Source organism: Streptomyces sp. NPDC020898, from assembly GCF_044333925.1.
Classification (GTDB): Bacteria; Actinomycetota; Actinomycetes; order Streptomycetales; family Streptomycetaceae; genus Streptomyces.
In genome coordinates this window covers 401,832-1,050,505 of record NZ_JBIRRV010000001.1, presented here as the reverse complement: position 1 = coordinate 1,050,505, position 648,674 = coordinate 401,832, and the positions used below count along the sequence as shown (strand labels likewise).

Below are 648,674 nucleotides of genomic sequence, written 5' to 3'. Positions count from 1 at the left end.
GGCCCCCCCGCCGCGGCAGGCCGGCGGCCCCCCCCGCCGCGCGCCCTGGCGCGGGCCCGGGCCGGGCCGGGGGGGGGGGCGCGCCGGGGGGCGGGGGGGGGGGCCCCCCCCCGGGGGGGGGCCCCCCCGACTGCTGCTACGTCATGGTTCGTCCGTCACCGGGAGGGACCGTCTTCGGCCACTTTCGCCTCGCCCCGGAAGAACCCGCAGAACTTCTCTTGCAATCGCAGGCAACCCACGCATCAATGGAACCCGCTCTTCCGACGGACCGTCAGATTCCACCGCGTGGCGCCCCGCACCCGCCCGTGGCCGACCGCACCCGCCCGCCGGACCCACCCCCCACATCGCAATTCCCCACATGGCAATTCCCGTACCAGGGAAGGGAATCCGATCGATGACCAGCACGTCAGTACACCCGCCTGCGCGCAGACGGCTCGGAATCGGTGCGGTACTGGCGGCGGGCTCACTCGCCGCCACCGGTCTGGCCTTCGCACCGGCCGCCGCGGCCGTAGCCCCCACCACCGCGACAGTCACCTACAACTGCGGCCTTTACGGCGGCGGTTCCGCCACTCTCACCGCCACTCAGGACGGCACCTCCGCCACGATCACGGTCACTTCGTCGATCAACGCCCCGCTCGCCCTCGCCGCTGACTCGATCAGCTCCACGCTGACGTTGACGAAGGCCTCGGGCGGCACGACCTCGTTCACCGGAAACAAGAACCCGGCCATGGCCACCGGTGACAAGGTCACGGTCGGCCCGCTGAACGGCACCGTCGCCTCCGGGGACACCCTGGACGCGTACCCCGGCACCCTCACGCTGGTGCTCTTCGGCATCACCGTGACCTGCACCGCGACCGGAGCGCAGGCACCAGGGCCGTTCGTCTTCGACTGACAGCCAGCAGCCTCCTCGCACGGACCGGCCGGCGTCGCCAGCTCCACGGCGACGTCGGCCGCTTCCAACTCCGTTGATGGCAACTGGAACTGATGAACCGTCAGTTCACTTACCGCGATTGCGCGTTATTCCGTGAGATTCCATTGACTTCTCACACAACCTGCTCATCAATGGCCCCCTGTCGGCGCAGACGAGCCGCTGCGCCCGCATCCCTCAGAGGGGGCAACCATGGCCAACACGGCAACCATGGGTTCGACCGGTCGAAGACGGCGCTGGGCCGCACTGCTCGGGGCGACCGCACTCGCGGTCACCACGGGCGGCGCGCTGGCCGTCCCGGCCGGCGCACTCGCCACGGCGTCCGCCGCCGTCGACTTCGCCACACGCTGCGTACCGCCGCCGATCGCGGGCCTTCCGCCGATCGAAGGCACCACCACCGCACAGATCACGGTGGACAACACCGCGCCCAAGGTCGGCGACACCGTCACCGTGACGTACAAGGTGGTCAAGCCGGCCGCCAGCAACCCCACCGATCTCGCGCTGCCCGCCGACATCATGACGCCCACCGGGAAGATCACCCTGGGCGGAGCGCAGCCCGGTGAGTTCACCGTCGCGGGGCCCAAGAAGAACGACCCCGTACCCGGCAAGGGAGCCTTCCCGTCCTTCGAGATGACCGGCACGTTCACGGTCACCAAACCCGGCGCGATCACCCTCTCGCCCGGCGACTACAACATCCACACCAGCTACATCCTTGAGCTGGACACCCCCTGCACGGTCATCACCCCGCCCGCACCCGTCTCCGAGACGATCACCGCCACGGACGGAACCCAGACCAACACCCGTGCCATCACGCTGGGTTCGGCCTCCGGGGCACCCGGCGCCGGGGTCACCGTGAACGGCGCCAACTTCACCGCCGGTGCCACGGTCACACTCGCCGGCCGGTCCGGGGCCACCCAGACCGCCGACACCGCGACCGTGACCGCCGACTCCCAGGGCGCCTTCAGCGGCACTCTCGCCGTCAACGACAAGACGACGACAGGGGTCGTGGCGTACGAGGGCGGCTCGTGGACCGACGACAAGGGCGCCGGTCCGGCCGCCTACGTCGTCATCGACGACACGCCCGTTCCCGACAACAGCCAGAAGCTCACCACCACCGTCAAGGCGGGTGACCTGTCCATGTCCCAGGCCGGGGACGCCGTCCAGCTCTCGGCGGTCGACTTCGGCAAGGGCGGAGCGTCGAACGGGGCGCTCCAGACGGTGACCGTCAAGGACTTCCGCGGCGGACCCGCGGGCTGGTCCCTGACCGGCAAGGTCACCGACTTCACCGGTCCCGGCGCCAAGATCGAGGCCGGCAAACTGAGTTGGACCCCGGCCTGCGCCACCAAGGCCGGCAGCCCCAGCACCTGTCAGGCCGGTTCCGCCGGTTCCGTCGGCAGTGCGGGAGCCACCCTGGCCTCCGCGCCCGACGGCACCCTCACCGGCGGCGAGTTCACCGTCGACGCCGGACTCTCCCTGAACGTACCGGCGTTCACCCCGCCGGGCACGTACTCCGGCGTACTCACGCTCACCCTCTCCTGAAGAACAACGTTCATCTGAACGGCAGTTCGGCAGTTCGTCATCCGGTGGCCGGGCGCGCACCCGCCCGACCGCTTCCGGCCGTCCCGTCCGTGGGGGTCCGCACCCATGCGTAAGCCGTACGCCCTTCTCGCACTCCTGCTGGCGTTGCTCGGTACGTCACTCCTGACGTCCGCGCCCGCCCGCGCCGCCGACAACGGCAGCTGGTCCGTCTTCCCGGCCGCCTCCGCCGTGGCGCAGCGGCCGTACTTCTACCTGTCCGCCGATCCCGGCACGACCGTCGAGGACAGGATCACCGTCGCCAACAAGACCGACCGGCCGCTCACCTTCCGGCTGTACGGGGCCGACGCCTACAACACCGTCCGCGACGGCGGGTTCGCGATACGCACCCTCGACGAGAAGCAGCGGGGCGTCGGAGCCTGGGCGCGGCCCGCGAAGTCCCGGGTCACCGTGCCCGCGCACAAGTCGGTCACCGTGCCGTTCACCCTCCGGGTGCCCGAAGGGGCCGAACCCGGTGACCACGTGGGCGCGTTGGTCGCCCTCGACGAACGGATCGATGCGGGCGACGGTTCGCTCGCGCTCGGGGTACGGCGGGCCGTCGGGGCACGCGTCTACCTGCGGGTGAGCGGTCCGGCGGTCTCCGCGATCGCCGTCGAGAAGGTCCGGATCAGCCACGACCAGCCCCTCGTCCCGGGCTTCGGCGACAGCGCCGCGACGATCTCGTACACCCTCCACAACACCGGGAACGTCACCCTCGACCCCCGGGTGGAGCTACGGGCGCAGGGCCTGTTCGGCCGTACGCTGCTCGCCCGCGACCTCACCGAGCTTCCCTCCGAGCTGCTGCCCGGCCAACGGGTCCGGCTCTCCGAACCATGGCGTGACGCACCCCAACTCGACTGGGGCGACATCACGTTGACCGCGTCCGCCAAGGACACCCGCGAGTCGGCGAGCGTGTCGTTCTTCGCGCTGCCGTGGCTCATGGCGCTGGTGCTCGCGGTGTTCGGCGCGGTGGCGACCGTACTGGCGATCAGGGCACACAGGGCACGGTCCGGACGGCGGGGCCGGCGCGCCGATCACACCCAGGCCGCCTAGGGGCCGGTCCGGCGGATCATGCCGCAGACGCGGGGGTTGGCACGCCCGTCTGCGGCGTTGTCGTCGGTTGCCAACTCCCCCCACGCTCGGCTGCGCTCGCGCGGGGGACCCCCATCGCGTTGACACCCTCCTCCGCCTTGCAGCCAGACGCACCAAACCCCGCTCACCGGCGCTGATGAGGTGCCGTTGATTCCCCGCGGCCTGATCCGCCGGACAGGCCCTAGTCGCGGCCCAGTGCCCGGCGGAGTTTGCCCTTCTTCGCGGCGGGGGGTTCGGCGGGCGGGATCTCCTTCGACGCCACGAGTTGCGCGACGGATATCCGTACGTGCTTGGTGAAGGTCATGGGCCGGTCCCAGTGCTCGGACCAGTACTCATGGCTGATTTCGAGGAGCCAGCTCGTCTCGGACGTGCGGAACACGAGGTAGCCCCACTCCGTCTCGCCGCCCATGTGGTCCTTCGGGTAGGAGCGGCTCAACTCCTCGGCGCGGGCCAGGGCTTGTTCCCTGCCGCCGTCCACGTGCAGCTTCTTGTCGAGACTCCAGCTGGAGTCGCTGGACGACGCCGACATCCGCTCGACGAGCACATACCACTCGCCGGACCCCCCACTCATGACGCCCCGAGCCTCAGAGCGCGTCCGGGCCGCGCTCGCCCGTCCGCACCCGTACGACCGTGTCGACGGGCAACGCCCACACCTTGCCGTCGCCGATCTTCCCCGTCCGCGCGGCCTTGACGATCGTGTCGATGGCGGCCTCGGCGTCGGCGTCGTCCACGACGACCTCGATCCGGACCTTGGGGACGAGGTCGACCTGGTACTCGGCGCCGCGGTACACCTCGGTGTGCCCGCGCTGGCGCCCGTAACCACTGGCCTCGGTCACGGTCAGACCGTGTACGCCGAGTTCCTGGAGCGCGTCCTTGACCTCGTCGAGGCGGTACGGCTTGACGATCGCGGTGATGAGCTTCACGCCGTGATCGTATGCCGTCCCGGCGTGCACCGTAAGGTCCCTACGCCCCGGCGAGGCGTACGCGCCGTACACGCCCCGCCGGTCGTCGAAGGGGCGCCGGAGGGGCAGTGGCGGGGCCGTGGCGGGGCTCGGCGTGCGGCGGGTCCCCGTGGATCAGGGACAATGGGCGCCATGAGCGTTCGTACCCCGTCATCCGAGCCGTCCGAGCCGACCGACCCGTCGGCGGCCGCGGCCGCCCACCGCGCCGGCTTCGCCTGCTTCGTGGGCCGCCCCAACGCGGGCAAGTCCACCCTCACGAACGCTCTGGTCGGCCAGAAGGTGGCGATCACCGCGAACCAGCCGCAGACCACACGGCACACGGTACGGGGCATCGTGCACCGTCCGGAGGCGCAGCTGATCCTGGTCGACACCCCGGGACTGCACAAGCCGCGCACGCTGCTCGGCGAGCGGCTGAACGACATCGTGCGGACGACGTGGGCCGAGGTCGACGTCATCGGTTTCTGCCTCCCCGCGAACGAGAAGCTCGGCCCCGGTGACCGTTTCATCGCGAAGGAACTGGCGTCCATCAAGAAGACGCCGAAGATCGCGATCGTGACGAAGACCGACCTGGTGGAGGGCAAGGTCCTGGCCGAGCAGCTCATCGCGATCGACCAGCTCGGCCGTGAACTGGGCTTCGAGTGGGCCGAGATCGTCCCCGTGTCGGCGGTCGCCGACCAGCAGGTGGGTCTGCTGGCCGACCTGATCGTCCCGCTCCTCCCGGAGGGCCCGCCCCTCTACCCGGAGGGTGACCTCACGGACGAGCCGGAGCAGGTCATGATCGCGGAGCTGATCCGGGAGGCCGCGCTGGAGGGTGTCCGCGACGAGCTTCCCCACTCGATCGCGGTCGTGGTCGAGGAGATGCTCCCGCGCGAGGACCGCCCCGCCGACAAGCCGCTGCTCGACATCCACGCGTTCGTCTACATCGAGCGGCCCAGCCAGAAGGGCATCATCATCGGCCCGAAGGGCAAGCGGCTGAAGGAGGTCGGCATCAAGTCCCGCAAGCAGATCGAGGCGCTTCTTGGCACGCCGGTCTTCCTCGACCTCCATGTGAAGGTCGCGAAGGACTGGCAGCGCGACCCGCGCCAGCTGCGCAAGCTGGGCTTCTGAGCGGTCAGGCGGCGTAGCAGAGCGCCGCGGGGTCGGCCGCGGCCGCGTGCACAGGGCAGGCGGTGCGGACGGTGGCCGCGGCCTGCGAACGGTTTCGCGCGAAGACGACGAGGCGCAGCACCACGAACCGTGCGACACCGGCGAGTGCGGAGGCGGACAGGTAGACGACCTGCTCCAGCACCGCACCCGGCGCCGCCACCAGCAGCTGCAGGACGAGCATCGCCACGCAGGTCACCGCGTACGCAGCCGCCGCGAACCCGGCCGACTGCGCATGCTGGCGCCAGCTCGCCCGACCGCCCGCACCGAAGGTGAAGCGGGCGTGCAGCTCGGTCGCGACGAGCGTGGAGACCACGGTGATCAGGGCGTTCGCCAGAGCCCAGGGAATCCACGAGGCGAGGGCCGCCACGGCGAAGCTGGAGGCAACCCCCACCCCGCCGCCGCAGAGCACGAAGCGGGCGAAAGCGGTTAAGGCGCCGGGCGCGGCCTGCTCCCGACCCTGAGCCGCCGCCTTCGCTGTCTCCATGATCCGACCCCTTTGCTGGCTCACTCCGCGAAACGCGCACCCCTCGGCCTGTGAAGGCGAGGGCGTGCGCCGTTAGTGATGCCATCATGGCGCATCGATGGCGCCATGGCGAGCCATTTATGGCACCACTTGTGTCGCCAGTGGTGTCATGGTGTAGATGGGTTGCGAATACGCAGGTCAGCGACCCGCGGACCGGCATGGCTGCCCGGGGTCAGTCCACGCCCTTGATCCGGCCCATCAGGACCGCCCCCGCCAGCCCGATCACCGCGGCCACCAGATACAGCACCCGGTACCCGCCGAGGTACGTCATGACCGGCGCCGTCAGGGCCGGGGCGACGACCACACCCAGGATCTGGGCCACCCCCAACCAGCCGCCCACGGAGCCGCGTTGGAGCCTCGGTACGCGGTCGGGGACGGCGGCCGTGACGGCGGCGAAAGCCGCGTTCAGGGTCAGCTGGACCAGGCACCAGCCGGCCACCATCGTCCACAGCCCGCCCGCGCCCCCCAGCAGGAGCAACGACAGCGCACCGCCCGCCGCCCCGGCCACGATCCACGGCGTACGGCGCCCCCACCGCGCCGTCGTGCGGTCCGACAGCGCCCCGAAGAACGGGTTCGCCACCAGCGACACCAGCGCGCCCGCCCCGGCCACCCAGGCCGGCAGGGTCTCCTTCGACATCCCGGTGGCGGGCGCGAAGTCCTCGGCCTGGGAGGCGAGCAGGATCTGCAAGGGGCCGTACCAGCCCACCCAGATCGCCCCGTTGGCGAGCGAGAGCGCCGAGATCCACCCCCCGCCCGACCCGCCCGACCCGCCCGACCCGCCCGACGGGCTCGGCGAGAGCCGCGGCGCCGCCCTCGCCTCCCTCGGCCGCCGTCACCCCCGTGACATCACCCGTCCTCTACGCCTGCTGAGTCTTCTGCGCCCGGAGAAGGTCCCTGAACCAGCTGTACGAAGCCTTCGGGGTCCGCTTCAGCGTGGCGGGGTCGTCGAAGTCGACGTGCACCAGCCCGAACCGGCGCGCATACCCCTCAGCCCACTCGAAGTTGTCCAGCAGCGACCACACGAAGTAGCCGCGCACGTCCACGCCCGCCTCCGACGCATCGTGCAGCGCCCGGACATGACCGTCCAGGTAGGCGATGCGGTCCTGGTCGTCGAGCCCCTCGTACGAGCAGCCGTTCTCCGTGATGACGACGGGCGGCAGCCGGTCGCCGTAACGGTCCCGGAAGGTCGTGAGCAGCTCCGTCAGGCCTTCGGGTACGACGGGCCAGCCGAAGTCCGTCACTGGGACGCCCTCGATCTGCTGGACGGAGAAGGGGAGTTCGGCCGGGATCGTCAGGCCGCCGAACTCGATGTCGGCGCCCTGGGGCGCGCCCACCCGGGTCGGCGCGTAGTAGTTGACGCCGTAGAAGTCGAGCGGCTCCCCGATCACCTTCAGGTCCGCCTCCACGTCACCCGGCATCAACTCACCTATCCCTTCCGGGTATTGGCCGAGCAGGACCGGGTCGGCGAACAGCCGGTTCAGCAGCAGGTCGTAGAAGTCCGCCGCCCCCAGGTCCTCCTGGGACTGCGACGCCGGCCAGGTCGGCCCGTGCGAGTTGGCGATCCCGATGTCCGTGGCACCGGCCGCCCGCAGCGCCCGTACGGCCAGACCGTGGCCGAGGAGCTGGTGGTGGGCGGCCGGCAGCGCGTCGAACATCAGCTGCTTGCCGGGGGCGTGCGCGCCCAACGCGTGCCCGAACAGGGTGTGTTCGGCCGGCTCGTTGATCGTGATCCACTTCTTCACGCGGTCACCGAGACGCTCCGCGACCACGGACACGTACTCGGCGAAACGCGACGCCGTGTCCCGCTCCAGCCAGTCGAGACCGGCCGGCAGGTCCCAGTGGAAGAGGGTCGGGACGGGACGTACGCCCGCCGCGCACAGCTCGTCCACCAGCCGGTCGTAGAAGGCCGGCCCGCCGGGGGAGTTCACCCGCGGCCAGGAGACGGAGAAGCGGTACGCGTCCACGCCGAGGCCGGCCAGCAGGGCCACGTCCTCGGGGTAGCGGTGGAAGTGGTCGCAGGCCACCGCGGCCGTCGAGCCGTCCTTCACGCGCCCGGGCTCGGCCGTGAAGGCATCCCACACGGACGGCTCGCGCAGGTCCACCGCCCCCTCGATCTGGTGCGCGGAGGTGGACACTCCCCACAGGAAGCCGGCCGGGAACTGAGGTATCGGGTTGGTCGCCATGAGCCGGATCATGGGTACCGGGGGTAATGGGTGTCAACGGCTCGGGGTGAACAACCAGTTACTTACCGTCCGTCGGCACCCGTGACACCCGTTACGCCCCCTCTTTCAACACCCGTGAGATCAGCTTCCGTTGCTCCTCCGTGAGCCGGGGGTCGGCGCAGTACACCGTCTTCCCGTCCACCGTGAGCTCGTAGGTGAAGCCGTCCGGGACCCCGATCGGGCGCGTGCCCCGGCCGGCGGCGACCGCCTGCTCGGCCAGGGCGTGCCACTCGTGGGCATCGGGCATCCCCGAGGTGTCCACCTGGGCGTGCCGCTCGATGCCCGCGAATCCGCCTGTGCGTCGCACCTGAATACGCATGGCTCTTTTCTAGTACGAGTACGGAATGCCCGCGAGACCTACCCCGCCGGACTCACTGTGCCGGACTCACCGGCCCGCACTCACCGGGTCGGCACCCCGACCTGTTCCCACGCCTTCAGCACGGCCTGGAACTCCTCGCCCTCGGTGAAGCGGGTCTTCGCCGCCGCGACCGTGAGCGTGGCGAAGTCCGTGAAACTGGCCTGCTCGTGCAGCTCGCCGCCGGTCAGCACGTCGTACCAGACCTGCCCGGCCTTCTCCCAGGCGTTGCCGCCGAGGGTGGTGGCCGCGAGGTAGAAGGCGTGGTTGGGGATGCCGCTGTTGATGTGGACGCCGCCGTTGTCGCGGCCGGTGCGGACGAAGTCGTCCATCGTCGCCGGCTGCGGGTCCTTGCCGAGCACGTCGTCGTCGTACGCCGTGCCCGGGGCCTTCATCGAGCGCAGGGCCACGCCGGTGACGCGCGGGGCGAGCAGGCCCGCGCCGATCAGCCAGTCGGCCTGGTCGGCGCTCTGGCCGAGCGCGTACTGCTTGATGAGCGAGCCGAAGACGTCCGACATGGACTCGTTGAGGGCGCCCGGCTGGCCGAAGTACGTCAGGTTGGCCGTGTACTGGGTGACGCCGTGGGTCAGCTCGTGGCCGATGACGTCGATGGGGAGGGTGAAGTCGAGGAAGATCTCGCCGTCACCGTCGCCGAACACCATCTGCTCGCCGTTCCAGAAGGCGTTGTTGTAGTCCTCGTCGAAGTGCACGGTGGCGTCGAGCGGCAGGCCCTCGCCGTTGATCGAGTTGCGCCCGTACACCTGCAGGAAGAGGTCGAAGGTGGCGCCCAGACCGGCGTACGCACGGTTGACCGTGGCGTCCTGGCCGGGGTCGGAACCTTCGGAGCGGACCAGCGTGCCGGGCAGGTTCTGGCGGTGCTCGGCGTCGTAGATGCTCCGGAGCGCCTTCTCCTCGGCCATTGCCGCGGACAGGGCGACGGCGGGTGCGCCGAGGACCGTGGTCATCCGGCGGTGGGTGCGCTGGAAGGCGTCGCGCTCCAGGGTGCGGCGGGCGGGACCGGCGAGCACCGGGTCGTCGGCCTGGGCCACCTTGTCGAGGACGTGCGGCGGGATGATCGTGCAGAAGACGGGCTCAAAGCCCCCGTTGGTCGTCATGCCCGGCACCTTTGCACCCCGTCATGGGGCTGTCACTACCCGCAACCATGATTGGTGAAATACCCGGACAAGGGGGCCATCTTTCGGTGACGGAGTGGTATGGCGCACTTTTTGTCCCATTCGTTCCTCCGTCCCCGCATACTGGTGGTCCCGCATAGTGATACAGACCCGCGCGTCCGGCGCGGCTCGGCTACAGTGCGGAGCATCATGCGTATCGGGCTGCTCCTCCTTAGCTGCCGCGGCGAGGGCCTGTAAGTCGAGGCCGACCCCCTCCCCGCGGAGTCTGGCGTTGCGCCGTCGGCCGTCCTTCAGGACACCACGAGGAGCCCCCGCATCATGGCCACCAGTCAGAGCCGCGCCAATCGCCAGCAGCCCACTTCGATGCCGATCCACAAGTACGGCCGGTACGAGCAGGTCGACATCTCCGACCGCACCTGGCCCGGAAACCGGATCACCGCCGCCCCCCGCTGGCTCTCCACCGACCTGCGTGACGGCAACCAGTCCCTGATCGACCCCATGTCCCCGTCCCGCAAGCGTGCGATGTTCGACCTGCTGGTGAAGATGGGCTACAAGGAGATCGAGGTCGGTTTCCCGGCCTCCGGTCAGACGGACTTCGACTTCGTCCGCTCGATCGTCGAGGAGCCGGGCGCGATCCCGGACGACGTCACCATCTCCGTACTGACCCAGGCCCGCGAGGACCTGATCGAGCGCACGGTGGAGTCCCTGAAGGGCGCCAAGCGCGCCACGGTCCACCTGTACAACGCGACCGCCCCCGTCTTCCGCCGGGTCGTCTTCCGCGGCTCCAAGGACCAGATCAAGCAGATCGCCGTCGACGGCACGCGGCTGGTCATGGAGTACGCCGAGAAACTGCTGGGCCCGGAGACGGAGTTCGGCTACCAGTACTCGCCCGAGATCTTCACGGACACCGAGCTGGACTTCGCCCTGGAGGTCTGCGAGGCGGTCATGGACGTCTGGCAGCCCGGTCCGGGTCGCGAGATCATCCTCAACCTGCCCGCCACGGTGGAGCGTTCGACCCCGTCGACGCACGCGGACCGCTTCGAGTGGATGGGCCGCAACCTGACCCGCCGCGAGCACGTAGTCCTCTCCATCCACCCCCACAACGACCGCGGTACGGCCGTCGCCGCCGCCGAACTGGCGCTGATGGCCGGCGCCGACCGCGTCGAGGGCTGTCTGTTCGGCCAGGGCGAGCGCACCGGCAACGTCGACCTGGTCACCCTGGGCATGAACCTGTTCTCGCAGGGCGTCGACCCGCAGATCGACTTCTCCGACATCGACGAGATCCGTCGTACGTGGGAGTACTGCAACCAGATGGAGGTCCACCCGCGCCACCCGTACGTGGGCGACCTGGTCTACACGTCCTTCTCCGGCTCCCACCAGGACGCCATCAAGAAGGGCTTCGACGCCATGGAGGCCGACGCCGCCGCCAAGGGCGTCACCGTGGACGACATCGAGTGGGCGGTCCCGTACCTGCCCATCGACCCGAAGGACGTCGGCCGCTCCTACGAAGCCGTCATCCGGGTCAACTCGCAGTCGGGCAAGGGCGGAATCGCGTACGTCCTGAAGAACGACCACAAGCTGGACCTGCCGCGTCGGATGCAGATCGAGTTCTCGAAGCTCATCCAGGCGAAGACGGACGCCGAGGGCGGCGAGGTCACGCCGAAGGACATCTGGGCGACCTTCCGGGACGAGTACCTGCCGAACGCGGACAACCCGTGGGGCCGTATCCAGGTCGCCACCGGGCAGTCGACGACGGACAAGGACGGCGTGGACACGCTCACGGTCCAGGCCGAGGTGGACGGAGTGGAGACCACCCTGGTGGGCACGGGCAACGGCCCGATCTCGGCCTTCTTCCACGCACTGCAGGGCATCGGCATCGACGCCCGGCTCCTGGACTACACCGAGCACACGATGAGCGAGGGCGCCTCCGCACAGGCCGCCTCCTACATCGAGGTCGCCATCGGTGACAAGGTCCTGTGGGGCATCGGCATCGACGCGAACACGACCCGCGCCTCGCTGAAGGCGGTCGTCTCGGCCGTCAACCGCGCGGGCCGCTGACTCACCCGACCGGTTGGTTTCGGGCCCCGTCCGCCCTCTGTGGCGGGCGGGGCTTCCGTCGTTTACCGGCCAAACCGGGGGCCGGTCATGGGCAGGTCTGGTCCTGGGTACTGACTCCGCATCAACAATGTGGCTAACATCACGCCAGCACGGCGATGTTGCCGTGGTGTTTCGGGAGGTGCGACGTGCTCCAAGGACGGGGACGAGACGACCGTGTCGTACGCGTCGTACGCAGAGGCCGGACAGCTCGCGTCCTGGGCTCCCGTACGGTCTGGACCGGCGTCGGCGACGGTGAGTTCTTCTGCCCCGGCTGCGGCGGGGACCGCAACTACCAGCGCCTGACCGGCCGTCGCCGTTTCACGCTCCTGGGCGTACCGATTCTCCCGCGCGGTGAGACCGGCCCGGTCGTCGAATGCGCGGCCTGCCAACGCCACTTCGGCATGGACGTCCTCGACCACCCGACCACCACCCGCTTCTCCGCGATGCTCCGCGACGCGGTCCACACGGTCGCCCTCGCGGTCCTCGCCGCCGGCGGCACCCACGCCCGCCACACCCTGGAGACAGCGGCGACCGGCGTCCGTGCGGCGGGCTTCGACGACTGTACGGAGGACCAGCTGGCGGCCCTGGTGGAAGCCCTGGCCGCCGACACGGGCCGCCTCTTCGGCCCCCCGTGCGGCACCGGCCTCGCCATAGAGCTCCACGAGGCCCTGGACCCCCTGGCCCCCCATCTCGCCGCCCCCGGCCGCGAGTCGATCCTGCTCCAGGGCGCCCGCATCGCCCTGGCCGACGGCCCGTACACCCCGGCGGAACGCGATGTGCTGGCCACGGTGGGAGCGGCGCTGACGATCTGCGGAGACGACGTGACCCGGCTGCTGGCGGCGGCGCGGACACCGTCCTGAGTCAGCGCCTGCGGCCGGACCAGCCACTCCCGATTCCCGCGACGTGCAGGGCCAGGAGCATCAGGCCGAGGAGCATGACGTTCGTGGAGGAGAAGGCGTCATTCGTCGTGATCTCGGCAGCGTTGATCAGGAACGCGATGAAGAGCAGTACTGCCGCGGCTATACCAAGCATGGGCCGGTCCTCTCGAAAGGGTGAGATCCGGGTGCCCCCGTCTCCCCCCGATAGGCCTCTCCCTCGTAAGCCCCTGACCGTGCTCGTACTCCCCAGGGAGTAATCCGACCCCCGGGTCACCCCCGGCAGTACTGCCGAACTCGCCCTCCCGCGCGACGATTCCACCCCCGCCCGACGGAATTCTGGTGAGCGTCATCCAGATGTCCGGACGAGGGGAGGGCCTCGACATGGGGGCCGCCAAGACAGTGACGAGTGCACGGCGCCGACGAGCCGTGCCCTGGCTCGCGCTCGCGCTGTGGGTCGGGGTGCTCGCGATCGTGAGCCCGTTCGCGGCGAAGCTCGGTGAGGTCCAGCACGACCGGATCACCGACTATCTGCCCGCGAACGCCGACTCGACCCAAGTCGCCAGGATCCAGGACCAGTTGCCCGGCGGCGAGACCACCCAACTGGTGCTCGTCTACCACCGCGACAGCGGACTCACCGCCGCCGACAAGGCTACGGCCGCCGCACAGGTCGACCGGATCGCCGGCGAGCACGTCCTGACGGCCACCCCGCAGGGCGTACCGTCCGCCGACGGCACCACCCTCATGTACCCGGTGAGCAGCAACGAGCCCGGCACCGACGAGAAGAAGCGCGACGCCCTCGTCGACGACGTACGCCAAGTCGCCCACAGCGAGGGCGGGTTGGGCGTCGAGGTCGGCGGGCCGGGGGCGCTGGCCACCGACGCCGCCCAGGTCTACAACTCGCTCGGCGGCCCGCTGCTCTACACGACGGTCGGTGTGGTCGCCGTGCTCCTGATCCTCATCTACCGCAGCCCGGTGCTGTGGCTCGTTCCGCTCGTCGTCGCGGGCATCGCCGACTACCTGGCGATGGGCGTCGCCTACGGCCTCAACCAGGCCTTCGGGACCACGGTTTCCGGCCAGAGCTCGGCCATCATGACGATCCTCGTCTTCGGCGCCGGAACGGACTACGCCCTTCTCCTCGTCTCCCGGTACCGCGAGGAGCTGCGCCGCGTCGAGCGCCCGTACGACGCGATGGTGGCGGCCCTGCGCGGCTGCGGACCCGCCGTGCTCGCCTCCTCCGGCACGGTCGCCGCCGGAGTGCTCTGCCTCCTCGCCGCCGACCTCAACTCCAGCCGCAGCATGGGCCCGTTGGGCACGGTGGGCGTGCTCTGCGCACTGATCGCCATGCTGACCCTGCTCCCCGCGATCCTCGTCCTGCTCGGGCGCCGGGTGTTCTGGCCGCTCGTGCCCGCGTACGGCAGCACGCCCAAGGTGCGGCGCCGCTCGCTCTTCGCCGCGATGGGCAGCTCCGCCGGGCGCCGGCCGCTGGTGGTCCTCGCGAGCGGAGCCGCCCTGCTCGGCGCACTCGCCCTGGGCACGCTGAACCTGGCGGGACCGGTCAAGCAGGAGGACGCCTTCGTCGACAAGCCGGAGGCCGTCGCCGCGATGCAGACCCTGGCACGCGCCTACCCCGACCGCGGCACCCAGCCCATCAGCGTCATCACCCCGGCCGGCAGGACCGACGAGACGCTCGCGACGATCCGGGCCGCCGACGGGATCAGCGAAGCGCAGCAGGGACGTACAGGGGAGGGCTGGTCCGAGATCACCGTCTTCGCGAAGGGCGCGCCCCAGTCGGCGGCCGAGACGGCGGCCATCAAGGAGCTGAGGGACGAACTGCCGGGCTCGTACGTCGGCGGGGTGAGCGCCCAGCAGATCGACCTCGTCGACACCAACGCGCGGGACCGCTGGGTCGTCGTACCGCTCGTGCTCGTCTCCGTGCTGCTGATCCTGGTCGCGCTGCTGCGGTCGTTCGTCGCGCCGCTGCTGCTGGTGGCCGCCGTGGTCGCGGTGTGGGGGGCCGCGCTCGGCATCGGCGGACTGGTGTTCGGACCACTGTTGGGCTTCGAGGGCACCGACCCCGGCCTCGGGCTGTTGTCCTTCGTGTTCCTGGTCGCGCTGGGCGTCGACTACGGGATCTTCCTCATGCACCGGATGCGCGAGGAGGCGCTGAAGGGCGCGGAACCGGCGACGGCGGCACTGACCGCGCTGCGGACCACGGGCGGGGTCATCGCCTCCGCCGGACTGGTCCTCGCCGCGACCTTCGCGGTGCTGACGAACATGGGGCTGGTGCAGCTCGTCGAACTGGGCTTCGTGATCGCGGTCGGCGTGCTGCTGGACACGTTCCTCGTCCGGACCTACCTGGTGACGAGCGCGAGCGTGGCGCTGGGACGGAAGATGTGGTGGCCCGGCGGGCTGTCGCGCGCCCCGGAACCGGCCCGCCCGGAACGCCAGCCGGAACCCGTGTGAGATCTGCCGTACGAGCACCTGGGCGCCCCTCCCTCCCGGAGGGGCGCCCGCTGACGGAGGATGAGCCCGTGCAGGCAACTACCGCAGAAGCGCACCGAGTCGGCCGAGTCGGCCGAGTCGGCAGGGTCGGTCTCGGCGAGCGGATGATGGCGGCGATCATCCGCGACCCCCGTACCGCGCCGCACGCCACCCGCAACGACGCGCTGCTGGCGCTGACGACCGCCGTGATCGGCACGGCCACAGCCCTGCTCATCGACGACGGCCGGCGCCCCGACGCGCTCGGCTGGACACTGCTGCTCGCCCTCCAGGTGCCGCTGGTGTGGCGCAGGCGCCGCCCGATGCTGGTCCTCGCACTGGTGGTGGCGCTGGTCGTGCCGTACCACGCCATGGACAACAACCACTCGGCGCCGACCCCGGCCGCGTTCGTGGCCCTCTACACGGTCGCGGTCACCGGCCGGCCCCTGCGCGCCCTGCTGACCGGCATGGCGGTCCTGGCCGTCTCCATGACGGTGATGCTGACCGTGGACACCAAACAGGCGATCGAACTCCTGCGCATCTTCGGCTGGATCATCGCCGTCCTGTTCTTCGGCGTCGACGTCCGCTTCTACCGCCAGTACGTGTCGGCCATCGTCGAGCGGGCCGAGCGCGCCGAACGCACCCGCGAGGAGGAGGCCCGCCGCCGCGTCGCCGAGGAGCGCCTGCGCATAGCCCGCGACCTCCATGACCTCCTGGCCCACACCATCACCCTCGTCGGCGTCCAGACCTCCGTGGCCGCACACGTCCTGGCCGCCGACCCCGACCGCCTGGACCGGACGGCGGTCGCCAAGTGCCTCGACGACATCGCCGAGACCTGCCGAACAGCGCGCGGTGAACTGCGTACGACGCTGGAGGTACTGCGGGACGGCCAGGGAGCGGGGACGACCGAGGCGCGCGGCCCGCTGCCGGGCCTGGCCGGCCTGCCCGACCTCGCGGAGACCGCGCGGGCATCGGGCGCGAAGGTCGAACTGGTCGTACGGGTGGAAGAGCTGCCCCCGGCCGTGGGCGCGGCCGCCTACCGGATCGTCCAGGAGGCGCTCACCAACGCCGTACGGCACGGGGGACGGAAGGATCTGACGGTACGAGTGCTGCTGCACGGGGGTGAGGGCGCGCTGCGGGTCGAGGTGACGGACGACGGGGCGGGGGCCGACGGGAGCACGGAGGGCGTCGGCTTCGGGCTGGTCGGGATGCGCGAACGGGCACGCAGCGTGGGCGGCACACTGGACGCCGGACCGGGCGAGGACGGGGGCTTCGAGGTGAACGCGGTACTTCCACTGCCGGTGAACGGGAACGGGGAGAGGCGCAGAGACGGGGTATGGGCCGGATGACCGCCATTCGTGTGCTGCTCGCCGACGACCAGACGCTCGTACGGGAGGCGTTCGCGATGCTCGTCGAGTCGGCGCCGGGCATGGAGGTCGTGGGGCAGGCGGGTACGGGCCGCCAAGCCGTCGAACTGGCCCGCAGCGCCCGCGCCGACCTGGTCGTCATGGACATCCGTATGCCCGACCTCGACGGCATCGAGGCGACCCGCCTGATCGCCGCCGACGAGGACCTGGCCGGCGTGAAGGTACTGGTCCTGACGACGTACGACACGGACGAGCACGTCGTCGACGCGCTGCGCGCGGGCGCGTCCGGCTTCCTGGTCAAGGACACGAAGCCCGCCGAACTCCTGGACGCGATCCGCACGGTGGCAGCGGGAGAGGCCCTCCTCTCCCCGGGCCCCACGGCCCGCCTGATCGCCCGTCTGCTGCGCAGCGCCGAGGCGCCGCCCCCGACGGGCGCCCCCGACTGCCTGTCGGAACGCGAACGCGGGGTGCTGAGACTGGTCGCGCGCGGCCTCAACAACACGGAGATCGCGGAGACACTGGGCCTGAGCCCCCTGACCGCGAAAACACACGTCAGCCGGATCATGGGGAAACTGGGCGCGCGGGACCGGGCCCAGCTGGTGATCGTGGCGTACGAGTCGGGGCTGGTGACACCGGGGACGGGGTGAGACGGCGCAAGGAGCGGTGGGCACACGGGTACGTATGTTCCGTACGCGCCAACGGTGGTGACGGTCCGTCAGCGGAGTTACTGTCGCTTCCTGTTGTGGTTGTACAGGCCACCCGCACGCCCCTACTCCACTGAGGGAGAGCGATGACGCCCCTGAGCCGTACCCTGCTCGCCGCCACCACCGGCGTGGCCCTGATGACTGTCACCGGCCTCACGACTGCGACCACGGCCCAGGCGGCCCCCCGCTCGACGACGTGCACCTCGTCCGTCCCCTACACCGCGGGCCAGGACGGCTACGACACCTACCGCATCCCCGCCACGGTCACCACCCGCAAGGGCACCGTCCTGGCCTTCGCCGAGGGCAGACTCAACGGCGCGGGAGACAGCGGCAACATCGATGTCGTCCTGCGCCGTTCCACCGACGGCGGCTGCACCTGGGGCCCCCTGTCGGTGGTCGCGGCCGGGGACGGTGACACACGGGGCAATCCGGCGCCGGTGGTGGACCCGAAGACGGGCCGGATCGTCCTGGTGACGTCGTACAACGACGGCGCGGTGACAGAGGCCCAGATCATGCGCGGCGAGGCGACACCGGAGCAGAGCCGCCGGGTCTTCGTCCAGACCAGCTCCGGTGCGGAGGACGGCCGCAGCTTCTCGCCCCCGCGCGACATCACCCCCCAGACGAAACTCCCGAACTGGCGCTGGTACGCGACCGGCCCGGGCCACGCGGTGTATCTGATGCAGGGGCCGCACGCAGGCAGGATCGTGATCCCGTCCAACCACTCGACAGCCCCGCCGGCCGGCTCCCCGGACACGGGCCAGGAGTCCAAGTACTACGGCGGCCACGCGATCTACAGCGACAACGCCGGCCGCACCTGGCACTTGGGCTTCGTAGACGACTCCTACGACGGCATCGAAAACGCCAACGAGACGACCGCCGCCCAACTCCCGGACGGACGCCTGTACTTCTCCTCCAGGGACCAGAACGGCCTGATGCCAGGCAACCGGTTGGACTCCTACTCGAGCGACGGCGCGGAGTCCCTGGACCGCCCGTACACCGTCCAGCCGACCCTGAACGACGTCCCGATCGTGCAGGCCAGCGTGCTCCAACTGCGGGGCGAGTCCGACGCGTTGCTGTTCTCGGGCCCTTCCGAGCCGACGGCGCGACGATCGATGGCCATCTGGAGGAGCGGCGACGGCGGGGAGACGTTCAGCAAGGTGCTGACGTTGTCGACGAAGCGGGCCGCCTACTCGGATCTGGTGCGGGTGGACCGGCGGGTGGTGGGGGTGCTTTATGAGACGGGCACGGAGGGGACGTACGAGTCGATCGAGTTTCGGCGGGTGCCGGTGGAGGCGGTGGGCTAGGGGGACGCTGGGTCCGGATACGGCTGTGCCCGGCAGCCATGCGGACTGGCTGCCGGGCACAGACCGACCGTCAGCCCAACCGCTTGACCGTGCTGTAGCCGCTGGCGCGGAGTGTGCTGGCGCTGCCGATGGTGGTGGCGCCGCCGTGGTACAGCAGCAGGGCCCCGGCCTTGTTGGTCGCCCAGATGTCGGGGTTGCCGTCGCCGGTGTTGTCCGGGCTGCCGTAGAGCTGGGGGAAGAGTTCGGGCGTCATGCCGGTGGCGTAGACGTCGTCGCCGTCCAGGCTGGCGCCCGACGTGCCCAGGCTGGTGAGGACCGTGCCCGTACGGTCGCTTTCGAGGATGCCCTTGCGGAGGTAGAGGGTGCCGCCCGCGATGCGGTAGATCATGTCGGCGGCGCCGTCGTCGTTGTAGTCGGTGATCGTGACGAAGTCCCGGGTGCCCCAGTCGGCGGTGGGCGGCCCGATCGCCAGCTTCCGAAATCTGACGGATTCGTCATTGCAAGGACGGCTGGACAGCGGAAGATGGTTTGACCATGGCTGAGATGAGTTCTGACCCGACGTGCTGCTTCTGCTACGGAATCATTCAGAGTACCGAAGATCCGTTCGCCATGAGAATCAGGGTCGGCCTGCTTGCCGGTGATCTCAACCAGACTCTCTATGCACACCCGACGTGCTTCAGAGAGCGTCTGCATGCCGACCTTGATTTCTGGTGGGAGCACTCGGAATAAACATGGGAAGTAAGCGTTCAGAAGATCGGCCGTGCTTCTGTCTCCTGACGATGTGACACGTGCGGGGTGGGTTACGGCAGCGCTGACCTGAATGCCAAAAACGTGCCATCCACGCTCACGATCGAGGTGAATCCATGACCAATCCGAGTGCCGCAACTGTGCGACGTGTGACGAAGGACTGGGCTGCGGCGTTCCCCGGGTTCACCGTCTGGCGTCCCCTACACCTCTTGCGCCGGATCGGTCCGGTCGTGCAGGGGATCTGCCTCGACCGGTCGACATCCGGGGACGGATACTGCCCGACAGCGCATGTGCATGCGCTGACCAGGGAGTTCCCCGTGATCTCCTTGACCCTGGGACACCGCCTGGAGCGTCTTTCCGGGCAGCCGGAAGCCGTGCTCTTCACTCGTCAGGAAGGAGAGTTCCAGCGTGCGGTCGACGCCTTGAAAGCACAGAGCCGGCTTTCCCTCGACGTGCCGCCGTCGCTGGAAGAGATCGTGAGGGAGTATCACTCGTCTTCCTCCGCCCGCCAGGAAAAGGGATTTCCCCCAGCCGTGATGGAGATGGAGGACAGCATTCTCATTGCCGCGGCGGCCCACAGACGCGATCTCGTCGAGGACAGCTTGAGCATTGCCACCGACCTCGCCAGCAAGTGGCCGAAGGCCAGACTGCCGCTCACTTGGGTCTCCGCGGACGCCTGGCTCGAAGGCATGCGGAATAAGGCGGACGCCGCGGAGGCACTGGCGGAGACCGTCACTGGCCAGGTCGCCGCGCACAAGCTCGACAAGCTCAAGGAATGATCAGAGCCTTGTTCGTCTAGCACGTGCGGAACCCGGGCTACCTCACACCCGTCGGCCTGCCGCCCGCGTCCGTGTTCTTCGCCGAGGACGAGTCCGACCAGCACAGGCAGCGTCTACTTTGTGACCTGCGATCACCACATGATGGGTTGTCTCCACACGCCTACGATCAACGGTGGTCGTACCTACTGCGAACATGAGGAGCACCGTGCAGGTCGCCGGAGTCGACATCTACGTGAATCACCCTGTGCTGCACCTGGGAGCGACCGACTGGGTTCCCGTCTCTCTCGCTCTGGACTCTGCACCTGCGGCGAGCTGTGACACTCACGTGGCTGTTCGGGTTCGAGCGCAGAGGGGACTGATCAAAGTGCGTCTCTTCACGCAGCCTCAAGCGCTGCAGGCCGAAGGGCCCGACCCAGATTTCACCACAGTCTTCGATGGCCTTCTTCTGCTGCCTGACGGCCGTATCGCAATTGGCGATGTTGAACAACTGACCCGCTTCGCGCATCGAGTGGGCGACCGCGGTGAGTTCCGCGTGCGTGTCGCGGTGGACTCGCCGGGGCCAGACGCGGGCGCCATCGACATCACTATCACTCGCCCCAGCGAATGACCTGAGGGGACGACCACCTCGGCTACCGATAAGTGGCTCGGAGACCGAGCGGCCCGAGTGGCCGTACGGAGCCGTAGTCCTGTGAACTTCGGCCCCATAGGCAGTTCTTCAGCATCGGGCGTGAGGTTGGAAGCATTGCGGTTACGGGTGGAGTCGCGCGGGTTGTCCGACATGGGCCGAGGTATCGGTGTCGACCTCGGCCCACACCGTCAGGCCGCTGTTCCTTTGCCGTCGTCCCCACCGGGCTGCCAGTACGTCAGTGATCAGCAGCCCTCTCCCATGCTCTTCGTCTGGCCCCGGTCTGGCCGACGTAGGCATCACCTGCCTGTGCCCTTCGCCTTCGTCGGTCACGCTGACGGTGGCCGTCTTCGCGGCCAGGGTCAGCGCGAGTGTGATGGTTCGGCTGTCGCTGTGTTCCAGGGCGTTGGCCACCAACTCCCCGGTGATCGTTTCCAAAGAGTCCACCGTCCCGGTAGGGAGATCCCGCAACTCGGCCATGTTCCGTACGCAGCGCCGGGCGGCGCGAGCAGAGGCGAGGTTCGAGCCCGGGAGTGAGAGCGCGACGAGCGCTTGGAGGCCGGACGAGGTGTGGGCGAGTGCGTCATGGATGTCCTCATCGAGCTGAGGAGCGCCGTGCCCCACGGCTCCGAGGCGTGCACCCCGGCACTCGGCGATGAGAAGTGCGTCGCGGAGTGCGTCCGCCAACTGGTTTGCCAGCGCGCCGAGTTCGCTGATCGATAGCTCAGGGGCTGCGATCACCTCCTTCGCACGGCCAAGCAGCCTGTCCGCGAGGCTGAGTTGTACGGCTTCGACCCGGTCGGCGATCCGGGTGACGGGGCCGTCGCCGTCGGAGATGAGGAGGCATGGCTGACCCTCGCTTCCGGTCCAGGGCAGAAGCCGTACCGGGTGATTCACTTCGCCGTCACTCACGTCCATCACGCAACCTCCAGCCGACGATGAGCGTCGCGCGAGTGGAGGTCGACACCGTAGGCGGCGAACCACGGGGTTTCGCGGCCCAGCCGCTGAAGTCGGGCCGTCTCCTCGTGCTCGTACGCGGTGAGGTAAGGGCGGACCAGCGCGATGGAGGCTCCGTCGATGGGCTCGTACCAGGCGCGGACTGTCGGGGCGACTGGGACGCGGGGTTTGGTGCGCCGAGATGCCTGCGGCGGCACCCGTGGAAGCAACAGGTACCTCTGGTGGTGCCGTCCAGGCGACGAGAGCGACCTTGCCCAGTCGGTGAGTTTCCTGGTCAGTTGGCGCATGAAGACTCCCTCGGTGTGGTCTGGCACGCGGACTGAATGTCCATGGGTTCTTGCGAGACAGCCGTTACCGACCGCGTCGGCGGGGCGCGGCTGTCTGAACGCGGCAGGCTCGCCAACGTGACGCGCTTAAAGGGTGAGTTGTCGGCTGCCCGCTCTTCCAAGATTGCGTACGAGCAACATTGCTCGCAAGGTGTCTCACTCGAAAGAGTTCTCAGAAGGAAACCGGCGCCTGTGATCCGTGTGCGGCGATACCCTGCGCGGCAGGGAGGTAGAACATGACCGATGCCCAGCCCAACCTGCACAGAAGGCGCCTCGGACTAGAGCTCCGGTCGCTGCGCAAAGCGGCGGGAATGAGCCTCGCCGAGGCGGCAGGTGCGCTGTCGCTGTCCGGCGCCCCGGCGCTCAGCAAGATCGAGAACGGCAAGCAGCGAGTCCCTCCCATCTCGCTCGCCGGCTTCTTCGAGGTGTACGGACTTCAGGACAAGGACCGCGTCGACAAGCTCCGCAGGCTCGCCTCGCTCGCGAACTCGGGGCGCCGGACGAACCTCCTGGATCAGTACCGCCAGTCCATCCGCGACCCGTTCGCCGAGTACCTGCACCTTGAGGAACTGGCTTCCAAGAGCGACACGTTCGCCTGGGTGGTGCCAGGGCTGCTTCAGACCGCGGACTATGCCCGAGCCGTCGTGGAACGCAGCCGGAAGTGGCAGACCGACCGTGAGATCGACAGCTTCGTCGAGCTTCGCATGGTCCGGCAGGAGGCGTTGTCGCGTGAGAACCCGCTGCATCTGTGGTGCGTGCTCGACGAGTCCGCGCTGCAACGCGAAGTGGGCGGAAAACGCGTGATGAAGGCCCAGCTTGAGCGGCTGCTCGACGTCACCGCCCAGAACAAGAACGTGGCGATCCAGGTTCTCCCGTTCGCGTACGGGGCCCATGCCGGCGTCGACGGGCCGTTCCACCTGCTGCACTTCCCCGCGGGACCGCCCGTGGCCGTGGTCGAGCCGATGACAACGTCGTTGTACCTGGAGGAAGATAGCGACATCGGACGTTACGAAACCGCCTTCAATCATCTCCGCACCGAAGCGCTCGACGCGGAAGCCTCCCAGCGCTACATCCACGATCTGATCAAGGACCGCTACACATGAACAAGAAGGTCGACCTCACCAACGCCACCTGGGCCAAGAGCGACCTGAGCAACGGCGGCGACAACTGCCTGGAGGTCGCCTTCGTCGACGGCGTGGTTGCCCTGCGTGACTCCAACGACATCGGTGATCCCGATGCCCGGATACTCGTCGTCTCCGAGGACGACTACCGCGCCTTCGTCGGAGGCATAGCCAAGGGTCAGAGCGGCCTCCTGCTGAAGTAGAGACGCCAGGCGGAGCACGTCACACCCCCGGTACCGTGGCACCGACACCGTGAAAGGGAGCCGCAACGCCGTGACCACACACCCGGCAAACTCCGGCCCGTCCCATCGCCCGCCCATGCGTACCATCGGCGAACTACGTGCCGCCCTCACCATGGGCTACGGCTTCCCCGGCGATGCCGACGACTTCGAGGCCGACCTGGCCCGCGAGATCAACCACTCCGACCCCGCGGACCTCACCGGAGTCGTGCGCTTGGTCGAGGAGTTCCGTGGCCGGATCATCGCCCGCCAGGATCCCGAATTCGACAATGCTGTCGACTCGGCTGTCGCGGAGATCAGTACGGCCCGAGGGACCGAGATTTTCGGCACCGCAACGAAGGTCGCCACGGCTGACGCGGTCAAGCGTCGGAAGCGCGCGTCGTTCCTGGGCTGGCTTGCTGAAGGCGGCTTGCCCAACCTGACCGGCGCGGCCGAGGGCTTGGACGACGACCCGCACCAGGCCACATGAGCGAGCGCTTCCGCAAGTGCCGGACCGCTCGCTGCCCCTGATCTGGACCTGCCTCCGCCTTACAACAACCCCGCCCCCGCCAAGAACTTCCCCACCCTCTCCACCTCGTCCTCCGACAACGGAATCTGCGGATCAGCGGTCACCGGACAGTCGATGACCCCCCGCAGATACAGCGCCGACTTGAACGCCCCCAGCCCCGCCGAGCTCCCGCCCATCCGCACCGGGTCCCCCGCCCCCACCATCCCGAACAGCACGCACAACCGTTCCTGCTCGGCCCGCGCCCGTTCCCAGTCGCCCGCTCGGCAGAACCGGTCCAGGCGTACGTAACCGTCCGGGTCGACGTTCGCGAGCCCCGGTACCGCCCCGTCCGCTCCCATTGCCAGGGCCGAGTCCACCAGCAGCTCGCTGCCCGTCAGGACGCTGAAGTCGCTGATGCCGGGGTGGGTTCGTACGCCCGTCACCACCGCTCGGAACGAGGCCAGGTCGCCGCTGGAGTCCTTCAGGCCGGCGAGGACGCCGTCGGCGGCCAGTTCCAGGACCAGGGCCGGGGCCAGTTTGCTGTGGACGGAGGCCGGGAGGTCGTACGCCACGATCGGGACCGGGCTGCCCGACGCCACCAGGCGGAAGTGGCGGGAGATCTCCGAGGGGTGTGTACGGGTGTAGAAGGGCGCCGTGACGACCACCGCGTCCGCGCCGGCCGCCGAGACCGACCGTACGTGGTCCAGTACCCGGGGTGTCGTCATGTCGATCGCGCCCGCGAGGACCGGCAGCGCGCCGGCGACATGGCCCACCACCGTCTCCACCACGAGCCTGCGCTGATCGTCCGTCAGATACGCCGTCTCCGACGACGAACCGAGGACGAACAGGCCGTCCACGCCCGCCTCCACCAGGTGGTCGACGAGCCTGACGAGTGAGCGGACGTCCACCTCGCGGTCCGGTGTCAGGGGAGTGCAGACGGGAGGGACGACACCGGTCAGCGGGGTGGGGAAGGTCATCAGGGCTCCCTGGGGTCTTTCGGGGTGTGCGGTGGTGCTACGGGAAGGTCCCGCAGGTCAGCGGCCACGTCGGGCACGGCGGCGACCGCCTGGGCGACCAGGTCCCGCGTCGCCCGGCCCTCCTCCACAGGGTGGTGGCAACGGAACCGGTGTCCCGGGATTGACGCGGCCGTGAACTCCGGCATCGACTCCGCGCACACCTCCGCCGCCTTCCAGCAGCGCGTACGGAACGGGCAGCCGGACGGTGGGCGCGTCGCTGAGGGGACCGGGCCTACCAGCGGAATCGGGTCGATGGGGTCCAGCAAGCCCGGCGTCGCCGAGAACAGTGCTCGTGTGTACGGGTGACGGGCCCGGTCCGTCACCTCGTCCGCCGGGGACTCCTCCACGATCCGGCCCAGGTACATGGTGATCACCCGGTCGCTCATCCGCCGTACCGTCTGGATGTCGTGCGAGACGAAGACCAGTGCCAGGCCCAGCCGCTCCTTCAGGTCCAGGAGGAGGTTCAGGATCTGGGCGCGTACCGACACGTCCAGGGCGCTGGTCGGTTCGTCCGCCACTACCAGGTCCGGGTCCAGCGCCAACGCCCGTGCGATCGCCACTCGTTGGCGTTGGCCGCCTGAGAGCTGGCCCGGGAGGCCGTCCGCCAGAGCTCGCGGGAGGCCCACCAGGCCCATCAACTCCCTTACCCGGTCCTCCCGTTCCTTCGGCGTGCCTCGCCTGTGGACGTCCAGCGGGTCCCGGAGGATCTGGCGGACCGTCAGGCGGCGGTTCAGGGCCGTCGACGGGTCCTGGAAGATCATGCCGGTGCCCGTTCCGATGGCCGACCTGCGCTCCGCCGGTTTCATCGTCCACAAGTCGGCGCCGCGGAACGACACTTGGCCCGATGTGGGTGTCTGTACGCCCACCAGCACCTTCGCCAGCGTTGACTTTCCGCAGCCCGACTCGCCGACCACGCCCACCGTTTCGCCGGGCGCGACCCTGAAGTCGGCGGCTGTCAGGGCGTACACGCGGTCCCGGGTGAACAGGCCGCCGCTGCGGGCCTTGTGGACCACGTGAGTGTCCGACAGCTCGACCAACGGGGTCGACACAGCCGTGCTGACAGCCGTATTGCTGCTCACTGCAACCTCTCGCTTCCCGACGGCTGAGGCGTCGTCAGGTCGATCGCCGGATGGTGGCAGGCCGCCAAGTGGGTTGAGGCGCCCAGGAGATCGGGGGCTGTGGTGCGGCAGACCTCCGTTGCGATCGGGCAACGGTCCGCGAAGCGGCAGCCCTTGGGGAAGTCGGCGGGGGAGGGGACCGTGCCCTTGATCTGGGTCATGCGGACCGCCGCCGACTCCAGCGACAGCACGCTGCCCAGCAGGCCTCGGGTGTAGTGGTGGGACGGGGCGCCGACCAGGTCCGCCGTCACGCCCGTCTCGACGATCTGGCCGCCGTACATCACGACCACCCGGTCCGTCACGTCCGCCACCAGGGCCAGGTCGTGCGAGACCAGGATCAGGGCGAAGTCCAGTTCCTCGCGCAGGCGCAGGAGCAGTTCGATGATCTGGGCCTGGACCGTGACGTCCAGTGCTGTTGTCGGTTCGTCCGCGACGATCAGTTTTGGCTGGCGGGACAGGGCCATCGCGATCAGGACCCGTTGGCGCTGGCCGCCCGACAGTTCGTGCGGGTAGCTGCGGAGGGTGCGGTCGGGGTCCAGGCCGACCAGGCCCAGCAGTTCCTCCGGCGGGCGGTGGCCTCCTCGGCGTACGACCTGCTTGAGTTGTGAGCGGATCGTCATCGCCGGGTTCAGGGACGACAGGGCGTCCTGGTAGATCATCGCCATCTCGTGGCCCAGCAGTTTGCGGCGGACGCGCATCGGTTCCGTCAACAAGTCCCGTTGGTTGAAGCGGACTTGGCCCGTCACCCGGGCGCCCTTCGGTTCCAGGCCCATCACCGTCAGGGCGGTCAGGGACTTGCCGCAGCCCGACTCGCCCACCAGGCCCAGGACTTCGCCCGGGTGGACCTCGAAGCTGATGCCGTCGACGATGTTCACGCCGGCGTGGCGGGCCGCGAAGCCGATTGTCAGGTTCTCAACCGCCAGTACTGGTAGACCCGTTGGGGCCGGGCGGGCCCTCGTGCGCAGGCGCTGTGCCGCCTCCGTCAGGCCCGGGAGGGCCAGGACCTTGCCGGTGCCCGGCTCCGGGGCCTCCAGCGGGTCCTCCTCGTCCCGTACCTCGACGTCCCGCGCCGCCGGTGCCGCCCAGGCGTCCGACACGCCCTCCGAGAGGACGTTCAGCGACAGCACCGTGATCAGCATCAGCAGGCCCGGGAAGACCGTCGCCCACCAACCGCCGGTCAGGACCATGTTCTTGCCGTCCGCGATGACGCTTCCCCAGGACGGGTCCGGCGGTCGTACGCCCGCGCCGATGAAGGAGAGCGATGCCTCGAAGACGATCGCCTCGGCCACCTGCACCGTGCAGAACACCAGTACCGGGGCTGCGCAGTTGATCGCCACGTGCTTCAGGACGATGTGTGGCGTTCGGGCGCCGATCACCCGTTCCGCCGTCACGTAGTCCTCGCCGTACTGGTCCAGGACGTTCGCCCGGACCACCCTTGCCACGGGCGGAGTGAAGAGGAACGCGATCGCGCAGATCAGGACCGTGATGCCGCCGCCGAAGACCGCCACGAGTACGGCGGCCAGCGCGATGCCCGGGAAGGCCATCACCACGTCCAGGCAGCGCATCAGCGTCTCGTCGACCGCCTTGCGGGACGTCGCCGCGATCGCGCCGATCAGCGCGCCCACGGTCAGGGCCAGTGCGGTGGCGCCGAGGCCGATCGCGAGGGACCAGCGGGCGCCGTACATCAGCCGGCTCAGGATGTCGCGGCCCAGGCTGTCCTGGCCCATCCAGTGCTCGGCGGAGGGCGCTCCCGTGCCGCCGACCAGGGGCTGTTGGTCCAGGGGGTCGTCGGGGGCGAGGTAGGGGGCGAAGACCGCCAGGAACACCACGAGGGCCAGGAAGCAGACGGCGATCCGGGAGAGGACCGGGAGGCGGCGCCAGCCTCGGAGGCGGATGCCGGGGCGGGAGAGGAGGGCGGCCAGGCGCCCCCTTTCGAACATCATGAACATCAGGCCGCATCCCTCAATCGTGGGTTGACCAGGAGATAGAGGATGTCGATGACCAGGTTCACGACCACGAAACCGGTCGCCGTCGTCAGGACGACTCCCTGGACAACAGCCGGGTCGCCGTTCTTCACGGCGTCGATCATCAGCTTGCCCATCCCGGGGAGCGAGAAGATCGTCTCGATGACGACCGCGCCGCCGAGCAGGTAGCCGACGCGCAGGCCCAGGACGGTGAGCGGGTTGATGAGGGCGTTGCGCAGGACGTTGCGGCCCACGACCACTCTCGGTGGCAGGCCGCTGCCGATCGCCGTACGGACGTAGTCCTTGTCCAACTCCTCGACCACTGCCGTACGGACGATGCGGGTGAGCTGTGCCGCCACCGGGAGGGAGAGCGCGAAGGCGGGCAGGGTCATGGTTTTCAGCCAGCCCGTGAAGGAGTCGGCCGGGTTGATGTAGCCGCCGGTCGGGAACCAGCCCAGGTCGACGGCCAGGTACTGGATCATCAGCAGCGCCAGCCAGAAGCCCGGCGCCGCGACGCCCGTCAGGGACACGACGCGGATGATCTGGTCGGGGAGGCGGTCGCGGTAGATGGCCGCCGTCACGCCGCCGAGGAGGGACAGGACCACCGCGATACCCAGGCCCAGGAAGGTGAGTTGGAGGGTGAGGGGGAGGGCGGTGGTGACCTGGTCGATCACCGGGGCGCGGGTGAGTGCGCTGATGCCCATGTCGCCATGGAGCAGGTCACCGATGAAGTTGACGTAGCGGACGGGGAACGGATCGAGCAGGCCGTTCTCCTCGCGGAAGTCGTGCAGTTGCTGCGGGGTCGGGTTGGCGCCCTGGAAGAACGCGGAGGCCGGGTCGACGTCCGAGAACCGCATGACGAGGAACACGAACAGCACGATGCCGAGCATCAGCGGGACGAGCAGAATGATCCTGCGGGCCAGGATCCTGGCGATGGCGACCACGTACGAACTCCCGTGCAGTCAGCGGTGTTTGGCAGTGGCTAGACCCACTTGGCCTGGAGGAGGTTGATGCCCGGGTACGGCTGTGCCCTTATGCCGGTGAGCTTCTTGGGGTCCCAGGCCGTCATCAGCTCGTTGTGGACGACCGGGTAGAGCACGGCCTCCTCGGCGACGACGTCGATGTAGTCCTGGATCATCAGCTTCTTCTTCTCCGGGTCCGACTGCTGGGTCGCCTGGTCCATGTCCCGGAAGAGCTGCTTGGCCACGGAGTTGTCGGCCCAACGGGCGTAGCCCATCCAGAGATTCTCCGGGCCGTAGTTGTAGTGCATGATCAGGTCCGCGTCGAGGCCGAACTGGTTGGGGTTCGAAGCCGCCGACACCACCTGGTAGTTCTGCTTCTGGTCCATCTTCGTGAACACCGCGGTGGTTTCCTGCGGGTTGAGGGTCGTCTCGACGCCGATCGCGTCCCAGGACGCCTTGATGGTGGGCAGGCAGTCGACGATCCAGCTGACGTTCACCGACAGGATCTCGATCTTCAGACCGCTGACCCCGGCCTCCTTCAGGAGCGCCTTCGCCTTCTCCGGGTCGTAGTCGTAGACCACCTTTGCCGCCCGGTAGCTGGGGTTGGCCTCGTTGAGGAAGGACGAGGACGGCTTGCCGTGGCCCTTGAGCGCCACCTCCACCATCTTCCCCGTGTCGATGGCGTAGTGCAGCGCCTGGCGGACCCGTACGTCGTCGAAGGGCTTGCGCTTGGTGTTGAACATCAGGAACAGGTTGTTCATCCCCGCCCCGCCCTGGACGTCCATCCCCCCGCTCTCGAGCTGCTGGATGTTGGCGTACGGGATGTTGTCGGCGATCTGCGCGCCGGCACTGGACCCCGAGATCTTGGCGACGCGGGGCGCGGCATCCACTATCGTCATCCAGTTCATCTTCTTGAACGCCGCTTTTCGTGGCCCGTTGTAGGCGGCGAACGCCTCGAAGGTCGTGTTCGACTTCGGGTGGTGCGCGGTCTGGCGGTACGGGCCCGAGCCGATCGCCTTTCCCTTGATCGCCTCGTCCCAGCCGCCCGGCTGGGAGTACACGTGCTTCGGCATGATCTTCGCGAGCGTGAGCCGGGAAATCCCCTCCGGGAAGGGGAACTTGAGCACCAGCTCGACATTCTGCGCGTCGACCTTTTTCACTTCTTTCAGCCAGCTGGCGAAAAACCCCTTGGCGAGTGTCTGCGTGTTCGGATCAAGGATTCGATCGAATACGAAGACCACGTCGTCGGCGGTGACCGGCTTGCCGTCGTGGAAGGTGGCCCCGGCCCGCAGCGTGAACTTCCAGGAGGTGCCGGTGAGGTCGCCGGGGACCGCTGTGGCGAGCGCCGCGTAGGGCTCGCGGGAGATCGGGTCGGTGTCGAGCAGGCCCTCGTAGATGTGGTTGTTGGCGGCCATGGAGAAGGCCGAGGCCGTCTGCGTCGGGTCCCAGCTGCCGTCGTTTCCGTAGCCGATCACGGCGGTGAGCGTGCTGTTCGCGCCCCCGGCGCCGCCCTCGGTGTCGTTGGTGGACTCCGGCCCGGACGAACAGGCCGACAGCGAGGAGGAAATGGCGGCGGCACCCAGGGCGCCGGTGTACTTCAGGAACGACCGGCGGTGTGGGGCGGCCGGTACGTGGCGGGTTACGTCGCGGGTCACGTCGCGCACGATTCCTCCAGCGGGGTGGGGTCCGAAAAGGTGAGGAGATACGACGTCCTACGTCATAGGGGGCAGCGTGACCATAAGAGGGGCGGTGGGGCCGGTCAAGAGATCGCACACGAATGGCGTATCTGCCAGAGGTGCGACCAATGACGATATGAAATTCGACCACGGCTGTTGTCGAGGTGCCGTCAAGAGCGCGGTGAATTCACGGTAGTTGGATTTTGATATGCCTGGAGGTGGGACGTGGGATGTCCGGCGAGCGTACGATGCCCCGCATGTCTCAGGAGTCCGGGAAGCGGCGCCGGCCCGAGCGGCGGGTGAGCGGCCAGGTGCAGCGCGAGGTCATGCAGCTGATTCTCGACCGCAGACTCCGGGCGGGCGCACCGCTGCCGACAGAGGTCGAGTTGATGGACGTCCTCGGGGTCAGCCGCAACTCCGTCCGCGAGGCCCTCAAGGCGCTCCAGGCCCTCGACATCGTGGAGATCAGGCACGGCTACGGCACGTACGTCGGACAGGCGTCGTTGACGCCGCTGGTGGACGGACTGACGTTCCGTACGCTCGCCCGGCACGACGGGAACGGCGCCGCGCTCGCCGAGATCCTCCAGATCAGGGAGGTGCTGGAGGACGGGCTGATCCAGCGGGTCGCCGCCGTGCTGTCCGACGCGGAACTGGACCGGCTGGAGTCGGTTGTCACCCGGATGGAGGAGGCGGGTCGCGAGGGCCGGCGCTTCCCCGAACTCGACCGCGAGTTCCACGAGGCGCTGTACGGCCCTCTCGGCAACGCCCTCGTGCCGCAACTGCTGGCCGCCTTCTGGACGGTGTTCCGGCGTGTCTCCGGCGCCCGCGGCTGGCACGACGACCCGGCGCCCGAGCTGACGGCCCGCCGGCACCGGGACATCGTCACGGCGTTGCGCGCCCACGACGTGGCGGGTGCGCAACGCGCGCTGGCGGACCACTTCCGCGGGATAGAGGCGCGGGCGGCGCAGGAGTCACGGGGCGTGGGCTGACCACGCAGGCGGGACGGACGCCGGTGCGGGCACGCGAAAGGGGGCGCCGACCCCTGTACGGCGCCCCCGTCACGTCCCCGTCATGTCCCGTCGCGGCCCGGGCTACGGCAGCGTCTTCTCGTACCCCGCGTCGTTGTCCGAGTCGTAGACGACCTTGCCCGTGGTGTCGTACCCCTTGATGTGCGGAGCCAGGGTGACCTGCTCGTTCAGCGTGCCGGAGGCCACGAACCAGCCGTGGTCCAGGGCGGCTTCGCTGGTCTCGCCGCCGCTGCCGTACGAGACGGTCACCTTGGTCACCGAGGGCTCGAACTGGCCGATGACACTCCAGCGGAACGGCAGCTTCCAGTTGCCCTTGTCGATGAACGACTGCTGGTAGAGCTTGCCGCCGTTGATGTCGGCCATCACCGGGCCGCCGTTGTCCAACTCCAGGCCGTAGCCACCGGAGTTGATGCCGCTCGCCTCGCCGTCCTTGATGTTGCAGATCACCCGGAGCGACTCCCTCGCCCCCTCCTTGACCGCGACGACGAAGATGCCGTCGCCGGGCGCGTTGGAGTCGCCGGTGCTGTTCTGCGCCAGGATGATCCGGTAGTCGGCGGCGTCGCCCAGATCGTTCCGCATCTCGGACGGCATGTCCTGCTGGTCCTCATGGTTGCGGGCGAGACACTTCTCCAGCCCGTCCGAGGCCTGCGTCAGCGTGATCCCGTCCAGCAACTGCCCCGGCGTCGCCGGTCCCGCCGGGCCGACCGGCGCCGACTGCACGGGAGTCGGCGTCGCCTCCTGCGAGGCGCTCACGGACACCTGGGGCGCCGCTGTGTTCGTGCCCTTGTCGCCGCCGTTGCCGTTCAGCGCGTACGCCCCCACGGGCGCCGCCGTCAGTGCGACCAGGATCGCGCCGGCCGCCACCACACGCCGTCGGCGCTCAAGGGCACCCTGGCGGCGGATCGTCGGATACGGGGCCGGCGAAGGCCGGATGGTGTAGGCGTCCTCAGCCATCAACTCACGCACCTGTTCCTCGAAGTCCTTCCCGTGTTCGTTTCCCACGTGCTGTCCTGCTTCTTGTGGCTGGTCGAACTCGTCGAACTGGTCCGGCTGGTCGGGCCGCTCCGGCCCCTCCGGCTGTTCCCCGTTCACCGGCGGCCTCCCCGAACGGGTGCCGCGTGACTCTGCTCGGGCCGGCCCACGACCTGTGCCAGCCCCGGGTACATCCGCAACTTCGCCAGTCCCTTGGACGCCTGACTCTTGACCGTGCCCTGGGAGCAGCCGAGCGTGTCGGCTACCTCTGTCTCGGACAGGTCCTCCCAGTAGCGCAGGACGACCACCGCCCTTTGTTTGGGCGGCAGTTGGGCGAGCGCGCCGAGCAGCGCACTGCGCTCGTCGGCCCAGGAGACGGACTCGTCACGGCCCTCCACATCGGGCGGCGCGTCGGTCAGCGCCTCCCGTACGCGCCGCTTGCGGAACCGGTCGCTGTTGCAACTGACCAGCATCCGCCGGACGTACGCCTCCGGATTGTCGGTGCGCGAGACCCGTCGCCAGGAGCGGTACGCCTTCGCCAGCGCCGTCTGTGTCAGGTCCTCGGCGTGATGGGCGTCGCCGGTCAGCAGGTACGCGGTCCGCACGAGATGGGACCACCGCGCTCTGACGAATTCGTGGAACTGGGCCTCTTGTTCGGCCTGCATCAAGCACCCCCTCGCCCACCAGACCACCGTTTCCCCGGAATCGGTTGCCCGGGGTTCGAGACCGGGTTCGAATGTGCGGGTGGACGAGCCAGTGAGCCAGCGAGCGGATGGGCCAGTGAGCCGGCAAGTGGATGGGCCAATGGGCCAGCGAGTGGATGAGCCAGTGAGCCGGCAAGTGGATGAGCCAGTGAGCCAGCGAGTGGATGAGCCAGTGAGCCGGCAAGTGGATGAGCCAGTGAGCCAGCGAGTGGATGGGCCAGTGAGTCACCAAGTGGACGAGCCAGTGAACCGGCAAGTGGACGAGCCATGGGACGAGGGTGCCCCAGGCGTACTGCGGTTGCCCTCCGGGCGCCTGGTCCGGGGGCGCGGCCTGCGCCGGGCCCTCGACCCGGCGGCGCCGCCCCCCTCGTACGCCGTCTATCTTCTCGGGAGCCAACCCCCGGCAGTTCCCTGGGAGTTCCGCTGGATCGACTGGCCCGACTTCCGTCTCCCGAAGGACCGTGCGGATGCCCGTGCCGTCCTGGGTGAGGTGTGGGAGCGGGCGGCCGATGAGCGGGTGGAGGTCGCCTGTGGGGGCGGGCGGGGGCGTACGGGGACGGCGTTGGCGTGTCTGGCGGTGCTCGACGGGGTGCCGGCCGACGAGGCGGTGGCGTATGTGCGCGCCCGTTACGACCGGCACGCCGTGGAGACGCCCTGGCAGCGGCGGTACGTCCGGCGGTTCCGGTGAGGGTGAGGGGGTGGAAGCGGGAGGGGAGTGGGTGTCTTTACAAGTGCAGCGTCATGACGAGGCGGTCCGCGCCCGGGCCGAAGTAGTCCTTGCGCGGAGCGGATTCGGCCAGGAAGCCGAGTGAGCGGTAGAGCTCTATCGCCGCGGTGTTGGCCGGTTCCACGGTCAGGAGCACCTCGTGCACGGCGTCGTCGCGCAGGCGGCGGAGCACCTCCCGCATCAGTTGCCGGCCGTGTCCGCGCCCGCGCCGGTCGCGGGTGACCCCGAGGCTCAGTATCCAGCCGCGGCCGGCGTCCCGGGGCATGCCGACCAGGACGTAGCCGTGCAGGCCGCTCTCGCCGCCGTCGAGGACGAGCAGATGGTCCGGGTACAGGTCGAAGAGCTGGCGAAGGGTGAAGAAGGGGTAGGGGCCCTCGGGGAACGCCTCCGCGTCCAGCCGGACCAGTTCGGGCAGGTCGGCCTCCTCGACCTGGCGGATGTGCAGCGGCCGGTCCATGGTGGGTGGCCGAGAATCATCTGTCGGAAGAGTGCTCATGCTTCCCCCTGTGACAAGAAGTAAAGACACGTTGATACCCATACGGGTGATACGGGTGGGACAGCGTGTTCTCTGCCGTTCACCTGCGTTCGGCAGGTTCCGACCGGCATTGGGTGATCAGGTCAGCATTGCGCGGTGTGATCTGTTCACTCAAGACTGATTCAGGTCCAAAAGAGCTCCACGGGGCTGCAGGGGGCTCCACGGGCATTGCGCAGTATCATCGTATTCAGCCTGAGGGGGTCCCCGGCGGTGATGATGTTGATACCGTGAACCATGGACTTGGGATCGCCGGGGGAAAAACAGAGGCCAGCCGTGCGCAACGCACAGGCGCCCTGGTCGGGCTTTGATTCACGCGCGTACGTCAACGCCAACTATCTCGAGTTGCACGACGAGGACGCCGAGATCATCTCGATCATGCGGGATCACTTCGGTGACTACTTCCGCGAGCATCACCAGGACCCGGTCGACCAGGACCCGGTCATCGGTATCGACATGGGCGCGGGTGCCAACCTCTACCCCGCGCTGGCCATGCTCCCGTGGTGCAAGGAGATCACGCTCGTCGAGCGTTCGTCGCGGAACCTGGGCTATCTGGAAAGCCAGTTGGAGTCCTACGACGAGAACTGGGACCAGTTCTGGGTGACCCTGCGCGAGAACCCCGAGTACCGGGCGTACGACGGGGACCCGAGGGAGAAGTTCCGCGAGGTCGTCCATGTCGTACCCGGCGACCTCCTCGACCTCGACCTCGTCGCGGAGCGCGGCCCCTGGTCGGTCGGGACCATGTTCTTCGTCGCCGAGTCGATGACCACCGAGCGCGAGGAGTTCGACCGCGGCGTGGCGTCCTTCATGCGCGCGCTGGCTCCCGGGGCACCCTTCTTCGCCGCGTTCATGGAACACTCGGAGGGGTATCGCGTGGGCGACGAATTCTTCCCCGCGTGCGATGTCGGCGAGTCGGAGGTGTACGAAAGTCTGGAACCGTTCGCGGGAAAGATCGACACGCTTCGGCTCAAGCGGCTGAAGGCGCCGGGAAATCTGCGCGAAGGATATTCCGGAATGATCGTCGCCTACGGCCGCCGGAATTTGGATTCCGATATTCCGGTCGACCGGTAGATCGGTAGATCGGTGTAATGGCGTAATGGCGTAGGTTCAGAAAGTCGATCTTTCCAAGAAAACATGGCAGCGCGGCCTGTGAGGGGCATGGCATGCAGATCAAGCCACGCCAGCATCTGCTGGACGTCTGGCAGGCGGTTGGCCGGCACTCGTTCGACAGTGGCGGCTGGGCCTGGGGCAAGTGGGGCGGGCTGAGCAGTGTGGCCGATGCCGAGCGGCTGCTGTGCCTGCTCTACCCGGCCACCGAGATCCCGGCGTTCCGGCTCGACGATCCGGACACGACACCCGACGACGTCCAGAAGGCGCTCCGGAGGGCCGGCGGCCGGCTGGAGCTCCCGGTGAACGTGCTCACGGCCGCGGCCGAGTTCATGCGCAACCACACCGGCGACGACAAAAGACCGACTTTCGCGGGCGGCAACTACTTCTACTCCCGGGACGACACCCAGGACCTCACCCCGGAGCAGCGCGAACTCGGCGTGGTCGACAGCTATTCGATGTCGATCACCCTCTGCCTCGCCACGCTCGGCTTCCTCAAGGTCTACGAGACCAAGACGCGCCGCACCGAGGTGCTGGAACTCATCCAGGAACTCAGGGCGGCCACCAGCACCAGGCTCACCGCGGCCATGGTGAGTCTGCTGCGCTCGTTCGCCGTCAACGTCTTCGACACGGACTCCTCGCAGGGCCGGACGCTCTGTGAACTCCTCGGCCAGGGGCGGCTGTCCCAGCGGCTCGTCCTGCAGAAGTTCCAGCGCCGCTTCGAGGCCCTGCGTGCTGTCATCAGCGAGAGCCTCGTCCTCGGTGTCGAGGTCGAGGAAGGTCTCGCGGACCAGAACCAGCTCTTCGAGTGCGGCTGGGCCTGGAGCCTTGTCGAGGACGCGCCCGAGGTGGAGACCGACGAACCGATCGGCCCCCAGCCGGCCGGCGTCGCCGGGGCCGTGCCCTACCTCTACTTCACCGTCGTCGCCCTCGACGGCATCGCGGACCTGTTCTCCGACCGCACCCTGACCCTGGGCCTGCTCAACGCCGAACAGCAGAAGCTCGCCGAGGCGTTACGCCTGCGCTGGGAGATCACCCAGCAGTACTGGTCGGCGATCGCCCGCTTCGACTCCGAGCGCTGGCCGCTGGAGGACATCCCCTGGCGTACGACAGGACAGAAACTGGAGTCCGAGTACTTCTCCCTCTCCGTCGCCGCCATCCTGGTGCACGACCTGGTCCGACGCCGGGCCACCGACGACGACCTGACCCGCACCGTCGGCATCATGGAGCGGCTCGCCGAACGCGGGCGGATCACCAGCCGGGTGACGGGCACCGACAACGCCGTCGAACTGCACAACCCCGGAATCGTCCTGCCGCTCCAGGGCAGTGAACGCGTCGGGCCGCCCATGCAGTGGCGGATGAACGACTTCTCCGCCCAACTCCTCAAGCGGACCATCCAGTTGTGCACCCTCTCCCGCAACCTCGTCTCGCACGACCGGCTGCTGCGGCTCGCCGAGGACATCTTCGGGCACATGTGGCGGCGCCGGATCGGCGGTGGCGAGGGCGTCGACCTGTGGGACAACGTGCACGCCCTCTTTCCCGGGTCGCCCGCCTCCGACCGCCCCGTGTCCTGGAGCGTCACCGAGCGGGTCACCGAATGCCTGGTCGCCGCCCACCAGCTGTACCGGCAGCCACCGATCCGCAGCTCCGAACTCGGCGTCCTGGCACGGGCGTTGCTCAGCGAGTCCACGCACCTCCTGGGCAACGAGCAGATGGAGCCGGCGCCCGCCTCCGACGGCAGGCGCGGCATGGACCTCAAGGGCATCGAGGTCAAACTGCGCCGGGCCCGCCAGCTCATCGACGAACAGCCGGGCACCGCCTGTGCGTTGACCCTCGACGTGCTCGGACAGCTCGACGCCCTCGCCCGGGCCCGCGACGCGGCGACCCAGGGGGCGTGAACCATGCTCGTCTTCGCCGCCTCCGACAAGGGAGGCACGGGCCGCTCGGTCACCAGCGCCAACCTCGCCTACCACCGGGCGCTCGGCGGTGACGACGTCTGCTACCTGGACTTCGACTTCGGCTCGCCCACCGCGGCCGCCGTGTTCGACGTCGACATAGCGCAACGCGACGCCGGGAACCGGGGCCTGCACTCCTATCTGGAGGGCGACGTCGGCGAACCGGCCCGCATCGACGTCTGGGCCGAGACCGAACACCGGGTGCTGACCAACCGGCCGCCCGGCTCAGGACGCCTCGTGCTCATGCCCGGCGACCTGGGCGGCGGCGAGTTCTCCACCACCGGCGAGAACCTGCGCCGCTGCGTCGACCTGCTGCTGCGCCTCAACAGCGAGTTCGACCTGATCATCGTCGACCTGAGCGCCGGTCGCAGCTACGCCGTCGAAATGGCCCTCAAGGCCACCGCGGAACCGCAGTTGCGCGGCATAGAGGCCCGCTGGCTGATCTTCCACCGCTGGACCCGCCAGCATGTGATGGCCGCCGCAGGACTGGTCTTCGGCCCGCGCGGCATCATGGCCGGCGGTGTGGCCCGGGGCCACACGGAGGAGGCGCTGCGCGGCGCCATCCGGTTCGTCCGGGCCGCCGTACCGGACCCCGAGTCGGCACTGTGGTCGCAGGTGGCGCCCACGCAGTCCGCGTGGATGCGTGAGTGCGACGCCGACCTCCAGTCGCTCGCCTCCAACCGGGGCATCGGATACACGCAAGTGCTGGGCTCCGTACCGCTGGAGCCCGTTCTCCAGTGGCGCGAGCAGCTCATCACCGACGAGGACGTCCTCGACAGCCAGATCGCCAACATGGAGACCTGGCAGGCGATGAGCGACCTCGCCGGACGGCTCACCGACGACAAGTACTGGGGGCAGCCGTGACCGGCCCGGTGTTCCGCGAGACCGCGGCCGACCCCCGGACCCAGTCCGTACCGCTGTCCCATCTCTCCCTGGAAATAGGGCACTTGTACATGGAGGACTTCGCGGCCGGCCCCGAGCGGCTGCGCGAGCACTTCGCGGAGGTACGGGTCTGGGTGGACGCGGCGCGGGCCTCCGCCGCCCGGCGGCTGGGCGGCAAGCGGCCCCGGATCAGCACCTGTTTCCTCATCGACGACTACTTCACCCGCTTCTCCACCCCCGCCGAACTGATCCCGCTGGTCCTCGCCGAGGCCGACCGGGCCGGCCTCACCATCGACTACCTGGCCCGCGAGTCGGGCTGCGCCGTCGCCGACAAGGTCGAGCTGGCCGAGTCCGTGATGCACCGCCTCGTCGAGTCCCCGCCGCCGGGCACCTACGGTTCACGCCCACCGGTCGGCAACGCCGGCTGGCTCGCCAACGGACAGCGCACCCCCGCCTCCCGTACCGCCATGGCCGAGGTCACCGAGTGGCAGCCGCCGCACGAGACCGCGGCCCGCGTCCACTCCGTCTTCATGGACGTCGAACTGTGGTCGGAGCGGGACGGCGGGCGCCTGTGGTCCTGCCCCTTCCTCGCCGCGGTCTGGCAGCTGGCCCGCCTCGGACTGCTGCGCCACTGCGGAGAACCCGTGCTGGTCCCGCGCGCCCGGCCCACCGGCGGCTTCCCGCTCGACTGGGACGAGCTGCCCCCGCTGCTCCAACTCACCGCCACCGCCACGCCGTTCAGCGCCTACCGCACCTGCAGCCTGGTGCCGAACCGGTTCCTGGCCGTCGAGGACGCCGTCCGGCTCGTCCTCGACCAGGTCGACGTGGACGCCGGGGCCCTGACGCAGGTCGCCGAACGCTCCGCCCGCGAGGGCGTACCGGTGCCCGAAGCGGTCGCCCAGCGCGTCGCGTACGTCTTCTACGAGGAGCCCTGACATGCGGCCCCGTGCGGAGACCGCGCCCACCGTCCTCGCCTGCGGCGAGGTGCGCACCTGTCTGCTGCCCGCCTTCCAGGCGCTGGACAGCCGCACCGCCGCCCAACTCCTCAGGCTCCGAGCCGACGAACGCGTCCGCGTCTCCGAGCGCCCCAACCTGTACGCGCTCTCGCCGGACGTCCTCACCGGCGTCGACTGCCCGCTGCCCACCGCCAACGGCGCCCGGATCCGCGCCGTCGGCACGGTGGCCGCCCGCGCGGCACTCACCGAGGGGCGCGTCCTGCAGACCACGGCCTACTTCAGTGTCCCGGCCACGGGACCCGACGTACGCCGGCCGTGGGGGCACTACCTCGTACGGCCCGGAGTGATCGAGCCCTTCGGGAAGCTGCCCGAACGGGCCGTGGTGGAAGGGATTCTGAAAGACAGTCAGCGAGGTGCGCTGGACCTCGGGATGATCGCCGAGAGCCTGCTCGCCCAACTGCTGCGGCACCCGCTGCTCGACCAGAAGGTTCCTTTCAAGTCCCGGCGCACACACCTGCGTTGGGCGGCGCTGCGGGCTCCGGACGGCGCGGGGGCGTCGATCGAGAGCTTCATAGTGGCCGAGGAGGGACTGCGGACCGTACGGTTGAGAGTGCCGGACGGTACGGAGACGGCCGCGGTGGCCGGACTCTGCGAGGACTTCGCGCTGCACGACTGGCTGCTCACGACCGTCGTCCACATGCTCGACCGCAGCCGCACCGGGCCGGTGGACGGACCGGAGGCGATACTCGCCCTCCGCCCCGCCGTCGACCATCTGCTGCACGTGTGGATGCCGCGCGCCCGGGTCGACAGGGACCTCGGCCACCTGTGGGACGTACTCGAACAGGAACCGGGCTTCACCCGCCAGTGGCAGACCCTGGTCCAGCGCATCCGCGACCAACTGGCCGTCCAGGCCATTCCGTTACTGCACAAGGCGCTGGCCATGAGCTGACGCCGGATCAACGAAACACCCGACGGGGGAGGTTGAGATGAACGGAGCATTACAGGCACGACGAGCACAACAGGCACAGCAGGCGGCTCTCCAGGCCCAGCAGGCGGCACAGGCACAGCTGCAGGCCGGGGCCGGTCGGCAGGAGCGCAACTCCAAGCTGCTGCGGAAGACACTGATCACGGCCCTGGTGTCCGCGGGCACCTACGTTCTCACCAACGTGCTCAACCGGCACGCGGACGAAGTGTGGAAACTGACCCTCACGGTCGTCATAGGCGGCGCGGCCCTGATCGTCCAGTACCTGGTGGACTTCGAGGAACGGCTGGGCTCGATGGAGCAGAGCCTCTCCGCCCACCACGAGGAACTGCGGGCCGCGGTGGAGAAGAGCTTCGCGGGGATCAATGAGGCGACCGAGCTCTTCAGCCAGGTCGACCGTTCGGTGCTGCGGTCCGACGGGGTGACCCGACTGGCCCGCGCCTACACGCAGTTGGGCCACCAGGAGTCCGAACTGGTGAAGACCTTCTCGCAGGAGGAGATCGGCCGGCTGGCCGCCCAGATGGAGAACCTCAGCTCCGGCAGCGTGACCTGCCTCGGTGAGAACAACGACTGGCTGATCGACCTCACCACCTGTGTCGAGACGTCGATCGACGCCACCAGCACGGACGTCGACCGGGGATTCTGGTACAGCGAGGCCGCGAACCGCTATCTGAAGGCGCAGGAGGACGCGATCCTGCACCGCGGGGTGAAGGTCCGGCGACTGTTCCTGGTGCGGACCCGCGAGGAGCACACCGACGAACTGGAGCGGCTCTGCCAGAGCCACCGGGACCTGGGTATCGAGACACGGGTCGCGGTCAGGGAGGTACTGGCGCCCAGCGCCCGGCTCCGTATGACGAACGACTTCATCGTCTTCGACGGCGAACTCTGCTACGAGACGGCGCCGGACGTCGACCAGAAGCCGGCCGAGACCACCCTCAAGACCGAGCGCGAGCACATCGAGGAACGGGTCAACCGGTTCAACGTCATCTGGGACGCCACCGAACCCGTCAGCCCACCCGGCACGACCGCCGGAACAGGCTCCGGCACCGGATCCTGACCCGGCACCGCGTCGCCCGGCCCCCAGGGCCGGGCAACCGCGAGGCGGAGAAAGGGAGTTGGGCGCGGAGGGCCCTGGGGCTGCTGGTACGTGACGATCGTCTCGGCGCGTCGTACGAACCCCGCCTGCGGCCTGTTCGCGCCCCGACCGGCATGGCCGCAACCGGCGCCGGCACAACCGCCGGTTGCCGGGCGCCTGGGCGGGGTCACAGCATGCGGCGTACGGCCTCGACGACTGCTTCGCGGCATTCGTCGGGGCTCTGCTCCATGGTGGCGGTGCCGGCCATGCTGGTGGCGTTCGTCGGGCTCCAGGCCGAGGTGATGGCCAGGACCAGGGTGAGCAGAGTGGCCGGTGCGAACCCCGGGGTGCCGCCCCGCTCACGCTGGACCGCTTCGAGCGCGGCCAGTTTGTCGCTGCGGGTGGGCGCGGCGACGGCAGGGTCGCGCTCTCCGTCGCCACCGCGTTCGAGGCGGTGCCAGGTGGCGAGGCGGAGTACCTCGGGGTGCTTCTGGTAGAAGTCGAACAGCCGTCCGGCGTAGTCCGGCAGGTCGTCCGGGGTGAAGGGCACCATGTCGAGCCCGCGTCCCACATGTGCGTCGAAGACGGCGTCGAAGAGCCCGTCCTTGTTGAAGAAGTAGACGTAGATGAGGTTCTTGTTGGCCGAGGCCGCCGCGGCGATGCGGTCCACCCTGGCCCCCGCGATCCCGTGCGCCGCGAACTCCTCGGTGGCAGCCTGGAGAATGCGTGCTTTTGTGGCCTCGGCTCGGGACATGGGGGTCATGCTAACAGCGCCTGACTAAACGGTTATCTCTTCGTTCCGCCGGGGTTCGGGCGGCGCCGTCACGTCAGTCCGAAGGCCTGGAGCAGCGCTTCGGACGCCACCAGCATGACGGTGCACCACAGGGTGACGCCTGCCATGAGCCAGCCGAGCAGCGGCCACCGGGGCAGGCCGAGCGCCGTGCCCAGCATGGCGGAGCCCCAGGTGCCGAAGAGCGCCGGCCCGATGATGCCGAAGCCGATCACGCCGTACCGGTTCACCACCCGCCGCGCCCGCAGACCGGTGCGTCCGGAGAGCCGGTTCTTGCGCGGCGCCTCGTCGGCGACGTCGCTGTCACCGTCGGCCGTGACGGCGACGGTTCGTCTGTTCGAGCGCCAGGCCAGCCATCGCGTACGCAACTGCTCGACCGCGAAGACCGCCGACAGCAGGCATCCGGCCGCGCCCAGGAGCACCGCGAAGAGGGCGACGGGCGGGGCCAGGGAGATCGACAGGCCGAAGGGGATGGCCGGGGTGCCCAGGGCGAATCCGGCGAGCACGGCCCAGGCGAACGTCAGCACGGATGACTCCTCGTCAGAAGGCGGGCGGGGAAGCGAGGTCGGAGCACAGGCGGTGGTGCGAGCTTGCGCGATCAGGGCAGTCTAGGTGACTAACCAGTTATGCTGCCGCGATGACAGCATCGGCATCCGCCCCGAGCGGGCCTCTTGAGCAGTTGGCGGCGAGCAGTTACGTCCTGCTCACCACGTTCCGCCGGGACGGGCGTGCGGTGCCCACCCCGGTGTGGGTGATGCGGGACGGGGACTGCCTGGCCGTATGGAGCGCGGCCGACGCGGGCAAGGTCAAGCGCATCCGCAACAGCGGCCGGGTGACCGTCGCCCCGTGCGACTGGCGGGGCACCCCGCTGGGGGAGGCGGTGGACGGCGTGGCCGACCTGCCCGGTTCCCAGGAGACCGGCCACTACCGCGATCTGATGAAGCGCAAGTACGGCCTTGTCGCGCGGCTCGGTCTGCTGGGGAGCCGTCTGCGGGGGCGCGCGGACCGCACGGTGGGCATCCGGGTCCGCCTGACCGTCTGACCGCCGACCGTCTTGCCGCCGACCGGCTCACCGTCCGGCCGGCTCACCGTCCGGCCGTTTCATTGACGGGCCGGGGGAATTCGGGCAGGCTGACCCCAGAAAATAACCATCTGGTTAGTCAAGTAATCCTCGAGTCCGGCTCTCACACCTCCTGGAGCAGCCCGCCATGTCGTCATCCACCGACGCGCGCACCGGCATCCCACCCGAATCCGGCCCTCCGTCCCAGCAGTCCTCGCGGCGGTGGTGGGCGCTGTCCGTGATCGGCCTCGCCCAGTTGATGATCATGCTGGACGCCACCATCGTGAACATCGCCCTGCCGTCCGCCCAGGCCGACCTCGGTTTCTCCGACAACAACCGGCAGTGGATCGTCACCGCCTACGCGCTCACCTTCGGCAGCCTGCTGCTGATCGGCGGACGCATCGCCGACCTGTTCGGCCGCAAGGAGACCTTCCTCGCCGGGGTGATCGGCTTCGCCGGGGCGTCGGTGCTCGGCGGCGCCGCCGGAAACTTCGAACTCCTGGTGCTGGCAAGGGCGTTACAGGGTGTATCCGGCGCCCTGCTGGCCCCGGCCGCGCTGTCCCTGCTGACGACGATCTTCACCGACGTCAAGGAACGCGGCCGGGCCTTCGCGATCTTCGGCGCCATCGCGGGCGCGGGCGGCGCGCTCGGCAATCTGCTCGGCGGCGTACTGACCGAGTACCTCACCTGGCGCTGGACCCTCTACATCAACCTGGCGTTCGCGGCGGCCGCGTTCCTGGGCGGGCTGCTCCTGATCGAGCGTCAGCCCAAGGCCGCCGAGCGCGGCAAGCTCGACGTCCCCGGCGCGGTGCTCGTCACTCTGGGTCTCTTCGGCCTGGTGTACGGGTTCTCCAACGCCGAGTCGCACGGCTGGGGTTCGCCCGCCACCTGGGGCCTGCTGGTCGCGGGGGTCGTCCTGCTGGCCGCCTTCGTCCGCTGGCAGTCGGCGGCGCCGCGGCCCCTGCTGCCGCTGCGGATCCTGCTCGACCGGGACCGGGGCGCCTCGCAGATCGCGATCCTGGTCGCCACCGGCGGCATGTACGCGGTGGCGCTGTTCCTCGCCTACTACATGCAGCAGACGCTCCAGTACAGCCCGGTCGAGGCCGGCCTGGCCTTCCTGCCCATCCCCGTCTCGCTGGTCCTGGCCTCCGGTCTGGCCGTCGGGGTGCTGATGCCCCGGGTCGGTCCGAAGATCGTGATCCCCCTCGGCATGGCGCTGCTGGCCTCGGGGATGGTCTGGTTCACCCGGCTGGAGCTGGACAGCACGTACACCGGAGGCATTCTGCCGCCGCTTCTCGTCCTGGGTCTCGGCCTCGGGCTGGTCTACGCGCCCGCGATCGACCTGGCCACCTACCGGGTCCACGAGGACGACGCGGGCGTGGCCTCCGCCGCGGTCAACACGACCCAGCAGATCGGTGGTTCGCTGGGTATCGCCGTCCTCAACACGCTCGCGGCGAGCGCGGCGGGCAGCTACCTCAGCAGCAGGCAGCCGACTCCCCAGGTGATCGCCGAGGCGGGGCTGCACAGCTATTCCACCGCGTACTGGTGGGCGGCCGGCCTCTGTGCCGTCGGTCTTGTCGTGACCTTCCTGCTGTATCGCCCCGGCGTTCCGCAGAAGTCTCCCGACGCGGTGAAGACCGTCGCCATGTGACAACTGTTCCCGGTTGAGCGGGGACAGGAAAAAGCCCCCGGGGCCGTGCCGCGCTCCCGCGCTGACGGTCAGGGCCCCGGGGGCTGCTCTCGGGCTCAGGATCAGGTGGTCCTGAGGGTCGCGGTGGTGGCGAAGGTGTCCAGGGTCTTTCTGACCTCGTCCGGGAACGGTGCGTCGTCCAGGACCTGCCGGGCGCGCAGCACCCGCTCCGAGATCATCTCCTCCACCTTGTCGACGGCGCCGGTGGCCCGCAGCAGGCCGCGCACCGTCTCGGCACCCGCCTCGTCCAGCTCCGGGTCGCCGACCAGCGAGGTCAGCACCCGCGCCTGCTCGGGGCCTGCGCCGCAGAGGGCGTGTGCCATCAGCGCGGTGGCCTTGCCCTCCCGCAGGTCGTCCAGGGCCGACTTGCCGGTCTTTGCCGGGTCCCCGAAGACGCCGAGCAGGTCGTCGCGCAGCTGGAAGGCCTCGCCGATCGGCAGCGCGTAGGACGTGCAGACGTCCAGCAGGGCTCGGTCCGCCCCGGCGAGCACGGCACCGATGTGCAAGGGCCGTTCCACGGTGTACTTCGCCGTCTTGAAACGGATCACGGTCAGCGCCAGTTCGACGTCCGCGGTGGGCCGCCCGGTGGCCAGCAGGTCCCGGTACTGACCGATCATCACCTCGGTGCGCATGGCATCCAGCAGGGGCCGTGCGGCGGCCAGTTGATGATGGTCGAGCCCGCTGGAGTACAGCAGTTCGTCCGACCACACCATGACCAGGTCCCCGAGCAGGATGGCGCTGTTGGCGCCGAACCGCTCGGCGAGCGTGTCCGGCCCGCCGCCCTCGGCCGTGCCGGCGGCCAGCGCGCGGTGCAGGGTCGGACGGCCGCGGCGGGTCTCGGAGGCGTCCATGACGTCGTCGTGGATGAGGGTGAACGCGTGGAAGAGCTCCAGCGACGCCGCCGCGCCGATGACGGGGTCCGGTTCGCCGTATCCACCGGCGGCGTGCCAGCCCACCATGCACAACAGCGGCCGTATGCGTTTGCCGCCCGCCGTCAGGAACCCGCGGACGTGTTCGATGAGCGAGGCCAGGTGGACGTCCGTGTTCCGGCCGCACTTGGTGTCGAGGAACGTGTGCAGCCGCTCGTCGATCCGGCTGCGGAGAAGCTCCGAGTCCAGGGCGTCGGCACCGAGGGGAAGGGGGCTGGTGGAGGTGGGGCTCACGTGTCTTTCTCCTGCCGGACGTCGTTGTCTGCGCTGGTGTCCGCGCCGTCGGATGCGGCGTCGGATGCGGCGTCGGCCTCGGCCAGCCGCAGGGCCTCTTCGACCACGGCCTCGACGATCTGGGACTCGGGGACGGTCCTGACGACCTCTCCGCGGACGAAGATCTGCCCCTTGCCGTTGCCCGAGGCCACGCCGAGGTCGGCCTCCCTCGCCTCACCGGGACCGTTGACCACGCACCCCATGACGGCCACCCGCAGCGGGTACGGGAACCCTTCGAGGGCCGCCTGCACCTTCTCGGTGAGCGTGTAGACGTCGACCTGTGCGCGCCCGCAGGACGGACAGGACACGATCTCCAGCTGCCGTGGACGCAGGCCGAGACTCTGGAGGATCTGCTGGCCCACCTTGACCTCCTCGACCGGGGGAGCGGTCAGGGAGACCCGGATGGTGTCGCCGATCCCCTCGCCCAGGAGGATGCCGAAGGCCACGGCCGACTTGATGCTGCCCTGCTGGAGCGGGCCGGCCTCGGTGACCCCCAGGTGCAGCGGGTACGGGCAGGAGGCGGCGAGTTGCCGGTACGCCGCGATCATGGTGCTCGGGTCGTGGTGCTTCACGGAGATCTTCAGGTCCGTGAACCCGTGCTCCTCGAACAGCGAGCACTCCCACAGCGCGGACTCCACCATCGCCTCGGGAGTCGCCGAGCCGTGCCGGGCCAGCAGCCGCTTGTCCAGGGAGCCCGCGTTGACCCCGATGCGGATCGGCGTACCCGACTCCCGCGCGGCCCTGGCGATCTCCTTCACCTTGTCGTCGAACTGCTTGATGTTCCCCGGGTTGACGCGTACGGCGGCGCAGCCCGCGTCGATCGCGGCGAACACGTACTTGGGCTGGAAGTGGATGTCGGCGATGACCGGGATACCGGACTTGGCGGCGATGGCGGGCAGTGCGTCGGCGTCGTCCTGGGAGGGGACGGCGACCCGGACGATCTGGCAGCCGGCCGCGGTCAGTTCGGCGATCTGCTGGAGGGTCGCGTTCACGTCGGCGGTCACCGTCGTGGTCATCGACTGTACGGAGACGGGGGCGCCGCCGCCGACCGCCACCGAGCCGACCTGGATGCGGCGCGAGTCCCGCCGGACCGGCGGCTGCGGCTCGTACGCGGGCGCGGAGTCGCTCCCGGGCCGACGCAGGACCGGCATACCGAGTTCGGTGGTCAACTGGTCCTCCCGTACTGCTGCTGGGGCTGGTTGGCGCGGGCGCGCAGTACGGCGTCGACGATGCCGCGAGAGCTCAGACCGGCGCTTTCCAGCAGGTCGGCGCGGCCGCCGTGGGGCAGGAAGGCGCGCGGCAGGCCGAGGCTGATGACGGGCGCGGGCACGGCCTCGTCGGCGCAGGCCTGGGCGATCAGGGTGCCGATGCCGCCGCACCGGCTGCTGTCCTCGACGCTGACCACCAGCCGGTGCCCGGCCGCGAACTCGGTCAGCCGGTCGGCGACCGGGGCGACCCAGCGGGGGTCGACGACGGTGCAGCCGATGCCGGTCGAGCCCAACTGCTCGGCCGCCGCGAGGCATTCGGCGGCGACCGGGCCGATCGCGACCAGCAGGACGTCGCGGGTCTCCGAGGCGAACAGCACGTCCACGCCGTCCGTCCTGCGCAGTGCGGGCAGGTCGGCGCCGACGTCCGCCTTGGGATAGCGCAGCAGCGTGGGCCCCTCGTGGGCGACGGCCTCGCGCAGCAGCTCACGCAGCGAGGACGGATCGCGCGGTACGGCGATCCGCATCCCCGGTACCTGACTGAACGTCGAGAGGTCCCACATGCCGTGGTGACTGGCACCGTCGGGGCCGGTGACGCCGGCCCGGTCCAGGACGAAGGTCACCGGCCGGTCGTGCAGGGCGACGTCGAGCAGCACCTGGTCGAAGGCACGGTTCATGAACGTCGAGTAGATGGCGACGACCGGGTGCAGTCCCGCCGTGGAGAGCGCCGCCGCGGAGGTCACCGCGTGCTGTTCGGCGATGCCCACGTCGAAGACCCGGTCGGGGAAGCGGGTGGCGAAGGCGTGCAGACCGGTCGGCCGGACCATCGCCGCCGACAGACACACCACGTCCGGCCGCTCGGCGCCCACCTCCACGATCTCCTGGGCGAACACCTTCGACCAGGACGGCTTGGACGCCTTCAGGGGGCGCGCGGTGGCGGGATCCACCACGCCGACCGCGTGCAGCCGGTCGGCCTCGTCGTTCTCGGCCGGCGCGTGTCCCTTGCCCTTGACCGTGGCGACATGGACGAGGACCGGGCGCCCCAGGTCGCGCGCCGCGCGCAGGGCCTTCTCCAGGTGCTCCACGTCATGGCCGTCCACCGGGCCGACGTAGGCGAAGCCGAGCGCCTCGAAGAGGCTGCCGGAGGGTGCGGAGGACGGCTGCGGGGCGGTCTCTTCCGTACGGTCGCGCAGCTCGGTGAGATGTCCCGCCAGGCCGCCGACGGTCGCGTCGTAGGAGCGGCCGTTGTCGTTGAGTACGGCGATCACCGGGCGCCGGGCGCCACCGATGTTGTTGAGCGCCTCCCAGGACATGCCGCCGGTGAGCGCGCCGTCACCGACGACCGCCACCGCCGTCCGGTCGGGCTCGCCGGTCAGCTCGAATCCCTTGGCCAGCCCGTCCGCCCAGGACAGGGCCGTGGAGGCATGCGAGTTCTCCACCAGATCGTGCGGCGACTCCGCCCGGCACGGGTAGCCGGAGAGCGCGTCCTGCTGCCGCAGCCGGTCGAACTCGGCGACCCGCCCGGTGAGCATCTTGTGCACGTAGGACTGGTGGCCGGTGTCGAACACGATCGCGTCGCGGGGCGAGTCGAACACCCGGTGCAGGGCGATCGTCAGTTCCACGACGCCGAGGTTGGGGCCGAGATGGCCGCCGCGCGCGGACACCTTCTCGATCAGCAGCTGCCGGATCTCCTCCGCCAGGGCGGGCAACTGCTGGGCGGGGAGGGCCTTGAGGTCGGCGGGGCTCCCGATCCGGGCGAGCAGGGGCCCGTCGTGCGTCGGCACGACGCACGCGGTGGGTGGATCGGCGACGGTCGTCAGCGTCGATGTGGCTGAGGTCGCGGTTGAGGTCGAGGTCGAGGTCGAGGTCGAGGTCGAGGCGTTCGAAGTCGTATGCGTCAAGGTCATGGTTTCCTCACCGAGCGAGGCGGCGCGAAGTAGACGTTCTCCACGGTGGTGGTGCACTCGACCACGTCGACCGGGCCGAGTCCGGACAGGGTTGCGATGACCTCGGTGACCAGGCTCGGCGGTGCCGAGGCGCCGGCCGACAGCCCGACCGAGCGGACGCCCGCCAGCCAGGAGGGCCGGATGTCCCGGGCGTCGTCGACAAGGTGCGCGGGCACCCCCTGGCGCTCCGACAGTTCCACCAGCCGGACCGAGTTGGAGGAGTTGGTCGACCCCACCACCAGCACCAGGTCGGAGCGGGCTGCGACTTCGGCCACCGCGTTCTGACGGTTCGTCGTGGCGTAGCAGATGTCGTCCGAGGGGGCGCTCTGCACCTTCGGGAAGCGGGACTTGAGGGCCCTGACGGTGCCCGCGGTTTCCTCCACGGACAGGGTCGTCTGGGTGAGGAAGGCGACCCGGTCGCTGTCGGGCACCGTGAGGTGTTCGACGTCGGAGATGTTCTCGACCAGCACGGTCCGGTCCGGGGCCTCGCCCACGGTGCCCTCGACCTCCTCGTGGCCGGCGTGCCCGATCAGGACCACCGTGTTCCCCTGCTCGGCGAACCGCCGGGCCTCCGTGTGCACCTTGGTCACCAGCGGGCAGGTCGCGTCGACCACCCGCAGCTCCTTGTGCCGTGCGTCGTTCCTGACCTGCGGGGACACGCCGTGCGCGGAGAACACCACGGTGGCGCCGTCCGGTACCTCGTCGAGCTCGTCGACGAACACCGCGCCGCGCTGCGCCAGATCGTTCACCACATGGGTGTTGTGCACGATCTGCTTGCGCACATAGACGGGATCACCGGTGTCGTTCTGCTCCAGGAGCTGGTCGACGACGTCGATGGCCCGCTCCACCCCCGCGCAGAAGGAGCGGGGCGAGGCCAGGAAAACGGTCCGGGCTCCCCGTACCGACGCGACCGAGGCGAGCGCCTCCCGGGCTGCCCGATCGGCGTCCTGGTCGTCGGCGTCGACGGCGAGGGCGAGCGGCGGGGTGTGCTCGTCGGGAGCCTCGGCGACCAGGGCCGTGGTGGCTCCGTCCGAGGCGGCGGGTGGCGGGTCCGTGTGGACCGTGCCGGTGAGGACCGTCAGGCCCGCGTCGGTCAGGGCTCGGTGCAGCAGCGGCACGGCGGGTGAGACCGACCGTTCGCCGTCCGGCCCGAGGAGCGCCTCGGCGACGGTCACCTGCCCTCGTCCGGGGCGTGGATCGCATGTGGCGGGCCGGGTGGTGACGGAGTGTCCGGCCTGCGGGGAACCTGGGCTCATGTGGCCTCCTGTGGACTGTCGACGGGGGCGACCGGGCGACGGGACGGCTGACCGGGCCGGCCGTCGGCGGGCACGCCGGGACGGGGCCGGGCACGCGGGTGACCGGCCCCTGTCGGCCGAACAGAACGGGTTCAGCTCGCCGCGGTCTGCGGCTTGAGCGCCTGCTCCCGCCGGGTGGGCACCACCGAGAGCTGGTCGGGACGCAGACTCATGCGCACGAGGGCACGCGTCGTGGGGGTGCCCGGGGTGCGGTCCAGCCGCCAGTGCTGGGCCACGGTGGCGACGATGACCTGGGCCTCGGTGAGAGCGAACACATCGCCGATGCACTTGCGGTTCCCCGCGCCGAACGGCAGGTAGGCGCCCCGCCGCGGAGTGGTGGACATGGTGAGCCACCGGTCGGGCTCGAAGCCGTCGGGGTTGTCGAAGTAGCGGGCGTCCCGGTTGAGCAGGAAGGGGCTGTACGACAGCTCCGTGCCCGCCGGTACGGGCAGACCGCCGAGGGTGGTGTCGACGGCGGCCCGTCGGCTGAGCAGCCAGGCCGGCGGATACAGCCGCAGGCCCTCGGCGACCAGGTTGCGGGTGTACGGCAGCTTCGCCAGGTCCCCGGACTCCACGGGACGGCCGGCCAGCACCTCGTCGAGTTCGGCGTGCAGCCTGGCCGTGATCTGCGGGTTCTCGTGCAGCAGGTGGAAGATCCACGACATCAGCACGGCGGTGGTCTCGGCGCCGCCGAGGAGCAGGGTGATCGACTGGTCGTGGAGCTCCTGGTCGGTGAAGCGGTGGCCCTCCTCGTCGACCTCCGTCATCATCGTCCGCAGCAGTCCGCCGCCGTCACCCGACTTGCGGTACCGCTCGATGGTCTCGTTGACCACCCGGTGCAGCTGCGCCTCGGCCCGCTTGTAGCGCCGGTTCCCGGGAGTGGGCAGGGAGGCCAGCGTCGGCAGGGGGTTGAGCATGCGGAAGAACATGCCGTCGATGACCGTGTTCAGCGCCGCCGGAAGGCCGTGGTGGCCGCCCCGGCGCACCTTGCTCTCGCCGGGCTCGGAGAACAGACAGCGCAGCGCCACATCGGCGGTGAGGTTGCCCATCTGCAGCAGGAGGTCGACCTTCTCGCCCGCCGGCCACTCCTGGCACGACACGGCGGCCTGCTCCTGCATGATGCCGACGTACTCGGCGATGCGCGCGGGGTGGAAGGACGGCTGGATGAGCCGCCGCTGCTTGCGGTGGACGAGACCGTCGACGGTGACGAGTCCGTCGCCGAGGACCGTGCGCACGCGGTCCATCACGGGACCGCCCTTGGAGAAGTCCTTGACCTTCTCCACCAGCATCTCGTGGACCAGGTCGGGGTGGCACACGATGTACATCGGGGTCGGCCCCACCTCGATCTTCACGAGGTCGCCCCGCTCGGGAAGCGACCTGAGGAAGGTGAGGGGGTCGCTGCGCAGCTGACGCGCGTGCCCGAGCAGGGGTAACGCGTTCGGTGCCGCCCCCTTCGTGTAGGAGCCGGTTGCCTGGCCTGTCATGGGACCTCCGTGCGGTTGGGTTCGAGTACGACGACCTGTGCGGAGCGTGCGGTGACGGGCGTGCGGTGACGCCGTCAGCGGTCCAGCTGGTCCCACCACCAGGCGATCTGCGGAATCGGCAGCGGCGTCGGGTCGGCGTCGGCCGGCTCGTCCGCCCAGACCAGGCCGTAGCCGCCGTAGTTCTGTTCCTCGCCGGTTTCCGGGTCGACGGGCGCGCAGTAGCGGGTGGTGAAATCGGCCCAGATGATGTGGCCGCGAATCCAGTAGCCGATTTCGTGCATATAGCGCTGGAGTTCCGGGCGGGAAGTCGCGGAAACCTCGTCGCGCAGCCGCAGATAAAGGGACATGACCCGGTCACGGAGACCGCGGACCTCTGTCACCGCTTCTTCGGGTGTGCAGTTCCGGTCGCGCACCAGAATGCTGATGACGTTCTGGTCGAACAGGCCCTGGAGATTCTCCCGGTGAACGGAGATCAGGTCGTTGTCGAGGCCGACGATGAGTGAAACCGCTTCGGAGGCGGCGCGGACTCGGGGATCCAGCCGTTCGGCGGCGGTCAGTTCATAGCCGCCGCCTATCGGCGTGAGAGCGGTCAGCCACGGGCCGGCCACGTCGTTCGCCCGCATGATGAGATAGTCGCCCAATTCGGGGAGTTCTCCGCCGGCCTGGTTCGCGCATTTCCACAGCACCCCGTCGAAATAGCTGCAGAATCCCTGGCGCAGATGCTCGAGTTGTTCGGGAGTCGACACCGTGGCGATGTGGTTCCAGAAGTCCTGGAAGGACGAGAGATACGGATCGCCGGCCGGCACCGCCGCCTTCGGCGAGGCGAGGATGTGCTTGAGCCGGCTGATGTGAATGGTCAGGGGCGCGGGCTGGTCCATCCCGGGGATCACATCGAGGTCGTCGTCCCACGCGCCGCCCCAGTACATGACGTACGTGATGATCTCGGCGCAGCGCTCGAGGACGTACGGCATGCAGTAGGCGGTGTACCAGCCGGCCTTCATTTTCGGCAGCCAGTCACCTTCCTTCCGGAAACCCTGCCGAAACATCCATGCGACGGCTCCGTCGTCCGCGTCTTTCGGCTTGTCGTACACCACGTCGGGCAAAGGGCAGTAAAAGGGCGGAACGCTGAGCGTACGGCGCACAGTTGTCATGCGGGCACTCTCTTTCGGTGGGGCGGCACGGACGGCGAAGTGACGATCGAGGCGCCGTCTCCGCGTGCTTCGGGCATGGCGGAACGACAGGCGTGGTATTCGGGATCGAGGGGGCGCGTCAGCTGGTACGCGTTATCAGGACAGGCTGCGGCCGTCATCGCTCGGAATGGCGGCGGCCCTGGGTTCGGGCACCAGGGCGGCGTGCGGCCGACTGTCCATCAAGATTCCCCCCGATAATTCAATGGCAGCGCTCCGTCAACCCCTCGATTGGTATCGAGGTGCCTAAGGAACGCTCAAAAACTAACAGGATAGTTAGTCGGAGGCTACGGGTGGCGCGTTCTCGTCGGGTCCGCCGGAAGTCCGAAGGAGGCTCGGCGGGATGCGGGCCGGGCGACGCATGTAGGGAATTGACGTCTATATGCTATTTGGTGGTATTGTCCCTGTTTTTCGCCTCGGGATCGAAATGACATGCGCATATTCGAACTTGGGCCGTCGAGTTCCGTGGCGGAATATGAGGGTCCGATTCCAGTTCGAGTGAGGGGAAGTGTATGTGATCTACATCACATCATTGGATTCCGGCCGAGCCGGAGGGCCGTCCTCCGGCCAGGTGCGCCCGCTCCTCATACCTTCGTCGCGCCGCCGTAGACCTTTGGGGGACGGCGGTGCATTCGCGGCCTCGGAAGAGTGGAGGCATGGAGAAGACCGAAGGAATCAACGGGATCGACAAGGACAAGGCCAAAGGGATCAGCCGGGCCCGGTTTCTCGCCGGCGCCGCGGGTGTGGGGCTCGCGGGGGCGTTACTGCCGACGGGGGCAGGGGCGACGACGGCGGCGGAGCGGCGAGGTGCTGAAGCCGGTGGCGGTGGCGGTGGCGGTGGTCGCGGTCTGACCCGCCGGGGAATCGTCTACACCCTCGTCGACGGCGAGACCCCCGCCACCGGTTTCAGCACCGCCCGTATGCGCGCCGACATCCGCGCGATCCGCGGCGACCTGCACGCCGACACCGTCGAGGTCACCGGCGACGGCGTCGAGCGGCTGAACGCCACCGCCTCCGAGGTCGCCGAACGCGGTATGCACGTCTGGCTGCAACCGACTCTCGGGGACGTGCCGGAACGGGACATCCTCGAACACCTCGCGGAGACCGGGCGGCACGCGGAGCGGCTGCGGCGCCAGGGGGCGAGTGTCGAGTTCAGCGTGGGCTGCGAGTTCTGGCTGTTCGTGCCGGGCATCGTCCCCGGCGAGACCGTCCTCGAACGGATCGAGAACCTCCTCAACGGCACGGTGGACTGGGAGAAGATGCAGCGCCGCCTCGACCGTTTCACGGCGAAGGCCGCGGCGGTCGGCCGTTCCGTCTTCCACGGACGGCTGAGCTACGCCGCCGCCCAGGACGACAAGGTCGACTGGAGCCTCTTCGACGTCGTCGGCATCGACTACTACTCGTACTTCCCCAAGAAGGCGGACTACGTAAAGGAGTTGAAGCGCCATCTGCAGTGGGGCAAACCGCTCGCCATCACCGAGTTCGGCACCTGTACGTACGAGGGGGCGCCGGAGGCGGGCGGCATGGGCTGGTACGTCGTCGACTACGACAAGACCCCGCCGGAGATCAAGGGTGACCTGGTGCGCAGCGAACGCACCCAAGCCGCCTACCTGACCGACCTGTTGGACGTCTTCGAGTCCATGGGCCTGTACGCGGCGATGGCCTTCGAGTTCGGCACCGCCGACGCCGAGCACCGCCCCGACGATCCCCGCTACGACCTCGACATGGCGAGCTACGGCATCGCCAAGGCCGTCAAGAACCGCCCCGGCGACCCGGATTCACCCTGGCACTGGGAACCGAAGGAGGCGTTCCACGCGCTTGCCCGACGGTACGCCTGCAGGTAGGTGAGAGCGGGGCCTACGACGGCCGGTGCGCTCGGGGCGCCGGAGCAAGGACGTTGGCCCGGTTGTTCGTCGCGGAGACGGGGCTGGCCCTGGCCTTCGGCCAGTGGCGGGAACGGCTGCGGATACGGCTCCGCGAGTTCGTTCGTGGCCGCGTTCCGGAGGATCACGGGGATCACGCCTCGTCAGTACTTTCCGTGCGGGGCGGCGGGTGAGAGGCGAGGCCGGCACGGCCGGGGTCGGGTCTCCCACCCCCTGGCCCACCCGGCCGACCCGCCCCGCCGCTTCTCCAGCCCTGCTAGGACGGTGCCACCAGGCCCGACTCGTAGGCCAGGATCACCAACTGCACCCGGTCGCGGGCGTCGAGCTTGGCGAGCAGCCGGGTGAGATAGGTCTTGGCGGTGGCGACGCTGATGCAGAGCTGCTCGGCGATCTCGGCATTGGACAGGCCGCTGCCGACCAGGGTCAGCACCTCGCGTTCCCGGGAGGTGATCCCGCTGAGTTCCGCCTGCCGACGCGGCGTTGCTGTGGGACGGTCGGCGAACTCCTTGATCAGCCGTCGGGTGACACTCGGCGCGATCAGCGCGTCGCCGGTGGCGACGATCCGGACCGCGGCAAGGATGTCGTCCAGGGCCATGTCCTTGACGAGGAAACCGGACGCGCCGGCCTGCAGGGCCCCGTAGACGTAGTCGTCGTCATCGAAGGTCGTGAGGACGACCACGCGTGTGGAGCCGGTGCCGGTGGTGATCAGGCGGGTGGCCTCGATGCCGTCCATGCCGGGCATCCGGAGGTCCATCACCACGATGTCGGGGGCGAGTTCCTCCGTCAGCCGTACCGCCTCCGCGCCGTCTCCGGCCTCGCCCACCACCTCGATGTCCGCGGTGTCCGTGATGACCATCTGGAGGGCGGCGCGGACCAGCGGCTGGTCGTCGGTGAGCACGACACGGATGGTCATCTGGTTCCCGCCTTCGGTTCTGCCTCGGTCCCTGTCGGTACCGGGAGCTTGGCCGCCACCAGGAAACCGCCTCCCGGGCGCGGTCCCGCGGTGAAGCTGCCGTCCAGCAGGGCGACCCGTTCCCGCATGCCGATCAGACCGTATCCGGTGTCCGTGCTGCCGCCGCAGCCCCTGCCGCGGTCCGAGATCTCGACGGCGAGTTCGTCATCGAGGTAGTCCAGGCGCACCCGGCAGGAGTCGGCACCCGAGTGCCGTACGGCGTTGGTCACCGACTCCTGGACGATCCGGAACGCCGCGAGGTCGATGTCGGCCGGCAACGGGCGGTGCCTGCCCTGCCGGCACACCTCCACGCGGACCCCGGCGGCCGTGGCCGCCGCGGCGAGCCGTTCCAGGTCCGACAGGCCGGCGGCCGGTAGCAGGGATGCTTGTGCAGGCCCATGGTCCTGGCCGGTGCCTTCCGAGCCGTGGTCGGCCTGGCGCAGGGCGCCGAGCATCCTTCGCAGCCCGGACAGGGTCTCGCGTCCCGCCATCTCCACGGCGAGCATCGCCTCGCGGGCTCTGGCCGGCTGGGTCTCGATGACCCTCGCTGCGGCGCCGGCCTGCAGGGCGATGATGCCGATGCTGTGGGCGACGGTGTCGTGCATCTCGCGGGCGATGCGCAGCCGTTCGGCGGTGACGGCCTGTGCGGCGGCCCGTGCGTACAGCTCTTCGGTGTGGGCGCGGGCCTGATGCGCCGAATTGCCGATCAGCCAGGCGATGACCACGGTCAGGGCCACGAAGGGCTCCTGTGCGGTACCGGAACCGTCGCCCGTGATCGACCGCAGGACGAGATAGCCGAAGAGCGTGCCGAGCGCCACGCCGGCCGCGGTGAGCGAGTTCCGCCGGGGGCGGGTGGCCGCGATGTAGCAGAGGGCGACATCCACGGCCAGGAACTGTGTGGGCGGGATCTCGTCCTGGCGCCAGGCCACCGTCGAGACGACCGTACCGGCGAGCACCAGCGCGTGCGCCGCGGAGGGCCTGCGGCGCAGCACCGCGCTGCCTGCCAGGACCAGGACGAAGGCGAGAGCGAGCAGCGCCTGGGCTCTGAGCGAGTCGAGCCCGTCCCGGGGGTAGTTGAGCGAGTACGACGACCGCGGCGGCATCAGCACGTACTCGACGACGGGTTCCACCGCTGCCGTGTACCACGCAAGTGCCGTCCACAGGCCCGGCGGTATGCGTTTGAGTAGCGGCAGCGGCAGCGGCAGCGGCGACGAGGCGGGCATGCCGTGATCGTATGCATCCGCACCTGACGAGGCATCTGACCGTGGTTGTACAACCGGGGTCGACACCCGCACCCTCCGATTGCCATCGGCGGTCCGACGACGGGCCGGGTCGCTCCCCGGCACCGTTGTCCCCGTGATCGAAGTCAACGAACTCACGAAGCGGTACGGCAGCACGACGGCCGTCAACGATCTGACCTTCACCGTGGAACCCGGCCAGGTGACCGGGTTTCTCGGACCGAACGGCTCGGGCAAGAGCACCACGCTGCGGATGATCCTCGGCCTCCACGAGCCCACCAGCGGCACGGCCACCGTCGACGGCCGTCCTTTCCGCGACCGGCCCCGCGGCCTTCGTCACGTCGGCGCCCTCCTCGACGCGCACGACGTGCACGGAGGGCGCAGTGCGGTGGCGCAGCTGTCCGCCCTGGCCCGCAGCAACCGCATACCGCAGCGCCGGGTGGAGGAGGTGCTGCGGGAGGTGGGCCTCGCCGGCGTCGCCCGCCGCCGTATCGGAGGATTCTCGCTCGGCATGAAACAGCGGCTCGGTATCGCTTCCGCCCTGCTCGGCGATCCACCGGTCCTGCTCTTCGACGAGCCGCTCAACGGCCTCGACCCGGAAGGGGTGAAATGGGTGCGCGACCTGTTCAGGCGGCTCGCCGCAGAGGGCCGCACCGTTTTCGTCTCCAGCCACTTGATGTCCGAGATGGAACACACCGCCGACCAGCTGATCGTCATCGGCCGCGGCGAACTGATCGCGGCGGAGAGCCTCACCGAGTTCTCCGCCCGCGGCACCCGGCAGAGCGCCGTGGTCGGCACCGCCGACGCGACCGTCCTGACGGACCTGCTGACGGCCGAGGGCGCAGTCGTACACGCAGCGGGCGAGTTGCTCACCGTGACCGGTCTGACCGTGGTCCGGATCGGTGAGATCGCCCTGGAGCACCGCATTCCGCTGCACCACCTCAGCACCCGGTCCGCCTCCCTGGAAGAGGCGTTCATGGAACTCACCGCCGACAGCGTCCAATACCTCGCAGGAGAGCCCCGGTGACCGCGACCACGGATTTCCGTCCCGCCACCACCGAACCCCGCGCCCGCTTCCACGATGTGGTCGCCGCCGAGTGGATCAAGCTCCGGTCGCTGCGCTCGACCTGGATCGCGTACGGGGCCACCGCCCTGGCCGTCATCGCGTTCAACGCGGGCACCGCGTACGACACGTACAGCTACTGGACGGAGCGGAACGCGGCGGACCGGGCCGACTTCGTCCGGGCCGGAATTCCGCTGAAGGAGGCGTTCACGGCGAACGCCGCCATGGTCATGATGCTCGCCCTCGGTGCCATCGGCGCCGTCGCGATCATCGGCGAGTACAGCACGGGCACCATCCGTACGACGTTCGCGGCCGTTCCGGCCCGACGTTCCGTGATGGCCGCCAAAGCGGTGGTCGTCACGGCGGTCACCGTTGTCTTCGGCGCGATCGTGGCGGGGGCCTCGTTCGGCCTGACGCAGGCGATCCTCGACGGCCGGAGCGCGGGCATATCGATGAGCCACCCGGGCGCTCTGCGTGTCGTGGTGGCGTCCGCCCTCCTCGCGCCCGTCTGCGCCCTCACCGGCATGGCGATCGGCTCCGTCATCAGGCACACCTCGGCCACCATGATCGCCTCGGTGGTGGTCATCCTCGTGCTGCCCCTCGTCTTCACCGAAGGCCGCCACTGGTCGGCGGTCGCCGGGCACGCCACGCTCTACCAGGCGTGGAACCGGCTCACAGAGGTCGGCCACTCCCCGGCCGCCTTCCCGTGGACGACCGGCGGAGCCTGGACCGTCTACGGGGTGTGGGCGCTCACCGCGGCCGCGCTGGCCGTCACCAGCGTGCACCGGCGCGACCAGTGAGAGGGTGCGGTCGGCCAACCGCGTGGACAGCAGGGGAGTCGGCGGCCTCTGGGCCGACGCCGGCACCGGGGGACGAAGGCGGTCCGGACGAGATCGCAGGCGCCGCCGTTTCGCCGAGCCCGTCGAAGCCGGCCTGGCCGTGACGCGCTCTACGACCACCCGCTCGGCCGGCAGGCCGTCTGTCGGTCCCGCGCGAAGCGGTCACCTTCGACGGCCTTCGGGTCTCGCAGGGACCGCAGTGAAGAGACGGGGGATCGAGTGGCCGGAGCCGACGGTCGTGTCCGCCGGCCCTCCGCTCCGCGCCCTCATCGACCAACTGGCCCGCAACGGCCTTGCCCCGGGCGCCCGTTCGCGGGCGGAGGCGGTGCTGCTCGACGTACTGCACCCGGTCCCAGTGACGGGCATCGCCAGACACACGCCAGGTGTCAGACATCCCGCCGCCCCACCACCAGCACCGCGACAACCACCGCCACCCCCGCCCAGGCGCCGTACACGCACCACGCCTCGGTGACCGTCACCGGGTACTTGCCCAGGTCGTAGTCCCGGGCCGGGTTGAGGATCAGCCGGTCCCAGGCGGTCAGCGGCATGGCGTTGCCGATCTCCGCGACCCAGCGGTACTGCTCCCCGCTGAAGAACTGCGGTACCAGGATCAGTAGGCCGATGACCGTCACGACCGCGCCCGCCGTGTGCCGGATCAGGGCGCCCACCGCCATGCCGATGAGCGCGCACAGCGGCAGCATCAGCGCGGACGCCGTCACGGCGCGCAGCGCCCCCGGGCCGTCGAGGGACATTCCGTGGTGATCGCGCAGGATCGCCTGCGTCACGCCGAAGCAGCCGCCCGAGACGGCCGCTCCGAGGACGAGCGTCACCCCGGTGACGACGGTGACCTTGGCGGCGACTACCGCGCGGCGGTCGGGCACGGCCGCGAAGGTCGTCCGGATCAGGCCGCTGGTGTACTCACCGAAGATCACGCTCGCGCCGAGCGCCGCCACGGTGATCATCAGCAGGGCCCAGGCCGGGGACACGTACGCGGCGCCCAGCGGGTCGTAGAGCATCTGCGGCAACGCCGGTTTTCCGCCGGGCGGCTCCGGTGGCAGCTCCGCCTGTTGGGCGAGGCGGTCGGCGTTGACCCTGGCGGCGTTCACGCAGATCCCGAGGGTGGTCAGCGCGCCCGCCGTCAGCACCAGGGCGGTGGAGCGCAGCGACCAGAGCTTGATCCACTCGGCGGCGAGCAGGTGCCGGAAGCGGGCGGCAGGAGCGGCCGACGGCCGGTACGGCGGGCGCGCGGGCCCGGCGGTGGCGGTGGCGGTGTCGGTCGTCATCGGGAGGCTCCTGCGCGGGTCGTCGGGGCGGGGGCATCCGGGATGTCCGAGGCGTCCGGGGTGTCCGTCGTGTCGGTTCCCGCGGCGAACTCGACGCTGTCGGCGGTGAGTTCCATGAACGCCTGCTCCAGGGAGGCCGATCGCGGGCTGAGCTCGTGCAGCCGCACACCGTGGGCGAAGGCCAGCTCGCCGATGCGCTCGGCGAGCAGACCGGTCACGGTGTACGAGCCGTCCGGCTCCGCCCGTACCGCCGCGCCCTGGTCCGCCAGCAGCGACGGGAGGGTGTCGGCGTCGGGGGTGCGAACGGACACGTGAAGTCCCGTCGCGCGGGCCGCGAAGTCCTTGAGGCTCTCCGCCGCGATCAGCCTGCCGCGGCCGATGACGATCAGGTCCTCGGCGGTCTGCTCCATCTCCCCCATCAGATGGCTGGACACCAGCACCGTGCGCCCCTCGTCGGCCAGCCGCCGGAACAGTCCGCGTACCCAGAGCACCCCCTCCGGGTCCAGTCCGTTGAGCGGCTCGTCGAAGAGCAGCACCGGCGGATCGCCCAGCAGCGCCGCCGCGATGCCGAGGCGCTGTTTCATTCCCAGCGAGAAGCCACCGATCCGGCGGCTCGCCGCCTCGGACAGGCCCACCTCCGCCAGCACTTCGGTCACCCGCCGCCGGGGCAGTCCGTTGCTGACGGCCAGTGTGGTCAGCTGGGCGCGGGCGCTGCGTCCGCCGTGCACGTCGTGGGCGTCCAGCAGGGCACCGATGTGCCGCAGGCCGCGCGGGCGGTCGGCGAACGGCCGGCCGTCGACGGTGACGGTGCCGCTGGTGGGCGTGTTCAGCCCGAGCACCAGCCGCAGGGTCGTGGACTTGCCGGCGCCGTTGGGGCCGAGGAACCCGGTGACGACACCCGGGCGCACGGTGAAGGAGAGTCGGTCCACGGCGCTGGTCACGCCGTAGCGTTTGGTGAGTTCCGTTGCTTGAATCACGTACGCCACGCTGCCGGGACGAACCCCGCTCCGGCATCGGGCCCAGGGCGGCAACCGGGGCGGTGGGGTAGCCCTGGGGAGGGGGCCCGCGGGCCAATGCCTGGACGAGGTCGGCTCCCTATCATCGAACCCATGACCGCCCCGCAAGGCCTCCAGCACCGCACGCAGCGCCTGACCGGCAACCGGCGGGCGGTTCTCGTCGAGGCCCTGGCCTGGTGCGGAGGCGTCGCCTACGTCGCCCTCCTGTACGTCGTCACGCTGATCTCCGGCCGGCAGATGACGGGCCTGCGCCTGGCGCCGGCCGGACTGGCCGTCGTCCTGCTGCTGCCGTTGGCGCTGCGTCGGCCGCTGCCCGCGCTGGGCCTGCTGATCGGCGCCTCGTTCGCCGCGACGGTCACGGTGGACTCGGCGATGTCGGCGGGGTGGGTCCCGTGGCAGAGCCGCCAGTCCCAGGTCTGGCAGGTGGCGGCTCTGCAGGCGGTGCTCACCGACCTTCTCGTCGGCTGGATCGCCGCCACCCGCGGCGGGCGCCGCGCCGCGGCCGCCGCACTGATGGCGCTCGTCGGCCAGATCGGGGCCGCTTCGTACTACCGCGACGGGTCCGACGCGTTCCTCGCCGCCTCCGTGTTCCTGACGCTGATGGCTGTCACCGCGTGGACGGTCGGCCACTCGCTGGGCGAACGCCGCCGCCACGCCGAGGTGTTGCGTGCCCGGACGGCAGCGCAGGCGGTCGTCGCGGAACGGCTCAGGATCGCCCGCGAACTGCACGACATGGTCGCGCACAGCATCGGCGTCATTGCCATCCAGGCGGGTGTGGGCCGACGCGTCATCGACACCCAGCCCGCCGAGGCCCGCAGCGCGCTGGCCGCCATCGAGGACACCAGCCGCGACACCCTGGCGGGCCTGCGCAGGATCCTCGGCACGCTGCGGCGGACGGACCCGGCGGACGGCGTACCGCTCGGCCCGGCGCCCGTGCTCGCCGACCTCGACCGGCTGGCGGAGCGGACCGGGGACACGGGAGTACGGGTGGACCTCGAACGGCGCGGGCAGCGGCGGGAGTTGCCGACGGAGATCGAGCTGTCCGCGTACCGCATCATCCAGGAGGCGATCACCAACGTGGTCCGCCACTCGGGCGCCGGCGCCTGCCGGGTGACCCTCGACTACCAGGAGGACGACCTGTCGATCGAGATCGTCGACGAGGGCCGCGGCCCGACCGGACTTCCCCGCCCGTCCGGACTCCCCGACGCGGCCGGCTACGGACTGACGGGCATGCGGGAGCGGGCGGCCCTGCTCCACGGCGAGTTCACCGCGGGCCCGCTCCCGCAGGGCGGTTTCCGGGTGGCGGCGCGGCTCCCGTTGCCGGCGGCCGTCGGATGATCCGGGTGCTGCTCACCGACGACCAGCCGCTCGTCCGGCACGGGCTGCGGGTGCTGATCGCCGACCAGCCCGGCCTCGAGGTGGCCGGAGAGGCCGCGAACGGCGAGGAGGCGGTGCGGCTGGCGGCCCGGCTGGCGCCGGACGTGGTGGTGATGGACATCCGGATGCCCGAGATGGACGGCATCGAGGCCACCCGGCAGATCTGCGCGGCCCCCGGCACGCCGCCGAAGGTCCTCGTCCTCACCACGTTCGACGACGACGAGTACGTCTACGGGGCGCTGCGGGCCGGCGCGAGCGGCTTCCTCGTCAAGGACATGGACATGGACGAGATCCTCGCCGCGATCCGGATCGTGGCCGCCGGGGACGCCCTGATCGCGCCGGGCGTCACCCGTCGCCTGATCGCCGAGTTCGCGGCCCGCCCCGTCGCCGAGCCCCCGCAGGTGCGGCCGGTGCCGGGCATCACCGACCGCGAACACGAGGTGCTCGTCCTGATCGGCCGCGGACTGTCCAACACGGAGATCGCCTCGGAGCTCTACATCAGCGTGGCCACGGCGAAGGCACACGTGGGCAGACTGCTGACGAAGCTGGATGCCCGGGACCGGGTGCAGTTGGTCATCACGGCATACGAATGGGGGCTGGTGACACCGCCGAGGGGATAGCGGGAGAGGGGGAGTGGGGGAGAGGGGACAAGGTGCCTACGAGGCGGAGCCGGCGTCCGTCACCGTTCGCAGATAGGCCCCCAGCCGAGCGATCGCCGAAGGATTGCGCGGGCTCTCGACCAGGTCCACGTAGTCCAGGACGAAGATGCGCTTGTTCTTGACGGCGGAGACGTTCTTCAACGGGCCGTACGACAGCAGGAACTTGCGCTTCTGTTCCGCGCTGACGTCCCCGTAGTCGCAGATGACGATGACGTCCGGGTCGCGGTCGACCACCGTCTCCCAGCCCACCGTCGTCCAGGAGTCGGCGAGGTCGTTCATGATGTTGACGCCGCCGGCCTTGCTGATGACCTCCTCGGGGGCGGCGTACCGCCCGGAGGTGAAGGGCGAGTCCGTGCCGCTGTCGTACAGGAACACCTTGGGGCTCTTCGCGGGCGCCTTCGCTTGTACGGCGGCGACCTGCTTCTTGAAGCCGGCGATCAGGGTGGCCGCGCGCTGCTCGACGCCGAAGAGCTTTCCGAGGTTGGTGAGGTCGGTGTAGAGGGCGTCCAGGGGCGGCATGATGCCCCGCGAGGTCTTGGTGCGGCCGTTGCGGCAGGACTCGGTGAGGATGTACGTGGGGATGCCGAGCTTCTTCAACGCGGCCGGGGTGAAGCCGTTGTCGTCGCGGAAGCCGTAGTTCCAGCCGGCGAAGACCCAGTCGCCGCGGGCGTCGAGGACGTTCTCCTTGGTGAGCTGCTGCTTGGACAGCCACTTCACCTTCTCGTAGCCGTCCTTCCAGGGCACGCCGGTCAGGTCACCCTTGTCGTCGGGCATGGCGAACCCGGCCATCCGGTCTTCCAGGCCGAGCGCGAACATCAGCTCGGTGATCCCGACGTCGTTCGTGACGACCCGCTCGGGAACCTTGTCGTACGTCACCTTCTGGCCGCAGTTGGTGAGGGTGACGGAGGGCGACGCGGCCTTCGCCGCCGGCTCGACGTCGACACCGCACCCGGTGACGAGGACGGACAGGAGCACGGCGGCGACAACTGGCTTGCGCATACGGGCAGTTCCTTAAGAGGACGACGTGGGAAGCAGATCGAAGAGCAGCTGTACGGCGCCCGTCTCCGGATGCCGTACGGGATGGGCGCGGACCCCGAACACCTCGGCCAGCAGCCCGGGTTGGAGCACATCGTGCGGTGGGCCCGACGCGACGACCCGGCCCCCGGCGATGACGTACAGCAGATCGCAGTGCGCGGCGGCGAGGTTGAGGTCGTGCAGGGCGGCCAGGACGGTCAGGCCGCTGGAGCGGACCAGGGACAGGACGTCCAACTGGTGGGCGATGTCGAGGTGGTTGGTGGGTTCGTCGAGGACGAGGACGCGGGGCTGCTGGGCCAACGCCCGTGCGATGAGGACGCGTTGCTTCTCGCCGCCGGAGAGGGCGAGGAACCCGCGGTCGGCGAGGTGGGCGACGCCCGTGCGTTCCATGGCGGCGCCGCAGATCTCCCGGTCCCCGGCCGCCGTACGCCCCGCGTGGGGCAGCCGGCCCATGCCGACCACCTCGCCGACGGTGAAGTCGAACTCGGCGGACGACTCCTGGGGCAGCGCGGCGAGCACCCGGGCGGCGGCCCGGGGTTCCATGCCGTGCACGTCACTCCCGTCGAGGAGGACAGCCCCCGCCGCAGGCCGCAGCGCCCGGTACACGCACCGCAACAGGGTGGACTTCCCACTCCCGTTGGGCCCGACGAGCCCCACGAAGGTGCCGCCGGCCACCGTCATCCGGATGTCGTCGACGAGCCGAACGGCCCCCGCGTCGACCGACACCCCCTCCACGTCGAGCCGCATCGCGTTCACCGCCCCCCGAACGCGTAGCCGCCGCGCCGCATCAGCAGCAGGAACGCCGGTACGCCGACCACGGCGGTGATCACCCCGACGGGCAGTTCGGCCGGTGCGAGAAGCAGCCGGGACAGGAGGTCGGCCCACACCAGCAGCACGGCCCCGACGATCGGCGCGACGGCCAGCACCCGCCGGTGATCGGCGCCCACGAGCATCCGTACGACATGCGGGACCATGAGCCCGACGAAGCCGATGGCCCCGCTCACGGCGACGACGGTGCCGGTCACGGCGGCGGTCACGAGGAACAACTCCCGCCGCAGCCGGGAGGGTTGGACCCCGAGGGCGGAAGCCGTCTCGTCGCCCATGGCGAGCGCGTTGAGCGACTCGGCCCGCCGGGCGAGCCACGCCCACCCGGCGACGACGGTCACGGCGGCGATCGGCACCTGCGCCCAGGTCGCCCCGCCCAGACTCCCGAGCAGCCACATCATCGCCGAGCGGGCCGCCTCACCCCGGGCGGCCCCGAACACCATCACGGTGGTCACGGCCTGGAAGCCGTACGCCAGTGCCGTACCCGTGAGGATCAGCCGCAGCGGCGTCAGCCCATGAGCGGCCGACCGGGCAACGGCGTACACGAGGACCATCGCGGCGAGCGCGGAGACGAAGGCGGACACGGACAGCGCCCACACCCCGAGCCCGGCGAACGCCCCCAGCAGGATCACGGCGTTGGCCCCGACCGCCGCACCGGAGGAGATCCCCAGCACGAACGGATCGGCGAGCGCGTTGCGCACCATGGCCTGCACGGCCACCCCGACGGCCGCGAGCCCGCCCCCGACGACGGCGGCCAGCACCACCCGGGGCAGCCGCAGCTCCCAGACGATGGTGTACGCGGCGAGCTCATCGGCACGGATGGTCCCGCCGCTGATCCCGCCCCACAGGAACCGGAACACCTGCCCCCAGCCGATCCCGGACGCCCCGAGCCCGACCCCGCACAGCAGGGAGACGGCGAGCAGCAGGAGAAGCCCCACGGCGAGTGGCACGACGGGTATTCGGCGCACGGCGGGTGGTTCCTTCGCCTCGGGCCGCCTCGTCATCACCAGGAGGGGCCCGGCGGGAAAGCCGGGCGGCACGGCGGGGGAGCCCGCCGTACGTTCCCTTCTCGCAGTCCGCGGCGAGCAGTCATCGGGGTTCGCAGTGCCACCGCGGGTGATCGGGCTCGCACACCCGGATCCGGAGGACCGGACCGGGACGTGCATACCGTTGCGGGTCAGCGCCGGACTCTCACCGGACTTCCCCCACGGGAGGCGCGGTGAGCGTAGCAAACGTGCCGGACGGGTCATTTCACTCGGGCGGCCTTCCCGGGCACGGACGGTGCGCACGCGGACCGCCGGAAAATATCTGGTGACCGGATGGTGAGTGCCACAACCGTTCGAGCGGGCCGACCGTCTGTGATGAGCGTGAAGACACGACCGCAGCGGCAGGAACCCGGGCATCCGGAACCCATGCATCCGGAACCGAACGCGAGCCCCGTGCTGCGGCTCGACATCCAGGGGCTGCGGGCCGTGGCCGTGTCGCTAGTCGTCCTCAGTCACGCCGGGGTCAGGGGGTTCACCGGCGGCTATGTCGGCGTCGACGTCTTCTTCGTCATCTCCGGTTTCCTCATCACCTCGTTACTCCTGCGCGAACTGTCCACCACGGACGGGATGTCGATCCGCAGGTTCTACGCCCGCCGAGCCCTCCGCCTCCTCCCCGCGTCGACGCTCGTCATCGTGGCCACCCTCGTTGCTTCCTGGGTGTTCCTGTCGAAAGTCCGCTTCGAGGAGTACGCCGGTGACGCGCTGAGCAGCGCGCTCTACGTGGTGAACTTCCGGCTGGCCGCGGGCGGCACGGACTATCTGGCCGAGGGGAGCCCGCCGTCCCCCTTCCAGCACTTCTGGTCGCTGGCGGTGGAGGAGCAGTTCTACCTGCTGTGGCCGCTGCTGCTCCTGCTCAGTTGGCGGCTCGTACGCCCGATCGGACGCGCACGCGGACGCGGGCACGGAGGCGGAGGCGGGCGCGGTCTGCTGGCGGTGCCGCTTGTGGTGCTCTGCCTGCTGTCGTTCGGGCTGAGCGTCGCCGTGACGCAGGACGTCCCGTCCTGGGCGTACTTCGGTTCGCACACACGGTTCTGGGAGCTGGGCGCCGGCGCCCTCCTGGCCCTGTACGCCGCCCAACTGCGCAGGCTGCCCGCCCGGTTGGCGGCACCGATGAGCTGGACGGGCCTGATCTGCATCTTGCTCTCAGCGGTGTTGTACGGCAACGACACCCCGTTCCCCGGCTATCACGCGCTCCTGCCGGTGCTCGGGTCGGTCCTCGTCCTGGCCGGCGGCTGCGCCCCTTCCCCGTACGGCGCTCAACTGGTCCTGTCCCGGCGCCCGTTGGTCCGGCTGGGCGGCCTGTCGTACGGCTGGTACCTGTGGCACTGGCCGCTGCTGCTCATAGGCCCCGTGGCACTCGGCAGACTCCCCGAGACCACCAGCGTCCGGCTGGCCCTCCTGCTCTGCGCGATCGCCCTACTCCTGGCCTGGGCGACCCTGCGCCTGGTGGAGAACCCCGTACGGTTCCACCCCACCTTCCGTGGCCGCCCCGCGCGCGCTCTGCGGCTCGGGGTGGCCCTGTCGGCGGTCGCGGCGATGATCGCCGTAACGGCGTACGCGTTCCCGCCGCCGCTCGACTCGGGCCGCCCCGCAGCCCAGTTGAGGCAGGAGATGACGACGGCCCCGAACCCGGCCCTGCGACTGCGCCAGCTCCTGGAGGAGTCCCCCAGGAGCCTGCCCAGCAACCTCGCCCCACCCCTCACCGAGATCAAGTCGGCGCGTTCCGCGGTCTACCGGGACGGCTGCCATGTGGCGTACGACAGCACGAGCACCCCGCCGTGCGAGTACGGCAACCGGGCCTCGGACAAGGTCGTGGTCCTCTTCGGCGACTCCCACGCGGCCCAGTGGTTCCCGGCGCTCAACCGCCTTGCCGCCGGGCGCGGTTGGAAGCTGGTGTCGCTGACGAAGGCGTCGTGCAAGGTGGCCAAGGTCACCCTGCGCCGCTTCGACGGCCCGTACGCGGCCTGCGACACCTGGCGGGCCAGGGCGATCGAGAGGATCAACGCCCTGCGCCCCGACCTGGTGATCGTCTCCTCCTCGGACGCGGGCGACCCGCTGTACCCGGAGCCCGACCTCGTCCAGCAGTGGACGGACGGCTTCCGTGCGACGTACGACGCGCTCGGGAAATCCGGCGCCCGGGTCGTCGGGCTCCTCGACACCCCCTGGCCGAAGACGGACGCGGTCGACTGCGTCGCCCTGTACTCCCTCCGACTGGACCGCTGCACACACCACCTCCCCGAGGCGATCCGGGACCACTCCCGCAGAACGGCGACGCGGATAGCGGCGCAGCAGTCCCACGCCACGCTGATCGACCCCACACCCTGGCTGTGCACGGGTCCGGGCGAGAGCGAGGGCAACTGCCCTGTCCTGGTGGGAAATACGGTCGTCTACCGAGACACCAGCCACATCTCGGACGCGTACGCGGAGGCGATCGCACCGGTCCTGGGCGCCCGGCTGGCTCCCTGAGCGAGGAGAGCGATCCGTCCCGTACGAGTGAAGCTCACGGGTTCCGGCCTTGCGGGTTCCCCTCCCGTTGGTTTAGTGAATGCTAAACTCGCGAAAGGGCTGAAGGTGGGAGAGCAGTGGGACGTCTACCTGACCGACGAGGTGGATCAATGGCTGAACGACCTGGAGAAGGCCGACCCGGCCTCGTACGTTCTCGTGAACCAGGCGATCTGGATCCTGGCCTGTCACGGACCCGCCGAGGGGCGTCCCCTCGTCGATCGGATCAAGGGCTCGGCCCTCCATAACCTCAAGGAACTACGCCCGGGTTCAGCCGGTCGGAGTGAGGTGCGTGTCCTGTTCGTGTTCGACCCGTGGCGCTCCGCGATCCTTCTGGTGGCCGGGGACAAGGCCGGCAACTGGCAGGTCTGGTACGACGAGGCGATCCCGTTGGCCGAGTTGAGGTACGCGGAGTATGTCGCCGACCGGAAGAGGGAGTTGGAGCAGTGAGCGGATACGTCAGGTGGTCGGACGCCGGGCATCGTGAGCGGGCGGAGGAACTGGCCGGTGATCGGGACGCGTTTCTCGAGGGCGCCCAGCGCATGCTCGCCGAGGCGCGGGCCTGGCGACTGGTCGAGATGCGCCAGGAACGCGGCTTCACCCAGACTCAGGTGGCCGACCGCATGGGCGTGACGAAGGGGCGCGTCTCGCAGATCGAGAGTGGTCAGGTCTCCGGTACGGATGTCGTGGCGCGGTACGTCGAGGCGCTGGGCGGCAGTCTGGTGATGGTCGCCGTGTTCGCCGACGGGGAACTGCGCAAGGTCGGTTGAGCGACCACCCAGGGCCGACCGCCCGGGCGACCGGCTGACTCCCAGGTAGTTTCGCCCCGTCCCATCCTCGGAGGGTGCCCCCGCTCCTCAGACGCCGGAGAGGCTGGATTTCAGCCCGTCCGGCGTTTGAGGACGAGGCCCGTTCAGGGTCGACAGCGGGGGTCTGGGGGCGCAGCCCCCAGGGATGGGACGGGTAGGGGCGGCGGGGGCGAGAAACCGATCGGAACGGACCCCTCAGCCCGTCGGCCACCCCGGCACCGTCGGCAGCACCTGCTCGGCGAGCCAGAGCAGTGCCGTGCCGTCGGGGGGCAGGTCGTCCTGGCGCCAGATGGAGATCTCGTACGTACCGCCGCCGTCCTTGGGGTCCTTGGCGACCAGGAGGTTGCGGGAGATGCCGCCGGGGCCGCTGGAGCCCTTTCCGTCCTTGAAGACGATGCCGAAGGTCCGGCCCGTGTAGAGGAACGCCGTGTGGCCCAGGACCGTTTTCCGCTCTCCCGACACGGACAGGAACTCGGAGTCGGCTATGTCGGCGACCGTGATGTCCTTGGCCTCCGTGAGCTTCACCGAGTAGCCCTCCAGTTGGACGGTGGCCTCGGGGTCGGTCGACATGACGTCCTGCTTGTCGCTGGACGTGGCTTCGTTGCTGGAGGCGCTCCACACGCGGTCGTCGGGCGTGCCGAGGAGCGTCGGCAGATCCGGGCGGTTCAGCGCCTCGCACAGTTGCACACCGGAGACGGGCTTCGACAGCGGCACGTCGTCGTCCGAGCGGGAGCACGAGGCGGGTGGGCTGTCCTTGGGATCGGGCTCGTACTTCGCCATCACCCAGAAGCCCACCGCGAGGCATGCGACCACTATCAGTGCCGCTGCGACCTGCGCGCCCTCGCTCATGCCCTTCTCGGGGCGGGCCGGTCCACCCGCTCCAGCCGTTCCACCCGCTCCAGTTGGCTCGGCGGATCTGGGTACGTCGATGTCGTTGGTCATGTCCCCCACCTCGGATGTCCCCCACTCCACGCGCTCGCGCCCCATGCGCGCGCCGGGGGAGCCTAACCGCGCGATCTCTGCTTCTGGAAGCTTCGGAAGTGAGCCGTGCGCGCTCCGGGGGCTCCCGGTGTCCCTGATGCTTCAGGCTGTCCGGAATGTTTCGGTGTGAGCAGCGGGGTGAAAAGGGCCAGTTCGAGGTCCAGGCCGTGGTCGAGGGGACCTTCGTGGGCGGCGTCCGTCGCGCGCTTGGCGGCTGCCAGGGCGTCGGACGGACCGGCCGTGTAGCGGCGGGCGCGGGCCCGGGCCGCGTCGATGAGGGTGCCTACGAGGTGATGCTCGACCAGGACGCCTTCACGTTGCTGCGTGTGCTGGGCATCCCGGACCACGTACCGCCGGTCCAACTCGGCGCGGGGTGTGCGGGACTGGCGCGTGCGGCGGCGGTCGTGGCGGCCACCGGCACCGAACGGGCCCTGGTCGTCGCCTACAACGTCACGAGCCGGATCAGTACCGGCGCGGACGGCGCCCTGCTGCCCCACTACTCCGACAACCCTCTCCACCCGTACGGCAAGAACCTCTGGGCGTCCCCGGCGCTCTTCTCGGACGGCGCGGCGGCACTCGTCCTGCGGCGCAGCGAGGAGTCGGACGGGCTGGTGCTGTACTCGCGGGACAGCTTGTCGTTCGGGAACGAGCCCGGGCTCGCCGACCCCCTGATCCACTACCCGGGCGGGGGAAGCAGGCACCCGGCGGGCTCCCCGGGCTCCTGCGAACTGTCGGGGTACGGCATGAACTCACCCGAGATCCGGCGCTACTACAGCCGGGGCATGACCCTGAACCACGAGGCGCTGGAGGACGCCCGCCCCGGCTACCTCAAGGAGGTGACCCGGCTGTACACGCACCAGGCCAGTCCTGTCCTGGTCGATGCCTTCCGGGAGGAGATGGGCATCCCGGCCGAGCAGGCGCCCACGCACGTCCGCACCCTCGGCAACACGGCGGCGGTCTCTACAATCGCCCTGCTGCACGCCGACCTCACCGCGGAAACGATCGCTCCGCAGGACGAGGTCTGCTTCTCGGTCGTCGGCTCCGGCCCGGAGCGCGGAGCGCTCATCGCCCCGGTACGGCTCCCAGTGCGCTGACCTCAGGCGACGGACCCGACGAACTCCGCCCAGGCCCCCGCCCCGACCAGCACCACGGGCCCGTCCGAGACCTTACTGTCCCGGACGGGCACGACACCGGGGACTCCGTCGGCTACGAGGACGCAGTCCCCGCCCTCGCCGTTGCTGTACGTGCTCTTACGCCACTGGGCGGCGCCGATGAAGTCGTACGCCACCTCGACGCAGTTGCCGCCCTCGCCGTTGCTGTACGTGCTCTTGCGCCAGCGGGCGTTGCTCAGGTCGTACTCGCGCATCGTCTGAAGTCCTCAGCCGCCGACTCGATCAGGGCGAGGGACGCCTCCGGCGACAGCGCGGCGCCCCTGAGCAGATCGTATGCGCGCTGTGCTCGCTTCACCACCGTTGGATCGTCGAGCAGGTCACCCGTAAACGCCGTCTCTGTATAGAGGGTTGGTGGAGCGTCCTCGAACTCCATGAGCCGCAGGTCCCCGGCGGTGACCGCGTACGCCCCAACCGAGTACGGCAGTACCTGTACCAGTACCGTTCGCTCCCGCATGAGCGTCGCGATGTGCTCCAGCTGCTTGGCCATCGCTGCCGGCCCGCCGACAGGCGTACGCAGGGTGTTCTCGTGCAGGATCGCCCAATACTCGGGCCTTGTAGCGTCCTTGAGGATGCGCGACCGTTCCAGCCGGGCGCCCACCTTTTCGTCCACGTACTCGTCCGTGACGAAGGGGTTGGCCGCGAGTGTGACTGCCTGGGCGTACGCGGCCGTCTGTAGCAGGCCGGGGATCACCGTCGGGGCGAACTCACAGATCTTCGTCGCCGTTCGCTCAAGCTCCACAACCTCCGCGAAGTAATCCGCGTACCGCTTGTCGTCGATGAGCTTGCGCCAGGTACGCTCGAAAAAACCGGCGGTTTGTAGGATGTCGTCAATCCGTACCGCCACGTCCAACTGAGGCTTACGAATGGCCTGTTCGAACTGTCCGATGTAGCCCCCGGAGACGAAGACAAGCGCCCCCAACTCCACCTGAGTTAACGCGGCCTCTTCCCTGCGCCGCTTCAACTCCGTACCGAAGAACTCCCAAGCCGCCTGCCTCTGTGAACCATGCGAGCCATGTGAACCATTGGCCATGGCCGAACCCCCTTCTGCTGCACCACCGTTGCTGCGCCCAGAGCCTTCCGAGTGTAGGCACACCGCGTCATCGTAGAAGTGCGAAGAGTGAAACTCGATAAGTCAGGGGAGCACGGTGACGGCACGTCAGACGGGACACTCGGCGGGATGCGTCGAAGAGGCGGAGGAAACTGTGAAGGAATTGCGGGCGGCGTTGAAAAGCGCCGGGATTACCTTGCCGTCGCTCCGATTGGACGCGGCGAGTGTCGCCCGGGAAGCGCCCTGTCCGCTCATCGAATTGGGGCGCTGCAACGTCGAGACGGCGGCCAGGATCGTGGCGGCGCTGCGATGAACGACATGAGGCCGGCGAAGTCGGGGAGCCAGGGAAAGCCGGCGCGGCCGACCATCGGCTCGTACGTCATGGACACCCGCACCGGAAAGGTGGGCATCGTCATGGGGCACGAGGGAACCTACGTCCAGCTCAGGTCGTACGGCGGCGGCCGGGAATGGGACGCGGCCCCGACCGGCCTCCGGCCCGCCACCACGACGGAACGCATCAGCGCGGCCACGGCGTACGCGAACGCACGCAGCCGCGGTGAGGTTCCCTAGGGGTTCCCTGCGAGGCCTGGCGGGTGGGGTCGGTCACCCCAGGACGTACTGCTCGTCCCCGAACTCGGCGACGATCTTCAGCCGCCCGCCGAGGGTCCGTACGTAGGCGGCGAGCGTGTCCACCTCGCTGCGCTCCAGTTCGCCGCGCTCGATGCGGGAGACGTGGTCCTCGGTGACGCCCAGGGCCCGGGCGACGTCTGCCTGCGTCACGCACAGCCGCTCACGTAGTTCGGAGAGGCGGCGCATACGTACGGCGGCGAGTGTCTCGGCCTCGTCGGGCGATTCGGCGGTCATGAGAACGGGCAGGGTGACGCGCTCCATGAGGTCGTCCACCCACGCCTGCTCCTCCGGCGTCGGCGGGGGGAGGTGGGCCATGGCTTCCTCCGCCGCTGCCAAGCCGGCCTTGATCTTCGCGGCGCGTCCAGGGGGCGTACGTTCAGGGCTCATGCCCCGAGCCTCGCCGGTAGGCCGGCCACCGACAGGCGAATCCGGCCCCGTTCACCGGTAAGAGGTGCCGTCCCCGTCCGCGTCCCAAGAAAACTCAAGAAATACCGCCCCCGTCCTGGCCCCCCGTTCCGTACGCGACAATGACCCCATGAGTCTGTTCCGTGATGACGGTGTCGTGCTGCGCACCCAGAAGCTGGGTGAGGCCGACCGGATCATCACGCTGCTCACGCGCGGTCACGGGCGGGTGCGGGCCGTGGCCCGGGGGGTGCGGCGGACCAAGTCCAAGTTCGGGGCCCGGCTCGAACCGTTCTCCCACGTCGACGTGCAGTTCTTCTCGCGGGGGAGTGAACTCGTCGGACGCGGGCTGCCGCTGTGCACGCAGAGCGAGACCATCGCTCCGTACGGTGGCGGGATCGTCACCGACTACGCCCGGTACACCGCCGGGACGGCCATGCTGGAGACGGCGGAGCGGTTCACCGACCACGAGGGTGAGCCCGCCGTACAGCAGTATCTGCTGCTCGTCGGCGCGCTGCGCACCCTCGCCCGGGCCGAGCACGAGCCCCACCTCATCCTCGACGCGTTCCTCCTGCGCTCCCTCGCCGTCAACGGGTACGCGCCCACCTTCAGCGACTGCGCGCGGTGCGGCATGGCCGGACCGAACCGGTTCTTCTCGGTGTCCGCCGGGGGCTCCGTCTGCGTCGACTGCCGGGTGGCCGGCAGCGTCGTACCCTCTCCCCAGGCCCTCGAACTGCTCGGCGCGCTGCTGACGGGCGACTGGGCGACCGCGGACGCGTGCGAGCCGCGCCATGTCAGGGAGGGCAGCGGGCTGGTGTCCGCCTACCTGCACTGGCATCTGGAGCGCGGGCTGCGCTCGCTGCGCTACGTAGAGAAGGCCTAAGAGAAGGCCTAGAAGCAAGCAAGCCAGGCAGTAGCAGTCGGTAGAAGTCGGCAGAAGTCACAAGGAGACGAGAAGCACATGGTCGTACGCGGAATCCTGGGGGGCCGGCGCCGCGAGTACAAGACGCCGGAACCGCACCCGTCCGGCGCCACCGCGCCGAAGCTCCCCGGCGAGCTGGTACCGAACCATGTGGCGATCGTCATGGACGGCAACGGTCGCTGGGCCAAGGAGCGTGGCCTGCCGCGTACCGAGGGGCACAAGGTCGGTGAGGGCACCGTCCTCGACGTCCTCAAGGGATGCCTGGAACTCGGCGTCAAGAATCTCTCCCTCTATGCCTTCTCCACCGAGAACTGGAAGCGGTCCCCGGAAGAGGTCCGCTTCCTCATGAACTTCAACCGCGACGTCATCCGGCGGCGGCGGGATGAAATGGACGAACTCGGTATCCGTATCAGGTGGGTTGGGCGTATGCCCAAGATGTGGAAGTCCGTCGTACAGGAACTCCAGGTCGCTCAGGAACAGACCAAGAAGAACGACGCGATGACGCTCTACTTCTGCGTCAATTACGGCGGCCGTGCCGAACTCGCCGACGCCGCAAAGGCGATGGCGCGCGATGTCGCCGCCGGCCGGCTCGACCCCGACAAGGTCTCCGAGAAGACCATCCAGAAGTACCTCTACTACCCGGACATGCCGGACGTCGACCTTTTCCTCCGCCCGAGCGGCGAGCAGCGTATCTCCAACTACCTGATCTGGCAGTCGAGTTACGCTGAAATGGTGTTCCAGGACGTTCTCTGGCCGGACTTCGACCGCCGCGACCTGTGGCGCGCCTGCGTCGAATTCGCCTCGCGTGACCGGCGGTTCGGCGGCGCGGTTCCGAATGAGCAACTGCTGGAAATGGAACGGGACATGAAGGGCAACACCGGGGACTGAGAAGCGGCTGGAGCGCAGTTGGCGGGCCACACGCAGGTGTGCTCCCTGAGGTGGCTCGCCGTCGCACCGCCGGACCGGACGCGCGAGGAGGCAAGCATGGCCGACACCGAATGGCTCCGTCGCACCGACAACCTGCAGTTGCTGCGTGAGACCGGGCGCTCTCTGGCGCATTCGCTCCTGGACGAAATCGATACCCCCTGGGACGACTCGTACGACGGACTGCGTGATGGTGAGTCCGACGGTCACAACCGCCTCCGTTCCCTGGTGCGGCGTCGACTGGACGACCTGGACCGTGTTGCGGGCGCAGTTGTTCAGGCGATGGGCGCGCGGCTGAACCACGCCGTACGGAGCCGCTTCGGGCCCGGCACCACGCGTTTCCTCGGCGACGTGCTCGTCTACCAACGCCACCAGGATGCCGTCCACGCCCGCGTACGCCAGGTGATCGACGAGGTGCACCCTGACCTCGGGCGCAGCCCTGACCGTCCGGTGCGCATCGTGGCCCACAGTCTCGGCGGTGTCATCGCCGTCGACATGGCCACCGCCACCGTGCCGTTGTGGACCGATCCCTGGTCACGTTCGGCTCCCAGGCGGCCTTCTTCCATGTCTGCGACCCCAGAGGTGGGCAACTGCCTCCGTACGGAGGCAGCGTGCCCGTGCACCTGCCGGTTTCTCTGAACCGCTGGACCAATCTCTGGGAGCCGCTGGACATGCTGGCCTTCGCCGCTTCCAAGGTGTTCCGGCTGGCGACGTAATGCGCCAGGATTAACACCTGTCCCGAAAACTGCCTGCTCAGGGCCTGATGGCATGATCGAAGCGTGACCAGTGAACCCGGCCAGTCCGGTGCGATGAGGTATGTCCTGTTTGACGTCGATGGCACGTTGATCGATGCCGTGGACAATCAGCGCCTGGTTTGGCGAACGTGGGCAGAGCGATACGGACTGGACCCCGATGAGGTCTATCGAGTGGCGTTGCGGACGAGGCCGATGGAGACCTTCGCGCAGGTTGCTCCGGACCAGGACCCCGGGGAGTGTCTTGCTGCATTGCACGAGCTGGAGGACGACGACGTCCGCTCCGGCGCCTACAAGGCCTTCGGTGGCGCCTCGGAGTTGCTGAGTGCTCTGCAGCCTGGGTCATGGGCACTGGTGACTTCGAACTATGAGCACCGGGTGCGTGGACGTTTCGCACGGACGGGCTTGCCGGTCCCGGAGGTCCTCGTGGATGCGGCCGCCGTGGAGGAAGGCAAGCCGTCGCCGGTGCCGTATCTGCAGGCAGCCGCGCGACTTGGTGCCAAACCGGAGGACTGTCTGGTCATCGAGGACGCCCCTTCCGGGGTGGAGTCCGGGCTGCGTGCCGGGATGACGGTGTGGGGTGTCAACGCCCCTGCGGCGGTGGACGGCGTGCATCGTCACTTCGGCAGCCTGCGTGAAGCGGTCCGCGACGTCCTTGCCTTCGTGTCCGGACCCCGCTCTCTGTGATCACGGCCTCGGAGCCGTCTTGGACATTCCCGTTCTCCGGGCTGAGCCCGCGCCCGTTCACGAAACTGGTGACGGCGCCGCTTCGCGAGAGACGCCGTGCTCACCGTGGACGGCACCCTGGTACCCACCCGCGACCACACGATCGCCGAGCAGTCCAAGAACTACAGATACTCCACCAACCACCAGGTGGTAGTAATCCGGCGTCCAAGCCGCTGTCGGGAGGACGATGACGATCGCCGACGGCGGCCGTCCGGGAACCGGGCTCGTCATGCCTCATCGCCGCCGCAATGGCGAGGAACTCCCCGACTGGCAGCAGGAGCACAACCGCTCGCACATACAGGTCCGCGCCCGCGTCGAGCACACCTTCGCGAATGAAGACCTGGAAGATCCTCCGCGGCTGCCGCCTCAAGGGCGACGGCGTCCACCACGCCATGCTCGGCATAGCCCGCCTGCACAACCTCACCCTCGCCGGATAAACGAACGGGTTCCACAGCGACCGACCCATCCAGCTCGATTCGAAGATCTTTTGCGGGACAAGTCAGTCGGTGTGTGCCCAGTGCCCCCAGGCAGGCCTCGGTGCGTCAGTCTCCGTCGCGGGGCAGCAGCAGCGGAGTTGCGAGGATCAGGACGCCCGCGGCACCGACGGCGGTCAGGGGCGTCGTGAGGGCCGCCAGCAGCCCCCACAGGGCCGTCAGTGCCGCGACGGTCAGCTTGCTGGACACCGCCCAGGCGGAGAGGGTGCGGGCGACCCGGTCCGCCGGGGTGTGCTGGAGCCGGTAGGTGGCGTACACCGGGTTGAAGACGCCCATGCTCGTGATCAGCCCGAACTGCACGACCATCACGAGGACGAGCCCGGTCGTGCCGCCGTGCACGAACACCATCCCGATCGGCCAGCACACCCGCAGCGTCCCCGCGGTGAGCATCACCCTGCGCCGGCCGTACCGCGCCACGAGCGGCCGGGACAGGCGTGAACCGATGAGACCGCCGAGGCAGGGCACCGCGAAGGCGAGCGCGTACTGCCAGGGCGCGAAGCCGAAGCTACCGAGCATGAGGACGGCGATCAGTGGCGCCGTCGCCATGATGAGCCCGCTGACCAGCACGGTGTTGAGGAACAGGGGCCGCAGCGCCGGATCGGCCAGGATGAACCGCCACCCGTCGACCAGGTCACCGGCGCGCGGACGCCACCCGTCGGCCCGCGCCTCCACCCGTACCGGACGAGGCTCCTGCCCACCCATCGCCCGGATACCGGCCGCCGACAGCAGAAAGCTCACCGCGTTCGCCACCACCGTGGTCACCGGCCCGAGCAGGCCGATGGCGGCCCCGCCCAGCGGTGGCCCGACCACGCTCGCGGTCCACATCGTGGATTCGAACCGCCCGTTGGCGACGAGGAGTTGGGAGGGCGGCAGGAGCCCCTTGAGGCAGGCCCCGCTGGCCGCGGTGAAGGTGATGTCGGCAGCGGCGACAATGACGGCCACCACCACGAGCTGCCAGAAGGAGAGCACGCCGAGCGCGTAGGCGGCGGGGATGCTGAGCATCGCCCCGCACCGGACGAGGTCCATCGCGACCATCACCGGCCGCTTCCGCCGGAACTCCATCCAGGGCCCGAGCGGCACCGCCACCACCGCCCCGACAGCCAGCCCGGCAGCGGCCAGCAACGACACCTGCGCGGGCCCCACCTGCAGCACGAGAACCGCGATCAACGGAAACGCGTCAAACGCCAACCACGTACCGGACAGACTCGTGGCGTAGGCCGCCCACAACCACCGAAACTCCCGCCCCAGGGAGGCGCCGCTCAGCTGATCTTCTGTCTCGCTGCCAACTGCCACCGCGCGAAGGTACCGGACAAGCCGCCTGCCCGATCGAGGGGGCCTGGCGGATTCCGGTGCGATGCCGCGCCCCTAAGGGGCGCGGGGAACTGCGCGACCAGCCACAACGCACCCGCAGAAAGCAACGAACCGAACCTACTTCTGCACAACCGCGGAGCACTCCGCACACGTGCCGAAGATCTCCACCGTATGAGCCACGTTCACAAACCCGTGCTCCACAGCGATCGCCTCCGCCCACTTCTCCACGGCCGGCCCTTCGACCTCCACCGCCTTGCCGCAGACCCGGCAGACGAGGTGATGGTGATGGTCCTCGGTGGAGCAGCGCCGGTACACCGACTCGCCGTCCGACGTACGCAGGACGTCGACCTCGCCGGCGTCCGCCAGGGACTGGAGGGTGCGGTAGACGGTCGTCAGCCCCACCGAGTCGCCCTTGTGCTTGAGCATGTCGTGGAGGTCCTGGGCACTGCGGAACTCGTCGACCTCGTCCAGCGCCGCCGCCACCGCGGCACGCTGGCGGGTGGATCGTCCCTTAACGGGCGGGCCGGCCGTCGTCACCGTTGTCTCCTCACGTCTGCGCATTGCCGGGCCATTGTGCCAGTCCGGACTGTGCGCGGTCAGACACCGGCCTTGTCGGCCCCCTCACGGCTGGCCGGAATCACACATTCCGCCGGGTCCGGGGCCGTCTCCGCGGCGGTCGCCGCACGGGCTCGGCGGCGGGCCAGCGGGGTCGCCAGCGCGGTCAGCGCGATGAACACCCCGATCGTCAGCAATACGATCGTCGCACCAGGCGGCACATCCTGGTAGTACGAGGTCACCGTGCCGCCGATCGTCACGGACACTCCGATCGCGACGGCGACCGCGAAGGTCGCCGCGAAACTCCGGGTGAGCTGCTGGGCGGCGGCGACGGGAACGACCATCAGCGCGCTGACCAGCAACAACCCGACGACCCGCATCGCGACGGTCACCGTGACCGCCGCCGTGATCGCCGTCAGCAGGTTCAGGGCCCGCACCGGCAGGCCCGTCACCCGGGCGAACTCCTCGTCCTGGCTGACGGCGAAGAGTTGCCGGCGCAGACCGAGGGTGACCAACACCACGAAAGCCGCGAGGACGCAGATCGCGGTCACGTCGGATTCGCTGACCGTCGAGAGCGAGCCGAACAGGTACGAGGTCAGGTTGGCGTTGGAACCCGTCGGCGCGAGGTTGATGAACATCACGCCGCCGGCCATACCGCCGTAGAAGAGCATCGCGAGGGCGATGTCGCCGCGTGTCTTGCCGTACCAGCGGATGAGTTCCATGAGGATCGCGCCGAGCACGGAGACGCCCATCGCCATCCACACCGGCGAGGTGTTCAGCAGGAAACCGAGGCCGACACCCGTCATCGCGACATGGCCGATTCCGTCCCCCATCAGGGCCTGGCGGCGCTGCACGAGGTAGATGCCGACGGCGGGGGCCGTGATACCGACGAGTACGGCGGCCAGCAGCGCCCGCTGCATGAAGGCGTAGTCGAGGAATTCCATCAGCTCTGCGGTCCCATCAGCTCAGCAGTCCCGTCCGGATCGGTTCGGCGTCGTGAGCCGCGTGCGGGTGTACGTGGTCGTGGCCGGGCAGGGCGTGCTGGCCCACCGCCTGCGGGGGCGGGCCGTCGTGCAGCACGCAGCCGTCGCGCAGGACGACCGCGCGGTCGATCAGCGGCTCCAGGGGGCCCAGTTCATGGAGCACGAGCAGCACCGTCGTACCGGCCGCGACCTGCTCCCGGAGCGTGCGGGCCAGCACCTCCTGGCTCGCCAGGTCGACGCCCGCCATCGGCTCGTCCATGATCAGCAGCTCGGGTTCGGCGGCGAGGGCACGGGCGATGAGTACGCGCTGGTGCTGGCCGCCGGAGAGGGCGTTCACCGAGTCCTTCGCGCGGTCCGCCAGGCCGACGAGGGCGATGGCCCGCCGTACGGCCTCGTGGTCGGCCTTGCGCAGCATGCCGAAGCGGGCACGGGAGAGCCGACCCGACGCGACGATCTCCGTGATCGTCGCCGGTACGCCGCCGGCGGCGGTCGTCCGCTGCGGTACGTAGCCCACGCGCCGCCAGTCCGTGAAGCGGTTGCGGGGGACGCCGAACAGCTCGATCTCGCCCTCGCTGATGGGCACTTGGCCGATCACCGTGCGGATCGCGGTCGACTTGCCGGAGCCGTTGGCGCCGAGCAGCGCGACGACCTCACCGCGGCGCACGGTGAGGTCGATGCCCCGAAGGACAGGGCGCGAGCCCAGCTCGGCGCGTACGCCGCGCAGGGAAATGACGGGCTCGCTCACGGTTCCTCCGTAACGGTCGTGCGGGTCACTTGGCTCCCAGGGCTGTCTGCAGCGCCTTGAGGTTGGCCTCCATGACCGCGATGTAGTCGTCGCCCCGGGACTTCTCGGTGATGCCCTCCAGCGGATCGAGGACGTCCGTCTTGAGGTTCGCGTCCTTGGCGAGGGTCTTCGCGGTCTTGTCGGAGACCAGTGTCTCGTAGAAGACGGTGGTCACGCCGTCCGCCTTCGCCTCCTCCTGGAGCTCCTTCATTCGCGCGGCGCTCGGCTCGCTGTCCGGGTCCACGCCGGCGATGGCCTCCTGGGTGAGGCCGTAGCGCTCGGCGAGGTAGCCGAAGGCGGCGTGGTTGGTGAAGAACACCTTCGACGCCGTGTTCTTCAGGCCGTCCTCGAACGCGGTGTTGAGCGAGGTCAGCTTCGCGGTCAACGCCTTGGTGTTCAGCTTGTATTCCGCCGCGTTGGTCGGATCGGCCTTCTGGAAGGCGGCGGACACCCCGTCGGCGATCTCGGCGTACTTCACCGGATCCAGCCAGACGTGCGGGTCGAGACCGGAGGACTCCTCCTCGGCGGGCGCCTCTTCGCCCTCGTGGCTGTGCTCGGTGCTGCCGTGGTCCTCAAGGGTGGTGAGGGTCGCCGCGTCGATCTTCGTCTTCGCCTCGGACTGCGACACCGCCTCGTCGACGGCGGGCTGGAGACCCTTGAGATACAGGACCGCGTCGGCCTTCTGCAGGTCCGCGGTCTGCTTGGCGCTGATCTCCAGGTCGTGCGGCTCCTGGCCGGGCTCGGTCAGCGTACTGACGGAGACATGCCTGCCGCCTATCTGCTCGACGAGGTACTGCATCGGATAGAACGACGCCACGACGTCGAGCTGCCCGGTGATGTTCTGGTCGGCAGCGCTCGAATCCGAGGAGCAGGCGGACAGGGCGCCGAGGCCGAGCGCGGTGGCCGCCGCGATCGCGGTGCCCGATATGAGTCGTCGTACGTTCATGACAGTCATTTTCAATGATTCTGGAAACGATTGTCAACAAGCGGGCCTTTCGGGCATGGGGCCGGAACCGATTTGATTGGGGGGCGGCCCCCGCCGGTAACCTGAAGCATTCGCGCCGTCCGTTCGTACTGAAGAGAGCATCGTGGCCGCCGACAAGATCGACACCATCGTCAGCCTGAGCAAGCGCCGTGGCTTCGTTTTCCCCTGTAGCGAGATCTACGGCGGCCAGAAGGCAGCCTGGGACTACGGTCCGCTCGGCGTCGAGCTCAAGGAGAACCTCAAGCGCCAGTGGTGGCGTTACATGGTGACGTCGCGCGAGGACGTCGTCGGCATCGACTCGTCGGTGATCCTGGCGCCCGAGGTCTGGGTGGCCTCCGGTCACGTCGCGACCTTCTCCGACCCGCTCACCGAGTGCACCTCCTGTCACAAGCGCTACCGCGCCGACCACCTGGAGGAGGCATACGAGGCGAAGCACAAGCGCCTCCCGGAGAACGGCCTCGCCGACATCAACTGCCCCAACTGCGGCAACAAGGGCCAGTTCACCGAGCCCAAGCAGTTCTCGGGCCTGCTCTCCACACACCTCGGCCCGACCCAGGACAGCGGCTCGGTCGCCTACCTGCGCCCCGAGACCGCCCAGGGCATCTTCACCAACTTCTCGCAGGTGCAGACCACTTCGCGCCGCAAGCCGCCGTTCGGCATCGCCCAGATGGGCAAGTCGTTCCGCAACGAGATCACGCCCGGCAACTTCATCTTCCGCACCCGTGAGTTCGAGCAGATGGAGATGGAGTTCTTCGTCAAGCCGGGCGAGGACGAGAAGTGGCAGGAGTACTGGATGGCGGAGCGCTGGAACTGGTACACCGGCCTCGGTATGCGCGAGGAGAACATGCGCTGGTTCGACCACCCGGCCGAGAAGCTCTCGCACTACTCCAAGCGCACCGCCGACATCGAGTACCGCTTCCAGTTCGGCGGCAACGAGTGGGGTGAGCTGGAGGGCGTCGCCAACCGCACGGACTACGACCTCAACGCCCACTCCAAGGCCTCCGGCCAGGACCTGTCGTTCTTCGACCAGGACGCCCAGGAGCGCTGGACCCCGTACGTCATCGAGCCGGCGGCCGGTGTCGGCCGCGCGATGCTGGCGTTCCTCCTCGACGCGTACTTCGAGGACGAGGCGCCCAACGCCAAGGGCAAGATGGAGAAGCGCACGGTCCTGCGGCTCGACCCGCGTCTGGCGCCGGTCAAGGTCGCGGTGCTGCCGCTGTCCCGCAACCCCGAGCTGTCCCCGAAGGCGAAGGGTCTGGCGACGGCCCTGCGGCAGAACTGGAACATCGAGTTCGACGACGCGGGCGCGATCGGCCGCCGCTACCGGCGCCAGGACGAGATCGGTACGCCGTTCTGTGTGACGGTCGACTTCGACACGCTGGACGACAACGCGGTGACGGTTCGTGAGCGCGACTCGATGAAGCAGGAGCGGGTTTCTCTGGACCAGATCGAGGGGTACCTGGCTCAGCGTCTTATCGGTTGCTAGTGGCTCCGCCGGGGGCGTGGGTTGTTTGCTGCGGGTCCGGTGGGGGCTTGTCGCGCAGTTCCCCGCGCCCCTAAAAGGGGCGCGACACTCGCCCCGGGATTTTTCGGTGCCCCGGTTTCGTCACGGACTCAACAGACGTGACGGGGCCGGGGTTTTGTCATCGTGTCGTCAGCCTGCCGTCGGGTCCACCGTCGCCTGGTGCTCCTCGGCGAGGTGTTCCTCTGCCTTCAGCCAGGGGAGGAACTGGACCTTCTTCCGCCAGCCGCAGGTGTCGCAGCTCATGACGCGGTGTGCCCCGGTGCGCTGGACGTGTACGACGTGCTCCCGTCCGTGCTGGTCCCAGCGGCTCACCTTGCTCGTGTTGGCCTGCAACATGACCTCTCCGCCGTCCAGGGGATGCGTGCAGCTAGGAGTGTGCAGCAAGAGCAACATCAACAGGGGGCGACTGTGTGAAGAGTTGAGACGGTCCCCGGGCGCTCAGAGGTCCGTTCCGGGGGCGATCAGGCCCGTCTCGTAGGCGAGTACGACCGCCTGGACCCGGTCGCGCAGGTCCAGTTTCGACAGGATGCGGCCGACGTGCGTCTTGACCGTGGTCGGGCTCAGGAACAGGCGTTCCGCCAGTTCGGCGTTGCTCAGGCCCGTCGCCAGCAGACGCAGGACCTCCAGTTCACGGGGGGTCAGACCCGACAGGTCGGCGTGACGGGCGGGCCGCGGGTGCTCCTGGCGGTGGGCGAAGCGTTCGATCAGGCGGCGGGTGATCGCGGGCGCGAGCAGGGCGTCGCCGGACCGGACCAGGCGTACGGCGGCCACCAGGTGCTCGGGGGTGACGTCCTTGAGGAGGAAGCCGCTGGCGCCGGCGGTGAGGGCGGCGTACACGTAGTGGTCGAGGTCGTAGGTGGTGAGGATGACGACCCGGGTTCCCCCGGCCTCCGGGGCGTCGTCGGCGAGGATCCGCCGCGTCGCCTCGATGCCGTCCATGCCCGGCATCCGGATGTCCATGAGGACGACATCGGGCCGGGTACTGCGTACGGCGGCCACCGCCTCCGCGCCGTCGGCCGCCTCGGCGGTCACCTCGATGCCGTCGGCGGCCAGGATCATCCCGAAGCCTGTACGGACGAGGGCCTGGTCGTCGGCGATGACGGCCCGCAGGGGTGGCAGCGGTGGCTGGTCGTGGGTCACGGCGTCCGCCACGGGACGTCGGCTCTGATGCGGTAGCCGCCGCTGAGGGTCGGGCCGGCGGTGAGCTCGCCGCCGTACACCGCCAGTCGTTCGCGCAGGCCTATCAGGCCGCGACCGGTGGTGCCGGTCCCGGTGCCGGTCCCGTTGTCGCTGTCGCCGGCGGCCGTGGTGCCCGTGTCGCTGACCTCGATGTGCAGACGGTCGCCGGTCCAGCCGATCTGGACGGAGGCCTCGGCGCCGGGGGCGTGCCTGATCGTGTTGGTCAGCGCCTCCTGGACCACGCGGTACGCCGTCAGGTCCACCCCCGGCGGCAACGGGTCCGGCGGCAGCGACACCGCGACGACCACCGGTGTCCCGGCGCCGCGCACCCGCTCCGTCAGCGCGTCGAGCCGGTCGAGGCCGGGCTGCGGCTCCAGACCGTCGGTGGGGGTCTCCTGGGCGCCACCGGTGTCCGGGGCGGCCAACAGGCCCATCACATGCCGGAGTTCGGCCATCGCGGCGCGGCCCCCGGCCTCGACGGCCAGCAACGCCTCCTTCGACCGCTCGGGCGCCGCGTCCATCACCTTGCGTGCCGCCCCGGCCTGGATCACCATCACGCTCACATTGTGGGTCACCACGTCGTGCAGCTCGGCGGCGATCCGCGCCCGCTCCTCCGCCACGGCCCGCCGCATCGCCTTCTCCTGGGCCTCCTGCAACCGGGTGAACCGGTCCCGGCCGGCCGCCAGCCGCCGTTGCCAGAACCCGACGAGGCCGGCCAGCACCCCCGCGACCAGCAGCACGACCCCGGGACTCGACCAGCCGGGGAGCGAGGGCGCCGCCTGCTGGAACGCGACGCCGGCCAGGACCGCCCCGACGACCAGCGCGGCCATGGCCCCCACCCGGTAACGGCTGTGCTTGACGGCACTGTAGGCGCCGATGACGCAGGTCAGCACGGTGATCCAGGAGGCGTGGTCGCCGATGGCCGCGGCCGCGCCCAGCACCACCCCGAACACCGCCAGCGGATACCGGCGCCTGGCCAGCAGAGGCAGCGCCGACAGGAAGACCAGCGGCCAGGGCGCGACGGAGGCCCCGTCCTCCCCTATGACCGACGGACGGGGTACGGGGGGCGGGGGCGGCGGCGGGATCCCGTACGTGGCCCCGCCGCTCCCGTACTCGGTCTTCGGGACGAACCGCACCGGACCGTCTCCGGCATAGCGCGCGGCGACGATCAGTGCGACGACCGTCAGCACGACCGCCAGCGCCAGGTCGGCGTACACCGCCCGCCGCGACAGCGGAGCGGGTTTCGGCTCCGGGCGCAGCGCGTCCCACAGTTGCTGACGCCAGTGTTCCGCGCGCCGGTACTCCGTCTCCATCGGCGTCTCCATCGGCTCATTGTGGGGGCGGGTGCCCCGCACCGCGTTCCCTCCGAACGAACGGCTCAACAAGCCGTCCCTCAGGCGTACTTCGCAGGGATGACCCCTGGTCCGAGTCCTCCGCGGGGAGGGCCGGACGTAGGTGTCGCGGCCGACGCGCGGCGTCGACGCCCGGCCCTACGTTCGCGGAGTCCGGCAACTTCTCCGCTCGAACCGACCGTAGGGACAGGCGAGTTCATGTTGCATGCCAACACGAGCCACGTGATCCAACTGGAAAGCGTGGCCAAGCGCTACGACAGCGCGGGCAGGCCCGCGCTCGGGCCGCTCACGCTCTCCGTCGAACAGGGCGAGGCCCTCGCCGTGACCGGCCCCTCCGGCAGCGGCAAGTCCACGCTGCTGAACCTCGTCGCGGGCCTGGACCGGGCGACCGAGGGAACCGTGTCCGTGGCCGGCCGACGGCTCGGCGAGCTGAACGAGCACGCGCTGGCCCGGTTCCGGCGTGAACACATCGGCATGGTCTTCCAGTTCTTCAACCTGCTCGACGATCTCACCGTCACCGACAACATCCAGCTTCCCGCCCAACTGACCGGCACCGCACGGCGCGAGACGGCCGCCCGCGCCGGGGAGCTCATGGAGGTGCTCGGCATCCAGAAGCACGCCCGCGCCTATCCGGGCCGTCTCTCCGGCGGCGAACGCCAGCGCGTCGCGGTCGCCCGGGCGCTGGTCAACCGCCCCGCCCTGCTGCTCGCCGACGAGCCGACCGGCGCCCTCGACAGCGCGTCGGGCCAGGACGTACGGGAGCTGCTGGTGGAGTTGCACCGGGGTGGCCAGACCATCGTGCTGGTCACCCACGACCTGGCGCTCGCCGAGGCGTGTGCGAGCCGCACGATCCACCTGGTCGACGGTCACCTCGCCCTCGACACCCGGGCGGGGGCGGCCCGTTGAACGGCTTCGGCTTCGGCTTCAGGACCGGCGGTGCGCTCGGCCGGGTCGTACGGTCCGGAGTGGGCCGGAGGCGGGTGCAGACCGTGGTGATCGCCGTGGCCACGATGATGGCCGTGGCCTCGGCGGTGGTCGCCGGGTCGCTGATCGTCGCCGCGAACGCGCCCTTCGACCGCGCGTTCACGCAGCAGCACGGCGCGCATCTGACCGTCCAGTTCGATCCGGCCGGAACGAGTGCGGCGCAGTTGGAGGCCACCAGGGAACTGACGGGCGTCACCGCGAGCGCGGGGCCCTACCCCACCACGACGATCAAGCCGGTGGACTCGGCGGGCGGGCACCTGCCGACGCTGACGCTCGTCGGACGGTCCGGTCCGCAGGCCGACGTGGACGATCTGGACCTCAAGTCCGGCCGGTGGGCGGCGAAACCGGGCGAGATCGTGCTGGACTCGTCGTTCTCCGGGCCCGGCCTCGGACTCGGCTCCACCCTCAGGACCTCCGACGCGGCGGACAGCCCGACCCTGACGATCGTCGGCTTCGCCCTGTCGGTCAGCAGGACCGCCGCTGCCTGGACGACCCCCGCCCAGGCCAGGGCGCTGACATCGGCGGACACCCCGCTCACCAGCCAGATGCTGTACCGCTTCGACTCGGCCGGCACGGAGGAACAGCTCACCGACGCCCGGAAGCAGCTCGCGGCGGCCGTGCCGTCCGGGGCGCTGCTGGGCAGCCAGTCCTACCTGGACACCAAGCGCGACGCGGACCAGGGCGCGGCGCCGACCATCCCGTTCCTCGTCGCCTTCGGGGTCCTCGGCATCGTGATGTCGGTGATCATCGTCGGCAGTGTGACCAGCGGCGCGGTCGGCACCGGTCTGCGCAGGATCGGCATCCTCAAGGCCATCGGCTTCACCCCGGGCGAGGTCGTACGGGCCTATGTGGCCCAGGCGTTGATCCCGGCCGCCGTCGGCATCGGGCTGGGCGTCGTCCTCGGCAACCTGCTCGCCGTACCGCTCCTCGACGACACCGAGCAGGCGTACGGCACCGCCACGCTGAGCGTGACCTGGTGGGTGAACGTCGTGGTGCCGGGCGCCGCGCTGCTGGTCGTCGGGACCGCCGCGCTGGTGCCCGCGCTGCGCGCCGGGCGACTGCGGACGGTCGAGGCCATCGCGGTGGGCCGGGCCCCGCGCACGGGCCGTGGCCAGTGGGCGCACCGGGCGGCGGGCCGGCTGCCGCTGCCCAGAGCGGTGACATACGGCCTCGCGAGCCCCTTCGCGCACCCGGTCCGCACGGCCGCGATGCTGCTCGCGGTGGCCTTCGGCACCGTCGCGGCGACCTTCGCCGTGGGGCTGACGGCGTCCTTGACGGCGGTCAGCGCAGCGGCTGACCCCGAGGAAAGCGCCGAGGTCATGGTCTTCGGCGGCGGCGGCGGCGGCGGCGGTGGCGGTGGCGGTGGCGGTGCTGGTGGCGGTGCTGGTATTGGTGGCGGCGGCGGACCCCGGCCCGACGAGGGCAAAACCGAGGCCCCGGCCGCTGATTCGGTACGCATACGCGCCGCCGTCGAGGCGAAGGAAGGCACCGCCTCGTACTACGGCATGACCCACGCCGACGCCTCCGTGGCCGGGGTCACCGGCTCGGTACCGGTCAGCCTCTACCAGGGGGATCTGGGTTCCGGCAGCTACGAGATGCTCTCCGGGAACTGGCTCGACGGCGCCGGACAGGTCGTGGTGGGCTCGGGTTTCCTGGAACGGACCGGGAGCGAGATCGGTGACACGGTGCGGGTGACCTACGAGGGGGACACCCGAACCCTGCGGATCGTCGGCGTGGCCTTCGACTCGTCGGACGGCGGCATGCAACTCCACGGGAACATCGCCGACTTCCCCGCGGCCCAGCCCCGGATGTTCCTCGTCGAGGTGGCTCCGGGTGTCCAGCCCGCCGAGTACGCCGCGAAGCTCGCCGCCGTGGTCCAGCCGCTGGGCGGCGACGCCATGGCCAACGCCCCTTCGCAGCAGGACAACTTCGTGATCATCCTGAACTCGATGGCGGCACTGCTCACCCTCATGCTGGTCTCCGTGGCCGGTCTCGGCGTCCTCAACTCCGTGGTCCTCGACACCCGGGAGCGCGTCCACGACCTCGGCGTCTGCAAGGCCCTCGGCATGTCACCCCGCCAGACGGTGAGCCTCGTACTCGCCTCGGTGGCCGGCATCGGCGTCCTCGGCGGCCTGATCGGCGTACCCGCCGGCTACGCCCTGCACGGCTTCGTCCTCCCGGTGATGGGCCACGCCGCAGGCACCGACCTCCCATCCTCCGTCCTCGACGTCTACACCCCCTGGCACCTGGCCCTCCTGATCCTGGCCGGCGTCACCATCGCCACCCTGGGCGCCCTCCTCCCCGCAGCCTGGGCAGCCAGAACCCGCACGGCAACGGCACTGCGCACGGAGTGAGAGGGAAACGGGGCTGGGGACGGGCACGAGGCGGGAAGGGGCGCAGGGCCGGGGGACGGGCACGGCCCCGGAGATCCGGGAGCAGCCCCGCAGGGGCGCTCCCGGCAGGGGCGCGGGGAACTGCGCGACAAGCCACAGCGCACCCGCACCCGAAGGCAGACCGTCCGCCCCGAGCTCTCAGTACTATTCGCTCCCGACGACACGGGGCCGGGGCTGGGGACCGGCGTGGCCCTGGAGATCCGTGAGCGGCCCGGCAGGGGCGCTCCCGGCAGGGGCGCGGGGAACTGCGCGACAAGCCACAGCGCTCCCGCACCCGAAAGCAGAACTCCGCCCCGACCCCCCAAAACGAGCGCTCACCCGATCTTCCGCGGCAACCGCAGGCTCAGCACCGTCGTCAGCGCGATGCCGGCCACCTGCACGACCAGCGTCGTCACCAGCGCGTCCCGCATACCCATCCCGGGGGCCAGGGAGAGGAACAGCGTGCCCAGGGTCGCCACGCCCAGCGCCAGGGCGGACTGCTGGATGGTGACCATGACCCCGCTGCCCACACCCGCCCTGGCCGGCTCGACCTCGGAGAGGATGATCCGGAAGAGAAGAGGAAGCTGCAGCGCCTGCCCCGCCCCCGCTACCGCCGCGCCCGGCAGCAGCTCCACCAGCCCCAGGTCCGGCCAGGAACGCCAGGCCGTGACGGCGATGAGAGCGACGCCCACCCCCTGGATCAGGCCGCCCGCCGTGACCACCCGGGTGCCGTACCGGGCGACCAGCCGCGGCCCGGCGAGGGAGACGGCGAAGAACGCCACCGCCATGGGCGCCAGGGCCAGCCCGGCCTGCACGGGGCCGAGGCCCGCGCCCCGTTGCAGGGCCACCGCGATCACGAACATGAAGCCGCTGAAGCCGATCGAGAACGGCACGATCATCACCAGGCCCCGCCGCAGCGACGTCAGCGCGAAGAGAGTCGGCGGTACGAGCGGAGTACGGCCCTCACGGTCCGCGCGGCGCTCGACCGCGTAGAACGCCGCCGCCGTGAACGGGAACGCGGCCAGGGCCAGCCAGGTCCACAGCGGCCAGCCCGCCGCCCGGCCCTCGGTGAGCGGGACGAGGAGCGTGATGAGGGAGGCGGCGAGGAGGGCGGTGCCGGGGACGTCCACCGGTTCGGGGTGCTGTGAGCGGGTCTCCGGGACCGTCCGGGCCGCCAGGACCAGGCCGAGCAGCACCACGGGCACGTTCACCAGGAACACCGAGCGCCAGCCGGTGCCCGCGATGTCCGCTGCCACGAGCACGCCGCCGAGGATCTGGCCCGCCACCATCGACAGGCCGGCTGTGGCGCCGTACAGGCTCATCGCCTTCGCGCGCCGCGGGCCCGCCGTCGCCGACTGGATCGTCGCGAGCACCTGCGGCAGCATCGCCGCCGACGCCGCGCCCTGTGCGATCCGGGCGGCCACCAGCGTCCACGCCGTCGGCGCCAGGCCGCATGCCAGCGAGGTGACCCCGAAGGCCGCCATACCGACCAGGAAGAGCCGGCGCCTGCCGAAGAGGTCGCCGAGCCGCCCGCCGAGGACGAGCAGGACGGCGTACGAGACCCCGTAGCCGGCGACCACCAGTTCGAGGACGGTCTCGCTCGCCGAGAGGTCCCGGCCGATGGTGGGCAGCGCGACGTTGACGATGAAGAAGTCGATCAGAGGGAGCGCCGCGCCGAGCAGCACCGTGAACAGGCCGGGCCCGCCGAGTACGGGTGGTCCCGTGGGGGAGCGGACGGCAGCGGTGGGTGAGGTGCTCGTTTCGGTCACGTCGACCAGGGTCCGCCTTCCCTGAAGGTGGTACCAGTGTGTCTTTATCCTGGTACCAGGAGTACCCGGAAACAGGGTCCGCGGGGAGTTCGCGGAGAGGGAGAGTGGGACCGTGACCACGACGACCCGCCAGGAAACTGTCGCACAGCACCGGTCCGGCCGGCGCGGCTCGGAGATCCGGCGGCACGAACTCGCCGTCTTCCTGCGCAGCCGCCGCGAGCGCATCGCCCCCGAGCAGGTCGGGCTGCCACGCGGTCCGCGCCGGCGCACGCCCGGTCTGCGCCGCGAGGAGGTCGCCCAGCTCTCCGCCGTGGGCGTCACCTGGTACACGTGGCTCGAACAGGCCCGTGCCATCCAGGTCTCCGAACAGGTACTCGACGCCCTCGCCCGCACGCTCCGCCTCGACCCGAGCGAACGCGCCCACCTCTTCCAGCTGGCCGGCACCGCCGACCCCACGCCCGCCGCGAGCTGCCCGGCGATCACCCCCGCCCTGCGCGAACTCCTGCGCGCCCTCGACCCCGTCCCGGCCTGCATCCAGAACAGCCGGTACGACATCCAGGCGTACAACCGCACCTACAGCCGTCTCATGGGCGACCTGGACGCCGTACCGCCCGAGGACCGCAACCTCCTGCTGCTCGTCTTCACGAACGAGGAGTGGCGGTCGTCGGTCGTCCTGCTCGAAGAGACGATGCGGGTGATGGCGGCCAAACTCCGGGTCCAGCAGACCGCCCATCTCGGCGAACCCGCCTGGAAGTTGATGCTGAAGCGGCTGCGTGCGGAGTCCGCGGAGTTCTGCGAGATCTGGGAGCGGTACGAAGTGATCAGCGCCGTCGGCAAGACCAAACAGTTCCGCAACCGGCACGTCGGCCTGCTCACCGTCGACCACACCGACCTGTGGCTCGCCCCGGAGCTGGGCACCCGCCTGGTGACGATGGTCCCGTCGGACGACGAGACGCGCGAGCGGCTGGAGAAGCTGCACGCGATGGTCGTGGGCGAGGAGTCGAGCAAGGCGGAGTCCCGTACCACGTAGTGGCTTACCACCCAGTCCCGTACCGCGTAGGTGCATACCGCGTACACCGAGCGGTCGGGAAAGGGGCTCAGCTGGTCCGTTCCGGTCGAGGAACCGATCACCGGTGGGCAATTTCGTTCTCGATCAGGGGTGTTGGCAGTGGCGTCCGGAGTGTGCGCAGGCGTTTCCCTACCGTCGTGAGTGGATCAACGACACCTGGGGAGGCGCTCTCGATGACGGAACACGCAGCTGAGCAGGCACATGAGCACGCACACACGACCGCCCGAAGCATCTCCGTGGACGCGCTGCGGCCAGGCGACCACGCGTGCCTGGATGTCCCCGACTCCCAGGCCCACTGGCAGGTACTGACCGCCTACACCCGCGCCGGACTGACCCGCGGCGAGAAGGTGATGGTCGTCCTCGACCCGGCCGACGTGGGTGACGACGACGCCCTGGCCCGGCTGGACGGCGGCACCGGACACGCCGAAACCGCCCTGCGGAGCGGGCAGTTGGAGATCGCCCGCAACACCGCGGTGTACGTCCCCGACGGCAGCTTCTCCCGGGAACGCCAGTTCCGGCTGTACTCCGGCGAGTTGGAGAAGGCGAAGGCCGAGGGGCGGACCGGGCTGCGGGTCGGGGCCGACATGGCCTGGGGGCCGCGCGCGGGCGTCAGCGACGACCAGCTGCTCGACTACGAGGCCTTCATGGAACCGCTGTTCGTCGATCCCCGGCTCACCGCGATGTGCTGGTACAGCCGTCACCAGTACACCGACCACCTGGTGGCTGCGATGCGGACGGTCCACCCGCTCCAGGTGATGACCCACCTCGACGCGCTCGAAGTGTCGTGTACCGACGGCGGTCTGCGGATCGCCGGCTCCGCCGACCCCGGCACCCGCGAGGAGTTCACCGCCACCCTGCGCGCACTGCTGAGCCACCGCGAGTACGCCGGTCCCACCCCGCTGCGCTACGAACTCGACCTGACCGACCTGTTCTACATGGAGGCGCACGCCGCCTGGCAGTTGATCGACTTCGCCCGCAGCATGCCCGACGGCGACACCCTCGACGTCCGCTGCGGACCGATCCTCGAAGCGGTTCTGCGGGGCCTCGGCTCCGACGACGTACGGCAGTTGAGGCTCCGGACGGACGCGGCGCAGGCCGGAGGACAGGTGTGGCGAGAGACAGGGGACGCGGTCAGCGGGGCAGGCCGCTGAACCAGGCAGCGACCTGACTCCGGGCGGCGAAGCCCAGCTTGGCGAGGATGCGCTGGGCATGCCCCTCGGCCGTACGCCGCGAGATCACCAGCCGTTCCGCGATCTGGCGGTTCGTCAGGCCCGACGCGATCAGCGCGGCCACCTCCAGCTCGCGGCGGGTGAGTCCGGTGTCGGGGACGGGGGGCGCGGGCCGTGCGCCACGGCCGGCTCGCGACGCGGTGCGCGGCCCGGACCCCGGCCGGGTCCTGTCGCCGAGTGCGTAGGCGAGCGCCTCCCGGGCCGACAGCTCGTAACCCCGCCGGTGGGCCTCGACGTACCCGCCGTCGCCCAGCGCCTCGCGGGCCTGCCGCTCAGCCGGGGGGAGGTGGTCCCCCTGCGGTTGCCCGGCCGGCGGGGCGTGGCCGAGGTCGTAGCGGATGCGGTGCGCCGCGCCCCGCAGCACGGTCGCCCGCTCGGCGTCGCCCCGGGCGGCGGTCACGACGGCCAGCAGCTCCAGGGTGCCGCCGACGGCGTGCGGCTCACCGGTGACGTACGGCAGCCGCAGACAGCGCCGGGCGCTCTCGGTGGCGGCCTCGTGCTCGCCCAGGGCCCAGCGGGCGGTGGTGAGCGCGCCCAGGACGTACGAGCGGACCCACTGCTCGCCGTACGCCTCGCACACGGCGAGGGCGTCCGCGCACAGCGGCACCGCCCGCTCGGGCCGGCCGTGGAAGGTGAGCGTGGCCGCCATCTCGACCCGGCTGAGGATGTGGAAGGCGAGGAGCCGTCCCTCGTCGTCGCCGGAACTCCCGGGGTGCCCGCCCAGGACGTCGGCCAGTGGCCGGACGTCCGGTATCTCGTGCGGGGCCAGGGTCGGGGGGTGCGGGGCGCCGGCCAGCAGCACGGCGCTGGTGCGGCTGCGGACCAGCGGGATCAGGGCGGCGGCCCAGTGCGCGCGGGCCAGTTCGGGTGACGGGCGGGCGCCCTCGCGCCGGGCCAGACGCTGCCACCAGTGCCGCAGCTCCGCCCAGGCGCCGCGCGCGATCCAGTAGAACCACAGGCTGCCGACCAGACGCAGCCCGCGCGGGGACTCGCCGGGGGTGGTGAGACAGAAGTCGAGCACCGCGCGCAGGTTGTCGTGCTCGGCGCGCAGCCCGGCCAGGGTGCCGGGCTGATCCGGCCCGAACCAGCTCCGCTCATGCTCCTGGGCGAGCCGCACGAAGTGCCCGCACAGCCGCCGCCGCGTCTCCCCGGCGGCACCGAGCGCCTCCAGTTTCTCCAGCCCGTACTCACGGAGGAGGGTGAGCATCCGGTACCGGGCGCCCCGGTCACCCTCACCCTCCTCCCTGACCAGCACGGACTTCTCCACCAGCCCGGCCACGGCGTCCAGGACACCGGACCCCGTACACACCGCCTCCGCCGCCGCCAGGTCGAAGGTGCCGGTGAACACCGACAGGCGGGCCCAGGTGAGCTGTTCCGCGGGGGTGCACAGGTCGTGGCTCCAGTCCATGGCTGAGCGCAGGGTCCGGTGGCGGGGTGGGGCGGCCGGGCTGCCGGAGGTGAGGAGGCGGTAGGGGTCGCCGAGGCGCTCTCCGAGGCGTTCGTCCAGTTGCTCCACGCCCAGCGCGTGCATCCGTACGGCCGCCAGTTCGATGGCCAGCGGGAGGCCGTCCAGGCGGTGGCAGAGGCGGGCCACGGCGGCCCGGTTGTGGTCGGTGATCTCGAAGCCGGGAGCCACGGCCGCCGCCCGGTCGGCGAACAGGCGCAGGGCGGGGAACTCCGTTCCCTGGAGGGCGTCCCCCGGGGCCGGGGTGGCCAGCGGGGCCACCGGGAGCAGCTGTTCCCCGGTGAGGCCGAGCCGGTGGCGGCTGGTGGCGAGGACCCGGACACCCTCGGTCCCTGCGAGCACGGCGGCCACCAGCGCGGCACAGGCGTCCGACACGTGCTCGCAGTTGTCCAGGACCAGCAGCAGCCGCCTGCTGCGCAGATGCTCGACGACCGACTCCAGCGGCGCCCGTCCCGTCTCGTCCCGGATGCCGAGCGCGTCCGCCACCGCGAGCGGCACCAGCGCGCCGTCCCGCACGGCGGCCAGCGGCGCCGACCGGACCCCGTCGGGGAAGCCCCGTACGGCACCCTCCGCCACCCGCCCCGCGAGCCGGGTCTTGCCGACCCCGCCGGGGCCGGTGAGCGTCAGCAGCCGGGTGGTCGTCAACATCCGCCTGGCCTGCGCCAGTTCATGGCGCCGGCCCACGAAACTCGTCGCCGGTACGGGGAATCCGACCGTTCGCCGCGACCCGGCTGCGCCCACGATCGGCCACGCCCTCTTCGAGTTGGTGGAGTTGATGGAGCCCTTGCATGATCCACAACGGTGATCATCGGCAAGGAGTTACACCAACCGCTCACATCCGCGTGCGCGCCCCCGCCGCGTCCCGTGCGCCCGTCTCCCCGCCCCCACCCGCGTCCGTGGCCCTGTCGGCCTCGTCCACCAGCCGTCCGGCCGTCCGCTCCGCCGTCCGCCGGGCCCAGCCGCCGGTCGTGACGGCACCCAGGACCAGTACGGCCAGCCCGCAGCCCGCGATGATCCACCAGCCGGGCCGCGCCGCCGATGCGAAGACCTCCTTGTACGGGCCCGAGCCGAGGCCCGACGCCAGCACCGCGCCGATCACCGCGACCCCGAGCGTGCCGCCGGTCTGGCGGCTGGTGGAGGCGACCGCGGCGGCCACCCCGGCCTGGGCGCGCGGCATGCCCGAGACGGCCGTGTTGGTGATGGGCGCGTTGACGAAGCCGAAACCGAGGCCGAACAGGAAGTACCCGATCACGAGTGTCACGTTCGACGTCTCCGCGTCGAAGGCCGCGAAGAAGACCCCGCTCGCGGTCATCGCGGTCCCGGCCATGAGGAGCGAGAACCGCGGCCCCCGGCTGCCGACCAGCCGCCCCGAGAGCGGCGCGCACACGAAGCACATGACCGCCATCGGCAGCATCCACAGACCCGCGTGCAGTGCGGACAGCCCCCGCACGTTCTGGAGATACAGCGTCGACAGGAACAGGAACCCGCTCAGCGCCGCGAACGCGCTGATCGCGATCACGGTCGCCCCGCTGAACGGCGCCGACCGGAAGAACCGCAGGTCGATGAGGGGTTCGGCGCGCCGGGGCTCGTAGTACAGCAGCCCGAGCAGCGCCGCCAGGGCAACCGCCGCGAGGCCGAGCGTGTGCGTGGCCGGGGAACCGGGCGCCTCGATGATCGTGTACGTCAGCGAGCCGAGCAGCGCGATGACCAGGAGCTGGCCGACCGGGTCCGGGCGGCGGGCCTTCGGCGCCCGGGACTCGGGGATGTACCGCCAGGTCAGCAGGAGCGCGGCGATACCCACCGGCAGGTTCATCCAGAAGATCGAGCGCCAGCCGACGGTGTCCACGAGCAGGCCGCCGACGATCGGGCCCGCGGCCATGGAGATGCCGACGACCCCGCCCCACACCCCGATCGCCCGCGCCCGCTCGCGAGGGTCGGTGAACGTGTTGGTGATGATCGACATGGCGACCGGGTTGAGCATCGAGCCGCCGACCGCCTGGATCATGCGGAACACGATGAGCCAGTCGAGGCTCGGGGCGAGCGAACAGAGCACCGAGCCGAGCGTGAACAGCACCAGCCCGGTCTTGAAGACCCGGCGGCGGCCGATCCGGTCGGCGGTCGAACCGGCGAGCATCATCAGCGAGGCCAGCACCAGCGTGTACGAGTCGAGCGCCCACTGCATACCGGCCACGCTCGCGTCGAGGTCTCTCTCCATGGAGGGCAGCGCGACGTTGAGCACGGTGACGTCGAGACTCACGATCAGCAGGCTCATACAGCAGATCGCGAGCACCAGCATGCGGCGGTGGGGGCTCAGCTCGGACATGCGGTCCATAGTACGGCTAACTAATGACTTTGGCTGTACTCCATCCGGTGCGAGAGAATGGGCCAATGTCCACGCCCGTGACCGCACCCGCGGCCCCTCTCCAGATCGGCCCGCACACCGTGCGGCCGCCCGTCGTCCTCGCCCCCATGGCCGGGATCACGAACGCGCCCTTCCGCACCCTGTGCAGGGAGTTCAGCGGCGGCAAGGGCCTGTTCGTCAGCGAGATGATCACGACCCGGGCGCTGGTCGAGCGCAACGAGAAGACCATGCAGCTGATCCGCTTCGACGCGACCGAGAAGCCGCGCTCGATCCAGCTGTACGGCGTCGACCCGGCGACCGTCGGCAAGGCCGTCCGCATGATCGCGGAGGAGGGCCTCGCCGACCACATCGACCTCAACTTCGGCTGCCCGGTCCCGAAGGTGACCCGGAAGGGCGGCGGCTCGGCCCTCCCGTACAAGCGGCACCTGCTGCGCGCGATCCTGCGCGAGGCGGTGTCCGGCGCCGGGGACCTCCCGGTCACCATGAAGATGCGCAAGGGCATCGACGACGACCACATCACCTACCTCGACGCCGGCCGTATCGCGGTGGAGGAGGGCGTGACGTCCATCGCCCTGCACGGCCGCACCGCCGCCCAGCACTACGGCGGCACGGCGGACTGGGACGCCATCGCCCGCCTCAAGGAGCACGTGCCGGAGATCCCGGTCCTCGGCAACGGCGACATCTGGTCGGCCGAGGACGCGCTGCGGATGGTCCGGGAGACCGGGTGCGACGGGGTCGTGGTCGGGCGCGGATGCCTCGGGCGTCCGTGGCTGTTCGCGGACCTGGTGGCGGCGTTCGAAGGGCGTACGGAGGACATCGCGCGCCCGTCGCTCCGTGAGGTCGCCGACATCATGGTCCGGCATGCCACCCTGCTCGGCGAGTGGATCGGGGACGAGGCGCGCGGGGTCATCGATTTCCGCAAGCACGTCGCCTGGTACCTGAAGGGCTTCGCGGTCGGCTCCGAGATGCGCAAGCGTCTCGCGATCACCTCGTCGCTGGCCGAACTCCGCTCCGGGCTGGACGAGTTGGACCTCGACCAGCCCTGGCCCCTCGGCGCCGACGGCCCCCGCGGCCGTACGTCCGGCAACAACCGGGTGGTGCTGCCGGACGGCTGGCTGAAGGACCCGTACGACTGCGCGGGCATCAGCGAGGACGCCGAACTGGACACGTCCGGGGGCTGATTCGCTCCCTCGTGCCTGTTCAGTGACTGTTCCGACTGTTCTGGTCTGTCTGTCCTAGGGGTTTGAACTGCACTCGTTCTAGTGAAGTGTGAGTGATTATTAGCGTTCACGGGTGAGTGCCTTCTACCGTCGGGAATGTGAATCTGACCGAGTGGGCGAAGGCCCAGGGTGTCCATCCGCAGACCGCGCGTCGCTGGTTCCGTGAGGGAACGCTGCCGGTGCCCGCGATGCGGGTGGGTCCGCGCACGATCCTGGTGAACATCGAGGCCAACCAGGCCGTCGATGTCGTCGGTGGTGTGGGCCTGTACGCCCGGGTCTCCTCCCACGACCAGAAGGCTGACCTGGAGCGGCAGGCGGCCCGGCTCGTGGAGTGGGCGGCGAAGGCCGGGCACCGTGTCGTCCGCGTGGAGTCGGAGGTCGCCTCGGGCATGAACGGTGCGCGGGCGAAGGTCCGCCGCCTGCTGGCCGATCCGGCCGTGATGACGGTGGTCGTCGAGCACAAGGACCGCCTGGGCCGGATGAACGTCGAGCTCGTCGAGGCCGCGCTGGCCGCGCACGGCCGCCGCCTCGTCATCCTCGACGAGGGCGAGGTCGAGGACGACATGGTCCGCGACATGACCGAAGTGCTGACCTCGTTCTGTGCCCGCCTGTACGGCCGCCGCTCGGCGAGGAACCGCGCGCAGAAGGCGCTGGAGGCGGCCGCGGAGTGAACGAGCGCAAGAAGCCGTTGCGTGCGGTCCGGGAGCCGTTCGTGGTCCAGGAGGCGACGGGCGTCGCGATCCGTGACCGGTTCAAGGACCTCACACCCCAGGACGAGAAGGTCCTGCGCCTGGTCGGCGCCCACATGGGCGGCCTCGCCGGCGCTGACCTCGCCCTGTACTCGCGGGCCGGTTTCGAGCGCACCAACGACTCCTGAGCCGCCCGCAAGCAGGACCTGACCGCACAGTCGTCGTCGCGGTGGGCAGGCTCCCTCACGAAGGGCACCCACGACCAGTACGCCCTGGCCCGGCGCGGCCAGTTCGCGCACCGGGACAAGCTCGCCGACGGCATCCGGATGCTCGTGCACCGCCTGTCTCTCCCGGTCGGGGAGAAGGGCACCAAGAGCAAGCCGGGCGGCTACCGGTCGCAAGGCGAGTGGTTCCGCAAGTCCCGCCGACTGCACATCCTCAAGGCCCGCCTCGCGGCCGTTCAGGAGGACATCGCGACCGGTCGGGTGCACGTGGTGCGCGGTGGGAAGCAGCTCGCGAACAACCGGCACAACCTGGCCGCCGCCCAGCTCACCGAGACCGGATGGCGGGAACGCTGGGAGGCGGCCCGCTGGTTCTTGAGCGCGGACGGCGAGTCGGGGAAGCGGTTCGGGAACGAGACGATCCGCGTCAGTCCGGACGGCGAGGTCTCGATCAAGCTGCCCAAGCCGCTTCAGCACCTGGCCAACAGCCCGCGCGGCCGGTACGTCGTGACCAGCCGCGTCATGTTCCAGTACCGGGGCGAGGAGTGGGCCGACCGTGTCGCCCACAACCGTGCGGTCGCGTACGAGATCCACCTCGACGTACTCAAGGGCCGCTGGTACCTGACTGCCTCCTGGAAGCGGCCTGCCGTCCAGACGATCCCCCTGCAGGCGGCGCGCGTTGGCGGGCTGATCGGGGTGGACACGAACGCCGACCACTTCGCCGCGTACCGCCTCGACAAGCACGGCAACCCGGTCGGTGACCCGCAGCGCTTCTGGTACGACCTGACCGGCAGCGCGGACCACCGCGACGCGCAGCTGCGGCACGCGCTCAGCCAGTTGCTCCGCTGGGCCACCCGGATCGGCGTGCGGGCGATCGCCGTCGAGGACCTGGACTTCTCCGACGGGAAGACCCGCGAAAAGTTCGGCCGCAAGAAGCGGTTCCGCCAGCTCATCCACGGCATTCCCACCGGCAAGGTCAAGGCCCGGCTGGTGAACATGGCCGCCGAGCACGGCCTGGCCCTGGTCGCCGTCGACCCGGCGTACACCTCCAAGTGGGGCGCCGAGCACTGGAAGACACCCCTGGCCAACAAGAAGCGTGCGATGACCCGCCATGACGTGGCGGGCATCGCGATCGGAAGGCGCGCCCTCGGGCACCCGGTCCGGCGACGGACGAAACCGCCCCGCACCCACCAGAGCGATGGTGGCGGGCATCGGAACGTCCAGGCCGAATCGGGCACCCGGGGGCGTGAGGGACTCCGCCGAACACGGAACGGAACCAGCCCCCCGAGGGCGGCGACCGGCCATGCGGTCACAGCGGAGAACCAGCGTGCCCAACACCGTTCGGGACACGCGGCTGAGCATGAGCCCTGGCAACAGGACTCACTCCCGCTCAGTTTCTAGGAACGGTGGAGCCGTACGCCGTCAGGAACTTGTCGCGGAACGCGCTCATCTTCCAGACCGGGGCTTCGTCGGTGGGGCGCAGGCCGTCCGACCAGTTCCAGTCGGTGATCTTGTCCAGGACCTTCGGGTCCTTGGCCACGATCGAGATCGGCACGTCACGGCTGGCGTTGGGGCCGCTGACCTGGGACATGGGCTGGTGGTCGCCGAGGAAGACGAGAACGGTGTCGTCGGTGCCGTACCGCTTCAGCCAGTCGACGACGCTGGTGACCGAGTACTGGATCGATTTGCCGTACTCCTGCTTGGCCTGGGTTTCGTCGTAGAGGACGTCCTTCGGGTCCTTGCCCGCCTTCTGGATGTCCTCGAACACCGAGCCGTCGCCGAGCTGGTCCTGCGGGACCGTCTCAGGAAGCGGCGCCCAGGGCTGGTGACTCGAGGTCAGGATGATCTCCGACATCAGCGGCTTGTCGCTCTTCCTGCCGTGCTCCAGGCGCTGGAAGGCCTCCAGCGTGTACTGGTCCGGCATCGTCGACCAGCTGAACTTCGGTCCCTTGTAGCCGAGATCCCTGGACTCGTAGTTCTTCTCCAGGCCGTAGAACTCCTCCTCCGGCCACCGCTTCTGCACGCCCGGCATCACCCCGACCGTCCGCCAGTCGCCGGTCCGCCGGAACGCCTCGGTGAGGGTGAGGCGGTCGCTGTTGACGAGGGTGTTGTAACGCTGCTGGTTGTTGATCCACAGGCCCGACAGGAACGTGGAGTGGCCGAGCCAGCTGCTGCCGCCGTACGTCGCCGAGGTCAGCCAGCCGCTCTTCGCGGCGAACCCGGCATCCGTCAGGGTCCGGGTGCCGTCGGCGAGCGTCTTGCCGACGCCGGGCGCCATGACCGGGTCCTCGATCGCGCTGCGGCCGTAGCTCTCGATGAACATGACGATGACGTCCTTGCCGCGCAGGTCCGGCACCAACTGGTCGCCGGGCGTGTTGGCGAAGGGGTCCTTCTTGGCGAACTTCTCGAACGCCGCCTCGTCGCGGAACGTGTCGCTGGCCCGCCGCGCGTGCACCTTGACGACCCCGGCGGTGTGGTCCGAGGCGATCGGCACACCGCCGATCGTGAGGCCGAGGGACATGGAGGTGATCCAGACAGTGCCGGCGATGAGCGTGGCCTTGGTGGCGACGGTGTTGTTGCGGGCGAGCAGGCCGCTGAGCCGCACGGTCGCGAGGGCTGTCACGACGGGCAGGAGCAGCGCGAGCGCGATCACGGCGAGGGTGGCGGCGATCGAACCCGCCGTGCCGATGGTGTCGGTGAGGTACGACTGCGCGTCGGCGAGAAGTTGCCAGTCGAGCACGAGGTTGAAGTGCCGGCCCAGGTACTCGACGAACCCCATGTCGAGCAGGTTCAGCACGGTCAGCGCACCGAGGAACGCGCCGATGCCCGCCGCCGCGATCACCCGCGGCCGGCGCGGCATCGCGAGCAGCACGACGGCCCCGACGATCGCCTCCGCCGGGAGCCGGAAGAACTCGGAGATCCTGAGATTGCCGAGGGTGTTCGGCATCTGCAGGGCGCCGATCACGAGGAGCACGGAGAGCGCGGTGACCGCCCAGCGGAGGTTACGGGCGGCGGTGGGACGCCGGGTGCGCCAGTCGGGCTTGGCCGCGTCCCCGGGTGCGGTGAGGTCGGTGGACTCCTGGGGCTCGGCCGACTTGCCGGGCTGGTCGGGCTCAGTGGACTTGCTGGCTTCGGCGGCCTCCGTCGGCTCGGCGGCTTCGGCGGGCCTGCTGGCCTCGTCGACCTGCGCGGGCTTGGCGGCCTTCGCGGGCCTGCTGGGCTCGTCGGGCTTGCTGGCTTCGGTGGCTTCGGTGGTGTCCGAGGCCTCGGCGGCCCCTGTGGGCTTGGCAGCTTCGGCGGCCCGCGTGGGCTTGCTGGGCTCGGCTGCGGAGGCTTCCTCGGCCGGCGTGCCCTCGGCTGCTGCTTCCTGGACCGGGGGCTCCTCGGCTGCCGGTTCCTCAACCGCCGTATCAGCAGCCTCGGTTACCGGCTCGGCTGCCGTCTCGGACGAAGGTTCCTCGGTGGTGGCGTCCGTCGTTGGGATGTTGCGCGTGAACAGAGGCACCCCGAAGATCCTTCCGTGTGGCCGTGCAGGAGCGGCGGACCCGGCGTGGGAGCCGAAGTCCGTCACCATCCCGTACGGCGGGCCCCCGGCCTGCGTTCAGCCGCCGCGCCCAAAGCAGTCCTGGTGAAGTCGGGTGCGCAACGCGCGCCCCAAAGGGGCGCGGGGCTGTGTCGATCTGCGGCTCCACCGCGGGGCGCGACCAGCCCTCACCGGCCCGCGGCAAACGAACCGCATATCCCGCGGAGCGCCAAGCACCCGGCAAACACCGGGCAAACGCCTCACCAAGTGACCGGCCACACGTCCTGCTGTACGTCCTGTCAGGCGCCCCCGACCGCCGTGAGCAGCGCCAACGGAGCCGCCGCCGACCGGGATTCCCGTACACACGCGTGCGGGTAGGGCACGGGCTCGCCGTGGGTGTCGCGGGCGTAGCCGGCGAGGACCTCGGGGAGGCGGTGGCCGGTGGCGGTCGCCGCGTCGACGAGCGCGTGGGCGACCGTACGGGCCTCGTCGTGCAGGCCGTACCGGGAGAGGCCCAGCGCGATCAGGGCGTTGTCGTGCGGCCAGACCGAGCCCCGGTGGTACGAGAGGGGGTGGTAGGCCAACTGGCCCGAGGCCAGTGTCCGTACGCCCCAGCCGGAGAAGAAGTCCGGCTCGACCAGGCGCCGGCCCACCTTCTCGCCGTACTCCTTGTCGAGCAGTCCCGACCAGAGCAGATGGCCCGCGTCGGAGGCGAGCGCGTCGACCTTGTTGCCGTCTCCGTCGAGCGCGAGGGCCGGGAAGGAGTGCTCCGGCATCCAGAAGTCCCGCTGGAAACGGTTGCGGAGGTCGTCGGCCGCCTGTTCCAGGAGGGCGGCGTACGTCTCGTCGTCCCATACCGTGCGGGCCAGTTGGGCGGTACGGCGCAGCGCGTCGTACGCGTAACCCTGGGCCCCCGCCGCCATCACCGGGCCGCTTGCGCGGGTGCCGTCGGCCGAGCAGATGGCGCCGGGGGAGTCTTTCCAGTTCTGGTTGGCGAGGCCGCCCTGGTCGGCCCGGTAGACCAGATAGCCACGGGAGGTGAGCCCGCCGTGGTCGAGCATCCAGCCGATCGCCGCGCGGGCGTTGGCCTCCAGACGGCGGGCCAGGGCGGTGTCGCCGGTCTGCTCGACGTACGCGCCGAGGAGCACCAGGAACAGCGGGGTCGCGTCGACCGAGCCGTAGTAACGCCCGTACGGCACCTGCCCGAAGTGCGCCAGCTCGCCGTGCCGTACCTCGTGCACGATCTTGCCCGGCTGGGCCACGGAGTCCGCGCCGACCTCGGTCGCCTGGGTCGCGGCGAGCGCGGGGAGGGTGGCGGCGGCCAGTTGGGGGCGGTACGGGAGTGCGAAGAGCGAGGTGAGGAGTGCGTCGCGGCCGAGGAGGGTGAGGAACCAGGGGGCGCCGGCGGCCGGTACGCGCAGTTCCTCGCCGTCGGGTCCGGTCGCGGGTACCTGAAGGGAGGCCAGGTCGGCGAGGCCGCGTGCGCAGGCCGCCGCCAGCTCCGGCCAGCCGGTGGGGAAGGCGACGCCCTCGACGAACTCCCCTTCCAGGGCGAGGAGTTGGTCGTTCGCGGCGGTGGGCGAGGCGGGCACGATCGGCTCACTCGTCGCCCCGTGCGGGCGGGCCGCGACGCGCATCGCCAGTTCCGCCGAGCCGTGCGGTTCGAGTTCCAGGGTCCAGACGAGGCGCCGGGCGCCCGTGCCCGTCTCCTCGACGGCGTCGGGGGCGGGCTCGGCGGTGACCGTCGTACAGGAGCGCCACTCACCGCGCCGGTAGCTGAACTCGACGCCGTCGTCGAGGACTTCACGTTTGCGGACGGCGCCGGACTTGACGTACGTCCGGTGGTCGGAGCGCAGCTCGAACTGGTCCGTGAAGTCGGCGTCGGCGGTGACCGCGATCCGGACCGTCACCGGCACCGGACGGTTGCTGGTCACGCGCAGCGCCTCGACGAACGCGCCGTCCCCGACGGCCTGTTCACGGAAGAGCGTGTAGGCGGGCGGCTCCTGACGGCCCCCGCGCGGTACGAGCACACAGTGCGCGGTGTCCCCGTCCGCGACCGGGCTGAGTGTCTCGGGCACAGCGCCGTCGACGGTGAGCTGCCAACGGCTCAGGTGCCGTGCGTCGCGCACGAACAACCCGTCGGGCTGGCTGCCGCCGCGCACTCCGCTGATGTCCCCGCCGTCGCTCACGGCCGCGAACGTCCCGCCGTGTACGAGCAGATGATGCCGGTCCGTCATCCCCGGTCCCCTCCCTTGTCACGCGCATCGCTCAAGTCGAAAACACTGATGTCGCCGATGTTGCTGATGTCGCCGACACCGTCGGCGGGCCGCTGGTGGAGCAGGTCGAGGGTGAGCGCCGCCGTCCAGCTGAAGCCGAGGGCTCCGCAGGCCTCGCCGGTGTACGGGTCCACGTACTCCGCGAACTCCGACGTGTCGGCGGTGTCCACCAACGCCGTACGCAGCTCGTCGGCGTACGCCCGCTCCCCGTGCTGCCGCAGCCCGCGCTCCACCAGCCACCCCGTGTTGAACCAGGCAGGGCCGCGCCAGTAGCGGTGCGGGTCGAAGGCCTCGCCGAGCAGGTCGTAGGACGGTACGAGGCGGGCGGCGCCGCCGACCCCGAAGTGCGGCCCGCGCGCGGTGCGCACGAGGGTGGCGGCGATGTCCCGGGGGAGCGTCGGCAGGAGCAGCGGGATCAGCCCGGAGACGCTGCGCTCGGGCACCAGGGCACCGCCGCGCACATCACGGCAGAAGAACATGCCCTCCGCCGGGTCCCACAGCCGCTCCACCAGGGCCGCCGTCAGACGTTCCGCGCGGGCGTCCCGGGCCGTCCCCGTAGCGCCCAGTTCGTGGGCGATCCGGGCCAGCGCGTGTTCCGAGGCGATCAGCAGGGCGTTGAAGGAGGGGTCCTCGACGGCGAACTCGCCGGCGCCGTCCGCATACTCCCCGTCCCGGTAGTCGGCGGCGAGTCGCACGTACCGCCCGTAGTCCAGGTCCGTCGGGCGGTCCTCGGCGGCTCCGTGATCGAGGTCGGCGCGGCGGAAGGAACGGGCCGGGGCCGGGGTGACACGGCTCAACGGGGCGTCCCAGCAAGGGCTGTTGTCCATCCCCTGCTCCCAGGGGTGCACGACCGACGCGAGGCCGCCCCCGCCCAGGTCGCGGCGGTGCAGCAGATAGCGGTGCCAGGCGGCGAGCGCCGGGTAGGCGCGGGCGAGGAAGCCACGGGAGCGGGACAGCCCGGGGTCGGCCTGGTGCACCAGCCAGACGGCCAGCGCGTGCACCGGTGGCTGCACGATGCCGGACGTCTGTACGGTGCGCGGGGCGCCCGCAGCGCGCCCCGCGGTCGAGGAGCGCCAGAAGTCGGGGCTCGGGAAATACGCGTCGAGCGGGACGGAGGGATTGAAGACAATGTGCGGGATCCGCCCGTCGGCCCACTGGGCGGACAGCAGCGTCTCCAGTTCCGTCTGCGCCCGCAGGGGCGAAAGATGCCGCAGGCCGATCGCGATGAACGCGGAGTCCCAGGACCACTGGTGCGGATACAGGCCCCGTGAGGGCACCGTCGACACGCCCGTCCAGTTGCCGTCGAGGATCTCGGCTGCCCTGATGTGCACAGAGCCGGCGCGCTCCGCCGGATCGTATACAACGCCCTCCGGGCCCGGTACCTCACCATGGCCGGGAAAGCGAGGTGAGGAAGTGGTGCGTACGGGGTCCACGTTCCCCGTGCGACGGGCGGTGAGCTGGGTTGTGCGGTCCACTCGGTACTCCCCGAAGACGCTCGTCCTGCCAGTTCGGTAGTGGCTACCGTAGGGTTACGTCTATTTAACACGCAAAACTCAATATGTAATGCAAGCTTGAGAAACACAAGGGGGTGCGCATGAGTAGTCGTGCTCAGGCGAGCGCGGGCGATCTGCTCGAACTGGTACGCAGCGGACGCGCCACGACTCGCGGTGCCCTGCAACAGGTGACAGGTCTCTCACGCGCGACCGTCGGCCACCGCCTGGACCGGCTGTTCCGCGCGGGCTGGCTGCGCGAGGGTGCCTCGGGCCCGGTCGACTCACCGCTGGGCGGTCGCCCCTCGATCACTCTGGAGTTCGACGACGACCACGCCGTCGTCCTCACCGCCGACCTCGACACCCGTCACGCCCGCGCCGCCGTCCTCACCCTCACGGGTGAGCTCCTCGCGGAACACTCCGGCACCCTGGCTGTCGACGACGGCCCCGACGCCGTACTCGGCGACCTCGGCCGCTGGTTCGCGGAACTCCTCACGAAGACCGGCCACCGCCCCTCCGCGGTCTGCGGCATCGGCCTCGCGGTACCGGGCCCGGTCGACACCGACACCGGCCGTGTCGTCCAGCCGCCGATCATGCCCGGCTGGGACGACTACGACATCAGAACCCGCCTGGCCCGCGCCTTCGCCGAACACACGGACGAGCCGGTCGCCGCGACGATCCCGGTACTGGTGGACAACGACGCCAACCTCATGGCGTACGGCGAACAGCGCACCGGCTACCCCGACTGCTCGGCCTTCGTCCTGGTGAAGGTCTCGACGGGTATCGGCGCGGGTGTGGTGGTCGGCGGTTCGGTCTTCCGGGGCATCGACGGCGGCGCCGGGGACATCGGGCACATCCGCGTTCCGCAGGGCGCCGACGCGCTGTGCCGGTGCGGGTCGTACGGCTGCCTGGCCGCCGTCGCCAGTGGTGGCGCCGTCGCCCGCCGACTCGTCGAGGCGGGGGTGCCGGCGGCGTCGGGCTCCGACGTACGGGACCTGCTCGCGGCCGGGCACCCGGAGGCGGTCGCGCTCGCCCGGGAGGCGGGGCGGAGCGTGGGGGACGTACTGGCGACGGTGGTGACGCTGCTCAACCCCGGCGTGCTGATGATCGCGGGCGACCTGGCCGGCACGCCGTTCCTGACCGGCGTACGGGAGCTGCTGTACCAGCGGGCACTGTCGAGGTCGACCGCTCATCTGGACGTGGTGACGTCGAGGCTGGGGGAGCGGGCGGGGCTGGTGGGGGCCGGGGCGATGGTCGTCGAGTACCTGTACGCGCCGGAGCGGGTGGAGGAGCGGTTGGCGGCGCTCGGGGTGTGAGCGAGGGAATACGTGAGCCTGTGACGGCGGTGTTTCTGCTGCGGGTCGGCGTCCGCATGGTGAAATCCGGGCTCTCCTCAGTGCGTGATTCTCACCACCCTTGATAGGGGTCACGCTCAGATGAGCGGATCATGGACGGCTGCACTTCTCAAAGGGTGGCACTGAGTGCCACCCTTTGATCGTTCATCGATAAAACTCAGAAGTGTTGCAGGCTGCTCATTTGAGCGACAAAATGGGCATGAGTCCGTCCGGGTCGCGTACTGCCTTCAAGAAGTGAAAACATGGCGCCTCCACTGCTTGCCAAGCCTTGACTTTCGATCTGGTGGCGGACGGTTGGTTACGGGCACATGACACGCGAGTGGACGTACCCAGACGCCTTCGATCTGGGTATGTTCCTCGCCGTCAGGGCAGCACCGCGTCCTCAAGGAGTTGGGACCCGTGTCGGAAAACAAAGATCCCCACGTAGCTTCGACGGGCAACAGCGTTGAGGGCGTGAAGTTCGTTTACGACTTCACCGAGGGCAACAGGGACCTCAAGGACCTTCTCGGCGGAAAGGGTGCGAACCTCGCCGAGATGACCAACCTCGGCCTTCCGGTGCCTCCGGGCTTCACCATCACCACCGAGGCCTGTAAGACGTACCTCGACAGTGGCGACGAGCCGGCGGCACTGCGTGACGAGGTGAGCGCACACCTCGTGGCCCTCGAAGAGGCCATGGGCAAGAAGCTCGGCCAGGCCGACGACCCCCTTCTCGTGTCCGTCCGTTCCGGGGCGAAGTTCTCGATGCCGGGCATGATGGACACGGTGCTGAACATCGGCCTCTCCGACAAGTCGGTCCAGGGCCTCGCCAAGCAGGCCGGCGACGAGCGCTTCGCCTGGGACTCGTACCGTCGCCTCATCCAGATGTTCGGCAAGACGGTCCTCGGCGTCGAGGGCGAGCTGTTCGAGGACGCGCTGGACGCGGCGAAGACGGCCAAGAAGGTCACGGTCGACACGGAGTTGGAGGCCGCGGACCTCAAGAAGCTGGTCACCAAGTTCAAGAAGATCGTCAAGACCGAGGCCGGCCGCGACTTCCCGCAGAACCCGCGCGAGCAGATGGACCTCGCGATCCACGCGGTCTTCGACTCCTGGAACACGGACCGGGCGAAGCTCTACCGCCGCCAGGAACGCATCCCGGGCGACCTCGGCACGGCGGTCAACATCTGCTCGATGGTCTTCGGCAACCTGGGCCCCGACTCGGGCACGGGAGTCGCCTTCACCCGCGACCCCGCCTCCGGCCACCAGGGCGTCTACGGCGACTACTTGCAGAACGCGCAGGGCGAGGACGTGGTGGCGGGCATCCGCAACACGGTCCCGCTCGCCGAGCTGGAGCAGATCGACAAGAAGTCGTACGACCAGCTGATGCAGATCATGGAGACCCTGGAGAACCACTACAAGGACCTCTGCGACATCGAGTTCACCATCGAGCGCGGCCAGTTGTGGATGCTCCAGACACGCGTCGGCAAGCGCACGGCGGGCGCGGCCTTCCGTATCGCCACGCAACTCGTCGACCAGGGCCTCATCGACGAGGCGGAGGCGCTCCAGCGCGTCACGGGCGCCCAGTTGGCGCAGCTGATGTTCCCGCGCTTTGACGAGGAGTCGAAGGTCGCGCAGGTCGGCCGGGGCATCGCGGCCTCGCCGGGTGCGGCGGTCGGCAAGGCGGTGTTCGACTCGTACACCGCGGTGAAGTGGTCGCGTTCGGGCGAGAAGGTCATCCTGGTCCGCCGGGAGACCAACCCCGACGACCTCGACGGCATGATCGCGGCCGAAGGCATCCTGACCAGCCGTGGTGGCAAGACCTCACACGCGGCGGTGGTGGCCCGGGGTATGGGCAAGACGTGCGTGTGCGGCGCGGAGGAACTGGAAGTCGACACGAAGCGCCGCCGGATGACGGTCCCGGGCGGTCACGTGGTCGAGGAGGGCGACCTCATCTCCATCGACGGTTCGTCCGGCAAGGTGTACCTCGGCGAGGTCCCGGTGGTCCCCTCCCCGGTGGTGGAGTACTTCGAGGGCCGGATGCACGCGGGCGCCAACGACGCCGACGAACTCGTCGAGGCCGTCCACCGGATCATGGCCTTCGCGGACCGGAAGCGCCGGCTGCGGGTCCGGGCCAACGCGGACAACGCCGAGGACGCGATGCGGGCACGGCGGTTCGGCGCGCAGGGCATCGGCCTGTGCCGTACGGAGCACATGTTCCTCGGCGACCGGCGCGGGCTCGTGGAGCGCCTGATCCTGGCCGACACGGACGCCGAGCGCGAGGAATCCCTGGAGGCGCTTCTCCCGCTCCAGAAGCAGGACTTCGTCGAACTGTTCTCGGCGATGGACGGCCTGCCGGTGACGGTCCGCCTCCTCGACCCGCCGCTGCACGAGTTCCTCCCGGACATCACCGAGCTGTCGGTACGAGTAGCCCTGGCCGAGTCCCGCAAGGACCCGCACGAGAACGAACTGCGCCTGCTCCAGGCGGTGCACCGGCTGCACGAGCAGAACCCGATGCTGGGGCTGCGGGGTGTACGCCTGGGGTTGGTGATTCCGGGGTTGTTCACGATGCAGGTACGTGCCATCGCCGAGGCCGCGGCCGAGCGCAAGAACGCGAAGGGCGACCCGCGCGCGGAGATCATGATCCCGCTCGTCGGCACCGTCCAGGAGCTGGAGATCGTCCGCGAGGAGGCCGACCAGGTCATCGCCGAGGTCGAGGCGGCGACGGGCACGCAACTGAAGCTGGCGATCGGCACGATGATCGAGCTGCCGCGAGCTGCTCTGACGGCCGGCCAGATCGCCGAGGCGGCCGAGTTCTTCTCCTTCGGCACGAACGACCTGACCCAGACGGTGTGGGGCTTCTCCCGGGACGACGTGGAGGCCTCGTTCTTCACGGCCTACCTGGAGAAGGGCATCTTCGGCGTCTCCCCGTTCGAGACGATCGACCGGGACGGCGTCGGCGCGCTGGTCAAGTCCGCGGTGGAGGCGGGGCGCGCGACGCGGCCTGACCTGAAGCTGGGCGTGTGCGGCGAGCACGGCGGTGACCCGGAGTCGGTGCACTTCTTCCACGAGGTGGGGCTGGACTACGTGAGCTGCTCGCCGTTCCGGATTCCGGTGGCGCGGTTGGAGGCGGGGCGGGCGGCTTCGTCTTCGGCGGGGAGTGATCACCGGTAGCCGGTACTTCAGACCCGGCACTACAGACGCCGGACCCGTTGCCTGTCACCCCGACCCTCACCGACACGGCAGCGGTTCCGGAGCACGAGAGAGGGCGGCACCCCTGTGCGGGGAGTGCCGCCCTTTCGCTGCGCTCGTGCCGGTGCGGTCCGTTCGCGCGTTGCGCTACCAACCGAACTCGACGGGCCCAACAACTCGTGAGCCGACCTGTGCCGCCAACCAGGCGGGCCGCTCGTCGTCCCCGGCGCGTGTGTGGACGAAAACGGTGTGTTCGGCCGCCCATTCCTCACAGTGGATGGTGTGACTGTTGCACGCGACCTGCAACTCGGCGTACCTGTACTCCTCGCCCAGCCCGAGCTCTGGCACAGGCGGCCACTTCATGTCGTCCCAGACCACGTGACACCTGCTGATGCCCGCCCAGATTCCGAGAGCTTCACGCGCCTGGGCGAATGAGGTGACCTCCAGGATCAGGTTCGCGGGCAGGGCGGCGCCGTCCCTCCCGAACGGCTCGACCCGCACACCCGGCAGGGCTTCTGTCAGACGCCGCACGTCGTCATCGCTGTGCGCCCAGGCATCCAAGGAGCAACCGCTCGGATCGTGCCAGGAGGCGACGGAGAGCAGTTTTTCCGCGAGGCTCAATGCCTCGGCGAGATCCGTGGTCCGCAACACGGGCCACGCACGTGTGTTCCCCATGGCGGCATCCTGCCAGCGCCACCCTGTCGCGGCCTCCGAATTACGTGCCGTCCGTCCAGCGCCGCTGAAGTCCGGGCCGCCGGCGATACGGCCGCTCGCCTGCAGTCGAGCGGCAAGGGCGTGGGCCATCCGGCTCTACCGTGAGTGCATGAAACTCCCCCCGCTCGTCGCCCGGGAACGCTTTGTCGGCTCACCTGTCGCACGGCTGGCGACGGCCGATGTCAACGGGGTGCCCCACGCCGTGCCGGTGACCTTCGCTGTCCTGGGTGACGTCGTGTACTTCGCGGTGGACCACAAGCCCAAGAGCACGGGGCAGCTGCGGAGGCTCAGGAACATTCGGGAGAATCCCTCGGTCACGGTCCTGGTCGACCACTACGCATCGGACTGGTCGACCCTGTGGTGGGCTCGCGCCGATGGCCGCGGGGAAGTGCTGGAGGACGGCCAAGAGCGGCACCGTGCGGTGGAGTTGCTGCGTGACAAGTACGACCAGTACCGGGACTCGCCTCCCCAGGGTCCTGTTGTGGCCATTCGGGTCGAGCGGTGGAGCGGGTGGGCGTTCGCCTAGCTTTGCCTGGTCCAGCCGAACCCGAGGTGACGTAGATGCCGGACCGAGATCTTCCTCCGTACCGCCGGATCGCCGACGACCTGCGGGCGGCGATCGCCACGGGGAAACTGGCTCAGGGCGAGAAGCTGAAGTCGGAGAACGAACTCAAGGACCAGTACGGCACGACCCGCGTTACGGTGCGCAAGGCATTGTCCCTGCTCAAGCCTGACGGTCTGCTGATCAGCGAACAGGGCAGGGGCGTTTTCGTACGTTCGCAGCCCAGCGTGCGGTTGCGGACGACCGGGGCTAACTTCCGTGAACGGCGCTCCACTGGCGTGAGCAATTTCACCGCCGAGGCGGAGGCGCAGGGGCTACGAGGGCGACAGCAGATCCTGTCGGTGGAACGGGTTCCGGCGCCGGCCGAGATCGCGGAGCGGCTTGGGACGCCGACGGGAACATCGGTGATCGTCCGGCGGCGTGCGTTCTTCATCGACGACGAGCCCATGCAGCTGGCCGATGGGCGGCACCCCTGTGCGGGGGGTGCCGCGCTCTTGTTGTTCGTGCTCAGGAGATGGCCCGGAGTGCGCCGTGCCGGGGCCGGTGGCGGAGCTGTTCGACGGCTTGTGCGGTCTGCTGATCCTCGGGGAGAAAAACGATCAACTGTTCTGCTTCCGCAGGGAGTTCGAGCGTCTCGCGGACTAGACGGAGCTTCGGTCCGGCTGGATGGTCGAGCCGGAGGACCCCACGCTGCGGAACGACATGCCGGGTCAGGTCGGGGCCGGCGAGGGGTGCGAGTTCCGCGCTGAACCACTCGGAGTTCTCGATGGAGGGGGCGAGCCACAGGTCGAATGCCTGCTCGTCGGCAACGTCGTCCCAGTCAGCGAAGAAGGTGCGGGCACGGGGGTCGGTGAAGACGTAGCGGGTGAGGTTCAGGGCAGAGGCCGACAGCCCGAGGACGGCCCACGTCCGGTCGGTCAGGTGTAGATCATCGGGCACCCCCGTCTGAGCGAGTGCTGCGCCGCGCGCAAGTACAGGGCGACATAGAAGGCAGCGTTCAGATCCTCGCCCCACGGGCCTGGCCGGGTCGCCGCCAGCTTCTCCGCCGTCCCGTCCAGGAACCAGCTGGTCAGATCCAGGTTGTCGCACATCTCCGGGGCCTCGGGCGGAAGTTCGACCGCCGTCGCCAACTTCTCGGCGATTGCCAGGACTTGCGGGGCGCCCACGATCAACGTCGAGTCAGAGTACGAGGACTCGATCGGCAACTCGATCTCCTCGTCCAGGGACACCGGCACCAGCACCGACCAGCCACAGAGCAGATCCGTCTCCGCCTCCGAGAGGTACGCCTTGCACAGCGTGAGGAAGCTGTTCATGGATGGGACCAGTTTCTCTTCGAAGGACCGGCCCGAGCCCCGTACGAAGTCCGCCGCCGCGGGTACGGAGTCGTACCGGGGCAGGCCGCGGCGGACCAGCTCCGCGTTCAGGCCCGCGGCGATCTTCGCGCGCCCACCCTCGTCCTCGTCCTCACCGAACCACTCCTCCGCACCGACATCGACCAGGTAAACGCCCATGACCGCAACGTACTGCGCACCACTGACATCAACACCGGTGCGCAGCACGCGTACGGCGACGCTACGAGCGGAACGGGCCCGTCACCTCGTACGTGATCCCGCCCGAGGAGCTGCCGCTCGTGCCCCGTTGGCTGGAGAAGTACAGGCGGCTGCCATTCGGGGAGAACGCCGGGCCCGTTATCTCCGAGCCCGACTGGCCGTCTATGCGCAGGAACGGGGCGATCACGTCGTCCGGTGTGATCACGCAGATCTCCATGGTGCCGCCGTCCTCCGCCACGAACAGGTCGCCGGAGGAGGTGCCGGTGATGTTGTCGACGCCGGTCAGCGGGGCCGTGCCCGATGTGACCAGGGAGTCGTCGTACGCCAACTCGTAAGTGTTGGTCAGCAAGTTGAGCTGCCAGACCCTGTTGTCGCCCTTCGTCGTGAACCAGACCTTGTCGTCGGCGTAGTAGCACCCCTCGCCGCCGTTGAAGGACTTGGAGCCGGAGACCTGGGTGCGGGTGGTGGTCGGGGAGCCGTCCGGGTCGGGGATCGTCGTCCAGGTGTAGGAGCCTGACGTGGCTGTACCGGCGACCAGGACCTGGAGGGTGCCGGACGACAGGTTGCCCCAAGTCGTGGGAACGAAGCGGTAGAAGCGGCCGTTCGTCTCGTCCTCCGTCAGGTAGACGACCTTGCGGACCGGGTCCGCTGCCGCCGCCTCGTGCTTGAAGCGGCCCATCGCCGGGCGCTGTGTCGCCGCGTTCGTGCCCCACGGGTCCGTCTCGTAGACGTATCCCAACGACACCTCCTCGCAGGACAGCCAGGTGTTCCACGGGGTGGGTCCGCCCGCGCAGTTCTGGCGTGTGCCGGAGAGGATGCGGTACGCGGAGGTGATCGCGCCGGTCGACGAGAACTTCACGGCGCTCGCGCCGCCCGACGGGTTGATCTCCGAGTTGGAGACGTAGATCCAGCCTGTGCCGTCGGCGTAACAGGCGCCGCCGTCCGGGGCGTTGTGCCAGGTGTACGAGGTTCCGGTGACCGTCTGGCCCGAGCGGGCGATGACGCGGCTGGTGAAGCCGGCGGGGAGTCTGATGCCGTTGGCGTCGGGCGCGGCGAGGGCTCCGTAGGGGCCGGTGCCCGGCTGGGCGGGGGCCGCGTGGGCGGCGCCGCGCCACAGGGTGCCGCCGAAGACGGCCGCCGAACCGCCGATGACGGCGGCGCGCAGGAGGGTACGGCGTTCCACGTGTGCGTTCACTCGTGCGTCCACTCTCGCTCCAAAGGGGGGTGGCCTGACGTGCCGTGACGTCAGGGACCCTAGGGCGGCGGGGTGGAATTGTCATGTACGCGCGATGTCGGGTTGGCGGTCGTTCATGGTGGCCCGGCCGGCAGACGTTTGCCTTACGCGCGCAGCGCCGACGCCTGCCGTCGCCGTACCTCCGGGCCCTGTCCCTCGCCCGTGCCCGTCCTGCCGCCGAACGCCTGCCCCTGCAGCATCCGTTGGGGCAACGGCAGCCGAACCACCGCGTCCAGGCCGCCCGTTGCCGCCTCCCGCAGACTCGCCTCGCCGCCACTCGCGAGCGCGAGCCGCTGTACGAGGGCCAGGCCCAGGCCCGTACCGCCCTTGGGGGCGCCGGGCGCACGCCAGAAGCGGTCGAAGGCGCGGCCGCGTTGGTCCGCCGTCATACCGGGGCCCTCGTCCGTGATGTGCAGGTCGATCCAAGTGGACCGGTTCTCACGGTGGTTGAGGTGAGGGAGATGCGGGAGATGCGGGCGGCGAAGGGGTGAAGGGCTGGACGCGCGGAGTTCCATGGCCACCGTGCTGTGGGCCGGCGAGGCCCGTAGCGCGTTGGACAGCAGGTTGTCGATGATCTGCTCCACCGCTCCCGGCACCGCCAGCGCCGGGCCCACGGGACCCGAACCGTCCGTGAACAGGACCAGTGACACCGCCTGTTGCTCGAACAACGGGGCCCACGTCCCATGCCGTTCCGCGCAGACGCCGACCAGGTCGACCGGGCCGGGGATCGCGGCATCCTCCTCCAGCCGTGCCATCGCCAGCAGCCCCTCGACCATCCGGGCCAGCCGGTCCGTCTCTGTCATCGCGGCGGTGAGGCTCCCCCGGGCGTGCTGGGCGATGTCGGGCTCCAGGTTCTCCAGACGCAGCCGCAGCGCGGCCAGCGGAGTCTTCAGCTGGTGCGAGGCCTCGCCCGCGAACGCCCGTTGGGAAGCGAGGAGATGGGCGAGACGGGCGGCCGTACGGTTGAACGCGGCTGCCAGACTGCGCACTTCGGGCGGGCCCGACGTGACCGCCACCGGCGTCGCCGCGCAGCCGTTCGCCAACTCGTGGGTGGCGCGCTCCAGTTCACGGATCGGACGCCCGGCCCAGCGCGCGACCGCGAACGCCACGACGGCCACGGCGGTCAGTACCCCGAGTCCGACGGCGGCCAGCAGCAGCCACACCTGCTGCACATGGGCCTGCACCATCTCCGTGGGGAGCGTGATCCGTACCGCGCCCTCCACCTCTCCGGTCTCCTGACCGACCGGAGACGCCACGGACAGATACTGCACCCCGCCGATCGTGGACGTACGGACATGGGTCGTCGCCGTGCCGTCGAGCGCGGCCGCCACCTCCGGGCGAGCCGCCAGCTCCTGTTCCCCCGCGTCCGCCAACTGGTGTGACGCGGCGATGAGTCGACCACTCGCATCGACGATGAACACCTGGCCGCCGATCCGCTGAGCGCAGTGCGCGGCCCGAGCGGCCAGCTCGTCCGAACGCCCTGCCGCCAGGGACAGTGCGGCGAACGCCGACACCGACTCGGCCTCCTCGTTGGCGGAGTTGACGATCCGCTCCCGCTCGGCCCGTGAATAGACGATGCCCAGCGGTATCTCCAGGCCGAGCAGCACAAGGGCGGCCAGACTGAGGTAACTCAGCAGCAGACGGCGGGTCATGAGGCCGCGGCCTCGGGTGGTTCGGAGAGGCCGAAGCCCGGCCTTCTCGGCCCCTGTCCCTGCCCGGGGGTGTGTACGGCGAGTCGGAAACCGACTCCGCGCAGAGTCTGGATCCACGCCGGGTTGCCCAACTTCCGGCGCAGCGTGGCGACATGGACGTCCAGGGTCTTGGTCGGCCCCTGGTAGTGGGTGTCCCAGACGTGGGTGAGGATCTGCCGCCGCGAGTACACGGCCCCCGGGTCCTCGGAGAGCAGCGCCAGCAGCTCGAACTCCTTGGGCGTGAGCGCGACGGTCGTCTCGCCGACCCACACCTGACGGGTGCGCCGGTCCACCACGAGGGGGCCGGGGGATGGGGCCGGCTCGGGTGCGGGGGGCGCATCCTGCGAGGCGTACGAGTCGAACGATTCGTATGCCTCGTACGCCTGGTGTGCCTGGTCCGTCTCGTAGGCAGTCGATGGGAGAGTGGGCGCGGGAGCGAATGAGGCAGCGGATGAGGGAGGCGCGGGCACCGGAACCTCGTACGTCGCGTACACGGGAACCTCGGACGTGACGGCGACCGGTTCCTGAGCCGTCGTCGGATACGGGTACGGGTTCGGGTTCGGGTCGTGGGCGTACGGGAGTTCCGGACGTCGTACCCGCCGGGTCACCGCGCGCACCCTCGCCACCAGTTCCCGCAGGCTGAATGGTTTCGCCAAGTAGTCGTCGGCGCCGAGTTCCAGGCCCAGGACCCGGTCGGCCTCCTCGCCGCGCGCGCTGAGGATGATGATCGGGACCTCGGAGGTCTGGCGGATGCCCCGGCACACGTCGATGCCGTCCATGTCCGGCAGGCCCAGGTCCAGCAGGACGACGTCGCCGTGCGGCCCTCTCAGCCCCTCGGCGCCGGTGGCGACGTGCACGACCGTCAGTCCGAAGTTCCGCAGGCCCTCGGCCAGCGGTTCGGCGATCGTCTCGTCGTCCTCGATGAGCAGCACCCGTACGCCCATACGTCCTGTCTCCCACTCCCACGGCGCCCATGAATTCCTGAGGTCGACACGCTACAAGACGTCCGAATCCCGTGCCGAGCGGATCCAGGCCAATGTGAAAAGCCCCTCACGGGTCCGAGCGGGAGTGTCCGTCCGAAAACTGTGGGAAACCTGGTCCCGATTTAGTGTTCCTCTAACCTTCCTCTGGCCAACGCTCCTCTAGCGTTCATGGTGGCAGGCAAAACCCCATGTCAGGCACCCTGTGTCGGACGCTCGCTGGAGGGAACATGAAGGCGTTACTGGACCGCGCCCGGTCGTTCAAACGGCATGTGGACTTCGAGAGCGGCGAATACCGGAAACTGGCCGAAGGGCAATGTCCGGAGGTATTGTTCATTACCTGCTCGGACTCGCGGGTCATACCCGCCCTGATCACCGGCGCACGGCCCGGCGAGATATTCGAGCTGCGGAATGCGGGCAATATCGTCCCGCCGCACAGCGCGTACGGCGTGGCCTCCGGCGAGGCCGCCACCATCGAGTACGCACTGGAGGTGCTCGGCGTTCAGCATCTCGTCGTCTGTGGCCACTCCCACTGCGGAGCGATGGGCGCGCTGAAGTCCGGCGACGACCTGTCCGCGCTGCCCGGCGTGGACGCCTGGCTGGAACTGGCCCGCCCCGAACTGGCCCCGGTGCTCACCGAGTCCTCCGACGACCCGTCGACGCTGCCCGAGGTGGCGCAGCGCAATGTCGTCAACCAGCTTGCCGTACTGGGGAGTTACCCGGTGGTGCGGCAGCGGCTGGACACGGGCCGGCTGTGGCTGCACGGCTGGTACTACGAGATCGACACCGGTCGGCTGTACGAACTGGACGACGACGACCGCTTCCGGGTGCACGCCGCATGAGCGGTCAGCACGCCCGCCATGCGCTGGGCACCCGTACCCGTACGCGGCCGAAGGCTCCGGCTCCAACCACCTCTCTGCGCAAGCCGAGTTCGGCTCCCGGACGAGCGGGGGAAGCCGGAGGAACCGGAGGAGACGGGCAAGCCGGAGGAGCCGGTCGAGCAGGAGGAGCCGGGCGCGTCAACCTCGGTACGGAGATCACCGCATCCCTCGTCGTCTTCCTCGTGGCGCTGCCGCTCTGCATCGGTGTTGCCGTCGCGTCCGGGGTGCCCGCCGAGCTGGGGATCATCTCCGGGGTCATCGGCGGGCTGGTCGTCGGGGCGGCCCGGGGAAGCACCCTCCAGGTCAGCGGGCCCGCCGCCGGACTCGCCGCGCTGGTCGCGGAGACCGTCCTGGAGTTCGGCGTCGCGATGCTCGGCGTGATCGTGCTCGGGTCGGGGATCCTCCAGATCATCCTCGGCCTGGTACGGCTCGGCCGAATGTTCCAGGCCATCTCGCTCGCCGTCGTCCAGGGCATGCTGGCCGGCATCGGACTCCCCCTGATCTTCGGCCAGTTGTACCCGATGTCCGATTCCAAGGCCCCCGGCACCCCGCTGGAGAACATCGCCGGCGTCCCCGGACTGCTCGCGGACGTCCTGACCAATCCCCAGGCGCTGATCGCCGCGTCGCTCGGTGTCGTCACCATCGTGCTCAGCTTCCTCTGGAAGAAGATGCCGGGCCCGGTCAAGAAGGTCCCGGCCGCGCTGGTCGCCGTAGGGATCGGGATCGGTGTCGCCGCGCTGCCGGGCGTGGATGTGAAGACACTCCAGGTGGGCAACCTGCTGTCGTCCGTACAGGTGCTGGGGACCGAGCAGTTGGCCGGTCTGGCCGACCTCGGCATCCTCACCGCGATCCTCACCTTCACCGTCATCGCCTCGGCGGAGAGCCTGTTCACGGCGGCGGCCGTCGACCGTATGCACAGTGGGCCGCGCACCCGCTACAACGCCGAACTCGTCGCCCAGGGCGCCGGGAACACGGTCGCCGGACTGCTCGGCGCGCTGCCCATCACGGCGGTGGTGGCGCGCAGTTCGGCCAACGTGCAGGCCGGTGCGACGACCCGCATCTCCCGTACGCTGCACGGCCTTTGGCTGCTCGCCTTCGCGCTGCTGCTGCCGCAGGTACTCGCGCTGATCCCGATCTCGGTGCTCGCCGGAGTCCTCGTGCACAGCGGTTGGAAGCTGTTCGCGCCCGAGGAGTTCCCGAAGATGTGGCGCCAGGACCGGGGCGAGTTCGCCGTCATGACGATCACCACGCTGGTGATCGTGGCGACCGCGCTGCTGGAGGGTGTGCTCATCGGCCTCGCCGCCGGGGTGGTGCTGGCCGCCCTGCGGATGTCCCGGACCGTCATCCGCCAGGACCTCGACGGCGACGACGGCGACGGCGTCGCCAGGGTCGTCATGGCGGGCAACGCCACCTTCCTGCGGCTGCCGCAGGTCATCGAGGCACTGGAGGCGGCTGCCGCGTCGGGCAAGCCCCGCATCTGCCTCGACCTGACCGGCGTGACCCATCTGGACCACGCCTGTCGCAACCAGGTCGAGGAGTTCGCCGCCCAGCAGCGAGGGCTGGGGACACAGGTGGAACTGCTGATGCCGGGCTCGGAGGCGAAGGAAGCGGAGACGGCCTCTCCTGACCCGATCGAGGGGACGTTGATGCCGCCGCGCCCGGGCCCCGACGCCGAGTGGTTCTACCTGGACACGGGACCCGTCCCCGACACCTACGCGCATGCCCACGCGGAGCGCGCACCGCTCCTGCGCTGAGAAGGGTGTGGCCGGAACCATGCGGTGTGTGAACGCGGGTCTTCACAACTCCCCGGAGGGGCACACAAGTTCACCTACGTTGGTCTCTGATCATCAGCACCGGAACATCGGAGGCCCTGCCGTGTTAGACGACGACCCCACCCCCTCAGCCGGTACCGGCGCCCGCCCCCGCGCCCACATCGACACCTCCAAGCCGCACTCGGCCCGCTTCTGGAACTACTTCGTCGGCGGCAAGGACAACTACGAGGTCGACCGGGAGATCGGGGACCACATCAAGGAGATCTTCCCCGGTCTCGTCGATGTGGCGGTCACGAGCCGGCACTTCCTTGGCCGCGCCGTCCGGTATCTGGCCGACGAGCGAGGCGTACGTCAGTTCCTGGACGTCGGGACCGGGTTGCCGACCGCCGACAACACCCACGAAGTGGCGCAGCGCGCCGCCCGGGACGCCCGGATCGTGTACGTCGACAACGACCCCATCGTGCTGGCCCACGCGGACGCCCTGCTCAGCAGCACCCCCGAGGGCCGGACCGTCTATCTGAACGCTGACCTGTACGCGCCCGAGACCGTCCTCGAAGCGGCGGCGGACACCCTCGACCTCTCCAAGCCGGTCGCCCTGATGATCCTCAACACGCTCGGCCATGTCGCCGAGTACGACCGGGCGCGCGACCTGGTGAACCGGCTCATGGCCGGCCTTCCGTCGGGCAGCCACCTGGTGATCAGCGACAGCACCGCCACCAGCGAGGGCATGATCGCCGCCTCGGACGCGTACAACGCGAGCGGCGCCGTGCCGTACTACGTGCGCAGCATCGGCGAGATCGCCGGGTTCTTCGACGGCCTCGACCTGGTGGACCCGGGTGTCGTCCAGGTACCCGAGTGGCGCCCGGACTCCCGGTCGGCCGCTCCCGCGACAGCCGTCGACGCCTTCTGCGGCGTGGGCCGCAAGCCCTGAGCCCTGGGGGCGCCAGAATCGATGCCGACCCGCAGCGGACTGGCCATCGGGGCCCTTCCGGCGCAGTCTGGGACTCGTACCTGGATCTGCCGATCTGCCGATGGAGGGAACCCCGACATGTCGGGCTGGAACGCACAGGACATCCCCGACCAGAGTGGCCGCACGGCCGTCGTCACCGGCGCCAACAGCGGCCTCGGGTACGTCACCGCGCGGGAACTGGCGCGCAGCGGGGCGCGGGTGGTGCTCGCGTGCCGGAGCGAGGCGCGCGGGAACGAGGCGATCGACCGGCTGATGGCCGAAGTGCCGGACGCCATCGCCGAGTTCGGTCGGCTGGACCTCTCAGACCTGGGCTCCGTACGGGAGTTCGCGGCCACGTGGCCGTACGAGCGGATCGATCTGCTCGTCAACAACGCGGGCGTGATGGCGTTGCCGTACGGGACGACGGCGGACGGGTTCGAGACGCAGTTCGGGGTCAACCACCTCGGGCACTTCGCGCTCACCGGGCTGCTGTTCCCGGCGCTGCTCGGTACGCCCGGCGCCCGGATCGTGAACCTCTCCAGCACCGCCCACGCGCTCGGCAACATCGACATCCACGACCTCAACAGCGAGCGCAACTACCGGCCTTGGACCGCGTACGCGCGGTCCAAGACGGCCAACCTGCTCTTCACGCACGAGCTGGCGCGCAAGTTGGCCGCGATCGGCTCCGACGTCGTGGTGGCCGCCGCGCACCCCGGGTACGCCGCCACGAACCTCCAGACCGCCGCACCGAAGATGCAGGGCCGCAAGGGCGCCGAACGGTTCATGGAGATCGGCAACCGGTACTTCGCCCAGTCCGCCGAGGCGGGCGCCCTGCCCACGCTGTACGCGGCCACCGCACCCGACGTACGGCCCGACGCGTTCATCGGCCCCTCGTTCCTGGGGTGGCGCGGCTCGCCCGCGAAGTCCTGGCGGGCTTCCTGGACGCTCAACGACCGTGCCGGCGAACTCCTCTGGTCCGCGTCCGAGGAGCTCACCGGGGTGACGTACGACGGACTGAAGGCGTAGCCGGCGCTGTCGAGCATCAAGCGGCAGGCGTCCTACGAGGTCCGCACCTCGTACGTCGCCACGCTCACCGTGTCGTCGTCCAAGCAGCGTCCCGACTCCAGGTCGAAGCGCTGCTTGAGCAGCGGGGACGCGACGAACGGGCGGCCCTGGTTCGAGCCGAGCAGGCCGCGGGAGAGGACCGCCGCGCCGCCGAACGGGTCACGGTTGTCGATGGCGTACAGCTTGCCCGCTCGGTCGCGGAACAGGGCGACCTGGTTTCCGTCGGGCAGCAGCGCCGCCACGCCACGGCCGGGAAGGAGATGGCTCAGGTCGCAGACCGTGAACCAGCCGTCCGCCAGCTGGAGTTGGACCTTCAGGTCAGTGGTCTCGGGGGCCAGGGTCATCGCTGGGCGCTTCCTTCCAGGACGTCTTCAGCAGGGCGCATGCCGATGGACAGCAGCGGCAGGTCGGGCTTGATCTGGTCGCGCTCGGGGACGAAGCCGACGACCGGGTCGGGGGTGTCGGGGGCGTTCACGAAGGACACGAACCGGGAGAGCTTCTCGGGGTCGTTGATGGTCGTCGCCCACTCGTCGGCGTAGTGCGACACGTGGTCCGTCATCAGGGACTCCAGCTCCTCGCAGATACCGAGGGAGTCCTCCACGACCACGTCGCGTACGTGGTCCAGGCCGCCGGGGAGCCGGTCCAGCCAGGTCGACGTGCGCTCCAGGCGGTCGGCGGTGCGGATGTAGAACATCAGGAACCGGTCGATCAGCTTGATCAGTTCGGCGTCGTCGAGATCCTGCGCGAGCAGGTCCGCGTGGCGCGGGGTGGCGCCGCCGTTGCCGCCGACGTACAGGTTCCAGCCGTTGGAGGTGGCGATGATGCCGAAGTCCTTCGACTGGGCCTCCGCGCACTCGCGGGCGCACCCGGAGACGGCCGACTTGAGCTTGTGCGGGGAGCGGAGCCCCCGGTAGCGCAGCTCCAGGTCGATCGCCATGCGGACGGAGTCCTGGACGCCGTAGCGGCACCAGGTCTGGCCGACGCAGGACTTCACCGTGCGCAGGGACTTGCCGTAGGCGTGGCCGGACTCGAAGCCCGCGTCCACCAACCGGGTCCAGATCAGCGGGAGTTGCTCGACGCGGGCGCCGAACATGTCGATCCGCTGACCGCCGGTGATCTTCGTGTAGAGGCCGAAGTCGCGAGCGATCTCACCGATCACGATCAGGCCCTCGGGGGTGATCTCACCGCCGGGGATGCGCGGGACGACCGAGTACGAGCCGTTCTTCTGGAGGTTGGCCAGGAAGTGGTCGTTGGTCTCCTGGAGCGCCGCCTGCTCGCCGTCGAGGACATAGCCGCTCGCGCCGATGGTCGGGGCGAGGGAGGCGATGATCGAGCCGACCGCCGGCTTGCAGATGTCGCAGCCGTCGCCGCCCTGGGCGGTGTCACGGCCGTAGCGGTCCAGCAGGCCCTGGTAGGTGTTGATGCGCAGGGCGAGGACGATCTCGTACAGCTCCTCGCGGGTCTGCGAGAAGCAGCCGCACAGGCCCTTGTCGACCTCGACGCCGCTGGCCTCCAGCTCGGCGGTGACCAGCTGGCCCAGTACCTTGACGCAACTGCCGCAGCCCGTACCGGCCTTGGTGCACTTCTTCACCTCGGGCACGGTCGTGCACTGGTGGTCGGTGACCGCGCCGCGGATCGCGCCCTTGGTGACGTTGTGGCAGGAGCAGATGACCGCCTCGTCCGGGAGTGCGGACGGGCCGAGCTGGGCGCCACCGCTCGAGCCGGCCGGGAGCACCAGCGACTCGGGGGAGACGGGCGGTACGGATCCGGTGAACGCGCGCAGGGTGCCGTACGAGTCCGCGTCGCCGACCAGGATGCCGCCGAGCAGCTTGCCGTCGCGGCCGATGACCAGCTTCTTGTACAGACCCGAGCGGGAGTCGGAGTAGACGACGTCCAGGCAGTCCGCGGTGGTGCCGTGGGCGTCGCCGAAGGAGGCCACGTCCACGCCGAGCAGCTTCAGCTTGGTGGAGAGGTCGGCGCCGGTGAACGTCAGCTCCTCGGCCTCCTCGTCCGCGGCGATGGCGGCGGCCGCGGTCTCCGCCTGCTCGTAACCGGGGGCGACCAGGCCGTACACCCGGCCGTCGGAGGCCAGCGCGCACTCGCCGATCGCGAAGACGTGCGGGTCGTTGACCGTACGGCACTGCTCGTCGACCGCGATGCCGCCGCGCTCGCCGACCGTCAGCCCGGACTCGCGGGCCAGCTGGTCGCGGGGGCGGACACCGGCGCTGAACACCACCAGTTCGGTGGCGAGTTCGGAACCGTCGGACAGCTTCATACCGGTGACCGCGCCGTCCTCACCGACGACGATCTCCTGCGTGCCCACACCGGTGTGGACGCTCAGACCCATGTCCTTGATGGTGCGCAGCAGGGCCGCGCCACCGCCCTCGTCGACCTGCACCGGCATCAGGCGCGGCGCGAACTCCACGATGTGGGAGGTGAGTCCGAGCCCCTTCAGGGCACCGGCCGCCTCCAGACCGAGCAGACCGCCGCCGACCACGGCACCGGTCGTACGGGTCTTCGCGTACTCCTCGATGGCGAGGAGGTCGTCGATCGTGCGGTAGACGAAGCAGCCCTCGGCGTCCTTGTTGGGGACCGGCGGCACGAACGGGTAGGAGCCGGTCGCCAGGACGAGGACGTCGTAGTCGACGACGAGACCGGAGCGGGCGGTCACCCTGCGCGCCTCGCGGTCGATCGACTCCGCCGGGTCACCGATGTACAGCTCGATGCCGTGTTCCTCGATGAAAGCCATGTCGGTCATCGACAGGTCCTCGGGCGTCTTGCCCGAGAAGTACGAGGTGAGCGCCACGCGGTCGTACGCCGGACGCGGCTCCTCACACAGCACGACCACACGGTGGGCGGCGGTCAGGCCGCGCTCGGCGAGGGCTTCGAGGAAGCGCTGGCCGACCATGCCGTGGCCGACGAGCACGATCGTGGGGGTGGCCCCATCAGTGGCGGTCATTAGGAGCCTCCATCGTTGGTGAGCAGGTGGAGCAGGGGGCCGCCGTCAGTGGGGAGCGGCTCTGCTCCCTCCCAGGCGCGTGCGAGGGCGCCGACGGTGCCGAGTTCACCGACGAGCACCCCGCCGACCAGCCGGTCGTCACGGACGACGACCTTGCGGTAGGTGCCCCGGGTGGCGTCGGCGAGCTGGATGACGTCGTCGCCGGGGCGGGGGGTCGGCTCGCCGAAGGCGGCGAGGTCGAAGGGGTTGCCGCTGGCTGCGGTGAAGTCGGTCAGGGTGAGACGGGTGAGGGAACGGGTGCCGGTGTAACGGGCGTCGGTGTCCCCGGCCCCGCCGGCTTCCCCCGCGATCAACTCGGCCAGGACATTGGCCTGTTCGAGGGCGGGGGTGGCGAGCCCGTAGATCGTTCCCCGGTGCTGGGCGCAGTCACCGAGGGCGCGGATGTGCGGGTCCGAGGTGCGCAGTTCGTCGTCGACGAGGACGCCCTTGTGGACGGCGAGCCCCGCGTCCTGAGCGAGCCGCACCCGGGGGTGGACTCCGCAGGCCAGGACGACGAGGTCGGCGCCGAGGGTGTACCCGTCGGCCAGCTCGACCGAGCGGACCGCGCCGCCGACGCAGCGCACGTTCCGCACCCGGCACTCGGTGTGCACCTCGACGCCCAGCTCCTTGAGGTGCCGCAGCACCAACTCGGAGGCGCCCGGGTCCAGCTGACGTTCCATCAGGCGCTCACCCTGCTGGGCGAGGACGACCTGCGCGCCGCGTACGGCGAGTGCGCGGGCGGCGGAGACACCGAGGAGCCCGCCGCCGATGACGACGGCCCGCGCCCCCGGACGTACGGCCTTGGACAGGCCCAGGCAGTCGTCCATGGTGCGGAACGCGTGGACGCCTTCCGGGAGTTCGTGGTCGGGGGTGAACAGTCCGCGCAGCGGCGGGAGTACGGGGTTCGACCCGGTCGCGAGGACCAGCGTCTCGTATGCGATCGACGACCCGTCGGAACAGTGCACGGTCCGCTCGGCGCGGTCGACCCGCTCGGCCCGGGCACGGACCAGCTGGTCCGGCGCGGGGAGGGCGATCACCTCGGGGGCGTACCGCCCGGCGAGGACCTCGGCGAGCAGCACCCTGTTGTACGGGCGGTGCTCCTCCTCGCCGACGAGCACGACGTCCGAGGCGGACATACCGAGCTCGCCGAGCCGCCGGGCGAGCCGTACGCCCGCGAGCCCGGCGCCGATCACCACCACACGCGCATTCGAGGTCATGTACAGCAGCGTGCGTTGCCGGTGTTACCCGGCCGCATCACGTCTGTTTCCCGGGGGGCACGCTTCCCTCAGCAGAGGCGCGAGCGGGGTGTGAGGGTTCGGTGGGTGCGCGGCCGGGCGGCTGTGAGGTGTGTGACCTGCGCTACCTGCCCGACTCCAGGCCCGCCGAACCCCTTCCGAACCCCTTCCGAACCTCTGAAGATCCTCAAGGTTCCAGAAATCCATGGTGCCCGCACCTACCCCCTCCATAGGGTCGCGATCATGCCCGACATATCGCTGACCATGGTCGTTGCCCTCTGCCTCACCGCCCTGGCGGCAGGCTGGATCGACGCGGTCGTGGGCGGCGGAGGCCTCCTTATGCTCCCCGTACTGCTGCTGGGGCTGCCGGACACGTCCTCGGCGGCGCAGTACGCACTCGGCACCAACAAGGCCACCGCGATCGTCGGCACGACGGGCGCCGCGGTGACCTATGCGCGCAAGGCGCCGGTGGACGTACGCATGGCGGTACGCATCGGGATCGCGGCGCTCGCCGGGTCGACGGCCGGGGCGTTCGTGGCGGCCGGCCTGAGCACGGACGTTCTGAAGCCGGTCATCATGGTCGTCCTGGTCGGCGTCGGCGCCTTCGTGATCTTCCGGCCCGCCTTCGGTACGGCCCCGGCGATCACCCCGGTCACCCCGCGCCGGGCCCTGGCGGCGATCGGGTTCGCCGGCCTGGGCCTGGGCTTCTACGACGGGCTCATCGGCCCCGGCACGGGCACGTTCCTCGTCCTCGCGCTCACCGCGCTGCTCCACCTCGACCTGGTCACCGCCTCCGCCACCGCCAAGATCGTCAACTGCTGCACCAACGCGGGCGCCCTCGCGACCTTCGCCTGGAAGGGCACGGTGTACTGGCAGCTGGCCGCGCTGATGGCCGTCTTCAACCTGATCGGCGGGACGGTCGGGGCGCGTACGGCACTGAAGAAGGGGAGCGGGTTCGTCCGGGTGGTGCTGCTGGTGGTGGTGTTCGCACTGGTGGCGAACATGGGCTATCAGGAATGGGTGGCTTAGCCAGAAGTGAGGGGCCGCGTCGGTGTCCGTCGCCACCGCGACATCGCCCTGCGTATCACGCCGTGCTTCCCGTACGGATTTCCGTACCAGTCCGGTACGGTATTAAGTACCAGCTGAGAGAGGATGTCGTTATGTCGCTCACCGCAAGCGAGGCACGCAGGGACCTATTTCCCCTGATCAAGAAGGTCAACGACGACCACGCGCCCGTACGCATCCACTCCAAGAACGGCGACGCCATACTCATGTCCGCAGAGGACTACGACGCCTGGCAGGAGACCATCTACCTCCTGCGCTCGCCGGCCAACGCCCGCCGCCTCATGGAGGCCGTCGCCCGCGACCGTGCGGGCCAGACAGGGATCACGAAGACCCTGGAAGAACTCCAGGAACTGGCCGGTGAGGAGTGAGAGACGTCAACTTCGACCCGGCCGCCTGGGACGACTTCCAGCACTGGCTGGAAACCGACCGCAAGATGGTGCGCCGCGTCGTTCGCCTCATCGGCGAAATCCAGCGCGACCCGTTCAACGGCATCGGCAAGCCCGAACCGCTCAAGGGAGACCTGTCCGGCTACTGGTCGCGACGCATCGACGACGAACACCGCCTCGTCTACCGGGCCGACGACAAACAGGTCAAGATCCTCAAGGCTCGGTACCACTACACGGACTGACGTCGGCTGCGAAAGTGCTGGTCACAGCCCCTCGCTGAGGGAGTCCCGGGAGCCCCCAGGGAGGCAGGTGGCGTGGAGGCGCTCAGCGGCCGCTTCCGGTGAGATGGGCGAAGACGACGACGTTCCCCTCGTACCCCGTCCGGGGTGAGTAACGGCCACCGCAGGTGATGACCCGCAACTCGGCCCGTTCCGCGGCCCCGTACACCTTGTCGTCCGGGAAGTGGTCCGTGTCGTACACCTCGACGGCGTCGACGGTGAAGAGCGCGGTGCTCCCGTCGCGCCGTTCGACCTCTATCCCGCTGCCCTTCTTCAGGGCGCCGAGGCGGTAGAAGACGGCAGGTCCGTCGGCGTTGTCGACATGCCCGGCGACGATCGCGGTCCCCGTCTCGCCGGGGGCCGTGCCGGCCTCGTACCAGCCGGCGAGGTCCTCGCGCTCGGCGGGCGGCACGTCCAGGCTGCCGGTGGGGGTGAGGCCGAGGCCCATCAGCGGGGCGTTCACGTGGACGGCGGGGATGCGGATGCGGAGGGGCGGGGAGGGCGGGAGCGCGGGGGCGGCGGGCTCCGGCGCGGCCGACTCCGTACGGGCCTCGGCGGCGGACGGCTGCGGCGGGGAGTGCGTCTCGCCGCCGCCGCGCACCAGCCAGGCGCCGGAGAGGAGGGCGGCGACGCTGAGGACGGCTATGGCGAGGTTGGGGAATCTGCGCACGCGAACCTCCTGGAAGCCATGCCCCCTGTTTCACTTTGGTGATTCCCCCAGGTGTTGCGCCCCGGCCCCCTCCGGGCCGCGAGGGGCGTCGGGCCCGGAGGGGGAGGGGATGTGCGGTACCGGCGGACGGACAGCGGAGGGTGTCCGTCAGATCCCGTCGCCTCTCGCCCGGCGATGCAGGAGCCAGGTACCGCCCGCGGCGGCGACGGCGAGAGCCGCCACGCCGGCCGCGGTCTGCACGGGGTCGGGACCGAGCGCGCCACCGACCCCCGTCTTCACACTCCCCCTGGGCTGCGCGGGCGGCCGGGTCGAGGTCAGCGTGACGACAAGATCACCGCTGACGAGCCGCCCACCTCCGTCCTCGTCCCCATCGCACCGCGCGACGATCTCGTACGTCCCCGGTTGCGCGCCCGGCGGCACCCGGAACTGCCCGACGGCGTCCTCAGGGTGCGTACTGGGCGCGAGGACGAAGGCCCCGGCGCCCACCGCACTGGCGTCACCGGCTGCGGTACCGCCCGCTCCGCAGGCCGTCGTGTTGACGGTGACCTGGGTACCGGGCGTGACGGTCCCCGGGTACACCTCCAGAGCGCCGCCGGTGCTTGCGTGCGCGGGCGCGGCGACGACCGCCACCGGTCCCGTGAGGGCGACGGCGAGCGCGGTACCGGTCAGCAGACGGGCGGCGGCGGTACGTCGCATCGGGCTTGGTCCTCCGAGAGCTTGCGAGCGGGGTGTTCTGCTACCGAGGTAAGTGGCACAGTCCCGGACGCGCTTGCTGATGCCCCGTCAGAAATACGGTGAACGGGTGGCGCCGGCCACCCGGAACCGGCCCGCGCATCGACATCCGGGCAGGTCATCGCCGTACGGCCGGAGCGCCGCGGAAAGAACCCGAAGGACGGAGGTCGGGGGTGTGAACGGGTGACCGGGCCGGAGCCGGGAACGGGACTTGACCTGAAGAAAGGTTGAGGTATGAGGCTGTGCCGCATGAAGACACCAGAGACATCCACTGAGCCTGTACGTGTGACGGTCGTCGTCGGCAGCAACCGCGAGGGCCGGTTCGGCCCCGTGGTGGCCGACTGGCTGCTGGACCGGATCGGGAAGCGCGACGACCTCGTGGCGGACATCGTGGACGTGGCGCACACCGCGCTCCCGACGACGTTCGCGTCCGACACCGGCACGAAGGACCACCTGGCCGGGATCACCCCGAAGCTGTCGTCGGCCGACGCGTTCATCGTCCTGACCCCCGAGTACAACCACTCCTACCCGGCCGGCCTCAAGAACCTCATCGACTGGCACTACACGGAATGGCAGGCCAAGCCGGTCGCCTTCGTTTCGTACGGCGGCCTGGCAGGCGGCCTGCGCGCGGTCGAGCACCTCCGCCAGGTCTTCGCAGAACTCCACGCGACGACAGTGCGGGACACGGTGTCGTTCCACAACGCGGGCGCGTCGTTCGACGACGAGGGGCGCCTGAAGGACGGGGCGGGGTCGGGCCCGGACGCGGCTGCGAAGGTGATGCTGGATCAGGTGGTGTGGTGGGGCCGGGTGTTGAGGCAAGGGCGCGCGACTTGGGCGTACGGCGGGTAGGACGTACGGGATCGGGGTGGGGGCCGGGGGTTGGGGCTGGGGCTGGGGGCTGCGTGTCCACAGCTCGACGACCAGTGATGATGACCGCCATGGACACCATCGTCGAGATTCACGTACCCCTGGCGGAAACCCCCGGCACTCCCGAGGGCTCCTACCCCTTCCCCTGGATCGACCGGATCGACGACTTCCTCGCGGACTTGGAGGAGGCGGAGGACTACGACGAGAGCGAGGAGTACGAGGGGGCGCACGTCTTCTTCGTCACCGGCGCCCCGGAGGCCGTCCTCCTGGCCGTCGCCTCACGCGTGGCCGCGCTGCCGGGCGTACCGGGCGGGGCGTTCGCGGTGGTGTCGGACCAGGAGGCGGAGGAGATCGGGGTGGGGCGGCGGGTGGAGCTGTAGGGCGGAACGGTGGGGGAGGAGAGGGGTCCCGGTTCTACGACGTGGAGGGTGCGGGCGTGCGCGAGGTGCACGCGCTGGTTGCCGAGAACGCTAGGGCCCCGGTGTTCGGGCTCGCCTGCGTCTTGGCCTCGTCGGGTATGGGCCCCACGCCCATGGTGATCGACCACTTGCCTGATTTGAGGAAGGTTCCTTCCGTCATGGATGCCTCACCGTCCAGTTGCCATCCTCGTAGCTCCAACCGGCCGACAATGCGCAGCAGTTCATCTTTCCCGGGGATGTCCTTGGACAGAGCCGTGGCGTGGATGACACATTCGCGCTTCAGGGGGTCCTTGTGGATCAACAGATCCCCACCAAAGGCCTTCGTCGCGAAACGGGCGTCATTCAACACCTCTACGCGAGTTTTCCCATGATCCGCGGACGACGACGGCGATGCCGCCGGCCGCGCCGATACGGATGCTGCGCGAGATGCCGACACATCCGCATCGCCGCCTTCCTGGCAGCCTGCGATCAGCGGGACCGCGACAAGAGCCGCTGCCACAACGAAGCGCCCGAACCTGGTCAATTGGACTTTTCCCCCTGAAAAAAGACCGGCGTCGACGGCCGGATGGTGTGCGGATTCTGTCATGATCGCGCCGTTTGTATGGCGTGCATGTTCTGCCCTCCGTGTGAGGGTGAAAGATCATCAAGTGCTGGCGCGTTCCCCTTTGTTGGCTCCTGGGGTCTATGTCGCGCGTGAGTGTTCTGATCCCTTTGATATTTCCTTGACTTCCCTTGGTTGCTGCATGCGTCATTCCGTTAGCTGTGCGAACCATGTGAACTAGGGGTGGGGTAGTGGTGAGCAGGGTAAGTGAGGGTGTATTCGGGTATGCGACAGCGCTGGCTGAATTCGGCTATCTGGCCAGATCGGGGGTGAATGGGATCGCAAGGGGGAACTGGTTGAGTGCTTCCACCTGGAATCCTCGGATTTTCGAACTGACATCCTCGGTAACGGGCATGGAGGGAAGATCCTCTTTGATGTCTGGTCGAACATCCATTACGACTACGTGGGGCGTGCGGCAGGGTTCGGTAAAGGCGAGCTGGTTGCGGCGTCACATGCGGGGGGTGAAGCCGTTGGGAAGTCGGGTTCCGGTGGCGGTGACGATATTTCGATCAATGTGGGAATGGATCTTCATAGAGCGATCGTGGACGCCGTACCTGAATGGCAAGGCGTTGCCGGGGGAGGTGACCCGTGGGAATACAAAGTAATCCCGTAAGGAAAGGCCGATTCGGTGGTGTCGCATCGACTGGCGTGATGTTGTTGCTAGTTTTTGTACTCGCCGGGTGCAGGGACCGTGGTTCTATTCCTGAGCCCGACATCAAACTAGAGGCAATGGTCCTTCCTTTTGAAGGGATCGTGGACGATAGATGTGGAGGTGAATATGTAACCCAAAAGAATGTGGCGGGTTCCGGAGGTGACTCTCGAACATTGCATGCGACGAATTAGTGGAACTCGCGGCTGGGGAACACTACTGCGGAGTGCACCCTCTATCATTTCGTCGGCTTTTACGGGGATGCGAGTTTTGCGAAAGAAGTTTTTGATGCCCAGTCGCCCGAGAAGTACCACTCTAAAACGTGGCCTTGGAAGCCCAAATTTGTCGATGCCCCTGAAGGTCTGTACGCCGAGAGTACCCGCTTGATCTGCTTGGACGGGAACCGTGCGTCTGGATGTACTGAGTGGTACTACTGGGCAAGGTATGGATCTGTGCTGACCGCGGTGTCGATGTCTCATCTGGCCGGAGATCCGCCGAAAATTGAAGAAGGAGAATTCATTGAGATCGTCCGCGACGTTGATGCGCGAATCCACGAAACACTCGGTGTCGGGTGAAGGATCCGTGTCAATGCTCGTGTGAGATAGTGCGAGGGTTGCTAATGGAATTTCATTCGCAGCCCTTGTGGTGCCCTTAGAATTCGGATATGTCACGAGTGCGCAACGGGTCGGCGGCGGCGCCGTGGCTCGACGGGGTCGTCACTATCATCCGATGTACAGGGGGAGAATAGCGATCCCCCTGATGAGAGGGGCGTCGTGCAGTCGACCGTTTCGTGGCCCATGGGTCGGCGCTTTCGCGGCCCTGGCGGCAAACTCGGGTGCACGGTTCCCGTTGACGCCGTCGCCGGCATCTCGGTGACCGACGATGGCCGTCTGGTCGGCCTCCTGATGGTCTCCGGCGGGGAGGAAGACGGGGGGAAGCCGTGACGCAAGACGGTCAGCGGGGCGACAAGATCGTTGGCGTGGGCCGCGGGCGTGTCCATAGATCTCAGGGAGCGAAAAGAAGCCGCAGAGCCATCGGATACACGCTGGCTCTGACACTTGGTTTGCTCTTTGTTGCCGTGGGCGTCGTCTTCGGCCTGGACAACGTGGCTGCACGACTGCACTTCGACGACGCCGAGAAAGTTCCGGCTGTAGTGGTCGATGCCGACTACAACAAGCCGCAGCTGAAGCAGAGCGCTAAGTTCGTCAGCGTGGCCCTGACCGGCGGCCACAACATGCGGGCGTCCATCGATAACGTCGGCCAGGCCCCAGATGATCTGTCGCCGGGCGACCATGTCACCGTGCTCTACGACGCTGCACGACCCGGACATGCACTGTTGCCCAGCCAACTCAGGTGGGAAGCGCTGATGATTCCAGGCGGGCTGTTCCTCGTTGTCGGGCTGGTCCCCACTATCGTCTATGGGCTAGCGATCAGCCGGGTGATCTACGCACGCCTTCGAAGTTAACCCTTTGGCAATCCGTCTGTGACAGCGGTGCGGAACGCCTCCCAGGTGGTGGGGTGGACGTGGAGGGGCGAGCTCGAAGGATCCTTCGAGTCGCGTATCGCGATGGTGGTGGGGATGTTGGTGGCGACCTCGACGCACTCGGCGGTCTGGTCGCTGTAGCTGGACTTGCGGTACTCGAATTCAGGCACGGCTCACAGTTCCTTGCGCAGCTTGTGGAGATACGCCACCGACTCCCGTTCGTCCAGGGAGTGTTCGGCGATCTTCTCGAACAACTCATCGTAGGCAGCAGCGGCCTCTCCGCCCTCCACCCAGCGCTGGGCGAAGGGAGCCTCCACGTAGACGACGTCCATGGCCCCGGGCGCTGCGAACGAGATGAGGTTGAACGAGCCGTTCAAGCCGGGGTGCGTACCGGCGAAGAACGGGAAGACTCGGAGGTCGACGCTCGGCCGGTCGGCCACCTTGAGGAGCTCTTCGAGTTGACCGACGCCGGTTGTCGCGCCGCCGGGGAAGTTGCGGAGAACGGCCTCATAGATCACCACCCGCAGTGACAGGGGCGGGTCATCGGACAGGCGGCGCTTTCGGGCGAGCCGCGCCGCGATGAACTCCTCGTCGGGCTGACCCCCCTTGATTGCCGCTGTGGCTGCCGGACTCTTCCTCAAGGCCCTTACGTACTCCGGCGTTTGGAGCAGCCCCGGGATGAACCCTGGTTGCCACACCTTGATGGCCGTCGCCGCACTCTCCAGCGTGACGTACTCCTGCATGACGCCGGGGATGGAGTAGTCGTCCCACCAGCCCTTGGCCTTGCGTCGCTCCCGGTCGACTCTCGCCAGTTCGAGAAGCCCGCCGATCCTGCCGAGATCATGGATGTTGTACAGCTCGCACAGGGCCCGGATGTCAGGGTCCCGAACGGGCACCCACCCGCCCTCCAGCTTGGCGACCTTCGCAGTGGAAGCGGAGAGTGCCTTCGCTGCCTGCGGCTGGGTGAGGCCGGCCGTCGTACGGAGCTTGAGGAGTTCGGCCCCAAGTCTGCGTCCCAGAACGCTGGTTGTGCTGTTCCCCTGTCGTGCCTGACTCACTGTCACCTGACTGCTCCTTCGGTGCTGTGCGCGGTCAGTCTGCTGGGTGCTTGGACGGGCTGGCAAACACGATTGGTGGATATCTTCCAGGTGGAGGTTGAATCACATGGCGACATGCCGCTACCGTCCGTGGTGAATCGATCGCAGAGCGGCGCCAGTTTTGTCGAACGGCCCAGCTCCCCCTGCCCGAAAGCGACCCCCATGACCGAAGACGCCCCCCTCCACCACGACCGCCTCGACTACACCCCCTTCCCCAAGAGCGTCACCCTCGCCCGCCGCCGAGCCCACCGCCTCCTCTCCGAATGGGGCCACCCCGAACTCGCCGCCGACACCGCCCTGTTGGTCTCCGAGTTGGGCGGCAACGCCGTACTGCACGGGTGTCTTCGCGACCGTCTCTTCCGAGTGGAACTCGCCCTCACCGAACAGGCCGTACGTGTGAGCGTCTCCGACCCGCGGGGCGAATTACTGCCGCGCCCGCGCAAAGCCGCCCCCGACGAGATGTTCGGGCGAGGCCTGCTGATCGTCGGTGCCGTCGCCGACCGCTGGGGCGTGACCGAGCTGACCGTCGGCAAGCTGGTCTGGTGCGAGTTGGACGTCGTACGAGGCGTGGACGCAGGCGTGGACGCAGGCGTGGGCGTACGTCAGTCGGCGAACCGGCAGGAGCCGTCGTGCCCCTCGCCTGTCACCGCCCCCGCGCGAAACGGTGAGTGCCCTGCGGCAAGATGGGCCTCATGAGCATCGTAAAGATCAACGTACTCACCGTCCCCGCAGAGCAGCGCGAGGTGCTGGAGAAGCGGTTCGCGTCGCGTGCCGGGGCTGTCGAGGGGTCGGACGGGTTCGAGTGGTTCGAGCTGCTTCGGCCCGTTGAGGGCACCGACAGCTACATGGTCTACACCCGGTGGCGCAGCGAGGAGGACTTCCAGAAGTGGATGTCGGGCCCGATGCAGTCGGCGCACCGCCCCGCGGGCCCCGGCGGGGAGCAGCCCAAGCCCGCCGCGTCCGGATCGACGCTGTGGTCCTTCGAAGTGGTCCAGCAGGCAGCCCCCAAGCAGGGCTGAGACCGAGACCGAGACCGAGACCGGGACCGGGACCGGGACCGAATCCGCCGACGCGCCGAGCCACGGCAGTAGCCGTTTCTCGGCGCGCCGGAACAGATCGTGTCAGGGCTTCCGGGCCAGCCCGCCGTGCTGCCCGATGGGCACGGCCGTCGCCGCACTCCCCGTCTCCGGCCTCCACAACGGCACCGAGACGACGCCCGGCGCCGCCAGCTCCAGCCCCTCGAAGAACGCCTCGATCTGGTCCACCGGCCGCAGGAAATACGGCACCGCGCCCGTCTCGTTGTACGCGTCCTGCGCTTGCTCGTAGGCGGGGTCCGTGCCGCGCGAGCCCTCGTTCAGGGAGAGGTAGCTGCCGGACGGGAGGCCGGCCATCAGGTCGCGGACGATTCCGCGAGCCGCCTCGTAGTCCGCCACGTGGCCCAGGATGCCGCTCAGGATCAGGGCTGTCGGGCGGGTGAGGTCCAGCGTCTTCGCCGCCGACGCCAGGATGCGGTCCGTGTCGTACAGCTCGGCGTCGATATAGTCCGTCGCACCCTCGGGGGTCGACGTCAGGAGCGCCCGGGCGTGGGTCAGGACCAGCGGGTCGTGGTCCACGTACACGATGCGCGCGTCGGGGGCGACCGACTGGGCGACCTCGTGCGTGTTGTCGACCGTCGGCAGGCCCGTGCCGACGTCCAGGAACTGGCGGATGCCCGCCTCCCCGGCCAGATGGCGGATCGTACGGCCCAGGAACGCGCGGCTGCTGCGCGCGATCGTCACGATGCCGGGGAAGACGGCCGTGTACGCGTCACCGGCGGCTTCGTCGACCGGGTAGTTGTCCTTGCCGCCCAGCCAGTAGTTCCAGATCCGGGCCGAGTGCGGTACCGAGGTGTCGATTCTCTGTTCGGAACTCGGTTCGGGTTCGGACATGGCGGCATCGTCTCCTCGGTCGCAGCGGACGCGTTGGTGCAGGGTTCAACTTAAGGCCCGAGGTCAACCATACGTATCCCGCTTCACCGACGCAGCACACGACCCGGTGGCCTCGCACGGTCAACCCACGCCGACCGCCGCCGACTCGTAGCCCGTGATGTCGTCGGGCTTCACCAAGCCGTCCTCGATCGCCCGGGCCAGCATGTCCGCCTTCGTCGGGGCGGTTCTGCCGACCTGCGCGTACTTGACTCTCGCCCGGCGGATGTACACGTCCACCGTGTGAACCGATACCCCCATGCGCCGGGCGACCGAGGCCTTCGACATGGACTGGAACCACCACAGCAGCGCGGTACGTTCCTGCGAGGACAGCTTGGGTCTGCTCGCGCCGCGATCTCCGACGAGGACCCCGGCGGCCGTCGGCGTGACGTACGGCCTGTCGCCCGCCGCCGCCAGTACCGCGTTCACCAGGTGCGCCCGTCCTTCGTTCTTCGCGACGAAGTCGCAGGCGCCGGCCTCCAGCGCTTCGAGCACCACCCGCTGTTCGGTGAACTGCGAGAAGGCGATGATCCGTTGACCCGCCGCGGCCAGCGTGGCGATGTCGCCGATGACGAGTCTGCCGTGCAGATTCAGGTCGAGGATCAGAACATCCGCGACACCGGGCTCCACCTCCGCGGCTTCGCCGGTGTGCCCCACCGTGATCCGTGGCTCCTCGGACAACCAGGTCTGGATGCCTTCGATGACGACCGGGTGGTCGTCGACGATGGCAACGGTCAGGGGGCCGGTCGTACGGGCCATCGGGTTTCCCACCACAACTGATCCTCCTCCTGGTCGTATACAGCGGACACGGTGAGTGGCCCCGGCGACTCCACGAGTGTCTGGGGCGGGGCGTCGGCCACGACGCTCACCACCACGTCCTCGGGGGTCGTCACCACGGTCACCCGCGCTCGGGTGGTGGCGGCGGCCAGGACCAGCAGGGCCCCTTCCGCGAGTTCCCCGCGGGCGGATGTCGGCAGGTCGGGCAGGTCGCCGTAGCTCAGCAGGGTCACGCGTACGCCACGCCGCTCGGCGACATCGGCACAGGCCCGCAGTTCGTGCAGGAGCGGGTGCGGGGTGTCGTCCGTCTCCACGAACAGCCTCCGCAGACGTGCCGCCTCCACGGCGGCACGGTGGCGTACGACGGTGTCCCCCGGGTCGAGTTGACGTTCCGCCAGACCGTGCAGCAGCGGTTCCACTCTGCTGCGCAGGTACTCGTACCGGCGCCGGCGCTCGGCGTGCACGGTCTCGTCGGCGGTCGCACGGGCGAGTCGCTCCGCCTGGCCCGCGGCGGCCTCGGTGGCCTCCCTCGCACCGGCGTTGAGCTGCCGGGCCAGGTAGGCGAAGGTCAACTGGACACCGGCGGTGGTGTGGATCACGGCCAGCAGACGGGAGAGCATGACCTGGTCCAGCGCGCCGTCGGCGATCAGGAATCCCACCGTGACAGCGGTGTTGGCGGCGAGCAGGACGACCAGCTCCCACAGCGGACGCTGCATCAGAAGCAGTACGCCGAACCAGCCCACGGTGTTCCACGCCCAGCTCACCTCGCTGATCATGCCGCCCGCCGGGTACGTGGCGGTGGCGACGACGCCGGTGGCCAGCGCCGCCCCCGCGAGCCATCGTGCGATGGGTCCGCCGAGCGCGGAACGCAGCAGCAGGATCGAACCGACCGTCTGGATGACCGCGAGGGCCAGCCAGGAGCCCGCGGCCGCGGCCTGCGGCTCGTACTCCTGCCAGCCCCTGAGCATCAGCAGAGTGTCCAGACCCAGGTGCCAGACGCCGACGATCACCACCAGCCCGATATTGACGGCCATGGCGAAACGGGTGGCGACCATCCCGTTGGCCATGCCGGCGGCGCTCAGGGTTCCCACCTCAGCACGACCCGGGTACCGGCGCCGGGGGACGAGTCCGCCAGGGCGCTGCCGCCCACGGCACGCATCCGGCCGTGGACCGACTCCCGCAGGCCGCGCCGGTGCGAGGGAACGGCCATGGGGTCGAACCCACTTCCGCTGTCCCGGACTTCGACGGTGACGCCCTCCCCGGCGCGCCGGGCGGTGACCCGGGCAGTACGGGTGTTCGCGTGCCGGGCCACGTTGGTCAGGGCCTCGGCGACCCCTTGCGAGAGGGCCACCACGACTTCGTGGGGAAGATCCAGCGGCGGTACGTCGAACTCGACGTCCAGCGACGGGAGTCCGACGCGGTGTGTCAGTACGACGGTGCGCAGCGCGACATCCAGCGGTGCCGGCTCGTGCGCCACATCGCGTGCCGCGCCGGGGTGCGCCCGCAGGTCCTCGATGACGGCCAGATCGGCCGCGGCCCGCTCCGGCAGCGCGGCGGAGTCACGGGTGATGCTGCCGGTCCCCACCATGGTGAGCGTGGCGAGCACGGTGTCGTGCAACAGCCGCTGCTGGTCCAGTTCGTCGGAGCGGGCGGCGGACCGGGCCGCGGCAGACGCGCGTGCCGACGCCTCCTCGGACAGCGCGAGGTCCGCCCTGCGCGCTCCGTGTCGCAGCAGGGCCACGAGAGCGGCGGCGAGCAGCCCCTGGAGCACCATGATCACGGGGGCGTCCGGGATGCCGGGGGTGCCCACCGCGTAGGCCACGGCGATGGCGATCGCCGCCGATATCGCCAAGGGCTGCCGTAGACCGAACTGCGCGATGAAGATGCCGGTGCCGGCGACCACGTCGATCCATCCGCTGCCCGCGCTCGCTCCCAGGACCTCGGCCGGGGCGAGGTTGCCGTGCGCCAGGCAGAGCGCCACGACGACGGCGGTGTCACCGGCGCAGAGCCAAGGGCGAGGTTCCGGCCGGAACATCAGAACGGTGAACAGGCCACTCCACACCAGTAGTCCGACGACCGCGACGGCCACCCACGCGGAGCGGGCCGGCGGTGCGAAACCGACCACGGCGACCACGCTCGCCCCGACGGCGCTGACTGCTCTCAGGACAGCGGACAGGCGTGCGGACTTGCGCCGAAGCTGGAGTTGGGCCGGCCCGGGCACCGACACACTTCCTCCACTAAAGGAATTCCTGCCTCCCCCAAGAGGCGTGAGGAAATCGACCCCATTCCTCACCATGCTTCCCCCGCAGGTCGATGAGACTCGCTTCCCAGCTTAGATCAACACGAGCGGGACCGACAGGGGCATGTGCGACATCTCGCCGCTGCCGTCACGCGGCCATGGAGCCTGCCGCCGGGGCAAAGACGCAGATGAGCACGGGGGCTGCGGCGCTGTCACGTGATCGCGTGACATGCCCTTTTTCGGTCCGCCACGTAATTTTTGGTCCAGGCCGCCAGAAAGCGAACAAAGCGAAAGGGCGCCGTGTAATCAGCCCGAAGAATTCGCGACCTGTCGGCAGAAGAGGACGACTGACCGGGGCTCGGAATTCCGAAATCCGGTAGGTGCCGTACCGAAGATTTCCGTGGCTCATGGCCGCGGGGGCCCCACCCCAAAAGATCATCGAGGAGACACCCATGAGGAAACTGCCCGGCGCCTTGACATCGACCCTGCTCACCGTCGGACTGGCCGCGAGCTTCACCCCGCTGCTGGCCTCGCCCGCCGCCGCTGCCAGCATGCACGGCTGCTCGGCCCCGCAAATGTGTCTGTACGAGGGCTCCTACGCCAACGGCAGCATCATCGGCCGGTTCCAGAGCGTCGGCTACCAGAACCTGCCGCCCTCGATACAGAACGAGGCGGACGCGGTCGCCAACACCCGTAACGACTCTGTATGGCTGCTCGACACGGGCCCCTCCCCGGACGCGTACCTCTGCATCCCGGCGGACACCGCCGTCAACCTCGGCACCTACGCCCACCCCGTCAGCGCCCGCGGCACCTGGGCGAACGACGTCGACACGATCGTTATCTGGGGTGCCTCCGACGACGGGAAGTGCAGCGGCACCGACCAGGTGCAGCAGGGCCGCGTCCCCAACGGCTGGCGCCCCTGACACACGCGAAGCCGGCCCCGGGCGCTTCAGCCCGGGGCCGGCCCTTCGCGTGGCCCGTCGGCCCGCTAGCCCACCGACACCGCACTCCAAGCCGCGCCCACCGCCGCGTACTCCGTGCCGCCCGCCCCGTACAGATCCCGCGCCGCGTTCAGCGTGGCCGTGCGGGCGCCCGCGTAGTTCGTCGAGGACGTCATGTACGTGGTCAGCGCCCGGTACCAGATCGCGCCCAGCTTGTCCCGGCCGATGCCGGTGACCGAAGAGCTGTTGCAGGTCGGGGAGTTGTAGCTGACGCCGTTGAGCGTCTTCGTACCGCTGCCCTCCGCGAGCAGGTACGCGAAGTGGTTGCCGACGCCCGACGAGTAGTGGACGTCCAGGCTCCCGGTGCTCGAACTCCAGCAGTCCACCGAGTTGTTGTCCTTCGACGGCTGGTCCATGTAGCGCAGGGCCGTACGGCCGAAGCCCGACCTGACGATTTTCTCGCCGATCAAGTAATCCCCGACATCAGTGGAGTTGAGGGCGTTGAACTCCACCAGCGTGCCGAAGATGTCCGACGTCGCCTCGTTCAGGCCGCCCGGCTCGCCCGAGTACGTCAGGTCCGCCGTCGCGGACGTGACGCCGTGCGTCATCTCGTGGCCGGCCACGTCGAGCGAGACCAGCGGGCCCAACTGCGTCCCGTCACCGTCGCCGTACGTCATGCAGAAGCAAGTGTCGTCCCAGAAGGCGTTGTTGTAGTTGGTGCCGTAGTGCACGCGGTTGTACGAGCCGACCCCGTCGCCCCTGATGCCGGCGCGCCCGAACTTGTCCTTGTAGTAGTCCCACGTCTCGTCCGTGCCGTACTGCGCGTCCACGGCCGCCGTTGCCCGGTCCGCCGTCGTACCCGTGCCCCAGTGGTTGTCCGCGTCCGTGAAGAGCGTCGCGGGGGCCCGGATGATGCAGATGCCGAGGATGCACAGATCGGTGCCGTTCTCGGCGTCGCCCGTGTACGTGTTGCCGCGCGTCGGGTCCTTCAGCTGGTACGTCGATCCCGACACCGTCGTCTCCAACGGGACCGTGCCGCTGTACAGGGACTGCCCGTCGCCCGTCGCCGTCTCGATGCTGTCCCAGGCGTCGATCTGGGCGCCGGTGCGCGCGTCGGTGACGACCGTGCGGGCGACCGGGTTGCCGAGCGTGTCCTGCGCCACCACGTTCGTACGCCAGGCCAGCTTCGGGGCGCCGTGCAGGGCGTCAACCACCAGCTCCGGCTTGGACGTTATCTTCTTCAGCGTCTCGCCCAGGTTCGCCGCGCGCAGTGCCGCCGTGGCCAGGTCCGCGGCCTTCGGGGCGGACACCGAGGGGCGGATCGTGGACAGCGATATCGGGCGGGTCGTGGCACGGCTCGCGCTGCGATAGGCACCGCCCGGGGCCAGATGGACCACGAAGTCACCGCCCAGGACGGGCAGTTGACGGTAGGTGCGGTCGTAACGGACGTGCTGGGCACCGTCCTTGTCGATGATGACGTCCCGGACTGTCGTGTCCTGCGCGGAGGTCAGGCCCAGGTGGGCGGCCTGGTCCACGAGTGCCGTGACCGCGTTCCGGATCGCGGTGTCCCGGGTCGGTCTGTCGGCCGCGCCGGCGGTGGGGGAGAGCGCGGCGGCGAGAAGAGCGGCGGTGGTGGCGGCTACGCCGGCCGCGGCGAGACGGGATGTCATCGGGCTCCTTGGGGGGACGAAGGCGGCGGTGAACGCTCAGATTTAGGGGTTCATGACATGCCGTGTCCAGGGCGCGTACACGTTCACCTCGACTTATGGCGAGAATCGTTTCCCCACCCACACGAATGAGAGACCGGCGAGTGAGACTCCCCTTCTTCGTCTACGGCACCCTCCGCCCCGGCGAGCCCAACCACGACCGCTACCTGCGCGGCCGTATCCGGTCCGAGGAGCCGGGCCGGCTCGCGGACGCGGTGCTGTACGACGGGCCCGGATATCCGTACGCCGTCGAGGAGTCCGGGGGAGTGGTGTACGGGGAGTTGGTCGACGCGCTGCCGGGGGAGTACGCCGGACTGCTGCACGCCCTCGACGAGTTGGAGGGGTTCGCGCCGGGCGACCCGCGCAACCTGTACGAGCGCGTCGCGCGGGACGTGACACGCGCCGACGGGACCGCCGTACGAGCCTGGGTCTACGTCGCCGGTCCGACCGTGGTCGTACGGCTGCGGGCAGAGGGCAAGCTCATCGGGGGCGGGAACTGGCGCGCGCGTCGCTGAACCGCCTCCATGTGCCCCTAGGGAAGGGCACGTCAAGATCTTCTGTTGTCACCTTCGTCACAAGCAGCATCATCATTTCGTAGTATTAGTTTTCAAATACTTTCGGTAATGATGGGGCCATGAGTGACCGGAACTACATTCCCCACGCCGGTTCCCGACTACCCCAACAATCAGTCAAGATTCAACTACCCCCATTTTCCGACCTGTTGGCCCTCGTCCGGGCCCCAGCCGCACTCAGTGTCCCCGGCGACATCCTTGCGGGCGCGACTGCGGCGGGCCGTCCCCTCGGCCCCCGGACGGCCGGCGCGATGGCTTCCTCCGTCTGCCTCTACTGGGCCGGTATGGCCCTCAACGACTACGCCGACGCCGCCGTCGACTCGGTCGAGCGCCCCGGACGTCCGGTGCCCTCCGGCCGGGTGCCGCGCCGGACCGCGCTGACCGTCGCCACCGGCCTGACCGGCGCCGGCCTCGGCCTCGCCGCGGTGTCGGGCGGCCGACGCGGACTCGCCGTCGCCCTGCCGCTGACGGCGCTGATATGGGCGTACGACCTGAAGTTGAAATCGACTCCGGCCGGTCCGGCGGCGATGGCGGGCGCACGGGCGCTCGACGTGCTGGCGGGCGCGGTGGCAGGCGGCGGCAACCCTCCGCCCCGTGGGTCCCGCGGGAGCGGCACGGCCGGCGCCCTCGCCCGCGGTGCCGTCCCCGCCCTTCTCACCGGGGTGCACACCTATACGATCACCGCCCTGAGCCGCCACGAGATCTCCGGTGCCCCGGCGCGGCTGCCCGCCACGACGCTGGCCGTCTCGTCGGCCACCGCGCTGTCGACGGTGCTGCCCGCCGTACTCCCGGCCGTTCTGCCGCCCCGGCGGGCCATGCCCCGCGACGCGGTCGCCCGAACAGCCGTCGCCTCCGCGGGAGTTCTCGCCTACCTGGGGACGTACGGAATGGCCCAGGCGCGTGCCATACGCGATCCACGGGCGAACTCCGTACGGCGTGCCGTGGGGGCGGGCATCCTCGCGATGGTCCCCTTGCAGGCGGCGCTCACGGCGCGCGCCGGAGCGCCCGTCGCCGCCGCACTCCTGGGTGCCCTGCACCCGGTGGCGCAGCGCCTGGCAAGACGGGTGTCCCCGACATGAGCCACCACCTGATCCACCTGACCTGCCTGGCCCACCTGAGACAGCTGAGCCGAGCGAGCCGTACGACCTGGGGCGAGGTGAAGGAGGGACCATGGGCCTGAGATTCGGCTACGGCACCAACGGGTTCACCCATCACCGCCTCTCCGACGTGCTCGGCATCCTCGCCGACCTGGGCTACGACGGCGTCGCCCTCACCCTCGACCACAACCACCTCGACCCGTACGCCGACGACCTGGACCGCCAAGTCGCCCGCGTACGCGAGCAGTTGGCGCGGCTCGGGCTGACCGTCACGGTCGAGACCGGGGCGCCCTACTTCCTCGACCCCTGGGGCAAGCACCAGCCGACCCTGATGTCGGGCGAACCGGAGCGCCGCGTCGACCTGCTGCGGCGTGCCGTGCGCGTCGCGGCCGAACTCGGCTCGCCCAGCGTCCAGTTGTGCAGCGGACCGACCCCGGACGACGTACCGGAACCGGAGGCCTGGCGGCGGCTGGCCGCAGGCGTCGGGGCGGCGCTGGAGACGGCGGAGGCGTACGGGGTCGCGCTGGCCTTCGAACCCGAGCCGCACATGTTCGTCGACACGGTCGCGAAGTGTCTGCGGCTGCGTGAACTGCTCGGCGGACACGAGCTGTTCGGCGTCACTCTGGACATTGGACACGCCCACTGTGTGGAGGAGCCGTCACTTCTCGACTGCGTCGCGCTGGCCGCGCCGCATCTGCTGAACGTCCAGATCGAGGACATGGTCCGCGGTGTCCACCGGCATCTGGAGTTCGGCGCGGGCGAGATCGACTTCCCGCCGGTACTGGCCGCGCTGACCGACCTCGGACACCGTGGCCTGGTGTCCGTCGAGATCCAGGGCGGCGCGCTGGACGCGCCCGACATCGCCCGCAGCTCCCTGGAGTTCCTGCGCCGGGCCGAGGCACGGAGCCTGCTCCCCTCCTGAGCAGCCGGACCACTCCAGCCCTTTCGGTATCTGCCTACGGGCATTTGGCGATCACCTTCTGCCATTCGCCTGCCCCTTCCTGCCCCCTTTCTTTCTCCAACTCCCTTTCTGGAACCGCACCATGCCGCTTTCCGACCCGACCCTCCCTCCCCCCGCTCCCCTCCTTCCCCTCCTTCCGCTCGCTCCCGAAGCCCGCGTCTGGCTCGACACCGCCCTGACCAGGATCGGTGCCGACCCCAGCAGCATCCGCACGCTCTTCCCCGCCGTCCGCCGCCACTGCGGACGCGCCCCGCTGCCCGACGGGCGGACCGTCGACGAAGCCGCCCGCGCCCTGCTCCTGGCCGCGCTGCCGCTGCGCGACCAGGCCCTCGTGGACGAGGTGACAGCCCTGCACCGCTATGGCGACCCCGCCGAACAACGGGCCGTCCTCAGGGCGTTGCCACAGGTCGACGCGGACGGAACCGGCCGGTTCCTGGACCTCGTACGGCAGACCCTGCGCGGCAACGACAACACGCTGATCGAGGCCGCACTCGGCCCCTACGCGGCAGCCCACCTCCCGGCGGACGAGTACCGCCAGGCCGTCCTGAAGTGTGTCTTCTGCGAGATCCCACTCGCCCGAGTCGCCGGACTGGACGACCGGGCCGACGCCGAACTCGCCCGCATGCTCAGCGATTTCGCACGCGAGCGGACGGCGGCGGGACGTCCCGTACCCGAAGACATCGCCCCTCTCCTGCACGTCGTACACGCACGCGCCTTCACGACCCCCACCCCCGACGAAACCGTGTGACCATGCGCATCTTCGACCCCCATATCCACATGAGCTCCCGCACCACCGACGACTACGAGGCCATGTACGCGGCCGGGGTCCGGGCCGTCGTCGAGCCCGCCTTCTGGCTCGGCCAGCCCCGCACCTCGCCCGAATCCTTCTACGACTACTTCGACTCGCTGCTCGGCTGGGAGCCGTACCGGGCGGCCCAGTTCGGCATCCAGCACTTCTGCACGATCGCCCTCAACCCGAAGGAGGCGAACGACCCGCGCTGCCTCCCCGTCCTCGACGAACTGCCCCGCTACCTCGCCAAGGACCGGGTCGTCGCCGTCGGTGAGATCGGCTACGACTCGATGACCAAGGAGGAGGACGAGGTCCTCGCCCGCCAGCTCCAACTCGCCGTCGAGCACGGTCTGCCCGCCCTCGTCCACACCCCGCACCGCGACAAGGCGGCCGGGACCCGCCGCACCCTGGACGTCGTACGGGAGTCGGGCATCGCCCCCGAACTCGTCGTCCTGGACCACTTGAACGAGCTGACGGTCGGCATGGTCCTCGACAGCGGCTGCTGGGCCGGCTTCTCCGTCTACCCGAAGACGAAGATGAGCGAGGACCGCATGGTCCGCATCCTCCAGGAGCACGGACTGGACCGCGTCCTCATCAACTCGGCGGCGGACTGGGGCAGTTCGGACCCCCTTAAGACCCGCAAGACCGGTGACGCGATGCTCGCCGACGGCTTCACGGACGACGACGTCGACCGCGTCCTGTGGCGCAACCCCGTCGCGTTCTACGGCCAGAGCGGACGCCTCGACCTGGACGACACGGACGGTGAGCCGAAGTCGGACGACACGTCGTCGTTCGCGGGCAACTCCATCCGGCGCGGGGGAGAGTGACCCGCCCGTGCGCTTCCGCCACCCCGACGGCACGCCCGTCCACCTCGCGTACTGCAGCAACGTCCACCAGGCCGAGGACCTCGCCGGGGTCGTCGCCCAGCTCGCCACGTACGCCGAACCCGTACGGGAACGGCTCGGCGTCGGCCGGCTCGGCATCGGCCTCTGGCTGGCCCGTACCGCCGTCACCGAACTCGCCGCTGACGAGCGAGCGTTGACGACCCTCAAGGCCGAACTGGCGGCGCGCGGCCTGGAGACCGTCACCCTCAACGCCTTCCCGTACGAGGGGTTCCACCGCGAGGTCGTCAAGAAGGACGTCTACCTCCCCGACTGGGCCGACCCGGCCCGCCTCGACTACACCCTCGACTGCGCCCGCGTCCTCGCCGCCCTCCTCCCCGACGACACCCGACGAGGCAGCGTCTCCACCCTCCCGCTCGGCTGGCGCACCCCGTGGGAGAGCGAGCGCGCGGACAGGGCCCGCCGCGCACTGGATCAACTGGCGGTGAGGCTGAGGGAGTTGGAGTCGGAGACCGGCCGCCGTATCCGCGTCGGCTTCGAACCGGAACCGGGGTGCGTCGTGGAGAACACCACGCAGGCCGTACGGGAGTTCGCCGACGTGGATCGCGACTATCTCGGTGTCTGCCTGGACGCCTGCCATCTCGCCGTCCAGTTCGAGGAACCCGGGGAAGCCCTCGGCCGCCTCGCCGACGCCGGGCTGCCCGTCGTCAAGCTCCAGGCGTCCTGCGCGGTCGAGGCCCCCGACCCGGCCGACCCGCGCGCCCGCGCCGCCCTGCGTGAACTGGCCGAACGACGGTTCCTGCACCAGACCCGAACGGTCGCCGACGGCACAGTCGTCGGCGTCGACGACCTCCCGGACGCCCTCGACACCGACGCGCTGCCGGAGGGCACCGCCCCCTGGCGCACCCACTTCCACGCCCCGCTGCACGCCTCGCCCGAACCGCCGCTGCGCACGACCACTGGCGCGCTCACCGGCGTACTCGCCGGACTCCTCGGCGGACCGACGGCGATCTGCGACCACATCGAGGTCGAGACCTACACCTGGTCCGTGCTGCCCCGCCCGCCCGCCGACCTCGCCGCCGGTATCGCCGCCGAACTCGCCTGGGCCCGCGACCGGTTGACCGACCTCGGCCTCAAAGAGGACCACTCATGACTGCCACAGGGAACCACTCATGACCGAAATCCCGAACGCCAACCGACTCGTCGTCCTCGACATCGTCGGCCTCACCCCCGCCCTCCTGCGCCACATGCCCGCCGTCGCCGCCCTCGGCGACCGCGGCTTCCAGGCCCGGCTCGGCACCACACTCCCCGCCGTCACCTGCACCGCCCAGTCCACCTTCCTCACCGGCGAACTCCCCTCCACCCACGGAGCGGTGGCCAACGGCTGGTACTTCCGCGACCTCGGGGAGGTACTCCTCTGGCGGCAGCACAACGCCCTCGTCGGCGGCGAGAAGATCTGGGACACGGCCCGGAAGCAGGCACCCGGCTACACGGTCGCCAACATCTGCTGGTGGTACGCCATGGGCGCCGACGTCGACTGGACGGTGACCCCGCGGCCCGTCTACTACTCCGACGGCCGCAAGGAACCCGACTGCTACACCTGGCCGCCCGCCCTGCACGACGAACTCACCGAACGCCTGGGCCCCTTCCCCCTGTTCACCTACTGGGGCCCGAACGCCGGCATGCCCTCCACCCAGTGGATCCTGGGCGCCGCCCGCCAGATCTTCGACGAGAAGAACCCCGACCTGACCCTCGTCTACATCCCGGAAATGGACTACGAACCCCAGCGCTCCGGCCCCCAGTCCGAGGCGTCCATTCGCGCGGCCCGCCAACTCGACGACGCCCTGCGCCCGTTGATCGACCACTTCCTCGCCGCCGGAGCCACGGTGGTCGCCCTCAGCGAGTACGGCATCACCCCGGTCTCCCGCCCCGTCGACCTCAACCGCGCCCTGCGCCGGGCCGGGTTGCTGGAGGTGTACACCCAGGACGGCATGGAGTACCTCGACACCTGGACCTCCCGCGCCTTCGCCGTCGCCGACCACCAGGTGGCGCACGTGTACGTACGGGACCCGGCCGACGTACGGGAGGTCGCGAAGATCCTCAACGAACTCGACGGCGTGGAGCAGGTGTTGGGCTCCGGCGGCAAGGCGGCCCAGGGTCTGGACCACGAGCGCTCGGGAGAGCTGGTCGTGGTCGCGGAGGCCGACGCCTGGTTCACGTACTACTACTGGCTGGACGACGACCGCGCCCCCGACTTCGCCCGCCAGGTCGAGATCCACCGCAAGCCCGGCTACGACCCCGCCGAACTGCTGTGGGACGACACCGTCCCCAACGTGAAACTGCGTGCGGCCGGTCAACTCGCCCGCAAGAAGCTGGGGTTCCGCTACCGCATGCAGACGGTCCCGCTCGACCCGGCGGGCGTCCGCGGCAGCCACGGCCGCCTCCCGGCCGACCCCGACCACGGCCCCGTACTCCTGTGCTCAGAACCGGAGCACAGCAGCGAGGCCATCGCCGCCACCGACGTCAAGAGCCTGCTGCTGAGGCTCGCCGGACTGCCCCCCACCGGAGACACCGACCATGCCTGACGCAACGACCATGCCGGAGCCGCCGACCATGCCGGAGAGCACCTTCCCGAGGCTGCCCATGCGGCGCACCGCCCTGCTCGACCCGCCCGCGGAGTACGCCCTGTTGCGCGAGCAGAGCGCGATCAGCCGGATCGCCCTCTGGGGCGGCAACACCCCCTGGCTGGTCACCCGGCACGAGGACGCCCGCGCCGTTCTGTCGGACGTCCGCTTCAGCTCGGAGAACCGCCGGGAGGGATTCCCCGGTCTCCAGCCGACGCCGCCGCCCCCCACCCCCGGCCAGCTCTTCGCCATGGACGCCCCCGACCACACCCGGCTGCGCCGGATGCTGATCCCCGACTTCACCTTCCGCCGCGCGGAGGAACTGCGCCCGTCGATCCAGCAGTTGACGGACCGTCTGATCGACGACCTCATGGCCAAGGGGAACGCCGCCGATCTGGTGGAGCACTTCACTCTCCCGCTGCCCCTGCTCGTCATCTGCGAACTCCTCGGAGTCCCATACGCAGACCGGGAGTTCATCCACCGGAACGCCGCTGCTTTCGCCACCGTGACGGACGGACCCGAGGCGATGCGGGCGGGCTGGGGCGCCCTGTTCGGCTACCTCATGGAGCTGCTCGCCGCCAAGACCGCCGACCCCGGCGACGACCTGCTGAGCAGGCTCGCGACCGAACGCGTCGCCACCGGCGAGGCAACCGCCGCCGAGGCGGCCGGACTTGCCGTGATGCTGCTCATCGCGGGCCACGAGACGACGGCCAGCATGCTGTCGCTCGGCGTGGTGACGCTGCTGTCCCACCCCACCCAACTGGCCTCCCTGCGCGCCGATCCGGAACTGGTGCCGGGAGCGGTCGAGGAACTTCTGCGCTATCTCACGGTCGTTCACATCGGGATACGGCGCATCGCCACACAGGACGTGGAGATCGGCGGCGTCACCGTACGGGCCGGGGAAGGCGTCGTCGTCTCGCTCCAGGCCGCCAACCGGGACCCGCGCGCCTTCGCCGACCCGGACACCTTCGACATCGCCCGGGACACCCAGCACCACCTGACGTTCAGCCACGGCCTGCACAACTGCCTCGGCCAGTCCCTCGCCCGCGCCGAACTCCAGATCGCCCTCCCCACCCTGTTCCGCCGCCTGCCGGACCTACGGCTGACGGCCCCGGCGGAGGTGTCCGCCCACGAGGGCCGCGCCGTTCACGGCGTCCGCACCCTGCCCGTCACCTGGTAACACCGTCCATCGGTAGCGAGGAGTACCCCCACATGACGAACACAGCTACTGCCGTCCCCCTCAATGAGACCGTCCTGAAGAACGCGCGCCCCCAAGTGGCCGTCTGGCTGGCCGAGTTCGTCGCACGCAACGGCGGCTTCGTCGGCTCTGTCCACCTGACCGAACCCGCCGGGACGGACGGCGAGATCGTGCTGGTCGCCGCCCACAACCTGCCGGCGTCCGTCCAGAACGGCACGGCCACCATCCCCTTCGGCAAGGGCATGGCCGGCACCGCCGCCGAGCGCCGGGCGCCCGTGGCCGTCTCCGACTTCCAGGCCGACACCACCGGCGTCGCCGTCGCCGGGGGCCGCGCCGCACAGTCGAGGGGCTCGCTCACGCTGCCCGTCCACGCCCCGGACGACGACACGAGACTCGTCGCCGTCGTCGGCCTCGGCTTCACGGAGCCCCGCGACTTCACCGAGGCCGAGCTGGCGGCGTACGGAGCGGACGCGGCGACTGTCCTGACGGTGGCCTAGGGCGACGTCAGCCCTGTACGGCAACCTCAAGCCGTACCGCGCACGCCTTGAACTCCGGCATCCGTGAGGTCGGGTCGAGGGCCGGGTTGGTCAGCGTGTTGGCCCGGCCCTCGCCCGGCCAGTGGAAGGGCATGAAGACGGTGTCGGGGCGGATCGAGGTGGTGATCCGCGCCGGCGCCACGGCCCGCCCGCGCCGCGACACGACGGTGATGGCGTCCCCCTCGCCGGCCCCCAGCCTGGCGGCCAGTCGCGGGTGCAGTTCGACGAACGGTCCGGGCGCGGCGGCGTTCAGCTCGTCGACGCGCCGCGTCTGGGCCCCGGACTGGTACTGGGACACGACCCGCCCGGTGGTCAGCAGCACCGGGTACTCGGCGTCCGGCTCCTCGGCGAGCGGCCGGTACACCACGGGGACGAACCGGGCCCGCCCGTCGTCGGTCGCGAACCGGTCGAGGAAGAGGCGGGGCGTGCCGGGATGCACTGCCTGCGGCCGGGCGTCCTGAAGCTGGTCGTCCTGCGGCTGATCGTCCTCGGCCGGGCACGGCCAGAAGACGCCGTTCTCCTCGATGAGCCGCTGGTAGGTGATCCCCGAGTAGTCGGCGATCCCGCCCGCGCTGGCCCGCCGCAGCTCCTCGAAGACCTCCTCGGGGTCGACCGGGAACCCCTTCTCCACCCCTGCACGCGCCGCGAGTTGGTGCAGGATGTACAGGTCGCTGCGGACCCCGTCCGGGGGAGTGATGGCCTGCCGGCGCAGGAGCACCCGCCCCTCCAGATTGGTGGTCGTGCCGCTCTCCTCGGCCCACTGGGTGACCGGCAGGACGACATCGGCGAGCGCGGCGGTCTCGGACAGCACGACATCCGCGACGGCGAGGAAGTCCAGTGACTTCAGGCGCTGTTCGATGTGCGCGGCCCGGGGTGCGGACACCACCGGGTTGGAGCCCATCAGCAGCAGGGAGTGGATGTCGGTGCCGAGCGCGTCGAGGAGTTCGTACGCGCTCAGCCCGGGCCCGGGCAACGAGTCCGGGTCGACGCCCCACACACCGGCCACATGGCGCCGCGCCTCCGGGTCGGTCAGCTTGCGGTAGCCGGGCAACTGGTCGGCCTTCTGCCCGTGTTCACGCCCGCCCTGCCCGTTCCCCTGCCCGGTCAGGCACCCGTATCCGGAGTTCGGACGCCCCGCACGTCCCGTCGCCAGGCACAGGTTGATCCACGCGCCCACCGTGTCGGTCCCCTTGGACTGCTGCTCGGGCCCGCGCGCGGTGAGCACCATGGCGGCGGACGGTTCGCAGAACATCCTGACGGCGTCCCGGAGTTGGGGCACAGGCACACCGGTGATCCGCTCGACGTACTCCGGCCAGTGGGCCATCGCCGCCGCCCGGGTCTCCTCCCAGCCGCTCGTCCGCTCCTGGATGTACGCCTCGTCCGTGCGCCCCTCGGCCACGATCAGGTGCAACAGGCCCAGGGCGAGGGCGAGATCGGTGCCGGGGCGCGGCGCGATATGGAGATCGGCCTGCTCGGCGGTACGGGTCCGGCGGGGATCGATGACGATCAACGTCCCGCCGTTCTCCTTGAGTTCGGTGAGATAGCGGAGCGCGGGCGGCATGGTCTCGACGAGGTTGGAGCCGACGAGGATGACGCACCCCGTCTTCGGGATGTCCTCCATGGGGAACGGCAGCCCCCGGTCGAGCCCGAACGCCTTGTTCCCGGCCGCCGCGGCGGACGACATGCAGAAACGCCCGTTGTAGTCGATCTGGGAGGTCCGGAGCACGATGCGCGCGAACTTGCCGAGCGCGTACGCCTTCTCGTTGGTCAGCCCGCCCCCGCCGAAGACACCGCACGCGTCCGGGCCATGCTCCGTACGCGTGCGGGTCAGTCCCTCGGCGACGCGGTCCAGCGCCTCCTCCCAGGAGGCGGGCACGAGCTCCCCGTCGCGCCGGACGAGCGGCTCGGTCAGCCGCACCGACGGCGACAGCAGCGCGGGTGCCGTACGCCCCTTGCCGCACAGCGCGCCCCGGTTCACCGGAAAGTCGACGCGCTCGGAGACCGCGACGCCCCCGCCTGCGACCGGCGTGAGGTTCATGCCGCACTGCAGGGCGCAGTACGGGCAGTGCGTGGGCGTCACGGTGGTCTCCATACAGCCCAGCGTGCGTCGACCGTGTTACACCCCGGAACGCACCCCGTTACGCCCCAGGCACGGGCGCCTCCCGGGGGCGGACAGCGGACGGTGAGGTTCTTCGCCCCCGCCGCCCCTACCCGTCCCATCCCTGGGGGCTGCCGCCCCCAGACCCCTGCTACGGCCCTGAACGGGCCTTGTCCTCAATCGCCGGACGGGCTGGTTGTTCAGCCTCTCCGGCGTTTGAGGAGCGGGGGTTCGGGGGCAGCGCCCCCGAGGATGGGACGGGTAGGGGCGGCGGGGGCGAAAATCCCCCGCGTTCACCCACGCAACGCCCGCTCCACCCCCACCTCCACCGGCCCCAGGAACCGCGGATCCGGCTTGAACACGGCATCCACCGCCGCCTTGCCCGCCGCGAAGATCTCCCGCGCCCCGCCGTAGTACCACGTCACGTCATGCCGAGCCTCGACCCCGACCCCGTACGACTCCACCCCCGCCGCCTCGCACAACGCGACCGCCCGGCGAATATGGAACCCCTGACTGATCAGCACGGCCCGGTCGACCCCGAAGATCTTCTTCGCGCGGACACAGGAGTCCCACGTGTCGAACCCGGCGTAGTCGCTCACGATCCGCCCGTCCGGCACCCCGTGCCGCGTCAGATACGCCCGCATCGCATCCGGCTCGTCGTACTCCTCCCGGCTGTTGTCCCCGGTGACGAGCACCACCTTGACCCGCCCCGCCCGGTACAGCTCCGCCGCCGCGTCCAGCCGGTTCGCGAGGTACGGAGACGGCTCCCCGCCCCACAGCCCGGCACCGAAGACGACGGCGACATCGGTACGCGGCGCGTCCGAGACATCGCGCAGCCGATCGCCCGCGGCGACGAACATCCACGTGGCCGGCAGCAACGCCAGCACGCAGAGCAGCATCACGACCTGCACGGCCCGCCGCTGCCCCACCCGGGTACGCGGCAGACGTACGGACACACGCAAGCTCCGAGCCTTCGGACGACGCATCGGACAGTCCCTCCCCAGGCGCCCCGACGGACGGCCTTCGATCATGAAAGACGCGCCCGGCCCCGCCCCGGTTCGCCGCCCCCGGCGTGACCAGCTTCACTCCGTAACGGATAACCGCAGGTCACGCCACCTCACACACCCCTGGCACCCCACCGTGAACCCCCGGAAAAGACCCGTCATTCCTGCGCAACGGCGTGGCAACCTCGTACCGTCACGATCGGTACATGACGGCGACGAACCCTCTTCGCGACGAGTTCACGCAGCCCACGCAGCCCACGCAGCCCACGCAGCCCACGCAGTGCTCGCAGCCCCCGCTCCGCCCCGTCGGCCCCCGGCCGTCCGGAGGCGCCCACCTCGACAGTACGGCGCAAATCATGGACCGGATCACCAGCCAGCTCGGCAGCCAGCTCAGCCTCGTCTCGCTCGACGGCAGCCGTCGCCCCGCCCCGCCCGCACTCGTCCTCGTGGCCCACGGCAGCCGCGACCCGCGCGCACTGAGCACCGTCAGCGCGCTCGCCGAACGCGTCCGCGAACAGCGCCCCGACCTGCCCGTGCGCCTGGGTCACATCGAGCTGAACCAGCCGCTGCTCCCGGACACGCTCGCGGCCCTCGGTACCGCCGAGGCCGTCCTCGTACCGCTGCTGCTCAGCCGCGGCTACCACGTCAAGCAGGACATCCCGGAGATGGCCGCGGCCGCACCGGCACGCACGCGCGTGGCCGCCCCGCTCGGCCCGCACCCCCTGCTCGTGGAGACCCTGTACGCCCGCCTCGTCGAGGCCGGCTGGCGCACCCGGATGACCGACGCGCAGCGCCGGTCCAGCGCAGTCGTGCTCGCCGCCGCCGGTTCCCGCGACCCCGACTCGGCCGTCGACACCCGCCGCACCGCCCAGTTCCTCGCCGAACGCCTGGGCGTACCCGTCGTCCCCGCGTACGCCACCACCGCCGCACCGACCGTCCCCGCCGCCATCCGCGCCCTGGCCGCCAAGGGCCGCCACCGCATCGCCGTCGCCTCGTACTTCACCGCCCCCGGCCGCTTCGCCACGGAGTCCGCCGAGGCCGCCCCCTGGATAGCCGCGGCCCCCCTGGGCGCCCACCCGGCGATGGCCCGCCTGATCCTGCACAGGTACGACCAGACGATCGCGGCCCCCGAAACATCGGCAACCCGAGAACTGGCGCCGGCGTTGTAGTTGACAGGGGCGCGGGGAACTGCGCGACAAGCCACAACGGGCGGGCACCCGCAACACAACCCAACAAACACCCGGCAGACGCGCAGGCGAGACACACACCCCCAAATTGTCAGTACCTGCGCTTACTGTCGAACCATGGAAGGCACAAGCACAGACACCACCACCCCCACCGGCTACGCCCCACCCGCACTCGCCCGCTGGGCCACGGAACCCGACAAACGCCCAGGCCGCACCGCCTTCCAACGCGACCGCGCCCGCGTACTGCACTCCTCCGCCCTGCGAAGGCTCGCCGGCAAAACCCAAGTGGTAACGCCCGGCACCCGCAGCCAGATCTGGGACGCCAGCCCCCGCACCCGCCTCACGCACTCCCTGGAATGCGCCCAGGTCGGCCGAGAACTCGGCGCCGCCCTCGGCTGCGATCCCGACCTCGTCGAGGCGGCCTGCCTCTCGCACGACCTGGGCCACCCGCCCTTCGGGCACAACGGCGAACAGGCACTCAACGAGTTCGCGGCGGACTGCGGCGGTTTCGAGGGCAACGCCCAGTCCCTCAGGCTCCTCACCCGCATCGAACCGAAGCGCTTCATCAAGCCTCCGGAGTCGGAGGACTTCGTCAGCGTCGGCCTCAACCTCACCCGGGCCACCCTCGACGCCGCCACCAAGTACCCCTGGCCGCGCGGCGCGCACCCCACCGACCCGGCCTCCCCGAAGTTCGGCGTCTACGACGACGACCGGCCGGTCTTCGACTGGGTCCGCCAGGGCGCCCCCGGTACCCGGGCGACCTTCGAGGCCCAGGTCATGGACTGGTCGGACGACGTGGCGTACTCGGTGCACGACGTCGAGGACGGCCTGCACGCCGGCCACATCGACCCCAAAGCCCTGCACGCGGAGCCCGAGCGCCAGGAGATCTTCCGCGTCGCGACCGGGCGGTACGTGGCCGCGGACACCGATCCCGCCGAACTCGCCGAGGCCCTCGACCGCCTCCTCGCCCAGGAGTGGTGGCCGCACGGCTACGACGGCACGGCGGTCGCCCAGGCCCGGCTGAAGGACGCCACCAGCCAGCTCATCGGCCATTTCTGCCTGGCCGCCGAGGGCGCCACGCGCGCGGCGTACGGCACCGGCAGGCTCACCCGGTACGTGGCCGAACTGGTCGTCCCGCGCGCCGCCCGCCTGGAGTGCGCGGTCCTCAAGGCCGTCGCCGACCGGTACGTCATGCAGCGCGCCGAACAGGAGCGGCTCCGCGCGGACCAGCGCATCGTCGTCGCCGAACTCGCCGAGGCACTCACCGCCCGCGCCCCGGACGGTCTGGACCCCCAGTTCCGCGCGCTGTTCGACGAGGCAGCCGACGACCGTGCGCGCAAGCGGGTGATCGTCGACCAGATCGCGTCCCTCACCGACGCCTCGGCGCGTTCGCTGCACGCGAGCCTGAAGAGCCGCATATGACACAGAGCCGCATATGACACAGATGTGACCCTGCGTGGCCTGATCGGGCCACACCCCCTTCCCCGATCACACTCCGTGCGGGAGGCTCCCCATGTGACGGCACCCACGGGGCATCCGTACACAAGGAACGAGCAACAGCAGGCACGCGCAGCACCCGAAGCACACGCAACACAAGGCACGCGCAGCACGCGGCACCCCTTACGAGGAGGCATGAAGTGGTCGACGCGGATCAGACATTCGTCATCGTCGGAGGCGGACTGGCCGGCGCCAAGGCGGCCGAGACGCTCCGGACGGAGGGCTTCACCGGCCGCGTGATACTGATCTGCGACGAACGCGACCACCCGTACGAGCGGCCCCCGCTCTCCAAGGGTTACCTCCTCGGCAAGGAGGAGCGCGACAGCGTCTTCGTCCACGAACCCGCGTGGTACGCCCGCAACGACATCGAACTCCACCTCGGCCAGACCGTCGACGCCATCGACCGTACGGCGAAGACGGTCCGTTTCGGCGACGACGGCACCCTTGTCCACTACGACAAACTGCTGATCGCCACCGGCGCCGAGCCGCGCCGCCTCGACATCCCGGGGACCGGCCTGGCGGGCGTCCACCACCTGCGCCGCCTGGCCCACGCGGAGCGTCTCAAGGGCGTGCTGGCCGCCCTGGGCCGCGACAACGGCCACATCGTGATCGCCGGCGCCGGCTGGATCGGCCTGGAGGTCGCGGCGGCGGCACGTGAGTACGGCGCCGAGGTGACCGTCGTGGAGCCCGAATCGACCCCGCTGCACTCGGTCCTGGGCCCCGAACTGGGCAACCTCTTCGCCGAGTTGCACCGCGAGCACGGCGTCCGCTTCCACTTCGGCGCCCGGCTGACGGAGATCACCGGCCAGGACGGCATGGTCCTCGCGGCCCGCACCGACGACGGCGAGGAACACCCCGCCCACGACGTCCTGGCGGCCGTCGGCGCCGCCCCGCGCACGGCGCTCGCGGAGGCGGCCGGGCTGACCCTCGCCGACCGCGCGCACGGCGGCGGCATCGCGGTCGACGAACGCCTGCGCACCTCCGACCCGGACATCTACGCGGCCGGCGACGTGGCCGCCTTCCACCACGCCCTGTTCGACACCAGGCTGCGCGTCGAACACTGGGCCAACGCCCTCAACGGCGGCCCGGCGGCGGCCCGCGCGATGCTGGGCCGTGAATTGACGTACGACCGCGTGCCCTATTTCTTCTCGGACCAGTACGACATGGGCATGGAGTACTCCGGCTGGGCGCCCCCGGGCTCGTACGACCAGGTGGTGATCCGGGGAGACGCGGGCAAGCGCGAGTTCATCGCCTTCTGGGTGAAGGAGAACCGGGTCCTGGCCGGGATGAACGTGAACGTGTGGGACGTCACAGAACCCATCCAGCAGCTCATCCGCTCCCGGGCCCAGGTGGACACGGAGGCACTGGCGGACCCGCACGTACCGCTGGACAGCCTCGTCCCCTAGCCGCCACGACCGTCCTGTGGCTGTCAGGAGTGTCAGTCCGCCCCCGTAGAATCACTGCGTGGCCGGAAGGATCAACGACGAGGACGTGAAGGCGGTTCGGGACGCGGTCCCGATCGACGCCGTCGTGTCCGAGTACCTCCAGCTGCGCAACGCGGGCGGCGGCAACCTCAAGGGCCTCTGCCCCTTCCACGACGAGAAGTCGCCGTCCTTCCAGGTCAGCCCGAGCAAGGGACTCTTCCACTGCTTCGGCTGCCAGGAGGGCGGCGACACCATCGCCTTCGTGATGAAGGTCGACCACCTCTCCTTCTCCGAGGTCGTCGAGCGTCTGGCCGCCCAGGCCGGCATCACCCTGCGGTACGAGGAGGGCGGCTACAACCCCTCCCACCAGCGCGGCGAGCGCATCCGCCTGGTCGAGGCCCACAAGATCGCCGCGCAGTGGTACGTGGAGCAGCTGGCCACCAGCTCCGAGGCGGACGCGGGCCGCAAGTTCCTCGCGGAGCGCGGCTTCGACCAGTCGGCCGCCGAACACTTCTCCGTCGGCTACAGCCCCCAGGGCTGGGACCACCTCACCCGCTACCTCCGCGGCAAGGGCTTCTCGGACAAGGAACTCCTCCTGTCCGGCCTCGCCCAGGAAGGCCGCCGCGGCCCCATCGACCGCTTCCGGGGCCGCCTGATGTGGCCGATCCGCGACATCGGCGGCGAAGTCGTCGGCTTCGGCGCGCGGAAGCTGTACGAGGAGGACAACGGCCCCAAGTACCTGAACACCCCTGACACGGCGATCTACCGCAAATCCCAGGTCCTGTACGGCATCGACCTCGCGAAGAAGGACATCGCGAAGTCGAGCCGCGCGGTCGTCGTCGAGGGCTACACGGACGTGATGGCCTGCCACCTGGCCGGTGTGACGACGGCGATCGCGACCTGCGGCACGGCCTTCGGCACCGACCACATCAAGATCCTCCGCCGCCTCCTCATGGACAACGGCTCGGCCCGCGTGATCTTCACCTTCGACGGCGACGCGGCCGGCCAGAAGGCGGCCCTGCGCGCCTTCGAGGACGACCAGAAGTTCGCCGCCGAGACGTACATCGCGATCGCGCCCGACGGCATGGACCCCTGCGACCTGCGCCTCGCGAAGGGCGACCAGGCGGTCGCCGAACTCGCCGAACCCCGCACCCCCCTCTTCGAGTTCGCCCTCCGTCAGATCGCCGCCCGCTACGACCTCGAGACCCCGGGGGGCCGCGCGGCGGCGCTGGACGAGGCCGCCCCGATCGTGGCCCGCATCAAGAACAGCGGTGCGCAGCACGAGGTGGCCGTACAGCTCGCCGGCCTGCTCGGCATCCTGGACACCCAGTTCGTGGTCAAGAGGGTGGCCCAGCTGGCCCGTTGGGCCCGGGACCGGGGCGGCAAGGGCCCGGCGCCCACCGGACAGCAGAGCCGGCCCCCGTACGAGCAGAACGCGCGAGCGGGCGGCCCCTCAGGCCCCGCCCTGAACCTGCGCAACCCGGTCTACGCCACCGAGCGTGAACTCCTCAAACTCGCCCTCCAGCGCCCCGACCTGGTCTCCCCAGCCTTCGACGCGTACGGCGTGGACGAGTTCACGGCGGCCCCCTATGCGGCCGTACGCGAGGTGATCATGGAGGCGGGCGGCGCGGAGTTCGGCGCCCAGGAACCCCAGGAGTATCTGGTCCGGGTCCGTGAGACGGCCCCGGACGACGTGGTCCGCGCGATGGTGACGGAGCTCGCCGTCGAGGCGATCATGCGCAAAACGGTCGACGAGGTGTACGCCGGCGATGTGCTGGTCACCGTCCGCCGAAGAGCGGTGGAACGCCGGATCCGCGAGGTTCAGATCACCCACACCCGTCTGAGCACCCACGGAGACCCGGCTCAACTGGCCGCCGCGCTGAACGAGTTGTGGGTACTCCAGCAGTACGACCAGGCCCTCCAGGACCAGGGCCCGTCGGCGCTCTGAGGACCGCCCACTTCCCGGCACCCGGGCCGATTCGGCGGCGTACGACGGGGACGACGGGGAACGCGTCAGGGTGAGTACCGGCTGGGCCGGCAACCGGCCGCGGTCGCTCGGCGGCCCAGCCGTTCCGCCTCGGCGGAGTTTCCGCGGCGGACGGTGAAGTGCGTTTCGAGGACGTGCGCCGAGTGGGAGAACCGGCCGCACGGCGATCGTGCCAGGTCGGGCCCCGAACAAGCACTCGGTTTCCCGTGACGGTAACCACGTGGTCACGGAACGGACCTAGAAAGTCGTCGCACGCCCCTCGTGGCGGCGATGTGTCGTACTCCACACTGGGTTCCGGTGCCTGAGTCCTCGGAGCGCGGCCGACCCGTCCCCAACGGGTCCGACACCCCCGCGGTTCCGCTCAACGCGTACGGGACGGACAGCGGCGAGGCCGCCCATTCCGCCCCCCGAGTACCGCTGCCGTACGCCTCAGCAGCGATCATCCTGGAGGTCGCCCCCGTGCAGACCCAGACCCTCACCCAGACCGACAGCAGTACCGCCGTAAGTACCGAGATCAGTACGGACACGACGGAGCCCGACGCCGAGACCGAGATCACGGACGTCGCCGACGTCATCGCGGCCGTGCCCCCGCAGAGCCGTGCCGCGCACCACCCGGAGACGGTCGAGTCGGCCGAGCCGGACGAACCCCCGGCAGACGCGGTCGAGACCGCGGAGCCCCTGGAACCGGTCGAACTTGCAGAACCGGTCGAGCCGATCGAGCCCGTGGAAGTGGTCGAAACGGTCGCGCCGCGCCGCACCCCCGCCCGCGCCGACAACAGTGGCCCCTCCTCCGACCTGTTCCGCCAGTACCTGCGCGAGATCGGCCGCATCCCGCTGCTCACCGCGGCCGAGGAGGTCGACCTCGCCCGCCGGGTCGAGGCAGGCCTCTTCGCCGAGGAGAAACTGCGCCTCGCCTCCGACCTGGACAGCCAGTTGGCCCTCGACCTGGACAAACTGGTCGTCATGGGCCGCATGGCCAAACGCCGCCTGATCGAGGCGAACCTGCGCCTGGTCGTGTCGGTGGCGAAACGGTACGTGGGCCGCGGCCTGACGATGCTCGACCTCGTCCAGGAGGGAAACCTGGGCCTGATCCGCGCCGTCGAGAAGTTCGACTACGCGCGCGGCTACAAGTTCTCGACGTACGCGACCTGGTGGATCCGCCAGGCCATGTCCCGCGCCCTCGCCGACCAGGCCCGCACGATCCGCGTCCCCGTCCACGTGGTCGAGCTGATCAACCGGGTCGTCCGCGTCCAGCGCCGGATGCTCCAGGAACGCGGTTACGAGCCGACCCCGGAAGAGGTCGCCGCCCACCTGGACCTCCTGCCCGAGCGGGTCAGCGAGGTGCTGCGCCTGGCCCAGGAACCGGTGTCGCTGCACGCGCCCGTGGGCGAGGAGGACGATGTGGCGCTCGGTGACCTCATCGAGGACGGGGACGCCACCTCGCCGGTCGAGTCGGCGGCGTTCCTGCTCCTGCGGGAGCATTTGGAGGCGGTCCTGTCGACGCTGGGCGAGCGCGAACGCAAGGTCGTCCAACTCCGTTACGGACTGGCCGACGGACGCCCGCGCACGCTGGAGGAGATCGGCCGCATCTTCGGCGTCACCCGGGAGCGCATCCGCCAGATCGAGTCCAAGACCCTCAACAAACTGAGGGACCACGCGTTCGCGGACCAGCTGCGGGGTTATCTGGACTGAGTTTCCTCGCCCCCGCCGCCCCTACCCGTCCCATCCCTGGGGCTGCCGCCCCAGCCCCCGCTCGGGCCCTGAACGGGCCTTGTCCTCAAACGCCGGACGGGCTGAAAACCCAAGCGCAGGCCGGCACCATCCAGCCCGTCCGGCGTTTGAGGACGAGCGCGTTCAGCGCGATACGGGGGTTCGGGGGCAGCGCCCCCGAGGATGGGACGGGTAAGGGCGGCGGGGGCGAAAGAGACCCGCCCCTAATCCACCTCGGCCACCGCCTCCGCGAACTGCGCCTTGTACAACCGCGCATACGCCCCGTCCGCCCCCAACAACTCCCCGTGCGCCCCCTGTTCCACGATCGCCCCGTCCTCCATCACCAGGATCGTGTCCGCATCCCGGATCGTCGACAGCCGATGCGCGATCACGAACGAGGTCCGCCCGTGCGCCAGTTTGGCCATCGCCTTCTGGATGAGGACCTCCGTCCGCGTGTCCACCGAACTCGTCGCCTCGTCCAGCACCAGGATCACCGGATCGGACAGGAACGCCCGCGCGATCGTGATCAGCTGCTTCTCACCGGCACTGACCCCCGTACCCTCGTCGTCGATCACGGTGTCGTACCCGTCCGGCAACGTACGGATGAAACGGTCCGCATGAGCCGCCCGCGCCGCGTCCTCGATCTCCCCGCGCGTCACCTCACGCTCACGCGCGGCCCCGTACGCGATGTTCTCCGCGATGGACCCCCCGAACAGCCAGGTGTCCTGGAGCACCATCCCGATCCCGGCCCGGAGTTCGTCCCGGGACATGGACGCCACATCCACCCCGTCGAGAGTGATCCGCCCACCGGACACCTCGTAGAACCGCATCAGCAGATTCACCAGCGTCGTTTTCCCGGCCCCGGTCGGTCCGACGATGGCGACCGTCTGACCAGGCTCGACCACCAGCGACAGATCCTCGATGAGCGGCTTCTCCGGCTCGTACCGGAACGACACATGCTCCAGCGCCACCAGCCCCCGAAGCTCCTCCGGCCGGACCCGGACCTCGGGCAGCGGATCGGCCTCCTGCTCCTGAGCGTCCAGCAGCTCGAAGACCCGCTCCGCCGAGGCGACACCCGACTGCACCAGGTTCGCCATCGACGCGACCTGCGTCAGCGGCATCGAGAACTGCCGCGAGTACTGGATGAAGGCCTGCACGTCACCGATCGACAGCGCACCCGAGGCGACCCGCAGCCCGCCCACCACAGCGACCAGTACGTAGTTGATGTTCGACACGAACATCATCAGCGGCTGCATGACCCCGCTGTTGAACTGGGCCTTGAACCCGGCCTCGTACAGCGCGTCGTTCTGCTCGGCGAACTGCTGCGCCGACTCGTCCTGGCGTCCGAACACCTTCACCAGGGTGTGCCCGGTGTACATCTCCTCGATGTGGGCGTTGAGCTTCCCGGTGGTCCGCCACTGCTGCACGAAGTGCGGCTGCGACCGCTTCCCGACGCGCGTGGCGACATAGAACGACACCGGTACGGTCACCAGCGCGACCAGCGCCAGCAGCCAGCTCACCCAGAACATCATCGCCAGCACACCCACGATGGTGAGCAGCGAGTTGATGAGCTGCCCCAGCGACTGCTGCAGCGTCTGCCCGATGTTGTCGATGTCGTTCGTCGCGCGGCTGAGCACCTCACCGCGCTGCCGCTTGTCGAAGTACGACAACGGCAGCCGCGACAGCTTCGCCTGGAGGTCCTCGCGCATCCGGAACACGGTCCGGTTGACCGCCCGGTTCACCAGCCGCGTGGCGACCAGCATCAGCAACCCGGCGAACACGAAGACGACCAGCGCGATCCCCAGCACCTCACCCACCGCGCCGAAGTCGATGCCCTTGCCCGGCGTGAAGTCCGTACCGGAGAGCATGTCGGCCATGCCGCCCTCGCCACGCTCCCGCATACCGGCGAGAACCGCGGCCTTCGTCGTACCGCTCTCGAACTGCCGTCCGATGATGCCGGAGAAGACCAGGTCGGTCGCGCGCCCCAGGATCTTCGGGCCCACCACCGACAGGCCCACGCTCACGAACACCGCGAGCAGCATCACGTACATCGTGGCCCGCTCGGGCCTGAACTGGGCAAGGAGCCGTTTCGTGGACCCCTTGAAGTCCATCGAGTGCTGGTCGGGGCCGGCTCCGGCCATCATGCGCCCCATCGGCCCGGCCATCAGGCGGCCTCCGCTTCCGTGAGCTGGGACAGGACGATCTCGCGGTAGGTCTCGTTGTCCGCCATCAGCTCGTGGTGGCGGCCGGTGCCGACGACCCGGCCACCGTCGAGGACGATGATCCGGTCGGCCTCCCTGATCGTGGACACCCGCTGGGCGACGATCACGACGGTCGCCTCGGCGGTCTCGCGCGCGAGCGCCGTCCGCAGGGCCGCGTCCGTGGCGTAGTCGAGCGCGGAGAAGGAGTCGTCGAAGAGATAGATCTCGGGCCGCTGGACCAGCGTCCGCGCGATGGCGAGCCGCTGCCGCTGACCGCCCGACACATTCGTACCGCCCTGCGCGATCGGCGCGTCGAGACCGCCGTCCAACTGCTCCACGAACCCCTTGCCCTGGGCAACCTCCAGAGCGCGCCAGAGCTCCTCGTCCGTCGCGTCCGGATTCCCGTACCGCAGATTGCTCGCCACGGTCCCGGCGAACAGATACGGCTTCTGCGGCACCAGCCCCACCGTCCTGGCCAACAGCCTCGGCTCCACGGTGGCCACGTCCACGTCGTCGACGAGCACCTCCCCGTCGGTCGCGTCGAACAGCCGGGGGACCAGCCCCAGCAGCGTCGACTTCCCGCTGCCCGTGGACCCGATCACGGCGGTCACCTCACCGGGCCGCGCCACCAGGTCGACGGACTTCAGGACCGCCTCCTCGGCGCCCGGATAGCGGAACCCGGCCCCCCGGATCTCCAGATGCCCGTGCCGCCGCAGTTCGACCACCGGGGCGACCGGCGGTACGACACTCGACGACGTACCGAGGACCTCCTCGATCCGCTCGGCACACACCTCCGCGCGCGGCACCATCATGAACATGAAGGTGGCCATCATCACGGACATGACGATCTGCATCAGATAGGCGAGGAACGCGGTCAGCGCCCCGATCTCCATCCCGCCGCTGTCGATGCGATGCGCCCCGAACCACACCACAGCGATGGACGACACGTTGACGACGGTCATGACGATCGGGAACATCAGCGCGAGGAGCCGCCCGGTGCCCAGCGACACCTCGGTCAGCTCGTGGTTCGCCTTCCGGAACCGGTCCTTCTCGTACTCGTCCCGGACGAAGGCACGGATGACCCGGTTGCCGGTGATCTGCTCGCGCAGCACCCGGTTGACGGTGTCGAGCCGTACCTGCATCGACCGGAACATCGGCCGCAGCCGCCGCACGATCAACGTCACACAGATGCCCAGCACCGGCACGACCGCGATCAGCACACCCGACAGCGGCACATCAAGGCCCAGCGCGAGCACGATGCCGCCCACGCACATGATCGGCGCCGACACCATCAGCGTGAACGTCATCAGCACGAGCATCTGCACCTGCTGGACGTCATTGGTCGTACGGGTGATCAGCGAGGGAGCGCCGAACTGCCCGACCTCGCGCGCGGAGAACGACTGCACACGGTCGAAGACGGCCGCGCGTACGTCCCGGCCGAGCGCCGACGCCGTACGGGCGCCGTAGTACACGGCACCGATGTTGCAGACGACCTGCACCAGCGAGATGCCGATCATGACGGCGCCGTAGAGCAGGATGTAGCCCGTGTCCCCCTTCACCACACCGTCGTCGATGATGTCCGCGTTGAGCGTCGGCAGATAGAGGGTGGCGCAGGTCTGCAGGAGCTGGAGCAGCACGAGCAGGCCGATGGGTTTCTTGTAGGGCCTCAGGTAAGTGCGCAGAAGTCGTATGAGCACGCTGAATCTCTCGGAGTCGGCGGTGTGTCCGTGACGGACTCCGTGACGGACGATGGGGGGTGCCCCACGCCCCCATCGTCGAACACTCCACCCGTGTTACTTCAACCGATTAATTCAACAGCAGCACATTTCTCGGCGGCTCACCTACGGCTCAGCCACGGATCACGTACGGATCAGGTACGAAACGCCCCGGGATGCGTCTGCTCCCGCACGGACACGTACTGCTGCCGCACCGCCTGCCCCACCGCCAGCTCCTCACCGGGCTCCAGCACCTGCGCGGCGGCCCCCTGCCAGGCCGGCGGGGTACGCGGGTCGAGCGTGCCCTGCGACACCCCGAGCGCCCACGCGGCCTGCCGCGCGGCACCGATGGCCGCGTAGTCGGCGGGCTGCGGTACGACGACCTGCGCCCCGAACAGCGGCGGCGCCGCGGCCTGTACGGCGGGCAGCTCGGCGGCCGACCCGAGCAGGAACACCCGCTGTACGTCCACCCCGCGCCCCCGCAGCACGTCCAGCGCGTCCGCGAGCCCGCACAGCATCCCCTCGAAGGCGGCCCGCGCCAGATGCTCGGCCTTCATCGACTCGCGCCGCAGCCCGGCGATCGTCCCGGCGGTGTGCGGCAGGTTGGGCGTCCGCTCACCCTCCAGATAGGGCAGCATGACCAGCCCATGAGCGCCGGGAGTCGACTTCATCGCGAGGTCGGACAGACTCTCCAGATCACTGAGCCCGAGCAGCTCGGCGGTCCCACGCAGCGTCCGTACGGCGTTCAGCGTCGTCACGACAGGCAGATGCAGCCCGGTCGCGTCCGCCAGCGAGGTGATCATCCCGGACGAGTCGAAGAGCGCCTCGGGATGTACGGCCATCACGGACCCGGAGGCCCCGAGCGACACCACGACGTCCCCGAGCCCCAGCCCGAGCCCGAAGGCGGCGGCCATGGTCTCCCCGGTCCCGGCGGAGATGAGCAGCCCCTCAGGCGTCGTACCGGCGGCATCGGAGGGCCCGAGGACCTCCGGCAGCATCGCCTGCCGCCCGAGCGCCAGTTCGACGAGATCGCCTCTGTAGGTCCCCATGGCGGCGGACCAGTACCCCGTCCCCGAGGCCCCGCCCCGATCGGTCGTCCGCCGCACGGGGCGCCCGAGCAGTTGCCACACCAGCCAATCGTGCGCCTGCATGAGTACGGCGGTCCGCTGCGCCGCCTCCGGTTCGTTCCGCGCCAGCCAGCGCAGCTTGGTCACCGGGGACGCGGCCTGCGGCACACACCCCACGGCCTGCGCCCACGCCTCACGCCCGCCGAGCGCGTCGATCAGATCGGCCGCCGCGACCTGCGCCCGCTTGTCCCCGCCGACCATGGCCGGCCGTACGGTGTTGCCCTGCGCGTCGACCGGCACGACCGCGTTCTGCTGCGCGGACACACCGATGGCCTGCACACCTTCGAGCAGCCCCCCGCCGGCCGCCTCCCCGAGGGACAGCAGCCAGGCCTGCGGATCGACATCGGAGGGCCGCCCGCCGCTACCGCCCTCGGCGCCTTCCATCGGATGTGGCGCATAGCCCTGCCGCAGCACGGACCCCGTGTCCGCGTCGCAGACGACGATACGAGTGAAATCGGGCGCACTGTCCAACCCGGCGACTATCCCCATGGCCAAAATTCTGCCGTACGCGGAGAGGTGAACGCGCCGGGTCGATGATCCGTGAGCGGCAACCGGAGTGTTGTCGGAGCCCAGGGGCGTGCGGGAGCGGCAGATGTGGTCATGCCGACACTCGGGTGGCCGGGTCGCGCAGCACTCCCGGATCGGCTTCGGAGTCAGGTGTTGCTGGTTCCCCAGTCGTCCTCACCGCTGCCCGTGGCGTTGCGCTCACGGAGGGAACGCACCCGGCCGGCCACGGAGTCGGGGACCCGCTCGCCGACCTTCTCGCTCACGGTGTGGAACGCCTTGCCGGCGAACTCCCGCCCCTGGAGCGCGGCCGACTCCGCGGTGTTGCGGACGGCCGGGTTCTGCGAGATCTGCCGGGCGGACTTCTTCAACTGCTCGTAGCGCTCGCGCCCGGCCTTCGTGCCCAGCACGTATCCCAGAGTCAGTCCGGCGACGAACGTGAGCCGGTAGCGCATGACGGCCACCTTTCCTTGAGTGAGTGTGCGGAAGCGAGTGACGGGAGTGACGGATGGGGGACGAGCGCCTGCCGCTGGTTCCCGCTCCTGGCGTGCGGTGCGGGGAACCGATTGGCGGAGCACCCCCCTGCTTGCGCTAATGTATGTGTCGCAGCGAGTGCACGCCCCCTGGCGAATACCCAGGGAGGTACGTTCGATGCAACGAGGCAATCCCCTGTAGCTCAATTGGCAGAGCAGCCGACTGTTAATCGGCAGGTTACTGGTTCAAGTCCAGTCGGGGGAGCTTCAGTCTTCCGTAGCTCAATTGGCAGAGCAGCCGGCTGTTAACCGGCAGGTTACTGGTTCGAGTCCAGTCGGGAGAGCGCTTGGACGAGGACCCCGTTGGGGTCCTTTTTCATGCCCGGGGGAACCGCGCGAGGCGCGCCGAGGTCCTCATGGTCATGCGAAGTCGACCATCCGAAGCAGGAGATCGTATGAGCGGCTATGCTGCGGCAGACGGCGCGCACAAATGTGCGCGACGCGCCGTAATGGGGCGGTAGCTCAGCCGGTTAGAGCAGCGGACTCATAATCCGCCGGCCGTGGGTTCGAGTCCCACCCGCCCCACCTCGGTGCCCTTGGCAGGCTTCTGACCTGCGGAAACGTTCATTTTTGGGTGTCGGGGCGTCAACTCTGCCTGAGCGGACTGAATCCGCTGCTCGTGAGTTCGACTCCGTTGCAGTCGGCGTTAGTTCGAATGGCTCTGACCTGCGCAGACGTGTGGCCCGCCGCCGGAGAGAGCCGCAGGTGGCCTGTACGAGCGGTTGGACGCTGAGTTCGGGACGCCGGCAGGACACAGGTAATCGGACATGGCTGCCTGGGGGCCATCGCCCTACGTCGTCTCGCTGTGGGCGGCAGGGTGCGTGCGGTGCGGCGGTGGGCCACCGGGGTGCTGCGCAACGTCTGCTCCGGTGCGCTCGCGGACGTCCGAGGGGGACACTCCAGGGGCCAGTTCGACCAGGGACAGGCCATCCGAGGTGACGTCGAGGACGGCGAGGTCGGTGATGATCCGGTGGACACACGCCTGCCCGGTCAGCGGGAGGGTGCATTCGTCGACGATCTTCGGTGTGCCGTCCCTGGCGGTGTGTTCCATGAGGACGATGACCTGGCGGGCGCCGTGCACCAGGTCCATGGCACCGCCCATGCCCTTGATCATCTTGCCGGGTACGGTCCAGTTCGCCAGGTCGCCGGTTGCGGAAACCTGCATGCCGCCCAGTACGGCGACGTCGATGCGGCCGCCGCGGATCATCCCGAAGGAGAGCGCCGAGTCGAAGAACGCGGCGCCGGGCAGCACGGTGACGGTCTCCTTGCCCGCGTTGATCAGGTCGGGGTCGACCTCGTCGTCGTACGGGTAGGGGCCGGTGCCCAGGATGCCGTTCTCCGAGTGCAGCACCACGCGGACGCCGGGCGGGAGGTGGCCCGGGATGAGGGTGGGCAGCCCGATGCCCAGGTTGACGTAGGAGCCGTCGGGCAGTTCGCGGGCGGCGCGGGCCGCCATCTGGTCGCGGGTCCAGGCCATCAGTGCCGCTCCCCACCCGTGCGGATGGTGCGCTTCTCGATGCCCTTGTCGTCGGCGGGGACGGGACCCACGATCCGGTCGACGTAGATGCCGGGCAGATGGACGGCGTCCGGGTCGATGGCGCCGGGTTCGACGAGTTCCTCGACCTCGGCGATCGTGATCCGGCCCGCCATGGCCGCCAGGGGGTTGAAGTTGGCGGCACTGTGGTGGAAGACGAGGTTGCCGTGCCGGTCGCCGCGGGCAGCCCGCACGAGGGCGAAGTCGGTGGTGATGGCCTCCTCCAGGACGTACGTGCGGCCGCGGAACTTCCGCGTCTCCTTGGGTGGGGAGGCGACGGAGACGCTGCCGTCGGGGCCGTGGCGCCAGGGCAGTCCGCCGTCGGCGACCTGGGTGCCGACGCCGGCCGGGGTGTAGAAGGCGGGGATGCCGGTGCCGCCGGCGCGCAGCCGTTCGGCGAGGGTGCCCTGCGGGGTGAGCTCCACCTCCAGCTCACCGGCGAGGTACTGGCGGGCGAACTCCTTGTTCTCCCCGACGTAGGAGCCGGTGACCCGGGTGATGCGGCCGGCCGTCAGCAGGACGCCGAGCCCCTGGCCGTCCACGCCGCAGTTGTTGGAGACCACGCGCAGTCCGCCGACGCCCTGGGCGTGCAGGGCGTCGATGAGGACGGTGGGGATGCCGCACAGCCCGAAGCCGCCCACCGCCAGCGAGGCCCCTTCCGGTATGTCGGCGACCGCGTCGGCGGCCGAGGCCATGACCTTGTCCACGTTGTTCATGCCTTTCTCCCGGTGCCGGGCACTGTGCCGGGCACCGGGGTTTGCCAGAGGCGGGTTGTTCAGGGGCGGAGGCATCAGGCGGGGGAGGGCCGTCGTTCCGGCCCGCCCCCACGAGTGCGGGGGGTCATCCCCTGCGGCGGGCAGATGGCAGACGGATCGGGGCGACGCCCTCGACGACGGTGTTGCTGATGGTGCCGATGCCCTCGACCGTCATGGTGACGATGTCGCCGAGGGCCAGCGGCGGGGGTTCCAAGGCGCCGTTGCGGCCCCAGAGTTCGGCCAGGCAGCCGCCGTTGCCGCAGGTGCCGGAGCCCAGGACGTCGCCGGGGCGGATCCAGGTGCCGCGGGAGGCGTACGCCGCCATCTCCTCGAACGTCCAGGCCATGTTGGCCAGTCGGTCCTGGCCGACGGTCTCGCCGTTGACCTGGACGGTCAGGGCGAGGTCGAGGAAGCCTTCCGGGTTGCGGTGGGGTTCGAGTTCGTCGGCGGTGACGAGCCAGGGGCCGAGGGTGGTGGCGGTGTCCTTGCCCTTGGCCGGGCCGAGTTTGACCTTCATCTCGCGGCCCTGGAGGTCGCGGGCGGACCAGTCGTTGAGGATCGTGTAGCCGAGGATGTGCTCGCGCGCCTGGTCGGGGGTCAGGTCCCGGCCGGCCTTGCCGATGACGGCGGCCACTTCGAGTTCGAAGTCGAAGCGTGCGCAACCCGGCGGCAGGGGCACGTCGTCGTGGGCGCCGATCACCGCGTACGGGTTGGTGAAGTAGAACGCGGGGGCTTCGTACCACTCGTCGGGGACGGTGTCGCCGTGTCCCTGGGCGATGCCCGCGACATGGCTCTCGAAGGTCATGTAGTCGCGTACGGTCGGCGGTCGCAGCGGCGGCAGCAGCCGTACGTCGGCCAGGGGCAGCGGCAGGGAGCCGGTCAGGGCGCGTTCGCCTGCCGCGCGCAGGGACTGCTCGCCCTCCATGACCAGATCCAGCAGTTCGACGGGGTGGTCGAACGGGTGGACCTGGTCGCCGGCGACGGTCCCCGGCTGCCGTTTCCCGTCGTGGACGAAGGTCGCGAACCTCATGCCGGGCTCCCCTCCGCCTCGGCCGGCCGTGTGCCGCCGGGCCGGAAGCCGACGAAGACGGCGGCGATCACCGCGGCGGCCATACAGGCGACGGCGGTGAGGATCAGCCCGTTGTTGTAGCCGTGGGCCAGGGCGTCCGTGGTGTACGGGGCGAGCTTGGCGCTGAGCGGGCCGAGGTCGGCGGTGTGCAGGGCGAGCGGGCCGCCCTCGTGCAGGACGGCGGAGGCGATGCCGTGCTCCTTGGGGGTCAGGCCCGCGTCGGCGAGGCTGCCGGTGAGCTGACTTGTGGCCATGCCGAGGGCGACGGCGCCGACGACCGCCGGGCCGAGGGTCTGGCCGAGGTCGCGGACCAGGCTGGTGGTGGCGCTGGCCATGCCGGTCAGGGTGGGCGGTACGACGTTGACGGCAGCGGCGGTGATGGCGGCGACGACCAGACCGAAGCCGACACCGTTGAGCACCAGCGGCCCGAGCAGGGGGATCAGGCCGCTTTCGTGGATCGGCACCGCGCGCAGCCACAGTTGGGCGCCGGCCAGCGAGACGAACCCGGTGACGAGCATGGGGCCGGGGCCGACGCGGTGCAGCAGGCGGACCAGCAGCGGCCAGATGAACGGGGTGATGCCTTGGACGACCAGGAAGGGCACCGCGGTCTGGAAGGGGCTCTGGCGCTGGATGACGCCGAGGCGGATGCTCAGGTCGTACGCGCCGCCGAGGAAGCCGAACATGCCGATCACCGCCATCGCGGCCGACGCGGCGAAGGCCGGGATGCGGAACAGCTCCAGGCGCAGCATCGGGGCCGCGCTGCGGCTCTCCACCAGCACGAACGCGACGATGAACACGGCGAAGGCGACGAAGCACGCGACGACGGGTGCCGAGCCCCAGCCGTCCGACGGGCCTTGGATGATGCCGTACAGGAGGGCGAGCATGGCCACGGCGATGGCGATCTGGCCCGGCCAGTCGAGCGAGCGGCCCTCGGGGGCGCTGGACTCGGATGCCAGCAGCCAGGCACCCACCGCGGTGATCACGGCGAGCACGCCGGTCACGCCGAACGCCCACTGGAAGGAGACGTGTTCGACGATCCCGCCGGACATCAGCGGGGCGATCAGGGCACCCAGCGACAGGGCCGTGGTCCAGGAGGCCAGCCCCTTGGCCCGCTCGGCCGGTGTCGGCGTGATGGCGATGATCATCGACAGGGAGGCGGGGAAGAGCGCGGCGGCCCCGATGCCGGAGATCGCCTGACCGGTGATCAGCTGGGCTGCCGAGTCGGAGGTGGCTGACACCAGATAGCCGACGGCGGACAGCAGCGCCGCGCCGACCACCAGTTTTTTACGGCCGTACAGGTCGCCCACGACGCCGAAGGTCAGCGCGAGGACGGCGGCGGGCACCAGGAAGGCGTCACTGATCCAGGTCAGTTCTCCGCCGGACGCCTGGAGGGTGCGCTGCATGACGCCGTTGATCGCGGCGGGCAGGACCAGTCCGATCTGGGCCAGGCAGACGGCCAGACAGGCGGCGATGATCGTGCCGGTGTGGCGTGCCGTGGCGGCCGGTGGGGTATCGGACGACGGGGCGGCGGGTGGGTCGTAGGCAGGGGTGGAGACCATGTCTCCTCCTTGGAAGGGTTGGCGGGACGTACGGCCCGAGGGGACGGCGGGGAGCTGGGCGCATCGGGAGGGGCGGTGCGCCGGTCGCGGAGGGTGGGGCCTCGTCAGGGCAGGCGGGGGCGTCGTCAGACGCGTGGGCAGAGCTCGGCCATGCAGCCGAACAGCCCGGGGCCGTCGAGTGGGGGCAGGGTGGGGTCGAGCTCCCGGTAGACGGTGTGCACGTTGACGGCGAGGCGTTCGCTCTCGTGCAGGTCGGCGAAGCGGCCGAGGCGGATGTCGAGGGCCGCGTCCAGGGCCGGCATGCCGGCGGTGAAGCGGGCGGTGGCCTGTTCATGGACGTGTTCGAGGTAGTCGCGGATCTCACGGACCGCCTGCTTGGTGGTGACGGGGCCGTGGCCGGGTACGACGATGTCCGCGTCAAGGCCGAGCAGCAGGTCGCAGGCGGCGAGCCAGCGGGTGAAGGGGCCGTGCCAGACGACCGGCGCCGCTCCGGCGAAGACGATGTCGCCGGTGTAGACGGTCCGGGCCTGCGGCACGTGCACGATCGTGTCCCCGGCACTGTGCGCCGGGCCCACGTCGATGAGGCGGACCTCGGTGCCGCCGATGTCCAGGATCGTCTCGCCGTCGAAGATCCGGTTCGGGAGGGCGGGTTCGATGCCGGCGTAGTCGAAGCGGCCGAAGATCCGTCGCGCGAAGTGTCCGGCAGGGCTGTCCATGCCGGTCAGCGCCAGCATCTCGGCCGGGCCCACCTGGCGCATGTCCGCCACGGATCCGCGGGCCGCGATGATCTCGGCGTGGGCCACGAGCTGGTTGCCGAACCAGTGGTCGCCGTTGCCATGGGTGTTGACCACGGTGGCGATCGGCGCAGTCGCGGTCAGCGGCGTCAGCGCGTCGAGCATGTTCTTGGTCAGCCGCAGGTCGTAGAGGGTGTCGACGAGCAGTGACTCGCCCCGGCCGGTGATCAGCCCGGCGTTGCTCATGCCCCATCCGGACTCGCCCGCGATCCAGGCGTAACAGCCGTGTCCGAGCTCGACACGACCTGTCCGGAATATCACGGAAGCCACGTTGCCTCCTGTTCTTGCCCCGCGTCAGATAGCGAGACTTGAGTACATTGCTGGACTGGAGTCCATCAATGGCCGCTAATCTAAGAAGGTGGTGGGGTGGCGTCAATACCCCTGCGGCCATGTGCTGTACTGACGGCCATGAAGATCCCGGAGGCAGGAGGCGAATTGGTGTCCACGCCCGCAGCACCGCCCGCCGGACGCCGGGAACGCAAGCGACAGCAGGTGCGCGACCGGCTCTACGTCGCGGCGCTGCACTTGTTCGTCGCCCAGGGGTACGAGGCGACGACCATGGACCAGATCGCCGAAACCGCCGACGTCGCCCGGGCCACTGTCTTCAACCACTTCTCACAGAAGGTCGGGTTCCTCGAAGAATGGGGAGCCCGCCGCCGCGCCGGCGTCAACGAGATCCTCGGCTCCCAGCACGCCGAAGACCTGCCGGTCGGCGACCGGCTGCGCCGCTACCTGAAGGAGATGGCCGACCTCAACGCTGCCTCCCGCGCCGAGACCACCGTCCTGATGGACGCCTCCGCGCGGTACGGCCGCCTCCTCCAGGACCCGTCTCTGGAGATCGAACTCGCCAGGATCGTCGAACAGGGTCAGCAGCGCGGGGAGATCAGGGCGGACGTCGACTGCGACCAGGCCGGACAACTGCTGGCCGCCTGCTACTTCACGGCGATCCTGCGCTGGATCCGAGAGGAACCAGCCCCCTTCGACCTCCACCAGCGACTCACAGGCGCGCTCGACATCGTCCTGCTGGGCCTCCTCGTCGGCGAAGCTGTCTGACGCGGCAGTCTCGGCTTTCGGCACCTTCTCCCCGTCGGCTGCGGGGGAGGCAGCGTTGCCTTCGTGGCGCTGCGCGTCGGAAGGGGAATCCGCTGCGGGTGGGGCCGAGACGCCTTTCCGGGCTGGCGGAAACGGCCCCACGTGCTTGAGGCCGTCCATCGTGGACGCGTTCGGGACGCAAGGATAGGAACAGGCCGACAAAGACGGACAGGGGCCGACGCTGCTTATCTCTCCTGGCCAGCGGAAAAGATCCTCAAAGGACTCATAATCCGCCGGTCGTGGGCTGAGCTGATGAAACGTCCTTGTTTGGGTGTCGGAGCGTCAACTTTGCCTGGACGGACTGGATCCGCTGCTCGCGAGTTCGGTTTCGGAGCGGTCTGTGGCGGCTTGCAATCCGCTGACCTGCTCGGATGAACCGGCTTGGTGTTGGTGCGGGCCTCGGTGGGTGGTCGGCCCGGTGGTGCGTGAGGACATCGATGCCCGGAAGTGTCCGCGCAGGGTGGTCTGCGCTCCGGTCGGCGTCGGAGTCGGTGCCTGGATACGAGAGCGGCCGGCTGATCCTCAGAGAACGACCAAGATCGTGAAGGAGGCCGGTGCGGTGACCGTACCCGGCCGGTTGTCTTTGTTCGCGTTGGCACAGGATCCTCAGCCTCGGTGAGTCCGGACCAAGTCAAGTCGCCGTAGCGAGCGGTGCTGGTGGCGTTACGCCATGTGGGCCGCGTCGCCCCACCGCCTCCGGCAGCCGGTCCTGAGCGGTGGAGCGCTCCAATGTTGGTGATGTATCTTGATGGCATACATCATGGATGCTGGAGGTGCTCGATGTCCGTCACACAGATTGATCTCGATGACGAGGCACTCGCCGAGGCCATGCGGCTGATGGGTGTCACGACGAAGAAGGAGACGGTCAACGCGGCCTTGCGGGACTACGTGGCACGGATCAAGCGCCTCGATGCCGCCGAGAAGCTGGCCGCGCGCGGTGCACGCGGCGAGTTCGAGCAGGCCGCGGCGGCGCATGACGCAGGCAAGCGAGCCCGACGCGAGGCCTTCGAGTGATCACATACCTGCTCGACACCTCCGCCCTGTGGCATCTGTTCCGCACCCCCGGTGCGTTGCCGCCCTGGGAGGGACACATCGCCGCCGGGGTGTTCCACCTCTGCGAGCCGACACGCGCCGAATTTCTCTACTCGGCAACCAGCCCGTCCCACCGGGACGAGCTCGCGGAGGAGCTGGACGCACTCTGCCTGCTCTCTCCCGTTCCGAAAAATGCCTGGCGTTGGGTCGACACCGCCCAATACAAACTGACCCAGCGTGGCCAGCATCGCGCGGCAGGAGCGATCGACCTGTTGGTGTGTGCGACCGCGGTCCACCACGGACACACCGTCCTCCACGTGGACAACGACTTCGCCACGGTGGCCGGAGTACTCAAGGAAGTTAGGCAGCGAGACGCACGAGCCTGATCTCCTGGGGCCGGTTCATGCTGTCGGCCTCTCGCTGATCGATGTGCCAAGTCGCTGTCCCAAGGTCAGGACACCGACGGCGGCGCAGGCCACCCCGACGAGCTGCCACGCTCGCCTCGGCGGCGTGATACGACGGGTGGCGGACAGCACGACCAGCGGAGCGGACCCCTGCAGGGTGTCCGTCCCCACGGCCGACAACTCCTGCCTGACCGCACGGCGCAGTGTCTCCACGAGCATGTCCATGACGTCCGGCTCGAACTCCGTGGCCGCCCCGGTCACGGCCGTGCCGCCGTCGGTGTGGGCTCCGGTCATCTCCTGCTGCCCCATCAGTGTTCCCCTCACGGCGCGGTTGCCTGGTCACGACGAACGCGAGGTGCGCCTCCCGCGACACCGCGACACCGCGACGGCCGACCGGCCATCCGGCTACGGGACGCCATGCGGTCATACCGTGGGGCGCGCTCTCGCGTGGTCAGACCCCCGTCGAGCTCCTCGCATACGGCGACATCGCCGCAGCTCATCCTGTTTCGGGAGCTTTGGGTGGGATTCGCGCCATCCGGGAGAGCCCACGGGGTGGATTCTGCGTTGGGTCAGCGGGCGTCGAGCAGGCCGGCGAGGAGTTGGAGCCGCTCGGCGTCGGGGCCGCCGTCGACGGCGGTGTAGACGATCAGCATCGGGCCGGGAGTGCCCGGCAGCGGGTAGGCGTCCCAGTCCAGGTTCAGCTCCCCGACCAGGGGGTGGTTGACGCGCATCCGGCCGCGCGTCGTCTCCTCCACGTCGTGGCGGGCCCACAGCGTCGCGAACTGGTCGCTGCGGACCGCGAGTTCGCCGACCAGCTCCACGGCGCGCGGGTGCCCCGGATCGGCGGCGACCTGTGCGCGCAGCATTGCGGTCAGCTCGGCGACGGTGGCGGCCTGCTCCGGGCAGGTCTGGTCGGCCTCCGGGTGCAGCAGGAGCGAGAGCAGATTTCGCTCCGTCACCGGGAGCCGGGTGAACTCGCCCAGCAGCGCGCCGGCCAGCGGGCTCCAGGCCAGTACGTCCAGGTAGCGTCCCACGACCAGCGCGGGCGAGGGCATCGCGCGCAACAACCGCTGTGTGGTGTCCGGAACTTCCTCCGGTTCGTACCGGCGCGGGGCGCGGGCCGGTGTGCGCGCGGCGGCGGCGAGGCTGTGCAGGTGCCGACACTCCTCGGCGGAGAAGTCGAGGGCGCGCGCGAGGGCATCCAGGACCTGTTCTGAGGGCCGTACGTCGCGTCCCTGCTCCATGCGCTGGTAGTAGTCCGAACTCACCCCCGCCAGCAGGGCCAGTTCCTCACGCCGCAGCCCGGCGACACGCCGCCTCGGGCCGGGTTCGAGGCCGACGTCCTCCGGCCGCAGCCGGGTCCGACGGGTCCGCAGGAATTCGGCGAGTTCGCGTCGGGGGTCGTCGGTCAGCGCGGTGGGGGCGTCGGTCACGGCGCCAGTATGCCTCGGTCGCCGCTTGTGAGGGTGGGTCTGTCAGTCCCAGGAAAAGGCGAACGACCGTGATGTCGCGAGCAGGGACCAGTATCGGTTCCACACCCGCCGACCACGGAAGGACAGCGACATGAAGGCCGCTCAGATGACGAGTTACGGTGCACCGGACGTCCTGCGGATCAACGATGTCGACCGCCCCGCTCCCGATGTCGGCGAGGTCCTGGTGTCGGTCGAGGCGTCCAGCGTGAACGGACACGACGTGATCGTCCGCGCGGGGGAGTTGAAGATGGTGTCGGGGCGCCGCTTCCCGATCGGTGCGGGGCTGGACTTCGCGGGCGTCGTCGTCGAGACCGGCGCCGATGTCGGGGGTTACCGGGCCGGGGACCGGGTGTGGGGCATGGTGCATCCCCGTCAGCGGCACACCACCGCGGGGGCGGCCGAGTACGTCGTGGTCCCCGCGGACCGGATCGCGCCGGCCCCGCCGGGCATCTCGCCGGTCGACGCGGCCTCCCTGGTCGTGGCGGGCGCCACGGCGCTGATCGCGCTGCGCGACAGCGTCCACCTCGCGGGCGGGGAACGGGTCCTCGTGCGTGGCGCGGCCGGCGGAGTCGGCACAGCCGCCGTGCAACTGGCACACGCGCTGGGCGGCCACGTCACCGCGCTGGCCCGGGACCGCGACGCCCGACTGCTCACGGACCTCGGTGCCGACGAAGTTCTCGACTACGGCTCCACCGCCTCGGACCGGATCGGACCGTTCGACGTCATCGTCGACACCGTCGGCTCGGAACTGCACTGCTACCGAAGCCGGTTGGCCAAGGGCGGCCGGATGGTCACCGTCGGCCTGTCGGCCGGCGCCCTGGCCGCGATCGCCGCGTCGAGCGTGTACGGCTCCCGCCGCATCCGCACCTTCAGCGCCAACCCGGACAGCGCCGTGCTGCGCGAGCTGGCCGACCACGTCACGTCGAGTGCGCTGCGCCCGGTGGTCCACAGCGTGTACCCGCTCGCGGACATCGCCGCAGCGCACGAAGCGTTCGAGCGTGGTGGCGTCGCGGGCAAGCACGTGGTCGCGGTGTCCGCGTAGCTCCGTGGCCGAGACGGGCGTGGCCGTGGCCGTGGCCGTGGCCGAGATGACGGTGTCTCCAGGCTGGTCCGTGTTGTTCCAACGGCAGGTTGCACAGCAAGGGCTGCTGTCCCCGACGCGGCAGTCGAGTACCGGGCGGGCACGCCGGCGCCCGGCCGTGTCCAGGGGTGCGGCGGCCGGGCGGCGATGGCACATACGTACATGGATTACGTACTCCTACCGATGTGTCCCTGACACGTATGCCGTTTTCTTGCCTTCATGACGACACCGAGCGTGAAAGCGCAGATGCCGAAGAGCGTCAGGCCGGCGGTGGTGGGGGTATGGGTCCGGGCCGTTGAACCTGGCGGTGCTGTCGCTGCTGATCGCCGGGCCGCTTCTGTTATGCGCGGGCAAGCCGCTGACGAGCAAGGAACTGCCCAAGGAGGTCGAGGTCGGCGGCGAAGAGGACCTCTGGGGTAGCGCCACCGTGGACTTCCGGTCCCAGCGGGTCGCCGACTACGAACTGTCCGAGCCCTCGGCACCGCAGGTGTGCAGCCCGGACGGCAAGCCCACCGCCGACCCGGCCGACGTACCCGCACCGGGCTCCAGCCGACGGACCTCTACCCGACCAGCGTCTACCCGACGCCCGACTACAGCTTCGACATCGACGACGTCCTCCGCTCTCCCACGTCCTGAGCCCCTTCCACCCCATACGGGCGTGCACCTGCCTCTTGACCTCCTCACCACATCAACGGGCCCTGCCATGACGTCAGTTCGGCAGGGCCGCCCGACCTCACCCTGGGGGAATCACATGCGTATGCACACCACAGCCACTGTCCTTTCCGGCGCCCTCGTCCTCTCGGCGCTCGTTCTTCCGGGCGCCGCCCAGGCAGCGGAGCGCCCTGGGGCGGCGACGGATCTCAGAGCCTTCGCCTCGCGGAGCGTCCAGCCGAGCGTTCGGCCGCAGGACGCGCTGGGCGGCACCACGTTCAAGAACGGGGTCGTCAACAAGGGCAAAGACATCGTTCTCGGCGTCGCGGGCAAGAAGGCCGTTCCCGTCACGTTCACCGCCTTCGACGTGGAAGGCGTAGCCATCACCCAGGCGTTCCTGTGGCAGGGCACCGACAGTTCGAGCACGGACACCATCACGGGCGCCCTGGAGTCGGACGAATACCCCACCTGCACGGAGACGCCGGTCGAAGGCGGCTACAGCTACAGCTGCAAGACGGTATTCACCATCGACCCCGCGGTCGCCTTCAAGGACGGCAACGGCATCGCGGGGCCCTGGAAGCTCTTCCTGGGCGCCTACGACCTCTACGCGAACGCCAGTGCCGACGACGACGTCGCCAAGGCCAGCATCAAGCGTGCCGCCAAGCTGAGCGTCAACGCCTCCCCGGAGCCGGTGAAGAAGGGCAAGACCATCACGGTCACCGGCAAGCTGATTCGGGCCGACTGGTCCACGGGCAAGACCACGGGATACGCGACCCAGCCGGTGAAGTTGCAGTTCCGCAAGAAGGGCAGCAGCACCTACACCACCCTCAAGACGATCAAGACCAGCAGGACCGGCGCCCTGAGCACCACCACCAAGGCCGGCGTCGACGGCGACTACCGCTTCGTGTTCGACGGCACCTTCACGACCGGCTCCGCGACGGTGCCCGGCGACTTCGTCGACGTCAGGTAGGCGGCTTCCCTGCCGAGACCGCGGTGACCGGTTCGCCGAGGCTCACCGGTCACCGCCGAGGGCACCTGGACCAGGCTCAGGGCGCTTCTGGTGGCTCTCCGCGGCGTCGCGCCCGCGCACAGACCTCGCCGAGCAGCCGGCTCTTGCCGATGCCGGCCTCACCGGTGATGTCGACGAGCCGGGATCGGCCGCTGTCACGGAACTCCTCGTGCCGTGCCGTGCGCGCCGTCTGCCGCACGGTCGAGCAGCACGTCGAGCCGGGCCAGTTCGACGGAGCGACCCAGCAACGGAGCCCCGTTCCCGCTGTTCCCAACTACCCCGTCCGCTCCCACAGTTGCCCCCTTGTCTTTACATTCCCCTCACATATCATTCTCTCCTGTTGATCGTCGTAACCGCCGTCGGCGACTGTTCCACCGCCGTGTCCCGTTCGGTCTGCGGCGGCGGGCTCCGTGACATCGCCCGCGGGTAGGCTCTGCCTGATCAGGCGAAGTCGGTGGGGACGAGGCATGGGCGGGGTCGAGGAGACGCGGGGTGGCAGGGCTGAGCGGGCGACCTCGCGGGATGTCGCCCGGCTTGCCGGGGTGTCGCACACGGCCGTGTCCTTCGTCTTCAACGGGCGTGCCCAGGGCAACCTCTCCGCCGAGACGCAGGAGAAGATCCGCAAGGCGGCCGAACAGCTCGGCTACCGGCCGAACGCGGTCGCCCGTGGCCTGCGCCGGAGTCGTACCGCCGTGATCGGTCTGGTCACGGACGAGATCGCCACCTCGCCGTTCGCCGGGCGGCTGCTGCGCGGGGCCATGGACATGGCGTGGCGCAGTGAGCACCTGGTGCTCACCGTCGACTCCGGGCAGGACCCGGTCGCCGAGGACGCGGCTGTCGCCGAGCTGCTCGACCGGAGGGTCGACGGGATCATCTACGCCGCGCTGTCGTTGCGCCGCGCCCGGGTCCCGGAAGGGCTGCACCGCACGTTCGCCGTGTTCGCCAACTGTCTCCCCGAGGACGGCTCCCTCCCGGCCGTCATCCCCGCCGAGCGGGCCGGTGGCCGCAGCGCCGCGCGCGTCCTTCTCGACGCGGGCCACCGCCGTGTCGCGCTGGTGGGCGGTCTGGACGACATCGCGACCGCGGAACGGCTGCGCGGCTTCCGGGACGCGCTGCGGACGGTGGGGCTGACCGCCGAGAAGGACTGGATCGTACGGACGGGAGGGGAGATCGCCGCCGGGTACGAGGGAGCGCTGCGGCTGCTGGACGGTGTTCCCGCCGACCGGCGGCCCACGGGCATCGTCTGTTACAACGACCGGGTCGCCGCGGGCGTCCTCCATGCCGCCGCGCGGCTGGGCCTCGACGTGCCCGCCGAGCTGTCCGTCGTCGGCTATGACGACCAGGAACACATGGCGGCCTTCCTCAGCCCGCCCCTCACCACGGTCGCGCTGCCCCATCGCGCGATGGGAGAGACGGCCGTCCGCCTGCTCCTGGACGCCATCGACAGCCGGATCGCGCCGCCGGTCACCACCCGGCGGCTGGAGTGCCCCGTCGTCACGCGGGGTTCGGTGGGACCAGCTCCCAGCCCGTGACCTCGACGTCCGTCCCCGTCACGGTCAGCTCCGCGATGTCGTCGCCGCGTCGGTACACCCGTTCCGTGGCCGTCGCCCGGTCACCCGCGAACAGTTCCAGCAGGGAGCCGTCCACGAGGATCCGCACGGTGAGGGTCTCGCCCGGCGGGGTCGGCAGGACCAGGGGGGCCGTGCCGTCCGGGCGGGAGCGTGGCCAGGCCGTGCGGTCCAGGGTCACCGTGCCGGACGCCGGGTCGAGTCGCACGGTCAGTTCGGCTCCGGACGCGGCCCGCAGCAGACTCACGGTCGCCGCCGAACGGGCGGTCACCAGCAGGTCGTACGCCTGGGGGAGTGGCCGGCGCGGTCCTGGTGCGGTCGTGAACGGGACGGCCGCTCGCAGGAGTTCGAGCTCCGGAGCCGGTACGACCCGTAGCGTGCCGTCCTCGTGGGTGTCCATCACCCGGGGTGCCGTGAGGACGCCGGACCAGCCCGCGCGGTCCACCTCCTCGGGCGGGCGTGACTCCCAGGACCAGCCCCAGAGCAGGGCGCGGCCGGACTCCGTGTCCTGGAGGACGGAGGGGGCGTAGAAGTCACGGCCGAGGTCCAGCGGGCCGCCGCCCGTACCGGCTGCGAACCTCAACTCCCCTTCCCCGGGCTCGATCAGACGCCCTGTCAGGTAAGCCGTGCTCAGCGGGTCGCCGTCCCAGAGGGCCACCGCCAGCACCCAGTCGCCCCCGGGGGTCGCCCACAACTGCGGGCACTCCCAGCCGATCGCCCGGTTGCCGAAGGCGCGGACCGCCGCCGGGTCCCGGCCGTCCAGCAGGACCCCGGCGAACCGCCAGTCGTACAGGTCCTCACAGTCGTACACCAGGACGGACGGGGTGCCGTCGGCGTGGCCGGCGCCCATCAGCGCCCAGCGACGTCCGGCGAAGCGGAAGACGAAGGGGTCCCGGAACATCGTCACGTCCAGGCCGGGTGGTGGGCCGGCGACCACCGGCACCGGCAGTTGCTTCCACCTCTGGAGGTCGTCGTCCTCGGTCACGGCGAGACAGATCGCGCTCAGGCCCTGGTGGTCGTGGTCGATCCCGGAGTACACCGCTGTCGGTACACCACCGTCGTCCACCACGCAGCCGGACCAGCAGCCCGCCTCGTCCGGGCCGTCGGGCGTGGGGCGCAGGGCGATTCCGTGGTCGTCCCAGTGGGCGAGGTCAGGGCTGGAGGCATGGCCCCAGTGGACGTTCGTGTGCACGGGGGCGTCGGGATTGTGCTGGTAGAAGAGGTGGTATCGATCGCCCCAGCGGAACGGGCCGTTCGGGTCGTTCATCCAGTTGGCCGGCGGGCGGACCCTGAATCGCGGGCTGTCGGCGTCGGTCTCTTCTACCAGCGACCGGCTCACGGAACTCAACGATTGACTCCTGCGGATGTGATGCCCTCGCGCAGAGGGCGCTGGCCGACGACGAACACGGCGACGGCGGGGATCATGGAGAGGACGACCCCGGCGAGGACGACGGAGATCGAGCCGGTGCCGAGGTTGCCCTGGAGGGAGACCAGGCCCAGGGGCAGCGTGAGGTTCTCGGTGGAGGTTTCGAGGATCAGCGGCCGGAAGAACTCGTTCCAGTGGTAGTTGAAGGCCAGTACGCCGACGATGGCGAGACCGGGGGCCGCCAAGGGGGCGTACACCGAGCGGAAGACGCGCCACGGACCCGCGCCGTCGATCATCGCCGCCTCGCCCAGGTCCTTCGGCATGCCCATGAAGTACTGGCGCATCAGGAAGGTGCCGAAGGCCGTGGGGAAGGCCGGGACGATGAGGCCGAGCAGGGTGTCGGTCAGACCCAGCGTCTTCAGTTCCAGGAAGACCGGGACCATCGTGACCTGCAACGGCACCATCATCGTGGCCAGGACCAGCGCGAACAGCGCCTTCTTGAAGCGGAATTCGAGGCGGGCGAAGGCATAGCCCGCCAGGCCCGCGGTGATCATCTGGCCGGCCGCGATCAGCGCGGTCACCAGGGTGGAGTTCAGCGCGTACAGCCAGACGTCGATCTGGTCGAAGACCCCGCGGTAGGCCTCGATGGTCGGGTCCGTGGGGATGATCTTCGGCGGCAGGTCGAAGGACTCCGCCGGCGTGCGCAGTGACGTCGACACCGTCCAGATGACCGGGCCGAGCGTCAACAGGGCGCACAGCGCCAGGGCTGCGATCCGGCCCCAGGGTGCCAGGCCGTGCCGTACGCGTGACGCGGTGGGGCTCGTGCGGGGACCCGGCATCGAACCCGGCATCGAACCCGATGCCGGACCCGATGCCGGACTCGATACCGAACCCGATGTCGTACCCGAGAGGGAACTCGTACTCATCTGACTCACCCGGCTCACTGGTAGTGGACGTAACGCCGGCTGAGCCGGAACTGGAGTGCGGTGACCGCCATGATCACGGCGAAGAGCAGGACGCCCACGGCGGACGCCTCGCCGAAGCGGAGCTGCTCGAAGGCCGTCTCGTAGATGACCATCACGACCGTGCGCGTCGAGTCGCCGGGACCGCCCGCCGTGAGGACGTACGGCTGCTCGAAGACCTGGAGGGCGTTGATGATGCCGACCACGGACGCCACAAGGAGCGTGGGAGACAGCAGCGGCAGGGTGATGGCGAGGTGTTTGCGCACCCCGCTCGCGCCGTCCAGCGAAGCCGCCTCGTGCACCTCTTTCGGGATGTTGTTCAGGCCGCCGACGAACAGCAGGAACGAGAAGCCGAACTGCTGCCAGACGTACGCCAGGACCACGGCCGCCATCGCCCCGTTCTCCGAGGTCAGCCAGGGGACCGAGGGGATACCGACCGTGCCGAGAAGCCAGTTCACGGGGCCGAAGTCCTGGTTGAACAGGTACTTCATCACCACCGAGATGGACGCGGCGGACAGCACCAGCGGGAAGAAGAACGCCGAACGGAACACGGACCGCAGCCACTTGGGCATCCGGCCGTTCACCGCGATCGCCAGCACGAGCGCGATCAGCAACTGGAGTGCGACCGCGAGCACCATGAAGACGAGCGTGTTGCGGAAGGAGACGAGGACCGTCGAATCGGTCAGGATCTCCCGGTAGTTGGCCGCTCCGGCCCACCGCGGGTCGTCGATCACGTCCCACTGGAAGAAGCTGAGGACGACCGAGCCGACGATCGGTACGACCGTGAAGACGACGATGCCGACGACGGTGGGCGCGAGGAACAGTACGGCGAGGAGGCGGGTGCCCCGGGTGCGGATGGTGGTGGCGGCCGTGGACTCGGAGGCCTTACGGGTCCGACCGGTCCCGCGGTTCCTGCGGCTCCTGCGGGTGCGGGCGGGCTCCGGTCCCACGGGCCTGATCTCGGTGTTCGTCACAGTTCACGCTCCATGGCCTTCTCCAGGTCCCCCTGCAGCCGGCGCAGCGCGGGACGCACCGCGCCGGGGCTCGCGAGGGCGGTTCCGGTGTGCTTGATCAGCAGCTGCTCGACCTCGTTGACCTGCGGCGGTGCCGGGATCGGGCCGGTGGTGGGGATCTTGTCGAGGGTGTCGTAGAAGACCTGCCAGTGGGCCGGTCCGGTCTCCCGGTAGCGGGCCTCGTCGAGCATGGAGCGGCGGGCCGGAGTGGTCTGGTTGGCCGCGAAGAGCTGGGTCATCACGTCCTTGCGGGCGGTGTACTTGATGAACTCCCAGGCCTCGTCCCGCATCGTCGACGTGCGCAGCATCGCGTACCCGGCGGCGCCGAACTGGTGACGCCGGGCACGCCAACGCGGGAAGTACCGCACGTCGTAGTCGGCCGGTTTCATGCCCGCCTCGTGCAGGCCGCCCGCCCAGAAGCCGCCCGCGGGCGTGACACCGACGCGGCCGGTGGAGAAGACGCCGACGAGGTTGCGGCCGTCGCCGCCCTCCGGCCGGGTGCACAGGTCCTCCTGGACGAGGGAGGAGAGGTAGTCGTAGACCTCCGCGACGCGGTCGGAGTCGGCCAGGGGTGTCGTCCACCGGTAGCCGCCGCCCCGGCCGCGCCGCTGTGCCTCGGGATAGAAGGAGTTCCAGAGCCAGTCGCCGCCGGGGGCCTTGGACTCGGTGAGGAGGTTGGTGTCGTTGGCGAAGAGCCAGGGGACCACTCCGCCCCACAGCCGGTTGGTCCAGAAGTACGGGGTGAACCGGTCGCCGTTGCTGCGTTTCATCGCCCGCAGCAGGGTGGTGAAGTCGTCGTGGGTCCAGTCGTCGTCGGGGAGTTCGGCACCCGCGCGTTCGAGGACCCGGCTGTTGAGGTACATGTCGGCCGCGTTGAACTCGACCGGCAGCTGGTAGAGGCTCCCCTCGTACATCATCGACTCGACCAGCGAGGGATGGACGTCGGCGAAGTACGTGCGCAGCTCGGCCGCGTCCCGCTTCGCCCACCTGTCCAGCGGTACGCCGAGCCGCTGGGCGAAGAGCTGCACGCCCTCGGTGGCGACGTACACGAGGTCGGGTGCCGTGCCCGCGGCGATCTGGGTGAGGATCTTGGAGAAGAAGTCCGACCAGTCGTAGGCCTGTACGGGGTTGATGCGGATCCTGATGTCGGGGTGGGCCTCGCGGAATCCGTCGCGCAGGGCGCGCTGCGCCTCGGGGTTGAAGGCGGAGCCCAGGGTGGCGATGACGAGCGAGCCGTCGTCGCGGCCGGGGATGTCGGCGGCGGTGAGGCGGTCCCAGCCGGCCGCGACACCGGCGAGAGCGGCGGCTCCGGCGCCGTACGCGCCGTAGCGCATCAGGGCCCGTCGGGAGGGGAGCGAGTCGGTCATCGGTGAGCCTAACTCGTGTTAGTCGAAGTTGATTTCATGATGATGAGAACCCCCCTGCGGTGCTGTCAAGGGACGTGCACGGATGGGAAGTTACGGGAACAGCCGGTGCGCGAGGGCTTGACCTTTAACGAGTTAGGTATACGGTTCCGGACCACATGAGCCGTGTCCCGACGACGACGTCGGGGAAGGGAGCCGCACGATGCATGGCATGAAGAGGAGTTCGCTCGGCCTGGGGGAGACCCCGGGGGAGACACTGTCCAGGCGGTCGTTGCTGACGGTCTCGGCCGTCGGCGCCGCCGGCGTTCTGCTGCCGGACCTCGGGAGACCGGCGATGGCGGCGGCCCGCGAGGCGACGGCCGCGTGCACGGGCAGCTACCGCGCCGAGTACCACTTCACGGTCCCCGACCAGTGGATGAACGACCCGCAGCGCCCGGTCTGGATCGACGGCGAGTACCACTACTACTACCTCTACAACCCCGACTACTCGACGGGCGGCACGACGGCCGGCACCGCCTGGCGCCTGGCCACCAGCACCGACCTCGTCTCCTTCACCGACCGGGGCATCGCCGTGCCGAAGGACACCACCCCCAACGGCGATGTCTGGTCCGGTTCGGCGGTGGTCGACACCGGCAACACCGCGGGCTTCGGCGCGGGCGCGGTGATCGTCCTCGCCACCATGGCGCCCGACGACGTCACCCAGGCCCAGTACCTGTACTACTCGACGGACAACGGCCGCACCTTCACGAACCACGGCACCGCCCCGGTCCTCCCCAACCCCGGCGTACGGGACTTCCGCGACCCCAAGGTGATCCGCGACGAGGAGCGCGGGCGGTGGGTGATGCTGCTCGCCGAGAACGACAAGGTCGGCTTCTACCACTCCGCCGACCTCAAGGCGTGGACGTACGTCGGCGGCTTCATCAGGGGCGGCATCGGCGTCCTGGAGTGCCCCGACCTGTTCCGGATCAGGGCGGACGACGGGACCTGGAAGTGGGTGCTGGGCGTCAGCGCCAACGGCAAGGGCTCCGGGCTGCCGAGCACGTTCGCGTACTGGACGGGTTCCTTCGACGGTACGACCTTCACCGCCGACGCGTCCGATCCCCAGTGGCTGGACCACGGCTGGGACTGGTACGCGGCGGTCACCTTCGACAAACGTGACGCGAGCGGGGTCCTGGACCCGGACGCGCGGTACGCGATCGGCTGGATGAACCACTGGGACTATGCGAATACCACGCCCACCATCGAGTGCGACGGCTTCAACGGCACCGACTCGATCGTCCGCGAGGTACGACTGAAGCACGCGTCGGGTACGTATTACCTGGCGTCCCAGCCGGTGGCGGCCCTGGACGACCATGTGTCGCGCACGGTGGACCTCGGCGACATCACGGTCGACGGCACACGACCGCTCGACTACACGGGTACCGCGTACGAGCTGACCTGTGAGATCACCTGGGACCAACTGGTGGGCGCCGGCCTCCAGTTGCGGCGGTCGTCGGACGGCGGGCGGCACATCGACGCGGGGGTCTACGGCGACTACGCCTTCGTCAACCGCGGTTACACCGTGAGCCCTGACACCTCCGGCCGCTGGCAGGAGAGCCGCACGCCGTTCGACCTGTCCGCCGGCACGGTCCGCCTGCGGATCCTCGTCGACCGCACGTCCGTCGAGATGTTCGTCGGCGACGGCCGGTACGTGCACTCGACCGAGGCCTTCCCCGACCCGTCCGACACCGCACTGGCGCTGTTCACGATCGACGGGCAGGCGGTGTTCCGGAACGTGGTGATCCGGGAGTTCACGGTCTGACCCGATGGGGAGGTGGCCGGGGCGAATGGGTCTCACCCGCGCGAGGTTGTTCGGGTGTGGGGGGCCTGGACGGGCCGAATTCGCTGCTCGTGGGTGGGGAAGCTGGTGGCGCTCGGGAGAGCTTCAGCCTGTCTGATCTGCGCTGAGCAGATCACCGAGGGCGCGGCTCACAGTCCGTCCACCGGCGGGCCGGGGGTGTCCATGCCGCGTGTACGTAGGCGAAGGTGCTGAACCGGCCGTCCTCGCGCAGTACGCCGGCCACCGCGTAGAGGATCCGGCACTGCCGTTCGTACGGCATGACGGTCCACGGCAGACCGGAGACGATGACGTCGACCGGGTGGGGGACGAGTGTTGCCAGGTCCTCGGCGGAACTGTCCCGGTACCGGTCCGCGAGCCGGCGGGCGAAGAGCGGATTGAGTTCCACCGCGACCAGCCGCGCGCCCGGAGCCAGCCGTCGCACGATCGCTTCGGTGATCGCGCCGGTGCCGGACCCCAACTCGACCACGACGTCCGCGTGTTCCAGGTCCGGGCCGGCCGCCATGGCCTGCGCGAGCGTGGCGGAACTGGGGGCGACGGCTCCGGTGAGGCGGGGGCGGCGAAGGAACTCGCGCATGATCGACATGTGCAGAAACCAGGCAGCGGCCATGTCGTCGGAAACCATCCCCGGCGCCTGACCGTGTCATCCGCCAGGGCGAACCGGTCCGCTCTCGTGGGCCCCCGGCCGTCAGCGGGACGTCGGCAGCGCGGGACAGTCTCGCTGGGGAGAGGTGCCGATGCACGGCGACCGGGCGGCCGGGCGGCCGGGCGGCCGAGGAGCTGATCAGTGGGCGTGGTCGCTTCCGTCGTGGTGGCCCAGTTCGGTGAGGGCGCGGTCGAGGGTGCCGGTGAAGAAGTCGACGGCGGTGGAGTCGATGCACAGCGGCGGCTTGATCTTGAGGATGTTGAGGTGGTCGCCGGTGGGCTGGACGACGACACCGAGTTCGAGCATGCGGTCGCAGATCTCGGCTGTCTCCTCCGTCGCGGGTTCCAACGTGGCGCGGTCGCGGACCAGTTCGACGCCGAGGTAGAGGCCGGAGCCGTGGACGGCGCCGATGATGTGGTGGCGGTGCGCGAGGGCGCGGAGCCCGCTCTGGAGGCGGGCGCCGTTGCGTACGGCGTTGCCCTGGAGGTCTTCGTCGCGGAGGGTGTCGAGGACGGTGAGCCCGGCGACGCTGGAGACGGGGCTGCCGCCGGTGGAGGAGAAGAAGTAGCCCTGGTCGCGGTATGCGGCGGCGATGGCCCGGGAGGTGATCACGGCGCCGAGGGGATGGCCGTTGCCCATGGCCTTCGCGACGCACACGATGTCGGGGACGACCCGCTGTTGCTCGAACCCCCAGAACCAGGTGCCCAGACGGCCGTAGCCCACCTGGATCTCGTCGGCGACGGCCAGGCCGCCGTGGCGGCGCACCGCCTCGTACACCTGGTCCAGGTATCCGTCGGGCAGGGCGACGCCGCCCGCGTTGCCGTAGTACGGCTCGCTGATGAAGGCGCCCGGCGGCCGGCCGGCCGCGGCGAGGTCGTCGATGACCTGGACGGCCTCGGGCGCGTAGGCGGACGCCTTCTCGCCGCGGTGGCGTCCCCGGTAGGAGTTGGGTGAGTCCAGCGTGTGGACCCAACTCGGCCGGGTGGCAAGGGCGTTGGGGTTGTCGGCGATCGATGTGGAGACGGCGTCGGAGGCGTAGGTCCAGCCGTGGTATGCCTCACGGAGGGCGAGGACGTCGGGGTGGCCGGTGGCGCCGGTGGCCAGGCGGATCGCCAGGTCGACCGCTTCCGAACCGGAGTTGACGAGGAAGACGGTGTCCAGCGGGTCGGGCAGCAGCGCGGCCAGTCGTTCGGTGAACTCCACGACGGCGGCGTAGTGGAAGCGCGAGTTGGTGTTGAGCCTGCGCAACTGCCGTGCGACCGCCTGTTCCACGCGGGGGTGTGCGTGGCCGAGTGGGGTGACGTTGTTGACCATGTCCAGGTAGGAGCGTCCGTCGGTGGAGAGCAGGTGGTGCCGCCAACCGCGCTCGATCCGGGGCGGGTTGTCGTAGTAGTGCTCCTGGACGGTCGCGAACGTGGCGTCGCGTCGGGCGAGCAGGTCAGGTTGCGGCCGGGCGCCGGTGGCGGACGTACCGATGAGCGCGGAGGGATCGGCGGTGAGTGCGAGCCAGCCGGCGGCGTACTCGGGTCTGACCAGCGCCGGGACGGCCGGGGCGGCGGGCTGACGCAGACAGACGTGTACGTGCGCGCCGGCGGGCAGGGAGGCCAGCTCGTCGCCTGCGCGTATTGGCGTTCCTGCGGACGGGCCGGGCTGGACGGCGTCGGTGAAGGTCAGGTGGAGTACGTACGGTCGGCAGGTCAGTACCGCGTGGCCGGGTGCGGTGTGGAGCAACTCCCCGTCGCAGGGCGCCTGGAGGGCGGTCGGGCGCAGGAGCCAGAGGTCGATGCCGGTGGCGATCGTCGCGGGTGAGCCGGGGGACAGCGCCCTGGCCGCGCCGAGCCGCGGCTCGGCGTAGCGGGTGGCCACCGCCGCGGTTCCCTGGGCGAGGAGAGCAGCCGCGAGGCGGTCCGGGGTGTTCTCCTCCAACCAGGCTCCGTGGTCCATCGTGTCGGCCTCGGTGGAGAGGTCGAGTACGGCGACATCGGCGAGCACCGGCTCTGCCACCAGCAGTTCGACCGGCGGCGGGGCGGGGGCCTGGCGCTCGGCCAGGCCGAGGGTCTCCTGGATGAGGCCGGTCATCACCGCGGACGGCACGGCGGTGGCCTGCTCGAAAATCCGCCACTCCTGGTCCAGGTTGCCGTCCACGTAGGCGTTGTCCGCGTCGACCGCGGCCTGGTGCCGCCCGCTCACGACGAGGATGGCGGCCCGGAGCACGGTGAGCGGCCACAGGGCCGCCGCCTCCTCGGCGGACAGCGGGCGGACGTGGTGGAAAGCGCGGACGGCAGGGAGCACGTGGTGCGGTTCCATGCCGTCGTGGTGCAGTACCGAGGACAGGGTCACCGCGAGTTCGCACACCGCCCAACTCGCCGTCAGGTCACCGAAGTCGATGATCCCGTCGGGCAGGAGGACACGGCTGTCGGGTGAGCGGACCAGGTTGTCGTCGGTGAGGTCGAGGTGCACGGCCTGGCGAGGCAGGTGATCGCCGACCTTCTCCACCGCTGTCCACGCCTCGGCCGTCGCTGCCAGGACAGCGGAGCGGCGCGCCGCTTCCGGGATGTGCTCCAGGAGCAGGCCCACGACGCGGTCGGCGTACCGCAGATCCCACTGCAGCACCCGATCGAGGCCGGGGTGGCGGAAGGTACGCAGCGCGGTGCTGACACGACCGGCGACGCGGCCCATGGCGGCGACGGTGCGCGGCGAGAGGTGGCGTGGCCCCGACAGGGTCCCGCCGTCCAGGTAGCGCAGCAACCGCGCCGTCGCCGGGCCGCCGTCGGTGTGGACGGTGGCGGTCTGGGGGGCGCCGTCTGGCGTACGAAGGACCGTGGCCAGGCGCAGGTCCGGGTGTGCGGCGGCGATCAGGTCGGCGGCCGTGTCCTGGGCGTCGGTCTCGGTGGCGCTGAACGCCGGGTTCGCGATCTTGAGTACGGCCGTGGGCGTTCCGTCGTCCTGACGCAGCAGGAAGTTGGCGTCCTGCTGGCTGCCCAGCGGCTCGGCACGCCCGGCGATCCCGAAGCTCTCGGCGGCGATGCGCCGGGCCTGGTCCGGGGTCACCTGAGGGGCGGCGAGGGCCTCGCGTGCGAAGAAGTCGACGGTGCGCGGCTGATGGTGCGTCATGACGTCCGTCCTCGGCAGTCGGGGGTAGAGGGTGCGGTGGAGTGGCCGAGACGGTGCGCATGACGCGTCTGTCCGCGGTCCGTATGGGGTGGACCGGGCGACGGAGGCGACGTGTACAGGGCGTACGGGCCTGGTCGTGGCTCACCGGCAAGCGGCGCCCGCGCTCGCGCTCAGCCGACGTTCCAGAAGAACCGGTGCGTGTGAATCCCGAAGTAGGGGAAGTTCTCGACCTTTGTCACGCCCTCGATGGGACGCACGACGTCGTTCACGAAGTCCAGCAGGTCACGCGGATGCCGGCAGACGGCCTCGGCGAACAGGTCGAAGGTGCCGGCGGTCAGGACGGCGTAGACGATCTCGTCGTGGCGTGAGAGCTCGTCGGCCACCGCTCGCGGATCGCCGTCGATGCCGAGCCCGAGCAGCGCCATGGCCTGCCCGCCCATGGCCATCGGGTCGGTGACACCGACGACCTGCACCGCGTTGGTGTCGATCAGCCGCTGCAGCCGTTGCCGGGCGGCCGACGCCGACAGGCCGACCTTCGGGCCGAGATCGGCGTAGGGGATGCGGCCGTCGGTCTGCAGCTCGCGCAGGATGGCCCGGTCGATGTCGTCCAGGACGCTCACCTCCTAGGTGCGCGAACAGCTAAGCATGCGATTGTTTCACGCGCAATATGCCCATGCCGCCGTCGATTTCATTCCGATGGCGATCGAATCGATCGTCCAGCGAGGGAAACCGTGTGGCACCGGACACGAGGCTCACGGTCGCGGCCACGTCTCGGGAAGCCCGTGCCCGCCATCGGCCACGAGCGCCGATCCGGTGACGAACGACGCCGACTCGTGCGCCAGGAACATGACGCAGGCCGCGATCTCGTCCGGTGTGGCGCTGCGTCCGATCGGGCCCGCAGCGGCGGCCGCTGCCTCGAACTCCAGCTGGGAGCCGGTCGCGACATAGCCGGGGGCCACGACGTTCACGGTGACGCCGTACGCCACCACCTCAAGGGCGAGCGCCCGGGACAGCCCCAACAGCCTCGCCTTCGCCGCCGTGGACGTGGCCTGCCCCGGCATCGCGCTGACCGCGCCGGTGGTGGAGCCGACCGAGACGATACGGCCGTACCGGGCCGCCCGCATGATCGGCACCACGGCCCTGCACATCAGGAACGCGGTGGTCAGGTTGCGCGACAGCGCCGTTTCCCAGTCGGCCAGAGACAGTTCGGCGACGTCGCCGCCCGCGTCCCCGCCGGAGGCCACGGACGTCATGCCGGCGTTGTTCACCAGCACGTCGACGCGGCCCCGGCGGTCCAGCGCGGCCTGCACCAGGGCGTCGGCGGCCCCGTCGACGGTGAGGTCGGCGATCACACCTGGACGGCGAGGTGGAGCACGAGCGTCTGGGCGGCGCCGGTCCACGTCGGGTGGGCCAGCAGCTGGTGCGACAGCTGGCCGATCGCGAAGACGTAGACCAGGTCGAAGAACAATTCCAGCGGTGTGACCTCCCGGCGTGCCGGGACGCTGGTCAACTGCCCGACGAAGCTCCTAGGTTGACGGTTTCGCAGCGTCGCTCAGTCGGCGAGGAAGGCCGTCACCTGGGCGGCGAAGTCCTTGGCGTGCTGGAAGAGGAAGGCGTGCCCGGCGTCGCTGTAGGCGACGAGGGTGGCGTCGGTGAGGTGCTGGACGGCGGTGTACGAGGCGAGGGCGGGGATCATCGCGTCCCGCATGCCGGTCGCGTACAGGACAGGCTGCTTGATGGACTCCAGGTCCGCCCGTACCTGGTCGAAGGGGATCGCCGCGTCCTTGCCGATCGCGGCGATCTGCCCCATGGCCGCTGCCTCGGACACGTCGGGGCGTCCGGTGGCCAGCCGGGTGGCCACCCTGGCGAGGTGCTCGTACCCGGCGGCGCGTCCGGTGTCCGTCTCGGGGAAGAACAGGAACACCAGGTCGTCCCCGGTGACCTCGGGCTTGGTCATGGTGGCCCGCACCTTGGGGTCCGGGTCGGGCGCGCCGGGCACCGTGCCGCCCGGGTTGGCGGCGGCCACGACCAGCTTGCGGACCAGGTCGGGCCGGGTGCGGGCGGTGTGCTGGGCGACGGTGCCGCCCAGGGTCCAGCCGAGCAGGTCCACCTGGGCCAGGCCGAGGGCCTCGACGAACTCGACGGTGCCGTCGGCGAGCCCCTCGACGGAGTCGCGCGGGGTGCCGGTGGTGTAGCCGGTGCCGACGTTGTCGAACACGATCACGTCATGGCCGGCGGCCAGGTGCTCCAGAAGCTCCGGGTCCCACCAGTCGATGGTCCCCCGGACCCGGCCCAGCAGGACCAGCGGGACACCGCCGCGCCGGCCGATGCGGCGGTAGGTGAAGGTCGCGGAGGGGCCTTCCACGGTGAGGTTCTCGGCCGTGTCGGCCAGATAGGTGCTCATGGCGGGCTTCGCTTTCTGTGGTGGGCGAGGGGCGAGGGGCGAGGGGCGAGGGGCGAGGGGCGAGGGGCGTCAGGCGGGGAGGTGGTTGAGCTTGCGCAGCTGCTGGTCGAACACGCGGGTGGGGACGACGCGGCGCATGGTGCGGACGCGTCCGGTCATGGCACCGGCGGTGTAGCGCAGTTTCGGCTTGGCGCCGGTCGCCGCCGCGACGATCTCCTTGGCGACGACGGAGGGGTCGTCACCGTCCCTGACCGCACCGGCCATGTACTCCTCGAAGACGTGGCGCTGCTTGGCGTAGATCTCCAGGGGCTGGTCCGGCCGCACGCTGGCCGCGTCGAACGCGGTGTTCGTCCAGGCGGGTTCGACGAGCAGGGACCGTACGCCGTACTCGCGGACCTCGTGGTCGACGGACTCCGAGTAGCCCTCGACCGCGTGCTTGGAGGCGGCGTAGACGGCCATGTAGGGCTGCGGCATGAAACCGACGATGGAGGAGATGTTGATGATGCGCCCGCTGCGCTGAGCGCGCATGTGCGGCAGGACGGCATTGGTCATACGGATGACACCGAAGACGTTGATGTCGAAGAGACCCTGCGCCTGCGCGGCGGAGGACTCCTCGGCGGCGCCCGCCGCGCCGATGCCTGCGTTGTTGACCAGGACGTCGATCCGCCCGAACCGGTCGATGACCTCGCCGACCGCGGCGGTCACCGACGCGTCGCTGGTCACGTCGAGGTCCAGGAAGGTCACGCCTGTGAGCGGGGTGACGTGCGCGGTGTCGCGGCTGGTGCCGACCACGTCGTGGCCCGCCGCCACCAGCGCGAGAGCGGCGGCCTTGCCGATGCCGGAGGACGCACCCGTAACGAGGGCCACCGGTCGTGTCGTCGTCATTCTGGGCTCCTGATTCATGGGAACGCGTGGGCGTTGCCGGTGAGGGGCCTGTTTTCAGCAACCCCAATCGGTTTCATCAATGTATCAGGTAGTCCAGTAATAGCAACAGTGAAGCATCATTTAATGGGTTATTCGTAGCGTGGACGTATCCCCTACGGAGGGTTAAGGGATGATCGGCGCTGCCGGACACGCGAGCCGTCGCCGGCTTCCGCGAGGGCTGCGAGTGAGCCCGGAACGAGGGGCGAGGCGCTCGCCGGATGCTCGTGAGACCCCGGATATCTCCTCGGGGTCCGTTCAACTGCCGCTGGACGGCTGCTGGTTGCTGTCCGCGGTGCGCACCTGCGGCACTGCGGAGGCGCGCGGTGACGGCGTGTGTACGCGCCCCCAGGCGTCGCCAGAGGTCAGAGGACCTTGGCCAGGCCGGCGAGCGCGGACCGGTGGTCGGGGCCGACCGTACTGAGGACGGCGGTGGTGACGCCCGACTCGAAGAGGTCCTGTACGCGGGTACGGACCTGGTCGGGGGTGCCCGTCAGGGCCAGCCGGTGCGCCCACTCCTCGGGGATCGCCTGAGCGAACTCCTGCGCGTCCCTGCTGGTGCGGCGCAGCGCGGCGAGCTCGTCATGGAAGCCGAGGGGGACGATGTGGGGCGCCCAGTCGGGATCGCCCAAGGGCTGCAGGGCGGGCCGTGCCGCGGAGAGGGCGGCGTGCGGGTCGTCGTCGACGACGGTGATGTTGTACGCGGTGATCCGGTGCGGACGCCGCGGATCGATGCTGGTGAGGGCCTGGCGGACGTACTCGGGTGACACCGGCTCGGCGAGCAGGGTTCCGTCGGCCACCTCACCGGAGAGGGCGAGCGACTTGGGCCCGCGAACGCCGGCGAAGACGTCGGGGACGTCCTCGGGGAGCACCGACGGGTCCAGGCGCACTCCGTCGAGCCTGACGTAACGGCCGTCCGTGTCGGCCGTCCGGCCTGCCAGCAGCGTCCTGAGCGTGCGGATGTACTCGCCCAGCAGTGTCAGAGGACTGGCGGGCCAGGCTCCGACGCTGCGCATCCAGTCGGGCATGCCGTGTCCGACCGCGATGTCCAGGCGGCCGGGGTAAAGCTGCGCCAGCGTGGCCACCTCCATCGCGGTGAAGGCGACGTTGCGGGCCGCGGCGGGCAGCAGGCCGACTCCGACGCGGATGCGGCGGGTGCGGGCCAGCACGGTGGCGGCCTGGACAAGTCCACCGCGGTAACCGAGGTCTTCGACGACCCACAGTTCACCGAAGCCGTAGTCGTCCGCTTCCTGCGCGAAGGCGATGAGGTCGGCCTGGGGGATGTCGCGGGGGAGGAGGACAGCGATCGTGCCGGACGCTTCCTGCGGGCTCATGAGCGGTCTCCTTGGTGTTGTTGCCCTGCGGGATCGGTGCTGGACGGCGTGCGCGGGGCCAGGTCCGGCGTGGTGGAGGCGCGGTCACGGGTGTCGGCGGCGGGAGCGATGAGGATGGCGGAGGCGACGAACACCAGCACCACCAGCATGGCCGAGCGCAGCCCGTAGTGGTCGCCCAGGAACCCGAGGGCCGGGGGCCCCACGAGGAAGGCGACGTAGCCGATGATGGCGACCAGTGAGACGCGGGCCGTCTGGTCGGGGCCCGAGTCGCCCGCCGCCGACAGGGCCACCGGGAAACCGAGGGAGGCACCGAGTCCCCAGAAGAGTACGGCTGTCGCGGCTACGGCGACGTTGTCGGAGAAGATGACCAGGAGGAGTCCGACGGCACCGGAGACGGCGCTCGCGCGCACGACGGCGGCCCGCCCGAAACGGTTGAGGAAGAACCCGCCGCTGAAGCGTCCCAGCGTCATCGCCGCCGCGAACCCCACGAAGACGAGCGAGCCCATCGTGGCGTCGAGGCCGTGGCCGTCGACCATGAGCAGCGGCAGCCAGTCATTGGCGGCGCCCTCGGCCAGCGCCATGGCCAGCACGATGGCGCCGATCAGCAGCAGCTTCCGGTCCTTCCACACCTGAGGCCTGGACCGTTGCGCCGGACCGGCACCGGCACCGGCACCGGCACCCGGTGTCGGCGGCGCGGCGCTGATGCCGGTACCCGAGGGAACGGCACGCAGGGCGTGGACCAGAATCCCCGTGGCGACCAGGGCGACCACGGCCATGTGCCAGGGGACGGGGATCGCGGCGGCGGTGGCCGCCATTCCGGCCGAACCCCCGATGACCGTGCCCAGGCTGAAGCAGCCGTGCAGCGTGGGCAGCACCACGGTCCCGGTGATGCGCTCCACGTCGGCGCCGTCCACGTTGATCGCCACCTCGCCCCCGCCCATGCCCGCGCCGAACAGGGACAGTCCCGCGGCGACCAGGGGTGCGGACCGCACGGCACCGCCCACGCCGATGACGACCGTGCCCGCGATGATCAGGAGGGCGCCGAGCACGATGACCGGCCGGGTGCCGAGCCGGGACACGAAACGGCCGGAACACAGGATGCCGATCATGGAACCCACGGACAGACCGAACAGGACCAGACCCATCTGTCCGGTGGACAGGCCCAGTTGATCGCGGACATCCGGGGTGCGCGTGACCCAGGACGACAGGGCGATGCCCGGCAGAAAGAACAAGAGGAACAAAGCCCGACGGCGTCGGCCTACGGCGCGGTCTGTCAAAGGAAAGCTCCACTGTGATAGGCGTCAGCCCCTATCGGTTTCATAAAAGTATCAGCTAATTTCCAAATGACAACATTGAAGAATCAATTAATGGGATACCCGTAGCGTTCACGTATCCTCTACGAGGGGCCGGGTAGCGAACGAGTAGACAGGGGACAGGCATGGGCCGAGCACTGCGGGCAGACGCCGAGCGCAGTGTGCGCGCGATTCTGGAGGCGGCCGAGCGGGTTCTCGCCCAGGATGCCGGCGCCTCCATGGAGCAGATCGCCGAGGCGGCGGGGCTGACGAGGATCACCGTGCACCGCCGGTTCGCGAACCGGCAGGCACTGTTGGAAGCGCTCGCCGTCTCCGCGAAGCAGCAGCTCGTCGACGCCATCGAGGAAGCCCGCCCTGATGCCGCTCCCGCTCTGGTGGCGCTGTTCCGGGTGACCGCGAACGTCCTGCGGGTCAAGAACACCTGGCGCTTCACCCTCAGCCACTCCACGCCCCACACCACCGCCGCGGCCGCCCTCTGGGAGGAGATCGACACCCGCACCGTCGAACTCATGGACCGGGCGCAGCGTGAGGGGCTGCTCGCGCCGGACACGGACCTGGACTGGACGCGGCAGGTGTACTACGCACTCCTCAGCGAAGCCCTCGACCGGCCCGGCGCGGACAAGGACCCCACGGCACAGGACCCCGACGCCTTGGCCACGCTCGTCATCGACACACTGCTGCACGGCGCGGGGCCACGCGGCTGAGCCGCAGATGGTCGATCGAGCGATGCGCGACGCCATGGCGCGGGACGCGAGCTGCTCGACATCGCTGCTCGGTCCGGCCGGGGCGCCACGGTGACCACCGAGGTCCCTCTCGCACCACCGGGTGACGTGGCAGGCCGCCCCCGGGACCGGGGGCGGCCTGCCACGTGCTGCCTGTCGAACTCGGCCGAACTCGGCCGAAGCCGGTGGTGATGACGGTCAGACGCCGAGGTCGGCCAGCCACTGATGCACGGTCCGGGGAGTGACGCCCAGCAGCTTCTGGGCGGAGGTCTCCGGCGTGATCGAGCGGCCCGGCATGGTACTCATCGCCTGGTAGGCCCCGGCGACATCAGCGGCCGGGCCGTCCCCGATCAGAGGTGCGATCGAGGTGCGCATCTCCTCGGGGGTGATCGGCTCGAAGACCACGTCCCGGCCGAGCCGGGCGCCGAACGCCTCGGCCAGCTCCGGCCCGGTGATCGCCGGGTACTGGCCGACGGAGACCACGCCGGTGACGTCCGGGTGCTCGAACAGGGCGACGGCGACATCGGCGACGTCCAGGTGGGAGGCCCAGGAGACAGGGAAGTCGGCCCGGATCGCGTAGGGCAGCACACCGCGCTCACGGACCGAGTCGATGACGTAGGGCATGAGCAGGTTCTCCAGGTACAGCTCGGGTGCGATCACCGCATGGGACACGCCACTGTCGGTCAGGCCGGCAGCCAGTGTCGCGGCGGCTCCGCCGAAGGCGGGATCTATGGGGAGACCGCTGGTGGAGAACACCACGCGGGCCGGCCGGGCCGCACGGACGGCGGTGAGAATGTTGCCCGCGAAGATCTGGCGGTCCTCTTCCGAGGCGATCGGCAGGTGGACGAACACCCCTGCGGCACCGCGGTAGGCCTCGGTCAGGTCGGTGGGGGAGGAGTAGGCGGCGGCCACGACGCGTGCGCCGTCCACGACGGCGTGGTCGTTGCGGGTCACAGCGGTCACGGACTTGCCCGCGGCGGTGAGAGCGGAGACGACGGGGGCACCCTGGGCGCCGGTGGCGCCGTGAATCACGTAGGTCATGGAGTTATTAGTGCATGGAGTGCACCAGTTACATCAACTGCACTAATGGGTTACTCTCGAAAAATGTCCGATCCATGTCTCCCGGAGTGCGGTGTCGCCCGGTTCCTCGTCCTGCTCAACGGCCCCTGGGCCACCTTGATCGTGCGCGAGCTCCTGCGCGGCCCGCACCGCTTCACCGAGCTGCGCGACGCCCTGCCCGGCATCAGCCCGCACACCCTGACCAGCAGGCTGCGCCAGTTCGAGACCCACGGCATCGTCATCCGCACCGCCTACGCGGAGATCCCCCCACGCGTCGAATACCGGCTCACCCCTCTCGGTGAGGGGCTGCGCGACGTCCTCGACGCCATGGACACCTGGGCTCGGGCGGTCCCCGACCGCGAGCCCGAGCCGGGCGCCGTCACCTGACCCTCCCGCCGACGCGACGCGCTCATGCCGGGCCGGCCAGCCTCTGGCGCAGGGCGTCGTTGTCGTCGTGGTGGACGACCTCGTCGAAGCGGAGCCCCAGTCCGTGCTTGGCCAGCAGGCCGGCCACGATCGTGTCGAGCCGCTCGCGGTGCTCCTTGGTGCGGGCCTGTACGTACGCCTCGCGCACGTCGTCGGGCTCGTCGGCGAGGACCTGGTCCATGCGCTCGCGGATGTACGGCTTGAGGTTGATGTGCTCCATGAACACCTCGGTGATGCCCGCTTCGGCGAGCTGCCCGAAGAGGTGGTCCAGGAGGTCGGGCTGGGCGGCGAAGTGGGGCAGCAGCGGGCCGACGAAGGCGAAGGTGGGGATCCCGGCCTCGCGTAGTTCCGTGAGGGTGCGCAGCCGGCGGGAGGCGAGCGGTGCGCGCACCTCCAGCCAGCGGCTGACCTTGTCGTCAGCGGTCGTCACGGTCATACCGACCTCCGCCCGGGGCAGGCTCGTGAGCAGGTCGATGTCGCGGGTGACGACCGGCGACTTGGTCAGGATGCGGACCAGGCCCGGGTACTCGACCCTCTTCAGCTCGCGCAGGATGCCGCGGGTGAGCCGGTACTTCGTCTCGTGGCCCTGGTAGGGATCGGTGACCGAGCTGAGCAGCATCGTGCCGTGGCGCTTGTGTTCGGGCATCCGGGCCAGCTCCTTGCGGGCCAGGTCGACGGCGTTCTTCTTCACGTACAGGTAGTCCCCCCACTCCTTGGCCGACCGGCCGAACTGCCGCCCCGCGAAGGAGGCGAAGCAGTACGCGCAGCCCAGGACGCAGCCGGTGTAGGGGTTGATGACGTAGTCGTTCGACGGGGTCTTCGACCTCTGGATCAGGGTCTTCGCCTCGATCTCGACCGGTTCCATGACGGGCTTCCTCTCTGTCGCATCTGTCGAATCCGCCTCCGCCAGATCTGCATCACATGGAACAATAATCTCTGGAAGTTGATTCCATGGAATCTAAATGGTTTGCTGGGCGAACGGCCGCCACCGCCCCCGTACAAGAACCCGAGGAGTGCACGACATGACCAGCGTGAACATCGACGTCGCCCGTACCTACTTCCAGGCCGTCCAGACCGGAGACATGGCCGCTCTCGGTGAACTCCTCGACGCCGACATCGTCTGGCACCAGCCCGGCGCCAACCGGTTCTCCGGCGAGCACAAGGGGCAGGGTGCCGTCTTCCAGATGCTCGGCAGCATGATGGAGGCCAGTCAGGGCACCTTCGCCATCGACAAGATCCACGCCCTCATGGCCAACGGCGACCTGGTCACCGCCACCATCCACTTCGCCGGTCGCCGCGGCGACGCGTCGATGAGCATGGACGGCGTCGACCTCCTGCGCATCGAGAACGGCAGGATCACCGAGATGTGGCTCTTCTCCGCCGACCCGGCCGCCGAAGACGCCTTCTGGGGCTAGAAACCGTGGTGCCCGAGGCCGACTGGGCCTCGGGCCCGACTGAATCATGGGCTGATGGGCCGGAGTCGGGGTTGTGTTCGTCCGGCCTGGCTGGTCAACCCACGGGCACTGTGGCGCCGTTGAGGCTCACGATGTCCGGCGGCCGGGCCGCTTCGGCAGCTGCGCGGCGGCTTTCCGCTCCGCGTCCAGGGTGTGGCCGGCTGCCCGCAGTGTGCTGAGGAGCGCGGTCATCTCGCGTACGGACTGCTCGGGAATCACCGACCCGATACGCAGCTCCAGCTCCTCCTCGAAGACCTTCAGCGCCCCGTCCACCAGCTTCCGACCCTCGGGCGTCAGTTCGACGATCGAGGAACGGCGGTCGTTCGGATTGGCCCGTCGCTCGCACAGGCCCGCCGACTCCAGGCGATCGACGACCTTGCTCGTGCCGCCCACCGTGATCGAGAACTCCTCCGCGATGTCCTGGATCCGCCGCCCGGGCCGGTGCTGCAGCAGATGCAGCACCTCGAACGAGGTCAGCGGCAGGTCGTACTCGGCCCGCAATCGCCCCTCGATGCCGTCCCACAGCTCGATCTCCATCGAGACCAACTCCCGGTACAGCAGCTTCAGGTCAGCGTCAGCCATCACTCATCATCCGGAGAATTATCTTCCATGGATAGTTAGTTGCATGTTACTGCCATTTCGGGTGCACGGACTGTGGTTGCCATCCGCCGCCGGCCCGACGTGGTTGCGGAGCGAAAGGGTCCGGCGTGTTTCGGAAGCGTCACGGGTCTTGTCACCGGGGCGGGCGTCGTGCCAGTGTCCGGCCATGGTTACGTAACCATGGCCGGTTTATATGGGTCCAAGTGTCCGTATCCGGACCCTGGTTCATCACTGCCTCGGCTCAGGTGACGAACCCGCACTCCGCCCTCCGCGATTTCCGTCACTGGAGACGACATGACCAAGACCCCGACGAGGTCGAGAAGCCTGGCCAGTGTGCTCATGGCCGGCTTCGGCGCGACACTCATGTTCCTGACCGCCCCCGCCCCGGCCCTCGCGCAGTCGGCTGCCGACTCGTCCGCCGCCTCGTACGCGCCGGCGAAGCCCGCGTCGAAGGGCGGTACCAGTGACTTCCGGGGAGTGAACTGGGCAGACCCGCGGGACAACTACGCCAGTGACGCCGTGGTGCCCAGCGGGCTGAAGGTGACCGACGACTACCGCACGGTGTACCGCACCACGAATCACATGGTGCGCGGCTTCAAGAAGAACCTGGGCGCCAACACCCTGCGACTGCCGATCAACCCGGCGACCGTGGGCACCACTTGGTGGAAGTCGTACCGCGCGACGATCGACGCGGCCACGGCCTCCGGTGACAAGGTCATCGTCAGCTACTGGGAGGCCAACACCAGCAAGGACGGGCTGGTCGACGACACGGCCGCCTGGCAGAAGATGTGGAACACCGTGGTGCGGGAGTACAAGCACAACCCGCGGGTCTACTTCGAGCCGATGAACGAGCCGCACGGCTACACCCTGGACGAGTGGGTGTCCGTCACCAGCGGCTGGCTGGGCCGGCACAAGGACGTCCCGCGCGGACGTGTGGTCATCAGCGGTACCGGCTACAACGACAACGTCACCGGTGTCGGCGCGGCCCGCGAACTGCGCGGAACGCTGCTGTCGCTGCACTTCTACGGCTTCTGGGCCGACCACACCCAGCAGGCGGACTGGGTCGCCGACCTCGAGGCCCGGATCGGCAAGTACGCCGGCCGGACCATCATCGACGAGGCCGGCTCCCCGATGACCACCGGGCTGAACTACGGCGCGTGGGACGGCAACATCTACACCTCGTACCTCGCGGCCGTGGCCAACACCGCCCGCAGCAAGGGGATGGGCCTGGTCTACTGGCCGGGGCTGAGGTTCGACGACGCCTACTCGATCGAGTCGCTGGACGCCGAGGGCAACCTGGTGGACAACAGCGCCACCGGCGTCGCCCTGCTGCGCTGGGGCTACGGCTTCGGCAAGACCCCGCCCGTCAACGACCTGCCGCCCGCGCCTCCCGGCGAGGTCCTGCGCGGAGTCGGTTCCGACCGCTGCGTCGACGTACCCGGCTTCAGCACGACCGACGGCACCCAGCTCGACCTCTGGGACTGCAACTCCGGCGGCAACCAGATCTGGAACTGGGACGCGGACAAGCAGGTCACCGTCTACGGCAACAAGTGCATGACGGTGGGAGGCACCGGATCCACGGCGGGAGACCCCGTCGTCATCTCCGCCTGCACCGGGGCGGCGGCACAGCAGTGGAACGTGAACGCGGACCTCACCGTGACCAGCGTCGCGAACCCGGCGCTCTGCCTGGACGCAGCCGGAGGCGGCACCGGCAACGGCACGGCGGTCGATGTCTGGCTCTGCAACGGAAGCAGCAACCAGCAGTGGACCAGGAGCTGACGCGGGACCTGTTCCGGTCGATGGCTGAGCCAGTGGACCAGTCAGTCAGTTGATGGCTGAGCCAGTCAGCCAGCGAACCAGTCAGCCAGTCGATGGCTGAGCCAGTAAGCCAGTCAGTCAGTGATCCACACCGCACGGGCTCGGCGCGTACCTGCGCCGGGCCCGTGCCGGTCAGCGCCGCCGCTCTTCGCCTCCCGGCGAGGGCGGCGGCGCTCCCGTGCTCGCGCGGACCACCAGCCGGGTCGGGACCAGGGTCTTGTCGATCACGTCGGGACCGGTACGGCCGATCTTGCTCAGCAGCTTCTGAAGGCTGAGCCGGCCGACCGCGGCGAAGTCCTGCCGCACGGTGGTCAGCGGTGGCCAGAAGGCATGGGTCTCCTCCATGTCGTCGAACCCCACCACGCTGACGTCGTCGGGGATCCGGCGGCCGAGCTCGTGCAGGGCACGCATGACACCGAGCGCCATATGGTCGTTCGCCGCGAAGATCGCCGTGACCTCCGGGCGTCGCCCCAGAGCCAACCCGTGCTGATATCCGGAACGGGTGGTCCAGTCGCCGTACAGCACCGGGGGCGGGACGACGCCGGCGTTCTGCAGGGTGCGCCGCCAGGACTCGACCCGATGGGCGGCGGAGAACGAGGTCGGGGGGCCGGCGATGTGCCACACCTGCTGGTGGCCGAGTTCCAGCAGATGTTCCGTCGCCTGCCGGGCGCCCTGGGCCTGATCGGTGTCGACCACCGTGTAACCGGGGCCGGTGTCGGAGTCGACGACCACCATCGGAACCCCTGGTGGGAGGCTGAACTCCGCGTCGTCCAGGAGGTGGGCCTCGAAGACGAGGATCACTCCGTCGACGGCTGCCTCGCTGAGCCGGTCGTAGGCACCGGAGACCCTGCCCATGGTCGGGTCGGACACGGGGATGAGGGTGACGGCGTACTTGGCGCGTGCGGCTTCCTTGGCGATGGCGTCGAGTGTGCGCGTGTTGCCGAACGTCTTGAGCGTGAAGGTGATGACACCGATCGTGTTGAACCGCCCGCTTTTGAGCGCGCGTGCGGCCCCGTTCGGCCGGTAGCCCAGTGCCTGCATCGACTCGACGACCCGCTGCCTGGTCGCCGGGTCGACGTTGGTGTGACCGTTGGACACACGCGAAACCGTCTGCGGCGCGACACCGGCGTGACGGGCGACATCCGCCATCGACGGCCGGGGCCGTCCGGACATGGGCTTGTCCCCAATCACCATGATCCCTTGTTTCCCCTGTTTTCTCGGGCCCTGGCAACAGCCTAGGCCCATTCCCCGGACGTCCGCGGGGCGAGAAAGCCCCGGCAGTGAGTCCCCTGGTGGCGGGGGTTCACCAGGGACGACCTACCTGTGGCTTGGCCATCCACATCGCGAAGTCGCACTGGAGTACTAATAAATCAGTACGCTTGCGCGGTGAAAAGGATCTCAGGAAACCCAGCGGATCCGGCCGCCCGTCCGGCCGTCCATCCGGCCCTCGCCGAGCCCCGCCGGGGTCGACCACGGTGGCGATCCGCTCTCCTCTCCTTCGGCCTCGCTCTCGGCCTGGCGGCAAGTCCCGGCGTGGTGCCCCAGGCCGTGGCGGCCGGTGTCGCCGACTCCACGAAAATCTCCTCCATCGGCAACATGCCGCAGCAGATCCTCTTCCAGGCCGGAACGGGCGGCTACGGCTGCTACCGAATACCCGCGCTGGTCCGTACGGGAGACGGCTCGCTCCTCGCCTTCGCCGAGGGCCGCAAGACGCAGTCCTGCGGCGACCGCGGCGACAGCGACATCGTCGTGCGGCGCTCCACCAACGACGGCCGCACCTGGGGACCGGTCAAGGTCGTCGCCGCCGGCGACACCGCGCCCGGGGCCTATGGAACCGGCACGGTCCCGGCCGGCACCGAAGCCGGATCGCCGGTCACCCGGACCAATCCCGCGCCCGTGGTCGACGAGGTCAACGACCGTATCTACCTGCTCTCCACCTCCAACCCGGTCAACCACAGCTTTCCCCGGATCCCCTGGGTGCAGGAGAGCAGGGACGACGGGCTCACCTGGAGCGCTCCCACCGCGCTGAACCTCAGCCTCGCCCCCTCTCCCATCGTTCCGCGCTGGTTCGCGACCGGCCCCGGCCACGGTGTGCAGCTCACCCAAGGGGCGCACAAGGGCCGCCTCGTCGTAGGGGCCCACCAGCAGTCCGGGGACAACGTCTACGGCGGCTACCTCTACCTCGACCCGGGTGCCACGGCCCCGGAGTGGAAAGCCGCGCCGGCCGAGGGCCTGAACTCGGCCGGTGTGAAGCCCTCCGAGGTGAGCGTGACCGAGGTGGCAGGCGGCGAGGTCTTTCTGGCGGCCCGCAACGAAGGCGTCGCCGGTGAGCACAGGCTCAGCTTCACCACCCAGGGAATGCCCCCGAGCGAAGGGGCCCTGAAGGTCAAGTTCGCCGATGGTGACGTGCCGTCGCCCGGCGACATCCAGGGCTCGCTCCTGACGGTGCAGCAGGCGGACGCCTCCAAGAACCTGAAGGAGGAAGTCCTGCTGTCCGCCCCGGCCAACCTGCCCGCGAAGACCGCGATGACCATCTGGTCGCACTGCGAAGACAAGTGGGAGGCCGTGAAGGTGGTCAGCACCGCCCCCGACCGGGCGGGCTACTCCGACCTGGCCCTGATGGCGGACAACGAGATCGGCCTGCTCTACGAGTCCGGGGCGAACTACTCCGCCAACGAGATCCGCTTCACCCGCTTCTCCCAGGGCCAGCTCGCCACCGGTTGCAACGCGTCACCGCCCGCGAGTACGTCGACACAGGCGGTCCCCGCCCTCGACGCCACCACTCCGGACGCCTCCCCGCAGGCGAACGACGGCTACCTCAGCTCCACCGCGGCGGCTCTGAGCAGCACCGACCCGCTCCGTCAGACGGGCGACACCACCAGGAACAACAACAACCTCGCCCTCACCGCGGGCGGCTACGCCGAGGTTCCGTACGCCCGGTCGCTGCGCACGGGGACAGGTGACTTCACCTACTCGATGTGGTTCAAGTACCAGGCGCAGGACCCCGCCACGGAGCCCGACCACATCCTGTTCTGGTCGAACGGCACCGGAACCACGGAACCGCAGGTCTGGCTCAGAACCCAGCGGAACACCAACCAGTTGTACGCCTGGGCACAGAGCAGCGGCACCGCCCAGGCCCGCGCGACACTCAAGGACAGTTCGGCGTGCGCCTGCGCGTTCGGCGACAACGCCTGGCACTTCGTCACCGTCACCCGGACCGGAAGCCGGCTCGACGTCCAGGTCGACAACGGTCCCGTCGGGGTGCCGACCGGTGCCGTCACCGGTGATGTCTCCAGCGCCCCCACCGGCGGCGTCGCCGGTATCCGGATCGGCGCCAGGCCCGTCGACGCCTCCAGCCCCTTCGTAGGGAAGATCGACGAGTTCCGCCTGTACCGCGGTGCGCTGACCTCCGTACAGCGGGCCTCGCTGGCCGGCCCCGGCACCAGCCGCGACAAGGTGAGCGGGTCCACCGACCCGGCGGCGGACGCCGCCGCCAACGACAACCTCGTGCTGCGGCTGCCCTTCCAGGCCCTCGACCGGACCACCGCGGTGAGCACCACGAACATCGGGGGGACCGACGACGAGTCCGGTAACTGCACGGACGGCACCCTCCTGGGCCCCCGGGACACAACGAGTGGCAGGTTCAGCGAAGCGCTCTCGGTGAGTTCCGCACTTCCCGGCGTCACCTCGGAGCTCACACCGGCGCTGGACGTCGCCGATCGCGATTTCACCTACGCGATGTGGTTCAGGTTCTCCGGCTCCGCCGCGGGCACCAGCCAGCGCGCCCTTCTGTGGGCTTACGGGCCCACCGCGACGACACCGGCACAGGTCTGGGTCCAGGCGATGTACAAGGGCGACGGGAAAACGACGCTGCGGGCCGCGGTCCAGTCGGACACGGGCTCCCCTGTGACAGTGGAGACCGACGCCGACGGACAGGACTTCGGCGACGGACAGTGGCATCTGCTCATGCTGCAACGGCACGGCAGTGCCGTTCAGCTCGACGTCTGGGGCGGGGACACGCCTGTCCTCCAGGCGTCGGCGACCGCCTCCGGCGCTCTGAGCGGTTCCCTCACCGCCGCCAAGGCAAGCGGTGTCACCGGCGTCAGACTGGGGTCCAAGCCCGACGGCACCAAGATCCTCGACGGTGACCTCGACGAGTTCCGCCTCTACGACCACGCACTCAGCGCCGACGAACGCAGTGCGGTCGCCACGGGCGCAGCGAATTCCCCGACGTCGGGTATGTCGGTGCGCTGGAGCTTCGACATCAAGTACACGTACGTGATCCCGGCGAACCGGGCCGCCCCCGAGACCACCCCCGCGACCCCTGATCACTCCGGCTGGTGCAACAACGCCTACGTGCTGAACGGCGGGAGCATCGACACCGCCGGCGAGCTCGGCACCGGGCTGCGTCTGGACGGTGAGCTCGGAACCGCGGCCCTGGTGCCGTACAGCCCCAGCCTCGCGCTGGCACCCGAGGCGGTGGCTCCCTCGACGCAACCGCGCCGCCAGGGCGAGACCTCCGACTTCACCCTCTCGCTGTGGTTCAAGTACGCCGCGACGGCGACCGCGTCGGATCAGGTACTCCTGTGGGCCTACGGCGCCGGCAGCACGGAGCGCCAGGTCTGGCTCCGCGCCAGCCCGGCGAACGACGGCATCTACGCCGACATCGAAACCGGTGCCTCCGGAGCCCGCGTCCTGGCCCGGGACGTCAACGACAGCCGGGCCGCCTTCGGGGACAACGCGTGGCACCACGTGACCCTGGTCCGCTCCGGCGACTCCCTGACGATCGCGGTGGACAACGTGGCCTCTTCGACCGCCACAGCCAACCTCGGTGACGGCGCCCTGACCGCCACGGACACCTTCGCGGTGGACGGGTTCCGCCTGGGCGGCAAGCCCGACGGCACCCAGCCCCTGACCGGTTCTCTCGACGAGGTCCGCATCTACCGACAGGCTCTCAACGCCACGGACCTGGGCACCCTCCAGGAGACCCCCGGCAGCCCGCCGACCGCGGCCCCCGTCCTCTGGCTCCCCTTCGACACGATCACCGCCCGGAGCTACTCCCGGATGTGACCCCTGCCCACCCACCACGAGAGAGCCCGGCCGGACCCCGGCCGGGCTCTCAGCTCGTCAGCTCGTCAGCTCGTCAGTCGGAAGGTGGCGTCGCTGCGCCCCGTCGCGGTGGTGACCGTTTCGAGCTTCAGCTGGTACGCGTAGTGGCGGATGTAGCGGTCGGGGTGGTTGTACGACTGGAAGGAGGACCAGGTGGCGTCGGCGAGTCCGGCGACCTGGCGGAAGGTGGCGTCCGCGGCGAACTGGGCGGTGCCGTCGTTGTACACGAGCTGGAAGTCGGATCCGTCGTGCCGCAGGTAGTGGCCGGGGAAGTTGACCGACTCGAAGGAGACGGTGCCGGAGCCGGCCAGGCCGGGGCGCGGCCGGAACCGGGCGTCCTCGTTGGTGACGTTCTGGTCGATGCGTACGTCGAAGTTGGCGTGCCGCACGTAGCGGTCCTGGAAGTTGAAGGACTGCAGCCGCCTGGCCGGGGTGTTCACCCAGCGGGCCTGGATGCGGGCGTCCTCGGCGGCCGTCAGGTTCAGGATCGAGCCGTGGCGCTTCTTGGTGCCGCCCAGGGAGTAGGTGCCCGACGTGGGGAGCTTGTAGGTGCCGGAGGCGGACGGGTTGGTCGTCGTGACCGGCATGTATCCCTTCCCGGCCGCGTACTGGTCGAGGTAGAGGGTCCACTCGTTGCGGTCCCTGAACTTCATCCACATCGGACCCTCGACCTGGGAACCGGTCAGCCCGATGCCGGAGAGGTTGCCGAGACCGGTCCAGGTGCCGAGGATCGAGTTGCTGCCTTCGAGGGTGATCTGACCGTCGCCGGAGGCCCGTACGTAGCGGTAGTTGCCGACGCCGGAGGGGACCTCGACGATCTGGGTGTCGATGATTTCCTGGGAGCCGGGGCGCTCGATGTAGATCTGCGGGGTGGTGATGGTGCGGAAGTCCGTGGTGCGGGCGTAGTGGATGCGGTGCTTCGTCACGCCGTTGAGGGGCGTGTTCGTCGCCCAGTACAGGACGTAGTTGTTGCCGGCCGGATCCCAGATCGCCTCCGGGGCCCAGGCGTTGCGCCCGTCGGGGATGGCCCCGGCGACGTTGAGCAGCCACGGCGCCGACCAGGTGACCAGGTCACTCGACTCCCAGACCACCAGGTTGCGGCTGCCGTTGTTGATGGACTGACTCCACGTCTGCCCGCAGTCGATGCACAGGTCGGTCGCGACGATCCAGTACTTGCTGCCGTCCGGTGAGCGCACCAGCGCGGGGTCGCGCACCCCACGCGTGCCCACGGTCGAACGCAGGGTCATCCCGCCGCCGTTGAGATCGGTCCAGTTCAGACCGTCCGCGCTGTACGAGAAGTACATCTGCTGACCGGTCGACCCCTCCCCGATGAAGTGCGTCATCAGGTAACCCGGGTCCGCGGCGGCGGCCCGCTGAGGTGTGGTCACGACTTGGGCTGAGAAGAGCAGGCAGGCGGCGACGAATATCGCCGTCAGCCGACCGAGAACCGCGGGCATATGGGTTCCTGTCTTTTTCGGGGTGCCGTGATCAGGTGCGGGTGGGGTCGAGAGCGGGGCCCGGACTCGGCGCAATGCCGGGCAGCGGCCGAGGAGTTACGGTTCGAAAAATCGAACGTCGTTCGCAAGGTCGAGCAGAAGATAGATGTCGGTCGAGAGCAGGTCAATGGAACTGACCAGTTTGCTCCGGGCGCGCATGCCCGTACCCGCTCAGGGTGCGGAGGTTTTGGGTGTTCCACCCTCTCGAACTGCGAAGACTCGCTGACGCACTCGGGTCGTTCGCGAGAACGACCCACTGCACGACCATTGACACGGCGCTGCGAACAGGACAAAGATCTCGCCTGCAAACACTCGACTGAAACGTTTCAAAACCTCGGAGCCGACTGTTCCGCTTCCTTTCGGCTGCCCGGCTCCGGGCTGCCCGACGCCTCTGCCGCCCTTCCGCACATCTCCCTAGGAGCCCGCGATGCTCGATGTAACGCGCCGGTCCGCTCTGCGCTCGGCCATAGCCGTGGCGCTGGCCCCGACGTTGGGTGCCCTGGTGCTGCCCGGGCTTGCGCCGGCGGCCTCCGCGGCGGTCTCGTGGACCGCCAAGTGGATCTGGGCACCCTCCAGTTCGGCGAACCAGTGGGTGGCCTTCCGTAGATCGTTCACCCTGGGCTCCGTACCCTCGGAGGCCGTCACCCAGATCGCGGCCGACTCGAAGTACTGGCTGTGGGTCAACGGCACCCTCGTGGTCTTCGAAGGCGGCCTCAAGCGCGGGCCGAACCGCACGGACACCTACTACGACGAGATCGACCTCGCCCCGTACCTGACCAGCGGCACCAACACGGTGGCACTGCTGGTGCAGTACTTCGGCAAGCAGGGCTTCTCGCACAGCAGCAGTGGTAGGGGCGGACTGCTGTTCCAGTCGGACATCCAGACCGGTTCGACCACCACCCGGATCGTCAGCGACACCGGCTGGAAGCACACGGTCCACCCGGGCTACTCGAACAACACCAGCGGCGCCCAGGTCAACTTCCGGCTGCCGGAATCGAACGTCTACTACGACGCCCGCAACGCCACCGCCATGGCCGGCTGGCAGTCATCCGGCTTCGACGACAGCGCCTGGACCGCGCCCACCGACTTCGGCGCCGCCGGCGTCGCTCCCTGGAACGGCCTCGTCGAGCGGCCGATCCCGCAGTTCCGCTACTCCGGCCTGAAGGCCTACACCAACGCTGCCTCGCTGCCGGCCACCGGCCAGGGCTCCACCGCCATCTCGGCCACCCTGCCGTCCAACATCCAGGTCACGCCGTATCTGAAGGTCGACGCCCCGGCCGGGGCCGTGATCGGTATCCAGACCGACCACTACGACGACGGCAAGGGCCTGGTCGGCATCGACCAGAAGACCATCTTCAACGTCCGTGCCACCTACGTCTGCACCGGCGGGGTCCAGGAGTTCGAGGCGCTGTCGTGGATGAGCGGCACCGCCGTGCGGTACACCATCCCGGCGGGCGTGACCGTCGTCGAGCTCAAGTACCGGGAGAGCGGGTACGACACCGACTTCGCCGGGTCGTTCACCAGCGACGACGCCCTCTTCGACACCGTGTGGACCAAGGCCGCGCGCACCATGTACGTCAACATCCGGGACAACTACATGGACTGCCCGACCCGCGAACGCGCCCAGTGGTGGGGCGACGTGGTCAACCAGCTGAAGGAAGGTTTCTACACCTTCGACACCAGGTCGTACGACCTGGGCAAGAAGGCCATCTCGCAACTGGCGTCCTGGCAGGAGTCCGGGGGCGTGCTGTATTCCCCGATGCCCTCGACCATCTGGACCGCCGAGCTGCCCAACCAGATGCTCGCCTCGGTGTGGTCGTTCTGGACGTTCCACCTCTACACCGGCGACACGAGCGCGGTCACCGGCGCCTACCCGGCGGTGAAGAAGTACCTGGACCTGTGGAGCCTGGGCAGCGACGGTCTCGTGGCCCACCGCAGCGGCGACTGGGACTGGCAGGACTGGGGCAGCAACATCGACGCCCGGGTCCTGAACAACTGCTGGTACTACCTGGCCCTGGACACCGCCGCCAAGCTCGCCGCCCTCAGCGGCAACACCGGCGACGTCGCCGGATGGCAGGCCCAGCGCGACAGCATCAAGGCCAACTTCGACACCCTGCTGTGGAACTCCACGAAGAACGAGTACCGCTCTCCCGCCTACACCGGCGACACCGACGACCGGGCCAACGCCCTCGCCGTCGTCGCCGGCCTGGCCCCCGCCTCCCGCCACCGGGCCGTGACGGAGGTGCTGCGCACCCACCTCAACGCCAGCCCCTACCTGGAGTTCTACGTCCTGGAGGCGCTGTATCTGATGGGCGCGGCCACGGTCGCCGAGGAGCGGATGCGCAACCGCTTCGCCGCCCAGGTCGCCGACCCCGCCTGCCACACCCTGTGGGAGGTCTGGGTCAAGTCGGAAGGCACCGACAACCACGCCTGGAACGGCGGCCCGCTGTACGCCCTGTCCGCCTACGCCGCGGGTGTCCGCCCCACCACGGCGGGCTGGGAGACGTACGAGGCCATCCCGCAGACCGGCACCCTCACGAAGATCAACACCGTGGTGCCCACCGTCCGGGGCGACATCCGCTTCGGCATCACCCGCGACGGCACGCAGGTGACCCTGACGCTCACCTCGCCGAGCGGGACGACCGCCCGGGTGGGCGTGCCCACCTACGGTGGCTTCCAGCCCGTCGTCAAGGCGAACGGCACCACCGTCTTCACCGGCGGCGCCTCAACGGGCAGCGTCAGCGGTCTGACCTACGACGGCAAGGACGCCTCGTACGTCTACTTCAAGGTCCAGCCGGGCACGTGGACGTTCGCGGCGACGGGCGCCGGCCGCCTCGACAACCTGGCCCTGGGCCGGTCGGTGACCAGCAACAACAGCCTGGAGAACAGCAGTTGGGGCAGGAACCGGCTCACCGACGGCAAGCTCACCAGCGTGAGCGGGGCCAGGGGATACACCAGTAACGAGTTCACCTCCGCCGACATCAGCGCGAACCCCGTCTGGGTCGAGGTCGACCTCGGCGCCGACACGGACCTCGACGCCGTACGCCTCTTCCCCCGCACCGACACGTCTGCGGCGGGCGGGGGCACGGCGGGCTTCCCGGTCGACTTCACGATCCAGACCCGTCCCGACGGATCCAGCACCTACACCACCGTCCGCACCGTCACCGGCCAGGCCAACCCCCAAGGGCTGGTGCAGACGTACGGCTTCAAGACCACCACCTCCCGCCACGTCCGCCTTCAGGCCACCAGGCTCGGCGCACCCGCGTCCGACGAGTCCACCAAGTTCCGCCTGCAGCTCGCCGAACTCACCGTGCCGACCGCCGCGACGGCCGTGAAGGCCAACTACACGCTGGAGAACGGCGACTGGGGCAAGACCCGGCTCCTGGAGGGCACCACCACCAGCGTCACCGGCGCCAAGGGCTTCACCAGCATCGACTTCCCCGCCGCCGACGTCAGCGCCACCCCCGTATGGATCGAGGTCGACCTCGGCGCCGACCGGTCCATCGGCTCCGTCACCCTCCACCCGCGCACCGACGCCGCCGGAGCCGGCGGCGGGTCGGCGAACTTCCCCGTCGACTTCACGATGCAGACCCGCCCCGAGGGATCCAGCACCTACACCACCGCCCGCACCGTCACCGGCCAGGCCAACCCGAGCGGAGCCGCCCAGACCTACACCCTCACCTCCACCACCGGCCGCTACCTGCGCCTGACGGCGACCAGGCTCGGCACCCCCGCCTCCGACGAAGCCGCCAAGTTCCGCCTGCAGTTGGCCGAGATCGTCATCAAGTAGGACGCCATGGCCGGTGTCTGTCATCGAAGTGAACGATCAGTTCTTTTTGCCCGGACGTGGCTGACTGATCGTGGGGTCTTGGCAGTTCCCTTGGACTTTGATGGAAGCTCCCCTGCCAGGCTTCTCCCCCGGCACCGGCCTCACCCACCTCGGCGCCCGCGAATACGACCCGTCCACCGGACGGTTCATCAGCGTCGACCCACTCCTCAACCTGGCCGAGCAGCAGTTCCTCAACGGCTACACCTACGGCAACAACAACCCCGCCACCCTCGCCGACCCGGCCGGCACCGATCCGTGCGGCGGCCTCAAGTGCGGCCACGAAGGCGACAAGCGCAGCGACCCCGCCATCTACTGCTACGCCGAGAAGGCGGACGGCACAGCTGACACCACCGGTGTGGTCCCCTCCGGCGGCGGTACGGCCAGCACGAGCAGCACCGGCAGGACGAGCAGCGGCAAGAAGAGCGGCGGCGGCTCCCACTGGGGCTGGCTGTCGAACACCGCGAACACCGTCGTCGACTACGGCTCCGCGATCTTCTCCCAGCCCGACGTCTGGTGGGGCTCCGCGGAAACCGCCGGAAGCCTGTTCCTCATGGGCCTCGGCGGAGACGCCGTCGTCGGCGGCGGCGCCCTCTGTCTCACCGGCGTCGGCTGCATCGGCGGCGCCCCCATCGCCGCGGGCGGCGCAGCCCTGATCGGCACGGGAGCGGTCGGCGCGGGGGACGGGATCGGGCGCATCAACGACGGGCTGGGGAAGGCGTTCTCGGAGGTCGGCGGCGAATCGTCCGGGTCTTCCAGCGGGCCGAGAACCTTTACGTCGGACGATCCGCTTGTGGGTGACGTCGCCAATGAGATTGAGGCGAAGTACCCTGGCCTGGTTGACGACGTCAATGTCCCGGTTAACCGGCCTGATGGATCCACATTGACCGACTTCGACGTTGAGCTCAAGAACGCTGTTATCCAGGTGAAGGCAGGGCCAGGAAAGGGGGCCGGAGCCCAGGTGACGCGAACCCAGGAGGGTACGGACAAGCCGGTGATTGTTTATGGGCCAAAACTGAGGCCGAGCGTCGTCAAAGAAGTGAATGGTCGCGGCGCTATCGGTGTCCCATCGATGGATGATCTGTTGGCCGCGGTCAAGCCATGAATTCTTTGATCGTGTACGTACCGCACGATGTGGTCATAGAAGAGATTCAGGATCGGCTGCTCGCTCACGGGATCAGTACCGACTTCCGGGACGGTCGGATCGCTGCGTCGTACGCAGGGTCCATTGCCTGGATCGAACCGGACGTGGAGGGGGAGTTGGAGAGGGAGGGTGAGCCGGATGAACTCGCCCTCGTGGAGGGGCTCATCGGGAGATGGAACGCTTTTGTCGTCGACTATCGGACGATAGAAGTGGCGGATACCGTCGTGGCGGCGATATGTGGACGCTGGCCATGTGTGGTGGACAATGATGACGGCTTCATCGGATGGGCCATGGACTACCTGAAGCGGCGAGTGAAGTAATGGCTGTATACGTGTCGGTCCGGGGATGGCTGGAGTGCGATCGATACCAGCTGTTGATGGTGAAGGAGATCATCGCGAAGAATTCCGATGAGCACTATTCTGGAGGATGGGCCTTCCCCGGCGCCCCATTCAACTGGACCTCCTACGTGTTCTATGGGGGCGACATTCAAGAAGGGGATGTGCCCTGGCTTCGCGACCAGTTGGTGAAAATCGCTGCTCTGCCGCCTTCGGATGAGGACGACTCCGCTGTGCAGGGCCTCTTCATGGTCACGCACGAGCTCGAAGGGCTGGTTGAGTGGCAGGTCCGTGACGGTGGCGTTCATGAGGTTCCCGGTGACGAGCGACACCAGTACCTGGGGTCTTTTTAGAGGGAAATCGGGCCTACGCGTCCGAGGAACTGGCCGACGGCCGGATCAACTTCACCGACACGGACGCCCACGGAGACCGCCGGTGCCCAGCACCTCGTACCTATCCTGAGCGTGGCGCTCAGCACCCTCTGAGCAGCCGGCCCGGCGAACAGCCCGAGGAGAGACGTCCGTTGAACACCGGCACCCCCGCCCCCGGCAGCTACTACGAGCGCATCGACGAACACCGCTACAAGCCGACGGTCCACGCGGGCGGGGCCTGGGACCCCGACGAACAGCACTTCAGCCCGCTCGGTGGCCTCGTCGTCCATGCCATCGACCGTCAGCTGGCCGGGCGGCCGGGCACCGACCTGCTGCTGGCCCGTCTCAGCTACGACATCCTGGGCCGGCTCGCCCTCGACGAGTGCGAGATACGGGTGGAGACCATCCGCCCCGGCCGCACCATCGAGCTGATCGAAGCCGTGGTGCTCATAGCCGGGCGCCCGGTGGTCAGGGCCCGTGCCTGGCTCCTCGCCGCCCTCGACACCTCCGCCGTCGCCGGGGGCCCCGACGACCGGCTCACCCCTCCCGAGGCGCTCTCCCCGTGGTCGATGACGCCGACGTGGCCCGGCGGGTTCATCGCCTCGCTGGACGCCCGTCTGGTCGGACCACCCCGGCCGGGCCGAGCGGCCGCCTGGGTCTCCACCCGCCACGCCCTTGTCGCCGGCGAGCCCGTCAGTCCCCTCGCGTCCTACGTCGCCCTCGTGGACGCCGCCAACGGCATCGCCGTACGACAGCCGCCCACCGCCTGGATGTTCCCCAACGTCGACCTGAGCGTCCACCTCCACCGCCAACCCGAGGGCCACTGGACCGGCCTGGACACCACCGTCACCTTCGGCCCCACCGGCCAGGGCCTCACCAGCACCGTCCTGCACGACGTCAGCGGGCCGGTCGGGCACGCCCAGCAGATCCTCACGGTCCGACCTATGCCCGGCCACTGAACGCGCCCTGCCCCGGGCGGTATCCCGACGGGGATCCGGCCCGGGGCAGGGCGCGTTCAGCGGAATGGGGGAGCGAACTAGCCGATGACCCGGCCCAGTTCGATGCGGTCGATGTTCGGGGCCCACGCGCTCGCGTTGCCGAACGTCACCGTGTTGCTGCCCTTCTTCAGGTCGACGGGGACGCCGACCGTCCAGTAGTCGTCCACGCTCCAGGTGTTCTTGAAGGTGACCTTCTGGGGTGCGCCGGTGCCCACCGTGATGTCCGCCGTACGGGACATGATGTCCGTGTTGTAGGCGTGGCCGTTGTCTCGGCGGTCGTTGTGTGCGTAGTGGACGACCAGGAGATGGCGGCCGGACCTGGGGGCGGTCACCGTGAACTCGGCTGTGCTGGCTGTGCTGTTACCGAGTCGGCCGATGTAGGAGCCGGCCGACGCGTGGGCGGAGTCGATGAGTTGGGCGCCGCCCGTGAGGGTGGCCTGGGCGGCCTCGTAGGACAGTGTGCCGGTGGTCGAGCCGTTTCCGGAGACGTCCAGGGTGCGGATGGCCGCGTGCTTGGCTGTCGTCGCGACGCGGTTGTTGCCCGCGACCAGGTACAGGCGCAGGGGGCGGCCGGGGAACGCCGTCACCGTCTCACCGTGCAGGGCGAGTTGAACCGGCGCCGTGGTTCGCGGCAGCACCGTGAAGTAGCCGTCGCGCGGGGCGTAGACGTCGAAGACGGCCTCATCACCCGGGCGCAGGACGAGGGCGCCCGTGCCCGTGCCGGCGGACGAGGAGTAGTCGTAGGACGGTCGGCCGCTGATGTCCGCCAGGGTGGCCTCGTACGAGGTGGAGGGCGTCGCGGAGGTGCGGGCGGTCAGGTCGATGCGGTCCAGGGTGACCTCGGCGTCGCCCTTGGACAGGGTCAACAGGTGCGTTCCGGCGGGGAGTTCGACCGTGACGTCCTTCTTGGCGCGGTAGGTCCAGTTCTCCGTGGAGGGGTAGGTGACCGTGACCGGGGTGCCGCCGTCGACCGAGAGTTGCTGGGTGGAGGGGGCGCCCGACTGGTTGCCGTAGAGGATCGCCAGGTCGTACGTCCCTGCCGTGGGCAACGTCACCGTGAAGTCGACCTTGCTGCTGGCCGTGTTGAGCGAACCGACGTCCTTCGTCCCGGACGCCGCGTAGCCGTTGGCGTTGTTCACCGTGCCCTGTGTGTAGACCTGGCCGCCGGTGATGGCCGCGTCCTCCGCCTCGTACGAAGCCGACCAGGGGACGGACGCTGCGGACGGGGTGCCCGAGCCGCCGGGGGAGAGGACGATCCGGTACGCCGACATCTTGTGCAGGCCGCGCAGCGGGACGGTCACCGTGCCGTCGGCGGTCACCTTGACCGTCGTACGGGTGAGGACGCGCGGCGTCGCGTGCTGGCCCTCGTAGCCGGACCAGGCGGCCTCGGCGACGGTCGCGGTGACCGTGCGGCCGAAGACGGACCGGGGGACGTTCTGGACCACGACGTCGGAGTCGGCGGCGGAGCCGCCGAGCAGGACCTGGGCCTGGCGGCGTGAGGTGTCGAGGGAGGCGAGGCCCTGGAGGGTGTCGATGGTGTTGGCCTGCGGCGGGGTCACCTTGACGGTGTCGCCGGTGAGGCCCGCGTACCAACGGAAGAACCACCAGGAGCCGTTGGGGATGTTGGACCGGACGACGTTGCCGTCCATGTTGCCGGCGGCGTCCCAGTAGGCCTGGTTGGCGTACACCTTGTTCCGCTCGAACATCGAGACCCACTGCACGAGCTGCCCGGGCACGGACAGGTCGCGGCGGTTGGCGTACTCGTCGATGTTGATTTTGAGTGGCGCTATGCCCAACTCGCGCTCGATCGAACGGTAGTTGTCGTAGTGCGCCTGAAAGTCACGCAGCGAGCCGGAGCTCAACTCGTGCCAGGTCAGCACCTGCGGCAGGACGTTCTCGCGCTTGGCGAAGGCGAGGAAGTCCTTCATCAGGCGGGTGTGGTAGCCCGTCTCGTTGGGGCCGGCGATCCTCGCGTCGGGGTCGATCGCGCGGATGCGGTGGTACACCGTTTTCCAGTCCTTGAAGAACCGGTCGCGGTTGACCTCGTACTTCGCCTGGTCGGCGACGCCGATGTTGTACCAGATCTGGTCGGGCTCGTTGAACGGGATGTAGACGAAGCGGTCGCTGTTCGGGTCCGCCGACACCTCCTTGGCGATCTTGTCGACCTTGGGGAGGTAGTCGTCGATGCCGAGGTCCTCGTACGGCCACTTGGAGTAGATGTCCTGCATCATCACGTTGATCTCGCCGCCGCCGTTGCGGAAGAACGACGTGGCCACGGACAGCGCGTCGCCGTTGGGGTGCTGGGCGCCGCCCTCCGGCTTCTGCGAGATGCTGGTGATCTTCAGGGGTGCGAGTGCGGCGTCGCTGGGCACCCCGTCGTCGCTGAGCCCGTACAGCGCGCCGTTGGCGCCGCGCATCACCGGGCCCTCGGAGGCGGCGAGGTCGACGGTGAGTCGCTGCGGGTCGGCGGCTGCTGCCGCGGGGCCTGCTGCGGGGAGGGTGCCTGCCATGGCGGTGACTCCAAGTACGGCTGTGACAAAGGCGGTTCTGGTACGGGATCGGGTGCGGGATCTCGTTTGCGTGCTTGTGCTTGTGCTCGTGCTCGTGCTCGTGCGGGTGGGGGTGTTCACGCTGCTGGGCCTCCAGTCATTTGACGGCTCCACTGGTGATTCCGGACACGATCTTTCGCTGGGCCACCAGGAACACGGCGACCATGGGCAGGCTCATCACCACGACGTACGCGAAGACGAGATGCCAGTTGTTGAGGTAGAGCTCGGCGCTCGCGACCTTGTAGAGGTTGAGTGGGAGAGTGGCCTTTTCTCCGCCGCCGAGGACGAAGAAGGCGTAGAAGATGTCGCTCCAGGCGTAGAGCATCACCATGATCGTCGCGGTGGCGATCACCGGCCTGAGCAGCGGAAGGATGATCCGCAGGAAGATGCGGGACGGCTTCGCGCCGTCCATCCGGGCCGCCTCCTCCAGCTCGACGGGGATGGCGCGGATGAAGCCCGTCATGAAGAAGATCGACGTGGAGAGGTACATCCCGGTGTAGACGGCGATCATTCCGGGCCGGGTGCCCGCGAGTCCCAGCTGCCGCAGCTCCATGACGATGGTGATGACGGCGGGCGGCAGCAGCAGTCCGCTGATGCAGAGCGCATACGCAGCCGAGACCAGTTTCGACTTCCGGCGGGCGAAGACCCATGCGGCGCTCGCTCCCAGGATCAGTACGAGCAGCACCGAAGGAAGCACGACGAGCAGGGAGTTGACGAAGCCGCGCAGCATCTCGCCCTGGCTGAGGGCGTCTTCGTAGTTGCTGCCCGGCTGCCACCGCTGCGGCAGGTCCAGGTTCGGCCTGATGACCTCCGCCTGCGGCTTGGCGGAGGTGACGACGACCAGCCACAGCGGTACGCCGACGGCGAGCCCGGCGAGCAGCAGGACGAGCGCCGGACGGCCGTACCGCCAGGCCGAGTTGACGGGGGCGGCACCCGCAGAACTTTTTACAGAACTGCTCACAGCAGCTGCTCCCTTCGGCGCAGTCCGACGACGAGGGGGATCGCGACGGCGACCACGACCAGGAAGAGGACGAGGCTCATCGCGGAGGCCTGGGCGTACAGGCCCTGGCCGAAGATGCGGAACATGTAGATGTTGAAGACCTCCGTGGAGGCCGCGGGCCCGCCGCCCGTCGTGGCCTGCACGATGTCGAAGGTGTTCATCGAACCGATCAGCGCCGTGGTGACGTTGAAGGTGACGGCCGGCGCGAGCATCGGCCAGCGCACCGACCAGAAGGTCCGCCACGGCCCCGCGCCGTCGCACTTCGCGGCCTCCAGCATCTCGCCGGGGATGCCCTTCAGTCCCGCCAGATAGATCAGCATCGACAGGCCCATCCACTTCCAGCCGTGGATGACGGTGACCAGGACCAGCGTCCACGTCGTCGACCCCAGCCACGGAATGTCCGTACCCAGCACGGAGTTGACGGCGCCGTCCTGGTCGAGGAGTGCCTGGAAGACGTAACCGGTGGCGAGCGCCGAGATGAGCACCGGGAGGAAGAAGACGGCGCGGAAGAACCGGTTGAAGCGGGTGTCGGCCTCCAGCAGCAGCGCGAGGACGAGGCCGAAGCCGTTCTGGAAGAGGGCGGCGAGCAACGCGTACAGCAGGGTTGTGCGGATCGCGCGGAGCAGGGTGCCGTCGTCGGCGATGGTGCGGAAGTTGTCGAGGCCGGTGAAGCCGATGTCCGCGTGGTACGAGGACCAGTTGGTGAACGGGTAGTAGAAGTTGAGCAGGTTGGGCACCAGGAAGAAACCCGCGAAGACGGCGATCGCGGGGAGCGCGAACCACCAGGGGTGATGCACGGCGGCGCGCGGCAGTCGCCCCACCCGCTGTGAACCGCCTCTCGTAGGTGCCGAGTTGTGCCTGTTCTTGTGTTTGTCCTTGCGCTTGCGCGTGTGTATGGCTGTGTCGGCCATCGGAACTCCCCGCCCTCCGGTCCGCTAGAAGCCGGGCGCGGCCTGGGCCTTGGCCACCTGCGCGAACTGGTCCTGGATCGCCTGGGCGACCTGCTGCGGGTTCTTCTTGCCGTAGATCATGTCGGCGAGGTAGAGGTGGGTGTCGGGGGCGACGATCGCCTTGGCCTGGAACACCCCGATGGCTGTGGGCAGGGCCGCGACCTGGGCTGTCGATGCCTGGGGGAGGCCGTCGGGGGTCGGTACGGACGGCTGCACGGACGGGATCTTCATCGTCTTGATGTAGTCGGCGTAGTCGGGGCCGAGCCAGAAGGCGAGGAACTGCCGCGCCGCGTTCTGCCGCTTCTCGTCACCGGTCTTGAAGGCGACGACGCCGTTGGTCTGGTCGGGCGAATACAGGCCGGTGGCTGAGGAGTTGGCGATCGGGAACCAGCCGATCTTCTTGTCGATGTCGGCGGTGGAGTACTTGGCCTGCAACTGGCTCTGGAAGGAGGTGACGTTGAGGACCATGCCTGCCTCGCCCTTCCACAGGGCGTCGGCCTGTCCGGTGAAGGTGCCCGTCTTGTAGTTCTTCTGGGCGAGCCCGGCGTCGAGCAGCTTCTCCTTGTACTTCTTGATCGCGCCGACGACGACCCGGTCGGTCCACTTCTTCTTGTTCTGATTCAGGTCGGCCCACCACTGGTCGTCGAGGTCGGTGAGCTGGACCTGCATCTGCCACTGCATGGGCCACTTGTCGCCGCCGGCCTCGTAGAAGGCGGCCGCGTCGGTCCTGTCGGTGACGGTGTGGCCGAGGGCCAGCAACTCGTCGTAGGACTTGGGGAAGTTGGCCTCGCTCAGGCCGGCCTGCTTGAAGACGTCCTTGTTGTAGTAGACGCCGAGCATGGCGGGGCTGGTGACGATCGCCGCGTACCGCTTGCCGTCGATGACGCCGAGCGTCTTCTCGGTGTCGCCGAGTTTCGACACCCAGTCCTCCGAGTCGAGGGGGAGAAGGTTCTGCTGCGGCTGGATGAAGGGCAGCGTGGAGATGGACGGCTGCCAGAACATCAGGTCCGGCCGGTCTCCGGAGGCGAGCTTGGTCGGGACGTTCTGCTCGTACAGGTCCGGGATGGGCTGGGTCTCCACCGTGGCGCCGGTGGCCTTCTCGAAGGCGTCGATGACCTGCTTGGGCGCGTTGACCGTGTTCTGCGCGGTCCACATGGTGAGTTGTACGCCGTCCAGGCGGGCGTTAGGGTCGACGGCCGTCTGTTTCGCGTCCGTGCCGGAGCCGCCGGAGTCACCGGCGGTGGGGTCGCTGCACGCGGTCGCGGCCAGGCCTACGGCGCATATCAGCGCCAGGGCGGGGAGAGCTCTTCTCTTCATCACGTGCCTTTCATGAACGGGCGGTTCAGGAAGCAGGACTCAGGCAGGACTCGGAACAGCGGTGTTGGTGGCGGGTGTTGGGCCACCGGCGGGGGTGTTCAGTCACCGGCGGCCGGTGGCCCCGAGCTCTCCCGGACCACCAGCTCCGGTACGGAGACGGGGTGCGGGGCGATCGGCGCGGACTCCTCCAGCACGCCGTGCAGCAGGGCGAACGCGGCCCGGCCCAGGCCGGTGAAGTCCAGGCGTACGGTCGTCAGGGACGGGGTGAGGAAGGCGGAGTGCGGGGCGTCGTCGAACCCGGCGACGCTGACCTCGCCGGGGACGGAGCGGCCGGACTCGTGCAGGGCGCGCAGCACCCCGAGTGCGAGGTCGTCGTTGCCGCACAGGATCGCGGTGACGGCCGGGTCTTTCGCCAGTTTCAGGCCAGCCGCGTGGCCGCCGGCCGGACCCCAACTGCCCTGTACGGGACGGGGTTCCGGCGCTCCGGCGTCCCGGAGCGCCTGCCGCCAGCCCGTGGTGCGGGCGGCGCTGGTGCGCCGGGTGCTGGACGGGATGGCGACGTAGTGCACGGTCCGGTGGCCGAGGGAGAGCAGATGGCGGGTGGCCTGGTAGGCGGCCTCGCGGTCGTCGGTCCACACCCAGGGGCGGTCGCCGCCGGGCCGGCTCGCCGGGGTCTCGACCACGCCCACGACCGGGAGTTCGGGGGGTACGGCGGCCAGGGCCCGTACGCCGGCCGGATCGTAGGCGATCACGATCAGTCCGCCGCTCGCGTCCTGTGCGCGGCGCACCTCGGCGGCGACGGCGGTCTCGTCCTCCGATTCGAGGACGCCGATGCCGACCGCGTAGGACGCGGCGCGGGCGGCCTCCTCGATGCCCTGGAGGATCGAGGCGTAGCCGTAGTGGGTGGTGTTGGCGGTGAGCACGGTCACGGCTCTGCTGCGTCCGCTGGCCAGGGCGAGGGCGGTGGCGTTGCGGCGGAAGCCCAGCTCGTCGATGGCCCCGAGCACCCGCTCCCGGGTGGACGGCTTGACGCTGGGATGGCCGTTGATCACCCGGGAGACCGTCTGGTACGAGACCCCGGCTGCGGTCGCGACGTCCCTGATGCTCGCCGGGCGCCTTGTGTGACCGGTCACATTCATGCCAGGATTGTGACCGGTCACACAGGAGTCGTCAAGAGAACGTAACGATGGATTCACGCGACTGACGCGAGCCGCCTCCGGCGCACAGGCAGGGCGTACGGGCATGACGTACCGCCAGGCGTACGGGCAGGGAGGGCTCAGGAGGGGAAGCACCTTGACCAGCACGGTGGACACATCGACGAACGGCCCCGACCTTCCGCAACCGCTGCTCACCTGGGGTCATTCGGCGCTGACGGCCGAGTTCGCGACCGCCGCCGACGGCACCCTGCGGATGGTCCGGCTCACGCGCCCCGGCGACCCCGGCCCCGTCGACCCGGAATCTCCTGACACCACCCTTGGCGAGGTCGAATCCGCCCTGCCCCTCGTCGAGTTGACCGCCCTCGGGCACGGCAGTGGCTGGTCCGGCCCCCGGTTCACCGGCACGGCCCTCGGCACCCGGCTGAGATACCGGGACCACCGCAGCGGCACTGACAGCGGCAGCGGCACTGACATCGGCACCGGCACTGACATCGGCACCGGCACCGGCAGCCGCGTCGGCCAGGAGTGGCTGACCCTCGAACTCCACGACGCGGAGAGCGGGTTGACGGCGTTCGTCGAACTCTCCACCCCGACGGGGCTGCCGGTGCTGCGCTCCCGCGTCCGGCTCCGCAACGACGGCACGCGACCTCTGGTCGTCCAGTCCGTCAGCAGCCTGCTGCTCGGCAATCTGCCCGCCCCCGACGCCCTCGACGTGCACCGGGCCCGCAACGACTGGCTCGCGGAGTGCCGTTGGTACACCGAGCCGCTGCGTGACACGGTCGCCGACATCAATGTCGGCGCCCACCAGCACGACAGCCGGGCCGCCCTCGCGCTCACCGGGCGCGGCAGCTGGCCCACCGACGGCCACCTGGCGATGGGGGCGCTGACGGAGCGGGACGGCGGCCGGGCCTGGCTGTGGCAGATCGAGTCCCCGGCCGGCTGGCGCTGGGACCTGGGCGAACGGGCGCACGGCACGTATCTCGCCCTGAACGGCCCGACGGACGCCGAGCACCAGTGGCGGGTCCGGCTCACGCCCGGTGCGGAGTTCACCACCGTCCAGGGGGCGCTCGCCCTCGGCTCCGGGTTCGACGACGCGCTGGGCGCGCTGACCTCGTACCGCCGCGCCGTCCGTCGTCCGCACCCGGACCACTCGGCGCTGCCCGTGGTCTTCAACGACTACATGAACACGCTGATGGGCGACCCGACGACGCAGAAACTGCTGCCGCTGATCGACGCGGCCGCCGAGGCCGGCGCCGAGTACTTCTGCGTCGACTCCGGCTGGTACGACGACACCGAGGGCTGGTGGGACAGCGTCGGCGAGTGGTTGCCCTCGGCGGGCCGCTTCCCCGACGGCGGCATCCATGTCGTGCTGGACCGGATCCGGGAGCGCGGCATGGTGCCGGGGCTGTGGCTGGAGCCGGAGGTCGTCGGGGTGCGCAGCCCGGTCGCGGCCACGCTTCCGCCGGAGGCCTTCTTCCAGCGGGACGGGGTGCGTATCAGCGAACAGGGGCGCCACCAGCTCGACTTGCGGCACCCGGCCGCCCGGGCGCATCTCGACCGGGCGGTGGACCGGATCGTCGGCGACTGGGGCGTGGGCTATCTCAAGCTCGACTACAACATCGCGGTCGATCCGGGCACCTGCGCCCCGGGGCCGTTGTGGGACATCGCGCCGGGGGCCGGGCTGCTCGGCCATGCCCAGGCGTACCTGGACTGGCTGTCCGACGTACTGGACCGGCATCCGGGGCTGGTCGTCGAGAACTGCGCCTCGGGCGGGATGCGGATGGACGGCGCCACCCTGGCCGTCACCCAGCTCCAGTCCACCAGCGACCAGCAGGACCCGCTCCGCTTCCCGCCGATCGCCGCCGCCGCGCCGACGGCGGTCCCGCCCGAGCAGGGTGCCGTGTGGGCGTACCCGCAGCCCGAGTTCGACGACGACCTGATCAACTTCACGCTGGGCGGGGCGCTGCTCGGGCGGATCCATCTCTCCGGCCATCTGAACCGGATGTCGGACCACCAACTCGCCCTCGTACGGGACGCGGTGACCGCGTACAAGTCGCTGCGCGGCGATCTCGCGGAGGCGGTGCCGTTCTGGCCGCTCGGCTTGCCGGGGTGGACGGACGAGTGGCTGGCCCTGGGGATGCGGGTGCCCGACTCCGGGGGTGGTGCCGGTGACCGGGTGTCGTACGTCTCGGTCTGGCGCCGTGACGGGGAGACCGAACTGCGGCTCCCGGTAGGGCACTTGGCGGGCCGGGAGGTGCGGACGGAGATCCTGCACCCGGCCGCCCGGACCGCCGGCTCGGCGGTCTGGGACGGGGACGGACTGCGGGTGTCACTGCCGCGTACTCCCGGGGTGCTGCTGATCCGCCTCACCCCGGAGGGGGCCTAGGTACAGAGGCGCACCCCGGGGAGCTGGTTGTCCGGGGAGCTCATTTGAAGTTCTCTCCCCTGCGAACGGGGGAGATTCCTGCCTACCTTGCGGTGGTGGGTTTGACGCCACGGGTGCGCCTTGCGACGGCCCTTCCGGCAGCCGGGACGAGCGCGTGGCCCGTCCGGTACAGGTGAAGGACGTTGCGGGCGGCGTTGTGGTCGGCGTTGCCTTTCCATCCACAGTCCGGGTTCTTGCATACGAACGTGGCCTGGTCTTTGCGGCTGCCGGGGGTGATGAACCCGCAGGCGCAGCAGCGCCGGGAGGTGTTTGGGGCGGGGACCTTGTGCAGGGTGCCGCCCTGGCGGGCGGTCTTGTACGCCAGCATCGTCACGGTGCGGCCCCATGCTTCTTGGCTGATGGAGCGCTTCAGGCCGGACTTCTGGGCGACGTTCTTCCCGGGTTTCTCGGTGGTGCCCCTGGCGGTGGTGACCATGTTCGTGATGGTGAGTGCTTCGACCACGACCGTGCCGTACTGGCGGGCGAGGCGGGTGGTGGTCTGGTGCTGCCAGTCAACAGCGCGGCGCGTGGCTCTTGCGCGGAGCTGCTTGATCTGGTCGTAGGTGGAACGCAGCCGCTTCGAGTCGCGCTCGGTGGGTGTGCGGAAGCTCTTGCGGTGTGCGGCCCGCTGTTCCAGGCGGAGGAGCTTGGCTTTCTCGTCGGGGTTCAACCACTTGTCGCGGTCGGCGGTTGCGCCCGGGAGCCGGGGCGCACGCCCGTGGTCCTGATGGTTGCCGTCGGACAGGGCGAGGGGCAGGTTCACCCCGACGTCGATGCCGACCTCGGGGCCGGCGTGCGGGGTGGGCCTGGGTTCCAGGGTCTGGATACGGAAGGCGATGTGCCAGCCGAGCGCATCCTTGACGAGCCGTGCCCCGGTAATGCGGTTCTCCGTGTTCGCGGCCTTGCCGACGGGGAGATCCTTCGTCCAGCGGAACCGGACAGGGCCGGTGATGTGGATGGGGTACGTCCGGCGAGCGGCAGCGCGTACGCATTCGGCGCAGGCTTTGGGTGACCATGTGCCGACGATGCCCATGAACGTCCCGGATTTCAGGCCGAGGTCGATGGTGCTGTCGTCGAGCGGGTTACCGCACCAGATGCAGGCCACGCCCCGGATCTGCTCCGGCTGGAGGCTGCCGAGGCTGGGCGTTGGCAACGCTGCGGTGTGCAGGATCTCCCGAGTGAGGCTGCTCATCGTCGGCGCTCCCTGGAGGGCGGAAAGCATGGGGTGTCTGTAGCTGGGGTCTGTTTGGCCACTTCGTAGCGGCCGATCTCGACGAGCGCCGCGACGGCGGCGGGGACGCAGCCTGCTGGCAGAGCGTGCACCCGGCCTGCTCAAGGTGCTGCGTGAGACCGGTCCGGACTACGTTCTGCTCGACGGCACGCTCGCTGAGTGCGACCGGGTAGGCGACGGCCGGGCCGACTACTCCGCCAAGCACCGCCGACATGGCGTGAACGTGCAACTGGTGACAGATCCGGATGGCCGGCTGCTGTGGATCTCACCCTCACTGCCCGGCCGAACCCACGACCTGACCGCGGCCCGCACCCACCGGATCATCCGGATCTGCGAACGCCAAGGCATACCAATCCTCGCCGACCGCGCCTACATGGGAGCCGGCCCGTGGGTAACGACGCCCGGCAGACGCCCGCCCGGCCGCGGCCTCACACCAACCCAGCAGACCGTCAACCGCGCGCTGTCCGCCGCACGGGCACCGGTCGAGCGCGGCGTCGCACGACTCAAGTCCTGGCGGATCTTCCGCAAAGCCCGATGCAGCCCGAATCGAATGTCGTCAATCGCCGCGGCAGTCCTCACCCTGGAGCGGCAACGCTGAAAACGCTCACTGACTCCCGGTTGCGTGCTGACACTCGCAATGTACGCCCGGACCAGCGTCTGGTGTACTGCTGTCGCCCCGGGCCGTAAGGACCGGGGAGCCGACGTGCTCGCTGCAAACCAGAACAACCCCCGCGCAGGCGGGGATTGTTCTCCAAGGGGTCGATGCACGGACCGATGGGCGTCTCTTCGTGGTGCGCCGGTGTCAGCGGCTGACCGGCTTACCGCGGCCCCAGCCCCAGGCGAGGCGGTCGGCGCCCGACTGGTTGGTGGTGGCCAGCCAGGGGCGGTCGGTGGGGCCCGTCAGGGTCTGGAGCGAGTACATGTCGCCGGTGCGCAGGCCTGGCCAGTAGACGGAACCCATCTTCAGCTCGCGGAAGGTGTCGGTGACGGCCTGCATGAAGTTGACGAAGTTGTTGTCGGGCATCGGCACGTTGTAGTTCAGGCCCGTGGTCATGAAGGCCCCGAACTCGTCGGCGACGGTCCGGTTCGCGCAGTCACCGATGCGTACCTTCAGGTCGGCCACCCACTGGTCGTAGGTCGCGTACTCCTTCCAGAAGCCGTAGTGGTGCAGCGAGAGGTACGTGCCCTTCAGCCGCGGGTCGGCGCACACGGACGTGACGTGGTCGTTGTAGCCGGCGCCGCTGACGAACACCTGGCCCCGCGCCACCGACTTGTAGGTCGCGAGCCACTTCGCCGCGATGTCGGCCCACTCGGTGTCGGTGTAGCCGTGCGGCTCGTTCATCGGCTCGAAGTAGACGTGCTTGTCGTTCTTGTAGGCCTTGACGACCCTGTCCCACATGGGCCAGTAGGCGGCGGTGTCGTCGATGAAGCCGTCCTTCTGGGCGCCCGTGCCCTCCCAGTAGGAGACGATCACCTTGAAGCCCTTGTCCGACGCCGCGTCGACGACCCCGCGGTACGACTTCCAGTAGGCGCCGTTGACCGTGTACGGGTTGATCGGCAGCCGCACGGTGTTGGCACCCAGGTTCGCGCGGAACGCCGAGATGATCCGGCTCGACTTGGCGTACGTCTGGGCGTAGGTGTCGGAGGTCGACAGACCGGACAGCTGGAGCAGGTCGTCGGCGAAGTTGTCGCGCGGGTCGGCCCAGTTGACGCCCTTGAACTGGGTCGTGTCTCTGGTCGGCCCACCGGAGGCGGAGGCGGGGGCGGACGTGGGAGCGGAGGCGGAGGCGGGGCTCGCGGCGGCCGCCGTGCCGCTGGTCGCGGCGATCGCGAGCGCCACGAAGGCGGCGCGCAGCCGGGGGGAGGGGCGGGAGCCGCCGAGGACGTTGCGCATCAACTTGCCCTTTCGCATACGAGGAACTTCGAAGGACGGCGGCTGAGTTCGTCGCGGAGCCCAGGTGGGGCTGAGCGGCCGTCGTGCTCGCGTAGGGCGATGTTTACGTAAACATCGCGGCGCCGGAATCGTGGCACCCTACACAGAGATCGTCAAGGTTTCCGGTGCGTAACACGTCGGGCCCGACCGTGCCGGGACGAGGCGAAACGGGGCGGGGCGGGGGCGGTGGCGAGAGCCCGGCCGCCGGGGCCTGGCCGAAAGCCAACCTTCCTTCCCAGCAGGGGATTTGACGCCCGTAGACTCCCCGGGTGACAAAGGTGACACGCGACGACGTCGCCAGACATGCGGGTACTTCCAGCGCGGTGGTCAGTTACGTCGTCAACAATGGCCCCCGGCCCGTTTCCACGGAGAAACGCCGTCGCGTGCTCGAAGCCGTCAAGGAACTCGGGTACCGGCCCGACCGGGTCGCCCAGGCCATGGCCAGCCGCCGTACGGACCTGCTGGGACTCATCGTTCCGGACGCCCGCCAGCCGTTCTTCGGGGAAATCACCCACGCGTTGGAACGCGCCGCCGCCGACCGGGGAAAAATGATGCTCGTCGGCAACTCCGATTACCAGGAGGAGCGCGAAATCCATTACCTGCACGCCTTTTCGGGTATGCGGGTGTCGGCGCTGATCCTGGTCAGTCTCGGGCTCGGCGACCGGGCCGCCGCCGAACTCGACGGCCTGGACGCCAGGGTCGTGCTCATGCACGAACAGTCCGCGTCCGTACGGAAGTTCGCCGTGGTCACGGATGACGTCGAGGGCGCCAGGATGGCCACCCGGCATCTGCTCCAGCACGGTCACACGGCCGTGGCCTGCCTGGGCGGACCCGAGTCGGCGCCCGTGGCCGGCGATCCCGTCGCCGACCATGTCGAGGGCTGGCGCAAGGCGATGGCGGACGCCGGGCACTCCACCGAGGGGCTCCTCATCCGCGCCCCCTACAACCGGTACGACACCTACGAGGTGGCGCTGCGCCTGCTCGCCGGCCCCGACCGGCCGGCCGCCGTGTTCTGCTCGACGGACGACCAGGCCATCGGGCTGCTGCGGGCCGCCCGCGAGCTGGGCATCGACGTACCGGGCGAGCTCGCGGTGGCGGGCTTCGACGACGTCAAGGAGGCGGCGATGACCGACCCGCCGCTCACGACGGTCGCCTCCGACCGCGAGGCGATGGCCCGCACGGCGGTGGACATGGCCCTCGACACGGCACCGGACGCGGTGACGCCCTACGGGCCGGAACGAGTGCGGCGCTTTCCGTCGACGCTGGTCGTCCGGGCGTCATGCGGCTGCCCGGACCCGGCCCGCCCTCTCCTCCACCGCGCCCCGTAGCCCCTCGCTCCCCTTACCCGTCCGGCGTCGGCAGCCGCAGGCCGAAGAGGCTGCCGTGATCGGAACCGGCCGTGTCCGGCGGTGAGTCGGGAGCGGCGGCCAGGTTCAGCCCGTACCACAGGACCGCCTGGTTGGCGGTGATCACCGGGAGCCCCAGCTCACGCTCCAGGGGGACGACCGCACCCTGGGCGCGGAAGCCGCTCCCGGGAATGAGGGCACCGCAAGGATGCCGATCCAGGGGCCGCCAACTCGCCTGGACACGACGGAAGGTGACGCAGCGTCAGTTACTGTCGTACTCGCCGTCATGCCGTCCGCCCCTCCTCGCCGGCCGCGACGGGTTCGCCGGCCGGGGCCTTCACCGCGCCGCCGCCCTGCGCCGCCGGGGCGCGGAAGCCCAGCCACGACCAGACCGTGCCGGCCAGGGCGACCGCCCCCGCCAGCAGGAACGCGAGGAGGAACGTGCCGTCGTCCGGATCGGTGCCGAGGACGATGACCAGGAGCGCCACGCCGAAGGTGCCGCCCGCGTACTGGGTGGTGGTCATCAGGGCGCCGGCGACGCCCTGGTTCTCGTCGGCCACGTCCCGCGTGCCGCCGACGAACATCGAGGTGTAGATCATGCCGTGGCCCAGGCCGCTCACGATCAGGCCGGGCAGGATGGCCAGCCAGTACGAGTGGTTGTGCACGGAGACCGCGAGCAGCACCAGACCGACCGCGCCGATCGCGAACGCCAGCGGCAGCGTGCGTCCCACGCCGAGAGTGTTGACCAGGCGGCCCGCGACGATGTTGCCGAGGGTGATGCACACGGCCAGCGGCAGGAAGGCGATGCCCGCGGCGAGCGGTTCGAAGCCGCGGCCCCCCTGGAGCATCAGGGTGACGAGATAGAACTCGGAGCCCGCCACGCTCGCCATGTAGAGGGCGGAGGCGCCGCAGCCGACGAGGAGCGTACGGGTGCCCCGCAGTGCGGGTTCCACCAGCGGCTGGGCGCTGCCGCGCTCGCGGACGACGAAGAGCACGAGGAGGACGACGGCCGCGGCGATGCTGCCCAGCGTGAGCGGGTCGGACCAGCCGACGTCGGCCGCCAGGGTGAGCCCCAGCACGGAGACGAGGACGGTCGCCGTGCAGAGCACCGCACTGAGGACGTTGAGCGGGGACGACGTACGAGAATCGTTTCTGCCCGGCAGTAGACCCGGCGCGGCCAGCGCGCAGACGATGGCGAACGGCAGGTTCACGAAGAACGTCCAGCGCCAGGACACCGTGGTGAGCAGCCCGCCGAGGACGACACCGGCGGCCAGCCCGCTGGCGCCGACCGTGCCCCAGACGGCGAGGGCTCGGGTGCGCTCGCGGCCCGGTGCGAAGGTGGTGTTGACGAGGGCCAGGATCGAGGGTTGCAGTGCCGCCGCCGCGACACCCTGCGCGCCGCGGGCGATCAGCAGCAGCGAGGCGTCCCCGGCGATACCGCCGGCCAGCGACGCGACGCCGAACAGCAGCAGCGCGGCGATGAACATGTTGCGCGCGCCGATCCGGTCGGCGGCCCGTCCGCCGACGACGAGGAACCCGGCGAAGAAGACGGAGTAGGCGCTGACCACCCACTGGACGGCGCTGGCGGACAGATCGAGGTCCGCGCCCATGCTGGGCAGAGCCACGAAGATGACCGAGAAGTCGAGCGCGATGAGGAACTGGGCCGCGGACAGCGTGACCAGCCCGCCGATGGGACTCCTCGGCGCCGCCCGCCCCGGTGTTGTGGGTGACGTCATTTCTCCGTAACCGCCTTGTCGCGTCGTCCAGTTGTGTGCCGGTATCGGTGCCGGCACGGGTGTCACCGCACCGGTGCGCTGGTGGCGCATACTGCCTCGGTGCAGTGGATCAGCTGCGATGAGTGATCGCGGCAGAAGATCGAAAGAAGGTCGAAGACTACCCAGCGCCCCGCCGGGCGCCAGTACGGATTCGGACACCGAATCCGCCTCCGCGCTGGTCAACGGCCCTGCCGTGGTGACCCCGTACGACACTCCGAGCGCCCGCATCCCGGCGGCGCGGGCCATCCGCATGTCGTCCACGGCGTCCCCGACGACCGCGCACGCGCCGGAGACGCCTCAGGGAATGGGCGGACCGTGAATTCGAGGTATTCGTACTCCTGGGCCGGGGATTGTCGAACCAGGCGACATCGGAACTGCTCCTCGTCACCGAGCGCACGGTCAAGGCCCATGTGACGCGCATACTCGCCAGGTTGCAGCTGGAGTCGAGACTGCAGGTAGGCCTGGTCGCCCAGGCCTACCTGTTCGGCGTCGCCCTCACCTCACGTGCGGAGGTGGCGGAGGAGGCCTACGCGGTCTGACGGCGCGGGTGCCGACGGACAACGCTTTGCCGCGCGCCCCGTCCCTCAGGCGTTCGGGTCGAACGTGATGCCGGCCGGCATGGCCTTGGTGAGGTGGGCGGCGAAGTTGGCGTCCTTGAGGCCGAAGTTGGCGCTCCCGAAGTCGTACGCGCTCAACTTGTCGCGCAGGCCCGCCGGGTAGCCGTTCCAGCCGACCAGGGCCGGGTACCGCCAGGTGCCGTAGGCGTTCTCCGGCGGCTCGTCGTTCGAGCCGGCGAGGCGGAAGGTGTGGGTGCTCACGCCGTCCTTGTGGTAGACGATCTTGGGGTGGTTGCCGTCCCAGCGGACGGCACTGGCGGCGGCGACGGAGAACTCGCCGTGTGCGGACGTGGCGACGTACTTGGCCTGGCCGTCCTGCACCCAGACCACCACGTGCTCCCAGTCGTGCCGGTGGCCGCCCACCGTCGCCTGGTCCTTCTCGAAGTACAGGCCGTACATGATCGCGCACCAGCCGTTGTTGCACTTCTCGCGCGAGTAGCCGTTGGTGTTGTCGAGGTCCGAGGTGTCGTGGCACTCGCCGCTGACCGAACCGGACGGGTTGAGGCCCCCGTTGACGGTTCCGTCGGGGCCGATGGCCGGCGTGGGGTAGCAGCCGTCGGTGTCGTAGTCGTAGGCCGGCTGCCACGTCGTCTCAAGGGTGTCCGCGTTGGCGGGCAGAGCCGACGGCGGGGCGGCGAACGCACTGCCGGGAACGGCGACGACCAGCGCGACGGCGCTGCCGAGAACGAGCGAGGCTCTGCGGACGCGCGAGGTGATCTTCACTGCGTGCTCCTGGTGACCGTGGGGTGGGTGCGGGGTGTGCGTGGGGGGTGAGGCAGCGGTCGTGTTGGCGTGCCCGGTTCAACTTCGCCGTGCCGTCGGACAGTCTGATCGTTGACAGGTGTCACCGGGGTGAAAGTTCAAGAAAGAGTGTGGGTGGGAAAGTTGGGGCCCCTGCGTGATGAGGGCGTGAGTGGGGTGGCCGTGGTGAGGGCCGCGCTCTTGCCGGACCGGCCCGGTGAACTTATTGTTTGACCTCAAACAGAAAGTTCCCGGGTGCCGTGAGCACTGGCGAGAGCGCAGAACCATGAACGAAGAACGGAGTGCGTACGGCCATGACCGCAACTCCTCGTATGCAACTGGTCCTCAGCGAGAACTGGACCATGACCGGCGGGCGCGTGGACCTGCCGCTGCTGGTGCGCTGGGCCCGCGAGGCCGAGGACGCCGGATTCGACTCGGTGATGATCAGCGAGCACATCGTGCTCGGCCCCGACGCCGGCGTGAACGGCGTCATGGGCAACCCGCGCGACTGGGCCCTGCCGGGCAACCAGGACCCGTACATGCCCTGGCCCAACTCCCTGATGCTGCTCAGTGCGATCGCCGCGGTGACCGAACGGGTACGGCTCGCCGCCTCGGCCGTGATCGCTCCGTTGCGCCACCCTCTGCTGCTGGCACGGGAGTTGGGCACGCTCGACCTGCTCTCCGAGGGGCGGCTGATGGTGCTGCCCAACGTCAGCTGGAGCCGGGACGAGTACGACGCGCTCGGGGTGCCCTTCGCCCGGCGCGGCAGGCTGCTGGACGAACACCTGGAGGTCTGGGCGAAGCTGTGGCAGGCGTCGCCGGTGTCCCACGAGGGTGAGCACTACCGGTTCGAGAACGTGTACTTCGAGCCCAAGGCGTATCGGACGGAAGGGCCACGGCTGTGCTTCGGCGGGGCCGGGATGCATGCGGCGATGGTGCGACGGCTGGTGCGGTACGGGCACGCCTTCAATCCGCTGGGGCGGCCCACGGGTGAGGAGATGCGGGTTCTCGGGGAGGCGATGAAGGAGGCGGGGCGGGATGTCTCCGAGCTGGAGATGATCGGCGGGGTGCGGGTGGTGTTCCCTGACGATCGGTCCTGTGCGGATCTTGGGGCGGCGTTGGATTCGGTGCCGGAGCAGATGGAGATGGGGTTTACGACGTTTTGTGTGAAGCCGTCGCAGTTTATTGACGATCCGGGTGGGGTCGGTGGGTTCTGCCGGGATGTGATGCGGCGGGTCTCTGGTTGAGCGTCTGCCATGTGATGTGAGGGGGCGCCTGCGGGTTGTTTGTGGCTGGTCGCGCAGTTCCCCGCGCCCCTATGGGGCGCGCTTGGCGCAGCCTTCGTACAATTTGGTGCCGAACGACCAGGTGCCGTGGAGGGGAATTCGCCGGTGACGCAGCGACCGATTGTCGAGACCGAGCAGCTGGTCAAGGCCAAGTTGGGGGACATCCCCATCCGGCACGACCAGATGGCCGTCGTCGCGAACATCCACCGGGCCGCCTCCGCCGTGCGGCAGCACGTCGAGAACTCCGTGTTGCGCGGGGTGGATCTGACGTGGACCGGGTTCGTCGTGCTGTGGGTCGTGTGGATCTCGGGGGAGACCGAGACGCGGCTCGTGGCCGAGGAGGCCGGGATCTCCAAGGGGACGCTCACGGGGGTGGCCCGCACGCTGGAGTCGCGTGGGCTGGTCCGGCGTATCGAGCACCCCTCGGACGGGCGGCGGGTGCTGCTCGGGCTCACGGACGAGGGCGAGACACTGATGCGGACGCTCTTTCCGGACTTCAACGCCGAGGAGGCGTTCGTCGCCGAGCCGCTGAGCGCCGAGGAATGCCGGGCCACGGCGGACGCGCTGCGCAAGATCGTGGTCCAGGTCGAGACCCGTGGCGAGGAGCGCCGGCTGGAACTGCTGGACGGCGCCGAACCCGCCCCGCGCCGCAGCGGGCGCCGAGCGAAGGGCTGATCGCCCCGATCCCGGCCATGCCGTCACCATGTCGTTCAGAACTGGAGAACCCTGTGCGCGCCCTCGTCATACGGCACGACCATGTCTCGCTGTCCGGTCCCGTCGGCGACCGGATCGCCCAACTCGGCTATGAGATAGACGAGTTGACCGTCGTACCGGCCGAACGGTACGACACGCCCGCCGTGGAGTTCACCTTCCCCGACCCCGCCGGCTACGACCTGATCGTGCTGCTCGGGGCACCCTGGTCCGTGTACGACAGGGCCTCGGTCGCGCCCTGGATCGACGGCGAACTGGAGCTGCTGCGCACCGCGTACGCCGCCGAGCTGCCCGTGCTCGGTATCTGCTTCGGGGCGCAGGCGCTCGCCACCGCCCTCGGGGGGAGCGTGGAGGCGGCGCCCCGGCACGAGATCGGGTGGACGGTCGTCGAGTCGGACGTGCCGGAACTGATTCCGGCGGGGCCGTGGTTCCAGTGGCACTTCGACCGGTTCGTCGTCCCGCCGGGTGCGGTGGAGCTGGCCCGCAGCGCGGTCGGCCCGCAGGCTTTCCGGACGGGGCGGGCGCTCGGGGTGCAGTTCCATCCCGAGCTCGACGAGGAGACGCTGCTGGGGTGGCTCGACTCCGGCGGCCGGCGGGAGGCCGCCGCGCACGACGAGGACCCGGACCGGCTGATCGCCGAGACCCGCGCCCGGCACGAGGAGTCACGGCAGCGGGCGTACGACCTCGTGGACGCGTTTCTCGCGCAGGTCGCCGGGGTGACGGCCGGCGAACCGGGGTACGCGGCCTGAGAGCGTTCGGCCCGCGGGTGAACGTTTTACGGCGGGTTCGCGTCCTAGCAGTAGTTGTTCGCCTGCGGAGGGGGCCGCCATGGCTTGGATTCGGATGCTGTCGGCCGTCGTACTGGTCGGGGGACTGGTGTGCACGGCCGTCGGCTGCGGGGAGGACTCCGGGGCCTCGTCGTCCGGCGCGCTCACGACCTCGCCGTCCCCGTCGTTGTCGCCCTCGTTCCCCTCCTTCTCGGAGGACTGGGAGGAACCCGCCTCGTACGTCTACACGTTGACGTCGAGCGAGGGCGAGCGCAGCCTCGTCGGCAGGTTCCGGGTGACGGTCCGGGACGGCAAGGTGGCCGACGTGGTCGGGCTCGACGAGAGCGGACGGGGCGCTGTCGAGCGCGCACCCGAGGAAGTCCCCACCATCGGCCGGCTGTTGGACCAGCTGGGCCAGGCCCGGGACAACGGCGCGGACACGGCGGAGGCGTCGTACGCACCCGACGGGCACCCCGTACGGATCACCCTGGACCCGGACAAGGACGCGATCGACGACGAGCAGTCGTACGTCATCAGCGGGTACGTCATCGGCACCTGACAGCCGGCGGGGCTCAGCCTTGGGTGTCCGAGTCGGAGCTCTGGCCGGTGGGTCCCTGACTGGCGGGTCCCTGGCTTCGGTGAACGCTCAGGTCCTCGATCGTGCCGCCCACCTTCTGGCGCAGCGTCTGCTGGACCTTCGGGGCCGCGCTGATGACCCACTTGGTGCCGACCAGGTACGTGCCGCCGTACATGGATGCGCTGTCCAGCCAGGTGAGCTTGTACTTCTCCGCCGGGAACGTCGTGATCAGGTAGTCGCCGGCGGCGGTCTGGCAGACGCCCTCGCGCAGTTCCTTCGCGTCGGTGCGGATCTTCACCTCGCAGCCCGTGAGCTCGGCGATCACCTCGACCTTGGCCGGCGCGACCACGGCGGCGACGGGAGCGGGCGGCGCCGACTCCGAAGCGGACGCCTTCTTCGCGGTGTCGTCCGACGTACAGGCCGTGGCCAGGGGAAGGGCGACGGCGGTCAGGAGCGCGGCGAACGCGACGCCCCTGCGGGACGGCCGTCGCTGAGGTTGCTGCTGGGACACGGGGCCTCTCCGGATCGGGCGGTACGGCGGACGTACGACTCGACAGAAGGTACGGAGGGGCGGCGAACCGCGTTCACAGCCAGCCGTTGCGTTTGAAGCCGCGGTGGACGAAGAAGCAGGCGGTCGCGATGACGGCGAGGACGAGGGGGTAACCGAAGCGCCAGTGCAGCTCGGGCATGTGCTCGAAGTTCATGCCGTATATCCCGCAGACCATCGTCGGTACGGCGATGATCGCGGCCCAGGCGGTGATCTTCCGCATGTCCTCGTTCTGGGCGACGGTGACCTGCGCGAGGTGGGCCTGGAGGATCGAGTCGAGCAGGGCGTCGAAGGCGGTGATCTGCTCGGTGACGCGGATCAGATGGTCGGCCACGTCACGGAAGTAGGCCTGTATCGCCGGCTCGACGGAGGGCATCGACTCGGTGGCCAGCACATGGATGGGGCGGGCGAGAGGGACCACCGCCCGCTTCAGTTCGAGGAGTTCGCGCTTGAGCTGGTAGATACGGCCGGCGTCGGCGGTGCGCGGGCTCTGCGGGGAGAAGACGTGCGACTCGACCTGGTCGATGTCGTCCTGGACGGAGTCCGTGACGTTCAGGTAGTCGTCGACGACATGGTCGGCGATGCCGTGCAGTACCGCGGCAGGGCCCTGGGCGAGCTGCTCCGGGTCGGCCTCCAGGTCCTCGCGCAGGGGGCCGAGGGAGCCGTGCCGGCCGTGGCGGACGGTGACGACGAAGTCGGGGCCGGCGAAAACCATGATCTCGCCGGTGGTGACGACCTCGCTGGTCGCGGTGAGCTCCTCGTGCTCGACGTAGCAGACCGTCTTGAACACGGCGAACAGGACATCGCCGTACCGCTCGACCTTGGGGCGCTGATGGGCCTGGACGGCGTCCTCGACGGCGAGGGGGTGCAGCCCGAACAGTTCGGCGACGCGAGAGAACTCTGTCTCGGAGGGTTCGTGCAGCCCGAGCCAGACAAAGCCGCGGTTGTGCTTGCGTACGCGGGCGACGGACTCCTCGACGGTCGGGGCGGTGTCCTGGCGTACGCCGTCGCGGTAGATCACGCAGTTGACGACGGTCGAGCCGAGGGGCGAACGGGCGGGGTGACTGAGGTCCACCCGCCGCCCACGCCGCGCCAGGCGGGCCACTTTGCGCAGGCTGCCGACCATGGACATGCGGTTGCTCCTTGTTTGGGTCCGGACAGTGTGGCAGGTGGGGGTAAGGGCCCGGTCAGGGGTGGCGGCGGGAGCACCAGGCGTTCTCTCGCCCCCGCCGCCCCTACCCGTCCCATCCCTGAGGGCTGCGCCCCCAGACCTCTGCTGCCGGCCCTGAACGGGCCTCGTCCTCAAACGCCGGACGGGCTGAGATGCCGGGACCCGTTTTTACGGCAGTCCGGGGCGACCACCGGCCATCTGATCGACTGCGTGGTCCACGATGGCGCGCATGGCGCAAAGGGTGACCGTTTTTCCGGCCCACTCCCGCTCCACCACCAGTTCGCGCGGCAGCCGTTCCCCCAGCACGCCGAAGTCGCTGTCGTCCAGGACGAGATCCTCGTACGAGATCCAGTTCCCCCGCTCACCCACCACGCACCGGTACGTACGCCGGGGCACGGGCGATGTCGTCCGGTACTCGGCCAGATGGAACGCGCTGCACACCTCGAACCCGACCCGCAGCAGCAGGACTTGGGCATCCGCCGCGTACAGCGCGGCCAGCGGCGAGCGCTCACCGAGATGACAGTGCGGATCGTGCCGGCCGAGCAACTCCGCGGCCCTGGGCCCGAGTCCGGCGAACGAGGTCTGCGGATGAGCACTGCGCACGGCACCGTGAGTGGTCCGCACACATTCGGCCAGCGCGCCGACGGAAGGGCACGGTGTGCTGTCCGCCGCGAACGCCGGCATCGAGGCCCGGAACGCGGCCTTCTCCCGCTCACTCATCCCCTCGGTGGCCGCCAGATACGCCCGCGAGGTGTCGGAGTTCTCGGCCGTGAACGCAGGCACCACCAACGTCCCACCGGACCCCAGCGCACCCAGCAGAACGTCCCGCACGACAGAGGGACCGAGCCCGGTCCCGCCGAGGGAGGCGTGCACGAGGAGGGGCACGGCGGGGCGGACCCCCAACTCCGCGATCACTTCCCGCAGTTGGGCGGCCGAACGGGAGGAGAGGGTCATGGCTGGTTCGTGGCTCCTCGCGCTGTTGCCTGGTTTTGACGCGGACGATATCGGAGGCCGACGGCGAGGGTGACATTGGCCGTTCGACTTCATACTCTGATTTTCGAAGAGTGGACGTTTGTGTGCGCAATGACCGCGGGGGTGAGTCAATTGCACGCCAGGACTCCGGGACCCAGTGTCACGTTGAGTGACAACGATCTACCGCCGCTCTTCATGGTGAGCGATCGGCGGGCGCTGAGCCGGCAGAGTGAGTCCTTGGCCGCGGTGCGCAGGCAATTGCTGGTTCTGCTGTCGGCGACGACGATGGCGATGTTGGCGGAACGTTTCGACAGTCATCTTCCAGCGGCGTTGGCGGCGATTCTCTACGCCGTCACGATAGCGATCGGCCTGCACACCGCCCGCCGCCGCGCCCGCGCCCAGTGGCGGGCCCACCGTGATGCGGCCGAGCTGCTGAAGTCGCTCGCCTGGCAGTACATGGTGCACGGCGGGCCCTTCCACTCCCGGGTCGCCGACCCCGACGGACTGTTCGCGGAACGGCTGGAGGAGCGGCTGCGGGAACTCAGACGGGTGGGGTGGGAGGACTCCCGCAACGGGCCCCACGCCCGTGGCGCCGGACAGATCACCCCGGCCATGCGGGCCGTGCGCGCCAAGCCCTTCGCCGCGCGCCGGGACATCTACCTCCGCGACCGATTACTCGAGCAGTTCGTCTGGTACAAGAACCGGGCCGCGCAGTCGCATCGCTCCTCCGTGCGCTGGTCCTCCGTCACCGCCGCGCTGACGCTGCTCGCCCTGCTGTCCGCCGTGCTCAGGGCCATGGGCGTGATCGGCGGCTGGGACGTCACAGGGCTCCTCAGCGCCGGCGCGGCGGCCGGGGTGGCGTGGCAGGAGGTGCGGCGGCACAGGCCGTTGACGTACGCGCACTCCCACGTCGAACAGGACCTGGAGACCCTGCGCGTCACGATGACCAGGACGGTGACGGAGGCCGGGTGGGCGGAGGCGGTGGCTGAGGCCGAACGGGTCGTGTCACCGCAGCACACCGACTGGCTGGTGCGGTTCGGGGGATGACCGGGACGACCGGCTGGAGCCGCGCCTCTCACTGATCACTCGGCGCTCACTCCCCTCCCACGCCACGCTCACTCGGGAAACACAAAAGTTACGTGGCCACGGCAACCTCCACACCGTCGGTGGCGACAAAGGGCTGTCCGAAACGGACAGGGCGAACTCCCGAACGAGAGTGACGACGTGGGCAAGAGAGCAGTTGGGCGCAGCAGGCCGCGCCGCAGGAGAACGAGCGGCCGCAGGGGTCTCCTGATCGGTGCGCTGATCGCGGTCCTGGGCGGTGGCGCGGTAGCCGGCGGGATGCTGTTGTCGGCGTCCGCGTCCAGCCCGGGCGCCGGCACCTACCGTCTGGTGAACGCGGCGGACGACACGTGCCTGACCGGGGCGACGGAGACCACCGCGAGCGGTGCGCAGCTGGGCACGGTCGCGTGCGACGACTCGGCCGCCGGACAGACCTGGCAACTGGCCGACAGCGGCGGCGGGTTCACGGTCAAGAGCGCGGTCGGCGCCCTGTGCGCCGGGGTCAAGGGCGCATCGGCCTCCGCGGGCAAGGCCGTGCAGCAGCAGACCTGTGACGGCGGCACGTCGCAGGTGTGGAAACTGACCGCGGTCGGTGGCGCCTACCACCTCGTCAACGCCAAGAGCGCCAAGTGCCTCAGCATCAAGGGCGCCTTGGCGCAGCAGAACTCCTGCGACAAGGCGAGCGCCAAGAGCTGGACCCTGGTGGCGAAGGACAAGCCGTCGCCGACAACACCTCCGTCGGCCTCGGCCTCGGCGAGCAGTCCGGCGTCCGCGTCGGCTTCACCGTCGGCGTCCGTCTCACCGTCCGCCTCACCGTCGGTTTCTGCTCCGGTCTCGGCTTCCAAGGCAGCTGCTGCTGCTGCCGCCGCCTCCGCCGCGGCGAGCAAGTCCGCCGACGCCCACACCGTCCCGGCTTCCGGAACGGACTCCGCCGGCGGTGCGGCCCTGGGCGTGTGGCCCGTTGTCGCCGGTGTGAAGGCGGTCACCGCGAGCATCGAGGTCTCGGGTACGTACGACGGTGGCCTGAGTCGTTTCTTCGGCTCCGGTGGCCTCGGCGGGGCCGGCCAGGACGAGAACCAGGGCCCGATCTTCGAACTCGCCGACGGCGCCGTGCTGAAGAACGTGGTCCTGGGTGCTCCGGCCGCCGACGGCGTTCACTGCCTGGGCAGTTGCACACTCCAGAACGTGTGGTGGGAGGACGTCGGCGAGGACGCGGCCACGTTCAAGGGCAAGTCGGCCTCGGCCACGTACCTCGTCTCCGGCGGCGGCGCGCGGAACGCGGACGACAAGGTCTTCCAGTTCAACGGCGCCGGCACGCTCACCGTCCAGAACTTCCAGGTCGCCGACTTCGGCAAGCTGGTCCGCGCGTGCGGCAACTGCAAGACGCAGTACGAGCGCCACATCGTGGTGAAGAACGTCCGGGCGACCAGCCCGGGCAAGGTACTGGTCGGGATCAACGCCAACTACGGGGACACGGCCACGATTTCGGGGATCACGGTCGTCGGCGACAGCAGCAGGAAGATCGTCATCTGCGAGCGCTTCCAGGGCAACTCCTCCGGAGCCGAACCGCCGTCCCTCGGCAGCGGCCCGGACGGCACGCACTGCCGTTACAGCGCCTCGGACATCACCTACAAGTGACCTGTCCCTCCCCGCGCGCCCAGGACGAGGGCGCGCGGGGGAGGGGCTCGGCTGACAAGTCCGAGTCCCCTTGCCCAAGTCCGAGTCCCTTTGGCCCAGTCAGGCGCGCAGCACCCCCGGCCGCCACAGCACCGTCACCGGAACCCCCGTGCGCCGCGCGTACGCCACCACGTCACCGGTGCCGCCGAGCCCCCGCGCGGGCTGCCCGTCCCACACCGCGACCAGCCGGTCGACGTGGTCGACGATCCAGCGGCCCGCCGCGAAGTAGGCCTCCTCGTGGGTCGCCTCGAAGGGCAGGTTCACGCGTGTACGGCAGGAGTCGAGGAGGCGGCGGTACGAGGCACGCGTGGCGGCGTCGCCGAGGTGGGCCTCGTAGTCCATACCCGGGATCACGGCCATGACCGGGATTCCCCGGTCCAGGGCGATGTCCGCGAACAGCTGGTCGGCGCCGGCCGCCAGGCTGCTCAGCACCTCCAGCTCCTCGTCGCCCTGGAGTTGGCGCCGGATTCCCGTGCGTACGGACGGCAGGACGGCGGGCGGTATCGAGCGGTGCCCGGTCACGCCGACGCGCGAACGGACCCGCGCCTCGACGAGCGTGCCCGTGCCGGTGTCCCTCCCGGTATCCCTGCCTGTGTCGATGCGCATGCCGACGCGAGTGCCCACGAGCGTCCCGTTACGCGTGTCAGTGTCCGTCACTGGCTGCCCTCCGCCGTCCACGGTCCGTGACCTCCCTACAGGGTGCCGTCTCCCAGCGGGGCCTGCCAGATGGCCGTCGTCCCCGCGTCTGCGCCTGTTGTGTCATCGCCGTTGCCGTCATCGGTGTACACCGTCAGCCGTACGCCGTTCCGGCCGTCCGGCAGGACCGCCGTCGCGTCGATCCTGATCTCGACGCGGGTGACACCGGGGCGGCGTACGGCGGTGGCGAGGGCGCGGCGCAGGGCGGTGAGGAGCTGGGCGGCGACAGGGGGCGGGACGCGGTGTTCGACGGGTCCGGTGAAGTGGAGGGAAGGCCTGCGGCCGAGCACCGCCGCCGCGCTCGCCGCCTCCCGAAGTACCTTGCCGCGGAAGGTCGTCGGTGCGTCGGCCGGGGGCTGCTGCAGGGCGAAAATGGTCGTACGGACCTCCTGGACGGTGGCCTGGAGTTCGTCGACCGCCTGCCCGAGGATCTCGCGCACCGCTTCGTCGCCGCCGGCCCGTCGCTGGGTGGACTCCAGCATCATGCCGGTGGCGAACAGCCGTTGGACGACGAGATCGTGCAGGTCGCGGGCGATCCGGTCGCGGTCCTCGTACACCGCGAGACGGGCACGGCGGCGCCGGGCGTCGGCGAGGACGAGTGCGAGGGCGGCCTGCGAGGCGAACTGCGTGGCGAGGAGCCGTTCCGTGTCGGTGTACGGGCGGTCACCGCGCCGGCGCGGCAGCGCGAGGGTCCCGATCAGCCGCCCCTCGGCCTGCAACGGCAGCAGCATGCTCGGCCCGAACCGGTGCCGTACAGGGGTCGTCATCCGCGGGTCGGTCGCCGAGTCGTCGACGAACACCGGGTCCCCGCCGAGGAGTTGGACAAGGACAGGGCTGCCGGGGGCGATGGTGGTCCCGACGATGTCATCGGAGTCGTCGAGCGTCGAGGCGGTCACGACCTCCATGCCGCCCTCGTCCGTCGGCTGGAGGATGACGCCCGCGGCGGCGTCGGCGAGCAGCCGGGCCCGGTCGGCGACCGTCATCAGGGCGTCGGCGGCGGCCCCACCGGTGAGCAGCGCGGTGGTGACGGCGGCCGCGCCCTCGATCCAGCGCTCGCGCTGCCGGGCGGTCTCGTACAGGCGGGCGTTGCCGATCGCGATCCCGGCCTGCGTGGCGAGCAGTCGCAGCAACTGCCGTTCCTCGTCACCGAATTGACTGCCGTCGAGCTTCTCGGCCAGGTACAGCCGCCCGAACTCCTCCTCGTCGTCGTTGACAAGGATCGGCACATCGATGACGGCGATGCCTTCCCGTTCGGCCCGCCCCAGATCGGCCCTGCGGATCTCCACCAGACCGTCGTGCCCGGGGTCGGCCATCCCGAGGCCCGCGTACCGGGCACCGGTCAACTCCGCGGCACCGTCCACGATGTGCTGGAGCGTGGTGCGCAGTTCGAGATCGGTACCGATGCCGAGTACGGCTTCGAGACGGGGCGGGAGGGGAGACGGAGGAGGGCTCGGGGGCGGGGGCGCGTGGCCGGACATCCGGGTGGAGGGGGTTGCCGGAGTGGCCGGTTCAGGTGGCCAGCGGATCCAGCACCAGCGGCGCGATCTTGCCCTCCAGCATGTATCCGAGGCCCTGTACGGCGCACACGTCGGGCCGTTCGGCGATGTGCACCGGCATGCCCGTGGCCTGCCGCAGCATCTGGTCGAACCCGGGGAGCAGCGCGCTGCCGCCGACCATCATGATCCCGCGGTCGGCGAGGTCGGCCACCAGATCGGGCGGGCAGTTCCGCAGCACCTTGCCGATCCCGTCGAGCACGGCGGTCAGCGGCGTCTGGATGGCATCGCGCACAGCGGCGGTGTCGACCTGGACGGAACGGGCGAGGCCGGTGGCGACGTCCCGGCCGTGGATCTCGGTGGACACCGGCCCGTGCGGGGTGAGCCCGTTGCCGGAGAGGGCGAGCTGCAGCGGACGTACGGACTGGCTCGGGAGCATCAGCTCGTGCTGATGGCGCAGGTGCTGCACGATCGCGTGGTCGACGGCCTCCCCGCCGACCGGAATCCGCTCGGCGGTCACGATCGAACCGAGCGAGAGAACGGCGAGCTGGGTGGCGGCGGCGCCGCACACCATGACCATGGTCGCCTCGGGCCGCTCGACGGGCAGCCCGCACCCCACGGCGGCGGCGACGAGCGTGTCGACGAGCTCGACGCGCCGGGCACCGAGCCCGACGAGCGTCTCGATGGCCGCGCGCTGCGCGAGCGGGTCGGCGTCGTGCGGGTAGCAGGCGGCGGCCCGCAGGAACGGCTTGCGGCGCAATGTCCGCCGCACCTTGTCACCGATCAGATGCCGCAGCATGCGCTGCGCCATCTCGATGTCGACGACGGTCCCTCCGGACACGGGCCGCACGACCCGGATGTAGTCCGGCGTACGTCCCGTCATCTTCTCGGCGAACTCCCCGACCGCGATCAGCGCCCCGGTCTTGGTGTTCACGGCGGCGACGGACGGCTGGTCGACGACGACCCCGGCACCCTTGACGTACACCCGGGTCCGCGCGGCCCCGAGGTCGACGGCGAAATGGCAGCGGCGCAGCTGTTCCAGACTGACGGTCATGGCAGATCCTCCCGAGAGCGCAGACCGTACGGGCCCGCCGATCGGCGGGCCTCCACTGGCATCGTGCGGGGGTGAGAGGGGCGGACGCCTGTTCTGGAGGGCCGGGTGGGGTGCGGCTGAATGGGTAATTTATCCTGTATGCCTAAAATGAGGAATTCATAAGTGAAGCCGCGAGTCATCGGGAGCGGGCCGCGACAAGAAGCGGGAGCAGCCCCGATACGAGGAGAGGCGTGCCGTCCGGCGTGCTGTGCCGCTGCTGCGCCTGCTCATCGCGGGCGAAGGCGATGAAGGGCAACCCGAGCGAGTGAGCCGCCCGCCGTTCCGTCGCGGAGTAGCCGAGGAAGAGAGACCGGGAAGCGGTAGTGCCCAACTGCTCCAGGGCGGCCGTCAGGCTGTACGGATGAGGCAGCAGCCGGGTCAAATCGGTGCCACGGCCGTGCACGCCGCCGCGCAGACAGGGCATCAGAGCACGGTCGCGCAGATAGGACTCCGCAGCGCGCGTCGCATGGTCGGTGACGACGGCGATCCCCACCCCCTTCGCCTGCAGAGTGCGGACCAGTAGATCCGCGTACGGCCTGGGCTCGGCGGTCAGTACAGCCCGGATCTCGATGTCGTCCAGCCGCTCGCGCAGTTCCCCCGCGAGTTCGTGGTCGGCGAACGCACGCAGCAGGTCGAGCGGATTGGCGTAGCCCTCCAGCGGGTGTGGTGGCTGTACGTCGTCCGGGTCGCGCCGCTCGACGAGGAGCTGGGCGAGCTCGCGTACCGCAGCGGCTGCCTCTCGCGTTCCGTGCAGCCTGGTCAAAGGGCCGTTGAATCCCAGGATCACGCAGTCGGCCGAGGTGATGGCGTCGGCGATGCCGAGTTCGCCTCGCTGGGATGTGAGGACGGTGGGCGAGGGCGATGTGGTCAGCGAGATGCTCCAGCGGGACGCGTAGCCGGGCACGACGTGTCGGCCCACGCACTCTTCGAGAATCCGCTCTGCCTCGCCGACGTGTGTGGGGGGGTAGTTGGGCACGATGGGACGGAGTTCCCCGCGCAGGATGTCTTCCAACAGCTCGGGTACGTCGGCCTCCCGGGCGTGTCGTGTGGTGTGCCGGACCACCTCGACCGGATCGTCGACCTGCCACATCACCTCGCCCCGGGCGGTGAAGGCGCAGACGCCGTACCGGGAGGACTCGGTGAGCGCGAAGGGCGTGTGGTGCTCCGAGAGGATCACTTCGTAGTAGGTGCGCACAGCCGGGGTGAGCGTGGAAGAGAACTCGCCGTCGGGCGTGGCGAAGACAACGGTCCTCGTCCTGTTGACGGGCATGGGGAACTGGTCCCGGTTGGGAGGCAGAGCGTACGGGCCCAGCACCGGGGACGGACGGGACGTACCGTCGGTGAGCGTCCTGGGTGGGAGAAACAGCAGGTGCCGGCCTGCGGGCCGGTGGCCTTCCCGGTCCGGGGCGAAGGGTTCCAGCAGGGGAGCGGAGTCGCTCTCGGCGGCCAGTTCGGTGCTCAGGGGCGAGGTCACAGCGACGATGGCGTATGCCCCGGAGTCGTCCAGCGTGGCTTGGGCGGCCTCAGGGTCGGGCTGCTGGTCGAGCCCTTCGTCCCCGGTGTGCCGGAAGAGAACTCGCAGCCGGACACCGGCCGGCTGCACGAGTCTGTCGCGGAGCTGACGCAGGGTGGCGGAGAGCAGCGGCAGGGCGGAGACGCCCTCTCGGGCGAGGACGAGGTAGCCCCCGGGGTGCTCGGTCAGGTCGTACTCGTCGTCCCTCAGCCCGCTCGCTGTCAGCAGCCGCGTGACGGCCCGCCCCAGCGCCGCGTGCGTGTCCGGCTCCTGCGCGCCGTCCGCGAAGTCGTAGAACGCGCAGGTGCGGTGGGTCCCGGCGGTTGGGAGGGCCTGCGGGGCGTCCGAATACATGCCGTGCTCGTAGACCGGGCCGTTCCGTTGGTCGTCGTCGGAATCGCCGTCGTAGGGGGCGTCCAGGTCGTCCGGAGGTTCCAGGTGGAAGTTGTCGAAGCCATCGAAGCCGTCGGGGAACTCCCGAGGTTCGTCACGGGAGTCGTAGGGATGGTCGGCGGACTCGTCCTCGGTGGCGAACGCGCTCTCCAGCCCCTCGTCCTCGGGGAGGGCGACCTCCTCGGACGACTCCTCCTGGGAGGAGAGGAGGTGTGTCGGCAGCTCGTCCTCGGTGGGGAAAGGGCCCTCCGGCAACTCGTCCAGCGCGGCGACGAAGCCGTCCGGGGCGCCGAGCGCCGACGAGGCGGCAGAGTCGTCCGAGTGACTCTCGGAGTAGCCCGGGTGATCGCCGAACTCCTCGTGCTCATCGCGCAGTTCGCGTCCCAGGGCAAGCAGGTCGGGACTGCGCCCGCCGGAGGACTCGTACTCCTCGTACGCCTCCAGGGCTTCCTCCACGTGGCCCTGCCGCCGGAGGGCGATCAGATGGAGGCGGCGGAAGTCCTCGCGGGAGGGATGTTCGTGGACGAGCTGGGCAAGGTCGGTGGCGGCTCGTTCGAACTCGCCGAGTTCCAGGTCGAGTTCCGCTCGCGTCGCGGAGAGTGAGAGACGGAGCTGGAGGAGGCGGCTGCGGGCCGCGGCTGCGGCGGGGCCGGGGACGCCGTCCAAGGGGGTGCCCTGCCACAGGTCCAGGGCGGAGGCAACGTGTCTGCGAGCCAGCATGGCGTTCGGCGCCGAACGTTCCCTTTCTGCCTGCGTCACCAGCCGCTGGCAGCGGACCACGTCGACGAAGTCCGTGCTGGTGTGGAGGGCGTATCCGTCCTCGACCGTAACCATGGAGTCAGGCCCGAGCATGTGGCGCAAGCGGGCGGCGTGCGTGCTCACCAGGTGACGTGCGTCGGGTGGGGGGGCGTCGCCCCAGATCCCCACCTCCAGTTCGGCATGCCTGACGGCCTCGCCCTTCTGGAGGAGCAGCATGCAGAGCATCGCCTGTTCGTCAGGGGAGCCGATGACCAGGGGGTGGCCGTCCTCAGCGACACGCAGGGGGCCGAGGAGGGAATAGGTCCGGGAGCGTTCGCGGAGGGAAGGCAGCTGCCGGAGCCGGTCGATGCCGAGCAGCTGTGTGTCCAGATGGCTGGACGTCAACTCTGAGACTGCGAGACGCAATTCTGCGTCGAGCCGCTCAGGAAGAGTCAAGTCCTTGAATGGGAGGGGGAGTTGATGCCCGGCGCTGCTTCCACTGGTTCCACGGTGCATCACATGGATGATGCGTCCAAGAGCCCGGAGATCGTCCGCGCCGTTCGCGGGGCGGGCGGACGTGACTTCGAGGCAGGTCAGGACCGGGCCGCGCTGCGCGATGATGACGTGCGAGGAGTTCAGGGCGCCGTGCGGCTCGTCCTGGTCGTGCAGAGCGTTGACCGCCTCGACGAGCGGGGGCACGAGGCCCATGAGCTCGGCAGCGGGAAGGCCGTGCGGGGACCGGGCCATTCGGCTGAGCAAACTTCGTCCATCAACGAACTCGCGGACAAGATACGGGACTTCACCATCGATGCCGTAGTCCCTGATCTGAGCGATCCCGGGGTGGCGGACCTGGCTGAGCCGGTGGGCCCTGCCCATGAAACTCAGGCGGAACCAGTGCGCCGGACCGGGATACGTCTGCACGAGGACGGTTTCGTCACCGCGTTGCGTGTCTGCCGCAAGCCAGCTGACGCCCTGGGTCCCAGTCATCCTGACCAGGCGATATCGGCCCGCGAGCAGGTTCCCGGCCGCTCCGGCGCCACCTGACAACTGCCGCACACTGTCCGCACTGACCGTAGCGAAAGCGTCGCTGTCCACTGCGGTCTCCGGGCCCGAGGACGCCGGCGTCGACGCCCGGAACTCGCCCGGTGCGGTCCCCGCCCGTGCGTCGATCAACCCGCCCACCCGGGCCAGGAGTTCCGAGGTGCGTCCCTGGGCGGTACGGGGCAGACCGAGCAGCAGGAGGTCCCGTACGCCGGGGCGGAAGGCGTACGAGCCCGGCGGGCCCGGGATCTCGGTGAGCATGCCGCTGAGGATCACCTCGGCGAGGTGCTGAGGTCGTGGGCGGGGTTCGAGGGCGGCCTGGACCAGCCGCATGACCGGCAGATCGGGGCGACCGACGGAGAGATGCCCGGCCAGCCGGAAGGCCTCCGGGGAGGCGGTGGCGCGGAAGCGCAGGACCAGGTCCTCGGCGGACAACCGGGCGACGTCCGTACGGTCGCCGGAGTCGGCGGACAGGGGACGGCTCAGCCGCGCAGCCGAGGCAGGGAATGACACGCCGCCCGAAGTCGCAATGAGCGACGCCCAGTTGGCCAGCCAGTCCGGACCCGCTTCCAGCACCGGCAGGAAGACGGCGGAGCCGGCGATGGTGCCCTCCGACTCATTGAGGGCCGACGCGTCGTACGGCGTGAAAGTCAGCGTCGCTGTGGGCGCCGCCGGATGCGGGGCCGACAGACGGCCCGGGACGGCCGGCAGCGCCGAGTTTCGCCACAGATGCTCCGGCAGGGGTTGGACGACGGCCAGGGGCATTCGGCGTGCCCATCGGCGCAGCGTCGCGTACCAGCGGGCGCCGACCGGGCCCTCCCGCCACTGCGGGCCCATGCAGTCGCTGATCAGAAGGGTGATGGTGCGGCCGTCGGCGGGGGCGTGCGCGCTGGAGTGACGGACCGTGCCGTCGGGTTCCGCACGGTGCAGGGCCACCGTGCGGAAGATGCCCGACTGGGCGAACACGGTGTGCAGTTCGCGGATCAGAGGACGCCAGACAGGCATCGTGGGGCCGGCGTCGTGGATCAGGTTCAGACGCAACCAGCGCTCCTGAGCGGGGCGCATGACCGGCAGCCACCAAGCGGGGTCCGCGCCCAGACGGGCGATGCGGTCGGCGGTGGTCCGCTCGTCCAGTTCACGGCCCACGGGCGCGTCGATACGGCGCTTGAGCGGGCGCAGCGCGCGCTGCAGCGCGAGAGGGCGGCGCAGCATCGGGGGCGCCGGAGCCAGGAGTGAGACGTGTGGTGCGGTCGCCGCCCCGGCGGCCGATGCCGGGGCCGGAAGATGCAGCGGAGCGCGAGGGGGCTCGGAGGACCGGGAGGATCCCGGCTCCGGAACAGGCGGTCGCGGCATCGACTCCGGTTCCGTGGACTCTCGTACGGCCGTGTCCGGCCGTTCCGGGACCTGCGCGGCCGGTGTCTTCGCCGAGGGTTCCATGTGCCGGGCCAGCCACAGGAGTTCGGCCAATTCGAGCGGAGTCGGGCGCACACCGTCCGCCGCCTCGGCCAGTACGTCGGCCAGGCGGGCCAGCAGTTCCGGGGAGCCGGCCGCGTCAGAACGCATCGACTTCCGGTGCCTCGCTCAGATACGGCATCAGCTGCTCCGCCAGTTCGTCGAGGGAGTCCGCGGCCAGGTCGGAGGAGCGGGCCAGGTAGATCGCGTTGAGCAGTTGGTCGGTGGCGAGATCGCCGCCGCCCACCCGGGACAGGAAGCGGCTGATCAGGGTCTGCGCGTAGGCGTCGGGCTCGCCGTCGAAGTGGGCGCGGACGATGTCGGCCAGCTGGGTGTCGTCGGGCTGGCGCAGCCGCAGCGTGACGCAGCGGCGCAGGAACGCGGGCGGGAACTCCCGTTCGCCGTTGCTGGTGAGGACGACGAACGGGAAAGCGTGGCAGCGGACCCTGCCCCGCTCGACCGGGGCACGTTCGTCGGTACCGTCGATCATCACCTCGGCGCGGCCGCCGGGAGCGTGGCGGGCGGTGCGGACCAGCTCGGGGATCTCGTACTGGCCCTCCTCCAGGACATTCAGCAGGTCGTTGGGGAGGTCCAGGTCGCTCTTGTCGATCTCGTCGATGAGGAGGGCCCGAGGGCGGGCGTAGGGGAGGAGCGCGGTGCCGAGCGGGCCCAGGCGCAGATGGTCCTCGATGCCCGACTCGGTCTCGGGGAGCCCGGCCCTCGCCGGGGAGACCTGGGCCGCCTGCCTCGCCGCGTACAGCCGGGAGAGTGGGTCGTACTGGTAGAGGCCGTCGTGGAGGGTGCTGCGGCTGGTGATGTTCCAGCGCAGGACCGGTCCCAGGCACAGCTCGCGGGCGACCGCGTACGCGAGCGACGACTTGCCGGTGCCGGGTGGGCCGCTCACCAGGAGGGGGCGGCGCAAATAGAGGGCGGCGTTGACCAGTTGTACGGTCTGCGGGGTTGCCCGGTAAGTCTCGGCGCGGTGGGTGCGGTCGGGAGAGGTCGCGGAGGCGTCGCCCTCGGCCGGGGCGCCGAGCACCGGCCCGCCGTCGAAGGCCCGCCAGGGTGGGGGAGGCGGCAGCGTCGAGATGCCGTCGTGCGGCTCGTTGGTGCCGGTGTAGACGGGCCACAGGGGCATGGGCTCTTCTCCGTAGGATTTCCGTGGGATGCGGGCGATGGCTCAGGCGAGGGGAGAGTGCAGGGAAGGGGCAGGATCGGGGAAACAGCGCGGGTCGTCCCACAGGAGCTGCACGTCCTTCGCCCAGTGCTCGTCCGAGGCATCAGCCGCGTCCGCCGTTTCACGCAACTCCATGATGTGTCGCGGGAGTTCGCTCGGTGGGAGGCCTGCGACGAAAGCGCTGAGCCCGTCGAGGAACGCAGTGCCGGAGCAGGGCCCGTCGTGGTCGGAACCCGGGCAGCCGGTGCGCGCCCACAGCAGCACCGGAACCGGAGCGTTGAGACCGGCCTCGAAGTGTGGCCTCCCCACTCCGGGCGGCGCCGCGAAACCCGCCAGGCCCGCATCGTCCTCCCGCAGCCGTTTGCGGAGTCCGGCCGGATTCTCCTGGGTGCCGCACTCGACGCGGTGGAGCGCCGTGCCGGGAGCCGCGTCAAGCCGCTGCCACTTCTTGGCCAGCCGATGGCGCGCGGCACCGCTGCGATGCCGGGAGCGGTCGGCGACGACGAGGGGGTAGGCGCAGCCGAGCGGGGTGGAGTCCTCGACACCGCACTCCCAGTGGGCCACCGGTTCGTTCAGCCACTCCCGGGGCAGTACGAAGGCGACCAGTTCGTCCGCGCCGGGAGCGAGTTGGGTGAACGCCTGGTCGATGTGCTCCTGGACGTACGACCGCACGACGGCACGCGGCAGCCGGCGCGTGCCCACAGGACGCCGCTGTCCGTCGCGGTACGCAGACACCTCGACGGTGACCTGGTCGCCGCCGGCGCCACTGTGGTCGATCTCGACGAGGATGGGGGACCAGCCCGGGGCGGGGGAGTGCGGGCGGTTCGCGGGTTCTTCCCGCTGCGCCAGCAGTTCAGCCAGCCGGTCCGCGAAGCGGGTCACCGCTTCGGGGGCGGTGACCTCCCACTGGACGTACTGAGCTGCCCACCACAGACGGGGAAAGCCTCCGTCTGGCAGCGGCGGACCGAACGGTCCCACGGCATCGACGTACAACCGGTTCGGATCGACGTCCAGGCCCGCTGCCTCTGCGCGCCGGGCCAGTGCGCACAGCCGGCTCACGGTGTCCGGGTGGTGGCCGGGCGGAGGGACGAGGGAGCCGAGTTCGGGCCAGTAGCGGGCCATGACACGGGTCGGCAGCATCCGGCCGACACGTACGCCTTTGGCCCCGGCGACCGCCGACACCATGCCGACCACCCGTCCGTCCGGGAGGGTGACCGCCGCACCGCTGAACCCGGGCTCCAACGCCTGGCCGTGCGGCGTGGTTGCCTCCAGTTGCACCCACTCATCGGCGATCAGCGTGCCCGACACGGCCCGGTACTGGGCGAGCATTCCCTCGTCGTACCCCCTCGGGAAGCCGTACGCGACCAACTCGGGAGAGGGACTGCCGTGCTCGGCGCCGGGCGGGGCGAAGACGGCCGGGGCGAGAGGTATCTCGCGGTCCAGTTCGAGCAGGGCCAGATCCCCGGGATCGGCGGCGCCGCCCGCCCAGCCGCCACGCACGGCTACGGTGGCGGACACTTCGCCGAGTTCCTTGCAGTGCGGGAAACTCACCGTCACGGCCGACGTGTCGCTCCGCCACACCACATGGGCGCACGTCAGTACCTGGCGTGCGGAGACCAGAAACCCCGCTCCGACCTCGTTCCCGCAGACGATCCTGGTGTGCCAGGCAGCGTTGCTCATGGCTGGTCGGCGGCCTCCGGGCCCGACGGAGCCCGCGACTCCCGCCCCGGCGACCAGCTCAGCTTGACGACCAGGTGGCCCTCCGCCGAACCCTTCGCGAGAATCGCCCCCGTCTCCGCGCCGAGTTTCACGCCGAACTCGATCTCCACGGAGTCGGGTTGGAGCGGACCTTCCCGGAAAACACGCAGCGCGGACTGGGCTGCCGCCCGCACACCGTCCAGCGCACCCTCGAAAGTACGCGCCGCCTGGGCCGGTCCGTCGCCGCGCGAGACAAGCCGGGCGCCCGAGCCGTCGTCCACGCCCTCCACGACGACCACGGCGCCGTCCTCGGTTTTGAACTCCACCAGCCCGTCCGTACCGCTCATGCGCTGTTCACTCCCCCGTTGTGCGTGACCTCGATGAACCAGTGCCAGCCGATCCCATTGTTGCGGAAGATGACCAAAGACGCCCAGCCTTCGATGGTCAACAGGGTTCGGTGGCCGAGGGGTTCAGCGGCCCACAACCCCCCGCACCACCCCCAGCTCCACCAGGTCCTGCGGCCTGATCCGGAGCTGGTCCGCCGTCGCCTCCACCGCCCCCTCCGGGCGCTTGAGGATGGCCGCCGCCAGCTCAGGGGCGATGACGGAGAAGTAACTGTCCGGCGTGGCCCAGGTGTTGCCGGGGGCGGCGAGTGCCAGGGCGCCGCCCGAGCCGCCCTCGCCGATCAGCAGCGTGGTGACCGGGGTGCGGGCGGCGGCGACCGCACCGAAGAGGTCCGCGATCGCGGCGCCCGCGCCTTGGCGCTCCGCGTCGGCGTCGTTGGCCGCGCCCGGGGTGTCCACCAGGGTCAGCACCGGGATACCGAGCCGGTCCGCGAGGCGGATCAGCCGGGCGGCGGTGCGATAGCCGGCGGGGCGGGTGGCCGTGCCGAGCTGGGCGGCGTACGCGACGGTCCGTCCGTCCGTCGCGCGCTCCCCGAACCCGCATGCCATACCCGCGTCGGTGCCGCCGCAACGGTCGCCGCTGATCGCGGCACGCCGGGCGAAGTAGGCGTCCAAGTAGGCGTCCGCGCACGGGCGTTGGGGCGAACGGGCGCGCTGCACCGCGTCCCAGCCGGTGGCAGGGAGGAGCGCGGTACCGAGAAACGGCGGTGGCGGGGCGGCCTCCGTCGACCTCTCGCCGACGCTCAGCAGGCGGAGCCACAGGGCCAGCGTCTCCCGGAGCGCCTCCGGCCGTACGACCATGTCGGCAGCGCCCGCCGCGACCTGGGCCTCGGCCGTGTACGCCGCCGGGTCCGCGTCGGCCGGCCGGACCCGGGAGCCCGCGAAGCCCACCTGGGCGCCGGGCAGTGCCAGGACGACATCGGCGCCCGCGCCCAGGGTCGCCCAGCCGCCGCCCGTCGTCGGGTCCCTGAGGACCGCGATCTGCGGCAGACCGGCCTCGCGGGTGAGCGCCGACTGCCGGGCCACGCGCTGGAGTTGGGTCAGTGCGAGCATGCCCTCCTGCATCCGGCTGCCGCCCGTCGCGACGAGCGGCACGACGGGAAGGCGGTGCTCGCGCGCATACGTGTACGCCAACTCCAGGCGGTCTCCGGTGCGTTCGCCGAGCGAGCCGCCGAGGAAGCCGAACTCGAAGGCGATCAGCACGGCCGGGGTGCCGTCGATGCGGGCGGTGCCGCAGACGACGGACTCCTCCTCGCCGGTGCGGGCGGCGGCACGGGCGCGCGAGGCGTCGTAACCCTGCCAGGAGAGGGGGCCGTCGGCCTTGAGCTCGCGCTGCTGGTAGGCGAGTTCGGTGAAGGCGGAGGTGTCGGACAGGGCGGCGATGATCTCGCGGGCGGAGAGGCGGTCGGGCGTTCGGCCGGTCAGTGGGTCGGCCACTGGGCCGGTCAGTGGATCAGCCACTGGGTCGGTAGGTGGGTCGGCCACTGGGCCAGTCGTTGGATCAGCCACTGGGCAGGGCCCGCTTCATGATCTTGCCCATGTCGTTGCGGGGGAGGGCGTCCAGGAAGCGTACGACCCGGGGGCGCTTGTGCGGTGCGAGGCGGCCGGCGACATGGTTGGCCAACTCGTCGGCGTCCGGCGGGGATTGAGGATCCGCGGGGACGATCCAGGCGACGATCCGCTCACCCAGGTCCGCGTCGGGCTCCCCGGTCACGGCGGCCTCGCGCACGCCCGCGTGTTCCAGCAGCGCGTTCTCGATCTCGCCCGCCCCGATCTTGTAACCGCCGCTCTTGATCAGGTCGGTGGCCTTGCGGCCGACGATACGGACGTAGCCGTCGGGATCGCGCACCGCCATGTCACCGGTGCGGAACCAGCCGTCGGCGGTGAAAGCGGCGGCGGTGGCGTCGGGCCGGTTCAGGTACTCGGTGAACAGGTTCGGCCCGCGCACCTGGATCTCACCCACGGTCTCCCCGTCGTACGCCGTGATGGGCGCCCCGTCCTCCTCGACGAGCCGCACCTCGACGCCCGGCAGCGGTACGCCGACCGTGCCCGCGCGGGGCTCGCCGTCCGCGCGGACGCTCGTGTTCATCAGGGTCTCCGTCATGCCGTACCGCTCCACGACCCGCCGGCCGGTCGCCGCCGCGATCCGCTCGTGGTCGTGCACGGGCAGCGCGGCGGAACCGGAGACGAGGAGCCGGGCCCGGCCGAGCGCCCCGGCGAGTTCCGGGTCGTCGGGCAGCGCCTCCGCGATCCGGTGGTACATCGTCGGTACGCCGAACAGCATCGTCGCCCCGGCGTTCAGCTCGCGGGTCACGCCCTCCGTCGAGAACCGCCCGAGGTGCCGTACCGAGCCGCCGCGCCGCAGCGGGCCCAGGATGCCGAGAATCAGACCGTGCACATGAAAAAGCGGAAGCCCGTGCACGAGCACGTCGTCGGAGGTCCACTGCCAGGCGTCGGCGAGCGCGTCCAGGGTGGCGGCGACGGCCCGGCGCGGGATGACGGCACCCTTGGGCGGGCCGGTGGTACCGGAGGTGTAGACGATCAGGGCGGGAGTTTCGAGGTCGGGGACGGGGGCGTTCGTCGCCCCGGGTACTTCTGATGGCCGTACGCCGATGTCCACGCGCTCCAACGAGCCGAAGGCGGCCGGGAGTTGGTCACCGGGCGCGGCGAGTACGAGCGTCGGCGAGCTGTCCTTCAGGATGTGCCCCAACTCGCTCTCGCCCGACTTCGGGTTGAGCGGCACCGCCGGCACCCCGGCCAGCAGCGCGGCCACGACGCCGACGGCCGTCTCCAGCGTCGGTGTCGCCCAGACGGCGACCCGGCCGCCCGCCCCGGAGATCCGCGCCGCGAGGGCTCCGGCCGAGGCGGCGAGCTCGGCATATGTCAGCGAGCGCTCGCCGAACCGCAGGGCGGGCCGCCGGTCCGGGGCGCCGGTCAGGCTGGGAAAGAGAGAGGACACGCGTCGTACTCCTTTGGTCGTCGATCGTCACGCCGGTCGTACAGGTGCCGTGGCGGCGGCTGTCACCCCCAGTTGGGTACGACCAGCACCAGCCACACCACCGCGGGAACCACTGCCGTCACGATCCCCCCGTACACCAGCAACTGCCGGAAGAAACGCTCGCGGTCGACATCCTGTGCCGATGCCAGCACCAGCGCGCCGTTCGTCGAGAACGGACTGACGTCCACCACCGTCGCCGACACCGCGAACGCCGCCACCATCCCGACCGCACCGATCTCCCCCTGCGCCAGGAACGGCACCGCCAGCGGAATCAGCGCCCCCATGATGCCGACGGACGACGCGAACGCCGAGACCACCGCGCCGACGTAGCAGAGGAGCACCGCCGCCAGCAGCGGTACGCCGATGTCACCGACGCCCTCGCCCGCCCACGTGATGGTGCCCATCTCCTGAAGGACGCCGACATAGGTGAGGACACCGCAGATCACCAGGACGGTCGTCCATGCGATCTGGCCGACGGCCTTGCGGCTGTCCTCTGGCCAGCAGGCGGCGAGCAGGACGGCGAGGGTGATGGAGGTGAGCCCGGCGTCGAGGTCGAAGGCCAGCACGGCGACGACCAGGGCGACGAGCGAGGCGAGGGTGGCGATGCGGGCCGGGGTGAGGAGGGTGGCGTCCTTCTCACGGACGGAGACACCGGTGCCGTTCTCGGTGGCCGTGCCCCCGTCGGCGCCCTTGAGGGGCGTGGCCTCGGCGGCCTCCGCGTCCTCGGCGGAGATGCTGCCGCGGCTCAGTTTCAGCCCCCCGAACAGCACGAACACCACCGCCGCGATCGCGAGGTTGACGAAGAGGGAGGCGAGGAAGAGGGCGATCTCGTTGCCCGGCAGGTTCTCCTTCTCGACGATCCCGTTGACGATCGTCCCGTAGATGCTGATGGGCGAGAAGCCGCCGCCCTGGGCCCCGTGCACCACCATCGCGCCCATCAGCAGGGGGCTGATGGCGTACCGCGCGGCGAAACTCAGCGCGATCGGCGCCACGATGGCGACGGCGGCCGGACTGACCGCACCGATCGCGGTGAGCGCCCCGGTCAGCACGAACATCACCCACGGAATGAGCACGACCCGCCCGCGCACCAGCCGGATCGACGCGTGCACGAGCCAGTCGGTGGTGCCGTTCGCCCGGGCGATCGCGAACAGATAGGTCACCCCGACCAGCACGACGAAGAGGGAACCGGGAAACCCGGCGAAGATCGTGTCGGTGTCGAGGTCGGCTACGAGCTCACCGACCGCGAAGGCTGCGGCGAACGCGAGCGCGCCCATGTTGATGGAGCGGGTCGTGGCGATCACGAACACCACGACAAGCACGAGGATCGAAATCAGTTCGGCGGACATACGGGGCTCCCGTCCTTGGGTCCCTTGTCGACGAGCGGGCGAGTGGCGGAGTGGGCGACTGGCGGAGTGGCCGAATGGCTGAGTGGCTGAGTGGTCCAGCCACTTTTGGCTAAGTGGCTGGACCACATTGGGTGTTGGCTTCGGCAGGCGTCAAGACACCCGACGCAAATTGGTTCAGCCACTAGTCCACTAGGCCACTGAGCCACTCATCCACTCGACCACTGAGCCACTCGTCCACAGGCCACCGACCCGGGCAGCTACCCGGTGTTACGCTGCGGCCGAGGTGAGGGGGAAGGGCATGGCTGACGCATTGCGCCCGGTGGGAGCCAAGACGCGCTTGTACGAGCAGGTGCTCGACCGGCTGCGTAACCACGTCGCTGAGGGAGGCCTGAGAGTCGGTGACCGGCTCCCGCCCGAGCGTGACCTCGCCGCCCGGCTGGGTGTCAGCCGGGCCTCCGTGAAGCAGGCCATCGTCGTCCTGGAGGTCCAGGGACTGGTCGAGGTCAGGCACGGAGGCGGTACGTATCTCGTCCGCGACAGCCTTGACCTCGAACCGGTGGAACGGCTCGTCGAGCGTCGGCGACGGCTGCCCGACGTACTTGACGCCCGTGAGGCACTGGAGACCAAGCTCGCCGAACTGGCCGCCGAGCGCCGCACGGACGAGGACATCGCCGAGCTGCGTGCCGCGCTCGGCGTCATGGGGCAGGAGATCGACGAGGGCGCGGACGGGGTGGAGGGCGACCGCCGTTTCCACGCCGCCGTCACGGCGGCGGCGCACAGCGGCATTCTCGCCGAGTTCATGCGGTCGATCGCCGACCAGATCACCGAGAGCCGCCACGAGTCCCTGCGTCAACCGGGCCGTCCCGTCCGCTCCTTGGCCCAGCATTTCGCGATCTTCGACGCGATCGAGGCCGGCCAGCCCAAGCAGGCAGCCGCCGCGATGCGACGGCATGTGCGGACGGTGGCGAAGGTGCGGTTGCTGGACTGGGACCCGGAGGACGACGGTTCGCAGCCGGGCTGAGCTGTTGCTCTTGCGGAGCTTGCGGAACTTGACCGGCCGATTCTCTCAACTCCTGTCTGCGGATGGGCCGCATGCAAGGATGTCGCCCGTGACCGGATCGTCTTCCTCACCTGTCGACGAGGACACGCCTCGCCACCACGGCCTGGGGTCCCGTACCGCTGCTGTGCTGGTGTTCGGGTCCTCGGCCGCAGTCCTGGTGGTCGAGATCGTCGCTCTGCGGCTACTGGCTCCCTACCTCGGCCTCACCCTCGAGACCAGCACCATGGTGATCGGCATCGCCCTCACCGCGATCGCCCTCGGCTCCTGGCTGGGTGGCCGCATCGCCGACCAGGTCGATCCACGCCGGCTCATCGGCCCCGCGCTCGGGGTGTCGGGAGCGATCGTGGCACTCACCCCCGCCGTGCTGCGCACCGCTGCGGAGTGGGCACCAGCAGTGCTCTTGCTGATCGCGTCGCTGACCCTCCTCGTGCCGGGCGCGCTGCTCTCCGCGGTGACGCCGATGGTGACCAAGCTGCGTCTCACCAGCCTCGCCGAGACCGGAACGGTGGTCGGCCGACTGTCCGGCGTCGGCACCGTCGGCGCCATCGTCGGCACTGTCCTCACCGGCTTCGTCCTCATATCGCGAATGCCGGTCAGCGGCATCCTGATCGGCCTCGGAGCACTGCTGGTGGTCGGCTCGGCGCTGGTCGAGTGGCGCACGCGACGGTGGAGCACCACCCCTGCCCTCACCCTCGTGGTCGTTGCCGGCGGCCTCGCCACCCTGGTCGCGCCCGGCAGCTGTGACACAGAGACCAAGTACCACTGCGCACGGGTCGTCGCGGACCCCGACCGGAGCAGCGGCCGCACACTCGTCCTGGACGGCCTGCGGCACTCCTACGTCGACATCGACGACCCGACCTTCCTGGAGTTCACGTATGTGCGCGCCATCGCGTCGGTGGTCGATACCGCCTTTCCCGAAGGTGAGCCACTGACTGCCCACCACCTGGGCGGCGGCGGACTCACCCTTCCCCGCTACCTCGCGGCCACGCGGCCCAAAACCCGTAGCCTTGTGTCCGAGATCGACAGCGGGGTCGTTCGCATCAACCGTGACCAACTCGGTCTGAGAACAGAAGCCGGTATCGACGTTCGCGCCGAGGACGGCAGACTCGGCCTGCGGCAACTGGACGCAGGCAGTCGTGACCTCGTCGTCGGCGACGCCTTCGGGGGCGTCAGCGTGCCGTGGCACCTCACCACGGTGGAAGCGATGACCGACGTACGGCGGGTGCTCAACGAGGACGGCCTGTACGTCGCCAACCTCATCGATCACGGCGCTCTGGCCTTCGCACGTGCCGAAGCAGCCACCCTCAGCGAGACCTTCGCGCACGTCGCCCTCGTCGGCGCACCCGCCGATATCGGCCTCGACCCGACCGCCAGCTCCGACGGCGGCAACCTGGTGGTGCTCGCCTCCGACCGACCGGTCGACCTACGCGCGATCCAGGAGGCGCTGGACGCCCGGCAGACCGGCTGGAAGATCGCCACCGGCGACGACCTCACCTCCTGGATCGGCGATGCCCAGTGGCTCACCGACGACTACGCACCCGTCGACCAGCTCCTCCAGCCCTCCAGCCAACAGAGCAGCCAGTGACAGGACACACCCTGGCGCCGACCGGCTACCGCACCACCGTCTGACCCTCGCCGCCGCCCCGCACCACGTCCGCCACCACGCAACTCACGTTGTCGGGGCCGCCGTTCGCGTTCGCGGCCCCGATGAGGGCGGCTGTTGTCGCGTCCGGGCCGGGGGTCGTGGTGAGGAGGTGCTGGATGGTGTCCTCCGGTACGGCCCTGGTCAGGCCGTCGGAGCAGAGGAGGTACCGGTCGCCTGGCCGGGCGTCGTGCAGGCGCAGGTCGGGGGAGGCGGGGCCGGACGTCAACGCCCTGAGGAGAAGGGTGCGTTGGGGGTGGGTCTCCGCCTCTTCAGGGGTCAGCCGGCCCTCGTCGATCATCGACTGGACCACTGTGTGGTCGTGCGTGATCAGGAAGAGCTCGCCGTCGCGCAGGAGGTAGGCGCGGCTGTCCCCGATGTGTACGAGGGCGAGGCGCGAGCCCGTCCACACCATTGCGGTGAGGGTGGTACCGATCTCGTCGGTCTTCTCGTCGCCCGTCTTCTCGTACCCGGTTCCGGCGATGTCCCGGACCGCCTGGGCGGCGCCCTGGACCGCGTCCTCCAGGAGGTTCAGGACGCTGCCGGCGGTGAGGGGTTCGGCGTCCAGGAACTTCAGGGCCTCGACGGCTGCCGTGCTGGCCGGTGCGCCACCGGGGCCGAAGCCGTCGGCGACGGCCAGGACGCGTGAACCGGCGTATGCCGTGTCCTGGTTGGCGGCGCGGACCAGGCCGATGTCGGTGCGGGCGGCGTAACGGAGTTCGAGCGGGCTGCTGCTTGCCATGGGTGAGGTGTCCTTCCTCGGCGATGTCGGAGATGTCGGCGACACCGGTGGTGTCGGTGGTGTCGAGAGGTGGTCGACGAGGAACATGGCGAGGTCCCGCCGGGCGGCTGTCTCCCTCTCGACCCGGGCCCAGAAGGCGCGGATCTCCTGGGCGGCGGCCGGCGGCTCCAGGGCCCGGATCTGCCGGATACGGGCCAGCGGCATTCCCAGTCGACGCAGCCAGGCCACCAGTCGGGCCTGTTCCAGCTGTCCGGGTGCGTAGTAGCGGTAACCGGTGTCGGGGTCGACGCGGGCGGGGCGGAGCAGGTCCAGCTCGTCGTACAGCCGAAGCGCCTTCGGTGACAGCCGGCACGCCTTGGCGAACGCCCCGATGGTCAGGAAGTCGGGATTCATCGTGGAGTACTCCGGTTTCTGCCGTGTCCCTCGTTCTTGCTGCACCACCGATGCTGCGGCTTCCCCGAAGGTGAAGGTCAAGCGCTTGTTAGCCTTCATCCGGCATCAGCCGTGAAGCGCAGTTACACGCCTTACAGAGGGAGTCCCCGTGGCCCGTATCGCGATCGTCACCTACGACCCCCGGCCGGAGGCCACCCGGGACCGTGATCTCTCGCTCCTGGTACGGGAGTTGGCGGCAGCCGGGGCCGACGTGACCCCTGCCTACTGGGACGACCCCGACGTCGACTGGGCCGGGTTCGATCTCGCCGTGGTGCGGTCCACCTGGGACTACAGCTGGCGGGCGGAGGAGTTCGCGGGCTGGCTGGAGCGCTGCGGGAAGGTCGTACGGGTCGCCAATCCGGTCGGCGTCCTGCGCTGGAACATGGACAAGCGGTACCTCGGTGAACTGGCCGCGGCCGGGGTCCCCACGGTGCCCACCCGCTACCTCGCCCCCGGCGACGCCCCCGATCTCCCGGACGACCACGACTACGTCGTCAAGCCCACCTCCGGTGCCGGCGCCCGTTACGCCGCGCGCTACACGCCCGAGGAGCGGGAGACGGCCGTACGGCATCTCGCGCGGATGCACGCCGAGGGGTTCACCGCGATGGTGCAGCCGTACATCGGGAGCATCGACGCCACCGGGGAACGTGCGCTGCAGTTCTTCGGCGGTCGTCTTCTGCACGCCAGCCGCAAGGGGGCGGTGCTGGCCTCCGGTACGGCGTACGACGACGACAAGGTCGCCCATCCCGACCTCGAACAGTGGATCCCGACCCCGGCCGAACTCGCCGTCGCCGAGCGGGCGTTGGCCGCTGTGCCCGACAACTCCGGTCTCCTGTACGCCCGTGTGGATCTCGTTCTCGGTGACGACGGTGAACCCCGGGTCATGGAGCTGGAGTTGATCGAGCCGAACCTCTTCCTCGACCTGCATCCGGACTCCGTACCGGTGGTCGTGCAAGCGATTCTGCGGGCCGCCGTCAACCGCTGAGCGCTCCGCGGGATATGCGGTTCGTTTGCCGCGGGTCGGTGGGGGCTGGTCGCGCAGTTCCCCGCGCCCCTTTGGGGCGCGGGTTGCGCACCCAACTTCACCAGGACCGCTTAGGGACCGTCGGGCACGTCAGTCCTTGACCGCCACCCGTTGCAACAACCCCCAGGTGAACTCCGCCACGCACTCCCGTCGTACCCCCGCCCCGTCCGGTGCTGTGAACGCCAGGCCCCAGCGGGTCGGGGCGGTGCCCTCCAGGGGGCGGGCGGGGGCGAAGGCGTGGGCGACCTCGTCGACCGTGCAGGACCAGGGGCGCAGGTCGTCCGGGGTGCGGAGTTCGGGGGAGGGGGCGCCCGGGGTGCGTACCAGCCATTCGTTCCAGGCCACGCCGTTCGGGGCGACGAGGACCTCGAAGCGCAGGTCGGGCCAGAGCGGGACCGGCCACTGCCAGGCCTCGCACTCCAGGTCGCCGATCCTGCGGGGCGTCACCGACTCGGGGGTGCCGAGGATCGAGCGGTACCGGGAGGCGGCGGCTCGGGAGCGCGGGGAGTGCAGCATTGCCTGCCAGCGCTTGTTGGCCTCGCGCATGTCCGCGATCGACACCCCCAGCTCGTGGCGGGCGTCCTCCACCAGGTCGGCGTTGTGGTCGGCCATGCGGCGCAGCAGCACCAGCTGGAAGTCGACGGCCGTGAAGGGGCGGGGCGGGGGCTTGGGACGCTTTTCGGGCGGCATGCGAGCCATCGTCTCGTACTGACTCTCGTACCGACTCTTGTACCGACTCTCGTGCGGACCGGGCGACCTCAGGGCACTCCGGCGGTCACGGACGGCAACTACGGCATCGCGCGGCCATTGCCCGTCAGAGCCCATGTGACTAGCCTGTGGTCTGTTCTGTTCGTCATGCCGATCGTCTGTTGAAATTTCGAACGCCGTCGAAAAGCGTCGAGAGCTCAGACACCTTGAACACAAGAGAGGGGGCCGTCATGGGACGCCTCGTACCTGCCGTGACCCGGGCTCTCGACATTCTTGAGCTATTCCTGGACGGGGACGGGACGCTGTCCGCCCCCGACATCGTGCGCCGGCTTCAGCTGCCGCGCACCACCGTGCACGAACTGGTGACGACGCTCGCCGCCCGTTCGTACATCGTGCAGGTACCCGGTCAGCCGGGACGCTACCGCCTGGGCGTACGCCCGTACCAGCTCGGCAGCCGATATGCCGAGCAGCTGGACCTGGCGGCCGAGGGCCAGCAGGTGGCCCGTTCCGTCGCCGAGACGTGTGACGAGACCGTGCACGTGGCCATCCTCGAAGGCACCGACGTCATCTACATCGCGAAGGTGGACTCCACCCACGCGGTACGGATGGTGTCGGCCGCCGGCCGCCGCCTGCCCGCCCACTGCACCTCCGTGGGCAAGATGCTGCTGGCCTCGCTCCCCGACCACGAGCTGAGCGCTCGCGTCCCCGAGAGCGGTGCCCTGCCCGGGATGACGCCGAACAGCATCACCGACCCGACGGCCCTGCGCGAGGCCCTCGCGGAGATCCGCCGCCGGGGTGTCGCCGTCGAGAACCGTGAGTCCAACCCGGACGTCAGCTGTGTCGCCGCCCCGGTGCACGACCGCACGGGCCGGGTGGTCGCCGCCCTCTCGATCTCCGTACCGATGATCCGCTGGAGCGACGACCGCCGTACGGAGCTGGAGCAGCTCGCGGCCAAGGGCGCCGCCGAACTGTCCGAGCGTCTCGGGCACCGGAGTGTGGCATGACGACGTACGAACCCACCCTCGAAGTGGCCGTCCAGGCCCAGGCGACCCTCGGTGAGGGGCCGACCTGGGACGCGGCGAAGGCCCGGCTGATCTGGATCGACATCCTCGGCTCCCGCGTCCACACCTACGACCCGGCCACCGGCCGCCGTACGGTCATGGCGACGGAACAGCACGTGGGCGCGGCGAAGCCCCGGGCGGGCGGCGGTCTGGTCCTGAACCTGCGCGACGGAGTGGCGCTGTACGACGGGCCGGCCACCGGCTTCCGCTGGCTGCACCACGACCCGGTGCCCGGCCGCCGGGCGAACGACGCGGCGGTGGCCGCCGACGGCTCGCTGTGGGTGGGCACGATGCGCTACGACGAGGCGCCGGGCGGCGGCACACTGTCCCGCGTCACGGCGGACGGCACCGTCGACGTGGTCCTGCCCGACGTGGCGGTCAGCAACGGCACGGGCTGGAGCCCGGACGGCCGCCTGATGTACTACATCGACTCACCGACCCGCCGCATCGACGTCTTCGACGTCACGGACGACGGGCGGAGCATCACCAACCGCCGTCAGTTCGCGCTGATCGAGGAGGGCGCGGGCTGGCCCGACGGCCTGACCGTCGACGCGGACGGCTGTGTGTGGGTGGCCCTGTGGGACGGCGGTGCGGTACGCCGCTACACCCCGGCCGGCACCCTGGACCGCACGATCACCCTCCCCACGGTCCGCCCCACGGCCTGCGCCTTCGGCGGCCCGGACCTCACGGACCTGTACATCACCACCGCCCGTACGGGACTGTCCTCCCCGCACCCGATGTCGGGCTCGCTCCTGGTCGTACCGGCGGCCGGCAAGGGAGTCGCCCAGCCGGCGTTCGCGGGCTGAGCCCCACCCGGGTCACTCCGTACCGAACCACGCCTCCGCCACCGACTCCAGCGTCCCCTCCACCGGCACGTGCAGTTCGCGCATGTACCAGGGCAGGTTGCTGTACACGTGCAGCAGTGTGTACGCGAGGAGGTCCACCGCCCCGGCCCGCATCACCGTCCCGTCGGGGACCACCGCGTCCCACGGGTTGTCCGTCTCGACCACAGGCAGCATGATCGGGACGGCACGGCGGCAACCGGCCGACGGGCAACGGGGTTTGGGGGCAGCCGGTGGCCTACTCCGCCGCCTTCCACTCCTGCGGAAGCAACGGCGGTCCGCTCAGCGGCGGTTTCAGCGGGCCGATCGCCGCCGCCAGCAGGACACCGGGCGTCAGCAGTACCTCCGGGCCGCGTTCCAGGGACGTCACGTCCGTCACCCGGCGGGCGATCCGGCCGTTGCCCGTGGCGGTGCGCATGAGCCGGCCCACGTAGGCGGCCACCGCGCGTTCGCGCAGCGTGGGGCCGTTCTCCGTGGCGCCGGGGTAGAAGACGTCCTGTCCGGTGGCCAGGTCCCAGGCCGCCGCCACCGGACGGGCCACCGCCTTCTGGACCCGGCCGGACAGACCGGGCGTGCCCCATCCCTGACGGCGGATCACATCCCGTAGGGCGACGGCACTTTGGGCCGCGACCGACATGCCGTGCCCGTAGATCGGGTTGTAGGCGGCCAGCGCGTCGCCGAGGACGGCGAAGTTCTCCGGCCAGGCCGGCATCCGCTCGTAGTAGTGGCGGCGGTTCGTCGTCGTACGGGTGAAGGAGATGTCCGTCAGGGGTTCCGCTCCGGCGAGCAGGTCGGCGATCACCGGGTGGCGCAGCTCCTCGCGGGCGAAGCGGATGAACTCCGCGCTGTCCGTGGGGGGTTCGCCGCCCCGCGTGCCGGACAGGGTGACCAGCCAGCGGCCGTCCTCGATGGGGAGCAGGACACCCGCCCGGCCGGGACCGCCTCCCCTCGGGTCCGCCTGGACGTTCACCACCGGGAAGCCGTGCCGGGCCGCTTCGGGCGCGCGGTAGATCCGGCTGGCGTACGCGAGCCCGGAGTCGACGTCGCGGCGGGCCGGTTCGGGCAGGCCGAGTTCGCGCAGCCACTGCGGGGTGCGCGAGGCACGGCCCGTGGCGTCCACGACGAGGTCCGCGTGGAGGGTGCGCCTGCTGCCGTCGGCGCCTCGGATCCGGACGCCGGTGACGGCCTCGTCGGTCCCCTCCAGGCCCAGTACCTCGGTGTGTTCGACGAGTTCGATCCGGTCGTCGTCCAGGATCCGGGCGCGGACCGTCGCGTCCAGCAGGTCCCTGCCGCACAGGAACACATGGTGCGACTCGGGCCACCGCCGGAACCAGCCCTGCGGCGACAGCGCGACCATGTCCGTCGTGACCGCCAGCCGGTGCGCACCGGCGCCGAGCAGCAACTCGCCCACGCCCGGCACCAGTTCCTCGACGGCGCGGGCACCGCCGGACCACAGCAGGTGCACGTGCCGGGCCTGCGGCAGGTTCCTGCGGGGCTCGGGGCCGTCCGGCAGGACGTCCCGCTCGACGACGGTCACCCGGTCGGCGAACTCGACCAGGGCGCGGGCCGCGAGCAGCCCGGCGAGGGACCCGCCGAGGACCACGGCGGATCTGACGGGAGAGCCGGCAGGGGTGGGGCTGTCAGTCATATACGTGCAGACTCTCTGCTGGGGCGGTCGCGCGAGCGCGTACCGCCTCGATCTGATCGGGGTGACTCAGGACCTGCGACACGGCTTCGATCTCCCGGAGCAGGTCCGTGAGCAAGTCCGTGGCGTGGTCCCCGACTTGGAGATGGCCGTGGAGATGGCCGTGGGGATGGCCTTGGGGATGGACACCGTGGCGGGAACAAGGGGACCGGGACATCGAGCGCGCCTCGATCGCGGCCTGGATCGTCACCGCCGCCGCCAGCGCCCCGGCCCGCCCCGAACTCCATCCCAGGTCCACGGCGGCCTCGTACGCCCGGCGCCGCAGGTCCTCGTCGAAGTGGCGGGCGAGCTGGAGCAGGGTGTCGCGGATGAACGTCTCGCGGCGGGTCAGCCGCAGTTCCGGGGTGGCCCGCAGGGAGAAGGGGACGCCCGTGCCGGTGGCGGTGCGCAGGAGGTCGTACAGCGGGCCGAGCCGGCGGTGGCCGCGGCGGACCTGCCGGCGGTCGCGCAGATACTGGCCGGCGTGCGGCAGCACGAACCCTGTCGCCATCAGGACGGCGGCGACACTGGCGGCGGCCGGCGCCAGTTCCGTGGAGAGCACGTCCAGGTCGCGGCCCGCCCAACGGGCGCCCACGGCCGACCACTTGGCCGCGTCGAACACCAGGTTGGCGACGTAGCCGGCGGCCAGCGACTTCAGGCCCCGGCGCAGCCACACGTCGAGTCCGTCGGTGTGGACCCAGTTCCGGATCAGCCGGTAGGTCAGGAGGCAGGACGCGGTGTGCGCGAGCAGGTACAGCGCGATCAGCTCGCGCACGAAGGGCGTACGAGCGTAGTACGTGTCCAGGTCCCGCGGGCGTTCCACGGGTACCTCCGCGAGCGCGAACAGCGCCCACAGCGCGGCGATCACGCCCGCGTGGCCGGCGGCGACCCACCGCATCGCGCGACGGGCCCTGGCCGACCGCTCCGCATGGCCGGCGACACCGCCGCGCCACACGATCATCAGCAGCAGACACGCTCCGCAGAACGCGATGAGGAAGCTGTAGACCAGCGGTGCCGCGATGTTGGGGACGCCGGTGACCCGGTTGGTCCAGGCGACGGCCGGCGGCGCCGCGAAGACGAAGATGCCGCAGGCGAGCAGCAGCAGCCCGCCGACCGCGCGCCGCAACGGCTCCCGCCACAGCCTGAGGACGCTGGGCAGCTTGAACGCCAGGGCGGCGGCCGCGACCACGATGGGCGTCCCGAAGACGAGCACCGGGTACGGCTCGCCGACGAAGCCGGAGAGGTTCATCGCCGCGCGTTTCCACTTCCCCGGCCGTTCTCCCGGCCGCGATACCCCAGGGAGGCCTGTACGGCGTCACCGCCGCCCGCGCTCCGCGTCCCGCCCTCGACCCAGGGCCGGAAGACGGTGGCGAGGCGGTGGCCGAACTCCTCGGCGTCGGCCTCCTCGGCCTCGCGGGAGCCGTTGCGGGCGGCGACGGTCAGTGCCCTGTCCTGCCAGGACTGCTCGTCGGCCAGGACGCGGGCGGCGCTCGCGCCGACGCCGTGGTGATGACAGTGCCCGGCGTGCAGATGCCACAACTCGTGTCCCAGGATGACGAGTTGCTGCACGGCCTCGGCCCGCTCCTCGACGATCACCAGGTCGAAGTCGTGGAACTCCACCCACAGACCGGTGACTTCGATCTCGTCGGGGAAGCGTTCGAAACGCAGCTCGACGCGCCGGTCGCGCCGCGCGCTCATCTCCTCGCACAACGCCCGGCACAACTCCCGTACGCCCACTGGGTTGTTGCCCCTGCCACCTTGCTCCCGCAGGGTGGCGTCGAGCGCGCCGGTCAGCTCCCGCATCGCGGCCCGGGTCCGGAACCGGTGCGCGGCGCGGGCGGGCAGCAGCGCCGCCACGAGTCCCCTCGCCGTCTCCCTCGCCTTCGCCGTCATCGCTCGGTGTCCTCCCCGCCGCTCAGCAGCCCTTCGAGCATCACCGCGAGGGCCTCCTGCTTGCGCGGGGTCAGCTGCCGCCCGCGCAGGGCCAGCGTCACCACCCCGTGCCGGGTCGCGAACCGGACCAGCGGGCCGTCCCCGTCGCCGCCGAGTTCCTCCAGCAGACGGCGGAGTTCACGGTCCAGGACGACGGGCGCCGGGTCGGTGAAGAAGCCGGTGCCCTGCTCGACGCCGAAGAACGCGGCGAGCGCGGTGAGATCCGGGACGTTCGGCATCTTCTTGCCGAGGAGCAACTGGCGGGCCCATTCGGGGCTGATCGACAGGGCGTCGGCCACCTCCTTGCAGACCTCGCTCCGCTTCCGGCCGCTCGCCGCGAGCCGCGTCTCGTGCAGCGTGCGCACCCGGCGCCGGATACGGCCCTCGATGTCGTCGGCCGGCGGCTGCGCGCCCTCGGTCAGCAGCGCCTGGATCTCGCCCTCGGCGAGAGCGGTACGGGCCGACAGGCCTCGTACGTCCAGCACTTCACCGCGATCGAGACGGGCCTCGGCGATGCGCTCTTCGAGGCGCGCGAGGGTGCCGAAGAGGTTCTCCCGAAGGGCAGGCGGGGGCTCACTCACGGGCCGACCCTACGCGTCCGGAACCCCGCACACCAGGAGAATCCAACGATCGTTGGAGGTTGCGGAACGATCGTTGGACGCAGACGCCATTGACGTGCGGGCACGGCGAAATTTACGGTCCTGTTCGAAGTTACGAGCGGCCACCGACATACCGAACACCCAACAGCACACGCCGAACAGTGCACGCCGAACAGTGCACGCCGAATGCCGCACGCCGGAGAGGAACCCATGTCCCGCACCGCCCGCTTCACGATCGACCCCGCCTTCACCGTCGGTGAGGTCAACCCCCGTCTCTTCGGGTCCTTCGTCGAACACCTCGGCCGCTGCGTCTACACCGGCGTCTTCGAGCCCGGCCACCCCACCGCCGACGAGGCGGGCCTGCGCACGGACGTGCTGGAGCTGGTCCGCGAACTCGGTGTCACCACCGTCCGCTACCCCGGCGGCAACTTCGTCTCCGGCTACAAGTGGGAGGACTCGGTCGGCCCGGTGGACGAACGCCCCCGCCGCCTCGACCTCGCCTGGCGCTCGACGGAGTCCAACCGCTTCGGGCTCTCCGAGTACATCGACTTCCTCAAGAAGGTCGGCCCGCAGGCCGAGCCGATGATGGCCGTGAACCTCGGCACGCGCGGGGTCGCCGAGGCCCTCGAACTCCAGGAGTACGCCAACCACCCCTCCGGCACCGCCCGTTCGGACCTGCGCGTCACGCACGGCGACAAGGACCCGTTCGGCATCACACTGTGGTGCCTCGGCAACGAGGTGGACGGACCCTGGCAGACCGGCCACAAGACCGCCGAGGAGTACGGCCGCGTCGCCGCCGAGACCGCCCGCGCGATGCGCCAGATCGAGCCGGACCTCGAACTCGTCGCCTGCGGCTCCTCCAGCCAGGGCATGGACACGTTCGCCGCGTGGGAGTCGACGGTCCTCCAGGAGACGTACGACCTCGTCGACTACATCTCCCTGCACGCCTACTACGAGCCGCACGACGGCGACATCGACTCCTTCCTGGCCTCCGCCGTGGACATGGAGTCGTTCATTGACAACGTGGTCGCGACCTGTGACCACGTCGGCGCCCGCCTCAAGTCGAAGAAGAAGATCAACCTCTCCTTCGACGAGTGGAACGTCTGGTACATGTCGGGGTGGCACGCGATCGAGAACTCCGGCGCGCGGGACTGGGCGGAGGCCCCGCGCCTCCTGGAGGACGTCTACTCCGTCACGGACGCCGTCGTCTTCGGCTCGCTCCTCATCGCCCTGCTCCGGCACGCGGACCGCGTCACCGTCGCCTGCCTCGCCCAGCTCGTCAACGTCATCGCCCCGATCATGACCGAGCCGGGCGGCCCGGCCTGGCGCCAGACGACGTTCTTCCCGTTCGCGCAGGCCAGCAGGTACGGGCGCGGCGAGGTCCTCGACGTACGGGTGGACTCACCGACGTACGAGACGAAGAAGTACGGCGAGACGGACCTCCTGCACGCCACCGCCGTACGCGCCGACGACGGCACGGTCACCGTCTTCGCCGTGAACCGCGACCGGACGCAGCCGCTGCCTCTCGAAGTCGTCCTGAACAGCCTGGAGTTGACGTCGGTCGTCGAGCACAGCGCGATCGCCGACGCCGACCCGGACGCCCGCAACACCCTGGACGACCCGGAGCGCGTCGCCCCGCACCAGGTCACGGGAACCGCGCTCCGGGACGGCCGACTGACCGCCGTACTGGAACCGCTGTCGTGGAACGTGATCCGGCTGGCGTAGGCCTGCGCACCGCGACGACCCACAATGGCCCCATGAGGATCTCGGCGCGGGCGGACTACGCGGTACGGGCGGTACTGGAGCTCGCCGTACGGCAGGACGAGGGCCCGGTGAAGGCGGAGACCGTCGCCGGGGCCCAGGCCATTCCGCACAAGTTCCTGGAGGGCATCCTCGGCGACCTGCGGCGCGGCGGGATCGTCGACTCCCGGCGCGGCGGCAACGGCGGCTACCGGCTGGCGCGGCCCGCCGAGGGGATCACCGTCGCGGACGTCGTCCGGGCCGTCGACGGGCCCATCGTGTCGGTGCGCGGCGAACGGCCGACCGGCCTCGCCTACACCGGCCCCGCCGAGCCGCTGCTGCCCCTGTGGGTCGCGCTGCGCGCCAACGTCCGCAAGGTGCTGGAGGGGGTGACCTTCGCCGATCTCGCGGCGGGGGAGCTGCCGGAGCCGGTGCGGGGGCTGGCCGCGGAACCGGCGGCCTGGGAGAACCCGTAGATCTTCCGGCTCCTTCCGGCTCCTCAGGGCAATCTCCCAAGGACAATCTCCCAGTGTCTCAGGGCCCCTTCCGGGGCCATTGATGATGCTCCAACAGGGCGCTCATAAACCACTGGGACGGGTGAATATCCGGGTTGGTTGTTGACGCTCATCCCCCTCCCGATACCTTGACCTCTTCATGTGCATGTAATGCGTGGGGTTTAAGTGAAGGGTGTGCGTACGGGGATGAGATCGCTGAGATCGCGTCGAGGGTGGGGCATCGGGGCCGTCGTGGCCGCGGGGGTGTCCGGAGTCCTGATCGTGCAGGGCGTGGGCGGCGGCGGCGCGGACAGCGCGGCGGACGACGGCAAGCCGTCGGCAGGGCCGATCGCGACCGAGGAGTACGCGGCGGCGCTCAAGGTCGACGCCGACGGCGGCTCGGCCGCGCTGGCCAAGCGGGACACCAAGCCGTTCAGCCTGCTCGGCGTCACCTGGTCCGACCCGTCGGCGAAGATGGCGGGCACCGTCGAGGTCCGTACCCGCGACGCCGGCACCGACACCTGGTCGTCCTGGCTGCAGCTGGACACGGACAGCGGCCCCGGCGAGGAGGGCGCGGCCCGCGCCGGCACCGAGCCCGCGTGGGTCGGCGCGTCCGACGGCGTGGAGGTACGGGTCGACGGCAAGACGTCCACCGAACTGCCCGAGGGCCTGCGCGTCGACATGATCGACCCGGGCACCGGTTCGGTCTCGGACCTGGAGCCCGCGGCCTACGTGGCGGCGGAGAGCGCGACACCGGACGCGACCGCCTCGCCGGAGGTGTCGGAGTCCGCCTCACCGACGGTGACGGCGACGGGCGAGGCGTCCCCCTCGGCCTCCCCGACCGCGCCCACCTCAGCCCCGCCCACCGTCTCCGCGTCGCCGACCACCCCGCCCGTGACGACTCCGCCGGCGACGACCTCGGCCCCCGCCACCAGCGCGGCCCCCTCGCCGACTGCCGCGCCCACCGCCCCGCCCTCCATCGCCCCCAAGCCGCCGATCACCTCGCGGGCCGGCTGGGGCGCGGACGAGTCGATGAGCCCCGAGGCGCCGGCCTACCTGGCGAACGGGATCAAGGCGGTGGTGGTCCACCACACGGCCGGGTCGAACACCTACACATGCGCCGAGGCCCCGTCGGTCATCCGCGCCGTTTACGCGTACCACGTCGACCCCAAGGGGCTCGCCTGGAAGGACATCGGCTACAACTTCCTGGTCGACAAGTGCGGCACGATCTATGAGGGCCGCAAGGGCGGGGTCGACAAGCCGGTCCTGGGCGCGCACGCCTTCGGCTTCAACACCCAGACCACTGGTGTCTCCGTCCTCGGCGACTACAGCAAGGTCGCCCCGCCGACGGCCGTGCTGAACTCCGTCGCCCGGGTCGCCGCCTGGAAGCTCGGCCAGTACGGCGTCAGCCCGACCGGCACCACCACGCTCACGGCGGGCGCCGCCGGCAACAGCCAGTACAACCCGAGGACCTGGAAGCTGGGCGACCAGCTCGCCTTCCCGACCATCCACGGCCACGGCGACGGCTACGCCACCGAGTGCCCGGGCACCAACCTCCACGCCCAGCTGCCCACCATCCGCAGCTACGCGGCCGGCACGGTCGCCGGTCTCACCCTCAAGTCGGTGACCGGAGCGGGCACTTCGGGCACGCGGACGTACACGAAGTCGGCCATAACGGTCAACTGGTCGGCGACCACGCCCACCGCGCTCATCGACAAGTACGAGGTGCTGGTCGACGGCAAGGCGGCCGCCACCACCGCCGGTTCGGCGACCTCGGCGAAGGTGAACCTGGCGCTCGGCACCCACGCCGTGTCCGTACGGGCCACCCACATCTCGGGCAAGTCGGCGGTCACGACCGCCGCGACCGTCGTGGCCGAGACGACCGCGCCCACCTTCACCACCGCGCCGAACCTCTCCCTGCGCACCGGCACGGTGAGCACGACGGCCGTCCCGGTCACCCTGAAGTGGAAGGCCACGGACTCGGCAGCCCTGAAGGAGGTACGCCTGACGGCCCCGGTCGCCAAGACGTACGGCCCGACGGTCACCAGCGCCGCCCTGACCTCCAAGTCCGGCGCGGCCACGACCTGGTCGATGACGGCGTACGACCAGGCGGGCAACACCAGGGCTGCCTCGGTCGTCGGTACGCCGGTGATCCTCCAGGAGTCCTCGGCGACCCGGACGGGCACCTGGACGACTAAATCGTCGACCAGCTACCTGGGCGGCAAGTCGTACTCCAGCACCGCGAAGAACGCCGCGCTGACCTGGACGTTCACGGGCCGCTCGGCCGCCCTCGTGGTGTCGCGGGCGTCGACGTCCGGCCAGGTCAACGTCTTCGTCGACGGCGTCAAGGCCGCGACGGTGGACCTGAAGTCGGCGACGACGAAGTACCGCGACGCGATCTGGACGAAGAGCTGGACGGCGAGCGCCAAGCACACGGTCAAGATCGTGGTCGTCGGCACGAGCGGCCGCCCGGCGGTCACCACGGACGGCTTGGTGTACCTGAAGTAGTCCGTACCAGCATCAATACCGGTACCGGTATCTGAAGGGCAGCTCCACCAGGGCGGCCCGAACGCACTCCCCTCGTGCGCTCGGGCCGCCCTCGGTCTGTCCGCTGTGCGGTACACCGACAGGGGAAACAGGCCGCGCGGGGGCGGGGATTGGCCGGAGAACGACCTGGCTGGTGTCTGGTCCGACACCTATGCTGCGACCGCCCGACCTTCACAGATTCTTCATTGGTCAACCACAGGTTGGGTGCAGGTGTGTGCATGCGTTTGGCATGTACATGACTTGATGCGTGGCGCATGACTCTCACCCCCCACTGCACGCTGCGATGAAAGGGAGAAACATGAAAGCTGGTGGCCTGCTCGTGAGCGGCGCGATCGCCGCTCTGTTCGCCTCCGCGGTACCCGCGCAAGGAGCCGGGTCGTCCTTCGAGGACCCGCCCGCGGACAAGATCGTCATCAAGGTCGCGACGGTGAACGGCTCCGGCTGTCCCGCCAACACGGCCGCGGTGGCCGTCTCCGGCGACAACACCGCCTTCACCGTCACCTACAGCGACTACCTCGCCCAGGCCGGCGGCAACTCCGACCCGACGGCGTTCCGCAAGAACTGCCAGCTCAACCTGCTGGTACACGTCCCGGCCGGCTTCACGTACGCCATCGCCAGCGTCGACTACCGGGGCTTCGCGGCTCTCCAGCAGGGTGCGAGCGGCATCCAGCGGGCCTCGTACTACTTCCAGGGCTCGTCGAGCACGGCGTTCCGCAACCATTCGTACGCCGGCCCGTACAACGACAACTGGCAGGCCACCGACACCACCGAGTGGGCCCAACTGGTCTGGGCGCCCTGTGGAGTTCAGCGCAACTTCAACATCAACACGGAGCTGCGGGTGAACGCGGGTACGTCGACGGGCACCAGCTTCATGGCGATGGACTCGACGGACGGCGAGATCGACACGATCTACCACCTGGCGTGGCAGCAGTGCCCGGCGAAGTAGAGCGGCAAGGGTAGTAAGTGAGTGGTAGGGGTGTGGACACTGCCGGCAGTGTCCACACCCCCGCCCGTGCCGGGTTACGTCGGTGCCGCGGGCGTCAGCTGCTTTCCACGCCCACGGTCAGTGTCCCCGCGTACCCCGCCGAGGTCGAACTCCCCAGCGCGGTAAGGGTGAGCAGGCCGGAGGCGGCGCCGCCCTCGTCGTAGATCGAGTCCTGGGCGAGGGTGGTGCGGGTGACCGTGTTGGCCGCGTAGGTCGGGAGTGCGGCGACCCTGGTCGTGATCGTCTCGTCGAAGAACAGCTGGCCGGTGTGGAGTTCCTGGCCGCCCGTGAACGAGCCGTCCGAGGTGAGCGTGACGTTCGTGTGCACCTTGAGGTGGATGTGGACGCAGCGGCCCCGGTACCAACCCGGGTACACGGTGGTGATGTTGGCGACGCCGCTGGAGTTCGTCAGTACACCCCCGCGCAGGAACGTGCCGTTGTCCGGCTCGGTGTGGCCGTTGTTGCCGACGAACCCGGAGTACTCGCCGAGGGCGTCGCAGTGCCAGATCTCCACGAGGGCGTTGCTGAGGAGCGCGCAGGTGTCGTCGTCGACGACGGTGAGGGTCAGCTTGAGCGGGATACCTGTCTTGTCCTCGCTGATGTCGGCGCGGACGTACTGGCCGTCGAGGTAGTAGGGGCCTTCGGTCATCTCCTTCGTGAGAGTGCAGACGGCCGCGGCGGCGACGGGTGTGGTCGTGTCCGCGGTGGGGGCGGGGGATTCGGGCACGGCGGCGGCCACGGCCAGGGTGACGGCGGTGGCGCCGGTCGCGATCAGTACGGTGCGGCGCCCGATCGAGGTGGGGGGCGTTTCCGAAATCTCTGTCATGAACACGGCAACCTAGGGGGAACGGCTGTCGGTGAGCTGTCGAGAAGCTGTTGGCCAACTGTGGATTCGGCAAAGCGACGATGCGTCAAGTCACTTGTGAGACAAGGGTTTGTAGGTCGCTCGCTTGATGCTGTTCAGCTCCAGCTCGGTGACGACCAGCCCGGCTCGCCGTACGGCACGGGGCGCCCCTTGTAGGCGTCCAGGAGGATCCGGTCACCCACCGGCCGCTCCAGTTCCACCTTCACCTTCTTGCTCTTCATGTCGGCGGTGCAGGCCCCCTCCTGCTCCACGTAGGCGACGGTCGCGGAGAGGGCCACGCTGCCGTCCGTCTCCAGCGCGTCCACGCGGGGGCCGTCGTCGCAGGAGCCGTGCTGCGCCAGTACGGTGACGGTCCGCCCGTCCTCCGACACCTCCACCAGGCGCGGGAGCTGCGTCAGTTCGGTGGGCGTGTCCCCGGCCGGCCCGATCGGCGGCTTCGGAAGCTTCGACGGACGCAGGGCGACCCGCTTGAGCGGCTCGTCGTACCCCTCCAGCGTGAACAGCCAGGCCGGCACGGCCGCCGGGCCACGGCTGGTGGCGATCGTCATCTTGCCCAACGTGGCTCCGGTGACGGTGAGTTGGGGTTCACGGGGGTCGTCGAACCGATCCAGGGCGGTGTACGTCTGCTGTGCGTCCAGCAGCGGGAGGGTGAGCGACTTCCCGCCCTTCCACGTCACCTTCCCCTCCTCGGGGGCGGCGGTGGGGAGTTCGCCGCGCAGCGCGTAGTTCTCCAGGGTGTGGGCCATGTTGTCGGCGTCGTTGTGGAATCCGCTGTCGAGCGCCGGGGCCGCGTCGCTCATGGGGAAGTACCCCTTGAGCCACGCCTCGGCGGCCTTCGACCCGTCCCAGGCGTCGGCGACCTGCCGGGCGCGGTCGTCCGACGGCGCGCTGGTGCTGCCCTCGGAGGGCTTCGAGCCGACGCCGTCCGCCGCCTTCTCGCTGCCGCAACCGGCCGCGAACAGGGCGGTGGTGAGGCTGAGAACGAGGGCGAGTCGGGTCGTGGTGCGGGTGGTGTGCGTACGCATGGGGTCCCCCCGGAGCTGATGCTGTTGTGACTGTGACGCATCGGACCCGGTTTACGTTCGGTCCTGCGGTTTCCGGACGGCGGTCACATGAACGGCCGTCCGGGTCCCAGCGGCACCTCGGCGGAGTGCACCGGCCCGGTGCCCGCAGCCGGGGAGGACTTGTCGTAGCACTCGATCAGCAACTCACCGTGCAGGTCGTCGAGTTCGCTCCGGGCTTCCGCCTGGAAGGCGGCGGCCCATGCCCGCGGAGGCGAGACCAGTCCCTCGACGCGACGTTCGGAACCTGACCGGACTCCGGCCCGCCCAGCCCCTGCACAGGGCTGCTTCATCAGGGCTCGGGTGAGATGGGGGTGCCGAGGCGATCTCGTGAGACACGAGAATTGTGCGACACGGGATGTGCGGGACCGGGGGTGTACGAGGTGAAGGTTTTGTTGCCCTACCACGCGTTCGACAGCGGTCGGCCCATGAACGCGTCCAGGAGGACGCGGTCACCCAGGGGGCGGTCCAGTTTGACGGTCACCTTCTCGCCGCGCAGTTCCATGGTGCAGATCCCGCCCGTGTTGCCCCCGACGATCGACGCCGACAGCACCACGCTGCCGTCGGTCTCCAGCGCGTCCACGGCGGGGCCGTCGTCGCAGGACCCGTGGTACGCCACGACGGTGACGGAACGGCCGTCCTCGGACACCTCGACCAACCGGCCCAGTTCTTCAAGGCCGTAGCGCGTCGTCCGGCCCCCCGAGGCCCTCCCGATCGGAGGCTTCGGGAGCTTCGACGGTTCGAAGGCGACGCGCTTGAGCGGCTCGTCGTACCCCTCCAGTGTGAACAGCCAGGCCGGCACGGTCGCCGGGCCGCGACTGGTGACGATCGACATCTCACCCAACTTGGCGCTGGTCACGGTGAGTTGAGGATCATTGGGGCTGTCGACACGGTCCATGGCGGTGTACGTCTGCCGCGCGTCCAGCAGGGGCAGAGTGAGCGATTCTCCGCCCGCCCACTTCACCTTCCCTTCCTTGGGCGCGGTGGTGGGGAGTTTGCCGCGGAGTAGGTAGTTCTCCAGCATGTGGGCCGTCTTGTCGTCGTCGCTGTGGAAACCGTTGCTGGGTGGCGGGGTCGAGTCGCCCAGGGGGTAGTAGCCGTTGCGATACGCCTCGGCGGCCTTGGAGCCGTCCCAGGCGTCGGCGACCTGCTGGGCGCGGCCGTCCCATGGTGCAGGGCTGTTTTTGGACGCGGTGGGCTTCGGGACGGTGCTGGCGCCCTCCGCCTTCTCGCTGCCGCAACCGGCCGCGAACAGGGCGCTGGTGAGGCTGAGAACGAGGGTCAGTCGGGTCGTGGTGCGGGTGGCGTGCGTACGCATGGGTCCCCCCGGGGGCTGATGCTGTCGGGACTATGACGCATCGGACCCGGTTTACGTTCGATTCTGCGGGTTCCGGGCGGTCGCGTGAATGGCGGCCCGGGTCCCAGCGGCACGCGGTCCCAGACCCCGACGGCGTACGCGACGAAGCCGGCCCACGTGGTGGGGGAGAGGGCGAGGTGAGGGCCTTCCCTGTCCTTGGAGTCGCGGATGTGGATGGTGCCGGGGCAGGTGGCGACCTCGACGCAGTCGCCGTCGGCCAGCTGCACGCCTGGGGCATCCCGTACGACTCGGACGCCTCCGAGGCCGTCGCGGTGATCGTCGCGGAGCTGGCCGCGAACGCGGTGACTCACGGACGCGTCCCCGGGCGGGACTTCGAGCTGCGGCTTGCGCTCGTCACGGGCGGCGTGCGCGTCGAGGTCACCGACAGCCGCAGCGGGTCGCGTCCGCCGGGACCGGGGGACGTACGGGCTCCGTTGCCGCTGGCGGAGTCCGGACGGGGGCTGGTCGTCGTCGATGCGGTGGCGGACCGTTGGGAGGTGCTGGACCGGGAGCCGCCGGGGAAGACGGTGCGAGCCGAGGTGGATGTGCCGGGGTGGCTGTCGTTGGTGCGGCGGGCGTAGGGGTGGATCATCCTCGTCGGAGACCGGAGGATGGTGATCCACGGCTGACGACGGGGAGCTGGTGTGATGTGGGGACTCTGATCGACATTCTCCTGGGCAGGACTGTCGCGCGCCGAACGGTGGCGTTGGTCCGCTCGACGACTCGCGAACGCGCCGCTCGACGTAGTGCCGAACTGGCCGAATCCGGCTCGACCAGGCTCCCGTGCAGGGTGTCCTGGAAGGCCGGCACCGGAAGAAGGGCGTTCGTGTACGGCAAGATCGTGGTCGGTGGCGATGGGGAGTTGGCGTTCTCCCGGCAGTGGAGGAACCCGGTGAAGCTGCCCCGGGGCGAGTCGGTTCACCGCGAGGCGAGTTGGCGGCCGGGGCTGGTCAACCTGCGCTGTACCGCTCCGGGTGAGGACGAAATCCGCTTCCTGCTGAGCGAGCGGGACGCCGACACCCTTGAGGGTCTGCTGCGCGACGGGCACTGACGCCCCGGAGTCGGAACGAAAACGACATCACCTCTGCAGAAGGGCAGGAATCCATGGGCCGGCCAGTCAACGACCTCGACGAAGACATGGTCGCCCAGGCCATGCGCATGTTCGGCACCACGACAAAGGCGAAGGCCGTGCGCCTGGCCATGGAGGACGCCGTCAAGCGCCACCTGCGCCAGGAGTTCTTCGACGCCATGGACTCCGGCGAACTCGACTTCAGCGAAATCATCGAGACCACCGGCCCTCGCAACGCCGACGGCTCCCTCAAGCGCACCGGTGGGCAGGCCGCCTGGGATCCCGGCGGGATCCAGTAGCCGCCTGATGTGACGGGCCCGCGCTGCCGGTCCCGTTACCCGGCCGGGGGCTGCTTGTGGTGGGGGTCCAGCCGAAAGTCGGGACACTCGCGGTTTTGACATGCGCCCGGGCCCCACACGGGGACGAATATGCCGAGGGTTTTGTGGCGGTGGACTGTGGCCGGCACGGACTTCTTGCAGGTCGGACACACGTACGCTTCGGCCTTACGCTTCACTTTGACCATGTTTTTACGATATGCCCGTACTGGCCCGTCGGAAAGTGGGTCTCCCTGTTCGTCGGTCTGTTCTGCAGCACCTGTCGGGGCGGGTCTTCTGAGGCTGAGCACCACGGAACCTGTCAGGACGACGACGATGACGGCGAGGCTGAGCGGTGAGGGGATCTCCGGGATGCTCGGGCTGATCATCTTGTGGGATGCCTGGAGGATGAGCTTGACGCCGATGAAGGCGAGGATGATCGCCAGTCCCTTGTTCAGGTAGTGGAAGCGGTCCAGGAGGCCGGCGAGCATGAAATAGAGGGCCCGGAGGCCGAGGATGGCGAACGCGTTGCTGGTGTAGACGATGAACGTGTCGTCACTGACCGCGAGGACGGCCGGGACGCTGTCGACGGCGAAGATCAGGTCGGCGGCCTCGATCGCGGCGACCACTGCGAGCAGCGGGGTCGCGACCCGCTTGCCGGCCTCTTTGACGAAGAACCTCGCCCCGGCGTACTCGTCCCGCACCGGGACGATCTTGCGGAGCATCCGCACGGCAAAGCTCTTGCCCGGGTCGAAGCTCTCTTCCTCGTCCTTGAGGAGTTTGTAGGTGCTGTAGAACAGGACCGCCGCGAAGGCGAACAGCACCGCGGTGAAGCGGCTGACCACGGCCACGCCGAGCGAGAGGAAGATCGCGCGGAAGACGAGCGCGCCGATGACGCCGAAGAACAGCACGTGGTGCTGGTAGGCGCGGGGCACCTTGAAGTACGCGAAGATCACGGCGAAGACGAAGAGGTTGTCGACCGACAGGCTCTTCTCCAGCAGCCAGGCCGTTGTGTACTCGGTGCCGGCGCTGGTGCCGAGGACGAGGAAGACAACTGCGCCGAAGATCAGGGCGAGACTCACCCACAGGCCGCTCCAGGCGGCCGCCTCCTTGAAGCGGATGACGTGCGCGGTGCGGTGGGACAGCAGGTCTACCGCCAGCGACACGACCACCGTCGCGGCGAACGCCCCCCACAGCCAGAGCGGGACCTCAAGCACGCCGAACACCTTCACCACGGCCCGCGCGAAATGCGCCGGCCCTTATATAGGAGTGTCCGGTATTACGCCCCCGGGGGCATGCGGAGCGGGTGAGGCCGGCCGGCAGGTCGTCCTCCGGGCGACGCCACCGGTTCACCGCCACCGCTCCCGCCGCGGCCCGCCAGTGCTCAGGCGCCACCCCGGTAAGCGGCACGCTCTCCACCGGATCGTTGCGCTTCTGCTCCAGCGCGCCCAGCAGCGGCGAGAGCCCGACGGCGCCAGTGCGCCGAGTACGACGACCGCGGCACCGTACGAACCCGGGCCTTGTGGCGCCTCGCTCTCAGCGGCCGCCGTCGGGGCCTTCGGCGCCTTCTCCCCGTTGGCCACCGGACAGATCAATCCCCCTCAGGGGAAGGGCTATTGGCGGTCCGTCAGAAACAGCAGGCCCCTCGTCGCGTGCGGTGATGAAGATCACCGCACGCTTCGGCGGAAAGGCCTTACCGCTGTGTTGATCGTCAACCTGTGATGTTGATACGAAGGAGAAGGGAGGTGAGCCTGTGAAGGACTCATAGACGGGGACAACTGCATGTTGAGTGAGACCGTGTTCCGGAGCATGGACGTTCCGGCGGCTGATCGGTTCGACTGCTGGAGCGAGTTGATCCAGCGGACGCACGCCCCCATGGAACTGTTCAGCGACCAACGCGAGGACTTCCGCGCCTATCAGCGGCTTCTGAGAATCGGCGCCGTCACGGTGTGGCCGACCACCTTCCCGGCGGTGCGCTTTCGGCGCGACGCGCGTCTGATCCGTCGGTCCGACCCCGAAGCATTCCATCTGTCGTGGCGGCTGCACGGCACCCTGAGAGTCGAACGGGACAGTGGACAGAGCGAGTTCGGGCCGCACGACCTGTGTGTCATCGACACCTCGCGGCCCGTCGAGATTCAGTCCGGCGTAGGGCTTCCTCCCCATGCCGCGCAGACCGGCGTGGGGCTGGAGATCCCCAAGTCGTTGCTGCCGCCCGCCCTCGACCGCGTCGACGACCTGAATCTCTGTCGGTTGTCCGTGCGTGAGGGCTTCGGCGCTCTACTCGCCCAGTTTCTCTGGCAGTTGACGGCGAACACCTCCGGCTACCGGGCCGCCGACGGCCCCCGGCTGGCCAGGGTCGTGGTCGATCTGGTCTCTGCGCTCTTCGCCCATGCCCTCGACACCGACATCCGCCTCGACCCGGAGGCCGAGCGGCGTACGCTCACCCTTCGCATCCAGGGCTTCATCCGTCAGCATCTGCACGATCCGGAGCTGACCCCGGGCACCATCGCCGCCGCGCACCACATCTCGCTCAGCCATCTGCACCGGTTGTTCCAGGAGCGCGGGATCACCGTCGCCGGCTGGCTGCGCGGGGAGCGGCTCGAACAGTGCCGACGGGACCTGGCCGACCCGCTGATGGTCACCACGCCCATCCACGCCATCGCCGGGCGGTGGGGATTCACGCACATGGCCCACTTCTCCCGGGCCTTTCGGAGGGCGTACGACACGACGCCCCGGGAGTACCGGGGGCAGGCCCTGGGAGTGGTGGGGCGCCGCAGTGTGGACGGAGGGTTAAAAAGACGTGGACTCGCCGTCAACGACTTGTCGGCGTGATCACGACATCCTCGTGATCACCGGGCGGCCCGAGGGGGCGGCTCCTGTAACAAGGGGGTACTTCCGATGAACATGACCAAGCTGGGAACCATGGCAGCCCTGCCGCTTCTGGTGGCTTCGGCCGGACTCATGGCCACCGCTCCGGCGGCCGGCGCGGCGACCTCGGTGGCTGCCGCCTGTACGCACCCGGCGTGGCAGAACAAGTCCGGCGGTGAGGGCACCGCCGCGGGCAGCACCGCGCTGGTCCGCACCGGCCCGAGTTCCGACTGCGGCGTCACCGCCGAGGTCGGCACCTCCGTGACGCTGTTCTACCACTGCTGGGTGACCAACTCGGCCGGCAACCAGTGGACCCACGTGCGGATCGACGGCACGCAGATCAACGGCTGGGTGTACAACGGCAACCTGGACGACGGCGGCTCGCAGGCCGCCGACAACAAGTGCAGCTGACGTCACGCGGGGGCCGGGCGTGTCTGATCTGACGTAGAACGACTGTGTGCCGCCACCCCTGGCCGGGTGGCGGCACACAGTCGTTGCCGGTAACCGATTCCGCGCCGCGGTCGTTCAGCCTGCCTGGCCCATGCCTGCCGCGTTGGGCCAGCTCTGGGCGGCGGGCCAGCCTGTTGCCGGGGCCGGGGCGAGGCCCTGGGGCGGGCCGGTGGTGCCGCGGACCTGGGCGGCCGTGAGGCCGTTGCGGGCCGGTATGCCGGTCGGGGTGGGCTGCTGGCTCATCGGCTGCTGAGGCTGCGGCGGCTGTTGCGGTTGCTGGGGCTGGGGCTGCTGCATCTGGGGCTGGGGGACCTGCTGCGGTTGCGGCTGCATCGGCGGCTGCATCTGCATGCCCGGGCCGCCGTAGCTCTGGGCGCCCTGACCGCCGTAACTCTGGGCGCCGGCGCCGCCGTAACTCTGTGCGCTCGCGCCGCCGTAGCTCTGCGCGGACATCGCCGCCGGCATCTGCATTCCGGTGCCGCCGGACTGCATGGCGGCGGGCATCTGCATGGGGGCCGGCATGCCGGTACCGGCTGCCGCGGCGGCTGCAAGCCCCGGCATACCGGTACCGAGGGCCTGAGCGGCAAGGCCCGGCATACCGCCCCCGTTGGTGGCACTGACCAGCCGGTCCACCGCCGCCGTACCCGAGCTGTAGTTGGTCGCTGCGCTCAGCTCGGGTACGGCGGCTCCCCTCCTGGTCCCGTAGAGCACCTGTTCCAGGCCGGACACCAGGCGACGTACGTCCACCTGGGGGCGCACCACGAGACGCACGAAGCGGCTGGACGAGCCGATCTTGTTGCCGCACTCGCGGATCAGGATGCGATGCTCGGTGAGCATGCGGTCCCGGACCACGGTGCCCTCGGCGCCGACGGGGAGGCGCACGAAGAGGAAGTTGCCCTGGGACGGGTAGACCGTCAGGCCGGGCAGGGAGGAGAGCTGGCTCGCCATGTCGAGGCGGTCGCGGCGCACCTGGTGGAGGCTCTGCATGTACTCCTGGCCGTGGTGCTTGAGCATGAACACCACGTACTCGGCGAAGGCGTTGAGGTTCCACTTCGGCAGCATCGAGCGGACCCGGCCGGCGAGCGACGGGTTGGCGACCATGTAGCCGAAGCGGATGCCGTGCAGACCGAAGTTCTTGCCGAGGCTGCGCAGGACGATGACGTTGGGGCGGATCATCGCCTCCTGCACGACGCTCGGTTCCGCCTCCGCGTCGGCGAACTCGAGGAACGACTCGTCGATCACGATCAGATCGAGGTCGGCCATCGCGTCCATGAACTGCACGAGCGCGTGCTTGTGCAGGAAGCCGCCGTCGGGGTTGTTCGGGTTGCAGATGACGGCGACGCGCGTGCCGCGGGTCCGTATGAACTCGGCGTACTGCGCGAGGTCGAGGGCGAAGCCGCTGGACTCCTGGAGCGGGAACATGTCGACCCGCTTGCCGGTCTCCATGGGCTGGTCGGTCCAGCGGCCGAACGTGGGGACGGGGACGGCGAGGGACTCACGGACGAGCAAGTGGTCGATCCACGTGATCAGTTCGGTCGAGCCGTTGCCCATCGCGACTGCCTGCGGGGGCAGTTGGAGCAGATTGCACAGCTCGGCGGTGATCGTGTCGGCGCTGCTCGGGTAGTACGTGATGATGTCGCGCAACCGGGCCGACATGGTGTCCATCATGGCCGGCGTGGGGAAGTACGGGTTGCACGGAATGCAGAAGTCGACCGGACCGGTCCCGTCGCTCTCGCGTGCCAGCGCAGCCATCGAGGGGCTGTGCGCCGACGTGCTGCGAAACAGCGAGGTGACGTTGTCGGCCATGGAACCTCCGTATGTGGCGAACCCGTTGGGGAGGACGGGCCCTCCGGCTGTGGGTGGCCCGCGCGGGGGAGCACGGGCCGCCCTTGGATACGGATGGCTGTGGGGCGCTGTTCAACCGCTGTGGTTTTGATGGGAAATTGTGAAACCCCTGTGAAACCGATCACCGGCGACGACGGTCACGCGTCGAACGAATGCACCGTCGTCGACCGGTACGTCTCGCCGGGGCGCAGGACCGTCGAGGGGAAGTCGGGCCTGTTCGGCGAGTCCGGGTGGTGCTGGGTCTCCAGGCACAGGGCGTCGCCCTGGCGGTAGACGGCGCCGCCGGTGCCGACGAGGGTGCCGTCGAGGAAGTTGCCCGAGTAGAACTGGATGCCCGGTTCGGTCGTCGAGATGCGCAGCGTGCGCCCGGACGACGGGTCCTTGAGGGTGGCGACGTGCTCCGGCTGGGCCGTACTGCCCTTGTCGAGCGCCCAGTTGTGGTCGAACCCCTTGGCGTACAGCAGCTGCTGGTCGGCGTTGCGGAGGTCCTCGCCGATCGTCTTGGCGGCACGGAAGTCGAAGGGGGTGCCCGCGACCTCGGTGAGCTCACCGGTGGGGATGAGGCCGGGGCCGACGGGGGTGTAGCGGGCGGCGGCGATCTCCAGCTCGTGGTCGTGGACCGGGCCGCTGCCCTCGCCCGCGAGGTTCCAGTAGACGTGACTGGTGAGGTTGACGACGGTGACCTTGTCGGTGGTCGCCTCGTAGTCGATCCGCCAGTCGCCCTGCCCGGTGAGGGTGTAGGTGACCTTCACCCGGAGCGTGCCGGGGTAGCCCATCTCGCCGTCGGCGCTCACATAGGACAGGTACAGGCCGACGTCCGGCCCGTCGGTGAAGGGCTCGATGTCCCACACCCGCTTGTCGAAGCCCTCGGCGCCGCCGTGCAGGCTGTTCTCGCCGTCGTTGACGGACAGCTGGTGGGCCTCGCCGTCGAGGGTGAACCTGCCGTCGGCCAGGCGGTTGCCGTACCGGCCGATCAGGGCGCCGAAGTACGGGCTGGAGGCGACGTACTCCTCGATGCCGGCGAAGCCCAGCGACACGTTCCGGTACTGGCCGTGCCGGTCCGGGAGCTCCAGGGACTGCACGGTCCCGCCGTACGACAGGACCTTCAGCCGGGTGCCGCCGTTCTCCAGCGACCAGCGGTGGATCTCGGTCCCGTCGGCGAGCTTGCCGAAGAGTTCCTTCACGGGGTTCCTGCCTCCCATGGCGTGGGTGTGAAAAGTAGACGTGAAAAGCCGAAGGGCCCCGCGGACAGGTTGCCCGCGGGACCCACGACCTGACGATTGCTTACGAACCGACCTTGCGCTTGTTCCACACGTCGAACCCGACCGCCGCCAGCAGCACCAGGCCCTTGATGACCTGCTGCCAGTCGGTGCCGACGCCGACGAGGTTCATACCGTTGTTCAGCACACCCAGGACCACACCGCCGATGATGGCGCCGAGGACGGTGCCGACACCGCCGCTCATCGACGCGCCGCCGATGTAGGCGGCCGCGATCGCCTCCAGCTCGAAGTTGAGGCCCGCCTTGGGCGAGGCCGCGTTGAAGCGGGCGGCGAAGACCAGACCGGCCAGGGCGGCCAGCATGCCCATGTTCACGAAGAGCAGGAAGACGACCTTCTTGTCCTTCACACCGGACAGCTTGGCCGCGGGCAGGTTGCCGCCGAGGGCGTAGACGTGACGGCCGATGATGGCGTTGCGCATCACGTAGCCGAAGCCGACGACCAGCGCGCCGAGGAGCAGCAGGACGATCGGGGTGCCCTTGTAGCTGGCGAGCAGCATGGTGACGGTGAGCACGGCCGCGGAGATCGCGACGAGCTTGAGGACGAACAGGTTCATCGGCGGCACGTCGAGCGCGAACTCCTGCTGCCGGCGCCGGTCGCGGAACTCCTGGAACACCACGAACGCGAGGAGGGCGAAGCCCAGCAGCAGCGTCAGGTTGTGGTAGTTGGTGTCCGGGCCGACCTCGGGGAGGAAGCCGTTGGAGACCTTCTGCAGACCGTCGGGGAACGGGCCGAGGGTCTGGCCCTCCAGGAAGATCTCGGTGAGACCGCGGAAGACGAGCATGCCCGCCAGGGTCACGATGAACGACGGAATGCCGAGATACGAGATGAAGAACCCTTGTGCGGCACCGGCGGCGGCGCCCACGGCCAGACACAGCAGGACGGCCAGGGGCCACGCTATGTCGTTGTTGACCATGAACACGGCGGCCATCGAGCCTATGAACGCTGTCAGTGAGCCCACGGACAGGTCGATGTGGCCCGCGATGATGATCAGCATCATGCCGATCGCGAGGATCAGGATGTAGCTGTTCTGCAGCACCAGGTTGGAGACGTTGCGCGGCAGCAGCAGGTCGCCGTCGGTCCAGACGGCGAACAGTGCCACGATCAGGCCGAGGGCGATCAGCATGCCGTACTGCCGCATGTTGCGGCGCAGGCCGTCCAGCACCAGCTGGAGCAGGCCCCCGCCGGGCGCGGTCCCGCTCTTGCCGGGCGGCGCGGGGGCCGGCGTCTTGGCGGTCACATCGGTGCTCATCGCGTTACCTCTTTGTCCTTCGTCATCTGACGCATCAGCGATTCCTGCGAAGCCTCCGCCCGCGAGAACTCACCCGTCAGCCGTCCTGCGGCCATCGTGTAGATCCGGTCGCACATACCGAGCAGCTCCGGCAGCTCGGAGGAGATGAAGACGACCGCTTTGCCCTCGGCCGCCAGCTTGTCGATGACCGTGTAGATCTCGAACTTGGCGCCCACGTCGATCCCGCGGGTCGGCTCGTCCAGGATCAGGACCTCCGGCCCCGTGAAGATCCACTTGCTGAGGACGACCTTCTGCTGGTTGCCGCCCGACAGCTTGCCGACCGGCTCGAAGACGGTCGGCGCCTTGATGTTCATGGACTTGCGGAAGCCCTCGGAGACCTTCCGCTCCTCGTGCTCGTCGACCACACCGCGCTTGGTGACCTTGCTCAGGGCACTGAGCGAGATGTTGCGGTTGATGGTGTCGATGAGGTTGAGGCCGTAGTGCTTGCGGTCCTCGGTGACATAGGCGATGCCGTGCTTGACCGCCTCGGAGACGGTCTTCGTACGGATCTCCTTGCCGTCCTTGAGGACCGCGCCGTCCGCGTACCGGCCGTAGGTGCGCCCGAAGACGCTCATCGCGAGTTCGGTGCGCCCGGCGCCCATGAGGCCCGCGATACCGACGATCTCCCCGCGTCGCACGTTGATCGACACATCGTCGACCACCTTGCGCTGCTGGTCGATCGGGTGGTGCACGGTCCAGTTGCGGATCTCCAGGGCGGGCGCGGCGCCCTCCTCCGGCTGGTGCGGGGTCCGCTCCGGGAAGCGGTTTTCGAGGTCGCGGCCCACCATGCCGCTGATGATCCGGTCCTCGGTGGTCTCCGCGGCCTTCACATCGAGCGTCTCGATGGTCTGGCCGTCGCGCAGGATGGTCACGGAGTCCGCGACCGCCGAGATCTCGTTCAGCTTGTGGGAAATGATGATCGAGGTGATGCCCTGATCCTTCAGACCCAGGATGAGCTCCAGGAGCTTGCCGCTGTCCTCGTCGTTCAGGGCAGCCGTCGGCTCGTCCAGGATGAGCAGCTTCACCTTCTTCGAGAGCGCCTTGGCGATCTCGACGAGCTGCTGCTTGCCCACACCGATGTCGGCGACCCGCGTCTGCGGGTTCTCGTCGAGCCCGACCCGCCGCAGCAGCTCGGTGGCGTGCCGCAGCGTCTCGTTCCAGTTGATGAACCCGCGCGTAGCCTGCTCGTTGCCGAGGAAGATGTTCTCCGCGATGGACATGTAGGGCACCAGGGCCAGTTCCTGGTGGATGATCACGATGCCGTGGTGCTCACTGGCCCTGATGTCCTTGAAGGAGACGACCTCCCCTTCGAAAAGGATGTCCCCCTCGTAGGTTCCGTGCGGGTGGACGCCGGAGAGGACCTTCATCAAGGTCGACTTGCCGGCGCCGTTCTCCCCGCAGATGGCATGGACCTCGCCCTGACGGACGGTCAGTGTGACGTCCGACAGCGCTTTTACGCCGGGAAAGGTCTTGACGATCGAGCGCATTTCCAGGACGGGTCCCGCCATGGTCGTGCCTTCCAATCCTTAGAGTGCGGCGGTTAGTTGAGGTCGCCGGCCTTGATGTAGCCCGAGTCGACGACGACCTTCTGGTAGTTCTCCTTGTCCACGCTCACCGGCACCAGCAGGTAGGCGGGAACGACCTTCGCGCCGTTGTCGTACGTCTTGGTGTCGTTCGTCTCCGGCGTCTTGCCGGAGAGCGCCGCGTCCACCATGTTCGAGGCCACCTTGGCGAGCTCGCGGGTGTCCTTGTAGACGGTCATCGACTGCTCGTCGGCGATGATCGACTTCACCGAGGCGACCTCGGCGTCCTGGCCGGTGACGACCGGCAGCGGCTTGCTCTTGGAGCCGTAGTCGTCCGACTTCAGCGCGGACAGGATGCCGATGGAGATACCGTCGTACGGCGAGAGCACCGCGTCGACCCGCTCGGTCTTGTACGCCGCGGTCAGGATGTCGTCCATGCGCTTCTGCGCGGTGCCGCCGTCCCAGCGGAGCGTCGTGACCTGGGTCAGGGCGGTCTGGCCGGAGCGGACGACGAGCTTCTTCTCGTCGATGTACGGCTGCAGGACCTTCATCGCGCCGCCGAAGAAGTACTTCGTGTTGTTGTCGTCGTTCGAGCCGGCGAAGAGCTCGATGTTGAACGGGCCCTTCTTGGAGTCGTCCGCGAGGCCGAGCTTGTCCACGATGTACTGGCCCTGGAGCTCGCCGACCTTCTCGTTGTCGAAGGACGCGTAGTAGTCCACGTTCTTCGTGCCGAGGATCAGGCGGTCGTAGGAGATGACCGGGATCTTGGCGTCGGCGGCCTGCTGGAGCACGTTGTTCAGCGACTTGTTGTCGATGGCCGCGATGATCAGGGCCTTCACGCCCTGCGTGATCAGGTTCTCGACCTGCGACACCTGCTGGTCGGGGTCGTCCTCACCGAAGACCAGCTGGGTCTTGTAGCCCCTCGACTCCAGGTCCTTGACCACGTTGGCGCCGTCGGCGATCCAGCGCTCGGAGGACTTGGTCGGCATCGCGATGCCGATGGTGCCGCCCTTGGCGTCGTCCGAGCTGGTCTCGCTGCCACCCTCGCCGCTCTGGCCACAGGCGGAGAGGGAGAGGGCGAGGGCGGCGGAGGTGGCTATGGCGGAGAGTGCGGCTCTGCGAGTACGCATGATCATCATCCTTGATGTCTAGGGGCCGGAGCGGTCCGGCGGCACAGGCGCCCTGGAGGCGGTGCGAGGGGAGACCGAGAGGGGCAGTCGTGTCGGAGTCTGTGCGACTGCGTCGGGTTTTGTGAAGAGGGGTTGTCCGTAACGTTATGCAGGCGTTTCGAACCGCTTCAGCGCGCCGGGCAGCCGTGAGCCGAGCGGCGCCATGTCGCCGTCCGCTCCGTGCCGCGCCAGCAGGTCCAGGGCGAGCCGGCCGCGCCGCACTCTCTCCTTGGCCGTGTTCAGGGTCAGGTCGCGCATGTGGTGACCATAGGGGTAGATCCCGGGTGCCTTCGACAGACCGAACTTCAGGTACAGCGGTGCGCCGCGCCGGATCAGCTCGGCGACCTCGTACATCCGCACATAGCCGCCGAGATCGTCCGGGGCCTCGATGTACATGTCCATCGGAGCGGCCGACACCCGCCGGATCTCGGTGAGGTGATCGAGCGTCAGATCGCTCGGCACGTTGATCGAGTCGCCGCCGAGGTTCTCGTACACGGCGTACGCGGTCGGGTTCACCGGACCGATCAGCGCCGACACCTTCAGCGTCGTGTCGGCCGGGATGATCCCGGCGAGCCGCGCCCGGTGCAGGGTCCACAGCACGCCCTCGTCGGCGACGAGGAGGCACTGCACCCCCAGCTCGGTCGCGCGCACGGCGTCCTCGACACACCCGGCGACCGCGTCATGGCCCCGGGCGCGCAGCCCGGCACCGCGCGAGTCGGTACGGGTGGAGGCGCCGATGTCCCAGGTGCCGCGCGGGCCGGTGAACAGGCAGAGCTCGATGTCACGCTCGGCGGTCGCCTCGACCATCTCGGTGATCTCGGCGTCGGTGAGCATCCAGACACCGCTGCCCTGGCTGATCCGGTGGATCGGCACATCGAGCCGCGAGGCCTCCTTGAGGACCACGCCGAGCGCCTCGGGCCCCTCGCAGGAGGGAACCTCGGTGCGCCAGCTGCCGCCGCCGGGGAAGGAGTGCGGAGAGGCGTCGGAGGGGTCGAGGGCGGGCGCGCTCAGGCCGAGCGCGGCGAGCGCCTGCTCGCCGGGCCGGCGGGCTGCGGGGGCGGTGGTGTCGGTCACAATCTGTCCTTCAGGTTCGACAGGAGCGGCAAGTTCGGCGGTTCGGCGGTTCGGCGGTTCGGTGTTTCGGACGAGGTTCGCGGCTCTGGTTGTGCAAGCTCTGGGGCTGCAGGGCTTTGGTTGTACGCCGGTACGGAGTCGTCAGGTACCCCGTACCGGCGTACGGCTCAGGGGTGTGTCATGGCCGCAGCAGGACCTTTCCGACCTTCGGATCGCCGGACCCCACCAGCTCGATGGCCTGCGGGAACTCCTCCAGCGGCAGCTCGTGCGTGACGAGCGGCAGCGGATCGAGGAGCCCGGCTCCGAAGACCCGCACCGTGTGCGCCCAGGCGTCCGGCGCCGCACCGAAGACGGTGTGCACCTCCAGCTGCCGTACGACGAGATCGGTCGGGTCGAGCCCGTCCGCACCCGCGGCCGGGATCCCCGTGAGGACCAGCCGGCCGCCGCGCCGCAGCAGGGCGGCGGCGGTGCGCGCCGCGTCCGCGGACCCGGCGGTCTCGATGACGACGTCGAAGTCGTCGGGCAGTTCCTGATCCTTGGTACGGAACTCCGTGGCACCGAACTTCTTCGAGAGCTCCGCCCGGTCCGGTCGCGTCCCCACGACCAGCAGCTCGGACGGCGAGCCGGCCTTCAGGAACTGAACGGCGAACATGCCGAGCGTCCCGGTGCCGACCACGGCGACCCGCTCACCCGGAACGGCGTTCGCCTTGAGCGCGGCGGCCGCGATGCACGCGGCCGGCTCCAGCAGTGCCGCCGCCGTCAGATCCGCGTCGTCCGAGAGGACGTGCAGCAGACGGGCGGGCAGCGTGAGGGTGGTGGCCATGGCGCCCGGCTGGGTGAACCCGGTCTCCTCGTACCCGGCCGTGCACAGGGTGGTCTCGCCCGCGTGACAGCGGTCGCACACCTGGCAGTTCCGGAAGCCCTCGCCGACGACCTTGCGGCCTACGAGAGCCGACGGCACCCCGGCCCCGACGGCCGCGACCGTCCCGGACCACTCGTGGCCCGGGATGAGCGGGTAACGGACGTACCCCTCGGGGCGGTTGCCCTGGTAGACCTCGCGGTCGCTGCCGCAGATCCCGGAGGCGTGCACGCGGACCAGGGCCTCACCGGGCTCCGGCTGCCGAGGCTCGTGCGGCACCAGACGGTGCTCGCCCGGAGCCTCGATCACCACGGCGCTGCTCACTTGGCGCCCTTCGGCTTGCGCTGCTCCCAGCCGTCGGCCCACAGGTCGAACCGGGCCTGCTGCTGCGGGAACTCCGCCGCCGCGTCCACGTCCAGCTCGACACCGAGGCCGGGCTTGTCGGAGAGGTGGAAGTAGCCGTCCACGACCTCCGGCGCCCCCGAGACGACCTTCTTGATGTCCGCGTCCGCGAAGTCGTTGAAGTGTTCGAGGATCTTGAAGTTCGGCGAGCTGAACCCGACCTGGAGGGAGGCTGCCGTCAGGACCGGCCCGCCCACGTTGTGCGGCGCGACCAGCACGTAGTGCGCCTCGGCGGTCGCGGCCAGCTTGCGGGTTTCCCAGATGCCGCCGATGTGGCCGACGTCGGGCTGGATGATGTCCACGGCCTGGCTCTCGAAGAGCTCCCGGAACTCCACCCGGTCGTGGATCCGCTCACCTGTGGCGACCGGGATGTCGACCTTGGCGGCGACCTTCTCCAGCGCCTTCAGGTTCTCCGGCGGGCAGGGCTCCTCCAGCCACGCGGGCTTGAAGGGCGCCAGTTCCTTGGCGAGACGGATGGCGGTGGCGGGGGAGAAGCGGCCGTGCATCTCCAGCATCAGCTCGGAGTCCGGCCCGATGGCGTCGCGCACGGCCTCGATCAGGGAGACCGCGTACAGGCTCTGCGCGTGGTCCAGCTCGAAGTGGCCGGTCCCGAAGGGGTCGATCTTGAGCGCCTTGTAGCCGCGCTCCATGACCTGCTGGGCCGCCTTGTGGTACGCCTCCGGCGTGCGCTCGGTGGTGTACCAGCCGTTGGCGTACGCCTTGACCTTGTCGGTGACCTTGCCGCCGAGCAGCTGCCACACCGGTACCCCGAGGGCCTTGCCCTTGATGTCCCAGCAGGCCATCTCGATGACGGCGATGCCGGACATCACGATCTCGCCGGCGCGCCCGTAGTCGCCGAACTTCATACGGCGGACCAGGTCCTCGATGGCGAACGGGTCGGACCCGAGAATGTGGTTCTGCTCCGCCTCACGCAGATAGCCGAGCAGCGCGTCGGTGTGGCCCAGCATGCGGGTCTCGCCGACGCCGGTGAGCCCCTCGTCGGTGTGCACCTGGACGTAGGTCAGGTTCCGCCACGGCGTCCCGACCACGTGCGTGCTGATTCCCGTGATGCGCACGGCACTCCCTGCCTCTGTGTCTGTTCGAGATATCGTCACTTGTTCGAAATGCTGTCGTGACAGTAAGGACGGCCCGGTCTGGGTGTCAATGGGTCGAACCCACAACGGTTTGTTCGCGTGACCAAAACGCCGGCTGTCGAACCCGCCTGCCGGGCCTCCAGGGCCACACCCAGGCACGTTACTGGTCGCCCGGCGGTGGGGGTGTCCGTTCGCCGCGTTATCCAACCGTGACGCCCTCCCTGTTGCAGCCCTCTTGACCGCCGTCAATTGTTAGCGCTCACAATGACCTCCGCATTCACCAGTTTGTTTCGCCAACGGCATCAAGGAGGTACGAGCTCGTGTCGGCAGTGCCCCAACACGCCATCCCGCCCGGTGCCTTCGGGCTTCCCGGAACCACGGAGTGAAGCCGACGGCGCGGAACGAACCGCCCGCCCCGCAGGACTTATCGCCAGACGATCACCAAGGAGGTGCGGCCGTGACCCACACCCAGCTCCGGCCGCCCACCATGGCCGACGTGGCACGCGTGGCCGGTGTGTCCCACCAGACCGTGTCCCGCGTGCTGGGGGACCACCCCAACGTGCGGGACGAGACCCGGGCCAGGGTGCAGCGCGCGATCGAGGAGATGGGCTACCGCCGCAACTCCTCCGCACGGGCCCTGGTGACCCGGCGCACCCGGACCCTGGGCGTGGTCGCCTCCAACACCACGCTCTACGGACCCGCCAGCACGCTGTTCGCGCTGGAGGAGGCGGCGCGTGCCGAGGGGTACGTCGTCTCGACGGTCAGTCTGCGCAGGCTGACGGTGGAGACGCTGTCCGAGGCCGTGGACCACCTCAGCGAGAGCGGGGTGGAGGGAGTGATCGCCCTCGCCCCGCAGCGCTCGGCGGTCGAGGCCCTCACCAAGCTCCGCCGGCCCTTCCCGGTGGTGGCCGTGGGCACCGGGTCGGGCGTGCAGATCCCCAGCGTCAACGTGGATCAGCACCTGGGCGCACGGCTGGCCACCGGCCATCTGCTCGCCGCAGGCCACCGCACGGTCTGGCATCTCGCCGGGCCCGAGGACTGGCAGGAGGCGGCGGACCGCGCCGACGGCTGGCGGGCCACCCTCGAAGAGGCGGGCGTCGAACCGCCACTGCCCCTGAGGGGTGACTGGAGTCCGTTGTCGGGCTACCGTGCGGGCCAGGAACTGGCCGGCTGGGTGGGCCGCGGTCTCACCGCTGTCTTCGTCGCCAACGACCAGATGGCACTGGGGGTGCTGCGGGCCCTGCGTGAGGCGGGAGTGCGCACTCCCCAGGACGTCGCGGTGGCCGGCTTCGACGACATCCCGGAGTCGGAGTTCTTCGCTCCGCCGCTCACCACCGTCCGGCAGGACTTCGCGACGGTGGGCAAACGGAGCATCGCCCTGCTGCTCGATCTCATCGAGGGGCGGACACCCTCCGGGACCTCCCGGGTCGCCATCGAGCCCCAACTCGTCGTCCGGGCAAGCACTTTCCCGTACATCCCTCAACCGGGGACCGCTCCCGGCTGAGGGGGCACCAACGGCACCGATCCGCACCGACCGCTCGCTTTCCACTCACCGGTGCGGCCGACATTTCGAACAATGATCGACAGGCTGGACGCAGCGCGGCCGGTCCCATCGAGTACCAGTGGTCCGTCCAGGACCGGCTCTTCAAAGGAGAAGACATGCTCAACAGAAGGAACTTCCTCACCGCGGCGGTCGGCGTGGCGGCTGCGACGGGCCTGGCGGCCTGCGCCAAGGAGGACGAGGGTTCCTCGGACTCCGCCGGCAGCGGTGGCAGCAAGGCCATCGTCCTCGGCTTCTCCCAGGTCGGCTCGGAGAGCGGCTGGCGCAGCGCCAACACCGACTCGGTGAAGGACGCGGCCAAGACCGCGGGCTACACCCTCAAGTTCTCCGACGCGCAGCAGAAGCAGGAGAACCAGATCTCCGCGATCCGCAGCTACATCACCCAGGGCGTGGACGTCATCGCCTTCTCGCCGGTGGTCGTCACCGGCTGGGACGCGGTGCTCAAGGAAGCCAAGGCGAAGAAGATCCCCGTGGTCCTCACCGACCGCTCCGTCGAGACCTCCGACGAGTCCCTCTTCGTGACCCTGGTCGGCTCGGACTTCACGGACGAGGGCCGCCGCGCCGCCAAGATCCTGGAGAAGGTCCTGGATGTGGCCGGCCACAAGGGTGCCGTGAAGATCGCCCAGCTGGAGGGCACCACCGGTGCCGCCCCCGCGATCGAGCGCGCCAAGGGCTTCAAGGAGGTCATGGAAGCCGACCACGCGGACGACTGGAAGATCGTCGTCAGCCAGACCGGTGACTTCACCCGCGCCGGCGGCAAGCAGGTCATGGCCGCCTTCCTCCAGTCCAACCCGGACATCAACGTGCTGTTCGCGCACAACGACGACATGGGCATCGGCGCCATCCAGGCCATCGAGGCCGCCGGCAAGAAGCCCGGCAAGGACATCCTGATCGTCACGATCGACGGCGTGAAGGACGGCTTCATCGCGATGTCCGAGGGCAAGATCAACGCCATCGTCGAGTGCAACCCGCTGCTCGGCCCCCAGCTGATGGAGGTCGTCCAGAAGGTCAAGGACGGCGAGACCGTCGAGCGCTGGATCAAGACCAAGGAGGGCGACTTCATGCAGGACCAGGCGAAGGCCGCGCTCCCCACCCGTAAGTACTGACCGACCGCACCCACCGGCAGGGAGCCCCCGTCCGACGAACCCTCGGTCGAGGGGGCTGTCCAGGAGGCTCCCTGCGGGCCTGAACGAGATCGATGACGAAATCGATGAGGAGCGCTGCGATGGCAGAGCCGCTACCCGTCCTGGAGATGACGGGCATAGTCAAAGAATTTCCGGGGGTAAGGGCTCTGTCGGGCGTCGACTTCCGGCTCTTCCCCGGCGAGATACACGCCCTGATGGGCGAGAACGGCGCCGGCAAGTCCACCCTGATCAAGGTGCTGACCGGCGTCTACGCGCTGGACGGCGGCACGGTCACCCTCGACGGGAAGACCGTCCGGATCGGCAGCCCCCTCCAGGCGCAGCAGGCCGGCATCAGCACCGTCTACCAGGAGGTGAACCTCTGCCCCAACCTGTCGGTGGCGGAGAACATCTTCATCGGACGTGAACCCACCCGCTTCGGCCGCATCCAGTGGAAGCGCATGCGCAAGGAGGCCGCGGAGCTCGTCGACCGCCTCGGCCTCGACATCGACGTCACCGCGCCCCTGTCCTCGTACCCGCTGGCCGTGCAGCAACTGGTCGCGATCGTACGGTCGGTGGGCACCGGCGACAGCGACGGCGCGGGCGCCGGCACCAAGGTGCTGGTACTCGACGAACCGACGTCCAGCCTCGACCGCGACGAGGTCCTCGAACTGTTCCGCCTCATGCGGCAGCTCCGGGACGAGGGCGTCGCGATCCTGTTCGTCTCGCACTTCCTGGACCAGATCTACGAGATCTGCGACCGGATGACCGTCCTGCGCAACGGCACCCTCGTCGGCGAGCACCTGGTGAGCGAACTCGACCAGGTCGGACTGATCCAGCTCATGATCGGCAAGGCGATGGACCAGCTGGAGGAGCTCCACGAGCACCAGCTGCACGCCGACGTCGGCGAGACCCTGCTCACGGCGGACGGTCTCGGCAGGACGGGCGGAGTCGCCCCCTTCGACCTGGAGATCAAGAAGGGCGAGGTCCTCGGCCTGGCCGGCCTGCTCGGCTCCGGCCGCACCGAACTCGCCCGGCTGCTCTTCGGCGCCGACCAGCCCGACAGCGGCAAGGTCACCATCGGCGGCAAGCAGGTCTCGATGAGCGCCCCGAACGACGCGATAAACGCTGGCGTCGCCTTCTGCTCGGAGAACCGCAAGACCGAGGGCCTGGTACCCGACCTGACGGTCCGGGAGAACATCATCCTCGCCCTCCAGGCGTCCCGCGGCTGGACCCGGCCCATCCCGGCCGCCCAGCGCGACGAACTGGTCGACAAGTACATCAAGGCGCTGGACATCCGCCCCGCCAACCCGGAGGCCCGCGTAGGCAAGTTGAGCGGCGGCAACCAGCAGAAGGTGCTCCTCGCCCGCTGGCTGATCACCCAGCCCAAGCTGCTGATCCTGGACGAACCGACGCGAGGCATCGACGTCGGCGCGAAGGCGGAGATCCAGAAGCTCGTGGTCTCGCTCTCCGAGGAAGGCATGGCAGTGCTGTACATCGCGGCCGAACTGGAGGAGGTACTCCGGCTCAGCCACACCATCGGCGTGCTGCGCGACCGCAAGCTGGTCGCCCAGCTCGCCAACGGGCCCGAGATCACCCCCACCCGGATCCTGGAGACCATCGCGAGCGGAGAGCACCAGTGACCACCACGCCCACTCCTCCTGCCGCCGCCCGCTGGCGAACGCTGACGCAGCATCACCTGTTCTGGCCGGTCGCCGTGCTGGTCCTCCTGCTGCTGATCAACGTTCCCTTCACCCCCGACTTCTTCTCGATCAAGATGACGGACGGCCACCTCTACGGCAGCCTCGTCTCGATCGTGCTGTTCGGCTCGCCGCTGATCCTGGTGGCGGTCGGCATGACCCTGGTCATCGCGACCGGCGGCATCGACCTCTCGGTCGGCGCGGTGGTCGCCATCACCGGCGCCCTGACGTGTTCCTACATCAGCGACCAGTCCGACCAGGACGCCCTGTCAGGCGTCTTCCTGGCGATGGGCATCGGCCTGGTGGCCGCGGTGGTCTGCGGCCTGTGGAACGGCTTCCTGGTGGCCAGGATGGGCATCCAGCCCATCATCGCGACCCTCATCATCATGGTCGCGGGCCGAGGCGTGGCCCAGCTGATCACCGACGGCCAGATCATCACCATCAACAGCGAGCCGTACAAGCTGATCGGCGGCGGCTACTGGCTGACCCTGCCCTTCTCCATCTTCGTCGTGGCCGCGGTCGTGGCCATCACGGTGGCACTGACCCGCCGTACGGCCCTCGGCCTGCTGGTCGAGTCGGTCGGCGGCAACGCGGAGGCCAGCCGCCTGGTGGGCATCCGGTCGATGCGCATCAAGATCATGGTGTACGTGTTCTGCGCGCTGTGCGCCGGCATCGCGGGCCTGATGATCAGCTCCAACACCTCGGCCGCGGACGGCAACAACGCCGGTCTGTGGATCGAGCTGGACGCGATCCTCGCCGTCGTCATCGGCGGTACGTCGCTGCTCGGCGGCCGGTTCTCCATCGGCGGCACGGTGGTGGGCGCCCTCGTCATCCAGACCCTGACCACCACGATCTACACGATCGGCGTGCCGACCCAGACCAACCTGGTCTTCAAGGCCGCCGTCGTCATCGTCGTCTGCCTGCTCCAGTCCCCGAAGTTCCGCGAGAAGGTCTTCGGCAACAAGTTCGGCTCCGGCGCGAAGGGTACGACGGGAAGCGGCACCCCGTCCGCCACCCCGGCGGACACCGCTCCGGCCACCGCGGCAGCCCCCAAGATGGAGGTGTCGTGATGAGCACGGCCACCAAGAGCCCCAAGTCCCCCAAGGCACACGACAGTCGTCCGGCCACGAACACGATGTCCCAGGCCGCGCGGCTGCTCGGCGACCGGCGGTTGCCCGTCCTGGTGACCGCCTCGCTCTTCCTCGCGATGTACGTCGTGGGCCTGAGCCGGTACCAGAACTACGGTTTCGGCGAACCGCAGGTCTTCCTCAACCTGTTCATCGACAACGGCTACCTCCTGGTCGCCGCGGTGGGCGCCACCTTCGTGATCCTCTCCGGCGGCATCGACCTCTCCGTCGGCTCGGTGATCGGCTTCACGACCATGCTCACGGCATGGCTGGTGGAGAAGCAGGGCCTGCCCATCCTGGTCGTCATCCCCATCGCGCTGGGCGTGGGGGCCTTCGGCGGCTTCCTGATGGGCTACGTGATCCACAACTTCGAGATCCAGCCCTTCATCGTGACCCTCGCCGGCCTGTTCCTCTTCCGGGGCCTGTGCCTGATCATCAGCAAGGAGTCGATCGCCATCGACGACTCCTCGGTGAGCAGCATGGCGCAGGCGCAGGCGCAACTGGGGTTGGGCTTCCTGTCGATCGGCGCGATCATCGCGCTGGTGGTCCTGGCCATCGCCTTCTACGTCCTCCACTACACGCGCTTCGGACGGCGCGTGTACGCCATCGGCGGCAACGAGAACTCGGCCATGCTGATGGGCCTGCCCCAGGGCGGCACCAAGATCGCCGTCTACACGGTGAGCGGCTTCTGCTCGGCCCTGGCCGGTCTGCTCTTCACCCTGTACATCCAGTCCGGCGACCCGCTGCACGCGACCGGCATGGAGCTCGACGCGATCGCCGCGGTCGTCATCGGCGGCACGCTGCTGACGGGCGGCTCGGGCTATGTCCTGGGCACGCTGTTCGGCGTCCTGGTCCTGGGCCTGATCAAGAGCATCATCCAGTTCGAGGGCACGCTCAGCTCCTGGTGGACGAAGATCGCCACGGGTGTGCTGCTGTGCGCGTTCATCCTCATCCAGCGGGCGATGACGACCCGTAAGAAAACCTGAACCGAAGGGTCGCCGACCCCTTCGCCCCGGAGCGGTCCGTCGTGTGACGGGCCGCTCCGGCGTGTCGGAAAAAGGCACAGAATAGTCAGGCTTTGGCCTCAACTGGGCAAACTCGGAAGACCGGTTCCGCACAGAACCTTCACGGAGACCCCTAGGAACGTTCCCCGTGCGGAACTTAGTCTTCCCGCGTCATGGACTACTGCCACCAATGCCAGCGGCACCTCAACGGGGCACTTGCCTGCCCCGGGTGCGGCGAATCGATCGCCCCCCTCCGCTCCTACCCGGAGGAGACCGACGCGCGCCCGGAAGCGGAAGCGGCCGCGAGTACGGACACCCCCGCAGGCGGTGCCGACGAGGTACGGCGTCCTGGGCGGGCGGCAGCCCGGAAGGCGGGCCGCGGACGAGGGCGCGGACGCGAGGTCGCCGTCGCCGAGACCGCAGCCGCAGACGTCGACGAGTACGAGGACGAGGACCAGTACGAGGACGAGGCCGCCCCCGGACAGGCGGCAGGCAGCCGACGTGACCGCAAGGCCGCGGCGCACCGGCGGCGACGGAAGCGGGCGCTCCTCGTCGTCGCGGGGTTCGTGCTCGCGGCGGGCGGACTGAGCCTCGCCGAACTGGGCATAGACGCGCCGGGATCGAACCCGACGCCCGCGGTGGCCGGCGGCGAGACAGCGGACGGCGCGGCGACGACGGAGGCCGGCGGCGACACGGAGGAGCCACTCTCCGACGAGTCACCGTCAACGGACGACGACCCGTCGGACTCCGCGTCCCCGTCCCCGTCGGTATCCCCGTCGGCGTCGGAGAGCTCGGGGTCCCCGTCCCCGTCGGACGAGGCGACCAGGAGCAGGGACCCGCAGTCGGCCCCGATCGGTACGAGACCGGCGCCGACGACGACGGACGAGCCCTCGACCACCCCGACGGACTCGACAACCCCGTCCCCGGACCCGACGCCGGCGGACCCGACCCCGGAACCGTCGCCTTCGGAGACGTGCCAGCAGTTTCTTTGGTGGTGCAGCTAGGAACTGGCGGCGTTTCAGGTACGTCCAGCGCGTCCGGCGCCCGAGAGGCGACGCGGATACCGCCCAGGCCGTGTTTCCCACCCGCCCATCCGTCTCGGCCCGTTTGTCAGGTGCGCTCGAACTTCTCGGTGCCGACCGGCATTTCCAGCTCCCGCGGGCGACAGAAAGTACTCGAGTCGGCCTGCCCGGCGTCACGACCCGCGGAGCGAACCCGCCCCGACCCAGCGGTGATAGGCGTCCACGTCGACATTGCTGCCGCACACGATGGTGACCACGTGCCGGCCGGCGAAGCGGTCACGGTCTTCGAGGACGGCCGCGAGGCCGAGCGCGGCCGACGGTTCGACGACGAGGCCGGCGTGGTCGAGGAGCATCCGCATCCCGGCGACGATCGACGCCTCCTGGACCAGGACGGCGTCGTCGGCGACCAGGAGGAGGTCGTCCAGGACGGCCCGGAGGGGACGCCGGCCGGCGACGCCGTCGGCGATGGTGTCGGTCGACTCGGTGGTGACGACGCGCCGCCCGCGCCAGGAGTGTGTCATCGCCGGTGCGCCCAGCGGCTGGACGCAGATCACCTCGACTCCGGGAGCCAGGGCCTTCACCACATGACCCACGCCGGTGGCCAGCGCCCCGCCACCGAGAGCGATCAGGACGGCGTCGAACGCCGGCACGGTGTCCACCAGTTCCAGGCCGATCGTCGCCGCGCCCTCACAGGTCTCGATGTCCAGGCTGTCCTCGACCAGCCGGATGCCCTCGTACCGCGCGATGGCCACCGCCCGGTCGCGAGCCATCTCGTGGTCGCCGTTCACCAGTTCCAGCGTGGCGCCCAGCGCGCGGATGCGATCGAGCTTGGCCACCGTCGCGTGGCGGGATGCCACGACGGTCACGTCGAGCCCCCGGCCGCGACCGGACCAGGCGAGGGCCTGACCAAGATTGCCCGCGCTGGCGCACACGACGGCGCGCGGACCGTGCTCCGCGAGCAGGCTCGCGACGACCTCGGTGCCGCGGCCCTTGAAACTGCGGACCGGGTTCGCCGTTTCGAGCTTGATGCTCACCGCGCACCCGAGGCCGGGCTCCAGCGCCTCACAGCGGTACAACGGCGTGTCGAGAAACATCGGGTCGATCACCCGGCGGGCCGCCCGGATCCGAGCGGTGTCGAGACGCGTCGTCTGCACGACACGGCAGCGTAGTGCCGCCGACGCTGTTCCATCGAGAGATTTTCATGAGCCCGCCGGGGCGGCCCTACGCCCCTACGCCTCCACCATCCGCACCAACAACCCCCGCAACAACACCCGCTCCTCGTCGGACAGCCCGGCCAGCGGCTCCCGGGCGAAGTCCAGGGAGTCGCGCAGGCTCCCTGCGACCCGGCGCCCCTCGTCCGTGCACGCGGCCAGCTTCACCCGGCGGTCCGAGGGGTCGGGGCGGCGCTCCACCAGGCCCCGGGACTCCAGCCGGTCCACGATCCCGGTGACGTTGGACGGCTCGCACCGCAGCTTCCGGGCCAGCCGGCGCATCGGCAGGGGCTCCAGCGAGAGCAGGCTCAGCAGGCGGGCCTGGGCTCCGGTGAGGGAGTGCTGGGTGGCCGCCTCCTCGTACTCCTGGTGGTAGCGGGCCACGACCGCGCCGATGAGGTCGACGACCTCCCGGGTGAGGGGGTCCATGCGGCGGGTCTTCTCTGGTGTGGCCATGCTTTCCAGGTTACCCCGTTACTTGACACCCTGAAATATTCAGGAGCATTATTGTTTCAGCTACTGAAACATCTGAGCCGCACCGGAAGGTCCCCCCTCATGTCCGACAGTTCCGCCCCCGCCCTCCCCGCCGTCAGCCGCGAATGGCACCTGGCCGGCCGTCCGGTCGGCTGGCCGAAGCCCGAGGACTTCGCCCTGGTCGAGGCCGAGGTCCCGCAGCCCCGCGAGGGCCAGGTGCTGGTGCGGAACCTGTACGTCTCGGTGGACCCGTACATGCGTGGCCGGATGAGCGACGCCAAGTCGTATGTCGCCCCCTTCGAGCTGGGCAAGGTCATGCAGGGCGGGGCCGTCGGCGAGGTCGTCGCCTCCAACGCCGAGGGAATCGCCGTCGGCGACCACGTCCTGCACTTCCTCGGCTGGCGCGAGTACGCGGCGGTGAACGCGAAGGACGCCGTCAAGGTCGACCCCGAGGCCGCGCCGCTGTCCACGTACCTCGGTGTTCTCGGCATGACCGGCCTCACCGCCTACGCCGGGCTGCTGCGCACCGCCTCCTTCAAGGAGGGCGACGTGGTGTTCGTGTCGGGTGCGGCCGGCGCCGTGGGCGGCCAGGTCGGGCAGATCGCCAAGCTCAAGGGCGCCTCCCGGGTCATCGGCTCCGCCGGGTCCGACGAGAAGGTCAAGCTGCTGGTGGAGGAGTACGGCTTCGACGCCGCCTTCAACTACAAGGACGGGCCGGTCGGTTCGCAGCTCCGCGAGGCCGCCCCCGACGGCATCGACGTGTACTTCGACAACGTGGGCGGCGACCACCTGGAGGCGGCCATCGGCGCCCTCAACCTCGGTGGACGCATCGCCGTCTGCGGCATGATCTCCGTCTACAACAACACGGAGCCCGCCCCCGGCCCGAAGAACCTCGCCCGCCTCATCGCCACCCGCGGCCGCATCGAGGGCCTCCTCGTCAACGACCACTACGACCTCCAGCCGCAGTTCGTCGAAGAGGTCGGCGCCTGGGTCCGCTCCGGCGAACTCAAGTACCGCGAGACGGTCGTCGAGGGCATCGAGAACAACCTGGAGGCGTTCCTCGGGGTCCTGCGCGGCGAGAACACCGGCAAGATGATCGTCAAGTTCTGAGCCATCAGGCCTTCTTGGCCGCCGGCTCTTCCTGCCTTCTCGGCGGTACGACCGAGGCCGCACCCCTGGACGTGGGGTGCGGCCTCGTGCGTGCCGGGGCTCGGGGCTGATGCCCGCCTCAGTCGACGGCGAGCGCCGCCCGGTGCGCCGCCCGCACCAGCCGTTCGTTCTCCGGCGCCGCTCCGCCCGGGAAGGCGTACCGGCGGCGGGTGTAGCCGTAGGCGAGGCCGCTGTGCGGGTCGGCGAAGGCCTGGGAGCCGCCCGCGCCGCTGTGCCCGAACGTGTTGGCGCCCAGGAACGGGTAGGCCACGTCCGCCGTCTTCTGGAAGCCCAGGCCGAACGACTTGTGGGCCCGGGCCACCAGGTCGTAGCCGGCCGAGTGGAACTGGCCGAACTCCGCCACCGTGTCCGGCTTCAGCAGCGGCGCGTGCTCGCCCACCTCACTGATCGCCGCCGCGTACAGCCCGGCCAGCCCACGTGCCGACGCCACCCCGCCGACCGACGCGGGCCCCTTGGCGCGGACCACCCGATGGTTGGGCAGCGACTCGATGTCGGTGGGCTCGACCCCGTGGCGGTTGAAGGCGATCGACGCGAGCGTGTGCGGTCCGGACGGGAGCGAGTCCAGCAACTCCCTTTCCTCCGGCGTGGGTTGCATCGGCTGTACGGTCCTGAAGCGCGGCTCCAGAGCCTCCGGCAGGCCCAGGTAGAAGTCGAGGCCGTACGGGGCCCGTACGCGCTCCTCGTGGACCTCCTGGAGCGTACGGCCCGTGGCGCGCCGCACGATCTCGCCGGTCAACGCGCCGATGACCAGGGCGTGGTAGCCGAAGGCGGTGCCGGGGCGCCAGAACGGGCGCTGGTCCGCGAGGCGTTCGGCGATCAGCCGGTCGCAGGCCAGCTCCTCCAGGGTGAAGCCGGCGTCGGTGCCGACCAGGCCCGCCCGGTGCGCGAGCAGGTCGCGCAGGGTCAGCGCGGACTTGCCCTCGGGTGCGAACTCCGGCCAGTAGTAGGTGACTTTGCGGTCCAGCTCCAGCGTGCCCTCCTGGACCAGCAGGGCGACCACGAGATGCGCGGCACCCTTCGTGGACGAGTACACGCCGTAGAGGGTGTCGGGCCCGCTGTCCGGGCCGCCCGCCCACAGGTCGACGACCTGCCGTCCGTGCACGTACGCGCACAACTGGCCCTCGTAGTCGGGCAGTTCACCGGCGACGAAGGCGGCGAACTCCTCACGTACCGCCTCGAAGCCCTCGGCTACCGTGCCGTGCACGAGCCCTGTGGTCCCTGTGATCCCTGTGGTCCCGATGGTCTCCTGCGTCATCCGTTCTCCTCACTAGACGTACCGCCCGCTCCCGGAACCGCCGGAACCGTCGGTGTTGCGGGCACGGCCAGCAAAGCACGTGCCACCTGCGCGAACTCTCCCTTGGGGTGATCCCGGAACAACGGTTCGGTGCCGAACAGCACCGCGTGCGGCCCGCTGACCACCGACGCCTGTCCGGCCGCCGCGTCCGGGCCCCCGGAACCGTCCGCCGAGGGCCGCCAGTGGCCGGAGACGAGAGGGTTCCCGGTCCCGTACGACTGGTCGACGCGCACGTCCGGGCCCAGGTCCGTGAACCAGACGGGCGCGTAGACGAACCCGTGGTCCGGCGCCCCGCCGGTGACCGGACTGGAGCCCGAATTCACCACCCGTACAACGCCGTTGGCATCCCCGTTGCCCTCCACCGGCTTCGCCGCCAGCAACCCGGCGGCGGAGTTCAGCGCGGCCCCGGCGGCACCTCGGCCGACGAGCCCCCGGGAGGCGAGGAACGCGTCGAGGGCGGTACGGGCGTCCGTGCCGAGCCCCTCGTACGCCAGGCCCTGCGACACGAACAGCACGTCGACCGTCGACCAGTCGAAGCCCGCGTTGAGGATGCCCGTGGACACCGGAATGACCTCGAAGTTCATCTCCCGCAGGGCGAACAGCTCCCCGGGCGTGACGGCCGCCGCGACCCGGGTGCGGTGCACGGGAGCGGTGCCGGTCGTCTTCGTCGCGTCGAAGGCCACGTCGTACGCACGGGCCGCCGCGACCGCCTTCGGGCGCGCCGACGCCGGGACGATCGCACTTCCGTCCGCTGCCCGGCGTACCGAAACCCCGCCCCGCAGAAGGGAGTTGAGTGCCGCGATCTCACGCGGGTCGTCGAGCCGCAGACGCAGGTTGCCGTACGGGGCGACGTAACCGACCCGCGCCGCCGCCTGCACGGCTCGGACGGGCAGGCCCAACAGGCTTCCGCTGACGACCGGTTGAACACTCGCGCCCCACAACCGGCCCAGGCTCCAGCCCGAGATGTCGTACATCACCGACACCTTGTCGCTGATGTCCCGGCCGTCGGCGAGCAGCACGTTGGCGAGCCCGCGTTTCGGCTGGCGCATGTCGACGACGTACGAGCCCTTCGCGTACGTCCGTCCGCCGAGCCGGAAGGTATGGGTCGCGCGGGTGACCCTGATGTCGTTGGCGAGCAGATGGTCGACCAGCCGGGCGGCGGCGGGCGCGGAACGCTGGGCCGACGTGCCCGATGCGCCTGACGTGCCCGCCGGGATGACGTACGCCCGGGGGAAGGTGGTCGTGTAGACGTCCTCCGGCCCGATACCCGGAACGCCCGGAACGGTTTCGGCCGACACCGGCACTTGTGCGGCCCCCGCCGCCCCGCGCCGGAAGACCTCGATCTGGTCGGCGACCAGAGAAGTCCGGTGATCCTGAACGTAGTTGAGGGTCGCGCTGATGGTCGCACCGGCCACGGCGGTGTTGATCGCGGAGCGGCGGCGCAACTCGTCGACAGGCAGGGTGTCGTAGGCGCGGTTGTTGACCGTCAGCGGGATCTCGATCGTGTGCGCGGCGACCGTGCCGTGGAAGGCCGCGTACTGCGGGGTGAAGATCGGCGGCCAGTCGTCCCAGCCCTCCTCCTGGTCACGGAACGGGATCTGGGCGGCCTCGACGCCGTCCTTCGCCGGGGTGTAGCCGAGGCCGTTGACGGCGGCTTCCATGCCGAGGGCGTTGGCGTAGGTGTTCTTCAGGAAGAGGTCGTACTCGTAGTTCTCGCCGTGCGGGGGAGTGGTGGGCTCGATGAGCGTGCCGTTGACGTATCCGTGCAGGTCGAGCATCACGGCGGGCTGCTTGTCGATCTCGATCTGCCGCATCACCCGCCCCTCGGGCTGCGAGGAGGTGACGAAGTCCCGGTTCAGATCGAACCCGTTGGCGTTGGCGCGGGTGCCGGCGATACGGCCGTCCGGGTTGGCGGTGATGTTGAAGTACAGGCGGCTGTGCGCGAGGAGATCCCTGGTCCGGGCGTCGGTGGCGGTCGCGAGCCGCTCGACGATCTTCAGGGAGGCGTCGGTGCCCTCCCACTCGTTGCCGTGGATGTTGTTGTTGACGAAGACGGGAGCCTTGTAACTCCGTTTGACCGTCTGGCTGTTGGCGGCGACCGCGGGCGCGTTCTCGATCAGCTCGCGCATGCTCTCCTGGGCGTGTGTCTGGGCCGCGCTCTCCGGTGCGGTGACCGTGACGAGGTAGAGCCGGTGCCCGCCCGCCGAACGGCCGACGACCTCGACGCTCACCCGGTCGCCCAACTGCTGGAGGGCGTTCAGCTTCGGGGCGATCGCGTGGTACGGGATCAGGCCCAGTTTGATGGACTTGTCGCCCGGGTTCTCCGGGTCGGGGGACAGGGTCTGCTCACGGGGGTAGCCGCGGGCGGTGCCGGTGAGGTCGGTGACGGGGGCGGTGAGGGCGCGGGTGGCGGCGCCGACGGAGGCCGTCGCGGCGCGCTCGCCGAACACGGACCGTTCGCCGTCCATCTCCTCGCGGGTCACGGGCTTGTGGTCGGCGGTGGCGGTGTGGGGGGTGAGCAGGAGCGAGCCCGCCGTGGTGACGGCGAGGGCGGCGAGCAGAGCAGGGCGCAGAACGGGTCGCAGAACGGGCCGCTGAACACGTCTCGGTGGAACGGGGCTTGTGGGGCGCACGCGTACCTCCTCCAAATGCTTCCTGAGATCGGTACGGCGAGATGTACCTTCTCGACTCAACGCCAACAAGAGGGTCTCCGCGCCACGGATGCCCCGGATGGCGCATACGGGAGGGGCCGGAAGGGGCATCCTGAGGGCGCGAGACAAAGCGCTTTGAGGCGATGCGACGCGAGGAGAGCCGACCGATGGCAACGATTCCTTCGCTCCCCAGCAGGGACGACGTACTGCGCATGGCCCGCAGTACGACCGACATCACCGGCCAACTCCTGGACACCGCACAGAACATCACCAGGATCGCCGTCAACACCCTTGACCCGAGAGACGGTTCGGGCGCGGAGGCGCTACGCGTCCTGCACCGGACCACCACGGAACTGGCCGAGGCGAGCGCGTCACCGCAGGCCCAGGAGGCCTTCTACCGCATCGTCGACACCCTCACCCGGCTCGGCACCAGCGGCGCCCCGCTCGCCGTACACCCCGTGAGCGAGCCCGCGCAGGCCCTGCTGACCGCCCTCGGCGACAGCCTGCTGCCGATCCTGGACGCGGTGGAACCGGCCGTCGAGGAGGCGGTGGCGGCGATCGGCGAGTTCGTCGACGCGCTGTCCCCGCTGCTGCCCGCGGCGGCGGGCCTCACGGCCGGCGTGCTCCTCGCCCTCACCCCGGTGATCCGCGCGGCGGCACAGGTCCTGCGCGACGGCTCCCCCGAACTCCACCGCATCGCCGACGCGTTGACGTCAGCACTGGCCCCGCTGATGCCCCTCCAGGTGACGTTGGCGGAACGCGCGGCGGCGGCCGGGGCGGGCGTGATCAGCGCGGCCCTGTCCCCCCTGGCCGACCTCACGGAGGCAGCGGCGGCCTCGGCGAGGACGGCCCGGCCGGTGCTGGTGGCGGGGGAGGAGCTCCTGGTGACGGGCCTCGAGCAAATCCAGCCCCTGCTCCTGACGACGGCGTCCCGCACGGGACAGGTGGCGAGGGCGGCGGCGGTACGGGTGTCGGCGGCGGTGTCGCCACGGGCGGACGCTCCCGTGGTGGTGGCGGTCAGTTCTGCCTAGCTTTCCGCTGCACCCGCACTCACGCACCGCCTACAACACCACCATTCGCCCCCGATAGAGTTCTCCCATGAGCGATCTCGCAACAGGTTTCCGCTACCTCCTGAAGGGCCAGCGCTGGGTCGCCCGACACGGCAAGCAGTACGGATTCGGGCTGCTGCCCGGCCTCCTCACCCTTGTCCTCTACTTCGCCGCCCTGGGCGCCCTCGCCCTCTACGGCACCGACCTCACCACCTGGGCCACCCCCTTCGCCGACGACTGGTCGAGCCCCTGGCTCGGACTTTTCCGCGGCTTCCTCACCGCCCTCCTCTTCGCCCTGGCCCTGCTCCTCTCGGTGCTCACCTTCACCGCGATGACCCTCCTCATCGGCCAGCCCTTCTACGAGAACCTCTCCGAGAAGGTCGACCGGGACGTGTCCCCCGACGGCACGGCCCCCGAGTCGGGCCTGCCGCTGCACAGGGAGTTGTGGATCGCGGCCCGCGACAGTCTCCGGATCGTCGTACGCGCCCTGTGCTGGGCCGTGCTTCTCTTCGCCCTCGGCCTGGTGCCGGTCGCCGGGCAGACCATCGTCCCCGTGATCGGCTTCCTCGTCACCGGCTTCTTCCTCACCGAGGAACTGACCGGGGTCGCCCTTCAGCGGCGCCGGGTCGAACTCCGGGACCGGCTCGCCCTGTTGCGCTCCCGCAAGCGGCTCGTGTGGGGCTTCGGGACGCCGCTCGCCCTGGCCTTTGTGGTGCCGTTCGTGGCCGTCTTCCTGATGCCGGGCGCGGTCGCGGGCGCCACCCTCATGGCCCGCGACCTGCTCGACGAGGAGACCGACGAGTCCTCGGAGGAGACCGAGGATCAGGAGACGTCGGCCTCGGCCTCCTGACCCGTGGAGCCGTCGGACGCCTCCACGGCCACGGCCAGGATCGACCGCACCTGCGCGATGATGTCCAGCCGGTTGCGTACGAACTCGGGGTCCGTCACCGTCCCGGTCGCCGGGTTCGTGTTGCCCGTCCCGAACTGGAGCACCGGCGTGTGCACATGCCCGCCGGGGAGCGTGGCGCCCAGACCGAGGCGGTCGCGCAACAGGGTCGCCCGGTAGGCGATCTCGTTGGAGAGGTAGTCCCCGCCGCCCCCGGCCCGCGCCGTCGACCCGGCGGTGGGCCCGTCCGGCCGTACGACCGCAGCGGTGCCGCCCGCCGGGATCTCGGTCACGGCCGTGTTGTCGTACACGGGGAAGCGCCCGGTGGCAGCGGCCACCATCGCCTTGTACGGCAAGGTCGTCGACGTCCACTGCGGCTGCGAGGCCGGGTCGGTGACCGGGACGGTCTCCGTCCTGCCGATGTTCTCGTTGTCCGCGAAACCGCCCCGCCAGGCCCCGTTGGTCCGCTCCACGTCGAACCGCCCGACCCGCCCCTGACTCACCGTCGTGAACAGGTCGACCTTCGGCAGATACGGCTTCAGCGTCCGCTCCACCGTCCCGTCGGCGAAGTCCTGCCAGCGCACCGGGAACACCGCGGTCTCGACCCGGGCGGGCCCGTCCGCCGTCTCGATCACCGTGCCGTCGAGGGCGAGCGCGGTGGCCCCGGACGGGTTGGAGATCCGTATGTCACGGTCGAGCGTGAACGGATCGAACCCGGTGACGAGAACGCGCTTCAGCTCCCCGCCGCACGGATAGCGGATCGACGTCTGCCCTCGCGAGTTCCGCTCCAACTCACCGAGCAACGCCGCCCGTTGCTTGTCGCTCACCCCGAACGACGGCTCCCACAGCCGCACTTCACGCGTCATCCCGAGCCGCGCCCAGTACAGCGGCCGGTCGTCGTCCCGGCTCAGATCACCGCCGGCCGGCCCACGCCCCTGCGCCCGGTCGACGGCCCGCCGCCACAGCGCCGATCCCTGGCGTACGACGAGCTTGCGGGCCTCCGCGTACGAGCGCGCGCTGCCGAGCGTCCGGGCGAACTCCGGTGCCACGGAGTCGAATCCGGAACGCCGGAGGATCTCCTGCGCCGCTGCCTTGTCGAGCCGCTGCTCCTCGACGGTGGGTGCGGCCGGGGTGTCGGCGGCCCATGCGGTGGCGGGCGCGAGTCCGGTCAGGAGCGAGAGTCCGAGTATGCCGATCCGTACACGTGAATATCTCAAGGAAGTCAGACCTTCCGAAGCCGTCGAGAGCCAGCAGTGAGGTGCTGTCAGCAGTGGGGTGCTGCGACGACGGCAGTATCGCGCGACGGAAGTGGTCTACGCCACTGTGTGAGGCGTACGTTACGCAGAGGCGTCTGTGAACTTCAACGAGGAGGCACCGTGATGGCGGAGGTGGAGGCGGTCGTCGAGGCCGCTCTCGGCAAGCTCGACCTGGACGCGAAGGCCCGGCTCCTGTCCGGGCAGGACATGTGGTCCCTGCCCGCGCTGCCCGAGATCGGGCTGAGGTCCCTGGTCATGTCGGACGGCCCGATCGGGGTCCGGGGCACCCGCTGGACCGCCGACGACCCGTCCGTCGCGCTGCCCTCCCCGACCGCGCTCGCCGCCACCTGGGACCCTGAACTCGCGCGCCGGGCAGGGGTGTTGCTGGCCCAGGAAGCCCGCCGCAAGGGCGTCCACGTCCTCCTCGCGCCCACCGTCAACCTGCACCGCTCCCCGCTGGGCGGCCGGCACTTCGAGGCGTACAGCGAGGACCCGTACCTCACCGGGCGGATCGGCGCCGGCTATGTCAACGGCGTCCAGTCCAGCGGCGTCGGCACCACCGTCAAGCACTTCGTCGCCAACGACGCCGAGACCGACCGCTTCACCGTGGACAACCTGGTCTCCGAACGCGCCCTGCGTGAGCTCTACCTGGCCCCCTTCGAGGCCATCGTCGCCAACGCCCATCCCTGGGGCATCATGACCGCCTACAACACGGTCAACGGCACGACGATGAGCGAGCACCGCTACCTGGTCAACGAGGTCCTGCGCGGCGAATGGGGCTTCGACGGCTACAACGTCTCCGACTGGATGGCCGCCCGCTCCACCACCGGCGCCATCAACGGCGGCCTCGACGTCGCGATGCCCGGCCCGAGGACGGTGTACGGCGCCCCCCTCGCCCAGGCGGTCCGGGACGGAGACGTCGACGAGGCCACCCTCGACGGCGCCGTGCGCAACGTCCTGCGCCTCGCCGCCCGCGTCGGCATCCTGGAAGGCGCCGAACCCGCGGTCGCCGCCACCGACCTCCCCGCACCGGTCGACGGCGAGGCCCTGGCCCGCGAGATCGCCCACCGCTCCTTCGTCCTGGTCCGCAACGAGGGCGCCCTCCCGCTGCCCACCGGACACAGCACCGGCCACAAGGTCGCCCTCATCGGCGCCGCCGCCCGCGACGCCCGCGCCCTCGGCGGCGGCTCCGCCACCGTCTTCCCGGCCCGCACCGTCTCCCCGCTCGACGGCCTCACCGCCGCCCTCCCCGAGGGCGCCCTGACGTACGCCGTCGGCGCCGACCCGAACACCGAACTCGCCGTCGCCGACAAGGGGTTCGCCCTGCGCGCCGTCTGCCGCGACACCGCCGGCACGGTCATCGGCACCGGCTCCGCGCCCAGCGGCCAGATCAACTGGATGGGCTCGGACCTCCCCGACGGCGTCACTCACGACCGCCTCCACACCGTCGAACTCACCGGCACGTTCACCCCGCGCGACACCGGCACGCACACCTTCGGCATCAAGGGCCTCGGCGCCTACACCCTCACCGTCGACGGCACCACGTACTACGACGACGTCCACACCACCGACAGCGACGACCCTTTCATCTCCTTCTTCGGCGACCCCGAACCCCACGCCGAGGTCCGACTCACCGCGGACACACCGGTCGAGGTGTCGCTCACCTACGTCGTCACCTTCCCCGACGGCGCGGCGATGAAGGCCGTCGGCTTCAGCCTGTGCCACCAGGAACCGCGGCGCGACCCCGACGAACTGATCGCCGAGGCCGCCGAAGCCGCCCGCGCCGCCGACACCGCCGTGGTCGTGGTCGCCACCACGGAACGGGTCGAGTCCGAGGGCTTCGACCGCACCGACCTCCAACTCCCTGGCCGCCAGGACGACTTGGTACGCGCCGTCGCCGCCGCCAACCCGAACACCGTCGTGGTCGTCAACTCCGGCTCCCCGGTCGAACTGCCCTGGCGCGAGGAGGTCGCCGCCGTGCTGCTGAGCTGGTTCCCCGGCCAGGAGGGCGGCGCGGCGCTCGCGGACGTGCTCACGGGCGCCCGGGAACCAGGCGGCCGGCTCCCCACCACCTGGGGTGCGCTCACCGACGCCCCGGTCACCCAGATCACCCCCACCGACGGCGAACTCCCCTACACCGAGGGCGTGTTCATCGGCTACCGCGCCTGGGAGAAGGAGGGCCGGATCCCCTCGTACGCCTTCGGCCACGGCCTCGGCTACACCGACTGGACGTACGAGACCGTCGAGGCGGAGGGCACGGAGGCGGACGGGACGACGGTCACCGTCCGCGTCACCAACGCGGGCGCGCGCCGCGGCCGCGAGGTCGTACAGGTCTACCTCGCACCCACGCCCCAGACAGCCCCTGCCCCCGACCGCCCGGCCCGCTGGCTGGCCGCCTTCGCCGGAGTCGAAGCGGGGCCGGGCGAAACGGTGGAGGTGGTCCTCGAACTCCCGCGCCGCGCCTTCGAGATCTGGGACGAGTCCACGGGCGCGTGGGCCTTTGTGAAGGGTTCGTACGAAATCCAGGCAGGCCGCTCGATCGCCGACCGCCGGCTCACCGCGCCGATTACGGTCTAGCCAAGGGCAGTACGCCCCCACCAGCCGGCCCCGGTCCAGGACCTGACCCCCGGACCGGGGCCCGCCGGCGGCCCGGGCCAGAAGCGCCCGCCGCCGTCAGCCCCGTACGCCGAACCCGAACACCGTCTCCGAGCGGAACGTGTCACCCGGCCGCAGCTCCGTGCTCGGGAACTCGGGCTGGTTCGGCGAGTCGGGGAAGTGCTGGGTCTCCAGGGCGATGCCGTGCCCGGGCCCGAACGGCTCGCCCAGGTGGTCGGCGGTGTAGAGCTGAAGCCCGGGCTCGGTCGTCGCCACGGTCAGCACCCGCCCCGAAGCCGGGTCGTACAACTCGGCGACCTCCACGGCCGCCTCCGTCCGCCCCTTGTCGAGCACGAAGTTGTGGTTGTACTCGGCGCCCACCTTCCGCTCCGTACGGAAATCGAGGCGGGAGCCCGCCACCGTGTCGACGCCGGTCGGGATCAGGTGGGCGTCCGCCGGTGTGTACCGCGAGGCGTCGATCCGCAGGGCGTGCCCGGCCGCACTGCCGGAGGCCGGCCCGGCCAGATTCCAGTACGTGTGGTTCGTCAGGTTCACCACCGTCGGCGCGTCGGTGACCGCCTCGTACGCGATCCGCAGCGCCCCGTCCGCGCGCAGCGTGTAGGTGGCCGAGATCTCCAGACGCCCCGGGAACCCCTCCTCACCGTCCGGACTCACCCGGGACAGCCGTACCCCGTGCTCCACCGGCGCCGCGTCCCACACCCGCTTGTCGAAGCCGTACGTGCCGCCGTGCAGGGAGTTGGGTGCGTCGTTGCGCGCGAGTTCGTAACGCCGGCCGTCCAGCGCGAAGGCGCCGCCCGCGATGCGGTTCGCGTACCGGCCCACCAGCGCGCCGAAGTACGGCTCAGGGTGCGCCAGATAACCGGCGACGTCCCCGAACCCCAGCACCACGTCCACGAGCCGCCCCTCCCGGTCCGGGACCTCCACCGACTGCACGATCCCGCCGTACGTCAGCACCCGCACCCGCACCCCGGCCCGCTCCAGCGTCCAGCGCCGGACGGGGGTGCCGTCGGGAAGTGCGCCGAAGGGTTCGTCCGGACGGGCGTTCATGGGGGCGTTCGCGTGAGCCATGGGCAAAACCCTAGGTCACCGCCTTCTTGCCCGTGACCCCGCGGTACGCGATCTCGGCGAGCCGCGCCTGCCCGTCGCGGCTCGGATGGAAGAAGTCCCAGGGGCTCAACTGGGCGGCCCCGAAGGCGTAGTCGAAGACCGCACCCCCGTCGAACCGGCACAGCCGGTCCGTGGCACACACCTCCTTCAGCACCGAGTTGTACGCCTCCACCCGCCCCCGCACCTCGTCCCGCCGCGCCGTCGCCACCGCGTCGACCGCGTCCGCGTCGGCCAGCATCGACGGGCAGATCCCCAGCTTCCACACCTGCTGCCCCAACGCGTTGCCCTTCCCCTGCGACCAGAGCCGCTTCAGATCCGGCACGCTCGTCACGTACACCTGACTCCGGGGCACCGCCCTGCGCAGGGTCTTCAGCGACTCCTCGAACGACGCCCGGAAGTCGGCCACCGACGTCATCGCCGCCACCGACGACCGGCACGCGTCGTTGGCACCCGCCATCACCGTCACCAGCGCCGGCCTGCGGACCGCCGCCTTCGCCATCTGGGCGGGCAGATCGGCCATCCGGGCCCCGGTGGCCGCGTAGTTCCAGCTCCGCGCGGCGGCCCCGGACGCCCCCAGCAACCGTACGGCCAGACTGTTCACGTCCGTTTCGGTGCCGGTCGCCCAGGACACCTCCGGGCAGTCGGACAGCACCGAGCACGCGTCGAAGCCGCGCGTGATGGAGTCACCCACGGCGGCCATGGACGCCGGGCTGCTGTCCCAGGCGGGCGGCGGGGGCGCGGACGGCTTCGCCTTCGCCTGCGTGCCGCCCGGCGAGGGGGAGGCGCCACCGGCGGCGTCGCAGCCTGCGACGCCCAGCAGGGCCGCCGACACGACGGCGACGGCGGCCCGCGATCGGTGACTTCGTGTGCGCATCCCCTGGGTCCTTCCGGTCGGCGTGCAATGGCTCTCGCCCATAACAACGCACGCGGGTTCCCGAACCGCGCACGAAGGTTCCGGAACCGAAAACAACCAATGCCCCGGACAGTGCAACGCCGCACACCCGCACAAGCGTCCCCCTGGGTGAATGGCAGGCATTTCATGGCATCGGGACCGACGGTACGTCGCACTCCTCGTGCCGCCGCACGGTAGCCTCGCCATCAACGCGGCTGCCTGCCACCGCTGCTCAGCCAGTTCGCAAGATGTCCCGCTCTGTCCGGAGGTCCCAGTGACGACACGTGGAGTCCTGTACGTGCACTCCGCGCCGCGCGCGCTGTGCCCGCACGTCGAGTGGGCCGTCGCGGGAGTGCTCGGCACACGCGTCAGCCTCGACTGGATCCGCCAGCCCGCCGCACCGGGCACCTGGCGCTCCGAGTTCTCCTGGAAGGGCCAGGTCGGCACCGCCTCCAAGCTCGCGTCGGCGCTGCGCGGCTGGCAGTTGCTGCGCTTCGAGGTGACGGCGGAACCCTGCGCCACCGCCGAGGGCGAGCGCTACAGCTGCACCCCCGACCTCGGCATCTACCACGCCGTCACCGGCATCCACGGCGACATCCTCATCCCCGAGGACCGCCTCCGCGCCGCCCTCACCCGCTCCCAACAAGGCGAGACGGACCTGGAAGCCGAACTGTCCAAACTCCTGGGCAAACCCTGGGACGACGAGCTGGAACCCTTCAGGTACGCGGGCGAAGGCGCCCCCGTGAGATGGCTCCACCAGGTGGTCTGATAACTCCCTGTGCCGGGGCGCCCCGATAGGGGCGCGGGGAACTGCGCGACAAGCCCCCACCGACCGTCACCCGGCAATGAACCCAAACCAAAACGACGAGTGGCCCGAACTCCACAATCAAGGAGTCCGGGCCACACACCGTTCACGGCAAAACTCAGACAGACCGGAACGCCAGCACCACGTTGTGCCCACCGAACCCGAACGAGTCGTTGAGCGCGGCGATACGACCATCCACCGGCAACTTACGAGCTTCGCCACGCACGATGTCCGCGTCGACCTCCGGATCAAGCTCCTCGACGTTGATCGTCGGCGGAGCAACCCGGTGATACAGCGCCAGCACCGTAGCCACCGACTCGACCCCGCCCGCCCCACCGAGCAGATGCCCGGTCATGGACTTGGTCGCGGAGACCGCCATGTGGTCGACATCGTCGCCGAACACATTGCGCAGCGCCTTCAGTTCGGCCACGTCACCCGCCGGCGTCGAGGTGGCGTGCGCGTTCACGTGCACGATCTCGGTCGCGTCCAGGTCGGTGCTGGCCAGCAGGTTCCGCAGGGCCGCCGCGATACCGCGCCCCTCCGGCTCCGGCTGCACGATGTCGTGGCCGTCGGCCGAGATGCCCTGGCCGACCGCCTCCGCGTAGACCCGGGCACCGCGCGCGGCGGCGTGCTCGGCGGACTCCAGCACGATCACACCGGAGCCCTCGCCCAGCACGAAGCCGTCGCGGCCCGTGTCGTACGGACGCGAGGCGCCCTGCGGGTTCTCGTTGTTCTTGGACATCGCCATCATGTTGCCGAACGCGGCGATGGGCAGCGGATGGATGGCCGCCTCCGTGCCACCGGCGACGACGACGTCGGCGCGGCCGGTGCGGATCATCTCGATGGCGTAGCCGATGGCCTCGGCGCCCGACGCGCAGGCGGAGACCGGGGTGTGCACACCGGCGCGGGCGCCGACGAGCAGGCCCACGTTGGCGGAGGGGCTGTTCGGCATCAGCATCGGGACGGTGTGCGGGGAGACGCGGCGTACGCCCTTCTCCTTCATCACGTCGTACTGGTCGAGCAGCGTCGTGACTCCGCCGATGCCCGACGCGATGACCGTACCGAGCCGGTCGGGGTCGACGGCCGGGCCGTCACCCTCGCCCGCCCGGTCGGTGAAGCCCGCGTCGGCCCACGCCTCCTTGGCGGCGATCAGCGCGAACTGCGCCGACCGGTCGAGACGGCGGGCCTGGGGGCGGGGGATGATCTCGGACGGTTCGACGGCGATCTGCGCGGCGATGCGGACGGCCTGCTCGGCGGCCCACTCCTGCTCCAGGGCACGGACACCGGACTTGCCGGCGACCAGACCCTCCCAGGTAGAGGCCGCGTCACCACCCAGCGGTGTGGTTGCGCCGATACCGGTGACGACCACGGTGCGATTGGTCGGGCTCACGGGAATTCCTTCTCCAACGGATACGGGAGGACAACCCCCGCACAGGCGGGGAGAACGGCGCCACCGCCGGGTGGCGGGGCTGACGGGCTGATCAGAGATCCGTAAGACCGGATCAGCCCTCGCGATCAGTCCTGGTTCTTGAGGATGTACGCGGTCGCGTCGCCGACCGTCTTGAGGTTCTTGACGTCCTCGTCGGGGATCTTGACGTCGAAGCGCTCTTCGGCGGCGACGACGACCTCGACCATCGACAGCGAGTCGACGTCCAGGTCGTCGGTGAAGGACTTGTCCAGCTGGACGTCCTCAACCGGGATGCCGGCGATCTCGTTCACGATGTCGGCGAGACCGGCGACGATCTCTTCCTGAGTGGCGGCCATGGCAGGCGCTCCTTCTTGTGTATCAATCGAGAGAGGTTTGGCGGTGTTCCCGTACCGGTTCCGAAGATCCGGTACGAGGTGCCTAGGGGAGGGTAACGACCGTCGCGGCGTACACGAGACCCGCCCCGAAGCCGATGACGAGCGCGGTGTCGCCGCTCTTCGCCTCGCCGGTCGCCAGAAGCCGCTCCATCGCGAGCGGGATCGAGGCGGCCGACGTGTTGCCGGTGGTGCGCACGTCGCGCGCGACCGTGACGTGCTCCGGCAGTTTCAGTGTCTTCACCATCGAGTCGATGATCCGCTCGTTGGCCTGGTGGGGAATGAAGACGTCCAGGTCGTCCGGCGAGAGTCCGGAAGCGTCCAGCGCCTCCTTGGCGACCTTCGCCATCTCGAACACGGCCCAGCGGAACACCGCCTGGCCCTCCTGCGTGATCGCAGGAAACTTGCCGGAACTGTCGTACTCGTTCCACGGCACGGTCTGCTTGATCGTGTCCGACTTGTCGCCCTCGGAGCCCCACACGGTCGGACCGATGTGCGGTTCGTCGGAGGGACCCACGACGACCGCGCCCGCGCCGTCACCGAACAGGAAGGCGGTCGCCCGGTCCTCCAGGTCGGTCAGGTCGGACAGCCGCTCGACGCCGATGACGAGGACGTACTCCGCGGAGCCGTCGACGATCATGCCCTTGGCGAGCGTCAGGCCGTAGCCGAAGCCCGCGCAGCCGGCCGAGATGTCGAACGCGGCGGCCTTGTCGGTGCCGAGCTTGTCGGCGATCTCCGTGGCCACGGCCGGGGTCTGCTTGAAGTGCGAGACGGTGGCGACGACCACGCCGCCGATCTGCGCGGCGGTGATTCCCGCGTTGGCGATCGCCTTGCCGGACGCCTCCAGGGACATCGCGGCGACGGTCTCCTCGTCGGAGGCCCAGTGCCGGGACTCGATGCCCGAGCGGGAACGGATCCATTCGTCGGACGAGTCGATCGTCTCCAGGATCACGTCGTTGGGCACGACCCGGACCGGCCGGTATCCGCCCACGCCCAGGATGCGCGCGTACGGGGCGCCCTTACTGGGCCTGATCTTCGACATTGCTCGGGGCTCCTTTCAGGCGCCCGCCGCGTCAGCGGCAGAGTTCAGGGTCTCGGCGATGAGCTCACGAGCGGAGTCGAGATCGGCGGGGGTCTTGAGGGCCAGGGTCTTCACGCCGGGCAGCGCACGCTTGGCGAGACCGGTGAGGGTGCCGCCCGGGCACACCTCGATGAACGCGGTCGCGCCCAGCTTCTGGAACGTCTCCATGCACAGGTCCCAGCGCACCGGGTTGGCGACCTGCCCGACCAGCCGGGCGAGCACCTCCGACCCGTCCGCGACCGTCTGCCCGTCCTTGTTGGAGACGTACGTGATCGTCGGGTCGTTCGGTGTCAGCGACGCGGCGGCGGAGGCGAGGGCGTCGACCGCCGGAGCCATGTGGTGCGTATGAAAAGCACCGGCCACCTGCAGCTTGACGACCTTGCGCACCCCTTCGGGCTTGTCCTCCACCAGGGCGTCGATCTGCTCGACCGTCCCCGCGGCGACGATCTGCCCGGCGCCGTTCACGTTCGCCGGCGTCAGCCCCAGCTTCTTCAGATGCTCCACGGTCACCTCGGGGTCACCACCGAGGAGGGCCGCCATTCCGGTCTTCGTGACGGCGGCGGCCTCGGCCATGGCCAGACCGCGCTTGCGCACGAGGGTCAGGGCGGCCGTGTCGTCGAGTACGCCCGCGAAGGCGGCGGCGGTGATCTCACCGACGCTGTGACCGGCGACGGCGTCGGGAGTCACGTCACCCAGTGCGGCGGCCGACAGTAGCCCGGCCGCGACGAGCAGCGGCTGGGCCACCGCCGTGTCACGAATCGCGTCCGCGTCGGCCTGTGTGCCGTAGTGGACAAGGTCGAGCCCGATGGCGTCGGACCACGCGGCGACGCGCTCGGCGGCGCCGGGCAGTTCGAGCCAGGGAGTCAGGAAGCCGGGCGACTGGGCGCCTTGGCCGGGAGCGACGAGTACGAGCACTCTCACACTCTCTCTTGGAGACGGGCGCGGCCGCCCGTGGGGACAGGGACGAAGAACAGCAGGGGGTTTTGTAGGCCCCCGACAAAAGCCTAAGGTTGAAGATCTCCATCGACCAGGCGCCCCAGGATCAGCGCGATACGCAGAGTGAATGCGGATCGTACATCTGAAGGCGACCATCCGGTGACGTCAGTCACACGTCGGAGCCGGTAGCGCACGGTGTTGGGGTGAACGAAGAGCATTCGTGCCGCGCCTTCCAGACTGCTCGCCTGTTCGAGATAGACGGCGAGCGTTTCGAGAAGAGCGGACCCGGCTTCTTCCAGTGGTCTGTAGATCTCCTCCACCAACTGATCGCGCGCGCCGGGGTCACCGGCGATCGCGCGTTCCGGGAGGAGATCGTCGGCCAGCACCGGACGCGGTGCGTCCTGCCAGGCGGAACAGGCCTTGAGCCCGGCGGCGGCGGCCTGCGCGGACCGGGTGGCGGCGAGCAGGTCGGGCACGACGGGTCCCGCGACCACGGGCCCGGCGGCATAAGGGCCGATCAGCGACTTGGCGACGGCCAACGGATTGTCGCTGCCGCCCGAGATGACGACCAGCCGGTCCCCGAGCACCCCGGTCAGCACCTGGAGCTTGGCGTGCCGGGCGGCCCGCCGGATCGCCTCGACGGTCAGTTCACTGTCACCGTCGGGCGCGGTACCCAGCACCACGCACACATGGTCGGGCGAGTTCCAGCCGAGCGCGGCGGCCCGCGAAACGGCCCCTTCGTCGGCTTCTCCACTGAGCACGGCGTTGACGACCAGGGACTCCAGCCGGGCGTCCCAGGCACCCCGGGCCTCGGCGGCCTGGGCGTACACCTGTGCGGTGGCGAAGGCGATCTCCCGGGCGTACACGAGCAGCGCCTCACGCAACACGGACTCGTCACCCGGAGCGGCCACCTCATCGATGGCGGACTCCATGACCTCGATGGTCGTACGGACCATCTCGACGGTCTGACGCAGAGTGATCGCCCTGGTCAGCTCACGCGGAGCGGTCCCGAACACGTCGGTGGAGATGGCTTGGGGCGCGTCGGGATGCCGGAACCACTCGGTGAAGGCGGCGATACCGGCCTGGGCGACCAGCCCGATCCAGGAACGGTTCTCCGGTGGCATGGCCCGGTACCACGACAGTGTCTCGTCCATGCGCGTGATGGCCTGCGCGGCAAGACTCCCGGACGACTTCTCCAGCCGCCTCAAGGTCGCGACGTGCGGGTGAGCGGGACGTGCGGTGGGCTCGGGGTGGTGGGATTCGGGTTCGGGCACGGAACCAAGACTGCCTTATCGGGACGGGAGAGTGCGGCGTCGGGCCCACGGTCGGGTCTACGGTGGGGTGCGTGATGGACGTACGGCGCGCGGACGAGCGTTACCCGGGGGGAGACCCGGCGGCCGGTATCGAATCGTGGCACGCCTTCTCCTTCGGCCCCCACTACGACCCGGACAACCTCCGCTTCGGCGCGGTGATCGCCTGCAACGAGGAGCGCCTCGCCCCCGGCGCCGGCTTCGACGAACACGCCCACAGCCACACCGAGATCGTGACGTGGGTGACGGAGGGGGTACTCACCCACCGCGACTCCACGGGCCACGAGACGGTCGTGGTCCCGGGGGACGTCCAGCGCCTGAGCGCGGCGGCGGGCGTACGCCACGTGGAACGCAACGAGGGGTCGGTCCCCTTGACCTTCGTCCAGATGTGGCTGGCCCCCCTGCACCCCGGCGGCACCCCGACCTACGAGACGGTCCACGGCATCGCGGACTCCACCCCGTACGCGGTCCCGGAGGCCGCCGCCATGCTCCACGTACGCCGTCTCCTACCGGGCGAACGCACGGCCGTCCCGGACGCGGCGTACGTCTACATCCATGTCGTACGGGGTGAAGTCCGCCTGGGAGCACAGAAGTTGGCCCCCGGGGACGCGGCACGCATCACGGCGGCGGAGGGCATGGAGGCGATCGGGGTGACAGCGGCGGAGTTGCTGCTCTGGGAGATGACAGGCTGACGACGTCTCGGCACACCTATGCCCACCCACCACCCGACTCGGTCGGGCAAGAGGTACCGACAACCCTCTCCAGCGCAGGCCCGCATTTCCAGCCTGTCCGGCGTTTGAGGACAAGGCCCGTTCAGGGCCGTAGCGGGGGTCTGGGGGCGGCAGCCCCCAGGGATGGGACGGGTAAGGGCGGCGGGGGCGAGAAAGCGACCCGGCCTCAGCCCAGCACCTCCGCCAGCACCGCCTCCGTGAACCCCGGCCACACCTCGACCGCCCACGCCCCGAAGGCCCGATCGGTGAGCGCCACACACGCCACCCCCACCACCGGGTCGATCCACAGAAACGTACCGGACTGCCCGAAATGGCCGAACGTACGCGGAGACGACGAACTCCCCGTCCAGTGCGGCGACTTCACGCCCCGGATCTCGAACCCGAGCCCCCAGTCATTGGGGTTCTGGTGCCCGTACCCCGGAAGAACACCCTTCGTCCCCGGGTACTGGACCGTCATCGCGTCCGCGACCGTCCGCGGATCGAGCAGCCGGGGCGCCTGCACCTCCGCCGCGAACCGCACCAGATCCCCGACAGTCGAGACACCGTCCTTGGCCGGGGACCCCTCCAGCCCCGTCGACGTCATCCCCAACGGCTCCAGCACCGCCTGCCGCAGATACTCCGCGAACGGAATCTCCGTCGCCTTCGCCACGTGATCCCCCAACACCTCGAACCCGGCGTTGGAGTACAGCCGCCGCTCCCCGGGCGGAGCCGTCACCCGGTGCTCGTCGAAGGCGAGCCCGGAGGTGTGCGCCAGGAGATGGCGGACGGTGGACCCGGGCGGCCCGGCCGGCTCGTCGAGTTCGATGGCGCCCTCCTCGTACGCGACGAGGGCGGCGTACGAGGCGAGCGGCTTGGTGACCGAGGCGAGCGGGAACCGGTGGCCGAGGGGGCCGTGACTGCCGAGAACGGCACCGTCCGCCCGTACGACGGCCGCGGCGGCGGTGGGCACGGGCCAGCTCTCGATCAGCGCGAGGCTCTTCAACGAATGCGACGACTTCGACGACATGCCGTCGAGCTTACTGACGAGCTCAGGGGCCTCAGAACCGCAGTCGCATGAAGGGGTCGGGCTGACGCACGAAGCCCATCGACGCGTACAGCGGCTCCGCCTCGGCGGACGCGGTGAGGTCGATCTGGCCGACGTCCTGCTCACGGAACCACTCCACCAACGCGTTCATGCAAGCCCGCGCGTACCCGCGCCGGCGCGCGTCCGGATCGGTGGCGACACTGAAGACGTACCCGACCCGTCCGTGCGGATTGCCGGCCCGCCCGATCCGGTACTCGACAGTCCCCGCGGCGAGTGCGGCGAGTGATCCCGGCCGCTCGGAACGGTCGACGACGAAAGCGGCGAAGCCACCGGCCGGATCCGCGAGCCTTCCGCTCACGGTGGCCAGGGACGCGGACTGCCACCCGGCGTCGGTGTTCGCCCCCGCCATCGAGTCGATCATCACCTGGCGCAGCCGCAGCAGTTCTCCGGCATCCTCGGCTGTGGCACGGCGTACGAGAGTCATGATCCGTACGGTAATAAGCTCGGACCGGCCAAGTCTCCGCAATATCGCGGTATCCGCTTGCTTGGAGTGCACTCCAAGGTTTTAGCGTGGGGGCATGACGGTGCTGGAGACCACAGACGCCACCACGAACACCACAGCCCCCGCAAGCCCCGTGACGGCCGACAGCTGTGCGGGCCCACGGCAGCCCGAACGGCGCCCGGACGGGCAGGACCGCTACACGATCAGCGAGGTCGTCGTCTTCACCGGGCTGACCGCGCACACCCTGCGCTGGTACGAGCGCATCGGGCTGATGCCGCACATCGACCGCTCGCACACCGGCCAGCGCCGCTACAGCAACCGCGACCTCGACTGGCTCGACCTCGTGGGCAAGCTCCGGCTGACCGGTATGCCGGTCGCGGACATGGTGCGGTACGCCGAACTGGTGCGCGAGGGAGACCACACGTACGGCGAGCGGTTCGAGCTGCTCGAATCGACCCGCAGAGCCGTTCTGGAACGGATCACCGAGCTCCAGGACACGCTCGCGGTACTCGACCGGAAGATCAGTTTCTATGCGGAGGCGGACCTCGACGCAGGTCTCGTCCGCGAGGTGGAGAGGGCACGATGAGTGCGATGAGTCCGACGAATCCGACGAATTCGATGGCGAACGACGACAGCAGCAGGCTCGGTACGGCACCGCTCGGCACCGGCGGCCCCGAGGTCGGCGTACAAGGCCTCGGCTGCATGGGCATGAGCATCGCGTACGGCCCCACGGACGCCGACGAGGCCCGCGCCACGCTGGAACGCGCACTCGAACTCGGCGTGACCCTCTACGACACGGCGGACGCCTACGGCGACGGGGAGAACGAACGTTTCCTGTCCCCGTTCTTCAAGGCCCACCGTGACGAGGTCGTCGTCGCGACGAAGTTCGCCCTGTCGATGCCGGCGGGCATCTCGGGCCCGCGCGTCATCCGCAACGACCCTGCCTACATCCGCCAGGCGATCGAGGCCAGCCTCAGGAACCTCGACCTCGACGTCATCGACCTCTACTACATGCACCGGCGCGATGTGAACGTCCCCATCGAGGACACCGTCGGTGTGATGGCCGACCTGGTGCGCGAGGGCAAGGTCAAACAGCTGGGCCTCAGTGAGGTCACGGGCCGCGAGCTGCGCGCGGCCCAGGCCGTGCACCCGATCGCCGCCGTCCAGTCGGAGTGGTCCCTCTTCAGCCGGGACATCGAGGCGGGCGTAGTCCCGGCGGCCCGCGAACTGGGCGTCACCCTGGTCCCGTACTCCCCCCTGGGCCGAGGCTTCCTGACCGGCTCCTTCACCAACGCCGACCAGGATCTGACGGAGGGCGACTTCCGCCGCACCCAGCCCCGCTTCACGGGCACCAACGCCACCGAGAACGCCGCGCTGTTGGCCCCCGTCCGAGCCGTCGCCGAGTCCCACGGCGCCTCCCTCGGCCAGATCGCCCTGGCCTGGGTACACCAACAGGCCACCCTCCACGACCTCCCGGTCATCCCGATCCCGGGCACCCGCACGCGCACAAGGATCCAGGAAAACACAGCAGCGACCCGGATCGTCCTCACCGAGAAGGACCTCGCCCAACTGGACCCGATCGCCCCAAAGGTCGCAGGCACCCGCTACCCCGACATGACCTTCGCATCAGCGAGCCGGGAAGCGCTCTAGGAACGAGGGGTGCTCTTTGAGCGGCACGGCAACTGCTGCTTTTAGGGGCGCGGGGAACTGCGCGACAAGCCACCCACAACCCGCACCCGCCAACGCACCGAACCCCCCACCCCAATAGGCGCTACAACTCCGCCAACAACTCAGCCTTCTTCACCGAAAACTCCTCATCCGTAACCAACCCCGCCTCATGCAACTCCCCAAGATGCCGAATCCGTTCAGCAACCTCCCCAGGATCACGCCGCCCGGAGTTCAACTGAACCGCAGCCGCCCCACCCGCGGAGCGAACCGCCGCCAACACCGCCGCCGCGAACGGCAACGACTCATGCACAGGCCCGTATCCCAGCCCGAACACCACCGCCGCCGGATCCTGATCGGCCTGCGCAACCGGCGGAGCCGCCCGTAGCAACCGCAGATGCCCCTCGAACACCTCGGGGGAGCGCCACTCGACGCCCGTCAGGTCGGCGACCGGGAACGTCTGGTCGCCGGCCTTCCACTTCGCCGACGACGCGCCCGTCCAGAACCACCGGAAGGACACCGCCCGCCCGTCGAAGGACGCCTTCGCGTCGTACGCCTTGAACGCCCGCGGCACACTGGGCGCGTCGACAAGAAACCTTTCCGCCGGCCCCCTGTCGGCGACACCGAGCTCGGCCACCCGAGCCCGCAACTCATCGGCGTAGTACTCCGCGAGCACCTCCCGCTCGGCCGGCAGCACCAGCCGGTACGGATCGCAGCCGTCCTTCAGCTGGCCGTCGGCCGCCTCCATCAACGGGTCGGCGCCCGGCCGGGGTTCGGCGTGCAGCACCACCGTCCCGCGCTTGCCCCGGGTCAGCGTCACACCCGCGATCGCCCCCAGCGGGATACGGCGTTCGCCGAGCGCCTGGAAGAGCTTCGGCGTGCGGATACCCCGTTCGAAGCGGATGAGCACGGAGTCGGACTCGAACTCCCAGGCGGCATGAAATCCGGCCAGTACGTCACCCATGCGGCTCATCGTATGCGGCGCGAGCTTCATAGTCCCCTCCCCGGGCACACCGTGATTTCTGCGTCCTCTACGCGCGTCCGGCCGCCGTCCCGGCGGACAAACCCTCTACGCACGCGTCATCCTTGCGATCCTGCTGCGCGCACAGCACCTCGCCGTACGCGCCGACGCCGATCTCGGCGAAGTTGTGCAGACTCTCCGTACCCGGCTCGAAATAGCCACCGTGTCCCTTCGCGCCCCGCGCGGACAGCACCCGCGCGCCGAAGGCCGACGACACCGGATCGGCGCCGTGCCCGAGGCCGCCGACCTCCAGATACGGCACGTCCTGGATCCAGTCGTCGGCGTCCCGCATCGCCCACACCCGGGCGGAGGTGTGCAGTTGAGCGGAGTTCTCGACCCGCATGCCGGGGCTGCCGGCCACCGCGATGTCACTCACCCGGCGCGGCAGTTGGTGCGCGGCGACCCCGCACACCACCGAGCCGTAGCTGTGGCAGTACAGCGCGACCGGCGCCCGGCCGGGCAGGCCGCGCACCAGCGCGTTCAGCCGATGCGCCCCGGACTGGGCGCGCATCGACGTCGCCGCGTCCATGCCGATCCCGGCGGGCGCGGTGTAGTCGGCCCAGGCGATCACGGCCGTACGGGTCGTGGGGCTCGCCTCCCACTCCGCGAGGTACAGCGCCGAGGCCATGCCGACGGGCGCCGAGTACTTGCGGTTGGTGCGCTGGAAGGTGAGGAGGTCGGTGTCGACTCCCGGTACGACGACCGAGACGCGCTGTGCCTTGTCCAGGTCGCCGAAGACCTCGGCGATCCGGCCCGACCCCTCCGGGTCGAAGGCCAGGATCTGGCGTCCGCTCTCCAGCAGCGCGTCGAAGCGGTGCATCCTGCGCCCCGCCTCGTGCTGTCCGACGGGCGACAGCCGGCTGTCGTGCATGCGCACCCGCTCGGTCTCGCGGGCCGTGTGGAGCGCGATGCGGTTGGCGCGATAGCGCAGCACGACGGGCGCGCCGTTCATGTTGCCGACGGCCAGCGGGTAGCGCCGGACGAGCCGGTCGCGCTGGTGGGCGGTCAGCGAGGTGAAGAACCGCGCCAGCCTGGCGGGCGTTCCGTCCGGGTCGGGCAGCGCGTGGCCGCCTATCCGTCCGTCCTCCCACGCGGAGAGCGACGCCTGGAGCGGCGAGGGCGTGCGTTGGCTGCGGATCGCGGTCCAGCCGGTCGTCGCGAGCATCACGAAGACCACGGCCAGCGCGAGCAGTGCACGCCAGGCGTTCAGTTGCGGGGAGGCGTCGAAGGAAGTCACTGAAAGGACACACTAGGAGAACGAGAGGGTCTCGCGTTAACCGAGTGACGGGGATCACGTTTCGGTAACCGGCCCTCTATGTACGACTTCGTGAGCCCCCTCGTACAGGGTGTCACCGCTGTTCCGTACGCCAGTTCCCGGCCAGCGCCGGCCCCATGGCGTCGAGGAACGTGCTGGTCAGTTCGCGCATCGCCGTCACGCTCATGTCCGAACCCAGACCCCACCGCCGTTCCGTCAGCCGCATCAGCCCGCCGAACAGCGCCACCACGACCCGCGGCCGGAGGTCGCTGTCCACGTCGACGCCCTCGCGCTCGGCGACGACCCGCGCCACCGCCTCCTCCATCTCGACGGAGCGGCGCATGTGTGCGGCGAGAAGCACCGGCGTCGACTCGATCACGTGGTACATGCGCATCTGCAACTCCGCCGGTACGACGGACTCCACGGCCTCGTTGATGCTGTGCCAGCCCTCCAGTACCGCCTGCCGCAGCGCCTCCAGCGGGGCCTCGTGGGGCGGGCGTTCGCGTACCGCCTCGATGAAGCGGGTCTCCGCGATGCGGTGCACGGCGAAGGCGGCGTCCTCCTTGCCGGCGAAGTAGCGGAAGAAGGTGCGCTGCGAGACCTCGACGGCCTCGGCGATCTCGTCGACGGTCGTGTGCTCGTACCCCTTGGTGGTGAACAGGACGAGGGCGGCGCGCACCAGCGCGTCCCGGGTGCGCTGCTTCTTGCGCTCGCGCAGGCCGGTGCCGGACCCCGGACCCACCTCGGTTTCGGCAGCGCTCATGACGATCAGGCCTCTTCGTTCTTCTCGGTGAGTGACGTGTCAGTTACCGACTTGTGAACTGGTTTGTCAATTGTCAGTGGCTGTCATTAGCCTCGAACGCATGACTAGCCAGACCACTATCGACCCGGCCGCCCCGGCGGACCCCACGCCCGTAAAGGGGCTGCGCGGCCATCCGTGGCTGACCCTGATATCCGTGGCCGTCGGGGTCATGATGGTGGCCCTCGACGGCACCATCGTGGCCATCGCCAACCCGGCCATCCAGAAGGACCTGGGCGCGAGTTTCGCGGACGTCCAGTGGATCACCAACGGTTACTTCCTCGCGCTCGCGGTCACGCTGATCACCGCGGGCAAGCTCGGCGACCGGTTCGGGCACCGGCAGACCTTCCTCATCGGCATCGTCGGCTTCGCGGCGGCCTCGGCGGCCATCGGACTGTCCAGCAGTATCGCCCTGGTGGTCGTCTTCCGGGTGCTCCAGGGGCTGTTCGGCGCGCTGCTGATGCCGGCCGCGCTCGGCCTGCTGCGGGCCACGTTCCCCGCCGAGAAGCTGAACATGGCCATCGGCATCTGGGGCATGGTCATCGGCGCCTCCACCGCGGGCGGCCCGATCCTCGGCGGACTGCTCGTCGAGCACGTCAGCTGGCAGTCGGTGTTCTTCATCAACGTGCCGGTGGGCATCCTGGCCCTCGTCATCGGCCTGGTGATCCTGGTCGACCACCGCGCGGAGAACGCCCCGCGGTCCTTCGACATCCTGGGCATCGCCCTGCTCTCCGGTGCGATGTTCTGCCTGGTGTGGGCGCTCATCAAGGCGCCGGCGTGGGGCTGGGGCGACGGAAAGACCTGGCTTTTCCTGGTGGTGTCGGTGGCGGGCTTCGCGTTCTTCGCCTTCTGGGAGCAGAAGGTCAAGGAGCCGCTGATCCCGCTCAACCTGTTCCGCTCGGTCCCGCTGTCGGCGGGCGTGGTGCTGATGGTCCTGATGGCCATCGCCTTCATGGGCGGCCTGTTCTTCGTCACCTTCTACCTCCAGAACGTGCACGGTATGAGCCCGATCGACGCCGGGCTGCACCTGCTCCCGCTCACCGGGATGATGATCGTCGGCTCCCCCCTCGCGGGCGCCATGATCAGCAAGACCGGTCCGCGCATCCCGCTCGCGGGCGGTATGGCGTGCGTCGCGATCGCCATGTACGGCATGTCCACGCTGGAGACGGACACCGGCAGCGGCATCATGTCGCTCTGGTTCGCCATGCTCGGCCTCGGCCTCGCGCCGGTCATGGTCGGCGCGACGGAGGTCATCGTCGGCAACGCCCCGATGGAGCTCTCCGGTGTCGCCGGCGGCCTCCAGCAGGCCGCGATGCAGATCGGCGGCAGCCTCGGTACGGCGGTCCTGGGCGCGGTCATGGCGTCCAAGGTCGACAACGACCTCGCGGGCAACTGGGCGGACGCGGGACTCCCGCAGCTCACCCCGGAGCAGCAGGCCCAGGCCTCGGAAGCGGTCCAGGTCGGCGTGCCCCCGGTGGCGCCGGGCACACCGGAGACGGTCGTCGCCCAGATCACGAAGGTCGCCCACGACACCTTCATCTCCGGCATGAGCCTGGCCTCGCTGGTCGCGGCCGGCGTCGCCGTGGTCGCCGTCCTGGTCGCGCTTCTGACGAAGCGTGGCGAGAACGCGGAAGCGGGCGCGGGCGCGGCGCACATCTGAGGCGCATATATCCCGCATATATCTACGCCCCGTGGGGCGGGGTTCGCTCATCAGGGTGACTCCGCTAAAGATTCCTCCCCTTCGGGACACGGGACAGGTCACAGTTAGTCAAGTCCTCCGCACGACATGGTCGTTACGACATGGGAGGACCGCCGGGCCGCGGCGCGCTGCCGGAGGGGGACAGCGCGCCGACGGGCCCGCCGGGTGGCTAGAAACCCGCGACGGGGGTACCCGCCTCATCGACCCCGAACTACGGACACATTCCAGGGAGTTGATGAAAGATGGCGGCCTTCGGACGGCAGCACCCCACCCGCAGGCACCCCGGCTCACGCACCAGGACCTGGCAGCGCTCCGCACCGGACAGCGCGACGCTGGGCATCATCGGCCTCATCTGCGCCGTCGCGGGCTTCTTCGCCCTCGGCATCGTCCTGGGCCCCGTGGCGATCGTCTGCGGCTGGCTGGCGATGGGCCGCAGCTGGAGGGGCCCGTACCCGATACCGCCCCTGGTGGCCGTGGTCCTGGGCGCGATCGACACCCTCCTGGCCCTCATGTGGCTGGCGGGCACCTCGACCCCGGGCAACGGCTTCTTCTGACCGCCCTGAAGAGGCTGCTCCCTAAAGAGGCTGCTCCTCGCCCACCCGGTCCCTCGTGACGGTCAACGCGGACAGCTCCGCCCGCAGCGCCCGCACCTCGTCCGTCAGCGCGCTGATCGCCGCAGTCTGCTCCCGTTCCTTCTCGCCGTCCCTCTCGAACCGGGAGATGAACCACGCGGCGATGTTCGCGGTGACCAGACCGAGCAGCGCGATCCCGGACAGCATCAGCCCGACCGCGAGAATCCGGCCCGCGCCGGTCGTCGGCGCGTGGTCCCCGTACCCGACCGTGGTCATCGTCGTGAACGACCACCACAGCGCGTCATCCAGCGTTCGGATGTTCCCGTCCGGCGACGCACGCTCCACCGACAGCACGGCCAGCGAACCGAACATCAGCAGCCCCACCACGGCCCCGCCGACATACGTCGTCAGCCGCACCTGGGACGCCATCTGGGCCCGCCGCCCCACCAACAGCAGCGTGGAGACGACCCGCAGCAGCCTGAGCGGCTGCAGCAGCGGCAGCAGCACGGCGAACAGGTCCAGCCAGTGCCGTCGTACGTACTCCAGGCGCTGTTCGGCGAGAGAGACCCGCACGACATAGTCGACGGCGAAGGCGCCCCACACGACCCACTCCGCGATCGTGCATGCCAGCTTCACGGCCGGGCTCGCGGGGTTGTCAACAATGGGCACCGCATAGGCGACGGCGAACACGACAGCGAGCCCCAGCAGAGGCCGCTGAGTACGCCGATGCCAACGAGCCTGCGCGGACTGTTCCTTCATGCCCCGCTTAGTAAGGGCCAGGAAGCGCCCCTATAGGAGGCCCCGAAGGGGCGCTCCTATAGGGGCGCGGGGAACTGCGCGACCAGCCACACCGAACCCGCAGACAAAAAACCGCACTACCCGCGGAGCGCTACGCGTCGCCGCCCGCGGCTCCCGGGTCCGCCGCCGCCACGTCGAGCAGCTGGTAGCGGTCGATCGCCTGCTTCAGCACCGAGCGGTCGACCTTGCCCTCCTTGGCCAGCTCGGTCAGGACCGCCACCACGATCGACTGCGCGTCGATGTGGAAGTGGCGCCTGGCCGCGCCCCGCGTGTCCGCGAAGCCGAAGCCGTCCGCGCCCAGGGACTGGTACGTCCCCGGCACCCAGCGCGAGATCTGGTCCGGAACCGAACGCATCCAGTCGGACACGGCCACGAACGGTCCCTCGGCGGCACCGAGCTTCCGCGTCACGTACGGGACGCGCTGCTCCTCCTCCGGGTGCAGCAGGTTGTGCTGCTCCACCGCGACCGCCTCGCGCCGCAGCTCGTTCCAGGAGGTCGCCGACCAGACGTCCGCCTTCACGTTCCACTCGGCGGCGAGGATCTTCTGCGCCTCCAGCGCCCACGGGACGGCCACACCGGACGCGATGACCTGCGCCGGGATGGAACCCGAGGTCGCCTCGCCCACCCGGTGGATGCCCTTGAGGATGCCGTCGACGTCGACGCTCGTAGGCTCGGCCGGGTGCTGGATCGGCTCGTTGTAGACGGTGAGGTAGTAGAAGACGTCCTCACTGTCGGGCCCGTACATCCGGCGCAGACCGTCCTGCACGATGTACGCGATCTCGTACGAGTACGCCGGGTCGTACGCCACACAGCCCGGGTTCGTCGAGGCGAGCAGCTGCGAGTGGCCGTCGGCGTGCTGCAGCCCCTCGCCCGTCAGCGTCGTACGGCCGGCGGTCGCACCCAGCACGAAACCGCGCGCCAACTGGTCGGCCATCTGCCAGAACTGGTCGCCGGTGCGCTGGAAACCGAACATCGAGTAGAAGACGTACACCGGGATCAGCGGCTCGCCGTGCGTCGCGTACGCCGAACCGGCGGCGATCAGCGAGGCGGTGCAGCCGGCCTCCGAGATGCCGTCGTGCAGCATCTGGCCGGTGGGCGACTCCTTGTAGGCGAGGAGCAGATCACGGTCGACCGCCTCGTACTGCTGGCCGAGCGGGTTGTAGATCTTCGCGCTCGGGAAGAACGAGTCCATGCCGAACGTGCGGTACTCGTCCGGCGCGATCAGCACGAAGCGCCTGCCGATCTCCTTGTCCCGCATGAGGTCCTTGAGCAGCCGCACGAACGCCATGGTCGTGGCGATCGACTGCTGACCCGAGCCCTTCTTCACACTCGCGTACGTCTTCTCCCCGGGCAGCGTCAGCGGCTTGGCGCGGACGACGCGGGTCGGGACGTAACCGCCGTGCGACTTGCGGCGGTCGTGCATGTACTGGATCTCTTCCGAGTCGCGGCCCGGGTGGTAGTACGGCGGCGCGCCGCTCTCCAGCTCCTTGTCGGAGATGGGGAGGTGGAGCCGGTCGCGGAAGCCCTTGAGGTCGGCCACCGTCAGCTTCTTCATCTGGTGCGTGGCGTTGCGGCCCTCGAAGTTGGGCCCGAGGGTCCAGCCCTTGACGGTCTTCGCGAGGATCACCGTCGGCTGGCCCTTGTGCGCCTTGGCCGCCGCGAACGCCGCGAAGATCTTCTTGTGGTCGTGGCCGCCGCGCCCCAGATGCAGGATCTGGTCGTCGGTCATGCCCTCGACCATCGCGCGCAGCCGCGTGTCGTCACCGAAGAAGTGGTCGCGGATGTACGAGCCGGTCTCGGTGGCGTACGTCTGGAACTGACCGTCGGGGGTCGTGTTCATCTTGTTGACGAGCACGCCGTCCCGGTCCTGCGCGAGCAGCGGGTCCCAGCTGCGGTCCCACACCAGCTTGATGACGTTCCAGCCGGCGCCCCGGAAGACCGACTCCAGCTCCTGGATGACCTTGCCGTTGCCGCGCACCGGTCCGTCGAGGCGCTGGAGGTTGCAGTTCACGACGAAGGTCAGGTTGTCGAGGTGCTCACGGGCGGCGATGGTCAGCTGGCCGAGCGACTCCGGCTCGTCCATCTCGCCGTCACCGAGGAACGCCCACACGTGCGACTTGGAGGTGTCCGCGATCTCGCGCGCCTCCATGTAGCGGTTCATCCGCGCCTGGAAGATCGCGCCGAGCGGGCCGAGGCCCATCGAGACGGTCGGGAACTCCCAGAAGTCCGGCATCAGACGCGGGTGCGGGTACGAGGACAGCCCGTACGGCGCCTTCGACTTCTCCTGGCGGAACGCGTCGAGCTGCTGCTCGCTGAGCCGGTCGAGGAGGAACGCGCGGGCGTAGATGCCGGGGGAGGCGTGGCCCTGGAAGAAGATCTGGTCGCCGCCGTCGCCCTCGTCCTTGCCCCGGAAGAAGTGGTTGAAGCCCACGTCGTAGAGGGAGGCGGAGGAGGCGAAGGTCGCGATGTGGCCGCCGACGCCGATGCCGGGCCGCTGAGCGCGCGACACCATCACGGCGGCGTTCCAGCGGGTCGCGTTGAGGATGCGGCGCTCGATCTCCTCGTTGCCGGGGAAGAAGGGCTCGTCCTTCGTCGCGATCGTGTTGACGTAGTCCGTGCTCCGCATCTCGGGCACGGCCACGCGCTTCTCGCGGGCTCGCTCGATCAGCCGCAGCATCAGATACCGGGCCCGCTCCCGGCCGCGCTCGTCGACGGCGGCGTCGAGGGAGTCGAGCCATTCCTGGGTCTCTTCGGGATCGAAGTCAGGAACCTGACTCGGAAGGCCACCAATGATGATCGGATTGCGATCTGATCCGGAAGCCACGCTGTTCCTTCGCTCTCGGAGGGCTTGATCCGGGACACACTGTGGGCCTGCCCCGGGGCTGCGAATGCACTGGTCCCCATCGTGTACCCCGAGGCCGGGTACGTCACCTCTACTCAGAGGTAGCCCCAAAGGAGGTCTCCGGGCCGGGCGTGACCGCAGCCAAATCGCAACGATACGCCCAGTCCGTGACGTGTTCCGTAAAGCGATTCGGATCTCGCACGCATGTGTGAGAGGTTCGGGAGTCACTCGGGAGCAGCAAAACCGCAAAGCGGGCAGAATGGTGTGGCGTGCGTCACTTGTTCCCGGGAACCGCTGTCTGAAGTTGCGGCGACACCGCCAGGATCGTCACCGTTTCGGCGGTCTGAACGGCCGGGTACTTGCGCGATCCGCCCTGCCCGTGTGGACTACGGCCAATGCTTCGCGCACGCGCGTGGCTGGACATTTCTCGAACATGATCAGGAGGCAACCCGTGAGCGCGACCGCGGACCACGCGGAGGAGCGGACTAACCCTGCCGCAAGGCTGGGGTTCCAGCCCGAGCAGGTGGTCCAGGAGATCGGCTTCGACGACGACGTCGACCAGGAGCTCCGCGAGGCCATTGAGGAAGTCATCGGCAGTGATCTCGTGGACGAGGAGTACGACGACGTCGCAGATGCCGTGGTGCTGTGGTTCCGCGACGACGACGGCGACCTGACCGATACGTTGGTGGATGCCACCACGTACATCGAAGAAGGCGGCGCGATTCTGCTCCTCACGCCCAAGACGGGCCGTGACGGCTACGTGGAGCCGAGCGACATCTCTGAAGCCGCGACGACGGCGGGTCTGTCGGCGACGAAGAGCGTCAGCGTGGGCAAGGACTGGAGTGGGAGCCGTCTGGCGACGCCCAAGACAGCGAAGTCCAAGAAGTGAGTTAGGAAGTGACCGTCGGCCGAAGCGGGTGTCCACCCAGGGGCTGCCGCCCCCGGACCCCCGCTTCGGCCGAACGGCCTCGCCCGAAAACTCCCCCGGAGGGGGGATCTCCGCACGGGCCGGACATACGACCGTCGGTGGTTGCTCACTAGGGTGTTCTCACCCGAACGGCCCATCGAAGGGATGCAGGATCATGGCGATCGAGGTCGGCGACAAGGCCCCGGACTTCGAACTCAAGGACAACCACGGCGCCACCGTGCGGCTGTCGGACTTCCGCGGTGCGAAGAACGTGGTGCTCCTCTTCTACCCCTTCGCCTTCACCGGCGTGTGCACCGGCGAACTGTGCGACCTGCGGGACAACCTGCCGAGGTTCACCGACCGCGACACGCAGCTGCTCGCCGTCTCCAACGACTCCATCCACACCCTGCGCGTCTTCGCCGAGCAGGAGAGCTTCGAGTACCCCCTCCTGTCCGACTTCTGGCCGCACGGCAACATTTCGCGCGCGTACGGCGTCTTCGACGAGGACAAGGGTTGCGCGGTGCGCGGGACCTTCGTCATCGACAAGGAGGGCGTCGTGCGGTGGACCGTCGTCAACGGGCTGCCGGACGCGCGCGACCTGAACGAGTACGTGACGGCGCTCGACACCCTGTGATGCTGTTTTCTCGGTTCCAGGCCCTGCGTGGGACGGGAACCCGTCACTAGGATCGACACGTTGATCCGATACCGACGCACGGCGGGGCACACCGCCCCTGGACACCAATGGAGGACTCGTGGGAGTCAGCCTCAGCAAGGGCGGCAACGTATCGCTGACCAAGGAGGCCCCCGGCCTTACCGCGGTCATCATCGGTCTGGGGTGGGACATCCGTACCACCACCGGTACCGACTTCGACCTTGACGCCAGCGCCATCCTGACCAACACGGACGGCAAGGTCAGCAGCGACGCCAACTTCGTGTTCTTCAACAACCTCAAGAGCCCGGACGGCTCGGTCGAGCACACCGGCGACAACACCACCGGTGAGGGCGAGGGCGACGACGAGCAGATCAAGGTCAACCTCGCGGCGGTCCCGGCCGACATCGACAAGATCGTGTTCCCGGTCTCGATCTACGACGCCGAGAACCGCCAGCAGTCCTTCGGCCAGGTCCGCAACGCGTTCATCCGCGTCGTGAACCAGGCCGGCGAGGCGGAGCTCGCGCGCTACGACCTCTCCGAGGACGCCTCGACGGAGACCGCGATGGTCTTCGGCGAGCTGTACCGGCACGGCGCGGAGTGGAAGTTCCGCGCCATCGGCCAGGGGTACGCGTCGGGCCTGCGCGGTATCGCGCAGGACTTCGGCGTGAACGTCTGAGCCGGGCTCCCGCCTGCCCTGCCCGTCCGGCGCCGCACTGCACAGTGCGGCGCCGGACGCGCTCGGCAGACCTGTTCCGTGACCGCAAGGCTTCACCTCGGGGAGGACCAGCAACATGGGCGTCACGCTTGCCAAGGGAGGCAATGTCTCCCTCTCCAAAGCCGCACCGAACCTCACCCAGGTACTGATCGGGCTCGGCTGGGACGCGCGTTCCACCACCGGCGCACCGTTCGACCTCGACGCCAGCGCACTGCTGTGCGGGGGCGGACGGGTACTGGGCGACGAGTGGTTCGTCTTCTACAACCAGCTCACCAGCCCCGACGGCTCGGTCGAGCACACCGGCGACAACCTCACCGGTGAGGGTGACGGCGACGACGAGTCGCTGATCGTCGACCTCCCCAAGGTGCCGGCCAACTGCGACAAGATCATCTTCCCGGTGTCGATCCACGACGCGGACAACCGGGGACAGACCTTCGGCCAGGTCAGCAATGCCTTCATCCGGGTCGTCAACCAGGCCGACGGCCAGGAACTGGCCCGCTACGACCTCTCCGAGGACGCCTCCACGGAGACGGCGATGATCTTCGGGGAGCTGTACCGCTACCAGGGCGAGTGGAAGTTCCGTGCAGTAGGGCAGGGGTACGCGTCAGGTCTCCGGGGCATCGCTCTAGACTTCGGAGTCAACGTTTCGTAAAGCCGAGTACGGCAGCGGGGGAGACCCGTAAACACACGATTGGGTAGCCAGTGATTCTGAAAACCTTCGGCTGGTCGTTCGCGGTAACCGCGCTCGGCCTGGTCGCGGCGGTCTTCTACGGGGGGTGGACCGGCTTCGGAGTCGTGGCGATCCTCTCCATCCTCGAGATCTCGCTGTCCTTCGACAACGCGGTGGTCAACGCCGGAATCCTGAAGAAGATGAGTGCCTTCTGGCAGAAGATCTTCCTCACCATCGGCATCCTCATCGCCGTCTTCGGTATGCGACTCGTCTTCCCGGTCGTCATCGTCGCCATCAGCGCCAAGGTCGGCCCGATCGACGCGGTCGACCTCGCGCTCAACAACAAGGACCGTTACCAGGAGCTGGTCACCGACGCTCACCCGTCGATCGCCGCCTTCGGTGGCATGTTCCTGCTGATGATCTTCCTCGACTTCATCTTCGAGGACCGTGACATCAAGTGGCTCGGGTGGCTGGAGCGCCCGCTCGCCAAGCTCGGCAAGATCGACATGCTGTCTGTCTGCATCGCCCTGATCGTGCTCATGATCTCCGCGATGACCTTCGCGACCAACGCCCACCAGCACGGCGGGGCGCACGTCGACAAGGCGCAGACGGTTCTCATCTCCGGCATCGCCGGTCTGATCACGTACATGATCGTCGGCGGACTCTCCGGCTACTTCGAGGGCAAACTCGAGGAAGAGGAGGAACGCGAGCACGAAGCGGAGGAAGAGGCCGAGCGGACCGGCAAGAAGAAGCCGGCCATCGTTCTCGCCGGCCAAGCCGCGTTCTTCATGTTCCTGTACCTCGAAGTACTGGACGCGTCCTTCTCCTTCGACGGTGTGATCGGCGCCTTCGCCGTCACGAACGACATCGTGCTGATGGCCCTGGGCCTCGGTATCGGCGCCATGTACGTCCGGTCGCTCACGGTCTACCTCGTCCGCCAGGGCACCCTCGACGACTACGTCTACCTGGAGCACGGCGCGCACTACGCGATCGGCGCCCTCGCCGCCATCCTGCTCGTCACCATCCAGTACGAGATCCACGAGGTCATCACCGGCTCCGTGGGCGTCATCCTGATCGCCTGGTCCTTCTGGTCCTCGGTGCGCCGCAACAGGGCGCTGGCAGCGGCAGAGGGAAAAGCATCGGGCTCGGACGAGAAGACTGAGGTCTCGTCCGGGGTGTGACAACCTCCGGTGTGAGGAACGCTCTGAGCGGGGCGGCTACGAGGAATCGTCCTCGTCGGCCGCCCCGCGGCTTTGACGGCCGTTACGGATGCGCGGGGGCTTGACGGGTGGGACGGGTGGGGACGGAATGAGTTTCTGGGACGACCTGCGGCGCGGCGGTACGACGGACTTCGACACCGGCAGCTCCGCGAGCAACTCCATCGAGCTGACCAAGCGGCACCAGCGGGTCTCGCTCACCAAGCAGGGCGCCGCGACCGGCCATCTGCGCATCAACCTGTCCTGGCGGATGCGTACGTCGGACATCGGCGGCCCCAAGCGCCAGAGCCTGTGGCGACACCCCTTCCAGGCGCTGAAGCCGGAGGAGGTCCAGGGGCACACCCAGAGCATGGTGAACGTCGACCTCGACCTGGGCATCCTGTACGAGCTGGCCGACGGCACGAAGGGCGTCGTACAGCCCCTGGGCGGGTTCCTCGGCGACACGAACGCGCCGCCGTACGTCAAGCTGAGCGGGGACGACCGGTTCGGGTCGGCGTCCGGTGAGACGGCGTACGTCAACCTCGACCACCGGGACGAGATCAAGCGGCTGCTGGTGTTCGTGTACATCTACGATCAGACGCCGGCGTTCGACCGGACTCATGCGATCGTCACCCTTTACCCGAGCAACGGTCCGCGGATCGAGATAGGTCTCGACGAGCGGCATTCGCAGGCTCGGTCCTGTGCGGTGGTGATGATCGAGAACGTCAAGAACGAACTGATCGTCCGACGGGAAGTGAAGTTCGTGTATGGCTTCCAGGCGGAGCTTGATCGGTTGTACGGGTGGGGCTTGCAGTGGGGCAGGGGGTACAAGTCGAAGGCGGAGCGGTGACGCTCTGGTGCGGTGCGTTGCCTAAGAGCTCGGGGGGTTCTGTTTCGTGGCGGGTGCGGGCTCGTTGTGGCTTGTCGCGCCCCGCGGCGGAGCCGCACAACGACACAGCCCAGCGCCCCTATGGGGCGCGCTTGTTCTAAGCGGTCCTGGTGAAGTTGGGTGCGCAACCCGCGCCCCGAAGGGGCGCGGGGAACTGCGCGACCAGCCCCCACCGGCCCGCGGCAAACGAACCGCATATCCCGCGGAGCGCTTAGCGTCCGATGAACTGGGGGCCTTGGGGCGGGAAGCGGAAGTCCGGGTCCGGGGAGGCGCCTACCGGTTGGGGGTAGCCGTAGGCCGGGGCGCTGGTGGGCTGGGGGTAGCCGTAGGCCGGCTGGGGCGGGAGGGCGGCGGCCTGTTGGGGCTGGTCCGGTTGGTGGACCGTCGTTGTCGCCGCCGAGGGGTCGGTCGTCGTGGCGGGCGTCGTGTCGGGGAAGGGCTGCGAGAGCGGCTGGTCCTCCACCGAGATACCGAAGTCCGTCGCCAGGCCCTCCAGGCCGTTCGAATAGCCCTCGCCCAGCGCGCGGAACTTCCAGCCGTCGCCGCGCCGGTACAGCTCGCCGCAGATCAGAGCCGTTTCCTCGCCCGTCTCCGGCTTGACGTCGAAGTACGCCAGCGGTTCACCGTCGGTGACCGTGCCGTCGTACAGCAGGATGCGCAGGGTCCGTACGCGGTCGAAAGCGACGCCGTCCGCCGAGGCGACCAGCAGAATCTGTCCGACTCCGGACTCGACACCGGTCAGGTCGGTCTGGATCGTGTCGGTCAGGCCCTCGGCCACCCGTTTCTTGCCGAGCCGCCAGACCTTGCCCGAGGGGTGGCGGGGCTGGTTGTAGAAGACGAAGTCCTCGTCGGAGCGCACACGACCGTCGGGGCCGAGGAGCAGCGCCGAGGCGTCGACATCCGGAATCCCCTGCCCGGGCGTCCAGCGCAGCACGGCGCGCACCGTCGTGGCTTCGAGCGGGACGTTCGACCCCTTCAGCATCGCGTGCGTCATGCGGTCATCCTGCCCTCTCGGTCCTGGTCACGACAACGCGGGGGCACCGGTTCCGCGGTCGTATCGAGAGTGTTCGCCGTCGTACTGTGATTGTCCGTGCTTGTCCGCGTTACCTGAACTTCATTCCCAGTGGGAACCCCCGACATGGATCCCTACGTACTATTACCGGCCACCCAACGACACTCGACCGGCAGTCCCGCTGCCCCGGGGGAGATTCATGCGTCATTTCGGGCACATCGCTCCTGAGGTACGGCGGCGCCTGTTCCACCAGGAGCCGTGCGAGTTCACCGCCGACTCCCCGGCCAGGCTGCTCTCCGCGGCCCTGGGGGCCACGCTGTACAGCCCGGCCACCCGCCCGCGCCTCGCCGACGCCATCGTCAAGCAGGTCTCCCGCGGTGTCGTCTCGATGGTGCTGTGCCTGGAGGACTCGATCGACGACTCGGAGGTCGAGGACGCCGAGGAGAACCTGGTGCGGGAGTTCGGCGTGCTGGCCGAGCGCCCCGACGCCGCCACCGGGCTGCCGCTGCTGTTCATCCGGGTCCGTACACCCGAACAGATCCCCGACCTCGTACGCCGCCTCGGGCCCGCCGCCCGGCTGCTGTCCGGGTTCGTGATGCCGAAGTTCACCGAGGAACGCGGAATGCCGTTCCTGGAGGCCCTCGCCGCCGCTGAGGCCGCCAGCGGGCACCGTCTGTTCGGCATGCCGGTGCTCGAATCCCCCGAGCTGATGTACCGGGAGACGCGCGTAGAGACGCTGGAGGGCATCTCCCGCGCCGTCGACAAGTACCGCGACCGCGTCCTCGCCCTGCGCCTCGGCGTCACCGACTTCTGCTCCTCGTACGGACTGCGCAGAGCCCCCGACATGACCGCGTACGACGTCCATGTCGTCGCCTCCGTCATCGCCGACGTCGTCAACATGCTGGGGAGGGCCGACGGGACCGGGTTCACCGTCACCGGGCCCGTCTGGGAGTACTTCCGGGTCCAGGAGCGCATGTTCAAGCCGCAGCTGCGCCGCAGCCCCTTCCTGGAGGGCCAGGCCGAGGAACTGCGCGAGAAGCTCATCGAGCACGCCATGGACGGGCTGCTCCGCGAGATATCACTCGACCAGGCCAACGGTCTGCTCGGCAAGACCTGCATCCACCCCTCGCACGTGCTGCCCGTGCACGCCCTGTCCGTGGTCAGCCACGAGGAGTTCAGCGACGCCCAGGACATCCTGCGGCCCGAGCGCGGCGGCGGAGGCGTCCTGCGGTCGGCGTACACGAACAAGATGAACGAGGTGAAGCCGCACCGCGCCTGGGCCGCGCGGACCCTGCTGCGCGCCGAGGTCTTCGGCGTCGCCAACGAGGACATCGGCTTCGTGGAACTGCTCACCGCCGGTATCCCCGACTGATCTCCATCTCCGACTGTCGGTACTGCTCACATGACACCCCCGACGAACACACATAGGGACGCATGAACAACGCTGTGAACAACGGGGTCTGGTCCGGGACCTGGGTCGCCGAGCGGCTCGGGGTCGAGCTGGTCGGCGACGGCGAGCTGCGGGAGCTGCTCGGTCTCGCCCTGCGGCGCAACCCCAAGCGGGCGCACCTGCTGGTGTCGAACGTGCTCGGCAAGCACGTCCCGCAGTCCCCGGCCGTCGTCTACGGGCACGGCTTCGCCCTGGGCAAGCGGGTCCGCGAGCTGCTCGGCGCCGACGAGTCCCGGCGCGCCGTCGTCCTCGGATACGCGGAGACGGCCACCGGGCTCGGCCACTGCGTCGCCGACGGCGTGGGCCTCGCGCCCTACCTCCACTCCACCCGGCGCCCCGTCGACGGCGTCGCCCGGGCGGGCGGCTTCGAGGAGGCCCACTCGCACGCCACCTCCCACCTGCTCCTCCCGGAGAACCCCGCGCTGCTGGCCGGCCCCGGCCCGCTGGTCCTCGTCGACGACGAGTTCTCCACCGGCAACACCGTCCTGAACACCATCCGCGCCCTGCACGAGCGCTACCCGCGCGAGCGGTACGTCATCGTCGCCCTCGTCGACATGCGCTCCGCCGCCGACGCCGGCCGCCTGGACGAGCTCGCGGACGAGATCGGCGCCCGCGTCGACCTGGTCAGCACGGCGAACGGAACGGTTCGCCTCCCGGAGGGTGTGCTGGAAAAGGGGCAAGAACTAGTCGAGCGGTACGAGACCGACCTAGGGGCGCGGGGCTCTGTTGAATTTGCGGCTACCGCCGCGCGGGCGCGACCAGCCCCCACTGCCCCGCAGCCGCCAAACAACCAATTCACCCGAGTCGATCTGCGCTGGCCCGTCCGGCTGCCGGACGGCGGACGGCACGGGTTCACGCCGGGGCACCGAATACGGCTGGAGGGCGCGCTGCCCGCCATGGCCGCCCGGGTCGCCGACGCGCTGCCCGACCCGGCCCGGCGCGGGCGCGTCCTCGTCCTCGGGTTCGAGGAGCTGATGTACGCCCCGCTGCGCCTCGCCCGCGAGCTGGAGCAGGTGGTGGCAGGGGCCGAGGTCCGTTACTCGACGACCACGCGTTCGCCCGTCCTCGCCGTGGACGACCCGGGGTACGCGATCCGCAGCCGCCTCGTCTTCCCGGCCCACGACGACCCGGCCGACGGCCCCGGCGAGCGCTACGCCTACAACGTGGCGGGCGCCGGCTTCGACGCCGTCGTCGCGGTCGTGGACTCCGCCGCCGACACACCCGAACTGCACGCCCCCGACGGGCTGTTGGCCACGCTCGCCGCACACACGCCGAACGTCGTGCTCGCCGTCGTCCCCTCGTACGTACCCGCACTCCCGCACGTTCCCGAAAGGCCCGCCATGCTTCCCGAGCCCCTCCGCGGACCCGCGTTCTCCTCGTATCCACCGGACGAGGTCGGCTGGCTGCTGCAGGATCTCTCGGACGTCAGCCTGGAGGCGCCCACCGAGGAGCGCGAGGAGGCCATCCAGGCGGGCGGCGCCCACTACGCCGAGTCGCTGCCGGTCGAGTACCAGCCCAGCGACCAGTACCAGGAGCTGTTCCGCGCGGCCCTCGACACCTCCGCCGCCCGCATCGCCCAAGCGGTGGGCGCGGTGACGGAGTTGGTGCTCGCGGAGCGTTCACCACGTCCGGTGCTCGTGTCGCTTGCCCGCGCGGGGACTCCGGTCGGTGCGCTGATGCGTCGCTGGGCCAAGCACCGGCACGGGCTCGAACTGCCCCACTACGCCGTGTCGATCGTCCGGGGCCGGGGCATCGACGCCAACGCGCTGCGCTGGCTGGCCGCCCACCACGACCCCGCCGACGTCGTGTTCGTCGACGGCTGGACCGGCAAGGGCGCCATCACCCGCGAACTCGCCGACGCCATCGAGGAGTTCGAGGCGTCCGACGGCATCGCGGGCTTCGACCCGGAGATCGCGGTACTGGCCGACCCGGGCTCGTGTGTCCGTACGTACGGCACCCGCGAGGACTTCCTCATCCCCTCCGCCTGCCTCAACTCGACGGTGTCCGGGCTCATTTCACGGACCGTCCTGCGCGCGGACCTCGTCGGCCCCAACGACTTCCACGGCGCCAAGTTCTACCGCGAACTCGCCGGCGCGGACGTCTCCGTCGACTTCCTCGACGCCGTCTCCGCCCGCTTCCCCGAGGTCGCGGACGCCGTCGACACCTCGGTCAAGGAACTGCTCGCCGCCGACCGTTCCCCGACCTGGGAGGGCTGGGCGGCAGTCGAGCGCATCAGCGAGGAGTACGAGATCAACGACGTGAACCTCGTCAAGCCCGGCGTCGGCGAGACCACCCGGGTCCTGCTGCGCCGCGTCCCCTGGAAGATCCTGGCCCGCGCCGGAGCGGGCGCCGACCTCGACCACGTCCGCCTGCTCGCCGAGCAGCGGGGCGTACCGGTCGAGGAGGTGGCCGACCTCCCGTACACCTGCGTCGGGTTGATCCACCCCAAGTACACGCGGGGCGCGACCGGCGCCGACGGCAAGGCGGTGTCGGTATGAGTGTCGTGCAGAACTCCGTAACGGGGCCCGTGCTGGTCGCCAGCGATCTCGACCGCACGCTCATCTACTCCGCCGCCGCCCTCGCGCTGACCATGCCGGACGCCCGTGCGCCCCGGCTGCTCTGCGTCGAGGTGCACGAGAGCCGGCCGCTGTCGTACATGACGGAGACCGCCGCCGGACTGCTCACCGAGCTGGGTGACGAGGCCGTCTTCGTGCCGACGACGACCCGGACCCGTAAGCAGTACCTGCGCATCAACCTGCCGGGCCCGGCGCCGAAGTACGCGATCTGCGCGAACGGCGGGCACATCCTCGTCGACGGCGTCGCCGACGAGGACTGGCACGACCGGGTGCAGGCCCGGCTCGCGGACGAGTGCGCGTCCCTGGACGAGGTCCGGGAACACCTCGCCGCCACCGCCGACCCGCTCTGGGCGCGCAAGCACCGGGTCGCCGAGGACTTCTTCGCCTACCTCGTCGTCGAGCGCGAACTGCTGCCCGAGGAATGGGTGAAGGAACTCGCCGTCTGGGCGGAGAACCGGGGCTGGACGGTCTCCCTCCAGGGCCGCAAGATCTACGCCGTGCCGAAGCCGCTCACCAAGAGCGCGGCCATGCGCGAAGTCGCTCGCCGCACCGGGGCGCGTCTTGCTCTCGCGGCCGGGGACTCTCTCCTGGACGCTGACTTGCTTCTCGCCGCTGATCGGGGGTGGCGGCCGGGGCACGGTGAACTGGCGGAGACCGAGTGGAACGCCGACACGGTTACCGCGCTTCCCGAGCGGGGGGTCGCGGCGGGGGAGCGGATCCTTCGGGAGTTTCTGAGGGAGGTGCGGTAGCGCGCTGTTGGGGGTTGTCGGGGGGCTGCGGCGCCGTTGTGGCTTGTCGCGCAGTTCCCCGCGCCCCTGTGGGGCGCGTTTTCGTGCGGGGGCGTTTGATTCGTACCGTGACGAAGGCGAGCAGGGCGACCGCCGCCGCGGCCAGCACGACCTTCGAGTACGCGGAGACGAGGGTCGTGACCTCGGACCAGTTGTCGCCCAGCAGGTAGCCCGCGAACACGAAAGCGGTGTTCCAGAGGGCGCTGCCGAGGGTGGTGAGGCCGAGGAAGACGGGCAGGGGCATGCGTTCGACGCCGGCCGGTACGGAGATCAGGCTGCGGAAGACGGGGATCATCCGGCCGAAGAACACCGCCTTCGTGCCGTGCCGCAGGAACCACGCCTCGGTCTTCTCGATGTCCGCGACCTTGACCAGCGGCAGCCGGGCGGCAAGGGCGACGGTGCGGTCGCGGCCGAGCAGCGCGCCGATCCCGTACAGCGCGAGTGCGCCGACGACCGAGCCGACCGTGGTCCAGAGCAGCGCGGCGAGCAGGCTCATCTGCCCGGTGCTCGCCGCGAACCCCGCGAGCGGCAGGATCACCTCGCTCGGCAGCGGCGGGAAGAGGTTCTCCAGCGCGACGGCGAGGCCCGCGCCCGGGGCTCCGAACGTGGCCATGAGGTCGGCGACCCACTGGGGAGCGTCCGGCGTGGCTGTCATACGGGCAGGCTAGGAAACCGAACCTGAAGAGACCCTGAACCCCGGTGAGCGGCCCTCAGCCGCAGCAGCCCCCGCCGCAGCAACCGCCGCCACCGCCACCGCCTCCTCGGGGGGCCGGCGCCGGTGCGGAGGCCGAGCCGCCGACGGCGACCGTCGACAGGAGCTTCACGGTGTCGTCATGACCGGCGGGGCAGTCCGCGGGGGCGGCCGACTCGGCCATCGGGCGGCTGAGTTCGAAGGTGTCGCCGCAGGTCCGGCAGCGGTACTCATAGCGAGGCATGCGGACAGGTTAGTCCCCTGTTGCCGTTCAGTGGGCGGTCGTCCCGCGGTCCTCGCGGATACGGCTCACCACGTCGGCCACCGCGTGCCGCACGGCCTCCGTCTCCGTCAGGAAATGCCAGTAGTCGGGGTGGCGGCCCTCCAGCGTGGCGATCGCGCGGTCCAGCCGGGCCACCGACTCGTCCAGCGGACGGGCGTGCCGGGGGTCAGGGGTGTTGCGGCCGGCCATGGCAAGCCGCTGGGCGTCCCGGATCGCGAAGCGCGTACGGTCGATCTCGGCCTGCGGGTCCTTCTGTACGGCGTTCAGCCGGCGCAGCCGGTCGCCGGCCGCCGACACCGCCTCGTCGGTGGTGTTCAGCAGCGCCCGGGCCGTCGACAGCAGCGCGGTCGCGTCCGGCCAGCGCTGGGCGTCCCGCGCGGTCTGCGCCTCCCTGAGCTTCGCCTCGGCCTGCCGTACGTGTTCCGTGGCCTGCTCCGGCACCCCCTGGAGGTCCTGCCAGCACGCCGCCGAGAACCGCCGGCGCAGCTCGCTCAGTACCGGCTGCACCTGCCCGGACCGGGTGGTCAGCGCCTCGGCGCGGGTACGCAGCGAGACCAGCCGGTGGTCGGTCTCGGCGGCCCGTTCAGGCAGCCGCTCCGCCTCCGCGCGCACCGCCTCCGCCTCGCGCGAGACCCGGTCGGCCCGCTCCAGCGTCTCCGGTACGCCGTGCGCCCCGGCGCCCTGGTTGAGCCGGGTCAGCTCGGGCCCGAGGGCGGCGAGCCGGGCCGCGAGGTCGTCGGCCTTCAGCCCCGATCCCCGTGCCGCGTCCAGGGCGTTCGAGGCGGCGAGCAGGGCCTGGCGGGCGCGCTCCACGGAGGGCGCGAGCCGGGCCAGCTGCGTCTCGGCCTTGCCGAGCAGCGGACCGAGCCCGGCCGCGAAGCGGTCCAGGTCCTGCTTGACCCGGCCCAGCTCCTCCTTCGCCTTTGTGAGCTCGGAACGGGCGTGGGCGGCGGCCGAGGCCTCCAGGTCGTCCCGGTCGAGGTCGTGGACATCGACAGCGCTGATGTACTGGCCGCTGGCCTCGTCGATCCGGTGTCCGAGCCCCTCGAAGTCGGCGACCGCGCGCCGGGCGGCGGGGGTGTCGTCGACGGCCTTGATGGTCTCTATCGAGATCCGCAGATCCCGCTGGGCGGTGTCGAGTTCGTAGAAGGCAGCGGCAGCGGCGTCCTTCGCGGCCTGCGCCTCGGCGCGCTGGCTCTCGGCCCGCCCGCCGAACCACCGCCGCGTACCGCCACCGGCGAAGGACGCGGGCAGGGCGAGCAGCAGCGGCAACGGGAGCAGTACGAGCGTCAGGGCGTCCCGGGCAGCGGCGCGCAGGCCGGTGGAACGGGCTCGGGGCGGGCGGTGAGGTGGCTGGTGCGCGCGCGGCGCAATCGGCGTGTACGGCTCAGAATTGGTCGCCGTCACATCCCTCTCCCGTGCTGTGATTCGCCCTGCCCGGTTCATTCTCCCACCGGAAGAGGACGAACACACGACCCGGTCGGTTCGCGCTGCGCGTACCAAGCCGCGAAACCAGCCACAGACCGCGCGTACCAGGTGCGCACCGGGCCCGCCGCGGGGCTCACTCGGCGGCGGCCCGCACCCGTATGCTCCCGTCCTTCGTCTTCGCGGACACCACGTGCGAGCTGCTCTCGTCGCGCGGTACGGACACCTTCACGGAGCCGTCGTCGGCGGTCGCCGTCACGCGGTACGACTCGTGGGGCAGCGCGATCGTGATGGAACCGTCGTCGGCGCGGGACTCCACCAGGTCGGGCACGGAGGCGAGTTCGAGCCGCACCGAGCCGTCCTTGGAGCGGGCCCGCACCTGGCGGGACTCCACACCGAGGGCGCGGATCGAACCGTCGTCGGTGCGCAGTTTCAGCGGGCCGGTGGAGTCCTTGACGGTGACGGAGCCGTCCGTCGTACGGATGTCGAGGGCCTCCTCGAAGCCGCGCGCGGTGACCCTTCCGTCCCCGTCCCGTACGACCACGGAGACACCGCGGGGCACCTCGATCCGGTGCTTGGCGGAGCAGTCGGCGACCACGCCGGAGCACGTCATCCGCAGCTTGAGCCGGTCGTCCTTCATGGACCAGGTCACCTTGGGATCGTCGCCGACGGCGACCGAGCCCTGGAACCAGCGGGTGACCTCGATCCGGCCCGCCTGGTGCGAGTCCGCGGCGACGATGTCGAGCGCAGAGTCGTCCGAGTCGACGGTGAGGGTGCGCCCCTGGAGGGCGAAGGAGCGGTGCTCCGGATCCTTGTCGTCCCCGGCGGAGGCGCCACAGGCCGAGGCGGTGACGACGAGCGCGACCATGGCGCCGGTGACGGCGATCGCACGGGTGCGGATACGCGGAAGTGCTGATCGGGCCATGGTTCTCATCCCCCAGAGACGAACGCGGGACCGGTGATCGGTGATCGGTGGAGCCGGTCCGGCGAGACTCTTCGACCGTACGGAGCCGGCGCCCGCCGGGGCATCCGGGACGCTCCCGGATCCGGGGTGGGGGAAACCCCCGCATCCCGGCCCGGCGATCTCCGGGGCGGGTACGGGTTTGCGGGACAGGGCCTCGGGCAATGTAGGCTGACGACTCGTCCTGGGCGCGTAGCTCAGTGGTAGAGCGCCGCCCTTACAAGGCGGATGTCGGCGGTTCGAAACCGTCCGCGCCCACCAGGATCGACGTAGCAGGATCAGGTAAGTGGCCCCCCGGCGAAACCGCCGGGGGGCCATTTCGTGTGGTGGTGTGCGCAGATGTGCGGCAAAAGCGACCTCCGGATCGGCCCCGGATTCGCGCCGGTTATCGTGAGCGGCAGTGACGGTGGGATCAGAGAGGTTTGCCGTGTCGGACGTGTCGGACGAGGGACGGCTCATCGCCGGGCGGTACCGGCTGACCGAACAGATCGGCCGCGGCGGCATGGGCACGGTCTGGCTGGCCGCCGACCAGATGCTCAACCGCCGGGTCGCCCTCAAGCGACTGCACGAGGACTCTCGGTACGCCGACGACGAACTGGCCCTGATGTACGAACGCACCCGCCGCGAGGCGCAGAGCGCCGCCCGGATCGCGCACCCGAACGTGGTCGTCGTCCATGACGTCGTCGAGGACGACGGGCTGCCGTGCATCGTCATGGAGTACGTGCCCTCCACCACGCTGAGCGCCCTCCTCAAGAGCGGCGGAACCGTTTCGCCCGAGGAGGCGGCCCGGGTCGGCCGGGGCATGGTCGCGGCGCTGGGAGCCGCCCACGAGGCCGGCGTGCTGCACCGTGATGTCAAGCCGGGCAACGTCCTGCTCACCGAGGGCGGCCGGGTCGTCCTCACCGACTTCGGCATCGCCACGGCGACCGGCACCAGCACGCTCACCCGGACCGGCGAGGTCGTCGGCTCCATCGACTACATGGCACCGGAGCGCATCCAGGGCGACAAGCCGGGCCCCGCCTCCGACCTGTGGGCGCTCGGCGCGACCCTCTACCAGGCGGTGGAGGGACGGCCGCCGTTCCGCAGGCTCACGCCGGTCGAGACGGCGTACTCCATCGTCACCGCCGCCCCGGAGCCGATGCAGCAGGCGGGGCCGCTGGAGCCGCTGATCACCGCGCTGCTGGCCAAGGACCCGGACGAGCGGCCCTCGGCGGAGGCGACGGAACTGGCGCTGCGGGCGGTCACCGCGGACACGGAACCGCGTGCGTGGACGCACTCCCTGCCGGTGTCGGTACCGGCGCCCGCGGCGGACGCCACCGGCGGCACCCGGAGGAGGACCGGCACCGAGCGTGCGGCCCCCGTACAGCCCCGGGGCGGGCGTGGGCGCCGTACCGGCCGTACCGTCGTCTGGAGCGCGGTCGCGGTGGTCCTCGTGGCCGGGGCGACGGCGGGCGGCCTGTACTACGTGAACGCGTCCGGCGACGACGCCACGAAGAGCACGGGGACGGCAACGAGTCCCACGCCGACCTACGCGCCCTCGCCCGTTCCCGACGGCTACCACCTGGTCACGGAGAAGGCGCTCGGTGTCGCCTTTCCGGTGCCGGACGGCTGGAAGCTGGACAAGCGGACGTCCGGCGCTGCCGTCTACGTCGACGAGACCGGCCTGGCCGGCCTCACCCTCGGCATCGTGGACCCCGCGGGAGACCCCTTGGCGCACTTCAAGGACATCGAGGCGAACACGAAGCTCAACTACCCCGGGGGCAAGTACCGCAAGCTCTATATGCAGCGGACGACGTACCGGGGCCAGAAGGCCGCCATCTGGGAGTTCACCTTCAAGGGGCGGGTGCGGGTCTTCCACGCCATCAACCTCGGTTTCGGGCAGGAGGGCGGCCGGGAGTACGACATCTATGTCTCGGCGCCGAACGAGCAGTGGGACACGTACCGTCCGGTCTTCGACCGGGTGCGGGAAGGGTTCCGCACCACGTCCTGAGCTTGGTCTTCAACCTGAGGGCCGGACGTCGGGTTCAGGCCTCCCCGGCGCCCGTGTTGTCGGCTTCGCCTTCGTGCGCGTGCTTGAGCCGCGTCCGTGCGTCCATCCGGTCCGGTCCTGTGACCTCGGCCCAGAAGCGGTGGCAGCTCACGAACACCGCGAGCTCGTGCTCCCGTCGCCGCAGCTTCTCCACCTCGGCCTGTTCGTCGGCCGTCCAGCCAGGCGAGGCGGGGCGCTCCACCTTGCGCCAGCCTCCGGTGTCACTGAAACCGTCCAGCGGCTCGACCGACCAGGGGAGCCGCTTCAGCAGGGCCGACAGCTCGGCCCGGACCTGATGCAGCTCCTCCTGACCGGCCAGGAGGTCACTCGGGAAGTCATAGGTCGTCGCCACGCGGGCAATAGTACGCCTGTTCGATTTTGGTTTGCGAGTCAGTGAGTCAGTGGGTCTGGGCGTCGGCGGAGGGCTCTGTGAGGGCCGGAAGCGCCCGTCCCAGGCGGGCGAGTGGGGACAGGGCCATCAGCACCGGGGACAGCAGCATGCCCGCGGCCGTCACCAGGAGGCTGGTGCGCAAGCCCCACTCCTCCGCGAGGAAACCGCCCAGCAGGGAGCCGATCGGGGTCAGCCCCATGCCGACGAACGTGATCGTGGCGGCCGCACGGCCCTGCATCCCGGCCGGAGTGACCGCCTGCCGGACGGTCATGACCGTGACGTTCACCAACTGGCCGCCGACGCCGAACACGAAGCCGACCGCGAGGAGCGCGGCCATCGTCATCGCCGAGGAGCCGTGCAGCGCGGGCACACACAGGAACGCGCCGTCGCCGAGTACCGCCGCGAAGACGAGCACCGGACCATGACCGAACCGGCCGGGCAGCCGGGCGGCCAGCACCGAGCCCAGGAGCGCGCCCGGGCCCGTCGCCGCGAGCGACAGCCCGACGGCGGCGCCCGACAGGTGCAGTTCCCGTGGCAGGAAGAGCAGATAGACGGTCATCATGGCCGCGAAGGAGAGCTGGAAGGCGGCCGAGGCGAGGCACACGGCCCGCAGCGAGGAGTCGCCGGCGACAAATCGGAGACCCTTATGGATCCGCCGCCACAGACGAGGGGGATGTTCCGAGGGCTCCGGGATCGGTTCGTGGCGCCTGATCCGCCGGATCGACAGGAACGACAGCGCGAAGAACAGTGCGCTGGAGGCGGCGGCGATCGGCGCCGACAGCAGGGACACCAACGTGCCGCCGAGGGCGGGGCCGCCGATCTGCGCCGCGGACCGGCTGCCCTCGAGCGCGCTGTTGCCCCGCACCAACTGGTCGCGTTCCACCAGCCGTACGAGAGACGCCTGGTACGCCACGTCGAAGAACACGGAAAGGATCCCTACGGCGAGGACGACCACGAACAGCGCGGGCAGACCGAGCAGGCCGAGAAGGCCGGCCACGGCGGCGGCGCCCAGTGTCAGGGTCCGGCCGAGGTCCGTCAGCACCATCACCGTGCGGGTCCGCCATCTGTCCACCCACGCGCCGACGAAGAGCGAGAGCAACAGGATCGGCGCCTGCCCCACCGCGCGCAGGAGGCCCAACTCGCCGGCACCGGCGTCGAGTGTCAGAACGGCGAAGAGCGGCAACACCAACAGGCCTGTGTGTTCGCCGAGTTGGGAGGCCGACTGGCCCACCCAGAGGCTACGGAAGTCGCGATCCCGCCACAGACTTGAGGGGGAGGAGGGGGAGGGGGAGGAGGGGGAGGGGGAGGAGGGGGAGGAGGCAGACGGCACGTGGGTCCCTCGGATTGCCGACAACGAGGCCCGCCACCCGGCGCGCACCAGAGGCGCACGGATGACTCAGGCAGGAGAAGGCTCGCTGTGCCGCAACATCAAGGGCAGCACGCGATGACGGGCCGATCACGGCCTACGACGTCAACGCGCGCTCGGACGACCGGGCATGTCCTCGCTCCTCAGGGGTCATTCGCCGAACCGAACCCGAACATTAGCCTTCGGCGGTCGGTCAGGAAAGGCGATTGATGCCGAGGCGGACCCCGTCGGCTCGTCGGCCGTCGGTCATCCCAGTTGCGACTTGACGTGCCCGATGACCTCGTTGAACTCCTTCGTCGGCGAGAAGTCGATGTACTCGCAGTCCTCAAGTGCCTCCGGAGCGTGGCCGGGTGCCCAGTAGAACGCCTGCCCCGCCTCGTAGATCTCGTCACCCTGCTGCGTCCGCATCTTCAACCGCCCGCTGAACAGGTATCCCCAGTGGGGGCATTGGCACAGATCGTCGGGCATGCCCTTGAGTGCCGGCGCCATGTCCGTGCCCTTGGGGAACGTCACGAACGCGACGGTCATGTCGCCCCCGACCTCCTGCATGCGCAGCTCCACACCGTCGCCCTCGATCTCGACAGGAGCGTCGTTCCGTGTCGTCGCCATGGCTACTCCCGCTACTCCCTGGAAACTCGTCTCACCTCCAGCCTGGCCCCGGTCGCCGCGCCGCGCGACACGAGTGGTCGGCTGGTCGGCGGCCCCCCCCCGTCGGATGTCCGGCCCTGTTTCCGCGCTGCTCCCCGTAGGGGATGCGTACGCGCGAGACTGGAGGCATGTGCCGCAGTATCAAGACCCTTCGTCCGCCCGTACAACCCGAAGAGGCCACCGAGGAGGAGATCCGGGCCGCCGCCCTTCAGTACGTCCGTAAAATCTCCGGCTTCCGGGCGCCGGCCGCCCACAACCGCGAGGTCTTCGAACACGCCGTCGACGTCATCGCGGCGGCCACAGCCGAACTGCTCGCCGGCATCGAGGTACGGGGCGGGGGTGGTACGACGGCAGCCCGCCACGCGTCCTAGGACGCGCGACGGGCTGCCGGGGGTGTGAGCGAGCTCAGCTCCGGGTCCACTTCTGGTTGTCGCCGGTGCCGCAGGCCCACAGGACCATCGGCGTGCGGTTGGCCGTGCCCGCGCCGTACGCGTCCAGGCAGAGGCCCGCGTTGACGTTGGTGAACGTGCCGTCGCTGTTGAGGTTCCACTTCTGGTTGTTGCCGCCGTGGCAGTCCCAGATGACGACCTTGGTGCCGTTGGCCGTGCCGTTGTCCCAGGCGTCCAGGCACTTGTTGCCGTACACCACGAGCTCCTTGCGGGAGGTGTACGTCCAGGCCTGGTTCTGGCCGCCGTTGCAGTCCCACAGCTCGGCCTGGGTGCCGTTGGTGATCGTGTTGTTGAAGATGTCCAGGCAGCGCCCGGACTGCGTACCGACGACCAGGTTGCCGTTCGTGCCGGGTACCGGCTGGACGGTCAGCGTGCCCAGGGCCGGGCCGTTCGTGACGGCGAGGGTGTTGGCGGCGCCCTTGGAGAGGGCGACCTGGACGGAGATCGTGCCCGGGGTCGCGCCGGTCGGCGGGAACGAGACCGTGGTCGAGCCCTGGCCGTTGACCTGGAGGGTCGCCTTGACGGCGTTGCTCGTGTTGTTCGTGTACGTGAAGTCGGCGACCGCGAGACCGGTGCTCGCCGCGTTCACGGCGGTGTAGCGGGCGGACGAGTCGGGCTCGTACGCGCTGCTCGCCGCCTCCGTGCCGCCGGTGATCGTGAGCATGACCGAGCCGCCGGCCGGGACGCTGGTGGTGTAGCCGGTGGCGTACGAGCCGATGTTCGTACGGCTCCACAGGTCACGGACGGTCGCGGACGCGTTCGTCAGGCCGAGGTCGGCCCAGCGGACGGTGATGTTCTGGGCGGAGGAGGTGCGGTTGAGGAGCACGGCGGCACGCTTGCCGGTGCCGGACAGCACCTTCCCGTACACCTGCGCGCCCGAGGTGTCCTCGGCGACCTTGACGCCCTGGAGGCCGCGCGGGTCCTGGTCGACGGCGATGACCTCGGGGTTCTTGAGGATCGCGGCGGACTCGGCGGTCATCGTCGACAGGTTGTTGCCGGCCAGCAGCGGGGCGCCGGAGATGGCCCACAAGGCCATGTGGGTGCGGTTCTGGGCGGCGGTGAAGCCGTTCATGCCGACCATCAGCATGTCCGGGTCGTTGTAGTAGCCGGTGTGCTGGGCGGTGGGGTGCAGGCCCTGGTCGTAGTTGGACAGCATGTTCGACATCGAGGGGTTGTTGCCCCAGAAGATGATGTCGGTGCTGGTCCGGAACATCGGGGCGAGGCCCGGGGCCCAGTTCCAGGTGTTCTGGTAGCCCCAGTTGCAGAGGGACAGGGTGAGCGGTCGCCCGGTGGTGGCGGTCGCCTTGGCCACCGCGTCGCTGATCGACTTGTACGTGGTGGCCGCGTCGAGGCCCTCGACGTCACCGCCGCACCAGTCGACCTTGACGAAGTCGAAGCCCCACTTGGAGAACTGGAGCATGTCCTGCTCGTAGTGGCCCTCGCTGCCGCTGCCCGGGGCGGCGGGGCGGCCCGTCGGGAAGTAGTAGCCGCAGCCGTCCTTGCCCGCGTCGGTGTAGATGCCGGCCTTGAGACCCTTGCTGTGGATGTAGTCGGCGATGGCACTCATGCCGCCGGGCCACTCGGCCTCGTCGATGGTGATGTTGCCGGCACTGTCCCGGGTGCCCTGCCACCAGCCCTCGTCGATGTTGATGTACTCGTAGCCGGCCTCGGGCAGCCCTGCCGCGACGAACGCGTCCACCTGGCCCTTGATCACGTTGTAGTCGACCACCGCCGCGAAGCTGTTCCAGGAGGCCCAGCCCATGGGGGCGGTGGGGACCGGTATCTGGCGCGAGGAGGCGGCGACGGGGGTGGTCGCGATGGTCGTCCCGGGCGCAGAGATCGCGGAGGGCGCGGAGTCCTGCTGCGGTACGAAGACGAGGGTGGCCGCTACTGCGGTGGCGAGGGCGAGGGTGCGGACGGCGGCGCGTCTGAGGAGGCCGGCCAGGCGGGGGGTGGATGAGCGCGGCGGGGGGTACATGCGGCTCCTTTCCGGGGGCGCGGCGGTGCGACTCCCGGAGGGGTGGTCGGTATTTCGAACCCTGATCGGCAAATCGAACGAGGGGGCGGGCTGAAATTAGAGCCGGGGGAGGTTGAAGTCAACGGTTGTGGCAGAAGGGGTTTTTCCAACGGGGGGATTTCGGGCGGGAATTGTCGAGTGGGTGGGGATGTGAGGGGAGGTTGGGTGGGGTGCCTAGGAGCTTGGGGGGTTCTGCTTCGTGGCGGGTGCGGGATCGTTGTGGCTTGTCGCGCCCCGCGGCGGAGCCGCACAACGACACAGCCCCGCGCCCCTGAAGTGGCGCGTCTCCTCGGCGCCTGTTGATCAGGCGCCCTTGCTCCAGGGCGCCGTCTGTCCGCGCGCCCGCTCTACGTGGCGCCGGCTAGCCGTGGGCGGCTGTGGGGCGGGGGCGTTGGACGAGGAAGGCGGCGGCTGCTCCTGCACCGAAGAGGGGCAGGAGGGATACGCCCGTTGCCAGCCAGGTGGCGCCCAGCCACTGGCCGCCGAAGTAGCCGAGGGCGACGCTGTACGCGGCCCAGGCGAGGCCGGCGACGATGGACCAGGGGAGGAACTCGCCGACCCGGCGGTGGGCGGCGCCGGCGCCCAGGGAGACGATCGAGCGGCCGGCCGGGGCGAAGCGGGCGACGACGACCAGGATGCCGCCGCTCTGGGCGAGGGCCGAGCCGAGACGTTCCTGCGCGTTCGTCAGGCGCCGGGAGCGGGCGATGGCGCGGTCCAGACGGGCGCCGCCGTTCCAGGCCAGCCGGTACGCCACCAGGTCGCCGAGGACCGACGCCGTGGCGGCGCAGAGGGTGAGCGCGAGGATGTCGGGGACCTCCTGCGGTACCTGTCCGGTGGCCGCTCCTGAGCCGGCCGCTGCTGCCGTGGCGGCTGTGATGACGAGGACACCGCTCGGCAGTACCGGCAGGAAGACGTCGAACAAAACGGACACGCCCACCAGGGCGTAGATCCAAGGGGTCCCGGTCAGTGACCCCACACTCTCCAACACCGCAGACTCCCCGTGACTCCCCCGTTGGCTCGATCCGCGCCGCTACCTCGCGGGGGAGCGGCGGGCGGCCTGTGACAGCCATACAGCGTACGCCGGGGGTCTGACGGGAGATTCACGGGGGCTCATGTGTTCGGCACGTCGTGTTCACCTTGGCGTTCGCCGGTGCCCGTCCCGGGGAAGCGGGGACGGGCACCGGCGAACGGTGGAGCGGTGGAGCGGTTGGGTGACCTGGGGTCAGGCCGCTACCGGGGTCTTGTCGCGGGACTGCTTCGTCGTGGACGACGAGCGCTTCGCGAAGAGCCGGTCCACGCCGAAGGCGCCGGAGCCGGTGAAGATGAGCAGGAAGAACGCCCAGCAGAAGGCGGCGGCCAGTTCGCCCTGGTTCTGGATCGGCATGAGGGCCGTCGACTGGTGGACGTCGAAGTACGCGTACGCCATCGCGCCCGAGGCGATGAACGAGGCGGCGCGGGTGCCGAGGCCCAGCAGGACCAGGCTGCCGCCGACCAGTTCGATCACACCGGCGTACCAGCCGGGCCAGGTGCCGGCCGCGACCTCCTCGCCGCCGAAGGCGCCGAAGAGCGAACGGGCGCCGTGGCAGGCGAAGAGCAGGCCGACCACGATGCGGAACAGGCCGATGGCGTAAGGCTGGGCGTTGTTGAGGCGAGCGGACATGTGGGGGATGTCTCCTTCGGTCGGGACCGGTCCGAGGACGGATCGGTCCGGGGGGCGGAACCGAGCGGGTAATCCACCGTAGGGGGGCCTAATCGATGCTTACAAGTTCAACATTTGGCCACTGCTTTGCCTTCGATTGGGGCTCCGGTTGCCTTTCCGGATCGGCGATCGTCGCACGTGGAGCCGCTCTTGGGGTCATACGCAACGCCGCCCGTGCGATCGCATCCGCGTCCGAAAGTGTGACCGAATCCACGCCAGGTCGGGCGCCGGCCGCGGTCACCCAGTGCACGCCCTCCGTGGGCACCCCGAACGCGAACCTCCTTTCCTGCGCCCGACCTTGACGATCCATCAGGAGATACGGGCGCGGTGTCACATCCACTCCGCCGGTCTCGTAGCCGTCGATCACGTGGGGCCTCGCCCGGCCCGTCCGCAGTAGTCCGGCGAGCAGGGGATCGGCCGTACGGCGCAGGTCGGTCTCCGGAAGCCGCGCCTCTATGAGGGAGGTCACGCGTACGGCCGAGCCCGGTACGGCCGGGGAGTGCGCCACCCAGGCCCCGTCCTCGGCCCGTACCTCCAGCCGGGGGCCGAGCACCTCCACCACGCCCGCCGCCACCAGCGCGGCCAGTTCCTCGACGCGCCGGCGGGGCGGGCCGATGGACAGGAAGGCGTTGAGCGGGGTGTACCAGCGATCCAGGTGGTCGCGGCGGGAGCCGCCCGGCAGCCCGCCGTGGTCCACGATCAGCCGCAGCTCGTTGCGCAGGTCGCGCAGCACGTCCTGGGCGGCCTTCAGCGGTCCCTCGACATTACCCAGCGCGGCCTGGGCGGCGTCCTCGCGGAGATGGCCGAGCAGCCAGTTCCGCCACGCGGCGGGGCCGGGGAAGACCTGTCCCGCGTACGGCCGTGACATCCGGTCCCAGGACCAGCGGCCGGCCTCCGGCACGCCGAACTCGTCGAGCACGGCCGCCTCTTGGGGGCTGCCGTGCGGGGCGGCGAGGAACCGGTCCCGGAAGAGATCGACGAAGAGATCGACGCGGCGGTGTACCGGCTGCCGTGTCCGCAGGAGGGTTTCGTAGTGGACCGTCTCGACCTCCTTCGCCACCAGCGGCCATATCTCCGTGCGGAAGTCGGGTGCTTCGCCGGAGGCGGCGCGCTTGCGGAAGCGGGCGATCACCTCGTCGGTGAGGACGAGCGGGGTGTGCCGGCCGTACGGGCCCTTCGCGTTGTCGCCGCGCGCCTGGTGCGGGATGCCGCGCCGCGAACCGGCGTAGAGCCGCGGCTCGCGTCCGGAGGGCAGATAACGCAGGCCGCCAGTGGCTGAGCCGTTCAAGGTGTGGGTGTCGCGTACGAAACGGCCGCCGCGGCCCGTGGTCAGGAGGGTCAGATGGTCGAAGAAGTTGAGGCCGAGGCCGCGCAGCAGGACCGGTTCGCCGGGGGCCAGCGGGGAGAGGTCGGTGTCGGCCGGGTTGGCGGGCGGGAGATGGCACAGGCCGTGCTGTCCGGCGTACGAGGTGAGGCGTTGCTGTTCGCTGTCCGGAACGAGCGGGAGGTGGCCCTGGGCGAGCACGACGGCCGACAGGGCGGACAGGGTGCGGCCGTTGCCGAGAGTGAGTGTCTGGCTGCCGTCGGGGGCGTCGTCGAGGCGTACCGCCCGGGTCGTGTGCGTCACGACGCGCACGGTGGGCGGTGCCTCGCGCACGACCTTCGCGAACACCCACTCCAGGTAACGCCCGTAGTGGGCGCGGGTCGGGTAGTCGTCCGGCCCCAACTCGACCTCCCCCTCGCCTGGTTCGTCGCCCTCTTCGCCGTGCTCGCCGCGCGCCCACTCGTACAGGCTGGGCCCCGGCCGGACCGGGCCCGCGCAGTCCACGCTGGCGTCGGTGAAGAGGGTGACCTGCGACGCAACGGTGTTCATCAGCAGCCGGGGCGACTGTGAGGTGCGCCAGACCCGGCCGGGTCCGGGTGGCGCCGGGTCGACGACGTGGACGGTCAACCGGGCCCGGGGACACAGGAGTTCCGGCGCGGAGGCGCAGAGGCGTTCCAGCACGCTGGTGCCGCGCGGCCCGGCACCGACCAGGGCGACGGACACGGAGAGGGGCTCGGGCGTACTGCCGGAGGCTGGCCTGGACGGCTCGACGGTCGCTGGAGACAAGGGGGTTACTCCCGGGCGTGTGGGGCGCGATGGCAGCAGACCGCCCACCGGAAGCGGACGGTCCGCATCATCATGCCGTGGGACACGTACGGCATCCGTATGCAATCGGGAGTACGGAAGAGGCCCTCTCACCCACTCAGTTGCGACTCCGTGACGGTCTCCAGCTGCGCGCCGCCGACGTTCTCCTCCCGGACCCGGTCCAGGCGGAGCCGGGCCGAACGGCCGTGCAGGGTCAGGGTCATCAGCATGTTGCCGAACCAGGGGCCGCCCGTCCTGCGCCAGCTGACCGGGGGTTGCGGGACGCGGCCGTGCCGGGCGAAGCGGCGGCCCAGGGCGCGGCCCAGGGCGCTCCAGCCGAGGCGGAAGCCGACCCTAATGTGGAGGGGGATGGCGTTGTGGACGGGGGAGCAGGTCAGCTGGAGGACGCGGGCGTCCGGGCGGTCGGCCTCGGGCCAGGTGGCCTCGGCGGCGTACGCGTGGTGGACGTCCCCGGACAGGACCAGCACCGTCGCCGGGGCCCCGGCGCCCGAGCCGGCCTCCGCGATCAGCGCGGCCAGGTCGGTGAACGAGGTGGTGAACGCCGCCCAGTGTTCGAGGTCGGCCCCGCGGCGCAGCTTCTCCCCGAACCGGGCCCAGCGCGCGCCCCGTTCGCCCCGGGACAGGGCCGCGTCCCAGGCCTCGGCGTCGTGCACGAGGTGCGGCAGCAGCCAGGGGAGCGAGGTGCCGATGAGGAGGTGGTCGTAGGAGCCGGGCGCGGTCAGGGCCTGTTCCCGCAGCCAGGCCGCCTCGCCCGGGTCCAGCATCGCGCGGTTGTCCTCGTCGAGGACCCGGGCCGCCCTGGTGTCCACCATCAGCAGGCGTACGCGGCCGAAGTCGCGCCGGTAGCTCCAGCGGACGGAGGCGGGGTCCGTGTCGGCCCTGGAGGCGAAGGCGCGCAGGACGTCCGTACCGTCGGGGGTCTCGCGCACGGCCGCGTAGAGCGGGTCGTCGGCGAGTTCGGCGGGGGTGAGGTTGCCGAGGTGCTGGTGCACCCAGTACGACATCAGGCCGCTCAGCAGTCGTTCGCGCCACCAGGGTGTGGCCCGCATGTCGGCGAGCCAGGACTCGCTGGTGTTCCAGTCGTCGATGATGTCGTGATCGTCGAAGATCATGCAGGTGGGGACGGTGGAGAGGAGCCAGCGGATTTCCGGGTCGAGCCAGGACTCGTAGTAGAGGTGGGTGTACTCCTCGTAGTCCGCGACCTCGGCGCCCGGCGGTTCGGACAGGTCGCGGCGGGCGGCCAGCCAGCGGCGGGTGGCGTCGGACACCTCGTCCGCGTACACCTGGTCGCCCAACAGGAGGAGTACGTCCGGGCGTTCGGCCGTGGGATCGGCCGCCATGCGTGCGGCCAGGGTGTCCAGGGCGTCCGCGCCCACTGGGTCCTTGTCGTCGGCGGCCGGTGCGGCCCAGCGGCAGGAGCCGAAGGCGACCCGCAGCGCGTCGCCCTCCCCTCCTTCTCCCTGGCTCCCTCCGTCAGCGGCGGTGCGGATGACGGAGGGCGGGAAGGACGAGTCGGGCAGCGGCCACACCCGGACGCCGTCCAGGAACACCTCGTACGGAGTCGTCGTGCCCGGGGTGAGGCCGGTCACCGGGATCAGCGCGTAGTGGTGGCCCGCGACCTGGAAGGTGCGGGTCTCACCGCCGGCGCCGTCCGCGCAGCGCGCCTCGGCGGTGCACGGGCGGCTCGCCTCGACCCAGACGGTCGCGGACGAACCGTCGGCATACCTCAGCAGCGGTCCCAGGCGAAGTCTCGCCACGTGATCACCCTCCTCCGTCGCCCCGTACGGTACGGAACGACAGAGGAGGGCGGGGAGGTTCCGTGCACAGTGCAGCTGATAGTCGAGTCGATCAGTCAGGGATCGACTGTCAACCGCTGATCAGCAGCCGTTGAGGACCGAGGTCAGCTTGGTCTTCTCGGCCGAGTCGACCGAGAGGTCGTAGTAGTACTTCACCTGGACCCAGGCGCGCACGTACGTGCAGGCGTAGGAGGTGATGGACGGCATCCACTCGGCCGGGTCCTGGTCGCTCTTCGACTGGTTCACGTTGTCCGTGACGGCGATGAGCTGGGGCCGGACGAGGTCGTTGGCGAACGCCTGGCGCTGGGCGGCGGTCCAGCTGTCGGCGCCCGAGTCCCAGGCCTCGGCGAGCGGGACCAGGTGGTCGATGTCGAGGTCGGAGGCGGCCGTCCAGGTGGCGCCGTCGTAGACGGAGTACCAGGAACCGCTGGTGGCGGCGCAGGCGGAGCTGGTGACGACGTTCGTACCGTCCCGCTTCAGGACCGTCTCACGGGTGTTGCAGGTGCCGGAGATGGTGATCCAGTGGTTGAACAGGTCGCGGTCGTAGCCGGTGCGGTCCTCGGTCGCCACGGTGAGCGAGGCGAGGTAGGTGCGGGCGGTGGCGGCGCTGACCGGGGTGGGGAGAGCGGCGGAGGCGGCCGGACCGTTGAGCAGTCCGACCGTGGCTATGAGACCGGTGAGAGCGGCGAGTATGCTGAGCCGTCGACGCGCGTAGAACTTCGGCATGCGAACTCCCTCGGGGGATGGGGATGTTGAGCGGCAGCGACTGAATGGTTGCGTCGCCGGATTGCCGGGGGATGAGCGGTGGGTAAGAAGCTAGTGACGTGCGCATGACAGAGCAAGGTGTCGGTGTGTGTGGATTCCGTACGCAGGCCGCCGTCGCCGGATGACGTGTCGCGTACGCTGGACGGCGCAGAAGGGGAGTAGCTCTTCGCCGGACCGTCGACATACTGCTCAGCTCGTCTGAGCCGGCGCCCGGAGGCAGGTTCCGTACGTACATGTGCGGACCGGCCAGCGAGACCTTCGGCAGAGCAGCACCACGTTTTCTTACGTGTGCTGCCGTGCCGAGGTGTCGCAGCGCATCGCAGGACGCGTGAAGTCATCACACTCTCGGTGGGGCAGCCCTACCGATTGAGGAACCTTGATCAGCTTCAGTGTCACGGCGCTCGTCTTCGGCGTCGTCTTCCTGGCCGAACTCCCGGACAAGACCGCCCTCGCCGGGCTCGTCCTCGGCACCCGCTACCGCGCCTCGTACGTCTTCGCGGGCGTCGCCGCCGCCTTCGCCGTCCATGTGGCGCTGGCCGTCGCGGCGGGCAGCGTCCTGACCCTGTTGCCGCAACAACTCCTGCATGCGCTGACCGGCGTGCTCTTCCTGGGCGGGGCCGCCGTGCTGCTGCTCAAGGGGGCGGGCGACGGCGACGCGGAGGTGCGGCGGCCCGAGGACCAGTCCTTCTGGAAGGTGTCCGGGGCCGGCTTCATGCTCATCCTGGTCGCCGAGTTCGGCGACCTCACGCAGATCATGACGGCCAACCTCGCCGCCCGCTACGACGACCCGCTCTCCGTCGGCCTCGGCGCGGTGCTCGCGCTGTGGGCGGTGGCCGGGCTCGGGATCGTGGGCGGCCGGGCGCTGATGAAGCGGGTGCCGCTGGGGCTGATCACCCAGGTCGCGGCCGTGCTGATGCTGGCGCTCGGGGTGTGGAGCCTCTGGGAGGCGGTGGCCGGATAGGTCCGGCCGGGAGGTGGCCTGGTGGGTCGACCGGGAGGTGACCGGTCGGTGAATGGTTGGTCGAGGTGGTAGCGGGATCCGCTGTTTATTTTGTACCGTGGAGGAACAAAGTGGCTCCCGCCCGTTTTCCCTGACCGGCGGGCGGGGCCGCCTTGGTCCTCCGGGGCGCACCCGACCGGGTCTCGGCCCCGCCTCGTCCCCGTGCGCCTGGAGCTCTGCCGATGACGGCCACCACCGTGCTCACCGCCCGTGCCCTCCTCCTCGACATGGACGGCACCCTCGTCAACTCCGACGCCGTCGTCGAGCGCATCTGGCGGCACTGGGCCGACCGGCACGGGCTGGACGGCGACGAGGTCATGAAGGTGGTGCACGGACGGCAGGGGTACGCCTCGATGGCCGTACTGCTGCCCGCCCGGCCCATGGAGGCGAACCACGCCGACAACGCGCGCATGCTCGCCGAGGAGACCGCCGACATGGACGGCGTCGTCGCGATACCGGGCGCCGCCGAGTTCCTGGCATCCCTGCGGGGGCTGCCACATGCCCTGGTGACCTCCGCCGACGTCGCGCTGTCGACGGCGCGGATGGCCGCGGCGGGGCTGGCGCTGCCTGATGTCCGGGTCACGGCCGAGTCCGTGGGCGCGAGCAAGCCGGATCCCGAGGGCTTTCTGAAGGGCGCCGCCGAGTTGGGCGTCGACCCGGCCGACTGCGTCGTGTTCGAGGACTCCGGGGCGGGGATCTCGGCGGGGCGCTCCGCGGGGATGCGGGTGGTGGGGGTGGGGGCGCGTGCGCACGCTCACCGGCCCGACGTGGTCGTGCCGGACCTTGTGGGGGTGCGGGTGGAGCGTGTGGGGGGCGGGGAGTTGCGGGTTCACGTCGGTTGATTGCGGCTCGCTCCGCGGGGAGGGCGGAACTTTGGCTGCGGGCCCGTGGGGGCTTGTCGCGCAGTTCCCCGCGCCCCTTTGGGGCGCGCCTGCACGGCGGAGTCGCCGGTCGATACAGCACCGCGCCTCTTTGGGGCGCGGGTCGGGGCCGGGGAGCGAAGCGCGGGCTGGTCGCGGCCGCGAATCTCAGGCGCCTCCAGCCCTGCGCCCCCTTGGGGTGTCTACGGCTCCGTTGTTTCTGATTCGAGGCGTTCTCGGGTTGTGCGGTCGTATACGCCGGGCTCTTCGGTCTGGATGCCGCGGGTCGACTGGTAGGTGGTTACCGCGTTCTCGACGTTGTCGTCGTAGATGCCGTCGGTGTCGTTGAGGTAGACGGCCAACGACTGCAGGCGCAGCTGGAGTTCGAGGACCTCGTCGCCGCGGTCGCCGGGGCGCAGGACGGGGGCGGTGTCCTTGTCGTCCTCGCCGGGGGCCGGGGAGACCGTGCCGGTGGCCTCGGCGGTCGTCGGTGCCTGGCTCGGGGTGGTCGACCTGGACGGGGTGGGCGACGCACTCGTCGGCGTGGGCGAGGGGGTCGGGGAGCTGGTGCTGCGGGTCGGGGCGGGGGGCGGTGGGGCCGGTTTTAACGACGGCGGGCTGCTGGACGGTGTCGGGGACGCCGCCGCGCCGGTCGTCGCCGCCGGGACGCTCTCCCGTACGTCCTGGGCGGCCGTGTCGTTGCGGGCCGGCTTGTCGTACGTGAACATCCCGCCGGCCAGTCCGCCCGCCGCCAGTACGGCGATGACGGCTCCGGCGGCGCCGAGGAGAAGGATGCGGGGGCGGCTGCCCGAGCGGGCCGGCTGCTCATCGTCCTCGGTGAGGTGGTCCGGGGGGCGGTGGGCGGGGATCGCCGTCGTGGGTGCTTCTTCCGGCCAGTCGGGGGTGGTCTCCCGGAACGCCGGCAGCGGCATCGTGGCGTCGGGCGCCGGGTCCGCGTGCTGTGGCGGCTCAGTGGTCGCCGGGGTCGCCGGGGTGAGTTCCACGTACGGGCGTATGCGCAGGGGGTCGAAGTCCTCCGCCGCCGCGGCCTCCGCCGTACGGGTCTCGTGGTGGGCGTCGGCCGCGCGTTCGGTGCACTCGCAGGAGGGCGTGTTGTCGGCTCCCCGGGGCGCGCCGCACTCCGGACACACGTGCCCCTTCGGATCGTTCACCACGCGTCGCTTCCTTCCCCGTTCGAATTCCCGAGTTTATGCAGAGCCCCTTCACACCATCTCCCGCCAGCCCCCGGAATCCGGGGTTCCGCCGAATCTCGTGGGGATTCGACAGGCCATAACCGGTCACACCGACCACGATGGGGGTGTTACGAGAGTCACAGGAGGTCCACATGGCCGGGGAAGTACGCGGTAGGACGGGAGATGTGGCGGACGAGCAACCGGTGACTCCCGGGCCCGAACACGTGCCCGGGAACGTGCTCGTCTCCATCGGCGCCCTGCTGCTCGGCATGCTGCTCGCCGCCCTCGACCAGACCATCGTGTCGACCGCGCTGCCGACCATCGTCAGCGATCTCGGCGGCATGGATCACCTGTCGTGGGTGGTCACCGCCTACTTGCTCGCGTCGACCGCCGCGACCCCCCTCTGGGGCAAACTCGGCGACCAGTACGGCCGCAAGCAGCTTTTCCAGGCCGCGATCGTGATCTTCCTGATCGGCTCCGTGCTCTGCGGGATGGCTCAGAACATGCCCCAGCTGATCGGCTTCCGGGCGTTGCAGGGGCTCGGCGGCGGCGGGCTGATGGTGCTGTCGATGGCGATCGTGGGGGATCTGGTCCCGCCGCGCGAACGAGGGCGCTACCAGGGCCTGTTCGGTGCCGTGTTCGGCACGACCAGCGTGCTCGGACCGCTGCTCGGCGGCCTCTTCACCGAGCATCTGAGCTGGCGCTGGGTGTTCTACGTCAACCTTCCCGTCGGCATCGTCGCCCTCGCCGTGATCGCGACCGTCCTGCGCATCCCGCGCCGGTCCGAGCGGCACGTCATCGACTACCTCGGCACCTTCCTCATCGCCTCCGTCGCCACCTGCCTGATCCTCGTCACCTCCCTCGGCGCCACCTGGGGCTGGGGCTCCGCGCGGACCGTCGGCCTGGCGGTGCTGGGCGTGGTCCTGGCCGTCGCCTTCGTGCAGGCCGAGCGACGGGCCGCCGAACCCGTCCTCCCCCTCAAGCTGTTCCGGCTGCGCACCTTCACCCTCAGCGCCGTCATCAGCTTCATCGTCGGCTTCGCCATGTTCGGCGCGATGACCTACCTGCCGACCTTCCTCCAGATCGTCCAGGGCGTCTCCCCGACCATGTCCGGCGTGCACATGCTGCCGATGGTGCTCGGCCTGTTCCTCGCCTCGACGGTCTCCGGGCAGATCGTCAGCCGCACCGGCCGCTGGAAGGTGTTCCCCGTCGCGGGCACCGGCGTCACCGCCCTCGGCCTCCTCCTGCTCCACCAGCTCGACGAGCACAGCTCCACCGCCGAGATGAGCGCCTGCTTCCTCGTCTTCGGCGTGGGCCTCGGCCTGGTCATGCAGGTCCTGGTGCTGATCGTGCAGAACGCGGTCTCGTACGAGGATCTGGGCGTCGCCACCTCCGGCGCCACCTTCTTCCGCTCCATCGGCGCATCCTTCGGCGTGGCCGTCTTCGGTACGGTCTTCGCCGGCCGCCTCGGCGACAAGCTCACGGACGCCTTCCGGGGCGTACAACTGCCCGCCGGGGTCTCGGCGGACGCGCTGGAGTCCGACCCGCGCGGTATCGCCGCCCTCCCGGCCACCCTGCGCCCGGCCGCCCTGAACGCGTACGCGTCCGCCATCACCGACGTCTTCCTGTACGCCGCTCCGGTCGCCGTCCTCGGTTTCGTCCTCGCCTGGTTCCTGCGCGAGGACAAGCTGCGCGGCTCGGTCACCGCCCCCGACGCCACGCAGACCCTTGCCAGCAACCCGGTCCAGCGGTCGTCGTACGACGAGGTGTGCCGTGCGCTGTCCGTGCTCGGCACCCGCGAGGGGCGGCGCGAGATCTACCGGACGATCACCGCGCGGGCCGGCCTCGACCTCTATCCGGCGGCGAGCTGGCTGCTGCTGCGCATCCGGCGGTACGGCTGGGCCGAGCCCGCGGTGCTGGCCGAGCGCACCTCCGTACCGCTGACCGTGATCATCGAGGCCGCCCGCCAGGTCGAGGAGCGCCGGCTCGGGGTACGCGAGGGCCTCGACCTGATCCTGACCGACGAGGGCCGCGAGGTCGCCGACCGGCTGGCACGGGCCCGTGAGGAGTCACTGGCCGAACTGCTGGGCGACTGGTGGGGCCCGGACCGTCCCACCGACCTGGTCCAGCTGGTGAAGGAGCTGAACGAGGAACTGTGCGGCTCGGACGCGGAACAGCCGCACAACGGTCCGGCGAAAAAGCTCAGTTGAGGTTCTTGCGGAACCAGTGCTCGGCGTACTGGTTGTCGTTGTAGGGCTCGGTCTCGGCGTAACCGAGGCGCGTGTACAGGGCGCGTGCCTCGGCAAGGTCGGAGCGGGTGTCGAGGACCATGTGCCGGGCACCCAGGGCCCGGGCGGCGTCTTCGGCCGCCGTCACGAGCAGGGCGGCGCCGCCCTTGCCGCGCATCCCCTCGTACAGGAAGACCCGGGTCAGCTCGCCGGTCGCGCTGTCGAGGAGTCGTACGCCCGCACTGCCGGCCGGCTCACCGTCGTACCGTGCGACGAGCAACTGGCCGCTCGGCGGCGCCAGTTCGGCACCCGGGTGCGCCGCGACCTCACGGTCCAGCTCGCCGGGGTCCGTACGGCGGCCCTCGTGCAGGAGGTACCAGCGGTCGCTGACCTCCGTGTAGTACGCCCGCCAGAGCGCGGCGGCGACGGGGGAGCCGAAGGGTTCCGGGGCGATGGTCCAGGTCATCCGCTCATTCTGCGGAGCCGGTGTGCGGGGCGCGCAACCGGATATGCGTGGCCTCGGCCGCCCCGCGTGCCCCACGCACCTTCTCCCGGCCGGTTGCGGCCGGTTACGACCGTTTGAGGGGCCTCTTCCGGGCAACCCGACACAGGAACCGGCCTGTTCGGACAGTCGGTCGGTCGGGTCGGTCGAGAAATCGGTCGAGGAGATTCGGAAGGCATCCATGTCCACAGGACTGCTCATCGTTCTGATCGTGATCGTCGTCGTGGCCGTCGTCGTCGGCGGGGTCGCCCTGAGGAAGCGGGCCCCCGGCCCGCACGGCGGACGGAACCTGAAACGCCGTTTCGGGCCCGAGTACGAGCGGGTCGTCGCCCGTCACGACGGGGACGCCAAGGCCGCCGAGCACGAACTCGGCGAGCGCGTGGAACGCCACGGCGACCTGCGGGAACGTCCGCTGGAGTCCGCCGAGCGCGAACGGTTCGCGGCCCGCTGGACGGCCGCCCAGGAACACTTCGTCGAGTCGCCGCAGCAGGCGGTCGCCGACGCCGACCTGCTCCTGGCCGAGCTGGCCGGCGCCCGTGGCTTCCCCGACGGCGGCCAGTACGAGGAACAGCTCGCCGCGCTCTCCGTGCACCACGCCGACCACGTGGACGGCTACCGGCGTGTGCACCGCGCCGCCCACGAGAACCGGGCCGACACGGAGGAGATGCGCTCGGCGCTGATCGAGGCCCGCGCCCTCTTCGACGACCTGGTCGGCGAGGGGGAGCGGCCCCGCCCGAAGTCGCACTCGCGACTCAACAAGCTTCAGTTGAAGGGGAGTTGAAGCACATGACGGACACCCATAAATCGGCCGCGAACACGCCGGACCCCGACCTGCCGGCCACCGAGAGGCCCGGTACGGACAGGCCCGGTACGGAGAGGCCGGCCACCGAACGTTCGGCCACCGGGCTGCCGGGCACCGAGAAGCCGCGTACCGAACGGTCGGCGACCGAGAGGCCGGGGGCCAGGACGCCCGCCGGTGCTTCCGCGCCCGTGCCGCCGCCCGCCGCGCCCGGTCCCGCCCGGGCCGGCGAGGACCGGCACCACGGGATCGCGCTGCTCCCGCAGGACGAGCGCGACAAGCTCACGCTGCGGCTCCAGCACGCCGTCACCGGGTTCGTGGACGGTCCCCGGGGCTCCGTCGAGGAGGCCGACCGCGTGCTGGAGGAGGTCTCCGCGCGCTTCGCCGAGGCGGTGACGCACAGCCGCCGTACGCTCCACGCGTCCTGGCAGTCCGCCGGTGGCAGCGACACCGGTGACAACGGCGACACCGAGCGGTTCCGCCTCGCCCTGCGCGACTACCGCGAACTGACGGAGCGGCTCCTGCGCTTCTGAGACACCCCCGCAGTACCCCTCTATTCCGCCCGCGTCTCCCGCGTCTGCCGCCACTCCCGTACGACCGTCTCGACGTCGTACGGCTTGAGGCCCAGCGGGGGGCCGGGCGGTGGCTTGAACATCATGTCGCGGATCTTGGCGTTGATCTCGGTGACGATCCTGCGGACCGCTCCCTCGGAGGGGGCCGCATGCGCCGCCGCCAGCGCGTCCTCCGCCTCCTTGCGCAGGGCCAGCGTGGGCGGCAGGACCGACAGTCCCTCGCGCGCCATCATCTGCTTGACCCACCACATCTCGTCGTACGACGTGCCCGGACCCCCGGGCAGCGGCTTGCCCGCGCCGGACAGCTGGGCGAACTCCCCACGGGCCTCCGCCTCGCGGATCTGCTTGTCCACCCAGGACTCGAAACTTACGCCGGGTGGCTTGCGTTCGGTCATGTGTCCATTGTGCCGGACCTCGCCCACCAGGACGATCGGGCGATTTATCATGCGGCGGCGGTACGGCAACATGGCTGCCGTACAGGGACTGTTCAGCAATGACTGTTCCGCGAGGACCGGTCAGGTCACCTTCGGGGACCGTTCAGAAGGAGCGCACGTGCTCGAACTCACCATGGCCACCGTCTCCGGGACGGACGCCGGCGCCACGGCCGGCATGCTCATGGCCGAGGCGCCCAGTGAACCGGGGGCCATTCTGCGGGTGGGCCGGGACAAGGCCGTGTGCCGTCTCGCGACCCCCGACGACTGGCTGTTCGTCTCACGGGTCCATCTGGAGTTCCTGTGCGGCCCCGACAACATCTGGCACCTCGCGTGGCTCCAGGGCTCCCAGCCCGACCCGTCCTCCGAAGTCCGCCTGGTGGTCGGCGAGTACGCCCAGACCGTGCCGTACGGAGGGAGCGTGCCGCTGCCCCGGGGCGGTTCCGGAGAGGTCATCGTCCAGGACCGCACCGGGCCGCGCAGCGTCAACGTGGGCTTCTACCACGAGGGTTGAGGCCGGCGGGGGGTGCTCGGCTGCTCGGCTGCTACGCCACGACCCTCGCCAGCGCGAAGCCGTCGTACCCCTTGCCGCCCACCGTCTGCACCGCCGTGCCGCTCAACCTCGGGTGCCCGGCGATGAGTTCGAGCGCGGCCCGGGTGCCCCGGATGCTCGGGTCGGTGGAGTCGGCGTCGGTCACCCGGCCGCCGCGCACGACGTTGTCGACGATGATCAGGCTGCCCGTGGTGGTCAGCCGGAGGGCCCACTCCACGTAGTGCGGGTTGTTGACCTTGTCGGCGTCGATGAAGACCAGGTCGAACGGCTCGGGGTTCTCGTCGGCCAGCTTGGGCAGCGACTCCAGGGCGGGGCCGGTCCGCACCTCGGCGATGCCGTCGAGGCCGGCCCGGGCGAGGTTGCGCTGGGCGACGTCGGCGTGTTTCGCGTCGTACTCCAGGGTGATCAGCCGGCCGTCCGCCGGGAGCGCGCGGCCCAGCCAGATGGTGCTGTAGCCGCCGAGCGTGCCGATCTCCAGGATGCGGCGGGCGCCCTGGACCTGGGCGAGGAGCTGGAGCAGCTTGCCCTGGTTCGGCGCGACGTTGATGTGCGGCAGCCCCGCCGCGTCGCTGTCGCGCAGCGCGGCCTCCAGGGCCTCGTCGTCCGGGGCGAGGAGGGTGGTGAAGTAGTCGTCGACGTCTTCCCAGCGCTGGGACTCGCTCATGGGGGCGTGCCTTTCCGTTCGTGGTGTTCGTGGCCGAGTGGTGTGCTGAGCTGTGGGCTAAGGCTGTGTGTCCCCGCTATTTGTAGCCCTCGCGGGCGACCAGGTCGGTGATCCGCGCCTCGTCGAGCTCGTAGACGGTCTCGCCGGCCCGGGGGTCGCGGGCGTGCAGCGTGTGCAGCAGCGGGCCGCCCGGCGAGCCCAGGTCGACGAGCGTGGCCGAGGCCCCGCGCACCGCCCGCTCCGTGCCCGCCGGGCCGGTCAGGTCGATCCGGTTGAACACCCCCGGCGTCACCCATACCGGCACCGACTCCAGGAACCCCGTGATCTGGAGGTGGAAGTGCCCGCACAGGATCAGCCGTACGTCGCTGCCGCGGACGGCGTCGGCCAGGTCCGCGGGGTTTCCCAGCCCCAGCGCCCGCTGGAGCGCGTTGTCGAGGGCGACCGGCGGATGGTGCAGGACGACCGTCGTGCCGTGCGGCGCCGGGGTGCGCAGCAGCGCGCGCAGCCAGTCCAGCTGGGCGGCGCCGAGATACCCGTACACCTTGCCCGGTACGAGCGAGTCGAGGGTGACGATCCGGTGGCCGTCGACCGTGCTCGCCGCCGCCAACTCGCCCTCGGGGGAGTCGAGCCGGGACTCGGCGCGGTCCTGGCCGTCCGGGTCCAGGTGTCCGCTGCCCAGCGCCTTCGCGAAGGCGACGCGCTCGTCGTGGTTGCCGGTGGTGCAGAACAGGGGGATGCTCCGCTCCCGGGCGAACGCGCCCACGAGGTCCCGTACGACCGCGTACTCCTCGGGGGCTCCGCTGTCCGCGAGGTCCCCGCTGACGACGACGGCTCCGAGGCCGGTGAGATGCCGTACGTCGGTGAGTATCCGGCGCAGCGAAGCGGTCGTGTCGACGCCGTGGCGGTTGGGTGCGCCGGCGTGGTTGATGTGGGTGTCGGAGAGGTGGAGGATCCGCATCCCGGCGACGCTACTCCCCGGACGGGCCATGGCGTCTTCGGGCGGACACCGTCCGATCCGGTCGGGAACCGGCCGGTTTTCCGCCTCTGCGAGGTCTGCGCAGCGACCGAGGGAGGGAACCGGACCCCGGGCCCGCTATCGTCATCCGGACAAAAAGCAGGGGTCTCTCAGGTGAAGTGGGGGTTGCCCGCGTCTCACAACGGAGGCAGTGCGATTCTCTAGGGATTCGTACAGGATGAGACGCGTGGGACACACGGGACACGTGGGATATATGGGACGACTGGGGCGGGAGGCCTGCGCGGCGTGGCAAACGCAGAACACGGTGGGAGAGCGGGCGGTGCCTTCGGGGTGGGCGCGGCCGGGACGGCGCAGGCACGGCTGAGAGCGGCCCGTGTGGTGCTGTGGCTCGTCGTCGCCGTCCTCGCGGTCCGACAGGTGGCCGCCGTCCTCAGTACACCGAAGGCGGACCGGCTGACCGACCTGGAGACGTGGGTCGGGCCGGGTGGCGTCCTGCATGTGAACGGGTCGCTCTACGACTCGACGCAGTTCACGGGCACACCCTTCGCCGGGCTCGTCCTCAAGCCGCTCACCCGGGCAGCCGAGCAGGCCCTCGGCTGGGGCTGGACCTTCGGCACCCTGCTGCTGGTCGTCGCGCTCGGCCTGGTCGCCGCCCGCGCCCTGCCGAAGCCCGTGAGCCGCCGCACCTCGCTGCTCGCCGCGCCCCTCGCGATCAGCCTGCTGATGCTGTCGCTGCCCGTGCGCAACACCCTCCACCTGGGCCAGACCAGCATCATCCCCGTCCTGCTGGTCCTCCTCGGCTGCTTCGTCGCCCGCGAGGAACGGGCCGCCGGCGCCCTGATCGGCCTCGCGGCGGCCCTCCAGCCCACCGTGCTGCTGTTCGCGCCGCTGCTGTGGTTCACCGGCCGGCGCCGGGCCGCCGTCTCCGCCGGGATCACCTTCGCCGCCTGCACCGCGCTCGCGTGGATCGCGATGGCGGACGACTCGTACACCTACTGGGTGCACCACATGGGCGGGGCCGGGCTCGGCGGCGCCGCCGACGACCTCGCCAATCAGTCCCTGCACGGCGCGCTGCTGCGGCTGGGCGTCGAGGGCCCGCTCGAGATCGCCCTGTTCCTGGCGCTCGGCGCGGGCGTCGCCGTCCTCGGACTGCGCCGGGCGGTGCGGTACGCGCAGGACGGCCAGCTGCTGCTGGCGGTCGCGATCACCGGCTGCGCGGCCATCGCCGTGTCCCCGACGACCTGGCAGCACCAGCTGCTGTGGGTGCTGCTCGCGGTCGTCGGCCGGGTCGGCAAGCGTGCCTCCGACCGCTACATGTGGCCGGTCGCCGTCATCATCGTGATGACGCTGCCCGCCAAGATGGTCATCCCGAACATGGGAGCGCTCTACCCGGTCCGCGACAACATCGTGCTGCTGGCCGCGATCGCCGCGGCCACCGTCGTCCCGTTCCTTTCCCGGACCGCGGAGCACTACCGCTCACCGGTCCCGACGGACTACGCGGCGCCGGTCCCCACCCGCTTCAAGCAGGTCCCCCTCCTGCCCTTCCTGCGCCGGGTGCTCACCCGTCCGAACCTGCTCCTCGAACTGCTGCTGATCCGGGTCACGTACGCCGCCTACCAGAAGGTCCGGCTCGCCGCGACCGGCGGCACCACCACCGGCGGCCGGTCCACCGCCGAGGCGCACGGCCACGAGATCTACGACATCGAGAAGTTCCTGCACATCGACATCGAGCACTGGGTCAACCACACGGTGGTGAAGATCGGCTGGATGCGGGACTTCTTCGACTTCTACTACACGTCGTTCCACTTCGTGGTGCCGCTGACCGTCCTCGGCGTTCTGTACTGGCGCCGCCCGGTCGACTACCGCTGGGCCCGTGCGTCGCTGGGCTTCGCCACGCTGCTTGCCCTGGTGGGGTTCTGGCTCTACCCGCTGGCTCCGCCGCGGCTGATGCCGGGCCTCGGGATCATCGACACCGTGCACGGCGTCCAGGACTTCTCCAAGCCGGACTACGGCACGTTGACCGCGCTGACCAACCAGTACGCCGCGATGCCTTCGCTGCATTTCGGGTGGTCTCTGTGGTGTGGGCTCGTCATCGCGATCGTTGCGCCTAAGTGGTGGATGAAGGCGTTGGGGCTGCTGCATCCGTTGTTCACCGTGTCCGCGATTGTTGCTACCGGGAATCACTGGGTGTTGGACGCGGTGGGCGGGGCGGCGGTTGTTCTTGCCGGGTTCGGGTTGTCTTACGTGTTCATGGGGCCGCGGGCTCGCGTGGTTGCCCGGGCCGCGGAGAGCAGTGATGAGCGGCCGGAAACTGTGAAGGACCCGGCGTTGCAGTAGTTCGTCGGCTGCGGGCCCGGTGGGGGCTTGTCGCGCAGTTCCCCGCGCCCCTTAGGGGCGCGGTTACGCGGCCTTCGATGCAAGTGCAGGTAGGTCCAGGGTTCCTCGGTGTGAGGCGGCCAGGATGCGTAGGCACTCGATCGGGTTGTCCCGTACGGGGCCTCGGGTGACCGCTGCGCCCATGGCCGTTGCCCGGCGTAGGCGGTGGTCGTGGAGGAGGATGACGAAGCGGGTCAACGGGCGCTGTTCCTCGGGGAGTTCCGCGACTATTCGGGTGGCCTCGCGGAGTGTGGCGTGGGCCGTTGCCGCTGTGGCCGTGAGGAGGGAACGGACACCGGGGAGGTCTCGGCCCTGTTCCAGGTCGGAGCGTGTGACGCCGTGTTCTTCCAGGTCGTCGGTGGGGAGGTAGAGGCGGCCGTCGCGCAGGTCCTCGGCCAGGTCGGTGAGGAAGTCGGTGCGCTGGCAGGCGTCGGCGAGGAGACGGCAGCTGTCCGCGTAGGCCTGGGTGCCGCCGCCCGGCATCGACAGACCCGAGGTGATCATGAGGAACGGCCAGGTCAGCTTCTCGATGTACGCCTGGTAGTCGCCCTCGGTCGTGAACCCGGCGAAGTCCAGGTCGATTTCGGCGCCGACGAGGTACGAGTCCACCCAGGAGCGCGGCAGTTCGCGTTTCTCGGCGGTGTGCAGGAAGGCGCGCAGCAGGGGGTGGCGGGCGGTTCCGGTGTCCAGTGCCGTGCGCACCTGCTCGGCCCAGCCCTCGTAGCGACGCGTCCGCTCCGGCACGGTGCCCCGGTCGCACAGGTCGTCCGTGAACGACGCGAACGCGTATCCGGCCAGGATGTGGGGCTGCAGGCGGGCCGGGATCAGCAGCCGTACGGCCAGATGACCGGCGGGTTCCCGGCTCAGCATGAACTGCTTGGCCTTCAGGTACGCGGCGCGGTCACTGCCGCTGTGCACTCCCGCCGCGTCCAGACAACGTTGCCAGGATCGCACCGGCACGCCTCACCGTCGTAGTTGCAATTGCCGTCGCAGTCTACGGGCGGGGCCGGGCGGGGCGGAGGCAGGGGCGGGGGGCGGCCGGGAACGCGTGAGCCGTCGGCGCCGGCGTGCGGCTGTCCGGGTGAGGGTATTTCTACCCTCCACTGGGGGGAAGCCCGGTGCGAGCATGGCAACTCGGGGCGCAGCCAGGCCTGTTCGGGCTCGGCGTAGGTAAGGGGGACTCCATGACCGGTGTGGCGATCATCGAGGACGATCCGGTGACCCTGCTGGGGTTCACCAGGGTGATCGAGGGGGCCGCGGACCTTGTGCTCCTGTGTGCCGCCGGCTCCGTGGAGGAGTTCGAGTCCCGGGTCGGCGAGCGGCCCGGCGTGGTGATTCTCGACCTTCGGCTGCGGGGCGGCGGAATCGACGGCACGGCGGCGATCGAGCATCTGGTCGCGGCCGGGTACACCCTGCTCATCGTGTCGATGTTCGCCGAGGAAATGCCTGTCGTGGACGCGATCGCCGCCGGCGCGCACGGTTATCTCACCAAGGAGACCGAGCCCGACGAAATCGTCCGGGCGGTACGCACGGTGGGGGGCGGGCGGACCTATTTCTCGGCCACTGTCGCCGGATTCCTCCTCAAGGACGGGGTTCAGCTGACACCCCGGGAAAGGGATGTGCTCCGGCTTGTGGCCGCCGGTGAGACCACTCGTGACATCGCCAAGGAGTTGTTCATCGGGGAAACGACGGTGAACGGCCATCTGGAGAAGATCCGGGACAAGACGGGATGCCGTCGGCGCGCGGACCTGACGCGCTTCGCAATTAAAAAGGGGATCCTTTCCCTTTTCGGGAGGGGAAAATGACCGTTTGCGCGGCGAGTTCGTCATGGGTGCAGCGATTCATGCTGAGAGGCGGCGCCGTCATCGCGCGTGCGCTGCTTCTCCCGCTGGCCAAGGTCCGGATCGGGCGCGTACGAGTGCGGCCTTTGCCCGGCCGGGGCCTGATCATCGCCTCGAACCATCGCAGCATGCTCGACTTCGTCGTCGGGCTCGTCGCCTTCCGCCGGTGGGGAGTCGCGCCGGTCACCATGGTGCGCGGCGACTACTTCAAGAACCCGCTGTACGGCGCGATCCTGCGGCGGCTGGGCGCCATTCCCGCCGGTCGGGGTTACGGCGCCTCGGCCATGGACCGGGCGCGCGAGGTGCTGCGGTCCGGCGGGGTGCTCGCCATGGCCCCGGAGGGCCGCATCCCCGATCACGGTGAACGGGTCGACGGTGTCGCCGAGTTGAAGCCGGGGGTGGCTCGGCTGGCCGCGGAGTTCGGCAGTGAGATCCTCCTTGTCGGGATCTCCGACACCGATCGGGTGTGGCGCAAGGGGAGCAGGACACCCCTCTTTCTCGGCGGTGGCGGCCCAAGGCCCGTCATTTCCCTGTCCGTCGAGCTGTTCCAGCCGTCCGAATCCGCTTCGGAACGGGACATCACCACCGCGGTGACTTCGGGACTGGCCCGTCTGATTGCCCTTCCGAGCGCCAACTCCCGGGAAACCCGCCGCACATGACGGGTATTTCTGCCCGCCCCCGTCCGGGTATTTCTGTCGATGTGCCACGCACCCTCTCTCCGGAAGCATCGAGTCAAGGCCAATTCGGCCGGACGGCTCACGTGATTCCGGGAGAGCGCATGGCCATGTTGCTGGCCGTCAACGGGGTAGGGAATTTCCCTGAATTCGATGATTCCATCGCCGCGCGTTCCGCGTGGCTGAGCGCTCTGATCGAGGGAGCCCGGTACGCGGGGGACCGGGACGTCTCCGCCCGCGATCTGGAATGCGTGTCGTTCGGCGATCTGCTGGCCCGGCCCGGCCCCGCCGTGGGTGCCCGGCACGTCCGCTCCTTCGTCACCAGGGCCGAGGTGCGCGCCGAGGTCCGGGCACGGATCACCGCACGGATCGAGGCCGACACCCGCATCGTGATCGGGCACTCGCTCGGTACGGTCGCGGCCTACGAGGCGCTCTGTCTGCTGCCGGAGCACGGTGTCCGGACGCTGATCACGCTCGGGTCCCCGCTGGGATTCCGGCACTACATCCGCCGGCGGCTGCCGACCCGCCCCGTCAACGGGCGCCACCCCTGGCCGGGTGTGCTCTCACGCTGGGTGAACATCTACGACAAGTGGGACCCCGTCGTCCGGGTGAAGCGACTGAGCCCCCTGTTCGGCGACGGGCTGCGGATCGAGGACATCGGCATCGACGCGGGACCATGGGCCCACTCCCGACGGGGCTATCTCTCGTCGGAACTGACCGCGCAGGCCCTCGGCGAGGCCCTGTGGGACGCGCGCCGCACCACGCCCGCCCGCCACCTGGACGCGGCACAGCCATGAGCGCCGGGAAGCGGCGCCTGCCGACGAGCCTCGCCGAACGCACCGTCAGGTGGATCACCATCGGACTGCTGGCGTTCCGGACCGCGGTGCTGCCCATCGCGGTCTCGGGAAGCTACGACCTGGTGGGCGGGGCCGCCCGGAGCTATGTGGTGGCCTGCCTCCTCCTCGTCGCCCTCAACCTCGTGCTGCTCCAACTCACCATCACGGGCCGATGCGCTGCCTTTCGCTCCTCGTGGGGGTTCTCCGCGGCCGACGTGCTGCTGGCGTTCGGCATCGACGTGTGGGCCGCAGCCGTCCTGGAGCAGGGCACCATTCTGGAGCCGTACCGCGACGCGTTCTGGCTGTACGGAATGGGCACGGTGGGACTGCTGACCGTCCGGCACGGGATCCGGGTGGGAGTGGTCGCGACAGCCGGAGGGCTGCTCGTCGAGCTGCTCATGGTGTGGGTCAACGGCGACCGTCTCGACGGTGCCGGGTGGACGCAGCTCGCGGCGCGTGGCGCCTGGCTGACCAACGGGCTGGTCATTCCGGCCCTGGTCAGCAGGCTGGCCCACACGGGTGCTGCCCTTGCGGAGGCCGAGGGCAGACGGGCGGGACGCGCCTCGGAGCGGGTGCAGCAACTGAGGGCGATGCATGACACGGCGCTTCAGAAACTCGGACACATCGCCCGCCGAAGCGTTGAGGACGCGCCCGAGGCACAGCGGCTCCGCGACATCCGTACGGTGGCTCTCACGGAGGCCGACCGTGACACCGGACAGACGCGGCCCTCGGCCGACCTCGGCTGCCAACTGGAGCTTCTCACCGAGGAGTTCGCTGGTCAGACCCGCGTGGAAGTGTCCGTGGCCGACTTGAGTTCGAGCCCCGACGAGGACACCACGGAGTGCGTCGTGTCGGCCGTCCGCGAGGCCCTCAACAACAGCTGGCGCTACGGGGAGACCGACCGGGCGACGGTCACCGCGGTGAGCTCGTCCACCGGATTCGAGGTCGTCGTACAGGACCGCGGCGTCGGATTCGACCCGGCGGACCACCCCCGGGGCTTCGGCATCGACAACTCCATCCGGCGCCCCATCAGCGAGAAGGGGGGTACGACGGAGGTCTACTCGGCTCCGGGAAAGGGAACCCGGGTCACCATAAAGATGCCCTCGGCGGACCGGGTGAGCAGGAAGGGCGCCGGACAGCCGGTGATCGCCGTCAGCCTCACCCGCACGATCAGTCTCGAATCGCTCACCCTGGTGTCGCTGAGCTGGCTGGCCGTCGCCGCCCTCGGCTACCGACTCACCCTCAGTCCGATCCAGTTGGTGTCGGCGCTCGCCAACATCGAGAAGGGACTGCCGGTCTCCTTCTGGGCAGCGGTGACCGCGGTGTTCACCATGGACCTCGTGGTGCTGATCGGCATCACGACCGGACGTATGCGACGGCTGTGGCTCTCCTCGGCGTTCCTGGCGTTCGACGTCGGTACCGCCCTGGTCCTGAACCTGTGGTCCGCCGTGGTCGTGCCGGCCGGGGAGATCATGCTGCCCGGCCGGGAGATCTTCTGGTCGTACACCATCGGTGTCGTCGTCTACTGGACGAGTCTGCGGCGTCTGAAAGCGGCGACCGCTCTGACTGCCGGTGGCCTCGCGCTGCTGGTGGCGATGGCCACGCTCAACGGCGTGCCCCTGGAGGGGGCCGCCCTCTTCCAGCTCGCGGCTCGCCAGGGCTACCTGATACTGGCGCTCGCCGTGGCCTGGCTGCTGACCCGGCTGGCCCGCCGCGCCACGGACCTGGCCGTCGACGAGAGCCTGCGCGCGGGCCGTACGGAGGAACGGGCCGAAGCGCTCGAGTTGTTGCGCAAGCCTGTGGTGGGCGTCCTCCGCGAGATCGCCGAGCACGCGGGGGACGAGGCCGCCGATCCGGGGCAGCGTCTCCAGGAGGTCCGGGGCCTCGCCCTTCAGCTGATCAACCGGCTGCGCGATGCCATCAAGCCCGACGACGGCGCCGAGTCCAGTGTCCTGGTCGGCCGACTCCGGGTGGTGGCGGGGATGTTCCGCCAGTTGGGGCTGCGCGTCGAACTGATCACCGTCGAGCTGTCCGCCGAACCCGGCCCGGAGGTGACCGAGGCCGTGGCCGGCGCGCTGCACGAGGCGCTGACCAACGCCTGGCAGCATGCGCGGGTCGCCCACGCCGTCGTGCGCGCCGCCGATTCGGAGGCCGGGTTCGAAGTGGTCGTCCGCGACCACGGACGTGGCTTCGACGTGGACGGGCAGCCGGAGGGGCGCGGGCTCTCCCACGCTGCCTACCGGCCGCTGGCCGGTCTGGGCGGTGCCGTCGAGATCCACTCGTCCGGCGACGGGGGCACCCGGGTCCGGATCAGCGCGCCGGTGAGCGCGGAGCGGCGAGCGGCGGTGCTGGGCGGAGGCAGGGGCGGGGCGTAGGGATGCGCCCCTGCCTCACGTGGGACGGGCCGGCGACGCCGGGATGCCGCCGGCCCGAGTTTCTCGGCGGGGTGGGCCAGGGGGCTCAGCCGGTGGTCACCTGGAGTTCCTTGACGCCGTTGACCCAGGCGGAGCGCAGCCGGCGTGGGTCGCCGGCCAGGGTGAGGTCGGGCAGGGCGTCGGCGACCGCGTTGAAGATCAGGTTGATCTCCATGACGGCCAGGGACTTGCCGAGGCAGAAGTGCGGGCCTCCGCCGCCGAAGCCGAGGTGGGGATTGGGGTCGCGGGTGATGTCGAAGACGTCCGGGGAGTCGAAGACCTCGGGGTCGCGGTTGGCCGAGGAGTAGAACAGGCCCACCCGGTCGCCCTGTTTGATCTTCTGGCCGCCCAACTCCGTGTCCTGGGTGGCCGTTCGCTGGAAGGAGACGATGGGGGTCGCGAAGCGCACGATCTCCTCGGCGGTGGTGGCCGGGCGCTCGCGCTTGTAGAGGTCCCACTGGTCCGGGTGGGTCAGGAAGGCGTGCATGCCGTGGGTGATGGCGTTGCGGGTCGTCTCGTTGCCCGCGACAGCCAGCATCAGTACGAAGAAGCCGAACTCGTCCGAGGCGAGGTTGCCCTCGTCCTCGGCGGCCACCAGCGTGGTGACGATGTCCTTCGCCGGGCACTGCTTGCGGTCGGCGGACATGTTCATGGCGTACGCGATGAGTTCCATGGCCGACTCCTGGCCGACCTCCTCGGTGATCGCGTACTCCGGATCGTCGTACGAGATCATCCTGTTGGACCACTCGAAGATCCTGAGGCGGTCCTCCTGGGGGATGCCGATCAGTTCGGCGATGGCCTGGAGGGGCAGTTCGCAGGCGACCTCGGTCACGAAGTCGAAGGCGCCGGTGCGGGCGGCGGCGTTCGCGGCGATGGCGAGGGCGCGGCTGCGCAGGTTGTTCTCCAGGGCGCGGATCGCGCGCGGGGTGAAGCCGCGCTGCACGATCTGGCGGACGCGGGTGTGCTCGGGCGGATCCATGTTGAGCAGGATCAGCCGCTGGGCGTCGATCGCGTCGCGCTCGATGCGCTCGTTGAAGCGGATGATCGCCGTGTTGGTGGTGGACGAGAACAACTCCGGGTGCGTGGACACGTACTTGACGTCCGCGTGCCGGGTGACGGCCCAGTAGCCCTCGTCGGAGAAGCCCGCGATGCCGGGGTGCTGCGGTATCCAGTGGACCGGCTCGGTGGCGCGCAGCTCGGCGAACTCCGGGAGAGGTACGCGGTGTTGGAGCAGGTCAGGGTCGGTGAAGTCGAACCCTTCGGGCAGCGCGGGACAGGGTGCCATCGGAAACTCCCGTCATCCGAACAGTATCTGACGGTCCATCAGGAATGGTGAGGAGTGGCGACGGTAGTAACGGGTTCTAGAAGTCACAAGAGGCGTGACGACCCCAATTGTGAGCGGTGATCGTGTTATCGGGCGCTGCAAGGGGGTTGCGGTGGTGGACGGCCCGTCAGCAGACTGCAAAGAGAACTAGAACGCGTACTAGTTCTGCGTGGCGGGTGGCCGGGACGCCCGCGCCGCGCGGGTGACCTGAGGAGAGGAACTCCCCACCATGGCCGCGGAACCCGTGATCGTCGAAGCCGTACGCACCCCCATCGGCAGGCGCGGCGGCGCGCTCGCCAACTTGCACCCCGCCTACCTCCTGGGCGAGACCTACCGAGAACTTCTGGGCCGCACCGGCATCCCCGCCGACTGTGTCGAACAGATCGTCGGCGGCGCGGTGACCCAGGCCGGCGAACAGTCCGCCAACCCCACCCGCACCGCCTGGCTGACCATGGGCCTGCCGTACGAGACCGCGGCGACCACCGTCAACGCCCAGTGCGGCTCCTCCCAGCAGGCCTCGCACATGGTCGCCAACATGATCGCGGCGGGCGTCATCGACGTCGGCATCAGCTGCGGTGTGGAGGCGATGTCGAGGGTGCCGCTGGGATCCGCGTCCAAGCACGGGCCCGGGAAGCCGTTCCCGGAGGAGTGGAACGTCGACCTTCCCAATCAGTTCGAGGCAGCTGAACGGATCGCGAGGCGCCGGGGGCTGACGCGCGAGAACGTCGACGCGCTGGGGCTTCTCTCGCAGGAACGGGCGGCGGTCGCCTGGGCGGAGGAGCGGTTCAAGAGGGAGACGTTCGCCGTCCAGGTTCCCACGACGGAGGAGGAGCAGGGCGCCGGGCAGGGGATGTGGCGGCTCGTCGACCGGGACGAGGGGCTGCGCGACACGTCCATGGACGCGCTCGCCTCCCTCAAGCCGATCATGCCGACCGCTGTCCATACGGCGGGCAACTCGTCCCAGATCAGCGACGGTTCGGCCGCGCTGCTGTGGGCGTCGAAGCGGATGGCGCGGGCGCTGAAGCTGCGGCCGAGGGCGCGTGTGGTGGCCCAGGCACTGGTGGGCGCCGACCCGCACTTCCATCTGGACGGGCCGATCGACGCGACGCGGGCGGTACTGGGCAAGGCGGGCATGTCCCTGAAGGACATCGACCTGGTCGAGATCAACGAGGCGTTCGCCTCCGTGGTGCTGAGCTGGACGCAGGTCTTCGGACAGGACCTGGAGAAGGTGAACGTGAACGGCGGGGCCATCGCTCTCGGGCATCCCGTGGGTGCGACCGGGGCACGGCTGATCGCCACGGCGCTGCACGAACTGGAGCGCCTGGACAAGGAGTTCGCGCTCATCACCATGTGCGCGGGCGGCGCGCTGGCCACCGGGACGATCATCCAGCGCCTGTGAGAGGGGCGGCGGCTCACTCGTAGAGGGGGCGTCCTGGCGTTTTTCCTGTGCCCTGCGCATCCATCGGATTACGGTGCGTGAGAATCCGTGGGTGGCGCAGGGGGAGGACGACATGGCGCAACGGCGTACGGTGACGAGCCGCAGCCAGGAGCCGCGTGCGCGGTTCGCCGAGGAGCTGAAGGCGCTGCGGGAGAGGAGCGGCGACAGCCTGCGGCAGCTGGGCGACAAGGTGGGCTGGGACTTCTCGATGTTCGGGAAGATGGAGAACGGCCACACACTCGGCAGCGCGGACGTGGTCGTGGCGCTCGACCAGTACTTCGGCACGGACACCTTCCTGGTGACGTTGTGGGAACTGGCCCTCGGGGACAAGTCCGAGTTCAAGGAGGAGTACCGGGAGTACATGCGGCTGGAGTCCGAGGCGGTGAGCCTGTGGCACTTCGGGGTCACCAGGATTCCGGGCATGCTCCAGACCCGGGGGTACGCGACCGAGGTGCTCGCGGCGGGTGACATCCGGGGTGAGGAACTCGCCCGGCAGGTCGAGGCGCGGCTGTCCCGGGCCGAGTTGCTGACGCGGGCCGGGGGCCCGCACTTCCGCACCATCCTGTACGAGGCCGCGCTGCGGATGGCGCTGCGTGAACGCGGGGCGTGGCGCGAGCAGTTGGACCACCTCCTGGAAGCCGCCGAGCATCCGTGCGTCACCGTCCAGGTGCTGCCGTTCAGTGCCGGGCCGTGCAGCCTGGACAGCACCGACGTGATGTTCCTGAAGCTGCCGAACGGGCGTGTCCTGGCCTACACGGAGACCGCCCACCGAGGTGAACTCATCGAGGAACACACCGCACTTGACCGGCTGCAACCCGCATACGATGCGATCCGCGACCTGGCTCTGTCGCCCGCCGAGTCGCGGAGGTTCATCGGGCAGATGCGGGAGGAAGCACCGTGCGATTCATCGACCTGACCGGTGTGACATGGCGCAGAAGCAGTTACAGCAACTCGGACGGCGGACAGTGCCTCGAAGTCGCCGACGGCATACCGGCCCCCCTCGCTCCCGTCCGTGACTCCAAGAACCCCGACGGCCCCGCCCTCGTCCTCCCCGCCCAGGCCTGGGCCTCCTTCGTCACCGCCGTGCGCCGCGACCGGGTGGGCCCGTCACCTTCGTGAGCGCGGTACAGATGGTGCGGCCCGGTATCTTTCGGATCCGATCCGAGTGCGCAGCGTGACGGAACTGATCGAAAGCCTGAACGAACGCCTGGGCTGAGTTAGCCTCGTCCTCGCAGCCGATAAGGCGAACTGGCGTACGTAGAGAATCATTTCGGGGGGTCCGTGTCAGAGGAGCGTCCGGTGTCACCGGACCCGGCGGCGGGCGAGGCAGCCGCGCTGCGGCAGACCGGTGCCGTGCCGCTGCGTCCCGCCGACCCTGAACGCATCGGCCCTTACGTGCCGTTGGCGCTGCTCGGCAGCGGCGGGATGGGCAGGGTCTATCTGGCGCGCCCGGCGGACGACAGTCCCGGCCTGTTCGCGGTGAAGGTGATCCGGCCGGAGTACGCCGAGGACGAGAGGTTCCGGCGCCGGTTCGAGCACGAGGCGGCGGTGCACGGCCAGGTCCGTACGCCGCACGCGCCGAGGCTGTGCGGTACGGGGTTCCAGGACGAGTTGCTGTGGATGGCCACCGAGTACCTCGCGGCGCTCGATCTGTCGGATGCCGTACGGGAGGACGGTGCCCTCGCGCCGGGCGCCGTCTGGCGGTTGGTGGCGGAGTTGGGGCAGGCGCTCGCCGACCTGGCCGCCACGGGGATCGTGCACCGGGATCTCAAGCCGTCCAACGTGCTGCTGTCGGTCCAGGGCGCGCACGTCATCGACTTCGGCATCTCGAAGGCCGCCGACGCCAGTTCGATCACCGGCACGGGCAACCGGGTCGGAACGCCCGCCTACATGTCCCCGGAGTACCTCAGGACCGGCCACTGCGACCCGGCGTCGGACGTGTTCTCGCTCGCCGGGACGCTGATCTACGCGGCGGCCGGGCGGGCCCCGTTCGGCGACGGCACCGGGGTCGACGTGATGCACCGGGTGGCGTTCGAGGAGCCCGACGCGGAGGTGATCGGCGAGCTCACGGTGGTCGATCCGGCGCTCGGCGCGCTGCTGTCCGCCTGCCTCTCGAAGGAGCCCGCGCTCCGGCCGACGCCGGCGGAGCTGATCGAGGCGGCGGCTGCGTCCTCCTGGGGGACGGCCTCCGAACCCCCGGCAGAGGAGCAGACCGGCGGGGACGGCCGGCGCGGACCTCGCGAGGCGGACCCGGGTGAGGGTGCCGGTGCCTCCGCGACGGCGTCCGGGTGGCCGGAGCCGCTCCACGGCAGGGTGCTCGCACGGCAGCGGGCGTACGAGACGCTGTACCGCGTCCCCGTCGAACGGGCACCGGCGCTGCGGTTCCCGGGCCACCGCCCGAAGTCGGCGCCACCGGCGCCGATGCCGCTGCCGGCAGCGGGCGTGGTCCCGGCGCCGGCCGCAGCCGCAGTGTCCGCCGAACCGGCGCCGGAGCGACGGCGCCCGGCGCGAGCCCTCGCGTGGGCCCGCAGGAAGCCCGTGCCGGTTGCGGCAGCGACCCTCGCCCTCTGTGCCCTGGCCGCGGTCGGCTTCGTACTCGTCCAGCCGGACGGGCCCGCAACCGCCTTGCCCCCGGGGTCTCCTGCGACGGCACCCGGATTTGGAGCGACCGGTGACGACGCTTCCTCGCCGAAACCGGTTTTCCCGGGCGGGAGTTCCCTCCCGGGCACGTCGGGCAACGGCACCGTGGTCGCCGACGGCCCCGCGAACCCGTCGGAGATCCCCGACTCCACCACCGAGGGCGGACCGACCGACCCGACGTCCCCCGGCGCCGGTACGGCTCCGGGCGCGGGAACCGGTACGGAGACCGGGGCCGGCACCGAGACCGACCCCGGAACAGACCCCGGCACCGGTACCGGCACCGACCCCACTCCGTCTCCGGACGATCCCTCGACCGAGCCCGCGACGGCACCCTGGATCACCGACTGCACGTACTACTCGGGCAACGGCAGCACAGCCCTGGGCGACCAGGGGAAGAAGGTCACGCAGGCCCAGTGCATCCTGGCGAAGCGCGGGTACGACATCGGCAGCGCCGGTGTGGACGGCAACTTCGGGGAGAGCACGGAGGCCGCGGTGCTCAGTTTCCAGAGCGCCAAGGGACTGGACGCCGACGGGATCGTGGGGAAGTCGACCTGGGCGGCGTTGCGGGCGGCGGAGTGAAGTCCCTTCGGGGACCTGTTAGTTGTCACCGCCCAGCGCGCTGACGAACCGTCAGCAGCTGGACCGGTACACGTACTTGCTGATGTTCGCATCGCCCAGGTTGTCCGCCGTGATCGACACGAACGACGTACCGATCGACTTCGTCACCTTCTTGCCCTGAACCGCGTTCACCGCCTGCCGCACGGCCTGCGCGCCGATCTCCTCCGCCTTCTGGGCGATCAGCGCCTGGACCGTGCCCTTCTTCAGCTGCTCGACCTGCGCCGGTCCGGCGTCGAAGCCGACGACCTTGATCTTGCCGACCTTGCCGGCGTCCTTGATGGCGTTGTTGGCGCCGTCGCTGGCCGGGGTGCTGATGGAGAAGATGCCCGCCAGGTCGGGGTCCTTGGACAGCGAGGCGGCGGTGAGACGGGCGGCCTCAACGACGCCACCGCTGGGAGTCGAGGGCTGGACGCCGACGAACGTGATGTCCGGGTACTTCTTGATCTCGGTCTCGAAGCCCTTGATCCGCTGGTCGGCCGTGGTGACACCCGGGGTGCCGCCGATGATGACGACCTTGCCCTTCTCGCCGACCAGCGCGGCCAGGGTACGGGCCGCCTCGGCGCCGCCCTCCTCGTTGTTGGAGGAGACGGCGGAGGACAGGAAGCTCGTGTCGTCGAGACCCGTGTCGGCCGTCACGATCTTGATGCCGGCCTCGTTGGCCTGCTTCAGCGGCGTGCCCAGCGCCTTGGAATCGGTCGGCGCGATGACGATGGCGTTCGGCTTCTTGGCCACCGTGCTGGTGAGGATCGGCGTCTGGGTGGCCGGGTCGAAGGTCGTCGCGCCCTGCACGTCCACCGTCGCGCCGAGCTTCTTGCCCTCGGCCTTCGCCCCGCAGCCCAGGGTGTTGTAGAAGGAGTCGGACGCGGTGCCGAGGATGACGGTCACCTTGGGGTTCTCGGTGGAGGAGGCGGAATCACCGGAGCCGCAGGCGGTGACGCCGAGGAGGATCACGGTGGCGAGGGCGGCGCCTCTGAGGGTGGGGTTGGTGGTCTTCATGGTGCAACTCCATTGGTGCGACGGGGCGTTGAGTGGAGTAGGGGGTGGAAGTCCTAACGGAGCGTGCGGCGGCGCCGGTTGACGTGGTCGACGTACACGACCCCCGCCAGGACCGCGCCGACCGCGACCTGCTGCCAGAACGGCTGGAGGCCGATGATGACGAGGCCGTTGCTCAGCACGGCGGGGATGAGGGAGCCGAAGGCGGTGCCGAGGACGCTGCCCACGCCGCCGAAGAGGCTGGTGCCGCCGAGCACGGTGGCGACGATCGCCTGGAGGTTGTCGCCGGTGTGGCCGCCGACGGTGGTGGTGGAGAAGCGGGCCAGGTTGACGTACGCGGCGACTCCGGCGAGGAGTCCGCAGAGTGCGTACACCTTGATGAGGTGGCGGTCGACGGCCACGCCCGCGCGGCGGGCGGCCTCGACGTTGGAGCCGATCGTGCGGGTGTAGGTGCCGAAGCGGGTCAGGCCCAGGACGATCGCGCCGCCGATGGTGAGGCCGATGGCCAGCCACACCGTGTACGGGATGCCCAGGAAGCGGCCGAAGCCGAGGCCGCTGACCAGGGAGTCGGGGACTCCGCGCAGGTCGAGACCGTTGGTGAGGACCAGGGCGCCGCCGCCGGCCGCAGAGAGGGTGGCCAACGTGGCGATCAGCGGCGGGAGTTTGGCCTTCGTGACCAGGAGGCCGTTCAGCACGCCCCAGGCCAGGCCCGTCGCCATCGTTGCCACCAGGCCCGCCAGCAGGGTCAGCGGGCCGCCGCCGCCCAGCGCCGACATCACCTTCACGCCCACGACCCCGGAGAAGATCAGCACCGAGCCGACCGACAGGTCGATGCCCCCGGTGGTCATCACGAACGTCATCCCGATGGCCAGTACGCAGTAGGAAGCGGCCTCGATGGCGACACTGCGCAGGTTGTACGCGGTGAGGAAGTTGTCGGGGTACATCGTGCCGAACACCGCGAGCAGCACCAGCAGGACGACCAGCGCCAGGCTCCGGGTGCCCTTCATGTTGCGCCAGGCGGCGACGAGGGCCGCCGAGCGCAGGGAGCGGGGGGTGTCCTCGTCCGGTCCGGCGGCAGCGGACTTCACCTTGGTGGTGGGGGTCGTCATGACTGGTCCTCGCTGTCTGCCGGATTGAGGGCCGGATCGGAGGCGTCCTCGAAGGTGAGCGCGCCCGTCATGGCGCCGAGCACGTTCTCGCTGGTGGCCGTCGCGCCGGACAGCCGGGCCACCCGCTGGCCGAGACGCAGCACCTCGATACGGTCCGCGTACTCGAAGACGAACGGCAGGTTGTGGCTGATCAGGACCACCGCCACCCCCGAGGCCCGGACCCGCCGGATCAGCTGCCCGACCCGTTCCGTCTGTACGACGCCCAGTGCGGCCGTCGGTTCGTCCATCAGCAGCACCCGGTCCGCCCAGTTGACGGCCCGGCCGACCGCGATGCCCTGGCGCTGGCCGCCGGACATCGTGACGACCTGCGCGGCGGTGTCCTGGATGCCGACCCCGAGCGAGCCGAACGCCTCGTCGGCCTTGGCCCGCATGGCCTTCCGGTCCAGGAAGCCGAGCCTGCCGAGCAGCCCGGGACGCATGATCTCGCGGCCGAGGAAGAGGTTCTCGGCCGGATCCAGGTCGGGGGCGAGCGCCAGGTCCTGGTAGACGGTCTCGATGCCCAGGCGGCGGGCGGCGATCGGATCGGGGATGGTGACCGGCTTGCCGTCGACCCGTATCTCGCCCGCGTCGGGCTGGATCACCCCGGAGATGACCTTGATCGTGGTGCTCTTGCCGGCGCCGTTGTCGCCGACCAGCGCGACCACCTCGCCCGGGTAGACGGTCAGCGCGGCGCCGCGCAGCGCCTGCACCTGGCCGTAGCTCTTGACGATGCCGGTCAGTTCGAGGACGGGGGTGGCGAGGGCGGTGGCCCCGTGCGGGGTCGGCCCGGCCGCGGCCGGGCCGGCGGGAGTGGGGGTGCTCATGGCTTCTGCTCTCCGCTTCCACGGGGGATCAGTACGGTGCCGAGCTCGACCCGGCGGGGTGGTCCGCTCTCGCCCGCGACCCGGGCCAGCAGCAGTCGGCAGGCCTCGCGGCCCATCTCGCCGGCGTCCCCGGAGACGACCGTGACGGGGGTGGGCAGCAGGTCGGCGAACGGGAAGTCGTCGAAGCCGACCAGCGCCGGGCCGTGACCGGGGCCCAGTCCCGGGCCCATGGCGCGCAGGGCGCCGTGGGTCAGGAAGTTGGTGGTGGTGAACAGCGCGGTGGGGCGCCGGTCCGGGGGCAGCGCCAGCAGTTCGGCGGCGGCCTGTTCGGCCTCCGCCCGGGTGCCGTGCTCCAGGCGGGCGACCAGAGCCTCGTCGACCTCGCCGAAGGCGGCGCGCATCGCGTCCAGGTAGCCGTCGAGCCGGCGCCCGGTGGTGTAGTAGCTGGCCGCCACCACGACGCCGATCCGCCGGTGCCCGGCCGCGATCAGGTGCTCGGTGGCCTTCCGGGCGCCCCCGTGGTTGTCCAGCAGCACGGTGTCCGCGTCCAGGCCCAGCGCGGGCCGGTCCAGGAAGACCACCGGGGTGCCCTGGGCGACCTCGCGGCCCAGGTAGCCGTAGTCCATGGCGCCCGGCACGATCAGCAGCCCGGCGACGCGCTGCCCGAGCAGGTCGTCGATGCCCCGGCGCTCGGCCTCGGGGTCCTCGTCGGAGCTGGCCAGCACGACGTTGTGGCCGTGGGCGCGGGCCACGGCCATGACGCCGTTGGCGATGGCGCCGTAGAACGGGTTGCTCAGGTCGCCGACCAGCAGCGCGAGGGTGGTGCTGCGCTGGCCGGGGCGCAGGCTCCGGGCGAGGTCGTTACGGCGGTAACCGGTCTCGTCTATGGCAGCGCGCACCCGCTCCGCGATCGCGGGGGAGACCGTCTCGTCACCGTTGACGAACCGGGAGACGGTCTTGATCGACACCCCGGCGAGGGCGGCGACCTCCCGCATGGTGGGCGTTCGCATGTCCGGCATCACTCCGAAAAAGGTCGCTGGGCGTCGTTGCGTGCCGCACAGCAAACCTCCGTGAAACAACGTTGTCAATGGAACGGAACAGGGATTTTGCACGCCTTGCGCGCTTCGGGGGCTGGTGCGTACGCTCCGACAACGTTGTTTCGAAACAACGTTGTCTCAGCATGCGAAGCGTGATCCGCACTGTGATCCGACGTGTGATCCGAAGAGTGGATCAAAGGATGGTCAAAGGATGGTCATGAGGTCTGTCGACGAGCTGCCGGAAGGCATCCGCGCCCTCCGAGCCGACGTCCACCGCGAGCTGCGCTCCCTCGACCCCCGCGCCGCCGACCGCTTCACGCGGCTCCTGACCGGCACCTGGGGCAGGGCGATGCGCCCGCTCCCCGACGGCGAGGTCTTCGTCCTCACCGGCGACATCCCCGCGATGTGGCTGCGCGACAGCACCGCCCAGGTCCGCCCGTACCTCCTCGCCGCCGGCGATCCGGCCGTCGCCGCCGCGCTCACCGGCGTCCTGCGCCGGCAGCTGCGGTACGTGCTCGCCGACCCGTACGCCAACGCCTTCAACGCCGAACCCGACGGCTCCGGCGCCGGTTACGTCGACGAGCCGACCCCCGCCCCGCTGGTCTGGGAGCAGAAGTACGAGGTCGACTCGCTCTGCGCCCCGCTCCAGCTGGCCCACGGCATCTGGCGGGCCACCGGCAGTCTCGGCCACCTCACCGCCGACGACCGCTTCGTCCGCGCCGCCCGCCGCATCATCGCCCTGTGGCGGGTCGAGCAGGACCACGAGAACCGCTCACCGTACGAGTTCCGGCGCATCGGGGACGCCTCGGGCGACACCCTGCCGCGCGGCGGCCGGGGCGGGCCGACCGCGCCCACCGGCATGACCTGGTCCGGCTTCCGCCCCAGCGACGACCGCTGCGAGCACGGCTACCTGGTCCCGGCCAACGCCATGGCGGCCGTCGCCCTCGCCGGCCTCGCCGAACTGGCGACGGCGATCGGCGACCCCGGCCTCGCCGCCGACGCCACCGCCCTCTCCGCCGAGATCGCCACCGGGATCCGTACACATGGGGTGACCGCAGGGGCAGACCCGGCGGTGTACGCGTACGAAGTCGACGGTCTCGGCGGGCAGTTGCTGATGGACGACGCCAACATCCCCAGCCTGCTCTCGCTGCCCTACCTCGGCTGGTGCGACCCCGACGATCAGCTGTACCTCCGCACCCGCGAGTTCGTCCTCAGTGACTCCAACCCCTTCTACTACTCCGGAAGTTCGGCCTCCGGCATCGGCAGCCCGCACACCCCGCTCGGCCACGTCTGGCCGCTCTCCCTCACCATGCAGGCGCTGACCAGCGACGACGAGGCCGAGCGGGTCCGTCTCGCCGAGCTGCTGCTGCGCACCGACGCGGGCACCGGTTCCGTGCACGAGAGCTTCCACGTCGACGACCCCGGCAACTTCACCCGCCCCTGGTTCGGCTGGGGGGACGCCCTCTTCGCCGAGCTGCTGCTCGACCTCACGGGCCGCTCCACGGCGCGACTGCACCCGCACCTGCCGGCCACCGAACTGCCCTAGCGGTAAGGCCGCTTACCGCCCTCCCGGCGTCGGCGCTCGCTACGATCCCCTGCGTGTGCGCAAACATCATGGTCGCCGAAGACGATCCGAAGCAGGCCGAACTGGTGCGCCGCTATCTGGAGCACGAGGGTCACACCGTCACGGTCGTCGAGGACGGCCGGACCGCTCTGGAGCAGGTCCGGCACCAGGAACCCGACCTGGTCGTCCTCGACGTGATGATGCCCAGAGCCGACGGCCTCGACGTCGTACGGATCCTGCGCGCCGAACGCCGGGACGTGCCGGTGCTGATGCTGACGGCCCGCAGCACCGAGGACGATCTGCTGCTCGGCCTCGACCTCGGCGCCGACGACTACATGACCAAGCCGTTCAGCCCGCGCGAACTGACGGCCCGCGTACGGACGTTGCTGCGCCGCAACCGGCGCGGCACCGACCCGGACCCCGTGCCCATACCCATACCCATACCGGCCCCCGCCCCTGCCCCCGAGCCCGAAGTGGCCCCGGACGACGAGGTGTTGGCGGTCGGCGCGCTCAGGATCGACCCGGCGCGGCACGAGGTGTCGGTCGGCGGGGTGCCGGTCGAGTGCACGCCCGGTGAGTTCCGTATCCTCGCGGCGATGGCGGCCGAGCCCGGCCGGGTCTTCACCAGGGCGCGGCTGCTGGACGAACTGCACGGCTTCGACAAGTACATCAGCGGCCGGACCGTCGACGTGCACATCATGAACCTGCGCAAGAAGATCGAGCGCGCCCCACGACGGCCGTCCCGCATCGTCACCGTCTTCGGCGTCGGCTACAAACTGACGGACCCCGCGAGGAACGTGCGCCATGCGTCGTCGTGACGCTCCGGCGCGGGCGGGGACCCGGCTGCCGCTCCGGAAGAGCCTGGCCGGGCGGCTGTTGACCGTATCGGCGCTGGTGGCCTCGTGCTCGGTCGCCGCCACCGCCTGGCTCGCCGTGCAGACGACCTCCGTCGCGATCCGCCAGGAGCAGGGGCAGAACCTCAAGTCCGACGCCAAGATCTACGACACCCTCCTGGGATACGCGGCCACCCATCCCGGCTGGGAGGGCGTCGACACCACCGTGCGTGAACTGGCCCAGCAGTCCGGGCGCCGGATCGTGCTCACCGCCCAGGACCGGCGCCCGTTCGTCGACTCGGCCGACTCCCGCTCCGCAGGCGTCAGTTCGGCCGCCGTCGAGCTGGCACCGCAGGCCTCGGCGGTCGTCGACCCGCTGTCCGTGGACCCCGTGCTGGTGCCCGGCGCGGCCGAGGACGGCGCGGACCGGGTGGACCCGCGCGCCGTGGGGCCCTTCCGGCTGCCCTCGAAGGAACGCGCCGAACTGAAGAAGGCCACCGCCGGACGGGTGGAGTGCCTCAGCCGGATGGGGATCGCCGCGGACATCGTCGAGAGCCCGGGCGGACGGCCCCGGATCCAGTTCGTGAGCAACGAGAACGAGACCGAGAGCGCCGGCGAGGCCGACCGCGCCCTGGAAGCGAAGTGTCTGGTGTCCTTCCCGGTCGCTCCCACCGCGACCGAGCAGAAGGCCCTGCGCGCGCTCAACCAACTGGCCGACGCCTGCCTGAAACGACAGGGCCGGACGGCCGTGAGACTGAACCTGGACCTGTCCTGGGACCGGACCTGGGCCTACGGACAGGACTCCGACGCGGACCTCCTCAGGAAGAAGGAGGAGGACGCGGCAGCGATGGCCGAACGGAAAGCGGTCGGCGCCGGCGAGGCCTACGACCTCCCGTCCGAGATCCGCGGGAGCGGCTACGACCGGGCCGTCGCCGTCTGTGTCGGCAGCGCCCGCCGCGAACAGCTCACGGCCTATGTCGCCAGGCCCGCGCTGCTGTTCATCGACGGCCCCGGCGCCGCCGGTGTACCCGGCTTCGACCTCTCCGCGACCAACACCGCACGTATCGCCGGGGTCACCGCCCTGGTCCTCGCCCTCACCGTCGGCGCCTCGGTGCTCGCCGGAGCCAGGCTCGTCCGCCCGTTGCACGCGCTCACCGGCGCCGCCCAGCGGATGCGGGACGGCCTGGACTCGACGCCGGTGCCTGTGCCCGTCGGCTCCGACAACGAGATCGGCCGGCTGACGGCGGCCTTCAACGACATGGCCGCGCACCGGGCCCGCCTTGAGGAGCAGCGCAAGGTGATGGTCAGCGACGTCGCCCATGAACTGCGTACGCCGCTGAGCAACATCCGGGGCTGGCTGGAGGCGGCCCACGACGGACTGGCCGACCCGGACCCGGCGTTCGTCTCCTCGCTCCTGGAGGAGGCGATGCAGCTCCAGCACCTCATCAACGACCTCCAGGACCTGGGCGCGGCCGACGCGGGCGCCCTGCGACTGCACCGCAAGCCCGTACGGGTCGACGAGCTGCTCGGTCACGTCGCCTCGGCACACCAGGGGTTGGCCGAGAAGGCGGGCGTCACGCTCACGGTCGCCGCCCCGCCCCCCGGCGCCCCCCGCCTCCCCCTCCTCGACGCCGACCCCGTACGGCTGCGCCAGACCGTCAGCAACCTGCTCTCCAACGCGGTACGCCACACCCCGGCCGGCGGCACGGTGACCCTGCGCTCGTACGTCACCGCCTCCGGGGACGAGCTCGCCGTCGAGGTGTCCGACACCGGCAGCGGCATCCCGGCGGGTGACCTCCCGTACGTGTTCGACCGTTTCTGGCGGGCGGAGAAGTCCCGCAACCGCAGCACCGGCGGCAGCGGTCTCGGCCTGGCGATCGTCCTCAAGCTCGCCGAGGCGCACGGCGGCACGGTGGATGTGGCGAGCACGGAGGGGGAGGGGGCCACCTTCACCCTGCGGCTGCCCACGGCGGTCACGGAAGGGACCGCGGCCGACCCTGATGGGATGACCACGGCGGTCTGACAGTTTCCTCACAAGTGGCCGCCAGGGTGAGGCCATGCCCGGAACCTGGGTGCGGATCGGCACCCAGGTACGACCAAGCCGGGCTGGAACTGGAGCCCTTACATGTCCCGCCGTCTCACCCTGCGCCCGCTGCGTCTCGCCGTCCTGACCGGCGTCGCGGCCGGCGCGCTGCTCGTCCCGGCCTCCGCGGCCTTCGCCACCGACCCGACTCCGTCGCCGGGCGCGTCCGACCTGACGCCGGCCGACAAGGAGGCCCTGGAGAAGAAGAAGGCCGAGGACGCCCTGGCGATGAAGGAGGCCGAGGCCAGGAAGGCCGAAGAGGCGAAGGCCGGGTCCGGCAAGGAGTACCCCCGGGGCGGTGTCGCCGCGGGCGAGGCCCCGGCCGACGACAACACCGGCACCCTCATCGGCTCGGTCACCGGCGCGCTGCTGCTCGCCGGCGCCGGCACCTACGTACTGCGCCGGCGCACCACCGCCCGCCGCTGAGCGCTCCGCTGGAAGTGCCGCGAGGGGCCGTCGGTCCGCTGCGGCACCGTCGTGGCTGGTCGCGCCCCGCGGCGGAGCCGCAGATCGACACAGCCCCGCGCCCCTGCAGGGCGCTGCCGAACCGCAGCCGATTTCGCCCAACCTGCTTAGGGCTGACCCGGCAGCACGACCTCCCGTACGAAACGGTGGCGCCGCCCCTCACCGGGCGGCGCCACGCGTGTTCCCCGCACCCCGCGCCTCGCCCTGGAGCCCGCGTTGCCCCCTGCACACCGTCCGCCCTTGTCCCGCGCCCGTCTCACCGTCGCCGTACTCGCGACCCTCGTCCTGCTCGCGCTCGTCACCGTGCTCACCGGCTGCTCGTCCGCCCCCGCGCCGACGGTCCGGGTCGCCCCCACCGCCCCGGCCGAGGTCCCGGCGTCGCCCGAGCGGTCCGTGGCCCCTGAAACCGACGCGGCCCCCGCCGAGGTCGCCGTCCCCTCCTTGGGGATCACCAGTTCGCTGATGGAGCTCGGCCTCAACGCGGACGGCACGGTCGAGGTCCCGCCGGCCGAGGAGGGCATGACCGCCGGCTGGTACACGGGCGGCCCGGCGCCCGGTGAGGTCGGCGCGGCCGTCATCATCGGCCACAACGACACCCGCTTCGGCAAGGCCGTCTTCCACGACCTCAAGAAGATCACCAAGGGCGCGGACATCACCGTCACCGACGCGAGCGGAGAGACGGCGCACTTCACCGTCACGGGCACGGAGAGCGTCGGCAAGAACGACTTCCCCACCGAGAAGGTCTACGGTCCGACCGAAAACCGTGCCCTGCGGCTGATCACCTGCGACGGCGACTTCGACGCCCAGGGCCATCCGGTGAACAACCTGATCGTGTACGCGACGCTGAACTGATCCGGAATGCAAGATGCCGGATTCGCCCTGACGTCACGAGTAACGTCCGAACAGTGCATGCCTGAAGTATCAAGTAATGGCCACGAGTTGCTCGGTTGCGTACCCCAACTGCCTCTCCAGCGTTTAGTCTCCCCACAAGTCCATCTGGCGAGAAACAGGCGAGCTGAGAGCTATGGAGCCACTCCGTCCCACGGATCCGAAGCAGTTGGGACCGTACCGTCCAGTCGCGCGGCTCGGCGCGGGAGGGATGGGGGAGGTCTTCCTCGCCAAGGACGATCAGCAACGGACCGCGGCCGTCAAGGTCATCCGTCCGGAGCTGGCCTCGGGCAAGGCATTCCGGAACCGGTTCCGCCGCGAGGTGGACGCCGCGCGGGCGGTGAGCGGCACCTACACGGCCTCCGTCGTGGACGCCGACCCGGACGGCCCCGTCCCCTGGCTGGCCACCACACACATCATCGGCCCCACACTGGCCGACGCGATCGAGGCGTACGGGCCGCTGCCACCGAGATCGGTACTGGCCCTCGGGGCCGGTCTCGCCGAGGCGCTGATCGCCGTACACGCCGCCGGGCTGGTGCACCGCGACCTCAAGCCGTCCAACGTGCTGCTCTCCGCCGAGGGCCCCCGGGTCATCGACTTCGGCATCGTCCGCGCCACCGACGGCTACGAGCTCACCCTTTCCGGCGTGCTGCTCGGCTCCCCCCGGTACATGTGCCCCGAGCACGCCACCGGGGACCCGATGGGCCCGGCGGGCGACGTGTTCTGTCTCGGCTCGGTGCTGGCCTACGCCGCCACCGGGAAGGCGCCCTTCGACGGCTCGTCGGCGGCCACCCTGCTCTACCAGGTGGTGCACGGCACGCCGGAGCTGACCGGGGTTCAGGACCCCCTCGACACGATCATCAAGCTCTGTCTGGAGAAGTCCCCGGCGGCCCGGCCCAGTCCTGACCGCGTGTCGGCGGCGTGCGCGCCCGGTGGCGCCGACGCGGTGGACTGGGACGACTGGCTGCCCGACAACGTTCTCTCCGCCATCAGACGCCAGGCCGCCGGCCTCATGGACCTGGAGCTCGGGCTCGACGCGAAGGCGGACTCCCGGGAGTGGGCATCAGCCCGTACCGCCACCGCGGCCACCGGTCCCGGCGCCGGCGGTGTCCGCACCGACCCCCGCACCGACCCCCGCCTCGCCGTTCAGCAGCTCGTCACGGAGCGCCCGAGCAGCCCTCAACGCGTCGTCTTCCCCGAACAGCCGAAGCCCCGCCCGCCGCACGGGCAGCCCCCCGCGCCGTCGCCCGAGCGGGCCACCCACCGCGCACGGCGCTCACCCGGGCGGGGCCTCTCCCGCCGTACGGTCCTCACGGCCGCCCTCGCCCTGGGCGCCGGCGGCGTCGCCCTGCTCCACGGATCGAGGGACGGGGCGAGCGGCGCGGCGACGCCGACCGGCACGGCGCCGGACCCGCTGTGGACGTACACCGGCGACCCGCTTGTCCAGGCACCGGCGGTCTTCTACAACGACACGGCCCTGCTGAAGACGCAGTCGGGCACGCTGTTCTGCCTCGGCCTCGCCGACGGCACCCGTCCCCGGTGGGTCTACCAGGGCATCAGCCAGTCCCCGACCCCGCCGCTCCTCGTGGGGGCCGAGGTCGTCGCCCTCGGCACCGGAGCGAACGTGCTCGGCGTCGACCCGGTCACGGGTACCGAGCGGTTCTCGCTGGACTTCGGGGCGGGCTTCCGGTTCGACACCCTGCTCGGCGCGTTCGACGACCACCGGGTCAGCATCTCCGGCCTCCGGTTCAACGGTGAGGACCGCGGGGACGGATCGACGGGGGCGGCCACCTCGACGAACGTGGTCCTCAGCACGGATCTCCGGGCGCGCCTGGCCGATGTCATTCCCATCAGCGCGGAGGACATCGGGCTCGATCTGAAACCGGTCATCGCGTCCGCCAGCTTCGTCTACACGGACGGCCTGCACCGCCTCACGGCCCGCGGCGGCAACGTCGGCAGCGCGAAGGTGCTGTGGCGCCGGGCCATGAACTCCGAGGTGGACACCCGGTCGTTGCCCGTGCTGCTCGACGGAACCGTCTTCGCCGCCGACAGCGAGCTGATCGCCGTGGACCTGGCATCCGGTGCGCTGCGCTGGCGGGTCGCGCGGCAGAACGGGGGCTTCGTCTCCGTCGCGGCCGCGGACGGCGCGGTGTACTGCACCACCAGGGATCCGCACGGCGTCGTGGCGTTCGACATCGCCGACGGCTCCCGGCGCTGGTTCTGCGAGACCCCTCGGCTGGACCTGGGGAACGCCCTCGTCGCGGGCGGCGGCGCGGTGTTCGTCACGGCCGAGGCCAACAAGGACGGGTTCTACGCGATCGACGCCCGGCGCGGCGAGCTGCTCTGGAACTTCACCGACGGCCGGGACACCGGTATCAACAACTGGCAGCTCTCCTGCGGCCCCGATGCCGACAGCCCGATGATCGCCCAGCACTTCGACAAGGTGTACGCCCTCCCGATGCCCCGGTCCTGAGAAGGAACCCGGAGCTCGCGACGCGGCGCCGGGCAACGCGGCCTGCGGTTACGCGGGGGCGCCGAGGGGGCTCACGGGTGCTCCCAGGCGGCGAAGTCCTCGGGGAGGCCTCCGGAGGCCTCAAGAGTGCCCTCCCGGAAGGCCGGCGCCTGGAACGGGTTGATGTCCGGGGTCGGCGAATCAGTTCTCTCGTTGAGCGTTGCCTGTTCAGGCGCGGAGAACAGCGAATTCATCTCGATGGAAGGTCTCCCGGTGCTGCGGGGTGGCGAACTGGGGGCAGAGGGTCTGAGCGGAGAGAGGAAGCGATACCGATGTCGAGGAGCTGACGGTTACCCGTCCGCTCCTCGACGCGGCACAGCAGATCTCACAGAACTGTCAGTTTGGCGTAGGGACTGGTGATGCGTAGCTGTTGCCCGCCGAAGTCGACGAGTACTGCGATGCCGTCTTCGACAGTGGTCACTCGGCCGAGGCCGTGCACGTCGTGCGTGACCCGGTCGCCTGCCGCGAACCGCTTGGCAGGTGGCGCCACAGGGGCTTTGAAGGGGCTGGTGGGCAGATGGGCCTTTGTCACCGCTGTCTTTGTCATTGACTCCAGTATGCTCCGCTCCGGACCGACACGGGCCCGGCGGGCACAGTCGACTCTGAACAGCAACCCGCGGCCGTGCTCCGCGCGTGCGCCCGCGGATGGCCGAAAGACATGCCCGTCGGCGCGGATTGTGCAGGTCACGCGCTTACGGAGGCCCTACCCCGGCCCCTGCGGCGGCCCTCCGGCCACCACACCTTCACGCAGGGTAATCATCAAGAGTTATCGATCGGTAGCAACTCACCGGTACGACGACGGCCCCCGGACTCGGGAGAGTCGGGGGCCGTCGCCCTGCCGCACACGTGGGCGCGTACGTCCTGCCGAGCCGGATCGGCTCAGTACCAGTTGTTGGCCTGCCAGAAGTTCCAGGCCGCGACCGGGCTGCCGTAGCGGTCGTTCATGTAGTCCAGGCCCCACTTGATCTGGGTGGTGGCGCTGGTCTTCCAGTCGGAGCCGGCCGAGGCCATCTTCGAGCCGGGGAGGGCCTGGACCAGGCCGTACGCGCCGGAGGAGGCGTTGGTGGCGTCGACGTCCCAGCCGCTCTCGTGCTCGACGATGTTGTTGAACGCGTTGTACTGGGCGGCGTCCGGGATCAGCTTGTGCGCGATCGCCTTGGCGTCGGCGGCCGAGGCGGTGGTCGCCGCCTGGGCGGGAGCCGCGGCCAGGACCATGCCGGCGGTGGCGGCGGCCACGGCGGCGGTCGTGAGCGCCTTCTTCGGGGAGGCGAGGTGGCGGGCGATGCGGGAGATGAACACGGAGAACCTTTTCTTCGGGAACAGGGCCGTCGCGGGCGGGCCGGTGCCACGTGCTGCTGGTGTGGCGGTGACATGCGGCGGCGCCGCGACCCGTGAGGGTTCGTCGGCGCCGTGCGACTGCTCCAGAGAAACAGGCTCGACGGTCGTCCGCAATCACCCCTTTTGCTAGTTGTGGTCGTATGTGGGGTGTAGGTGTCTTTTGTGACGTGGCTCTCAATGGGCAGGTCAGAGGCGGTTTCTGTGTGGGCATGACATGGAGATCGCCCTACTACTCCGCTTCGGACGTGACCTGCGTCCTGTGGGCCGCTTCACGCGCCCGGCGCGTCGAAAGTGACCTGGCTCTCGAAGGCGGCCCGTCGTGTGGCCCGGCGCAGCGCCTTGAGGACGGTCGCGCCGAGGGTGAGGGTCAGGACGACGGTGAGTACCGCGCGTCCCAGGTCCCAGCCGAGCGAGGTCGCCAGGCAGTACGTGACGAAACGGGCCAGGTTCGTGGCGAGCGGCGCGTCCGGCACGAAGGCGATGTTCGAGGCCAGCTCGCCCATGAACGGCCAGCCCGCCAGGTTCATGACCGTGCCGTAGGCGAAGGCGGCCAGGAAGCCGTAGGCGGAGATCATGAGGAGCTCCGCGCGGCCCCGCAGGCGCTCCGCGCCCGGCAGCAGGCCCGCGCCCATCGTGAACCAGCCCATCGCCAGCATCTGGAACGGCATCCACGGCCCCACCCCGCCCGTGAGCAGCGCGGACGCGAACATCGTCACCGAGCCGAGAACGAACCCGAAGCCGGGGCCCAGCACCCGTCCGCTCAGCACCATCAGGAAGAACATCGGCTCCAGACCGGCCGTGCCGGCGCCCAGCGGACGCAGGGCCGCCCCCGCCGCCGCCAGCACGCCGAGCATCGCCACGGCCTTCGGGCCGAGGCCCGACTCGGAGATCGTCGCCGCCACGACCGCGACGAGGAGCACGAGCAGGCCCGCGAAGAGCCAGGGCGCGTCCTGCGCGTGCGCACTGACGGCGGACGCGGGCGGCGCGAGGAACGGCCAGCCGAAACCCGCCACCCCCACGGCACCGACCAGGACGAGGGCGGCGACGGAGCGCGGCCCGAGCCGGACAGGGCGGGTTTTTCCGGCGGGGCTCATCGGAGGGCTTCCCGTGTCTGGGTGCTGGTGGAGTGCGGCTTGGCGTGGACGGGGCGGGGTTTGCCGGTGTGGCTCATCGAAGGGTCCCCGTCCCCTCCCCGTCCCTGGGCGCGGGCAGAGCGCGGCCCGAGCCGGACGGGACGGGTTTTTCCGGCGGGGCTCATCGGAGGGCTTCCCGTGTCTGGGTGCTGGTGGAGTGTGGCTTGGCGTGGACGGGGTGGGGTTTGTCGGTGTGGCTCATCGAAGGGTCCCCGTCCCCTCCCCGTCCCTGGGCGCGGGCGCAGCGCGGCCCGAGCCGGACAGGGCGGGGCTTCCCGGTTCCGCTCACTGGAGGGCCTCCTTCACCTGGGAGACGGTGAGCCACCGCTGCGGGGCCAGGATCTTGGTGACCTGCGGCGCGAAGGACGGCGACGCCACGACCACCTCCGCCGTCGGACCGTCGGCCACCACCTCCCCGTCGGCCAGGATCACCACCCGGTGGGCCAGCTCGGCGGCCAGTTCCACGTCGTGGGTGGCCAGCACGATCGCGTGCCCCTCGGCCGCCAGGGCGCGCAGGACGGTGACCAGCCGGGCCTTCGCCGCGTAGTCGAGGCCCCGGGTCGGCTCGTCGAGGAGCAGCAGAGGTGGCCGGGCGGTCAGGACGACGGCCAGTGCGAGCGCCAGCCGCTGCCCCTCCGACAGGTCGCGCGGGTGCGTGTCGTCCGCGATGCCGGGCAGCAGCTCGGAGACCAGCGCCCGGCACGTCCCCGCCCCGGCGCCCGCGTCGCCGTCGGCCGCCGCGCACTCGGCTGCGACCGTGTCGGCGTACAGCAGGTCACGCGGTTCCTGCGGTACGAGGCCCACGCGGCGTACGAGGTCCCGGGGCGCCGTCCGATGCGGCACCACGCCCCCGGTGCGCACCGAACCGGACGCCGGTTCGACGAGCCCGACCAGCGCGCCGAGCAGCGTGGACTTCCCGGCGCCGTTGCGGCCCATCAGGGCGACCGTCTCGCCGGGGGAGACGGTGAGACCGACCCGCCGCAGGGCCTCGACGCGGGCGCGGCGGACGGTGAGGGCGTCGACCTCGGCCGCGTAAGGGGCCGTCGGGGGTGGTGGTGTCGGGGTTCGGCGGAAGCGCCGGCGGGGAGCGGGAGGCGGTTCAAGCGCGGGCGCCGGTACGAGAGCCGGCGTGCGCACCGGGTACGGGCGGTCCGCCAGACGCTCGCGCAGGTCTCCGGCACCGCGGCGGGCGTCGCGGACCGTCAGGGGCAGCGGGGACCAGCCCGCCAAGCGGCCGAGGGCGACCACGGGCGGGACCACTGGGGAGACGGCCATCACCTCGGCCGGGGTGCCGACGACGGGGGCGGCGCCGGGGGAGGGGAGAAGGACGACGCGGTCGGCGTACTGGACAACCCGTTCCAGCCGGTGCTCGGCCATCAGGACCGTCGTGCCGAGATCATGGACGAGGCGTTGCAGCACCGCGAGGACCTCCTCGGCCGCCGCCGGATCGAGCGCCGACGTCGGCTCGTCCAGGACCAGGACCCTCGGATGCGGGGTGAGGACCGAGCCGATCGCCACCCGTTGCCGCTGTCCCCCGGAGAGCGTGGCGATCGGCCGGTCACGCAGGTCGGCCAGGCCCAGCAGATCGAGGGTCTCCTCGACCCTTCGGCGCATCACGTCCGGGGCGAGGCCCAACGACTCCATGCCGTACGCGAGTTCGTCCTCGACGATGTCCGTCACGAAGTGGGCGAGCGGATCCTGTCCCACCGTGCCGACCACGTCGGCGAGTTCGCGCGGCTTGTGGGTACGGGTGTCGCGCCCGGCCACGGTCACCCGGCCGCGCAAAGTGCCCCCGGTGAAGTGCGGCACGAGGCCGCTCACGGCACCCAGAACCGTGGACTTCCCGACCCCTGACGGGCCGACCAGCAGCACGAGTTCACCTTCCGGTACCTCGAAGTCCACGTGCTGGAGGGCGGGTTCGGCGGCCCCCTCGTACATCACGGAGACGTCCTCGAAGTGGATCACGACGACTCCCGGGTGGTAACAGGCATACGGGACGGGGGACTTGGAGCGACGAAGGCAGGCAACAGCCCCAGCAACACCGCCACCGCCGGCCACAGCGGCAGGGTGGGCGACACCAGCGGCACGACCCCGGGGTGCAGCGCCGCCGAGCCGGAGCCGACGGAGGCGAGGACCATCAGCGCGGCCACCGCGACCCCCGACCCCGCGACCAGCCACGCCCGTACACCCCACACGTCCGGCCGGTACCGGGTGCGCAGCGAACGCCGCCCGCCGAGCCACAGCCCGCCCAGCGCCGCCGCCAGCCCGGCCAGCAGCAGCGGCAGCCCGTACGTACCGCCCGCCGCTGTCAGCAGCCCGTACGTGCCCGCACAGACGCCCAGCAGGCCACCCAGGGTGAGCGCCCCGGTCGTACGGCGGACAGCGGCCGGGACCTCGGCGGTGCGGCCGTATCCGCGCGCCTCCATCGCCGCCGCCAGCGCGACCGACCGCTCCAACGCGCCCTCCAGGACGGGGAGTCCGACGTGCAGCAGCCCTCGTACGCCCCGGTCCGGACGGCCCCGCAGCCGACGGGCGGCGCGCAGCCGCTGGACGTCCGCGATGAGGTTCGGCGCGAAGGTGAGGGCCACGACGACCGCCACACCGATCTCGTACAGCGCGCCGGGCAGGGACTTGAGGAGCCGGGCCGGGTTCGCGAGGGCGTTCGCGGCGCCGACGCAGATGAGCAGCGCGGCCAGCCGCAGACCGTCGTACAGCGCGAACACCAGCCCCTCGGCAGTCACCCGGCCCCCGACACGCACCCCCTGCGCCCAGTGCGGGAGCGGCAGTTCGGGCAGCGTGACGACGACATGCGAACCGGGAATCGGCGACCCGAGGACGACGGCGAAGACAAGCCGGATGACGAGAACAGCCAGCCCGAGCTTGACGAAGGCACCGTAGGACCGCGCCCACGGAGCATCGGTGCGATGCGTGGCGACGACATACCCGGCCACAACGATGAGGAGGCACAGGAGAAGGGGGTTGGTGGTACGGGTAGCGGCAGCACCGAGCCCGAGGGACCACACCCACCAGGCCCCGGGGTGCATGGACGGTCCTGGTGAAGCCGGGTGCGCAACGACGCCCCCATAGGGGCGCGGGGAACTGCGCGACAAGCCCCCACCGGCCCGCAGGTCCAAAACGACCCTTCCCGCGGAGCGACGCTCATACATGCCTGCGGCGCCGCATCTGCCAGACGGCCCCCGCCCCGAGCAGGACCACGGCGGCGGCCCCCGCGAAGAGGCCCACGGACGGCCCACCGTCCGAATCCGCGCCCCCACCAGACCTCTCCGCCCCCACAGCCTCGGCGCAGCCGACCCGCGGATAGTCGGCGATCGCACACAACAACGCGCCGGAGTCATAACGCAACGGCTTGGCGACCGAGGCGAGGGCGTCCGCCGTGGTCGCGTCGGGGCCGACGCGGGCGCACACCGTACGCACCGCGGGCGGGGTCTCGCCGGACGGCGCGTCGGCGGACGTACCGAAGTCGATGACGAGCGCCACCCGCTTCTGGCCCTCCCGCGCGGGCGTCCTCGCGCAGACGACCGTGAACACGGCGTCGCCGCGCGGCCGGGCGGCGTCCTTCGAGTCCGGGCTCACGGCGAAGCGGAAGCCCTGGACGTCACCGTCGGAGGGACGGGCGGTCGACGGGCCCTGTGTGGCGTACGTCCAGCCGTCGCCGTCGCGCTCCCAGAAGGACCAGTAGCGGTAGCCGGTGGCCTGGGCCTGGCCGGCGCCGGCCAGGAGGAGGAACGCGGCCAGGGCGAGCGAGAGCGCGCGGCGCCGGATCACGGCTGCTGCTTCCTCTTGTTGCGCCCGCTGAGCAGGAAGCCGATGCCCACCCCGGCGACGAGGAAGACACCGACGGTCCACAGCGTCCCGAAGCTGCTGTCGCTGTCGTCGTCCTTGCTGGGCTTGTCGCTGTCCTTGACGGCCGGGCTCGGGGACGCGGGCGCCGGTCCGGTCGCGTTGAGGAGGGCCACCAGGTCCTGGCCGCCGAAGTCGCGCGGGTCGGCGGACTGGGCGTGCGCCGCCAGGATCAGCTGCGCGTAGGCCGCCGGCCCCGCCTGCTTCGCCCACTGGGCGGAGTCGGTCTCCAGCCAGCCCAGCGCGTCGGCCGCCCGCTGCCCCTGACCGGCGGTCGCGAGGGCGAGGACGGCATCCGCGGTGTTGCCGTAGTCGGGCTGGTCCTCGGCGCCGGCCAGCGCGGACGTGAGGTGCTTGTCCTTGGCCATGGCCTGGACGAGGTAGGCGGCGCCGTTGCGCGCGGCCTGCCCCGGCTCGCCGGAGTCCGAGCAGGCCGCGGAGGTGTCGGTCGGCTTCACGGCCGCCCCGGAAAGTCCCTTCCCCAGCAGGCCGACCACGGCCGCCGCCGTCGCGTCGGCGTTGGCGGCGAGCGTGCCCTTCTTGTCCGGCTGGTAGGCGAAGGCACCCCCACCACTCTCACCGCACGGAAGGGCCAGCTTCACCAGCAGGTCGTACGGCGACTTCCCGCCCTTGGTGACCGCGCCGGGCTTCTCGCCTGCTGCGGCAAGGGCCCCGACGACCACGGAGGTGGAGTTCGCGTCGCTGGCCCCGCCGGCCGCGTACCCCCAGCCGCCGTCCTTGTTCTGCACCGACTTCAGCCAGGCGACGGCCTTGCCGACCACCGCGTCCTGTCCGCCCAGCGCGGCGAGGGCCTGGACGGCGGCGCCGGTGCTGTTGGTGTCGACGAGGTTCTTGGCGTCGCACGGCGAACCGGCATCCCCCCGGAAGGGCGCGAAGGCGCCGCTCGCGCACTGCTGCCCGGCCAGCCAGTCCACGGCCGCGGCGGCGGGCTTCACGCCCACGGTGTCCTGGGCGAGCAGGGCGAGGGACTGGCGCCAGACACCGTCGTAGGTGGGGTCGGCGGTGCCGTACAGCCCGGCGGGGAGGGTGGGCGAGGGGGACGGCGAGGCGGCGGACGCCTGACCGCCGCCGGTCAGAGTGACGGCGATGACGGCCAGAGCCGTGGCGCTGCGGCGGACATTCATGATCGGCGGGTGCCTCTCCCTGCGGGGAGACGGGCAGCACGGGACACCCCGGGCGGCTCGGCTCCGTATACCTCGACGGTGCCGCACACCGGCGGGCCGCCGGTGCCGCGAGCCGGTCACGGTCCGCACGGGGCAATCCGGCTCACAGCCCCGGCGGGTGACCGGGCTGCTCACGATGGGGGTACCTCCCAGGCCCTTAAGGCACTGGGGGAGGGTCAGCGCCGGAATTGCACCGGCTTCCCCCCGTACGGGTGTGATGACGACCCGTTCACTGTACCGGCCAGCCTTTTCGGCTCACACCGCCACGTACGTCACCGGCTCGCTCCCCGTCACCGCCTCCGCCTGCCCCCGTTTCACCAGGCGCCGGACATGGGCCTCCGCCTCCGAGACCGCGATGTTCCTCGATCCCGGGGGGATCTCGGACCAGGGGCGGTTCCACTCCATGCGTTCCGCGAGCTGCCAGGGGGTGAGGGGAGTGGTGAGGAGGGCGCGGAGACCGGCGAGGCGTTCGTCGTGGTGGTCGAGCAACTCCCGTACGCGGACGGTCGCGTCGGGGAAGGCGTGCCGGTGGGCCGGGAGCACCTCGGCCGGGGCGAGGCGTCCGACGCGCTCCAGGGAGTCGAGGTAGTCGCCGAGGGGGTCGGCGATCGTCGTGTCGTCCGGGTCCTCGTACAGGCCGATGTGCGGGGTGATCCCGGGCAGCAGGTGGTCGCCGGAGAACAGGCGCCCGTTGCCCGGGAGTTGGGTGGGGTGGGCCTCCTCCAGGTGGAGGCAGACATGGCCGGGGGTGTGGCCCGGCGTCCAGATCGCGCGCAGCCGGCGGCCGGGGAGGGTGAGCAGTTCGCCGGGGACGATCTCGCGGTCGGGGAGCGCGGGCGAGAAGCCGGGCAGGGCGCTGGGGTGGATCGCGCGCAGGGTCGCCACGTGCTCGTCGGGCGCTCCGGCCGCCGCCAACTTCGCGATCATGTACGTGTACCAGCGTTCGACGCGGTTCTCCCGCGTCCGCCGGACGACGGAGATGTCGGCCTCGTGCATCGCGATCCACGCCCCGGAGGCCTCGCGCACCTGGCCCGACAGGCCGTGGTGGTCAGGATGGTGATGGGTGATCACCATCCCGTGGATCTCCCCGACCGTCGTCCCGCACGCCACCAGTCCCTCGGTGAGCGCGTCCCAGGACAGCGGATCGTCCCAGCCGGTGTCGACGAGCACCGGTCCGCTGTCGGTGTCGACGACGTACACCAGCGTGTAGCCGAGGGGATTGTTCGGAATGGGGACCCGGAGGGACCGGACGCCCCCGCCGTGATCGGTCACCTGCGTCGACACCTGTGTCATGGGCTCCCCTGAGGCCGGCTGGCCCAACTATAACTAGAACCGGTTCCAATGGGAGCCCAAGTCACTCATGGCGGCAGTCGCTCATGGCGGGAGTCACTTGTGGCGGGCGAAGTGGTGTGAGGGCTGTGGACTCCTCGAAGGGGACCTGGTAACTGTCTCCCTATCTATCTGACGCACCGTCAGAGACGGTACCCGGAGAGGCAGTCGGCCATGACCGAGCTCGTGGAACACGGACAGCTGTTCATCGGCGGGGAGTTGACCGACCCGCTCGGCAAGGACGTCATCGAGGTGATCTCCCCGCACACCGAAGAGGTCATCGGCCGCGTACCGCACGCCTCGACGGCCGACGTCGACCGGGCCGTCGCCGTCGCGCGCACCGCCTTCGACGAGGGACCCTGGCCACGGACGACCCTCGACGAGCGCATCGCCGTCGTCACCCGCATCAAGGACGGCATCGCTGCCCGGTACGAGGAGATCGCCCGCGTCATCTCCTCCGAGAACGGCTCCCCGTACTCCTGGAGCGTCCTCGCGCAGGCCCTCGGCGCGATGATGGTCTGGGACTCGGCAATCACGGTCGCCCGCGACTTCACGTACGAGGAGACACGCGACGGAGTCCTCGGCCGCATCCTCGTCCGGCGCGAGCCGGTGGGGGTCGTCGCCGCCGTGGTCCCCTGGAACGTCCCGCAGTTCGTCGCGGCGGCCAAGCTCGCGCCCGCGCTGCTCACCGGCTGCACGGTGGTCCTGAAACCGTCGCCCGAGTCGCCCCTCGACGCGTACATCCTCGCGGAGATAACGAAGGAGGCGGGACTGCCGCCCGGCGTCCTGTCGATCCTCCCCGCCGACCGCGAGGTCAGCGAGTACCTCGTCGGCCACCCCGGCGTCGACAAGGTCGCCTTCACCGGTTCGGTCGCGGCCGGCAAGCGCGTGATGGAGGTCGCCTCCCGTCATCTCACCGGCGTGACACTGGAGTTGGGCGGCAAGTCGGCGGCGATCGTCCTCCCCGACGCGGACCTCGACACCGCCGTCCCCGGCATCGCGTCCGCCGCATGGATGAACAACGGGCAGGCGTGCGTGGCCCAGACCCGCATTCTGCTCCCGCGCTCCCGCTACGACGAGTTCGCGGACGCCTTCACCCAGGCCGCGAGCGCGCTGGTGGTCGGCGACCCGCTCGACCCGGCGACCCAGCTCGGCCCGCTGGTCGCGAAGCGGCAGCAGCAGCGCAACCTCGACTACATCCGCATCGGCCAGGAGGAGGGCGCCAAGATCCTCACCGGCGGCGGACGCCCGGCCGGCCTCGACCGCGGCTGGTACGTGGAACCGACCCTCTTCGGCGACGTCGACAACTCGATGCGCATCGCCCGCGAGGAGATCTTCGGCCCGGTCATCTGCCTGCTCCCGTACGACGGCGACGCGTCCGAGGCCGTGAAGATCGCCAACGACTCCGACTACGGGCTCTCCGGCAGCGTGTGGACGGCCGACGTCGCGCACGGCATCGAGGTCGCCCGGCAGGTCCGTACCGGCACGTACTCGGTGAACACCTTCAGCCTCGACATGCTCGGCCCGTTCGGCGGTTACAAGAACAGCGGACTCGGCCGGGAGTTCGGCCCCGAGGGGTTCGGCGAGTACCTGGAGCACAAGATGATCCACCTCCCGGCCGGCTGGGAGGGGTAGCGGACATGGGCGACCGCTGGCATGTGGAGGTCGACCGCTCGCTGTGCATCGGCTCGGCCCAGTGCGTCCACCGGGCACCGGACGGCTTCCGCCTCGACACCGGGATGCAGTCCCACCCGGTCGAACCGGACTCGGACGCCAACGAGAAGATACTGGCGGCGGCGGAGAACTGCCCGGTGGAGGCGATCATGATCACGCTGCTGGAGAGCGGGGAGCCGGTCTTCCCGCCCGAGGAGTAGGCGCCGAAAAAATCCCTTTTAGGGTGGTTCGAATCGGAATGTAAGTCGTATGATGGGAGCAGACCTACGAGGCGAGTGAGGGAGTTCGACCGGAGTAGCCGACTAGGGCGAGACGCCGAGAAGCATGCGGCATCCGCCAGGGCCGACGTCGACGGTCGGGCTGAGAGGCCGGAAGGCAGTGGTCGGGCCGAACGGCGACCCCCAGCACCTGATCCGGGTAATACCGGCGAAGGGAACCCGTCTCGTAGGTTCCTTGCGTGCCCGGCGGCTGCGGCTGCGGCTGTCCGTGGCCTTGGAGTCGGCCCCTGATCCTCAGCCCTCGTCCGACGGATCCGTCGGGTTGGTCAGGTCGATCAGCCGGCACACCGTCTCGATGTCGATCTTCACCTGGGCGATCGAGGCGCGGCCGGACAGCCAGGTGATCAGGGCCGAGTGCCAGGTGTGCTCGATGACGCGGACCGCCGAGAGCTGCTCGGGGGTCGGACGGTCCTGGCCCCGCTCGTCCAGGCCCATCGCGTCCAGGATGATCGCCGTCGTCTGCCGGGACACCTGGTCGACCTCCGGACTGACACTGCGGTCCGCGAAGGTCAGCGCCCGCACCATCGCGTCCGCCAGATGAGGCTCCCGCTGCAACGCGCGAAAGGCCCGCATCAGGGTCTCCGCCACCCGCTGCGCCGCGGTCTCGCCCGACGGGGGCTTCTTGCGCAGCGTGCCGTGCATGTGTTCCAACTGGTCCTGCATCGTGGCGACCAGCAGATGGATCTTGGACGGGAAGTACCGGTAGAGCGTGCCGAGAGCGACCTGCGAGGACTCCGCGACCTCCCGCATCTGCACCGCGTCGAAACCGCCCCGGCTGGCCAACTGCGCGCTCGCGTGCAGGATCCGGCGCCGACGGGCCTCCTGCCGCTCGGTGAGCGGAGCGGAGGGCGCCAACGCGGCCGGCTGCGAACTCGGCGGCGAACTCGGTCGCGCGGTACGTGCTTCCACCTTCGCGTCGGCAGGCATGGGTCCCGTTCCGTGACAGTCGGTGATCGCGCGGCGATCGAGCAGTCAAGTGTCAGCAACAAGTCAGCGATCAGTCAGTCTTCGCCAGCATGGCACGTCCGCGTGGTGCGTTCGCCGTGGCGCGAATCACCTGATCCACCGCTCACAGCCGAGGTACCTGCCGGTAGATTCGGAGCCTCCTGAACGATCAAGTCTGTAACTTGTTCTAGATTAGCGTCCCGACGTAGTCTCGCGGGAAAACGCGGGCAGAAGGGGGCCGGGAGTGACCGCTGAGGCCAGCGAGGCGGGTTCTCTTGGGGACCAAGCCGCGGACGGCGAGCGACCGCTCAACATCGCGCTTCTGACCTATAAGGGGAACCCGTTCTGCGGCGGCCAGGGCGTCTACGTACGCCATCTGTCGCGCGAACTCGCCCGGCTCGGCCACCGCGTCGAGGTCATCGGCTCCCAGCCGTACCCGGTGCTGGACGTACTCGACGGTCGCGAGGCACGAGACGGCCACGAAGCGGGCCATGAGCACGACCACAGTCACGGTCACGGCCCTGATCCGGTCCTCACCGAGCTGCCCAGCCTCGACCTGTACCGCCACCCGGACCCCTTCCGCAATCCGGGGCGTGACGAGTACCGCGACTGGATCGACGCGCTCGAAGTCGCCACGATGTGGACCGGCGGCTTCCCCGAACCGCTCACCTTCTCCCTCCGCGCCCGCCGTCAACTGCGCGCCCGGAGCGGCGAGTTCGACGTCGTGCACGACAACCAGACGCTCGGGTACGGCCTGTTGGGCGACATAGGTGCCCCGCTCGTCACCACGATCCACCACCCCATCACCGTGGACCGGCAGTTGGAGCTGGACGCGGCCGACGGCATCAGCCGCCGGATGTCCGTACGGCGCTGGTACGGCTTCACCCGGATGCAGAAGCGCGTGGCGCGCCGCCTGCCCTCGGTGCTCACCGTCTCGGGTACGTCACGCCAGGAGATCGTCGAGCATCTCGGTGTACGGGACGAGCGCATCCACGTCGTACACATCGGCGCGGACACCGACCTCTTCTCGCCCGACCCGGCGGTCCGCCAGATACCGGGCCGCATCGTGACCACGTCCAGCGCGGACGTCCCCCTCAAGGGCCTGGTGTTCCTCGTCGAGGCGCTGGCGAAGGTACGCACGGAACACCCCGCCGCCCACCTCGTCGTCGTCGGCAAGCGTGCCGAGGACGGGCCGGTCGCCCAGCTCATCGAGCGATACGGCCTGGAGGACGCCATCGAGTTCGTGAAGGGCATCTCGGACCCGGAACTCGTCGACCTGGTGCGCTCGGCGGAGGTCGCGTGCGTGCCGTCCCTGTACGAGGGCTTCTCCCTCCCGGCGGCGGAGGCGATGGCCACCGGTACACCCCTGGTCGCCACCACCGGCGGCGCGATCCCCGAGGTCGCCGGCCCCGACGGCGAGACCTGCCTGGCGGTCCCGCCCGGCGACGCGGGAGCGCTGGCCGCTGGGCTGAGCAGGCTGCTGTCCGACCCGGAACTACGCGCGCGCCTCGGCCGCGCCGGCCGCGAACGCGTACTGAACCACTTCACCTGGGCCCGCGCGGCCGAGGGCACAATCGCCCACTACCGCGAGGCCATCGCCCGCTCCGAGGCCACCACGCGTGGCCGTTCGGCGACAGTGACGCAGGCCGGTTCGGCGACAGCGACCCCGGCCGGTTCGGCGACAGTGACGCCAGCCCGTTCTGCGACAGCGACGCCGGCCGGTTCGGCGACGGCGACCCTGGCCCGCTCTGAAACTCCGGCTGCCGGGCCCTCTGGAGCTCCGGCTGCCAGCCGGTCTACAGCTCCGGCCGCCGGTCACGCCGCAGGCCCGACCGGCGGCCGGTCTGTAACTGCGGCTGCCAGCCCATCCGCAGCTCCGGTTCCCGGCCACTCCGCAATCCCGGTTCCCGGCCACTCGGCAGGCCTGGCCGTCGGCCAGTCTGCGGCTCCGGCTGCCGGGCCCTCCGCGGCTCCGATTCCTGGTTGCTCCGCGGCTCCGGCTCCCGGCCACTCCGCAGGCCCGCCGGCCGGTGTCCCCGCAGGCCCGGCTCCCGATCCCTCCGCAGGCCTGACCGCCGGCCGCTCGGCAGGCCCGGCCGTCGGCCAGTCTGCGGCTCCGATTGCCGGGCCCTCCGCGGCTCAGGCTGCCGGTCCCTCTGCAGGCCCGGCTGCTGGCCGCTCCGCAATCCCGGCTCCCGGCCGCTCCGCAGGCCCGACCGCCGGTCTCTCCGAAACCCCGGTTCCCGATCCCTCCGCACGGCCGACCGCCGGTCCCTCCGTGTCTCCGGCCGGCGGCCGGGCCGTGGCGCCCGCCGATCTGGGTGCCGACCAGGTGGCCGCGGCTGTCTCCGACCCCCCGCTCGAAAACACCGACCGCGAAAGCAGGACTCCGTGCTGACCGTCGACTTCTCCCGGTTCCCGCTGGCCCCGGGCGACCGCGTCCTGGACCTCGGCTGCGGAGCCGGCCGGCACGCGTTCGAGTGCTACCGGCGTGGCGCCCAGGTCGTGGCGCTCGACCAGAACGGCGAGGAGATCCGCGAGGTCGCGAAGTGGTTCGCGGCGATGAAGGAGGCGGGGGAGGCGCCCGCGGGGGCCACCGCGACGGCCATGGAGGGCAACGCCCTGGCTCTTCCGTTCCCCGACGAGTCCTTCGACGTCGTGATCATCTCTGAGGTCATGGAGCACATCCCGGACGACAAGGGCGTCCTCGCGGAGATGGTCCGGGTGCTCAGGCCGGGCGGCCGGATCGCGATCACCGTCCCGCGCTACGGGCCCGAGAAGGTCTGCTGGTCCCTCTCCGACGCCTATCACGAGGTCGAGGGCGGCCACATCCGCATCTACAAGGCGGACGAGCTGCTCGCGAAGATCCGGGAAGCCGGACTGAAGCCGTACGGCACGCACCACGCCCACGCGCTGCACTCGCCGTACTGGTGGCTGAAGTGCGCGTTCGGTGTGGACAACGACAAGGCGCTGCCGGTCCGCGCCTACCACAAGCTGCTGGTCTGGGACATCATGAAGAAACCGCTGGTCACCCGGGCCGCCGAGCAGGCGCTGAACCCCCTGATGGGCAAGAGCTTCGTGGCGTACGCGACCAAGCCGCACCTCCCCGCCATGTCCGGGACCGCCACCGCGCCGGACGCCACCGCGACGGACAGCACCGGGACGGGCACCAAGTGACGACGCCCCGGACAGAACACCTCGTCCTGCCCGGGGTCCTCACCGACGAGGAGGCCGCCCTCACCGTCCGCGGAATCCTCGCGGAGCAGCGGGAGGACGGGGCCATTCCGTGGTTCCGGGGGCACCATCTCGACCCGTGGGACCACATCGAGGCCGCGATGGCCCTGGACGCGGCCGGTGAGCACGAGGCTGCCGAGCGGGCGTACCTGTGGCTGGCCGCGCACCAGATCGAGGACGGCTCCTGGTACGCCGCGTACGCCGACGGGGACGCGAACGCCGTCACCGACCGGGGCCGGGAGACCAACTTCGTCGCCTACATAGCGGTCGGCGTCTGGCACCACTACCTCGCCACCGGCGACGACACCTTCCTGGACCGACTGTGGCCGACGGTCTTCGCGGCCGTCGAGTACGTCCTTCAGCTCCAGCAGCCCGGCGGCGAGATCGGCTGGAAGCGCGAGGACGACGGCACGGACGTCAAGGACGGCCTGCTGACCGGGAGTTCGTCGATCCACCACGCGCTGCGCTGCGCCCTCGCCATCGCCGAGGAGCGTGAAGAGCCGCAGCCCGACTGGGAGTTGGCGGTCGGCGCGCTGCGGCACGCGATCCGCCGGCACCCGGAGCGGTTCCTCGACAAGGCCCGCTACTCGATGGACTGGTACTACCCGGTCCTGGGCGGCGCGTTGACGGGTACGGAGGCCAAGTCCCGTATCGAGGAGGGCTGGGAGCGCTTCGTCGTACCCGGACTCGGAGTGCGCTGCGTCGTGCCCAACCCGTGGGTGACCGGCGGCGAGTCCGCCGAACTCGCCCTGGCGCTCTGGGCGGTGGGCGAGTCCGACCGGGCCCTGGAGATCCTCCAGTCGATCCAGCACCTGCGCGACGCGGACAGCGGCCTGTACTGGACGGGGTACGTGTTCGACGCCCGGCAGGTCTGGCCGCGTGAACTCACCACGTGGACGGCCGGTTCCCTGCTCCTGGCGGTCGCCGCGCTCGGCGGCCACGAGGCGACCTGCACGGTGTTCGGCGGTCAGCTGCTGCCGACGGGCCTGGACCCCGACTGCTGTACGTGAGCCGGCCGGCCGCCGGTGATCCGGTCAGTGGCGGCCGACCCGGTTGGCGATGGCGTGCCCCACGAACAGGTAGACGAGGGCGGCCAGTCCGTACCCGCAGACGACCCGTGCCCACTGCTCGTCGAACGTGAAGAGGTCGTGCGACCAGCCCGCGAGCCAGCGCGCCGCGTCGTGGATGAACTCGACGAACGCGTTCGCACGGTTCGCGTCCAGCAGATACATCAGGATCCAGAGGCCCAGAATGAGGGCCATGATGTCGGCGACGATCGCGAAGATCGCACCGGCCTGGCTGGCACTGCGGCGAGTTTCTGGGGACATGCCCTACGGGTTGCCGCTGAATCCCGGATGAAACCGGAACAGAAGCTGCAGAAGCTCAGGAGAACAGAAGCTCAGGAGTTGAGCTCGGCCAGCACCCGCAGGGTGTGCGGGTCCGGGGACAGCACGAGCAGGTCGGTCACCGGTCCCTTCCGCCACAACTCCAGCCGCTCCGCGATGCGTTCACGCGGCCCGACAAGGGAGATCTCGTCGGCGAAGGCATCCGGCACGGCGAGCACGGCCTCCTCCCGCCGCCCGGCCAGGAACAGCTCCTGGATCCGCCGCGCCTCCTCCTCGTACCCCATGCGCGCCATCAGATCGGCGTGGAAGTTACGGGCCGCGTGCCCCATCCCGCCGATGTAGAAGCCGAGCATCGTCTTGACGGGCAGCAGTCCCTCGGAGACGTCGGTGCAGACCCGGGCCTGAGCCATGGGCGCGACCATGAACCCTTCCCCGGCACCGCTCAGTGGCTCCTCGTACAGCTCGGTGCGCAGCGGGGACCAGTACAGGGGCAGCCAGCCGTCGGCGATACGGGCGGTCTGGGCGATGTTCTTCGGCCCCTCCGCACCGAGCAGGACAGGCAGTTCGGCACGCAGGGGATGCGTGATGGACTTGAGCGCCCTGCCGATGCCGGTGCCGTCCGGGCCGTCGTAGGGAAGGGGGTGGAAGCGCCCGGCCAGCTCAACGGGGGCCTCGCGCCTGAGGACTTGGCGTACGACATCGACGTACTCCCGGGTGGCGGTGAGTGGCGACTTCGGGAACGGGCGTCCGTACCAGCCCTCGACGACCTGCGGGCCGGAGAGCCCGAGACCCAGGAGGACGCGTCCGCCGGAGAGGTGGTCGAGGGTGAGTGCCTGCATGGCGGTGGTCGTTGGCGATCGGGCCGCCATCTGGGCAACAGCCGTACCCAGCTTGATCCTTGACGTCTGCGCCGCGATCCAGGTCAGCGGGGTGAACGCGTCCGAGCCCCAGGACTCGGCGGTCCACACGGAGTCGTAACCGAGCCGTTCCGCCTCCTGGGCGAGCGGCACATGGTCCGGGGAGGGGCCGCGACCCCAGTAGCCGAGCGCGAGACCGAGTCGCATGGCAGCCTCCCAGGGAGTCTTCTGACGGTACGTCAGTTTGCGGCGGTGGCGGCGACTGTACGACAACGGCCCCTCGCCCGGAAGGGCAAGGGGCCGCGGCCGTGAATCTCGCGCGAGGTGTTATCCGCGCTGGATGCCCGAGGTGTCCTGGAGGACACCCCGGCGGCCGTCCTGCGTCTGGGCGACGAGGTTCGGGCCGCGCTGCTCGACGGCCAGGTACCAGGTACCGGGGGCGAGTTCGGCGATCGGCGCCGCCGAACCGTCCTCCGCGAACAGCGGACGCGGCACCGGCACGGCGAACCAGAACGGGGAGAAGTCGGCGGCCGGGGGCTGCGCCTGCGGCTGCGGCTGACCGGCGCCCGCACCGGCACCTGCACCTGCACCGGCGCCGAAGGGCTGACCGGCCTGCGGCTGACCGCCGTACGGCTGCGGCTGCGCGCCGGCGCCGGGGTAGCCGTAACCGCCCTGGGGCTCCTGGCCGCCGGGGTAGGGCTGGCCGCCGTACGGCTGCGGGGTGGGCTGCTTGGGGGCGGGGACCAGGGCGCCCTTCAGGGCCGGGACCAGCGGGGTGGCGATGGCGGCGCCCGCCATGACGACCGTGGCGACGAGGGCGAGGATCAGACCGGTGCCGGCGTCCGGGCCGGCGCTGCTGCCGCCGCCGAAGTTGTTGGCGCCGCCCGCCGGGTCGAAGACGTTGCCGAGCGCGCTCCAGGCGGCGAAGACGGTGAACGCGACACCGAACTGGCCGAGATCGAGACCCGCGACCTTGGGCAGCTGCGGCAGACCGTGCGACACCACGACCAGTGCGCCGCCGATGATGCCCGCGAGGACGACACCCAGCAGGACCGGCCCGCTGCCCCAGGCATTCGGCATGGTGAGGCCCGTGGCGCCGTCGGAGGAGTAGATGTCGAGGAACGACGCGATGAACAGCAACACCGCTGCTCCGATCACCACGCCGTCGCCTCGAGTGAGGGAGCGGATATTCACTTCAGGTCCTTCGTCGGTCGGCTCGTCGTCGTCATCATGCGTAGGGCCCCGACATTATCGTCCGCCCGACCGGGCTGTCCGCCGGGATGCACGCGTTGATCACGACTCGCGCAGAAAACTCACGATCCCCTCAGAGATCCCCAGCGCGGCCTTCTGCCGCCACACCCCGCTGGTCAGCAGGGCCGCGTCCTTGCCATCGCGCATGTTGCCGCACTCGATGAACACCTTCGGAACCGTTGACAGATTGAGACCGCCGAGGTCCGTACGGGTGTCGAGACCGGTACCGCCACCGATGTAGTTGGACGGCGCGGAGCCGGTCTCGCGGACGAAACCGTCCTTGACGCGCTCACCGAGAAGCCGGGAGGGGCCGACGATGGGCCGGGTGTCCGCGGCCCCGTCGTGCACGGCGCCCGGCAGGATCACATGGAAACCCCGGTTGCCCGCGCCGCTTCCGTCGGCGTGGATGGAGACGACGGCGTCGGCGTGCGCGGCGTTCCCGATCCGGGCCCGCTCGTCCACGCACGGGCCGAAGGGCCGGGCCGACTCGTCGCCGTCCTGGGTGAACTTGACGGTGGCGCCCTGCTGTTCGAGGACCGTCCGCAGCCGCCGCGCGACATCGAGGGTGAACTCGGCCTCTGTATAACCGTCGTTGGTGGCGGTGCCGGTCGTGTCGCACTCCTTCCAGTTCGTGCCGATGTTCACCTTGCGGTTGATGTCGGCGGAGTGCTGGAAGTTGCCGGGGTTGTGCCCGGGATCGACGACGACGACCTTGCCGGCGAGGGGGCCGGCCGACGAGGCCGGGGTGGTGGCCAGGTCGGCGGGGTCATCGGGAGACAGGGTCGGGCTCAGGGGCTCGTATCCCCCGCTGTACATGACACGCCCATCGCCGTCATCGGCGACGGCCTGCCAGACGAACCACCCGGCCGGCCCACCCACCACCACCAGGGCGAGGGCGACGGCCACGGGACGGCGCAGCGGGGAACGACGGGGCTGGGGCGGCTCGAAGCCGGGGCCTACGTACGACACGACAGCCACCTTACGGGGCGTCTACGTGCGCCATAGGGTCCGTGAGCCCTCCCGTGATTCGCTGCCAGAGGTGGTCTGCCCACTCTCATCCACACGTTGTGTGAGATGCGTGTGAGGCGGGGCGGATCGAAACCGGCGACGCAAACACCGGCCCGGGGCCTTGATCCAGACCCTTCCGATCAAGTGTCCAGACACCCAGGCGCGACCCTGTCCCCGACGATTCCGTACGCTCCGCCTGCGTCTGGGCGATCGGCCCCCAGGCCCCTGTCGCACCCGTCCGCGGCAAGGCCCTCACAGCAGACATGCGATTGCTGCCCCGCGTCTTGAACGGCCGGCCCCGACGGGGGTGATGGGGCCGACCGCAGCTCAGAGGCGCGTGCCGACCGCGAGCGTGTCGACGCCCGCCAGGTTGATCATCGCGCGCAGGACGATCGCGAGGCGTCGCTCGTCTAGGTCCATCACACGCGTGAGGCTGGTCTGATGCGGCGACGCGATGGATAGGACGAGGTCGACGAACGATCGCTCGGCGTCGTTCAGGCCCAAGCCGTAGAGGTAGCAGGCGAGGTTCTGCCAGGAGACCTCCATCCCGTCGGGGTTGTGCCGGACGAGAGCCCTGTGGAAGGCGTCACGGGCAAGGATCTGCTCCTCGTCCACCAAGGCTCGTATGGCGGCCTGCTCGCGGGGTGCGGCTGCTGCCGTCAGCAGCTGCTCCTCGAAAGCTAGGACCTCGACGTCTTCGGCCTCGGCGGGCGGCGTTGTCACGGTCATCTGGATGCCTCCGTGGAGAGTCGAGCGCTACCGGGGCCGAACGCGGCGCCGAGTAGCGCGGGATTGTTCAGACGGCCCGACCCGTCCGGGCGGGACAGCCACAGCCGCCCGCAGGCCTGCCAGCCCGTCGGCGGGCACAGCAGCGGCCATCCCATAGCCCGTACGAACACCTGCCGCAGGTCGTCCAGTTCGTCGGCGGCATCGAGCGGCACCAGCCACCACGCCTTGTCGACGCCGGGGTCGGCGAGGAGCGGCCCCCGGTCCTCCGCACGGAGTCGGGAGAGAACCTGCATGGCGGTCAGGAGGGGTGTTTGAGCGGCGAGCCACTGCCGGCCACTGGCAATGGGGGCCAGAGCCTCCAGGTCCCAGGCTTGGCGTACGAGTTCCGGGTGCGCGGCGCAGTCGGCGAGCCACGCGTCCCCGGCCTCGTACACCTCGGTGAAGCGCATTCGTGGGGCCATGACCAAGACCGTAGGGAGTCCGGCTGTGCACTCGCGCGGCGATTGCGCGCGATTGCGAACCCTCTACAGGGGTTGAGACAGATTGCTCACGCGAGGTCCAGAGCGGCCCGCGCACGGCCGATGAGCCTGTGCGCCTGAGGCCCGTAGACGGCGCCCTCGTCCAGGCGGTCCCATACGCGCCCGTACAGGGCGACGTCCTCGGCGGATTCGAGGGTGAACTCCGTGTTGATCGTCTCGACGATGACGTGCTCCTCGTCGAAGATCCAGAACCCGTGCTTCGGAGTGAGCTTCAGCTGCACTCCGAACGGCACGATGCCGAGCGTCACGGTGCTCATGCCGATCAGCCCTACGAGCAGGTCAAGCTGTCCGGCCATCACGTCGTGAGGGCATACGAGAGCGTGGAGGGCGCCCTCCCAGATCAGGACACGGAACGCTCTATGCGCCTCGTACAGCACCTCCTGGCGCTTCATGCGGGCGCGTACGGCATCGTCGGTGTCGCGCGGCGACTGCATCAGCTCGGCATTGTGGAGGAGCAGATGGCGCGCATAGTCCGGGGTCTGGAACAACCCCGGGACGACGGTGGCCTCATACCCACGCACGGTGGCAGTACGGCGGTATTCGGCGACGTACCGCTCCTGCACGCCACGGTGTCCGGTAGCGAGTTGCCGACGCCATGACCGGGCCTGCGACTCCAGCCCTCGCAAACGGCTCTTGAGGTCCGCGGCCTCGGCTGGAGTGTTTGCTGCCTCCGTCCAGGCGTCCAAGTCCTTGGTCGTTGCTGTCTGCTTCCCGTTCTCCAGCCGCGACACCTTCGACCGCTGCCAGCCCAAGCGCTCGGCGAAGTCCTTGCCATTCAGGCCGGCCTCGGTGCGCAGCTCGCGCAGCCGCGCACCGAGGGCCTCACGTGCAGCCTGGTAATCCGTACTCACCTGGCAGACGGTACCTGCGCCTGGAACTGGCTGGTAGGCACCGCGAAGTGGAGGGCAGCGTCCCGGGCCTGGCAGGCGCGTACGACGTCCTCGGCGTCTTCGAGGACCTGCACTCCGAGCGTCACGCCCTCGTTGTCGATGACGAACTTCACGAGGGTGCGGGAGTCGAACAGCCAGAAGTCGAAGTCGGGCAGGCCGATCCGTACGGCGTCCGCCCGGTAGAGGTTGCGGATGTCCTCGCCTGCGGCCACGTTGGCGAGGCCGGTTGCGAGGAGGAACCGCTGGCCTTCGGTCGGCGGGTCGTCGACGAGGCGAACCCGTCCGTAGCGCTTCCCGGCCTCGGTCTGCTCGCGCACATTTGCGTGCCAGGGGGTGGCCGGGTCGTAGTCGAAGGTCTCCCCTCGCTGGAAGCGTGCCCAGTTGGTGCTGACGCGGTCTGTCGCGTAGCCGCGCTGGGTCTCTAGCCGCCAGGCGGTGTGCTCGAAGTCCTGGAAGAGGTGGGTGATCTCGTCGAACGGGATCAGGTCCGGCACGCGGTCTACTCCTTCGTCTGCTCGGCGGTGTCGGGCTGCTCGGCGTGGGGAGCGAAGCGGAGCAGCAGCTCGCGGGGCACGCGTACGAACGTCTCCGAGTCCTTCACGTCCCGCAGCTGGGCAAGGTGCTCGGGGTCGGTCTCGCGCTCGCCCTGGACGAGGATCTCGCCGGTCTCGACGACCTCGTAGAGGGTGGGGCAGTTGCCGTGTTCCGATGTGGTGCCGATGAACCTGAGCGTCATGTCGCCCTCCATCTGCGCTGGTTGGAAGCCCAGCATGCTGGGGAGGGCACGGGCGCGGTGAAGGATTGCACGAGATTGCGGCCACAGCCCGTCAGGAGATCCGTTGCACGCAACCGCGACCCCTCGCTGGGTGCCGGGCGCCAGCCACTCACCTGGTAGGCGCCGCCAACGGTGATCACGGCCGGTGGAGGCGACGACACAGGCTCATGGAGAGTCATGGGACGCGCCGTTCTGCCGTGGCTACCGTGCTCGCATGACGACCCGACTCGATCACGGTACTGAGCCCGCGCCACCCATGCTCCAGTGTGGGCTGAGCGAATCCAGCTTGTATCCGAGCCTCGTCCTCGCGCTGCGGGACATGCGGCAGGCGAACAGCCGTGATCTCGGATCCGGCGTCGGCGAGGGCAACGAGTCGTGGATCGGCCTGAGCCTTGGGATGATCGTGCTGGACACGTTGTCGGGTTCGTCCGGGGCTGTCGGGCTGCGATGGAAGCGGCTGCTTACCTCGCATGGCGTCACGGTGGAGGACGCAGAGATCATCTACAAGCTCCGATGCTCTCTCCTGCATGGATACGGTGTGCCGAAGCCCAGTGCAGTGGGCGGCCGCACCGTACTGCTCACCTCGGACACGACAGCCCACGCTGTCGATACGTCTGTGCCCAACCATGCATTGGTCAGCGTGCCGGTTTTCTGCGGGAGATTGGTCGAGCGCATTGCCGCCGCAGCACCGCAGAACTGGGACACGAGTTTGATCAACACCAAAGTCAAGATCTGACGCTGTAGACAAGTCGGCAGGGGCAACGGCTGTGGAGATCACCGTCCAGTGGATCCGGACGACCTGGACGAAGGAATCGCGGAGCGGGGACGCTGCGGCTCGGAGGAACGCGGCCCCGGTCGGCTTCGCACTCCCGCGTGAGGCGGCGACTCTCGCTCATGTGATCCGGATGCATGAGCGTGACGGCTTTGAGCCGTATGACAGCCGGGAAGCCCTGAGTAAGGTCGATGTCCAGCTCCGTGAAGCAGATGATCGGCTGCGGGTATTTCCCCGAGTGCAGCCGCTGTTTGCCCTGCCGCCTCGGAAGCGGCGGCCACCGGGTGTCCGGCTCGTCCCTGGCCAATGGGTCCGCTGGCAGCTCAACTATCGATTCAGCAGTGCACTGGGGATTCGGGGCTGGACGTACTGGCTGGACACGTTCAACATCGCATACGGCCCGGTGAACGCCGATGTGTTCTTGTCCGCACCCACCGTGTTCATCGATGAGCGCGGAGCACTCCGGTAGTCCGGGTGGACGTGGTCACCCGATGGATCGGCCGGCCTGGGCTTTGGCCTGGGCGAGGCGGTAGGAGTTCGGCGCCCCGGCGGTCGAGTTCCATGCAGCCGAGTTCATCAACTTCATCGCCGCCTCGGTCCCCAGCGCGATGAGCAGATGAGACTTGCCCGTTGCACCCCTCGGAATTCTCCAGACCGGTCTGGGTGAAGACAGCGCGGGGCCGCCTCCGCAAGTGCTACGGACCGACCAGCAGAGCGGCCAACTCGCCTCGACTGCTCGACGGGTGCAGGTCACTTACTTGGCCGTCACCGACTTCGACGACTCGCCACGCCCCGTCCGAGCGGAGGGCCACGTCGGTTGTGACGAACCGGCATCCCAGGCGCTGCACCGCAGGCCCGATATGGTCAAGGTCGGGCACCAACCCACGCTCGAACGGGCTATCCGGGTGGGGCGTGAGCAACCTCGGTTCGCCATCCAGCCACCACACGCGCATTTCAGCCGCAACGGACTCCAGCTTTGAGAACGTCTCGAAGCTGCGCAGAACGACCCCACCGGCAAGGAACCCTTCCTGCAGTTCCACGAAGCGCTGCACGACCCGTGTCAGCCCCACCGCGTCGGCGAGATCGGGAATGAAGCACGCCTGTTCCCACTCGTGCTTGCGGGATTTGACGTAGTCCTTCACGATTCCCGAGCCCGGCAGCAGCGGCTCGGCGAGAGCAGCCAGGTCTTCGGCGGCCAAGATCTCACCGGGCTTGGTGGGACGCCACACGCTCGCGGGTGTGATGTCGACGAACGTCGGATACCAGCCCGGCAGTTCGTGAGCGGCCCGATATTGCTCTGGAGCGACAAGCAACGCGGTGCCGCGTCGGCTCAGCGCCTCAGCCAACGCGGCGTATCGATCCCCCGGAACCATCCAACCCCGGTACCAGGCACTCCCCAGCCCAGCCGGTACGTGTGCAACGGCCTGCTGTGCGTCACCTTGCAGCAGCGCATCATGGTCGACCAGCCCGACCACCCCGCCACAGGCGCGCACCTCCTGTGCTTCCTGCGCGAAGTGTTCGTCGACGCGTCGTGGATTCAACGGATCACGGCAGTACAGGACAGGCATCGGCATGACTGACACGCTACGAAACTGCCAGAGCCTCGGACCACTGGTTTCCTGCTGCCGGGCGCGGCGACTTGCGAAGTGCAGAGACGGAAGCGGAACCAGCGCAGCAGGTCCGTCCTGTAGGAGCGCACCGTCGACTTGGCGCGGCCAGCCGCTTGTAGGTCACGGAGGTAGTCCGTCACGGCCTGGACACCGACACCGCTCGGGTCGACCAGACGATACGGCTCCCATCGGAAACGTAGGCCTTGGAAAGCGCATCCGTCCCCTGAACTGCGGAATCACTGATCGTAGTTGAGTCAACAGAAGTCCGCCGCAACCCCTTCGTGCCGGTCCCTGAAGTCGCTGCCCTCGCCGAGCTGAACGAGATGGTCGACCGGTGGGGCCTTGAAGAGGAGGGCTGGCGTATCCGCTCCCGTCCCCGAACGATCGGCGAGTACTTCGAGGTCGAACAGCCGCATCTCAAGCCGCTGCCCGTCTAACCGGCCCTCAGACCCCAACTCCCGTCCGCCGCAGCACACGCAGAGAGTCCGTCGCGGAGATCTCCGTGAAGGCGCCGGAGGCCAGGGCACGGAGGTAGACGCGGTACGGGGCCTGGCCGGTGAACTCGTCCTCGGGGTCGGGGAAGACGTCGTGGATGAGAAGCAGGCCGCCCTCGGCGATGTGCGGGGCCCAGCCCTCGTAGTCGGCGGTGGCGTGCTCGTCGGTGTGCCCACCGTCGATGAAGACGAGACCGAGGGGGGAGTTCCAGATCCGCGCCACCTGCGGCGAACGCCCTACAACCGCGATCACGTGGTCCTCCAACTCCGCCTGGTGCAGGGCTCGGCGGAAGAGGGGAAGCGTGTCCATGATCTTGAGCTCCGGGTCGACCGTGTCTGGGTCGTGGTAGTCCCAGCCCGGCTGCTGCTCCTCGCTGCCCCGGTGATGATCGACCGTGACAGCCATGACCCCGGCCGCCCGGGCCGCATCCGCGAGCAGAATCGTGGACCGCCCGCAGTACGTCCCCACCTCGAGCAACGGCAACCCGAGCACCCCCGCCTCAACGGCAGCCGCGTAGAGCGCCAGCCCTTCCCCCGCCGGCATGAACCCCTTGGCAGCCTCGAACGCGGCCAGAGTCTTGGGCGAGGGTGCCGCGGGCATGGGGGTCCTCCCGGTCGTACGAGCGTGCGGAAGGCCCATGCTGCCGCACCTCCGGTGGGTTGAAGACAGGGGGTGCATATCCAGGGGCGCGGGGAACTGCGCGACTAGCCACGGACGGCCCGCAGCGTTCGTACTACGTCAGCCGCCCTTGGGCGATGACCGTCTCGCCCGGCAGGGACAGGTCCAGGGAGACCATCCCCTCCTCACCCGCATGCGTCGCCGAAGAGGCAAGCGGCCCGTGCCCGGAGGCCCGCGCGGCCAGCACATACGCCCCCTCGGCCGGAACGGCGAGCGCATAGCTCCCGTCGGCGGCGGACAGCGTCGCCCCCGCCTGCCGACCCCGCCGGTCGATCAGCGTGACCTGCGCACGGGCGACCGGGATGCCGTCCGCACCCAGAACCCGCCCACGGAACCCGGAACCAAGCGCGGCGCCCTCCTCACTGCTCGCCCGCAGCGTCGACTCGCTCGCGGGTCGCCGCCCCGGCAGGAACAGGGCCAGCACCAGCCCCACCGCCACCGCACCCGCAGCGATCAGGAACGAGATCCGGAACCCGTGCATCGTGGGGACGGCGACGCCGCCCACATTGTTCGCGGTGTTGGCGAGCACCATGCCGACGACGGCGCTGGACACGGACGTACCGATGGAGCGCATGAGGGTGTTGAGGCCGTTGGCCGCGCCGGTCTCGGAGGCCGGGACCGCGCCGACGATCAGGGCGGGGAGGGAGGAGTAGGCGAGACCTATACCGGCACCCAGAACCACTGCGATCACCAGGGACTGCCACGCGGCGCTCATCAGGCCGAGGCCGGCGCCGTAGCCGATCGCGATGATCAGCAGGCCGAGGATGAGAGTGACCTTGGGGCCGTACTTGGCGGAGAGGCGGGCGTAGACGGGCGCCGTGAACATCATCGTCAGGCCGAGCGGCGCCACGATCAGGCCGGCCATGACCATCGACTGGCCGAGGCCGTAGCCGGTGGACGTGGGCAGCTGGAGGAGCTGGGGCAGGACGAGCGAGACGACGAAGAAGGAGACGCCGACCATGATCGAGGCGAGGTTGGTGAAGAGGACGGCGGGCCGGGCGGTGGTCCGCAGGTCCACCAGCGGGGCCTTCAGGCGCAGCTCCAGCACACCCCACAGGAGGAGTACGACGGCGGACGCGCCGAACAGGCCGAGCGTGGTGGCGGAGGTCCAGCCCCAGTCGCTGCCCTTGGTGATCGGGAGGAGGAAGAGGACGAGGCCGACGGAGAGTCCGATGGCGCCGAGCACGTCGAAGGTGCCCTCGGCGCGCATCTTGGACTCGGGTACGAAGAGCAGGGTGAGGGCGATGGCGAGGGCGCCGATGCCGGCGGCGCCGTAGAAGAGGGCGTGCCAGTCGGAGTTCTGGGCGATCAGCGCGGCGACGGGGAGGGCGAGGCCGCCGCCGACGCCGATGGAGGAGCTCATCAGGGCCATCGCCGAGGGGAGCTTCTCGCGGGGCAGCAGGTCGCGCATCAGACCGATGCCGAGGGGGATGGCACCCATGGCGAAGCCCTGGAGCGTACGGCCCGCGATCATGGTCAGCAGGTCGCTGGTGAGCGCGCTGACGAGGGCGCCGACCACCATCACGGAGAGGCTCGTGATCAACAGGCGCCGCTTGCCGTACAGGTCACCGAGGCGGCCCATGATCGGCGTGGCCACGGCTCCGGAGAGGAGCGTCGAGGTCAGCACCCAGGTGGCGTTGCTGGGCGAGGTGCTCAGCAGCTGGGGCAGGTCCTTGATGACGGGCACGAGCAGGGTCTGCATGACCGCGACAACGATGCCCGCGAACGCGAGCACCGGGACGATGGCCCTGCTGGATCCACCTGACCCACCCGTTCCCCCCGTTCCACCCGTTCTGCCGGTTCGGTCGGGCGTCGTGTGCGTCATGGGGTGGGGCCTCCAGGCAGGTCCGGTCAGGGGTACGTGTGAGATGAACAGGTGCGCCCGGGCAACTATTCCGATGCTTTGGCGTACTAACTAAACCTTGACCTGTGTATGGGTATCTGATCTCCCGTCACGGAAAATTCTTTTTTGGGATCGGGGCAACGATTCGGGCGGCTCGTGGACTCCTTTGAACATCTAGGAGGTGCCCATGGGGGAACGGGATCGGAAATCGGCTCGGGACGAGGAGTTCCAGAGCTTCGTCATCGGCCGCTGGCCACGGCTGATGCGTACGGCGTTTCTGCTCACGGGGGAGCAGCACGCGGCGGAGGACCTGGTCCAGTCGACGCTCGAACAGGTCTATGTGGCCTGGCGGAGAGTCGGCTCGGCCGACGAGCCGGAGGCGTATGTACGGCGCGTGATGATCAACGCACACGCACGCAAGCACCGCAGGAAGCTCAAGGAGTTCCTGGCGCCGAGGGACGACGAGGGGCTGGCGCACGAGCTGCCCGACACCGGAGACCACATCGCCCGGGCCGACGACCGCGGCGCGCTGCTCAAGGCGCTGGCCCAGTTGCCGCCCCGGCAGCGGGAGGCGGTGGTGCTGCGGTACTGGGAGGACCTGACCGAGACCCAGGCCGCACAGGCGATGGGCTGCTCGGTGGGCGCGGTGAAGAGCAACGCGGCCAAGGGGATCGCGAAACTCCGCGCCATACCGGGCCTGGCCGAGACAGTGACACACGGAGGGCGGAAGTGATGAGCGGCGACCGGGAGACGAACCAGGACATGGCACACGGGGACACCGCACACACGGACATCGCCTTCATGCTGGCCGACGCGGCGGACGGGGTCGAGATCGGCATAGCCCCCTACCAGGCGGTGGTCCGCGGCGGCCGACGCCGCAGGGCCCGCCGCTGGGCGGTGGCGGCAGCGACCGCCCTGGTGCTCGCCGCCTCGACGGGAACGCTGGCCCTGGCGGGCATCGGCGACGGCAACGAGGTGTCACAGGTGGCAACGCGGCCACCGACGGCGGAGGAACGGCATGTGTACGCACCGCAGCGCACCACTCTCGCGACGGGGACGGGCACCGGCCGGCAGTGGAGAGTCACCGTCGACATCTGGGGAGCACCGAAGACCGAGGCGGAGGCGGTACGGCAGTTCGCGTCGATGGACGACCGCGGAGTGCAGCCGTCGGACGCGAGCAACCCCGGGGAACTCGTGGGGAAGGGCTCGTTCTTCGTCAACCTGGTCGTCGACAACGCCACCTCGCCGGTGATGCTGGGCGAGCTCGACAAGAGCGACGACATGTTCGGCACGGACCTCCAGTCGGCCGCGATTCCCCTGGAACCGAAGGGCTCGGACCGGCGCGAAGCTCCCCAGCACCTGGTGATCGGCATGGTCGCACCCACGGCCCGGGCGGTCACTTGCACCTGGGACGACGGTACGAAGTCGATCGCCCACAAGGTCCCGGCGAACTACCCACTGGACAGTGGGAAGCCGGTGATCCGGCCGGTCGAGGGAGTACAGGCGGCTTGGTTCGTGTGCCTGGCGGAGGTGGGGAAGGCGTTCAAGACCGTGAAAGCGACGGGGTGAGGGGAATGAGGGAGCGAGGGAGTGAATGAGGCAGAGAGATGGAGAGGTGACGGGACGGGGTGACGGGATCAGGGGGCGCCCCCTAAAGCCACCCCTGTTGCCGGGCCTCCCGTACCGCTTCCATGCGGTTGCGGGTGCCGGTCTTGCCGATGGCGGCCGAGAGATAGTTGCGCACCGTCGACTCGGAGAGGTGGAGCCTGGTGGCGATGTCGGCGACCGTCGCGCCGTCCACCGAGGCCTTGAGGACGTCGCACTCGCGGGCCGTGAGCGGGTTGGGGCCGGCGCTGAGCGCGGCGGCGGCAAGGGCGGGGTCGATGACCGTCTCGCCGGTCAGCACTCGGCGGATCGACTCGGCCAGCTCCTCCACGGGGCCGTCCTTGACGAGGAAACCGGCGGCTCCGGCCTCCATGGCGCGGCGCAGATAGCCGGGGCGGCCGAAGGTGGTCAGGATCAGCACCCGGCAGTCCGGGGCCTCGTCACGGAGCAGGGCGGCGGCGTCCAGGCCGCTCATGCCGGGCAGCTCGATGTCGAGGAGCGCCACGTCCGGGCGGTGCAGGAGCGCCGCGTCGACGATCGTGTCACCGGCCGCGAGCTGGGCGACGACCTCGATGTCCGGCTCCATCCCGAGCAGCAGGGCGAGAGCGCCCCGCATCATTCCCTGGTCCTCGGCGAGGAGGACTCTGATGGACCTGGCGGGACGGTGATCCCGGGGCATCTCGTTCACGGGCCAAGGGTAGGGGCGAACACGGGGTTGAGCAGGGAGGAGGCGGTGCCGGGTGGCCGCGGGGAGCGGATCAGAGTCGTCATCGGGCCGGTACGGCATCAGGCCGGCTGGGCGGAACCGGTCGCCGAAGCGTCCGTGGCCCGCTCCTGGTCCCGCGTCGTTGCCCTATCCTGGTCTCCACCCTGGTCCCGCGCCGCCTCCCGCTCCCGCTCCGGACCCGGCGATTCCGTTGCCCCCGTGGGCAGTTCGGCCGTCACCAGGAAGCCGCCCCGGGGTGTCGGGCCCGCCTCCAGTGAGCCGCCCGCTGCTGCCAGGCGTTCCGTCAGGCCCTTGAGGCCGGTGCCGCCGATACCCGGCCGCGCGGACTGTGGGGACGGCGTGGCTGGTGTGGCCGGCGTGGCCGGTGTCGACCGTGCGGCGGTGCCGTTGTCCGCGATCGTCAGGCGCACCCTCTCACCCGTGCCCGCCACTGTGATCTCGCAGCGGGTGGCGCCGCTGTGCCGCAGGACGTTGGTGACCGCCTCCCGTACCACCCAGGCGAGGAGGGCCTCCGTCGGTGGGGGCAGGGGTGGGCCCGAGCGGTGGATGACGGGGGTGACGGTGGCCGCGGTCAGGGCGGACTCGGCCTGGGTCAGTTCGGTGGCCAGGCTGCCCTGCCGGTAGCCCGTCACCGCCTCGCGGATCTCTGTCAGGGCCTGGCGGCCCACCGACTCGATGTCCGTGATCTGGAGCAGGGCCGCGTCCATGTTCCGGGGCGCCAGCCGGCGGGCCGCCTCCGACTTCACCACGATCACCGAAAGGGTGTGGCCCAGCAGGTCGTGCAGGTCGCGGGAGAAACGCAGCCGTTCCTCCTCGACCGCGCGGTGCGCCAACTCCTCACGCGCAGCCCGCAGTTCACGTACCGCCTCGGTCAGGGACAGGATCGCAGCCGTCACCATGGTCGACAGGAACGTCCCGTAGGCCACGTTCAGGGCGTCCCAGCCGTCCCGGACCGCGGAGACGGCCGCGGCGAGTGCGGTGAGGGAGAGTCCGGCGCGGCCCAGCCACGGGCCCCGCATCACCGCGCCCGTGGCGAGTCCGAGCAGCGGGAAGAAGTACAGCCAGCTGCCGCCGTATCCGATGGCCAGGGCGCAGGTGAGCACGCCCATCAGGACGAGCGCCACCCGAGTCGAGGTGGCGCCCCGCGTCTCCTTCGCGAAGGCGCGGAACGTGACGTAGATGTAGAGCGAGTTGAAGGTGATCAGGCCCAGGGCGCCGACCCAGGGCAGCGGGGTCCGGCCCGAGAGGAGGTTGGAGAAGGAGCCCATGCCCATCAGCAGCCAGGGCAGCAGGGCGAATCCGGTGGGCGGCGGGCCGGGGTTCTCTGGCTCCGGCAGTCGGCCGCCGGACTTCCGCGCGGCACGGCGGGCGGCCTTGAACCGCTCCATGTCGGCCCGCCAGCGCGCCCGCTCCGCCCGCCACTCGCCCACCTGGCAGGCTGCCCCTCGCATCCAGAACATGGACAACAGCGTACGAAGCGATCGTCATGCCGGGCAGATGCTGTTGTACGGACTCCGGCAGGACAAATGTCCCGGCCCGGCGTACGGCCGACGGAGCTGACGAGGCGTCAGGAGTCTTCACAACTCCGGACCGCTCGGCTATACAGGGGGCGCCGGACTGGAACGCGTTCTAGAACGGCCAGGTCGACCTCGGTGCGGCCGACGGTGCGGACGGTCGTACCGAGGTCTCAGTCCCGCGAGTGGTTCAGTCCGGCGAGTGGTTCAGTCCCGAGAGTGTCAGGAGTCCCATGCCCATTGATGCCGCCAAGGCCGTCGCCGCCGAGCCCCGGTCCGCAGGGATCGCCTGGGGCCGCAAGGACGTCCAGCTCTACCACCTCGGCATCGGCGCAGGCATCCCCGCGACCGACCCCGACGAGCTCCGCTACACCCTCGAATCCCGGCTGCACGTCCTGCCCAGCTTCGCCACCGTCGCCGGCAACGACTCCCCGGACGTGATCAGCGGCCTGTCCATGCCCGGTGTCGACGTCGACCTGGCCCACGTCCTGCACGGCGGCCAGAGCATCGAGCTGCACCGCCCGATCCCCGTCGAGGGCAAGGCACTCGCCACCGGAAGCATCGCCGCCGTGTACGACAAGGGCAGCGCCGCCATCCTCGTCATGCGCACCGAGGTCGCCGACGCCGACGGGCCGTTGTGGACGAGCGACGCGCAGATCTTCGTACGCGGAGAAGGCGGGTGGGGCGGCGACCGGGGGCCTTCGGGCCGTCTTCCGGCGCCCGTCGGTGAGCCCGCGAAAGTCGTCGAGCGGGTCGTCAGGGAGGACCAGGCGCTGCTCTACCGGCTCTCCGGGGACTGGAACCCGCTGCACGCCGACCCCGGGTTCGCCGCGCGCGCCGGGTTCGAGCGGCCCATCCTGCACGGGCTGTGCACCTACGGCATCACCCTCAAGGCGGTCGTCGACACGGTGCTCGGCGGGGACGTCGGCCGGGTCCGCGCGTACCGCACGCGCTTCGCCGGGGTCGTGTTCCCCGGGGAGACGCTGCGTATCCGGATGTGGACGCCCGAGCCGGACCGCGTCCAGGTGTCGGTCACCGCCGTCGAACGGGACGACGCGCCCGTACTGGCCGACACCGTCGTCGAACACTCGTAAGTGACGTTCCTGTAGGTCCCCGAAGGGAGCCGCACCATGCGCGCAGCCGTACTGCACGAGATCGGGCAGGACAAGCTCGACGTCCTCGACGACGTCGAGGCCGTGGGCTTCGGCCCCGGCAAGGTGAGGATCCGGGTGCGGGCCACCGGGCTGTGCCACTCGGACCTCTCCGCGATGAAAGGCGTACTGCCGCAGCCCGCGCCCTTCGTCCCCGGCCATGAGGGCGCCGGTGAGATCCTCGAAGTCGGGGAGGGCGTCGGTCACTTGAAGGCCGGTGACCGGGTCGTCGTCTGCTGGCTGCCCGCCTGCGGAGCGTGTCCCGCCTGTAAGCGCGGCCAGACCCAACTGTGCCTCGCCGGGTTCATGAACGCGGGCACCCCCAACTTCAAGCGCCCCGGCGCCGACATCTTCGGCATGGCCGGCACCGGCACCTTCACCGAGGAGGTCGTCGTCGACGCGGGTTGCGCGGTGCCCATCCCCGACGACGTGCCCTTCGACATCGCCGCTCTCATCGGCTGCGGGGTGACCACGGGACTCGGTGCCGCCATCAACACCGCGAAGGTGGAAGCCGGTTCGTCGGTCGCCGTCATCGGCTGCGGAGGCGTCGGCATCTCCGCGATACAGGGGGCGCGGCTCCAGGGCGCCGCCGAGATCGTCGCCGTCGACCCGGTCGCCTCGCGCCGCGAGTCCGCGCTCAAGTTCGGTGCCACGAGGGCGGTTTCGCCGGACGAGCTGCCCGACGCCAAACAACAGGTCACCGCCGGGGAGGGGTTCGACTACGTCTTCGAGGTCGTCGGCCGCTCCGCCACCGCCCGCACCGCCTACGACAACACCCGGCGCGGCGGCACCCTGGTCGTCGTCGGCGCGGGCGCCATGGACGACAACCTCCAACTCAACATGTTCGAGCTGTTCTTCGACGAGAAGCGCATCCTGCCCTCCATGTACGGCGGCGGCGACATCCTGCGGTCCTACGAGCGCACGATCGCCCTCTGGCGCGCCGGCCGCGTCGATCTCGCGGGCCTCATCACCCACCGCGTTCCGCTCGCCGGCATCAACGAGGCCCTCGACCAGATGCGTACGGGGACCGCGCTGCGTACGTGCATCGAGATCTGACCCCCCTTGTACCGAAAGGTCACCGAAAGGACCTTGATGGCACTGCCACTTGAGGGACTCGCCGCGATCGTCACGGGCGCGGGGCGCGGGCTGGGCCGGGCCGAGGCGCTGGAGTTGGCCCGGCTCGGCGCGGCCGTCGTCGTCAACGACTTCGGCCAGCCCGGCCGGGACGGCTCCGGCGAGGCGTCCGCCACCCCCGCCGAGGAGGTCGCCGCCGAGATCCGTGCGGCGGGCGGAACGTCGATCGCCCACACCGGAGACGTCGCCGACCACCAACAGGCCGGTGAACTGGTCGAGTTGGCGATCACCGAGTTCGGGAAACTGGACATCCTCGTCAACAACGCGGGCATCCTGCGCGACCGCATGGTCTTCTCCATGACGGAGGAGGAGTGGGACTCCGTCGTACGGGTCCATCTCAAGGGACACTTCAACACGACCCGTTTCGCCGCCGTGCACTGGCGGGAGCGGTCCAAGGCGGCCGGCGGACCGGTGTACGGGCGGATCGTCAACACCTCCTCGGAGGCGTTCCTCGCCGGTTCGGCGGGACAGCCCAACTACGCCGCCGCGAAAGGCGGAATCGTCGGGCTGACCACCTCGACGGCCCTCGCCCTCGCCAAGTACGGCGTGACGGCGAACGCGATCTGCCCGCGCGCCCGCACCCGGATGACCGAGGACGTCTTCACCGTGTTCGAGCGCCCCGAAGGGGGCCTCGACCCGCTCGCCCCCGAGCATGTCGCCCCGCTCGTCGGCTACTTGGCCGCACCGGCCGCCGAACGGATCAACGGCCAGCTTCTCGTCGTCCACGGCGGGATGGTCGCCGTCGTCGAACGCCCGCGGGTGGCCGCCAAGTTCGACAGCAAGCAGGACACCTTCACCTACGACGAACTGGACGCGCTGCTCACCCCGCACTACGCGCAGCGGCCCGCCGGGGAGACGTTCGCAGCGGCGGAGGTGCTCGGCCTCAGACGCGGCGAGGGGTAGGCGAGGGGTAGAGGAGGCCAGGAGCAGGAAAGAGCGCGCAGGCAACGGAAACGGCCCCGCCCGAAGGGAAAGGGCGGGGCCGTGTGTCGCTTGACGTACCTACCGTCAGCCGGTGTCCGTCAGGCCCTGTTCTCGGCCTGCTCGGACGGCTTGCGGTGACGGCCGCGCGGGCTCGCCTCGTCGTTGTGGACCGAGACCGGCCCCCGGTGCCTGCCGTAGCCATTGTTGTGGCCGTTGGCCTCGTGGGCGTCGGCGGACAGCGGCTGTGTCGTGCTTGCGTCACTCATCGGAAGTGCTCACCCCGTAAACATGATCTTTTTCTCACAGCCGGGCGATCTTAACCGGCCCACCTCGGGGTGACACGAGCCGCACACGCCGACCGGAATTAGTTCGTTACAAGCTTCGTCACTTCGTTACCAGCCTTCCCGACCTTCGTCACGAGCCGGTCCAGCGGCGCCTGTTGCAACGGCACCGGACGAGCCACCGCGACAGGCCCCGCAGGGGCCGCCACCGAGCTCGTCACAGCCCCCGTCCCCGAACCCGAATCCGCTCCCGAACCCACTCCCGTCTCAGCCCCCGTCTCCGTCCATGGAGCCGGTCTCTCCTGGGCTCTCACCCGGGCCACCCCGCACGGCACCTCCGCCGTCACGTACGGCAGTTGGAGCACCCCGTCGCTGCTCCACAGCCCCACTCCCCGCAGCCACCCCGTCGGTGCCGGGAGGTGCCGTACCTGTCGCCCCGTTGGCCGCCACATCCCCACCCAGCTCCCCGACGGGTCGTCGACGCGCAGCGCCACCCCGCAGCTCTCCGGCGTCAGTACCTGCCCCGGCTGGATCGCGAACGGCGTGAGCGTATAACCGTCTATCCGCAGGCACTCCGGGAAGCGCACCGGCAGGGTGCTGCCGAGCACGCCCCAGCCCAACCGTTCCTGCCCGGGCGAGGGCGCGTCCGAGCCGATCAGCAGCAGCCCGCTGTCCGCGTCCGCGAGCAGCAGCCGGTCGTTGCTCTCCGCCGAGATCTGGAGCAGCGGCGACACCTCGCCGCCGCGCTCCAGGTCGACCACGACCGCCTTCGTGCGCCCCCCGATCTCGCGGTCCAGGGCGAGCAGCCGGCCCGTGCGGTCCAGCCAGACGCCGCCCGAGCAGCGGCCGGGGACCTCCGCGACGTGCTCGGGGCCGAAGGCGCCGCCCGCCACCAGCCACACGGTCGTCGAACGCCGGCCCAGGGCGAGGGCGTATGCGCGGTCGCCACCCGGAGCCGGGGGCAGCAGCCGCAGCGGGGTGCCGGCGTCGGGGCACTCGACCGCGCCGACGGGGAGTTCGCCGGTGCAGGGGCCGGTCGGGTAGAGCAGCGAGAAGGCGTGCCGGCCGTCGATCAGACGGTGGATGAGGACCCGTCCGTCGCCCATCGGCAGCACCTCGGTGCCGGGCTCCTCCGGCTGGTTGCCGGGCAGCGGTACCGCGTACGGCTCGGGCCCGTCGAGTGTCCAGCGCTCCGGGAACCAGGAGTCGCCGCTGCGCGCCAGGCGGGCCGCGTAGGCGCCGTCCGTCGTGATCGCGCACTCCGCACGTGGGGGCCACCCGTCCCCGGCGCCCTCCGGGTCCAGAGCGTGGGCGTTCTCCGCCGTGGGTTCGATCGCACAGGCCGTCATCGAGCGGTCACCTCCGGCGACGAAAGTAGTTTTCGCACGCACGGACGTGGGACCGTGTCGCGGCCATTTCACACATAAGGGTGGCAAAGTAACGATTCGCCTGAGGAAACGGTGGCGGGTGTGCTGGCCGGGGTGGGAGGCGGTGGCGGGGCGGGCGCACCGGTTCAGCCGTACAGAACAGCCAGGTAGCCTAGCGGCGTGCCCCGTCTGTCTGAAGTCATCACCGCACTCGACGCCCTCTGGCCCCCCGAGCGGGCCGAGAGCTGGGACGCGGTAGGCACCGTCTGCGGAGACCCGGATCAACAGGTCTCCCGGGTCCTGTTCGCCGTGGACCCCGTCCAGGACATCGTCGCCGAAGCCGTGAAGCTGGGCGCCGATCTGCTGGTCACCCACCACCCGCTCTACCTGCGCGGTACGACCACGGTCGCGGCGGACACCTTCAAGGGCCGGGTCGTGCACACCCTCATCAAGCACGACATCGCCCTCCACGTCGCCCACACCAACGCCGACCGCGCCGACCCGGGAGTCAGCGACGCCCTCGCCGGCGCCCTCGACCTGCGGGTCGTAGGACCGCTCGTAGCGGACCCCACCGACCCCGGCGGCCGGCGTGGCCTCGGCCGGGTCTGCGAGCTGGACCACCCGCTGACCGTCCGCGAGTTCGCCGCCCGCGCCGCCGAGCGGCTGCCCGCGACCGCGCAGGGCATCCGGGTCGCCGGCGACCCCGAGGCGCTCGTGCGCACGGTCGCCGTCAGCGGCGGCTCCGGCGACAGCCTCTTCGACGACGTACGCGCGGCCGGTGTGGACGCCTTCCTCACCGCGGACCTGCGCCACCACCCGGTCTCCGAAGCCCGGGCCCACAGCCCCCTCGCGCTGCTCGACGCGGCGCACTGGGCCACCGAGTGGCCCTGGTGCGAACTGGCCGCCGCCCAGCTCGACGAGATCTCCGACCGGAACGGATGGGGCCTTCGGGTCCATGTCTCCGCGACGGTCACCGACCCCTGGACCGCCCACGCGGCGTCCACCACCACCTCTGAAGCACTGGGAGCCCCCAACTGAACGCCGCGCCCGCCGACCAGATCCGCCTTCTCGACGTCCAGGCCCTCGACGTACGCCTCCAGCAGCTCTCGCACAAGCGGAAGTCGCTGCCCGAGCACGCCGAGATCGAGTCGCTGACCAAGGACCTCACGCAGCTGCGCGACCTGCTGGTGGCCGCGACGACCGAGGAGAGCGACTGCGCCCGCGAGCAGATCAAGGCGGAGCAGGACGTGGACCAGGTGCGTCAGCGCGCCGCCCGCGACCAGCAGCGCCTCGACTCCGGTGCCGTCAGCTCGTCCAAGGACCTGGAGAACCTCCAGCGCGAGATCGTCTCCCTCGCCAAGCGGCAGGGCGACCTCGAGGACATCGTCCTGGAGGTCATGGAGCGCCGTGAGTCCGCGCAGGAACGCGTCGCCGAACTGACCGAGCGCGTCGGCGCCTACCAGGGGAAGATCGACGACGCGACCGCCCGGCGCGAGGCGGCGTACGAGTCCCTCGACGGCGAGACGGCCACCGTGAAGAAGGAGCGCGAGGTCATCGCGGGCGTGCTGCCCGACGATCTCCTCAAGCTGTACGACAAGCTGCGCCAGCAGCAGGGTGGCGTCGGCGCCGCCCGCCTCTTCCAGCGCCGCTGCGAGGGCTGCCGGCTGGAGCTGAACATCACCGAGGTCAACGAGGTGAAGGCCGCCCCCCGGGACGCCGTACTGCGCTGCGAGAACTGCCGCCGCATCCTGGTGCGCACGTCCGAGTCCGGACTGTAGAACAAGTCAGAACCCTCAGTCGGGTCAGCAAGGAGCTTGTGGCGTGCGGGAGTTCATCGTCGAGGCCGACGGAGGGTCCCGGGGCAACCCGGGGCCCGCAGGCTACGGTTCCGTGGTCATCGACGCGGTGACGGGGGAGACCCTGGCGGAGACCGCCGAGTACATCGGCATCGCCACCAACAACGTCGCCGAGTACCGGGGCCTGGTGGCCGGCCTGCGCGCGGCGCGTGAGCTGGACCCGACCGCCACCGTCCACGTCCGCATGGACTCCAAGCTCGTTGTCGAGCAGATGTCGGGCCGCTGGAAGATCAAGCACCCGGACATGAAGCCCCTGGCGGCCGAGGCGGCCCGGGTGCTCCCGGCCGCGCAGGTGACGTACGAGTGGATCCCGCGCGAGCGGAACAAGCACGCGGACCGGCTGGCGAACGAGGCGATGGACGCGGGCAGGCGCGGCGAGCAGTGGTCGGCGTCCGCGTCGACGGCCGAACTGGACGCGGCCTCCTCGGCGAAGGCGACGGCCACGGCCGACAGCCGCGCCGCCACGAAAGTGGCCGTCGGCTGGGCCACGCCCGCCGACCTCGGCCCGCCCGCGACCTTCGTCCTCCTGCGCCACGGCGAGACCCCGCTGACCCCCCAGAAGCGTTTCTCGGGCAGCGGCGGCACCGACCCGTCCCTCTCCGCCATCGGCCGCGACCAGGCCGAACGCGCCGCCGAGTCGCTGGCGGCGCGCGGCACGATCGAGGCGATCGTCGCCTCCCCGCTGGCCCGCACCCGGCAGACCGCCGCCGCTGTGGCCACCCGCCTCGGTCTCGACGTGACCGTCGACGACGGGCTGCGCGAGACGGACTTCGGCGCGTGGGAGGGCCTGACGTTCGGCGAGGTCCGCGAGCGCTACCCCGACGACATGAACGCCTGGCTGGCCGACCCGAAGGCCGAACCGACGGGCGGCGGCGAGAGCTTCGCGGCGACCGCACGCCGGATGGCCGTCACCCGCGACAAGCTGATCGCGGCCCACGCGGGCCGTACGGTCCTGCTGGTCACCCACGTGACCCCGATCAAGACCCTCGTCCGCCTCGCCCTGGGCGCCCCGCCCGAGTCCCTGTTCCGCATGGAACTGTCGGCGGCCTCCCTCTCGGCGGTGGCGTACTACGCGGACGGCAACGCGAGCGTACGGCTCTTCAACGACACGTCCCACCTGCGCTGAGCGCCGCCGCCTGACGGGTCAGCGTCTCGACCCGGTCCCAGTCGCGCGCGGCGACGGCGTCCGCCGGGAGCATCCAACTCCCGCCCACGCAACCGATGTTGGGCAGCGCGAGATACTCCGGGGCGTTCGCGGGGCTGATCCCCCCGGTGGGGCAGAACCGGGCCTGGGGAAGCGGCCCGGACAGCGACTTCAGATACGCGGTGCCCCCCGCCGCCTCCGCCGGGAAGAACTTCATCTCCCGCACCCCGCGCTCCAACAGCGCGACGACTTCGGACGTCGTCGACACCCCCGGCAGAAACGGCAACCCGGACGCCCGCATCGACTCCAGCAGTACGTCCGTCCACCCCGGGCTGACAAGAAATCGCGCCCCGGCCGCAAGAGCCCCGGCCACCTGTACCGGCGAGATGACGGTCCCGGCGCCGACGACCGCCCCCGGGACCCCATCGGCGATCGCCCGGATGGCATCGAGCGCGACAGGCGTACGCAGAGTCACCTCGATCGCCGGCAACCCCCCGGCGACAAGCGCCCGAGCCAACGGCAAGGCATCGGCCAGGTCATCAATGACGACCACGGGGATGACGGACGCGAGACCGAGAACGGAGGGGAAGGGTGCGGGGGAGCGGGCAAGGGAAGCGGCCATGCGCCTCATCCTGCCGACGCCTTGCGGCATGCGCAAAGGGCGTTGCACACGTCGCAACGGGGGGTGCCCCTACAGGGGCGCGGGGAACTGCGCGACAAGCCACGATGGCGCCGCAGTCGACCGATCTCAGTGAACCTCGTCCACCAGCACATCGAGCCCCCACGCCACCCCAGGCCGCTTCGGCGCCTCCCCCTCCACCACATACCCCAGATCCCGCAACGCCTCCACCAGCTCCCCCGGCCCGGAGGGCACCGCACCCGCACTCACCAGACTCCGCACGATCCGCCCCTTCGTCGCCTTGTTGAAGTGGCTGACGACCTTCCGGGTCGGCGCATGCAGCACACGCACGGTCGCCGTCCGCCCGGCGACCTCACCCTGCGGCTTCCAGGCCGCCGTGTACGCGGAGGAGCGCAGGTCCAGAACCAGCCCGGCGCCGGCCGCCTCGGGCAGCGCCTCGGCCATCGGCGCACGCCAGTACGTGGCCAACGAGCCCAGCCCCGGCAGCTTCACGCCCATCGAGCAGCGGTACGAGGGGATACGGTCCGTGACCCGTACGGCGCCCCACAGCCCCGAGAAGACCAGCAGCGACCGCGCGGCCCGCCTCTTCGCCGCCGCGTCGAGAGAGGCGAGGTCGAGGGCGTCGTACAACACCCCCGTGTAGACCTGCCCGGCAGGCCGCGCTCCGGCCGTCCGCAGGTCGACGTTCTTGGCGATCTCGCCCCGCAGGCCCTCACTGAGCCCCAGTACCTCGCGCGCCTTGTCCTCGTCACCGACGCACAGCTCGACGAGTTCCCCGAGAACGGCCTCACGGGCGGCCGTGAGCCCGGGCAGGGACAGCGACTCCAGCTTCAGCGGGGCGCCACGCCCCGAAGCGGCCTTGCCTTCGGAAGGGGGCAGCAGGACGAGCACGGTGAGTTCTCCAAACGGGTAGGCAGAGGTCGAGGGGCGCCAGATTACGTGGTGACGCGGGTCCGGTGCCGTCACCGGGGGCGGCGCCCCCAGACCCCCGCTTCGGCCTGAACGGCCTCGTCCTCAATCGCCGGACGGGCTGGATTGTGCCTACGCTCGTTCCATGCCCCGCCGCCACATACGCGTGACCGGCGCCCCCGAAGCCCCCCTCCGGGCCGCCCTCACCGCTCTGCGCACCGAACTCGGCGTTCCCGAGAGCTTCCCGCCCGCCGTACTGACCGAGGCGGACCAAGCGGCCGCGAAACCCGCGGCCCTCCCCGCTCTCGACGCCACGGACATCCCGTTCCTCACCATCGACCCGCCCACCTCCACCGACCTCGACCAGGCGATGCACCTCTCCCGCCGCCCCGGCGGCGGCTTCCGCGTCCGGTACGCCATCGCCGACGTCGCCGCGTTCGTCGTACCCGGCACGGCCCTGGACGCCGAGACGCACCGGCGGGTCACCACGCTCTACTTCCCCGACGAGAAGACCCCGCTCCACCCGAAGGTGCTCAGCGAGGACGCCGCCAGCCTCCTCCCCGGCCGGGTCCGGCCCGCCGCCCTCTGGACGATCGACCTTGACGCGGACGGCCGTACCGTCGCCGTGGACGTCCGCCGGGCCCTGGTCCGCAGCCGGGCCAAGCTCGACTACGCGGGCGTCCAGCGGCAGATCGACGCCGGGACGGCGGAGGAGCCGCTGGCCCTGCTGAAGGACATCGGCGAGGCCAGGGAACGACTCGAAGTGGAACGAGGAGGCATCTCCCTCAACGTGCCCGAGCAGGAGATCGTGGAACGGGACCACACCTACACGCTGACGTACCGCGCGCCGCTGCCCGCCGAGGGCTGGAACGCCCAGATCTCCCTGCTCACGGGGATGGCGGCGGCCGAGCTGATGCTGTCGTGCGGCACAGGAGTGCTCCGCACCCTCCCCGCAGCCCCGGACGGCGCCGTCGGACGGCTGCGCCGCACCGCGCACGCCCTGCACATCGACTGGCCGCACCATGTCTCGTACGCGGCCCTCGTCCGCTCCCTGGACCCGCGCCGCCCGCACCACGCGGCCTTCCTCCAGGAGTGCACGACCCTGCTACGAGGCGCCGGCTACACGGTCTTCCGCGACGGCGCCCTCCCGCCGCTCACCACCCACTCCGCAGTCGCCGCCCCGTACGCCCACTGCACGGCCCCACTGCGTCGCCTCGTCGACCGGTACGCCTCGGAGATCTGCCTCGCCGCCGTCGCCGAACAGCCCCCGCCCGACTGGGTGTCGGCCGCACTGGACGCGCTGCCCAAGGAGATGGCGGACGGCACGCGACGAGCGGGCGCGGTGGAACGCGGGTGCGTGGACATCGTCGAGGCCGTGCTGCTCAAGGACCGGGTCGGGGAGGTCTTCGACGGGTACGTGGTGGACGTGGAGGAACGCAAACCCACCGTCGGGACAGTGCAGTTGAAGTCCCCGGCAGTCGTCGCCCGCATCGACGCCGACGGAACCCCGCTGCCCCTCGGCGAACGGCTGCGGGTCCGGCTCACCCAGGCCGACCCGACGGCGACGGGCGCGCCGAAGGTGCGGTTCGCTCCGGCGCGATGAGCTGCCGTATCGCCCGTACGAGGGTGTCGGCGTCGTCGGCGTGGAAGCGGACGAGACGGATGTCCCGTCGGCGGCCGAAGAGAGTGAAGTGGGCGACCGGCTCGGTGAGTTCGAGGGTGATGGTGGTCTGCGCGCCGATGGCGAGGGCGAGTTCACCCTCGGTCCGTTCATGAGTGGTCCGCAGCTCACGGCGTACGGCCGCGACCTTCTCCAGCGGTAGGCGCAGATCGACGTGGGCGGCGTAACGCAGGCGCAGCGAGCGGGAGTTGACGTCGAGGACGTGCGGGCGGACGACCGAGGCGGCGTGCAGCCCGATGACGAACTCGATGGTGTAGACGTCCAGGACCAGCACCACCAGGTGCACGGTCGGCCAGTCGCGCAACAACACGAACATCGCCACCGTCTCGATCACGCACACGAAGGCGAACGCGAACATCGTCGCACCCTGCCCCCGCGCATACCCGAAGGCCTGCACACCACCTCCGCCATCTCCACCGTGGCTTCCATCCGTTCCGTGCCGACGCCGCGTCACCCACAGCACCAGGCTCACGAGCAGCCGTGCCTCGTGCCGCACCAGGGCGGATACCGTCCTCATGGCTGCCGCCCGGTGACGATCCGCAGCGCACCACGGACGGCCGCCGCCTGCGCGGGTGCGAAGTCGGCGTAGAGGGCGCGCAGGAAGCCGTCGTCGTCATCGAGGCCGGCGCCGGCCTCCGGGAGCAGCTCGCGGGGAAGACAGTCGGCGAGGGCGCGGGCAGCTTCGACGACCCGCGGATCATCGGCCGCCGCGTCGGCGAGCGCGTCCAGGAGCACGTACACCTCGTACGCTCGCGCCGCGCCCTCCGGCGTCGCGAAGGCGCTGCCCAGCGCGGTCATCAGCCGCGCCCGGTCCTCCGGGGCCGCCGTGGTGTCGATGAGCGCGAGCATCTCGCGGTCCTTGGCGGCCATGGGGGAGTCGGAGGCAGGCCCCAACTCGGCGAACTCGGCGAACACGGCGGCCAGTTCGGGCGAGACGGGCCCCTCCGCCGGCAGCACCTCCGCCTCCAGCAGCGCCCGCAGCCGAGCCCGCCGCTCCCGGATGGCGGCCTCCTGCCGCGCAAGGTCCGCGTCCAGTTCGGCGAGCACCTCGACGAGATCCCGCCCGGCCTCGTCCGCGAGCACGTCCCGCACCTCGGCGAGGCCGAGCCCCAACTCGGTCAGCCGTCTGATCCGGGCCAGCACGACGGCATGCCGCAACGTGTACTTCCGGTAGCCGTTGGCCAGCCGCTCAGGCTCCGGCAACAGCCCCAGGTGGTGATAGTGCCGCACGGTCCGCGTCGTGACCCCGACGGCGCCTGCAAGCTCTCCGATCCGCATGGCACCAGTAGAAACGCTGACGTCGCGGCAGGGTCAAGCGAGGACCTGCGGGGCCTGTCAGGACGTACCGCGAACGAGGGAACGGTCGTCGGCTCCGGGATGGTGGATCCGCGCGATGCGGCACGCTGATCCCGGACCGACGAAGGAGGCGGCATGCCGGGACTGACGGACGATCACCTGCGGCGGGCGGGAGAGGAGGTGCTGGCGGGGTTCCTGAAGTTGGAGCTTCCCCGGGGCTTCCGGGCACAGCTGATCGAGGGCCAGATCGTCCTGACACCCGTGCCCGACGGAGAGCACGAGCACCTTCTCAGCGAGATCGGCTTCCAGGTCCTCCGGAGATCCCGAACAGACATGTTGCTGTCCGGGAACAAGGGGCTGAAGCTGACGAGCCGCGGCGCCCACCCCGACGACCACGTGATCCCGGACAACACGGTGGCACCTGACCACCCGCGGCTCTTCCGCGGGGCTCCGCCCTGGATGCCGTGCGCCGGAGTGACCATGGTCGTCGAAGTCACCTACCTCTACCCATGGATCGACCGCGAGACCAAGCCCCGCTGCTACGCCCGCGCGGGCATCCCCCTCTACCTGCTCGTCGACCGCGACGCGTCCTCGGTCACGCTCTTCAGCGACCCGGAGAAGGACCACTACCGCCGCCACCGCACCGTCGCCTTCGGTGAGCCGCTCGCCCTTCCGGAGCCCTTCGTCTTCGAACTGGACACGACGGACTTCCTCTGACGCCCCCGAACTAACCTGGCCCCATGAAGGCCCGCATCAGCACCCGGGAACAGGCACTGTGGACCAGGGCCAGGCTCGGCCGCTGCGGCCCCGCCCTCGACCTCCTCACCGCCCGCTTCGACCGCCACGTCTACGCCCCGCACGCCCACGACGAGTTCACCGTCGGTCTGTGCGTCGGCGGCTCCGAGGTCATCGACTACCGGGGTGGCCGCCTCCGCCCCATCCCCGGCTCGATCGTCGTACTGGACCCCGGAGAGATGCACACCGGCGGCCCGGACACCGCCGACGGCTACGCCTACCGAGCCCTGTACGCCGACACCTCCCTCATGACCGACGGCACCACAGGTGGCTTCCCCTACTTCCGCGAGCCCCTGGTCGACGACCCCGAACTGGCCGCCGCCTTCCGCGCCGCGCACACCGAACTGAGCGTCTGCCCGGACCCGCTGGAGGCCGAGTCCCGTCTCCCCTGGCTGCTCACCGCGCTGTCCCGCCGCCACTCCACGGCCCGCCCGGCCGACGACCGGGTCCCCGGCGCGGACCACATAGCCCACGCGGTACGAGCCCGGCTGGCCGACGAACTACTCGCCCCGCCCTCCCTCGCCGACCTCGCCGCTGACCTGGGCCTGTCCCGCTACCAGCTCCTGCGCGCCTTCCGCACGACGGTCGGGATACCGCCGTACGCCTGGCTCGCCCAGCACCGCGTGACCCGGGCCCGTGGACTGCTGGACGCCGGCCTACGCCCCGCCGAGGTCGCCTCCCTCGTCGGCTTCGCCGACCAGGCGCACCTCACCCGCTGGTTCCGGCGGGTACTGGGGGTCACCCCGGCCGCGTACCGCAACAGCGTTCAAGACGGCGGGCGTTGAGCAGGCCGACACTGCCCGCATGACTGCACGCGGCTGGTTGTTGTTCTCCCTGATGGGAGTCGTCTGGGGCATCCCCTATCTGCTGATCAAGGTGGCGGTGGAGGCGGATCTGTCGCCGTCGACGGTGGTGTTCACCCGCTGTCTGCTGGGCGCGCTCATCCTGCTCCCGTTCGCCGTCCGCCAGGGCGGCCTGCCGCGAACGGTACGAACGAACTGGCGTCCGATGCTCGTCTTCGCGGTCATCGAGGTCATCGGCCCGTGGTGGACCCTGACGGACGCGGAACGGCACCTCTCCAGCTCCACGGCGGGCCTGCTGATCGCGGGCGTACCGATCGTCGGGGTCGCGCTGGCCCGCTTCTTCGGCAGTACGGAGAGGCTCGGGGGCCGCCGGCTCACCGGCCTGACCCTGGGCCTGGCGGGCGTCGCGGTCCTGACCGTCCCGCACCTGACCGGCGGCGACGCCCGCTCGCTGGCGGAGGTGCTGGTGACGGTGGTCGGCTACGCCACGGCCCCGCTGATAGCGGCGCGCTACCTGAAGGACGTCCCCTCGCTCCACCTCACGGCGCCCTGCCTGGCGCTCGCGGCCCTGGTCTACGCCCCGGCGGCAGTGGTCACGCGCCCGGCCGCCCTTCCGTCCGCCGAGGTACTGACCGCCCTGGCCGTCCTCGGTGTGGTCTGCACCGCCCTCGCCTTCGTGGCGTTCCTGGAGCTGATCAAGGAGGTCGGCCCGACCCGGGCCACGGTGTTCACGTACGTCAATCCCGCGGTCGCGGTGGCCGCGGGCGCCGTGTTTTTGGACGAGCCGCTGACGGCCGGCATCCTCGCCGCCTTCGCGCTGATCCTGGCGGGCTCCGTCCTCGCGACGGCCACTGGACCGCGGCGCGACGGACGCCCGGTAGCATGGTCGACACGGCAGACGAGCCGGGCGGACGGCCGCGTGGACTCCCCTTCGGGGGCGCTCCCCGAGGAACGTCCGGGCTCCACAGGGCAGGGTGATGGCTAACGGCCACCCGGGGTGACCCGCGGGAAAGTGCCACAGAAAACAGACCGCCGAGGCTGTGCTCTTTTAAGAGGGCGGCCGCGGTAAGGGTGAAACGGTGGTGTAAGAGACCACCAGTGCCCAGGGCGACCTGGGCAGCTAGGTAAACCCCACCCGGAGCAAGGTCAAAAGGAAGCACTTGTAGAGATACGAAGTGCTTCTGCGAGGACGTTCGAGGGCTGCCCGCCCGAGTCCTTGGGTAGACCGCACGAGGCCGGCGGCAACGCCGGCCCTAGATGGATGGCCGTCTCCCCGGCCGCCGCGAGGCAACCGGGCGACAGAACCCGGCGTACAGCCCGACTCGTCTGCCGCCTAGGGCCCCATGACCAGGGAAGTTGCTGGTCAGGGGCCCTTTTTCTGTAAGTCCCCGCTTCAGATGCAGATCACGATCTTTCCGCGTGTGCGTCCGCGCTCGGCGTGCGCGTGGGCGTCGGCGATCCGCTCCAACGGGTAGGTCTGTTCGATACGGGGTGAGTAGCGGCCTTGCCGGCCCAGTTCCGCGGCTGCGGACAGGAGGGTGGAGTCGTTGTCCGCGTTGACCACATGCGTGCCCAGGCGCTGCCCGCCTGCGTGGTCGGCGACGGTCGCGACGCGTGTCGGGTCGCCCGTGATCGCGACGAGGTCGTCCAGGGATCCGGAGGCCGCGGTGTCGAGCACGATGTCGACGCCGTGCGGAGCGAGGGTGGTGAGGCGCTGCGCGAGGCCGGGGCCGTAGGTGGTGGGAACGGCGCCGAGAGAGGTGAGGAACTCGTGGTTGCGTTCGCTGGCTGTCCCGATCACGGTGCCGACACCTTGTGCCACGGCGATCTCGACCGCCGCGCTGCCCACGCCTCCGGCGGCGCCCTCGACGAGGAGGGTGCGCCCCGCGAGGGGGCCGAGCGCGTTCAGGCCACGCATCGCGGTCACGGACGCGAGACCGGCGCCCGCGGCCTGCTCGTCGCTCCACGTGTCGGGGGCGTGGGCCCAGGCCGAGAGGACGACCAGCTCTGCGGTTGCGCCGGTGACGCCGCCCAGCCCGAAGACGCGGTCGCCGATGCTCACCCCCTGCACTCCGTCACCGATTTCGTCGACCACGCCGGCGGCGTCGCGCCCTGGAACGGCGGGCAGCTCCAGGGGAATCAGCTGGTGCAGGGCGCCGGAGCGCAGCTTCCAGTCGATGGGATTGATGCTGGCCGCCGCGACACGGACACGTATCTCACCAAGTCCGGGGTGGGGCTCGGGAGCCTGCTCGATCACCAGGCTCTCCGCTCCGCCGTATTCATGGAAGCGGGCTGCACGCATAATGTCCTGCCTTACCTTTATAGGTCGAAATGATGGTGTTCATTCGACGCCCGTTACTCTGATGAGGTGCAAGAGGTTGTCGAGCAGGCAGGCGGCCACCCGCCCCGAAAACCACGATCTTGCCCGTCGTCGGAATACCTGCCGTTGAGTCGATGCTCCGGAAGATATCCAGAAGGTCGGTCACCATCTGGATACCAAGACCGGTGACGGGAGACCCTCGATGACGCAACGGCCACCGCTGCCACCCGACTTGTTCGACGAGCTGTGCCCGTCCTCGCTGCTGCCTTTCCGCTTCGGTGACAAATGGGCACCCCTGGTCCTCCGCTGTCTGGAAGACGGCCCGCGCAGATACTCCGAACTCCGCGTGCCACTGGGCCGCGTCACCCCGAAGGCGCTCACCCAGTCGCTCCGCGGCTTGGAGCGGAACGGGTTCGTGTCACGCACGGTGCACGCCGACCCGAAACTGCGGGTGGAGTACGCGCTGACACCGCTGGGCCGCAGCACGCTGGAGCCGCTGGCCGCCGCGTGCCGATGGGCGTCCGAGCACTGGGACGAGTTACTCGACGCACGCGAGGGCAGCTCGGGCGGCCTCTCCTCCGTCGGCTGACTCGAAACTGCATTGGCGCGTGTCGCGCCGGATGAGCCGTACCGCTGTTGTTGTACCGAGCTGGGAGTGCAGGGCCGGTGCGGCCGCCTCCGGAAGCATCGGCGGGTCCCTCTTCGCAGGAGACATAAGCACCACCGATGCTTCCTGGCTGTCTGCCCCCAGGCCGGTCTGATTGCCATAGGTCACCCGCGCGAGCCACCTGGCTGACAGTTGATCAGAACGGCGAGGATCGAGGAGGATCGGAGCATGGCGATATGCAAGAAGTGCGGTGCGCGAAAGCGCCGTTGGCCTCGTTCCTGTCCCGGGTGTCGCGCCGGGTCGGCCCGGGCGGACGCGGCCGTGGCAGGAGCCGATGTGACCGTGGCGGCAGGACTGTTCGGGTGGATCGGACGGGCAGTAACGGGCGTTGTGCGGAGGATTCTCGACTGGACCTGACTCAGCGGGCACGACCCGGCTCCCGAAGTCGTCGGCATCGATCTCACCGGTGAACGCCTAGCCGGTCATGGCGCTTCTCCGGTTCGCGGGGTGGCTCTGAGTCGCTGGGACGGCGGGAGTACCGTTCGGTGTGAGCGCCACGCGTCTCGCGTCTCGCGCAGCATGTAGCGCCGTACGGGCCCCGCCTCCGGCAACTCGCTCCGCCGTCGCGACCTTTCGGTCTGCGTCGGCCTCTCCGTGAGCATGAACCAGGGCTCGTGCTCGGCGAGGAGCGGGCTCTCCTCCCAGCGCGGCCTGAACCCACGGCGGATTCCCCACCTGAAGATCAAACCCGCTTCCACTAGCCCCCGGACACTAGCCCCCGAAAAAACATGCGCGGAGTGCAGCTCCCCGTGGCTGTTCCCAAGGGGCGCCGCCCTGTTCCGGGCTCCCTTGCCGGCCGGAATGACGGGCGTCAACTCATGGTGACCAGTTCGTCGAGTAGCTGCTCCAACAGATTGTTGTCACCGAGGAAGCTCTTCACCGAGGCGTCCTCGTTGCGTTGAGGGTCCATGCCCGACCAGTTCAGGGCGTATCCCGCGTCGCCGCTGAGTTGGACAAGGAACGCCCGCTGGGCACGGCCGTTGCCCTCGCGGAACGGGTGGAGGACGTTCAGGTCGCCGTACAACGTGGCCAGTTGGATGACGAATGCCTGCCGGTGGAGATTCTGCAGATGACCGGAGGAGGCGAGTCGGCCGAAGATCTCTCCGGCGTAGGGCACCAGGTTTCTTGCCGGGCAGAACGGTGTGCGCTTGGCGATGTTCACGGTGCGTAACTCGCCTGCCCACGGATAGATGTCACCGAAGATCGCAGCATGGAACGCTTGGAGATGGCCGAGGTCGTACGCGCCGGGTAGGGGGCGTTCGGCGAGCATGACGAGGCGCGCCCGGGTGATGTCCGCTTCCGCTGCCGCGAGCGGCTGATGGTCGGTGATGCCGAGCTTGTTGCGCAGCACGCCGTTGGGCATGGCGTACGGATCGTTCACCCGGCCCGCCGCTCCGAAGTCTGTCGGTGGCGGGCGATCGCGCGGGCGACAAGGGTGTCCGCGTCGAGGTCGCCTTTCACGTATGCCTCGGTGTCGCTGTCTGAGGCATTGGAGGCCTGGAGCCCCTCGGCCTCGATGGAGCCGGTGGCCGAGGCGACGGCCGCACGTCGTGCCGCTCGGCCGCTCAGCGCCTCGAAGGCCTCGACGGACAGGAGGACGCCCTGGGGCTTGCGGTGGGCGCCGATCAGGACCGGGTCGGCATCCGCGCCGGACTCCGACAGGTCGGTCAGGATCCGCGACAGTCTCGCGCGAGCGTCGCTGACGGTCACGACCTCAGGGATCTCCATGTTGTCACCGTACCCATATAGAGGCTTGATTCTGTACAGATTCTAGTACGGATTCCGGTGAGTGTCCCGCCTCGGGCGGCCTTGGAGGTATCCCCAACCCCGTCCCGGAGGCTGCCACCAGCCGGGACTGCGAGGTCCTCGCCGATGTCGGCGGGGTTGAATCGGACCCCTGGTACATCGCGCCGGTTGAGTTCGGTGATCACCATGTCGGCGGTCATACCGCTCACCTCGGTGGCCACCAGAACCCGCCTCTCCGAGAACGACGAAGCCTTCGTCCGGACCGCTCCGGCGCGGGGCGCCTCCTTGCGTAGCCATCAAGGTAGCCACGGAAACGTCCTCCCCGCAGGTTTGTGCAGGTCATAGCGTTGCGGTGACTCTCCCCGGCGTACAGCCCGACTCGTCTGCCCACTCAGGGCCTTTGACCAGCGAAGGCACAGGTCAGGGGCCTTTTGTCGTGTGCGAAGGGCTATGCAGGAAGGCCCCGCCGAACGTCTCCGTTCGGCGGGGCCTTCCTGGTTTCGCGGAAACTCGCGGAAGACTCGTCGGGGTCTAGGCGTCGCCCGGCCGCCCGAGGAGCTCGGCGATCTCCGTTCGGCGCCAGTCCCACTGAGGATGCTTCTCGACCAGATCGACGAACTCGGCGAACTCGACGACGTCGCCGTGGTTCGTGTCGATCAGGCCCGAGAAGCCCCGGAGGACGGAGGACAGGAACATGCGTGCCGCGTCCATGGACTGACAGGACACGTAGATCGCATGGGGTTCTTCCCCGATTCTCCGCCGTACGTCCTCGACCTCATCGGGCTCGAAGTCCGAGAGGACGTCGCCCGAGAAGTTCAGAGCGTAGGAGTTTCCGTTCCAGTGCAGGAAGTCTCCGGCACTGAGCGGGTCCTTCTCGACTCCGAGGGACCGCACCTCGGCCTCGATGGCGGCGCACTCGGGTGCGCTCGCCAGCAGGACCACGGAAGGCCAGGACATGGCTACCTCCCCGTTCTCATGGAGGTCCTCATGAAGGTCCTCATGGAGCGATCACCGCCAGGAGCTCGTCGAGATCGGTCGTGACCATATGGCCCGCCCTTTCCTGACTCTGGACGACCGACCCCCTCAACTTCTTGCTCGGCCAGATGAAACTGATGACCGGTAGGTCGGTCGCCGACTCGTATCGCTCGTGGTCGCCGGCGGAGCCCTTGCCGGTGCCGGTCTTCACCTGGATCACCGCGTTGCGGGTCACGATGTCGAAGTCGGTGATGTCCTTGCCGTCCGCGCCGACAATCTTGATCTCGACCGCCTTCACGTGGCCAGGGTAACGGGCCTCGATCGCGTCGACGAGCTCCGGAACCCCGGGGTCCTTGGGCGTGCCCACATAGGTCGGGGTGTTGCCGTTGCCACTGCCTGTCGGGCAACTGTCGTTGTGAACCAGGACAGGTGCCGCACCCGCCAGCGCGTAGTACGTGTGCAGGTCGCCGACGGTCAGGTTGTGGACCGTGGAGTCCAGCGACGTCCAGCGTTGCACTCCGGTGATCTGGACATGCGTACCGGCGCTGGTCCTGAGCCACTGACCGGCCTTGAGGTCGGTGGCGTCGAGCCACCGGCCCAGCTCGGAGACCCAGAACGGGTGTTCGGCGGTCGCCGTGATCCGGTCCGTCTTCGAACCGGCCCCGCCGTCGGTGTCGACGGTGAGCTCGACCAGGTGCTTGAGGCCCTGGCCCTTGATCTCGGCGGTGACCGTCTCGACGCGGGTCTCCCCGGTCTTCGGGTCCGTCGCGACGACCTTGTCGCCGGTCCTGACCTTCTCGATGGCCTTGGTGGAGCCGTCGGCCATCAGCACCTTCGTGCCGGGCACGAAGCTGTTGCAGCCGGGCGAGTCGCCCGCCTTGCCCGAGCCTCCGCCGCCGCTGGTGCCGCCGTTGCTCCGGGAGGAACCGCCGGACTTGCCGCCGCCACCCCCGCCGGAGCTCTTGCCGCCTCCACCGGGGTGGGAGGAAGCCTTCGGGGCCGCCTTGGCCTGCGCCTGCTTCTGTGCCGGGTTACCCGTCTTCCGCTTCGCGGCGGCAGCCTCGTCGGCTTTTCTCTTGGCCGCTTCGGCCGCCTTCTTCTTGGCTCTTTGCGCGGCCTCTCTCTTCGCCTTCTCGATAGCCGCCTTCTTGGCCCGCAGTGCGGCGGCCTCGGCGGCCTTGGCCGCCTTCAGGACGGCCTCCGCGGCCCTCTTGGCGGCCTTGAAGGCCTGGATGGCGTCGATGGTGCGGTTGATCGCCTTCAGGACCGACGGGATCTTGCCCAGCTTCGTCCATGGGATCGCGCCGATGATCAGGCTGCCGCAGGACCACATGTCACCGCCGAAGCAGGCCATGGCGTCGTTGATGCCGACGAAGTCCTTCAGCGTCTCCCAGGCGATCGCGAGGATCACCGAGGACAGCGACTTGCCCATCATGGCCTGTGCCTGCGCGACCTGCGACGGTGACAGACCCGCGCCCGCGAGGGCCGCGCTCTTCTCCGAGGCGGTCAGGCTGATCGCCAGACCGGTCGGGTCGGAGTACGTGACCGGGTTGTTCTGCGCGTAGGAGTACCCGTTGGACTGCAGCGGGTCGTTCGGGTCGAGCACCGGGTCGACGGACAGGAAGCGTCCGACCACCGGGTCGTACATACGTGCGCCGAGCGGCTGGAAGCCGGAGGCGTCGTCCTTGGTCTTGCCGAGGAATCCCTTGTGGTTCTGCAGGTTGGCACCAGCGGTGCCGCGCTCGTTGCCGAAGGGGTCCTGCTTGCGGATGCGCACCGACATGCCGCCGTTGAGGGCGACCTCCGCGTACGCACTGCCCTGGTGGTCCGAGGTCTGGGCGACCAGGGTCTCCGAACCGGTGCCGTAGGCGTAGCGCATGACCGCGCCGCCGGGGGCGGAGTAGGTGCGCTGGGTGTTGACCAGCACACCGCCCCGCTGGACGGTGACCTCGGCCTCGTCCAGGTGCAGCGTGGCCTGCCTGCCCTTGATGGTGAGCAGGCGGTTGCTGTCGGCGCCGTAGATGTGACGGGTCTCGTTCTGCGGCTGCCAGACCTGAGCGGACGACGAGCTGTCACAGGTCGCCAGGACGATCGGTGTGGAGTTGGCCGAGTTCGCCCCCTGGACGGCCAGGCACAGACCCGAGGCCTTGTGGGTGAGCTGCCCGGTCGTGTTCCGCTGCAGCTCCTGGGCGGTCACCTGCGCGGCGGTGGTGCCGCACTTCTGGATCTGGACCGCCGACCCGGCCGCGTTCGAGGCGGGCTGGAGGCACCAGGTGTCGTAGAGCGACAGGGTTCCCCGGTCGGGGTCGGTCTGTGTCCCTCCGACGGGAGCCGGGGTCTGCGTGAACCTGAGGTTCTGCGCCATCGTGCCGTTGCAGGGGTAGAGCTGCATCGGCTGGCCGGCGGTGGTCGTCCCGGACTTCAGGTCGAGGCACTTGTCGGCCAGGCCCACGTACGGGGTCTTGCCGCCGGTGCCCGCACCGGTGATCCGGTCGACCTTGCCGTCCGGAGTCCAGGTCAGGTCCTGCTTGTCTCCGTTCTGGATCGAGGTGACCGACTTGGTCTCGCCGGTCAGCTCGTACATGCGCGTGGCCTCGGCCTTGACCTGCGCACCCGCGGGGGTGGTGTAGGTCTTCGTCACCTTGGTGAGCGTGTGCGGCTGGGTGCCGTCCGCCTTGCCGTACGCGTAGCTGCTGGTGGCGTCCTTGGCGGTGGCCCCGGTGAGGTCCTTCTCGGTCAGCTTGGTGCGGTTGCCGAGCAGGTCGTACTCGTACTCCTGCCAGTAGCCGGAGTTGTCCTTGCCGGCGGCGACGTTGAGTGTGCCGTCGGCGTCCTTCGGGGTGGTGCAGTTCTCCTGGTCGTCGGAGGTCCAGGCCGACTTCAGCTGGCCCATCGGGTCGTAGACGAAGCACTGCCGTTCCTCGATCCCGACGGACTTCTCCGCGACCGAGGTGACGTTGCCCGCCGGGTCGTAGGTGTATGCCCGGTTGGAGACCAGGTTGCCGCCGACGACGGAGGTGTCCGTGCCGGTGCCGGACTTCTCCCGGTAGACCGACTGCTCCTTGAGCTCGCCGGTGCCCTCGTCGTACGACGCCTGCGTCCAGACGCGGTACGGCTGGGCGCCCAGGGTCGAGCGGAGGACCTGACCGTACGCGTCGTAGGCCGTCTCCGCCCCGTACCAGTCCTTGCCGGAGACGGAGAGCGCCCTGCCGTCCTTGTTGTAGCGGACGACGAGCTTCTCCGGGGCGAACCCGCCCACCGCCGGAAGGGTCTGCTCCTCCAGCATTCCGGTGTCGGAGTACGCGTACTCGTACTTGTAGTCCTTGGCGAAGCCCCACGTGTCGACGATCGACTGCGGCAGCGACACCGTGGTCGACGTCGGCTGGTAGTCCTTCGTGTAGCCGCCGATCGACTGCGTGTACGCCAGCGTGTCCGTGTACCGCGTGGCGCCGGCGGGCATGCCCTTGCCGCCCGGTGCGGTGTCGTACGTGAAGTCGGCGAGCACGGTGCCGGTCGAGCCGGTCAGGCGCTGCTGCTTCGGGCGCGACAGTTCGTCGTAGCTGTTCCAGACCTTGATGCCACGGGCGTTGGCCGTCGTGAGGACGCGGCCGCGGGCGTCGTACTCCACGCGGGTCGTACCCGCGTCGGGGTCGGTGGACGTCTCCATCCGGCCGTTGTGGTCGTACGTCCACGACCACGGGTGCGTCTGGCCCGCCGAGGGGGTGGCCTTCGCGACCTGGCCGTGCGCGTTGTACTCGTAACGCGTCGACGTGAACCCGCCGGCAGCCGCCGGATTGAAGGTGTCCGTGCGGACGGTCCGGCCCGTCGCGTCGGTGTAGACGCGGTAAGACGAGTCGCCCACGGGCTGGATGACCTTCGACCAGTCCTCGCCGTACTCGTAGCGGACACCCCGCTCCGGGTACGCCTTCGAGCTGGACTCCTTCGTGACCGGGTCCTCGTACTTCATGTACGGGGTTTCCTGGAGCACGCGGCCGAGACCGTCGTAGGTGTAGCGGGTGATGTTGGGGACGGCCGTGTCGGTGACCGGGGTGAACAGCTCGCCCGGCTTGGCCTCCTGGGTCAGGTAGGCGTTGTTCGTCTGGTAGACCTCACCGGACGTGTTGTACAGCGTGTCGGTGATCAGCCAGCCGGAGTCGTTGTCGGCCTCCTCCTGCGTCTGACGCTCGCGGCCGAGGCCGTCGTAGAGGGTGACGGAGGTCTCGATCCGGTCCTGGTAGCCACGTGTGTAGGTGGTGACGTACGGAGGCCTGCGGATCTTGATGTTGCTGTCGTCCGGGTCGGTCTCCTCCGGCGGGATCGTGTAGACCGCGCGGAAGTCCGGTATGCCGTTGCCGGGGGTACGGCCCGCGGCCCAGGCCTCGGAGAGCCGGCCCAGCGGGTCGTACTTCGCCTCGCTCACGTGCCCGTTGGCGTCCGTGGTCCTCAGCGTGGTCGAGCGCCCCGGCTCCAGCTCCTGGATCTGGCTGTGACCGAGGAGGTTGGTCGTGGTGACCTTGAAGACCTGCCCCGTGGCTGGTCCCTCGGAGGCGTAGGTGATCGTGGAGGACTTCGACAGCTGCTGGTTCAGCTGGTCCGGGTCGGTCTGCCGGATGACACGGCCGACCGCGTCGAAGCCTCTCGTCCCGTTGGTCTGGAAGCCGGTGCCGGTGCCGTTGAGGGACCAGGTCTCCGTCGCCAGACCACGGGTGTCCGCGGCGAGCGCCGCGCCGTAGGCCCCGCCGTCGTACGCGGTGCGGGTGGCCCCGCTCAGCGTGGTGAGGTCGCTCCAGTTCGCGTTGGCGCAGGTGGTCGGCGAGACGAGGACCTGCTTGCTGAGACCGATCAGGTTTCTGGCGGTCTGGTGCACGTACTCGGACTTCGTGCAGGACTCGTCACCGGTCTTGGTCGCCGCGGCGTCGCCCAGGGACTCCACCAGGGTCGGCAGACCGTACGTCGGGTCGTACGTCGTCGTCGTCCGCACCGAGCGCACCGTGCGCGTGTCGTCGGAGTTGGTGCCGGACGACTTGGTGTACGCGATCTCCTCGGGCTCCGTTACCCGCCAGGCCCGCAGCGGGGTCAGGCCGTCTTCGCGGTCGCGTTTGGCGAGCTCGGTCGCCTCGGGCTTGGTGATGGAGCGGGTCAGCCAGTCGGAGTCGGCCTTGGTGGAGTCGGTGTAGCTGAGCTCCTCGGCGATCCGGCCGGCGAACGGCTCCTCGTCCTTGGCTATCTCGGCGCCCGTGATGTCCTTCACGGACACGGTGTCGCCGAGGCCCCGGAAGAAGCGGGTGACGGCCTTGGAACGCTGACCGGCGGTGTCCGGGGTGCCTTCGTCGTTGACCGGGCCCGTCAGGACCGTGGTCTGCTCGACTCCCGCGAACTGGGAGTAGGTGCGCTGCGACTTCTTGCTGAACTCGGCCTCGGCGAGCTTCCAGGCCGGGTTCTTGTACCTGTACTCCGTCCTGGTGGTGAAGTTGCCGTCGATGTTGGGCAGTTCCTCGACGGTGTCCACGACGTACTTGTGGAACCAGTCGATGTCCTCGACCTCGGGGTCGGGGTTCCAGAACGACGGATAGCACAGGCGGTTGTTCGTCTTCAACTGGCCCTGCAGCCGGGCCATGGCCTCGGCGCGGGTCTCGCCGGACTGCTGGTCGAGCAGGGGCAGGTTGCCGGTGAGGCAGTCGCCCTCGGCCGGCTTGTACCGGACGATGGTCTCGCCGCCGTACTCGTTGACGACGCGGGTGATGCGGAGCCGGGAGAAGCCGGGACGGTGTGCGTTGACCGCCTTGACCCGGTTGGGCATGTCCTCCGCGTTGGACTCGAACCGCACCGAGTTGAGGGCGACCTTCGCGTCGGTGGTGCCGTTGCGGGCGTAGCCGGTGCGCTGGACGGACTCCAGCCACAGGGCGGTGTTCGGGCCGGTCCTGAGCTTGGCGAAGCTCTGCTTCAGCTGGTACTCGTCGACGACCTGGCGGGCGGCGGTGTCGGTGCGCCGCTGGGCCGAGGTCGTGATCTTGTCGAGGCGCTTACGGGTCCAGAAGGTCGGGCCCGCGTTCCAGCACTTCTTGCCGGACTCGCAGCGCAGGTCGGCCGGGGTGTCGAACCAGGGCCGGTAGTTGCGCGGGTCCTTGGACGTGAAGTTGGTCTCGGAACAGGTGACGTCGTCGACGGTGTAGCAGCGCTCCTCCACCGCGAAGCCGACCCGGGCGGGGGCGGTCTCCGTGTAGATGCTGTTGCTGCGCTGGCCGTAGTCGATGTGGTCGAGCCAGCCGTCGCGGTCGTAGACGACCGGAGCCTTGAAGTTGAAGTTCCGGGCGTAGTAGTTCTGGTCCTTCTTCCACCACAGCGACATCGCGTTGCCGTGGACGTCCTCGACGTAGTCGAGGCCCCAGCGCCAGCCCTGCGTGCAGTGGGAGTTGGTCCAGTCGGTGGTCGTCGGGCCCTTGTAGCAGTCCTCGTCGGAGTGGTTGCCGTAGACCGGGACCGTCAGCACCGAGTCGGTGGTCGGGTCGTCGGCGGCGGTGCCGCGGTCGGACCAGCCCGGGAGCTTGTTCTTGCCGAAGTGGTACTTGATGCCGTCCTTGGTGGTGACGACCCAGTACTCACCGTCCTTGGCGCCGTTGCCGGTGGCCTCGCCCTTGACCAACTGGACGGTGGAGCCGTCGCCGTTGGCCGTGAACCACTTGCCCTTGGTCGCGTCCCAGACCAGCTCGGTGGTCATGCCGCCGAGGGAGAGGGTGGCGTTCTCCGAGCCCCAGCACAGGTCCGCGGTGCGGTGCGTGGAGTTGTTCGCGCCCGCCTTCTTGGAGTCCTGACGGCAGTTGGCGTACGTACGGGTGATGGAACCCGCGTTGTAGTCCCAGCCGTCGCCGATCCAGGAGGCCTGGTTGTTCGTCGAGGACGTGCGGCCGTCGACGGACTGCGAGGAGTACGCCAGTCCGACCTTCGGCATCAGGCCGCCGGCGGTCTCCGGGACCTGGGCCTGGTACGAGTAGGTGAAGGCACCGGAGGACGAGCCCGACGACCAGGAGCCGGAGGACAGCAGCGGTGAGGCCGTGAAGTCACCGGACACCGACGAGCCGATGTCGAGACCGCCGACGGCGGCGCCGCCGTTCGCGGCGACCACGGGCTGGACGCCGTCCCGGTAGGAGGCGTGCGTCGCCTGCGTCGGCTCGGCGGGGACGAAGCCCTCGCCGACGAGGCTGGAGACCGGGATGCTGCCGCCGAGGATCTTGCGGTTCTTGGCGTTCTTGGCCGCGGTGGACCTGGTGGGCGCGTCCTTGGCCGCCACGGTCTCCACCGTGCTGCTCAGCCGCTGGAAGTTCTCCTTGCCGTTCCTGACGTCCTTGTCCCCCTTGCCCTCCTTGTCCTCCTGAGAGAGGGACATGGTGGTCATGCCGCCGGCGGCGCCGTCGGCGCAGTCGCCTTCGGTGGGCGAGGAGTAGACGCACTCGGGCAGCAGCATCAGACCGAAGCGGTCGGCGGCCTGCGGTCCGTAGAGGTCGGCGAAGCCCGTGGTGTCGATGCTGATCGCCACTTCGGCGGCCGGGTCGACCGTGGCCGGCGGGGTGAGCTTCATGACGATGCCGGAGACGCCCGCGTCCTGCGAGGTCGTCTGCGGGGCCACGCCCACGGTCCAGTCGCCTGCGAGGGCGGCGGGGTCGCCGCCCTCGGGGACACCGATGGCGACCGGCAGGTTGTTGGTGACCGGCACGGTGGCGCCGGGCTCACTGGTCGCCAAGAGCGTGGCGCTGCCGGTGCCGGAGGTCCACGGTGCGACGGCGTCGGCCGTGTACGGGACGACCGGGTTCTGGGGAGCCAGGGTGAGGGTCTTGTCCGCGGCTTCGTCGCCGTCGACCTCGGTGGCCTCCGGCAGGTCCGGGAGGTCGACCTCGGCGATCGTCTTCTCGCGGCTCATGTCGGGGCCGGGGACGGCGAACGCCTCCCCGCCCAGGCTGGTCACCGTCAGCGTCGAGGACAGCAGAAGGATGGTCGCCGTGCGGCTTCGCCGCCGACGCCTTCGTTGTGACTCTGTCAGGGCTGAGCGTCTACGCCCCAGCCATGACAGTGGACCTGAAGCACGCATACGCGTCGACTCCCACCGTGGCAATTCATTCAACGGACCAGGTGCGCAAACACCGAAGAGCACACGCCCGGCTCAGATGGCTCAGGCGCGTGCGTGCGCACTCTCTGTCATGTCCGTTGCACAATTCAAGATCGGCCAAGTGGCCGGAACGCACCGAAAAGTGATCCGTGTCACGGGGCGAAGTGGATCAGACCGTCATGTCGACGACCCATCAGGCGGATCGGAGGAAACGCTTGATCATGGTCAATGCGACCCTGGAAAGGCCCTGAACCGGACATAGTTGACACACCGTCACATCAGTTTCGTCTGTTCATAACAGATCCTTAACTTCTTCACACATGGACGCGATACGGCGAATGTGTGATCGTATGCCCGCCTTCCGCCCCACGGATCACCGATCGGGGCTGTCTGCGTTGCCCCCATTGCCCTAGTTGCCCTCAATTCGCTTGGTTCCCACGGGAGTAGACCGCCGTGACCGCGCCGCCCCGTTTTCTCAGTCCATTCGTGCGCACGCGCACACGGCTGTCGTTGACCCTCGGCCTCGTGCTGGCCGCCCTGACCGCTGCCCTGCTGCCGTGGTGGCAGCCTGACGACACCCCGCCGACCGCCGCCGGCGGCGGCACGACCGACGTCACCCGCGCCTCGACCGGCCCGCGCGACGAGGCCACCGCGATGGCCCAGGCCGCGCGCACCGGCAAGCAGGTGCTCGTCGACACGGCGACCACGGCCACCGCGCTGACCTGGGCGCTGCCCGACGGACAGTTCAAGACCCGGATCACGGCCGCGCCGACCCGGGTGAAGAACGCCGCGGGCAAGTGGACCCCCGTCGACAACAAACTGCAGCGGACGGCCGAGGCCCCCCGCGGACTCGGCGTCGCACCCGCGAACCCCGTCGTCCCGGTCCGCTTCGCGAGCGGCACCGCTCGAAAGGCCCGCGCCGACCGGTCGTTCGCCCGCGCCGAGACGCCGGGTGACACGGTGCTCGCCGAGGTGGAACTCGGCGAGCACACCGTCGCGTACACCTGGCCGGGCGCCCTGCCCGAGCCGGTGCTGGACGGACCGCGCGCCCTCTACTCCGAGGTGCTGCCCGACGTGGACCTGCTGCTCGTGGCCCGCGAAGAGGGCGGTATGGCGCAGGTCCTCATCGTCAAGACCCCCGAGGCCGCACGGCAGGAGGCGCTGAAGACCGTCACGTACGGGCTGCGCTCCGACACCGCCGTGTTCCGGCAGGACCGCAAGGCCAGCCGGGTCCAGGTCCTGGACAAGGCCGGCAAGGAGGTCGGCTCGATCCCGACGCCGTTCGCGTGGGACTCCAGCGGCCGTGACCCCGAGCTGCCCCCGGGCACCCCGAACCGTACGACGGTCACCACCCCGGCCGACGTGCTGAAGCTGTCGGGCCTGACCGGCATCGAGCCCGGCGCCCACTCCACGCCGCTGCCGATCACCCTGGCCGGAGAGAACACCCACGACGCCCGGCTCGGCCTCGGCTTCGCCGCCACCGGCCTGGCCGACCGCAAGGGCGTCACGTACCCGCTGTTCGTCGACCCGCCGCTGAACCCCGGCTGGGACGCGTGGACGGTGGCCTACAAGCCGTACCCCAGCACCAGTTTCTTCAACGGCACCAACTTCTCCTCCGGCACCTCCGACGCCCGCGTCGGCCACGAGGACGACACCGGCGGCACCGCCCGTTCCTTCTGGCGGATGGACTGGTTCAGCAGCATCAAGGGTGCGGAGATCACCAGCGCCACCTTCATGGTGCTCAACAACCACTCCTGGTCGTGCACCACCCGCGAGTTCCAGATCTGGCGCACCGGCTCGATCTCGTCGGGCACGACCTGGAACGCGCAGCCGGCCTGGTCCGACGAACTCCAGCGCAGGTCCTTCGCACACGGCTGGTCGGCGAGCTCCTGCCCCGACGACTACGAGGCCTTCAACGTCAAGGACGCCGCCCAGTACGCCACGGACAGGGGCCACTCGACCCTCACCCTCGGTATGCGGGCCTCCAGCGAGTCGGACACCCAGACCTGGCGCAAGTTCAAGGCGACCTCGGCGACCGTCGAGGCCGTCTACAACCGCCCTCCGTCGGAGCCCACCAAGGGTGTCTCGAAGCCCGGCGGCGCCTGCACGCCCGGACCGGGCGCGGGCGTGACGGTCGGCAAGACCAACATCACCCTGTCGGTGACCGCCAAGGACCCCGACAACAACATGAGCAAGGTCCGCTTCCGGTTCTGGAAGACCGGCGGTACGGTCCCGGCCGGCACGTACGTCACCATCGGCGCGTCCGGCGGCACCGCCTCGCTCACGATCCCGGTCACCGACGCACGGCTGAAGGACATCACCGCCAACACCACGTTCTCCTGGGACGCCCTGGGCCAGGACCTGGCGAACGCGGTGTCCACCAACTACCCGCCGGGCACCGAGCCCTGCCGCATCACGGTCGACCCGAGCGGCCCCTCCCAGCCCACCGTCACCAGCGACGTGTTCCTCGAAGCCACCGCGAACGGCTCCACCTGGGCGACGGTGAAGTTCGGCACGACCGGGCCGATCACCTTCGACTCGCCGGGCGCCGTGAGGTTCCAGTACGCGTGGGGCGGGGTCGCCCCGCTCTCGGTCAACGCCAACGCCGACGGCGTCGCCACCATCCCCGACCTGCGGCCGCTGAACGCCGGCCCCAACACCCTCCAGGTCTACGCCTACGACAGCCTCGGCAACGCGAGCGTGCGCACGGACTACACGACGTACGTCCCGCCGAAGGAGAACGCCGACACCCCCGGTGACACGGGCGGCGACGGCACCCCCGACCTGCTCGTCATCGACGCGGCCGGCGCCCTGAAGACCTACCCGGGCCAGAAGCCGGACGGCGAGCTGTACGGCCAACTGACGTCCTCGTACGCCAAGAACGCCGACGGCACGACCGTGCTGAACCCACCGGGCCACTGGTACGACGCCGCCTCGACCCTCGGCAACAAGGCCGCGCTGATCGCCCACTACCAGGACACCTACCCGGGCGACGGCACCACGGACCTCTTCGCCCGCACCCCGGACGGCGGCTTCTGGCTCTACCCCGGCGACGGCTACGGCTCGTTCGACGTCGCCCAACGGATGAAGATCCGCCTCCCGTCGAACACACCGGCGCCATCTACGTGGACCCAGCTGAAGGCCCTCGGCGACATCACCGGCGACAAGCTGCCGGACCTGGTGCTGCGCACGGCCGCGGGTTTCTGGGTGCTGTCCGGTTACACCGGCGGCAGCATCCAGACGGCCACGATGATGAACCCCGACGCCTGGTCCCGCCGCGACATCGTCAACCTGGCCGACATGAACAAGGACGGCGTGGCCGACCTGCTGTGGCGGAATTTGGACAACGGCAACATGTACCTCCGCCGCGGCAAGCCCGGCACGGCGACAGGCAGCGTCGATCTCAACTCCTTGATGCTGGGCTCGAATGCCGTCAACGGGGACGAGTCCTTCGGCACCTCCTGGACGGAGGCCAACGTCAACGCGGCGATTGGGATCCCGGACATCAACGGGGACGGGATTCCCGATATCTGGGCTCGATTCACGTCGGACGGGCATCTGTCCGTCTACCACCCGGCGACCAACTGGGCCAACGGGGCGGTCAAGACGGTTATTGGGTCTGGGTGGAACGAGAAGTTGGCGTTCGGGTGAGGTGATCGGCCGTTGGGCTTGTACGGGGGAGTGAGCCCCTGGCGCCGCGCGATTCGCGCGGCGCCAGGGGCTCAGCCCTTTTCTGTACGGCTACGAGGGGGCGCCGCCGTCCGCGACGGCCTGCCATCGAGTCCGTGTGGTACTTGGCCGCCATGACCACGTTCAGGGTGTCCGTGAGGCCGATCTGCGGATACCGCCGCATCGTCACCAGCGCGGTCGAGAGGTGCGGCTCGATTTCGGGCACCGCGTACCGCCGGACGGCGACGCGGTCGCGGACGTGCGCCAGTGCCCCCTGCGCGGCTTCCGGGCTGATCCGCGTGCTTAGGAGGTAGACGAGTTCCGCGAGGACCAGTGACGTCACCACCAGGTGGGCAGCGGAGGCCGCTGCTTCGCGGCACTCCTTGTGCTCCGGGTCCCCGCCGTCCTCGTCTGCGGGGAGGAACGCGGGCCGGGCCAGTTCCTCGTCGGACAGGGCCGAAAGCTGGGCCGCGTCACGGACCGGGATGAGCTGGTCCACGGACATGCACTGCGCGTTCGCTTCCAGGTGATCGAGCATGCGCAGCGCCTCGCTGCCGACGGGCAGGTGCTCACGCAGATGCTCGACGTCCGCAAGGACGACGAGGTGGTCCTGCGCCCGGCTCAGTGCGACGTTGAGGAGCCGGCAGGTGTGCGAGGACAGGCCGCTGCCGTTGAAGAAGTACCCGACCGTCGCGCATCAGGAGCCGGGAGCGTCGGAATCCGGCTGTTGCGGGGCGGGCGGGGAGTAGGAGTTCACCTTCGGCCTGTTCTTCGCGCTGCGGGTGCGTACGCGTACGGCCCGTTCGCGGGGCGTCTCGTCGCTCGTTTCGTAGCCCAGCATGACGCTGTACCCCTCGTGCGCTCGCTGCAGCCCGAAGTCCCTCAGCTGCTCGACGCTGGTGCCTACGGTCCCGACCCGTCCGAGTTTCACCAGTTCAGCGAACTCCGAGCCGACGAGGTAGCGGTTCGCCCGCTCGTAGCTGAAGATGCGCCCGCCCCTCGGCCCGAGCGTGCATTTGTCCTCCAGGAGAACGCGGGCGTAGGAGAGGGGGATGTACATGCCGCGGGTCAGCTCGGTGCTGGAACCCGTCCCGTTCCGCCAGTATGCGAACTTCAGGAAGCACGCGTCCTGGGAAAGGCGCCACTCGTTGGAGCCCGCGGGTTGTGAACTGAGCTTTGAAACCTGTTCCAAGCGGTCTATCTGGTCCAGGAGCTGCTTGTTCACCCGGTATTCCTTGTTCCGGGGTTCCAGGCGTTTGTACTGGACGAGGACGAAGCTGTGCGTGGGGTGGTGGTAGTAGATCATGTCCGTGCCCAGTCGGCTCTCGACCCGGGTGGCATTGACGTTGACGACCTCGAGACGGCGTCCTGTGGAGTCTTCCAGTACGTGGATGTCGCATCGCACGTCACTGCGCTGTCGCCAGTCGTCGAAAAGGGGAGTCTCGCCGCCCAGCCCCGCCCGTACGTCATGGTCGATCAGGCTGTTCTCCACCGGGTCCGGAATGAGCCCCGCGAGGTATGGCTCGTCCCGCGAGGCAGGGCGCCCCCAGGCCGACAGAGCGGAGTGCGGGAAGTCGGTCACCCGGGTAAGGGACTGAGCCGCGTCCCTCTGCTCCTGCCACGCACGGTCCGCCGCGTCCCCGACATCGAAGACGACCGGGTTGAGATGGGCGAGAAGCCAATCGATGTACGGGGCCAACTCGGGGTGACGTCTCAGGAGTACTTCCCGCAGAGCCTGCCAGGTCGTCATGCCGCAATGGCCTGCGCTTCCGGAGAGTGCCCGCTCCACGTGAGCTCTGTGCGCTGAGGGCAGGGAGGCGAGGATCCCGTCGGGACCGTCCAGGGGCACCGGCTTCGGGCATCTACGCATGGGCTCGATGGTGATGCTTCTGTCGACCGGCCCAACGGTGTTGAAGCGCTGGACCGTCCCCATCCAGCGGATGAAGCGGCCGTGTTCGGCGAACTCCTCGTGGCCGTTCGCGGAACGCGCCCGGTTGTCGCAGACCAGGAACACTAACCGGGTACCGGTGTCGGACGTGTCGAGCCCTGTGGGTAATCCTTTCGTGAAGCGCTCCGAGATGGGCCAATCGTCTTCGTTGTCGGCCATCTGATCTGCGGTGAGGGTCACTATGTAGGTCACGAGCAGACACTACCGAAGCGTCTGAAGTGGCCCCCATGACGGCCGATCACTCCGGTATTCTCCAACGCCGTGGGCCGGGAGGCTGGGCTTGGGTAGTGACGATCACGGCCGAGACTTGACCCGTAGAGCACGTTTGTACAACGGAGGGGGACCCGTGAAGCTCACCTACGTCTGCATTGAGGGCACGCCACAGGAGCTCGACGCGTCCGAGGTGGTTCGCGAGCTTATCCAGCAGCAGCAGTCCGGCACGGTCGATACCCGTCGCCGGTCGCCTCGGGTGGTCGTCGACCCCGAGAGCGATGACGAAGTCGACTTCGGGTGGCTCGTCGAGGGTGATGTGCCGGGGGTCGCAGAGGAGGGGCAGGGCACGGTGAAGGCGCAGCTCGCTTTCAATCCCGCAGCCCAGCAGTTCCTCGACTTCATGACGGAGGCCACGTCTTGGGAGAATGTCGGAGTACACGGCATCAAGCGAAAGGCGTGGCAGGAGGGCGATCCGCTCGATTACACGGGCTACCTCCGGCTCCGCCGCAAGGGTAGCCAGTACGGCGGCTTCGTGTACGCCTTCGCATCGACAGGCGTGATCAACTTCCGTTTGCGGTACAGCGACGAGATCGCGGAGCTGGCACCGGGCGCCTATCCGCTCACCAAGGGAAATTTCCAATACAGGGTGAACATCCAGGTTCGTGATGAAAACACCCTGAAGCAGGCGCTCGCCTTGTCCGAACTGGCTTACGACGCCACCTGATGGGTGCTTCGTTCGTATCTGTCATGGAGTGAAGGGGTCCTGCTGCCTCTGTTTGCGTGATGCGGAACGGGCCGTTCCTTCCTGTGGGCCGTATGTCCCATAGTCCCGTTTCTTCACCGCCCCTTCTCAAGCCACAGGCGGCCACTAGGATCAGCACCGAGGGGCTGACCACGGGGAACGGCGGCCGCTGGAAGACACGAGAAGCGGGGAACAGGCATGCGGGAAGGCCGGTGGGTCACGGTCACCGAGTCCGAGTTCGATCACGAACGCCGTGGCCTGGAGGCGATCCGGGAGAAGCTGCCGGACTCCGACCCCTGGCGTGCCTGGTCGAACTTCACCTTCACCGCGAACACCGGTCACGTTCGGGAAGTCGACCTCCTGGTCGTCACTCCCGGCGGCGTCTGCATGATCGAGCTCAAGGACTGGCACGGCTCGGTCACGTCCGAGAACGGCACCTGGGTGCAGACCACTCCCGGCGGTCGCCGCCGGACGCACGGCAACCCGCTGCATCTGGTCAACCGCAAGGCCAAGGAACTGGCCGGCCTGCTCGCGCTGCCCGGCAACAAGCGGGTCTGGGTCGCCGAGGCCGTCTGCTTCACGGACAACGGCCTTCGTGTACGCCTGCCCGCCCACGACCAGAACGGCGTGTACACGGTCCACCAGCTGGTCGAGCTGCTCAAGCAGCCCCCGCGTGACGAGCGGCGCCGCATCACGGCGATCGGCTCGCGCGAGATCGAGGCGGCCCTCAAGAACATCGGCATCCGCAAGAGCGACGCGCAGTACAAGGTCGGCCCGTACGAGCTGGAGCGGAAGTCCTTCGACTCCGGGCCCACCTGGGCGGACTACCTCGCCCGTCACAGCGACCTGCCCGAGGCCGCCCGCGTCCGCATCTACCTCAGCGAGCGCGGCTCCGACGCCTCCCTGCGCCAGTCCGTCGAGAACGCCGCCCGGCGCGAAGCCGCCGTGCTGGGCCGTTTCAAGCACCCGGGCGTGGTCGAACTCAAGCAGTACTTCCCCTCCGGGCACGCCGCCGGTCCCGCGCTGATCTTCGACTACCACCCGGACACGCTGAAGCTGGACGAGTACCTGGTCCAGTACGGCGAGAAGCTGGACATCCTCGGCCGGATGGCACTGGTCCGCCAGATCGCCGAGACCATGCGCTCCGCGCACTCCAGCCGCATCCACCACCGGGCACTCGCCGCCCGCTCCGTGCTCGTCGTCCCCCGGCCACGCGGCGGGAAGGGCCGGGCCGTGGGGGAGGAGGCCGCCTGGCTCACCCCGCATCTCCAGATCTCCGACTGGCAGATCGCCACCCAGCGCAGCGGCGACTCCTCCCAGGGCCAGGGCATGACCCGCTTCGCGCCGACCGCCCTGTCCGCGATGCACCTGGCCGACGACGCCGACGCCTACCTCGCCCCCGAACTCACCGCCCTCAACCCCGACCCGGTCCACCTCGACGTGTACGGGCTCGGCGTCCTCACCTACCTGCTGGTCACCGGCAAGGCCCCGGCCGCCAGCCAGGCCGAGCTGCTGGCCCGCCTGGAGGCGGGGGAGGGCCTGCGCCCCAGCTCCCTGGTGGACGGCCTGTCCGAGGACGTGGACGAGCTGGTCCAGGCCGCCACCGCCTACCGGCCGGGCCAGCGCCTGTCCAGCGTGGACGAGTTCCTGGAGCTGCTGGAGGTCGTCGAGGACTCCCTCACTGCCCCCGCCCAGGCGGCCACCGCAACGGAGGAGCCGGCCGACGAGGACGACGGGACCGCCGCCGACAAGGACCCGCTGGAGGCTGTCGCCGGTGATGTGTTCGCCGGCCGGTGGGAGATCCGCCGCCGCCTCGGCACCGGCTCCACCAGCCGCGCCTTCCTCGTCCGCGACCTTCAGGCCGAAGCCCGCAGGACCCGCCCGCTGGCCGTGCTGAAGGTCGCCCTCTCCGACAGCCGCAGCGAGATCCTCGCCCGCGAGGCCGAGGCCATGGGACGCCTGCGCCCCCACTCCGGCATCATCCGCCTCGTCGAACCCGAGCCGCTGCACATCGGCGGCCGTACCGTCCTGGCACTGGAGTACGTCGGCGACGAGCGCGACGACAACGGGCAGAGCACCGAGGGCGGGGGCCGACCGCGCCGCCGTGAGGAGACCGTCTCCCGTCAGCTCCGCGACAACGGCCGCCTCCAGGTGGACCAGTTGGAGGCATACGGCGACTACCTCTTCGGAGCCGTCGACTTCCTGGAGGGTGAGGGCGTCTGGCACCGCGACATCAAGCCCGACAACATCGCCATCCGCATCCGCCCCAACCGCACCCGCGAACTCGTCCTCATCGACTTCTCCCTCGCCGGCTACCCGGCGAAGAGCACCAACGCGGGCACCGACGGCTACCTCGACCCCTTCGTCGACGTCATCACCCGCGGCTCGTACGACTCCCACGCCGAGCGGTACGCCGTCGCCGTCACCCTGCACCAGATGGCCTCCGGCGAGCTGCCCAAGTGGGGCGACGGCAGCGTCCTGCCACGCATGACCGACGCCAAGGAATGGCAGTATCCGACCATCGCGGCCGAGGCCTTCGACCCGGCCGTACGGGACGGTCTCGTCGCCTTCTTCCAGAAGGCCCTGCACCGCGACGCCGGCAAGCGGTTCCCCGAGCTGAAGCCGATGCGGGACGCCTGGCGCAAGGTCTTCCTCGACGCCTCCCAGACCGTCCCGTCCAGCCACCGTTCCCGCCACCCGGCCGCCGCGACCGCAGGGGAGGGGACACCCGCCGAGGTCGCCGCCGCGGTGGCGATCGCGGACGCCGAGCCGGAGACCGCCGAGCAGCAGCGCGACCGCCTCGCCGCCGAGGTCACCCGAGACACCCCGCTGACCGTCTCCGGCCTCACGCCCGCCGCCCAGTCCTTCCTCTACGGCCTCGGCATCACCACGGTCGGCGAACTGCTCGACTACAGCCGCCGCAAGCTCGTCAACGCCCCCGGACTGGGCGCCAAGACCCGCAACGAGGTCCAGCAGCGGCAGCGCGAGTGGGGCGAGCGGCTGCGCGAGATCCCCGTCTCGCCGCTCACCCCGAAGGGCCGCGCGGAGGCCAAGGAGGAGCTGGAGCAGCTCACCGCCGCCGAGTCGGCCCTCGTCGGCGAACTCGCCACGGGCGAGTCGGCGGGCGCCCTGTCCCCCCGCACGCTCCGCTCCGTCAGCCTCGACACCCTCGCCACCGTCTTCGTGCCAGCCGTCAACAACAACGGCTCCAACCGCAACAAGGCGGAGATGGTACGGCTGTTGCTGCGCCTGCCCGACGAGCACGGCGTACTGCCCGACATCGGGGTCTGGCCGAAGCAGAAGGACGTCGCGGACGCGCTCGCCCTGAGCCACGGCCGTATCCCGCAGATGCTCAAGGACGAGCGCAAACGCTGGAAGGCGGAGCCCGCCGTCCAGGCACTGCGCGAGGAGATCATCGACCTCCTGGTGAGCATGGGCCGCGTCGCCTCGGCGGTGGAGATCGCGGATGCCCTGGCGGTCCGGCGCGGCACGCACCTCGCGGGGCGCGAGCAGCGGCGCGCGATGGCGCTGGCGGCCGTACGAGCCGTGGTCGAGGTCGAGCAACTGCTGCCGCAGGAAGCCGAGTTCCAGCACCAGCCGAACCGCAAGACGACGGACGAGTCCCTGGGCGCCGGCCTGCTCGCCCTCGACGTACGGGAGAACGACGGCCCGGACACCCCGACCGCGCCGGGCCTGCTGGAGTACGCGACCCGCCTCGGCAAGACGGCCGACCGCCTCGCCAAGCTGGACACCCTGCCGACGGCCGCGACCGTCCTGGCCGAACTGGGCGCACTGACGGTGCCACCGGGCGCGGTGGACTGGGACGAGCGGCGCATGGTGGAACTGGCGGCTGCGGCCTCTGTGAACGCCGCCGCCACGCCACGCCTGGAGATCTACTCCCGCGACCTGTCGCTGGTCAGGGCGCTGCGCCTCACGCAGGCCGGGCTCGTCCGCTGGATCCCGGGTATGCCGGAGGGACAGCAGCCGGGCCTGACCGGCGAGGCCGTGCACGAGCGGGTCCGTGCCCGCTTCCCGGAGATGGTCGTCCCCGACGGGCGTGGCGGCACGCACCACGAACTGCCCACGGGCGGCCCGCTCACCAAGGCGCTGCGCGACGCCGGCTTCGAACTGTCGCTCAGCATGCACGAACGCGAGGGCGTACTGCGCTACCTGCCGACGCGGGTGGACGACGCGTCGAGCTACCTGACGACGGGCGCGTGGCGGCAGTCGACGCGTACGGGTGCGGTGACGCGGTACGCCGACGACCCGCAGCTCGCGGGCGCGGTACGCGCGGAGGAACGGCTCCTCGCCTCGGCCCGCCGGGATGGGTACCGGGTGCTGACCGTACGGCAGCAGCTGGTGCGGGACGCGGTGCGGGAGCTGGGCGCCGGGCGGCTGGGCACGCGGGCGGTGTCGGTGACGGAGCTGTTCCTGGAGGCCCTGCACGCGCAGGTCACTCCGGGCACTAAGCCCACCTGGGAGACCCTCCTCAAGGCGGACGCCGCCGAGCCGGGTTCGAGGGGCGCGGTGCGGTTCGCGGAGTACGCGCGGACGGCGTGGGGCGCGGTGGAGCCCCGGATCACGGAGTTGCTGGGCAACGGTGGTGGGGGCGGGGCCGGTCCTGTTGGTCCCGTCGGTCCTGTGCTGCTGACGGAGGCTGGGGTGTTCGCGCGGTACGACGCGATGGGCGTCCTGGACCGGCTGGCGTCGGCGGCCCGGCGGGGCGGGCGGGGGCTGTGGCTCCTGGTCCCGCAGAGCGACCCCTCGCGCGAGCCCCGGCTCGGGCAGGTGGCCGTGCCGTACCAGGCCGGCCTGGGGGAGTGGATTCAGCTTCCGGACACGTGGGTGGGCAACGCCCATCGCGGGTCCGGCGAGGTTGTGGCTAGCGCCAGTGGTGTCGAGGGAGACGCGAAGTGATTGACCGCAAGGCTCTGTTGAACGACCTGAAGCAGCAGGTCAAGGCGGTCGAGACCGACCTCGGGCGCCAGGTGAAGGCGCTGGGGGATGTCGGCGCGCGACTGAAGGCCGAGTACGACCAGGCGCGCAAGCTCGGGCGTACGGCGGCGACGTGGACCTCGTGGCTGGACGAGCGGGTCACTCAGGTTGCAGTGGCGTGGGTGCTGGGGAGTGTCTTCGTGCGGTTCTGCGAGGACAACCGGTTGATCCCGGAGCCGTACCTGACGGGCCCGGACGGTGACCGGCGGGAGCTGGCGGAGTCTCGGTACGACGCGTATGTGGAGTCGGACGAGGATCCGACGTACCGGGGGTGGCTGGAGAAGGCGTTCGAGGAGCTGGGGCAGGGGCAGGCGGGTCGGCTGCTTTTTGATAAGCGGCACAATCCGCTATATCAGGTTCCGCTTTCGCACGACGGTGCGCGGGAGTTGGTCGAGTTCTGGCGGGGGAGGGACGAGGCGGGCGTCCTCGTCCATGACTTCACCGATCCGCTGAACGAGGACGGTACGGAGGGGTGGGACACGCGGTTCCTGGGGGACCTGTACCAGGACCTGAGTGAGGCCGCGCGGAAGACGTACGCGCTGCTTCAGACGCCGGAGTTCGTGGAGGAGTTCATCCTCGACCGGACGATGAATCCGGCGGTGCGGGAGTTCGGGTACGAGGAACTGAAGATGATCGACCCCACGTGTGGGTCGGGGCACTTTGTGCTGGGGGCGTTTCGGCGGTTGGTGCGGCTGTGGGGGGAGGGACAACCGGGGAAGGACGTGCACGAGAGGGTAGCGGCTGCGCTGAAATCGGTGCACGGTGTGGACGTCAATCCGTTCGCTGTGGCTATTGCGCGGTTCCGACTGCTGGTTGCGGCGATGGCGGCGGGCGGCGTACGGACGCTGGCGGAGGCGGCGAAGTACGACTGGCCGGTACGTCTGGCGGTAGGAGACTCCCTGATCAAGTCCCGCCGCTCCCAGCAGGGCAACCTGTTCGACGGGGTGGACGAGGACTTCGTGGACGAGTTGGCCGAGTTCAAGTACGCGACAGAGGACTTGAACGAGTACCCGGACGTCTTGCGGCCGGGGCGGTATCACGTGGTGGTCGGGAACCCGCCGTACATCACGGTCAAAGACAAGACGCTCAACGCTCTCTACCGGGAGCTGTATCCGGCGTGTGCGGGCAAATACGCGCTGTCGGTGCCGTTTGCCCAGCGGTTCTTCGAACTGGCCAAGCGCGGGGATGCTGAGGGACGCGGCTACGGCATGGTCGGGCAGATCACCGCGAACTCCTTCATGAAGCGGGAGTTCGGGGCGAAGCTCATCGAGGGGTACTTTGGGCACGCGGTGGAGCTGACCGAGGTCATCGACACCTCGGGTGCCTACATTCCGGGGCACGGGACCCCGACGGTCATTCTCGTGGGCAAGCAGCGGGGTGGGGTTGGGCGATCGCCGGTCATCCGGACCGTTCGCAGTGTGCAGGGCGAGCCGTCCGCGCCGGACGTTGCCGAGGAAGGGCTGGTCTGGCAGGCGATCGTGGAACAGATCGACAAGCCTGGTTCGGTGAGCCAGTGGGTGTCCGTCGACGATCTTGAGCGCGAACGATACTTTGGCAAGCAGCCTTGGGTTCTCGCTGATGGCGGTCTGGAGATGGTCGAGCAGCTTCAAGCGGCTGCGGTCAAGAACCTTGTGGAATTGACCGAAACTAGCGGATTCTCGGCGATCACTGGCGACGACGATCTTTACTCTTTCCCTCGGCCGCTCGCTACCTGGGTGCCTGCGCATGGTGCACCTATGCGGCCGTTCTTGGAGGGTGATCAGATTCGGGACTGGGGCAGCTTCCCAGGCGCAGACGCTATCTATCCAATCGGCGTCAACCGGACTGATCGTGAACTATTGGAGTCGAGGGCTCTGTGGTCTGGGCGCCACATCCTTCGAAACACTCTGTACTTCGGCCAGACGAAGGAGCAGCGTGGTATTCCATGGTCCAACTACGCCTTCTATAAAGAAGACCGCCTCAATGCGGGTCGTCTGATCACCTTTGCATTCGTTGCAACATGCAACCACTTCGTGTTGGATCGGGGCGGGAAGGTGTTCAAGCAGTCCGCGCCGGTGATCAAGTTGCGGGAGGGGACTAGCGAGGAGGAGTACCTGCAGCTGCTTGGGCTGCTTAACAGTTCAGCGGCTGGATTCTGGCTCAAGCAAGTCAGTCAGTCAAAAGGCAATGGCGGTATCGGCGGTGGGATCTCAGACGAGTTCTGGGAGCACCGGTTCGAGTTCACCGGGACGAAGCTGGAGGAGTTCCCCCTCCCCGCTGCGTACCCCACCACACTCGGCACCGCGCTCGACGATCTGGCTCAGCGGCTCATCGCTGTCAGCCCTGCAACCGTGGCAGCCGAGGCCATTCCAACTGCCACGACCCTGCGAGAGGCGGCCTCCCGCTGGGAGTTGGCACGCGCGAGGATGGTAGCTCTCCAGGAGGAGCTGGACTGGCAGGTCTACTCTCTCTACAACCTCCACTCCGAGGATCTCCGCGTCTCCGACAATCCCAACATGCCCGCACTCAACCTAGGTGAGCGCGCCTTCGAGATCGTCCTCGCCCGTCGCGTCGCCGCAGGCGAGGCCAGCGACGAGTGGTTCAAGCGGCACAACTCCACCCCCATCACGGAGATCCCCACCCACTGGCCCGCCCTCTACCGGGAGATCGTCCAGAAGCGCATCGACGCAATCGAGTCGAACCGCGCCATCGGCATGGTCGAGCGCCCCGAGTACAAGCGCCGCTGGGCCACCGAGGGCTGGGACGCGCTCCAGGAGAAGGCCCTGCGCTCCTGGCTGCTCGACCGTATGGAGAACCGCGACCACTGGTTCGACCAGAACGGCCAGCCCGCCATCCTCACCCTGGCTCGCCTCACCGACGCGCTCTCCCGCGACGAGGACTTCGTCTCCGTAGCCAAGCTCTACGCGCCCCGCAAGGAACTTGCGAAGGTCGTCGCCGAGCTGATCACCGACGAGCACGTGCCGTTCCTCTCCGCCCTGCGCTACAAGCCCTCCGGCATGAAGAAGCGCGCCGACTGGGAAGAGGTGTGGGACCTCCAGCGCAAGGAGGACGCCGCGCCTGACGAGCCCGCCAAGCGAAAGATCCGGGACTCCATCCCCGTGCCGCCGAAGTACACCTCGGCCGACTTCCTCCGCGCCTCCTACTGGAAGGCACGCGGCAAGCTCGACGTACCCAAGGAGCGGTTCGTCTCGTACGGGCAGACCAATGCCGCCACCCCCGAGCTGTACGGGTGGGCTGGCTGGGACCAGCGGGAGCAGGCGCAGGCTCTCGCCACGTACTTCACCAACACCGCGCTGTCCACCGAGGAGATCACGCCGTTCCTCGCCGGCCTGCTGGAACTCCAGCCGTGGCTGTCCCAGTGGCACGGCGAGTTCGACATGCTCTACAGCGGCTCCCCGGCGGACTTTTTCGCCGGTTACCGTCAGCAGAAGCAGGGCGAGCATGGACTCACGGACGACGATCTCCGTAACTGGCAGCCCCCGGCCGCAACCCGAGGCCGTCGCGCCGCTGTGAAGAAGTAGCCGGAAACGACTCGGTGTTGTGCCCGTACGCTGATGCCGAGTCTGCCGGACGAGGGGCCACCCGGTGCGTGTGCGGGTGGCCCCCGGTCGTTACGCGCAGCTTCGCCCATACGGTCTTGCCGGGGGCGGCCGGGCGAGGAGTGACGCCCCAGTCGTCCGCGAGGGCGGCGACGAGGAGCAGGCCACGACCGGACTCGGATCCGGAGTCGAGAGTCGGGGGAGTGGACGGGGGCTGTTTCTCGGCGCGAGTGTCGGACACCTCGATGCGGAAGGTGCCCTCGGCCAGCGTGAGTTGGAGGTGGAAATCCCGGCCGGGGACGTGCCCGTGACGTACGGCGTTGGCGGTCAGTTCTGCCGTGATGAGGGTGAGCGTCTCGTTGGCCGGCGTCGTGTAGGGGTGGCCCCAGTCGTTCAGGCGGTGCGAGACGAGTCGTCGGGCGAGGCGGGCCCCGCGCGGAGTTGAGGTGAAGCGCATGGTGAACTCGCGTTCGGGTGCGGGATGCTGTGGCATATGCCCGTTCGGAGGAGTTGCTGACTTCATAGGGTCAACGGTTGCGGACACTGCGTAGCGTTGAACAGGAGCAACGCGCTGACGGGTACGGGCTGTACACGTGGGCGGTGCGCTTGTACGCGGTGTTGGCGTGACCGGTTCCCGGGCCGTGCGTTGGGCGGGCGGAGTCCGGTGACTGTGGTGGTCGTACGGGAGGAGTCGCAGCGTGGATGACGAGGTTCAGCAGCCGGAGTACGAGTTCGGGGCGGGCATTCTGGGCTTGTTCGGGCGGCAGTTGAAGCTGTTCCGGGAGCGGGCGGGGATGGACCGCGCGAAGCTCGGGTCGCTGACTGGTTACTCGGCCTCGACGATCGCGTCGTTCGAGCAGGGGAGACGTGTTCCGCCGCCGAAGTTCATCGATCAGGCCGATGAAGTGCTGGAAGCGGGTGGGGTGTTGAGCGCGAGCAAGGAGGAGGTGGCTCGGGCTCAGTATCCGGCGTTTTTCCGCAACGCGGCCAAGTTGGAGGCCGAGGCGGTTGTACTGCACGTGTACGCCACCCAGGCGGTGCCAGGCCTCTTGCAAACCGAGGAGTACGCGCGGGCGGTCTTCGCCATGTGGCGACCGCAGTTGGACGAAGAGGTGGTTGAGCAGCGGTTGGCCGCTCGACTGGCACGGCAGGAGATCTTCTCCCGACGCTCGGCACCGCATCTGAGCTTCGTGATCGAGGAGGCCGTACTTCTGCGTCCGCTCGGCGGAGAGGTTGTTTGGCGAGGCCAGTTGGAGCACCTCATGCTGATCGCGGAGAAGCGGAACGTGGAGATCCAGGTGATGCCGCTCTCCCGCCAGGAACACGCGGGATTGGCTGGTCCGTTCACCTTGATGGAGATGAAGGATGGGCGAAGGATCGCCTACGCGGAGGTACAAGGCGACAGTCGTGTGCACACGGAGCGCCAGAGGGTTCGGGAGCTTGAAGGTACGTACGGGACTCTGCGCGCACAGGCCCACACTCCGGCAGAATCACGTGCATTGATCGAGAAGCTGTTGGGAGAGAGATGAGCGGGGATAACGCCAGGCTCGGCCTGGACAGATTGGCCTGGTACAAGAGCAGTTACAGCGCTGGCAACGGCGGTGAATGCCTCGAGGTTGCCGTCCGCCCCGCCAGGGTGCACGTCCGCGACTCGAAGGACACAACCCGCGTCGCACTAACCGTGGAACCCACGACCTGGACCGCGTTCATCGAGTTCGCGACCCTCTGACAGGGGCGGGGCCCTCGGCGGGCGCGTGCTTGACGAGTGTCCCGCGCACGTCTCAGTGGGGAGTTCTTGTCGGACGTCAGCCGTAGGCTGTTGTTGGAAAACAAGGGGGAGACGATGACTGACGACCGCAAGGCAATCGTTCCGGTGTGGACGCTGGCGACCGGTGACGTCCAGGTGCCTGCACTCGCCGGAGACGAGCCGATGACGGCTGAGCGCTTGGCTGAACTGCGCAGTGTGCTGGCTGCCCTGGCCGACCAACCGATCGCCACACTTGAGGTACATCCGCTTCCCGACAAGCTCGACCGCAGCCGAGGTATCCCCCTCGATGCCGTGAGTCCCTTGGCACAGCACCTGTCGCAGCTCATCACGCAATCGGCGCGAACCTCCTCTGCGGCGGCTACGGCGACCGCTGTCGGCGAAGGCCTGTATCGCATGGTGGTTCCTGCGAAAGTTGCTGCCCAGTTCGGTCAGGGCATCGTTCGCCCGATGGCGTCGAAGGGGGCGGCCGGTGACATTTACGGTGCACTCGTGAACTCAACGGGGCGCATCGTCGATCAGGCGACGTTCATGCCAGTCGGTAAAGCGGCAGCCGCAGGCGCAGTCGGTGGAGCCGGTGCAACAGCCGGCGTCGCGGTCGCCGGCAGCGCGGCGCTCACCGTGGCCGCGCCGCTCGTACTCATGGCCGTAGCGGTGGGGGTGAGCGCGAATGCCGACTCCAAGCGCCAGCAGGCCATCGAACACATCACAGAACTGCTGGAGCAACTGCACGAACAGAAGCTCGAAGACGAGCACAGCGAACTCGACGGCTGCCGCGATGCCATCGACAAAGCCACCGCCATTCTGCTCGACCAGGGCAAGCTCGGTGTCTCGCTGGGACTGGACTCGGCAGTGCATGCCATCAACACGGCGCTGGGCGCCGCTGACCGCCGCCTTGCCCAGTGGCGGAGCGCACTCGACAAGCTGCCTGACGGCGAGGCCGTCGAGATCGGCACGCTGGCCAAGTCGTTCCCCGGCATCGACGACCATGGCGGCACATTCCGCACCCACCTCGAACTCGCCGCCTTGGCCATTGCGTTGAAGCGGCGGGTCGTCGTCCTGCAGGCCGTCGAGCATGCCCAGATCGACCCTGGCAACTTGTTCGAGAACTTTGCCCGCGTACTCAAGGCCGACCAGCAGCGCCTCGACACACTGGAGTCGAGCATCTCCGGTGTCCTGAAACGCCTGTCGGCGCTGGAACTGGCACGCCCGCAGGGTTTGCGGCCCGTCTTCACGACCGGTGAAGTCGATCGCCTGATGCGCGCGGCAAACCGGATTCGCAAGCTGGGCGACGGAGTCATGGCCAACAGCCGCACGACAGACGTGGCAATTGAGATTGCCCGCGACAAGGACGGCTCGGTGGTCGTGTTCCCTGCGCTGCCCGCGTAGGCGTAGGCGCGCTCGCACTGACTTGGTCTTTCTTGTCGGCGTCGGCGTTCGTCAGGCGGCTATGGGCGTGGTCTGTTTGAAGTCGTCACGCTGGGCGGTGGTGACCATGCGGGTACACGGGTGGATCTCGCCTCGGGTGTAGCCAGTCGCGTACCAGCGGATCGCTCAAGCCTGGGAGCGTGAGCGCTGATCTGCGTGGCGGGCGCGCGGCTTCAGCTGGTGCCCTGAGGGGGGTGCAGGCCGCGCCCCACAAGTTGCTTCCCCTTCTCCTGCGCTTGCTGATCACCGAGACCCGCGAACACCCGTCGGGGCACCTGACACCCGGGGCGGGGCCAGCGTGACGATCTCCCGGTCGAAGAAATCGTGGAATCCCTCGCCACGCTCATAAAGTGCATCGAATCCGGCGTTCGTTTCCCGGATCAGTGAGCGGTCGGTGTAGCGGTTGGCTCCGGCCGCGTTTCCGTCCTCGTCGTAAACGACCTCATACATGGCTACATCGCCGAGAATCACTACTTCTGGAACCGGGCGAGTCCGCTCGATGTTCGAAATATCGTGAGCGTCGAGAACCTTGATGTCGTCGCCCAGGTCCACGCGTACGCGCAGGACGAACAACTCCCATTGCACATACGGTGTGATCGGGAATTCCACGACGCGCAGGCGGCGGTGTCTGATGCCCAGTCGTGACGCCTGGCGGAGTTCCTCGGCGTAGTCCTCGCGCCTCTCCTCGGCCAGGGAGAGAGCCCTCTCCCAGTCGCCTTCGGCGAAGGCCTCCCAGCTCGGGAAGCCGCGCTCCTGGAAGTGCTGGCCGCGCTCGAGCTTGTTGAGGAAGCCGATCCCGCTGGAGTAGAACCGGCCCAAGTCCGCGTGGTACGTGGGGCGGTCCAGGCGTTCGGAGGTGCCGCCGGGGAAGGAGTCAAACACTGGGGATGTCCGGCTTCGCCGCGATGAGCATGTTCCTGGGGATGACCACGAGGCGTTCGTCCGACCCGATCGAGACCCCGTCCGGCAGGTTCCTGCCGAGTGACTGGGTGAGGTCCCGGCCGATGACAGCGATGTCGCCGTTGGTGAGTTCCCAGATGTCCGGGCAGTCAGGAGTCCCGGTTGTGTTTCCGAGTTCCTGGGGTGTTTTGCCCAGTCGCTGTTTGAAACCTGTGTCCGGATCCGCTTCCCATGGCCTGGCCATTTCCGTCGCCCCCTCGATCGGTTGGGATACCTCACTGTAGCCTGCAACTTGCTTGGCTGACATGTGTGGGAACCGGCCCACGGGGGTAATGGCGAGGATTGATTCATCCTTGTCTCATGTCGCTCAGGGCTGGAATGATATTGACCGGAAAGAAAATCATGTCAACGCCTGACAGGTGACGTTTTCCAACTGTGCCATCGGATAATCGGGTGAACGGAGGGACGGCTGTGGACCCAGAAGTGGCCTTGCTCGCACAGAGCGCGGGGACCACCTTGGTCGCGTTGATGGCGACCGATGCCTGGCATCGTGCGCGGGACGGGATCACACAGCTCTGGCGCCGGACGCAACCCGAGCGCGCCGAGACCGTCGCCGCCGAGTTGGAGGCCGGTCGTGAGGACGTGCTGGCCGCCGCGGCGGCGGACGACCAGGAGACCCTGGACGAACTGCGCCTTCAGTGGCAGGGGTTGGTGCGGCGGCTGCTCGTCGCCCGGCCCGCCGCCATCGGGGAACTGCGCGCGCTGCTGGACCAACTCGATCCCGGTGGTTCGGCCGCCCGGCAGATCACCCAGCACGCCACCGCGTCCGGTCAGGCCCGGGTCTACCAAGCCGGACGTGACCAGCACATCGCCGAACGATGACGGGCGGGACGGACGGCCACGCCGAGGACCAGGGACGCGTCTACCAGTCGTCGGGCGACCAGCACATCAGCGAACACCACCACTACGGCGGTGACGGGCCGGAGCACGGCGGACCGGACTCGGTGCGACGCCCGGCCGTCGGCCGGCCCCCCGTAGCGCTCCGCGACCGCAGCGACGTGATGGAACGCCTGCGGGCGAGCGTCGAGGCGGAGCGCGGCGGCCAGGTCTACGTGCTGTACGGCATGGGCGGCTCGGGCAAGACGGCGGTCGCCTGCACCCTGTTCCAGGAAGTCACCGGAGAACAGGGCCGGGTGGGCCTGTGGGTCAACGCCTCCGACCGTGCGAGCCTGCGCGCCGGCATGCTCGCCGTCGCCGCCGACCGAGGAGCGGGCGACGGCGAACTGCTCGCCGCACGCAACGGCCTCAGACCTGCCGCCGATCTCGCCTGGACGTATCTCGACCGTTCCGCCGAACCCTGGTTACTGGTCCTGGACAACACCGACGAGCCGGAGATCCTGCGGGACGGCGACTGGCTGCGCACCAGCCCGCGCGGCATCGTCCTGGTGACCACACGGCGGGCGGCGGCCCGGTGGTGGCCGGGCGCCGAGCTGCAGTACATCGGCGTACTGCCCCGAGAGGACGCCGCGCTCGTGCTGCGCGATCTCGCACCGGACAGCGGTACGACGGAGCAGGCGGCGCGGGTCGCGGACCGGCTCGGGCGGCTGCCCCTCGCCCTCACCCTGGCGGGCGGCTTCCTCTCCCACCAGGTCATCGACCCCTGGACGATGGACGCCTACGGGGACCAGCTCGACGGAGACGAACGGGTCCAGCTGATCGACCGGGGAGCCGACGCGCTGTCCGAAGCGGACCCTCGCCATCTGGTCGGCCTGACCTGGCAGCTGACCCTCGACGCGTTCGAAGTGCGCGGGCTGCCCGAAGCGGCGGCCCTGCTCAGACTGCTGGCCCGGTTCGCCGCCGAGCCGCTGCCGCTGACCCTGCTCAACCACGCCGACATCGGCGCCGTACTGCCTCGTGCCCGAACCGAGACAGGCCTCAGAGCCCTCCTCGACCAGTCGCTGTCCGAACTGGTCGACGCCGCCGGCGCGCGCTGCGTACAGAGTCACGGCATCCTGCTCGACAGCGTCTCGGCGGCGACCCCCGCGGATATGGTGCCCGCCCTCGACACGACAGCCGTCCGGCTGCTCGACGCGGCCGTGCCCGGCGTACCCGACGCGGGTCCGTACGATCCGCGACTGCGCCTGCTGGTACCTCACGCGCTGGCCCTGCTGGGGCACATCCGCGGGCCGTCCGCCGCCGACGCCCTGGCCGTCGCGACGCGGCTGTCGGTCGCCCTGCACCGGACCGGTGACTACCTCTCCGCCTGGGAGACCGCCCGAAGCGCGGCGGACCTCGCACAGCGACTCCTCGGCGCGGACCACCGTACGGTCCTCGCCGCCCGCTCCAGGGCGGGGCGGGCACTGTTCCGGCTGGGCAGGTACGCCGAAGCCGAAGCGGCGCTCCGCGCGGTCCGGGACGTGCAGGAGCGCCTGTTCGGCGCCGACGACTCCGACACCACGGACAGCGGCTACGGACTCCAGCTCGTGCTGGCGAACCTCGGCAGACGCGAGGAATCCGTCGCGCTGCTCCGCGACACCGTCGCCGGGCGGCGCTCAGCGCTGGGCCCCACGCATCCGCTGACCCTGCGGGCCCGCGCCAGCCTGCTGGAGATGCTGCCCGCCGCCGAAGTGGTCACCGAGGAAGGCGGCGCACTGCTCACACTGCCGTCGGAATGCGATCGGTCCCTCGGCCCCGACCACACCGTGACACTGGGCGCCCGGCACAACCACGCGTGGGCGCTGTACCTCCTGGGCCGCTTCGACGAGGCCGACCGTGAGATCCGGCGGGTCGCCGAGACGTATGTGCGGCGCTTCGGGCCCGAGTACCCGATCGTGCTCGCCGCCCGGCAACTCCTCTCCCGGACCCGGGCCGCGCTCGGACACGTGGAGGAGGGGATCGCGCTGATGACCGACGTCGTCGAGCGGCGGGACCGCGACCTGGGCCCCGAACACCCCTTCACGGTCGCGAGCCGACAACTGCTGGACGCCTACTGGTCAGGGCGATGGCGGCCGTAGTGCTGCCGTAGTGCTGACGACGGGACGGGAGCGGCCCGCGCGGACCGTGCGCGCGGGTATACGGCACGGGGTCGATGGGAGTACCGATGTAGGGTGCTATGCGCAGGCCGTACGGGTGACGTTCAGTACGAGGGGGACGAAGAGTGCCGACGCCGCGAACCCGTCCGACCTGACCCGGCCGACGCCGTGAGCGTCGTTCCCGTCCGGTCACCGCATGACCGGTTCCGTCCTCGCCACCGGCCAGGACAGCCGGCCCGCCGCACCGGCCATCCGTGCCCCTGAGCCCCGCCCCACCCCTCGGACCGGCCTCGGGCCTCGGCGGCGGACCCCGCACGACACCGAGTACGAGCAGCAGCACCGACCACCGTCAGGGAGAGCGAGACCCTCAATGGCCCAGCCGCCCCTCCTCCGCGATGTCATCGACATCAAAGAGAACATCTCCACCTCGGACTTCGTGCTGTCCCTCGCCGAGGCGACGACTCCCGAAGGCGCACAGAACGCGCTCAAGGACTACGTCGTCACCGAGCGGCTGCTGGAGAACTTCGACGAGGCGCTGGCGCTCATCAAGTCCTCGCTCGACGGGCACCGTTCCAAGGCGGCCTACCTGCACGGCTCGTTCGGTTCCGGTAAGTCGCACTTCATGGCTGTGCTGTACGCGCTGCTCAGTGGTGACTCGGCCGCCCGTGCCCGTACCGAGTTCGACCCGGTGCTGACCAAGCACGAGTGGCTGACCACGGACGGCAAGAAGTTCCTGCTCGTGCCCTACCACATGCTCGGTGCGAAGGCCCTCGAACAGCGGGTGCTCGGCGGCTACGTCACGCACGTCAAGAAGCTGCGCCCGGACGCGCCGACCCCGCAGGTGTACCGGACCGACTCCCTCTTCGCCGACATCCGGGCCAACCGTGCCACCTACGGTGACGAGGCAGTCATCCGGGGCCTGGGCGGCGGCGACGCGGGCGACGGCGAAACGGACGAGTGGGGTGAGGGCTTCGGCTGGACCCCGCAGCTCCTCGACACCGCTCTCGCCGCCGAGGAGAACCACGAGGGGGGCACCCCGCTCAACCTCCGTAATCCCTCCACCCCGGCCGAGTTGCGCGCGAAGCTGGTCAATGACGCCAGCACCAACCTTTTCCCCGGCTTCGCCCAGAACGCCGTCGAGAACGAGCACGGCTTCATCTCCCTGGACGCCGGTCTGTCCGTCATCGCCGAGCACGCCAAGTCGCTCGGCTACGACGGGCTGATCCTTTTCCTGGACGAGTTGATCCTCTGGCTCGCGACCCTCATCCACGAGCAGAAGTTCGTGGCGCGCGAGGCCAGCAAGATCACGAACTTCGTGGAGGGCGGCGACGCCCGCCGCGCCATTCCCGTCGTGTCGTTCATCGCCCGTCAGCGCGACCTGCGTGAACTCGTAGGCGAAGAGGTGTCCGGCGCGGCGGAAGCCTCCATCCAGGACACCCTGAACCTGGCCTCCGGCCGCTTCGACAAGATCACCTTGGAGGACCGCAACCTCCCGCAGATCGCTCACGCGCGCATCCTCAAGGCGAAGGACGCCGAGGCGGAACGGCTCGTCGACGCGGCCTTCGAGCAGACCAAGCGGGTCGGCACCCAGGTCTGGGACACCCTCCTCGGCTCGGAGAAGGGCACGACCGGCGCGGACGCGGAGTCGTTCCGGCTGACGTACCCGTTCTCGCCGGCGTTCATGGACACCCTCGTCCACATCTCGTCCGCGCTGCAGCGCTCCCGTACCGGTCTGAAGCTGATGGGTGAACTTCTCGCCGACCACCGGGGCGAGATCCGGCTCGGGCAGCTCATCCCCGTCGGCGACCTCTACCCGGTGATCGCCAAGGGCGGCGACAAGCCGTTCACCGACAGCCTGAAGGTCGTCTTCGAGGCCGCCGACAAGCTGTACAAAACCAAGCTGCGGCCCTATCTGCTCAGTTCGTACGACATCACCGAGGACGACGTCGAGCAGTTCGTCAACCGGCCCGAGGCCATCACCGACCCGCAGCGCGCCAACCGTTGCCGCATGTTCGTCGGCGACAACCGGCTCGTGTGCACTCTGCTGCTGTCCGCGCTCGCGCCCAGCGTGCCGTCCTTGGCGGAGCTGACCGTCCGGAGGCTCGGTGCCCTCAACCACGGGTCGGTCCTCGCACCCATTCCGGGCGCCGAGGTCGGCATCATCAAAAACAAGGTCGCCGAGTGGGCGGCCCGGTTCCCCGAGATCAAGGAGACCGGCACCGACGCCAACCCCGGCGTACGGCTGGAGCTGTCCGGCGTCGACGTGGACTCCGTCATCGCCAACGCCCAGGTCAACGACAACCCCGGCAACCGGGTCGCCCTCGCGCGACGTCTGCTGTCCGAGGAACTGGGCGTCGAGCACGGGCAGTTGAGCGATCAGCTCGGCTTCGTGTGGCGCGGTACCGCCCGCACCGCCGAGATCGTGTTCGGCAACGTCGCCGACGAGGACGAGCTGCCCGACCACGACCTCATGCCCCAGGAGGACGGCCGCTGGCGTATCGCCATAGACCTCCCCTTCGACGAGGGTGAGTGGGGCCCGGTCGAGGACGTCAACCGCATCCGGCGGCTGCGCGAGCGCCAGCAGGGCGAGCGGTCCCGTATCGTCGCCTGGCTGCCCGCACACCTGTCCGCGCAGCGCTTCGCCGACTTCCGGCGTCTCGTCGTCATCGACAAGGCCCTCGCCGACGAGCACCGCTTCGACACCCAGTACGCCGGCCACCTCAACGCCGACAACCGCAGCCGCGCCAGGGGCCTCCTCGAAACCCAGCGCGAGGCTCTGCTCAAGCAGGTCAAGGGCGCCTTCAAGCAGGCGTACGGGCTCGCCCAGAAGCAGGCCGCCGACGTCGTGCCCGACTTCGACGACCACCTCGTCCCGTTGCCCGATGTCGACGGCCTCACCCTGTCCTTCGGGCAGAGCCTGCACGACGGCATCCGGCACGTCGCGGGCAAGCTGCTCGTCCACCAGTACCCGGCGCACCCCGACCTCGACCCCGACGGCACCGGCACCGCCGTCAAGTCGATCGACACCAAGAAGGTGTTCACCCACGTCCGGTCCGCCGCGGAAGCGCGTGACGGGCGGGTGGAGGTCCCGGCCGTCGACCGCAAGCTCATGCAGCGGATCGCCGGGCCCCTGCGCCTCGGGCAGCAGAAGGAGGCGTACTTCGAGCTGTCCCGCTACTGGGCCGACCACTTCCGTCAGCTCGCCAGCGCCCAGGGCGTCACCGGGGACCTGACCCTGATCACCCTGACCGACTGGACGGACAAGCCCGACCCGCGCGGTCTGCCCGACTTCCTCGCCCGGCTCGTCGTTGCCTCCTTCGCCGAGATGGACGACCGGGTGTGGGTGCGCGGCGGCACCGTACTCGACCCCGCGCCCGAACTGTCCGCGATCAAGGACCTCGACGCGCTGCGCAACCAGCCACGGCCCGCCGAAACCGACTGGGACACCGCACGGCAGCGTTTCGAGACGATCTTCGGTGCCAAGCCGCCCACCCTGTGGCGCGGTCGCATGATCAACCAGTTCGCCCGCCAGATCATCGAGGCCGCCCGCGCCCACCGGGACCACGCGGCGGACCTGGTACACCAGTTGGAGGCCCACGCCTCCTTCCTCGGCCTCGACCAGACCGCCGACACCGGACGGCTCGCCCTCGCCCGCCGCTCCCTGCAACTGCTGGACTCGCTCACGGCTGAGGCCGGCAAGGGCGCGGCCGGGGCGAAGAAGACCGTGGAGGCCCTCGCCTCCTTCGACCTGGGCGAGACCAGCGCCGACCGGTACGGGACCTCCATCAAGCAGGCCCGCGCCGTCGCGGAGGCCGTGGCCTCCGCCCCTTGGAGCACCCTGGAACTCGCCACCGGACCTGAGGGCGAGGCGCTGCTCGAGTCGCTCCGCAACGTGGCCCGGGACGACCAGCGCACCGCGGACCTGCGCGAGGCCCTCGCCCGTACCCAGCGCGAGGTCGTCGCTCTGCTGAAGCGGAACCAGGCTGCCGCCCAGCCACCCGCGCCCGTCGCGCCGCAGCCCACGGCCGACGACCTGGACCTGGGCAGGCCGACGAGCGATCCGCGGATCCCCTTCACCCCGCCGGAGACACCCACACCGGCCTCCTCCGGCAGAGGCTCCGCGCGAACGGCCGGTGGCCGCCGTACGACCGTGGCACGCGCCGCCGCCGACCTCCAGGCGGAACTGTCCGAACTGGCCGCCCGCCACCCTGACGCGACCATCGAGATCACCTGGAAGGTCGTCGAATGACGGACACCGTCGCCGCCGCTCCAGGCGCCGTCCGGCTGAACACCGCGACCGTCACCCAGTACCTGTCCTCGCAGACCTCCCTCGCCGCCTCCCTGAACGGAGACGGCGGGGGCAGGCGCCGGGTCGTGCTGCTGCGGTCCGCGCCCCAGTGGGACGGGCCCGCCGAACCCGTATGGGGCGAGGGCCGGACAGCCGGCGTCGCGGTGGCGCCCTCACCGCTCGCCGTCCACGAACTCATCCTCGACCACCTGGCGGGCCGGCGCCCCGGCCCCGCCGTCCTGGTCGTCCTCACCGACCGGGAGCAGAACGAACTCGACCCTGCGATCAGCGCACGCGTCCACAAGAAGCACATCGACATGGTCGACAGCTGGGAAGTCGTGCGGGAGGCGTTCGGCGCCCGGCAGATCGACCCGCGCCTGAAGGATGTCAACTGGGCCGCCGAAGCCCTGCTCGACGCCACCCCGCCCGGTGGCTGGCCGCCCGTGCCCGGCGGCTGGCTGTCCCGGCAGTACGCCCTCACGGCACTCGCCCAGCGCCGCCTGCGCCTGGGCCGCTACGACACCGAGGGCAGCACGCGGCGCCCCGGCGACGACCGGCTCGACGCGCAGACCCTGCTGCACTGGTCGACCCGGCCCGGAGCCCCCGAGCGGCTGCTGGGCCTGCGGGGTCCCGAGCGCGCCGGCCTGACCGCCTTCCTCGGCGAGGAGGACCAGGCCGGTCTCGCCGGACACGCTCTGCTCGCTCTCGTCGACGCCGAGCGCGGCGCGGACGCCGCCGCCTTCGGCCTCGTGTGCGAGGCCCTGTGGCAGCACGCCGAGCCCGCCCCCGAGACGTATCAGGCCCGGGGGCGGGCCGAACGCTACTTCGGCGACCAGCCCCCAGCCGTCGGCGAACAACTCGATGCCCTGGTGGGCGTCTTCGGCCGGTCCGCCGAGGAATACGTGAGCACGCTGCTGACGGCCGGACACCGGGGCGGCGGCGCCGACGCCGACCAGGCCCGCGAGGCGCGCCGCACCAGCGGAATCGTGCTCGACCGGGCTGCCGCGCTGGCCCGCCAGTTCGGCGCGGAGGCGGCCGTCGCGGCGAGCCCCGTCCTGCGCGGCGGACTGGAAGCCCGGTTCACCGCCGTCGGCCATGCCCTCGCGGCGGGCGACACGGCCGCGGTCACGGAGGCCGTCCGACGGCTCGCGGACCACCGGCTCGCCACCGACCCGGAAGAGTCCGCCCGCATCGAACGTGCCCGCATGGGGCAGCGCCTCGCCCTCTGGCTGGCCACCGACCCGTCCGCCGACGCACCCACCGTCGCCGCCGCCATACAGCGGCACGTCACCGAGACCGGCTGGGCCGACCTCGCCCTGGAACACATCGAGGCCGGCGGCGACCCGGACTCCGTTCTCAAGACCGCCTACGACACGCTCGGCACGCGCGTCAGGGACCGGCGGCGGCAGATCGACGCGTCCTTCGCGCGCTCGCTGGCCGGCTGGACGCGAGACGGCACCCGGCCCGGCGGCATGCTCACCGTCGAGACCTTCCTCGACCGGGTGGTCGGGCCCGTCGTCCGGCGCGGGGAGGAGCGGCGGGTGCTGCTGCTCGTGCTCGACGGCATGAGCGTGGCCATAGCGAACGAACTCGGCGAGGAACTGCGCCGCTCCTGGGCGGAGTTCGACCCGCTGGCCGAGGACACTCCGCGTCGGCGGGCGATGGCCGCCGCCCTCCCCACCGTGACGGCCGTGTCCCGGACATCGCTCTTCGCGGGCACCCTGATGAAGGGCACCCAGGCCGACGAGAAGAGGCTCTTCCCCACGCTGAAGCTGTGGAGCGGGGCACCGGCCGCCGTCTTCCACAAGGACGACCTGCGCACCGAGACGGCAGGCGACGCCTTGGGCCCGGCTCTCACGGATGCCCTCAACGACGGCAGGACGCACGTCGCCGTCGTCCTCAACGCCATCGACGACCGGCTCGCCAAGGAACAGAAACTCGGCGACGGGGCATGGCGAGTCGACGAAGTGCCCGGCCTGCGCGACCTGTTGCGAGTGGCGGCGGAACAAGGCATGGCCGTCATCGTCACCAGCGACCATGGCCACGTCGTCGACCGGCACGGCGCGAAGGCCGACGCCGCCACCGAGCCCGCGTCCGCGCGGCACCGCCTGCCCGGCGGCGGCCCGCTCGGCGAACGGGAGATCGCCCTTTCCGGGCCGCGCGTGGTCTGGCCCGAGCCCGACGCGTCCATCGTCGCGCTCTGGGACGCGGACTCCCGCTACACCGCCCTCAAGGCCGGCTATCACGGCGGAGCCTCCCTCGCCGAGTTCACCATTCCGGTGCTCGCCTTCCTGCGGTTCGGGGCGGAACCTCCGAAGGGTTGGCGGGAGCTGGGCGACCAGCGGCCGGTCTGGTGGGCTCTGGAGGAGGCCGGGAGGCCGGTGCCGGAGGAGCGTACGGCTCAGGCGGGCGGCATGGCTCCAGCAGCCGCCCCCAAGAAGCCGACTGCGAAGACCCAGAAGCAGCAGGCGGAACTCGCCCGGACGCACGAGGCTCTCTTCGACGTCGAGTTGACCGCCGGGGGCGACGACGCGCTGCTCACACCTACCCTCGTCTCCCGGACCGAGGCGCTCGTCACGGCGCTGCTCGACTCGCAGACGTATCTGGTGCAGCTCGACGGTCTGGCCCGCAAGCCGCAGCAGGAGCAGGTCCATAAGGCCCTCGCCGCCCTGCTCGACGCGGGCGGCACCCTGCCCGTGACCGCGCTCGCCCAGCGCGCGGGCATGCCCACCACCCGTGGCGACGGCTTCGCGGCGGTCCTGCGGCAGCTCCTCAACTACGACGGCGTACAGGTGCTGGAGACCCTGCCGGACGGACGCACGCTACGGCTCCATGAGGGGCTGCTCCGCGAGCAGTTCGCCCTCGGGGCGCACTGACAGCGGTCGGGGTGCCTCTGGCGTTCGCCTGAAGGCACCCCGAGCTGTGTGTTCGCTGCTCGCGGATCGCTGTTCCCAGGCAGAAGTCTCACGCGCGTAGGCGGTGAACATGGCTTCGAGCCCGGGCATGAACGGTGCCGGGTGCGACGACGATCTCGACGCAGTGGGCGCCACTCGTACCTCTGGAGCTGCTGGGCTGCAGCGAGCCCGTGGGCCTGCCGCGCGCTCCGCACGCGGTCATCCTGCGGGCCCAATGTCAGTGCGGATCAATACAGTTGTTCCGCCGGCGTGCGCCCGTGCGACCGGTTCCGTTCTCGAAGGAGCTCCTCAGGTGACTATACGAAGACGTGCGGCGGGTGCCGCGCTGGTCTTAGCGGCCGCGTCGTTCAATCTGCTCGGTGCCCCCGGCACGGCAGCGGCACAGTCCCAGGGCGGCATCGTCCTGCCCGTACGGTCGCACTGGCAGACCCTCGCCGACAGCCGCCATGTGTATGTCAGCTCGCCCGGCGACGACGCGGTGCTGGCCACCGATCACGACGGGCAGGCCGTGAAGAAGGTGGAGGGTCTCGACGGGGCGCGGGGCATGGCCGAGTCGGCCGACGAGTCGACCCTGTACGTGGCGCTCCCGGACGCTGACGCGATCTCCGTCATCGACACCGCGACCTTGACCGAGACGCGGCGCATCTCCACCGGGACCGACACCGAACCGGAGAGCGTCGCCCTCGCCGGCGACCGGCTGTTCTTCGGCTACCAGGCCACCGTCTTCGACGCCGGCATCGGGTCGGTCGGCATCGCCGAGGCGAGCCCGACCGTCCGCCTGGACGACAACCCCGTCTGGTACGGCAAGCCGCGGCTCGCCTCGTCGTCGGGCGCGCCCGACCGGCTCGTCGCCGCGGAGAGCCAGGGCGCGGCGGGCATGCGTGTGTACGACGTGGGCTCCGGCACGCTTCAGGAGACCGCCTACAGCGACGCCATCGGCGGTGTCGAGGACGTGGTGGTGACGCCGGACGGCAGCAGTGTGATCACCGCGTACGGCTCCAACTACTACCACCAGCGGTGGCGCCTGTCGGACCTGACGGAGGAGGCCCAGTACGACACGGGCCCCTACCCCAACTCCGTCGCTGTCGACTCCCATGGCACGGTCGCCGCGGGGATCGTGGCGGGAGGGGACTGGGACGTCTACCTCTACCGCCAGGGAGAGACCACCCCATACCGCACGGTCGCGTTGTCGTGGCCGTACATGGATCTGCTTCGCCGGGGCGTGGCCTGGGCGCCCGACGGCAACCGGCTGTTCGCCACCCGCTTCCCCTACTCGGGCGAGGTCATCCTCGACATCGTCACCGACGTCGCCAAGGCATCCAGCACGATCACTCTGTCCGCCCCGCCGACGAACCCCGTCGGCACGCCGGTCACCGTGACGGGAAAACTGACCTCCCTGATCCACTTCCCCAAGCACAGAACGGTCACGGTGACGCGAAACGGCGTGGAGCTGCCGGATGTGAAGGTCGCACGGGACGGCACCTTCCACTTCAGTGACACCCCGCCTGACTGGAACACGTATCCCCAGTACACGGTCACCTACGCGGGCGACGCCACGCATGTGCCCGGCACGGCGACCGTCATGGTCGAGTTCGTCAGCTGACCGGGCCGGGCAGTTTGCCGACCCCGTCACAAAGGGCCGGTGTCCCGTAGGACACCGGCCCCACACCGCGCCGGCGTACCGGACGTCGTGGCCAAGTACCCCTTATCTCTTGTCGGTTGTCGGTCCAACCTGACACTCACCTCCCGAGACCGCCACCCATCGCCTCAGGCCACGAACGCCCGCAGCAGCTTTGCGAACGTCGTCAGTTCGTCGAGCAACTCCTGCGGAAGCGGCTTCTCGTCGAAGTGCGCGATCCGGTTGCGGATGTCCTTCACCTGCTTCAGACGGCCGATGAACTGCTCCCTGGGCATGTTGGGCCACTTGAGGGCTTCCCAGTTGGCGTCGGCGGCTTCGGCCAGCGACGTCTTCGTCTGGTCGCCGTCCAGAAGCTTCAGATAGTCGCCGAACATGAGGTCGGAGACCTGGCCGGTGCGGTGCTCGGCCTTCTTGTTCGTCTGAACGGCCTTGATGGTCTCCTCGTCCAGTGCCGCGCCCAGGCAACGGCGCAGCAGGGACTCGATCTCGCCGACGATGAAGAAGGGCCGTGCCGCTCCCTCGAAGCGGTCCGTGACGTCCGCTGCGCTGACGATGCCGGAGAGGCAGCCGTCGTCGCCCCGGACCAGGAGGTAGCCGTGTTCGCGGATGACCGGCAGGGCGGAGAAGAACTCCTGGCGGGTGTCGGCGACCGGAAGGGAGTCCTTCTCCATCGCGTTGTCCAGCGTGGGCTGCTTGCCCGCCTCGTACATCTTGGCGACGGATCCCCAGGTGACCACCCCGTGGATCTGCGCCATGCCGGTGGTCACCGGGACCTGCGCGAGGCCCTTCGTGCGCATCAGGAACGTGGTCTGCGCCAGGGGCGTACCGGGACCGACGGACACCAGACCGCGCCGCGCCGACGGGATGTCTCCGAGCAGCAGACGCTGCGGCAGGGCGGCCGAAGGCAGGGCCTCGTCCGTTTCGTCCTCCTCCACGTCCGCGGGAGCGGCCTGCGCGGGGACGGACGCGAGCGGCACCACTTCGACGTTGCTGCGCTGACCGCAGACGGCGAAGTCCGGCAGCGTCGTCAGCCCGGCGTCCGTGAGCGCCTGCGAGATGCGGTGCACCGTCCGGTGGTCGCGGACCCTGACCCGGAAAAGATCCAGAATGTCCTGCACGGGCACGGTCCTGCCCTTGAGCGCGGCGAGGTCCTGACCGCTCGGTGCGGTCGTCATCGGGCGTCGCCCTCCGCGAGGTCACGGAGCATGGTCCTCTTGCCCATGGCGGAGTGCACGAGATCCTGCAACTGCTTGGAACGGTCGTTGTAGAACCGTTCGTAGTCGTTGTCGCGGAGTGCTTCCGGATCGATGAGGTGGGTGGCGAGCACATCGTCGAACCACTCGGGGCGCATGTCGGAGGCGGCGACCATCGTGGACAGGTAGGACGCCGGCGCCCCGGTCATGTCCATCGCCGCGCGGTAGGACAGCGGGGTCTTGTTCACGATGGAGTTCGTGGGCAGGTCCTGGCTGTTGCCCCGCCGGAACCAGGTCTTGGGGAAGATCTGCCGGACGTCCACGCTGTACTCGTCCAGCCTGCCGGGCTTGAGCGGGCTGTCCGTGTGGTGCCAGTCCACCGCCCCCTGCTTGATCAGCAGGGCGTAGATGCCCTTGTAGGCGGCGCTGTTGCGGGTGGTGAGGCTGTCGAGGCGGTCGGCGAAGAAGAACGCGTCCGCGACGGTGTCGGGCGCCCGGTCGTCCTGCGCGATCCAGGGGACGAGCTGCTCGACGTCACGGGTGAAGCGGGTCTCGGTGGAGCCGCCGTACATCTCGCCGAGGACCCCGCACCAGTACCACTGCTCGGTCTTCTCCTCCGCTCCCAGGCCGTCCAGCGCCGTGTCGAGGATGGCACGGACGGCCGCGAGCGGGACGAGCTGCGTCTTGTACGGCAGGTCGCTCGGGCGGACGATGCACTGCCGTTCCAGGAAGTCGCCCACCCAGGCGAAGGCGTCAGCGAGTTTCGGCGCCAGCCGGACGAAGTCGGCCAGCGGGAGGTCCAGCAGATCCCGGCGCTTGCACGACACCGTCGCCCCCCTGCCCGACTGCTTCCGCTCCCAGGTGCGTACCAGGGCGATGGCCTGCAGGAAGTCGATGCTGCTCAGCCCGTTCTCGAGGCCGCTGTCCAGACGGCCGAAGACCGGGTACTTGGCTGCCAGCCCCTGCTTGATCTCCTGCCACACTTTGGGGAGTTGGTAGTAGTCCCCGCTCTGGTCCACGTAGTCGCGGTCCCCGGCGTAGGTCGCGGTGAGCAGTTCGAAGACGTTCAGAGGTACGCCGCCCGTATTGACCCGCTCGAAGACCGCGCACACGGCGTCCATGGAGGTGGTGGCGGCCAGCCGGATCATCGGGACCTGGAAGGCGCGGACCTGCTGGAGGACCAACTCGTCGAACTGCCCCCACAGGTTCCAGTTCCGGTCCTCGTCCGCCTTGACGTACGACATCATCCACTGGTTCACACGCTGGGCGTCGAAAACGAGATGCAGAGGGAAGAGACCGGCCGCGCACTCGTTCTCCGTGGTGCTCAGATCCAGCACCACCGTACGGTTGAAGTCGGTGCGGAGAACCTTGTCCGCCGGGACGGACAGGATGGCTTCGTCGCGATCCGCACCCGGGCCCACGGCCTTCTCGATGTCGACGTAGTACCACCGCTCGATGGGCTTGTTACGGGCGTCCGCCGTCTCCACCGGGGCATCCAGCCACAGGGCCTGGAAGAGGGAGGTGAGACGCTGCTGACCGTCGAGCAGGAGGAGGTCCGCGGCCGGATCCCCGTCCGGGCGTGCCCCGGTGAGCGTCCGGGAACGGAATCGGGTGGCGCCGCCGGTCTGCAGCGTCATCACCACGCCGAGCGGATAGTCCAACGTCACCGTCGCGATGATCGCGCGGATCCGATCGTCGTCCCACTTCCAGTTGCGCTGGAAGTCGGGCAACTGTAAGGAGCCTGACGCCACATCCGCTAGTACGTCCTTCAGCTTCACATTGTCGAGTGCCGCCACGTTCGTCCCACTCCCACCCTGCCGAATGTACGGAGAGTGATTCCAGCAGCGTATCCGGGTGACCGTCAACCGATTCAACGAAGTAGGCGCCCCGCCACGGTGCCCGCGTGCAGCGCGGACCGATCCGCGGCCGCCATCCGGCCTCCGTACGGGCGTGCCCGTGGAAATGGAAGACTGACTCCTGTGAGCACCACCGGATCCCAGCGCCCCGCCCAGGTGAGCGCCGCCCGCCGCCGTACCGTCATCGACGCGCTGCGACGCGGTGCCGTGCCCGACAGCGGCCTCGACCTGCTGGCCACCGGACTCGACCGGTTCGAAACGGCCCTGGACGCGGAACTGGACTCGGTGGCGTCGGGCGGGTCCGTGTTCAAGGCCGTGCGGGGCGAGTACGGGTCAGGCAAGACGTTCTTCACCCGCTGGCTGGGGGAGCGGGCCAAGCGTCGCAACTTCGCAGTGGCCGAGATCCAGATCTCGGAGAACGAGACACCACTGCACAGGCTGGAGACGGTCTACCGGCGGCTCACCGAGCGCCTCACCACCTCCAGCTTCCCTGCGAGCGCCCTCCGGCCCGTCGTCGATGCCTGGTTCTACGCCCTGGAGGAGGACGCACTCGCCGCAGGTGCGACCGAGGACGATCTTCCGGGCGAGGTGGAGAAGCTGCTCGTCGCACGGCTCGCCGAGGTCTCCCGGCACGCACCGTCGTTCGCCACCGCTCTGCGCGGCTACCGCGCCGCCCTCGCGGACGGCGACGAGGCGACCGCGGCGGCCGTCCTGGCGTGGCTCGGCGGCCAGCCGCACGTGGCGGCCTCCGCCCGCCGATCTGCCGGGGTGCGCGGCGACCTCGACCACTTCGGTGCGCTCGGGTTCCTGCAGGGGCTACTCACTGTGTTGCGCGACTCCGGGCACAACGGGCTGTTCGTCGTCCTCGACGAGGTGGAGACGCTGCAGCGGGTCCGGTCGGACGCCCGCGACAAGGCACTCAACGCGCTGCGGCAGCTCATCGACGAGGTGCACTCGGGCCGCTTCCCCGGGCTCTACCTGGTCATCACGGGGACCCCGGCCTTCTACGACGGTCAGCAGGGTGTGCAGCGTCTTGCGCCGCTCGCTCAGCGGCTGGCCACCGACTTCACCACCGACCCGCGCTTCGACAACCCTCGCGCCGTGCAGATCAGGCTTCCCGGCTTCAACCAGGAGTCCCTGGTCGGACTCGGCCTCACCATCCGTGACCTGTACGCCGATGCCGCAGAGGCACCCGACCGTGTGCGGAAGGTCGTCGACGACGTGTATGTCGCGGACCTCGCGGTGGCCGTCGGCGGGGCGCTGGGCGGGAAGGTCGGAGTGGCTCCCCGGCTGTTCCTGAAGAAACTCGTCGGGGACGTACTCGACCGCGTGGACCAGTTCGACGACTTCGACCCCCGGCAGCACTACCGGCTCACCGTCGTCGGCAGCGAACTCACCGATGTGGAGCGGAATCTGGCCGCCACGGTCTCCGGAGAGTCCGCGTCGGCCGATGACATCGACCTGGAGCTGTGATGGCGGACGCGGGACTCCCGGCCGGGAAAGACCCGGGGGACGAGGACGTCGACGTGCTGGACCGACTCGACCCCGTCGTCCTGCATCACATCGTCAACACCCTCGGCTGGCCCGATCTGCGCCCCCTGCAACGCGCGGCGATCACGCCGCTCATGGAGGGACAGGACGCCGTACTGCTGGCTCCGACGGCTGGGGGCAAGACCGAGGCGGCCTGCTTCCCCCTGCTGTCGGCGATGGCAGAGCAGAAGTGGACCGGCACATCCGTGCTGTACCTGTGCCCGCTCAAGGCACTCCTCAACAACCTGGTCGTCCGCGTCGACGCGTACGCCCAGTGGCTGGGGCGACGCGCTGAACTCTGGCACGGTGACACCAAGGAATCGCAACGCCGGCGCATCCGGGCCGAGGCACCGGACATCCTGCTGACCACGCCCGAGTCGCTCGAAGCGATGCTGATCGGCGTCAAGACCGACCACGCCCGCCTTCTGGGGAGTGTGCGAGCCGTCGTCGTCGACGAAGTGCACGCGTTCGCGGGGGATGACCGGGGATGGCACCTGCTCGCCGTGCTCGAACGGTTGGAGCGGGTCACCGGACGGCCTATTCAGCGCGTTGGACTCTCAGCGACCGTCGGCAACCCGGCCGAGCTGCTGCACTGGCTGCAAGGCGCGGGAGTCGGCAGCCGCAACGGTCAGGTCGTCGCCCCTGGAGTGCACCTGCCGGCCACCGACGGCAGCGGACGCGGTGACATGGCGATCCCCGAGGCGTCCCCCCGGCCTGCGGGCGAAGTGGAACTCGACTACGTCGGCTCCCTCGACAACGCGGCCAAACTCATCGCGGCGCTGCACAGAGGCGAGAAGCGGCTCGTCTTCTGCGACTCGCGCCGCCAGGTCGAGGAGTTGGGCGCGGCGCTCCGCGCGCGCGAGGTGACCGTCTTCCTGTCCCACGCCTCTCTCTCCGTCGATGAACGCACCCGTTCCGAGCAGGCGTTCGCGGAGGCCCGTGACTGCGTCATCGTCTCCACGTCAACCCTCGAGCTCGGCATTGACGTCGGTGACCTGGACCGCGTCATCCAGATCGACTCACCGGCCTCCGTCGCCTCGTTCCTGCAGCGCATCGGCCGCACCGGGCGGCGTTCCGGCACCGTGCGGAACTGTCTGTTCCTCACCACCCGCAAGGACACACTGCTGCAGGCGGCGGGCCTGCTGTTGCTGTGGTCGCGCGGCTGGGTGGAACCGGTCCTCCCTCCGCCGGAGCCGCGCCACCTGGTGGCCCAGCAACTGCTTGCCGTCACCCTGCAACAGCACAAGCTCGGCGACCAGTTGTGGGACCGGCAGTGGAACGGCCTCGCCCCCTTCGACAAGTCGGCAGCCCCCATCCTGCGGTTCCTCACCGATGAGGGCTACCTCGACAGTGACGGTGGGATGTTGTTCATCGGTCCCGAGGCGGAACGCCGCTTCGGGAAACGGCACTTCATCGAACTCACCGCCTCCTTCACCGCGCCGCCGCAGTTCACCGTCCTGTCCGGACGCACGGAGATCGGCCGCACCGACCCGAGCGTGCTCACCGAGGAACGCCCCGGCCCCAGGCGGTTGCTGCTCGGTGGACGCAGTTGGCAGGTCACGTACATCGACTGGCTGCGCAAACGCGTCTTCGTCGAGCCGGCCGACGGCGGCGGAATCGCCAAGTGGATGAACGGTGGCGTCGTCGGACTGTCGTACGCGCTGACGCGCGCCATGCGCGAGGCGCTGCTCGGTGCGAACCCGCCCGTATCCCTCACCCGTCGGGCGGAGGCATGCCTGGCCGAACAGCGCGAGAGCGACGCACCCGACACCGTGCTCCCGGGAGGCACTTTGATCACGCGCGTCGGCTCCGATGTCCGTTGGTGGACCTGGGCCGGATACCGCGCCAACGCCACCCTGGCAGCCACGCTCCAGTCGGTCACCGACCCTCTGCAACGACCCACCGACAGCTGGCTGCGCCTGCGAGAGAACCTCACCCCGGCCGACTGGCGTGCCGCCCGTGACAACGTCGGCGAGAACCTCGTCCTGCCTGACGTGGACCGCCGGGCCGTACGCGGCCTGAAGTTCTCCGCCGCCCTCCCGGAACGCCTAGCCGTAGCCACGGTGGCGGCCCGCTTGGCCGACTTCGAGAGCGCCGGCTTGGTGCTGGGCGAACCGGCGCGCTTTCAGTACGACGGCTGAAGCGGAAAAGCCGATAAGTCTGCTTCAGACGGACGCCAAGGGTTACGCCCGACCCAACTGCTCCGTCACCACTTGGTGCGCCCGCCGCCCAGTAGGTGCGTGAAGCCCGCGCGGGTCACCACGGCGCCGTCGCCGCCGAACTCAACAAGCGCCCACGCAAAACGCTCGGCTGGGAAACCCCAGCCGAGCGCCTGTCCAAACTGCCGGCACACGAGTCAGTAGGGCTCTATGCCCGGCACCGAGCCAGGTCGAGTGCCACTGCCAACCGCCGCTTACTTCCCGAGGTCGTGCTGCCGCTGCTCCAGGCACCTCAGCCACAGCGCGTGAGCCGCTCGCGCCTCCCGCAGCGCCTCCTGTGCGAACCGCTCGTCCGCGAAGCCGGTCTTCGCGGCCCGCTGTACGACGGCGACCAGATGTTCGGCCACGGCCGAGAGGCGCTCCCTGTGCGCTTCTTCCAGCTGTGGTGCGAGCTCCGTACCGCGGTTGGCCATCGCCAGAAGATCGACGTACTCCGCATCGTCGCCGTACGTGGATGGCACCACGCGCAGATCGGTCTCGCGAAGCCGGGACACGTCAGCCGGCGACGCGTCGTCCTCGACGGCTGACTCCCGGTCCAGAATCCGGTTCAGCAGATGCAGCGTCGCAACTGTCTGTCGTACTTCCCGGGCGATCACGTCGAGCGCTGTCAGTTCCGCCAAGACCTCTTGCCGGGCCTCCCGCGTGAGCAGTTGCCGCAGGCGGCCCGCGGCGTCCTCGCCGCGGGCACCGGCTTCGTCGATAACGCTGTCGCAGACGTTCAGTTCGGCGAACGCCCGCTCCGCAGTTTTGATCGAGGCCCTCAGCATGCCCGCCGTGTCCTCCTCGAAGAGGCCCACCGCACCTCGTAGATCGGCCACCGTGATGGGCACCGCTTCCAGTAAGTCCTCGATGCGAGGCCTGCCGACGGGCAGCCTGCTGTCCATGCTCTGTCTCCTAGTTCATGCGGCCACCCATGAGACGCGGCCGGAAATGCGCGAAGCGTGAACATCGCGTGTCACGTGCACATCAGAATATGTGTGTGATCACACACGACACCGGCTTCGTCTACGTCATGCGGCGAAGATCTCCAGCCACGAGGGCGTACCACTGCCGTTCGAGGTTGTCTTCCGGGCTCTCACCATGCGTTGGCCCAAGGTTGAGGAGCTCGTCCATCAACATCCGGGCGCACAACGGGTCAACCCGCGCCGGGAGTACTTCTCCGTGTCCGTGGACAACGCTGTGGAGACCGTTCGTGAGTGCGTTCTCGAGGCGAACGGGAACGAGGCCTGGGAGGTCGGAAAGATCCATCCCATCGGCGGTGAGGACCGCATCGCGCTCTCCCTGGAGGCGGGCGAGGTCTTCGTCCTACTGGCTCAGCCGTCTCTGTTCGGCGGGGGCGGGTGGGAGCCGCTCGACCTGTGGCAGGCGCACGCGGACGGCGACCAGTTGGAGATCTATGCTGCGGACGGGCCGGACGAGACAGCCGGGTTCAGCGACGGTGACGTCGGTGGTGACGACGACCCGGTGCCCCATCTCGATGCTGCGGGCAACGTCGTCAACGGGGTGCTCATCGGCCGTGAGCGTCTCGCGCCAGGTGACCGCATCCTGTGGATGAGGGACGGGGAGCAGCCGGGGGCGTGCAGAGGCGTGCTCTTCGAGGCGCGGGAGTACTACCAGGCCGCGTGCCGCACTTGGAACCCACAGGTGACCTCGGGCGGGATGCCCCTCATCCTCAACTACCTCGAACGCGACCCTTCGCCCGCCATGGTCACTGTCTCCCAGCTCGCCCTCCGCCTTCCCGGCCCGCGCACGTGGGCACCACGCCCAACGGCCCGTGAAGAGTTGGCTTTCTCCCTCCCCGGCCCCGAACGCTGGCTCCCCCAGCTCGGGCCGAAGGGGAACCGCCCTCCCCGCCGGGGCAGGCGTTCAACCTGAACAGCGTGGCAGTCACCGCCCCCACATAGGCTGCTGCACGACGTGAGCCGCAGGACACACCAGGAGACCGATGACCGACGCATATCCCGAGCTCTACCTGAGACTGCCGAAGGGCGGGCCGGAGGCCCGGGGCCAGTTGCTGAGGGAGAAGAGCCCCAGCGGGAGCCAGAAGTTCATCATCGCGGCGGGGTCTCCGGCCCGGACCAAGGTGGTGCCCTCGTTTGCGGCGCGCAAGCCGACGTCGTACCGCACACGACAGGAACTCATTTCGCAGGGACTGCTGCGGGATTCGGCGAGGTGGCCGGGATATCTGGAGACGGCCCAGGACATCGAGTGCACCTCGCCCTCGGCCGCCGCCGAAATCCTGCGGGGCTGCAGCGTCAACGGCTGGGGCGAGTGGAAGTCGGCCGATGGCCAACCACTCGCCCACCTCGATCACATGTCGACCGCGCCCAACCGTGCCTGGTTCGTACGCGGCTCCAATGTCACCGGTGTCAGTCTTGTCCAGCGGCTGTGGCTCGCCGAGGGACTGGTCACCGTCGATGCCACCCGACTGCGCCAAGGTGTCGAACCGAACCCGGACCGGAACGCACTGCGCACCCTCATTGAGGAGGACTACGAGTCGGCGGCCACATACAGCCAGATACAGGAACTCGTCGAGGCACTCCACATCTTCCTCACCCGGATGAAGCCGGACGATACTGTGTGCACGCTCTCCGACGGGCGACTCCACGTCGGCAAGGTCACCGGAGCGGTCGAGCAGATCGCCTCCGAGGACGGGCGCTCCAATCTGCGCCGACCCGTCGACTGGCAGGACACCAGTTACGAGTGGGAGGAACTACCCGAGGAGCTTCGGCAGAAGGTGTCGGTCCACGACGTCGTCGACCTCACCGCCGTACAAGCCCTCATAGACGGGCTGGGGCTGACCGACGAGCAACTGGCCGACGAGGCCGAGGCCACCGTGAGCGACCCGAACACAGAACTGCCGGCCCAAACCGCTCGTCGGAAGCCGACACTTCCCGAACCGGACCAGGCGCTCACGGACCGCCTCAACGTGCACAATGTTTCGTGGCTGCGCGAGGTGCGCGACCTGCTGTTGGACGAGAAGCAGCTCGTGTTCTACGGGCCCCCGGGAACGGGTAAGACGCATCTCGCTCTGGAACTTGCCGAGTTCCTCGGAGGCGGCCCCGAGCAGGTCAAACTGGTGCAGTTCCACCCCTCCTACTCCTACGAGGACTTCTTCGAGGGCTACCGTCCCAAGGAAGACCCCAAGACCAAGGAGGTTGCTTTCCGCCTCACGGCCGGGCCGCTGCGCGAACTCGCGGACCGTGCCGACAAGGAGGGCAACCGGCACATCCCTCACTTCCTGATCATCGACGAGATCAACCGGGCGAACCTGGCGAAGGTCTTCGGGGAGCTGTACTTCCTGCTGGAGTATCGCCGCCAGACCTTGCAACTCACCTACTCCGGTGACGACTTCTCTCTGCCGGACAACCTCTTCATCATCGGCACGATGAACACCGCCGACCGCTCCATCGCCCTCGTGGACGCCGCCATGCGGCGCCGCTTCGCGTTCGTCGAACTCTCCCCACGCGCCGAGCCGACGAGCGGCCTGCTGCGTCGCTGGTTGAAGGAGAAGGGCAAGGAGCGGGCCGATCTGCTGGACGAGCTCAACTCCCGTATCGACGATGTCGACTTCCAGATAGGACCGGCGTACCTGATGAAGCCCGGTGTGGACAGGGAGGGTGGCCTGGAACGCACCTGGCGCACCAAGATCCTTCCGCTTCTGGAGGAACACCACTACGGAGAGGGCGTGAAAATCGAGAAGCGGTATGGGATCGCGTCCCTGCGCGCGGCGCTGGCGGCCCGCAGAGACGAGCCCGTCGCGTGAGTGCCGTTGCCGGACCCGTCGAACTCATCGAGCATGCTCGGGCGGTGAGCCGTCCCCTTCCCGATGCGGTGGGCCGGGCCATCGCCGCTTTGCGCATCGTCGATGCCGCGCCCGATCCATACGTGGCCGATCACTGGGTCCTGAAGGCGGGCAGCAAAGTGGGTGCCGTCTCCGTGGCTGTACCCGGCGCGGAGCCGGTCACAGTACGGGTCACCCCCAAGGTGCCGATGGCCCGGCTGTTTTTCCTGCTGGGCTACAGCATCGATCCCCGCAGCTGGCGGGACGGTCAGGTGGACGTGGCCGAACACCGGGGTGTTGCCCGCGCTGGCGCACGCGTTTGAGCGCCAGGTGGAGCGCGCGATCCGAGCAGGATTGCTCCAGGGATACCGGACGACCGAGGACATCGCTCTCGTCGTCCGAGGCCGCATCCGCGAGGCGGAGCAGGTCCGCAGACGGTTCGGCGCAGCGCTGCCCGTCGAGATCGCGTACGACGAGTTCACCACCGACACCCCCGAAAACCGGCTGCTGCGTGCCGCCACCGAACGGCTCCTATGCCTGCCGGGAGTTCCGCGCCCCGTCCGGGTCCGGCTGTTGCACCAGCGGACGCGGCTCGCCGACGCCACCCCGCTTGTTCGCGGGCAGAAGCTGCCCGAGTGGCGTCCGTCCCGGCTCAACGCGCGCTACCGGCACGCGCTTCACCTGGCGGGGGCGATCCTGGACGGGGCTTCGGCTGAGCATCGTCCAGGTGGTCTGCGGATCGACGGGTTCCTCTTCGACATGAACAAGGTCTTCGAGGACTTCGTCTGCGTAGCCCTGGGTGAGGCGCTGCGTCCGTACGGCGGGCGCGGCGTGCTCCAAGCCAAAGGCGTGCATCTGGACCAGGACGAACGCGTCCGGATGCGACCGGACTTCGTTTGGTACGGCGACGGGAACCAGGGCAGTCCTCTCGCCGTCGTCGACGCCAAGTACAAGGCGGAGCAGAAGCACGGCTATCCGGGCTCCGACCTGTACCAGATGCTGGCGTACTGCACCGCGTTGGGGCTTTCCGAAGGCCATCTGGTGTACGCGAAGGGCAACGTCCCGCGTGCCGGTCACCGCGTGCGCGAGGCGGGTACCGTCCTGCACCAGCACGCCCTCGACCTCGACCAGTCGCCGGACGGAATCCTGGCCGCAGTGGGCGACTTGGCCAAGAAGATGGTGGCGACAGCACACATATGATCATCGCAGGTGGTCACTGTCCCCGACCGGGGTCAGGAGCCCACCGTTCGACAACTCGCCTTCGCTAACGCCTTCTGGGAGAGCTGCGACAACCCAGAGAAGCCGGTTGAGGCCGGTGTGCGCGAGGCGATGGCCAAGCTTCAGCAGCTGAGCGCGGCCGAACTGCAGGCTCACACCCCGTTCGACAACGCCCGGCCTCGGCCGACTCGAAGCCCGATTGGAGGGCGAGTGTCTTCCTGGCAGATCACAGTCGGTTCGGCCCTCAATGGCACAGGTCAAGAGGGTGCGTCAGATGTATCCGGCGTCACCGACTCGTCTGTCGGCTGGGCTCTGACCAGGTCGTGTGGCCTGGCCAGAGGCCTTCCCGCATCACCTATGACCACAATGCTGAGGCCGAGCTTCTCGCGCACGCGGTACTACACGAGCGCGGGCGCCCCCACTCCAGACACCGGCTGAGTCAGCGACCGCAGTTTCTCGCGGGTCTCCGGGTCCGTCGAGTAGACGATCGTGCCGATCATGCCCCGGGTCAGCAGCACTTTGTAGGTGTTGCGGATGAGGCGGCTGATGTCCGCGTCCGATGTCGCCTTCGTGAAGGACGGGTCCTTCGATGCCGACCGGTCCACGACCCAGTGGTCCGTTCGCCACACCAGGTCGGGGCCGATGATCACGCCGGACCAGTCGTACTCGAAGCCCTGAGCGGTGTAGACGCAGCCGACCTGGCCGAAGCCGGCCGGGTCGGTGGCCCACAGGGGAGCGGGCGGCGCCCCGAGCAGGGACCGGTCGCCGTACACGTTCCAGGGGCGGGCCCACTCGCCGATGACGACGTCGGTGGGCAGGGTCGCCATGTCCGGGGTGACTTTGGTGGTCCACTTCCAGCAGTAGCCGGCGGACATTCGGGCGCCGTAGCCCTCCTCGCGGCGCGCGATGAGGAAGTCCTCCAATTCCTGGGGGCTTTCGGCGGTCAGCAGCTTGAACTTGCCGTCCGGCTCCCACTGGCCGGGCGTGCCGCCTTCCAGGCCGAGCAGGTCGACGACCCATTTCTCGTACGCGTCACTGCCGCCGCATCGGAACTGGCTGTCCAGTTCCACCACCGTGCAGTCGAGGCCCTGTTCGGCGGCGGCCCGCCTGATCTCGTCCTTGGTTCCCATCTCGCCGGGCCTCACCACCTGGTGCTGGTCGAGGAGGAACACGGGTACTCGGGCCGCGTCGATCAGTTCCGCCACCTGGGGGCGGCCGGTGCGGAGTTCCGCCTTGGTGTAGCGGTTGGCGGAGGTCTTCCGGAGGCGGTGGGCCTCGTCGCAGATCAGTACGTCGAGGTCGTTCGGCTCCGCGTCCATGAAGCTGTTGAAGTACTTGAACAGCTGCTGCACTTCGCGCTTCTTGGCTCCCGCGACCCTCCGCATCGTCTTGGTGAAGGACTGCGACCCGGTGGCGTGCAGAGCGGGCATCCCGCGTCGGTACAGCTCGCCCAGCAGCGACATCGCGATCACGCTCTTGCCGGAGCCTGGACCGCCGGTCACCACGACCACCTGCTTGTGGTTCGACCGCTTGGCCTTGCGTACTGCGGACATCACCTGCTCGTACGCGACCCGCTGCTCGGCGATGAGCACGAACTGCTCGCGGTCGCGGATCTCGGCCGCCGCTACCGACATCAGTTGCTTGGAGGGCCGGATCCTGGCGTCGCACAGTACGTCCGCCACTTCCGACCCGGGCTTCGCAGCGAGTCGCGAGCGCAGGAAGTTCAGGAAGGCGCCGCGCTGTTCGCCCGTGTACATCCGGCCGTGCATGTCCTCGGTGACGGCCCGCAGGCCGGCGACCCCGAACTCGGTGGCGTTGTGGAGGTACGCCACACCGGCCAGCGACCTGGGCATCCGCTCCAGTGCGCCGTTGAACGACAGCAGGTACTCGCAGTAGCCCCGTACCTGCTCGATCGGGTTGAGTACGGGCTGCGCGTACGCGTCGATCCGGCACAGCAGCGGCTCGTCCTCCTCCGGATAGGCCGCGCTCCACTGCTTGAGTTCCACGACGACGTACGACGGCTCGCCCGTGGTCGGGTGCACGCCGGCGAGTACGGCGTCCGCGCGTTTGCTGGTGAGGGGGAGGCTGTACTCGATGAGGACTTCGACGTCGTCGAGCCCGGCCTCGATGAGTGCGTTGACGAGCGCCGGAAGGCTGCGTTCCCAGGACCGTATCTCCGCCGGTGCGGCCCTCCGACCGTGCTGGTGACGGAAGTTCTCGGTCAGATGCAGCGCCAGCGACCCTTCGAGGAGGCGGGCGGCCACGGACGCCGCGGACTCACGGAACAGCAAGAAAATGCCCCCAGGCAGCACGAAGAAGACTCGTGCGGGTGGGGGCATGTCCTCTGATGTCCGCGCGCACGCGGATCAGGAAGCCCGTCGGGCCGCTGAGATGGTTCCCGTCATCCTAGGTCAGCATGTAGATCACCAGGAGGCGGTACGCGGCGTTCTGGTGTACACGCGATGCGCACAGCCCTTTGATCCCGTTGGGGCTCGCACCTGGTCGCACGGGCTGAGCGGCGAGGCCGACTTCACCCGTGGGGGAACACCGGGGCGGGTTACTCGGGGTGTGCGGCAGTGTGTCGTCAACCTCGGGGCCGGAGGGGGAGCGGACCGGTGACGGTCACAGTTCTCCGGTGATGATGCCTTCCCGGAAGGCGGCCCACTCGGTGGCGGTGAAGCGGAGGGGTTCGCGGCCGGGGTTCTTGGAGTCGCGGAAGGCCCTGGCACCGCCCGGGAGTTCGGCGACTTCTACGCAGTCGTGTTCCGCGCCGCTGGCGGAGGCCTTCCGCCATATCGCGCCGGTGAGGTCACGTGCGTACAGCTCAGCCTTGGCGTCGTTCACTTCCGGTGGCCTTCTTCCAGCTCGGCGATTCGCGCGAGCGAGTCCTCCACGGGAAGTGCCGTCGCGCGGATGCGTTCGAAGGCTTTGGCGAAGGGAGTCGCGTCGTCGCCTTCAACGTACGTCGCGCCGCTGAGGTTTTCCAAGAGCACTACTGACGGCATGGGTTGGGGAAAACCGGTGAGGGTGAAACCGCCGACCACTCCGGGGTGCGCTGTGGAGTTCAGCGGCATCAACTGCACGGTGATGTTCGGCATCTCCGAAACGTCGAGAAGCCGCCTGAGCTGCTCACGCATGGTGGCGGGGCGTACGGCGAAGCGCTGGTGCAGCGCTGCCTCGTGGATGATGGCCCACAACTCCAGAGCCGTACCCGGACGGGAAAGCACGGACTGCCGGGCCATCCGCACCTGGGTCAGGGCGGTTACCTCGTCGGGTGTGCGCGACGTCGTCACGCCGCCGATCGTCTCCCGGGCGTAGGCGGCTGTCTGCAACAGGCCGGGGACGACCAGCGGGGACCACGCGCAGATCGTCTCGGCGTCTGTTTCCGTGCGGAGGTCGGCGATCGGGAAGCAGGTTTGCTGCCGGGTGCCTGTTGAAACGGCGTGGAATTCCGGCTCGTGATCGACCTGGGAGCGCGACGATGGTCATGAACGCCTACCTGGCCCGAGGAGACCCATGAGTGCGCAGCACGCCGAGGCACCGCAGACTTCGCCGCCTCAACTCAGGACCGTGGCCGATATTCGCGCTGTTCTGCGGGACGGGCGGGGGTTCCCGGGGGACGCCGAGAGCTTTGAGGTCGATCTTGCGCGTGCCCTGGATGCTTCCACAGCCACTGACCTTCACCAGGTCGCAGACGTCATCAAGATGTATGCCGGAAGCGTCCGTGCCTTCAGCGATCCCGAGTTCGACGGTGCGCTGCAGGAGGGGCTCGGCCTCATCGCCGAGGTCAAGCAAGGCAACCAGGAGTGAGCCGAATCGTCGCCGTGGTCGCGACCTCGGCGACGAAGCGCCTCCTGATGCTTCGTCCGGTTGACCAGCAGGCTGTCGAAGAGCCCACGTCACACAGCCGATGTGCCCTCCGCCGGTGACCGCGCTCCGGTGTCCTCGGCGACCAGCGCAGCGGCCCGCTCCGGGTTTCCGCCCGCGCGTTCCAGGAGACGGTCGACGTTCCAGAACAGAGGGCCGTCGGGTGCGGTGAGGGTCAGTGTCAGGGTTGGCTCCATGCGGTGGGCGTACAGGGCCGCGTCTGTGTTCGGCAGTAGCCGGTGGACGGTCTTCAGGAGGGCAGCTGAATCCCGGTCGCGGGGCGCGCGTAGTTGTGGGTCGCAGGTGGTCAGCGCTTCGGTGACGCCTGGGTCCGTGGGGTCGTATGCGCGTAGGGCCGGCAGGAGTGTCGGGTCGGCCAGTACGGCGGCGGCCTGGAAGGTGTGGAGGTGGGCGCTGTCTGCTGCGAGGAGTTGGCCGAGCAGTGGGACGGAGCGTGGGTCGCGGCGGATGGCCAGGCCGCGTATTGCCTGCTCGCGGGTTTCCTGGTCAGGGTCGTCCACCCGCGCCCACAGGGCCTCGCGTACGGCCGGACTGTCCGCTTCGGCGAGGGCGCCCAGGGCGAATACGGCCTGGTCGCGGACGTCCGCCTCGTTGTCGCGGGTCAGTTCGATCAACGCGCCTACCGCGGGATCGTCCGATCGCCCCGTCACCATGTCGGCCAGCCCGATCGCTGCCTCGGCCCGGGTTGCGGCGTCGGGGTGACCGGCCTGCTCGATGAGGATCTCGAGCTTGTGTGCGTCCATGCCCGCCATCATCGGTCATCGGTCATCGGCCGTTTCCATCCTGTCCCCGACGCCGTCCGCGTGTTCGACCAGCTGCTGAAGGCGGACCTGGAGCCGGAGACAGACGTGGAGTTGCAGCCGGAGATGCCCGGGGCGAAAGTGACAGGGGATCGACAGCAGGTACGGGGTGGCCATGGGAACGCCGTAGGGCCATAGTCCGTTACCAGCAAACGGAAGCTGTCGACAGAACTGTCAACTCGCAGTGGAATCAGGTGAGTTGACCGAGTTGACCGAGTGGCCGCGTCAACTCGCCCCCTACTCTTCACGGAGGACCGGAACCCATGACCCGGAACCACCCCCAGACTTCCCGTCGTACCTTCCTCGGTGGCGCCGCCCTCGCCGGGCTCGGACTGGCGTCGATCGGTGCGGGCAGCGCGAGTGCGGCGGCACAGCAGAAGGCGACCTGGCCTACGGAGTTTGCGCTTCCCGACGCCTTTCTTCCCGAGGGCATCACCATCGGCAGGAAGCCGTACGCCTACATGGGCTCGCGCGCCAACGGTGCCGTCTTCCGCACCGACCTGCGTACCGGCGTGGGCACGATCCTCTATGCGGGCGGCGCCGGGCAGGTGTCCGTCGGGCTGAAGCTGGACGACGGGCTCCTCTATATCGCGGGCAACACCGGGGTCGCCCGGGTCGTCGACTCCCGTACCGGCGAGCTTGTCGCCACGCACCAACTGACCGAGGCCACCGGCCACTTCATCAACGATGTCATCCTGCACAAGGACCGCGCCTGGTTCACCGACTCGCGTGACGCCGTTCTGTACGGCGTGCCGCGCGGCCGGGCCGGTGAGATCCGGGCCCTGCCGCTCACCGGGGACTGGACGCAGACCCCCAACGTGAACAACGCCAACGGGATCGTCGCGACCCCCGACGGCCGGGGTCTCATCGTCGTCAAGAGCACGCCGGGCGAGCTGTACAACGTGAGCCTCAGGACCGGTGCCGCCACGCGGATCACGCTGGTGGGCCAGGAGAGCGTCGTCAACGGCGACGGTCTCGTTCGTATGGGACGCACCTTGTACGTCGTACAGAACCGGCTGAATCTCATCAGCGTGTGGGATCTTGACGCCGGGGCGACCACGGCCACCCTGCGCACCACGATCACCGACCCGCGGTTCGACGTGCCGACCACGGCTGCCCGGTATGGCAACCGGCTGTACCTGGTCAACGCGCGCTTCACGACGCCCCAGACGCCGGAGACGACGTTCAACGGGGTGTCCGTCTCCCTCTGACAGGTCAGCGGACCAGGTCGCCGGGGTCGGTGTTGGCGCCGCAGAGTACGACGGCGACCTTCTCGCCGGGGGCGGGCAGGTAGGCGGGGGCGGAGTCGGCGTCGGGGGCGGTGAGCGCGGCCAGGGCGGTGGCGGCGGCGTGTTCCACCGCCACCCTGCGGTGGTCCCACAGGGACCGGCGGGCGCGGATGATCTCGCTGTCCGGTACCAGGACGGAGCGTACGTCGCCCTGTTGGGCCGCGTTCAGCGCCATCGCGGAGACGCGGCGGGCGCCGAGGGAGTCGGCGGCGACGGAGTCCACGGGGACGTCGACCGGGCGGCCCGCCTCGATCGCGGCGTTCAGGGCGCGGCAGTCGGCCGGCTCGACCGCGACCGTGCGGATGCCGTGGTGCCGGGCGGCGGTGGCCACGCCGGTGAACAGGCCGCCTCCGCCCACGGCGACCACGACGGTGTCCAGGCCGGGGAGCCGGGCGACGATCTCTTCCAGGAGGGTGCCCGCTCCGGCGGCGATGAGGGGATGGTCGTACGCGTGGGAGGCGAGGGCTCCGGTCGTCGCCGCGAAGTGCTGGCAGGCGGCCAGCGCCTCCGCGTACTCCGTGCCGGTCAGGCGGACGTCGGCGCCGTACGAGCGCAGTTTCGTCACCTTCACCGCGGGAGCGGTGGCCGGGAGGAAGACGGTCGCGCGGACGCCCTGTTGCCGTGCGGCCCACGCGCAGGCCAGGCCTGCGTTGCCGCCGGAGGCGATGGTCACCCCGGCGTCCGGGAGCGTGCCGGCGTCACGGTGGGACTGGAGGAAGTTCTGCGCGCCGCGGGCCTTGAAGGAGCCGGTGTGCTGCATGTACTCCAGCGCCAGCCACAGTTCGGCCGGCCCCGGTGCGCTTCCGGGGTCGGCCGGAGCGAGCGTCACCGGACGGACGCGTCCGGCGATCCGGTCGGCGGCGGACTTGACGTCGCCGTACGTGAGTTGGTGCATCGCGCTGCTCCTGCTTTCAAGGGTGGGTGTATCGACGTGGCCGCTCCCGCCGCCGGCGGATAAGGGTTCAGGAGGCGGGAGTTCAGGCGCCGTGGCTCAGCGCGGTCGTCAGTTCGCCCCTTCGCCGGATGCCCAACTTCCGGTACGCGCTGGTCAGATGGGTTTCCACGGTGCGTCGGGCCACGTGCAGCAGGTCGGCTATCTCCGTGTTCGTGCGGCCGTCCGCCGCGAGTTCGGCGATTCGGCGTTCGCTCGCGGTGAGGGCTGTCGTGGTGCGGCGGGCGCCGCCCTCGCGCAGGGCGTCCTCGGCGACGGTTCGCAGGTGGGTGGCGCCCAGGCGTTCGGCGCGTTCCGCCGCCTCGCGCAGTGACTTGCGGGCCCGGGTGCGGTCGCCGGCGGCGATGAGCTGGCGTCCCCGTGCGATCAGGGCGGGGATCAGTTCTGTCTCGACGGAGGCCTCGCGCAGGAGGCGTACGGAGTCGTCGGCCAGCTCCAGGCCGTGGCGTCCGCCGGTCGCCGTGCCGAGGACCCGCAGGGAACGGCCCAGCAGGCGCGGGGTGTTCCAGATCCTGGCGAGCCGCAGTTCCTCCTCGGCCAGCGCGAGCGCCTCTCGGGGGTGGCCGAGTGCCAGCCTGCACTCCGCGGCGGCGGCCCGCCAGGGCGTGACGACCGGGCTCACCACATCGCGCGCGGACTGGCGGCGCCCGCACTCCAGGAAGTCCCCGAGTGCACCGGCCGGATCACCGAGGGCGGCCCGGAGTACGCCCCGGGCGTACAGGAAACGGTTCAACTCCCAGGAGTCGTGCGCCTCCCGCAGGTCGAAGGCGTCGGCGAGCTGCCAGGCGTCGTCGAGGCGGCCGGTCTCGACGAGTGCGAGGAGCACGTGCGCCTGCACGTTCGTCGGACCGGTCGTACCGCCGGGGCCGGGCCTGGGGCCGTCCCCGGCACCTGCTCCGTTCCGGAGGTCCTCGCCGGCTTCCGGCCCCCACTCCGACTCGAAGCCGAACCTGAAGCCGAACCTGAGTCCGGGGCCACCGCCGGGGCCGCTGCCCGACCCCGGCTCCGTTTCCGTGCCGATCCTGCGCCAGGACTCCGGGTCGTCCTTCAGCAGACGCGCGTAGTCGCCACGGGCGGCGGCTATGTCGGCTCGTACGTTGAGGAGGGCGTCCTGCATGGGGTGGAGCAGGGTGGGGCGTTGGCCCGTGAGGCCCCGGTCCGTCAGGCGTTCGGCCTCGTCGAGTTCGTCGGCCCACTGGGCCACCGCCGCCGCCGTGCCGAGCAGGAAGGGTTCCGCGAGCGGGCCCGCCGGCTCCGCCAGCAGGACGCGTACCCGCTTCATGGCGGTCTCCGCCGAGGTCAGGCCCGCTGTCGCCTCGTACCGTACGAGGAGGGCCTGGCCGGCGGGGCCGAGTGTGTGCGGGGAGTGCTCGGCAGTCTCGCGCAGCCAGCGGTACATCTCCTCGCGGATCGTCTGGTCGTGGTCGGAGAGCAGGGCCGAGGCCGACTGGACCGTGCGAAGCAGGTCCGGATGGTTCGTCAGCTGGCCGTCCAGCGCGCGGAGCAGATGCACCGCCGCGCGGGCCTCGCCGCGTCGGGCCAGCGCAGTGCCCAGCGCCACCGCCGCCTGGACGCGGTACTGCGGCAGGCCCGGCAGCCGCATCGCCTCGGTGAGACGGGGGATGCCCGCCGAGGAACGCACGGCGGCGAACTCCAGCGAGCCCAGCTCGGTCAGCACCTCCGCCCGGCGGCCGGCCGACATCGGCTCGGTCAGCGCCCGGCGCAGCAGGACCACCGCGTCGTCGGTGCGGTCGTCGCGGACCGCGCCGGCCGCCGCGTCGAGCAGGGCGTCGGTCGCCCACACCTCGTCCACCGTGCCCGAGCGCAGCAGCTGCCCGGCCACCGTCGCGGTCGCGTCGCCGCGCCGCAGCATCGCCTCGGCCGCCGACTTGTGCGCCGCCTGCCGGTCGGCGGCGGGCCAGCCCGCGAGCACCGCGTCCCGCAGCAGCGGGTGGGCATAGCGGGGCCGCCCGTCGGCACCGGGGCGCAGCAGCCCCAGCCGGGTCATGGCCGTCGTCCACCCCTGCACCCGGGACGGGTCGGCGCCCGTGGTCTCCGCGAACAGGTCGGTGTCGGCGCCCTCCGCCACCTCGTCCAGCGCGGCGAGCACCCGCGCCGCGTCGGCCGTCGCGGCCCCGGCGCAGTCCAGCCACCAGGACACCGCCGCCGGATACGCACCCGGATACAGCGCCGCGCACGTCTCCGGGAGCGCCGTCGGCGCCGTCGTCGTGGCGTTCACGTCCTCCAAGAGGGCGCGCAGGAGCAATGGGTTGCCTGCACCCGCCCGTACGCAGTCCGCCACCCACTCCTCGGACGCGTCGCCGACCGCCGAACGCACCAGCTCCGCCGCCGCGTCGAGGCTCAGCGGGGCGAGCGTGTGGGTGCGTACGAGGGTGGGGGAGAGGGCGTGGACCAGGCCGGCGGACGGCGGGTCCACGTCGTACTGGCTGCGCTCCGTCACCAGCAGGAGTACCGGTAATCGATCCACCCTGCGCGCCGCCTCGATCAGCCAGCACCGCGAGTTCTCGTCCGCGAGATGGACGTCGTCCACGGCGACCAGCACCGGGCCCTCGGCGGCGTACGCGCACAACAACCGCCACAGCCGCGCGGCGGGCGGTTGCGATGCGTCCGGCTGTGACGTGTCCGAAGTGCCGGGGGTCATCAACTGCTGTACGGGGGACAGCAGTTGTTCGATGACCGGGAGGTGGACGTCGGCTTCGCTGCCCTCGGGGGAGCAGCGGACGCGCAGGACGCGCATGCCCTTCGCCTCCGCGTGGTCGGTGGCGGCCTCCAGGAGCGCGGTGCGGCCGGTACCGGTGGCGCCGCGCAGCAGGACCAGGCGACCGGTTCCCGCGCGGGCGCGCTCTGCCTCGGCGGCGACCAGGGCGAGCGCCTCCCTGCGCTCATGCAGCGATGCGGATGCCGATGCCGATGCGGACAGCATGTCTGCCTCCTGTCGTGGGTAGGTACTGGCCGGTCTCGTGGTCGAACTGGTCGGGCTGGTCGAACTGGTGGCCGATCTCGTGGTGTGTCTCGTGGTGGTCCACGATTGTGCGCGCCCCAGGAGCCACAGAAGTGTTGTCGGTGCACGTCTGCCACCGACCGCTCACAGGTGGCGTCACCTGACCCTGGGAGCAGTCCTTGCGCAGCACACTCCGCACCACGGGCCCCGGCACCAGTGCCGCCCCGGGCACGGCCATCAGTACGAGGGCCGGTACCGGGCCCGTCGAACCCGGGCGCCGCGTACCGGTGGCGGTGCACGCCGCCGACCCGATCTCCCGCGCCGGCGCGGTCAGCCAGCTGCGGCAGCACCCGGTCGTCGACCTCCGCGAGGAGACCGACATCGGACCCGGCATCGTTGCCCTTCTGGTCAGCGAGACGCTCGACGAGGCCACGCTGGGACGGCTGCGCAGACTCGTCCGCAGCGAGGGCGCCAAAGCCGTTCTCGTGGTGGGCGTCCTGCGCGAGAACGAACTCCTGGACGTCATCGAGTGCGGGGTCGGAGCCATCGTCTGGCGCCACGAGGCCACCGGACACCGGCTGGCACAGGCCGTGCTCGCCGCCGCCCGGGGCGACGGCGATCTGCCCTCCGACCTGCTCGGCCGGCTCATCAGCCAGGTGGGCACACTGCACCGCACGGCGGCCGGCCAGCCCGGTGCCCCCACCTCGGGCCTCGCGCCGCGCGAGGTCGATGTCCTGCGCCTCGTCGCCGAGGGACTCGACACGGGGGAGATCGCCAGCAAGCTGTCCTACTCCGAGCGCACGGTCAAGAACGTGATGCATGGACTCACCACCCGACTGCATCTGCGCAACCGGGCGCACGCCGTGGCCTATGCCCTCCGCGAAGGCTACATCTGACCGAACGGGCAATCGAACACGGCGCGCGGACATCAACGTCTGCCCGCTGTCCGTCCCTTGGGTGTCTGCGAGGACAGGTGCCCGGGACGGCACGATTGTCCTGAAGATCGCCGTGAACCGCCGTGAACCCTGCGCGGCACGTGGTGGTACGGCAGGCAGGGCGGGAGCGCGACAGTGATCCACGAGGTGGACGAGGTCCTCAAAGGGCTGCTCGGCGGTGGCGCCCTGGCCGGATCCGGCATCGACGTCTTCTTCGACGCCCCGACCCGCGACTGGGCCGCCCGGCGCAACGGCCCCGCCGTCAACGCCTACTTGTACGACATCCGCGAGGACACCGCCCGTCGCCAGCGTGGCACCGTCTCCGTCCGGGACGAACGGGACGTGATCGTCCGGCGCCGGCAGCCGCCCCGCTGGTTCCGGCTGTCGTACCTCGTCACCGCCTGGACCAAGCAGCCCCAGGACGAACATCGGTTGCTGTCCGCCGTGTTGGCCAACCTGCTGCCCCGCGAGCTGCTGTCCGCCGGGGAACTTCCCGGCGCCCTGGGCGAGTTGGGCCTGTCGGTGCCGCTCAGCGTGTCCGGATCCCAGACGGAGTCACGGTCCCTGGCCGAGATCTGGTCCGCCCTCGGCGGTGAACTCAAGCCGTCCCTCGACCTCGTGGTCACGGTGCCCTTCCCGGGCTTCCCCGAGTACGACGCCGGGCCCCCGGTCACCGAGGGCGCCGCAGTCCGCGTCCGCGCGATCGACGGCTCCCTTGAGGACTCCCCGGAACGCGCCCACAAACCACGACACCTGCAGAACGGGCGGACGGAGAACGGGCAATCGGAGAACGGGCGGACGGGGACCCGTACACCGTGACGGCCGGCACCTCCACTCTCGTACCCACCTCCGGGCTCCTCGCCCGCCTCTCCCAACTGCGCCGCCAGGCGGCCCTGTTGGTCGAGCGGCGCAGCGCCGACGACCCGACGGCCGACGATCCGCTGCGCGGGCTGTATCTGTCGGAGGACGCGGTACGGCACGTGCTCGTACGGGCCTCCGCCGCCCATGAACCGCAGGTTTCCCCCGAGTCCGAGTCCGGGTTCGAGTCCGGGGCCGAGGTCCTGTCGGTCGCCGACGACGACCCCGTGGCGCGTCTCGCAGCCCGCCTCGGGCTCCTCGACCTGGACGTCCACATCCTCCTCACCGCCCTCGCCCCCGACCTCGACCGGTCCTTCGAGCCCCTGTACGGCTATCTCAACGACGACGTCGGCCGCCGCCGCGCCACCATCGGCCTCGCCCTCGACCTGTGCGGCCTCCCTGTACACGAACCGGCCGCCCGCGCCCGCTTCCATCCCTCGGCGCCCCTGACCGCACTCGGTCTGCTGACCGTCGAGGAACCCGAACGCCCCTTCCCCAGCCGCTCGTTGCGCGTACCCGACCGGGTCGCCGCCCACCTCCTCGGCGACGACACCCCGGACGCGGCCCTCGCCGGTCACCTGCGCCCCCTCGCACCCAACGCCTCGTACCCCGCGTACGCGTCCGAGTTCACCGGCAAACTGGCCGCCCTGCTGGCCGCCAGGACCTCCCCGGCCGCCGCCCCGCCGCCCACCGTCTACCTGCGTGAACACCGTGAGGGCGACGGCCTGGCCTGCGTCGCGGCGGCCCTGCGCGCCGCCGGACTCGACGCGCTGCACTTCACCGGCCCCGAGGACCGCGTCCCCGACCTCCTCCGCGAGGCCCGGCTCAGCGGCCGGGTCGTCGTCGTGTCACCTCTGTCGGACCAACCCGCCTCCCTCGTACGGACGTTGACCGCATCGGACGTACCTGTGCTGCTCACCGGGGCCCGCCCGTACGACCCGCAGTGGTCCGAGGACGACCCGCTGGTCCTGGACGCGCCCCGGCAGCGCGCGGGTCAGGTGAACGCCTGGGGGGACGCGCTGCGCGAGGGGCAGGGCAGTACGGACCTCTCCGATGACCTGTCCGACGCCCTGTCCGATGACCTGGGCTTCGATCTCGCGGCCACCGTCGCTCCGTACCGCCTCGGCGCCGACCACATCTCGCGGGCCGCCCGCGCCGCTCAGCGCCTCGCCGGGTTCGACGGGACGCCGCTCACCGCCGCCCATCTGCGGCTGGCCGCCCGGCAGCAGTCGGCGTCCGGGCTCGAACGGCACGCCCGTCGCATCCGGCCCGATGTGGGGTGGGAGGATCTCGTCCTCCCCGGCAAGCCGCTCGCCCAACTGCACGAACTCGCCCTGCGCGCCCGCCATCGCGACCAGGTGCTCGGCGACTGGCGGCTCAGCGCGGGCGGCGGCCGGGGCCGGGGCGTACTCGGGCTGTTCGCGGGGGAGTCCGGCACCGGAAAGACGATGTCCGCCGAGGTCGTCGCCGCCGAACTCGGCCTGGATCTCTATGTGGTTCAGCTGTCGTCGATCGTCGACAAGTACGTCGGCGAGACCGAGAAGAACCTCGAACGGATCTTCACCGAGGCCGACCGTACCGACGCCGTGCTCCTCTTCGACGAGGCCGACGCCGTCTTCGGCAAGCGCGGGGAGGTCAAGGACGCGCACGACAAGTACGCCAACATGGAGAGCGCGTATCTGCTCCAGCGGCTGGAGTCCTTCGACGGTATCGCGCTGCTCACCACCAACCTGCGCGCCAACATCGACGAGGCGTTCACCCGCCGCCTCGACCTGGTGGTCGACTTCCCGTTCCCGGACCCCGGTCAGCGTCTCGCCCTGTGGCGGCACAGCCTCGCCCGGGTGCCCTGCGCTCCCGACACCGACCCGGCGCGGGTCGCCGGCGCCTTCGAACTGGCCGGCGGCTCGATCCGCAGCGCCGTCGTCACGGCCGCCTACTCCGCCGCCGGACGCGGTGACCCGGTCACGACGGCGGATCTGGTGGACGGCGCCGAACGGGAGTACCGCAAGGCCGGACGCCTGGTACCGGGCGAGGGCACCTGGTAGGACCGGGTGCCCCGGCCCTCTCGTTCGGCGGCCGGCCGCCTGCCTCGCCTACTCCACTCGCCACTTCTGGTTGGGGGTGCCCGCGCACGTCCACAAGTGGAGCTTGGTGCCGTCGACGGTGCCGTTGTCCTTGGCGTCCACGCACTTGTCGGCCTGCGGATTCACCAGGTCGCCCTCCGTGCTCATCACGAACTGCTGGGCCGGGTTGCCGCTGCACCGCGCGAGCTGGATTGCCGCCCCGTCCTCCCGCGAGCCGAACGCGACATCCATGCACAGGCCGAGCGAACGCACCGTACCGTCGCCCCGGAAGTCCCACTTCTGGTTGGCGGTGCCCGCGCACTCCCACAGCTGGAGCCCGGTGCCGTCCTTCCCGACGCCGTTCTGCGCGTCGGTGACGTCGATGCAGCGGTCCGAGTCCTGACCGATGATCAGGAACCCCACGACGGCGGCAGCCGTCTTCTTCGGCGTGGGCTGCGCGTCCGGCTTGGTGTCCGACCCCGACGACCCGGACCCGGACCCCGAACCCGCCCCGGCGCCCGATCCACCCCCCGGCTCCGGTTCCTGTGCGGGAGCCGACACCTTGGGCAGTGGCACGGCCGACACGGCCGGCTCGACCGCGGGTGCGGCCGGAGCGGACGCGCTGGGGCTGGGCGGCGGAAGGGCTCCGACGGCGCCGGTCTCCGTCAACTCCTTTGCCATCGTGTCGACTTGAGGCCTCTGAGAGATCCAGAGCATGACGAAGGTGATGGCGAGGGCGAGGAAGATGCCGAGGAAGGTGGCGAGCCAGCCGGGGAGGAAGCCGCGTTGGATGAAGGTTCCGTCGATGTCGGTGGGTGTGGTGCCGGAGCGTTGGACGGTGAGTTGGTAGGGGCGTTGTTCTTTGCTGCCGAACCAGATGATCTGGCGTGGTTTGAGGCGTGTGTCGACGAACACGGCGCGTCCGGGGTCGACTTGGACGCTGCCGGGGTGGATGTCGTAGGAGAGGTTGTCGCCGTTGTCGCTGCCGCTGATGGAGGCGGTGAGTTTGGTGTTGCCGATGTTGTCGATGGCGAGTTTGGGGCGGCCTCGGAAGCGTCCCTTGACGGTGGGCGGGACGAGTTCGGCGCGTATCTCGCTGAACGGCGTGATGGTGAGGTTGCCCTCGGGGACGGTCGTCGCTTCGGGGTGTTCCGTGGGGGTGATGCGGACGGCGTACGGGTTGGGGCCCGCCGTCGCGTCCGGGGTACGCGGGGGAGCGAAGGTCAGCTCGACCGTGCCCGTCGTCCCTGGATACAGCCGTAGCGTCTGGGGCTCCACCGTCGTCCACGGGGCGATGCCGCCCACGGGCTCGAAGCGGTATTCGTCCACCACGTCACCGGTGTTGCGCAGGCGTAAGCGCACGGTGGTGCGGTCGCCCGGGTCCACGGTCGCGGAGGCGGGTTCGAGAGAGGTCCACAGCGTCACCTGCCGAGACTAGGATCCCCGCCGCCCGGACGTCAGGAAGCCTTCGGGCACTGTCGCTGCCCGAAGGACTCCCTGCCGTGCCCCTTGGGGGCTGCCTGCCCCGGCTCACACCGTGAAGCGGACCGCCTCCAGCTGCTTGTGGCTCTCCACGCGGCTCCCGATGTATTTCCAGTCACCGGGGTCGGTGCAGACCACGCCCAGCCAGCCGCCGTCCTGCACATGGGGGTTGCCGCAGACGGAGCCCTCGAAGACCAGGATCGTGAAGCCCTGCAGGGATTCGTCCGACTCCTTGGTGCTGCCGAGGTAGAGGTCGATCCCGTCCACCGCCTTCGACGACTTCGTGTCCTTCCAGATCTTGTGCTGGAAGGCACCGGTGCCTTGGACTCCGTTGGTGCCGGACACGGCGATGTTGAGGGCCTTGATCGGCAGGTCCTTGCCCACGGTGCCGGCCTCGGCGCCGTCGCAGACCGGGGCCTGCCAGCCCTGGTCGGCGACATAGGCGCGGTAGCAGATGTGCCGGCCCGCGCTCCGGGCGGCCAGCTGCGTCACCGCGGTGGCCGCGGTCACCTCCGGTTCCTTCGTCTCCTTCTTCGGCGAGCCACCGTCCCCACCGCTCCCGCCCCCGCTGTCCGGAGCCGGGGGTTCAGCCGCCTGCGGGGGCGCGCTCACGACCGGGTTGGGGTCGGGCTCCTGGCTGGGTGCCACGGGCTGAGCCGGCGCCACGGCTGTGGGGCTGGGCGGCGGGAGGGTGTTGGCGGCGCCGGTCTCCGTAAAGTCCTTTGCTCTGGTGTCGACTTGGGGTCGTTGGGAGATCCAGAGCATGACGAAGGTGATGGCGAGGGCGAGGAAGATGCCGAGGAAGGTGGCGAGCCAGCCGGGGAGGAAGCCGCGTTGGATGAAGGTTCCGTCGATGTCGACGGGTGTGGTGCCGGAGCGTTGGACGGTGAGTTGGTAGGGGCGTTGTTCTTTGCTGCCGAACCAGATGATCTGGCGTGGTTTGAGGCGTGTGTCGACGAACACCGCCCGTCCGGGGTCGACTTGGACGCTGCCGGGGTGGATGTCGTAGGAGAGGTTGTCGCCGTTGTCGCTGCCGCTGATGGAGGCGGTGAGTTTGGTGTTGCCGATGTTGTCGATGGCGAGTTTCGGGCGTCCCCGGAAGCGTCCCTTGACCGTCGGTGGGACGAGTTCGGCGCGTATCTCGCTGAAGGGGGTGATGGTGAGGTTGCCCTCGGGGACGGTGGTCGCCTCCGGGTGTTCCGTGGGTGTGATGCGGACGGCGTACGGGTTGGGGCCCGCCGTCGCATCCGGTGTACGGGGCGGAGCGAAGGTCAGCTCGACCGTGCCCGTCGTGCCCGGGAAGAGGCGGATCGTCTGGGGCTCCACCGTCGTCCAGGGGGCGACCGGGCCGACCGGTTCGAAGCGGTACTCGTCGACGACGTCGCCTGTGTTGCGCAGGCGCAGCCGGACGGTCGTACTGCCGCCGGGATCGACGGTCGCGGAGGCGGGTTCGAGAGATGTCCACAGCGTCACCTGCCGAGCCTAAGATCCCGGCCGCAGGGACGTCAGGAAGCTCTCGGGCACGACCGCCTGCCCGAACGACTCCCTGACGTGCCCCTCAGGGGCCTGCCCCCGCTCACACGGTGAAGCGGACCGCCTCCAGCTGCAGGTCCTTGTCCATGTTGCTCCCGATGTACTTCCAGTTGCCGGGGTCGGTGCAGACCACGCCCAGCCAACCGGCGTCCTGCACATGGGGGTTGCCGCAGACGCTGCCGTCGATGACCTGGATCGTGAAGCCCTGCAGGGGCTCGTCCGACTCCTTGGTGCTGCCGAGGTAGAGGTCGATCCCGTCAGCCGCGCCCGTCCACTTCGTGCCCTTCCAGTCCCTGTACTGGAAGGCACCGCTGCCTCGGGTTCCCTTGGTGCCGGACACGGCGATGTTGAGGGCCTTGATCGGCAGGTCCTTGCCCACGGTGCCGGCTTCGGCGCCGTCGCACACCGGGGCCTGCCAGCCCTGGTCGGCGACATAGGCGCGGTAGCAGATGTGCCGGCCCGCGCTGCGGGCGGCCAGCTGTGTCACCGCGGTGGCCGCGGTGACCACGGTCACCTTCGGTGCCACCGGCTTCTGCGTCACCTTGGGCTCCGTCTTCGGCGAGTCGCCGTTGCCGCCGCCTCCATCGCCTCCGCTGTCCGGGGCCGGGGGTTCCGCCGCCTGCGGGGGCGCGTCCACGACGGGGTTCTGGGGGGCGGGCTCCTGGCTGGGTGCCACGGGCTGAGCCGGCGCCTCGGCCGTGGGGCTGGGTGGCGGAAGGAGTTCGACGGCGCCGGTTTCCGTGAACTCCTTTGCTCTGGTGTCGATTCGGGGGTTCTGGGAGATCCAGAGCATGACGAAGGTGATGGCGAGGGCGAGGAAGATGCCGAGGAAGGTGGCGAGCCAGCCGGGGAGGAAGCCGCGTTGGACGAAGGTTCCGTCGATGTCGACGGGTGTGGTGCCGGAGCGTTGGACGGTGAGTTGGTAGGGGCGTTGTTCTTTGCTGCCGAACCAGATGATCTGGCGTGGTTTGAGGCGTGTGTCGACGAACACCGCCCGTCCGGGGTCGACTTGGACGCTGCCGGGGTGGATGTCGTAGGAGAGGTTGTCGCCGTTGTCGCTGCCGCTGATGGAGGCGGTGAGTTTGGTGTTGCCGATGTTGTCGATGGCGAGTTTCGGGCGTCCCCGGAAGCGTCCCTTGACCGTCGGTGGGACGAGTTCGGCGCGTATCTCGCTGAAGGGGGTGATGGTGAGGTTGCCCTCGGGGACGGTGGTCGCCTCCGGGTGCTCGGTCGGGGTGATGCGGACGGCGTACGGGTTAGGTCCCGCCGTCGCATCCGGGGTGCGCGGGGGAGCGAACGTCAGCTCCACCGTGCCCGTCGTGCCCGGGAAGAGGCGGATCGTCTGGGGCTCCACCGTCGTCCACGCGGACACGGAGCCGACCGGTTCGAAGCGGTACTCGTCGACGACGTCGCCGGTGTTGCGCAGGCGCAGCCGGACGGTCGTACTGCCGCCGGGATCGACGGTCGCGGAGGCGGGCTCCAGGGAAGTCCAAAGGCTCACTGGGTTGTTCACTTCCCGGTTGTGTAGGTGATCTCGGCCGCGGAGAGGCAGGCCGTGTCCCGGATCATCGCCAGGGCCCGCAACACCTCGTGCACGGTGAGCCGTTGGGCATCAGGAGGCCGTTGAACGTCCGTCCTCCAGCGTTACAGGTAGAGGGTGGTTGGCGGGAGAGCCGCAGGGGCAGACGTACGGGCAGGGCGCAGCGGCATCCGGGCCCGTGGACCTCGTGGACTGCCCTTGCGGGCACGGGTGTTGCCCCTCGACAGGTACCGCAGGCCGTTCCCGTGGACGGTGCCCGCGCGTGAGGGTGAGAGGTGTCCTGTCTCGTACCCCGAGGAGATCAGAGCATGCCGTCCTACCTGTCGCCCGGCGTTTATGTCGAGGAGGTGGCCAGCGGCTCGCGTCCGATCGAGGGAGTGGGCACCTCGGTGGCGGCCTTCGTCGGACTCGCGCCGACCGGCCCGCTGAACGAGCCGACGCTGGTGACCAACTGGACGCAGTACGTCGCTGCCTTCGGTGACTTCACCGACGGCTACTACCTCGCGCACAGCGTCTACGGGTTCTTCAACAACGGCGGCTCGGCCGCGTACGTCGTCCGGGTCGGGGGTGCGGCCGGCGGCGCCGCAGGAGGGTCGGACCCGGCCAGGTCCCTTACGGGCGCGGGTGCGCAGGCCGCGCTGCCCGCCGGTGAGCCGAAGCAGCTCGGCACCTTCAGCGTGACCGCCATCGCGGGCGGCCAGGCCGGACCGAACGGTTCGCTGAGCGTCGAGGTCGCCGACCCGGAGGGCGAGGGCCCGGCCGAGCGGTTCAAGCTGATCGTCAAGGACGGCGACAAGGCCGTCGAGACGTTCGACGTGACCGCCAAGAAGGGCGGCCGCAACTACGTCGTCACGCAGGTGAAGGAGCGCTCCAAGCTCATCACCGTGCAGGAGGCCGCGCCCGCCGCGCAGCTGGTCCGTCCCGACAACCAGACCGTGGCGATCGCGGCCCCGGCCGCCTCCGCCCCGGCAGTCCCGGCGGCCCAGGACGAGGGGTCGCACGCGGGCGCCGCCGAGTACCTCGGTGACTCCGCCGACCGCACCGGCTTCGGTGGCCTGGAGGCGGTCGACGAGGTGTCGATGGTCGCGGTGCCCGACCTGATGGCGGCCTACCAGCGCGGCGCGATCGACCTGGAGGCCGTGAAGGCCGTCCAGCTCGGTCTGATCGCCCACTGCGAGCTGATGGGCGACCGCGTCGCCGTCATCGACCCGCCGCCCGGCCTGAACGCCCGTCAGATCCGCGTCTGGCGCCAGGAGACGGCCGGCTACGACTCCAAGTACGCGGCCCTGTACTACCCCTGGATCAAGGCCTTCGACCCGGCCACCGGCCAGGCCCGCATGATCCCGCCGAGCGGCCACATCGCCGGCATCTGGGCCCGCAGCGACTCCGAGCGCGGTGTGCACAAGGCGCCCGCCAACGAGGTCGTACGCGGCGCGGTGGACCTGGAGATCCAGATCACCCGGGGCGAGCAGGACCTCCTGAACCCCATCGGCGTCAACTGCATCCGTGCCTTCCCGGGCCGCGGCATCCGCGTCTGGGGCGCCCGCACGATGTCCTCCGACCCGGCGTGGCGCTACCTCAACGTGCGCCGCTACTTCAACTACCTGGAGGAGTCGATCCTGATCGGCACCCAGTGGGTGGTCTTCGAGCCGAACGACCACCAGCTGTGGGCCCGCATCAGGCGCAACGTCTCCGCGTTCCTCGTCAACGAGTGGCGCAGCGGCGCCCTCTTCGGCCAGCGGCCGGAGGAGGCGTACTACGTCAAGTGTGACGAGGAGACCAACCCGCCGGAGTCGGTCGACCTCGGCCGCGTCATCTGCGAGATCGGCATCGCGCCGGTCAAGCCCGCCGAGTTCGTGATCTTCAGGCTGGCCCAGTTCTCGGGCGGCAGCGGGGAGTTGGAGGAGTAGGGCGTCTCCTGCCTGCGCACGCGGTCGTCAAGTCCTTGAGAAACACCAAGAATTAAGAGAGTTAAGAGAGAGCCAGATGAGCCTTCAGCCGGGTGACGCCCTCACCTCACACAATTTCGGCCTGCAGATCGACGGCGTGATGGTCGAGTACCTCGCTGAGGTCAGCGGCCTCAGCATCGAGCAGGACGTCATCGAGTACCAGCAGGTCTCGGCGCAGGGCAAGCCCGTCACGAAGAAGCTGCCGGGCGTGAAGAAGGCGGGCACCTGTACGGTCGTCCGCGGTATGACGCAGTCCGCGGCCTTCAACCAGTGGATCACCGAGTCGGTCGCCGGTCAGATGGCCACCGCCCGCAAGAACGCCACGATCATGGTCATGGACTACATGAACAACCCGGTCAAGCGTTACAACATGCGCAACGCCTGGTGCAGCAAGATCGACACCAGCACGGTGAAGGCCGGTGAGGCGTCCGCGCTGCAGGAGACGGTCACGATCACGTTCGAAGAACTGGTCATCGAGTAATGCGCCGTTCTGTTCCCAGGCCGGCCGGGGTCGCGATGACCGACCCCGGTTCGGCCCCCCTCGGGGTGGCGGACCGGACGGAGGCGGCGCCGGTGACGGAGCACGTCGCTTCCGCCGCCGCTGTCCAACGGCTGCGCACCGAGTTCGAGTTCGAGCTGCCGCGCGGGTACGTCGACGAGGCCGGCACGGTGCACCGCGACGGTGTGATGCGCCTGGCCACGGCCCGGGACGAACTGATCCCCCTGCGGGACATGCGCGTCCAGGAGAACCCGGCGTACCTGTCGGTGGTCCTGCTCGGCCGGGTCATCACGAGGCTCGGCTCGCTGCCTCTCGTCCACGACGGCGTGGTGGAGAACATGTTCGCCTCCGACCTCGCCTTCCTCCAGGACTTCTACCGGCAGATCAACGCCGAGGGACACACTCGCGCCGGGGTGACCTGCCCGCACTGCGAGCAGCCCTTCGAGGTCGAACTCGGCGGGAGCCGCCTGGGGGAATCGTGACGTACGCGAGCGACCGGCTGTACGAGGAGATCGCGTACGTCGCCTACCACTTCCACTGGAGCATGGACGAGATCCTGGACCTCGAACACCGCGACCGACGCCGTTACACGGACCAGATCGCGGCCCTTGTCACGCGCGCCGCGGGCGAGGGGTGAGGGTATGGGGATCGTCGAACGGCTGAGGTCGGGGCGTGGACGGGGAGCGCGTCGCAGTGAGGCCGCCCAGGCGGTAAGTTCCGCCCCCAGCGGGGGAGTTGATGTCGGGGGCGAGGCGCAGGGCGGGGACACGTCCCGTCCCGGGCCGCGTACCCCGTCGGCCGGGTGGTCCGCGTTGCCGCCGATGCAGCGCGCGACCGCCGTCGGCCGGACGGCGGTCGCCGACGCCGGCTTCGCCGACCGCCTCACGACCTGGCAGAACCCCTCCTTCACCGGAACCCTCTCCCACGCCGTCCTCGACGACGCCCCGAGCGGCCTGGTGAAGGGGGCGCTCGTCGAGTCGCGGGGGCCGGGGACGGGTCTTGAACTGCCCTCCCTGTCACTGCCGTTGGCCATGGCGGAGGAGGAGACCACGAGTGCGGCGCCGGGTGCGTCGGCAGGTGCTGCTGCCTCCGGTGCGGCTTCGGGCGTGCCCTCCGTTCAGCGCGTGACGTTTCCGGGGGCGGTCGCGCGGGCGGCCGGGCCTCGGGTTGTGCCGGTGAGGAGTTCGGGGGGTGGGCCGTCGTCCTTGGGGACGGTGGCTTCCTCCGGCGTGTCTCCTGTTACGGCTGCATCCTCTGTGTCCCCGGCCGGGGACACGGGGGCAGTTGCCGGTGCGGCGCCGATGCCGATGCCGGTTGTGCGGCGACGGTCGGCCGGGGGGACGGTGCCTGTTTCGGCGGGTGCGCTGCCTGTTGCCGGTGGGGCGCCCCCCGCGGGTTCCGGGTCCGGTTCGGGTGGAGCGGCTGTTGCGGGTACGAGTACGGCGGGCGCCGGGGTCTCCTCCGTTGCCGTGTCGCCGTCCGTGGCCGGGGCTGTGCCGCTGACCAGGGTCTCCGGTGCGCCGGTGCTGCAACGGCGGACCCTGCCGGTGGCGAGGAAAACTGCGGGGGCGGCCACGGGAGGTTCCGGCGGCGGTTCTACGGCTGCGGGCGCTCCCGGGGTTCCGGCTGCTGTTGCCGATGCCCCGGCTGCCGCTCCGGAGTCTCCGGCCGCCGCCTCGAACGTACCGGCGGTTTCCCTGCCCGGACCGGCCTCCGCTTCTGCTGGTTCGGCCGCGATCCCGGCGGGACCGGGCACCGCTTCCGCAGAACCGGCCGCCACCTCGAAGATGCCGACCAGTGTCCCCGTACGGCCGACTGCGGCTCCCTCGGGTTCCGGTGTGGCGTCCGTGCAGTTGGCCCCCGGCGGCGAGACACGTACCGCTGCTTATGCGGCGAGGCCTGCTGCCGCTCCGGCGCGCCCGGTTGCCGCCCCCGGAGACTCCGTCCCGGGGTCTGCGGCACGGGCCGTCGGTCAGGTGCGACCGGCTTCTTCCTCGCCGACGCCCGCGCCCTCACCAATACCCCCTTCTTCTTCGGCGCCGGTAGCGCGTCCTGCGCCTGCGGCGTCGGGTACGGCTGCTGTCGCTCCGGCGGGGCCAAGTACGGCTCCGGTACGTCCTGTTGCTGCGTCCGGGGGTGCTGTCCCGGCGTCCGCCGCGTCGGCGGGACCAGGAGAGCCGGTGTCTCCGGCGCCGGGCGCGGCCGTCGTGCAGAGGTCCGCGTCCCCTGTCTCCGGGTCGTCAACCGGCGTGCCGGTGACGTCGGTTGAGGCCGCCGCAGGCTCCGTGTCGAGGTCCGGGGTGTCGGGCGCGCCCGTGGTGCAGAGGGCCGCCGGTTCGACGGGGCCGACTGCCGCCCCGGTGCGCCCGGTTGCCGCGACGCCGGGCAACCCCGAATCGGCGTCTGCGGCGCCCTCAGCTGCTCCAGCCGCCGTACAGGGCGTCGCCCCGACGCTCCCTGTTGTCACTCCGTCCGGCCCAAGTGCCGTGTCTCCGGGACCGGTTGGGCCCCGCGCCGCATCGAACACGCCCCCGGTGCAACGAGCCGTCACCTTGACGGGACCGGCGACCACCCCGACGGCGTCGGCGACGACCCCCGTGGGACCGGTTACCGCGTCAGCGAGCCCGAACCCGAACTCGAACCCGAGCTCGAAGCCGTCCCCCGACAACCCGAACCCGGCGTCCAGCGCCCCGGTTCGGCAGGCACCCTCCGCCGACGCGCGACCCGCCAACTCGGCGCCCCCGGCACGTACTTCCGCAACCCCGGGATCAGGCGCGACGCCGCCCAGCGCCCCGACCAACGCCGTGCCCGTCGCCCGCAGCGTGGCGCCGGCGTCCTCCCAAGCGCCGCAAGCCATCGCGCCCCGCCCGTCGAACACCGCATCCACCGCCACCCCGGCCATCCCGGGCCCCGCCACTCACCAGGCACCGACCCCGGTCGCTCCGGCCGCACCCCACGCCCAGAACAAGCCCCTCGCCGGACTGGCCGCACCGATCCAGCGAACGGCGTCCACCGAAACCCGGCGCACAGCCTCGCCCGCGCCCACCACCCCGGCACCGAGCGCGCCCCGTCGGCGCACCTCTCTGGGGGCGCCGCTGTCCGCACCGCCCGCAGGTGCGACACCGTTGGGGAGTCACGCCCCCCGGACGGCACCCGGCGTCATGGGAACCGGCGCAGGCCCCGGCATCCCTGCGATGCCGACACCGATGCCGATGCCCGCGCCCGGGACGCCTGTCCAGCGCGCCGCCACGACATCATCGACGCCCTCAACACCCGTACGTGCCAAGTCAGTTGACACGCCCGGCACTCCAATGCTGCCCGCGCCGCCCCTCCCCGCGCCGATCGCGCGCAACGCACCGAGCGTGCCGAACGAAGCCCCCGCACTCCCCACACCCTCCGCCCCGCCTGCCCGCCCCGCCGCCGTGCGACCCGTACGCTCCACCGCACCCCGCATCCAGCGCGCACTCGCCTCCGCGCACCCCCTGACCTCGTCCGTCCCCGTCCCACCTGCGGGCGCAGGGACCCCAGGCACCGCGGGGACCACCCAGGCGCTCCCCGTCGCGCCCAAGGCCGTACCCCTGAGGCGTTCCGCGCCCGCGCCGACCGCGGGGCAGCCGACCGTCACCCCCGTCCGGCACGCGCCCGGACCGGTTCCGCGCGGCGTCGGCGGCAGTACCCCCGTACAGCGCACGCATCCCACCCCGCCCCGTCCGCCGATCGCCGGCGGAGCTCCCGCGCAGCCCCCCGTTCCGTCCGCGCCCGCCGCCGTGCGCATCCAGCGGATGGCCGCGCCCAAGAGCACCCCCCGATCGTCACCGCCGCCTCCGTCTCCGCCTCCACCGCCGGCTTCGTCCGCACCGCAGCCGAAGGCGCAGCAGGCACAGCAGGCACAGCAGGCACAGGCGGCAGCTCGGCCCTCCTTCAATGCCAAGGACCTGGACGACCACCAGCTCGACGAACTCACCCACCGTCTGATCGACAGGGTCACCCGCAAGGTCCGTACCGAACTGCGTCTCGACCGTGAGCGCATCGGGAAGCTCCGTGACCCCCGTCACTGAGCCGGGCCGCTCCCGTCAACCGAGTCACCGACAAGTCCGCTGAAAGGCCCGCCATGCCCACCGATACCGACCCGGGCTCCACGATCTTCTTCACCCTCACCATCGACGGCGAGAGCCTCGGTTACTTCAACGGGTGCGAGGGCCTGTCGTCCTCGGTGGAGATCGAGCACCACCAGGAGGGCGGCAACAACGGGTTCGTGTGGGCGCTTCCGTCGAGGGTGACGTTCTCGAACATCCGGCTGACCCGGCCGCTGACGCCGGACACCTCCAAGGTCGCCGCCTGGATCTCCAGCGTGACCACGGGAGTCACCCGGCCGACCGCGCAGATCGCCGCGCTGCGGGCGGACGGTTCGGAGGTGGCGCGCTGGGGGCTCATCGACGTACTGCCCGTGAGCTGGCAGGGCCCCTCCCTGGACCCCGCGAACCCGAGCGTGGCCACGGAGGTCCTGGAGATCACCCACCACGGCTTCACGGACTGAGCGAGCGGACGAGAGCGGACGAGGACGAGGGACGGGACACGGAACCACATGGCCAAGGGAAGCAAGGGCGGCAAGGGCGGTGCCGGGAAGAGCCTGGTGCGGGCCACGCTGGCCATTCACGAGCCGCCGATCGGCTACAGCACCACACCCGGCGGGCTCATCAAGAACTTCAGCTTCGACTTCAACCCCTCCCAGCTCTCGCTCAGCCGCCGCGCCCAGTGGAAGACCACTCCCACGGCGGCCGTCCGGGACGGCTCACTGCCGGAGTTCCTGGGGCCGTTGCCGCGCGAGATGACCGTCGAGATCTTCCTCGACTCCTCCGAGGAGCCGAGCAGCAACAGCGTGCTGAAGAAGGTCGAGGCGCTCTTCTCCTGCTGCGAGACGACCGCCAAGAGCATCGCCGCCAAGCAGTCGTCCACCCCCTGGGTCGTGTTCGAATGGGGGTCGTTCTCCACCGCGCGGTTCACCGCGTACGTCAGTGCCGTTGACGCGACCTACACCCTGTTCGGGACGACCGGGGTGCCCATCCGGGCCACCTGTCAGGTGCATCTGCACGAGATCCCCAGCAAGACCAAGGGGCAGAACCCGACGTCCGGCGCGCTCACCGCGCGGCGCGTGCACCGGGTCGTCGCCGGGGACTCCCTGCAGTCGCTCGCCTGGCGGGAGTACGGCGACGCCACCGCATGGCGGGCCATCGCCGAGCTCAACGGCATCGACGACCCGAACCGGCTGCCGAACGGGTTCGAACTCATCCTGCCGGCGGCAGAGGAGGCGGGCGCCTGATGGTCCAGATCGCCTTCTCCAGTCAGATCAGCGTCAAGCTCGGCGGCGCGAAGCTGCCCGACGACATCGCCTCCCTGCTCGTCGGCGGCTGGGTCGACCTGGGGGCCGGGGTGCCCGGGGCCTTCCGCCTCACCTTCCGCGACCCCTACCACCTCGTCCTCGGCAAGCTCGGCGTCGACTTCGGAACTCCCGTGATCCTGGCGCCCGTTGCGGCCGGCAAGGGAGCCGCCGACCCGTTGATCACCGCCGAGGTCACCGGCATGGAGACCGACTACGACGGCACCGGCACCTTCACCGTCATCCGTGGCTACGACCCCGGGCACCGGCTGATGCGGCAGAGCCGGGTCGCCGCGTACCGCAACCAGACGGCCTCCGACATCGCGCGGAAGGTCGTCACGACGGCGGGGGTCAAGGTCGGGAAGATCCAGGCCACCAAGACCGTCTACGAGTTCATCAGTCAGGCCAACGTGACCGACTGGGACTTCCTCGCGCGGCTCGCCGACGAGAACGAGATGGTCATGTCCCTTGACGCGAAAGGGAAGTTCCAGTTCGTCACCCCCGATCCGGCGTCGGGTGCGCCGCCGGTCAGTACACCGGGTGAGAAGAGCCCCTTCGTGCTGGAGGCCGGTACCGACGTCCTGCGCTGCCGGGCCGCCGTGACCTCCGCCGACCAGATCGCCAAGGTCGAGGCGCGGGGCTGGGACGTGACGACCAAGAAGAAGCTCACCGCGATCTCGCCGGCCGCCACGACCCCGCTCATCGGCATCGGCACGACCCCGAAGAAGGCCTCCGCGCCCTTCAAGGCGGGCGTGCTCGTCGAGACCGGCACCCCGTACGACCGTCAGTCCGAGGTCAAGTTCGCAGCCGGCGCCCTCGCCGACGACGTCACCTCCTCCTTCGCCGAACTGGAGGTCACCGTCCGCGGAAATCCCAAGCTGCGGCCGGGAATTCCGGTGACACTGGCGGACGTCGGCAAGCCCTTCGAGGGCAAGTACACCTGCACGTCCGTACGGCACGTCTTCGGCGACGGCGACCACTACGAGACCCTCGTGACGGTCAGCGGACGCCAGTGGCGCTCCCTGTTCGGGCTCACCTCCGGGGGCGCCGCGACCACCGCACCCCGTCTGCCCGGCGTCGCCAACGCGCTGGTCACGGACGTACAGGACCCGCTCAAGCAGGGGCGGGTGAAGCTCCAGTTCCCCTGGCTGGACGACACGTACGTGAGCGACTGGACGCGAACCGTGCAGATGGGCGGCAAGGGCGGGGGCGGGATCTTTCCCTTCGACGTGGGCGACGAGGTGCTGGTCGCCTTCGACCGGGGGGCACTCGACCATCCCTTCGTCGTCGGCGGGCTCTACAACGGGCGGGACAAGCCGACCGTCGTCAAGGACGTGTGGCTGCACGACCCGCTCAAGAAGAAGGCCATCCGGCACACCCTGTCCGACCGGGAGGGCAACCGGGTCGACCTGCTCAGCCAGCAGACCGGCGCCCGAAAACAGGGGGTGCGCATCGCCAGCGGCAACGACCGGCTGACCATCAACCTCGACCGCACCAAGACCGAGATCACCGTGGACAGCGCCGGGGCCATCAGCATCACGGGCGGCACCTCGGTGTCCGTGGACGCCGGTACCGATCTGACGCTGAGCGCACGCCGGGCCATCAACATCAGGAGCGGCGGCTTTCTCAACCTCCAGGGCCGCGGCATGGTCAGCCTCAAGTCGCTCGGCGGGGCGGTCAACGTGGACGCGGTGGGCGCCCTCAGCCTCAAGGCGGCGGGCGCCGCGACCATCAGTACGGCCGGCACCATCCAGGTCAACTCCGTTGCCAACGTGGGCATTCGAGCCGTCAGCGTCATGCTGAACGGCCTGGTGACGGTCAACAACAAGCCGTACCCGATTCCGTAGACCAGATTCCGTAGACCCGATCCCGTAGATCCGATTCCGTCGGTCCGATTCCGTTCCCGTAAGGCAGGTGGGCCTGAGATGGCCGAGCAGTTCGTCGGTTCAGGGTGGGCGTTCCCGCTGCGCATCGGGCCCACCGGGGGCATCGCCCTCGTCAGCGGGGAGCGGGAGGTCGAGGAGGCCATCCGGCTGGTGCTGGCCACCGCGCCGGGGGAGCGGCCGATGCGGCCCGAATTCGGGTGCGCCATCCATGACTTGGTCTTCGCGCCGGTCAACGAGGCCACCGCCGGCCGCATCCAGCACGAGGTGTACAGCAGCCTCGACCGCTGGGAGCCGCGCATCGAGGTCGACGACGTCGAGGTCACCGCCGGCGCCGAACAGGGCGTGCTGTTCATCGACGTCCGCTACTCGATCCGGGGCACCAACAACCCGCGCAGTCTCGTCTTCCCCTTCTACGTCATCCCCTCCCACGAGGAGCCCGACGCGTCCGGCGATCTGGGCAACTCCCTTGAAAGCGACCGCTGATCACCGATGGCCCTGCCTTCCCCGAATCTTGACGACCGCCGCTTCCAGCAGTTCGTCGACGACGCCAAGCGCTATATCCAGCAGCGCGCTCCGGAGTGGACCGACCACAACGTCTCCGACCCCGGCGTCACCCTCGTGGAGACGGTCGCGCACATGGCGGACCAGATCGTCTACCGCCTCAACCGCGTCCCGGAGAAGAACCACCTCGCCTTCCTCGACCTCGTCGGCATCACCCTGTTCCCGCCCTCGGCGGCGCGTACGGACGTGACGTTCTGGCTGTCGGCGCCGCAGGAGGAGTCGGTGCTGGTGGCGACGGGGACGGAGGCGGCCACGCTCCGGACGGAGAGCGAGGAGGCCGTCGTCTTCGCCACGGAACGCGAACTGTCCATCGTCCCGTGCGAGTTGGGGCATCTCGTCGTGCAGAGCAAGGGTGCGCCGGTCGCCGACCGCACCGCCGACCTCACCGAGGGCAAGGACGTGATGTGCTTCGCCGAGGCCCCGAGCCCCGGCGACTGCATGCTGTTCGGGCTGACCGCGGCCGTGCCGCACTGCGCGGTCGCCCTCGACCTCGACAGCCGTGTCGACGGTGTCGGCGTCGACCCGCGCCAGCCGCCGCTGGTGTGGGAGGCGTGGACCGAGGACGGCTGGGTGGCCTGCGAGGTCGACCGGGACGGCACCGGCGGCCTCAACCGGCCAGGCGAGGTCGTCCTGCACGTCCCCGGCGGCCACACCCTCTCCCGCACCGGCGGCCGGGAGGCCGGTTGGCTGCGCTGCCGGGTCACCGAGCCCCTCAACAACCAGCCCTTCTACACCACTTCACCGACGGTCCGGTCCGCCGACGTGTTCACGATCGGCGGCACCACCCGCGCCATCCACGCGGACACCGTGTACGACGAGGCCCTCGGCGAGTCGACCGGCCTGCCCGGTCAACGCCTCCGCCTGGCCAACGCGCCCGTCGTCGGCGACGACCCGCCCCTGCTCCTCCAGTCCGCCTCGGGGCCCGAGGGCTGGACGGACTGGCAGGTCGTCCCGCACTTCTCCGCCTCCGCCCCCGACGAACGCCACATCACCCTCGACGCCGCGACCGGCGAGATCGCCTTCGGCCCCGCCGTCCGCGAACCCGACGGCACCCTGCGCCAGTACGGAGCCGTCCCCGCCAAGGGCGCGGTCCTGCGGGCTCGCCGCTACCGCACCGGCGGGGGCAAGGGGGGCAACGTGGCCCGGGGCGCCGTACAGGTGCTGCGCAGCTCGATCCCGTACGTCTCCGAGGTCGTCAACCGGGAGGCCGCGCGCGGCGGCGTCGACGGCGAGACCGTCGAGGAGGCGAAGGTCCGGGCGCCGATCACCCTGCGCGCCCAGGAGCGTGCGGTCACCCTCCGGGACTACGAGGAACTCGCCCGCCGCGCCGCCCCCGAGACCGCCCGCATCACCTGCCTGGAGGGCGACGAGGGCGAGCACGGTGCCTATGCCGTACGGGTGTTGGTCGTCCCGCAAGCCGTTCCCGACCCCGGCGGCCGGCTCCGCTTCGAGCAACTGGTTCCCGGCGACGCCCTGTTGCAGCGCATCACCCGCCACCTCGACGAACGGCGGTTGATCGGGACGCGGTTGGCGGTCGGACCGCCCTTCTACCAGGGCGTCACGGTCGTCGCCACGGTTCACGCCTTCCGGGGGGTGGACACCGACCGGGTACGCCGAAAGGCGCACGACGCGCTCTACCGCCACCTCGATCCGCTCATCGGCGGCACCGACGGCAAGGGCTGGCCCTTCGGGCGTCCCGTGCAGTCCGGCGAGGTGTTCGCGGTGCTGCAACGCGTACCCGGCGTCGAGCTGGTCGACGAGGTGCAGCTGCATCCGGCCGACCCGCTCACCGGCAAGCGCGGCGAGGCGACGAACCGTATCGATCTCGCCGCGCCGTCCCTGGTCTTCTCCTTCGACCACCGGGTGCGCGTGATCGGGGACGGCGCATGAGCATCCTCAAACGGCAATTGGGGAGGGCCCGTTGAGAGGCTCCATCGACGGACTCGGCTCCTCCGCGCCCATCGGCGCGATGCTCCCGGCGGTCTTCGCCGACGACGACCTGGCGCAACGCTTCGTCGGCGGTCTCGACGACGTCGTCGCCCCGATTCTCAACGCCCTCGACTGCCTGGACTCCTACTTCACGCCGTCCCTGGCCCCCCTCGACTTCACCACCTGGCTCGGGGGCTGGGTCGGCGCCGAGATCGACGGCACCGAACCGGAGGACCGGCTGCGCGCGGCCGTCGCCGCCGCCGCGTATCTGCACCGGGTACGCGGCACCGTGCGAGGCCTGTCCGAGGCCGTACGGCTCGCCTTCGGCGTGATCCCCGAGATCACCGAGAGCGGCGCCGCCGACTGGCATGCCCGCCCCCTCGGCCCTGTCCCCGGCGACCGCCGGCCCCATCTGCACGTCACCCTGCGGCTGCCCGACCCGACGGCCGCGGACGAACACCGGCTGGACAGCCTCGTGGCCGCAGCCCGCCCCGCCCACATGCCCTACACGGTCAAGGTGACCGCCGCCGAAAGGACCCCCGAGAGATGACCAGCCAGAGCTGCGCCGAGTGCGGAACCCGGGCGGAGCCCGGCCAGTCCTTCTGCGACGCCTGTGGGGCGGTGCTGAGCTGGTCGGACCGGGAGGAACGCGCGGGCGCCGCCGCCCCCGTGTCCGTCCCGGCGACGGGCGCACGCGAGGAGACGAGGTCGGCGAGTGGGCCGACGAATACTCCGGTGAGTGCCCCTGCGGCCGGGTCCGCGGGTGGAACGCCGACCGCCGCCGACGCCCCCGCCCCCGGCTGGGACGCCTTCGACCGCTCGGGCCCCGGTGGCGCCGGCGCCCCCCGTACGGCCCTCGCCCGGCTCGACGAACAGCCGGGCGGCCAGACGGGTGGTCCGGCGGACGGCCAGTCAGGTGGTCAGCCGGGTGGTGAAGCGGACGGTCAGCCGGACGGTCGTTCGACGCCGGAGGGCGACGACGCTCCCCGCACCCCCGAAACCCCCCAGGGCGCCGACGACGACACCCTGCCCCAGCCCCCCGTACCCGCGGCCGAGCCCTCCGCCCCCGCCGGAGAGCCCGACCCCGCCCCGGACGACGCGGCGGCCCGCGCCAGGTCCCTCCTCGTACCGGTCTCCGACCCCGCACCCCGGGCCGCGCCGGAGCCGTCCGTCGCACCGGTACTGCCCGGCCGGCCGGTCGCCGACCGCCCGCAGGTCCGTACGCCGGGCCGGGAACCCGGCGTGCAGGGCGGTATCCCGTGCCCCTGGTGCGCCACCCCCAACCTGCCCGACCGGCACTACTGCGGACGCTGCGCCATGCCCCTGTCGGGCAGCGGCGGCGCCGACGAGCCCGGCCGGCGTCCGTGGTGGCGCCGTCTGCTGGACCGGGGCAACGGCGAGACCCCGTGGGCGGGGGACCGTCCGCGACTGCGCCGGGGCTTCGGCCGCCTCTGGAACTGGGTGGTCGGCGCGCTGGTGCTGGCTCTGCTGATCACGGCGGTCATGAACTTCGGCGACGCCGTGAACGGCGTACGCGACCACTTCGCCAAGCGGGCCCCGGCCGACCCCGACAAGGTCACCGCCTCCCGCTCCTACCCGGGCCACAAGCCCGAACTGGCCTTCGATAAGCGGAGCAACACCTGGTGGGGCCCCGGCGTCGCCCAGTCCGGCGACGGCGAGTGGATCGAGGCCCGCTTCGCCGAGCCGACCCGTCTGCTGGACGTCGGCATCACCCCCGGCGTCTCCAACCGCCCCGAGACACTGACCGAGTCGGCCCTCCCGAAGCGCATCGAGGCCCAGATCACGACCGCCGACGGAAAGAAGACGACCCGCTTCCTCACGCTCGACCAGGGCGCCGGCTTCCAGCGCCGCGCTTTCCGCGTCGGCTCCGTCACCTCCGTACGCTTCATCCTCCGTTCGGCGCATGCCGCGTCCGCGGACAAGCAGGTGGCCATCGCCGAGATCGAGTTCTTCGGACGGTCGAACGCGAACGCCTCATAGCCGGGGGCCCAGCGAGCGCTCCCTGACCCCTTCCAGATGCGTGAGGAACACCTCGCGCGCGTCCGGGGTCAGGGTGCGCAGCGCCACCATCGCCGTGATGACGACGTCGCACAGCTCCGCCTGGACGTCGTCCCACGTGTGGGTGGTGCCCTTGCGAGGGTTCTGCCCGGTCGCCCCGATCACCGCCTGCGCGACCTCCCCGACCTCCTCGGACAACTTCAGCATCCGCAGGAGCAGGCCCTCACGGCCGTCGTACGTCCGATGCGTGTCGAGCCAGGTCCACAGGTCGTCGATCGACTCCCAGACATCACCATCAGCCATGGGAGAAGCGTCGCACGGCCGGTGGACGCGGCCGACTGTCCCTGGCCTTCTTTCCCACCCACCCACCCACCCTCGCTGCTTCTTCAGCCCAGGTGGCACCTCTGAGGCGGGGGCCGGGGTCTTCAGTCGGTCGGGCGTTCGGGGTCGGCTTGCGCGGGCCTTGTTTCCCGCCCACCCGCCCTTGCTGCTTCTTCAGCCCAGGTGGCACCTCTGAGGCGGGGGCCGGGGTCTTCAGTCGGTCGGGCGTTCGGGGTCGGCTTGCGCGGGCCTTGTTTCCCGCCCACCCGCCCCCGCCGCTTCTGCAGCACTCCCGCAAGCACCGGGCACCCTCAAGTGCGGGCGGCACCCCTGCAAGCACCGGCGGCACCCCAAGCCCCGGCCCGCATTTCCAGCCCGTCCGGCGTTTGAGGACAAGGCCCGTTCAGGGCCGGCAGTGGGGGTCTGGGGGCGCAGCCCCCAGGGAGAGGATGGGTCGGGTAGGGGCGGCGGGGGCGAAACACCCCCACCCGAACCCCCACCGCTTCGGGTGGCGGGCCTCCGCGTGCGGTGCCAGTCTGGCCGGCATGACGATTCAGACCGCCAAGCTCAGCGACCCCGCCGTCCGGGCCTTCGTCAGCGCCGTGAACGCGCACGACCGCGAGGCCCTCGAAGCCGTCCTGGCCCCCGGCGCGACCATGTCCGACGACGGCTCGGACCGCGACGTCGCCGACTGGACCGAGCGCGAGATCTTCTCCTCCCACGGACACATGGACGTCGCCAACGAGTCGAAGGGAGGCCATGTCCTCGTCGCCAACTACAGCAACGACACCTGGGGCGAGATGCGCACGAAGTGGAGCTTCACCGTCGACGACGGCCGCATCCTGCGCTTCGAAACGGGCGAGGCCTGAACGCCGCAGAAACCGCGACGCCCGCACCCCCTTGCGCTGAAGTGGGCTCCAACTCCTAACGTCCTGAGTCATGGAGACCACGGAGACCACCGGAACCACGGGCACCAAGGGCACCACGGAGCCCACGAAGACCACCGAGACCTCCGCGCACCACCGGACCCTCGGTCGCAGCGCCATCGAGGTCAGCGCCCTCGGTTTCGGCTGCTGGGCCATCGGCGGTGAGTGGGGCGCGCCCGACGGCCAGCCCTACGGATGGGGCAAGGTCGACGACGAGGAGTCCGTACGGGCGGTCCGGCGCGCCCTCGACCTGGGCGTCACCTTTTTCGACACGGCGGACGTGTACGGCACCGGACACAGCGAGCGCGTCCTCGCCCGGGCGCTCGGCAAGCACCGTACGGACGTCGTGATCGCCACGAAGTGGGGCAACGTCTTCGACGAGCGGACACGGATCGCCGAGGGCCACAACGACAGCCCCGAGTACGTGCGCCGCGCCCTCACCGCCTCCCTCGCCCGCCTCGGCACCGACTACGTCGACCTGTACCAACTGCACCTGTCCGAGGGCGACTTGGAGGCGGCAGCCCAACTCCGTGACGTCTGCGAGGAGTTGGTGGCCGAGGGGCTGATCCGCGCCTACGCCTGGAGCACCGACGACCCGGCCCGCGCCGCCCTCTTCGCCGAGGGCCCGCACTGCGCCGCCGTACAGCACTGTCTCAACGTCATGCAGGACGCGCCCGAAATGCTCGCGCTCTGCGAGGAGTTGGAGCTGGCCAGCATCAACCGCAGTCCGCTCGCGATGGGGCTGCTGACCGGGAAGCGGGCCGCCGGACAGGCCCTGGACGCCGGGGACATCCGTAACGCACCGCCCGCCTGGCTGCCCGGCTTCACGCCCGGCGCGGGCGCCGACCCGGGCTGGCTGGCCCGCGTCGAGGGACTCCGGTCGGTCCTCACCAGCGGCGGCCGTACCCTCGCCCAGGGCGCCCTCGCCTGGCTGTGGGCGCGCAGCCCTCGTACCGTCCCCATCCCCGGCTTCCGGACCGTCGCCCAGGCCGAGGAGAACGCCGGCGCGATCGCGAAAGGACCGCTCACCCCAGGCCAGTTGACCGAGATCGACCAACTACTGGACCGGTGAGCGGCCCAACTCAAGGGGCGCGGGACTGTGTCGACATGCGGTTCCGCCGCGTGGGCGCGACCAGCCACGACAGCCCCGCAGCCAAAATCCGAAGGGAAGAAGAAATGCGACAGCCGCTCCATGGCCCGGTGCGTACCTCGCGGTCCCACGCGAGGTCCACCCCCACCCGGTGTGCGCCGTGGAGCGGCTGTCGTTCCCCCCCTCGGTGTGGTCCGTTGTGTTACCGGAACCCCAGAGCGTCAAGTGTGAAGCTCTGGTGGAGAAGGCGTGTTGAGCATATGCCCGCGACCGGCCCGAACGCTACGGAGCAATCAATTCCACTTGTGCAGGTTGAACGTCCGTTCAGCCCGCGGAATGCGCTCAGCCCCGCCCGACGAACGGCATCGCCGTCGCCAGTACCGTCGCGAACTGCACATTCGCCGCCAAAGGCAGCTCCGCCATGTGCCGCACGGTGCGCGCCACGTCCGCGACGTCCATGACGGGCTCCGGCGCTGTCTCCCCGTTCGCCTGAAGGGCGCCCGTTTGCATGCGCGCGGTCATGTCCGTCGCCGCGTTCCCGATGTCGATCTGCGAGACCGCGATCCGGTACGGCCGCCCGTCCAGCGCCAGCGCCTTCGTCAGGCCCGTCAGCGCGTGCTTGGTCGCGGTGTACGGCGCCGAGTGCGGCCGGGGTGTGTGCGCGGAGATCGACCCGTTGTTGATGATCCGGCCGCCCTGCGGATCCTGCTCCTTCATCTGCCGGTACGCCGCCTGCGCGCACAGGAACGCCCCGTTGAGGTTGGTGTCCACGACGTGCCGCCACGCCTCGTACGCCAGATCCTCGAACGGCACCCCGCCGGGCCCGAACGTCCCCGCGTTGTTGAACAGCAGATCGAGCCGCCCGAACCGCTCCCGCACGGCACCGAACAGGGCGGCCACGTCGTCGGGTCGGGCCACGTCGGCGCGTTCGGCGAGAAGGGCGCTGCCCTCAGGCGCGAGCGCCGCCGTCTCCGCCAGCCGCTCGGTACGCCGACCCGCGAGCGCCACCGACCAGCCGGCGCCCAGCAGTTCGAGGGCGACCGCACGCCCGATACCGGACCCGGCGCCGGTGACGACCGCGACCCTCGACTCCTGCCCGTCGCCCATCAGTTGGCCTCGCCGGGGTAGCGGACGCCGATCTGCTCGCGGATCGTGTCCATCGTCCGCATCACGGCGAGGGTGCCGTCGAGCGGGACGAGCGGGGACTCGGTCTCACCGGCCCGCAGGGCGCGCATCACCTCGGTGGCCTCGTGCCGGAAACTGTTGCGGGCGCCGTGGTCCGGGGCGGCGACGAACTCCTCGGGGGCGCGGCCGTCGCGGTGCAGCACGAACCGGTCCGCGAAGAAGAACCCGTCCGGTACGTCGATGCGGCCCTTGGAGCCGGTGACCGACGCGCCGATGGACGTACCGCCGACGATGGAGCAGTGCACTGAAGCGAGAGCGCCGCTCTCCCAGGAGAGCAGTGCACCCGTCTGGAGATCGACGTTCTCATCGGAGAGCACCGCTCTCGCCGAGATGCCGTCGGGCTCCCCGAGCAGCAGGTGCGCGAACGACACCGGGTAGACGCCCAGGTCGAGCAGCGCCCCGCCGCCCTGCATCGGGTCCCGCAGCCGGTGCGAGGGCGGGAAGGGCCCCTCAAGCCCGAAGTCGGCCTGAATGGTCCGCACCTCACCGATCGCACCATCCTCGACCAGCGCCTTCAGCCGCCGGACGACCGGATTGCAGTACGTCCACATGCCCTCCATCAGGAAGGCGCCGCGCTCCTTCGCCAGCGCGACCAGCTCCTCCGCCTCCCGCGAGTTCAGCGTGAACGCCTTCTCGCACAGCACGTTCCGCCCGGCCTCCAGGCACAGACCCGCGGCGGCCCGGTGCGCCGAGTGCGGAGTGGCGACGTACACCACATCCACGTCGGCGTCCTCGGCCAGCGACGCCCAGTCGCCGTAGGCCCGCGGGATACCGAACCGTTCCGCGAACTCCTTCGCGGAGGCCTCCGACCGCGAGGCCACCGCGACGAGCTCCGCGTCCGGCAGATCCACCAGATCCGCGGCCATCGCCGCAGCGATCCCGCCCGTCGCCAGAATTCCCCACCGCACGCGCTCAGCCGACATGCCAGCCCCTTGATAAGTGATCTGTGACCACTGATAAGTGATCTGTGACCTCGAACACGCTGTACGAACAGCCCGTACGAGCTGAGAGCATAGGTGGCGGATTACTCGAAAAGGGAGGGCGTATGCCCGAGCGTGGCCGAACCACGCGGGACGACACGAGTCCCGCGGGAGAGATACGGAAAGACAGCCCGCGCCCCACCCGTTCCCTCCGCCGTACCGGCCTCCTCGTCACCTTCACCCTCGGCGGGCTGACGGCGACGCCCCCGCTGGCGATGGACATGTACCTCCCGGCGCTCCCGGAGGTCACGACCTCCCTGCACGCCCCCGCCGCGAGCGTCCAGCTGACCCTCACCGCCTGCCTGGCGGGCATGGCCCTCGGGCAGCTCCTGATCGGCCCGATGAGCGACAGATGGGGCCGCAGACGCCCCCTGCTGGCGGGCCTCGCCCTGTACGTCGTGGCGACGGTCCTGTGTGGCATCGCCCCGTCCCTGGAGTTCCTGGTCGCCTTCAGGCTGGTCCAGGGTCTGGCCGGCTCGGCCGGGATAGTCATCGCCAGAGCGATGGTCCGGGACCTGTACGACGGCGAGGCCATGGCCCGCTTCTTCTCCACCCTCATGCTGATCTCAGGGGTCGCCCCGGTCGTCGCGCCGCTCATCGGCGGCCAGATCCTGCGCGTGACCGACTGGCGGGGCGTCTTCGCCGTCCTCACGGTGGTCGGGATCGCGCTGACGGTACTGGTCTGGTTCCGCCTCCCCGAGACCCTCGACCCCGCCGACCGCCACAGCGGCGGAGTCGGCGAGGCCCTGCGCTCGATGCGCACCCTCCTCGCCGACCGGGTCTTCACCGGCTACGTCCTGACGGGCGGCTTCGCCTTCGCGGCCCTGTTCGCGTACATCGCCGCGTCCCCCTTCGTGATCCAGGAGATCTACGGAGCCTCCCCGCAGATGTTCAGCCTGCTGTTCGGCGTCAACTCGGTCGGGCTGATGATCGTCGGGCAGATCAACGGCAAGGTCCTGATCGGCCGGGTGTCGATGGACACGGTGCTGGCGGTGGCTCTCGCGGTCATCACCCTCGCGGCGACGGCGCTCCTGCTGATGGCGACGGGAGTGTTCGGCGAGGCGGGCCTGTTCCCGGTGTCGGCGGCGCTCTTCGTCCTGATGTCGGTGATGGGCCTGGCGCTGCCCAACACCCAGACCCTCGCCCTGATGCGCACACACCACTCCGCGGGCGCCGCATCGGCCCTCCTGGGCACCACCTCCTTCCTGATCGGCGCCATCGCCTCCCCGCTCGTGGGCATCGCCGGGGACGACACCGCCGTCCCGATGGCGGTCGTCCAACTGGCGGCAGCGCTGGTGGCGGTCGGCTGTTTCGTGGGACTGTGCCGTCCTTGGAACAGACGTACGACCCTGGAGGGAGCGGAGAGCTGAGCGCCGCACCGCGACTGCGCGTCGACACCCCGGAACGGGCCGGCCTCGACCCCGAGGAGATGCGTCACCTCGTACGAGAGGTGCGCGCCCTCACGGCAGGACAGCGCCCGTGGGCACCGGCCGCGGTGGTGATCGTCGGGCGCGGCCCGGTGATCGCGGTGGAGGCGGCGGCGGGCTGGGCGGTGCGGTACGCGTCGTACGACGAGCGCACGGACACGGGAGTGGAACTCCCGGACGAAGCCAGGGTCCGGGCCGCCATCGACACCCCCTTCGACCTGGCCTCGCTGACGAAACTGTTCACGGCGGTGGCGGCGGTGCAGCAAATGGAGCGCGGCACCCTGGGCATGGACGCCCGGGTGGCGGCGTACCTGCCGGACTTCACGGCGGCGGCCCAACACGGCATCACCGTAAGGCAGTTGCTCACCCACACCTCGGGCCTGCGCCCCGAACTCCCGCTGTACGACTGCCCGGACGACCCGGCCCGCCGAGCGCTGCTGCGGTCGGAGGCACCGTCGTCCGCTCCCGGGGCGTACCTCTACTCCGACCTGAACATGCTCCTGCTCCAGTACGTCCTGGAGCGCATCACGGGCCGCACTCTGGATGTCCTGATCCACGAGGGCATCACCCGCCCCCTCGGTATGACGGCGACCGACTTCGGCCCGTGCCCCGACGCGGCGGCGACCGAGGACCAGCGCAGACCGTGGGCGAAGGCGGAACGGGGGATGGTGCGGGGCGAGGCCCACGACGAGAACGCGTGGGCCCTGGGCGGGGTGGCGGGCCACGCGGGCCTGTTCTCGACCGCCCCGGACCTGGCGGTCTTCTGCCGCTGCCTGCTGGCGGGCGGCGCGTACGGCCCGGCCCGCATCCTGGGCCCGGACTTCGTGGAACTCCTGCTGACCCCGCCGGGCCTCGGCTTCACGGTCGACCAGCCATGGTTCATGGGGGAGTTGGCGGGGAGCGGAGCGGCCGGCCACACCGGCTTCACGGGCACGTCCCTGGTCCTGGACCGGGCCACCGACACGTTCGCGGTGCTGCTCGCGAACGCGGTGCATCCGAGGCGGAGTTGGGGCCGCGTGGGGAACGGGCCCCGGGTGGCGGTGGGGGACCGGGTGGCTCGGGGGGTACGGGGGAGATGAGCGGGCGGGGGAGACGAGCGGGCGCCACGCTGCCCACGCTGCCGGTCAGGCAGGCCGCCGGGCGACGAACACGAACTCCCGCCCGGGCCGATCGGGTGCGTCGCGCACGCCCTTCACTTCATAGCCCTGGCGGAGCAACTCCGCCTCGACTTCTTTCCGTTCACGGAAACGCAGCGTCGAATCGGACGTCAGCACCTCGCCGTCCGAGGCGAACACGAAGGTCCAACGGAACGTCACCAGCGGCCCGTTGACCCCGACCAGCTCGACCCAGCTGTCCACCGCGCCGACGCCGGGGACCTCCGTCACGCGGTACGACGACTCACGGTTCCACTGCTCCCAGGCCCGCTTCGAAGGATCCCGGGTCTCGAAGACGAGGTGACCGCCGGGACGGAGGGCGGCGTAGACACCGCGCAGGGTCTGCCGCCAGTCCTGGGGGTCGCTGATCTCCTGGGCCGCGTTCGCGGTCATCGTCGCGAGGTCCACCTGAAGGGGCAGCAGGCCTGTCGCGTCGCCGTGGATCCAGCGGACCCGCTCACCGCCGGGCTTGGCACGGGCGACGTCGAGGGAGGCGACGGCCGGGTCGACGCCGGTCACCTCGATGCCCCGGTCCGCGAGCAGCAGCGCGAACACGCCGGTGCCGCAGCCGATGTCCAGGACACGGCGCGCGGCGAACTCCGTGGCGAGGGCGACGTACGCGTCGAGGTCGGAGCGGTCGGGGTCGAGGGGGTCGTAGATGGCGGCGAGGCGGGGGTGCTGGAACACTTCGTGAGCCATGGGGCGGACGCTATCCGTGCCGGATGCCTGGCCGCCCCTCGGTTTTGTCGGGGGTACGCGAGATCGGCGTACCTCCTGATCCCTCTTAGAATCACCCCGTGACCACCCCCGTTTCCCCCGCCGACGCCCTACGCGCCTCCCTCGCCGGTCTGCTCGCCGGTCTGCCGCCGAAGGCGGCCGCGCAGGCGGTCGAGCGGCTGATCGCCACGTACCGGGGGCGGACGCCGACCGATGCGCCCGTGCTGCGGGACCGTTCCGACGTGGCGGCGTACGCCGCCTACCGGATGCCGGCCACCTTCGAGGCGGTGTGCTCGGCCCTGGACGCCTTCGCCGAGGCCGCGCCCGGCTGGGCGCCCGGCAGTCATGTCGACGTCGGGGGCGGGACGGGGGCCGCGACGTGGGCCGTCAACGCTGTCTGGGAGGGGGCGCGGCCCGTCACTGTCCTGGACTGGGCCGAGCCCGCACTCGCTCTGGGGCGGGAGATCGCCGCCGCCAACCCGGAGCTGAAGGGCGCGGAGTGGCAGCGCTCTCGTATCGGAGCGGCGCTCAAGATCGAGAGCACTGATCTCGTCACGATCTCCTACGTCCTGGGCGAACTGACCGACGCCGACCGCACCTCCGTCGTCGACGAGGCCGCCGGCGCCGCCCAGGCCGTCGTCGTCATCGAACCCGGCACCCCCGACGGCTACCTCCGCGTCATCGAGGCCCGCGACCAGCTGGTGCGCGCCGGGTTCCACATCGCCGCCCCTTGCCCCCACAGCGAGGCCTGCCCCATCGTCCCCGGCGAGGACTGGTGCCACTTCTCCGCCCGGGTCAGCCGCTCCTCCCTCCACCGCAAGGTGAAGGGCGGCTCCCTGGCGTACGAGGACGAGAAGTTCAGCTACGTCGCCGCCACCCGCTTCCCGGTGACCCCGGCTCCCTCCCGCGTCGTACGCAGGCCACAGATCCGCAAGGGCCAGGTACTCCTGGAGCTGTGCGAGACGGAGCCCGCACTGCGCAGGGCGACGGTCACGAAGCGGCACGGTCTTCTCTACCGGGCGGCGCGGGACGCGGACTGGGGGGACGCTTGGCCGCCGGCGGAGGAGAGCGGGAGCTAGCGCTCGCTCGGGTTTCCTATGCAGTGCCCGGTTCGTCGAGGAAGCGAAGCAGTACGGCGGCCTCCTCGCGGAGTCGCGCGGCTCGGTCGGCGTGCGCGGGTGTGGTCAGCTGCGCGGCGGCCTCCAGTCGCTCGGCGGCCTCGGCGCGTACGACGTCCACCACGTTCCGCTCGCTCAACTCACGCCGTACTGCTTCGGTGGCGCCGGCACCGACCGGGGACTGCTCAAGGGCCACGCCGCGGAGCTCGGCCTCGCCCACGGGCACTGCCTCGGCGTTGTCCAGGGCGCCAAGTGTCGCGCGCAGGGCGCTCACCGCGGCCTTGTCCCGGGCGCGCATCGCTTCCGGCAGTGCTTGACGCATACGAAGACGTAATGACATGCCGGTGACCTTATGGCGGCACCCTTGGACCCCACAACGCGGTATGTGTGTGCGGCTGTTGGGGCTTTCGGCCACGGCTTACCCGGCGTCGTCCATGACCACGGCCATCTCGGTCGGAGCGAAAGGCGAGAGGAACCCCAACTTCCCGCGCCTATAGGGCTGTTAACCTGCGCGCATGTCAGACCTGGGGCCCGTCGACTGGCCGCCCGCGCCGATCAGAACCGAGAGGCTCGTGCTCCGTGAGCCCGAGGCCCGGGACCGGGCGGCGTTCATCGAGCTGTTGGCGTCGCCGGAGGTGCACACCTACCTCGGTGGCCCCCGGCCGCGTGACGAGCTCGAGCGCGAGATGCCCGGGGTGCCCGAGCGGTGGCCCGGGAGTTTCGTCGTCGATCTCGACGGGGCGATGATCGGCCAGATCCTGCTCAGGAGAGCGACGGGGCACCGCCGCCCGGCTGCCGCGGGGAAGGCTGACCTCGGCTACCTGTTCCTGCCGCGGGCGTGGGGATCCGGGTACGCCGCCGAGGCGTGCGCGGCGGCACTCGACTGGTTCGACGGCGTCCTTCCCGGCGAGCCGGTGGTGCTCACCACCCAGAGCGCCAACGTCGGCTCGATGCGCCTCGCGGCAAAGCTGGGGTTCACCGAGGTGGAGCGGTTCGAGGCCTGGGACGCCGAGCAGTGGCTCGGTGTGCGGTCCCCGGTCATGCCGTCCGCCTGAGCCCGAGCCCGAGGCCGCCAGGTCGGACAGCCCGAGGGCGGGATTCCCTCGGGCTGCTCGCTGGTGGGGAGGAAGCACAGCGGGGCTTTCGATCGCGCCGCTCGGCCGTCCGCACGGCTGCCTACGAACCCGCCGCCTGATCCGCCTGATCCGCCTGATCCGACTCGTCCGTCGGATCGGGCGCGGCCACCGTGATTTCCTCCTGCGCGCCCTCTTCCTCTGCGCGCTTCTCCTGGAGCTTGCGTACCAGCTCGCGCTTCTGGGCCTGCGGGTCCGCCCCGCCGCCCGTCTGCTTGCCCCGGCCGCCGCCGCGCAGGGCGTTCTTGCCCAGGTTGCTGCGGGTGCCGCCTACGCCGAGCATGTTTCCGCCACCTCGTGCCATGGTCCGTCTCCTCAGTCTCTGACGATACGTATCGTCTCGTTGTGTGCGTCTTCACCCTGCGGCGAGACGTTCCGTCTTGTCAACCTGATAAATTGCCGACATGGTCCAGAAGTCCACGCCCGCCAGGTCCGACACCCCTCCCAAAGCCGCCCCCGACTCCACCCGTCGCAGCGAGAAGTCCCGTCGCGCCATCTATGAAGCCGCCCTCGCCCTCGTCGGTGAGGTCGGGTACCAGAAGGTGACCATCGAGGGCATCGCCGCCCGGGCCGGCGTCGGGAAGCAGACTATCTACCGGTGGTGGTCCTCCAAGGCCGACGTGGTCATGGAGGCCTTCGTCGACAGGAGCGAGCAGGCCGCCGAGGCCGTTCCGCCCGGGCAGGAGTACGCCATCCCGGACACTGGCGACCTCGCCGCCGACCTCAAGTTCGTCCTGCGTGCCACCGTCGACGAGCTTCTCGATCCCGCGTTCGAGGCTCCATACCGCGGCCTCGCCGCCGAAGGCCTCGTCAACGAGGAACTCGGCCGCAGATACGTCGCCAAGCTGCTCGAACCCTCGCTTCAGCTCTACGTCCAGCGGCTGCGCGCCGCCCAGGACGCCGGGCAGGTGCGAGCGGACATCGATCCCCGTATCGCCCTCGAACTCTTCGTCTCCCCGCTCGCCCAGCGCTGGCTCCAGTACGCCGGGCCGATCTCGTACGAGTACACGGACACCCTCGTCGACTACGCCCTCCACGGGATCGCCTCACCTGGCGGCAATCAGCGGTAGAACGGCCGAAAACAGTGGTTACTAAATCCTGCTAATCAACCGGAAAACGGTCGATCCCCCTCCCTGTGCACCTCGTCCCACCTACCCCGGATGTGGGCTCCGGCCCCCTACGGCGCAGGATGGTGGGACCATGGAGCAGGCTGTCCGCACAACAGCAGCGAGGCGAGGCGATACATGAGCGCGGAGTTCGGCGGTCGTACGACGGGCCGGCAGGGCAGGATCTCCCAGTGGCTGCGCGGTCGCCGCGCGAGCGCCCGGGAGGAAGCCCTCGGGGTCGAGGCCGGCCGCCGTGAGGAACTGCTGCTCGCCACCGCCCGTGCCGGACTGCCCCTCGCGCCCGCCGCGCACCCCTCCGCCTACCGGTGCTCCTGCGACCGCGTCGGCTGTCCCACGCCCGCCCGGCACCCCATCTCCTTCGCCTGGCACACGCAGTCCACCACCGACCGCGCCCAGATCGAGCGATGGGCCCGGCATCAGCCGCAGGCCAACTTCATTACCGCGACCGGCATAGTCCACGACGTCCTCGACGTCCCCCTCGAAGCGGGGCGCGAGGCGCTGGAGCGGCTGCTCGGGGCCGGTATCGAGGTCGGACCCGTCGCCGAGAGCGACGACGGACGGCTGCTGTTCTTCACCCTCACGCGCGGCACCCCCGACGACGAGGACGAGTGGTGGCCCTGCGAGCTGGACTGCCACCCGGAGACGATGGACGAGCATCCCGGGCTGCGCTGGCACTGCCGGGGGTCCTACGTCCTCGTACCGCCGGCCCGGCTGCCCAATGACCAGGCCGTGTACTGGGTACGCGGGCCGGAGCACGCCCTGCCCGACCCGCTCAGTCTGCTCGAAGTCCTCACCGACGCCTGCGCCCGGTACGCCGGCGAGGAGCCCGACCACGCCGCCGCGGCCTGGCCCCACCGCAATTGAGCGCTCCGCGGGATGAGCGGTTCGTTCGCTGCGGGCCGGTGGGGCTGGTCGCGCCCCGCGGCGGAGCCGCAGATCGACACAGCCCCGCGCCCCTTAAGGGCGCGGTTCCGCACCCGACTTCCCCGAGGCCGCTTATGGCCAGTCCGGTAGTTACTCGCCTTGCGCCGCCGTCAGGCCCTGGATACGGCTCAGGAACTGCACGCCCTGGTTCGCGGCGCCCTTGCCCGGGTCCAGTACCGCCTGGTTCGACACGAACTCCAGGGTCAGTGACTGCTTGATCTCGCCCGTCGTCAGCGCCAGCACGCTGTCGCCCGGCGCCGGGATCGACGTGCCCTGGGCGGCCGTCTGCTTCTCGTAGTGGTGCGTGGCGAAGAAGACCAGCGCGCCGCCGTCCGTCGTCCGCAGGCCCAGCGGGGCGAACTCGCCCTTGGTGAGCGGCTCGTCGATGAACTGGGTGACGAGTCCGGGCTTGATGGCGCTCTTCTGACGCTGCGTCACCCAGCCGCTCGTGTGCACACCGGGCGCGAAGACAGCGCCGCTGCCGCTCTTCAGGTACGTCGCGTAGTCCGCGCTCAAGTCCTCGGGCGCGACGGCCAGTTCGGCCGAGTTCGCCGCCACCGGCTCCGCCCAGCCGTCGTTGTCCGTCCTGAACCGCGGTACGTCGTCCGGGTCGAGAAGCGTCAGATAGGCGACCGCCCACGGCTCGACCACGTTGCTGCGCGTGAACACCAGCAGCCAGCGCGCCTCGTTGCCCTTGTTGGCGTCGGCGTCCGCGACGAACCAGCGCGGCCAGCCCGCCTTCTTGGGGATCGCGAACCGGGCGTCCGTCAGCTCCAGCGGTACGTACGACGGGTTGCCGGCCGGGCTGATCTCGCGACCGGCGTCCAGTCGGGCCGCGTCGATCGCGCCGAGGGCGCCGGTGACATGGTCGGCGTCCAGAGAACGGTCGTACGCCTTGTCCGCCTTGTTGTACGCCGTCGTGAAGTCCTTCAGCGCCTCGGACGCCTCCGCCCGGGTCGCCGCCGGGATCACCTCGCGCTCGCCGTGCACCACGACACAGCCGCTCGCCGACAGCGACAACACGGTCACCGAGGCCACCGCGAGAGCGCTCCGGCCAAGAAGACCTCGTGGCGTTCGCGGCCTACGAGGCGTTTGTGGACTTCGAGGGCTGCGACCCCTGCTCACCCTGCTCATCAGCTGGCTTCACCTTCCCCTTCCCGGAGGCGAACCCTACCGGGGCGAGGAACAGTGCGAGCGTCGGGATCAAGTAGAGCGCCCACACCGTGACCTGGAGGACGGTCGGGTCCGGCTGGAAGTTGAGAACGCCCTTGAGGAGCGTGCCGTACCAGCTGTCCGGCGGGATCGTCTCGCTGATGTCGAAGGCCTTGTTGGTCAGGCCGGGCACGATGTCGGCCTCCTGGAGGTCGTGGAAGCCGTACGCGAGGACGCCCGCCGCGACCACGACCAGCATGCCGCCGGTCCAGGTGAAGAACCGGGACAGGTTGATGCGCAGGGCGCCCCGGTAGAAGAGGTAGCCGAGCACGACCGCCGTCGCGATGCCCAACAGCACGCCGATCAGGGGCCCTTGGGTGCCGTCGCCGGACGCCCGCACCGACGTCCACACGAACAGCGCGGTCTCCAGGCCCTCCCGGCCCACCGCCAGGAACGCGGTCGCGACCAGCGCGCCCGTGCCCATCTGGAGGGCGGCGTCCAGCTTGCCGTGCAGGTCCGCCTTCAGGTGCCGGGCGGTGCGCCGCATCCAGAAGACCATCCACGTCACCAGACACACGGCGACGATCGACAGCGAGCCGCCGAGCGCCTCCTGCGCCTCGAACGTCAGCTCCTGGGAGCCGAATTCGAGCGCGCAGCCGAAGGCGAGGGCCAGCGTGATGGCCACCCCGATGCCGATCCAGATCGGCTTCAGGGCGTCCCGGCGGTCCGTCTTCACCAGATAGGCGATGAGGATGCAGACGACGAGACTGGCTTCCAGCCCCTCGCGCAGACCGATCAGATAGTTCGCGAACACGGCTAGGCCCCCTCGGAGAACAACGCGCGGCCCCACCAGTCGTCCTTGTCCCGGACACCCGGAGGAACCGCGAAGACGGCCGAACCCACATGCTGGATGTACTCGTTGAGCGCGTCCGTGCGCGCCAGGGTGCGCTGGACAGGGATGAAGCCGGTCCGCACGTCCCGCTGGTAGGCGAGGAAGAACAGGCCCGCCTCAAGCCGGCCCAGCCCGTCCGTGCCGTCCGTGAAGGAGTAGCCGCGACGCAGGAGCGTCGCCCCGTGGTTGGAGTCGGGGTGCGCGAGCCGGACGTGCGCGTCGGGCAACATGGCCTTCAGGAACGGCTCGTCGCGCTCCTTCGCCTTGCCGACCGGGGCACCCTCGCCCTTGTCGCGCCCGATGATGTCCTCCTGCTCCTGCAACGACGTCCGGTCCCAGGGCTCGATGTGCATCCGGATGCGCCGGGCGACGAGATACGAACCCCCGTCCATCCAGGCCGAGTTGTTGTCGGTGTCCGCGCCGTCCACCCACACGAACTTCTTCAGCCGGGCCGTCTCGGTGCCCGCGATGTTGCGGGTGCCGTCCTTGAAGCCCAGCAGGTTGCGCGGGGTCTGCGCCTCGGGCGTCGTCGACGAGGTCTTGCCGAAGCCGAGCTGCGACCAGCGCACCGAGACCTTGCCGAAGCCGATCCGGGCCAGGTTGCGGACGGCGTGCACCGCGACCTGCGGATCGTCCGAGCACGCCTGTATGCACACATCGCCGCCGCTGCGGTTCTTGTCGAGGTTGTCGCCGGGGAACTGCGGCAGGTCGACGAGCGCCTCGGGCCGCCGGTCCGCCAGCCCGAGCTTCTCGAACAGGCCGGGCCCGAACCCGATCGTCAGCGTCAGCCGCGACGGCTTCAGCCCCAGCGCCTCACCGGTGTCGTCCGGCGGCGCCTCGGCCAGACCGCCGTACGCGCCCTCACCGACCGCCTGCCCGGCCGTCATCCGCCGGGCCGCCGCCGTCCAGTCCTTGAGCATCTGTACGAACTCGGCGCGGTCGTCCGTCTCCAGGTCGAACGCGGCGAAGTGCAGCCTGTCCTGCACCGGCGTCGCGATCCCCGCCTGGTGCCCGCCGTGGAAGTCGACGGCCCCGCCCGCCTCGGCGGCGACCGTCTGTACGTCGTCGCCGGCGCGCGTCATCGCCACCCCGCCCCCGGCCGTGGCGGCCCCGAGCGCGAGCCCGGCCCCGCCCCAGCCGATCAGCGCCCGCCGCGAGGTACCGCCGGCGGTACCGTCTGTGGTTTCTGGTATCTCCGTCATGACAGTGAATCCCCCGCTTACTTCACGACGGCGGCGGCGAGCTTGGACAGCGGCTCGGCGAGCGCGTTCACCGCGTCCGAGAGCTGCTTGCGATCGGCCTCGCCGACCTTGTCGTACGAGGTGAAGTCGTACGAGTTCTTGTCCGCGCGGTACTTGTCGAGCAGCGTGTTCAGGGCAGCGAACTGCTTGTCCAGCTCCGTGACCAGCGCCGCGTCGTTCTCCTTCGCGACCGGCTTCAGCAGCTCGTACGCGTCCTGGGCGCCCTCGACGTTGGCCTTGAAGTCGACGAGGTCGGTGTGCGAGTAGCGCTCCTCCTCGCCGGTGACCTTGCCGGTGGCGACCTCGTCGAGCAGCTCCTTGGCGCCGTTCGCCATCGAGGTCGGGGTGATCTCCGCCTTGCCGACCCGCTTCTGCCAGTCCTTCAGGTCGGTGATCAGCTGGTCGGCGAGGGTCTTGTCCTCGGCGGTGAGCTTCTTGTCCTCCCAGAGGGACTTCTCCAACCGGTGCCAGCCGGTGAACTCCTGGCCGGCCTCCAGACCGTCCGCGCGGACGTCGACCTTCGGGTCGATGTCACCGAAGGACTCGGCGACCGGCTCGGTGCGCTCCCAGCCGATACGGGAGGGCGCGTACGCCTTCTTCGCGGCTTCGATGTCGCCGTCCTTGACCGCCTTGGCGAAGACCTCGGCGAGCGGCAGCGTCGCGTCGGCCTGCTCCTGCGCGTACTTGCGGTAGGCGGCGACGGCCGCGTCCAGACGCGGGTCGCGCTTGGCGACCTTGCCGCCGGTGGCCTTGACGGCCTGGCGGATGCCGTCGCCCTTCATGCCGGGCTTGCAGGCGATCGTGTAGTCGCCGGCCTTCACCTCGGCGGTGACCTTCTGCTTGGTGCCGGGGCCGATGTTCTCGCGCTCGGTGACGATCCGGTCGTCCGGGAAGAGGACGTAGACCTCGGTGACCTTGGAGCCCTTGTTCTCGATGTCGAGCTCGATGTGCCCGGCCGGGAACTCCTTCTTCGACACCTCGCACTTGTCGTCCGTCGCGGTGACGCTGATGACGCCTTCGCCGCCGCTCCCGGAGCTGCCCTTCTCCGTGCACCCCGTGACGGCGGCCAGGGCCGCTGCGGTGGCGGCGGCGGTGACGACGGAGAGTCTGACGGCTCGCATGCGGGCTCCTGAGGGATCGCCAGTGGCGAAAAATCGACGTGTCCAGGCTCACACAGGTGTGGTGAGGCGGCCCTAACTTACCTAAGGCTTGCCTCAGTAATACCCGGACAATCGGTGATTCACCTCTCATCGACGCTGTATGGGCACGCTCCGATCACGGCGACCTAAAGGTGACTTAAATTGCACGCCACGCACGGGTAATGCACAGGCATGGTGCGGCTCAAGAGCCCCGCACGGGCGAGATCAGGACAGCTCCGGTGCGCGGATGCGGAAACACCTCGATGGGCTGCCGATAGACCTCCGACAGCAACCGCTCGTCGAAGATCGTGGCGGGCGGCCCGTCCGCCACCACCCGCCCGGCGCTCAGGATCGCCACCCGGTGGGCGTAGGCCGCCGCGAGCCCCAGATCGTGCAGGACGACCACCACCGCGTCCCCGGCCCGCGCCCGCTCCCGGCACACCCGCAGCACCAGCTCCTGGTGACGCAGGTCCAGCGCGGCGGTCGGCTCGTCGAGCAGCAGCAGCGGTGCCCGCTGGGCGAGCACCCGGGCCAGCGCCACCCGGGCCCGCTCACCGCCGCTGAGCGCCGAGAACGGCCGTACGGCGAACCCGGCCACCTCGGCGGCCCTCATCGCCCCGGCCACCGCCAGGTCGTCGTCGTCCTCCCGCTCGGTACCGGCCCAGGGCGCCCGGCCCATCCGTACGACCTCCTCGACCGCGAACGGGAAGGAGAGCGACGCGGCCTGCGGCAACACCGCCCGGCGCAGCGCGAGCTCGGCCGCGGGCCACTCGGCGGCGGGCCGGCCATGAATCCGTACGACCCCTGCGGCGGCCGGGAGATCGGCGGCCAGCGCCCCCAACAGGGTCGACTTCCCGGCCCCGTTGGGCCCGACGAGCGCAAGCACCTCCCCGGCCCGGGCGATCACATCGACACCGGCCAGCACCTCCCGCGAACCAAGGCGAACATGAAGCCCTTCGGCTTCGGCGAGAACGTCTCCCGGTTCGGAAGCGGGCGGAGGTGTCGGACGGGGACGCAGAAGTCTCATGGGGAGGATCCTTGGGGGCGAAGTGGAAACAGAGGGCACGTAGACCCACCTAGGGGCGCGGGGAACTGCGCGACCAGCCCCCACGCACCCGCAGACAACACACAACCCTCAGGCCCACCCCCCTTGCCGCCGCCGAGTCCTCCGCAGCAGCCAGAAGAAGAACGGGCTGCCCAGCAAGGCGGTAAGAACACCCAGCGGCAACTCCGCCGGCGCGGCAACCGTCCGCGCCGCCAGATCCGCCGCGAGCAACACCACCGCCCCACCCAGCGCACTCCCCGGCACGAGGAACCGATGCCCCGGCCCCGCCGCCATCCGCAGCAGATGGGGGATGACCAGGCCGACGAAGCCGATGATCCCCGACACACCGACCGCCGCCGCCGTGAGCAGCGAGATCACCAGAATCAGTACAACCCGCATGCGTTCCACGTCGACGCCCAGGTGCCGGGCAGGACGCTCGCCGAGGGACAGGAGGTCCAGGCGGCGGGTGTAGAGGGGAGCGATCAGCAGACCCACTGCTGCGAAGGGCACGACCGCCAGCACCTTGGACCAGGTGGCCTGGGCGAGGGAGCCGAGCTGCCAGAAGGTGATCTGGTTGACCGCCGCCGTGTCCGCGAAGAACAGGAAGAGACCGATCAGCGCGCCCGCGAAGGCGTTCACGGCGATGCCGGTGAGGATCAGCGTCACGACCTCCGTACGGCCGCCGGAGCGCGACATCGAGTACACCAGCAGGACCGTGGCGAGCCCCGTGACGAAGGCGATGGCCGGGATCGTCACCGTACCGAGGAAGGTGAGGCCGAGCGAGATCGCGCCCACCGCCCCGACCGCCGCGCCCGAGGAGACGCCGATGATGCTCGGCTCGGCGAGCGGATTGCTGAACATGCCCTGCATCAGCGCCCCCGCACAGCCCAGCGAGGCCCCGACGAGCAGCGCGAGCACGATGCGCGGGAAGCGGACGTTCCACAGGACGGACTCGGGGACGCGCTCCAACTCGGTGCCGCCGAGGCCGATCCGGTGGAGTACCGAGCCCAACACGTCACCGGTGGGGATGGGATAGGCGCCCAGCCCGGCGGCGACCGGGACGAGGACGAGCAGGGCGACGACCAGTCCGGCGGTCAGCAGCCACGTACGACCGCGCCCTTTGCGTACGGACGACGCCTCCTCCGTGGCTTCAACCACCTTGTCCAGCAAGGTCATCGAGCATCCCCGTCGCCGCTTCCGCCGCTTCCGCTGTCGCCGTACAACTGCTCGACGATCGACTTCAGTACCTGGTCCGTTCGCGGCCCGTAGTTGAGGAGTACGCCGTCCTCGATCGAGACGACCCGGCGTTCCATCCCGGCCGGGGTCTGTGCGACGCCGGGGATCTCGACCATGCCGTCGATGCCGCCGACGGAAGCAAGTCCCTTGGTCATGACGAGGATCGCGTCGGGCGCGGCCTGGGCGAGCGCCTCGGTGGTGATGGCGGTGAAGTCCTTCTCCAGCCCCGACTCCGCGCCCGCGTCGACGGCCCCGGCGGCCTCCAGCAGCGAGGTGGCGCCCGAGTCCTTGCCGCCGATGAGATAGACGGAGGCCGAGCCGCGCAGATAGAGGAAGGCGACGCGAGGGCTCTCGCTCTGCTGCGGAATCTCCTTGCGCACGGAGGCGATCCGGTCCTCGGAGCGCTTCGTCAGCTCCTTCCCGGCGGACGGTACGCCGAGCGCGACGGCGACCGCCTGGATGCGCGGGCCGACGTCGCCGAGGTCCTTCGCCGGGTCGATCACGAGGACCGGGACGCCGGCGTCGCGGATCTGGCCGATGGCCTCCTCGGGCCCGGTCGTCGTCTCGGCGATGACCAGGTCGGGCTTGAGGGAGAGCACGCTCTCGGCGGAGACGTCGTGGTTGCGGGTGACGATCGGCAGCTTCTCCGCCTGCGCGAAGGTCGCGGTGATGTCCCGGGCGACGACCCGGTCACCGAGCCCGAGCGTGAACACGATCTCGCTGAGGCTGCCGGAGAGCGGCACGATCCGCTCGGCGGCCTCGACCGTCACCTCGGCGCCGTCGGACGACCGTACGGTGACCGGGAGTCGGGGCTCGGCAGGGTTCGCGAGAGGTTCGACGCGATCCGCGGCGGCGGTGGCCGTGGCCCCTGCCCGGGCCTGGTCCTGGTCCCGGGTCTGGGATGTCCCGTCCGCGGTGCTGCAGCCGGTCGCCGCAGCCGTGAGAGCGAGTACGGACAACAGCGCACCCGCCAGCCGGATGCGCGCCGGCCGTATGCACACCGCACTGTCCGGTCCGCCCGGTCGGCCCGGCCCGCCACGCCCTCGCACTCTCGCCATTTTCTCTCCGTCCCCTTCCGCCACTCTTAGGTTTAGCTTAGGTTAGCCTTACCTTCCTGGCTAGATTGCGTCGAACCGGAGGTCAACCCACATGCCCCCATCCCTCCGCCTGCGGCTGTGCGGCAGCGTCGCCGGGCTCTGCCTGGCCGTCCTGGGAGCTCTCCTCCCGGCCACCGCCGCGCACGCCGCGAGCCGTACCGTGCAGGGCGGAAGGCTCGACTGGGGCATCAAGTCGTCCTTCCAGAGCTACGTCACCGGCCCGATAGCCAAGGGGAGTTTCTCCCTCACCTCGGGCGCCGCGACCGTCGGCGGCAGCCAGTTCCGCTTCCACTCGGCGACGGGCACCTACGACGGCGACACGGGCGCCTTCCGCGCCGGCTTCTCCGGGGGCGTCCACTTCGTCGGCCACAAGAAGGCCGACGGGACCCACCAGCTCGACCTCACGATCAGCCGCCCCACCGTCCGTATCTCCGGGGGGTCCGGCACCCTCCACGTCGACGTCACCAGCAAGGAGAAGGACACCGGGACGGTCACGACGTCCTCGCAAGTGCCCTTCGCCTCCCTCACGTTGGGCGGGATCGACATGCGGGGCGGCGGCAACGCGGTCGCCCTCAACAACCTCCCCGCCAGGCTCACCGCCGAGGGCGCCAGGTCCTTCGCCGGGTACTACGAGGCGGGCACCGAACTCGACCCGGTGAGCCTGTCGGCGGACGTCCAGGCGGCGGCCACCAGGCAGCCGACGGAGACACCGACGACGAAGGCGCCCACCCCGTCCGCTTCCAAGTCGCCGTCCCCGAAGGCGACTTCGGGTGCGATCAAGGACGGAGCCGTCGACTGGGGCGTGCGCCGCACCTTCCGCGAGTACGTCACCGGTGACATCGCCAAGGGCAAGTGGACGCTGTCCTCCGGCGCCCAGGACGGGGGCGCGCTCTTCCGCTTCCCGAGCGGTGAAGGGACGTACAAGGACGGCGAGTTGACGGCCACGTTCAAGGGCGCGGTGCGCTTCACCGGCGAGAACGGCCTCGATCTGGCACTGAGCGGCCTGCGGACCGTCGTCGGCAAGAACGGCACCGGCACGCTCTACGCCGATGCCACCGGCGCCGACTTCAAGGGCACCGACGTCCCGCTCGTCACGTTCACCGCCAAGAACCTGGCCCCCAAGGCCGGCCTGGTCACGCTGACCGAGGCGCCCGCGAAACTCACCGAGCGCGGGGCGAAGGCCTTCGGCGGGATGTACAAGGCGGGCACGGAGATGGACCCCGTCTCGCTCGCCGTCGCCCTCACCGACGCCGCCGAACTCCCCGCCCTGCCCGACCTGGGCAGCGCGGGCACCGCGGCGGACGCGTCCGCGACACCGGAGGCGGAGGCAGCGGCGAAGTCGGCCGCGCCGGACACGGAGAACGCCGCGAGCGACACCGGCTCCGGCTCCGGCTCCGACGACGGATCACCGCTCCTGCCCATCGGCCTGGCGGTCGGCTCCCTCCTGCTGGTGGCCGCGGCCTTCGCGGTCGTCGCCCGCAGGCGCCGCGCCCAGCCCGCCACCGAAGCGCCCGAAAAGAACTGAGCCCCCTCAACTCCCTTACGCAGTCCGCCGGTCGGCGGACCACCCACCTAGGAGAACCACCACCATGTCCGCCACCACCAGACGCCCGCTCACCCTCGCCGCCGCCGTGGCCACGGCCGTCGCACTCGGCGCCACCGCGCTCGCCACGACGGTCGCCTCCACCGCCTCGGCCGCCGAAGTCCCGCTCAGCGGCTACGAGTTGACCTGGGGCATCAAGCAGTCGTACCGCACCTACGTGACCGGAATGGCGGCCGGCACCTTCACCCCGGCGGACGGCGCCACGCAGGCCGCGAACAACGGCGCGTTCACCTTCACGGAGGGCACCGGGACCTACGACTCCACCGCGCACACGGTGGCCCTCGGGTTCAAGGGCGGCCTGAAGATCGCGTCCGCCCTCCACCGCTTCGAACTCACCCTGTCCGACGTGAAGTTCGACAGCAAGGCGGCGAAGATCACCGCCGATGTGACGCAGAGCGGCGCCACCCAGGACGACGTACCGCTCGCCGACGTCACGGTCACCCAGGCGATGACGGACATGGCGACCAAGCTGACGCCGGAGGCCGCGACCGTCTTCGGCAGCTCCAGCTACAGCGGGGCGGCCGGCGACCCCCTGACGGTGGTGAAGAAGACGCCCGAGTCCCCGAGCCCGTCCGCGTCGCCGAGCACGAGCACGAGCCCGTCGGTATCGCCGTCACCGTCCACCTCGGCGAGCCCGTCCGCATCGGCATCTGCCTCGGCATCGACCTCGGCGTCCCCCTCGCCGTCGCAGGGCGCCTCGGAATCCGCCTCTCCCTCGGCATCGCCCTCGGACACCGCCACCGCCCCGGTGAGCGGGGACATCACCGACGGCACGCTCGGCTGGGGCGTCAAGCAGTCCTTCCGTACGTACGTCGTGGACGGCGTCGCCAAGGGCGCGATCACGACGTCGGCCGGGGCGACCCAGGCCGCAGGCAACGGGGTGTTCACTTTCGTCGACGGCTCGGGCACGTACGACACCGACGCCGAGACCCTCTCCGCCGCCTTCGCGGGCGCCGTGAACTTCAAGGGCCATGAGGACAACGGCTCTTACGGTCTCGACCTCACCCTCAGCGACCTCAAGGCGACCATCGACAACGGCGCCGGCGAACTCACCGCCGACGTGGAGAGCCTCGGCGAGACGTCCGCCGACGTGGTCCTGGCCGACCTGACGACCGACGCGGCCGACCTCGTCGCCGAGAACGACGTCATCACCCTCTCCGACGTCACCGCCACGATCACCGCCGCCGGCGCGAAGGCCTTCGGCGACTTCTACCCGACGGGCACGCAGCTCGACCCGGTCGACCTGTCCGTGGCGCTGAGCGAGGGCGCCGAACTCCCGGGCGGCGACGGCGGATCGGCTTCCACGGGCGGCTCGGGCACCTCGGGCGGCACCACGGGCGGCTCCTCTGGCACGACGGGCTCCACCACCGGCGGCGGTACGACGGGTTCCACGACCGGCGGTCTGACCGGCGGCCTCGCGGCCACCGGCGCGGGCGTTCCGGTGGGCGCGCTGGGCACGGCCGCCGCGGTGACGGTGGCGGCGGGCGCGGCCGTGGTGCTGGCGGTACGGCGGCGGCGTACGGACGCCTAGTCGGTACGTGTACCTGGTACGCGTAGTTGGTGAGGGCTGCCACCTGGGTGTTTGAATGCGCGCGTGACTGACTACGACGTACTCCGCGTCTTCTGCTCGCCCAACGGGGGATACGGCAACGAGCTGGGCGTGATCCGCGAGGGCTCGGTCATGCCCGAGCGGAGCGAACGGCAGGCGTTCGCGGCCAAGTTGGGGTTCAGCGAGACCGTGTTCGTCGACGACCCCGAGCGCGGGATCATCGACATCTACACGCCGACCCTGCGCCTGCCCTTCGCCGGCCACCCTTGCGTCGGCACGGCCTGGCTGCTCGACGTGCCCGAACTGGTCACGCCGGCCGGGCTGGTGGGGGCTCGGCTGGACGGGGAGTTCAGCTGGATCGAGGCGCGGGCGGAGTGGGTGCCGGAGCGGACGCTGCGCCGGTACGGGTCGGCCGCGGAGGTCGACGCGCTGCCGGTGCCGCCGCCGGGGGAGTGGATCTACGCGTGGGCCTGGGAGGACGAGGCCGGCGGTCGCGTACGGGCCCGCGCCTTCCCTGGCCGCGATGACGGCATCAAGGAGGACGAGGCGACGGGGGCGGCGGCACTGCTGCTCACGCACCAGCTGGGCCGGGCGCTCAACATCACCCAGGGCAAGGGGTCGCAGATACTCACGGCGCCGCAGCCGATGGGGTGGGTGGAGGTCGGGGGCAGGGTGTTCCTGGAGCGCTGAGGCTGTGGGGTGGGGCTGTGCGGGGTGGCCGGCTTTTCCTCGCCCCCGCCGCCCCTACCCGTCCCATCCTCGGGGGCGCTGCCCCCGAACCCCCGCTCCTCAAACGCCGGAGAGGCTGGATTTACCCGGCCGGGGCTGACATATCCAGCGCCGCTCAGGCATCTTCAGCCCGTCCGGCGATTGAGGACAAGGCCCGTTCAGGGCCGGAGCGGGGTCTGGGGCGGCAGCCCCAGGGTGGTGGTCACGCGGACAGGGGGAACTCCTCGCCCAGGTCGCGGAAGACGCCCGTGTTCAGGGCGAACGCCCGCTTGCACTCCGCGACGATCCGCTGCCTCTCCAGCTCGTCCACGGCGACTCCCGCCCCGTCCAGCAGTTCGCGGTAGCCCCGCTTGAACGCCGCCGGGTTGGAGATCCCCTCGAACACGTAGAAGCGGACGCCATCACCCTTGCGGGCGAATCCCCACGTCTTCTCGGCCGTGTCGCGGATGATCTGGCCCCCGGAGAGGTCCCCGAGGTAGCGCGTGTAGTGGTGGGCGATGTACCCGGCCGGCCACTCCCGCGCGCACTCCGAGACCCGCTCCGCGTACACCCGCGTCGCGGGCAGTGCGGTGAGCGTCGAGCGCCAGTCGGCGCCCCGCAGATGCGCGAGGTCCTTCTCCAGCGCCGCCAGCCGCTTCAGCTCGGGCTGTATGAAGGGGCCCGCCACCGGATCGGACGCGAGCCGGTCCGCGCCGGCCTCCAGCGCCTCGTACACGAACCACAGCTGCTCGGTGTAGCGCGCGTACGCCTCCACGCCGAGCCTGCCGCCGAGCATGTCGCTCATGAACGTCGAGTTCTCCGCCTCCACGTGCTGCTCGTGTGACGCGGTGCGGATGACTGTCGAAAATGAGTCCATGAGGCCTATCCTCTGAGGTAAGGCTAACCTAAGTCAAGACCTTTGCCGACTGGCTGTCGGTAAAAGCCTACCCAGAAACCCCACCGGACCCACACGAGGAAGCCCGCCCTCCGGAGAGAGCGGGCTGCGGACTGTGTGGGGGAGAAGGGGAGAGGGAGGGGGCTACGGCAGGGTCAGGATCTCCGCACCCGAGTCCGTCACCACGAGGGTGTGCTCGAACTGGGCCGTGCGCTTGCGGTCCTTCGTGACGACCGTCCACCCGTCGTCCCACATGTCGTACTCGTACGTCCCCAGCGTCAGCATCGGCTCGATGGTGAACGTCATTCCGGGCTGGATGAGCGTCGTGGCGTGGGGGCTGTCGTAGTGCGGGACGATCAGCCCGGAGTGGAACGAGGAGTTGATTCCGTGCCCGGTGAAGTCCCGGACGACCCCGTAACCGAAGCGCTTGGCGTACGACTCGATGACCCGGCCGATGATGTTGATCTGCCGGCCCGGCCTGACGGCCTTGATGGCCCGCTCCAGCGACTCCCGGGTCCGCTCCACGAGCAGCCGGCTCTCCTCGTCCACGTCCCCGACCAGGTACGTGGCGTTGTTGTCGCCGTGCACCCCGCCGATGTACGCGGTCACATCGAGGTTGACGATGTCGCCGTCCCGCAGCACGGTGGAGTCCGGGATGCCGTGGCAGATGACCTCGTTGACGGACGTGCACAGCGACTTGGGGAAGCCGCGGTAGCCGAGCGTGGACGGATAGGCGCCGTGGTCGACCATGTAGTCGTGCGCCACCCGGTCCAGCTCGTCGGTGGTCACGCCGGGCGCGATGAGCTTCGCGGCCTCCGCCATCGCCCGCGCGGCGATCCGCCCGGCGACCCGCATCGCCTCGATCGTCTCGGGCGTCTGCACCTCCGCCCCGGTGTACGGGGTCGGCGCGGGCTTGCCGACGTACTCGGGGCGACGGATGTTTCCGGGCACGGAACGGATGGGAGAGAGCTCCCCTGGTACGAGCAGCGACTGGCCAGACATGCCAGCGAGTTTAACGAGCCCGTGTGGGGGACGATGACCGTGGCGAAAGGAGCTCGAACCATGGCCCTGTTCAAGAAGCGCACGGTCGGCAAACCGGGCGAGTGGTACTACTGCCTGGAGCACAAGAAGGTCGAGGAGGGCCCGGACTGCCCGGGCAAGGACCGCTTCGGTCCGTACGCCAGCCGCCCCGAGGCCGAACACGCGATGGAAACGGCCCGCGAGCGCAACCTCCAGTGGGAGAACGACCCGAAGTGGCACGACGCGAAGGCACGCGGCGAGGACGAGGACGAGGCCTGAGGGGGTGACCTGAGGGGGCCGTCTGGCGGGGCTGCCGCACCATCCGTCTGTCGTTCTGCCGGAGGCAGCTGAGGTGCCGAGACGGGTGGGTGGCTGGCTGGGTGGGAAATGTTTGTGTTTTTACCAGCGGGTCGGCGGCGGCGCCGTCAGGACGTCCGCCAGTCGGGCCAGGCGGTCGCGGAATCCCCGCCGCCCCCGGACGACAGGCACCCCGTTCTCTCCGGCCGCCGCGCTCACCAGGTGCTGCATCGTGTCCAGGTCCAGCTCCAACCCGTCCGGCACCGCCAGCGATTCATGCGCCATCGACACCAACTCGCCCTCACCCGGCCCGAGGACCAGCACCTTCGCCCCACCCCGCCGCGCGTCATGAACCCGCTCCAGCAGGACACCGCCCACCTCGTCGGGCGCCACCACCAGCAACGTCTCACCCCGGCGCGCCGCCTCGATCCGCCCGAGCCCGACCGACAGCCGCCCCGGACCGGAGGCCCGCGTGTCATGCCGTACGAGCGTGGGGGCCAGCTCAGGTGTCCCCGACCAGGCGGCCTCGTCGACCAGATGTGCCGCCAGGTGCCACGGCTCGTACGCCGGCGTACCGACCAACAGCAAGCCGCCCCCGTACGACACCACGGACCCCCGCAACGCCTCCGCGAACCTCCGTGTCGCCCCCAACCACTCGGTCCCGGCGAGCACTTCGCGCAACAACGCAACCCGTACGGCGTCCATGACCGCGCATCCTGCCGCAACAGGCAACTCAGGACGCGCCCTTCACCATGATTTCGCCCAACATGGGTAAGGACACGAACCACTACCCGTACGCACCGTCACCGTCACCGTCCTCGCCAAGGAGCCGTACATGGCAGAGACAAGCATCCCCTTCTGGTCCGGCCAGGAAGGCTATGCCAGCTACCGCATCCCGGCCGTCGTCGTCACCCACGCCGGCACCGTGCTCGCCTTCTGCGAGGGCCGGGTCGACTCGGCCCTGGACCACGGGAACATCGACATCGTCCTGAAGCGGTCCACGGACGGCGGCCGCACGTGGGGCCCGCTCACCGTCGCCGCCAGCAACGGCACCAACCTCGCGGGCAACCCCGCCCCCGTCGTCCTCGACACCGGCCGCATCCTGCTCGTGTACATCCGTGCCTCGGGCACGGTCACCGAGAAGGACATCCTGCTCGGCAACGTGTCGGCCGCCGAAGGGCGCCGCATCTGGGTCCGGCACAGCGACGACGACGGCGTCACCTGGTCCTCCTCCGTGGAGATCACCGCCCAGGTGAAGAAACCGGAGTGGCGCTGGTACGCCACCACCCCCGGCCACGCCATCCAGTTGAGCACCGGCCGGGTCGTCGTCGCCGCCAACCACACGATCCCGCCCACCGGGACGGACCTGGGCAACGAGGCCCGCTACAACAGCGGCCACAGCCTGCTCAGCGACGACCACGGCGAGACCTGGCGCATCGGGTACCTCGACGAGAACACCAACGGCTACATCAACGTCAACGAGACCACCGCCGCCGAACTCCCGGACGGCCGCGTCTACTTCAACACCCGCAACGACTCCCCGTCCCCCGGCAACCGCGCCGACGCGCACTCCGCGGACGGCGGCCGGACCCTCGTCAAACCCTTCCGCCCGCAGGCCGGCCTGTCCGCCCCCATCTGCCAGGCCAGCGTGCTCCAACTCCGCGACCCCGACCTGCTCCTCTTCTCCGCCCCCGCCGATCCCGCCGCCCGCGCCCTGATGACCATCCGCGTCTCCACCGACGACGGCACCACCTGGCGCCCGGCGCACACGGTGAACGGCCTGCCCGCCGCCTACTCCGACCTCGTCCGCATCGACGCCGACACCGTCGGACTCCTCTTCGAGACCGGCGACTTCGGCCCGTACGAGAGGATCCCCTTCCGACGGGTACCCGTGACAGAGCTCACCTGAGCCAGTGACGACACGGACACGGACGTAAAGTCGGCCCATGACCTCTACCGACAGTGCACAGACCCCTGCCGAGACTCCTGCGAAGGCCCCTGCCAAGGACCCCTGGGACCTTCCCGACGTCTCCGGGCTCGTCGTCGGCGTGCTCGGCGGGACCGGGCCGCAGGGCAAGGGCCTCGCCTACCGGCTCGCCAGGGCCGGCCAGAAGGTGATCATCGGGTCGCGCGCCGCCGACCGTGCCCAGGCCGCCGCCGACGAACTCGGCCACGGTGTCGAGGGCGCCGACAACGCCGAGACCGCCCGCCGCAGCGACATCGTGATCGTCGCCGTGCCCTGGGAGGGACACGGCAAGACCCTCGAATCGCTGCGCGAGGAACTGACCGGCAAGCTCGTCGTCGACTGCGTGAACCCGCTCGGCTTCGACAAGAAGGGCGCGTACGCGCTGAAGCCGGAGGAGGGCAGCGCCGCCGAGCAGGCCGCCGCCCTGCTGCCGGACTCCCGGGTCACGGCCGCCTTCCACCACCTGTCGGCCGTACTGCTCCAGGACCCGGAGATCGAGGAGATCGACACCGACGTGATGGTCCTCGGCGAGGAGCGCGCCGACGTGGAGATCGTGCAGGCCCTCGCCGGCCGTATCCCCGGCATGCGCGGAGTCTTCTCGGGCCGGCTGCGTAACGCCCACCAGGTCGAGTCGCTGGTCGCCAACCTGATCTCCGTGAACCGCCGCTACAAGGCCCACGCGGGCCTGCGCGTCACCGACATCTGAGCGGATGGGGGACACTGGACGCCGTAGCCCGGTGTCCCCCGACAGGAGAGCAGTCCAGATGCCCCGCCTCGCCTACTACACCCTCGCCGTCTGCGTCCTCGCCGTGGCCGCCGCGGTCGTCTCCTTCGTCCAGGGCAGCTTCCTGGGTGTCGTGTGGGTGTTGCTCGCGGGCCTGTCGTCCAACATGACCTGGTACTACTTCAAGCGGGACAAGGCCCGGAAGTCCGTCACCGGCTGATCGAGCAGAACTGGTTCGTGTCGCCCCAGAAGCGGTAGAGGTTCTCGCCGCAGTAGCGGTTCAGGTCGTCGACGCCCAGGGTGTCCAGGACCGAGTAGATCGCCTGGAAGAACTCACGGTTCACCGCCGGCAGCATCAGCAGCGCGAACACGAACAGCAGCCCGAACGGTGCGAACGGTTCCACCTGGCGCTTGAGCTTGTACGACAGCCAGGGCTCGATCACCCCGTAGCCGTCCAGGCCCGGCACCGGCAGGAAGTTCAGGATCGCCGCCGTGACCTGGAGCATGGCCAGGAAGGCGAGCGCGTACCGGAAGTCGCGGGGGACGCCGTCCAGGGCGTCGAGCCAGAAGGGCGCGGTGCAGACGGCGGCGAACAACACGTTCGTCAGCGGGCCGGCCGCCGAGACCAGACTGTGCCGCCAGCGCCCCTTGATCCGACCCCGCTCGATGAAGACGGCACCGCCGGGAAGCCCGATCCCGCCCATGATCACGAAGATCACCGGCAGCACGATACTGAGCAACGCGTGCGTGTATTTGAGCGGGTTAAGGGTGAGATATCCCTTTTCGCCGACCGAAATGTCGCCGCTGTGCAGCGCGGTGCGCGCATGCGCGTACTCGTGCAGACAGAGCGAGACGATCCACGCGGCCGTCACGAACAGGAAGACGGCTATGCCCGGCTGCTCGGCGAACCCGGTCCAGGTGGCCCAGCCCGTGACCGCCGTGACGGCCATGATCCCGACGAAGACGGGGCTGATCCGCCGGTCGCTGTTGCGGGTGGTGGCGGTGGTCATGGAGAGGGGCTCCTGAGGTGACTCGGCGGGAAGCTGCCGTTAGCGGGTTGTGCGGGCGGGTCGACGGTACCGGTGCTCTGGGGGAACGTCCCACCGAGGGCCGGAGGTTCCTGGAGGTTCCCGGAGATCCTGGACTTCTCCCTGTTCATGCGCGTGTAAACCCGGGCGCGCTCCGGAACCGCACCCGGAGACAATGGCCCCGTGCGCTATCGCATCCTCGGCACCACCCAGGCTCTCCGTCCCGACGGCACCCCCGTCCCGGTCGGCGGGGCGCGGCTGCGCGCCCTGCTGACGGTGTTCGCCCTGCGGCCCGGCCGGACCGTGCCCGCGGGCGTCCTGGTCGAGGAGGTGTGGAACGGCGACGCCCCCGCCGACGCGCCGGCCGCGCTCCAGGCACTGGTCGGCCGGCTGCGCCGCGCCCTGGGTCCCGACGCGATCGCCTCGGCCGAGGGCGGCTACCGGCTGTGCGCCACACCGGACGACGTCGACCTGCACCGGTTCGGGCGTCTGTCGGACGAGGGCGCCCGCGCACTGGCCGACGGCGACCCCGCCAAGGCGGCCGACGTCCTCGACGACGCCCTCGCCCTGTGGCACGGCCCGCCCCTCGCCGACCTCCCTGACCGCACCGCCGAGGCCGCCCGTTGGGAGACCCGCCGCCTGGACGCGCGCCGCGCCCGCCTCACCGCCGCCCTGGCCCTGGGCGCCGCCGACACGTCGCTCCCCGAACTGACCGCCCTGTGCGACAGCCACCCCCTGGACGAGCCCCTCCAGTCCCTCCGCCTGCGCGCCCTGCGCGACGCGGGCCGCCCGGCCCAGGCCCTGGCCGCGTACGAGGACGTACGACACCTCCTGGCGGACCGGCTCGGCGCGGACCCGGGGCCCGAACTACGGGCACTGCACGGGGAGTTGCTGAAACCGGACGGCACATCCGGACGGGCCGGCGGCCCAGCGGCCCCCGGCCCGGGCGATGCGCGCGCGCACGCCTTGCGGCCCGCCGGCCCAGGGGCGCTCTCCGCGCCGGGAGACGCTTCCGGACCGGGGACGACCCCCGGCCCAGGGGCGCTCTCCGCGCCGGGAGACGCTTCCGGACCGGGGACGACCCCCGGCCCAGGGGCGCTCTCCGCGCCGGGAGACGCCTCCGGCCCAGGGAGGACCCCCGGCCCAGGGAGGACCCCCGGCCCAGGGGTGCCCCCCGTGCCGGACGGCCGCCTCCGCTCCGGCATCGCCGAGTCCGCCACAGCCTCCGCCGGGGCCCGCACCGCACCCCAGCCGTCGCCTCCGCCCCCGGGCAACCTCCGGGCCCGCCTCACCTCCTTCGTCGGCCGGGAGGCCGATATCGAGGCCATCCGGGGGGATCTCGCGACGGCGCGGCTCGTGACGCTGCTCGGGCCGGGCGGGGCCGGGAAGACGCGGTTGTCGCAGGAGGCCGCGGAGGCCGTGCGCGAAGTGGACGTGGCGCGGGACGGGGTGTGGCTGGCCGAACTCGCGCCCGTCGTCGACCCCGACGCCGTACCGGAGGCCGTGCTCACCGCCGTCGGTGCCCGGGAGACCGTGCTGCGCGGGGCCGGCGCCGAGGAGATGCGCGCCGCCTCCGCCGAACGCCACGACGACCCCCTCGTGCGCCTCGCCGAGCACTGCGCGAACCGGCGGATGCTGATCCTCCTCGACAACTGCGAGCACGTCGTCGACGCCGCCGCGCACCTCGTCGCGGAGTTGCTGGCACGCTGCCCTGGGGTCACCGTGCTCGCCACCAGCCGTGAACCCCTGGGCGTACCGGGGGAGTTGGTGCGCCCGGTGGAACCGCTGCCGGAGCCCGTCGCGCTGCGGCTGCTCGCGGATCGCGGGGCCGCCGCCCGGCCCGGGTTCCGGGTCGAGGACGATCCGGAGGCCGCCGCCGAGATCTGCCTGCGGCTCGACGGGCTGCCGCTCGCCATCGAACTGGCCGCCGCCCGGCTGCGGATGCTGTCGCCGCGCCAGATCGCCGACCGGCTCGACGACCGTTTCCGGCTGCTCACCAGCGGCAGCCGTACCGGCCTGCCCCGCCAGCAGACCCTGCGGGCCGTCGTCGACTGGTCCTGGGACCTGCTCGACGCGCAGGAACGGGACGTACTGCGGCGGCTGTCCGTCTTCGCGGGCGGCTGCGACCTCGCCGCCGCCGAGGCCGTCTGCGGGCCCCTCGCGCTCGAAGCGCTGGGCTCGCTCGTCGACAAGTCCCTTGTCGTGGCCGCCCCTTCGGGCGAGAACGGCGCCGGCGAGATGCGCTACCGGCTCCTGGAAACCGTCGCCGAGTACGCCGGAGAGCGCCTCGACGAAGCCGGCACCCGCCCGGAGGCCGAGCGCGCGCATCTCACGTACTACCGCGAACTCGCCCGCACCACCGACCCGTTGCTGCGCGGCCACGGCCAGCGCGCCGCGCTCGACCTCTTCCAGTGGGAGAGCGAGAACATTCGCGCCGCCCTCCGCCACGCCGTCACCGCACGCGACGAACAGGAGGCGCTCTGTCTCGTCCTGACGGTTTCCTGGTACTGGCAGATGCGCGATCTGCGTCTCGCGGCCCGCAACTGGTCCCGCGAGGTCATGAACCTCGGCCCCGACCCCTTCGCGCTTCCGATCCGCCCGGCCGAGCCCGTGTGGGAGCGCTGCACGGACACCCCGCCCCCCTGGCAGGGCGACCTCCTCGAAGAGGCCCGACGCGGCGTCCACCTCGTTCATCTCGCCTGTATGGACACGGAGTTGGAGGCCTGGCAGACGCCCGCCGCCCAGGAGAAACTGCACGCCATCACCCAGGTCTACGAACCAGGCTTCCCGCAGACCTGCCGCTTCCCCGGCCTCCTCTGGTGCTACGCAATCATGCTCACCCGCGACATGGACCGGCTGCGCGTCATCGTCGACGAGTCCGTCCGCACCTGCCGTGACACGGAGCCCGGCTACGAGTGGGAACTCGCCGGCTGTCTCCAGATGCGTGCCAACATCCTCGCCAACCGCAGCGACTGGGCGGGCGACGCGGCCCGTGACGCCGACGAGTCGCTGGAGATCTTCCGTCGCCTCGGCGACGACTGGGGCGCCGCGGAAGCGCTCTCCGCGCGCGGCGAGGCCCATGAGAGGAAGGGCGAGTACGACGCTGCCGCCGTCGACTTCCGGGAGGCCATGGACCTGGCCGAACGGCTCGGCGCCCGCGCCCAGCGGACCGTGCTCGCCGCCCGCCTCGGCAACGCGTTCCTGGAGGCGGGCCGGACCGAAGAGGGCGAACGGCTGCTGCGCGAGGTGATCGAGGAGGCGGACGGGTCGACCCACGAGGCGCTGCCCGCCGCCCGGCTCTTCCTCGCGGGCCGGCTCGGCATCACCGGCCGGGTCCCGGAAGCGCGCGAGCACCTCCGGCTGCTGCGCGAGGAGTTCAGAGCCGCCTCGTTCGTCGTCTTCGACGCGTTCATCCTCGGTGCGGAGTCCTGGCTCGACATCGAGGAGGGACGCTACGAGGAGGGCCTCGACAAGGCCGGACAGGCGATGGCCCAGGCCGACGACGGGCTGTCCCGCGCCATCGCCCCCCATATGCGCTCCTCCTTCCTGACCGTCGCCGCCGCCGCCCTCGCCGGCATCGACGGCGGCAGCCGCGCCCGCGACGGGGCGCGCTGCCTGGGCGCCGCCGACGCCATGCTGCCGCCCGGCCACATCGCCGGGAACCCCGATCGCGAGGTCCGCATCCGCGCCGTCCGCGCGGTCCGCGCCGTGATCGGCGACGAGGCGTACGAGGCCGCGTACGCGGAGGGCGGCGGCCTCTCGCCGGAGGAGGCCACCGCCCTGGTCTGACGCGGACGAGCCGTGAACGTCAGCTCTTCGTGCGGAACTTGTGGATCGCGACCGGCGCCATCACCGCCGTGATCGCCGCCGACCAGGCCAGCGTCACCCACAGGTCGTGCGCCACCGGACCGCCCACCATCAGTCCGCGCGCCGCGTCCGCGAGCGTGGACAGCGGGTTGTAGTCGGTGAAGGCCTGGAGCCAGCCCGGCATCGACTGGGTCGGCGCGAAGATCGACGAACCGAACTGCAACGGGAACAGCACCAGGAAGCCCATCGCCTGCACGGACTGTGCGTTCTTCAGGATCACGCCCAGGGTGAGGAACACCCACATGATCGACGAGGCGAACACCGTGGCCAGGCCCACGGCCGCGAACAGACCGAGCCAGTGGACGATGTCGAAACCGACCAGGACGGCGACGATCATCAGCACGGTGGTCGCGAACAGCATCCGGACCAGTTCCACCGAGATCTTCGCGAACAGCACCGAGCCGCGCCCGATCGGCATCGACCGGAAGCGGTCCATGACACCGGAGTTGAAGTCCTGACTGAAGCCGGTGCCGACGCCCTGGGACAGCGTCATGCTCATCATCGCGATCATGCCGGGGATCACGTACTGCACGTACCCGTCCTGCCCGCCGCCCAGGGCCTGCCCGATCGAGCCGCCGAAGACGAACACGAACAGCAGGGTGAAGACGATCGGCATCAGCAGCGCGTCGAACATCGACTCGGGATCCTGCCGGATCCACAGCAGATTGCGGCGGACCAGGGCCCCGGTGTGCCGCAGATGGCCGCGCAGCGGTATCCGGGCATCCCCCTTGATGTCGGTGATGTCGGTGACCTTGCTGTCATTGACGGTGACGGTCGCGGCACTCATACGGCGACCTCCTCTCGGATGTCGGCGGGCGTGGCGTCCTGCGGGGCACTGGCACGGTGGCCGGTGAGGGACAGGAACACCTCGTCCAGGCTGGGGAGTTCGGTGGTGATCGAGGAGATGGTGATCCCGCGCGCGGAGACCGCGCCGACCACCGCGGTCAGCTGCTCGTCGCTGAGGATCGGCACGAGTACGTCGCCCCGGGCGTCGTCCACGGTCGTGGCGGCGAGCCCGGTGATGCCCAGCTCGTCGAGCGCGGCGGCGAGAGGCCGCAGCTGCGCCGGATCGACCGGGCGCACCCGCAGCGAGCGACCGCCGACCTTCGCCTTCAGCTCCTCGATCCGGCCCTTCGCGATGACCTTGCCGCGGTCCACGACGGTCAGCTCGGAGGCGAGCTGCTCGGCCTCCTCCATGTACTGGGTGGTGAGCAGGACGGTGACCCCGTCCCCGACCATCCGCTTGACCTCGTCCCACACCTCGATGCGGGTCCGCGGGTCCAGGCCGGTGGTGGGCTCGTCCAGGAAGAGGACGGCGGGATGCCCGATCATCGACGCGGCGAGGTCGAGCCGGCGCCGCATTCCGCCGGAGTACGTGCTCGCCGGGCGCTTGGCCGCGTCGGTGAGCGAGAACCGCTCCAGCAGTTCGTCGGCCCGGGCGCGGGCGTCCTTGCGGGGCAGGTCGAGAAGCCGCCCGATCAGATAGAGGTTCTCCCAACCCGGGAGCTTCTCGTCCACGGAGGCGTACTGCCCGGTGAGCCCGATCACGCGCCGCAGCTGCCGGGGCTGCCGCAGGACGTCGTATCCGGCGACAGTGGCGTGCCCGGCGTCGGGCTGGAGGAGGGTGGACAGGATGCGTACGAGGGTGGTCTTGCCGGCGCCATTGGGCCCGAGCACACCCATCACGGTGCCCTCGCGCACGTCCAGGTCGACGCCGTCCAGCGCCTTGGTCTCGCCGTAGTGCTTGACCAGCCCCCGCACGGAAACGGCACTCTTGGCCCCGCCTGCGGGGTGGTTGTCGATTCGCGTCATGAACCGAACCTGTCACCCCCCACCGACAGACCACCGACAGACCACCTACAGACCGGCCGACAGCCGGGATCCATCCTGTGGCGGGGATCACGTCGAGGGGAAAACCTGCGGCCGGGCCCGGGCGTCTAGCAGGTGTGAGATCAGTCAGGGCAGTGCTGCACGAGTTGGACGAGGAGCGCCTTGTCCGGCTGGTGGCCAGAGGCGACCGTGCGGCGTTCGAGGAGTTGTACCGGCGTACCTCGCCGTGGCTGGCGGTGCGGCTGCGCCGCCGGTGTGTGGACGACCAGATCGTCGCCGAGGTCATGCAGGAGACGTATCTGGCGGTGTGGCGCGCGGCGGGTGCGTTCGCCGGGGCCGCGGTCGGCGGGTCCGCCGTCGGTTGGCTGTGGACGATCGCGGCGCGCCGTCTGGTCGACGCGTTCCGGCGCAGGGCCCACCACGCGGAGCCGCCGCCGGCCGCCGCCGTGCCCGAAGCAGCGCCCGCCGCCGAGGAGCTGGCGCTCGCGGAGACCGTCGGCGGTGATGTCGGGGACGCGCTGCGGTGCCTCGCGCCGGAGTTGAGACAGGTACTGCAGGCCATGGTGCTCGACGGACTGTCCGTCCGGGAGACCGCGGTCCTGCTCGGGCTGCCCGAGGGCACGGTCAAGACCCGTGCCCGCCGGGCCCGGTTCGCGATGCGGAGGGCGCTGGCATGAGTGTGGAACACGCGTCGACGCGGATCATCGAGGGTTACGCGCGCGGCGGTACGGACCTCGCCGCCGACGAGGTGTGGGCCGTGGAGGCCCATCTGGAGACGTGCCGGGTCTGCCGCGACCGGCTGTCCGCCGCCGTCGAAGCCGGGGTGCCCGCTGCGGCGTCGCTGGTCGACACCGTGTGGTCCGGTCTCGAATCCCGGTTGGCGGTCACCGCCACGATGCCGCGCGGACGGCGCTGGTCGGCGCGGCTGTCGAGGTGGATGACGCCCACGATGGTGCCGTGGCTGGCCATGGTCGTGGGCGTGACACTGCTGGCCCTGCTGCTCGACCTGATCGGCCCCGGTTCCGGTGCCGGCGAGGTGTCGCTGGTGCTGTTGCTCGCGCCGGTCCTGCCCGTGCTCGGCGTCGCGGCGTCCTGGTCGCGCGGTCTGGACCCGGCGTACGAGCTGACGGCCTCGGTGCCCAGGGCCGGGCTCCATCTGGTGCTGCGGCGCACCGCGTCCGTGCTCGGCGTGGTCGTCCCCGCGCTGCTGGTCGGCGGCTGGGCGACGGGGGTGATGGTGGCCCAGTGGCTGCTGCCCTGTCTGGCCTTCACCGCGACGACCCTGGCACTCGGCGGTGTCGTCGGTGTGACCCGCGCCGCCGTCGCGCTGGCCGCCGTATGGGCCGCCGTGGTCGTGGCACCGACCCTGGCCGCCGGCCGGACGACCTTCGCCCTGCGGACGGACGGTCTGCCCGCGTGGGGGCTGATCCTCGCGCTGGGCATCGCTGTCGTGATCGCCCGCAGAGGCGCGTACTCCGTGCTGGGAGCCCATCGATGACCAACAGGAAGGCAGGACCGCCCATGACCTCCGCCGTGAGCGCGGCCGACATCGCACCGACGGCCTACGCCTGGGAGATCCGGGCCACCGGACTGAAGGTCAGGGTCGGCAGGAAACGGATGGCCGTCGACGGCCTCGACCTGTCGCTGGGCACCGGCGTCCACGGACTCCTCGGCCCCAACGGGGCGGGCAAGACCACCCTCATCCGGACGCTGGCCACCGTACTGCGCCCCACCGAAGGCACCCTGGAGCTGCTCGGCGAGTCCGTGGGCGGCAGGGGCGAGCACCGTGCGCTGCGCCGCCGGATCGGTTACCTGCCGCAGGAGTTCGGCTACTACAAGCGCTTCACGGTGCGCGAGTTCGTCGAGTACATGGCGTGGCTGAAGGAGGTGCCGAAGGCGGACATCCCCGCGGCGGTGCAGCGCGCCGTGGAGCGCGTGGGCCTGGCGGACCGCGCCGACGAGAGGATGAAAACCCTGTCGGGTGGCATGGTGCGCAGGGTCGGCATCGCCCAGGCCATCGTCAACGACCCGACGATCCTGCTCCTCGACGAGCCGACGGTCGGACTGGACCCGGCGCAGCGGCTGCGCTTCCGCGAGCTGCTGCAGGAGCTTGGTACGGACACCTGCGTGCTCGTCTCGACCCATCTGGTGGAGGACGTCGCCGTCGCCTGCACCGACGTGGTGCTCTTCGCCGAGGGCCGACTGGTCTTCCAGGGCCCTCCGGACGAGCTGGCCTCGATCGGCGGCCCGGAGCACGTGGGTGACAGCCCGCTGGAGCGCGGCTACTCGGCGCTGCTGCTCAACCCCGAGCAGGGAAGGGGCACTTGGTGAACGGCCGCGTCCTGCGTATCGAACTGAGGCGTTCCGTCGCCCCGTGGGCCGGCGTCATGGTCCTGGCGCCGGCGCTGGCGTTCCTGCACCTGCTGAACGGCCAGTGGTGGAGTGGCACCACGGCGTGGACGGCCCAGTGGACGCCCATGGCCCTGTGGACCCGCTCCCTGCTGTTCTACCTGTGGCCGCTCGCCGTGGGGCTCGGGGCGCTGCAGGGTCTGCGCGACCACCGCTCGAAGATGGCCGAACTGCTGACGAGTACGCCCCGGCCCGCCCGGCATCGGGCGGCCACCCTGGCGGGCGCGACAGCGATCACGCTGGCCTCGGCCTTCGGGCTCCTCGTCCTCGTGGGCGGGGTCCAGGTGCTCGCCCACACCGAGTACACGCACCTCGGATGGCTGCCGATCTCGCTCGTGGGGGCGCTCTTCCTCGTCGCGGGGGCCGTGCTGGGCATGGGTGCCGGGCGGGCACTGCCGTCCCCGCTCACCCCGCCCGCGCTGGCCATGACCGCCTTCGTGTTCACGGCCCTCATGCACATGTCGCTGGGCCGGACGCAGACGGCCACGGCGGAGGGGCTCACGAGCACGGAGCCGAACCGGGTCTCGCTGCTGTCACCGACGGGGGAAGAGGTGCGCCAGGCGTTCGTCACGCTCTCCGCCTCCGTGCACGTCGGGCAGACGATCTGGCTGCTCGGCATGGCCGCGACCGGCTTCGCGCTGCTGGTCGCCGCGACCCCGCGCGCCCGGCTGACCGCCCTGACGCCCGTCCTGGCGGGCGCGGCGATCGCCCTGCTCGTCCTGCCCTCCGACCCGCGCCGGATGTACGTCGTCGACGAGGCCGCCGCGGAGCTGGTGTGCGACGGCCCGGTGTGCGTGACGAAGACGCAGCAGGCGCGACTCGCCGACCTCGCGGCTCCCGGCAAGGAGGCGCTGCGCCTGCTGCACGGTGCCCTGGGCGACCGGGCGCCGGTCTCGATCCGGGAGAACACCGCCGTACTGCCGGAGGGCTCCACGCCGAAGTGGTCCCGTACGACCGTGCTCCTCGACTTCGACGACCCCATCGTCGCCGCCGCGAAGGGCGAGGAGCTGACCTGGGCCCTCATCGCCAAAGGCATGGTGCCAGGGTGCACCCCCGTCGGCTGGAGCGGCTTCGGGGGAGACGACTACGCGCGGACCGTCGCGGTGGGCTGGGTCCTCGGGGACCTCAAGCCGCTCAGCGGCACGCCGACGAGTATGCGCCGCGAGGTCGACGCCGAGGCCCGCCCGGTGTGGAAGGAACTCAGGGCGCTTCCGCGGGCCGAGCAGCTCTCGCGGATCAACGCGATGCGCGCTGCCGCGCTCTCCTGCGAGGGCGACGCGTTCGACGCGCTGAAAGGCGGTGCGTCCCGGTGAGATGGCTGACGCTGTACGCGCGTTCGCGTCAGGTACCCGCGTCGCTCGCCGCGCTGCTGATCAGCACGGTGGCGGTGTGGGCACTCGCCCGGGACGGGGGCGAGGGCCCCGGTGACCCGCGGCTGCCCGTCCTCGTCCTCGCCGCCGGGGCGATGGCGGCCTCGATCGGGCTCAGCGGGCAGGATCTCGCGCTGGACCGGACCGCCGCGATCCGCTGGGTGCCGCGCAGAGCGGCGCATGTGCTGCTCGCCGGCGCGGTCGTGGCCGCGGGGCTGTTGGCGGTGCAGGCCATGGGCGCGGCCATGGCCACCGCCGCGTTCGTCGTCCGGGACAGCGCGGGCCTGATGGGACTGGTCGCCCTGGGCGCGGCGATCTCGGGCGGCCCCTACGCATGGACGCCGCCGTTCGCCTGGCTCTCGTTCTCGTTCTTCGCCCCGCCTCCGACGAGTACGCCGACCCAGGTGGCGACCTGGATGCTGCTGCCCTCCGGCACCCCGGCGGCCACCTGGACGGCCCTCCTCCTCACGGCCACCGGAACCATGGCCTACGCCATAGCGGGCCCGAGACGGTAACCGGACCCCTCCAGCGCCGGCCCGCACTATCAGCCCGTCCGGAGTTTGAGGACAAGGCCCGTTCAGCCCAGCTTCTTTCCCACCCACCCGCCCCCGTCGTGTCTCCAGTCCAGGCGGTACCTCTTCAAGCGCCGGTCGGCATTTCCAGCCCGTCCGGTGTTTGAGGACAAGGCCCGTTCAGCCCCAGCTTCTTTCCCATCCACCCGCTCCCGTCGTGTCTCCAGTCCAGGCGGTACCTCTTCAAGCGCCGGTCGGCATTTCCAGCCCGTCCGGCGTTTGAGGACGAGCGCGTCCAGCGCGAAAGGGGGGTCTGGGGGGCAGCCCCCAGGGATGGGACGGGTAAGGGCGGCGGGGGCGAAAAACGGGTGCAGCCCGCCGATGGGGGAAGTCGGCGGGCTGCAATGGTGCCGCAGTGGCTTGTCGGGTCAGAGGGTCAGAGGGTCAGCGGGTCGGAAAGATCAGTGGACCGAGTGCTCCTCCAGCGGGAACGTTCCGCCGGTCACATCCTCGGCGAACGCCTTCACCGCGTTCCCCATGACCTCACGCAGATCGGCGTACTGCTTGACGAACTTCGGCACGCGCCCCCCGGTCAGCCCGAGCATGTCCGTCCACACCAGCACCTGCGCGTCCGTGTCGGGCCCCGCCCCGATACCGACCGTGGGGATGTGCAGCGTGCGCGTGACCTCGGCGGCCAGCTCGGCCGGCACCAGCTCCAGGACCACCGCGAACGCGCCCGCGTCCTGCACGGCCTTCGCGTCCCGCAGCAGCTGCTGGGCGGCCTCCTCACCGCGCCCCTGGACCCGGTAGCCCATGGAGTTCACGGACTGCGGGGTCAGGCCGATGTGGGCCATCACCGGGATGCCGGACTCGACCAGCAGCTCGATCTGGCGGTGCGAGCGCTCGCCGCCCTCCAGCTTGACGGCACCGACCCCCGCCTCCTTCACCAGTCGCGTCGCCGACCGCAGCGCCTGCGTCGGCCCCTCCTGGTAGGACCCGAAGGGCAGGTCGCCGACGATCAGGGCCCGACTGGTGCCCCGTACGACGGCTGCCGAGAGCATGGTCATCTCGTCCATCGTGACGGGCACGGTCGTCTCGTACCCCAGGTGACAGTTGCCCGCCGAGTCGCCGACGAGCAGCACCGGGATACCGGACTCGTCGAAGACGGACGCGGTCGCCGCGTCGTACGCCGTGAGCATGGGCCACTTCTCGCCGCGCTCCTTGGCGGCGTTGATGTCGCGGACCGTGATGCGGCGGGTGCCCTTGCCTCCGTACAGCGCGTTGTTGCTGCTGTCGGAGGTCTTGTGGGCAGGCTGCTGAAGCTGCGTCATCGCAACGGCTCCTTCAAATCATCTCGAGGCACCCTGACGGCGTCCCCGGATCACTCCCATGGTGACACCTCGCGTCAGGGATCGGCTAGTGGTCGCCCGTGGGCCGGGTCCCCCTGTGCCGAACGTCTCGCGCGGCCCGGCCCTGCCCCTGCCCTGTGGCGTGGCGAGACCACCAGGGCGGAGCACCGGGCCACACCGTCGACCCGGCCTGCCTGAAGCGGGTGGAGCAGGTGGTCGACCGGGCCCTGGCCGACGGCTCCGTGACGAGCTGACCTGGCAGGGATGCTGTGCGGGCGGCGCGGCCGTACCTGTCTCGTCTCGTGCCGCCTGGCCGCGGTGCCAGAGTGCGATGGACTCGATCAGGGCGTGCCCGCCGGGATCCGTCCCTCGGTCATGCCGAGCGGACCGATTCCGGCGGTCACACACCGCGTCAGCAGGTCACGGCAGCGGCGGGTAGGCGTTGCGCGTCAGTTCCTGGAACTGGGCGGCGAACCAGTGTCCGGCCGGCGGCGAGTTCGGCAGTGAGCCCGGGGGGTTGTTGCCGTTGCGGGCGTTGCCGCGGAGACCTTCGGGTTCCAGGGCGCCACCAGCGGCGCTTTCGCCAAGCCCACCGCCTTCAGCCTGCGACGGGGTCAGTGCCGGGCGAACTGGACCCCTGTCGACTGCACGACGTCCGGGCGCACGGCGACCGCGTCGATGGTCAGTCGTTCTCCGTAGATGTCGGTGATCCTGATCGCGCCGCCACACCCGCTGCCGTTCTCAGAGAGGAAGTAGTTGTAGCCGGTGCGGGCCAGCTGACGCCAGCCGCTGCCGCTGCGGACCTCCAGCCGAGCGAGCGGGTTGCGGTGGCCCAGCGCTTGAATGCCGCACCACCATTGGCTGGACCCGTCCTTGTAGCGGATCGAGATCGTGCCCACCGCGTCGGGGCTCAACAGGCTCCAGGTGATCGGGATCCGACCGGTCGAGATGGGGACCAGTTTGGCGAAGGCCTGTTCGCTCAGGTCGAGTTGCCCCGGTGCACAGGGCAGGGGGCATACGTTGGTGATCTTGACCGTGACGGAAGCGCCGTTCGCCGTGCGGACGAGCACGTACGCCCCGCAGGCCGAGGACGTCTCGTAGTCGGTCTCGTTCATGGCCGCGATCATCATGTCGTCGCTGGGGCCGAACGAGCAGGCACCGTCCCCGACCTCGGCCGCGTAGACGGTCGCGTCTCCCCGGTACGTGGCGTTGGGCCGAATCCGTCCGACCAGGGACGACGTGGCCGGAGCCGTCCGGGGGGAGGCCGATGACGGCGTCGCCGACGGGATCGAGGCGGCCTTCGGGGTTTTGGCACCGGCCGACGGGGTCGCGGCGCCGGCCGACGGGGTCGCGGAGGCGGCGGACGGGGAGGCGGAGGGCGTCGGCGGCGTCGGCGGCACGGTCTCCTGGGAGTTGACGACGGCCGTAGCCGCGGCCGGCCCGGCATTCTCCGTGCCGTCAGGTTGCATCGTCATGACCAGGCAGGCGAGAAGACCGGTGACGACCAGCCCCGCGGCGGTGCCCACCAGCAGCCGGCGCCTGCTCCTGCGCTGTCGCGCGGCCTGGCGTGTCTCTTGCATTTTCATCCGTTCGGAAGAGCGTGTTCGGCGTTGCACAGCTCAGTGGCCACAGGTAGCGAAATGGTTGCCGCCGATTTCCGGCCGGGCAGGCGGGTTCGATGCGAGGCGGGAACCGGCCTGCGTCATTCAAGGTCTCGGTAAAGAATTGCGATACGAGACGGTCTCGTATCGAAATAGACCTAGGCTTGCGGTCATGACTACCCCTGCCGGCCCATCCACCCTCGGCCCCCGGATTCCGGAGGCCGTGCACCGGCGACGCTGGGTGATCCTCGGCGTGCTCATGCTCAGCCTGCTGATCGTGGTGCTCGACAACTCCATCCTCAACGTCGCCATCAAGACCATCTCCACCCCCGCCCCGACGGGCCTGGGCGCCACCCAGAGCCAGTTGGAGTGGGCGATCAACGCCTACACCCTCGTCTTCGCCGGCCTGCTGTTCTCCGCCGGGATCCTCGGCGACCGGCTCGGCCGCAAGAAGGTGCTGCTCGCCGGTCTCGCCGTGTTCGGCCTCGGCTCCGCCCTCGCCGCCTTCGCCGGCTCGCCCACCGAACTCATCGTCTTCCGGGCCGTGATGGGCTTCGGCGCCGCCTTCGTGATGCCCGCCACCCTCGCCGTCCTCATGAACGTGTTCGAGCGCGAGGAGCAGCCCAAGGCCATCGGGATCTGGGCCGGCGGTGTCGGGCTCGCCATCGCCATCGGACCGATCACCGGCGGCATCCTCCTCGACCACTTCTGGTGGGGGTCCGTCTTCCTCATCAACGTGCCGATCGTCCTCATCGCCATCGGACTGATGACGGTGCTGGTGCCCGACTCGCGCGACCCGAAGCCCGGCCGTATCGACCCCGTCGGGGTCCTGCTGTCCGTCGTAGGGCTGGTCCTGCTCGTCTACGGCATCATCAAGGGCGGCCAGCTCGCCGACTTCACCGACCCGCAGGTGCTGGCGACCATCGGCGCCGGTCTCGCCGTCCTCGTCGGCTTCGTGCTGTTCGAGAAGCGCAGCGACCATCCGTCGATCGATGTGACGTACTTCAAGAACAAGGTCTTCTCGGCCGCGATCTCCGTCATCGCGCTCGTCTTCTTCGCGCTGATGGGTGTGACCTTCTTCTCGGTCTTCTACACCCAGAGCGTGCGCGGCTACTCGCCGCTGCAGAGCGGCCTGCTGTTGCTGCCGCTGGCCGCCGCGCAGCTGATCTTCGCGCCGCGCGCCCGGCTGGCCGTCGACCGCTTCGGCATCCGGGCCACGACCACCGCCGCCATGCTCCTGATCGCCGCGACACTCGCCGCGTTCGCCACGTTCGAGGCGGACACCCCGATCTGGGTCCTCGAAGTCGTCTTCTTCCTCATGGGCGCCGGTATGGCGCACATCATGACGCCGACCAGCGTCGTCATCATGCAGGCCCTGCCCCGCGAGAAGGCCGGCTCCGCCTCCGCGCTCAGCAACACCTTCCGCCAGGTCGGCGGCGCGCTCGGCATCGCCGTCCTCGGCTCGGTCCTCTCGGCGGCCTACCGCACCGGCATCGAGGACAAGCTCGGCGCGCTGCCCGCCGGCGTACGGCACACCGCCGGCGAGTCCATCGAGGCCACGCTCGGCGTCGCCGCGAAGCTCGGCGCGCGGGGCGACGCCCTGATCGCCCCCGCCAACGACGCGTTCCTGCACGCGATGCACCTCACCGCGCTGTGCGGCGCGGGTGTCGCCCTCCTCGGCGCCCTGGTCGTCGGCCTGTGCCTGCCGGGCCGCCCGGCCCCACCCCAGGAGGGCGAGCAGGAGGCGAAGTTGGTGTCCGCGGACCACTGAACGGGCGGACGCACGGCGGCAAACGGAGAGAATCGTCGCAGGACGACGAAAGGAACGGATCGCGTGAACCTCGCGGACGGCCAGGCCGGCCAGGAGAGCCCCACTCGTGGCCGCCCCCGGAGCGAAGCCGTGGAGCGCTCCATCATCGAGGGCGTGCTGCAGCTCCTGGAGGAGGGCGTGCCGCTGGCGGACATCTCCATCGAGCGGGTCGCCCGTACCGCCCGGGTCGGCAAGGCCACCATCTACCGCCGCTGGCCGGGCAAGGAGGAACTGTTCGTCGACGTCATGCGGGCCATGGAGCCCCCGGGCCCGGAACTGCCCGGCACCTCCACGCGCGACGACCTGGTCGCCCTCCTGGAGTCGATGCGCCGGCGCGGACTGGCCAACCGGTCCTCGGCGTTCCTGCACAACGTCCAGGCGCAGATGAAGAGCAGCCCCAAGCTCTGGGCCGCCTACCACGGGACCGTCGTCGAACCGCGCCGCAAGCTCGGCGTCGAACTCCTGCGCAGGGGCCAGCAGAACGGAGAGGTGCGCCGGGATGTCGACGTCACCCTGATGAACGACCTCTTCGTCGGCGCCATGCTCGTACGCACCGTCCTGCGCCCCGACGGCGATCTGCCGGAGGGCCTGTCGGAGGAGATCGTCGACACGGTGCTGGAAGGTCTGCGGCCGGTCGGCCCGTAACCAGTAATTCGTACGTCTGTCGGGGCGCCCGGCGCTCGACTGTGCGTGTTTCGTCACAGGAGACGATCCTCGGGCGAGAGCCGGAACTGGTCGAGCCGACTTGTTCGTCATCGTCCCCGTACGGCCGTCATGGGACGGCGAGATCGGAACCGATCATCCCCTAGGGTCTTAGGCGCGGGGACGGACGGTGAGCACGGCGGGTTGTGAGGCGGCGGTATGGCGCAGCAGGCGTACATGACGGAGACGGACAACGGAGGCTCGGGACCCGAGCGTCGGGGATCCCGGCTCCGGCGCCTGCTGAGTCGTCAGGCGGCCGGCTGGCGGGGCGATCCGAGAATCTGGCGGCGGGGCCTGATCACCGCGGCGGTGGCGATTCTGCTGGCCCTGGTGATGCTGCTGCACGCGCAGATCCCCAACCGGATCGGCAACCTCGGCAGCCTCACCGAGACGTTCCTGCCCTGGTTCGGCATCGTCTGCGTGCCGTTGCTCGTCATCGCGCTGATCAGGCGCTCGGCGACCGCGCTGATCGCGGTCGTCCTGCCCGTCGCGGTCTGGCTGAACCTCTTCGGCGGGCTGCTCGGCAGCAACGCCGGCAGCGGCGGCGACCTGACGGTGGCCACCCACAACGTCAACGCGGAGAACCCGGACCCGTCCGGCACGGCCCGCGAGGTGGCGGGCTCCGGCGCCGACATCCTCGCCCTGGAGGAACTGACGGAACCGGCGGTCCCGACGTACGTGAAGGCCCTGGCGTCGACGTACAAGTACCACTCGGTGCAGGGCACGGTCGGCCTGTGGAGCAAGTACCCGATCAGCGCCTCCCGGCCGGTGGACATCAAGCTGGGCTGGACCCGCGCGATGCGCGCCACCGTGGCGACACCGGAGGGGCCGGTCGCGGTGTACGTCGCTCATCTCCCTTCGGTGCGCGTGAAGTTGGAGGCAGGCTTCACGGCCCGCCAGCGCGACAAGAGCGCGAACGCGCTGGGCGAGGCCCTCTCCGACGACACGTTGACACGCAAGATCCTGCTCGGCGACCTCAACGGCACGATGAACGACCGCGCGCTGAACGCCGTCACGGCCCAGATGCGCTCCACCCAGGGCGCGTCGGGCAGCGGGTTCGGGTTCAGCTGGCCGGCGTCGTTCCCGATGGCGCGCATCGACCAGATCATGGTGCAGGGCGTCGAGCCGGTCAGCTCCTGGTCCCTGCCGCGCACGGCGAGCGACCACCTGCCGATCGCCGCGCGGGTGAAGATTCCGGCATCGGCAACCGGCTCGTAACCGGGGTGCCGGTCTCCGCGGTCGCCTGCACGGACGGCTGAAGTCGGCCGCACGCCAACGGCCGGACCCGGACATCCCGGAGGCGGGGGTGCCATCCGCCGCGACGCGATCACCGTACGGCAGGGGACGTCAGACCTTCCCGATGCCGAGCGTGGTCTCGCGGGGCAGCATTCCTGAGCCGAGGACCTCCAGCCAGAGCGGGCCGAGGAGCTCGGCGAGCCGCGCGGTGCCCTCGGCGCCGAGCGTCTGCCAGGGGGCAGCGGCCAGTTCGTCGGTACGGTGCTCGACCTCGGCGCGCAGGGCGCGGCCCGCGTCGGTCGCCGCGCCGCTGGTGTCCAGCAGTCCTCGCGCGACGAGCCGTTCGCGGGCGGCCATCCACTCGGACTCGCTCCAGCCGCGGCTTGCGAAGACCTCGGCCGGTGCCGCACCGACCGCGGCGAAGGACACCAGGGCCTCCACGGAGTCGAGCCCCGCCGTCAGGAGGGCGGCGAGATGGCCGTCACCGCGGTGCTCACGCAGGATCGTCGCGGCCTGCCACAGCACGAGGTGCGGTTCCTGCGGCCAGGGCAGCACGGCGTTGGCGGCGGCGAGCGGGCGGCCCTCGTTGCGCGCGGCCTGTGCCGCCCGGCGGGCGAGCGCGGCGGCCTCGGCGAGATCGGGACTGTCCGTCCGCTCGCCGATGAGCGCCCGGTATGCCCGGTCGACGCCCCGTGTCCGGGCCGCGACCACCTTGTCCGGTGCGGCGACGTCCCAGGCGGCGGGGATGTGCTCGGCAACCATGCGCGGGCTGAAGCTGTAGAACGCGGAGGCCACCTGAGGGGATCCGGGTGCCCCGAGCGGTGCCGCCCGCAAGGCGAAGTAGCCCGGCCAGCGCTTGCCGGTGTCGTAACCGAGCGCCTTGACCTCCTCGACGACTTCGGGAGCGTAGTAAAGGACGGCGTGCAGGGGCTCCAGGAGATGCCACATCTGCCGTACGCGTCCGTTGTCGTTCCCCATGACGATCCCTCTTCCCCCATGACTCATGAATCTTGTCATCGGCTAGATTGCATTCGACCGGCAATTTTGTCAATGCCTAGATTCTGCGTAACCTGCTGACCATGAGCGCCGAACGTGCCTACCACCACGGAGACCTGCGACGGGCCGTGCTCGCCGCGGCCCTCGACGTCATCGCCACCGAAGGGCCGGCGGCCCTGTCCCTGCGTGACCTGGCCCGCCGTGCGGGCGTCTCTCACGCCGCGCCCGCACACCATTTCAAGGACCGCCCGGGCCTCCTCACCGCCATCGCGACCGAGGGTTACGGCCTGCTGGCCGCCACCCTCGGTGAAGCGCAGGGCCTGCGTGACCTGGGAGTCCGGTACGTGCGCTTCGCCACCGCACACCCGGCCCACTTCCAGATCATGTTCCGCCCGGACCTCCTGCGCCCGGACGACCAGGAGTTCCTCGCGGCGCGCGAGCGGACGCGGAGTCAGCTCCGTACGGCGGTGGAGGGCTACGGCGACGACCCGGCCACCGGCTTCATGGCGGCCTGGTCGATGGCCCACGGCTTCGCGACGCTGCTGCTCTCCCGCAACCTGGACGGCCCGCTGGACGGGCGGGACCCTGAAGAGGTCTTTCGGTCGCTGACGGACCAGATGTTCCAGGCTGCCGAGAACCCCGCGACAGGCTGACCCGTACCTGTGGAGCCAAGGGCGAGGCGGCCAGGCGGCTTGCGATGTTCATGCCCCGTCCGCCAGGGGAATACTGGGCGCGGGAGCCTTTGTTCCGTACGTGAACATAAACTGTACGGACCTACGCTCACCGCTCCCTTCGAAAGGCCGCCTTCCCCATGTCACGGCGCACGCCGACCCTGGCCCTGCTCGCCCTCGCCGTAGGTGCTTTCGGCATCGGCACCACCGAGTTCGTGATCATGGGCCTGCTGCCCGACGTCGCCGACGACCTGAGCATCTCGATCCCGACCGCCGGACACCTGGTCTCGGCGTACGCGCTGGGCGTCGTCATCGGCGCCCCGCTGCTGGCGGCGGTCACGGCGCGGATGGCGCGCCGCACCGTCCTGATCGGGCTGATGGTCCTGTTCGTCGCGGGCAACGCCCTGTCGGCGTTCGCACCGGACTACGACTACCTCCTGGCCGCCCGCTTCCTGAGCGGGCTGCCGCACGGTGCCTTCTTCGGTGTGGGCGCGGTGGTGGCGACGACCATGGCGGCCCCGGAACGCAAGGCCCGCTCGGTCTCCCTGATGTTCCTCGGTCTGACGGTCGCGAACGTGCTCGGCGTCCCGGCGGCGACGGCGATCGGCCAGAACTTCGGCTGGCGGGTGACCTTCCTCGGCGTGGGCGTGATCGGCCTGGCGGCGATAGCGTCGCTGGCGCTGCTGATACCGCACGACCGGACGGCAGCACCGGTGGCAGGCCTGCGCGGCGAACTGGCCGCGCTGAAGTCGCTGCCGGTGTGGCTGGCCCTGGGCACGACGGTGGCGGGCTTCGGCGCCCTGTTCTCGGCGTACAGCTACATCGCCCCGATGCTCACGGACTCCGCCGGCTACGCCGACTCCAGCGTGACGCTGCTGCTGGCACTGTTCGGCGTGGGCGCGACCATCGGCAACCTGCTGGGCGGCCGGCTCGCCGACCACGCGATGCGAGGCACGCTGTTCGGCGGCCTGGTGTCGCTGATCGTGGTCCTGGGCGCGTTCCCGCTGCTGATGAGTACGCCGTGGAGCGCGGCGTTGGCGGTCATGCTGCTGGGCACGGCGGCGTTCGTCGCAGGCTCACCGCTCAACCTGATGGTGATGGAGAGGGCGTCGACGGCCCCGTCCCTGGCGTCCTCGGCGAACCAGGCGGCCTTCAACCTGGCGAACGCGGGCGGCGCGTGGGTCGGCGGACTGGCCCTGGCGGCAGGGTTCGGGGTGACGTCTCCGGCGCTGGTGGGGGCGGGACTGGCCGTGCTGGGCCTGGGAGTTGCCGGGACCGCGTACGTGGTGGACCGGCGACGTGCGGTGACTCGGCCGGTGGCCGGGCGTGAACGGGTGGTGGCCTCGCACATGCCGGAGCCGGTGGAGGCCGTACGGCACTGAGGTCGTCCGGGTGGTGCCGTACCCCTTCGTCGTCGTCGGCGGGGAATTCGGTCGCGTCCCGCGTGGCGAGCCGCTAGCTTCCGCGTGAGCGCGGGGACGTACGACGGCGCGACGACGCGAACCACGGAGGGAGCCGGACATGGGGACCGAGAGCATGCGGACCGACCGCTTGGGCATACTGCTCGACCAGTTCGACCACGCGAGGGAGATGGCCCAGGTACGGCTGACGGGGCTCAGCGACGAGGAGTACCTGTGGGAGCCGGTGCCCGGCTGCTGGTCGCTCCGGCGCCGCGGCGAGGCGACGACGCCCAGGGCGTTCGGGCCGGGGGAGTGGGTGCTCGACCTGGGCGCGGCGGACATCCCGGCGAGCGAGTACGCCGAGGTCGCCCGGCAGGCCGCCGACGGCATGACCGTCGCGAAGATCGCCGACGACTGGAGCGTGAGCGTCGAGCGGGTCGAGGAGATCCTCGCCCACACCGGTACGCCGGAACCCGACACGACGGCGGTCACGACCATCGCGTGGCGGCTGGGGCACCTGCACTTCCAGTTCGCGGGCGCATGGGAGTGGGCCTTCGGCGAACGACGGCAGGATCCGAAGCTGATGGTCGACTTCACCCCCTCCGCCGACGTGACCCTCGACCGGTTCTGGACGGTGATCGACCGCTGGCGGGACAGCATCGCCACCGTCACCGACGAGCAGCTCGACACGGTGGGCTTCTCGCAGTACCCGTACAGCAACGACTCCGACTACGCGTACATCGGCGTGCTGGCGGGGTCCAACCTCGAGTTCATCCACCACATGTCCGAGATCGCGGTCCTGCGCGACCTGTGGGGCGCCCGCTTCAAGACGCAGTGACCGGTGGCCGATGAGTTTTGCCGCGACCGGGGGTCTGTGAAGGTAGAACGGGCTGTGAACCAGCCAAAAGCCCCCCGAGCCACACCCAGGAGACCCGAGATGCGCACCCTGATCAGCACCGCCTTCGTCTCGCTCGACGGCGTCGTGGAGGCCCCGGGCGGCGAACCCGGCTACCGGAACTCCGGCTGGACCTTCAAGGACATCGAGTTCCTCCCCGAGGCGTACGAGATCAAGGGCCGGGAGCAGAAGGAGTCCACCGCGATGCTGCTGGGCCGGGCCAGCTACGAGTCGTTCAGCCCGGTCTGGCCGGACATGGAGGACTTCGCCGACTACAAGGTGATGCCGAAGTACGTCGTCTCCACCACCCTCACCGAGGGCGACCTCGTCCCGAACTGGGGCGAGACCACGATCCTCCGCTCGCTCGACGACGTCGCCGCTCTGAAGGAGACCGAGGGCGGCCTGATCATCATCCACGGCAGCGCCACCCTCACCCGCAACCTCTCCGACGCCGGCCTCATCGACCGCTACCACCTGCTGGTCTTCCCGCTGCTGCTCGGCGCGGGCAAGCGCCTGTTCAGCGCCACGGACAAGGACACCCAGAAGCTGAGGCTCGTCGAGTCCGAGGTGTACGCCAACGGCGTGCAGAAGAACGTCTTCGACGTGGTCCGCTGACAGCGTTCACTTCTCCCGAGTCGCCTCGGCGAACGCGGCCATCCTGCGGGCGTAACCGTCCGGGTCGCCGAAATGCACCGCGAGGTGCTCGGCTCCGGCGGCCCGGAAGGCTTCGGCGGTGCGGGCGGCCCCGTCGACGGTGCCGTCCGGGCCGTGCCAGTCGATCCGGGTGCCGGGGGACACCGTGTGGCCGTCCGTACGAGCCCGTAGGAAGGCCAGCCGTTCGGCGAACGCCGTCGGGTCCAGGCCCACGCCCTGCCAGAGGTCGGCGTACCGGGCCGCCCGGCGCAGGGCGGCGTCGGTGACACCGCCGGTCATCACCGGCACGGGAGCGTCGGGGCGTGGCTCGAAGACGCCCGTCTCGAAGCCGTACCAGCGGCCGTCGAAGGGGCCTCGGCCGGTTGCGAAGAGGTGCCTCAGGAGTGCGATGGCCTCGTCCGTGCGGGCGGCCCGGCTCCTGAAGTCGGCGCCGACGGCGGTGAATTCGCGTTCGTCCCAGCCGATACTGACCCCCAGAGTGATCCGTCCGCCGGAGAGTCCGTGCAGGGTCGCGACCTGTTTGGCCACCACGAAAGGACTGCGCAGGGGCAGAACCAGCACAGAGGTGCCGAACCGGATCCGGGTCGTCGCGGCCGCCAGCCAGCCCATCGTCACCAGCGGTTCGAGGACCCCTCCGTACACCGGGCCGTACTCGCTGGGCGGCAGGACGTGGTCGGGGAGCCACGCCGTGTCATAGCCGAGGGCCTCGGCCTGCTGTGCCAGGTCCGTGAGCAGGTGCGGGTCGGTTCCCGCGGCCTCGTTGGGGAGGACGACCTGTAGCTTCACGCTTCACCGCCTCTCGCCGTGCAGAAAGTCGAGGACCGGCTTCAGCCACTCCTGGGGCCGCTCGACCATGACCACATGGTCGCTGTCGATCTCCGTGTACTGCGCGCCCCGGATCCCGGCCGCCAGGGCACGGGAGCCCGCAGGCAGGACCAGGCTGTCGGCCGTCGTCGCGACGACCAGCGTCGGTGCGGCGACTTCGGCCAGGTCACCGGTGATGTCGAGGCCGGCGGCCAGGTCGATCTGCGGGTGGAGCGCGGGCGGCACGTCGGCCCGCCAGCCGGGGAGGAGACCGAGCAGATGGTCGTCGGGCCGGGCGAACCCGGCGGTCAGCACGAGCGCGGTCACCCGCTCGGGATGGCGTACGGCGGCCCGCACCGCCACCAGCGTGCCGAGCGAGAAGCCGACGACCGCGAACCGCCCGACACCGCGCCGTACGGCGGAGTCGACGACAGCGTCCGTGAGCTCATCGAGGTCCAGCGGCGCGGTGACGGCCGGCGTGCCGCCCGAGCCCGGGTAGTCCGGGGCGACGACGGTGTGGGCGGCGGAGAGGGCGGGCAGAACCGGGCCGAAGTTGCCTTCGACGCTGCCGGTCGCTCCATGGGCGAGCAGCAGTCCCGGACCGGTTCCGGCGACGGCGGTGGCAAGGGCGGGGAATGAATCACGCATGCCCCGTACGTTGACCCATCACACCGGTGTGAAGGTCAAGTCCCAGGCGTCGTAAGGAGAATCGGTGCTGATAGGCGAACTGTCACGGCGGACCGGAGTGGTTGCCCGGCTGCTGCGGTACTACGAGGAGCAGGGCCTGCTGAGCCCCGACCGCGACAGCAGCGGATACCGCGTGTACGCGCCGGACGCCCCGCACGTCGTCGCCCGCATCCGGGGCATGCTGGCGGCAGGGCTGACCACCGACGCCATCCGCGAGATGCTGCCGTGCGCCACCGACACGGGGCCGGGGATCGACCCCTGCCCGGATGTCCTGCGGACGATGGCCGCGCACCTGGAGCGGATGGACGCCGACATCGCCGGTCTGCGCAGCCGCCGGGCCGCGCTGGCCGAGTTGCGCGACGCGACCGAGGCACGGCAGGGACAGGGGCAGGCGCGGGCTTGCTGAAAGGCGCAGCCCAAGGAGGGGGGGCGTCGGGCGGGGCGCCCGGGGTGAACCCCGCCCCGCCCCCTACACTCCGGCCTCATCGACGACTACCACCTGCTCGTCTTCCCGCTGCTTCTCAGCGCGGGCAAGCGCCTGTTCAGCACCACGGACAAGGACACCCAGCAGCTGAAGCTCGTCGAATCCGAGGTGTACGCCAACGGCGTGCAGAAGAACGTCTTCGACGTCGTCCGGCGGTGAGAGCGCCGCACCCCGGCAGCCGCCCTCAGCTTCCAGCTTCGTTCACCGGGACCGGACGCAGACGGTGACAACAGCACGTGCACACCAGATAGCGCAGTCCCGGAACACCGCTGTCCCGGGGCTCCGCATCCTGGCACCCGTCATGGGTGCCGATGGTGCAGAGGCTGGACAGGTACGGAGGCTCCGGCACCCAAGCCGGTTGCGGGGCGCGGGTCACCGGTCCGTACCCCTGCCGGTGTTGGTCGTGGGATGGGGAGGGGTGACGTTCCATGTGCGGTCCCAGGGGTCGCGGTGGTCGCCGTCGTGTCCGTGGGGGAGGACGCAGGCGCCGAGCTCGCTGAGGATGGGGGCGTGGTAGAGCAGGGAGGCGCGGGCTGTTCCGCACGGGTTCGTGTGCGTGGTCGGTGTGGTCATCGGGCGCCTCCGGCGTAGGCGCGGCGGTAGGCGTCCCACAGTTCGCGTCCACCCTCGCACCCGTCCTGTGCCTTGCGGACGGTCCTGCAGCCGTCGGCGCACTTGCGGGTGTGCTCGTGCCACAGCCGGTAGGCGCGCAGCATCGGCAACTCGGCCTGCCGTACGGCCGCAATGACCCTCGTAGCCCTCGCGCCGCTCATCGCACGCCACCCACGGCGGGGACGGCGGTGTGGATGTCGCGGCCGTCGAGGTCGAGACGGAAGTGGGCCGCCAGTACCAGCACCAGCACGCGCCGTCGCCTCCACCTCAACACCCGTTCCCGCGCTGTCCAGTACGGCCGTACACGGGCCGCACGCAGTGCCGTGACCGCCTCCGGAGCCAGGCACTCGGTGAGGGCGGGCAGGTACGGCCGTGACAGGCGGGACGCCGAACCGTCCAGCGGTGCCCGGTCGGTGCTGTACGGCGACCGACGCACTGCAGGCACGCATACCGCGCGATCGACGGGATCTCGTGGGTTCTTCCTCGTCACGACGGTCTGCGTTGCCGTCGGGGGTTTCCGGCGGGTGCCGGTCGGTGGGATCAGGCGGGTGAGGCCCCAGAGAATCAGGGTCACCACCGCCCAGTGCAACGCCGCAGCGCTACGCTCGGCCATGTTCATCACTCCTTGAGGTGGTGGGCCACGCCCCCGGACCGGTCGCACGGTCGCGGGGGTCTTTGCACTTCCACATCGTGGTGACAACAGAAGGCCGGAACTATCAGACATCGCTGATAGCCCCGGCCTTCGCTTGACGGAGTGTCACATACCGAGCCATGAACCGAAGTTGTTGAAGGTGTCCGGCATTCTGCGCCTGGCCGCTTCCAGCCCGGCATAGGTCTCGCGGACTGTCGGGTGGTACCGGGTCTGCTGCGGCGCGAGCTTGCGTGCTCTCATCAGGCTCTTGAACGCCGCGTCCGTACGACCTGTCCACATCTCCGCCCGCGCTACCTCGGCGTGGTGATGCGCCAGCCGGGACGGAGGCCACTCGTCCGGAATCGCGATCTCCTGGGCTGCATGCACGGCCTCGGGGTACTGGTCGAGTTCCGCGAGCACGCTCACGCGGTGCACGCCGACGTTGGTCGGGCCGAACGACAGCCAATGCACCTTCTCCGCAGGTCCGGTCCGGTCGGCGATGCGCTGCGCCTCGCCGAGGTGTCCCTCCGCTGCCTCCGTGTCCTTGGAGCGACCCGCCAACACGGCGGCACCCAGGTGGAGTTGCCCGGTGAGAACATCACGCACGCGGCCCGCCTCGGCCTGCTCCAGGGTGGCCATCCCCAGTCCGACCAGCCGCCCACCGGTGCGGTAGTCACTGGCTCGGAGGTAGGCCAAAGCCCGGAGATACTGACGCATCCCGGCGAGCGCCGGGTCCGATGCGCGCTGCGCCGCCCAGTCCATCCGGTCCAGGGCCACCGTGCACAGGTCGGGGAACCCTAGCTTCGTGGTCACGTCGTACGCGGTCCGGTACGTGCTCGCCAGGAGCTGCCAGTTGCGGTCAACGGGCTTGGTGTGCGCGGCCGTTGTGGCCTCATGGATCAGGCCCGGGAGGTCGGCGGCGACCTGCTTGATGTTCGTCGCGCGGACCATGGCGCAGAGCCTCTCCGCGTCGGCCTCCAGCTCTGCCACCGGGCGCGGGGTCACGTCCGGGTCGGGACCCAGGTCGTAGATGTTCAGCGCCTCGCGGATCGGGTTGATCAGACCGTCCAGTTGGTCCTGGCGCAGTTCATCGAGGTAGGGCTGGCCAGTGAGATCGGTGACCGCCACAGACAGCGCACGGGCCAACGCCCCGGTGACCGACGGGCTCGCGGGCAGGTTGCCTTGTTCCACCTTGGTCAGCGTGCTGTACGAGACATGCGAGAGGTCAGCCAACTCACGTTGCGTCAACCGGCGGGCTTTGCGCGCACGTGCGATGCGTGCGCCCGTGTGCTCGTCCATTTGCGGGGGCATCAGGGCTCCGTTCTGACTCGACACCAGAACGGTACCTCTGGTAGTGCCTGGGCAACGATGTGATTGGCCCCAGCCTCATCGCTCATCGGCAGCTCAGCCCACTACGTTAACTGCCACCGTCCGAGGGCGACTTGAAGTCGCGGTCTTGAGTCACCGAAGGCTTGGTGCGAGGTGACGGGTCCATGAATCGATCTCGGCACGGGATGTCTTGATGGCACTGATCAACCTTCGGGAACGTCCAGCTTCGACTTGCGGGCGTTCAGGCTGAGCTGCTTCTTCGAATCGGACGAGCCGCAGCTGATCCGCATCACCAAATCTGCTACTCAGGTCCGGCAAGATCACGGACGGGCACTACCAACTGTGCACTAGTACGACGATCAGGATCGCTATAACACCGAGCGCGATCGCCGCGATCGACAACAGCGCTATCCCGAGTATAAAGATGGCAGGCTTTCCAGCGGCCCTAATTACCCCTTTAATGTCCAGTCTTTTCCCTTCACGCCACCCCTCCCAGACGAATGCCCAGATCGAAAGGAGGATCCGCAGGACTAGCTTACCTCTGCCTTCCGTGACCATGCGTATTGCGGAATCACCAACGTTCTTCAACGTCGTAGAGTGTTTATCGCTCAACAGCTCTCTGTCTTGTTTTTCCTTCAACTCTTTGAGTCGACTCCGCATCCTTTTGGCTGCCTCATGAGGAATTTTGTCCTCGCGCCCCTCGGCCTCGATAATAGCTTCATGGAGGGAATGCTCTTCCTGATTACTGTCGTCTGTCGAGAGGAGTAGAGGAAGCAGGTGATGTGCGGCGTCCAAACGGCCCCATGTGAAATCCGAATGCCGCCAGTTGCTGCTAACAAAGGCGCCGAAATGGCTAAAGCGAGTACCGTAAAGCTTGCGGTCGCCGATATCTCTCGCCCAGTCTTCATGGAATAGGGGTCCGACAGTATCCGGCCCCAAGCGCAGGAATCCGAATCTGGGCGTTAGCCTTTCCAGGGCCTTTGCTGGAGGAGCGAAAGATTGAGTAAGGATTTCCACTCTTAGGCACATTGACACCAAGTCTTCTTCCGACCACTTGCCACCCCTGGTCCCAGGGACAGCTCTATGGAACGCTTCAGTCGCATCCCTCACCAGGCGGCTCACTTCCGAGGGGACCCTGAGGTCCCGGAACACCTGATCGACAAGTGTGGCTGCCGCTGCAGGGCACATTGGTGCATTCCGCGGACGTCGGCGCTCCCGCTCAAGTGTCACGGCATCCATAATGGCAAGAACCGAACGCAGGCTCGTGTCGATTCGCCGAGCGGCGCTAGCGAGTGATTCGCTGGAGTCCTTCCTCATTCGTTCCTGCAGGCAGTTACCCAGGGTCTGCAATACGCGCTCCGCAGGGACCAGCCCCCATCTCCAATTCGTAAGGAGGTGTTGCGAGTTGAATGGGTCGCTTTGTGGTGGAATCCATTTACGTTCTGTGGTGAGGATGGCGTTTATGGTTTCCTGGTCAGCCTGAGGCAGGGAGGAAAGGGTCACCGGGGATGACGATCTCGTGCGTTCTGGGCACACAGTCAAGAGAACCGCTCTGACTCGGCTGCGACGGTATTCATCCACCAGACTCTCGGCTGCCGTTTTGACGGTTTGTTGCAACTCTGGCTCCGGTGCGAAAAGGAGCCGATAGAAGAGTTGGTCGCGGGCTAGCCTGCCACTGGTCTGGAGACGGTTGTTGAGTTCCTCGACGCCGGAGCGGAAATTTACTTCCTGCGGATAGTTAAATGCGCTCAAACCGGCCGTAGCCCATGTGATCTCCTGGGCCTGCTGATGTCTGGCTTTCTCCTCTGCTAGGCGCCCCCCAGATGGAACGATGTAGGCGACTATGCGCTCTACGGGGCCGCTTGTCTTCCTCGCCGTAATCTCATCTAGCACGGGACCGAAGGGCTCGTTATTTAGCACGCCTCCATCCATTACGCTGCTTGCGGCGTGGGCTGCATCTGGAATTATGCGATACGGTAGGAGATCCAATTCACTCACAGGTTGAAAAGCAATCGGGAAGCTAGCTGTGGCCCGAGCTGCCTGACGAAGTACTTCGGATTTTTCCGTGGCGAAGTGATCTTTGTCCTTTCCTTCATAGGTCGACCAATTCTCCTGTCCCTCCTTTTTCCCGTAGATCAGGGGCTTCGAAGCACTCTCGAAACGATACACTCGCCGGTGATCGTTTACGTTAAATAGCTGCCCGTAGGAGTCCTTGTAGGATTTACATTCACCGTCAAGGGCGGTTGCCGTCACGAAGAGAGTTATTTCACCGACATTATTGCCGTGATTTTGGATGCCCTTCAACGCCTCATCGATTTTTCGCTCGAAATACCTTCCGTTGAGAACACTATTCTTCTGCCGCCCCTCCCTCAACTGGTCAAGCGAGGCCGATGACTGCCATAGTGCACGCAGGTCAGGAAGGGGCGCGTTGCGTGCGATAGCCGTCGCCAAAAAAAGCCCGTTAAGGCCGCCGGCGGAAGTGCCAGAGATGATGTCAATGACTACTCTTTTACCTCCGCAAAATTTCCGCCACTTCAAGAAGATCGGCTTGTCTCTTTCTTCCACCTCGTCGAGGTTTACAGTGAGATCCGATGCCCGGCGAAGCAAGTCGAGTTCGTGAGCAACGCCACCCATCCACACGGCAAGGCTAACTCCGCCATTCATCACAAGAGCCAGCCGAATCTCGGCAGGAGTTGACGCCGCTTGGGCGCTTTCTTCGGGATTCCCCGAAAGATTCTCCGTTGCGTGTTCGTCGCGCATATTCCCTCCTGGTGAGAAGGCGCTAGTAGGATCTACTGGCGACGGTGGCGTATCTACGCAAAGAGTTGCCGCATGCAAGATGAAATAGTCCCAGGAGTGCGGCATCCCTTACGGAATTTCTGGGACGCTCGAACGTGCAAAATGTGACCTGATGAAGAACCTGCGGCGCCAGCCGGGCAGGATGAAATGCCATCTCCAGTGTGAATCTCGCAGAAGCGAAGCGCAAGCTGAGTGTGGTTCTTCTCCAGGTCATCCTGAGCTTTCGTTAGAAGGCTTCTGAGAAGGACCGTTCAGGGCGGGTGAGTTGGTTATCCCAGCGTTGACGGAGGGCGGGATAGCCAGGCGCCGCCGCGCATCCAACAGATCATTGCAGTGTAGGCATCGGTCGGTCAGCCTCTGCTGGAGGGTTATCGCATCGGTGATCGCGTTCTGCCTCAACTGCCATGCTCACAAGAGGCGTGGAGTGAACTGCGAAGCGCTCACCGAATGCCTGCGGGCACAGGTGGCGCGGTTGGAGTCTGGATGGAGCAACTTAGCGACCCGTGTGCGCCGCTCCTCCTACGCACGGCCTGACACTCGCCTCGGTGCCGAGCCTTGCGTACAGCAACTCATCTTCCGCCGGTTGCTCATGCGCTCGTAGGTCATCGGCCACTCTCGGCCCGACGTGTCCTGAGAGACGAGATGGACGGAGTAAGGGTGGTGGGGCGGACTCCGCTCCCGGTGCCTACACCGACTCCCGCCACCCATTCGTAATAGGCAGCCGCCGGTCCTTCCCGAACCCCTTCGCCGAGATCTTCGTCCCCGGCGGATACTGCCGCCGCTTGTACTCCGCCGTATCGACCATCCGCAGCACCCGGGTCACCAGTTCCGCGTCGTACCCGGCCGCAACGATCGCGTCGGCGCCCGAGTCCCGGTCCACGTACAGCTCGAGAATCGCGTCCAGTACCGGATAGTCGGGCAGCGAGTCCGTGTCGATCTGCCCCGGGCGCAACTCCGCACTCGGCGGCTTGGTGATCGAGTTCTCCGGGATCGGCGGAGTCTGGCCGCGCTCGGCCGCAGCCCTGTTGCGCCACTCGGCGAGCCGGAAGATCGACGTCTTGTACACGTCCTTGATGGGGCCGTACGCGCCCACCGAGTCCCCGTACAACGTCGAGTAGCCCACCGCCAGTTCGGACTTGTTGCCCGGCGCCAGGACGATGTGGCCCTCCTGGTTGGAGATGGCCATCAGCATCGTGCCCCGCAGCCGCGACTGGAGGTTCTCCTCCGCGAGGCCCGTCAGGCCCAGCGAGTCCATGTACGCGTCGAACATCGGCGCGATCGGCACCGTACGGAAGTTCAGTCCCGTCCGCCGGGCCAGCTCCTCCGCGTCGCCGATCGAGTGGTCGGACGAGTACTTGGACGGCATCGCCACGCCGTACACGTTCTGCGCGCCCACCGCGTCGCACGCCAGAGCCGCGACCAGCGCCGAGTCGATGCCGCCGGACAGGCCGATGAGGACCGACGTGAAGCCGTTCTTCTCGACGTACGCCCGCAGGCCCACCACCAGCGCCGAGTACATCTCCTCGTCGTCGTCCAGGCGCTCCGCGTAGCCGCCGGTCAGCTCGGGCTCGTACGCCGGCAGCGGGTCCTCGGACAGCACCACGCGGTCGATGCGCAGGCCGTCGTCCACCACGCCCACCGGCGCGTCCGGCAGGGCGGCGGGCAGGTCCAGGTCCAGGACCACGCAGCCCTCCGTGAACTGCGGGGCCCGCGAGATCACCTCGCCGTTCCGGTCGACGACGATCGAGTCGCCGTCGAAGACCAGCTCGTCCTGGCCGCCGACCATCGCCAGGTAGGCGGTCGTGCAGCCGGCCTCCTGGGCCCGCTTGCGGACCAGTTCGAGGCGCGTGTCGTCCTTGTCGCGCTCGTACGGGGAGGCGTTGATCGAGAGCAGCAGGCCCGCCTTCGCGGAGCGCGCCGCCGGGACCCGGCCGCCGTCCTGCCAGAGGTCCTCGCAGATCGCGAGGGCCACGTCGACGCCGTGCACGCGCAGTACGGGCATGGTGTCGCCCGGCACGAAGTAGCGGAACTCGTCGAAGACGCCGTAGTTGGGGAGGTGGTGCTTGGCGTAGGACAGGATCACTTCGCCGTTGTGCAGGACCGCGCCCGCGTTGCGCGGGGAGCCGGCCGGGCGGCCGAACTTCGGCAGGTCGCTCTCGGAGCGGTCGAGGTAGCCGAGCACCACCGGGAGTTCGCCGAAACCCTCGTCGGCGAGGCGTACCGCCAGGGTGCGCAGGGCCGCGCGGGAGGCCTCCACGAAGGACGAGCGCAGGGCGAGGTCCTCGACGGGGTACCCGGTCAGCACCATCTCCGGGAACGCCACGAGGTGCGCTCCCTGCTCGGCGGAGTGCCGGGTCCAGCGGAGGACCGAGTCCGCGTTCCGGGCGATGTCGCCGACGCGCGAGTCGATCTGGTTCAGGGCGAGGCGTAGTTGAGGCACGCCGCCAAGTGTAATCGTCAATGCGACGCGATGGGGTGGTGGCGCAAGGGATGTGGGTCACCCCACGTCACTCCCGCCACCACCCCGGCACCGCGCGGACAGCACGGTCAGCGCCTCAGCGGCGGTACGACTCCACGTAGCCCTTCGCGGGCGAACCCACGCCGGTCACGTCGTCGTAGCCGCGTACGGCGTGCAGCGAGCTGTCCGTGCCGAGGCTGCGGACGGAGGTGAGGATCCCGTCCGTGGCGTCGTAGGTGTTGGCGAAGTCCAGGCGGGCCACGGCGAGTCCGTACCCCGTAGGGTTGTCGGTCACGTCGTGGTAGACCTTCGCGTGCGCCGCGTACCTCGCGTAGATCGCCGGGTTGGCGAAGCCGATCGGCGCGCCGCCGCGGGCCTCCTGTGCGAGGGCCTGGACGGCCGCGATCACCGGTGCCGCCAGGGACGTACCGCCGATGCGGTACTCGCTGTACGCGGTGCCGCCCTCCGGCAGGGTCTGGGTCTGGCCGACCTTGAAGCCGGTGTTCGGGTCGGCGATCGCCGCGATGTCCGGGACGACGCGGTTGCCCTTGTCACTGTGGGCCTTGGCGAGCGAGCCGGGCACGACGCCCTTCTGGTAGAAGGGCTCCGCGACGGTCGCGCTGGTCCCACCGCCCGCGCCCGACGTGAAGGCGCCCGGGAAGTCCGTCCAGCTCTTGCCGTCGTCCGACAGCGTGGCCTTCTCGGTGCCCCAGCCGGTCTCGAACTGGTACGCGTCACCCTTGCCGACCGCCAGCGAGGTACCGCCGACCGCCGTCACCCACGCCGAGTTGGCCGGGGTGTCGACCTGCTTCGTGCCGGTGTTGGCGACCTCGTCGCCGTTGTCGCCGGAGGAGAAGTAGAAACCGATGCCCTCGACCGCGCCGAGCTTGAACACCTGGTCGTAGGCGGCGGCCAGGTCCGGCGTCTGGTTCGCCTCGATGTCGCCCCACGAGTTGGAGACGATGTCGGCGAGGTGCTTGTCGACGACCTTGCTGAGCGAGTCGAGCAGGTCGTCGTCCATGCAGGACGCGGAGCCGACGTACGTGATGTCCGCGGCCGGCGCGACCGCGTGCACGGCCTCGACGTCGAGGGTCTCCTCGCCGTACCAGCCGGCCGCGGAGCAGTCCTCGGTGTTCGTGTAGTTCTTCGGCAGGACCTGGCTGAGCTGGCCGCTGCGGTAGGCGGCGTCGCCGTGCTTGGCCGCGTAGGTGGCGGCGTCGCCGGCGATGTACGGCGAGGCGTAGGCGTCGGTGATGGCGACGCGCACGTTCTTGCCGGTCCAGCTGCCCGCGCCGTACGCGACCCGCAGCTGCTTGCCCGTGTAGCCCTGGACGGCGTACGGGATCTGCTTGCCGTACGCCGTCGGGAGGGTGGAGGCGGTGTTCGAGCCGTAGTACGAGGAGAACGGCCCCGCGTTGCGGAACACCGTCTCCGGCGCCGGCAGCGTGTCGTCGTGGGTCGCCGTGTGCGGGGCGTTGTCCAGGCCCGTGACGGTCAGGACGGCACCGTTCAGGGCCTCCGGCGCGGAGGCGGTCTTCGCGGGCGCCCGGTACGTCTTCTTGCCCTTGGCGTAGTTGTGCAGCTGCGTGCCGAAGGCCTTCTCGGCGGCGGCCACGTCACCGGTGACCGTGACGTAGTGGGCCGTGACGCCGGTGACCGTGAGGCCCGACGTCTTCAGCCACGCCGTGACCGCGGCGACCTGGGCCGGGGAGGCCCCGAAGCGCTGCTGGACCTGCGCGGCGGTGAGGTACTTGCCGTACACGGCGGACGTCGGGTCGGAGACGGCCTTCGCGTACGCGGCCAGACCGGTGGCGTCCCGGCCGGCGAAGTAGACCCGGGCGGTGACCTTGGAGCCGTCGGAGGTGGCTCCCTTGTCCGCCTTGGCGGTGGCCCACGCGGGCCGCGTGCCCGCGAGCGTGTCCCGGCCCGGGGCGTCCGCGGCATGGGCCGCGGGTATGCCGAGCGCCAGCGCGCCGGCGAGCAGAGGCAGGGTCGCTGCCAGGCTCACCCCGGCGCGCGTGATGGCGCGATTCGATCTCATGGAACCCCCTGATGCGGTTCATCGCGAGCAAGACGAGTGATCACTCGCCGTTGGCCACTCTCGCGATGAACCGTTCATGCCAGGGGAATCCGGGGGGAATGGCTGAGCCAAGAAGGTCCCAAGGAAACGCATGGGAGGCCAAGGAACCGTATGCACAAGCGGTTTGAGGCATGCACCCCAACCGTGCACCCCAACCGTGCGCCCCAACCGTGCGCTCAGGAAAGGGCCTTGGCGCCGCGCTCCTTCAACATCCCTGCCATCAGGGAGATCTCCGACTCCTGCGCGTCGACCATGCCCTGCGCGAGCCGCTTCTCCACCCCGACCTCGCACCGATCCACACACCCCTGGGCCATGTGGACACCGCCCTGGTGGTGCTTGGTCATCAGCTGGAGGTAGAAGACCTCGGCCTGCTTGCCGTCGAGCGTGCCGAGCTTCGTCATGTCGGTGTTGGTCGCCATGCCCGGCATCAGCGCGCCGTCCTTGCCGTCGGCCATGCCGGCCATGTCCATCCAGGTCATGGGCGCGTCCGAGGACACCTTCGGCAGCTCCCACAGGTCGAGCCAGCCCAGCATCATGCCGCGCTGGTTGGCCTGCGTCTGCGCGATGTCGTACGCGAGGCGCCGCACGTCCTCGTCGTCCGTCCGGTCGCGCAGGATGTACGACATCTCGACGGCCTGCTGGTGATGGACGGCCATGTCACGGGCGAAGCCGGCGTCCGCGGAGTCGGCGGCGGGCGCCCTCATCCCGGAGTCGTCGCCGTCGGCGACCGCGTAGGTGATCGTGCCGGCCGCGACGAGCGCCGTCACGGCGGCACCGGCGATCCAGGGCGCGCGCCTCACTGGGACAGCCCGTTCGTGCAGGCGGCACCCGGCTCCGGGGTCTGCTTGCCCTGGACGAACTCGGCGAAGAACTTGTCCACGTTCGGGTCGGTTGCGCTCGTCACCGTGCGCTGCTTGCCCCACGCGGAGAGCATGATCGGGTCTGCCTGCTTGTCGTCCGGGCTCATCAGCGTGTACGGCGTCTTCTTCACCTTCGCCGCCAGCGCGTCGATGTCGGTCTTCGACGCCTTGCTGTTGTACGTCACCCACACGGCGCCGTGCTCCAGCGAGTGCACGGCGTTCATGTTGTTGATCGCCTTGGTGTAGACGTCGCCGTTGCAGTTCATCCAGACCTGGTTGTGGTCACCGCCGACCGGGGGCTCCATCGGGTAGTTCACCGTCTTGGTGACGTGGTTCTGCGTGAGCTTCGTGTCCCAGGTCTTCACGCCGTCCGCGCCGGTGACGAACTTGCCCGCGGTCTTGGTGTCGCTCGCCGCGGTGTCGCTGTCCTTGTCGGACTGGTTCTGCACGAGGACGGTCACACCGACGGCCAGGGCGGCCACTACGGCGACGCTCACACCGATGGTGAGGATCCGGTTCCGGCGCTCACGTGAGCGGTCGGCGCGCCGCATCTCCTCTATGCGCGCCTTGCGCGACGCACTGCCGCTGTCTTTGGCGCTGTTCTTGGCGGAACCCATGGGATCGATCCTTCTGGGGAAAGGGACGGTCGGTGTGCTGATCGTAATCCGTGGGGCCCCGCCGCGGTTCCGGTCGGGGGCCGCCCATTACGGATGTCGCCGCGAACAGGCAAGATGAGGGGCAGAGCGGTACACCTGCCCTACGTGAGGCGTTCACTCCGAGGTCGGCTGCATGATCAAGGTGCGCAATGCGCATGAAATGCTGTTGTGGTGGGATGCTCAGGTGCCCGACCGTCCCGTGGTTCGGGAGACAGGCGGCCTGACCAGCAAGGATGGGGAAGCGGAAGATGGACAAGCAGCAGGAGTTCGTGCTCCGGACGTTGGAGGAGCGTGACATCCGGTTCGTCCGGCTGTGGTTCACGGACGTGCTGGGCTTCCTCAAGTCCGTGGCCGTGGCCCCGGCGGAGCTGGAGCAGGCCTTCGACGAGGGCATCGGGTTCGACGGCTCCGCGATCGAGGGGTTCGCTCGTGTATACGAGTCCGACATGATCGCCAAGCCGGACCCGTCGACGTTCCAGATCCTCCCCTGGCGTGCGGAGGCCCCCGGTACGGCCCGGATGTTCTGCGACATCCTCATGCCGGACGGCTCGCCGTCCTTCGCGGATCCGCGCTACGTCCTCAAGCGCGCCCTCACCCGCGGCTCCGACCTGGGATTCACCTTCTACACCCACCCGGAGATCGAGTTCTTCCTCCTGAAGGACCGGCCGCTGGACGGCACCCGCCCGACCCCGGCCGACAACTCCGGCTACTTCGACCACACCCCGACCCACGTCGGCCAGGACTTCCGCCGCCAGGCGATCACGATGCTGGAGTCCATGGGCATCTCGGTCGAGTTCTCCCACCACGAGGGCGCCCCCGGCCAGCAGGAGATCGACCTGCGGTACGCGGACGCGCTGTCCACGGCGGACAACATCATGACGTTCCGCCTGGTCATGAAGCAGGTGGCACTGGAGCAGGGCGTACACGCGACCTTCATGCCGAAGCCCTTCAGTGAGCACCCGGGCAGCGGCATGCACACGCACCTCTCCCTCTTCGAGGGAGACCGCAACGCGTTCTACGAGTCCGGCTCGGAGTACCAGCTCTCCAAGGTCGGCCGCTCCTTCATCGCGGGCCTGCTGAAGCACGCGGCGGAGATCGCGGCGGTCACCAACCAGTGGGTGAACTCGTACAAGCGCATCTGGGGTGGCTCGGAGCGCACCGCGGGCGCCGGCGGTGAGGCCCCCTCGTACATCTGCTGGGGCCACAACAACCGCTCGGCCCTGGTCCGCGTGCCCATGTACAAGCCCGGCAAGACCGGCTCCGCGCGCGTGGAGGTCCGCTCCCTGGACACGGGCGCGAACCCCTACCTGGCGTACGCGATGCTGCTGGCCGCCGGCCTCAAGGGCATCGAGGAGGGCTACGAGCTCCCGCCGGGCGCCGACGACGACGTCTGGGCCCTCTCGGACGCCGAGCGCCGCGCGATGGGCATCGAGCCGCTCCCGCAGAACCTGGGCGAGGCGCTGACCCTGATGGAGCGCAGCGAACTCGTCGCCGAGACGCTGGGCGAGCACGTGTTCGACTTCTTCCTGCGCAACAAGCGCCAGGAGTGGGAGGAGTACCGCAGCGAGGTCACGGCGTTCGAGCTGCGGAAGAACCTGCCGGTGCTGTAAGCGCGGGTCACGCGGGTCAGAGGGGTTTTCCCCGACAGAACGGCATGTAGGGCCGACGGTTGTGAACCGTCGGCCCTACGGCGTCCCGGTGGCCCTGGGCCGTCATATCCAGGGGAGCGTGACATCCGTTGCGGCGCGGGCCGGCCCAGTCCGTTCACAGGCACCCGTTAACGTCGTCCCCGCGGAGGTGCCGCACGGGGAGGGGAACGATGTCGGGCAAGGGGCGGGGACTGGGGATCGCGTCTGTCGTCGTGGGGCTGGTGGGGGTGATGTTGGCGCTCGGCTCCTTCATGTACGCGCGGAGTTCGTACGAGGCTTTCGTCATCAGCAGCACGAACATGGAGCCGACGTACACGCCGGGCGACCGGATCGTCTCCGAGCCGATCGACGGCAGCGAGGTGCGGCGCGGTGACGTCGTGGCGTTGTCGGCGCCGGAGCGCTACCAGGGCAGTACGAGCGTGATTCAGCGGGTGATCGGTGTCGGTGGCGACCGGGTGGTGTGCTGCACGGGCGAGGGCCCGGAAGCGCGGCTCAGCGTGAACGGGAAGCCGGTCCCGGAGCCCTATGTCAACGGCGGCGACGCGGACGGCCTGCGCAAGTCGTACGACGTGACGGTCCCCGAGAGGCGGCTGTTCCTGCTCGGTGACCACCGGGCGGACTCCATAGACTCGCGTTTCTTCCCGAGCGACCACGACGGGACGGTGGCCGAGTCCGCCGTGCGTGGCCGGGTGATCGACGGCCAGACGATCCCCGTCGTCATCGGTACGGCCGTCATCGCCGGGCTGGTCCTGGCACTGGTCGGCCTCGGGCTGGGCATCGCCGCGTTCGTCCTGGGGCGGCGGAGACGGAGGGCGGTGCCGGTGGCGCCCCGGCCGGTGGAACAGGTCCAGTGACGGACGGGGGTCCACCGGCCGCTTCTCGCGTCGCGGCCGGTGGACCCCCGTCACGCCCGCACGGCGTCACCGGCCCGTGCCCGTGCCTCTCAGGCGCGCGGGGCCATCTCGCTCAGCAGCGCGTGCAGCGGCTTCGCCGCGCGCTGCCGGTACTCCTGGATCGCCCAGCCGTTGCCGTCCGGGTCCTTGAAGTACATGAACGTGGCGCCGTCGTCCGGCGAGTACTGCATCGGCTCCGACACCTCCAGGCCGCGTTCGACCAGCTCGGCATGGGCCGCCTTGATGTCGGCGACGCACAGCTGGAGGCCCTGGTACGAGCCCGGTGCGGGCGTCGGACCGTCCATCGTCTCCCAGAGGGTGTCGCCGAGGGCGATCGAACAGCCCGAGCCCGGCGGCGTGAGCTGGACGATGCGCATCCCCGGCATGACCTCCTGGTCGATGTCGACGTGGAAGCCGGCCTTGTCGCGGTAGAAGTCCCGCGCCCGGTCGATGTCGCTCACGGGCAGCGGGATCACTTCGAGCGTGTACTGCATCGCTGGTCCTCCAGATAGCTTCACGTCGTCCTTGACGGGCGCCTCACTCGAACCGCCAGCGCGTCTGGCTGAACGGCTCCCCCTTACCGAAGCCGAAAACCGTGCGGGGCGCCACCGAAAAGACGAGAGCGTGTCCGGCGCCGTGCTGGAAGTACCCGTTCCGCACCTCGAAGTGCCAGAAGCTGCCGTACTTGGCCTCCCAGGCCGCGGCCAGCTCGCCCAGCCGCCCGTCGTCCGCGACCCGGACCGCTTCCCCCTCCACCACCAGGTCGTACCCCTTGTCCCAGGTGTTGGTACCGGTCGTGAGCGCGACCTGCGGGTTGCCCGCGAGGTTGAGGGCCTTGCGCTCCCCGGGCCCCGTACAGAAATGCAGCGCACCGTCCGACCAGACCGCGGGCAGCGGGGTGACGTGAGGGCGTCCGTCGGGGCGGACGGTCGAGATCCAGAAGAGCTCGGCCTCGGTGAGCATCGCCTCCGCGTCGGCCCAGGCGGGCGCGGTGGCCGCGGGGTCGCTGTAGCGGGGGTCGAGCCGGGTCTGCGGGATGGTGGTGTCGGACATGGGGCGCCTCCTCGACGTCGGTGATCCCGTCGAAGTGCAGACCTCGTACGGCGGCGGAAATCATCGGTCCGACCAGCGGACGCCGGACCGGTCCGTCCGGCGCTTACCTCGGACTCTCCGGTTAGGCTCTTGGCCGTACGACCTTGATCCGATGGTCCGACGGGAGGCCCAGGATGATGGCGCCGGGGCGCAGGAGCAGTACCTTCACGCGGCTGCTGCGGCACGGTTTCACCGATCCCTCCGGGGCTGAGCGGCTCCTCGACAGCGTCGAGCTCGCGCCGGTGCGGGACGACCCGGTGCTGCTGGACGCGCTGGGTGCGACCGCCGATCCGGATCTCGCGCTGCTCGGGCTCGTCCGGCTCGTCGAGGCGCAGGAGGGGCGGACCGCCCGGCACGAGCTGCTCGACACGCTGATAGCGGCCAAGCCGCTGCGTGACCGGCTCCTCGGGGTGCTCGGTGCCTCCGCCGCGCTCGGTGACCATCTGATCCGGCATCCGCGCGACTGGCAGGCCCTCGTCATGTACGAGCCCCGGGATCTCCACCCCGGCGTGGAGGAGTTCGAGCGGGGGCTCGCCGAGGCCACCGACCCCGTGTCGCTGCGCGTCGCCTACCGGCGCTGTCTGCTGTCCATCGCCGCCCGCGACGTGTGCGGCACCACCGACATCGCCCAGACCGCCGCCGAGCTGGCCGACCTCGCCACCGCGACCCTCCGCGCCGCCCTCGCCATCGCGCGGATCGCCGCGCCCGAGGACGCCGTGCTGTGCCGGCTCGCCGTGATTGCCATGGGCAAGTGCGGTGGCCACGAACTGAACTACGTGTCCGATGTCGATGTGATCTTCGTCGGTGAGGCTGTTGACGGGGCCGACGAGGGGAAGGCGCTCCAGGCCGCCACCCGGCTCGCCTCGCATCTGATGCGGATCTGCTCCGAGACGACCATCGAGGGCAGCATCTGGCCCGTCGACGCCAATCTGCGTCCGGAGGGCCGCAACGGTCCGCTGGTGCGCCCCCTCAGCAGCCATCTCGCCTACTACCAGCGCTGGGCCAAGACCTGGGAGTTCCAGGCCCTGTTGAAGGCCCGCCCGGTCGCCGGGGACGTCGAGCTGGGGGAGGAGTACGTCGCCGCGCTCGCCCCGCTCGTCTGGCACGCCGCCGAGCGCGAGAACTTCGTCGTCGACGTGCAGAAGATGCGCCGCCGGGTCGTCGAGAACATTCCCGTCGCCGAGGTGGAGCGGGAACTGAAGCTCGGGCCGGGTGGGCTGCGGGACGTCGAATTCGCCGTCCAGCTGCTCCAGTTGGTGCACGGGCGCGCCGACACCTCGCTGCGCAGCGGGACCACGCTGGACGCCCTCGGCGCGCTCGCCGCGGGCGGGTACGTCGGGCGCGCCGATGCCGTGCAACTCGACGACGCCTACCGGTTCCTGCGGTCCATGGAGCACCGGATCCAGCTGTTCCGGCTGCGGCGCACCCACCTCGTGCCCAAGGACGAGGCCGATCTGCGGCGCATCGGGCGCTCGTTGGGGCTGCGTACCGATCCGGTGGCCGAGCTGAACCGGGAGTGGAAGCGGCACGCGTCCGTCGTACGGCGGCTGCACGAGAAGCTCTTCTACCGGCCGCTGCTCGACGCCGTCGCCCAACTCGCGCCCGGCGAGAGCCGGTTGAGCACCGACGCGGCGCGGGAACGGCTGGTCGCGCTCGGGTACGCCGATCCGGCCGCCGCGCTGCGGCATCTGGAGGCGCTGGCGAGTGGGGTGAGCCGGAAGGCGGCCATCCAACGGACGTTGCTGCCCGTCCTGTTGGGCTGGTTCGCCGACTCCGCCGATCCGGACGCCGGGCTGCTCAACTTCCGCAAGGTGTCCGACGCGCTGGGCCGAACCCCCTGGTATCTGCGGCTGTTGAGGGACGAGGGCGCCGCCGCCGAGAACCTCGCCCGGGTGCTCTCGGCCGGGCGGCTCGCGCCCGACCTGCTGATGCGGGCGCCCGAGGCCGTCGCCCTGCTCGGCGACGGCGAAGGGGTCGGCGGCCTCGAACCGCGCGAGCGGGCCCACCTGGAGCAGGAGATCCTTTCCGCCGTCGGGCGCGCCGGCACCGGCGAACAGGGCGTGTACGCCGCGCGCGGTGTCCGGCGGCGCGAACTGTTCCGTACGGCCGCCGCCGACATCGTCGGCTCGTACGGCACCGAGCAGTCGCCCGCCGAGGCCGACCAGGGTGCCCTGGTGGACCAGGTCGGCGGCGCGATCTCCGACCTCACGGCGGCGACGATCGCCGGGACCCTGCGGGCGGTCGTCCGGGACGGGTGGGGGGAGACGCTGCCCACCCGGTTCGCGGTGATCGGCATGGGACGCTTCGGCGGGCACGAGCTGGGCTACGGCTCCGACGCCGATGTGCTGTTCGTGCACGAGGCCCGCGAGGGCGTCGGCGAGGAGGAGGCCGCCAAGGCCGCGAGCGCCGTGGTCTCCGAGATGCGGCGGCTGCTCCAAGTACCCAGCGCCGACCCGCCGTTGCTCATCGACGCGGACCTGCGCCCCGAGGGCAAGTCGGGGCCGGTGGTACGGACCCTGACGTCGTACGAGGCGTACTACCGCCGGTGGTCCCTGGTCTGGGAGTCACAGGCGCTGCTGCGGGCCGAAGTCGTCGCCGGGGACGAGGAGTTGGGGCAGCGGTTCATCGAGCTGATCGACCCGCTCCGCTACCCGGCGGAGGGGCTCGGCGACGACGCGGTGCGCGAGATCCGGCGCCTGAAGGCGCGTATGGAGTCGGAGCGGATGCCCCGGGGCGCGGACCCCACCCTGCACACCAAGCTCGGGCGGGGCGGGCTCTCGGACGTGGAGTGGGCCGTACAGCTGCTGCAACTCCAGCACGGGTGGGCCGAACCGGGGCTGCGGACGACCCGTACCCGCGAGGCCCTCGCCGCTGCCTGCGCCGCCGAACTGATCTCCGCGGAGGACGCGGCGATACTGGACGAGGCGTGGGTCCTGGCCACCCGGGTGCGCAACGCCGTGATGCTGGTGCGCGGGCGGGCCGGGGACACCTTCCCCTCCGACGGGCGGGAACTGGGCGCGGTCGGACGGTACCTGGGGTACGGGCCGGGGCATGTCGGCGACATGATCGACGCGTACCGGCGGACCACCCGACGGGCCCGCGGAGTCGTGGACGTGCTGTTCTACGGGGCTACGGCTTGACCGGGAGAAGCGGGCCGCCCCGGCCCTGCACGGGGACCAGTTTCGGGAGGGCGTACGGGAGCTTGCCGTACCAGAGGCGGGCGACCGTGAAGCCGAAGGCCAGGCACATCATGCCGCCCACCGCGTCCAGCCAGAAGTGGTTGGCCGTGGCGACGATCACCAGCAGGGTGACCGTCGGGTAGAGCAGGCCGAGGACACGGACCCACGGGACGCTCGCCAGGGCGAAGATCGTCAGACCGGCCCACAGGGACCAGCCGATGTGCATCGACGGCATCGCCGCGTACTGGTTCGACATGTGCTTGAGGTCGCCGGAGGCCATCGAACCCCAGGTGTGGTGGACCAGCACCGTGTCGACGAAGTCGCCGCCGTTCATCAGCCGGGGCGGGGCCAGCGGATACAGGTAGTAACCGAGCAGCGCCACGACCGTGGTGGCGAAGAGGGTCAGACGCGTCGCCGCGTAACGGCCGGGATGACTACGGTACAGCCACACGAGAACACCGAGCGTGACGATGAAGTGCAGCGTCGCGTAGTAGTAGTTCATGCCCACGATCAGCCATGTCACCGAGTTGATCGCGTGGTTGACCGACTCCTCGACGGCGATGCCCAGGCTGTGCTCGGTCTTCCAGATCCAGTCCGCGTTCCGCAGCGCCTCGGCCTTCTGCTCCGGTACGGCGTTGCGGATCAGCGAATACGTCCAGTAACTGACCGCGATCAGCAGGATCTCGAACCACAGCCGCGGCCGGCGCGGAGCCCGCAGCCGGCGCAGAAACGCGTTGCCCGCGCGGCTGTTCACCTCGTTCGCCGTGCTCGCTGTGTGTGCCGCGTCCACCCGGTCCGCGACGGAGTGCGGAGCGGCCTGATCGCGGCCTTCCTCTGTCGTCGTCACGGTCGTCTCACCCATGGGCAGGAGTCTGCCAGATAAGGCCTCACCCCAGATCATCCCCTGGTCCAGTCCGACCCGCACGTTCTACGGCAGGGACAGGCGCCCCGAACTACTACCTCAGCACGGTCCGAAGCGGGACATTCTCCACCCTAAGGACGACTGCGTTCCCCAGGGGCCGAAGCGGTCGACCCCCGCACCACCAGCTCCGGCATGAACACGAACTCGCTGTGCGGGGCCGGCGTACCGCCGATCTCCTCCAGCAGGGTGCGCACGGCGGCCTGGCCCATCGCCGGGACCGGCTTGCGGACCGTCGTCAGGGGCGGGTCGGTGAAGGCGATCAGGGGGGAGTCGTCGAAACCCACGACCGAGACGTCCCGGGGGACCTCCAGACCGCGCTGTCGTGCCGCCCGTATCGCGCCCAGCGCCATCATGTCGCTCGCGCAGACCACCGCCGTGCACGAACGCTCCATGAGGGCCGTGGCGGCCGCCTGGCCGCCCTCCAGGGTGTACAGCGAGTGCTGGACGAACCGGGTCTCGACGTCCTGGGCGGTCAGGCCCAGCAGATCCTGCATCGTGCGGACGAAACCCTCGATCTTGCGCTGGACCGGCACGAAACGCTTCGGTCCGAGGGCGAGACCGATATGGGTGTGGCCCAGCGAGACCAGGTGCGTGACCGCCAGGGTCATCGCCGCCCGGTCGTCGGGGGAGATGAACGGCGCCTGCACCTTGGGGGAGAAGCCGTCCACCAGGACGAACGGCACGCCCTGGGCGCGCAGTTGGTCGTAGCGCTGCATGTCGGCGGAGGTGTCCGCGTGCAGTCCGGAGACGAAGATGATGCCCGCCACGCCCCGGTCGACGAGCATCTCCGTCAGCTCGTCCTCCGTCGACCCGCCGGGGGTCTGGGTGGCCAGCACCGGGGTGTATCCCTGCCGGGTCAGGGCCTGGCCTATGACCTGCGCCAGGGCCGGGAAGATCGGGTTCTCCAGCTCGGGGGTGATCAGGCCCACCAGGCCCTCGCTGCGCTGCCGCAGCCGGACCGGGCGCTCGTAGCCCAGTACGTCGAGGGCGGCGAGCACGGACTGGCGGGTGGTGGCGGCGACGCCCGGCTTCCCGTTCAGGACGCGGCTGACGGTCGCTTCGCTCACCCCCGCCTGGGCAGCGATGTCGGCAAGCCGTGTGGTCACAGGGCTGGACTGTACCGGCCTGCCGTCCCCTTGCCCACCGAACGGACGCCGGGCACGGGCGGTCGAACGGCCCACCGGGCGGCCCACCGGACGGCCCGGTCGGCCGCCTGCCGCTGGGGGTTGCTGCGTCATCGCGCTCCCTCGTGTGTCTGGCGTGTGTCTGGGCGTGCGTCCGGCGTATACCGGGCGGGTGTTGAATGACGTGCGTCGGCAAGAGCTTGCAGAGTCTTGCACAAGTGTCCCAGATCCCGCTGAGCGGCGGGAAAGCGAGAGGAGTCAAGGGATTCGGCGCAGGAGCATCGGGTCACGGCGCGGTAACTGTCGCCGGTTCTTGCACTTTTTTGCTGCAAGGTCTTTCGGTGGCGCTGACATCGCTGTTACGTTCACGTCGCCCGGCGGCGGCAACGGTGCGGCCGGCGAGTCGATGGGAACGGCGGACGGGGCCGTTTCCCACGAGTACACGGGCATTCACCCTCAAGGAGAACTCATGCGGCGTGGCATAGCGGCCACAGCGCTGGTGGCGTCCTTCGCCCTGGCGGCGACGGCGTGCGGCGGCAGCGACAGCGGCGACTCGGCCGACGGCCCGGTCACCATCACCTGGTGGGACACCACCAACGCCACCAATGAGGCACCGACGTACCAGGCCCTCGTCAAGGAGTTCGAGGCCGCCAACAAGGACATCAAGGTCAAGTACGTCAACGTCCCCTTCGACCAGGCGCAGAACAAGTTCGACACCGCCGCCGGCGCCTCCGGCGCCCCGGACGTCCTGCGCTCCGAGGTCGGCTGGACCCCCGCCTTCGCCAAGAAGGGCTTCTTCCTGCCGCTCGACGGCACCGAAGCCCTCGCCGACGAGGCCAAGTTCCAGCCCAGCCTGATCGAACAGGCCAAGTACGACGGCAAGACGTACGGCGTCCCGCTGGTCACCGACACCCTCGCGCTGGTCTACAACAAGGAACTCTTCGAGAAGGCCGGTATCACCGAGGCCCCGAAGACCTGGGCCGACCTGAAGACGGCCGCCGCCACCATCAAGACCAAGACGGGCGTGGACGGTTACTGGGGTTCCACCCAGGCCTACTACGCGCAGAGCTTCCTCTACGGCGAGGGCACCGACACCGTCGACGCCACCGCCAAGAAGATCACCGTCAACTCGGCCGCCGCGAAGAAGGGTTACGAGACCTGGCTCGGCCTCTTCGACGGCAAGGGCCTGCACAAGGCGGACACCACCGCGGACGCCTACGCCCACATCCAGGACGCGTTCGTCACCGGCAAGGTCGCCGCGATCGTCCAGGGCCCGTGGGAGATCACCAACTTCTACAAGGGCACCGCGTTCAAGGACAAGGCCAACGTCGGCATCGCCACCGTCCCGGCCGGCTCCAGCGGCAAGGCGGGCGCCCCGACCGGCGGCCACAACCTCTCCGTGTACGCCGGTTCGGACGCCGCGCACCAGAAGGCGTCGCTGAAGTTCCTCAACTTCATGACCTCGGCGAAGTCCCAGGAGACCATCGCCCTGAAGAACTCCACGCTGCCCACCCGCGACGACGCCTACACCGCCCAGGTGAAGGCCGACCCGGGCATCGCCGGCTACCAGAGCGTCCTCGCCGCCGCCCAGCCCCGCCCGGCCCTGCCCGAGTACAGCTCCCTGTGGGGCCCGCTCGACACCGAGCTGCCCCAGATCGCGGGCGGCAAGGAGTCCCTCGACAAGGGCCTGGGCAACGCGGAGACCGCGATCGCCAAGCTGGTCCCGGACTTCAGCAAGTGACCCCGCATGGCCGTCGGAACTGCCCAGTTGGACATCGGGGGACAGTTCCGGCGGTCATCGGCCTGTCTGCCGTACCCCCTGATCTTCCAGAAGGTGTCGAAAGATGACAGTCGCCATCGACCGAGCGACCGGAAAGCGCCGAGGTGAGCCCGGGCCACGCCCCGGACGGCTCCAGCGCCTGAGGAACAGCTACCAGAAGTACTGGTACGCGTACGCGATGATCGCCCCCGTGGTCGTCGTGCTCGGCGTCCTCGTCGTCTATCCGCTCGTGCGCGGCTTCTACCTGACGCTCACGGACGCCAACAGCCTCAACTCGGCCCGCACGATCGGCGTCAACCACATCGACGCCACCTACAAGTTCATCGGCTTCGACAACTACGCCGACATCCTGTGGGGCGACACCGCGTACGACCGCTTCTGGTCGCACTTCATCTGGACGATCGTCTGGACCGCCCTGTGCGTGGCCCTGCACTACTGCATCGGCCTGGGCCTGGCGCTGCTCCTGAACCAGAAGCTGCGCGGGCGCACCTTCTACCGGCTGATCCTGGTCCTGCCGTGGGCTGTTCCCACCTTCGTCACCGTCTTCGGCTGGCGGTTCATGCTCGCCGACGGCGGGATCATCAACATGACGCTGGACGCGGTGCACCTACCGACCCCGCTGTGGCTGGAGGACACCTTCTGGCAGCGGTTCGCCGCCATCATGGTCAACACGTGGTGCGGGGTGCCGTTCATGATGGTCTCGCTGCTCGGCGGCCTCCAGTCCATCGACGCCTCCCTGTACGAGGCGGCGGACATGGACGGCGCGAGCGCCTGGCAGCGGTTCTGGTACGTCACGCTGCCGGGCCTGCGCTCCGTCAGCTCCACCGTCGTCCTCCTCGGCGTCATCTGGACGTTCAACCAGTTCGCCGTGATCTTCCTGCTGTTCGGCAACACCGCCCCCGACGCGCAGATCCTCGTCACCTGGGCCTACTACCTCGGCTTCGGCCAACAGCCGCGCGACTTCGCGCAGTCGGCGGCCTACGGCATGCTGCTGCTGGCCATCCTGATCGTCTTCACCTCCTTCTACCGCCGCTGGCTGAACCGCGATGAGCAGCAGCTCGCGAACTGAGGCAGGAGTCCCCACCCCCATGAGTGCCATGACCGTTCAGAAGCCCGCGCCGACGGACCCGGCCGACGCGACCGCCCGCCCGCACCCCAAGAGGCGCGGCCGACGCGGCCTCGCCACCACCCTCGCCTCCCACGGCATCCTCAGCGTCGCGAGCCTGATCGCGCTCTTCCCGATCGCCTGGCTGCTCTATCTGTCCCTCGGCCCGGACAAGGACGACTACCTCCACCCCGGGCGCATCTGGGACAAGATGACGCTCGACAACTACTCGTTCGTCCTCCAGCACACCAACTTCTTCGACTGGCTGCGGAGTTCGCTGATCGTTTCGCTCGGTACGACGGTCATCGGGGTGCTGGTCGCCGCGACCACGGGGTACGCGGTGTCCCGGATGCGCTTCCCCGGCTACCGCAAGTTCATGTGGGTACTCCTGGTCACCCAGATGTTCCCCATCGCCGTACTCATCGTGCCGATGTACCAGATCCTGTCCGACCTCCAGCTCATCGACACCTACCTCGGACTCGTCCTCGTCTACTGCTCGACAGCCGTGCCGTACTGCGCCTGGCTGCTCAAGGGATACTTCGACACGATCCCCTTCGAGATCGACGAGGCGGGACGCGTCGACGGGCTGACCCCCTTCGGCACGTTCGCGCGGCTGATCCTGCCACTGGCCAAACCGGGCCTGGCGGTCGCCGCGTTCTACAGCTTCATCACCGCGTTCGGCGAGGTCGCCTTCGCCTCGACGTTCATGCTGTCGGACACGAAGTACACCTTCGCGGTCGGCCTGCAGAGCTTCGTCAGCGAGCACGACGCCCAACGCAACCTGATGGCCGCCACCGCGGTCCTGGTCGCGATACCCGTCTCCGCCTTCTTCTACCTGGTCCAGAAAAACCTGGTAACCGGCCTCACGGCAGGCGGCACGAAGGGCTGACACCAACTCCCGTACGGCCCTGTCGTACGGGTCGGCAGCCCGCGGTGTCCATCCGACCCCGCTGACACCGCGGGCTGCCTAAGTCTGACGGTTCGGCCGCGCCCCTTTGCTTTTAGGGGCGCGGGGAACTGCGCGACAAGCCCCCACTGCCCCGCAGCCTCAAAGCAGCCAGAAACCACCACATGACCCGAACTCCGTTACATATCAAGGACGTTATGAGCCAGCACACCACCGCTCCGGCCCCGACCTCCACCGCCCCCGGCGTCTCCGCCCCCCACGACTGGTGGCGCGACGCGGTGATCTACCAGGTCTACCCCCGCAGCTTCGCCGACAGCAACGGCGACGGCATGGGCGACCTGGAGGGCGTACGATCCCGGCTGCCGTATCTGCGTGACCTGGGCGTCGACGCCGTGTGGCTCAGCCCCTTCTACGCCTCCCCGCAGGCCGACGCCGGCTACGACGTCGCCGACTACCGGGCCGTCGACCCGATGTTCGGCAACCTCCTCGACGCCGACGCGCTGATCCGTGACGCACACGAGCTGAGCCTGAGGATCATCGTCGACCTGGTCCCCAACCACTCCTCCGACCAGCACGAGTGGTTCAAGCGGGCGCTGCGGGAGGGCCCCGGCTCAGCTCTCCGGGACCGGTACCACTTCCGCCCCGGAAAGGGCGAGACCGGCGAACTCCCGCCCAACGACTGGGAGTCCATCTTCGGCGGCCCGGCCTGGACGCGGATCACCGAGCCCGACGGCACCCCCGGCGAGTGGTACCTGCACCTCTTCGCGCCCGAGCAGCCCGACTTCAACTGGGAACACCCGGCCGTCGGCGACGAGTTCCGCTCGATCCTGCGGTTCTGGTTGGACATCGGCGTCGACGGCTTCCGTATCGACGTCGCCCACGGGCTGGTGAAGGCGGCGGGGCTCCCGGACCTGGGATCCCACGACCAGGTGAAGCTGCTGGGCAACGATGTCATGCCGTTCTTCGACCAGGACGGCGTCCACGCGATCTACCGCCAGTGGCGCACGATCCTCGACGAGTACGCGGGGGAGCGCATTTTCGTCGCCGAGGCGTGGACGCCGACGGTCGAGCGCACGGCCAACTACGTCCGCCCCGACGAACTCCACCAGGCCTTCAACTTCCAGTACCTGAGCACGGCCTGGGACGCGGCGGAACTGCGCAAGGTCATCGACTCCACCCTGGAGGCGATGCGTCCGGTGGGCGCCCCGGCGACCTGGGTGCTCTCCAACCACGACGTGACCCGCCACGCCACCCGCTTCGCCAACCCGCCCGGCCTCGGCACGCAGATCCGGGAGGCGGGGGACAGGGAACTGGGCCTGCGGCGCGCTCGCGCGGCGAGCTTGCTGATGCTGGCGCTGCCGGGATCGGCGTACGTCTACCAGGGCGAGGAACTGGGCCTTCCGGACGTCGTGGACCTGCCCGACAGCGTCCGTCAGGACCCGGCCTACTTCCGCGGCGCCGGCCAGGACGGCTTCCGCGACGGCTGCCGCGTCCCGATCCCGTGGACCCGCGAGGGCTCGTCGTACGGCTTCGGTGCGGGCGGCAGCTGGCTCCCGCAGCCGGACGGCTGGGGCGAGTTGAGCATTGAGGCGCAGGACGGCACGGCGGGCTCGACGCTGGAGCTGTACCGCTCGGCGCTCGCTGTCCGCCGCTCCCAGCCCGACCTCGGCGCGGGCGACACGGTGGAGTGGCTGCGCGCACCGGAGGGCGTACTGGCCTTCCGGCGCGGCGAGTTCGTGTGCGTCGCGAACACGAGCGGCGACTCGGTGACGACCCCGGCGTACGGCCGCGTCCTGCTCACCAGCGGCGAGGTGACCGAGGCGGACGGCGAGTCGAAGGTCCCGGCGGACACGACGGTGTGGTGGACGACGGCCTGAGGATCCCGTTCAGGGCCAGGGCCCGCCGCCCGGTTCGGGGAGGCGGGCCCTGCGTGGTCGGTAAGGGATGTCGACCTGTTGCCGCTTGTCCCCGGTCAGGCGAGGCCGAACTTCTCGGAGTGCACCTGTCGCGCGGGGACCCCCAGGTCTCGCAGGCCGGACAGCGCGGCCGCGGTCATGGCGGGCGGGCCGCAGACGTACACGTCGCGTTCGGTGACGTCGGGGACCAGTCGGCGCAGGCTGTCCGGGCCGAACGGCGGGGCGCCCTCGACGGTCCTGCCGGTGAGCAGGTGAAGCCGGCCGCCCCGGAGCGCGATCAGCCGGCGAATCTCGTTCAGCAGCACGGCGTCTGCCTCGCTGCGGACGCGGTACAGCACGACGATGTCACCGGCCGACTGCTCCTCAAGCATCGCCCGCACCGGCGTGATCCCCACGCCACCGGCGATCAGGAGGGCGCCGGGCCGCGTCCGGTGCAGCGAGGTGAACGCCCCGTACGGCCCCTCGACGAAGGCGCGGCTGCCGACCGGGACGTTGCGCAGGCCGGCGCTGGTGCTGCCGACCGCCTTCGCCGTGAGGCGCAGCCCCCGTCCGTCGGGCGCCGCCGACAGGGAGAAGGGGTTGGCCAGCCACCAGTTGTTGTGCCCGGGGAACCGCCAGATGCAGAACTGGCCCGCGCGGGCGGGGAGTTTGTCGAGGTGTCGGCCGGTGACGTACACGGAGACCACGTTGTCCGACTCCGGTACCACGGCCGTGACGTGGAACCGGTGGTAGGCGTTGCGCCACAGCGGCACCGCGATCCGCCCGGTCAGCAGGGCGCCGAAGGAGAACAGCCACAGGATCCACCAGTAGGCCTCGGCGAACGCGGAGGACGTGAAGGTCGTGGTCTCCTCCAACTGGTGGACGAACGCCAGGCCCAGGGCGACGTAGAGCAGCAGGTGCAGCCCGTGCCAGACCTCGTACCGCAGCCGCCGTCGCAGGGGCCGGGTGGAGATCACGCCGATGACGAGGATGATGGCCGCGGCCCACATGCCCAGCAGGGACGCCAGCACTCCGCTCAGTGCGACGAACGTCTTCCCCATGGACGTGTCGTCGAGCGTCGCGTAGCCGAGCACCACCAGCGTGGCGTGGGTGAGGACGGTCCACAGCAGGGTGAAGCCGACCCAGCGGTGCCACACCGTGAGCCGGTCCATCCCGATACGGCGGTCCAGCCACGGCAGCCGGGCCACCAGCAGCAGTTGGAACAGCATCAGCAGGGCCGCGTGCAGTCCGAAGAACTTCGCGACCGTGAGCACACCGTTCTTGCCCGAACCGGCGCTCACGAACAACGCCTCGACGATCACCACATTGACGATGACGAAAGTCCACATCGCCCAGCGCGCCGCGTCCACCGGAAGCACGGTGCCTCTGCGCACCGAGTCGCTCGTCGCCGCCATTGGCTGCCCCTTGTCCCCCGTGGCCGCGGTACTCGCGACTCGCCTCGATCGGGTAAGGGTACGGCGGACGGGCCCGATCCGTTCATGCCGGAACCACCGAATCTGACCGCCTTTGGCGGGTTCGGCGGCCCGGCCTTCGACAGATGGTTCGTCGCGGTTCGGGCAAAGGCGCCGCGGCGGGTCAACACCCCTCCTTGTGAAGAGATTTCGCGCACGTGAAGAGGAAGTGCCCCAAGGGTTGACCGCCCGACAAGTGGACTCGTACCTTCTGGTCGGTTGAAAGTTTTCAGCCATCTTGCAGCAAGAACCTGCAAAGGATCTTGCCTGGACCTTCAACGGAGAAGGACCCCCAACATGGCCAGCAGAACCCTCTCCGGCGCGCTCGCCCTCGCGGCCGGTGCGTCGATCGCGCTCGCCGTCCCGACGGGCGCTGCCCACGCCTCCCCGCCCGGCACCAAGGACGTCACCGCCGTCCTCTTCGAGTGGAACTTCGCCTCGGTCGCCAAGGAGTGCACCAACACCCTCGGCCCCGCCGGGTACGGCTACGTCCAGGTCTCGCCGCCCGCCGAGCACATCCAGGGCTCGCAGTGGTGGACGTCGTACCAGCCGGTCAGCTACAAGATCGCCGGGCGGCTCGGCGACGCGACCGCCTTCAAGAGCATGGTGGACACGTGTCACGCGGCCGGCGTGAAGGTCGTCGTCGACACGGTCATCAACCACATGTCGGCGGGCAGCGGCACCGGTACCGGCGGTTCGTCGTACACGAAGTACAACTACCCCGGCCTGTACTCCTCGTACGACTTCGACGACTGCACGTCCACCATCAGCGACTACACGAACCGCGCCAACGTCCAGAACTGCGAGCTCGTCACCCTCGCCGACCTGGACACCGGTGAGGAGTACGTCCGCGCCACCATCGCGGGGTACATGAACTCCCTGCTCGGCTACGGCGTCGACGGTTTCCGCATCGACGCGGCGAAGCACATCCCGGCGACCGACCTCGCGAACATCAAGTCGCGGCTGTCCAACACCTCCGTGTACTGGAAGCAGGAGGCCATCTACGGCAGTGGGGAGGCCGTCCAGCCGACCGAGTACACGGGCAGCGGGGACGTGCAGGAGTTCCGGTACGCCTTCGACCTCAAGCGGGTCTTCAACAGCGAGAACCTCGCCTACCTGAAGAACTACGGCGAGGGCTGGGGGTACATGAGCAGCGGTGTCTCCGGTGTCTTCGTCGACAACCACGACACCGAGCGCAACGGCTCCACGCTCAACTACAAGGACGGGGCGAACTACACCCTCGCCAACGTCTTCATGCTCGCCTACCCGTACGGTGCCCCGGACATCAACTCCGGCTACGAGTTCTCCGACACGGACGCCGGACCGCCCAACAGCGGTGCGGTGAGCGCCTGTTGGCGGGACGGCTGGAAGTGCCAGCACGCCTGGCCGGAGATCCTGCGCATGGTCGCCTTCCGCAACGCCGTGCGCGGCGAGTCCGTCACCAACTGGTGGGACAACGGCGCCGACGCCATCGCCTTCGGGCGGGGCGCCAAGGGCTTCGTCGCCATCAACCACGAGTCGGGCAGTCTGAACCGCACGTACCAGACCTCGCTGGCCGCCGGGACGTACTGCAACGTGCAGAACAACACGACGGTGACGGTGAGTTCGAGCGGTCAGTTCACGGCGACGCTCGCCGCCAACACGGCTCTGGCGATCTACGCGGGCAAGTCGAGCTGCTGACCCGGACGGACTCTGTCGTTGAAATTGTTTTCCAAGGGTTTCATGACTCTTGCTGTAAGCCTTTCTTCGGCGATACGGTCACGCGGGGTCGGACCCACAGAGCCGTCATCGCAAGGAGTCCACGTCCGTGATACCGAGATGGCCGGCGTCGCCCAGGCGCCGAACTGCCCACGCTGGACGGGTCGCAGCGGCCACCGTGACCGCGCTGGCCGCAGCACTCGTCCAGCCCCTGGCGGCCCGGGCGGACACCCCGCCCCCACCGCCTCCGTCGGATGCGAAGCTCGCCGCCGAGCCCGCTCGCCACGACGCCACCCGGGAGCAGTTCTACTTCGTCCTCCCGGACCGTTTCGCCAACGGCTCCGCCGCCAACGACCGCGGCGGGCTCACCGGTTCACGCCTCGCCACCGGCTACGACCCCACCGACAAGGGCTTCTACCAGGGCGGCGACCTCAAGGGCCTGACCCAGCGCCTCGACTACATCAAGGGGCTCGGCACCACCTCCATCTGGATGGCGCCGATCTTCAAGAACCAGCCCGTGCAGGGGGAGGGGGCCAACGCCTCCGCCGGCTATCACGGTTACTGGATCACCGACTTCACCCAGGTCGACCCGCACTTCGGCAGCAACAAGGACCTGGAGACCCTCATCTCCAAGGCGCACGCCAAGGGCATGAAGGTCTTCTTCGACGTCATCACCAACCACACGGCCGACGTCGTCGACTACGAGGAGAAGTCGTACGGCTATCTCTCCAAGGGCGCCTTCCCGTACCTCACCAAGGACGGCGAACCCTTCGACGACTCCGAATACGCGGACGGCACCCAGGACTTCCCGGCGGTCGACACCGACTCCTTCCCGCGTACCCCGATGGTCACCAAGGCCGCCGAGACCACCAAGAACATCAAGGTCCCCTCCTGGCTCAACGACCCGACGATGTACCACAACCGCGGTGACTCCACCTTCGCCGGTGAGAGCTCCACCAACGGCGACTTCTCCGGTCTCGACGACCTGTGGACCGAGCGTCCCGAGGTCGTCGACGGCATGGAGAAGATCTACGAGCGCTGGGTACGGGACTTCGACATCGACGGCTTCCGGATCGACACCGTGAAGCACGTCAACACGGAGTTCTGGACCCAGTGGGCGACCGCCCTCGACGCGTACGCGGCCAAGCAGGGCCGCGACGACTTCTTCATGTTCGGCGAGGTCTACTCCGCCGACACGTCGATCACTTCGCCGTACGTCACCCAGGGCCGCCTCGACGCCACACTCGACTTCCCCTTCCAGGAAGCCGCCCGGCAGTACGCCTCCCAGGGGGCCAGCGCGCAGAAGCTTGCGTCCGTCTTCGGCGACGACTACAAGTACACGACCGACAAGGCGAACGCGTACGAGCAGGTCACCTTCCTCGGCAACCACGACATGGGCCGCATCGGGACCTTCCTCAGACAGGACGACCCGACCGCCTCCGACGCCGAACTGCTGAAGAAGGACCGGCTCGCCAACGAGCTGATGTTCCTCAGCCGGGGCAACCCGGTCGTCTACTACGGCGACGAGCAGGGCTTCACCGGCGCGGGCGGCGACAAGGACGCCCGTCAGACGATGTTCGCCTCCCGGGTCGCCGACTATCTCGACGACGACGAACTCGGCACGGACCGCACCCACGCCGAGGACGCCTACGACACGAGAGCACCGCTCTACCAGCAGATCAGTGCTCTCGCCAAGCTCCGCCGCGACCACCCCGCCCTCACCGACGGCATCCAGACCGAGCGGTACGCGGCCGACGGCGCCGGCGTCTACGCCTTCTCCCGCATCTCCCCGCCTTCCCATACGGAGGTGAGCAGCGGCGCGGGCAAGGGCGGCGGCGCCGAGTACCTGGTCGCCTTCAACAACGCCGACGCCCCTCGTACGGCGACCTTCCCGACCGGCTCCGCGAACACGCGGTTCCGTGGGATCTACGGCACCGACGCGGCACCGACGTCCGCCTCCGACACCCGGGTCACCGTCACCGTCCCGGCCGGTTCCGCGGTCGTGCTGAAGGCGGCGAGCCCCCTCCCGAAGCCGGCCACCAAGCCGACGATCATCCTCCGGGCCCCCGCCCCCGGTGTCACGGGAACGGTAGAAGTCACCGCCGACATCGACGGCGGCCGACTCAACCGCGTCGTCTTCGCCGCCCAGACCGGCAACGGCAAGTGGCGCACCCTCGGCTCCGCCGACCACGCCCCCTACAAGGTCACCGACACCATCGCGGCCGACGTACCGCCAGGAACCGCCCTGCGCTACAAGGCGGTTGTAGTCGACTCGGCCGGGCGCACCGCGAGTACGACGGCCACCTCCACCACCGGCACCCCACCCACCCCCGAGATCCCCACCGCCACCTCCCGCGACCACGCGATCGTCCACTACAAGCGCACCGACGGGGCCTACGGCGACTGGGGCGTGTACGCGTGGGGCGACCTCGCCGACGGCGAGTCGACGAACTGGCCCGACAGTCACCCCTTCATCGGCCGGGACGCCTACGGCGCCTTCGCCTACGTCAAGCTCAAGCCCGGTGCCTCGAACGTCGGCTTCCTCGTCATCGACAAGGACGGCAACAAGGACGTCTCCGCGGACCGCACGATCGACGTGACGCGGACCGGCGAAGTCTGGATCGAGCAGGGCAAGCCCGAGATCCGCACGGAGAGGCCCACCGCCGACTACCCGCCCCAGGACACGACCAAGGCCGTCATCCACTACCACCGCACCGACGGCGACTACACCGGCTGGGGTCTGCACACCTGGACGGGTGCCGCGAATCCCACGGACTGGTCGAAGCCCCTGGAGCCGGTGGAGACTGACGCGTATGGCGCGGTCTTCGAGGTGCCGCTCAACTCCGGTTCCACCAGCCTCAGTTACATCATCCACAAGGGTGATGAGAAGGACCTGCCCACCGACCGGTCGCTCGACCTCACCGCCGACGGCCACGAGGTGTGGCTCGTGAACGGCCAGGAGAAGCACCTGCTCCCGCAGCCGGCCGGCAGTGCCGCCGCACTCGACCTGTCCACCTCCAAGGCGGTCTGGATCGACCGGAACACCGTCGCCTGGAACGGGTCCGAGGCCGCCGCCTCCACCCAGCTCCTCGCCTCCTCCGACGGCTCGGTCGCCGTCGAGAACGGCATCCTGACCGGCCAGCAGAAGTGGCTGCGCCTGTCCCGGACCACCCTCACCGACGCCCAGAAGGCCACGTACCCGCACCTCGCCTCGTACACCGCCTGGACGGTCGACCCGCGTGACCGTGACCGGGTGCGTCAGGCGCTGCGCGGGCAGGTGATCGCCTCCCAGCGGGCCGCGAACGGCGCGGTGCTCGCCGCGACCGGCGTGCAGCTCGCCGGCGTACTCGACGATCTGTACGGAGCGGCGACGAAGGCGGAGTTGGGGCCGACGTTCCACAAGGGCCGCCCCACGCTGGCGGTTTGGGCGCCCACGGCCCAGTCGGTCGCCGTGGAACTGGAAGGTTCCTCAAAGCCGAAGAAGATGAAGCGTGACGACGCGACCGGTGTCTGGTCTGTCGCCGGGCCCAAGTCCTGGAAGGGGAAGGCCTATCGGTACGTCGTGAAGGTGTGGGCGCCCAGCGTCCAAAAGGTCGTCACCAACACCGTCACCGACCCCTACTCGCTCGCCCTCACCGCCGACTCCGAACGCAGCCTCGTCGTCGACCTCGCCGACAAGTCCCTTGCTCCCAAGGGCTGGTCGTCCCTCACCAAGCCCGCTGCCGTACCGCTGAAGGACGCCCAGATCCAGGAACTCCACATCCGGGACTTCTCCGTCGAGGACCGCACGGCCGACCACCCCGGCACCTACCTCGCCTTCGCCGACCGGAACAGCGACGGGACGAAGCACCTCAAGTCCCTTGCCGCGTCCGGCACTTCGTACGTCCATCTCCTCCCCGCCTTCGACATCGCCACCATCCCGGAGCGGAAGGCCGACCAGGCGACCGTCGACTGCGACCTCGGCGCCTATCCGGCCGACTCGGAGCGGCAGCAGGAGTGCGTGGCCGCGGTGGCCGCGAAGGACGCCTACAACTGGGGATACGACCCGTACCACTACACGGTCCCGGAGGGCTCGTACGCCACCGATCCGGACGGGACGCGGCGTACCGTCGAGTTCCGCGAGATGGTCAAGTCGCTGAACCAGGACGGGCTGCGGGTCGTCATGGACGTCGTCTACAACCACACGGCGGCGAGCGGTCAGGCAAAGACGAGCGTCCTCGACCGGATCGTCCCCGGCTACTACCAGCGGCTGCTCGCCGACGGCTCCGTCGCCAACAGCACCTGCTGTGCCAACACGGCCACCGAGAACGCCATGATGGGCAAGCTCGTCGTCGACTCGATCGTCACCTGGGCCAGGGCGTACAAGATCGACGGCTTCCGCTTCGACCTGATGGGCCACCACCCGAAGGCCAACATCCTGGCCGTCAGGAAGGCCCTCGACGCGCTGACCCTCAAGAAGGACGGCGTCGACGGCAAGAAGATCATCCTGTACGGCGAGGGCTGGAACTTCGGTGAGGTCGCCGACGACGCCCGTTTCGTCCAGGCCACGCAGCTGAACATGGCCGGGACGGGCATCGCGACCTTCTCCGACCGCGCCCGTGACGCCGTGCGCGGCGGCGGCCCCTTCGACGAGGACCCGGGCGTCCAGGGTTTCGCGTCCGGGCTGTACACGGACCCCAACTCATCGACAGGCAACGGCACTTCGGCGGAGCAGAAGGCCCGTCTCCTGCACTACCAGGACCTGATCAAGGTGGGGCTGAGCGGCAACCTCGCCGCCTACCGGTTCACCGACACCGGCGGCACGGAGGTGAAGGGCTCCGAGGTCGACTACAACGGCTCGCCCGCCGGATACGCGGACGCGCCCGGCGACGCCCTCGCGTACGCCGACGCCCACGACAACGAGTCGCTGTTCGACGCCCTCGCCTTCAAGCTGCCCGCCACGACGAGCGCGGCCGACCGGGCCCGTATGCAGGTCCTCGCCATGGCCACGGCCACCCTCTCGCAGGGACCGGCCCTCTCCCAGGCCGGCACCGATCTGCTGCGCTCCAAGTCCCTCGACCGGAACTCGTACGACAGCGGGGACTGGTTCAACGCCATCCACTGGGACTGCGCGGACGGCAACGGCTTCGGACGCGGGCTGCCCATGGCGGCAGACAATGCCTCCAAATGGCCGTACGCCAAACCCCTGTTGACCACCGCCACCGCCACCGTCGGCTGCGCCCAGATCGAGGGCGCGTCCGCCGCGTACCAGGACCTGCTGAGAATCCGTACGACAGAGAGCGTGTTCTCCCTCGACACGGCAGGGCAGGTGCAGTCGAAGCTCTCCTTCCCGCTGTCCGGGAAGGACGAGACACCGGGTGTGATCACCATGGAACTCGGTGACCTGGTCGTCGTGTTCAATGCGACGCCGACCGTACGGGAGCAGCAGGTCGGCGCGCTGGCCGGGACGGCGTACGCGCTGCACCCGGTGCAGCGGGCGGGAGCGGACGATACCGTCAAGTCCGCTTCGTACGCGCGGGAATCGGGCACGTTCGCCGTTCCGGGCCGGACTGTGGCGGTATTCTCGCGGACCGCCTGACAAGGGCATTACCTTGGTGGGGCAGACTCCGAACCGCGGTCTGCCCCACCGGTGTTGCCCAAGGGCGGACAGATGGACGGCAACGGCAAGTGGACAGACACCACCGTGCTCGTCGTGGACGACTCAGCGGCCGGCCGGTATGCGATGGGCGCCCTGCTGCGCCGCGCCGGTCACCAGGTCGTCTCGGCGGCCACCGGTAGCGAGGCGCTCGCCGAACTCGACGTACGGCTGCGCAAGGGCACCCTGCCCGACGTGGCCCTCATCGATGTGAACCTGCCCGACATGAGCGGGGTCGAACTGTGCCGCCGGCTCAAGGCCCGGCCGCACATGGCGGGCCTGCCCGTCGTGCACTTCTCGGCGGCCTCCCTGTCCCCGGGCGACCGCTGTCTGGGGCTGGAGGCGGGCGGGGAGGCGTTTCTGTCGGTGCCCGCCGAGCCCGAGGAGATCGACGCGGTGGTGCGGGCCGCGGTGCGGGCGGCGCGGCTGCGGGCCGACGACCAGGCGCTGGCGCGGCGGCTGACCCGGCTGTCGGAGACGATCTTCACCATCCAGGCGGCGCGTTCCCTCCAGGAACTCGCCGACGCCGCCGCTGAGGGCACCGCGCGGCTCACCGGCCATCCCGCCGCCGTGTTCTTCCTCGGCGCGGACGACGAGCTGTACCGCGCCACCTCCCGGGACCGCACCTCGCTCGCCATGCCGGACGAGAGCGCCCACCGGGTCGTGGCCGGACTGCTCAGGCGCCTCACCCGTGGGCAGAGCGGGATACAGATCACCACGGTGCCCGCGCCGCTGTGGCCCGCCGGGTTCTTCCGGCCGGACGTGCAGCACGACGCCCGCCTGGTGCTGATCCCCACCCACGACGGCCGGGCATCGGTGTGCCTGGCCACGCCCACCCGCGGTGTGCGCCGGGTCAGCCCCGAGAAGGAGTCCCTGGTCGCCCGGCTCGCCCAGGCCACCGCGCTCGCCGCAGAACCGCTGCTCATGTACCAGGTCGAGCGGAACGTCGCCCTCACCCTCCAGCACAGCTTCCTGCCCCGCCCCGACCGGCTGCCCGAGACGCCGGGACTCGACGTCGTCGTCCGGTACGTGCCCGCCTCCCAGGACACCGAGATCGGCGGCGACTTCTACGCCGCGCTGAGCACCGACGACGGCGTGCTCGCCGCGGTCGGCGACGTCGTCGGGCACTCGCTGGAAGCGGCCACCGTCATGGTCGAGATCCGGCACGCGCTGCGCGCCTACTGCGTCGAGGAGAGCGACCCGGCCGTGCTCGCCGAGCGCCTCGACCGGATGCTCCAGCGCTACCACCCCGAGGTCACGGCCACCGTCTGCCTGGTCCTGGTCGACCCCGGCACCGGACGCACCCGCATCGCCAACGCGGGCCACATCCCGCCGCTGATCATCCGGGACACCAACAGCGCCGACTACGCCAAGGCCGAGGGCCCGCTGCTGGGCGTGGGCCTGTCCCATCCGCCGCCCACCGAACTGTTCCTCGAACCCGGCGACCGGCTCCTCATGGTCACCGACGGCCTGATCGAGACCCGGGGCACCGACCTCGCGGACTCCCTGGAACACCTCCGCGCCGCCGCCTCCGGTTCGCTGCCCGGCCTGGACGCCCTGTGCGACACGCTCCTGGTCTGCTTCGGCCACGACCGGGAGGACGACATCGCGATGCTGGCGCTGCGGCTCGTCGACGAGACCCCGCCGGTAGGGTGAGGCAGTCGTGCCGTCATAGAACAGGGGTTTGATCCATGCCGCAGATCACCGTCGACTACTCGGGTCCGCTGGCCGAGGCCTTCGACCGGCGCGCGTTCGCGCTCGCGCTGCACGAGGAGGTCGTCGCGACGGCGAAGGCGAAGCTCGAGGCGTGCAAGACGCAGTTCCGCCGGACCGAGGACGCCACGGTCGGCGCGGACAGCGACGGCCACGCGGTCGTGCACGTCTGGATCGGCATGCTCACCGGGCGCACGGCGGAGACGAAGATCCAACTGACGGAAGCCGTACTGGAGTTGGTGCGCACCCATGTGAAGCCCGTCGAGGGCCTCGCCCTGCACGCCTCGGTCGAGGTCCGCGAACTCGACGACTCCTACCGCAAGTTCGACAACTGACCGGTCGGCTACGACGCGGTTACGACGCGAGGGAGATCAGCCGCGCGACCAGGTCGCTGAACGGGCCGTCCGTCGGCTCCTGTTTGAGCATCCGGCGCAGCAGCGCGGCCATCTCCTCGTCATAGGCGGCGCTTACGGCGGCCAGCGCCGCGAAGTCGTGCACGAGCTGCGCCTCCAGCTCACCGCGCGGCACGCGCCGCCCGTCCAGCCAGATCAGCGCGGTCGACTCGACGAGAGATATCCACGTCCGGACGACCAACTCCAGCCGGGCGGGCGCCTCTTCGGCCGTGACGTCCAGATGCGACAGGATCTGGACGTACGCGGCCTGTCGTACGGCGTCGATGAGCGCGTTGGTCGCCGAGGCGCTGCTCGCCGTGCGCACCCCGTCCGCGGACACCGCGGGACCGCCGCGCATCAACGCCGCGAAACCGGGCCCGTGATCGTCGACGAAGTCGAAGAACCGGCGCATCACCCGCAGCAGCCGGGCCCCCAGCGGACCCTCCCGCGGCTCCACGAACCGGCCCGCCAGATCGTCCGACGCACGCTTCAACGCGGCCTCGTACAGGCTGAGTTTGCCGGGAAAGTAGTGGTAGACCAATGGGCGCGAGATACCCGCGGCCGACGCGATCTCATCGATGGAGACCTCGTCGGGCGAGCGGCGACTGAACAGTTCGAGGGCGACGCCGATCAACTGCTGCCGGCGTTCCTCGACTCCCATTCTGCGGCGAACCCCGGTTGTCATGCGAACACCTTACCGATCGGAACCGGCCCTCAACGGACCGGACCGACCGGGGATGTTCACAAATCCAGCACAAGTGGACCGCGTCGTGCGCGCGACACACAGATCAGCATCGAGTCCGCACGCTCGGCGTCGGTCAGCAGCTCGTCACGATGGTCCACCTCCCCTGCCAACACCCGCTGTTGGCAGGTCCCGCAGAACCCCTGCCCGCACGAGTACGGGGTGTCCGGCAGCTCCGCCCGTACGGCCGCCAGCACGGTGGAGTCGGCGGCCACCGTCAACACCCGCCCGCTGCGCCGGAGTTCGACCTCGAAGGGCCGGTCGCCCGCAGTCGACGTACGCGGGGTGAAGCGCTCGGTGTGCAGGACGGCGCCCCGGGGAAGCCGGGCCTCGACGGCCGCCGTCAGCGCCTCGGGGCCGCAGCAGTGGACGGCGGTGCCCTCGGGCAGTTGTGCCACCTCCGCGAACAGCGCGTCGAGGTCGGGCAGCCCGTCCTCGTCCTCCGCGACGACGGTGACACGTTCGGCGCCGGCGCCCGCGCCCAGTTTCTCGACCTCGGCGAGGTACGGCATCGAGGCCCGGCTGCGACCCCCGTACAACAGCCGCCAGTCCAGGCCGGGTTGAGCGTGCACCGCCCGGAGCATCGGCAGGATCGCGGTGATGCCGATACCGCCGGCCACGAAGACGTACGCCGGTGCCTCGGTGAGCGGGAAGCGGTTGCGCGGGCCGCGTACCTCGACCGACATGCCGGTCCGCAGCCCCTCGTGCACCTCGCGCGAGCCCCCGCGCCCGTCCGGCACCAGCCGCACGGCGACGGTGTACGACGAGGTGTCCGCCGGGTCCCCGCACAGCGAGTACTGCCGCACCGGCCCCGACGGCAGTACCAGATCGAGATGCGCTCCCGGCTCCCAGCTGGGCAACTCCCGCCCTTCCAGCCGCAGTTGTACGACCCCGTCGGCGATCGCCTCGTGCGCGGCGACCGTCAGCCGCAGGGCCCGTGAGCGCGGCCGGCCGGAGACCGGGTGCTCCAGGGCGGGCAGCGGCCACAGCGGCGAGGCGTCGATCCGGCGGCGCATCGCCCGCCGGGTGAGCAGCGCGGCCCCGGCGGTGAGCGCGAGCGTCAGCGGCCGGGGCGTCACGCGGCTCGCCGATCGGCGGCGACGGCGGCGGGGGAGGAGGCCAGATAGGCGACGGCCTGCTCGGTGGAACCCTCCTGGGAGGGGTGGTAGCCGCGGGCGAGATAGCGCGGCACCGATCTCGCCATGGCCCGGCTCGACGGCAGCAGACCCCGCTTCCCACGCACGTAGAAGTCCCGGAAGGTCGGCTTCGGGAGGTTCGGGGCGGGATCGTTCGCCATGAAGAACCGCACCCCGCGCTGCCACAGGAAGACCATCGTCAGCAGCCCGGTCAGCCAGGTCCGGACGCGCCGCCGGTAGCCCCCGTCGACATGCGTGAACAGGTCGAAGGCGACCGACCGGTGCTCGACCTCCTCGGCGCCGTGCCAGCGCAGCAGGTCCAGCATCGTCGGATCGGCGCCGCGCCGGTCCAGTTCCGGCGCGTTGAGTATCCAGTCGCCGAGGAACGCGGTGTAGTGCTCGATGGCCGCGATGACCGCGACCCGCTCCATCAGCCACCACGTGCGGGCCCGGCGCCCCGGCAGGGGGAACCGGTCGCCGAGCACCTTCTCGAAGAGCCAGTCGAGCTGGGCGGTGTACGGCGTCGGATCGAGGCCCAACTCCCGGAGATGCGGGAGGACTTCGTCGTGGGCCTGGGAGTGCATGGCCTCCTGCCCGATGAACCCGACGACATCCGCACGCAGCCGCTCGTCCCGGATGTACGGCAGCACCTGCTTGTACACATGCACGAACCACCGCTCACCGGCGGGCAGCAGCAGATGCAGCACGTTGATCGTGTGCGAGGTGAACGGATCCCCCGGCACCCAGTGCAACGGGGTGCCCTCCCAGGAGAAGGACACCTTGCGCGCCTTGAGGGGTATGTGAGGCGGGTTAGACATGGCGTCAATGTACTGATGGGTAGAGCACCAGGAAACCCTCGCGCACGGACTTGTTGACGCCAGTGTCAGCGAGGCGCTCCGCGGGATAGGCGGTTTGTTTGCCGCGGGCGGGTGGGGGCTTGTCGCGCAGTTCCCCGCGCCCCTATCGGGGCGCTACTGTGCGCGCAGTCTTCCAAGCCGCCCAAGCGGTACTGGTGAAGTCGGGTGCGCAAACCCGCGCCCCAAAGGGGCGCGGGGAACTGCGCGACCAGCCACAGCGGACCGCATGTCGAACTGTTACCGCAGCCCCCCGATAGCCCGCCCATCCCTCAGCGTCCCCTTCAACCCCGCCTGAGCGCCCTGCTGGGTCTTCGCCGCGAGCAACGCACCCCGCGAGGACGCGCTCACCGCCCCCGTAGCCGTGACCGACGCCGTGTTCTCCCCGCCCGCTGCCAGCAGGTACCACTCACCCGCCCCCGACTTCCACAGCACACCGGCAAGCACGTTCGGGTCCCGGGGCCCGCACGCCGACGTGTTCTCGGCCTTCGCCGCGACCGCCCCGTACACCCCGCCCGGCGTGTGGAACTGGGCCAGCACCCGGGCCCCGCCGCCCCGCCAGGTCTCCGCACGCGTGCACACCCAGTCCGCGGCGCCGCTCGTGTCGGGCAGCGGCTGCTCGGCGTACCGCCAGGCGTTCACGGAGCGGACACCCTGGGAGTGCATCGCGGCGAGGGAGCAGGCGAACGGCGACCACGTGGCCAGCGCCGCCGGGGCCGACGCCTCGCGCAGTGAGGTCGGGCGGCCCGCGGTGAGGTGGGCCGGGACCAGCTCGCCGAGGTCGCTCAGCAGGCGGGTGCCCCCGGCGACCGTCACCTGGAGCGTGTTCCAGGACTGGCAGGTGCCCTTCTGCGCGATCGGGCTGGCCAGCGGCCCGGTCACCCCGTCGGTCAGCCCGAGGCCGATCGGCGTCGCGGCCGGCCTGCGCAGGTCCCGCATCTCCGCCTTCCGCACCCAAGGGGCCGTCAGATAGCGGACGTTGCCGTCGGCCCGGTGCAGGACCACCGCGTCGGCCTCGGCGCCGGTCGCGCCGTCGACGCGGGCGAAGTCGAGCGCGGCCCCGGCCGTGCCGTCCTTGGGTTCGGCGTACCGGGCGATGCGCAGACCGTCGTAAAGGATCACCACGCGGGCGGTGTCGACAGCGCCCGCGTACAGGAGTTGCGGCGGTCCCGCGGGGCCGCCGGACGGGGTGCCAGGGGTCGCCGAGACCTGGACCGTCTCGCCGGGGCGGGCCCAGACGGCGAGGGCGCGGCGCAGCAGGGCCCGGTCGCCGACGAGGTCGCCGCGCGCGGGCCAGACCGAGAAGTCGACGCGCGCCGAGGACTTCCAGGCGGCGGGGGCCACCAGGGTCAGCCCGGCGGGGTCCAGGGCGGCCTCGGCGGCCGGGTTCTGCGCGTACGCGGGGGCGGCGGCACCGTCCGGGCCCCAGCCGTCGCCGGGCAGGCCGAGCAGCGTGCCGCACACCGCGACGGCCGCGGCGGCGACGAGCGCGGCCTTCAGGTGTTGCCTGCGCCGCATCAGATCGGTGGGACGCGCGTGCAGCGAACAGGGGTCGAACTCGGCGGAGTCGAGCAGCGCGTACCGCTCAGGAACCTCGTCCGCCTCCCGGAGCGCCGCGGTCGGCCGGTCGACGCCGGCCGCCTCCAGGGCGGTGCGTACGTCGCCGTCCGGGAGCTTCTCCAGACCGCGCAGGACGTACGCGGCCCGGGCGGGGCCGGAGAGCGCCGACAGCCGCTGGTCCAGGGCGAGTTCGTCGGCGCCGCCCGAGCGCGGGAAGAGGCGCAGGCCCCACACCTGGGGGAGCAGCGGCGGCAACTGGGACCGCTTCGGCAGCGTGCGGCCCCGCCACGGCTGCCCCGCCGCAAGGGCCGTACGCAGCACCTGGAGGCGGACGAGCGCGTAACCGGGGTCGCCCGCGCGCCCCGTCGACTGGGCCGGGATCACGGACGCGGAGGTGCGTCCCCTGGGCAGCGCGCGCTGGGTGAGGGCGTGCGCGGTCAGGACACGCCGGTTGCGGCCGAGGCTCGGCGGCAGCACCAGATAGGCGAGCCGGACGAGCCGGGGGTAGTGCTCGACGAGCGCGGCCTCGGCCTGCTCCACGTCGACGACGGGGCGGCCCTTGGCGTTGGTACCGGTGGCGGGGTTCGAGGCGACATCCTGTGACTGCACGTTCAGCAGAACGAGCGAATCGTTGGATGGTCACCTGGCCCGGCGGCAGTTACTCCGGCGGCTCGACCAGCAGACGCGCGTAGTTGGCCATCGAGCGCTGGTAACGCGGCAGATGGGGAGCGAGGGCGCCGAGGACGAGCGAGAGGCCCTCACGGTCACGGCCGAGACTGGACAGGCACAGCGCCAGACACGCTCGTACGGCGTCGTCCAACTCGTCGGAAGGGGCGTCCAGTTCGGGCGTCAGCAGCTCGACGCCCTCCTCGGCCCGCCCGATGTTGCGCAGCGAACTCGACAGCTGGATCTTCGCCCGTCGGCCGCGGTATCCACTGAGCCCGCGGGCGAGCGCCTCCCGGTAGAGCGGCTCCGCCTTGTCGGAGTGGCCCGTGGAGTCCCAGGCACTGGCCTGTTCGAACGGGCCGACGGGACTGCCGTCGGGGAGCTCGGCGACGAGGGCGTCGATCACCCCGCGGAAGTCGGCCGCGTGCGCCTCGTCATAGTCGTCGAGGGTGGCCCAGGCGGCCGTCGTACGCTGCTCCCAGTCTTCGTTCACCGGCTCACTCTCGCACGGGTGTGCAGCGGGAGGCGAGCCGATTGAGCGTGGGGCGCGTGGGAGCCGTATCGAAGAGGAGGCCCCTTGCCGGGGCTGTCCGTGGCATGGGCCGATCGGGCTCGGCGTCAAAGCGACCGGAGGAACGACAGATGAGGTTGAGGCGACCGAAACTTGTGGCGGCCGGGGCCGTGGCGGTGCTGGGGCTGGCGCTCACGGGCTGCGGGGGCGGTGACGAGCACGCGGAGGGGCACGACGTCACCGACGCGGCGCCGGTCGCGGCGACCGGCAGCCTCGAACACCTGGCGAGCGAGGCGGGCTGCAAGCCGAACATGCAGACGGACGCGGACACGATCCGCCAGGCCATCTGCAAGAACGCCGACGGCAAGTTCGTCCTGGCGACGTTCGCCACCGACCGCGGTCAGGCCGAGTGGCTGAGCGGGGCGAAGGACTACGGCGGCTATTACCTCGTCGGCCGCAAGTGGGTCGCCGTCGGTGACGAGAAGACGGTCGCTGCACTGCGCGGCTCGCTGGGCGGGACCCTGGAGGAAGGATCCGCCCACATGAACCCCGGTGGCAGTCACAACAGCAGCAGCGGTCACAGCAGCTGACCGCGCGGGGTCGGGGGCAAGCGGAAGCCGGCGGTGGGATTTCCCACCGCCGGCTTCCTGTTGTTCAGTGCCGGATTCCCGGCCGGTCACCTGGGCAGCTGCTCAGCGGCCCAGGTGACCAACTGGTCACTGGCAGTTCTGACCGCTGTTGATGCAGTCGACCATCTCGTTCATCGTGTTCTCGTCGAAGAAGTTGATGAAGTCGTTGTGGTCGGTGATCGGCTTGTGCAGCTGGTCCGGGAAGGAGTCCACCGCGAACGGGTTCACGAGCTGCCCGTTGTTGATCTGCGGGGCCGCTACGTCGTAGACCAGACGGACCTGGAGCTGGGGGATGGCCTGGAAGCCGTTCGAGCAGCTGCCGTCACCCTCGACGAAGTCCACGTGGGTGCGGTGGTTGGCGCTGTCGATGTTCTGGCCGTCCCAGCAGCTCTGGAAGAAGGACGTCCGCACCACGGAGCTGCCCTCGGGGCAGATCGGGTACTTGTCCGTCAGCTGACGGTCTTCGAAGCCGGTGCAGCTCCAGTTCGTGTTGGCGTTGTTCAGGCCGTTCACGAAGGACTTGGCGTCACCGGTGATGATGCGCAGCGCCGTCGGCATCGCGACGACATCGCTCGTCTTGTTGCCGACGAACTTCAGCTCGGCCTGGCTGGCCTCGACGATCGTGCCGACGTTGCCGTCCTGACCGCCACCGGGGGCGTTCGCGTCGATGTCGTTCTGACCGTCCTGCACGCGCAGCACCGGCCAGAAGTACGACGACTTGTCGCCCTGGTTCTGGCAGGTCGTGTTGCCGTTGGCCAGGTCCTCGTCGCTCGCGAACGCGTTGTTCGCCTGGTTGCCGACGTAGTCGTGCTGGTGCTGAGCACCGTTGCTGACACCCGGGGCGACGATCACGTTGTCCGAGTTGCGGTTCTCGTTCTGGTTGGTGCCACAGGCGGTGGCGAACGTGCCCGTCGAACCGGAGTCCCCGTTCGCGGGAAGCCCGTTGCCGTTCACGCCCTGCGGGCCGCCGTTCGGCTGAACCTGGGTGATGTCCTGGAAGTCGTCAGCCACCGGGCCGTTGCCGGCCTGACCACCGTTGCCGGTGTCGCCGCCCTGGTCCCCACCCTGGTCCTGACCGTTGTCCTGGTCCTGACCCTGGTCCTGCCCGTTGTCCTGACCGTTGCCCTGGTCCTGACCCTGGTCCTGGCCACCGTCGTTGTTCTGGCCGTCGTCGTTGTTGCCGCCGTCCTGGCCGCCGTTCTCGCCGTCGACAACCTCGGGCTGCTCGGCAGGCACTCCCGTACAACCGGCGAGCTCCTCAAGTCCCTGCTGACGGTTGCCGCCGGCCCGCTGGACGTTGATGCCGATCCGGTCGATGGTGGCCGTCCGCTTGGACTTCAGCGGGCCGAGAATGGCGTTGTTGACGAAGCCGGCATCCCCCGCCTGTGCCTGGCGTGTGCTCGCAAGCCGTGTGTAGGCATCCGTGATCTGGCGGTCGAGCAGTGCGAGCTCCTTGGCCACACCGTTCTTGGCCTGTTCCGGAACCTCACTGAGCTGCTGACCGACGTCCGGGCAGTCGATCGTGGCGACCTGCGAGGCGTTGGCGAACGTGTTGTTCTGCTTCGACTTCGACTCGTGCGCCGATGCGTAAAAGTTCGCCCAGACAAGTCCTCCACCGCCGATCGCGAGGGCCGCGGATGCGGCCACGGCGCGAACGGCCAATGGTGAGCGTCGTTTACGTGTGTTGCGTCCCATGGAACTCCTCTGACTTCCTTGCGGGGCTATCGAGGCGCCCGACAGGAGTGAAGCGGCTCCCTCACATACGCAGAGCGTCCCAGGAGTGTTCAGCCGCCTCAGAAACTGATGAGAGATTCGCGGGACAATTCGACCCCAACAACACACGCAATACCGGGAGTTGCGGACCTCTTACGGCAAGTGGTCAATCGGGGTACGGAATTCGTCGAGTTCGACGATTTTCCACGGGAAGAAGACCATTTCCGCCGTCCAGGTCGGTTTCCGCACACCCGGTGTGCTTTCAGCGCCCCTGGTCCAGATAGGTGAGTACCGCCAGGACGCGACGATTGTCGTCGTCCGACACCTCAAGGCCGAGCTTGGCGAAGATGTTGGACGTGTGCTTGGCGATCGCCCGTTCCGTGACCACAAGATGCCCCGCGATCGCCGCGTTCGAACGTCCCTGAGCCATCAGTTCCAGCACCTCCAGCTCCCGGGGCGTCAGCCGCCCCAGCGGCCGGCCGTCCCCGGCACGCCCCGCCAGCAGCTGCTTGATCACCTGCGGGTCCATGGCGGTTCCGCCCGCCGCGACCCGTCGTACGGCGTCCACGAACTGCTCCGCGTCGAACACCCGGTCCTTGAGCAGATAGCCGACCCCGCCGTCCCCGTCGGCCAGCAGCTCCCGGGCGTACAGCCGCTCCACGTGCTGCGACAGCACCAGCACCGGCAGGCCCGGCCGCGCCCGACGGGCCCGCAGCGCGCACTGGAGCCCCTCGTCGGTGTGCGTCGGCGGCAGGCGTACGTCGACCACGGCGACGTCCGGCGCCAGCTCGGCGAGCGCCCGGTCCAGCTCGGGGCCGCTCTCCACGGCCGCGGCGATCTCGAAGTCGTACGCCTCCAGCAGCCGGACCAGACCGTCGCGCAGCAGGAACAGGTCTTCGGCTAGGACAACTCGCAAGGAATCTCCATGGTCACCATGGTGGGACCGCCAACGGGAGAGCTGACGGCCAGGACGCCGTCGAATGTACCGAGCCGCCGCTCGATCCCGGCCAGCCCCGACCCGCCCGCGATCCGCGCACCGCCCCGCCCGTTGTCGGTGACGGCGATCCGCAACGAGCCGTCCGCGTACCGCAGATCGACCCACACCTGCTCCGCGCCGGAGTGCTTGACAGCGTTGGTCAGCACCTCGCTCACCGCGAAGTACGCCGCCGACTCGACGGGCGCGTCCGTCCGCGCGCGCCCGGAGTCCCCCACGTCCACCGTGACGTCGGTTTCCAGGGGCAGCCGCAGCGCCAACGCCCGTACGGCGTCGCCCAGTCCGCGCTCGGCGAGCACCGGCGGATGGATGCCGTGCACCAGGTCCCGCAGCTCGGCGAGAGCGTCGGCGGAGGACTGGCGGGCCCGCGCGAGCAACTCCCTCGCCTTCTCGGGGTTCTTCTCCATCAGCGCCTCGACGGTCCCCAGATCCATCCCCATGGCCACCAGCCGTGCCTGCGCGCCGTCGTGCAGGTCCCGCTCGATGCGCCGCAGTTCGGCGGCCGAGGTGTCCACGGCGTCCCGTCGCGTCTCGGTCAACACCCGTACGCGCTCGGTGAGTTCACCCTGGTCGGCGCCCAACAGGACCCGGGTGAGCTGGAAGTGGAGGCGCAGGAGAGCGGGCGTGAGGTAGTAGGAGGCGACGAGCAGTACGCACCCCAGGCCACCGGCGACCAGCGCGCTGCCCTGCCCGCCGACCGGCACGAACCCGTACCACCAGCCGACGTACGTCCCGTCGGTGAACACCCGCCACAGCCCGAGCGCCAGCGCGAACCCCTCGAAGGGGTAGACGAGCAGCGCGGCCGGCACCAGCGCGCTGACGAACCCGAGCACGGCGTCGGCAGGCAGCCACAGGAACTCCCGCCAGGTCGCCGGATCACGCAGCACCCCGAAGGCCCGCGCCCACCGCCTCGCATCCGCTGGCAGCTCCCGGTACCGGGGCGCAATCCGCACCCCGCCCCACCGCACGGCCACCAGCCGCCGCCAATTGGCCCACGCCCGCGCCCGGTTGACGACCAGAGGTGTGGTGAGAAGCCCGATCCCCAGCACCGGCACCAGCGCGAGCGAGACGAGAAACAGCACGAACAGCAGCGCCGACCCGGTGATCGAGGCGACGGCAAGCAGCAGCGCCCGCGCTCCCGCAAGCCCGACGGTACGGACCCGTGCTCGTACGCTGATGGCTTCGGTGGCGTCGATGGCGTCGTCCATGCGGTCAGTCTCGCCGAGGGCACCCCGCCGGGTCACGGGCGCGACCACCCGTACCCGGGGGTGGTGCCAGCCCCACCCCCGGTTACCGGTGGTCGTTCAACTGGCGGTAGGAGGCGTGTACTTGTATCCCACTCGCCGTACCGTCTGGATCGCCTGCCGGTGCTCCACGCCGAGCTTGCGGCGCAGCCGGGCGATGTGGACGTCGACGGTCCGGCCGTCGCCCACGTGCCCGTAGCCCCACACCGTGGTGACCAACTGGTCGCGGGTGTGCACCCGGTTCGGGTGGGCGACGAGATGGGCGAGCAGCTCGAACTCCAGGTACGTGAGATCCAGCGGCCGCCCGTCGACCTCGGCGGTGCGCTGCACGTTGTCGACGCGCACGAGGGGAAGGCCGCCCTCGTGCTGCGGCTGCTCCGGGTCCGGAAGCGCGAACGGCAGTACGGGCGGCTGCTGGTCGGCCGGTACGAGCACCAGGTAGCCGATCATCGGCGGCTGGCCCGGCAGCGTGGGCAGGGTGTGCGGGGGAGCGGGCAGCCAGGTGGCGCCCGGCGGCAGGAAGTCCGTGACGTCGACGACCTCGTCCCGGTCGACGGCACGCAGCCGATGCCGCGCGGAGCCGCCGGGAGAGGCGAGAGGAGAGAGAGGGGAGGGGGAAAGGGAACGAGAGACGGTGGTCGCCATGAGAGGTCAGCTCTTTCGCGCGAGGAGTTCGTCGGGGGACGTACGTCGTGCGCGTCGGCGGAAGACCGAGAGGTACGGCGTCAGAAAGGCCGTACGGCTGGTGTTAGAAGGCCGACGCGTTCGCCGCGCGACAACACACCCGGTCGAAGTCGTGGTGCTGGCGGGAAGGCCAGAAGGGCTCGAGGTCGTGACGACCTGTCGCGATGCACTTCTGGAAGCTGGCCATGGGTCCATTGAAGCAGAGAAGGGCCGAAGCCGAGAAGGGGCGTCCACCGTACGGTGGACGCCCCTTCTCAGAATCTGGGATCAGAGCCCGGAACCAGGCCCGGGACTACGGGATCAGACCTGGCCGGCCTTCTCCAGCGCCGAGCAGCAGGTGTCGACGATCAGCCGTGTCACGAGGTACGGGTCGACGTTGGCGTTCGGGCGGCGGTCCTCGATGTAACCCTTGCCGTCCTGCTCGACCTGCCACGGGATACGCACCGAGGCGCCACGGTTGGAGACGCCGTACGAGTACTCGTTCCACGGGGCGGTCTCGTGCAGACCGGTGAGACGGTCGTCGATACCCGCGCCGTAGTGCTTGACGTGGTCGAGCGGCTTCGAGCCCTCACCGAGGGACTCGCACGCGGTGATGATCGCGTCGTAGCCCTCGCGCATCGCCTTCGTGGAGAAGTTGGTGTGCGCACCGGCGCCGTTCCAGTCGCCCTTCACCGGCTTCGGGTCCAGCGTCGCGGAGATACCGAAGTCCTCGGCGGTGCGGTAGAGCAGCCAGCGGGCGATCCACAGCTGGTCGGAGACCTCCAGCGGGGAGACCGGGCCGACCTGGAACTCCCACTGACCGGGCATGACCTCGGCGTTGATGCCGGAGATGGCGAGACCGGCCTGGAGGCAGTTCTCCAGGTGGGCCTCGACGATCTCGCGACCGAAGATCTCGTCGGCGCCGACACCGCAGTAGTAGCCGCCCTGGGGGGCCGGGAAGCCGCCCTCGGGGAAGCCGAGCGGACGGGCGCCGTCGAAGAAGGTGTACTCCTGCTCGATGCCGAAGATCGGCTCCTGAGCGGCGAACTTCGTGGCGACCTCGGTGAGCGCGGCACGCGTGTTGGACGAGTGCGGCGTCATGTCGATGTCGAGGACCTCGCACATGACGAGGATGTCGTCGCCACCGCGGATCGGGTCCGGGTAGGAGGAGACCGGCTTGAGCACGCGGTCCGAGGAGTGCCCCTCGGCCTGGTTCGTGGAAGACCCGTCGAAGCCCCAGATCGGCAGCTCGGCGCCCTTGGCGTCGTCGGCCAGTATCTTCGTCTTGGAACGGAGCTTGGCCGTCGGCTCGGTGCCGTCGATCCAGATGTACTCAGCCTTGAAGGTCACGGGGACACATCCTTCGGGGTGGGTCTCTATGCGCACTTGCGGGTGCTGCGGTGCTGCGGCACTGAGGCACCGCGCTATTACCCGCAAGCCTGTCAACAGGCGATTTCCCGATCATTGCTCGAATGTGAACCCCGTGTTACCTGGTGTTCCTGTGGCGCGTCTCACGTGCGGAGAGTCTGTGGACCCCCGAGGGTGGCATTCGCGGTCGTGGAGGTGGAGCGGGCGGAGCAGGCCGCCCGCTCGTATGCGATGGGGTTGGGGAGACGAGGCACGCCCTCACCCCACCCTCTCGATCTACTCGATCTCCTCGATCAGTGCCCGGCGGATCAGGAACTTGCCGGGCTCGCGGACCTGTTCGAAGGCGGCGTCGTTGAGCAGGGCGCAACTGCCGGAGACCGAGGTGACCTCCACGGTCGTGGACTTGTCGTTGTCCAGGTTGGTGACGCGCAACGTGGTCCCGGCCGGGAACTGGTTGCTGGACGCGGCTGGAGCGCCCTTTTCGCCGGAGAGGGTGACGGTGGCCCCGTCGCAGACCTGCTCCCCGTCGCCGGGCGCGGCGGGGGAGTCCGGGGAGGCGGGAGGGGAGGCCTGGCCCGGTGATTCGCTCTGCTCACTCTGCGCCGGGGGTTGCGCGACCTGGGAGCCCTGAGCCGACTCCCCGACCACGCAGCCGGACGCCTCCTGCTGGACCTTGATCTGGGCGACGACCGCGTCACGGTTGGCGATCCGGGCCGCCGACTGGGCGTCGGGGGCGGCCCGCTGTCCCGCGATGAACTCCTCGTTGTTGCCGAGGGCGGTGGCCAGCCCCTGGCAGACGGTCGAATCGGCGGCGGTCTGCGCCGCGTTGGAGGTGGCCGCCATGACAAAGGCCCCACCGCCCGCCACGGCCACGACGCCGACCAGCACAGCGAGCTTCTTCCGTGTACCGGCAGTTCTCCTGCGCGACATGTGCGCCTCCTGAAGGGATGGGGGAGCGAACGTCGCTATGTACGAGATATCGAACGGCGCGACTCAGCGACCACGGAAGCCGCCAAGGTGGCGTACGTCACACACCCGGCCGCCGACTCATCGCGTCCCGCACGGCCTCATCCGTACGGGCCACCACCGCGCTGCCGTCATCGGCGGTGATGATGGGCCGCTGGATCAGCTTGGGATGCTCGGCAAGCGCGGCGACCCACTGCTCGCGGTTCCCTTCCTCCCGCCCCCAGTCCCGCACCCCCAGCTCCTTGGCGACGGCTTCCTGGGTCCGGGTGATGTCCCAGGGTTCGAGCCCGAGCCGATCGAGTACGGCGCGGATCTCGTCCTCGGTGGGCAGGTCCTCCAGGTAGCGGCGGACGGTGTAGTCGGCACCCTCGGCGTCGAGCAGGGAGAGGGCGCTCCGGCATTTTGAACAGGCCGGGTTGATCCAGATTTCCATGGGGCCAACGGTACGTCAGAGGCCTTGTGGCCAGGGGCTTTTGTCAGTGGGGGGTAGTAAAATAGAAGCAGTGTTCGAGGGTGTCGCCGGGGGTTCCGGTGCCGCCCTGACCGCGACAGGAGGATGCCTGTGCCCGCTGCCGCTCTCAAGCCGTTGCCCACCCAGTCCACCGCCAGGAGGGGGGTCCTGCTCGACCTGCCGTACGCCCCTGTGGAGAAGCGCCCGCTGCCGCCGGGCCGCCCCCGCGAGTGGTACGTCACGCACAACCGCCGGCTCAAGGCGATGCGCCTCGCGATCGCCCTGCTCGACTCCGGCGTCTACCTGCCGAACCAGGCCCGCAACGAAACGATCCGTACAACAGCGCAGAACATCGGAGTCCACGCTCCGTCGGAAACGACGTGCCACATGGTACGAGCACTGATGCGTTACTCCCGCTGACCAAGCCGCCGGGTGCCCTGCTTGTCCCAGGGCACCCGGCGCTTCTCATGCGCAGGGCGGTATCCCTGAAGCGCCGGCCCGCACTTCCTCAGGGATGCGCTCAGTTCACTCACGCAGAAATACGGATGCGCCGCCTCCCCCTCCGTCCCTACGCTGGACAGGCACAGGGAAGACGTCGGCACCGCTTTCTGCCGGAGAGGCACCACCGGCGGGACTCGGGGCTACTCTCTACGCACCGACGGACGGCCGCCCACCCCAAGCGCCCCGCCGGCACACACCGTCACGCACATCACCGCTCAGCCACTCACGCCACTCACAAGGAGTCCCGTCATGGGCACCTTGATCATCTCCGCGACCGTCGTTCTGATCATCATGGGCTTCAGCAACAACATGCTGTGGCTCGCCGCCGTCGGCCTGCTCTTCGTCTACTTCCGCTACGGCCGTACGGGGAGCGGTACGGCGACGTCCTCGTCCGGAGGCGCCGCCCCGGGCGCGGGTTCCTCGCCGGCCAGCTACCGCGCGTACCGTCAGCGCCGGGACCAGCAGGCCAAGTGGGAGCGTCGCTACCAGCGCGAGCACCCCGTCGAGTCCCGCCGCCAGAACCGCCGCCGGGGCCAGTAGAAGAAGAGCAGCAGGGAGGAGGGTGTCCTCGGTCCACGTCACAGACCGGGGGCACCCCACACCGGGAACCACCGGCTCAGTTCCTGCTCGATCCGCAGGTCGTCGACGAGCGCGGACTTCACCTGCAACTCCAGTGCGTTGTCCCGCCGTTGACCGTCACCGCCGGCCAGGGGAGCGAAGGGATAAAAGGTCCCGCGCTTGTAGAGATAGACCAGCCCGAGCCGCCGGACACCCCCACCCCCACCCGCATTCGCGTCCGCATCCTCGAACCCGGTCACCGAGCACAGCAACTGCGGCCCGAACCCGCTCATCTCCAGCGCGCTGTTGACCGCGTGCAGATCCGAGACGAGCGCGGGCAGATCCTCGGGCCCGCGCCGCGAGACCAGCCACGAGTACCCGTACTCGTCCCCGACCAGCTCGACAGGCGGCCCGGTCCGCTCCGCATCCGCGTCGAGCAGCTCCTGGACCTCCTTGCGCACGTCGTCGAAGGCAGCGCCCTCCACCGTGGCGAAGCACACCGCCCCCCGCCCCGTGGGCGTGAAACCGGCCGCGGCCTGAAGGGTCACGGCGGCCGACGGCAGCCCGAAGAGCCGGTCCAGGTCGGGCACGACGGGCCTGGTGCGCCCCAGCAGAATGTCCAGCAGTCCCATGGACAGACCCTCCCTCCGAGCCCTGCTACTTCCCGCCACCGGGAGCCGCCGCCTCACCCAACTCGGCGGAGATCCGCCCCAGTTGGTCGAGCCGCTGTTCCAGGCTGGGGTGGGTGGAGAAGTACCGTGCCAGGCCGGGCTCCTTGCCGAGGGCGGGTGTGAAGTAGAAGGCGTTGAAGGCCTGCGCGGTCCGCAGGTCCTTCGACGGGATGCGCGCGATGTCGCCGGACACCTTGGTGAGCGCGGAGGCCAGTGCCGAGGGCCGCCCGGTGAGCAGTGCCGCGGACCGGTCGGCGGCCAGTTCGCGGTACCGGGACAGGGCGCGGATCAGCAGGAAGCTGAGCGTGTAGACGGCCGCGGAAACGCCCATCACCGCCATGAAGACGACCGCGGTGTTCTGGTCCCGCCGGCCCCCGCCGAACAGCTGCGAGTAGAAGGCGAACCGCACGATGAGCCCGGCGATGACACCGAGGAAGGACGCGACGGTGATCACGGCGACGTCCTTGTGCGCGACATGGGACAGCTCGTGCGCGAGCACACCCTCCAGCTCCGCCGGTTCCAGCCGCCGTAGCAGTCCGGTGGTCACGCAGACCACCGCGTGATCGGCGTTCCGCCCGGTCGCGAACGCGTTCGGCATATCCATGTCGGAAACGGCGACCACGGGCTTGGGCAGGTCGGCCACGGCACACAGCCGGTCGATCACCCCGTGCAGCTGTGGATACTCCTCCCGCTCCACGACCCGGCCGCGCATCGCGAACAGGGCCACCCGGTCGGAGAACCAGTACTGCGCGGCGAGGAACCCCGCCGCGACCACCACGACCAGCACCCAGGACTTCAGCAACACGATCAACGCGGCGACGAACGCCACGTACAGCAGTCCGAGCAGAAACAGCGTGACCGTCATCCGCACGGTCAATCGCCGATCGCTCTGTACTCGGTTCGGCATCGATACCACCCCGCAGTCAGGCACTCGCCCCACTGACCAGTGTGCGCCTGCCCCTCCCATGAAGCGGTCCCGATCGGCCCTGGGACCGGCAAAGGCTCGGACCCGACGCCGACCTCGCACACGTCTGCCCGCTCAGCGGTACTACCTGGACAGATGCCGCCCCCGGGCGAGCAACTCGACCACCTCCGCCGACCCGCGCGGCACCTCGGCGGTCGCCTGCCAGCCCCGTACCGACTCCTCGGCCTGGTGCCGCAACCGGACGTCCGGATCATCGAGCACGGCGACCGCCGCCCGCAGCCGCACCAGCCCACCCCGCGCGCTCAGCAGCCGGAACGCGGCCACCCGCACATGCCGAGGCCATCCGTCCGTCAGCCGTTCCGTCAACGGGTCGGTGTCCAGCGACCGCGCGAAGGGCAGCAGCGCCAGCGTCACCTCCCGCACCACCCCGGGCGCCGGGTCGTCGAGCAGCGCCCGCAGCCGTCGTACGTCCGTCACATCCAGCGTCCGCAGCCCCGCCACCGCCCGCGCCCGCACCCTGGGATCGGGATGGCCGAGCAGCGGCCACAACAGCTCCGCGTCGGCCCGCTTCCCGCACTCCGCCAGCCCGGCGACCGCACCGGGGGGCAGTGCCGGGTCGTCCGGCCTGGCGACCCGGTCCCGGTACCAGGCATGCGGATCACCTCCTGTCTGCCGTACGACATACCGTGCACAGGCCCGCACCAGCCCCGCCCGGTCGGCGAGAAACTCCTCCGCCCGCTCTCCCCGCCCGGTCCGCCGCAGCGCGGTCACCCCGGCGGACCGCACCCGAGGCCCACGCGCGCCGAGCAGAGCATCGAGCACACCGTCTGCCGTACCCCCTTCCCGTGCGGTGGCCAAGGCGGCCTCGGCACACAGGTCCTGGACGACGGGGTCGGGGTCGCGGGCGGCGGCGAGGGCCAGTTCGGCGGGGGAGAGGCGCTCCTCGTCGACGGCCAGCCGGTACGCGAACCGGCGTATGCGACGGTCGGGGTCGGTGAAGAGCGGCGCAAGGCGTTCGTGGGGCGACCGGCGCAGCACCTCGTCGAGCAGGTCGACGGCGAAGACACCCCGGCCGCGTCGACCGCCCAGCAGGATCAGCGGGGCCAGCCCGACGGCCGTGTCCCCGTCGTCGAGGACCGCCCGCAGCACCTCACGGGCTCGCTGGCGCACGGGGGCCACCCAGTCGGCGGTGCGGACGACGACCAGCGGCCACAGTCCGGGATGCCCGGCCGCCGGTCCGAGAGCCGCTTCACGTATCCGGCCGTCGCGGTGGCACAGGGCGAGCGCGAGCCGGGATTCGGGCAGTGCGTCGGGGTGCCGGAGGGCGGCGACCTCGGTGGGGGCCGGTGGGAGCCAGCCGAGCCAGGACCGAGTCCCGGCGTCCAGCCCGAGCCAGGCCCTCGGGTCCTTGGCGTCGACCACGTCCGACAGCGCGGCGCCCTCGGCCAGCCGCCGAGCCGCCACTTCGCCGCCCCTGATGTCCTCACGCATGCCTGCCCCCGGTTCCGCCTGCCGTATCGCGTGATCGTAGGCCGGGGGCCGCCCGTCGGTCGCGCGATATACGGGCGGCCAAGGGCTCACGCCAGTACAGCCGCTATGGCTGGTACGGCGCCCGGAACTGGACGTACCCCAGCAGCAGGATGATCCCGGCGACGCAGCCGAGGACCACGGCCGTCGATATCCACGACGACCTGATCCACGACGACCTGCGCGGCCTCGCCCCCTCGGGCTCACCCCGGAACGGCACCGCTTCCGGCGGGTTCTCCTTCCACCGCGCGGCCAGCATCCGGGCTCGCGCGGAGGGCTCCTTCAGCTCGGCGTTGTCCGCCCACCTGATGTCGAACTCCCGCTTGCTGTCGTCCTGTTCGGACATCCCCGTCATCCCCGTCGCCTCTCTGATCCCGGCCGGTCCCCTGCCTGTGCGAGGTTTTCGCAGCATAGTCCGTACGTATGACAGCGCCCCCGCCACCGAAACCGGGGCGAGGGCGCTGACGTACACCGTTACCGGGCGCCTGGTGGCGCCGGCCGACCTACACGTCGAAGTACAGCTCGAACTCGTGCGGGTGCGGACGCAGCTGGAGCGGCGCGATCTCGTTCGTGCGCTTGAAGTCGATCCACGTCTCGATCAGGTCCGGCGTGAAGACGTCGCCCTGGAGGAGGAACTCGTGGTCGCGCTCAAGGGAGTCGAGGACGGCCGGGAGGGAGGTCGGGACCTGCGAGACGCCCGCGTGCTCCTCGGGGGCCAGCTCGTAGAGGTCCTTGTCGATCGGCTCGGCCGGCTCGATCTTGTTCTTGATGCCGTCGAGGCCCGCCAGCAGCAGCGCCGAGAAGGCGAGGTACGGGTTGCCGGAGGAGTCGGGCGCGCGGAACTCGACGCGCTTGGCCTTCGGGTTGGAGCCCGTGATCGGGATACGCATGGCCGCGGAGCGGTTGCGCTGCGAGTACACCAGGTTGACCGGCGCCTCGAAGCCCGGCACCAGACGGTGGTACGAGTTCACCGTCGGGTTGGTGAAGGCGAGCAGCGACGGGGCGTGCTTGAGGATGCCGCCGATGTAGTAGCGGGCGATGTCCGACAGACCCGCGTAGCCGGCCTCGTCGTAGAAGAGCGGCTGGCCGCCGGTCCACAGCGACTGGTGGACGTGCATGCCCGAGCCGTTGTCGCCGAAGATCGGCTTCGGCATGAAGGTCGCGGTCTTGCCGTTGCGCCAGGCCACGTTCTTCACGATGTACTTGAAGAGCTGGAGGTCGTCGGCCGCGGCGAGCAGCGTGTTGAACTTGTAGTTGATCTCGGCCTGGCCGGCGGTGCCCACCTCGTGGTGCTGGCGCTCGACCTGGAGGCCGGACGCGGCCAGCTCCAGGGAGATCTCCGCACGCAGGTCGGCGAAGTGGTCGACCGGCGGGGTCGGGAAGTAACCGCCCTTGTAGCGGACCTTGTAGCCGCGGTTGTCCTCCAGCGCACCGGTGTTCCAGGCGCCCGCCTCGGAGTCGATGTGGTAGAAGGACTCGTTCTCACGGGTCGCGAAGCGCACGCTGTCGAAGACGTAGAACTCGGCCTCGGGACCGAAGTACGCGGTGTCCGCGATACCGGTCGACGCCAGGTACGCCTCGGCCTTCTTCGCCACGTTCCGCGGGTCACGGGAGTACTGCTCGCCCGTGATCGGGTCGTGGATGAAGAAGTTGATGTTGACCGTCTTGTCCTTGCGGAACGGGTCGACCCGCGCGGTGGACAGGTCGGCGCGGAGCGCCATGTCGGACTCGTGGATGGCCTGGAAGCCGCGGATCGAGGAGCCGTCGAAGGCCAGTTCCTCGTCCGGGTCGAAGGCCGTCGCCGGCAGCGTGAAGTGCTGCATCACACCCGGCAGATCGCAGAATCGGACGTCGACGAACTTGACGTCCTCGTCCGCGATGAACTTCTTGGCCTCGTCGGCGTTCTGGAACATCCAGCTCCTCCTACTCCCGGACGTCCGTGCCGGGGTGGTAGTTCGTTCGTGCGGCCAGTGCGGTGGCACACGTTGGGTCCGACCATAGGGACACGTGGTTTCTCCAGCATGACCCATTTGTTTCGACCAAGTTAACCGGACCCGGCCCGGGTGACCCCACCTGTACGTATCCCAAATCGGGAGCAGTACGGTGGTCGGGTGGACAACAGGCAAGCAATCGGATCGTGGCTCTCCGGCCCGCGCGCGGCCGCGGAAGAAGCCGGTGTCGACTTCGGGTACCGGGGCGAACAGCTGGGTCTGCCGGAGGCGGGTCCGGGCTCGATCGCCCGCCCGGGCCGCCGGCTCGGCGCCCTCGCCGTCGACTGGGGCCTGTGCCTCTTGATCGCATACGGTCTTGTCGCGGACAGTTACAACGAGGCGGCGCAGGTCTGGGCGCCGCTGATCCTCTTCGTGCTGCTCCTTCTCACGTTGGGCACACTCGGCTTCACCCCGGGTAAGCGGCTGTTCGGCCTGAGGGTCGTCGCCCTGGACAGCGGTCGCGTCAGTCCGCTGCGTGCCGGGCTGAGGACGCTTCTGTTCTTCCTCGCCATCCCGGCCCTGATCTGGGACCGCGACGGCCGAGGGCTGCACGACAGGCTGGCGCGCACCGTGGAAGTGCGGATCTAGTCGACGACCTGAGTACGACGATGGGGCGCCCGGAGTGATCCGGGCGCCCCATCGTCGTACTCAGGTCGTACAGGTGCGTCAGCGCGTCTTGCCGCCGCGCGGCATCCGCATCCCCTTGGGCATCGGCCCCTTCGGGAGCGGCATGTTCTTCATCAGGTCGCCCATCGCGCGCAACCGGTCGTTGGTCGCGGTCACCTGGGGGCCGGCGAGCACACGCGGCAGCTTCAGCATGGTCGTGCGGAGCTTCTTCAGCTCCACCTGGCCCTCACCCGTGCCGACCAGCAGATCGTGCACCGGTACGTCCGCGACGATGCGGGTCATCTTCTTCTTCTCGGCGGCCAGCAGGCTCTTCACCCGGTTCGGGTTGCCCTCGGCGACCAGCACGATCCCGGCCTTGCCGACCGCGCGGTGCACCACGTCCTGGCTGCGGTTCATCGCCACCGCCGGAGTCGTCGTCCAGCCTCGGCCGATGTTGTCCAGCACGGCCGCAGCGGCACCCGGCTGGCCCTCCATCTGCCCGAAGGCGGCCCGCTCGGCCCGGCGCCCGAACACGATCGCCGTCGCGAGGAAGGCGAGCAGGAGGCCGAGAATGCCGAGATAGATCGGGTGACCGATCAAGAAGCCGATCGCAAGGAAGACACCGAAGGTGAAGATTCCGACAGCCGCGAGTACAAGACCGATCTTCTTGTCGGCCTTGCGGGTCATCTTGTACGTCAGGGCGATCTGCTTGAGTCGCCCGGGGTTCGCGGCGTCCGCCGCGGTTTCCTTCCTCGCCATGCCGTGAAGTCTACGTGGCCCGGGAGGCGCCGACGACGGCGGTGTCGTCGGGAGGCGTGGAGCGGGGGTCAGGGGCGGGGGGCCAGGGCCTGTTCGAGGACGCGCTGCGCCTCGACCCGGTCCTTGGCGCGACGGCGGTCCTCCAGGACGGAGGTCCAGGCGTTCTGGCGGGCGGTGCGCTGGCCGCTGCTCATGAGCAGCGACTCGACTGCGCGCAGTGCATCGGTGAACGACGGAATGGCGGTGGCGCGAACGGGCGCGGCCTGCATCGTGGAGGTCCCCCCTCGGGACGGCTCTGGGTAAGGGTGCACATCGTGTAAAGCCAGGGTCACTGATTGGTGTTACCAGGGCGTGACCTGCCGGTCAAACACCGATGAAGCCTTGATGTGGAAGGCGAAACCGCCGACGCGGCCCCGACATACGTCCTCAACTGGGAGGACGGTCAGGACCGCGCCGTTTCGGCCGTTACTGGCGGGTAGTCACTTGTGCGTGAATTCACACGTCTGCTGCGCCCGTGCGGGGCAAGAGGAGTGACGGTGTGTCAGGCGCCGAGTGCCTTGCTCAGACCGCCTGGGAGGCGACGTACGAGCCCCGCTTCTCGATCGCCATCTGGTAGAGGCGGCCGGCGCGGTACGACGAACGGACCAGCGGTCCGGACATGACTCCGGAGAAGCCGATCTGCTCGGCCTCCTCCTTCAGCTCGACGAACTCGTGCGGCTTGACCCAGCGCTCGACGGGGTGGTGCCGGACGGTCGGACGCAGATACTGCGTGATGGTGATCAGCTCGCAACCGGCCTCGTGGAGCTGGCGCAGCGCCTCGCTGACCTCCTCGCGGGTCTCGCCCATGCCGAGGATCAGGTTCGACTTCGTGACCAGACCGTAGTCACGGGCGTCGGTGATGACCTTGAGGGAGCGGTCGTAACGGAAGCCCGGGCGGATGCGCTTGAAGATGCGGGGGACCGTCTCGACGTTGTGCGCGAAGACCTCGGGCCGGGAGGAGAAGACCTCGGCGAGCAGCTCCGGTACGGCGTTGAAGTCGGGCGCGAGCAGCTCGACCTTCGTGCGTCCGCCTTCGCGTGCCTCGGTCTGCTGGTGGATCTGGCGCACGGTCTCGGCGTACAGCCAGGCACCGCCGTCCTCCAGGTCGTCGCGGGCGACGCCGGTGATGGTGGCGTAGTTGAGGTCCATGGTGACCACGGACTCCCCGACGCGGCGGGGCTCGTCGCGGTCGAGGGCCTCGGGCTTGCCGGTGTCGATCTGGCAGAAGTCGCAGCGCCGGGTGCACTGGTCGCCACCGATGAGGAAGGTGGCCTCGCGGTCCTCCCAGCATTCGTAGATGTTGGGGCAGCCGGCTTCCTGGCAGACGGTGTGCAGGCCCTCGCTCTTCACGAGGTTCTGCATCTTCGTGTACTCGGGACCCATTTTCGCCCGGGTCTTGATCCACTCGGGCTTGCGCTCGATGGGGGTCTGGGCGTTCCGGACCTCCAGGCGCAGCATCTTGCGTCCGTCGGGTGCGACTGCGGACACGATGGCTCCCTGTAGCTTCGATTCTTCGGCGTACACCAGGG

At 69.9% G+C, this 648,674-nt stretch carries 562 protein-coding genes, 4 tRNA genes, 1 other RNA gene, 17 pseudogenes and 3 riboswitches; of the genes and pseudogenes, 279 read left to right on the top strand and 305 right to left on the bottom strand.

All coding sequences use genetic code 11. From position 1 onward, the window contains the following. Positions 1-394 precede the first annotated feature (394 nt). From ACH4TV_RS04720 to ACH4TV_RS04710, 3 genes are all read left to right on the top strand, one after another. A complete protein-coding gene (locus ACH4TV_RS04720; RefSeq protein ID WP_398394190.1) occupies positions 395-892 on the top strand; it encodes a hypothetical protein in 498 nt (165 codons plus the stop codon). A gap of 246 nt (positions 893-1,138) precedes the next feature. Continuing rightward, a complete protein-coding gene (locus ACH4TV_RS04715; protein WP_398395357.1) occupies positions 1,139-2,467 on the top strand; it encodes a beta-xylosidase in 1,329 nt (442 codons plus the stop codon). Positions 2,468-2,572: 105 nt separating this feature from the next. After that, entirely contained in the window at positions 2,573-3,556 is a 984-nt protein-coding gene (locus ACH4TV_RS04710; protein ID WP_398394189.1) for a WxL protein peptidoglycan domain-containing protein, read from the top strand. Between the two features lie 220 nt (positions 3,557-3,776). Here ACH4TV_RS04710 and ACH4TV_RS04705 read toward each other — a convergent pair whose 3' ends face one another. Next, positions 3,777-4,166, bottom strand: coding sequence for a hypothetical protein (locus ACH4TV_RS04705; RefSeq protein WP_398394187.1), 390 nt, complete (start codon positions 4,164-4,166; stop codon positions 3,777-3,779). A 13-nt stretch (positions 4,167-4,179) separates the two neighbouring features. Beyond that, the gene (locus tag ACH4TV_RS04700; protein WP_398394185.1) at positions 4,180-4,518 is read right to left on the bottom strand and encodes a P-II family nitrogen regulator; all 339 of its coding nucleotides are present in this window, start codon (positions 4,516-4,518) and stop codon (positions 4,180-4,182) included. A gap of 162 nt (positions 4,519-4,680) precedes the next feature. On the opposite strand from ACH4TV_RS04700, the gene era reads away from it, so the two are divergent. Further along, on the top strand, positions 4,681-5,664 hold the full coding sequence (era, locus tag ACH4TV_RS04695; RefSeq protein WP_398394183.1) for a GTPase Era: 984 nt from the start codon (positions 4,681-4,683) through the stop codon (positions 5,662-5,664). Positions 5,665-5,668: 4 nt separating this feature from the next. Here era and ACH4TV_RS04690 read toward each other — a convergent pair whose 3' ends face one another. The 5 genes and pseudogenes from ACH4TV_RS04690 to ACH4TV_RS04670 all read right to left on the bottom strand — a co-directional run bounded on the left by ACH4TV_RS04690 (position 5,669) and on the right by ACH4TV_RS04670 (position 9,918). Beyond that, positions 5,669-6,187: a GtrA family protein gene (locus ACH4TV_RS04690; protein ID WP_398394181.1), complete on the bottom strand. Its 519-nt coding sequence runs from the start codon at positions 6,185-6,187 to the stop codon at positions 5,669-5,671. Positions 6,188-6,428: 241 nt separating this feature from the next. Beyond that, positions 6,429-7,062: pseudogene (locus ACH4TV_RS04685) on the bottom strand (MFS transporter); the annotation flags it as partial. Between the two features lie 21 nt (positions 7,063-7,083). Beyond that, positions 7,084-8,421 (bottom strand): GH1 family beta-glucosidase, encoded by a 1,338-nt coding sequence (locus tag ACH4TV_RS04680; protein ID WP_398394179.1) that lies wholly within the window; start codon positions 8,419-8,421, stop codon positions 7,084-7,086. 79 nt (positions 8,422-8,500) lie between these two features. Further along, positions 8,501-8,767, bottom strand: a complete 267-nt coding sequence (locus ACH4TV_RS04675) for a protealysin inhibitor emfourin (RefSeq protein ID WP_398394177.1) — start codon at positions 8,765-8,767, stop codon at positions 8,501-8,503. 80 nt (positions 8,768-8,847) lie between these two features. Further along, positions 8,848-9,918, bottom strand: coding sequence for a M4 family metallopeptidase (locus ACH4TV_RS04670; RefSeq protein WP_398394175.1), 1,071 nt, complete (start codon positions 9,916-9,918; stop codon positions 8,848-8,850). 336 nt (positions 9,919-10,254) lie between these two features. On the opposite strand from ACH4TV_RS04670, the gene leuA reads away from it, so the two are divergent. Beyond that, positions 10,255-11,994 (top strand): 2-isopropylmalate synthase, encoded by a 1,740-nt coding sequence (gene leuA, locus ACH4TV_RS04665; RefSeq protein ID WP_398394173.1) that lies wholly within the window; start codon positions 10,255-10,257, stop codon positions 11,992-11,994. Positions 11,995-12,179: 185 nt separating this feature from the next. Continuing rightward, positions 12,180-12,893: a TerB family tellurite resistance protein gene (locus ACH4TV_RS04660; protein ID WP_398394171.1), complete on the top strand. Its 714-nt coding sequence runs from the start codon at positions 12,180-12,182 to the stop codon at positions 12,891-12,893. Between the two features lies 1 nt (position 12,894). Here the strand turns inward: ACH4TV_RS04660 and ACH4TV_RS04655 are convergent, their stop codons facing one another. Beyond that, positions 12,895-13,065: a hypothetical protein gene (locus tag ACH4TV_RS04655; RefSeq protein ID WP_398394169.1), complete on the bottom strand. Its 171-nt coding sequence runs from the start codon at positions 13,063-13,065 to the stop codon at positions 12,895-12,897. Between the two features lie 227 nt (positions 13,066-13,292). Here ACH4TV_RS04655 and ACH4TV_RS04650 point away from each other — a divergent pair, with 227 nt between their 5' ends. The 4 genes from ACH4TV_RS04650 (at position 13,293) to ACH4TV_RS04635 (ending at position 18,764) form a co-directional block, all read left to right on the top strand. Next, complete coding sequence (locus tag ACH4TV_RS04650) at positions 13,293-15,374, top strand: MMPL family transporter (RefSeq protein WP_398395355.1); 2,082 nt, start codon at positions 13,293-13,295, stop codon at positions 15,372-15,374. A 68-nt stretch (positions 15,375-15,442) separates the two neighbouring features. Further along, positions 15,443-16,738 (top strand): sensor histidine kinase, encoded by a 1,296-nt coding sequence (locus ACH4TV_RS04645; RefSeq protein ID WP_398394167.1) that lies wholly within the window; start codon positions 15,443-15,445, stop codon positions 16,736-16,738. Further along, complete coding sequence (locus tag ACH4TV_RS04640) at positions 16,735-17,403, top strand: response regulator (protein WP_398394165.1); 669 nt, start codon at positions 16,735-16,737, stop codon at positions 17,401-17,403. Before ACH4TV_RS04645 ends, ACH4TV_RS04640 begins: the two co-directional genes overlap by 4 nt. Positions 17,404-17,546: 143 nt before the next feature. After that, positions 17,547-18,764 carry an exo-alpha-sialidase gene (locus ACH4TV_RS04635; RefSeq protein WP_398394163.1) on the top strand — a complete coding sequence of 406 codons (1,218 nt, stop codon included), beginning with the start codon at positions 17,547-17,549 and terminating at the stop codon, positions 18,762-18,764. Positions 18,765-18,834: 70 nt separating this feature from the next. On the opposite strand, the gene ACH4TV_RS04630 is transcribed toward ACH4TV_RS04635, so the two are convergent. Beyond that, a complete protein-coding gene (locus ACH4TV_RS04630) occupies positions 18,835-19,152 on the bottom strand; it encodes a hypothetical protein (protein WP_398394161.1) in 318 nt (105 codons plus the stop codon). A 475-nt stretch (positions 19,153-19,627) separates the two neighbouring features. On the opposite strand from ACH4TV_RS04630, the gene ACH4TV_RS04625 reads away from it, so the two are divergent. Both ACH4TV_RS04625 and ACH4TV_RS04620 read left to right on the top strand, forming a co-directional pair. Further along, positions 19,628-20,290: a hypothetical protein gene (locus ACH4TV_RS04625; protein WP_398394159.1), complete on the top strand. Its 663-nt coding sequence runs from the start codon at positions 19,628-19,630 to the stop codon at positions 20,288-20,290. Between the two features lie 205 nt (positions 20,291-20,495). Continuing rightward, positions 20,496-20,897, top strand: a complete 402-nt coding sequence (locus tag ACH4TV_RS04620) for a hypothetical protein (RefSeq protein ID WP_398394158.1) — start codon at positions 20,496-20,498, stop codon at positions 20,895-20,897. Positions 20,898-21,038: 141 nt separating this feature from the next. Here ACH4TV_RS04620 and ACH4TV_RS04615 read toward each other — a convergent pair whose 3' ends face one another. Continuing rightward, positions 21,039-21,827 carry an ATP-binding protein gene (locus tag ACH4TV_RS04615; protein ID WP_398394156.1) on the bottom strand — a complete coding sequence of 263 codons (789 nt, stop codon included), beginning with the start codon at positions 21,825-21,827 and terminating at the stop codon, positions 21,039-21,041. 5 nt (positions 21,828-21,832) lie between these two features. Continuing rightward, positions 21,833-22,159, bottom strand: a complete 327-nt coding sequence (locus tag ACH4TV_RS04610; RefSeq protein WP_398394154.1) for a hypothetical protein — start codon at positions 22,157-22,159, stop codon at positions 21,833-21,835. 275 nt (positions 22,160-22,434) lie between these two features. Here ACH4TV_RS04610 and ACH4TV_RS04605 point away from each other — a divergent pair, with 275 nt between their 5' ends. The 3 genes from ACH4TV_RS04605 (at position 22,435) to ACH4TV_RS04595 (ending at position 24,027) form a co-directional block, all read left to right on the top strand. Further along, positions 22,435-23,301, top strand: coding sequence for a helix-turn-helix domain-containing protein (locus tag ACH4TV_RS04605; RefSeq protein ID WP_398394152.1), 867 nt, complete (start codon positions 22,435-22,437; stop codon positions 23,299-23,301). After that, positions 23,298-23,522, top strand: a complete 225-nt coding sequence (locus ACH4TV_RS04600; RefSeq protein ID WP_398394150.1) for a DUF397 domain-containing protein — start codon at positions 23,298-23,300, stop codon at positions 23,520-23,522. The genes ACH4TV_RS04605 and ACH4TV_RS04600 overlap by 4 nt, the downstream gene beginning before the upstream one ends. 115 nt (positions 23,523-23,637) lie before the next feature. Further along, complete coding sequence (locus ACH4TV_RS04595; protein ID WP_398394148.1) at positions 23,638-24,027, top strand: hypothetical protein; 390 nt, start codon at positions 23,638-23,640, stop codon at positions 24,025-24,027. A gap of 59 nt (positions 24,028-24,086) precedes the next feature. On the opposite strand, the gene ACH4TV_RS04590 is transcribed toward ACH4TV_RS04595, so the two are convergent. From ACH4TV_RS04590 to ACH4TV_RS04570, 5 genes are read right to left on the bottom strand one after another with little or no spacing between them, the layout of a single operon-like run. Continuing rightward, on the bottom strand, positions 24,087-25,022 hold the full coding sequence (locus ACH4TV_RS04590) for a dihydrodipicolinate synthase family protein (RefSeq protein ID WP_398394146.1): 936 nt from the start codon (positions 25,020-25,022) through the stop codon (positions 24,087-24,089). Then, complete coding sequence (locus ACH4TV_RS04585) at positions 25,022-26,140, bottom strand: oligopeptide/dipeptide ABC transporter ATP-binding protein (RefSeq protein WP_398394144.1); 1,119 nt, start codon at positions 26,138-26,140, stop codon at positions 25,022-25,024. Before ACH4TV_RS04585 ends, ACH4TV_RS04590 begins: the two co-directional genes overlap by 1 nt. Beyond that, positions 26,137-28,119 carry a dipeptide/oligopeptide/nickel ABC transporter permease/ATP-binding protein gene (locus ACH4TV_RS04580; RefSeq protein ID WP_398395353.1) on the bottom strand — a complete coding sequence of 661 codons (1,983 nt, stop codon included), beginning with the start codon at positions 28,117-28,119 and terminating at the stop codon, positions 26,137-26,139. Before ACH4TV_RS04580 ends, ACH4TV_RS04585 begins: the two co-directional genes overlap by 4 nt. An 8-nt stretch (positions 28,120-28,127) precedes the next feature. Next, positions 28,128-29,087, bottom strand: coding sequence for an ABC transporter permease (locus ACH4TV_RS04575; protein ID WP_398394142.1), 960 nt, complete (start codon positions 29,085-29,087; stop codon positions 28,128-28,130). Positions 29,088-29,125: 38 nt separating this feature from the next. Continuing rightward, positions 29,126-30,760, bottom strand: a complete 1,635-nt coding sequence (locus tag ACH4TV_RS04570) for an ABC transporter substrate-binding protein (RefSeq protein WP_398394140.1) — start codon at positions 30,758-30,760, stop codon at positions 29,126-29,128. 269 nt (positions 30,761-31,029) lie between these two features. On the opposite strand from ACH4TV_RS04570, the gene ACH4TV_RS04565 reads away from it, so the two are divergent. Then, the gene (locus ACH4TV_RS04565; protein WP_398395352.1) at positions 31,030-31,770 is read left to right on the top strand and encodes a FadR/GntR family transcriptional regulator; all 741 of its coding nucleotides are present in this window, start codon (positions 31,030-31,032) and stop codon (positions 31,768-31,770) included. A gap of 102 nt (positions 31,771-31,872) precedes the next feature. On the opposite strand, the gene ACH4TV_RS04560 is transcribed toward ACH4TV_RS04565, so the two are convergent. Together ACH4TV_RS04560 and ACH4TV_RS04555 are read right to left on the bottom strand one after the other, a co-directional pair. Next, positions 31,873-32,901, bottom strand: coding sequence for a hypothetical protein (locus ACH4TV_RS04560; protein WP_398394138.1), 1,029 nt, complete (start codon positions 32,899-32,901; stop codon positions 31,873-31,875). After that, complete coding sequence (locus tag ACH4TV_RS04555; RefSeq protein ID WP_398394137.1) at positions 32,898-33,446, bottom strand: SigE family RNA polymerase sigma factor; 549 nt, start codon at positions 33,444-33,446, stop codon at positions 32,898-32,900. Before ACH4TV_RS04555 ends, ACH4TV_RS04560 begins: the two co-directional genes overlap by 4 nt. Before the next feature lie 271 nt (positions 33,447-33,717). Between ACH4TV_RS04555 and ACH4TV_RS04550 the strand changes: the two genes are divergently transcribed. Continuing rightward, positions 33,718-34,173, top strand: a complete 456-nt coding sequence (locus tag ACH4TV_RS04550; protein WP_398394136.1) for a protein-tyrosine phosphatase family protein — start codon at positions 33,718-33,720, stop codon at positions 34,171-34,173. A 37-nt stretch (positions 34,174-34,210) separates the two neighbouring features. On the opposite strand, the gene ACH4TV_RS04545 is transcribed toward ACH4TV_RS04550, so the two are convergent. Then, positions 34,211-34,708: a GNAT family N-acetyltransferase gene (locus ACH4TV_RS04545; RefSeq protein ID WP_398394135.1), complete on the bottom strand. Its 498-nt coding sequence runs from the start codon at positions 34,706-34,708 to the stop codon at positions 34,211-34,213. 312 nt (positions 34,709-35,020) lie between these two features. Here ACH4TV_RS04545 and ACH4TV_RS04540 point away from each other — a divergent pair, with 312 nt between their 5' ends. The 6 genes from ACH4TV_RS04540 (at position 35,021) to ACH4TV_RS04515 (ending at position 41,683) form a co-directional block, all read left to right on the top strand. After that, positions 35,021-35,815, top strand: a complete 795-nt coding sequence (locus ACH4TV_RS04540; RefSeq protein WP_398394134.1) for an SCO2525 family SAM-dependent methyltransferase — start codon at positions 35,021-35,023, stop codon at positions 35,813-35,815. A gap of 92 nt (positions 35,816-35,907) precedes the next feature. Continuing rightward, on the top strand, positions 35,908-37,749 hold the full coding sequence (locus ACH4TV_RS04535) for an SCO2524 family protein (RefSeq protein WP_398394133.1): 1,842 nt from the start codon (positions 35,908-35,910) through the stop codon (positions 37,747-37,749). A gap of 3 nt (positions 37,750-37,752) precedes the next feature. Continuing rightward, complete coding sequence (locus ACH4TV_RS04530) at positions 37,753-38,670, top strand: SCO2523 family variant P-loop protein (RefSeq protein ID WP_398394132.1); 918 nt, start codon at positions 37,753-37,755, stop codon at positions 38,668-38,670. Further along, complete coding sequence (locus tag ACH4TV_RS04525) at positions 38,667-39,623, top strand: SCO2522 family protein (RefSeq protein ID WP_398394131.1); 957 nt, start codon at positions 38,667-38,669, stop codon at positions 39,621-39,623. The genes ACH4TV_RS04530 and ACH4TV_RS04525 overlap by 4 nt, the downstream gene beginning before the upstream one ends. A 1-nt stretch (position 39,624) precedes the next feature. After that, the gene (locus tag ACH4TV_RS04520) at positions 39,625-40,593 is read left to right on the top strand and encodes an SCO2521 family protein (RefSeq protein WP_398394130.1); all 969 of its coding nucleotides are present in this window, start codon (positions 39,625-39,627) and stop codon (positions 40,591-40,593) included. 37 nt (positions 40,594-40,630) lie between these two features. Next, positions 40,631-41,683, top strand: a complete 1,053-nt coding sequence (locus ACH4TV_RS04515; protein ID WP_398394128.1) for a DUF6879 family protein — start codon at positions 40,631-40,633, stop codon at positions 41,681-41,683. A 205-nt stretch (positions 41,684-41,888) separates the two neighbouring features. Here ACH4TV_RS04515 and ACH4TV_RS04510 read toward each other — a convergent pair whose 3' ends face one another. Beyond that, positions 41,889-42,455 (bottom strand): TetR family transcriptional regulator, encoded by a 567-nt coding sequence (locus ACH4TV_RS04510; RefSeq protein WP_398394126.1) that lies wholly within the window; start codon positions 42,453-42,455, stop codon positions 41,889-41,891. 68 nt (positions 42,456-42,523) lie between these two features. Continuing rightward, a complete protein-coding gene (locus ACH4TV_RS04505) occupies positions 42,524-43,018 on the bottom strand; it encodes a hypothetical protein (RefSeq protein ID WP_398394124.1) in 495 nt (164 codons plus the stop codon). Between the two features lie 110 nt (positions 43,019-43,128). Between ACH4TV_RS04505 and ACH4TV_RS04500 the strand changes: the two genes are divergently transcribed. Together ACH4TV_RS04500 and ACH4TV_RS04495 are read left to right on the top strand one after the other, a co-directional pair. Further along, complete coding sequence (locus ACH4TV_RS04500) at positions 43,129-43,533, top strand: PPOX class F420-dependent oxidoreductase (RefSeq protein ID WP_398394122.1); 405 nt, start codon at positions 43,129-43,131, stop codon at positions 43,531-43,533. A 166-nt stretch (positions 43,534-43,699) separates the two neighbouring features. After that, the gene (locus ACH4TV_RS04495; protein WP_398394120.1) at positions 43,700-45,202 is read left to right on the top strand and encodes an MFS transporter; all 1,503 of its coding nucleotides are present in this window, start codon (positions 43,700-43,702) and stop codon (positions 45,200-45,202) included. 101 nt (positions 45,203-45,303) lie between these two features. On the opposite strand, the gene ACH4TV_RS04490 is transcribed toward ACH4TV_RS04495, so the two are convergent. The 6 genes from ACH4TV_RS04490 to ACH4TV_RS04465 all read right to left on the bottom strand — a co-directional run bounded on the left by ACH4TV_RS04490 (position 45,304) and on the right by ACH4TV_RS04465 (position 53,467). Further along, positions 45,304-46,404, bottom strand: coding sequence for a polyprenyl synthetase family protein (locus tag ACH4TV_RS04490; RefSeq protein WP_398394118.1), 1,101 nt, complete (start codon positions 46,402-46,404; stop codon positions 45,304-45,306). Further along, a complete protein-coding gene (ispG, locus tag ACH4TV_RS04485) occupies positions 46,401-47,612 on the bottom strand; it encodes a flavodoxin-dependent (E)-4-hydroxy-3-methylbut-2-enyl-diphosphate synthase (protein WP_398394116.1) in 1,212 nt (403 codons plus the stop codon). Before ispG ends, ACH4TV_RS04490 begins: the two co-directional genes overlap by 4 nt. Beyond that, positions 47,609-49,555, bottom strand: coding sequence for a 1-deoxy-D-xylulose-5-phosphate synthase (locus ACH4TV_RS04480; protein WP_398394114.1), 1,947 nt, complete (start codon positions 49,553-49,555; stop codon positions 47,609-47,611). The genes ispG and ACH4TV_RS04480 overlap by 4 nt, the downstream gene beginning before the upstream one ends. Next, positions 49,552-50,850, bottom strand: coding sequence for a 4-hydroxy-3-methylbut-2-enyl diphosphate reductase (locus tag ACH4TV_RS04475; protein ID WP_398394112.1), 1,299 nt, complete (start codon positions 50,848-50,850; stop codon positions 49,552-49,554). Before ACH4TV_RS04475 ends, ACH4TV_RS04480 begins: the two co-directional genes overlap by 4 nt. Before the next feature lie 131 nt (positions 50,851-50,981). Continuing rightward, positions 50,982-52,373, bottom strand: a complete 1,392-nt coding sequence (locus ACH4TV_RS04470; protein WP_398394111.1) for a cytochrome P450 — start codon at positions 52,371-52,373, stop codon at positions 50,982-50,984. 74 nt (positions 52,374-52,447) lie between these two features. Continuing rightward, entirely contained in the window at positions 52,448-53,467 is a 1,020-nt protein-coding gene (locus ACH4TV_RS04465; protein ID WP_398394109.1) for a terpene synthase family protein, read from the bottom strand. Between the two features lie 749 nt (positions 53,468-54,216). Between ACH4TV_RS04465 and ACH4TV_RS04460 the strand changes: the two genes are divergently transcribed. Continuing rightward, positions 54,217-55,404 (top strand): abortive phage infection protein, encoded by a 1,188-nt coding sequence (locus ACH4TV_RS04460; RefSeq protein WP_398394107.1) that lies wholly within the window; start codon positions 54,217-54,219, stop codon positions 55,402-55,404. 35 nt (positions 55,405-55,439) lie between these two features. Continuing rightward, positions 55,440-55,599 (top strand): annotated as a pseudogene (locus ACH4TV_RS04455) (AraC family transcriptional regulator); the annotation flags it as partial. A 100-nt stretch (positions 55,600-55,699) separates the two neighbouring features. Here the strand turns inward: ACH4TV_RS04455 and ACH4TV_RS04450 are convergent. Together ACH4TV_RS04450 and ACH4TV_RS04445 are read right to left on the bottom strand one after the other, a co-directional pair. Then, a complete protein-coding gene (locus tag ACH4TV_RS04450; protein ID WP_398394105.1) occupies positions 55,700-56,356 on the bottom strand; it encodes a response regulator in 657 nt (218 codons plus the stop codon). Beyond that, on the bottom strand, positions 56,353-57,618 hold the full coding sequence (locus tag ACH4TV_RS04445; RefSeq protein WP_398394103.1) for a sensor histidine kinase: 1,266 nt from the start codon (positions 57,616-57,618) through the stop codon (positions 56,353-56,355). Before ACH4TV_RS04445 ends, ACH4TV_RS04450 begins: the two co-directional genes overlap by 4 nt. A 133-nt stretch (positions 57,619-57,751) precedes the next feature. Here ACH4TV_RS04445 and ACH4TV_RS04440 point away from each other — a divergent pair, with 133 nt between their 5' ends. Together ACH4TV_RS04440 and ACH4TV_RS04435 are read left to right on the top strand one after the other, a co-directional pair. Further along, entirely contained in the window at positions 57,752-58,660 is a 909-nt protein-coding gene (locus ACH4TV_RS04440; protein WP_398394102.1) for an ABC transporter ATP-binding protein, read from the top strand. Next, a complete protein-coding gene (locus ACH4TV_RS04435) occupies positions 58,657-59,496 on the top strand; it encodes an ABC transporter permease subunit (RefSeq protein WP_398394100.1) in 840 nt (279 codons plus the stop codon). The genes ACH4TV_RS04440 and ACH4TV_RS04435 overlap by 4 nt, the downstream gene beginning before the upstream one ends. 425 nt (positions 59,497-59,921) lie before the next feature. Here ACH4TV_RS04435 and ACH4TV_RS04430 read toward each other — a convergent pair whose 3' ends face one another. Next, on the bottom strand, positions 59,922-60,818 hold the full coding sequence (locus ACH4TV_RS04430) for an ABC transporter permease (protein WP_398394098.1): 897 nt from the start codon (positions 60,816-60,818) through the stop codon (positions 59,922-59,924). After that, entirely contained in the window at positions 60,815-61,795 is a 981-nt protein-coding gene (locus tag ACH4TV_RS04425; RefSeq protein ID WP_398394096.1) for an ATP-binding cassette domain-containing protein, read from the bottom strand. Before ACH4TV_RS04425 ends, ACH4TV_RS04430 begins: the two co-directional genes overlap by 4 nt. Before the next feature lie 132 nt (positions 61,796-61,927). Between ACH4TV_RS04425 and ACH4TV_RS04420 the strand changes: the two genes are divergently transcribed. Both ACH4TV_RS04420 and ACH4TV_RS04415 read left to right on the top strand, forming a co-directional pair. Continuing rightward, the gene (locus ACH4TV_RS04420; protein ID WP_398394095.1) at positions 61,928-63,172 is read left to right on the top strand and encodes a sensor histidine kinase; all 1,245 of its coding nucleotides are present in this window, start codon (positions 61,928-61,930) and stop codon (positions 63,170-63,172) included. Next, positions 63,169-63,831: a response regulator gene (locus ACH4TV_RS04415; protein ID WP_398394093.1), complete on the top strand. Its 663-nt coding sequence runs from the start codon at positions 63,169-63,171 to the stop codon at positions 63,829-63,831. Before ACH4TV_RS04420 ends, ACH4TV_RS04415 begins: the two co-directional genes overlap by 4 nt. Positions 63,832-63,867: 36 nt before the next feature. On the opposite strand, the gene ACH4TV_RS04410 is transcribed toward ACH4TV_RS04415, so the two are convergent. Genes ACH4TV_RS04410 through ACH4TV_RS04400 form a run of 3 tightly spaced genes read right to left on the bottom strand, consistent with a single transcriptional unit; the run spans position 63,868 to position 66,734 of the window. Next, complete coding sequence (locus tag ACH4TV_RS04410) at positions 63,868-64,869, bottom strand: ABC transporter substrate-binding protein (RefSeq protein WP_398394091.1); 1,002 nt, start codon at positions 64,867-64,869, stop codon at positions 63,868-63,870. A 12-nt stretch (positions 64,870-64,881) separates the two neighbouring features. After that, entirely contained in the window at positions 64,882-65,652 is a 771-nt protein-coding gene (locus ACH4TV_RS04405; RefSeq protein WP_398394089.1) for an ABC transporter ATP-binding protein, read from the bottom strand. A 5-nt stretch (positions 65,653-65,657) separates the two neighbouring features. Further along, positions 65,658-66,734 carry a FecCD family ABC transporter permease gene (locus tag ACH4TV_RS04400; RefSeq protein WP_398394087.1) on the bottom strand — a complete coding sequence of 359 codons (1,077 nt, stop codon included), beginning with the start codon at positions 66,732-66,734 and terminating at the stop codon, positions 65,658-65,660. Between the two features lie 89 nt (positions 66,735-66,823). Further along, positions 66,824-66,967: riboswitch (cobalamin riboswitch) on the bottom strand. A gap of 175 nt (positions 66,968-67,142) precedes the next feature. Between ACH4TV_RS04400 and ACH4TV_RS04395 the strand changes: the two genes are divergently transcribed. The 3 genes from ACH4TV_RS04395 to ACH4TV_RS04385 all read left to right on the top strand — a co-directional run bounded on the left by ACH4TV_RS04395 (position 67,143) and on the right by ACH4TV_RS04385 (position 70,048). Further along, positions 67,143-69,242, top strand: a complete 2,100-nt coding sequence (locus tag ACH4TV_RS04395) for an acyltransferase family protein (protein ID WP_398394085.1) — start codon at positions 67,143-67,145, stop codon at positions 69,240-69,242. 105 nt (positions 69,243-69,347) lie between these two features. After that, complete coding sequence (locus tag ACH4TV_RS04390) at positions 69,348-69,728, top strand: type II toxin-antitoxin system RelE/ParE family toxin (RefSeq protein WP_398394083.1); 381 nt, start codon at positions 69,348-69,350, stop codon at positions 69,726-69,728. Further along, positions 69,725-70,048: a helix-turn-helix domain-containing protein gene (locus ACH4TV_RS04385; protein WP_398394081.1), complete on the top strand. Its 324-nt coding sequence runs from the start codon at positions 69,725-69,727 to the stop codon at positions 70,046-70,048. The genes ACH4TV_RS04390 and ACH4TV_RS04385 overlap by 4 nt, the downstream gene beginning before the upstream one ends. A 234-nt stretch (positions 70,049-70,282) precedes the next feature. Here ACH4TV_RS04385 and ACH4TV_RS04380 read toward each other — a convergent pair whose 3' ends face one another. Beyond that, positions 70,283-71,029 carry a DUF6215 domain-containing protein gene (locus ACH4TV_RS04380; RefSeq protein WP_398394079.1) on the bottom strand — a complete coding sequence of 249 codons (747 nt, stop codon included), beginning with the start codon at positions 71,027-71,029 and terminating at the stop codon, positions 70,283-70,285. A gap of 155 nt (positions 71,030-71,184) precedes the next feature. On the opposite strand from ACH4TV_RS04380, the gene ACH4TV_RS04375 reads away from it, so the two are divergent. Then, entirely contained in the window at positions 71,185-72,162 is a 978-nt protein-coding gene (locus ACH4TV_RS04375) for a 3-oxoacyl-[acyl-carrier-protein] synthase III C-terminal domain-containing protein (protein WP_398394077.1), read from the top strand. Between the two features lie 2 nt (positions 72,163-72,164). Here ACH4TV_RS04375 and ACH4TV_RS04370 read toward each other — a convergent pair whose 3' ends face one another. Together ACH4TV_RS04370 and ACH4TV_RS04365 are read right to left on the bottom strand one after the other, a co-directional pair. Next, positions 72,165-72,434, bottom strand: a complete 270-nt coding sequence (locus ACH4TV_RS04370; protein ID WP_398394075.1) for a DUF397 domain-containing protein — start codon at positions 72,432-72,434, stop codon at positions 72,165-72,167. Then, positions 72,416-73,270: a helix-turn-helix transcriptional regulator gene (locus tag ACH4TV_RS04365; protein WP_398394074.1), complete on the bottom strand. Its 855-nt coding sequence runs from the start codon at positions 73,268-73,270 to the stop codon at positions 72,416-72,418. The genes ACH4TV_RS04370 and ACH4TV_RS04365 overlap by 19 nt, the downstream gene beginning before the upstream one ends. 115 nt (positions 73,271-73,385) lie before the next feature. Between ACH4TV_RS04365 and ACH4TV_RS04360 the strand changes: the two genes are divergently transcribed. Both ACH4TV_RS04360 and ACH4TV_RS04355 read left to right on the top strand, forming a co-directional pair. Continuing rightward, positions 73,386-73,601, top strand: a complete 216-nt coding sequence (locus ACH4TV_RS04360; RefSeq protein WP_398394072.1) for a hypothetical protein — start codon at positions 73,386-73,388, stop codon at positions 73,599-73,601. A 5-nt stretch (positions 73,602-73,606) separates the two neighbouring features. Continuing rightward, positions 73,607-73,858 carry a hypothetical protein gene (locus tag ACH4TV_RS04355; RefSeq protein WP_398395350.1) on the top strand — a complete coding sequence of 84 codons (252 nt, stop codon included), beginning with the start codon at positions 73,607-73,609 and terminating at the stop codon, positions 73,856-73,858. A 33-nt stretch (positions 73,859-73,891) separates the two neighbouring features. On the opposite strand, the gene ACH4TV_RS04350 is transcribed toward ACH4TV_RS04355, so the two are convergent. Further along, a complete protein-coding gene (locus ACH4TV_RS04350; RefSeq protein WP_398394070.1) occupies positions 73,892-74,305 on the bottom strand; it encodes a helix-turn-helix domain-containing protein in 414 nt (137 codons plus the stop codon). Between the two features lie 148 nt (positions 74,306-74,453). Here ACH4TV_RS04350 and recO point away from each other — a divergent pair, with 148 nt between their 5' ends. The 5 genes and pseudogenes from recO to ACH4TV_RS04325 form a co-directional block, all read left to right on the top strand. Next, on the top strand, positions 74,454-75,203 hold the full coding sequence (gene recO / locus ACH4TV_RS04345; RefSeq protein WP_398394068.1) for a DNA repair protein RecO: 750 nt from the start codon (positions 74,454-74,456) through the stop codon (positions 75,201-75,203). 78 nt (positions 75,204-75,281) lie between these two features. Further along, a complete protein-coding gene (locus ACH4TV_RS04340; RefSeq protein WP_398394066.1) occupies positions 75,282-76,130 on the top strand; it encodes an isoprenyl transferase in 849 nt (282 codons plus the stop codon). A gap of 96 nt (positions 76,131-76,226) precedes the next feature. After that, entirely contained in the window at positions 76,227-76,805 is a 579-nt protein-coding gene (locus ACH4TV_RS04335) for a hypothetical protein (protein ID WP_398394064.1), read from the top strand. Positions 76,806-76,945: 140 nt separating this feature from the next. Continuing rightward, the gene (locus ACH4TV_RS04330; RefSeq protein WP_398394062.1) at positions 76,946-77,605 is read left to right on the top strand and encodes an HAD-IA family hydrolase; all 660 of its coding nucleotides are present in this window, start codon (positions 76,946-76,948) and stop codon (positions 77,603-77,605) included. A gap of 72 nt (positions 77,606-77,677) precedes the next feature. After that, positions 77,678-78,081 (top strand): annotated as a pseudogene (locus ACH4TV_RS04325) (transposase family protein); the annotation flags it as partial. A 105-nt stretch (positions 78,082-78,186) separates the two neighbouring features. On the opposite strand, the gene ACH4TV_RS04320 reads toward ACH4TV_RS04325, so the two are convergent. The 5 genes from ACH4TV_RS04320 to ACH4TV_RS04300 form a co-directional block, all read right to left on the bottom strand. After that, complete coding sequence (locus ACH4TV_RS04320) at positions 78,187-79,431, bottom strand: MFS transporter (RefSeq protein WP_398394060.1); 1,245 nt, start codon at positions 79,429-79,431, stop codon at positions 78,187-78,189. A 135-nt stretch (positions 79,432-79,566) separates the two neighbouring features. After that, complete coding sequence (locus tag ACH4TV_RS04315) at positions 79,567-79,986, bottom strand: Fur family transcriptional regulator (protein WP_398394058.1); 420 nt, start codon at positions 79,984-79,986, stop codon at positions 79,567-79,569. Between the two features lie 59 nt (positions 79,987-80,045). After that, complete coding sequence (locus ACH4TV_RS04310; protein ID WP_398394056.1) at positions 80,046-80,948, bottom strand: metal ABC transporter permease; 903 nt, start codon at positions 80,946-80,948, stop codon at positions 80,046-80,048. A 16-nt stretch (positions 80,949-80,964) separates the two neighbouring features. Next, entirely contained in the window at positions 80,965-81,732 is a 768-nt protein-coding gene (locus ACH4TV_RS04305; RefSeq protein ID WP_398394054.1) for a metal ABC transporter ATP-binding protein, read from the bottom strand. A 25-nt stretch (positions 81,733-81,757) separates the two neighbouring features. After that, entirely contained in the window at positions 81,758-82,717 is a 960-nt protein-coding gene (locus ACH4TV_RS04300; RefSeq protein WP_398394052.1) for a metal ABC transporter substrate-binding protein, read from the bottom strand. Between the two features lie 142 nt (positions 82,718-82,859). On the opposite strand from ACH4TV_RS04300, the gene ACH4TV_RS04295 reads away from it, so the two are divergent. Beyond that, positions 82,860-84,242 (top strand): glycine--tRNA ligase, encoded by a 1,383-nt coding sequence (locus ACH4TV_RS04295; RefSeq protein WP_398394050.1) that lies wholly within the window; start codon positions 82,860-82,862, stop codon positions 84,240-84,242. 168 nt (positions 84,243-84,410) lie between these two features. Here the strand turns inward: ACH4TV_RS04295 and ACH4TV_RS04290 are convergent, their stop codons facing one another. The 3 genes from ACH4TV_RS04290 to ACH4TV_RS04280 form a co-directional block, all read right to left on the bottom strand. Next, positions 84,411-84,617, bottom strand: coding sequence for a hypothetical protein (locus ACH4TV_RS04290; protein ID WP_398394048.1), 207 nt, complete (start codon positions 84,615-84,617; stop codon positions 84,411-84,413). A gap of 102 nt (positions 84,618-84,719) precedes the next feature. After that, on the bottom strand, positions 84,720-85,433 hold the full coding sequence (locus ACH4TV_RS04285; protein WP_398394046.1) for a response regulator: 714 nt from the start codon (positions 85,431-85,433) through the stop codon (positions 84,720-84,722). Beyond that, a complete protein-coding gene (locus ACH4TV_RS04280; RefSeq protein ID WP_398395348.1) occupies positions 85,418-86,773 on the bottom strand; it encodes a sensor histidine kinase in 1,356 nt (451 codons plus the stop codon). Before ACH4TV_RS04280 ends, ACH4TV_RS04285 begins: the two co-directional genes overlap by 16 nt. A 237-nt stretch (positions 86,774-87,010) precedes the next feature. On the opposite strand from ACH4TV_RS04280, the gene ACH4TV_RS04275 reads away from it, so the two are divergent. Together ACH4TV_RS04275 and ACH4TV_RS04270 are read left to right on the top strand one after the other, a co-directional pair. Next, positions 87,011-87,718, top strand: a complete 708-nt coding sequence (locus tag ACH4TV_RS04275) for an ABC transporter ATP-binding protein (RefSeq protein ID WP_398394044.1) — start codon at positions 87,011-87,013, stop codon at positions 87,716-87,718. Positions 87,719-87,822: 104 nt separating this feature from the next. Further along, the gene (locus tag ACH4TV_RS04270; RefSeq protein ID WP_398395346.1) at positions 87,823-90,150 is read left to right on the top strand and encodes an ABC transporter permease; all 2,328 of its coding nucleotides are present in this window, start codon (positions 87,823-87,825) and stop codon (positions 90,148-90,150) included. Between the two features lie 353 nt (positions 90,151-90,503). Here the strand turns inward: ACH4TV_RS04270 and ACH4TV_RS04265 are convergent, their stop codons facing one another. Beyond that, a complete protein-coding gene (locus ACH4TV_RS04265) occupies positions 90,504-91,937 on the bottom strand; it encodes an MFS transporter (RefSeq protein WP_398394042.1) in 1,434 nt (477 codons plus the stop codon). A 112-nt stretch (positions 91,938-92,049) separates the two neighbouring features. Here ACH4TV_RS04265 and ACH4TV_RS04260 point away from each other — a divergent pair, with 112 nt between their 5' ends. Next, on the top strand, positions 92,050-92,967 hold the full coding sequence (locus tag ACH4TV_RS04260) for a helix-turn-helix transcriptional regulator (RefSeq protein WP_398394040.1): 918 nt from the start codon (positions 92,050-92,052) through the stop codon (positions 92,965-92,967). A gap of 212 nt (positions 92,968-93,179) precedes the next feature. Further along, positions 93,180-94,157: an MEDS domain-containing protein gene (locus tag ACH4TV_RS04255; RefSeq protein WP_398394038.1), complete on the top strand. Its 978-nt coding sequence runs from the start codon at positions 93,180-93,182 to the stop codon at positions 94,155-94,157. On the opposite strand, the gene ACH4TV_RS04250 is transcribed toward ACH4TV_RS04255, so the two are convergent. Together ACH4TV_RS04250 and ACH4TV_RS04245 are read right to left on the bottom strand one after the other, a co-directional pair. After that, positions 94,138-96,348, bottom strand: coding sequence for an ATP-binding protein (locus ACH4TV_RS04250; RefSeq protein WP_398394036.1), 2,211 nt, complete (start codon positions 96,346-96,348; stop codon positions 94,138-94,140). The two genes, ACH4TV_RS04255 and ACH4TV_RS04250, sit on opposite strands and share 20 nt — an antisense overlap. 184 nt (positions 96,349-96,532) lie before the next feature. Further along, positions 96,533-98,023: an MFS transporter gene (locus ACH4TV_RS04245; protein WP_398394034.1), complete on the bottom strand. Its 1,491-nt coding sequence runs from the start codon at positions 98,021-98,023 to the stop codon at positions 96,533-96,535. Positions 98,024-98,088: 65 nt separating this feature from the next. Between ACH4TV_RS04245 and dusB the strand changes: the two genes are divergently transcribed. The 4 genes from dusB (at position 98,089) to ACH4TV_RS04225 (ending at position 101,593) form a co-directional block, all read left to right on the top strand. Beyond that, positions 98,089-99,243 carry a tRNA dihydrouridine synthase DusB gene (gene dusB, locus ACH4TV_RS04240; RefSeq protein WP_398394032.1) on the top strand — a complete coding sequence of 385 codons (1,155 nt, stop codon included), beginning with the start codon at positions 98,089-98,091 and terminating at the stop codon, positions 99,241-99,243. Between the two features lie 137 nt (positions 99,244-99,380). Next, positions 99,381-99,953 carry an IS607 family transposase gene (locus tag ACH4TV_RS04235; protein WP_398394031.1) on the top strand — a complete coding sequence of 191 codons (573 nt, stop codon included), beginning with the start codon at positions 99,381-99,383 and terminating at the stop codon, positions 99,951-99,953. Beyond that, positions 99,950-100,159: a hypothetical protein gene (locus ACH4TV_RS04230; protein ID WP_398394029.1), complete on the top strand. Its 210-nt coding sequence runs from the start codon at positions 99,950-99,952 to the stop codon at positions 100,157-100,159. The genes ACH4TV_RS04235 and ACH4TV_RS04230 overlap by 4 nt, the downstream gene beginning before the upstream one ends. 138 nt (positions 100,160-100,297) lie before the next feature. Next, positions 100,298-101,593 carry an IS200/IS605 family accessory protein TnpB-related protein gene (locus ACH4TV_RS04225; protein ID WP_398394027.1) on the top strand — a complete coding sequence of 432 codons (1,296 nt, stop codon included), beginning with the start codon at positions 100,298-100,300 and terminating at the stop codon, positions 101,591-101,593. On the opposite strand, the gene ACH4TV_RS04220 is transcribed toward ACH4TV_RS04225, so the two are convergent. The 3 genes from ACH4TV_RS04220 to ACH4TV_RS04210 all read right to left on the bottom strand — a co-directional run bounded on the left by ACH4TV_RS04220 (position 101,583) and on the right by ACH4TV_RS04210 (position 107,466). Next, on the bottom strand, positions 101,583-103,697 hold the full coding sequence (locus tag ACH4TV_RS04220; protein WP_398394025.1) for a sulfatase-like hydrolase/transferase: 2,115 nt from the start codon (positions 103,695-103,697) through the stop codon (positions 101,583-101,585). The genes ACH4TV_RS04225 and ACH4TV_RS04220 overlap by 11 nt on opposite strands. A 317-nt stretch (positions 103,698-104,014) precedes the next feature. Further along, a complete protein-coding gene (locus ACH4TV_RS04215) occupies positions 104,015-105,952 on the bottom strand; it encodes a glycogen debranching N-terminal domain-containing protein (RefSeq protein WP_398394023.1) in 1,938 nt (645 codons plus the stop codon). Next, complete coding sequence (locus tag ACH4TV_RS04210) at positions 105,949-107,466, bottom strand: MGH1-like glycoside hydrolase domain-containing protein (RefSeq protein ID WP_398394021.1); 1,518 nt, start codon at positions 107,464-107,466, stop codon at positions 105,949-105,951. The genes ACH4TV_RS04215 and ACH4TV_RS04210 overlap by 4 nt, the downstream gene beginning before the upstream one ends. A 119-nt stretch (positions 107,467-107,585) precedes the next feature. On the opposite strand from ACH4TV_RS04210, the gene ACH4TV_RS04205 reads away from it, so the two are divergent. Both ACH4TV_RS04205 and ppdK read left to right on the top strand, forming a co-directional pair. Then, positions 107,586-108,797: an ROK family protein gene (locus tag ACH4TV_RS04205; protein WP_398394019.1), complete on the top strand. Its 1,212-nt coding sequence runs from the start codon at positions 107,586-107,588 to the stop codon at positions 108,795-108,797. Positions 108,798-109,235: 438 nt separating this feature from the next. Next, entirely contained in the window at positions 109,236-111,983 is a 2,748-nt protein-coding gene (gene ppdK / locus ACH4TV_RS04200) for a pyruvate, phosphate dikinase (protein ID WP_398394017.1), read from the top strand. A 165-nt stretch (positions 111,984-112,148) separates the two neighbouring features. Here ppdK and ACH4TV_RS04195 read toward each other — a convergent pair whose 3' ends face one another. After that, positions 112,149-112,676 carry a hypothetical protein gene (locus tag ACH4TV_RS04195; protein ID WP_398394015.1) on the bottom strand — a complete coding sequence of 176 codons (528 nt, stop codon included), beginning with the start codon at positions 112,674-112,676 and terminating at the stop codon, positions 112,149-112,151. A 148-nt stretch (positions 112,677-112,824) separates the two neighbouring features. Between ACH4TV_RS04195 and ACH4TV_RS04190 the strand changes: the two genes are divergently transcribed. Beyond that, the gene (locus tag ACH4TV_RS04190; RefSeq protein WP_398394013.1) at positions 112,825-113,241 is read left to right on the top strand and encodes a TIGR03668 family PPOX class F420-dependent oxidoreductase; all 417 of its coding nucleotides are present in this window, start codon (positions 112,825-112,827) and stop codon (positions 113,239-113,241) included. A 35-nt stretch (positions 113,242-113,276) separates the two neighbouring features. Next, a pseudogene (locus ACH4TV_RS04185) lies at positions 113,277-113,726 on the top strand (GntR family transcriptional regulator); the annotation flags it as partial. A 58-nt stretch (positions 113,727-113,784) separates the two neighbouring features. Here ACH4TV_RS04185 and ACH4TV_RS04180 read toward each other — a convergent pair. From ACH4TV_RS04180 to ACH4TV_RS04160, 5 genes are all read right to left on the bottom strand, one after another. Then, positions 113,785-114,216, bottom strand: a complete 432-nt coding sequence (locus tag ACH4TV_RS04180) for a hypothetical protein (protein WP_398394011.1) — start codon at positions 114,214-114,216, stop codon at positions 113,785-113,787. Beyond that, entirely contained in the window at positions 114,195-114,788 is a 594-nt protein-coding gene (locus ACH4TV_RS04175) for a hypothetical protein (protein ID WP_398394009.1), read from the bottom strand. Before ACH4TV_RS04175 ends, ACH4TV_RS04180 begins: the two co-directional genes overlap by 22 nt. A 61-nt stretch (positions 114,789-114,849) precedes the next feature. Continuing rightward, a complete protein-coding gene (locus ACH4TV_RS04170) occupies positions 114,850-116,010 on the bottom strand; it encodes an alkaline phosphatase PhoX (protein WP_398394007.1) in 1,161 nt (386 codons plus the stop codon). Between the two features lie 155 nt (positions 116,011-116,165). Further along, on the bottom strand, positions 116,166-117,713 hold the full coding sequence (locus ACH4TV_RS04165; protein ID WP_398394005.1) for a sensor histidine kinase: 1,548 nt from the start codon (positions 117,711-117,713) through the stop codon (positions 116,166-116,168). Beyond that, positions 117,710-118,696 (bottom strand): response regulator transcription factor, encoded by a 987-nt coding sequence (locus ACH4TV_RS04160; RefSeq protein ID WP_398394003.1) that lies wholly within the window; start codon positions 118,694-118,696, stop codon positions 117,710-117,712. Before ACH4TV_RS04160 ends, ACH4TV_RS04165 begins: the two co-directional genes overlap by 4 nt. A gap of 266 nt (positions 118,697-118,962) precedes the next feature. Between ACH4TV_RS04160 and ACH4TV_RS04155 the strand changes: the two genes are divergently transcribed. The 4 genes from ACH4TV_RS04155 to ACH4TV_RS04140 all read left to right on the top strand — a co-directional run bounded on the left by ACH4TV_RS04155 (position 118,963) and on the right by ACH4TV_RS04140 (position 123,360). After that, a complete protein-coding gene (locus ACH4TV_RS04155; protein ID WP_398394001.1) occupies positions 118,963-119,574 on the top strand; it encodes a carbonic anhydrase in 612 nt (203 codons plus the stop codon). Continuing rightward, a complete protein-coding gene (locus tag ACH4TV_RS04150; RefSeq protein ID WP_398393999.1) occupies positions 119,571-121,367 on the top strand; it encodes a SulP family inorganic anion transporter in 1,797 nt (598 codons plus the stop codon). The genes ACH4TV_RS04155 and ACH4TV_RS04150 overlap by 4 nt, the downstream gene beginning before the upstream one ends. 121 nt (positions 121,368-121,488) lie before the next feature. After that, positions 121,489-122,316 (top strand): SAM-dependent methyltransferase, encoded by an 828-nt coding sequence (locus tag ACH4TV_RS04145; protein ID WP_398393998.1) that lies wholly within the window; start codon positions 121,489-121,491, stop codon positions 122,314-122,316. A gap of 117 nt (positions 122,317-122,433) precedes the next feature. Then, a complete protein-coding gene (locus tag ACH4TV_RS04140) occupies positions 122,434-123,360 on the top strand; it encodes an oxidoreductase (RefSeq protein WP_398393996.1) in 927 nt (308 codons plus the stop codon). A 32-nt stretch (positions 123,361-123,392) separates the two neighbouring features. On the opposite strand, the gene nirD is transcribed toward ACH4TV_RS04140, so the two are convergent. Genes nirD through ACH4TV_RS04125 form a run of 3 tightly spaced genes read right to left on the bottom strand, consistent with a single transcriptional unit; the run spans position 123,393 to position 127,614 of the window. Continuing rightward, a complete protein-coding gene (gene nirD / locus ACH4TV_RS04135; protein WP_398393994.1) occupies positions 123,393-123,743 on the bottom strand; it encodes a nitrite reductase small subunit NirD in 351 nt (116 codons plus the stop codon). Continuing rightward, positions 123,740-126,358, bottom strand: a complete 2,619-nt coding sequence (gene nirB, locus ACH4TV_RS04130) for a nitrite reductase large subunit NirB (protein WP_398393992.1) — start codon at positions 126,356-126,358, stop codon at positions 123,740-123,742. The genes nirD and nirB overlap by 4 nt, the downstream gene beginning before the upstream one ends. Continuing rightward, positions 126,358-127,614, bottom strand: a complete 1,257-nt coding sequence (locus tag ACH4TV_RS04125; protein WP_398393990.1) for an NAD(P)/FAD-dependent oxidoreductase — start codon at positions 127,612-127,614, stop codon at positions 126,358-126,360. Before ACH4TV_RS04125 ends, nirB begins: the two co-directional genes overlap by 1 nt. A gap of 261 nt (positions 127,615-127,875) precedes the next feature. Between ACH4TV_RS04125 and ACH4TV_RS04120 the strand changes: the two genes are divergently transcribed. The 3 genes from ACH4TV_RS04120 to ACH4TV_RS04110 all read left to right on the top strand — a co-directional run bounded on the left by ACH4TV_RS04120 (position 127,876) and on the right by ACH4TV_RS04110 (position 129,325). Beyond that, on the top strand, positions 127,876-128,661 hold the full coding sequence (locus tag ACH4TV_RS04120; protein WP_398393988.1) for a sulfite exporter TauE/SafE family protein: 786 nt from the start codon (positions 127,876-127,878) through the stop codon (positions 128,659-128,661). A 131-nt stretch (positions 128,662-128,792) separates the two neighbouring features. Further along, on the top strand, positions 128,793-129,065 hold the full coding sequence (locus ACH4TV_RS04115) for a type II toxin-antitoxin system Phd/YefM family antitoxin (protein ID WP_398393986.1): 273 nt from the start codon (positions 128,793-128,795) through the stop codon (positions 129,063-129,065). Beyond that, on the top strand, positions 129,062-129,325 hold the full coding sequence (locus ACH4TV_RS04110; protein ID WP_398393984.1) for a Txe/YoeB family addiction module toxin: 264 nt from the start codon (positions 129,062-129,064) through the stop codon (positions 129,323-129,325). Before ACH4TV_RS04115 ends, ACH4TV_RS04110 begins: the two co-directional genes overlap by 4 nt. An 82-nt stretch (positions 129,326-129,407) precedes the next feature. Here the strand turns inward: ACH4TV_RS04110 and ACH4TV_RS04105 are convergent, their stop codons facing one another. Together ACH4TV_RS04105 and ACH4TV_RS04100 are read right to left on the bottom strand one after the other, a co-directional pair. After that, complete coding sequence (locus tag ACH4TV_RS04105; protein ID WP_398393982.1) at positions 129,408-130,031, bottom strand: class F sortase; 624 nt, start codon at positions 130,029-130,031, stop codon at positions 129,408-129,410. Positions 130,032-130,178: 147 nt separating this feature from the next. After that, positions 130,179-130,727 (bottom strand): hypothetical protein, encoded by a 549-nt coding sequence (locus ACH4TV_RS04100; RefSeq protein WP_398393980.1) that lies wholly within the window; start codon positions 130,725-130,727, stop codon positions 130,179-130,181. Positions 130,728-130,997: 270 nt separating this feature from the next. On the opposite strand from ACH4TV_RS04100, the gene ACH4TV_RS04095 reads away from it, so the two are divergent. Beyond that, entirely contained in the window at positions 130,998-131,612 is a 615-nt protein-coding gene (locus tag ACH4TV_RS04095; RefSeq protein ID WP_398393978.1) for an NADPH-dependent FMN reductase, read from the top strand. Between the two features lie 89 nt (positions 131,613-131,701). Next, positions 131,702-132,010, top strand: coding sequence for a hypothetical protein (locus ACH4TV_RS04090; RefSeq protein ID WP_398393976.1), 309 nt, complete (start codon positions 131,702-131,704; stop codon positions 132,008-132,010). Positions 132,011-132,044: 34 nt separating this feature from the next. Here the strand turns inward: ACH4TV_RS04090 and ACH4TV_RS04085 are convergent, their stop codons facing one another. Beyond that, positions 132,045-132,635 (bottom strand): hypothetical protein, encoded by a 591-nt coding sequence (locus tag ACH4TV_RS04085; protein WP_398393974.1) that lies wholly within the window; start codon positions 132,633-132,635, stop codon positions 132,045-132,047. Positions 132,636-132,894: 259 nt separating this feature from the next. Here ACH4TV_RS04085 and ACH4TV_RS04080 point away from each other — a divergent pair, with 259 nt between their 5' ends. The 3 genes from ACH4TV_RS04080 (at position 132,895) to ACH4TV_RS04070 (ending at position 134,764) form a co-directional block, all read left to right on the top strand. After that, a complete protein-coding gene (locus tag ACH4TV_RS04080) occupies positions 132,895-133,263 on the top strand; it encodes a polymorphic toxin type 44 domain-containing protein (RefSeq protein ID WP_398395344.1) in 369 nt (122 codons plus the stop codon). Positions 133,264-133,751: 488 nt separating this feature from the next. Beyond that, positions 133,752-133,874, top strand: coding sequence for a hypothetical protein (locus tag ACH4TV_RS04075; protein ID WP_398393972.1), 123 nt, complete (start codon positions 133,752-133,754; stop codon positions 133,872-133,874). Positions 133,875-134,239: 365 nt separating this feature from the next. Beyond that, positions 134,240-134,764 (top strand): DUF3592 domain-containing protein, encoded by a 525-nt coding sequence (locus ACH4TV_RS04070; protein ID WP_398393970.1) that lies wholly within the window; start codon positions 134,240-134,242, stop codon positions 134,762-134,764. Here ACH4TV_RS04070 and ACH4TV_RS04065 read toward each other — a convergent pair. Then, a complete protein-coding gene (locus tag ACH4TV_RS04065) occupies positions 134,761-134,952 on the bottom strand; it encodes a DUF397 domain-containing protein (protein WP_398393968.1) in 192 nt (63 codons plus the stop codon). The genes ACH4TV_RS04070 and ACH4TV_RS04065 overlap by 4 nt on opposite strands. 3 nt (positions 134,953-134,955) lie before the next feature. Next, entirely contained in the window at positions 134,956-135,846 is an 891-nt protein-coding gene (locus ACH4TV_RS04060; RefSeq protein ID WP_398393966.1) for a helix-turn-helix domain-containing protein, read from the bottom strand. A gap of 195 nt (positions 135,847-136,041) precedes the next feature. Here ACH4TV_RS04060 and ACH4TV_RS04055 point away from each other — a divergent pair, with 195 nt between their 5' ends. Together ACH4TV_RS04055 and ACH4TV_RS04050 are read left to right on the top strand one after the other, a co-directional pair. After that, complete coding sequence (locus ACH4TV_RS04055) at positions 136,042-136,575, top strand: ATP-binding protein (protein ID WP_398393964.1); 534 nt, start codon at positions 136,042-136,044, stop codon at positions 136,573-136,575. After that, the gene (locus ACH4TV_RS04050) at positions 136,572-136,898 is read left to right on the top strand and encodes an antibiotic biosynthesis monooxygenase family protein (protein WP_398393962.1); all 327 of its coding nucleotides are present in this window, start codon (positions 136,572-136,574) and stop codon (positions 136,896-136,898) included. The genes ACH4TV_RS04055 and ACH4TV_RS04050 overlap by 4 nt, the downstream gene beginning before the upstream one ends. A gap of 102 nt (positions 136,899-137,000) precedes the next feature. Here ACH4TV_RS04050 and ACH4TV_RS04045 read toward each other — a convergent pair whose 3' ends face one another. The 4 genes from ACH4TV_RS04045 to ACH4TV_RS04030 form a co-directional block, all read right to left on the bottom strand. Beyond that, entirely contained in the window at positions 137,001-137,807 is an 807-nt protein-coding gene (locus ACH4TV_RS04045; protein ID WP_398393960.1) for an SAM-dependent methyltransferase, read from the bottom strand. Between the two features lie 120 nt (positions 137,808-137,927). Further along, a complete protein-coding gene (locus ACH4TV_RS04040; protein WP_398393958.1) occupies positions 137,928-138,602 on the bottom strand; it encodes a response regulator in 675 nt (224 codons plus the stop codon). Next, the gene (locus tag ACH4TV_RS04035; protein ID WP_398393956.1) at positions 138,578-139,711 is read right to left on the bottom strand and encodes a hypothetical protein; all 1,134 of its coding nucleotides are present in this window, start codon (positions 139,709-139,711) and stop codon (positions 138,578-138,580) included. The genes ACH4TV_RS04040 and ACH4TV_RS04035 overlap by 25 nt, the downstream gene beginning before the upstream one ends. Further along, a complete protein-coding gene (locus ACH4TV_RS04030; protein WP_398393954.1) occupies positions 139,699-140,841 on the bottom strand; it encodes a sensor histidine kinase in 1,143 nt (380 codons plus the stop codon). The genes ACH4TV_RS04035 and ACH4TV_RS04030 overlap by 13 nt, the downstream gene beginning before the upstream one ends. Before the next feature lie 470 nt (positions 140,842-141,311). Here ACH4TV_RS04030 and ACH4TV_RS04025 point away from each other — a divergent pair, with 470 nt between their 5' ends. Beyond that, complete coding sequence (locus ACH4TV_RS04025) at positions 141,312-141,782, top strand: hypothetical protein (protein ID WP_398393952.1); 471 nt, start codon at positions 141,312-141,314, stop codon at positions 141,780-141,782. A 65-nt stretch (positions 141,783-141,847) separates the two neighbouring features. Here ACH4TV_RS04025 and ACH4TV_RS04020 read toward each other — a convergent pair whose 3' ends face one another. Next, positions 141,848-143,470, bottom strand: a complete 1,623-nt coding sequence (locus ACH4TV_RS04020; RefSeq protein WP_398393950.1) for a M4 family metallopeptidase — start codon at positions 143,468-143,470, stop codon at positions 141,848-141,850. Between the two features lie 140 nt (positions 143,471-143,610). Between ACH4TV_RS04020 and ACH4TV_RS04015 the strand changes: the two genes are divergently transcribed. The 9 genes from ACH4TV_RS04015 (at position 143,611) to ACH4TV_RS03975 (ending at position 152,087) form a co-directional block, all read left to right on the top strand. Continuing rightward, positions 143,611-144,021 (top strand): gamma-glutamylcyclotransferase family protein, encoded by a 411-nt coding sequence (locus ACH4TV_RS04015; protein WP_398393947.1) that lies wholly within the window; start codon positions 143,611-143,613, stop codon positions 144,019-144,021. 206 nt (positions 144,022-144,227) lie between these two features. Continuing rightward, positions 144,228-145,157 carry an SCO3242 family prenyltransferase gene (locus ACH4TV_RS04010; protein WP_398393945.1) on the top strand — a complete coding sequence of 310 codons (930 nt, stop codon included), beginning with the start codon at positions 144,228-144,230 and terminating at the stop codon, positions 145,155-145,157. Positions 145,158-145,248: 91 nt separating this feature from the next. Beyond that, positions 145,249-146,097, top strand: a complete 849-nt coding sequence (locus ACH4TV_RS04005) for a sugar phosphate isomerase/epimerase family protein (protein WP_398393943.1) — start codon at positions 145,249-145,251, stop codon at positions 146,095-146,097. Between the two features lie 121 nt (positions 146,098-146,218). Beyond that, positions 146,219-146,884 (top strand): EboA domain-containing protein, encoded by a 666-nt coding sequence (locus ACH4TV_RS04000; protein ID WP_398393941.1) that lies wholly within the window; start codon positions 146,219-146,221, stop codon positions 146,882-146,884. A 2-nt stretch (positions 146,885-146,886) separates the two neighbouring features. Beyond that, on the top strand, positions 146,887-147,753 hold the full coding sequence (locus ACH4TV_RS03995) for a TatD family hydrolase (protein ID WP_398393939.1): 867 nt from the start codon (positions 146,887-146,889) through the stop codon (positions 147,751-147,753). Between the two features lie 7 nt (positions 147,754-147,760). After that, a complete protein-coding gene (gene eboE / locus ACH4TV_RS03990) occupies positions 147,761-148,921 on the top strand; it encodes a metabolite traffic protein EboE (RefSeq protein WP_398393937.1) in 1,161 nt (386 codons plus the stop codon). Positions 148,922-148,940: 19 nt separating this feature from the next. Next, positions 148,941-150,353, top strand: coding sequence for an alkaline phosphatase family protein (locus ACH4TV_RS03985; protein WP_398393935.1), 1,413 nt, complete (start codon positions 148,941-148,943; stop codon positions 150,351-150,353). Continuing rightward, positions 150,346-151,572: a cytochrome P450 gene (locus tag ACH4TV_RS03980; RefSeq protein WP_398393933.1), complete on the top strand. Its 1,227-nt coding sequence runs from the start codon at positions 150,346-150,348 to the stop codon at positions 151,570-151,572. Before ACH4TV_RS03985 ends, ACH4TV_RS03980 begins: the two co-directional genes overlap by 8 nt. Before the next feature lie 32 nt (positions 151,573-151,604). Continuing rightward, positions 151,605-152,087: a GAF domain-containing protein gene (locus tag ACH4TV_RS03975; RefSeq protein ID WP_398393931.1), complete on the top strand. Its 483-nt coding sequence runs from the start codon at positions 151,605-151,607 to the stop codon at positions 152,085-152,087. A 7-nt stretch (positions 152,088-152,094) separates the two neighbouring features. On the opposite strand, the gene ACH4TV_RS03970 is transcribed toward ACH4TV_RS03975, so the two are convergent. After that, a complete protein-coding gene (locus ACH4TV_RS03970) occupies positions 152,095-154,218 on the bottom strand; it encodes a molybdopterin oxidoreductase family protein (RefSeq protein WP_398393929.1) in 2,124 nt (707 codons plus the stop codon). A 299-nt stretch (positions 154,219-154,517) separates the two neighbouring features. Then, entirely contained in the window at positions 154,518-155,210 is a 693-nt protein-coding gene (locus tag ACH4TV_RS03965; protein WP_398393927.1) for a vancomycin high temperature exclusion protein, read from the bottom strand. Positions 155,211-155,584: 374 nt separating this feature from the next. Here ACH4TV_RS03965 and ACH4TV_RS03960 point away from each other — a divergent pair, with 374 nt between their 5' ends. The 5 genes from ACH4TV_RS03960 (at position 155,585) to ACH4TV_RS03940 (ending at position 163,015) form a co-directional block, all read left to right on the top strand. After that, on the top strand, positions 155,585-156,397 hold the full coding sequence (locus ACH4TV_RS03960) for a sirohydrochlorin chelatase (protein WP_398395342.1): 813 nt from the start codon (positions 155,585-155,587) through the stop codon (positions 156,395-156,397). A 135-nt stretch (positions 156,398-156,532) separates the two neighbouring features. Further along, positions 156,533-157,837 carry a deoxyguanosinetriphosphate triphosphohydrolase gene (locus tag ACH4TV_RS03955; protein ID WP_398393925.1) on the top strand — a complete coding sequence of 435 codons (1,305 nt, stop codon included), beginning with the start codon at positions 156,533-156,535 and terminating at the stop codon, positions 157,835-157,837. 215 nt (positions 157,838-158,052) lie between these two features. Beyond that, positions 158,053-159,318 (top strand): NAD(P)/FAD-dependent oxidoreductase, encoded by a 1,266-nt coding sequence (locus ACH4TV_RS03950; protein ID WP_398393923.1) that lies wholly within the window; start codon positions 158,053-158,055, stop codon positions 159,316-159,318. 58 nt (positions 159,319-159,376) lie between these two features. After that, positions 159,377-161,284, top strand: a complete 1,908-nt coding sequence (dnaG, locus tag ACH4TV_RS03945) for a DNA primase (protein ID WP_398393921.1) — start codon at positions 159,377-159,379, stop codon at positions 161,282-161,284. Positions 161,285-161,620: 336 nt separating this feature from the next. Beyond that, positions 161,621-163,015, top strand: a complete 1,395-nt coding sequence (locus tag ACH4TV_RS03940; RefSeq protein ID WP_398393919.1) for an RNA polymerase sigma factor — start codon at positions 161,621-161,623, stop codon at positions 163,013-163,015. 242 nt (positions 163,016-163,257) lie between these two features. On the opposite strand, the gene ACH4TV_RS03935 is transcribed toward ACH4TV_RS03940, so the two are convergent. From ACH4TV_RS03935 to ACH4TV_RS03920, 4 genes are all read right to left on the bottom strand, one after another. Then, positions 163,258-165,198 carry an ABC transporter ATP-binding protein gene (locus ACH4TV_RS03935; protein ID WP_398393917.1) on the bottom strand — a complete coding sequence of 647 codons (1,941 nt, stop codon included), beginning with the start codon at positions 165,196-165,198 and terminating at the stop codon, positions 163,258-163,260. Continuing rightward, positions 165,198-166,931 (bottom strand): ABC transporter ATP-binding protein, encoded by a 1,734-nt coding sequence (locus tag ACH4TV_RS03930; protein ID WP_398393915.1) that lies wholly within the window; start codon positions 166,929-166,931, stop codon positions 165,198-165,200. Before ACH4TV_RS03930 ends, ACH4TV_RS03935 begins: the two co-directional genes overlap by 1 nt. 173 nt (positions 166,932-167,104) lie before the next feature. Further along, entirely contained in the window at positions 167,105-168,565 is a 1,461-nt protein-coding gene (locus ACH4TV_RS03925) for an FGGY family carbohydrate kinase (RefSeq protein WP_398393913.1), read from the bottom strand. 164 nt (positions 168,566-168,729) lie between these two features. After that, on the bottom strand, positions 168,730-169,035 hold the full coding sequence (locus ACH4TV_RS03920) for a YtxH domain-containing protein (RefSeq protein WP_398393911.1): 306 nt from the start codon (positions 169,033-169,035) through the stop codon (positions 168,730-168,732). A gap of 210 nt (positions 169,036-169,245) precedes the next feature. On the opposite strand from ACH4TV_RS03920, the gene ACH4TV_RS03915 reads away from it, so the two are divergent. From ACH4TV_RS03915 to ACH4TV_RS03905, 3 genes are all read left to right on the top strand, one after another. Then, positions 169,246-169,318: transfer RNA gene (locus ACH4TV_RS03915), tRNA-Asn, on the top strand. A gap of 6 nt (positions 169,319-169,324) precedes the next feature. Further along, positions 169,325-169,397, top strand: a tRNA-Asn gene (locus tag ACH4TV_RS03910). Positions 169,398-169,564: 167 nt separating this feature from the next. Continuing rightward, positions 169,565-169,638, top strand: a tRNA-Ile gene (locus tag ACH4TV_RS03905). A 265-nt stretch (positions 169,639-169,903) separates the two neighbouring features. Here the strand turns inward: ACH4TV_RS03905 and ACH4TV_RS03900 are convergent. The 5 genes from ACH4TV_RS03900 to ACH4TV_RS03880 form a co-directional block, all read right to left on the bottom strand. Then, positions 169,904-170,590, bottom strand: coding sequence for a CoA transferase subunit B (locus ACH4TV_RS03900; protein WP_398393910.1), 687 nt, complete (start codon positions 170,588-170,590; stop codon positions 169,904-169,906). After that, complete coding sequence (locus ACH4TV_RS03895; protein WP_398395340.1) at positions 170,590-171,354, bottom strand: CoA transferase subunit A; 765 nt, start codon at positions 171,352-171,354, stop codon at positions 170,590-170,592. Before ACH4TV_RS03895 ends, ACH4TV_RS03900 begins: the two co-directional genes overlap by 1 nt. Before the next feature lie 133 nt (positions 171,355-171,487). Further along, positions 171,488-172,432 (bottom strand): fumarylacetoacetate hydrolase family protein, encoded by a 945-nt coding sequence (locus ACH4TV_RS03890; protein ID WP_398393908.1) that lies wholly within the window; start codon positions 172,430-172,432, stop codon positions 171,488-171,490. Further along, the gene (locus ACH4TV_RS03885) at positions 172,429-174,030 is read right to left on the bottom strand and encodes an MFS transporter (protein ID WP_398393906.1); all 1,602 of its coding nucleotides are present in this window, start codon (positions 174,028-174,030) and stop codon (positions 172,429-172,431) included. The genes ACH4TV_RS03890 and ACH4TV_RS03885 overlap by 4 nt, the downstream gene beginning before the upstream one ends. Positions 174,031-174,155: 125 nt before the next feature. After that, on the bottom strand, positions 174,156-175,094 hold the full coding sequence (locus tag ACH4TV_RS03880; protein ID WP_398393904.1) for an MBL fold metallo-hydrolase: 939 nt from the start codon (positions 175,092-175,094) through the stop codon (positions 174,156-174,158). Positions 175,095-175,262: 168 nt separating this feature from the next. On the opposite strand from ACH4TV_RS03880, the gene ACH4TV_RS03875 reads away from it, so the two are divergent. The 3 genes from ACH4TV_RS03875 (at position 175,263) to ACH4TV_RS03865 (ending at position 177,334) form a co-directional block, all read left to right on the top strand. Then, on the top strand, positions 175,263-175,877 hold the full coding sequence (locus ACH4TV_RS03875; protein ID WP_398393902.1) for a TetR/AcrR family transcriptional regulator: 615 nt from the start codon (positions 175,263-175,265) through the stop codon (positions 175,875-175,877). An 819-nt stretch (positions 175,878-176,696) separates the two neighbouring features. Beyond that, positions 176,697-176,930, top strand: a complete 234-nt coding sequence (locus tag ACH4TV_RS03870; protein WP_030606313.1) for a type II toxin-antitoxin system VapB family antitoxin — start codon at positions 176,697-176,699, stop codon at positions 176,928-176,930. Beyond that, a complete protein-coding gene (locus ACH4TV_RS03865; protein ID WP_398393900.1) occupies positions 176,927-177,334 on the top strand; it encodes a PIN domain nuclease in 408 nt (135 codons plus the stop codon). The genes ACH4TV_RS03870 and ACH4TV_RS03865 overlap by 4 nt, the downstream gene beginning before the upstream one ends. 15 nt (positions 177,335-177,349) lie before the next feature. Here ACH4TV_RS03865 and ACH4TV_RS03860 read toward each other — a convergent pair whose 3' ends face one another. Further along, on the bottom strand, positions 177,350-177,661 hold the full coding sequence (locus tag ACH4TV_RS03860) for a hypothetical protein (protein WP_398393898.1): 312 nt from the start codon (positions 177,659-177,661) through the stop codon (positions 177,350-177,352). Between the two features lie 260 nt (positions 177,662-177,921). After that, positions 177,922-178,785, bottom strand: coding sequence for a helix-turn-helix transcriptional regulator (locus tag ACH4TV_RS03855; protein WP_398393896.1), 864 nt, complete (start codon positions 178,783-178,785; stop codon positions 177,922-177,924). A 130-nt stretch (positions 178,786-178,915) separates the two neighbouring features. Here ACH4TV_RS03855 and ACH4TV_RS03850 point away from each other — a divergent pair, with 130 nt between their 5' ends. Continuing rightward, a complete protein-coding gene (locus ACH4TV_RS03850; RefSeq protein ID WP_398393894.1) occupies positions 178,916-179,866 on the top strand; it encodes an NAD(P)-dependent alcohol dehydrogenase in 951 nt (316 codons plus the stop codon). Between the two features lie 790 nt (positions 179,867-180,656). After that, positions 180,657-181,526 (top strand): hypothetical protein, encoded by an 870-nt coding sequence (locus ACH4TV_RS03845; protein WP_398393892.1) that lies wholly within the window; start codon positions 180,657-180,659, stop codon positions 181,524-181,526. 97 nt (positions 181,527-181,623) lie between these two features. Here the strand turns inward: ACH4TV_RS03845 and ACH4TV_RS03840 are convergent. Then, positions 181,624-181,813, bottom strand: a pseudogene (locus ACH4TV_RS03840) (hypothetical protein); the annotation flags it as partial. Positions 181,814-182,032: 219 nt separating this feature from the next. Here ACH4TV_RS03840 and ACH4TV_RS03835 point away from each other — a divergent pair. Then, positions 182,033-183,097 carry a LacI family DNA-binding transcriptional regulator gene (locus tag ACH4TV_RS03835; protein WP_398393890.1) on the top strand — a complete coding sequence of 355 codons (1,065 nt, stop codon included), beginning with the start codon at positions 182,033-182,035 and terminating at the stop codon, positions 183,095-183,097. Here the strand turns inward: ACH4TV_RS03835 and ACH4TV_RS03830 are convergent. From ACH4TV_RS03830 to ACH4TV_RS03815, 4 genes are all read right to left on the bottom strand, one after another. After that, positions 183,060-184,460 (bottom strand): glycoside hydrolase family 32 protein, encoded by a 1,401-nt coding sequence (locus ACH4TV_RS03830; RefSeq protein WP_398395338.1) that lies wholly within the window; start codon positions 184,458-184,460, stop codon positions 183,060-183,062. The genes ACH4TV_RS03835 and ACH4TV_RS03830 overlap by 38 nt on opposite strands. Positions 184,461-184,477: 17 nt before the next feature. Next, entirely contained in the window at positions 184,478-185,338 is an 861-nt protein-coding gene (locus tag ACH4TV_RS03825) for a carbohydrate ABC transporter permease (protein ID WP_398393888.1), read from the bottom strand. A 101-nt stretch (positions 185,339-185,439) separates the two neighbouring features. Next, positions 185,440-186,435 carry a carbohydrate ABC transporter permease gene (locus tag ACH4TV_RS03820; RefSeq protein ID WP_398393886.1) on the bottom strand — a complete coding sequence of 332 codons (996 nt, stop codon included), beginning with the start codon at positions 186,433-186,435 and terminating at the stop codon, positions 185,440-185,442. Beyond that, positions 186,432-187,841, bottom strand: coding sequence for an extracellular solute-binding protein (locus ACH4TV_RS03815; RefSeq protein ID WP_398393884.1), 1,410 nt, complete (start codon positions 187,839-187,841; stop codon positions 186,432-186,434). The genes ACH4TV_RS03820 and ACH4TV_RS03815 overlap by 4 nt, the downstream gene beginning before the upstream one ends. 208 nt (positions 187,842-188,049) lie before the next feature. On the opposite strand from ACH4TV_RS03815, the gene ACH4TV_RS03810 reads away from it, so the two are divergent. After that, positions 188,050-189,639: a glycoside hydrolase family 32 protein gene (locus ACH4TV_RS03810; protein ID WP_398393882.1), complete on the top strand. Its 1,590-nt coding sequence runs from the start codon at positions 188,050-188,052 to the stop codon at positions 189,637-189,639. Positions 189,640-189,790: 151 nt separating this feature from the next. Here the strand turns inward: ACH4TV_RS03810 and ACH4TV_RS03805 are convergent, their stop codons facing one another. The 9 genes from ACH4TV_RS03805 to ACH4TV_RS03765 form a co-directional block, all read right to left on the bottom strand. Continuing rightward, the gene (locus ACH4TV_RS03805; RefSeq protein WP_398393880.1) at positions 189,791-190,300 is read right to left on the bottom strand and encodes a class I SAM-dependent methyltransferase; all 510 of its coding nucleotides are present in this window, start codon (positions 190,298-190,300) and stop codon (positions 189,791-189,793) included. 159 nt (positions 190,301-190,459) lie between these two features. Then, the gene (locus tag ACH4TV_RS03800; RefSeq protein WP_398393878.1) at positions 190,460-193,435 is read right to left on the bottom strand and encodes an aminotransferase; all 2,976 of its coding nucleotides are present in this window, start codon (positions 193,433-193,435) and stop codon (positions 190,460-190,462) included. 170 nt (positions 193,436-193,605) lie between these two features. Then, positions 193,606-194,046 (bottom strand): Lrp/AsnC family transcriptional regulator, encoded by a 441-nt coding sequence (locus ACH4TV_RS03795; RefSeq protein WP_398395336.1) that lies wholly within the window; start codon positions 194,044-194,046, stop codon positions 193,606-193,608. Positions 194,047-194,187: 141 nt separating this feature from the next. After that, complete coding sequence (locus tag ACH4TV_RS03790) at positions 194,188-194,787, bottom strand: SDR family NAD(P)-dependent oxidoreductase (RefSeq protein ID WP_398393876.1); 600 nt, start codon at positions 194,785-194,787, stop codon at positions 194,188-194,190. Further along, the gene (locus ACH4TV_RS03785; RefSeq protein WP_398393874.1) at positions 194,784-194,945 is read right to left on the bottom strand and encodes a low temperature requirement protein A; all 162 of its coding nucleotides are present in this window, start codon (positions 194,943-194,945) and stop codon (positions 194,784-194,786) included. Before ACH4TV_RS03785 ends, ACH4TV_RS03790 begins: the two co-directional genes overlap by 4 nt. Positions 194,946-194,987: 42 nt before the next feature. After that, positions 194,988-195,839 (bottom strand): alpha/beta fold hydrolase, encoded by an 852-nt coding sequence (locus tag ACH4TV_RS03780; protein WP_398393872.1) that lies wholly within the window; start codon positions 195,837-195,839, stop codon positions 194,988-194,990. Positions 195,840-195,908: 69 nt separating this feature from the next. Continuing rightward, on the bottom strand, positions 195,909-196,724 hold the full coding sequence (locus ACH4TV_RS03775) for an oxidoreductase (protein WP_398393870.1): 816 nt from the start codon (positions 196,722-196,724) through the stop codon (positions 195,909-195,911). 401 nt (positions 196,725-197,125) lie between these two features. Continuing rightward, entirely contained in the window at positions 197,126-198,094 is a 969-nt protein-coding gene (locus tag ACH4TV_RS03770; RefSeq protein WP_398393868.1) for an LLM class flavin-dependent oxidoreductase, read from the bottom strand. Next, positions 198,091-199,371 carry an MFS transporter gene (locus ACH4TV_RS03765; protein ID WP_398393866.1) on the bottom strand — a complete coding sequence of 427 codons (1,281 nt, stop codon included), beginning with the start codon at positions 199,369-199,371 and terminating at the stop codon, positions 198,091-198,093. The genes ACH4TV_RS03770 and ACH4TV_RS03765 overlap by 4 nt, the downstream gene beginning before the upstream one ends. A 161-nt stretch (positions 199,372-199,532) precedes the next feature. On the opposite strand from ACH4TV_RS03765, the gene ACH4TV_RS03760 reads away from it, so the two are divergent. Then, a complete protein-coding gene (locus ACH4TV_RS03760) occupies positions 199,533-200,111 on the top strand; it encodes a TetR/AcrR family transcriptional regulator (RefSeq protein ID WP_398393864.1) in 579 nt (192 codons plus the stop codon). A gap of 216 nt (positions 200,112-200,327) precedes the next feature. Here the strand turns inward: ACH4TV_RS03760 and ACH4TV_RS03755 are convergent, their stop codons facing one another. Then, positions 200,328-201,170, bottom strand: a complete 843-nt coding sequence (locus tag ACH4TV_RS03755) for an SDR family oxidoreductase (RefSeq protein ID WP_398393862.1) — start codon at positions 201,168-201,170, stop codon at positions 200,328-200,330. 63 nt (positions 201,171-201,233) lie between these two features. On the opposite strand from ACH4TV_RS03755, the gene ACH4TV_RS03750 reads away from it, so the two are divergent. Further along, the gene (locus ACH4TV_RS03750) at positions 201,234-201,575 is read left to right on the top strand and encodes a winged helix-turn-helix transcriptional regulator (protein WP_398393860.1); all 342 of its coding nucleotides are present in this window, start codon (positions 201,234-201,236) and stop codon (positions 201,573-201,575) included. A gap of 22 nt (positions 201,576-201,597) precedes the next feature. Here ACH4TV_RS03750 and ACH4TV_RS03745 read toward each other — a convergent pair whose 3' ends face one another. Further along, positions 201,598-202,479 (bottom strand): SPL family radical SAM protein, encoded by an 882-nt coding sequence (locus ACH4TV_RS03745; RefSeq protein WP_398393858.1) that lies wholly within the window; start codon positions 202,477-202,479, stop codon positions 201,598-201,600. 157 nt (positions 202,480-202,636) lie between these two features. Here ACH4TV_RS03745 and ACH4TV_RS03740 point away from each other — a divergent pair, with 157 nt between their 5' ends. Then, positions 202,637-203,029 carry a nuclear transport factor 2 family protein gene (locus ACH4TV_RS03740; RefSeq protein ID WP_398393856.1) on the top strand — a complete coding sequence of 131 codons (393 nt, stop codon included), beginning with the start codon at positions 202,637-202,639 and terminating at the stop codon, positions 203,027-203,029. A gap of 126 nt (positions 203,030-203,155) precedes the next feature. Here the strand turns inward: ACH4TV_RS03740 and ACH4TV_RS03735 are convergent, their stop codons facing one another. Further along, on the bottom strand, positions 203,156-203,650 hold the full coding sequence (locus ACH4TV_RS03735) for a MarR family winged helix-turn-helix transcriptional regulator (protein WP_398393854.1): 495 nt from the start codon (positions 203,648-203,650) through the stop codon (positions 203,156-203,158). A gap of 312 nt (positions 203,651-203,962) precedes the next feature. Between ACH4TV_RS03735 and ACH4TV_RS03730 the strand changes: the two genes are divergently transcribed. Further along, entirely contained in the window at positions 203,963-205,447 is a 1,485-nt protein-coding gene (locus ACH4TV_RS03730) for a ricin-type beta-trefoil lectin domain protein (RefSeq protein ID WP_398393852.1), read from the top strand. 171 nt (positions 205,448-205,618) lie between these two features. Here ACH4TV_RS03730 and ACH4TV_RS03725 read toward each other — a convergent pair whose 3' ends face one another. Continuing rightward, positions 205,619-206,659 carry a LacI family DNA-binding transcriptional regulator gene (locus tag ACH4TV_RS03725; RefSeq protein WP_398393850.1) on the bottom strand — a complete coding sequence of 347 codons (1,041 nt, stop codon included), beginning with the start codon at positions 206,657-206,659 and terminating at the stop codon, positions 205,619-205,621. 213 nt (positions 206,660-206,872) lie between these two features. On the opposite strand from ACH4TV_RS03725, the gene ACH4TV_RS03720 reads away from it, so the two are divergent. Next, positions 206,873-210,556 carry a LamG-like jellyroll fold domain-containing protein gene (locus ACH4TV_RS03720; RefSeq protein WP_398393848.1) on the top strand — a complete coding sequence of 1,228 codons (3,684 nt, stop codon included), beginning with the start codon at positions 206,873-206,875 and terminating at the stop codon, positions 210,554-210,556. A 65-nt stretch (positions 210,557-210,621) separates the two neighbouring features. On the opposite strand, the gene ACH4TV_RS03715 is transcribed toward ACH4TV_RS03720, so the two are convergent. After that, positions 210,622-212,052 (bottom strand): glycoside hydrolase family 43 protein, encoded by a 1,431-nt coding sequence (locus ACH4TV_RS03715; protein ID WP_398393846.1) that lies wholly within the window; start codon positions 212,050-212,052, stop codon positions 210,622-210,624. A gap of 466 nt (positions 212,053-212,518) precedes the next feature. On the opposite strand from ACH4TV_RS03715, the gene ACH4TV_RS03710 reads away from it, so the two are divergent. The 5 genes from ACH4TV_RS03710 (at position 212,519) to ACH4TV_RS03690 (ending at position 218,726) form a co-directional block, all read left to right on the top strand. After that, complete coding sequence (locus ACH4TV_RS03710) at positions 212,519-215,881, top strand: discoidin domain-containing protein (RefSeq protein ID WP_398393844.1); 3,363 nt, start codon at positions 212,519-212,521, stop codon at positions 215,879-215,881. Between the two features lie 100 nt (positions 215,882-215,981). Beyond that, entirely contained in the window at positions 215,982-217,022 is a 1,041-nt protein-coding gene (locus tag ACH4TV_RS03705) for an RHS repeat-associated core domain-containing protein (protein ID WP_398393842.1), read from the top strand. An 11-nt stretch (positions 217,023-217,033) separates the two neighbouring features. Further along, on the top strand, positions 217,034-217,381 hold the full coding sequence (locus ACH4TV_RS03700) for a hypothetical protein (RefSeq protein ID WP_398393840.1): 348 nt from the start codon (positions 217,034-217,036) through the stop codon (positions 217,379-217,381). Between the two features lie 56 nt (positions 217,382-217,437). Beyond that, positions 217,438-217,749 (top strand): hypothetical protein, encoded by a 312-nt coding sequence (locus tag ACH4TV_RS03695; protein WP_398393838.1) that lies wholly within the window; start codon positions 217,438-217,440, stop codon positions 217,747-217,749. 170 nt (positions 217,750-217,919) lie between these two features. Continuing rightward, complete coding sequence (locus ACH4TV_RS03690) at positions 217,920-218,726, top strand: thioesterase family protein (RefSeq protein WP_398393836.1); 807 nt, start codon at positions 217,920-217,922, stop codon at positions 218,724-218,726. Positions 218,727-218,803: 77 nt separating this feature from the next. Here the strand turns inward: ACH4TV_RS03690 and ACH4TV_RS03685 are convergent, their stop codons facing one another. From ACH4TV_RS03685 to ACH4TV_RS03665, 5 genes are all read right to left on the bottom strand, one after another. After that, positions 218,804-221,275, bottom strand: a complete 2,472-nt coding sequence (locus ACH4TV_RS03685; RefSeq protein ID WP_398393834.1) for a CBM35 domain-containing protein — start codon at positions 221,273-221,275, stop codon at positions 218,804-218,806. A 136-nt stretch (positions 221,276-221,411) separates the two neighbouring features. Further along, the gene (locus ACH4TV_RS03680; RefSeq protein WP_398393832.1) at positions 221,412-222,275 is read right to left on the bottom strand and encodes a carbohydrate ABC transporter permease; all 864 of its coding nucleotides are present in this window, start codon (positions 222,273-222,275) and stop codon (positions 221,412-221,414) included. Further along, a complete protein-coding gene (locus tag ACH4TV_RS03675) occupies positions 222,272-223,225 on the bottom strand; it encodes a carbohydrate ABC transporter permease (protein ID WP_398393830.1) in 954 nt (317 codons plus the stop codon). The genes ACH4TV_RS03680 and ACH4TV_RS03675 overlap by 4 nt, the downstream gene beginning before the upstream one ends. Positions 223,226-223,249: 24 nt before the next feature. Continuing rightward, entirely contained in the window at positions 223,250-224,581 is a 1,332-nt protein-coding gene (locus ACH4TV_RS03670; RefSeq protein ID WP_398395335.1) for an ABC transporter substrate-binding protein, read from the bottom strand. A 98-nt stretch (positions 224,582-224,679) separates the two neighbouring features. Then, a complete protein-coding gene (locus ACH4TV_RS03665) occupies positions 224,680-225,720 on the bottom strand; it encodes a LacI family DNA-binding transcriptional regulator (RefSeq protein ID WP_398393828.1) in 1,041 nt (346 codons plus the stop codon). A gap of 154 nt (positions 225,721-225,874) precedes the next feature. On the opposite strand from ACH4TV_RS03665, the gene ACH4TV_RS03660 reads away from it, so the two are divergent. Next, complete coding sequence (locus ACH4TV_RS03660) at positions 225,875-228,124, top strand: alpha-galactosidase (RefSeq protein WP_398393826.1); 2,250 nt, start codon at positions 225,875-225,877, stop codon at positions 228,122-228,124. An 82-nt stretch (positions 228,125-228,206) separates the two neighbouring features. On the opposite strand, the gene ACH4TV_RS03655 is transcribed toward ACH4TV_RS03660, so the two are convergent. Next, entirely contained in the window at positions 228,207-229,355 is a 1,149-nt protein-coding gene (locus tag ACH4TV_RS03655; protein WP_398393824.1) for an RNA-guided endonuclease InsQ/TnpB family protein, read from the bottom strand. A 112-nt stretch (positions 229,356-229,467) separates the two neighbouring features. On the opposite strand from ACH4TV_RS03655, the pseudogene ACH4TV_RS03650 reads away from it, so the two are divergent. Beyond that, positions 229,468-229,992, top strand: a pseudogene (locus ACH4TV_RS03650) (transposase family protein); the annotation flags it as partial. Between the two features lie 204 nt (positions 229,993-230,196). On the opposite strand, the gene ACH4TV_RS03645 reads toward ACH4TV_RS03650, so the two are convergent. Next, positions 230,197-231,306: a glycoside hydrolase family 5 protein gene (locus ACH4TV_RS03645; protein WP_398393822.1), complete on the bottom strand. Its 1,110-nt coding sequence runs from the start codon at positions 231,304-231,306 to the stop codon at positions 230,197-230,199. 290 nt (positions 231,307-231,596) lie between these two features. Here ACH4TV_RS03645 and ACH4TV_RS03640 point away from each other — a divergent pair, with 290 nt between their 5' ends. Beyond that, a complete protein-coding gene (locus ACH4TV_RS03640) occupies positions 231,597-232,655 on the top strand; it encodes a LacI family DNA-binding transcriptional regulator (protein ID WP_398393820.1) in 1,059 nt (352 codons plus the stop codon). Positions 232,656-232,668: 13 nt separating this feature from the next. Here ACH4TV_RS03640 and ACH4TV_RS03635 read toward each other — a convergent pair whose 3' ends face one another. The 3 genes and pseudogenes from ACH4TV_RS03635 to ACH4TV_RS03625 all read right to left on the bottom strand — a co-directional run. Next, positions 232,669-232,800 carry a hypothetical protein gene (locus ACH4TV_RS03635; protein WP_398393818.1) on the bottom strand — a complete coding sequence of 44 codons (132 nt, stop codon included), beginning with the start codon at positions 232,798-232,800 and terminating at the stop codon, positions 232,669-232,671. Between the two features lie 157 nt (positions 232,801-232,957). Continuing rightward, entirely contained in the window at positions 232,958-234,409 is a 1,452-nt protein-coding gene (locus tag ACH4TV_RS03630; RefSeq protein ID WP_398393816.1) for an MFS transporter, read from the bottom strand. Between the two features lie 198 nt (positions 234,410-234,607). Beyond that, positions 234,608-234,724: pseudogene (locus ACH4TV_RS03625) on the bottom strand (HAD family hydrolase); the annotation flags it as partial. Positions 234,725-234,771: 47 nt separating this feature from the next. Here ACH4TV_RS03625 and ACH4TV_RS03620 point away from each other — a divergent pair. Further along, positions 234,772-234,987 (top strand): annotated as a pseudogene (locus ACH4TV_RS03620) (helix-turn-helix transcriptional regulator); the annotation flags it as partial. Between the two features lie 45 nt (positions 234,988-235,032). Here the strand turns inward: ACH4TV_RS03620 and ACH4TV_RS03615 are convergent. After that, entirely contained in the window at positions 235,033-235,788 is a 756-nt protein-coding gene (locus tag ACH4TV_RS03615; RefSeq protein WP_398393814.1) for an NPP1 family protein, read from the bottom strand. 332 nt (positions 235,789-236,120) lie between these two features. Here ACH4TV_RS03615 and ACH4TV_RS03610 point away from each other — a divergent pair, with 332 nt between their 5' ends. From ACH4TV_RS03610 to ACH4TV_RS03595, 4 genes are all read left to right on the top strand, one after another. Further along, on the top strand, positions 236,121-237,053 hold the full coding sequence (locus ACH4TV_RS03610; protein WP_398393812.1) for a TIGR03619 family F420-dependent LLM class oxidoreductase: 933 nt from the start codon (positions 236,121-236,123) through the stop codon (positions 237,051-237,053). Positions 237,054-237,197: 144 nt separating this feature from the next. Next, positions 237,198-237,767 carry a MarR family winged helix-turn-helix transcriptional regulator gene (locus ACH4TV_RS03605; protein WP_398393810.1) on the top strand — a complete coding sequence of 190 codons (570 nt, stop codon included), beginning with the start codon at positions 237,198-237,200 and terminating at the stop codon, positions 237,765-237,767. A 53-nt stretch (positions 237,768-237,820) separates the two neighbouring features. Continuing rightward, positions 237,821-238,552 carry a type 1 glutamine amidotransferase gene (locus ACH4TV_RS03600; RefSeq protein WP_398393808.1) on the top strand — a complete coding sequence of 244 codons (732 nt, stop codon included), beginning with the start codon at positions 237,821-237,823 and terminating at the stop codon, positions 238,550-238,552. 79 nt (positions 238,553-238,631) lie between these two features. Then, positions 238,632-239,129 (top strand): DUF6174 domain-containing protein, encoded by a 498-nt coding sequence (locus ACH4TV_RS03595; RefSeq protein ID WP_398393806.1) that lies wholly within the window; start codon positions 238,632-238,634, stop codon positions 239,127-239,129. 13 nt (positions 239,130-239,142) lie between these two features. Here the strand turns inward: ACH4TV_RS03595 and ACH4TV_RS03590 are convergent, their stop codons facing one another. The 3 genes from ACH4TV_RS03590 to ACH4TV_RS03580 form a co-directional block, all read right to left on the bottom strand. Then, positions 239,143-239,658: a hypothetical protein gene (locus tag ACH4TV_RS03590; RefSeq protein WP_398393805.1), complete on the bottom strand. Its 516-nt coding sequence runs from the start codon at positions 239,656-239,658 to the stop codon at positions 239,143-239,145. A gap of 73 nt (positions 239,659-239,731) precedes the next feature. Next, positions 239,732-240,826: a magnesium and cobalt transport protein CorA gene (locus ACH4TV_RS03585; RefSeq protein WP_398393803.1), complete on the bottom strand. Its 1,095-nt coding sequence runs from the start codon at positions 240,824-240,826 to the stop codon at positions 239,732-239,734. Between the two features lie 207 nt (positions 240,827-241,033). Next, on the bottom strand, positions 241,034-241,819 hold the full coding sequence (locus ACH4TV_RS03580; RefSeq protein WP_398393801.1) for an AAC(3) family N-acetyltransferase: 786 nt from the start codon (positions 241,817-241,819) through the stop codon (positions 241,034-241,036). Positions 241,820-242,002: 183 nt separating this feature from the next. On the opposite strand from ACH4TV_RS03580, the gene ACH4TV_RS03575 reads away from it, so the two are divergent. The 3 genes and pseudogenes from ACH4TV_RS03575 to ACH4TV_RS03565 all read left to right on the top strand — a co-directional run. Next, positions 242,003-242,884, top strand: coding sequence for a DUF4231 domain-containing protein (locus tag ACH4TV_RS03575; protein WP_398393799.1), 882 nt, complete (start codon positions 242,003-242,005; stop codon positions 242,882-242,884). Between the two features lie 294 nt (positions 242,885-243,178). Then, positions 243,179-243,562, top strand: a pseudogene (locus ACH4TV_RS03570) (RICIN domain-containing protein); the annotation flags it as partial. Positions 243,563-243,745: 183 nt separating this feature from the next. Next, positions 243,746-244,537 (top strand): annotated as a pseudogene (locus ACH4TV_RS03565) (pectate lyase); the annotation flags it as partial. Positions 244,538-244,636: 99 nt separating this feature from the next. Here the strand turns inward: ACH4TV_RS03565 and ACH4TV_RS03560 are convergent. The 10 genes from ACH4TV_RS03560 to ACH4TV_RS03515 form a co-directional block, all read right to left on the bottom strand. Further along, a complete protein-coding gene (locus ACH4TV_RS03560; protein ID WP_398393797.1) occupies positions 244,637-245,182 on the bottom strand; it encodes a hypothetical protein in 546 nt (181 codons plus the stop codon). 86 nt (positions 245,183-245,268) lie between these two features. After that, positions 245,269-246,750, bottom strand: coding sequence for a GAF domain-containing sensor histidine kinase (locus ACH4TV_RS03555; RefSeq protein WP_398393795.1), 1,482 nt, complete (start codon positions 246,748-246,750; stop codon positions 245,269-245,271). Between the two features lie 31 nt (positions 246,751-246,781). Continuing rightward, positions 246,782-247,819 carry a rod shape-determining protein gene (locus tag ACH4TV_RS03550; protein WP_398393793.1) on the bottom strand — a complete coding sequence of 346 codons (1,038 nt, stop codon included), beginning with the start codon at positions 247,817-247,819 and terminating at the stop codon, positions 246,782-246,784. 175 nt (positions 247,820-247,994) lie between these two features. Further along, positions 247,995-253,106 carry an SAV_2336 N-terminal domain-related protein gene (locus tag ACH4TV_RS03545; RefSeq protein ID WP_398393791.1) on the bottom strand — a complete coding sequence of 1,704 codons (5,112 nt, stop codon included), beginning with the start codon at positions 253,104-253,106 and terminating at the stop codon, positions 247,995-247,997. Then, complete coding sequence (locus tag ACH4TV_RS03540; protein ID WP_398393789.1) at positions 253,096-254,133, bottom strand: AAA family ATPase; 1,038 nt, start codon at positions 254,131-254,133, stop codon at positions 253,096-253,098. The genes ACH4TV_RS03545 and ACH4TV_RS03540 overlap by 11 nt, the downstream gene beginning before the upstream one ends. 42 nt (positions 254,134-254,175) lie before the next feature. After that, positions 254,176-255,852, bottom strand: coding sequence for a trypsin-like peptidase domain-containing protein (locus ACH4TV_RS03535; protein WP_398393787.1), 1,677 nt, complete (start codon positions 255,850-255,852; stop codon positions 254,176-254,178). Then, the gene (locus ACH4TV_RS03530) at positions 255,849-256,217 is read right to left on the bottom strand and encodes a CU044_2847 family protein (RefSeq protein WP_398393785.1); all 369 of its coding nucleotides are present in this window, start codon (positions 256,215-256,217) and stop codon (positions 255,849-255,851) included. Before ACH4TV_RS03530 ends, ACH4TV_RS03535 begins: the two co-directional genes overlap by 4 nt. Positions 256,218-256,340: 123 nt before the next feature. After that, complete coding sequence (locus ACH4TV_RS03525; protein ID WP_398393783.1) at positions 256,341-257,711, bottom strand: carboxyl transferase domain-containing protein; 1,371 nt, start codon at positions 257,709-257,711, stop codon at positions 256,341-256,343. Between the two features lie 64 nt (positions 257,712-257,775). After that, a complete protein-coding gene (locus ACH4TV_RS03520; protein WP_398393781.1) occupies positions 257,776-259,233 on the bottom strand; it encodes an acyl-CoA synthetase in 1,458 nt (485 codons plus the stop codon). A gap of 62 nt (positions 259,234-259,295) precedes the next feature. Then, positions 259,296-260,618 carry an SLC13 family permease gene (locus ACH4TV_RS03515; protein WP_398393779.1) on the bottom strand — a complete coding sequence of 441 codons (1,323 nt, stop codon included), beginning with the start codon at positions 260,616-260,618 and terminating at the stop codon, positions 259,296-259,298. Positions 260,619-260,916: 298 nt separating this feature from the next. Between ACH4TV_RS03515 and ACH4TV_RS03510 the strand changes: the two genes are divergently transcribed. Together ACH4TV_RS03510 and ACH4TV_RS03505 are read left to right on the top strand one after the other, a co-directional pair. Then, complete coding sequence (locus ACH4TV_RS03510) at positions 260,917-261,639, top strand: FadR/GntR family transcriptional regulator (protein ID WP_398393777.1); 723 nt, start codon at positions 260,917-260,919, stop codon at positions 261,637-261,639. A gap of 88 nt (positions 261,640-261,727) precedes the next feature. After that, positions 261,728-263,263 carry a fused MFS/spermidine synthase gene (locus ACH4TV_RS03505; RefSeq protein ID WP_398393775.1) on the top strand — a complete coding sequence of 512 codons (1,536 nt, stop codon included), beginning with the start codon at positions 261,728-261,730 and terminating at the stop codon, positions 263,261-263,263. Positions 263,264-263,288: 25 nt separating this feature from the next. Here ACH4TV_RS03505 and ACH4TV_RS03500 read toward each other — a convergent pair whose 3' ends face one another. Then, a complete protein-coding gene (locus ACH4TV_RS03500) occupies positions 263,289-264,455 on the bottom strand; it encodes a MerR family transcriptional regulator (RefSeq protein WP_398393773.1) in 1,167 nt (388 codons plus the stop codon). A 148-nt stretch (positions 264,456-264,603) separates the two neighbouring features. On the opposite strand from ACH4TV_RS03500, the gene ACH4TV_RS03495 reads away from it, so the two are divergent. Next, positions 264,604-265,479: a RimK family alpha-L-glutamate ligase gene (locus tag ACH4TV_RS03495; RefSeq protein WP_398393771.1), complete on the top strand. Its 876-nt coding sequence runs from the start codon at positions 264,604-264,606 to the stop codon at positions 265,477-265,479. A gap of 129 nt (positions 265,480-265,608) precedes the next feature. On the opposite strand, the gene ACH4TV_RS03490 is transcribed toward ACH4TV_RS03495, so the two are convergent. Continuing rightward, entirely contained in the window at positions 265,609-266,217 is a 609-nt protein-coding gene (locus ACH4TV_RS03490) for a hypothetical protein (protein WP_398393769.1), read from the bottom strand. A gap of 239 nt (positions 266,218-266,456) precedes the next feature. On the opposite strand from ACH4TV_RS03490, the gene ACH4TV_RS03485 reads away from it, so the two are divergent. Together ACH4TV_RS03485 and ACH4TV_RS03480 are read left to right on the top strand one after the other, a co-directional pair. After that, the gene (locus ACH4TV_RS03485) at positions 266,457-267,230 is read left to right on the top strand and encodes an IclR family transcriptional regulator (protein WP_398393767.1); all 774 of its coding nucleotides are present in this window, start codon (positions 266,457-266,459) and stop codon (positions 267,228-267,230) included. Continuing rightward, positions 267,227-268,093 carry an SMP-30/gluconolactonase/LRE family protein gene (locus ACH4TV_RS03480; RefSeq protein ID WP_398393765.1) on the top strand — a complete coding sequence of 289 codons (867 nt, stop codon included), beginning with the start codon at positions 267,227-267,229 and terminating at the stop codon, positions 268,091-268,093. Before ACH4TV_RS03485 ends, ACH4TV_RS03480 begins: the two co-directional genes overlap by 4 nt. A gap of 12 nt (positions 268,094-268,105) precedes the next feature. Here the strand turns inward: ACH4TV_RS03480 and ACH4TV_RS03475 are convergent. The 5 genes and pseudogenes from ACH4TV_RS03475 to ACH4TV_RS03455 form a co-directional block, all read right to left on the bottom strand. Continuing rightward, a pseudogene (locus ACH4TV_RS03475) lies at positions 268,106-268,225 on the bottom strand (aminoglycoside phosphotransferase family protein); the annotation flags it as partial. Between the two features lie 142 nt (positions 268,226-268,367). Beyond that, a complete protein-coding gene (locus tag ACH4TV_RS03470) occupies positions 268,368-269,777 on the bottom strand; it encodes an NAD(P)/FAD-dependent oxidoreductase (RefSeq protein WP_398393763.1) in 1,410 nt (469 codons plus the stop codon). Beyond that, the gene (locus ACH4TV_RS03465) at positions 269,770-271,062 is read right to left on the bottom strand and encodes an MAB_1171c family putative transporter (protein ID WP_398393761.1); all 1,293 of its coding nucleotides are present in this window, start codon (positions 271,060-271,062) and stop codon (positions 269,770-269,772) included. Before ACH4TV_RS03465 ends, ACH4TV_RS03470 begins: the two co-directional genes overlap by 8 nt. Continuing rightward, positions 271,059-271,706 carry a toxin-antitoxin system, toxin component family protein gene (locus tag ACH4TV_RS03460; protein ID WP_398393759.1) on the bottom strand — a complete coding sequence of 216 codons (648 nt, stop codon included), beginning with the start codon at positions 271,704-271,706 and terminating at the stop codon, positions 271,059-271,061. Before ACH4TV_RS03460 ends, ACH4TV_RS03465 begins: the two co-directional genes overlap by 4 nt. Next, positions 271,703-272,326 (bottom strand): transcriptional regulator, encoded by a 624-nt coding sequence (locus ACH4TV_RS03455; RefSeq protein WP_398393757.1) that lies wholly within the window; start codon positions 272,324-272,326, stop codon positions 271,703-271,705. The genes ACH4TV_RS03460 and ACH4TV_RS03455 overlap by 4 nt, the downstream gene beginning before the upstream one ends. Positions 272,327-272,554: 228 nt before the next feature. On the opposite strand from ACH4TV_RS03455, the gene ACH4TV_RS03450 reads away from it, so the two are divergent. The 4 genes from ACH4TV_RS03450 to ACH4TV_RS03435 all read left to right on the top strand — a co-directional run bounded on the left by ACH4TV_RS03450 (position 272,555) and on the right by ACH4TV_RS03435 (position 278,071). Beyond that, the gene (locus ACH4TV_RS03450) at positions 272,555-274,069 is read left to right on the top strand and encodes an alpha-N-arabinofuranosidase (protein WP_398393755.1); all 1,515 of its coding nucleotides are present in this window, start codon (positions 272,555-272,557) and stop codon (positions 274,067-274,069) included. A 32-nt stretch (positions 274,070-274,101) separates the two neighbouring features. Then, positions 274,102-274,560: an RrF2 family transcriptional regulator gene (locus ACH4TV_RS03445; protein ID WP_398393753.1), complete on the top strand. Its 459-nt coding sequence runs from the start codon at positions 274,102-274,104 to the stop codon at positions 274,558-274,560. 225 nt (positions 274,561-274,785) lie between these two features. Further along, positions 274,786-277,086 (top strand): N-acetylmuramoyl-L-alanine amidase, encoded by a 2,301-nt coding sequence (locus ACH4TV_RS03440; RefSeq protein ID WP_398393751.1) that lies wholly within the window; start codon positions 274,786-274,788, stop codon positions 277,084-277,086. Between the two features lie 337 nt (positions 277,087-277,423). Next, the gene (locus ACH4TV_RS03435; protein ID WP_398393749.1) at positions 277,424-278,071 is read left to right on the top strand and encodes a DUF4360 domain-containing protein; all 648 of its coding nucleotides are present in this window, start codon (positions 277,424-277,426) and stop codon (positions 278,069-278,071) included. 94 nt (positions 278,072-278,165) lie between these two features. On the opposite strand, the gene ACH4TV_RS03430 is transcribed toward ACH4TV_RS03435, so the two are convergent. The 5 genes and pseudogenes from ACH4TV_RS03430 to ACH4TV_RS03410 form a co-directional block, all read right to left on the bottom strand. Continuing rightward, the gene (locus ACH4TV_RS03430; protein ID WP_398393747.1) at positions 278,166-278,936 is read right to left on the bottom strand and encodes an intradiol ring-cleavage dioxygenase; all 771 of its coding nucleotides are present in this window, start codon (positions 278,934-278,936) and stop codon (positions 278,166-278,168) included. 134 nt (positions 278,937-279,070) lie between these two features. After that, the gene (locus ACH4TV_RS03425; RefSeq protein ID WP_398393745.1) at positions 279,071-280,000 is read right to left on the bottom strand and encodes a hypothetical protein; all 930 of its coding nucleotides are present in this window, start codon (positions 279,998-280,000) and stop codon (positions 279,071-279,073) included. An 83-nt stretch (positions 280,001-280,083) separates the two neighbouring features. Beyond that, on the bottom strand, positions 280,084-280,329 hold the full coding sequence (locus tag ACH4TV_RS03420; RefSeq protein WP_398393743.1) for a hypothetical protein: 246 nt from the start codon (positions 280,327-280,329) through the stop codon (positions 280,084-280,086). Between the two features lie 107 nt (positions 280,330-280,436). Further along, positions 280,437-281,354, bottom strand: coding sequence for a hypothetical protein (locus ACH4TV_RS03415; protein ID WP_398393741.1), 918 nt, complete (start codon positions 281,352-281,354; stop codon positions 280,437-280,439). A gap of 131 nt (positions 281,355-281,485) precedes the next feature. Beyond that, positions 281,486-281,620: pseudogene (locus ACH4TV_RS03410) on the bottom strand (DUF397 domain-containing protein); the annotation flags it as partial. On the opposite strand from ACH4TV_RS03410, the gene ACH4TV_RS03405 reads away from it, so the two are divergent. From ACH4TV_RS03405 to ACH4TV_RS03395, 3 genes are all read left to right on the top strand, one after another. Then, a complete protein-coding gene (locus ACH4TV_RS03405; RefSeq protein WP_398393739.1) occupies positions 281,564-281,974 on the top strand; it encodes an ATP-binding protein in 411 nt (136 codons plus the stop codon). The pseudogene ACH4TV_RS03410 and the gene ACH4TV_RS03405 overlap by 57 nt on opposite strands. A gap of 245 nt (positions 281,975-282,219) precedes the next feature. Beyond that, on the top strand, positions 282,220-282,444 hold the full coding sequence (locus ACH4TV_RS03400) for a hypothetical protein (RefSeq protein WP_398393737.1): 225 nt from the start codon (positions 282,220-282,222) through the stop codon (positions 282,442-282,444). Between the two features lie 53 nt (positions 282,445-282,497). After that, entirely contained in the window at positions 282,498-282,761 is a 264-nt protein-coding gene (locus ACH4TV_RS03395) for a type II toxin-antitoxin system VapB family antitoxin (protein ID WP_398393735.1), read from the top strand. Between the two features lie 275 nt (positions 282,762-283,036). Here the strand turns inward: ACH4TV_RS03395 and ACH4TV_RS03390 are convergent. Next, positions 283,037-283,993: pseudogene (locus ACH4TV_RS03390) on the bottom strand (TerC family protein); the annotation flags it as partial. Between the two features lie 565 nt (positions 283,994-284,558). Between ACH4TV_RS03390 and ACH4TV_RS03385 the strand changes: the two are divergent. Next, positions 284,559-285,608: a helix-turn-helix domain-containing protein gene (locus tag ACH4TV_RS03385; RefSeq protein WP_398393733.1), complete on the top strand. Its 1,050-nt coding sequence runs from the start codon at positions 284,559-284,561 to the stop codon at positions 285,606-285,608. A 66-nt stretch (positions 285,609-285,674) separates the two neighbouring features. Then, complete coding sequence (locus ACH4TV_RS03380; protein WP_398393732.1) at positions 285,675-286,055, top strand: SH3 domain-containing protein; 381 nt, start codon at positions 285,675-285,677, stop codon at positions 286,053-286,055. Positions 286,056-286,169: 114 nt separating this feature from the next. On the opposite strand, the gene ACH4TV_RS03375 is transcribed toward ACH4TV_RS03380, so the two are convergent. The 8 genes from ACH4TV_RS03375 to ACH4TV_RS03340 all read right to left on the bottom strand — a co-directional run bounded on the left by ACH4TV_RS03375 (position 286,170) and on the right by ACH4TV_RS03340 (position 296,610). Then, positions 286,170-287,900 (bottom strand): pyridoxal phosphate-dependent aminotransferase, encoded by a 1,731-nt coding sequence (locus tag ACH4TV_RS03375; protein WP_398393730.1) that lies wholly within the window; start codon positions 287,898-287,900, stop codon positions 286,170-286,172. Positions 287,901-288,076: 176 nt separating this feature from the next. Then, a complete protein-coding gene (locus ACH4TV_RS03370) occupies positions 288,077-289,141 on the bottom strand; it encodes an aldose epimerase family protein (RefSeq protein WP_398393728.1) in 1,065 nt (354 codons plus the stop codon). A gap of 82 nt (positions 289,142-289,223) precedes the next feature. After that, complete coding sequence (gene mmsB, locus ACH4TV_RS03365; RefSeq protein WP_398393726.1) at positions 289,224-290,468, bottom strand: multiple monosaccharide ABC transporter permease; 1,245 nt, start codon at positions 290,466-290,468, stop codon at positions 289,224-289,226. Beyond that, positions 290,465-292,015, bottom strand: a complete 1,551-nt coding sequence (gene mmsA, locus ACH4TV_RS03360; RefSeq protein ID WP_398393724.1) for a multiple monosaccharide ABC transporter ATP-binding protein — start codon at positions 292,013-292,015, stop codon at positions 290,465-290,467. Before mmsA ends, mmsB begins: the two co-directional genes overlap by 4 nt. A 32-nt stretch (positions 292,016-292,047) precedes the next feature. Beyond that, positions 292,048-293,160: a multiple monosaccharide ABC transporter substrate-binding protein gene (gene chvE, locus ACH4TV_RS03355; protein ID WP_398393722.1), complete on the bottom strand. Its 1,113-nt coding sequence runs from the start codon at positions 293,158-293,160 to the stop codon at positions 292,048-292,050. A 144-nt stretch (positions 293,161-293,304) separates the two neighbouring features. Continuing rightward, the gene (locus ACH4TV_RS03350) at positions 293,305-294,273 is read right to left on the bottom strand and encodes a hypothetical protein (RefSeq protein WP_398393720.1); all 969 of its coding nucleotides are present in this window, start codon (positions 294,271-294,273) and stop codon (positions 293,305-293,307) included. Positions 294,274-294,451: 178 nt separating this feature from the next. Further along, positions 294,452-295,456 carry a zinc-binding dehydrogenase gene (locus tag ACH4TV_RS03345; protein WP_398393718.1) on the bottom strand — a complete coding sequence of 335 codons (1,005 nt, stop codon included), beginning with the start codon at positions 295,454-295,456 and terminating at the stop codon, positions 294,452-294,454. Next, the gene (locus tag ACH4TV_RS03340; RefSeq protein WP_398393716.1) at positions 295,453-296,610 is read right to left on the bottom strand and encodes a mandelate racemase/muconate lactonizing enzyme family protein; all 1,158 of its coding nucleotides are present in this window, start codon (positions 296,608-296,610) and stop codon (positions 295,453-295,455) included. Before ACH4TV_RS03340 ends, ACH4TV_RS03345 begins: the two co-directional genes overlap by 4 nt. 475 nt (positions 296,611-297,085) lie before the next feature. On the opposite strand from ACH4TV_RS03340, the gene ACH4TV_RS03335 reads away from it, so the two are divergent. The 6 genes from ACH4TV_RS03335 (at position 297,086) to ACH4TV_RS03310 (ending at position 304,145) form a co-directional block, all read left to right on the top strand. Next, the gene (locus ACH4TV_RS03335; protein ID WP_398393714.1) at positions 297,086-298,132 is read left to right on the top strand and encodes a LacI family DNA-binding transcriptional regulator; all 1,047 of its coding nucleotides are present in this window, start codon (positions 297,086-297,088) and stop codon (positions 298,130-298,132) included. Positions 298,133-298,287: 155 nt separating this feature from the next. Further along, positions 298,288-299,295 carry an ABC transporter substrate-binding protein gene (locus ACH4TV_RS03330; protein ID WP_398393712.1) on the top strand — a complete coding sequence of 336 codons (1,008 nt, stop codon included), beginning with the start codon at positions 298,288-298,290 and terminating at the stop codon, positions 299,293-299,295. A gap of 119 nt (positions 299,296-299,414) precedes the next feature. Continuing rightward, positions 299,415-300,953 carry a sugar ABC transporter ATP-binding protein gene (locus ACH4TV_RS03325; protein WP_398393710.1) on the top strand — a complete coding sequence of 513 codons (1,539 nt, stop codon included), beginning with the start codon at positions 299,415-299,417 and terminating at the stop codon, positions 300,951-300,953. Further along, positions 300,950-302,080, top strand: coding sequence for an ABC transporter permease (locus tag ACH4TV_RS03320; protein ID WP_398393708.1), 1,131 nt, complete (start codon positions 300,950-300,952; stop codon positions 302,078-302,080). The genes ACH4TV_RS03325 and ACH4TV_RS03320 overlap by 4 nt, the downstream gene beginning before the upstream one ends. Next, the gene (gene yjfF / locus ACH4TV_RS03315) at positions 302,080-303,123 is read left to right on the top strand and encodes a galactofuranose ABC transporter, permease protein YjfF (protein WP_398393706.1); all 1,044 of its coding nucleotides are present in this window, start codon (positions 302,080-302,082) and stop codon (positions 303,121-303,123) included. The genes ACH4TV_RS03320 and yjfF overlap by 1 nt, the downstream gene beginning before the upstream one ends. A gap of 191 nt (positions 303,124-303,314) precedes the next feature. Next, complete coding sequence (locus tag ACH4TV_RS03310) at positions 303,315-304,145, top strand: hypothetical protein (protein ID WP_398393704.1); 831 nt, start codon at positions 303,315-303,317, stop codon at positions 304,143-304,145. Positions 304,146-304,336: 191 nt separating this feature from the next. Here ACH4TV_RS03310 and ACH4TV_RS03305 read toward each other — a convergent pair whose 3' ends face one another. Together ACH4TV_RS03305 and ACH4TV_RS03300 are read right to left on the bottom strand one after the other, a co-directional pair. Beyond that, positions 304,337-305,257: a threonine/serine dehydratase gene (locus tag ACH4TV_RS03305; RefSeq protein ID WP_398395333.1), complete on the bottom strand. Its 921-nt coding sequence runs from the start codon at positions 305,255-305,257 to the stop codon at positions 304,337-304,339. Positions 305,258-305,392: 135 nt separating this feature from the next. Further along, the gene (locus ACH4TV_RS03300; protein WP_398393702.1) at positions 305,393-305,830 is read right to left on the bottom strand and encodes a MarR family winged helix-turn-helix transcriptional regulator; all 438 of its coding nucleotides are present in this window, start codon (positions 305,828-305,830) and stop codon (positions 305,393-305,395) included. 99 nt (positions 305,831-305,929) lie between these two features. On the opposite strand from ACH4TV_RS03300, the gene ACH4TV_RS03295 reads away from it, so the two are divergent. Beyond that, positions 305,930-306,958 (top strand): NADP-dependent oxidoreductase, encoded by a 1,029-nt coding sequence (locus tag ACH4TV_RS03295; RefSeq protein ID WP_398393700.1) that lies wholly within the window; start codon positions 305,930-305,932, stop codon positions 306,956-306,958. A gap of 118 nt (positions 306,959-307,076) precedes the next feature. Here the strand turns inward: ACH4TV_RS03295 and ACH4TV_RS03290 are convergent, their stop codons facing one another. Further along, positions 307,077-308,273, bottom strand: coding sequence for a serine hydrolase domain-containing protein (locus ACH4TV_RS03290; protein ID WP_398393698.1), 1,197 nt, complete (start codon positions 308,271-308,273; stop codon positions 307,077-307,079). Continuing rightward, positions 308,270-310,897: a M14 family zinc carboxypeptidase gene (locus ACH4TV_RS03285; protein WP_398395331.1), complete on the bottom strand. Its 2,628-nt coding sequence runs from the start codon at positions 310,895-310,897 to the stop codon at positions 308,270-308,272. Before ACH4TV_RS03285 ends, ACH4TV_RS03290 begins: the two co-directional genes overlap by 4 nt. Before the next feature lie 233 nt (positions 310,898-311,130). Between ACH4TV_RS03285 and ACH4TV_RS03280 the strand changes: the two genes are divergently transcribed. Both ACH4TV_RS03280 and ACH4TV_RS03275 read left to right on the top strand, forming a co-directional pair. Then, a complete protein-coding gene (locus ACH4TV_RS03280; protein WP_398393696.1) occupies positions 311,131-311,994 on the top strand; it encodes a hypothetical protein in 864 nt (287 codons plus the stop codon). Between the two features lie 67 nt (positions 311,995-312,061). After that, complete coding sequence (locus ACH4TV_RS03275; RefSeq protein ID WP_398393694.1) at positions 312,062-312,862, top strand: EI24 domain-containing protein; 801 nt, start codon at positions 312,062-312,064, stop codon at positions 312,860-312,862. Here the strand turns inward: ACH4TV_RS03275 and ACH4TV_RS03270 are convergent. Then, positions 312,835-314,115 (bottom strand): pyroglutamyl peptidase, encoded by a 1,281-nt coding sequence (locus tag ACH4TV_RS03270; RefSeq protein WP_398393692.1) that lies wholly within the window; start codon positions 314,113-314,115, stop codon positions 312,835-312,837. The genes ACH4TV_RS03275 and ACH4TV_RS03270 overlap by 28 nt on opposite strands. A gap of 162 nt (positions 314,116-314,277) precedes the next feature. On the opposite strand from ACH4TV_RS03270, the gene ACH4TV_RS03265 reads away from it, so the two are divergent. Further along, a complete protein-coding gene (locus ACH4TV_RS03265; protein WP_398393691.1) occupies positions 314,278-316,731 on the top strand; it encodes a glycoside hydrolase family 3 protein in 2,454 nt (817 codons plus the stop codon). A 96-nt stretch (positions 316,732-316,827) separates the two neighbouring features. Here ACH4TV_RS03265 and ACH4TV_RS03260 read toward each other — a convergent pair whose 3' ends face one another. Together ACH4TV_RS03260 and ACH4TV_RS03255 are read right to left on the bottom strand one after the other, a co-directional pair. Further along, entirely contained in the window at positions 316,828-317,838 is a 1,011-nt protein-coding gene (locus tag ACH4TV_RS03260; protein ID WP_398393689.1) for an aldose epimerase family protein, read from the bottom strand. 10 nt (positions 317,839-317,848) lie between these two features. Continuing rightward, entirely contained in the window at positions 317,849-318,751 is a 903-nt protein-coding gene (locus ACH4TV_RS03255; RefSeq protein WP_398393687.1) for an SGNH/GDSL hydrolase family protein, read from the bottom strand. Positions 318,752-319,043: 292 nt separating this feature from the next. Between ACH4TV_RS03255 and ACH4TV_RS03250 the strand changes: the two genes are divergently transcribed. Beyond that, the gene (locus ACH4TV_RS03250) at positions 319,044-319,538 is read left to right on the top strand and encodes a DUF3145 domain-containing protein (protein ID WP_398393685.1); all 495 of its coding nucleotides are present in this window, start codon (positions 319,044-319,046) and stop codon (positions 319,536-319,538) included. Between the two features lie 154 nt (positions 319,539-319,692). Here the strand turns inward: ACH4TV_RS03250 and ACH4TV_RS03245 are convergent, their stop codons facing one another. The 5 genes from ACH4TV_RS03245 to ACH4TV_RS03225 all read right to left on the bottom strand — a co-directional run bounded on the left by ACH4TV_RS03245 (position 319,693) and on the right by ACH4TV_RS03225 (position 324,665). Then, positions 319,693-320,964, bottom strand: a complete 1,272-nt coding sequence (locus ACH4TV_RS03245; RefSeq protein WP_398393683.1) for a beta-ketoacyl-[acyl-carrier-protein] synthase family protein — start codon at positions 320,962-320,964, stop codon at positions 319,693-319,695. Between the two features lie 125 nt (positions 320,965-321,089). Beyond that, positions 321,090-321,338, bottom strand: a complete 249-nt coding sequence (locus tag ACH4TV_RS03240; protein ID WP_105971431.1) for an acyl carrier protein — start codon at positions 321,336-321,338, stop codon at positions 321,090-321,092. Positions 321,339-321,420: 82 nt separating this feature from the next. Beyond that, positions 321,421-322,416 (bottom strand): ketoacyl-ACP synthase III, encoded by a 996-nt coding sequence (locus tag ACH4TV_RS03235; protein WP_398393681.1) that lies wholly within the window; start codon positions 322,414-322,416, stop codon positions 321,421-321,423. 15 nt (positions 322,417-322,431) lie between these two features. Further along, complete coding sequence (locus ACH4TV_RS03230) at positions 322,432-323,370, bottom strand: ACP S-malonyltransferase (RefSeq protein ID WP_398393679.1); 939 nt, start codon at positions 323,368-323,370, stop codon at positions 322,432-322,434. Between the two features lie 89 nt (positions 323,371-323,459). Further along, positions 323,460-324,665 (bottom strand): PucR family transcriptional regulator, encoded by a 1,206-nt coding sequence (locus tag ACH4TV_RS03225; protein ID WP_398393677.1) that lies wholly within the window; start codon positions 324,663-324,665, stop codon positions 323,460-323,462. A 74-nt stretch (positions 324,666-324,739) separates the two neighbouring features. On the opposite strand from ACH4TV_RS03225, the gene ACH4TV_RS03220 reads away from it, so the two are divergent. After that, positions 324,740-325,393 (top strand): pirin family protein, encoded by a 654-nt coding sequence (locus ACH4TV_RS03220; RefSeq protein ID WP_398395329.1) that lies wholly within the window; start codon positions 324,740-324,742, stop codon positions 325,391-325,393. 205 nt (positions 325,394-325,598) lie between these two features. On the opposite strand, the gene ACH4TV_RS03215 is transcribed toward ACH4TV_RS03220, so the two are convergent. After that, positions 325,599-326,438 carry a serine hydrolase domain-containing protein gene (locus ACH4TV_RS03215; protein ID WP_398393675.1) on the bottom strand — a complete coding sequence of 280 codons (840 nt, stop codon included), beginning with the start codon at positions 326,436-326,438 and terminating at the stop codon, positions 325,599-325,601. A 31-nt stretch (positions 326,439-326,469) separates the two neighbouring features. Then, positions 326,470-326,940, bottom strand: a complete 471-nt coding sequence (locus tag ACH4TV_RS03210; RefSeq protein WP_398393673.1) for a GNAT family N-acetyltransferase — start codon at positions 326,938-326,940, stop codon at positions 326,470-326,472. A 94-nt stretch (positions 326,941-327,034) separates the two neighbouring features. Between ACH4TV_RS03210 and ACH4TV_RS03205 the strand changes: the two genes are divergently transcribed. Beyond that, a complete protein-coding gene (locus ACH4TV_RS03205) occupies positions 327,035-327,544 on the top strand; it encodes a MerR family transcriptional regulator (protein ID WP_398393671.1) in 510 nt (169 codons plus the stop codon). Positions 327,545-327,549: 5 nt separating this feature from the next. Next, positions 327,550-328,608, top strand: a complete 1,059-nt coding sequence (locus tag ACH4TV_RS03200) for an aldo/keto reductase (RefSeq protein WP_398393669.1) — start codon at positions 327,550-327,552, stop codon at positions 328,606-328,608. 121 nt (positions 328,609-328,729) lie between these two features. Here the strand turns inward: ACH4TV_RS03200 and ACH4TV_RS03195 are convergent, their stop codons facing one another. The 3 genes from ACH4TV_RS03195 to ACH4TV_RS03185 form a co-directional block, all read right to left on the bottom strand. Continuing rightward, a complete protein-coding gene (locus ACH4TV_RS03195) occupies positions 328,730-329,596 on the bottom strand; it encodes a DUF4429 domain-containing protein (protein ID WP_398395327.1) in 867 nt (288 codons plus the stop codon). Between the two features lie 58 nt (positions 329,597-329,654). Then, positions 329,655-330,881 carry an alpha/beta hydrolase gene (locus tag ACH4TV_RS03190; RefSeq protein ID WP_398393667.1) on the bottom strand — a complete coding sequence of 409 codons (1,227 nt, stop codon included), beginning with the start codon at positions 330,879-330,881 and terminating at the stop codon, positions 329,655-329,657. A gap of 112 nt (positions 330,882-330,993) precedes the next feature. Continuing rightward, positions 330,994-331,662, bottom strand: coding sequence for a TetR family transcriptional regulator (locus ACH4TV_RS03185; protein WP_398393665.1), 669 nt, complete (start codon positions 331,660-331,662; stop codon positions 330,994-330,996). Positions 331,663-331,762: 100 nt separating this feature from the next. Between ACH4TV_RS03185 and ACH4TV_RS03180 the strand changes: the two genes are divergently transcribed. Further along, a complete protein-coding gene (locus ACH4TV_RS03180; RefSeq protein WP_398393663.1) occupies positions 331,763-333,358 on the top strand; it encodes an MFS transporter in 1,596 nt (531 codons plus the stop codon). Between the two features lie 281 nt (positions 333,359-333,639). Continuing rightward, positions 333,640-333,951 carry a small hydrophobic protein gene (locus ACH4TV_RS03175; RefSeq protein ID WP_398393661.1) on the top strand — a complete coding sequence of 104 codons (312 nt, stop codon included), beginning with the start codon at positions 333,640-333,642 and terminating at the stop codon, positions 333,949-333,951. A 21-nt stretch (positions 333,952-333,972) separates the two neighbouring features. On the opposite strand, the gene ACH4TV_RS03170 is transcribed toward ACH4TV_RS03175, so the two are convergent. Continuing rightward, positions 333,973-334,728, bottom strand: coding sequence for a potassium channel family protein (locus tag ACH4TV_RS03170; RefSeq protein WP_398393659.1), 756 nt, complete (start codon positions 334,726-334,728; stop codon positions 333,973-333,975). 130 nt (positions 334,729-334,858) lie between these two features. Next, on the bottom strand, positions 334,859-337,591 hold the full coding sequence (gene aceE / locus ACH4TV_RS03165) for a pyruvate dehydrogenase (acetyl-transferring), homodimeric type (RefSeq protein WP_398393657.1): 2,733 nt from the start codon (positions 337,589-337,591) through the stop codon (positions 334,859-334,861). Positions 337,592-338,060: 469 nt separating this feature from the next. Here aceE and ACH4TV_RS03160 point away from each other — a divergent pair, with 469 nt between their 5' ends. From ACH4TV_RS03160 to ACH4TV_RS03135, 6 genes are all read left to right on the top strand, one after another. Next, positions 338,061-338,498, top strand: a complete 438-nt coding sequence (locus ACH4TV_RS03160) for a DUF3052 domain-containing protein (protein WP_398393655.1) — start codon at positions 338,061-338,063, stop codon at positions 338,496-338,498. Positions 338,499-338,691: 193 nt separating this feature from the next. Beyond that, positions 338,692-339,150, top strand: coding sequence for a peroxiredoxin (locus tag ACH4TV_RS03155; protein ID WP_398393653.1), 459 nt, complete (start codon positions 338,692-338,694; stop codon positions 339,148-339,150). 118 nt (positions 339,151-339,268) lie between these two features. Next, on the top strand, positions 339,269-339,844 hold the full coding sequence (locus ACH4TV_RS03150; RefSeq protein ID WP_398393651.1) for a TerD family protein: 576 nt from the start codon (positions 339,269-339,271) through the stop codon (positions 339,842-339,844). 115 nt (positions 339,845-339,959) lie between these two features. Continuing rightward, entirely contained in the window at positions 339,960-340,535 is a 576-nt protein-coding gene (locus ACH4TV_RS03145; protein ID WP_398393649.1) for a TerD family protein, read from the top strand. Positions 340,536-340,585: 50 nt separating this feature from the next. Next, positions 340,586-341,734 carry a DUF475 domain-containing protein gene (locus ACH4TV_RS03140; protein ID WP_398393647.1) on the top strand — a complete coding sequence of 383 codons (1,149 nt, stop codon included), beginning with the start codon at positions 340,586-340,588 and terminating at the stop codon, positions 341,732-341,734. 127 nt (positions 341,735-341,861) lie between these two features. Beyond that, positions 341,862-342,599 (top strand): Tellurium resistance, encoded by a 738-nt coding sequence (locus ACH4TV_RS03135; protein WP_398393645.1) that lies wholly within the window; start codon positions 341,862-341,864, stop codon positions 342,597-342,599. Between the two features lie 250 nt (positions 342,600-342,849). On the opposite strand, the gene ACH4TV_RS03130 is transcribed toward ACH4TV_RS03135, so the two are convergent. Beyond that, positions 342,850-343,632, bottom strand: coding sequence for a TerD family protein (locus ACH4TV_RS03130; protein WP_398393643.1), 783 nt, complete (start codon positions 343,630-343,632; stop codon positions 342,850-342,852). A gap of 217 nt (positions 343,633-343,849) precedes the next feature. Here ACH4TV_RS03130 and ACH4TV_RS03125 point away from each other — a divergent pair, with 217 nt between their 5' ends. From ACH4TV_RS03125 to ACH4TV_RS03115, 3 genes are all read left to right on the top strand, one after another. Continuing rightward, positions 343,850-345,022: an HpcH/HpaI aldolase/citrate lyase family protein gene (locus tag ACH4TV_RS03125; protein ID WP_398393641.1), complete on the top strand. Its 1,173-nt coding sequence runs from the start codon at positions 343,850-343,852 to the stop codon at positions 345,020-345,022. 62 nt (positions 345,023-345,084) lie between these two features. After that, positions 345,085-347,598 carry a phosphoribosyltransferase gene (locus ACH4TV_RS03120; RefSeq protein WP_398393639.1) on the top strand — a complete coding sequence of 838 codons (2,514 nt, stop codon included), beginning with the start codon at positions 345,085-345,087 and terminating at the stop codon, positions 347,596-347,598. Continuing rightward, positions 347,595-348,425, top strand: coding sequence for an HAD family hydrolase (locus tag ACH4TV_RS03115; protein ID WP_398393637.1), 831 nt, complete (start codon positions 347,595-347,597; stop codon positions 348,423-348,425). The genes ACH4TV_RS03120 and ACH4TV_RS03115 overlap by 4 nt, the downstream gene beginning before the upstream one ends. Here ACH4TV_RS03115 and ACH4TV_RS03110 read toward each other — a convergent pair. The 4 genes from ACH4TV_RS03110 to ACH4TV_RS03095 form a co-directional block, all read right to left on the bottom strand. Next, positions 348,352-349,119, bottom strand: coding sequence for a DedA family protein (locus ACH4TV_RS03110; protein ID WP_398393636.1), 768 nt, complete (start codon positions 349,117-349,119; stop codon positions 348,352-348,354). The two genes, ACH4TV_RS03115 and ACH4TV_RS03110, sit on opposite strands and share 74 nt — an antisense overlap. Before the next feature lie 55 nt (positions 349,120-349,174). Beyond that, complete coding sequence (locus ACH4TV_RS03105) at positions 349,175-349,399, bottom strand: zinc ribbon domain-containing protein (protein ID WP_398393634.1); 225 nt, start codon at positions 349,397-349,399, stop codon at positions 349,175-349,177. Between the two features lie 27 nt (positions 349,400-349,426). Next, on the bottom strand, positions 349,427-350,845 hold the full coding sequence (locus ACH4TV_RS03100; RefSeq protein WP_398393632.1) for a hypothetical protein: 1,419 nt from the start codon (positions 350,843-350,845) through the stop codon (positions 349,427-349,429). Positions 350,846-350,999: 154 nt separating this feature from the next. Further along, positions 351,000-351,788 carry a DUF4097 family beta strand repeat-containing protein gene (locus ACH4TV_RS03095; protein WP_398393630.1) on the bottom strand — a complete coding sequence of 263 codons (789 nt, stop codon included), beginning with the start codon at positions 351,786-351,788 and terminating at the stop codon, positions 351,000-351,002. Between the two features lie 222 nt (positions 351,789-352,010). On the opposite strand from ACH4TV_RS03095, the gene ACH4TV_RS03090 reads away from it, so the two are divergent. Continuing rightward, positions 352,011-352,085 (top strand) — tRNA-Val (locus tag ACH4TV_RS03090). A 175-nt stretch (positions 352,086-352,260) separates the two neighbouring features. Further along, positions 352,261-353,814 carry a protein kinase gene (locus ACH4TV_RS03085; protein WP_398395325.1) on the top strand — a complete coding sequence of 518 codons (1,554 nt, stop codon included), beginning with the start codon at positions 352,261-352,263 and terminating at the stop codon, positions 353,812-353,814. A gap of 34 nt (positions 353,815-353,848) precedes the next feature. Here ACH4TV_RS03085 and ACH4TV_RS03080 read toward each other — a convergent pair whose 3' ends face one another. The 3 genes from ACH4TV_RS03080 to ACH4TV_RS03070 all read right to left on the bottom strand — a co-directional run bounded on the left by ACH4TV_RS03080 (position 353,849) and on the right by ACH4TV_RS03070 (position 356,219). After that, complete coding sequence (locus ACH4TV_RS03080) at positions 353,849-354,205, bottom strand: hypothetical protein (RefSeq protein WP_398393628.1); 357 nt, start codon at positions 354,203-354,205, stop codon at positions 353,849-353,851. Between the two features lie 46 nt (positions 354,206-354,251). After that, the gene (locus tag ACH4TV_RS03075; RefSeq protein WP_398393626.1) at positions 354,252-355,574 is read right to left on the bottom strand and encodes an MFS transporter; all 1,323 of its coding nucleotides are present in this window, start codon (positions 355,572-355,574) and stop codon (positions 354,252-354,254) included. A 282-nt stretch (positions 355,575-355,856) separates the two neighbouring features. After that, entirely contained in the window at positions 355,857-356,219 is a 363-nt protein-coding gene (locus ACH4TV_RS03070) for a hypothetical protein (protein ID WP_398393624.1), read from the bottom strand. A 167-nt stretch (positions 356,220-356,386) separates the two neighbouring features. On the opposite strand from ACH4TV_RS03070, the gene ACH4TV_RS03065 reads away from it, so the two are divergent. Further along, entirely contained in the window at positions 356,387-356,629 is a 243-nt protein-coding gene (locus tag ACH4TV_RS03065) for a DUF2277 domain-containing protein (RefSeq protein ID WP_398393622.1), read from the top strand. Between the two features lie 34 nt (positions 356,630-356,663). Here ACH4TV_RS03065 and ACH4TV_RS03060 read toward each other — a convergent pair whose 3' ends face one another. The 6 genes from ACH4TV_RS03060 to ACH4TV_RS03035 form a co-directional block, all read right to left on the bottom strand. Next, positions 356,664-358,685 carry a ricin-type beta-trefoil lectin domain protein gene (locus ACH4TV_RS03060; RefSeq protein ID WP_398393620.1) on the bottom strand — a complete coding sequence of 674 codons (2,022 nt, stop codon included), beginning with the start codon at positions 358,683-358,685 and terminating at the stop codon, positions 356,664-356,666. Between the two features lie 400 nt (positions 358,686-359,085). Beyond that, positions 359,086-359,712, bottom strand: coding sequence for a DedA family protein (locus ACH4TV_RS03055; RefSeq protein ID WP_398393618.1), 627 nt, complete (start codon positions 359,710-359,712; stop codon positions 359,086-359,088). Between the two features lie 234 nt (positions 359,713-359,946). Further along, positions 359,947-360,384: a DoxX family protein gene (locus ACH4TV_RS03050; protein WP_398393616.1), complete on the bottom strand. Its 438-nt coding sequence runs from the start codon at positions 360,382-360,384 to the stop codon at positions 359,947-359,949. Between the two features lie 88 nt (positions 360,385-360,472). Further along, a complete protein-coding gene (locus ACH4TV_RS03045) occupies positions 360,473-362,470 on the bottom strand; it encodes an FAD/NAD(P)-binding protein (RefSeq protein WP_398395323.1) in 1,998 nt (665 codons plus the stop codon). 191 nt (positions 362,471-362,661) lie between these two features. Further along, on the bottom strand, positions 362,662-364,329 hold the full coding sequence (locus tag ACH4TV_RS03040) for an alkaline phosphatase D family protein (protein ID WP_398393614.1): 1,668 nt from the start codon (positions 364,327-364,329) through the stop codon (positions 362,662-362,664). 120 nt (positions 364,330-364,449) lie between these two features. Continuing rightward, on the bottom strand, positions 364,450-365,094 hold the full coding sequence (locus tag ACH4TV_RS03035) for an HNH endonuclease family protein (protein ID WP_398393611.1): 645 nt from the start codon (positions 365,092-365,094) through the stop codon (positions 364,450-364,452). Positions 365,095-365,509: 415 nt separating this feature from the next. Between ACH4TV_RS03035 and ACH4TV_RS03030 the strand changes: the two genes are divergently transcribed. Both ACH4TV_RS03030 and ACH4TV_RS03025 read left to right on the top strand, forming a co-directional pair. Beyond that, positions 365,510-366,094 (top strand): TMEM165/GDT1 family protein, encoded by a 585-nt coding sequence (locus ACH4TV_RS03030; RefSeq protein WP_398393609.1) that lies wholly within the window; start codon positions 365,510-365,512, stop codon positions 366,092-366,094. Between the two features lie 221 nt (positions 366,095-366,315). Continuing rightward, on the top strand, positions 366,316-366,975 hold the full coding sequence (locus ACH4TV_RS03025) for an HAD family hydrolase (protein ID WP_398393607.1): 660 nt from the start codon (positions 366,316-366,318) through the stop codon (positions 366,973-366,975). Between the two features lie 221 nt (positions 366,976-367,196). On the opposite strand, the gene ACH4TV_RS03020 is transcribed toward ACH4TV_RS03025, so the two are convergent. Next, positions 367,197-368,168 carry a peptidoglycan-binding protein gene (locus ACH4TV_RS03020; protein ID WP_398393605.1) on the bottom strand — a complete coding sequence of 324 codons (972 nt, stop codon included), beginning with the start codon at positions 368,166-368,168 and terminating at the stop codon, positions 367,197-367,199. Positions 368,169-368,338: 170 nt separating this feature from the next. Between ACH4TV_RS03020 and ACH4TV_RS03015 the strand changes: the two genes are divergently transcribed. Beyond that, the gene (locus ACH4TV_RS03015; protein ID WP_398393603.1) at positions 368,339-370,396 is read left to right on the top strand and encodes a DHA2 family efflux MFS transporter permease subunit; all 2,058 of its coding nucleotides are present in this window, start codon (positions 368,339-368,341) and stop codon (positions 370,394-370,396) included. On the opposite strand, the gene ACH4TV_RS03010 is transcribed toward ACH4TV_RS03015, so the two are convergent. Next, positions 370,389-370,880, bottom strand: a complete 492-nt coding sequence (locus ACH4TV_RS03010) for a GNAT family N-acetyltransferase (RefSeq protein WP_398393601.1) — start codon at positions 370,878-370,880, stop codon at positions 370,389-370,391. The genes ACH4TV_RS03015 and ACH4TV_RS03010 overlap by 8 nt on opposite strands. A 217-nt stretch (positions 370,881-371,097) precedes the next feature. Between ACH4TV_RS03010 and ACH4TV_RS03005 the strand changes: the two genes are divergently transcribed. Further along, the gene (locus ACH4TV_RS03005; protein WP_398393599.1) at positions 371,098-371,697 is read left to right on the top strand and encodes a hypothetical protein; all 600 of its coding nucleotides are present in this window, start codon (positions 371,098-371,100) and stop codon (positions 371,695-371,697) included. A 5-nt stretch (positions 371,698-371,702) separates the two neighbouring features. Next, complete coding sequence (locus ACH4TV_RS03000; RefSeq protein ID WP_398393597.1) at positions 371,703-372,248, top strand: hypothetical protein; 546 nt, start codon at positions 371,703-371,705, stop codon at positions 372,246-372,248. Positions 372,249-372,268: 20 nt separating this feature from the next. Here the strand turns inward: ACH4TV_RS03000 and ACH4TV_RS02995 are convergent, their stop codons facing one another. Beyond that, entirely contained in the window at positions 372,269-372,682 is a 414-nt protein-coding gene (locus tag ACH4TV_RS02995) for a DUF1992 domain-containing protein (protein WP_398393595.1), read from the bottom strand. Positions 372,683-372,839: 157 nt separating this feature from the next. Between ACH4TV_RS02995 and ACH4TV_RS02990 the strand changes: the two genes are divergently transcribed. Further along, positions 372,840-373,232, top strand: coding sequence for a hypothetical protein (locus ACH4TV_RS02990; protein WP_398393593.1), 393 nt, complete (start codon positions 372,840-372,842; stop codon positions 373,230-373,232). Between the two features lie 31 nt (positions 373,233-373,263). On the opposite strand, the gene ACH4TV_RS02985 is transcribed toward ACH4TV_RS02990, so the two are convergent. Together ACH4TV_RS02985 and ACH4TV_RS02980 are read right to left on the bottom strand one after the other, a co-directional pair. Continuing rightward, positions 373,264-373,935 carry an O-methyltransferase gene (locus ACH4TV_RS02985; protein WP_398393591.1) on the bottom strand — a complete coding sequence of 224 codons (672 nt, stop codon included), beginning with the start codon at positions 373,933-373,935 and terminating at the stop codon, positions 373,264-373,266. Positions 373,936-374,011: 76 nt separating this feature from the next. Then, positions 374,012-374,893, bottom strand: coding sequence for a metallophosphoesterase family protein (locus ACH4TV_RS02980; protein ID WP_398393589.1), 882 nt, complete (start codon positions 374,891-374,893; stop codon positions 374,012-374,014). 303 nt (positions 374,894-375,196) lie between these two features. Between ACH4TV_RS02980 and ACH4TV_RS02975 the strand changes: the two genes are divergently transcribed. Beyond that, positions 375,197-377,248, top strand: a complete 2,052-nt coding sequence (locus tag ACH4TV_RS02975) for a bifunctional glycosyltransferase 87/phosphatase PAP2 family protein (RefSeq protein ID WP_398393587.1) — start codon at positions 375,197-375,199, stop codon at positions 377,246-377,248. 63 nt (positions 377,249-377,311) lie between these two features. On the opposite strand, the gene ACH4TV_RS02970 is transcribed toward ACH4TV_RS02975, so the two are convergent. Continuing rightward, entirely contained in the window at positions 377,312-378,241 is a 930-nt protein-coding gene (locus ACH4TV_RS02970) for a phytoene/squalene synthase family protein (RefSeq protein WP_398393585.1), read from the bottom strand. Positions 378,242-378,471: 230 nt separating this feature from the next. Here ACH4TV_RS02970 and ACH4TV_RS02965 point away from each other — a divergent pair, with 230 nt between their 5' ends. The 4 genes from ACH4TV_RS02965 (at position 378,472) to ACH4TV_RS02950 (ending at position 383,013) form a co-directional block, all read left to right on the top strand. Further along, entirely contained in the window at positions 378,472-379,092 is a 621-nt protein-coding gene (locus ACH4TV_RS02965; RefSeq protein ID WP_398393584.1) for a LuxR C-terminal-related transcriptional regulator, read from the top strand. Positions 379,093-379,130: 38 nt separating this feature from the next. Next, positions 379,131-379,787 (top strand): lysophospholipid acyltransferase family protein, encoded by a 657-nt coding sequence (locus ACH4TV_RS02960; RefSeq protein ID WP_398393582.1) that lies wholly within the window; start codon positions 379,131-379,133, stop codon positions 379,785-379,787. A 119-nt stretch (positions 379,788-379,906) separates the two neighbouring features. Beyond that, a complete protein-coding gene (locus ACH4TV_RS02955; RefSeq protein WP_398393580.1) occupies positions 379,907-380,599 on the top strand; it encodes a hypothetical protein in 693 nt (230 codons plus the stop codon). After that, positions 380,596-383,013 (top strand): sensor histidine kinase, encoded by a 2,418-nt coding sequence (locus tag ACH4TV_RS02950; RefSeq protein WP_398393578.1) that lies wholly within the window; start codon positions 380,596-380,598, stop codon positions 383,011-383,013. The genes ACH4TV_RS02955 and ACH4TV_RS02950 overlap by 4 nt, the downstream gene beginning before the upstream one ends. A gap of 85 nt (positions 383,014-383,098) precedes the next feature. Here the strand turns inward: ACH4TV_RS02950 and ACH4TV_RS02945 are convergent, their stop codons facing one another. Beyond that, entirely contained in the window at positions 383,099-384,337 is a 1,239-nt protein-coding gene (locus ACH4TV_RS02945; protein WP_398393576.1) for a cytochrome P450, read from the bottom strand. Between the two features lie 268 nt (positions 384,338-384,605). Here ACH4TV_RS02945 and ACH4TV_RS02940 point away from each other — a divergent pair, with 268 nt between their 5' ends. The 4 genes from ACH4TV_RS02940 to ACH4TV_RS02925 all read left to right on the top strand — a co-directional run bounded on the left by ACH4TV_RS02940 (position 384,606) and on the right by ACH4TV_RS02925 (position 389,033). Continuing rightward, positions 384,606-385,775: a steroid 3-ketoacyl-CoA thiolase gene (locus tag ACH4TV_RS02940; protein WP_398393574.1), complete on the top strand. Its 1,170-nt coding sequence runs from the start codon at positions 384,606-384,608 to the stop codon at positions 385,773-385,775. A 112-nt stretch (positions 385,776-385,887) separates the two neighbouring features. Beyond that, entirely contained in the window at positions 385,888-386,730 is an 843-nt protein-coding gene (locus ACH4TV_RS02935; RefSeq protein ID WP_398393572.1) for a helix-turn-helix domain-containing protein, read from the top strand. Further along, positions 386,712-386,933: a DUF397 domain-containing protein gene (locus ACH4TV_RS02930; RefSeq protein WP_398393570.1), complete on the top strand. Its 222-nt coding sequence runs from the start codon at positions 386,712-386,714 to the stop codon at positions 386,931-386,933. The genes ACH4TV_RS02935 and ACH4TV_RS02930 overlap by 19 nt, the downstream gene beginning before the upstream one ends. 180 nt (positions 386,934-387,113) lie before the next feature. Next, positions 387,114-389,033, top strand: a complete 1,920-nt coding sequence (locus ACH4TV_RS02925) for a protein kinase (protein ID WP_398393568.1) — start codon at positions 387,114-387,116, stop codon at positions 389,031-389,033. Between the two features lie 51 nt (positions 389,034-389,084). Here ACH4TV_RS02925 and ACH4TV_RS02920 read toward each other — a convergent pair whose 3' ends face one another. The 4 genes from ACH4TV_RS02920 to ACH4TV_RS02905 are packed head-to-tail and all read right to left on the bottom strand — an operon-like array spanning position 389,085 to position 393,047. After that, positions 389,085-390,068, bottom strand: coding sequence for an ABC transporter substrate-binding protein (locus ACH4TV_RS02920; protein ID WP_398393566.1), 984 nt, complete (start codon positions 390,066-390,068; stop codon positions 389,085-389,087). A 53-nt stretch (positions 390,069-390,121) separates the two neighbouring features. Beyond that, positions 390,122-391,174 carry an ABC transporter permease gene (locus ACH4TV_RS02915; protein WP_398393564.1) on the bottom strand — a complete coding sequence of 351 codons (1,053 nt, stop codon included), beginning with the start codon at positions 391,172-391,174 and terminating at the stop codon, positions 390,122-390,124. Further along, on the bottom strand, positions 391,171-392,037 hold the full coding sequence (locus ACH4TV_RS02910) for an ATP-binding cassette domain-containing protein (protein ID WP_398393562.1): 867 nt from the start codon (positions 392,035-392,037) through the stop codon (positions 391,171-391,173). The genes ACH4TV_RS02915 and ACH4TV_RS02910 overlap by 4 nt, the downstream gene beginning before the upstream one ends. Continuing rightward, complete coding sequence (locus tag ACH4TV_RS02905) at positions 392,034-393,047, bottom strand: LacI family DNA-binding transcriptional regulator (RefSeq protein ID WP_398393560.1); 1,014 nt, start codon at positions 393,045-393,047, stop codon at positions 392,034-392,036. Before ACH4TV_RS02905 ends, ACH4TV_RS02910 begins: the two co-directional genes overlap by 4 nt. A 244-nt stretch (positions 393,048-393,291) precedes the next feature. Here ACH4TV_RS02905 and ACH4TV_RS02900 point away from each other — a divergent pair, with 244 nt between their 5' ends. The 6 genes from ACH4TV_RS02900 (at position 393,292) to ACH4TV_RS02875 (ending at position 401,380) form a co-directional block, all read left to right on the top strand. After that, the gene (locus tag ACH4TV_RS02900) at positions 393,292-394,620 is read left to right on the top strand and encodes a glycoside hydrolase family 125 protein (RefSeq protein ID WP_398393558.1); all 1,329 of its coding nucleotides are present in this window, start codon (positions 393,292-393,294) and stop codon (positions 394,618-394,620) included. 68 nt (positions 394,621-394,688) lie between these two features. After that, positions 394,689-395,456: a response regulator transcription factor gene (locus ACH4TV_RS02895; RefSeq protein WP_398395321.1), complete on the top strand. Its 768-nt coding sequence runs from the start codon at positions 394,689-394,691 to the stop codon at positions 395,454-395,456. Further along, entirely contained in the window at positions 395,443-397,494 is a 2,052-nt protein-coding gene (locus ACH4TV_RS02890; RefSeq protein ID WP_398393556.1) for a sensor histidine kinase, read from the top strand. Before ACH4TV_RS02895 ends, ACH4TV_RS02890 begins: the two co-directional genes overlap by 14 nt. Before the next feature lie 102 nt (positions 397,495-397,596). Further along, complete coding sequence (locus tag ACH4TV_RS02885; protein WP_398393554.1) at positions 397,597-397,980, top strand: sortase-dependent protein; 384 nt, start codon at positions 397,597-397,599, stop codon at positions 397,978-397,980. Between the two features lie 279 nt (positions 397,981-398,259). After that, positions 398,260-398,871 carry a class F sortase gene (locus ACH4TV_RS02880; protein WP_398393552.1) on the top strand — a complete coding sequence of 204 codons (612 nt, stop codon included), beginning with the start codon at positions 398,260-398,262 and terminating at the stop codon, positions 398,869-398,871. 247 nt (positions 398,872-399,118) lie between these two features. Then, positions 399,119-401,380 (top strand): PQQ-binding-like beta-propeller repeat protein, encoded by a 2,262-nt coding sequence (locus tag ACH4TV_RS02875; protein ID WP_398393550.1) that lies wholly within the window; start codon positions 399,119-399,121, stop codon positions 401,378-401,380. A gap of 71 nt (positions 401,381-401,451) precedes the next feature. Here the strand turns inward: ACH4TV_RS02875 and ACH4TV_RS02870 are convergent, their stop codons facing one another. The 9 genes from ACH4TV_RS02870 to ACH4TV_RS02830 form a co-directional block, all read right to left on the bottom strand. Then, positions 401,452-401,613 carry a hypothetical protein gene (locus tag ACH4TV_RS02870; RefSeq protein ID WP_398393548.1) on the bottom strand — a complete coding sequence of 54 codons (162 nt, stop codon included), beginning with the start codon at positions 401,611-401,613 and terminating at the stop codon, positions 401,452-401,454. Positions 401,614-401,744: 131 nt separating this feature from the next. Further along, positions 401,745-401,966, bottom strand: coding sequence for a hypothetical protein (locus tag ACH4TV_RS02865; RefSeq protein ID WP_398393547.1), 222 nt, complete (start codon positions 401,964-401,966; stop codon positions 401,745-401,747). Between the two features lie 332 nt (positions 401,967-402,298). Beyond that, positions 402,299-402,718, bottom strand: a complete 420-nt coding sequence (locus ACH4TV_RS02860) for a lytic transglycosylase domain-containing protein (protein ID WP_398395319.1) — start codon at positions 402,716-402,718, stop codon at positions 402,299-402,301. Between the two features lie 308 nt (positions 402,719-403,026). Then, a complete protein-coding gene (locus tag ACH4TV_RS02855) occupies positions 403,027-403,851 on the bottom strand; it encodes an ECF transporter S component (RefSeq protein WP_398393545.1) in 825 nt (274 codons plus the stop codon). Between the two features lie 324 nt (positions 403,852-404,175). Further along, the gene (locus ACH4TV_RS02850) at positions 404,176-405,855 is read right to left on the bottom strand and encodes an ABC transporter ATP-binding protein (protein WP_398393543.1); all 1,680 of its coding nucleotides are present in this window, start codon (positions 405,853-405,855) and stop codon (positions 404,176-404,178) included. Further along, positions 405,852-406,934, bottom strand: a complete 1,083-nt coding sequence (locus ACH4TV_RS02845) for an energy-coupling factor transporter transmembrane component T (protein WP_398393541.1) — start codon at positions 406,932-406,934, stop codon at positions 405,852-405,854. Before ACH4TV_RS02845 ends, ACH4TV_RS02850 begins: the two co-directional genes overlap by 4 nt. 115 nt (positions 406,935-407,049) lie before the next feature. After that, positions 407,050-407,673, bottom strand: a complete 624-nt coding sequence (locus tag ACH4TV_RS02840) for an SCO2322 family protein (RefSeq protein WP_398395317.1) — start codon at positions 407,671-407,673, stop codon at positions 407,050-407,052. Further along, a complete protein-coding gene (locus ACH4TV_RS02835; protein ID WP_398393539.1) occupies positions 407,673-408,896 on the bottom strand; it encodes a prenyltransferase/squalene oxidase repeat-containing protein in 1,224 nt (407 codons plus the stop codon). The genes ACH4TV_RS02840 and ACH4TV_RS02835 overlap by 1 nt, the downstream gene beginning before the upstream one ends. Before the next feature lie 134 nt (positions 408,897-409,030). Further along, positions 409,031-409,179: riboswitch (cobalamin riboswitch) on the bottom strand. Positions 409,180-409,190: 11 nt separating this feature from the next. Continuing rightward, a complete protein-coding gene (locus tag ACH4TV_RS02830; RefSeq protein WP_398393537.1) occupies positions 409,191-410,228 on the bottom strand; it encodes an MBL fold metallo-hydrolase in 1,038 nt (345 codons plus the stop codon). A gap of 210 nt (positions 410,229-410,438) precedes the next feature. On the opposite strand from ACH4TV_RS02830, the gene ACH4TV_RS02825 reads away from it, so the two are divergent. Together ACH4TV_RS02825 and ACH4TV_RS02820 are read left to right on the top strand one after the other, a co-directional pair. After that, positions 410,439-411,899, top strand: coding sequence for an aldehyde dehydrogenase (locus ACH4TV_RS02825; protein ID WP_398393535.1), 1,461 nt, complete (start codon positions 410,439-410,441; stop codon positions 411,897-411,899). Positions 411,900-411,904: 5 nt separating this feature from the next. Beyond that, the gene (locus ACH4TV_RS02820) at positions 411,905-412,138 is read left to right on the top strand and encodes a ferredoxin (RefSeq protein ID WP_398393533.1); all 234 of its coding nucleotides are present in this window, start codon (positions 411,905-411,907) and stop codon (positions 412,136-412,138) included. Between the two features lie 67 nt (positions 412,139-412,205). Further along, a riboswitch (TPP riboswitch) is annotated at positions 412,206-412,390 on the top strand. Positions 412,391-412,450: 60 nt separating this feature from the next. Here ACH4TV_RS02820 and ACH4TV_RS02815 read toward each other — a convergent pair. Continuing rightward, positions 412,451-413,143: a TetR family transcriptional regulator gene (locus tag ACH4TV_RS02815; protein WP_398393531.1), complete on the bottom strand. Its 693-nt coding sequence runs from the start codon at positions 413,141-413,143 to the stop codon at positions 412,451-412,453. A 262-nt stretch (positions 413,144-413,405) separates the two neighbouring features. On the opposite strand from ACH4TV_RS02815, the pseudogene ACH4TV_RS02810 reads away from it, so the two are divergent. From ACH4TV_RS02810 to ACH4TV_RS02800, 3 genes and pseudogenes are all read left to right on the top strand, one after another. Further along, a pseudogene (locus ACH4TV_RS02810) lies at positions 413,406-414,869 on the top strand (glycosyltransferase family 4 protein); the annotation flags it as partial. Between the two features lie 683 nt (positions 414,870-415,552). Beyond that, positions 415,553-416,338: a class I SAM-dependent methyltransferase gene (locus ACH4TV_RS02805; RefSeq protein ID WP_398393529.1), complete on the top strand. Its 786-nt coding sequence runs from the start codon at positions 415,553-415,555 to the stop codon at positions 416,336-416,338. Beyond that, positions 416,335-417,405: a prenyltransferase gene (locus ACH4TV_RS02800; protein ID WP_398393527.1), complete on the top strand. Its 1,071-nt coding sequence runs from the start codon at positions 416,335-416,337 to the stop codon at positions 417,403-417,405. Before ACH4TV_RS02805 ends, ACH4TV_RS02800 begins: the two co-directional genes overlap by 4 nt. Positions 417,406-417,429: 24 nt before the next feature. On the opposite strand, the gene ACH4TV_RS02795 is transcribed toward ACH4TV_RS02800, so the two are convergent. From ACH4TV_RS02795 to ACH4TV_RS02755, 9 genes are all read right to left on the bottom strand, one after another. After that, the gene (locus ACH4TV_RS02795; protein ID WP_398393525.1) at positions 417,430-417,723 is read right to left on the bottom strand and encodes a hypothetical protein; all 294 of its coding nucleotides are present in this window, start codon (positions 417,721-417,723) and stop codon (positions 417,430-417,432) included. Between the two features lie 71 nt (positions 417,724-417,794). Beyond that, positions 417,795-418,805, bottom strand: coding sequence for an LLM class F420-dependent oxidoreductase (locus ACH4TV_RS02790; protein ID WP_398393523.1), 1,011 nt, complete (start codon positions 418,803-418,805; stop codon positions 417,795-417,797). A gap of 120 nt (positions 418,806-418,925) precedes the next feature. Continuing rightward, entirely contained in the window at positions 418,926-419,792 is an 867-nt protein-coding gene (locus ACH4TV_RS02785; protein WP_398393521.1) for a hypothetical protein, read from the bottom strand. Between the two features lie 99 nt (positions 419,793-419,891). Continuing rightward, a complete protein-coding gene (locus tag ACH4TV_RS02780) occupies positions 419,892-420,818 on the bottom strand; it encodes an N-acetylmuramoyl-L-alanine amidase (protein WP_398393519.1) in 927 nt (308 codons plus the stop codon). Between the two features lie 366 nt (positions 420,819-421,184). Further along, a complete protein-coding gene (locus tag ACH4TV_RS02775) occupies positions 421,185-421,586 on the bottom strand; it encodes a hypothetical protein (RefSeq protein ID WP_398393517.1) in 402 nt (133 codons plus the stop codon). Further along, positions 421,583-422,047 (bottom strand): hypothetical protein, encoded by a 465-nt coding sequence (locus ACH4TV_RS02770; RefSeq protein ID WP_398393515.1) that lies wholly within the window; start codon positions 422,045-422,047, stop codon positions 421,583-421,585. Before ACH4TV_RS02770 ends, ACH4TV_RS02775 begins: the two co-directional genes overlap by 4 nt. A gap of 86 nt (positions 422,048-422,133) precedes the next feature. Beyond that, positions 422,134-422,976, bottom strand: coding sequence for a helix-turn-helix domain-containing protein (locus tag ACH4TV_RS02765; RefSeq protein WP_398393513.1), 843 nt, complete (start codon positions 422,974-422,976; stop codon positions 422,134-422,136). Next, positions 422,973-423,509, bottom strand: a complete 537-nt coding sequence (locus tag ACH4TV_RS02760) for a DUF6879 family protein (RefSeq protein ID WP_398393511.1) — start codon at positions 423,507-423,509, stop codon at positions 422,973-422,975. The genes ACH4TV_RS02765 and ACH4TV_RS02760 overlap by 4 nt, the downstream gene beginning before the upstream one ends. A gap of 5 nt (positions 423,510-423,514) precedes the next feature. After that, positions 423,515-423,751, bottom strand: a complete 237-nt coding sequence (locus ACH4TV_RS02755; RefSeq protein ID WP_398393509.1) for a hypothetical protein — start codon at positions 423,749-423,751, stop codon at positions 423,515-423,517. Positions 423,752-424,004: 253 nt separating this feature from the next. Between ACH4TV_RS02755 and ACH4TV_RS02750 the strand changes: the two genes are divergently transcribed. Both ACH4TV_RS02750 and ACH4TV_RS02745 read left to right on the top strand, forming a co-directional pair. Beyond that, positions 424,005-424,526 carry a hypothetical protein gene (locus ACH4TV_RS02750; protein WP_398393508.1) on the top strand — a complete coding sequence of 174 codons (522 nt, stop codon included), beginning with the start codon at positions 424,005-424,007 and terminating at the stop codon, positions 424,524-424,526. Positions 424,527-424,557: 31 nt separating this feature from the next. Continuing rightward, positions 424,558-425,031 carry a hypothetical protein gene (locus tag ACH4TV_RS02745; protein WP_398393506.1) on the top strand — a complete coding sequence of 158 codons (474 nt, stop codon included), beginning with the start codon at positions 424,558-424,560 and terminating at the stop codon, positions 425,029-425,031. Between the two features lie 226 nt (positions 425,032-425,257). Here the strand turns inward: ACH4TV_RS02745 and ACH4TV_RS02740 are convergent, their stop codons facing one another. Beyond that, the gene (locus ACH4TV_RS02740) at positions 425,258-426,136 is read right to left on the bottom strand and encodes an ATP-grasp domain-containing protein (protein ID WP_398393504.1); all 879 of its coding nucleotides are present in this window, start codon (positions 426,134-426,136) and stop codon (positions 425,258-425,260) included. A 317-nt stretch (positions 426,137-426,453) separates the two neighbouring features. On the opposite strand from ACH4TV_RS02740, the gene ACH4TV_RS02735 reads away from it, so the two are divergent. Continuing rightward, the gene (locus ACH4TV_RS02735) at positions 426,454-426,609 is read left to right on the top strand and encodes a hypothetical protein (protein WP_398393502.1); all 156 of its coding nucleotides are present in this window, start codon (positions 426,454-426,456) and stop codon (positions 426,607-426,609) included. 7 nt (positions 426,610-426,616) lie between these two features. Here ACH4TV_RS02735 and ACH4TV_RS02730 read toward each other — a convergent pair whose 3' ends face one another. Both ACH4TV_RS02730 and ACH4TV_RS02725 read right to left on the bottom strand, forming a co-directional pair. After that, complete coding sequence (locus ACH4TV_RS02730; protein WP_398393500.1) at positions 426,617-427,267, bottom strand: class I SAM-dependent methyltransferase; 651 nt, start codon at positions 427,265-427,267, stop codon at positions 426,617-426,619. Positions 427,268-427,400: 133 nt separating this feature from the next. Then, entirely contained in the window at positions 427,401-429,170 is a 1,770-nt protein-coding gene (locus ACH4TV_RS02725) for an MFS transporter (RefSeq protein ID WP_398393498.1), read from the bottom strand. Positions 429,171-429,375: 205 nt separating this feature from the next. On the opposite strand from ACH4TV_RS02725, the gene ACH4TV_RS02720 reads away from it, so the two are divergent. Together ACH4TV_RS02720 and ACH4TV_RS02715 are read left to right on the top strand one after the other, a co-directional pair. Beyond that, the gene (locus ACH4TV_RS02720) at positions 429,376-429,921 is read left to right on the top strand and encodes a SigE family RNA polymerase sigma factor (RefSeq protein WP_398393496.1); all 546 of its coding nucleotides are present in this window, start codon (positions 429,376-429,378) and stop codon (positions 429,919-429,921) included. Then, a complete protein-coding gene (locus tag ACH4TV_RS02715; RefSeq protein WP_398393494.1) occupies positions 429,921-430,757 on the top strand; it encodes a hypothetical protein in 837 nt (278 codons plus the stop codon). Before ACH4TV_RS02720 ends, ACH4TV_RS02715 begins: the two co-directional genes overlap by 1 nt. An 82-nt stretch (positions 430,758-430,839) precedes the next feature. Here the strand turns inward: ACH4TV_RS02715 and ACH4TV_RS02710 are convergent, their stop codons facing one another. Both ACH4TV_RS02710 and ACH4TV_RS02705 read right to left on the bottom strand, forming a co-directional pair. Next, on the bottom strand, positions 430,840-431,472 hold the full coding sequence (locus ACH4TV_RS02710; protein WP_398395315.1) for a response regulator: 633 nt from the start codon (positions 431,470-431,472) through the stop codon (positions 430,840-430,842). A gap of 107 nt (positions 431,473-431,579) precedes the next feature. Then, positions 431,580-432,980, bottom strand: a complete 1,401-nt coding sequence (locus ACH4TV_RS02705) for a sensor histidine kinase (protein WP_398393492.1) — start codon at positions 432,978-432,980, stop codon at positions 431,580-431,582. 287 nt (positions 432,981-433,267) lie between these two features. Between ACH4TV_RS02705 and ACH4TV_RS02700 the strand changes: the two genes are divergently transcribed. From ACH4TV_RS02700 to ACH4TV_RS02690, 3 genes are read left to right on the top strand one after another with little or no spacing between them, the layout of a single operon-like run. Then, positions 433,268-434,128 carry a MaoC/PaaZ C-terminal domain-containing protein gene (locus ACH4TV_RS02700; RefSeq protein WP_398393490.1) on the top strand — a complete coding sequence of 287 codons (861 nt, stop codon included), beginning with the start codon at positions 433,268-433,270 and terminating at the stop codon, positions 434,126-434,128. Positions 434,129-434,164: 36 nt separating this feature from the next. Beyond that, complete coding sequence (locus ACH4TV_RS02695; protein ID WP_398393488.1) at positions 434,165-435,241, top strand: Zn-dependent alcohol dehydrogenase; 1,077 nt, start codon at positions 434,165-434,167, stop codon at positions 435,239-435,241. 36 nt (positions 435,242-435,277) lie between these two features. Beyond that, complete coding sequence (locus tag ACH4TV_RS02690) at positions 435,278-436,222, top strand: 3-oxoacyl-ACP reductase (RefSeq protein ID WP_398393486.1); 945 nt, start codon at positions 435,278-435,280, stop codon at positions 436,220-436,222. Positions 436,223-436,341: 119 nt separating this feature from the next. On the opposite strand, the gene ACH4TV_RS02685 is transcribed toward ACH4TV_RS02690, so the two are convergent. After that, positions 436,342-436,509, bottom strand: a complete 168-nt coding sequence (locus tag ACH4TV_RS02685; RefSeq protein WP_398393484.1) for a hypothetical protein — start codon at positions 436,507-436,509, stop codon at positions 436,342-436,344. A gap of 98 nt (positions 436,510-436,607) precedes the next feature. Beyond that, positions 436,608-437,873 (bottom strand): hypothetical protein, encoded by a 1,266-nt coding sequence (locus ACH4TV_RS02680; protein WP_398393482.1) that lies wholly within the window; start codon positions 437,871-437,873, stop codon positions 436,608-436,610. 198 nt (positions 437,874-438,071) lie between these two features. On the opposite strand from ACH4TV_RS02680, the gene ACH4TV_RS02675 reads away from it, so the two are divergent. From ACH4TV_RS02675 to ACH4TV_RS02665, 3 genes are read left to right on the top strand one after another with little or no spacing between them, the layout of a single operon-like run. Then, entirely contained in the window at positions 438,072-438,929 is an 858-nt protein-coding gene (locus tag ACH4TV_RS02675) for a Nif3-like dinuclear metal center hexameric protein (RefSeq protein ID WP_398393480.1), read from the top strand. Next, entirely contained in the window at positions 438,926-439,669 is a 744-nt protein-coding gene (locus ACH4TV_RS02670) for a zinc ribbon domain-containing protein (protein ID WP_398395313.1), read from the top strand. The genes ACH4TV_RS02675 and ACH4TV_RS02670 overlap by 4 nt, the downstream gene beginning before the upstream one ends. A 43-nt stretch (positions 439,670-439,712) precedes the next feature. Next, positions 439,713-440,873, top strand: a complete 1,161-nt coding sequence (locus tag ACH4TV_RS02665; protein WP_398393478.1) for a bifunctional RNase H/acid phosphatase — start codon at positions 439,713-439,715, stop codon at positions 440,871-440,873. Here the strand turns inward: ACH4TV_RS02665 and ACH4TV_RS02660 are convergent. Both ACH4TV_RS02660 and yaaA read right to left on the bottom strand, forming a co-directional pair. Next, complete coding sequence (locus ACH4TV_RS02660; protein ID WP_398393476.1) at positions 440,848-441,513, bottom strand: bifunctional 4-hydroxy-2-oxoglutarate aldolase/2-dehydro-3-deoxy-phosphogluconate aldolase; 666 nt, start codon at positions 441,511-441,513, stop codon at positions 440,848-440,850. The two genes, ACH4TV_RS02665 and ACH4TV_RS02660, sit on opposite strands and share 26 nt — an antisense overlap. Positions 441,514-441,639: 126 nt before the next feature. Further along, a complete protein-coding gene (gene yaaA, locus ACH4TV_RS02655) occupies positions 441,640-442,422 on the bottom strand; it encodes a peroxide stress protein YaaA (protein WP_398393475.1) in 783 nt (260 codons plus the stop codon). Positions 442,423-442,585: 163 nt separating this feature from the next. Here yaaA and ACH4TV_RS02650 point away from each other — a divergent pair, with 163 nt between their 5' ends. After that, positions 442,586-444,043, top strand: coding sequence for an RNB domain-containing ribonuclease (locus tag ACH4TV_RS02650; RefSeq protein ID WP_398393473.1), 1,458 nt, complete (start codon positions 442,586-442,588; stop codon positions 444,041-444,043). Here ACH4TV_RS02650 and ACH4TV_RS02645 read toward each other — a convergent pair. Both ACH4TV_RS02645 and ACH4TV_RS02640 read right to left on the bottom strand, forming a co-directional pair. Beyond that, entirely contained in the window at positions 443,982-444,638 is a 657-nt protein-coding gene (locus ACH4TV_RS02645) for a hypothetical protein (protein ID WP_398393471.1), read from the bottom strand. The genes ACH4TV_RS02650 and ACH4TV_RS02645 overlap by 62 nt on opposite strands. Then, on the bottom strand, positions 444,635-445,399 hold the full coding sequence (locus ACH4TV_RS02640; protein ID WP_398393469.1) for a MerR family transcriptional regulator: 765 nt from the start codon (positions 445,397-445,399) through the stop codon (positions 444,635-444,637). The genes ACH4TV_RS02645 and ACH4TV_RS02640 overlap by 4 nt, the downstream gene beginning before the upstream one ends. A 153-nt stretch (positions 445,400-445,552) precedes the next feature. Between ACH4TV_RS02640 and ACH4TV_RS02635 the strand changes: the two genes are divergently transcribed. The 4 genes and pseudogenes from ACH4TV_RS02635 to rnpB all read left to right on the top strand — a co-directional run bounded on the left by ACH4TV_RS02635 (position 445,553) and on the right by rnpB (position 448,344). Continuing rightward, positions 445,553-446,134, top strand: coding sequence for a Uma2 family endonuclease (locus ACH4TV_RS02635; RefSeq protein WP_398393467.1), 582 nt, complete (start codon positions 445,553-445,555; stop codon positions 446,132-446,134). Between the two features lie 23 nt (positions 446,135-446,157). Next, positions 446,158-446,997, top strand: coding sequence for an AraC family transcriptional regulator (locus ACH4TV_RS02630; protein WP_398393465.1), 840 nt, complete (start codon positions 446,158-446,160; stop codon positions 446,995-446,997). A gap of 19 nt (positions 446,998-447,016) precedes the next feature. Then, a pseudogene (locus ACH4TV_RS02625) lies at positions 447,017-447,847 on the top strand (DMT family transporter); the annotation flags it as partial. A 67-nt stretch (positions 447,848-447,914) separates the two neighbouring features. Then, positions 447,915-448,344, top strand: an RNA gene (rnpB, locus tag ACH4TV_RS02620) — RNase P RNA component class A. 64 nt (positions 448,345-448,408) lie between these two features. On the opposite strand, the gene ACH4TV_RS02615 is transcribed toward rnpB, so the two are convergent. Then, the gene (locus ACH4TV_RS02615; RefSeq protein WP_398393463.1) at positions 448,409-449,317 is read right to left on the bottom strand and encodes an NADP-dependent oxidoreductase; all 909 of its coding nucleotides are present in this window, start codon (positions 449,315-449,317) and stop codon (positions 448,409-448,411) included. Positions 449,318-449,537: 220 nt separating this feature from the next. Here ACH4TV_RS02615 and ACH4TV_RS02610 point away from each other — a divergent pair, with 220 nt between their 5' ends. Next, positions 449,538-449,924 (top strand): winged helix-turn-helix transcriptional regulator, encoded by a 387-nt coding sequence (locus ACH4TV_RS02610; RefSeq protein WP_398393461.1) that lies wholly within the window; start codon positions 449,538-449,540, stop codon positions 449,922-449,924. Positions 449,925-450,813: 889 nt separating this feature from the next. Here the strand turns inward: ACH4TV_RS02610 and ACH4TV_RS02605 are convergent. From ACH4TV_RS02605 to ACH4TV_RS02590, 4 genes are all read right to left on the bottom strand, one after another. Continuing rightward, positions 450,814-451,383 carry a Fic/DOC family protein gene (locus ACH4TV_RS02605; protein ID WP_398393459.1) on the bottom strand — a complete coding sequence of 190 codons (570 nt, stop codon included), beginning with the start codon at positions 451,381-451,383 and terminating at the stop codon, positions 450,814-450,816. Beyond that, positions 451,380-451,730, bottom strand: coding sequence for a type II toxin-antitoxin system Phd/YefM family antitoxin (locus ACH4TV_RS02600; RefSeq protein WP_398393457.1), 351 nt, complete (start codon positions 451,728-451,730; stop codon positions 451,380-451,382). The genes ACH4TV_RS02605 and ACH4TV_RS02600 overlap by 4 nt, the downstream gene beginning before the upstream one ends. Before the next feature lie 549 nt (positions 451,731-452,279). After that, positions 452,280-452,705: a hypothetical protein gene (locus ACH4TV_RS02595; protein ID WP_398393455.1), complete on the bottom strand. Its 426-nt coding sequence runs from the start codon at positions 452,703-452,705 to the stop codon at positions 452,280-452,282. 40 nt (positions 452,706-452,745) lie between these two features. Then, entirely contained in the window at positions 452,746-460,683 is a 7,938-nt protein-coding gene (locus ACH4TV_RS02590; protein ID WP_398393453.1) for a polymorphic toxin-type HINT domain-containing protein, read from the bottom strand. Positions 460,684-461,277: 594 nt separating this feature from the next. On the opposite strand from ACH4TV_RS02590, the gene ACH4TV_RS02585 reads away from it, so the two are divergent. Continuing rightward, positions 461,278-464,475: a DNRLRE domain-containing protein gene (locus ACH4TV_RS02585; protein WP_398393451.1), complete on the top strand. Its 3,198-nt coding sequence runs from the start codon at positions 461,278-461,280 to the stop codon at positions 464,473-464,475. Here the strand turns inward: ACH4TV_RS02585 and ACH4TV_RS02580 are convergent. Both ACH4TV_RS02580 and ACH4TV_RS02575 read right to left on the bottom strand, forming a co-directional pair. After that, positions 464,435-465,031, bottom strand: coding sequence for a hypothetical protein (locus tag ACH4TV_RS02580; RefSeq protein ID WP_398393449.1), 597 nt, complete (start codon positions 465,029-465,031; stop codon positions 464,435-464,437). The two genes, ACH4TV_RS02585 and ACH4TV_RS02580, sit on opposite strands and share 41 nt — an antisense overlap. A gap of 159 nt (positions 465,032-465,190) precedes the next feature. After that, positions 465,191-466,633 (bottom strand): hypothetical protein, encoded by a 1,443-nt coding sequence (locus ACH4TV_RS02575; protein WP_398393447.1) that lies wholly within the window; start codon positions 466,631-466,633, stop codon positions 465,191-465,193. Positions 466,634-466,787: 154 nt separating this feature from the next. On the opposite strand from ACH4TV_RS02575, the gene ACH4TV_RS02570 reads away from it, so the two are divergent. The 3 genes from ACH4TV_RS02570 to pglX all read left to right on the top strand — a co-directional run bounded on the left by ACH4TV_RS02570 (position 466,788) and on the right by pglX (position 475,912). After that, complete coding sequence (locus ACH4TV_RS02570) at positions 466,788-467,378, top strand: hypothetical protein (protein WP_398393445.1); 591 nt, start codon at positions 466,788-466,790, stop codon at positions 467,376-467,378. 216 nt (positions 467,379-467,594) lie between these two features. Next, on the top strand, positions 467,595-472,313 hold the full coding sequence (gene pglW, locus ACH4TV_RS02565) for a BREX system serine/threonine kinase PglW (RefSeq protein WP_398393443.1): 4,719 nt from the start codon (positions 467,595-467,597) through the stop codon (positions 472,311-472,313). Continuing rightward, the gene (gene pglX / locus ACH4TV_RS02560; RefSeq protein WP_398393441.1) at positions 472,310-475,912 is read left to right on the top strand and encodes a BREX-2 system adenine-specific DNA-methyltransferase PglX; all 3,603 of its coding nucleotides are present in this window, start codon (positions 472,310-472,312) and stop codon (positions 475,910-475,912) included. The genes pglW and pglX overlap by 4 nt, the downstream gene beginning before the upstream one ends. Here pglX and ACH4TV_RS02555 read toward each other — a convergent pair. After that, positions 475,839-476,423, bottom strand: a complete 585-nt coding sequence (locus ACH4TV_RS02555; RefSeq protein WP_398393439.1) for an ATP-binding protein — start codon at positions 476,421-476,423, stop codon at positions 475,839-475,841. The two genes, pglX and ACH4TV_RS02555, sit on opposite strands and share 74 nt — an antisense overlap. A gap of 205 nt (positions 476,424-476,628) precedes the next feature. Here ACH4TV_RS02555 and ACH4TV_RS02550 point away from each other — a divergent pair, with 205 nt between their 5' ends. From ACH4TV_RS02550 to ACH4TV_RS02540, 3 genes are all read left to right on the top strand, one after another. Next, the gene (locus tag ACH4TV_RS02550) at positions 476,629-477,459 is read left to right on the top strand and encodes a helix-turn-helix domain-containing protein (protein ID WP_398393437.1); all 831 of its coding nucleotides are present in this window, start codon (positions 476,629-476,631) and stop codon (positions 477,457-477,459) included. After that, positions 477,456-477,659, top strand: a complete 204-nt coding sequence (locus ACH4TV_RS02545; RefSeq protein WP_398393435.1) for a DUF397 domain-containing protein — start codon at positions 477,456-477,458, stop codon at positions 477,657-477,659. The genes ACH4TV_RS02550 and ACH4TV_RS02545 overlap by 4 nt, the downstream gene beginning before the upstream one ends. Positions 477,660-477,773: 114 nt before the next feature. Then, complete coding sequence (locus tag ACH4TV_RS02540) at positions 477,774-479,084, top strand: hypothetical protein (RefSeq protein WP_398393433.1); 1,311 nt, start codon at positions 477,774-477,776, stop codon at positions 479,082-479,084. 282 nt (positions 479,085-479,366) lie between these two features. Here the strand turns inward: ACH4TV_RS02540 and ACH4TV_RS02535 are convergent, their stop codons facing one another. Together ACH4TV_RS02535 and ACH4TV_RS02530 are read right to left on the bottom strand one after the other, a co-directional pair. Then, complete coding sequence (locus ACH4TV_RS02535) at positions 479,367-480,005, bottom strand: DUF6879 family protein (protein ID WP_398393432.1); 639 nt, start codon at positions 480,003-480,005, stop codon at positions 479,367-479,369. Beyond that, positions 479,998-480,267 carry a hypothetical protein gene (locus ACH4TV_RS02530; RefSeq protein WP_266513328.1) on the bottom strand — a complete coding sequence of 90 codons (270 nt, stop codon included), beginning with the start codon at positions 480,265-480,267 and terminating at the stop codon, positions 479,998-480,000. Before ACH4TV_RS02530 ends, ACH4TV_RS02535 begins: the two co-directional genes overlap by 8 nt. A 227-nt stretch (positions 480,268-480,494) precedes the next feature. On the opposite strand from ACH4TV_RS02530, the gene ACH4TV_RS02525 reads away from it, so the two are divergent. From ACH4TV_RS02525 to ACH4TV_RS02505, 5 genes are all read left to right on the top strand, one after another. After that, on the top strand, positions 480,495-480,905 hold the full coding sequence (locus tag ACH4TV_RS02525) for a hypothetical protein (RefSeq protein ID WP_398393430.1): 411 nt from the start codon (positions 480,495-480,497) through the stop codon (positions 480,903-480,905). After that, entirely contained in the window at positions 480,902-483,037 is a 2,136-nt protein-coding gene (locus ACH4TV_RS02520) for a tetratricopeptide repeat protein (RefSeq protein ID WP_398393428.1), read from the top strand. Before ACH4TV_RS02525 ends, ACH4TV_RS02520 begins: the two co-directional genes overlap by 4 nt. Before the next feature lie 388 nt (positions 483,038-483,425). Further along, positions 483,426-487,304 (top strand): phage resistance protein, encoded by a 3,879-nt coding sequence (locus ACH4TV_RS02515; protein ID WP_398393426.1) that lies wholly within the window; start codon positions 483,426-483,428, stop codon positions 487,302-487,304. Beyond that, positions 487,301-490,219, top strand: a complete 2,919-nt coding sequence (gene pglZ, locus ACH4TV_RS02510; protein WP_398393425.1) for a BREX-2 system phosphatase PglZ — start codon at positions 487,301-487,303, stop codon at positions 490,217-490,219. The genes ACH4TV_RS02515 and pglZ overlap by 4 nt, the downstream gene beginning before the upstream one ends. Before the next feature lie 331 nt (positions 490,220-490,550). After that, positions 490,551-491,861 (top strand): hypothetical protein, encoded by a 1,311-nt coding sequence (locus ACH4TV_RS02505; protein WP_398393423.1) that lies wholly within the window; start codon positions 490,551-490,553, stop codon positions 491,859-491,861. Positions 491,862-492,025: 164 nt separating this feature from the next. Here the strand turns inward: ACH4TV_RS02505 and ACH4TV_RS02500 are convergent, their stop codons facing one another. Both ACH4TV_RS02500 and ACH4TV_RS02495 read right to left on the bottom strand, forming a co-directional pair. Next, the gene (locus ACH4TV_RS02500; RefSeq protein ID WP_398393422.1) at positions 492,026-493,072 is read right to left on the bottom strand and encodes a CBS domain-containing protein; all 1,047 of its coding nucleotides are present in this window, start codon (positions 493,070-493,072) and stop codon (positions 492,026-492,028) included. After that, a complete protein-coding gene (locus ACH4TV_RS02495) occupies positions 493,069-494,886 on the bottom strand; it encodes a DUF262 domain-containing protein (RefSeq protein ID WP_398393420.1) in 1,818 nt (605 codons plus the stop codon). The genes ACH4TV_RS02500 and ACH4TV_RS02495 overlap by 4 nt, the downstream gene beginning before the upstream one ends. 183 nt (positions 494,887-495,069) lie before the next feature. Between ACH4TV_RS02495 and brxD the strand changes: the two genes are divergently transcribed. Together brxD and ACH4TV_RS02485 are read left to right on the top strand one after the other, a co-directional pair. Then, a complete protein-coding gene (brxD, locus tag ACH4TV_RS02490) occupies positions 495,070-496,419 on the top strand; it encodes a BREX system ATP-binding protein BrxD (RefSeq protein ID WP_398393418.1) in 1,350 nt (449 codons plus the stop codon). Next, entirely contained in the window at positions 496,419-498,617 is a 2,199-nt protein-coding gene (locus ACH4TV_RS02485) for a DEAD/DEAH box helicase (protein WP_398393416.1), read from the top strand. Before brxD ends, ACH4TV_RS02485 begins: the two co-directional genes overlap by 1 nt. Before the next feature lie 272 nt (positions 498,618-498,889). Here ACH4TV_RS02485 and ACH4TV_RS02480 read toward each other — a convergent pair whose 3' ends face one another. Beyond that, positions 498,890-499,579 (bottom strand): hypothetical protein, encoded by a 690-nt coding sequence (locus tag ACH4TV_RS02480; RefSeq protein WP_398395422.1) that lies wholly within the window; start codon positions 499,577-499,579, stop codon positions 498,890-498,892. Between the two features lie 196 nt (positions 499,580-499,775). Here ACH4TV_RS02480 and ACH4TV_RS02475 point away from each other — a divergent pair, with 196 nt between their 5' ends. The 3 genes and pseudogenes from ACH4TV_RS02475 to ACH4TV_RS02465 all read left to right on the top strand — a co-directional run bounded on the left by ACH4TV_RS02475 (position 499,776) and on the right by ACH4TV_RS02465 (position 503,679). Beyond that, the gene (locus ACH4TV_RS02475) at positions 499,776-500,570 is read left to right on the top strand and encodes a hypothetical protein (protein ID WP_398393414.1); all 795 of its coding nucleotides are present in this window, start codon (positions 499,776-499,778) and stop codon (positions 500,568-500,570) included. A 70-nt stretch (positions 500,571-500,640) separates the two neighbouring features. Next, positions 500,641-502,461 carry a DUF4357 domain-containing protein gene (locus ACH4TV_RS02470; protein WP_398393411.1) on the top strand — a complete coding sequence of 607 codons (1,821 nt, stop codon included), beginning with the start codon at positions 500,641-500,643 and terminating at the stop codon, positions 502,459-502,461. After that, positions 502,458-503,679 (top strand): annotated as a pseudogene (locus tag ACH4TV_RS02465) (McrC family protein). Before ACH4TV_RS02470 ends, ACH4TV_RS02465 begins: the two are co-directional and overlap by 4 nt. A 416-nt stretch (positions 503,680-504,095) precedes the next feature. On the opposite strand, the gene ACH4TV_RS02460 reads toward ACH4TV_RS02465, so the two are convergent. The 3 genes from ACH4TV_RS02460 to ACH4TV_RS02450 all read right to left on the bottom strand — a co-directional run bounded on the left by ACH4TV_RS02460 (position 504,096) and on the right by ACH4TV_RS02450 (position 507,101). Beyond that, a complete protein-coding gene (locus ACH4TV_RS02460) occupies positions 504,096-505,988 on the bottom strand; it encodes a DNA/RNA helicase domain-containing protein (protein ID WP_398393409.1) in 1,893 nt (630 codons plus the stop codon). A gap of 331 nt (positions 505,989-506,319) precedes the next feature. Next, positions 506,320-506,541, bottom strand: coding sequence for a DUF397 domain-containing protein (locus tag ACH4TV_RS02455; protein WP_398393408.1), 222 nt, complete (start codon positions 506,539-506,541; stop codon positions 506,320-506,322). Next, the gene (locus tag ACH4TV_RS02450) at positions 506,538-507,101 is read right to left on the bottom strand and encodes a DUF5753 domain-containing protein (protein ID WP_398395311.1); all 564 of its coding nucleotides are present in this window, start codon (positions 507,099-507,101) and stop codon (positions 506,538-506,540) included. Before ACH4TV_RS02450 ends, ACH4TV_RS02455 begins: the two co-directional genes overlap by 4 nt. 112 nt (positions 507,102-507,213) lie before the next feature. Between ACH4TV_RS02450 and ACH4TV_RS02445 the strand changes: the two genes are divergently transcribed. Further along, positions 507,214-507,507 (top strand): hypothetical protein, encoded by a 294-nt coding sequence (locus ACH4TV_RS02445; RefSeq protein WP_398393406.1) that lies wholly within the window; start codon positions 507,214-507,216, stop codon positions 507,505-507,507. An 89-nt stretch (positions 507,508-507,596) separates the two neighbouring features. Here the strand turns inward: ACH4TV_RS02445 and ACH4TV_RS02440 are convergent, their stop codons facing one another. Then, on the bottom strand, positions 507,597-508,328 hold the full coding sequence (locus ACH4TV_RS02440) for a HEAT repeat domain-containing protein (protein ID WP_398393404.1): 732 nt from the start codon (positions 508,326-508,328) through the stop codon (positions 507,597-507,599). A 320-nt stretch (positions 508,329-508,648) separates the two neighbouring features. On the opposite strand from ACH4TV_RS02440, the gene ACH4TV_RS02435 reads away from it, so the two are divergent. After that, positions 508,649-509,596, top strand: a complete 948-nt coding sequence (locus tag ACH4TV_RS02435) for an SMP-30/gluconolactonase/LRE family protein (RefSeq protein WP_398393403.1) — start codon at positions 508,649-508,651, stop codon at positions 509,594-509,596. 4 nt (positions 509,597-509,600) lie between these two features. On the opposite strand, the gene ACH4TV_RS02430 is transcribed toward ACH4TV_RS02435, so the two are convergent. The 3 genes from ACH4TV_RS02430 to ACH4TV_RS02420 all read right to left on the bottom strand — a co-directional run bounded on the left by ACH4TV_RS02430 (position 509,601) and on the right by ACH4TV_RS02420 (position 513,673). Then, positions 509,601-510,569 (bottom strand): threonine/serine dehydratase, encoded by a 969-nt coding sequence (locus ACH4TV_RS02430; protein WP_398393401.1) that lies wholly within the window; start codon positions 510,567-510,569, stop codon positions 509,601-509,603. 82 nt (positions 510,570-510,651) lie between these two features. Continuing rightward, positions 510,652-513,570 carry an AAA family ATPase gene (locus tag ACH4TV_RS02425; protein ID WP_398393399.1) on the bottom strand — a complete coding sequence of 973 codons (2,919 nt, stop codon included), beginning with the start codon at positions 513,568-513,570 and terminating at the stop codon, positions 510,652-510,654. Continuing rightward, positions 513,530-513,673: a hypothetical protein gene (locus ACH4TV_RS02420; RefSeq protein WP_398393397.1), complete on the bottom strand. Its 144-nt coding sequence runs from the start codon at positions 513,671-513,673 to the stop codon at positions 513,530-513,532. Before ACH4TV_RS02420 ends, ACH4TV_RS02425 begins: the two co-directional genes overlap by 41 nt. Before the next feature lie 94 nt (positions 513,674-513,767). Between ACH4TV_RS02420 and ACH4TV_RS02415 the strand changes: the two genes are divergently transcribed. The 3 genes from ACH4TV_RS02415 to ACH4TV_RS02405 all read left to right on the top strand — a co-directional run bounded on the left by ACH4TV_RS02415 (position 513,768) and on the right by ACH4TV_RS02405 (position 517,426). Beyond that, on the top strand, positions 513,768-514,484 hold the full coding sequence (locus ACH4TV_RS02415) for a LuxR C-terminal-related transcriptional regulator (protein WP_398393391.1): 717 nt from the start codon (positions 513,768-513,770) through the stop codon (positions 514,482-514,484). Positions 514,485-514,658: 174 nt separating this feature from the next. Next, positions 514,659-515,342, top strand: coding sequence for a DUF4255 domain-containing protein (locus tag ACH4TV_RS02410; RefSeq protein WP_398393389.1), 684 nt, complete (start codon positions 514,659-514,661; stop codon positions 515,340-515,342). Continuing rightward, positions 515,339-517,426, top strand: a complete 2,088-nt coding sequence (locus tag ACH4TV_RS02405; RefSeq protein WP_398393387.1) for an ATP-binding protein — start codon at positions 515,339-515,341, stop codon at positions 517,424-517,426. Before ACH4TV_RS02410 ends, ACH4TV_RS02405 begins: the two co-directional genes overlap by 4 nt. A gap of 48 nt (positions 517,427-517,474) precedes the next feature. On the opposite strand, the gene ACH4TV_RS02400 is transcribed toward ACH4TV_RS02405, so the two are convergent. From ACH4TV_RS02400 to ACH4TV_RS02390, 3 genes are all read right to left on the bottom strand, one after another. Then, entirely contained in the window at positions 517,475-518,869 is a 1,395-nt protein-coding gene (locus ACH4TV_RS02400) for a ricin-type beta-trefoil lectin domain protein (protein WP_398393386.1), read from the bottom strand. A gap of 105 nt (positions 518,870-518,974) precedes the next feature. Beyond that, a complete protein-coding gene (locus ACH4TV_RS02395) occupies positions 518,975-520,399 on the bottom strand; it encodes a hydrolase (protein WP_398393384.1) in 1,425 nt (474 codons plus the stop codon). A 103-nt stretch (positions 520,400-520,502) separates the two neighbouring features. Beyond that, positions 520,503-521,960 (bottom strand): hydrolase, encoded by a 1,458-nt coding sequence (locus ACH4TV_RS02390; RefSeq protein WP_398393382.1) that lies wholly within the window; start codon positions 521,958-521,960, stop codon positions 520,503-520,505. Between the two features lie 347 nt (positions 521,961-522,307). On the opposite strand from ACH4TV_RS02390, the gene ACH4TV_RS02385 reads away from it, so the two are divergent. The 4 genes from ACH4TV_RS02385 (at position 522,308) to ACH4TV_RS02370 (ending at position 525,084) form a co-directional block, all read left to right on the top strand. Continuing rightward, complete coding sequence (locus ACH4TV_RS02385; RefSeq protein ID WP_398393380.1) at positions 522,308-523,909, top strand: phage tail sheath subtilisin-like domain-containing protein; 1,602 nt, start codon at positions 522,308-522,310, stop codon at positions 523,907-523,909. A 76-nt stretch (positions 523,910-523,985) separates the two neighbouring features. Further along, positions 523,986-524,429, top strand: coding sequence for a phage tail protein (locus tag ACH4TV_RS02380; protein ID WP_398393378.1), 444 nt, complete (start codon positions 523,986-523,988; stop codon positions 524,427-524,429). Beyond that, positions 524,429-524,929 (top strand): hypothetical protein, encoded by a 501-nt coding sequence (locus ACH4TV_RS02375; RefSeq protein ID WP_398393376.1) that lies wholly within the window; start codon positions 524,429-524,431, stop codon positions 524,927-524,929. Before ACH4TV_RS02380 ends, ACH4TV_RS02375 begins: the two co-directional genes overlap by 1 nt. Beyond that, a complete protein-coding gene (locus ACH4TV_RS02370; RefSeq protein ID WP_198655439.1) occupies positions 524,926-525,084 on the top strand; it encodes a DUF6760 family protein in 159 nt (52 codons plus the stop codon). The genes ACH4TV_RS02375 and ACH4TV_RS02370 overlap by 4 nt, the downstream gene beginning before the upstream one ends. Before the next feature lie 480 nt (positions 525,085-525,564). Here the strand turns inward: ACH4TV_RS02370 and ACH4TV_RS02365 are convergent, their stop codons facing one another. Both ACH4TV_RS02365 and ACH4TV_RS02360 read right to left on the bottom strand, forming a co-directional pair. Next, positions 525,565-526,023 carry a hypothetical protein gene (locus tag ACH4TV_RS02365; protein WP_398393374.1) on the bottom strand — a complete coding sequence of 153 codons (459 nt, stop codon included), beginning with the start codon at positions 526,021-526,023 and terminating at the stop codon, positions 525,565-525,567. A gap of 396 nt (positions 526,024-526,419) precedes the next feature. Next, positions 526,420-527,349, bottom strand: a complete 930-nt coding sequence (locus ACH4TV_RS02360) for a hypothetical protein (RefSeq protein ID WP_398393372.1) — start codon at positions 527,347-527,349, stop codon at positions 526,420-526,422. Between the two features lie 460 nt (positions 527,350-527,809). On the opposite strand from ACH4TV_RS02360, the gene ACH4TV_RS02355 reads away from it, so the two are divergent. The 8 genes from ACH4TV_RS02355 (at position 527,810) to ACH4TV_RS02320 (ending at position 536,201) form a co-directional block, all read left to right on the top strand. Further along, entirely contained in the window at positions 527,810-528,505 is a 696-nt protein-coding gene (locus ACH4TV_RS02355) for an extensin (RefSeq protein WP_398393370.1), read from the top strand. Positions 528,506-528,558: 53 nt separating this feature from the next. Continuing rightward, positions 528,559-528,984 (top strand): phage tail protein, encoded by a 426-nt coding sequence (locus ACH4TV_RS02350; protein ID WP_398393368.1) that lies wholly within the window; start codon positions 528,559-528,561, stop codon positions 528,982-528,984. Positions 528,985-529,032: 48 nt separating this feature from the next. Continuing rightward, positions 529,033-529,767 (top strand): LysM peptidoglycan-binding domain-containing protein, encoded by a 735-nt coding sequence (locus ACH4TV_RS02345; protein WP_398393367.1) that lies wholly within the window; start codon positions 529,033-529,035, stop codon positions 529,765-529,767. Continuing rightward, positions 529,767-531,671 (top strand): VgrG-related protein, encoded by a 1,905-nt coding sequence (locus ACH4TV_RS02340; protein WP_398393365.1) that lies wholly within the window; start codon positions 529,767-529,769, stop codon positions 531,669-531,671. The genes ACH4TV_RS02345 and ACH4TV_RS02340 overlap by 1 nt, the downstream gene beginning before the upstream one ends. A 78-nt stretch (positions 531,672-531,749) precedes the next feature. Next, on the top strand, positions 531,750-532,193 hold the full coding sequence (locus ACH4TV_RS02335) for a GPW/gp25 family protein (protein ID WP_398393363.1): 444 nt from the start codon (positions 531,750-531,752) through the stop codon (positions 532,191-532,193). 6 nt (positions 532,194-532,199) lie between these two features. Beyond that, the gene (locus tag ACH4TV_RS02330; RefSeq protein ID WP_398393361.1) at positions 532,200-534,161 is read left to right on the top strand and encodes a putative baseplate assembly protein; all 1,962 of its coding nucleotides are present in this window, start codon (positions 532,200-532,202) and stop codon (positions 534,159-534,161) included. Positions 534,162-534,192: 31 nt separating this feature from the next. Next, the gene (locus tag ACH4TV_RS02325) at positions 534,193-534,750 is read left to right on the top strand and encodes a phage tail protein (protein ID WP_398393359.1); all 558 of its coding nucleotides are present in this window, start codon (positions 534,193-534,195) and stop codon (positions 534,748-534,750) included. Continuing rightward, on the top strand, positions 534,747-536,201 hold the full coding sequence (locus ACH4TV_RS02320; protein WP_398393357.1) for an NADase-type glycan-binding domain-containing protein: 1,455 nt from the start codon (positions 534,747-534,749) through the stop codon (positions 536,199-536,201). Before ACH4TV_RS02325 ends, ACH4TV_RS02320 begins: the two co-directional genes overlap by 4 nt. Here ACH4TV_RS02320 and ACH4TV_RS02315 read toward each other — a convergent pair. Next, complete coding sequence (locus tag ACH4TV_RS02315) at positions 536,196-536,522, bottom strand: MazG-like family protein (protein ID WP_398393355.1); 327 nt, start codon at positions 536,520-536,522, stop codon at positions 536,196-536,198. The genes ACH4TV_RS02320 and ACH4TV_RS02315 overlap by 6 nt on opposite strands. A gap of 563 nt (positions 536,523-537,085) precedes the next feature. Between ACH4TV_RS02315 and ACH4TV_RS02310 the strand changes: the two genes are divergently transcribed. Beyond that, on the top strand, positions 537,086-537,409 hold the full coding sequence (locus ACH4TV_RS02310) for a nuclear transport factor 2 family protein (RefSeq protein ID WP_398393353.1): 324 nt from the start codon (positions 537,086-537,088) through the stop codon (positions 537,407-537,409). Between the two features lie 70 nt (positions 537,410-537,479). Continuing rightward, positions 537,480-538,538 (top strand): aldo/keto reductase, encoded by a 1,059-nt coding sequence (locus tag ACH4TV_RS02305; protein WP_398393351.1) that lies wholly within the window; start codon positions 537,480-537,482, stop codon positions 538,536-538,538. Between the two features lie 360 nt (positions 538,539-538,898). Here ACH4TV_RS02305 and ACH4TV_RS02300 read toward each other — a convergent pair whose 3' ends face one another. Both ACH4TV_RS02300 and ACH4TV_RS02295 read right to left on the bottom strand, forming a co-directional pair. Next, positions 538,899-539,663, bottom strand: a complete 765-nt coding sequence (locus tag ACH4TV_RS02300) for an SDR family oxidoreductase (protein ID WP_398393349.1) — start codon at positions 539,661-539,663, stop codon at positions 538,899-538,901. Beyond that, the gene (locus ACH4TV_RS02295) at positions 539,663-540,664 is read right to left on the bottom strand and encodes a Gfo/Idh/MocA family protein (protein ID WP_398393347.1); all 1,002 of its coding nucleotides are present in this window, start codon (positions 540,662-540,664) and stop codon (positions 539,663-539,665) included. Before ACH4TV_RS02295 ends, ACH4TV_RS02300 begins: the two co-directional genes overlap by 1 nt. A 122-nt stretch (positions 540,665-540,786) precedes the next feature. Between ACH4TV_RS02295 and ACH4TV_RS02290 the strand changes: the two genes are divergently transcribed. Together ACH4TV_RS02290 and ACH4TV_RS02285 are read left to right on the top strand one after the other, a co-directional pair. Beyond that, on the top strand, positions 540,787-542,091 hold the full coding sequence (locus tag ACH4TV_RS02290; RefSeq protein WP_398393345.1) for a multidrug effflux MFS transporter: 1,305 nt from the start codon (positions 540,787-540,789) through the stop codon (positions 542,089-542,091). Then, entirely contained in the window at positions 542,043-543,227 is a 1,185-nt protein-coding gene (locus ACH4TV_RS02285) for a serine hydrolase domain-containing protein (protein WP_398393343.1), read from the top strand. Before ACH4TV_RS02290 ends, ACH4TV_RS02285 begins: the two co-directional genes overlap by 49 nt. 45 nt (positions 543,228-543,272) lie before the next feature. Here the strand turns inward: ACH4TV_RS02285 and ACH4TV_RS02280 are convergent, their stop codons facing one another. After that, on the bottom strand, positions 543,273-544,001 hold the full coding sequence (locus ACH4TV_RS02280; protein WP_398393341.1) for a class I SAM-dependent methyltransferase: 729 nt from the start codon (positions 543,999-544,001) through the stop codon (positions 543,273-543,275). A gap of 98 nt (positions 544,002-544,099) precedes the next feature. On the opposite strand from ACH4TV_RS02280, the gene ACH4TV_RS02275 reads away from it, so the two are divergent. After that, entirely contained in the window at positions 544,100-545,098 is a 999-nt protein-coding gene (locus ACH4TV_RS02275) for a small ribosomal subunit Rsm22 family protein (protein WP_398393339.1), read from the top strand. A gap of 16 nt (positions 545,099-545,114) precedes the next feature. On the opposite strand, the gene ACH4TV_RS02270 is transcribed toward ACH4TV_RS02275, so the two are convergent. Next, positions 545,115-545,435, bottom strand: coding sequence for a hypothetical protein (locus ACH4TV_RS02270; RefSeq protein WP_398395309.1), 321 nt, complete (start codon positions 545,433-545,435; stop codon positions 545,115-545,117). A gap of 217 nt (positions 545,436-545,652) precedes the next feature. On the opposite strand from ACH4TV_RS02270, the gene ACH4TV_RS02265 reads away from it, so the two are divergent. Next, complete coding sequence (locus ACH4TV_RS02265) at positions 545,653-546,192, top strand: GNAT family N-acetyltransferase (RefSeq protein WP_398393337.1); 540 nt, start codon at positions 545,653-545,655, stop codon at positions 546,190-546,192. 121 nt (positions 546,193-546,313) lie between these two features. Here ACH4TV_RS02265 and ACH4TV_RS02260 read toward each other — a convergent pair whose 3' ends face one another. Beyond that, positions 546,314-546,574 (bottom strand): DUF6243 family protein, encoded by a 261-nt coding sequence (locus ACH4TV_RS02260; RefSeq protein WP_398393336.1) that lies wholly within the window; start codon positions 546,572-546,574, stop codon positions 546,314-546,316. A 100-nt stretch (positions 546,575-546,674) separates the two neighbouring features. Here ACH4TV_RS02260 and ACH4TV_RS02255 point away from each other — a divergent pair, with 100 nt between their 5' ends. Together ACH4TV_RS02255 and ACH4TV_RS02250 are read left to right on the top strand one after the other, a co-directional pair. Next, positions 546,675-547,340: a TetR/AcrR family transcriptional regulator gene (locus ACH4TV_RS02255; RefSeq protein WP_398393334.1), complete on the top strand. Its 666-nt coding sequence runs from the start codon at positions 546,675-546,677 to the stop codon at positions 547,338-547,340. Between the two features lie 174 nt (positions 547,341-547,514). After that, complete coding sequence (locus tag ACH4TV_RS02250; RefSeq protein WP_398393332.1) at positions 547,515-548,261, top strand: bifunctional DNA primase/polymerase; 747 nt, start codon at positions 547,515-547,517, stop codon at positions 548,259-548,261. A gap of 150 nt (positions 548,262-548,411) precedes the next feature. On the opposite strand, the gene ACH4TV_RS02245 is transcribed toward ACH4TV_RS02250, so the two are convergent. The 7 genes from ACH4TV_RS02245 to ACH4TV_RS02215 form a co-directional block, all read right to left on the bottom strand. Beyond that, the gene (locus ACH4TV_RS02245; RefSeq protein WP_398393330.1) at positions 548,412-549,455 is read right to left on the bottom strand and encodes a hypothetical protein; all 1,044 of its coding nucleotides are present in this window, start codon (positions 549,453-549,455) and stop codon (positions 548,412-548,414) included. Further along, positions 549,403-550,287: an iron uptake transporter permease EfeU gene (gene efeU, locus ACH4TV_RS02240; protein WP_398393328.1), complete on the bottom strand. Its 885-nt coding sequence runs from the start codon at positions 550,285-550,287 to the stop codon at positions 549,403-549,405. The genes ACH4TV_RS02245 and efeU overlap by 53 nt, the downstream gene beginning before the upstream one ends. 2 nt (positions 550,288-550,289) lie before the next feature. Continuing rightward, positions 550,290-551,567, bottom strand: coding sequence for an iron uptake transporter deferrochelatase/peroxidase subunit (gene efeB / locus ACH4TV_RS02235; RefSeq protein WP_398393327.1), 1,278 nt, complete (start codon positions 551,565-551,567; stop codon positions 550,290-550,292). A 17-nt stretch (positions 551,568-551,584) separates the two neighbouring features. Beyond that, positions 551,585-552,727 carry an iron uptake system protein EfeO gene (gene efeO / locus ACH4TV_RS02230; protein ID WP_398393325.1) on the bottom strand — a complete coding sequence of 381 codons (1,143 nt, stop codon included), beginning with the start codon at positions 552,725-552,727 and terminating at the stop codon, positions 551,585-551,587. Between the two features lie 220 nt (positions 552,728-552,947). Continuing rightward, positions 552,948-553,772 carry a heme ABC transporter ATP-binding protein gene (locus tag ACH4TV_RS02225; RefSeq protein WP_398393323.1) on the bottom strand — a complete coding sequence of 275 codons (825 nt, stop codon included), beginning with the start codon at positions 553,770-553,772 and terminating at the stop codon, positions 552,948-552,950. A 108-nt stretch (positions 553,773-553,880) separates the two neighbouring features. Continuing rightward, positions 553,881-554,966, bottom strand: a complete 1,086-nt coding sequence (locus tag ACH4TV_RS02220) for a FecCD family ABC transporter permease (RefSeq protein ID WP_398393321.1) — start codon at positions 554,964-554,966, stop codon at positions 553,881-553,883. Then, entirely contained in the window at positions 554,963-556,084 is a 1,122-nt protein-coding gene (locus ACH4TV_RS02215) for a hemin ABC transporter substrate-binding protein (RefSeq protein WP_398393319.1), read from the bottom strand. The genes ACH4TV_RS02220 and ACH4TV_RS02215 overlap by 4 nt, the downstream gene beginning before the upstream one ends. 91 nt (positions 556,085-556,175) lie before the next feature. Here ACH4TV_RS02215 and ACH4TV_RS02210 point away from each other — a divergent pair, with 91 nt between their 5' ends. The 3 genes from ACH4TV_RS02210 (at position 556,176) to ACH4TV_RS02200 (ending at position 559,965) form a co-directional block, all read left to right on the top strand. Then, positions 556,176-557,648 carry an HtaA domain-containing protein gene (locus ACH4TV_RS02210; RefSeq protein WP_398393317.1) on the top strand — a complete coding sequence of 491 codons (1,473 nt, stop codon included), beginning with the start codon at positions 556,176-556,178 and terminating at the stop codon, positions 557,646-557,648. A gap of 64 nt (positions 557,649-557,712) precedes the next feature. Then, positions 557,713-559,257 carry an HtaA domain-containing protein gene (locus tag ACH4TV_RS02205; RefSeq protein WP_398393315.1) on the top strand — a complete coding sequence of 515 codons (1,545 nt, stop codon included), beginning with the start codon at positions 557,713-557,715 and terminating at the stop codon, positions 559,255-559,257. Positions 559,258-559,320: 63 nt separating this feature from the next. Beyond that, positions 559,321-559,965 carry a PhzF family phenazine biosynthesis protein gene (locus ACH4TV_RS02200; protein WP_398393313.1) on the top strand — a complete coding sequence of 215 codons (645 nt, stop codon included), beginning with the start codon at positions 559,321-559,323 and terminating at the stop codon, positions 559,963-559,965. Between the two features lie 241 nt (positions 559,966-560,206). Here ACH4TV_RS02200 and ACH4TV_RS02195 read toward each other — a convergent pair whose 3' ends face one another. Next, entirely contained in the window at positions 560,207-560,860 is a 654-nt protein-coding gene (locus ACH4TV_RS02195; RefSeq protein WP_398393311.1) for a heme oxygenase (biliverdin-producing), read from the bottom strand. Positions 560,861-561,022: 162 nt separating this feature from the next. Continuing rightward, positions 561,023-561,880, bottom strand: a complete 858-nt coding sequence (gene map / locus ACH4TV_RS02190) for a type I methionyl aminopeptidase (RefSeq protein ID WP_398393309.1) — start codon at positions 561,878-561,880, stop codon at positions 561,023-561,025. Between the two features lie 60 nt (positions 561,881-561,940). Between map and ACH4TV_RS02185 the strand changes: the two genes are divergently transcribed. Further along, complete coding sequence (locus ACH4TV_RS02185) at positions 561,941-562,177, top strand: hypothetical protein (protein WP_398393307.1); 237 nt, start codon at positions 561,941-561,943, stop codon at positions 562,175-562,177. A gap of 120 nt (positions 562,178-562,297) precedes the next feature. Here ACH4TV_RS02185 and ACH4TV_RS02180 read toward each other — a convergent pair whose 3' ends face one another. After that, positions 562,298-562,900, bottom strand: coding sequence for a hypothetical protein (locus ACH4TV_RS02180; protein WP_398393305.1), 603 nt, complete (start codon positions 562,898-562,900; stop codon positions 562,298-562,300). 130 nt (positions 562,901-563,030) lie between these two features. On the opposite strand from ACH4TV_RS02180, the gene ACH4TV_RS02175 reads away from it, so the two are divergent. The 3 genes from ACH4TV_RS02175 to ACH4TV_RS02165 are packed head-to-tail and all read left to right on the top strand — an operon-like array spanning position 563,031 to position 565,105. Beyond that, entirely contained in the window at positions 563,031-564,104 is a 1,074-nt protein-coding gene (locus tag ACH4TV_RS02175; RefSeq protein ID WP_398393303.1) for an exo-alpha-sialidase, read from the top strand. A gap of 37 nt (positions 564,105-564,141) precedes the next feature. After that, positions 564,142-564,867, top strand: coding sequence for an NADPH-dependent F420 reductase (npdG, locus tag ACH4TV_RS02170; protein ID WP_398393301.1), 726 nt, complete (start codon positions 564,142-564,144; stop codon positions 564,865-564,867). A 58-nt stretch (positions 564,868-564,925) separates the two neighbouring features. Further along, positions 564,926-565,105, top strand: coding sequence for a hypothetical protein (locus ACH4TV_RS02165; protein WP_398393299.1), 180 nt, complete (start codon positions 564,926-564,928; stop codon positions 565,103-565,105). Here ACH4TV_RS02165 and ACH4TV_RS02160 read toward each other — a convergent pair. Continuing rightward, the gene (locus tag ACH4TV_RS02160) at positions 565,095-565,895 is read right to left on the bottom strand and encodes a site-2 protease family protein (protein ID WP_398393297.1); all 801 of its coding nucleotides are present in this window, start codon (positions 565,893-565,895) and stop codon (positions 565,095-565,097) included. The two genes, ACH4TV_RS02165 and ACH4TV_RS02160, sit on opposite strands and share 11 nt — an antisense overlap. Before the next feature lie 201 nt (positions 565,896-566,096). Here ACH4TV_RS02160 and ACH4TV_RS02155 point away from each other — a divergent pair, with 201 nt between their 5' ends. Then, entirely contained in the window at positions 566,097-569,702 is a 3,606-nt protein-coding gene (locus tag ACH4TV_RS02155) for an AfsR/SARP family transcriptional regulator (RefSeq protein ID WP_398393296.1), read from the top strand. A gap of 19 nt (positions 569,703-569,721) precedes the next feature. On the opposite strand, the gene ACH4TV_RS02150 is transcribed toward ACH4TV_RS02155, so the two are convergent. Continuing rightward, entirely contained in the window at positions 569,722-570,567 is an 846-nt protein-coding gene (locus tag ACH4TV_RS02150; RefSeq protein WP_398393294.1) for an ABC transporter permease, read from the bottom strand. Next, the gene (locus ACH4TV_RS02145; protein ID WP_398393292.1) at positions 570,564-571,592 is read right to left on the bottom strand and encodes an ATP-binding cassette domain-containing protein; all 1,029 of its coding nucleotides are present in this window, start codon (positions 571,590-571,592) and stop codon (positions 570,564-570,566) included. The genes ACH4TV_RS02150 and ACH4TV_RS02145 overlap by 4 nt, the downstream gene beginning before the upstream one ends. 152 nt (positions 571,593-571,744) lie before the next feature. On the opposite strand from ACH4TV_RS02145, the gene ACH4TV_RS02140 reads away from it, so the two are divergent. The 5 genes from ACH4TV_RS02140 to ACH4TV_RS02120 are packed head-to-tail and all read left to right on the top strand — an operon-like array spanning position 571,745 to position 575,904. Next, positions 571,745-572,287 (top strand): RNA polymerase sigma factor, encoded by a 543-nt coding sequence (locus ACH4TV_RS02140; protein ID WP_398393290.1) that lies wholly within the window; start codon positions 571,745-571,747, stop codon positions 572,285-572,287. Continuing rightward, positions 572,284-573,108 (top strand): zf-HC2 domain-containing protein, encoded by an 825-nt coding sequence (locus ACH4TV_RS02135; RefSeq protein WP_398393288.1) that lies wholly within the window; start codon positions 572,284-572,286, stop codon positions 573,106-573,108. The genes ACH4TV_RS02140 and ACH4TV_RS02135 overlap by 4 nt, the downstream gene beginning before the upstream one ends. 23 nt (positions 573,109-573,131) lie before the next feature. Next, the gene (locus ACH4TV_RS02130; RefSeq protein WP_398393286.1) at positions 573,132-573,941 is read left to right on the top strand and encodes an ABC transporter ATP-binding protein; all 810 of its coding nucleotides are present in this window, start codon (positions 573,132-573,134) and stop codon (positions 573,939-573,941) included. Continuing rightward, positions 573,938-575,332, top strand: coding sequence for a hypothetical protein (locus tag ACH4TV_RS02125; RefSeq protein ID WP_398393284.1), 1,395 nt, complete (start codon positions 573,938-573,940; stop codon positions 575,330-575,332). Before ACH4TV_RS02130 ends, ACH4TV_RS02125 begins: the two co-directional genes overlap by 4 nt. Continuing rightward, on the top strand, positions 575,329-575,904 hold the full coding sequence (locus tag ACH4TV_RS02120; protein WP_398393282.1) for a hypothetical protein: 576 nt from the start codon (positions 575,329-575,331) through the stop codon (positions 575,902-575,904). The genes ACH4TV_RS02125 and ACH4TV_RS02120 overlap by 4 nt, the downstream gene beginning before the upstream one ends. Positions 575,905-576,362: 458 nt before the next feature. On the opposite strand, the gene panB is transcribed toward ACH4TV_RS02120, so the two are convergent. Both panB and ACH4TV_RS02110 read right to left on the bottom strand, forming a co-directional pair. Beyond that, positions 576,363-577,232, bottom strand: coding sequence for a 3-methyl-2-oxobutanoate hydroxymethyltransferase (gene panB / locus ACH4TV_RS02115; RefSeq protein WP_398393280.1), 870 nt, complete (start codon positions 577,230-577,232; stop codon positions 576,363-576,365). Positions 577,233-577,864: 632 nt separating this feature from the next. Then, a complete protein-coding gene (locus tag ACH4TV_RS02110; RefSeq protein WP_398393278.1) occupies positions 577,865-578,830 on the bottom strand; it encodes an expansin EXLX1 family cellulose-binding protein in 966 nt (321 codons plus the stop codon). A 193-nt stretch (positions 578,831-579,023) separates the two neighbouring features. Between ACH4TV_RS02110 and ACH4TV_RS02105 the strand changes: the two genes are divergently transcribed. The 3 genes from ACH4TV_RS02105 to ACH4TV_RS02095 all read left to right on the top strand — a co-directional run bounded on the left by ACH4TV_RS02105 (position 579,024) and on the right by ACH4TV_RS02095 (position 582,581). Further along, positions 579,024-580,622 (top strand): MFS transporter, encoded by a 1,599-nt coding sequence (locus ACH4TV_RS02105; protein ID WP_398393276.1) that lies wholly within the window; start codon positions 579,024-579,026, stop codon positions 580,620-580,622. 63 nt (positions 580,623-580,685) lie between these two features. Then, positions 580,686-581,306, top strand: coding sequence for a TetR/AcrR family transcriptional regulator (locus ACH4TV_RS02100; RefSeq protein WP_398393274.1), 621 nt, complete (start codon positions 580,686-580,688; stop codon positions 581,304-581,306). Between the two features lie 216 nt (positions 581,307-581,522). Further along, positions 581,523-582,581: an endonuclease/exonuclease/phosphatase family protein gene (locus ACH4TV_RS02095; RefSeq protein WP_398393272.1), complete on the top strand. Its 1,059-nt coding sequence runs from the start codon at positions 581,523-581,525 to the stop codon at positions 582,579-582,581. 129 nt (positions 582,582-582,710) lie between these two features. Here the strand turns inward: ACH4TV_RS02095 and ACH4TV_RS02090 are convergent, their stop codons facing one another. Continuing rightward, positions 582,711-583,577: a hypothetical protein gene (locus ACH4TV_RS02090; RefSeq protein ID WP_398393270.1), complete on the bottom strand. Its 867-nt coding sequence runs from the start codon at positions 583,575-583,577 to the stop codon at positions 582,711-582,713. Positions 583,578-583,678: 101 nt separating this feature from the next. Here ACH4TV_RS02090 and ACH4TV_RS02085 point away from each other — a divergent pair, with 101 nt between their 5' ends. From ACH4TV_RS02085 to ACH4TV_RS02070, 4 genes are all read left to right on the top strand, one after another. After that, the gene (locus ACH4TV_RS02085; protein WP_398393268.1) at positions 583,679-584,248 is read left to right on the top strand and encodes a TetR/AcrR family transcriptional regulator; all 570 of its coding nucleotides are present in this window, start codon (positions 583,679-583,681) and stop codon (positions 584,246-584,248) included. Between the two features lie 158 nt (positions 584,249-584,406). Continuing rightward, positions 584,407-585,648, top strand: a complete 1,242-nt coding sequence (locus tag ACH4TV_RS02080; RefSeq protein ID WP_398393266.1) for an MFS transporter — start codon at positions 584,407-584,409, stop codon at positions 585,646-585,648. Positions 585,649-585,787: 139 nt separating this feature from the next. Continuing rightward, positions 585,788-586,504 carry a DinB family protein gene (locus ACH4TV_RS02075; protein ID WP_398393264.1) on the top strand — a complete coding sequence of 239 codons (717 nt, stop codon included), beginning with the start codon at positions 585,788-585,790 and terminating at the stop codon, positions 586,502-586,504. Positions 586,505-586,603: 99 nt separating this feature from the next. Beyond that, complete coding sequence (locus ACH4TV_RS02070) at positions 586,604-587,176, top strand: dihydrofolate reductase family protein (RefSeq protein WP_398393262.1); 573 nt, start codon at positions 586,604-586,606, stop codon at positions 587,174-587,176. Positions 587,177-587,182: 6 nt separating this feature from the next. On the opposite strand, the gene ACH4TV_RS02065 is transcribed toward ACH4TV_RS02070, so the two are convergent. Then, positions 587,183-588,001, bottom strand: coding sequence for a TIGR03619 family F420-dependent LLM class oxidoreductase (locus ACH4TV_RS02065; RefSeq protein ID WP_398393260.1), 819 nt, complete (start codon positions 587,999-588,001; stop codon positions 587,183-587,185). Between the two features lie 3 nt (positions 588,002-588,004). Then, positions 588,005-588,667 carry an alpha/beta fold hydrolase gene (locus ACH4TV_RS02060; RefSeq protein WP_398393258.1) on the bottom strand — a complete coding sequence of 221 codons (663 nt, stop codon included), beginning with the start codon at positions 588,665-588,667 and terminating at the stop codon, positions 588,005-588,007. A gap of 64 nt (positions 588,668-588,731) precedes the next feature. On the opposite strand from ACH4TV_RS02060, the gene ACH4TV_RS02055 reads away from it, so the two are divergent. Together ACH4TV_RS02055 and ACH4TV_RS02050 are read left to right on the top strand one after the other, a co-directional pair. Further along, positions 588,732-589,112: a MerR family transcriptional regulator gene (locus ACH4TV_RS02055; RefSeq protein ID WP_398393256.1), complete on the top strand. Its 381-nt coding sequence runs from the start codon at positions 588,732-588,734 to the stop codon at positions 589,110-589,112. A gap of 69 nt (positions 589,113-589,181) precedes the next feature. After that, a pseudogene (locus ACH4TV_RS02050) lies at positions 589,182-589,349 on the top strand (dihydrofolate reductase family protein); the annotation flags it as partial. A 213-nt stretch (positions 589,350-589,562) separates the two neighbouring features. Here ACH4TV_RS02050 and ACH4TV_RS02045 read toward each other — a convergent pair. The 9 genes from ACH4TV_RS02045 to ACH4TV_RS02005 form a co-directional block, all read right to left on the bottom strand. Next, positions 589,563-589,763, bottom strand: coding sequence for a hypothetical protein (locus ACH4TV_RS02045; RefSeq protein WP_398393254.1), 201 nt, complete (start codon positions 589,761-589,763; stop codon positions 589,563-589,565). Continuing rightward, positions 589,760-589,963: a hypothetical protein gene (locus ACH4TV_RS02040; RefSeq protein ID WP_398393252.1), complete on the bottom strand. Its 204-nt coding sequence runs from the start codon at positions 589,961-589,963 to the stop codon at positions 589,760-589,762. The genes ACH4TV_RS02045 and ACH4TV_RS02040 overlap by 4 nt, the downstream gene beginning before the upstream one ends. Further along, positions 589,960-590,415 carry a hypothetical protein gene (locus ACH4TV_RS02035; RefSeq protein WP_398393250.1) on the bottom strand — a complete coding sequence of 152 codons (456 nt, stop codon included), beginning with the start codon at positions 590,413-590,415 and terminating at the stop codon, positions 589,960-589,962. Before ACH4TV_RS02035 ends, ACH4TV_RS02040 begins: the two co-directional genes overlap by 4 nt. 144 nt (positions 590,416-590,559) lie before the next feature. Beyond that, the gene (locus ACH4TV_RS02030; protein WP_398393248.1) at positions 590,560-591,744 is read right to left on the bottom strand and encodes a helix-turn-helix domain-containing protein; all 1,185 of its coding nucleotides are present in this window, start codon (positions 591,742-591,744) and stop codon (positions 590,560-590,562) included. A gap of 351 nt (positions 591,745-592,095) precedes the next feature. Then, a complete protein-coding gene (locus ACH4TV_RS02025) occupies positions 592,096-594,522 on the bottom strand; it encodes a DUF3376 domain-containing protein (RefSeq protein ID WP_398393246.1) in 2,427 nt (808 codons plus the stop codon). Positions 594,523-595,246: 724 nt separating this feature from the next. Then, the gene (locus ACH4TV_RS02020) at positions 595,247-597,001 is read right to left on the bottom strand and encodes an NAD+ synthase (RefSeq protein WP_398393244.1); all 1,755 of its coding nucleotides are present in this window, start codon (positions 596,999-597,001) and stop codon (positions 595,247-595,249) included. A gap of 115 nt (positions 597,002-597,116) precedes the next feature. Further along, complete coding sequence (locus tag ACH4TV_RS02015; protein ID WP_398393242.1) at positions 597,117-599,060, bottom strand: protease pro-enzyme activation domain-containing protein; 1,944 nt, start codon at positions 599,058-599,060, stop codon at positions 597,117-597,119. A gap of 215 nt (positions 599,061-599,275) precedes the next feature. Continuing rightward, entirely contained in the window at positions 599,276-599,899 is a 624-nt protein-coding gene (locus ACH4TV_RS02010; protein WP_398393240.1) for a DUF305 domain-containing protein, read from the bottom strand. Continuing rightward, a complete protein-coding gene (locus ACH4TV_RS02005; RefSeq protein WP_398393238.1) occupies positions 599,896-600,576 on the bottom strand; it encodes a DUF3105 domain-containing protein in 681 nt (226 codons plus the stop codon). The genes ACH4TV_RS02010 and ACH4TV_RS02005 overlap by 4 nt, the downstream gene beginning before the upstream one ends. Positions 600,577-600,863: 287 nt before the next feature. Between ACH4TV_RS02005 and ACH4TV_RS02000 the strand changes: the two genes are divergently transcribed. Beyond that, a complete protein-coding gene (locus ACH4TV_RS02000) occupies positions 600,864-602,225 on the top strand; it encodes a glutamine synthetase family protein (RefSeq protein ID WP_398393236.1) in 1,362 nt (453 codons plus the stop codon). A 209-nt stretch (positions 602,226-602,434) separates the two neighbouring features. Next, on the top strand, positions 602,435-603,118 hold the full coding sequence (gene lepB / locus ACH4TV_RS01995) for a signal peptidase I (protein ID WP_398393234.1): 684 nt from the start codon (positions 602,435-602,437) through the stop codon (positions 603,116-603,118). 89 nt (positions 603,119-603,207) lie between these two features. Here the strand turns inward: lepB and ACH4TV_RS01990 are convergent, their stop codons facing one another. Both ACH4TV_RS01990 and ACH4TV_RS01985 read right to left on the bottom strand, forming a co-directional pair. Then, positions 603,208-603,651 (bottom strand): VOC family protein, encoded by a 444-nt coding sequence (locus ACH4TV_RS01990; protein ID WP_398393232.1) that lies wholly within the window; start codon positions 603,649-603,651, stop codon positions 603,208-603,210. A 43-nt stretch (positions 603,652-603,694) separates the two neighbouring features. Then, positions 603,695-604,210, bottom strand: coding sequence for a pyridoxamine 5'-phosphate oxidase family protein (locus ACH4TV_RS01985; RefSeq protein ID WP_398393230.1), 516 nt, complete (start codon positions 604,208-604,210; stop codon positions 603,695-603,697). A 173-nt stretch (positions 604,211-604,383) separates the two neighbouring features. Between ACH4TV_RS01985 and ACH4TV_RS01980 the strand changes: the two genes are divergently transcribed. Further along, entirely contained in the window at positions 604,384-607,389 is a 3,006-nt protein-coding gene (locus ACH4TV_RS01980) for a bifunctional [glutamine synthetase] adenylyltransferase/[glutamine synthetase]-adenylyl-L-tyrosine phosphorylase (RefSeq protein WP_398393228.1), read from the top strand. Here ACH4TV_RS01980 and ACH4TV_RS01975 read toward each other — a convergent pair. Together ACH4TV_RS01975 and ACH4TV_RS01970 are read right to left on the bottom strand one after the other, a co-directional pair. Then, positions 607,379-608,290: a phosphatase PAP2 family protein gene (locus tag ACH4TV_RS01975; RefSeq protein WP_398393226.1), complete on the bottom strand. Its 912-nt coding sequence runs from the start codon at positions 608,288-608,290 to the stop codon at positions 607,379-607,381. The genes ACH4TV_RS01980 and ACH4TV_RS01975 overlap by 11 nt on opposite strands. 131 nt (positions 608,291-608,421) lie before the next feature. Continuing rightward, complete coding sequence (locus ACH4TV_RS01970) at positions 608,422-609,456, bottom strand: LacI family DNA-binding transcriptional regulator (protein ID WP_398393224.1); 1,035 nt, start codon at positions 609,454-609,456, stop codon at positions 608,422-608,424. A gap of 487 nt (positions 609,457-609,943) precedes the next feature. Here ACH4TV_RS01970 and ACH4TV_RS01965 point away from each other — a divergent pair, with 487 nt between their 5' ends. The 4 genes from ACH4TV_RS01965 to ACH4TV_RS01950 all read left to right on the top strand — a co-directional run bounded on the left by ACH4TV_RS01965 (position 609,944) and on the right by ACH4TV_RS01950 (position 615,143). Continuing rightward, on the top strand, positions 609,944-611,215 hold the full coding sequence (locus tag ACH4TV_RS01965; RefSeq protein WP_398393222.1) for an extracellular solute-binding protein: 1,272 nt from the start codon (positions 609,944-609,946) through the stop codon (positions 611,213-611,215). Positions 611,216-611,318: 103 nt separating this feature from the next. After that, on the top strand, positions 611,319-612,323 hold the full coding sequence (locus ACH4TV_RS01960; protein WP_398393220.1) for a carbohydrate ABC transporter permease: 1,005 nt from the start codon (positions 611,319-611,321) through the stop codon (positions 612,321-612,323). Positions 612,324-612,342: 19 nt separating this feature from the next. Continuing rightward, a complete protein-coding gene (locus ACH4TV_RS01955) occupies positions 612,343-613,248 on the top strand; it encodes a sugar ABC transporter permease (RefSeq protein WP_398393218.1) in 906 nt (301 codons plus the stop codon). A gap of 215 nt (positions 613,249-613,463) precedes the next feature. Further along, positions 613,464-615,143, top strand: a complete 1,680-nt coding sequence (locus tag ACH4TV_RS01950; RefSeq protein WP_398393216.1) for an alpha-amylase family glycosyl hydrolase — start codon at positions 613,464-613,466, stop codon at positions 615,141-615,143. A gap of 95 nt (positions 615,144-615,238) precedes the next feature. Here the strand turns inward: ACH4TV_RS01950 and ACH4TV_RS01945 are convergent, their stop codons facing one another. Beyond that, positions 615,239-616,576 carry a ferric reductase-like transmembrane domain-containing protein gene (locus ACH4TV_RS01945; RefSeq protein ID WP_398393214.1) on the bottom strand — a complete coding sequence of 446 codons (1,338 nt, stop codon included), beginning with the start codon at positions 616,574-616,576 and terminating at the stop codon, positions 615,239-615,241. A 354-nt stretch (positions 616,577-616,930) separates the two neighbouring features. Here ACH4TV_RS01945 and ACH4TV_RS01940 point away from each other — a divergent pair, with 354 nt between their 5' ends. The 4 genes from ACH4TV_RS01940 (at position 616,931) to ACH4TV_RS01925 (ending at position 626,014) form a co-directional block, all read left to right on the top strand. Beyond that, positions 616,931-618,313 (top strand): alpha-amylase family protein, encoded by a 1,383-nt coding sequence (locus ACH4TV_RS01940; RefSeq protein WP_398393212.1) that lies wholly within the window; start codon positions 616,931-616,933, stop codon positions 618,311-618,313. Between the two features lie 127 nt (positions 618,314-618,440). Then, complete coding sequence (gene pulA / locus ACH4TV_RS01935) at positions 618,441-623,909, top strand: pullulanase-type alpha-1,6-glucosidase (RefSeq protein WP_398393210.1); 5,469 nt, start codon at positions 618,441-618,443, stop codon at positions 623,907-623,909. Between the two features lie 72 nt (positions 623,910-623,981). Then, positions 623,982-625,622 carry a SpoIIE family protein phosphatase gene (locus ACH4TV_RS01930; RefSeq protein WP_398393208.1) on the top strand — a complete coding sequence of 547 codons (1,641 nt, stop codon included), beginning with the start codon at positions 623,982-623,984 and terminating at the stop codon, positions 625,620-625,622. Positions 625,623-625,657: 35 nt separating this feature from the next. Then, on the top strand, positions 625,658-626,014 hold the full coding sequence (locus tag ACH4TV_RS01925) for a 5-carboxymethyl-2-hydroxymuconate Delta-isomerase (protein WP_398393206.1): 357 nt from the start codon (positions 625,658-625,660) through the stop codon (positions 626,012-626,014). A 19-nt stretch (positions 626,015-626,033) separates the two neighbouring features. Here ACH4TV_RS01925 and ACH4TV_RS01920 read toward each other — a convergent pair whose 3' ends face one another. From ACH4TV_RS01920 to ACH4TV_RS01900, 5 genes are all read right to left on the bottom strand, one after another. Continuing rightward, positions 626,034-626,756, bottom strand: a complete 723-nt coding sequence (locus ACH4TV_RS01920; RefSeq protein ID WP_398393204.1) for a TetR/AcrR family transcriptional regulator — start codon at positions 626,754-626,756, stop codon at positions 626,034-626,036. A gap of 56 nt (positions 626,757-626,812) precedes the next feature. After that, positions 626,813-627,892 carry a PDR/VanB family oxidoreductase gene (locus ACH4TV_RS01915; protein WP_398393203.1) on the bottom strand — a complete coding sequence of 360 codons (1,080 nt, stop codon included), beginning with the start codon at positions 627,890-627,892 and terminating at the stop codon, positions 626,813-626,815. Continuing rightward, on the bottom strand, positions 627,889-628,767 hold the full coding sequence (locus ACH4TV_RS01910; RefSeq protein WP_398393201.1) for a metal-dependent hydrolase: 879 nt from the start codon (positions 628,765-628,767) through the stop codon (positions 627,889-627,891). Before ACH4TV_RS01910 ends, ACH4TV_RS01915 begins: the two co-directional genes overlap by 4 nt. 276 nt (positions 628,768-629,043) lie before the next feature. Further along, positions 629,044-630,972 carry a hypothetical protein gene (locus ACH4TV_RS01905; RefSeq protein ID WP_398393199.1) on the bottom strand — a complete coding sequence of 643 codons (1,929 nt, stop codon included), beginning with the start codon at positions 630,970-630,972 and terminating at the stop codon, positions 629,044-629,046. 49 nt (positions 630,973-631,021) lie between these two features. Further along, positions 631,022-631,522, bottom strand: coding sequence for a tetratricopeptide repeat protein (locus ACH4TV_RS01900; protein WP_398393198.1), 501 nt, complete (start codon positions 631,520-631,522; stop codon positions 631,022-631,024). Between the two features lie 149 nt (positions 631,523-631,671). Between ACH4TV_RS01900 and ACH4TV_RS01895 the strand changes: the two genes are divergently transcribed. Continuing rightward, a complete protein-coding gene (locus ACH4TV_RS01895; protein WP_398393197.1) occupies positions 631,672-632,130 on the top strand; it encodes a hypothetical protein in 459 nt (152 codons plus the stop codon). Between the two features lie 126 nt (positions 632,131-632,256). Here ACH4TV_RS01895 and ACH4TV_RS01890 read toward each other — a convergent pair whose 3' ends face one another. From ACH4TV_RS01890 to ACH4TV_RS01860, 7 genes are all read right to left on the bottom strand, one after another. Continuing rightward, positions 632,257-633,864 (bottom strand): DUF1996 domain-containing protein, encoded by a 1,608-nt coding sequence (locus ACH4TV_RS01890; RefSeq protein WP_398393196.1) that lies wholly within the window; start codon positions 633,862-633,864, stop codon positions 632,257-632,259. A gap of 280 nt (positions 633,865-634,144) precedes the next feature. Continuing rightward, positions 634,145-634,798, bottom strand: a complete 654-nt coding sequence (locus tag ACH4TV_RS01885; RefSeq protein WP_330291578.1) for a response regulator transcription factor — start codon at positions 634,796-634,798, stop codon at positions 634,145-634,147. Then, positions 634,783-636,084 carry a sensor histidine kinase gene (locus ACH4TV_RS01880; RefSeq protein WP_398393195.1) on the bottom strand — a complete coding sequence of 434 codons (1,302 nt, stop codon included), beginning with the start codon at positions 636,082-636,084 and terminating at the stop codon, positions 634,783-634,785. The genes ACH4TV_RS01885 and ACH4TV_RS01880 overlap by 16 nt, the downstream gene beginning before the upstream one ends. Before the next feature lie 96 nt (positions 636,085-636,180). After that, positions 636,181-636,765, bottom strand: a complete 585-nt coding sequence (locus ACH4TV_RS01875; RefSeq protein ID WP_398393194.1) for a winged helix-turn-helix domain-containing protein — start codon at positions 636,763-636,765, stop codon at positions 636,181-636,183. Between the two features lie 339 nt (positions 636,766-637,104). Beyond that, entirely contained in the window at positions 637,105-638,133 is a 1,029-nt protein-coding gene (gene glnII, locus ACH4TV_RS01870; RefSeq protein ID WP_398393193.1) for a glutamine synthetase, read from the bottom strand. Positions 638,134-638,427: 294 nt separating this feature from the next. Then, the gene (locus ACH4TV_RS01865; protein WP_398393192.1) at positions 638,428-639,081 is read right to left on the bottom strand and encodes a hypothetical protein; all 654 of its coding nucleotides are present in this window, start codon (positions 639,079-639,081) and stop codon (positions 638,428-638,430) included. 97 nt (positions 639,082-639,178) lie between these two features. Next, a complete protein-coding gene (locus tag ACH4TV_RS01860) occupies positions 639,179-639,550 on the bottom strand; it encodes an arsenate reductase family protein (protein ID WP_398393191.1) in 372 nt (123 codons plus the stop codon). A 129-nt stretch (positions 639,551-639,679) separates the two neighbouring features. Here ACH4TV_RS01860 and ACH4TV_RS01855 point away from each other — a divergent pair, with 129 nt between their 5' ends. Both ACH4TV_RS01855 and ACH4TV_RS01850 read left to right on the top strand, forming a co-directional pair. After that, the gene (locus tag ACH4TV_RS01855) at positions 639,680-639,988 is read left to right on the top strand and encodes a hypothetical protein (RefSeq protein ID WP_398393189.1); all 309 of its coding nucleotides are present in this window, start codon (positions 639,680-639,682) and stop codon (positions 639,986-639,988) included. Between the two features lie 330 nt (positions 639,989-640,318). Beyond that, positions 640,319-640,609, top strand: coding sequence for a hypothetical protein (locus tag ACH4TV_RS01850; RefSeq protein WP_398393187.1), 291 nt, complete (start codon positions 640,319-640,321; stop codon positions 640,607-640,609). 38 nt (positions 640,610-640,647) lie between these two features. Here ACH4TV_RS01850 and ACH4TV_RS01845 read toward each other — a convergent pair whose 3' ends face one another. From ACH4TV_RS01845 to glnA, 5 genes are all read right to left on the bottom strand, one after another. Beyond that, positions 640,648-641,259 (bottom strand): hypothetical protein, encoded by a 612-nt coding sequence (locus ACH4TV_RS01845; protein ID WP_398393185.1) that lies wholly within the window; start codon positions 641,257-641,259, stop codon positions 640,648-640,650. Positions 641,260-641,284: 25 nt separating this feature from the next. Beyond that, positions 641,285-642,205 (bottom strand): zinc metalloprotease HtpX, encoded by a 921-nt coding sequence (gene htpX / locus ACH4TV_RS01840; RefSeq protein WP_398393183.1) that lies wholly within the window; start codon positions 642,203-642,205, stop codon positions 641,285-641,287. A gap of 141 nt (positions 642,206-642,346) precedes the next feature. Beyond that, positions 642,347-643,714: a hypothetical protein gene (locus tag ACH4TV_RS01835; protein ID WP_398393181.1), complete on the bottom strand. Its 1,368-nt coding sequence runs from the start codon at positions 643,712-643,714 to the stop codon at positions 642,347-642,349. A 103-nt stretch (positions 643,715-643,817) separates the two neighbouring features. Then, positions 643,818-644,096, bottom strand: coding sequence for a hypothetical protein (locus ACH4TV_RS01830; RefSeq protein WP_398393179.1), 279 nt, complete (start codon positions 644,094-644,096; stop codon positions 643,818-643,820). A 157-nt stretch (positions 644,097-644,253) separates the two neighbouring features. Next, positions 644,254-645,663 (bottom strand): type I glutamate--ammonia ligase, encoded by a 1,410-nt coding sequence (gene glnA, locus ACH4TV_RS01825; protein WP_398393177.1) that lies wholly within the window; start codon positions 645,661-645,663, stop codon positions 644,254-644,256. A 198-nt stretch (positions 645,664-645,861) separates the two neighbouring features. Here glnA and ACH4TV_RS01820 point away from each other — a divergent pair, with 198 nt between their 5' ends. Then, on the top strand, positions 645,862-646,329 hold the full coding sequence (locus ACH4TV_RS01820) for an RDD family protein (protein WP_398393175.1): 468 nt from the start codon (positions 645,862-645,864) through the stop codon (positions 646,327-646,329). A 78-nt stretch (positions 646,330-646,407) separates the two neighbouring features. On the opposite strand, the gene ACH4TV_RS01815 is transcribed toward ACH4TV_RS01820, so the two are convergent. The 3 genes from ACH4TV_RS01815 to lipA all read right to left on the bottom strand — a co-directional run bounded on the left by ACH4TV_RS01815 (position 646,408) and on the right by lipA (position 648,633). Next, a complete protein-coding gene (locus ACH4TV_RS01815) occupies positions 646,408-647,106 on the bottom strand; it encodes a DUF4191 domain-containing protein (RefSeq protein WP_398393173.1) in 699 nt (232 codons plus the stop codon). Between the two features lie 68 nt (positions 647,107-647,174). Then, positions 647,175-647,375: a hypothetical protein gene (locus ACH4TV_RS01810; protein ID WP_398393171.1), complete on the bottom strand. Its 201-nt coding sequence runs from the start codon at positions 647,373-647,375 to the stop codon at positions 647,175-647,177. 292 nt (positions 647,376-647,667) lie between these two features. Next, complete coding sequence (gene lipA, locus ACH4TV_RS01805) at positions 647,668-648,633, bottom strand: lipoyl synthase (protein ID WP_398393169.1); 966 nt, start codon at positions 648,631-648,633, stop codon at positions 647,668-647,670. Between the last annotated feature and the right edge of the window lie 41 nt (positions 648,634-648,674).

Excerpts from the sequence above, each read along its gene's own strand:
- ACH4TV_RS04720 (WP_398394190.1), top strand. The coding sequence starts at position 395 with ATGACCAGCACGTCAGTACACCCGCCTGCGCGCAGACGGCTCGGAATC.
- ACH4TV_RS04715 (WP_398395357.1), top strand. The coding sequence starts at position 1,139 with ATGGGTTCGACCGGTCGAAGACGGCGCTGGGCCGCACTGCTCGGGGCG.
- ACH4TV_RS04710 (WP_398394189.1), top strand. The coding sequence starts at position 2,573 with ATGCGTAAGCCGTACGCCCTTCTCGCACTCCTGCTGGCGTTGCTCGGT.
- ACH4TV_RS04705 (WP_398394187.1), bottom strand. The coding sequence starts at position 4,166 with ATGAGTGGGGGGTCCGGCGAGTGGTATGTGCTCGTCGAGCGGATGTCG.
- era (WP_398394183.1), top strand. The coding sequence starts at position 4,681 with ATGGGCGCCATGAGCGTTCGTACCCCGTCATCCGAGCCGTCCGAGCCG.
- ACH4TV_RS04690 (WP_398394181.1), bottom strand. The coding sequence starts at position 6,187 with ATGGAGACAGCGAAGGCGGCGGCTCAGGGTCGGGAGCAGGCCGCGCCC.
- ACH4TV_RS04680 (WP_398394179.1), bottom strand. The coding sequence starts at position 8,421 with ATGATCCGGCTCATGGCGACCAACCCGATACCTCAGTTCCCGGCCGGC.
- ACH4TV_RS04675 (WP_398394177.1), bottom strand. The coding sequence starts at position 8,767 with ATGCGTATTCAGGTGCGACGCACAGGCGGATTCGCGGGCATCGAGCGG.
- ACH4TV_RS04670 (WP_398394175.1), bottom strand. The coding sequence starts at position 9,918 with ATGACGACCAACGGGGGCTTTGAGCCCGTCTTCTGCACGATCATCCCG.
- leuA (WP_398394173.1), top strand. The coding sequence starts at position 10,255 with ATGGCCACCAGTCAGAGCCGCGCCAATCGCCAGCAGCCCACTTCGATG.
- ACH4TV_RS04655 (WP_398394169.1), bottom strand. The coding sequence starts at position 13,065 with ATGCTTGGTATAGCCGCGGCAGTACTGCTCTTCATCGCGTTCCTGATC.
- ACH4TV_RS04650 (WP_398395355.1), top strand. The coding sequence starts at position 13,293 with ATGGGGGCCGCCAAGACAGTGACGAGTGCACGGCGCCGACGAGCCGTG.
- ACH4TV_RS04640 (WP_398394165.1), top strand. The coding sequence starts at position 16,735 with ATGACCGCCATTCGTGTGCTGCTCGCCGACGACCAGACGCTCGTACGG.
- ACH4TV_RS04635 (WP_398394163.1), top strand. The coding sequence starts at position 17,547 with ATGACGCCCCTGAGCCGTACCCTGCTCGCCGCCACCACCGGCGTGGCC.
- ACH4TV_RS04630 (WP_398394161.1), bottom strand. The coding sequence starts at position 19,152 with ATGATCTACCGCATCGCGGGCGGCACCCTCTACCTCCGCAAGGGCATC.
- ACH4TV_RS04625 (WP_398394159.1), top strand. The coding sequence starts at position 19,628 with ATGACCAATCCGAGTGCCGCAACTGTGCGACGTGTGACGAAGGACTGG.
- ACH4TV_RS04610 (WP_398394154.1), bottom strand. The coding sequence starts at position 22,159 with ATGCGCCAACTGACCAGGAAACTCACCGACTGGGCAAGGTCGCTCTCG.
- ACH4TV_RS04605 (WP_398394152.1), top strand. The coding sequence starts at position 22,435 with ATGACCGATGCCCAGCCCAACCTGCACAGAAGGCGCCTCGGACTAGAG.
- ACH4TV_RS04600 (WP_398394150.1), top strand. The coding sequence starts at position 23,298 with ATGAACAAGAAGGTCGACCTCACCAACGCCACCTGGGCCAAGAGCGAC.
- ACH4TV_RS04595 (WP_398394148.1), top strand. The coding sequence starts at position 23,638 with ATGCGTACCATCGGCGAACTACGTGCCGCCCTCACCATGGGCTACGGC.
- ACH4TV_RS04590 (WP_398394146.1), bottom strand. The coding sequence starts at position 25,022 with ATGACCTTCCCCACCCCGCTGACCGGTGTCGTCCCTCCCGTCTGCACT.
- ACH4TV_RS04580 (WP_398395353.1), bottom strand. The coding sequence starts at position 28,119 with ATGTTCGAAAGGGGGCGCCTGGCCGCCCTCCTCTCCCGCCCCGGCATC.
- ACH4TV_RS04565 (WP_398395352.1), top strand. The coding sequence starts at position 31,030 with ATGCCCCGCATGTCTCAGGAGTCCGGGAAGCGGCGCCGGCCCGAGCGG.
- ACH4TV_RS04555 (WP_398394137.1), bottom strand. The coding sequence starts at position 33,446 with ATGCAGGCCGAACAAGAGGCCCAGTTCCACGAATTCGTCAGAGCGCGG.
- ACH4TV_RS04545 (WP_398394135.1), bottom strand. The coding sequence starts at position 34,708 with ATGAGCACTCTTCCGACAGATGATTCTCGGCCACCCACCATGGACCGG.
- ACH4TV_RS04535 (WP_398394133.1), top strand. The coding sequence starts at position 35,908 with ATGCAGATCAAGCCACGCCAGCATCTGCTGGACGTCTGGCAGGCGGTT.
- ACH4TV_RS04530 (WP_398394132.1), top strand. The coding sequence starts at position 37,753 with ATGCTCGTCTTCGCCGCCTCCGACAAGGGAGGCACGGGCCGCTCGGTC.
- ACH4TV_RS04520 (WP_398394130.1), top strand. The coding sequence starts at position 39,625 with ATGCGGCCCCGTGCGGAGACCGCGCCCACCGTCCTCGCCTGCGGCGAG.
- ACH4TV_RS04515 (WP_398394128.1), top strand. The coding sequence starts at position 40,631 with ATGAACGGAGCATTACAGGCACGACGAGCACAACAGGCACAGCAGGCG.
- ACH4TV_RS04510 (WP_398394126.1), bottom strand. The coding sequence starts at position 42,455 with ATGTCCCGAGCCGAGGCCACAAAAGCACGCATTCTCCAGGCTGCCACC.
- ACH4TV_RS04500 (WP_398394122.1), top strand. The coding sequence starts at position 43,129 with ATGACAGCATCGGCATCCGCCCCGAGCGGGCCTCTTGAGCAGTTGGCG.
- ACH4TV_RS04495 (WP_398394120.1), top strand. The coding sequence starts at position 43,700 with ATGTCGTCATCCACCGACGCGCGCACCGGCATCCCACCCGAATCCGGC.
- ACH4TV_RS04480 (WP_398394114.1), bottom strand. The coding sequence starts at position 49,555 with ATGACCTTGACGCATACGACTTCGAACGCCTCGACCTCGACCTCGACC.
- ACH4TV_RS04475 (WP_398394112.1), bottom strand. The coding sequence starts at position 50,850 with ATGAGCCCAGGTTCCCCGCAGGCCGGACACTCCGTCACCACCCGGCCC.
- ACH4TV_RS04470 (WP_398394111.1), bottom strand. The coding sequence starts at position 52,373 with ATGACAGGCCAGGCAACCGGCTCCTACACGAAGGGGGCGGCACCGAAC.
- ACH4TV_RS04460 (WP_398394107.1), top strand. The coding sequence starts at position 54,217 with ATGGAGAAGACCGAAGGAATCAACGGGATCGACAAGGACAAGGCCAAA.
- ACH4TV_RS04450 (WP_398394105.1), bottom strand. The coding sequence starts at position 56,356 with ATGACCATCCGTGTCGTGCTCACCGACGACCAGCCGCTGGTCCGCGCC.
- ACH4TV_RS04445 (WP_398394103.1), bottom strand. The coding sequence starts at position 57,618 with ATGCCCGCCTCGTCGCCGCTGCCGCTGCCGCTGCCGCTACTCAAACGC.
- ACH4TV_RS04430 (WP_398394098.1), bottom strand. The coding sequence starts at position 60,818 with ATGACGACCGACACCGCCACCGCCACCGCCGGGCCCGCGCGCCCGCCG.
- ACH4TV_RS04420 (WP_398394095.1), top strand. The coding sequence starts at position 61,928 with ATGACCGCCCCGCAAGGCCTCCAGCACCGCACGCAGCGCCTGACCGGC.
- ACH4TV_RS04415 (WP_398394093.1), top strand. The coding sequence starts at position 63,169 with ATGATCCGGGTGCTGCTCACCGACGACCAGCCGCTCGTCCGGCACGGG.
- ACH4TV_RS04410 (WP_398394091.1), bottom strand. The coding sequence starts at position 64,869 with ATGCGCAAGCCAGTTGTCGCCGCCGTGCTCCTGTCCGTCCTCGTCACC.
- ACH4TV_RS04405 (WP_398394089.1), bottom strand. The coding sequence starts at position 65,652 with ATGCGGCTCGACGTGGAGGGGGTGTCGGTCGACGCGGGGGCCGTTCGG.
- ACH4TV_RS04400 (WP_398394087.1), bottom strand. The coding sequence starts at position 66,734 with ATGACGAGGCGGCCCGAGGCGAAGGAACCACCCGCCGTGCGCCGAATA.
- ACH4TV_RS04395 (WP_398394085.1), top strand. The coding sequence starts at position 67,143 with ATGCATCCGGAACCGAACGCGAGCCCCGTGCTGCGGCTCGACATCCAG.
- ACH4TV_RS04380 (WP_398394079.1), bottom strand. The coding sequence starts at position 71,029 with ATGACCAACGACATCGACGTACCCAGATCCGCCGAGCCAACTGGAGCG.
- ACH4TV_RS04375 (WP_398394077.1), top strand. The coding sequence starts at position 71,185 with ATGTTTCGGTGTGAGCAGCGGGGTGAAAAGGGCCAGTTCGAGGTCCAG.
- ACH4TV_RS04370 (WP_398394075.1), bottom strand. The coding sequence starts at position 72,434 with ATGCGCGAGTACGACCTGAGCAACGCCCGCTGGCGCAAGAGCACGTAC.
- ACH4TV_RS04365 (WP_398394074.1), bottom strand. The coding sequence starts at position 73,270 with ATGGCCAATGGTTCACATGGCTCGCATGGTTCACAGAGGCAGGCGGCT.
- ACH4TV_RS04355 (WP_398395350.1), top strand. The coding sequence starts at position 73,607 with ATGAGGCCGGCGAAGTCGGGGAGCCAGGGAAAGCCGGCGCGGCCGACC.
- ACH4TV_RS04350 (WP_398394070.1), bottom strand. The coding sequence starts at position 74,305 with ATGAGCCCTGAACGTACGCCCCCTGGACGCGCCGCGAAGATCAAGGCC.
- recO (WP_398394068.1), top strand. The coding sequence starts at position 74,454 with ATGAGTCTGTTCCGTGATGACGGTGTCGTGCTGCGCACCCAGAAGCTG.
- ACH4TV_RS04340 (WP_398394066.1), top strand. The coding sequence starts at position 75,282 with ATGGTCGTACGCGGAATCCTGGGGGGCCGGCGCCGCGAGTACAAGACG.
- ACH4TV_RS04335 (WP_398394064.1), top strand. The coding sequence starts at position 76,227 with ATGGCCGACACCGAATGGCTCCGTCGCACCGACAACCTGCAGTTGCTG.
- ACH4TV_RS04310 (WP_398394056.1), bottom strand. The coding sequence starts at position 80,948 with ATGGAATTCCTCGACTACGCCTTCATGCAGCGGGCGCTGCTGGCCGCC.
- ACH4TV_RS04300 (WP_398394052.1), bottom strand. The coding sequence starts at position 82,717 with ATGAACGTACGACGACTCATATCGGGCACCGCGATCGCGGCGGCCACC.
- ACH4TV_RS04290 (WP_398394048.1), bottom strand. The coding sequence starts at position 84,617 with ATGTTGCAGGCCAACACGAGCAAGGTGAGCCGCTGGGACCAGCACGGA.
- ACH4TV_RS04280 (WP_398395348.1), bottom strand. The coding sequence starts at position 86,773 with ATGGAGACGGAGTACCGGCGCGCGGAACACTGGCGTCAGCAACTGTGG.
- ACH4TV_RS04275 (WP_398394044.1), top strand. The coding sequence starts at position 87,011 with ATGTTGCATGCCAACACGAGCCACGTGATCCAACTGGAAAGCGTGGCC.
- ACH4TV_RS04270 (WP_398395346.1), top strand. The coding sequence starts at position 87,823 with ATGATGGCCGTGGCCTCGGCGGTGGTCGCCGGGTCGCTGATCGTCGCC.
- ACH4TV_RS04255 (WP_398394038.1), top strand. The coding sequence starts at position 93,180 with ATGACGGAACACGCAGCTGAGCAGGCACATGAGCACGCACACACGACC.
- ACH4TV_RS04250 (WP_398394036.1), bottom strand. The coding sequence starts at position 96,348 with ATGTTGACGACCACCCGGCTGCTGACGCTCACCGGCCCCGGCGGGGTC.
- ACH4TV_RS04245 (WP_398394034.1), bottom strand. The coding sequence starts at position 98,023 with ATGTCCGAGCTGAGCCCCCACCGCCGCATGCTGGTGCTCGCGATCTGC.
- dusB (WP_398394032.1), top strand. The coding sequence starts at position 98,089 with ATGTCCACGCCCGTGACCGCACCCGCGGCCCCTCTCCAGATCGGCCCG.
- ACH4TV_RS04225 (WP_398394027.1), top strand. The coding sequence starts at position 100,298 with ATGCTCGTGCACCGCCTGTCTCTCCCGGTCGGGGAGAAGGGCACCAAG.
- ACH4TV_RS04215 (WP_398394023.1), bottom strand. The coding sequence starts at position 105,952 with ATGACGGACCGGCATCATCTGCTCGTACACGGCGGGACGTTCGCGGCC.
- ACH4TV_RS04205 (WP_398394019.1), top strand. The coding sequence starts at position 107,586 with ATGAGTAGTCGTGCTCAGGCGAGCGCGGGCGATCTGCTCGAACTGGTA.
- ACH4TV_RS04195 (WP_398394015.1), bottom strand. The coding sequence starts at position 112,676 with ATGGGGAACACACGTGCGTGGCCCGTGTTGCGGACCACGGATCTCGCC.
- ACH4TV_RS04190 (WP_398394013.1), top strand. The coding sequence starts at position 112,825 with ATGAAACTCCCCCCGCTCGTCGCCCGGGAACGCTTTGTCGGCTCACCT.
- ACH4TV_RS04175 (WP_398394009.1), bottom strand. The coding sequence starts at position 114,788 with ATGGGCGTTTACCTGGTCGATGTCGGTGCGGAGGAGTGGTTCGGTGAG.
- ACH4TV_RS04165 (WP_398394005.1), bottom strand. The coding sequence starts at position 117,713 with ATGACCCGCCGTCTGCTGCTGAGTTACCTCAGTCTGGCCGCCCTTGTG.
- ACH4TV_RS04160 (WP_398394003.1), bottom strand. The coding sequence starts at position 118,696 with ATGGGCGTACGGGTGCTGCTCATCGAGGACGACGAGACGATCGCCGAA.
- ACH4TV_RS04155 (WP_398394001.1), top strand. The coding sequence starts at position 118,963 with ATGAAGGCGTTACTGGACCGCGCCCGGTCGTTCAAACGGCATGTGGAC.
- ACH4TV_RS04150 (WP_398393999.1), top strand. The coding sequence starts at position 119,571 with ATGAGCGGTCAGCACGCCCGCCATGCGCTGGGCACCCGTACCCGTACG.
- ACH4TV_RS04140 (WP_398393996.1), top strand. The coding sequence starts at position 122,434 with ATGTCGGGCTGGAACGCACAGGACATCCCCGACCAGAGTGGCCGCACG.
- nirD (WP_398393994.1), bottom strand. The coding sequence starts at position 123,743 with ATGACCCTGGCCCCCGAGACCACTGACCTGAAGGTCCAACTCCAGCTG.
- nirB (WP_398393992.1), bottom strand. The coding sequence starts at position 126,358 with ATGACCGCCACTGATGGGGCCACCCCCACGATCGTGCTCGTCGGCCAC.
- ACH4TV_RS04125 (WP_398393990.1), bottom strand. The coding sequence starts at position 127,614 with ATGACCTCGAATGCGCGTGTGGTGGTGATCGGCGCCGGGCTCGCGGGC.
- ACH4TV_RS04120 (WP_398393988.1), top strand. The coding sequence starts at position 127,876 with ATGCCCGACATATCGCTGACCATGGTCGTTGCCCTCTGCCTCACCGCC.
- ACH4TV_RS04115 (WP_398393986.1), top strand. The coding sequence starts at position 128,793 with ATGTCGCTCACCGCAAGCGAGGCACGCAGGGACCTATTTCCCCTGATC.
- ACH4TV_RS04100 (WP_398393980.1), bottom strand. The coding sequence starts at position 130,727 with ATGCGACGTACCGCCGCCGCCCGTCTGCTGACCGGTACCGCGCTCGCC.
- ACH4TV_RS04095 (WP_398393978.1), top strand. The coding sequence starts at position 130,998 with ATGAGGCTGTGCCGCATGAAGACACCAGAGACATCCACTGAGCCTGTA.
- ACH4TV_RS04090 (WP_398393976.1), top strand. The coding sequence starts at position 131,702 with ATGGACACCATCGTCGAGATTCACGTACCCCTGGCGGAAACCCCCGGC.
- ACH4TV_RS04085 (WP_398393974.1), bottom strand. The coding sequence starts at position 132,635 with ATGACAGAATCCGCACACCATCCGGCCGTCGACGCCGGTCTTTTTTCA.
- ACH4TV_RS04055 (WP_398393964.1), top strand. The coding sequence starts at position 136,042 with ATGACCGAAGACGCCCCCCTCCACCACGACCGCCTCGACTACACCCCC.
- ACH4TV_RS04050 (WP_398393962.1), top strand. The coding sequence starts at position 136,572 with ATGAGCATCGTAAAGATCAACGTACTCACCGTCCCCGCAGAGCAGCGC.
- ACH4TV_RS04045 (WP_398393960.1), bottom strand. The coding sequence starts at position 137,807 with ATGTCCGAACCCGAACCGAGTTCCGAACAGAGAATCGACACCTCGGTA.
- ACH4TV_RS04040 (WP_398393958.1), bottom strand. The coding sequence starts at position 138,602 with ATGGCCCGTACGACCGGCCCCCTGACCGTTGCCATCGTCGACGACCAC.
- ACH4TV_RS04025 (WP_398393952.1), top strand. The coding sequence starts at position 141,312 with ATGAGGAAACTGCCCGGCGCCTTGACATCGACCCTGCTCACCGTCGGA.
- ACH4TV_RS04020 (WP_398393950.1), bottom strand. The coding sequence starts at position 143,470 with ATGACATCCCGTCTCGCCGCGGCCGGCGTAGCCGCCACCACCGCCGCT.
- ACH4TV_RS04005 (WP_398393943.1), top strand. The coding sequence starts at position 145,249 with ATGGGCCTGAGATTCGGCTACGGCACCAACGGGTTCACCCATCACCGC.
- ACH4TV_RS04000 (WP_398393941.1), top strand. The coding sequence starts at position 146,219 with ATGCCGCTTTCCGACCCGACCCTCCCTCCCCCCGCTCCCCTCCTTCCC.
- ACH4TV_RS03995 (WP_398393939.1), top strand. The coding sequence starts at position 146,887 with ATGCGCATCTTCGACCCCCATATCCACATGAGCTCCCGCACCACCGAC.
- ACH4TV_RS03985 (WP_398393935.1), top strand. The coding sequence starts at position 148,941 with ATGACCGAAATCCCGAACGCCAACCGACTCGTCGTCCTCGACATCGTC.
- ACH4TV_RS03980 (WP_398393933.1), top strand. The coding sequence starts at position 150,346 with ATGCCTGACGCAACGACCATGCCGGAGCCGCCGACCATGCCGGAGAGC.
- ACH4TV_RS03975 (WP_398393931.1), top strand. The coding sequence starts at position 151,605 with ATGACGAACACAGCTACTGCCGTCCCCCTCAATGAGACCGTCCTGAAG.
- ACH4TV_RS03970 (WP_398393929.1), bottom strand. The coding sequence starts at position 154,218 with ATGGAGACCACCGTGACGCCCACGCACTGCCCGTACTGCGCCCTGCAG.
- ACH4TV_RS03965 (WP_398393927.1), bottom strand. The coding sequence starts at position 155,210 with ATGCGTCGTCCGAAGGCTCGGAGCTTGCGTGTGTCCGTACGTCTGCCG.
- ACH4TV_RS03960 (WP_398395342.1), top strand. The coding sequence starts at position 155,585 with ATGGACCGGATCACCAGCCAGCTCGGCAGCCAGCTCAGCCTCGTCTCG.
- ACH4TV_RS03955 (WP_398393925.1), top strand. The coding sequence starts at position 156,533 with ATGGAAGGCACAAGCACAGACACCACCACCCCCACCGGCTACGCCCCA.
- ACH4TV_RS03935 (WP_398393917.1), bottom strand. The coding sequence starts at position 165,198 with ATGGCCGGGCCGATGGGGCGCATGATGGCCGGAGCCGGCCCCGACCAG.
- ACH4TV_RS03925 (WP_398393913.1), bottom strand. The coding sequence starts at position 168,565 with ATGGGGATAGTCGCCGGGTTGGACAGTGCGCCCGATTTCACTCGTATC.
- ACH4TV_RS03920 (WP_398393911.1), bottom strand. The coding sequence starts at position 169,035 with ATGCGCTACCGGCTCACGTTCGTCGCCGGACTGACTCTGGGATACGTG.
- ACH4TV_RS03900 (WP_398393910.1), bottom strand. The coding sequence starts at position 170,590 with ATGGCCTGGACCCGCGACCAGATGGCGGCCCGCGCCGCCCGCGAACTG.
- ACH4TV_RS03890 (WP_398393908.1), bottom strand. The coding sequence starts at position 172,432 with ATGAGGTTCGCGACCTTCGTCCACGACGGGAAACGGCAGCCGGGGACC.
- ACH4TV_RS03885 (WP_398393906.1), bottom strand. The coding sequence starts at position 174,030 with ATGGTCTCCACCCCTGCCTACGACCCACCCGCCGCCCCGTCGTCCGAT.
- ACH4TV_RS03870 (WP_030606313.1), top strand. The coding sequence starts at position 176,697 with ATGTCCGTCACACAGATTGATCTCGATGACGAGGCACTCGCCGAGGCC.
- ACH4TV_RS03860 (WP_398393898.1), bottom strand. The coding sequence starts at position 177,661 with ATGGGGCAGCAGGAGATGACCGGAGCCCACACCGACGGCGGCACGGCC.
- ACH4TV_RS03850 (WP_398393894.1), top strand. The coding sequence starts at position 178,916 with ATGAAGGCCGCTCAGATGACGAGTTACGGTGCACCGGACGTCCTGCGG.
- ACH4TV_RS03845 (WP_398393892.1), top strand. The coding sequence starts at position 180,657 with ATGCGTATGCACACCACAGCCACTGTCCTTTCCGGCGCCCTCGTCCTC.
- ACH4TV_RS03835 (WP_398393890.1), top strand. The coding sequence starts at position 182,033 with ATGGGCGGGGTCGAGGAGACGCGGGGTGGCAGGGCTGAGCGGGCGACC.
- ACH4TV_RS03825 (WP_398393888.1), bottom strand. The coding sequence starts at position 185,338 with ATGCCGGGTCCCCGCACGAGCCCCACCGCGTCACGCGTACGGCACGGC.
- ACH4TV_RS03815 (WP_398393884.1), bottom strand. The coding sequence starts at position 187,841 with ATGACCGACTCGCTCCCCTCCCGACGGGCCCTGATGCGCTACGGCGCG.
- ACH4TV_RS03810 (WP_398393882.1), top strand. The coding sequence starts at position 188,050 with ATGAAGAGGAGTTCGCTCGGCCTGGGGGAGACCCCGGGGGAGACACTG.
- ACH4TV_RS03805 (WP_398393880.1), bottom strand. The coding sequence starts at position 190,300 with ATGGTTTCCGACGACATGGCCGCTGCCTGGTTTCTGCACATGTCGATC.
- ACH4TV_RS03800 (WP_398393878.1), bottom strand. The coding sequence starts at position 193,435 with ATGACGCACCATCAGCCGCGCACCGTCGACTTCTTCGCACGCGAGGCC.
- ACH4TV_RS03780 (WP_398393872.1), bottom strand. The coding sequence starts at position 195,839 with ATGAGCACCTATCTGGCCGACACGGCCGAGAACCTCACCGTGGAAGGC.
- ACH4TV_RS03775 (WP_398393870.1), bottom strand. The coding sequence starts at position 196,724 with ATGACGACGACACGACCGGTGGCCCTCGTTACGGGTGCGTCCTCCGGC.
- ACH4TV_RS03770 (WP_398393868.1), bottom strand. The coding sequence starts at position 198,094 with ATGAGCCCGCAGGAAGCGTCCGGCACGATCGCTGTCCTCCTCCCCCGC.
- ACH4TV_RS03760 (WP_398393864.1), top strand. The coding sequence starts at position 199,533 with ATGGGCCGAGCACTGCGGGCAGACGCCGAGCGCAGTGTGCGCGCGATT.
- ACH4TV_RS03755 (WP_398393862.1), bottom strand. The coding sequence starts at position 201,170 with ATGACCTACGTGATTCACGGCGCCACCGGCGCCCAGGGTGCCCCCGTC.
- ACH4TV_RS03750 (WP_398393860.1), top strand. The coding sequence starts at position 201,234 with ATGTCCGATCCATGTCTCCCGGAGTGCGGTGTCGCCCGGTTCCTCGTC.
- ACH4TV_RS03745 (WP_398393858.1), bottom strand. The coding sequence starts at position 202,479 with ATGGAACCGGTCGAGATCGAGGCGAAGACCCTGATCCAGAGGTCGAAG.
- ACH4TV_RS03740 (WP_398393856.1), top strand. The coding sequence starts at position 202,637 with ATGACCAGCGTGAACATCGACGTCGCCCGTACCTACTTCCAGGCCGTC.
- ACH4TV_RS03735 (WP_398393854.1), bottom strand. The coding sequence starts at position 203,650 with ATGGCTGACGCTGACCTGAAGCTGCTGTACCGGGAGTTGGTCTCGATG.
- ACH4TV_RS03730 (WP_398393852.1), top strand. The coding sequence starts at position 203,963 with ATGACCAAGACCCCGACGAGGTCGAGAAGCCTGGCCAGTGTGCTCATG.
- ACH4TV_RS03725 (WP_398393850.1), bottom strand. The coding sequence starts at position 206,659 with ATGTCCGGACGGCCCCGGCCGTCGATGGCGGATGTCGCCCGTCACGCC.
- ACH4TV_RS03715 (WP_398393846.1), bottom strand. The coding sequence starts at position 212,052 with ATGCCCGCGGTTCTCGGTCGGCTGACGGCGATATTCGTCGCCGCCTGC.
- ACH4TV_RS03710 (WP_398393844.1), top strand. The coding sequence starts at position 212,519 with ATGCTCGATGTAACGCGCCGGTCCGCTCTGCGCTCGGCCATAGCCGTG.
- ACH4TV_RS03705 (WP_398393842.1), top strand. The coding sequence starts at position 215,982 with ATGGAAGCTCCCCTGCCAGGCTTCTCCCCCGGCACCGGCCTCACCCAC.
- ACH4TV_RS03695 (WP_398393838.1), top strand. The coding sequence starts at position 217,438 with ATGGTGAAGGAGATCATCGCGAAGAATTCCGATGAGCACTATTCTGGA.
- ACH4TV_RS03685 (WP_398393834.1), bottom strand. The coding sequence starts at position 221,275 with ATGGCAGGCACCCTCCCCGCAGCAGGCCCCGCGGCAGCAGCCGCCGAC.
- ACH4TV_RS03675 (WP_398393830.1), bottom strand. The coding sequence starts at position 223,225 with ATGGCCGACACAGCCATACACACGCGCAAGCGCAAGGACAAACACAAG.
- ACH4TV_RS03670 (WP_398395335.1), bottom strand. The coding sequence starts at position 224,581 with ATGAAGAGAAGAGCTCTCCCCGCCCTGGCGCTGATATGCGCCGTAGGC.
- ACH4TV_RS03665 (WP_398393828.1), bottom strand. The coding sequence starts at position 225,720 with ATGAATGTGACCGGTCACACAAGGCGCCCGGCGAGCATCAGGGACGTC.
- ACH4TV_RS03655 (WP_398393824.1), bottom strand. The coding sequence starts at position 229,355 with ATGAGCAGCCTCACTCGGGAGATCCTGCACACCGCAGCGTTGCCAACG.
- ACH4TV_RS03645 (WP_398393822.1), bottom strand. The coding sequence starts at position 231,306 with ATGCGAAAGGGCAAGTTGATGCGCAACGTCCTCGGCGGCTCCCGCCCC.
- ACH4TV_RS03630 (WP_398393816.1), bottom strand. The coding sequence starts at position 234,409 with ATGACGTCACCCACAACACCGGGGCGGGCGGCGCCGAGGAGTCCCATC.
- ACH4TV_RS03610 (WP_398393812.1), top strand. The coding sequence starts at position 236,121 with ATGACCGCAACTCCTCGTATGCAACTGGTCCTCAGCGAGAACTGGACC.
- ACH4TV_RS03595 (WP_398393806.1), top strand. The coding sequence starts at position 238,632 with ATGGCTTGGATTCGGATGCTGTCGGCCGTCGTACTGGTCGGGGGACTG.
- ACH4TV_RS03585 (WP_398393803.1), bottom strand. The coding sequence starts at position 240,826 with ATGTCCATGGTCGGCAGCCTGCGCAAAGTGGCCCGCCTGGCGCGGCGT.
- ACH4TV_RS03580 (WP_398393801.1), bottom strand. The coding sequence starts at position 241,819 with ATGACCCTCTCCTCCCGTTCGGCCGCCCAACTGCGGGAAGTGATCGCG.
- ACH4TV_RS03560 (WP_398393797.1), bottom strand. The coding sequence starts at position 245,182 with ATGCGCATCGACACAGGCAGGGATACCGGGAGGGACACCGGCACGGGC.
- ACH4TV_RS03555 (WP_398393795.1), bottom strand. The coding sequence starts at position 246,750 with ATGTCCGGCCACGCGCCCCCGCCCCCGAGCCCTCCTCCGTCTCCCCTC.
- ACH4TV_RS03550 (WP_398393793.1), bottom strand. The coding sequence starts at position 247,819 with ATGACCGTCAGTCTGGAACAGCTGCGCCGCTGCCATTTCGCCGTCGAC.
- ACH4TV_RS03545 (WP_398393791.1), bottom strand. The coding sequence starts at position 253,106 with ATGCGTTCTGACGCGGCCGGCTCCCCGGAACTGCTGGCCCGCCTGGCC.
- ACH4TV_RS03540 (WP_398393789.1), bottom strand. The coding sequence starts at position 254,133 with ATGCCCCTGTGGCCCGTCTACACCGGCACCAACGAGCCGCACGACGGC.
- ACH4TV_RS03535 (WP_398393787.1), bottom strand. The coding sequence starts at position 255,852 with ATGAGCAACGCTGCCTGGCACACCAGGATCGTCTGCGGGAACGAGGTC.
- ACH4TV_RS03530 (WP_398393785.1), bottom strand. The coding sequence starts at position 256,217 with ATGAGCGGTACGGACGGGCTGGTGGAGTTCAAAACCGAGGACGGCGCC.
- ACH4TV_RS03515 (WP_398393779.1), bottom strand. The coding sequence starts at position 260,618 with ATGTCCGCCGAACTGATTTCGATCCTCGTGCTTGTCGTGGTGTTCGTG.
- ACH4TV_RS03510 (WP_398393777.1), top strand. The coding sequence starts at position 260,917 with ATGGCTGACGCATTGCGCCCGGTGGGAGCCAAGACGCGCTTGTACGAG.
- ACH4TV_RS03500 (WP_398393773.1), bottom strand. The coding sequence starts at position 264,455 with ATGAATCCCGACTTCCTGACCATCGGGGCGTTCGCCAAGGCGTGCCGG.
- ACH4TV_RS03490 (WP_398393769.1), bottom strand. The coding sequence starts at position 266,217 with ATGGCTCGCATGCCGCCCGAAAAGCGTCCCAAGCCCCCGCCCCGCCCC.
- ACH4TV_RS03485 (WP_398393767.1), top strand. The coding sequence starts at position 266,457 with ATGGGACGCCTCGTACCTGCCGTGACCCGGGCTCTCGACATTCTTGAG.
- ACH4TV_RS03480 (WP_398393765.1), top strand. The coding sequence starts at position 267,227 with ATGACGACGTACGAACCCACCCTCGAAGTGGCCGTCCAGGCCCAGGCG.
- ACH4TV_RS03470 (WP_398393763.1), bottom strand. The coding sequence starts at position 269,777 with ATGACTGACAGCCCCACCCCTGCCGGCTCTCCCGTCAGATCCGCCGTG.
- ACH4TV_RS03465 (WP_398393761.1), bottom strand. The coding sequence starts at position 271,062 with ATGAACCTCTCCGGCTTCGTCGGCGAGCCGTACCCGGTGCTCGTCTTC.
- ACH4TV_RS03460 (WP_398393759.1), bottom strand. The coding sequence starts at position 271,706 with ATGACGGCGAAGGCGAGGGAGACGGCGAGGGGACTCGTGGCGGCGCTG.
- ACH4TV_RS03450 (WP_398393755.1), top strand. The coding sequence starts at position 272,555 with ATGTCCCGCACCGCCCGCTTCACGATCGACCCCGCCTTCACCGTCGGT.
- ACH4TV_RS03445 (WP_398393753.1), top strand. The coding sequence starts at position 274,102 with ATGAGGATCTCGGCGCGGGCGGACTACGCGGTACGGGCGGTACTGGAG.
- ACH4TV_RS03440 (WP_398393751.1), top strand. The coding sequence starts at position 274,786 with ATGAGATCGCTGAGATCGCGTCGAGGGTGGGGCATCGGGGCCGTCGTG.
- ACH4TV_RS03435 (WP_398393749.1), top strand. The coding sequence starts at position 277,424 with ATGAAAGCTGGTGGCCTGCTCGTGAGCGGCGCGATCGCCGCTCTGTTC.
- ACH4TV_RS03430 (WP_398393747.1), bottom strand. The coding sequence starts at position 278,936 with ATGACAGAGATTTCGGAAACGCCCCCCACCTCGATCGGGCGCCGCACC.
- ACH4TV_RS03425 (WP_398393745.1), bottom strand. The coding sequence starts at position 280,000 with ATGCGTACGCACACCACCCGCACCACGACCCGACTCGCCCTCGTTCTC.
- ACH4TV_RS03420 (WP_398393743.1), bottom strand. The coding sequence starts at position 280,329 with ATGAAGCAGCCCTGTGCAGGGGCTGGGCGGGCCGGAGTCCGGTCAGGT.
- ACH4TV_RS03415 (WP_398393741.1), bottom strand. The coding sequence starts at position 281,354 with ATGCGTACGCACGCCACCCGCACCACGACCCGACTGACCCTCGTTCTC.
- ACH4TV_RS03395 (WP_398393735.1), top strand. The coding sequence starts at position 282,498 with ATGGGCCGGCCAGTCAACGACCTCGACGAAGACATGGTCGCCCAGGCC.
- ACH4TV_RS03385 (WP_398393733.1), top strand. The coding sequence starts at position 284,559 with ATGTTGAGTGAGACCGTGTTCCGGAGCATGGACGTTCCGGCGGCTGAT.
- ACH4TV_RS03380 (WP_398393732.1), top strand. The coding sequence starts at position 285,675 with ATGAACATGACCAAGCTGGGAACCATGGCAGCCCTGCCGCTTCTGGTG.
- ACH4TV_RS03375 (WP_398393730.1), bottom strand. The coding sequence starts at position 287,900 with ATGGCCGACAACGTCACCTCGCTGTTTCGCAGCACGTCGGCGCACAGC.
- ACH4TV_RS03370 (WP_398393728.1), bottom strand. The coding sequence starts at position 289,141 with ATGGGAGGCAGGAACCCCGTGAAGGAACTCTTCGGCAAGCTCGCCGAC.
- mmsB (WP_398393726.1), bottom strand. The coding sequence starts at position 290,468 with ATGAGCACCGATGTGACCGCCAAGACGCCGGCCCCCGCGCCGCCCGGC.
- mmsA (WP_398393724.1), bottom strand. The coding sequence starts at position 292,015 with ATGGCGGGACCCGTCCTGGAAATGCGCTCGATCGTCAAGACCTTTCCC.
- chvE (WP_398393722.1), bottom strand. The coding sequence starts at position 293,160 with ATGCGTACTCGCAGAGCCGCACTCTCCGCCATAGCCACCTCCGCCGCC.
- ACH4TV_RS03330 (WP_398393712.1), top strand. The coding sequence starts at position 298,288 with ATGCTCAACAGAAGGAACTTCCTCACCGCGGCGGTCGGCGTGGCGGCT.
- ACH4TV_RS03325 (WP_398393710.1), top strand. The coding sequence starts at position 299,415 with ATGGCAGAGCCGCTACCCGTCCTGGAGATGACGGGCATAGTCAAAGAA.
- yjfF (WP_398393706.1), top strand. The coding sequence starts at position 302,080 with ATGAGCACGGCCACCAAGAGCCCCAAGTCCCCCAAGGCACACGACAGT.
- ACH4TV_RS03310 (WP_398393704.1), top strand. The coding sequence starts at position 303,315 with ATGGACTACTGCCACCAATGCCAGCGGCACCTCAACGGGGCACTTGCC.
- ACH4TV_RS03305 (WP_398395333.1), bottom strand. The coding sequence starts at position 305,257 with ATGTTTCTCGACACGCCGTTGTACCGCTGTGAGGCGCTGGAGCCCGGC.
- ACH4TV_RS03300 (WP_398393702.1), bottom strand. The coding sequence starts at position 305,830 with ATGGCCACACCAGAGAAGACCCGCCGCATGGACCCCCTCACCCGGGAG.
- ACH4TV_RS03295 (WP_398393700.1), top strand. The coding sequence starts at position 305,930 with ATGTCCGACAGTTCCGCCCCCGCCCTCCCCGCCGTCAGCCGCGAATGG.
- ACH4TV_RS03290 (WP_398393698.1), bottom strand. The coding sequence starts at position 308,273 with ATGACGCAGGAGACCATCGGGACCACAGGGATCACAGGGACCACAGGG.
- ACH4TV_RS03280 (WP_398393696.1), top strand. The coding sequence starts at position 311,131 with ATGGCAACGATTCCTTCGCTCCCCAGCAGGGACGACGTACTGCGCATG.
- ACH4TV_RS03275 (WP_398393694.1), top strand. The coding sequence starts at position 312,062 with ATGAGCGATCTCGCAACAGGTTTCCGCTACCTCCTGAAGGGCCAGCGC.
- ACH4TV_RS03265 (WP_398393691.1), top strand. The coding sequence starts at position 314,278 with ATGGCGGAGGTGGAGGCGGTCGTCGAGGCCGCTCTCGGCAAGCTCGAC.
- ACH4TV_RS03260 (WP_398393689.1), bottom strand. The coding sequence starts at position 317,838 with ATGGCTCACGCGAACGCCCCCATGAACGCCCGTCCGGACGAACCCTTC.
- ACH4TV_RS03255 (WP_398393687.1), bottom strand. The coding sequence starts at position 318,751 with ATGCGCACACGAAGTCACCGATCGCGGGCCGCCGTCGCCGTCGTGTCG.
- ACH4TV_RS03240 (WP_105971431.1), bottom strand. The coding sequence starts at position 321,338 with ATGGCCGCCACTCAGGAAGAGATCGTCGCCGGTCTCGCCGACATCGTG.
- ACH4TV_RS03235 (WP_398393681.1), bottom strand. The coding sequence starts at position 322,416 with ATGTCGAAGATCAGGCCCAGTAAGGGCGCCCCGTACGCGCGCATCCTG.
- ACH4TV_RS03220 (WP_398395329.1), top strand. The coding sequence starts at position 324,740 with ATGGACGTACGGCGCGCGGACGAGCGTTACCCGGGGGGAGACCCGGCG.
- ACH4TV_RS03215 (WP_398393675.1), bottom strand. The coding sequence starts at position 326,438 with ATGTCGTCGAAGTCGTCGCATTCGTTGAAGAGCCTCGCGCTGATCGAG.
- ACH4TV_RS03210 (WP_398393673.1), bottom strand. The coding sequence starts at position 326,940 with ATGACTCTCGTACGCCGTGCCACAGCCGAGGATGCCGGAGAACTGCTG.
- ACH4TV_RS03205 (WP_398393671.1), top strand. The coding sequence starts at position 327,035 with ATGACGGTGCTGGAGACCACAGACGCCACCACGAACACCACAGCCCCC.
- ACH4TV_RS03200 (WP_398393669.1), top strand. The coding sequence starts at position 327,550 with ATGAGTCCGACGAATCCGACGAATTCGATGGCGAACGACGACAGCAGC.
- ACH4TV_RS03195 (WP_398395327.1), bottom strand. The coding sequence starts at position 329,596 with ATGAGCCGCATGGGTGACGTACTGGCCGGATTTCATGCCGCCTGGGAG.
- ACH4TV_RS03185 (WP_398393665.1), bottom strand. The coding sequence starts at position 331,662 with ATGAGCGCTGCCGAAACCGAGGTGGGTCCGGGGTCCGGCACCGGCCTG.
- ACH4TV_RS03180 (WP_398393663.1), top strand. The coding sequence starts at position 331,763 with ATGACTAGCCAGACCACTATCGACCCGGCCGCCCCGGCGGACCCCACG.
- ACH4TV_RS03175 (WP_398393661.1), top strand. The coding sequence starts at position 333,640 with ATGGCGGCCTTCGGACGGCAGCACCCCACCCGCAGGCACCCCGGCTCA.
- ACH4TV_RS03170 (WP_398393659.1), bottom strand. The coding sequence starts at position 334,728 with ATGAAGGAACAGTCCGCGCAGGCTCGTTGGCATCGGCGTACTCAGCGG.
- ACH4TV_RS03155 (WP_398393653.1), top strand. The coding sequence starts at position 338,692 with ATGGCGATCGAGGTCGGCGACAAGGCCCCGGACTTCGAACTCAAGGAC.
- ACH4TV_RS03145 (WP_398393649.1), top strand. The coding sequence starts at position 339,960 with ATGGGCGTCACGCTTGCCAAGGGAGGCAATGTCTCCCTCTCCAAAGCC.
- ACH4TV_RS03135 (WP_398393645.1), top strand. The coding sequence starts at position 341,862 with ATGAGTTTCTGGGACGACCTGCGGCGCGGCGGTACGACGGACTTCGAC.
- ACH4TV_RS03130 (WP_398393643.1), bottom strand. The coding sequence starts at position 343,632 with ATGACGCACGCGATGCTGAAGGGGTCGAACGTCCCGCTCGAAGCCACG.
- ACH4TV_RS03125 (WP_398393641.1), top strand. The coding sequence starts at position 343,850 with ATGCGTCATTTCGGGCACATCGCTCCTGAGGTACGGCGGCGCCTGTTC.
- ACH4TV_RS03120 (WP_398393639.1), top strand. The coding sequence starts at position 345,085 with ATGAACAACGCTGTGAACAACGGGGTCTGGTCCGGGACCTGGGTCGCC.
- ACH4TV_RS03115 (WP_398393637.1), top strand. The coding sequence starts at position 347,595 with ATGAGTGTCGTGCAGAACTCCGTAACGGGGCCCGTGCTGGTCGCCAGC.
- ACH4TV_RS03110 (WP_398393636.1), bottom strand. The coding sequence starts at position 349,119 with ATGACAGCCACGCCGGACGCTCCCCAGTGGGTCGCCGACCTCATGGCC.
- ACH4TV_RS03105 (WP_398393634.1), bottom strand. The coding sequence starts at position 349,399 with ATGCCTCGCTATGAGTACCGCTGCCGGACCTGCGGCGACACCTTCGAA.
- ACH4TV_RS03095 (WP_398393630.1), bottom strand. The coding sequence starts at position 351,788 with ATGGCCCGATCAGCACTTCCGCGTATCCGCACCCGTGCGATCGCCGTC.
- ACH4TV_RS03070 (WP_398393624.1), bottom strand. The coding sequence starts at position 356,219 with ATGGCGACGACACGGAACGACGCTCCTGTCGAGATCGAGGGCGACGGT.
- ACH4TV_RS03065 (WP_398393622.1), top strand. The coding sequence starts at position 356,387 with ATGTGCCGCAGTATCAAGACCCTTCGTCCGCCCGTACAACCCGAAGAG.
- ACH4TV_RS03060 (WP_398393620.1), bottom strand. The coding sequence starts at position 358,685 with ATGTACCCCCCGCCGCGCTCATCCACCCCCCGCCTGGCCGGCCTCCTC.
- ACH4TV_RS03050 (WP_398393616.1), bottom strand. The coding sequence starts at position 360,384 with ATGTCCGCTCGCCTCAACAACGCCCAGCCTTACGCCATCGGCCTGTTC.
- ACH4TV_RS03035 (WP_398393611.1), bottom strand. The coding sequence starts at position 365,094 with ATGCCGAAGTTCTACGCGCGTCGACGGCTCAGCATACTCGCCGCTCTC.
- ACH4TV_RS03025 (WP_398393607.1), top strand. The coding sequence starts at position 366,316 with ATGACGGCCACCACCGTGCTCACCGCCCGTGCCCTCCTCCTCGACATG.
- ACH4TV_RS03015 (WP_398393603.1), top strand. The coding sequence starts at position 368,339 with ATGGCCGGGGAAGTACGCGGTAGGACGGGAGATGTGGCGGACGAGCAA.
- ACH4TV_RS03010 (WP_398393601.1), bottom strand. The coding sequence starts at position 370,880 with ATGACCTGGACCATCGCCCCGGAACCCTTCGGCTCCCCCGTCGCCGCC.
- ACH4TV_RS03005 (WP_398393599.1), top strand. The coding sequence starts at position 371,098 with ATGTCCACAGGACTGCTCATCGTTCTGATCGTGATCGTCGTCGTGGCC.
- ACH4TV_RS03000 (WP_398393597.1), top strand. The coding sequence starts at position 371,703 with ATGACGGACACCCATAAATCGGCCGCGAACACGCCGGACCCCGACCTG.
- ACH4TV_RS02995 (WP_398393595.1), bottom strand. The coding sequence starts at position 372,682 with ATGACCGAACGCAAGCCACCCGGCGTAAGTTTCGAGTCCTGGGTGGAC.
- ACH4TV_RS02985 (WP_398393591.1), bottom strand. The coding sequence starts at position 373,935 with ATGAGCGAGTCCCAGCGCTGGGAAGACGTCGACGACTACTTCACCACC.
- ACH4TV_RS02980 (WP_398393589.1), bottom strand. The coding sequence starts at position 374,893 with ATGCGGATCCTCCACCTCTCCGACACCCACATCAACCACGCCGGCGCA.
- ACH4TV_RS02965 (WP_398393584.1), top strand. The coding sequence starts at position 378,472 with ATGACCGGTGTGGCGATCATCGAGGACGATCCGGTGACCCTGCTGGGG.
- ACH4TV_RS02960 (WP_398393582.1), top strand. The coding sequence starts at position 379,131 with ATGCTGAGAGGCGGCGCCGTCATCGCGCGTGCGCTGCTTCTCCCGCTG.
- ACH4TV_RS02955 (WP_398393580.1), top strand. The coding sequence starts at position 379,907 with ATGGCCATGTTGCTGGCCGTCAACGGGGTAGGGAATTTCCCTGAATTC.
- ACH4TV_RS02950 (WP_398393578.1), top strand. The coding sequence starts at position 380,596 with ATGAGCGCCGGGAAGCGGCGCCTGCCGACGAGCCTCGCCGAACGCACC.
- ACH4TV_RS02945 (WP_398393576.1), bottom strand. The coding sequence starts at position 384,337 with ATGGCACCCTGTCCCGCGCTGCCCGAAGGGTTCGACTTCACCGACCCT.
- ACH4TV_RS02940 (WP_398393574.1), top strand. The coding sequence starts at position 384,606 with ATGGCCGCGGAACCCGTGATCGTCGAAGCCGTACGCACCCCCATCGGC.
- ACH4TV_RS02935 (WP_398393572.1), top strand. The coding sequence starts at position 385,888 with ATGGCGCAACGGCGTACGGTGACGAGCCGCAGCCAGGAGCCGCGTGCG.
- ACH4TV_RS02920 (WP_398393566.1), bottom strand. The coding sequence starts at position 390,068 with ATGAAGACCACCAACCCCACCCTCAGAGGCGCCGCCCTCGCCACCGTG.
- ACH4TV_RS02915 (WP_398393564.1), bottom strand. The coding sequence starts at position 391,174 with ATGACGACCCCCACCACCAAGGTGAAGTCCGCTGCCGCCGGACCGGAC.
- ACH4TV_RS02910 (WP_398393562.1), bottom strand. The coding sequence starts at position 392,037 with ATGAGCACCCCCACTCCCGCCGGCCCGGCCGCGGCCGGGCCGACCCCG.
- ACH4TV_RS02905 (WP_398393560.1), bottom strand. The coding sequence starts at position 393,047 with ATGCGAACGCCCACCATGCGGGAGGTCGCCGCCCTCGCCGGGGTGTCG.
- ACH4TV_RS02900 (WP_398393558.1), top strand. The coding sequence starts at position 393,292 with ATGAGGTCTGTCGACGAGCTGCCGGAAGGCATCCGCGCCCTCCGAGCC.
- ACH4TV_RS02895 (WP_398395321.1), top strand. The coding sequence starts at position 394,689 with ATGGTCGCCGAAGACGATCCGAAGCAGGCCGAACTGGTGCGCCGCTAT.
- ACH4TV_RS02890 (WP_398393556.1), top strand. The coding sequence starts at position 395,443 with ATGCGTCGTCGTGACGCTCCGGCGCGGGCGGGGACCCGGCTGCCGCTC.
- ACH4TV_RS02885 (WP_398393554.1), top strand. The coding sequence starts at position 397,597 with ATGTCCCGCCGTCTCACCCTGCGCCCGCTGCGTCTCGCCGTCCTGACC.
- ACH4TV_RS02875 (WP_398393550.1), top strand. The coding sequence starts at position 399,119 with ATGGGGGAGGTCTTCCTCGCCAAGGACGATCAGCAACGGACCGCGGCC.
- ACH4TV_RS02870 (WP_398393548.1), bottom strand. The coding sequence starts at position 401,613 with ATGAATTCGCTGTTCTCCGCGCCTGAACAGGCAACGCTCAACGAGAGA.
- ACH4TV_RS02865 (WP_398393547.1), bottom strand. The coding sequence starts at position 401,966 with ATGACAAAGACAGCGGTGACAAAGGCCCATCTGCCCACCAGCCCCTTC.
- ACH4TV_RS02855 (WP_398393545.1), bottom strand. The coding sequence starts at position 403,851 with ATGAGCCCCGCCGGAAAAACCCGCCCTGTCCGGCTCGGGCCGCGCTCC.
- ACH4TV_RS02845 (WP_398393541.1), bottom strand. The coding sequence starts at position 406,934 with ATGCACCCCGGGGCCTGGTGGGTGTGGTCCCTCGGGCTCGGTGCTGCC.
- ACH4TV_RS02835 (WP_398393539.1), bottom strand. The coding sequence starts at position 408,896 with ATGAATGTCCGCCGCAGCGCCACGGCTCTGGCCGTCATCGCCGTCACT.
- ACH4TV_RS02830 (WP_398393537.1), bottom strand. The coding sequence starts at position 410,228 with ATGACACAGGTGTCGACGCAGGTGACCGATCACGGCGGGGGCGTCCGG.
- ACH4TV_RS02825 (WP_398393535.1), top strand. The coding sequence starts at position 410,439 with ATGACCGAGCTCGTGGAACACGGACAGCTGTTCATCGGCGGGGAGTTG.
- ACH4TV_RS02820 (WP_398393533.1), top strand. The coding sequence starts at position 411,905 with ATGGGCGACCGCTGGCATGTGGAGGTCGACCGCTCGCTGTGCATCGGC.
- ACH4TV_RS02815 (WP_398393531.1), bottom strand. The coding sequence starts at position 413,143 with ATGCCTGCCGACGCGAAGGTGGAAGCACGTACCGCGCGACCGAGTTCG.
- ACH4TV_RS02795 (WP_398393525.1), bottom strand. The coding sequence starts at position 417,723 with ATGTCCCCAGAAACTCGCCGCAGTGCCAGCCAGGCCGGTGCGATCTTC.
- ACH4TV_RS02790 (WP_398393523.1), bottom strand. The coding sequence starts at position 418,805 with ATGCGACTCGGTCTCGCGCTCGGCTACTGGGGTCGCGGCCCCTCCCCG.
- ACH4TV_RS02775 (WP_398393517.1), bottom strand. The coding sequence starts at position 421,586 with ATGACCGTGACAACGCCGCCCGCCGAGGCCGAAGACGTCGAGGTCCTA.
- ACH4TV_RS02770 (WP_398393515.1), bottom strand. The coding sequence starts at position 422,047 with ATGGCCCCACGAATGCGCTTCACCGAGGTGTACGAGGCCGGGGACGCG.
- ACH4TV_RS02755 (WP_398393509.1), bottom strand. The coding sequence starts at position 423,751 with ATGACGCTCAGGTTCATCGGCACCACATCGGAACACGGCAACTGCCCC.
- ACH4TV_RS02750 (WP_398393508.1), top strand. The coding sequence starts at position 424,005 with ATGACGACCCGACTCGATCACGGTACTGAGCCCGCGCCACCCATGCTC.
- ACH4TV_RS02740 (WP_398393504.1), bottom strand. The coding sequence starts at position 426,136 with ATGCCGATGCCTGTCCTGTACTGCCGTGATCCGTTGAATCCACGACGC.
- ACH4TV_RS02730 (WP_398393500.1), bottom strand. The coding sequence starts at position 427,267 with ATGCCCGCGGCACCCTCGCCCAAGACTCTGGCCGCGTTCGAGGCTGCC.
- ACH4TV_RS02725 (WP_398393498.1), bottom strand. The coding sequence starts at position 429,170 with ATGACGCACACGACGCCCGACCGAACCGGCAGAACGGGTGGAACGGGG.
- ACH4TV_RS02720 (WP_398393496.1), top strand. The coding sequence starts at position 429,376 with ATGGGGGAACGGGATCGGAAATCGGCTCGGGACGAGGAGTTCCAGAGC.
- ACH4TV_RS02715 (WP_398393494.1), top strand. The coding sequence starts at position 429,921 with ATGAGCGGCGACCGGGAGACGAACCAGGACATGGCACACGGGGACACC.
- ACH4TV_RS02710 (WP_398395315.1), bottom strand. The coding sequence starts at position 431,472 with ATGCCCCGGGATCACCGTCCCGCCAGGTCCATCAGAGTCCTCCTCGCC.
- ACH4TV_RS02705 (WP_398393492.1), bottom strand. The coding sequence starts at position 432,980 with ATGTTCTGGATGCGAGGGGCAGCCTGCCAGGTGGGCGAGTGGCGGGCG.
- ACH4TV_RS02700 (WP_398393490.1), top strand. The coding sequence starts at position 433,268 with ATGCCCATTGATGCCGCCAAGGCCGTCGCCGCCGAGCCCCGGTCCGCA.
- ACH4TV_RS02695 (WP_398393488.1), top strand. The coding sequence starts at position 434,165 with ATGCGCGCAGCCGTACTGCACGAGATCGGGCAGGACAAGCTCGACGTC.
- ACH4TV_RS02690 (WP_398393486.1), top strand. The coding sequence starts at position 435,278 with ATGGCACTGCCACTTGAGGGACTCGCCGCGATCGTCACGGGCGCGGGG.
- ACH4TV_RS02685 (WP_398393484.1), bottom strand. The coding sequence starts at position 436,509 with ATGAGTGACGCAAGCACGACACAGCCGCTGTCCGCCGACGCCCACGAG.
- ACH4TV_RS02680 (WP_398393482.1), bottom strand. The coding sequence starts at position 437,873 with ATGACGGCCTGTGCGATCGAACCCACGGCGGAGAACGCCCACGCTCTG.
- ACH4TV_RS02660 (WP_398393476.1), bottom strand. The coding sequence starts at position 441,513 with ATGGCCGCTTCCCTTGCCCGCTCCCCCGCACCCTTCCCCTCCGTTCTC.
- ACH4TV_RS02650 (WP_398393473.1), top strand. The coding sequence starts at position 442,586 with ATGCCCCGCCGCCACATACGCGTGACCGGCGCCCCCGAAGCCCCCCTC.
- ACH4TV_RS02645 (WP_398393471.1), bottom strand. The coding sequence starts at position 444,638 with ATGAGGACGGTATCCGCCCTGGTGCGGCACGAGGCACGGCTGCTCGTG.
- ACH4TV_RS02640 (WP_398393469.1), bottom strand. The coding sequence starts at position 445,399 with ATGCGGATCGGAGAGCTTGCAGGCGCCGTCGGGGTCACGACGCGGACC.
- ACH4TV_RS02635 (WP_398393467.1), top strand. The coding sequence starts at position 445,553 with ATGCCGGGACTGACGGACGATCACCTGCGGCGGGCGGGAGAGGAGGTG.
- ACH4TV_RS02630 (WP_398393465.1), top strand. The coding sequence starts at position 446,158 with ATGAAGGCCCGCATCAGCACCCGGGAACAGGCACTGTGGACCAGGGCC.
- ACH4TV_RS02615 (WP_398393463.1), bottom strand. The coding sequence starts at position 449,317 with ATGCGTGCAGCCCGCTTCCATGAATACGGCGGAGCGGAGAGCCTGGTG.
- ACH4TV_RS02610 (WP_398393461.1), top strand. The coding sequence starts at position 449,538 with ATGACGCAACGGCCACCGCTGCCACCCGACTTGTTCGACGAGCTGTGC.
- ACH4TV_RS02600 (WP_398393457.1), bottom strand. The coding sequence starts at position 451,730 with ATGGAGATCCCTGAGGTCGTGACCGTCAGCGACGCTCGCGCGAGACTG.
- ACH4TV_RS02595 (WP_398393455.1), bottom strand. The coding sequence starts at position 452,705 with ATGTCCTGGCCTTCCGTGGTCCTGCTGGCGAGCGCACCCGAGTGCGCC.
- ACH4TV_RS02580 (WP_398393449.1), bottom strand. The coding sequence starts at position 465,031 with ATGCTCGATCACCTGGAAGCGAACGCGCAGTGCATGTCCGTGGACCAG.
- pglW (WP_398393443.1), top strand. The coding sequence starts at position 467,595 with ATGCGGGAAGGCCGGTGGGTCACGGTCACCGAGTCCGAGTTCGATCAC.
- ACH4TV_RS02555 (WP_398393439.1), bottom strand. The coding sequence starts at position 476,423 with ATGCCACAGCATCCCGCACCCGAACGCGAGTTCACCATGCGCTTCACC.
- ACH4TV_RS02545 (WP_398393435.1), top strand. The coding sequence starts at position 477,456 with ATGAGCGGGGATAACGCCAGGCTCGGCCTGGACAGATTGGCCTGGTAC.
- ACH4TV_RS02540 (WP_398393433.1), top strand. The coding sequence starts at position 477,774 with ATGACTGACGACCGCAAGGCAATCGTTCCGGTGTGGACGCTGGCGACC.
- ACH4TV_RS02530 (WP_266513328.1), bottom strand. The coding sequence starts at position 480,267 with ATGGCCAGGCCATGGGAAGCGGATCCGGACACAGGTTTCAAACAGCGA.
- ACH4TV_RS02520 (WP_398393428.1), top strand. The coding sequence starts at position 480,902 with ATGACGGGCGGGACGGACGGCCACGCCGAGGACCAGGGACGCGTCTAC.
- ACH4TV_RS02515 (WP_398393426.1), top strand. The coding sequence starts at position 483,426 with ATGGCCCAGCCGCCCCTCCTCCGCGATGTCATCGACATCAAAGAGAAC.
- pglZ (WP_398393425.1), top strand. The coding sequence starts at position 487,301 with ATGACGGACACCGTCGCCGCCGCTCCAGGCGCCGTCCGGCTGAACACC.
- ACH4TV_RS02500 (WP_398393422.1), bottom strand. The coding sequence starts at position 493,072 with ATGACGACCGCACCGAGCGGTCAGGACCTCGCCGCGCTCAAGGGCAGG.
- ACH4TV_RS02485 (WP_398393416.1), top strand. The coding sequence starts at position 496,419 with ATGGCGGACGCGGGACTCCCGGCCGGGAAAGACCCGGGGGACGAGGAC.
- ACH4TV_RS02480 (WP_398395422.1), bottom strand. The coding sequence starts at position 499,579 with ATGGACAGCAGGCTGCCCGTCGGCAGGCCTCGCATCGAGGACTTACTG.
- ACH4TV_RS02475 (WP_398393414.1), top strand. The coding sequence starts at position 499,776 with ATGCGTTGGCCCAAGGTTGAGGAGCTCGTCCATCAACATCCGGGCGCA.
- ACH4TV_RS02470 (WP_398393411.1), top strand. The coding sequence starts at position 500,641 with ATGACCGACGCATATCCCGAGCTCTACCTGAGACTGCCGAAGGGCGGG.
- ACH4TV_RS02445 (WP_398393406.1), top strand. The coding sequence starts at position 507,214 with ATGAGTGCGCAGCACGCCGAGGCACCGCAGACTTCGCCGCCTCAACTC.
- ACH4TV_RS02440 (WP_398393404.1), bottom strand. The coding sequence starts at position 508,328 with ATGGACGCACACAAGCTCGAGATCCTCATCGAGCAGGCCGGTCACCCC.
- ACH4TV_RS02435 (WP_398393403.1), top strand. The coding sequence starts at position 508,649 with ATGACCCGGAACCACCCCCAGACTTCCCGTCGTACCTTCCTCGGTGGC.
- ACH4TV_RS02430 (WP_398393401.1), bottom strand. The coding sequence starts at position 510,569 with ATGCACCAACTCACGTACGGCGACGTCAAGTCCGCCGCCGACCGGATC.
- ACH4TV_RS02425 (WP_398393399.1), bottom strand. The coding sequence starts at position 513,570 with ATGCTGTCCGCATCGGCATCGGCATCCGCATCGCTGCATGAGCGCAGG.
- ACH4TV_RS02385 (WP_398393380.1), top strand. The coding sequence starts at position 522,308 with ATGCCGTCCTACCTGTCGCCCGGCGTTTATGTCGAGGAGGTGGCCAGC.
- ACH4TV_RS02380 (WP_398393378.1), top strand. The coding sequence starts at position 523,986 with ATGAGCCTTCAGCCGGGTGACGCCCTCACCTCACACAATTTCGGCCTG.
- ACH4TV_RS02375 (WP_398393376.1), top strand. The coding sequence starts at position 524,429 with ATGCGCCGTTCTGTTCCCAGGCCGGCCGGGGTCGCGATGACCGACCCC.
- ACH4TV_RS02360 (WP_398393372.1), bottom strand. The coding sequence starts at position 527,349 with ATGGCCGGGGTGGCGGTGGATGCGGTGTTCGACGGGCGGGGCGCGATG.
- ACH4TV_RS02350 (WP_398393368.1), top strand. The coding sequence starts at position 528,559 with ATGCCCACCGATACCGACCCGGGCTCCACGATCTTCTTCACCCTCACC.
- ACH4TV_RS02345 (WP_398393367.1), top strand. The coding sequence starts at position 529,033 with ATGGCCAAGGGAAGCAAGGGCGGCAAGGGCGGTGCCGGGAAGAGCCTG.
- ACH4TV_RS02340 (WP_398393365.1), top strand. The coding sequence starts at position 529,767 with ATGGTCCAGATCGCCTTCTCCAGTCAGATCAGCGTCAAGCTCGGCGGC.
- ACH4TV_RS02335 (WP_398393363.1), top strand. The coding sequence starts at position 531,750 with ATGGCCGAGCAGTTCGTCGGTTCAGGGTGGGCGTTCCCGCTGCGCATC.
- ACH4TV_RS02330 (WP_398393361.1), top strand. The coding sequence starts at position 532,200 with ATGGCCCTGCCTTCCCCGAATCTTGACGACCGCCGCTTCCAGCAGTTC.
- ACH4TV_RS02320 (WP_398393357.1), top strand. The coding sequence starts at position 534,747 with ATGACCAGCCAGAGCTGCGCCGAGTGCGGAACCCGGGCGGAGCCCGGC.
- ACH4TV_RS02315 (WP_398393355.1), bottom strand. The coding sequence starts at position 536,522 with ATGGCTGATGGTGATGTCTGGGAGTCGATCGACGACCTGTGGACCTGG.
- ACH4TV_RS02310 (WP_398393353.1), top strand. The coding sequence starts at position 537,086 with ATGACGATTCAGACCGCCAAGCTCAGCGACCCCGCCGTCCGGGCCTTC.
- ACH4TV_RS02305 (WP_398393351.1), top strand. The coding sequence starts at position 537,480 with ATGGAGACCACGGAGACCACCGGAACCACGGGCACCAAGGGCACCACG.
- ACH4TV_RS02300 (WP_398393349.1), bottom strand. The coding sequence starts at position 539,663 with ATGGGCGACGGGCAGGAGTCGAGGGTCGCGGTCGTCACCGGCGCCGGG.
- ACH4TV_RS02295 (WP_398393347.1), bottom strand. The coding sequence starts at position 540,664 with ATGTCGGCTGAGCGCGTGCGGTGGGGAATTCTGGCGACGGGCGGGATC.
- ACH4TV_RS02290 (WP_398393345.1), top strand. The coding sequence starts at position 540,787 with ATGCCCGAGCGTGGCCGAACCACGCGGGACGACACGAGTCCCGCGGGA.
- ACH4TV_RS02280 (WP_398393341.1), bottom strand. The coding sequence starts at position 544,001 with ATGGCTCACGAAGTGTTCCAGCACCCCCGCCTCGCCGCCATCTACGAC.
- ACH4TV_RS02270 (WP_398395309.1), bottom strand. The coding sequence starts at position 545,435 with ATGCGCGCCCGGGACAAGGCCGCGGTGAGCGCCCTGCGCGCGACACTT.
- ACH4TV_RS02265 (WP_398393337.1), top strand. The coding sequence starts at position 545,653 with ATGTCAGACCTGGGGCCCGTCGACTGGCCGCCCGCGCCGATCAGAACC.
- ACH4TV_RS02260 (WP_398393336.1), bottom strand. The coding sequence starts at position 546,574 with ATGGCACGAGGTGGCGGAAACATGCTCGGCGTAGGCGGCACCCGCAGC.
- ACH4TV_RS02255 (WP_398393334.1), top strand. The coding sequence starts at position 546,675 with ATGGTCCAGAAGTCCACGCCCGCCAGGTCCGACACCCCTCCCAAAGCC.
- ACH4TV_RS02250 (WP_398393332.1), top strand. The coding sequence starts at position 547,515 with ATGAGCGCGGAGTTCGGCGGTCGTACGACGGGCCGGCAGGGCAGGATC.
- ACH4TV_RS02245 (WP_398393330.1), bottom strand. The coding sequence starts at position 549,455 with ATGAGCAGGGTGAGCAGGGGTCGCAGCCCTCGAAGTCCACAAACGCCT.
- efeB (WP_398393327.1), bottom strand. The coding sequence starts at position 551,567 with ATGACGGAGATACCAGAAACCACAGACGGTACCGCCGGCGGTACCTCG.
- efeO (WP_398393325.1), bottom strand. The coding sequence starts at position 552,727 with ATGCGAGCCGTCAGACTCTCCGTCGTCACCGCCGCCGCCACCGCAGCG.
- ACH4TV_RS02225 (WP_398393323.1), bottom strand. The coding sequence starts at position 553,772 with ATGAGACTTCTGCGTCCCCGTCCGACACCTCCGCCCGCTTCCGAACCG.
- ACH4TV_RS02220 (WP_398393321.1), bottom strand. The coding sequence starts at position 554,966 with ATGACCTTGCTGGACAAGGTGGTTGAAGCCACGGAGGAGGCGTCGTCC.
- ACH4TV_RS02215 (WP_398393319.1), bottom strand. The coding sequence starts at position 556,084 with ATGGCGAGAGTGCGAGGGCGTGGCGGGCCGGGCCGACCGGGCGGACCG.
- ACH4TV_RS02210 (WP_398393317.1), top strand. The coding sequence starts at position 556,176 with ATGCCCCCATCCCTCCGCCTGCGGCTGTGCGGCAGCGTCGCCGGGCTC.
- ACH4TV_RS02205 (WP_398393315.1), top strand. The coding sequence starts at position 557,713 with ATGTCCGCCACCACCAGACGCCCGCTCACCCTCGCCGCCGCCGTGGCC.
- ACH4TV_RS02195 (WP_398393311.1), bottom strand. The coding sequence starts at position 560,860 with ATGGACTCATTTTCGACAGTCATCCGCACCGCGTCACACGAGCAGCAC.
- map (WP_398393309.1), bottom strand. The coding sequence starts at position 561,880 with ATGTCTGGCCAGTCGCTGCTCGTACCAGGGGAGCTCTCTCCCATCCGT.
- ACH4TV_RS02185 (WP_398393307.1), top strand. The coding sequence starts at position 561,941 with ATGGCCCTGTTCAAGAAGCGCACGGTCGGCAAACCGGGCGAGTGGTAC.
- ACH4TV_RS02180 (WP_398393305.1), bottom strand. The coding sequence starts at position 562,900 with ATGGACGCCGTACGGGTTGCGTTGTTGCGCGAAGTGCTCGCCGGGACC.
- ACH4TV_RS02175 (WP_398393303.1), top strand. The coding sequence starts at position 563,031 with ATGGCAGAGACAAGCATCCCCTTCTGGTCCGGCCAGGAAGGCTATGCC.
- npdG (WP_398393301.1), top strand. The coding sequence starts at position 564,142 with ATGACCTCTACCGACAGTGCACAGACCCCTGCCGAGACTCCTGCGAAG.
- ACH4TV_RS02165 (WP_398393299.1), top strand. The coding sequence starts at position 564,926 with ATGCCCCGCCTCGCCTACTACACCCTCGCCGTCTGCGTCCTCGCCGTG.
- ACH4TV_RS02160 (WP_398393297.1), bottom strand. The coding sequence starts at position 565,895 with ATGACCACCGCCACCACCCGCAACAGCGACCGGCGGATCAGCCCCGTC.
- ACH4TV_RS02150 (WP_398393294.1), bottom strand. The coding sequence starts at position 570,567 with ATGAGTGCCGCGACCGTCACCGTCAATGACAGCAAGGTCACCGACATC.
- ACH4TV_RS02145 (WP_398393292.1), bottom strand. The coding sequence starts at position 571,592 with ATGACGCGAATCGACAACCACCCCGCAGGCGGGGCCAAGAGTGCCGTT.
- ACH4TV_RS02135 (WP_398393288.1), top strand. The coding sequence starts at position 572,284 with ATGAGTGTGGAACACGCGTCGACGCGGATCATCGAGGGTTACGCGCGC.
- ACH4TV_RS02130 (WP_398393286.1), top strand. The coding sequence starts at position 573,132 with ATGACCTCCGCCGTGAGCGCGGCCGACATCGCACCGACGGCCTACGCC.
- panB (WP_398393280.1), bottom strand. The coding sequence starts at position 577,232 with ATGACGCAGCTTCAGCAGCCTGCCCACAAGACCTCCGACAGCAGCAAC.
- ACH4TV_RS02110 (WP_398393278.1), bottom strand. The coding sequence starts at position 578,830 with ATGCAAGAGACACGCCAGGCCGCGCGACAGCGCAGGAGCAGGCGCCGG.
- ACH4TV_RS02105 (WP_398393276.1), top strand. The coding sequence starts at position 579,024 with ATGACTACCCCTGCCGGCCCATCCACCCTCGGCCCCCGGATTCCGGAG.
- ACH4TV_RS02095 (WP_398393272.1), top strand. The coding sequence starts at position 581,523 with ATGGCGCAGCAGGCGTACATGACGGAGACGGACAACGGAGGCTCGGGA.
- ACH4TV_RS02090 (WP_398393270.1), bottom strand. The coding sequence starts at position 583,577 with ATGGGGAACGACAACGGACGCGTACGGCAGATGTGGCATCTCCTGGAG.
- ACH4TV_RS02085 (WP_398393268.1), top strand. The coding sequence starts at position 583,679 with ATGAGCGCCGAACGTGCCTACCACCACGGAGACCTGCGACGGGCCGTG.
- ACH4TV_RS02080 (WP_398393266.1), top strand. The coding sequence starts at position 584,407 with ATGTCACGGCGCACGCCGACCCTGGCCCTGCTCGCCCTCGCCGTAGGT.
- ACH4TV_RS02075 (WP_398393264.1), top strand. The coding sequence starts at position 585,788 with ATGGGGACCGAGAGCATGCGGACCGACCGCTTGGGCATACTGCTCGAC.
- ACH4TV_RS02070 (WP_398393262.1), top strand. The coding sequence starts at position 586,604 with ATGCGCACCCTGATCAGCACCGCCTTCGTCTCGCTCGACGGCGTCGTG.
- ACH4TV_RS02060 (WP_398393258.1), bottom strand. The coding sequence starts at position 588,667 with ATGCGTGATTCATTCCCCGCCCTTGCCACCGCCGTCGCCGGAACCGGT.
- ACH4TV_RS02045 (WP_398393254.1), bottom strand. The coding sequence starts at position 589,763 with ATGACCACACCGACCACGCACACGAACCCGTGCGGAACAGCCCGCGCC.
- ACH4TV_RS02040 (WP_398393252.1), bottom strand. The coding sequence starts at position 589,963 with ATGAGCGGCGCGAGGGCTACGAGGGTCATTGCGGCCGTACGGCAGGCC.
- ACH4TV_RS02035 (WP_398393250.1), bottom strand. The coding sequence starts at position 590,415 with ATGGCCGAGCGTAGCGCTGCGGCGTTGCACTGGGCGGTGGTGACCCTG.
- ACH4TV_RS02030 (WP_398393248.1), bottom strand. The coding sequence starts at position 591,744 with ATGCCCCCGCAAATGGACGAGCACACGGGCGCACGCATCGCACGTGCG.
- ACH4TV_RS02025 (WP_398393246.1), bottom strand. The coding sequence starts at position 594,522 with ATGCGCGACGAACACGCAACGGAGAATCTTTCGGGGAATCCCGAAGAA.
- ACH4TV_RS02015 (WP_398393242.1), bottom strand. The coding sequence starts at position 599,060 with ATGAGATCGAATCGCGCCATCACGCGCGCCGGGGTGAGCCTGGCAGCG.
- ACH4TV_RS02005 (WP_398393238.1), bottom strand. The coding sequence starts at position 600,576 with ATGGGTTCCGCCAAGAACAGCGCCAAAGACAGCGGCAGTGCGTCGCGC.
- ACH4TV_RS02000 (WP_398393236.1), top strand. The coding sequence starts at position 600,864 with ATGGACAAGCAGCAGGAGTTCGTGCTCCGGACGTTGGAGGAGCGTGAC.
- lepB (WP_398393234.1), top strand. The coding sequence starts at position 602,435 with ATGTCGGGCAAGGGGCGGGGACTGGGGATCGCGTCTGTCGTCGTGGGG.
- ACH4TV_RS01990 (WP_398393232.1), bottom strand. The coding sequence starts at position 603,651 with ATGCAGTACACGCTCGAAGTGATCCCGCTGCCCGTGAGCGACATCGAC.
- ACH4TV_RS01985 (WP_398393230.1), bottom strand. The coding sequence starts at position 604,210 with ATGTCCGACACCACCATCCCGCAGACCCGGCTCGACCCCCGCTACAGC.
- ACH4TV_RS01980 (WP_398393228.1), top strand. The coding sequence starts at position 604,384 with ATGATGGCGCCGGGGCGCAGGAGCAGTACCTTCACGCGGCTGCTGCGG.
- ACH4TV_RS01975 (WP_398393226.1), bottom strand. The coding sequence starts at position 608,290 with ATGGGTGAGACGACCGTGACGACGACAGAGGAAGGCCGCGATCAGGCC.
- ACH4TV_RS01965 (WP_398393222.1), top strand. The coding sequence starts at position 609,944 with ATGCGGCGTGGCATAGCGGCCACAGCGCTGGTGGCGTCCTTCGCCCTG.
- ACH4TV_RS01960 (WP_398393220.1), top strand. The coding sequence starts at position 611,319 with ATGACAGTCGCCATCGACCGAGCGACCGGAAAGCGCCGAGGTGAGCCC.
- ACH4TV_RS01955 (WP_398393218.1), top strand. The coding sequence starts at position 612,343 with ATGAGTGCCATGACCGTTCAGAAGCCCGCGCCGACGGACCCGGCCGAC.
- ACH4TV_RS01950 (WP_398393216.1), top strand. The coding sequence starts at position 613,464 with ATGAGCCAGCACACCACCGCTCCGGCCCCGACCTCCACCGCCCCCGGC.
- ACH4TV_RS01945 (WP_398393214.1), bottom strand. The coding sequence starts at position 616,576 with ATGGCGGCGACGAGCGACTCGGTGCGCAGAGGCACCGTGCTTCCGGTG.
- ACH4TV_RS01940 (WP_398393212.1), top strand. The coding sequence starts at position 616,931 with ATGGCCAGCAGAACCCTCTCCGGCGCGCTCGCCCTCGCGGCCGGTGCG.
- ACH4TV_RS01930 (WP_398393208.1), top strand. The coding sequence starts at position 623,982 with ATGGACGGCAACGGCAAGTGGACAGACACCACCGTGCTCGTCGTGGAC.
- ACH4TV_RS01925 (WP_398393206.1), top strand. The coding sequence starts at position 625,658 with ATGCCGCAGATCACCGTCGACTACTCGGGTCCGCTGGCCGAGGCCTTC.
- ACH4TV_RS01920 (WP_398393204.1), bottom strand. The coding sequence starts at position 626,756 with ATGACAACCGGGGTTCGCCGCAGAATGGGAGTCGAGGAACGCCGGCAG.
- ACH4TV_RS01910 (WP_398393201.1), bottom strand. The coding sequence starts at position 628,767 with ATGTCTAACCCGCCTCACATACCCCTCAAGGCGCGCAAGGTGTCCTTC.
- ACH4TV_RS01895 (WP_398393197.1), top strand. The coding sequence starts at position 631,672 with ATGAGGTTGAGGCGACCGAAACTTGTGGCGGCCGGGGCCGTGGCGGTG.
- ACH4TV_RS01890 (WP_398393196.1), bottom strand. The coding sequence starts at position 633,864 with ATGGGACGCAACACACGTAAACGACGCTCACCATTGGCCGTTCGCGCC.
- ACH4TV_RS01880 (WP_398393195.1), bottom strand. The coding sequence starts at position 636,084 with ATGGACGACGCCATCGACGCCACCGAAGCCATCAGCGTACGAGCACGG.
- ACH4TV_RS01875 (WP_398393194.1), bottom strand. The coding sequence starts at position 636,765 with ATGGCGACCACCGTCTCTCGTTCCCTTTCCCCCTCCCCTCTCTCTCCT.
- ACH4TV_RS01865 (WP_398393192.1), bottom strand. The coding sequence starts at position 639,081 with ATGTCGCGCAGGAGAACTGCCGGTACACGGAAGAAGCTCGCTGTGCTG.
- ACH4TV_RS01860 (WP_398393191.1), bottom strand. The coding sequence starts at position 639,550 with ATGGAAATCTGGATCAACCCGGCCTGTTCAAAATGCCGGAGCGCCCTC.
- ACH4TV_RS01850 (WP_398393187.1), top strand. The coding sequence starts at position 640,319 with ATGGGCACCTTGATCATCTCCGCGACCGTCGTTCTGATCATCATGGGC.
- ACH4TV_RS01845 (WP_398393185.1), bottom strand. The coding sequence starts at position 641,259 with ATGGGACTGCTGGACATTCTGCTGGGGCGCACCAGGCCCGTCGTGCCC.
- htpX (WP_398393183.1), bottom strand. The coding sequence starts at position 642,205 with ATGCCGAACCGAGTACAGAGCGATCGGCGATTGACCGTGCGGATGACG.
- ACH4TV_RS01835 (WP_398393181.1), bottom strand. The coding sequence starts at position 643,714 with ATGCGTGAGGACATCAGGGGCGGCGAAGTGGCGGCTCGGCGGCTGGCC.
- ACH4TV_RS01830 (WP_398393179.1), bottom strand. The coding sequence starts at position 644,096 with ATGTCCGAACAGGACGACAGCAAGCGGGAGTTCGACATCAGGTGGGCG.
- glnA (WP_398393177.1), bottom strand. The coding sequence starts at position 645,663 with ATGTTCCAGAACGCCGACGAGGCCAAGAAGTTCATCGCGGACGAGGAC.
- ACH4TV_RS01815 (WP_398393173.1), bottom strand. The coding sequence starts at position 647,106 with ATGGCGAGGAAGGAAACCGCGGCGGACGCCGCGAACCCCGGGCGACTC.
- ACH4TV_RS01810 (WP_398393171.1), bottom strand. The coding sequence starts at position 647,375 with ATGCAGGCCGCGCCCGTTCGCGCCACCGCCATTCCGTCGTTCACCGAT.